Source organism: Streptomyces sp. NBC_00386, assembly GCF_036063235.1.
Classification (GTDB): Bacteria; Actinomycetota; Actinomycetes; order Streptomycetales; family Streptomycetaceae; genus Streptomyces.
The window spans coordinates 7133180-8055925 of the sequence record NZ_CP107950.1 but is presented as its reverse complement, the minus strand read 5'-3'; the positions used below and the strand labels follow the sequence as shown (position 1 = coordinate 8055925).

Below are 922746 nucleotides of genomic sequence, written 5' to 3'. Positions count from 1 at the left end.
CGGTCCGCGAGACCCTGGCGGCCGACATCCCGCTCGCCATCGACCACTTCCGCTACTTCGCGGGGGCGATCCGCGCTCAGGAGGGCTCGCTCGGCGAGGTCGACGACGACACCGTCGCGTATCACTTCCACGAGCCGCTCGGCGTGGTCGCGCAGATCATCCCGTGGAACTTCCCCATCCTGATGGCGGTGTGGAAGCTCGCTCCGGCGCTGGCGGCGGGCAACGCGGTCGTCATCAAACCGGCCGAGCAGACACCGGCGTCCATCCACTACTGGATGAACCTGATCGCGGACCTGATCCCGCCGGGTGTGGTGAACATCGTCAACGGCTTCGGCGTGGAGGCGGGCAAGCCCCTGGCGTCCAGCCCGCGGGTGGCGAAGGTCGCGTTCACGGGTGAGACCACCACGGGGCGGCTGATCATGCAGTACGCCTCGGAGAACATCAAGCCGGTCACGCTGGAGCTGGGCGGCAAGTCACCGAACATCTTCTTCGACGACGTGTGGGCGCAGGACGACGACTTCCGCGACAAGGCGCTCGAAGGCTTCACGATGTTCGCGCTCAACCAGGGCGAGGTGTGCACCTGCCCCTCGCGCGCCCTCGTCCAGCGCGGCCACTACCGCGAATTCATGGAGGCGGCAGTCGCCCGCACCGAGCTCATCAAGCCCGGTAACCCGCTCGACACGGACACGATGATCGGCGCCCAGGCGTCCAACGACCAGCTGGAGAAGATCCTCTCCTACCTGGACATCGGCCGGCAGGAAGGCGCCAAGGTGCTCACCGGCGGTGAACGCATCGAGCACGACGGTGAGTTGAAGGGCGGTTACTACGTCCAGCCGACCATCTTCGAGGGCGACAACCGGATGCGGATCTTCCAGGAGGAGATCTTCGGCCCGGTCGTCTCGGTGACGTCGTTCGACGACTTCGACGACGCCATCAAGATCGCGAACGACACGCTGTACGGGCTCGGCGCCGGCGTGTGGACGCGGGACATCAACACCGCCTACCGGGCGGGCCGTTCCATCCAGGCCGGCCGCGTCTGGACGAACTGCTACCACGCGTACCCGGCACATGCCGCATTCGGTGGCTACAAGCAGTCCGGCATCGGCCGCGAGAACCACAAGATGATGCTGGAGCACTACCAGCAGACGAAGAACCTGCTGGTGAGCTACTCACCGAAGAAGCTGGGGTTCTTCTAGAGACAGAAGAAGGGCGCCTGAACAGGTACTTCACCTGTCAGGTGCCCTTCCTGGCCCACGTCCGGGCCGTGGAGCAAGATACAAGGTTCCTCCCGATATCTCCCACTTCTATCCCCCTGACCAGCTGTTCCGGGGCATTTCCGGGCCAAGGCGCGGTTCACACGTCCTGCGGTGGGACATCGGGCCCCTCCCACCGTCGCATCGAGTCCTCTATGTTCGACGGTGTTGCGGTCCTTGTGCAGGTCGGGATCATGCCCGACCGGGCGGCCACCGCGCGAGCCTTTCTTCTTGCGGTTGGCTGCCTGGTCGACCTTCTCCGGGATGACACTGCGGATGCGGCGTCGCCGCAGGTAGGCGCGGTTCGCGCGGGAGGAGTACGCCTAATAGGCGCTGTGGGTTGGCCGTTGAGCCAGTCCTGGCAGGGGCTGGGTGCGACGTCTGGTCTGTATGCAGCGCCTGGAGCGCTTCGACAAGAGGGACGCAGACCCAGCCTCTGCCGATTCGAATTCGGTCGGCGTACCGTGCCGTGGTTCGAGCCGTTCCCAGGGCCACCTCCCGATCAGCCGGAGCCGTGGAGCTCTCCACAAGAGCGAGGCCCCTGGGCTCAGCTGGGGCCACGGACGGCTGATGGGGTGGTGCGCCGGCGAGCGCTTCTATTAGGTGGCCGGGTGGTCCCGTCTCGGCTCGAAGCCGAGGGACAGCGAAGGCTCGAGAGGAGCGCACGTTGCACGTGACCTGCGGAATCGACTGGGCGGAGGACCACCACGACGTGGCGGTGGTCGACTCCGACGCCCGACTGCTCGGCAAGCTCAGGATCAGTGACGACACGGCCGGCTTCCAGGACCTGCTGCAGTTGCTCGCCGAGCACGGCGACAGCCCGGACGATCCGATCCCGATCGCGATCGAGACCTCCCGCGGACTCCTGGTGGCCTGCCTGCGGGCTTCCGGCCGCCGGGTCTACGCCATCAATCCGATGGCTGTGGCCCGCTATCGCGACCGCCATGTCGTCTCCCGCAAAAGTCCGACCACCACGACGCCCTGGTCCTGGCGAACATCCTGCGGACCGACGCCGAGCAGCATCGGGCGCTGCCGAACGACTCCGATCTGGCCAGGGCGATTGCCGTTCTGGCTCGAGCTCAGCAGGACGCGGTCTGGGACCGCACGCGAGCCCACAATCGGCTCCGATCTCATCTCCGTGAGTACTACCCGGCGATCCTTGAGGCGTTTGCGGACAAACGCGAGCGTCTGCTTGCCCGAGAGGCCCGCGCGATCCTGGCGGTTGCGCCGACTCCGGCGGAGGCTGCCCGCCTCACCCGCAGCCGACTGAGAGCCGCCGTCACAAGGGCCGGCCGCCAGCGTCGGATCGATACCGAGACCGACCGACTCCTCGGAGTGCTCCGCGAGACACGGCTTCGCCAACCGGCTCTGGTGGAAACGGCGATGGGGCGTCAGACACTCGCACTGCTCGCCCAGCTCGACGCGGCATGCCGGGCCTGCGAGGACCTCGCTCGTGACACCGAGGAACTCTTTCTTCAGCATCCCGACGCGGAGATCATCACAAGTTTCCCCGGCCTTTCCGTGCTCACTGGCGCCCGGATGCTCGCTGAGATAGGTGACGACCGCACCAGGTTCGCGACGGGCCGGGACCTCAAGGCTTATGCCGGAAGCGCTCCGGTGACCCGTGAATCCGGCAAAAGCAGACGCGTCAGCCATCGGCGGATCAAGAACAGCCGCCTGGCAGCGACCGGACGGCACTGGGCGTTCGCCGCCCTCACCGCCTCACCCGGGGCCCATGCCCACTACAACCGCCGAAGAGACACCGGTGATCGCTACCACGCAGCCCTCCGACGCCTGTTCAACCGCATGCTCGGCCAACTGCATCACTGCTTGACGACCCGCCAGAAGTTCGACGAAACGATCGCCTTCACCGTCATCTCACGGACACCGCCAGCAGCTGCTGCTTGACCCGATAGCTGCATGGGGTGTCTTGTCGGCGGCGACCGCGCCGGGCCGGGTGCGCGGGCGGCCGACCGGTCCGCGAACCCTGACGCCCTCCAGCACCGGGATGAAGCGGGGGCTGTCGGCGGCCTGCCCCGGGGTGACGACGAACGACAGCGGCCGGCACCGGCGGTCGGCCGCGAGGTGGGTCTTGGTGGTCAGACCACCGCGCGAGCGACCCAGCTCGGCCGCGCGGAGCCGGGCTTTGTGACGTCGGCGTGTTCGGCGGCGTTCCTCGCGCGCTGCCTGGTCGTCCTCCTCTCCAAGCGGGGCTATCGGGGCGCTTTGCCCCTTTCGAGGAGCCCCTTTTCCTCGGCGACGGCCTTCTCCAGGTCCTCGAGGAGTTCGGGGTCGACCACCATCCCGGCCGCGTGATGATGAGCGCGCGAAACCATGGAATCCACGCTGACCAGGTCGAGATCCGCCTGCCCGCGGGCCGCGGCCTCGGCGATCACCCCGTCCATCAGCATCCGGAAGGTCCCGGCCACCGCCCAGCGCTGGAACGCGCCGTAGACGGTCGACCAGGAGCCGTACTCCTCCGGCACGTCACGCCAGGGGCTCCCGGCCCTGAACCGCCCCATCGCACCGTTGAACTGCCGCCGCAGGTCAGGGATCGGGCCACGCTCACCCACCGGCAAGAACGGCTCGACCAACTCCCACTCGGCATCCGAGAGATCACCACGCGCCATCCTCGACAACCACCAGGCCCAGGCTGCCGCACATCGGCAAATCCAGAAACCGATGATCTGAACCTGGAACAGGCCCTACCGTGATCCGTCCGGTCGTGCCGGACGGATCACGGGCCGGCGTCGTGTCGACGGGGCGACTGTCTGCCGGTGCCACGGGATCACGTGCCCGGAGGAAACGGCGTCTCGGTCCGGTACCCGGTCAGCGGACGCGGATGAAGACCACGTCGTAGGTCGAAGCCGTGGTGCGGTTCTTGATGTAGACACCGTCCGGCCCGTTGCCGTTGGGATCGCTGGTGTTGCCCTCGACGGCGGTGAAGCTGGAGCCGCCGCTCACCGTGCGCACGATGCCGATGTGCTCATGCCCGCCGGTGTAGTCGTTGCCGCCGTTCCAGTCATAGGCCACGATGTCGCCGGGCTGCGGGTCGGTCGTCACCGAGAGGTGCCGCTGGCCAGCCCGTGCCTTGTTGACCCAGCCCGAGACGTAGGTGTCGTTGAAGGTGGTGGCCCCCGTCTGCTTGGCCACCCAGCTCACGAAGGTCGCGCACCAGGCATAGTCGTTGGTGGACTTGGACATGCCCACGGCGGAGCCGTAGCTGTTCGCCCGGGCGCTGCCCTGGAGCGTGCCGACCTCGGCCGCGGCCACGTCGAGCATCTTGCTGTAGCCGCCGCCGGGCGGGGTCGTGGCCGGCGGGGTGACCACCCCGTACAGGGCCGACTTGGTGCCCGGCCCGACCCTGCCGTCGACCGTGAGGCCTTTCTCGGACTGGAAGTCCCGCACCGCAGAGTCGGTCATCGCCCCGAACTCGCCGTCCACGGCGAGGTCGGCGCCATGGTGGTTGAGCAGGCTCTGCAGCTCGGTGACACAGCCGCTCTTCTGACCCTTGACGATCTCGTTCGGGCAGGACGCCGAGGTCAGGTTGATCGGCGACGGGGCGCCGTTGCCGCCGCCACCGCTGATGTTGGCGTACAGGGCGGCCTTGGTGTTCGGGCCGACGTCGCCGTCCGGCTCCAGGCCGTGCGCGGTCTGGAACGCCTGCACGGCCACGAAGGTCTCGGCGCCGAACTGGCCGTCGACGGCCACGTGCTGCCCCTGACCGTTGAGCAGGGCCTGCAGGGTCAGGACGCAACCGCCGCTCTGCTCCTCCGTGATGGTCGCCGGGCAGGCCGCCGAGCGCAGGTCCAGAGCCGTCGACCCGGACTCGTCGGTGTTGTAGAGCTCGGCCTTGGTGCTCGGCCCGACCTGGCCGTCGGCCGTCAGGCCGTGCCCGGACTGGAAGGACTTCACCGCCGCCAGGGTGCCCGCCCCGAACTCACCGTCCGCGTCGACGCTGTAGCCGAAGTGGCGGAGCAGCCGCTGCAGTTCGGTGACGCAGCCGCTCTTGTTGCCCTGGACGACGTTCGCCGGGCACGAGGAGGACAGCAGGTTGATCGGCGCGGGCGCCGAGCCGCCGGTGGCGTAGAGCTTGACCTTGGTGCCGGGGCCCACCCGCCCGTCCACGGCGATGGCGACGGAGGACTGGTACACGCGGACCGCGTACAGGGTGGCGGCACCGAAGCTGCCGTCCACCGTCAGCCCGGCGCCGTGGGCGTTGAGCAGGTTCTGCAGCTCGGTGACGCAGCCGCTCGACTGACCCTGCAGAATCTCGGTGGGACAGGAGGCGGAGGTCAGCTTGATCGCCGCCGGCGCGGCCACCGCCGGACCGGCACCGAGCAGAGTGGCCGTCGAAAGGACCGCCGCAGTAGCGAGGAAAACCCCGATCCTGTGGCGATTCCGGACATGGAATGTACCGACAGGTGAAACCACTGTGTTTCTCATGGGTACGAAATATCCTCTTCAATGGATCTACGGATTGTCGGTGGCGCCGGATTTGCCGGTCATGGAAGATTTCACACGCCAGCAGACGCCCCCTTCGGGCCGGGGTCGGTAAATCATGGCGAAGTCGGCGTTTCGTTCCGTAGTGGCGCATTTGCGAGCCGCCGTCTACCGCGCTCGACAACGGAGTCGAGGCAGTCGAATATCATGATCGAATTTCCATTCCGCGCACGACGGTGACAGCCCGCCCCCCTACGCACAATGCCGTGCGACATAAATGGCCGAATTTCGCTGTCTTGGAAACAGGAAAATCGGCGGCGGGCCTTGACCCCGGATTTGAACACGTCTATGCGGCTCGGGTCAGGGTAGAAGCTCGAGCGGGCGATGCCCAGGATGTCGCAGAGCCGCTTGATGCCGAACCAGTGCTAGTGGTCCTCAACGAACTGGCAGCAGTTCACCAGCGCGTCGCCGAGTAGCCGAGGGGGATCTCACCCCTCGGCCCTCACAGAACCTTGCTCAACAGCCTCCCGTTACATGGCTCTTGTCGTCCCGATCATCAAACCAGTACTGCGCTCACTGTTGGGGCAAGGCGCCAGTGCGCGAACATGCGAGGATATCGCCGGGCGATTTCCTGCAGCTTCACAAGTGCCTTCCATTTGGCCGCGAGCCGTTTCCCCACCGCATCCAAGGCGGACCGTCCGGGCCGGTATCCGAACCGGAGTCGAAAGAACACCCCGGTTTTAATGTCATCTGATTTCGTTTCGACACGTCAGCAGCGATTCACTCTGAACCGTGTCATCACCAGGCCGCGGCGCCACCGCAGGTGTGGAGTGAGCGCCGGACCTGCGTCCGTCGGCGGCCCGGATCCAGTTCCGCAGCGTCTCGGTGTTCACTCCGAGATCAGCGGCGACCGACTTGACCGTCGCTCCAGGACGAGACCGGTACAACGCGACCGCATCCGCTTTGAACTCGGCGGGGTAGTGTGCTTCATCCCCACAGGGACTCCGTTCTCCTGGACCATCAAGATCCAAGTCTCTCCGGTGTCCAAACTCCGGGGTCAGGGCCCACGGTGCACGAGGTCGCCGCGGTGTACGAGCCGCACAAGCCGGCGTCGTACCTGTACCAACCGGCCTCGCACCTGACGACGTTCTACGACCAGTGCCACGTGCTGTCCCCCGACAACACGCCGGAGGCCGTCGAGAACCGCCTGCTCCTGGTCGACCTCACGGCCCGCACACTCCACCAGGGCATGGCACTCCTGGGCATCCGGACGCCCGAGCGTCTCTGAGACGACAGGCTGCGGCCCGTCCGCCCGGAAGGGAGGACGGGCCGCAGCCGCTCAGTCAGCCGCCGTTGGCGAACCGCGCGAACGCGTCCTGGGTCCCGGATCCGGCGATGCCGTCGATGTCGCCGGTGTAGCCCCAGTTGTTCGCCAGTTGGCGCTGAAGCGCCTTGATCGTGTTGGTGCCGACGATGCCGTCGATGTCGCCGGTGTAGCCCCAGTACTGCTTGAGTTCGCGCTGGAACGCCTTCCAGCTGTTGGTGCCGAGCTTTCCGTCGATGTCCTCGGTGTAGCCCCAGTACTGCTTCAGCCAGGTCTGGACCTTCTTGGCCTCCGCGGTGGACAGGCCGAGGTTGGTCGTCGTGGCGGCAGCGGACTGAGAGGTCACCGCCGACTGGGCGGCCGGCGCGGACGCCGCGTAGCTGGTGCCCGCGGCCGCCAGGCTCCCGGCCGCGATGCCGGCGACGGCGGTGAGGCTGACGATGGTCCTGGCCAGGACGTGCGATCGCATGTGTTCCTCTTTCGGATCGTGGGTGAGCACCTGGCCCGACGGAGGAGCAGGTGACGACTCGATAGTGCGGGGCGGTCGGCGACGGCCGCCACAGCCTCTGCCCAAGTGACGGTCACCTGGGACACATCACCCGCTGACCTGCGCGAACGCCGTCCACGGGGACGGTTCGGCGGGACGGCTGTGGCAGACGTCGTACTGCTCATGCAGAATGCGACGAAGCGGGGGACCGCTGATCATGGTCATGACCGCATCTGGGGGGAACATGCCGCGCCGCAAAGCGCTGCCCGCCGAACTGGACCCGCGTGTGAGGCAGTTGGTGACGCAGCTACGCCGGCTGAAGGATCACAGCGAGCTGAACATGCTCCAACTGGCGGCGAAGACGGGGTACAGCCAGAAGTCGTGGGAGCGGTATCTGGGCGGCAGGTCGCTCCCGCCCCGGGAAGCCGTGGAGGCGCTCGCCCGGATCGGCGGCGTCGATCCGGTCCGGCTGCTCGCGCTGCACGAGGTCGCCGCCGACACCTGGAACGGCGGCCGTGCACCCACGCCGACTCCAGCGCCTTCGCCTTCGCCTTCGCCTTCGCCGGAGGAGCCGGCGCAACCCGGGTTTCCGGTGGTGTCGGACACCTTGGCGACAAGAGCCGGACCCAAGCCTTCCCTCGGTCGTTCGCTGCGCATCGCGCTCGTGGCGGGAGCGGTCGCCCTGGTACTGGCCGTCACCTCGACCGTCCTGCTCGTCCTGCGTCTCAACGCCCACGAGAACGGACCGACGGTGACTTCCCCCGTCCCGGCCGCCGCCTCGACGTCCGCACCGCTCGTGTACACGTGCAGGATCCAGCAGATCGACGGTCTCTGGTACGCGGGCATCAGCCGCACCCGGGACGCCGAACTCGCCTACGGCGGCGCCGGTTCCGACGTGGCCGAGGCGCAGTGCCTGCTGCGCCGGGCGGGCATCTCACCGGGCGGCATCGACGGGATGTTCGGTCCGCTGACACAGCGAGCGGTCAAGGCCATGCAGAAGCGCGCCGGTCTGGACGTGGACGGCATGGTCGGACCGCGCACCTGGCAGGCCCTGCGCGGATGACCAGGCCCGAGCCGTCACCGGAGAGTGCCAGACTGGCCGCCGGACTCAGGGAATTGAAGGACCGCACCGGCCTGAGTCTGGCGGGGCTCGCGGCGAAGACCACGTTCAGCAAGTCGTCCTGGGAGCGTTACCTCAAGGGCAGGACGCTGCCACCGCGCCCGGCGATACAGGAGCTGTGCCGCCTCGCCGGGGAACCGAACGGCCGGTGTCTGGCGCTGTGGGAGATCGCGAGGTCGGAGAACAGCGGGCCGAAGGAGCCGGCACAACCACAGCTCACCGCCCCGCCCCCGACTCCTGGTCCCACCCCTGCGCCCACGCCTGAAGCATCCCCGTCCTCCGGCCAACGGGGGGCGACGGCCGCAGCGGTCCTCGCGGCGGTTTCCGCCCTGGTTTTCGGGGCGGTCCTGCTCAGCCTTCTCCTCGTCCCCCACCGGAGCGATCCGGCACGGCCGTCGGCGTCGGCGTCCCCGTCCGCCACCGGCCCGAGCTGCCGGGACACCGAATGCGAGGGCAGAGATCCGGCGGTCACGAAGTGCGGCGCCGCGCCCGAGACCCTGGCCGAGCACCTCACCTCCACGGGAGCCTCGGTGCAACTGCGGTACAGCAGGGTGTGCGGGACCAGTTGGGCACGGATGTGGGGTACGCGGATCGGCGACGGGGTCGAACTGCGGGGCCGCGTCGCCCGGGTGAACAACCGTGCCGAGGCGGACACCTACGTCCACACCCCCATGACGGCGACCCGCCCGGGAACCGTAGTCCAGGCCTGCTTCCTGCCCGCGACGGGCGGCGGGAGGGAATGCTTCGAAAGCGAGGTGGACCAGCGTCCGCTGTCAGTGCCTGCCCCTACAGTCACCGATATGGCGACTCTTCCCAATCCGCTGCCCACACCGGCGACCGACCCGAGCGGCCGTTCCCTGGGCCTGCGGCTCCCGCCCGGGAGACTGATCGAGGCCTCGGCGGACGACCCGTCGGACAAGCCCCGGCTGTGACACTCCGGCAAGTCCGCCGCGCCCGGAAACTGGAGCGCTCTGGGCGGACAGGCCGCCCGGGCCGGGCTGCTGCCGGTCCTCGTGGACGTCGGTGGCAGTCAAGGCGGCCCGGCGGACCGGGAGTTGCAACCGCAGGAGACGTCCTACCCCGGTGACCACGACGCCGACGAGGTGCTCGCGGAGTTCTGGGAGGAGAACGCGGAGGACGAACTGGGCGAGGGGACCGAGCCCTTCGGACCCGACTGGCCCGGTCTGGCCCCTGCGGCGCCCGCCGGGCTGGACGGCCTCCGTGTCGCCCTGATCACCGACACCCACTACGGACCGCTCGATCGCGCCCGCTGGTCGGCACGGGTGTGCGAGACGGTGAACACGCTGGAAGCCGACCTGGTCTGCCACACCGGCGACATCGCGGACGGCACGGCCGAACGCCGCCGCGCCCAGGCCGCCCCACTCGCAACCGTGCGGGCCACCCGCGCCCGTGTCTACGTCACCGGCAACCACGAGTACTACAGCGAGGCCCAGGGCTGGGTCGACCTGATGGACGAGCTGGGCTGGGAACCGCTGCGCAACCGCCATCTGCTGCTCGAACGCGGAGGCGACACCCTCGTGGTCGCCGGCGTGGACGACGTCACCGCCGAGTCCTCCGGCCTGGCAGGCCACCGCGCCCACCTCGCCGGAGCCCTGAACGGCGCCGACCCCGACCTGCCCGTCCTGCTCCTGGCACACCAGCCCAAGTTCGTCGACCGGGCAGCAGCCGAAGGCATCGACCTCCAGCTCTCCGGCCACACCCACGGCGGCCAGATCTGGCCCTTCCACCACCTGGTCCGCATCGACCAGCCCGCCGTCGCCGGCCTCAGCCACCACGGCACCCGCACCCTCCTCTACACCAGCCGCGGCACCGGCTTCTGGGGCCCACCGTTCCGCATCTTCGCCCCCAGCGAGATCACCCTCCTCGTACTCCGCTCCCCCCACCCGCCCACCTCGCCGTAGCACCGGGCGGGCCAGCACATCCGCTCGGAACTGTCCACGAGCCGAGGGAGTGCGCCGTCGGCAGATGACCAGGCTCGTCTAGCCGAGGACAAGATCCGGACCATTCCCGGGCCGAAGGCTCCAACGAGCCCACACGTGGCCACGTTTTACGCAGGTCAGCGACGCGTGCCACCTGTACCGGCCAGCAGACGAAGAATCTGCTGGTGAGCTACTCGCCGAAGAGGCTGGGCTTCTTCTAGGCACAGAGGAAGGGCGCCTGACAGGTGCTTCACCTGTCAGGCGCCCGCTCCGGGGCGAGGACTGATGCGGTCACCAGGAACCTCGACGGAGGCCGGGGCCCGGAATGGGAACACCATGCCGGACACTGCGCCTCCTTCCTCCTCTCCGTCCTGACAGGAGAGGCCGAGACCGAGTCAGTTGTTCCGCGGCCCGGCGTGGTCACGCTGAAGACAGTTCAGACGAGTGCCGGTGCGGGCAGGTAGGGGGTGATGTTGCGCCAGGCGCGCTCGATGTACTCCTCCTTCTCGCCGACCGGGGCGACGTAGTGCAGCGCGCTTTCGGCGGCGGCGTCGCCCTTGAGTCGGGCGATGATCCAGGCGGCGAGGTAGTGCGAGGCCAGGCAGCCGCCGGCGGTGGCGATGTTGTCCTTGGCGTAGAAGGGCTGGTTGAGCACCTCGACACCGGCGGCGACGACCCAGGGTTTGGTGATCAGGTCGGTGCAGGCGGGGATGTCGCCCAGCAGGCCGAGCTTGGCCAGCACGAGCGCGCCGGAGCACTGGGCCGCGATGAGCTGGCGCGAGGGGTCCAGGCGGCGCAGGATGTTCATGACCGCCGGGTCTTCGACGACCTCGCGGGTGGCGATACCGCTCCCGACGATGACGGCGTCAGCGGCGCAGGCCTCCTCAAGAGTGGACATCTGCTCGATGACCACCCCGTTCATCGATGTCACCTTGGGGCTGGGGGTGGCGATGGTGACGCGCCAGTCTTCGGTCTTGACGCGGTTGAGCACACCGAGCGCGATCAGGGAGTCGAGTTCGTTGTAGCCCTCGAAGGTGAGGATGGCGATGTGCGGCACGGCGACTGTCCTTCCGGGTCGGTGGGTGGGTCTTGACGGTAAGGACCCGTGAACAGGACAGTCAAAGAATTGTCATGCATACAATTCCGTACATGGCAGCCTCTCGGTACAAAGCGCTGGTCGACGCACTCGCATCCGACATCCGGACCGGGCGGCTCGCCGCGGGAGTGCGGCTGCCGACGCACCGTGGGCTCGCCGCCCGTGAGGGCATCGCCGTGGTGACCGCGACCCGGGTGTACGCCGAGCTGGAGACAATGGGCCTGGTCAGCCGGGAACAGGGCCGCGGCACGTTCGTGCGCGACATCGCGGTTCCCGCCGGTCACGGCATCGATCAGCAGGTCGTCGCCACGGACGCGGTCGACCTCAACTTCAACTACCCGTCGCTGCCCGGGCAGGCCGATCTCCTCCGGCAGGCCCTGCGAGAGGTGGCCACCTCCGGGGATCTCGAGACGCTGCTGCACTACCAACCACATCGAGGGCGTCCCCAGGACAGAGCCTCGATCGCACGGCACCTGAGGCGTCGAGGCATCACCACGGACGCGGATCGGATCCTCATCACCAACGGTGCGCAGCACGGCCTGGCCGTCACCGTCATGGCCACGCTCAACGCCGGCGACGTCGTCGCGGTCGACGCACTCACCTACCCGGGCTTCAAGGTGCTCGCACATGCCTTTCATCTCGACCTGGCGCCCATCCCCGCAACCCCCGACGGGCCGGATCTCGACGTCCTGGAGAAGCTGTGCGCGACCCGCCCGGTGCGCGCGATCTACACCATGCCCACCCTGCACAACCCGCTGGGCTGGGTCATGCCGGCAACCGACCGAACCCGCCTGGTCAAGATCGCCCGACAGCACGGTGCGCTCATCATCGAAGACGCCTCCTACGCCTACCTGGTCGAGGACCCGCCACCGCCTCTGGCAGCGACCTCGCCGGACATCACCGTCTACGTCTCGGGCCTGTCCAAGAGCGTCGCCACCGGCCTCCGGGTCGGTTTCGTCGCCGCCCCGCCGTCCGCGGTGCCCTCGCTCGAACGCGCGATCCGGGCGACCACCTGGAACACCCCCGCCCTCACCACCGCCATCGCCTGCCGCTGGCTCGACGACGGCACGGTGGACCGCCTGGAAGCGCAGAAACGAGACGACGCCGAGGCCCGCCAGGCAATCGCCGGACAGGAGTTGGCGGGCCTACCACTGGTCAGCCACCCCTCGTCCTACTTCACCTGGCTGCCGCTGCCCGACGACGCACGCGCCGACCGCCTGACCGCCGCCCTCGCGCGTCGGCACATCTCGGTGGCCACGGCCGAGCCGTTCACCACCTCGATGCACACGCCCCAGGCGATCCGCCTCGCTCTGGGCTCGACCGATCTGGACAGTCTCCGGTCGACGCTGCGGACAGTGCGCCGCGTCGCTGTCGAGGACGCCTACGCGTGACGTCGCGGGACGCCCTGCCCGGCTGTGATCACCTCTGACCTGGACCGTCCCTGTACGGGCATTTCTCCCGTGCGCTGTAGCAGGGCCACAGATCCACGCCCACGCTCAGGACGTTCCCGGCCGCCTCGGCGTCGTCCGCCACCCACCACAGAGCACCTCGCAGGCGGATCTTCCGTTTACCTGCGGCCTCAACGCGGTCTTACTCCCGCCCTCGCCCCCGCGGTTCAGGCTGTTGCCGCCATCCACCGAACCAAGGTCCATCCCCTTCCCACGGGTCAGGGCCGCGTCAACTCTGCCCGCCGCAGACACTGTTGAACTCGCGAGCAGCGGATTCGGTCCGTCGGGCCAGGTCCCGTCCATCCGGTGAACGCCCGTCCGAGCGGCCCGAGGGCGACCGGATACAGTGCGCGGGACGGCAGCCTGGTCAAGGAGGGGAAGCGTGACCGACATCAGCAACACCCGACCCGCCGACAGTGAAGCGCAAGCGCCGCGGCCGAGCCGACTGCACCGCCTGATGCGCTACATCCCCCTGATCGCCCCCGTCCTGCTCTGGACCGTGCCCTGCTGGGTGCTCCTGTACACCGGCCAGCACTGGTCGCTGCCCGTCGCTCTGGTCGGCACCGCCCTGTTCACCCTCGGCCTCGTCGGGATGCCGCTCGCGATGATGCGCGGCCACGGCCGGCGTCAGCAGGACTGGGCGGCGATCGTCGGTGACACCCTGCTGGGCGCCGGCTGGGTCCTGTTCACCTGGTCCGTTCTGCTCGGCGTCCTCTTGCGGCTCGCCCTGACACTGACCGGCGTCGGCGAGAGCCAGGACCGGGCCCGAATCGTCACGTGGGCCGTCCTCGGCGTAACCGCCGTACTGCTCGCCTGGGGGTACGCCGAGGCCCGCCGCGTGCCACGCGTGCGCCGGCTCGACGTACAACTCCCGCGGCTGGGTGCCGGGTTGGACGGCCTCCGTGTCGCCCTGATCACCGACACCCACTACGGACCGCTCGATCGCGCCCGCTGGTCGGCACGGGTGTGCGAGACGGTGAACACGCTGGAAGCCGACCTGGTCTGCCACACCGGCGACATCGCGGACGGCACGGCCGAACGCCGCCGCGCCCAGGCCGCCCCACTCGCAACCGTGCGGGCCACCCGCGCCCGTGTCTACGTCACCGGCAACCACGAGTACTACAGCGAGGCCCAGGGCTGGGTCGACCTGATGGACGAGCTGGGCTGGGAACCGCTGCGCAACCGCCATCTGCTGCTCGAACACGGAGGCGACACCCTCGTGGTCGCCGGCGTGGACGACGTCACCGCCGAGTCCTCCGGCCTGGCAGGCCACCGCGCCCACCTCGCCGGAGCCCTGAACGGCGCCGACCCCGACCTGCCCGTCCTGCTCCTGGCACACCAGCCCAAGTTCGTCGACCGGGCAGCAGCCGAAGGCATCGACCTCCAGCTCTCCGGCCACACCCACGGCGGCCAGATCTGGCCCTTCCACCACCTGGTCCGCATCGACCAGCCCGCCGTCGCCGGCCTCAGCCACCACGGCACCCGCACCCTCCTCTACACCAGCCGCGGCACCGGCTTCTGGGGCCCACCGTTCCGCGTCTTCGCCCCCAGCGAGATCACCCTCCTCGTACTCCGCTCCCCGCACCCGCCCACCTCGCCGTAGCACCGGGCGGGCCAGCACCCCTACTCCGTGAGGATGAAGCGGTCGAGCAGCGCGTCGAGGCCTGCCGCCAGGCCCTCCGGTCCACCCCGGTCGGCGAGCGAGGGCGCGATCTGCCGGAGCGTCGGCAACTCCCGCGGCGACAGGTGGTGCAGACCGAGCCGGAAGGCGGGATCGGATTCGTCCGGGTTGTCGACCATGGGTTGCAGCTCGACGGACACATAACCGAGCAGCCAGGCGGAGTAGGCGCGGAAGACGGCAGCCGTGCGGGTCGGGTCGAATCCCGCCGCCCGCAGCAGGGCGAGCACCCGCTCGTGCTCCCGCAGCACGGCGCCCGGCCGTCGCGCCAGCGGGACCGCCAGCATGCGCGTGGCGAGCAGGGGAACCGCCTGGGGGTGGGCGAGGCACACCTCGTAGGTCGCCAGTGCGGCCCGGTGCAGTCGGGCACGCCAGTCCGGCTCCTCGGCCGCGGCCTCCGGCACGGCCCCCAGCTTCTCCTCCAACTCGAGGTACAGCGCCTCCACCAGCCCGTCGAGGAGTGCGTCCTTGCCGGCCGCATACCGGTAGAGCGCCATGGCCTCAACGCCGAGTTCGGATCCCAGCCGTCGCATGCTGAGCGCCGACAGGCCCTCCTGGTCCACCAGTTCCAGCGCGGTGGCGAGCACCCGTTCGCGGCTCAGCCGGCCGTAGTGCCCACGGTCGCTGGCGCGGCGCGCCGGCCGTTCCCCCTCGTTCATCGCCTCGTCCTCCACGCCGGTGACCCTCGCATACGTAGCGAACTCGACCATAAGCCATCGACTCCGGGCGGATGCGCGAGGCGGACCTGCGGCGGGAGGCAAGGACCGCGCCCCACCTGAACGAAGGGGGTCAACAGCTCCTATTCATGCGGCGTTTCCCGGATCACGGCGAAGAACGCCCGGTCCGTGGGGAGGCCGCCGGCGTCGAAGGCGCGGTGCCGGCCGAGGTGTTCGACCCGCCCGCCGCTGCAGTTCTTCCGCAGATACTCCGTGAGCCAGACATCAGGCGTCGGCACCATGCGCGGCAGTCCGAACGACTCGGGCATCTCGTCCTCGCCGCTGTCGAAGAACATCACCTTGCCGGTCCGGGCCCAGAGCCCTCGCAGCAGGTCGGTGGCGGTGTCGAAACCCAACTCCCGCACCAGGTGGTGCCAGAGGGACAGCAGGAGGGTGCAGTCGGTCGCCGGCAGAAGAGCGAGCGTGTCGGGGCGGAACTCGAGGCTCATCACCGCCACGTTGTCCAGCCGGTTCCGTCGCACGGCCGTCGTCGCCGTCCGGACACATTTCGGATCCGACTCCAGGGCGACGGAGGGTACTCCGCGCTGGGCGAGCCGGATCGGGAAGTAGCCGACGTTCGCGCCCACGTCCAGCGCGCTCTCGACTCCGAGCCGCTCGACAACCGGTTCCATCGCCGCCCATCGCGACCCGGTACCGACGGATCGTTTGGCCCTGCGCACGCGTATGCCCGGGACCGGCTGGTAGATGCCGTCGGGCAGCGCGTCGAGTTTGAGGCGGAGCAGATCGATCCCGTGGTCGAGTTTGCGACGAGCGTCGCGCATCAAACGAACCGAGGGGAATCGCTGATGGACGCGCACCATGCGCGTGGAGGTCTGAGTTCCGGCCAACTGGTCCACGGATACCTCTATCGACTGGCGATATTCGGGCACTCGCATTGCCACATCGAATCAATAATACCTTTTGCCCTGATGATCCACAATTTGGCCCCGTCGAGCCGGACGGTCCCCGAACGTCCCCGGGATGCGGCCTGGTCAGCGGCAGAGCACCCTTGACGGGTGAAGGTTCAGAACGCCTACCGTTCGCGACGCGTGAGGAACTGGCGCCATGCGCTTTTCGGGCTCTCGAACCTCGTCGAGCCGGGATTTTCTCGACGTGACGACTCCGGCGCCCCGGGATAATTGGCAGCGCTTGGTCGACAATAGCGACAAAGCATTGATCACCCAGACCCCGGGCTGGCTGGACTGCATTTGCGCGACGGATTCCTATGACGACGCCAGCCGCTTTTACGAATTCGGAAATTCCGGCGGGATCGTCGTGCCGCTGGCCCGCCGACGCGGCTGGCCCGGCCGCCTGATCGCCCAGGACGCCTGGCCGTCCGAGTGGGGCATCGGAGCCCCTGTCACCGCCGAGGCCCCCGACCCTCGGCACGTGCGCGCCGTCTTCGAGGATCTGGCCCGGCTTCCCTCGAATCGCGTGTCCGTGCGGTTCGGGCCGAACCCGGACCCCGTGTGGCTGTCGTCGGTGCCGTCCCGCTTCACCACCTTGCGCCACACGACGTACATCCTGGACCTCGACGGCGGCTTCGGCGATGTCTGGGGGCACTTCAAAGGATCGGTCAGAACCGCCGTGCGCAAGGGCGAGAAGGCAGGGGTCGACGTGGAGGTCGACCGCACCGGGCGCCTGGTGCCGGTCTTCTACACGCTCTACCAGCACTCGGTCGCCCGTTGGGCGCAGCAGGCGAACGAGCCGCCGGCGCTCGCTCACTGGCGCAGGAATCGGATCGACCCGCTGCGCAAGTTCCAGAACGTCGCCGAGACGTTCGCGGAGTCCTGCGCCGTGTGGCTGGCCTCGTACCAAGGCCAGCCCGTGGCGGCCATCATGGTGCTCCGCCACGGGCCTCACGCCAAGTACTGGCGGAGTGGCATGGTGAAAGAACTGGCTCATCCGATTCGCGCCACCACGCTGCTGCACAAGCTCGCCATCGAGGATGCCTGTGCAGCCGGTTGCCGCTTCTACCACTTCGGCGACTCCGCCCCCGATTCCTCCGTCAGCGTTTTCAAGGAACGGCTCGGCGCTCACGGATACCCGTCGTTCGGCTATCGCAGGGAAGTGCTTCCCCTGACAGCGGGCGACCAGCTGCTGCGGAGTGCGGTGAAGCGTCTCATCGGTTTCAAGGACGAGTGACACCCGGTCCCACCGAGATGCCCGGCCCGGATGCCCCGCCTAGCATCGGTGGTGGGCACGTGGGTCCTCGGTCCGCGAGCGTCGTCCTCGCGGGGCCCTTGCGCCGGGCGGGAGAGGCCCGTGAACGCACCTGCTGAGCTCCTGATCGACACTCCGGCCGGTCTCGCGCACATCACCACACCGGCTCCACGTGCCGTCTGGCGGGAGCTGGCGGGCAAGGACCCGGACACCAACCCCAGTCAGACCCCGCTCTGGCTGGACTGTCTGTGCGCCACAGGGCCGTACCGGGACGCGAGCCGCCTCTACGAGTTCGAGCGAGGCCGGAGGCTCGTACTCCCCCTGGTCGCCAGAAGGCACCGCCCGCGGATCCTGGGCACGGAGGAGTCCTGGCCTGCCCAATGGGGCATAGGAGGGCCGGTGTGTCCGGAAAGCGTGAGTCCGGCGGAGGCACACGCGGTCTTCGCCGACCTCGCGCGGCTGCGCGCGCTCCGGGTCGGCGTGCGGCTTCGGCCGGCGGACCAGGCCGTATGGGCGAGCGCCGCGACCGGCTTCGGCCTCGAGCCCCACATGACGCAGATGGTGAACCTCGACGGCGGCTTCGGCACCGTCTGGGAGCAGCGCTTCGGACGTCGTATGCGCCGGGAGATCCGCCGGGCCGAGCGCTCCGACGTCGACGTCGAGGTGGACCGTAGCGGCCGGCTCGTTCCCGCCTTCTACCACCTGTACCGGAAGTCGATCGTGCGCTGGGCCGAACAGCAGCACGAGCCGCTGGCGTTGGCCCGCTGGCGCAGAACGCGGGAGTTCCCCCTGAGCCGGCTGGAAGAGGTGGCTGCCCAGCTCGGTGAGGGGTGCGCGATCTGGATGGCCTGGCGCGCCGGTGAGCCCGCCGGGGCGTGCATCGTCCTGCGCCACGGCGGTCACGCCAAGATGTGGCGCAGCGCCATGGACCGGGAACTGGCTCATCCGGTGCGCGCCGTCCCCCTGCTCTACCGGCTGGCGATCGAGGACGCGTGCGAGGCGGGCTGCCGGACGTTCGACATGGGTGAGTCCGCGCCGGGGTCCTCCCTCGCCGAGTTCAAGGCGGGGTTCGGAGCGGAGAGCTTCCCCTCCCCGCGCCTCCTCCGGGAACGGCTTCCCGTCTCGGCGGCCGATCGCCGGCTGCGCACGGCCGTCAAACGCCTGATCCGCTTTCAGGACCCCTGAGGTCTCCTCCCCGTGGTCACCCCACGTCGACGGGTTCCACGTCGTCGCTGTGGTGGAGGGGTTTCAGGCCGTACGCGTCCAGCATCATGCGCAGCAGTCCGAACTGGTTGTTCGGTTGGGCATGGTCGCCCGGCCGGACATGCTCACCCACCAGGACGGTGGGGACATGGTTGGGTCCCTTCGCATCGTCCTCGTCCCAGGTGACGACCAGCAGGCTGTTGTGGGTCATCGCCCAGTCCGCGTAGCCGCCGAGATTGTTCCGCAGCCAGGTGTCCGCCTGCCGCACACCGCCGTCGTGCATGTCGTGTTCGAGGTCCGGGACGACGAACGAGACCGTCGGCAGATCCGTGAAGTCGCGAGGGAAGTCGGTCCACGGGCGGTTGACGGACGCGGGAAGGTTGGTGAAGTTCACCCACGGGTTGTGCCGGCGCACGTAGGCGCCGTCGGCGCAGCCGGTGAACCCGACGCGCGGCATGCTCTGCGCATAGCCCACGAAGGTCAGGCCTGACTGGAGGAGTTGAGTGCCGAGATTCCGCGACGTGAGCCTGTGCGGGCAGGAATCGTCGTCGACCCCCAGGAAGGAGCCCGCGAAGAGCGCCAGGTAATTGGGCTGACTGGGGTGGGTGAGGGCGTAGAACTCGGTGAGCGAGGCGCCCTGCCGGGCCAGTTGGTTGAGGTACGGGGCCTCCGCGTTTCCGATGACGGCGTCGTACGACTGATCCTCCTCGATCACCACGACGATGTGGTCCGGCCGGGAAAGCCCGGTTCGAGCCGGTGAATCGTCACAGCCCGCTGTCGTCAGGAGCGTCGCCATCACGGCCGCCCACGCGAGGAGCCGTCTCGCCTGACGGCGTCCCGGCCCCAGTCGTACGCCTCTCACTTGTGGCTTCTCCGCTCTCTGTCCGGGGACCGTTTCGACGCGCGCCGCGCGTGACCGCCGCGAACTGCCACTTGCAGCAATCGGAATTACCGTCACAATCGGTATTGATACCTCTTTCTGGTCGACATCCAGCGCTGATGTGGGCCGGCCAGCGGGAGTCGACGGCCGTGTCGCCCATGGCCGCCGTGCCGGGGCAGGAAACCGACAGGCCGGATCCGGAAGGTGCCACATGCGTCGAGTCAACGCCCCTGCCGGCCGCGGTGGGAGGACGGCCGGCCCCTTCGAGGAGTCGGCGTTCCGCGTCATGAGAGCCGTCGTGGGAACACTGGTTCCCCGGGAGACCTCTTCATGGGCAAGCTCCAGACGCTGACAGGCGGGCGCGTGGCGTCCTTCACCAACGCCGTGGCCCGGCGGCCCGGTGCCGCCGGGGAGCGGCGCCCCTCCGACCGGACCACCGCGCTCCAGTGGGCGACACGCCTGATCCTTCCCTCGGCCCTCGCCCTCTGGCTGCTGTCCCTGCGCCATGTGGATCTCGCCGGAATGCGCGACTACGGTCTGCTGCAGGTGCTGCCGGTGCTCTTCTGGGTCGCCGTCGTCCTGCTCACCCTCGGCTTCTGCCTGGCACTGACCGGCCGGCGAACCGGTGGTGGATGGTTCGCGGGATACGTCCTGGGGCTGATCGCGGTCATCCACGCGACCCCCACACTGCTCTACCCGACACTGCGCTACAGCTGGGCGTGGAAACACGTGGCCGTCGTCGACGCGGTGATCCGCCACCACGGCGAGGTACCCCACGCGGACAAGCTCGCCATCTACAACCAGTGGCCCGGATTCTTCGACCTCAACGCGTTCTTCCTGCAGGCCACCGGTCTGCATTCGGCGCTGGGCTACGCGACGTGGACCCCGCCCGTGTTCAACGCCATGCTGCTCGCCCCTCTGCTGCTGTTCTTCCGGACGGTGACGCGTGACCGCCGGCTGATCTGGGGGGCGGCATGGGTCTACTACTCGTGCTCCTGGGTGGGGCAGGACTACTTCGCCCCCCAGGCCTTCGCGTTCCTGCTCTTCGTGACGATGATCGCCCTGGTCATGGGGCAGTTGCCCACCTCGACGCTGTACCGGACGGGCGACACACGCGCCGGCCGGTGGCCCGTCGGCCGCTTCGTGGCGGTCATGGTGATCGCGGCCGTCATCATCTCCTCACACCCTCTGACACCGCTCATGCTGGTCAGCGCACTGGTGGCGCTGTCGCTCCCGCGGCGCAACCGGCGGGTCGTCCTGCCCGTCCTGGCCGGCACGGTGGTACTGGCCGTGCTCTGGGACGCCACCGTCGCCCGCCCCTACCTCTCGGAAAACCTGGGCGACTTCCTGAACTCCCTGCTGAAACCCGACACCAACGTCGTCTCCGGGCTGGCCGCCCTCGGCGCCGCGGCCCCGGGTCAGATCGTGGTGTCCTGGGTCGACCGGGGCCTGTCCGCCGCGGTCTTCGTTCTGGCGGCCGTCGCCTTCGTGACCCACCGCTGGGTCCGCCGCACCGGCCTGCCGCTGCTCGTCGTGGCTCCGCTGCCGCTGCTGGTGGCGAACGCCTACGGCGGAGAGATGATCTTTCGCGCCTATCTGTTCGCCCTGCCCGCGGCCTCGCTCCTGATCGCCGTCCTCCTTCTCGAGCGGAGCAGACGTCCGCGCGTTCAGATGCTGGCCGCCTTTCCGCTGATGCTCGCCCTGCTCGGGGGACTCATGTTCGGCTACTACGGCAAGGAGTCGGCGAACTACTTCACGAAGGACGAGGTGGCGGCCGGTCGCTTCGTCGCGGCCACCGCTCCTCCCGGGTCCACCGTCGTCTCCCTGACGTCGGCCGTGCCCGGCCTGTACCTGCGGTACGACGAGAACCCCCAGGTGCAGTTGGACGAGCAGGACATCGGCGACCGGCGGCGCCTGGTGAACGATCCGGTGAACGGCCTGGAGGGATTCATCCAGCGGGCCAGCCCGCAACAGCCCGCCTACATCATCCTGAGCCGGGCTCAGGCCGCCGACCTCTACCAGAGGGGGATCCTCCCCGGCGGTACGGTGCAGCGCCTGGACTCGGCCCTGTCGAAGACCCCGGGTTACATCCCCGTCTACCGGAGCAAGGACGCGGTGGTCTACCGGTATCAGGGCGCGAGGAACTGAGCCGGGCCATGACCTCCCTGCGCTGGGGACTCGCGCTGTCCGGCTGGGTGGCCCTGGCCGTGGTCACCTTCCTGCCGGACGCCCTGGTCCTGCGTGCCACGGTGACAACGGCGTTCCTGCTCGTCTGTCCCGGCCTGGCGGCCTCGCGGTGGACCCGGTCGGGCGTCCGGCGTCTCACGGACCGCACCGCGGTTCTGGAGACGGGCGTCCTGGCCCTGGTGCTCAGCCTGTCGACGGCGGTGCTCGTCGTGGAGCCCCTGTTCCTCGGTGGCGCGTTCACCGTCACCCGGGCGCTGCTCGCACTCGCCGCCGTCACCTCCGTCCTGGCCCTGCCGCCCCGTCCCGGCGGAGCCCGGCGCCAGAAGCCGCGTGGCGCCCCGGACCCGGACCCGCCGACGGCCGACAACGGCCGGTCCGGGCCGCCGACCTCCGAGTGAGACGCCGCGGCGGCCTCGCCGAGGTGCCGCTGCGGTCCAGGTGAGGGCTTCGCGGCGATCCCGCACTCCCGGAAACACCATCTCCGCCCCGCCCTGCCCGGCCTGGGCGGATCCGAGTCGCCCGGAGAACTCCGCCGCTCGCTTGACGTCGCTCACAAATCGGGTAAAGGTGTAGATATACGTCGTAAACATATGCCGTATGGGCGCACTCGGAGATGCATGATCATGTACAACGACACGATCACCGGTAACGAGCGTGAAGCCGGGGCACAGGCCACCGTCAGCCTGGTCGTCCCCGCCCTCAACGAGGCGCGCAACATCGCATGGGTCTTCGAACAGATCCCGGCGTGTGTGGACGAGGTCATCCTCGTCGACGGCAACTCCACCGATGCCACCGTCCCCATGGCGCAGCACTGCCTGCCAACCGTCCGCAACGTGCGGCAGAACGGCCCCGGCAAGGGAAACGCGCTGCGCACCGGCTTCCTCGAGGCCAAGGGGGACTACGTGGTCATGATGGACGCCGACGGCAGCATGTCACCGGCGGAGATCCCCCACTTCGTGCACTTCCTCGACCACGGCTACGACTTCGTCAAGGGCTCGAGGTTCGTCGCCGGCGGTGGTTCGCTCGACATCACCCCCATCCGCAAGATGGGCAACCAGGTGCTCCTGCTCGCCGCCAACCGGCTGTACGACGCCTGCCTGACCGATCTGTGCTACGGCTTCTGTGCCTTCCGGCGCAGCTTCCTCGACCAGCTGGACCTGCACGCCGCCGGTTTCGAGATCGAGGCCGAGATGATCGTGCACGCGCTGCGCTCCGGTCTGCGCATCGCCGAGGTCCCGAGCCTGGAACTGCCCCGGCGCAGCGGCTGCTCGAACCTCCACGCCATATCCGACGGGCGCCGGGTGCTGCGCACCCTGTTCTCGGAACGGCCGGGTGCCCGGTCCTCCGCCGCACGACCCGCGCGGAGCGCATCGTGAGTTCCGCCCCGGTCCGCTCCCCTCTCGTCCGGCCCCCGATGCCGGTGGTCGACATCGACCTGGCCCGTCCGGGCGAGTTCCGGCTGCCCGGTGACCGGGGACCCGCCCGGCCACGAGGACAGGCCAGGGCGCTCGTACGCCTGCACGGTCGCCCCCTGGGCATGGTCAGCGCCGCCGACGCCTCGGGATCCGAGGACCTGTGGCGGGCGCTGGCCGACACCGCCCACCTGGAACTGGCCGGGCAACTCGCCCGGCACCGTGCCATGGACCGGACCGGACCCGCGGACGGTGGCGTCCGGCGCCACACACTCCGGCAGACACCCGTCATCAGCGTGGTCGTGGCCACGCGCGACCGTCCGGAGAAGCTGCGGCACTGCCTGCACTCGCTGCTGCGCTCGGCATATCCCGAGTTCGAGATCATCGTGGTCGACAACGCCCCGGCGGACGACACGGCCGAAGTCCTGGTCCGCTCGGAGTTCACCGGGCGGGTCCGCTACGTCCGCGAACCCGTCGCAGGGCTGGCCCGCGCCCACAACCTCGGGCTCGGCCGGGCGCGCGGATCCGTCGTCGCCTTCACCGACGACGACACGCTCGTCGACCCCGGATGGCTTTCGGCGCTGGCCGAGACGTTCGCACACGACACGCGGATCGGCTGTGTCACCGGGCTGATCGTGCCCGCCGAACTGGAGACCCAGGCCCAGACCGCCCTCGAACGTCAGGGCGGATTCGCGAAAGGGTACGTGCCGCGCACCTGGTCCCTGTCCGATCCGCCGGCGGACCCGCTGTTCCCGTTCACCGCCGGACGCTTCGGCTCGGGCGCCAACATGGCGTTCCGTACCACCGTGCTCCGCGCCCTGGGCGGCTTCGACACGGCGACCGGTGCCGGGACCCCCGGCCGGGGCGGTGACGACCTGCTCGCCTTCTTCGAGATCCTGACGGCCGGTCACGCACTCGCCTACCAGCCGAACGCCATCGTCTGGCACTGCCATCGCCGCACGATGGACGCCGTGGCCGCACAGGCCTTCGGCTACGGCGCCGGCCTCGGCGCCTACCTCACCGGCGCGCTGCTGAGCGACCCGCGCCGGCTGCCCGCCCTGCTACGACGGCTGCCCCGCGGCATCCGCTACGCCATGACCCGATCACGCGACCGAGGCGCCGATCCCGAGGCCGACTGGTCCCGGCACCTGGCGCTGCTCGAAATACAGGGGATGGTCTACGGCCCCTGCGGCTATCTCCGCGGACGCCTCACCGGCGCCGGCGCCGGAACCTGATGACGAGGTGAGCGGCTTGTACACCCGTCGGGTGACCGAATCGGCAGCAGGAGGCGCCGGTATGCGACGACGGCCCCTGGACATGCTGCGCGCCGGTGTCGCCGCCGCGCTCCCGGGTGAGCCCGTACTCCGCACGGGACACGTCCTCGCGGTCAGTTCCCTCGTCAACGCGGGCCTCGGCTTCTTCTTCTGGACCTTCGCGACGCACTGGTACGACGAGCGGACCGTGGGCCTGGGCTACTCGGCACTCATGGCGTCCCTCCTGCTCACGGGCATCGGGCAGCTCAACCTGAACGACTTCCTGGTGCGGTTCGTGCCGACCGCCGGCCGCCGCACCCGCCGTCTGGTCCTCACCTGCTATACGGCGAGCACGTCCTTCAGCGTGGTGGTGGCCGTGGCATTCCTCGCGCTGGTGCCGGTGGTCGAACCGGAGCTCGGCTTCCTGCTGACACCGGTCACCGCGATCTGCTTCGTGGTGGCGACCGCCGGCTACGCCGTATTCGTCCTGCAGGACGGCGCGCTCACCGCGGTCCGCATGCCGGGCTGGGTCGTGGGCGAGAACCTGATATTCGCCGCCGTGAAGATACTGCTGCTCGCTCTGGCCGCCGCTCTGGGCTTCTTCTCCGGGATACTGCTGTCCTGGGCCGGAGCTCTCGTGGTGTCGCTGGTCGTGGCCAACTACGTCCTGATGCGCAGAGGCATTCCCCGGCACGAGCGGACGACGACGACCGCGCCGCCACCGCCGCGCATGCTCGGGTACGCCGCGGCCGACTGGGCCGGCTCCCTGTTCCGGGTCGCCGGCTACACCCTGGTCCCGCTCATCGTGCTGAACACCTGCGGTGCCGAGGCGAGCGCCTTCTACTCGGTCGCCTGGGGCGTCGCGTACGTGCCCTACCTGATCGCCCGCAACATGGGAACGTCACTGCTCGCGGAGTCCGTGCGCGGGCCCGAACGACTCGTGAGGCACTCCCTGCGCGTCCTGCGTCACTCGGGTCTGCTGCTGGGCGGCATCACGGTCGTCCTGGTCGTCGCGGCCCCGCAGATCCTGTCGATCTTCGGTGCCTCGTACGCCGCCGAAGGAACCACGCTGCTGCGGCTGCTGGCCCTGTCCGCGCTGCCGAACCTGCTGCTGAGCGTGGCCATCGACGTGGCCCGGGCGCGACGGCGTCTGCACTGGGCGGTGTGGCTGCAGGCTGCGATGTGCGTCCTGGTGCTCGGGCTCACCCGGCTGCTGCTGCCGGAGTTCGGCGTCGCGGGCGCGGGCCTCGCCTGGCTCGTCACGCAATGCGTGATCGCCGCGTTCCTGCTCGTGTCCTGGTCCCGCTGGCTCGTCCCCGTCACTGAAGGGTCATCATGAACAGCGCACTCTCCACCGAGCGCACCGTCCCCACCCTGTCGGTCGTCATCTGCGCCTACACCCTCGACCGTTGGGAGGATCTGCGGGCCGCGATCGGGTCGGTGCTGGTCCAGGACCCGCCCGCCGACGAGGTCGTGCTGGTGGTCGACCACAACCAGACCCTCCTGGAACGCGCCGAACGCGAATTGTCCGGCGTCCATGTGGTGCCCAACCAGCGGCGCCGCGGTCTGTCGGGGGGCCGCAACACCGGAGTGTCGGTGTCGCGGACCGACGTGGTCGCCTTCCTCGACGACGACGCCACCGCGGAACCGGGATGGACGGGCCGTCTGCTGGCGCCCTACGGCGACCCCCGCGTGGTGGGCGTCGGCGGGTTCGTCCGGCCGTGGTGGGCGACCGCGCGCCCCGTGTGGTTCCCCCCCGAATTCGACTGGGTGGTGGGCTGCTCCTACCGGGGACAGCCCCTGCAGGCCGCCCCCGTCCGCAACTTCATCGGCGCCAACATGTCCTTCCGCAGAAGCGAACTGCTCGCCGTCGGCGGCTTTCTGGACGCCCTCGGACGCGTGGGCAGCCGTCCGGCGGCGAGCTGCGACGAGACGGACCTGTGTCTGCGGCTCGCCGCCCGTGCCCCGGAGGCCGTCCTGCTGTACGAGCCGGCCGCCGAGATACGGCACCGGGTCCCCGAGTCCCGTACCAGCTGGTCCTACTTCCGCAACCGCTGCTACATCGAAGGACTGTCCAAGGCGCTGGTGGCACGGCGCTGCGGCCGCGGGCCGGCCCTGGCCAACGAGCGCGTGTACGTGCGGTCGACCATCTCGCGGGCCCTCGCCCGCAACGTGACCCGGATCCGGCGACCCGGCGCGCTGCGCACGATCGGGGCGCTGTCCGGGGGTGTGTGCGCGACCGTCACCGGTTACCTCGTCGGATCGATCCGGCCGTTGGGCTCCCCGGCCCTCTCCCGGCGTCGCCGCGGAGTGGCGCCGCCGACGACGACGGCTCCGTCATGAGCGTCGTACCCGTCTTCCTTTACCACGCGGTGTCGGACGACTCACCGCCGTGGCTGGCCCCGTTCACGGTGAGTCCACGCACGTTCGCCGAGCACCTGGACATGATCGCCGACAGCGGACTGCGCGTCGTCCCGTTGCGGCAGCTGGTCGCCGCCCTGCTCGGCGGTCCTGCGGTGCCACCGCGGTCCGCGGTGCTGACCTTCGACGACGGATACGCGGACTTCGCCTCCACGGTGGCTCCGCTGCTCGCCGCACGGGGGCTTCCCTCGACCCTGTACGTGACCACGGGCGCCCTGAGCGCCGCCGGCCGGCCGTCGGGCGGCGGGCCGTTCCCGTCCGTGGCGACGCTCGGCTGGAACCAGGTCAGGGAGCTGGACGCGGCCGGGGTCGAGATCGGCGGACACTCCGTGACGCATCCGCAACTGGACACGCTGCCCCGGGCATCGGTGCGGCAGGAGGTGACCGGGTGCAAGCAGCGGATCGAGGACACGCTCGGGCACCGTGTCGACGCCTTCGCCTACCCGCACGGCTATTCCAGCCGCGCCGTTCGCGCGCTGGTGCGGGAGGCCGGCTGGACCTCGGCCGCCGCCATCCGGGCGGACTCGGCCTTCAGTTCGGAAGGGGACGACCCGCTGCGGTTCGCCCGGCTCATGGTCCGGGCCGACACCGGCCGCAACCGCTTCGCGCTCTGGACCGGCGGCGAGGGGGCACCCGTGGCACCGTTCGCCGAGGGACTGCGGACCAGGGGCTGGCGTGCCTACCGCCGGGCGAGAGCGATGACCGGGCTGCCCTACCGGGCGATACCCGCCTGACCCGACCCCCGGCCAAAGAGCACGAACGCGCGGACCGCTGACGGCCCGTCAACGCTGCCAGACCCGGACCCAGTCCACGAGCATGCGCGCCGAGTCGGTGCCCGGCGGCGGGGTGTAGGGGAGGCCGACGGCCAGGTTCAGAATGACTTCCATGGGCACGTGGGGAATGCGCTCGGGGGCCGTCACCCGGAACCGTTCGACCCCGTCGACGTACCAGACGAGTCTGTCCTTCTCCCAGAGCAGCCCGAAGAGGTGGTAGCCGTCGGGGAAACCGGACGCGGTGAAGGTCCCCCGTTCCTTCCTCTCGGCGCCATCGGCGTTCCTCCAGTGCACGAACATCGACAGCCTGCGCGTGGTGCCGAGGAACTCCATGATGTCGACCTCGGGCGGGGTGTAGCGGTTCGCGGGCATCATCCAGAACTCCGGTGCCATCCCGCCCTGTTCCGGGATACGGACCGCCGCCTCGAAGTAGCCGTAGGTGAAGGTCCTTCGGGGCTGGGCGTACCAGTCGTCCCGGCCGGTGGAAATCATGCCGGACACCCAGGGGTAGACCTTTCCGTCGCTGCCGCGGACGGCCCGGCGCTGGGCGGTGAGGCTCAGTTTCCCTCCGCTCACGGTGACCTGACCGGGCTGGTACCACTCCAGTTCGTTGTTGGTGCTGATGGTGCAGCCGCGCTCGTTCCAGTCGTAACACGTGGTCCAGCGGCCCTTGTCGAGACGCGATCCGTCGAAGTCGTCGTGGAAGACCAGTCGCCAGTCGCCGGGCACCACGGGCCGGGGGATCGCCGTTCCGGGCGGGGATCCGCAGGCACCGCATGCCACCAGCAACAGCATGAGCACGCCGAGCACCGCGCCCCGTGATGTCATGGGCGGGCACGGGTCCCGGCCGCGACCGAGCCGGCCAGACGGCGCGCGGCGAATCCGGTGCCGGCGACGAACCGCAGCACGGGTCCGAAGGTGGGAGCGGCGGCCAGTCCGGTGAAGAACAGCCCGGGCACGGAGGACTCGAACCCGGACGACAGCCGGGGTGCGCCGTGGAACGTCTCGACCTCGCGGCGGAGTTCGGGTGCCAGCAGTTCGAGCCGGTCGACGTCCACCCGGTACCCCGTGGCCAGCAGCAGATGGTCGGCGCGCAAGGTCTCCGTACGTCCGCCGGTGTCCATGCCCCCGAGCTCGAGACGCACCATGCCGTCCTCTACCCCCGCGGAGCGGACCGTGCGGCCGCACAGCACCGGGATCCGGTCGTCGACGCGGTCTTTCAGCCACCAGCCGCCGGAGGGACCGAGCACGTTGTGCAGCAGCCGCAGCCGCAGCCCTTGCGGCAGACGGCGAATCGCGCGGCCGCCGTGGCTGCACGCCAGCAGCGACCAGCCCGGTCCGAGCGGGGAACCCGGCTTGAGGATCCGTACCGGACGCGGCCGGTCGCAGGGACGGTCGGTGTCGGGCGGGCTGCCGAAGGCGACGGACGCCGCGCGGGCGATCACCGTGGGAAAGGCCCCGGCCTCGTGCAGCAGCGCGGCGCTCTCCAGGGCCGACTGCCCGGCGCCGACGACAGCGATCCGCTGTCCCGAGAACCGGCCCAGATCACGGTGCCGGCTGGTGTGGGAGAACAGCTCTGCCGGGAGGAGCCCGGCCAGTTCCGCGGGCTCGTGGGCGAACGGGACCAGTCCGGTGGCCATCACCACGTTCTCGGCGAGGAACTCTTCCCCGGAGTCCAGGGTGACGCCGAACAGCCCGTCGACAGGCACGACGGTACGGACCCTGCGGCGCTCCAGTTCCGGCACACGGCGCTCCTGGAACCACCGCCCGTAGGCGATCATCTCCTCGACGGGGATGGGGTACCGGTCGCCGACGGGGCCGCGTCCCCGCGCGGTACGGAAGTCCTCCAGACGGTATCCGGACTCCGGCGCGGAGAGGGAGGAAGCGGCGGGGACGGACTTCAGGAACATGCCTTCGGGCATGTTGGCGTGCCAGCACTCCATGGGTTCACCGAATACCCGCCGCGGTGTCCCCGCCGCGCTCAGCCAGGCGGCCGTGGCGAGCCCGTAGGGGCCCGCCCCGATCACGACCGTGGGCAGCCGCTGCGGAGCGTCATGGATGCCCCTGCTCCCGGCCGCTCCGTGCCGGGCGCCGAACCGGGTGTTCATGGGCATGGTCGCTCCCTCTCGTCTCGGGTGGCGCCGCGGCCGTCACGGTCGCGTACCGGCCCAACGCGCGCATTCGTCGAGCACGGGGGCGACCGTGTGGGTGAGCCACCCGTAGCTGTGGCCGAACCTCGGAGACTTGCAGACGTTGTTCACCACGTGCCACAGCCAGCTCAGCAGGGGAACGGCCACCGGATCGGCGACACCGTCGTCCGGGTCCAGCCCGGCCAGCGCGAGCAGGGCGCGGTCGGCGTCCGGTATCCGGCCGGCGCGCAGCGTCTCGGCGACCAGGCGACCCAGCGGGCGGCCGGTGAGGGTACTGCGCAGGGCCAGGACGAAGGAGTAGGCGTCGATCTCGCACGGCCCGTCGGCGCGGCCGCTGCTCCAGTCGAAGACACCGGTCACCCGGAGGGGGACGCGGTCGAGCAGCACGTTGCCGGGGTGGTAGTCGCCATGGGTCCAGCCCTCCGTCAGCACCGCACCGGTCAGGGCCGCGTCCAGCCGGTGGCGCAGGGCCTCGAATTCGACCGCTCGACGGCCGGACCGGTAACGGGGCATTCCTGCGGACAGAGCCGTCAGCTGCGATTCGCACCAGGCGGAGGCCCGGTCGGCCGCCTTGCGGGGACGCCCGGTGGCGGACCGTATGTCCGCCAGCAGCCGCATGGCGGGCGCCATGGCGGCATACGGGTCCCCGGAGGTGTCCAGGATCAGCCGCTCCGCCGGGACGCCCGGGAGCGCGCTCTGGGCAAAGGTCCCCTCGGGCCCGGGCGAGCCGACGACCCGGGGCAGGAGAGCACGCCATGGGGCGAGCCGGCCGTCGGCGGCGAGCTCCCGCAGGACCTCCCACTCCCGCGCCGTGACGGCGGCGGCGGCCTCGTCCCTGGGGTGTTTGATCACCAGGCTCTCCCCGCCGTGCCGCAGCTCGAACACCAGCAGGCCCGCCTTGGGCAGCGAGGGGCGCCGGACCACGGTGATGTCCCTGGGACCGGCGCCGGGTACGAGCCAGTGGGCCCGGAGGCGGTCGTCGAGGCCGGCCAGAGCGCGCGGGAAGTAGAGGGGCAGCAAACCGGAGAGCGAGGACATCTTGGCGGGTGTCTTCATACCAGACCTTGCCGGGCTGTCAGCGGCACGACCCCTGCTTGTCGGGGATACTGAATGCGGGCGATTCACCACTGTCGAGTGGATCTGCGAGCTTCGTCCATGTTAGTTCCTTTCAGGAGAAGCGTCCCGGAGTGGTGCGGGTGGTCGTCTTGCTGGACACCGAGGTACCCGTGCTCCTCGCCAGAATCGGCAACTATCCGTTGCACCACGGCAGTCTGGGCGTGGTGCGCACGGTCGGACGGCTGGGCGTCCCGGTCCACGCCGTTGTCGAGGACCGCTTCACCCCGGTCGCCCTCTCGCGCCATCTGACGAGCAGATTCGTGTGGCCGACGACCGGTTGCGAGGAACCGGAGCAACTCGCGGACGGTCTGCTGTCCATGGGCCGGGCGATCGGCTCCCGGTGCGTGGCGGTGCCGACCGACGACGAGGCGGCGATCCTGCTCGCGGAGTACGCGCACCGGCTGAAGGAGTGTTTCCTGATTCCGCCCGTGCCGGCCCACCTGCCGCGCCTGCTGGCCTGCAAGGCGAGCCTGCACCGGATCTGCGCCGAGGCAGGTGTGCCCTCGCCGTCGTCAAGGGCGCCGGAGAGCCGCGACGAGCTGGTCGACGCGGGCCGCGAGCTCGGCTATCCGCTCGTGCTCAAGAATCTGGCGCCGTTCAGCAGACTCCGCACCCCGGCCGTCAGCGGCACCACCACCGTCGTGCCCACCGAACGGGCGCTGCTCGACCGCTTCCCGACGGGCCGGCCGCCGCCCGTCCTCGTGCAGGAGTACATCCCCAGACAGCAGGCGGAGGACTGGATCACCCACATGTACTGCGGTGCGGGCGGTGTTCCGCGCGCTCTGTTCACCGGCTTGAAGCTGCGCTCCTGGCCTCCGTACGCGGGGATGACCGCCCGGGCGGTGGGACTGCGCAACCCCGAACTGGCCCGCCTGGCGGAGCGGCTGTGCCGCCGTACCGGTTACAGCGGACTGGCGGATCTCGACTGGCGTTACGACCGCCGGGACGGACAGTACAAACTCGTCGACTTCAACCCGCGCGCCGGCGCCCAGTTCCGCCTCTTCGAGAGCGTCCACGGAGTCGATGTCGTCCGCGCCATGCATCTCGACCTGACCGGCCGTGCCGTGCCGGACGGCGCCCAGGCCGAGGGGCGGGTCTTCGTCGCCGGCCAGCTGGACTTCGCGTCGGCGGTGGCGTGGCTGCGCCATGAGCGCCGGCTGCCGTCCGATCTGCTGCACGTACGGCCCACCGAGCGGGCCTGGCTCTCCTGGGACGATCCCCTGCCGGCCGCGGCCGAGGCGCTCCGGTTCACGGGGCTGGTGACCTGGCGCCTGCTGCGGCCGGAGCGCTCCGGCCCGGCCGGGTGCCGCTGACCGGAGATCTCACCCGCGCCCCGTCAGCGCCATGGCCGACGGGGCGCTTCCGTCCGCGACCGGCCGGGCCGTGCGGCCGCCGGGTTCATGGATCCGTCCTCGGCACGCGTTGACCTCAGCCCGTCCTGGGGCGACCATGTACATATACGTCGTAAATATACGGACTGGCGGTCCACAGCTCGGCCGAGCGGAAGGACGAATCTCATGCGTGTGGCGGTGTCCGGTGGCAGCGGCTTTCTGGGGTCCCATCTGTGCGAGGAACTGCTCCGCAGGGGTGACACCGTCTACTGCCTGGACAACTTCTCCTCGGGCCGAAAGGCCAACATCGCCCGCCTGCTGGACCGGCCGGGCTTCCACTGCGTTCCGTGCGACGTCACGGAGCGGTTCCGCTTCCCCGGGACCGTCGACGCCGTCGCACACCTCGCGTCTCCCGCGTCCCCGGCCGACTACCATCGCCATCCGCTCGAGACGCTGGCGGTCGGCAGCCGGGGGACGGAGAACATGCTGCGGCTGGCCGAGAGCCAGCAAGCGCGCTTCGTCCTGGCGTCCACCAGCGAGGTCTACGGGGATCCGGCGGTGCATCCGCAGGACGAGGACTACTGGGGACACGTCAATCCCATCGGCCCCCGCAGCGTCTACGACGAGGCCAAGCGCTTCGCGGAGGCCCTCTCCATGGCGTACCGGCGCAGCCACGGGGTCGGCGTGGGGATCGTCCGGATCTTCAATACGTACGGCCCTCACATGCGCCCGTACGACGGCCGCGTGATCTCCAGCTTCATCCGGCAGGCACTCGACGAGGAGCCTTTGACGATCTTCGGCGACGGCTCCCAGACGCGGAGTTTCTGCTATGTCGACGACCTGGTCCGCGGCCTGGTGGCCATGCTCGACTCCGCCGAGCCGGGACCGATCAATCTCGGCAATCCGGAGGAGCACACGGTGCGGGAACTGGCGGAACTCGTGACGGGTATCACCGGCTGCAGCGGCGAGCTGCGCCATCTTCCGCTGCCTGTCGACGACCCGGTCCGCCGGCGCCCTGTCATCACCAGGGCCCGCGAGGCACTCGGCTGGCAGCCTCGGGTGCCCCTGGAAGAGGGGCTTCGGCACACCGTCGACTGGTTCGTGGCGGAGGCGCGGGCCTGCGCGCGACCGCCGGAGCGCGCCGTCGCCGCCGGGCCGTCATGACGTAGGACGGCGCGCCTCGAAAGCCGCGCCGCCACAGGGGAGTCGGCTGCCCGGGGGCCGACAGCCCGAAGGGCGCCGGCCGCATGATGCGGCCGGCGCCCTGACATATCGGTGGGGTCAGTGCTGCCAGGCCCTCACGTAGTCGACCATCATGTCCGCGGGAACCACGTTGGTTCCGCTGTGACTGGGGTTGATGGCGTTGTTGAGGATCAGATACATCGGGGCGGAGGTGATCCCGGAGGTGATCTGACCGACCTGCTTGCCGTCGTAGTAGTAGGTGACGGAACCCTGTTTCCATTCGGCGCCGAACGTGTGCCAGCCGCCGGAGTAGGTACCGGAAGCGCAGCCTCCCGGACCGCCCGCCGTGGAATGGAAGTGATAGCAGGCGGAGCCGCCCAGGCCTTCGAGGACGTCCAGCTCGCCATCCGTCGGCCAGTTCTGCCCGTCCAGCCAGAACGAGGGCCAGTTGGCCATCTGCGTCCCGGACGAGGGTGTGTAGATGCGGGCCTCGAAAGCGCCGTAGGTGAACTGGGCCTTTCCGTTGCTGGTCACCAGGCCGGAAACGTTGGGATACGTCTTGCCGTCGACGGTGGTCGGCTGCTGGATGAGCTTGAGGTGGAGCGATCCGTCGCCGACCGTGACCTGCGACGGAGAATAGGCGGACCCCTCGGCGGAGTTCACCGGCTTGGTGGCACACCCGGAACAACCGAACCAGTTCGAGTTCCACTTGGAACCGTCAAGAGCGGTGCCGTTGAATTCATCACTGAACGCCTGGTGCCAGGTGCCGGGGATACCGACAGGCGCGGTGGCGGTCGTGGACGGCGCGGAGGACGTCGGCGTCGAAGCCGGCGTCGGCGCCGAAGTCGAAGCCGACGGTGGCGTTGTCGTTGCCGTCGGTGTGGGGGATGCGGGCGGTGTGGTCGTGCCCGCGGGAGTCGAGGCCGTCGGTGTCGGTGTCGCGGTCGCCGTCGGTGTCGCGGTGGGCGTCGGTGTCGCGGTGGCGCCGGTACCGGATCCGGTGGTGAGGGATTTCACCGGAGAGAGGCTGTGCCAGCGGTCGTGGAACTTGTACGCAACGAAATACGTATAGGTGCCGGCCGGGAATGCGCGGGAGCCCGAGGTGTATGAGGTGGACCGGGTTCCCAGCGTGGCCGCGGCGGCTCCGGGGAAGTCGTAGTTGCCACCGTCGGCGGATCGCACGGCGACCGTCAGCGCCTGCAGTTTGATCGTTTTGGCGCTGTGGACGGTAGCAGTGGCTTTGGACTGTCCGTTCGGGGCCGCCGACACGGACAGGGAATCGACCACGACGCCGGGGGTGGCGGCCTCCGCCTGATCGGTTTGCGTAAGGACGCCTCCGGCGAGCGCGGCGGTGGTGACCGCCAGCACACCCAATTTTGTTCGCATGGCGCGAGAACGACGGTGTTTCCGATTATCAGTTGTGCAATTCATTGGCATGTACGCGTGACCTTTCGCCCCCATGCGACAGCTGGACCATTCGTAGAACACGTGAGCAATGGCGGACCGAACGGTCATGGACTCTGCGCGAGGCAAACTCGATCCGCAAGTGCCCTGCCGACGTCGAAGCGCACCCATATCCCCTGGAAATTCTTGTCCCGCAACCGAGTTGGCCACGTCGGGCCGGATCCAGTGACGTCCGACACGCGAGGGGGCAATTCGGTCATATGCATCGAATCGCACGTTACTGGTGGGATCTGACGCCCAGTGAGCACCTTCCGGAGTCACCGCCCCGGGGCGAGGGCGGCCGCGGCGCGTGACGCGCACCCCTCGCAGGGCACCGAAAACACCTGAACCACCCCTCGGGCGTACTGCCATCCCCCGCCGCCCGCAAGGAAGTTGGCGGCTCGGACCAAAGCCGCGGCATGCCCGCGGGCGCCTCGGCCCCTCCGTTACGTCCGGAGTATTGACGCTTGATGAAACAACTCAATAGTTTCAGTATCATCGACTCACCCTGGGGGTACTCGCTTCGTCGCCCCGACCCGAACGTCGGCAGTCCGCAGATCCGACCGCTCACGCCGCGATTCCGGCAGGAGGGATCCCCCATGGGCCGCTACAGCCGGCTACGCCGCATCCGGCAGATGGATCCGCAGCAGGACTTCGAGCAGATCTACCGGTGGGTCATCCACTACGAGTTCCCCCGCGACTATCTCCACGGGACATCGATCGCGTTCCTGCGCGACTACGGCATCCCGCGCATCTCACAGCTCCTGGACCGGACCCAGGAATTCGAACGCGCCGGTCAGAAGCGGTACGACGACACGGTGCTGATCACGTACGAGATGGTCCGCGAGGGGATGGACTCCGAGCACGGCCGGGCGGCCGCCCGCCATCTGAACCGCATACACGGCCGCTACCGGATCGCCAACGAGGACTTCCTGTACGTCCTGGCGACCACGGTGGTGGGGCCCAAGCGATGGATCGACCGGTTCGGCTGGCGGCGCCTGTCCGAGCAGGAGACCGAGAGTCTGGCGCTGGTGGGCCGGCGGATGGGCGAGATGATGGGCATCTCCGGCGTGCCCGGCACCTACGCCGCGTTCGAGCGACTCCACGACGACTACGAGCGGGAGATGTTCGCCTACGACCCCGCCAACCGCAGGGTCGCCGCCGCCACGCTGCGGATCATGGCCTCGTGGTACCCGGCACCGGCACGGCGCCTGGCGTCCCGGGTCGCCCTCGCCGTCCTCGACGAACCGCTGCTCAAGGCACTCGGCTTCCCCCGGGAGCCGCGCCTGATGCGGGCCGCCGTCCACCGCGCGTTCCGCGTCCGTGCCGTGCTGATCAGGCTGCTGCCCGGGCGTCCGGAGCGGTTCCCGCGCAAGCCCAGGGCGCGCACCTACCCCTTCGGCTGGACCCTGGACGACCTGGGTCCGCACTGGGCGCACTCCCGTCCGCCGGCCCCGCTCCCGGACGAGGCGCCGCCCGGACAGGCCTCCGCTCCGGCGCAGTCGTCCGCTCCCCCCGCTCCCCGTCAGGAGACCCGATGACCGACACCACCCCGGCCGCCGCACCACGCGCCGCGACCTTCACCACGCACTCCCCCGCGACCGGTGAACCGATCGCCTCGCACCCGGTGAACGGGCCGGAGGAAGTCTCCCGCGCCGTGGCACGGGCCCGGAGTGCCCAGGCCGGCTGGGCGGCGCTGCCCGGGTCCCGGCGCCGTGACCACCTGCTGCGCTGGAAGAAGGCGCTCGCCTCCGACCTGGACGCCGTGGCCCGCGTCATCGTCGAGGAGACCGGCAAGCCGGCCGGCGACGCCGCGCTGGAGGTCGTCCTCACGCTGGAGCACCTGGGCTGGGCCGCCCGCAACGCCGATCGCGTGCTGCGCCGGCGGAAGGTCGGCACCGGGCTGTTCGCCGTCCACCAGCGGGCCTCGCTGGTGCACCGGCCGCTGGGCGTGGTCGGTGTGATCGGCCCCTGGAACTACCCCCTGTACACCCCGATGGGTTCCATCGGGTACGCCCTGGCCGCGGGGAACGCCGTGGTCTTCAAGCCGTCCGAGCTGACCCCGGGCACCGGCGTCCTGCTGGCAGAACTCTTCGACTCCGCCGTGCCCGGGCATGCGGGGCTGCTCACCACGGTCACCGGCGCGGCCTCCACCGGGGACGCCCTGGCCCGGTCCGGGGTCGACAAGCTGGCGTTCACCGGATCACCGGGGACGGCCCGCAAGGTGATGGCGGTGTGCGCCGAGACGCTGACACCGTTCCTCGCCGAGTGCGGCGGGAAGGACGCGGTGATCGTCACCGCGGACGCGGACCTGGAAGCGGCCGCCGACGCGATCGTGTGGGGAGCGCTGAGCAACGCGGGACAGACCTGTGCGGGGGTGGAGCGCGTCTACGCGGTGCGGGAGATCCACGGGGCGCTGTGCGAGCGGGTGGTCGAGCGGGCCGGGGCACTGCGCCCGGGTGCCGAGGCGGACGCCCCCTACGGCCCGATGACCCTGCCGGGCCAGGTTGCGGTCGTCGAGCGCCATGTGACCGACGCGGTCTCGGCGGGCGCGCGGGCCCTGCTCGGCGGACCCGAGTCGGTTCGCGCCCCGTATGTCGCGCCGGTCGTGCTGACCGGGGTTCCGGAGGACGCGGCGGCGATGGCGGAGGAGACCTTCGGTCCCGTCGTGTCGATCAACCAGGTGGACGACGTGGACGAGGCGGTGGAGCGGGCCAACTCCTCGCGCTACGCCCTGGGTGCGGCGGTGTTCTGCCGCAACGGGCGCGCCGGTGCGGCGATCGCGGCGCGGCTGCGCGCGGGGGCGGTGTCCGTGAACTCGGTGCTGGGCTTCGCCGCGGTGCCGGCACTGCCGTTCGGCGGTTCGCAGGACTCCGGTTTCGGACGGATCCACGGCGAGGAAGGGCTGCGCGCCTTCACCTCCGTGCAGTCGACGACGGTGCAGCGGTTCACCCCGCCGGTCGTGCTGACGTCCTTCACGGTTCCGGCCGCCACGCGGGAGCGTGCGGTGCGGCTGGCCCAGGCACTGCACAAGCGCCGCTGAACGGCCGCCCGCAGGCTCCGCCCGACGCCGGACGCCGGACGCCGGACACGGAAACACCGGGCGCCGGAGTGTCCGAGCGGCTCGTCCGGCCGGCAAGCGGGTCCGGCCCGGGGGCCGGTCAGGCGTCCAGCAGCGGGGCCAGATAGCGGCGGGCGAAGGCCCGCGCCTGGTCCTCGTCCTCCATCTCGATACAGCTGGCGGGGTTGAGCAGGAAGGACACGGCGACCCGGACCATCAGCTCGGCGACCGGACGCGGGTCGTCGTCGGGACGGCCCTCGACCTGTTGCGCGCGGCGCAGATGGACCGTCAGATACTCGACGGTGGCGGAGAGCGAGGAACTGCCCTGCACCGTCAGATAGGGCAGCACCACCTCGGGTTCGAGGCGCAGCATGCCGCCGAAGAGCGGATGGGCGCGGGTGTGGCGCAGGGCGACCACGAAGCCCTCGACGACCCGCTCCTTCATGGTCGGCAGCGCCGCCACCGCCGAGTCCAGCCGCTGGAAGAACCGGCTGAGCTCGCGCAGCAGGGTGTCCTCGACCAGCTTGTCCTTGGTCCGGAAGCGCCGGTAGACGGTGACCCGGGAGACGCCGGCCCGCTTGGCCACGTCGTCCACGGAGGAGCGGCGCAGCCCCAGGAGGGTGAACTGTTCCAGTGCCGCGTCGAGGATCCGGCGCTCCGTACGGTCCTCCGGCTCCGGCTGGGCGAGGGCCCGGGCGAGCCACGAGTCGTTCGTGTCAGCTCTCATGGTGCTCCACACGATACCGGCAGAGGATTCCCCGAGAGTCTCTGATACGCCCTACATATCTTTGTAACTCACCATGGGCGGGAACGCGGCGGCCGCCCACCCCGAGGCGAGGGTGGGCGGCCGGCCCGGTGCGCTGGAAGCAGTGGGCTGTACGGGGGCGGTGGTACGGGGGGAACGTGGCCGGGGTCAGTCCTCGTAGAGCCCGGACAACTCGTCGGCGTACTTGTCCCGGATGACCCGGCGCCGCATCTTCAGTGACGGTGTCAGCTCGCCGGTCGCCGGACCCCACTCCTGCGACAGCAACTCGTAGCGCTTGACCTGCTCGGTGCGGTTGAGGCGGGTGTTGGCGGCGGCCACCGCGCGGTCCACCTCCGCTCGGACGACGGGGTGTTCCGCCAGCCCGGCCGGTCCCCCGTGCGCCTCGACGCCGTTGGCCGCGGCCCAGGCGGGGGCAGCTTCCGCGTCGAGCACCAAAAGGGCTACCAGGTAGGAGCGGTTGTCCCCGTGCACCATCGCCTGGCCGATCAGCGGGTGTTCCTTGAGCGCGTTCTCCACCAGGGCCGGCGAGACGTTCTTGCCGGTGGAGGTGATGATCATCTCCTTCTTCCGGTCGGTGAGCCAGAGATAACCGTCCTCGTCGATCCGGCCGATGTCGCCGGTGGCCAGCCAGCCGTCGGCGTCCAGAGCGGACCGCACCGAGCCGTCCGGCCGGAGGTAGCCGGAGAAGACGGTCGAGCCCCGCACCAGGATCTCGCCGTCCTCGGCGACGCGGATCTCCACGGACTCCACCGGGCGACCTACGGAGCCGAGCCGGAAGCCGGTCTTAGGGCTGTTGGCGGTGGCCACGCCCGTGGTCTCGGTCAGCCCCCAGGCGTCCATGATCACGATGCCGAAACCGGCCCAGAACCGCACCACGTCCAGCGACATCGGCGCCGAGGCGCTGGCCGACCAGGTCACCCGGTCCAGTCCGCCCGCGGCCAGCATGGGCAGCAGCACGTCCTCGCGGGCACGGAGATAACGCTCCTCGAGCCCGGCGGGCGGCGTCTCGCCCCGCTCGCGGTACGCGACGTGCTCGCGGGCGATCTCGAAGGCCCGGTCGATGGCCGCCCGCTGCTCGGCGGGCATCAGCGAGAGGATGGCCCGTACGGCGGCGGACAGTTTCTCCCAGATTCTCGGCACGCCGAAGAACTGCGCGGGGCGCACCTTGCGGACCACCTCGCCGACGCGCGCCGGATCGGCGCAGAGCCGCACGTGCGAGGCGCGGTGGCAGGGCAGATAGATGCCCAGCATCCGCTCGGCGATGTGGGCGAAGGGCAGGTAGCAGATGTGGTCGACGTGCGGGGGCAGCTCCACCACGGCGTCCAGCGCCAGGGCGTTGGACATCACCTGGCGGTGGGTCAGGACGACGCCCTTGGGCTCGCCGGTGGTGCCCGAGGTGTAGACGACGGTCAGCGGGTCCTCGGGGCGGACGGTGTCCAGCTCCTTGGCGAACTGCTCCGGCACCGGTTCGCGGAGCAGGGCCTCGTACGGGAAGTGGCCGTCCTGTGCGTCCGGCTCGACCACCACCAGACGCTCCAGCGGGGTACCGGCGTCGGCCAGCAACGGCTCCCACACCGCCACCTGGGCCGCCCCCTCCACCACGGCGAGGCGGGCCCGGCAGTTGCGGGCGATGTGGGTGATCTGTTCCGGGGCCGCGGTGCCGTAGACACTGACCGGAACCGCGCCGAGGCGGACCAACGCCAGGTCCGACAGCCAGTGTTCGGGCCGGTTGGCCATCATCATCAGCACGTGGTCGCCGCGGCCGACGCCGAGGGCCCGGTAGCCGGCGGCGAGGCTCTGGGTCTGCTCGTGGATCTCCGCCCAGCTCAGCGTCGTCCACGCACCGTCCGGGGCCGCCGACTGCCAGGACAGACCCGGGAGTCGGGGGCGGTCCCCCGCGTTGCGGACCAGCAGCTGCGGCAGGGTCCGGTCGGCCGGGTCGTCGGACAGGTCGCCGGTGGTGCGGGGTGCCGATGTCATCGGGGCCTCCTTGCGGGCCGGAAGGGAAACGTCCGGGTTCCTTGTCTCGGCGCAGGACGAACTCACTGCCACCGATCGGCGACTTACCGATCGCTCGCTAAAGAACGTAGGAGTGCTGAACCGGTCGGTCAACTCCGCGTGCAGCAATAGTTTTTGGGGATCCACACCGGGGAAGGGACATCACGTCGGACGCCGGATGCCGGAGTTTCCTGATCGATCGCTAAGCGTCCGAAGGAACGCATTCCGGCCGTACGATGTCGCCGATCGCCGCCTGTCCCGAGGAGAGTCGTTGAACACCGCGCCGAGCCAGGACACCACGCCCCCGGCGGAGCACTGGCGCTCGTACGGACCGCTCGGACTGCACCCGATCCTGACGCACGCCATGGAAGCCTTCAACGAGCACGGCTACCACGGCACTTCGGTCCGCGACATCGCCGGCCGGGTCGGGGTCACCGTGCCCGCGCTGTACTACCACTACGAGAACAAGCAGGCCCTGCTGGCCACGCTGCTGGAGACGTCCATCAAGGACGTCCTGGACCGCTGCCGGGCCGCTGCCGGGGAGGCCGGGGACGATCCGCTGGAGCGGTTCTGCGGCATGGTCGAGTCGATCGTGCTCTCCATGGCCCACCGTCGGCAACTGGCGTTCCTGGACACGGAGATCCGCAGCCTGGAGCCCACGAACCGGGCGCGCTACGTCGCCCTGCGCGACTATCTCGAGCACATGCTGCTGGACACGGTCGAGGCGGGCCGCGCCCAGGGAGTGTTCACCACGCCGATCCCGGCGGACGCGGTCCGTTCTGTGCTCGTCATGTGCCAGGGGGTCGCCAACTGGTTCCGTGACGACGGCCCGCTCACCGCGGAGGAGGTCGCCGAACGCCACGTGCTGCTGAGCCTCGGCACCGTGGGCCACCCCGGCACGGTCACCGGCGACTCACCGCTGCCGTTCCCCCGGCGCTCTTCCCCTGCCCGGACCTCCGTATCCCGGGGGTCCGCACCGCGCACCTCGGGGTGACACGGCGGGACACCGTCCCGACGTTCCACATCCACGGTGCCCGCACCGACGAGAGGACACCCGCATGGACGTGACCGAGGCCCGCGCCCGGTTCCAGGAACTCCGGAAGCGGGACGGCATGGTCGACCCCGCCGAACTCGACGAGATCTGGACGGCGTTGGCCACCGTCCGCCCCGAGGAGATACTCGGCGCGTGGAAGGGCGGCGAGTTCCGCACCGGGCACCCGCTCAACGGTGCCTTGGAGAAGGCAGGTTGGTACGGCAAGACGTTCGCCTCCGTGCACGACGCCAAACCGCTGATCTGCCGTGACGCCACGGGCGCCCTGTACTCGAACCGCGAGCTCGGCAAGGGTGAGGCCGGCCTGTGGACCGTCGAGTTCCGCGGCGAGGCGACGGCCACGATGATCTACGATGGCCAGCCGGTCCTCGACCACTTCAAGCAGGTGGACGACACCACCCTGATGGGGATCATGAACGTCAGGGGAGTCCCCGCCGAGGGCCCCTTCTTCTACTTCTTCCTCGAGCGCGCCCCCGAGGCGCCGTCCGGGGACCCGCGCGGGGGCCCGGGGGCCGGAGAGGCCTCGTGAGGCGCGTCCGCGCCGCGGTCGCCGAGGCGCCGGGCGCCCCGTTCACCGTCCGGGACGCGGAGATCGAGGAACCGCGGCCGTACGAGGTGCTGGTGAGGATGACCGCGGTCGGCGTCTGTCACACCGACCTGGCGATGCGGGACACCTGGCCCTTGCGGCTCACCCCGATGGTCTTCGGTCACGAAGGCACCGGCCGGGTCGAGGCGGTGGGCGCGGAGGTGACCGGTCTCGCGCCCGGGGACCATGTCTGCCTCACCTTCGCCAGTTGCGGCACCTGCGAGCAGTGCGCGGGGAACCACCCCGCCTACTGCCGCGCGGCGCGTGACCGGAACTTCTCCGGTGGACGCGACGACGGCACCACTCCGCTCTCCCTCGACGGCGCACCCCTCCACGCCGGCTTCTTCGGCCAGTCCAGCTTCGCCACGTACGCCGTGGTCCACGAACGCGGTGTGGTCAAGGTGCCCTCCGGTCTTCCGGCCACGGTCGCCGCGCCGCTGGGCTGCAGCGGACAGACGGGCGCGGGCACCGTGCTCAACCGGCTCCGCCCCGGACCAGGTTCCTCCCTGGTCGTGCTCGGCGCGGGCGGGGTCGGCCTGAGCGCGCTGATGGCCGCGGTGGCCGTGGGCTGCGACCCGGTGGTGGCGGTCGACCCGGTCGCCTCCCGCCGCGCCCTGGCCACCCGACTCGGCGCGAAGGCGGCCCTGTCCCCCGGGGACGGTCTGGTGGCGGCGCTGCGCGACCTCACCGGCGGTGGCGCGCACCACGTCGTCGAGACCACCGGCCGTCCGGAGATGGCCCGCCGGGCCGTCGACGCACTGCGCCCTCGTGGCGAACTCGCCCTCCTCGGCCTCGGCGGCGAGGTGACGTTCGACGTCATGGGCCTGCTCGCCAAGGGCGTCCGCGTGCACGGGGTGATCGAGGGGGACTCCGACCCCGGCCGCCTCATTCCCGAGCTGGCCGGCCTGCACCGACGGGGCCTCTTCCCGCTCGACCGGCTGGTCACCACGTTCCCGTTCGAGGACATCGGCGCGGCCGTGACCGCCATGCGGGACGGCAGCGTCGTCAAGCCGGTCCTCACCTTCACCTGACCGGCCGATCCGGCCCGGGGACGCGGTGCCCGACGAGGGGGACAGGCCTTGTGACGGCGTGTGATTGACTGATCCGCATGGCTCCCGCCTCCCCGTCCGCCCGTTCGGCAGCGACCGCGAGACCGGCCGCGGCGACCCGGCCCCGCAACCGCAAGCAGCTCATCCTCGACGCGGCCGGGCGGGTCTTCAGCGAGCGTGGCTACCACAACGCTTCCATGGAGGAGGTCGCCGCCGGCGTGGGCATCACGGCGGCCGCTCTGTACCGGCACTTCCCCAACAAGTACGCGCTGTTCGCCGCGTGCGCCCACGTCATGGTGGACGGACTGGTCGCCGCGCTCGACGAGGTGCCGGCCGAGGCGTCCTTGACGGAGGTGCTCACTGCCGTCACCCGGATCACCGTCGTTCATCGTGCGTCGGGCGGCGTGTACCGATGGGAGGCCCGGTACCTCGCCCGCGAGGACCGCCGGCGTCTCGCGGTGAAGTTCGGTCGCCTGGTCGAGCGGGTCGAGGAGGCCGTGCAGCGCGAACACCCGCTGTCCGACCGGCGTCTGCGGGCCATGGCGGCCCTCGGCGCGATCGGGTCCATCACGATGCATCACACCTCCATCGCCGGGCGCCGGGCCGAGGACCTGCTGCTGGCGTCCGCGCTGCGCGTGGCCGCGACGGATCCGGCGGCGGGCCCGCCCGGGACTCACCCCGTCGAGCTGCCCGCCCGGCCGGTGCCGCGCACGCGACGCGCGGAGATACTCGCGGCCTCCGTCCCGCTGTTCGCCCGGGACGGATTCGCCAACGTCACGAACGGGCAGATCGCCGAGGCGGTGGGACTGACCCCGTCCGCGCTCTACCGCCACTACCCCGGCAAGATCGACATTCTGGCTGCCGCCTGCCTCCAGGCGGCGGGGCTGCTGGCCCAGGGGGTGGAGCGGAGTCTGCACGAGGTGACCGGCCCGCACGAGGCCGTCGTGGCGCTGGCCTCGACGTATGTGGCCTACAGCTTCGAGTGCACGGAGCTCAACAGCGTCGCCGAGGCGGAGCTGGCCGGCTTGCCGACGGACCTGCGGCGGCCCCTGGTCCTCGCGCAGCGGGAGCACATCGCCGTCTGGGAGCAGCAGTTGCGGCTGGCCCGTCCGGAGCTGGATCCGCGCCAGGCCCGGGTACTGGTGCACGCGGGGTTCGGCGTGGTGGTCGAGGCGGGACGCAGACTGCGGTGGCAGGACAGCCCCGCCCGTCGTGAGGCCGTCACCGCTCTGGTTGTGGGGGCCCTGGGCCTCTGAACGGCCTTCGGGGCCCGACAGCGACCAGGCGCGCCGTCGCTGAGAGCCGGCGTGAAGCGCCGGCGCGAAGAACCGGTGTGCGGCACCCCGTGCGAGTGTTCCCCTGATACCCGCCCCTCGGGGCGTCTGCCGCGGGGCGGGTACCGGGCGGGACCCGATCGACGGCTCAGGCCGCCCTGTTCGCGGTGGGGATCGTGATGGGCGTGGTGCTCCCGGAGGCGCCCTTGCTGAGGAACAGCATCGCCAGGGCGCGTATGAACTGGTCGAACACGTAGAAGCTGCCGGGCACGATGGGCGACAGCCCCTCACGGAACAGGACGTACGCCGGCCACGCGGTGCGGATCAGGGCCGCCGACGCGTAGTCGCGCGCCAGTCCCAGCCAGTCGCCGACCTCGTCACTGAGGACGTACCGCACGAACTCGTTCAGGAACCCGCGCGTGACGCCGAGGTCGACCTGCGCGGTCAGACCGAGGAGGTCCTCGGCCAGGGCGATGCCCTCGGTCGTCGGGGTGAGGATCGGGGTGAGCACCTGCGCCGACTGTTTCTCGGCGGCGGCCCATGTCTGGGGGATGTGCTCGTCCGGCACACCGAGCAGGTGGACGGCGACCTGCCACGAGTGCAGGAACGCCTCCTGGTCCGCGGCCGGGAACGGGATCTTCCAGTCGAGCAGCTTCCGGTGCACGTAGGTGCCCAGACTGTGGAAGGTGACCAGGATGTCGGCGACGCTGATCGGAGTGGTCTCGTCGGTGACCGCCCTCCAGTGCGGCGACTGCGGCAGCAGGTGACGCACCGCCGCGTGCACCACGCGTGTCTTGTTGGCGGTGACGACGAACTGTCCCGTCGGCTGGAAGGCTCCCAGCTGGGAGAGGTCGTAGCCGAACGTGAACGTCTTGGCGGCGCGGTCCTGCATGTTGGCGCCGCCGGCGGACCAGTAGACGCTCCTCGCCTCGCGCGGGATCACGGTGCTCATGATTCCGCTACCGAGGCCGTACAGCATGAACAGGTACGTGTCCCTGCGCCGGTTGAAGTCGGCGGCACGGGCCAGCTTGGCGGGGTCGGCCCAGGAGGGCAGCACGTTGGCCTGCTGAAGGTAGGCCGCGAATTCGGCCGGCACACCGCTGGGCAGCGGGTCGTCGTTGTTCACCCATGACGCCCATGCCGAGTTGATCGCCGGCACGTGCCCGTTGTCGAGCATCGAAGCCATCAGAGGGTCCGCCGCGCTGTCCCAGATCCACTCGGGACCGGTCGCCGCGGCGGCTCCGGTCGCCGAGCCCGTCGACGCCCACGCCTGGGCCGGGCTCATCACGCCCACGAGGCCGAGTGCGACACCGAGCGACAGAGCCTTTCGCCTACTGAGGTTCTCCATTGACTTACCTGCTTCCCTGAAGGGCCAGACAGTTCCAAATGCCTTGACAGCCTTGCCAGTTGCATGATCAATGCGTGATGAACCATGTCACACAGATGTGATTTTCGATTAACATAGCGAGGTGCGATGCGGTCGGCAATGGTGGTGACCGAAGGCTCGCCGCCAATGTCGGCCCGGGGCCCGCCGGTTCTCCGCGGCCGCTCCCCGCCCGGCCGTGAGGGGCGGAACGTTGTCAGTGGCGGGTGGCAGCATCGTGTCCATGAGCGAATCCACGGCATTCGACTGGCGTCCCTTCCTGCTCAAGTGCAGTGAGGAGTGGGCGGATTCCCTCCCCGCCGACGAGTCGCGGGGCGAGGACGACGAGGCCGCCCGGCAGGCACGGTGGCTGGGGTTCCCGCCCGCGTCCGAGGAGCGCGTCGCCGCCATGGAGGAGCGCCTGGGGAGGCGGATGCCCCCTTCGTACCGGGAGTTCCTCAAGGTCAGCGACGGGTGGCGGCACGCGGGTGGATTCGTGTGGCTCCTGGCGGGGACCCAGGACGCGAGCTGGCACAGCGACGCGTCGGGCCTCGCGGACTCGTTCGAGGAGTATCTGGACGAGGACGCCGGGCCCGAGGAGCGGCGAGAGGTGGACATCTGGCGGCGCGGGCTGCAGCTCGACGTGGAGTCCGACGCCACCTACGTCCTCATGGATCCCGAGGACGTGGACGAGAACGGCGAGTGGGCCGTGTACACATGGGCGGGCTGGCGGGCAGAGCCACCCGAGCGGCACGCGAACTTCCTGGAGTTCATGCGGGAGATGCACCGGGAGTTCCACAGCCTGCGGGCACGACGGGGCGAGGGCGAGCCGGCGTTCGTCAACGACACGACGCGCGAGCAGGACTCCCGGGTGGAGGCGGCCCGCCGGGAGGCTCTCCTCGGCGGCTGGCAGCGGGCCGTGGAGATGCTGGACGAGGCCAAGGAGTACGGCAGGCCAGGGGCCGCCGGGCTGGGTGACCAGATACGGCGTCTGCTCGGGAAGACCTACATGGTGTATTTCGAGGGCCTGGTGACGGATCCCCGGTACGCGCCCGATCTGCTGCCGCCGCTGGTCGCCGAACACGCGGCGCACTCGAACCACGACGACTCCACGCTGAAGTTCCACCTGCGGGGCGCCGACGACGACATGGAGTCCCTTGCCTACGCGACGCTGGAGCAGGTACGGAACGGCACCTACCGGTACGCACCGGCCGGGCCGTTCGGGGAGGCCGTCGAGCGGGCGCGGGAGCTGGCGCGCTGGGGAGACGGCGACGAGGCGTGGCGGACGCTGATGAACGCCGTGCCGCTGTGGGAGCCGCTGGGTCCTGACCACCTGGCGCCGCTGGGGTGGGTGGCCGACCCCGTGCTCGGGCCACTGCTGACCCCGGAGCGGGGCCGGGAACTGCTGTCCACGCCGAGGGGCGGGCAGACCGGTGAGGCACCGCGTCCGACACCCGGGCTCGACCCGGGCGGCCTCGCGTGGCTCGCGGAGCCGAACGGGGGCAGTAACCGCACGTCGTACCGGTTCGTCCTGGTGGAAGGGGTGGAGCCACAGGAACTGCCCGGGCGCCTGGCGGACGGGAACGGAGGCGCGGACGGGGACGGGGACGGGAACGGCACCGGGGGCGGGGACGGCACCGGGCTGAACGAACCCTTGACCCTCTGGGAGGCGCGCGGCAGAGCACTGCGGGGCAAGCGGGAGTTCTCCTCCTACGACGACAGGGCCCTCATGGCGGTCGGGCGGGCCGACAGCGGCTGGAGCTTCGCCTTCGACGGAGTTCCGGCCCCGTTCGGCCGGCAGCGGTTCGTCTCCCCCGCCCCGGGCGCCAGTGCGGGCACCCGCGCGGTGGTGGTGTGGAGCGGCCTGAGGACGGGACACGGCGAGCCGTTCTTCCATCTCTCGGTGGCGCGGGACGGTACCGAGGAATACGCGTTCACGTACGCGGACGGAGAGGTCCGACGGAGCGGGGAGATACCGGAAGCGCTCGACCCGGACCGGTTCTTCGGTGCCGTGGAGGACAGCGCCGAGGCGGAACGGCCGCTGCTCGAAGCGGTGGCCGGGGAGTTCGGCGTCCGTCTGCCGCGTCACGCGATCGTGCAAGGGCGGCTGCACACGTTCACCACCCGCTCCTGGACACGGCCGCCGGGAAAGGGAGAGGGGTACATGGTGATCAGCGTGCAACCGCTGACCTCAGGCCCGACGACAGCGAGCGGAGGCAAGCCGACGGCTCGGTGACCGAGTAGGGGCACTCGGGAGCGACGGGCCGGTGACCGGCCGGCGAGCAGCAAGGAGCGGCGGATCCGGGCCGGTCGGATAGCACGCCGGAGCGGCGGACCCGGGACCGGTACGCGAGCGGTCGGGAGCGGCGGGCCTGAGGTCGATCTGCGAGCGGCCGGGCCGCCGGCTCCGGCCGGTGCGGGGCCCCGTCCACCAGGACGGGACCCCGCGCTCGGCGATCGCTCACGCGGTGCGGCCGGCGCCGTGACAGACGATGCCCGGCACCGCCGGGCGAACGTCGCCCGCCGGGGCGCTAGCGTCCGGCGGAGCCGTGGTGAGGAGTGGCGAGCGGGTCGCCGGCCTTCTCGACCACGTCGGCGATCCAGGCCATGGCCTCCGGCACGTCGTAGTTGCCGGCGTGCGGCTGGTTCCAGGCGAGCCGGTAGTCGACGTTCTTGACCTGCTTGTCCGCCTCCAGCGCCCGGTCCAGGTTGACCGAGATGATGAACGCGGTGTCCCGGTCGCGCGTGCCGTTGCGCACGTACCAGTTGGGCGCGGTGTCGGCGCTCGTGCCGACGAAGTCCATCGGGTCGATCAGGTGGATCTGGTCGTCGAGGTCCGTGCTCTTCTCCCTGGTGTACTGGTCCCAGGTCAGCCCGGTGTCGTCGAGGCCGCTGCCGTCACCGGCGACGTCGTTGTGGTTCCAGCTCCACTCGGTGTAGTTCATGTACGTCTGGGTGTACGGGCCGAAGAGGTTGGTCTCCGTCCGGCTGGTGGTGTTCCCGTGCACGCCCACGGCGTCGAAGGCGGGCGTCGTCTTCAACGTGGCCTGGGTGGCCACGAACCTCAGGTACTTCGCCATGTCGACCGACAGCACCTTGTCCGCCGCGTTGTCGACGTCGATCCAGTCGTTCACGTACGACTTCGTGGTGGACCCGCCGGGCCCGCCGGAGGTGATGTCGAAGGTGGCTCCGAGCGCGGGCACGGTGTTGGCCGGGGCGGCCTTCATGTAGGTCTCGGCGGAGCGGACGACCTCCTTCTTGATGGTGTCCAGCATGGCGTCGGCGGTGAGCTTGGATCCGTCCGGGTTGCGGAGCCCGAGGCTCTTCTCGTACGCCGGGAACTGTGCCGCGATCTCGGCGGCGTCCTCGGGCGTGGCGTTCGAGCCGGTCGCGTCGCGGGTGCCGAGGACGTTGTAGAGCCATTCGTAGGCCGCGTCGGCGTTGCCGAGGTCGGTGATCGGGCAGTACGCGTCGACCGCGAACACGTCGTCGCGCAGGGTGCTGCGGCCCTTGGAGTCGACGCCCGCCGCGCCGATCGCGGCGAGGTAGGAGTCGTACTCGGCGCTGTTGCCCGAGGCGCCCAGGATCGAGGACAGCACGCCGCCGCCGCTGGTGCCGTTGACGACGATCCGCTCCGCGCTGCCGGGCATGGTGGCGTCGTTGAGGCGGAGGTAGCGGACCGCGGCCTTGGCGTCGACCACCGCGGCGGGTGCCTTGCCCGGCGAGGAGCCGTCGGCGCCGATCAGCCCGCGGCTGCGGTTGGCGACGTCCACGAAGACGAAGCCGGCCTTCAGCGCCGCGCCGACGTTGCTCGTCGCGCTGTTGTAGGACGAGCCGTCGGTGACGCTCGCTTTGATGTAACTGGCCATCCAGCCCGCGTTGTTCACCGCGAAGTAGACCGGCGCACGCTGGTCGTCGAAGGCGCTCTCGGGCACGAAGACGTTCATGCTCTGGTAGCCGCAGCGGGTGTTGCCGATCGTGGTGGTACCGGACATGCCGGACTGCTGCGCGGCCGCCTCGACCGGGGCTGCGACGTAGCAGAGTTCTTTGTAGGAGCGAACCTTGACCGGTTGGCCGTCGACCGTGACGGTGAGCGTCGTGTAGGCGCCGGCGTCGAAGGCCAGGGCGGCGTCCTCCGGGTCCACGACGTGAGCGTGCGACGCGGAACGTCCCTGGGCCGCGACCGCGGACGAGGGCACCGCGATCGCCGTCAGGGCGAGGGAGCCCGCTATCGCCATGCCCCTCACCCGGCGCCCGCGGCCGGGGACGCGTCCTGCCCGTTCACCCGCCGGACGGGCGGAGGCTGCTCGATCGGAGGATTCCGAGAGCCACTGCATGGGGGTCTCCTCTTGTTGTGTATCGAGTGATCCACTGACACCTCGGGCCCAAGGCGTCACGCACGCTACAAGATTGTTAACAAAATACCCAGCAATTTTGCAAACATTTCGCGCCATCCCGGAGACGCCGACGCACACCCACACAGCCGCCCCCGCACTCACGCCCGCGCCGCGAGGGTGCGCGCCAGCGATAGGGCCCGTTCGCACTTACCGCCGACCCTCCCGGGCGGTAACCATGGGAGAGGCTGTTTGGCCAGCTATGACCTGAATGAGCTGACTCCAGGAGGGCTCATGAACGCCCCGACCGCGACGACGGCGGGCCCGGCCGCGCAGGACGACGCGCAGGAGGACCCGACCGTCCACATTCTCTGGATCAACGCCGGGCTGAGCTGCGACGGGGACTCGGTCTCGCTGACCGCCGCGACCCAGCCGAGCATCGAGGAACTGGCGCTCGGTGCCCTGCCGGGGCTGCCCAAGGTGGCGGTGCACTGGCCCCTGATCGACTTCGAGTGCGGGCCCGTGGAGGGCGCCGACAATTTCGTGGAATGGTTCTTCAAGGCCGACCGGGGCGAGCTGGAGCCCTTCGTGCTGGTCGTCGAGGGGTCCATTCCGAACGAGCGGGTCAAGCCCGAGGGCTACTGGTGCGGCTTCGGCGACGATCCCGAGACGGGTCAGCCGATCACGACCAGTGAGTGGCTGGACCGGCTCACCCCCAAGGCGCTCGCCGTCGTCGCCATCGGGACCTGTGCGACGTACGGCGGTATCCACGCGATGGCGGGCAACCCGACCGGCGCCATGGGAGTGCCGGACTATCTGGGCTGGGAGTGGAAGTCCAAGGCGGGCATTCCGATCGTCTGCATCCCGGGCTGCCCCGTGCACCCGGACAACGCCTCCGAGACCCTGCTCTACCTGCTGTACCAGGCGGCGGGCGCTGCGCCCATGATCCCGCTGGACGAGGAGCTGCGGCCGACCTGGCTGTTCGGCGCCACGGTGCACGAGGGCTGCGACCGCGCCGGCTACTACGAGCAGGGTCAGTTCGCGAGCGAGTACGGATCGCCGGAGTGTCTGGTCAAGCTCGGATGCTGGGGCCCGGTGGTCAAGTGCAACGTGCCCAAGCGTGGCTGGATCAACGGCGTGGGCGGCTGCCCGAACGTCGGCGGGATCTGCATCGCCTGCACGATGCCGGGCTTCCCCGACAAGTTCATGCCGTTCATGGACGAGCCGCCGGGCGGCCACGTGTCCGCGACGGCGAGCGGGATCTACGGATCCGTCATCCGACGACTGCGGAACATCACCGCGAAGACCGTCGACAAGGAACCGAAGTGGCGCGGCAGGAGCGAGGAGCTCACGACCGGCTACAAGGCCCCGTGGTGACCACGGTTACCCGCTGAGCAGGACACTCGACAGGAAGGTGGCGCGGCACCATGGCGACGGCGACGAACAAGCCGGCCGGTGACGGCCTCACGGAGATGTCGTGGGACCCGATCACCCGCATCGTGGGCAGTCTCGGCATCCACACCAAGATCGACTTCAAGGCGAAGCGGGTCGCGGAGTGCTACAGCACCTCGTCCGTCTTCCGCGGTTACAGCGTGTTCATGCGCGGCAAGGACCCGCGCGACGCGCACTTCATCACCAGCAGGATCTGCGGAATCTGCGGCGACAACCACGCCACGTGCTCGGTCTACGCCCAGAACATGGCGTACGGCGTGGCACCCCCGCACCTCGGCGAGTGGATCATCAACCTCGGCGAGGCCGCGGAGTACATGTTCGACCACAACATCTTCCAGGAGAACCTGGTCGGCGTGGACTACTGCGAACGGATGGTCCGCGAGACCAACCCCGGAGTGCTCGAACTCGCCGAGCGCACCGAGGCCCCGCACGCGGCCGACCACGGCTATCGCACGATCGCCGACATCATGCGCTCGCTCAACCCGCTGGAGGGCGAGTTCTACCGTGAGGCGCTCCAGGTGAGCCGCTACACACGGGAGATGTTCTGTCTGATGGAGGGCCGCCACGTGCATCCCTCCACGCTCTACCCGGGCGGTGTCGGCACGGTCGCGACCATCCAGCTCTTCACCGACTACCTGACCCGGCTCACCCGCTACGTGGAGTTCATGAAGCGGGTCGTCCCGCTCCACGACGACCTCTTCGACTTCTTCTACGAGGCACTGCCCGGCTACGAGGAAGTGGGCAGGCGCCGGGTGCTGCTGGGATGCTGGGGCGCGCTGAACGACCCGGAGTACTGCGACTTCCAGTACGCCAACATGGAGAACTGGGGCCGGCGGATGTTCGTCACCCCGGGTGTCATCGTGGACGGCAAGCTGGTCACCAACAGCCTCGTCGACATCAACCTCGGCATCCGCATCCTGCTCGGCAGTTCGTACTACGAGGACTGGTCGGGCATGGAGAAGTTCGTCGAGCAGGACCCGCTCGGGAACCCCATCGACGAACGGCACCCGTGGAACCAGCACACCATCCCGGCCCCGCAGAAGCGGGACTTCGACGACAAGTACAGCTGGGTCATGTCGCCGCGCTGGTTCGACGGCACCGATCATCTGGCCCTGGACACCGGAGGCGGCCCGATCGCCCGGCTGTGGTCCACGGCGCTGTCCGGACTCGTCGACATCGGCTACATCAAGGCCACCGGGCACAGCGTGCAGATCAACCTGCCGCGCACGATGACCAAGCCGGAGATGGCGCTGGAGTGGAAGATCCCGCAGTGGAGCAACGCCCTCGAACGCAACCGGGCCCGGACCTACTTCCAGGCCTACGCCGCCGCGGCCGCCCTCCACTTCGCCGAGCAGGCGATGGAGGAGGTGCGCGCCGGACGCACCCAGACCTGGGAGAAGTTCGACGTGCCGGACGAGTCGATCGGCTGCGGCTTCACCGAGGCGGTCCGGGGTGTGCTCTCCCACCACATGGTGATCAGGGACGGCAAGATCGCCAACTACCACCCGTACCCGCCGACTCCGTGGAACGGCAGCGTGCGCGACTCCTACGGCACACCGGGCCCGTACGAGGACGCGGTGCAGAACACCCCCATCTTCGAGGAGAACCCGCCCGAGAACTTCAAGGGCATCGACATCATGCGGGCCGTCCGCAGCTTCGACCCGTGTCTGCCGTGCGGCGTGCACATGTACGTCGGCGGCGGGAAGACCGTCGAGCAGACGCACATGCCGACGGGACTGAGCGGACTGGCTGTCTGACCTTCCCGGCATCCGACGTTCATCGCGACCGACCTTCCTCGCGATCGACCTTCCTCAGGAGAGGGGCCTGCCGATGGCCGGACAGGAGACGGGTGAGCGGATAGGCGCACTGCTCGACGAGCTGGCGCGGCAGGCGGGACCGGAGGCGCGCGGCGTCGCGGACGAACTGGTGCGCTGCCTCATGGAGTTCTACGGCGAGGGCCTGACCCGGACCGTACGCCTGCTGCGCTCCGCCCCGAAGGGCGCGGATCCCCTCGCCGTCCTCACCGCCGACGAACTGGTCAGCGATCTGCTGATCCTGCACGATCTGCACCCCGAGGACACCGCGACCCGGGTGGGCCGGGCCCTGGACAAGGTCCGCCCCTACCTCGGCTCGCACGCGGGCGACGTCGAGGTGGCCGGGCTCGACATGGAGGCCGCCGACGGCCCGACGCTGCACCTCAGGCTGCGCGGCAGCTGCGACGGCTGTCCGTCCTCCACCCAGACCGTGCGCTGGACCATCGAGGAGGCGGTCGCCCGGATCGCCCCCGAGGTCGCGCACATCGAGGTCGAGGGCATGGCCGCCGAGAGCCCGCAACCCGCACTGCTCCAGATCCTGCCGCACCGCCCGGACGACGCTCCGGGCGAGGCGGTGCCGTCCGGAGAACCGGGCGAGGCGGCGCGCTGGTACGAACTCGGCCCGCGCTCGCTGCCGGTGGGCGACGGCGAAACCGGGGTCACCGAGGTCGCGGGCCGCGCCCTGCTCCTGGTCCGTCTGCCGGGCCAGCTGTACGCCTACCGCGACCGCTGCCCCCAGTGCGCCGCGGGCCTCGCGCCCGCGGTCCTGGACGGCGAACTCCTGTGCTGCGCGGGCTGCGGCGCCGCGTTCGACGTCCGCCGGGCCGGCCGGGGCGACCGGGGCCACCTGGATCCCGTACCGCTGCTGGAGGAGAACGGGTCGGTGCGGGTGGCACTGCCCGGCGAGCTGCTGGGGGCGGGGCCATGACCGCCGACGTCCTCAGGCAGTTCACCCGCAGACCGCCGCCCGAGGGCGAGCGCTGCGACCTGTGCGGGGAGCCGCTGCCCGCCGAGCACCGGCATCTCGTCGACACCTCCCGGCGATCCCTCAAGTGCTCCTGCCCGCCCTGCCATCTGCTCTTCACCCGGCCGGGCGCGGGACAGGGCCGCTTCCGGGCGGTCCCGGACCGGTATCTCGCCGATCCCGGGTTCGTCCTGGACGAGGCCGACTGGAACCGGCTCCAGATCCCCGTCGCGCTCGCCTTCTTCTTCCGCAACTCCGAGCTCGGGCGGCTCGCGGCCTTCTATCCGAGCCCGGCGGGCGCCACCGAGAGCGAACTCGATCCGCAGACCTGGGACTCGGTGCTCGGCCGCAGCCGGCTGGCGGAGCTGCTGGAACCCGACGTGGAGGCGCTGCTGCTGCACCGCGGCCGGGACGGCTCGGTGACCTGCACGCTCGTCCCGGTCGACGTCTGCTACGAACTGGTCGGCCGGATGCGGCTGCACTGGAAGGGCTTCGACGGCGGTGCCGAGGCACGCGCGGACATCGCGGAGTTCCTGGAACGGATCACGGCGGCCGCCCGGCCGCCGGCGAACTCCGGGGGCGCCCCGTGACCGATCTCCGGTTCACCTGCACCGGCGTGCGCCCCGAACCGTACGGAGCCGGGCCCACGCTGCTGTTCGGGCTGCGTATCGAGGAGGCGGACCACCGGCCGGTGCACGCCGTCGCGCTGCGCTGCCAGATCCGTATCGAGCCCGCCGGACGTTCGTACGAGCCGGAGGAGGTCGGCATGCTGGGCGACCTGTTCGGTGAGCCGAGCCGCTGGAACAGCACGCTCAAGCCGCTGCAGTTCGCCCACACCTCCATCACGGTCCCGGGGTTCACCGGTTCGACGGAGGTCGATCTCCCGGTGCCCTGCACCTACGACACCGAGGTCGCGTCCGCCTCGTACTTCCGGGCCCTGTCCCGCGGCGAGGTCCCGCTGCTCCTGCTCTTCTCCGGCACGGTGTTCACCGGCCACGACGGCTTCCGGGCCGAGCCCGTGCCCTGGCACAAGGAGACGTCGTACCGGATGCCGGTGGACGTGTGGCGGAACATGATCGAGGAGTACTTCCCCAACTCGGGCTGGCTGCGCGTCCGGCTGGACGTCCTGGACGAGCTGCGCCGCTACCGGTCCGCGCACGCCTTGCCGTCCTGGGAGCGGGTCTTCGACGAACTCCTCGCCACCACCGACGCGAAGGGGGCCGACTGAGATGAGCAATCCCCTGGAGGACCGCTTCGAGCAGGCCCGCACGGTGGCGGACGCCGTCCTGTTCGAGGGATACGTCCTCTACCCCTACCGCGCCTCCGCCGCGAAGAACCAGCTCCGCTGGCAGTTCGGCGTCCTGGTGCCGCCCGCCTGGACCGCCACGACGGGGGAACACTCCGTCCAGCGCACCGAGTGTCTGCTGGAGCCCCGCAAGGGCGACCGTCTCCACGCCGAACTGCGCTTCCTGCACGTCCGGCGGCGCACGGTCGAACGGCTCGACGCCGACGGCGGATACACGGAGGTTCCGGAACTCGACCTTCCCGACCGGGTGTTGGTGCCCTGGGACGAAGGACACGAGGAACGCGTCCTGATCCATGAGTCGCTCGAAGAACTGACGGGCGATCAGGCATCGGTACACGCCGTACGGTTCGACCTCCCCGACGCCGTCGAGTACGAGCCGGTGACCGACACCGAGGGCCGGACGCTGGGCCGACTCGTGCGGCGCAGACTGCGGCTGACCGGCGAACTGCGCCCGCGCGTCGAGGAGTTGCCGGGGCCCTACCGGGTGCTGCGGCTCACGGTGAGCGTGCACAACACCACCGTCGTCCCGGAGGACGCCGACGCCGACCGCGAGACCGCACTCGCCCACAGCCTGATCGGAACCCATCTGCTGTTCGGCGTCCCCGGGGGACGGTTCCTGTCGCTGACGGACCCGCCGGAGTGGGCCCGCCCGGCCGCCGCGAGCTGCCGGAACGACCGCACCTGGCCCGTGCTCGCGGGCCCGCCCGGCACGGACGACGTCATGCTGTCCTCGCCGATCATCCTGGAGGACCATCCCGCCGTCGCCGAGGAGAGCCCGGGGCCCCTCTACGACGCCACCGAGATCGACGAGATCCTCTCGCTGCGCACGGCCGCGCTCACCGACCGGGAGAAGCGTGAGGCCCGCGGCACGGACGCCCGGGCCGCCGGGGTCATCGACCTGGTCGAGGACATGCCGGAGGCGGTCCGCGAGCGGCTGCACGGGGCGATCCGGGGGCTGCGCGAGATCACCGGCGAGGACGGCGCCGACGAGCCGCTACCCGCCGCCCCCGACATCGGCCTGAGTCTGCCCCAGGGCCCGGGGCATCCCTGGTGGGACCCGGCGCAGGACGCCGGGGCCGCCGAGGTGCCCGCCGCCGTCGTCATCGACGGCGAGACGGTACGGGCCGGCAGCAGGGTCAGGCTCACCCCCGGCGCCCGGCGCTCCGACGCCCAGGACTCCTTCCTCCACGGCCGGCGCGCCACGGTCGAGGCCGTGGTCGGTGACCTCGACGGGGAGACGCATCTCGCCGTCGTCGTGGACGACGATCCCGGCACCGACGTGCGCCGGGCCCAGGGCCGCTTCCTCTACTTCAAGCCCGACGAAGTGGCACCGCTGAACGAGCCGGAGGAGAAGGCGACATGACCGGACCCGTCCGCACCGGCGCGTCCCGGCCGGCCGAAGAGCGCGGGACCGGCCGGATTCTCGTCGCCGGGGTCGGCAACGTGTTCCTCCAGGACGACGGGTTCGGGGTGGAGACCGTACGACGGCTCGCCGCCCGCACGCCCGAACTGCCGCCCGGCGTCGAGCTGATGGACGCCGGCATCCGCGGGGTGCACCTCGCCTACCGGCTGCTGGAGGGCTACCGGACGCTGGTGCTGGTGGACCTCGTCAGCCGCGAAGGTCCGCCGGGCACGCTCTACACGATCGACGTCGGTCCCGGACCCCCCACGGCACGGTCCGCACCGGGCCCGCTGGACACGCACGCCATGGACCCGGCCAGTGTGCTGGCCCTGCTGCACGATCTGCACGCCGGCGCGGGCGGCACCCTCCCGGAGGAGGTGTACGTCATCGGCTGCGAACCCCGCGACACGGGCGAGGGCATGGGCCTGACTCCCCCGGTGGCCGGTGCCGTGGACGCCGCCGCCGACCTGGTGCTCGACCTGGTACGCCGCGCTCCCTCCGTGGCCCGGAGGAGCTGACACCGATGGAGGCAAGGATGGAATGGCAATGGGTTGGCCTGGCCGCGGGCCTCGCACTGGCCTACGGGGTCGCGAGGAACCTGTCGGACATCCGCCGCTACTTGCGCATGCGGCGCATGTGATCCGGTGGACGCTCGTGATCCGGTGGACGCTCGTGATCCGGTGGACGCCCGCCGGCGCGCGGACTCCCGCCGTCGCGCCCCGCGCGGCCACCGACGTCCTCGAGCTGCACGTACCGCTCCAGGAAGAGATGCAGGGCGCCGTGGAGTTCACCCAGACGCACGAACCACAGGGCGAGGTTCATGGCGCCCTGCTGGGTGATCGCGTAGACACGGCGCGCGGGGCCGCTCTCCGAGGCACGCCAGTGCGAGGTGACCTCACCGCTGCTCTCCATGCCCCGCAGCAGCCGGTACACATGCGCCTGATCGGCGTCGCCGCAGCCGAAAGCGCCCAGGCGCTGCACCAGTTCATAGCCATGACCTTGGCGTTCGGCCAGCAACAGGAGCAGCACCGGGGTGAGCAGAGCGCGTCGCTCGACCTCTTGCCCGGTCATCGTGCTCTCAGGGTAACCAGCCATGCGCGGGCCTCACATCCGGGCGCGACGGCACCGGGCGACGGGTCGGCGGCGGGAGGTGAGGACCGTGCATGAGCTGTCGATCGCCGTGGCGGTCGTCGAACAGGTCGAGGAGGCCGTGCGGGAACAGGGCCGCGCGGTCGCGTCGCTGACCCTTCGGATCGGCGAGCTGGCGGGGGTGGTGCCCGAGGCGCTGGACTTCTCGTTCGGGCTCGCCACGGAGGGCACCGCGCTGGCGGGGTCACGCCTGCTGATCGAGACTGTCGAGGCACGGGGCCGCTGCGAGGGCTGCGGCCGCGAGGCGCCGACCGGGATGCCTCCGGTGCTGTGGTGCGCCGGGTGCGGGACACCGCTGACCCTGCTCAGCGGCCGGGAGCTGGAGATCGTCCGGCTGACGCTGGCCGACGAACCCCTGGACGCGCGGAAACCCGTGGACGGGAAGGGTGACGGGCCCCCGGGCGGGAAGGGCGCGGACGACGGGCCGCGGCCCGCTCCGTCCGAGCTGCCGGTACGCGACGAGGAGGCGAGCCATGTGCCGCACCGTTGACCTGCATCAGGCCGTGCTCGCCAAGAACGACGAGAACGCGCTGGCGCTGAGGAGCTATCTGGGTGACCGCGGCACGGTGGCGGTGAACCTGCTGTCCAGTCCGGGCAGCGGCAAGACGGCCCTGCTCGAACAACTGCTCGCACGCGCCGTGGCGGGCGGCACCCCGGCCGCCGCCGTCACCGCCGACCTGGCGACCGAGAACGACGCGACCCGGCTGGCCCGCTCCGGCGCGCCCGTGCGGCAGATCCTCACCGACGGCCTGTGCCATCTGGAGGCCGGCATGCTCCAGCGGCGGCTGGAGGGCTGGCTGCCCGAGGGCACCCGGCTGCTGTTCGTCGAGAACGTCGGCAACCTCGTCTGTCCGGCCTCCTACGACCTCGGGGAGACCCTGCGCATCGCGCTCGCCTCGGTGACCGAGGGCGAGGACAAGCCGGTCAAGTACCCGACCGCCTTCGGGCTCGCGCACCTGGTCGTGGTCACCAAGACCGACATCGCGGACGCCGTCGGCTTCGACCGGGAGGCGTTCCTGGAGGGTGTCCGGCAGGTCAACCCCGGGGTGCCGGTCCTGGAGACCTCGGCCCGCACCGGCCAGGGGGTCGACGCCCTGCTCGCGCACGTCCTGCGCTGCGCGGCCGGCGAGGAGGCGCACGTACCGGTCCTGGCCCGGCAGCACGAGCGCTACCTGCACAGCCACGGGAACGGCCACGAACACCCGCGTGCCGACGTCCACCCGCACCCCGGCGCGCGACAGGCCGGGGCCGGGCCGGGCGGGGAGCAGGAGCGGGCACGGAGGCAGGAGCGGTGAAGCGGGCCCCGGGGCGCGAGCGCCGGCACATCGCCGTCACGGGCGTCGTCCAGGGAGTGGGGTTCCGGCCCTTCGTCTACACCCTCGCCCAGGAACTCGGGCTGACCGGCTGGGTCACCAACAACGCGCGGGGCGTCGAGGCCGAGGTGGAGGGTCCGGCCGCCGACGTGGCCGAGTTCTGCGCGCGGATCGGGACCCGTCCGCCGCCGCTCGCGGTCGTCGAGTCGGTCGAGCACCGGGCCGTGCCCCTGGAGAACGACGGCTCGGTGTTCACCATCCGCCCCTCCTCCGGCGGGCCGGGCCGCACCCTGGTCTCCCCGGACACCGCGACCTGCGACGACTGTCTGCGCGAGCTCGCGGACCCCGCCGACCGGCGGTACCGGCACCCGTTCATCACCTGCACGCACTGCGGTCCGCGGTTCACGATCGTGACCTCGCTGCCGTACGACCGGGACAGCACCACCATGGCGGGCTTCCCGATGTGCGCGGACTGCGCCCGTGAGTACGCGGACCCGGCCGACCGGCGCTTCCACGCCCAGCCGATCGCCTGTCCGGCCTGCGGTCCCCGGCTCACGCTGCGCACGGGGGCGGACGATCCGGGCGAGCTGCGCGACGGTGAGGCGCTCGCGGAGGCCCGCCGCCTGCTGGCCGACGGCGCCGTGGTCGCGGTCAAGGGGATCGGCGGCTACCACCTGGCGTGCGACGCGGGCGATCCGGCGGCCGTGCGCACCCTGCGCAAGCGCAAGAACCGCGGCGGCAAGCCCTTCGCGGTACTGGCGGATTCGCTGGAGACCGTCGAACGGCTGGCCCATGCCGGTCCGGCGGAGCGGGATCTGCTGCTCGGACCGCGCAAGCCGGTGGTCCTGCTGCGGCGGCGGGCGGGGGCGGGCGAGGAGATCGCGGCGGGGGTCGCACCGGGCAGCCCCGACCTCGGCTTCATGCTCCCGTACACGCCGGTGCACCGGCTGCTGCTCGGTCTGCCCGGTGATCCGCCGGGTCCCGCCGTCCTCGTGATGACCAGCGGGAACCGCTCGGGCGAGCCCATCGTCACCGACGACGCCGAGGCGCTGACCCGGCTGGCGGGGCTCGCCGACGCCTGGCTCGCCCACGACCGGCCCGTTCATGTGCCCTGTGACGACTCGGTGGTCCGGGTGTGCGCGGGAGCCGAGCTGCCGGTGCGCCGGTCGCGCGGCTACGCCCCCTTCCCGATCGCGCTGCCGGTTCCGGTGGTCCCGGCGCTGGCCGTGGGCGGCGACCTGAAGAACACCTTCTGCGCCGGGGACGGCCGCTACGCCTGGCTGTCCGCGCACGTCGGGGACATGGACGACCTGGCCACCCTGAACGCCTTCGAGCGGGCCACCGGCCATCTGACGGACCTCACCGCCGTCGCACCGCGCCTGTTGGTCGCCGACCGGCATCCCGGCTACCGCGCCACCCTGTGGGCACGGCGCGCCGCCGAGGAGCGCGGACTGACGCTGCGCCAGGTGCAGCACCACCACGCCCATGTCGCCTCGGCGATGGCCGAGCACGGTCTGGACGGCTCGGAGCCGGTGATCGGAGTCGCCTTCGACGGAACCGGCTACGGCGACGACGGTGCCGTGTGGGGCGGTGAGGTGCTGCTCGCCGACTACGACGGATACCGGCGGTTCGCCCATCTGGGCTATGTCCCGCTGCCGGGGGGTGACGCGGCCGTACGCAACCCCTACCGGATGGCGCTGTCGCATCTGCGGGCCGCGGGACTGCCCTGGCGGGACGAGCTGCCGTGCGCGGCGGCGGCCACCCCGGAGGAACGGCGGCTGCTGGAACGGCAGCTGGAACGGGGGTTCAACTGCGTTCCCACGTCCAGCATGGGACGCCTCTTCGACGCGGTGTCCTCGCTCGCGGGCGTCTGCCACCGGGTGGAGTACGAGGCGCAGGCGGCCATGGAGCTGGAGAACGCGGCACTGGCGGATCTGGCGGGGCCGCTCGCCGACGACGAGCGGAACGACGCGTACCGGTTCATGCTGAGAGCGGTCCGTCAGGACCCCGGGGCGCCGCTGATCGCCGACCCGGCACCGGTCCTGGCCGCCGCCGTGGCGGACGTCGGGGCCGGCGTCACGGCCGGGCCGGTGGCCCGTCGATTCCATCGGGCCGTGACCGGCCTGGTCCTGGAGGTGTGCACGGTGGCACGAGAGAGGACCGGCATCGGCACGGTCGCCCTCAGCGGCGGGGTGTTCTGCAACGCCCTGCTCACCGAGGGCTGCGGCGCCGTCCTGGAACGGGACGGCTTCACCGTACTGAGGCACCACAGAGTTCCCCCCAATGACGGCGGTCTGGCCCTCGGGCAGCTGATCGTCGCCGCCCGTGCACAGGACTAGCGCGACAGGAACGCTGGAGCGAGTCAGGAGCGAGTCATGTGTCTGGCCGTACCCGGCCGAGTGCTGGAGATCGAGGAACGCGACGCCACGCGGATGGCCAAGGTGGACTTCGGCGGTGTCGTCAAGGACGTGTGTCTGGAGTACGTGCCGGACATGAAGGTCGGTGACTACGCCATCGTCCATGTGGGATTCGCGTTGCAGCGGCTGGACGAGGAATCGGCGAAGCAGACCCTGGAACTCTTCGAGAACCTCGGGGTGCTGGAGGAGGAGTTCGGCGACGCCTGGGGCAAGGCCGCCCGGGACGCCGGCGCCGAACGCCCCGCCGGAACCGGACTTCCGCCCCTGGAGGGCGCCGAGAAGGAGGCGCGGTCATGAAGTACCTGGACGAGTTCAGCGACCCGGTCCTCGCCAAACGACTCTTCGACGACATCAGGGCGGTCACCACCCGGCCCTGGTCCCTCATGGAGGTCTGCGGCGGCCAGACGCACTCGATCATCCGCCACGGCATCGACCAGCTCCTCCCCGAGGAGATCGAGTTGATCCACGGGCCGGGCTGCCCGGTCTGTGTGACCCCGCTGGAGATCATCGACAAGGCGCTGGAGATCGCCTCCCGCCCGGACGTGATCTTCTGCTCCTTCGGCGACATGCTGCGCGTGCCCGGCAGCGGACGCGACCTGTTCAAGGTCAAGAGCGAGGGCGCGGACGTACGCGTCGTGTACTCGCCGCTGGACGCGCTGAAGATCGCGCAGGAGAACCCCGACCGGCAGGTGGTGTTCTTCGGCATCGGCTTCGAGACCACGGCGCCGCCCAACGCGATGACCGTCTATCAGGCCAAGAAGCTGGGCATCCCCAACTTCAGCCTGCTGGTCTCGCACGTCAAGGTGCCCCCGGCCATCGACGCGATCATGAACTCGCCCGACTGCCGGGTGCAGGCGTTCCTCGCCGCCGGGCACGTCTGCACGGTGATGGGCATGGCCGAGTATCCCGAACTCGCCGAACGGCACCGGGTGCCGATCGTGGTGACGGGCTTCGAACCGCTGGACATCCTGGAGGGCATCCGCCGCGCGGTACGCCAGCTGGAGGCCGGACAGCACACCGTGGAGAACGCCTACCCGCGCGCGGTGCAGCCCGAGGGGAGCCCCGCGGCCCGCGCCATGCTCTCCGACGTCTTCGAGGTGACCGACCGGGCCTGGCGCGGGATCGGCGTGATCCCGCGGAGCGGCTGGCGGCTGTCGCCCAAGTACCGCGAGTTCGATGCCGAGCACCGCTTCTCGGTGACCGGCATCGAGACCCAGGAGTCGACGGTCTGCCGCAGCGGCGAGGTGCTCCAGGGCCTCATCAAGCCGCACGAGTGCGCCGCGTTCGGCAAGGAGTGCACCCCGCGCAATCCGCTGGGCGCGACGATGGTCTCCAGCGAGGGCGCGTGCGCCGCCTACTACCTCTACCGGCGTCTCGGGACCCCGGACAAGGAGGCGAGCTCCGTTGGCTGACTCCGCATACGCTCCCGTCGACTTCTCCTCGTGGACCTGCCCGGCGCCGCTGCGCGACCACGACAGGATCGTGATGGGGCACGGTGGTGGCGGCACGCTCTCCGCCGAACTGGTGGAGCACCTGTTCGCGCCCGCCTTCGGCAGTGACGTGCTCGCCGAGCTCGGCGACTCCGCGCATCTGCTGCTGGGCGGCGCCCGGCTCGCCTTCTCCACCGACTCCTTCGTCGTACGGCCGCTGTTCTTCCCCGGCGGCAGCATCGGGGACCTCGCCGTCAACGGCACGGTCAACGACCTGGCCATGGCGGGGGCCGTACCGGCCTACCTCTCCTGCGGGTTCATCCTGGAGGAGGGCGTCGAGCTCTCCGTCGTGGGCCGCGTGGCCGAGGCGCTGGGCGAGGCGGCGCGGACGGCCGGGGTGGTGGTCGCGACCGGTGACACCAAGGTCGTCGACGCGGGCCACGGCGACGGCATCTTCATCAACACCGCCGGGATCGGCCTGATCCCGGACGGCGTCGACATCCGCCCGCAGCGCGCGGCCCCCGGTGACGTGGTGCTGGTCAGCGGACCGATCGGCGTGCACGGGGTGGCCATCATGAGCGTGCGGGAGGGGCTGGAGTTCGGCGTCGAGATCCAGAGCGACACCGCGTCGCTGGCCGGTCTGGTCGCGGACATGCTGGCGGTCTGCCCCGACATCCATGTGCTGCGCGATCCGACCCGCGGCGGTCTGGCCACCTCGCTGAACGAGATCGCCGCGGCGGCGCGGGTAGGCATCACGCTGGACGAGCGGTCCCTGCCCGTCCCGGAGACGGTCGCCAACGCCTGTGCCTTCCTCGGCCTCGACCCGCTGTACGTGGCCAACGAGGGCAAGCTGGTGGCGTTCGTGGCGGCCGAGCACGCCGACGCCGTGCTCGCGGCGATGCGTGCCCATCCGCTGGGCAAGGAGTCCGTGACGATCGGCCACTGCGTCGCCGACCACCCCGGCATGGTGGTCGCGGCCACCGGCCTGGGCGGGACCCGGGTGGTGGACATGCCGCTCGGCGAGCAGCTCCCGCGCATCTGCTGACCCAGCACGTCCGCGCCCACGGCTGACACCTCGTCGGCCGGCACGAGCGCTCCCGAGGCCGGTCCTCGGTGACGACCCGCATCACGCGGGCGTCACCGGGGGCCGGCCTCGTGCGTGTCCGGGATGTGCAACCCTCTCGCAACGTCCGGTCTGGTCGGCTGGTCCGCGACAGCCGTGAGACCCGAGGGGGAGCCGATGGACGTCGTCCCGCGCGTGGAGCTGACACCCGTGGCCGCCGAACTGCTGCGGCGACTGCGCGTCCAGCACGGACCGCTGATGTTCCATCAGTCGGGCGGCTGCTGTGACGGCAGCGCGCCCATGTGCTATCCGGAGGGCGAGTTCCGCACCGGCGGTTCCGACGTGCTGCTGGCCGAGCTGGAGATCGAGGGCGTCGAGGAACCGGTGACGTTCTGGATCTCGAAGAGCCAGTACGAGCTGTGGAGCCACACGCGTCTGATCGTGGACGTCGTGCCGGGCCGGGGCAGCGGCTTCTCCCTCGAAGCACCCGAAGGAGTGCGTTTTCTGATCCGTTCCCGCGTCGTCGGCGCCTAGCCACCAACCCGGGTCCCTGTCTCTGGTGCAATTCCCCTGAGTCCTGGCACAGTTGACGAGACATCAGGGGGCACCGTGACGCGTCTTGACAGACGGTTCAGAACGGCACTGACGGTCTTCACGGCAACCGGAGCGCTGGCCGGTGCGGCCCTGACGGGGGCGGCACCGGCCGGCGGCACGGAGCGCACGACGGACATCGCGCCCGGCGTCGAGTACACGCAGCTGGACATCCCGGCGGCCAAGGGAGTGGCGCACGCGCATGTGCTGAACGTCGATCTGCGCAATCCCCATGTGCGCGTCGATCTCCTCCACCCCGGCGCCGTGGCGTCCCGGGAGCCCGTGTCCGAGCTGGCCGGCTCCCGGGGCGCGGTCGCCGGGGTCAACGGCGACTTCTTCAACATCACGGAGACCCAGCATCCGGGCGTCGAGGCGACGGGCGCGACCGTGGGTCCGGCGATCGCGAGCGGCCGTGGGCTCAAGGCCGCGGTCCCGAACGGCCAGCGGTTCGGACCCGCGCTGCCGCCCGGCACGACCACCGAGGACGTGTTCGGTGTGGGCGTCGACCGCCGGGCCAGGCTGGACAGCGTGGCCCTCGACGGGTCCGTCCGCAGCCCCGACGGCACCTGGCCGCTCGGCGGGTTCAACCAGTACGCGCTGCCGGTCGGTTCCGTCGGCGCGTTCACCGCGGACTGGGGCAGCGTCTCGCGGGTGCGCGCGACCTGCGGTACGGACACGGACCGGGCCGCGCCGTGCAGCACCGACACCTACGAGGTGACGGTCCGCCACGGACGGGTCGTGTCCGCCGCCGACACTCCGGGCGGCGGAGCCATCGCACCCGGCACCACCGTGCTGGTCGGCCGCGAGGCGGGCGCCCAGCAGCTGCGGAAGCTGTCGGTGGGCGAGTGGGTCGGGGTGCGGCACCGGCTGGTGGCGGAGTCCTCCCGGGTGCCGTACCGCTTCGCGGTCGGGGGCTATCCGATGATGACCGGCGGCGTGCCGCTGCCGGGTCTGGACGACAGGACCTCCGCCGTACGGACCGCGGTGGGCTTCTCCGACCACGGGCGCCGGATGCAGCTCCTCGCCCTGGACGGCGCCCCGGAGTTCCGCAGCGGTCTCACCATCGCCGAAGTGACGGCGGCGATGCGGCAGTTGGGGTCACAGGACGCCTTCAGCCTCGACGGCGGCGGATCCACCACGATGGTCGCCCGGCAGGCGGGGGCGGACACCGTCAGCGTCCTCAACCACCCGAGCGGCGGCGCCGAGCGTCCCGTCCCCAACGGTATCGGGGTGTTCACGCGCCCGTGAAACGGCGGCACGTCATGGCGTCAGACTGCCCACGATGTCCGCGGTCGCGGTGAGACCGCTGTGGATCGTCGGGGCCATGCTCGTGCTGGCCAGCAGGAACCCGAGCAGGGCGCAGATCAGCGCGTGGGACATCTTCAGCCCACCGTTGCGCAGGAAGATCACCGCCAGCACCAGGAGAAACAGCACCGCAGAGATGGAAATGGCCATCGTCAACCTCCTCCGCCACGTCCACTTCGCGGCGTTCGGCCGTAAGTGTGGCGTAGCGGAGGGATCGGTCGGGCGGCTGACGTGTCCCCCGAACGGGTGGTCTTCTACCGTCGGTCGTGGGCGTCGAGGAACTCTTCGAGACCGCCCAGGTCATCGGTGTTGAGGTAGTCGACGTCGGCGGCGAGAAGTTCGCGCCAGAGCGCCTCGCGTGTCGGACCCGCAAGATCGGGGGTGGCCCAGAACCGGACCTTCTGCCGGCGCGCGTGCGCGGCCGCCATGATGCCCCGCAGTTTCTCGCGCTCGGCGGCCGGGAACGGTCCCTCACCCAGCCAGCTGAAGTTGAGTGTCCAGTTGTCGCTGATCAGCGGGACGAAGGAGGCGGGGGCGGCGCTGCCGAGGTCGGCGAGCCGGCCGTCGTAGAAGGCGAGCCGCTCGGTCTGCGCCTCCATGGGCACGCGCGCGGCGCGGTCCCCGGAGATCACGGCCGTGACCGGGCCGCGGTGCACCCGGCCGTGCGCGTACCTCGTGAACAGGTGCCGGTAGCGGCGCAGATGACGGTCGAGTTCGAGGTACGTCGAGGAGCCCTCGGTCTTGATGTCGACGAGCAGTTGCAGCGGCTGGTGATACCCCCGGTACACCGAGCCGTGGCCGGCCCTGACGCGGGCGGCCAGCGGTTCGAGGTAGAGGGATTCGAGCGTGCGGGTGGGGTCGAGGTCCACCGGGTCGTGGGCGACCAGGAGTTGGTCGCCGACGAGGTAGATGTCGGCCTCGACGCTGCCGAAGCGGTGGTCGAGCGCGTCGAGGAGGGGGCGTGGGTGCTCGTAGTCGTTGTGCGCGTGGGCGCGCCACAGGGGGCGCGTTCGGGGCTTCGCCTCGCCTGCCAGGGCCCGCGACGCGGGCAGGGCGACCGAGCCCGCGAGGGCGGCGCCGAAGGTGGTGAGGGCTCTGCGACGGGTGGTGAGGGCCATGCTCCGCCTCCCTTGAGGGGTGCCGTACGGGACCTCAGGGAGTATGCGGCCGGTGGGGCTCAAGAAACCCTGCCCTCAGGGGAGTTGGCCGGACCGACGCTACGCGTTCACTTCACCTGATCCGGGCGGGACCGGGCGTTCCTCCCCTCTCCTCCCCTCCTCTCCTCGTGTGTCGTGGGCGCACGAAAAAGCCCGCCCCGGGTGGGGCGGGCTTCGCTCGGAGCGGTGTCAGGGCGCCTGGAGATCGACCAGTTCGGCCAGCGCCGCGCGGTGCGCGCCCGCCGTGCCGTAGGCGATCGAGTCGGCCTTGGCGCGCTTCAGATACAGGTGGGCCGGGTGCTCCCACGTCATGCCGATGCCGCCGTGCAGCTGGAGCGCCTCCTCCGCGGCGTGCACGGCGACGGGTGCCGCGTACGCCTGGGCGACGGCGACGGCCACGTCGCTGTCCGCGCTGCCGGTGGCCAGCGCGTCGGCGGCGTTCCGCGCGGCGGCGCGCGTGTTGACGACCTCCAGCCACACCTGGGCCAGCCGGTGCTTGAGCGCCTGGAACCCGCCGACCGGCCGGTTGAACTGCTTGCGTTCCTTGAGGTAGCGGACCGTCTCCGTCAACGACCAGTCGGCGAGCCCGAGCTGCTCGGAGGCGAGCAGTCCGGCGCCGGCCCGCAGCGCACGCCGTACGGCCGCGGGCGCGTCCGCGGAGAGCTGCCGCGCGGCCGCGGAGTCGAAGGTGACGCGGGCGAGCGGCCGGGTCTGGTCGAGGCTGACCTGCGGGACGATCGTGACGGCGTCCGCGTCGACGGCGTACAGCCCGCCGTCCTCGGCCGGGACCAGCAGGACATCGGCTGCCGCCGCGTCCGCGATGCCCGTCAACTCCCCGTGCAGGGAGCCGTTCTCCAGCCGTACGGCTTGGTAGGCGCCGCCCGGTCCGACGTTCAGCGGGACGGCGAGGGCGCCCACCGTCCGGCCGGAGGCGAGTGCGGCGAGCAGTTCGGCCGCGACCGGTCCCTCGCAGGCCAGCAGCGCCTCGGTCGCGACCACGGCGCTCGTCAGATAGGGCACGGGGGCGACCGCGCGGCCCAACTCCTCCAGGACCACGGCGGCTTCGCGGTGCGTGGCACCCTGGCCGCCCTGCTCCTCGGGCACCAGCAGGCCCGCGAGGCCCATGCTCTCCGCGAGGGCCTTCCACAGCTCGGGGTCGTGCGGAGTGCCGGACTCGCCGCGGGTGATGACGTCCGCCGCGGCGCAGCGGTCGGTGAGGAGATCGCGGACGGCGGCGCGCAGCGCCTCTTCCTCCTCGGTGTAGAGCAGATCGGGCTCGGTGCTCACCTGGCTCATCGGGCGAGGTCCTTCCATGCGACGTCCTTGTCGGTGCGCGGCTCGGACGGCAGGCCGAGGACGCGTTCGGCGACGATGTTCAGCAGGACCTCGCTGGTCCCGCCCTCGATGCTGTTGCCCTTGGAGCGCAGGTAGCGGTATCCGGCGTCCCGGCCGGTGAAGTCGACCAGTTCGGGCCGGCGCATCGTCCAGTCCTCGTACAACAGGCCTTCCTCGCCGAGGAGTTCGACCTCCAGTCCGCTGATCTCCTGGTTCAGCCGGGCGAAGCCGAGCTTCATGCCGGAACCCTCGTGACCGGGCTGGCCCTGGGCGAGCTGCTGGCGCAGCCGTTCGCCGGAGAGCCGGGCGACCTCGGCCTCGACCCACAGCCTCAGCAGCCGCTGGTGCGTGTCGTGGGTGCGCAGCTCGGGCCGCTCGCGCCAGGTCTTCGAGACCGGGCCGATCATGCCGCCCTCGCGCGGGATGCGCATGCCGCCGATGGAGACGCGCTCGTTCATCAGGGTGGTCTGCGCGACCCGCCAGCCGTCGCCGACCTCGCCGAGGCGGTGTGCGTCGGGGATGCGGACGTCGGTGAGGAAGACCTCGTTGAACTCGGCCTCGCCGGTGATCTGGCGCAGCGGCCGCACCTCGACGCCCGGGTCGGTCATGTCGCAGATGAAGTAGGTGATGCCCCGGTGCTTGGGCACGTCCGGGTCGGTGCGGGCGATGAGGATGGCCCAGCGGGCGAGGTGGGCGCTGGAGGTCCACACCTTCTGTCCGTTGATCACCCACTCTCCCCCGCTCCCGGCCTCGGCGGTGTCCGAGTGGACGGCGCGGGTACCGAGTGCGGCGAGGTCCGAGCCCGCGCCGGGCTCGCTGAAGAGCTGGCACCACACCTCCTCGCCGACCCACAGGGGCCGCAGGAAGCGCCGCTTCTGCTCCTCGGTGCCGAAGCCGAGGATGGTCGGGGCGGCCATGCCGAGGCCGATGCCGATCCGCCGAGGGTCGTTGTCGGGTGCGCCCGCGGCCGCCAGTTCGGCGTCCACGGCGGCCTGGAGGCGGCGCGGGGCGCCGAGTCCGCCGAGGCCCTCGGGGTAGTGCACCCAGGCGAGGCCGGCGTCGAAGCGGGCCCCGAGGAAGTCGAGCCGGTCCGTTTCCCCGGGCGGGTACGCGGCCAGCAACTCCTGGGTGCGGCGGCGCAGTTCGGCTGCGTCGGTCATGCGGCGGCTCCGTTCTCCAGTGTGGGCACCACGGCGATCCGTCCGGTGGTGACTCCGTCGGCGACCCGCTGCACGGCGGCGGCGGCCCCGCTCAGCGGCACCCGCTCGCTCACCAGCGGCTTGATCGCGCCCCGTGCGGCCAGTTCGGTGAGCTGCTCGTGGCAGTGCAGGACGAGCTTCGGGTTCTTGGTGTTGTACAGGCCCCAGTGCAGGCCGACGATCGCGTAGTTCTTGACGAGGGCGTGGTTCAGCGCGGGGCTCGGGATCGAACCGCTCGCGAAGCCGACGACCACGATCCGGCCCTCGAAGGCGACGACCTTGGTGGACTGGGTGTAGGCGTCACCGCCCACGGGGTCGTAGATCACGTCCGCGCCGCGTCCGCCGGTCGCCTCCTTGACGGCGGCGATCACGTCCTCGGCGCGCCGGTCGACGACGACGTCGCAGCCCAGCTCGCGCGCCACGGCGGCCTTGTCGGCGCCGCCCACGACACCGATGACCCGCGCGCCCGCCGCCTTTCCGAGCTGCACGGCCGCGCTGCCGACCCCTCCGGCGGCCGCGTGGACGAGCAGCGTCTCGCCGGCCTCCAGTCGGGCCCGGCGGTGCAGGCCGAACCAGCCGGTCTGGTAGCCGATGTGCAGGGCCGCGGCCTCGGCGTCGTCGAGGGCGTCGGGGGCCGGCAGCAGGGCGGCGGCGTCCGCGACCGCGTACTCGGCGAAGCCGCCGTGCGGCAGGGCGGGGTTGGCGATCACCCGGCGGCCGTCCTCGGTCTCGCCGCAGATCTCCACTCCCGGCGTGAACGGCAGCGGGGGCCTGACCTGGTACTGGCCGCGGCACATCAGCGCGTCCGGGAAGTTGATGTTCGCGGCGCGCACCTTGAGCAGGACCTGGCCGTCACCGGGCGTCGGCCGATCCACCTCCAGGAGGCGCATCGCCTCTGCGGGCTCGCCGTTCTGGTGCACTTGCCATGCCTGCATGCGGGCCTCCAGGGGACTGTCTCGGCTGACCGGGTCCATCGCATACTAAGCGGTCGCTTGCCGCCCTGGGAACAGCGGACACCCCTCGTCTTCACCGAGCCCCGGCGCCGGCGCCCGCTGCCGCGCCGGCGCCCGCTCTCACAGCTCCTTGGACCGGGCCTTGGGGCGCGCCCGTACGTGCATCCGTTCCCCCTGCGGGCCGAAGAGGCTCAGGAACTCCGCGGGCCCCTCCCCCGCCGACCCGAACCAGTGCGGCACACGGGTGTCGAACTCCGCCGCCTCCCCGGCCTCCAGCACGACGTCGTGCTCGCCGAGGACCACCCGCAGCCGCCCGGAGAGCACGTACAGCCATTCGTAGCCCTCGTGCGTGCGCGGATCGGGCTCTGTCGTCCGCTTCGGTTCGAGCACCTTGTAGGCCTGGAGTCCGCCGGGCTGGCGGGTCAGCGGCCAGTACGTGCGGCCATGGCGCACGATCGGCTCGGCGCGCACCCGGGGATCGCCGACCGGCGGGGCACCGACCAGTTCGTCCAGCGGTACCTGATGGGCCCGCGCGATGGGCAGCAACAGTTCCAGACTGGGCTTGCGCAGCCCCGACTCCAGGCGCGAGAGCGTGCTCACCGAGATGCCGGTCGCCTCGGACAGCCCGGCCAGGGTCGCCCCGCGTTCCTTCCTGATCCGGCGCAGCCGCGGACCCACCTCGGCGAGGACCTCGTCCGTCGCCGCGTCGCCGGTCACCCCGCGCCCGCCGCCGTCGCTCTCGCCCGCACGGGCCGCGTCACTCATTCCTCTATTGCAGAATCGGCAAAGACGTTTGTCAATCCGGCGGGTTCCGGGCGACCTTCTCCGTGGAGGTGGTCACCATGACCGGGACAAAGACAGGAACATCGGCCGGGACGTACGAGGCGGTCGTCGTGGGCGGCGGCACGGCGGGGCTCTCCGCGGCCCTCGTCCTCGGCCGGGCGCGGCGCCGGACGCTCGTCGTCGACGAGGGCGCGCCGCGCAACGCGCCCGCCGCGCGCATGCAGGGCTATCTGACCCGCGACGGCATGCCGCCCGCCGAGTTCCTCGCCGAGGGCCGGCGGGAGGTCGAGGGGTACGGCGTGGAGATCGTCCGGGGCCGGGCGGTGGACGTCGTCCGGGACGGCGCCGGCGAGTTCGACGTCACGCTCGGGTCCGGCGACACCGTCCACGCGCGCCGGCTGATCGTCACGACGGGTCTGGCCGACGAGCTGCCGTCGGTGCCCGGAGTCGCCGAACGCTTCGGGCGCGATGTGCTGCACTGCCCGTACTGCCACGGCTGGGAGGTCCGCGACGAGGCCTTCGGCGTGCTGGCCACGACGCCGATGAGCGTGCACCAGGCGCTGATGGTCGGCCAGTGGTCGGACGACGTCACGCTGTTCCTGCACACGGTGGCCGAGGACGAGCTCGCGGACGAGGACCTGCGCCGGCTCGCCGCCGCCGGGGTCGCCGTGGTGCCCGGCGAGGTGGCGGAGCTGGTGGTCGCCGGGGACCGGCTCACCGGCGTACGGCTCGCGGACGGGACCGCGCACGACCGCTCGGTGCTGTTCGTGGCGCCGCGCCCGGTACCGCGGACCGGCCTGCTCGAACGGCTGGGCGCGGAACTGCGGGAGACGCCGTTCGGCAGCTACCCGGTCGTCGACCCGACCGGGCTCACGAGCGTGCCCGGCGTCTGGGCGGCCGGCAACGCCGCCGGTTTCGCGGAGCAGGTGGTGAACGCGGCGAGCGGCGGATACCGCGCGGCGGCCACGCTCAACGGCGAACTCCTGTTCGCGGACCTCGACGCGGCGATCGCGCGCGGGCAGGGCTGAAACACGTCGGCCGGGGGCGCGAACCGGATCCCGTACGGGTGTGAACCGGGCGCCCGCGTTGCACGATGGCTGCATGCTGCTGAGCAGGCTCGCCCATGTGTCCCACGAGGTCGCCGCCACCTCGGCGCGGTCCCGGAAGACCGCTCTGCTCGCGGAGCTGTTCCGGGACGCCGAGGCGGACGACGCGCCGATCGTGATCCCGTATCTGGCGGGCCGGCTGCCGCAGGGCCGCCTCGGCGTCGGCTGGAAGGTGCTGAGCAGAGAAGTCGCCCCCGCCGCCGAAGCCACCCTCACCGTGAGCGAGGTGGATGCCCGGCTCACCGCGCTCGGCGAGATCTCCGGCACCGGTTCGCAAGCCGAACGGGCCCGCATGGTGGGCGAGTTGATGGAGGCGGCCACGGAGGAGGAACAACGCTTCCTGTTCGGGCTGCTCACCGGCGAGGTGCGCCAGGGCGCGCTGGACGCGCTCGCGGTGGAAGGGCTCGCGGAGGCGACCGGCGCGTCCGCGGGGGACGTACGACGGGCGGTGATGCTGGCGGGTTCCCTGCGGGCGGTGGCACGGGCCCTGCTCGCGGACGGTCCGGGGGCACTGGACGGATTCCGGCTCACCGCCGGCCGCCCGGTACTGCCGATGCTGGCACACTCCGCCTCCTCCGTCTCCGAGGCGGTCGGCAAGCTCGGCGCCTGCGCGGTCGAGGAGAAGCTCGACGGCATCCGGGTGCAGCTGCACCGGGACGGCGAGGACGTCCGCGTCTACACCCGCACCCTCGACGACATCACCGACCGGCTGCCCGAACTCACCGCAGCGGCCATGGAGTTGCGGGGCGAGCGGTTCATCCTGGACGGCGAGGTGATCGCGCTGGACGACCGGGGGCGGCCGCGTTCCTTCCAGGAGACGGCCGCCCGGGTGGGGTCCCGCGTGGACGTGGCGGCGGCCGCGCGGACCGTGCCCGTCTCCCCGGTCTTCTTCGACGCCCTGTCCGTGGGCGGGCGGGATCTGCTGGATCTGCCGTTCACCGATCGGCACGCGGAACTGGCGCGGCTGGTGCCCGAGCCGATGCGGGTCCGGCGGACGCTCGTGCCGGGGCCGGGCGATGCCGCGCGGGCCGAGACGTTTCTCGCCGACGCGCTGGCCCGGGGGCACGAGGGCGTCGTGGTGAAGGCCCTCGACGCCCCGTACAGCGCGGGCCGGCGCGGTGCCGCCTGGCTCAAGGTCAAACCCGTACACACCCTCGACCTGGTGGTCCTGGCGGCCGAATGGGGTCACGGGCGGCGCACCGGCAAGCTCTCGAACCTGCACCTGGGCGCCCGTACCGCCGACGGCTCGTTCGCGATGCTCGGCAAGACGTTCAAGGGCATGACCGACGCGATGCTCACCTGGCAGACCGACCGGTTCCGGGAGCTGGCCGTCTCGGACGACGGCCACGTGGTGACCGTACGGCCCGAGCTCGTCGTCGAGATCGCGTACGACGGGCTGCAGCGGTCCACCCGCTACCCGGCCGGCGTCACCCTCCGCTTCGCCCGGGTCGTGCGCTACCGCGAGGACAAGCGGGCGGCCGAGGCCGACACCGTGGACACCCTGCTGGCCGCCCACCCGGAGGTGACGCGATGAGCGCAGGACAGCACGGACGCAGGAGTGCGGGACTCCTGTTGTTCCGGCACACCGACCACGGCGTGGAGGTATTGGTAGGCCATATGGGCGGCCCGTACTTCGCGCGGCGCGACGCCGGGGCCTGGACCCTTCCCAAGGGCGAGTACGAGCCCGACGAGACGGCCTGGGACGCCGCCCGCCGTGAGTTCCGGGAGGAGCTCGGGCTGCCGCCGCCCGACGGCGAGGCGCTCGCGCTCGGCGAGGTCACCCAGACGAACGGCAAGGTGGTCACGGCCTGGGCGATCGAGGCGGACCTCGATCCGGCGGCCGTGGTCCCCGGCACGTTCACGATGGAGTGGCCGCCGAAGTCGGGGCGGCGGCAGGAGTTCCCCGAACTCGACCGGGTGGAGTGGATGACCCCGGAGCGGGCCCGCCCTCTGCTCATCAAGGGGCAGACCGTGTTTCTCGACCGGCTGGCTGAGCACTCGGCCTGAGAGCCGGCGTTCGGCCAGCAGCGTCGGCTCACCTCGGGGGCCCGCCCGCGTTGCGCCGCGCGGCCCCGCGCGGGAGGGTCGGGGAACAGCCAGCTTTCAGGAGGTCGGCCATGCCCATCGCGACGGTGAACCCGGCGAACGGCGAGACGCTCAAGACGTACGACGCCCTCGGCGCCGAGGAGATCGAGCGCAGGCTCGCTGCCGCCGAGGCCACGTTCCGTACGTATCGCACCACCTCGTTCGCCGAGCGGGCGCGGCTCATGCACCGCGCGGCCGCCCTCCTGGACGAGGACCTCGACGACATCGGCCGGGTGATGACCACCGAGATGGGCAAGCCGGTCAAGCAGGCCCGGGCGGAGGCCGCCAAGTGCGCCAAGGCCATGCGCTGGTACGCCGACCACGCAGAGGACCTGCTCGCCGACGAACTGGCCGCCCCCGCCGACGCCGCGGACTCCGGGGCCTCCCGGGTCCTCGCGCGCTACCGGCCGCTCGGCCCCGTGCTCGCCGTGATGCCCTGGAACTTCCCGCTCTGGCAGGTGGTGCGCTTCGCCGCGCCCGCGCTGATGGCGGGCAACGTGGGACTGCTCAAACACGCCTCGAACGTTCCGCAGACGGCCCTGTACCTGGAGGACCTGTTCCGTCGCGCGGGCTTCCCCGAGGGCTGCTTCCAGACGCTGCTGATCGGGTCGGGGGCGGTCGAGGGCGTCCTGCGCGACCCGCGGGTCAAGGCGGCCACCCTCACCGGGAGCGAACCGGCCGGCCGGGCGGTCGCCTCGGTCGCCGGGGACGAGGTGAAGAAGACGGTGCTGGAGCTGGGCGGAAGCGACCCGTACGTCGTGATGCCGTCCGCCGATGTGGAGCGCGCCGCGAAGATCGCCGTGACGGCGCGTGCGCAGAACAACGGGCAGTCGTGCATCGCCGCCAAGCGGTTCATCGTGCACACCGACGTGTTCGACGCCTTCGCGGAGCGGTTCGCGGCGGGTATGCGGGCCCTCAAGGTCGGCGACCCGCTGGAGGAGGACACCGAGATCGGGCCGCTCTCCACCGAACAGGGCCGTGCCGACCTGGAGGAACTGGTCGACGACGCGGTCGAGAACGGGGCGACGGTGCTGTGCGGTGGCGAACGCCCCGACGGTTTCGGCGGCGGCTGGTACTACGCGCCGACCGTGCTCACCGACATCACGCCCGCGATGCGCATCCACCAGGAGGAGACGTTCGGGCCGGTCGCCACGCTGTACCGGGCCGCCGGTCTGGACGAGGCGGTGGCCCTCGCCAACGACACCCCGTTCGGGCTCAGCTCGAACGTGTGGACGCGCGACGAGACCGAGGTGGAGCGGTTCGTGCGCGATCTGGAGGCGGGCGGGGTGTTCGTCAACGGGATGACGGCCTCGCACCCGGCGTTCCCCTTCGGCGGGGAGAAGCGGTCCGGCTACGGGCGGGAACTGTCGGGGCACGGAATCCGCGAGTTCTGCAACATCACCACCGTATGGCACGGAGCGTGAGCGTTCCGCAGCTACGATCCCTCGTGTGAACCGCGAAGTGACCCTCCCCCTGATCGTCGACGACCGCGGCACGTTGCAGGTGGCGGCCGCCGACGTCAGCAAGCTGCTGCGCACGGTGGGCGGCCGGTGGCTGCATCTGGTGGAGGCCGGTCAGGACGGCCTCGACGAGGACACGGTGGCCGCGCTCACGATCGAACTGGCCAAACTGGCCGATCGGATCGACGTGGCCTGCATCGCGCACAGCAGCGGCCCGACCGGCCGCTGAACGGGTCGGCGCCGACGCCGGACCGGAATGGCTCGGTGACGGCGCCGGACCAGATCGGAGCGGCGGATGCCGTTCCGCTGCCGAACCCCCGGCCCCGCCGGAGGCCGGGCGGGACCGGCGAGTGTGCCGCGTCCGGCCCGGTGCCCGGCCGGGGCAGGGTTCAGGCGACCCGCTGGTCCAGTTCCCACAGCGCGTGCCAGAACTTCTCCTCGTAGGCCTGGAGCAGCCGCCCGTGGCGCAGGACGTCGTCCAGGGAGATCCGTTCGGCGTCGAGCCCCGCCTGTACGGCGGCCAGTGCCTTGACCTCCAGGTCGGGCGCGGGCTCGGCGAAGAAGTCGAAGAAGCCGCAGACCTCGTCGTCGAAGCCGTAGTGGCGGCGCAGGGCCGCGGTGATGGTCTCGCAGTAGCCGCCCCAGGCCGCGATGTTGGCGCCGAGCGCGAGGACCACGTCGGCCGGCTCCCCGTTCAGGGCGAGCCAGGCGACGTACGCGGGATAGGCCTGGCAGTCGGCGAGGGGTTCGTACTCCGCCGCCCGTGCCTCGCCCGCTCCCACCGCGGTGGCGAACGCGGTGAGCCGCTCCCCGGCCACCGCCTCGCCCTCGGCGAGCGTCTCGAAGAAGGCGGCGCTCGCCGCGTCGGCGGCCGCCGAGCGTTGGGCCAGATGAACGAACGCGCGGTGGTCCGCGGCGATCACATGACGCTGCTCCAGGGCGAGGGCGGCGAGCGTGCCGAGCTGGGCGGCGCCCCGGGCGATCAGCGGCAGCAGCCGGTTGGCATGCGGGTCCGGGGCGAGTTTCCCGGTGACGCCCTCCAGCAGTTCCCTGGCCGTCCGCGTCATCACGCGCTCCTTCGGTCCGGCTGACTCCGAGCCCCCGCGACCAGAGTGCACGGTCACCCCCGGATCCCCGCGCTCCGACGCGAAATCCCAGGTCCGGTGGGGTGACGGCAGCCACCCGAGAGCGAGCCGGACGCGCTCGCCCTCGCGTCCCGCCCCGCTCCCGGCCCGTGCGGAGGTGTCAGCGGATCGGCATCCCGGACAGGGTGCGGGCGATCACCAGGCGCTGGATCTCGCTGGTGCCCTCGAAGATCGTGTAGATGGCCGCGTCGCGGTGCATGCGCTCCACCGGGTACTCCCGCGTGTAGCCGTTGCCGCCCAGGATCTGGATCGCCTGGCCCGTGACCTTCTTCGCCGTCTCGCTGGCGAACAGCTTCGACATCGAGCCCTCGGCGGCCGTGAACGGCTTGCCGTTGACCGCCATCCAGGACGCCCGCCAGACCAGCAGCCGCGCCGCGTCGATCGAGGTGCGCATGTCGGCGAGCTGGAAGGCGACGCCCTGGTTGTCGATGATCGGACGGCCGAACTGCTCACGCGTCTTCGCGTAGTCGAGGGCCACCTCGTACGCGGCCCGCGCGGTGCCCACCGCCATGGCGCCGACGGCCGGACGGGAGGCCTCGAAGGTGGCCATCGCGGCGTTCTTCACCCGCTCGCCGCCACCGGCCCTGGCGCGCTCACGGGCACGGGCGAGGCGCTCGTCGAGCTTCTCCTTGCCGCCGAGCAGGCAGGAGCCGGGGATGCGGACGTTCTCCAGGACGACCTCGGCGGTGTGCGAGGCGCGGATGCCGTGCTTCTTGAACTTCTGGCCCTGGGACAGGCCGGGCGTGTTCGGCGGCACGATGAAGGAGGCGTGGCCCTTGGAGCCGAGCTCGGTGTCGACGACGGCGACGACGACGTGGACGTTGGCGATGCCGCCGTTCGTCGCCCAGGTCTTCGTGCCGTTCAGGACCCACTCGTCCTTGGCCTCGTCGTAGACGGCACGCGTGCGCATCGAGGCGACGTCGGAGCCGGCGTCGGGCTCGGAGGAGCAGAAGGCGGCGACCTTGACATCGTTGGCATCACCGTACATCTGGGGGATCCAGGTGCCGATCTGCTCCTCGGTGCCGTTGGCGAGGACGCCCACGGCGGCGAGGCCGGTGCCGACGATGGACAGCGCGATGCCCGCGTCGCCCCAGAACAGCTCCTCCATCGCCATGGGTATGCCGAGCCCGGTGGCGTCGAAGTACTGCTGCGCGTAGAAGTCCAGGGAATAGATGCCGACCTTGGCGGCTTCCTGGATGACCGGCCAGGGAGTCTCTTCGCGCTCGTCCCATTCGGCGGCCGCGGGGCGGATGACATCGGCGGCGAAGCCGTGCAGCCAGTCCCGGACCTCCTTCTGTTCGTCGTTGAGCTCCATGGTGAACTCGGCCATGTCCCCTCCAGCGCTGCACTAAACTGTTACTTGCGGTAACTGGAGTGTGTTACCGGCTAGTAGGAAAAGTCAACTCCCGAACTCGGCTCGGGATCCCGTTCGATACCCATACGACGATCAGTGTTAGTTTGCGCAGGCGTCACCGAATCACCACGGGTGGGGAGAGCACATGGACACCACACAGCGGACCGATCAGCAGAGGTCCGCCGACCGCCGCCGGCGCGAACTGCTGGAAGCCGCCGACAGAGTGGTGCTCCGCGACGGCCCCGGGGCCTCCATGAACGCCATCGCCGCCGAGGCCGGCATCACGAAGCCCATCCTGTACCGCCACTTCGGCGACAAGGGCGGCCTCTACGCGGCACTCGCCAAGCGGCACACCGACGCTCTCCTCGAAGCGCTGCGGGCGGCACTGGACGCCCCCGCCGAACGACGTGAGCGCGTGGAGGCGACGCTCGACACGTACTTGGCCGCCATCGAGGCGCGACCGCAGGTCTACCGCTTCCTGATGCATCCGGCGGAGGGCGGCCAGCCGGGCGACGCCGGGTTCGACGTGGGCAAGTACTCGGCGCCCGTACTGCGTCGCATGGGCGAGGAACTGGCCGAGGTCATCGAGGAGCGGGTGGACCTCGGACCGGGCAGCCAGCAGCTGGCGCGGGTGTGGGGCCACGGCATCGTCGGCATGATGCACGCCGCCGGGGACTGGTGGCTCGGCGAACGGCCGTGCACGCGCGCCGAGTTGGTGCGAAGCCTGGCCGACCTGCTGTGGGGCCGTCTCGCGGCGGCGGGCGACCGCGTCGGCGGCCCGGGTTTCTGACCGGGGCCCATACGGACACCCCGTCAGAAGGCGTGCCGCCCGCCGCGGGAAACGGCCGGCGGCACCGGACGACCCTCAGCCGCTCCAGGAAGCCCGTGCCACCTTGCGCAGAAGACGCCGCCGCCGCCACCCGGTGAGCCGGTCCGCGTACACCCCGCCGTCGAGGTGGTCGCACTCGTGCTGGAGACACCGCGCGAACCAGCCGGTGCCGTGCACCGTGACCGGCTCACCGGTGACCGTGCGGCCCTCGACGACCGCGTGGTCGAAGCGCTCGGTGCCGGCCTCCAGACCGGGCAGCGAGAGACAGCCCTCCGGTCCACGCAGGACCACACCGTCCGCCTCGACAAGACGGGGGTTCACCACATATCCGACATGACGGACATCGTCGTCGTCCGGGCAGTCGTACACGAAGACCCTCAGGCCGACGCCGATCTGGTTCGCGGCGAGACCGACGCCCTCGGCGGCGTACATCGTCGCGAACATGTCCTCGACGAGCTCCGCGAGTTGAGGGCCAAAATCTGTGACGTCCTCGCAGGCTGTACGCAGGACGGGGTCACCTAGCAGGATGAGGGGCCGGACGCGCCCGTGGGTGCCGGGGATGGAACCGTGTCGCATGGCGGCAAGGGTACGGTCCTGGCAGGCGCGCGCATGTCGCGCCGGCACCGAGGTGGTGCCGCGATTCGGGCCCGTGAGTGGATCTCGATAGGCTGACCCCTACATGTGCCGGGGGCAGGGGCGCGGCGCGTACGCAAGGAGGATCGAGAAACGATGTCAGGCAACTCGGACCCGCTGTCGCCGCGGGCCAAGCTGGCCGTGACGGCGGGCAAGGCGGCGGCAGCCGTCTCGCGAGCCGCCGGACGCGGCAGCGGATCGGTGATCGGCGGCCGGGTGGCGCTCAAGCTCGACCCCGACCTGCTGGCGAGGCTCGCCACGCACCTGGACGTGATCCTGGTGTCGGCGACCAACGGCAAGACCACGACGACCCGGCTGATCGCGGAGGCGCTGCGCGCCGCGGGCCCGGTCGTGTCCAACGCGCTCGGCGCCAACATGCCCGCGGGCATCACCTCGGCGCTGGCCGGCGGCTCGGACGCCAAGTTCGCGGTCATCGAGGTCGACGAGAAGTACCTCGCCGGTGTGGCACGTGACACCGACCCGAAGTGCATCGCGCTGCTGAACCTGTCGCGCGACCAGCTCGACCGGGCCGCCGAGACCCGGATGATGGCCGAGCACTGGCGTGAGGGGCTGGCCGGTTCCAAGGCCGTCGTGATCGCCAACGCGGACGACCCGCTGGTCGTCTGGGCCGCGTCCTCCTCGCCGAACGTCATGTGGGTGGCGGCCGGCCAGATGTGGAAGGAAGACGCCTGGTCCTGCCCCTCGTGCGGCGGTGTGATGCAGCGCCCCGGCGACGACTGGTTCTGCGGCGAGTGCGGCTTCCGCCGTCCCACGCCGACCTGGGCCCTGTCCGGGGACCACGTCCTCGACCCGCACGGGTCCGCGTGGCCGATCCACCTCCAGCTGCCGGGCCGCGCCAACAAGGCGAACGCCGCCTCGTCGGCCGCCGTGGCCGCCGTCTTCGGAGTGCCGCCGCAGGTCGCCCTGGAGCGCATGTACCAGGTGCAGGCGGTGGCCGGACGCTATGACGTGGTCCAGTTCATGGAGCGCGATCTGCGTCTGCTGCTCGCCAAGAACCCCGCGGGCTGGCTGGAAACCTTCTCCCTGATCGACCCGCCGCCGACCCCGGTCATCCTCTCGGTGAACGCGCGCGGCGCCGACGGCACCGACACCTCCTGGCTGTGGGACGTCGACTACACCCGTCTGACCGGACACCCGATCTTCGTTCTCGGCGACCGCAAGCTCGACCTCGCCGTCCGCCTCGAAGTGGCCAACCAGCAGTTCCAGGTCTGCGACACCCTCGACCAGGCCGTGCAGATGGCACCGCCCGGACGCATCGAGGTCATCGCGAACTACACCGCATTCCAGGACTTGAGGCGTCGTGTCGGCAACTGAGCCACGGAGGACGAAGAGAATGACTGACAACAGCCTGCGCCTGGTGTGGATCTACCCAGACCTGCTGAGCACCTACGGCGACCAGGGCAACGCCCTCGTCGTGGAGCGCCGGGCGCGTCAGCGCGGCCTCGACGTGGCCCGCGTCGACGTGCGCAGCGACCAGCCGGTCCCGACCTCCGGTGACATCTACCTCATCGGCGGCGGCGAGGACCGGCCGCAGCGGCTGGCCGCGGAGCGGCTGCGCCGCGACGGTGGTCTGGAGCGCGCGGTCGGCAACGGCGCGATCGTGTTCTCCGTCTGCGCCGGCTACCAGATCCTCGGGCACGAGTTCATCAACGACCTGGGCCAGCGCGAGCCGGGCCTCGGCCTGCTCGACGTGGTCTCGGTGCGCGGTGAAGGCGAGCGGTGCGTCGGCGACGTCCTCGGGGACATCGACCCGCGGCTCGGTCTGCCCCAGCTCACCGGCTTCGAGAACCACCAGGGCGTCACCCACCTCGGTCCCACCGCCCGCGCGTTCGCGAACGTGCGGCTCGGCAAGGGCAACGGCACGGGTGACGGCACCGAGGGCGCGTACAACGACACTGTGTTCGGCACGTACATGCACGGGCCCGTCCTCGCCCGCAACCCGCAGATCGCGGACCTGCTGCTGAAGCTGGCCCTCGACGTCAACGCGCTGCCGCCGACCGACGACCGCTGGTACGAGGCGCTGCGTTCCGAGCGCATCTCGTCCGCCCAGCAGCCCGCGTAGGGCCGACCCGCCCCGGCGGGTGAGAGGAACCGTTTCTCGAGGAGGAACGGTTCCTCTTTGCGTTTCCCGAGAAGAACCGTTTCCGCTCCACCGAACAGGCCCGTCCGACCCCGCCCGGAGCCCGTCTGAAACCGCATCCGCACAGGTGAGCGGGTGCGTCCAGCAGGCGGACGCACGGTAGGGCGCGGGCCCCTCCCGCCGGTAGGGTGGCGGGGATCCTTGCCGGACAACGTGGTCCGGTCCCCGGACCACGTTGAGAAGGTATTTCGGGCTATGCGCATTGGTGTCCTCACGTCCGGCGGCGACTGCCCCGGCCTGAACGCCGTCATCCGGTCGGTCGTACACCGCGCCGTCGTCGACCACGGCGACGAGGTCATCGGCTTCCGGGACGGCTGGAAGGGTCTCCTGGAGTGCGACTACCTCAAGCTCGACCTCGACGCGGTGAGCGGAATCCTGGCTCGCGGCGGCACCATGCTCGGCTCCTCCCGGGTCCAGCCCGCGCATCTGCGTGACGGCGTGGAACGGGCCAAGGGGCACGTCGCGGACCTCGGGCTCGACGCGATCATCCCGATCGGCGGCGAGGGCACGCTGAAGGCGGCCCGCCTGCTGTCGGACGGCGGCCTGCCCATCGTCGGCGTGCCGAAGACCATCGACAACGACATCGCGGTCACGGACGTCACCTTCGGCTTCGACACGGCCGTCGGTGTCGCGACCGAGGCCCTCGACCGGCTGAAGACCACCGCGGAGTCCCACCAGCGTGTCCTGATCGTGGAGGTCATGGGCCGCCACACCGGCTGGATCGCGCTGCACTCCGGCATGGCCGCGGGCGCCCACGCCATCGTCGTACCGGAGCGGCCCTTCGACATCGAGGAGCTGGCCGCGAAGGTCGGCGAGCGGTTCGAGGCCGGCAAGCGGTTCGCCATCGTCGTCGCCGCCGAGGGCGCCAAGCCCCGCGAGGGCTCCATGCGGTACGACGAGGGCGGCAAGGACATCTACGGCCACGAGCGCTTCGCGGGCATCGCCCGGCAGCTCTCCATCGAGCTGGAGGAACGGCTCGGCAAGGAGGCCCGCCCGGTCATCCTCGGCCACGTGCAGCGGGGCGGCACGCCGACGGCGTACGACCGCGTGCTCGCCACCCGGTTCGGGTGGCACGCCGTGGAGGCCGTGCACCGGGGCGAGTTCGGGAAGATGACCGCGCTGCGCGGGACCGACATCGTGATGGTGTCGCTCGCCGAGGCGGTCGAGACCCTGAAGACGGTTCCGGACGAGCGCTACGCCGAGGCGGAATGCGTGCTCTGAGCCGTACGCCGTCGGAACCGCCCCCGGTCGCAGTCGCGGCCGGGGGCGGTTCTACTCTGGTGCGGACAGACAGCGCACAACCTCCCCCAGTGCCGTAAAAGGGCCAGGGGAGGCACCCCAGAAACAGGAGCCGGCGGATGGATCACAGCGGGCACGGCATGACCATGGATCTGCCGCCGTTCACGCTGGGGCGGGGGCTCGAGTGGTCCGCGGACCCGTTCTTCCTCGTCGCGTGCCTGCTCGGGCTCGGCCTGTACGGCTGGGGAGCCGTCCGGCTCGCCCGGCGCGGCGACGCCTGGTCGTGGGGCCGTACGGCCTCCTTCGTGGCCGGTGTGCTCACGGTGATGCTCGTCATGTGCACCAGGCTGAACGACTACGGCATGGTCATGTTCAGCGTGCACATGGTCCAGCACATGGTGATCAGCATGCTGTCCCCGATCCTGATCCTGCTCGGGGCGCCCGTCACGCTGGCGCTGCGCGCGCTGCCGGTGGCCGCGAAGCGGGGCAGCAAGGGTCCGCGTGAACTGCTGCTGATGTTCCTGCACAGCCGGTACATGCGGGTCGTCACGCACCCGGCGTTCACCATCCCGATGTTCATCGCGAGCCTGTACGCGCTGTACTTCTCCCCCATCTTCGACTTCCTGATGGGCTCGGCCACGGGCCACATCGTGATGATGTGCCACTTCCTCGCCGTCGGGCTGGTCTTCTTCTGGCCGATCATGGGCGTGGACCCGGGCCCGCACCGCCCGGGCTATCTGATGCGGATGCTGGAGCTGTTCGCGGGGATGCCGTTCCACGCGTTCTTCGGCATCGCGCTGATGATGGCCTCGGGCCCGATGGTCGAGTCGTACAAGAACCCGCCGGCCTCCCTCGGCATCGACGCGCTCGCCGACCAGACCGCCGCCGGCGGGATCGCCTGGGCGTTCAGCGAGATCCCCTCCGTCCTCGTCCTGCTCGCGCTGCTCTTCCAGTGGTACAACTCCGAGCAGCGCCAGGCCAAGCGCATGGACCGCGCCGCCGACCGGGACGGCGACAAGGAACTCGAGGCCTACAACGCCTACCTGGCCTCGCTCAACGCGCGCAGCCGCTGAATTCCGTCTCCGCCCGGGGGCCCGGGGGTCCGCACGGCCCTGGCGAAGCGCGTCCCTCCGGGTGAAAATGGCCCCAAAGGCCACGGCCCGCGCCGCGGACCCGCCTGGAGGAGGGTGCTGCGATGCCCGGTTCGACGAAGACGATGGGGGTGCTCACCGTGGGCGGGCTCGTCGTGGTGACGGCCTACACGGTGGCGCTGGGCAGCAACGGCTGGCTGTGGTTCGGCTGGGTCGTGCTCGGCCTGATCACGCTGGGGATGGTGGTCTCCCACGGCACCTGACCGCGAGCCCGTCGCACCGGCCGGGCCTCTGATCCGTCCGCCGGGTCCACCCTTCACTGCCGGGGGCGGCCGGCCGCCGAGTGCACGCCGGGCTGGTATTTGGGAAGCCGGGCGGTGATCTTCATTCCCGCTCCCACCGCGGTCTCGATGACCAGGCCGTGATCGTCGCCGTACACCTGGCGCAGCCGTTCGTCGACGTTGGAGAGGCCGATCCCCCCGGAGGGGCTGGCCTCGCCGGACAGGATGCGGCGCAACCGTTCGGGGTCCATGCCCACGCCGTTGTCCTCGATGACCACGAGCGCCTCCGCTCCCGCGTCCTGCGCCGTGATGCTGATGTGGCTCTTGTCGGTCTTGCCCTCGAGTCCGTGCTTGACGGCGTTCTCCACCAGGGGCTGGAGACAGAGGAAGGGCAGCGCGACCGGCAGCACCTCGGGTGCGATCTGGAGGGTGACGGACAGCCGCTCGCCGAAGCGGGCCCGGACGAGTGCCAGATAGTGGTCGATGGCGTGCAGCTCGTCGGCGAGCGTGGTGAAGTCGCCGTGCCTGCGGAACGAGTAGCGGGTGAAGTCGGCGAACTCCAGCAGGAGCTCGCGGGCGCGCTCCGGGTCGGTGCGGACGAACGAGGCGATCACCGCGAGCGAGTTGAAGACGAAGTGCGGGGATATCTGGGCGCGCAGCGCCTTGATCTCCGCCTCGATCAGCCGTGTCCGGGACCGGTCGAGGTCGGCCAGCTCCAGTTGGACGGAGACCCAGCGCGCGACCTCACCGGCGGCGCGTACGAGGACCGCGGACTCGCGGGGCGCGCAGGCGACGAGTGCTCCGTGCACCCGTTCGTCGACGGTGAGCGGGGCGACGACGGCCCAGCGCAGCGGGCAGTCGGGCTCGTCGCAGGCCAGCCTGAAGGCCTCGCCCCGGCCGGTCTCCAGCGGGCCGCCGAGACGTTCCATGACCTCGGCGCGGTGGTGGGCGCCGACGCCGTCCCAGGCGAGGACCGTCTCCTGGTCGGTGAGGCACAGGGCGTCCGTGCCGAGCAGGGTGCGCAGCCGACGGGCGGAGCGGCGGGCCGTCTCCTCGGTGAGTCCGGCGCGGAGCGGGGGCGCGGCGAGCGAGGCGGTGTGCAGGGTCTCGAAGGTGGCGTGCTCGACCGGGGTGCCGAGTCCTCCGAGGTTCTCGGGCCGCGCGGTACGCCTGCCGAGCCAGAATCCGGCCGCCAGCAAGGGGAGCACGGCCACACACAGCCCGGCGATGAATCCGCTCACCGGCTCACCACTCCTTCCCCGAAGCCGCGCACCGACGCTCGGCCCGGCTCGGACTCGAACCCGGACCCGGCCCCGGCCCCGGCCCCGGCCCCGGACGACCAACGCGCGGCCCGCCGGCACAGCCACCACGACCACCGCCCGGACGGCCCGCACGACCACCGCTCGGAAGACCGGCTCAACCCCCGTCCCCGCGGCCGGCGGGATCGCGGCCACCCGGCCCAGGACCTCTCACCCCGCAGCCACCCTCCGCCTGGCCCCTTGTCCGGGGCCCTCATGGCCCCGCCTCCTTCGTGCCCGCCGCCATGCCCGCCGTCGCGCCGACCGCCGCGCGGACCTGGCCGTCCGTGAGTTCCTCCGGTAGGTGGAAGCGGGCGAGGATCGCGGCCGTGCCGGCCGGTACGCGGGCGGCGGTGGCCAGCGAGACCAGCACCATGGTCACGAAGCCGAGCGGCACCGACCAGAGCGCCGGCCAGGCGAGCAGGGCGCGCAGGGAGCCCGTCGTCCCCGGATAGCCGGCCATGGTGGCGCCGACGGCGACGAGGGCCGCGCCGCCGCCGCCGATCATCCCGGCCGCCGCTCCGGGCGGGGTGAGCCGCCGCCACCAGATGCCGAGGACCAGCAGCGGGCAGAAGGAGGAAGCGGACACGGCGAACGCGAGCCCCACCGCGTCGGCGACGGGCAGCCCTCCCACCAGCACGCTCGCGGCGAGCGGTACGGCCATCGCCAGGACGGTGCCGAGCCGGAAGTGCCGTACGCCGCGGGAGGGCAGGACGTCCTGGGTGAGCACCCCGGCGACCGCCATGGTGAGCCCGGACGCCGTCGAGAGGAACGCGGCGAAGGCGCCGCCCGCGACGAGCGCCCCGAGCAGGTCCGCGCCGACTCCGCCGATCATCCTGTCGGGCAGCAGGAGGACGGCGGCGTCCGCGTCGCCGGTGAGGCTGAGTTCGGGGGCGTACAGCCGGCCCAGCGCTCCGTAGACGGGCGGCAGGAGATAGAAGGCGCCGATCAGGCCGAGTACGGCGACGGTGGTGCGGCGGGCGGCGACACCGTGCGGGCTGGTGTAGAAGCGGACGACGACGTGCGGCAGGCCCATCGTGCCGAGGAAGGTGGCGAGGATCAGGCCGTAGGTGGCGTAGAGCGGGCGTTCCTCGCGGCCGGCGGCCGGGGAGGTCGCCAGGGCGTCGTCGCTGCCGCGTTCGGCCGCCGGGACCGGCGTGCCCCGGTCGAAGGTCAGCCGGGTGCCGCCGTCGATGCGGTGGGTACCCCGCGGGAGCCGGACGCGCATGGCCTCGTACCGCCGGCCGTCGACCGTGCCCGTGGCGGTGACGGTCAGTGGCCGGGTGAGCTTCAGGTCGAGTGTGGAATCGACCTGGACGAGGCGCTGTTCGCGGAAGGCCGGCGGTTCCTCGAAGGCGTCGCGGGGGGCGCCGTGGGACTGCCAGGCGAGGATCAGGAAGAGCGCGGGGACGAGCAGGGCGGTGAGCTTGAGCCAGTACTGGAAGGCCTGGACGAAGGTGATGCTGCGCATGCCGCCCGCAGCGACCGTGGCCACCACGACGACGGCGACCAGTACCCCGCCGAACCAGTCGGGTGCGTCGGTCAGCACCGCCAGCGTCAGCCCCGCTCCCTGCAGCTGGGGCAGCAGGTAGAGCCAGCCGACGCCGACGACGAACGCCCCGGCGAGCCGTCTGACGGCCTGGGAGCCGAGCCGGGCCTCCGCGAAGTCGGGCAGGGTGTAGGCGCCGGAGCGGCGCAGGGGTGCCGCGACGAAGAGGAGCAGCACGAGATAGCCGGCGGTGTAGCCGACCGGGTACCAGAGCATGTCGGGTCCCTGGACGAGCACGAGGCCGGCGATGCCCAGGAAGGAGGCGGCGGAGAGGTATTCGCCGCTGATCGCGGCCGCGTTGAGCCGGGGGCCGACGGTGCGCGAGGCGACGTAGAAGTCGGAGGTGGTCCGGGAGATGCGCAGCCCGAACGCGCCGACCAGGACGGTCGCGAGGACGACGAGGGCGACGGCGGGAACGGAGTAGTTCTCGTTCACGGTTCAGCGGTCCTCGACCAGGCGCACGAGGTCCCTCTCGTTGCGTTCCGCGCGCCGTACGTACCAGCGGGCGAGCAGCACGAGAGGCGGGTAGAGGCAGAAGCCGAGGACGACCCATTCCAGGGTGGCTCCGTCCGGCATCGCGGCGAAGACCAGCGGCAGTGGTCCGACGAGCAGGACCAGGACGGCGAACGTGACGCATGCGGCTCGGAGTTGACTGCGCATCAGGGAACGCACATAGGTGTGGCCGAGGGTGGTCTGTTCGTCGATCTCGGTCCTCGGCCGGTAGTAGCCGGACGTCCGGCGAGCGCGCCGGGGCGCTCCGGTGACGACCACGCGGCGTTCGGTGGGGTCCTGCGGCACGCGGTGCTCCTCAGCTCGTGGTCCGGCGCAGCAGCAGATCGCGCAGTTGGCGGGCGTGCCGGCGGCTGACCTGGAGTTCGACGGAGTCGACGAGGACACTCACCGTACCGGCGTCCAGGCGGAGTTCGCCGATGTGGCGCAGGGCGACGAGGTGGCGCCGGTGGATGCGGACGAAGCCGCGGGGGCGCCAGCGTTCTTCGAGGGTCGACAGCGGGATGCGGACCAGGTGGCTGCCCTGTGCGGTGTGCAGTCGGGCGTAGTCGCCGTGGGCCTCGACGTGGGTGATGTCCTCGACGGCCACGAAGCGTGTCACTCCGCCGAGTTCGACGGATATGTGGTCGGGGTCGGGCTCGTGGACGGGGATCAGGGGTGCGGTGTCCCGCAGTTGGGCGGCCCTGCGGACCGCCTCGGCGAGCCGTTCGCGGCGTACGGGCTTCAGGACGTAGTCGACGGCCTTGAGTTCGAAGGCCTGCACGGCGAACCCCTCGTGGGCGGTGACGAACACGACGAGCGGTGGCTGGGCGAACCCGCCGAGCAGCCGGGCCAGGTCGAGCCCGTCCAGGCCGGGCATGTGGATGTCGAGGAAGACGACGTCGATCGCCTCGGGGCCGCCGGGGCCCGACTGGAGGGCCCGGTTGATGCGGCGCAGCGCCTCGGTCGCGTCGCTCGCGCCCTCGGCGCTGCCGACCCGGGGATCGGCGTTGAGCAGATACAGCAGCTCTTCGAGGGAGGGTTGTTCGTCGTCGACGGCGAGCGCGCGCAGCATGAGAGTGGAGTGTAGGAGCGATTCGCGTGGCTGGACATGTGCGGGACACGGCCGTCGCCGCCGGCCGGGTGGTGGTCGCCGCTGGATACAGTGCGCCCATGAGCAGCAAGCCCGCGATGTTCGACGAGCTCGACCGCAAGATCATCACCGCCCTGATGGCCAATGCCCGGACGAGCTTCGCGGAGATCGGCGCGGCGATCGGACTGTCCGCGACGGCGGTCAAGCGCCGTGTCGACCGGCTGCGCGAGACCGGCGTGATCACCGGGTTCACGGCCACGGTGAAGCCTGCGGCGCTCGGCTGGCGCACGGAGGCGTACGTGGAGGTGTACTGCGAGGGCGCGGCCCCGCCCAGGCGGCTCGCGGAGGTGGTGCGCAACCATCCGGAGATCACCGCGGCGATGACGGTGACCGGGGGCGCGGACGCGCTGCTCCATGTACGGGCCGTCGACGTGGAGCACTTCGAGGAGGTCCTGGAGCGCATCCGGGTGGAGCCGTTCATCCGGAAGACGGTCAGCTACATGGTGCTGTCCCATCTGCTGCCCGAGGCCCCGGAGGCCGGGGCGACCCACGCGGCTCCCGATGACGCAGGAAACGTGCGCTGAACCTGCCGATCACGCAGCGGTCCTGCGTATATGCGCAGCTCTCGTCGCTTGTCGTGCCTGGCCCTCGCTTCTTACCGTGGAGGTATCCCACCAGCCGACACCGCAGGAAGCGGAGGAACCTCTCTGTGTCCGAAAGCCGTGTGCCGCGCCCCCGGCGCTTCCTCGTCTGCGACCCCAGACACTTCGCCGTGCAGTACGCGATCAACCCATGGATGCGTCCCGACACCCCCGTGGACGTCGATCTCGCGCGAGATCAGTGGCAGGTGCTGATCAGCGCCTATCGCGCGCACGGCCACACCGTCGACTCCGTCGAACCGGTCCCCGGGCTTCCCGACATGGTCTTCGCGGCGAACTGCGCGCTCGTCCTGGGCGGCCGTGTCTTCGGCTCGTCCTTCCACGCACCCGAGCGCCGTCCCGAGTCCACCGCGTACGAGACCTGGTTCAAGACGGCGGGCTTCGACGTCTACCGCCCGGAGTCGGTGTGCGAGGGCGAGGGCGACCTTGTCCCGACGAGCCGCTACATCCTCGCCGGTACGGGATTTCGCACCACGCCCGAGGCCCATAGCGAGGTCCAGGAGTTCTTCGGCGTCCCGGTCATCGGCCTGCGCCTGGTGGACCCGCACTTCTACCACCTGGACACCGCGCTCTTCGTCCTCGACGACGACAACATCGCGTACTACCCGGAGGCGTTCTCGCCGGGCAGCCGCGAGGTGCTGAGCCGGCTGTTCCCCGACGCGGTGCTCGCCACCCGTGAGGACGCCCTCGCGTTCGGCCTCAACTCCGTCTCGGACGGCCGCCATGTCTTCATCGCGCCGCGCGCCGAGGCCCTCGCCGACCAGCTCGTCCGCCACGGCTACGTCCCCGTCCCCGTCGACCTGTCGGAGTTCCACAAGGCCGGCGGCGGCATCAAGTGCTGCACACAGGAGATCCGTTCATGACCGCTCCCGCCCGTGCGACCGATCCCGCCGGCGCAGGCACCCGCAGCTCCGAGGAACTGATCCGGGCCGAGGGCCCCGTCCTGGCGCACAACTACCACCCGCTGCCCGTGGTCGTCGCGCACGCCGAGGGCACCTGGGTCGAGGATGTGGAGGGGCGGCGCTATCTCGACATGCTGGCGGGCTACTCCGCGCTCAACTTCGGCCACCGCAACCCGGTGCTGATCGAGGCGGCGCACCGCCAGCTCGACCGGCTCACCCTGACCTCACGGGCCTTCCACAACGACCAGCTGGCCGGATTCGCCGAGTCCCTGGCCACGTTGACGGGCCTGGACATGGTCCTGCCGATGAACACGGGCGCCGAGGCGGTGGAGAGCGCCATCAAGGTGGCCCGCAAGTGGGCGTACGAGGTGAAGGGCGTCGAGCCGGGCCGGGCCACCATCGTGGTGGCGGCCGACAACTTCCACGGCCGTACGACCACGATCGTCAGCTTCTCCACCGACGAGACGGCCCGCGCGGGCTTCGGGCCCTTCACGCCCGGCTTCCGGGTCGTGCCGTACAACGACCTGGCCGCGCTCGAAGCGGCGATCGACGAGACGACGGCCGCGGTGCTGCTCGAACCCATCCAGGGCGAGGCGGGCGTGATCATCCCGGACGACGGCTACCTCGCCGGCGTCCGCGAGCTCACCCGCCGCACCGGCTGCCTCTTCGTCGCGGACGAGATCCAGTCCGGGCTCGGCCGCACCGGCACCACCCTGGCGGTGGAGCACGAGTCGGTCGTCCCCGACCTGCTGCTGCTCGGCAAGGCACTGGGCGGCGGCATCGTGCCGGTCTCCGCGGTCGTCGGCCGCCGGGACGTGCTGAGTGTGCTGCGTCCGGGTGAGCACGGCTCCACCTTCGGCGGCAATCCGCTGGCCGCGGCGGTCGGATCGGCGGTCGTGGGCCTGCTGGAGACCGGCGAGTACCAGCGCACGGCGGCCGAGCTGGGCGCCTTGCTGCGGGACGGGCTGACGGCCCTGGTGGGCCGGGGTGTCGAGGGCTTCCGGTCACGGGGACTGTGGGCGGGCGTCGACATCGATCCCTCCATCGGCACGGGCCGCGAGATCAGCCAGGGCCTGATGAACGAGGGAATTCTGGTCAAGGACACCCACGGCTCGACCATCCGGCTGGCGCCGCCGCTGACCATCACGGCCGCGGAACTCCGGTCGGCTCTCGGGTCTCTCGAGAAAGTCCTGACGCAAGGAGTCTGATACCGGCCAAGAGGCCACAGAGAGTGACACCACGCTGGTTACGCCCGGCGACGGCCGCGCCTACACTGATCGCTCCCGGGGAAAACGAGGAGTGCCCCAGTGTTCTATTACGTGCTCAAGTACGTGCTTCTGGGTCCGTTGTTGCGACTGGTCTTCCGGCCCCGGATCGAGGGCCTTGAGCACGTACCGTCGTCGGGCCGGGCCATCGTGGCCGGCAATCACCTGTCCTTCGCGGACCACTTCCTGATGCCGGCGATCCTGAAGCGCCGGATCACCTTCCTGGCGAAAGCCGAGTACTTCACCGGACCCGGCATCAAGGGGCGGCTGACGGCGGTGTTCTTCCGCAGCATCGGACAGATTCCGGTGGACCGGTCGGGCAAGGAAGCGGGACAGGCCGCCATCCGCGAGGGCCTCGGCGTGCTGAACAAGGACGAGCTGCTCGGGATCTACCCCGAGGGCACCCGTTCGCACGACGGACGCCTCTACAAGGGCAAGGTGGGTGTCGCGGTGATGGCCCTGCGGGCTCAGGCCCCGGTCGTCCCCTGCGCCATGATCGGCACCTTCGAGGCCCAGCCCCCGGGCAGGAAGCTCCCGCGGATCCATCCCGTGGTGATCCGCTTCGGCAAGCCGCTCGACTTCTCGCGCTACGCCGGGATGGAGGGCGAGAAGGCCATCCTGCGCGCCATCACCGACGAGATCATGTACGCCATCCTGGCGCTCTCCGAGCAGGAGTACGTCGACCGGTACGCGGCCGACGTCAAGGCCGAGGAAGCGGCGGAGAGGGCCGAGGCGGGCCGCAGGTTCCCCCGAATGCCGATGAGTTGACCCGACCGGGAACCTGCACGTACGTCCTGTACGTTTCTTACGTATGAGACGTGCTGTGGTGATCGGAGCGACAGGACAGATCGGACGCGCGGCCGTGACGGCGCTCGCCCGGGACGGCTGGGAGGTGACGGCCGCTTCACGCGGCGGCCGTCGCGACGGCGGCTGGCCCGCCGAGGTGCGCACGGCGGCGCTCGACCGGGAGGACGACACCGCGTTGGCCGCGGCGGTCGGCGACGGATGCGACGTGCTCGTGGACATCGTCGCGTACGGAGCGGACCACGCGCGGCAGTTGACGGGTCTCGCCGGCCGGGTGGGCTCGGCCGTCGTCATCTCCAGTGTGTCGGTGTACGAGGACGACAAGGGGCGCGGTTTCGACACGCAGTCGGAGCCGGACGGCTTCCCCGCGTATCCCGTGCCGATCCCGGAGAGCCTGGGGACCGCGCGCCCCGGTGAGGCCACGTACAGCACACGCAAGGCGGCCCTGGAGCGTGAACTCCTCGCCGCGGGCGACCGGTTGCCGACGACGCTGTTGCGGGCGGGAGCCGTCCACGGCCCGTACGGCCGCACGCCCCGCGAGCTGTATGTCGTCAAGCGCAATCTGGACGGACGCCGCAGGCGGATTCTCGCGTACGGCGGCGCGAGCCGTTTCCATCCGGTGAGCGTCCACACCCTCGCCGAGCTGATCCGGCTGGCCGCCGCACAACCGGGCCCGCGCGTCCTGAACGCCTGCGACCCCGACGCGCCGACCGTGGCGGAGATCGTCCGGGCGATCGACGCGGTGATGGGCGTCGGGACAGAGGACGTTCTCGTCGACGGGCCTCCCCCGTCCCCGACGGTCGGCGACACCCCCTGGTCGGTCCCCCTGCCCGTGGTCTGCGACATGAGCGCCGCCGAGAGGGAGCTCGGCTACCGCCCCGTGACCCGGTACGCCGACAGGCTCCCGGAGACGGTCGCCTCGATCGAGCGGCACCTCGCGGGGAAGGACTGGCGTGAGGCGTATCCCGCGATGGCCAGGAACTACGGGGACCTCTTCGACTACGCGGCGGAGGACGCCTGGCTCTCCTCCTGAGGCGGCGCCGTCACGGCGTACGCCGGAGGGGGCGGCCGGTCGGACCGGCCGCCCCCTCGTGGGCGAGTACTACGGCTGCGGAGTGGCGTGCGGCGTGCACGTCACGTCGGCGGCGTCCGTCTTGCCGGTGAGCAGGTAGGAGTCCACCCGCCCGTTGATGCACGGGTTGACCAGTCCGGTCACACCGTGCGAGCCCGCGCCCTGCTCGGTGATCAGGCGGGAGCCCTTGAACCGCTTGTGCAGTTCGACGGCGCCCGGGTACGGGGTGGCGGCGTCATTGGTGGACTGCACGATGAGGACGGCGGGCAGGCCCTTGCCGGTCTTCACCTCCACCGGGGACTGCTGCTTGACCCCCCAGGTGGCGCACGGAAGGTTCATCCATGCGTTGGCCCAGGTCATGAAGGGATATTCGGCGTTGAGCCGCGTGTTGTCCCGGTCCCACTTCTTCCAACTGGTGGGCCACTGCGCGTCGGTGCACTCGACGGCCGTGTACACGGCGTTGCCGTTCTCCGAGGAGATGTTGCCCGCCGTGTCCGTGAGGTCGGGGGACGCGGCGTCGACGAGCGCCTGGGTGTCACCGGCGACGTACTTGCTGAACACCGAGGCGGTCGGCACCCACGAGGAGTCGTAGTACGGAGCGCTCTGGAAGAAGGAGATCAGCTCGGCGGGGCCGACGACTCCGCCCAGCGGGCTCTTCTTCGCGGTGGCGCGCAGCTTCAGCCACTGGTCCTGCACCTTGGCGCGGGTGTCACCGAGGTGGAAGGCCGCGTCGTTCTTGGCGACCCAGTCCTCCCAGTCCTTCCAGCGGCCCTCGAAGGCGATGTCCTGCTCCAGGTTGGCCTGGTACCAGATGTTGTCGCGCGACGGGTTGACGACGCTGTCGACGATCATGCGGCGCACGTGGCCCGGGAAGAGCGTGCCGTAGACGGCCCCGAGGTAGGTGCCGTAGGAGACGCCCAGGTAGTTGAGCTTCTTCTCGCCGAGCGCGGCCCGGATGACGTCGAGGTCGCGTGCCGTGTTGGGCGTGGTCATCTGCGCCAGCACGGCCTTGCCGCTGCGCTCGGCGCAGCCGTCGGCGTACTCCGCGGCCAGCTTGCGCTGGGCCCGCTTGTCGGCCTCGGAGTCCGGGACCGGGTCCGCCTTGGGCGCCTTGACGAACTCCTGCGGGTCGATGCAGGAGATGGGCGCCGAGTGGCCGACTCCGCGCGGGTCGAAGCCCACGAAGTCGTACGCCTTGGCGGTGTTCGCCCACAGCGGGGCCTTGGTGGTGACACGGCGCGGGAAGCGCATGCCGGAGCCACCGGGGCCGCCCGGGTTGTAGACGAGCGCGCCCTGGCGCTCCGCCTTGGTGCCGGTGTTCCCGATGCGGTCCACGGCCAGCTTGAGCTGCTTGCCGTAAGGGTGCGCGTAGTCCAGCGGAACGCTCACCCAGCCGCACTGGATCGGCTTCTCGAAGCCCCAGTCGGCCGGGCAGTCCTGCCAGTCGATCCCGGCCTTGGCGGCCCGCTCGGCGGCGACGGCCGCTCCGCGCTGCTCGCGGCTCTGCCCGTAGCCGTGGCCGTGCCGCGAGTCGGCGGTGGCCGACGGGGCCGCGACGGCGCCGGCTATCAGGGTCGCAGTGACGAGCACTCCGGCCGAACCGAGCGCTGTCACCCGTTTCGTGGGTCTCTTGGACCTCAAGTGTGACCTCCCCGTACATCTTTGCGATTGGTACGAGGATCCTTTCGGCTGTGAGGTCCCTGAGAACAGACGTGACCGGTGTTCTTTACCAATCCGATAGCCGGTACGACGTGTTCCGGTGAGCGGTGAACCTGATGTGAAAAGCCCTTCGCAGCAACATAGTTGACGTCACGTAAGTTCGCACAGCGCTTCGTCCAGCACCCGTCGCAGCAGCAGCGCGTCGGGGGCGAGTGCCGTCACGAGCACGGCGGGTCCGGCGAGCGGGGTGAGCGCGGCGTACTCCCCGAGCGGTCGCGCCGCCGGCGCGGCCCTCTCGAACTCCGGTCGTACGACGACGAGTTGTCCGAGTGCCCGATGCCCGGCGAGGACGGCGGGCCCGTCCCAGCCGCCGGGCGCACCTGGACCGCAGACCACCTCCTGGTCGAGCAGGGCCCGTCCGTCGCGTCGCACGGTGAGACGGCTGGTGAGCCGCCCGGGTTCCTCACCGACGCGCCCGAGCACCTGTTCCTCCCGGAAGACGAGCCGGGCGCCGGGTTCGAGGTCGATGCGCGAGGCGACGGAGAGATCGCTGCCGCCCGCGGAGATCAACTGTTCGGGCAGCCAGCACAGTTCACCTCCGTCGGCCACGTTCAGGCACACGTCGTAGCGGGCCTCCCCTTTGGCCTGGCCGGGCAGCGCGATGGTGGCGGCGGCCGAGCCGACCCGCAGTCGCGCGCCCGGACCGACCCGGGCCTCGACCGCGAGGTGATCGCCGCCGAGCGGTCCGCTCATCGCCCCGACCAGCATCACGCGCGCCTCGGACCCGCCGCTCCGGATCCGGCGCAGGGCGAGCGGCCCCTCTCCGTCCAGCACCGGCAGCGAGGTCCCGCCCCGGCCGTCGTCCCTGGCCTCGATCCGCGCCGTGGCGCGCACTCCCGCCGTCGTCATGCCGTCCACGCCACGAGCCGTTCGCGCACCCAGCCGGCGACCGCCGTGACGCCGGCCTCGGTCCGCAACGACTGGAAGACCACGGGCAGTTCGGCCCGCTGCGCCTTGGCGTCGATGGCCATCCGCCCCAGGTCGGAGCCCACGTAAGGCGCCAGGTCGGTCTTGTTCACGACGAGCAGGTCGGCCGTGGTGACACCGGGCCCGCCCTTGCGCGGGATGTCGTCCCCGCCCGCGACGTCGATCACGAAGATCTGCGCGTCGACGAGTCCCTTGGAGAAGGTCGCGGTGAGGTTGTCGCCGCCGGACTCCACGAGGATCAGATCCAGCGGCCCGATCTCGTCCTCCAGGTCCTCCACCGCTTCGAGGTTGGCGGAGATGTCGTCCCGGATCGCGGTGTGCGGGCAGGCGCCCGTCTCGACGGCGGTGATCCTCTCGGGGGGCAGTACCGCCTCCCGCAACAGGAATTCCGCGTCCTCGCGGGTGTAGATGTCGTTGGTGACGACGGCGAGGGACAGTTCGTCGCGCAGCGCCCGGCAGAGGGCGGCGACGGTGGCGGTCTTCCCGGAGCCGACGGGGCCGCCGAGCCCGATGCGCAGGGCACGGCGCCTTCCGTCGGGGCGTCGGGCGTCGGCACTGACCGCGGACGGCCCGTGGTGGGAGTGGTCGAGATGCACGGTACGGCTCCAGTTTCGTTCGGCGCGTTGGGGTTGGGTGGGGAACGGCGTCGGTGACGCTCCCCCGGAGGCCAGGGGCCCCCGACCGATCGGCGGGCACCGACAGCTCCGGGGCGGAGTGCCCCGGGGACGCGGCCCCGTCCGGCTTCGGCCGCCGCCGGGTTCCTTGGGGCGTGGAGTCCCACGAACCCCCGCAGCGACCCCTGAGGACCCCGGAGCCCGGCGGCGGGACGGTCGGCGGGCTCCCGAGGGTCCGAGAGCCCGCGGCCCGCGTCCGCTAAGAGGCGAAGAGCCGCACCGGCCAGGCCGCGTGCGCCTCCGCGCCGATCTCCAGCAGCGGTGCCGACGCCGCGGGAAGCGCCTCGACGCCGTCGTCGAGAACCCGCCGCGCCGCACTCGCCGCCGCGTGGGCGACGACGTCCAGTTCCGGCGCGAGCCGGGCCAGCGCGGCCGTCGCGTCGAACGGGTCGAGGCTCAGCAGCCGCACCGTCGCCGACGCGGGCCCGCTGACGCACTCGTACGCGGAGCAGTACGCGGCGTCCTCGGGCCCGAGACCGGCGGCCCGCGCGGCCACGCCCAGCACGACCGGCTGATGCGCCCCCTTGGGGAACTCCCGCGCCAGCGCGTCGAGTTCGGCGGAGGGCCAGGTCGCCCTGGCCGCCCGCATGAGCTGCCGTCCCAGCCGCCGCGCGGTGACCCGCAGGGCGAGCGAGGGCGTACGGGCGTCGGCGGCCGCGTCCAGGGCCACCGGGTCGACCCCGAGTGCGGCCGCCGCGGCCAGCGCGGCCGAGACGAGTCCGGTCGTGTGCAGCCGGCCCCGGCAGAAGTCCTCCAGGTCCGCCGCTCCGGTGATCCGTCCGGCCCTGACCGCGGCCTCGGCCCCGCCGGAGTGCGCGTGCCCTCCGGCGGGGAAGCGGCCGTCGGCCAGGACGAGGAGCGCTGCCCGGGACATCAGAAGAGGAAGTAACGCTGGGCCATGGGCAGTTCGGCGGCGGGAGTCGCCTCGACGAGCTCCCCGTCGATGTGCACGGCGAAGCTGTCGGGGTCGATCCGCACCTCGGGCCGTGCATCGTTCTCCCGCATGTCGGCCTTGGTCACCGCCCGCGTCGACTCGATGGCGACGAACCGCTTGCCGAGCGAGAGCCGCTCCGGCAGCCCGTCCTCGATGGCCAGCGGTGCCACGAAGTTGAAGGAGTTCGCGGCCGGGGCCCGCCCGATCGCCCCGAACATCGGCCGGGGCAGGACCGGTTGCGGTGTCGGGATGGACGCGTTGGCATCGCCCATCTGCGCGTACGCGATCATTCCGCCCTTGATGACGAGGTGCGGCTTGACCCCGAAGAACGCGGGCTCCCACAGCACCAGGTCGGCGAGCTTGCCGGTCTCCACCGAGCCGATCTCGCGGGCGAGTCCCTGCGCGAGCGCCGGGTTGATCGTGTATTTGGCGACATAGCGACGTACGCGGTGGTTGTCGGCGCGGCCGTCGCCCGGCAGGGAGCCCCGGCGCCGCTTCATCACATGGGCCGTCTGCCAGGTCCGCATGACGACCTCGCCGACGCGGCCCATGGCCTGGGAGTCCGAGGAGATGATCGAGATGGCGCCGAGGTCGTGGAGTATGTCCTCGGCCCCGATGGTCGAGGGCCGGATGCGGGACTCGGCGAAGGCCAGGTCCTCGGGCACCGCCGGGTTCAGGTGGTGGCAGACCATCAGCATGTCGAGGTGTTCCTCGGCGGTGTTGACGGTGTAGGGCCGGGTCGGGTTGGTGGAGCTGGGGAGCACGTACGGCTCGGAGACCACGGACATGATGTCCGGCGCGTGCCCGCCGCCCGCACCCTCCGTGTGGTACGCGTGGATACCGCGTCCGGCGATGGCGGCGAGGGTGTCGGCGACGAACCCGGACTCGTTCAGCGTGTCGGTGTGGATGGCGACCTGGATGCCGGTGCGGTCGGCGACGGTGAGCGCGGCGTCGATCGCGGCGGGCGTCGAGCCCCAGTCCTCGTGGATCTTCAGGCCGAGGGCGCCGCCCCGGATCTGCGAGAACATCGCCTCGTGCGAGACGGTGTTGCCCTTTCCGAGCAGACCGAAGTTGAGCGGGTACCCCTCCATCGCCTCCAGCATCCGGGCCAGATGCCAGGGTCCGGGGGTGACGGTGGTCGCCTTGGAGCCCTCGGCGGGGCCGGTACCGCCGCCGACGAGCGTCGTGATGCCGGAGGCGAGGGCCTCGTCGGCGATCTGCGGACAGATCAGGTGCACGTGCGCGTCGATGGCGCCCGCGGTCAGGATCCGCCCGTTGCCCGCGATGATCTCGGTCTCGGGGCCGATCACCAGGTCGGGATGGACCCCGTCCATGGTGTCCGGGTTGCCGGCCTTGCCGATGCCGGAGATCCGGCCGTCGCGCATGCCGACGTCGGCCTTGACGATCCCCCAGTGGTCGATGATCACGACCCCGGTGATGACCGTGTCCGGGGTGCCGTCTGCGCGCGTAGCGCGTGATTGGCCCATGGACTCACGGATGACCTTGCCACCGCCGAACACCGCCTCGTCACCGGCGAGACCGGGTCCGCCGGAACGGTCCTCCTCGATCTCGACCAGCAGGTCCGTGTCGGCGAGGCGGATGCGGTCACCGGTGGTCGGACCGAACAGATCGGCGTACGCGGCACGCGAGATCTCAGGCATCGAGGGCACCTCCGGTCTCCCCGCGCAGTCCGGGCACCACGCGGGCGCCGGCGAGCGGGACGAGTTCGACCTCGACGGGGATCCCGGGCTCGAAGCGCACGGCGGTGCCGGCGGCGACGTTGAGCCGCTTGCCGCGCGCGGCGGCGCGGTCGAAGTCCAGACCGGGATTGGCCTCGGCGAAGTGGTAGTGGGAGCCGACCTGAACGGGGCGGTCGGCGGCGTTGAGAACGGTCAGCCGGGTGGCCTCACGGCCCTCGTTGAACACGACGGGTCCGTCGGCGAAGAGGAACTCTCCGGGAATCACGGCGCTTGCCCTCCGTCAGACGATCGGGTCGTGGACGGTGACCAGCTTGGTTCCGTCCGGGAAGGTCGCCTCGACCTGGACGTCGTGGATCATCTCGGGGATGCCCGTCATGACGTCGTCCCGGGTCAGGATCTTGCGCCCGGAGGACATCAGCTCGGCGACGGTACGGCCGTCACGGGCGCCCTCGAGGATGTGCGACGTGATCAGGGCGACGGCCTCGGGGTGGTTCAGTTTCAGTCCACGGGCCCGGCGCTTCTCGGCGACATCGGCCGCCACATGGATCAGCAGCCTCTCCTGCTCGTGCGGGGTCAGTTGCACGGCGTCCCACCTCACATCCTCGCTCCGGACCGTGCGGGGCCCGGTGGCCGTGGCCACCAAAACCCCTGGTGGCGTGGATGCGCACGCTAGTTGGCCGGAGTTTCGAGGACGTTAACCAGCCTGTGATCCCTTCCGGGCCGGGCCGGGGGAACTCCTCGGGTCCGCGATGCCGCCCCGCTTGCCCCGTTCCGCCCGACCGGGCCGCGACGGCACCCGTGGATGCCGTGAGGCCGTCGAGGGCAGGACCGTATACGGCGTACCGGGCGACTCGCGGGGAGCCTCCCCGCCGACCGGTGACGGCGGCCGCGGTCGCGTCGGCGGCCCGTGACCCGACAGGCGGCGTTCGCCCCGTCGCGACGCCCGGGTACGCGCTTCGACGGGCAGACGTGGCGGAGGTGGCCGCCGGGGACCCTAGGAAGCGCTGGGCCCCCGGTGCTCCGCCGCGATGCCGAACCGCTGCCGCTCGCGGGGCGCCGACGCCACCTCCCGGACGCTGGACAGAGAGCTGATCACCTGGCCGTCCGCGGGCTCCTGGAGTTCTTCGAGGCGCTCCAGGTCGGCGGCCGAGACCAGGGCGACGAGCGGCTTGCCGTGCCGCGTCACGACGACGCGCTCGCCGCCGTACACGACGCGGTTGATCAGTTCGGCGAGCTCAGCCCTGGCTTGCGTCACCGGAATCTCGTAGGCCATGACGTCCAGCTTAGACCGGGCCTCCGGCACACCGCGGGGCCCGGGATCCCCCCGCCCGGCGGCGCACGGCACCGCTCGGACGGTCCCCGGACAGGGGCGGGGCCGATTTCGCTCTCAGCATGCCCCCTTCCCTGGAGACGTACGTCCTGTACATTTTTTACAGACGTCGATCTGAGGAGGCGTGCCATGCACAGCCCGTCCGCCCGCCATGTCCTGCCGGAGTTCACCGAACGCACGAGCTCGGGGCACCGGACCCTGGATCCGTACTCGAAGCTGCTCAGCGAGCGGATCGTGTTCCTCGGGACCCCGATCGACGACACGTCGGCGAACGACGTGATGGCGCAGTTCATGTACCTCGAACACCAGGCGCCCGAGCAGGACATCTCGCTGTACATCAACTCCCCGGGCGGCTCCTTCAGTGCGATGACCGCGATCTACGACACGATGCGGTTCGTCACCTGCGACGTGGAGACGGTCTGCCTCGGCCAGGCGGCGTCGGCCGCGGCCGTCCTGCTGGCCGGCGGCACCCCGGGCAAGCGGCTCGCTCTGCCGGGAGCGCGCGTCCTCCTGCACCAGCCGTCGGTCCCGGAGCCGATCCAGGGGCAGACGAGCGACCTGGTCATCCAGGCCGGGGAGTTGCTGCGCACCCGCGAGATCCTCGAGGACATGCTCGTACGGCATACGGGGCAGAGCCCGGAGCGGGTCGCCGCGGACATCGAGCGGGACAAGATCTTCGACACTCCGGCGGCGCTGGACTACGGGCTGATCGACCAAATCGTCCCGAGCCGCAGGACCTCGCTCGAGACGCCCGGCGCGAGGTGAGCGGGCGATGATCCCGGACCTCCCCCCGCTGCCCGCGCTGACCCGCGCCGAGGCCGAGCTGATCGACCGCTATCTCGACGTGGTCGACCTGATCGGCCGTATCAACCCGTCCCGTCCCGGAGACACCTATCGCGGCCTGAGGGCGGCTCAGGCACTGGTCGGCAAGGCGGCGGCCCTGCGGGACGCTCTCACGCTGATGCACCAGCGGGGCGAGAGCGAGGTGCACGCCCCGACGCTGGCCCAGGCCCTGCGGGTGCTCGACGGGGAGCGGCGGGCGAACCGGGTCACCGTGCCGCCCGGGTCCGGCAGTTGACGGACCCGCACCAGAAGGCAGGTACGCGCCGTGGCCGCCGACGTCCGGACCACGACTCAAACGGACCGGATGGTGTACCCCCTGTTGGCGTATTCGCCCAACCTTTCTACGACCCCTCCGAGTTGCGCAACACACGGCATCCGAAGGCCGGATGAGGACCGTCGTCGCAGGTGCGGGGCCCATCGACGTCCCCAACACGTGCTCGAACGGAGGGGTGTTCACTCGAACGGGTGAGTGGTGAGTAAGCCCACAAAACACCGGTTCCGCTCGGATTTTCCGACTCCCATGGGTCAAGATCCCTTCCGACGACAAGCCCCCGCCACAGCGGCGGGGCGGTCCGGGCGGACGCCGAGTCCTGCCGCCGCCCGGATGCCCGGTCGACAGATGTGGATCGGCAGGAGTGGAGGACCCAGCTAGACGGGCCGCCGGAACAGTTCCGGGCGGTCCTTGGGGTGAAGCCGCAGCCGCGGCCGGGCAACTTCGCCAGCCCGAATCCGACAGGTCATCCTTCACAGGCGGCTGACGAAGGGTTGCGCATGACTGCGCTCAATCGTGTCCCGTCGCTGTGGACCCGGGCCGGTACGGCCTCGGCCCTCACCCTTGCCGCGGTGGGCGGCAGCCTCGTGGTACCCGGCGTCGCGCCGGACGCCGAGGCGGCCACTCTTGCGACGAGGGCACTCCAGGTCGCGGCGTCGAAGCACGGCTCCCCCTACCAGTGGGGCGCCACGGGACCTCACCGCTTCGACTGCTCCGGGCTCACGCTCTACTCGTACAAGAAGGCGGGCAAGAAGCTGCCTCGTACGGCCGCGGCCCAGTACAACAAGACGCACCACGTCTCGGCCTCGCACCGCAAGGCCGGTGACCTCGTGTTCTTCCACTCCGGCCGGAACGTGTACCACGTCGGTATCTACGCCGGGAAGGGGAAGATCTGGCACTCTCCGAAGACCGGGGAAGTGGTGAAGCTCCAGAAGATCTGGACGAGAAGCGTCTGGTACGGCAGGGTCAGCTGACCTTTCACCCGGGGCGACGGCACGCGCCGCCGCCCCGGAGCGGGCCCTCCACGGGCCGCCCGACGCCCTCTCAGCTCCTCAGTGGCTCCAGCACCAGGGCGACGCCCAGAACGGTGAGAGCGCCGCCGGTGGCCCCCGCCACGGCGCGCGCGGCACGCGGCCCGCGCAGCCACCGTCCGAGCCGGTCGACCAGGAGCGCGACCGCCGGGAACCACACCAGGGCCAGGACGACCACGATCAGCGCGAGCACCAGCGTCCGCGGCATCACCGCGCTGCCCGCGGGCACGAACTGCGGCAGGAGGCTCAGGAAGGTGACGGGCGCCTTCGGGTTGAGCACGTTGGTGACGAACCCCTGCCGCAGCGGACGCGGGCCCGCCCCCTCGGTCACGGCCCCCTCGCCCGCCGGTCCGTCAGCCGCCACGCCGCGCGGACGGTACAGCGAGTGGAGCGTGCGCAGGCCCAGGTACAGCACATAGCCGCCGCCGAGCAGCTGGAGCGTCCGGAACAGCATGGGCACGGCGGTGAGGACCGCGGCGACCCCGGCGACGGCGAGCGCGGTGTGGACGAGCAGGCCGCCCGCGATGCCGAGGGCGCAGGCGACTCCGGCACGGCGCGAGACGAGGGCGTTGCGTACGACGACGGTGAAGTCCGCGCCCGGCATGGCGACCATCCCCGCGGCGACACCTGTGAAGGCGATGAGCTGTGCGTCCATGCGCCCAGGCTGCCCGGAGCGGGCCTTCAGCAGGTATGTCGAATATCCTGGGCGGGCCTTAAGCAATCGTTTAGACCGGGCGGGGTGCCACCGGTCCCGGGGAGGCCGCGATGTACGACCCGACACGGCTCGCGGCGCTGGTGGCGGTCGCCGAGGCGGGGTCGATCACCCGGGCCGCCGAGCGCCTCGGATACACCCCGCCGGCGCTGTCCCAGCAGGTGGCGAAGCTGGAACGGGAGGCGGGGGCGACGCTGCTGGTGCGCTCCCATCGCGGGACGCGGCTCACCGACGCGGGTGAACTGCTGGTCGTACGGGCCCGCCGGGTCCTCGACGAGATGGAGCTGGCCCGGCACGAACTGGCCGGTCTGACGGGACTGTCGGGCGGCACGCTGCGGCTCGGCACCTTCCAGACGGCGGGCACCCATCTGCTGCCGCCGGTACTCAGCGCCTTCCGCCGGGCCCACCCGGACGTGGCGCTCGCGGTCGCCGACTACGAGCCCCCGCTCGGGATCGCGGCGGTCGCGGCCGGCGAGGTGGACCTGGCCCTCACGCACACCTACCGGCCCGCCGCGCCGGTACCGGTCCCGTCGTCCGTGGGCGTCGAGCCGCTCCTCGTCGAGGAGCTGGTGCTGGTGACCGCTCCCGGCCACCTCCTCGCGGACGGTACGGCACGGCTGCCGCTCGCCGAACTCGCCGGGCAGCCGCTGATCAGCATGGCCCCGCACCACCCTCCCCGGCAGGGTGTGGAGGCCGCGCTCGCCCGGGCGGGGGCCACACCGGCGGTGCTCGTCGAGACACCGGTGTACGCCCTGGTGTGCGCGCTGGTCAGCGCTGGGCTCGGGGTCGCGGTCGTACCCGAGATGGTGGCGGCGACCGCGGCGACGCCGGTGAGCGCCCGGCTGCTGGAGCCGGGAGACCTGCGCCGCACGATCTCGGTCGCCCACCGGGCGGATGTCACGGTCCCCGCGGCCGACGCGTTCCGCGCCCTGCTGCGCGGGGCGTTCGGGCGAGCCGGAAGGCACCGGCTCTCCGGCCGTCCGGAGAGCCAGGGGCGTCGGGACGACATCCTCTAGTGCCCCTCCCCGTACGACTCCGTCAGGTCTGCCTCGATCCCGGGGTCCCGCCAGGGTCTGTCGTTCGGATCAGGCCCTAGGTGTATTGATCACGAGCGTTGTTGACACTGGCGGGTCTTGAACATGGCGAAGACCTCCGATGTGGTGGAGCTGTCTAGGACTGCACCGCACGGAGGTCTTCGTGTCCCACCGTAATGCCCGGCTGACCGTTCATGGCAGGCGGCTGCTGGTCGAACGTGTCTGCGCGGGCCGCCCGGTCGCTCATGTGGCGGCCGAGATGGGCGTCTCCCGAGCCACGGCCCACAAGTGGGTCCGCCGCTGGCGGGACGAGGGCGAACCGGGCCTCGCCGACCGCTCCAGCCGGCCCCGGACGACACCGCATCGCACACCTGCGGCCCTGGAGGCCCGGGTCTGCCAACTGCGGCAGGCCCGCAAACTCGGTCCCGCACGGCTCGGCCCGATCCTGGGCCTGCCCGCCTCGACCATCCACCGGATCCTGACCCGCCACGGCCTGAACCGCCTGGCCCACCTGGACCGGCCCACCGGCCAGGTCATCCGCCGCTACGAACGCGACCGGCCCGGCGAACTGATCCACATCGACGTCAAGAAGCTCGGTCGGATCCCCGACGGCGGCGGCCACAAAGTCCTCGGACGCCAGGCCGGCCGCGCCACCCGCAGCAGCATGGGCTTCGACTACGTCCACTCCGCCGTCGACGACCACAGTCGCCTCGCCTACAGCGAGATCCACCCGGACGAGAAGGTCGCCACCTGCGCGGGCTTCCTCACCCGCGCGGCTGCGTTCTTCCACACGCACGGCATCACCCGCATCGAACGCGTGCTCACCGACAACGCCTGGGCCTACCGCAAGGGCCTGGCCTGGAAACAGGCCCTCGCCGAGATCGGCGCGACCGGAAAGCTGACGCGCGCCTACCGGCCGCAGACCAACGGCAAGGTCGAACGCTTCAACCGCACCCTGCTCGACGAATGGGCCTACCTGCGGCCCTACACCAGCAACGACGAACGCACGGCCGCCCTGGACGACTTCCTCCACGGCTACAACTACCATCGCTGCCACACCGCCCTCGGAGGCCAGCCACCCATCAGCCGTGTGAACAACGCTGCGGGTCAATACACCTAGGGCTCTTCCGGCCACCCCGCCGGCACCGGCTGGACGGGGACCGTCCACGGGAGTTCGATGGAGACCGTCTTGCCGCCCTCCCGGGTCGGCACGACGGTGAGCCTGCCGCCGCTTTCGGCGGCCAGCCAGCGGATGATCACCATGCCCCGGCCGTTGTCCTGCTGGACGGCCGCGGGGAGCCGCTTCGGAAAGCGCGGATGACTGTCGGTGACACCGATACGCAGACGCTCCTCCCGGTCGAGACGCACGCCGACCGTGAAGGTGGGTGACTGCCCGAACGTGTGCTGGACGGCGTTGGTGGCCAGTTCGGACACGATCAGACGGACGGTCTCGGCGACTTCGCAGTCGCCCGGCAGGCCCCATTCGGACAGCACTTCGGCGACGAATTTACGGGCCACGGAAACCGAGACCGGTTCGCTCGGCAGGGTGACGGATGCTTCCTGATGGTCTGCCATGGCGACGTTCGTCCCTTTCCCACGGGACCGGAGCCCGACACCGAGCGGATGGTTCGAGTACGGTCCCGGACTGGTGCTTGCGCCAGACTGCCATTACCGGGCCGGTCGCGGGTGCGATCCACCGACTAATGCATATATCTGTCGCTCGATGCGGTGAACTCTGCGTCGGCAGAGCATATTCGGGCGACTTGGAAGGAGTAAGGAGAACAGTCATGCAGCACGGTCCCGCGGTGCGCCGCCGCAAGCTCGGTGCCGAACTGCGCGCGCTCCGCGCGGGTACGGGCCTCACGAGCGGTGAGGCGGCCCGCCTGCTCGGCTGGCACCAGTCGAAGGTGAGCCGCATCGAAACCGGCACCAGCGGGGTGAAACCGGCCGATGTGGAGCGCCTGTTGCACGCGTACGGCGTCGATGATCCCGAACTGCGAGAACTTCTCGTCGTGTTGGCCGGATCCGAGGGCAACGGGCGCCATCACTGGTGGCACGCGTACCGCGGTGTGCTTCCCCCCGCCTACCGCGACTTCATCAGCCTGGAGTCGGGCGCCAGCGCCATGCGCACCCTGGAGACCTCTGTCGTACCCGGACTGCTGCAGACGCCCGAGTACGCCCGCGCGGTCACGCGGGCCGCCGTGGACGGTCTGGAGGAGAGCAAGCTCGACGCTTTGGTCGAGGTACGCCTGGCCCGGCAGGACGTCCTGCGGTCGAACCCGCCGCTGGAACTGTCCGCCGTCCTGGACGAGGCGGTGTTGCGGCGGGAGGTCGGCGGCCCCGACGTCATGGCGAGCCAACTGCAGCGGCTGCGGGAGGCCGCCGTCCTGCCCCAAGTACGGCTCCAGGTACTGCCGTTCGCCGCCGGGGCACACATCGGAGTTACCGGGCCTTTCGTTATTTTCTCATTTCCGAACACAACCGATCTGGATGTGGTTGTTCTCGACCACTTGACGAGTAGCCTCTATCTCGAACGGAAAGAAGACCTCCAGGCCTACACCGAGGCCTTCAACGCTCTTCAGTTCCACGCCCTTTCACCCGAGGACTCGTTGGACTACATCGCCGCGACAGGTGACGGCGCGTAAGGAGGCACGTCATGTCAGCAATGCCTCGGTACGTACCTTCCAGCACTTCACTGCACCCTGTGCGATGGCTGCGCAGCAGCCGCAGTACCGGGATGAACAACTGCGTCGAGACAGCACGCCCGACCACCGGACCCTGGTCCGGAATGGTCGCGGTGCGCGATTCCAAGAACACGGCGGGACCCGCCCTGCTGTTCACCCCGGACGTCTGGGAGGGGTTCATCACCGGGCTGGACTGACCCCGCACGGTTCACCGCTCCGACAGATCACCGGCCGACCGCTCCGGCGTATCACCGGCCGACCGCTCCACCGGTTCACCGGTTCACCGGTTCACCGGTTCACCGGTTCCGGCTGATCACGTCCACCGCGTGCTCGATCTGCTCCTCGGTGAGGTCCGCGCGGGCCGTCAGCCGCAGCCGCGAAACACCGTCGGGCACCGACGGGGGACGGAAACAGCCGACAGCGAGGCCCGCCTCGCGGCAGTCGGCCGCCCACCGCACCGCCCGTTCGGGGGACGGTGCCCGCACGGAGACGACCGCGGCGTCCGGTCGCACCGCGGAGAGGCCCTCCGCCGTCAGCCGCGTGTGCAGTGCCCTGGCCACCTCGCGCGCCCGTGCCGCCCGCTCCGGTTCACGGCGCAGCAGCCGCAGCGCCGCCAGTGCCGCGCCCGCCGCCGCGGGCGCCAGGCCGGTGTCGAAGATGAAGGTGCGCGCCGCGTTGATCAGATGGTCGATGACGGCCGCCGGGCCCAGGACGGCGCCGCCCTGGCTCCCGAGCGACTTGGAGAGCGTGACGGTCACGACGACGTCCGGGTCCCCCGCGAGCCCCGCGGCGTGCGGAGCGCCCCTGCCGCCGTGGCCCAGGACACCGAGCCCGTGCGCGTCGTCGACGATGAGTCCGGCGCCGTACTCCCGGCAGGCCAGGGCGAGTTCGGCGAGCGGGGCCGCGTCGCCGTCCACCGAGAAGACCGTGTCGGAGACCGTGACCGCGGGTCCGTCGTGGGTGCCGAGCGCCTTGCGCACGGCGTCGGGGTCCACGTGGGAGACCACCTGTGTGGTGCCGCGGGCGAGCCGGCAGCCGTCGATCAGGGAGGCGTGGTTGCCGGCGTCCGAGACGACCAGCGAGCCGTGCGGCGCGAGCGCGGTGACGGCGGCGAGGTTGGCCGCGTAGCCCGAGGACAGGACGAGCGCGGACTCGAAGCCGCAGAAGTCGGCCAGTTCGCGTTCCAGCTCGCCGTGGAGTTCGGTGGTGCCGGTGACGAGCCGGGAGCCCGTCGCGCCGCCGCCCCACCGGCGCGCGGCCGCGGCCGCGCCCTCGGTGACCTCCGGGTGGCGGGCGAGCCCGAGGTAGTCGTTGCTCGCGAGGTCGAGGAGCGGCGAGTCCGCCGGACGCGGGCGCAGCGTACGTACGAGTCCGGCCCTGCGGCGCGCCTCGGCCTGCTCGTCGATCCAGCCGAACGCCATGTGTCCTCCGGGTCTCGCCGCATGCGCGGTGGCGGTGATTTGTAGGCAGTGCACAGACCCTAGCGGTCGCTCCGCGGGCCCATGATGTGGCAATACCCACACGTCGAACCATCTCTGTTGTGCAAACTCTCCTTGGCCGGAAGCGGTCGCATAGGCCAGGATCGGACCTCATGGACCTGCTGAACACGCTGGTGGACAAGGGGCTTCGGCGCGAGCTGCCGACCCGCGACGAGGCGCTGGCCGTACTGGCCACCTCCGACGACGACGTACTCGACGTGGTGGCCGCGGCCGGCAAGGTGCGCCGTCACTGGTTCGGGCGACGGGTGAAACTGAACTATCTCGTCAACCTGAAGTCGGGCCTGTGCCCGGAGGACTGCTCGTACTGCTCGCAGCGTCTGGGCTCCACGGCCGGCATCCTCAAGTACAGCTGGCTCAAGCCCGACGAGGCCTCCCGGGCCGCGGCGGCCGGGCTGGCCGGTGGCGCCAAGCGGGTCTGCCTGGTGGCCAGCGGGCGCGGCCCGACGGACCGTGACGTGGACCGGGTCTCCGACACGATCAAGGCGATCAAGGACCAGAACGAGAACGTCGAGGTGTGCGCCTGCCTGGGCCTGCTCTCCGACGGCCAGGCCGAGCGGCTGCGCGCGGCGGGCGCGGACGCCTACAACCACAACCTGAACACGTCCGAGGGGACGTACGGGGAGATCACGACCACCCACACGTACGCCGACCGGGTGGACACCGTCCAGAAGGCGCACGCGGCGGGGCTGTCCGCCTGCTCGGGTCTGATCGCGGGCATGGGCGAGTCGGACGAGGACCTCGTCGACGTCGTGTACGCGCTGCGCGAGCTCGACCCCGACTCCGTTCCGGTGAATTTCCTGATCCCGTTCGAGGGAACCCCACTCGCCAAGGAGTGGAACCTCACCCCGCAGCGCTGTCTGCGGATCCTCGCGATGGTCCGCTTCGTCTGCCCGGACGTCGAGGTCCGGATCGCCGGCGGCCGCGAGGTGCATCTGCGCACGCTCCAGCCGCTGGCCCTGCACCTCGCCAACTCGATCTTCCTCGGTGACTACCTCACCAGCGAGGGCCAGGCGGGCAAGGCCGACCTGGAGATGATCGCGGACGCCGGCTTCGAGGTGGAGAACGCGGGCGAGGTGACGCTGCCGGAGCACCGCGTGCCGTCGGGCGGCGGCTGCGGATCGCACGCGCAGGACGGGTGCGGATCGCACGACGGCGCCGGGTGCGGATCGCACGCGGAGGCCGGATGCGGGTCCCACGAAGACGGCGGGGTGTGCGGTTCGGTCTCCGCGGCTCCGGCCGAGGTGCCCGCGGCTGTGGCCGAGGCGCCCGCCGACGCCCGTACGGACCTGGTCTCCGTGCGTCGCCGCGGTGCCGGAACGGACCTCGCGCCCAATGCCTGAGCTGTCCGTGCGGGAACTGCTCGACCTCGACCGGCGGCACGTCTGGCATCCGTACGGGCCGATGCCCGGGCGCCAGGAGCCGCTGGTCGTGGAGTCGGCGAGCGGGGTCCGGCTGCGGATGGCCGACGGCACGGGCGAGCTGATCGACGGCATGTCGTCCTGGTGGTCGGCCATCCACGGCTACAACCACCCGGTCCTGAACGACGCGGCACGCGGCCAGCTGGACCGCATGAGCCACGTGATGTTCGGCGGGCTCACCCACGAGCCCGCCGTCCGGCTGGCGAAACTGCTGGTCGACATCTCGCCGGAGGGTCTGGAACACGTCTTCCTCGCCGACTCCGGCTCGGTCGCGGTCGAGGTCGCCGTCAAGATGTGCCTCCAGCACTGGCGCTCGCTCGGCCGACCGGGCAAGCAGCGGTTGCTGACCTGGCGGGGCGGCTATCACGGGGACACCTGGCAGCCCATGTCGGTGTGCGACCCCGAGGGCGGGATGCACGAGCTGTGGCAGGGCGTGCTCCAGCGCCAGGTCTTCGCCGACGCGCCGCCGGCCGGGTACGAGGAGTCGTACGCGGACCGGCTGCGCGAGCTCGTCGGGCGGCACGCCGACGAGCTCGCCGCCGTCATCGTGGAGCCGGTGGTGCAGGGCGCGGGCGGGATGCGCTTCCACTCCCCCGCGTATCTGCGGGTGCTGCGCGAGGCCTGCGACGAGCACGACGTCCTGCTGGTGTTCGACGAGATCGCGACGGGTTTCGGCCGTACGGGTGAGCTGTTCGCCGCGGACCACGTGGGTGTGACCCCGGACGTGATGTGTGTCGGCAAGGCGCTGACCGGTGGTTATCTGACGATGGCGGCGACGCTGTGCACCTCGCGGGTGGCCGACGGCATCTCGCGCGGTGAGGTCCCGGTGCTCGCGCACGGCCCGACCTTCATGGGCAACCCGCTCGCCGCCGCTGTGGCGTGCGCCTCGATCGACCTGCTGCTGGGCCAGGACTGGCGGACCGAGGTGAAGCGGATCGAGGCCGGTCTGCGGGAGGGCCTCGCGGAGGCCGCCTCGCTGCCGGGCGTCCGGGACGTACGTGTGCTCGGCGCGATCGGAGTCGTCCAGCTCGACCACGAGGTGGACATGAAGGCGGCGACGGCGGCCGCGGTGCGCGAGGGCGTGTGGCTGCGGCCGTTCCGCGACCTCGTCTACACGATGCCGCCGTACGTCACCGGCGACACGGATCTGGCACGGATCGCCCGCGCGGTGTGCGCGGCGGCGCGGGAGGGCTGAGATGACGGTACTGGTGATCACGGGTACGGGCACGGAGGTGGGCAAGACGGTCGTCACGGCCGCCGTCGCCGCCACGGCTCTCGCGGCCGGGCGGTCCGTCGCCGTCCTGAAGCCCGCGCAGACGGGTGTACGACCGGACGAGCGCGGCGACGCGGACGAGGTGGCCCGGCTCGCCGGTGCCGTCACGACCCTCGAACTGGGCCGTTATCCCGAGCCGTTGGCGCCCGCTACGGCCGCCCGGCGGGCCGGACTGACGGCCGTGTCCCCGCAGTCGGCGGCGGAGGCCGCGGCGAAGCTCGCCACCGAGCACGATCTGGTGCTGGTCGAGGGCGCGGGCGGTCTGCTCGTCCGGCTGGACCACGAGGACGGGACGCTCGCGGACGTGGCCCGGCTGCTGGACGCGCCCGTGCTGGTCGTCGCTTCCGCGGGGCTGGGCACGCTCAACACGACGGAACTGACGGCTCGTGAACTGCGGCTGCGGGAACTGGAGTTCGCGGGGGTCGTGATCGGGAGCTGGCCGGACTCCCCCGATCTGGCGATGCGGTGCAATCTCGCGGACCTCCCGGCCGTGTCCGGGGCGCCCCTTCTGGGTGCGGTCCCGGCGGGCGCGGGTGGCCTCTCGCCCGCGGACTTCCGTGCCGGAGCGCCGAGTTGGCTGGATCACCGGCTGGGCGGACGCTGGAACGCCGGGGTCTTCACCGCGGCGCACACAGCCTGAGCCGGCCACCGCACGTCCCTGTCACCGGTGACAGGTGGCCCGTCACCCGTCACCCGTCACCCGCCATCGGTCACCGGCCATCGGTACGTCACCGGTCACGACACTCCACTCGCGGCCCGCGGCCCGTGTCGCGTGTCGCGTGTCCGTCGCCGGGTCACCGGTGACCCGGCGACCGCCGTGGGTTCGGCCGTGACCGGATCCCCGGTCGGGTGAACCCGCCTCGTACGCGACGCGCGGCGCGTGCGGTGGACGTCCCGGGGGGAGAATCCCGGTGAACCCTGTCTCCCGGGAGGTCCGAAATGCCGTTCAAGCCGCTCCGGCCGGCCGGCCCCGGCAAGGTCTCCGCGCACGCCGTGCACCATCCGGTGTTCGCCCGCTACTACGCCCGCTTCAGCACCGGCGCCGAGACCCGGATGGGGATCGGCCGGCTGCGTGAACGGCTGCTCGCCGGACTGTCCGGGCGGGTGATCGAGATCGGCGCGGGCAACGGCCTGAACTTCGCCCACTATCCGGGCACCGTCTCGGAGGTCGTCGCCATCGAACCCGAGCGGCTGCTGCGGCAGTTGGCGGTGGAGGCGGCGATGCGCTGCGAGGTGCCCGTCGATGTGGCCCCGGGTGCCGCGGAGGCCCTGCCGGTCAAGAGCGAGGCGTACGACGCCGCCGTGCTCTCGCTGGTGCTGTGCAGCGTGCGGGACGTACCGAAGGCGCTCGCCGAGGTGCGGCGGGTGCTGCGCCCCGGCGGCACGGTGCGGTTCTTCGAGCACGGCCGCGGCGGTGGACGGGTCATGGGGTCCGTCCAGCGGGGCCTGGACGCCACGGTGTGGCCGCGGCTGTGCGGCGGCTGTCACGTGGCCCGCGACCCGATCGCCTCACTGCGTGAGGCGGGGTTCGAACTGGGCCCGTACCGGAGGCTGTTGATGCCGGAGAAGGGGCCACGCCTGCCCACGTCGTACTGCGTCCTGGGCACCGCCCGGCGGCCGCTCGACTGACGAGCGCGCCCCCGGCGCCCGGGACAGCGGGTGTCACAGACTCCAGCGGCGCAGTTCGTGGGCGATGTCGTGCACGGTGGCCTCGCCGCTCTTCACCAGGCGGGCCAGTTCCCGCACCTGTTCGGGCGAGGTGACGACCTTCAGGCCGCTGGCGACGAGATACGCGTAGGCGACGGCCGAGGCGAACATCGCGTTGGAGCGTTCGAGCGCCGGGACGTGCAGCAGGAGCTGGAGCAGCGCGGCCGCGCGGGCGTGCGGGCTGTCGTAGACGGGAATGCCGAGGATCTCCGCGTCGTGCCGGCTGACCGCGGCGACGAGGGATCCCCAATCGGTGACCTGGGGGTCTCCGGGTGTTTTCTGTTCGGCGATCATGAGAAGCCAGGCAAGATCGACTCTGAGACTGCTCAAGGGATCAACGACGACCTTCGCTGGTGCCTTCGCGGTCCGCGCCGAACTCCTCGACGAAGACGGACTCGTACTGCTTCATGAAATCGGCGGCGGCTTCCACGAAGGTGTGGCCCACCTCCCCGGTGTCCTGCCGGACCAGTTCCTCGATATAGCGGTTCACGCTCATCCCCCGTTCCAGGGCGCGCTCCCGAGCGGCCCTCGCGGTGCCTTCGTCCACTCGGACGTTCAGCTGAGTCTTCGCCATCCTTCGAAGCTAGCGCGATATCGCTAGCACCGGCAAGAGGGCCTGGTCCAGGGCGGAGAGCCAAGGCGTGGGGCCAAGGTGTGGGGCCGGATGGAGAGCCGCGGTGGACCTCGGTGGAGAGCCGCGGTGGAGATTGCCCCTTACATCGATATCAGGGGCACACCCTGGGACGGAGACGGTGCGGCACCTAGGGGGGATACCGGGTGTGCCTCCGATCACACTACGCTCGGGCCGGACGAGGAGTCCGGACCATCCATCACAGAGGAGGCGGTCTTGTCCACAGCTGCTGCGGAGCAGATTCCGGGCCGCGCGGAGGGGGACGGGATCGCCGCCCGCGCCCGCGGCCTGACCAAGGCGTACGGTTCCGGCGAGACCACCGTACTGGCCCTCGACTCGGTCGACGTGGACATCGCGCGCGGCCGGTTCACCGCCGTCATGGGCCCCTCGGGCTCCGGGAAGTCCACCCTCATGCACTGTCTGGCGGGCCTGGACACCGTCTCGGCCGGACAGGTGTGGCTGGGCGACACGGAGATCACCGGGCTGAAGGACCGCGAGCTGACCCGGCTGCGGCGGGACCGGATCGGCTTCATGTTCCAGTCGTTCAACCTGATCCCCACCCTGAACGCGGCCGAGAACATCACGCTGCCCATGGACATCGCGGGCCAGAAGCCCGACCAGAAGTGGCTCGACCAGGTCATCGACACCCTCGGGCTGCGCGATCGGCTGAAGCACCGGCCCGCCCAGCTCTCCGGAGGACAGCAGCAGCGCGTCGCCTGCGCGCGGGCGCTCGCCTCCCGGCCCGAGCTGATCTTCGCCGACGAGCCGACCGGCAACCTGGACTCGCGGGCGGGCCTCGAAGTCCTCGGATTCCTGCGCGAGGCCGTGGACGAGCTGGGCCAGACCGTCGTCATGGTCACGCACGACCCCGGCGCCGCCGCCCACTCCGACCTGGTGCTCTTCCTCGCGGACGGGCGGATCGTGGACGAGATGGAGCGGCCCTCGGCGGACGCCGTACTGGAGCGGATGAAGCGTTTCGACACGGTTCGGGTGACCTTCGACGGCGGGCGCGGCAGGCCCGGTGGAACGGCGTCCGAGGGCGACGCGGATCTCGCAGCCGGCGTCCACGGCGCGGATGACACGGCTCCCGCCGCCGACGACACGGCCCACGGCAGCCCCGGCGGCACCGCTCCCGGCGACGTAACCCTCGACAAGGACTGAGGCGGTCGTGCTCAAGGCGACACTGCGAAGCTTTCTCGCGCACAAAGGGCGACTGCTGCTCTCGGCCCTGGCCATCGTGCTGTCCGTGGCCTTCGTCGCGGGCAGTCTCATCTTCTCGGACACGGTGACCCGTACGTTCGACCGGCTCTTCGCCTCGACCGCGGCCGATGTGACCGTGGAGCCGAAGAACGACCTGAAGTCCCAACTGCCGACCGGCGCCACCGAGACCGTTCCGGCCTCCCTCGCGGACCGGCTCGCCGGGGTCGACGGAGTCGCCGCCACCCATGTGGACGCGTCGGTGGAGAACGCCCCGGTCGTCGACAGCGCGAACAAGTCGGTCGGACCGACGACCGGCGCCCCCACCATCGTCACCAACTGGGAGATCACCGAACGCAGTCCGGTGAAGCTGACCTCCGGACACGAACCGCACGGCGGCGAAGAGGCACTGCTCGACGCGGACACCGCCGACAAGAAGCACCTCGGCATCGGCGACACCCTCACGGTGCAGGCGCAGCCCGGCTCCTTCGAGGTGCGGATCGTCGGGATCGCCACCTTCACCACCACCAACCCCGGTGCCGCGCTGGTCTTCCTCGACACCCCGACCGCGCAGTCGAAGCTCCTCGGCCGCTCCGACGCCGCCACGAGCATCTCCGTCGACGCCGCGCCGGGTGTCGGCGACGCTGCGCTCAAGCGGCGCGTCTCCGCCGAACTCGGCAGCGGGCCCTACGACGTGAAGACGGCCGAAGAGCAGGCGAAGTCCTCCGCCGAGGCGCTCGGCGGATTCCTCGACGTGATCAAGTACGTGATGCTCGGCTTCGCCGGGATCGCGGTGCTCGTCGGCATATTCCTCATCGTCAACACCTTCTCCATGCTGATCGCCCAGCGCACCCGGGAACTCGGGCTGCTGCGGGCACTGGGAGCCGACCGGCGTCAGGTCCGCCGGTCGGTGCTCACCGAGGCGCTGCTCCTCGGCCTGGTCGGTTCGACGCTCGGCCTCGCGGCCGGGATCGGGCTGGCGGTCGGGCTGATCAAGCTGATGTCCGCCTTCGGCATGAACCTCAAGTCCACGGAGATGGTGATCGGTTGGCCGACTCCCGTGGCAGCGTACGTCGTCGGGGTCGGCGTCACGTACGTCGCGGCCTATCTGCCGGCCAGGCGTGCGGCGGGCGTCTCCCCCATGGCGGCCCTCTCGGACGCCGAAATCGCGGGCGTGGGACGGCCGTTGCGGGTACGGGCCGTGGTGGGCGGGGTCGTCGGCGCGGCCGGGGCCGCGGCCCTCGCGGGATGCGCGGCCTCGTCCAGTACCTCGACCGCGGCCTCGCTGCTGGGACTCGGTGTCGTCCTGACGCTGATCGCCACGGTGATCGCCGGACCGCTGCTCGTCCGCCCGGTGATCCGTGTCCTCGGTGGCGCGTTCCCGGCGATCTTCGGCCCGGTGGGCCGGATGAGCCAGCGCAACGCGCTGCGCAATCCACGGCGCACCGGTGCCACCGCCGCCGCCCTGATGGTCGGTCTCGCCCTGGTCGGCGGGATGTCCGTGGCCAGCGCGTCCATGAGCAAGTCCTTCGACCAGCAGATCGACAAAACGCTCGGCGCCGACTTCGTGCTCCAGAACGCCAACTTCGTGCCGTTCTCGCACGAGGTCACGGACAAGGTGCGCGCCACCGACGGGGTCGGACTGGTCGTCAGGCAGCGGTTCACCCCGGTCGCGGTCAAACTGCCCGACGGCAAGCGGGTGGAGACGACCGCCGCGGCCTACGATCCGCGGCTCGACGACGTCGCCCACATCACGTACGCGCGGGGTGACACGGCGGCGGCGCTCGGCGACGGTCGCATCGCCATGGACGCGAAGTTCGCCGAGGATCACGACGTGCGGGTCGGCAGCACGATTCCCGTCGAGTTCCCTGCAGGGCGCAAGACCGAACTGACGGTGGGCGCGCTGACCGACCAGGCCGGCAGCGGAGGGTTCGGAATGCAGGGCGGACTCTTCTTCGGTTTCGGCACGATCGAGAAGTACGTGCCCGGCGGGCAGGACTCGTCGCTGTACGTGAACGCGGCCCCGGGCACCGCCCCGGACCGGCTGCGCCCCCGTCTGGAGAAGACCCTGGAGCCGTATCCGCAGGTCCAGGTCCGCGACCAGGCCGACTACAAGAAGCTCGTCCACGACCAGATCGCCGTCCTGCTGTACCTCGTGTACGCGCTGCTCGGGCTCGCGATCGTGATCGCCGTGCTCGGCGTGGTCAACACCCTCGCCCTGTCCGTCGTGGAGCGCACCCGTGAGATCGGACTGCTGCGCGCCATCGGTCTCGGCCGGCGCCAACTGCGCCGGATGATCCGTCTGGAGTCCGTGGTGATCGCCGTGTTCGGCGCGATCCTCGGGCTGGCGCTGGGGATCGTCTGGGGTGTCTGCGTGCAGCAGGTGCTCGCGCTCCAGGGCATGGAGGCGCTCGCCATCCCCTGGACGACGATCGTCGCGGTCGTGGTCGGCTCGGCCGTCGTCGGAATCGTCGCGGCGCTGCTTCCGGCCCTGCGCGCGTCGCGCATGAATGTGCTCGCGGCCATCGCCCACGAGTGACCACGGGCTCGCCCCGGTCCAACCGGGCCGGGGCGTTCCCGTCGACTCACACCGCTTCCCGGTCCGCCAGGGCCCGGGACCGGCCACCGCTCGCCCCGGCCCGCGCGGCCGGGGCGAGTCCCCCTGAGGAAGGGATGGTTCATGTCGCGCCCGTTCCGTTTCGGTGTCAGCCTCATCGCCCCGGCGACCGCCACCGAGTGGGCCGCCAAGTGCCGCCGAGCCGAGGAACTCGGCTACGACGTGATCACCGTGGCGGACCATCTGGGCATGCCCGCCCCCTTCCCCTCCCTGGTCGCCGCAGCGGCGGCGACCCGACGGCCGCGGCTCGGCACGTTCGTGCTCAACGCGGCCTTCTGGAACCCCGCGTTGCTGGCCCGTGAGGTGGCCACCACGGACGCGCTGACGGACGGCCGTCTCGAACTCGGCCTCGGCACCGGATACGTACCGGCCGAACACGAGACGGCGGGTCTGCCCTTCGGCACCCCGCGTGAGCGGGTCGACCATCTCCTGCGCACGATCGAGGAGTTGGAGCGCCTGCTCGGCCCGGACGGACTCTCTTCCGGCACGCCGTGGCCGGGCGGGAAGGCGCCCGAGCGGCCGAGCGGCGGGCCGCCGCGGGTACCCCTGCTGATCGGGGCCAACGGCGACCGGATGCTCGGCATCGCCGCGGAACACGCCGACATCGCATCGTTCACGGGAGCGCGCACCGGGCGGAACGGCACGCTGGAACCGCTCACGGCCACCGAGCTCGACCAGCGTGTCGCCCTCTACCGGAAGGCGTCCGCCGCCCGCGAGGAACCCGCCGAGCTCAACCTGCTGATCCAGATCGTCACCGTCACCGACGACCGCGACGCCGCTGTCCGGCCGTGGCTGCCCCGGCTCCCGCAGCTGACCGGGCGGGAGGTGCTGGAGCTGCCCATCGTCCTGATCGGCAGTGTGGAACAGCTCGTCGGCCAGGTCCGGGACCTGCGGGAGCGCTACGGGTTCTCGTATCTGACGGTGCTGGAGCCGAACCTGGAGGCCTTCGCTCCCGTGGTCCGCGAACTGAGCGGCCGGTGATCGTCCGCATGGCGGAAATGCCGTTCCGGCGCCCGGCGGGCGTGATGGGATCGGATCATGACCGACTTGCGGATACGGGTCGCTCGGCCCGAGGACCTCGACGCCGTGCTCGCCTTCTGGAAGGTGGCCGCCGAGGGCACCAGCATCAGTGACGACCTCAGCGGCACGGAACGGCTCGTCGCCCGGGATCCCGGGGCACTCCTGCTCGCGGAGCGCGCCGGGGAGCTCGTGGGCACGGTGATCGCCGGCTTCGACGGCTGGCGCTGCCATCTGTACCGGCTGGCGGTCCGTCCGGACCGGCGGCGCCTCGGCATCGGCTCCGCGCTGCTCGCCGCGGCGGAGGAGCGCTTCGTACGGCTCGGGGGGCGGCGCGGGGACGCCATGGTCCTGGAACGGAACGAGACCGCCCACCATGCCTGGCGGGCGGCTGGGTATACGCCGGAGGAACAGTGGCGGCGCTGGGTGAAGCCGCTCACCGACTAGCCGGACCGCTGGTCGTCGGCCGGTGGGCGGTGGTCCGCAGGGACGGCGGCCGCTCCCCCGGGCCCGGCGGGACGGCCGGCACCGGTCGGGGCACCACCACCCGGAAAGGTCACTTTGCCGATCCTTTACCCTTGTTGGACCATCGTTCCTCCGACGAAAGGCGTGAGCGTCCATCCATGGGCGAGCCTCCCAGTACCCGCGGCCGTGATGCGCACGGCGGCCCGGGACATCGCGCGATCCCCCAGTCCCTGGCCGACCATGGGACGGAGGTGACCCGATGACCGAAGTGTTCCTCCTGCTGGTCGCAGTTCTGCTGTCGCTGGCCTGCGGCGGCTTCGTGGCGGCCGAGTTCTCCCTGACCACCGTCGAGCGCAGCGAGCTGGAACGTGCCGTGGAGCGCGGCGAGCGCGGCGCCTCCGGGGCCCTCAAGGCCGTACGGAACCTCACCTTCCAGCTCTCCGGCGCCCAGCTCGGCATCACCGTGACGAACCTTGTAGTCGGCATGCTCTCCGAGGCGTCGATCGCCAAGCTCATCGCGGGCCCCCTGGAATCACTGGGCGTCCCGCCCTCCGCGTCGAACTCGGTGGCGCTGGTCATCGGTACGGCACTCTCGACCGTCTTCCTGATGGTCGTCGGCGAGCTGGTCCCCAAGAACTGGGCGATCTCCTCACCGCTGGCCGTGGCCAAGCGGGTGGCGACACCGCAGCGCTGGTTCAGCGCGGCGTTCCGCCCGTTCATCGCCCATCTCAACAACACCGCGAACCACGTCGTACGCCGCTTCGGCCTCGAACCCGCCGAGGAGCTGGCGTCCGCCCGCGGGCCCCAGGAGCTGGCGGCGCTCGCCCGGCACTCCGCCAAGGAAGGCGCCCTGGAGGCGGACACCGCCGAGCTGTTCGTGCGCACCCTGAACCTCGCCGACCTGACCGCGGAGAACGTGATGACACCGCGCGTCCAGGTCATCGCGCTGGACGTCCAGGCGACCTGCGAGGACGTGGCGAACGCGACCCGGGCGACCGGCCTGTCCCGTTTCCCGGTCTACCACGGGAGCCTCGACGAGGTCGTCGGCGTCGCGCACATCAGGGACGTGCTGACCGTGCACGCCTCCAGCCGGACCCAGACACCGGTCTCGCAGATCATGCGCGAGCCGCTGCTCGTACCGGAGTCGCTGACCGTCGACAGGCTCCTGGACCGGCTGGCCGGCAAACGCACGATGGCCGTGGTCATCGATGAATACGGCGGTACGGCCGGCGTCGCCACCCTGGAGGACATCGTGGAGGAGGTCGTCGGCGAGGTACGCGACGAGCACGACCCGCACGAGACGCCCGACCTCGCCCCGGTCGGCACGGACGCCGAGGGCCGGGCACTGTACTCGGCCGACGGATTCGCCCGTACCGACCAGCTCGCCCGGGTCGGACTGCGGGTGCCCGACGGACCGTACGAGACCCTGGCCGGTTTCATCGCGACCGAGCTCGGCCGGATCCCCGCCGAGGGGGACAGCGTCGAGGCCGACGGCTGGCGGCTCGATGTCGTGGACGCCTCGGGGCGGCGGGCCGCACGAGTGCTGCTGCACGCACCGCACAACGCCGAGGAGAGCACGCGATGACCGCCGTACAACTGCTGGTCGGACTCGCGACGCTCGTCGTGAACGCCTTCTTCGTCGGCGCCGAGTTCGGCCTGATCTCGGTGCGCCGCAGCCAGATCGAACCGCACGCCGAACGGGGCGACCGGCGGGCACGGAGCGTTCTCTGGGGCCTCCAACACGTCTCGGCCCTGCTCGCGACCGCGCAGCTCGGCATCACGCTGTGCACCCTGGTGCTCGGCATCGTGGCCGAACCCGCCATCGCGCACCTGCTGGAGCCGGTGTTCCACGCGGTGGGCGTCCCCTCCGGCGCGGGCCACGCGGTCTCCTTCGTCATCGCACTCACCCTGGCGACGTATCTGCACATGCTGCTCGGCGAGATGGTGCCGAAGAACGTGGCGCTGGCGGAGCCCGTACGCACGGCACTGGTGCTCGGACCGCCGCTGGTCACGCTCTCCCGCGCGCTGCGCCCGGTGATCTTCGCGGTCAACGCCTTCTCCAACGGGCTGCTGAAGCTGCTGCGGGTCGAGACGAAGGACGAGGTCGCGGCGACCTTCTCCGACGACGAACTCGCCCGCCTGGTCAAGGACTCCAGTGCGGCGGGGCTCATCGACCACCGCGCCCAGGAGCGGCTGCGTGACGCCCTGGAGCTGGGCCGCCGCCCGGTGCACGACGTCGTGCTCCCGGTGGAACGCGTCGTCTACGCGCGCGTGGGCGTCACTCCGGAGGAGCTGGAGCGGTTGTCCGCCGAGTCGGGGTTCTCCCGCTTCCCCGTCGTCGACGAGGGGCGCCGGATCGTCGGCTACCTGCACGTCAAGGACGCGCTGGACGCAGTCCCTCGCGAGGTGCCGTTCCGTGTGGAGGACATGCGGCACATCGCCCGCGTCCGCGAGAGCACCCCTCTGGACGACGTCCTGACCGCGATGCGCCGCAGTCGTACGCATCTCGCGGCGGTCATGGGCAGCGACGGACGGCTCACGGGACTGGTGACGATGGAGGACGTCCTGAGAGAGCTGTTCGGACAGCCGGCGTAGGAGAGACGCTCGGGCTCCGGTGCGGGAGAGCGGCGGGACCCCGGGGCCCGCTCGGCGCCGGGGTCGCCCTCCCCGCTCCGGTGGGACGATCCGACCGACCGACGGGTATGTGTTCGGGTTACCATCTTTCTCGCCATGCAGATGAATGCCTCATACACCAGCCTCGTCGCGGTCGGCGACTCCTTCACCGAGGGCATGTCGGACCAGTTGCCCGACGGTTCGTACCGAGGATGGGCCGACCTCCTCGCGGGCCGGATGGCGGCCCGGACGCCCGGTTTCCGCTACGCCAACCTCGCGGTGCGCGGCAAGCTGATCGGGCAGATCGTCGACGAGCAGGTGGACGTGGCCGCCGCCATGCGGCCGGATGTGATCACGCTGGTGGGCGGTCTCAACGACACCCTGCGGCCCAAGGTCGACATGGGACGCGTCCGCGGTCTCCTGGAGGAGGCCGTGGAACGGCTGGCCCCGGCCTGCGAGCAGCTCGTCCTGATGCGCAGCCCCGGCCGCAACGGTCCGGTCCTCGAACGCTTCCGGCCCCGCATGGAGGAGCTCTTCACCGTCGTCGACGCCCTCGCCGAGCGGCACGGCGCTCTGGTGGTCGACCTCTACGGGGCACCCTCGCTCGCCGACCCCCGCTCCTGGGACGTCGACCGGCTGCACCTGACCGCCGATGGACACCGCCGGGTCGCGGAAGCCGTGTGGCAGACGCTCGGCCACGAAGCCGAGGACCCGGAGTGGCACGTCCCGTCGGCGCCCACCGCGCCTCCCGGCTGGGTCTCCCGCCGCACCGCCGACGCCCGCTTCGCCAGGCAGCATCTGCTGCCGTGGATCGGGCGACGGCTGACGGGGCGCTCGTCCGGGGACGGCCGGCCGGCGAAGCGGCCGGAGCTGCTGCCCTACGAGGATCACGTCACGGGCGGCCACGGCGGCTGAGTTTGCGATCCACCGAGATGCCTCCGGACGCCGCGGGCTCCGACCCTGTTCACGTGCCGACGTTCCCGAGCACGGTGGCCGCGGGGGCTCGGCGAAAGAGCTGGGCAAAGCGTCTGGCGGGCGGCTTCCGCCGTGCCGCTCTCTCGAGTGACACGGCGGCCCATGCTCCGCATAGAGGAGGACGCTACCGGTTCCCCCCGCGGCCGCCACAGGGCGCACGGGGGGCGCTCGACAGCGCGGGAGCGCCGTTGGATGCGCCCGGAACTACGGCTGGGCCCGGCGCGTACGCCGGGCCCCGCCGACGGCCCCTCCAGCTTTGCGGAGCATGGAGAGGAGCCGTCTCGCCACCCCGGAGAGGATGACAAGTAACAGGCCAGCGGGGAGTTCCCGCTGGAATCAGCATCCAAGCACTGAAGCGTGGGCCTGAGAAGTACGCCCCTGAGCACTGCCCGAGGAACTTGCCGGCACCTGTCCATGGGCGTGGCCGGGGCAAAGGCAAGTGCGTACCTTTTGGCACCGACACACCACCGGTGGACCGATCAGGGCCGATGTGCCCCATCGGCACCCTTGGGACGGACTGTCGGCAGGGTGGGAAACCAGCCATACCGAGCAACCTCGCCTACAACAGGCCAGGGTCGCTCTGCGCCAGGTGCAGTACACGGAATGTGAGCAAGTGTGGACGCGTCGCCCCGGTTCACCTCATGCAGAGGCGCGGTGCGTCACGAGTGAGAAACAGTCAGCCGAAGCGGCGCCCCGGCTGCGGTCAAGCGCTGTCCCCGGCGATTCCGCCGGAGGGCAGGGGGGTCACCGTCAGCGGGCCGTGCGCCATGACGATCGAGGCGAGCGGATAGGGGGGACCGTCCGTGCCGCGCAGGACCAGCAGGGGCATCCCCCGCTCGTCCTGGCGCCGGCCGAGCGACAGCCAGATGCGGTCGGCGCGGTCGACCTGCCCCATCCCGAGGTCGTAGATCCGCCCCCAGAGGAAGAAGGGATCGGCGGCCGTGTCACTCGCCTCCTGGAGGAGTTCGGGGACACCGTGCGCGGTGAGGTGGACGGCGACGCCGTCGAGGGTTCCCGCGGCCACCTGAGCGTGCCCGGCCGTCCTGGTCCGGACGTTGCGGGGAGCCCCGATCGCGTCGAGCCAGTACTCCCAGTCGTCCAGACAGGTGGCCTTGATGGCCACCGTCACCCGCTCGCCGTCCGCCTTGATCTGCATGGCTTCCAGACGTGCGAGGTGGTCGGACTGAAGGCTCGCGGCGACGGAGACCGCGCGGGCGGAGGCGCTGCCCCATCCGACCGGGCGTGACCGCGCGGCGGCCGGCCTCACCCGGGGAACCTGACCGTCGACGCGTTGCGGTACCGGTGCCGCCCCGTGCTCCGCCATGGCCCGTCCGGCACCGCGGTCGGCGAGATGCAGGACGATCGCACCCCGTGCGGGTGGCACGAGCGGCGAGGCGATGGAAGCCCGGTCGTGCCGCGGCTCGGGGTCCTCGCCACCGGGAACCGGCTCCCTGCGGTCCGGAACGGGCGCGGGAGCGCGATCGTGCCGTGGCTCGGAGTCCTCGTCCCCGGGAACGGGTTCCTCGAGGTCCGGGCCGGGCGCGTGCGCGTGGTCGTGCCGCGCGTCCGGCCCGGGGGCGTGCGCGTGGTCGTGCCGCGGCTCGACGTCGTCGCCGGGGATCAATCCCTTGCGGTTCAGCGCGGTGGCGATCCGCATCGCGACCTCGCTCGGGTAGCCGCAGTCCTCGACGATCGTGTCGACGGCAGCGTGATAGGCCTCCGGGCAGTTCTGCCCGGCCTCGACCTGTGTCCGCAGCCGTTCGAGGACACCTGCCCCGCCCGCTTCCACCAGACGCCCCTGCGCCTCCAGGTCGGCAACGAACTCCCGGGCGAACGCACTGAGTTGCTCGGCGAGATTGGCTTCGACGGCGGAACGGATCCCGGGCACGGTGGTCATGCCGCCACCCCCAGATACTCGCTGCGCAGCTTGGCCAGAGCCCGGAACTGCAGGGTCTTCACCGCGCCTTCGGACCGTGACATCTGACGCGCCGTCTCCAGCACCGAGAACTCCATGAGGAACCGGCGCGTGAGGACCTCGCGCTGCGGCGGCCGCAGTTGCTCCAGGGCCCGGCGCAGCAACTCCTCGTCCAGACTGATCAAAACGGTGTCCTCGGTGCTGACCGTGAGATCCTCGTCGAAGCCGAGCATGTCCTCGACGACGAACTCACGGCGCTGAGCACTCTTGCAATGGTCGATGACCTTGTTCCGGGCGATGGTGATCAGCCACCCGACGAAGCCGATACCGCGGTAGGTGAAAGTCTCGCGTTTCATCCATGCGTTGAGAAAGGTCTCGCCGGTGATGTCCTCGGCGACCTGCCGATTGCGTACACGGCGCTGTACGTAAGCCAGTACCGCGGGGTGATGCAGAGCGTAGAGCTCCCCGAACGCGTCCCGGTCACCCGCGAGCGCTCGGGCGATAAGGGCCGGTTCTCTGGTGTCGAACCGCGGTGTGGCGGCGTTAGCCTCGGCGATCAAGGCCTACTCCGTTCATGAGTGGATGAACTGTGGTGGGCATGTGCTGCGACGGTCCGCTCCGGCCATGGCCGGGCTCGGGCGCCGGATGACCGGGTCGTCGTGTCCGAAGGTTTCGAGGCGTCCCCCGCAGATGCCTCGCAGCTCCGGAGCCTGGTCGAGCCGATGCCGAGGCGGTGCAATCAGGGCCCCCTCAAAGGGACTTGCATACGTGCGACTAACTCACAGTCATGCAACATATGCAACTTGCGTACACGTGCGCAAGTTGCTTCGCCGGTATCACGGCGAGACTTTTTGGTGGGAACTGGAGTGCGAGGCGTCCCCCTTGGCCTGGCATGACACATAAACGCCTACTGACCTGCGAAGATGCACGCATGCAAGTCGCGTGCAACTTGCATACACGCGCGCTACTCTCCGGAACATGCGGAGCATGGAAGAGTCCCCCCACGAGTCCCGCGGTGAGCGACAAGCTCTCGCAAGGAGGGTGGGCGAGTACCTCACAAATGCCGCGACAGCGGCCGGGTACGACGTACGCCCACGAGCCGGTGGCCGGGCTCAGCTGGCCATCGCGATTGGAGTGAGCCTGACGACGATCAGCAGAACACTGGAAGGACGGACCCTCCCCCTTCCCTCGCAACTGACCACATGGGCGTCAGTACTTGGCCTCGACCAGCGAGAGATGTTGGTCAACAGCGGGATGCTTCCGCCGGAACACGGGCCTCAGCCCGCGGTGCGGAGGGTAGCCTCAGTAACACTCACCCCGGAGGAGGCCATGGACGCATGGGGAATCACTGATCTCAGAATCCGCACACTGCTCAGCGGGAACATCGTCCAAGCTATCGAGCTCCAAAAGGATCTCGACGCCGACGACAGCCGGGGGGCCACTGCAAGGGGGTAACGAAACGTGGCGTACAGACTGGCATCCGCGTCCACCGCCAGCTGCACAGCCGGCTGGACATTCGTGGGCGCGGGTGTCTGGCACCATACATGGGAGTTGGCGACAGTCGGGATCGGCCTGTTAACCATGGGCGTGGCCGGAGCACTTGCGGCCGTGCTCCGTCACATGGTGACGCAGGTCGACGCCCGCACACGACATGATCTCAGCGTCATGGCGGAGCACAGACGCCGCCTGGAGCTGGACATGCACAAGCGCGAGCTGGACCTGGCCCAGCGAGAGAAAGCCATGGCCCGCAGGGCCACCGTCACAGCCATCAGACTCGGCAGCCATGCCAGAGCCCTCGACGAGGCGCGGAACGCGAACACGGCACTCCGCGCCAAGAACTCCCTGCTCATGCAGGAGATCGAGGAAGTCAACGACGAGCGCAACCAACTGATCACGGCAGAGCTCACCTTCGCCCACGACCGGTTCACCTCGAAGACGTACGGGGGTCTGCGCGCTGTTGTCGGCAGCGAGCGGCCCCACCCCGATCCACACGCACAGGCAGGTTACGGAAGCCGTCCCCCGCGATCTGGATCCTGAACACCACCCTGCGAAAACGTTCCGCCGAACCGTCCACCCATCCATACGGTGAACAACTCCCTTCTGTTCAAAGGAGTTGAGCGTCAATCCGCCGGAGTCACCGGCGGGCGCAGGAGCGACGACGTGGTCTGCGGTGCGCACCGAGCGCGACACCTCCGTCCCGTCCCCGCACCTCTCACGCACGCCCCGGTCCGCCGGGGGGTGCCGCTCCGCCGCGACCTGCGCATCCGGGACGCCCCGGACATAACAGGAGCCGCGCCGGACAGCCGGTATGCTCCATGCACGTGACTGCCGCGCCTGCAAAGCCCCGTATCCCCAACGTTCTCGCCGGACGCTACGCCTCCGCCGAGCTCGCCACACTCTGGTCCCCCGAGCAGAAGGTCAAGCTGGAGCGCCAGCTCTGGCTCGCCGTGCTGCGGGCCCAGAAGGACCTCGGGATCGAGGTGCCGGACGCCGCCGTCGCCGACTACGAGCGCGTCCTCGACCAGGTCGACCTCGCCTCCATCGCCGAGCGAGAGAAGGTCACCCGGCACGACGTGAAGGCGCGGATCGAGGAGTTCAACGACCTCGCCGGCCACGAGCACGTGCACAAGGGCATGACGTCCCGCGACCTCACCGAGAACGTCGAGCAGCTGCAGATCCGGCTCTCCCTGGAGCTGATGCGCGACCGTACGGTGGCGGTCCTCGCCCGGCTGGCCAAGCTCGCCGGCGAGTACGCCGAGCTGGTCATGGCCGGCCGCTCGCACAACGTGGCCGCGCAGGCCACCACCCTGGGCAAGCGCTTCGCGACCGCCGCGGACGAGATGCTCGTCGCGTACGCCCGCCTCGAGGAGCTGCTCGGCCGCTACCCGCTGCGCGGTATCAAGGGCCCGGTCGGCACGGCCCAGGACATGCTCGACCTGCTGGGCGGCGACGCGGCCAAGCTCGCGGACCTGGAGCGGCGGATCGCCGGGCACCTCGGCTTCTCGCAGGCCTTCACCTCCGTGGGCCAGGTCTACCCCCGCTCCCTGGACTACGACGTCGTGACCGCCCTGGTGCAGCTCGCGGCCGCCCCGTCCTCGACCGCCAAGACGATCCGGCTCATGGCCGGGCACGAGCTGGTCACCGAGGGCTTCAAGCCCGGCCAGGTCGGCTCTTCCGCGATGCCGCACAAGATGAACACCCGCTCGTGCGAGCGCGTCAACGGTCTGATGGTCATCCTGCGCGGCTACGCGTCGATGACCGGCGAGCTGGCCGGCGACCAGTGGAACGAGGGCGATGTGTCGTGCTCGGTGGTCCGCCGGGTCGCGCTGCCGGACGCGTTCTTCGCGCTGGACGGCCTGCTGGAGACGTTCCTGACCGTCCTCGACGAGTTCGGCGCCTTCCCGGCCGTCGTCGCCCGCGAGCTGGACCGCTACCTGCCGTTCCTCGCGACGACCAAGGTCCTGATGGGCGCGGTGCGCGCCGGTGTCGGCCGTGAGGTCGCCCACGAGGCGATCAAGGAGAACGCCGTCGCCTCCGCCCTGGCCATGCGCGAGCAGGGCGCCGAGCGCAACGAGCTGCTCGACAAGCTCGCCGCGGACGAGCGGATCCCGCTGGACCGTGCGCAGCTCGACGAGCTGATGGCCGACAAGCTGTCCTTCACGGGCGCCGCGGCCGACCAGGTGGCCGTCGTCGTCGGCCGCGTCGAGGAGATCGTGAAGCAGCACCCGGAGGCCGCGGGCTACACGCCCGGGGCGATCCTCTGACACACCTCGCTCAAGCGGACCTGGAGGCCGCCCGCGACCGGCAGCTCGTGCCGGACACCCTCGCGGTCGGCCTCTCGGCGTTCTCCGGTGGTGTGCGGGGCCGCACCGAAACGGGTCGCGGCCGGAAACGCGCCTCGGCAGAATCCGGGGCATGGAGCGTCTGACGGAGATCGCGGACCGGCTGACCGAGGTCGACGGCGTCGTCGGTGTGTGTCTGGGAGGCAGCCGGGCCAGTGGCACGCACGGCCCGGACTCCGACTTCGATCTGGGCCTCTACTACCGGCCGCCGCTGGACATCGCGGCCCTGCGCCTGCTCGCGGCCCGGCTGACCGGTGGCCCGGTGGAGGTGACCGAGCCGGGCGGCTGGGGACCGTGGGTGGACGGTGGCGCCTGGCTGACCGTCGACGGTCACCGGGTCGACTGGATCTACCGTGACCTGGACCGGGTGCACCGTATCTGGCGGCAGTGCCTCGCCGGGCGGTTCGAGATCGGTGTCCAGCCAGGACATCCCCTGGGTGTCTACTCCCACGCCTACGTCGGTGAGCTGGCCGTCGGACAGATCCTCGCCGACCCCGGCGGTGAGCTTCGGATCCTGCGGGACCAGACGCGCCGCTACCCCGAGCCGCTGCGCGGAGCACTCATGGACAACGCGCGGTGGGAGGCACCGTTCATCCTCGCAGGCGCCCGCAAGGGGGCTGCTCGCGGTGATGTCTTCCACGTCTCCGGCTGTCTCTTCCGCGCGGTCGGACTTCTCGTTCACGCCCTCCATGCCCAGGCCCGACGCTGGGTGCTCAACGAAAAGGGGGCTGTCCGGGCGGCGGGAGAACTCGCGGTCGCCCCGCCGGAGTTCGCCGGACGGGCTCAGGGACTGTTTTCCGCGCTCGGCACCACCCCGGAGACACTGGCTGCCGCGCTCGACGACGCCGACAGCCTGGTCGCCGAGGTGTGCGGTCGCCTCGACGGCTGATCGGGTCCCGAACGGAATGGTCTCCGTGTCACCACATCACGGTGGTCACGCCGGCGCGGTCACCCCCTCACGGCAGGTCTGCCTCCACGATCACCGGATCAAGGCTGATCGGTCTCGGCGCTCACCGGATCAAGGCCGATCGGTCTCCGCGCCCACCACGTCAGGGCGGGTCCGTCTCCGTGATCACCGCCGGCAGCCCCGGGACCGCCGTACGGCCCGGCGGCCGACCCGCCGTGCCCCGTGGGAAGTCCTCGGCGCACAGCCGGTCGATCGTGGCGAGATGCTGCGCGATGGTCATGACGTCCGGTGAAGCCGCCACCGCTGACAATCGGTGAGGCGTCAGGAAAGCCAGTGCGGTCACGCGTCCCTGCGCCGGACGCACCACGCCCCCGCGCCCAGAGCCGCGGCGGTCCACAGCGCGGTCACGGCGAGCCCGCTCCAGGGTCCCAGCGCGCCGTCCCACGACGCGTGCAGGACCGTCTGCCCGGCCTTGTCCGGCAGGAAGTCCGCCACACTTCCCGACGCGCTCCCCACGACGAAGGACACGATCAGGAGGAACGGGATCAGGATGCCCAGTGTGGCCACCCCGCTGCGCAGGACGGCTGCCAGCCCCGCCGCGAACAGGGCCGTCAAGGACAGGTAGACGGCGCAGCCGACCACGCCCCGGAGCTCCTCCGTCCAGGTCAGGGCGTCGGCCCGGGAACCGAGCACGGACGTCCCGACGACCAGACCGATCACGCCCGTGACCAGGCCGGTCCCCAGGGCCGGTACGCCGATCGCCACCGTCTTGGCCAGGAACCAGCGCCCCCGGACGGGCACCGCGGCCAGCGAGACGCGGAGCGCCCCTCCCTGGTACTCGGCCGAGACCGCCTGGGCTCCGAAGGTGATGGCCGCGATCTGGCCGAAACTGACACCGAAGAAGGTCGAGAAGAGCGGGTCGAACTCCGGGTCGTCGGAGTTGTCGAGTCCGGCGAGCGCCGAGAACGCGACCGTGGCCACGAGGACGGCGAGCAGGCCCCAGAGGAGCGAGCGCAGGGTTCGGATCTTGATCCATTCCGCGCGGAGTACGGGTGCGAAGGACACGGTCAGACCTCCTGAGGCTGATTCGGGGCGGCGGCGAACTCGGTCTCGGCGGCCGTCAGATCCAGATAGGCCTGCTCCAACGTCCCTTCTTCCGAGGCGAGTTCGAGGATGGAGAGACCCGCGGCCGAGGTGAGGCGCCCGATGTCCTCCAGTCCTGCGTCGAACGCGGTCCAGCGGCCGTCCTCGCCCTCGACCGCCTCGATGCCGCGCTCCGCCAGCAGGCCCCCCAGGGCACGGCTGTCCGTGCTGCGGACCCGGACGCGAGGCCGCACGCGCGCGTCGATGAACGCGCGCATGGGCATGTCGGCCAGGAGTCTGCCGCGGCCGAGGACGACGAGCTGGTCGGCGAAGGAGGCGGTCTCGTTCATGAGGTGGCTGGAGACGAGGACGGTGCGCCCTTCCCGGGCCAGCCGGCGCAGCAGCTCCCGGATCCAGATGATCCCTTCGGGGTCCAGGCCGTTCGACGGTTCGTCCAGGAGCATCACGGGCGGGTCGCCGAGGAGGGCGGCCGCGATGCCCAGACGCTGACGCATGCCCAGGGAGTACGTCTTCACCCGGTGCCGGGCCACGGGGGCGAGCCCCGTCTCCTCCAGCACCTCGTCGACCCGGCGTTCGGGGATGCGGTTGGTGGCGGCGAGGGCCCACAGGTGGTTCCGGGCGGTCCGCGATCCGTGCGCGGCTCCCGCGTCGAGGAGGGCGCCCACCTTGCGGAGCGGTTCGTCGAGGGTGGCGTACGCGCGACCCCCGATGGTGGCGGTGCCGGAGGTGGGCCGGTCCAGGCCCAGCACGAGCCGCATGGTGGTGGACTTTCCGGCGCCGTTGGGACCGAGGAATCCGGTGACGCGGCCCGGGAGAACGCTGAAGGTCAGGTGGTCCACGGCGCGCTTGCTGCCGTACTCCTTGGTCAGGTCTTGGACGTCGATGCTGGTCATGGGCCCAGCGTGGCGGCCGCGGACCGGCTCCCGCCTCCCCCACGGGTGGAGATCCTCTCCCCCGCCCGGGGGAGGTCCGATGTCAGTGCCCGCTGTCAGGATGGCGCAATGGCCCGATTTCTGCGCCCGCTGCTGTGGGGGACGACGTACACGCGTTTGCTGCACCTGTGGGTGCCGATGCTGTTCGTCAGTGTGTGGCTGTTCATCGGCATGACGAAGCCGTGGGTGCCCGCGCTGATGCTCATTCCCCTGGGACTGATCCCGGCCGTGCGGCGGGGTGAGGGTGTGCAGGCGCGGTTCATGCTGGCGCCGGGCGAGCGGACCGGTGAGGACACGGCGTTCTCGGTCGCCCCCTCGGTAGGCCTGAGGGACCGGTGGCGGACCGTCCTCTGGCTGGAGTCGCGCATGCTGCTGAGCGTGGCGACCTCCGTGGTCACCGTGTGGCTGCCCATGTTCGCCGTCGATCTCACCAGGGCGGCCCTCGGCTACTGGCCGGGCAACGACCCCGTGGTGAGGCTCCTGGACCCGCACTGGAGCTGCGCGCTGCTCATCCCGCTGCCCCTGTTCGCCCTGTACGGCGCGGTGGTCGGCCTGGGCGAGCTGACCACCGCGCTGGCGCGGCGGCTCCTCGGTCCCTCCCCCACCGAGCGGCTCGCCGCGTTGGAGGAACGGACCGAACAACTTCTGGAGCGCAATCGCATCGCCCGCGAGCTCCACGACTCCATCGGACACGCGCTGACGGTCGCGGTGGTGCAGGCCGGCGCCGCGCGCGCGGCCGGCGACCCGGAGTTCACCTCCCGTGCCCTGGCCGCCATCGAGGAGACCGGACGGTCCGCCCTGGAGGATCTGGAGCGGGTGCTGGGAGTGCTGCGCGAGGCGCAGCGTCCCATGAGCAGCCGTCCTACGCTGACCGATGCCGACCGGCTGCTGGAGTCGGCGCGCACCTCGGGGGCCAAGGTGGACGCCGAGGTCTCGGGCCCGTTGGAGACGGTGGCCGGTCCGGTGTCCAGAGAGGGCTACCGCATCCTCCAGGAGTCGCTCACCAATGTGCTCCGCCATGCCGGGAGCGTCCCGGTGCGGGTCCGTATCGAGGTCAGGGACGGCACGCTCTCCCTGGAGGTCCGCAATCCGCTGCCGGACGGCAGAGCCGGTCCCGGACGGGGCAGCGGTCTGCGCGGCATACGGGAGCGGGCCGCGCTGCTCGGCGGCAGCGCCCGGACGGGCCCGCACGAGGGTGACTGGCAGGTGCACGCCGAGATTCCGTCGCGCTGATCTACGCTGGCCGGATGCCGGTCACCGTTCTGCTCGTCGACGACGAACCCCTCGTACGCGCGGGGCTGCGCGCCGTGCTGGAGGCGCAGCCCGACATCGAGGTCGTCGGTGAGGCCGCCGACGGCGCCGCCGTGATCCCGCTCGTCCGGAAGTCGCGGCCTGATGTGGTCGCCATGGACGTCCGGATGCCCCTGATGGACGGCATCGAGACGACCCGGGCGGTTCTGCGGACGGTCGCCGACCCGCCCAAGATCCTCGTGGTGACGACGTTCGAGAACGACGAGTACGTCTACGAGGCGCTGCGCGCCGGGGCCGACGGCTTCCTCCTGAAGCGGGCGCGGCCGGCCGAGATCGTGCACGCGGTGCGGCTGGTGGCCGAGGGCGAGTCCCTGCTGTTCCCCGCCTCCGTACGACAGTTGGCGGCCGAGTACGGGGAGACCGGTGGGAATCCTGCGGCGCGGGCGGCCATGGAGCGGGCCGCGCTGACCGAGCGCGAGGCGGACGTGCTGCGACTGATGGCACGGGGGATGTCCAACGCCGAGATCGCCGCGCGGCTGGTCGTCGGCACGGAGACGGTCAAGTCGCACGTCAGCTCCGTACTGGCGAAGCTGGGTGCCCGGGACCGTACTCAGGCGGTCATCGCGGCCTACGAGTCCGGGTTCGTGGCGCCGGGCTGACAGCGGCCCGTGAACAGGAAAGGGTCCCCGGCCCTCGCCGGGGTCCCCCGCGACGAGTACGATCCGGCCAACACGCGTACAAGCTGGGAGGACGGACGTTGGGGCGGTTGACCGGCGGGGATCCCTCTCTGCTGCGACGGATCAATTCCGCGGTGGTCCTGCACGCCTTGCGTGCCACGGACTGCGCGACCCTCACCGAGATCACCCGGGTGACCGGATTGTCACGGCCGACGGTCGAAGGGGTCGTCGAGGGGCTGATCGAGAACGGGCTCGTCGTCGAGAAGGCGGCCGAGGAGGGCGCCGCACGCCGCCAGGGGCGTCCGGCGCGCAGGTTCCGGTTCCGGGCCGAGGCGGGACATCTGCTGGGCCTGGAGATCGGCCCTCACCGCGTCGCGGCGCTGCTCGCGGACCTGGACGGGCGCGTGATGGGCGCGATGGCCAAGGACGTGGACGAGACGGCGTCCGCCGACGAGCGGCTGGAACGGCTGCGGGTGGCGGTCGCCGAGCTGCTGCGCAGGGCGGGTGTCGCCCGCAGTTCACTGCGCGCGGTGGGCGTGGGAAGCCCCGGCATCGTGGAGGCGGACGGCACCGTGCGCCTGGGCACGGCGCTGCCGGAGTGGACGGGCCTGCCGCTGGGCGAGCGGCTGAGCCGCTCCTTCAAATGCCCGGTGCTCGTGGAGAACGACGCCAACGCGGCGGCGGTCGCGGAGCACTGGAAGGGTGCGGCGACCGACTCCGACGACGTCGTGTTCGTCCTGGCGGGGCTGAGTCCGGGTGCCGGCTCGCTGATCGGCGGGCGGCTGCACCGGGGGTTCGGCGGGGCGGCCGGTGAGATCGGAGCGCTGCATCTGCTGGGCCGTGACGTCACCCCCGAGACACTGCTCTCGACGACCGACGAGCCGTTGCACCCGCTCGACGAGCAGGCGGTCGCCAAGGTGTTCGCGCTGGCCAGGGACGGCGACCAGCGGGCGCGCGCCGCGGTCGACCGCTTCATCCAGCGCCTGGTGCACGACGTGGCGGCCCTGGTCCTCGCCCTCGACCCGGAGCTGGTCGTCATCGGGGGCTGGGCGGCCGGCCTGGACGGTGTACTGGAGCCGTTGCGGAGGGAGTTGGCACGCTATTGCCTGCGTCCGCCCAGGGTGGCCCTCTCGATGCTGGGGGAAGCGGCCGTGGCCACCGGTGCGCTGCGGCTGGCCCTCGACCATGTGGAGGAGCAGTTGTTCGCGGTGGAGGGAACCGTGACCGCGCGCCACTGAGGCGCGGGTGACGCGACGACGCCGACCGCCGCCCCGGCCACAGCCACAGCCACAGCCACAGCCACAGCCACAAAACCCGTCGCGCTCCGAAGTGTTCCGGGGTGCGACGGGTGTGGTCGGACGGGTGTGGTCAGGGACGCGGCTCGACGAGCGCGGCGGTCCGGGCCGGACGGCTCAGGAGGCGCGACGCTCCGGGTCGTGGTGGATCTCCACACCACCGGAGTCACCGAACGTGAGCCGGCAGGTGTCCGCGCGGTACGTGGCCACGGACACCGCCGCGGTGCGCCCCTCGGTGAAGAAACGGGTCGTGACCACGAGAACGGGCGCCCCGGGAAGGCGGTCGAGCTCCTTGGCGTCGTCCGCGCGGGCCGAGCCCAGCTCGACGGCGCGGTCCTGGCCTTCCAGTTCCAGCCGCTGGAGCTCGCGCAGCACGGCACGCGCGCGTGCGGCACCCGAGGGCGCGTCGATCGCCGACAGGTCCGGCACCGAGGACGCCGGGACGTACAGGAGCTCGGCGGCGGCGGGCTGACCGTGCGTCACCAGGGAACGGCGTACGGTGTGCACCGACTCGCCGTCGGCGGTCTCCAGGATGCCGGCCACCGCCGCGGGCGGCGCCGCCACGGTGCAGTCCACGGCGTGCCAGGCGTCACCGACGGCCCCCGGCCACACATGCTGTTCGGTTCCGACGGCCACGCCAACGCGCGGTGGCGCGACGGTGGTGCCCACGCCGCGACGGCGCTGCAGGCGGCCTTCCAGTTCGAGCTGTTCGAGCGCTTGGCGCAGGGTCGCCCGAGCGACACCGAAGCGGGCCGCCAGGTCACGTTCGTTGGGCAGGATCTCGCCCACCGTGAACTCGGAGTCCAGCGCTTCACTCAGCACGGTCCTCAGGTGCCAGTACTTCGGTTCCGGCACCGATTCCAACTGCGTGGTCCCCACCCTGTCCTCCGCAATCGCCGTGTCCCGGCGGCGTTTTCACGCCCTTGTTTATTAAAGGTTCCTGCACTATCCCTGCGACGATAGGGCCGCCCCCACCCTTGGTCAAGACCAATCCTCGAACCCTTACGGATTGCACAGGCTCCCCGCCGCGGAGCGTTCACGGGGTGTTCTCGCCGGGCGACGTTCGCGACACAACGCCGAAAGCCCCCGTACAAAGACGGGGGCTTTCGCTCGCCTGCGGCGCCTCGGACGGAGGCGTCCTCCGGGGCATCAGCCGGCGGGGATCGACACCAGCTTCTCCGGGTTGCGCACGATGTAGACGCACTGGATACGGCCGTCCGCGACGTCCAGTTGGATGATGCTGTCGGGCTTGCCCCCGGACAGCGCGAGCACCGCGAGACCGCCGTTGACCTCGAGGAAGCGCAGCGACAGGCCGGACACACCCTTCTTGGTGACGCCGACGACGAAGCGGCCGACCTTCTCGGCCGTGTCGAGGATCCGCAGCGGCGCCTGCGCGCGGCCTCCGCTGTCGCCGATGAGCCGCGCCTCCGGTGCCAGCAGGGACACGAGTCCCTCCAGATCGCCCTCGCCCGCCGCGGCGAGGAACCGTTCGGTGAGGTCACGGCGTTCGGCCGGGTCGACCTCGTAGCGTGGCCGCCGTTCGTCCACGTGCTTGCGCGCCCGCCCGGCGAGTTGACGCACCGCCGGTTCTCCCCGGTCGAGGACGGCGGCGATGTCGGCGTACGGATAGCCGAACGCCTCCCTCAGCACGAACACCGCGCGTTCCAGCGGTGACAGGGACTCCAGGACGACGAGGACGGCGAGGGAGACGGAGTCCGCGAGGACGGCCCGCTCGGCGCTGTCGGGCACGGCCTCGCCGAAGTCGGTGACGTACGGTTCCGGGAGCCACGGTCCGACGTAGGCTTCACGGCGGGACCGGACCTGGCGCAGCCGGTCGATGGCGAGCCGGGTCGTGACGCGGACCAGGTACCCGCGTGGTTCCCGCACATCCGACCGGTCCTTGCCGGACCAGCGCAGCCACGCTTCCTGGACGACGTCCTCCGCGTCGGCCACTCGGGCGAGCATGCGGTACGCGACACCCATCAGTAAGGGGCGGTGTTCTTCGAAGACATCGGTCGCCGTGTCGCCTGCCACCGAACCATCCCACCCGACACTTTCCCCGGTGTCCAGGCGAATCGGCCGCCCCGGAGCACAATGACCGCGGGCCGCCGGTGGCCGGCGGTCCCGAAACGGGAGGAACGACGATGCGATACGGGGTACTGGGCACGGGCGACGTGGGGCGCGCCCTTGCCGGCAAACTGGTCGAACTGGGTCACGAGGTCTCCTTGGGTTCGCGCACCAAGGACAACGCGGCGGCCGTCGAGTGGGCCGGCGGCGCGGGTCCCACCGCCCGTCACGGCACTTTCGCGGACGCCGCGGCGTTCGGCGAGGTGGTCGTGAACGCGGTGGGCGGGCGGATCGCGCTCGCCGTACTGCGGTCGGCCGGGGAGGAACACCTGGACGGCAAAGTGCTGTTGGACGTCTCCAACCCCCTGGCGTTCGAGGACGGCGAGCTGCGGCTCTCCCCCGTCGAGTCGGACAGTGTGGGCGAGCAGATCCAGCGGGAGTTCCCGCGGGCCCGGGTGGTGAAGAGTCTCAACACCGTCAACTGCCAGGTGATGGTCGACCCTTCCAGAGTGCCGGGCGAGCACCAGATCTTCGTCTCCGGTGACGACGAGAGCGCCAAGGAGCAGGTGACGGCGCTGCTGGGCGAGTTCGGCTGGCCCGCGCAGCGTGTGTTCGACCTGGGGGGCATCCGCACCGCGCGGGTCGTGGAGATGTACGTGCCGCTGTGGGTCAAGCTCATGCAGGGCATCGGGCACGCGGACTTCAACGTGGAGGTGCGCAGGGCGCGTTAGTGCCCCACGGAGACGTGCGACCGGGGCGGCGGCTGACGTGTGACGGCTGGCGTGTGATGACTGGCGTGTGACGGCTGACGCACGGTTCGTGACGGCTCGGGGCTACCCGTCGGTAGCACTTGCTGACAAGCTGTCTACAAGATGGTTCGTCACAGCGTTCAGACGAGGAGCAGTCCCATGTCCGACACGGTCACCGTCAGCCTCCCCTCACCGCGCGGCCCCAAGGCGGTCACCGTGTCCTACGCGCGCGTGGGCACCGGCGAACCGCTGCTCCTGCTGCACGGCATCGGCCACCACCGTCAGGCCTGGGACCCGGTCATCCCCATCCTCGCCGCCGAACGCGACGTGATCGCCGTCGACCTTCCCGGCTTCGGCGCGTCCCCGGCGCTGCCCGAGGGAATGACCCACGACCTGTCGACGGTGGTGCCCCTGCTCGGCGCGCTGTGCGAGGCACTGGAGATCGAACGGCCGCACGTCGCCGGCAACTCGCTCGGCGGGCTCCTGGCCCTGGAACTGGGGCGCGAGAAGCTCGTACGGTCCGTCACCGCGCTCTCACCCGCCGGCTTCTGGTCACCGGTGGAGCGGCGTTACGCCTTCGGCCTGCTGATCGCCATGCGGCAGGCTGCCCGCCGCACGCCCGTCCCGGTCATCGAGCGGCTCTCCCGCTCGGCAGCCGGACGGGCGGTGCTGACCAGCTCCATCTACGCCCGGCCCGGCCGCCGTTCACCTGACGCGGTCGTCGCCGAGACCCTCGCCCTGGCCCACGCCGAGGGATTCGACGAAACCCTGCGGGCAGGTACGAACGTCCAGTTCACGGACGACATCCCGACACTCCCCGTCACCGTGGCCTGGGGCACCCGCGACCGACTGCTGATCCGCCGCCAGGGTGTCCGGGCCAAGCAGATCATTCCGCGGGCACGACTGGTGCGGCTGCCCGGCTGCGGCCACGTCCCGATGAACGACGACCCGGCGCTCGTCGCCCGCGTCATCCTCGACGGAAGCCGCTGAGCCGTCCTCAGCGGCAGCGGTCGTACGGCCCTGGTCTGCAGTGGTCGTACGGTCCCGGTCGACAGCGGTCGTACGGTCATGGGCGACGGCGGTCGTACGGTCGTGGTCGGTAATGGTCGTACGGTCCCGGGCGGCGGTTTTCGATCGGTCATGAGCGGCTGTCGTCGAGCGGCCCCTCGCGGCAGCCCGGCGGCCCCGCCCGACGACGAGGCTCAACGCGCCTGATCCGAGGGCGACTCCGGTGCCCACGAGGGCACTTCCCGCAGCCTGCGCGATCCCGTAGGCGCCCGTGCCCACGAGCGGCGCGGTGCAGGCGGCTGATACCGGGATGAGCCCGGAGAAGAGCGTGGCGCGCTCCGCGCCGATGCGCTGCACGCCCGTGTACCAGCACACGAAGCCGACGACCGTGACGACCGCCGCCTGCCACACCAGCGCGGTCGCCTCGGTCGCGTCCGGCACCCGCAGCCATCTGCCGCCGCCGGTGATCACCCCGACCACCGCCGACTCCGCCGCGGCGACACCGCACACGGTGGCCGACAACAGCCGCGGCCCGAGCGGACGCAGGACCGGTACGGCCAGGACGGCGAAGCCGACTTCCCCGGCCAGCGCGCCCAGGGAGTACGCGATCCCGGCCGCGTCCGTGCGACCCCACCCCTGGACGGCGGACGCGCCGAGAGCGACGAGCAACGCCCCGTACAGGACCCGGCGTTGTGGACGACGCCCGTCCTGAAGCGGTACGAGCACCGCGACGACGACCGGGGCGCAGCCCACGAAGACGCCGGGGACGGCCGGTTCCGCCGTGCGCTCGGCGGCGAGGACCGCGAGGTTGAAGCCGACCATGCCGACGGCCGCGATCAGCGCGAGGCGCCCCCACTGGCGGAGCATGAGCCGCCGCAGCGGGGCGGCGCCGCCCCGGCCGACGAGGGGCAGCAGAAGGACACAGGCGAGCCCGTAGCGCAGGAACTGGCCCCCCGCGTACGGATAGTGGCCCATGACGCTGTTGGCGGTGAAGGAACCTCCGACGAGGACGCAGGCGAGGGCGGCGAGCAGCGCGCCCCGGGTGGTGGTGGCGTTCATGGCTCCGACGCTATGGACGGGCGTGGCCCGGTTTAAGGTCCACTTCCATGACGTCATCGGGGACCAATCGCGGCGGGCCGCCACGTCCCGCTCCGACAGCGGCGGCACCCTCGTGGACGGCCGCGTGGGAGCTGCTCCTGCCGGCCGCGTCGGCGCCGCCCCGCGCGCGTGGTCGCACCCTTCAGGCCGCACTGCGCGAGGCGGTCCGCTCCGGGCGTCTCGCTCCCGGCACCCGGCTTCCGTCCAGTCGCGAACTGGCCGGAGATCTCGGCGTGTCGCGGGGGCTGGTCACCGAGGCGTACGAGCAGTTGACCGCGGAAGGGTATCTGCGCAGTGACCGCGGGGCCGGTACCTGGGTCGGTGGCGCGGTCCGCGCGGTGGGCCCGCGCGCGCGTGACCGTGCCCCGCGGGCGGCCGGGGTGCGGGCCGACTTCGTCGCGGGAACCCCCGACCTGTCTCTCTTCCCGCGCTCCGCGTGGGCCGCGGCGCACCGCGGAGTGCTGGCCGAACTGCCCCACCAGGCACTGGGCTACCCGGATCCGCGTGGTCTGCCGAGACTGCGGACCGCCCTCGCCGAACTCCTCGTACGCCGCCGGGGCGTGGTCGCGGACCCGGAGCGCGTCGTCGTGGTCTCCGGGGTCGCCCAGGCGATGACACTGCTCGGATTCGTGCTCCACGCGCGCGGGACACCCACCGTGGGCGTCGAGCATCCGGGCAGCCCGGAACTGGGCTCGCTGTTCGCCTCGGCCGGCGTCGGCACCGTACGGCTGCCGCTGGACGACGAGGGCCTGGCGGTCGCTCCGCTCCATGCCTCCGGTGTACGAGCCGTGGTGACGACGCCCGCCCACCAGTTCCCCACGGGGATCGCCTACTCGGCACGGCGCCGCGCCGAACTCCTCGACTGGGCCCGGTCCGTGGACGGGCTGGTGGTCGAGGACGACTACGACGGCGATTTCCGCTACGACCGTGCCCCGGTGGGCGCCCTCCAGGGACTCGATCCCGAGCATGTCGCGTACACGGGCTCGGTCAGCAAATCGTTCGCTCCGGGGCTTCGGCTGGGCTGGCTCCTCGTTCCGGCGCGCCATTTCGAGGAGGTCGTCGAGCGCAAACGCACCATGGACCTCGGCAACCCGGTCCTCGATCAGGCGCTCCTGGCCCGCTTCGTCGAGCGTGGCGACTACGACCGTCAACTGCGCCGCTGCCAGCGCGCCTACCGGGAGCGGCGTGACGTCCTGGTCGCGGCCCTGGAGGAGCACTTTCCGGGCACGGAGGTCTCCGGCATCGCGGCCGGTCTGCACGTCGTCGCCGCGCTGCCCGGCCGGTACGGGCCACAGGACCGCTTCGTCGTACGGGCCGCGGCGGCCGGGGTCCTGGTCCGGCCGTCGGCACACTACGGAGCGACGGCCGCGGACGGCGTACGGCTCGTGCTGGGGTACGCCCATCTGCCGCCCGCGCGGATACGGGACGGCGTGCGACTGATGGCGGAGGCCGTACGCGGCCGGGGCGCGCTTGACGAGTGCTCGGCGCCCTGAGACACCACACCCAGGTTCGGGGCGGTTTCTCCGGGCCCCACGCCGTCGACCGGGTCCGGCTCCGCAGGATCCGCGTCGATTCCGCACATACCGGGGCCGGTTGTTCACCCGTGGTTTGCGTGCGCGCTGCGGCGTACCAGTAGTTGTGGCTCTGCACACTGGCCGAATCCGTCCCCGGAGGCGTATCCATGTCGCACCGTCCGCTCAGCTCGATCCCCGGCCGCCGCAGCGTGCTGCGCGGTTCCCTGGCCGCGTCGGCGGCGCTGGCCCTGCCCACCACGCTCGGCTCGGCACCGGCCCTCGCCCTGTCCGGCCGACCGAAGGCGGGCTGGGGCGTCCAGACCGGCGACGTGACCACCGACTCCGGCCTGGTGTGGGTCCGCTCCGACCGGCCCGCACGGATGATCGTCGAGACCTCGGCGACCGCGTCGTTCCGCGACTCGCGCAGATGGCACGGTCCGCTGCTCGGCGCGGACACGGACTTCACGGGGACCATCCGGCTGCGCGGACTGCCGTCCGGTGAACAGATCCACTACCGCGTCCTGCTCGCCGACCCCGACGACCCCCGGCGCACCGGGGAGCCGGTGCCCGGGACGTTCCGTACGGCTCCGCACAGCCGGCGCGGCGGCGTGCGCTTCCTGTGGTCGGGCGACCTGGCGGGACAGGGCTGGGGCATCAACCCGGACATCGGCGGCTACCGCATCTACGACGCGATGGCCCGGCTCGACCCCGACTTCTTCCTGTGCAGCGGTGACAACATCTACGCGGACGGTCCGATCGCCGCGACGGCCGCGCTCCCGGACGGCAGCACCTGGCGGAACATCACGACCGAGGAGAAGTCCAAGGTCGCCGAGTCGCTGGCGGAGTTCCGCGGCAATTTCCGCTACAACCTGCTCGACGAGAACCTCAAACGGTTCAACGCCCAGGTGCCTTCCGTCATCCAGTGGGACGACCACGAGGTGCGCAACAACTGGTATCCCGGTGAGGTGGTCGCCACCACGGACACGCGCTACACGGAGAAGAGCGTGGACGTCATGGCGGCCCGAGCCCGGCGCGCGTTCAGCGAGTACTTCCCCGTGTCCACCCTGCGCCCGGATGACCGGGACGGACGCGTGCACCGGGTCATGCGTCACGGTCCGCTCCTGGACGTGTTCGTCCTCGACATGCGCACCTACCGCAACGCCAACTCGCCGGACAACCAGACGACGGATCCGCAGGGCATCCTCGGCGCCGGGCAGTTGGAGTGGCTGAAGCGCGAGCTGTCGCGCTCGCGGGCCGTGTGGAAGGTGATCGCCGCGGACATGCCGCTCGGCCTCGTCGTACCGGACACGACCGAAGGCCGGCCGAACATCGAGGCCGTGGCGCAGGGGGACCCCGGCCTGCCCCTCGGACGGGAACTCCAGCTGGCCGAGCTGCTGCGCTTCATCAAGCACCGTCGGATCACGGGCACCGTGTGGCTCACCGCGGACGTGCACCACACGTCGGCGCAGCACTACCAGCCGTCGCGGGCCGCGTTCACCGACTTCGAACCGTTCTGGGAGTTCGTCTCCGGTCCGCTGAACGCCGGAGCCTTCCCGGCCAGCGTGCTGGACAACACGTTCGGTCCGGAGCGGGTGTTCGTGAAGGCACCCGTCGCCTCGAACGTCTCGCCCGCCGGCGGCTATCAGTTCTTCGGCGAGGTCGACATCGACGGCGGCAGCGGCGAGTTGACGGTGCGGCTGCGGGAGCAGGACGGGACCGTGCTGTTCTCACAGGTGCTCCAGCCGGGGCGCGTAGGCCAGTAGGGGCACCGGTCCGCCTGGCCCGGGACCACACCTCGCCGGCTCGACTCGGTCATGAAGACTCCTCCACCGGCCTTCGCGGTACCGTCACCGCAGTCGATCACGGGGAGGGGCACGGATGATCAGGCGGTGGCCGATGACCGTAGGCGTGAACCTGTTGCTCGGAATCCCAGGGGTGGTGCCGATCTGGTTGCTGTGGTTCCTGACGGCGAACTGGATCGATCCGGAGCCGACGGAGAACGACGGCATGGCCCTCTGGCTGGTGATCGTCGTACCCGTCGTCGGCCTGTACGCGCTGCTGTGGTCGGTCACCAACCGGGCCCTCGCACGCAGGACCTCGCTCGCCGCTCGGAGCTACTGGCTGCTCAGCGTGACGGGCACGCTGCTGCCCACCACCGCACTCATCCTGATGTACCCCTGAGCCGGACCACCGCACACAGGCGAGAGTCGTTCTCATCAGGGCACCGGCCAACTGTCTTATGATCCCTCGGATCAAACAAAGGTCGGAGGATCACGTCGTATGAGTACCGGACCCGACCTGGTGGGGGTCGTCGCGTCGGCCCGGGCGATGGGAACGCTCTCGATTCTCGCCGGGACCACTGGGGCGCTCCCCGTACTGCTCGGCCACACACAGGGGATGAGCGGCGCGGCGATCACCACTTCGGCGCTGTTGCTCTTCGGCCTCCCCTTCGCATGGTTCGCCGGCCCCCGCCGCACCTGGTATCGGGAACGGCTCGAAGCCGCCGCTCCCACACCCCGGGAGCCGTGGTGGTGTCACGGAAGGACGAGTACCGACGCGTCACAGAACCGCTGACGAAGGGGGTGATCGTGGTTCTCGTGGTTGAACTGTTCGTCGCCTTCATGACGGGCGTCCCCATAGGACTGGCGCTCAGCGGCATCGGCGCGGGCCTGCTCAGTCAGGCACATTGGCTTGCACGACAGGAACGGAAGCGGAGCGTTCGGATCGTCTGCCCGCTGTCCCCGGGGCGGGTCGCCGCGGACGACCCCCACCTCTCTGTGTACCGGGCGGTGCCGTTCTTCACCGATTCCGGTCACGCGCCCGCCGACCAGCCGGAATCAAGGGCGCATTGACGCTTCCGCTGACGGGCATGACCCTTCGCGCCGGGTGGCGCCGCATGGAGACGTACCGGGTTCGCATCGCAACGAACCGTAGACCACGCGCAGTTGCGGGAAGACCCGGCCGCCGGCCGAAGGACAACCGCATTCGTCCCCCTCGGCAGAGTGTCGTCGCAGGTCAGAGGTGATTGTCAGTGGTCGCCTCTACGGTTTTTCCATGACGCGATCGTTGCAGGCCGTGGCCTACACCCGACCCTCCGTTCTGGAGTCCGCGCCCGGCGGGCGGCGGCTGGGACTCGAGACCTCGCGGGGCTCGACGCCCACGGGTTTCGAGGACCATCCGCGTTTCTTCGCGGGCTTTCTGACGTCACCCCAGGTGGCCGCCGCGGGGCTGCTGGCGGTGGCCGACGTCGCCGCGGCGCGTTACTACCAGCCTCAGCTGCGCGCGTCCCTCGACCCGGTGGTCACGGGCAACGGTGACCGTCTGCGGTTCGAGTCCTTCTCCGGCTGCGGCGGGGTGTACGCGCGTCTGGACGTACTGGCACCGGGCCTCGACGGCGACGAGATCGGGCACGGGACGACGAATGTCGACGTCAACAACCCGCTGCGCGAGGCCCTTTCCCGCATCGGCACGGACGATCCACTGCATCTCCGGGTCGGCCCCGACGAGATGGCCGTGACCACGCTGGACGGACCGGTGGTGGAGAAGAAGGTGCCGTTGCCCGACCGCTGGCTGCGCGGATTCGCGGAGGCCCAGGTGGCGGCGGCGGGATTCGATCTGCGGGCCGAACTTCCCGCGGCCGAGGCCGTGCGGTTCCTGCGGTCCCTCCCGCGCGGGACGGTACGCGGCAGGTCGGGCGGCGCCCAGTGGGTGGTGCCGGCGGGCCGGGGACTGCGTCCGACGACCCGGCCGGTTCCGGGAGCCGTGTGTCTGCCCGGCCCCGACCGGCTGATCGCGCTCCAGCGGGTGCTGCGCCATGCGACGGCCCTGCGCGTGTACGGCCCACCGGTCACCGGAGACACCGCCCTGGCCGGCGCCTGGGAAGCGGTCCTGCCCGGAATGCGGCTGACGCTCACGCTGTCGCCCGATGCCTCCCGGGGCTTCTCCGGAGAGGGCGGGGTGCTGGACTCCCTCGCCACCGACGAGGCCGCCGAGGACGCGGAGCTGATCGCGGTGCTGCTGGCGTGGGAACCGCGCGTCGATGTGGGCGAACTGGCCGCCGCCTCCGGCCTGCCGGCCGAGCGGGTGAGAGCCGCCCTGGTCCGGCTGGGCACATCGGGGCGCGTGGGCTACGACACCGCGGAAGCCGCGTACTTCCACCGGGAACTGCCGTACGACGCGGGGCGGGCCGAGCGGCACAACCCGCGCCTGCGGTCGGCCCACGCCCTGGTCGGCGCGGGCGCGGTCTCCCTGGACGGAGCCATCGGCACGGTGACCGCGGACGACGGACATGTGCACCGCGTCCGCGACGACGCGGGAACGCTGAGCTGTTCCTGCCTGTGGTGGGCGAAGTACCGGGGCGGCCGCGGGCCGTGCAAGCACGCTCTCGCGGTGCGGATGGTGCGGCGGGGCGCTCGGGCCGAGCACAAGAGCGGGAGCGCGAACGGGAACGGGAACGGGAACGGGAACGGTCAGGCTACGACCACGACTCCGGCCCTGGCTCAGGTCCCTGTCCCGGCTCCGGCTCCGGCTCCGGCTCCGGCCGTGGAACGACGTGAGGAATTCCTGGAAGTTCGGTTCGACGGGGGCGATGGGCGATGAGCGGCGAGGCACTGCTGAAGGCGGTACGAGCGGGGCGGACGGTCGAGGCCGCCGGACTCCTGGACGGGATGACCGACGGTGAACGCCGGTCCTGTCTGCCCGCGTTGAAGGAACTCCGCAAGGAGTTGCGGTCGGCGCCATGGAACGCGGCGTCGCGCGTGGCCCATCCCGCGCTGCACGCGGCGGGAGCCGCGTGTCACACGGGCGTCGCCGGTGCGGCGACCTGGATCGCCGGCGTGGACATGCGCTGGTCCCAGGCCTCCCCCGGTGTCCTGCTCCACGTGCTGGGCGATCGCGAGACCGACTGGCTCGCCGATCTGACGCACCGGCTCGCCGCCCGGCCCGCGACGTCCCGGGTCCCGTTCGCCCTGCTGTCGGGCCTGGTGGCCTTGTCCGGCTGCGAGGTCCCGACGACCGACGCCTATGTGCGGGGCTGGTTGGAGCACATCGGTGCTTCATGGCACGGCGGAGGCACGGTGGCGCAGCGACTGCGCAAGGAGCCGCACGTGTCCGTGATGGTCACCGCGCTCTTCGAGTCGTTGGAGGTCACGAGTCAGATCGCCTGGCTGTTCGGCGACGGACCGGGCAGTTGGTACAACGCCCTCGCCGAGCTGTCCGAGGAGGGCATCCTCGACCGTAAGGTCGTGTTGGACGCCTGCGTCGCGCGGCTCCTGCGCGGTGGCGCCCCGGCCGACCAGCGGGTCTTCTTGCGTCTGCTGTCGTCGCTGGCTCCGACGCGTGGCGAGGAACGCGAGCGCTCCGCCGACTGGACGGTGCTCGCCGGCCAGGCCGTGCCGAGCGTCGCCTGGTACGCGCAGTCGGTGCTCGCTTCTCTCGCGCTGGACGGTGAGTTGACGTCCCGGCAGCTGGCCGAGATGTCCTCGGGTGTGCTCTTCCGTACGGAGAAGAAGCTGGTACGCGCCCAGCTCGTCCTGCTGGGGAAGGTCCTCAAGCGTGATCCGTCCACGGCGGACGTGCTGCTGCCCGCGGTGGCCGAAGCCTTCGGGCACGAGGACACCGACGTGCAGGAGCGTGCGCTGAAGCTGGTGGAGCGCCATGTCGGCGCGCTTCCCGACTCGTTCGACGTGCGAGCTCGACTCGAAGACCTCAGCGCCGACTTGAGCCCGGGACTGCGGCTGCGGGCGCAGCGCGCCCTCGGTATCGAGGCTCCGGGCTCCGCTTCGACGGTCCAGGAGGAAGTACTGCCGCCCGTTCCTGAGCGGGCGCGGCTGGCGCCGGCACCGGAATCGGTGACCGAACTGGCCGAGGAGGTCAGCGCGATCCTGGCCTCAGGTGGCGGGGTCGCCGCGTTCGAGCGCGCTCTGGACGGCCTGGTCCGCCACGCCCACCGCGATCGGGACGCTCTGGTGGAGGCCCTCGGCCCCGTGGTCGCGCGCTGCTGGTGGAAGGACCGCGATCCGAGCTACCCGGTCGTGGACCGAAGCTTCCGTGAGTCGGCGCAGGGTCTCGAAGTCGTCCTGGCGGCCCTGTTCGAGGGGGTCGGCATGGAAACGCTCCGTGCGGCGGTGCAGCAGGGATCGACGAGAGGGAACTGCCATCACAGCGCGCTCTCCCGCGCCCTCGACGCGCGCCTGTGGGAGGCGGGCTACCGCCTTCGCACCGACCCGATGCCGTTCCTGCTGGCCACTCCCACCTGGGACACCGGGCTGCTGGAGCCGGACGAGCTGGTGAAACGCCTCACCGAGTACCGGCGGCTCGACGCCCGGCCGGGAACGGCCGACTTCGCGCAGGCACTTCTGCGCGTGCGGCGCGACGACCGTGCGACGACGGAGGCAGCCGCGGCGCGGGCCCGCGCGCTCGGCAGCCCCGAGGGGTACCGGCTGTCTCAGTGGCTCACCGCCGAGGGGCCGCTGCTCCCGACGAGCCGCCGACGGACCTCGGGCGCCCGCATCCTTCTGGAACTGGGCGAACTGGAAGAGATACAGGGCTTGTTCCCCAAGGAGTTCCGGCTGCTGGGACGCCCCCTCGCGGTGTTCAAGGATCACTGGTACTGCGGACACTGGGGTGTCACGGACCAACGGTACTGGCCGGCCGTCGTACCGGGACGCCGGGAACTGGTGGCGGCGCGTCTGCTGCGCGACATCAGCACGGCCGCGGTGGAGGACGTCCGCATGGACGCCGCGATGCTGCCGCTGCTCGCCGAGGCCGACGGCGCAGCGGGCGAGGCGCTGCACCTGTGCCTGGCGTACGGGCTCGGGGCCCGGCATCCCGAGGACCGGCTCGCCGCTGTGGACGCCCTGCTGGTCCTCGCCGCCCGGGGACAGCTCGACGCCGGGCGGCTCGGCTCGGACATCGGGGAGCTGGTGCGCAGGGGCGCGCTGAAGAAGTCCCGGCTGGCCGAGTCGATACGCACGGCGGCGGCCACGGGTGCGTACGCCACGGTCTGGTCGGTGCTGCTCGGCCTGCTGCCGGCCCTGCTGGCCGACCTCACCGCCGACGGGGCGGGCGGCGGTGCGGTGCGGGGGCTCGGTGAGCTGCTGGCCATCGCCGCCGACTGCGCCGAGCGATCCGGGGCACGCGGTGATCTGGCCCATCTCGCCGGTACCGCCGAGCGGCACGGCTCGTCCAAGATCGTGACCCAGGCCCGACGACTGCGGACCGCGCTGACGCGGGAGGCCGTCGCCTGACACGGGCGGCCGTCGCCCGGCGCGGGGAGCCGTCGGCTGAAGCGGAAGGCCGCTGCCCGAAACGGGGCCGCCGCACTTGTGACGCAGAACGATCAAGGGCCCCGCGGCCCTGACCAGGTGGGCAGCGAGGTCCCGTGTTCGAGGCAAAAGACCCGTAAAAAGAACTGCAAAAAGGGCAGAACGACACTTAACCGATCAGTCACAAGCCGTTCGTGATCACGCAACACCATTCCTTCACAGTGAAGGTATGACTCCAGACATGTCTGATGTGACGCGTGCGAAGCACGGACGGCCCGTTCACCACTGGCGACGGGACCTCGTTGAACTCGCCGCGCTGTTCACGGCCGTGGCGGTCGCGGACGGTGTGGCCAATCTGATCGGGCACGGGCCCGACGGCCCCGCGCTGCTGGTGATATCGGCGGTGCTGCTGGCCGCCACGGCCGGATTCCACACATGGTGGGCACGCCGCCACGGTCACGCTCCGCCGACGAGCGATACCGGCGCCCGGCCACCCTCGGACGGGCGAACGGGCGTGCTTTCCGGGGAGGACGCGGCAACCTCCGCGCCGCTGCCCGCCGTGGGGGCGACCGTGCTGCTGCGGATGCGTACGACGGTCCAGGACGCGCCGGGTTCGCTCGCCGCGCTGTGCACGGCGCTCGCACGGCTCCAGGTCGACATCCTGAGCCTCCAGACGCACCCGCTGGCGGACGGAACGGTCGACGAGTTCCTGCTGCGCGCGCCCGCCGAGCTGGCCACCTCCGAGATCACCCGCAGCGTGGCGCAGGCCGGCGGCACCTCGACGTGGATCGAGCGGGCCGACGCCCACGACCTGGTGGACGCGCCGACCCGGGTGCTCGGTCTGGCCACCCGTACCGCCCTCGACGCCTCCGAACTGCCGCTCGCGCTGAGGCAGTTGCTCGGCCGGTGCACGATCCGTTCACTGCCCGCCACCTCTCCCGTCTCCGGCCGGGCGACGCAGGGGGCTCCTGTGGAGGGGGCCCTTGAGGACACGGTGATGCGGCTGCGCGCGCCGGAGGGCGGGGTGATCACGGTGGAGCGGCCGTATCTGCCGTTCACACCGACCGAGTTCGCCCGGGCGCGGGCGCTGGTCGAACTGGACGCGCGGCTCGGCCCCCGCGTTCCGCGCGGGCAGGACATGCTGACGCTTCCCGAGGGCAACCCGATCACCGTACAGCGCGCGGACGTCTCCGACCTCGAGGCCGCCAAGGCGATGCACGAGCGCTGCTCGCCGCGCACGTTGAGCATGCGGTACCACGGCCCCGTCGGGGACGCGGACCGATACCTCAACCACCTGCTCAGCCCCAGTTTCGGGCGCACGCTCGCCGTCCGGACGGCATCCGGCAGGATCGTCGGACTCGGTCATCTCCTCTGGGACGGCGACGAGACGGAGGTCGCGCTGCTCGTCGAGGACGACTGGCAGCGGCGGGGAATCGGCGTCGAACTGCTCGGCCGCCTGGTGGCGATGGCCGTCGAGGCGGGCTGCGCGAGCGTGTACGCCGTCACGCAGGCGTCGAACACCGGCATGGTCGCCGCCATGCGCGGCCTCGGCCTCCCGCTCGACTACCAGATCGAGGAGGGCACCCTGGTCATCACCGCCCGCCTGGACACGACACCGGTGGCATCGCCGCAGCCGTACGCCCAGCACCACGGTCACAGCCACGCTCCGCACGGCACGGGGAACGGGATCGGCCAGGGAAGCAGGGGGACGGGGCGGGCCTAGCCCGAAAGCCCCGGTCCGCACCCGCATCCGCTCCGCGGCGTGCGCCCGGTACCACCGGGCGCACGCCCCGCGCCCCGGGCGCTCGTACCTCACTCCCCGCCGTGGGACCCCAGTGCGGTGTCCAGGTCGGACCACAGGTCGTCCACGTCCTCCAGGCCCACCGACAGGCGCAGCAGGCGGTCGCTGACGCCCGCGCCCTGGCGGTCCGCCGTGGGGACGATGCGGTGGCTTATGGACGCCGGGTGCTGGATGAGGCTGTCGACGCTGCCGAGGCTCACGGCAGGGGTGATCAGCCGGACCCCGGCGATGACGTCGTGCGGGTCGCCGTGCACCTCGAAGGCGATCATCGCCCCGCCGATGCGCGGGTAGTGGACGCGGGCGACGCGGGGATCGTCGGCGAGCCGGCGGGCGAGTTCCGCGGCGTTCGAGGAGGCGGCCCGGACCCGGACGGGCAGGGTCGACAGGCCGCGCAGCAGCAGGTAGCCGGCCAGCGGATGCAGGACGCCGCCCGTCGCGAACCGCACCTGGCGCAGCTTGCGGGCGAACTCCTCGTCGCACGCGACCACTCCGGCCATGACGTCCCCGTGTCCGCCCAGGTACTTGGTGGCGCTGTGCAGGACCAGTCGCGCGCCGTGCTCGGCGGGGCGTTGCAGCACGGGGGTGGCGAAGGTGTTGTCGGCGAGGAGCGGGACGGACCCGCAGGAGTGGGCCACGGCACGCAGATCGAGTTCGGCGAGCGTCGGGTTGGCCGGGGACTCGACCATCACCAGACCCGTGTCGGGCCGCAGCGCGTCGGCGATCCCGGCCGGGTCGACCCAGGTGACCTCGCTGCCGAGCAGCCCGGCGGTCAGGAGGTGGTCGCTGCAGCCGTACAGCGGGCGTACGGCGACGACATGGCGCAGGCCCATCGCGTTGCGTACCAGGAGGACGGCGCTCAGCGCGGCCATACCGCTCGCGAAGGCGACCGCGCTCTCGGTGCCTTCGAGGCGCGCGAGGGCGGTCTCGAAGCGGGCCACGGTCGGATTGCCGAGGCGGGCGTAGACCGGCGGTCCCTCGGGTTCGGCGCCGTCGGCCGCGAAGGCGTCGATCCGGGCGGCCTCGCCGCGGCTGTCGTACGAGGGGTAGGTGGTGGACAGGTCGATCGGGGCCGCGTGCAGCCCCAGGGCGGCCAGGTCCTCCCGGCCGGCGTGCACGGCTTCCGTGGCGAGTGCCCGGGTCGGAGCCGTGATGACCTGGCCGCTTCCGCTCAGGTCGTCCTGCGCGTCCTGCGCGCCCTGCGTGTCGTACACAACGGAGTCCATGCGCCGAAGCCTGAACACTGGGCGGGGTTTCGGCGCCGGATCCCGTGTTACGTTCGCGCCATGGCTGATTCTGTCGTACTCGATCCGGTCGATCTTCATCTGTTGCGGCTGTTGCAGAACGACGCACGGACGACCTACCGGGATCTCGCGGCACAGGTCGGCGTCGCGCCGTCGACCTGCCTCGACCGGGTGACCCGACTGCGCCGGGCGGGAGTGATTCTCGGCCATCAGCTGCGACTGGACCCGGCGAAGCTCGGACGGGGCCTGGAGGCGCTGCTGTCCGTACAGGTCCGGCCGCACCGCCGGGAACTGGTGGGACCCTTCGTCGACCGCATCCGGGTGCTGCCGGAGTCGCGGACCGTCTTCCATCTGACCGGCCCCGACGACTACCTCGTGCATGTCGCGGTCGCGGACATGGCGGATCTGCAGCGACTGGTGCTCGACGAGTTCACCTCGCAGCGTGAAGTGGCGCGGGTCGAGACACGGTTGATATTCCAGCAGTGGGACTGCGGCCCCTTGCTGCCGCCCGCCGCGCCGGGCCCGTCGTCCCCGGCCAAATCCGGCTGATGCGGTGAAAAGCCCGGTTGAGCGGGCTGACGCGGCGCGTGTGCCCGTACGAGGATGTGCGCATGTCAGAGACGAAGAAGCCGCTGCCCCGTGAGGTCGCCGACACGTACGTCGACGAGCTCATCGCCCTCGACCCGGTTCTCGGTACCTACCTCGGTGTGAAGGAGAGTCACAGCAGGCTGCCCGACACCTCGCCCGCCGGTCAGGAGGCCGTCGCCGAGCTGGCGCGGCTGACGCTCGCGCGGCTGGACGAGGCGGAGCGGCTGCCGGACGCGGAACGTGACATCGAGCGCCGTTGTGCCCGGCTGCTGCGTGAGCGGCTCACCGCCGCGCTCGCGGTCCACGAGGCCGGCGAGGGCCTGCGGGCGGTGGGCAACCTGCACACACCGGTGCACTCCGTGCGCCAGGTCTTCACCCTGACGCCGACCGAGACCGACGAGGACTGGGCCACGGTCGCCGAGCGGCTGCGCGCGGTACCGGCCGCGCTCGCCGGCTACCGCGAGTCCCTGGCGCTCGGGCTCGACCGCAAGCTGTACGCGGGGCCGCGTCCGACCGCGACGTTCGTCGAACAGCTCACGGAGTGGTCGGACACGGACGGAGAGGGCCGCGGCTGGTTCGAGGACTTCGTCTCGGCGGGCCCGGGCTCCGCGCGCGAGGAGCTGGACGCGGCGGCGCGTACCGCCACGGAGGCCGTGATCGCCCTGCGGGACTGGATGCGTGACGTGTACGCGCCCACGATCGAGGGTGCTCCGGACACCGTGGGCCACGAGCGGTACGCACGGCTGGCGCGCTACTTCAACGGTACGGATCTCGACCTCGACGAGGCGTACGCGTACGGCTGGGCCGAGTACCACCGTCTCCTGGCCGAGATGCGGACCGAGGCCGAGAAGATCCTGCCCGGAGCGGCGACCCCCTGGGCGGCCCTCGCGCACCTCGACGAGCACGGCCGCCACATCGAGGGCGTCGAGGAGGTGCAGCGGTGGCTCCAGGGGCTGATGGACGAGGCTATCGCGGCCTTGGACGGCACGCACTTCGAACTCGCCGAGCCGGTACGGAAGGTGGAGTCCCGCATCGCCCCGCCCGGCGGCGCGGCGGCCCCCTACTACACCGCACCGTCGCAGGACTTCTCGCGACCCGGCCGCACCTGGCTGCCCACGATGGGGCAGACCCGCTTCCCCGTCTACGATCTCGTCTCGACCTGGTACCACGAGGGGGTGCCCGGTCATCATCTCCAGCTCGCGCAATGGGCGTACGTCGTCGACGACCTGTCCCGCTACCAGGCGACCGTCGGCCAGGTCAGCGCCAACTGCGAGGGCTGGGCGCTGTACGCGGAGCGGCTGATGGACGAGCTCGGCTTCCTCACCGACGCGGAACAGCGGCTCGGCTACCTCGACGCGCAGATGATGCGTGCCGCCCGGGTCATCGTCGACATCGGCATGCACCTGGAGCTGGAGATCCCGGCCGACTCGCCCTTCCACCCGGGTGAGCGGTGGACCCCGGAGCTGGCGCAGGAGTTCTTCGGCGCGCACAGCAGCCGGCCGGCCGACTTCGTGGAGAGCGAACTGACCCGCTATCTCACGATGCCCGGCCAGGCCATCGGCTACAAGCTCGGCGAGCGCGCCTGGCTCCTCGGCCGTGAGAACGCGAGGAAGCGCCACGGTGACGCGTTCGACGCGAAGGCCTGGCACATGGCCGCCCTCTCCCAGGGTTCGCTGGGCCTGGACGACCTGGTGGACGAACTCTCCAGGCTCTGACGGCCCCGCGCGGCGGCCGGATCCCGGCCGCCGCGCGCGCATCACCGGGGTGCCCCGGCATCAGCACGCCCCCGCGCAGGGACGCCTCCGGTGCCCGAAGCGTCCCTGCGTCAGGGCGCCGGGACCTCAGGACGCCAGAGTGTCAGGGCAAGGCCTCAAGGTCTCAGGGCGTCAACCGACGCAGTTGTACGAGGCCCACCCACGTCTCGGGGCCCGGTTCGACGCGCGCGGCGCGGACCCCGTACCGGCCCGGTTCGAGCGCCACCCTCAGGTGATCCGTGCGCCCGGAGGCGGTGCCGGGCCACGCGGCGTCGAAGAGGACGACGGGGCCCGGCACCGTCCACACCACTTCCCGCTCCCACCGTGCCTGCGACAGCGCCGCCGGCACGACGGCGAGCAGTTCGTCCTCGGAATCGGCGGCGCACCAGCGGACGAAGGCGCCGTGCTCGGGAAGATAGGTGGTCGAGGCGGGATCGTCGCCCAGGACGAGGGCTCGGGTGTCGCCCACGGGCAGGAGGCCGACGAAGCCGTCGACGTCACAGGCCCGGTCGTAGTCGCAGGACATGTCGTCGCCGTCGGCCCCCGCCCAGAACGGGAGCACCGTCTCCGGAATCGCTATGAGCGGCCCGCCGCCCGACTCCACCCACTGGACCGCACCGGGGTCCGCGTATCTTGGCATGCGCAGAAGTTACACGGCACGCGTCCGCCCCCGTATGCCAGGCGGTCCAGGGAAACGGATTCCGGACACCGGCGGCAACACGGGGGCCGAGAGCGCCGGTTCGGCCCCCTTCCTCAGGTCAGCAGCCGCAGTTCGCCGCGTCCACGGGCGCCGTCAACGGGTCCGCTGTGGGGCGCTCGCGCCCCTGCCAGGTCTCGAACTCGAAGCCCTCGCGCGCCCAGTACTCGAAGCCGCCGAGCATCTCCTTGACCTGGAAACCGAGTTCGGCCAGGGCGAGGGCCGCGCGGGTCGCGCCGTTGCATCCGGGTCCCCAGCAATAGGTGATGACCGGAACCGACTTGTCCAGAAGCCGCTCGGCCTGCTCGGGGATGAGCGCGGTGGGCAGGTGGACCGCGCCGGGAACGTGGCCCTGGTCCCACGAGGCGGCGGAACGGGAGTCGAGGACGACGAACCCGGGGTCGCCGTCGGACGCGAGGACCGCTGCCACGTCGGACACGTCCGCGTGGAACGCGAGGCTCGCGCGGAAGTAGGCGGCGGCCGCGGCGGGGGACGCCGGCGGCATCCGCAGAACGGGGTTCGCCGCCGTCGCGGAACCGGCCGCGGAAGCGGTGACCGCGTCCGCCCCGGCCGTGCCCGGCGTGGAACCGTGCGGCGCGTCCGCCCCCACGGTCGCCTCGGTCGTCGACGTGGAACCGGTCACTGTGCCGTTCGTGATGCCTTCGGCAGTCGTAGTCATGGCCTGGCCTTTCCTTGAAACGTGGCCCCGCCGGACCGATGCCGCCCTTGCCACCCCGGTGCTTCCTCCGCACCGCATCCCGCGGGACTTCCCGACCAGAAATCTACGTCCGCCGGTGCCCTTCCTGAAGTGACGATCCACGGCAGTGCAGTTGATGAACCGGGGATTCCCCTGGTATTCATCGTGGATGACCGCGTATTCCCCGGACGCCACCGACTGGCGCATCCTCGACGTCCTCCAGCGCGAGGGCCGGGCCAGCTTCGCCGAGCTGGCACGGGCCGTCTCCATGTCCGCGAGCGCGGTCACCGAGCGGGTGCGCCGCCTGGAGGAGGCGGGCGTCATCCAGGGGTACGCGGCCGTCGTCGACCCCGAGAGCCTGGGGCTGCCGATCCTGGCGTTCGTCCGGCTCAGATATCCGAACGGCAACTACAAGCCGTTCCACGACCTCGTCGAGGTCACACCCGAGATCCTGGAGGCACACCACGTCACCGGTGACGACTGCTTCGTCATCAAGGTCGCGGCACGGTCGATGGGTCATCTGGAGACGGTGTCGGGCAAGATCGGCACGCTCGGGTCGGTGACGACGAGCGTCGTCTACTCCTCACCGCTGCCGCGCCGGCCTCTGGGTCACTGAGACCGCCACGGCGAGGGCCGGCACAGCCCGTTCCCGGCGACGGCCGGGACAGTCCCCTTCCCGGCGACGATCACGCACCCCGCTGCCGTACGACCGACCCCGTTCTCCCCTTCACGACCTCCAGCTGAGCGTGGATGCGGCGGCGCAGGTCGCCGACGTGGCTGACGATGCCGACGCTGCGGTCGCGTTCCCGCAGCGAGTCGAGGACGTCGAGCACCTCGTCGAGGGTCTGGTCGTCGAGGCTTCCGAAGCCCTCGTCGATGAAGAGCGTGTCCAGCCGCACCCCGCCGGCCTCGTCGGTGACCACGTCGGCGAGGCCGAGCGCCAGGGCGAGGGAGGCGAAGAAGGTCTCGCCGCCGGACAGCGTCGCCGTGTCGCGCTCCCGTCCGGTCCAGGCGTCCACGACATGCAGTCCGAGCCCGCTGCGTCCGCGGCCCGCCCGGTCGTCGGAGTGCACCAGGGTGTAGCGCCCCGAGGACATCCGCTGGAGGCGGACCGTGGCGGCGGCGGCGACCTGCTCCAGACGGGCGGCGAGGACGTACGCCTCCAGGCGCATCCTGCGTTCGTTGTCCGCCGAGGTGCCGGCCGCCAGACCGGCGAGGCGGGCCACGCGTTCGTACTCCTCGCGCAGCGGGGCGAGCCGGCGGGCTCCGCCGGTCGCGCGGGTGGAGAGCGTGTTCAGCTCGGCACGGCGCCGGGCCGCCGCGTCCTGCGCCGACGCGGTGTCCCGCAGTCGTCGGGAGGCGGACTCGGCCGCCCGCTCGGCGGCCCGCAGGTCGACGGGAGGGCGCCGCGCCGCAGCCGTGGTGTCCGCCTCGGCGAGTACGGCGCGCACCGAGGACTCCTCCGACTGCCAGGCGTCGAGCTGCCGTTGGAGATCACGGTGGGCCACGTCGTCGAGCATCGCGGCGGCCGCGGCCTGCGGGGTCTCGAAACCGGCGCGGAAGGCGGCGTCGGCGAGACGCGCGTCGGCGTCCTTGAGGCGCCGCGCGATGTCCTCCGCCGCCCGGACGCCGTCCGCGGCCTCGGTGAGCAGCGCGACCTGCCGCTCGAGCTGCGTGGCCCGCTCGGACACACTCCGGGCGGCGCCTCGCGCCTGCTCCAACTCCCCTTCCAGCGAAGCCTTTTCGCGGTCGAGGGAATCCCGGTGCGAGGCCCGTGCGGCGACCCGCCGGGCTGCCTCCTGCTGGGCGGTCAGCCGTCGCTCGTGTTCCCGTTCGGCCTGCTCACGGGCCTCGCGCGCGGCATGCAGCCCGGAGGCCACCGTACGGGCCTCGCTGTGCAGCCGCTCCAGCTCCTCGGCCTGTTCTTCGAGTTGGCGGGTCGACGCGTCGCCCGCCTCCGCGGTCGCGGCGGCCAGCGCCTCGCGTACGACACCGAGCCGGCGCTCGGCCTCGGCGCGCTTCTCGTCGGCGCTTCGATGGGCGGCGAGGGCCCGTTCCTCCGTCTCACGGTCGACATGGCCGGCGATCTTCCGGGCGGGCGCCGGGTGTTCGGTGGCACCGCAGACGGCGCAGGACTCTCCGTCCACCAGACCGGCGGCGAGTTCGGCGGCGATGCCCTGGAGACGCTGTTCCTTCAGGGTGAGCCAGTGGGCGTGTGCCTCGGTGGCCTGCTCGCGCGCGGCCAGGCTCCGGGCGTGGGCGGTCTCCGTGTCCTGGGCCAGCTCGTCGCGCAGCCGGGCCGCGGCGAGCCGCTTGAAAGCCGGTTCGCGCTGCACGGCGAGCTGCTCGGCGCGCGCCGCGGCCTCCTGCGCGGTGTCGACCCGCGCCTCGACTCCCGCGCGGGTCTCCTCCCAGTCGGCCAGCCAGCTCTCGGCGTCCTGGAGGACGTCCTCGTCGGCGCGTTCCTGGCGGTCCAAGGAGGCGCGTTCCGTGCCGAGTTCGCCGAGGCGTCGTTCCGCGCGGCGTGCCGATTCCAGGCCGCCCAGTTCCTCGGCTGCCTTGCGCGCGGCGGCCGCGAGACCGGGCGCTCCGGCACCGGCGTACGTCTCCGGCAGGGCGGCTCGCGTGCGGGTCTCCTCGGTGGCCGCGCGCCGGTGCTCGGCTTCGGCGGCGTCGCGCAGTTCGAGTGCGGGGGCCACGGTCTCGGCCTTGCGGGCTCGCTCCATGCGCGTGCGGGCGTCCCGGTGGGCGTCGGCGCGCTGTTCCAGCCGTGCGGCCCGCTCCTGCGCCTCGGTGAACCGGCGCTGCAGCCGGTCGACTTCGCGTACGTCGTCGAGTGCGCGGTTGGCCTCGGCCTGCGCCGATTCCGCGGCGTCGCGGGCGCAGTCGGCGACGGTCAGCACCTCGCGAGCCGTGCTGCGGGCCACCGCGGCCCAGGCGAGCACCGATCCGGCGAGGCCCGGATCGCCGGGCGCGAGGTCGGGCAGCGGCTCCTCGACGATGTGTCCGGCCGCCTGCTGCATCCGGTGCGCGTCGGCCAGCAACGCGGTGTCCCCGGCCCGCACTTCGGCCTCGGCGGCGCGCCGCCGCTCGGCGAGACGCTTTTCGACCTCGGCGAAGCGGTGGGTGTCGAAGAGCCTGCCGAGCAGTTTGCCGCGGGCCTCGGCGTCGGCCCGCAGGAAGCGCGCGAAGTCTCCCTGGGGCAGCAGCACGACCTGGCAGAACTGTTCGCGGCTCATGCCGAGCAGCTGCGTGATCTCCTCGCCGATCTCCTGGTGGGATCGGCTGAGGTCCTTCCAGGAGCCGGCCGCCGAGTCGTATTCGCGCAGCCAGCTCTGGGCCTTCTCGGTCGTCGTCCCCGTGCCGCGCTTCTTGGGGCGCTCCCAGGGCGGCTGCCGGGTGACTTCGAGCCGGCGTCCGGCGACGCTGAGTTCCAGGCGGATCTCGGTGCGGACGTCGGGTGTCGCGTGGTCACTGCGCAGTCCGAGGCCCTGACCGCTCTGCCGGGCGCCGGGAACCGCTCCGTACAGCGCGTAGCAGACGGCGTCGAGGACGGAGGTCTTGCCCGCGCCCGTCGGTCCGTGCAGCAGGAAGAGCCCGGCGGCCGACAGTTCGTCGAAGTCGACCCGCTGGGCAGCGCCGAACGGGCCGAAGGCGGTGATGTCCAGGCGGTGCAGCCTCATCGGGCTCCCTCGGTCTCCGGGCGGGCGGCCCCCTGGGTGTGCGGCGGACGTGTTGTCACCGGGCGCTCTCCCGTACGTTCTCGTCGGCCCGGACGGCGTCGAACGCGTCCTGGAGCACGGCCTGTTCCCGGGCGTCGGGACCCACGCCGCGGACATGGGCCACGAAGTCCTCGGCGATCTGCTCCTCGCTGCGGCCCGCGATCCGACGGGCGTACGAGACGCCCGGGGCCTGCGGGGCGCGTTCCGGGTCGAAGACGAGGCTCAGCGTGTGGGGGAAGCGCCCGGTCAGCCGCGCCATGGGGTCGGCGGGCCGCACCGGGTCGGTGAGGGTCGCCTCGATCCAGGAGCCCGTGTGACGGTCGAGCGCCGGGTCGGCGAGCAGGTCCTCCAGGTGCCCGCGCAGGCGGGCGAGCGGGCGGGGCACCGGACAGTCGATCCGCTCGGCGGCCAGGGAGCCGTCGGGGCCGAGATCCACGAGCCACATGCTCTTGCGGTGGTCGGCCTCGGAGAAGGAGTACGGCAGCGGGGATCCCGAGTAGCGCACGCGCTCGGTGATGACCTGACTGCCGTGCAGGTGCCCGAGGGCGGTGTAGTCGACTCCGTCGAAGACTCCGGCGGGCGCGGAGGCGACGCCGCCGACGGTGATGTCCCGCTCGCTGTCGCACACCTCGCCGCCGGTGACGAAGGCATGGGCGAGGACGACGGAGCGGGTACCCGGCGCACGGCCGGCGAGATCGGCGCGCACCCGGTCCATGGCGGCGGCCAGCACGGTCTCGTGACCCGCCTTCTCCACCCCGAACTCGTCCTTCACCAGGGCGGGTTCGAGATAGGGCAGGCCGTAGAAGGCGACATCGCCGTGGGCGTCGGCCAGCACCACCGGTGTGCCGCAGCCCGCGGGGTCGGTGCGCAGATGAACGCCCGCGCGCCCGATGAGTCCGGCGCCGACGCCGAGCCGGCGCGCCGAGTCGTGGTTCCCGGAGATCATCACGGTGGGCACGCCGAGGTCGGCCAGGCGGTGCAGGGCGTCGTCGAAGAGCTGGACCGCGGCCAGGGGCGGCACGGCACGGTCGTACACGTCTCCCGAGACGACCACCGCGTCGACCTCGCGCTCGCGCGCGGTCGTGACGAGATGGCCGATGAAGCGGGACTGGGCGTCGAGCATGTTCACCCGGTGGAACGCCCGGCCCAGATGCCAGTCGGAAGTGTGCAGGAGCCTCATGATCCCCGAAGAGTAACGGCCGGGTCTGACATCACGGGCGGTTACTCCCGTATCGGCCCACCCTGACCGCCTCCGGAACATGATGGTCGATCCCGGTTCGCCAGGATTGTCACGCGTCCCCGTAGGCCTCCCCGCCCAGCTCGAAGCCGGCCGTCCCCGCGGTCACGTCGGCCAACCAGGCCCGGAAGGAGTCCACATCGGCGTCCGGCAGCCCGATCTCGATGGTGACGGCCTCGCCGTAACGCACATCACGTACCTCGCGGCCGGTCGACCGCAGATCGTTCTGCACCTTGCCGGCCCGCTGGTGGTCGACGGTGACCGTGGCCAGCCGGAAGCGTCGCCGGGTGATCGTGCCGACCGCGTCCAGCGCCTCGCCCACCGAGCCGCCGTACGCCCTGATCAGTCCGCCGGCGCCCAGCTTGACCCCGCCGTAGTAGCGGGTGACGACGGCGACGACGTACCGCATGTCGCGGCGCAGCAGCATCTGGAGCATGGGGACGCCCGCGGTGCCACCCGGTTCGCCGTCGTCGCTCGCCCTCTGCACGGCGCCGTCGGCTCCGATGACGTACGCGAAGCAGTTGTGCGTGGCGTCCGCGTGTTCCTTCCTGACGGCCGCGACGAAGTCCTGGGCCTCCCGCTCGGTGGCGGCCGGGGCGAGGGCGCACAGGAATCGGGAGCGGTTGACCTCGGTCTCGTGCACGCCCGCGTGGGCCACTGTGCGGTACTCGTCCTGCATCACGCCAGCGTATGCGCTGCAAGCGCACACGGCCGACGGGCCGGCCCCCGGCCGACACCCGAGCCCACGATCAGGCACCGCACGCGCGCGTGGCCGACGGGCAGTGGATGGCGGACGGCGGCGGACGGCCCGCGCTCGTCCGCGTCCCGCGGGCACGCACGCGTGGCGGACGGCGGACGGGGAACGGTGGTCGAAGCGAGCTCGTCCGGGCGAGCGGCGCGGTCACGCCGTCTCCCCGCTCGGCCACCGGTGCGCACCCTCGTCCCGCGCAGGCACGCTGTCACGCGCGAGGTACCGCGCCGGGTGACGGCCGGTACGGCCCGTCGGCCCCGGGCGCACGTCGGCCGAGATTCACTCCTTCTTGCCCCTCGGTACGACGACGTCCGTCAACAGCGCGTCGCCTGGACCGAGTTGGCGCCAGTCGCTGCCGTGCCAGACCAGGACCGCGACGGCGGAGGTCGGGAACTTCGTCCGGACATGGTCCAGCGTGTCGTCGAAGCCGTCCCCCGCCAGTTCGAGAACCAGCTCCTCAAGGCCCGGGTTGTGCCCGACCAGCAGCAAGGTCCGTACATGTTCCGGGACTTCGCTCACGGATTGCAGCAACTCCGGTATGTCCGCCCCGTACAACCGATCGTCGAACCGCACGGGCGGCGGAGTACCCCACTGTTCGGCCGCCAACTCCCAGGTCTGCCGGGCGCGTACGGCGGTCGAGCACAGCGCGAGGTCCGGCAGCAGATCGGCTCCCGCCATGGCGCGTCCGGCGGCGGGGGCGTCTCGACGGCCGCGCGTCGCGAGCGGCCGTTCGTGGTCGGGCACTCCGTCGGGCCAGGCGGACTTGGCGTGCCGCAGGACGACCAGTCTTCGCCTCGGGCCGGCGACGGCGCGCGCGTTCACAGCGACGCTCCGATCTCGCGGGTGAGTTCGAGGCCGAGCAGCCGGTCGGCGTAGGCGTACGTCTCGAAGCGGGCTCCCTCCGCGACGTCGGACGTCTCGACCCACCGCAGCACGTCCAGCACGGCGAGGACGTCCAGATCGTCCTCCCAGGCGGCGCGCAACCGCAGGCGTACGTCCTCGGGGACCGGTTTGGAGGGACGGGTGGCCCATCCGGCGACGGCGGAGCGCCAGCGCTTGAGCGTGCTCTCCGCCTCTGCCAGGGCGTCCGCGTCGAGGCGCAGGGGCAGGTCCCGGCGCCGCGCGAGCAGAGCCAGCCGCAGCACGGTGGGATCCCCGGGAAGGGGCGCGGGACCGCTCCCGGTGTCGACGGCCGCCACCTCGACGCGCGGCCCGTCCGTCCCCGCGGCTCCCGGAGCGAGGACGCTCACGGTCCGCGTCGCCGCCGGTCCCTGCTCCGTGTCGCGGTGCTCCTCGAACGGCCGGATTCCCAGTTCGGCGGCGCACGCCCGAAGTCCCGCCTCGCCCCAGGGGCCCGCCGGGTCCGATGGGTCCGCCGGGTCCGATGCGTCGGACGGGTCCGCGGGATGTCCCGCGTCCCGGGTGGCTGCCCCTTCGGGCGCCGAAGTCAGCGTCGCCCAGACGGGGTTGCCGCCGATCTCCAGGGCGCGTACCAGGACATCGGCGACCAGGAGCACCCGTAGACCGGTGAGGTCGAACCCGGGCAGGTGCGCGTGGACGCGGACCAGACCGCGGCGGGCGAGGGCTGCGTCGATGGGTTCGCCCGTGCGGGCGTCGAGGATACGGAGCACGAGGTGAGCCTAGGCGGAGGTACGGCCGGGCGCGGGGAGGTGGGGGGCCGTTCCGGACATGCGCCCCGCGCTTCAGGATGTCCGCGCGCCTTCCGGAGTCTGCGGGCGCACGCGCCCGGCAGGCGAGGCCCGGCAGATGAGCGTCGGCGGATGAGGCCGGCCGCGCACCGGCGCCCACCGGCTTCCGCAAGCCATCACGCGGCGTTCACGGCCGCGCCACACGCTGGGCCACCGAGGCCTGAATGAGTGGTTCCGCTCAGTGAGTCACTCGGAGGCACCGGAGGGCCGCCCCATGACCGGGACCGAACCCACGTCCGTCATCGGCCGTCGTGGTCTTCTGCTCGCCTCGGGCGCCACCGTGGCGGCGGGCCTGACGGGCGCCGCGGGGGCACTGCTGCCCCGCCAACGGCACCACGCGTCCCAACGGCGCCCCGCCAGGGCCGTACGCCCGGAAGCGGCCCGCACCGCGTCCACCACCCTGGAGACGACCGCCCGTCTCGGCGGCCCCTCCCGCCCCGGCGTCTACCGGCGGCTGGTCTCCGGCCCCGGCTGGCCGACCGTCGTACGCGAGGAGCTGGCCGCGGCCCGCACCGGGCGTGAGGACCGGCGGACCCCGCTCGCCTGCTTCGTCCAGTTCACCGATCTGCACCTCGCCGACGTGCAGAACCCGCTGCGCACCGAGTTCCTGCGGGCGCGGTCGGCGACCGCGTGGCGGCCGCAGGAAACACTGACCGTCGTGGGCGCGGTGGCGCTCGTGGAACAGGTCAACGCGCTCCGGGCGGGCCCGCACACCCGGCTGCCGCCCGCGTTCGTGATGACGACCGGTGACAACCTCGACAACAACGCGGCGATCGAGCTGGAGTGGTTCCTGACGCTCATGAGCGGCGGCCGGATCACGCCGAACACGGGTGACCCGACCGCGTACGAAGGCGTCCAGAACTCCGGACTGCCCCTCTTCTGGCACCCCGGCGACGCGACCGTACGCGATCTGGACAAGCGGCGCGGACTGCCGCTGATCCCCGGCCTCCTCGCCGCCGCGACCCGGCCGGTGACCAGCCCGGGGCTGCGGATCCCCTGGTACTCCACGGCCGGCAACCACGACGCCCTGCCCGGCGGCTGCCTCTCCCCCGCGCTCGGCGACATCGCCGTCGGCTCCCGCAAGCTCCTCTCGGTACCGGACGCGGAGGCGGCCGCCTACGCGACCGCGCTGCGGACCGGCGACGACCCCAAGAGCGCGGTCCTCACCGCCATCCTGCGCCGGCACGCGGCAGCGGCACGGCAGGTGACCCCCGACGAGCGCCGCCGGCTGTGCACCCCGCACGACTACCTGACGGCCCATCTCGACCCCGCGTACACGGGTGCGGGACCGGTCGGGCACGGCTACACGCCGGACCATCTGGACGGGGACCGCCTGTACTACTCCTTCCGGATCGCCGAGAACGTCGTCGGCGTCAGCATCGACACGACGTACCGCAGCGGCCACTACGAGGGCTCACTCGGCACCGACCAGTTCCGCTGGCTGGAGCGGACCCTGACCGCGCACAGTTCGCGGTCCTACGACACCGACGGCCGACTTGTCCGCCGTCCCGGCGCCGACGACGCCCACGTCCTGGTGTTCAGCCACCACCACAGTCCGAGCATGACCCGCCGCCCCGACGCCGCCCGCACCGACGAGCCGCGTCACGACGGCGCCGAGGTCATCGCCCTGCTCTCCCGCTTCCCGAACGTGGTGGCCTGGATCAACGGCCACAGCCACGTCAACCGCGTCACCCCGCACGCGCACCCGGCCCCCGACCGCTCCTTCTGGGAGGTCAACACCGCCTCCCACGTGGACTATCCGCACCACGCCCGGCTGCTCGAACTCGCCGACAACGGGGACGGCACGGTGTCCCTGTTCACCACCCTCGTCGAGTCCGCCGCCCCGCACCGCACCTCCGCCGACTTCTCCGACCTGTCGGCGACCGGTCTCGCCTCGCTGTACCGGGAGCTGGCCTACAACGCTCCCGGGCTCGCCGAGGGCATGCGGGCCGGCGTCCAGGAGGGATGGGCGGGCGGCCCGGGCGACCGCAACGCCGAGCTGCTGAAAGTCACCGCGTGACGCGCACCGCGTCTCCGCGGTCGCGGAGCCTGGAGGATCGGCGGCCACCGGGCTCGACACCGCGCCGGAGCGAGCACAGGGCGCGGCCTTGACAATCCGCTTCGGTCGTCGGAAGGCTGACCGACCAGTCGGTATGAAGGAGTGGGTCGTGAACGGCATGAGCATCTCCACAGCCGCCGGTGTGTTCGACGCCCTCGCGGCGGGTCCGCCCGAGGGCCGCCCGGTGCTGCTGCTGCACGGTTTCCCACAGACGGGGCAGGCCTGGCGGCGGCAGATCGCGGCACTGGCCGCGCAGGGCTACCGCGTCGTGGCGCCCGACCAGCGCGGCTACTCCCCCGGTGTCCGCCCGGAGCGGGCCGAGGACTACCGGATCAGTGTCCTGGTCGCGGACGTCGTCGCGATCGCCGAGGAGCTGGGCTGGCCGACGTTCGACCTGGTCGGTCACGACTGGGGCGGCGCGGTGGCATGGTGGACCGCCGCAGGCCATCCCGGCCGCGTACGCACCCTGACGGTCGTCTCCACCCCGCACCCCGGCGCGCTCGCCGAGGCCCTGCGCTCCGACGACGACCAGCGCGCGCGGTCCCAGTACATGAAGGACTGGCGCGAGGCGCCCGCGACCGAGAATCACATGCTGGCCGACGACGCGGCGCTCCTTCGGGCGCTCTACGCGGGAAAGGTCCCGCAGGCCAGTGCCGACGCCTACGTTCGCCACCTGTCCCGGCCGGGCGCCCTCACCGCGGCACTGAACTGGTACCGGTCGGGCCGCCCCGACGGCGAGATCGGCTCCGTCGAGGTGCCCACGCTGTACGTCTGGAGCACGGAGGACACCGCGTTCGGCCCGGGTCCCGCACAGGAGACCGGGCGTTGGGTCGACGGGCCGTACCGGTTCGAGGTACTCCCCGGCCTCAGCCACTGGATCCCGGAAGAGGCACCCGAGACACTGAACCGTCTGCTGCTCGACCATCTGCGAGCGGACGGCGGGCGGAATCATCGCGCTCCGCTCACCGTTGACGAGAAGAGCAGACACTGACCGATACCCCAGGAGGCCGAGCGTGTACGGCGACTCAGAGACGATCCGCAGGATCCTGACCGAGCAGGGCGACACCTGGGCGATCGTCGGGCTCTCGTCGAACCAGCGCCGCGCGGCCCACGGCGTCGCCGACGTACTCCAGCGCTACGGCAAGCGGATCGTGCCCGTGCACCCGAAGGCCGAGACCGTCCACGGGGAGCAGGGGTACGCCTCGCTCGCGGACATCCCCTTCGAGGTCGATGTCGTCGACGTCTTCGTGAACAGTCACCTCGCCGGGCCGGTCGCGGACGAGGCGGTCGCCATCGGCGCCAAGGCCGTCTGGTTCCAGCTCGACGTGATCGACGAGGTCGCGTACGCGCGGACGCGTGCCGCCGGACTCGACATGGTGATGGACCGCTGCCCCGCCATCGAGATTCCGCGGCTGGGCTGACGCGGCGGGGCGGGGCGGCCCCGCTTCCGACGGGCCCGCCGGCGGCTCGGGCCGACGCCGTTGACGGGGGGCGGCCCGCACCGGTTTCCTGCTCCGGTGCCCATCCTTCGCATCGAATCGCCGGACGACGAGGCCCGCCTCGCGGACTGGCAGCACGTCCACAACGTGATCGTCCCGCCCGCCGCGATGTCGCTCGCCGAGGTGCGCGAGCGCGTCCGGCGCTACCGCCTGGAGGTCGCCTACCTCGGCGACGTCCTTGTGGGCTGTACGACCGTGCGTCCACCCACCGGCGACAGCGCGACGGCGACCGTGATCGCGCGTGTGCTGGCCGAGCACCGCGGGCGGGGTCTCGGCGAGGAGCTGTACACACGCGGCCTGGAACAGGCTCGCTCGTCGGGGGCCCGGGTGATCGAGACCGTCGTCCTCGCGGCCAACGAGGACGGACTGCGCTTCGCCCGGCGACACGGTTTCGCCGAGATCGAGCGCTACGTCCTCCCCGGCGAGACCGCGGAATGGGTCGACCTGAGACTGGGCTGAGCGCCCCGGGCCAGTCGGGTTCAGTCCACGGAGACGAGAGCCGGCACGCCGGTCATCGTCATCCGTACGGTTTCACACGGGCAAGTCGTATGACGACTCGTCAAACTGCGCGTGACACGCAATGGTTGAGGGTTGTTGGCCCTCGTGCGTGCGGGCATCTCGACTCCGGCTCGCGTCTCCTTCGTCTCCGGTTCTCCCGCCGTACGCCTCCGATTGCTTCCATCGGGGAATGGACCACATCACGTCAGCGCGCTTCCTCGGCTGCGCGGCCGTGGTGGCGTACGGGATCCATCCGGCCGTTCCGTCATTCCGGTGAAACGGCGTGAACAAGGTGATCGGCGGACAATCGGAACACGGGAAGAGGAGGGCCGGATGACGGAACTGCTGACAGGGATGCGGGTGGACTACACCGACCACGACGACCCCGTACTGATCCGGCCGGACGGCAGCCCGGTCGACACCTGGCGGGAGAACTACCCGTACGAGCAGCGCATGGAGCGCAAGGAGTACGAGTGGCACAAGCGGCTCCAGCAGATCGAGCTGCTGAAGCTGCAGAGCTGGATCAGGGAGACCGGCCGACGGCTCGTCGTCGTCTTCGAGGGGCGCGACGCGGCGGGCAAGGGCGGCACGATCAAGCGGTTCACCGAGCATCTCAACCCGCGCGGCGCGCGCGTGGTGGCGCTGGAGAAGCCGACCGAGCGGGAGCGCGGGCAGTGGTACTTCCAGCGGTACGTGGAACATCTGCCGACCGCGGGCGAGATCGTGATGTTCGACCGGTCCTGGTACAACCGGGCGGGCGTGGAGCGGGTCATGGGCTTCTGCACCGACGACGAGTACCGGCGGTTCATGCGTCAGGCACCGGCCTTCGAGCGGATGCTCGTCGACGACGGCGTGGACCTGATCAAGTTCTGGTTCTCGGTCTCGCAGAGTGAGCAGCGCACCCGCTTCACGATCCGCCAGGTCGACCCGGTACGGCAGTGGAAACTGAGCCCCATGGACCTGGCCTCGCTGGACCTCTGGGACGAATACACGGCGGCCAAGGTCGCGATGTTCCGCGAGACGGACACCGAGCAGGCGCCCTGGTCCGTGGTGAAGAGCAACGACAAGAAGCGGGCCCGCGTCGAGGCCATGCGCAGCGTCCTCGCCCGCTTCGCCTACGCCGACAAGGACGAGGAGGTCGTCGGCAGCCCCGACCCGAGCATCGTGGGCGCGGCGGCGAACCTGCTGGAGGAGGGCGAGGAGAGCGAGGACGACGCCACGCCCGCGATCGGCCACGCGGTCACGGGCGACGGCACGCTCACGCGCTGACGGCCGCGCCCCCACCCGGACACGGCCCGCACGTGGCCTCAGTCGTGCGCCGGGCGGTCGGAGAGCCGGTGGTCGGCCAGACTCAGCGCCTCGTCGACCACCCGGCGCAGATGACCGTCGCCGAGCGAGTAGACCACCCGGCGCCCTTCCTTCCTCGTGTTCACGAGCCCGGCGAGACGGAGCCGGGCCAGGTGCTGGCTGACGGCCGGGCGGGCCGCTCCGCACCTCTCGGTCAGCGTCGTGACATCGGCCTCACCACCGGTCAGGGCGTGCAGCAGCGTGAGTCTGGTGCGGTCGGCGAGGAGGGCGAGGAGTTCGGCCGCGAGCGCGAACTGTTCCTCGCCGGGGGTGCGCGGGTGCGCATCGTGCGCAGGTGATAGGTGCATGCGTGCGCTCATACGCACATAATGTCCTCGTGGACACCAGCGCGTCCACTCCCGCGCACGGAAGGGGACGCACGTGAACGAGCGGCACGGCCACGGCCATCACGGGGACGGCGGCCATGACCATCACCACGGGGACGGTCGCGGCGGCGACAGCAGCGGCAGTCAGGGCAGCGGCCACGGGGGCGAGGGCGCCGGCGGGCGGGCACACCGTCACAGCCACCCGCACACGGACGGGAACGGGCACGCTCGCGGCGACGAGGACGGCCACGGTCCGGGCCACGCCCACGCGCACCCTCCGGTCCGGCCGCACCCGCGCACGCGTCCGGGGGGCCACAGTCACCCGCACGGCCACCGGAGCCGGCTGCGCCACCTCCTCACCCCGCACTCCCACGAAACGGCGGACAAGCTCGACTCCGCGCTGGAAGCGTCGGCCCGGGGCATGCGGGCGCTGTGGGTCTCTCTGGTCGTCCTCGGCACAACGGCCTTGGTGCAGGCGGCCGTTGTCGTGCTGTCGGCGTCGGTCGCGCTGCTCGGCGACACCGTGCACAACGCGGCCGACGCGCTGACCGCCCTGCCGCTCGGAGTCGCCTTCACCCTGGGCCGCCGCGCGGCGACACGGCGCTTCACCTACGGCTACGGGCGGGCGGAGGACCTGGCGGGCATCGTGATCGTGCTGACGATCGCGGCCTCCGGCGCCTTCGCGGCCTGGGCGGCGGTCGGCCGGCTGCTCGATCCGCAGCCCGTGCGGCACCTCCCGGCGGTCGCGCTCGCCGCGCTCATCGGCTTCGTCGGCAACGAGTGGGTCGCCCGGTACCGCATCCGCGTCGGGCGCGAGATCGGCTCGGCCGCTCTGGTCGCGGACGGGCTCCACGCCCGTACCGACGGATTCACCTCACTCGCCGTACTGGTGGGCGCGGGCGGCGCGGCCCTCGGGTGGCAACTCGCCGACCCGCTGGTGGGGTTGGCGATCTCCGCCGCGATCCTGCTGGTGCTGCGCGATGCCGCCAGGGAGGTCTTCCGGCGCGTGATGGACGCCGTGGAGCCGGAGTTGGTGGACCGGGCCGAGGAGGCACTGCGGCGGGTCGAAGGCGTGCGCGACGTGGGGGAACTGCGGCTGCGCTGGATCGGGCACAGGCTGCGCGCCGAGGTGGCGGTCGTGGTGGACGGCGACGCGACCGTTCGTCACGCCCACGCCATCGCCGTGGACGCCGAACACGCTCTGCTGCACGCCCTCCCGAGGCTGACCGCCGCCCTGGTCCACGCCGATCCGGCCCCGGCACCCGGCGAGGCCGACCCGCACCGGACGCTGGCACATCACGCCGCCGCGTGAACGGACAGCGGCTCCCGGCAGGATTCGCCTCACGGGCGGCCGTGCGTCATCCGGCGATGCCCAGGCCCTCCAGGACCACCGCGTTCGGCAGTTCCGCGAACGCCTTGCCCGGCACCAGGAGTTTGCCGCGCCGGCGGCCGCTGCCCACCAGTACGTACGGCAGCTCGACGACGGCCGAGTCGACCAACACCGGCCAGTCACCGGGGAGTCCGACGGGGGTGATGCCGCCGTACTCCATGCCGGTCTCGCCGGTCGCGAGGTCCATCGGGGCGAACGAGGCCTTCCGGGCGCCCAGTTGACGTCGTACGACGCCGTTGACGTCGACGCGGGTGGCGGACAGGACGAGACACGCGGCGAGCGTGGTCTCGCCGCCCCGCTTGCCCGCGACGACCACGCAGTTGGCGGACGTGTCGAGCAGCTCCTTGCCGTAGTGCTCGACGAAGACGGCGGTGTCGGCCCACTCGGGGTCCGTCTCGACGTAGACGATCTGCTCGGCGGGGGTGCCACCGCGCCACCCGCGCACCGCGTCGGCGACGGGGCGGACGAGGTCGTCCAGGCGGTCGGGGGCCGGGAAGGCTCGGTCGAAGCGTCCGATGGGTGCGCGCATGACGGCACGCTAACAGCCCCGCGGACCCGCCCGGCGGGAGCCTGCCGTGCCCGCGCGGACCGGCTCGCCGGGGGCGGAAGCGGGCACGGCCTCAGTGCACGAGCGGGACCGACACGGCCATGACCATCTCGACCGGAACCTCGCCCTTGTTGGCGTACGTGTGCGGGGTGTCGGCCTCGAACGACACGCTCGCCCCCTCGGGGACGCGGTGCTCGACGCCGTCGACGGTGAGGGTCAGGTCGCCCGAGATGACATGCACGAGTTCGACGGTGCCGGAGGGGTGCGGGTCGGAGGGGCTGCCCTCGCCCGGCATGAGCCGCCAGTCCCACATCTCCAGCGGGCCGGGCGCCTCGGTGCCGGCCAGCAGCCGGTTGTAGCTGCCCGCTTCGGTGTGCCACAGCCGTACGGCCTGGTCGGCGGGGACGATCCGGACCCGGGGCCCCTGCTCGTAGTCGAGGAGGGTGGTGATGCTGACGCCGAGCGCGTCACCGATCTTGACGACGGTCCCCAGGCTGGGATTGGTCCTGGCCTGCTCGATCTGGATGAGCATGCCACGGCTGACTCCGGCGCGAGCGGCGAGCGCCTCCAGGGTGAAGCCCCGCTCGGTGCGCCAGCGCTTCACATTGCGCGCCAGGGATTGAGTCAGCAGCTCGAGATCCGACACATTCCGTCCAATATTTTGAATGACAGAGTTCAATCCGGTGAACTATCGTGTGATGCACCTGATCGTTCACCGAACTGTACTGCGAGGCCCCCGTGACAGCACTCTTCGCCCTGGCCACCAGCCTCCTGTGGGGCCTGGCCGACTTCGGCGGAGGTCTGCTGACCCGGCGCACCCCCGCTCTCACGGTGGTCGTCGTGTCCCAGTCGATCGCCGCGGTGGTCCTCGGCGCGATCGTGCTGGCCACCGGCGGCTGGAGCGCGGCGGGACCGCAGCTGTGGTTCGCGGTCGCCGCGGGCCTGGTGGGCCCGGTCGCGCTGCTCTCCTTCTACAAGGCGCTCGCGCTCGGGCCGATGGGCGTGGTCTCGCCGCTCGGCTCGCTGGCGGTGGCCGTCCCCATCGGCGTCGGCCTGTTCCTCGGGGAGCGTCCGGGACTGACGCAGGTCGCGGGCATCGCGGTCGCCGTCGCGGGGGTCGTCCTCGCCGGCGGGCCCCAGCTGCGGGGCGCGCCCGTGCAGCGGCAGGCGATCCTGCTGACCCTGATCGCGGCCGCCGGCTTCGGCACGGTGTTCGCGCTGATCGCGGAAGCCTCGTCGTCGGTCACCGGGCTCTTCCTGGCACTGTTCGTGCAGCGCCTGACGAATGTCGTCACCGGCGGCGCGGCTCTGGCCTTCTCCGTCCGGCGCGGCGCCGCGGCCCTTCCCGAGGGCGGCTTCCCCTGGGCCTCCCTGCCCGCGCTCGCCTTCGTGGGCCTGGCCGACGTCGCGGCCAACGGCACGTACTCGGTCGCCGCCCAGCACGGCCCGGTCACCGTCGCCGCCGTCCTCGCCTCGCTCTACCCGGTGGTCACGGCCCTGGCCGCGCGTGGCGTCCTCAGGGAACGGCTGCGAGGGGTGCAGGCCACCGGAGCGGCGCTGGCGCTGGTCGGCACGGTCCTGCTGGCGACCGGCTGAGCCGGCTCCGGCCGTCGGGACGCACCGCCGGGACGCGTCATCGGGACGCGCCGCCGGGACCGCGGCCCGTCCGCCGCTTCGCGGTCAGGACTCTGCGCGGACGTCCCCCGACTGCGCGTGCACGTCCTCGGCCGCGTCCCGCGGGTCGAGGTCCAGCCCGGCGAGCCGCGCGACGGTCTCCTCGTCCAGTTCCGCGAGCGCCTGGAGCTGCTCGGGAGTCACCCCGTCGGGGATGGGCACCGGCGGCGGCGTACGCAGCGGCGGCTGCCATCCGGCGACCGGGTCCCAGCGCCGGACGACCTTCGCGGGAGCTCCGGCGACGACGGAGTGGTCCGGCACCGAACCGCGTACCACCGCGCCCGCGGCGACCACGACGTTCCGTCCGATCCGCGCCCCGGGAAGGATCACCGCACCGGTCCCGATCCAGCAGCCGGGGCCGATCTCCACGGGCTCCATCCGCGGCCACTGCTTGCCGATCGGCTCGTGCGGATCGTCGTACGAGTGGTTCGTGGACGTGACGTACACATAGGGCCCGAAGTAGCAGTCGCTGCCGATCGTGACCGTCGTGTCGGCGATGACATGGCTGCCGCGGCCGAGCACCACACCGTCCCCGATGCGCAGGATCGGGTCGGGACCGAGGTCCAGATCGGGCATCAGGCCCGCGGTCAGCGTGACCTGCTCGGCGACGATGCAGTACGAGCCGAGGTGGATCCAGGGTTCACCGAAGACCGTGCCCAGGGGGAAGGCAAGCTTGGTGTTCTCCCCTATGGCACCGAAACGGAAGCGGCCCGGCCGCTCGGCCGAGACCGTACCCGCGCGCCGCACCCAGGCCCAGCCCGCGTGGACGGCGCGCTGCGCGAGGCGTCGCCGCCATGATGAGAACGTGTTCTTGCTCCTGGACACCCGCTCACGGTACTCAGCGCGGGGCATGCGGACGCGGCCCGGCGCCTGTGATCTTCACCCCACCGGAGGTACCCGGGGGCGATGACATACGGTGCCGGTGTACTCAGAGGGCCGGACCACGAGACGACGAGACGGTGACACGGTGACGACGCATCAGGCGCTGATCAAGGGGATCGGCGGCAAGGATCCGCAGCTGGACGAGGAGGCGTTCGTCTCCCCCACCTCCGTGGTCATCGGAGACGTCACGCTGGGGGCGGGCGCGAGTGTCTGGTACGGCGCGGTGCTGCGCGCCGACTGCGGCCCGATCGTCATCGGCGCCGGCAGTAATGTGCAGGACAACTGCAGTCTGCATGTGGACCCCGGATTCCCCATCACCGTCGGGGAGCGGGTCTCGGTCGGCCACAACGCCGTCCTGCACGGCGCCACCGTGGAGGACGACTGTCTGATCGGCATGGGGGCCACGGTGCTCAACGGGGCCGTGATCGGGGCCGGCTCGCTCGTGGCCGCGCAGGCACTGGTGCCGCAGGGGATGCGGGTCCCGCCGGGCTCACTCGTCGCGGGTGTCCCCGCCAAGGTCAAGCGCCCACTGACCGACGAGGAACGCGAGGGTCTCTCGCTGAACGGCGTCTTCTACGTGGAACTGGCGAAAGCACACCGCGAGATCCACGAGTAGACCGCTCTACTCGGCGGCGGGGACGGGCTCCGCCTCCGCCGTGGCGTGCTCCGTCGCGGTCTGCTTGGCCTTGCGGCGGACGATCAGCATCGAGGCGAGCCCGACGAGTACCGCGGCGACCAGGCCGAGCCACGAGAAGCGCTTGAGCCAGGACTCGGCGACGACGCCCACGTAGTAGATGACGGCGGTGGTGCCGCCGGCCCAGATGATGCCGCCGAGGACGTTGGCGATCAGGAACTTCCAGTACGGCATCCGCAGCACACCGGCGAGCGGTCCCGCGAAGATCCGCAGCAGGGCGATGAAGCGGCCGAAGAAGACGGCCCACATGCCCCACTTCTGGAAGGAACGCTCGGCCGTGGCGACATGGGCCTCGCCGAAGTGTCTGGGGAACTTCGCGCCGAGCCAGGCGAGCAGCGGGCGTCCGCCCTTGCGGCCGATGGCGTAGCCGATGGAGTCGCCGATGATCGCCCCGAGGCTGGCGCACACGCCGAGGATGACGGGGTTGATGCCGCCGTGCTGCGAGGACAGCAGCGCCGCCGAGACCAGGACGATCTCCCCGGGCAGCGGGATACCCAGGCTCTCCAGGCCTATGACCAGGGCCACGAGCGCGTAGATACTGACCGCAGGCACCGTCTCGAGCCAGTCCTGGACGTGCAACGCCGGTTCCTCCCGTTTCGGTGTACGTGACCCGGGCGACCGCGTTTCGCGTGATCACCGAGGTGCGCTTCCCCGGAGCGCCCGCCGAAGAGACTACCTGCTCCCCCTGAACAGCGGCCCGGACGTGGGACTCGTCACGTCCGCCGCCTCCAGCTCTCGTAGTGGTCGAGCAGGGTCTCCTCGACCGGCCGGTAGGTGATCCCCAGTTCCCGCACGCTGCGGCTGTTGTCCACACGGAACCGGATGCCGAGGTGCTTGCGGATGTAGTCCTGGGTCAGTCCGAACGCCGGGCCGAGGATGCGGACCGGCCAGTGCGGGAGCGCGGTGCGGGGCAGCCGGAGGGCTCGGGGGTACCGGCCGCGGATGACGCGTGCCATGTCGTGGAAGGACGTCATCGTCTCGGCCGCCACGATGTAACGACCCTTGGCGCCGTCGTGCTCCGCCGCCGCGATGTGCGCGTCCGCGACCTCGCGGACGTCCGCCGTGGTGAAGCTGAAATCGGGTGCGCCGTAGAAGAACCAGCCCTTGAACAGTTCGTCCAGCAGGAACAGGCTGCCGGATTCCGACGCGGGGGTGAGCGACGGGCCGAGGACCAGACCGGGGTTGACGGATACCAGGCGCCAGCGGTCCTGGGCCGCCTCCGCCTCCCAGGCCGCGCGTTCCGCGAGCGTCTTCGCGTAGTGGTACGGGTTGTTCTCGACCGTGCTGGTGGTGTTGAAGTACTTCTCCGACAGGACGCCGCCGTCCATGCTCCGGACGTCGACGTAGTCGCCGAAGATCGCGCCGACGGTGGAGGTGAGGACGAGTTTCCCGACCGTCGGTGTCCGTTCCACCCCGGCCAGCACGTTGCGTGTGCCGAGCAGCGCCGGGTCGACCATGTCCCGGCGGCCGTCCTTGATCTTCTCCGGCATCAGGAACGGCGACGCCACGTGGAAGACCACGCCGCAGCCGCTCATCGCCGCGTCGAAGGACCCGTCGGCCAGCAGATCCGCCTCGAACAGCTTGAGCCTGCCGGGAAAGGCTTCCTGCATCTCCCGGAGCGGCGACACCTTCGCCGTGTTCGCGGTCGTCCGTACGGTGGTGTGGACCTGGTAGCCCCGTTCCAGCAGCCGCCGCACCAGATGGCTTCCGACGAACCCGCTGCCACCGGTCACCAGAACGGCGCCCCGCCCGCGTTCACCCACGCTCGCACTCCTCGATCCCGGTACCCGGCTCCGGCTTTCGGGCGGTGCGCGCGCACCGCCCGATGGCCAGAGTCGGGCATGGACGGCCGGAAGGGAACAGATGCTCTAGGACGGAGGCCTGAGAAAGTCCCGTACGGGCAGGGCGCGGTCGACGACTCGGGTGTCGCCGATCCAGCCGTAGAAGCCCTGCCCGAAGCTCTCGTCGAACTGGGTGGCACCGATGACGAAGGGCTTGCCGAGCGTCGCGATCCCGGTGGACGGCTGCGTGGGGTTGCGGGCGATCTTCGAGCCGTCGACGTGGAGCACGGTGCGGCGGCCGTCGTTCACGACGGCGACATGGGTCCAGCGGCCCACCGGGAGCGCGTGGCTCCACGAGGTCGGGTCGGCGTCCTGCCGCTCCGGATACACGACGAACTGCAGGAACCGCTCCGGCGACAGATTGAGGCTGCAGGTGGGCTCCAGCGGAGACCAGCCGGTCGTCTTGCCCGCGTCGCCGTTGCGGCCCTCCCAGCTCAGGATGCCCATCCAGGCGTGGTCGCCCTCGAAGGGATCCGGCAGTTTGATGAACGTCTCTATGGTGTAGCCCCGGGTGAACCTCGCACTGTTCAGGGCGGCCCCGGTACGCGTCGTGAGGATGGCGCCGCGGTCGGGGCTCTTCCCGCCGTCGAAGCGGAGGCTGGCGTGGGCGGGCTGGCCCGGATGGTGGTCCGCCGACCAGGTCAGGGCGGCCGGGCCGCTCGTGTGCAGCCGGCTCACGGTCAGGTCGTTCCCGTGGCCCGTGAGGTCCCGTACGACCGTGCCGTCCTCGACGGGAGCGCCCGGCGCCGTCCCGGAGTCGTCGAAGCGCCAGTAGGCCACCGTGCCGTGCGGCATCACCGCGGAGGCGGGGCGCGGCTTCGGCGGGACGACGGGCGCGAAGCCCTGGAAACGCTCGTCGAAGTCGATGCGCAGGCTGAACCGGTCGACAGGGCCGGTCAGTTCGATCGTCTCGGCCTCCAGCGGGGTCCGCTTCTCCGGGTCGCGGGCGAGGAACCACGGCGCGAACGTCTCGACGTCGATGACACCCCTGGCCAGGTCGAAGGAGTAGGTGCGGATCATCCCGGCGCCGCCGTAATAGCGGTCCTGGTAGTTGGTGATGTGGACGTGGACATCGTTGTCGTCGTCGTTGGTCAGGACCGTGCGCCCGGGCGGCCAGTAGTGGCCGCCGAGGGCGAGGAAGATCTGGTCGTTGCCCCGGACGAGCCCGTCCCACAGGCGCTTGCCGTTGCCGGAGAGCTGGGCCTTTCCGTCGTCGTCCGACCACGCGATGTCGTGTGTGGTGAGGACGGCGGGAAGCGTCGGACGGGCGTCCAGGACACCCTGGGCCCAGCGCAGCCCCTTGTCCGACACCCGCCAGTCCAGGGCGAGCACCAGCCACTCCCGGCCGGCGGCGCGCAGCACGTGATAGCTGTTGTAGCCGTCGGGAGAGGCACCGCGGAAGGTGGGCATGGAGGCGTAGCGCTCGGGACCGAACGCGGCCAGGTAGGCCGTGTCTCCGCGCTGGTCGTCGGTGGACGAGGGAATGTCGTGGTTGCCGGCCAGGACGCTGTAGGGGACCTTGCCGTGGAGGGTGCGGAAGGTGTCGGCGGCGCGTCCGATCTCGTCCTCGGTGCCGTGTTCGGTGACATCGCCGAGGTGCGTCATGAAGGCGATGTTGGACTCGGCCCGCTCCGCCACGAGGTACCGGAAGGTCTCCCGCAGCGGCTCCGGGTCCGCGCTGTCTGCGTCGAAGAGGTACTGCGTGTCGGGAAGCACGGCCAGCGCGAAGCGCGGGCTCTCGGTGTCGAACCGGCCTCCCCCGCCCGTGGTCGCGGCCCGTGCGGGGGCCGTCTCGAAGGCCGCCGTCGCCGCGCCGGCCGCCGGGACGGCGACCGCCGCGCGCAGCAACGCCCGTCTGTCCGGCCCGTTCTGCTGTCCTGCCGTGCCCATGTGCCCTCCAGGTGAGCGGGATCGGTGTCAGGGGGCACGCTGGTGACCGGCCATGACCGCGCGGTGGCAGTGAGCTGAACGACGCATTGTGTTCGCCGCACGATTGGCGTCCGGCACGCCGTCGCGACGGACGACCGGATCGCGCACACACTCCGCACCGCCGGAACACCCTCTGGAGGTAAGGGAGTTGATAGAAAGGATCACCGACTTGCGTCCCGCCGTTCCCACAAGGAGCCCGATGTGACCGTGACCGCCGACGACATCTACGCGATGGCCCCCTACGCCAGGACCCTGGGCGTTCGCTTCACCGCCCTGTCCGCCGAGGGAGTGGACGCCGAACTCGATTTCGTGCCCGAACTGTCCACCGTGGGAGGCGGGTTGCACGGGGGCGCGCTGATGGGCCTGGCCGACGTCGCCTCGGCGGTGTGCGCCGCGCTGAACGGCCCCGCGGGCGCGGTCCCGGCCACCACCACCTCGACCACGCACTTCCTGCGGCCGGTACGCGAGGGAGCCGCGTACGCGAAGGCCCGCGTTCTGCGGGTGGGACGCGACACGGCGGTCGTGGAATGCGACATCGAGGACGACAGGCACCGGCTCTGCACCCGGGTCACCCAGACGGTGAGCATCCGAGTGCCACGCGGCTGACGGGAACCGGCGACGGCCCAGGGCCCCGACCGGCCCGCACTGACGTCTCCGGGTGAGCTACGGCTGGTCGAGTGTGCCCTCGAGCACCTTGTCCTTGTCGAAGTTGCCGTCGTCGTCGAGCCAGCCGAGGTTGCCCATGGCCGCGTTGACGACGAGCACGTCGTAGTCGTCGCCCTTCACGCCGTCACAGGCGGAGGGCTTGCCTCTCCCATCCGCCTGGTACTGAGCGACGAGGGCTCTCTGGCATCCCTTGACGATGTCGTCGTAAGACGGCCGGCTGATCCAGTAAACGCTTCCGCCGACGGCGAGGGCACCTGCGACGGCGGCGGCCAGGATCAGGTTGCGGCGCTTCGTCGCGGTCGGCTTCGGTACGACGGGGGGCGGGGTGTCGGGCATCGGCGGCAACTGGTTCGTCATGGCTGTCCCCAAGGTTGTGCGGATTCGGGATGCTAGCGACGGTGGAGCCGCTCCGGCTGCCGGTTGGCCGGGTTGCACCGAAACGAGGAACGTGCGGATCTCTGCGCACATGACGCCCAGGACGGACGGCCGAGGGCGCGCCGCGATGGATGCGGGCTCGCAGTCGGTCCGTAAAGGTCACCCCGGCTGCCCCCTGAGGCTCGTCGTGAACCTCAAGGGAGCCAGGATTTCGCATGCCGGCGAGTCAGCCGTTCGGGCGGAGGGTCCAGACGACCGTCATCTCGCCGGTCACCGCGCCGTCGCCGCGCCGGATGGCGATGGCTACGGGGAACTCGGGGCGCCGGCCGGCGTCGAGCTCAGCGACGACGTCCGCGGCGGGCCGCCCGAGCGTGGCGGTGGCCGTGACGGGGCCCATCGCGAGCTTCTTGTACGCGATCTCGGCGCTGACCGCGAGCGGCACGGCGCGGGAGAGCTGGTCCCCGAAGGCGGCGAGGACGATGGCCCCGCTCGCCGACTCGCCCAGCGTGAACATGGCTCCGGCGTGCGGTCCGCCGACGTGGTTGTGGAAGTCGCCCTGGTCCGGGAGCGCCACGACGGCCTTCTCCGGAGTGGTCTCCACGAACTCGAGGTTCAGGGTCCGGGCCATCGGCACGGTCGCGGCGAGCATCTCGCCGATCGTCATCTGGTCTGCGCTCATACCGCGAGGTTACCCATGAGTAGCAATCCTTGACCAGCCCCTCCGCACGGCACCGAGGCCGGGGCGGCGCCGAGAGCCGGTGCCGCACGCCGGTCGGCACCGCGGTGGGCACTCCGGTACAGGCCTGACGAAACGCGGTGACAGAAACGTTTCACATGCGCCACTAACGTGACTGCCCATGTGGCCAGGACAGCAGCCGCCCGGAGGCGAGCAGAACCCGCAGGGACAGACCCCACAGGGACAGCACCCGCAGGGGCAGAACCCGTACCAGCAGCCGGGGTACCAGCAGCCGAACCCGTATCAGCAGCCCGGATACCAGCAGACGGGGTACCCGCAGGCGGGCCCGTACGGGCAGCAGCCGGAGCGGCCGCAGCAGCCCGGCCCTTACGGAACGCAACCCGGGCAGCAGCCGTGGGACGCAACCGCCCCCGCGGGCGCACCCGTGCCGCCGCGGGGGAACGGGAACCGGACGAAGGTGATCGCCGTCGTGGCGGCCACCGCGGTGGTCGTGGCCGCCGGGGTGACCGGCGCCGTCCTGCTCGGCGGCGGGAAGGAGGACCGGGCCGGCGACGGCGACAAGGGCACGGGCTCGAAGCCCTCGGCGAGTGCCCCGAAGAGCCCGGGCGCCTCCCCCTCCGACGGCGATCAGCGCGGCGGGGCCGCCGAGCAGCCGACCGTCCCCGGCTGGAAGGTCGTCGTCAACCCCAAGTGGGGCACGGCCTTCGACGTCCCCGCGGACTGGGAGGTGGCCTCACCGGGCACGTCGATCGGGTTCGAGAAGCACAATGCGAAGGCCGACGACAAGCCGCTGATCATGATGTCGGCTCCCGCCTACTTCAAGTCCAAGTGGTGCACCACCGACGGCGACAAGGACGGCCGCACGGAGGACACCGCGCTCGGCGCCGCGGGCACCAAGGGCGCGAGCGGAGCGAAGAGCACCGACGAGGTCGCCGTGAACCAGGTCCCCTGGTGGGTGTTCGGCGGCTACACGCAGCCGGACAAGAAGAGTCTGACCTTCGACAAGAAGGCCCGGCCGTACACCACGGACTCGGGCGTCACGGGAAGCGTCGCCTGGGCCAGGTCCAAGGACACGCCCCAGAAGGGGAAGTGCGCGAGCGACGGCAAGGCCGTCACGTTCGGATTCAAGAACTCCGCCGGCGACTTCGTGGCGTGGAATCTCTACGGAGCCACCGGCGTGACGGGCGAGATCCCCGACGCGACCATCATGAAGATCCTCGGCACCGTCCGCCTGCACGGTGACCCGACGGGGTCCTGAGCCGGCACCAGACGCGTGCCGAGCCGGGATCAATGGGACAAGTGGCCTGATGGCGCCGTCGTTTCGGGGACCGCCATGGCACCCCGGTCACGGGCCCCTCTATCGTTACCAGCCATGTGGCCAGGACAGCAGCCGCCCGGGGGCGAGCAGAACCCGCAGGACCAGAACCCGTACCAGCAGCCGGGGTACCAACAGCCGAATCCGTATCAGCAGCCCGGATACCAGCAGACGGGGTATCCGCCGCCCGGCCCGTACGGACAGCAGCCGGGGCAGCCTCAGTGGGGAGCGCCGTCGGATCCCCTCGGCCCGCCCCAGGTGCCCGGCGGCAACGGCGGTGGCGGCAACAAGACGAAGATCACCGCGATCGTCGCGGCCCTTGCCGTCGTGATCGCCGCCGGGGTCACCGGTTACCTCGTCCTGGGCGGAAACGGCGACTCGGACGACAAGGCCGGCGGGGACACGTCCAAGTCCCCAAAGGCGTCGGCGTCCACGTCGGCGAGCGCGAGCGAGGCCAACCCGCGCGGCGGCGACGGCGAGAAGGCGACGATCGCCGGCTGGAAGGTCGTGGTGAACCCGAAGTGGGGCACCGCCTTCGACGTGCCGCCGGACTGGAACGTCAGCAGTTCCGGCACCTTCATCGGCTTCGAGGACGACAAGAAGGGCGACGGCTCCGTGCTCATCGGCATGTCCGCGCCCGCGTTCCTCAAGGAGAAGTGGTGCACGTCCGACGCGAACAAGGACGGCCGCACCGAGGACACCTCGCTCGCCGCCGCCGGCACGAAGGGTCAGAGCGGCGCCAAGAACACCGACGACGTGGCGCGCAACGACTCGGCGTGGTGGGTCTTCGGCGGCTACACCGATCAGAAGGACGCTTCGAAGAAGCTGCTGAAGATCGGCAAGCCCGAGGCGTACACCACGGCCGCGGGCATCAAGGGCAGCGTCGCGACGACGTACTCCAAGGGTGTCGCCAAGAAGGGCAAGTGCGACTCCGACGGCAAGGCGACCACCTTCGCCTTCAAGAACTCGGCGGGCGACTTCGTGTCCTGGACCCTCTACGGCGCCAAGGGTGTCTCGGAGGAGATCCCGGACGCGACCGCGCAGAAGATCCTCAGCACCGTACGGCTGCACGGCGAGCCGACGGGTTCCTGAGCCCCCGGCCGAGGCACGCGACCCCGGAACGGGCTCCCGTCCCCGGCCGGAACGGAGTCCCGGCTGAGCAGAGCCTGTCCTTCCGCCGCTGCCGTCGGCGCGCACGACGGACGGGGGCGCCGACGCGTGTGCGGCCGGTGCCCGGTGGACCGGTCGGCGCATACGTGCCGGTGCCGGGCGGCATGAGCGCCCGGAAGGGTGTTCAGGAACGGGTTTGGCAAGTCGGTCACCGGGCGGCGATAGTCTCCCGGTGACCTCAGCCGCCGACCTCGCCCGACCTTCCCGCCGCCCCTCCTGGGCGAGCCGGAACTACACCCTCCTGACCGCCGCCGCGGTCGTCACCAACCTGGGCAGCCAGGGCGCGCTGATCGCCGCGGCGTTCGCGGTGCTCGGAGCGGGCGGCGACGGAGGCGACGTCGGCCTGGTGGCCGCGGCGCGCACGCTGCCGCTGGTGCTCTTCCTGCTGATCGGCGGAGCGGTCGCGGACCGGCTGCCGCGGCATCGGGTGATGGTCGCGGCCAACGCCCTCAACTGTGTATCGCAGGCGGCGTTCGCCGTGCTGGTCATCTCCGGCGATGCACGGCTGTGGCAGATGATGCTGCTGTCCGCGCTCGGCGGGACCGGGCAGGCCTTCTTCAACCCGGCCGCCGAGGGCATGCTCATGTCCTCCGTCCGCGGTGAGCAGGCGAGCCGCGCGTTCGCGATGTTCCGGATGGCGATGCAGGGCGCGGGTCTCGGCGGAGCGGCCCTGGGCGGCGCGCTGGTGGCCGTGATCGGACCGGGCTGGGTGCTCGCCGTGGACGCGGTCGCCTTCGCGGTCGCCGGTGCGCTGCGTTGCTTCCTCGACGTGAGCCACATACCGCCGCGTGAACCGGGCGGCGGTCTGCTCGCCGACCTGCGCGACGGCTGGCACGAATTCGTCGGACGGCCCTGGCTGTGGACGATCGTCGCGCAGTTCTCCGTGGTGGTCGCGGTCGTCGGAGCCGCGGACGCGGTCTACGGTCCGCTGGTCGCCCGGGACAGTCTCGGCGGGGCGGGACCCTGGGGTCTGGCGCTCGGCGCGTTCGGCGCCGGGACCGTGGGCGGCGCGCTGCTCATGACCCGCTGGAAGCCCCGTCGCCTGCTGCTCGCGGGCACCTTGTGCGTCTTCCCGCTCGCGGCACCCGCCGCCGCGCTCGCGGTCCCCCTGCCGGTGGGACCGCTGTACGCCGTGATGTTCGTCAGCGGTCTGGCGATAGAGGTCTTCGGTGTGTCGTGGATGACGGCGCTCCACCAGGAGATCCCCGAGGACAAGCTCTCGCGGGTCTCGGCGTACGACTGGTTCGGCTCGATCGCGATGGTCCCGCTGGCCACGGCACTGGCGGGCCCGGCGGAGCAGGCCTTCGGCCGGACGCCCGCGCTGTGGGGCTGCGCGACGCTCGTCGTGGTGGTCACGGCGGCGGTGCTGTGCGTCCCGGACGTCCGGAATCTGACACGGCGGTCCCGGGCGGTGGCGCAGGGCGCTCCCGCCGCGGTGTCCGGCGCGGAGCACGCGTCAGCCGATGCCGAAGGCCCCGCCGGGCGGCTCGGGTGAGGGAACCGCGTCCTCGTCGCGCACCGGAGCGGCACCGCCGATGAAGTCCCGCAGCGCGGGGCCGTGTTCGACGCGGGCCGGGAAGGCGTCGGCGGCGGTACGGCGGGCCAGGGCGGCCGTGTCGAGTGGCTGGTGGGAGGCCACGAGCACGGCGTTGCCGAAGCGCCGGCCGCGCAGCACGCCGGGTTCGGCGATGAGGGCGATCTCCTCGAACACCGTGGAGAACGTGGCGAGCTGGGAGCGCAGAAAGGCGAAGGGCGCCGCGTCCGCGAGGTTGGCGAGGTAGACACCGCCGGGGCGCAGCACGCGCTCGGCGGCGCTCGCGTAGGCGGTGGACGTCAGATGTGCCGGTACGCGCGAGCCGCCGAAGACGTCCGCGATCAGGATGTCCGCGGAATCGGGGGCGGCGGCCTCGATCCAGGCGCGGGCGTCGGCGCGGTGCAGTGCGATGCCCGTGCCGCCGGGTACCGGCAGACACTCGCCGATCATGGCCAGCAGTCCCTGGTCCGCCTCGATCACGTCCTGGCGTGAACCGGGCCGGGTGGCCGCGACGTAGCGGGGCAGGGTCAGCGCCCCGCCGCCGAGGTGCAGCACGTCCAGAGCGCGTCCCGGTTCCGCCACCGTGTCCAGCACGTGCCCGAGCCGCCGGGTGTACTCGAACTCCAGGTGCGTCGGTTCGTCCAGATCGACGTACGACTGGGGTGCGCCGTCCACGGTCAGCAGCCATGCGCGCTCGCGGTCCACGTCGGGCATCAGCTTGGCGGTCCCGTGATCCACGGCCCGCATCACGGGTATCGGCTCGTTCACGGGTCCATTGTGCGGTACCCGCGGCGACGCGAACGGGGCCGGCCACGGCGACGGGACCGGGAACGGGGCCCGCCATGGTGTGGCGGGCCCCGCGTCCCCGGTCCGGCCGTGCGTCAGCCGACCGACGTCACCGTCCCGGCGCCGACCGTGCGGCCGCCCTCACGGATCGCGAAGCCGAGGCCCGGCTCCAGCGGCACCTCACGGCCGAGCTCGACGGTCATGACGACGGTGTCGCCGGGCCGGGCGACGGCCTGCTCGCCGAGGTCGACGTCGCCGACCACGTCCGCGGTGCGGATGTAGAACTGCGGCCGGTACCCGGTGGAGACCGCTGTCGTACGGCCGCCCTCGCGCGTCGACAGGACGTAGACCCGTGCCGTGAAGCGACTGCTGGGCACGACACTGCCGGGCGCGGCGACGATGTGCCCGCGGCGGACCGCGTCGCGGGGCACACCGCGCAGCAGCAGCGCCACGTTGTCGCCGGCCTGCGCCTCCTCCATGGGCTTGCCGAAGGTCTCCAGGCCGGTGACCACCGTGTCGACGCCGGCGCCGAGCACCTCGACGCGGTCGCCGACACGGATCGTGCCGCGCTCCACGGCACCGGTGACGACCGTTCCGCGTCCGGTGATGGTGAGCACGTTCTCGACCGGCATCAGGAACGGCGCGTCGAGATAGCGCTCGGGCATGGGCACGTAGGTGTCCACGGCGTCGAGCAGCGCGTCGATCGCGGCCGTCCACCGGGGGTCCCCCTCAAGGGCCTTGAGGCCGGACACCCGTACGACGGGTACGGAGTCGCCGCCGTAGCCCTGCGCGGAGAGCAGCTCGCGGACCTCCAGCTCGACGAGGTCGGCGAGCTCCTCGTCCCCCGCGTCGGCCTTGTTGAGGGCGACGACGATGTGGTCGACACCCACCTGCCGGGCGAGCAGGACGTGCTCGGCGGTCTGCGGCATGATCCCGTCCAGCGCGGACACGACGAGGATGGCCCCGTCGAGCTGGGCCGCGCCGGTGACCATGTTCTTGACGTAGTCGGCGTGGCCCGGCATGTCCACGTGCGCGTAGTGCCGGGTGTCGGTCTCGTACTCGACGTGCGCGATGTTGATGGTGATGCCGCGGGCAGCCTCCTCCGGCGCCCGGTCGATGCGGTCGAACGGGACGAAGGTGCCGGAACCCCGCTCGGCGAGGACCTTGGTGATGGCGGCGGTCAGGGTGGTCTTTCCGTGGTCGACGTGACCCATGGTGCCGATGTTCAGGTGCGGTTTGGTGCGCACGTAAGCGGTCTTGGGCATGACTGTTCCTCGAAGCCTCTTCGGTGTCAGCGGAGCTGAGTGATGGCCCCGGCACGTACCGGCCGGGACGGGGACCCCCAGGAGTTACCGACCCTCCCCCTGCGGGGTCCGCCGGACGATCCGGGAAGGGTCAGCTTCGGGCGCCGTCGACGGCTGCCGTGATGATCTGGACGGCAGCCTTCGGCGCGTCCGCGACTGCGGATGCTGCGAGGAGGAAGGCGTACCGGAACATGAGGAGATCATCTCCGACGTGTCCCGCCGCGTCGAACGATTTTCGGTGCCCCGCGGACCGGTGTGACGCGAGGGGCGTGGGCGGTCTCAGGGACCGATGTTCTTGAGCGCCTCACGCACGGACAGCGGCGCGAGTCCCGCCCGCTGCGCGGCGACGAAGTCCCTTACGGCGCCCGGGTCGGTCTTGGCGTATTCGCGCAGACACCATCCGATGGCTTTGCGGATGAAGAAGTCGGGATGGCCGGACTGCCGGACGCAGTACGCGAAGAGGCGCCCGGTGTCGGTGGCCTCCTTGTACCGGAGCTGATGGAGCAGCGCCGTACGGGCGATCCACAGATCGTCGTCCTCGATCCAGGCGTCCATGTCGGTGCGCAGGCGCGGGTCGGCGGCCACCAGGCCTCCCACCACGTGCGCGGCGAGCGCGTCGACGGTGTCCCACCAGGAGACGGTGGAGACGAGATGCCTGGCCACCGGCAGGAAACCCGACGACAGGCGTGTCACATGGCGGCGCAGATAGTCGACGGCGAAGTACTGGTACTCGCGTTCCGGCAGTCGCCAGCAGCGCAGGGCGAGCGCGGCGCAGTCCCGCTCGTCGGGCCGGGCGGTGTCCAGGAGCACGGTGCGGGACAGGGCGCGGCGCTCGGGTGTCGTCAGCCCGAGGAAGGGGGCGTTGTCCTTCATGTAGGCGCGCATCGACGCGGCCCGCCGCGGGTCGGCCGCCGCCGGATACACGGTCGTGAGCCGCTCCAGGAGAGTGTCCGCGAGCACGCTGTCCGGCACGTCGGACCGCGCACCCGACGTTCCGGAAGCTGTGACGCCCATGAGACGAACCATACGGCGATCACACACACGCGTCGGCTAGTGTCACCGGAATGCTCGATGCCACCACCCGCTCTGGGGGCACCGCCACGGCCACCCCCCAGGCCGCCGCCACGGAGCTCACCGTCGCCACCGACCTGGTCGGCGGCCCGGAGATCTCCGTCGCCGCACCCGCGGTCCCGGCCGCCGTACGCGCCGACCCGGCCTCCCGCTTCCTGAGAGCGCTGCTCTCGCCGTGGTCGCGGCTCTCGCTGCTGGTCGTGCTGCTCGTGGCGGCGGCGTCGAGTGTGCTTCTCTTCGACCCGCAGCGGCTGCTCGCCGACGGCTGGCCGCCCCAGCTCGGCGGCGCTGCGGCGGCCGTCACGTTCACCGTGGCGTACGGGCTGTGCACGGTCGCCTTCGTGCCCCGGCCGCTGCTCAATCTGGCGGCCGGCGCCGTGTTCGGCTCCCAACTGGGGCTGGGAACCGCGCTGGTGGGCACGGTGCTCGGCGCGGGGGCCGCTTTCGGGCTCGGTCGGATCCTCGGGCAGGACGCGCTGCGGTCGCTGCTGCGGGCCCGCTGGCTGAAGGCGGCGGACGGCCAGCTCAGCCGGCACGGCTTCCGCTCGATGATGGTGGCCCGGCTGTTCCCCGGTGTGCCGTTCTGGGCGGCGAACTACTGCGCGGCCGTGTCCCGCATGGGCTGGCTGCCCTTCCTGGTCGCGACGGCGCTCGGCTCGATCCCGAACACCGCCGCGTACGCCGTCGCCGGCGCCCGCGCGTCGTCACCGACCTCCCCGGCGTTCCTGATCGCGATGGCCCTGATCACGGTCCCGGCCCTGGTCGGAACGGTGGTGGCCTGGCGCAAGCGCCACCACCTGCGCGGCCGCTGAGGCACGCACGCCACTGCTACGGACGCACGGCTTCCAGGATCATCGCGTTCGCCAGTCCGCCCGCCTCGCACATCGTCTGCAGCGCGTAGCGGGCACCCCGGGCGCGCATCGCGTGGACGAGGGTCGTGGTCAGGCGGGTGCCGCTCGCGCCGAGCGGGTGCCCGATCGCGATCGCTCCGCCGTGCACGTTGACCTTGGACAGGTCGGCACCCGTCTCCTGCTGCCAGGCGAGAACGACGGCTGCGAAAGCCTCGTTCACCTCGAAGAGGTCGATGTCACCGAGGTCGAGACCGGCCTTGCGCAGAACCTTCTCGGTGGCCGGGACGACGCCGGTGAGCATCAGCAGCGGGTCGGAACCGGTGACGGCGAAGCTGTGCAGCCGGGCGACGGGCCGCAGGCCGAGGCGGGCGGCGGTCTCGCTCGACGTGATGAGCACGGCGGAGGCGCCGTCGTTGACCGGGCTCGCGTTCCCGGCCGTGACGGACCAGTCGATCTGGGGGAAGCGCTCGGCGAAGCCCGGGTCGTAGTACGCGGGCTTCAGCCCGGCGAGTGTCTCGGGGGTGCTGCCGGGGCGGACACTCTCGTCCCGGACCAGGCCTTCCAGGGGCGCGACCTCCGCGTCGAACAGGCCGCCGTCCCACGCCTGTGCCGCCTTCAGGTGCGAGCCGATCGCGAAGGCGTCCATCCGCTCGCGGCCGATGCCCCACTTGGCGGCGATGAGCTCGGCACTGATGCCCTGGGGCACCAGGCCCTCGGGGTAGCGCTCCGCGACCCCGGGCCCGAAGGGGTCCGCGCCCGCCGGCACGTTGGACCACATCGGCACACGGCTCATCGATTCCACACCGCAGGCCACGACCATGTCGTACGCCCCCGACATGACGCCCTGCGCGGCGAAGTGCACCGCCTGCTGCGACGAGCCGCACTGGCGGTCCACCGTGGTCGCGGGGACCGTCTCGGGGAATCCCGCGGAGAGCACGGCGTAGCGGGTGGTGTTCATGGCCTGTTCGCCGACCTGGTCGACGGTGCCGCCTATGACGTCGTCGATCAGCGCCGGGTCGATCCCCGAGCGCTCGACGAGCGCGCGGAGGGTGTGGGCGAGGAGTTCCACCGGGTGGACGTGGGCGAGCGAACCGTTCGGCTTGCCCTTGCCCACGGGGGTGCGTACGGCTTCGACGATCACGGCGTCACGCATCGGATGCCTCTCAGGTCGGTCGGATCTCTGAGGTCGGAAAACCGGCGACCGGGCGGGGCCGGTCACCGAAGCAAGTGAGTTGGATTTCCAAACCCACTAAGTGACCCAAGAGTAACCCAGTGAGTTGGAACATCCAACCCACCTTCGTAGACTGGCGGCATGAAGGACCCCCGCCCCTGCTCGATCGCCGCGACACTCGCCCTCGTAGGGGAGAAGTACTCCCTGCTGGTCCTGCGCGAGGTGTCGCTCGGCGCCACACGCTTCGACCAGCTCGCACGCAACATCGGCGCTCCTCGCGACGTGCTGACCGCCAGGCTGAAGCGCCTCGTCGACGCCGGGCTGCTGGAGAAGGCGGAGTACAGCGACCGTCCCAAGCGCTACGAGTACCGGCCCACGCGGGCGGGCCTCGAACTGGGACCCGTCCTGCTGATGCTGATGTCCTGGGGGGACCGGCACCTCCAGGAGGGCGGCTTCCGGCCCATGGTGCTGGAGCACACCTGTGGCCACGAACTGGTCCCCCAGGTCGTCTGCCGGGAATGCGGTGAGCAGGTCCGGCACGAGTCCCTCACCCCCCACCCCCAGGCCCCGGGCTGGACGGTGACGGGCCCCGTGCCGGAGTAGCCACCGCACCCCGAAACCCCCATGGCCGGGCTGTCACCGGCGGCGGTTAGGCTTCCCTCAGCGTCCACGATCGCCTTTCACCGCGGTCGGGCGTGCCCATCTCCCTTTCCGCGATCAGCACTTGGACCACGTAACTTCATGTCTTGGTTTCAATCCCTCGTCCTCGGGCTCGTCCAAGGGCTGACCGAATTCCTCCCCGTCTCCTCCAGCGCGCATCTGCGGCTGACCGCCGCCTTCGCGGGCTGGGACGACCCCGGTGCGGCGTTCACCGCGATCACGCAGCTCGGCACGGAGGCCGCGGTGCTGATCTACTTCCGCAAGGACGTGGGCAGGATCCTGTCGGCGTGGTTCCGCTCGCTCACCAACAAGGCGATGCGCCGCGACCATGACGCCCAGATGGGGTGGCTGGTGATCGTCGGCTCCATCCCGATCGGAGTGCTCGGGATCACGCTCAAGGACCAGATCGAGGGGCCGTTCCGCGATCTGCGGGTCACCGCCACCATGCTGATCGTGATGGGCATCGTCATAGGCATCGCCGACCGGCTCGCGGCCCGCGACGAGTCGGGCGGCAGGCACCGGGCGGCCAAGCAGCGCAAGGGACTCGAGGACCTCAACACCCGGGACGGCCTGCTGTACGGCGTCTGCCAGGCCATGGCCCTGGTCCCCGGCGTCTCCCGGTCCGGCGCGACCATCAGTGGCGGCCTGTTCATGGGTTACAGCCGTGCGGCGGCTGCCCGCTACTCCTTCCTCCTCGCCATGCCGGCCGTCCTCGCCTCCGGCGTCTTCGAACTCAAGGACGCGGCCGCTGAGGGCCATGTCTCCTGGGGGCCCACCGTCTTCGCGACGATCATCGCCTTCGCGGTCGGATACGCCGTCATCGCGTGGTTCATGAAATTCATCTCCCACAAGAGCTTCATGCCGTTCGTCTGGTACCGGATCGTCCTCGGCTTCGTCATCATCGGCCTGGTCGGCGCCGACGTCCTCAGCCCCCACGCGGCCGAGTCGTCCGGCTGAGCGGAGCGCTGATCGCCGCTCCCCGAGGGAGAGTCGAGGTCGTATGCCGGCTGACGACGCGACGGTCGCCGGCGCGGTTGTCGTGCACGCCGGGCGCGTGCTGATGATGCGCCGCAGTGTGCCCGCGGGTTCGGTTCTCTGGACGTTCCCGTCGGGGAAGGTCGAGGCGGACGAGTCCCCGGCGGACGCCGCCGTCAGAGAGGCCTTGGAGGAGACGGGGGTCACCGTGGAGCCGGGGCCGCTGCTGGGCGAGCGCGTACATCCGGTGACCGGTTGGCGGGTGGTCTACGTCGCCTGCCGTCTGGTGTCCGGTGAAGCGTGGGCGGCCTCTCCGCGGGAGGTGGCGGAGGTCACCTGGGCGCGGCTCGAAGACCTTCACCGACTGGTTCCGGATGGCGTTTTCGAGCCCGTGCGGGAGTACCTCGCCAATGTGCTGCCGCACTGAAACGGCGCTCCAGATACCCGTCGCGCTGCGGCGACCGGAGCGGTAGGCCGTCTGGCCGAACGCTTCTGCGGTTCGGGTTGCGGCGCTTTAGCGTGGTCTCTCCGACTGGAGGTGGAGCATGCCGAAAGATCCCGCGCTGGGCCGGTTGGGCACAGAAGCGCGCAGTGTGAAGTTCCCGGACGGCAGCCGCGGGGTCATCCTGGTGAGGGCCGGTATTCCTCAGGAGGAGGCGGAAGCGCTCGCGGCGCGAGTCTGGGCGGAACGAGCGGAACGAGCAGAACGGGCGGAGACGGGGGGAGACGGGCGGGTCGAACGCTTGACGCCCTGACAGCCCCGGCGAATCCGCCCGTCCGGCCCGTCCCGGCCGTCCCGCCCGTCTCGCGTGGATGCCGTCGGAGACGGGCCCGCACGTTCCCCGGCCGTTCGCCCCCCTCCCGGGGAACGGGCCCGGCACGACCAACTCAAGCCGCCGGCAAAGGAGTTCGGCCACCGAAGAGGCCTCGCGCGTAAACACCGTGACGCAGCACATACGACTTGAGTAGCCGCCCGGTAGCGCAGTGTCAGTCCTTGCGCCTAGGCTGGTCCGCATGTCCCCCGATGTCACTCCGCCTGGTTCCGTGCGGTCTGCCGCCGCGTTGAACGAACAGATCCGCGCCCTGTGGACGCGGACAGGCGGCTCCCTGTCCGCACAGGAGCGGGCGGAGTACGAGCTCCTGATCGTGAAGTGGGCCGAGGCGATACGCGGCGAGATCATCGAAGCGGCGTAGGTCCGTCCGGGTTTCCGCCACGCACAGGCTCACCGCCCGCCGACCCCCGTAACACCACACGGACTCCTCCCGAGCCCGGGCGCCGCTTGCCCCGCGAGCCCTCCGCGACCGTGCGGGCGACGCCGGACCGGGGCGACCGACGCCGAACCGAACGCCGCCGGACCCGGAATACCCCCACCCAGCCCCTTGGCGTGGGAAGCGGAGTGGCCAACACTGAGCCGATGACGCAGCGTGTGGAGCTCGCGACCGTGCTGGACCGGTTCTCCCTGGACGAGATCGTCACCGCGTACGCGGTGGCCGTGGACGACGGCGACTGGGAGGGATACCGGGGGCTGTTCGCACCGAAGGGCCGCGCCGACTACCGCTCGGCCGGCGGCATCGAGGGTGACGCGGCCGAGGTCGCCGAGTGGCTCGCGCAGAGCCTGGACCTGTTCGCCATGCGCCAGCATCTGATCGTCAACCGGCGGGTCCGGTTCGGCGTCCTGGACCAGGACACCGGCGACACGGCCGAGGTGCGGGCGGACTACATCAATCCGATGCGGTTCGCAGGGCAGGACGGCGACTCCACCGCGCCCGACCTCGTGTGCGGCGGCCGCTACACCTTCGGCCTGCTGCGCACCCACGACGGCTGGCGGCTGCTCCAGGTGGTCGTCCAGGAGAAATGGCGCCGGATGCCACAGCCTCGGCACACACCCGCGAACACCTGAGTCACCGGCACCCAGTCCCTGCCCGCGGGTTCCCGCCCGGCCTCCGCGCCCGCGGGACGCCCGGCCACCGGCGGGTTTCCGCCCGGCTCCACGCCCGTGGGGCGCCCGCCCGCCGGCGCGCCCCCTTCTGATCACCACGCCCCCTGTCGTAGATCGCCGCCGACGCGCACACTGGAGACACCCCGGGGCAGGGAGGCGAAGGATGAACAGGCCCGACCGTGCGTTCGGCCCATGGCTGGTCTCCCCCTGGCGGCGCGGTGCCGTCGCCGCGCTGGCGGGCGCGCTGCCGACGCTCGCGTTCCCCGCCCCGTCGTGGTGGTGGTTCGCGTACGTGGCTCTGGTGCCCTGGATCCTCATGGCGCGCTCGGCCCCCACGGGCAGGCGTGCCGCGTACGACGGCTGGTTCGGCGGGTTCGGTTTCATCCTGGCCGTGCACCATTGGCTGCTGCCGAGCCTGCATGTCTTCACGGTGGTCATAGCGGCGCTGCTCGGCGCGCTGTGGGCTCCGTGGGGCTGGCTCGTCCGGCGGTTCCTGGCCGGGGTGCCGTCTCCCGGCCGGGTCGGTGCCGCCCTCCTCGTCCTGCCGTCGGGGTGGCTGATGGTGGAACTCGCCCGCTCCTGGCAGGGTCTGGGCGGTCCCTGGGGTCTGCTCGGATCGAGTCAGTGGCAGGTGGAGCCGGCGCTGCGGCTGGCCTCGGTCGGCGGGGTGTGGCTGCTCAGCTTCCTGGTCGTGGCGGTCAACGTCGCGGTCGCCGTGCTGGTCTCGGTGCGTGAGTCCCGTATGCCCGCGGTGGCCGGACTCGTCGCGACGGCCGCCGCGACCTCGGCGGCCTGGGTGTGGTCGCCGCGCCCGGACGTCGACGGCCGGATGCGGATCGCGGTCGTGCAGCCCGGTGTCGTGGACGGGAGCACGAGTGGCGACAAGCGCTTCGCACGTGAGGAGGCCCTGACCCGTGAACTCGCGGGCCAGGGCGCGGACCTGGTCGTCTGGGGCGAGAGCAGTGTCGGCTTCGACCTGGCCGACCGGCCCGATCTGGCGCTCCGCGTCGCGGCGTTGTCCCGCGAGGTCGGCGCCGACATCCTGGTGAACGTCGACGCGCGCCGCTCCGACCGGCCGGGCATCTACAAGAGCTCGGTCCTGGTGGGGCCGCACGGCGCGACCGGCGACCGCTACGACAAGATGCGGCTGGTCCCGTTCGGCGAGTACGTGCCCGCGCGTTCCCTGCTCGGCTGGGCCACCTCCGTCGGCAAGGCAGCGGGCGAGGACCGCAGGCAGGGCACCGAACAGGTGGTGATGAACGTCGGGCACGGGCTGCGCGTCGGTCCCATGATCTGCTTCGAGTCGGCGTTCCCCGACATGAGCCGCCGCCTCGCCCAGGACGGCGCCGAGGTGCTGGTGGCCCAGTCCTCGACGTCGACGTTCCAGCGCAGCTGGGCCCCCGAGCAGCATGCCTCGCTCGCCGCGCTGCGTGCCGCCGAGACCGGCCGGACCATGGTGCACGCGACGCTCACCGGCGTCTCCGCCGTCTACGGCCCGGACGGCGAACGCATCGGCTCCTGGCTCGGCACGAACACGAGCGGCGCGACGGTCTACGACGTGCCGCTGGCCCGGGGCGTGACGCCGTACGTCCGGTTCGGCGACTGGCCGGTGCACGGCGCCCTGCTGGTGATGGCGGCACTGTGCGTGGCGGAAGGCGCTCGCACGTTCAGACTGCGGCGGCCCGCTCCTGAATCGCTTGCACCACCCGCTCGCACAACTCGTGAGTCGCCAGCGCGTCCCGGGCGCTGAGCACCTTTCCCGAGCGCACGGCGTCGAGGAACGCGAGGACCGCCTGCTCGATGCCGCGCTGCCGGGCCACCGGCACCCAGTCGCCGCGCCGGCGCACGGTCGGCTGTCCCTTGTGGTCGATCACCTCGGCGAGGTTGACCACCTGCCGCTTGGTGTCCTGGCCCGAGACCTCGAGGATCTCCTCGCTCGATCCGCTCAGCCGGTTCATCACTCCGAGTGCCGTGAATCCGTCCCCGGCGAGCTGGAGCACCACATGGTGCAGCAGCCCTTCCTCGGCACGGGCCCGCACCGTCACGTCGTCGACCGGACCCGGCACCAGGAAGCGCAGGGTGTCGACGACGTGGATGAAGTCGTCGAGGACCATGGTGCGCGGTTCCTCGGGCAGCCCCGTGCGGTTCTTCTGCATCAGGATCAGCTCGCGGGGGTGTTCGGCACACTGCGCGTACGCGGGTGCGTGACGCCGGTTGAAACCGACCGCGAGGCTGACGTTCCGCTCCTCCGCGAGCCGCACGAGCCGCTCCGACTCGCCCAGGTCGTACGCCAGCGGCTTGTCGACGTACGTGGGCACGCCCGCCTCCAGCAGCCGGGTGACGATCTCCGGGTGGGCGGCGGTGGGCGCGTGCACGAACGCCGCGTCGAGGTCCTGGGCCAGCAGCGCCTCCAGGTCGCCGTGGCGCCGGGCCGGTGGCAGGTGCAGGCTGTCGGCGACCCGGTCGAGCGTGGCCGGCGTCCGCGTCTGGAGATGCAGTTCGATCCCGGGCTGCACGCCGAGCACCGGCAGATACGCCTTCTGCGCGATGTCGCCGAGTCCGATGCAGCCGACCTTCACAGGAGTCTCCTTCAGTCACCGACGCGGGGTCCGTCGGAAGCATACGGCCGCCGCGTCGGCCCCACGGCCGGTGTTCGCGCGGAAGGCCCGCGGCACGGGCGCGGACCGTGTCCAGCCTGTCAGCCCGGCGATGTCCGTGCCCGCCGGAGGAGCGGAAGGATCACCCGTGCGGGGCATCCTGCGCCTCTCGACTCCCTGGAAGCGGTCCGGAACCAGCAGAGTTGCGTGGGTGCATCGAACGACGACTACCGCAACGCTCCTGGTCGCCGTGGCAGTCACCGCCCTCACCGGCTGTGTGACCGTCCAGCGGCCGCCCGCCTCCGGACCTCCCGCCGCCCCGGCGGGGCGTACCGCGCCACATCCGGACAGCAAGGGGGGACCCCGGACCGTGCAGGCACCGGCTCGGGAGGCGCTGCAGCGCGTCGGCCCCTCTCGGGAACCCTCACCCGACGCGGCGGCCCGGCACCGGGTGGCTCCCCCGCCCCGGGCGGTGGCACCCCCGGCGCCTCCGCGGCATGCCCACCCGGCCCCGCTCCCCGAGCCACGGCAGCCCAGGCACCGTACGGCCGTTCCGCCCGGCGCCCCCGACCTGGGGAAGCATCCGGACGTGTGCGCGCTCGGCAGGAAGTACGGGGGCTGGAACGCGAACAGCCCGGAGGCGGTCATCTGCGCGAAGACGTACGGAAGATGACGGCGCCCGCGGCACCGGCCCGGGGAAGGCACCGCCCCCCGGGACGCACCGAGGCCGGAACCCGGCACCGGAACACCTGAACACCGCAGCACCACGTCCCGTGGGCCGGCGCACCGGCGCCCGGTCCCGGGACCTGCCGGGCGGGGCGGGGTTCAGGGCCGCTGTCTCGGCGGCCCCAGGGTCTCACCGCCCGGTCCGTCGAAGCGGTCGGATCCGCCGGCCTCCGCCGAGGCGCCGGTGTCCCGAAGCCGCAGCTCCAGGCGGCCGATCGCCGCGCGGACGCCGTCCCCGTAACGGTCGTCCGCGAGGGCGCCGGCCGCACCGCGGGCCCGGTGCAGATGAGTGCGGGCGGCCTCCGAGCGGCCGAGCTTCGCGTAGTCGGCCGCGAGGTTCAGATGCAACGAGGGGTAGAACGCGCGCACGGCAAGCGACTGGTGGGGCTCGGCGGCGCTGCCCTCGCTCAGTTCCTCGGCCGCCGACAGGGCCCGCAGGTCCCAGGCGAGTTCGTCGGCGGGGTCGTCCTGGGTGTCGGCCATGTAGTGCGCCAGTGTGCAGCGGTGCAGTGCGTCGCCGCCGTCCCCGATCTCCCCCCACAGATCCAGGAAGCGGCCCCGGGCCTCCTCGCGGTCTCCGGCGTGGTGCAGCATGACGGCCTGTCCGATCCGGGTCATCATGGCGTCCGGCGCCGCCTGCTCCTGCTGCTCCGCCACCGCGTCCTCCAGGCTCGTCACTGTCCCCCACGAAGCTAGCCGCAGCCGGTGACAATCCCGCTCAGGCGCCCCCGTACGCCGCTGGGCCAGGCCGGTGACGGTCCTGGCCAGCGGCTCGGCGGTCAGCCCAGGTCCGGGATGCTCCAGTCGATCGGCTCATGGCCCTGGGCGGCCACGGCTTCGTTGATCTGCGTGAAGGGACGCGAGCCGAAGAACTTCTTCGCGGACAGCGGTGAGGGGTGTGCTCCCTTCACCACCACATGGCGCTGCTCGTCGATCAGCGGGAGCTTCTTCTGCGCGTAGTTGCCCCAGAGGACGAAGACGGCCGGGTCGGGGCGGTCGGCCACCGCGCGGATGACCGCGTCGGTGAACTTCTCCCAGCCCTTGCCCTTGTGCGAGTTCGCCTCACCGGAGCGGACTGTCAGCACCGCGTTGAGCAGCAGCACGCCCTGTTCGGCCCACGGCATCAGATAGCCGTTGTCCGGGATCGGGGTGCCCAGCTCCTCCTTCATCTCCTTGTAGATGTTCCGCAGCGACGGCGGGGTCTTGACTCCAGGACGGACGGAGAAGCACAGGCCGTGCCCCTGGCCCTCGCCGTGGTACGGGTCCTGGCCGAGGATCAGCACCTTCACCCGCTCGTACGGAGTGGCGTCGAGCGCGGCGAAGACCTCCTCCCGGGGCGGGTAGACGGGACCCTTCGCGCGCTCCTCCTCGACGAACTCGGTGAGTTCCTTGAAGTAGGGCTGCTGAAGCTCGTCGCCCAGGACGCCGCGCCAGGACTCGGGCAACATGGCGATATCGGTCACGTCAACTTCCTTCGATGTGCGGTGACTTCCAGACCACAGAACCTACCGTCGCCCACTGACAATCGGTCCCGGGCCCGTGCCGAGGCCGAATGACGGGTACGGTATGCCCCCGCACGCACCGCGGGAGGCACGCGGGCGGCCCCTCCGCCGCCCCTGCGTCACCCGGTCCCCGGGTCCGCTACCAGCTGGTCTTGCGGTCCAGCTCCCACATCATCATGATCGTCGAGGGGTCCAGGGCCCGCTCTCCGCCCGAGATCTCCTCGCTCGCGGCCACATACTGCCTGCCCTGCCACAGGGGCAGCAGCCGGGCGTCGTCGACGAGGATCCGCTGGGCCTCCTCGAACTCCTTGACCACCTCCCCGCGATCGCGCACACGGCGCGACTCCGGCAGCAGGACGTCGGTGATCCGCGGGGACGGGTAGGGCGTCCCGAGGGCGTTCCGCTCCCCCACGAAGGGCGCGATGAAGTTCTCGGCGTCAGGGAAGTCGGGGAACCAGCCGCGGCCGAACACCGGGTACTCGCCGCCGCGGTAGCCCGCTTCGTACGTCTTCCAGGGGCGGCTCCTGAGCGTGACGGTGAACAGCCCGGAGCCGTCGAGCTGGCGCTTGAGCTCGCTGAACTCCGGGGCGGTCTCGGAGCCGTAGCGGTCGGTGGTGTACCAGAGGGTGAGCGGGACGCGTTCGTCGATGCCCGCGTCGTGCAGGATCTTGCGGGCCTTGGACGGGCTCGGGCCGCCGTACTGGTCGAAGTAGCCGGTGGTGTGCCCGGTCAGTCCCGCGGGGACCATCGAGTAGAGCGGGTCGACGGTGTCCTGGTAGACCTTGTGCACGATGGCCGGCCTGTCGACGATCTGCGCGATCGCGTGGCGGACGGCGGGCTTCCCCGCCCACGGGTCCCTGGGGTTGAAGACCAGGTAGTTGATCTCGGTACCCGCCCCGTCGATGAGCTGGATGCCCTTGCCGTCGCCATGGCTCTGGAGGGCGACGACGTCCGAGGCGGCGAGGCCACGGTAGGTGACGTCGATCTTCTTGTCCCTCAGAGCCCCGACCAACTGGCCCGAGTCCTGGAAGTAGCGGATCGTCACCGCGCTGTTCCTGCGCTTGGCGAAGCCGTCGTAGTGGTCGTTCCTGACGAGTTCGGCCTGCTTGCCCTCCGTGTAGGAGCGCAGCGTGTAGGGCCCGGAGCCGAAGACCTTGTCGTCCTCGCGCAGGGCGTCGGCAGGGTAGTCGTCGGGGTCGACGATCGACATCGCTGGCGTGGCCAGCACCAACGGAAAGGTGGCGTCCGGCTTGTCGAGGTGGAAGACGACGTCACGGCTGCCCAGCACCTGGACCCGCTGGAGACTGCCGAGCAGCCCGGCGGGTCCGCCGCTCACACCGATCCTCCTGATGCGGTCGATCGAGTGCTTGACGGCCGACGCGTCGAGCGGGTCGCCGTCGGAGAACGTCATGCCCGGGCGCAGCTTGCAGCGGTAGACGGTGTTGGTTCCATCCGTGAACCCGCACTTCTCGGCGGCGTCGGGCCGCGGGGTGACCGAGCCGGTCGGGTAGCTCAGCAGCGTCTGGTAGATGTTGCGGAACAGCTCCCACGATCCGTCCCAGGAGGCCGCCGGGTCCAGGGTGCTGGGGGCACTGGTGGTGCCCACCACGATCGGCCCCTTGTCGGCCGGCGAACCCGAGGAGAAGGCACCGCACCCGGCCACCAGGGTTATGGACGTGATCGCCGCCAGCTGTCGCAGGTATCGGTTCCGGTTGAACACGTACACGCTCCTCGATCCGCCGTACCAAGGTCGGCAGACCATACCGCGGTGCCCTGCCGGGGGAACCGTCTTTCCCCGGCAGGGCACTTGATCAGCATGTATGTGACTACGTTGTCAGGATCCCGTGAACACGTCGGCACTCCGGACACCCGGACTCCGCGCCGCCCGACGCGGGCTGAGTGTTTGTCAACTTTCAACAAAAGGCCGGTCGGTCGTTCCCCGCGGGCGGGGAACGACCGACCGGCCTCGTGTCACTCGACTCCGGCGTTGAGGAACATCCCGCCGTCGACCACGAGCGTCTGGCCGGTGACCCAGTCCGACTGCTGCGAGGTGAGGAACGCGGCCGCCCCTCCGATGTCGGAGGGCACGCCGAGCCGGCCGAGCGGGTAGGCCGCGGCGGCCTCCGCCTCCCGGCCTTCGTAGAGTGCGGCAGCAAACTTCGTCTTCACCACGGCGGGCGCGATCGCGTTGACCCGCACCTTGGGCGCGAACTCGTGCGCGAGCTGCACCGTCAGGTTGATCATCGCCGCCTTGCTGACGCCGTACGCGCCGATGAAGGGCGAGGGCGCGAGACCGGCGACGGAGGCGATGTTGACGATCGCGCCGCCGTTCTCGCTCTGCCAGGCCTTCCAGGTCTGCTGGGCGAAGCCGAGCGCGGAGATGACGTTGGTCTCGAAGACCTTGCGCGCCACGTTGAGGTCCAGCTCGGCGATCGGCCCGAACACCGGGTTCGTACCGGCGTTGTTGACCAGGAAGTCGACGCGCCCGAAGGCCTCCATGGTGCGCTCCACGGCGGCGGCCTGGTGGGCCTCGTCGTGGGCCTTGCCGGCCACACCGATGACGCGGTCGGCGCCGAGCGTCTCGACGGCCTCCTTGAGGGCGTCCTCGTTGCGGCCGGTGATGCAGACGCGGTCACCGCGGGCCACGAGGGCCTCCGCGACGCCGTAGCCGATGCCGCGGCTCGCGCCCGTGATGAGCGCGACCTTGCCCGAGAGTTCGGGGAGCGTGGTCATGTGTGTTTCCCCTGCGTCTAGTTGAGCGGTCCGCCGGCCACGTACAGCACCTGGCCGGAGACGAATCCGGCGGCCTCGCCGGTGAAGAAGGCGATGCTGTTGGCGATGTCGTCGGGGTTGCCGACACGCTGCACGGGGATCTGGGTCGCGGCCGCGGCCTGGAAGTCGTCGAAGTCCATCCCGACGCGGGCGGCGGTGGCGGCGGTCATGTCGGTGACGATGAAGCCGGGCGCCACGGCGTTCGCGGTCACGCCGAACTTGCCGAGCTCGATGGCCAGGGTCTTGGTGAGGCCCTGGAGACCGGCCTTGGCGGTGGAGTAGTTGGCCTGGCCGCGGTTGCCCAGCGCCGAGGAGGACGACAGGTTGACGATGCGGCCGAACTTGGCCTCCACCATGTACTTCTGGACGGCCTTCGCCATCAGGAACGCACCGCGCAGGTGCACGTTCATGACGGTGTCCCAGTCGGACGCGCTCATCTTGAACAGCAGGTTGTCACGGAGGACACCCGCGTTGTTCACCAGGATGGTCGGCGCGCCGAGCTCCTCGGCGATCCGCGCGACGGCGGCCTCCACCTGGGCCTCGTCGGAGACGTCACAGCCGACCGCGAGAGCCTTGCCGCCGGCGGCGGTGATCTTCTCGACGGTGTCCTTGCACGCGGCCTCGTCGAGGTCGATCACCGCGACGGCGCGGCCCTCCGCGGCCAGTCGTACGGCGGTCGCGGCGCCGATGCCGCGCGCGGCACCGGTGACTACGGCGACGCGCTGCTCAGTGGTGGACATTGCTGGTTCTCCTCGCCCTTGGAAAAGCCGGCCCAAGCCCGGCCAAGCTGTCTCGACAACCTTGCGGCGCCTTCGGTGGTCCCGAAAGACCTGCGGCTCATACGGTACGCCCATCCGGTGAGCGACCGCTTAGTACCTTCAGCAGACGTGACGCTAGAAGCCCTGGCACCCGGTGTCAACGGCGCACCGCGCGCATGTGATCCATTACCTGACCAGGAGCTGGAGCAACCGCTCGGTCTCGGCCTCGGGATCGGCGGTCAGGCCGGTGTGCACGGGGCCCGGCTGGACCACGGTCGAACGCGGCGCGATCAGCCAGCGAAAACGCCGTCCGGCATCGTCGTGCGCCGCTTGACCGGCGGCTTCCCCTCCGGTGCAGACGCCTTCGACGGCGCGCAGCGCTGCCCGTACGCCCCGCACGTCCGCGTCCGGGTCGAGCGCGAACAGCTTGTTCTCGTCCAGATGGGTGCGGGCCGCGACGAAGGAGTGGGCGCGGCAGTACACCAGCACGCCCGCGTTGAAGCACTCTCCGCGCTCGACCCGTGGCACCACGCGCAGCAGCGCGTACTCGAAGACGTTCCGCTCGTTCACTTGTCCCCCTTCGTGCCGTCGGTGCCGTCGACGCCCTTGATCCGTTCGTGGATGACGGCGGCGCGCGCCAGCAGCGGCCGTGCGTAGGCGCGTCGCAGCGCGTCCACCGTGTCGAAGCCCGGCTCCCCGGCCAGCCAGGCCTCAGGGATCTCGGCCGTGACCTCGGCGAGCAGGTCCTCGGTGACCAGCGGGGCCAGTTCGGCGGCGGCCGAGGCGATGTCGGGGCCGAAGGGTGCGAGCGCGTGGTCGGAGATGTCGTACGGCTTGGCGGCGGAGGTCTCGGCGCCGGGCCAGTGGTGGTGCCAGATCATCGTGGCGCCGTGGTCGATGAGCCACAGATCGCCGTGCCACATCAGCAGGTTGGGGTTGCGCCAGGAGCGGTCGACGTTGTTGACCAGGGCGTCGAACCAGACGATCCGGCCGGCTTCCTCGGCGCTCACCTCGAAGGCGAGGGGGTCGAAGCCGATGGCGCGGGGCAGGAAGTCCATCCCGAGGTTCGGCCCCCCGCTCGACTTCAGCAGGTCCTGGACCTCCTGGTCCGGTTCGCCGAGTCCGAGGACCGGGTCGAGGCCGATCGTCACCAGTCCGGGCACCCGCAGGCCGAGCCGGCGGGCGAGTTCACCGCAGACGACCTCCGCGACGAGCGTCTTGCGCCCCTGTCCGGCGCCGGTGAACTTCATGACGTACGTCCCGAGGTCGTCGGCCTCGACGAGTCCCGGCAGCGAGCCGCCCTCGCGCAACGGCGTGATGTAGCGGGTCGCGGCGACCTCTTTCAGCACTTTCCCAGGCCACCAATCTCTTCAGACTTGCCATGCATGACCGACTTCGTAGGGGCTCGGCAGCGGGAATCATCCGTCGACGGGCCCGGGGAGAATCTGGGGAGTTCCGGCCGGTCTGCCAGTCTCCCCGCTCCCCGAGCAGTCCGTCGATGGCGGTGCGCCCCTTGCCGCCGGCCTCCGGCATGAAGTGAGCATAGTAACCGAGGGTGATCGCGGGGCGAGGAGTGCCCGAGCCGCCGTGCCAAGGTCACCACAGGCTCTCCCGCCTCCGGCATGATCGAGGCACAGGTGTGCCACAGCACATGGCGGCCGCCCTTCGGGGCCCTCGCCCACTGCCGCCTCAAGGCCGAGGTTGCCACTCTGCGCGAGCGTCTCAGCAGGAAGAACACTGAACTGGACGCTCTGAAGGAGTTCCAGGCCACGGTCCTGTCCCGCCTCGCAGCCCGGCGCGAGCTCATCGTCGCCGTCCGGAAGGAAGTCGAGTCCGCCCCACGCACACAACGATCCACACGCTCCCGGTCCGGTGAACCCTCGGGCCAGCGGGCCCCGCCGGCGCGTCGCTTGGCCTTGCCACTGGCGGCAGGGTCGAACGATCACGGCATGGACACCAGCACCACACCGCAGCCCAGCCCAACCCAACCCAACCCAGCAGGATCGTCGCCGTCACCGGAGCCGGCACCGGGATCGGTCGGGCCACCGCCCGGGCCTCCGCTGCCGAGGGCGCCCACGTGCTCGCCGTCGGCCGACGAACCGAACCGCTCCAGGAAACCGCCGCCGGTCACGAGCGGATCACCCCGCTGGCCGCGGACATCACCACCGCGGGAGAGCCCGAGCGCATCATCCACACCGCGCGGGAGCTGCACGGCCACTTGGACGTGCTGGTCAATAACGCCGGCATCGTGCGCAGCGGTGCCCTCGGCGCCCTCGCACCGGAGACGATCACGCCGCGGATCGCCACCAACCACTACGAACAGGCCGGGCCGACCTCCTCCGAGCGGGCCCCCAACGGCTACCGCGTCCCCGCCCCAATTCTCCGTCGCGGTACGACAGTTCGGTCGGCGGGCCGCTGCTGTGGCCTCCGCGTCCGCTCCCTGATCCGACCTCCTCGGACACGGCCGGTGGGCGCCGGCTGCCGGTCCGGGACGGACCGGCAGCACGGGTCAGTTCGCCGCGAGGCGGGTGCCCCGGCGCCAGACGGCGCGGATGTCGAGGGTGTGGTCGATGTCGGCGGTGGGGTCTCCGTCCACCAGCAGCAGGTCGGCTCGCAGTCCCTCGGCTATGCGTCCGCGGTCGTCCAGGGAGAAGCGGCGTGCCGGGGTCGCGGTCGCGGCCCGCAGCGCGTCGGCCGGTGACAGTCCGGCCTGGACCAGATACCGCAGTTCGTGGTGGACGCTGGCGCCGTGGGCGACGCCGCCGAGGAACGGTACGGGCACGGAGGCGTCGCTGCCGACCAGGAGGTCGACGCCGGCGTCGTGCAGCGCCTTGACCGTGGCCAGGACATCGTCCAGCCGGCCCTGCGGGTAGTGGCCGAAGCTGCTGCGGAGCGTGGTCAGCCAGCTGTCGTCCAGGCGCGAGGCGACCCGCTCGTCGCCGGCGGAGATCTCACCGGTGATGCCCATCATGGAGGCGTTCAGGACCACGCAGGGGACCACGAACATGCCGGACCCGGCGATGAGCTGGATGATCTCCTCGGTGTGGGGCCGGTCCATGAAGACATGGACGAGCCCGTCCACCCCTGCCTCGACCGCCATACGGGTGGCGTCCAGGGTGAGGGCGTGGGCGACGGTGAGCATCCCGTGCCGGTGCGCCTCGGCGACGCCCGCGCTCAGCGTGGCCTGATCCAGGCAGGGCAGGCCCGGGTGCCCCTCGACCGTGCCGTCGTCGACCATGAACTTGATGTAGTCCGAGCCGGACTCCACGAGCTTCGGGATGAACGCGATCGCCTCCTCGGGCGTGGTCGCGAACGGCATGACCAGGTCACTGGAGTCGTCCCGGGCCGGCCCGCCGTCACCTCCCGGGCGCTTGCCCTTGGGGAAGAGCTCGCTGGGGTGCCCGCCGGGCGGGGTGATGCCGAAGCCGGCGGACCGGACATCGGCCACCGCGTCGTTCTGCTCGATGTGCGCACGGCGTGCCTTGGTCAGAGCGCCCTGCATCTCCAGCTCGGTCGTCACACCGAACCTCAGCGCGAAAGCCAGGGCCTGCTCGGACGTGTGCGTGTGGGCGTCGAACAGGCCCGGCAGCAGGGTGCCGCCCCGGGCGTCGACGATCTCCGCCCCGGCGGGCGCCTCTCCCCCGACGGCCGTGATGGTCGGGCCGTCGAGCAGGACGGTGGTTTCGTCCCGTACCCGCTCGCCGTCGAAGACGCGTGCGTGGGTGATGGCGGTCATGGTCATCGATGTGCCTCGCTTTCGTACACGAAGACGTCGACCGCCTCCGATATGCATGCAGTAAAGCATACATTTGCTGGACCTGAAGCATATTGTTGTGTCACTGCAGTTGTTCCAGGCGCACGACAGCGAGCACGGCCGTATGAGCGACGACGCGGTACCGAACGGCGCCGGACCGGCGTTCTACGCACTGCGGGCCGGTTACCTGCGAGGCCTTCGCACGGCTGCTCGTCGCCGCACCGGCCGACGCCTGGTACACGGCGAAGTCCACAAGGCGAGTGAGTCCGATCTCGCGCGTGACGTGGACGACCGCCGCGGTCAAGCCGTCCGGCCCGGCAGTGCGGAGGCGTCGCGTGCCGGTGGGCAGCCCAGTCGGCCGCGGGTGGTGATCAGCAGGACGAGGGCCGCGGCGGTGGCGCTGAGCAGGAAGGCGTGTGCGGCGTCTTCGCGGGACAACGTGGGGAACATGCCGGACCAGGCGAGGGACATGTAGTTGTTGACGCCGCAGTGCAGCAGCATGGCCATCGGCAGGCTCTCGCCGGTGCGGTTGAACACCCATGTCATGACGAAACTGAAGGCGATCGCGCTGGCGATGAACTCCAGCGGCATGGTCCAGGACACGTGCGGCCAGTTGCCCCACTCGGTCAGGAACAGCGGGAGGTGCCAGGCGCCCCACAGCGGACCGACGACGAGGGTGCCGAGCAGCGGGCCGTAGCGGCGCTGCAGGCGGGGCATGGCGAACTCGCGCCAGCCGGGCTCCTCGGCGAGGCCGGTGGTGATCATCTGCAGGAGCAGACCGGGCAGGAACGCGGCCAGCACCACGACGGGCGGCATCGCGGGACCGCGGCCGGACAGCGCGACCGCGGTGAGGGTCAGCACGGCGGGCACCGAGAACAGGACCACGACGTACCAGCGCCAGCCGACCTTGAACTTGGTCATCCGGCCGCGCCAGGCCCGTAGTCCGCGGCGCCCTTCGGTCGCGCCGGTCACCAGGAGTGCCGACAGGATCGGGCCGAGGTAGGCGCCGGGCAGGACGCCGAAGAGCTGGCTGCCGGGGCCGCCTCCGGGGAAGGCGAAGTGCCAGACGCCCAGGCCGTTCTCGGACAGGATGTACGGCGTCCACGCGGTCCAACTCAGCAGGTAGGCCATCGAGAAGAACCAGGTCAGAGGGCGGCGGCGGATGCTGCCCCGCAGGCCGGTGCCGTCCTGGCGGCCCGTGTCGGCCGGTCGGGATTCGATACTGACGGGGTCTTGGATGCTGCTCACCGTGGTGTCCCTTCGGAAGCGGTCGGAAGCTGTCGGAGCTGTGTCGGAAGCGGGCTGGCGTGACGTGTTCAGCACACCGGTCACGCGTCCGCGGATCATTGCCGTGCGCGCCCCGAGCGGTGGCACAGCAGGCTGTACCGCCGTCGATCGGAGCCGTGGTCGCCGCCGGGCCGAGGACGGCGACCTGGTGGGTCATCGCCGGGGGCGGCCCCGCCGTACTCGCCCGAGCGCGGTGACGTCAGGCCGCAGAGGCATCCCCCGACAGGGCCGGACGTATCGCCGGACGAGCAGTCGCCGCCTCGCCGTGGACGCGAGCCGGGTCACTGGGCGCGGACGGCGTCGGCGGGTGGTGTGCGCAGCGCCTGGCGGGTGGGGAGTTCGATGGTGAGGAATGCCGTGACGGTGACGGTGAGCGCGAGGGCGGGCAGCAGCCAGGCGGGGCCCGCGGGCCAGGGGCGGCCGAGGAAGCCCTGGCCCAGGAGGGCGAGGGGCACGGCGGACAGCAGCAGGGCCGTGGTGAGCGCGGTGGCGGCGGTCACCGCTGCCTCGCGCCGCATCATCGCGCGGATCTGACGGGGTGTGGTGCCGATGAGGCGGAGCGCCCCCAGTTCGACCCGGCGCTGGGCGGTGGCGGCGACGAGTTTGTTGGCGATGCTCAGCAGGAGATAAACGAGCAGGACCACGATGACGGCCAGGTTGATCCACACCTCGGGCGGGGCGTCCCTCAGGCCGTCGCCGGACGTGGGATGCGTGTCCTCCAGTGCCAGACCCGGGTGGGACGCGGCGAAGGCTGTCAGTGCCTGGCGGGCGGTCGCCGTGCCGTCCGTGCGGACGAGGATGCTCTGGTCGAGCCCCGTCGTGGTGTGTCCGGCCGCCAGGTCGTGGGACAACACCACCGTGCCGAAGCCGAGACCACGGGCGTAGACGGCGACGACCTCGGCGTCGACCCGTGCGCCGTCCCCGAGGACGAGGCTCACCCGGTGGCCCACTTCCGCGGCGCGCGAGCGGGCGACATCGCTGCTCACGGCGATCGTGGCGCCGGTGAGACGGTCCAGGCTCCCCGCCCATACATCGAGGTCGAGGACGTCCGACGCGTCCGGGGTGAGGATCGTCGCGGAGCCGGACTCGGTCTCCGTGTCGCCGAACATCTCGTACGGCCACACCACCGTGGTCGTGCTCACCGGGGCCGCCGCCCGTACGCCGGTCGTGTCCCGTACGGCGGAGAGCGTGCCGTCGGGCAGTCCGCCCAGGCCCGGCGCGCCGAGGCGCTGCTGGGCGAGGGTGCCGGCGCGGGTCTCGTCCGCGGTGGCGGCCAGCACGGTGGTCTGGGTGAGGGTGTACGTCAGGACGAACACGACCGCCATGGCCAGGGAGCTGACGATTCCCGCGTTGCGCAGGGCGTACGCGCGGACGTTGGCCATCGCCAGCCAGGTCGGTGCGGAGACGCCGGAGCGGGTGCGCCGGGCCGCCGCGTTCCCGATGCCCCGGACGAGAGCAGGGCCGGCCAGGGCCAGGCCGATCGCGCCGAGGATGCCCGCGATGGAGGTGGCTGTCGCGCTGATGGCCGTGCGGGAGAAGAGGGGTACGACCGACATGGTGGTCGCGGCGACGATGACGAGCAGGCCGATGCGCGTCCGGGTCCGCGACGGATCGCGCGGCTCGCTGCGCGACTCGGCGACGGCCTCGGTGGCCGGCATGCGGGAGGTGCGCCAGGCCGAGCCCCGGGCCGAGACCTGTACGGCCAGGGCCATGAGGACGATCGTCGCGAGGGCGGGCAACGGGCTGACGGTCAGCGGGAGTTCGGAGGGAACGACCCCGCGGTCCGCCAGCAGTCCGCGGAACTGCCCGGCCAGCAGGTAGCCGAGCGCCACACCGGGGACGAGGGCCACGGCCGCGACGGCGGTGGACTGGGCGGCGGCGAGTCGCCGGATCTGCTTCGGAGTCGCGCCGACGGCCCGCATCAGCGCCAGGTCGCGGCGCTGCCCGGCGATCGACACGGCCAGCGCGCTCGCCATGACGAACCCGGTGATCAGCAGGATGATCCCGGCGAGCGAACCGGCGAGGAGGACCAGGAGGGAGCGGCTCGCGCCCGCGCCGGGCGACACGAGGTCCCCGCGACGCGCACCGGTGACCGTCTCCAGCCCCGTGAGCCCCGTGCCCTTCAGCTTCGTACGGACTTCGTCGGCGACCCGCTCCTCGGAGCCTGGTGCGGTGCGCAGACCGATCAGGTCGACGGTCCCGGAGCGCGAGTCGCCGTCCCGCCCGTCTCTCCCGTCCCGCCCGGACAGCCGTACGGCCGTCGTGTCGGCGAAGAAGACACCGGCGCCCGGCGCGTCGACGACCGCCGAGACGCGATGACGGGCGGTGGGCCCGGCGCCCGCGACGACCTCGACCCGGTCGCCCGCCTTCACTCCCGCCGCGGCGGCGGTGGCGCTGTCCACGGCGATCTCGCCGGAACCGGACGGCGCGCTGCCGTGGACCTGAGCACCGTCCAGCAGCTTCACCGAGGACCAGCCGTGCCCCGACGCCCGGGGATCCCCGGCCGGTACGACCTGTCCATGGGCGTCGACGAGGGCGGCGGGAAAGCCTATGTCGCCGACCGCCTCGGTGACACCCGGCAACTCGGCCAGTTCGCCGACCAGTTCGGCCGGGACCGTACGACGTTCCGGGAGCGCGATCGGCAGGTCGCCGCTCGGGTGGAACTCCTGGTCGGCCGCGACGACGACGTCCGCGCCGCCGAGACGGCCGACGGGCAGGTGGGAACGCAGGCCGGACTCGGCCAGTACGCCGGTACCGGTGATCAGGGCGGCACCGCCGAGAACCGCGCAGGCCACGGCGATCAGCGCGGTGATCCGGTGTCCGACCATCCTCAGGGCGAGACGGAACATGACTCAGACCCCTGCCAACGCGACGAGACGGCGGGCCAGTTCGGGGGCGGTCGGCTCTTCGAGGGCCTCGACCACCCGGCCGTCGGCCATCACCAGCACGTGGTGTGCCCGGGCCGCGGCGGCCGGATCATGGGTGACCATCACCACCGTCTGGTGCAGGTCGTCGACGAGGTCGCGCAGCAGGCCGAGGACCTCGTGGGCGCTGCGCAGGTCCAGCGCGCCGGTCGGCTCGTCGGCGAACACGACGGCCGGCCTGGCCACCAACGCCCGTACGACGCCGGCCCGTTGCTGCTGGCCACCGGAAAGTTCGGCCGGGCGGTGGGTGAGCCGGTCGGCAAGACCGACCCGCTCCACCAGCGTCCGCAGCCAGTCGTGGTCCGGGGTACGGCCCGCCAGTCGCAGCGGCAGCAGGATGTTGTCCGCGATGCTGAGCGAGGGGATCAGGTTGTACGACTGGAACACGAAACCGACGCGTTCCCGGCGCAGTTCGGTACGGCGGGTCTCGTTCAGGCCGCCGATCTCGTGGCCGTCGATGCGGACACTGCCCGACGTCGGGGAGTCCAGCCCCGCGGCGCAGTGCATCAGCGTGCTCTTGCCGGAGCCCGAGGGGCCCATCACCGCGAGGAACGTGCCGTGTGCCACGGTCAGCGACACCTCGTCGAGGGCGCGTACGCCTCCCGCGTACTCCTTGACGACCCGGTCCAGGGTGATGGCCGGCGCCGACGCGTCGTGTGCGGTGGCCGCCGGGCGGCGGGTCCGGGCGAAGGCGGCGTTCATCGACGGCCCCGCAGGTGGCGCACGGCGAGGGTGCCCGCGCCGAAGAGGGTGACCACACCGCAGGCCAGGTGCACCCAGGTGTCCGCTTCGGCGTAGGTGGCCACCGTGTTGGCGACCGCGCCGGCCACGACCAGGACCCAGAGCAGCGTACGGACGACCTCCCCGCCGGTGACGGCGGGCGACGACGCTTCGTGCGTGCCGTCGGCGGGGGTGGTGAGGCGGTAGGGGTCGGTGGTCGCCATGGGGCTTCTCCCGTGGTGCTGAGCGGCGGGTCCGGGGGTTCCGGCTGACGTCACCGAAGCTACGGATCGACACCCCTCCCGGCCGATCCCGCAGCCCGCCGGGTCCGAGGTACAGCAGGCTGTACCTCCGCTCCTCGGCTGACGGCGAACTGGTGGGCGTCATAGGGTCGTTCGCGAAGCGGGTGCACCTCGCGAAACGCGGCGGCGCGAAACACGGCTGAAGGGAGGGGGAACGGATGGCGGTCCAGCAGGACGCGACAGCCGGTGACGGGCGGGTGGGCCTCGGGGACACCGTCGTACGGACCACGAGTGCGGCCGGCGCAGCAATCGCACAACTCGTCTCCGGGCTCGGTACGGCCTTCCTCGCGCTGCTCGTGCTGCTCTGGCTGGCGGTCACGGCCGTGACGAGCCCGGTCGGGGTGGGACTGTTCATGGCGCCCGCGGTCCTGAGCGCGCTGCACGCCCTGGCCGGCCGGGAACGCGCCCGGCTCGGCCGCCGGGGTCCCGAGGTCATCGCCCCGGAACCTCCGCCGACACGGCTGCGGCTCGCCCTCGTCGACCCCACCACTCGACGGGAGCTGCGCTGGCTGGCCCGGCACGCCACCCTGGGGTTCCTCCTAGGGCTCCTCGGTGTCCTGCTGCCGGTCATCGCCGCGCGCGACAGTCTCTTTCCGCTGTACTGGAAGCTCTTCCCCGAGGACACGACCGCCACGTCCGTGGGGCTCGGTCACGCGCACTCCTGGCCACAGGCGCTCGCCGTGGTCATGCTGGGCGTGGGCTGGACCGCCATCATCCTGGGGCTCGGCCCCGGCATGGCCCGTTCCCAGGCCCGGCCCGGACGCCTGCTCCTCGCGGCCGGACCGGAAACGGATCTGTCGCTCCGCGTCGCCGAACTCACCGCCACCCGTGCCGCCGCCCTGGACGCCCACGCCACCGAGCTGCGCCGCATCGAGCGCTCCCTGCACGACGGCACCCAGAACCGGATCGTCTCCGTCACCGTCCTGCTCGGCGCCGCCCGCCGCATGATGGCCCGCGACCCGGCGGGCGCCGACGAACTCCTCGAACGCGCCCAGTCCGCCGCCGAGCAGGCCCTCGCGGAGCTGCGCACGGTCTCCCGGAGCATCCTGCCCCCGGTGCTGGACGACCGCGGACTGGCCGGCGCGCTCTCGGGGCTCGCCGCGAACTGCGCGGTGCCCTGCCGGATCGACGTGGCGGTACCCGAACGGTGTGCCGCCTCCGTCGAGGCGACCGCCTACTTCATCGTGGCCGAGGCTCTGACCAACATCGCCAGACACAGCGGCGCCGCAAGCGCCACCGTCACCGCGCGCAGTCGCGGCGGGCGCCTCCACCTGTGCGTCGAGGACGACGGCCGGGGCGGCGCGGACGAGGACGGCGGCTCCGGGCTCACCGGCATCCGCCGCCGGATCGCGGCGCACGACGGCACTCTCTCCCTGGCCAGCCCGCCCGGCGGCCCGACAACCCTGAAGGCGGACCTTCCCTGTGGATCGTGACATACGGATCGTGATCGCCGAGGACGACCCCTTGCTGCGCGAGGGCCTCGCTCTGCTGTTGCGTGCAGAAGGCCTCGACGTGGTGGCCACCGCGGGCACCCCGGACGAGGCGCTGGCCGCCGTCGACGAACACAAACCGGACGTGGCCATCCTCGACGTACGGATGCCGCCGACCCACACCGACGAGGGGATCGTCGCGGCGGTCGAGGCCCGGCGCCGGCAGCCCGGCCTGGCCGTTCTCGTGCTGTCCGCGTACGTCGAGCAGTCCTTCGCCACCGAGCTGCTCACCGGCGGTGTGAGCGGTCTCGGCTACCTGCTCAAGGAACGCGTCGGCCGGGTGGAGGAGTTCCTGGACGCGTTGCGGCGCGTGACGGACGGCGGTACCGCCATCGACCCCGAGGTCGTCGCCCAGCTCTTCACCCGCTCCCGCCAGGACACCCGCCTCGACCGGCTCAGCCCCCGCGAGCGGGACGTACTCGCTCTGATGGCCGAGGGGCTCGGCAACACCGCCGTCGCCGAACGGCTCGTCGTCACCGAGGGCGCCGTCCACAAACACATCCGCAGCATCTTCGCCAAACTCGACCTGTCACCGACGGACCGGTTGGACCGGCGGGTCGCCGCGGTCCTGCGGTATCTGGAGGATCCACGACGTACGGCCTGAGCACAGCGGACTCCACCACCGACCGACCTGACCGGCCGCCCCGAGCGGTTTCTGCCGTCAGGATGCCGTGTCCGGCTTGCTCCCACGGCGCAGTACACGGGCGCACCAGCCGATGATCAGGGCGTTGACCAGTGCTCCGAGAACCATGGAGAGCAGGAGCATTCCGCTGTGTTCGGGCAGGACGAGCAGTACGAGACTTGCCGGCATGGTGGCGAACAACGGGATGACGAACGCCAGGGACCCTTCCGAGCTGACCACGAGTGCCCATACGAACAGCAGGACACAGGCCGTCAGATAGATCCGTGCCGCGAGGGTGCCGAGCGCACGGCGCACGCCGCGTAGGAGGAAGAGACCTGGACGGGACATGGTGACGGGCTCCTGGACGGTGATGGCCGATGGGCTGTCAGGCGGGTGAGTGCGGCGGGTTGGGGTGGGCGAGGCCGAGGTCGTAGGCGAGGATCGTCGCCTGGACCCGGTCGCGCAGTCCGAGTTTGCGGAGCAGCGCGTTGACATGGGACTTCACCGTGCCGACGGTGATGCCGAGGTGCTCGGCGATCTCCGTGTTGGTGAGTCCGGCGGCGATCAGGCCGAGGACGCCGCGCTCACGGTCGGTCAGGGTCTTCAGCTCGCGAGCGGTGCTGCCGTCCGGGAGCCCGGTGCCCGGCCTGGACGCGTAGTGGCCGATGAGCCGGCGGGTGGCGGACGGGGCGAGGACGCTCTCGCCGGTGGCCACCACCCGGATGCCGCTCAGCAGTTCCCCGGGGTGTACGTCCTTGAGGAGGAAACCGGAGGCGCCGGCGCGCAGTGCGTCGAACACGTATGCGTCGAGGTCGAAGGTGGTCAGCACCAGGACGCGGGGTGCGTCGGGGCGGCCGGTGATGATCCGGGTGGCGGCGATGCCGTCCACTTCGGGCATGCGGACGTCCATGAGGACCACGTCGGGTGCCAGTTCCTGGGCGAGCCGTACCGCCTGGGCGCCGTCGGCGGCCTCGCCGACGACCGTCATGTCCTCCTCGGCGTCGATCACGGCGGCGAACCCCGCCCGTACGATGCCCTGGTCGTCGACGACCAGCACCCTGAGGCTCATCGTTGTTCCTCCTCGTCGTTCCGCGGCACATCCGGCGCCTCGGTCAGCGGCAGCCGGACGCGTACCGGGCCCGGCCTGCCGACGGTGACCGTCCCGCCGGCCATCGCGGTCCGCGCCGTCAGTTGTTGGTACAGGGCGGGACGCACGGTGTCCGGAAAGCCGGTCGCCGTGATCGTCAACATGGCGTCGTCCGCGTCGAGTTCCACCGCCATCGGCTGGTCGCCGCCGGCCGCGAGCACCGTTTCGCACGCATGATAGGCAGCCAGATCCACGGTGGTGGGCAGCCGTCTCGGTATCCGGTCGGTCAGCCGTATCTCCACGTCGCGGCCGGTGGCCCGGATCTGATGGCCGAGGAGGTCGAGCGCCTGGAGGGTGGGCTGAGGACGCAGCGCGGGCGTGGCCTCGCCGTCCCGGACCGTGTCGAGCAGGGCACGCATCGCGGCGAGAGCCTCGCGGGCACGTTCGGCGACCTCGGCGAGCCGGCCCGCCTCGGCCTGCGCGACCATGTCGGCGGTGCGCGCCAGCACGGTCGTCTCCAGCCCGGTGGCGATCCGGCGACGCTCCGCCCAGGCGTCCCGTACCGCCTCCTCGGTCCACGTCGCCAGGTGTTCCGTCTGCGCACTGCGGTCGGCTCGGCGGCGACGCCCGAGCAGGGTCCCGCCCCACCATGCCGCGCCGACCACCAGGGCCGCCTGGGCGCTCGCCGCCGCGGCGAGCGCCCAGAGGGGGAGGGACGCACCCCGGTGCACCAGGGCGGCGGTCGTGGCCGCAGCGTGCACCACCACGGCCATGACCGGGCCGGCCCACAGCGGCAGCCACGGGCCCGCTTCGGTGACGGACGGACCGGTGGCGGCCGCGCGGGCCGTGGCGGAGACGACCATCGCGCAGGTGGCGGCCATGCTGAGCAGTGGCGGCAGGAGCACCCAGCCGGTGTAGTCGCCCATGGACATCGCCACCGGCCAGAGCAGAACCAGACCCAGCACGACGCCCTGGGCGGCGCGGGGCGCCCGGCGCCGCCACAGCAGCGCGAGCGCCTGCCCCACGGCCAGCAGCGCGAAGAGCACCCCTGCCGATACTCCCGGACCGGTCGACGCGGATTCCGTCCCTGTGCGCAGCAGGGGAAGCAGCGGTTGCACGACGAGGCCGACGGCGGCCGTCAGCTGCGCCAGTCGGTACTGCCACGGGACCGACCGCCGCACCGAGGCGGCGGCGACCCGTCCGGGCAGGACCGCGCTCACCTCCCACCCCCCCTCCGCCGTCGGGCCGCTGGTCAGGGTGCCGCCCACCTCCCGCGCCCGCGACCGAAGAAAGCCCTGGCCGCGCCCCGAGCCGAGATCGGCGCCGTGCGCCGGCGACCCGGCCGGCGGTGCGGCGCTGGTGACGACGACCTCCGTGCGGGCGTCGCCGTACCGGCACGTCACGGTGGTGAACGCACCGGGCGCGTGCCGCGCCACATTGGTCAGCGCCTCGCGCACGATGCCGTACGCCGCGTCCGCGACGGCACCGTCCGGCAGTGCGTCGATCTCGCACTCCACGCGCCGGCCCAGCTGGGAGAACCCGGAGACCAGACCCAGCAACCGCTCCCTCGGCGACGGCTGCTGTTCCCGTGAGGGCGCCGGCGCCCGTACCGCGCCGAGCGCGCGGGTGACCTCACGGCCTGTCTCGGCGGCGAACCCGAGGGCTTCGTCGACCAGTTCGGGACGACGGTCGCGCAGCCCGAGCGCCGCACCCGCCGTGACGACCACGGCCGTCAGATGGTGGGCGCTGACGTCGTGCAACTCCCTTTCCATCCGCCGCCGTTCGGCTGCCGGAAGCCGGTGCCGCTCAAGCTCGGCCCGCTTCAGCCGCTGCTCGGCGGCCTGCCGTGTGCGCAGGTTCCGTCGTACCAGGATTCCGGCGGCGGACGCGGCGGCGTACAGCACGGCCGTCAGAACGACGTCGAGTCCGTTGCGGTCGCTGAGCCCGTGCAGGCTGATGCTGTACAGGGACTGCCAGCAGGAGAGTGCCATCACGCACAACAGGGCGGTGAAGGTGTCGCGTTCGCCGGCCACCGTGAACAGGGCCAGGGCCACACCCGCCGTCCCCAGCACGGCCATGGCCCCGGTGGGCAAGGGGCCGGAGCCCAGGGCACAGGACGCGGCGACCACGACGAGGGCGATCACCGGTTTCGAACGGCGCAGGGAGAGCGCGGCCGTCACCAGCCCGGCGACGAGGGCCGCCACGAAAAGGGCGGATCCCGCCGGAACGCTCCCGCGGATCAGGTCCGCCCCCGGCCACACCGTGGCCTGGGCGCCGAGCAGCACGAGGGGCAGCAGCCGGTCATCGGTTCTCTTCATAAGAGATCGAGGTTATGGCCGCAGGTGAGCGGCTGTCCTCGGACTTGAGGCGGACAGCGTTCTCTTACCTGGGGTGCAGACGTTGCACCCGTGGTTCGACACGGCAATCGTCCCGCGGCGTGAGGATCACGCCATGTCCCCGGCCATAGGCTCGATCACATCGGGAAAGCAGCCGGCCACCGGTTCTTCTGCGCCTTCCCGTCCATCGAAACTCCACTCGCCATCAAGGGGATCCACCATGTCCAAGCGCGTTCTCGTCTCGTCCGTCATCGGCGCCGTCGCCCTCGGTGCCATCGCCGTCGGCGGCTTCGCCATGGCCTCCACCGCCACGCGGCCGACCGTGGAGAACGGTTCCGCCGGTTACGTCGCTCCGTCCCGGCAGAGCGCGGGGAAGCTCTCGTACACCGCGGACGTGAGCGACGACTCAGGTGTCCGCGAGCTCAGGGTCATCGCGTGGCCGGTGAGTTCCGAGCTCGACCCGACCGAGTCGGAGCTGCGGTACGTGGACAGGGCCAAGTGCCGCAGCATCTCGGAGGAGACGTCCCGTTGCACCTACACCCTGAAGGTGACGCAGCGGGACGCGGCCGACCTCACGGAAGGCCCCTGGCAGGTGTCGGTGCTGGCGACGGCGAAGGACGGCGACACGAAATTCGTGCCCCACGCGGCCACGGTCGACGTCACCCGCTGACCCGCCACCAGGGCCGGATTCCTCCCGGAGGGAGGCCGGCCCCGGTCACGCCGCCCGTGCATCGTCGCGGCGGTGACTCAGCCCCGCTCGCGTCTGCGCAGGGCGGCGGCCTCCTCCGCGTACTTGACGAGCAGGCGGGCGAGCTGGAGGCGTTCGTCCGCGGGCCAGTCCCGGGTGATGTGCTCGAACGCCTGGCGCTGTTCCGCCGCGAACCGGCCGCGCAGCGCCTCGCCTTCCGGGGTCAGTTTCAGCATGGTGCGCCTGCCGTCCTGCTGGGACGCCTCCCGCCTCAGGTACCCGTGCTGGATGCAGTCGGACACCATGCGGCTGGCGACCGACTGGTCCGCTCCGAGTTCCTCGGCGACCGCGCCCACGGTCGTCTCGCCCGTCCGCTCGGCGACGACGTTGAGCACCAGGTTGCGGGAGAGGTCCTTGCCGGAGGACGGGGCACGTCGTCTGAGCCGCGAGAACGCCGGCCCGACGCTGTCGAGGACCGCGTCGTCGTCCTGGTGTCCGTGCTCACTTCTATCTGCCATGGCACAACTGTAACGGCACAAGAATATGTAGAGCATATAGCAAATGCATGCTCTACTACATATAACGGTCTCGAGGTGCCACCGCCTGCCTGCCGCCGGTGAGCAAAGACCCCATTGCCACATCGGCCACACGCTCGGCATCCGCGCGGCCTGGCGCCCGGGGCACCTGCCGCCGGGCCGTGTGACCTGCGGGGCCCGCCCTGGCCGGGACCCACCTGCCGCCAACCCGGCAGCACGCCGCTCCACCGCCCGTCCGCCCCGTGCACACCACCGAACCGGAGTGATCCCATGACCAGCAGGCACACCCCTCGCATCGCCGTCATCGGTGCCGGACCGGCGGGACTGGTCTGCGCCCGTGTCCTGCAGCGCCACGGCATCGAGGTCACCGTGTACGAGTCGGACACCGCGGCCGATGTCCGCGAGCGGGGCGGCATCGTCGACCTGCACGCGGACCTCGGTCAGCGGGCCCTGCGCGAAGCCGGTCTGACGGCCGAACTCCACGCCGCCGCAAGTCCCTCGGAACCGGGCAGGCGCATGTTCACCCCGCAGGGCCAACTCGTCGTCGACGACGAGTTCGACGGGCCCGGCGAGGACGAGGGCGCGCCCTCCGTGATCGACAGGGACCGGCTCCACGCACTGCTGGCCGCCTCCCTGGAACCGGGCACCGTCCGCTGGGGCCACCGGCTCCTCTCGGCCACCCCCGACGGCAACGGCACCCACCGGCTCGAATTCGACGACGGCTCCGCGGCCGAGACCGATCTGGTCATCGGCGCCGACGGAACCTGGTCCACGATCCGCCCCCTGGTCAGCGCCGCCACTCCCGCCCATGCCGGGGTCACGTTCGTCGAGGCGTGGTTCCACGATGTGGACCGTGACCATCCGGCGGTGGCCCAACTCGTCGGCTCCGGCCAGATGTTCGCCACGGGCGACGGCAAGGGCCTGATCGGGCGGCGCGACGGCGAGCACATCCGCGCCCGCATCGTCCTGTGCGACGAGCCCGGCCGGCGGCGCGCCACCGACATCGCCCCAGCCGGCACCGCGGCCGTCCGCGCCGAACTGCTCAAGCGGTTCGCCGGCTACCACGAAAGGCTGCGCGTGCTGATCACGGACAACGACGGCCCGTACACCCACCGGCCCGTGCACGTCCTCCCGCAGCCCCACACCTGGCCGCACACCCCCGGCGTCACCCTGCTCGGCGACGCCGCCCACCCGGGGTCCCCGTTCCGTGGCGACGGCACCGGCCACGCCATGCTCGACGGCGCCGAACTCGCCCTCCTTCTGGCCCGCCCCGACGGCCCCGGCCGGGCCGTCGCCGCCTACGAGACCACCATGCGGGCACGGAGGGCGATGAACCGCGACGGCGACGCGACGCCCGCCCGGATCTTCCGAAGGACCAGCCGCGACCGCTCCGCCCTGGCCGACTTCGACACGGCCGGGTACGAGCCCGGCCGCCACGGGGACGGTCTTCGGACCGTACAGGTGAACCGAACCCGTCCTCCGCTCGTCGGGCTCGACGGAGGCCGCGGTACCGCGGCCGCCGCCAGGCCGCCGCCGGACTGGAGGACAAGGTCAAGGCCCTCGTCTACATCGAGCCGGACAAGTTCCACCAGCAGTTCGCCGCGGACGTACCGGCGGACAAGGCGCGGCTCATGGCCACCGGGCAGTGGCCGCCCAGCGCTTCATGTCGCACCGGACGCACGCGCACACGACCGAGATCGGCGCGTCACACGCGGTGCCCGTCTCCCGCCCCGACGCCGTGACCCGCATCGTCGAGAAGGCGGCCCGCACGGTCCGCTGACCGCACCCGGCTCCGCCTCCCCGCACCGCAGCCCACACCACAACCCATACCGAAAGGCAGCAACCACCATGCCGTTCATCACCGTCGGCCAGGAGAACTCCACCAGCATCGACCTCTACTACGAGGACCACGGCACCGGACAGCCGGTCGTGCTCATCCACGGCTACCCGCTCGACGGCCACTCCTGGGAGAAGCAGTCCGCCGCCCTGCTGAAGGCCGGCTACCGCGTCATCACCTACGACCGGCGCGGCTTCGGCCGCTCCAGCCAGCCCACCACCGGCTACGACTACGACACCTTCGCCGCCGACCTCGACACCGTCCTGACCACCCTCGACCTCACCGAAGCCGTCCTCGTCGGCTTCTCCATGGGCACCGGCGAAGTAGGCCGCTACCTGGGCACCTACGGCTCCACCCGGATCGCCAAGGCCGCCTTCCTCGCCTCCCTGGAACCCTTCCTGCTCAAGACCGACGACAACCCCGGCGGCGTCGACGGCAGCGTCTTCAAGGACATCGAGCAGGCCGTCACCGCCGACCGCTACGCCTACTTCACCGCGTTCTACGAGAACTTCTACAACCTCGACGAGAACCTCGGCACCCGCATCAGCGAGGAGGTCGTGCGGGCCGGCTGGAACACCGCCGCCGGCGCCTCCTGGTACGCGTCCCTGGCCTGCGTCGCCACCTGGAGCACCGACTTCCGCGCCGACATCCCCAAGATCGACGTACCCGCACTGATCCTGCACGGCACCGCCGACCGCATCCTGCCCATCGAGGCCACCGCCGAGCCGTTCCACAAGGCACTCCCCCAGGCCGACTACGTCGTCATCGACGGCGCTCCGCACGGCCTGCTGTGGACCCACGCCCAGGAAGTCACCGACGCCCTGCTCACCTTCCTGGCCAAGTGACCGGCTCCCGGCGGTCTTCCGCCGCCGGGCGGCCAGTGCCGCCGAGACGGCGGGCGACAGCCGAGCGCGGGAATCACGGGCGCGGCGCCGGGGACGTCTACGTGGAGGGGCGCGGTCGGTCCGCCGCACCAGAAGGTCCTTGTAACTGCGGCTACCGTTTGGGTCCAGCGACGGCGTAGACCGCGGTGCCGGCGATTGTGAGGACCAGGGCCGTCCAGGTGCCCGCGGCCGTGCCGGGCGGCAGCAGCATCCAGCCGACCACCTGCGTCGCCACGCCTGTCGGGGGCGGAGCGAAGAGTGACATCGCCAGCCAGGTGATGGACGGCGTCCACGCGTACCGCGCGCCGCAGGCCGTCGCCCCGATGGCGCAAAGACCCGTCAGGCCCGCGCAGTTGCGGACGACGAACGCGGTGGTGGCCAGATCTTCGCCCGTCGTCCGCACCGCCAGCAGCGCCGTGCCGACGACCGTGCCGATGAGCAGCACATGCACCGCCCTGCGGGGCACCCAGCGGATCGCGGCCGTCCGGTCCAGCGCGAGGTCCTGTCCGCCGAGCCCGATCGAGGCCGCCATCACCCCCGCGGCGAGGGCGAGCGTGGGCAGCCGCGGATCACCGGGTCCCGCGTCGCCGTCCGGGGCCAGCGCCCACACCGCCATCGCGCTGATCACCACCGCGGCGAACGACGCGGGCACCTGCCGTGAGCGTGCGTACAGCGTCAGCCATCTCACCGGGACGCACCGCCGGCCAGGATGTCGAGAGGGTCGCCCTCGCAGGAGACCGCGGCGGCGTGCATCACGCTGATCCGCGAGAGCTGTTCGGCCCGCGGCAGCGTCTTGAGCTCCTTCCACACCGGCCGGGCCAGTTCGAGCTGGTCGCGCGAGGAGTAGACGCTGCCACCGAGCAGTCTGAGGTCCCCGAGGACCCAGCCCGCCGCGATGCTCTGCGCGGCGGCCTCGCGGAGTGTGCCGCTCTCGCCGTCGCTGCGGGGGGAGCAGACCGGAGCCATGCCCTGGGCGAGCAGGACGCGGGTCAGCTCCTCGCCCTCGGCGCCGGCGATCACCCAGTCGTCGAAGTCGACGAGCACGGCGCCGCGGGGCCGTTCCGGCGTGGCGCCGAGAGCCCGTCGGACGGTGCTCTCACGGATCGAGTCCGGCGCCCGGCTGCCCAGGACGTCGTGCAGCAGGACCAGCGCCTTCGTGCCGGGGCCCGCGAGGTCGTCGAGTCGTGACTGCCGCACCTTGGTCACGCACACCGGACCGTCGCACACCATCGCCGCGGCGGCCTCGTCGACGACGTACGTCCGGCGCGGGTCGGAGGGGAGGACGAGCAGGGCGACCGCCGCGCCCGCCAGCACGGGCGTCAGGGCGAGCAGCCGTGCGCGCGGGGTCACCGCGGCCAGCAGTGCGAAGCCCGTCGCGGCCATGCCGAGCAGCCAGAACGTCTGCCCGAGGTGCACGGAGGCGGCGGGCGTGAGAAGCACGTCGTGTACCTCCGCCACCGCCGGTGACAGCAGTGAGACCCGGTTCGGCACCGCGGCCGTCGGTATCCCCGCCTCCATCGACTGCTGCAGCAGGTTGATGAACACGAAGGCCCCCACGGCCAGCGCGGGCGGGGTGAGCGGGGACGGCAGGGCCCGCCCGACTCCCATACCCAGTACGGCCCCGGCGACCAGGGCGAGTGCCCCCACCAGCGAGATCGGCAGCCATCCGAGGTGCGTGTACTCGGTGTCCGCGAGCATCACCTGGGCCGCACCCTGGAGGACGAGGAGCGCGAAGGCCGAGGTCACCGTGATCGCGGTCGTGCCCGCCAGCGTGGCCGCGCGGTGCCAGGCGGGCCGCGGTGTGCTCGTCAGCAGCTCGGACGTTCCCGAGCGGTGGTCGCGCAGCCCCTGGAGTGCCCCGAGCCCCACGACCAGCGGCCACAGAAAGACCAGCAGGAAGCGCGTCCACAGGGCCATGGACGTCCACTGGGCCGTCCACAGGGCGGTGCCCTTCCACCACGGACCGCTCAGCAGGTACAGGAACGCCGGCGCGGTCGTCAGGACCACCGCCCCGGCCCACGGGGCGACGGAGCGCCTCAGCTCGATGCGCAGGACGCGGACGCTCACCACGTGCCCCTTTCCTGCTCGGTGCTGAGCAGCAGCGCCGAGTAGCCGCGCTCCAGCGGGCTGTCGCCCACGTGCTCCGGGCCGCCCATCGAGGCCAGCTCGTCCGGAGGTCCCTGGAAGACCAGCCGGCCCTCGGCGAAGAGCACCACGTCGGTGCACGCGGCGGCGACGTCCTCGACCAGATGGGTCGAGACGACCACGCACGTGTCCTCGCCCAGTTCTTGCAGCAGTTTGCGGAAGCGCAGCCGCTGCGCCGGGTCCAGGCCGACCGTCGGCTCGTCCAGCAGCAGGATCGCCGGGTCGTTGACGATGGCCTGGGCGATGCCGACCCGTCGCACCATGCCGCCCGACAGAGCCTTCATCCTCTCGTCGGCGCGGTCCGCCAACCCCACCCGTTCCACGGCGCGTTGCACCGCGGCGGGAATGTCCGCCCTGGGCACCTCCTTCAACCACGCCATGTACTCGATGAACTCGCGCGCCGTGAACCGTCTGTAGTAGCCGAACTCCTGGGGCAGATAACCGATCCGGCGGCGCAGCGCACGCTGCTCGCCCGAGCGGCCCGCGGGCTCGCCGAGCATTTCGAGGGTGCCCTCGGTGGGGCGCAGTACGGTGGCCAGCGTTCGGATGAGGGTGGTCTTTCCCGCCCCGTTGGGTCCGAGGAGACCGTGTACGCCGGTGCCCAGAGACAGGTCGAGCCCGTCGACGGCCATCCGTTTCCTTCCGACCTTGACCTTCAGCCCGGTGGCCCGGATCTCCCAGGCGTAGGCCGTCGGTGCGATGTCGGCCGCGCTCACGGCGGACGTCATATGGTGTTCCTTTCCGATGGTCATCGATGGGCTCCCAGCACGGAGTACGCGTCCCTGCGGACGATCACGACACCGACGCCGAGCGCGAGGATCAGGCCCCACACGGGCAGACCGTCCGTCCGCAGGGCGAAGGCCGTACGGCCGGCGGCCAGGGTCGGTGCCACGATCACGGCGGCCCACAACGCCACCAGCGCTACGGCGGCGCGGGTCACGCCGATGACGCCGCCGAGCGCCAGAGCCGTCGAGGTGAAGGCGAGGCAGGGCAGCAGCCACTGCGCGGCCGTCGTCCCCGTCACCCATCCGCCCGCCAGCAGCGCGGGGACGACCACGACGAGTACGGACGCGGTGCGCCGCAGCAGCAGGTGGAGCCCGGCCCTGGGCACGGAGGCCGTCAGTTCGTACGCCGGGTCCAGGCCGCGCGACCACGACGCCGCGACGCCGAGCACGGGCAGGACCGGGGCGAGCAGCAGCACCAGCGACACCTCGCCGGTACCGGTGCCGGCCACGTCCAGCAGCAGTGCGAGCAGCGTCACGCTCGCGACCATGGCCAGCCACGGCACCATCACCGGCGTCGTCCACACCGACAGCCGCGCCGACCAGCGCCTGCGCGGCGGCATCGCGACGGCCGTGGCCAGCCGGGGCTCCAGGCCGGACCACACGGTGCCGACCAGCGCCGCCACGGCGGGCGCCTCGGCCGTGACGGCGGTCGACAGCCGGTCACGGCACACCCGGCACGCCTCCAGGTGGGCCTCCAGGGCCCACACCTCGTCAGCGGCGAGGTCCATGTCACCGCGCGCGTAACCGTCGATGATCCGCATCGACGCGTGCTCCACACTCATGTCAGCGCCTTCCGCATCACGTTCCGGGCCCGGCGGGCACGGGTCTTGACCGTGCCCTCGGGCAGCCCGAGCAGCACCGCGGTCTCCCGGACGGACAGCCCGTCGAGCACCATGGCCTGCAGTACCTGTCTGAGCTCCGGCGCGAGACGCCGCAGCGCGTCGCCGACGTCACCGCCGACGGTCGCCGCGAGCACCTCGTCCTCGGCGGCGGGCACCGCGTCGGGCAGAGCGGCGGTCGGCGGCGGCTCGGCGTGGTGCGCCCTGCGCCGGAAGGCATCGACGAGGCGGCGTGCCGCGATGGTCCACAACCAGCCGACGGCCGTCCCGCCCACCGAGGACCCCGCGAACGCACCCGCCGCGCGCCACACCGCCAGATACGTCTCCTGCATGACCTCGGCGACGATCTGGTCGTCCGCGCAGCGGCGGCGCAGCCGCACCGCCATCCATGGCGACGTACGCCGGTACAGCTCCTCGAACGCGGCACGGTCGCCCCTGGCCACCAGCCGGACGAGACGTTCCTCGTCCGGTTCGCCGGGTGCCTTCATCACTGATCTCACACCCTCTAGACGCCCGGCCGGGACGACGGGTTTTACCCTCGGCGTGATCCCCGTCACGCACGGGGACGGGCGACCGGAGTGCGCCGGAGTGTCAGCGAGGCGGGCGCACCCTGGCCTTCCCGGCCCGGTTCGAGCCGGTCCGAGCAGCACTGGCGGCGCACATCGAGTCCGGTGACGAACCGGGGGCGTCGATCGCCGTCGATGTCGACGGAGTCATGGAAATCGGCACATGGGGTGGGCACGCCCGACACTCCCATATCTCTGGACCGTCCCCTCTTCACCCAGCGGTGGCTCGATCTCACGTTCATCCACTGGGCCGTCGAACCCGACGCCGTTGCCGGGCTGTTGCCGAGCGGGACCGTCCCCGATACCCATCACGGGGCTGCTCCCGGTACCGAAGCGCAGCGTCGAACGTCGTAGCCGACTCCGCAGGCCAGCAACCCAACCCCGAGACCCCCTTCATGACGTACGTCCCGAGGTCGTCGGCCTCGACGGGTCCCGGCAGCGAGCCGCCCTCGCGCAACGGCGTGATGCAGCGGGAGGCGTTCACTTCCTTGAGCATCGCCGCAGGGTCGGTGGGGTGATCCCGCCCGGGGGACGCGACCCGGTGATGGTGACGGGAGCGGTGCCCGGTGTCCGGGGCGAGGGCGGATCGTGACCGCACACACCCGGCTGTCGGCGCGCTGTGGATCGGGTCAAGAAGTCGCCATTGCCTGAACAGCACGCGCTGGTGGACCGTACCTCTGAGCAGATCCAGATCATGTCCGCTGAAGGGAAAGCCAGCATGACCAGCGAATCGCTTCACTCCGCGCAGACACCTGCCCGACGCACCGTCGTGGCGGCGGTCGGCGCGGCAGGGCTCGCCGTCGCGCTGACCGCGTGCGGGGCGGACGACAAGGCCTCCGACACCGTGGGCTCCGACAACGGCGCCGCCGGGAACGCCGCCGGCACGGAACTCGCCAAGACCGGCGACATCCCGGAGGGCGGGGGCAAGGTCTTCGCCGACAAGGGGGTCGTGGTGACCCAGCCGACGGCGGGCACGTTCAAGGCCTTCTCGTCCAAGTGCACCCATCAGGGCTGTGCGGTCAAGGGCATCGCGAACGGCGTCATCACCTGCCCCTGTCACGGCAGCGAGTTCTCCGCCACCGACGGCAGCGTGAAGAAGGGGCCCGCGACGACCGGGCTGGCCGCCGCGGACATCACCGTCGACGGGGACGCCATCAAGCTCGCCTGACCGCCGGTGCCGGCCGCGGGCCACGCGCGGCGCCGAAGCGTCAGCGTCGTCGTTCGAAGCAGGCGAGCACCTCGTCGGTGGTCGTGATGGTGGCGACCAGCGCGAGGGTGTTCCGGACCATCGCGGGGGTGTACTCGGAGGGCACCCCCGCGATGGCGTCCGCGGGGACGACGACGGTGTAGCCGCGGTTCACGGCGTCGAACACGGCGTTGGGAACGGCGATGTTGGCCGAGACTCCGGTCACCACGAGGGTGCGGCAGCCCAGGTTGCGCAGCAGCGGGTCGACGTCGGTGCCCGAGATCGGCGACAGACCGTGCAGCCGGCGTACGACGAAGTCCTCCTCGGCGACCTCGACGGGCGGCGCGATCCGCACGGCCGTCGTGCCGGTCAGCTGGCGCACGGGCAGCCGTTCGGCCGCCCGGAACAGCCGGGCGTTGCGGTTGGCGCCGCGGCCGTCCGGGCGGCGCTCGGCGACCGCGTGGATCACCTGCACCCCGCTCTCGTGCGCGGCGCCCACCAGCCGGGCGATCCGGCCGAGCGCTCCGGACGACCTCGCCTCCTGGGCGAGTTCGGGCAGCGCGCTGTCCGGACCCACGACGCCCTGCTGGCACTCCACGGTGAGCAGTACCGTGCCGGCGGGGTCGAGGAGTTCACTGAGGTGCTCGAACGACGGCATGGCTCTCCTTGTCGTCGCGGTTCGGGACGGCGGAGCGTAACGACCATTGCGCGAGGACGGAAGACGGCTCATGATTTCCTGACGGAACGTCAGAAAGCTTTACCGGAAGCTTCGGCGGACAGAGCCGGTACACACGACAAGATCGGCAGGACCTGGCCGATACACAGGACAAGAGGGGACCGTATGACCGTCACGCAGCGCAGGGGCCGGAAGATCATGATGACTCCCGGTGAACTGGACGAGTTTCTCACCACCCAGCGCACCTGCCGTGTCGCCTCCGTGTCGAAGGACGGAGTCCCGCACGTGAGTGCCCTCTGGTTCACCTGGGACGGCACCTCGTTGTGGCTGTACTCGGTGGTGCGCAGCAAGCGCTGGGTGCAGCTGCGGAACGACCCGCGGGTCGCGGTGGTGATCGACTCCGGCGAGGAGTACGGGGAGCTGCGGGGTGTCGAGCTGTCCGGCACGGTGGAGTTCGTCGGCGAGTTCCCGCGCACGGGGGAACTGTGCGCCGAACTCGACGTCCCGGAGACGCTGTTCGCCCGCAAGAACTTCGGCCTGGAGGAGATGCCGCACGACGGCCGGCACGCGTGGATGCGACTGACCCCGGCGGCGATCGCCTCGTGGGACTTCCGCAAGCTCCCCCCGCTGTAGCCGGGTCGAACCCCGTACCGCTGCAGCCGGACCGAACCCGCTGCCGACGCAGCCGGGACCGAACCTCCCCCGGTGCGGCCAGAGCCGAACAGCCCCACCCGAACAGCGGGGGTCGAACAGCCCCCTGCCCGCGCGGCCGGAGTCGAACAGCGCCACAGCGGCAACGGAGCCGGACCGCTTTCGCCTCCCGCTGTTCGCCTCCCGCTACTCGACGGCCGCTCCGGCTCTGCGCAAGGCGTCCACCGCCGCCCTGATCGAGGGTCGGCGGTCGGCGTCGGCCCGCCACACGACGTAGACATGGCGGCGCACACGCTGCCGGACCGGCACCGTGACGACCCCCTCGGGCACCGGACGGCGCCCGAGGAGCGGGGCCACGCACACGCCCAGCCCCGCGGCGACGAGTCCGAGCTGGGTGTGCGTCTCCCCGGCGCGGTGTCCGATGCGCGGCTCGACGCCCTGGGAGCGCAGCGTGAACATCAGCCATTCGTGGCAGAACTCGCCCTCCGCCCAGGTGATCCACTCGTCGTCGGCGAAGTCCCCGAGGTCCACCTCGTCGCGGCCGGCGAGCCGATGGCCGGCCGGCATCGCCACATCGGCGGGGTCGTCGAGGATCGACGCCTTCACCAGTCCGTCGGGCAGGGGCATCGGCTTGTTGTACCAGTCGAGCACGACCGCGAGGTCCAGGTCCCCGCGCACCACTCCCGCGACCCCGGCCTCCGGCTCCAGCTCACTGGAGCGCACCCGCAGTGCCGGGTGCTCGGCACGCAGTTCCGCGAGCGCCGCCGGGAACAGTCCGCGCGCCGCGGTCGGGAACGCGGACAGTCTCAGCTCGCCGGCCACCTGACCGCGCTGCGCCTCCAGGTCGGACTGCGCGAGCTCGATCTGGGACAGGATGCGGGCCGCGTGCTCGGCGAGGAGCCGCCCGGCGTCGGTCAGACGCACTCCCCGGCCGTTCTTGGCGAGCAGTTGCTGTCCCACCTCGCGCTCCAGCTTCGACATCTGCTGGGAGACGGCGGAGGTGGTCACGTGCAGCCCCTCGGCCGCGCCGCTCACCGAGCCGTGCCGGGCGAGGGCGTCGAGGGTGCGCAGTCGCTCCAGATTCAACATGTAAGCAATGCTACGAGATATCGCTTGAGTATTCTCGCTTGTGCTACGAGATTGTTCTGCCTCATTCTTGACCGCATGAGCACCGTCGCCTCCCCCCGCCCCGTCACGCCGAACGGCGTCGCACCCCGCCGCCGCACCGCCCTCGACTGGCGGATCCGCTTCGGCGTCCTGTCGTTGATCTGGGGTTTCAGTTTTCTGCTCATCAAGGTCGGCACCGACGGGTACGCGCCGTTCCAGGTCACCTTGGGCCGGCTGCTGTTCGGAAGCGTGGTGCTCGTGGCGGCGATGGCGGTGAAGCGGGAGCGGCTGCCGCGCGGGGCGCGGACATGGGGGCACCTCGCGGTCGCGGCTCTCCTGCTGAACGCGCTGCCGTTCTCCCTCTTCGCCTACTCCGAGCTGACGATCCCGTCCACGCTCGCGGGGATCTGCAACGCGACATCGCCGCTGTGGGGCATGGCCCTGTCCCTGGTCGCCCTCTCCGAGGACCGGCCGACCCGGCGCAGGGTGGCCGGTCTCGGCATCGGCTTCCTCGGCGTCCTGACGGTTCTCGGTGTCTGGCAGGGCTTCCACGGCCTGGACGCCACGGGCACGGCGATGGCCCTGCTGGCGTCGCTGAGCTATCCGGTCGGCTGGATATACGTCCGCCGGACCCTCGCGGGCACCGGCCACTCGCATCTGTCGATGACCGGCGCCCAACTGCTCCTGGCCACCGCCCAACTGGCTTTCGTCACCCCGCTGTTCACCACGTTCCCGAGCCAGGTCGCATGGGTGCCGCTGCTCGCGATCGCGGCCCTGGGGGCGCTCGGCACCGGTCTGGCCATGCTCCTCCAGTACGGCATCGTCGCCGAGGTCGGCCCGACGACGGCCCAGATGGTCACGTACTTCATCCCGGTCATCGCCACCGCGGCCGGTGTCGCGATCCTCGGCGAGTCCCTTGCCTGGTCGACGCCGGTCGGCGCGGTGATCGTCCTCGCGGGCGCGGCCCTGACCCAGGCGAAGCCGCGCCACTGACACCCGCGGCACCCGCCGCCCACACACACCCGCCGCCCCGGCCGACGCGGCTCAGGGACACAGCTCAGACGTAACGGCGTGCGGGGGCCGGTCCCACGGCGGACGCGACGGCGTCCGCGAGCGGCCCGGCGTCCTCGGGCCGCAGCGTCGAGACAGTGATCCGGATACCCGGCGGCGAGCTCATCCGGAAGCGGGCGCCGGGAGCGACCGCCCATCCGCTGTGCAGCAGCCGGGAGACGGCCCCGGTCTCGTCCGGAACGGGGATCCAGACGTTCATCCCGCTGCGTCCGCGCGCTTCGACACCGCGTTCCCTCAGAGCGTCGATCAGCATGTCGCGGCGCGCCCCGTAGGCCGCCGCAACGGCCCCCGCCTCGACCGTGCCGGAGGTCCACAGGTGGACCACGGCCTTCTGGAGCAGCCGGCTCACCCAGCCGGGGCCGAGCCGCTGCCGCCCGTGCACACGGTCGACCGTGACGGGGTCTCCGGTGAGCACGGCGAGCCGGAGATCGGGCCCGTACGCCTTGGCGACGGAGCGCACGAAAGCCCAGTCGTGTGTGATTCCGGCGAGCGGATGCAACGGCAGGTCGACGATCCGATGACCGTGGTCGTCCTCGATGAGCAGGGTCCGCGGGTACGCGCGGAGCACCGAGCGCAGGTCACTCGCGCGGGCGGCGGTGACCGCGGCGCCGGTGGGGTTCTGCGCCCGGTCGGTGACGATCAGGGCCCGCGCCCCTGCCGCCAGCGCGCGCCGTACGTCGGCGGGAAGCGGGCCGTCGTCGTCGACACCGACCCCGGCCGTACGCAGCCCCAGCGCGGGTAGCAGGTCGAACAGGCTGCCCCAGCCTGGGTCCTCGACAGCCACGGTGTCGCCGGGCCTGAGATGGGCCATCAGGACACGCTCGATCGCGTCGAGCGATCCGGAGGTGACGACGACGGGCCCCTCGGGCACTCCGTCCGCGTCGAGCCCGGCGCGGGCGAGGCGCTCCAGCTCCGGCTCGACGGCGTCCTGCCCGTACTGCACGGGGTCGTGGTCCGACTGCCGGGCCGCCACCGCGAAGGCCTCGGAGAGCGCCGGCAGCAGGGCCGGATCGGGATTGCCCTCGCCCAGGTCCCGCACGCCCTCGGGCGCCTCGACACGCAGGTGTTCCCGGCCCGTGGTGGCCGGCTTCGGGCGCACCCGGCTGCCCCGGCGGCCGTCGGTCTCGATGACCCCGCGTTCACGCAGCGTGCGATAGGCCGCCGCGACCGTGTTCGGGTTGACCCCCAGTTCCTCCGCCAGCTCTCTCATGGGCGGCAGGAGTCGACCCGGCTCCAGATCCCCCGCTCCGACCGCCCGCTCGACGTCGGCGGCAATCTCTGCTGCGCGACGTCCTTCGATCCGATACTCTCCTAGCACAAAAAACATTATGCACTAATGCAATGGAGATGGCGATGTCGGAGACAAGCACCCAGCCGGGCACGACGGGATCCGCTGCCTATACCCCGACCGACCGCACTGTCCCCACCCGCTCCAAGGAACGCGCCGCGTACGACCGGGAGCTGGTGCACGCGATACTCGACGAGGGGTACGTCTGCCATCTCGGGTTCGTCCGTGACGGCGCGCCCGTCGTTCTGCCCACGCTGTACGCACGGGTCGGCGAGCGGCTCTACGTGCACGGCTCGACGGGATCGCGTCCGCTGCGGATGACCGGCCGGACCGATCCCGGGCTGGCCGTCTGCCTGACCGTGACCCACGTCGACGGACTGGTGCTGGCCCGCTCGGCCTTCCATCACTCGATCAACTACCGCTCCGTGGTCGTGCACGGCATCGCCCACGAGGTGACGGACCCGGAAGAGAGGGTCCTGGCGCTGGACGCGCTGGTCGACCACGTCGTCCCCGGCCGCTCGGCCGACATCCGCCCCGCCAACGCCAAGGAACTCGCCGCCACGGCCGTGATCCGCCTGGATCTCGACGAGGTCTCCGCCAAACTGCGCACCGGCGACCCGAGCGACGAGCCCGAGGACCTCTCCCTTCCCCACTGGACCGGTGTGGTCCCGCTGGCCAAGGGGTACGGCGTCCCGGTCCCGGCGGGCGACCTGGCGCCGGGCATCGAACTGCCCGGCTATCTGAAGGCCCTGTGAGCGCCGGAGCAGGTCACCCCGCGGGCTGAGACGGCCCCGCGCACCCTGCGCCTCCGACCGGGACCGGCACCGGCCCCCGCCGGAACCGGTGCCGGTCCCGGGCCGCACGTCAGGGATCGGGGGGTCAGGCGCTCGGCGGTCGCGCGTCAGGGGCCGGGGTCACACGAGAAGCGCCTCCTCGGGCGCCGCGAGCCGTTCGGCGCCCGCGGCGCGCGCCTCCGCCACCGCGAGTCCGGCGACCGAGCCGAGCATCAGCAGGGTGCCGACGAGTGTCGCCGGGGTGAGCCGCTCACCGAGCAGCCCGACGGCGAGCACGGCCGCGCAGACCGGCTCCAGGAGCATGATCACGGACACGGCGGCGGAGCGGACGACGGCGGCGCCGGCGAAGAACAGCGCGTAGGCAAGCGCCGTGGGGACCGCGGCGATGTAGGCCAGCAGCGCCAGCAGGGGAACAGGCTGGGCGGTGTGCGGGATCAGCCCCTCGGCGAGCCCGAGCGGCAGCAGGCACACGGTGGTGACGGCGAACGCCCACACCGTCGTGCTCGACCCGTCGACGCGGCCGTCGCGCCCCCACCACCGGGTGAGCAGCGTCATCGCGGAGTATCCGGCCGCGGAGAACACCGCGAGCAGGACACCCCAGGGGCGCACGGTGGCGTCCCCGCCGCCCAGGACCAGCACGCCGAGTCCGGTCAGCGCCCCGACGACGGCGGCGCTCCCGCCCCGGCCGAGACGCTCCCCCATGGCCAGCCGGGCGCCGACCGCGATGAGAACGGGCCCCGCGCCCAGGGTGACCACGGTCGCCACCGCCAGGCCGGTCGCCTCGACGGCGGCGAAGTAGGCGGTCTGGAAGAGGGCCAGCGCGAGGCCGGTCAGACCGATACGCAGCACCTTGGGGCCGAGGAGTTCCCGCACGGCGGGGCGGGGCCCGCGCCGGCCGGGGAGACGGCGCGGGCGAAGGCCCGGGCCACGGCGCAGACGTACGGCGAGCAGCAGGGCGAGTCCGCCCGCGCAGCGCCAGAAGGAGAGGGCGACCGGCCCCATGTCACTGGCCCGGTAGACCAGTGAAGCGGCGGCGCCCGCGGTGCCCCAGGCGGCACCGGCGACGATCAGATAGAGCAGGCCTCGCCCGACGGGCAGGCCGACAGCGGTGTTCGACACGTGTTCTCTCCGCAGTTCCGCAGAAGTTCGGGAAGGGACCGCGTCGCAGCCGGTGCCACGGGGGCAGGGGCGTACGGAAGGTCCTCGGACTTCTTCTGCGGGCAGCGCCGTTCCGCCCGGCACGGGGCCGGGCGGTGTTCCGGTACGCCCGCCTCAGGCGGCCGGAGGCGGAAGAACGAGCGTCGCAGGCATGATCAGCACTTTAGACGGCCGTTCCGTTGGCCGACAACTCTCGTCCGGTCTCGCTCGTCCCCCGCGCGACCGGCTCCTGCGAGGGTTTCGCCGCGACCGGCTCCTGCGAGGGTTTCGCCGGTGCCGAGGACTGCGCGATGAACGCGCCGAGCAGGACCATCGCTCCGCCGGCGATCTGGGGCACCGAGAGGTGTTCACCCAGCAGCACCCACGCCAGGACCGTGGCGATCACCGCTTCGAGACACGCCACCACGCCCGCGACCTGCGGGGAGAGCCTGCGCACGGAGAGGACACCGGTGACGTAGGCGACGACGGTGGCGACGAGGACGATCCAGCCGAGGAGCAGTGAGGCGGGCACGGACGTCCCGTCCATGTCCGCGCCGCCCCCGAGAACGGACCACCGCATGGTCCAGGGGCGCGCGACCGCGGTCAGCACGAGGGTGCCGACGAGGAGCCCGTACGCGATCACGCCCAGCGGGTCAGGTGCCTCGTCGCCCGCGTCGCTGCCCTGGTCGGACAGGACGAAGTAGCCGACCTGGCAGCAGGCGGCGCCCAGCGCGAGCAGCAGTCCGAGGGCGTCGAAGCCGAGCCCCGACCACACCTCCACCACGCAGGCGAGTCCGCCGGCCGCGAGGACGACTCCGAGAGCCGCGGCACGTGTGACGGGCCGGCGCTGCACGAAGCGCACCCAGCCGAGAACCAGCGCGGGGGCGAGGTACTCCACGAGGAGGGCGACGCCCACGGGGACACGGGATATCGCGGCGAAATAGCAGGCCTGGACACCGGCCACGCCGAGGAGTCCGAACCCGGCGAGCAGCGCGGGGCGTCGCTTGACCAGCGCCCGGTGCCGCACGGCGAGCGGCAGCATGACGAGGGCGGCACCGGCGACCCTCAGCCACACCACGTGGAGCGGGTCGAGACCCGCCTCGATCAGCGGCTTGGCCGCGACACCCGATCCGCCGAAAGCGACCGCCGACACGAGCGCCAGGCCCAGGCTGACGCCTCTTCCGTGGTTGCCCTGACTGCCCTGAGACGTATGCACCGGCACATGATGACAGGCGACGACATGACCGTCACCCCCGAAGACACCTGTCTCAGCGGCTGGACTCCGGAACGGATCCACGACGACCGCCGCGGGCTCGCCCGGTCAGACTTCGCGTCCAGGTCTCGGGTGTCCGGGGCTACGCGCGTCCCGGTCACGGGCGTCCGGACCCTCGCGCACCCGCGCCACCCCACCCACTCCGGCAGGCCCACTCCGGCAGGCCCAGTCCGGCAGGCCCAGTCCGGCAGGCCCAGTCCGACGAGCTCACCCCGGCAGCCCCACCGAGAGGCCGGCTCCTACAGGCCTTGCTCCGAAAAGGCCGTCACGTTCCGGACGCGCGTCAGCCGGCGCCTTCCCGGCCGACGCGCTCCCCGTGTCCGCTCTCGACGCGCTCCAGCAGCCGCGGGACGTCGACACCGGCCCGTCCCAGAACCTCGACGGCCCGCGACCGGGGATCGGCGACGAGCGCCGTGAGCAGGTCGAGACCCCGGGCCCGTTCGTCACCTCGCAGCACCGCACGCTCGTACGCCTCCCCCATGGCATCGGCCGCCACCGGGGACCAGTTGTTGCCTCCCGCCGCCACCGGTCCGGCGCCCGAGTTCTCGACGGCGCTCTGCCAGCGGAGTCCGTATCCGATGCTGCGCTGCACGAGGTAGCCGAGCAGCCGGGCGAGCTGCGGCCCGCCCTCGAAGACGGCACGTACCTCGGGGTCGCATTCCAGCAGGGAGTGCAGCAGATGAGCCGTGTCGATCTGCCGGTCCCCGTCGCGCAGCGCTCTTCTGCGCGCGCCGGAGACCACCGGGGCCAGCTCTGCGCCTGATCCGGCCTCGATGCCGGCGTGCTTCGGTCCGCTCGCGGTGGCGGACTGCTGAGGAATACGGGGCGGCACAGACTCCACCCCATCAGTCGCGCCACGCCACGTCATCCGCGGCGGGCAGCATCTTCGGGTCCGACACAGGGTGGGCATCCCTGTGCGGATTCTCCTCCTTGCGGATGACTTCGCGCCGATTTCCCCCAGGGAGCGCGCGCCGCCTTGCCTCGCGCTCTCCCGGCCGGCACTCCCCGCCCCCGCCCCGGCCTCGGTGCGGGGCAGGGATCGGCCTTCTCCACATTTCTGACGGTCCATCAGTATTGAATGTTCCAGGACCTGGAGCTACGTTCCGCGACACCGTAGCTGCGCCGGGCGCAGCGCCCGACACGAAGGGGTGGTCGCATGGCCGAAGTCAGCGCGGAAGCACGGATCGAGGCGCCCGCCGAGAAGATCTGGTCCCAGCTCACCGACTGGTCCGCCTACGGCGAGTGGAACGCGACGCACACCAACTTCCCCAAGGGCGGCCCGGAAAAGCTCGAGGTGGGCGGCACCTTCGCGGAGAACATGAAGCTCATGGGCTTCCCGGCCGAGGTCACCTGGACCATCGAGGAACTGGAGCCCGGCCGCACCCTGGCCATCCGCGGCAAGGGCCCGATGTCGGTGAACGTCACCACCCGCTACACGCTCACCCCCGACGGCGACGCCACCTCGGTGCGCATCGACGGGGAGTTCACGGGTGCGGCCGTCTCGTTGATGGCCGGCAAGCTCAAGGACTCGGCGACGGCCGCCCTCGACGAGTCGCTGCGCAAGCTGGCCGGGCTGGTGGCCTGAGTCTCGCGTGTCCGCGCGGCGCCCGAAGCGACGCCCGGCGCTCCGTATACCGACAGGCGCCCCGCGGAAACACTTCCACGGGGCGCCGGCAGGTACCACAACACGCCGTCAGTCCTCGTCGGCGAGGATCAGGTACAGCTTCTTGCGGGCTTCGTTGATGACCGCCAGCGCCTTGTCGCGCTGGCCCTTGCTGCCGGTCTTCCAGACCTGACCGAAGGCCTCCATGAGACCGAAACCGGCCTGCCGGATCTCGTGCAGCGACTCCCAGTCGACCCCGCGCCCGGCCTCTTCCCACGGCGCGTCGGGACCCTCGTCGGCCGCGCTGCGGCCCGACTCGGTGAGCGAGAACAGCTTCTTGCCGCCCTCGGCCTCGCTGGTGATCAGGCCCTCGTCCTCCAGCAACTGAAGGGTCGGGTACACCGAACCCGGGCTGGGCTTCCACGCCCCACCGCTGCGCTCGGCGATCTCCTGGATCATCTCGTAACCGTGCATGGACCGGTCCTTGAGCAGGGCGAGGATCGACGCGCGTACGTCGCCGCGCCGCGCCCTGCCCCGCGGTCCGCCCCGGCCGCCGCGCCCACCCCAGGGGCCCGGTCCGAAGCCGGGGCCACCGAAGCCGGGACCACCGGGACCACCCGGCCCGAAGGGCCCGAAAGCCCCCCGCAGCCCCTCGAAGCCGCCCCGACCCCGATGGCCGGGTCCGCCGTGGTGTCCATGTCCGTGTCCGTGCTCGTATCCGAAGTCTTCTCCACGGGAACGCATCGCAATCACTCCATTCCATCGTTGATCGGTCGCGATGCGTCAACGATATATCGGTACCGTTCGCATGACAACCCCCCTCCTCGCGAGCACCGATGAGACTTTCAGCGAGACCTGGCACTTTTCAGGCACGACTGGCACCAAGATCACCAGTCGCCAAGCCCGAGCCCCGCCCTTCGAAAACTGTCGTGTCCTGCTCGCAGCCGACGGCCTTGACGCAGGGGCGGCCTCAGATGTCTTCGGCAGTGCCGGACGAGAGCAGTTCGCAGCTGTCGAAGTTCATGCACCCGCAGGCGAGGCAGTCGGCGACGGCGTTCCGCAGCGCCTGCGTATCCTGGATGAACTGGTCCAGTTCGGGGAGCTTGCGTTCGGCGAGTGCGCGCCATTGCCGGGTGGCGCCCCGGTCAGCGTCCGCATCCAGCAACTGGCGGATCTCGGCCAGGGTGAACCCGGCCCGTTGCGCCATTTTTATCAACGCGATCCGCCGCACCGTGCTGGCCGGATAGACACGCCGACCTGCGACGCGCCCGGCGGGCGGCAGCAAGCCGACGCTCTCGTAGTAGCGCAAGGCCGAGGGGCGCATCCTGACCTGCCGCGCAAGTTCCCCAATGCCGAGCTCTCGCACTGATCCCCCTTGACCTCAAGCGCGCTTGAACCACAAGTCTGGCCGGGTGAAGCCCCCACGGACAACTCGCCTTCTGCCGCGGACGTATCAGCCCCTGTTCGCTCACCTTGAGTTCCGACGCCTCTTGCCGGCCCTGGCAGCCTCCGATCTCGGTGACGGGATGAGTGTGGTCGCCGTGGCATGGCTGGCCATTCAGATCGCACCACCAGGTCGGTCCGGCCTGTTCGTCGGTGCGGCGATCGCCGCGTATGCCCTGCCTGGGGCTGCTGGCGCGCTGGTCTTCGGCCGTTGGTTACGTCGCTTGCCCGCTCAGCGGCTGCTGGCCGCGGACAGTTGGCTCCGTGCGTCACTCCTCGGCTGCGTGCCTTTGGCCTGGACGGCAGGGGTGTTGAACCCGGTTCTGTACGTCGTCCTGCTCGCCGGTTCGTCAGTGCTGCATGCCTGGGGAAGCGCGGGAAAGTACTCGCTGCTCGCCCAGATCCTTCCCCCGGATCAGCGCCTGGCGGCCAACGCGTTGGTCAGTTCAAGCACTTCGGCGTCTGTCATCATCGGCCCCGCACTCGCCGGATTCCTCGCAACGGCCGTAAGTCCAGCCTGGATCATCGGGCTCGACGCGGTGTCCTTCGCCGTCCTTGCCGTCCAGGTCGGTCGGCTGGGCGGAGCGGCCAAGTCGATAGCAACGTCTGCGCCAGTCGACACCGGCCGATCGGCAGCCGGCCTGCACTTGTTGCGCAGGCAGCCCGAGCTTCTTGGGGTCCTCGCCCTGACGTGGTTCTTCAACTTTCTGTACGGACCGGTGGAGGTCGCGCTGCCGTTGCATGTCACCGATGACCTGCACGCCGAGTCCAGCCTTCTCGGGCTGTACTGGACGCTCTTCGGGGTGGGTGCCGTTCTGGGCAGCCTGGCTGCCGGTGCCCTTCGCAAGCTCCCCCTCTGGCCCGTCACCCTGGCCATCGTTGCCGGTTGGGGCCTCACGCTCGTGCCCTTCGGGCTGGGGGCACCGGCCTCCGTCTCTGTCGCGTGCTTTGCTCTGGGCGGCGTGATTTACGGACCATTCACGGCGCTGTCGTTCACCCTGTTCCAGGACCGCACGCCAGCAGCTTGGCTGACCACGGTCCTGGCTGCCCGAGGCGCCGCCCTTCTCACCGCCGCACCGGTTGGCACCGCGCTCGGCGGCCCCCTCACCGCTGCCCTGGGCCCGCGGCTGGTGCTGGCTGCCTCGGGGATCACGACCATCGTTCTCGCCGTCGTTGCCACCGGGGTGCGGGTCTGGGGAAATCAGCGGGCCGGTTCGAGGCTCACTTGAGGGGCTGCCTCGATCGGCATGCGACTCAAATCGGCGGCCGGATGCGGCCACGTCGCGCGAAGATCGAGCCGGTGGATTGGCAGCAGGCGAGGCATGTTGCTGGGCTCGCTGGCACCGACGCTCAACAGCATCAGTTCCCGTGAGACAAGGTGATTGCAGAGATGACGTCCCACCTGTAGGTAGCGTTTTCTCGACGCAGTTCCACAAGGTCCGCGTGCGAGACGTGAACCGGGAGAGCTGGCTGGCCTCGGAGCGCTGCCACTTGGCCGATCACCGAATCTGCGGGGCGGTTCGTATTGCTGTAGGCGATTCCAAGATGTGGACGGAAAGATTCCGTGGATCTTCCTCCGGGGGCTCCAGCCAACGCCCCCGCACGAGCGAGCATCGCGTGAAGGCCGATCAGCGGGTTCCACGGGGCGACGCTGTAGCGCAGGGCACCTCGTGATCCCGCCAGCGGGCCGACCTGCAGGTCGAAGGCTTTGGGCGCCATGTCCTGAGCCACTTGCACGACTCGGGCCAGGTCCCTCTCACTCATGGCGGCGCTGTCGGCGACTTTGTTCAATGTGATGTGCAGGCCATCTGAAGGCACCAGGTCCAGTGCCGGGTCGGCAACGGCGTCCTGACAGGCGCGAGCATCGTTTATCAGCGCGCGCTCATCGGGGAAAGTCAGCATCCAGTAGTAGGCCCGGCCCCCGTTCCAACCGGGACGGTCCCAGTGGTTGGACATGTGCGACACGGCTTGGAACGCCGCCCAGTCGTGTGCGGCAATCGCATGGGGGTCGACGAGGTCACGCGGAGGGTCGGGCGGGAATGCCCGCTGGTCCCGACGCAGAATCGCGCTCATTCATACCCCCTCGGCCGGACGGCGTTCGGGCCGTCTGCGTCGCTGTCCAGAGTCGCGCCCGCAGTGGGGCGCTGAGTCACCGAGCCTAGCCACCCGTCTCGTCTGTTCCAGGTCGCGGCGGCCGGGGTAAAGCTCACCGGAACTGCGGAGACGAGCTGCGGGTGTCGCCCGCGCGGTTCAGCGCACCGCAGTGGTGGTCGCGGTCCACGGGGCGATGCCCGGCGGGGCGGTGCCGCCCTTGTCGATGATCGGGGCGAGGAACGCGGCGTACTGGGAGAGCAGGGAGAGCCAGTTGTTGTCGGTGGTGCCTGTGGTTCCGTGCTGGATGCGTGCCCAGAATGCGCTGTCGCTCGTCCGCCAGAGGTGGTGAGTTCCCCGGGGCTGCTGGTCGCGGATGGGGTGCGGAGAATACACATGCTCGCCTTGAGTCAGGATGGTCCACGTGACAATGGACGCGGTCTGGCGTTTGCGGTCGCTGAAGTCGGGGCGGCCACCCCGTCCAGTCGGGATGGGGATTCTGGCGGTGATCTCGTTCCAGGTCGCCGGGTCGATGCACCAGTGGCGCAGGGCATCGCGTCGGCGACGGTAGTCGATCAGATCGTTTCGGCTGTCGAGTTCGTCGGCCAGGGCGTGGACGGCGAGTTCGAACTCCTGTGGGTCAGGCCGTGTCCGGGCCCAGTTGTGGACGGCCTTCGCGTTGTCGGAGGCCCGGTGGGTGCCGGCGGGGTTGAGTGGCAGTCCCAGGAGCGTCCCGGACTTGAAGAGCGAGCCGCCGACTGCGATCTGGCACAGGTGGAGCACGGCTGCTCGCCGGATGCTGGACGCCGGGATTCCGTCCATGTGCGCGAAGTACCTTGCGTACCAGTCGTCTTCGAGGAAATGGGGGATGCGCTGGGGGCCGAAGCGTGTCCTGCGGATGGGACGTTTCAGCGCGCGGGGCCGTAGTTCCCGGGCGTAGGTCTGCAGCACGGGGGCGACGGCTTGCAGGAATCCTTGGGAACAGTCGGGTCTGGTGTCCAGGAAGTCCCTGCGCCATTCGCCGCTGCTTCGACGGCGTGGGTCGTGCACTACCAGCGAGCGGACGTGCTCGCCCAGCTCGCGGGGGTTCTCCAGCCGAAGCAGTCGGTCGGCGGCGGCCAGAAGGGCCGCGCAGGGAGCGGAGGCCAGCGTGGGAGCGTCGATGAGGGTCTGGGGCCGGTCGGCGAACGGCTGTTCTTCGCGCGGCGCTGCTTGGTCGTCGTCGAGTGCTTCGGCAAGTCCCGGGTCAGGAAGGATGTCGCGGGCCCGCGGCCAGCTGGCCTTGATCAGCTGGCAAAGGACGCGAAGGTCGATGAAGTAGTTGCCGACGCCGGCCTCGCGGCCGAGCACCTCGGTGGTCGTCGGGCCAGAAGCCGACAGCAGGTCGAGCATGTGCCGTCGGAAGGCCATGACCTGCTCGCTGGGGGCGGGCGCGGAGGCAGGACACCGGTCGAGTCGGCCCTGGCAGCCGATTTCGGGGCCATGCCCGGCGGACCCCTTGGCCGGTAGCGGGGACCGGCACTGGGCGGGATGCAGACCTGTGTCGCGCCAGCGGGGCAGTGCCCGGTAGGTGGTCCTGGTGACGGTGCAGAGGGCTGGCCGGCCGCATTCGGGACACCGGTGTTCGAGGAAGCGGCTGTGGGTGGGACAGGCGAAGACTGGTGGCAGTCTCCAGAGCCGGCGCCAAGCACCTCCGAATGCCTGCTCGATCGGCGTGTCTCCACCGGCCAGGCAGTCAGGGCAAAAACGCGTTGTGTGGAGGAAGATCCAACGGTTGTGACGGCTCGACAGCTTCTGGCGTTATGAGGAGGGGATGTTGGAGGCCGGCGGGTAGCGGAGCCCGAGAGGGCTCAGGAGCATGCCTGTGACCTCGTCTTCAGAGGCCTTGACCGTTTGCGCGAACCTTGTCCGTACATCTTCTGTCATGTGAATGATGTGGGATACCGAACCGTTCGCACTCGCTGAGCGCGCCAGGCCTGTGGCATGTGCGAGATCGGCCGGCGATGCTTCGAGCCGGTAGGAGAGCCTCATCAGGAAGCCGGGGAGCGATTCGTCGGGCAGCGGTGGAAGGCTGCGCGGCAGAGACCTGAGCGGGTTCATCGCGTCTCCTGGTCACGCCACGGAGGAACTGGTGGCCGGGATGCCTTTGTCGTCGAAGGTCGTGTTCCTCGGCCTGGAGCCCGCTTTGTGTCCGGTCCGTGCCGGCTGAGGCGGAACGGACCCCTCCTCGCCGGCCTCCGCGTCGCGTTTTGGGTCGAGGACGCGGATGACGACCTCGTCCAGGAGGTCCTCTGTGAGTTCCTCCGCCTCGCTCCAGGTCGAGAACCGATCGGCGGGTACCGAAGGCATCGCAAGGTACGGCGAGTTCATCCCAACTGCACGCATGCGACCAGAGCGGGCTGACGATCACGCCCTCGACGGCACGCGGCGCCGAGGTCATCGACAGGGCAGAGCTACGGATCGACTCCATATCGACATGGAACAGGCACTACAACTCTCCATGGTCGAATCATCCAATTTCGGTGACAACATGACCGACAGCGCGCTACCGTGCCATCCCTCGCTGAAATTCAGTGTCAACCAGGGCTGAAATCTCAGACCCCTGCCCCAGCTCAGCCGCACCGATCGGTGTCAACCTCCGCTGAAAGTCTCAGCACCGATGCCTTGCTCTCGCTCAACCGAGTCGCCGTCTCAACGAACCGAGCCGTTCGGGCTCCCGCTTCAGGGAACCGAGTCGTCGGAAATCCCACGGCACAGGCCACCACCTGAACTGCTCACCAGATCCGACCGTCGAAGCGTGGCAGGTCACGGGCCCGACGGGATGGCGCTTCGTATCGCTGCCTGGAGGCGACCTCGCCGTCCGGTCCGGCTCATGAGCGAGTCCTGAGGCCTGACTCGCCCGGATCGGATCCTCGCCGCCGAGTGGCCTCGCGTCCCTTGAGAGGATCGGACGCATGACGGACTCCCCCATGCAGGTCAATGCGCTCATCATCGATGCGACCGACCCCGAGCGGCTCGCGGCGTTCTGGTCCGAGGTGCTCGGGAGGCCGGTCGTCGGCCGCATGGGCCCCTATGTCTGGCTTCGGCGGGAGAACGGCCTCGGCCTGGGCTTCCAGCGGACCGACGCCCCCAGGTCGGGCAAGAACCGCATGCACTTCGACGTCACCTCACCCGACCCCGCCGCCCAGCGACAACGGGTGGAGAAGCTCGGCGGACGCAGGCTGGAGCAGTACGACGACGGGGGGTTCCTGGTGATGGCGGACCCTGAGGGCAACGAGTTCTGCATCATCCCCGAGGGCACTTTCGAACTCGACGACGAGGGGCGCGCGGACTACCTCGGCTGACCCGCCGCGGGCAGTACTCGCCCGCCCCGCGCACGACACCCGTGGCCGTGCCGGACACCGGTACCGCCGGATGCGGAGAGCGGCACCCGAATCACCCGCCCGCGCGGCAAAGGGCCAGATCCCCCGGATTGGCCTTGGCCCGTGGCCTGCAGGCGCCGCTAGCTTCGGAGCATGCGGATTCGTATCGTCGACGCCTTCACCGACCGCCCCTTCGCCGGCAACCCGGCAGGGGTCCTCCTCCTCGACTCCTTCCCCGGCGATGCCTGGCTCCAGAACGTGGCCATGGAGGTCAACCACGCCGAGACGGCGTTCACCCACCGCCTGCCGGAGGGCGGCGAGGCCGACTGGGCGCTGCGCTGGTTCACCCCCGCCACCGAGGTCGCCCTGTGCGGACACGCGACCCTCGCGGCAGCACACGTCCTCACCACCACCGGCGCCCATCAGGGCCCGGTGCGCTTCGCCACACGCAGCGGTGTCCTCATCGCCACCCCGGAAACCGACGGCTCGATCACCCTCGACTTTCCGACCGCGCCCCTCACCCCGGTCGAGACCCCCGACGGTGTCGCCGGGGCACTCGGCGCCGAGCCGCTCCGCACCCTCGACACCGGCCCGAACACCGGTGACCTGCTCGTCGAGATCGCCGACGAGAAGACGGTCCGCGCTCTCGCCCCGGACCACAAGGCGCTCGCCCGCTACTCCGAGCGCGGCATCATCGCGACCGCCCGCGCCGAAGACCCGTCACGCGGCTACGACTTCGTCTCCCGCTGCTTCTTCCCGAACGTCGGCATCGACGAGGACCCGGTCACCGGCAGCGCCCACACGGCCCTGGCCCCGTTCTGGTCGGATCGCCTCGGCCGCCCCGCCCTCACCGGCCTGCAGGCCTCCCCCCGCTCCGGCCTGGTCCGCACCGAAGTGCGCGGCGACCGCACGCTGCTCTCGGGCCACGCGGTCACGGTCATCGAGGGCGACCTGCTCGTCTAGGGAGCCCGCGGGATCCGGTGCGACGACCCCCGGGACCCGTACGACAGACCCCGCACGGGCGTGACGGCACACGAGAAGGGGCGTACGAGACGGTCGTACGCCCCTTCCGGAACCGGATCCGCCGCACCCCTTCGGGAACCGGCTCCGCCGCTCGGTCCTCGCGAGCGCGGCTCAAGCCGTCGGGAGCCAGCCCACCTTCCCCGCGAGCAGCGCGTACCCGACGAAGGCACCGATGTCGAGCAGCGAGTGCGCGACCACGAGCGGCCCGACCCGACCCCAACGCCGGTACAGGTACACGAAGACCACACCCATCACCATGTTGCCGACGAACCCGCCGATGCCCTGGTAGAGGTGGTACGAGCCGCGCAGCACCGCACTCGCCATCAGCGCCGTCCCCGGTGTCCAGCCCAACTGCCCGAGCCGGCGCAGCAGATACCCGACGACGATGACCTCCTCCAGCACGGCGTTCTGCACGGCCGACAGGATCAGCACGGGGAACTTCCACCAGACGTCCGGCAACGCCTCGGGCACCACCGTGAGGTTGGCGCCGAATGCGCGCGCAGCCAGATAGAAGGCGATTCCCGAGCTGCCGATCACCGCCGCGACCATGGCACCGCGTCCGAGGTCCGGCCAGGGGCGCGTACGGTCGAAGCCGATCACGCGCATGCCCTGGCCCTCGCGCAGCAGCAGGTGCGCGACGAGCGCGACCGGCACCAGGGCGGACGCGATGCCGAAGAGCTGCCAGGCCAGGTCGAGCCAGGGCCGGCCCGGCGCCGCCGAGGCGTTGAGGGTGGCCGCCTGGTCCTTGAGACCTCCGGGTTTCGTCACCGACCCGACGAAACTGATCAGCGCGGACACTCCGCTCGCACCGAGCGACAGCGCCAGGACGAGCAGCGTCTCGTCCCGGAGAATCCGTCGGGTCAGCCTCTCCCCCGGAAAAGAACCGGCCACCGATCCCGCCTCCACCTGCACTCCCGCCTCCAGTTGGGTATTCCCACCGCATCCCCGTCCTCGCCCCGCTAGGGTCTCGAAAGAAGTTACGAAGATCGTGCGCGACAGGCCGTCGGGGGGCGGGCACCGTACGGGGCGTACGTCCCCTTCCGCCTGTTCTGCGGCTGTCTCACGGCTCAGGCTCATCTGGGAGGACCTCACCGTCATGGGACGTCACAGCTTGCCCGACGCTCGACGGGCGGGCTCCGCCGACCCCCGGATCCGCGCACGCCGCCGCAATACGGCCCTCGCGACGGCACTCGTCCTCACCGTCGTCGGAGGCACGGCAGCCGCGGTCCGCGGGGGCCTGTTCTCCTTCGGAGGCTCCTGCGGGGACGATGTCATACACATCGAGGTGGCCGCCTCGCCGGACATCGCGCCCGCGCTACGGGCCGTCGCGAAGGACGCCCGTGAGAAGAACGTCACCTCGGACGGCCGCTGTCTCGACGTCGGCGTGACCGCGCGCGAGTCGTACGAGGTCGCCGCCTCGCTCGGGGCGGGCAAGAAGTCCGACGTGCAGGTGTGGGTGCCGGACTCCGACGCGTGGGTGGAGCGGGTCGCCGACACCGGCTCGGCCACGCAGGTCACCAGCCTGGGCAACGTCGCCTCCTCACCCGTCGGCGTCGCTGTCGTCCCGTCGGCCGCCAAGAGGCTGGGCTGGCCCGCGAAGACGTACACCTGGACCGAGCTGGCCGGGGGGACGACGCGGGCCAAGAAGCTCGAACTGGGCGCGGTCGATCCCGCCCGCAGCTCGACGGGACTGCTCGCGCTGGCCAGGATCAGCGCGGCCGCCTCCGGCGTCAAGGACGGTGACGTCCGGACGGCGGCCATGGCCAAGACGCTCTCGCGGCACACGTCCGACAGCGACACCGAGCTCCTCGGCACTCTGCCGCACGAAGGCTCGGCCACCGGGGGGAACAGCGCCGGCCGCAATCAGGCGCTGATCCTCTCCGAGCAGGCGGCGTTCGCGCACAACAGCGCGCCGGACGGCGGCCAGGACCTCGACCTCTTCTACCCCGAGGACGGCTCGCCGCTGCTCGACTACCCGTACACGCTGGTCGACGAGCCGCGGCTGAGCACCGACGAGGGCCGTGCGGCCCTGCGGTTCATGACCCTGCTCGGAGAGCCGGCCCCCCGGCAGTTCCTGCGGGTGTTCGGGTTCCGCACGGACGCGGAGAGCCCGTCGGCCACACTCGTCGCCGAGGCCGGCGGAAGGTCCCCGCAGCCGTACACGCGGATCCTGGCCGACTCCGCGTCGAAAGGCGCGGTCCAGGAGGCCCTCGGCATGTGGACGATCACGGTGGAGAGCGCCCGGATCACCACGGTCGTCGACGCCTCCTCCTCCATGGGCGTGACGCTGCCGGGCGACGGCCGGTCCCGTATGGACGTCACGAAGGAGTCCCTGCTCCAGGCCCTCGCCACCTTCACCGCCGAGGACGAGATCGGGCTGTGGAAGTTCTCCACGAAGCTCGACGGCGACAAGGACTACCGCGTGCTGGTGCCGACCGGGCGGCTCGGGGACAGCAAGAAGAAGGGCGGCCAGCGCGCGAAGCTGACCGCCGCCTTCAAGTCCCTGAAGCCGGTCCCGCACGGAGAGACCGGTCTGTACGACACCACGCTCGCCGCGTACAAGGAGGCCGTCGCCTCCTACGCGAAGGGCCGGTTCAACGCGCTGGTCGTCCTCACGGACGGGGTCAACCGGGACCCCGGCAGCATCTCCCGGTCCGAGCTCGTCTCCGAGCTCCAGAAGCTGGCCGACCCGGACCACCCGGTACCGCTGATCGCCATCGCGGTGGGCCCCGACAGCGACCGGCGGGAGGTCGACCAGATCGCCAGGGCGACCGGAGGCTCCGGCCAGCGGGTCAACGAGCCCTCACAGATCCACGCGGCGATGCTCAAGGCGATCACAGCGGCCGGCGCGGGCAACCCCGGCTGACCACACCCACGCGGCGCCCCGGACCGACCACGACCACCTGGACACGCGAACATCCTTCACCGGCCACGGCCACCCGCCCCCGCGGGCCCGGTGTCCCGCCTCCCGCCGAACCGTCGTGGACGCGCCTCGACGACAGACCCCGAGGGCGGGTGGCCGGCGCCGGGCCGAGCGCACCCGCGCACCGCCGCGCGTCACCCCAGCGGAACCGGCTCCGGCAGTCCCACCGGCCAGGTGTGCACGGGCTCCCCGAGATGCATCAGCTCGCCGTAGCGCCGCGTCGTCGCGGCCAGCGCGGCCTCGCGGCCGAGCCCCTTCTCCAGCGCCCGGTGGAAGGTGGCCGCCTGCCAGGTCGCGCCGTTGACGCGCAGTCTGCACCGGTCCTCGATCACGCCCAGATAGAAGTCCCGGTCGGCGGGCTCGACACCCCAGGCGTCCAGGCCGGCGGCGGCCAGCGGCAGCAGTTCGTCGCGCACCAGGCTCACGGCATCCACCTGCGTGGTCCCGCCGTAACGGCCACGCCGCGGCCACTCCAGGCGCGCGTCGATGCCGTGACGGCAGGCCGCGTCGAAGTTGGCGGCGGCCGCCTCGAAGGACAGCCGGGTCCACACCGGACGCTGCTCCTCGGCGAGCGCGCGGACCAGACCGTAGTAGAAGGCCGCGTTGGCGAGGACGTCGGTGACGGTCGGCCCCGCGGGCAGCACCCGGTTCTCGACGCGCAGATGCGGGACGCCGTCGGCGATGCCGTACACGGGCCGGTTCCAGCGGTACACCGTGCCGTTGTGCAGCACCAGTTCGGCGAGCCTGGGCACGCCTCCGGCATCGAGGACACCGAGCGGGTCCTCCTCGTCGCAGATGGGCAGCAGCGGCGGGAAGAACCGCAGGTTCTCCTCGAAGAGCTCGTACGCCGAGGTCACCCACCGTTCGCCGAACCAGGTGCGCGGCCGGACTCCCTGTGCCTGGAGCTCCGGCGGCCGGGTGTCGGTGGACTGCTGGAAGAGCGGGGGCCTCGACTCCCGCCACAGCTCACGCCCGAACAGGAAGGGCGAGTTGGCGCCGATCGCGACCTGTGGGGCCGCGACCGCCTGCGCCGCGTTCCACACGTCCGCGAACCGGCCCGGCGTGACCTGGAGGTGCAACTGCACGGAGGTGCAGGCGGCTTCGGGGGCGATGGACGCCGACCGGCAGACCAGACGCTCCACACCGTCGATGTCGAGTTCGAAATCCTCTCCGCGCGCGGCCACGATCTGATCGTTGAGCAGCGTGTACCGGTCGACGTCCGACAGGTTGGAGGACACCAGATCGTCCTGGCCGAGCGTCGGCAGAATACCGATCATGACGATTCCGGCGTCGACCTCACTGGCTTTCCGGTGGGCGTAGGCGAGCGAGGTGCGGATCTCCTCGGCGAGCCGGTCGAATACCCGGCCGCCCAATCGGTGTGGGGCTATGTTGACTTCCAGGTTGAACATGGCGAGTTCTGTCTGGAAGTCGCGGCTCGCAATCCTTTCGAGTACTTGCCCGTTCATCATTCTGGGCATGCCGTCGGGGCCCGCGAGATTCAATTCGATCTCCAGGCCCATCAGGTTCTTCGGGCGGTCGAACCGCTTCTCCTCCAGCAGTCGCTCCAGCCCCGCCAGACACTGTCGGAGCTTGTCGCGGTGGCGCTGCCGATCAGACAGGCCGAACGTCCCTGCCACGACCTTCTCCCCCATCGAAGTGTCCCTCCTCGGATGGGCAGGCCGACGTTCCGGCCCTGGCGTCCCGGGTCACGGGGGATGATGCCCAGGCAACACGATCCATAACGTCCCGCGCGCGCTCTTCGGCCGCTAGTCTGGACATCGGCCCCGGGCACATTCACGAGGCATGGAGCATTCAGCAAGTTTGCCGTCCGAAACGATCTCGTGAAAAACGCCGACGAGAATCGGCCGACCGCTCGGGCGAAGCATTCCGAGGTCACCGCGATTTGATCGCGCAGAACCGGGATGAATCCCGCATTTCGCCGACCGGATATCGACTTGTTCTTCGAATTCGGGGCGACTAGACGAAACACCGCCTGAACACGCGTCGTATAAACTCCGCTACCGAGGCAGAGAGTTGGCGCTCGCGGTCCTAGGTCCTGTCGTCACGGTGACGGCGGCAGGCGACACCCTGTCGGCAGATCCAGACCCCTCGCCCTCTGACCCGAGAGCTGACAGCGCCGTCCGCCCCCGCCCTCGCGCCACTGTGCCTGTCGAATGAGAGGCGACCCACCATGCCGCTGCACGTACCCCCGGCTCCCGCGCCCGCCCTGCGCACCGTACTCACGGCACTCGGTTCCCCCACCGCTGTCCGCGAAGCCCGTACCCCGTCCCTGCGCCTGGCACAGGGACCTGTCACCCCCGAACTCCCGCTGCCCGTCCACGTCCTGGATCGCATCACTCCCGCGGGCGCCTCCGCCACCCGGCTCGCCGGGTGGCGTTTCCTGATCCGCTGCGGCGATCGCGCGGTGGCCGCCGCCGACACCATGCTGACCGCGGACGGCTGGGCCTTCTCGCGCTTCTTCGAGGGCCCTTACGTCACCGCCACCGAGCTCGCCCTGCGGCAGGCCGAGACCATGCAACAGCCCTACCAAGCACGCTTGCTGTCCGTGCCGGAGCTGTACATGCTGACGCTCTGGCTGCACGGCGACTGCACCGCGGACGGCGCCACCGGCCATCCGGCCGCCACCGACCTCCTGGTCCCGCTCGCACCCGCCCCGCCCGGCATCGCCGCGCACCGGCCGTACCTCGTCACCGAACTGCTGCCGGTCCTCACCCACCGGGTCACCCCGGCACCGCTCCTCAGCTCGCCGGCCTGAGTCTCCAGCTCGCCCGCCCGAGTCTCCGCCCCTGGCGTCCGTGCCCCGCAGCCGTGCCCCACACGGGTAAACCTGCCGCGGGGCACGGCGCTGTCACGAACCCCGGGAGCGGCTCGCTCGTTAGGGCCGAAGACCGCTCGTACGAGGGGAAACGCGCCGAACACCCAACTGGACTAGCCCGATCCGGCCCCCTCGAACCACCCGAAAGGACAGCGCAGTTGGGGTGAACCCTCCGCACGGGTGACGCGTCATAAACCTGTGAGAAGCGGTGCCCCCAAATCCCTGCGGATTGGCGCCCGTGGGGCAACACTGGGGTCAGACCACATACCAACGGGGGGCGGCCATGAGTACCTCAAGCCGCAAGACAGACACCACAGCCAACACTCACATCTCGACCCAGCGAAAGATCCCATCCATGTGCCAGCACCAGCCACCGTGTCCGTCAGCCGAATCAGCCGACCGGGAGTCCGCCCGCCTCGCGGCGCACCACCCGGAGCAGGGATGGAGCCTGCTGTGCAACGGCGTTCTGCTCTTCGAGGACACCGGTGAGCTCCTGCCGGACGGCCAGATCATCGCCCCGCACCGCCCGCTGGGCGGCGCGCCGGTGATGACGGCCGCCTGAGCCGCACGACCCCGGGCGGCCGCGCCAGGCCGCCCAGACACACAAGGGGCCGGCCCGGAGACGTACTCTCCGAACCGGCCCCGACGCATGTCCGAGGATGGTCACTCCTCGTAGGCGTCCACGTGCCGAGCGCTGATCAGTCCTCGTAGGCGTCCAGCGGCGGGCAGGAACAGACGAGGTTCCGGTCGCCGTACGCCTGGTCGATGCGGCGCACCGGCGGCCAGTACTTGTCGGCGGCCGAGACACCGGCCGGGAAGACGGCCACCTCGCGGCTGTACGGGTGCTCCCAGTCGCCGCCGAGCGCGGCGGCCGTGTGCGGCGCCCCGCGCAGCGGGTTGTCGTCCACCGACCACTCGCCGCTGCCGACCTTCTCGATCTCCGCGCGGATCGCGATCATCGCGTCGCAGAACCGGTCGAGCTCGCCCAGGTCCTCGGACTCGGTCGGCTCGATCATCAGCGTGCCGGCCACCGGGAACGACATCGTCGGCGCGTGGAAGCCGTAGTCGATCAGGCGCTTGGCGATGTCGTCGACGCTCACGCCGGTCGCCTTGGTGAGCGGGCGCAGGTCGATGATGCACTCGTGGGCGACCAGACCGCCGGGGCCGGTGTACAGCACCGGGTAGTGCGGCTCCAGGCGCTTGGCGATGTAGTTGGCGGAGAGCACGGCCACCTGCGTGGCGCGCTTGAGGCCCTCGCCGCCCATCAGCCGGACGTACGACCAGGAGATGGGCAGGATGCCCGCGGAGCCCCAGGGAGCGGCCGAGATCGGGCCGACACCGGTCTCGGGACCGGCCTCCGGCTGGAGCGGGTGATTCGGCAGGTACGGCGCCAGGTGGGCGCGCACGCCGACCGGGCCGACGCCGGGGCCGCCACCGCCGTGCGGGATGCAGAAGGTCTTGTGCAGGTTCAGGTGCGAGACGTCGCCGCCGAAGTGACCCGGCTTGGCGAGACCCACCAGGGCGTTGAGGTTGGCGCCGTCGACGTAGACCTGGCCGCCGGCCTCGTGCACCTGGGCGCAGATGTCGGCGACGTGCTCCTCGAACACACCGTGCGTCGAGGGGTACGTGATCATCAGCACCGACAGCTCGTCGCGGTACTGCTCGATCTTGGCGCGCAGGTCCTGGACGTCGATCTCACCGTCGTCCGCGGTCTTCACGACGACGACCTTCATGCCGGCCATCACGGCGCTGGCGGCGTTGGTGCCGTGCGCGGAGGACGGGATGAGGCAGACGGTGCGCTGGTCGTCGCCGTTGGCGCGGTGGTAGCCACGGACGGCCAGCAGACCGGCCAGCTCGCCCTGCGAACCGGCGTTGGGCTGGAGCGACACCTTGTCGTAGCCGGTGACCTCGGCGAGCTGGTCCTCCAGCTCGTGGATCAGCGTCAGGTAGCCCTGTGCCTGCTCGGCGGGCACGAAGGGGTGGAGCTGCCCGAACTCGGGCCAGGTGACCGGCTCCATCTCGGTGGTCGCGTTGAGCTTCATCGTGCAGGAGCCCAGCGGGATCATGCCGCGGTCGAGCGCGTAGTCGCGGTCGGAGAGCTTGCGCAGGTAGCGCAGCATCGCCGTCTCGGAGCGGTGGTCGTGGAACACGGGGTGCGTGAGGTACGCGTCGGTGCGCAGCAGCGCGTCCGGCAGGGTGTCCTCGGCGCTCGCGTCCAGCGCCTCGACGTCGCCCTCGACACCGAACGCGGTCCACACGGCGGCGAGCTGCTCGCGCGTGGTCGTCTCGTCGCACGAGATCGACACCTGGTCGGCGTCGACGGGGTGCAGGTTGACGCCGTTGTCGCGGGCGGCGGCCACGATCGCGGCGGCACGGCCCGGGACCCGCACGGTGAGCGTGTCGAAGTACGCGCCGTGCACGACCTCGACGCCGCCGGCGGTGAGACCCGCGGCCAGGACGGTGGCGTAGCGGTGGGTACGCCGTGCGATGGTCCGCAGGCCCTCGGGGCCGTGGTAGACGGCGTACATGCCGGCCATCACGGCGAGCAGCACCTGAGCGGTGCAGATGTTGCTGGTCGCCTTCTCACGGCGGATGTGCTGCTCACGCGTCTGCAGGGCGAGGCGGTACGCCTTGTGCCCGTCGGCGTCCACGGACACACCGACCAGCCGGCCGGGGAGGCTGCGCGCGAACTTCTCGCGCACCGCCATGTAACCGGCGTGCGGGCCGCCGAAGCCCATCGGCACACCGAAGCGCTGCGTCGTACCGATCGCGATGTCCGCGTCGAGCTCGCCGGGCGAGGTCAGCAGGGTCAGGGCGAGCAGATCGGCGGCGACGGTGACGACCGCGCCCAGCTCGTGCGCCTGCCGGATGACCGGCTTGATGTCGCGTACGGCACCGGAGGCGCCCGGGTACTGGATCAGCACGCCGTTGATCTCGCGCCCGGCGAGGTCGGCCGGGATGCCGTCGGCGAGGTCGGCGACGACGATCTCGACACCGGTCGGCTCGGCACGTGTCTCTATGACGGCGATGGTCTGCGGCAGCGCGTCCGCGTCGACCAGGAAGAGGCCCTTCTTGTTCTTGCCCATCCGGCGGGACAGCGCCATGGCCTCGGCGGCGGCGGTGCCCTCGTCGAGGAGGGAGGCGCCGGAGGTCGGCAGCCCGGTCAGCTCGGCGACGACGGTCTGGAAGTTCAGCAGCGCCTCGAGACGGCCCTGCGAGATCTCCGGCTGGTACGGCGTGTACGCGGTGTACCAGGCCGGGTTCTCCATGACGTTGCGCAGGATCACCGGCGGCGTGAACGTGCCGTAGTAGCCGAGGCCGATCATCGAACCGAGCACCTGGTTGCGGTCCGCGAGGGAGCGGAGCTCGGCCAGTACCTCGGCCTCGGTGCGCGCGGCCGGCAGCTTCAGGGCCTCGGCGTTCTTGATCACATCCGGCACCGCGGCGGCCGTCAGCTCGTCGAGCGAGCCGTATCCGACCTGCGCGAGCATCTTGGCCCGAGCTTCGGAGTCGGGTCCGATGTGGCGCTGCTCGAAGGGAATTCCCTGTTCGAGCTCGGAGAGCGGAATGCGAGGGGCGGTCATGGCGGAGGCCTCCTGGTCTGACGCGACCTTCGAGGGGCACCCCGGCACGGGCACCCCGACGGCCTCCCCCTCTGTCATCTCAACCTGAGAGTTTCACCGGATGGTCCCGTGGACGATCCGGCTTTCACCGTCGGTGAGGGCGGAGGCCATCGGCACCCGCCCTGCTTTCCAGAGTGACCTCGTCCGTGCGGTACGTGAGCCTGAGAGATTCCGGGGAGGAGTTGCTCCTTCGGCGCCTCCGTGAAATCCGGAGGACTCTCCCGCGCGGGATCAGCAGCCACTTGCCAGCCTACCAGCGAGGACAAGACGACAGCCTTCGAGTGGCCGCCTTCACAAATGTGCTCTTTTGTAGTACTTACGGATGAGTTTGCGACCACTGGAGGGACCGTGCAGACCGACATCGATCCGCGCAACCTGATCGGCCGCAAGGCGTTCGACAGCAACGGCACCAAAATCGGCACGATCGACGAGGTCTACCTCGACGACGCGACCGGTGTCCCGGAGTGGGCGGCCATACGCACCGGACTGTTCAGCAGGGACGCCTTCGTGCCCCTGGAGCCCAGCGAGATCATCGAGGGGACCCTGCGCATCCCCTTCGACCGGGCCCTGATCAAGGACGCCCCCGACTTCGGCGTCGGGCGCCATCTCTCCCCCGAACAGGAGCTCCAGCTCTACCACCACTACGGACTCGACGTGGCGTCCCCTCCGCCGCCGGACCGGGACTTCGGCCGGCTCGCGGGCTCGGAGGACACCTGATCCCCAGGGCCGGAGCCGTGCGTCCCGACCGCTGACACCGACGGCCCGGGGCCGGGCGGCAGCCCGCCGACGTCCCCGGGTCTTCGCTCCACCAGGGGCAGCGGGTCGGCCGGTTCCAGCTGCGCGTCGTCCGTCCGGAAGGTCCGCACCCGGCCGGGCCCGGAGTACGGCGTCTCGAACCGCACCGTGACCCGTCCCAGCCCGCTCCCCTGCACCCAGCCGTGCCCGAACTCGGCATGCCGCACGTCGTGCCCGGAGGGCCACCGCCGCTCCGCCGGCACCGTCTCCCCGTCCGCGGCGGCCACCTCGGCCGGTTCGTCCGCGGCGTGCTCCTCGACCGCCGGTTCCCCCGCGGCCGCGGCCTGCGCCTGCGCGAACAGGTCCTCCTGCGTGTAGTCGGCGAGCCCGGTGACGCCGACCCCCAGCAGCCGGACGCCACCGGTCGTGTCCACGCCCTCCAGCAGCCGGGCGGCGGCCTCCCTGACGACTCCGGGGTCGTCCGTGGGCCCCCGCAGCGTCTCGGACCGGGTCAGCGTCGAGAAGTCGTACCGGCGCACCTTCAGCACGATGGTCCGGCCCGACAGTCCGGCTCTGCGCAGCCGCCGCACGCACCGGTCCGCGAGCCGCTGCACCTCCAGCTCCACCCTGACCCGGTCGTGGATGTCCACGTCGTACGTGTCCTCGACCGACACGGACTTGGTCTCCCGCTCAGCCACCACGGGCCGCTCGTCGTGGGCCAGCGCCATCGCGAACAGCGCGTGCCCGTGGGCCTTCCCCAGTAGCCGTACGAGCTCGTCCTCGCCCGCCTCGGCGAGCTCCTCGACGGTGGTGATGCCCGCCCGGCGCAGATGGTCGCCGGTGGCCGGCCCCACGCCCGGCAGCGTCCGCACCGGCATCGGTCCCAGCAGCGCACGCTCGGTGCCCGGCTCGATCAGGACGAGACCGTCCGGCTTGGCCTGCTCCGAGGCGATCTTCGCCAGCATCTTGGAGGCGGCGAGGCCCACCGACCCCGTGAGCCCCGTGACGGCCCGGATGTCCGCGCGCAGCTTGGCACCGGTCAGCCGCGCCGACGCCTCGTCCCAGGCAGTCCCGCCCGCCTCCAGGTCCACGAACGCCTCGTCCAGGCTCAGTGGCTCCACCAGTGGCGACAGGGCCCGCAGCAGCCCCATCACCTGCTCGCTGACCTCTCGGTACAACCCGAAGCGCGGCACGAGATAGGCGGCGTTCGGAGCCCGCCTGCGGGCCTGGGCCATGGGCATCGCGGAGTTCACCCCGAAGACGCGTGCCTCGTACGAGGCGGTGGCGACCACTCCACGGGGCCCGAGCCCGCCCACCACGACGGCCTTCCCGCGCAGGCTCGGCTTGGACGCCTGCTCCGCCGAGGCGAAGAAGGCATCCATGTCGAGATGCAGGATCGTGGGCGCGGTTCTCACATCTCCGATGCTGCCCTACGCCACTGACAATGCCCCGGCGCACCGGGGCATCGCGTCATCGGAGCGGCTCACACCGCGCGGTTGCGCCTGCGCGCCAGTTCGTCGGCGGGATGGTGCGCGAGAAGCGTTTCTCCGGTGTCCACACGCTCTCCGTGCAACTGGGACAGGGCGCCCTCGACGTCCCGCCACACCACTCCCACGGCGATGCCGAAGACGCCCTGGCCGCCCTGAAGCAGGGCGTGGACCTCGTCCGGGGAGGTGCACTCGTAGACCGTCGCGCCGTCGCTCATGAGCGTCATGCGCTCCAGGTCCTGGAAGCCTCGCTCTCTCAGGTGCTGGACCGTGGTGCGGATGTTCTGCAACGACACCCCGGTGTCGAGGAACCGCTTGACGATCTTGAGGACCACCACGTCCCGGAAACTGTAGAGGCGCTGTGTCCCCGACCCGTAGGCGGGACGCACGCTGGGCTCGACGAGTCCGGTCCGCGCCCAGTAGTCGAGCTGCCGGTAGGTGATGCCCGCGGCGGCACACGCCGTGGGCCCCCGGTAACCGACCTCCTCGGGAACAGTCCCTTCCTCGTCGGACACTGCCGCCGGCCGCACCGGAACATGATCGGCCGCGCTGCCATGCTGAGGGCGCCCCCTGCTCGAGCCGAGCCGAGAGCTTGGGGGAGGGTACGGGCCGCTCTCTCCCGGACCGTGTCCGGGAGCACCCCCAGCCGTACCGTCGCCGCTGCTTCTCACGCCGACCTCCGTCCTTGACCTGCCTTCTCGACGGTAGGCAGTCACCAGGGGCTCGTCAACGATCGCCACACTCGGCACGCCGAGTGATAATCACCCTAAGAGTGGTTTCCCGTGCCCTACCGCGGGGAAAGGCTAGCCGAATGCTCCCGGCGCGGGCCGCGGCACACCACACTCGCCACGGGCAAATGCCACCCAGTGAGGCGTCCGCCCGGACGGCTCACTGGCTGTTGGTGCCGAAGTCCTCGGGCGAGATCTGGTCGAGGAACTCGCGGAACTTCTCCACCTCGTCCTCCTGCTCGTCCGGGATCGCGATGCCCGCGTCGTCGAGCACCCCGTCGCTGCCGTAGATGGGCGTTCCGGTGCGCAGCGCGAGAGCTATGGCGTCGGACGGCCTGGCACTCACCTCGACCCCGCTGGCGAAGACGAGCTCGGCGTAGAAGACGCCCTCGCGCAGGTCGGTGATACGTACTTCGGTGAGCTCCTGGCCAACGGCCTCCAGCACGTCCTTGAACAGGTCGTGGGTCAGCGGTCGTGCGGGGGCCATGCCCTGCTGGGCGAAGGCGATCGCCGTCGCCTCCCCCGGTCCGATCCAGATGGGGAGGTAGCGGTCGCCTCCCACTTCACGCAGAAGCACGATCGGTTGGTTGGAGGGCATTTCGACCCGGACACCTACGACATCGAGCTCGTTCACACAGCAACCCTAGGCCGTGCCCGGGACGTTTGGGTAGTCGGGCACAGAACGGGTGGACGATCCGGGGCCCGCGCCGGTGGCACGGATCAGTGCAGACGCACACCCAGCGCCGTCTGCACGAGCGCCGCGTGCAGCTTCACCGTGAGGCCCGCGAGTTCCTTGGTACGGGCCTCCGCGTGGGCCCGCGTCTGCGGATTGCGGTGGCGCCGCAGGGGGGCGACCACCTGGTCCACCAGTCCCGCGTCCCGCTCCGCCGCGGCCTTCATCGCCCTCAGATGGCGCGGCTCGATCCCGAAGCGTCCCAGCTCGACGACGAGCGCGGCGACGGTCACCGCCTCCGCGTCGTAGACACCGTCGGGCAACGGACCGATCAGTCCGTACGACTCCCACTCCTGGAGCTGCTGCTCACCGATCTCGGCGGCGGCCAGCAGCTCCTCACGGCCCACCCGGGCCACCGTGGGCCCCTCGGGCTCCCCGTAGAGCTCTCCGGAGGGTTCACCCTCCCCCGCGTCGCGCTGGCGGCCCACGGAGGGCAGACGCACCTGCTCACCGCGCGCCAGGGCGTCCAGATGTTCACGGATCACCTTGAGCGGGAGGTAGTGGTCACGCTGCATCCTCAGGACGTGGCCGAGACGCTCGACATCGTCCGCACTGAACTTGCGATACCCCGAAGGGGTCCGCCGCGGCTCGACGAGCCCCTCCGACTCCAGGAACCTGATCTTGGAGATGGTGACTTCGGGGAACTCGTCGCGCAGCAGGCTCAGCACCGCGCCGATGCTCATCAGCCCACTGTCCGCGGCGGCGGTACCGCTGCCGGCACCGCCGCTCGGTGTTTGAAGCATGGACATTCCCTCGGTGTCCCCCCGGACGGAGTTGGGGGAGGGTCAGATGCCCCGCTGGCTCGCGTAGAACACCAGCCGGTACTTGCCGATCTGTACCTCGTCACCGTTCGACAGAGGGACCTGGTCGATCCGCTCCCGGTTGACGTACGTACCGTTCAGGCTGCCGACGTCGGCGACCGTGAACGAACCGTCCGCGACACGACGGAACTCCACGTGCCGACGCGAAACCGTCACGTCGTCGAGGAAGATGTCGCTCTGCGGATGACGCCCCGCCGTGGTCAGCTCACCGTCCAACAGGAAGCGGCTGCCCGAGTTGGGGCCACGGCGCACCACCAGGAGCGCCGAACCGACCGGCAGCGCGTCGACCGCCGCCTGAGCCTCCGGGGAGAGCATCGGCGAGGCGGTCTGGCCCGTCACCTCGGCGTCGTAGGCCTCGATGCCGGAGATGGAGATCGTGGACGTCTGCTCCGACGGACGCTCCGGTCCACCCCGCAACGGCGCACCGCAGTTGGAACAGAACCGGCTGTTCTCCGCGTTACGGTTCCCGCACCTCGTACACACCTGGGCCGACATGGACGGATCCTCCTGCCGCGGCTGCCCACCAGGGGCATGGGACGCATACGGATCGGAGGCGAACCCTCCACCCGCACTCGAGGCTGACGGTTCCCCGAAACCTATGCGGCCGGGCTGGCCAGGGTCAACAGACGACGCGCCCTGACCACCGGGACCGGTGACCTGGTCCCGGAACAGCGGGCGGTCGCCGCCCTGGGCCTCCGCGTCTCCCTGGCGCGGTGCGCGATGACGGGCGGACGTGCTGTCGCCACTGTCCTCTCGCGTGCTCTTGCCGAACAACTTCGCAAACAACTTCACGGGCGATTCCCCTTGACCGAAACAGACCCGCCCGTGGGGCAGGACGAACCCTGATTGAACACACCGGTCGACCCGGACATCCTCACAACGTCCGTATCCACCAGACAGTTTCCACCACGCACCACCCATTCGGTGCGCCGACCCCCCGCAACCTCCTGCCCTCGCCCGACGGCCCCCATCCGACCGCCGTTCACCGGGAGGACGACCGAGCGTAGTCAGGGCGCTCGGCCGGTCGCAAGGCATCTACGATGATCTTCGTGGAGCGGTCCACCGTGACGGTGGCCTGCTCCTTCTCCAGTGTCTGCACCACGCCTCCCGGAATGTTCAGCGCCGGCTCCAGGTCCTGCGGCTTGCCGATGACCTTGAAACGATAGGGCTGGGTGATCTTGTTCCCGTCGACCTTCACTCCGCTTCCGGAGTCGGACAGATAGGTACCGGCGACCACACGCACGCCGTTCACCTGGATCGCCTCCGCGCCGGCGGCGCGCAGCTCCTGGACGGCGTCGAGCAGCATGTCCGCCTTGACCGTCCCCTTCGCGTCGTCGATGGTCAGAGTGATGCCGGGCCCCTGAGCGGCCACGGTGCCCGCCAGAATGCCGAGTTGCTTCTCCTTCTCGACCGTCTGCTTGCGGGCCTCCTCGGCCTGGTCCGAGCTGTTCTCCAGCTCGGTGCGCTGATCCTCGAGACCCTGCTTCTCGTCCTCAAGACGCTGAGTCCGGCTGTCGAGTTCATCGAGAATGCGCACGAGATCTTCCTGACGCGCGCCGCGCAGCGCACTGTCGCCGTCACTGTTGGACGCCACCTGGACGGCAAGGCCGAACCCGAGGCCGAACAGCAGCACGGCGACGATGAGTTGGGCACGCGACACCCGCGGCGGCCACAGCCCCTTGACCAGCCTCTGACGGCCGGACAGCGGCGGCACGCCACTCTCCTCGGCCTCCTGCGGCTCGGGCTCCTCCACGGCCGCGGGGACCTCTTCCGGCAGCTCCCTGCGCAGTGGGTTCTCGGGGGTCTCGGCTTCGTTCTCGTTGCTCATCGGCCTCACGCCCGGAACACGTGCCGGCGGATGGCCGCGGCATTGGAGAAGATCCGGATGCCGAGGACGACCACGACACCCGTGGAGAGCTGGGCGCCCACACCCAACTTGTCGCCCAGGAAAACGATCAGCGCGGCGACAACCACGTTCGACAGGAACGAGACCACGAAGACCTTGTCGTCGAAGATGCCGTCGAGCATCGCGCGCAGACCGCCGAACACGGCGTCGAGCGCCGCCACGACGGCGATCGGAAGGTAAGGCTCGACGACCGCCGGGACCTCGGGCCGGACCAACAGTCCAGCCACGACTCCCACGACGAGGCCCAGTACGGCGATCACGGTGTGCCCTTCTCTGTTCTCGGCTCTGCTGTACGTACGATCACACTCGGTGCGGCGGACAACCGGACGTCCCCCTCGACGGAGATGCCGGTCCTGATGCCGTAGTTCTCCTGCAGGGCATGCAGATACAGCCCGTCGGCGCTGTTCTGGAACCTGGTGCTGAGCCGCTGGCCGTCCCCCACCGCGAGCACCGTGTACGGCGGCACCAGCGGCTTGTTGTCGACCAGTATCGCGTCACCCGCGGCCCTGATGGCCGACAGAGCGGTCAGCCGCTGACCGTTGACGGAGATGGCCTCGGCACCCGACTCCCACAGGCCGTTGACCACGCGCTGCATGTCCCGGTCCCGCACCCGCCCGGTGTCGGAGAATCCCGAGGTCTCCCGCGGGTTGGTTCCGTCACCGCCCGTGCTGGCTTCCTTGGCGTCGTTGACGACGAGCTTCACACCCGGTCCGTGGACATCGGTGGCGCCGGACAGGACGCTCACGAGATCGGCCTGCTCACCGCCGTCCTTCTTCAGCGCCGCGCGCTGGCGGGAACTCACATCGGCGCGCAGGGTGTCGACGCCGCTCTCGAGCTTGTCCGCGGCCGTCGTCTCACGCTCGATGCGGTCGATGAGCTCCTGGCGCTCCTTGGCGACGACGGGGGCCGCGAGCCGGGCGTTCGCCGCCCCTACGGTGACCACGAGCGCGGCGAGCACCAGACCGGCCGCCAGAGCCAGCTTGGCCCGGACCGTCTTCGGCAGGCCACCGGCGCCCTCGGCCTCCTTGCGGGCCGCCGCTTCGGCGTAGCCCTCGTCGAGGCTGTGGTCCATGACGTTGGTGAGCAGCGACATGGAGGCGTCCGGGCGCGAGGGGCGCGGAACGCTGCTCCGAACGGGGGGCTGCTGCGGCATGCCGCACATCGTCGCACGTCGCGGGTGCTACCTCCGAATGGCCCCACCAACGTGCCGGACAGGCCCCCTTGAGGGCACTTGTCCGACACGTACGGGTGAAGATCGTTTCAGCGGCCGGCGCTGTCCACGACGGCCGCCCACTCGTCGAGCAGAGCCTCCGCGGAGGCGTCGTCCGGCCCCTCCGCCCACAGATGGGTGACGGCCTCGGCGGGGTCCGGCAGCACCATCACCCAGCGCCCGTCCGTCTCCACGACACGGACACCGTCCGTCGTGTCCACGAAGCGGTCTCCCGCCTCCTCCACGACCCGGCGCATCACGAGCCCCTTCACGGCCCACGGAGTCGCGAGATCCCGCTTGAGGACATGCGCCCGCGGAATCCGGGCGTCGATCTGGCTGAGCGTGAGCTGTGTCCGCGCGACCAGACCGATGAGCCGTACGAAGGCGGCCGCGCCGTCGAAGACGCCGCTGAACTCGGGAATGATGAACCCGCCGCGCGCGTCGCCTCCGAAGATCGTCGACTCCTCGCGGCCGACCCGGGTCAGGTCGTCCGGCGACGTGGTCGTCCACTCCACCTGCGTGCCGTGGTACGCCGCCACCTGCTCGGCGATCCGTGTGGTGGTGACGGGCAGTGCCACCCGCCCGCTGCGCCGCTCCGCGGCCACGAGGTCGAGCATCACGAGCAGGGCCCGGTCGTCCTCGACGATCCGCCCCTTCTCGTCGACGAGCGAGAGCCGCTCGCCCACCGGGTCGAAGCGCACGCCGAACGCGGCCCGTGCGGAGGCGACGATCTCACCCAGCCGCACCAGACCGGCCCGCCGTGTCTCCGCCGTCTCGGTCGGCCTGGACTCGTCGAGGCCGGGATTGATCACCAGGGAGTCCACACCGAGCTTGCCCAGCAGGCTGGGCAGCACCAGTCCGGCACTGCCGTTGGAGGCGTCGACGACCACTTTCAGCCCGGAATCCGCGATCCCGGTGGTGTCGACGTTGCGCAGCAGCGATCCCGTGTAGGAGTCGAAGACACTCGCGGGGAAGTGCAGGTCCCCGATCTCGCCGGGGAAGGCACGCCGGTACTCCTGCCGCGCGAACACCCGGTCCAGCTTCCGCTGACCGCCCTGCGACAGGTCGGCACCCTGCCCGTCGAAGAACATGATGTCGACGGAGTCGGGTACTCCTGGCGTCGTCCGGATCATGATTCCGCCGGCACTGCCCCGGGCCGTCTGCTGCCGGGCCACGGGCAGCGGTACGTTCTCCAGGTCGCGTACGTCGATGGCGCTGGCCTGCAACGCGGAGATCACCGCCCGTTTCAGCGCCCGAGCGCCTCGGGAGTGGTCGCGGGCCGTGGTGACGGTGGAACCCTTCTTGAGGGTCGTCGCGTAGGCACCCGCCAGACGCACGGCCAGCTCCGGGGTGATCTCGACGTTCAGGATCCCGGAGACGCCACGAGCGCCGAAGAGGTGGGCCTGGCCCCGCGACTCCCAGATCACCGAGGTGTTGACGAAGGCGCCAGCCTCGATGGTCTTGAACGGATAGACGCGGACGTTGCCCTGAATGATCGATTCTTCACCGACGAGGCACTCGTCGCCGATCACGGCGCCGTCCTCGATGCGGGCGGCCCGCATGATGTCGGTGTTCTTTCCGACCACACAGCCGCGCAGATTGCTGTGCTGCCCGATGTACACGTTGTCGTGCACGACGGCCCGGTGCAGGAACGCGCCGGTCTTGACGACGACGTTGGAGCCGACGACGGTGTGCTCACGGATCTCGGCGTTGGCCTCGACCTTGGCGTAGTCACCGATGTAGAGCGGACCGCGCAGCACGGCGTCGGGGTGCACCTCCGCCCCCTCCGCCACCCAGACGCCCGGGGAGATCTCGAACCCGTCGAGTTCGACGTCGACCTTGCCCTCCAGGACGTCGGCCTGGGCCTTCACATAGCTCTCGTGGGTGCCGACGTCCTCCCAGTAGCCCTCGGCGATATAGCCGTAGACGGGCTTGCCTTCCTTCATCAGCTGGGGGAAGACGTCGCCGGACCAGTCGACGGAGACATCGGCCTCGACATAGTCGAAGACCTCGGGCTCCATGACGTAGATGCCCGTGTTCACGGTGTCCGAGAAGACCTGGCCCCAGGTCGGCTTCTCCAAGAAGCGCTCGACCTTGCCTTCCTCGTCCACGATGGTGATGCCGAATTCCAGCGGATTGGGAACGCGCGTCAGACAGACGGTGACGAGGGCGCCCTTTTCCTTGTGGAAGTTGATGAGTTCGGTGAGATCGAAGTCGGTAAGGGCGTCACCGGAGATGACGAGGAAGGCGTCGTCCTTCAACGCCTCTTCGGCGTTCTTGACGCTGCCGGCAGTACCGAGTGGCTTCTCCTCATTGGCATAGGTGAGCTCCATGCCGAGCTCTTCGCCGTCACCGAAGTAGTTCTTGACCATGGAGGCCAGGAACTGGACGGTGACGACGGTTTCATTGAGCCCATGCCTTTTGAGCAGCCTGAGCACGTGCTCCATGATCGGGCGGTTCGCCACGGGCAGGAGCGGCTTGGGCATGCTTGAGGTCATCGGGCGAAGGCGTGTGCCTTCGCCTCCGGCCATCACGACGGCCTTCATGTCGGAAGCGTCCTCCTTGAAGAGACGACGGTACAGCCGACTTCACCCGTCCTGATTGTCCCGCAGATTTCGAGCGGGGGCCATCGGGCACTACTGCCGCCCAATCGGGCCGAGCTCAATCGGCCATGGCGTCCGCTCGGATCAACCGGCGGACCTGTACCACGTAGAGGACTCCTGCCCACCAGTAGAGGGTTGTACCCCATCCGGCGAACGCCCATCCGAAAATAGCGCCGAGTGTCGCGATCCAGCCGCTGGCGTCACTGAGCAGCAGCAACGGGAAGGCGTACATCAGGTTGAAGGTGGCCGCCTTCCCGAGGAAGTTCACCTGCGGGGGCGGATAGCCGTGGCGTCGGAGGATCCACACCATCACCAGCAGAACCAGCTCGCGTGCGAGAAGAGCGGCCGTGAGCCAGATCGGAAGAATCTCGCGCCAGGTGAGTCCGACAAGCGTCGACAGAATGTAGAGCCGGTCGGCCGCGGGATCCAGCAGCCGGCCGAGGCTGCTGATCTGGTTCCACCGCCGGGCGAGCTTGCCGTCCAGATAGTCGCTGATACCGCTCAGCATGAGGACGAGCAGCGCCCAACCGTCGCTGTTGGGACCACCGAACTCCGGCCTGAGGATCAACCACAGGAAGAGGGGCACGCCGGCGAGGCGCGCCATGCTGAGGATGTTCGGGATGGTGAGGACCCGGTTCGTCTGAACGCGGGTCTCCTGGACCTCCACCCGGGGGCCTCCTGTGGGAAACGAGCCAACGATGCCCCCTGACCTTACCCGCAGCCCCGGCACCGCAGCGCAGAGGGGGAGGCAAGAGCGGGGGCGTCATCGGGAAATTCTGCCGGAAAACAAAAAAGCTCCGGCTCTCGGGAAAATTCCCGAGAGCCGGAGCTCTAATTTTAGTTCGGCGGCGTCCTACTCTCCCACAGGGTCCCCCCTGCAGTACCATCGGCGCTGTGAGGCTTAGCTTCCGGGTTCGGAATGTAACCGGGCGTTTCCCTCACGCTATGACCACCGAAACACTATGAAACTGTCAACCAGACCACGCTCTGTGACAAACGTGGGGTTGTTCGTGGTTTCAGAACCAACACAGTGGACGCGAGCAACTGAGGACAAGCCCTCGGCCTATTAGTACCAGTCACCTCCACCCGTTGCCGGGCTTCCAGATCTGGCCTATCAACCCAGTCGTCTACTGGGAGCCTTAACCCCTCGAGGGGGTGGGAATACTCATCTCGAAGCAGGCTTCCCGCTTAGATGCTTTCAGCGGTTATCCCTCCCGAACGTAGCCAACCAGCCATGCCCTTGGCAGGACAACTGGCACACCAGAGGTTCGTCCGTCCCGGTCCTCTCGTACTAGGGACAGCCCTTCTCAATATTCCTACGCGCACAGCGGATAGGGACCGAACTGTCTCACGACGTTCTAAACCCAGCTCGCGTACCGCTTTAATGGGCGAACAGCCCAACCCTTGGGACCGACTCCAGCCCCAGGATGCGACGAGCCGACATCGAGGTGCCAAACCATCCCGTCGATATGGACTCTTGGGGAAGATCAGCCTGTTATCCCCGGGGTACCTTTTATCCGTTGAGCGACGGCGCTTCCACAAGCCACCGCCGGATCACTAGTCCCGACTTTCGTCCCTGCTCGACCCGTCGGTCTCACAGTCAAGCTCCCTTGTGCACTTACACTCAACACCTGATTGCCAACCAGGCTGAGGGAACCTTTGGGCGCCTCCGTTACTCTTTAGGAGGCAACCGCCCCAGTTAAACTACCCATCAGACACTGTCCCTGATCCGGATCACGGACCCAGGTTAGACATCCAGCACGACCAGACTGGTATTTCAACGACGACTCCACCTGAACTGGCGTCCAAGCTTCACAGTCTCCCAGCTATCCTACACAAGCCGAACCGAACACCAATATCAAACTGTAGTAAAGGTCCCGGGGTCTTTCCGTCCTGCTGCGCGAAACGAGCATCTTTACTCGTAGTGCAATTTCACCGGGCCTATGGTTGAGACAGTCGAGAAGTCGTTACGCCATTCGTGCAGGTCGGAACTTACCCGACAAGGAATTTCGCTACCTTAGGATGGTTATAGTTACCACCGCCGTTTACTGGCGCTTAAGTTCTCAGCTTCGCCACCCCGAAGAGTGACTAACCGGTCCCCTTAACGTTCCAGCACCGGGCAGGCGTCAGTCCGTATACATCGCCTTACGGCTTCGCACGGACCTGTGTTTTTAGTAAACAGTCGCTTCTCGCTGGTCTCTGCGGCCACCCCCAGCTCATGGAGTAAATCCAATCACCGGTGATGGCCCCCTTCTCCCGAAGTTACGGGGGCATTTTGCCGAGTTCCTTAACCATAGTTCACCCGAACGCCTCGGTATTCTCTACCTGACCACCTGAGTCGGTTTAGGGTACGGGCCGCCATGAAACTCGCTAGAGGCTTTTCTCGACAGCATAGGATCATCCACTTCACCACAATCGGCTCGGCATCAGGTCTCAGCCTTGATGTGTGACGGATTTGCCTATCACACGGCCTACACCCTTACCCCGGGACAACCACCGCCCGGGATGGACTACCTTCCTGCGTCACCCCATCACTCACCTACTACAGGTCTGGTCCGTCGGCTCCACCACTCCCCTTTGCCCGAAGGCTCCGGGGCGGCTTCACGGACTTAGCATCGCCTGGTTCGATGTTTGACGCTTCACAGCGGGTACCGGAATATCAACCGGTTATCCATCGACTACGCCTGTCGGCCTCGCCTTAGGTCCCGACTTACCCTGGGCAGATCAGCTTGACCCAGGAACCCTTAGTCAATCGGCGCACACGTTTCTCACGTGTGTATCGCTACTCATGCCTGCATTCTCACTCGTGAACCGTCCACCACTGCCTTCCGGCGCGGCTTCACCCGGCACACGACGCTCCCCTACCCATCACAGCGGGCGTTGGCCCTATTGCTGCAATGACACGACTTCGGCGGTACGCTTGAGCCCCGCTACATTGTCGGCGCGGAATCACTAGACCAGTGAGCTATTACGCACTCTTTCAAGGGTGGCTGCTTCTAAGCCAACCTCCTGGTTGTCTGTGCGACTCCACATCCTTTCCCACTTAGCGTACGCTTAGGGGCCTTAGTCGATGCTCTGGGCTGTTTCCCTCTCGACCATGGAGCTTATCCCCCACAGTCTCACTGCCGCGCTCTCACTTACCGGCATTCGGAGTTTGGCTAAGGTCAGTAACCCGGTAGGGCCCATCGCCTATCCAGTGCTCTACCTCCGGCAAGAAACACACGACGCTGCACCTAAATGCATTTCGGGGAGAACCAGCTATCACGGAGTTTGATTGGCCTTTCACCCCTAACCACAGGTCATCCCCCAGGTTTTCAACCCTGGTGGGTTCGGTCCTCCACGACCTCTTACAGCCGCTTCAACCTGCCCATGGCTAGATCACTCCGCTTCGGGTCTTGAGCGCGCTACTGAATCGCCCTATTCGGACTCGCTTTCGCTACGGCTTCCCCACACGGGTTAACCTCGCAACGCACCGCAAACTCGCAGGCTCATTCTTCAAAAGGCACGCAGTCACGACGCACTGAGTAAACTCAATGCGCGACGCTCCCACGGCTTGTAGGCACACGGTTTCAGGTACTATTTCACTCCGCTCCCGCGGTACTTTTCACCATTCCCTCACGGTACTATCCGCTATCGGTCACCAGGGAATATTTAGGCTTAGCGGGTGGTCCCGCCAGATTCACACGGGATTTCTCGGGCCCCGTGCTACTTGGGTGTCTCTCAAACGAGCCGTTGATGTTTCGACTACGGGGGTCTTACCCTCTACGCCGGACCTTTCGCATGTCCTTCGCCTACATCAACGGTTTCTGACTCGTCTCACAGCCGGCAGACTGTGAAAGAGAGATCCCACAACCCCCAAGCGCAACCCCTGCCGGGTCTCACACGCTTGAGGTTTGGCCTCATCCGGTTTCGCTCGCCACTACTCCCGGAATCACGGTTGTTTTCTCTTCCTGCGGGTACTGAGATGTTTCACTTCCCCGCGTTCCCTCCACATACCCTATGTGTTCAGGTATGGGTGACAGCCCATGACGACTGCCGGGTTTCCCCATTCGGAAACCCCCGGATCAAAGCCTGGTTGACGGCTCCCCGGGGACTATCGTGGCCTCCCACGTCCTTCATCGGTTCCTGGTGCCAAGGCATCCACCGTGCGCCCTTAAAAACTTGGCCACAGATGCTCGCGTCCACTGTGCAGTTCTCAAACAACGACCAACCACCCGTCACACACCACTTACGCGATGCTTCACCGGGGCCGGCACTGAAGGCAGCCTTTCGGCCGTACCTTCAGACACCCAACAGCGTGCCCGACACCCTTACCGCTTCCCTCATTCTTTCCACGCCCCGAAGAGCAGTACTGGAAGGAGAAGACAGTCAAGAGTGCCGAATAATCAACGTTCCACCCATGAGCAACCAGCATCGGACATTCGCCGATGTACTGGCCTCTGACCTCACCCCGAAGAGTTCGGTAAGAAGTGCTCCTTAGAAAGGAGGTGATCCAGCCGCACCTTCCGGTACGGCTACCTTGTTACGACTTCGTCCCAATCGCCAGTCCCACCTTCGACAGCTCCCTCCCACAAGGGGTTGGGCCACCGGCTTCGGGTGTTACCGACTTTCGTGACGTGACGGGCGGTGTGTACAAGGCCCGGGAACGTATTCACCGCAGCAATGCTGATCTGCGATTACTAGCAACTCCGACTTCATGGGGTCGAGTTGCAGACCCCAATCCGAACTGAGACAGGCTTTTTGAGATTCGCTCCGCCTCACGGCTTCGCAGCTCTTTGTACCTGCCATTGTAGCACGTGTGCAGCCCAAGACATAAGGGGCATGATGACTTGACGTCGTCCCCACCTTCCTCCGAGTTGACCCCGGCAGTCTCCTGTGAGTCCCCATCACCCCGAAGGGCATGCTGGCAACACAGAACAAGGGTTGCGCTCGTTGCGGGACTTAACCCAACATCTCACGACACGAGCTGACGACAGCCATGCACCACCTGTACACCGACCACAAGGGGGGCACTATCTCTAATGCTTTCCGGTGTATGTCAAGCCTTGGTAAGGTTCTTCGCGTTGCGTCGAATTAAGCCACATGCTCCGCTGCTTGTGCGGGCCCCCGTCAATTCCTTTGAGTTTTAGCCTTGCGGCCGTACTCCCCAGGCGGGGAACTTAATGCGTTAGCTGCGGCACCGACGACGTGGAATGTCGCCAACACCTAGTTCCCACCGTTTACGGCGTGGACTACCAGGGTATCTAATCCTGTTCGCTCCCCACGCTTTCGCTCCTCAGCGTCAGTAATGGCCCAGAGATCCGCCTTCGCCACCGGTGTTCCTCCTGATATCTGCGCATTTCACCGCTACACCAGGAATTCCGATCTCCCCTACCACACTCTAGCTAGCCCGTATCGAATGCAGACCCGGGGTTAAGCCCCGGGCTTTCACACCCGACGTGACAAGCCGCCTACGAGCTCTTTACGCCCAATAATTCCGGACAACGCTTGCGCCCTACGTATTACCGCGGCTGCTGGCACGTAGTTAGCCGGCGCTTCTTCTGCAGGTACCGTCACTCTCGCTTCTTCCCTGCTGAAAGAGGTTTACAACCCGAAGGCCGTCATCCCTCACGCGGCGTCGCTGCATCAGGCTTTCGCCCATTGTGCAATATTCCCCACTGCTGCCTCCCGTAGGAGTCTGGGCCGTGTCTCAGTCCCAGTGTGGCCGGTCGCCCTCTCAGGCCGGCTACCCGTCGTCGCCTTGGTGAGCCACTACCTCACCAACAAGCTGATAGGCCGCGGGCTCATCCTTCACCGCCGGAGCTTTTAACCCCCACCCATGCAGGCAGGAGTGTTATCCGGTATTAGACCCCGTTTCCAGGGCTTGTCCCAGAGTGAAGGGCAGATTGCCCACGTGTTACTCACCCGTTCGCCACTAATCCACCCCGAAGGGCTTCATCGTTCGACTTGCATGTGTTAAGCACGCCGCCAGCGTTCGTCCTGAGCCAGGATCAAACTCTCCGTGAATGTTTTCCCGACTGCGTCTAATTAAAGACTGCGGGGCGACACCACGAGAGCGGAACCAAGGGGAGGAATAATCCCCCGGTTCACAGCGTCCTCGCTGATGCGCCTGCCGGAACAATGCCCGGCAGGACTTTTTCAAAGGAACCTCGTCCCGGCCGAACGGCCGGAGACGGGGTATCAACAAATCTGGCGTTGATTTTTGGCACGCTGTTGAGTTCTCAAGGAACGGACGCTTCCTTTGTACTCACCCTCTCGGGCTTTCCTCCGGGCGCTTCCCTTCGGTCTTGCGTTTCCGACTCTATCAGACCGTTTCCGTATCCGATTTCCTCGGTGCTTTTCAGGTAATCCGCTCTCGCGTTTCCCTTTCCAGCGAGTCCAAACTCTATCAGTCCTTTTCCCTCTCGCTGACCACCGTCCCGCAGACATGCGGAACATCGCCCCGAGATAGGATCTGACAAGTTGGGTGCTGCCGGGCAACGACGCCTTGGTCACGCCGCTCATCCTCAAGCAGGAGTACGACTCTACATGGGGTGCGGGAGCAGGCGCAAATCGTTTGCCCTGTCCTCTACGGCGCCAACCGGGATCTCTCGCGCGGAACCGGCACTTCATATGACATACCCTGCTCAACAGTGCGCTGTCCGGGACAGGCAGTGACGGCCCGTATAGATCTCCACCCCTCGGAGGCTTCCCATGACCACCGTGACGTCCCCTCTTGCAGGACGCGCCATCGGACTCGCCGCGGTACCGGACCCCGTCTTCTCCGGAGCGATGGTCGGCCCCGGCACGGCGATCGACCCCGTACGTGAACCCTCGGAGGCTGTCGCCCCCGTGGACGGAGTGATCGTCTCTCTTCACCCGCACGCGTTCGTCGTCGTCGACGGTGAGGGCCACGGCGTGCTCACGCACCTGGGCATCGACACGGTGCAGCTCAACGGCGAGGGCTTCGAATTGCTCGTCAACAAGGGGGACACCGTGACGCGCGGCCAGAGTGTCGTGCGGTGGAACCCCGCCGCCGTCGAGGAGGCCGGCAAGTCCCCGGTGTGCCCGGTCGTGGCTCTCGAAGCCACGGCGGACTCCCTCTCTGACGTCCGTGAGGACGGCGATGTGAAGGCCGGCGACGCGCTCTTCGGCTGGCAGTGACATCAACGCTGTCCTGGACGGCGCTTCGACAACCATCACGGCGGCGGTACACGCCGCACTATTCGGAGACGGGTGAGATGGAGACAACGCTGCGAGGCGTCGGCGTGAGCCACGGTGTGGCCATCGGCGAGGTTCGGCACATGGGAACGGCGGTTCTCGAACCGCCTGCCAAGCAGATCCCCCCGGAGGACGCGGCCCGCGAACAGGCACGCGCCCGCAAGGCTGTGGAGGACGTGGCGGCCGACCTGATTGCGCGCGGCAATCTGGCGGGGGGCGAGGCCCAGGCCGTACTCGAAGCCCAGGCCATGATGGCCCAGGACCCGGAACTGACGGCTGACGTGAACCGGCGGATCGCCGTCGGCAGCACGGCCGAGCGTGCGGTCTACGACGCGCTCGCCGCCTACCGGGCACTGCTGGCCGGCGCCGGTGAGTACCTCGCCGGACGCGTGGCCGACCTCGACGACGTGCGGAACCGTATCGTCGCTCGGCTGCTCGGTGTGCCCATGCCGGGCGTCCCGGACAGCGACGAGCCCTACGTTCTTATCGCACGTGACCTCGCGCCCGCCGACACGGCACTGCTGGACCCGACCCTGGTCCTCGGTTTCGTCACCGAGGAGGGCGGGCCGACCAGCCACAGCGCGATCCTGGCGCGTGCGCTGGGCGTGCCGGCCGTCGTGGCGCTCCCGGGCGCGGGTGAGCTCGCCGAGGGCACGGTGATCGCCGTCGACGGCAGCACGGGTGAGATCTTCGTGGAGCCGAGTGCGGAGAAGAAGGCGGAGCTGGAGGCCGCGGCGGCGCGGCGCAAGGCGGCGCTTTCCACCTCGACGGGCCCCGGTGCCACCTCCGACGGGCACAAGGTGCCGCTGCTGGCCAACGTCGGCGGCCCGGCGGACGTGCCGGCGGCCGTGGAGGCCGGTGCCGAGGGCGTCGGTCTGTTCCGTACCGAATTCCTGTTCCTCGACGACAGCAAGACGGCGCCGTCCGAGGAGAAGCAGGTCGAGGCGTACCGCCAGGTGCTCGAGGCCTTCCCCGAGGGCCGTGTCGTGGTGCGGGTGCTGGACGCGGGCGCGGACAAACCGCTGGACTTCCTGACGCCGGCCGACGAGCCGAATCCCGCGCTCGGCGTGCGGGGCCTGCGTTCGCTGCTCGACCACCCCGATGTGCTGCGTACGCAGCTCACCGCTCTCGCGAAGGCCTCGGAGGGGCTGCCGGTCTATCTCGAGGTGATGGCTCCGATGGTCGCGGACCGTACGGACGCCAAGGCGTTCGCGGACGCGTGCCGTGCGGCCGGACTGCGGGCGAAGTTCGGCGCGATGGTGGAGATCCCGTCGGCCGCACTGCGGGCGCGGTCGATTCTCCAGGAGGTCGAGTTCCTGTCCCTGGGAACCAACGACCTCGCGCAGTACACGTTCGCCGCCGACCGGCAGGTGGGCGCGGTGTCCCGTCTCCAGGACCCGTGGCAGCCGGCGCTGCTCGACCTGGTCGCGCTGTCCGCCGAAGCGGCGAAGGCCGAGGGCAAGAGCTGTGGTGTCTGCGGTGAGGCCGCGTCGGACCCGCTGCTGGCGTGTGTGCTGACCGGTCTGGGCGTCACCTCCCTGTCGATGGGTGCCGCGTCGATTCCCTATGTGCGGGCGACACTGGCGAAGTACACACTGGCCCAGTGCGAGCGGGCGGCCTCGGCCGCGCGTGCCGCGGACACGGCGGACGAGGCCCGCACCGCGGCTCAGGCGGTGCTGTCGGGCGAGTAGCCGGACGGCGCCTTCGGGCGAGAGCGGTTTTCGGTACGGAGGGGCGCTCCATCTGCGGATGGGGCGCCCCTTTCGTGTTCAGTGCGTGTGGCCCGTCCCGTTTCCCTCGTCTCCGAGGTCGGGCGGTACGCAATAGTCGACACCCGATTCCGGGGAGACCAGATCCCCGGAATCGAGGTCGGTGCAATAGGCGTCGAACACCTCGCCCGCGGTGAGGGGCTCCAGGTCTTCGCCGCGCAGGCGCCATCCGTAGACGCGGTCGGTGGTGTCGGGTGCGGTGGTGCGCATGACGAGTCCGCAGGCGCTCCGGGTGGCGATACCGAGGGCCAGGACGGTGGTGAATTCGAGGGCTTCGGATTCGTCGAGGCATGTCGTGCCTTCGATGCGTCCCTCCGTCCGGAGTACGGCGACGAGCGTGTCGGGGGCGGAGGTGACGCTGCACACGAGGTGGAGCTCTCCCGGTCCTGCGGTGTCCACGACCCGGGTGAGGAGGTGGGCGGCGCGGACGAAGGAGGCTCGGCCGATGTCCTCGCCGCAGGTCACGCAGGTGCCGATGCGGGCCAGGAGCGTGGTGGCGTACTCCCAGGTGGCCCGGCGGACCGCTTCGTCGACGAGGTCCGGAACCAGTTCGTCGAGGGGCTGTCCGTCGTAGGGGATGGTGGGGCCGGTCGCCGCCAGTTGGGCGGTGAAGCGGGTTCGGCTGACCGGGGTGTCGGGTTCCAGGCCGCTTTCGGCGCAGAATTCGGCGTATTCCTCGGGGTCGAAGAGTGCCACTGTGGTGTGGCTGCCCTGGGCGGCGAGCGTCTTGAGCAGGGCTTCGACCTGCTGGAGATAGGTCGTGTGATCGTCGAAGGCGAAGGTGCGATAGCGCCGCATCGCCCGGAAGTCCTGTTCGTCGGTCAGCAGGCCGATGGTGCCCGCGATTTCGCGGCGCAGGACGCGTCGCATGGTGTGGTGCCGGGTGTGCGCCATTGAATTTCCCCCTGTGCGCAGTCGATCAATGCTCACTCACAGTAACGGGCGGCACTGACAATGCGGGGCGGGTGAGCCGGTCGCGCACGAGGTGGTGCTGGAACATGCAGGTCGTGGCTATGGTCGCGCCGAAGAGAGTCCAGCCGAGGGGGCCGGCCGCGATGGCTGCTGTGACAGCGAGTGGCCCGACGCTGCGCTGTACGGCTTGCGCGAGTCCGTGGACGCCGAGGTAGCTGCCCTGCGCGGTGTCCGGGGCGAGGGCCACGGAGAGTTCCCACGAGACGGTGGCATGGAGCATCTCCGTCACCGTGAAGGTGGCGGCCGCCGCGGCGAGGAAGAGGGTCACGGCCACGGTTCCGCCTGTTGCGGAGAGCGCCAGGACGACGCCTCCGAGGGCGGAGAACACGGAGAGCGGGACGAGTAGGGCACGGGCCGCGGCAGTGGTGGCGCCGAGCCGGGCCAGGGGGACCTGGAGGGTCACGACCATCACGTTGTTCAGGACCATCAGCAGGGGTGCGAGGCCGTGGGGAGCCTGTTCGGAGTGGGCGACGCACAGCGGCAGCCCGACTTTGAACACGGCGTCGTCGAGGAAGAGGACGGCCTCTGTGGCGACGTAGGCGAGGTAGGTGCGGTCGCGCCACGGGCCGGCGGGGCGGGTCGCGGGAGCCGGGTCCTTCGATGTGGCGATCGTGCGGGCGGCCGAGGGCGGTTCGCCGCAGCGGGCTGTCGCGAGAGCGACGGCCACGAAGGAGACGGCGTCGCCGGCGAGCAGCCACTGGTACGCGCCGGCGGTACCGATGGTGAGGGCTCCTGCCGCGGCGAGGCCTCCGAGAGCCCAACCGGCGTTGGCGACGGTGCGGTTGACGGCTTGGTAGCGGACGCGGTCGGGGCCCGAGACGCGGGTGGCGTACAGCTTGGTGAGGACGTTGGCGGCTCGGTCACCGAAGCTTCCCGCGGCAGAGTACGCCAGCAGGAGGGCGTAGTTGTCCGTGGTGAGCAGTGCGAAGGATGCGAGGGCGCGCAGGAGTTGGAGCGCGATCAGCACGTGGGTCAGGGGCAGTCGGTCGGCGAGGCGCCCGCCCAGGGGTGCGCCGGCGATTCCGACCGCTCCGGCCGCGGCCGCGAGGGTGCCGATCTGTGCGACCGAGAGACCGGCGACGTAGGTGAAGTACAGGACGGAGACGGATGCCCACAGACCGCTGCCGATGCGGTCGACCAGGGCGATCCAGAGCATTCTTCGGCCGTCGAGGCCTCCTGGAACGCGTGTCGACCATGCGGCTGCGCGGCGCATCGGGCTCACGACTCCCCCTTGCTCCCCAGTATGTATTGATACATACTTAGTAACGTGGCAACACAATATTCGATCAGTGGTACGACGGCCAAGGGAATTGCCGCGTCCGTGGAACGAGGCGTGGCCGAAGGCCTCCTGGAGCCGGGCACGGCGCTGCCCCCGGTGCGCGGCCTGGCCGAGCGGCTCGGCGTCAGCCCCGGGACGGTCGCGACGGCGTACAAGGAACTGCGGCAACGGGCGATCGTGGTGACCCGCGGACGTGGTGGGACCGTGGTCGCCGCCGCGCCCGCGGTGGCGTCACGGCGCCCACCACGCGTGCCGGACGGACTGCGCGACGTGGCGGGCGGCCATCCGGATCCCGCGCTGCTCCCCGTCCTGGTGCCGCCGTCGCGGCTCTCCCCGGGTGCCCGCTCGCATCGCAGCACACCGCGTCTGGCGCGGCTGGAAGAGGCCGTACGCGACTGGCTGGAGCCCGACGGGGTGCCGTCGGAGCATGTGACGTTCGCTCATGGCGCGCTCGACCTGATCGGGCGGTTGCTGTCGGTGGAGCTGCGTCCGGGGGACGCGGTCGCGATGGAAGACCCCGGCTATCACCATCTGCTGGACCTGGTCACGGCGCTGGGACTGCGCACGGTTCCGGTCGCGGTGGACGACCGGGGCATCCGACCGGATGCCCTGCGGACGGCTCTGCGGACGGGGGTACGCGCGGTGGTGTGCAGTCCGCGGGCGCAGAATCCCTGCGGCGGCAGCTTCTCGGCGGGACGGCGGGACGCGCTCGTCGACGTGCTCCGGGAGGTGCCCGATGTGCTGGTCGTGGAGAACGATCACGCGTCGTCCGTCGCCGGCGTACCGCTGCGCACACTGACCACGGGCGGTCTGAACCGCTGGGTCCATGTGCGCACGGTGAGCAAGTTCCTGGGAACCGACCTACGGTGGGCGGCCGCGGCATGTGACCCGACGACACTGGCCCGGCACGACGGGCGCATGCTGCTGACGTCGGGCTGGGTCAGTCACCTGTTGCAGGAGACGGTGCTCGGACTGATGACGGACGAGAGCACGCGCGCGTTGATGGGGCGTGCCCAGGAGACATACACGCTGCGCCGGGACGCGCTGCTCCGTGAGTTCGCGGACCGCGGCACACAGGCCCACGGCGTGAGCGGGCTGAACGTCTGGGTGCCCGTGCGGGACGAGTCGGCGGTGGTGAACGGGCTGCGTTCGTACGGATGGTGGGTCGCGGCGGGCGCGCGTTTCAGGACCTCGGCCGCGCCCGGTGTACGCATCTCGGTGGCGGAACTCTCAGCCGCCGACGCCGTGCGGCTGGCCTCCGACTTCGCCGCCGTGCTCGGCGAGTCGGAGGCCACCTACGGAGGCTGATCAGCCCCGCTCGCGGGCCAGCTTCTCGTAGAAGCGCAGAAGTTCGACGTTGTCCACGGAGCCGACGTTGACGGCCTTCTCCATGGACGCGCCCTGGAGGAGGCGCTTGACCGGGACCTCGATGCGCTTGCCGGTCAGGGTGTGCGGCACTCCGGGTACTTCGATGACCTCGTCGGGAACGTGACGCGGGGAGAGCTGTTCACGGATGGTGCCCTTGATGCGGTTGAGGAGATCCTCGTCCAGCACGGCTCCGGGTGCGAGATGGACGAACAGCGGCATCCAGTAGCCGCCGTCGGGCTGCTCGACACCGATGACCAGCGACTCCTTGATCTCGGGAAGACGCTCGACGGCCTCGTAGATGTCGGCCGAGCCCATGCGCACGCCCTGCCGGTTGAGCGTGGAATCGGAGCGACCGTGGATGACGACCGAACCTCGTGAGGTGACGGTGATCCAGTCGCCGTGGCGCCACACTCCGGGGTACGTGTCGAAGTAGCTGTCGTGGTAGCGGCTGCCGTCGGGGTCGTTCCAGAAGTGGATGGGCATGGACGGCATCGGGTTGGTGACGACCAGTTCGCCGACCTCGTCGGTGAGGGGCTTTCCACTGGGGTCCCAGGACTGGAGGTCGGTGCCGAGGCCGGCGGCCTGGAGTTCGCCGATGTACACCGGGAGCGTCGGTACCGCTCCGGCGAAGCAGGAGCACACATCGGTGCCGCCGCTGACGGAGGCGATCCACAGGTCCTCGCGAACCTCGTCGTGCAGCCAGCGGAATCCGTCGGGCGGCAGCGGCGAGCCGGTCGTCGCGACGCACCGCACCCGGCCGAGGTCGAAGTCGCGCGAGGGGTGGACCTCCGCCTTGCGGCAGGCCATCACGTACGCGGCGGACGTGCCGAAGAGGGTCGCTCCCGTGCGTTCGGCGATACGCCACTGGGCGCCCGTGTCCGGATAGCCGGGGCTGCCGTCGTACAGCACGATCGTGGTGCCCGTGAGCAGGCCGGAGACGAGGAAGTTCCACATCATCCAGCCGGTGGACGTGTACCAGAAGAAGCGGTCCTCGGGCCCCAGATCACAGTGCAGGCCGAGCTGCTTGAGGTGTTCGACGAGGATGCCGCCCTGGGACTGCACGATCGCCTTGGGGAGGCCCGTCGTGCCGGAGGAGTAGAGCACCCACAAGGGGTGGTCGAAGGGGACCTGCTCGAAGACGGGCTGCACGTCGGCGGAGGTCAGCGCCGACCACTCCAGGGCGTCCTCGGGCGCCTGCGTGCCCAGCAGCGGGATGTGCACGACGGCGTTCAGGGTGGGCAGTTCGCGGCGCAGCTCGGCGACCGTGTCACGGCGGTCGTGCTCCTTGCCGCCGTAGCGGTAGCCGTCGACGGCGAACAGGACCACGGGTTCGACCTGCTGGAAGCGGTCGAGGACGCTGCGGGCGCCGAAGTCGGGGGCGCAGGAGGTCCAGACCCCGCCCACGGCGGCCGTGGCCAGGAGGGCCACCACGGCCTCGGGGATGTTCGGGAGATAGCCGCTGACCCGGTCTCCGGGGCGTACACCGAGAGCGCGCAGCTCGGCGGCCAGGGAGCCGACCTGGCGGCGCAGGTCGGACCACGTCACGGGGACGGACTCGTGGGTCTCGTCGACATACAGGAGGGCCGGTTCGTCCGCGCGGGTCTCCGCCGCGCGCAGGGCGTGCTCCGCGTAGTTGAGGGTCCCTCCGGGGAACCACGCGGCACCGGGCATGGCGCGGTCGCCGAGCACGCGCGCGTAGGGGGTCGAGAACCGGACGTCGAACCACTCGGTGACGGCCTTCCAGAACGTGTCCAGCTCGTCGACCGACCAGCGGTGCAGGGCCGCGTAGCCTCCGTCGGCCGGCGCTCCGTGCCGTTCGGCCGCCCAGGCCTGGAACTTCGTGACCTGCGCCTGGGCGATGCCCTCGGCGGAGGGCTGCCAGAGCGGTGAGGGGTTCGTGGTGGACATGGGGCGGCTCCCGGGCTGTACGCGTCGTGTGCGTCGGTCGCGCACGAGCGGGGGTGTGCGCGTCACGCGGCTGACACGGACGATGCCATGTGATCGACTTCTTTACCAGGGCACACCGCACATAGTCGGCGACATGAAGATGTGGCGTGACAACAGGTGAACGGCAGTTGAACGGCTCACTCAACGAGCGACGGTAGTGGCAGGGTGAGCAGCATGGACGGTCGTGACCTGGTGCGTTCGGTGAAAGCGGTCGGCTCGGGGGGTACCACTCAGGGGTTGCTCACAGTACGAGCCGCGTGGCGCAGGAGGCGTGCCGACGCCGCCGGGCTGCCGCAGCGGGGGGCCGAGCGGGCGCGGGTACCGGGGCCGGTGCTCGGTGTGGAGCCGGGCCCCGGTGGCGGAGTCGTCCGCTTCACCCGCTCGGAACTGCGGATCACCGTCACGGTGGGCGGGGCGGTCTTCTGGGGCTGGGACGCGGTCGCGCCGGAGCCGTCGTACGCCCTCGCGGGCCGCTCCCCGGAACCCGACCCGCGGGCCGTTCTGGAGCCGGACAAGGACGGCGGCTGGCGCGTCGTGGCCGAGCGGGTCACGGTAGCGGTCTCACGGCACGGCGCGGTCCAGGTCCTCACGCCCGGTGGAGTGGTCCTGCGCCGGGATCTGCCGCCCCGGTGGTGGGAACCCGTCGACGGCGGCACCGCCCGCTGGATGCAGCGTTCCGAAGTGGCGGCCGACGCACGGTTCTTCGGTCTGGGCGGCCGGGCCGCGGGGCTCCGGCTGCGCGAGGGGACGTACCGGTTGTGGAACACGGATCCGGGACAGGCCTTCGGGCCGGGCGACGATCCGTTGTACCTCACGATGCCTGTGCAGATGGTCGTGGCCGACGCGGGCACGCATCTCGTGTTCCACGACACGTCCTGGGACGGCACGGTGGTCCTGCGCGAGGGCAAGGAAGGCGCCGGTTCGGGGCACGACCGGGCCGGATCGTGCGAGCTGCGCATGGACGGCGGACCGCTGCGCTGCTGGGTGATGGTGGGGACTCCCGCGCGCGTGCTGCACTCCTGGGCGTCGCTGACCGGTGCCGCGGCTCTGCCGCCGGCGTGGGCGCTCGGGCACCAGCACGCGCGGTGGGGCTTCGGCAGCGAGCAGGAGGTGCGGAGGATCGTCGCGGGCTACCAGGAGCGGGGCCTGCCGCTGGACGCCGTACACCTGGACATCGACCACTACGACGCCCACCAGGTGTTCACCGTCGATCGCGACAGGTTCCCGAAGCTTCCTGCGTTCGCCGAGGAGCTGCGGCGCGACGGAATCCGGCTGGTGTCCGTCATCGACCCGGCCGTCAAGGCGGAGCCGGGCAACGCCGTGTACGACAGCGGTCTGGCCGAGGACGCCTTCGTCCGGGACGCCTCGGGGCGGCTCGTGCGGGGCGTCGTCTGGCCCGGGGAGGCCGTCTACCCGGACTTCACGGACGCGCGGGCGCGCGCTTGGTGGGGCGGGCTCTACGAGGAGCGGCTCGCGCAGGGGTTCGCGGGGTTCTGGCACGACATGAACGAGCCGACGTCGTTCACGGCGTTCGGGGAGCCGACGCTGCCGCGTTCGACGCGGCACGCCCTGGAGGGCCGCGGGGGTGACCACCGCGAGGCGCACAACGTGTACGCGCTGGGCATGGCCCGGGCCGCCTACGAGGGCTTGCGTGAACTCGCTCCCCAGGAGCGGCCGTTCCTGTTCTCGCGTTCCGGCTGGGCCGGACTGCAGCGCTACGCGGGAACATGGTCCGGGGACGTGGCCACGGGCTGGCCGGGGCTGCGGGCGTCGTTGTCCCTGGTGCTGGGGCTCGGGCTGTGCGGGGTGCCCTACTCGGGACCCGATGTGGGCGGCTTCGACGGCAGCCCGTCGCCCGAGCTCTATCTGCGGTGGTTCCAGCTCGGGGCGTACCTCCCGCTGTTCCGCACGCACGCGAGCCTGCGGGCCGGGCGCAGGGAGCCCTGGGAGTTCGGTGACGACGTGCTGGAGCACGCGCGCGTGGCACTCCTCGAACGGCGGCGGCTGCTCCCGTACTTCATGACGCTGGCGCACATGGCGCGCCGCACGGGCGCTCCCTACGTCCGGCCGTTGTGGTGGGGTAATCCCGAGGACCGGGCGTTGCGCGACTGCGAGGACGCCTTCCTGCTCGGCGACAGCCTCCTGGTGGCTCCGGTGCTGGACCCGGGTGCGGTCCGGCGGACGGTGCAGCTGCCGCGCGGGCGTTGGTACGACACGGTCACCGAGGAGGCGTACGAGGGACCCGCGCAGGTGGTGGTCGACGCCCCCTTGTCGCGGATTCCGGTGCTCGCGCGGGCCGGTGCCGTCCTGCCCGTACGCGGTGCCGACGGCGGTCTGGAGCTGGAGGCGTGGGCGCCTCCGCGGGGAAGCGGCGGAAGCGGTCTCCTCGTGCCGGACCCGGGCGACGGGTGGGAGGAACCGGAGGCCCAGCGTCATGTGTCCAGCTGGCAGGAGGACGAGGTGGTGGTGCGACGGGCCGACGGCGCGGGAGGCCTGGGCGAGCCGGCGTACCCCGTACGGGTGCGGGGACTGGGGGGACCCCGTCCCTGACCCTCAGATGTACCGCCCGTCGAACCAGGCACGGGCCGCCAGGGTGTGGAGCGGGAAGGCGAGTTCGGCGGGCCGGCGCAGCAGATGCCAGCCTTCCGTCTCGTCGGTGGCGGCGGACAGCGGAAGTTCGGCGGCGGGGCGTTCCGGGAGGAGTCCGAAGAGCAGCAGATGGCCCGCCGGAGAGCTCATCGCGTCGGCGAGCCGCACTTCCCTGCTCGCCGCGTCGATGCCCGTCTCCTCCTTGAGCTCGCGCACGACGGCCTGCCGCCAGTCCTCCCGGTGGTCGATGAACCCTCCGGGCAGGGCCACGCCCCCGCGCGCGGGGGCGATGGTCCGGGTGATGACGACCAGGGCGGCACCCCGGTCGTCGTAGACGGGCTGCAGGGCCACCGCGACCGGCAGCGGATTGCGGTAGGCGACCGTGCCGCAGGCGGCGCAGGTGCGGGGCCAGCCGGAGATGCCCTCTCCGTAGGGGGCGCCACAGCTCGAGCAGTGCGAATCGGGCGCGAAGTCGGCAGGTGGGTGCGGGGTTTCGGACACGCCGCGGACTGTAGTCCATCACCGAACCGACGTCTTCGGGTTGGGCCCGATGAGGCGCCCGAGGTGGAACGGCTCGGTCGGGGCGGATGAGGCGGCCGAGGCACACCCCGCGCCACGGTCCGCTGTGGCTGGTGCTCCGGCGTCCGCAGGCACCCGTCGGTCCGTGCGGACGCCCTGCCCAATCGCCTCCCCTCGTGGCACACTTCTGACGATCCGTCAGATCGAGTGTCCTGGAGGAACCGTGTCGCGCACACGTACACCTGTCGTCACCGGGTGGTTCACCGGGGAAGGGAACGACTTCCGCCTGCTCGGCACACGGTGCTCGGTGTGTGCCTCGGTGTTCTTCCCCCGCGAGGACGCCTTCTGCCGCAATCCGGAGTGCGCGGGCGGCGAGCTGGCGGAGGTGCCTCTGTCCCCCCGAGGACGCGTCTGGTCCTACACGGACAGCCGGTACCGGCCTCCGTCACCGTATGTCACCGATCCGGAACTCGAATGGGAGCCCTACGCGTTGATCGCCGTGGAACTGGAATCCGAGCGCCTCGTGGTGCTCGGCCAGGCGGTTCCCGGGATCACCGTCGCCGATCTGACGGTGGGCATGGAGGTGGAGGTCGTCCCCGGTGTGCTGCACGAGGACGAGGAGACGACCTGGACGACGTGGCACTGGCGGCCTGCAGAGGTGACGGCATGAAGGACTCGGGGCGGACGGGGGTGACGGCGTGACCGGTGATGTGGCGGTGCTGGGTGTGGGGATGCACCCGTGGGGCAAGTGGGGGCGCCGTTTCGTCGAGTACGGGGTCGCCGCGGCGCACGCGGCACTGACCGACGCGGGGATCGGCTGGCGGGACGTCGACTCGGTCGTGGGCGCGTCCACCGTGCGCGGAGGCTATCCGGGGTACGTGGCGGGGGCGACGTTCGCGAAAGCCCTGGGGTGGCAGGGAGCACGCGTGGCGAGTGTGTACGCGGCCTGCGCCTCCGGGGCGCAGGCGCTCGGCACAGCACGTGCCCAGATACTCTCCGGCCTCGCCGAGGTGGTTCTCGTGGTGGGCGCGGACGCGGCACCCAAGGGGTTCTTCCGCCCCGCCGGCGGGAACCGGCCGGACGATCCGGACTGGCTGCGCTTCCGTGTCCTCGGGGCGACGAATCCGACGTACTTCGGGCTGTACGCGCGGCGCCGGATGGCTCTGTACGGCGACACCCCGGAGGATTTCGCCCAGGTGAAGGTGAAGAACGCGGCCCTGGGCGCGCTCAACCCCAACGCCCGCTACCGCAAGCCGGTCACGGCCGAGGAGGTCGCCGCGTCGGCCGTGGTCGCCGATCCGCTGCGACTGCTCGACATCTGCGCGACCTCGGACGGCGGCGCCGCCGTGGTGCTGGCCGGCATGGAGTTCGCACACCGGCACGGGGTCGCCGACCCGGTGCGGATCCGCGCGGTGTCGACCGTGTCGCCGCACTACCCGAACACCGTGCTGGATCTGCCGGACATCGCCACGGACTCGGCGGCCATCGTCGAGCCCGCGGCCGGGACCTTCCGGGCGTCCATCGCCCGAGCGGCTTACGAGGAGGCCGGCATCGGCCCCGAGGATCTCTCGTTCGCGGAGGTCTACGACCTGTCGACCGCGCTGGAACTGCAGTGGTACGAAGACCTCGGACTCTGCGGGGAGGGCGAGGCCGCCAAACTCCTGAGGGAAGGCGCCACGGCACTCGGCGGACGCATACCGGTGAATGCCAGCGGCGGTCTCGCCTCCTTCGGAGAGGCCGTTCCGGCGCAGGCCATCGCCCAGGTGTGCGAGCTGACCTGGCAGTTGCGCGACGGTGCGGGTGACCGGCAGGTCGCCGGGGCGCGGGTGGGGATCACCGCGAACCAGGGGCTGTTCGGCCACGGCTCTTCGGTCGTGGCGGTTCGGTAGCCATGCGGCGGCCCTCACTGGACCGGAGAGATCCGGAGAGATCCGGAGAGATCCGGAAGACCCGGCCGGCCCACGGTCGGCTGCTCCCTGTGACACCCCGAGCGCCTTGTCCGACAGGGGCCGCACCGCCCGCGTGTCACTCCGGGGGAGTCGATGCGTGCGGCACGCCCGGAGCCTCCTCCACACCTACTGTGACGACCCCGGAATCCTGCGTGAACACCTCGTGAATCGCCCACCGGCGTACGCCGTCGGCGGGACCATGCTGCTGTGCCCTCCTGGACGGATATGGTCCGTTTCGCCTTCCAGCCGGTCGTCAATCTGACGACCGGAGGGATCGCGGCGCTGGAGACGCTCGCCCGTCCGGAGTCCGGCGACATCCTGGCGCGGGCCCGCCGCGAGCCCGAACTGGACGGCCGGCTGGCCGCGTTGGCCATCCGGGCCGCCGCCCGCAGGGAGACACTGCTCCCCCTGCACGTCAACGTGTTCGCCGGAACACTGGCCGACCTCGGCCGGCTCTCCGCGCTGCGCAACGAGGTACGGCAGGCCGGGCGGCTTCCCTGGGAGATCACCGTCGACATCGTCCCGCCGTACACGCACGTGCCGCAGCACGCCCTGCTGGAGGCGGTGGCCGCCGTGCGCGGCGAGGGCTTCCGGATCTGCGCGGACGGGATCGGCGACGGCGACATACCGCTGCGCCTGCTCACGGATCTCGCCCCGGAGCTGATGAAGCTCGACGTGTCCCTGCTGTCGCGGCCCGCGGCGGTCCGGGCGATGCGGACACTGTGCGAGCAGCTCGGCGCGCTGCTGTCCGTCGAAGGCGTCGAGACGGAACTGCAGTGCGCCGCCGCGGTGTCGGCGGGCGCACAGCTCGCGCAGGGCGATCTGTTCGCCCCGCCCGCCCGGCTGCCCTCGGCGGACGTATACGTTCCGGCGCTGTCGCCCGCCGTCCGCGGCGTACCCCGGTCCGGGCCGTCCGTGGGGCAGTTCGTCCGCCCGGCCGCGCTGCTGCCGGCCACCGCGTCGGCCGGAGAGGTCAGAGCCCTGCTCACCGGGTCGCCCGACGTGTCCGGTGTGCTGCTCGTGGATCCGTTCGGGATACCGGTCCGATCGGTGCACCGGTCACGCTTCCTGCTGTCGATGTCCGGGCGCTACGGGCACGCCCTGTACGCCGACCGGCCCGCCGCCAAACTGGGTGACGCGCCACGTACGGTCGGCGTCGACGCCACGGCCTGGGAAGTGCTCGACGTCGTCGCGGACGGGGACCGGGACCGTACGTCCGACGATGTCGCGGTCGTCGACCGGTACGGGCGGTGCGTGGGCGTCGTACGCCTCGCGGACCTCGTACGGGCGCTGTCGGAGAGCCGGGTCGAGGAGGCGGCGGGGCTCAACCCGCTGACCCGGCTGCCTGGTTCGGACACGATCACCGGGGAGGTGGACCGGCGGATCGCGGACGGCCGGATGTTCGCACTGAGCTGGCTGGACATCGACCATTTCAAGCAGGTCAACGACGGAGCGGGGTTCGCGGCCGGCGACGAGCTGATCCGGGCGGTGGGCCGGATGCTCCAGCACTCGGCGTCCGAGGCGACGCTGGTCGGCCACATCGGCGGCGACGACTTCCTGGTCCTCGCCGACCCCGACACCCTCGACCCGCTGGCCGCGTCGGTGCTCGACACACCCTGGTCCGCGGGCGGCCGCGCGGTCACGCTGTCGCTGGCCACGGTGCTGTGCGCGCCCGGCAGCGTGATCGACCACCGGCAGGCGGCCACCTCTCTGGCACCCCTCAAGCAGGCCGCCAAGGCCCTGGACGGGGCGAGCTGGGTGCTGGGGCGGGCGGGGCTGCCCGGGCATGAGATCCGGCGCGGTACCGGTACCGGTACCGGTCCGACGGAGTCGTACGGGCAGACGCTGACCGGCTGAACCGACCGAGCACCTCGCCCCGCCCGACCGGACGAACATCCGATCACCTGACGGACCGACTGTCCGATCACTCGACCGCCTGATCATCCAGCCGCCTGACGAGCGATCCCATGGCCGTCTGGCCGAAAATGGTCCACTCATACGGCGTCGGCACCCCTCCGCGGCACGTCCATTTCGCGCCTCCAACCAGTGCGGTCCACGACCTTGACGCCCCCTGGGCGTCGGTGAACACTTCCGGGTGTCGTCGGCATCGCCGCAATCGGGCGCCATCAGGCACCTCACCGCTCGGGCTCCGACCCGTGCCCAGGGCCGTTCCCCACGGGCGATTCCACAGCGACTGCACGCTCGTCACGGACGCCGGGCGGGGCGCGGGAACTCCCTGCCTTCAGCTGAAGTAGCCATGGGAACGCACTCTGCACGGTGACCCGGAGCGGATCGTTCCGGGCGAGAGTCCAGGAGCCGCCATGAGCAACGGAGACATCTTTGTCGGCGAGTTGATCGGCACAGCGATTCTGATTCTCTTCGGCGCGGGTGTGTGCGCCGCTGTCACCCTGAACAGATCGAAGGCCCAGGGAGCGGGCTGGATCGTCATCACCTTCGGCTGGGGCTTCGGCGTCCTGGCCGGTGCCTACACCTCGGCGCCGCTGTCGGGAGGGCAGATCAACCCGGCGGTCACCATCGGGTTCGCGATCGAGGGTTCCACGAAGTGGTCGGACGTGCCCTTCTACATCCTCGGCCAGTTCGCCGGCGCCGTCATCGGCGCGGTCCTGTGCTGGCTGCTCTACCTCGGACAGTTCAACCTCAACGCCGAGGACGACAAGGCCGTCGAGACGCTGGGAATCTTCTCGACGCGTCCAGAGATCGACAATCCGGTACAGAACCTGATCACCGAGATCATCGCCACCGCCGCCCTGATGCTTCCCATCCTCGGACTCGTCGGCGGCGGCAAGCACGTCGCCGGCATCGGCGCCGCGGGGCTGCCGGTCCTGCTCATCTCCTTCCTCGTCGTCGGCATCGGTCTCTCGTTGGGCGGCCCCACCGGGTACGCCATCAACCCGGCCCGCGACCTGGGGCCGCGCCTCGCCCACACGCTGCTGCCGATCCCCAACAAGGGCACTTCGGAGTGGAGATATTCCTGGATCCCGGTGGTCGGCCCGATCGCGGGTGCCGCCGTCGGCGCCGGGATCTACAACGTGGCCTTCTGACGTATCGCCGCCACCCGAAGTGCGGCCTCCTGACGGGACAGCAGCCTCCTGACGAAGAACACGTAAGGGGACGACATGACGGACACATCCGAGAAGTACGTCGCCGCGATCGACCAGGGCACCACCTCCAGCCGCTGCATCATCTTCGACCACGGCGGCGCCATCGTCGCCGTCGACCAGCGCGAACACCGCCAGATCTTCCCCAAGCCGGGCTGGGTGGAGCACGACGCCACCGAGATCTGGTCCAAGGTGCAGGCCGTGGTCGCCGGAGCGCTCGCCAAGGCCGGACTGCGCCCCGACCAGCTCAGCGCGCTCGGCATCACCAACCAGCGCGAGACGACGGTTCTGTGGGACCGGGCCACGGGCAAGCCCGTCCACAACGCCATCGTCTGGCAGGACACCCGCACGTCGGCGCTGTGCAACGAACTGGGCGGCCCGGACGGCCAGGACCGCTTCCGCGAGCAGACCGGACTCCCGCTGGCGAGCTACTTCTCCGGGCCCAAGGCGGCCTGGCTCCTCGACAACGTCCCGGGCCTGCGCGCCCGCGCCGAGCACGGTGAGATCGCCTTCGGCACCATCGACTCGTGGCTCATCTGGAACCTCACCGGCGGCACCGACGGCGGGCGGCACGTCACGGACGTGACCAACGCCGGGCGCACCATGCTGATGAACCTGGACACCCTCCAGTGGGACCCGTCCATCCTCTCCGCGATGAACATCCCGGAAGCGGTGCTCCCGGAGATCAGGTCCTCCGCCGAGGTGTACGGAACCGCCGTGGGCCAACTCGGCGGTGTGCCGGTCGCGTCGGCGCTGGGCGACCAGCAGGCGGCGGTCTTCGGCCAGGCCTGCTACGACGTCGGCACGGCCAAGAACACCTACGGCACGGGCAGCTTCCTGCTGTTGAACACCGGCAACAGGCCCGTTCCGTCGAAGAACGGACTGCTGACCACCATGGGCTACAAGATCGGCACCGAGGCCCCGGTCTACTGCCTCGAAGGGTCGATCGCGATCACGGGCGCCCTGGTCCAGTGGTTCCGGGACCAGTTGGGCATCATCCGTTCCGCCGACGAGATCGAGACACTGGCGGCGAGCGTCGAGGACAACGGCGGCGCGTACATCGTGCCTGCCTTCTCGGGTCTGTTCGCCCCCTACTGGCGCTCGGACGCGCGCGGCGTCATCACGGGTCTCACGCGCTACGTCACGAAGGCGCACCTCGCGCGCGCGGTCCTGGAAGCTACGAGCTGGCAGACGCGTGAGGTCGTGGACGCCATGTACCAGGACTCCGGAGTGCAGATCACCACCTTGAAGGTGGACGGTGGCATGACCAAGAACAATCTGCTGATGCAGCACCAGGCGGATGTCCTCGGCGTACCCGTGATCCGTCCGAAGGTCTCCGAGACGACCTGTCTGGGTGCCGCGTACGCGGCGGGGCTCGCGACCGGGGTGTGGAACGACCTCGACGAACTGAAGTCGCACTGGCGGAAGGACGTCGAATGGACGCCGTCCATGGAGGCCTCGGTGCGCGACAGCGAGTACGGCAACTGGCGCAAGGCGGTGGAGAAGAGCTTCGGCTGGCACGACGACACCGTCGAATGACCCCGGCGCCCACGCGCGTGTGTCTGACGTTCGGGTGAGGCACGCGCGCGTACATGGCCGCGGCCCGTACCCCGGTCGGCGGGGGTACGGGCCGCACCCAGGCGACGTGGCGGCCGCGGGGTCGTGCGTGCGTCAGGTCGTGACGGCCTCACGGGCGGCGGCCGCCTGCGCCATGGCGTGCTGGACGACGCGGATGAGGACCTCCTTGACCGACTCGCGGTCCCGCGCGTCGCACAGGACGACGGGCACATCCGGGTCGAGGTCGAGGGCCTGGCGGACGGCGTCCGCGGGGTAACGGGACGCGGCCTCGAAGCAGTTGACTCCGACCACGAAGGGGATGGAACGCCGCTCGAAGTAGTCGACCGCGGCGAAACAGTCCTCCAGGCGGCGGGTGTCGGCCAGCACGACGGCACCCAGGGCACCGGTGGCGAGCTCGTCCCAGAGGAACCAGAAACGGTCCTGTCCGGGGGTCCCGAACAGATAGAGCACCAGGTCCTCGCGGAGCGTGATCCGGCCGAAGTCCATGGCGACGGTCGTGGTGTGCTTGCCCTCCACACCGCTGATGTCGTCGATGGGCCGGCCCGCCTCGGTGAGGACTTCCTCGGTGCGCAGCGGCCTGATCTCGCTGACCGCGCCGACGAGGGTCGTCTTGCCCACGCCGAAGCCGCCCGCGACAAGGATCTTGAGCGTGACGGGCTCGACCGGAGGCTTGCCGCGCTCAGAACGCCCGAAGATCATCGATCTCTTCTCCTGCTGTGTGGGGGTCGTGCGACGGTGGGCCGTAGCCCCCGCCGCCGGGGGTTTCGATGACGAGTACGTCTCCGGGTCCGACGTCCGCCGCATCGCTTCCGCCGAGTTCTGTGACGGTGCCGTCGGCGCGCTCGACCCGGTTGACACCGAGAGCACCGGGCCCGCCGCCCGCCATGCCGTACGGCGGCACCCTGCGGTGCTGTGAGAGCGTCGAGACGGTCATCGGCTCCAGGAAACGGATACGTCGTACGGCGCCGTCGCCGCCCCGCCAGTGTCCGGGGCCGCCGCTGCCGTGTCGAATCGCGAACTCGTCGAGCCTGACGGGCAGTCGCCACTCGAGGACCTCGGGGTCGGTGAGCCGCGAGTTGGTCATATGGGTCTGCACGACGGGAGCACCGGGGAAGCCGTCACCCGCGCCAGAGCCGGAGGCCACGGTCTCGTAGTACTGGTGGCGCTCGTTGCCGAAGGTGACGTTGTTCATGGTGCCGGAGCCCTCGGCCTGCACGCCCAGGGCCCCGTAGAGGGCGCCGGTGATCGCCTGGGACGTCTCCACGTTGCCGGCGACCACGGCGGCCGGGGGCTCGGGGGCGAGCATCGATCCCGGCGGCACCACGATGCGCAGGGGGCGCAGACAGCCGTCGTTGAGCGGGATGTCGTCGTCCACCAGGGTGCGGAAGACGTACAGGACCGCGGCGTTGACGACGGCGAAGGGCGCGTTGAAGTTGGTGGCGAGCTGTGCGGACGTACCCGTGAAGTCGACGGTGGCCGAGCGTGCCGCGCGGTCCACGGAGACACGGACCCGGATGACCGCCCCGGAGTCCGTCTCGTAGGCGCACTCTCCGTCCTCGAGCGTGTCGATGACGCGGCGCACGGCTTCCTCCGCGTTGTCCTGGACGTGCCTCATGTAGGCCTGGACGACGTCGAGCCCGAAATCCTCGATCATGCGGCCGACTTCGTCGACGCCCTTCCGGTTGGCGGCGATCTGGGCACGCAGGTCGGCGAGGTTCGTCTTCGGGTTGCGCGACGGGTGAGGCGGCGCGGTGAGCAGGGCCAGTGTCTCCGCCTCCCGGAACCGTCCGTTCTCGGCGAGCAGCCAGTTGTCGAAGAGGATGCCCTCCTCGTCGATGGTCCGGCTGTTCGCCGGCATGGAGCCCGGGGCGATGCCGCCGATCTCCGCGTGGTGGCCGCGCGAGGCGACGTAGAACAGGATCCGCTCACTCTCCGTGCCGAAGACCGGGGTGATCACGGTGACATCGGGAAGGTGGGTGCCGCCGTGGTAAGGGTCGTTGACGGCGTAGGTGTCACCGGGCCGCATGGTGTCGCCGCGCCGCCGGACGACCTCCTGCACGCTCGTGCCCATGGAGCCCAGGTGGACCGGGATGTGGGGGGCGTTGGCCACCAGGTTGCCGTCGGGGTCGAACAGGGCGCAGGAGAAGTCCAGGCGCTCCTTGATGTTGACGGACTGGGCGGTCGATTCGAGTCGGGCGCCCATTTGTTCGGCGATGGACATGAAGAGGTTGTTGAAGACCTCGAGCAGAACGGGATCCGCTTGCGTGCCGAGATCGGAACTCTCCGTGACCGTCGCGCGTTCCATGACCAGATGCCCGTCGTCGGTCGTCGCGGCCCGCCAGCCGTCGTCGACGACGGTCGTCGTGCCTGCCTCGGCGATGATCGCGGGTCCGTCCACGGTCTCACCGGGCGGGAGTTCCTCGCGGCGGTGCAGGGGCACTTCGCGCCAGGAGCCGTCGGTGTGGAGTCGGACGGTCGGCGCGGTGGCCGGGCAGGACGCGGGTCCGGCTTCGCGCGGTGCGAGGTCGGAGAGGTCGGGGGGTTCGGTGAGACCGGTGGCTTCCACGGAGAGGGCTTCGACGACGACCGGGCGGTCGAGGGTGAAGGAGTAGGTGGCGCGATGACGTTCTTCGAAGGCGTGGGTCATGGTGTCGGGTTCGGTGAGCTCGACGGTCAGTGCCGTGTCCGTGCCGTCATAACGGAGCTGGGCCCGGCGGGTGATCCGGATGCGGTGTTCGGGGACGTCCTCACCGAGGAGTTCGGCGCGGGTGGCGCTTTCCAGATCGTCGGCGGTTTTGAGGATGCCGGGCATCGAGGACGGTTCGAGGCGCGCTTCGACGGACTGTTCGCGCATGGCTGTGGTGTCGGCGAGTCCGATACCGAGGGCGGACAGGACGCCTGCCATGGGCGGGACCAGGACGGTGCGGATGCCGAGCGAGTCGGCGACCATGCACGCGTGCTGGCCGCCGGCGCCACCGAACGTGGTGAGCGCGTAGCGGGTGACGTCGTGGCCCTTCTGTACGGAGATCCGCTTGACGGCGTTGGCGATGTTGGCCACGGCGATCTGCAGGTAGCCCTCGGCGACCTGCTCGGGGGTGCGGGCGTCGCCGGTCCTGTCGTGGATCTCTCGGGCGAGGGCCGTGAACCGGTCCCGGACGAGAGCCTCGTCGAGGGGCTGGTCCCCGCCGGGGCCGAACACTTTCGGAAAGTGGGCGGGCTGGACGCGGCCGAGGGCGACGTTGGCGTCGGTGACCGTCAGCGGACCGCCGTTGCGGTAGCAGGCGGGTCCGGGGGCGGCTCCGGCCGAGTCGGGGCCCACGCGGTAGCGGGAGCCGTCGAAGTGGAGCACCGATCCACCGCCCGCGGCGACCGTGTGGATGTCGAGCATGGGGGCCCGCAGCCGGACCCCCGCGATCCGGGTGGTGTAGGTCCGTTCGTAGTCTCCGGCGAAGTGGGAGACGTCCGTGGACGTTCCTCCCATGTCGAAGCCGATGACGCGGTCGTAGCCGGCGAGCTGCGACATCCGGGCCATGCCGACGATGCCGCCCGCGGGGCCCGACAGGATGGCGTCCTTGCCGCGGAACTGTCCGGCCTCGGCGAGGCCTCCGTTGGACTGCATGAACATCAGCCGTACGCCCCGGAGTTCGGCGGCGACCTGCTGGACGTAGCGGCGCAGCACGGGCGACAGGTAGGCGTCGACGACGGCCGTGTCACCGCGCGGCACCAGCTTCATCAGCGGGCTGACCTCGCTGGAGAGGGAGACCTGCGGGAAGCCGACACGTGTCGCCAGCTCGCCCACGGCCTGTTCGTGGGCGGGGTGGAGATGGCTGTGCATGCAGACCACGGCGACCGCGCGGATGCCGTCGTCGTACGCCTCCTGGAGGGATGCGGCGAGTGCGTCCAGATCGGGGGCACGAAGGACGGTGCCGTCGGCGGCGATCCGTTCGTCGACCTCGATCACGCGTTCGTGGAGCAGTTCGGGGAGTTCGATCGCGCGGGCGAAGATGGCCGGGCGGTTCTGGTAGGCGATGCGCAGGGCGTCGCGGAAGCCCCGGGTGGTGACGAGGAGGGTGCGCTCCCCCTTGCGTTCCAGAAGAGCGTTGGTCGCGACGGTGGTGCCCATGCGGACGGCGTCGATCCGGGCGCCCGCGTCGTCCTCTTCGCCGCCGAGGAGTTCACGGACGCCCGCGACGGCCGCGTCGGCGTAGCGGTCCGGATTGTCGGACAGCAGTTTGTGCGTGAGCAGCCGGCCGTCGGGGCACCGCGCGACGATGTCCGTGAAGGTCCCGCCCCGGTCGACCCAGAACTGCCAGCCTGTCACGTCTGTTCCCCGTTTCCGCCGAGCTCAGAGCGCCCGGAGGCCGCTGATCACGTCGCGCAGAATACTCTCGTCCGGCAGTTCGGCAGGGGGAACGGGACGTGTCACATGGACCATTTCGTCATCCACCAGGTCGCCGATCAGGACCCGCACCACTCCGATGGGCAGATCGAGCTCCGCCGCGAGTTCGGCGACCGACTGGGGGACACCACGGCAGAGTTCGACGATGTCCACGTGTTCCGGGGACAGCGAGTGGTCCGCCTCGGGATCCTCGGCATGCTGTTCCGTGACCACCAGCGCGATCAGATCGAGGCGGTGCTGGGCCGCGCTGGTGGTGCGGCCGCGGGTCATGGCGTACGGGCGGACCACCGGTCCCGCCTCGTCGTCGAACCAGTGGCGTCTTCCCTGACCGTCTCCGCTCATGTCATCCCACTACCCGCCCGAGGGCAGATCGGTGCGCGGGCTGGAGGCCAGATGCACGCCGACCCGCTTGACGAGCAGCGTCATCTCGTACGCGACCTGGCCAACGTCGGAGTCGGCGTCCGAGAGGACGGCGAGACAGCTGCCGTCGCCGGCGGCCGTGACGAACAGGAAGGCCTCGTCGAGTTCGACGACGGTCTGGCGGACACTGCCCGCCTCGAAGTGCCGGCCGACGCCCTTGGCGAGGCTGTGGAAGCCGGAGGCGACGGCGGCCAGGTGTTCGCTGTCCTCCCGGGTGAGGTCCTTCGAGGCCCCGGTGGGAAGGCCGTCGCCGGAGAGCACGATCGCCTTGTTGATACTGGCGACGCGGTCCACCAGTTCGTCGAGCAGCCAGTTCAGCTCACCGGACACATTGCTGGTCTCGGTGGGCCCTGCGGCCTTCGGTGCGGTCATCGACCATCCCCCTTTGTCGTTCCTCGTGCTGAGCCGTCCTGGGCCTGGTCGCCCTCGGCGTTCTCTTCGCGGCCGCGCTGCCAGCCACGCTGGAGCGAGGCCATACGGCTGCGTACTTCTTCGGCGTCCCGTTCGGCGGGGTCCGGGCCCGTGCCGTCGCGGCCCTTGCCGCGCTCGGCGAGCCGTGCCGGTCCGTCCTTCAGCTGCGGGGCCAGGTTCGCCTGCCGGACACGCCGTGGCAGCGGGGCCGTACCCGCTTCCGCCTGCCCCGCCGCGGTGTCGCGGCGCAAAGTCGTTTCCTCCGGGCTCGCGGCGGACGCCGTCGTACGAGTGCGCCGGGGCAGAGCCGGGGCGTCGTGGCGGCCCGGTGCGTCCGGACGGCCGGTGCCCTCACGGAGACCGGGAGTTCCGGGAGGTTCGGGTGCCTCGTGGAGAGCGGGTCGCCCGGGTCCGCCGATGGCTCCGCGTGCCCCGGTGGCACCGGAGCGTTCACCGCCGCGCCGGACCGAGGCGGCGGATCGCTCGCCGCGCCGCTTGGGCAGTGGCTTCGTGCCTTCGAGTTCGGGCACACGGTGTTCCCGGTGATCCGCGTTCTCGCCCGGTCCGGGGTCCCGCCGCGTTTCGAAGTCCTGGCTCGTGCCCTCGTCCGCCTGGTCGCGCCAGGATCTGGTCGTCGTGACCGGACGGCCGTGGGAGCTGACGAGCTTGGGGGTCCCGCGTCGCGGCAAGGGGACCGGAGTGCCGTCCGGACGGTCGTCTTCCCCCGGGCCGACGGGCTCGTCGCCGTCGCCGGTCTGCTGGTGTCGCCCCGCGGGAACCCCGGTGATCGAGCGCCGCGGCCGGAACAGTCCTCCGCGTTCGCTGTCGTCGTCACCGAGAGAGCCGGGGAATCCGGTGAGCGTGTCCAGGTCGACGGGCGCGTCCAGCTCGACGGGGCCGTCGAGGACCGAGGCGGGCAGACCGGGCAGACGCGCCGACGACTCGGTGAGTGCCGCGCCGGCCCGCTCCTGGGTCTTGCGCTCCTTGGCGGGCAGGGCGCGGTCGAGGCGGAATCCGATGCCGTTGGTGTCCGGGACGTCGTCGGTGAGCAGTGCGTCCGGCATGAAGACCACCGCGGTGGTGCCGCCGTACGGGGAAGGCTGGAGCGAGACGCGGACGTTCTGCCGCTGGGCGAGCCTGCTGACCACGAAGAGGCCGAGCCGGTCGGTGTCGGAGAGTTCGAACTCGGGAGTCTCGGCGAGCCGCAGGTTGGCGTCGAGCAGCGCCTCGGCGGTCATGCCGAGGCCGCGGTCGTGGATCTCCAGGGTGAAGCCGTTGGCGACGCGTTCACCGACGACGTGGACGGCCGTGTGCGGCGGCGAGAACACCGTCGCGTTCTCCAGGAGCTCGGCCACGAGATGGGTGACGTCGGCGACGGCGGGACCCGTGACGGCGACGCGCGGCAGTCGGCGCACCTCGACGCGTTCGTAGTCCTCTACCTCGGCGACGGCGGCGCGGACGATGTCCATGAGCTGGACGGGCTTGCGCCACTGCCGGGACGGCGCCGCGCCGGACAGGATGACGAGTCCCTCGGCATGGCGACGCATGCGGGTGGTCAGGTGGTCGAGGCGGAACAGGTCGGCGAGTTCGTCGGTGTCCTCGGTCCTGCGTTCCATGGTGTCGAGGAGGGTGAGCTGCTTGTGGAGCAGCACCTGGCTGCGGCGCGCGAGATTGACGAAGACCTCGGAGACACCCTCACGCAGTTCGGACTGCTTGACGGCCGCCTCGACGGCGGCGCGCTGAAGGGTGTTGAGGGCCTGGCCGACCTCACCCATCTCGTTCCTGTCGTACTCAAGGCGCGGCACTTCGGTCTCGACGTCGACCTGCTCACCCGCGGAGAGCCGGCGCATGACGCTGGGAAGCCGTACACCGGACGCCTCGTGGGCTTCCATGCGCAGGCGTCGCAGGTCGCGGATGAGGCTCCGGCCGATGCGGACGGACATGACGAGCGAGATCAGCAGGGCGATCAGGCCGACCACGCCGGCGCCGACGGCCTGGAGGATGACGCCCATGGCCACGGGCCTGACGCGGTCCCGGTAGTGGTCGCCCGCCCGGTCCTCGAGTTCGCCGAGCTCGGCGAGCACATGCCCGGCCGCGCCGTCCCAGCTCTTCGCCGTGACGCCGCTCGGCGAGCCGTCCGCGGAGGCGGCGACCGCCTGTTCGGCCGCACGCAGCGGCCCGGTGCCGGCGTTGCCCCAGTAGCGCTCGAAGCGGGTGCGGTCCGCGGCGGGAAGGAGCGGCAGGCTGATGTCGTACAGCAGCGTGCGCTGGGCCACGAGGTCGGAGACTTCGCGGAGTTCGTCCCGGGTGATGTGACCGGCTACCAGTGCGGAGCCGAGAAGGGCGTCCTCACGGGAGAGCAGTTCGCGGGCGCGGGACACGTTGACGAGGGCGCGGCTCTCCTTGTCCAGTTCCACGTCGTCGACCACGTGCAGGTTGGCCAGCAGAACGTAGCAGGGATCGATGAGACGGTCGTAGAGGCCGAGGGTCTGGACGCGGTCGAAGGTGCCGTCCTCGATGCCGCTGCGCAGCGAGGAGATCCCGTCGACGGCGTCCAGGAGCGAGGTGAGGTGCTCCGCGGTGCCCCCGCCGAGTTCCTGGCGCACGCTCTTGTCCTTGGCGTTCCTGCGGACCTTCGCCAGGACGCGGTCCGTGGCGCCACGGCTGCGCTTGAGCGCCGCGAGCCCGTCGGACGCGCGAGGATCGGCCAAGTAGACGAGTGTCTGGCGGCGTTCCCGCTGGAGAACCCTGACGGTGTCCTCGGTCGGGTAGCCGATCTTCTTCACGACTTCGGAAACGCTGAAGAGCTGGCTGGCCTCACGACCCGTGAGCAGGGTGGCGAAAGCCCAGATCGCGGCCAGCGACACCAGGGGCACGAGGAGCAGCGCCACAATCTTCCGGCGGATGGACTTCCCGCGAAAGCGCATGGCCTCCCCCAGCTCGACCCCCTCCAGGCCGGGGGTACACATGTGCGTCAACAAACGGCGTGAGCCTACTACTGACACGGAGCCGACTCGAAGAGCGTCCGGAGGGTGATTCCGGCTCGACGGGGAACGAGACATGGGGAGTTGTCCGTTCATTGGGGGAGATTGCTCCCCTGGATATGGCAGTTGGGGCCGGATCCCATCGGATCGGGGAACTTTGTCAGTTGGCCGAAATTCTTCGCTCGGCGGGAATCTTCGGGGCAGGTCGTTCGTCTGTCTGTACGGGAATTGGGGGCGGAATCGGCCACAGGTGCCGCATGACGCGCTCAGTCGGCGTAAAAGAACGCAAGCCGGGCAGCCACTGGGGGGCGGGGGTCGCGAGACAACCCGTGCGAGAGGACTGCTGGGCGGTGGGGAGTGACAAGTTGATGGGCACGGCGGAGCGGAGCGGGTCACCCGCTGCTGAGGTTGCGACACGGAAGGCGGCACAACTGGCCACCCGGGCACCGGATGACGGCATTCCGGCAGCAGGGCAAGGCCGTCCGGACGCGCGGTCGGCGGCGGGCAGGCCCGGCACGGCGGACCTCCAGGACACCGCCCCCGACAGGGGCGGCCGAGCCGAGGAGAAGGGCGCTGCCACGAACGGATACGAGGACCACGAAGAGCGGGCGTACTACCGGCCGTTGTGGATCGAGGAGCCCGCGCGCAAGCGCCGATTGCCCGATCCGGTGCGTACGTCCGCCGTGCGTGCGGTGCTCGTCATCTCGGTCACGCTGATACAGGCCGTGGTGGCGTTCCTCTGCACGATGGCGGAGGTCAGGCTGGCTTTCCCGATGGTTCTCAGCAGCGTGGCCAGTACGGTCGTCGCCACCTGGGCCGCCCTTGACGTCTGGGTGACGCGGCAGGTGTGGAACCAGCGGAACGGCGTGGTGTCGGTGCCGAGCAGCACGGCGCGGGCGCTCCGGCGCGAGCGCCGCAAGGCCAGGCGTCAGGCACGGATCACCGCGCGGGCCCAGGAGCGGATACGCAGGCGGGGCGGGGCCGGACAGTTGTCGCACCCGTAGCGGAGCGGCAGCCGCCGACGTCGGTTATCACGACTCAGGCGTGTGGGGAGCGGCCGCCGGACAGTTTCGCTCCGGCGGCCGTGCCGGGAGGAAGCAGCCCGGGGGACGAGCACACCGTGAAGAAGTGTGGGGGGAACCGCGTCACCGGCGGCCGGTGGCCGACGGCACGCGATTCCCCCCACCCGTCCCCGCTCCACGGCTCCGTCGCTACGGGGTGACCGGCGCCGGTCGCTTGAACATCCGTGTCGCGGTGATCTCGGTGTGCACGGCTTCCCCGGCGGGGGCCTCGCGTGGCAGTCCCGGCCGCAGATGTTCCTCCACGCTGATGTATTTCAGCCCGGCGCGAAGGTCGGCGTCGTTGCGCAACCGGATGACAAGGGGGAACTCGGCGAGCGCGGTCGTATCGAACAGGCCGGTGGTGTAGAGGAGTTGGACGCCGAGCGCGTCCGAGACGGCTCGCTGGAGCTCCAGCAGATACGTCGCGTTGGCGCGCCCGATGGGGTTGTCGAGGAACAGGGTGCCGGCGTGCCGGTGCTTGTCACGGCCGCGGTCGTTGCTGCGCAGCGCGGCCATCGTGCAGTACAGCGCGATGGCGGCGGTGAGGAGCTGGCCGCCGGAGAACACGTCGCCCATCTGCCCGACGGGGACGCGTTCGGCGCGCAGCACGGCGTCCGGCTTGAGGATCTCGACGGCGACACCCTTGGGCTGGAGCGCGGCGCTGACACCGCGCAGCAGCAGCGACATGCCGTCGCGCCGCATGTCGGAGTTCTTCTTGACCGCCGCGCGGGTGGCGTCGTCCACCACCTCGCCGAGCCGCTCGGTGAGGGTGGCCTGGTCGGGTTCCTCGAAGCGGATGCGGAGGAATTCCTGTCCCGACCACTCCCCCAGTCCCTCCGGCAGCCTGGACAGCCGCTGGGCGGACCGAAGGGTGGCGAGGGAGGACTCGACCAGTCCGCGCAGCCGGTCCACGATCGAGTCCCGGTTGCGCTCCAGCTGCGCCAGTTCGTCGGTCAGCACGCGCAGCCGGGGCGCGAACGCGTCCGCCCACTTCTGCGCGTGCTCGGGCAGGGAGGAGGCGGGCAGTTCGCGGATCTGCTGCCGGGCGGGGGTGCGCACCTGCTCGTAGCGGGTGGAGTTGGCGTGGCGCACGAGGATGTCGCAGGCCTCGCGGACGGCGACCTCGGCCGTGGTCAGGTCGGCGGCGCAGCCGCGCAGCGAGCGGCGGCTCTCGGCGGCGGAGTTCCGTGCCTCGTCGAGCGTGCCCGGATAGGGCTCGGGCTCGTCCTGCTCCTCGTCGACGTGTTCGCGAAGCAGGTCCCTGAGGAGTGCGGCCGTCTCGTCGAAGCCGCCGGCCCCGTCCTCGGCGGACCGGTGGGAGTCGAGGAACTCCGCGTGCGCCTCGCGGGCTTGGTTCAACGCCTCGGTGCGGGAGGCGAGTTCGGTCGTGGCGGTGCGCAGGAGGGCCTGGGCCTGCTCGGCGTCGACCGGAACCAGCTCCTCGGCCAGCTCGGTGTGGGCCTCCCCCTCCTCGGGGGCGTGCCGCTCCGCCTCGCCGCGCAGCCGTCCGAGCTGTTCGCTCGCGGTCGACATCCGGGTCTCCAGGAGCTGCACCAGTTCCTCGGCCCGTGCCGCGGCGGCCTGCCGGGAGGGGCCGTCCGAACCGTCCGGCGACTCCAGGAGCTGCCCGGCGCGGGTGCGGACCTTGTTGCTGAGCCGGTTCAGCTCCGCGAGGGCCGCGCTCTCGTCGCTCTCGGCCCGTGCCTGCTCGGCCCGCAGGTCGGCGCCCACGCCGACCTTCTCGTAGAGCTGCGACGCGGCCCGGTAGGCCTCGCGCAGCGCCGGCAGCGAGGCCTTGGCCGCGGCCGTCCCGTCGTGTGTCACCTCGTCGGGGGCCCCGGCGATCTCCGCGCGTTCGGCGCGCAGCGCGCGGGCCGTGCGGCGGGCGTCGTCGGCGGCACGCTGGGCGGCGCGGCGGTCCTCGTCGGCGGCGCGGGCACGTTCCAGGCATACCTGGGCGCGGGCCTCCGACTCCGACGCCTCGTCGGCGAGTTCGCGGAGCTTGACCTGCCATCCGGCGCGTTCACGCAGCCGGAAGGCGAGTCCGGCGAGCGCGTCGGCGGCACGCCGGGCCTTCTGCGCGGTCTCCTGCCGCTCATCGCGTACGTGGGCCGCTTCGGCCGCCGTCTCGTCGGCCTCCGCCCGGACGGTGCGGGCCTCGGCCAGCTCGGCCTCGCTCTCCTCCGCGAACACGCGCGCGTCGCGGGCGGTCGCGGCCAGCTCGGCGAGCCGCCCGGCGGGGCAGCCGGTGCGCCAGGACGCGAGGCGTGCGGCCAGTTCCCGGTCCTTGCCCAGGCGAGCGGCGAGCGTGCGGATCTCTTCGTCCCGCAGACCCGTCCGGGCCCGCAGGGCCTGGCGCTCCTCGTCGGCGGCGTGCTCGTCGTGCATGGCCGGGTTCGGCGGTACGAGGAAGACGCCGCCGTCGTCCGCGCCGGCGGCCGGGGTCGGGGCGAGCAGGGCGGCGGCCGTGCCGACGGCGACCGTCGAGCGGGGCAGCAGCGCCGCGTCGCCGAGGACCTCGCGGGCCCGCGCATGGGTGTCCGGGTCGGTGATGATCACGCCGTCGACGAGTTCGGGCCGGGCGGCCAGGACGCGCGCGTGGTCGACGGGGTCGACGGCCTGGGCGAGGTAGCGCCACCCGGGCAGCGCGGGGATGCCGTGCTCGCCGAGGTACTCGACGGCGGCGAGGACGTCGGGACCGGGCGGCAGCAGCCCGCCGTCGCCGAGCGCCCCGAGAATCCGGGCGTCGTCGGCCGCGGCGGTGCGCAGTTCGAAGAGCTGCCGCTCGGCCGAGACGACCGTCTCGTCGAGAAGCCCGCGGAGTTCGTCGGCGCACCGGTCCAATTCTTCGGGAGCCAGCGGCGGCCCGTCCGGGCCGTCGGAGTCCTCGTCACGGCGCGGCTGGGGAACGCCGAGGCGGGTGTCGGTGCCCGGCAGGCTGAGCAGCTCCGCGAGCCGTTCCTCCTGGGCCAGGGCCTCGGCCGTACGCCGCTCCGCATCGTGCGCCCGCTCCGCGGCCGTCGCCGCGTCCGCCGCGCGGGCGGCCGTCAGCTCGGCGCGGGACTCGGCGGACGCCGCTTCCCGCGCCTGGTCGGCGGCGCGCCGCGAGGCCTCGCGCGCGGTGTCCCAGGCGGCGACGGCGTTCTTCTCCGCGTCGCTGGCGGCGAGGGCCGCCCGGGCCGGGTCGGCGTCGGGGGCGCTGTCGTCGAGCCAGCCGGCCCGGACCGCCTCGGTGGTCTCCTGCTCGACCTCGGACAGCCGCTGGCGCAGATGCCCGACCTCGCTGCGGGCGCGCTGCGCGGCGGTGGCGGCGGCCGTCGCGTCGGCATGCGCCGTCTCGCCGGCCTCCTGGAGGCCCGCGGACCGCTCCTCCTCCTCGTTGGCGAGCGCCTCGGCCCCCTCGGCGGCCCGGTGCAGCGCGCGGACGAGGTCGACGGCGGCCGTGGCACGGGCCGCGAGCGCGGGAGCGGCGTCCCGTTCGGCCTCGCGGATCGCGTCGGCGACGCGGGTGGAACGGTCGGCGGCGGCACGGTGGCGCAGCACGGCCTCGGCGGCCTGCCAGGCGGCGTGCAGGGTCCGCGCGTCGGCGAGCTCGCGCTTCTGTGCGGCGGCCGACTTCTCCGCGCCGGCGAGGGCCAGCGAGGCGTGACGGTAGGCGAGTTCGGCGGCGATCAGGGCGCTGCGCTCGCGGGCGCCCTCGGCGTGGGTGACGGCGTACGCGGCGGCGGTCACGCGCTGGGCGAGCTCACCGGCGCGCACGCGCTCCCGCACGGCCCGCGCGGACAGCCGTCGTGCCAGGGTCCTGGTCCGCCGCTCGGCGCCGGTGTGGATGTCACGCGCACGTGCCCGTGACCCGGCGGCGTCGACGATCCGGCCGAGCAGGTCCACGGAACCGGCGGTGAAGTCGCGCTCGGCGATGAGCTCGTCCCTGCGCCCCAGCTTGTTGCCGAAGCCGCCGACGAGGTCGGCGAGCCCGTCGGTGTCGCGGGTGTCGGTGACGGCGCGCAGCAGCAGATCCGTGAAGTCGGAGTCCTTCTTGACCGCGAAGAGGCCGGCGGCCTCGCCCTCGTCGGCGTTCATCTCCCGCTGGTAGCGGAAGAGTTCGGGGTCCAGGCCCAGGTCGCCGAGGTGTTCGTTCCAGCGGTCGTGGATCTCCTCCCAGTGCACCTCCAGGTGCGGGTAGGCCTTGCCGGCCTCGGTGATCGCGTCGCGGAAGCCCTTCATGGTGCGCCGCCGCCCCTGCGCTCCGGAGGCGCCCTCGACGGACGGCCGTACCGAAGTGGCTTCGGCGACGGGCAGGTTGTCCAGGCTGAGCCCCGGTCCCGGCCGGAACGAGTACCAGGCCTCGGCGAACTTCCGCGGGTCGTTGGAGACCTGCCGCCCCCGCCATTCGCTCGCCTTGCCGACCACCACGCACTCACCGGTCAGCGTGTGCTGCCACTCCAGCGCGACGTGTCCGCAGTCGTCGGCGAGCAGGAACTTGCGCAGCACGCCGGAGCTGGCGCCGCCCAGGGTGTTGCGGTGGCCCGGGAGCATGACCGAGAAGATCAGCTTGAGCAGGACCGACTTGCCGCCGCCGTTCTCCAGGAAGAGCACACCGGCGGGCGCGGGCCGGCGCGGCGGGCCGACCGGTTCCTCCGCGAAGAACTCCGCCTGGGTGGGCGCGGGGTCGGGCACGGGCTCGCCGACTCCGCGCAGGTCCAGCACGGTGTCGGCGTAACGCGCACCGGCGGGCCCGATGGAGTAGAGGCGGACCCGGGACAGCTCGTACATGGCGGCGGACTCTCGTAGTCGAAAGGGGGTGAGGTCGTGAGGGGGAGCCGGGGAGGGCGGGCGGACGTCAGGAGTGGAACGGAAGTCCGGCTCCGGCCACGAGCTCCAGGTCGTCGGTGTCCTCGGCGGGCAGCAGGCTCGCCGTGCCGTCCGTCACCGGGACGATGCCCAGTTCCAGCAGTTCGGCCATGGCCGCGCTGCCCGCCATGTCGCGGACCTGGAGCTGATAGCGGGCCGTCGTCCGGTAGGTCCCGCCGGAGTCGTCACCGGTGCGCTGGAGGAAACCGGAATCGGTGAGGAAGGCGACGGCCTTGGCGATGATGCCCGTCGTCGAGCCGGCCAGTCTTCGCGCGTCCTTGGTGGCGCCGGTGGAGCTGCGCCGTGCCCAGATCCGCCAGGCCGCCTCCAGTCCGGGCGCGTCGGTCGCCGGGTCGGTGTTCTCGCCGGTCTCCCCGGCCCGCTCCTCCAGGCGCCGGCAGGCCTGTCGTACGAACGCGTCGACGCCGTTGACCGAGACGCGCCCGATGTATCCGTCGTCGGCGAGGTCCTCGGGGCGCGGGAAAGCCAGGGCGGCCACGGCGAGGTGGGCGAGTCCGTGCAGGAACCGGTCCCCGGAGTCGGTCGAGGCGCGACGCGCGTAGTCGCCCATGCGGACGGCGAAGACCGAGTCCTCGGCGGCGGTCACCGCCATCCCCGCGCGCGGGGACACCTCGAGGACGACGAGGCCGAGGCCGGCGGCGACCGCGTCGGCGAGCCGCGCGAAGGGCGGGTCCTCGCGGTAGCGGCGCAGCAGCTCGGTGTACTCCTGGTCGCGCGCCGGCTGGAGTTTGGGCTGGAGCCCGAAGGCGACGAGCCGCGCCGCGTCGGCGGCGTCGGCAGGGGTGACGGGGGCGTTCGCCGGTGCGGCGGTGGCCTCCGGTTCACTCCACTCGACGTGCTCGGTCACGGCTGGGGCTCCTTGTTCGAAAGTACGAGGGTACGTGCGGGGACACGGACGGGTGCCCCGTGCGGGGCGCGCGGACCGGAGGCGCCCGGCTCCGCAGGACCGGCGTGCGCCCTCACCGGAGCGGTGCGGCCGGTGGCGGGGGTCCGGGGTGTCCCGCGGTGCGCGCCCGCGGGGGTCCGGGGTGTCCCGCGGTGCGCGCCCGCGGGGGTCCGGGGTGTCCCGCGGTGCGCGCGCTCTCGCGGTGGACGGTTCATGCCCGGTCCGCTTTCATACCGGCCGCGTCGAGCAGCGCCATGCCCACGATCAGATCGGCCCCGCCGAACTCCGGGTCGTCCAGCTCGGTCCCGTCGTCCACGGCGAACAGCAGGCGCTCCTCGCCCTGCCGGTAGGCGGTGCCGACCGGCGGACTCGCGGCGTGCACGGCCAGGAGAGCCACCAGGTAGGGCAGCTCGGGATCGCGGCGGCGGGCCTCCGCGAGCAGTCCGGACAGCCTGCGGGGCGCGTCGGGCGGCAGGTTCAGCAGTTCCTTGGCCGAGGCGAGCTGCTCCTCGCTGAAGCGGCTGTCGTCCGGTGTGGCGATCAGGTCGGGCTCGGGCATCTCCGCGCCGAGGTGCTCTCGCTCCAGCGGCGGCGTCAGCAGGATGTCGACGAGATCCGCGACCCGTACGGCGACGGGGGTGCGCAGGCCCGTCCCGCGCTTGAAGAAGGCGTCGGTGACGCGCAGCGCCCGCTCCACCGGCAGGGGCAGCACCGGCGCGACGAGATGGCCGTAGAGGTCGATCCCCGAGGTGGTCATGGGGGTGCCGAAGGCCTGCCGGTCCTGCTCGGCGCGGAACAGCGGGCCGGCTTCGAGCAGGCGGGACTGGAGCTGGGTGTGCCGGCGGATGCAGTCCTTGACTATGTCGACGAGCTCGGCCGCGCGCCGCTTCTGCTCGGGGTCCTCGGACTCGTCACGGGCCTTGCGGATGTTGGTGAGGATCGCGTTCTCGTGGCGGTACCGGTCGGCCACGTGGTCCAGGGCCTCGGCGATCATGTCGGGCACGGCCTGGAGCCAGTCGACGGCCCGGACGTTGCGCCGGGTGGCGTCGAGGGCCTTGCGCAGTGTTTCCGCGTACTGCACGGTCCGGTAGCGGGCCTGCTCGGCGGCGAGCTGCGCGTCGGCCAGCCGGCCGCGGCTGATCAGGACCTCCAGCTTGACCTCGGCGGCGATCTGCGCGCTGGTGACATCGGTGTCGAGGGCGCCGACGAGGACGTTGACCGCTTCGTCGGTCGTACGGAGGTAGACGCTGCCCCCGTAGCCCGGCACTTCCTCGATCAGCTTGAAGTCGTAGTCGCGGCGCACATAGGTGCCGTCGGGTGCGAAGGTGCCGTACACGGCCCGGAAGCCCCGGTCGACGCTGCCGACGTTGATCAGGTTCTCCAGGACCCAGCGGGCCACGCGCTCGTGCTCGGCGACCGGTCGCCCGGGAGCCTGGGCGGCGATACGCGGGATGAGCCTGGCCACTATCTGGTCGTGGTCGGCGCCCGTGTCGAAGTCCATGTTCAGTGTGACGAGATCGATGGCGGCGAGGGCGACCTCGGCCATGCCGTACACCGTGTACTCGCCCGCGAGATTCGCCTTGCGCATGTCCAGGTCGTGCAGCGGCGCGGTGCAGGCGAGCGCGCGCAGCCGCCGCGCCAGGCCCTCGTCGGCGGCCGGGCCCGGCGCCGGGCGCCGCCCCGCGCTGAGCTGGGGCGGAACGCTGTCCGTCGATGCAGGCGAAGTCACGCTGCACAGACTAGGTCCTCGGTCCGACAACGGTCGAAACGGCGCAGAAGCGACCGCCGTCCCCACCGGGCCACGCCCCCGCCGTCCCCGCCGAGCCCCGCACCCGGCCGCAGGGCCTCACGCCCGCGCGGGCCCCAGGACCCGGCCCTGCCCCAGCCCCAGTGCTGCCGCGGCTGCCCTGCCGCACCCGCTCGACCCTGCCGCACGCCCGGTCCTACCGGCGGCCGCCCCAGCTCTCACCCTGGCTGCCTCACCTCACCCGGCCGCGCACACCCGCCTCACGTGTCCGACATCATGACAATCGCCCCACGTGGCCGACCTCACAGCACCCGCCCACGTGGCCGCCGCCGTAACACCGGCCCACGTGGCCGATCCCACGCGTCGGAACCGCACGGGCACACACGCCACAGGGGCGCATGCCACACCCGCCGCGGGACCGCACCGCAGGCGCCGTGTCATCCGGTGCCCTCTCCCCCGTCGGCCACGCGGCGCGCGTACACCTCGACGAGGCCGGCGAGCGAGTCGTCGAGATATGCCGCGAGGAGGCGCTCCGCGCCGTCCCGGTCGCCGTCCCGCAGGGTCTGGAGGATCTCGTGGTTGCGCGCGAGGTAGGGCTCGTGGAGCCGCCGGGGGTCGTCCACGACGTGGAAGGCGAGACGCAGCTCCGCGAAGACGCTGCGCATCACCTCGTCGGTGCGGGCGCTGCCGGCGAGCGCGACCAGTTCGCGGTGGAAGTGGATGTTGGCGGTCGACACTCCTTTCCAGTCACCTTCGCGCGCCGCCCGCTGCCCGTCGGAGACGGCTCCGGCGATCCCCTCCACGGCGTAGGGCGGGGCGCCGAGCCCGCGGACCACGGCGCACTCGACGAGGGACCGGGTGCGGTAGATGTCCTCGACGTCCTCGACCGTGAGCACCCGTACGAAGACCCCTCGGTTGAGTTCGTGCACCAGCAGCCGCTCGTGCGTGAGCAGCCGGAACGCCTCGCGCAGCGTGTTGCGGGAGACCCCGAGGGCGCCGCCGATGCTGTCCTCCGACAATCGCGTCCCGGGCGGGAAGAAGCCCTCGGCGATCCGGCTCCTGAGGATGTCCGAGACCCGCTCGGCGGTGCTGGTGCGGCCCAACAGGGCGCGATCGTCGGCCAGTTCCGTCAGCTCTGCCATGCCCGGAATTCAACCGCAGACACGAGAACGAAACAACACGGGTATTGAGGGATCGTTCAACGATCCTCTACCTTGTCGGACAGGCGCTCTCCGCACCACCGCGAACTGCCAAGCGCCCAAAGGCTTCCGCACGGCCCGGCTCAGTCCTCATGCACTCTCCGTCCCTCAATGCGAGGTGCCCATGAGCACGACCCCTCCACCCCAGGCCCTGACCCCCGGCACGCAACCCGCCACAGGTGAACTCGCCGACCCGGAAGGCGCGTTCGGCTGGCTGCGCGCCCTCGGCCCGCGGGGCCGGCGCGCGTTCGGCGGCGCGTTCGGCGGCTACGGCCTCGACTCGTACGACTACTTCACCCTGCCGCTGAGCATGGTCGCCCTCGCGGCGTACTTCGGCCTCGACAACGGCCAGACCGGCCTGTTCACCACCGTCACACTGGTCGTGTCCGCGGTCGGCGGTGCCGTCGCGGGTGTGGTCGCGGACCGGATCGGACGCGTCAAAGCGCTGATGATCACGGTGATCACCTACGCGGTGTTCACCGTGGCCTGTGGTTTCGCGCCGAACTACGAGACGCTGCTGGTGTTCCGTGCCCTTCAGGGTCTCGGCTTCGGCGGCGAGTGGGCGGTCGGCGCCGTCCTGGTCGCCGAGTACGCGAGCCCCCGGAACCGCGGGCGTACGCTCGGCGCGGTCCAGAGCGCCTGGGCCGTCGGCTGGGGCCTCGCCGTGGCCGTCTACACGCTGGTCTTCCAGCTTCTCGACGACGACCTCGCCTGGCGCGTGATGTTCTGGACCGGCGCGCTGCCCGCTCTGCTCGTGGTCTGGGTCAGGCGCCAGGTGCGGGACGCGCCCGAGGCGGCAGCGGCGCGCGAGAGGAGCGCCGACAAGGGATCGTTCACCGCGATCTTCAGGCCCGGCACGGCCGAGGCCCCGGGCCTGCTGCGCACCACCTTCTTCGCGGTCCTGCTCTCCACCGGTGTCCAGGGCGGCTACTACACGCTGGCCACCTGGGTGCCCACCTATCTGAAGACGGAACGTGGACTGTCCGTCGTCGGCACCGGCGGCTATCTGACGCTCCTGATCTCCGGAGCCTTCCTCGGCTACCTCACCGGCGGTCTCCTCACCGACAGACTGGGCCGCAAACGCAACATCCTGCTCTTCGCGATCCTCTCCGCGGCCTGCGTCCTCGCCTACGCGAACATCCCGAGCGGCGCCGACACCCTTCTCCTGGTGCTCGGCTTCCCCCTCGGCTTCTGCATGTCGGCGATCTTCAGCGGTTTCGGCTCGTTCCTCAGCGAGCTGTACCCGGTCGCGGTGCGCGGCACGGGACAGGGCTTCGCGTACAACACCGGGCGTGCCGTCGGCGCGGCCTTCCCCACCACGGTCGGCTTCCTGGCCGACAGCTGGGGCGTGGGCGGGGCGCTGGTCTTCGGCGCGATCGGATACGCCCTCGCCGCGCTCGCCCTGACCGGCCTCCCCGAGACGCGTGGCAAGGAGCTCCGGTGAACGACACCGTCCAGGTTTGTCCGCCCGCCCTCCCCGGGGACGGCTCACCGGGCCCGCTGAAGACCCCCGGCCACGCGCGCGCGTGGACCCCTGGGAGGGCCCGCAGGCGGTTCCGTTCCGGGCTGTCGGTTGCCACGGCCGGGATCGCCGCGGGCCACGCCCAGGCCAACCTCGTGTCGGTGCCCGCCGACTGGGCGTACGAGATGCTGCTGTTCTGCCAGCGCAACCCGAAACCGTGTCCCGTCCTCGACGTCACCGACGCCGGTTCCTGGACCACCGTGCTCGCCCCGGGCGCCGACCTGCGCACCGATCTGCCGGGCTACCGGGTGTGGGAGCACGGCGCGTTGGTGGCCGAGCCCACGGACGTCGTCGACCACTGGCGGTCCGACCTGGTGTCGTTCCTGATCGGGTGCAGCTTCACCTTCGAGTGGGCGCTGAGCTCCGCGGGTGTCCCGCTGCGCCACATCGAGCAGGGCCGCAACGTCTCGATGTACGTGACGACGCGTCAGTGCCGGCCGGCGGGGCGGCTGCGCGGCCCCATGGTCGTGTCGATGCGGCCGGTGCCGCCCGAACACCTGGGCCCGGCGATCCGGGAGAGCAGTCTGCTGCCCGCCGTACACGGCAGTCCGGTGCACTGCGGCCATCCCTCGGGGCTGGGCATCGAGGATCTCTCTCGCCCCGACTTCGGCGATCCGGTGGTCGCGGCCCCGGACGACATCCCGGTGTTCTGGGCCTGCGGAGTCACGCCCCAGGCTGCCGTGATGGCATCCCGTCCGCCGTTCGCGATCACCCACGCGCCCGGCCGGATGTTCATCACGGATACCCGTGACGAGCAGTACCGAGTGGCCTGAACGGGCCGGAGGAGGAGGAACGGCAGCCCATGACCCCCATCGATCTCAACGCCGATCTCGGCGAGGGCTTCGGCCGCTGGCGGCTGACCGACGACGAACAGCTGCTGTCCGTCGTGACCAGCGCCAATGTGGCCTGTGGTTTCCACGCCGGGGACGCGGCCACCATGCGGCGGGTGTGCGAGCTGGCGGCGGAGCGGGGGGTACGGATCGGCGCCCAGGTCTCCTACCGTGACCTGGCGGGGTTCGGGCGGCGGGCGATGGACGTGCCGCCCGACGAGCTGGCGGCCGAAGTGGCGTACCAGATCGGCGCCCTGGAGGTCTTCGCGCGCGCGGTGGGTTCGCGGGTGGCGTACGTGAAGCCGCACGGCGCGCTCTACAACCGTGTCGTGCACGACGAGGAGCAGGCGGCGGCGGTCGTCGACGGTGTCCTGCTGGCGGGCGCGGATCTGCCCGTGCTCGGTCTCCCGTCCTCGCGCTTCCTGAAGATCGCCGAGGGGGCCGGGCTGCCCGTCGTCCCCGAGGCGTTCGCGGACCGCGCGTACACCGAGGAGGGCACTCTGGTGCCGCGTACCCAGGAGGGCGCGGTGATCACGGAGGCCGAGGCCGTCGTCGAACGCTCCCTGGGCCTCGCGCGCTCCGGGGTGGTCACCTCCCGTTCCGGGGAGCGCGTGCAGGTCCGCGCGCGCTCCCTGTGCCTGCACGGGGACACACCGGGCGCGGTCGAACTGGCCCGCCGGGTGCGAGCCCGGCTGGAGTCCGCGGGCGTACCCGTGCGGGCGTTCACGTGAGCGCACGGCCCGCCGACGGCGGGAGGGCCCCGGTGCCGACCGGCGGCGACCTGCAAGGCCCCGGCCTGAGGACCCTGCCCGTCGGCGACCGGGCGCTGCTGGTCGAGGTCTCCTCGGGAGAGGCCGCCCAGGCACTGCACGCCGAGCTGCTGCGGCGCCGCGCGGACGGCTCGCTGGCCGTGCGGGAGATCGTCCCGGCGGCCCGCACGGTGCTCCTGGACGGCCTGGACGACCCCGGCCGGCTCGCGAAGCTGCTGCCCGGCTGGGAGATCCCCCCGCTGACCGCGCGCGCGGACGACACCGTCGAGATCCCGGTACGGTACGACGGTCCCGACCTGGCGGATGTGGCGGCCCTGTGGGGGGTGACGGTGCGCGAGGTGCCGGAGATCCACGCCGCGGCCGGGTTCCGGGTCGCCTTCTGCGGGTTCGCGCCCGGCTTCGGCTATCTCACCGGACTGCCGGCACGGTACGACGTGCCGCGCCGGGCGACCCCGCGCACGGCGGTGCCCGCGGGCTCCGTGGCGCTGGCCGGCCCGTACACCGGTGTGTACCCGCGCAGTTCGCCGGGTGGCTGGCAGCTCATCGGCACGACGGACGCGTTGTTGTGGGACCACGCGCGCGTACCGGCCGCGCTGCTGGCCCCCGGCGCGCGGGTGCGCTTCGTACCGCAGAGGTGCTCATGAGCGACCGGGCCCTCGCGGTGGTGCGGGCCGGGGCCCTGACCACCGTCCAGGACCAGGGGCGGCCCGGGCACGCCCATCTCGGTGTGCCGCGCTCCGGAGCGCTCGACGCGCCCGCGGCGGCGCTGGCCAACCGGCTCGTCGCCAACCCCGCCGAGGCCGCCGTACTGGAGACGACGGTCGACGGCTGTGCCCTGCGCCCCCGTTCGACGGTCACGGTGGCCGTGACCGGAGCGCCCTGCCCGGTACGGGTGGACGGCCGCCCGGTCGCCTGGGGGGCTCCTGTCCGGGTGCCCGCGGGGGCACTCCTGGACGTCGGCTCCGCGCGCGGGGGGCTACGGAGTTATGTGGCCGTGTCCGGCGGCGTGGCGGTCGATCCGGTGCTCGGCAGCCGCTCGACCGACCTTCTCTCGGGGCTCGGCCCGCCACCGCTGACGGACGGCGCGGTGCTCCCCCTGGGGAGTCCCGGCACCCTTCACGCGCGCGTGGACGTCGTCCCGCACCGCGCCCCGCCCGCCGAGCTGGTGCTGCGCGTGACGCTCGGCCCACGCGACGGCTGGTTCACCGAGCCGGCCCTGCGGACGCTCACGACGCGCGTCTACAGGGTCTCGTCGGCGAGCAACCGCATCGGCCTGCGCACGGAGGGACCCTCGCTGGAGAGGACCGTCTCCGGCGAACTCCCCAGTGAGGGCCTGGTGCTGGGTGCCGTCCAGGTGCCGCCCGACGGCCGCCCCGTCGTCTTCCTCGCCGACCATCCGACCACCGGGGGCTACCCGGTGATCGCGGTCGTCCGGTCCGCCGATCTCCCGGCGGCCGCTCAGGCGGTCCCGGGAACCCCGGTGCGGTTCCTGGCCGTTCGCCGTCGCTGAGGCCGCCGCGGGCCGTGCGCCGGCGAAGGGGGCACCGTCCGCTTCGACCGGTGCCCGCCTCGCGCGCCGGCCGGTCCACGTCCAGCCGTCGGACCACGTCCGGCCGTCGGACTTCGCTCGCCCGTCAGGCCACGTCCGGCCGTTCCGCCACGGACAGGGCCGCCAGGGCGGACGCGACGGCGTGCGAAGCGCTCAGGTCAAGGCGGGCGCTGGTGCCCCGGGCCCGGTGGCGTACCTCGGAGGCGGCGAGGGTGAGCAGCTGGGGCAGCAGGTCCGTGCAGCGCCTGGCCACCCAGCCCGTTCCCGCCGTGGCCAGCCACAGAAGGCTCGCGGTGCGGGTCGGCGCGGGGAACTCGGCCTCGGCCAACGGGGTGATCCCGTCGGCGAAGCCTTCCTCGGCGAGCAGCGCGTGGAAGCGCAGGGCCAGTTGACGGTGCCCCAGCTCCCCCGGGTGCAGCCGGTCGGCACTCCACACGGCGCGGTCCTTGAGCCAGTCCTCCTCCGCCGCGTGCAGATGCATCGCCCCGTGCCGCTTCGAGAGGGCGTGCACCACCGCGTTGACCGCGTGCTGACGCCGGGCCAGCGGGCGGGCCAGCGCTCCCGGGAGCCCGAGCATCGAGCCGGGGTCCGGGAGGCAGGCCGTCAGCACGACCGTGTCCCGCGCGCGGAACGCCGCGTACACCGTGTCGACCCGTTCGGCCACCGAGTGGATGTCGAAGGTGTACCGCAGGGTGTCGTTGACGCCGATCACGACGGAGACGATGTCGGGCTCCAGGGCGAGCGCCGCCGGGGTCTGCCGTTCCAGGACGTCCCGTGTCTGCGCCCCGCTGACCGCGAGGTTGGTGAACCGCACGGGCGCGTCCGCCGGGGCGAGCCCCGGAGCGAGCAGCTCGGCCCACCCCCGCCACCGGTCCCCGACGGGGTCGCCCACACCTTCCGTGAGGGAGTCCCCGAGAGCGACGAACCGAACCGGTCTCATGCGACGCCCTCCTGAAGACGCGGCCGGTTCACGGCCACCGCGTCGTGCGCGGCGAGGAAACCCGTCACGGCGGCGTCCCAGCCGAAGCACTCGGCACGCGCGCGTGCGGCCTGCCTGCGCTCGCTCTCGGCACGGCCGAGCAGCAGCCGTACCGCGTCCGCGAAGGAGTCCCCGCTGTCGGCGGCGGTGGCCCCGGCGGAGCCGACGATCTCCGGCAGGGCGGACTGCGCGCTGGCGACGACGGGGGTGCCACAGGCCATCGCCTCCAGGGCGGCGAGCCCGAAGGTCTCCGCGGGCCCGGGTGCCAGGCACACGTCCGCCGAGGCCTGGAGCGAGCCGAGCAGGGTGCGGTCGGCGACGTGCCCGAGGAAGGTGACGGGCAGCCTCCGCTCCCGGGCGCGCTGTTCCAGCCGGGCCCTGAGCGGTCCGTCCCCGGCGACGACGAGCACGGCCCGCTCACCGCGCCGCAGCAGAGCCTCCAGCGCGTCGAGCGCCGTACCGGGCCGCTTCTCCACGGACAGACGGGAGCACATGACGAGCAGGACCTGGTCCGCGCGCGCGTGACGGGCACGCAGCGCCGGGTCACGCAGCGCGGGGTGCCGGTCCACCAGGTCGACGCCCAGGGGGGCTCGTACGACGTTGCGGGCGCCGATCCGCACGAACTCGCGCTCGGCGAACTCCGTGGTGCACACCACGCGCGCGTAGGAGTGAGCCGTGCGGACGTTGAGGGCGTCGGCGGTCCGCCGGGCCATCGCCTCGGACAGTCCCCAGGTCCGCAGCACACCGTCGGCGGTCTCGTGGGAGACCATCACGGCGGGCACCCGGGCCCGTCGTGCCCACACTCCGGTCCAGCGCAGGGTGGTCCGGTCGGAGACCTCCAGGCGGTCGGGGGCGAGCGACTCCAGGAGCCGGGCGACCCGCCGCCTGTCGGTGAGGACGCGATAGCCGCCGGTGCCGGGCAGCAGCGGGCCGGGCAGCGTGATCACCCGTCCCTGCTCGGTGTCGCGGTCGCTCGCGCGCTCGCCGGGTATGACGAGGACCGGTTCGTGGCCGGCCGCCCGGTATCCGGCGCCCAGCTCCCGCAGCGCGGTGCGCAGCCCTCCGGAGGAGGGGGCGACGAAGTTGGCGAGCCGTACGATGCGCAGACTCATGCCGCCACCAGCTTCCGTGCGGAGAGCACATCCTCGTAGTGAGCGATGAGCTGATCGCCCACCGCGGCCCAGGTACGGCCCTCGACCATGGCGTGCCCGGCGGCGCCGTAGGCCGCCCGCACGGCGGGATCGGCGGCCAGCGTGCGCACCGCCTCCCGTACGGCGTCGGCGTCGCGCGGCGGGACGAGCAGCCCGGTGCGCCCGTGGTCGACCAGGTCGAGGGGTCCGCCGGCAGCGGGCGCCACGACGGGCACTCCGCTGGCCATGGCCTCCTGCACGGTCTGGCAGAAGGTCTCGAAGGGGCCGGTGTGCGCGAAAACGTCCAGCGAGGCGAAGATCCGGGCGAGTTCGTCGCCGGTGCGGCGGCCGAGGAAGACCGCGCCGGGGAGCGCGCCGCGCAAGGTGGCCTCGCTGGGGCCGTCGCCGACCACGACGACGCGGACGCCGTCCATCTCACAGACCCCGGAGAGCAGTTCGACGTGCTTCTCGGGGGCGAGCCGGCCGACGTAGCCGACGATCAGCTCGCCGTTCGGAGCCAGTTCGCGGCGGAGCGCCTCGTCGCGGTGCCCGGGACGGAAGCGGACCGTGTCGACACCGCGCGCCCAGAGCCGTACCCGGGGCACGCCGTGCGTCTCCAGGTCGTGCAGGGCCGCGCTGGACGGGGCGAGCGTCCGGTCGGCCGCCGCGTGCACGGAACGGATGCGCCGCCACGCGGTGCCCTCACCCGCGCTGATGTACGTGCGGGCGTATCCGGCGAGGTCGGTCTGGTAGACCGCCACGGCGGGGATACCGAGCCGGGAGGCGGCCGCCATGCCGCGGACGCCGAGGATGAAGGGGCTGGCCAGGTGGACGATGTCGGCGCGGTGTTCGGTGATCGCCGCGGCGACGCGCCGGCTGGGGAGGGCGACGCGGACCTGGGGGTAGCCCGGGAGCGGAATGGAGGGGACACGGACGACCGGGCACGGCGCGAGAGCGTCGGGCCCGCTCCGGGTGAATGCGCTTCCCTGTTCGGGGGAGGCCGAGAACTTGGGGGAGGTGGCCGGGGCGACGACCAGGGGAGCGTGACCGCGATCGACGAGGTGCCGGGCGGTCTGGAGCGCGCAGTGGGCCACGCCGTTCACATCGGGGGGAAAGGATTCGGTCACGATGACGACTCGCATACGGGTGTTCTCGCCCCGCTGGACGTGGCCGCGTCAACGTGGATCTATGCGAACGATGAACGTCCCGTGAGCGTTGCACTCCGCACCCGGGCAGGTCAGTCCCCGTCCACACACTCCTGACTCCCGGGTCACCGAACGTTCATACGGCCGGCATGTCGGGCCCGATCCGGCTCCGTACGGCTGTCTGGACTTCGGCCTCCTCGGCCGGATCCGCCGCCAGCCTGCGCAGCTGATCGACCACACGCGCGTCACCGGTCTCGGCATGCCGGGCGGCGATCTCGCGGGTGGTCTCCTCGCAGTCCCAGAGGCACTCGACGGCGAAGCCCGCGGCGAAGGAGGGGTCCGTGACGGCGAGGGCACGTGCGGCGCGCTGCCGCAGATGTGACGACGCGGTCTCGCGGTAGATGTGCCGCAGCACAGGGGCGGCGCAGGCGATGCCGAGCCGTCCGGTGCCGTCGACGAGGGTCCACAGGGTCGGCGCGTCGGGGCCCTCGCCCCGTACCGCCTCGCGCAGGGCGGCCAGGACCGGATCGCGGTCCTGTGCGCCGCCCCGGCAGGCGAGTACGCGGCCCGCGGCGGCGCCGAGGGCGTCGGGCCGGTGCGCCCAGCCGCGGGCCCGGTCGACGGCGGCGGCGCTCCGCATCCGTTCGAAGGCGTCGACGGCGGCCTCGGCGACGGGCGTCGACCCGTCCGCGACGGCCGCCTCGATCAGGTCGAGGGCGTCCGGGTCGTTGCCGTCGGCGAGGTAGCGCAGAGCCGTGCAGCGCGCGCCCTCCCCGCCGTGGCGCGCGGCCTCGACGATCTCGGGACGGTCCTCGGGTCCGGCGACGGCGGTCAGGCAGCGGGCGGCGGGGACGTGCAGCGCGGCTCCGCGTTCGATGCCCTGCTGGGCCCATGCGAAGACGGCTTCGACGCTCCACCCGGGGCGGGGCCCCGAGGGTCGCATCTGCCGTTGCCAGCGGTCGAAGGACCCGGCTTCCTGGGCGGCGCGCACACGCGTGGCGATGGACGTACGGGAGTCGTCGGCCCACAGCCGCCACGGCCGTGGCTCGAAGGAGTCGCGTACGACGGCGGCGAGGGCGGCGTCACCCTCGGGATCGGCCGGGAACCGGGCGAGCACGGGGGCGGCGAGGGCGCGCAGGCCCGCGTCGTCGTCGCGCAGGGCCAGCTCGTCCAGGGCCCAGGCCCAGTTGGAGCCGACCGCGGCGTACCGGCGCAGCAGTGCGAGCGCGTCGCGCCTGCCGTAGGAGGCGAGGTGTCCGAGGACCGCGAGGGCGAGCCCTGTGCGTGACTCGCAGTCGTCGAGGATGTCCTCGGCGTCGAAGAGGTGCCGCTCGATCTCGTCGAGCTCGCCACTCAGATCGAGATAGAGACGGGCGTAGTACAGGGAGCGGTTCTCCACCTGCCAGTCGTGGCGTGGGTCCCTGAGAACGCAGTGGTTCAGTGCCGCGAGCGCTTCGGCCCGCGGTGCGGTGAGTGCGTGCAGCGTGCCGTCGCCGCGGCCCCTCTGGAGAAGGCCGAGCAGGGTTCCGCTGGGCGCTATGACCGGATCGAACATGGGAAACAGCCTCACATCAAGCGTCGACGCAACCGGGATCCTGCATTACCTGGCCGCGTGACAACACGTCGGGGCGCCCGCCGTCTCTTGCTTGCTGTAGACCATCTTCCTCTGCCTCTCGTCGGTGGCCCATGCGGGCCGAGTCACGGCCCGCGCGGTGCGGCAACTTCTGCCCAGCCATCGCGTCCGTGAATCACGTCGTCATGATGACTCGGCGGTTCTTCCTGCCGCGACCGTATTTCCGGCGGCCCCGTTCCGCCTCCCTTTTTTCGTGCGTTTCGCCTGGTCAGGGCGTTCGATTCATGACGTGCCGAACAATTCGAGCAGGTCCGTCTTGGCGAACATGCGCGCCGTGTCGACAGCCGACGGGGTGCCCGCGGCCGGATCGGCGCCGACGGCCAGGAGGACCCGGATGACGGCCTCCTCGCCCTTGAAGACGGCTCCGGCGAGGGGGGTCTGGCCCCGGTCGTTGACACGGTCGGCCTCGGCGCCGCGCTCCAGCAGGGCGCGGACCGCGTCGGCGTGCCCGTGGTAGGCGGCGAGCATCACGAGCGAGTCGCCGCGGTCGTTGGTGAGGTCGGCCGGGACGCCGGCGTCGACATACGCCACGAGCGTCTCCGTCTCGCCGCGTCGCGCCAGATCGAAGATCTTGGTCGCGAGCTCCACGACCTCGGGGTCGGGGACTTCGCTCATCTGCCGGACCGCCTCTCACTGCAACCATTCGGGTGAATCGACAGGGTACTGGCTCCGGGGGCACATCACAGGCACCCTCAGCGGCAAAGATCACAAAGTGCGCATCGAGCGCAACTGAGCAGCTCAGGCGGCGCAAGACAGCTCCGTCGCGCGGGTGAAATCAGAAGCTTTTCACCCAGTTGCACCTTTTATCGTATGGATACATGCTGTGATTCTGGGACAACTCATGGTGACCGTCCCCACGAACCAGGAGAGCTCAAATGATTCTGTCCATGTCCGGCGTCGTCCTTCTCGGCATCATCGTCTTCCTCTTCTTCAAGAAGGATGGGCTGAAGGCGTCGCACGCCTTCGTGGCCGCGCTCTTCGGCTTCTACCTCGCCAGCACGGCCATCGCGCCGAGCATCAAGGCCGGCGGGGAGAGCCTGGCGGGCCTCCTCGGCGGGATCAAGTTCTGACGACGTCCCCACCTCGTACGCACCTCCAGGAGACAGCAGTGGCTCGGCGCCCTCTCCCCCGCATCCTCAGCAACGGCACCGCACAGATCGCCAAGAGCCGGGAGCTGGCCCGGACGGCAGCCGACAGCGCCACCGATGTCCTCCATCCGCTGATCACGGTGACCCGTGGACTGCGCCGGCTGGCAGCCGCCGGACGGCGCAAGTGGGCCGCCACCCCCAAGGACCGTCGCGGGCCGCTGCTCTTCCTGGTGGCCTCGGTGGTCCTGATCGTGGCCCTGGTGCCGTACGGACCTCTGCTCGCCGTCATCACTTTGATGGCGGCGGCGGCCTGGGCCGGTCGCGAGCGCACCCCACCGCCCGCGACCGGCCCGGACGAGGCGCAGACCGGACGCCTCCAGTCGCTCTACGAGGCACTCGTCCCGTACTTCTCCACGGCCGACGACCCCGCTCCCCTGTACGCCCACGGCGGCGACTGGGAGAAGGCCTTCGCCTCGTACGACTTCGACGACGACGGACGGATCTCCCGTCTGCACCTCCACTACCCGGCGTACTTCACGGACAGCGAGCCGGACTCCCGCGCGCGTATCGAACAGCTCCTGCACGCCAAGTCGGGCCGCGGCCGTGAGTACCACTTCGACTGGGACGAGGAGGGCAACGAACTCACCGTCACGGTCCTCGCGCCCCTGCCCACCGACATCGCCGCCCAGCGCTTCGTCACCGCGCCCGGCGAGACGGTCCTCGGATTCACCGATCCGGCCGACGTCCAGCGCACGCTCCCCCTCACCCACGGCGAGGAGCGGCGCGACGTTCCGCCGGTCGTCTGGCGCACGGGCGCCCGCTCCACCGAGCCGCACCTGCTGATCACGGGCGAACCGGGCACCGGCACGACCACACTCCTGCGCTCCATCGCCCTGCAGTCCCTCCAGCACGGCGATGTCGTCGTCGTCGACGGCGGCGGCACCGGCGAGTACGCGTGCCTGACCGGGCGGGAGGGCGTCCTGGCCGTCGAGTGCTCGACGGGCGGGGCACTCGCCAGCCTGGAGTGGGCGGCGCACGAGACCGAGCGGCGGCTGATCGCCGCGAACCGCGCCCGCCAGGCGGGACATCCCGCCCCCGACGACATCAGGACCCCTCTGTGGATCCTGCTGGACCGGCCGAGCGCGCTCGGCCATCTGGCCGCCGCCGACGGGCGCAAGGACCCGCAGTCGCTGCTCCAGGTCCCGCTGCGGCACGGCCGCGCGGCGAACGTCACGGTCGTGGTCGCCGAGCACTTCGAGAACCTCGACTTCCTCGGCGACGCGGTACGCGGGCACACCCGCGCGCGCGTGGTGCTCGGCCCCGCCTCGGCCGCTCAGCTGGAAGCGGTCCTGGGCGCGCCCCCGCACACCACCCCGACCCGGGACGTGCCCCCCGGCCGCGGCTACGCGCGCCTGGGCACCGGCCCCGTACTGCGCCTCCAGGTCCCCGCCACACCGGACCCGTACGACGACGCCACGAGCGAGGCGCAGCGGCGGGCGGTGCTCGCCCTGCTGCCGGAGCGCACGACACCGGCGGACGCGGAAAAGGTGCCCTCCGAGGTCGCCGAGGTCGCCGGGGTCGCGGTGGCCGAGGGGTAGGAGTGAGGCACCGGCTCCGAGGTCCACGCGTACCGGCGGGGCCGGAAACCCGCCTGGGTTTCCGGCCCCGCCTGCATCTGTTCCTCACCCGAACATCCCCGGCGTCCGCGCCCCCGGACACCGCCCCGGACTCGGCGCCCGGGACTCGGCCTCCCGAACTCGACTCCCCTGACTCCGCTCCCCGGGGTTCCGTACGGCTACGCCACGAACGTCCGGGGCCCCTCGTCCCCTCCGCTCGCGCCGGTCTCCACCAGCCGAGCAGCCGCGGCCAGTCGCGCCGCCGCCTCGTCCGCGACCGCGCCGCCCACCGTGAACGGCAGCCGCACATATCCCTCGAAGGCGCCGTCCACGCCGAACCGGGGCCCCGAGGGCACCCGCACGCCCACGCGCTCGCCGACCTCGGCCAGCCGCGACCCGGACAGACCGCCCGTACGCACCCACAGGGTGAGACCGCCGCGCGGGACGGAGAACTCCCACCGGGGCAGCTCCCTTCGGACGGCCGCGACGAGGGCGTCGCGGTTCTCGCGGGCCTGGCCGCGCCGGATGTCGACGGCCTCCTCCCAGCCCCCCGTGCTCAGCAGCCAGTTCACGGCGAGCTGTTCCAGCACGGGAGTGCCGAGGTCGGCGTAGGCGCGCGCGGCGACCAGACTGCGGATGACGTCGGGCGCGGCCCGCACCCAGCCGATCCGCATGCCCGCCCAGAAGGCCTTGCTCGCCGAACCCACGGTGATCACGGTCGAGCCCGCCGGATCGAAGCCGCACACGGGGCGCGGCATCTCCAGTCCGTCGTCCAGGTGCAGTTCGCTCATCGTCTCGTCGACGACGAGGACCGTGCCGGCCGAGCGCGCCGCGTCCACGAGCCCGCGCCGCTGGTCCTCGCCGGCGAGCGCGCCGGTGGGGTTGTGGAAGTCGGCGACGACGTACGCGAGCCGGGGCGCGGCGTCCCGCAGGACCTGGCGCCAGCGGTCCATGTCCCAGCCGGCCAGCCCCTCGGCCATCGCGACGGGCACCAGCCGGGCGCCGGCCTCCCTCATCAGCTGGAGGATGTTGGCGTAGGAGGGGGACTCGACGGCGATGCGTTCGCCGCGGCCCGCGAAGAGATGACAGATCGCGTCGATCGCGCCCATCGCCCCGGTGGTCACCATGATCTGTTCGGGCATGGTGGGGATACCGCGCGCCGTGTACCGCTCGGCGAGCATGGCGCGCAGCGCGGGGAGGCCGGCGGGGTAGTCGCCGTGCGTGTGCGCGTACGGGGGCAGTTCCTCCAGGGCGCCCTGGACGGCGCGGGTCAGCCAGGGCTCCGGCGCGGGCAGCGCCGCGCAGCCGAGGTCGATCATCGAACCGAGGGTCTCGGGGGGCAGGGGTTCCAGACCGCGCGCGGGCAGCGGATTCCCGGCGGGGACCGCGGTCCAGCTCCCGGCTCCGCGGCGCGACTCCAGGAAGCCCTCCGCGCGCAGCGCCTCGTAGGCCGCGGCGACGGTCGTACGGCTGACGGACAGGGCCAGCGCCAGTTCCCGCTCGGCGGGCAGTCGCGCGGCGACCGGCACCCGCCCTTCGAGCACGAGCAGCCTGACACCGTCGGCGAGCGCGCGATACGCGGGCGGGCGACGGGTGCCCGGGCCCGCGGGGCGCTCCTGCTGGGAGTTGAGGAGCCGGGCGAGCTGCGCGGCCCCCACCGCCGAAGTCCACTGCGCCATGATTCCAGTCCACCTTCCCCGAATTGGCCATGGATACGACCACTTCTCAAGCCACAGAGTGTCATGCGCCAGGCCACTACCACCACCGGGGGCATCCCTTGTCCACACGTTCCGAGTCCGCACCCGCCGAGGCTCCCGGGTCCGGACGGCTCCCCCGCCGTCTCGTCCAGCTCTACGCGGGGCTCGCCCTGTACGGCGCGAGCGCGGCGCTCCTGGTGGAGGCGGGTCTCGGTCTCGAGCCGTGGGGCGTGCTGCACCAGGGCCTCGCCGAGCTGACCGGTCTGACGATCGGTGTCGTGTCGATCATCGTGGGGGCCGCGGTGCTGCTCCTGTGGATCCCGCTGCGCCAGCGGCCCGGTCTCGGCACCGTCTCCAACGTCTTCATGGTCGGCCTGGCCATGGACGGCACCCTGGCGCTGATCCCGGACGTCCACTCCCTGGCCCTGCGGATTCCGCTGCTGGTGGCGGGGGTCGTGCTGAACGGCGTGGCCACGGGCCTGTACATCTCGGCCAGCTTCGGTCCGGGTCCCCGCGACGGCCTGATGACGGGACTGCACCGGCGTACGGGCCGCTCGGTCCGTCTGGTGCGCACGGTGCTCGAAGTGGCCGTCGTCGCGACGGGCTTCGCGCTCGGCGGGACGGTCGGAGTCGGCACGGTGCTCTACGCCGTCGCCATCGGACCCCTGGCCCAGCTCTTCCTGAAGGTGTTCGCCGCCCGTCCGGCACCGCTCCGCAGCGCCGTTGTCGCCCCAGGTCAACCCGAGCGCGCCATACTGCCCGGGTGAGCACGCGCACTCTTCACCCCTACCTCGACCACCCCGGCCCGATCCCCTTCGCCCACCGCGGCGGGTCTGCGGACGGCCTGGAGAACACCCTCACGCAGTTCCGGCGGGCGGTGAACGCCGGATACCGCTACATCGAGACCGACGTGCACGCCACGGCGGACGGCAGGCTGGTCGCCTTCCACGACACGACCCTCGACCGGGTGACCGACGGCGCGGGCCGGATCGCGGACCTCCCCTGGGACGACGTGCGCCAGGCGCGCGTGGCGGGCAAGGAACCGGTCCCCCTCTTCGAGGACCTGCTCGAAGAGTTTCCCGAGACGCGCTGGAACGTCGACGTCAAGGCAGAACCCGCGCTCGTCCCGCTGCTCGACCTGATCGACCGCACCGACGCCTGGGACCGCGTCTGTGTCGGTTCGTTCTCCGAGGCCCGCGTGACCCGTGCCCAGCATCTCGCCGGGCCGCGCCTGGCGACCTCGTTCGGCACCCGGGGGGTGCTCAACCTGCGGCTGCGTTCGTGGGGCGTGCCGGCCGCGGTGCGCCGCTCGGCGGTCGCCGCCCAGGTCCCCGAGACGCAGTCGGGCGTGCCGGTGGTCGACCGCCGCTTCGTGCGGGCCGCCCACGCGCGTGGGCTCCAGGTGCACGTGTGGACCGTGAACGAATCGGAACGCATGCACCGGCTCCTGGACCTGGGAGTCGATGGCATCATGACCGATCACATCGACACACTGCGCAAGGTCCTGGAAGACCGGGGCACCTGGTTCTGAGCCTCCTCGCGCGGTCCGTTCACGGAGAAGCGAGGGCACGGGTGAGCACGGACACCGTGCGGGCGGGGGCGGCCGAGGAGGCCGCGGAGCGCCGGCGAGAACAGCGCGGCTGGTACTTCTACGACTGGGCCTGCTCCGTCTATTCGACGAGCGTGCTCACCGTGTTCCTGGGCCCCTATCTGACGGCGGTGGCCAAGCACGCGGCGGACGCGGACGGGTTCGTCCACCCGCTGGGGATACCGGTCCGCGCCGGCTCCTTCTTCGCGTACGCGGTCTCCGCCTCGGTGATCGTGTCCATCTTCGTGATGCCGATGGCCGGCGCCGCCGCCGACCGCACGGGCCGCAAGAAGCCGCTGCTCGCGGCGGCGGCCTATCTGGGCGCCGGAGCCACCACGGGCATGTTCTTCCTGGACGGCGACCGCTACCTGCTGGGGGGACTGCTGCTGATCGTCGCGAACGCCTCGCTGGCCGTGTCGATGGTGCTGTACAACTCCTACCTCCCGCAGATCGCCCCGCCCGAGGAGCGCGACGCCGTCTCCTCCCGGGGCTGGGCCTTCGGGTACGCGGCGGGCTCGCTGGTCCTGATCGCGAACCTGATCCTGTTCACGGCTCATGACAGTTTCGGCGTCTCCGAATCGACGGCCGTGCGTATCTGTCTGGCTTCGGCGGGTGTCTGGTGGGGCGCCTTCACCCTCGTACCGCTGAGGCGGCTTCGCGACCGCCGTACGCCCTCCGCCGGGCGGGCGTCCGCACACGGATGGCGGCAGCTGGCCGCGACGGTGCGCGACATGCGCGGCCAGCCGCTCACGCTCTCCTTCCTCCTCGCCTACCTCATCTACAACGACGGCATCCAGACGGTCATCTCGCAGGCCTCGGTCTACGGCTCGGAGGAGCTGGGCCTCAGCCAGTCGACCCTGATCACAGCCGTACTCCTGGTCCAGGTGCTCGCGGTCGGGGGCGCACTGGGCATGGGCCGGCTGGCCCGCACGTACGGCGCCAAACGCACCATCCTCGGCTCACTCGTCGCCTGGACGCTCACCCTCGCCGCCGGGTACTTCCTGCCCGCCGGCGCGCCCGTGTGGTTCTTCGTCCTCGCCTCGGGCATCGGACTGGTCCTGGGCGGCAGCCAGGCGCTGTCGCGCTCCCTGTTCTCGCACCTCGTGCCGAGCGGCAAGGAGGCCGAGTACTTCTCCGCGTACGAGATGAGCGACCGCGGGATGAGCTGGCTCGGCCCGCTGCTGTTCGGACTGACCTACCAGCTGACGGGAAGTTATCGGGACGCGATCATCTCGCTCGTGGTCTTCTTCGTCATCGGCTTCGTCCTGCTCGCGCGGGTGCCGGTGCGCCGGGCGGTGCGGGACGCGGGCAATCCCGTACCCGAGAGGATTTAGCGCCGGGGGCCAAAGAGCGGTAGTGTACGCGTTTGGCCTGCCTGCCGTACCGTTACTGCGCGTCAATGATACTGAAGCGTTGGGTGACATCTGATGCCAGATGTGACAAACCGGGCGACGGTGGGTACAACAAGGGGCGGCTACGACGGCGACGCATGACCCATCAACGGGAATCTTTACCGCCGACCGGACGTTGACCGGATGACGACGACAGCGACACCTGTCCTGTGGGCGACAAGCCCGGGAGGCACGATTCATGAGTGAGCGAGCTCTTCGCGGCACACGCCTCGTAGTGACCAGCTATGAGACGGACCGCGGCATCGACCTGGCCCCGCGCCAGGCCGTGGAGTACGCATGCGAGAAGGGGCATCGTTTTGAGATGCCCTTCTCGGTGGAGGCCGAAATTCCGGCGGAGTGGGAGTGCAAGGTCTGCGGGGCCCAGGCACTCCTCGTCGACGGCGACGGCCCTGAGGAGAAGAAGGCGAAGCCCGCGCGCACGCACTGGGACATGCTGATGGAGCGGCGCACTCGCGAGGAGCTCGAAGAGGTCCTCGAGGAGCGTCTGGCCGTTCTTCGCTCCGGCGCGATGAACATCGCGGTGCATCCGCGGGACAGCCGCAAGTCCGCCTGACCCCTTCGAGGGTCGAGCGGCATACAACGCACGCCGAGACCGCGAGCACCGTACTTCAGGTACGGGGCTCGCGGTCTCGTGCGTTCGGGTGCGTTCCGGTGCCTTCGGTACGGGAAACGGCGCCCCCGAATCCACCGGAAGCCGGAAGTGGATTCAGGGGCGCCGTTTGCCGTACCGCCGCCAGGGCACCGGCGGCGGTACGGAGGGGCTGCCGGAAGACTGCTAGCGGTTCAGCGGCGGGTAGGTGCCGCCGGGCTCGCGCGGGGCCTCGTCCCTGATGACCTCGCCCTGCACCACCTTGCCGTCGGGGCGGTGCATACGGGCCTGCTGGAAGGCGTCGCCGACGGAACCGGGGGCCGCCAGCCGCATCCTGCGCTCGAAAGCGCGCTGTCCGTAGCGGCTGACGCCCTTCTGGACCGGCGGGACCAGCAGCAGCAGGCCGATCGCGTCGGAGATCAGACCCGGGATCATCAGGAGCAGGCCACCGAGCATCGTCAGGCCGTTGCCCCGGCCGCCGTCGCCGGGGGACGTGACACCGCCCTGTGCCTGTTGCAGCGTCTGACTGAGATTGCGGAAGGCCCGGCGGCCGGCCCGCTTGATGACCACGGCGCCGAGGACGAACCCGGCGACCAGCAGCAGGAACACCGTGAAGCCGCTCGTGGCACGCGCGACGAGCGTCAGCAGCCAGATCTCCAGCACCAGCCACACCGCGACACCGAGCGGCAGGAACGTACGCAGCCGCGAGCGCCGCGGACGGGAGGGGGTGGGGGTCGGAACGCCTGTCGTCATGCTCCCAGTGTGCCTGGGCGTGCCTCAGTTCGGGATAAGCGGACGCTCAACCCCGTCGGCGGACGCCGGTCCCCGCCCCGGCGGCACCGCTCACGCCCCCTGACCGTGGCCGGCCGCCGCGCCCCTCGGGCGTCGGCGCGGCTCACGGGCGTCGGCGCGGCTCACGGGCCCGTCGTGCCGCCCGGACGGACCGGTGAGCCTCGCGCGCGGCGCCCGGACTGTGTCAGGACTGCTTGCGGCGGGCGGTGATCCGGCCGACCCGCTCGCCCACACCCCAGGTGGTGACGCGCCACAGCGCCTCCACGAGGATGTCGCGGCTCATCTTGGAGTCGCCCAGTTCACGCTCGACGAAGGTGATCGGAACCTCGACCACGTGGTAGCCCGCCTTCACCGCGCGGCGGGCCAGATCGACCTGGAAGCAGTAGCCCTGGGAGGCGACCTCACCGAGGCCGAGGCCTTCGAGGGTCTCGCGGCGGAAGGCGCGGTAGCCGCCGGTCACGTCCCGGATCGGCACGTCGAGCAGGACGCGGGAGTACAGGCTGCCGCCGCGCGAGATGAACTCGCGGGACTTGGGCCAGTTCACCACGCGGCCGCCGGGCACCCAGCGCGAGCCGAGGACGAGGTCGGCGCCCTTGAGCGCGGTCAGCAGCCGGGGAAGTTCCTCCGGCTGGTGCGATCCGTCGGCGTCCATCTCGACGAGTACGCCGTACCCGTGCTCCAGACCCCAGCGGAACCCCGCGAGGTAGGCGGCACCGAGCCCTTCCTTGCCCTTGCGGTGGAGGACCTGGACGTTCTCGTCGTCGGCGGCCAGCTCGTCGGCGAGCTTGCCCGTGCCGTCGGGGCTGTTGTCGTCCGCCACCAGAACGTGCGCCTCGGGCACGGCGGATCGCACCCGGCCGACGATCTTCTTGATGTTCTCCGCCTCGTTATAGGTCGGAATGATCACCAAGGCCGTGCCGAGCGGACCGAACCGCCTCCCCTGGGCTTCCGCCGCGAGGGTCCCGTCGCCGTCGTTCACTGCTGCCCCTTCGTATCCGTACGCAGGGCTCCACCATAGTGCGCCCAGCCTGCGCCATTGCGTCGCGGCGGCCCTACAGGGGTGTCGATTCGCCAAGAGGCGGGTAAGAGCGGACGCGCCGGAGCGAAAATCGCGTCCTTCGGATCGGGGCCCGGCGCCCTTCGGGCCGACCTGGGACCCGCTGGCTGCGGGTCGACCGAAAGCCGTTGTCTACTGAACGTCCGGGCCCCACCCGGGTCGCACCTGCCGACGTGTCGGAACGTTCCCTCGCCTCGCGGCGCCGGCGCTGGGCCTGGCTTCCCAGTGGCGGTGCGCCGGTGCGACGCACCACCCCTGACCCAGCGGCGCCACGAGGCCGTGCGGAGTTCCCCGGTCGGCCGTCCGGTGGTGGACCCGGCCGAACCTACCCGCCTCCCTCGGCAGGCTGTCAACACTGGCTTGATCTGCGTCTTTTCCGACAAAGCCCAGGTCAGCGCCGAGGATGCGCAGGTCGAACGACGGGGTGCCGGGCCCTGCGGGAGCACCGGGCACCCGGGGACATCACTCGTTAGGCCGTACGAATACCGTCCGTCCGCCGACCACGGTGCGCAGGCAGACGGGCAGGTCGCCGCCGGGGGTCAGATCCGGGAGTCCGGGTGTGCCGGAGCGAGGGTCGGTGGACCAGCGCGCGACCCGGTCGTCGGGGGCCTGCACCACGAGACGGCCGGTGCGCCACACGGCGTAGTCCGCGGGCGCGCCGGGCACCAGGACGCCCGCGTCGTCGCGTCCCACGGCCCGCCAGCCGCCCCGCGTGTGGGCCGTGAAGGCGGCCCGCACGGACACCCGGTGCTCGGGCGTGCGGTGGAAGGCCGCCGCCCGCACGGTGCCCCACGGGTCGAGCGGGGTCACGGGGCTGTCGGACCCGAAGGCCAGCGGCACCCCGGCGCGCAGCAGGGCCGCGAACGGGTTGAGGGTGCGGGCCCGCTCGGCACCCAGGCGCTGGGCGTACATGCCGTCCTCGCCGCCCCACAGCGCGTCGAAGGCGGGCTGCACGGAGGCGGTGAGGCCGAGTTCGGCGAAGCCCGCGACGGTCTCCGGGGTGAGCATCTCGGCGTGCTCGACGCGGTGCCGGGCGGCGCGCACACGGGCCAGGCCGACCTTCTCGGCGGCGGCGCGGACGCCCTCGGTCACCGAGGCCACCGCGGCGTCCCCGATGGCGTGGAAGCCCGCCTGGAGGCCCGCCTCGGTGCAGGCGACGACATGCGCGGCGACGGCGTCCGCGTCGAGGTGGACGACGCCCGTGTGGTCCGCGTCGAGGTACGGCTCGTGCAGACAGGCGGTGTGCGAGCCGAGGGAGCCGTCGACGAACAGGTCCCCGGCCGCTCCGACCGCGCCGAGGGCCCGCGCCTTCTCGATATCGCGGTCGGCCCAGTAGCCGACGACCCTCGGTCCCGGTTCCTCGGCGGCGAGCCGCAGCAGTCCGGTGAAGTCGTCCTCGGAGGAGATCTCGGGGCCCGCGCACTCGTGCACGGAGCCGATGCCGAGCGAGGCGGCGTGGGCGAGCGCGGCGCGCTGGGCCTCGGTGCGCTGCGCGCCGCCGATCGCGCCGAGCGCCGCCGCGCGCACGGCGTGGTGGGCGTCGCGGGTCAGGGGGCCGTCGGGCACGTACCCGGCGAGCGCCGTGACGCCGGGGACCAGGTCCAGGAGGGCGGTGGTGGCGACGGCGGAGTGCACGTCGATACGGGAGAGGTACAGCGGGCGTCCGCCGGTCGCGGCGTCGAGTTCGGTGCGGGCCGGGGGGCGTCCGCCGGGCCAGCGGGCCGCGTCCCAGCCGTGGCCGAGCAGCACCCGGTCGGCCGGACGGGCGGCGGCGAAATCACGGACGAGGGCGAGCGCCGCGTCCAGGGACGGCGCGTCGGACAGGTCGAGGCCGGTGAGGGCCAGTCCGGTGGCGGTGGTGTGCACATGCGCGTCGGTGAACGCCGGGGTCACCAGGGCGCCTTCGAGGTCGACGACGTCGTCGACGCCTTCGGCGAAGGCGTCGGCCGCGCCTTCCGAACCGACCCAGGCGACTTGCCCCCGTTCCACGACCATGGCGGTGGCGAAGGGGTCGGCGGGGCTGTGGACTTCTCCACCGCGCAGCAGCACGGTGTCCGACGGGGCGGTGCTCTCACTCATGGGAACAGTCTCACGCCTGCGGACGGCCGGTCGTCGCCCGGGTGGGGTCGACACGGCGTGGCGGCCGGGTGCGCCCGTCCGTCCGGAGGGATCCACGTGATCGCGCGCCCTGGTCCCGGCGGTCCCTCAGATGCGGGGCGGGCGGGATTCGTACGGAGTCGACAGGACGACGGTGGTACGCGTCGACACACCGGCGAGCGCCCGCAGTCGCCCGAGGAGTTCCTCGAGTTCGTGCGGGGTCGAGACACGCACCTTGAGGATGTAGTTCTCGTCGCCCGCCACACTGTGGCAGGCCTCGATCTCCGGTACGCCCGCGAGGCGTTCGGCGATGTCGTCGGGGGCGCTGGGGTCGAACGGCTTCACCGAGATGAAGGCGGTCAGGGGCAGCCCGACGGCTTCCGGGTCCACGACCGCGGCATAGCCCCGGATGACGCCGCGCTGCTCGAGACGGCGCACCCGCTGATGCACGGCGGACGTGGACAGGCCCGTGGCCTTGCCCAGGTCGGTGTAACTCATCCGCCCGTCTGCGACGAGCAACTGCACGATCTGTCGGTCCAGCTCCTCCATGGCGCAAGAACCTACAGGGCCGCCGAACCCCCGGATACCTCAGCGGCGCAGGTCATACCCGCTTTGTGATGTGGACGGGCGTCGCTCGCACGTCATCCGGCCGCCAAGTTCCGCGGGGCGCCGGGCACCTGCGGACGGCATGTGACGAACGACACATGAATGCAACCGGGTCGGCGATGTTCACGTGATTACCTCAGAGACCGGACGGGAAGTGCTTGCTGTGGTCGAGGTCGCAGCGCCTTGTCGGCCCACCCGAGGGGGAGAATCCCATGCAGAGTCTTAAGCGCCCTGGTCGTACCGCACCCAAGCGGCAGCAGGCCGTTCTCGAACCCGAGCCGGAGGGCGTCGAATCCGACGACCTGGACGGTGACGAGTTCGACGCGTACGACACGTTCGAGATGTACCGGGTGATCTGCCCGGACTGCGCGCAGCCCATCGCGCTGCTCGCGGACGAGGAGGTCCTGCCGGAGCACGCCCTGTGCGCCTCCCCGTGGAATCCGTTCGGGCTCACCGTCTGTTCGGGCACGGGCCGTGCGGCCGCCGAGGCGCGGTCCGCGGACGACTCCGCGGAACCCCAGCAGCAGGACACCGCCCTCCTGTTGACGCTCCCTCAGGGTCTGAACTGGCGTACGCAGCCGTTCTCCCACGTGGGCGGGCCGGGCTCGACCCCCATGCGGGTCTCCGAGATGCGGCGCGCGGCCTGACCGCTCGGCACGTTCGGCGGGTGTCGCCCGCTTCGTCCCCGTAGCTGCCCTGCACCACGGCCCGCAGGCTGCCGTGGTGCAGGATCAGCATGTCCGGGTCCGGGGGACGCCCACCTCGCCGAAGCGCACCCGGCGGTAGGCGATGCGGCAGCCTGACGATCGCCTGCCGCAGTGCGGCGTACAGCGTGCAGAAGTCCATGTCGCGGGGCATGCGGCCGGTGGGGCACGCGCAGCGGGCCTCGACGCGGTCGCGGCACAGGAAGCCGGGCCGTCCGCGCTGCCCGAACCCCCGGTCAGGTCCTGGAAGATGTGGTGCAGGCAGGCGGTCCAGCCGAGGCCGGCCTCGCGCGGGGCCGGTGCCGCCATCGACCGCGGCAGTCGATGTCGTCCGGAAGGACGCGCCCCGGTGGTGGAATTGACGGTACGTCAGATGCTTGCCGGGGCCGGACAGCGCGCCTCCTCGGGGCCCTCACAAGGGTCCCGTCGCGAACACACACCCGATTCCACGCGCGGGTGACCTGTCCGCCCGCCCGCACGTTGCCCCGGCATGAGCCCCACACCTTCCGCCACCGGGCGCCGCCGCCGGATCCTCGTCCCGGCTCCGGCGGAATCGGTTCACTGGGTACCGCCGCCACCGCCACCCCCGCCGGCTCAGGATCCGCCCATCTACCGCGCCCTGATGCGCGCCTGGGCCGATCGCGGCCGCACATTGCCGGGGCACCACGACCCCGAGTGGGTGCGTCTGTCGGCGCCGTCGGTGATGTTCGGGTACGGGCAGTTCGGCGCGCTCACGGAACCTCGGGGGGAGGAGCGCTTCGCCCCGGGCCAGGACCCGCGCGACAACAGCCGGTTCGACGCGTCCCGGGATCCGCGGAACGAGTTCGGCATGAGCGCGGACCCGCGCGGCGACCTCAGTCCGTCCCGGGACCCACGAGGTGCCGTGCGATGACCATGCGCTGGATCTGATTGGTGCCCTCGACGATCTGAAGCGCCTTCGCCTCGCGGAGGTACCGCTCGGCCGGGAAGTCGGCGGTGTACCCGTACCCGCCCAGGACCTGGACAGCGTCCGTGGTGACCTTCATCGCCCCGTCCGTGCACAGCAGTTTCGCCATGGCCGCCTGCCGGGAGAAGGGCCGGCCCGCGTCGCGCAGCCGGGCGGCGGACAGACAGAGCGCACGGCCGGCCTCGACCCGGGTGGCCATGTCCGCGAGCAGGAAGCGGAGCCCCTGGAAGTCCGCGATCCGCCTCCCGAACTGGCGTCGGACGGTGGCGTACGCGACCGCCTCGTCCAGCGCGGCCTGGGCCAGGCCTGTCGCGCAGGCCGCGATGCCGAGCCGCCCGGAGTCGAGTGCCGACAGGGCGATCGCGAAACCCCGGCCCTCGTCATCGAGGCGGCGGCCGTCGGTGACCCGCACCCCGTCGAAGTGGACCTGCGCGGTCGGCGAACCCTTCAGGCCCATCTTCCGCTCGGGCGGCGAAGCGCTCAGCCCCTCGGCGTCGCCGGGCACCAGGAAGGCCGTGATGCCCCGCGCGCCCTCGCCGCCGGTTCGCGCGAACACCGTGTAGAAGTCGGCCACCCCGCCGTGCGTGGTCCACGCCTTGGTGCCGGTGACGATCCAGTCGTCCCCCTGCCGCACCGCCTTCGTCCGCAGCGCGGCGGCGTCGGAACCCGAGGACGGCTCGGAGAGGCAGTACGCGCCGAGCAGACCACCGCCGAGCATCGCGGGCAGATGCGCGGCCCGCTGCGCCTCGGTCCCGTGGTTCGCCAGCGCGTGGCAGGCCAGGGTGTGGACGCTGACGCCGAGGCCCACGGTAAGACGGGCCATGGCGAGTTCCTCGAGGACCTGGAGGTAGACCTCGTACGGCTGGCCGCCGCCCCCGTGGGCGACGTCGTACGGCAGTCCGAGCAGTCCGGACTCCGAGAGCAGTCCGAAGAGTTCGCGCGGAAAGCGCCCGGCGTCCTCCTCCTCGGCCGCGTCCGGGGCGATCTCGCGGCGCGCCATGTCACGGACGAGCGCGATCAGGTCCCGGGCCTCGTCCGTGGGCAGCTGACGGTCCACCGGCCGCGGGGCGGGATCGGGCACGGCGACACTCCTCCCTGGTCGGGCACATCGGCGGCGCTCCCCCGGGAGCGACGGCGCCGGGTCTCACCCGGCCCCGCCGATGCTCCCGGTCCCGGTCACGGAACCCGGCGAACGGCGGCCGTGGCGCCGGGAGTACGCCCGAAAGGAGGACCATCCGCTCCGGATGCCGACCAGTCGCCGAGGAGGCGCCGGATTGGTCCAAACCATTGACAGGGTGGTCTAGTCCTCATAGTGTTCCGTCAGTCGTCCCGCCGGGCGTCGGGCGGGGCCACGTACGTGGGATCGAGTTCTTCGACGGCACGCATCGCGCCCCCCAGCATCTTCACCAGCAGTTCGCGCATGGTGTCGCGCGGCAGCACCGGGTGACCGATCCAGTCGAGGGTGGCCCCCTCCACGCTGTGCAGCCAGCCGAGCAGGGCTATGCGCGGCAGCGGTCCGACCCTGCCCCTGCCGTACGCCCCCTCCGCGATCGTCGCGACGATGGCCTCGCGCACCCCGTCGCGGATCGCCTGCACCTCGGTGTCGAAGCCCACGCCGCCCGCGATGATCGTGCGGTACGCGGCCTGGTTGTGCTCGGCATAGCGGAGGTAGCCGTCGATCGTGCGCTGGACCCGCTCCACCGGAGGAAGATCCAGACCGTCGGCGGCCCGGGAGACCAGGTCCGCGACCGAGTCCTCGACGATGGCGAGGTAATAGCCGCGCTTGGACTTGAAGTAGTAGTAGATCAGCCCCTTGGCGACATGAGCCTGCCGTGCGATGTCGTCCATCGACAAGGCGTCGTACGACGTGTCGGCGAACAACTTCCGCCCGATGGCGATGAGTTCGGCGCGACGCGCCAGTGAGCGGTCGGTGCCCCGCGCCCGGGGACGGTCGATCTCGCGCTGTTGACTATTATTCAATTCCGGCCCTGGTCTCCAACTGCCGACGGAACATCCGCAGTATGGCAGAACCGTGCCGACCGTCATCCGGGGGCGATCGGCGCCCCGGCCGTCATGCGGGGCCGCGTGCCGTGGACCCCTGGCGCCGGCGCCGCCTCAGAGCAGACCGAGCCTGGTCACCAGCATCGCCACGACCACCACGAAGATCCAGCCCAGGACGTGTTCGAGGATCTTCGGGCCGTTGTCCTCGGGGCCTCCGGTACGGGTGCGGAGACGAGGGGCGGTGGCGGAACTCGCGGTCATGGCATCTCGCTGACGTAGTGGTGCGGTGACGTCCCCCGCCTCCCGTCGGCTCCCCACCGACCCGACCACCTTGCCACCGGAGCCGCCGGCACCGGTAGAGACCCAGGTCACCTCCGCCGGCCCGGCGGCTCCCGATCCCGCCGGATTCCACCCGGCGGGCCCGCGTGTGCGTCTCGTCACACGGCGCCCAGGACGGCCGGAAGCCCGCCGTGGGCAGGACAGCCGGAAGCCCGCCGCGGGCCAGGCTCCGGCCGGCCCACAGCGGGCTTCGGGATGACTCCGGCCGGCCCACGAACGGGGGTCCGGGCAAGCCCGGGCCCGCCCGACGGGGCCGCGCCTCACATCAGCGGATGCCCACCGCCGCGAGCGCCTTGCGCTGACGCGGCGAGGGATGCGCCGGGAAGTACAGGTAGCAGACCCCGCCGGTACCGGAGACGACCTTCCCGGAGGCGTTGTAGCGCTTGGTCCGCAGCCAGATGTTCTCCCACTCGGAGCGCTTGTAGATCCTGCGCACCGCGTCGTCGCCGGGCGACGCCGGATCGTTGGCGATCACGTCGCCGTCCGCGGTGAACCCTATGACCGTCATGAGGTGGCCCGAGGTGCCGTAACCCGCGCCCGTCAGCTCGGTCTTGAGGAACGACTGGGACGTTATGGCCGGGATGCCGGCGGCGATCAGCGTCTCCAGGTCGGTGAGCGAGCCGAGCCGGGTCACCACGCCCTGGAGGTCCTTGTACGTGGCCGCGTAGGCGGCGTTGAAGGGCCAGTTGCCGCAGCCGGCGTACTGGTAGTCGTAGGTGGAGCGGGCCGCGAGACACACCTGCGGGTCGGCGTACGCCGGGTCGACCCAGGCGAGCTGCTCGGCCGCCGGCCTGCGTCCCCAGTACTCGATGATCATCTGCGAGGAGGTGGGGCTGCACCAGGCCTCGCCGCCGTTGTCGTACTCGGGGTACTGACCGGCGTGGATCTCCTGCGAGTAGCGCGGAACGTTCAGCTCCTGGGCCAGACCCGGGGCCGAGGCGGGGACGGTGAAGCGGTCCGGGATGTCGGAGCCCATCGCGCCCAGCCGCCACACGGTGGGCGTGATCCTGGAACCCGGGGTGCGGTAGAGGGTCAGGCGCAGCCGGTACGAGACGAGGCGCAGGCCGGAGGCGGCGTCGTCGATGGAGAAGGTGTCCGTCCAGATCGTGCTGCGGCCGTCGGTCTGGTCGTCCACGGAGGTGCGCCTGATGTCCTGGTCACCGGAGGCCCAGCGGCCCATCACGTACCAGGGCGTGTCCGTGCCGTCGGAGTAGGTGCCGGTCAGCTCGACCTGGAGCCAGGTACCGGCCGGGGTGTGCGCGTTCCAGGAGGCGATGACCTCCGTGGAGGGGACGGCGAGCCGGTGGACCGGCGAGGTCCAGGTCGCGTACTCCCAGGTCGCGGTCCTGCCGGTGTGCGGGTCGGTGTAGTCCGTCGTGCCGGCCGGGGCTGCGATCACCAGCCCGGGGCGGACGCCCGACACGGCCCGCGCGCCGTGCGCGCTGCCCGCGCGCCAGTCGCTGTACGAGGTCCAGGCGCGGTTGTCGACAAGGCGGCCGGGCGCTCTGGTCCGGCGGGCCGGAGCGGCGGCGGCCGGCGGGCCCACGGCCCCCACCGTCGCCGCGGCCACCGCGGCGGCCAGGACGATTCTGCGGGACGGCTGTTCGGCTCTGCTCATGGGTGGAGAACCCCCAGGTGTCCGGAACGGGCGGGCCCAATGCTCTGTCGTGCGCCAACTATGGACGCCGGAGGGTGACTTCTGCCAGCACTTCGGCCCGTGCCACGCCCCCCAATATTGGTCGGGACCACTGGCATGACCTGGGGCGCCTCGGCCCCCGCCCCTCGGCCCGGCGGGTGCCGGGCCGAGGGGCGGGCGGTCAGACGAGGTCCATGGCGGCGACCTCGTCGGGGCGCCCGTAGCTGACGGGGCCCTGGAAGCGGCGGCGTGCCGTGGCGAACCACCACACCGTCGCGACGATCAGCACCACGGCCAGGGCGATCGAGGCGTAGTTGAAGTTGTCCCCGGTGATCGGTGAGACCTGGGGCAGCATGAAGAGCACGCTGCTGGCGAGGATCCAGGTCACGGCCACCCAGCCGACGGGCTTGCTCCAGCGGCCCAGGTTCCAGGGGCCGGGCTGGAACTCGTCGCCGAGCCGCAGCCGCAGGAAGACCGGCACGGCGTAGGCGAGGAAGAGCCCGACGACATTGACGCTGACGATGGCCGTGAAAGCGGTGTGCGACCACCATCCGGGCAGGACGAGGACCAGCGAGCAGGCGACCGCCAGCCAGACGGCCTTGACGGGTGTACGGGTGCGCGGCGAGACGGAGTGCCACCAGCGGGAGCCCGGCATCGCGCCGTCCCGGGAGAAGGCGAAGATCTGCCGGGTGTTGCTGGTCAGGTTGGCCAGCCCGCAGAACAGCATGGAGCCGATCACGACGAGCAGGATGACCTTAGCCATGCCCATGCCAAGCCCATCGATGAGGATCTGCACGGGCGGCGCCGACGATCCGGCGACCCGGTCATAATCATGAATGCTGTACACAAGGGCAAGCATCAGGATGAGCCCGGTGATCGCCGAATAGGCGATCGAACGGGTGATCCCCTTTGGTGCGTTGACCGTGGCCCGCACCGTTTCCTCGGACATGTGGAAGCTGCCGTCGAAGCCCGTGAAGGTCCAGCTGGTGACCAGCAGACCGAGCATCCCTCCGTAAATCCCGTTCGTGAAACCGGTGTTGTTCGCGAAATGCGTGACGAACGAGGCCGACTGGTGGTCGTCGGGCATCACGGTGAGTGTGCCCACGATCACGACGAGCCCGACCAGCAGCCACCACACGGAGATCCGGTTGAGCACGGCGACGAGCTGGACGGTGTAGGTATTGGCCAAACCCTGGAGCACGATGATCACCGCGGTGATCAGGACCGTCTGCTGGGCGGTCGGCTCGTACGAGTCCCACTGCAGGGCGACGAACGCCTGGATGAAGGTGGCGGCCGCGTAACCGGTGGCCGCCGTGCCTCCCACCTGACCCACGAAATTCAGCCATCCCGTGTACCAGGACCAGGCGCCCTTGTGCCGCTTGGCGAGCTTGCCGGCGGAGAAATAGAGCGCCCCGCTCGTCGGATAGGCGGAGGCGACTTCCGCCATCGCGGCACCGATGAAGAGCACCATCACGGAGACGCCGATCCAGCCGAACACGAGAACGCGAGGGCCGCCGGCGTTCAATCCGAAACCGAAGGACGAGAAAATACCCGAAATGATGTTGATGATCGTGAAGGATATCGCGAAGTTGTCGAATGCCTGGAATCGGCGGGTGAGCTTTCTCGGATATCCCATCGCGTGAAGCGTGGCATCGTCGTCGAAGGCGGCGGAATCCTTTCCGACGTCGGTTCTCCGACTTGGGGCCGATATTCGTTCCGACACAGCTGACCTTTCTCTCGGGGATCGATGAGGACGTCGGGGAGGGCCGCCGGGTCAGCCGGCCCCCGGTACGGGCAGGCCGCAGGCGCGGCGGGCGCGGGAGAGCTGCTCCTCGGGTTCGCCGAACACGCTCCACGGCATCCGGCAGGCGTACGGCCCCATCGCCATGAGCACCGCGCGGGCCTCGAACTCGCGCTGCGCCATGAAGAGCGCGTGCGCCAGATACGCCAGGTCGAGCACCGGCGTGAAGCGGTATCCGGACGCCTCCGGCAGCCAGTTCTGGTAGATCGCGAGCGCCGTGGAACGCCACTGCGGCTGCTCCCAGGTGCGGTCGACCAGCAACTGCGTGGGGTTGTAGCTCTCCACCAGGGCCACCAGCGGCAGCAGCCGAAGGGGCGAGGAGGCGGGGGCGCGCTGGCTCAGGAAGGCGGCGACGTCCCAGGCGGCGTTCACGGAACCGCCGTAGCGCGTGAAGAAGAAGGCCAGGAACCGGTGATGACCCTCACGGTTCCAGGGGTCGAGGCGCAGGACGTGCGAGAACAGGCGCCAGGGGCCGAGAGGCTGGGTCAGCAGCCCCTGCGGGGCCGGGTCGCGCAGGTCGTGCAGCCGGGCCATGGACAGCCGGGCGACCCAGGGCGTGGGATCGGCGCGGTCCATCACCGCGGCCCGGTCGCAGGCGGTCAGCGCTATGCGTTCCAGCGCCTCGGCCCGGTCGTCCTTGGCGTCGGCCGCGCGTAACGCCCGCAGCACGGCCACGCGGGCCCACATCAGGGCGGCCTCGGGGGTCTGTTCCTCCGCCAGCCAGCGTTCGGTGAGATCGGAGTCGGCGGCCTCGGAGGCGAGGACCAGGGATCGGTGGGCCCGTAATCCGTAGTCGGAGCGGGTCTCCTTCAGAGCTTCGTGGGCGCTCAGATAGCGGCCGGCTCTGATGTCCGTGCAGACGCTCGCGAGTCTGCGGTCGTCGGCCGCCGGATGCCACACATACTGCCCCTCGAATAACCCCGCGGCCATCTTCCCCAGTCCATCCCCGTACGACGCTTGCGTTCCCCGACAGGAACCCTACTCAGCATCTGCGAGTACCGGAACGCCCTATCCGAAATACCTGGTTCCGCGGGGCCGGGAATTTTCGGAGCGGCCCCCGAAGTTCTTGAGGATTGTTCAATGAATGGTTCAATACGGCACCATCCTGAACCCATGGATCCGCTGTGGACACCGCCTCGATAGAATGTTCCACAGGACTGTGCCGACCTCGCACCTCACCCCGGGAAAACCCATTCACGACCTCGCCTCACGGCTGCGCCGGCTGCCGCCCTCCTGCGGGCCCGTCCGCCTCGTCGGCGTGGACGGTCACGCCGGCTCCGGAAAGACCACGTTCGCCGGGAGACTGGCGACGGCGCTGGGCGGCGCGCCCGTACTGCACCTCGACGACATCGCCACCCACGAGGAGCTCTTCGGCTGGACCGAGCGCCTGCTGAGCGGGGTGATCGAGCCGTTCGGGCGCGGCGAGCCGGCACGCTACGCCCCCTACGACTGGACGACCCGGGAGTTCGGACCGGTGCACGAGCTGCCGGCCGCACCCGTGGTGCTCCTGGAGGGCGTCGGCGCGGGACGCCGTGCGCTGCGGCCGCGGCTCGCGCGACTGCTGTGGATGGAGTTGCCCCACGAGCAGGCCTGGGCGCGGGGACGGCGACGGGACGGGGAGGCGCAGAGCGAGTTCTGGGACGGATGGGTCCACGCCGAGCGCCGGCACTTCGCCGAGGACCCCACGCGACCGTTCGCGGACCATGTGGTGCGGCAGTGTCCTGAGGGATACGAGGTGCTGCCGGGGCCTGCCGGGACGGCTGGACCGGACCAGTTCATCACGCACCGTGATGGACCATCCGCAGCGTGCTGAAGTCGTGAAGACCCACTCCGGAGAAGTTGCCTCAGTGCCCCAACTCTGCTTGACCAGGGGGCCGTACAGGTCTTACGTTCTGAAGCAGCGGCCCTTCGGGAGCCGCCCGCAGTCGCGAAGCCCCCGGTTGTTCCCCCGTGATCGGGGGCTTCGTTCTGCCCACACCCTCTCTTTCCGGACGCCCCACGACGTGATTCGCTCACCCTGGGTCACCGTTCGCAGTGCGCCCCATATGCTCCCACCTCGTGGAACGGGCTGTGCGGCACCCTTCGGCAGGCCCGTCCACCGCAGGTACGATGCCTCTCGGTGCGACTTTCGGACGGTTGCTGTGCCGCACCGCTTCAACTCCCGTCCGCGGCACAGTCGTTCGACCAGAGCTGCCGACGGGCACCGGCCCGGCGGCAAGGGGATGTCCTGATCCGCGAGGCACTCCCCGACCATCGGGGGCACGGTTTGTGGGGGACGTGATGGACTTCGGCACGCAGGGCTCCGAGGCCCCGGCCGACCTCGCCTGGCTGCGGGGTGTGGACGCCTACACGATGGGCGCCTACCCGCAGGCGGAGGAGGAGTTCCGCGCCGCGGTCCGGATGGACCCCGGTATGGCGGACGGCTGGCTCGGACTGCACGCGCTACGGGTGGACACGACGACCGCGCTGCTGCGGATGTTCCGGCACCGGGACCGCTTCGGCGAGCAGCGCTCCCGCCACCGGCGCACCCTCAACTCCTGGTACTGGCTGGGCTGGTGGGTCCAGCCGGTGCTGGAGAGCCCGCGCGATCTGCTGCTCGCGCACGCCTCGCACTGGCTCGACGGGCGTCATGTACCCGAACTGGACCGGGCGTTGGCCGGACTGCCGCCGGTCGACGCGGACCACCAGGTGCGGTTCCTGCACGCGTGCCGCGCCTATCTGGTCAAGGACTGGGAACAGCTGGTGCGGCACACCGATCCGCTGATCAACGATGCCATGCTCGGCATCGAGGCCGGACTGTTCGGCGGCATGGCGCGGGTCCGGCTGGAGATGTACGGACAGGCCGAGCCGCTGCTGTCGTCCGCGCTGATGCGCTGCCGCAGCGAACAGCCGCAGCGCAAGGAGCTGCGGTACTGGCTGGCCCGCGCCCACGAGGGCACCGGACGGTCCGCCGCCGCACTGCCCCTGTACCGGGCGGTGCACCGGGTCGACCCCTCCTTCATGGACACCTCGGCCCGGCTCGCCGCCATCGCCGAGGGGGACGGGTACGACGACGCCGCCGCCGACCTCGCGGCGATCACGCTCGCCGGGATCGGGCAGGACGTGCTGGAGGGCCCGGACGGCATGGACGCGCTGTTCGGCACCGAGGGGCGCGACCTGAGGCTCCCGGACGCCGATCCGTCGCCGCCCGGCGGGCTGCCGGCCCAGACCGACGGCTTCCGGGAGAAGGCCGTGATCCCGGTGCAGCCGATGCCGGCGGGCCCGACCGACCCCGCCCTGCTCGACGAGGCGCTCGCCGAACTGGAGCGCATGGTGGGCCTGGAACCGGTGAAACGTCAGGTCAAGGCGTTGTCGGCGCAGTTGAACATGGCCAGGCTGCGCACCGGGCAGGGTCTGCCGGTGCAGCCGCCGAAACGGCACTTCGTCTTCTCCGGCCCCTCCGGCACCGGCAAGACCACGGTGGCACGCATTCTCGGCCGGGTGTTCTACGCGCTCGGGCTGCTCGGCGGGGACCATCTGGTCGAGGCCCAGCGAGCGGACCTGGTCGGCGAGTACCTCGGCCAGACCGCCGTGAAGGCCAACGAGCTGATCGACTCGGCGATCGGCGGCGTCCTGTTCGTGGACGAGGCGTACTCCCTGTCCAACTCCGGCTACGGCAAGGGCGACGCGTACGGCGACGAGGCCCTTCAGGTGCTGCTGAAGCGGGCCGAGGACAACCGGGACCACCTGGTCGTCATCCTCGCCGGCTACCCCGAGGGCATGGACCGGCTGCTCGCCGCGAACCCCGGTCTCTCCTCGCGCTTCACCAGCCGCGTGGACTTCCCCTCCTACCGTCCCCTCGAACTGACCTCCATCGGCGAGGTGCTGGCCGCCGAGAACGGCGACATCTGGGACGAGGAGGCGCTGGACGAGCTCCGTTCGATCGCCGGGCACGTCGTCGACCAGGGCTGGATCGACGAGCTCGGCAACGGCCGCTTCCTGCGCACCCTGTACGAGAAGAGCTGCGCCTACCGCGATCTGCGGCTGTCGGGATACCCCGGCACACCGTCGCGCGACGACCTGTCGACGCTGCGTCTGCCCGACCTCATGCAGGCCTACGGGGAGGTCCTCTCGGGCCGGGGCCCGCAGGATCCGTCGGCGATGTGAGAAGGCCCCGGTCCCGCCGGGGGCCGTACGACCGTCACGGGTCGCACGGCCCCCCGGGAACCGGGGCCCACGCTCGCGGTCAGCTCGCCAGCGCCTCCTCGGCCTGGCCGACACGAGGCTCCGCGACCCGTACCGGTGTGACATCGCGGTGCGCCGGGTCCCGTACCTCCCCGACGAGCAGTTCCAGTACGTCCTCAAGGGTCACGAGGCCCAGGACCTTCCCAGTGGCGTCGGCGACCTGGGCCAGATGGGTGGCGGCACGGCGCATCACGGTGAGCGCGTCGTCCAGGGGGAGTTCGGAGCGCAGGGTGGCCATCGGCCGCCACATCTGCTGCGGGACCGCACGCTCCGACTCCTCCAGGTCGAGGACGTCCTTCACGTGGAGGTAGCAGCCCATGGAAGCGCCGTTCTCCGCGACCACCGGGAACCGGGAGTACCCGGTGCGCGCGGTGAGCGCGACGACCTGGCCGGGGGTGACCGAAGGGTCCACGGTGACCAGCGAGGCGCTGTCGAGCAGGACGTCGGTGACCGGACGGGAGCCGAGTTCCAGGGCGTCCTCGAGACGCTCCTGTTCCTCGGGGTCGAGGAGTCCCGCCTGCCCGGAGTCCTCGACGAGCCGGTTGAGCTGCTCGCTCGTGAAGACCGCTTCGACCTCGTCCTTGGGCTCGACCCGGAACAGCCGGAGGATCAGCTGGGCGCAGGCGCCGAGGCCCACCGTGACCGGGCGGCACACCCGTGCGAAGGCGACCAGTCCGGGGCTGAGCCACAGGGCCGTCTTCTCGGGCGCGGCCATCGCCAGGTTCTTCGGGACCATCTCGCCGATGACGAGGTGGAAGAACACGACGAAGGCGAGCGCGATCACATAGCCGAGGGGGTGGATCACCCCGTCCGGCAGGTGGACCGCCTCGAACAGCGGCTCCAGCAGACGGGCGACCGTGGGCTCGGCGACCGCTCCGAGCGTCAGCGAGCACATGGTGATGCCGAACTGGGCCGCCGCCATCATCTGCGGAAGGCGCTCCAGGCCGTACAGGACCTGCCGGGAGCGGGCGGTGCCCAGCGGTTCGATCTGGCTGCGCCGTACGGACACGAGCGCGAACTCGGCGCCGACGAAGAAGCCGTTGGCGAGCACCAGCAGGCCCGCGAACAGCAGTTGGAGCATGGTCATCGGACGGCCTCCGGGGCGAGCGCGGTGCGCACGAGGCGGACGCGTTCGGCACGGTAGTGCCCGACCTGTCGCACGACGAGGCGCCAGCCCGGGAGCTCGGCCTTGTCACCGGGGGCCGGGATCCTGCCGAGCAGGTCGGCGACGAGACCCGCCACGGTCTCGTACGGTCCCTCGGGCACGTCGAGGCCTATGCGCTGCAGGATGTCGACCCGGCAACTGCCGTCGGCGTCCCAGGCGGGCCTGCCGTCCTCGGGGGGCGCGGCCGCGAGCTCGGGCGGCTCGCCCTGCTCGTCGTCGTGCTCGTCGCGGACCTCGCCGACGAGTTCCTCGACGATGTCCTCCAGGGTGACCACGCCGGCCGTGCCGCCGTACTCGTCGACGACGACGGCGATCGGCTGTTCACTGCGCAGCCGCTCCAGGAGGGGCTGCACGGGCAGGGTCTCCGGGACGAGCAGGGGGACCTGGGCGATCCGGCCCACGGGGGTGCGCAGCCGGTCGCGCGAGGGGATCGCGAGGGCGTCCTTGAGGTGCACCATGCCGACGATCTCGTCGATCCGCTCCCGGTAGACCGGGAAGCGGGAGAGGCCGGTGGCACGGGTGAGGTTGACCACGTCCTCGGCGGTGGCCGACGACTGGAGGGCGCTGACCTTCACCCGCGGCGTCATGACGTGCTGCGCGGTGAGGTCGGCCAGGGACATCGTGCGGACGAAGAGGTCCGCGGTGTCCTGCTCCAGGGCTCCCGCTCGCGCGGAGTGCCGGGCGAGGGAGACGAGTTCGCCCGGGGTGCGGGCGGAGGCCAGCTCCTCGGCGGGTTCCACGCCCAGGGCGCGGACGAGCCGGTTGGCGACCGTGTTCAGCGCGGCGATCACCGGCCGGAAGAGGCGGGAGAAGACGTGCTGCGGGCCGGCGACGAAGCGGGCCACCTGGAGCGGCTTGGAGACCGCCCAGTTCTTGGGCACGAGTTCCCCGACCACCATCTGCACGGCGGAGGCCAGCAGCATGCCGACCACCACGGCGACGCCGGGCACGGCGCCTTCGGGCAGCCCGATCGCCGTGAACGGGCCGTGCAGGAGCTCGGCGAGCGCCGGTTCGGCGAGCATGCCGACGACGAGCGAGGTGATGGTGATGCCGAGCTGGGTGCCGGAGAGCTGGAAGGACAGCTCCTTGAGCGACTCGACGACCGTGCCGGCACGTCTGTCACCGTCGGCCGCGGCCTTCTCGGCGTCGGGGCGCTCGACGGTGACGAGGCCGAACTCCGCGGCCACGAAGAAGCCGTTGGCGAGAATCAGCAGGAACGCCGCGCCAAGGAGCAACAGGGGGATGGTCATGCCGCCGCCTCGCTATGTCGGAAGGGGGCGGCGCAGGTACTACAGGACGATCCGTCCATCGCTGGAGGGAATCACTCCTCGGGTAGCAGGGGGCCTCTGAGGGCGGGAGCACATCGGAGGCGGAGGCGCGATGAAAAACGCCTCCGCCGACAGATTAATCAAGACATGGGCTCTCAGGGCAGGGTGGAAGGCCGAGAGTCAGCCCTGATGTTCGTCACGGTGCCCGTCGGGCTCCTGGATTCCACGGGCGGAAGCCAGGGCGCGCAGGGCGCGGGCGTCCTCGATGGCGCGCTGCCGGGCGATGCCCGGCTGGATGCCGAGCGCCGGGAGACTGGTGCCGTCACTGAGGTCGAGGAACACCCAGGGATCACCGGGACGCAGGTTGACCTGGACGATCTCCGCCCAGTCGAGGTGCCGGCGGCTCGCGATGTTGACGACCGTGACACCGCTCTCGTCGGCGACGACCTTGGGCCGCGAGAGCAGCAGGAGCACTCCGAAGAGCAGCGCCGCGGTGAAGATGAAGCTGAGCCGCTCCCCCGGGCCGAGTTGCTCCAGAAGCATGGCGACCGTGGTGATGACCACAAGGATCGACGCGCCCGCGGTGAGCAGCACCGCCCGGGTACGGGAGGGACGGAAGGTTATGGGAAGGGCGGGAAGGTCCGACATGTGCGTTGATCCCGTCAGAGCCGGCAGGCGTGGATGGCCGTGGTCAGGATGGCCCGCGCGCCGAGCTCGTACAGGTCGTCCATGATCCGCTGGGCCTCCTTGGAGGGGACCATGGCGCGGACGGCGACCCAGCCCTCGTTGTGCAGCGGCGAGATGGTCGGCGACTCCAGGCCGGGAGTGAGCGCGACGGCCTTCTCCAGGTGCTCGGCGCGGCAGTCGTAGTCCATCATCACGTAGGTCCGCGCGACCAGCACGCCCTGGAGGCGGCGCAGGAACTGCTGGACCTTGGGCTCGGCGTCCTCGGTGGGGCCGGCTCCGACACGGCGGATGACCACGGCCTCGGACTTCATGATCGGCTCGCCGAAGATCTCCAGGCCCGCGTTGCGCAGCGAGGTGCCCGTCTCGACGACGTCCGCGATGACCTCGGCGACACCGAGTTCGATGGCGGTCTCGACGGCGCCGTCGAGGTGCACGACGGAGGCGTCGACGCCGTGGTCGGCGAGGTGCCCCGCGACGATGCCCTCGTAGGAGGTGGCGATCGTCATGCCGTTCAGGTCCGCGATGCCCTTGGCGGTACCCGGCTTGGAGGCGAAGCGGAAGGTGGAGCGGGCGAAGCCGAGCGGGAGGATCTCCTCGGCGTTGGCTCCGGAGTCGACCAGCAGGTCGCGTCCGGTGATGCCGATGTCGAGACGGCCGGAGGAGACGTAGATCGCGATGTCGCGGGGGCGGAGGTAGAAGAACTCGACCTCGTTGTTCGGGTCGACGATCCGCAGTTCCTTGGACTCCCGGCGCTGCTGGTAGCCGGCCTCATGCAGCATGTCCGCCGCAGGTCCTGAGAGGGAACCCTTGTTGGGGACGGCGATGCGCAGCATGAGGTCGGCTTCCTTTGCTAGAGATTCTTCGGGTGGGTGGGACGGACGGGCGTGCTCGGTGGGGCGCTGCTGAGGGCGCCCCTACAGATGCGCGTACACGTCGTCGAGGGAGATCCCGCGCGCGACCATCATCACCTGGACGTGGTAGAGCAGCTGCGAGATCTCCTCGGCGGCGGCGTCCTTGCCCTCGTACTCGGCGGCCATCCAGACCTCTGCGGCCTCTTCGACGACCTTCTTGCCGATGGCATGAACACCCTTGCCGACGAGTTCGGCGGTGCGCGAGGTGGCGGGATCGCCCGTGGCGGCCTTGTGCTGGAGCTCGGTGAAGAGCTCCTCGAACGTCTTCTTGGACATGGTGGTCCTCACCCTACGCGCTCGGTGCCGTACCTCAGTGCCAGGGTTCAGATACTGAGCGGAGGGTGACCGCGGTCGCGACGGCGGCCGTCACCGCCTCGTGGCCCTTGTCCTCGTTGGAGCCCTCGATGCCGGCACGGTCCAGGGCCTGCTCCTCGGTGTCACAGGTCAGCACACCGAAGCCGATGGGGACGCCGGTGTCGATGGAGACCTGGGTGAGGCCCTGGGTGACGCCCTGGCACACATACTCGAAGTGGGGGGTTCCGCCGCGGATGACGACGCCGAGCGCCACGATCGCGTCGTAGCCGCGGCCCGCGAGGACCTTGGCCGCGACCGGCAGTTCGAAGCTGCCGGGGACCCGCAACAGGGTCGGTTCGTCGATTCCCAGCTCGCGCAGGGCGCGCAGCGCGCCGTCGACGAGACCGTCCATCACCTTGTCGTGCCACTGTGCCGCGATGACCGCGACCCGCAGGTCGCCGCAGTTGCGTACGGACAGTTCAGGTGCACCCTTGCCGCTCACGTCTCTCCTTCAGTCCCGCTGTGCCGTGTTGCCGATAGTGCTGTGTCGCCGGTGCTGCGCCGCACCGGTTGTGCTGTCGTGCCGATGGTGCCGGTGGTGCTGTGGTGCCGTGTCCCGCGGTGGTGCCGGGCGTACGGGGTCACTGGCTCCCGCAGGCCGACACGGTGGTCGCGTCGAGCCAGGGGAGGTCGTGCCCCATCCGGTCCCGCTTGGTCCGCAGGTAGCCGAGATTGTGCTCGCCCGCCTGGACGGGCATGGGCTCCCGTCCGGTGACCCGCAGGCCGTACCGGACGAGCGCGTCGGTCTTGTCGGGGTTGTTGGTCATCAGGCGCAGGCTGCGGACGCCGAGGTCCTCCAGGATCCGCGCGCTCGCGCCGTAGTCCCGGGCGTCGGCGGGCAGGCCGAGTTCCAGGTTGGCGTCGAGGGTGTCCCGGCCGCGCTCCTGGAGCTCGTACGCGCGGAGCTTGGACAGCAGCCCGATGCCGCGTCCCTCGTGACCGCGGAGGTAGACGACGATGCCGCGGCCCTCGGTCTGGATGCGCCGCATGGAGGTCTGGAGCTGGGGGCCGCAGTCGCAGCGGTGCGAGTGGAAGACATCGCCGGTGAGGCACTCGGAGTGGACCCGGACCAGGACGTCCTCGCCCTCGCCGATCTCGCCGTGGACGAGGGCGACATGCTCGACGCCGTCGGCCGTGGAGCGGTAGCCGTACGCGGTGAACTCGCCGAAGGCGGTGGGGAGACGGACCTCGGCCTCGCGCCGGACGGTGGGTGCGGCGGGGACCGCCCCGGTGTCGGCCGTCAGGGTGCTCTCGGCCGAGCGGCGGTAGGCGATCAGGTCCTCGATGGAGATGATCGTCAGGCCGTGCTTGCGGGCGAAGGGGATCAGTTCGGGCAGCCGGAGCATCCGGCCGTCCTCGCCGGCGATCTCGACGATCGCTCCGGCCGGGCGCAGTCCCGCCAGCCGGGCCAGGTCGACGGCGGCCTCGGTGTGGCCGTTGCGGGCCAGCACGCCTCCGGGCCGCGCGCGCAGCGGGAAGACGTGGCCGGGGCGCACGAAGTCGTCGGCCCCCGAGACGCCGTCCGCGAGGAGCCGCAGGGTGGCGGCGCGGTCGGCCGCCGAGATGCCGGTGCTCACCCCGTGGACGGCGGAGGCGTCCACCGACACCGTGAACGCGGTCTTCATCGACTCGGTGTTGTCGTCGACCATCTGCGGAAGGCGGAGCCGGTCGAGCTCGTCGCCCTCCATGGGCGCGCAGATCAGTCCGCGGCACTCGCTCATCATGAAGGCGACGATCTCGGGGGTCGCCATCTCGGCGGCGACGACGAGGTCTCCCTCGTTCTCCCGGTCCTCGTCGTCGACGACCACGATGGGGCGGCCGGCCGCGATGTCGGCGATGGCCTGCTCGACGGGGTCGAGCGCGAAGTCCGAGGCATCCTGATCGTGCCCGGTGCTGTACCAAACCGGCGCCGTTGTCATGCCGGGGCTCCTTCCATGACGGGCTGCCCGGCCTCACGGGAGCGCAGCCACCAGTCGCGCATGCCCCACAGGACGAGCGCGCCGTACAGGACGTAGACGAAACCGGAGAAGGCGTAGCCGTTCGCGAAGTTGAGCGGGACGCCCACCACGTCGACCAGCAGCCAGGCGAACCAGAACTCGACCATGCCGCGGGCCTGCGCGTACATGGCGACGATCGTGCCGACGAAGATGTACGCGTCGGGCCAGGGGTCCCAGGACAGCGTCGGGTACGCGTGGAACAGGCCGCTGACGGCGAGGGTCCCCACGACGGCGGCGCCGACCATGTACGCGCGTTCACGCCAGGTGGCGAACCGTACGGAGACGCGTCCGTCCTTGCCCTCGCCGCGGTTCCACTGCCACCAGCCCCACAGGGCGACGACGATGACCACGACCTGCTTGCCGGCGCTGCCGGTGAGGTGGCCGAAGAAGGCGGCGAAGAGGACGACTCCGGAGAGGAGCTGGACGGGCCAGCTCCACACGGAGCGCCGCCAGCCGAGCGCGAGGGCGATCAGACCGATCACGTTGCCGATCATGTCCGACCACATGATGTGCTGGTCGAGGAGGACGAAGGCCTCGGAGTTCAGCCAGTTCACTGCCCGGCCCCCTGGACGCCGGGCAGACCGGCGGACTGCCCACCGCGTGCGCCCAGCAGCCGCTCGACGTACTTGGCGATCACGTCGACCTCGAGGTTGACCGGGTCGCCGGGCTGCTTGTGGCCCAGCGTGGTCAGGTCGAGGGTGGTGGGAATGAGGCTCACGGTGAAGAAGTCGGGGCCGGCGTCGACCACGGTCAGGCTGATGCCGTCGACGGTGATGGAACCCTTCTCGACCACATAGCGCGAAAGGTCGGTGGGCAGCGAGATCTTGACGATCTCCCAGTTCTCGGACGGCTTGCGCTCGATGACCGCGCCGGTGCCGTCGACGTGTCCCTGCACGATGTGGCCGCCGAGGCGCTCGCCCACGGCCATCGGCCGTTCCAGGTTGACGCGGGAGCCGACGGTGAGGGCCCCGAGGCTGGAGCGGTTCAGGGTCTCGGCCATGACGTCGGCGGTGAACTCGTCGCCCTCGTGCTCGACGACGGTGAGACAGACTCCGTTGACGGCGATGGAGTCGCCGTGCTGCGCGCCCTGCGTGACGACGGGGCCACGCAGCCGGAAACGCGAGGCGTCGTCGAGAATCTCGACGGCGGTGACCTCACCCAGCTCTTCGACGATTCCGGTGAACACTTCCCGGGTCCTCCTGCCTCATGGGGCACGGACTCCGGGGCTGTCGATGACGACACAATGAGCGGACCGCGGCACACCGGGAGCGATACCGGAAGGACACCCGTCCCGTAGGACGAGCGGCGACAAACGGCAGCGCGCACGACATACCCGCCCGCCGCGCACTGCCTCCCATCCGGACTTTAACCGTCGGTCCAGGAATTCCACCTGGTCAACCGGCCGCTGGAAGCGACCGGGTCGCGGACTATAACCGCCGGTTCGGAATTACACCGACCCCGGAGTGCGCTGCTTCTGGTACATGGCCAGTGTGCCACGCCCGATCGTCGGCCATGGGGCCGCACCTCTGTGGGGTGGCTCACAGCCGGTCTCCATGGACTTCCACGGAACGGTTTCGCCGTCAACCTCCTTGACTCCGGGCGGCCTTGTGACACGACCCGGGTCCACCCGACTGGTCCATACCTATTGACGCTCTGGTCTAGTCCTCTTAGTGTCCTCGATCAAGACTGCGTGATCATTCATTGCCGGTCCCCCCACGATCGACCCGGCGGCGGTGACGAAGGCCCTTGCCCCGCCGCCGGGTCTCCAGCCGGCCCCGCGCCGGGCCTGCCGGGACGGCGGAGCGACCCGGACTACCGCGACGACGGCGGGGCGAACAGCTCGTCCTGGGCGCCGTCGCGTGCGGTCAGCAGGGCGCCGCGCAGTACCGCGCCCCCGCCCAGCGGGCTCGCGCGCACCTCGGTCGGGAGCGGCGAGATACGGGCGAGCCGTCGCCCGACCCGAGCGGCGAGCGGCGCGCCGCCCGCCTGGCCGACCTCGCCGCCCAGGACCACGCACCCGGGGTCCAGCACGGCACTGACGGAGGCCGCCCCGATGGCCAGGCGGTCGGCGAGGGCGTCGAGGAAGCCGTCGGCGGCCGGCGAGCCGGCGGCCGCCAGCGCCTGCCGCACCAGCGCCGCGGCATGCGGTTCGTAGCCCTCGGGCCGCGCCGAGACACCGTGCTCCGCCGCCAGTTCCGCGATCGCCGCGGACCCGACCAGCGAGTGGAAGCCGCCGCCGCAGTCGGTCGCCGAGGGGAGACTCGTGGTGCCCGGCACCGGAAGGAACCCGATCTCCCCGGTACCTCCGGAGGCGCCGCGGCGCAGGGCGCCGTCGAGGACCACGGCGGCGCCGGTGCCGTGACCGATCCACAGCAGGACGAACGTGTCGCGGTCGCGGGCGACTCCTTCGCGCTGTTCGGCGAGGGCCGCGAGGTTGGTCTCGTTCTCGACGAGGACGCGGGCCTCGGGAAGCCGTTCCTGAAGGGCCGCGACCAGCCGCCGGTGCCACGCGGGCAGGCCGGTGGAGTTGCGGAGTTCGCCACTGGCGGGGTCGATCAGGCCGGGCGCCCCGATGCCGACGGTGTGCAGCCTGCCCCACCCCGGGACGAGTTCGCGCGGGGGCGACGCCCCGAGGGAGCCGGCCTCCTTCGCCACCCGCTCGACCAGCGCGACCGCCTGCTCCACCGCCGGCCCGGTCCCGGTGCCCTCGCCGATGGGCGCCGACGCCTCGGCCAGGACCCGGCCGACCAGATCGGAGACGACGACCGAGACTCCCTCCGTACGGACGTCCAGCGCGGCCAGATGCGCTCGGCCCGCGACGATCCCGTAGACCCGGGCGTTCGGGCCGCGCCGCTGCTCCCCCGATTCCCCGACGACGGTGACGAGACCGGAGGCGGTGAGGCGTTCGACGAGGTCGGCGACGGTCGGCCGGGAAAGTCCGGTGAGCTGCTTCAGCCGCCCTGCCGTCAAAGGGCCTTCCTGCTGCAACAGCCGCAGGGCGAGCCGGTCGTTGATGGCCCGTGCGGTGCTCGGGGATGCGGGCATGGCGGGAATCCTCCCAGACCGGCGAGGCCACCAGGTGACCGGGCGGCGAGCGGTCATCTATTTATCAGGCAGGGTTCCTGATAGTTTACGGCGGCACGACGTGGAACCATCACCTGGGGAGGGGATCGAGCATGAGTGAAGTGGTCTGCGACCAGCGCGACGTCAGGCGCGCCCGGTACGCCGTGGCGGCCGTGTTCGCCGTGCACGGAGCCGTCACCGGGTCCTTCGCGACCCGCGTGCCGTGGATCCAGGACCACGCGTCGGTCAGCGCGGGGCAGCTCGGTTTCGCGCTCGCCTTCACCGCCCTCGGCGCGTCCTGCTCGATGCCGCTGGCCGGCCGCATCACCCACCGCTTCGGCAGCCGTACGGCGCTGCGCGGACTCATGGCCCTGTGGACGCTGGCCCTGATCCTGCCGTCCCTGGCGCCGAACCTGCCGACCCTGTGCCTCGCGATGTTCGTCTACGGCGCCACGGCGGGGATGGCGGACGTCGCCATGAACGCGCTGGGTGTCGAGGTCGAGAACCGCCTCGACAAGTCGATCATGTCCGGGCTGCACGGCATGTGGAGCGGGGGCGCGCTGATCGGTGCGGCGGCCGGCACGCTCGCCGCGCATCTGGGCGCCGACGCGCGCCTGCACCACGCCCTGGCCGCGGGGACCCTCACCCTCCTCGGCCTGATCGCCTGCCGCTGGGTGCTCGATCTTCAGCCCGCCGAGGACGAGGAGCCGCCGCCGCGGTTCGCGCTGCCGCCCCGGTCGGCGCTGCTCATCGGCGCGGTCGGCTTCTGCGCGGTCTTCGCGGAGGGCGCGAGCCTGGACTGGTCGGCGGTCTATCTGCGCGACCGGCTGGACAGCTCGGCCGGGCTCGCCGCGGCCTCGACCACCGGTTTCATGCTGACCATGGCGGTGGCCCGGCTGGCCGGCGACTCGGTGGTGAACCGTTTCGGCGCTGTGCGGACCGTGCGGGTGGGCGGCGTGCTGGCCGTGCTCGGCGGGCTGCTGATCGTCGTCGCGGGTCATCCGGCGGTGGCGATGGGCGGCTTCGCGCTGCTCGGACTCGGTATCGCGGTCGTCGTCCCGCTCTGCTTCGCGGCGGCCGGGCGCAGCGGCCCCAACCCCAGTCAGGCCATCGCCGGCGTCGCGACCATCACGTACACCTCGGGGCTCATCGCGCCGAGCCTGATCGGGTCGGTGGCGCAGGCGACGAACCTGATGGTGTCGTTCGGGCTGGTCACGCTGCTGGCGTTCGGGCTCACCGCGCTCGCGGGTGTGCTGCGGGCGGGAGACCGCGTCGCGTCGAAGGTCAGTCCCCCGAGCGCAGCAGTTCCCGGCCCACGGCCCTGAACCCCTCGCTCCACGGCGTCGGGCGCAGGGTTCCGGCGTCGAGCCGTACGAGCACCCGGGTTCCGTGCGCGTAGGTGACCGCGCCGTCGGGGGAGCAGAAACGGAAGCCGTACGTCAGTCCGGTGTTTCCGAGCCTTTCCAGCCAGAGGTGGACGGCGTACGCGCCGGGGCGGCTGACCGGGGCCTCGTAGGTGATCCGCAGTTCCTTGACCGCGTTGCAGGAGTCGCCCGCCGCCTCCCAGTCGCCCTCGAAGCCGAAGCCTCGCTCGTTCCACAGCGCGGTCCAGGCGCGTTCGACCATGACCGGGTAGCGGGCGTTGTGCAGCAGTCCGAGCGCGTCGAGGTCGTCGAAGTGGACGGTGACGGGCAGGAGGCGTCCGTACGGGAGGGCGGGGGCGGCGGGGGCTTCGGCGGTCACGGGCGGGGCTCCTGGAGCGAACTGCGGCACGCGGACTGGGCGGGCCTGGCTGAAACGACGCTCCCCATCCTAAGCAAACGCTCAGGAACCCCGTCCGGGCGGGATCAGCCCGCGATGGAGTCGAGCTGCTCGGCGGCCGGCCGCAGCTCCCACAGATCACCGCCGGGCGGCGCCTCTAGCCCCGGCACGGCGGCCCGCGCGGCCCGGTCCCCCGCGTCGGCCGCGGCATGCACCACATCGGTCGCCGCGAAGCGGTGGAACTCCAGCTCAGGGTGGCTCCACGGCTCGGCCCCGGTCGCCGCGGGCAGCAGGTGGTCGACCGCCCCGAACAGGCTCTGGCCGTCCGGCCCCCGGTAGGACCAGAGGTCCACGCCGACGTGCCGGCCGATGGCCGCGAGCCGGGTGTACGCCACCAGGTCGAAGGTCGAGTAGTGCCAGCTGCGGGTGCGGGCGAGCTCCTGGGGCTGGCTGCCGTCGGCGGCGATCTGCGGGTCGATGCGCAGGCCGCGCGCGGCGAGCACCGTCCGCCGCGCGAGGTCCTTGTCGCCGGTGGCGTACGCGAGGGCGGCGAGCTGCATGTCGTAGAAGGTGCCGTGGTTGTTCCGCGCGGCGCCCTCCTCCTTGCCGAAGGCGCTGTCCGTCAGCCAGTCGCGGTAGCCGGTGTTCCAGGCGAGCATCGCGGCCCGGTCGCGCCGGGACCAGCCGGGGGCGCCGGTGTCGAGGAGGGCGATCGCGTCGAGGACGCTCGTGTAGGACTGCGAGAAGTCGATGACGCCGATGGCCCGGCCGTCGTACCTGCAGGGGATGAACTGGCCGTGGTCCAGGTTCGGGTTCATCCGTGTGGCCGGGTCCAGGAACCAGGTGCGCAGAACCTGGGAGGCTTTCACGGCGTACCGCTTCTCGCCGGTGTAGTACCAGGCGAGCGCGAGGTCGTACGTCGAGTCGAACACCTTCTCGACATCCTGGCGGTCGGTACCGGTGTCCACCTCGGGATTGCGCTGACCGTCACGCTGGACGTACGGGCAGCCCCAGGGGTTGCCGGCGGTGGCCGGCTGCGAGGGCCACCAGTAGGGGGCCTGGCTGAGGTAGTCGTGAACGTCGCCGCCGGGGGCGGGTTTCGGCTTGTCGACGACCGTCCAGGGGCCCTGGTCGAGCCAGTTGTCGGCGCGGGCAGTCAACGCCCGCAGCGAGAGGGCGAGTCGGCGGTCGCCGCGGTCCAGGCGGACACGGGTCCGCCGGAGCCGGCCGCCGTCGAGGACCGCGGTCCTCGGCAGTCCCGGCGCGGCCCGTCCGGACACCGCGGGGCCGTCCGTGGACTCCGTACGCGCCGGCACCGCGTGGGTGGCCGCGGACACGGCGCGGGCGGATGCCCGAGGCGCGGCCGCGGACGCCGTACGAGCGGACGCCGAGGGAGAGACGAGGGTCGCGAGCGTGACAGTGGCCGCCACGGCCACCAGGCCCAGTCTGGATCGTGCACTCACGGAACACTCCGATCAGACATATGAACGATGTTCATGAGGAGGACCGTGTGAGCGTAGAGCGGCTGGTTGGACGTGACAATGGGCCGGACAAATTCACGTACAGAGAAAGCGAACCCTCACCATGGACCTCGGCGTGCGCTGGAAACTGCACGGCGACGGACGGACTCCCGCCCCCGGAGCGGTCGTCCGCCCCGATGAACGCCTCTCCTGGCCCCGGACCTTCGGGCTCGGCGCCCAGCACGTGGTGGCGATGTTCGGGGCGTCTTTTGTTGCGCCCGTTTTGATGGGACTTGACCCGAATCTTGCGATCATGATGTCCGGTGTCGCGACGGTCGTCTTCCTGCTCTCCACCCGCGGCCGGGTGCCCAGCTACCTGGGCTGTTCGCTCTCCTTCGTGGGCGTCGCCGCCGTGATCCGGGCGCAGGGCGGCACCAGCGCCACGGTGACCGGCGCGTGCTTCGTGGTCGGCGTCGCGCTGTTCCTGGCGGGTCTGGCCGTCCAGCGGTTCGGGGCGAGGATCATCCACGCCGCGATGCCGCCGATCGTGACCGGCGCGGTCGTCATGCTGATCGGCTTCAACCTGGCGCCGGTGACCGCCTCCACCTACTGGCCGCAGGACCAGTGGACGGCCCTGCTCACCATGCTGGTGACCGGCGCGGCCGTGGTGTGCCTGCGAGGTTTCTGGTCACGCATCGCGATCTTCCTGGGACTGCTCTTCGGTTACGCCGCCTCCTGGGCCTTCGACCGGATCTTCGGGCGGATCCACGCGGCGGACGCGAGCGGCAAGGTCACCGACCACTGGCGCCTGGACCTCTCCGGGGTCGGGAAGGCCGACTGGATCGGACTGCCGTCGTTCCACGGACCCTCGTTCCAGTGGTCCGCGATCCTCGTCGCCCTGCCGGTGGTCATCGCGCTGGTCGCGGAGAACGCGGGGCACGTCAAAGCCGTCGGCGAGATGACCGGAGACCCGCTGGACGACGAACTGGGCACCGCGATCTCCGCGGACGGCGCCGCCTCCATGCTCTCCACCGCGGTCGGCGGCCCGCCCAACACCACGTACTCCGAGAACATCGGCGTGATGGCCGCGACCCGGGTCTACTCCACCGCCGCCTACTGGGCCGCCGCCGGCTTCGCCCTGCTCTTCGGACTGTGCCCCAAGTTCGGCGCGGTGGTCGCGGCGATCCCGGGCGGTGTCCTCGGAGGCATCACCGTCATCCTCTACGGCATGATCGGCCTGCTCGGTGCCCAGATCTGGCTCAACGCCCGGGTGGACCTGCGCAATCCGCTGAACCTGGTGCCCGCCGCCGCGGGCATCATCATCGGCATCGGCGGCGTCACCCTGAAGTTCACGGACAACTTCTCGCTGAACGGCATCGCGCTGGGCACCATCGTCGTGATCACCGGCTACCACGCGCTGCGGGCGATGGCCCCGGCCCACCTCCGCCAGGAACCGCTGCTCGACTCGGGGACCTCGGCGTACGACGGGCCCGGGGATCAGCCCGCCAGCTCATAGGCGTACTCGGCCGAGAAGGTTCCCGGTTCGCCCCGGCAGCCGTCCGACTCCCCCGGCGGCTTCACCCACAGATAGGCGTCGATCCCGGCCTCCCCGGTGCTCAGGGTCGGCGCCGGACCGATCCTGCGGCCCGGCGGATCGCACCACGCTCCGCCGGGGGCGGCGCCGTTGCCGTTGCGGCTGGTGTCGATGACGGCACCGAGGCCCGAGGGCCCGCCGAGCGCGGCGAGGACGCGCCGGACGTAGGCGATCTCGTCGTTCGTCCGGTTGAAGTTGGAGACGTTGGTGAAGACACCGTCGGAGGAGGCGGCGGAGGCAGCGCCCGCCCGCCGCAGCAGCGCGGCCTGCGCGGCCGCCGGGTTCCAGTCGGAGTTGCCCGCGTCGTAGTAGACCCGGGCCCTGGGGTCCGCCGCCTTCAGGACGCGTCCCGCGCGGGCCAGGGAGGCGAGGCGGCCCGCCCGCTCCGGCCCGGTGAGGCAGTCGGACTGGGCGATCGAGTCGGGCTCCAGGACGACGACGGTCTCGCGGGAGCCGAGCCCCGCCGCGAAGCCGTCGATCCAGCCGTCGTACGCGGCGAGGTCGGGCGCCCCGCCCTCCGAGGCCCCGCCGCAGTCGCGCCGCGGGACGGCGTACGGCACGAGGACCGGCACCCCGCCCCGCTCGGCGGCCGCCGAGGTCACGGCCTCGACCCGCGCGGTGATCGTGGAGGGTGTGAAGTCCGCGAACCACACCGCGGCCGGGCGGTCGGCGATCCGGGACGCGATGACCGCGCGCCGGGGATCACCGGGGTGACTGTCGACCCATGCGCGCACCTGGGAATCGGGGTGGCGGTAGAGGAGGGCGGGCCCCGCGACGGTCCGTGGCCCGCCCTTACCGGGCGAGGGATCGGCGGCCGGTTCCGGGGAGGCCGGCCGCGAAGGGGACGGCGTGACGGAACCGCCCGCCGGTGTCCGCGCACCGGACGGCAAGGGGGCGGACGATCGGGTCACCGGCGCTCGGGCCTCCGGCGACGGGCGCCCGTCGCCGAGCGCGGACACGGTGCCCGTCACGGTGCCGGCCGCGACCACGACCGAGGCCACGACGACCATGACACCGCGTCCCACGGCTCTGCCGCGCTCCGCCCCGCGCTCGACGAGCCGCTGGACACGTAAGCCTGACACGTACGGTTCCCCCACTCCGGCCCCGTCCGCGTTCCCCCGTTCTGGGGAAGCCGTCGGCCCGGCGGCACGCGGGCCACCCTAGGACTGGGACGCTGCCCTCATGGCGCAGTCGGCACAGTTCACCGTTCCCGTTGACACGGTCGTCGCCCGTATGCGCGCCCTCGACGCGACCCTCCCCGAGCGGGACGGTCTCGCGGTCTTCAACCGCGTCTACCTCACGGTCACCGAGGAGTTCGACCGCCGTCTGGACGCCGGGGTGTTCCCCGACCGACGGGCCGCGCAGACACTGGACGTGCGGTTCGCGGAGCGCTATCTGGCGGTGGCCGAGGAGGGCCGGGCGCCCGCCTGCTGGCGGCCGCTGCTGCGCTTCCGCCGCCATCCGGGGGTACGCCCCCTGCAGTTCGCGCTCGCGGGCATCAACGCGCACATCGGGCACGATCTCGCGCTCGCCGTGGTGGACAGCTGTCGTACGCTCGACTGCGAACCGGCCGACCTGGAGGACGAGTTCGACCGTGTGGGCGATCTCCTCGTCTCGCTGGAGGAACGCATCCGCGAAGAGCTGATGCCGGGCCCCGACCTGCTCCAGATCGCCGATCCGCTCACCCATCTGCTCGGCTCCTGGAGTCTGGAGCGGGCCCGCGAGGCGACCTGGGCGACGGCGCGGGCACTGTGGGCGCTGCGCGGGATCCCCGACCTGGCCGAGGAGTTCGGCGACCGCCTCGACGCGGCGGTGGGCCTGGCCGGCCGGATGCTGCTCACTCCCCTGCGGGCCTGATCCGGCCACGCGCCGCGGTCCTCGCCGGAACAACCGGACGCTCACTGTACGTTGACACCTCGGCACACCCCGATGCGAAGGAGTACAGCTGTATGACGACGCGACTCGGCCTCGCCCTCCCGCAGATGAAGCAGTACGACCTCGGACGGGACGTGCCCGCCGTGGCGCGCGCCGCGGAGGCGATCGGGTTCGACAGCCTGTGGGTCTTCGAGCGGGCCCTGTTCCCGGACCCGCCGACCCAAGGGCTGTACGGCGTCGAGGGACTGGCCTGGCCGGACTCCTACCGCGGTGTCGCCGAACCTCTGGTGACCCTGACCCTCGCGGCCGCGGTCACCGAGCGCGTCGAGCTCGGCACGAGCGTCCTGGTCGCGCCGCTGCACACCCCCTTCCAGCTCGCCAAAACCCTCGCCACGCTCGACGCGGCCAGCGGCGGCCGGGTCGTGGCGGGCCTCGGCACGGGCTGGTCGCTCGACGAGTACGCGGCGGCCTCCGCGCGGCCCTTCGCGGAGCGCGGCGACGCGCTGGACGAGGTGATCGAGGTGTGCCGCGCGGTGTGGGGCCCCGACCCGGTGGTCTACGACGGCACCCTCACCAGGATCGCCTCGGCCGTCGTCGGCCCCAAGCCGGCCCGGCCGATCCCGATCCTGCTCGCCGGCAACACGGGCAAGGCGCGCCGCAGGCTCGTCGACCACGCGGACGGCTGGATGCCGATCGGCATGGGCGTCGGCCAACTGGCCTCGCAGTGGCGCCGGTTGCAGGACCTGGCCGCCGAGCGCGGGCGCACCCGGCCGCTGCGGACAGTGCTGCGGACGAACCCTCGCTACACGCCCAAGCCGTACGCGGGCGACGACCGCCAGGCCTTCCAGGGCGACGTCGGGCAGATCGTGGCGGACCTGGTCGCCCACGCCGAGATCGGCCTCGACGAGATCTTCCTCGATCTCCAGAGCGCGATGCGGGACGCCGAGGAGCTGAAGGACGTGGCGGCCGAGGTGTACGAGGCGGCGCGGGCGGCCGGGGTGTGACCCGGCCGCCCGCACCTCCCGGTCGAGGATCAGTCCTCGGGCAGTTCCACCGGCGCGATCTCGTCGTACACGTCGCCGGGCCCGGGGTTGGTCGGGTCGGTCGTCCCGCCGAGCTGGTGCATGACGCCCCAGACCGCGTTCAGCGCGGTCTGGACGGCGCCCTCGGCCCAGCCGGCCGTCCAGGAGATGTCGTCGCCGGCGAGGAAGATGCCCCGCTTGTCCTCGGGCAGCGACTCCTGCATGAAGTGCGTGAACAGGCGGCGCTGGTAGCGGTAGTGACCCGGCAGGTTGGCCTTGAACGCGCCCATGAAGTAGGGCTCGTTCTCCCAGGACACGGTCACCGGGTTGCCGATGATGTGCTTCCTGATGTCGACCTTCGGATAGATCTCGCCGAGTGACTTCAGCATGACCTCCATGCGCTCGCTCGCGGACAGCGGCAGCCACTTCAGGCTGTCGTCGCACCACGTGTACGAGAGGCAGATGACGGCGGGCTTGTCCGGGCCGTCGTCGAGGAGGTAGGTGCCACGCGTCATCCGGTCGGTGAGCGTCATCGACATGACGTCACGGCCGGTCTCCTCGTCCTTGTCCAGCCAGAACGGCCGGTCGACGGGCACGAAGAGCTTGCTGGACTCCATGTAGTGCGTGCGCTCGATCGCCGTCCAGTGGTCGATCGGGAAGAGCGAGTCGTCGCAGGCGACCTTGGAGAGCAGCATCCAGGACTGCGCGGTGAAGATCGCCGCCTTGTACGTACGGATGTCGCCGTTCGCGTCCGTCACCGTGATGCCGTTGCCCGCGGTCCGGTTCAGCCGGGTCACGGCCGGACGCGGGGCGCCGTCGTGCAGCGTCGACAGCGAGGTGCCGTACGCCCAGTACACGATCTTCTCCGGTTCGCGCTCCCACAGCCGCAGCGGGAGCTGCTGGGAGCCGCCGACGATGCCGCGGTGGTGGTCGTCGGCCTCGGTGTAGACGACCCGCAGGATCTCCAGGATGGAGTTCGGGAAGTCGGTGTCCCAGCCGCCGGTGCCGAAGCCGACCTGCCCGAAGATCTCGCGGTGGCGGAAGGACTTGAAGGAGTCCGAGTCGCACAGGAAGCCGTAGAAGGTCTGGTTGTCGAGCTTCTCGACGAGCTTCGACCAGATCTCCCGGATGCGCGGAACGTCGCGCTCCCGCATGGCCTGGTTCATGTCGGAGAAGTCGGCGCCGTCCTCCAGGCAGGCGTTCCAGGCGTTCATGACGTCGCGGTAGACCTGCGGGAGGTCGTCGACGGAAGTCGCGTAGTGCGACTCGCCCTTGAGGTCGACGACCGTCGAGGGCGTGGACTCGGCAAGGGGGTTGGGGAACGGGCGGGTCTGAAGGCCGACCAGGTCGATGTAGTGCTGGAGGGCGGTGGAGGAGGGCGGGAAGCGCATTGCGCCCATCTCGGCGGTCAGCGAGGGGTCGCAGCCCTCGAAGCCGACCGTGCGCAGCCGGCCGCCGATCTCGTCGGCCTCGTACACGACGGGCTTGAGGCCCATCTTCATCAGCTCGTACGCGGCCACGATGCCGGACAGTCCGCCGCCGATCACCGCGATCTCGGTGCCGTGCTCGGTCGCGGGTATCTGCCCGAGACCCGCGGGGTGCGCGAGGAAGTCGTCGTAGGCGTAGGGGAAGTCCGGGCCGAACATGGTGATCGGCGGCTGCTGCACGTCGGCGTGCTGGACGGCGTTGGGCACGGTGGACGTCATGGGGTACGGACTCCTTGCGCGGAAACTGGTGAGGGGAGGGCTTGCGTGACCGGCCGGGGACAGGCCGGGCGGGAGGTCAGACGAGGGACCCGTAGAGGCCGGGGCGGCGGTCCTTCAGATACGGGTTCGTCTCGCGCGAGGCGGCCAGGAAGACCGGGTCGGCGTCCGCCACGACCAGTTCCTCGCCGCGGCCGGCACGGGCACGGGCGACGCCGTCGGGACCGGCCAGCGTGGACAGTCCGACGAACTCGAACTCCCCTTCCGGGCCGGTGCGGTTGACGTAGGCGACGTACATCTGGTTCTCGAACGCGCGCACCGGGACGACGGACTCGGCGACGAACTGGAACGGGTGCATCTGCGCGGTCGGCACGAGCAGCAGGTCGGTGCCGGCGAGAGCGTGCCCGCGGACGTTCTCCGGGAACTCGACGTCGTAGCAGATCATGAGGCCGACCCGCAGGCCGTTCAGTTCCGCCTGCACGACGGGCTGGTCGCCGGGTGTGAAGTGGTCGTGCTCGAAGCAGCCGAAGAGGTGGGTCTTGCGGTAGTTCGCGAGCCGGGTGCCGTCCGCGGAGATCAGCTGCACGGAGTTGAAGACCCTCGCCCCGCCGTCGGCCCCGGCGGCCTCGCTCTCGGACCGCGCGGACTCGCGCTCGGGGTAGCCGTAGGCGACGGCGACGCCGTGCCGGGTGGCGATCTCGGCCACCGCGTCGGCGGAGTCGCCGTCGGCCGGCTCGGCGAGGCGCGCGATGTCGTCACCGATGGCGTAGCCGGTCAGGAACATCTCCGACGTCACGATCAGCCCGGCGCCCGCTGCGGCGGCACGGCCCGCGGCCTCGTCGAGGACCTTGAGGTTCTCGACGACCGAGCCGGGGCGGCCGGAGCTCTGGAGCAGGGCTGTGCGCATACGGGTTCTCCACCGGTGCGAGGGGGTTCGGGGGGCCACCTAGACGGTACGGTCGGCCGGATCGGGGGGACAAGAAGGACCCGTTGCGCGCCACTGAACGATTCGTTGCGTACCATCGGCCCCCGGCGGCGATTCGTTGCGCGCCCCGTCGCGCGCCCCGCGGTCAAGTCCCGAACGTCCTGAACCCCGGGAGACGCAGGTCACAGGCGGGGGCGGTCCCTGTGACGGGACGGACGCGGCCCGACGCCGGGACGAGGCCGCCGGGGCGGGGTCCGCCGACCCCGGGATGCCCTCCCGGCCGGGGTCACAGCTCGCGCAGCCGCTCCACGATCTCGCGGAGCAGCTCCGGGTCGGCCGCTGGAGCGCCGTCCGGCGGACGGTACGGCTCGTCGATGGTCAGCAGACCGGCCTCGGCCAGGTCGCCGAGCAGGACACGTACGACGGTCAGCGGCAGGTCGGCGTCCGCGGCGAGCTCGACGACCGGCCGGGGGCCGCGGCGGGCCAGGTCGAGCAGCGCGGCCGCCGCGTGGTCGAGACCGGGCCGCCCGGCGTCCGTCTCCAGGACCGTGACCCGCGACATCAGGTCGATGACGTGCCGCCGCGAGGGCCGGGTGCGGCCCCCGGTGACGGTGTAGGGCCGCACCATCGGCCCGGTCTCGTCCTCGTACCAGTGCTCGTCGGTCACAGCCGGATCAGTGGCCCGCGGGGTCGGCCGCCGAGCGTACGGCGGCGGCCATGTGGCGGCCGACGCGGCGGACGAGCAGTTCCATCTCGTGCGCGAGCTGGCCGACGTCCGTCTGCACCTCGCTCAGCACGGCGAGCCGGCTCCCGTCACCCGCCGGGGTGATGAAGAGGTAGGCGTCGTCGAGCATCACCATGGTCTGGCGCACCCCGCCCGCGGCGAAGCGCTCGCCCACCGAGAGGGCGAGGCTGTGGAAACCCGAGCAGACGGCGGCGAGGTGTTCGATGTCCCGTCTGCGCATACCGTCCGAGCAGCTCAGCGGGAGGCCGTCGGCGGTGAGGAGCACGGCCTGGCGGACGTGGTCGGTCCTGGCCACGAGATCGTCGAGCAGCCACCCGAGATCGGTGCCGGGTCGGTCGGCGTCGTCCCCGGACCCGAGGCCACCGCCCGCCGGATCCGGGTGCCGGGCCTCCAGGGTCCGGGCGGGGTGCTCTGGGAGCTGGTCAGGGCGCATCGTCGGCGTCCGTCCCTTCCTCTGTGTCGGTTCGCTGGGCGGGGCCGGACGGCACGGAGCCGGACCCGCCGGTGCCCGGCTCCGCGGGCAGTCCCTTGCGGCCCCGGTCGAGACCACGCTGGAAGGCTCCGAAGACCGCGCGCATCTCCTCCGGCGTGATCTCACGTTCCGGCGTCTCGTCGGCCACCGGTGCCGCGGTGCGCAGCTCCGGGGCCAGGGCGCGCTGACGGACCCGGGTGGGCAGCACGGGCGGTTCCGGGGCTTCCGGCGGCACGGAGCCGGCCTTCTGTTCCCCGGACGCCTTGCGCTGCGCCGGCAGGAGCGCGGTGGCGGTCCGGGTGGGAAGCGCCACCGGAGCCGTGTCCGCCGCCGGGTGCGTGGTCTCCACCGGTGCGAGGACGGCCTCGGGGAGCAGCACCACCGCCGTCGTACCGCCGTACGGGGAGCGGCACAGCGTGACCTTGATGCCGTGCCGTGCGGCGAGCCGGCCCACGACGTACAGGCCGAGCCGGTCGTGCCGGGTCGGGTCGAAGTCCTCCGGTGTGGTGAGGGTGCGGTGGGCCTCGTCGATCTGGTCGGGTTCGAGGCCGAGACCCCGGTCGTCGATCTCCAGGACGAACCCGCTCCCGGCCCGCCCGGTGCGCAGGGTGACCTGGGTACGGGGCGGCGAGAACACGGTGGCGTTCTCGACGAGTTCGGCGATCAGGTGCACGACGTCGGCGACGGCGTCCGCCGCGACACCCACCTCGGGCATCGGGGGGACCACGACGCGCGTGTACTGCTCGATCTCGCTCACCGCAGAGGACACCACCTCGGCGAGGGGCACCGGCCTTCGCCAACGGCGGCCCGGGGCCGAGCCGGAGAGGATGATGAGGCTCTCCGCGTGGCGCCGCATGCGGGTGGTGAGGTGATCGATCCGGAACAGGTCGTCCAGCACGTCGGGGTCGTCGGTACGGCGCTCCAGCGTGTCGACCAGCTTGAGCTGGCGGTGGACGAGCGCCTGGTTGCGGCGGGCGATGTTCAGGAGCACCGCGAACAGCCCGCGGCGCAGGGTGGCTTGCTTGACGGCGGCCTCGACGGCGGCGAGCCGGGCGGTGTTGAAGGACCGGCCGACCTGGCCGATCTCGTCGGCCACCGCCTCCACGTCCGCCAGCGGCGGCGCCTCGGCGGCCGCGTCGACCTCCTCACCGGCGCCCAACCGCTCCATGACCTGAGGCAGTTGGCGGTTGGTCAGCAGGTCGGCGGCGTCGCGCAGCGACTCCAGACGGCGCGAGATGCGCCGGGCGCCGCGCACCGCGAACCAGAGGGACAGTCCGACGGCTGCCAGTCCGAGCACACCGACGATCGCCGCCTTGGTCAGCTCCCGGTAGGCGAACGCCCGCCCGCGCGCGGCGGAGTTGATCGCGGACTGGGTGCACAGCCGCATGTACCGCTTGACTGCGCGGTCGCTGGTGGTGCGCCAGGTGCCGGCCGCGACGGCCTCGCCCGCCTGCCGCGCGCCCGCCCGCAGCAGGGCGTCCTCGCCCCGGGTCAGTTCCCGGTGCAGGTCGTCGCGCTGGAAGGTCTCGAAGAGGGCGCGCGAGTCGGCCGGCAGGTCGGGCACATAGGTCTGCTCGAAGACCCGGCGGTCCTCGATGGTCGCGGTGAGGGTGTCGTACTGGCGGTCGGTGAGCGTGCCGGCGGCCCGTGCCCCGGCGACGAGCGCGTCCTCACGCGACACGAACTCCCGTACCCGCACCAGCTCGACGACGACCTGGGCCTCACGTGCCAGTTGTCCCGCCTGGAGCGCCGTGAGCGCGGACTGGACGTCGAAGGACGGTTCCACCAGGGTGCTGTATTCGGCCACGGCCCGGTCCCAGGTGACGGTGTGTGCCAGCACCCGGCCGCGCAGCCCCTCCAGCCCGTCGACGGAGTGGAGCAGGGCGTCGAGCGCCTGGCGCTGCTGTCCGGAGAGGCTGCTGCGGTCCCCGTCCCTGACCGCCGCGCGCAGGGCGGTCACGGCGCGGTCGGTGCGGCGTTCCTGTGTCAGCAGGTCGACGCCCGCCGTCGTCCCGCGCTTCGCGCCCAGGTACGCGGCGGCGAGGCGGCGTTCGATCTGGATCTGGCCGATCGCCGTGTCGGCCGGAGTGCCGAAGGTGTTGTAGACATCCTGCAGACGGACGAGTGCGCGCAGATCGCCGGTGACGGACACCATGGCGAAACTCCACAGCGTCATGAGGGCGATCACCGGAGCGATCGAGAGGGCCACGATCCGCGAACGGACCGTGGGCGTACGGCCGAAGGGCCAGCGCATGGTCTCCCCAGGACGACGGGACGGTCGGGCTGCCGGGTGACGTGTGGTGACCCGTGTGTTACTCGCGGGTAGCGGGCGCGCGGCTCAAACTAGTCGATGTCGCGCCCGGACCGCAATGGTCCGGACTGACTGAGCGTTCAACGCGCGCTGCGCGCCGTCACCGGATCCGTCCCGTCAGTCGCCCCTCGGCACGGTGAAGACGGTGACGACCGCCGCGTGATCGGAGGGCCAGTCGTTGCCCGCGACATCCGGCCAGGGCCGCGGATCACCGCTGACCAGGGTGTGGGAGTCGAGGACGGCCAGGCCCCGGTGCAGGACGAAGTCGATCCGGTCCTGCGGCTCCGGGCGCCCGCTGCCGTCCTCGTGCTCGGCGTGGACGGGCGACCAGGTGTGTCCCGGATCCCGTACCGGGTCGGGGTGGGCCTCCCGGTAGGAGTCGCGCAGCCCCGCCTCCTCGGCGGCCCGCGTCACCGGCCAGGCGACATCGGGCCAGTCCAGGTGCGAGGGCACGTTGAAGTCACCCGTCAGGACGACCGGCACGGACTCGTCGCGGGTGTCGGCGACCCTCCGCAGGATCTCCCGCATCCGGGCGAGCCGGCCGCTCTCGTGCGCGATCAGTCCGGCCGCCGGGAGCCCGTCGAAGCGGGCCTCGTAGGGACCGTACGGCGCACAGTCGAGGTGGACGCTCCAGACGTCCACCCGCCGCCCGCCGTCCAGTTCGATCCGGACCCCGGTTCCCCCGTAGAAGCCGACGTCCGGGTCGCCGAGCACGGAGGTGATCGGGTGGCGGCTGATGACGCCGAGGTTGTCGCCCGCCCGGTGGTGGTACCAGCCGAGGGCGTCGGCAAGTTCGCGGGCCGCGTCCCCGTACGTCTCCTGGAGACCGACCACGTCCGCGCCGGTCTCCGTGATGACCTTGAGCTGCTTCTCGCGGTACCCGTCGACCCTGGTGCCGCCGAACCAGAGGTTCCAGCTCATCACCCGCAGCTCACCCGGGGTGACCATGGCCCGCAGCCGGGCCGGGGAGACGCCCTCCAGGCTGCCGAGCACGGTCCGGCCGGCCGCGGGCTCGATCGGCGCGAGCGAGGGCACCGCGAGGACGGCACAGCCGGCCGACTCGGCCGAGGTGACACCGGTCTGGGTGTCCTCGACGGCGACGCAGGCCGCGGGGTCGACACCGAGGGCGCGACAGGCGGCGAGGTAGGGGTCGGGGGCGGGCTTGGTGCGCCCGGTGTCGTCGGCGGTGACGGAAACGGCGAAGTGTCCGGCGCCGAGCACCTCCAGCACGGTGTCGGCGACCGCGCGCGGGGAGGCGGTCACGAGGGCGGTGGGCACGCGTTCGCGGGCGAGCGCCCGGAGCAGTTCCCTCGCCCCGGGACGCGGCACGACGCCCGTACGGACCCGGTCCGCGAACTGCCGGTGCAGCTCGACGGCGGTCTCCTCTCCCGGCGCGCCGGTGACGTCGGCCAGCCATGCGGCGGTGTGCTCGACGGGCCGTCCGAGGACATGCGGCTGATCGGCCGCCGTCAGTACGTGCCCGAGCCCGTCGGCCACCTCCTCCACCGCCTCCCACCACAGCCGCTCGGTGTCCACGAGCGTGCCGTCCATGTCGAACAGAACGGCCTGGAGGGGAGGTCGGGCGGTGGTGCGACGGGTCACGGTGATCTCTTTCTTCGGTGGGGGGATCGAGCGTGGAACGGTGGCTCCGCCCCGGCCCCGGACGTCGGGGGCGACCGCCTCGACCCCGGGGCCGGGGCGGCATCCCCAGCCGCAGGCACGGGGCGGCACGTGCGGCCGAGGGTCGGGGTCACGGGCAGGGGGCAGGGTCACGGGCAGGGGTCGGGTCAGAGACCGGGAGCCGGGGCCAAGGCCCGAAGCCGGAGGCCGGGGCCAAGAGCCCAGGAGCCGAAAGCTGGAGGCCCTGAGCCGAGGGCCGGGGGCCGGGGGCCGAGGGCCAAGCCCGGGGCGGGGGCCAAGAACCGGGACCGAAAGCCGGAGGCCCTGAGCCAAGAGCCGGAGGCCAAGGCCGGGAGCCGGGGCCGGAGGCCGGTGACCGGAAGCCGGGGCTGGGAGCCTGGGCCGGGAGCCGATGACCGGTCATCGGAAGCCGCTGGCCGCCGGCCGCCGGCCGGGGAGGGTACCCCTGGTCCGGGGCGGCACCGGGCGCTTCTCAGCTCGTGCGCTCGGCGACCAGGACCGGACGGTCCGGCAGGGCGACGGTCACGGCGGCGCCCGCCGCGAGCGTCGCGGCCTCGTGCGTGGGCAGGTCGGCCTTGACCTCGGTGCCGTCGGCGAGCCGCACGGTCACCCGGGTGGCCGCGCCGAGGAACGCGGTGGCCACGACCCGGGCCCCACCCGACGCGTCGGCGCTCACCCGGACCGCCTCCGGCCGTACCAGGACATCCACCTCCCCCGGTGCGGGCGCGTCCCCGTCCACCGGCAGCCGTCGGCCGAGCACCTCGACCCGGTCGCCGTCGAGGGTCCCCGGGATCCGGCTCATCGTGCCCACGAACTCGGCGACGAAGGCGGTGGCGGGACGCCCGTACAGGTCGGCGGGCGACGCGCACTGTTCCAGCCGGCCGGCCCGCATCACCGCGACCCGGTCCGCCATGGACAACGCCTCTTCCTGGTCGTGGGTCACGAACAGGGTGGTGATGCCGAGTTCGAGCTGGAGCCGGCGGATCTCCTCGCGCAGCGACAGCCGCACCTTGGCGTCCAGCGCCGACAGCGGCTCGTCGAGCAGCAGGACGCGCGGCCGCAGGGCGAGCGCGCGGGCCAGCGCGACGCGCTGCTGCTGGCCGCCGGAAAGCTGGTGCGGAAACCGCTCGCCCTTGTCCCCGAGGCCCACGAGGTCGAGCAACTCGGCTGCCCGGGAACGCCGTTCGGCCGTACGTACCTTGCGCATCCGCAGTCCGAAGGCCACGTTGTCGAGAGCGCTCAGATGCGGGAAGAGGCTGTACGACTGGAAGACCATCCCGGCGTCGCGGCGGTGCGCCGGAACCCGGGTGATGTCCTCGCCGTCGACCAGCACCTCGCCCGAGTCGGGGTGTTCGAAGCCGGCGAGCATGCGCAGCGCGGTGGTCTTGCCGCAGCCGGAGGGGCCGAGCAGGGCGAGCAGTTCACCGGGCCGGACGGCGAGGTCGAGGCCGTCGAGGGCGACGGTCGGACCGAACTCCCTCCTGAGTCCGCGGAATTCGACGGTGGCGGCCTTGTCGAGCGTGGCGACGGTCATGTTCATCCCCGGGAGGCGGAAGCGGTACGGGAGCGGCCGCCGAGGACGGCGAGCGCGAGAAGGAGTGCCCAGGTGAGGAACAGGCTGAGCACGGAGACGGCGACGGACATCTGGGCCTGCGAGCCGCCGACGCTGTAGATCCACACGGCGAAGGGCTGGTAGCCGAGCAGGCTGGCCACCGTGAACTCACCGAGCACCAGGGCCAGGGTGAGGAAGGAGGCGTTGAGCAGCGCGCCGCGCAGATTGGGCAGCACCGCCCGCACGAGCGCCTGTGGCATGCTCGCCCCGCAGCTCCGGGCGGCCTCGACGAGGGTGCGCACGTCGACGGCGCGCAGTCCCGCGTCCAGGGCCCGGTACACGAACGGCAGCGCCATCACGACGTACGCGAGGACGAGGACGACGGGAAAGCCCGGGTCCTGGATCGCCACGAAGGTCTGGAACAGCGGGGTGCGCGCGAGGTGTTCGGGCCCCCACTTGAGGACGGTGGAGATGCCGGCGACGAACGCGATCGGCGGCACGACGAGCGGCAGTGAGCACACCACCTCGACGACGGGCCGCAGCCGGGGCGAGCCGAGCCGCAGCGCGACCATGGCGGGCACCATCAGGAGCAGCACCACGGCGATGGTCGCTACGGCGAGTTCCAGCGAGAGGAGCAGGCTGGAGACGAAGCCGTCGGCGGACACGATCGAGGTGTAGGCGTCGAGGGTGACGCCCTGCCCCGGCACGTCGACCGTGAAGAGCACGGACGCGGCCATGGGCACCAGGAAGTACAGCGCGGCGAGGGCGAGGACCACCCAGCGCCACAGGTTCAGGCGAGCCATCGCGCGCTCCGTCGTTGCAGGGGCAGGTACACGGCCATGACCAGGCCCGCGATGAGGACCATGTCGAGGCTGAGGGCGAGCGCCACGTTCTCCTGGCCGACCAGCACGTTGCCGGAGATGGCGTCGGCTATCTGGAGGGTGACCAGCGGCACCGCACTGCCCACCATGGCGGCGGCCGTGGCGTACGCGGCGAAGGCGCTGCCGAAGAGGAGCACGAGCCCGCCCAGGAGCGAGGGCGCGAGGACGGGCAGGGCCACGTGCCGCCAGTACTGCGCCGAGGTCGCGCCGTTGTTCCGCGCCGCCTCGCGCCACTGGGGGCGCAGGCCGTCGAGGGCGGGCGTGATGGTGAGGACCATGAGCGGGATCAGGAAGTACAGGTAGACGACGACCAGACCCCAGAAGCTGTAGAGGTTCCAGCCATGTTCGGTGAGGTTCAAACGGCTCGTGAGTACACCGGAGTTGCCGAGTGTGGCGACGAAGGCGAAGGCCAGCGGGACGCCGCCGAAGTTGGCGAGGACGCCGGAGGCGGTGAGCACGGCCTCGCGCAGCGCGCGGAACCGGGAGGTCACCACGGCCTGCGCGAGCGGCAGTCCGAGGACGGTCGCGAGTCCGGCGGAGACGGCGGACAGCTTGACGCTGCCGATCAGGGCGGTCAGGTAGGCGCCCTGGAACGAGCCGGTCAGGTTGGCCGTGGTGTACGAACTGGCGCCGGTGGCCTGGTCCTTGACGGTGAACGCGCCGTTGAGCATGGCGAGCGCGGGGACACCGAAGGAGACCGCCACGAAGACGAGCAGCGGGAGGACGGCGAGCGGGCCGGTGGTGCGGCGGCGCCGCCGCTGCCCGTGGGCAGCGGCGGGCGTCACGTCGGCCGGGGCCTCGGTGAGAGCGGTGGTCATCCGGAGACGGCCTTGCCCCAGCCCTGGGCGAGCACGGTCTTGGCCTTGCTCTGCTGGGCCTCGGTCGGGAAGCTCGGGGTGCCCGAGACGGCGGGGAGCTTCGCGGCGGCGGTCTTGTCGAGCGTGCCGGCCTTCTCCATCGCGGTCATCAGGGCCGGGCGGGCGTATCCCTTGAGCCACAGGTTCTGGCCCTCGGCGCTGTAGAGGTACTCCTGCCACAGGCGGGCGGCCGCCGGGTGCGGGGCGTCCTTGTTGATGGCCTGGGAGTAGTACTGGGAGAACTGGCCGTCGCCGGGCACGGCGACCTTCCAGTCGACACCCTTGGACTTGAACTCGTCGGCGTATCCGGCGTTCAGGTAGTCCCAGTCGATACTGATGGGCGTCTCGCCCTTCTCGACGGTGGCCGGGGTCGACTCCACCGGTGTGTAGTTGCCGTTCTTCTTCAACTCGGCGAAGAAGTCGAGGCCGGGCTGGATGTCGTCGAAGGAGCCGCCGCTGGCCAGGGAGGCGGCGTACACGCCACCGAAGGCGGAACCGGACTTGGTGGGGTTGCCGTTGAGCGCGACCTGGCCCTTGTACTGCGGCTTGAGCAGGTCCTTGAAGGTCGTGGGGCACTCCTTGACCTTCTTGGCGTCGCAGCCGATGGAGATGTAGCCGCCGTAGTCGTTGAACCAGCGGCCCGCGGTGTCCTTCTGCCCCTCGGGGAGGTCGCCGAAGGCGGTCACCTTGTACGGGGCGAGCAGACCCTGCTGGGCCGCGCTCAGCGCGAAGGAGCTGCCGAGGTCGAGGACGTCGGGAGCGCGGTCCTGGCCCTTGCGCGAGGTGACGGCGTTGATCTCGTCCTGGCTGGAGCCGTCGGGGCTCTCGACCTGGATCTTGATGCCGTACTTCTTGGTGAAGCCGTCGATGAGGGCGCCGTAGTTGGCCCAGTCGCGGGGAAGGGCGATCGCGTGCAGCGTGCCCTCCTTCTTCGCGGCCTTGACCAGGGCGTCGAGACCGCCGAAGTCCGCGGCGGAGGTCGCGGTGGCCGCGCTCTTGCCGTCGGCGGTGGTCGCCTTGTCGTCGGGAGCGGCGCCGCAGGCGCTCAGGGTCAGCGCTGCGGCGACGGCGAGGCCTCCGGTGAGGAGGGCGGTCCTCGGCAGGAACACGGTCACGGTCTCTCCAGGGTGACGCACGAGGGTGGGGCGGGACGGAGAACTTGTCTGAACAAGTTGGCCCCAGTAGGCCCGCCGATGGTGTCCTGTTCGTAAACTTTGATGAAACCGTGACCCCCTATTCCCTGCACAATCCCGGCCGCCGCGGATCACCGCCCGATGTCGATTAGGCTGATCAAGCTGTGCACAGCAGTCGAATCAGAGGGGAAGAATGGCGGCGCGACACGAGGAGATCGCCGAGGAGCTGCGGCGGGCGATCGACCGCGAGGAGTACACCGTGGGCAGTCTGCTGCCGGCGGAGACGGACCTCGCGGCCCACTACGGCGTCGCGCGCGGCACGGTCCGCCAGGCCGTCGCGGCCCTGACCGCCGAGGGCCTCATCGGATCGCGCCAGGGCGCCCGGCGCGTGGTCCTGGCCGGCCGTCGCAGCCAGAGCTTCGCCGAACTGCGCAGCTTCGCCCAGTGGGCGCGGGCGATGGGGCGCGAGGCGACGGGACACGTGGTGGCCCAGGAGTACCGTCCGGCGACGGCTGAGGACGTCGTCCGCCTCCAACTCCAGGAGGGGACGCCGGTGTTGCACGTGCTGCGGGTCCGGGGACTGGACGGCGAACCGGTGCTGCTGGAGCGCACGGTGTACGCGGACTGGATCTCCCCCGCCGTCGCGGCGATCGAACCCGAGTGCCCGTCCGTCACCCAGCGGCTCCTCGAGGACACCGGCCTGGTCTTCGCGTACGGCGAGCACGTCATCGACGCCGTCGCGGCGGGCGCCCAGGACGCCGACCTCCTCGGAGTCCGTCGCACCAGTCCCCTTCTGCGCGTCCGCAGGGTCACCACCACACGCGAGGGCCGCCCGGTGGAGTGGTCCGACGACCGCTACCGCTCGGACGCGGTGAGCTTCAGCGTCCACAACTCGATCGGCAACAACGCCTTGGCGAGGAAGACGGCGGAGTAAGCGCCTGACGGGGCGCGGGGAACTGCGCGCCCAGCCACTACGGGCCCGCGGCCGCGCAGAGTCACAACCCCCACCGCCTGCGGCGCACCTGCGGTTACGGGGGCGCCGACTATGTAGGCGACCCCGAGGAAAACCTCCGCAGCAGCGGCGACAGCACGAGCACGGACTTCGTCCGCTCCACGAACGGCTCCCCCGCGATTCGTTCGAGCACCCGCTCGAAGTGACGCATGTCGGAGGCGAACACCTGCACCACCGCGTCCGCCTCCCCTGTGACGGTGGAGGCGGCCACGACTTCCTGGTACCGCTCCAGACCGCGCTGGATGGTCTCCGGCGAGGTGTTCCGGCGGCAGTAGATCTCGACGAAGCCCTCCGTCTCCCAGCCGAGCGCCGCCGGGTCCACCCGTACGGTGAACCCGGTGATGGCCCCGGTGGCCCGCAGCCGGTCGACCCTCCGCTTCACGGCGGGCGCGGACAGGCCGACCAGTTGCCCGATGTCCGCGTAGGAGCGACGGGCGTCCTCGGCGAGGGCGTGCACGATGCGTTCGTCGAGATCGTTCAGCACTGCGGGTGGTTCACTTTTCTGCGAGGGGTTCCTGCGACGGGTTCTACTGCTGCTCGGCGACGGTTTCCGCGGTCGCCATCCGGGACCGGCGGTAGCCGTAACTGAAGTAGAACACGAGCCCGACGGCCATCCAGACCCCGAAGACCACCCAGGTGACGGCGGAGAGACTGGCCATCATCCACACGCACAGCAGGAAGCCGATCGCGGGCAGCACCGGCGCGAGCGGAACCCGGAACGTACGGCGCATCGCCGGACGCGTCCGGCGCAGCACGACGACGGCGACGTTGACCAGCGCGAAGGCGAACAGCGTTCCGATGCTGGTGGCGTCGGCGAGCTGGCCGAGCGGGATCGCGGCCGCGAGGACGCCGCAGAACAGCGAGACGATGACCGTGTTGGCGCGGGGCGTGCCGGTCTTCGGGTGGACCCGGGCAAACACCTTGGGCACCAGGCCGTCCCGGCCCATGGCGAACAGGATGCGGGTCTGGCCGTAGAGCACGGTCAGCACGACACTCGCGATGGCGACGACCGCGCAGGCCGCCAGCAGCGTGCCCCAGAACGTCTGCCCGGTGACGTCCTTCATGATCCCGGAGAGGGCGGCCTCGGAGTCGCCGAATCCCCGCCAGGGCTTCGCACCGACGGCGACGGCGGCGACGAGGACGTACAGGGCGGTCACGATGACCAGCGAGAGCATGATCGCGCGCGGCAGGTCGCGCTGCGGGTCCTTGGCCTCCTCACCGGCGGTGGAGGCGGCGTCGAAGCCGATGTAGGAGAAGAACAGGGTGGCACCGGCGGCGCTGACGCCCGCCATGCCGAGCGGCATGAAGTGCTCGTAGTTGCCGGAGCGGAAGCCCTGGACTCCGATGGCGCAGAACAGCACGAGAGCGGCGATCTTCACGGCCACCATGATCGTGTTGGCGCGCGCCGACTCGCGCGCTCCGCCGAGCAGGAACGCCATCGCGAGCAGGACGACGATGAGCGCGGGCAGATTGAAGACGCCCCCGTCGCCGGGCGGCGCGGACAGCGCGTCCGGGATGGTGACGCCGATGGTGCCGTCGAGCAGCTCGTTCAGGTACTCGCCCCAGCCGACCGCGACGGCCGCGACCGAGACGCCGTACTCCAGGACCAGGCACCAGCCGCAGATCCAGGCGATCAGCTCGCCCATCGTTGCGTACGCGTAGGAGTACGAGGATCCGGCGACCGGGATGGTGCCGGCGAGTTCGGCGTAGGAGAGGGCGGAGAAGAGGGCCGTGAGACCGGCGATGACGAAGGACAGGGTGACCGCGGGACCGGCCTTGGGGACGGCCTCGCCGAGGACCACGAAGATTCCGGTGCCGAGCGTGGCACCGATGCTGATCATGGTGAGCTGCCACAGGCCGAGGGAACGCCGCAGCGAGCCCCCCTCACCTTGTCCGCCCTCCTCCACCAGGCGTTCCACCGGCTTGCGGCGCAGGAGACGCGCGCCGACACCGGGGGTGGGCGGGGCTGACGTGGGTGGGGACTGCGGGGGTGCACCTTGGTCGAGCACGCGCTGGCTCCTTCATCGCTGCCGGTCGAAGAGGACGGGAACCGGCGGGACCCCTGACAGCCGGGACCCGCCGAGCGGGGTCCCCGCCACGCCTGTGTACAGCGCTCGACCCTATGAGTTCGGGCTTCACGGGCGTAATGCAGCAACCTTGCGCATCTCCGCAAGATCGTTGCGTTCATCCCATCCCGGCGTACGTTCGTTGCGCGGGCCCTTTCGATGGTTGCGCAAGGCGACTTCCCGACGGTCAAAGAGCCGCGAAGACCCCCGGACGACCGCCGTACGCCGGTCCGTGGAACGGCCTCCCACGCGTACGGCCCCCGCTCCCGGCCTTGAGTTCTAGGAGTCGTCGCAACACCCCAGTTGGGGAGTGCGATGGACTTCGAGATTCGGGACCGGTCGGTCAACCAGGGACGCCGTAGGTTGACCGAGGAACGGCGCATTTACCTTCAGCTCGTGCAACAGGGCATGAGCAGTGTGGAAGCGTGCCGGATCGTCGGGATCAACTACCGGACGGGAAAGCGGTGGCGTAACGGCCGCGCCCCGTCCGGCAGGACGGTCGGGGCGCCACCGATCCCTGCGGTGGCGCCTTCGGGTCCTTCCCGCCACCTCCGTGAAGCCGACCGGATCCATATCGCCGACCGGCTGCGGGAGAAGACCACGATCCGGCAGATCGCCGCCGAGCTGGGCCGCAGCCCCTCCACGATCAGCCGGGAGATCCGCCGCAACGGCACGGTCGACCCGCGCGGAGCCCGGCACTACCGCCCGCACTCGGCCCAGGCCCGGGCCGACAGCCGGCGCCCCCGCCCCAAGCCGGGGAAGATCGCCCAGAACCTGGAACTGCGCGCCTTCATCCAGGAGCATCTGGACCTGCGATGGAGTCCGGAGCAGATATGCCAGGCCCTGCGCACCCGCTTCCCCCAACGGCCGGAGCTGCACGTGGTCCACGAGACCGTCTACCAGGCCCTCTACGTCCAGGGCAGAGGCGAGCTGCGCCGTGAGCTTGCCAAGGCACTACGGACCGGTCGCGTCCGGCGCAAGCCCCGCCGCCAGGCCCAGCAGCGCCAGCCCCGCTTCCGCGACCCCATGGTGATGATCAGCGAACGACCCGCTGAAGCGGAGGACCGGGCCGTGCCCGGTCACTGGGAAGGCGACCTGATCATCGGCAAGGACGGCACCTCTGCCATCGGCACGCTCGTCGAGCGCTCCACCCGCTACGTGATGCTGCTGCACCTGCCGAACGGCCGGGGCACCGAACCGGTCCGCGATGCCCTGGTCGAGACGGTCCAGACACTGCCCGCCCATCTGAAGCGGTCACTGACCTGGGACCAGGGCAGCGAGATGGGCCGTCACCGCGAGTTCACCATTGCCAGCGCAGTCCCGGTCTACTTCTGCGACCCGGCCAGCCCATGGCAGCGCGGCTCCAACGAAAACACCAACGGGCTGCTGCGGCAGTACTTCCCCAAGAGCACCGACCTGTCCGTCCACACCCGTGAGCACCTGGACGCGGTCGCCGCCGAACTCAACGGCCGCCCACGCAAAACGCTCGGCTGGGAAACCCCAGCCGAGCGGCTGCATAAACTCCTCACGGCCTGATCAACACGACCGTTGTTGCGACGACCCCTAGAAAGCGCCGGCAGGGAACAGGGGCCGTACGGAACCGCGGCGGATCAGCTCCAGCTGGCGTGCAGCGGCTGGCCCTCGGCGTAGCCGGCCGCGCTCTGGATGCCGACGATCGCCTTCTCGGTGAACTCCTCCAGGGAGTTGGCACCCGCGTAGGTGCAGGAGGAACGGACGCCCGCAATGATCGAGTCGATCAGGTCCTCGACGCCCGGACGGGACGGGTCGAGGAACATCCGCGAGGTGGAGATGCCCTCCTCGAACAGCGCCTTGCGGGCCCGGTCGTACGCGGACTCCTCGCTGGTGCGGTTCTTGACGGCCCGCGCGGACGCCATGCCGAACGACTCCTTGTACAGGCGTCCGCCGGCGTCCTGGTGAAGGTCGCCCGGGGACTCGTACGTGCCGGCGAACCACGAGCCGATCATGACGTTGGACGCACCGGCGGCCAGTGCCATCGCGACGTCACGGGGGTGGCGGACACCGCCGTCGGCCCACACGTGCTTGCCGTACTTCTTCGCCTCGGCCGCGCACTCCAGCACCGCGGAGAACTGCGGCCGGCCGACGCCGGTCATCATGCGGGTGGTGCACATGGCACCCGGGCCCACACCGACCTTGATGATGTCGGCGCCCGCGTCGATCAGGTCCTTGACGCCCTCGGCGGCGACGATGTTGCCCGCGACGATCGGCACCTGCGGATCCAGCGCGCGCACCGTCCTGACGGCGCTGATCATCGACTCCTGGTGACCGTGAGCCGTGTCGATGACGAGCGTGTCGACGCCCGCGTCGAGCAGTTGCTTGGCCTTGCCCTCCACATCGCCGTTGATGCCGACGGCGGCGGCGATGCGCAGCCTGCCGTTCGCGTCGGTGGCCGGCGAGTACAGCGTGGCGCGCAGAGCGCCCTTGCGGGTGAGGATGCCGGCCAGCTTGCCGTCCGCGTCCACGGCGGGGGCGTAGCGGCGGTTGGCGTTGTCGAGACGGTTGAACGCCTCGCGCGGCTCGATGTCCGCGTCGAGGAGCAGCAGGTCCTTGGACATGACCTCGGACAGCTGGCTGAAGCGGTCCACGCCGGTGAGGTCGGTGTCGGTGACCACACCGACGGGGCGCCCCTCGTCGTCGACGACGACGCCCGCGTTGTGCGCGCGCTTGGGCAGCAGCGCCAGCGCGTCGGCGACGGTCTGGTGGGGCGCGAGGACGATCGGGGTGTCGAGCACCAGGTGGCGTCCCTTGACCCAGGAGACGACCTCGGTGATGACCTCGATCGGGATGTCCTGCGGAATGACGACAAGGCCACCGCGGCGGGCGACGGTCTCGGCCATCCGGCGGCCGGCGATCGCCGTCATGTTGGCGACGACGAGCGGGATGGTGGTGCCGGTGCCGTCGGGAGAGGCGAGGTCCACTCCCTGACGCGAGCCCACGGCGGAGCGGCTGGGCACCATGAAGACGTCGTCGTACGTCAGGTCGTACGGGGGCTGGATGTCGTTGAGGAAACGCACGTGCTGCACATCCCAGTCGATCAGAGGTGGCCCCCGGACAGGTCAGCCAGGGGGAAGAGCACGTACTTCATTGTCCCATGACAGCCGGTATGCGGTCCCCGGGCGGATCATCCAGGCTGGTCAGGGGGCAGCTGGTCGGATCCTCCAAGGGAGAGGACGACCGCGAGCGCCGCGTCGGAGGCCTCGTAGTGACCGGAGGCCGCCGCCAGCACCCCCTGCGCGGTCTCCCACTCGTCGGGCCGTGCTCGCGCGTAGGGGCGCCAGCCGGTCACCACGATCAGTCTGCCCGGACTGGCCGGGCCCCAGTCGGGGTCGCCCAGGACGTCGCCGAGCGCGTCCCAGTTCCGCCCGAACCACTCCGGCAGGCCGAGGTCGCGGACGCAGCGCGCCATGAAGGCGCCCTTGTCGAGGACCCCGGTGAGGTCGAGTTCGGTGACCTGCCACCCGGCCGAACGGCATACCGCCGCGAGCGGACCGTGCGTCATCTCAGCACCGCCTTGAAGGAGTTGTAGTGATCGTCGGTGTAGAAGATCTCCCCGCCCCGCCCCGTGACGATGCGCCGGGCCCCGCGGTCGCGCTCGCCCGGGGTCCGCACCGTGTACTCGTGGTAGTAGCCCCTGGCGTGCCCCGGCAGCTCCCGCTCGAAGTTGCCGAAGACAGCGCCGTCCTTGGCGTACGGGAAGGGGCCGCCCCGGTCGATGAGGGCGAGGGTCGCCCGCGCCTCGGCGGGGAGCGCGGCCACGGAAACGGCCGGCAGGCCGCCGACCCAGGAGGGGACCGCCGTGGCACGGCTCGCGGTGGTGGCCGCCGGGTCTCGCGGACCGGCCGTGTCCGGCGGCGAGCAGCCCGCCAGCAGGACCGTCAGACAGACCAGCAGGCCGGCGAACAGACGGCCCGTGAACGCGCGAGGGGACGGCCGCAGCGGCATGTCGTAGATGCTGCCACGGCCGTCCCCCAGCGGCGCGCGCTGTGTGCTGTCCTCAGGCCCCGTCCGGGTCCGCCCGGTTCAGCGCCGGACGCGGCGGCGGGCCCGCCGTCATCAGCGCGTCCGCGGCCGACGTGTCCGTGACCAGGCTGGTGACGAGCCCGGACCGCAGTACCGCGTCGATGGCGGCCGCCTTGCGGTGCCCACCCGCTATGGCGACGACCTCGGGGATACGGCGCAGCCGGTCGGCCTCGACCGTGATGCACCGCTCGCCCAGGTCACGCCCGACCCGACGGCCCTCGGCGTCGAAGAGGTGCGCGGACATCTCGGCGGCGACACCGAGCGACGCGTAGTGCGCGCGCTCCTCGTCGCTGAGCATGTCGTGCACCGTGGAGATGCCGGGCTCCCAGGAGCCGATGGAGACGCAGGCCACCGTCACCTTGTCGAAGTACTCGAAGGCGCGGGCGATCCCCGTCTGGTTGCGCAGCGCCGCCGCGGTGGCCGCGTCGGGCAGCAGCATCGGCGCGTAGATGGGGTGGGCGTCGCCGCCCGACACCTGCGCGGCACGCCGTACGGCCTCGACGGAGCCGCGCTCGGCGGTCCCGGCGTCGTACACACCCGTCAGCTGCACCACGGTGCACGGTGGGAGCCGGTCCAGCGCCGCCGCCATGTGGATCGTGGAACGGCCCCAGGCGAGACCCAGCACATCGCCCTCGTTGACGAGCTCGCCGAGCAGGTCGGCGGCCACCTCGCCGAGGTTCTCCGGGTCGGGCGACTCCTCGGCCTCCGCCGGGGACTCGACGACCACGGCGTGCCGCAGGCCGTAGCGGGCGCGCAGCGCGTCCGAGCGCTCCGCGTCGAGCTCGGCGGGGACGCGGATCTCGATCCTCACGAGATCCCGTTCGAGAGCGGTCTCCAGGACCCGGGCCACCTTGAAGCGGCTGACGCCGAACTCCTCGGCGATCTGGATCTTGGATTTGCCCTCGAGGTAGAAGCGGCGGGCCATGGCCGCCGCCTGGACCAGCTCAGCGGGTCCCATCCGCATGGCTGACCGGCCCGCCGACATACCCGACACGGCGATCTCCTCACTTCTGTTCACACTCTGGATTCGCCGTTCATCCTTGCAGATCCGGCGCACTTGATCCGCCCTGATGGGCGGCGTTCACGTTCCCTTGGCTCAGTGGCCGCACGCCCATGACGCACGGGTCGTCGCCTCCTCGGCCTGGGTGCGCAGTGCACGTACCGCCTGAGCGGGGTCCGCGGCCCCGTACACCGCCGAACCGGCGACGAACACGTCGGCCCCCGCTTCCGCGCACCGCTCGATGGTCGAGGCCGACACGCCACCGTCGACCTGGAGCCACAGTTCCAGGCCGTGCTTGCTGATCAACTCGCGCGTGCGGCGGATCTTGGGGAGCATGATGTCAAGAAAAGCCTGGCCCCCGAATCCGGGCTCGACCGTCATGATGAGCAGCATGTCGAGCTCGGGCAGCAGATCTTCGTACGGCTCGATGGGGGTCGCGGGCTTGAGCGCCATCGAGGCACGGGCACCCTTGGCCCGGATCTCGCGGGCGAGCCGGACGGGCGCGGCGGCGGCCTCCACATGGAACGTGACGGAGCCGGCACCGGCTTCCACGTACTGGGGCGCCCACCGATCGGCGTCCTCGATCATCAGATGGCAGTCCAGCGGAATGTCCGTCGCACGGGCCAAAGACTCTACGACCGGCACCCCGAGGGTGAGGTTCGGTACGAAATGGTTGTCCATGACGTCGACATGGAGCCAGTCCGCGCCTTCCACCGCCTTTGCCTCCTCGGCAAGACGGGCGAAGTCGGCGGACAGGATGCTGGGGTTGATCTGCGCGGCCATGCCCCAAGACTGCCATGCCCCGGGCCCGTTGCCCGCCCCGGTCCGGACCTGGATCGTCCCGCGGACGCCGTACGAGGGTCCGCCGTGCCATGCTGGACGGCCCAGCGGCGCTGCGTCCGGTCTCGGGGGTGGGCATGAAGCGGCTCGACGTCTGGAAGCATGCGGCCATCGGAGGCGTGTGCGGACGGCGCTCCAAGTGGCTGGTCCTGGGCCTGTGGCTGCTGATTCTCCTCTTCGTGGCCCCACTCGGAACGAAGCTCAGCGATGCCCAGGACAACGACGCCCAGTCCTGGCTGCCGGGATCGGCCGAATCCACCCAGGTCCTCGACATCTCGAACGAGTTCCGGCCCGAGCAGATCCCCGCGGTCGTCGTCTACGCGCGCCCCGACGGCCTGACGGCACAGGACCGGCGGCAGATCTCCGAGGACGTCCGGCAGCTCAAGACGCTGCGGGACCACGGCATCCGCGGCGCCGAGACCCGGGGACCGGTCTTCGACCGGCAGCCGGATCCGCGCGCGGCGCAGATCTACGTCCCCATCACCATGGACGCGGCCGGCTGGCAGCGGATCGCCCCCGCCGTCTCCTCCATCCGTGACCAGGTGGGCAAGGGCGGCGACGGGCTCTCGGTGCACATCACCGGGCCCGGCGGCACGGCCGCCGACTCCTCCAAGGCCTTCGAGGGCATCGACTCGACGCTGCTCTTCGCCGCGATGACCGTCGTCATCGTGATGCTGCTGATCACCTTCCGCAGTCCGACCCTGCTGTTCGTCCCGCTGCTCGGCGTGGTCGTCGCCCTGTTCACGGCCCAGGCGCTGATCTATCTGCTGGCGAAACACGCCGGTCTGACCGTCAACGGCCAGAGCGCGGGCATTCTCACCGTGCTGGTGTTCGGCGCGGGGACCGACTATGCCCTGCTGCTGGTCGCCCGCTACCGCGAGGAACTGCGCCGTCACGAGGACCGGCACGAGGCGATGGCCCTCGCCATGAACCGGGCCGGTCCCGCCATCCTCGCCTCGGGCGCGACCGTCGTCCTGAGCATGCTGGTGCTCCTGGTCGCCGAGATGAACTCGACGCGGGGTCTCGGACCGGTCGCGGCGATCGGCGTGGCCGTGGCGCTGCTCGCCATGCTCACGCTCTTCCCCGCCCTGCTGCTCGTCTTCGGCCGCTGGATCTTCTGGCCGGCCGTCCCGCACCTCGGCTCGGCCGATCCGACCAGGAGCGGCGTCTGGGCGCGCATGGGCCGGCGGATCGCCCGCCGCCCCCGGACCTTCTGGGTGGCCACGGCGCTGGCGCTCGGACTGCTGTCCCTCGGCCTGATCCAGCTCCGCGCCGCGGGCATCCCCAACGCCGACCAGTTCACCGGGAAACCGGACTCGATCGTCGGCCAGGAGGTGTCGGCGCAATACTTCCCCGCGGGCGACGGGGATCCGTTGGTCGTCGTGTCCAACACGGCTCAGGGCAGACAGGTCGGCGAGACCGTGGCGGCGGACCCGGGAGTGGTGCCGGCGAGCATCGGGGTGCCACCGGGTACCGCGCCCGTGCACGACGGCAGGGTGCTGTTCGAGGCGACCACCCGCGCCCCCGCCGACAGCACGGCGGCGAAGGACACCGTGGAGCGGGTCCGCGACGCGGTGCACGCCGTGCCGGGTGCCGACGCGAAGGTGGGCGGCGGCTCGGCGGCCCTGCTGGACATGGAGAACGCCCAGACGCACGACAACTATCTGGTCATCCCGCTCGTCCTGGTGGTGGTCCTGCTGGTCCTGAGCGCCCTGCTGCGCGCGCTGATCGCCCCGCTCCTGCTGATCGGGACCGTGGTGCTGTCGCTGGCGACCGCTCTCGGTGTGAGCGCGCTGGCCTTCCGGCACGTCTTCGACTACGCGGGCGAGGACGTGGCCTTCCCGCTGTTCGTCTTCGTGTTCCTGGTGGCGCTCGGCATCGACTACAACATCTTCCTGACCACCCGGATCCGCGAGGAGGCGATCCGTCATGGCACCCGGCAGGGCGTGGTGACGGGCCTGGCCACCACCGGGGCCGTGATCACCTCGGCCGGTCTGGTCCTGGCGGGCACGTTCGCGGCACTGGGCACCCTGCCGATCGTGGGGTTCGCGGAGATCGGCTTCGCGGTCGCCCTGGGCGTGCTCCTGGACACCTTCGTGGTGCGCTCGGTGCTGGTCACCTCGCTCTTCCTCGATGTCGGCCCGAAGGTGTGGTGGCCGAACCGGCTCGCGCACGAGGACGGCGGCTCCCGGCACCCGGACACTCCGGAGCAGTCCGGGGCGCTCGCGGCGTCCCCGGGGCCCTCGGGGACCCAGGACACCGGGGACCCGGACGACTCCACGAGACCCGCCCGGCCGCCCGACTGACTGACGAGACGCACCGGAGCCCGGACCGGTCGCCGGGCCGATGTCCCGGGCCGAGCCGAACGACAGACCTCGGAGCGTCGGGTCAGGCGGTTCGGCGGATCAGGGCCAGGTACATCGCGTCCGTCCCGTGCAGGTGCGGCCACAGCTGGACGTCGGGGCCGTCCCCGAGCGCGGGCACGCCGGGCAGCAGCGGGCGGGCGTCGAGCAGTTCGGCGGAGCCGTCCTCGAAGTGCTTGAGGACGTCGTCGACGACCGCGCGGGTCTCGGCGAGGTGCGGCGAGCAGGTCGCGTAGCCGACGACACCGCCGACCCGCACCGATGCGAGCGCCGTGCGCAGCAGTCCGCGCTGGAGCGGCCCGAAGCGGTCGAGGTCCTCGGGGCGACGCCGCCAGCGGGCCTCGGGACGGCGGCGCAGCGCGCCCAGGCCCGTGCAGGGCACGTCCATGAGAACCCGGTCGAAGGTGCCGGGCCGCCACGGCGGGCGGGTGCCGTCGGCGGCGATGACCTGGTAGGGGCCGGGGTTCCCGGCGAGTGCCTTGGCGACGAGCCCCGCGCGGTGCGGCTGCTTCTCGGAGGCGAGCAGCGTCGCTCCCCGCTGGGCGGCGAGGCCGGCCAGCATCGCGGCCTTGCCGCCGGGTCCGGCGCACCCGTCCAGCCAGGCCCGGTCGGGGCCGTCGAGCGGCGCGTTCGCCAGGGCGATCGCCACCAGCTGGCTGCCCTCGTCCTGGACGCCCGCACGGCCCTCCCGTACGGCGTCGATGGCGCCCGGCTCACCGCCCTCGGTGAGCCGCACGGCGTACGGGGACCAGCGCCCGGGAAGCGCCGAGTCCTCGTCGAGGGCGTCGAGGAGTTCCCCGGCGGTGGAACGTCCGGGCCGGGCGACCAGGGTCACCTCGGGCCGCTCGTTGTCGGCCTCCAGCAGGTCCTCGATGCCGGCCCGGCCGCCGCCGAGGGAGTCCCAGAGCGCGGAGACGACCCAGCGCGGGTGTGAGTGCACGATGGCGAGGTGGTCCTCGGCGTCCTCGTCGTAGGGCGGCGCGACCTGTTCCAGCCAGGCGTCGAGGTCCTGCCGCGCGACCTTGCGCAGCACGGCGTTCACGAACTTGGCCCGCCCGTCGCCGAGCACCACCCGGGCCAGCTCGACCGAGGCGGAGACGGCCGCGTGCGTCGGGATGCGCGTGCCGAGCAGCTGATGGACCCCGAGGCTGAGCACATCGAGGACCGGCGGGTCGACCTCGCGCAGCGGCCGGTCGACACAGGCCGAGATGACGGCGTCGTACGTCCCCTGGCGGCGCAGCGTGCCGTACACCAGCTCGGTGGCGAGCGCGGCGTCCCGTGCGTCGAAGTCGTCCTTCTGCCTCGCCTTGCGCAGCAGCGGCGGCAGGACGAGGTTCGCGTACGCGTCCCGCTCGTCCACGGCCCGCAGCGCCTCGAAGGCGAGCATGCGGACCGGGTCCTTCTGGGGGCGGCGGTAGGGCTTGCCGGGCTTCTGCGGCCGACGGGGCTGCTCACTCACGAAAAAGGTGCTCCGGATCCAGGAAAAAAGATGCGCTTATCAGCGTACGCCGCAGGGCCGGTGTCAGACTCCGAGCCGCTCCCCGGACGGAATCCGCACCCCGCGGGCCCAGTCGGCCGCGCGCATGGGCTTCTTGCCCTGGGCCTGCACCCAGAGCAGTTCCACGGCGAAGGAACCGGTGCCCACGTACACATTGTTCTTGGCGACCGACAGCTCGCCCGGGGCGAGATCCGTGCGGTCGGGCACCATCGCGACCTGGATGAGCTTGAGGCGCTCGTCGCGGAAGACGGTCCAGGAGCCGGGTGCCGGCGTGCACCCGCGCACCACGCGGTCGACGCGCAGCGCCGGGGCGGCCCAGTCGACGTGGGCGCTCTCCACGGTGATCTTCGGCGCGGTGCTGATGCCGTCGGCGGGCTGCGGCACGGCCTTGAGCGTACCGTCCTCGATCCCGTCCATCGTCGCGGCGAGCAGTCCCGACCCGGCGAAGGCGAGCCGCGTGAGCAGGTCCCCGCTGGTGTCGGTGGGACGGATCTCCTCGGTGACGGTCCCGTACACCGGCCCCGAGTCGAGGCCCTCCTCGATCAGGAAGGTGGAGGCGCCGGTGATCTCGTCCCCGGCCATGATCGCGTGCTGCACGGGAGCCGCGCCGCGCCAGGCGGGCAGCAGCGAGAAGTGCAGGTTGACCCAGCCCTGGGCGGGGATGTCGAGGGCGACCCGGGGCAGCAGCGCCCCGTACGCGACGACGGGACAGCAGTCCGGGCCGATCTCCCGCAGCCGGGCCAGGAATTCCTCGTCCCGGGGCTTCGCGGGCTTGAGCACCTCGATCCCGGCCTGCTCCGCCCGCTCGGCGACCGGACTCGCGACGAGCCGTCGCCCCCGTCCGGCCGGCGCGTCCGGCCGGGTCACGACGGCGGCCACCTCGTGCCGCCCGGAGGCGATCAGGGCGTCCAGGGCGGGAACGGCGACCTCGGGGGTGCCTGCGAAGACGAGCTTCATGGGTGGTGATTGGCCTCTCGGGCGGGAGCACTTCACATCCCCCGCGCGCGTACCGGTTCGGGCCGTGCACGGGGCAGCGCACCAGTCTATGCCGCGCGGGGCCCGAGGGCTCGGGCGTTCTCCACAGGGCCATGTCCCCGGGCCCGCACGGGCGGTAAGGCCGCGCGGGCGGGGCACGGAGAGGGCTGTGGGCGGCGTACGGGAACGGGCTGTGGGCGGCGTACCCGGGAGGAACTTGGCCGGGCGGGTGCGCGCCGGCCCGCCGCAGCCGGGCTCCGGCGGTACGCGCTGTCCGCGCCGTCCGCGTACGGGTCCGGGTGGTTCGGACCGGCCGTCGGCACAGGCGGAGGGGGCCGCCCGTGGGCGCACGGGGCGCGTCGATCGCACGACGGGGGGCGTACAGCTCGGGACGCGCCCCGTTCATATGCTCTTGCGCCCTTGCACCCGTGACCACTCACCCGTCCACGCGTTGGTCAAGAAAGAGTTGACCACCGCGGACCGCACACCAGCGGCCCGATCCCTTTCAACGACGGTTCGAGAGGCTTGTTCATGGCCGACCATGCAACCCACGACGCCCAGGCTCGGGCCAGCCTGCACTTGCTGGTGCGGGACATCGAGCGGGTCCGTCGGCAGGTGGACGCACTGCGCACGCTCACCGCCCAGTTGGGCAACGTGTACCGCCCACGCCGCGCCGGCCCCTCCACGGGCTTCGTCGTCTACGGGCGCGCCCCCGCCCCGACCGTCCGTCTCGCCCAGGAACTGCGGGACAGCGTCGAGACCCTGGTCACCGCCGCCGTGGACTTCGACCGCTCCCTCGGCTTCTCGTGGGACGCGGTGGGATCGGCCCTCGGGGTCACCAAGCAGGCGGTGCACCGGCGTTACGGCGCCCGCCGAGCCGCCGCCCAGGCCGCCGCCGAGGCGGAGCGCGCCACGGAGACCGCCGACACACGTACGGTCGCCGTCAACGCCGCGCTGCCGTCGGTGCCGACCGTCCCCGCCGCCCACTCCATGCCGACCCAGCCGACGGCCGGCAGCCCGACGCTCCGCGACGAGGTCAGGCCCACGGTCTTCCCGGGCCCGCGCAACGGCTGACCCGACTCACCGAGACGACAACTGCCTCCCGGCGCCAGGCCCCCGGGGGGCAGTCCGCTACGCACGCCCCTGCCCGAGTCCGTCTCCCCGGCCCGGCCCACGCCCCCTGCCGACCCGCGGAGGCATGCCCCGGCACGGGCCACCCGGTCGCCCACACGGTCCGCGACAGGCACCTGTGCGGCGCACGGTCCACGACCCGTGCTCGGCGGCCCCACTGGATCTCATCCGCTCTCATCGGGTCTCATCGGGTCTCACCCGATGTCGGGCGGATCGATCCGGATGCGTACGGGGTCACCGCCCCCGCGGGCCATGCGCGCCGCCTGCGCGCTCTTCAGCGCCGCCGCCAGAGCGGCGCCACTGCCCGGGGGCACCCGGATGAGCACCCGTTCCCCGGGCTCCCCGAGAGGCGGTCCACCAGACCGCCTGGGCCGCCCCGCCTCACCGGTCGGCAGCGGCACGGGCCCCAACACCTCGGCGTCACCCGGTAGTTCGGCGGCCGCGAGGAACCCGGCGAGCGCCTCCGGCGCCCCGGACACCGCCGCCATCCGGGAGACGGGCGGAAATCCCAGCTCGGCCCGCTCGGCGAGTTCACGCACCGCGTGCCCGACCGGATCCCATCGCACGAGCGCCTGCACGGGCCGCAGGGTCGGTTCGGCCACGATCGCGACCGTGCCGCCCGCCCCCTGTGGACGGACCAGCGCGGCGGCCGCCGTCCACCGGCGCAACGCGTCCTCGCCGGCCCGCAGATCGGGCCGTCCGAGCATGGCCCAGCCGTCGAGCAGCAGGGCCGCCGCGTACCCGCCCTCGGCGACCGGTTCGGCCCCCGGCGTGCTGACCACCAGGGCGGGTGCCGCGGACACCGTGTCCAGCACCTGCTCCCGCCCGGACGTGCGCACCGGCACGGCCGGGAACGCCCGCCCCAGCTCCTCGGCGGTCCGCCGGGCGCCGACGACCTGCGCCCGCAGCCGGAACCCGCCGCACTCCTGGCAGTGCCAGGCCGTCTCGTCCCGCCCGCACCACCCGCAGCGCAGTGCCTGGGCGTCCTGCGCCTCCAACGGCCCCGCGCAGTGCCGGCACCGCGCGGGCTCCCGGCACCGCGCACAGGCCATCCTGGGCACATATCCCCGCCGGGGCACCTGGACCAGCACCGGCCCCTGCTTCAAACCCTCCCTGACGGTCTGCCAGGCGAGCGTCGGCAGCCGGGCGGCCCGGGCGGCCTCGTCGCGGGCGAGATCGCCGTCCGAGACGGTCCGCACCAGCGGCGCGGCGGCACGCACCTGGTCCCGGTCGGCGGCCAGCGGCAGCGCCCAGCCACTCTCGACCAGTTGTGCCGCCTCCACCGTGCACGTCCAACTCCCCAGCAGGAAGCCGCACTTGTCGCGTGAGGCGCGCAGCTCCAGGACTTCCCGGACATGCGGGAAGGGAGCGTTGTCGTCGCTGTGTCCGTCGTCGCCGTCGTCCCAGACGACGACCAGGCCCAGGTCCCGCACCGGCGCGAACATGGCGGCCCGGGTGCCGACCACGGCCCGGACGGACCCGCGCCGTACGGCGAGCCAGTCGCGGTAGCGCCGCTCCGGTCCGGCGTCGGCGGTCAGCACGGCGTGATGCCCCTCACCCAGCAGGGACTTGAGGGCCGTGTCGACACGGGCGGCGGGCCGGCCCGCCGGTACGACGACGAGCGCGCCGCGCCCGGAGGCGAGCGTCGCCTGCACCGCGCGGGCGATCTCCTCTGCCCACTCGGGACCGGGCAGCGCGGTCCACACCGCGCGCGGGGCGCCGCCGGAGGCGAGCGAGGCGAGGAAGTCAGCGCCTCGCCCGTAGCGTCGCCAGGTCCCGGGGTCGGGTGCGGGCGGCGGCGGCGGGGGCGGGGGCGACTCCCGTGCCTCGGCACGGGCGTGCCGGGGCGGCACGGCCAGTTGCAGCACGTCGGCGAGCGAACCCGCGTACCGGTCGGCGACGGCGCGGGCCAGCCCCAGCAGTTCGGGTCCGAGGACGGGTTCGGGCGAGACGACCTGGGCGAGGGCGGCCAGCGGCCCGGAGTAGTCGGACTCGGCGACCCGCTCGACGAGATATCCGTCGATGAGACCGCCGCCCTCGCGCCGCCCCTCGCGCACGGTGCGCCCGCCTGCGCCGAAGCGGACCCGTACCCGCACGCCCGGCTGCGCGGCGTCGTCGAGGTCCTCGGGCACGGCGTAGTCGAAGTACCGGTCGAGGTGCAGTACGCCCTTGTCGACGAGCACCCGCGCGACGGGCAGTTCCTTCGCCAGCGGGGCACCCCGCCAGGTCCGCGGCTTCGCCTTCGGTGCCTTGGCCTGCCGCACGGTCTCCCGGATCAGCGCAAGCTGCTCGGGCGGTGCGCCGTCCGCGCCGCCCGCGCTGTCCTCGGATCGCCCGTTCGCGCTGCTCACAGCAGTATTCCTACCAGACCGCACTGACAGCGCCGCCCGCCCGAGATCGGGCCGGACGCGGATCGCGAACGCCTGGAAGGCGCTTTTGCCATGGACCGCTCGGCCATACCGGTCGGGGACCGGCAGCAGGATTCGAACCTGCGAGGGGCCATCGCCCCGGAAGTATCCGCGGCCGTCGCACCGGACCGGACGACGCCGGTTCTCCCGAGATCAGGGCGGCAGCGGAACGTGATCCAGATTCACCGCACGCCGTGGGCGTACTCCACCGAAGTAACCGCGGCCATCGCACCGGGAGATCATCAGCGTACGGACTCAGGCCCGGACCGGCCATCGCTTTTCCGCGCAGTCGTGAGGCTTTTCCGCACAGCCGTGAGGCCCGGCACCCCTCGGGGTGCCGGGCCTCACGGCTGTGGCGAAGCGTTCGCGGACTACAGGCCCGCGGCCTTGCGCAGCGCGTCCACCCGGTCCGTCCGCTCCCACGTGAAGTCGGGCAGCTCGCGGCCGAAGTGGCCGTAGGCGGCGGTCTGGGAGTAGATCGGGCGGAGCAGGTCGAGGTCGCGGATGATGGCCGCCGGACGGAGGTCGAAGACGTCCGTGATGGCGGTCTCGATCTTCTCCGCGTCGACCTTGGCGGTGCCGAAGGTCTCGACGAACAGACCGACCGGCTCGGCCTTGCCGATCGCGTAGGCGACCTGGACCTCGCAGCGCGAGGCGAGGCCCGCGGCGACGACGTTCTTCGCGACCCAGCGCATCGCGTAGGCGGCGGAGCGGTCGACCTTGGACGGGTCCTTGCCGGAGAAGGCACCGCCGCCGTGGCGGGCCATGCCGCCGTAAGTGTCGATGATGATCTTGCGGCCGGTGAGGCCGGCGTCGCCCATCGGGCCGCCGATCTCGAAGCGGCCGGTCGGGTTCACCAGCAGGCGGTAGCCCTCGGTCTCCAGCTTGATGCCGTCGTCGAGGAGGGCCTTCAGCTCCGGCTCCACCACGAACTCGCGGATGTCGGGAGCGAGCAGGGAGTCCAGGTCGATGTCCGAGGCGTGCTGCGAGGACACGACGACGGTGTCCAGACGGACCGCCTTGTCGCCGTCGTACTCGATGGTGACCTGGGTCTTGCCGTCGGGACGCAGGTACGGGATGGTCCCGTTCTTGCGGACGTCGGACAGCCGGCGCGCGAGCCGGTGCGCGAGGTGGATCGGGAGCGGCATCAGGTTCGGGGTCTCGTCCGTCGCGTACCCGAACATCAGGCCCTGGTCGCCGGCACCCTGCCTGTCCAGCTCGTCCTCGTCACCCTCGACACGGGACTCGTACGCCGTGTCGACACCCTGCGCGATGTCCGGGGACTGGGAACCGATCGACACCGACACGCCACAGGACGCCCCGTCGAAGCCCTTCTTCGAGGAGTCGTAGCCGATCTCCAGGATCTTGTCGCGGACGAGCTGCGCGATCGGCGCGTACGCCTTGGTCGTGACCTCTCCGGCCACGTGCACCAGGCCGGTGGTGATGAGCGTCTCCACGGCGACCCGGGATGTCGGGTCCTCGCGCAGAAGGGCATCGAGAATGGTGTCGCTGATCTGGTCAGCGATCTTGTCGGGGTGACCCTCGGTCACGGACTCCGAGGTGAACAGGCGACGGGACACAACGCTCCCTGTGGTTGCAGCGGCTGCTGGCTGATCATGGGTGGACGGGTCGGGGGCTGCGCCCGGCGTCGTCCGAGAACAGTTTATCGGTCGCACTCGGCCGCGGGACCCCTGTCTCGCCTCTCGGAAGGCCTGTGACCTGCGGCACGGGCATTCTGCGCCATCGTCAGGGCTCTCCGCCAGGGTCGCCACGCCCGATTTTGTGGGCTTTGTGGTGACGGGTGTGATGGATGAGCTTTTCACACGAGTCGGCGTGTCACCAGGTCCCACACCGTCTCGGCCAGCGCTTCCTTGGGTCCGTGGGGCACCGCGGTCTCACTTCCGTCGGCTCCGAGCACCACCGCCTCGTTCTCCTCGGAACCGAAGGTCTTGCGCTCCCCCACCTCGTTCACCACCAGGAGATCGCAGCCCTTGCGCTCCAGTTTGGTCCGTCCGTTGGACAGGACGTCGTCGGTCTCGGCGGCGAATCCCACCACGACCTGACCGGGGCGCGCGCGGTCCGCGGAGATCTCCGCGAGGATGTCCGGATTACGGACCAGAACGATCGGCTCCGGTTCCTTGCCGTCCTTCTTCTTGATCTTCCCGGCCGCGTATGCCTGGGGGCGGAAGTCCGCCACCGCGGCCGCCATCACCACCGCGTCGGCGTCCGAGGCCGCCTTCAGCACGGCTTCCCGCATCTGCACGGCGGTGCCGACCTGGACCACGTCGACCCCGGCCGGGTCCGCCAGACCCGTGTTCGCGGCGATCAGGGTGACCCTGGCGCCGCGCGCGGCCGCGGTACGGGCGAGCGCGTACCCCTGCTTGCCGGAGGAGCGGTTGCCGAGGAAGCGGACCGGGTCGAGGGGCTCCCGGGTGCCGCCGGCGCTGACGACGACGTGCCGTCCGGCGAGATCCGGCTCGGTGACCCCGCGGGCGAGGACACGGCGACAGACCTCGAAGATCTCTCCCGGGTCGGGCAGCCGCCCCTTGCCGGTGTCGACGCCGGTCAGACGCCCCACGGCGGGCTCGATGACGACGGCGCCGCGCCGCCGCAGCGTCGCCACGTTCTCCTGCGTCGCCGGGTGCTCCCACATCTCGGTGTGCATGGCGGGCGCGAAGACGACCGGACAGCGGGCGGTGAGCAGCGTGTTGGTCAGGAGGTCGTCGGCCAGCCCGTGGGCGGCCTTGGCGAGCATGTCGGCCGTCGCGGGGGCGACCACCACGAGGTCGGCGTGCTGCCCGATGCGGACGTGCGGGACCTCGTGGACGTCCGACCAGACCTCGGTGGACACGGGGTGGCCCGAGAGGGCGGACCAGGTGGCGGCGCCGACGAAGTTCAGCGCGGAGGCGGTGGGCACGACACGTACGTCGTGTCCCGACTCCGTCAGTCGTCGCAGCAGCTCACAGGCCTTGTACGCGGCGATGCCACCGCTGACCCCCAGAACGACCTTCGGCTTGTCCACCGTCTCTCCCCGGGCTCGGAAATCTACGACTCCATGACACACCACAGGCCCGACAGTCGCGCCGCCGGGCCTGGGATGAGCATTGAACGACTACTGAGCGGGGCCCTCGACGGCCTCGGAGGTCAGCAGACCCGCGTTGATCTCGCGCAGGGCGATCGACAGCGGCTTCTCGTGGACGTGGGTGTCGACGAGCGGACCGACGTACTCGAGGAGGCCCTCGCCGAGCTGCGAGTAGTACGCGTTGATCTGGCGGGCGCGCTTGGCCGCGTAGATCACCAGGCTGTACTTCGAGTCGGTGGCCTCGAGAAGCTCGTCGATCGGAGGGTTGATGATGCCCTCGGGAGCAGTGATGGAAGAGGACACGCTCTGCCTTCCGAAAGGTGGAAATTGACCTGAAAGATCAAACAACTGCCACCAAGGCTAGCAGCTCACGCGCCACGTCCTCGACGGAGGTGTTGACCAGGGTGATGTCGAACTCCGGCTCGGCGGCCAGTTCGATCTTGGCCGCGTCCAGCCGGCGCTCGATCACCTCGGGCGGTTCGGTGCCGCGCCCGGTGAGCCTGCGAACCAGCTCCTCCCAGGAGGGCGGGGCCAGGAACACGAGCAGCGCGTCCCGCATGGACTCGCGGACCTGCCGGGCTCCCTGGAGGTCGATCTCCAGGAGGACCGGTACACCGGACTCCAGGTGCTCCAGGACGGCGGCCCGCGGAGTGCCGTAGCGGTTGCCGGCGAATTCGGCCCACTCCAGGAGCTCGCCGTTGGCGATCAGCTTGTCCATCTCGTCGTCGGTGACGAAGAAGTAGTGGACTCCGTGCTTCTCGCCGGGGCGGGGCTTGCGGGTCGTCGCCGACACCGAGAGCCAGACCTCGGGGTGCGCCTTGCGCATATGAGCGACGACCGTGCTCTTGCCGACCCCGGAGGGGCCGGAGAGCACGGTCAGCCGCGGACGTACGTCCGGGGGTACGGGGGTTGTCCCCCGGGGTGTTGCAGCCATACAGCGATTATTCCAGCAATCCTGGTGTGTCCAGGACTCAGGCGCCGGAACCGCCGAACTCGCGCTCCAAAGAGGCGATCTGGTTCGAGCCGAGACCGCGCACGCGGCGGCTCTCGGAGATCCCGAGTCGCTCCATGATCTGCTTGGCGCGGACCTTGCCCACGCCCGGCAGGGACTCCAGGAGAGCGGAGACCTTCATCTTGCCGATGACGTCGTTCTCCTGACCCTGCTTGATGACCTCGTGGAGAGAGGCGCCGGAGTGCTTGAGTCGATTCTTGACCTCGGCCCGCTCCCGGCGAGCCGCGGCGGCCTTTTCGAGCGCGGCTGCGCGCTGTTCAGGGGTAAGGGGCGGAAGAGCCACGCCTACGTCACCTCGGATGTCGAACTGTCGGATACGGACCGGTGAGGAACCTAGTCGCCCCACACCTGGGAGCCACGGGCAACACGCTCGCCCGTCTCCCCCGCCGCCTTGACAGCGCGGGAGGTGCTCCCACTCGACGGAGACTAGCGGGCAAGTGCGCCGGAGTCAGCGAGAACAGAGGAAAAGTCCTGGTCAGCCTCTCTGGAGCCCGACATTTACGACATAACTCCCCGGATTTGAGAATGTATTCAGACTCGGGGAGCCCGGAGGGCACTCACCGGAGGGCTCTCGAACGGTTGTCGGAGGTCTCAGGCGGCCGCCACGGCCGCCCTGATCTCCTCCGCGAACCCCTCGGCCGACTCACGCAGGGCCATGGCGTCGGGACCGTGACGCAGAACACCCCGGCTCACGTTCGGGACGACGTTGCGCACGGCGGCCCCGAAGACACCCGCCAGATCGGCCGCGGTCGCCCCCTGGGCGCCGATGCCGGGCGCGAGGAGCGGGCCGTTGATGTCCAGGTCGTAGGAGGAGAGATCGCCCAGGGTGGCGCCGACGACCGCTCCGAAGGAGCCGAGCGGTGTCTCGTCCGCGTTCTCGGCGGCCAGGTGCCCGAGCATCGTCGCCCCGACGCTGCGCCCGTCCGCCCGCACCGCGTGCTGCACCTCGCCGCCCTCCGGGTTGGAGGTGAGCGCGAGGACGAAGAGCCCGGCCCCGCTCTCACGCGCCAGCTCCACCGCGGGCTTCAGCGAGCCGTAGCCGAGGTACGGCGACACCGTCAGCGCGTCCGAGAAGAGCGGCGCGTCCTTGCGCAGGAAGGTCTCGGCGTACGCGGCCATGGTCGAGCCGATGTCGCCGCGCTTGGCGTCCATCACGACCAGCGCACCGGCCTCCCGTGCCTGTTCGACCGACTTCTCCAGGACGGCGATCCCGCGCGAGCCGAACCGCTCGAAGAACGCGCTCTGCGGCTTGAGAACGGCGACCCGCTCGGCGAGCGCCTCGACGACCGTACGGCTGAAGCGCTCCAGGCCCGCGATGTCGTCGCCGAGACCCCAGTCGGCGAGCAGGGACGCGTGCGGGTCGATGCCCACGCACAGGGGACCGCGCTCGTCCATGGCGCGGCGAAGGCGCGCGCCGAAGGGTTCCAGGCTCATACGGACTTCCTCACGTCGGCGCCGACCGCGTCGGCGAGGGTGGCGTACGGGCTCGTCCGCAGGCGGGCGGCGAGACCCTTGTGGATGGCACGGCCCCAGAAGGGGCCCTCGTAGATGAAGGCGCTGTAGCCCTGGACCAGGGTGGCGCCGGCCAGGATGCGCTGCCAGGCGTCCTCGGCGCTCTCGATGCCGCCGACGCCCACCAGGGTGATCCGGTCGCCCACGCGCGCGTAGAGGCGGCGCAGCACCTCCAGGGAGCGCGCCTTGAGCGGCGCGCCCGAGAGGCCGCCGGTCTCCTTGACCAGGGAGGGGTCGGACGTCAGTCCGAGTCCCTCGCGGGCGATGGTCGTGTTCGTGGCGATGATCCCGTCCAGGCCGAGCTCGACGGCGAGGTCGGCGACCGCGTCGATGTCCTCGTCGGCGAGGTCGGGCGCGATCTTGACGAGGAGCGGGACGCGCCGGTCGGTGACGGCACGGTCGGCGGCCTCGCGCACGGCGCCGAGCAGCGGCCGCAGCACCTCGGTGGCCTGGAGGTTGCGCAGTCCCGGGGTGTTCGGGGAGGACACGTTCACGACGAGGTAGTCGGCGTGCCGGGCGAGGCGTTCGGCGGACTTGACGTAGTCGCCGACGGCTTCCGCCTCGGGGACGGTCTTGGTCTTGCCGATGTTGACGCCCACGACGGTCCTGAACACGGGCGTACGGGCCGCCAGGCGCTCGGAGACGGCCGCGGAGCCCTCGTTGTTGAATCCCATGCGGTTGATCAGCGCGCGGTCCGGCACGAGGCGGAACAGACGCTTCTTGGGGTTGCCCGGCTGCGGCTCCCCGGTGACCGTGCCGATCTCGATGTGGTCGAAGCCGAGCATCGACATCCCGTCGATGGCCACGGCGTTCTTGTCGAAGCCCGCCGCGAGGCCGAAGGGCCCGTGCATGCGCAGGCCGAGCGCCTCGGTGCGCAGCTCCTTGTGGCGGGGCGCGAGCGCGGCGGCGACGAAGGTGCGCAGGACGGGGACGCGGGCGACGAGCCGGATCCAGCGGAAGGCGAGATGGTGGGCCTGCTCCGGGTCCATCCGCTTGAAGACGAGGTTGAAGAACAGCTTGTACATGATCATGTCCTCGAAAGTGCCCGGTGAAGGGCGCCTCTTGAAGGGGCAGGGGGCCTCATGAAGAGGGGGACACCGTTTCCGGTGTCCCCCTCAGGGCTGTTAGTCGCGCGCCGCCGTCAGATGCTCGGCGTGTTCCTGGAGCGAGCGCACGCCCACGTCGCCGTGGTTGAGCGCGTCGATGCCCTGGACGGCGGCGGCGAGCGCCTGCACCGTCGTCAGGCACGGGACCGAGCGGGCCACGGCCGCCGTGCGGATCTCGTAGCCGTCGAGACGGCCGCCGGTGCCGTACGGCGTGTTGACGATGAGGTCGACCTCGCCGTCGTGGATGAGCTGGACGATGGTCCTCTCGCCGTTCGGGCCCTCGCCCTCGCTCTGCTTGCGCACGACCGTGGCGTGGATGCCGTTGCGCTTGAGCACCTCGGCCGTGCCGGAGGTGGCCATCAGCTCGAAGCCGTGGGCGACGAGTTCGCGCGCCGGGAAGATCATCGAGCGCTTGTCGCGGTTGGCGACCGAGATGAAGGCGCGGCCCTTGGTGGGCAGCGGGCCGTAGGCGCCCGCCTGCGACTTGGCGTACGCGGTGCCGAACACCGAGTCGATGCCCATGACCTCGCCGGTGGAACGCATCTCCGGGCCGAGCACCGTGTCGACGCCGCGGCCGTGGATGTCGCGGAAGCGCGACCACGGCATGACGGCCTCCTTGACGGAGATCGGCGCGTCGAGCGGCAGCGTTCCGCCGTCGCCGTTCGCCGGGAGCAGGCCCTCGGCACGCAGCTCGGCGACGGTCGCGCCCAGCGAGATGCGGGCGGCGGCCTTCGCGAGCGGCACCGCGGTCGCCTTCGAGGTGAAGGGGACGGTGCGCGAGGCGCGCGGGTTGGCTTCGAGGACGTAGAGGATGTCGCCGGCCATCGCGAACTGGATGTTGATCAGGCCGCGGACGCCGACGCCCTTGGCGATGGCCTCGGTCGAGGCGCGCAGCCGCTTGATGTCGAACCCGCCGAGGGTGATCGGCGGCAGCGCGCACGCCGAGTCGCCGGAGTGGATGCCGGCCTCCTCGATGTGCTCCATGACGCCGCCGAGGTAGAGCTCCTCGCCGTCGTACAGCGCGTCGACGTCGATCTCGATCGCGTCGTCGAGGAACCGGTCGACCAGGACCGGCCGGGAGGGGCTGATCTCGGTGGACTCGGCGATGTAGGAGGCCAGCCGGGTCTCGTCGTAGACGATCTCCATGCCGCGTCCGCCGAGGACGTACGAGGGGCGCACCAGGACGGGGTAGCCGATCTCGTCGGCGATGGCCTTGGCCTCGGTGAAGGTGGTGGCCGTGCCGTGCTTGGGGGCCGGCAGACCCGCCTCCGCGAGGACCCGTCCGAAGGCACCGCGGTCCTCGGCGGCGTGGATCGCCTCGGGCGAGGTGCCCACGATCGGCACGCCGTTGTCCTTGAGCGCCTGCGACAGGCCCAGCGGGGTCTGGCCGCCGAGCTGCACGATCACACCGGCGATCGGACCGGCCAGCGACTCCGCGTGGACGATCTCCAGCACGTCCTCCAGCGTCAGCGGCTCGAAGTACAGGCGGTCGGAGGTGTCGTAGTCCGTGGAGACGGTCTCGGGGTTGCAGTTGACCATCACGGTCTCGTAGCCCGCGTCGCTGAGCGCGAAGGAGGCGTGGACACAGGAGTAGTCGAACTCGATGCCCTGGCCGATGCGGTTCGGGCCGGAGCCCAGGATGATCACCGCGGGCTTCTCGCGCCGCGCGACCTCGGTCTCCTCGTCGTAGGAGGAGTAGAAGTACGGCGTGTTGGCGGCGAACTCGGCGGCGCAGGTGTCGACCGTCTTGTAGACCGGGCGCACGCCCAGCGCGTGCCGCACCTCGCGGACGACGTCCTCGCGCAGCCCGCGGATCTCGGCAATCTGGACGTCGGAGAAGCCGTGCCGCTTGGCCTCGGCGAGCAGCTCGGGATAGAGCTTGTCCGCGGCGGCCAGCTCGTCCGCGATCTCCTTGATCAGGAAGAGCTGGTCGACGAACCACGGGTCGATCTTCGTGGACTCGAAGACCTCCTCGGGCGTGGCGCCCGCGCGGATGGCCTGCATGACGGAGTTGATGCGGCCGTCGGTGGGCCGGGCGGCCTCGCGCAGCAGCTCGTCCTTGTCACCGGGCTCACCCACGAAGGTGAACTGGCTGCCCTTCTTCTCCAGCGAGCGCAGTGCCTTCTGCAGCGCCTCGGTGAAGTTGCGGCCGATCGCCATGGCCTCGCCGACCGACTTCATGGTGGTCGTGAGGGTGGAGTCGGCGGAGGGGAACTTCTCGAAGGCGAAGCGCGGGGCCTTCACGACGACGTAGTCGAGGGTCGGCTCGAAGGAGGCCGGGGTCTTCTCGGTGATGTCGTTCGGGATCTCGTCGAGCGTGTAGCCGACGGCGAGCTTGGCCGCGATCTTGGCGATGGGGAAGCCGGTCGCCTTGGAGGCGAGGGCCGAGGACCGCGAGACGCGCGGGTTCATCTCGATGACGATGATGCGGCCGTCCTCGGGGTTGACCGCGAACTGGATGTTGCAGCCGCCGGTGTCGACGCCGACCTCGCGGATGATCGCGATGCCGATGTCGCGCAGCCGCTGGTACTCGCGGTCGGTCAGCGTCATGGCCGGGGCGACGGTGATGGAGTCGCCGGTGTGGACGCCCATCGGGTCGAAGTTCTCGATGGAGCAGACGACCACGACGTTGTCGTTCTTGTCGCGCATCAGCTCCAGCTCGTACTCCTTCCAGCCGAGGATGGACTCCTCCAGGAGCACCTCGGTGGTCGGGGAGAGCGTGAGGCCCTGGCCGGCGATGCGGCGCAGTTCGTCCTCGTCGTGGGCGAAGCCGGAGCCGGCGCCGCCCATGGTGAAGGAGGGGCGGACGACGACGGGGTAGCCGCCGAGCGTGTCGACGCCCTTGATGACGTCGTCCATGGTGTGGCAGATGACGGACCGGGCGGACTCGCCGTGGCCGATCTTCTCGCGCACGGCCTCGACGACGCCTTTGAAAAGGTCGCGGTCCTCGCCCTTGTTGATCGCCTCGATGTTGGCGCCGATGAGCTCGACGCCGTACTTCGCCAGCACACCCTGCTCGTGCATGGAGATCGCGGTGTTGAGGGCGGTCTGGCCGCCGAGCGTCGGCAGCAGGACGTCGGGGCGCTCCTTGGCGATGATCTTCTCGACGAACTCGGGGGTGATCGGCTCGACGTAGGTGGCGTCGGCGATCTCCGGGTCGGTCATGATCGTCGCCGGGTTGGAGTTGACGAGGATGACCCGCAGGCCCTCGGCGCGCAGGACGCGGCACGCCTGGGTGCCGGAGTAGTCGAACTCGGCGGCCTGGCCGATGACGATCGGGCCGGAGCCGATGACCAGGACGGACTGGATATCGGTGCGCTTAGGCACGCTGGCCCTCCATCAGGACTGTTTCCATCAAAGACGTGAAGCGGTCGAACAGGTAGGCGGCGTCGTGCGGCCCTGCCGCCGCTTCGGGGTGGTACTGGACGCTGAAGGCCGGCTGGTCGAGCAGGTGGAGGCCCTCCACCACGTTGTCGTTGAGGCAGACGTGGGAGACCTCGACGCGGCCGTATGGGGTCTCGGAGACCTTGTCGAGCGGGGCGTCGACGGCGAAGCCGTGGTTGTGCGCGGTGACCTCGACCTTGCCGGTCGTACGGTCCTGCACCGGCTGGTTGATGCCGCGGTGGCCGTACTTCAGCTTGTACGTGCCGAAGCCGAGGGCCCGGCCGAGGATCTGGTTGCCGAAGCAGATGCCGAAGAGCGGAGTCTTGCGGGCGAGGACTTCCTTCATGACGGCGACGGGACCGTCGGCGGTCGCCGGGTCGCCGGGGCCGTTGGAGAAGAAGACGCCGTCCGGGTTCACGGCGTAGATGTCCTCGGCGGTGGCCGTCGCGGGCAGCACGTGCACCTCGATGCCGCGTTCGGCCATCCGGTGCGGGGTCATGCCCTTGATGCCCAGGTCGACGGCGGCGACGGTGAACTTCTTCGTACCGATCGCGGGGACGACGTACGTCTCCTTGGTGGCGACCTCGGCGGCGAGGTTCGCGCCCTTCATCTCGGGCACCTGGCGCACCTCGGCGAGCATGGTGCCCGCGTCGGGCAGCGCGTTGCCGGAGAAGATGCCGACGCGCATGGCGCCGCGCTCGCGCAGATGGCGGGTGAGGGCGCGGGTGTCGATGCCGCTGATGCCGACGACACCCTGGCTCCGCAGTTCCTCGTCCAGCGAGCGCCGCGAGCGCCAGTTGGAGGGCACGCGCGCGGGGTCGCGGACGACGTATCCGGCGACCCAGATCCGCTGCGACTCGGGGTCCTCGTCGTTGACGCCCGTGTTGCCGACGTGCGGGGCGGTCATCACGACGACCTGGCGGTGGTAGGACGGGTCGGTGAGGGTCTCCTGGTAGCCGGTCATGCCGGTGGAGAACACCGCTTCGCCGAAGGTCTCCCCCACGGCCCCGTAGGAACGGCCGCGGAAGACCCGGCCGTCCTCCAGGACGAGTACGGCGGGAAGCGCCTTTTCCTTCTGTGAGGCGTTCCCCTGAGTGGAGGTCGTCATCGTGCGCCTTCCGTTTCCGTCTTGTTGATCATGTCGTTCAGGGTGTCGACCCATTCGTTGTGCTCGGCCGCGCGGTCCGAGCGGAAACCGGAGTCGAGGAGCCTGTCGCCGTGCGCCCAGGTGACGACGAGGAGTCCGCCCTCGGTGAGGACCTTGCCCGCGATGCCCTTGTCGAGCCGGGCCTCGCGCAGCTGCGCGGCCGGGATGAAGAAGTCGTCCGCCCCGGGGCGTACGACGTCCAGTCCCGCGTCCGTCAGAGTGAGCTCGGCCCGGCTGCGGGTGCCCAGGCCGTGCGCCACGATGCGGTCGAGCCACTGCCCGGCGGTGGTGGAGCCGTGGTAGCGGCCGCTCATGCTCAGTCTCGCCGGACCGGGGTCTTCCGGCGCGTCGGGAAGCTCGGGCAGGTCGCCCTGGAGGGTGCCCCGCCACTTCCAGCCCTCGCGCATCAGCCAGTAGACGAGCGCGACGAAGAGCGCGAGGCCGACGAGCCAGCCGATCCGGGCGGACCAGTCGGTCACTTCCGCGGACTTCTGTGCGGCGGCGATGGAGAGGAGAGGTGTCACGCGAGCTTCCCGTCGACGAGGGTGGCCTTGCCCCGCAGCCAGGTGTGGGTGACCCGGCCCGGCAGCTCACGGCCCTCGTAGGGGGTGTTGCGGCTGCGCGAGGCGAAGCCAGCGGGGTCCACGGTCCCACGGTATGCGGTGTCGACGAGCGTGAGGTTGGCGGGCTCACCTGCCGAGACGGGACGTCCGTGGCCGGTGGCCCGGCCGATCGCGGCGGGCTTCACGGACATGCGGTCGGCGACGCCGGCCCAGTCGAGCAGTCCGGTCTCGACCATCGTCTGCTGGACGACGGACAGCGCGGTCTCCAGGCCGACCATGCCCATGGCGGCGGCGGCCCACTCGCAGTCCTTGTCCTCGTGCGGGTGCGGGGCGTGGTCGGTCGCGACGATGTCGATCGTGCCGTCGGCGAGCGCCTCGCGCAGCGCCATGACGTCCCGCTCGGTGCGCAGCGGCGGGTTGACCTTGTAGACCGGGTTGTACGAGCGCACCAGTTCGTCGGTGAGGAGCAGGTGGTGCGGGGTGACCTCGGCGGTGACGTCGATGCCGCGGGACTTGGCCCAGCGGACGATCTCGACGGACCCGGCGGTCGACAGGTGGCAGATGTGGACGCGGGAACCGACGTGCTCGGCGAGCAGGACGTCGCGGGCGATGATCGACTCCTCGGCCACCGCGGGCCAACCGCCGAGTCCGAGTTCGGCGGAGACGACGCCCTCGTTCATCTGGGCGCCCTCGGTGAGGCGGGGCTCCTGCGCGTGCTGGGCGACGACGCCGCCGAAGGCCTTCACGTACTCCAGCGCACGGCGCATCATCACCGCGTCGTCGACGCACTTGCCGTCGTCGGAGAAGACCGTGACACCGGCGGCGGACTCGTGCATGGCTCCCAGCTCGGCGAGCTTCTTGCCCTCAAGTCCGACGGTGACGGCGCCGATCGGCTGCACGTCGCAGTAGCCGTGCTCCTGGCCGAGCCGGTAGACCTGCTCGACCACACCGGCGGTGTCGGCGACGGGGAAGGTGTTGGCCATGGCGAACACGGCCGTGAAGCCGCCGCTCGCCGCGGCGCGGGTGCCGGTCAGCACGGTCTCGGAGTCCTCGCGGCCGGGCTCGCGCAGATGGGTGTGCAGGTCGACCAGGCCCGGCAGCAGCACCTTGCCGTCGGCCTCGACGACCTCCGCGCCCTCGGCGGACAGCCCGGTGCCGACGGCCTCGATGACCTCGCCGTCGATCAGGACGTCCTGCGGCTCGCCGCCGAGCACCCTCGCACCTCGGATAAGGATCTTGCTCATGTTCTTACTTCTCCTCGGTACGGGTGTGGGTGACGGCGGGCTCGTTGCCGCCCAGGAGCAGGTACAGGACGGCCATGCGGATGGAGACACCGTTGGCGACCTGCTCGACGACGGTGCAGCGCTCGGAGTCGGCGACCTCCGCGGTGATCTCCATGCCGCGGACCATCGGACCGGGGTGCATCACGATGGCGTGCTCCGGCATTTTCGCCATGCGGTCGCCGTCGAGCCCGTAGCGACGCGAGTACTCGCGCTCGGTGGGGAAGAACGCCGCGTTCATCCGCTCGCGCTGCACGCGCAGCATCATCACGGCGTCGGACTTGGAGAGGGTGCTGTCGAGGTCGTACGAGATCTCGCAGGGCCAGGCCTCCACGCCGACCGGCACCAGGGTGGGCGGCGCGACGAGGGTGACCTCGGCCCCGAGGGTGTGCAGCAGGTCGACGTTGGAGCGGGCGACGCGGCTGTGCAGGACGTCGCCGACGATCGTGATGCGCTTGCCGGACAGGTCCTGGCCGATCCCGGCGTCCCGGCCGACGAGCCGGCGGCGCATGGTGAAGGCGTCGAGCAGGGCCTGCGTGGGGTGCTGGTGGGTGCCGTCGCCCGCGTTGATGACGGCGGCGTCGATCCAGTCGGAGGTGGCGAGCCGGTAGGGGGCTCCGGAGGCGCCGTGCCGGATGACGACGGCGTCGACGCCCATCGCCTCCAGGGTCTGGGCGGTGTCCTTGAGGGACTCGCCCTTGGAGACGCTCGACCCCTTGGCGGTGAAGTTGATGACGTCCGCGGAGAGGCGCTTCTCGGCGGCCTCGAAGGAGATCCGGGTGCGGGTCGAGTCCTCGAAGAAGAGGTTGACCACGGTGCGGCCGCGCAGGGTCGGCAGTTTCTTGATCGGCCGGTCGGCGACCCGGGCCATCTCCTCGGCGGTGTCGAGGATCAGGACGGCGTCGTCGCGGGTGAGGTCGGCGGCCGAGATGAGATGACGCTGCATCTGTCAGGCTCCGTAGGGAAGTTCAGGGAGGATTCGGGCATGCGGGCGCGCGGGAGCGCACGTCGCGGCACGGGCCGGAGTGCTACTGACGCTCGCCCGGGGAGGTCCGCTTGGCACCGAGCAGCACGGTGTCGCGACCGTCCTCCTCGGCGAGCTGGACCTTGACCGTCTCCCGCAACGACGTGGGGAGGTTCTTGCCGACGTAGTCGGCGCGGATGGGCAGTTCGCGGTGGCCCCGGTCGACGAGGACCGCGAGCTGCACGGCGCGCGGCCGGCCGATGTCGTTCAGCGCGTCGAGCGCGGCGCGGATAGTGCGGCCGGAGAAGAGCACGTCGTCGACGAGGACGACGAGGCGGCCGTCGATGCCGTCACCGGGGATCTCGGTGCGGGCCAGCGCACGGGGCGGGTGCATGCGCAGGTCGTCGCGGTACATGGTGATGTCGAGGGAGCCGACCGGGATCTTGCGGTCGGTGATCTCTTCGAGCTTGTCGGCCAGCCTGCGGGCCAGGAACACACCCCGGGTCGGAATGCCCAGGAGCACCACGTCGTCGGCGCCCTTGGCGCGTTCGACGATCTCGTGGGCGATGCGGGTCAGCACCCGCGCGATGTCGGGCGCCTCCAGAACGGGCCGCGCATCGGCTTCGTACTGCTGCTTGTCGTGCTCGGTGTCCATAAGAAACGGACCTCCTTCTCCGCCTCACGGGACGGATCATTAAAGGACGTCGGATTTGCGCCATCAACGGTACCAGCCCGGCAACGGACCTGATCACCCCCCTTTGAGCCACCCCCGGTGACCCCCGTGCGGGGACCGGTCGAAAATCCTTCGGCTTGACGGGGGAGAGTAACGCTGCGTAACCTCACAGTGAGTCACCAGCCGCGCGGCGGAGCCGCACGTTGATACAGCGTCCGGGGAGCTATATGTCCAGCGAATACGCCAAACAGCTCGGGGCCAAGCTCCGCGCCATCCGCACCCAGCAGGGCCTTTCCCTCCATGGCGTGGAGGAGAAGTCGCAGGGCCGCTGGAAGGCGGTCGTGGTCGGTTCGTACGAGCGCGGCGACCGCGCCGTCACCGTACAGCGTCTCGCCGAGCTGGCGGACTTCTACGGGGTTCCGGTCCAGGAGCTGCTGCCCGGCACCACTCCGGGCGGAGCCGCCGAGCCGCCGCCGAAGCTGGTCCTCGACCTCGAGCGGCTCGCGCACGTGCCGGCCGAGAAGGCGGGCCCGCTCCAGCGCTACGCGGCGACGATCCAGTCGCAGCGCGGCGACTACAACGGCAAGGTGCTGTCGATCCGCCAGGACGACCTGCGCACCCTCGCCGTGATCTACGACCAGTCCCCCTCGGTCCTGACGGAGCAGCTGATCAGCTGGGGCGTCCTGGACGCGGACGCGCGCCGCGCGGTCGCCCACGACGAGGGCTGAATCCCTTAGGACAGCTCAGCAGAAACGTGCCGCCGGGGTGGCCGGAACCTGATGGTTCCGGCCACCCCGGCGGCCGTCTGCGGGCCTGGGGAGTCGTCGGCGTACACGAACGCCGGAGGGCCCGCAGCGTGATCGCTGCGGGCCCTCCGGCGTTCGTGTACGCCCCCTTGGGGCCGTACGGCTACGGCGGTTGCTGCTGCCGGTCAGTCCTCGTCGCGGCGGAGCGACGGCTTCAGGTCCTTCAGCCGGCCCAGCAGGCCGTTCACGAACGAGGGCGACTCGTCCGTGGAGAACTCCTTCGCCAACTGCACCGCCTCGTCGAGAACCACGGCGTCCGGGGTCTCGTCGACCCAGATCAGCTCGTAGGCACCGAGGCGCAGGATGTTGCGGTCGACGACCGGCATCCTGTCCAGCGTCCAGCTGACGGCGTACTGCGCGAGCAGCTCGTCGATCCGCCGCGCCTTGGTGGCGTAGCCCTCGACCAGCTCCATCGTGTATTCGCTGACCGGCGGCTGCCGGGTGTCCGACCGGGAGTGCCGGATCCAGTCCGCGAGGACCGTCAGTACGTCCACATCGCGCTGGTCGCCCTCGAAGAGGATCTGGAAGGCGCGCTTGCGGGCCGTGTTGCGGGCAGCCACGGTTAGCTGTTCACCCGGCCGAGGTAGTCGCTGGTGCGGGTGTCGACCTTGATCTTCTCACCGGTGGTGATGAAGAGCGGGACCTGGATCTGGTGGCCGGTCTCCAGGGTGGCGGGCTTGGTGCCACCGGTGGAGCGGTCGCCCTGGACACCCGGTTCGGTCTCCTGGATGACCAGCTCGACGGCGGCCGGCAGCTCGACGAAGAGCACCTCGCCCTCGTGCTGGGCGACGCTGGCCGTGAAGCCCTCGATCAGGAAGTTGGCGGCGTCGGCGACGGCCTTGCGGTCGACCATGAGCTGGTCGTACGTCTCCATGTCCATGAAGACGAAGTACTCGCCGTCCATGTACGAGAACTGCATGTCGCGCTTGTCGATCGTGGCCGTCTCGACCTTGACGCCGGCGTTGAACGTCTTGTCGACGACCTTGCCGGAGAGCACGTTCTTCAGCTTGGTGCGCACGAAGGCCGGGCCCTTGCCGGGCTTGACGTGCTGGAACTCGACGACGGACCAGAGCTGGCCTCCGTCGAGCTTGAGCACCAGGCCGTTCTTGAGGTCGTTCGTGGAAGCCACGGTTGCGGAATCTCCTGGACTGACGTGGACGACCCCGGCGCACGCACGCAGCTCGAAAGCTAGAGCGCGAGCAGTTCCTTGGTCGTGATGGTGAGTAGCTCGGGTCCGCCGTCCGCCTCAGGGCGTACGACGAGCGTGTCATCGATCCTGACACCGCCCCGGCCCGGAAGGTGGACCCCCGGTTCGACGGTGACCGGCACGCAAGCGTCCAGTTTACCCATGGCCGCGGGGGCAAGCTGCGGGTCCTCGTCGATTTCGAGCCCGACCCCGTGTCCCGTCAGGGGCGGAAGGCCTTCGGTATGGCCCCCGGCGTCCAGTACCTGACGGGCCGCGCGGTCCACGTCCCGGTAGGCGGCGCCGGGTGCCAGTGCCTCCCGGCCGGCGCGCTGGGCGGCGAAGACGAGGTCGTACAGCTCGATCTGCCAGTCGGCGGGCGAGGTGCCGATCACGAACGTACGACCGATCTCACAGCGGTAGCCGCGGTAGGTCGCACCGAGACAGACGGAGAGGAAGTCGCCCTCCTCGACACGCCGGTCACTGGGCCGGTGGCCGCGGCGTCCCGAGTTCGGGCCGGTGCCGACCGAGGTGGCGAAGGCCGGTCCGTCTGCGCCGTGGTCGACGAGCCGGCGCTCCAGTTCCAGGGCGAGATGGCGTTCCGTGCGGCCGACGAGAATCGACTCGAGGAGTTCGCCGAGCGCCTGGTCGGCGATCTCGGCGCCGATCCGCAGCGCCGAGATCTCCTCCTCGTCCTTGATCACGCGCAGCTGCTCCACCGCGCCGCCCAGGTCGTCCAGACGCAACCGCGGCGCGACCGAGCCGAGGGCGCGGTGCCGGGTCACGGTCAGGTGGTGTTCCTCGACCGCGATGGACTCGGCGCCCTGATCGGCCGCCAGTCCGGCGGCGGCGACGGCCGGATCGCCTCCGGCACGCGGCAGCACCCGGACGTTCAGCGCCTCGTCGGGGCGCCCTTCCATGGCTTCGCCGGACGGCGGGCCGGCGCACAGCAGCATGTCCTCGTCGCTGCCGAGCAGCAGCACCGCGCCGAGCGGCGCGGCGCCGGCGAGATACCTCACGTTGGCGGGACGGGTGACGAGCGCTGTCGCGCTGCCGCCCGCCGTACAACGCTCCCGGAGCCGCTCTCTGCGGGTCGCGTACACCTCTGGCATGAACCGAGCCTACGAGCGGTGGCCGGATGTCGCCGGTTCAGAGGGCCGGACGGGTGGGTCCTGCGCCGGACGGACGGCCACGGGACCGCGGGCCGGACCGTTTCAGCACCGCGACCGGCCGAACCCTTATCTTCACCTCGGCGGGCCGAACCCTTTCACCACTGCGGCGGGCTGGCGATCGAGCGTGCCAGGACGTCGTCCAGGACGCGGGCCGTGGCCGCCACGTCGAGCTGGGAGTTGTCGATGATCGGGAGCCCGGAGCCGTACCAGCCCGCCATGCGGCCGTGGATGCGCGCGACCTCCTCGTCGCTGAGCCTGCGGTTCCCCGAGCGCTCCGCGTTGCGCTCGAGGACCACTTCCAGGCCCGGCAGGAGCACGACCGGCAGCAGCCCGGGGCCCACGTGCCGCTTCCAGCCGCCGAGGCCGACGACCGGCCGGTCCGGGAAGACGGCGTCGTCGAGGATGCACGAGATGCCGTTGGCCAGGAAGTTGCGGGCGGCGAAGCCGCAGGTGCGGCGGGCGAGACGATACTGCGCCTCGGAATGGTCGTTCCAGCCCGACTGCGGGTCGGCGAAGCCCGAGCGCACCCATTCGCGTACGTCGTCGAGGCTGATGTGCGCCGTGGGCACCCGGCGGTGGTCCGCCCAGTACTTGGCGACACTGGTCTTCCCGGCGCCCGCGGGCCCGATGAGCAGGACCGCCAGCGTGGTCGCCGCCGGGTCGGGCGCGCCCGTGGCGGGCGGCAGGCTCGGCATGGCCACCGACACACCCGGAGGCAGCCGCACATGCCCGGTGGTGTCCGGCGCGGGCGGCACCGGCGAGTGCTGCGGAGGCTGCACCGACGGGTGCTGCGGATGTTGCGGAGGCTGCACCGACGGATGCTGCGGAGGCTGCTGGGGCATCTGATGCGGTGGCAGATGATGCTGCGGCGCCTGGGCGGGTGGGGCGCCGGGCGGCACCGGCGCTCCGGCGAAGCCGGGAGCGGGCGCGGGGCCCTGCTGCCCCGGGTACTGTCCGGCCGGCGACCATCCGGCGGCCGGCCCTTGCCCCGGCTGGTGGGGCGGCGGCAGCGGAGCCCCCACTGCGTGCTGCATCCGGTGCCACTCCGTCTCGTACAGGCGATGTGCGCTGGCGGACGGGACGCCGGTCCCGTCGCTACCGAACGGTACCTTCCCCGGCCGCCGTTGTGTGAACGGCCGGGGACCGTGCGAAGTGCCCGGTGAGGAGAGGCAAACGGGCTGAGCAGGTGCTCTTCGGACCTTACGTCCTCGCCCGGCGCCGCCCGTTACTCGCCGACCTCGCCGTACGCCGCGAGCAGGACGGCCGGGTCCGGGCCCTCCAGGACGGTCGGCTTGGCCAGTCCGTCGAGGACGATGAAGCGCAGCAGGTCGCCCCGCGACTTCTTGTCGACCTTCATGTTCTCCACGAGCTTCGGCCACTGGTCGTAGCGGTAGCTCAGCGGGAGACCGACGGACTCCAGGATCGTGCGGTGCCGGTCTGCGGTCGCGTCGTCCAGCCGGCCCGCGAGACGGCCGAGTTCGGCGGCGAAATGCATGCCGACGGACACGGCGGCGCCGTGCCGCCACTTGTAGCGCTCGTTCTTCTCGATGGCGTGGGCGAGCGTGTGGCCGTAGTTGAGGATCTCGCGCAGCCCCGACTCCTTGAGGTCCCCGGAGACGACCTCGGCCTTGACCTTGATGGAGCGTTCGATCAGCTCGGCGGTGTGCGGTCCCGCGGGAGTCCGGGCCGCTTCCGGGTCGGACTCGATGAGTTCCAGGATCACCGGGTCGGCGATGAAGCCGGCCTTGATGATCTCCGCGAGCCCGGAGACGTAGTCGTTGACCGGCAGCGAGTCGAGCGCGGCCAGGTCGCACAGCACGCCCGTGGGCGGGTGGAAGGCGCCGACGAGGTTCTTGCCCTCGGCGGTGTTGATGCCGGTCTTGCCGCCGACCGCCGCGTCGACCATGGCGAGCACGGTGGTGGGGACGGCGATCCAGCGGACCCCGCGCAGCCAGGTCGCGGCCACGAATCCGGCGAGGTCGGTGGTGGCGCCTCCGCCGACGCCGACGATGACGTCGGTGCGGGTGAAGCCGGACTGGCCCAGCGCCTTCCAGCAATAGGCCGCGACCTCGGCGGTCTTGGCCTCCTCGGCGTTCGGCACCTGGATGGCGACGGTCTCGAAGCCCTGCTCCGCCAGGTCGGCGCGCAGCGCCTCACCTGTGTCGGCGAGCGCCTCGGGGTGGATCACGGCGACACGCTTGGCCCTGTCGCCGATCAGCCCGCCCAGCTCACCGAGGAGCTGACGGCCGATCAGGACCTCGTAGGGGTCGGTGCCCGCGGTGCCACCGACCTGGACACGGGTCACTGCCTCGCTCATGCTTCCTTCAACTCCAGTGCGTCGAGGACCCCTTGGGTGACCTCATCGGGGGTGCGGCCGTCGGTCGCCACGACCGCGCGGGCGACTTCGGTGTACAGGTGGCGGCGTGCCTCCATCAGCTCGCGCCACTGTCGGCGGGGGTTGACGGCGAGCAGCGGCCGGGCGGCGTTCAGGCCGGTGCGCTGCACCGCCTCCTCGACGTCCATGGAGAGATAGACGACCTGGTGACCGGCGAGCAGCGCCCGGGTGTCGGCGTCGAGGATCGAACCGCCGCCCAGCGCCAGTACACCGTCGTGCTCGGCGAGCGCCTCGCGCACCGCCCGCTTCTCGATCGCGCGGAAGGCGGGCTCGCCCTCGTCGACGAAGATGTCGGCGATGGCACGGCCCTCGGCCGCCACGATGTCGTCGTCCGTGTCCCGGTAGGCGCAGCCGAGCCGCTCGGCGACGAGCGCGCCCACCGTGGACTTGCCGACCCCCATCGGTCCGACCAGGACCAGCCGTGGGGCGGTCACCGGATGGCCAGGTTCTCGAGGTAGGACCGGACGTTGCGGCGGGTCTCGGTGACCGAGTCCCCGCCGAACTTCTCGGCCACCGCGTCCGCGAGGACGAGGGCGACCATGGCCTCGGCCACGATGCCGGCGGCCGGTACGGCGGAGACGTCGGAGCGCTGGTGGTGGGCCTTGGCGGCCTCGCCGGTGGCGACGTCGATGGTGGCCAGCGCGCGCGGCACGGTGGCGATCGGCTTCATCGCGGCGCGGACGCGCAGCAGTTCACCGGTACTCAGACCGCCCTCGGTGCCGCCGGCGCGGCCCGAGACACGGCGGATGCCCTCGGGCGTGTTGACGATCTCGTCGTGGGCCTGGGAGCCGGGCACCCGGGCCAGTTCGAAGCCGTCGCCGATCTCGACGCCCTTGATCGCCTGAATGCCCATCAGGGCACCGGCCAGCCGGGCGTCCAGCTTGCGGTCCCAGTGCACGTGCGAGCCCAGGCCCACGGGCACGCCGTACACGAGCACCTCGACCACGCCGCCGAGCGTGTCGCCGTCCTTGTGGGCCTGGTCGACCTCCGCGACCATCGCCTTCGAGGTGTCGGCGTCGAGGCAGCGCAGCGGGTCGGCGTCGAGCTTCTCGACGTCGGCCGGGGTGGGGTACACGCCCTGCGGGGCCTTCACCGAGCAGAGTTCGACAACGTGGGAGACGATCTCGATCCCGGCCGTCTCCTTCAGGTACGAGCGGGCGACGGCACCGAGCGCCACGCGGGCCGCGGTCTCGCGGGCGGAGGCGCGCTCCAGGATCGGGCGGGCCTCGTCGAAGCCGTACTTCTGCATGCCGGCGAGGTCGGCGTGACCGGGCCGCGGACGGGTCAGTGGCGCGTTGCGGGCCAGGTCGGCGAGGATCTCCGGGGCGACCGGGTCGGCCGCCATGACCTGATCCCACTTGGGCCACTCGGTGTTGCCGACCATGACCGCGACCGGGGAGCCGAGGGTGAGTCCGTGCCGGACGCCGCCGAGGAAGGTGACCTCGTCACGCTCGAACTTCATCCGGGCACCGCGGCCGTACCCGAGCCGCCGCCGCGCCAGATGGTCGCCGACCATCTCCGTCGTGATCGGCACGCCGGCGGGAAGACCCTCCAGCGTCGCGACAAGTGCGGGACCGTGGGACTCCCCAGCGGTCAGCCAGCGCAACCTGCTCAACGGTGCTCCTCATGTTGGCGCCCTGTACTGCTGCTGCGTACACGTGTCCTCGCGTACGGCGACGGCGCGACCGGGTGCGCGGCCCAGGCCCGCCATGTTCGATCCTCCCACGTCCGGAGGCGGGAACCGGCCGCAGGTCCATCAGACGGGACGGCCGGGCACGGACGACGGGCTCAGTGCGCCGCGTTCTGCCCCTGGCCCTGACCCTGGCCCGGAGCGTAGGAACCGAGGAAGTCGGCACCGCTGGGCCCGCCCTGTGCCGGTGTCCGCGGGAGCTGGTCCTGCTGCGGGGCGTACGCCCCCAGGTAGTCCGCGCCGCGTCCCTGTCCGTGCCGCGCCGCGGCGTGCACGGGCACACCCGCCCGCACGGCACGCCAGTACTGGATCTTGCGCGTGAGCTTCAGGATCCACGAGCCGAGGACGGCGAGCACGATCAGCGCGAGCACCGTGACCTGCACCCAGTCGGGCATGAACTTCAGGACGAGCTCGACGATCTCACCCTTGCCGGACGCCAGTGGCACCCCGGTGGACATGCTGGTCATGTACCTGAATCCCCCTGCCCTGCGCTCCGCCCCCTGCGGAACTCAGCGGATCTTACGGGAAGCGAGCGCGTGTTCCCCGGCTTTTCTCATGGCTCCCAGAGGGGCCGGGTGCCGCCCGGTCATCTGCTCCACCTGGAGCACCGCCTGGTGCACGAGCAGATCCAGTCCGCCGACCACCGCTCCGCCGTACGCGGACCAGCGCGCCGCGAGGTCGGTCGGCCAGGGGTCGTACAGCACGTCGAACAGGGTCGTGGGGCGCCCCGGGACGGCGGCGGCCAGCGCGTCCGTGGTCCCGGCCGGCGTCGTGGCGATCACCAGCGGCGCCCGCAGCGCCTGTTCGGCGTCGCCCCAGTCCTCGGTGCGCACCTCGATACCGAGGCGCTCGCCCCACTGCCGCATCTCGGCGGCCCGCTCCCGGCTTCGTACGTACGCGACGACCTCACCGGTGCAGATCCGGGCGAGGGCGGCCAGTGCGGAGGAGGCGGTGGCGCCGGCGCCGAGAACGGCGGCCGAGTCGACCTGCTCGATCCCCCGCTCGCGCAGCGCGGCGACCATCCCGGGGATGTCGGTGTTGTCACCGACGCGCCGCCCGTCCTCGGTGAACACGACGGTGTTGACCGCCTCGACGGAGGCGGCCGTCTCGCTGATCCCGTCGAGCAGCGGCATGACGGCCCGCTTGAGCGGCATGGTCAGCGACAGCCCGGCCCACTCCGGTCCGAGGCCCTCGACGAAAGCGGGCAGCGCCGCCTCGTCGATCTCGAAGCGGTCGTACGTCCACGCACCGAGGCCCAGTTCCCGGTACGCGGCGCGGTGCAGCACCGGCGAGAGGGAGTGCGCGATCGGCGAACCGAGCACGGCAGCCCGGCGAGCGTCAGTTGCCCGAGCTGGCATTGAATTTGTCCTTGAGCCTCTCGAACTGGGCCAGGGTCTTGGCGAATTCCGTATTGTTCTGACCGTCGGTCGCCACGAAATACATCCAGCCGTCCTTCGTGGGGTTGAACACCGCCCTGAAGGCGTCGTCGCCCGGATTGCCGATCGGACCGGGCGGCAGCCCCCTGTGGTAATACGTGTTGTACGGGTCCGGATTGCTGTTGATCTCGGACTCGCCGATGTTGATCTTACTCTGGCCCTTCAGGTAATTGAAGGTCGAGTCGAACTGCAGCTTCTGGTTGGTCTCGGTGTTGGTGATCTTCAGACGGTTGTAGACGACCTCGGCCATCTTGCGGTAGTCGTCGTGCGTCTTGCCCTCGGCCTGGACCAGGCTCGCGACCGTGACCACCTGAAGGGGGTTGTCGAGCTTGAGCGCCTTCGCCTTCGCCACGAGTCCCAACGCCGTGTACCTCTTGTTGGCCTGCGCGACCATGCCTTTCAGCACGGCCTCGGGCTTCATGCCCTTGGCGGCGGGATACGTGAGCGGGTAGAGGAACCCCTCCAGGGGGTCCTTTATGTCCTTGTTGGTGTTCGCCCAGCTCGGCAGCCCGAGGGTCTTGTACTTCTTCTTCGCGACGGCGCTCGTCGCGCCCTTGGCGAGTCCGAGCTTTTCGTCGATCTTCGCGTACACCTGGGCATTGCGGGCACCGGGAGGCACGGTCACGTTGTTCTGGCTCTTGGGGTCGAGCATCAGCTCGACGGCACTCTTGGCCGACATCCCCTTGCGCAGAATATAGGCGCCCGCCTGGATCGACTTGCCCTTGGGATTCTCCGCCTGAGCGGACACGAACGCGTCCACGCTCTTGACGACACCGGCCGCCTTGAGCTTCTGGCCAATCACATAACCGCCCTCGCCCTTGCCGATCTCGACGGGAATTTCTCCCGTACCCTCGCCGGCAAAGTCGGGGGCCGCGCCGAAACGATTCTGGTAGTAGTGGTACCCGAAATACCCGGCTCCGGCGAGACCGCCGCCGAAGACCGCGACGACCACCAGGCAGGCGCAGCCGCTGCGGCGCTTCTTGCCCTTGCCGCCGCGCTCCTTGCCGCCGCCCCGTGGTTCCTTGCGGTCCCCGCGGCCCCGGCGCTTCTTCGGGTCGTCGTCGTCCTCGTCGAGGTCGTCCTCGTCGTCGCCGCCGGCGAAGAAGGCGTGCTCGCCCTGGTCCGGTCCCGGGTCCCAGTCCGGCTCGGGTTCGGGCTCGGCACGGCGCCGGGCGGGCGGCTCGGGCGGCGGATAGGCGTCCGGGGTGTTGTAGCCGTCGGGCTGCTCAGCCGTGTACTGGCCCGCGTAGGGGTCGGCGGGGTCGGCCGCGTACGGCACCTGGGACTGTGCGCCGGTGCCGTTGTCCGCGTACTGCTGCTGCCCCTGGTTCGGGTACTGCTGCCCGCCCTGGGTGTCGTACTGCTGCTGCCCCTGGCCCGGGTACTGCTGCTGGCCCTGCCCCGGATACTGCTGCTGCCCCTGGTTCGGGTACTGCTGCCCCTGACCGTCGTACTGCTGCTGCCCCTGGTTCGGGTACTGCTGCTGGCCCTGCCCCGGGTACTGCTGCTGCTCCTGGTTCGGGTACTGCTGCTGGCCCTGGAACTGCTGGTCCTGGTACTGCTGCTGGCCCGGGTACTGACCGTGCTGGCCCTGCGGCGGGTACTGCTGGCCCTGGTACTGCTGACCCTGGCCCCAGTCGCCCTGCTGCGGATAGTGCTGCGGCTGGCCGCCGTCGTAGGCGGACTGGCCGTCGGCGGCCTGCCCGCCCCATCCGCCGTCCCCGTACAACGGGTCCTCCGGATGCCACGGTTCGGAGCCAGGGCCCCGGCCATACTCAGTCATCGATCCCCTACGAGCCGCGAGCCGGCAGCGGCCGGCTCCTATGGCCCGGCTCCCGTCCGCCTCTTTACTGTGCGACGGCTGTTCGAACACCACCGCATCGGGCGGAACGTTACCGTATCGCGATCACATGACCACTTCGACGCCCTCGCCGGGCGACTTGCCTGACACCCGTTCGGATTCCAGGGCCTGCTGAAGGATGACGACGGCTGCCGCCTGGTCGATCACGGACCGGCCCTTCTTCGACTTCACGCCCGAGGCACGCAAGCCCTGACTGGCCGTGACCGTGGTCATCCTCTCATCCACGAGCCGTACCGGAACAGGAGCGATCCCTTCCGCGAGCTCCTGGGCGAAGGCACGGACCTTGACCGCGGCGGGACCCTCGCCCCCCTTGAGGGAGCGAGGGAGTCCGACGACGACCTCGATCGGCTCGTACTCCTCGACGAGCTGCCGCAACCGGCGGTGGGCGGCCGGGATGTCACGCCCCGGGACCGTCTCCACCGGTGTCGCGAGGATCCCGTCGGGGTCGCACGAGGCGACCCCGATCCGGGCGTCCCCGACGTCGATCGCGAGCCGACGTCCTCTGCGCATGTCCGCGGCCTCTACTTGGCCGTCTCGGCGACGAGGCGCTGGACCGCGTCGATGGCCTCGCCGACGGCGGCGGGGTTCTGGCCGCCGCCCTGGGCGACGTCCGGCTTGCCGCCACCGCCGCCGCCGAGGGTCTTGGCGGCGGCGCGGACCAGTTCGCCGGCCTTCAGACCGCGCTCGCGGGCGGCCTCGTTGGTGGCGATGACCGTCAGGGGCTTGCCGCCCGCGACCGTGAACAGGGCCACCACGGCGGCGCGTCCGCCCTGGATGCGGCCGCGCACGTCGAGGACCAGCTTGCGCAGGTCGTCGGCGCCCGTGCCGTCCGGGACCTGACCGGTGACCAGGGCCACTCCGTTGACGTCCTTGGCGGACTCGACGAGACCGGCGGCGGCCTGGAGGACCTTCTCCGCGCGGAACTTCTCGATCTCCTTCTCGGCGTCCTTCAGCTTGCCGAGCATGGCGGAGATCTTCTCCGGAAGCTCCTCCGGGCGGCCCTTGACCAGTTCCTGGAGCTGGGCGACGACCGTGTGCTCACGGGCCAGGAAGTTGTAGGCGTCGACGCCGACCAGGGCCTCGATGCGCCGCACGCCGGAACCGATGGACGACTCGCCGAGCAGCTTCACCAGGCCGAGCTGGGAGGTGTTGTGCACGTGGGTACCGCCGCACAGCTCCTTGGAGAAGTCGCCGATGGTCACGACGCGGACGCGCTCGCCGTACTTCTCGCCGAACTCGGCGATGGCGCCCTGCTTCTTGGCCTCGTCGAGGCTCAGGATCTCGGCGTGCACGTCCAGGTCGCGGGCGAGCACCTCGTTGATCTGCTGCTCGACGTCCGTCATCACGGCCGTCGGGACGGCGGACGGGGAGCCGAAGTCGAAGCGGAAGCGACCGGGCTGGTTCTCGGAACCGGCCTGGGCGGCCGTCGGGCCGAGGGCGTCGCGCAGGGCCTGGTGCGTGAGGTGCGTGGCCGAGTGGGCGCGGGCGATGGCCGTGCGACGGCGTACGTCGATGGTGGCCTGGGCCTTGGCGCCGACGGTGACCTCGCCGACGTGGACGACACCCTTGTGGACGTACACACCCGGGACGGGCTTCTGGCAGTCGCGGATCTCGATGACGGCACCGGTGTCGACCCGGATGCGGCCCGTGTCACCGATCTGGCCGCCGCCCTCGGCGTAGAACGGGGTGCGGTCGAGGACGATCTCGACCTCGTCGCCCTCGGTGGCGGCCGGGGAGGAGACGCCGTCGACGAGGATGCCGACGACCGTCGACTCGGCCTCGGTGCGGTCGTAGCCGATGAAGTCGGTCTCGCCGGCGGCGTCGGCGATCTGACGGTAGGCGCCGAGGTCGGCGTGGCCGGTCTTCTTGGCGCGGGCGTCGGCCTTGGCCTTGTCCCGCTGCTCCTTCATCAGGCGGCGGAAGCCGTCCTCGTCCACCGACAGGTCCTGTTCGGCGGCCATTTCGAGGGTGAGGTCGATCGGGAAGCCCCAGGTGTCGTGGAGCAGGAAGGCCTTGTCGCCGGCGAGGACCGTGCCACCGGACTCCTTGGTGTCGGTGATGGCCGTGTCGAGGATGTTCGTGCCGGCCTTCAGCGTCTTGAGGAAGGCGGCCTCCTCGGCGAGGGCCACGGTCTCGATCCGCTGCCGGTCGCTGACCAGCTCCGGGTACTGCTGGCCCATCATCGCGATCACGACGTCGATGAGGTCCTTGACGACGGGACCGCCGGCGCCGAGCAGGCGCATGTTGCGGATGGCGCGGCGCATGATGCGTCGCAGCACATAGCCGCGGCCCTCGTTGCCGGGGCTCACGCCGTCGCCGATGAGCATCACGGAGGTGCGCATGTGGTCGGTGACCACGCGCAGCGACACATCGGAGGCGTGGGCGGCGCCGTACTCGACGCCCGTCAGCTCGGTGGCCTTCTTGATGACGGCCATGGAGGTGTCGATCTCGTACATGTTCTGCACACCCTGCAGAATCATGGCGAGGCGTTCCATGCCGAGACCGGTGTCGATGTTCTTGCTGGGCAGGTCGCCGAGGATCTCGAAGTCGTCCTTCGAGGTGCCCTCGCCGCGCTCGTACTGCATGAAGACCAGGTTCCAGATCTCCACGTAGCGCTCGTCGTTGACGGCCGGGCCGCCCTCGACACCGAACTCGGGGCCGCGGTCGTAGTTGATCTCGGAACACGGACCGCAGGGGCCCGGGACGCCCATGGACCAGTAGTTGTCCTTCTTGCCCAGGCGCTGGATGCGCTCGGCCGGGACGCCGATCTTGTCGCGCCAGATGGTCTCGGCCTCGTCGTCGTCGAGGTAGACCGTGATCCACAGACGCTCGGGGTCGAGGCCGTAGCCACCCTTGTCCTGGGGCGAGGTGAGCAGCTCCCAGGCGTAGGTGATGGCGCCTTCCTTGAAGTAGTCGCCGAAGGAGAAGTTGCCGCACATCTGGAAGAACGTGCCGTGGCGCGTGGTCTTGCCGACCTCTTCGATGTCGGGCGTGCGCACGCACTTCTGCACGCTGGTGGCGCGCGCCCAGGGAGCCTTGACCTCACCGAGGAAGTACGGCTTGAAGGGGACCATGCCGGCGGGGACCAGGAGCAGAGTCGGGTCGTCCGCGATGAGCGACGCCGAAGGGACGACGGTGTGACCGCGCTCCTCGTAGAAGCTCAACCAGCGGCGGCGGATTTCAGCCGACTCCATCAGTGGTCCTCATTCCGGTTGTACGAGTACGTCGTGTTGTCGATGTACTTGATCTGCTTGTTGTCGCCCGACTGCTCGCCGCCGCCGATCGCGGCGATGCGGCGCTGCGTGGGCAGTTCGGGATCCGGGGGCGCGTTCAGGCCGAGCACCTCGCCGAGTTCGACCTCTCGCTGGGCCATCCCGTCGCGGACGTCGAGGGCGAACTCCTTGAGCCGGTGGCCCGCGTCGATCGCCTTGTTGGCGGCCTGTGCCGCGAGGCTCTCGGGGGTCAGCTTCTTGAGCTTGCGGTTGACCTTGGTGGTGGCCCATACACCCGCGGCTGCGCCCGCGGTGAACCAGAACGTACGGCGGAACATCGCTGCGTCAGTCCTTCTTCCGCTTTCCCCGCCGCGCGGACGGGACGGTGCGGCCCACGATCACGGTACGCCGGGACGCTTTGTCGGGCACATTCTCTCGACGGCCTCCGATGGCCCGGCGCACGCCGTACCCGAACGCCGCGACCTTGACCAGCGGGCCGCCGAACGTGGAGGCGACGGTCGTCGACAGCGCCGAGGCGTTCGACGTGACCTCCTGGACGTCCGACGCGATGGCGTCGACCCGGTCGATCTGCGTCTGCGCGGAGCGCACCGCCGCCGAGGCGTCGGCCAGGAGCGGGACGGCCTGGTCGGTCACGTCCGCCACGAGCTTGGTGGTCGCCCTGAGCGTCTGGGCCAGCCTCACCAGCGCGACGGCGAGGAAGGAGACCAGGATCGCCCAGAAGACGGCCACCAGGATCCCGGCCACCTCACCACCGGACACTGTGCACCCGCTCCCTGACTGTGCGCCTGAACATCGAAAAGTCGTCACCCGAGCCTATCGCGCCGGGGCCGGGGCTCCGTACCGCATTTATCCGCTCCGGAGTGTGGAGTTGCGGGAACCGATTGTACGGAGCGCTAACGGGTCAGTACGCTCCGTATCTCATGCAGCGTTCTCAGCCCGCCCGACACTCCGGTCCTGCCGCACCCGGCAATCTGCCCCTGGAACTCGACGCGTTCGTGGGGCGCTCCGCCGAGCTCGCGCGGCTGGCCGAGGCACTGGAGACGGTCCGCCTGGTGACCGTGACCGGCATGGGCGGCGTCGGCAAGACCCGGTTCGCCGCGCACGCCGCGGCGGGGACGTACCCGCGCGACGGCGTGTGGCGCGTGGACCTGTCCGCGCTGCAGGAACCGGAACTCGTCGAGTACGCCGTGGCCGAGGCCCTCGGTCTGACCGACCACACGGCGAAAGCGCCGCGCCGGACGCTGCTCGACCACCTCGCCGGGCGCCGGCTCCTGCTGGTCCTGGACGGCTTCGAGCATCTGGCCGACGTGAGTGCCTCCTTGGCGGGCGAGTTGCTGCGGCGGGCGCCGGGACTGCGGGTGCTGGCCGTGGGCCGCAGACCGCTGGGCATCGCGGGCGAGCGGGTGTTCCCGCTGGCTCCGCTGGCCACGGCGGAGGCGGTCGAGCTGTTCGCGGACCGGGCGGCCGCCCGGGTGCCCGGCTTCGCTCTGGACGAGGGCAACAGCTCCGACGTCCGGGAGCTGTGCCGGCGGCTGGACGGGATCCCGCTGGCGCTGGAACTGGCGGCGGGACGCGTCGGCGCCCTGTCCCCCGCGCAGCTCCTGGCCCGCCTGGAGGACCGGTTCCGGCTGCTGACCGGCGGTGTGCGCGACGCGCCGCCACGGCACCAGACCCTGCGGACGGCGATCGGCTGGAGCCACGAACTGTGCACACCGGCTGAACGGCTCCTGTGGGCACGTCTTTCGGTGTTCGCCGGGCAGTTCGACCTGGAGGCCGCCGAATACGTGTGCAGCGGGGACGGGCTGCACGCCGACGACGTGCTGGACGTGCTCGGCGAGCTGCTCGCGCAGTCGGTGCTGTCGCGCGAGGAGACCGCGGCGGGTGTGCGCTACCGGATGCTGGACACGGTCCGGGCCTACGGCGCGCACTGGCTGGAGGCGACGGGCGACGCGGAGCGGCTGCGCCGCCGCCACCGCGACTGGTACATGGGCCTGGTCACGTGGTGCGAGCTCGACTGGTTCTCGCCGCGCCAGGCCGAGGTGGCGGTACGCGTCGAGACAGAACTGCCGAATCTGCGCTGCGCGCTGGAGTACTCGCTCGGCGAACCCGACGAGGCGCATCTGGGCCAGTATCTGGCGGGCGCCCTGTGGTTCTACTGGGTCGGCTGCGGCCGGCTCGCCGAGGGCAGGCACTGGCTGGAGCGCAGTGTCGAGCTGGACGGCGACCGTGACCCGTCACGGCTGAAGGCCCTGTGGGTGCTCGGCTATGTGGCGGTCCTCCAGGGGGACTCGGTGCCCGCGCTGTCCGCGCTCCAGGAGTGCCGCGAGGAGGCGGAGCGCTGCGAGAACGCCGTCGCGGTCGCCTACGCCGAGCATCGCACCGGCTGTCTGGCCCTGGTCACGGACGACATGGCGCGTGCCGAGGAACTGCTGCGCTCGGCACTGGACCGCTATCACGAGATCGGCGAGCTCAACAGCAACGTGCTGATGGGCCAGGTCGAACTGGCGATGGCGCTCGCCTTCCAGGGCGATCTGCCGGGCGCGGTGAAGCTGTGCGAGGACGTCCGCGGGGTCTGCGAGGACCACGGGGAGCGCTGGGCGCTGGCGTACGCGCTGTACGTCCTCGCGTACGAGGCCCAGGCCGGGGACGATCAGGCACGGGCCCGCGGACTGCTGGAGCAGGGGCTCGGTATCGCGTACGGCTTCCACGATCTGCTCGGTGCCGTTCTCGCGGTCGAGCTGCTCGCCCTGGTCACGGTGGCGGAGGGCGATCCGGCCGAGGCCGCGGTGCTCCAGGGGGCGGCGTCGCGGATGTGGCCGTCGGTCGGCCTGCCGCTGTTCGGTTCGGCGTACTACAACGCGCCGCACGAGCGCTGCGCGGCTCTTTCCCGGCAGCAACTGGGCGACGAGCGCTACGAGGAGTGCGTACGGGCGGGAGAGCTGCTCGGGCAGGACGCGGCGGTCGCCCGTGCGCTGGGCGGTGCCGGGGTGCCGCCGCTCGGGGCGGTGCCGTCGCCGCGCAGACTGCCCCCGGACGTGCGAGAGCCCGCCGTCTCGCCCACCGCGAAGGGCGGGGAGACGACGGGCTGACACTGACGCGCAGGTGGTACCGCGTCCGCTGTAAGAAGATCAGCGGGCGTAGTACTCGACGACGAGCTGCTCGTCGCAGATCACCGGGATCTCCTTGCGGTTCGGCTCGCGGTCCAGGCGGAAGGCCAGGGCCGGGAGGTTCACCTGGAGGTAGCGCGGGGTCTCACCGTCGGGGGCGAAGCCGCCCGCGCGGGAAACCTCGAACAGCGTCTTGCTGCGGCTGCGCTCGCGGACCATCACGACGTCGTCGGGACGGACGCGGAACGACGGCTTGTCGACCTTGCCGCCGTTGACCTCGATGTGGCCGTGGACGACCATCTGGCGGGCCTGGTAGATCGTGCGGGCGATGCCCGAACGAAGGACCAGCGCGTCGAGACGACGCTCCAGCTCGATGACCAGAGCCTCACCGGTCTTGCCCTGCGTCTTGGCGGCACGCTCGTAGGCGCGGACGAGCTGGCGCTCGGACACGTCGTACTGCGCGCGCAGACGCTGCTTCTCCAGCAGACGGACCTTGTAGTCCGAGTTCTGCTTGCGGCCGCGGCCGTGCTCGCCCGGCGGGTAGGGGCGGGCCTCGAAGTACTTGACGGCCTTCGGGGTCAGCGCGATACCGAGCGCACGCGACTTCTTGACCTTGGGGCGGGACTGGTTCGCCATGAACCAAACACCTCATGTTTCTGATGCGAATACGGCTTCACCAGGGTTAGGGGAGGTCGCAATCCGCAGCCCGGGAAACCCTCCTCGCCGCTGTGGCGAACCACGTGGACGGGGCGGGCAGCCGCTCCTGGGTCTGGGCACATACGTGCAGCACGCGAATAACCCACCGGCCGGTCCCGAAAATCCGGGTGGTGGTGGGCTGCCCGCGACACCTTCGACGGTGCGCGACGCTCCTGGAATCCCCCCGTGGAGGCAGGGGCTCCGGCTGGATGTCCCGTTCTGGTGGTGCCGACCGGAGCCGGACACGGGACGCAGCGCTTCGAGCCATGCTACAGGGTGCTCAGGACCGCCCTCTACCGAGGCGTTTCCTGGTCCACTCCACCGCGTCGGCGTACCGCGCCTCGGCGCCGTGCCGGGTCGGTGTGTAGTACTCCCGGTCCGCGAGCTCCTCGGGCGCGTACTGCTGGGCGGCGATGCCCTCGGGCAGGTCGTGCGGATACACGTACCCCTGGGCGTGCCCGAGCTTGGCCGCGCCCTTGTAGTGCCCGTCGCGCAGATGCGTCGGCACCGGGCCGGCGTGGCCCTTGCGCACGTCCTCCATGGCGGCGCCGATGGCCATGGTCGCGGCGTTGGACTTCGGGGCCAGCGCGAGGGCGATCGTGGCGTGGCTCAGGGTGAGCGCGGCCTCGGGGAAGCCGATCATCGCGACGGCCTGGGCGGCTGCCACGGCTATGGGCAGCGCGTTCGGGTCGGCGAGGCCGATGTCCTCGCTGGCGGAGATCATCAGGCGGCGGGCGATGAAGCGGGGGTCCTCGCCCGCCTCGATCATCCGGGCCAGGTAGTGCAGGGCGGCGTCCACGTCGGAGCCGCGGATGGACTTGATGAGCGCGCTCGCCACGTCGTAGTGCTGGTCACCGTCGCGGTCGTACTTCACGGCGGCGCGGTCGACCGTCTCCTCCAGCGTCTGGAGGGTGATCTCCGGCTCGCCCTTGTCGAGCGCGGCGCCGGCCGCGGCCTCCAGGGCCGTCAGGGCGCGGCGGGCGTCACCGCCGGCGATCCTCAGCAGGTGGTTCTCGGCGTCCCCGGGCAGGGCCACGGACTCCTTGAGGCCACGTTCCGAGCCGAGTGCGCGGCGCAGCAGGCCGCGCAGGTCGTCGTCGGTGAGCGATTCGAGGGTCAGGAGGAGGGAGCGGGAGAGCAGCGGCGAGATCACCGAGAAGTACGGGTTCTCGGTGGTCGCGGCGATCAGGGTCACCCAGCGGTTCTCCACGGCGGGGAGGAGGGAGTCCTGCTGGGCCTTGCTGAAGCGGTGGATCTCGTCCAGGAAGAGGACGGTCTCCTTGCCGTAGCCGCCTGTGGCGCGGCGGGCTCCTTCGATGACCGCGCGCACTTCCTTGACACCCGCGGTGATCGCGGAGAGCTCGACGAAGCGCTTGTCGGTGGCCTTGGAGACGACGTACGCGAGGGTCGTCTTGCCGGTGCCCGGCGGGCCCCAGAGGATCACCGAGGACGGTCCGGCGGGGCCGCCGCTCCCCTCGGCGACGAGTCTGCGCAGGGGTGAGCCCGGCTTCAGCAGATGCTGCTGTCCCACGACCTCGTCGAGGGTGCGTGGACGCATCCGCACCGCCAGCGGGCTGGCGGACGGGTCCTTCTCCTGGCGCTCTTCGGCGGCGGCGGTGAACAGGTCGGGCTCCACGTGCGAAACCCTATGTCACCCCACTGACAATCCCCGCGGGACCGTCAGCTGGTCCAGAAGTCCCACCAGCGGGTCAGGATCAGCATGCCGATGATGCCGATGTGCAGCGTGGGCAGGACCCAGGTGAACTCGCCGAAGAAGCTCCTGGCCCAGCGCGGGGCGGGCAGGAAGCCGTTGCGGACGTTGAAGGAGGTCACGTACCAGAACATGATGATCGTGGCGACCCAGGCCAGGCTGCACCACAGGCAGAGCGAGTTGATCCGGTACAGCGACTGGAACTGGAGCCAGGTGCAGAACGCGACGCCGAAGAGCGTGCCCGCGTTGAAGGTCAGCCAGTACCACCGCGGGAAGGTGGCCCGCGCGAGCAGGCTCACGCCGACGCAGATCACGATGCCGTAGGCGACGAGCCCCATCATGGGGTTCGGGAAACCGAAGGCCGAGGCCTGCTCGCTCTTCATGATGTTGCCGCAGGAGACCACCGGGTTCAGGCTGCACCCCGGGACGAAGTTCGGGTTCTCCAGCAGCTTGAACTTGTCGATCGTGATGACCCACGCGGCAAGGAGACCCGCCGCACCCGTGATCACCAGCAGCACGGCGAGGGCGCGGCTGCCGCCGGCCGTCCGCACGGCGGCGGGGCGTTCCCGATCGGTCGGGACGTCCTTGACTGTCGTCTTGTTCATCACGCCGTTTCCGTAGCTTCGAAGGGGCCTGCGGGCAGGCTCATTGTGCCGCACGCGCCCGCTCGTCCATCGTTCGGTGGACATAAGAAGGTACGCACGGTCGTTCCGGAGTGTTCGGTTCGGCGGGAGGCTCGCCGTCATGACAACAGACGCGGACCGGCTCGTGGTGGACGTACGGGGACTGCGCAAGCGGTACGGGGACGTGACCGCCGTCGACGGCATCGATCTCGGCATCCGGCAGGGCGAGGTGTTCGGCCTGCTCGGACCGAACGGGGCGGGCAAGAGCACCACCGTGGAGATCCTCCAGGGCAACCGGCGGCGGGACGCGGGCGAGGTCTCCGTGCTCGGCTCGGACCCGGCGACCGCCACACGCGCGTGGCGGTCCCGTGTCGGAATCGTCTGGCAGGACGAATCCGCGCCCGCCGAGTTGACGGTGAGCGAGACAGTGAGGCATTTCTCCCGTTATTACCCGAATCCCCGTGATCCGGAGGAAGTCATCGGCCTGGTCGGTCTGGAGGAGAAGGCGGGCAGCAGGATCAAGTCGCTCTCGGGCGGCCAGCGGCGACGGCTCGACGTGGCCCTCGGCGTGATCGGCGGCCCCGAACTGCTGCTCCTGGACGAGCCGACGACGGGCTTCGACCCGGCGGCGCGACGGCAGTTCTGGGACCTGATCCGCAAGCTGGCCGACGAGGGCACGACGATCCTCCTGACCACGCACTACCTGGAGGAGGCGGAGGCCCTCGCGGACCGGCTGGCGGTCGTCGCGCGGGGCCGTGTCGTCGCCGAGGGCGACCCTGCCGCGCTTCGTGAGCGCTTCGGCACCGGGGCCACGGTCGAGTGGACGGAGGCCGACGGCAGCCCGCGCAGCGAACGCACGGACACCCCCACCAGGACCGTCGCCGCGCTCACGCGCCGCTTCGACGGGGAGATCCCGGGGCTCCGGGTGAGCCGCCCCACCCTGGAGGACGTCTATCTGCGACTGACCGGCCTGGAGGACGCGCGATGACCACGACCGACGTACGACCGGGCACGAAGAACGCGTCCGGCCGGCTGCCCGGCGCCTGGGGGCTGGGGCTGCGCCGCGGCGGCCTGGAGCTCCGGCAGTTCTTCCGCCAGCGCGACCAGGTGGTGTTCACCTTCGCCTTCCCGGTCGTCTTCCTGTTCCTGTTCGCGTCGATCTTCAGCGACGACGTGGCGGGCGCGGGCATCACCGCCTCCCAGCTGTACGTCCCGGCGATGATGGCCGCGGGCATCATGTCGACCAGCTTCCAGTCCCTCGGCATCTCGATCGCGATCGAGCGGGACGAGAAGGTGCTGCGCCGGCTGCGCGGGACACCGATGCCGCCGGCCGCGTACTTCCTCGGCAAGATATGGCTGGTTCTCGCGACCGGCGCCCTGGAGACGGCGGTCCTGCTGCTCGTCGGCACCACGCTGTACGACGTCGACCTGCCCTCGGACCCCGGCAAGTGGGCGGACTTCGCCTGGATCTTCGTGCTGGGGCTCACGGCCTGCGCCCTGCTCGGCATCGCGATCAGTACGGTCCCGAAGTCGGGCAGGAGCGCCACGTCGGTGGTCGTCCTGCCCTTCCTGGTCCTCCAGTTCATCTCCGGCGTCTACATCGCCATCGACACCATCCCCGACTGGATGCTGAACATCGGCGCGCTGTTCCCCCTCAAGTGGATGTGCCAGGGGCTGCGCGGGGTGTTCCTGCCCGAGTCCGCCAAGGTTCTCGAACAGGCGGGCGGCTGGGAGTTCGGGCGGATCGCCCTGGTGCTCGGGGCATGGTGCGTCGGAGGATTGCTGCTGTGCCTGCTGACCTTCCGCTGGAAGAACCGGCGCGACGGATGAGGACTCCGGCCGCGCGCCCCGACCCGGCGCCGGACGCGGTGCGTCCGGCGCCGGAGCCGAGCGGGGCTCAGGCGCATCCCGCGCCGGGCGGGGCCCGCGCTTCGAACACCTGGGAGCTCTCGTTCCGGCTCTGGGACTCGTACTTCGCGGTCGTGTGGGTGGCCACCCTGGTGTTCGTGCTCGGCACGGCCCACCCCGGGTTCCACGTCCGACTCGCGGCCGGCGGGCTCCTTCTGCTGCTGATCCCCTGGTATCTGCTGGTCGGGCGCCCGGTCCTCACCTCCGACGCCCCCGACGAGCGCCGCGCCCTCGGCTACATCGCGGGCGCGGTCCTGCTGTTCCTGCCTCCCGGAGTACTGGTCGGTGAGACCCGGCTGATGACCTTCGCGCTCATCCCCCAGTGCTTCAACGCGCTGCGGCTGCGCCGGGCACTCGCCGCCACGACCGTCATCAACATCGCGCCGGTGGCGGGCTGGGCCCTGCTGTGGTGGCCCGAGGGGCAGGTCCTCTTCTTCAACACGGTCTTCGCCATGGTCACGCTCGTGTTCTCGGTGGCCATGGGCAGCTGGATCATCCGCATCATGGAGCAGAGCCGGGAACGGGCCGCGCTGATCACCGAGTTGGACGCCAGCCGCCACGAGATCGCCCGGCTCTCGGCCGCGCACGGAGCGCTGGCCGAGCGCGAACGGTTCTCCAGGGAGATCCACGACACCCTCGCCCAGGGCTTCACCAGCCTGCTGATGCTGGTCCAGGCCGTAGAGGCCGAGCTCGACCACGACCTGCCGCAGGCCCGCCGCCATCTGGCCCTGATGGACGAGACCGCCCGGCAGAACCTCGCCGAGGCACGGGCCCTGGTGACCGGGGGCACCCCCGCCGACCTGGACGGCGCCACGCTGCCCGACGCGCTGCGCCGGCTGGCCGCCCGCCACGACGCGAGCGTCGACGTGACCGGCCCGGTACGGCCGCTGCCCGCGGGCCCCGAAGTGGTGATCCTCCGCTCGTGCCAGGAGGCGCTGACCAACGCCCGTAAGCACGCCGGGAGTTCCCCCGCCGTCGCGGTCACCCTGACCTACACCGCCGGCTCGCTGGCCCTCTCCGTACGCGACGACGGCAGGGGTTTCGACCCCGGTGTGCCGGTCGGCGGGTACGGGCTGGCGGGGCTGCGCGCACGGGCCGCCGAGGTGGGCGGTACCGCGCTGATCCGCAGCGCGCCGGGCGACGGCACGACCGTCGCCGTGTGCCTGCCTGTCCCCAGGAGTGACGCGTGATCCGGATCATCCTCGCCGACGACCATCCCGTCGTACGCGAAGGGCTGCGCGCGATGCTCAGCGCGGAACCCGATCTCGAGGTGGTCGCCGACGCGTCCAGCGGGCCCCGCGCGGAGGCGCTGGCCGCCGAACTCCGGCCCGACATCGTGCTCATGGACCTGCGGATGCCCGAGGGCGGGGGCGTCGACGCGATCGAGCGGATGACGCGGGCCGGGCTGCCCTGCCGGGTGATCGTGCTGACGACGTACGAGACGGACCGGGACATCCTGCGGGCGGTGGAGGCCGGGGCCGCGGGGTATCTGCTGAAGGATCTGCCCCGTGCCGAACTGGCGGACGCCGTACGGGCCGCCGCGCGGGGCGAGACCGTGCTGGCCCCGTCCGTCGCGGCCCGGCTGGTCGATCAGCTCCGTACCAGGCCGGAGCGGCCCCGCCTCTCCGTGCGGGAGACCGCCGTGCTGCGACTGGTGGCCGAGGGCTGCACGAACGCGGAGATCGGACGCCGGCTCTTCATCGGCGAGTCCACCGTGAAGACGCATCTGCTGCGGGCCTTCGGGAAGCTGGGAGTGGACGACCGGACGGCCGCCGTGACGAGCGCGATGCGCTTCGGGCTGCTGGAGTGAGGCTTCCCCGCCCTGCCCTGCCGCTCCCCCTCTCCGTGAACGCCGAAGCGTCCTCCGGCCCCTCCGGCGTTCACGGAGAGGGGCCGGGGTGGAGCCCCGGGGCCGGACGGACACCAGAAAGCGTCCGCCCGACACCGGGGCCCCGGGAGGATCCCGTCGCAAGAGGCGGCCCGGCACCCGGCCGGCCGGGAGACCGGCCCCGGCGGAGCGGCCGCGGGCCGCAGTCCCGCGAGATCGTGCACGTCGCCGGGCAGCGGTCACTTCGGCCACCGGCACAGCCGGGTGGCGCGCGGCGAAGCGGTCACGGGTGCGCTGCTCGCGGGGAGGACCCGCCTCAGCCCAGGCGCGACCGCAGCTCGGCCACGATCTCGCCGGTCCCGACCGCCGTCTGCTCCCCGGACTCCATGTCCTTGAGCTGCACGACACCCTCGGCGAGGTCACGCTCACCGGCGACGACCGTGAAGCGGGCCCCGCTGCGGTTCGCGTTCTTCATCGCGCCCTTCAGCCCCTTCGCGCCGTACGAGAAGTCGGCGGCGACACCGAGCCTGCGCAGTTCGGTGACCACACCGAAGAGCATCCGGCGGGCCTCCTCCCCGAGCGGCACCGCGAACACACTGGTGGCCGCGGGGAGTTCGAGCTCCACGCCCTCCGCCTCCAGCGCCAGCACCGTACGGTCGACGCCCAGCGCCCAGCCGACGGACGGCAGCGCGGGGCCGCCGATCATCTCGGACAGCCCGTCGTAGCGGCCGCCGCCGCCGACCGCGGACTGCGAGCCGAGACCGTCGTGCACGAACTCGAAGGTGGTGCGCGTGTAGTAGTCCAGACCGCGCACCAGCTTCGGGTCGTCCTCGAAGGAGACGCCCGCGGCCGTGATCAGGTCGCGCACCTCCTCGTGGTACGCCTTGCAGCCGTCGCACAGGTAGTCACGCAGCAGCGGCGCCCCGCCCAGCTGCTTCTGGACGTCCTCCCGCTTGTCGTCGAGGACGCGCAGCGGGTTGATCTCCGCGCGGCGCAGCGTCTCCTCGTCGAGGTCCAGGCCGCGCAGGAAGTCCTGCAGCGCGGTCCGGTACACGGGACGGCACTCCTTGTCGCCCAGGCTGTTCAGCAGGATGCGGAAGTTCCGCAGACCCAGCGAGCGGTACGCCTGGTCGGCCAGGATGATGAGTTCGGCGTCGAGCGCCGGGTCCTCGGCTCCGATCGCCTCGGCGCCCACCTGGGAGAAGTGGCGGTAACGGCCCTTCTGGGGGCGCTCGTAGCGGTAGTACGAGCCCGAGTACCAGAGCTTGACGGGGAGGTTGCCGGTCTTGTGCAGGTTGGCCTCGAGGGCCGCGCGCAGCACTGAGGCGGTGCCCTCCGGACGCAGGGCCAGCCTGTCGCCGCCCTTGGTCTCGAAGGCGTACATCTCCTTGGTCACGATGTCGGTGGACTCACCGACACCGCGGGCGAACAGTTCGACGTTCTCGAAACCGGGCGTCTCGACGTAGCCGTAGCCGGAGTTGCGCAGCGGGGCCGCGATGGCCTCGCGTACCGCGAGGTACTTGGCGCTGTCCGGCGGAATGAGGTCGTACGTGCCCTTGGGGGCCCTGAAGGTGCTCACGGAAGTCTGGTCACATTCCTCGTCGAGGAGCGGAGTTCGGGTCCGCTCCCAGGCCGGCGGCCACCTGCCGCAGATACGGATTGGTGGCGCGCTCCTGGCCGATGGTCGTCTGGGAGCCGTGGCCGGACAGCACCACGGTCGAGTCGTCGAGCGGCAGGCACACACGGCCCAGCGAGTCGAGCATCTCGTCCATGCTGCCGCCCGGCAGGTCGGTGCGTCCGATGGAGCCGGCGAAGAGCAGATCCCCGGAGAAGAACACGGACGGGATGTCCGCGCTCTCGGGCATCCGGAACGTCACCGACCCCTTCGTATGGCCCGGCGCGTGCGCGACGGAGAGGTCGAGGCCCGCCAGCTTCAGCTCCGCGCCGTCGGTCAGCGTCCGCACGTCGTCGGGCTCCCCCACGGTCAGCTCGCCCATCAGCGGCATGCCGATGGACCGGCCGAGCGCCTTCTCGGGGTCGCTCATCATGTACCGGTCCTCGGGGTGGATCCAGGCCGGCACGTCGTGCGCTCCGCACACCGGGACGACCGAGGCGACGTGATCGATGTGGCCATGGGTGAGGATGACCGCGACGGGCTTGAGCCGATGCTTCTTGAGTGCGTCCTCGACTCCCTGGGCGGCCTGATGGCCCGGGTCGATGATCACGCACTCCTCACCCGCGGCGGGGGCGACCAGGTAACAGTTGGTCCCCCAGGCCCCGGCGGGGAACCCGGCAATGAGCACGATCGTCCTTCGTGGTGGCGTACGCGTGAGTGTCGTACGGGCGGGTGGCTGTGGATCAGAGCCTACCGGCGCTGCCGATTCCTCAGCTAACCCATATACGGTACGGGGCACACGCAGGCGGTCGGCTCAGGCGACGCACGCGTCCCACTCGACGTACGAGACGCACGAGGAGAAACCCGGTGGTCAGCCAGGAACAGCGGCGGCGTCAGCTCGCCCGGGAGAAGTTCTTGCGACAGCAGCAGCGCCGCACATCCGCTCGACGAAGGACCCATACACGTAACGCGGTGATCGCGGCGGTCGTCGGCGTGGTCGTCGCGGGCGGTGCGACGGCGTACGCGACCGGGGTCTTCGAGAGCGACGGCAAGAAGGCCAACGCGGGCGCCGAGGCGACGCCCAGCGCGACGCCGACGAGCAAGGCACCCGATCCGTGCCAGAAGCCCGCAGAGGGCCAGGTGAAGTCGCTCACGTGGAAGAAGGAGCCGGCGGTCACCATCGACAAGGCCTCCGCCTACACCATGAAGATGGCGACGACCTGCGGCGACATCGACATCGCTCTCAAGGCGTCCGCCGCCCCGCACACGGTGAACTCGTTCGCGTTCCTCGCCGGCAAGGGCTACTTCGACCACACCAAGTGCCACCGGCTCACCACCAACGGGATCTACGTCCTTCAGTGCGGTGACCCGACGGCCCAGGGCAGCGGCGGACCCGGCTACACGATCCCGGACGAGAACCTGAAGGACAAGACGCTCAAGGGCAACGTGTACCCGGCGGGCACGATCGCCATGGCCAACACCGGGCAGAAGCACACCGGCGGCAGCCAGTTCTTCCTGGTGTACCAGGACAGTCAGCTTCCGCCCAGCTACACACCGTTCGGAACTATTTCCAAGTCCGGCATGACGGTCCTCAAGAAGATCGCGGCCGCCGGCGAGAGCACGGGCCAGGGCGACGGCGCACCGAACGCGACTGTCGTCGTCAACAAGCTGACCGTGACGAAATCCTGACCGCCAGCTGCTGAATTTCGGTCGCGCGGGATGCGGACAGCCGCCCCGCCGGTCGCCTATGTTGGCCGTGACGAAACTGTGGACGATGCCAGGGGGCGCTGAAGCCCCACACAGGCATCATGTGGAGGAGGCGCTGTGAGCAGCGACCCGTGGGGCCGCGTCGACGAGACGGGGACCGTGTACGTGCGTACGGCCGACGGCGAGCAGGTCGTCGGTTCCTGGCAGGCCGGCACCCCTGATGAGGCGCTGGCCTACTTCGAGCGCAAGTACGAAGGCCTGGTTGTCGAGATCGGCCTCCTCGAAAAGCGAGTGAAGACCACCGACCTGTCGGCGAAGGACGCCCAGACCGCCATCGATCACATCCGCGGGCAGGTGGACGCCCACCACGCGGTCGGTGATCTGGACGCGCTGAAGGTGCGGCTGGACAAGCTCGTGGAGACCGTCGACGCGCGCCGCGAGGAACGCAAGGTCCAACGGGCCAAGCAGTCCGACGAGGCGCGGCACTCCAAGGAGGCGCTGGTCGTCGAGGCCGAGGAGCTGGCGCAGAGCGACCAGTGGCGGGCGGCCGGTGAGCGGCTGCGCGCGCTGGTGGACACGTGGAAGGGGCTGCCGCGACTCGACCGCAAGTCGGACGACGAGCTGTGGCACCGCTTCTCGCATGCCCGCTCGGCGTTCTCCAAGCGGCGCAAGGCGCACTTCGCGTCACTGGACGCGCAGCGCGAGGAGGCCCGCAAGACCAAGGAGAAGCTGGTCGCCGAGGCCGAGTCGCTGTCCGGCTCGTCGGACTGGGGCCCGACGGCGGCCCGTTACCGCGAGCTGATGGCGGACTGGAAGGCCGCGGGCCGTGCCCAGCGCGAGCACGAGGACGACCTGTGGAACCGCTTCCGCGGCGCCCAGGACGTGTTCTTCGCGGCGCGCAGCTCGGTCTTCGCCGAGCGCGACGCGGAGCAGACGGAGAACCTGAAGCTCAAGGAGGAGCTGGCCGAGGAGGCCGAGAAGCTCGTCCCGGTGCAGGACCTGAAGGCGGCTCGTGCGGCCTTCCGTTCCCTCAACGAGCGCTGGGAGGCCATCGGCCACGTGCCGCGCGACGCCCGCCCGAAGGTCGAGGGCCGGATGCACGCGGTGGAGCGGGCTCTCCAGGAGTCGGAGGAGACCGAGTGGCGCCGGACGAACCCTGAGGCACGCGCGCGTGCCGAGGGTCTGACCGGTCAGCTTCAGGCTGCCGTGGACAAGCTCCAGGGCCAGATCGAGGCGGCGCGCTCCGCGGGCAACACCGCGAAGGCCGACAAGCTCCAGAAGGAGCTGGACGGCCGTCAGGCGCTGCTGGACCAGGCTCTGAAGGGTCTTCACGAGTTCGGCGGCTGACACGCCGCAGACACGCGAAGGGGCTCCCGTACGGTCCGTACGGGAGCCCCTTCGCGTGTCTGCGCCCGGCTGTCCGTCCGCGCCCGGCCGTGTGGCCGGGCGCGGACGGCGGGCGTCAGGCCTCGGAGGGCCTGCGGGCCGATGTCACGCGGTACACGTCGTAGACGCCCTCGACGCCTCGTACGGCCTTCAGGACGTGCCCCAGGTGCTTGGGGTCGCCCATCTCGAAGGTGAACCGGGAGGTGGCGACCCGGTCGCGGGAGGTCTGGACGGCCGCGGACAGGATGTTGACGTGCTGGTCGGACAGGACGCGGGTGACGTCCGACAGCAGCCGGGACCGGTCCAGGGCCTCGACCTGTATGGCGACCAGGAAGACCGAGGACTGGGTGGGCGCCCACTCGACCTCGAGGATGCGTTCGGGCTCGCGCGAGAGCGAGTCGACGTTGACGCAGTCGCTGCGGTGGACCGAGACGCCGCTGCCGCGGGTGACGAACCCGATGATCGGGTCGCCCGGCACCGGCGTGCAGCAGCGGGCGAGCTTGACCCACACGTCGTCGACGCCCTTGACGACCACCCCGGGGTCGTTGTTGCTGCGCCGCTTGCGGCCACGGCCCCGAGCGGACGGTACGGCCTCGTCCATCTCCTCGGTGGCCGCCTCCTCGCCGCCGAGCGCCTGGACGAGCTTCTGGACGACGCTCTGGGCGGTGACATGACCCTCGCCGATCGCCGCGTACAGCGACGAGATGTCGGGGTAGCGCATCTCGTGCGCGAGGGTGACCAGGGAGTCGCCGGTGAGGATCCGCTGGATCGGCAGGTTCTGCTTGCGCATCGCGCGGGCGATGGCGTCCTTGCCGTGCTCGATCGCCTCGTCACGGCGTTCCTTGGAGAACCACGCGCGGATCTTGTTGCGGGCCCGCGGCGACTTCACGAAGCCTAGCCAGTCGCGGGAGGGGCCCGCGCCGGCCGCCTTGGAGGTGAAGACCTCCACCAGGTCGCCGTTGTCCAGGGTCGATTCGAGGGGCACCAGGCGGCCGTTGACCCGTGCTCCTATCGTCCGGTGGCCGACCTCCGTGTGGACCGCGTACGCGAAGTCCACCGGTGTCGCACCGGCCGGAAGCGCTATGACGTCGCCCTTGGGCGTGAAGACGAAGACCTCGTTGCGCGACAGGTCGAAGCGCAGCGACTCCAGGAACTCGCTGGGGTCCTCGGTCTCCTTCTGCCAGTCGAGCAACTGGCGCAGCCACGCCATGTCGTTGACGGTGTCCTGGCCCGCGCTGCCCTTGGCCGCCCGGGGCACGTCGGTGCGGATCTTGGAGGAGCCGGCGACGGTCTCCTGCTTGTACTTCCAGTGCGCGGCGATGCCGTACTCGGCACGGCGGTGCATGTCGAACGTACGGATCTGGAGTTCGACGGGCTTGCCGTTGGGGCCGATCACCGTCGTGTGCAGCGACTGGTACATGTTGAACTTCGGCATCGCGATGTAGTCCTTGAACCGGCCGGGGACCGGGTTCCATCGCGCGTGCACGGTGCCGAGTGCCGCGTAGCAGTCGCGGACGGTGTCCACGAGGACGCGGATGCCCACCAGGTCGTAGATCTCCGCGAAGTCACGGCCGCGGACGATCATCTTCTGGTAGACGCTGTAGTAGTGCTTCGGGCGGCCGGTGACGGTCGCCTTGATGCGGGCCGCGCGCAGGTCGGACTGGACCTCGTCGGTCACTATGGCGAGGTACTCGTCGCGCTTGGGGGCGCGCTCGGCGACCAGGCGCACGATCTCGTCGTACATCTTGGGGTAGAGGATCGCGAAGGCGAGGTCCTCCAGCTCCCACTTGATGGTGTTCATGCCCAGGCGGTGGGCGAGCGGCGCGTAGATCTCCAGGGTCTCGCGCGCCTTCTTCTCCTGCTTCTCGCGCTTGAGATAGCGCATGGTGCGCATGTTGTGCAGGCGGTCGGCGAGCTTGATGACCAGGACGCGGGGGTCCTTGGCCATCGCCACGACCATCTTGCGCACGGTCTCGGCCTGGGCGGCCTCGCCGAACTTGACCTTGTCCAGCTTGGTGACGCCGTCGACGAGCAGCCCGACCTGGTCGCCGAAGTCGCGGCGCAGGGTGTCGAGGCCGTACTCGGTGTCCTCGACCGTGTCGTGCAGAAGGCCGGCCATGAGCGTCGCCGGGTCCATGCCCAGCTCGGCGAGGATGGTGGTGACGGCGAGCGGGTGCGTGATGTACGGGTCGCCGCTCTTGCGCTTCTGGCCGCGGTGCCAGCGCTCGGCGACCTGGTACGCCTTCTCGATCTGCCGGAGCGTCGACGTCTCGATCTTGGGGTCGTTGCTGCGGACTATGCGCAGCAACGGTTCCAGAACCGGGTTGTACGGGTTCGAGCGCTGGACGCCGAGACGGGCGAGGCGGGCTCGGACGCGGTTGGAGGAGCCGCCGGAGCGGGTGGGCTGCGCTGCCGTGGGACGGACCGCCGGGGTGTTCGCGGGGCGCTCGGGCGACACCGGCTTGGGACGTGCTCCCTCGGCCGCAGCTCCGTCGGGCGCGGACTGGGCGTGCTCGACCGGCCCGCTCGCTCCGTTTTGTGCGGGCTTCTCCGCGGCACCCGGGGCGGGCTCGGGCTGGGTGGAGGCGGTTCGCCCCAGGCGTTCCGCGCTGGGGGCGAGTGGCTGGGCCTCGTCTGGCAAGAGGGCTCCTCGTGCGCGATCCGGGTCCCCCGGTCAGGCTCCGGAAACCCCATGGTAGCGATCCTTCGCGCCGGACTCGCTGTCGGCCGCCGGCAGCGGCCACGTAGGGGAAACGCCGGAGGCGGGCGCCGGATTCCTCCGGGCCCGCCTCCAGGGTGTCCTACGGGTGCCTCAGGCCTTTCGGGGGCCTTTCCGGGAGCGGACTCCCGGGTGGCGCGCACGCGGTCCTCAGACCGTCAGGAGCGCCTCCAGGGGAGCCCCGGCCAGGGCCGGCTCCAGACGGCCGCGGCCGCCCAGGAAACCGAGCTCCATCAGCACGGCGACGCCCGCGACCTCGGCGCCCGCCCGGCGGATGAGCTGGAGCGAGGCCTCGGCGGTGCCACCGGTGGCGAGGACGTCGTCGACGACCAGCACGCGGTCGGCCGCGCTCAGGTCCTCGGCGTGCACCTCGATCTCGGCGGAGCCGTACTCCAGGTCGTACGCCTGCGACAGGGTCGCTCCGGGGAGCTTGCCCGCCTTGCGCACGGGGATGAAGCCGATCCCCGCGTGGACGGCGACCGGGGCCCCGAGGATGAAGCCTCGGGCCTCCAGACCGACGATCTTGGTGGCGCCGTTGCGCACGGCGATGTCCGCCAGGGCGCCGGTCAGGGCGCCGAACGCGGCCGGGTCGGCCAGGAGCGGGGTGATGTCCTTGAACATCACTCCCGGCTCCGGGTAGTCGGCCACGTCACGGATACGGCTGGTCAGTAGCTCTTCGATGCCGGTCATCGGCGCTTCCCCGAGGGCCGGCCGCGACCGCGGGCGCGGGACGCGGGCTGGTTACGGGGGCCGACGACCGCCGGGGTGACGTCGTCCGGCTCGTCGTCCTCGTACGACGGCTCGGTGGCCTGCGGCTCCAGGGACTCGCCCTTGGCGGCCGCCTGGGCCCGCTTGGCGAGGACCCGCTTGCGCAGGGCCTTCATCTCCGGCTCGCGCTCCTTGAGGTCGGCGACGAGCGGCGTGGCGATGAAGATCGAGGAGTACGCACCGGCCGCGAGACCGACGAACAGCGACAGCGAGATGTCGTTGAGCATGCCGGCTCCGAGCACACCGCCGCCGATGAACAGCAGGCCGGCGACCGGCAGGAGCGCGACCACCGTGGTGTTGATGGAACGCACCAGGGTGCTGTTGATCGAGCGGTCGGCGACGTCGCTGTAGGTCCAGCGGGTCTGCTTGGTGATGTCCTTCGTCTGCTCCTTGAGGCTGTCGAAGACGACGACCGTGTCGTAGAGCGAGTAACCGAGGATCGTGAGCAGACCGATCACGGTGCCCGGGGTGACCTCGAAGCCGACCAGGGCGTAGATGCCGACCGTGATGGTGATGTCGTGGATCAGGGCCACCAGGGCGGCGATGGCCATGCGCCACTCGAAGGCGATCGCCAGGTAGATCACGACCAGGACCATGAAGATCGCCAGGCCCTCCCAGGCCTTGTTGGCGATCTGGTCACCCCAGCTCGGACCGACCAGGTCGGCGTTGATGTCCTCGGCGTTGACCTTCAGGTCCGCGGCGAGCTTCTGCTTGATCGTGTCGGACTTGTCGGTGTCGATACCGGCGATCTGGATGCGCAGGCCGCCCTTGCCGAGCTGCTGGACGATCGCGTCGTGGCCGGAGGCCTCCTCCGCGAACGTCTCGGCCTGGCTCACCGAGACGCTGCTCTTCTCGGTGGTGGTGAAGACGGCGCCGCCCTGGAACTCGATGCCCATGTTCAGGCCGCGCACCGTCAGGCCGAGGATGGCCGTGATGGTGATCAGGATCGAGATGCCGTACCAGATCTTGCGCTTGCCGACGAAGTCGTAGCCGATCTCACCGCGGTGGAGCCGGGCGCCGAGGGTGCCGAGTTTCGACATCTCACGCCTCCTTCGTGTCGACGGGGGCGGACGCGCGACGGGTGCGGCGCAGCGGCGGCTTGGCGCCCAGTCGCTTCGGGTCCAGGCCGGACCAGCTGTGACCCTCCGCGAAGAACTTCCTGCGGGCGAGGATCGTCATCAGCGGCTTGGTGAAGAAGAACACGACGACGACGTCGAGCACCGTGGTCAGACCGAGGGTGAACGCGAAGCCCTGGACCTTGCCGACGGTGACGATGAAGAGCACCGCGGCGGCCAGGAACGACACGAAGTCGGAGACCAGGATGGTGCGCCGGGCGCGGGGCCAGGCACGCTCGACGGCCGGGCGCAGGGTGCGGCCCTCGCGGATCTCGTCACGGATGCGTTCGAAGAACACGATGAACGAGTCCGCGGTGATACCGATCGCGACGATCGCACCGCAGACGGCCGGGAGGTTCAGCGCGAAGCCGATGGCCGGGCCGAGCAGCGCCATGAGCACGTAGGTGAGGATCGCCGAGACGCCCAGGGACGCGATGGCGATGACCGACAGGCCCCGGTAGTAGATCACCAGGTAGAGGACGACCAGGGCGAGACCGATGGCGCCCGCGATCAGACCGGCGTGCAGCTGCTCGCCACCGAGCGCGGCGGTCACCGTGGTGACGCTGGACTCCTTGAAGCTGAGCGGCAGGGCGCCGTACTTCAGCATGTTGGCCAGGTCTTCGGCCTCGGTCTGGGTGAAGCTGCCGGAGATCTCAGCGGGGCCGCTCAGCGACTGGCCGACCGACGGGTCGGAGACGACCTGGCCGTCGAGGACGATCGCGAACTGGTTCTGCGGCTGCTGGTTCTGGGCGAGCTTGCCGGTGATGGCGGCGAACTTCTTGGAGCCACCGGACGTGAAGTCCATGGTGACCTTCCAGCCCGCGGCGGTCTGCGTGTCGAAGAGCGCGCCGGCCTTCTTGATGTCCGTGCCGGCCACCTCGGCCGGGCCGAGGATGTACTTCTGCCACTCACCCGCGGAGTTCTTGTCCTGGCCGCAGGCCACGATCGGGTCGGTCGGCTTGGTGCCGGCACCGGCCTTGGCACGGACCGACTTGTCGGTGCAGTCGATCGCGGCGTACTCGGCCTGAAGCTTGGCGATCGCCGGGTCAACGCCGGCGCTCGCGGACGGCGAGGCGGAGGCCGAGGCGCTCGGGGTGCTGCTCGCGGACGGCGAGGAGCCCGCCTTCAGGGCGTCGGTGACCACGCGGCCCTGGGTGGTGGCGGAGGCCGACGGCGTCACGGAGGACGAGGAGGACGGGGTCGCCTTGTCCTCGGCCTTGCCGGAGGCGCTGCTGGAGGCGCTCGGCGACGGGCTGGACGACGCCGCCGCCCCGGAGACGTCGGTGGTCAGCACGGGACGGAAGTAGAGCTTGGCGGTGGTGCCGACCTGCGCGCGGGCCTGCTCCGAGTTCGTGCCCTTGGGGATGTTGACAATGATGTTGTCGGATCCCTGGGTCTGAACCTCGGCCTCGGAGACACCGAGACCGTTGACACGGCGGTTCATGATGTCGACCGCGGTGTCCATGTTGGTCTTGTTGATCGCGTTGGGCTGGCCCGGCTCGTTCTTCGCCGTGAGCGTGATGCTCGTGCCGCCGGCGAGATCGATGCCAAGACGCGGAGTGGTGTGCCCGGAGGCGAACATCCCTCCGGTGAGCGCCGCGATGGCGATCAGGATCAGGGCCAGCGAGCGCCCCGGCCTGCTCTGGGCGCTCGCGCTCCGGCCCTTCTTCGGTGCTGCCACCTTCTCGTACTCCCTCTCGGGCCGCCCTGCGCCGGGTGAGCGCGGAACGGCCATGCCATGGTGTCGGGACTCCGTGCGAGAACAGCACGTCCCGGGAGGTGTGCGGCGCGAGCGGATCGGGCCGTGCTCCCGGGTCGTGACTACTTCGCGTCGGCCCCGCCGTCGGTCTTCTTCGGCTCCGCGTCGTCGGCGACGGCCTCGTCGGCCTTCGCCGCGACGGTCTCGTCGGCAGGCTTGTCAGCCGCGTCCTTCTTGCCGAGGTCGAGGGGCTTGTCGTCGGAGGCGTCGGAAGAGGCGTCGGCGGCGGGCTCGTCGGTCTCGGTGAGGGAGGAGGCGTCGTCCGGCACGACGGTTCCGTCGGCCTTCAGGTCGTGCTCGATGCCGTGAACGATGCGGTTGTACTCGTCGTCCGTGAGGACGGCGCCGATCGCGTTCTTCGCGAAGAGCAGGTCGACGCCCGGGGCGGCGTCGAGGAGGACCGTGTCCTCGTTGACCTCCTTGACGGTGGCATACATACCGCCGATCGTGCGCACGCCCGAGCCTGGCTGCAGCTCATTGCGCATGGAAGCCGCCTGCTGCTGCTTCTTCTTGGCCGACCGGGTCATCAGGAACATGGCCCCGATGAGCACGATGAACGGGAGGAGGGTCAGAGGACTCACGGGTCGGGACTTCCTTCTTCAACCGCAAAGGTGAGCGGCCTGCTGGATGGGGGTATGTATGCCGTCGACAAGGGCGGCATCGGCGGAGTCTAAGCGAGTCCGCACTCAGGGAACAACGCTCAGCATGGCACCGGGGTTCCTGCCCCGGTCCGTACGCACGCCGTCACGCCCCGAACAGGTCTTCTTGTCCGTTTCCGCCTGCCGAACGGCGGGGCGGCGTGAGGCCGAGATGCGCCCATGCCGCGGGTGTCGCCACCCGGCCACGGGGAGTGCGTGCGAGGAGTCCCTCCCGTACGAGGAAGGGCTCGGCGACCTCCTCCACGGTCTCACGCTCCTCCCCCACGGCGACAGCAAGTGTGGACAATCCGACAGGGCCGCCGCCGAAAAGCTTGATCAGGGCTTCGAGAACTCCGCGGTCGAGCCGGTCCAGACCCCGCGCGTCGACCTCGTAGACCTTCAGGGCCGCGGAGGCGATCTCCCTGGTGATGATCCCGTCCGCTCTGACCTGCGCGTAGTCGCGCACGCGGCGCAGCAGGCGGTTGGCGATACGGGGCGTGCCACGGGAGCGGCCGGCGATCTCCGCGGCGCCCTCGGCGCCGATCTCGACGTCCAGAAGGCCGGCGGAGCGGTGGACGACCCGCTCCAGTTCGGCCGGTTCGTAGAACTCCATGTGCGCGGTGAAGCCGAAGCGGTCGCGCAGCGGCGGGGGCAGCAGTCCCGCGCGGGTGGTGGCGCCGACCAGCGTGAACGGGGGCAGCTCCAGCGGGATGGCGGTGGCGCCGGGGCCCTTGCCGACGATGACGTCGACGCGGAAGTCCTCCATCGCCATGTAGAGCATCTCCTCGGCGGGCCGGGACATGCGGTGGATCTCGTCGAGGAAGAGGACCTCGCCCTCCTGGAGGGAGGAGAGGATCGCGGCGAGGTCGCCGGCGTGCTGGATGGCGGGGCCGCTGGTGATGCGGATGGGGGCGCCCATCTCGGCCGCGATGATCATGGAGAGGGTGGTCTTGCCGAGGCCGGGGGCGCCGGAGAGCAGCACGTGGTCGGCGGTGGCCCCGCGCGCGCGTGCGGCACGCAGGACCAGGTCGAGCTGCTCGCGGACCTTCTCCTGGCCGATGAACTCGTCCAGGTCCTTGGGGCGCAGCGCGGCCTCGACGGCCTGGTCCTCTCCGTCGGCGACCGATCGCACCAGCCGCTCCGCGGTGGCGCCGACGAGCCGCTCGTCAGCGGCTTCGTCTGTCGTGTCGTCCCAGTTCATCGGTGGTGCCTCGCGGTCTCGTGGTGGTGGTGCGGTCGGCGGTGCGGCGGGCGCGGCCCGCACCGGGGCGCGCGCCCGTCCCGGGGGGCCCGGGCCGTTCAGCGTGTCCGGTTCAGGGTCTGCAGGGCGGCCCGGAGGAGCCGGCCGACCTGCGGGGTGCCCTCGGCGGCCTCGGCCTGCGGGGCGACGGCGGCGACCGCCTCGTCGGCCTCGCGGGTCGCGTACCCGAGGCCGATGAGCGCGGCGTGCAGCTGGTCGCGCCAGCCGGCGGTGACCGCCGTGCCGATGGCGGGGCCGCCGGGGCCGAGGGGCTCGCCGAGCCGGTCCTTGAGGTCCAGCAGCAGCTTCTGGGCGCCCTTCTTGCCGATGCCGGGAACGGCGATGAGGGCCTTCTCGTCGCCGGTGGACACGGCACGGCGCAGGGCGTCGGGGCTGTGCACGGCGAGCATCGCCTGGGCCAGGCGCGGGCCGACGCCGCTCGCGGTCTGGAGCAGCTCGAAGACCTGGCGTTCGTCGTCGTCGGCGAAGCCGTAGAGGGTGAGCGAGTCCTCGCGGACGACGAGGGAGGTGGCGAGCTTGGCCTGCTGCCCCGTGCGGAGCCCCGAGAGCGTGTTGGGCGAGCACTGGACGGCGATGCCGATGCCGCCGACCTCGACGACCGCGGAGTCGGGGGCGAGGGCGGCGACCGGGCCGCTGACGAAGGCGATCATGCGGTACGGCCTTTCGATGCTTGGTGCGAGGCGTGCGCGGCTGCGGCCTGCTGAAGTCTGTTCTGCGCGACGGCCCGGTCGGGGCCGATCCGCGCGGCGGCCTGCTGAAGTCTGGTCTGGGCGGGGGCGCGCCAGATGTGGCAGATGGCGAGCGCGAGGGCGTCCGCCGCGTCGGCGGGCTTGGGCGGCGCCGAGAGCCGGAGCAGCCGGGTGACCATCGCGCCGACCTGGGCCTTGTCCGCGCGTCCGCTGCCGGTGACGGCGGCCTTGACCTCGCTCGGGGTGTGCAGGGCGACGGGGATGCCGCGCCGGGCCGCGCAGAGCATGGCGACGGCGCTGGCCTGGGCGGTGCCCATCACGGTCCGGACGTTGTGCTGGCTGAACACGCGCTCCACGGCGACGTACTCGGGTTCGTACTCGTCGAGCCACCGCTCGATCCCCTGCTCGACGGCGACCAGGCGAAGGCCCAGCTCGGCGTCCGCGGGGGTGCGTACGACTCCGACGCCGAGCATGGTCAGGGGCCGCCCGGCGACTCCTTCGACCACCCCGACACCGCACCGGGTCAGCCCGGGGTCGACACCCAGTACCCGCACCCGGGCCCTCCTTCGATCGCGCACGTCGTCACCGGGGGTATCCCCGGTTCGTGCAGGCTATCGGGTGCCACTGACAGAGCGACGGGCCGACGGGGGGGGTGTCCCGTCGGCCCGTCGCTTCGAGCAAGCCCTCGGTCAGGCGTCGACCTTCTCCATGACCTCGTCGCTGACGTCGAAGTTGGCGAAGACGTTCTGCACGTCGTCGCTGTCCTCCAGGGCGTCGATCAGCTTGAAGATCTTCCGGGCGCCCTCCTCGTCGAGCTCGACCTGCATGGTCGGGACGAAGTTGGCGTCGGCGGAGTCGTAGTCGATGCCGGCTTCCTGGAGCGCGGTGCGCACCGCGACCAGGTCGGTGGCCTCGGACAGGACCTCGAAGGACTCACCGAGGTCGTTGACCTCCTCGGCGCCCGCGTCGAGCACGGCACCGAGGACGTCGTCCTCGGCCAGCTCGCCCTTGGGGACGATGACGACGCCCTTGCGGTTGAACAGGTACGAGACGGAGCCGGGGTCGGCCATGTTCCCGCCGTTGCGGGTCATGGCGACGCGGACGTCAGAGGCCGCGCGGTTGCGGTTGTCGGTGAGGCACTCGATGAGCACGGCGACACCGTTCGGGCCGTAACCCTCGTACATGATCGTCTCGTAGTCCGCGCCACCGGCCTCGAGACCGGCGCCGCGCTTGACCGCGGAGTCGATGTTCTTGTTCGGGACCGAGCTCTTCTTGGCCTTCTGGATGGCGTCGAACAGCGTCGGATTGCCGGACACGTCGGCGCCGCCCGTGCGGGCCGCGACCTCGATGTTCTTGATCATCTTCGCGAAGAGCTTGCCGCGCTTGGCGTCGATCACGGCCTTCTTGTGCTTCGTCGTAGCCCATTTAGAGTGGCCGGACATCTGCCTGTCTCCTTCGCGTAACCCAACCTGTACGGACTCCCCCAGACATTGGGAGCCTGGGAAGACCCCACAGATCCTACAAGGACGCCGGTGTCCGGTTCGCGCGCACCATGTCGACGAACAAACCGTGGACACGGTGGTCGCCCGTCAGCTCCGGGTGGAACGACGTGGCGAGCGCGTTTCCCTGGCGTACCGCGACGATGTGGCCCTCATGCTCGGCGAGCACCTCGGCCTCGGCGCCCACGGACTCGACCCAGGGGGCGCGGATGAAGACGCCCTCTACAGGATCGCCCTCGACGCCCTCGACGTCGACCGCCGCCTCGAAGGACTCGTTCTGCCGTCCGAAGGCGTTGCGGCGCACGATCATGTCGATGCCGCCGATGGTCTCCTGGCCCGAGCGCGGGTCGAGGATCTTGTCGGCGAGCATGATCATGCCGGCGCAGGTGCCGTAGACGGGCAGGCCGTCGCGGACCCGCGCGCGCAGCGGTTCCATCACTCCGAAGAGGACCGCCAGCTTGGAGATGGTGGTGGACTCGCCGCCGGGGATGACCAGACCGTCGATCTCGGCGAGCTCCTCGGGACGCCGCACCGGCCTGGCCACGGCGTCCGCCGCGGCCAGGGCGATGAGGTGTTCCCGTACGTCGCCCTGGAGAGCCAGGACGCCAATGACAGGAGTGCTCATGTGACTACCAGCCGCGGTTGGCGTAGCGCTCGGTCTCGGGGAGGGTGTCGCAGTTGATGCCGACCATGGCCTCGCCGAGGTTGCGGGACGCGTCCGCGATGATCTTCGGGTCGTCGTAGAAGGTGGTGGCCTTCACGATGGCGGCGGCGCGCTTGGCCGGGTCGCCGGACTTGAAGATGCCGGAGCCGACGAAGACGCCCTCGGCGCCGAGCTGACGCATGAGCGCGGCGTCGGCGGGGGTGGCGACACCACCGGCGGAGAACAGCACGACCGGGAGCTTGCCGAGCTCGGCGACCTCCTTGACGATCTCGTACGGGGCGCGCAGCTCCTTGGCGGCGGCGTACAGCTCGTTGTTGTCGAAGCCGCGCAGCCGGGCGATCTCGTTCTTGATCTGGCGCAGGTGGCGGACGGCCTCGACGACGTTGCCGGTGCCGGCCTCGCCCTTGGAGCGGATCATGGCCGCGCCCTCGGCGATACGGCGCAGGGCCTCGCCCAGGTTGGTGGCACCGCAGACGAAGGGGGTGGTGAACGCCCACTTGTCGGAGTGGTTGACCTCGTCGGCCGGGGTGAGGACCTCGGACTCGTCGATGTAGTCGACGCCGAGGGACTGAAGGACCTGGGCCTCGACGAAGTGGCCGATGCGGGACTTGGCCATCACCGGGATGGAGACCGCCTCGATGATCTCCTCGATCATGTTCGGGTCCGACATCCGGGCGACGCCGCCGTCCTTGCGGATGTCGGCGGGGACCCGCTCCAGGGCCATGACGGCCACGGCGCCGGCGTCCTCGGCGATCTTCGCCTGCTCGGCGTTGACCACATCCATGATCACGCCGCCCTTGAGCTGCTCGGCCATGCCTCGCTTGACGCGGGCGGTACCGATCGCAGTGTTCTCGGCGGAGTTGGGGAGGGTGCTGGACACGGGTTGACCTCACTCGGTGAAAGAGGATTTCTGCAGCTCCGAGGAAACGCGAGACGACCAGTCCACTGCAAGGGCCAATGGGGAGTCGGTGGATCGTTTTCGTTCCGGCCACCGGTGTACATCAGTTCGTCGGGCGGTCCGCCAGAGCCGTCGGGGGCTCGTCGTCCATCTCGAAGGCCATGGGGAACGGGGCGTGGCCCGCGAGGCGGAACCAGCGGACCTTGCGGTGCCGGCGCAGGGCGCGCGCGGCACGTACGGCGTCGTTGTGGAAGCGCCGCGCCATCGGCACCCGGCGCACGGCCTGGGCCAGCTCGCCGGCCGCCTCCTCGCCGCCGGGCACCTCGCGTACCGCCTCGACCTGCTGGGGCTCCCCGAACACCGCGCGCAGGGCCTGGCTCAGCTCGCTCTCGGCCACCTCGCGCTGCTCCTCCTCGGCCTGCCGGGCCGCGTGCGCCGCTTCGTAGAGCACGATCGAGGCGGCCGGGTCGAGCACCCCGGAGGTGGCCAGCTCCTGCGCCACGGAGGCCCGGCGCAGCAACTGCGCGTCGAGGGCGGCGCGGGCGGCGTCGATACGGGCGTGCAGCCGGTCGAGACGCCCGGCGGTCCAGCTCAGGTAGAGGCCGATCGCGACGAGGCCGACGAGGGTCCAGATGAGGGTTGCGGTCACGGGCGGCAAGGCTACCCGTGCCGGTCACCGGCCCGCCGGGGCCCGCACCACGACGTGAGCCCTGCCCACAGGGCCGCCACCGCGGCCCGCTCCCGCACGGGAGGGCCGCGCGGGCCGGGGCGGTCCGTCCCGCCGGGACGTGCGTGCGGGGTGTCAGTCCGTCAGTCCCGGGCCAGGCCGAAGCGGGCTCGGAGGCCCGTGCGTTCGTCCGTGGCCACCGCGGCGGCGCCGTCCGTCACCGTCTCGTACACGGACAGGATGTCCGCGCCGACCGTCGACCAGTCGAAGCGCCGTACGTGCTCGCTCCCCCGCTCGCGCAGCGCGGCCCGGCGGTCCGGGTCGGCGAGCAGCCGCAGCGCGGCGGCGGCCAGGTCGTCGGCGTCCTCGTTGGCGAACAGCTCACCCGCCGCGCCCTGGTCGAGGACCTGGGCGAACGCGTCGAGATCCGCGGCGAGCACGGGTGCTCCGGCGGACATCGCCTCGACCAGGATGATCCCGAAGCTCTCGCCGCCGGTGTTGGGCGCGACGTAGAGGTCGATGCTGCGCAGGAAGCGGGCCTTGTCCTCGTCGCTGACCATGCCGAGGAACTCGACGCGCGAACGCATCTCGGCGGGCAGCGACTCCACGGCCTCCTTCTCGTCGCCGCGCCCGGCGACCAGCAGCCGCGTCTGCGGGCGCTCGGCCAGGATCGTCGGCAGGGCCTTCATGAGCACCGGCAGGCCCTTGCGGGGCTCGTCGATGCGACCGATGAACCCGATGGTGTCGCCCTGCCACTCGGGCTTGGGCTTGGCACGGGCGAAGAAGTCGACGTCGACGCCGTTCGGGATGACGACGGCGTCACCGCCGAGGTGCTCGACCAGGGTGCGCCGGGCGTACTCGCTCACGGCGATCCGCGCGCTGATCTTCTCCAGGGCGGCCTGGAGGATGGAGTACGCGGCGACCATCGCCCGGGAGCGCGGGTTCGAGGTGTGGAAGGTCGCGACGATCGGGCCCTGCGCCGCCCAGCACGTGAGCAGGCCGAGCGACGGCGAGGACGGCTCGTGGATGTGCACCACGTCGAAGGTGCCGTCGTGCAGCCAGCGCCGTACCCGGGCCGCCGACAGGAAGCCGAAGTTCAGCCGCGCCACCGAGCCGTTGTACGGAACCGGGACCGCGCGGCCCGCCGAGACGACGTACGGCGGCAGGGGCGTGTCGTCGTCCGCGGGGGCGAGGACGGATACGTGGTGCCCCAGGCCGATGAGGTGTTCGGCCAGGTCGCGGATGTGGAACTGGACGCCGCCCGGGACGTCCCACGAGTACGGGCAGACGATGCCGATCCTCACGAGGCCCTCTTCTCGGGATCCGCAGTGCCGGACCCCTCTGGGGGAGCCTTCCCGGCGTCGAGGTCCTTGAGCCACAACCGCTGCAACATGTGCCAGTCCTCCGGGTGCTCGGCGATGCCGTGGGCGAAGGCGTCGGCCAGCGCCTGTGTCATGACAGACGTCTTCTCGGCACGGCTGCCTGACTCGGGGACCTCGACCGGCGGATGCACCTGGCCGCGCATCACGGGCGAGTCGTCGTACCAGAGCGTCACGGGCAGCAGGAGGGCGCCGGTCTGCTGGGCGAGCAGGGCGGGCCCCGCGGGCATCCGGGTCCTCTCGCCGAAGAACTCCACCTCGACGCCCGAAGCGGACAGGTCCCGTTCGGCGACCAGGCAGATCAGTCCGCCGTCGCGCAGGCGCCGGGCCAGCGTGCCGAACGCGGCACCCCCGCTGTGCGGCAGGACCTCCATGCCGAGGCCCTCGCGATAGGCGACGAAACGGTCGTACAGCGATTCGGGCCTGAGGCGCTCGGCGACGGTCGTGAACGGCGTCTTCAGCCCGGTGGTGACCCAGGCGCCCGCGAGATCCCAGTTCGCCATGTGCGGAAGCGCCAGGATGACGCCCCGGTCGGAGGCGATGCCGTCGGTGAGACGGTGCGAGTCCTTGACCTCGAAGCCGTTCGCCACCCGCTCCTCGCTCCACGCGGGAAGCCGGAACGACTCCATCCAGTAGCGCAGGTACGAACGCATGCCGGCCCTGGAGAGCTCCGCGAGCCGCTGCGGTGTCGCGTCCGGCACCACGCGCGCGTAGTTGCTCTCCAGGCGCTGGACACCCTTGCCGCGCCGCTTCCAGGCGATGTCGGCGATCGTGCGGCCGAGGCCCACGGCGACCGGCTCGGGAAGCTTCTTGACGACGCTCCAGCCCACGGCGTAGGCACCGTCGACCAGCCTGTCCCGCAGGCTGGTCACGAGGTGGCCTCACTGCTCTGCCCGGCGACCCCGGCGTCCGCCTCGGCGGCTTCCCGGCGGACGGTGACGACGCGCTGGATCAGCGTGACGAGGCTGCCGACGGCGACGATCCACAGCGCGATGGGCAGCAGCACCTGGATGCCGGGCACACCGAACGTGTGCAGTCCCGCCAGACCGGCCGCGACCAGCGAGATCACCAGCCGCTCCGCGCGCTCGACGAGACCGTTGACCGCGACCGGCAGGCCGATCGACTCGCCGCGGGCCTTGGTGTACGACACCACCTGGCCGCTGGCGAGACAGAAGATCGAGACGGCGCACAGGACGTTGTCGTCGCCGTTGCCCGCGTACCAGAGCGCGAAGCCGCCGAAGATCGCGCCGTCGGCGACCCGGTCGAGCGTGGAGTCCAGGAAGGCGCCCCAGCGGCTGGAGCGGCCGAGCTGGCGCGCCATGTTCCCGTCGACCAGGTCGGAGAACACGAAGAGCGTGATGACGATCGTTCCCCAGAAGAACTCTCCCCGGGGGAAGAAGACCAGCGCCCCCGCCATGACTCCGGCCGTGCCCAGGAGGGTGACCGTGTCGGGGCTCACCCCCCGGCGGACGAGAAACGCGGCGAACGGTGTGAGGACACGCGTGAAGAATGCACGCGCGTACTTGTTCAGCATGGCCTTCCCGAGGGTCGGTGTCGCCGGGGGCCCCTGCTGGCCGTCGGCTGGCCCATCGTAGTCACGCGTGCGCTTGTGCGATGGCCGGGCACCCGCGCCCCGTGTCACGACCCGATGCCGCCGGTGTCACGGCGCGATCGCGTCCCTTGTATGGACGCACAGTGACGCGAGTGCAAAGCTCGAAGGACCGCGGGCGTCACCGGTGCCGCCACCGCACGCGGCTTCGGCATGTCCCGCGCCCACAGAGACCTCACCGTGCACGGGAGGCAAGGCCATGGGCGACAAGGCGAACACACACACCGGAGCCGCCGGCAGGGCTACGGCGGCCGACCACCCCGCGTCCGTACGGAATGTGGTGCTGGTCGGCCACAGCGGATCGGGCAAGACGACATTGGTGGAGGCTCTCGCGCTGACGGCGGGAGCGGTGAACCGGGCGGGCCGCGTGGAGGACGGCGGCACCGTCTCGGACTACGACGAGATCGAGCACCGGCAGCAGCGTTCGGTGCAGCTCTCCCTGGTACCCGTCGACTGGGACGGGCTGAAGATCAACCTTCTCGACACCCCTGGATACGCCGACTTCGTCGGCGAACTGAGGGCCGGTCTGCGAGCGGCGGACGCGGCCCTCTTCGTCGTCTCGGCCTCGGACGGGGTCGACGGCTCGACCCGCATGCTGTGGGAGGAGTGCGCGGCCGTCGGCATGCCCCGGGCCATCGTGGTCACCCACCTCGAATCGGCCAGGTCCGACTTCGAGGAGATGACCGCTATCTGCGCGCAGGCGTTCGGCGGCGACGACCCCGACGCCGTCCTGCCGCTGTACCTTCCGCTGCACGGCGCGGCGGGGCCGGACGGGCACGCGCCCGTGACCGGCCTGATCGGCCTGCTCACCCAGCAGTTGTTCGACTACTCCTCCGGGGAGCGCAAGGAGGCGGATCCGGGACCCGAGCAGCAGCCGTTCATCGAGACGGCCCGCAACCGGCTGATCGAGGGGATCATCGCCGAGAGCGAGGACGAGACGCTCATGGACCGCTACCTCGGCGGCGAGGAGATCGACCTCAAGACGCTCGTACAGGACCTGGAACAGGCCGTGGCCCGCGGGAGATTCTTCCCCGTGCTGGCCGCCGCGCCCGCCGCCGAGGGAGCCCGTCAGGGTCTCGGCACGGTCGAACTCCTCGAACTGATCACCGGCGGCTTCCCCACCCCGCTGGAACGCCCGGCGCCCGTGGTGACCACGCCGGACGGCGCACCGCGCGAGGTGAGGGCCTGCGACCCGGACGGGCCGCTGGTCGCGGAGGTCGTGAAGACGGCGTCCGACCCCTACGTGGGCCGGGTCTCCCTGGTCCGGGTCTTCTCCGGGACCCTTCGCCCCGACGCGACGGTGCATGTCTCCGGGCACGGGCTGACCGACCGCGGCCACGAGGACCACGACGTCGACGAACGGATCGGCGCCCTGTCCGCGCCGTTCGGCAAACAGCAGCGCGCCCTCACCCACTGCATCGCGGGCGACCTCGCCAGTGTGGCGAAGCTGAGCCGCGCCGAGACGGGAGACACTCTTTCGGCCAAGGACGACCCGCTGCTGATGAAACCGTGGCGGATGCCCGACCCGCTGCTCCCGCTCGCCATCGAGGCGCACAGCAAGGCGGACGAGGACAAGCTCTCCCAGGGGCTCGGCCGGCTGGTGGCCGAGGACCCCACGATGCGTCTGGAGCAGAACCAGAACACCCATCAGGTCGTCCTGTGGTGCCTGGGCGAGGCGCACGCGGACGTCGCCCTGGAGCGGCTGCGCAACCGCTACGGCGTGCAGGTCGACGTGGTGCCGCACAAGGTCTCCCTGCGCGAGACGTTCGCCGGACCGTCCACCGGGCGCGGACGCCATGTCAAACAGTCCGGCGGGCACGGCCAGTTCGCGATCTGCGAGATCGAGGTCGAACCGCTGCCGAACGGCTCGGGCATCGAGTTCGTGGACAAGGTCGTCGGCGGTGCCGTGCCCCGGCAGTTCATCCCCTCCGTCGAGAAGGGGGTGCGCGCCCAGGCCGCCAAGGGCGTGGTCGCCGGCTATCCGCTCATCGACGTACGGGTCACGCTGAAGGACGGCAAGGCGCACTCGGTGGACTCCTCCGACGCCGCGTTCCAGACGGCGGGCGCGCTCGCGCTGCGCGAGGCGGCCCGTGACGCCACGATCCACCTCCTGGAGCCGGTGGCGGAGGTGACCGTCCTGGTCGGCGACGACTACGTGGGCCCGGTGATGAGCGATCTGTCGGGACGGCGCGGCCGGGTGGTCGGCACCGAGCAGGCGGCCGGGGGGCGCACGCTCGTCCGTGCCGAGGTGCCCGAGATCGAGATCGGGCGGTACGCCGTCGATCTGCGGTCCGTCTCGCACGGCACCGCGCGCTTCGACCGGAGCTACGCACGGCACGAACCCATGCCGCAGCACATCGCCGAGAGGCTCCGCGAACAGGAGGCGAGCGCCTGAGACCAGGGGGACTTCGGGCGCTTCGCCGGGGGTTTCATCCGTCGGTGGGCGGCTTCGGCCGTCCGCCGACGAATGTCGGCCGCGGCCGATACTCTGAGAACTGATCAAGACGAAGACCTGATCAACAGGTGTGCGGGACACCGAAGTCGGGAAGGCCGCAGGAGCGGGTGCGGCGGCGATGGGGGCGGAAGTGGCGTTCGACGGTTTCGATTTCACTCCCGGGGCGCAGGTGCCGCTCACGGGCTCCGCGGGGCAGACGGCGGCGACCTTCGCCCTGGCCTCGGCGGCGTACCGCGACAGTCCGATGGAGGAGATCCTCAAGGCCGACAACGAGTGGCACCAGTCCACGGTGAAGGCCGGCCGGATCAAACTGTTCACGCCGAATCTCGGCGAGGCCTTCGCGGGCGCCGTCACGGCCCGCATGCTGGGCGCGGGCCGCGGTGCGCTCATCCAGTCCTTCGGCACCGAGCCGCAGGTCGTCGTGGAGCACTGTCTCGCGGCCACCAACATCCGCCGGGAACGCGACAATTGGCTCTCGGCCGTCATGGTGCTCTGCGGACTGCTGTTCCTGCCCGGACTGCTGATCTGGCTGATGGTCTTCCAGATCCGTACGCAGATCGCCAAGCGCGCGGACAAGCGGGGTTCCGCGCTCGGCACCACGCTCCTGTTCGCCGTCGGCGCCCTGGCCGTCCTCTTCCTCATCCGTATGCCGTTCACCGGCTTCTGGGCCTGGTACGCGCGCGCCGCGGTGGTCCTCCCGGTCGTGGGCTGGCTGTGGGCGAAGCGGATCTGCGAGCGCACCGCCAAGGATCTGCGGGAGCGCTGGGACAGCCTGCTGTCGGGCGGCGGCATCGGCGCCAAGATCCCCGAGGCCGTGCCCGGCAGCCCGGGTGAGACGGCGGCGGAGCAGCTGCGCCAGTCGCTCGCCCGGCTCACCGCGGAGCAGCAGTCCAACTCGGTCTTCTACGCGGGCCCCAAGGGCATACTCGGCATGGGCACCCGCTGGGGGAGCTGGCAGCTCGCCGAGAACCTGGTGGCGCAGGACCCGAAGAAGGAGATCCACCCCTTCCGCAGCTGGGACGTCATCCGCAGCATCCACGACAAGTTGCGCATGCTGGAGCGCGGCCCGCTCAACACCGGTGGTTTTCCGGCGCCTTCGATAAAGCACTGGATCGTCACCCCGATCGGCGAGAACGCGAAGACGGTGTCCCGGCCGGGCGGCACGGACGTCGACGCCTACACGATCAAGACGCACGCCGTGCAGGACATCTGCAACAAGCAGCAGTTCGGCAGCGGCGACCGGCACTATCTCGGGGTCCAGTGGACGCTCTGGGACGGCCAGTTGATCATCACGATGATGATCACGGTGACCGTCCTGCACGAGACGCTGCGCATCGAGGTGACCGGGCATGCGCTGGGACCGGTGAACCCGCTGTTCACCAGCAAGCCCGAGGCCCCGTCCAAGCAGATCGCGAAGACCGTCAAGTTCTGGGAGACCCGCACGGTGAGCCTGCCGCTGGTCACCGCGGACGAGGTCGTGCGGCTCGCGGCGCGGGCGCCCCTGACCTGGTATCCGCCGCTGCTGAACTGGCTCGGCGGCAGCCTCGCGCTGCCCGAGCCGTTCGGGCTGCGGCACGCCTGGGCCGACCAGCCGTGGCGGCACCGTTTCATGGCGGACGACGCGCTGCGGGCCGCGACGCCCGTGCTGCGCGTGGTGCACGCGGCGGCGATCAGGGTCCTTGAGGAGAACGGCGTCGACACGGAGAAGTTCGGCAGCCGCTCGGCGTTCCTGAGCACGGCGGTCCAGGACCCCTCACCGCGCAAGGCCGACGTGTACGACGCGTAGCCGCCCGCCTGAAACGAGACCCGGACTCGGACGACGGACGAACTCCGGGCGGCGGCGAGCCCGGGACGCGGACGGCGGACGAGCCCCGACGCGGAGGCGGAGGCGGACGGGGCGCCCGGTGGGGCGCCCCGGGCCCGGCTACGCGGTGGGCCAGGCCTCCGCCAGCATCTTGCGGGTGTCCGCGAGAAGCTGCGGCAGGACCTTGGTGTGGCCGACGACCGGCATGAAATTGGTGTCGCCGCCCCAGCGGGGCACGATGTGCTGGTGCAGATGGGCGGCGATGCCGGCGCCCGCGACCGTTCCCTGGTTCATGCCGATGTTGAAGCCGTGGGCGCCGGAGGCGGTGCGCAGGGCGGTCATGGCCTGCTTGGTCAGCTCACCCAGTTCGGCCGTCTCCGGCCCGGTGAGGTCCGTGTAGTCGGCGACGTGCCGGTAGGGCACGACCATCAGGTGTCCACCGTTGTACGGGTAGAGGTTGAGCACCGCGTACACGTGCTCCGCGCGCCTCACGATGAGCCCGTCCTCGTCGGACTTGGCCGGTATCGAGCAGAACGGACAACCGTCGCCGGCCCCCGGGCCGGTGGGCTTGTTCTCGCCCTGGATGTAAGCCATCCGGTGGGGCGTCCAAAGGCGCTGGAACGCGTCCTGCGTTCCCACTCCGATCTGCTGCTCCGGCTCACTCGTCATGTGTTGCAGCATATTGCTTCGCCCGTTCGCGGCGTGTCGGCGGGTGCCGGGCGAAGGAGGCTGCGGCCAAGCTGTGGCCATGGACGACGACAGCCCGATGACCCGATGGGAGCACCGCACCGAGGTACCGCTGGCCGTCGCGTCGCTGCTGTTCCTCACCGCCTACGCCGTGCATGTGCTGGCGCACGGCCTGTCCCAGGGCGGGCGCGACGTCTGCCTGGCGGTGATCGCGGTCGCCTGGGCGGCGTTCCTCGTCGACTACCTGGTGCTCTGGCGGCTGAGCGGACAGGGTCTGCGGTTCGTCCGGACCCACCTGCTGGACACCGTGGTGCTCGTCCTGCCGCTGCTGCGCCCGTTGCGGGTCGTCAAGCTCTACGACGCCGTGCTGCGGCGCCGCGGAGAGCCCCGTCTCCCGCTGTACGCACGGGTGATCTTCTACGCGAGCATCGCGGTCCTGCTGCTCGGCTTCTCGGGTGCCCTCGCCGTCTACCAGGCCGAGTACCAGGCACCGCACGCGACGATCGTCACCTTCGGCGACTCGGTGTGGTGGGCCGCCTCCACCCTCTCGACGGTCGGGTACGGCGACGTGACACCGGTGACCCCTCGGGGCCGCACGATCGCCGTCGCCATGATGGTCTGCGGTCTGGCGCTGCTCGGCGCGGTGACGGGTTCCTTCTCCTCGTGGCTGTTGCAGTTGTTCTCGCGCGAGGGCGACGAGAAGCCCCCGGGAAGCTGAGCTTCCCGGGGGCTTCGGGCTCGGCCGGAGGGGCCGATCAGATCTGGGCGCGCTCCTCGACGACCTTCGCGATCTTGGCGATGGCCTCGTCGAGCGGGATGCCGTTCTCCTGGGAGCCGTCGCGGTAGCGGAAGGAGACGGCACCGGCCGTCATGTCCTCGTCGCCCGCAATGACCATGAAGGGCACCTTCTGCTTCTGCGCGTTGCGGATCTTCTTCTGCATGCGGTCCGAGGACGCGTCGACCTCGACGCGCAGACCCTTCTTCCTGGCCTCGGCGGCGAACTTCTGGAGGTACTCCACGTGCGCGTCACCGATCGGGATGCCGATCGCCTGGACGGGCGCCAGCCACGCCGGGAACGCGCCCGCGTAGTGCTCCAGGAGCACGGCGAAGAAGCGCTCGATGGAGCCGAAGAGCGCGCGGTGGATCATGACCGGGCGCTGCTTGGAGCCGTCGGGGCCGGTGTACTCCAGGTCGAAGCGCTCGGGCAGGTTGAAGTCGAGCTGCACGGTCGACATCTGCCAGGTGCGGCCGATGGCGTCCTTGGCCTGCACGGAGATCTTCGGGCCGTAGAAGGCGGCGCCGCCCGGGTCCGGGACCAGCGGGAGGCCCTGCTTCTCGGCGACCTGGCGCAGCGTCTCGGTGGCCTCTTCCCAGATCTCGTCCGAGCCGACGAACTTCTCCGGGTCCTTGGTGGACAGCTCCAGGTAGAAGTCGGTGAGGCCGTAGTCGCGCAGCAGGTTCAGGACGAAGGTGAGCGTCTTGTCGAGCTCGTCCGCCATCTGCTCCTTGGTGCAGTAGATGTGCGCGTCGTCCTGCGTGAAGCCCCGGGCGCGGGTCAGGCCGTGCACGACGCCCGACTTCTCGTACCGGTACACGGTGCCGAACTCGAAGAGCCGCAGCGGCAGTTCACGGTACGAGCGGCCGCGCGCGTCGAAGATCAGGTTGTGCATCGGGCAGTTCATGGGCTTGAGGTAGTAGTCCACGCCCTCGTCGAGCTGCATGGGCGGGTACATGCCGTCGGCGTACCAGTCCAGGTGGCCCGAGGTCTCGAAGAGCTTCCCCTTGGTGGCGTGGGGGGTGTAGACGAACTCGTAGCCCTCCTCCTCGTGCCGGCGGCGCGAGTAGTCCTCCATGACCCGGCGGATGATGCCGCCCTTGGGGTGGAAGACGGCGAGGCCGGAGCCGATCTGGTCCGGGATGGAGAACAGGTCCAGCTCGTTGCCCAGCTTGCGGTGGTCGCGCTTCTCGGCCTCGGCGAGGAAGTCGAGGTGCGCCTTCAGCTCCTCCTTGGAGGGCCAGGCGGTGCCGTAGATGCGCTGGAGCATGGGGTTCTTCTCGCTGCCGCGCCAGTACGCGGCGGCGTTGCGCATGAGCTTGAACGCCGGGATGTTGCGGGTGGTGGGCAGGTGGGGACCGCGGCAGAGGTCCTTCCAGCACAGCTCGCCGGTCTTGGCGTCGAGGTTGTCGTAGATGGTCAGCTCGCCGCCGCCCACCTCGACGTTCGCCCCGTCGTCCGTGGACGCGGAGCCCTTGATGCCGATGAGCTCCAGCTTGTACGGCTCGGCCGCCAGCTCCTCGCGGGCGTCCTCGTCGGTGACGACGCGGCGCGAGAAGCGCTGCCCGCGCTTCTGGATCTCCTGCATCTTCTTCTCGACGGCCTTGAGGTCCTCGGGCGTGAAGGGCTTCTCGACGTCGAAGTCGTAGTAGAAGCCGTCCTTGACCGGCGGGCCGATGCCCAGCTTGGCGTCGGGGAAGAGCTCCTGCACGGCCTGGGCCATCACGTGCGCGGTGGAGTGGCGCAGGATGTTCAGGCCGTCCTCGGAGGAGATCTCGACCGGCTCGACCTCCTCGCCGTCCTGCACCTCGTACGCGAGGTCCCTCAGCTCGCCCGCGACACGGGCCGCGACGATGGTGCGGTCGCCGGTGAAGAGGTCGGCGGCCGTAGTCCCCGTCGTCACCACGCGCTCTTCCCGCTCGGAATCGCGTTGGATGATCACACGGACGTCTGACACCGGTCTCTCCTGACTGAAGGGGTGCCACACCACATACGGGATGGCATGGCAATGCCCCGAATCCTACCGAGCCCGGGGGGCCCTCCGCGAAACGGTTGTGGACAGTGCCTCTCGGCCCTCCCCGCACGACCCCTCGGTCCTCCCGGTACGACCCGCCTCAGTCCTCGCTGCACGCCTCCTCGAAGAAGTCCAGATTCTCCTGGAGCGACTTCATCAGCCGGTCCCGTTCGGCCTCGTCCACCTGGACGGGTACGACACCGGTGGCGTCCGTGAGCCTGCGGAAGCCGCCGCGGCTCTCCAGGCGGCCGTGCACCCGTACCGGCAGCCCGACCAGATGGGCCTGGCCCGCTATCCGGTACGCCTCCTCGTCCAGGGTCATCCGGACGTGCGGGACCTCGGCGCCCGCGATGACCCGCAGCCGTACCGTGCCCGCCCCGCGCGGACCCGACCTGCGCATCCGGACCACGGCACCGGTGAGCCGCACCGGCACGGACGGCTCCTCGCGCAGATAGCGGGCCCCGGCCTCGCGCAGCACGGGCAGGTCGCCGGGCGAGAACTCGACGGGCTCGGCGGGATTCGCGCCCCCCTCGGGGACGCCCGCGGCCGGTGACCACTCGACGGTGATCCGGGCGCCCTCGGTGCCCCGGACGAGAGCCACCAGGGCTTCCATCAGTTCATGGCTGACGCCCGCCTCCACGGCCGCGTCGAAGGCGTCCATACCGCCGGTGGCCCGCTGGTAGTCGATGGCCTCGCGGGCGGCGCACAGCGCCTCGTGCAGGCGTACGGCGAGCGGCCGGCCCGTGGTGACGGGGACGAAGGCGGTGAGACCGCGACCGCCCGGTTCCGCGCCCACCAGGACGTTCTCCAGGGAGGCGGTGGCCGCCCTGCGGTGGCGGGCGCCGTAGTAGCCGGCACGCGCGTGTGCCGCGAGCGCGCCGGCGAGCAGGATCTGGCGGGCGGCCCCGCGCGTCTGTTCCTCGACGGTCCAGGGCGCCGCGCCCACGGGACCGGTCGGTACGTCCCGCCACCAGCGGATCTCGTCGCTGGGCACGGCGAGGGCGACGAGCACGTCACGCGCGGCCGGGGAACCGCTGCGGGAGAGCGCGACGAGTGCCTCGCCGAGGAGGTCGTCGCTGTCGGGAAAGGCCCGGTTCTCCGGCACCAGCAGGCTGGTGCCGCCGCCCCCGGGCCCGGGTGGGGTCCACCGGCCGTACCGCCCGGCGGCTCCCCCGCGGCGCTGCCAGCCGTGCCGCCGCAGCAGCGCGCCGAGCACGGCCGGGTCCACCTGGTCGGGGGCCGGCGGATCGTTCCAGAAGGCTTCGGCGGGGTGGGGCCTGACCGGCCGGAGCGCCTCGTCGATGGGGCGGTGTGTCATGGTCTGCCTCCCGTCCCGACCCTCGCCATGATCTCGCACAGGGCCCGGTCGTCGAAGATCCGGGCCGTCGGGATGCGGACGGTGGTCCGGCGCCGGCCCGTGATGGCGTGTCCGGCGAGGTTGATCCAGTAGCAGCAGTGCCTGAGGTCGAGCCGGTCGTGGCTGGCGCGCAGCCAGTCGTCCTGGGATCTGGGCACGAGCATCACGACCAGGATCTTGTGCACCGAGACCGGGGTGCGCGCGAGCTTCGCCAGGTGCTCGTTGTCGAGCGTGAAGGAGAAGGCGGGCCCCGGGGGGTTGGGCGGGATCTGGTACGTGCACTTGAGCTGCACCTTGATGGTGACTTCGTCGTCGACCGTGTGCCCGGGGGCGCTGTGGCTGACGTGCCAGTCGATGCCGTTGTCGGGAAACGGCTGGGACAGCGAACAGCCCGCGGCCGCCGCGACCGCGTGCAGGTAGCCCACCTGCAAGGTCTCCATGCAGGCGGTGGTGGCGAGTGATCCACGATGGGGTGCCGTCCGCTGGGGCAGCAGCCCGCCCCGTTCGGGCTGCGCGAGTGCCATGAGTCCAACAGCCTTCCAGGCTTGATGTATCCCCGCGACGGGTCGCTGAACTGCAAAGACCCGTACCTCTGTTGTCTCCTTCCGGCGTACGGCGCAAACAGCCCGGGTATCACCAAACGGGCAGAAGACGGTGCGTCAGCTGCCATGGGTGAACGAGGAGTTGTGTACGTATGACGTGCTGGTACGAAGGCCCTTTGGCCGCGTTCGACACGGAGACCACGGGCGTGGACGTCGAGACCGACAGGATCGTGTCGGCCGCCGTCGTCGTCCAGGACGCCCCGGGTTCCCGTCCGCGGGTGACCCGATGGCTGGTGAACCCGGGAGTGCCGGTGCCCGCGGGGGCGACGGCGGTGCACGGGCTCACGGACGAACATCTGCAGCGCAACGGCCGCTGGCCGTCGCCCGTGATGGAGGAGATAGCGAGGGAGCTGAGTGAGCAGGCCACGGCGGGCCGGCCGCTGGTGGTGATGAACGCCCCGTTCGATCTGACGCTGCTGGACCGGGAGTTGCGCAGGCATCGGGCGTCGTCCCTCGACCGCTGGTTCGAGTCGACGTCGCTGCGCGTGCTCGATCCCCGGGTCCTGGACAAGCATCTGGACCGCTATCGCAAGGGCCGCCGCACCCTGACCGATCTGTGCGCGCACTACGAGGTGGCGCTGGAGGGCGCGCACGACGCGGCGGCCGACGCACTGGCCTCGCTGGAGGTCGTCCGTGCCGTGGGGCGGCGTTTCGCGACCCGCCTCGAGCGGTTGTCGCCGTCCGAGCTGCATACGCTCCAGGCGGTGTGGCACGCGGCACAGGCGCGCGGGCTTCAGGCCTGGTTCGCGCGCAGCGGTACACCGGAGGCGGTCGATCCGGCGTGGCCGCTGCGCCCGGATCTGCCGGCGGCGGCCTGAGCGGGCGCGATGCCGTCGGGCACAACGAAAAAACCGGTCCGTCGATGACGGACCGGTCTTCTCCCGGTGGGCGATACTGGGTTCGAACCAGTGACCTCTTCGGTGTGAACGAAGCGCTCTCCCACTGAGCTAATCGCCCGGGAACGCACCGAACAATACAGGTCCTGACGGGTGGGGTTCAAACCGTTCCTAGGTGAGCCTGGAGGCCGCGCCGTCCCGCGCGCATCATCAGGGCGTGGTTGGCACGGAAGAACGGGCGTCCCGGTACCGCGAGCCGCCGCAGCAACGGCGTGGTGACGTGCACGTTCTGGTCGTAGCGGGCGCGGGTTCCCGGGCCGGCCGCGTCGAGGGTCCAGCGTGCCCAGCCGTCGAGATCGCCCGACATCTCCATCTCCAGGACGCCGGCCGCCGGGTCCCGGCGCGCCTCGCGCGCGGTGATGGTGATGTCGTACGGCAGGACCGAGCGGATCCTGATGACGGCGCTGTGTTCGTCGACGGGGGTCACCTCGCGCACCTGGGGCCACCAGCGCGGGTAGGTCTCGGCCTGTTCCAGGAGCGTGTAGACGTCCGCGGGCGGCGCGGGCAGCTCCCACACGGTGCGGAAGCGGTAGTGCGTCCAGTCCATGGACCGAGTGTGCCGACGCGGCGGAGGCAGCGGAAGTACCCGCCGGGCATGTCCGCGGATCTGAGTACGGCGTGAGTACGCGCGCTCATGTCCCGGGGCGTGACGCGGACCACACTCCGAACCATGACCCATATCCCGTCCCCGGCCGAGGAGTTGCGACTCCTGGACACCGAGTTGCGGCAACTCGACGCACGCCGGGCCATGTTGCTGACCCGCCGCGCCTGGCTGGTCCACGCGCTCCAGCCGACGCCCGTACGGACCGTGCACCCGGCGCCCGGGGTCCGGCGGCCCGAGACCAGCGCACCCGGGGTGCAGAACGCGCTCCTGCTCCTCGGCGGCATCCTGCTGGCCGTCGCCGCCGTCGCGTTCACCCTGGTCGGCTGGGGGCACCTCGGGATCGCGGGACGGTCGCTGGTGCTCGGCGCGGTGACGCTCGCCACGCTCGGCGCTCCCGTGCCCCTGCTGCGCCGAGGGCTGCGCTCGACGGCCGAGGCGCTGGCAGGGACCGGTCTCGTACTGACCGTCCTGGACGCGTACGCGCTGTACGCGGTGGCGCTCCCCCGCACGGACGGCGTCGGCTACGCGGCGCTCGCCTCTACGGCGCTGGCCGCGGTGTGGGCGGCGTACGGAATCGCGCTGGGCGCGCCGCTCCGGAAGGCCGGCCCCGGTGCGCGTGCGTCGCTGCGGCTGCCGCTGCCCGCCGCCGTGGTCGCCGCACAGCTTCCGCTGCTCCTGTGGGCGGTGGCCGCCTCGGCGGGCGCGTACGCCGTCACGGCCGCCCTGCTGGTCACGGCGGCGCTCGACACGGCGCTCGCCCTGCGCCTGCCCGTGCGGTCCGTCCGCGCCGTCGCCGCCGTCGGGGCGTACGGCCTGGGCGGCTGGGGCACCTTCGCCGCCGGCTGGCTGTCCTGGACGTCCGCCGGCCCGGGCGCCGCCGCCCGTGCGGCGGCGCTCCTCCTCCTCGCCGCGTCGATCGCGCTGACGGCGGCGTGGGGCGCCCCGAAGCCGGGCCTCACCACGAACACCGCGACGGGCGTCGCGACGGCCGGCGGACTGATCGGTGTCACCGCGTTCGGCGGTCTGCTGCGCACGTCCCTGCCGGGCGAGTGGACGGTCCCCGGTCATCTGGCGTGCGCGATCACCCTGCTGGCCGTCGCCGGAGCGGGTGTCCCCACGCCGGTGCGGCGCGGGATCGCCCTGGCCTCGGGATGCGTGGGCGCCCTCGCCGTGGCCTGGGCCCTGCCCGTGGTCGTGATCACCCTGCTGGGCCCGGCCGTCCGGGCGGGCTCCGCCTGGTCCGGTGCTCCGGAGAACGCGCGGGACGCGGTGACGAACGGCCTGCCCTGGCCCGCGGACGCGGTCACGGCACCGCTCGTGCTCGCGCTCGTCGCCGCCGTCCTGGTGGTGGCCGTCCGCGCCGCCGCCTGGCGTCCGTACGCCCTGGCCTGCGCGCTGACCCTGGCGTGGGCGACGGCCTTCGTCCTTCCGGCGACCCTCGAACTCCCTTACGTGGCGGCGCTGTCGGTCCACGGCCTCATCACGGCGGCCCTGCTCGGGTACGCCCGCCGGACCGTCCTGCCGCCGACGGCGCTGGTGCTGGCCCTGGTCACCTCCCTCGGTCTCGCCTTCCTCGCGCTGGCCTCCGAGAGCGCGACCCTGACGGTGCTCGCCGCGCTGACCGTCCTGTTCGCGGCCGCCGCCGTGCGACCCGGCCAGGGCCCGGTCGCGGCGCCCGCCGCGCTCGGATACGCGTCGGCCCTCGCCTGTGCGGCGGGTGCCTCGCTCGGCCTCCAGCCCCAGCACACGGCGCTGCTCGTGCTGGTCGTGCCCGTGGTCGCCGCGCTGCTCGCCGCACGCTCCGAGGACGTGCCGACGACCGTGTCGATCGAGATCACCGGTGCCCTCGCCGGGCTGCTCGCCGTCGGGCTCGCGGTGGCCGAACCGGCGCTGCTGGCCACGGTCCTGGCCCTGTGCGGACTGATCGCCGCGGGTACGGCCGTACGGGAGGACCGGCGCGCCGTCGGATACGCGGCCACCGCCCTGTTCGTGCTGGCCTCGTGGGTGCGGCTCGCGTCCTGGGGCGTCGGCTCCCCGGAGGCGTACACGCTGCCGGTGACCGTTCCGGCACTGCTCCTGGGCGCGTTCAGGCGCCGCTCGGACACCTCGGTGTCGTCGTGGACGGCGTACGCGCCGGGCCTGTCCGCGACCCTCGTGCCGAGCCTGTTCGCGGCGTGGGGCGACGGGCAGTGGCCGCGTCCGCTGCTGCTGGGCGCGGCGGCGCTCGCCGTCACCCTGCTGGGTGCCCGGCACCGGCTCCAGGCTCCGCTGGTGCTGGGCGGCGCCGTGCTCGTCCTGGACGCGCTGCACGAACTCGCCCCGTTCATCGTGCAGGTGGTGGACGCGCTGCCCCGCTGGACGCCTCCCGCACTCGCCGGCCTGCTGCTGCTCGCGCTGGGCGCCACCTACGAGCAGCGGATCCGCGACGCACGGCGGGTGCGGGAGGTACTGGGGAGGATGGACTAGCGGGCGTTCACCGGGGAACGGTCACGACGGCATCCGGTCGCCGAGGAGCGCCAGGTTCTCGATGGCGGCGAGGCCGTAGAGCGCTGTGTCGTTCGTGTAGACCCAGTTGGCCTCGCTGCCCGGCACCAGGGTGACCGGTCCGCTCAGCTTCTCCGTCTTCCAGGGCGAGGCCTCGGTGTAGCCGTCGGAGCTGTAGAACTTCGCCCAGGCGCGGGTGGCGAGTCGGGTGTCGCCGGTCTGCACGGCGGCGTACGCGTCGAGGCGTGAATGGCCCTGGAAGAGCAGCAGTGTGCCGAAGTTGGTGCCGTAGCGGGCCGCCTGTTCGGTCTTGGTGGCGTTGAAGTAGCGGCAGTAGTCGAGGTAGGCCTCCTTGAAGGCGGGCATGTCGACGAGATCGATGAGCTCGGCGCACAGTTCGTTCAGGCCGAAGACCGCAGAGAGGTGCGAGACGCCGACCACGGGTTCGGCGGCGACGGCGAACCGGCCGGTGTCGAGGTCGTACAGGCCGGTGCCCTGGACGAATCCGTTGGGCTGCGCGGCGATGGTCTCCATCGTCGACAGCACGCGTGCCCTGGCCTTCTCCCACTTGGGTCCCTTGCGCTCCCACTCGGTCAGCCACGCCGAGACGAGTCCGCTCCAGTCCGTGCCGAAGCCGATCGACAGCGCATGCCGGTCCGGTGTGTAGGGCTCGGTGCGGATCTTGCGGATCGGGTCGAGGACGAGGAAGGTCTCGTCGGAGTCGACGTTGGCGTGCATGAGGTCGCCGACGCGTTCATCGGCGGTGAGGAAGTAGTAGTAGCGCCGGTAGGTGGTGTTGGCGATGCGCTGCTGTTTGGCGCTGTCGGCGTAGTGCTGCACGCCGTGCCGGGTGCCGAGCCCGGCCCACTGGCCGAGGTGGTAGACGTCGACCTCGCCGGTGTGCCGGGTCATCGCCTCGGCGAAGCGGAAGATGTCCGCTCGGCCGCTGCGCAGGTACGCGAACCACAGCCAGAGGTCCGGCGACAGCTCGGAGTTGTCCCAGGCGTAGCCGCCGACGTCGTAACGCCACTGGTGCCTGACCGGGTCGTAGGAGTGCATGATGTCGCCGTAGTCCCAGAAGCCGTACCAACGGCGCATCTCCACCTGGTCCTTGTAGTAGGTGAAGAGGAAGTCGAGGTGGTCCTCGATCTTCGCCTTGGCGGGGGTGGACCGGTCGGGCTCCGAGTAGAGACCGGGGCCGAAGACCTGCGCCTTGATCAGTTGCTTGGGCGGGGCGGCGAGCTGCGGCAGTACGCGTACGGCGTCGATCTGTTCGGCGAGCTTCTCGGGCGTGGGTGTCGACTCGTTGGCCCAGAAGAGCAGTTCGGAGGTTCGGGCGATGCCGTAGGGGGTGCCGAAGCCCGGTTCGTAGTCCTCGTAGGTGATGTTGAGGCCTTCGAGCTGTTCGGCGTACGTGTCCTGGCCCATGCCGTCGTGGTAGAAGCGCAGGTCCATGGGCTGCGCCTCGGGCGACCAGAGCCAGAGGGTGACCTCGGCCTCGTCGGTGTGGGCGTCACGGATGTCGAGCTGGGCGGGGAACTTCTCCCAGAAGTCCCGCAGCCCGAAGGAGAATCCGCCGCTCGGCCCGCCGACGTATCCGAAGCCGGAGGCGCGCCGGCCACCGCCCGCGGCGATCCAGCCGTGCCCCTTCTTGGTGCGCTTGCGCAGGGTGAAGCCGTCGGCCGAGAGCTGGGAGAGGGTGTAGTCGCCCCACTCGGGGATGTACTGGAGCCGGGTGGTGACCCGCTGGTCCCAGGTGGACGGGTCGGCGAGCTTCTCGCCGGCGAACTGGGCCGCCTGGACGGCCGCTCCGGGGTCGCGGCGCAGCCCGGTGACCCCTTTGACCGCCTCGCGCAGCAGACCGGTGCCGTCTCCGCCGATCCGGATGTGCCGGTCGTAGGCGGCGTCCCGCATCGGCACGGTGAAGCGGACGCCGAGCCCGCCCACGAAGTCACCGCTGCTCTTCCCGGGTTCCTGCTTCCCGTCGAAGGTGATCGTGTGCACCATGCGGAAGGAGTCGGCGCCCGCGTAGAAGTACAGGCGGACCGAGAAGGGCAGCCAACTCCGGTCGCCCTTGCGGTGCTTGCCGTCGATGCGGACGACGGCCCGCACCGGGCCGTCCTGTTCGACTTCGGCCGCGGAGATCACGCTCTCGAAGCGCTCGGACTTCGCGGTGCCCTGGTCCTCGTCCTCGATCTCCGGCCGGCGGATGAGGACCAGGCGGCCGTTCCTGGCGATCTCGGCCGTACCGCGTGTCACGGACTTGACCAGTGCCGAGCCGCTCCTGCCGATCTTCGCGGTGATGACCCCGGTCGAGACGGTGATGGTGCCGCCGCTCTTGTCGACGGTGACCTTCCGCTCCGGCGCGGCGGGTTCCCCCACGGTCAGCGTGAGCTTCCCGGCGTCCGAACTCACCGCGTGGGCGGTCCACTTGAGGGAGCCGTCCGGCCAGTAGGCGATCGGCCAGGACTGTACGGGGACGGTGTTGCCGTCGGCATCCGCCAGCGCGAACGTCTGGTCCTGCCGGTAGGTCCCCCTCGGCCAGGGAACACCGACGGTGGAGCCGGGGGCGGCGCCGAGGCCGCCGTCCTCCAGCCAGTCGAGGCTGACGGGATCCGGGTCGGCGGCCTCGGCTCCGGAAGCGGCCTGCGCTTTCGTGGTTCCGAGGGCCCAGCTGAACTGCGCGGCGGCTCCGGCGACGGCGGCCGCCTTGAGAAGGGACCTGCGAGGGATGGGCGACATGGCCTTTCCTCTCCTTACGGGATGGTCAGGGGCATGACAGTCATGAGGGCGCGGCGGAACAGGACCGGGCGCTCGGCGCTCCGGCCCGCGGGAGGGCGCGCTCAGCGGCGCCGCCGGCGCTCCTCGACGGCGACGGCCGCCGCGGCCAGGGCCCCCAGGACGGGAACCGCCAACGGCGCGACGAGCAGAGCGGAGCAGACCACCACGGCCAGCCCGCCGACGAGCAGGAACGACCCCGCGGGATCGAGCACGGTCCGGCGTCCGGCGTCCGCGAGCAGCCCGCGCCAGGCCGCTCCCGGCTCCCAGACAGCGGCCGCGCGCAGTCCCGCGACGACCCCCCCGATCAGCGCGAGGATCCCGACGGCCCCGACGAGCGGACCTCCGGGGATTCCGGCGCGTACGGCCTGGACGTCCACCCGGACCGCCGCCGCCCCGGCCCATCCGGCGGTTCCGACGAGCCAGCCGCCCCGTACGGCCGCCCGGAAGTCGGCCACGAACTCCCGCCGCCCCCCGCCCTCATGAGCCGTGCGCCGGCGCAGATGCCGCGCGCCGGCCGCGAACGCGGCGGGAACGGTCACGAGGGGCAGCGACGCCACCGCGATCCACACACCCGTCAGCAGACACTCCGCGAAGACGGCGAACCTCTCGGCGAGAACGGACTCCCGGGGCGTCCGGCGGGCCCGCGCCCCGGCGCGGGCCTTCGGCTGAGTGACGGTCATGTCAGCCCTTCAGTCCCGAGGTCGCCATGCCGTCGATCAGATAGCGCTGGAAGGCGAGGAAGAAGAGGAGCACGGGCAGCAGCGCCACCAGCGACATCGCGATCATGCCGCCGTAGTTGGCGACCCCCTCCTGGTCGCGGAACATCATCATGCCGAGCGAGACCGTGTACTTGCCGGGCTCGTTGAGGTAGATCAGCGGGCCCATGAAGTCGTTCCAGGCGTTGATGAAGGTGAAGATGGCGCTGGTGATGAGGGCCGGGCGGCACAGCGGCAGCACGATCGACCAGTAGATCCGCAGGTGCCCGCAGCCGTCGAGCCGCGCCGCCTCGTCCAGTTCGCGCGGCAGGTTCCGCATGAACTGCACCATGAGGAAGACGAAGAACGCCTCGGTGGCCAGGTACTTGCCGATCAGCAGCGGCACATAGGTGTTGATCAGCCCCGCCTTCTGGAACATCACGTACTGCGGAATGAGCAGCACGTGATACGGCAGCAGGAGCGTGCCGATCATCAGCGAGAACAGCACGTTCCGCCCGGCGAACCGGATCCTGGCGAAGGCGTACGCGGTCAGCGAGCAGGAGATCAGGATGCCGGCGACGGAACCTAGCGCGTAGAAGAGGGAGTTCTGGAAGAAGGTGGCGATCGAGATGTCGGCGATCCCGTCGGCGAGCCCCTTGAAGTTGGCCAGGATCGGGTCGGCCGGGAACAGTTCCAGGCTGCCGATGATCTCGCGGCTGGGCTTGAAGGAGGCGCCGACGACCCAGAGCACGGGGTAGAGGACGACCGCGAGGATCAGCAGGGCTCCGATGTGCCAGCCGAGGGAGCCGGCGCGCTCGCGTCCGGACCTCCCGGGGCTTCCCGAGGCGGTCGCGGCGCCGGAGCCGATTGCCTTGCCGGTGACGCTGCTCATCGGGCGTCCTCCTCGTAGTGCACCCAGCGCTTCTGCGACCAGAAGAGGACGGCCGTCACCAGCGCGACGGCGAGCAGCAGCATCCAGGCCATGGCGGAGGCGAAGCCCATCTGGGACTCCCTGAATCCCTTCTGGTAGAGGTAGCAGGTGTAGACGAGCGTGGCGTCGGCCGGACCGCAGGTGGCGTTGGAGACCACGTACGCCGAACCGAAGATCTGGAACGAGTGGATCGTCTCCAGGAGCACGTTGAAGAACAGCACCGGGGACAGCAGCGGCAACGTGATGCTCCAGAACCTGCGCAGCGGTCCGGCGCCGTCCACCTCGGCCGCCTCGTACAACTCCTTCGGCACCTGCTTGAGCCCGGCCAGGAAGATGACCATGGGGGCGCCGAACTGCCAGACCGTGAGCGCCACCAGGCTGTAGAGCACCCGCTCCGGGTCGCCGACCCAGCCCCCGGAGGGGAAGCCGAGGAAGGACTGCGCATGGTCCACGACGGCGTCGTCGGAGAACAGCGCGCGCCAGACGAAGCCGACCGAGACGCTCGCGCCGATCAGCGACGGTGCGTAGAACGCGGCCCGGTAGAAGGCCTGGCCGCGGCGGCTCCGGGCGAGGAGCAGGGCCACCCCGAGCGCCAGCAGCAGTTTGAGCGGCGTACCGATGACGACGTACTTGGCCGTCACCTCGACGGACTTCTGCCACCGGGGGTCGTCGAACATGGTGGTGAAGTTGTCGAAGCCGATCCACCGCGGCGCGTCGAAGAGGTTGTAGTCGGTGAAGGCGAAGTAGAGGGAGGCGGCCATCGGGCCCGCGGTCAGGAGCAGGAAGCCCGCGATCCAGGGCGACATGAAGAGATAGCCGGCGAGATTGTCCCCGCTCCGCCGGCGCTTGGCGGCGCCGGGGGCCTCGGGGCGTCTTTGTGCCGCGTCGGGCGGAGAGTCCTTGACGAGCGTCACGGCGGTTCCCATCAGACGGCGAGGGCGGTCTTCGCCTCGGAGAAGAACTGCTTCACCGCGTCGGAGACCTTGGTGGTGCCCTGCGACATGTCACCGCCTATGCGCAGGAAGGCGGATTCGACGGTGTCGGCACCTGCCGGATGCGGGGTGATGGTGCCCAGTACCCCGGCCGCGGCGACGTCCTGCTCGTACTGCGCGATGGCCTTGCTGGGGGCGTCGGCGGGCTGGAACGCGTCGAACTGCTCGGTGGTGGCGAGAATCCCGCGGTCGTAGCCCATGATCTTGCCGACCTCGGGGTCGTGGACCATGAAATCGATGAACCGGGCCACTTCTTCGGGGTGTTTGGTGTGCGCGGACGCGCTGAGCATCAGCGAGGCGAGGTACTGGCCGGTCTGCTTGCCGTCGGTCGTCGGGATCGGCGCCAGACCGTAACTGCTGTCACCCTCGGCCGTATAACGGACCGTGAAGTTGTCCCACGTGAACTCGGAGGCCGCGTGCCCCGCCGAGAGGGAGGACTTGGGCTTGTCCTGTTCGACCCGCTTGGGATCGGTGATGATGCCGGCCTTCACACGGTTGTAACCGTCGGTCCACCACTCCGTCAGATCGGCCTCGTCGAAACCGAGTCCGTCCGCGGTGAAGAACGCCTTGCCGTTCTGCCGGAGGTAGAGGTCGTACAGGTACATGATGCTGAAGTAGCCCGTGTCGCCCGCGACCTTCTGCGTGTCGTGAATCTTCTTGAGCGCGGCGAAGTACTCGTCCCAGGTCCAGCCCTGCTTCGGCTTGACACCGGCCTTCTCGAACACCTTCTCGTCGATGACAAGTGACATGGTGTTGGATCCGACGGGAATTCCGAGCTGCTTTCCGTCGACCTGGCCGACCTTCTCCACGCCGGCACGGAAGCCTTTCAGGCTGAGATTTCCGGCGTCCATCTGGGACTTGAGGTCGAGCAGGATCCCTCGCTTGTCGTACTTCCGCAGAAATCCGACGGCGTTCTGGAATACGTCCGGCGGATTTCCGCCGGCGGCCTGGGTCTGGAACTTCTCCCAGAAGGCCACATAATCCTGGAAGTCCGTCTGCACCTTGATCTTCGGATACTTCTTCTCGAAGAGCGCGATGGACTGGTTGATCCGCTTCGCCCGCTCGTCCGCACCCCACCAGGCGTAACGGATCGTCACCGTCCCGTCCCCGGCGCCGCTTCCGCTCCCACCGCAGCCCGTCGTCGCCGCCAACCCCAGCGCAGCCACCGAAGCCCCGGCCGCCTTGAGCACCGTCCGCCTCTCGACACTCCCGTTGTTCCCCACTGCCGGGCCTCCCCGCAACGTCGACGCCGCCTGCATGAATCGTTTCAAGTAAGCGCTTGCTGGCACAAGTTACGGAGGCGCTCGGGGCGCGTCAATGATTCGGACAGGAATTGATGTGCGCCGGTCGGATCCCGTCGCGGCGGCCGCCGCACCCCTTCCGGGGCACTCGCACGGGAGTACGCAGGTCGGGCCCGCGCGGTCGGCCGGCCGAACATCCCGTGGACGGCGTGACGGCTTGGCGGCACGGCCGAAAACGTACTGCCGCGAGGGGTGCTGACGGGGTGTCGGAGGCCCCGACGGAAACGGAGCGTGAGCTTGCAGCAACGCTACCGAGGCCCTGCCTCCCGCCCCCGGGCACAGCCGCAGCCCGCTTTCGCCCTCTCCCCATCCACCCGACCCGCGCGTGCAGCTCCGCCCGGCACCGGCGCTCACCCCCTGGGGCTCCGCCCCAGACCCCGCTCCTCAAACGCCGGAGGGGCTGAAATTTCCCCCGTGGTGGAGGGGTGCGCCGGAGGGGCTGAATCTTCCCCCGCCGTGGAGGGGCGGGCCGGAGGGGCTGAATCTTGCGCCGCAGCCGAAAGCGGTCCGGAAGGGCCGGAACCACGACGCACCCGCAGCCGGGATCCGGCGGAAGGGGCCGTGCCGGTACATCGGATGCCCGTCGCTCACGCCCGGATCGAGCAGCGGTTCGTTCTTGGACCCACGTCCGATCCAACGACGACGGGCGGATGTACCGGCACGGCCCCGCCCGCACCGAACCCGCACCGCAAGGGCCGGCGCAGCGACCCCGCACTCCCCGGAACCACGAAAACGGCCCCGGTCCACGATGTCGTGGACCGGAGCCGTCTTTCCTACGTGTGGGCGATACTGGGTTCGAACCAGTGACCTCTTCGGTGTGAACGAAGCGCTCTCCCGCTGAGCTAATCGCCCGGGCGCAGGAAGAACATTACCCCATGTCAGGGGGTGGCTTCGACCAGCCGAGACGGCCCGGACGACGTCCGGGCCGGCCGTGTCATTCCGAGATGCTCCACGGCATCACGAAGCCGAACTTCCAGAGGTACACACCCACCAGGACGGCGACGATCACGAGGCCGATCGAGGTGAGGATGATGTTGCGACGCCGGACCCTGGGGTCGAGCGCCCGCTGCGTAGCCTCCGTGACCTTGCGCTTCGTCCAGCGAAGCACCAGCTGGGCCCAGACGAACTCGGTCGCCCAGATCGCCATGCCACCGAAGATCACCAGCCAGCCGGGCCCCGGCAGCGGAAGCATGATCACGCCCGCGGCCACCACCGCGAGCCCGACGACGAAGACGCCCACCTGCCAGCTCACGTGCAGCGCCCGGCGAGCCTTGATGAATTGAGGCGCCCGTGAACCGAGCGCTCGCTCATTGTTCGCCCCGTCGCCCGCCGTGGCGACCTCGCCCGACTCGTCACTCCCCGTATTCATACGACCAAACCCTACCCGAGAGAAACCAGTCACCGGAATGGCCCTATCCGGAGAACGCGCCCTCGGCCGGATGAGTTACATAAAGACAGGCAAAACCCTCAGAGGGGTTTACAACGGCACCGTAGGTGGCATGTCGATTTCGCCGACGTGCGAATCCCCGAGCGCACACTGAGCGAAAGGCCCTGGCGCTTATGAACACCACGGTCAGCTGCGAGCTGCACCTGCGCCTCGTTGTGTCGAGCGAGTCCTCACTGCCTGTACCCGCAGGACTGCGGTATGACACGGCCGATCCCTATGCCGTGCACGCCACCTTCCACACCGGAGCCGAGGAAACCGTCGAGTGGGTGTTCGCCCGCGACCTCCTCGCCGAGGGCCTCCACCGGCCCACCGGTACCGGCGACGTCCGAGTCTGGCCGTCCCGGAGCCACGGCCAGGGCGTCGTATGCATCGCCCTGAGCTCTCCGGAGGGTGAAGCCCTGCTCGAAGCCCCAGCGCGGGCCCTGGAGTCATTCCTGAAGCGAACGGACGCAGCCGTGCCGCCCGGCACGGAACACCGGCACTTCGATCTCGACACGGAGCTCTCACACATCCTGGCCGAGAGCTGACGCGTCACCACAGAGCCGCCCGGCGCCGTCCACTCGGGGAGACGGCTCGGGCTCAGACAACCGCATAGGGAAGGCGCCGGCGTCGGCACCGCGGAAGGTTCGCGGTGCCGGCGCCGCTGCGCGTCCACCGGCACGGGCCCCCCGCTCCAGCACCCAACGCCCCCACGCCCGTCTCGGCCGCGCCGGGAAGCCACTACCATCGGCCAGCACCGGGCGGGCGCCCTCGCCCGACCCCCAGGCCAGGGAGCGAAACGTGCTGATCACCCACGACACCCGGCTCGCACTCGACGCCGTGGTGGATCTGGTGAACACCGCGCCGGAGGACGAGACGGCGGACGGGCTCGCCGATGTGTCGTCCCTCGCCGATTTCGTACGAAAGCACGAGATCAGCGATGTCGGGGTGCTGTCGGAGCGGGATCTGGCAGCCGTACGGGACGTTCGCGGCCTGTTCGCCGGGATCTTCGCCGCCGACGATCCACGGACCGCCGCCTCGCTCATCAACGAACTGGTCGCGGCCGCCGGCACCACGCCCCGGCTGACGGACCACGACGGCTATGACTGGCATGTCCACTACTTCGCGCCGGGCGCCTCGGTCGCCTACCACCTCGCGGCCGACTGCGGGATGGCGCTGGCCTTCTTCGTGGTCGCCGGAGAGCAGGACCGGCTGCGCCGCTGCGAGGCCCCGGACTGCCGGCGGGCCTTCGTCGATCTCTCCCGCAACCGCTCCCGCCGCTACTGCGACAGCCGCACCTGCGGGAACCGGCTCCACGTGGCCGCCTACCGGGCACGCCGCAAGGAAGCCGCGGGCTGAGCGGCTCGCACCACGGGGAAGAGTCCGGCCCCCGGCCGGACCGACGGAGCCCTCGGCGGGTGACGCCAGGGGCTCCGTGTACAGCTCAGAGCAGCAGCAGGTCGTGCAGCGAAGCCATGAGCAGCAGACAGCCGATCACCGCAAGGAAGATCATCAGCGGCGGCTGGGAGAGCGCGAAGAGACAACCGCGCCGCTCCTCGGGCGGAGCAGCGGTGTCGCTCGTTGTTGTGTCCAGCATCTCGCGGGCGATGATGACGCAGAGGGCGCCTGCTTCGCGATCAACACGCCCGGAATACACGGGAGTTCGCTGGATGATGTGACAGGCGCGCTCGAACGTGAACGGTTCCGCGCGTTCCCTGTGTCACGCATGTGATCTTGTGTCGCTTCTGTCGGTCAGATCCCGTGCTTCTTCAGAATCGCCTCGATGTCACTGAAGTCGTCCCCGGAGCTCTTCGCTCCCGGTGTCGCCGCAGGCCGGGAGGCGGGAGGGGCGCCCTGGCCCAGTGACGGGGCCGAAGCCGCGGGAGCCGCCGCCTCGCGCCGGGCCGCGGCCTTCGCCGCCCTGCGTTCCTTCCGGGTCCCGCCGCCGCGTCGCTCCACGGCACGGGTGATCATGAACAGCGCCCAGGCGCCGCCGAGCACCACGAAACCGGCCCAGGCGGTCGGGCTGAACGCGGTGTCGGCCAGCCAGCCGACCACTCCGGTCATGACCAGGCCGATCGGCACCAGGGAGTAGGCGGCGATCCGGGCGGCCGCCAGGAAACGCTTGCGGTAGGCCGTCACCGCGGCGATGCCCAGGCCGGCGACGGAGACTGCGGAGCAGACGGTCTCTGCGATCATTCCGGTCCTCCAGGCAGGGCTCGGTGCGACATGTTCCCCATCTCTTCCATCCTGCACCGCCCCATGCCCGGTATGCCACGGTCCGGGCAGACCTCAGGGACATCTCGGGGTCGCCGTCCTCCTCAGGTCCCGGTGCAGCCTCCCCCTCACCGGACTGGGAGACTGGATCCCATGAACGACTCCTCCGGCTCCTCCGCCGCGCACCCGGCCCCTGTCGTCCTGGACGTCTGGTGCGAGCTGCAGTGCCCCGACTGCCGTGACGCTCTCGCCGACCTGCGCGCGCTGCGTGCCCGCTACGGCGACCGCCTGGAGCTGCGGCTGCGGCACTTCCCCCTGGAGAAGCACAAGCACGCCTTCGCCGCGGCACAGGCCGCCGAGGAGGCCGCCGAGCAGGGGGACGCCTGGCCGTACATCGAGGCCGTGCTCGGTCGCGTCGAGGAGCTGGACCGCAAGGACGGCGAAGCCTTCCTGGTCGAGGTCGCACGGGAACTCGGCCTGGACGCCGAGGAGTTCGACACGGCCCTGATCGACGGCCGGCACATCCTGATCGTCGACGCGGACCAGGCCGAGGGCAAGGCGATCGGCGTCACCGGCACCCCGACGTACGTCATCGGCGGTGAGCGCCTGGACGGAGGCAAGAGCCAGGAGGGACTGCGCGAGCGGATCGAGGAGATCGCCGACCGACTGCTCGCCGAACAGGCCTGACACCCGAGGAAGAGCCCTGCCCCGGCCGAACCGGAGCCGCGTCCCCTAGAGCAGTGTCTTGTACAGGTGGTACTCCGTCGTCTCGTAGCCGAGCGACTCGTAGAGCCGCTCGGCCGGGGTGTTTCCCGCGAAGACGTTGAGGGCGATGCGGTTCAGTCCGGCGCCGGTCGCGCGGGCCTCGGCGAGCCGCATGAGCGTCCGGCCGTGTCCGCGGCCGCGCTGGTCGGCGCGTACCAGGACGTCGTAGACGAAGGCGTGTCCGCTCCGGCGCCCCAGCCAGAGATCGCCCACCGGGACGCCCTCGTGCTCCAGGACGCTCAGCCACATGTTCGCGGTGTCCGGGCCCTGCGGCAGCGCACCGCCGAAGTCGCGGTCCGCCTTGGCGAGCGCCTCGGCCTCCGGCACACCGCGCCGGATCCAGTCCTCGGCATAGTCCCGCCTGCCGGCCCGGTCCCAGATCTCGTACTCGTCCTGCGTCATGGGTCGGTCGGCGCTGCCCTGGGGGAGTACGACCGCGGAGCCGTCGAGCGCCTTCGCCATGATGCGGTTGCGCAGGACGTACCCGAGCGCCCTGGTGAGCTCCAGGGCCGCGGCGGCTTCTCCGGGCACGGTCACCTCGATCTGCCGGCAGCCCCACCCGCGGGCGACCTCCTCCGCCGCCAGCGCGGCCACGGTGCCCCGGCCCCGGCCCCGGTCCGGCTCGTCGATGCGAAGCTCGTGGATCCTGGCCGCGGGCGGTCCCGAGCCGGGTTCCGTGGCCAGGTGTACCCGGCCGACGGGACGGCTGTTCACACACACCTGGTAGCGGCGTGAGAGGGTCCCGTCGGCGGCGCGATGGAGCGGCTCGGTCGGCCGCAGAGTCGTGGTCATCAGGGGTGTTGTACCCGCTGACGCACACGCCGTCAGCCGAATTACCGGGCGGCCGGAGGCCGGTGGCCCCGAAAGGGCCGGTCAGGGATCGAGATCGTCCCCGGCCCGCTCCTCGAAGACGCGCATCGCCTTGGCGGTCACCGGGCCCGGTGCGCCCGGCAGTTCACGGGTGTCGACGCGGTGCACGGCCTGCACATCGCGCAGCGTCGACGTCAGGAAGATCTCGTCGGCGCGCTCCAGGACGTCCAGCGGCAGGTCGGTCTCCTTGGCGCCGGTCCATTCGACCGTGAGGGCGCGGGTGATGCCGGCGAGGCAGCCGGAGGCGACCGGCGGGGTGTGGATCTCGCCGTCGAGGACGACGAAGACGTTCGACCCGGTGCCTTCGCAGAGTTGGCCCACCGTGTTGGCGAACAGCGCCTCGGACGCGCCGTGTTCACGCGCGCGGGCCAGGGCGACGACGTTCTCGGCGTACGAGGTGGTCTTGAGGCCGGTCAGGGCACCGCGCTCGTTGCGGGTCCAGGGAACGGTGACGACGGCCGTGGAGTCGGGGCGCGGGGCCGAGCCGCCGAGCGCGACGACGAGGGTCGGACCGTGCTCTCCGCGGTCGGAGCCGAGCGGGCCGTGACCGCCGGTGTAGGTGATGCGGAGCCGGCCGAGCGGCATCGGATTGGCGTCGAGGACGGCGGCGCAGGCGCGGCGCACCTCGTCGGCGTCGGGCTCGGGCAGACCGAGGCCGCGCGCCGAGCGGGCCAGCCGGTCGAGGTGGCGGGTCAGCGCGAAGGGCCGGCCGTCGACCGCCTTCACGGTCTCGAAGATGCCGTCACCCACGGTCAGCCCGTGGTCGAAGACGGAGACGCGGGCGGCCTCGATGTCCTGGAGCCCGCCGTCGAGCCAAAGCTTCACTGGTCCTACCTCGCATGTGAATGTGCCGGACGTCTCGTCCGGCACGGCGTTCCGGCCCCGGTCCCCGCGCCGTCCCCGCAACCGGGTCAGTCGGTGAGGGTCCCGTCACCCGCGTCGTACGTTCCCGACGCTACCGCGAGCAGCCGGGAGGCCTTCAGCTCGGTCTCCCGCCACTCCCCCTCGGGGTCGGACCCCCAGGTGATGCCGGCCCCCGTACCGAAGCGCAGGACGCCGTCGGCACGGTCGATCCAGAACGTACGGATGCCCACGGCCAGCTCGCCGGTGCCGCGGTCGGCGTCGACCCAGCCGACACCTCCGCAGTACGGGCCGCGCGGCGCGGTCTCCAGGACGTCGATGATCCGCAGCGCGCTGGACTTGGGCGCGCCGGTGACGGAACCGGGCGGGAAGGCGGCGGACAGGAGTCCGGGCCAGCCCACGTCCTCGCGCAGTTCGCCGCTGACGGTGGAGACGAGGTGCACGAGCCCGGGGTGCTTCTCGACGACGCACAGGTCGGGCACGGTCACGGTGCCGGTGGCGCAGACCTGGCCGATGTCGTTGCGGACGAGGTCCACGATCATCACGTTCTCGGCGTAGTCCTTGTCCAGGAGATCCGCCTCGGTGCGTCCGGTGCCCTTGATCGGGCCCGACTCGACGGAACGGCCCGCGCGGCGCACGAAGAGTTCCGGGGAGGCGGTGGCTATCTCGACGCCGTGGTCCGGCAGCCGAATCGTTCCCGCGTACGGTGCCGGGTTGCCGCGGGCCAGCAGAGCGGTCAGCGCGTCGACGTCGGCGTCGGCCGGGACGGGCGCGGAGAGCACGCGGCAGAGGTTCGCCTGGTAGACCTCGCCGGCCGCGATGTGCTCCCGGATCCGCCGGACACCGGCGGTGTACGCGGCGCGGTCGAGGGACGACGTCCAGTCACCGGCCGCCGGGCCGTGCCAGCGTCCGGGCACCGGCGCGGGCACCGGCTCCTCTCGTACCTCGCTGAAGCGGGCGCAGGTCAGCCGCCCTTCGAAGTCGGCCGAGACGGCCCAGAAGCCGGACGAGTCCAGGGCCGCGGGATCGCTGGTGACATCGAGGAGATTGGTTGCGACGAGGCCGCCGAAGCGGGCGAGAGGAGGGAGGTCGAGCACGCAGACGAGTCTAGGGCGGGTGTCCGGCGAGTGCCCTGACCATGTCCTCGGGCGGACAGACCGCAGCACGCTGCACAAACGCGTTTTTGTGCTGGCCCGGGAATCCGCTAGAGTTCAACTCGTCGCCGGGACGCGCAAGCGAAACGGAAACGACAAGCGGACGTAGCTCAGTTGGTAGAGCGCAACCTTGCCAAGGTTGAGGTCGCCAGTTCGAACCTGGTCGTCCGCTCGCAGGAAGTGGGGGATCTTCCCGAACCCGCACTCCTGGTGGAGTGGCCGAGAGGCGAGGCAACGGCCTGCAAAGCCGTCTACACGGGTTCAAATCCCGTCTCCACCTCCAAGGACGATTAGCTCAGCGGGAGAGCGCTTCCCTGACACGGAAGAGGTCACTGGTTCAATCCCAGTATCGTCCACTGGTCCGCAAGGATCCCCGCGCGATTAGCTCAGCGGGAGAGCGCTTCCCTGACACGGAAGAGGTCACTGGTTCAATCCCAGTATCGCGCACGCAGTACCAGCAGCAAGCGTGGCTCCGGTCGCGTGACCTGCGCGATTAGCTCAGCGGGAGAGCGCTTCCCTGACACGGAAGAGGTCACTGGTTCAATCCCAGTATCGCGCACCAGCAAAGCCCCCGGTCGTCTCGACGACCGGGGGCTTCGTCGTGCCCCGGTCTTGCCTGCCGGACCTGTGACCTGACCCACGGGGGCCTGGACACGCCGAAGGGGCCCCTCCGTTCGGGAGGGGCCCCTTCGGGTGGCTCAGGACGAGAAGAGCATGTGGCCGAAGCTCTTGTGGCGCTGGTGGCCGCCGTGACCGCCGCCGTGCTGCGGGGCGCCCCATGCGGGAGCCGGAGCGGACGGGTACGCCTGCGGGGCGCCCTGGGGCGGCGGCGCGGGCTGGGACCACTGCGACTCCACGCGGGTCAGGGCCTCCAGCTCGCCGTAGTCGAGGAATATCCCTCGGCAGCCGCTGCACTGCTCGATCTGGACGCCATTGCGGTTGTACGTGTGCATCGGCGCATGGCATTTCGGACACTGCATGCTCGGCTCAACTCCTCGCCGGTCGGTACTGCTTCCGCCAGGACAGACACCGCCCGGCTTCGGTCGGTTGCAGCCTACGTCGCGAAACCTCGGGTCAACTCGGGCGGGATGGCACTCATTCGGTCACAGGCGTCGACCACGGCCTGCTGCACCTCGTCCAACGGCTGTTCCGCGGCTGCGGATTTGGCGACCGCGAGGGCCGCGGTCTGCACGGTGAGGGCGCGGGCCGCGACGTCCAGGGCGGGCCAGGGATCGCCGTCGGCGGGCACGGCGGGGCCGCCGGCCTCCCGGTAGGCGGCCAGGAAGCGGAACCACTCGTCGGGCGGCAGCAGCCCGCAGGCGTACCAGGCGGCGGGGCGGGCCAGGTCCCAGGCCGGGGAGCCGACGCCCAGGTCGTCGACGTCGATGAGGAGCCAGGGACCGTCCGGCGCGGGGTGACGTACGAGCTGGCCGAGGTGCAGGTCCCCGTGGCACAGGGTCGTGGCGTCCGGCATGGGGGCCTCGGCCCGCGCCCAGCCGGGCAGGGCGGCCCAGGCCCGCAGGACCGGGGCGGCGGCCGGGTGCGGGCCGGCCGCGCGCATCCGGGCCATCGCCCGGGCGGCCTTGACAGGCCCCCGCATGGGCGGCAGCCCGTCCGGGGCGGGAGCCCGGTGCAGCCGGGCCAGCAGGGCCGCCGCCGCCTCCCAGGGGGCCGCCTCCGGGGTGTCGGGATCGACGGGAGCGCCGTACGGCCAGAGGGTCACCCGGCGGCCGAGGAGCTCGGCCGGGGCCGGGTCCGACGGCGGCAGGAGGATGCCGGGGAGGCGCGTGGCCGCGGCGACACGGCGGGCGAGCGCGTGGGGTTCCGTGTCCGGGGCGTGGGCCTTGGCGACGATGCCGCCGTGACGGACCACGGTGCCGTCGTCGCGGTCCGCGAGGAGTGTGTCCTCGGCGCCGCAGGAGCAGGCTCCGCGGGGGCCGGGCACAGCCGCCACCGGGTGAACCGCGCCGCGCGCCACGGCGGCGAGCGCGGACACCAGGCTGGGTACGGTCACGGATCCCCCTGTGCTGGACGACGTGCCGGTACGACCCTGACGCCGAGGGCGCCTGCCGGTCAGGACACCTGCCGGCGAGAGTACGCACCCAAGGCCGGCACCAGGCACCCGGCACCCGCGCCGCGACAGCACGGCCCGGTCACCCACTGCCGCACCTGTCCCGGATTCCCGGGGCCGGGACGGGTGCCGAACCACCCCTGCGCCCGGTCCCGGCCGGCCGGGCACCCCCTCGCCGCACCGGCCCGGCACCAAGCGAGTCCACGAGCGGAGGGTCCGCCGTGAGGCACCCGGCCTCACGGCGGGCCTTCGCCCAGGCCCCGTGCCCAGCCCCGGGCAGGGACATCGGGCACCGGGCACAAAGAGATGCCCGCGCAGCTCCCCAGCTGCGCGGGCATCTTTCTGCCGTCCGCCGCACCCCCGTCCCCACGGGGTTTCATGGCCGGATGTCCCCGCCCGGACCGCTCTTCCGGGCCTGGGGCGCCGCTCAGCGCCCCAGCATCACGCCCACGGACGACGCCTGTGTGACCACCGCGTCCCAGCCGCCGAAGACGACCACGAGCAGGGCCGCCAGGGGAAGGACCATCGCTGTCGCCACCAAGGGGTGGCGCTGGCCCTGGCGGGTGCCGAACGCGGCGGTGAACGCCTTGCGTCCCTGCGTGCGGAGCTCTGTCCGCGGTGCCATGTGGGCCATGGTCCCTCTCCTGACCGAGATTCTGTTGTGCCTGGCAGCGGCGGGTGTCTGACCTCGGGGGACGAGTGCTGCACCCGCCGCTTGACCTCAAATCTAGGCGCGCGACGACGTCGGGTCGTCATGCCCTCGTACCGATTGCCGGGCCTCCCGGAGGATGAGCCGTGACCTGCCGAGTACTACCGTGGGTGGAGACGCGGACCCAGGTCTCAGGGTCTTCCCGGAGGGGACGTCCGATGTGCCCTACTGTTCCGAACTGTCCTCCCGGGGAACCGGCTGCTCGACGAGTGCCAGCACCCGAGTCGCCATGAAGCGGGCGGTCCGTACCACTGTTCCGTTTCGAGTGACTTCGCTCACTTCTACGACACCTCGGCGCACCGCCGTCTCCACCCGGCGGCCCGCCCTGCTCGCCACCACCTCGTACGTACGCGTCGTGTCCCCTGCGTCCACGACTATCTCCACGCGGTCACCCCTCACGGGCTCAATCCCCCTTCAGCGATGGATGGTTGGGATCAAGGGCAGGCCAAAGAGGCACTGTTCGCACGCTCCCTGACCACCTCTCAAGTTTCCCACCCGGCACTGACAATCGATCGGAACGAGAGGGCGCGGCCTCTGCGCGCACCCGGCCGCGAAAACGTAAGCTGTGGCTCGTCAAACGGACCGGGCAGCGGGGATGGACATGGCGATGATGCGCCTGAGGCGCGAGGACCCGCGTGTCGTCGGCTCGTTCAGGCTTCACCGACGGCTCGGCGCGGGGGGTATGGGTGTTGTCTACCTGGGCTCCGACCGGCGTGGCCAGCGGGTCGCACTGAAGGTGATCCGGCCTGATCTGGCGGAGGATCAGGAGTTCCGTTCCCGGTTCGCGCGCGAGGTCTCTGCGGCCCGGCGGATCAGGGGCGGCTGCACGGCACGGCTCGTCGCCGCCGACCTGGAGGCGGACCGGCCGTGGTTCGCCACCCAGTACGTGCCCGGACCCTCCCTGCACGACAAGGTCGCCGAGGAGGGGCCGCTGTCGGCCGCCGACGTGGCCGCCGTGGGTGCCGCCCTCTCCGAGGGGCTGGTCGCGGTGCACGAGGCCGGGGTCGTCCACCGTGACCTCAAGCCGTCCAACATCCTGCTGTCCCCGAAGGGGCCGCGGATCATCGACTTCGGCATCGCGTGGGCGACCGGGGCGAGCACCCTCACCCACGTCGGCACGGCGGTCGGCTCCCCGGGCTTCCTGGCGCCGGAGCAGGTGCGCGGCGTCGCCGTCACCCCGGCCACGGACGTGTTCGCGCTCGGGGCCACGCTCGCGTACGCGGCGACCCAGGACTCACCCTTCGGTCAGGGCAGTTCCGAGGTGATGCTCTACCGGGTGGTGCACGAGGAGCCGCATCTGCACGGGGTCCCGGACGCCCTCGCGCCGCTCGTCCGGGCCTGTCTGGCGAAGGACCCGGAGGAACGGCCCAGCACCCTCCAACTGTCCCTGCGGCTCAAGGAGATCGCGGCCCGCGAGGCCCAGGGCATGGTGGACGCACGGCCGCCCGCGCCACGCTCGGATCCGGACCGGCCGACGGGACGCCTGGCCGAGCAGTACGCCGAGCAGCGCACCCAGCGGCGGCCGGGGACCACTCCCCCGCCGCGCACCGGCGGGACGAACGGCGGATCGCGGTCGGGTTCGCGCCCGGCGCCCGCCCGCAACACCGGCCGCACCGGGAACAGGCCCGCGCCCCGCAGCGGCGCCGGACGGCCCGGTCCGCGCACCACCGGCACCGGCAGGCGGCCCGCCAATCCGCGGCTGCTGCGCCAGCGGCTCTTCGTGTTCGTGGTGGTGACACTGCTGGTCGCGCTCGGTATCGCGGCGGCGCAGGGGTGCCAGGGGCCGTCCCGCGGACTCGACGACGGGCCGCGCGACGGCGTACACCAGGAACAGCCGGCGTCCGGGCGACTGCGCGCGGGCGACGCGATCACCGATCCGCACGGGAGCGCGCACCGAGCGGCCGGTTAGTGCCGCGCGGCCCTCAGCTCGTGGGACGGCCCATCGCCACCGCGTAGAAGGCGACCGCGGCCGCCGCGCCGACGTTCAGGGAGTCGACGCCGTGGGCCATCGGGATGCGCACCCATTCGTCGGCCGCCATCAGGGCCCGGGTGGACAGCCCGTCGCCCTCCGCGCCCAGCATCAGCGCGACCCGGTCCATCGTGTGCGGGGCGGCCTCGTCGAGGGACCTCGCCTTCTCGTCCGGGGTGAGGGCGAGCAGGTTGAACCCGGCGTCGCGCACCGACTCCAGGCCCTTGGGCCAGGTGTCGAGACGGGCGTACGGGACCGAGAAGACCGCGCCCATCGAGACCTTCACGGAGCGGCGGTAGAGGGGGTCGGCGCAGTCCGGGGAGAGCAGCACGGCGTCCATGCCGAGGGCGGCGGCGGAGCGGAAGATGGCGCCGATGTTGGTGTGGTCGTTGACCGACTCCATGACGACGACCCGGCGCGCGGACCGCAGCAGCTCGTCCGCCGTCGGCAGCGGCTTGCGCTGCATCGAGGCGAGCGCTCCCCGGTGCACGTGATAGCCGGTGACCTGCTCGGCGAGCTCGGGGCTGACCGCGTAGACGGGTGCCGGGAGTTCGTCGATGACATCGCGCATGACGTCGACCCACTTGGCGGACAGCAGCATCGAGCGCATCTCGTAGCCGGCGTCCTTGGCCCGTCTGATGACCTTCTCGCCCTCGGCGATGAACAGGCCCTCGGCGGGTTCGCGCTTGCGGCGCAGTTCCACGTCGGTCAGGCCCGTGTAGTCACGCAGACGCGGGTCGTCGGGGTTCTCGACGGTGATGAGATCGGCCACAGGGTGATACTGCCTTGTCCTGGGTGCGGTGCCAACGGCTGGGAACGGGTCGGGTTACCCGTGGTTACTCGGGAAGTCCGGAGCCGACGCCCACGACCTCGCCGATGACGATGACCGCGGGCGGCCGCACGTCCTCGGCTCGGACGGTGTCGGCGACGGTGGCCAGGGTGGCGTCGACGCGGCGCTGCGCGGCGGTCGTGCCCTCCTGGACGAGGGCGACGGGGGTGTCGGCCGGCTTGCCGTGCGCCACGAGCGTGTCGGCGATCCTGCCGATCTTGTCGACGCCCATGAGGACTACGAGGGTGCCGCGCAGCTTGGCGAGAGCGGGCCAGTCGACGAGGGAGCGCTCGTCGTCGGGGGCCACATGACCGCTGACCACGGTGAACTCGTGCGCGACGCCCCGGTGGGTGACCGGGATGCCCGCGGCGCCCGGCACCGAGATCGAGCTGGAGATGCCGGGGACGACCGTGCAGGCGATGCCCGCCTCGGCGAGCGCCTGGGCCTCTTCCATGCCACGGCCGAAGACGAACGGGTCGCCGCCCTTCAGCCGGACGACGGCCTTGCCCTGCCTGGCGTGCTCGATGAGCGCGTTGTTGATGGCCTCCTGGGCCATGAACCGGCCGTACGGGATCTTCGCCGCGTCGATCACCTCGACGTGCGGCGGGAGTTCGGCGAGCAGGTCACGGGGGCCGAGGCGGTCGGCGATGACCACGTCGGCCTCGGCGAGCAGCCGGCGTCCGCGGACCGTGATCAGGTCGGGGTCGCCGGGACCTCCGCCGACCAGGGCCACTCCGGCGGTACGGGTGCGGTGGTGCGGTGCGACGAGCGTCCCGTCCCGCAGCCCCTCGACCACGGCGTCGCGGATCGCGGCGGTGTGGCGGGGGTCGCGGCCCTTGGCGTCGGTGGTGAGGACGGCGACGGTCACGCCCTCGCTGTGGCCGGTGGCCGGGGTCCACGCGGTCGCCGCGTCGGCGTCGTCGGAGCGGACGCACCAGACACGGTGGCGCTCCGCCTCGGCCGACGCCTCGGCGGCGGCCCGCGGGTCGCTGGTGGCGATCAGCGCGTACCAGGCGTCGGCGAGGTCGCCCTCCTCGTACGGGCGCCTGGTCCAGGTGATCTCGCCCGCGTCGGCCATGGCCTCGACGGACGGGGTCGCCTGCGGTGACACGAGGTGGATGTCCGCGCCCGCCGCGATGAGCGCGGGAAGCCGGCGCTGGGCCACCTGGCCACCGCCGAGGACGACGACACGACGGCCGGCGAGACGGAGGCCTACGGGATAGGCGGGGTGTTCGGCCATGGAGGTGCGGCTCCTCGTACGGGCAGGCGGTACGGGCAGGCGCGCTGCGGCTTTGGAGCGGCCCTGACGTGGGGTTCTTCGGTGGAGGTCCAGAGTACGGCGGGGCCGGGTGGGCAGCTCGGGACGCCTGCCCACCCCACCGGTGCCGGGGGCCTACTTCTCGGTCACCCCGGCCGAGTCGAACGTCGCGACCTCGTGCATCGCGCGCGCCGCGCTCTGCACGATCGGCAGGGCCAGCAGGGCGCCGGTGCCCTCGCCCAGGCGCAGGTCGAGGTCGATCAGGGGGCGCAGGCCCAGCTTGTTCAGAGCGGCCACGTGACCGGGCTCGGCGCTGCGGTGGCCCGCGATGCAGGCGGCCAGGACCTCGGGGGCGATGGCGCGGGCCACCAGTGCGGCGGCGCCCGCGCTGACGCCGTCCAGGATCACCGGCGTACGCAGGGACGCGCCGCCGAGGAGCAGGCCGACCATGGCGGCGTGTTCCAGGCCGCCGATCGCCGCGAGAACGCCGATCGGGTCCGCCGGGTCCGGCTGGTGGAAGTCGATGGCCCGGCGGACGACCTCGGTCTTGCGGGCCAGGGTCTCGTCGTTGATGCCCGTGCCGCGGCCCGTCACATCGGCCGGGTCGGCTCCCGTGAAGACCGAGATCAGGGCCGCCGACGCGGTCGTGTTGGCGATGCCCATCTCGCCGGTCAGCAGCGCCTTGTTGCCCGCGGCCACCAGGTCGCGGGCCGTCTCGATGCCCACCTCCAGCGCGGCGACGACCTCTTCCCGGGTCATGGCGGGGCCCGTGGTCATGTCGGCGGTGCCCGCGCGGACCTTGCGCGGCAGCAGACCCGGCGTGGCCGGCAGGTCGGAGGCGACGCCCACGTCGACGACACAGACCTCGGCGCCCACCTGGTTGGCGAAGGCGTTGCAGACCGCGCCGCCGCCGAGGAAGTTGGCCACCATCTGGCCGGTGACCTCCTGCGGCCAGGGGGTGACGCCCTGCGCGTGGACACCGTGGTCGCCGGCGAAGATCGCGACGGCGGCCGGCTCCGGGATCGGCGGCGGGCACATCCGGGACAGGCCCGACAGCTGCGCGGAGATGATCTCCAGCATGCCGAGGGCGCCCGCGGGCTTGGTCATCCGCTTCTGGCGCTCCCAGGCCTCGCCCAGCGCCTTCGCGTCCAGGGGGCGGATGTTGGAGACCGTCTCGGCGAGCAGGTCGTGCGGCTCCTCGCCGGGCAGGGCACGGCGGCCGTACGTCTCCTCGTGCACGACCCACGACAGGGGGCGGCGCTTGGACCAGCCGGCCTGCATCAGCTCGGGCTCGTCGGGGAACTCGTCCACGTATCCGACACAGAGGTAGGCCACCGCTTCGAGGTGCTCGGGCAGGCCCAGCGCGCGGACCATCTCGCGCTCGTCGAAGAAGCTGACCCAGCCGACGCCGAGACCCTCGGCGCGGGCCGCGAGCCACAGGTTCTCGACCGCGAGGGCGGAGGAGTACGGCGCCATCTGCGGCTGAGTGTGCCGGCCCAGAGTGTGCCGGCCGCCCCGGGTCGGGTCGGCGGTGACGAGGATGTTGACCGGGGTGTCGAGGATGGCCTCGATCTTCAGTTCCTTGAACTGCTTGGCACGGCCCTTGGGAAGCGATTTGGCGTAGGCCTCACGCTGGCGCTGGGCGAGTTCGTGCATGCTGCGCCGGGTTTCGGCGGAGCGGATGACGACGAAGTCCCAGGGCTGGGAGTGGCCGACGGACGGAGCGGTGTGCGCGGCCTCCAGGACGCGCAGCAGCACGTCGTGCGGGATCGGGTCGCTGCGGAAGCCGTTGCGGATGTCACGGCGCTCGCGGATCACGCGCAGGACGGCCTCGCGTTCGGCGTCGTTGTAGCCGGGGGCCGCCGGGCCGGTGGACTCGCGTACGTCTTCCACCACGGCCGTGCTCTCTTCCTGGTCGGCGACCTGGGTGCGCAGGTCCTCCGCTTGCTGTGCGGCCACGGGTTCCGGCTCCGCGGTGAGGGGCTGCGGAACGGGGGTGGTGGTCTCGGACTCGGCCTCGGCTTCCCGGGGTGCGGGCACCGGCGCCTGCGCGACCGGCTCGGCCTGCGCCACGACGGTGTCCTCAGCCGGGAGGGGCGCGGGGGCGGCCTGGGCCGGCGGCTGCTCCTCGGCGGCCTCCGGAGCCATGGTCATGCCGTGCGGCGGGGTCGGGGCGAGGTGCGCGGCCGTGGGCACCGTGCCGTCCACGGGCACGAACCCGCCGAGGCTCCGGTCGGCCTGGGGTACGACGGGGGCGCCGGGGAATCCGGGGGTGCCCGCCGTGTCCGGCGCGCTCTCGGGGTACTGGTCGCCGAGGGCCGGGAGGTGCGGGTCGCCGACGGTCTCGTGGGCGGCCTCGGCCTGCGCGGCCGCGCCGGCCGGCGCGGCGTGCGGGGCCTCGGTGGTGCCGGGCGCGGACAGGGCGATGCCGTCGTGGGCGAGGGCGTCGTCCTCGGACGGGGCGGTGCCGTTCTCGGCGAAGGCGGGCGGGCCGGTCAGCCGCTGACCCTGGACCTGGGCCTGGACCTCGTCGGGAGCGATGTCCTGTCCGCCCTGCGAGGCTTCCGCCGAGCGCGCGGAGAGCGCCGACAGGGCGGACTCCGGGATCTCGTAGATGTGCGGGGCCGGTACGTCGGCGGGCTGCTCGGCGCCGGACAGGAGAGCTTCGTCCACGAAGAGGACAGCGGGTTCCGGGAGGTGGACGGCGGGTTCCGGGAGCTGGACGGCGGGCTCCGCGGACCCGGCCTCCTGGACACCGGGTGCGGCCAGGCCGGCCCCGTGGGTGTCCTGGCCGGCGAGCTGCGGCGGGACCTGCGCGGCGGCGGGGTCCTCGGCGGGCACGAGACCCTCGGCAGGGGCGAACGGCTGCGCGGGCACGGCAGGTCCGAGGTCCTCGGTGATCTGCGTCGGTACGGCCTCGTGCGCGGAGGTCTCCCCCTCGATCGGGGCCTGTGCCCCGACGTCGGCGGTGTCCGGCACGCCCAGGGCGTCCGGGACGTCCTGGAACTGCGGGGTTTCGGGAATCTGCGGGGCGGCCGAGCCGTCCGCCGCGGGCACCGCTTCGGAAGCCGGGCCGTCCATCGGGTCCTGGAGGTCGAGCGACATCCCGTCGGCCCCCGGTACCGGCGCCTGGGCGGCGTCGAACGCCGGGGCCGGGTCGTGGACGAAGGGCGCGGGCACGGCGTCGGGTGCCTGCTCGGCCTCCGCGGCCTGAGGTGCCTCGGGACCCGGTGCGGATTCCGTCATCACCGCGGACCCGGGCAGCTGTGCCGCCTCGGGGACGACCGTGTCCGCGGCCTCGCCGCCCGCCGGCACGGTCCCCCACACCGCCGCGCTCTGCGGCAGGGCGTCGCCGGCCTGCGGCACGTCCAGGTACTCGGGGCCGGCGCTCGCCGGGCCGGCGTGGCGCAGCGGGGTGACCGGGGTGGCCATGGAGCTCGGGCGGGCGCCCGCGGGTCCGCGGTCGGCCAGCGAGCGCACCGGGCTGGAGGAACCGTCCGGCGTGGGCGGGCCCAGGTGCAGCGGACGGCGCGGCGTCACGGGCTGCGGAACCGGCTGGGGCACGGGTGCCGGGCTCGGCGCGCGCACGGCGCCGAGGTCGATCGCGCCGGTGTCGCGTCCGTCCGTCTCGTGCGGACCGGGTTCGTCGGTGAAGGGCATCGGGGCCGGCGGCGGCACCTCGTTGCCCCAGGCACCCTGGGCACCGGGCGCGCCCGGCAGGAGAAGGAGGTCGTCCTCCTCGACAGAGCTCTCGGAGGAGTCGAGGTAGGTGTACGCGCCCGGCGCGGTGACGCCCGGCTGCTCCACCATGCCTGCGTTCTCCGGCAATCCCTCGCCCGGGACCTGGCCGGTGTCGGTCATGCGTACCCCTCGCCCATCGGTTAGTGCTCCAAAGTCCAGCTCGCCGGGAACGGCGCACCGACCGCCCCACAGTGAAGAACGAGCGTGCGTGCCCAGCGGCACGTACGACCGGCCAACAAAGGCGACAAAGCCATTAACAGGCATTGTCCCGGTCATCCCGCCCTCGCGACAGCGTGATCCGCGAGTGGCCGCTGTGGACTGCGCCACGTTGCGCGTCCTCCGGTTCTGCCGTACCACACACGCCTCAAAACGGGCGGGTTTTCCGGACATTGGCCTACGAAAGGCCGACCCCCCGGAGCGGTACAACGATCGGCCAGCCTACCGCGCGCAGTACGACAACAGGATCACGGGGCGCGATCCGGCAGACGGCCGCTGAGCAGGAACGCGACGCTCCGCTCCTTCTCCGTCCAGGCCCGTGTATCGAGTTCGACGGACTGAATGAGAGCGCACTCGACGTCATAGCCGTGTTCGGTCAGATCGCGGCCGATGAGTTCGGCGGCGTCACGGGTCGCGGCGTCCGCGACGATGCGCTGGGGACGGCGGTCCGCGACCGCGGAGACGACCGCCGCTCCCCCGCCTCCGACCCGCACGACATCGGGTTCGGGCAGGTCTTCGAGGACGTGCGGGGCGCTGCCGTGCACGATCTGCATCTGCACGCCGTAGCGGCGGGCCGAGTGCTCGGTGCGGGCGCAGGAGCCCGGACTGCGGTCGACCGCGATGACGGCGGCGCCGGTGCGGGCCGCCTCGGTGGCGAAGGCGCCGCTGCCGCAGCCGATGTCCCAGACGAGGTCGCCGACGCGCGGTCCCAGCCGGGCGAGCTGGGCGGCGCGCAGCAGATCCGTCTCGCCCTCGCCGAGCGCGCCGCCGTACGCGCGCGCGGGCAGCGCCCAGCCGCGCGGCCCGGCGCCGGGTTCCCGTCCGGCGATCCAGCCGCCGCCCTCGGCCGTGGCCACGAAGCCGCCGATGACGATCACGACGTTCGGGTCGCGCCAGGTGTGGTCGGCCGCCTTGTCGGAGGTGAGGATCGTGACCTGTTCCCGGGCGGTGCCGAGTTCCTCGCAGATGACGAAGGAGCGGTGAACTCCTTCGAGCAGCAGCCCGAGTTCGGCGGGGCCGGCGCCGGGCGAGGTGAGGACGGCGACCTTGGTATGGGCGCGGCATACATTCACCGCGCGTCGCAGGGTGCGACTGTGTGCCACGACCACTTGCGCGTCGTCCCAGGGCATTCCGGCGCGGGCGAAGGCGGCGGCCACCGCGGAGACGGCGGGCACGACTTCGACCTCCAGGCCGAACTCGGGTGCGCGCAGGGTGCGTACGACGCCGAAGAATCCGGGGTCCCCGTCGGCGAGGACGACGGCGGTGCCCCGGTGGCCTGCGATACGGCGGGCGGCGAGGGCGACGCTGCCCAGCCGGACGCGTTCGGCGTTCTCGGGCACTTCGGGGAGTTCGAGATGGTGGGCCGCGCCGGCCACCAGCGTGGCGGCACCGAGGGCGGAGCGCGCCGCGTCGGCCAGCGGCGAGCCGTCCCAGCCGATCACCGTGACCCGGTCGGCCATCGTCGTCAGTCTCCAGAAGGTCTTCGCAGGTCTCAGGTGCAGCCCGGGCGGGCTTCGTGAGGGTACCCCGGTGCGGCCCGGCGGGGGTGTGGCGGCCGGTGTGGCGCGGGGAGCGGTCCCGCCGTGCCGGGTCGACGGGTCCGGGTACGTGTCCGGACCCTCGGGGCCGGGATCCGGTGAGGTGACTCCCGTACACCCATGTGACTCGGCCCGACCGTATACGACCCGCCGTGACCGGACACGACCTGCCGTGGCGGTTTCCGCCCGTCGGGGCGGGCCCGCGCACGGGCTGCCGCGCGTCGGCCGGGCCCCTCAGTTCCAGTCGTTGAAAGAGGAGTAGCGGCCCGTGTCGGTGAGGTGCTGCCCGTCCATTCCGTCGAGGTCCTCCGGCAGCAGGCTCCACACGATGAAGTCGGTGCGCAGGTCGACCCAGGTGCCCTCCTCGGTCCGGGTGCGCGCTATGCAGGCGTTGCGCAGCACGCCCTCGCTGATGCAGCCGATCTTCTGGGCCACCTGCTGCGAGGCGGTGTTGCCGGCGGCCGTGCGCAGTTCCACGCGCTCGAACTTCTGCTCGCGGAAGAGCCATCGGCCGGTGGCGAGCGCGGCCTCGGACGCGTAGCCCTCGCCGCGTGCCCAGGGGGCGATGATGTAGGACAGCTCGGTGGAGCGGACCCGCCAGTTGGTCTTGCCGAGCTGGATGACGCCGACCAGACGCTGGGTGAGGAACTCGGTGACGGCGAGGTCGAGTCCGCGCCCCCGAGCGCGTTCCGTGGGCGCGTAGTCGGTGATCCAGTCGCGGGCACCGTCCTCGGTGAACGGCTGCGGGATCGACGTCCAGGCCGCCACCATCTCGTCGTTCATCATCTCGGTCAGCGCGGGCACGTCGTCCTCGTCGAGCGCACGCAGGACCAACCGCTCCGTGCTGATGGAGATGTCGGGGAAGGTGCTCGTCATGCGACGCTCCGTAACCGTCGGGGACTTCGGACCTGATGTACCGTCGGGTCCGCTGAACTGCCCAGCATGCAGCATGAAACCACTGAACGGCACAACGGGGTCCACTCCGGGTAATGGAGTGGACCCCGTGCGGTGACGAGTCGGGCCTGGGACGGCAAATCGGCCCGGGCGCAGGTCTACTTGAACGACGGGATGACGGAGCCGGCGTACTTGTCCTCGATGAACTTCTTGACCTCGGGCGAGGTGAGGAGCTTCGCGAGCTTCTTCACGCGCGGGTCGTTCTCGTTGCCCTTCTTGACGGCGAGGAAGTTGCCGTAGGGGTTGTTCGTCGCCGACTCAAGGACGAGGGCGTCCTCGGCGGGCTTGAGGCCGGAGGATATGGCGTAGTTGCCGTTGATCACCGCGGCGTCCACGTCGTCCAGGGAGCGCGGGGTCTGAGCCGCCTCGACCTCCTTGAACTTGAGGTTCTTCGGGTTCTTGGAGATGTCCTGCGGGGTCGCCTCGCTGCCGGCGCCGTCCTTGAGGGTGATGAGCCCCTTGGACGCGAGCAGCTTCAGGGCACGCGCCTCGTTCACGGCGTCGTTCGGCACCGCCACGGTCGCACCGCTCTTCAGGGCGTCGACACTCTTCACCTTGTGCGAGTAGAGGCCGAGCGGCTCCAGGTGCACCGTGACGACGGGCACGATGTGGGTGCCGCGCTTCTTGTTGAAGTCGTCCAGGTACGGCTGGTTCTGGAAGTAGTTGGCGTCGACCGAGCCGTCCTCGGTGGCCGTGTTGGGCACGATGTAGTCCTGGAACTCCTTGACCTCCAGGTCGAGTCCCGCCTTCTTCGCCAGGTTCTTCTCGATGAAGTTCAGGATCTCGGCGTGGGGGACCGGGCTGGCGGCGACAACGAGCGGGCCGCTGTAGTCGGAGGAAGAGGAGGAGTCCTTGCCCGAACCGCAGGCGGAGAGACCCAGGGTGAGGGCTCCGGCGACGAGGACGGCGGTGGTGATCTTGGCAGTGTTACGCACGAAAAGTGCCTTTCCTGAGGGGTGAAGCGGCCCCGTCATGGGGTGGACGGGGAAATCTGCGGGTGGGGCCGGGGACCACGTGTGGATCCGCGGTTCTTCAGGCGGCCTCGCCGACGTCCGTGGTCACGGGCCGGCCGGACTTCAGCAGGCGCAGCCTCGGGGCGGGACCCGAGTGACCGCTCCGGCGGTCAAGGGTGCGGGCCGCGTAGTCGCCGGCGAACTGGATGGCCGAGATGACCACGGCGAGGAGGGCGACGATGATCCACATCAGCTCGGTCTCGAAGCGCTGGTAGCCGTAGCGGATGGCGAGATCGCCCAGTCCGCCCGCGCCGACGGTGCCGGCCATCGCGGAGTAGCCGATGAGGGCCACGACCGTGGTGGTCCCCGAGGAGATCAGCGACGGCAGCGACTCGGGGACGAGAACCTTGCGCACGACGGTCCAGGTGTTGCCGCCCATCGACTGCACGGCCTCGACGAGCCCGCCGTCCACCTCACGGACGGCGGTCTCGACCAGACGCGCGAAGAACGGGATCGCACCGATGGCGAGCGGCACGATGGCGGCCTCGCGGCCGATGGTCGTACCGGTGATCCACCGGGTGAAGGTCATCAGCGCGACCATCAGGATGATGAACGGCATCGAGCGGGCGATGTTCACGATCTGCCCGACGACCTTGTTGGCGACGACGTTCTGCAGCAGGCCGCCGCGGTCCGTCAGCACCAGCAGGACACCGAGCGGCAGGCCGCCGACGATCGCGATGAGGGTGGACCAGCCGACCATGTAGAGCGTGTTCCAACACTCCTCGGACAGCAGCGGCTGCATCTCGGACCAGCTCACTTGGCACCTTCCTTGACCAGCGTGGGCTGCTGCCCCTGGATGTCGATCTGCAGGCCCTGCTCGCGGAGGAACCCGATCGGCACGACGTTCTCCTCGTAGCGGCCGGGCAGCTCAATGCGCATCCGGCCGACCTGCCTGCCCGCGACGGTGTCCATCGCGGCGCCGAGGATCGAGATGTCGATGTTGTACGTGCGCGAGAGCTGCGAGATGACGGGCTGGGTCGCCGACTCGCCGTGGAAGGTGACGTCGATGACCGTACGGTCGTCGCCGGAGGCCTCGCCGCTGACCGGGAAGAGCGCGGAGGCCAGTTCGGAGCCGGGCGTCGCGAGGAGTTCGCTGACGGTGCCGGACTCGACGACCCGGCCGTTCTCCATCAGCGCCGCCGAGTCGCAGACGGTCTTGACGACGTCCATCTCGTGGGTGATGAGCAGGACCGTCAGACCCAGCTGCCGGTTCAGGTCGCGCAGGAGCTGGAGGATGGAGCGGGTGGTCTCCGGGTCGAGGGCGCTGGTCGCCTCGTCGGAGAGCAGCACCTTCGGGTCGCCGGCCAGCGCGCGGGCGATGCCGACACGCTGCTTCTGACCGCCGGAGAGCTGGGCCGGGTAGGACCCCGCCTTGTCGGACAGGCCGACCAGGTCCAGGAGTTGGAGGGCCTTGTGCCTGCGCTCCCTCCTGGAGAGGCCGAGAATCTCGAGCGGCAGCTCGACGTTGTCCTGGACGGTCCGCGAGGACAGCAGGTTGAAGTGCTGGAAGACCATGCCGATCCGGCTGCGGGCCTGGCGCAGCTCCCGGCCGGCGCGCGGGCCGCGCCCGGCGAGAGCGGTGAGGTCCCGGCCGTCGACGGTGACCGTGCCGGAGGTGGGACGCTCCAGGAGGTTGACGCAGCGGATGAGCGAGGACTTGCCGGCACCGGACTGGCCGATGACGCCGAACACCTCGCCTTCGCGGACATGAAGATCGACGCCGTCGAGGGCGGTCACTTCACGGCCGCGCGAGCGGTAGACCTTGGTGAGGCCCGTTGTCGTGATCACTGGGGAATTCCGTCACTGTCGAGTGCGGGGCGTGGGTGTGCGCCGGGCACGGGTGCATTCGGTCGGAACGCGGCACGGTTCTCGCGATGGCGATGGAACCGGAAGGAGAACGTGTGCGCGGGGCAGCCCGGTCACGTACGCGGTACGGACACGGGGCGCGGCGGTCCCGCTTCGGGGCGCGGGATCAGGCGGTGGTGCAGGGGGCCCTCTAGCAGGCACACATTCGACACATACAACGAGCACCGGGCGTCATGGTCGCCTCGGTCGCAAGGATGCGGTCGCTCGTCGTGGTCATGGAAGGAAGTAAAGCAGACCGGGAACCGGGGTCCGCCACCGCTGTCCGAATAGCGGACAGCGGTGGACACCGGCGTACGCCTTCTCAGGCCCGGACGGAGATCTCCATTCCCTTGTCCGTCACCAGTACGGACAAGGCGGAGAGGTCCTCGACCACGAGGTCCGCGTCGAGTTCGCCGGCCTGGTGCGTTGTGGCCAACGCCACGGTGGTCATGCCCGCGGCGCGGCCCGCCCGGAGCCCGGCGGGGGCGTCCTCGAAGACGACGCAGCGGGCCGGGTCGACGCCCAGTTCGCGGGCGGCCAGCAGATAGGGCTCGGGGTCGGGCTTTCCCCGGGTGACGTCGTCGGCGCAGACCATCGTCTTGGGGCGGATCCCCACCTCGTCCAGCCGCGCTTCGGCGAGCCTGCGGGTGGCCGAGGTCACGACGGCCCAGCGCTCGGCGGGCAGTCCGGCGAGCAGCGCGAGGGTGCCGGGCAGCGCCTCGACCCCGCCCGGCACGTCGTCGACCTCCAGCTGCTCGATGCGGGCGAGCGCCTCGGGGACGAGGGCGGCGGGCAGCAGGTCGGCGGCTATCTCGACGGCGGGGCGGCCGTGCAGGCCGATCGCGGCGAAGTCCTCGGCGGTGATCCCGTACTCCTCGGCCCACAGGGTCCAGCAGCGGTTCACCGACTCGAGGGACGAGACGAGGGTGCCGTCGTTGTCGAACAGGAGGGCTTCAGCGTGGATCTTCATGGCTTCGACCCTACGGGGGAGCCCGGGGGCGAGCGCATCAGGTCTTTTGGCCCGTAATAGGGTCACGGCATGTTTGATGCCCTGACGGTCGCGACGGCCGTCGCCGCGCTCGCGCTCGCCGCCTGGTGCGGCTGGGCCGCCCATCGCGATCAGCCCACCAAGGACTGGCACTTCATCGGCATGGCCGTGGTGAGCGTGCTGGTTCTGGTCCAGCTGGTGATCGGCGTCGTCCAGCTGGCGCGCGGCGAGAAGCCGGAACAGGGCACGACGATCTTCGTGGCGTATCTGATCGGCGCCTTCGCCTGCATCCCCGCCGCGGGATTCATGTCGCTGGCGGAGCGCACCCGCTGGGGTTCGGTCACGGTGGCGGCCGGCGGCATCGTGCTGGCCGTGCTCGAAGTCCGGCTCTACGACATCTGGGGAGGCTGAGATGACGGCCACGGAGGAGAACACGACCGTGCCTCGGGACGAGCGGAACGTGCAGGGCGTGCAGGGCGCGCAGGGCGGAACGCCGCCGGAGCCGGCCGCCGGCACGAAGCGCGCGCGGCTGATCGGCGGCCCCGGGATCCTGCTGGTGTGGCTGTACGGAGTGATGGTGGTCGGCGCCGTCTCACGGTCGGCCGTGCAGATCTCCACGCAGTTCGACAAGGCACCGCTCGCCTACTCGCTGTCCGCGGTCGCCGGTCTCGTCTACGGATTCATCACGTACTCGCTCGTGCGCGGCGGCGAGAGGGCGCGCAGGGCGGCGCTGGTGTGCTGCGCCGCCGAGCTCGCGGGTGTACTGATCGTCGGGACCTGGACGCTGGCCGAGCCCTCCGCCTTCCCCGACGCCACGGTGTGGTCGGACTACGGCATGGGCTATCTCTTCATCCCGGTCCTGCTGCCGCTGTCGGCGATGTACTGGCTGCGCAAGGCGCGTACGACCGCCGCCGTCTGACGAACCGGCCGCGCTCAGGCGCTGGTCGCGTACACGCCGGTGTCAGCGCCCTTGGCCAGGGTCACCAGCGTCATGCGCTCGCCCACCCGTTCCTGCGAGACGGGCGCGTAGCCGTGCTTGCGGTACAGGCGCAGGTTGCGCTCGCTGCGGTGGCCCGTGAACAGCTGGAAGGACTTGGCCGTTCCTTCGGCGCCGAGGCGGGTCTCGATCGCGTCGAGCAGACGTCCGCCCAGACCGTGCCGCTGCATGCGCGGGTGCACGATGAGCTTGTTGATGCGGGCCGTGCCGTCGGTGTCGACGGCGCCGCGCACCGAGGCCACCACCTCGTCGCCGAGCCGGGCCACCAGTACGGTGCCGCCCGCCAGTTCCGCCCTGAGCGAGTCGAGCGGCTGGGTGAGCGGCTCGATGCCGTAGTCGCCGTACAGCTCGGCCTCGCTCTGATAGCAGAGGTACTGCAGCTTCAGGATCGATTCCGCATCCTGCTCGGTCGCCGCCGAGATGGTCACGCTCATGCCCATGTGTGCATGCCTCCCGCTCACCTGTTCCGGTCGTCCCCCACTCCTATCCCCGTCGTCAGCGGGCCGCAACCTCCGCCGTCAGCAATCGGCGAAGACATCCAAGACATCTGGAGCGTTCCGGACCAAGACTGCCCTGTGAGATACCCAACTCGCCCGCGATCTCCTGGTAGGTGAGGTCCCTGGGGGAGAGCAGCGCGGCCATCAGGCCCGGGCACCGGCCGGGCAGCCGGCGTACCGCCTCGTGCAGCTCGCGACGGCGGACGGCGGCCATCGCCCGCTGCTCCGGGCCAAAACCGCTGTCTTCCACGGGCTCGGTGGCGTAGGGCTGCTCGACGCGGGCCGTGCGGCGGCTGCGGCGGGCCTCCGAGCGCACGGCCCGGCGCACCCAGCGCCGCGGGTCGGCGGGCGGTCCCGTCGTGTCCAGGCGTTCCAGCAGCCGCAGCCAGACGGCCTGTTCCAGGTCGCCCGGCTCGGCGCCCGAGGCGTGGGCCTCCGCCGACGCCTCGGCGGACAGCAGCGGGCGCAGGGCGGTAACCAGCTCGTGGGTCATGTGCGGCACGACGCAGCCGCCCCGGCACGAGGTTGCCGGGACGGCCTTTTCTCACCCCATCCGGGGCGAGGGGGTCGTCCGTTGACGGAGGGCGGGCATCCGTCCCGTTCCGTGCCCCGGTCCGTCGGCGGACCGGGGCCGTGGCCTCATCGCCCGAGGAAGTCCGCGCGGGCCAGCACCGCGGTGTCCGCGTTGTCGGAGAACACGCCGTCGATGCCCGTCTCGAAGTACACCTTGAAGGCGCCGAAGGGGTCCCCGTAGGCGTCCGCGGCGGTGCCCTGGCGGAAGTTCGCGGGCAGGAAGGGGTTCTCGTTGCGCATGGTGTACGGGTGCAGGATGAGGCCCGCCCGGTGCGCGTCGGCGACGAGCGTGGTCGGCGTGGTCAGGTTGCCGGCCGCGTCCTTGGGGATGACCAGGTCGAGCGTGGGGCCGATGCCCTGCGCGTACGAGGCGATCCACTTCAGGCCCGCGGGCGTGACGAGGTCGGCGACCGTGCGGGGGTCACCCGCCGCGACGAAGTCCCAGGGGCGGGTGTTCGCGGCCGAGAGCAGGACGACGAGCGGGTTGCCGACGAGCTTGTCCAGCCGCTGGATGCTGCTCGGCTCGAAGGACTGGAGGATGACCGGCGAGTCCTTCTTGTCCTTGCCGTACTTGCGCAGCAGTTTCGCGACCCGCTCCTCCAGGCCGAGGCCGAGGGCCCGGAAGTAGGTGGGGTGCTTGGTCTCGGGGTAGATCCAGACCTGCTTGCCGCGCCTGCGGGTCTGCTCGTCCTGCCAGCGGAGCACCTCTTCGAAGGTGGGGATCTCCCAGCGGCCGTTGTAGAGGGTGTTGTGCGGGCGGTTCGCGGGGATGCGCTCGACGGCGCGCAGGGTCTTCAGCTCGGCGAGGGTGAAGTCCTCGGTGAACCAGCCGGTGGTGGGGACCCCGTCGAGCGTCTTGGTCGTCTTGCGGCCGGCGAACTCGGGGTGCGCCGAGACGTCCGTGGTCCCGCCGATTTCCGGCTCGTGACGGCATACGAGATGGCCGTCCCTGGTGGGCACCAGGTCGCCGGCCTCGACGACGTCGGCGCCCAGGTCGAGGGCGAGCTGGTACGAGCCGAAGGTGTGCTCCGGCCGGTAGCCGCTGGCTCCGCGGTGACCGATGACGGTCGGTCTGGGCAGACTCCGGTAGCCGCCGCCGTGGCGTTCGTCCGCGCTCGCGGTGCCGGGCAGACCGAGGGCCGCTCCGCCCGCCCCGAGCACCGCGGCTCCCAGCAGCGTCCGCCGCGCCGTGCCCCGCTCCTGACCGTTCGACTCCTGCGCCCGCATGAGCGCTCCTCCCGCCGTAGGTGCCTGCCTGTCGAAGCGGGACGATCGTAGGTGTCCCCGCGTGACGGGAGGGAGGCCCGCGGCGGAACAGTGGGTGACCTCGGATCCCCCGCAGGATGCGGAACATGACGGTCCGTCGGCATCGGCCGGGCGGTCGCGGGTAGGCGTGGGGCGGAGGGGGGGGCGTACGGCCTCTCGCCGGGCGCTCACCCGTTCGCCGGTACCCGCGCGCGATGTCCGTCACACCGGACCGGACCCGTGTCCACCGCTCACAGGCGCACAACCGCAGGTAAACGTAGGTCAACAGTGCGTATCCGGTCGATGAACCCGATGTGCAATCGACCGGGAACCGCGAGTATCGTCCTCACCTGCACAGACTCCATACCGATCCCTTGACACCGGAGGGCCCGTTGTCCCGCTTCGCGCTCATCAAGGCAGTGCTCGGAACGATCATCCGCCTGATGTTCCGCCTCAGGGTGGAAGGCGTGGAGCACATCCCCGGCAAGGGTCCCGTGATCCTGGCCGGCAACCACCTCACGTTCATCGACTCGATGATCCTTCCGCTGGTCTGCGACCGCCAGGTGTTCTTCATCGGCAAGGACGAGTACGTCACGGGCAAGGGCCTCAAGGGCCGGCTCATGGCGTGGTTCTTCACCGGCACCGGCATGATCCCGGTGGACCGGGACGGCGCCAACGGCGGCGTGGCCGCGCTGATGACCGGCCGCCGCGTCCTGGAGGAGGGCAAGATCTTCGGCATCTACCCCGAGGGCACCCGCTCCCCCGACGGCCGCCTGTACCGCGGCCGCACCGGCATCGCCCGGCTCACCATGATGACCGGCGCCCCTGTCGTCCCGTTCGCGATGGTCGGCACGGACAAGCTCCAGCCGGGCGGCGCGGGCATGCCGCGCCCGGGCAAGGTCACCGTGCGCTTCGGGCCGGCCATGGAGTTCTCCCGCTACGAGGGCATGGACCGCGACCGGTACGTGCTGCGCGCCGTCACCGACTCCGTGATGACCGAGGTCATGCGGCTCTCCGGCCAGGAGTACGTCGACATGTACGCCACCAAGGCGAAGGCCGCCTGACACGTCGGCCGCGCGAAGGCTCCCCTCTTCGCCCCGCGCCACGACATCGCACACGGGTGGGCCCCGGCCGGAAGCTTCCGGCCGGGGCCCACCTTTTGCGTTCAGGTCGGAGCGTGCGCCCGGACCGTTCAGGACGGGACCGGGCTCCGCCGAGCCGCTCCGCGCCCGCGAACCCCGACCGCGGTCCTACGCGTCCAGCCTCTGGCCGCGCAGCAGGAACCAGGCCGCCACCGCGGTGGCGAGCAGGACGGCCGCGCCCGCGGCGGAGGCGAGTGCCAGGCCGTCCACGAAGGACTCCCTGGCCGCGGTCAGCAGCGCCTCGGCGGTGTGTCCGGGGAGACTTCCGGCGGCCTCCACCGCTCCGCCCAGCGAGTCGCGCGCCTCGGCCGGTGTGCCCGCGGGGCCGGTGAAGCCCGCGTAGACGCCGGTCACGACGGAGCCGAGCAGCGCGATGCCCAGGGCCGCGCCGAGTTCGTACGCCGTCTCGGAGACCGCGGACGCGGCGCCCGCCTGCTCCTTGGGCACGGCGGAGAGGATGACGTCGGCGGTGACGGTGAACGAGAAGCCCGCGCCGATGCCGACGACCAGCAGGGCCGTGCCGAGCAGCGGATAGCCGGTGGAGCGGTCCAGCACGGTGAGCGCGCCGAGCGCGAGACCCACGGCGGCGAGTCCGCCGGACACGACGGTCCGCACGGAGAAGCGCCGGGCAGACCTTCCCGCGACCAGACCCGCCGCCACCGCGCCCACGGCGGCGGGGACTTCGGCGAGCCCCGCCTCGAACGGCCCGCGCCCCTGCACGAGTTGCAGGTACTGGGAGAGGAAGAACACGAGTCCGGACATGCCGAGCACGGTGAACAGGTCGGCGAGCACCGCGCCGGAGAATCCCCGGTTGCGGAACAGACGGACGTCCAACAGCGGTGCGGGAAGCGTCAGCTGGCGGCGTACGAACCAGATGAGGGCGCCCGTGCCCAGCAGGCCCGCGACGAGTGCCCGGCCGCCGGGCCCGTGCGCGGCGAGCTCCTTCACCGCGTACACCACACCGATCACTCCGACGAGCGAGAGCGTCACGCTGATCAGGTCCCAGGGCCCGGGGTTCGGGCTCTTCGACTCGGGGAGCAGCCTGCGCCCGACGAGGACGAGGACCACCATCACCGGAAGGTTGATGAGGAAGACCGAACCCCACCAGAAGTGTTCGAGCAGCAGGCCGCCGACGACGGGACCGACCGCCGTGCCCGCGGAGGCCGTCGCGCCCCAGATGCCGATGGCGAGGCTGCGTTCGCGCGGGTCGTGGAAGATGTTGCGGATCAGGGCGAGGGTGGCGGGCATCAGGGTCGCGCCCGCGACGCCGAGCAGCGCCCGCGCCAGGATCATCGTCTCGGGTGTCGTGGCATAGGCGTTGAGCACGGATATCAGGCCGAACGCCGTGGCGCCGGCCAGCAGCAGCCTCTTGCGGCCGATGCGGTCACCGAGGCTGCCCATGGAGACGAGCAGACCGGCGATGACGAAGGAGTAGACGTCACCGATCCACAGAAGCTGGGTGCCCGAGGGTTCGAGGTCCTCGCTGATGTACGGGGTCGCGAGGCCGAGGACGGTCGCGTCGACGGCCACCAGCAGCACGGCGAGGACGAGGACGCAGAGCGCGAGCCAGCGGCCCGGGCGCTTCGGCGTCTCCGTCACAACGGCCGGCCGCAGGGTGCTGGTCATGGTTCCTCTCTCCTGAGCGCGCCGCCGAGCAGCAACTCGACGATCATGTGGTGGAAGTCGTTGGCGGCGACCCGGCCCTCGGTCACGGCCCAGGCCGCCGAGGCCATCAGCCCGTAGAGCGCCTCGGTGAGCCAGGCCGGGCTGAGGTCGATGCGGAACTCGCCGCTCTGCTGGCCGCGCCGGAACAGCGCGGCCATCCGGGCGTCGAGCCGGGCCCAGCCCTCGTGCTGCCCGTCGCCCTCGAAGAGCTGGTTCTCCGTGTAGAGGAAGGCGAGCAGTCCGGCCACCTTCTCCAGCTCCCGCACCAGGCGGCGCACGGCTTCCTGGGCGGTGCCGTCGTCGAGGCGGGCCGCGTCCAGGGCGGCCTCGCACTCCTCGATGCCGAGCGCCTCCAGCGCGCGCACGAGCGCGTCCCGGCCGGCGAACTGGCGGTGCAGCGTGGCCCGGCTGATCCCGGCGGCCTTGGCGACCTCGTCCATGGTCGCGGTGGATTTCCGGGTGAGCAGGGCGGCTGCGCTGCGCAGCACGTGATCACGGTCGACAGCCATGAGACAACAGTACCGCACCTGAGACATGAATGTCTCATACGGTGTATGTGTGTCTCACACCCGTCTGGTCCAGGCGTTGCTCGAAGCCCTTCCGATGCGTCTCCTCGCACCCAGGCACTCAGGCGCTCAGGGCCCTCAGTGCCAGGGCAGCTGCCCGCGTCGCTCCCAGTACGCCCGCGGTTCCTCCACGAGGGCGGCCAGCCGGGAGAGCTGGCCGTCGTCGAGGTCGACGACCGCGGCGTGCAGGTTGGAGGCGAGCTGGTTGGCGGTGGCCGCCCCCGACAGGACGACGCCCACCCAGGGCTGCCGCAGGATCATCGCGAGGGCGACCGCGTCGCAGCCGAGAGAGGTCTCCGCGGCGACGGCACGCAGCGCCTCCGGCGCGTGAGGTCCGGCGAGCCGGCCATTGCCCATGCCCTCCTTGACGATCACCGTGAGCCCGGCGTCGTGGGCCTCGGCGAGCGCCGGGGCGGCGGAGGTCTCCAGGACGTTGTACGTGGACTGGACGGTACGGAAGAGGGGCTCGCCGTCCACCGTGACGGCGAGCGCGGCACGGATCGCCTCCGCCTGGGCGGGCCCGCTGGTGGAGAAGCCGATCGACAGGCCCTGGGCGGCCGCTTCGGCGAGCGCCGCGTGCAGTTCCTTGTCGGTGAGGGCCGGGCTGTCCGGGGTCACCGAGTGGATCTGGTAGAGGTCGAGCCGGTCGCCGAGCAGCTCCGCGGTCTCGGCGCGCTGGCGCTCGTACATGGCGAGGCCGTGGTCCTTGACCTCGTGCGCCTCGGCGTCGGTGCGCCAGTCGGCCGTGTAGGCGTAGCCCCACTTGCTGCCGATGACGACGTCGTCGACGTCCGGGCGGCTGTTCAGCCAGCCGGCGAGGAACTCCTCCGAACGGCCGTAGGAGCGGGCCACGTCGAAGTAGCGCACGCCCTGGGCGTAGGCGGCTTCGAGGAGTTCACGGGTGCGCTCGCGCAGGGCGTCGACACTGCGGTCGGCCGGGAGGTCCTCCTCGCGCCCGAGGTTGATGTAGCCGGGACGGCCCACGGCGGCGAGCCCCAGGCCGAGGTGGGCGGTGGGAGTCGTGGCTGAGGCGAGACGTGCGAAGGGCATCGCGGCTCCGTTCGGTCGGCTCCTTTACGGCTCCCGGCCAACGTAACCCGCGACACCCTCCGTCGTACGGCACCCGCCCCGGTCCGCGGACCGTGTCCGCTCCGCGGCGGTGGGGCAGGGTGCCGTCACGCTACTTCCGCTTGGCCGCCGCCCAGGTCTGCTGCGCGGCGACGTCCGTCTTGATCTCGGCGAGCTGGACGGCGACGGCGCTCGGTGCCGTACCGCCGCGGCCGTCGCGGGAGGCGAGGGCTCCGGGGACGTCGAGGACGGTCCGCACCTCGGGCGTCAGGTGCGCCGAGATCTTCGCGAACTGCTCGTCGGTCAGCTCGTCCAGTTCCTTGCCGTCCGCCTCGGCGACCTTCACGCACTCACCCGCGACCTCGTGCGCGACACGGAAGGGCACGCCCTGCTTGACCAGCCACTCGGCGATGTCGGTGGCGAGCGAGAAGCCGGCCGGGGCCAGCTCCTCCATGCGCTCGCGGTGGACGGTCAGCGTGGCCATCATGCCGGTGAAGGCGGGGAGGAGGACCTCGAGCTGGTCGCAGGAGTCGAAGACCGGCTCCTTGTCCTCCTGGAGGTCGCGGTTGTACGCGAGGGGCAGCGCCTTGAGCGTGGCCATCAGCCCGGTCAGGTTGCCGATCAGACGGCCCGACTTGCCGCGTGCCAGCTCGGCGATGTCCGGGTTCTTCTTCTGCGGCATGATCGACGAGCCGGTGGAGAACGCGTCGTGGAGGGTGACGAAGGAGAACTCCTTCGTGTTCCAGATGATGACCTCCTCGGCGATCCGGGAGAGGTTCACGCCGATCATCGCGGTGATGAAGGCGAACTCCGCCACGAAGTCGCGGGAGGCCGTGCCGTCGATGGAGTTGGCGACACTGCCGTGCTCGAAGCCGAGGTCCTTCGCCACCGCCTCGGGGTCCAGGCCGAGGGAGGAACCGGCCAGGGCGCCGGAGCCGTACGGCGAGATGGCCGTCCGCTCGTCCCACTGCCGCAGCCGTTCGGCGTCCCGGGACAGGGACTGGACGTGGGCCAGGACGTGATGCGCGAACAGCACGGGCTGGGCGTGCTGGAGGTGGGTGCGCCCCGGCATCGCCACGTCCGGGTGGGCCTCCGCCAGACCGATCAGCGCCTCCTGGAGGTCGGCGATCAGACCGCCGATGATCCGGGCGTGGTCGCGCAGGTACATCCGGAAGAGCGTGGCCACCTGGTCGTTGCGGGAGCGGCCGGCGCGGAGCTTGCCGCCGAGGTCGGGGCCGAGGCGCTCGAGGAGGCCGCGCTCGAGAGCCGTGTGCACGTCCTCGTCGGCGATCGTGCCCACGAAGGAGCCGTCGGCGACGTCCGACTCCAGCAGGTCGAGGCCCTCGGTCATGCGCGTGAGCTCGTCCTCGGTGAGCAGGCCCGCCTTGTGCAGCACGCGCGCGTGGGCACGCGAACCGGCGATGTCGTACGGCGCGAGGCGCCAGTCGAAGTGGACCGACGCGGACAGCTTGGCCAGGGCCTCGGCGGGACCGTCGGCGAACCGTCCGCCCCAGAGCCGGACGTCACCGCTGTTGCTGCTCACTTGCGTTACTCCTCGAAAGGTGTGGATGTGCCGCCGCCTCCCCACGCGTGCGTGAGGAGGCGGCTGCCAGGCTAGTGCTCGGGAGGCTTCGAGGCGGCGGACACGACGCGGTCCGCGCCGAGTCCCGTACGGCTCAGGCCAGATCCCGCTTGGCGGCGATCTTCGACGACAGGCTGTAGATGTCGATGAAGCCCTTGGCCGCGGCCTGGTCGAAGGTGTCGCCGGTGTCGTACGTGGCGAGGTCGAAGTCGTAGAGCGAGGTGTCGGAGCGCCGGCCCGTGACGACCGCGCGGCCGCCGTGGAGGGTCATCCGGATGTCGCCGTTGACGTGCTGGTTGGCCTCGTCGATGAAGCCGTCCAGGGCGCGCTTGAGCGGAGAGAACCACTGGCCGTCGTAGACCAGTTCGCCCCAGCGCTGCTCGACCTGCCGCTTGTAGCGGGCGAGTTCACGCTCGACCGTGACGTTCTCCAGCTCCTGGTGCGCGGTGATCAGCGCGATCGCGCCCGGAGCCTCGTACACCTCACGGGACTTGATGCCCACGAGCCGGTCCTCGACCATGTCGATCCGGCCGATGCCCTGGGCGCCGGCGCGCTCGTTGAGCTGCTGGATCGCCTGGAGCACGCTGACGGGCTTGCCGTCGATCGCGACCGGGACGCCCTGCTTGAAGGTGATGATCACCTCGTCGGCCTCGCGGTGCTCGGCCGGGTTCGAGGTGTACTCGTAGATGTCCTCGATCGGCGCGTTCCAGATGTCCTCCAGGAAGCCCGTCTCGACCGCGCGCCCGAAGACGTTCTGGTCGATGGAGTACGGGGACTTCTTGGTGGTGGCGATCGGGAGCTGCTTCTCCTCGCAGAACGCGATCGCCTTGTCCCGGGTCATCGCGTAGTCACGGACCGGCGCGATGCACTTGAGGTCGGGGGCGAGGGCGACGATGCCGGCCTCGAACCGCACCTGGTCGTTGCCCTTGCCGGTGCAGCCGTGGGCGACCGTGGTGGCGCCGTGCTTCTGGGCGGCGGCGACGAGGTGCTTGACGATCGTCGGCCGGGAGAGGGCGGAGACCAGCGGGTAGCGGTCCATGTAGAGGGCGTTGGCCTTGATCGCCGGGAGGCAGTACTCATCGGCGAACTCGTCCTTGGCGTCCGCGACCTCGGCCTCGACGGCACCGCAGGCGAGTGCTCGCTTGCGGATCACGTCCAGGTCCTCGCCGCCCTGGCCGACGTCGACCGCAACGGCGATGACCTCGGCGCCCGTCTCCTCGGCGATCCAGCCGATGGCGACGGAGGTGTCCAGACCGCCCGAGTAGGCGAGTACGACGCGCTCGGTCACGGGATTCTCCTCACAGTGCATTCGCTGACATGCATGAGTATGCAGCAGTCTGCATGGTTCGTCAATCGCGGCCCGCGGGGCGGCGGCTTCCTCCGGCGTCCCGGCGGCGACTTCCTCCGGCACCACGGCGGCGCGTTCCCGGCACGCCCGGCCGAGGAATCTTCACGGAGGGTTGAACACCCGAAACCGCTTTCGCGTATCTCCCGCTGAACGCAGGCGCCGCGTTCGCGCACGGCAGGCACACGAACGATGACCGACCGGACGAACACCGGGCGGTCGTCCGTCCCCGACCCGAGTGAGGATTCCGCATGTCCAGGGCTCTTCCGAAGTACAACAAGCGGCGCGTCGTGATGATCGGCGGAGCCTCCGCCGTGGTGCTGTCCGCGGCGGTGATCGCCGGCAGCGCCCTGGCGGGCGAGTCGCACGACACCGCGCAGAACGCCACGACGAAGGCCGCGGCGAACACGGTGAACTGCCCGGCGGTCGCCCCGAGCCTGCCCGCGGTCCCCGCCTCCGCGAAGGCCGAGGTCGACCGCAACCTCGCCCTGCTGGACACCCAGATCGCCGAGGCGAACAAGCGGCTGGTCGACACCGTCGGACAGGGCGGCCCGAACTTCGTCCAGAACGCGATCCTCGGCCCCCTCAAGGACAAGCGGGTCTCCACCATCGACCGCATCGCGATCTCCATCGGCCGCACCGCCGCCAAGCCCACCGGACTCGACACCCTCGCCGCCTGCACGCTCAACACCGCGGGCGCGGGCGCCGGCGGTGCGGGCGCCGCCTCCACCGCGCCGAGCGCGCCGGCCACGGCACAGGCGGGCGGTGACGCCTCCGGAGCGGGTGCCGCCACCGCCGCCGGCACCATCACCTGCCCGGACGTCGCCTCGCAGCTGCCCGCCGTGCCGGCCTCCGCCAAGGCCGAGGTCGACCGCAACCTGGCTCTGCTGAACACCCAGATCGCCGAGGCCAACACCCGTCTGGCCAAGACCGTCGGACAGGGCGGCCCGAACTTCGTCCAGAACGCGATCCTCGGCCCCCTCAAGGACAAGCGGGTCTCCACCATCGACCGCATCGCGATCTCCATCGGCCGCACCGCCGCCAAGCCCACCGGACTCGACACCCTCGCCGCCTGCACGCTCACCAAGTGACCTGACCCGCCATGCGGCCGCCCCGCCGGCAAGGGCCGGGGCGGTACGCGGGTTCCGGCGGTGCCCCTGAACGACGCCGCCGGAACCCGCAATCCCTTAGACAGGCGAAAGGTTTTCCCCGATAATCGTTAGACATGGGAAAGACCTATGAGCGCATCGACGGCCGCCTCCGCACCTTCATCGAGGCACAGCCCCTCTTCTTCACCGCGACCGCGCCCCTGTCCGGGGACGGCACGGTCAACCTCTCCCCCAAAGGGCTCAGCGGCTCGTTCGCCGTTCTCGACGAACTGACCGTGGCCTACCTGGACTTCGCCGGGAGCACCGCGGAGACGATCGCGCATCTGCGCGAGAACGGCCGGATCACCCTGATGTGGTGCGCCTTCCAGGGTCCGCCCAACATCGTCCGGGTGCACGGCCGCGGCGAGCCGGTCTTCCGCGACGACCCACGCTTCGCGGAACTCCTCACCCATTTCGGCGCTATCGACCCGACCGCGCACGGGCTGCGCGCGATCATCGTCGTGACGGCCGAGCTCGTCCGCGACTCCTGCGGCTACGCGGTGCCCTACATGTCCTACGACGACGACCGCGACCTGCACGGCAGGCGCTTCGCGCGCGAGGACGACGCCTCGCTGAACGCGTACTTCACCAAGAAGGAGCACATCGCGACGAGCCTGGACGGACTTCCCGGGCTGCCGCTGCCGTTGCCCCCCAGTACGGTCTGAGCCATGCGCCTCGGAGCCGCCGCCCTCGCGTCCGTGTCCCTGCTCGCCCTGGCCCCGGGCGGGCCGCCGCCCGTCGCCGTACTGCCCTCGCGGCTGGCCGACACCGGCGGCGGGAGCCAGATCCTCACCGCCGAGGCACCCCGCGCGAACGCGACCTCGGGGACCCTCACCTGGTGGGACCTGCGGGGCGGGCGCTGGGTGCGGGCCGGCTCCGCTCCCGCGCGGTTCGGGGCGCGCGGACTCGTCGAGGGCGGAGCCCGGCGCCAGGGCACGAACACGACACCCACGGGGCTGTACGAGCTGCCGTACGCGTTCGGGACCCGGGCGGCGCCGGCCGGGACCTCCCTGCCGTACCGCCGGGTGAACCAGGACTCCTGGTGGTGCCAGGACAACGCCTCCCGGTCGTACAACCGGTGGACCGAGCCGCGCCCCACGGACTGCCGGGCCGAGGAGTCCGAGCATCTGGTCGCCTACGACAAGCAGTACGCGTACGCCCTCGTCATCGGGTTCAACTACGCGCGGCCGGTGCGGGGGCGTGGCGCGGGGATCTTCCTGCACGTCGGCGGGAGCGGTCCCACGGCCGGTTGCGTGTCCGTGCCGGCGGACGCGATGCGGCGGATCCTCGCGTGGGCCGATCCCGTGCGCAGGCCGCACATCGCCATCGGCACGACGGGCGGGGCGACGGCGGTCACCCGGTACTGACGGCGCCGAGGGAGCGACGGCGACCTGGTACGGGCCGTGGTTCAGGCGGCGGGGATGCCGACCGTGAACGTGGTCGCTCCCGGGCCGCTCTCCAGGGTGACCGTGCCGTCGTGTGCCTCGACCACGGCCGCGACGATCGACAGACCGAGCCCGGCTCCGCCGCCGGTGCCGTCGGCGCGACGGCGGTCCGCGCGGGTGAAGCGCTCGAAGACGCCGGGCCGGACCTCCTCGGGAACCCCGGGGCCGTCGTCGTGGACCTTCAGCACGGCCTCCTCGCCGGCCCGCTCCAGGGACACCGTCACCCGGGTGCCCGCGGGCGTGTGGACCCGCGCGTTGGCCAGCAGATTGGCCGAGACCTGCTGGAGCCGGTGCGCGTCGCCCGTCACGATCACCGGCTCCTCCGGCAGTTCCAGGACCCAGCGGTGGCCGGGGCCCGCCGCGCGGGCGTCGGTGACCGCGTCGAGGACGAGGTGGGTGAGGTCGACGGGAAGGCGTTCCAGGGGGCGGCCCGCGTCGAGGCGGGCCAGCAGCAGCAGGTCGTCGACCATCTCGCCCATGCGCGCAGACTCGGCGGCGATCCGTTCGAGGGCGCGCGTCACCTTCGGGGGCACCGGGCCGGGGTGCAGCAGCGCCAGCTCGGCGTGGCCGCGGACCGAGGCGACCGGGGTGCGCAGCTCGTGGCTGGCGTCGGCGGCGAAGGTGCGCAGCCGTTCCTCGCTCGCGTGCCGCTTGGTGAGCGCGTCCTCGACATGGCCGAGCATGCGGTCGAAGGCGCCGGCGACGCGGCCCACCTCGCTGCGCGGGTCCGACCCGGGCGCCCGTGGAGGCAGCGCCACCTCGCCACTGGCGAGCGGGAGTTCACTCACCCGGGTGGCGGTCGCGGCGACCCGGTTCAGCGGTCGGAGCGACCAGCGCACCCACAGGGCTCCGGCGACCCCGGTGACCACGAGGGCCACGCCGAAGACCAGGGCGGCGACGAGTTCCAGACGGTGGACGGCCGCGTCGACCGGCTCCGTGGGCAGCCCGGTGACCAGCACGTCACCGTCCTTGCCGGGTGCCGCGAGGACGCGGTAGCCGCCCAGGGCCGAAAGACGGACGGTGTGGGCCCGGCCGTCCACCGGCACCGCGGCCAGGACCGCCTCGTCGTGAGCGGTCGGATCCACGTTCCGCACGGCCGTTCCGGAGCCCGGCGGCACGACGGCGGCGTTGGTGACGTCGTCGCCGACCAGGCGTGCTCCGAACGTGCCGGTGGCCTGACGCCGGGTGTCGCCGTGTTCGTCTCCGTCATGGTCGGACGGCTTGCCGGACGGCATCGCCGAACCGTGCTCCAGGCTCGCCGGGAACCGCGGCCCGGCTTCCTGGAGCTGCTGGTCGAGGCGGCCGGTCAGGAAGCCGTCCAGCTCGTAGACCGCGGCCACGCCGACGGCCGCGCAGCTCACGGCCAGGAGCACCACGAGGCCGGCGGTGAGGCGGGCGCGCATCGTGCGGGGGCGCGGCAGCGCGCGCAGAGCCGCCGTGAGCCGGGCCCACCAGCGCCTGGCCCTGGCTCCGTCCCTCGTGTCCGGGTTCACCGGCCCACCGCGGGTTTGATGACGTACCCGGCGCCCCGGACCGTGTGGATCATCGGGTCCCGGCCCGCGTCGACCTTCTTGCGCAGGTAGGAGATGTACAGCTCGACGACATGGGCCTGGCCCCCGAAGTCGTACGACCAGACGCGGTCGAGGATCTGTGCCTTGCTGAGCACACGGCGCGGGTTGCGCATCAGGAAGCGCAGCAGCTCGAACTCGGTCGGCGACAGCTCGACCAGGTCACCGCCCCGGGTCACCTCCCGGGCCTCCTCGTCCATCATCAGGTCCCCGACGACGAGCCGCGGGCCCTCGTCGGCGCGGCGGGCCATACCGGCACGGCGCAGCAGTCCACGCAGCCGGGCGACGACCTCTTCCAGGCTGAACGGCTTGGTGACGTAGTCGTCGCCGCCCGCCGTGATGCCGGCGATGCGGTCCTCCACCGCGTCCCGTGCGGTGAGGAAGAGGACGCAGACGTCCGGCAGCACTGTGTGCAGGTCGCGCAGCACGGCGAAGCCGTCGGTGTCCGGGAGCATCACGTCGAGGACGACGGCGTCGGGCAGCAGCTCGCGCGCCCTCGCGGCGGCCGAGGCGCCGTCGCAGGCGGTGCGGACCTCCCAGCCCTCGTAGCGCAGAGCGCCGGACAGGACCTCGGCCAGGTCCGGATCGTCGTCGACGACGAGGACACGCACGGAGGTGCCGTCGGGCCGGGTGAGCGAGGGCGGCCTGCCGGTCCCGCGGGACCGGCCAGCACCGACGCCAGGGTCACCGACGGCACCGGACACCGGGTCACCGACGGCACGGGACACCGGGTGCCGGGGAGTACCGGGGGCCGGGTCGCGGAGAGCGCCGGGGGCCGGGTCCCGGGGAGTACCGGGGGCCGGATCCCGGGAGAAGCCGGGGGCCGGATCCCGGGAGAAGCCAGGGGCCGGATCCCGGGAGAAGCCAGGGTCCGGGTCGCGGGAGAGGTCGGGGTCTGGGGCGGGAGTGTTCATGTCGCCTTCCAGCATCGCTGCTCCCGGCGGTCGCTCCCCGCCCCGCGACCTCTGAGTTCCCTGTGAGTCCGCGCTGAAGGGGCCGGTTCAGAGCCTCCTCAGAGGTTCACCACGCACAGTTCTCTTCCGGACGGCAGGAAGGAAGGGTGCACAGATGACCACGGTGTACGAGCGGGCGGCTCACCCGCGCACGACGCGGGGAGGCGGGCGGCCCCGGCCCTCGCCCGCCGGACCGCTGCTCGCCCTGCTGTGGGCGGGAGCGGCCGGGGTTCTCGCCCTGTGGTGGACCGACACACAGTCGGTGGTGGGCCTGGCCGGCTGGCTGACGGACGCCGGGCGGATCGCCGGACTGCTATGCGGCTACGGCTGCGCCGTTCTGGTGGCGCTGATGGCGCGGGTCCCGCTCCTGGAGCGGCGCGTCGGCTCCGACCGCGTGGCCCGTTGGCACGCCATGGCCGGCCGGTACACGATCTGCCTGCTGGCCGCGCACGTGACACTGATCCTCTTCGGCTACGCGGCCCAGGACGGGACCGGCGTCGTCCACGAGACGCTCAGTGTGGTGTTCGACTATCCGGACATGCTCAAGGCGACGACCGGCACGGTCATCCTGTTCGCCGTCGGGATCACCTCGGCACGCCTGGCCCGCCGCCGGATCAGTCACGAGTTCTGGTACTACGTGCACCTGCTGACGTACGCGGCGGTCTTCCTGGCCTTCTTCCACCAGCTCGCGCTCGGCTCCGACTTCGTCGGCGACGCGGCGGCGCGGGCCGCCTGGTACGCCCTCTACCTCGGTACGGCCGGGCTCGTCGTGTGGTTCCGGCTGCTCGCCCCCGTACGGCTCAACCGGCGCCACCGGCTGCGCGTGGAGTCCGTGCACCGGGAGTCCCCCGGGGTCTTCTCCATCGTGATCCGCGGGGAGCGCCTGGACGAACTGGACGCGCGGGCCGGTCAGTTCTTCCGCTGGCGCTTCCTCGCCGACGGGATGCGGTGGACCTCGACGCCGTACTCCCTGTCGGCACCAGCCCGTCCCGACCGGATGCGGATCACGGTGAAGGCCCTCGGCGACCACAGCGCGGCCGTGGGAATGCTGCGCCCCGGCACCCGGGTGTGGGCGGAGGGACCCTACGGCTCGCTGACGGCGGACCGGAGCACGGCGTCGAAGGCCCTGCTGATAGCGGGCGGCGTCGGCATCACACCGCTGCGCGCCCTGTTCGAGACCCTGCCCGGCCGGGTCACGCTGCTCTACCGGGCGCGCACGGCCGAGGACTTGGCGCTGGGCGGTGAGCTGGAGGACATCGCACGGTGGCGCGGGGCCCGCGTCCTGTACGCGCTCAACGCCGCCGACGGCACCCGCCCGCGGCTCACCGCCGAGTCGCTGCGCGAGACCGTGCCCGACATCGCCGAGCACGACGTCTATCTCTGCGGACCTCCCGCGATGGCGCGGGATCTGTACGGGGAGCTGCGCGCGGCGGGAGTCCCCGACCGCCGTATCCACCACGAGTCGTTCGAGCTGTGAGGCCACCGTGCACGCCCTGAAGAAGAACCGTCCGCTGCGCCGGGTGACACTGGCGGCCGCCGCCACGGTCACCGGTTTCGTCCTGCTGCTGTCGCTGAAGCCGCACACGGCGCCGACAGCGGCCGACGCCGCGTCGTCCGCGGGCCGTTCCCCGTCCTCGTCCTCATCTTCGTCCTCGTCCTCGTCCTCGTCCTCGGGAAGCTCGTCCGGGGACTCCTCGGGAGCGTCCGGGGGTTCGAAGAGCACGGGGACGGGGACCGTCACCGGCGACTCGGTGCAGACCCGTTGGGGGCCCGTCCAGGTGAGGATCACACTGAAGGACGGCAAGATCACCGAGTCCACGGCGGTCGTCTATCCTTCGGACAATCCCAGGGACCAGGAGATCAACAGTTACGCGCTTCCCGAGCTCAGGCGCGAGACGCTGGCCGCACAGAGCGCCCAGATCGACTCGGTGTCCGGAGCCACGTACACCAGTGACGGATACAGGCAGTCGCTGCAGTCCGCACTGGACTCGGCGGGCTTCTGAACGCACGGGCGTCGCGGACCGTATCTCTGGGCCAGGGGGCCACTCCCCTCACCCCGTCTCTCCAGGACGAACACGGAGGAACCGTGTCCACGATCGCCGGTGGTCGCGCCGCGCGGCGCCAGACCATGCGCCGAATCCGCCCTCGCCGCTCGCCCGCCGTCCCGCTGTTGATCGCCGTCTGGGCCGGCGCCGCCGCGGTCCTGTGGCTGTGGTGGAACAACACCCCGTCCATCGCGGACAACAACAGCAGGATCCTCAACGCCGGCCGCATCACCGGGCTGCTCGCCGGATATCTGATGGCCCTCGTGGTCCTGCAGATGGCCCGCGTCCCCGCCCTCGAACGCCGGGTGGGATCCGACCGGGTGGCGCGCTGGCACGCGATGACCGGCCGCTACACCATCTGCATGGTTCTCGCCCATCTCTTCCTGACGATGTGGGGCTATGCCCTGCAGTCCGGCAAGGGGCTCGGCGGGATCGTGCAGCAGACCGTCGACTCGGTCAACCAGCTGCCCGACATGGGCAAGGCCGCGATCGGCACGGGTCTGCTCGTGCTCATCGGGTTCATATCCGTCGGCTGGCTGCGCCGGCTGATCCCGTACGACACCTGGTACCACGTCCACCTGCTGACGTACGCCGCGGTGTTCCTGACGTTCTGGCACCAGCTCTCCACCGGCAACGACTTCGCGGTGGAGCCGGTCGCCAAGACCGTCTGGTACGGGCTCTACGGATCGGTGACCGCGCTGGTCATCTGGTACCGAATCCTTTCTCCGATCCGGCTGAACCTGAAGCACCGGATGCGGGTCCAGGCCGTCATCGAGGAGACGCCCGGCATCGTGTCGGTGCTGATCAGCGGACGCAAGCTGCACCGGATGGGTGCCGAGGCCGGGCAGTTCTTCCGCTGGCGCTTCCTGGCGCCCGGGATGCGGTTCAGCTCCCACCCGTACTCGCTCTCGGCGTCGCCCCGCCCCAACATGCTGCGCATCACCGTGAAGGCGATCGGCGACCACAGCGCCGCCCTGCGGGATCTGAAGCCGGGCACCCGGGTCTGGGCCGAGGGCCCCTACGGCGCCCTGACCGCCGCAAAGCGCAGCCGCGGAAAGGTGCTCCTGGTGGCGGGTGGCGTCGGCATCACCCCGATGCGGACGCTGTTCGAGACCCTTCCCGGCGCGTCGGGCGACCTCACACTGCTCTACCGGGCCAACACCACCCAGGACCTGGCCCTGTGGGACGAACTGGCCGCCATCTCCAAGGAGCGCGGGGCGCGTCTGATGTACGCGGTGAACAGCCCCGAGGGCGAACGTCCGGACATCTCGGCGGACTCCCTGCGCCGCAAGCTGCCCGACATAGACGACCACGACGTCTTCATGTGCGGGCCGCCCGGCTTCGCCCAGGAGGTGTACGCGGCACTGCGCGGCGCGGGTGTCCCCGCCCGCCGCATCCATCACGAGTCGTTCGAGATGTGAGCGACGGGAGTCAGGAACGATGAAGACAAATCACCCCATCCGGCGGTTCGTGCTGGCGAGCGCCGCCACCGTGTCCGGGATCGTGCTGCTGCTGGCGCTCAAGCCGGCGACCGACCCGGCCGCCGCGTCGGCGCAGGCGGGCGCGGCGCCCCAGCAGACCGCCGCCGGGCAGGGAGCGCCGCAGGGCGGCACCGCTCAGCAGTCGGGTACCGCCACCGTCCTCGGTGACGTGGTGCAGACGCAGTACGGGCCGGTCCAGGTACAGCTCACCATGAGCGGCGGCAAGATCACCAAGGCGGACGCGGTCCAGGCGCCCTCGGGCGGGACCAGCTCCCAGAAGACCGAACTCGCCGTGCCCAAGCTCAACCAGGAGGCCGTCGCCGCGGGCAGCGCCGACGTCGACGCAGTCTCCGGCGCGACCTACACCAGCGAGGGCTACAAGAAGTCCCTCCAGTCGGCCCTGGACAAGGCGAAGGCCGCCGGCGGCGCATCGGGGTCCTCCGGGTCCTCGGGCAAGGCCGGGGCGTCCCCGGCGGCACCGGCCGCGCAGGCGCGCGTCGTCACCGGGACCGTGTCCGACACCCAGTACGGCCCCGTCCAGGTCCGGCTCACCCTCGACGGCAAGAAGATCACCAAGGCCGAGGCGGTCCAGGCGCCCTCGGGCGGGACCAGCTCCCAGAAGACCGAACTCTCCGTACCCAAGCTCAACCAGGAGGCCGTCGCCGCGGGCAGCGCCCAGATCGACACCGTCTCCGGCGCGACCTACACCAGCGAGGGCTACAAGAAGTCCCTGCAGTCGGCGCTGGACAAGGCCGGTGTCTGAGCCCGCGCAGGACGCACCGCAGGAGCTGCGCCACGCCGAGGAGGTGATGGGCACGGTCTTCTCCTTCGACGTGCGCGGCGGCGAACCCGAGGCCGTGCGGACGGCGTTGGAGGAGGCGGTCACCCAACTGCACCGCGTGGACGCGGTGTTCAGCACCTACCGCGAGGACAGCCAGATCTCGCGGCTGGTGCGCGGAGAGCTCACCGTCGAGGAGTGCGACCCGGAGGTCGCCGAGGTGCTCGACCTGGGCGCCGAGGCGGAACGGGCCAGCGACGGCTGGTTCAGCACGCGCTACGAGGGCCGGCTCGACCCCACGGGGATCGTCAAGGGCTGGGCGGCGGAGCGCGCGGCCCTGAGTCTCGCCGCGGCCGGGGCGAGCGGAGTGAGCGTCAACGGCGGCGGCGACGTCCAGCTCTGCGGTGTCCCCGGGCCGCACCGCCCCTGGCGGGTGGGCGTGTCCGACCCGCTCCGCCCGGGCTCGCTCGCCGCGGTGGTCTCCGCGGCCGGCGTCGACCGGCTGGCCGTCGCGACCTCGGGCACCGCCGAACGCGGTGCCCATATCGTCGACCCGCGCACCGGGAAGTCGGCGGTCACCGACCTGCTGGCCGTGACCGTGGTGGGCCCGAGTCTGACCTGGGCGGACGCCTGGGCGACCGCGGCCTTCGCGATGGGTTCGCGGGCGGGCCTCGACTGGCTGGAGTCGCTCCCGGACGTGGAGGCGCTGCTCATCACGGCCGGCAACGAGGTCCGGTGCACCGGAGGCCTCGCCCAGCGCCTGGGGTGACCGGCACCCGTTCGCCGGCGCGGTCCCCCGGCGCACCCGCGTCGAGGCGTACGACGGTGGAGGCGCACCCCGGAGCGGGGTGCGCCTCCACCGTCGTACGTGTCAGTGGTCGTTCTGGGCCAGCCGCAGCAGATGGTCGGCCAGCGCCTGGCCGCCCGTCGGATCGCGGCTGATCAGCATCAGGGTGTCGTCCCCCGCGATCGTGCCCAGGACGTCGTGCAGCTCCGCCTGGTCGATCGCCGAGGCGAGGAACTGCGCGGCGCCCGGCGGGGTGCGCAGGACCACGAGATTCGCCGAGGCCTCCGCGGAGATCAGCAGCTCCGAGGAGAGCCGGCGCATCCGCTCCTCCTTCGCCGACTCCCCCAGCGGTGCGCGCGGAGTGCGGAAACCGCCCTCGCTCGGCACCGCGTAGATGAGGTCGCCGTCGTTGTTGCGGATCTTCACCGCGTTCAGCTCGTCGAGGTCCCGGGAGAGCGTCGCCTGAGTGACGTTCAGCCCGTCGTCGGCCAGAAGCTTCGCCAACTGGCTCTGCGAGCGCACCGGTTGCCGGTTGAGGATGTCCACGATCCGGCGGTGGCGTGCGGTGCGGGTCTGCGGCACGGCAGGCCCTGCGTGCTCGTGGTCCTGCGCCTGACTCATCGTCGTCGTCCCATTCCCGGGATCACCCGTCCCCGTTGGCTGCGTCGAGGATGCCGGGAAGGGCCCGGAGGAACGTGTCCACCTCGTCGTCGCCGAGGTTCAGCGGCGGCATCAGCCGTACGACATCGGGGGCGGGCGCGTTCACCAGGAGACCGGCGTCCTGAGCCGCCTGCTGCACCTGGGGCGCGAGCGGCTCGGTGAGCACGATACCCAGGAGCAGACCGGCACCCCTGACGTGGTCGATCAACGGATGGCCGGAACCGTCCCCGAGCCCCTCGATCCCGTCCCGCAGCTTCTCGCCGGCGCGCTTCACGTTCTCCAGGAGTCCCTCGGACCCGATCGTGTCGAGCACGGCGAGTCCCGCCGCGCAGACGACCGGGTTGCCGCCGAAGGTCGTGCCGTGGTGGCCGGGCTTCAGCAGTCCGGCGGCGCGGCCGAAGGCGACCGTGGCACCGAGCGGCAGTCCGCCGCCGAGTCCCTTGGCCAGCGTGACGATGTCGGGCAGGACGCCTTCGTGGGCCTGGTACTCGAACCAGTGGCCGGTGCGGCCGATACCGGTCTGCACCTCGTCCAGGACGAGCAGGGCACCACGGGCCGCGGTGATGGCGCGGGCCGCCTTCAGGTAGCCGGGGGGCGGCACGACCACGCCGTTCTCGCCCTGGATCGGCTCGATGATCACCAGCGCGGTGTCGTCCGTGACCGCCTGGGCGAGGGCCTGCGCGTCGCCGTACGGGACGTGCGTGACGTCGCCGGGCAGCGGCAGGAAGGGCTCCTGCTTGGCGGCCTGGCCGGTGAGCGCGAGGGCGCCCATGGTCCGCCCGTGGAAGCCGCCGGTGGTGGCGACCATGTGGCTCCGGCCGGTCAGCCGGCCGATCTTGAAGGCGCCCTCGTTGGCCTCGGCGCCCGAGTTGCAGAAGTACACCCGGCCCTCGCGGCCGAAGAGCTGGAGCAGCCGTTCGGCGAGCGCGACGGGCGGTTCGGCGACGAAGAGGTTGGAGACGTGGCCGAGCGAACGGATCTGCCGGCTCACCGCCTCGACGATCGCGGGGTGGCCGTGTCCGAGGGCGTTGACCGCGATGCCGCCGACGAAGTCGAGGTACTCGTTGCCGTCGGCGTCCCACAGCTTGGTTCCGGCACCGCGCACGAGCGGCAGCCGCGGGGTGCCGTAGTTGTCCATGAGCGCGCCCTGCCACCGCTCGGTGAGCTCCGCGTTGCTCGCGCTGCCGGTCATTCGGCGGCCCCCGCTTCCTCGTCGTCCGGCACGACCATCGTGCCGATGCCTTCGTCGGTGAAGATCTCCAGCAGGATCGAGTGCTGGACCCGGCCGTCGATGACACGGGCGGTGGTGACGCCGTTGCGCACGGCGTGCAGACAGCCCTCCATCTTCGGCACCATTCCGCTGGCCAGCTCGGGAAGGAGCTTCTCCAGCTGGGTGGCGGTGAGGCGACTGATCACCTCGTCGCTGTTCGGCCAGTCCTCGTAGAGGCCCTCGACGTCCGTGAGGACCATGAGGGTTTCGGCATCCAGTGCGGCAGCGAGTGCCGCAGCCGCCGTATCAGCATTGACGTTGTAGACATGTCCGTCGTCCTGGCTCCGGGCGATCGAGGAGACGACCGGGATGCGGCCGTCGGCGAGCAGGGCCTCGATCGCGCCCGTGTCGATCGCGGTGATCTCGCCCACCCGCCCGATGTCGACCAACTGGCCGTCGATCGTGGGCCGGTGCTTGGTCGCGGTGATGGTGTGCGCGTCCTCGCCGGTGAGGCCGACGGCGAGGGGGCCGTGCTCGTTGAGGAGTCCGACCAGTTCGCGCTGGACCTGTCCGGCGAGCACCATGCGGACGACGTCCATCGCGTCCTCGGTGGTGACGCGCAGGCCCGCCTTGAACTCGCTGACGATGCCGTGCCGGTCGAGGGCGGCGCTGATCTGCGGGCCGCCGCCGTGCACGACGACGGGCTTGAGGCCCGCGTGGTGCAGGAACACGATGTCCTGGGCGAAGGCGGCCTTCAGCTCGCTGTCGATCATGGCGTTGCCGCCGAACTTGACGACGACGGTCTTGCCGCGGTGCCGGGTCAGCCAGGGCAGCGCCTCGATGAGGATCTGCGCCTTGGGGAGCGCGGTGTGCTTGCGGGTCTGATTGCTCATGAGCTGTACGCGCTGTTCTCGTGGACGTAGTCGGCGGTGAGGTCGTTGGTCCAGATCGTGGCGGTCTCGTCGCCCGCGGCGAGATCCGCGACGATGTGGACCTCGCGGTAGCGCATGTCGACCTTGTCGCGGTCCTCGCCGACCCCGCCGTTCTTGCAGACCCACACGCCGTTGATGGCGACGTTCAGCCGGTCCGGCTCGAAGGCGGCCCGGGTGGTGCCGATCGCGGACAGCACGCGGCCCCAGTTGGGATCCTCGCCGTGGATGGCGCACTTGAGGAGGTTGTTGCGGGCGATGGAGCGGCCCACCTCGACGGCGTCGTCCTCGGTCGCGGCGTTGATCACCTCGACCTTGATGTCCTTGCTGGCGCCCTCGGCATCGCGGATCAGCTGCTGACCGAGGTCGTCGCAGACCGCGCGTACGGCCTCGGCGAACTCCGCGTACTCCGGGGTGACTTCACTGGCTCCGGAGGCGAGCAGCAGCACGGTGTCGTTGGTGGACATGCAGCCGTCGGAGTCGACGCGGTCGAAGGTGGTGCGGGTGGCGTCGCGCAGCGCCCGGTCGAGGTTCGCGCTGTCCACGTCCGCGTCGGTGGTGAGCACGACGAGCATGGTGGCCAGGCCCGGCGCGAGCATGCCGGCGCCCTTGGCCATCCCGCCCACCGTCCAGCCGTCCTTGGTGACGACCGACGTCTTGTGCACGGTGTCGGTCGTCTTGATGGCGATGGCGGCCTTCTCGCCGCCGTGCGGGCCGAGTTGGGCGACGGCGAGGTCGATTCCCGGAAGCAGCTTGTCCATCGGCAGCAGCACGCCGATGAGGCCGGTCGAGCACACGGCGACGCTGCCCGCGCCGGTGTCACCGAGCGCCTCGGCGACCTTCTCGGCGGTGGCGTGGGTGTCCTGGAAGCCCTTGGGTCCCGTACAGGCGTTGGCACCGCCCGAGTTGAGGACGACCGCGGTCAGCTCGCCGCTCTTGAGGACCTGTTCCGACCACAGGACCGGCGCGGCCTTCACGCGGTTGGAGGTGAAGACGCCCGCGGCTGCCTGGCTGGGCCCGTTGTTGACCACGAGGGCCAGGTCCGGGTTGCCGTTCTGCTTGATCCCCGCGGCGACTCCGGCCGCGGTGAATCCCTGTGCTGCCGTGACGCTCACGGTGCGACTCCGATCGTGGAAAGTCCCAGCTCCTCGGGGAGGCCGAGGGCGAGGTTCATGCTCTGGACGGCACCGCCCGCGGTGCCCTTGGTCAGGTTGTCGATGGCGCTGATCGCGATGATGCGGTGTGCGGCGGCGTCGTACGCGACCTGGACCTGAACGGCGTTGGAACCGTAGACGGACGCCGTGGCCGGCCACTGCCCTTCGGGAAGGAGGTGGACGAAGGGCTCGTCGGTGAAGGCCTTCTCGTAGGCGGTCCGGACCGACTCGGCGGTGACCCCCGGCTTCGCCTTGGCGCTGCACGTGGCGAGGATGCCGCGGGGCATGGGCGCGAGGGTGGGGGTGAAGGAGACGGTGACGGGCTCTCCGGCGGCCTCGGTGAGGTTCTGGATCATCTCGGGGGTGTGCCGGTGGACGCCGCCGACGCCGTACGGGCTCATCGACCCCATGACCTCGCTGCCGAGCAGGTGCGCCTTGGGTGCCTTGCCGGCCCCCGAGGTGCCGGAGGCGGCGACGATCACGGCCTCGGTCTCGGCCAGCCCGGCCGCGTACGCGGGGAAGAGCGCCAGGGAGACGGCCGTCGGATAGCAACCGGGTACCGCGATGCGCTTGGACCCCTCCAGCGCGGCGCGGGCACCCGGCAGTTCGGGGAGGCCGTACGGCCAGGTCCCGGCGTGAGGGGAGCCGTAGAACCGCTCCCAGTCGGCCGGGTCCTTCAGCCGGAAGTCGGCGCCCATGTCGACCACGAGGACCTCGGCGCCGAGCTGCTCGGCGACCTCGGCGGACTGGCCGTGGGGCAGTGCGAGGAACACGACGTCATGACCGCGCAGCGCTTCGGCGGTGGTCTCGGTGAGGACGCGGTCGGCGAGCGGCAGCAGATGGGGCTGGATCCCGCCGAGCCGCCGGCCCGCGTTGGAGTTGCCGGTCAGGGTGCCGATCTCGATCTCGGGGTGTGCCAGGAGCAGGCGCAGCAGTTCCCCGCCCGCGTACCCACTCGCTCCCGCCACCGCCGCACGCATCGCCATGGAACCCTCCTCTTGGATGGCATGACTATACGTTTCCCTGCACGTTTATGCAATCCTCGCCGGACGACCGCCGAGGGCACGCGCGACTCCGCGACGCCCCCGTCCGTCGGCACGGTGGGAATCATGCCCAGAGTCGCTGTCCCTCCACTCGGACACCACATGATCGGATCCGGTGGAACAGCACGCACACTCCGGATTGATTCCGGTCAAAGCCCGGCATCACCTTCGCCGGAGGGCACCGGATTGGAACCATCCCCGCATGCGTCTCCCCCTGGGCCCCGCACAGGGCTCTCCTCTTCCGGATCGCCCTCCGCCGCGGCGGACGCGCGGCGGTCCGTGGTGACGCGGCACTCCAAGCGCGCTTCGTGGCGCTGGACTGCGGCACGGGAGAGGCCCGCGACGGAGCGGGAGGGCGCCGCGCGGGACTCGGTCGCCGTTCGCGGGACCGCCGGTGGCGGATCCGCCGCCCGCGCCACGTTCGTGCCGGGACCGACGGCGGCGGACGGGGCTCGTGCGACCTCGGCCGAGGCGGTGCCCGGCCGGCGGACAGGGGGCCGGGCTCGTGCGGCTGCGCCTCGGCTCGGGCGCCTTCCCGGCGCCCGTGACCGTCACCGGCGTGACCCGGCTCCCGCACTGAAGGGGTGCCGTACGAGCCGTGCGGCGAGCCCCGCCCCGAAATCCTCTGGAGGGCCGCCCATGTCATCGTCGCCGTCCGCGCACTGGAGCGCGTACGAGATCTTCGCCGTCCTGTCGGGAATCATCCTGATCGGAGCGGCCTTCGTCCCCGGAATCTCGTTCAAGAACCGGGTCCGGGCCGCTCTGGGCGGGATCTTCCTCGCCTGTTACGGGTGGTATGTCGCCCATCGGACGACGGGCACGTTCCAGTTCCCCGTCGTCATCTTCCTGATCCCGCCGGCCGCGGTGATCCACCTGCTCGTCAAGGCGTTCGGGCACGCGGGCGGCCAGGGCTCCCCGCCCGGCGCGAACGGCTCCGGAACGCCCGGTGCCGGCGGGCCCGGCACCCCGGGGACCGGCGGCTGAGATCCCGGCGCGGGGCGGCTCGGGTGCCCCCGGCCGGCATCCGCGGCGGGGGGGCGCCCCGGGTCAGGAGCGCTTGGCGTCCCGCTCCGCGTTCTTCTCCTTGATGCGTACCGTCTCCTTGCGGACGTCCGCCTGGGTGGCGCGCTCGCGCCGCAGCCACTCGGGGTCCTCCGTCTTCAGCGCCTCGATCTGCTCGGTGGTGAGGGCCTCGCTGACGCCGGCGCGGGCGAGTCCCGCGATGGAGACACCGAGCTTGGCCGCGACGACCGGCCGCGGGTGCGGGCCGGTGCGGCGCAGTTCCTGGAGCCACGCGGGCGGATCGGTCTGCAAGGCGTTCAGCTCGGCACGAGAGACGACACCCTCCTGGAACTCGGCGGGGGTGGCCTCGAGGTACACACCCAGCTTCTTCGCCGCTGTGGCGGGCTTCATCGTCTGGGCGGTCTGGTGCGAACTCATGGGTCAAGGGTATCGAGCGCACGGACCCCCGCCGACCATCGCCGGTACGGTGCCGCGGCCACGCCGGGTAATCTGACGTGGTGACCGGCTCCGAAGCATCCCCCTCGTTCAGGCTCGCCTACGTTCCGGGGGTGACGCCCTCGAAGTGGGTGCGGATCTGGAACGAGCGGATGCCCGGCGTGCCCCTGGCCCTCGTCCCGGTGTCCGCCGACGAGGTGTACGACGTCCTGCGGCGCGGCGACGCCGACGCGGGCTTCGTCCGGCTGCCGGTCGACGGGACCGACCTCAGCGCGATCCCCCTCTACACCGAGACGACGGTCGTCATGGTCCCGAAGGATCACATCGTGGCGGCGGTCGAGCAGGTCAGTGGCGAGGACCTCGCCGACGACATCGTGCTGCACCCCCTCGACGACCTGCTGGACTGGGAGCGTCTGCCGGGCAGGCCCGCGCTGGAGCGCCCCGCGGCCACCGCGGACGCCGTGGAACTCGTCGCGGCGGGCATCGGGGTCGTGGTCGTGCCGCAGTCCCTCGCCCGTCTGCACCACCGCAAGGACCTCACGTACCGGACGGTCACGGACGCCCCCGAGTCACGGGTCGCGCTGGCCTGGCCCGAGGAGCGGACCACCGATCTGGTGGAGGACTTCATCGGCATCGTGCGCGGACGCACGGCCAACAGCACCCGAGGGCGTTCCCAGCCCCCGTCCGCGGCAGCGCAGAAGGACCGGGGCGCGGCGAAGTCCTCCCCCCGGAAGTCGGACTCGGGCGGCGGCGCCCGGCGCAAGCCCGCGCCCGGCAAGACGGGCGGCAAGGGCGGCGGCAGGAGCGCGGCCAAGAACACCCGGGGCGGCGGCACCGGCGGCCCGAAGGGCGGCGCGAAGCGCGGCAAGCCGCGCCGCAGTTCCTGACCGGGCTCCGACCCGGCACCGCCCCGGAAGGTGACCGGGACGGCAGGACGGGGGGGAGACCGGCGCGGGTCGACGGGTCGCGCCGCATCGGACGGGACGGAGAGCGGGACGGCATGGGCGAGTTCTGGCCGGTCGAGGACGTGCTGACGTACCTGGGCGGAAACTGGCGGGTCGAGCGCACCGTACGGGACCTCGCGAGCGACGCCGAAGGACGCTTCACCGGCACGACGGTGTTCGAGCCGCTGGAGGAGGGCGGGCTGCTGCACCGGGAGTCGGGCACGTTCGTGTGGCAGGGCGTCGCGCGGCCCGCCGAGCGGACACTGCGGTTCCTGCCGGGCCAGGGCCCCGGGACCGCTCTCGTACGGTTCTCCGACGGCCGCCCGTTCCACGACCTGGACCTGAGGGCCGGGCGGTACGTCGCCGACCACCCCTGCGCCGCGGATCTCTACCGCGGCGAGTTCACCGTCCGGGACGAGCGCCACTGGCGGTCCGTCTGGCGGGTCCGGGGACCCGCGAAGGACCTGGTGCTCACCACCGGTTACGCGCGCCCGACCTGAGCGGGCGCCCCGTCGACGCGCAGGTTCCAGCGGCCCGCCCGGCCCGTCACGGTGATCGCCGACAGGGGACGGACGTCGATGTTCCAGTACGTCGACGGCGGCGCCTTCAGCGCGTAGACCAGCGCGGCCCGTACCACCGACGGCTCGGCCACCGCGACGATGCTGCCGCCGTCCTCCCCCGGCCGGGTGTCGAGCCAGGCGCCGACCCGGGCGATGAAGGTCAGCAGGCTCTCACCGCCGTGGGGCGTGGAGCGCGGATCGGACAGCCAGGAGTCCACTGCCCCGGGCTCGCGGGCCATGGCCTCGCCGAGGGTGAAGCCTCGCCAGCGGCCCATGTCGCAGTCACGCAGCGCGAGCTGAACCAGTGGCGCGTAGCCGAGGACGTCACCGGTGGCCCGGCTGCGGGGTGTCGGCGCGCAGTAGCGGAGCTCGGCCGCCGCCAGTGGCAGCAGCCCCGCGGCGGCGCGCTGTGCTTCCTCCCATCCCGCCTGGTCCAGCGGCCGGTCGTCCTCGAAGCGCTCCGCCAGCAGCGCGGAGCTGCGCGCGGCGGCGACGAACGTGACCCGAAGATGCATGCGCAGATCGTGGAGCGCCGGACTCCGCAGGTCAAGGGTGTTACACAGAGTATCCGAATATTCACGGAACATCAGCTTCTGGCCTGTGCACCGACGGTGCCGACGCTCTGCACCCGCTCCCGCCGTTGCGCCCCCGCGGCTCCCCGTGGCGCGACGTCCCGCCGCCTCCGCTCAGACCCGCACCTCGTCGTACGCCGCCGTCAGTCGTCGTACACCCTCCGTGATCTCCTCCGTCCCCGCCACCGCCGCGAAACTCAACCGGATCTGGGCGGCCGGGGGTTCGGCACTGTAGTAGGGGCGGCCGGGAGTCACGGCCACCCCCGCGCGCAGGGCGGCGGCGACGAGCGCGGACTCGTCGGTGCCGTCGGGCAGCCGCGCCCACAGGTGGTAGCCGCCGAACGGGATGTGGGGCAGGGCGAGTTCGGGGAGCCGCAGCCGCAGTGCGGCGGTCATGGTGTCCCGCCGGGCCTTCAACTCGGCCGAAACGGTGCGCAGATGACGCGGCCAGGCCGGCGAGCCGACGAGTTCGAGCGCGGCCTCCTGGAGCGGGCGCGGCACGAAGAAGGTGTCGACGACCTGGATGGCGCGCAGTCGCTCCAGTACCGGACCGCGCGCGGCCAGGGCGCTCACCCTGAAGCTCGGCGAGGTCGCCTTGGTCAGGGAACCGACGTGCACCACGACTCCGTCGGGGTCCTCGGCGGCCAGCGGCCGCGGCAGCGGGCCCGCGTCCTCGTGCACCAGTCGGCGTACGAAGTCGTCCTCGACGACGAAGGCTCCGGCGTCCCGCGCGATGCGCAGCACCTCGCCGCGCCGCTCGGGCGCGAGCACGGCGCCGGTCGGATTCTGGAACAGCGGCTGGCAGACGAAGACCCGGGAGCCGGTCGCCTTGAAGGCGTCGGCCAGGAGCTCGGGTTTCACGCCGTCGGGGTCCACCGGGACCGGAACGGGGCGGAGACCGGCGGCGCGGGCGATGGCCAGCATGCCCGGATACGTGGGCGACTCGACCAGGACCGGTGCGCCGGGCGGCGCGAGCGCGCGCAGGGCGGTCGTCAGGGCGGTCTGGCCGCCGGCCGCGACCAGTACCTCGGCGGCGCCGATCGACCCGCCGATACCGCGCGCGAACCACTCGCGCAGTTCGGGCAGCCCCTCCATGGGCGGCCGTGACCAGGCCCCGGGGCGGCGACCCGCCCGGGAGAGGGCCGCGCCCATCGCCCGCTCCGGCTGGAGCGAGGGGTGCAGATAGCCGCCGTTGAACTCGATGACACCGGGGGGCGGCGCGGCGAGCGAGGCGAGGACGCCGGAGGCGTCCACGGTGCGCGGGACGGCCTCCGGCGCGGCGTCCGCGCTGAGCGCGACCTCCTGCCAGGAGGTGTCCCCGGTGGACGTGATGGCGGGCCGGGGCCTCGCCCGGAAGGCGCCCGCACCGGGCCGGGTGATCACGAGCCCCTCGGCGGCCAGCTGCGCCAGCGCCCGTGACACGGTCACCGGGCTCACGCGGAACCGCTCGACGAGGACCCGGCTGGACGGCAGCTTTCCACCGGGAGAGTAGCGGTCCAGTTCCTGTCGCAGCTGATCCGCCAGATCGCCCACACTGCTACGCTCTTGCATGAGAGCAGAGAGTAGCGCTATCGACCGGACCGGGATAGCGGTCAGCACCGGCATCGAGCACCCGGCCTCCGCCCCGCCCCGGAGCCCCGCTCCGGCGGACCGCCGTTCGGGCACCCTTCAGGCGGCCCTGGGGGTCACCGCCTTCTCCCTCACCTTCCCCGCGACCGCCTGGGGCCTGGAGGGCTTCGGCCCCTGGTCGCTGGTGACCGTGCGCTGCGTCCTCGCGGCGGTCCTCGCGGGCGGCTGCCTCCTCGCACTGCGGGTCCCCCGGCCCGCCCGGCGGCATCTGGCGGGCCTCGCCGTCGTCGCCGCCGGTGTCGTCCTCGGCTTCCCGCTCCTGACGACACTCGCCCTGCGGACGTCGACCACCGCCCACGCGGCCGTCGTCGTCGGGCTGCTGCCGCTCACGACGGCGCTGTTCTCGGCGCTGCGCACCGGCGCGCGGCCGTCGCGGACGTTCTGGGTGGCGGCCTGCGTGGGCGCCGCGGCCGTGATCGCGTTCACCGTGCAGCAGAGCGGCGGTGCCCTGACCGGTGCGGACGCCTACCTTTTCGGGGCCCTGCTGATCTGCGCGGCGGGCTACACCGAGGGCGGCCGGCTGGCCCGGGTGATGCCGGGCTGGCAGGTCATCGGCTGGGCCCTGGTCCTGTGTCTGCCGCTCAGCCTTCCGGGCGCGCTGCTGGCGCTGTCGTACGAACCGGTGCGGCTGACGGCGCACAGCCTGACCGGGCTGCTGTGGGTCGCGGTCGGTTCGCAGTTCTTCGGCCTGGTCGTCTGGTACCGGGGGATGGCGTCGATCGGGATTCCCAAGGCCAGCCAGTTGCAGCTGGCCCAGCCGCTGCTCACACTGGTGTGGTCGGTACTGCTCCTGGGCGAGCGGCTCACCCCGGCGGCACCCCTGACGGCGGCCGCCGTCCTCGTCTGCATCGCCCTGACCCAGCGGGCACGGGGCTGACCCGCACGAACAGGCCGCACCGACCCGCGCCCCGGGCCTTTCGGACCGAGGCCACGAACCGTTGCTCCCGTACAGGCGAGGAGACCGTTCAGATGCACGCAACCAAAGGCGACCAGCTGGTGCAGCACGGCAGGACCGTCGGCCAGCACGACAAGGTCGCGGAGATCACCGAGGTCATGGGAGCCGAAGGCTCTCCCCCCTACCGCGTGCGGTTCGAGGACGGTCACGAGGCCGTGTGCTCGCCGGGGCCGGACTCCGAGATCCGCCACCGGGACATGCCGCCGCGGTAGAACGGCGGGACGGACGCCGGCATGCCGGCGTCCGCTCAGCGCGGGGGCTTCGCCGGCTGCCCGTAGTGGTCGGCGACGACCCGTGCCATCGCGCCGGTCCGGTCGGTGCCCGCCTCCGAGGCCGCGAAGAAGACATGCCCGCGCACTTCGGCGTGGCCGCGGGCGAGGGTGAGATGCCGGGAGAGTTCGGCCGGGTCCCGCCAGGCGGCGGGCTGCGCCGGGTCGCCCGCCTTGTACAGCGCCTCGCCCGCGTACAGGTGCACGCCCGTGCCCCGGGTGACCCGCGCCCACCAGGGCAGCAGCTTCGCGTAGTCGGCGGCGGCGAAGCCGATGTTCCAGTAGAGCTGGGGGCAGATGTAGTCCACCCAGCGCCGCCCGACCCATTTCCTGGTGTCGGCGTACAGGTCGTCGTAGGTCTCGACGCCGGCCCTGGTCGGCGAACCGAGCGGGTCGGTCGACGCGTTGCGCCAGACGCCGAAGGGGCTGATCCCGAAGCGGACCCCGGGACGGGCCTTCTTGACGCCCGCCGCCATCTCCTGCACCAGCAGGTCGATGTTGTGGCGCCGCCAGGCCGCCCGGTCCGGGAAACCCGCGCCGTGTTCGGCGTACGCCGCGTCGTCGTCGAAGCGCTCGCCGGGCACCGGGTAGGGGTAGAAGTAGTCGTCCCAGTGCACGCCGTCGACGGGGTACCGGCGCACCGCGTCGAGCATCGCGGCCCGGACGAACGTACGGACCGGGGGCAGTCCGGGGTTGTAGTAGAGCTTCCCGCCGTACCGCACGGTCCAGTCCGGGTGGAGACGCGCGGGGTGCGAGGGGGCGAGCCTGCCGGGGTCCGGCTGTCCGGACACGCGGTACGGGTTGAACCAGGCGTGCAGTTCCAGACCGCGCGCGTGGGCCTCGCGCACGGCGGTGCCCAGCGGGTCCCAGCCGGGATCCCTGCCCTGGACGCCGGTCAGGTAGCGGGACCACGGCTCGTACGGAGAGGGCCACAGCGCGTCGGCGGCGGGACGGACCTGGAGGAACACGGTGTTGAGGCGCAGGCGTACCGCCGTGTCCAGATGGCCGACGAGTTCGGCGCGCTGGCGTGCGGGACTCAGCCCGGTGCGGGAGGGCCAGTCGCGGTTCGAGGCGGTCGCGAGCCACATGCCACGCATGGCGCGCGGGGCCGCCGACCGGCGCCGTGGGGCCGTGTCCTGGGCGGCCGCGGCGTCCCCCGCCGTGCCGAACCCCGGCAGTGTCGCGAGCGCGGCCGCCGCGAACGTCCGGCGTGGCAGTCGCCCCATACCCCTACCCCCTACGCTGCGGATCCGTCCGGTCACGTGCCGTACCGGAACCCAGCATGCACCACCCCGACGATCGATCATCGATACTTGGGAGTAACGTGCACGTTCGGAGCAGGGCCCGAACAACGGACTACCTGCCGGGCCGTACGGATCAGCGAAGGGGACGATGTGACCGACATCGAACGCGTCGGAGTGGTGGGCTGCGGCCAGATGGGAGCGGGCATTGCCGAGGTGTGCGCCCGCGCCGGACTGGACGTGAAGGTCGCCGAGACCACCGGCGAAGCCCTGGAGATCGGCCGGACCCGGCTCTTCTCCTCCCTGTCCAAGGCGGCCGGGCGCGGAAAGATCTCCGAGGAAGAGCTCAAGGCCACCCAGGACCGGCTGAGCTTCACCACGGACCTCGGCGAGTTCGCCGACCGCGACCTGGTGATCGAGGCCGTCGTCGAGAACGAGCAGGTGAAGACCGAGATCTTCCAGGTGCTCGACCAGGTGATGACCAGGCCGGACGCGATCCTGGCCTCCAACACCTCCTCGATCCCGCTGGTGAAGCTGGCCGTCGCGACCTCGCGTCCCGACCAGGTCATCGGCATCCACTTCTTCAACCCGGCCCCGGTGCAGCAGCTCGTGGAGCTGATCCCGGCGCTGACCACCTCCGAGGGCACCATCAGCCGCGCCCAGCTGTTCGCCGAGAAGGCGCTCGGCAAGCACGCGATCCGCGCCCAGGACCGCTCGGGCTTCGTCGTCAACGCGCTGCTGATCCCCTATCTCCTGTCCGCGATCCGGATGTTCGAGTCGGGCATGGCGAGCCGCGAGGACATCGACAACGGCATGGAGATGGGCTGCGCCCACCCGATGGGCCCGCTCAAGCTGTCCGACCTGATCGGCCTCGACACCGTGGCCTCGGTCGCGTACTCGATGTACGAGGAGTACAAGGAGCCGCTGTACGCCGCTCCCCCGCTGCTCCAGCGCATGGTCGACGCCGGCCGCCTCGGCCGCAAGTCCGGCTCGGGGTTCTACACCTACGGCTGACCAGGCCGAACATCGACTGAACACCCGCTCCGCTCACCGGAGTTCGCACGGGCCCGGCACCTTCTGTGGTGCCGGGCCCGCGGCGTTCACACGCCGTGTGCGCGCCGGGCCCGCATATGCCTGACGCACACTCTCCCCACGTGCCCACCAGGCGAGTTGACTTTCCGTGCACGGACAAGGGATGTGCCGACCACGGAAAGGAGCGGACTCGTGACCGCCGACCCCGAGCATCCCGCGGCGCCGAAGGAGATCGCGGAGTTACGCCGGTCGCTCGAAGTGGGGTTCACCCGCATCGAGGGAGGACTGGCGCTGCTCACCCAGCGCGACGACCAGACGGCCAAGGACCTCGATGACCTCAGCACACGGATCGTCGCGCTCGAACACACCCGCTGGCCACTGCCTACCGTCGCCGTCGTCGCGGCCGTGGGCGCGCTGGCCGTGACGGTCTGGCAGGCTCTGGGCCACTAGGGCCCGGGACGCCGGGGGACCGGTCAGGGCAACGCGTCCTGCCCGAGCCTGAGATGGTGCAGGAGGAGCAGTGCGGCCGCCATGTTGGCGGCCGGGACCTCACCGCGGGCGACCATGTCGGGAACGAGCTTCAGGGGCACCCACTCCCGGCGGTCCGACTCGAAGTCGTCCACGGGGTGTCCGATGTACGCGCCCTCGTCGGCCCAGTAGATGTGATGCCGGGCGTCGGTGAGCCCGTTGGAGGGCTCGACACTCATCAGATGCCTCAGGGGTCCCGGCCGCCACCCGGTCTCCTCCTCCAGTTCGCGGGCCGCCGCCACGGCGATGTCCTCGCCGTCCTCCACGACGCCCGCCGGTAGCTCCCATCCCCAGCTGTCGGTGATGAAGCGATGCCGCCACAGGAGCAGCACCTCGTTGGCGTCGTTCACCACCGTGGCCACGGCGACGGGCCGCAGCCGTATCAGGAAGTGATCGAGATGCCGGCCGTCCGGCAGCTCCACGTCTGCGAGATTGACGCTGAACCAGCGGTTTTCATACACAGTTTGTTCGTTCTGTTTCGTCCACTGCACGGTTCTGCCACCTTCCGCCGAGTGATGGCAATATCGCAGCAGCCGCGTTCCGACAGCAGGGCTCACTGGGGTCGGGGCGCAGCACAGCGGCGCCTGAACACGGCCGGACGAAACGGTGGCCCGCGTTCAGGCGCCGCTCGTGCCTCGGCGCTCCGGCGCGGTCGGTGAAGCGGCTTGCCGGACCGCTCCCTACAGCGGTACGCGCAGTGCGCCGTCGATGAGTTCGGCGGCCTCGGTCGTGCCCGAACAGCCGCTGCGCACCAGGTGTTCGCGTACCGCGCGCAGTCTGTCGCGCAGCCGCTGGGACTCCATCCCCCGTGCCTGCTCCGCCATCTGGACGGCCGTCGCCACCGCTTTGTCGGCGTTGCCCTGGCGCAGTTCGATCTGGCTGAGCATGGCCAGCCGGTGCACACGCCCCCGGTCGTGCGCCGGAGTGTCGACCGCGGCCGCCGCGTGCTCCGCGGCAGCCACCAGGTCGCCGAGGCTGAGCAGTGCCTCCGCCACCTGTACGTTGACCAGTCCCGGCTGGACATAGCCGGTCTCGTCGGGCTCGTAACCGCGCCGGATACGCTCGGCGGCCTGCTCGGCACGCCGTATGCAGGACAGCGCGCTGCTGCCGTCGCCGAGGTGTGCGTACGCCTTGGCCTGCATGGCGTAGAGGTCGGAGGCGAGGGCCGGGGTGATGTGGCGCCCCGCCGCTCGCAGCGCGGCCTCGGCGAAGGCGACCGCCTGCCGGTACTCGCGCATGAACAGCGACTGGTTGACCAGCAGCGCTATGACGTACGCCCCAAGTCCCCTGTCCCCACTGGCTTTCGCCAGACGCAGTGCCTGGTGGAAGTAGCGCTGCGCGAGTCCGTGCGCGTCGGAGTCGTAAGCGCAGATGCCCGCGATGGCCACCAATCCGCCCGTAGCGCGGTGGAGTTGGCGGCCGGTGGCGTCGGTGTAGCTGCCGCGCAACAGGGGCGCGGTCTCGGAGTTGAGGAAGCCGACGATCCGGGTGCGGGTCGCTATGCCGCCGGCCTTGCGGTACATCTGCTCGTAGTGGGCCCGCGCCGCGCGCAGCATCTCGATGTCGGCCATGCTGACCCGATGGCGGCCGCCGCGGGAGACGTCCACGTCCTCGGGAGGGTTCTCCCACTCCCACACGGGCATCACGGCCGGGGTCCCGGTGACGGCCGGGGCGCCGAGGATGTGCGGGCGCTGCTGTTCGTCGGAGCGCCACAGAGCGGTGGCGCGTTCGACGAAACCGGAGAGCGAGCCGGCGTGCGGGGTGGAGGGCTCGCCGGGAACCCCGAGGCCGATGTCGTCGAGCGTGACCGGCCGGTGCAGGCGTCCTGCGAGCACCTCGCAGATCAGGTCGGGCACCTGGCCTCGCGGTCGCTGGCCCTTCAGCCACCGTGCCACGGCGGTGTGTTCGTAGCGCAGGGCCAGACCGCGGGCCCGGCCCGCCTGGTTGACGTGGGCGGCGAGTCCCGCGTGCGATATGCCCGCCTCGTCGAGGATCGAGTCGAGCAGAGTGTTGGGCTGCATGGGAGGCCCCCGAGTGGCTCGTTGCCGACGGCGCCGGTCATGCCCGACCGCGCCCGACCGCATCAGAGAGAGTAGTGCGTCCCCTTTCACACGGGGTGTGATGGGAATGCCCGTATCCGCGCTGTGCGCGCGCTGTCGCGGAGAGTTTCGCACCGGTTGACTGAAATGCCTCGCAAGAGGCCGGCCGGGCCGCCGGGCTCCCCCTCGTACAGTACGGCGGCCCGCTCCGCGCCGTCCGCCCGGCCGCCTGCCCGACATTCCGTGGCCGGGCGGACGGCAGAGCCGGTTCGGCCGGGGCGACCGCGGGACTCCGGTCGTCCGGGTGCGGGTCCCGTGGCCGGTCGCCCCGGCCGGGAACGCGAAGCGCGACCGGTGGCCGCCCGTGCTCGCCGCGCGCGCTAGCGAGGCACGTGCTGGGACACACGGCCCGGCTTCAGGGCGAGGGGACGGCGGTCGTTGTGGAGCACCAGGAGGGCCACGTCGTCGGCGGGCCGGCCGCCGGTGTGGCTCAGCAGGCCGGTGAGCACCGTGCGCAGCACGGCCTGCGGTACGACGGGTCCGTCGCGGACGGCCGCGGTGAGCGCCGGCAGCAGCGGAAAGAACCGCCCCCGGGTGTCCCGGGCGTCCTCGGCACCGTCGGTGTGCAGGAAGAGACCCTCGCCGGGCCGGAGCCGGCCGCAGGATTCGGCCGGGAGACGGGCCGGCAGCGGGAACGGCCCGAGCGGGGGCAGTGGTTCGGCGCGGACGAGTGGCCGCACGCGGCCCCTGGTGAGCAGATACGGCCACGGGTGGCCGCAGTTGAGGGCGTGCACCTCGCCGTCCCCGCGGATCTCCAGGAGCAGGACGGTGACGAACTCCTCGGCGGTGTCGCTGTCGGAGCCGGGCCCGGAGGAGGGGTGTCCGGCCCGGTCCCGCTCGCACAGGTGCCGGGCCAGCGCCCGCTCCAGTCTTCTGAGGACGCCGCCGAGTTCGTCTTCGTCGTGCGCGGCCTCGCGGAAACTGCCGAGGACGGCGGCGACGGTCCCGATGGCCCCCAGTCCGTGCCCGCGCACGTCCCCCATCACGACCCGCACACCGTGCTCGGTGGCGATCGCCTCGTACAGATCGCCGCCGATGCTCGCGCCGTGGTCCGCGGAGAGCTGGGCCGCCGCGATGTCCAGCCCGTCGATACGCGGTGGCAGCGGGCGCAGCAGGACGCTCTGCGCGGCTCCCGCGACCTTGCGGATCTGCCGGAGCTCGCGCAGCAGCACTCTTCTGACGTGGAGTATCAGACCGGCGCCGACCGCGAAGAAGACGGCGCTGGTGACGACGCGGGCGCCGAGCCCGTTCTCCTGAGCGAGCGGACTGGCCATCTTGTACGAGATCGCCAGCGCGCCCCAGACCGCGGGCAGCCCCAGGTTCACCGCCCGGCGCAGCGGCGGCCGGTCGGCGGTGCGCAGGACCCGGTGGCCGAACGCGCCGCGTGCGCACCCCGCGCGGGTGAAACCGAGGCAGGGCCGGCGACCTCGCACCGCCCGGTCGAATCCGGCTCTCAGCCGGTCACGCCGGCGACGTGGGCCGAGGACCGCCCTGGCCGGGTTCCGCGAATGCGTGTGGAGCGTCGCCCTGCGGGGAGCCCCAGCCTTGATACGGATCATGCCGATTGGCCCCCCAATAGGCCCTGACAGCGCAGACGGCCTCGGAGAGACCGCTCCGATTCTGTCGACCGCCCGGCCCGCCCGGGCCCGATCGCCCGGGCATGTCACCCGAATGAGTGAGGTGTCTTCGGAGACCCGCATTTATGCAGGCAGGGGCCACGGAACGGCCGGGCAGGAGCCACGGAACCCCCGTACAGGAGCCGGTGGAACCCGCTGAAAACGGGTGCGGGGAACCGTGCGCCAGGCCGCGAAATGATCCGCGGCCCCTTCACGGCGCACAGTTCCCCGGCACACCCGGTGGAGCGGTCAGGCTCCGCGCAGCACCGCCCCCGTGCGCTCGGCGGCGAGCGCCACCGCCGCGTCGCGGGCCGCGGAGGCCTCGTCCACGGTCAGCGTGCGGTCGGCGGCACGGAACCGCAGCGCGTAGGCGAGGGACTTCTTGTCCGCGCCGAGCTGCTCGCTCTCGTACTCGTCGAACAGCCGGATGGACTCCAGGAGTTCACCCGCGCCCTCGTGCAGGGCAGCCTCGACGTCCGTGTGCGGGACGCTCTTGTCGACGACCAGCGCGACGTCCTGCGTGGCGACCGGGAAGGTCGAGATCTTCGGGCCCTTGGGGTGGCCCGAGCTCGCCCGCTCCAGCGCGTCCAGGTCCAGCTCCATCGCGCAGGTGCGCGCGGGCAGACCCAGCGTCTTCAGGACACCGGGGTGCAGCTCACCGGCGTACCCGATGACCTGCTCCGCGCCGTCCACGAGGACCGCGAGCTCGGCGCAGCGGCCCGGGTGCCACGGCCCGTACTGGCCGGAGCGGACGAGGAGTTCGGTCCCCGACTCGCGGGCCAGGATGCGCGCGGCCTCGATCGCGTCGGCCCAGTCGGCCGGGCGTCCCTTGCCCCACCAGCCGGCCTGCTCGCGGGCGCCCGCGAGGACGACGGCGGCGTGCCGGGGCTGGGCGGGAAGCGCGGCGGTCAGGGACGCGACGTCCTCGTCGGTGGGACGGCGGTCGACGGGCAGCCGCCCGGCGACACGCAGTTCCTCCCGAGGGTGGAAGACCAGGCCGGTCTCGAAGAGCGCCAGGTCGTGGCTGCCGCGTCCGTCGTTGCGGCGCAGGGCGTGCAGCAGGCCCGGCAGCAGCGTCGTACGGAGCGCGGGCTCCTCGTCGGACAGCGGGTTGACCAGCTTGACGACCTTGCGCTTCGGGTCGTCCTCGGCGAGGCCGAACTGGTCGAAGACGTGCTCGCCGATGAACGGGTAGTTCAGCGCCTCGACGTATCCGGCGCCGGCCAGCGCGCGGCCGGCCCGGCGGTGCAGCCGCTGCCGGTCCGTGAGGCCGAGGCCCGCCGGGGGCTTGGGCAGCGTGGAGGGCAGGTTCTCGTAGCCCTCGAGCCGGATGACCTCTTCCGCGAGGTCGTTCGGGTCGGTCAGGTCGGGCCGCCAGGACGGCACGGTGACGATCAGCTCGTCCTGCCCGTAGACGTCGCAGCCGACCTCCTGGAGGCGGCGTACGACGATCTCGCGGCCGTAGTCGACACCGGCCACCTTGTCCGGGTGGTCGGCCGGGATGGTGATGGTGTGCGGCGCGGACGGCGCGATCACCTCGGTGACCCCGGCGTCGGCGGTGCCACCCGCGAGGAGCACGAGGAGGTCGACGGTCCGCTGGGCCGCGGCCGAGGTGGCCTCGGGGTCGGCGCCGCGCTCGAAGCGCTTGGACGCCTCGGAGGCCAGCTTGTGACGGCGGGCCGTGCGCGCGATGGTGATCGGGTCGAAGTGCGCGGCCTCGATGACGACCTCGGTGGTGGTGCCCTCGGTGTCGTCGATCTCGGTGTGGGCGCCGCCCATGACGCCCGCGAGACCGATGGGGCCGCGGTCGTCGGTGATCACCAGGTCTCCGGCGTCCAGCGTGCGCTTGACTCCGTCGAGGGTGGTGAGCTTCTCGCCCTGCTCGGCCCGGCGCACGCCGATCGTGCCCTGGACCCGGCTGCGGTCGTAGGCGTGCAGGGGCTGGCCGAGCTCCAGCATCACGTAGTTGGTGATGTCGACGGCGAGCGAGACCGGGCGCATGCCGGCCTTCTGGAGCCGGCGGCGCAGCCAGATCGGGGACTGGGCGTCGGGGTCCAGGCCGGTCACCGTGCGCGCGGTGAAGCGGTCGCAGCCCATCGGGTCGGAGACCCGCACCGGGTGGCCGAACGCGTTCGGGGCCGGTACGTCGAGCAGCGCGGGGTCGCGCAGCGGCAGGCCGTAGGCGATGGCCGCCTCGCGGGCCACACCGCGCAGCGACAGGGCGTAGCCGCGGTCGGGCGTGACGGCGATGTCGAGGACCTCGTCGACGAGCTGGAGCAGCTCGATCGCGTCGGTGCCGGGCTCCATCTCCGGCGGCAGCACGATGATGCCGCCGCTGCCGTCGTCGCCCATGCCCAGCTCGTCGCCGGAGCAGATCATGCCGTGCGAGGTCTTGCCGTACGTCTTGCGCGCGGCGATCGCGAAGTCGCCGGGCAGGACGGCGCCGGGCAGGACCACGACGACCTTGTCGCCGACGGCGAAGTTGCGCGCGCCGCAGACGATCTCCTGGGGCTCACCGGTGCCGTTGGCGGTGCCGACGTCGACGGTGCAGAAGCGGATGGGCTTCTTGAACTCCGTCAGTTCCTCGATCGTGAGCACCTGGCCGACGACCAGGGGGCCCTTGAGGTCGGCGCCGAGCTGCTCGACCGTCTCGACCTCGAGGCCTGCCGAAATGAGCTTGGCCTGGACGTCACGCCCGGTCTCCGTCGCCGGCAGGTCGACGTACTCCCGCAGCCAAGAAAGCGGGACCCGCATCAGATCTCCATCCCGAACGGCCGGGTGAACCGGACGTCACCCTCGACCATGTCTCGCATGTCTTCTACGTTGTGACGGAACATCAGCATCCGCTCGATGCCGAACCCGAAGGCGAATCCGCTGTACTTCTCCGGGTCGACGCCACAGGCGATCAGCACCCGCGGGTTGACCATGCCGCAGCCGCCGAGCTCGATCCAGCCCTCGGAGGAGCAGGTCCGGCAGGGGCGGTCGGGGTTGCCGACGGACTCGCCCTTGCAGACGTAGCAGAGCATGTCCATCTCGGCGGACGGCTCGGTGAAGGGGAAGTAGTTCGGGCGCAGCCGGGTCTTCATGTCCGAGCCGAAGAGCGACTGGACCATGTGGTCCATGGTGCCCTTGAGGTCGGCCATGGTCAGGCCCTCGTCGACGGCCAGCAGCTCGATCTGGTGGAAGACCGGGGTGTGCGTGGCGTCGAGCTCGTCCGTGCGGTAGACGCGGCCGGGGCACACGACGTAGACGGGCGGCTCCCGGTCGAGCAGGGCGCGGGCCTGCACCGGCGAGGTGTGGGTGCGCAGCACGACACCGGACTCGTCGCCGTGGGTCCCCTCGGGGCCCTGGACGAAGAAGGTGTCCTGCATCTGCCGGGCCGGGTGGTCGGGCGTGAAGTTGAGGGCGTCGAAGTTGAACCACTCCGCCTCGACCTCGGGGCCCTCGGCGACCTCGTATCCCATGGACACGAAGACGTCCGCGACCCGCTCCATCATGGTGGTGAGCGGGTGCCGGGCGCCGGACGGTACGCGGTCGTACGGCAGGGTGACGTCCACCGCCTCCTCGACCAGTACGCGCGCGTCGCGCTCGGCCTCCAGTTCGGCCTGGCGGGCGGTGAGGGCCTTGTTCACGGCGCCGCGGGCCTGGCCGACGAGCTTGCCGGCCGCGGCCTTGGCCTGCGGAGGCAGTGCGCCGATCTCGCGGTTGGCGAGGGCCAGCGGAGAGGTGCCGCCGGTGTGGGCGACCTTGGCCTCCTGGAGCGCGTCGAGGTCGCCGGCGGCCGCGAAGGCGGCGAGCGCCTCGTCCCGCATGCGCTCGATCTCTTCCGGTTTCAAGGCCTCGACCTCTACAGGGTCGTACGACTTATTAGGTGCCGACATCTCTTCCCGTGCTTCCGGTTGGCTGGCTGAGGGTCCCCGTCACCGACCCGGAGACGAATCGTCCGCAGATGAGAGGACGCAAAGGTGCCAAGGTCCGAGTCTATCGGGGGTGGGGGCCTGCCCAGGACTGGGCGTCCTCGCGGTGCTCCCGTGCGGATGCGCCCGTGGCGGCCGCTGCGGCGTCAGAGGAGATACGCCGGGGTGGCCACGGGCAACGTAAATCGGAACTCGGCTCCCCCGCCGGGGGCGCGGCCGACCGTGATGGTGCCGCCGTGGGCTTCGACGATGCCCTTGACGATGTAGAGCCCGAGGCCGGTGCCGCCGCGCTTGCTGCCCCGCCAGAAGCGGGTGAAGACGCGGTTCATGGACTCCTCCGGGATTCCGGTGCCCTCGTCGCTCACGGTGACCGACGTGACGGCGTTCGCCGTGCCCTCCTCGTCCGGCCGCTCGCGCGGGGAGGTGGAGGGTGCCACGTCAATGGTGACGGTTCCCTCGCCGTGGCGCACCGCATTTTCGATCAGGTTGCTGAGCACCTGGTCGACCTTGTCGGGGTCGGCCCAGAGGGCGGGCAGGGGCTGCTCGATGCGCAGCAGGAAGCGGTCGGCGGGCTGGCCGGAGGCGACGTACGCCTGGATGTGCCGGCCCACGGCGGCGCCTATGTCGACGGGCTGGCGGCGCACTTCGAGGCGGCCGGAGTCGATGCGGGAGATGTCGAGGAGCTCGGCGATGAGCCGGGTGACACGGTTCGCGTCGGCGTCGACGGTCTCCAGCATCAGTTTCTTCTGGTCGTCGGTGAAGCGTTCCCATTTGGCGAGCAGGGTCGCGGTGAAGCCCTTGACGGAGGTGAGCGGCGAGCGCAGTTCGTGGGCGACCGTGGCGATCAGCTCGGCGTGGCTGCGCTCGGTGCGGCGGCGGGCCTCGGTGTCGCGCAGGCAGACGACGACCCGGCGGACCGGTCCGGTGGGGTGGGTGCGCACATAGCGGGCGGAGACGAGGATCTCGCGGCCGCCGGGGAGCAGCAGGTTCCGTTCGGGCTGGCCGTTGCGGATGGCGAGTCCGCCGTAGGGGTCCGTGAGCTGCCACCAGCGCCGGCCTTCGAGGTCTTCCAGCGGGAGCGCCGCTTCGAGCCGGCGGCCGAGGGCCTCGGCGGCGGGAACCGCCGTGATCCGGGCGGCGGCGGCGTTGAAGCAGACGACGCGGCCGTGTTCGTCGGCGACGACGATCCCGTCGGGCAGGTCGTCGGGGTCTATGCCGAGACCGGGACCGGCTTCGGCGGTGTCATCGTGCAGGGGCGCGGATGTGCCGCGCGCGTCCCGTGCTCGCAGCGCGCTGTGGGCACCGCCCGTGCCGACACTCATCCCCGTACCCCACCTCTCGTCTGGCGCAGAGGGCCCCCGGGCCCGTCACCCTACTAGCTGCCGGTGACGGAACGGCACCCTGTGGAGGCGCGCTGTGCACGGGCTGACGCGTAGAGACATACGGCCGCGGCCGTGGCCAGGTTCAGGCTCTCGGCCTTTCCGTGGATCGGAACGCGCACGACGGCGTCGGCCAGCGCGCGGGTCTCCTCCGGAAGCCCCCAGGCCTCGTTTCCGAAGACCCAGGCGGTGGGGCCGCCCATGGTCCCCTTGTCGAGTTCGTCGTCGAGGTCGTCCTCACCGGCGCCGTCTGCGGCGAGGATGCGGACGCCGGCGGCCTTGAGTCCGGCCACGGCCTGCTCGACGGGCACGCCGACGGCGACGGGCAGATGGAACAGGGAGCCGACGGAGGCGCGTACGGCCTTGGGGTTGTAGAGGTCGACGGACGCGTCGGTGAGGACGACGGCGTCGGCTCCGGCGGCGTCCGCGCAGCGCAGCACGGTCCCGGCGTTCCCGGGGTCGCGGACGTGGGCGAGCACGGCGACGAGACGGGGCCGGGCCTTGAGGATGTCCTCGAAAGGGGTGTCGAGGAAGCGGCAGATGCCGACGAGGCCCTGCGGGGTGACGGTGGTGGAGATGTCGGCGATGACCTGCTCGTCGGCGAGGTGCACCCGGGCGCCGGCCCGGCGGACACCGTCGACGATGTCGGCGTAGCGCTCCGCGGCCTCGACGGTGGCGAACAGTTCCACCAGGGTCGCGGTGCCGTCGGCGCGGTGCGCGGCGGCCTCCCGGACGGCCTGCGGCCCCTCGGCGAGGAACAGCCGCTCCTTCCCCCGGAAATTCCGCCGGGCCAGCCGCCGGGCGGCCAGGACACGCGGCGAGCGCGGGGAGATCAGCTCGGGGGCGGCGGGGGGCATGTTCTGGTTCACCTTCGGTATCTGGGGACGACTGCGACCCGCTGGGAGCGCGGGCCCGTGTCGATCTGCGGCTCCGCCGCGACGGGGGTCCCCCTGTTCGAGCGGAACCGAGAACTCGGGGGAGCGATCAGCCCCCGACGGCCGGCACCCGAACGGACAGCCTCAGCGGGCGTCAGCAGCAAAGGACCCGCAGGCTGAAACCTGCGGGTCCTTCAGTCACGACGGCTGAGCCGGCGCAGCGTCACGCGGCCTTCGGCGCGTTGACGTCCGACGGCAGCGCCTTCTTCGCGACCTCGACCAGCGAGGTGAACGCGTTGGCGTCGTTGACGGCCAGCTCCGCGAGGATCTTGCGGTCCACCTCGATGTTGGCGGCCTTCAGACCCTGGATGAGGCGGTTGTACGTCATGCCGTTCTGACGGGCCGCAGCGTTGATGCGCTGGATCCACAGCTGACGGAAGTCGCCCTTGCGCTTCTTGCGGTCGTTGTAGTTGTAGACCAGCGAGTGGGTGACCTGCTCCTTGGCCTTGCGGTACAGGCGCGAACGCTGACCGCGGTAGCCGGAGGCCGCCTCGAGGATCGCCCGGCGCTTCTTGTGGGCGTTGACTGCCCGCTTGACGCGTGCCACTTTTTAACTCCTTGTAGCGGGGCCGTGGTTGGACTCACACGGCCCGAAATCGATGGGGTCCCGGATCAGACGAAACGGCGCTGGGCGCCGGTTCGTCACTTGCCGAGAAGCTTCTTGATCTTCGCGGCGTCGCCCGGGGCCATCTCGGCGGTGCCGGTGAGACGACGGGTCACGCGGGACGACTTGTGCTCGAGCAGGTGGCGCTTGCCGGCGCGCTCACGGAGCACCTTGCCGGAGCCGGTGATCTTGAAGCGCTTGCTGGCACCGCTGTGCGACTTGTTCTTCGGCATAGCGCCGTTCTCTCCTCGTCAGTGGCGTTCCGGTGCCCGGCCGCAAGACCGGGCACGATGGAACGTCATATGTATGGATTGGCATCCCGGGGCGTCAGCCCTGGGATCAGGCCTCGGCTGATGCCTCGGCCGGTGCCTCGGCGGACTCGGCCTCGGTGGTCTCACCCTCGACGGCTTCGCCCTCGACGGCTTCGCCCTCGACGATGTCGTCATCGGCGGCGTTCTGCGAGCGACCCGGGTTGGCCTTCGCTTCCGCCTTGCGAGCCGCCTGAGCCTCACGGGCCTCGGCCATCGCCTCGGTCTTCTTCTTGTGCGGACCGAGAACCATGATCATGTTTCGGCCGTCCTGCTTCGGGTTCGACTCGATGAACCCGAGGTCCTCGACGTCCGTGGCGAGACGCTGCAGCAGTCGGTAGCCGAGTTCCGGCCGGGACTGCTCGCGACCACGGAACATGATCGTGATCTTGACCTTGTCGCCCTGCTTGAGGAACCGGACGACGTGACCCTTTTTGGTGTCGTAGTCGTGCGGGTCGATCTTCGGCCGGAGCTTCATTTCCTTGATGACCGTGTGCGCCTGGTTCTTGCGCGCCTCACGGGCCTTCATGGCCGACTCGTACTTGAACTTCCCGTAGTCCATGAGCTTGCAGACCGGCGGGCGTGCGCTCGCGGCCACCTCGACCAGGTCGAGGTCGTACTCCTGAGCAAGCTCCAGGGCCTTGGCAAGCGGAACAATCCCGACCTGCTCGCCGCTGGGACCGACAAGTCGCACTTCGGGAACGCGAATCCGGTCGTTGATGCGGGGCTCGGTGCTGATGGATCCTCCTCGGTAGCACCACACGGCGGTCTGGCGGACAGCCGCGTATGTCTCTGATGACAGTGGACCAACCACCGTGGCACATGAAAAATGCCCCGGACGGGACACAGGCGGGGCTCCATGGCTAACCGGAGCACCGCCGCGGTCAACCGCGGGGCGCGCATTCGGGCGACTCCACCGTCCGTACGGAACGGTGGTGGCCACCTGACCGGATGACCCGCCGTCCCGGAGGACAGTCGGGTGGGAGATCGGAGCCTCCACTTGTGGGCTGAGCACATACGTGTCCAGCCGGTCGTTACAAAAGGTTAGCAGTTCCGCCGGGTCCGCGCTAACCGGAGGCCGCCTCACCGCCGCTCACCGGGCGGAAGGCTCCCGTGGACGGGGTCACGCGCGCCGGGGCCTATCGTGTGAGGCATGAGTGACACCCCTCCCCAGAACCCCGACTACGACACCATGACCCGCGACATCGCCGAGGTCCCCGCGGTCGAGGTCATCGTGACGGTCGCCGTGAACCTGATGAGCGCCGCCGCCGTGAAGCTCGGTCTCACCGAGGAGGGCGACGAGTACAAGGACCTGGACGAGGCGCGCAAGCTGGTCACCGCGCTCGCCGGACTGCTCGACGCGAGCGCGACCGAGATCAGCTCCTTCCACGCGGCGCCGCTGCGCGACGGTCTGAAGTCCCTCCAGCTGGCCTTCCGCGAGGCGTCCCTCGTCCCGGACGAGCCGGGCCAGGGCCCCGGCGAGAAGTACACGGGACCCGTCTACGGCTGACAACGGCTGGTCCGTGTCCGTCCGTCGTACGGACACGGACCACCCGCGTACCTATCCGCGTACGTACAGGGGCTCGCCCGGAGGCGTCACCTCGGCCGGCAGCAGTGCCAGGTCGAGGCCGCGCACCAGGCGGGCCCTCAGCGTCTCGTCGGCCGCGAGCCGCTCGGCCACCGCGCGGGCCGTCTCGGCGGGGGCGGCCGACGGGTCGAGCACGAGCGCCAGGGTGCCGTCCGCCGGACCGGGGCCGAGATGGGCGCGGACCACCAGGGGCTCCGTGGCGACCACGGCGCGTACCGCCTCGACCACGGCGGGATCGGCGAGCGGATCGGCGGTCGTACGTCCCTCGGCGAGCGCCAGCAGGGCGGAACCGGTCAGCTCGTAGGACACGGGCCCTGCCAGGTCCAGCACGATCGTGTCGGCCTTCTCGTGCGCCGCGGCCTCCAGGACCTGGTTCAGGCGTACGGCGACGGGGCGGGCCTCGGGATCCCAGCGGGCCAGCGCGTCCGTGGACGTGAAGGCGGGCAGGGCCGTACGGTTCCCCGCCTTGAGCGTGGGCACCGCCATGTCGCTGGTCTTCTCGCGGCGCAGCCCGTTCTCGTCCTCCTCGACCTCGCCGAGGATCGCCACGACGGGCACGAGCAGCCGGGCACCCGTGAGCGCCTCCAGGACCGGCGGCACGGCGGCGCGGTCGGCGGACCAGGCCGCGAGCGCCACGCTCAGCCGGGGGTCGGCGGAGCCGTCGTCGTCGGGGAAGCCGGGGTCGGGAATGTTCTTGTTCGCCACGGTCCCCGACCCTATAGGGGGGATGCTGCTGGGCTTGTGCGGCCCCTGAAACCCCGGGTTGACGGGATTAACGAGTTTCTCAGTCTCCCCTGACACACCTCTAACACTCGTCTAACCGCAGACACAGCCCGGCCGTCCAGCATCAGCGGATGGACCGTCACAGAGCACGCGGGCGCCGAGCCCGGCCCTCCCGACGCAAGCCACTTCTGTACACCGCGGTGGCCTCGGCCGTCCTCGTGGGCGCCACGGCGGCCGGGACGGTGTACATGAAGGCACAGGCGCACGACGGTCCCGCCGTCGTATCGTCGGCCGCGTCGGCGTCACCCTCGCCGTCGCCGGCCGTGAGCGAGGAGGCATCGGTGGAACCCGTGGCGGAGCCCTCCGTGGACCGGGACGCGCTGCTCGCGAAGGCGCTGAAGTCGGTGACGGTGGCGGCCGGGGCGAAGACGTCGGTGGCCGTCCTCGACGTGGACTCCGGTGAGGGCGCCGCCTACGGTGACGCGGCCTTCGACACCGCGAGCATCGTCAAGGTGAACATCCTGGCCGCGCTGCTGCTCCAGGCGCAGGACGCGGACCGGCATCTGACCGCGCGGGAGAAGACGAACGCCACCGCGATGATCGAGAACAGCGACAACGTGTCGGCGACCGCTCTGTGGGCCTCCATCGGGCGGGCCGACGGTCTGGACGCGGCGAACAAGCGCTTCGGCCTGAAGGACACGCAGGGCGGCGACGGCGAGCTGTGGGGGCTGACGCAGACCACAGCGAGCGACCAACTCACGCTGCTGCGCCAGGTGTTCGGGGACGACTCCGAACTCAGCGCGGCCTCGCGGTCCTATCTCCAGGGACTCATGGGCGAGATCGAGACCGACCAGCAGTGGGGAGTGTCCGCCGCTGCCGACGGTTCTCAATGGGCGCTGAAGAACGGGTGGTTGGCGCGCAGCACGACCGGGCTGTGGGACGTCAACAGCATCGGGCGGATCTCGGCCGACGGCCACGGCTATCTGGTGGCGACGCTGTCGAACGGGAACTCCACGCAGGCGAAGGGCATTTCGCTGGTGGAAGCGGTGTCGAAGGCCGCGGTGTCCGCGTTCCAGGACACGGCCGAGGACTGAGGCCCGCCACCACAGGACCGGTTGGCGGGAGTCGGTGTGCGGGAAGTGCGGGGTTCTCCGACGACCCGCACGGTCAAGGCTGTCGGAAGGGATTCGTGTCTCTGCGGCCGCGCCACAGGAACACCGCGGCCGTCAGCAGGGCGAGGCCCAGGGCGCCCGCGAGGGGGGCCGCCCATACGACCGGACTGCCGCCGTCGTCGGGGGCGTCGGGTCCTGTGCCGAAGTACTTGTGGCCGTACTCGGCCGACGTGAGACCGCTTTCCGGCTTGAGCCGGCCGGCCGCCTTGATGGCGGCGGCCGGGTCGACGAAGCCGAAGCCGCGGGAGTCGTCGCGGCCCCCGGAGGGAACGTTGCGGGCGGTGTCCTCCAGCAGCCGTTTGATCTGCGCGGGCGACAGACCCGGATGGGCGGCCTTGACGAGCGCGACCGCTCCGGAGACGAACGCGGACGCCGCGCTGGTGCCCCAGCCCTCGTAGTACCGGTCGTCCGGGTCGGCGATGACCACGTCGACGCCCGGGGCGCTGACGGTGGCGTACCAGCGGCGGGTGGAGAAGGACGCGTGGGTTCCGTAGCGGTCCACGGCCGTCGCCGCGATGACGCCCGGGTAGGCGGCGGGGTACGAGATGTGGTCGCCCTTCTCCCCGCCGTTGCCGGCGGAGGCGACGACGGCGACCCCCTTCCTCAGCGCGTACTGGACGGCTTCGTCCTCGGCGGGTTCGGGGTGGGCGGACCTGGAGTCGTCGCCGAGGGAGAGGTTGATGACGTCGGCGCCGTGGTCGGTGGCCCAGCGGATGCCGTCCGCGAGGGCGTTGCCACGGGTGTTGCGGGCCTTGGAGCGGGCCGGGTCCTTGTCCTCCAGGATGACGCGGACGGGCAGGATCTTCGCCTCCGGGGCGATTCCCATGACGCCGTCGGCGTCACCCGGTCCGTGGCCGTGCCCGGCGATGATGCCCGCCATGGCGGTGCCGTGCCGGGCCCAGGTCACGTCGCCGCGGTTCGCGCCGAAACCGACCAGGTCCTTGTCCCCGAGCACATTGCCCTTGAGATCCGGGTGCAGGGCGTCGACGCCGGTGTCGAGGACGGCGACGGTGATGCCCTTGCCCTTGGTCGTGCGCCACGCCTGCTGCGTGTGCATCGCGTCGAGGCCCCACTGCTGGGCGCGTATGCCGTCGGCGTGCGCGGCGGCCGAGGGCACCAGCGTGAGGGAGGCGGCGAGCAGGGCGGCGAGGGTGCCGGCCCTGCGGGAGATCCGGGGTCCGCGGGCCTCCGGGGCCGGGCGCGGGCGCCGGGCCCGGCCGACGGGGGGCGTCGTACCGGTCGTATCGCCGGGACCGGTCGTGCGGGACTGCCGGATGCGGCCGTCGGGGCCGTCGTGGCGGGTCATGACGGCTTCTCCGTGGACGAGGTGACGGTCTTGCGAAGGCCTCGCTCGACCCGGTCGGCGAGGCCCTGCGCCTCATGCCCGAGGCCCGCCTGGGCCGCGGCCGTGGTCGAGTCCGGCTTCATGGCGTCGGCTGCGGGCTGCGGAGCGGCGACCGTACGCCCGTCCGCGAACCCGGAGACCGCGTACACGACGACGGGGGCGTCCGTGAGGACCGACTCGGTCCAGGAGGCACGCTGGGCCTTGCCGAAACCCTCGGCCGCGGTGCCCTTGACCGCGTAGGGCAGGGGCAGCAGGTCGGTGCGCCGGTCCAGGCCCTCCTTGCGGAAGCGGGCCTTCAGGGAGGTCATGCCCGCCGCGTCCGCCTTGGTGAACAGCAGGCCGACGGTGGTGACATGGCTGCGGGTCGCGTCCACGTAGGTGGCACGCAGCAGGCGCAGGCAGCCGACGGGGGCGAGGGCCTGGCGCAGCAGCGGGTCGAAGGCGTCCTTGCAGCCGGTGTCGGGGGCGACGGCGATCCGGGTCCAGGTGCGGTCGGAACCGCCGGGGCCCGCGCCGTCCCCGCGCACGGTCGGCGGGAAGAGCTGGTCCACGGGCACGCTGTGCCAGAGCTCTCCGGCCGACGTGAAGGCGGCGGGCGAACCGGGTGCGTCCGTGTTGTCGCCGGTGAGCCAACTGCCGGTCACCGCGCCGCCGATGAGCCCGAGTCCGAGCACGACACAGGTCGCGGCGGTGACGATGCCGGGCCGGGCCCGCCGACGGAACGGACGCACACGCGCGGTGCGGCCGCCGTACGTCTCGGGCTCCGCGAACGACACGAAGGGGCGCTGTACTTGGGGGGTCGCCGGGGTCGCCTCGGCGGGCGCCGCCGACGGGACCGACGGGGCCGGAATGAACGGCCGTGCGGCGGCGGAGGCCAGGGGTGCCTGATCGTTCCGCCCGGGCCGCGTCTCCGGCGTCTCCCAGGTCGCCTCCGCGACCCGCTCCCCGGAACCGGGGCCCCGCCCTGCCGCCCCGGCCCGCTCGGACGCCCCGGACTCGGAGGATCGCGGGGGCTCAAAGGGGCGCGGGGGCTCGGCGGATCGCGGGGGCTCGGCGGATCGCGGGGGCTCGGACGGGCGCTGAGGCGCCGCCGAGTGCGACAGCCGGGCCGGGCGCGGCGCGGGACGCTGTGTCCCGCCGGGTCGCGACGGCCCCGTGGTGCGCGGCGCCTCGTCGGGACGTGCCGGGCCGCCGGACGCGGGGGGCGTGTCCGGGAAGCGTGCGGAGGCCGCGGGGGGCGGCGGGGCCGACGGCCCCGTCCGGCCCTCGGGGCGCAGGTGGGGGTAGCGCCGGGCCTCCGGCCTCGACGCGGAGCCGGGACCCTGCGGAGCCTCGTCCGACGCGGAGTGCCGTGAAGCCGCCGACGGTGGAGCCGGGCTCGCCGACGGGGAGGTCGCGGAGCCGTACGGGGTGGCTTGCGACACGGGGCGCGGCGCGTTGGACGGCGTCGCCGGGCGCGGCACGGCGGACGATGCCGAACCGGTCGGGGCGGACCATCGAGGGTCGCGCTCCGGCGTTCCGGACGAGTCGGAGCCTGGCGCGTCGGACCTCTGCACGCCGGTCGCGGCGTCCCCTCGGCGGTCGGATCCCGGCGTCCCCGTCGGAGTGGACGGTGGCGCGTCGGAACCCGGTGCGCCGGACGGGACCGACCACGGCCTGCCGGGCGAGACGGACTCCGGTGCGGCGGGTGCGGCGGACCCCGGGGCACCGGGTGAAGCGAGCTCCGGCGCACGGGACGCGCCCGGCTCCGAGGAGTCCCCCGCACGGGTCGAGGCGGATGCCGGCCCGCCGGACGAAGCGGTCCCAGGGGTACCGGACGCACCAGCCGAAGCAGCCCTCGGCCGGGCGAGCGAGTCGGGCCTCGGGGCACGGGAAGCGACTGAATCCGGCACGCCGGACGTGGCGGCACCCCGCCTGCCGGACGCACCCGCCGAAGCCGCCCTCGGCCGGGCGAGCGAGTCGCGCTTCGGGGCGCCGGGAGCGGCTGAATCCGGCATGCCGGGTGCGGCGGCACCCTGCCTGCCGGGCGAAACGGCGCCGGTCCCGCCGGGCCCGGCGGACGCCCGTGTACCGGACGGGGCCGGCCGCGGCTCGGACGGCGGAGCAGACCTCGGGGCGTTCGTCGTACCGGACGGCGCCCCGGACTCCGTAGGCATGTCGAAGAAGTCGAAGGACGACGGCGGCGCGGGCACCCGAGGGGCGTGTCCGGGCCTCGGCTCGGCGGATGAAGCCGCGGCGGAACCCGGCGCGGAGGCATCGTCGGAGGAGCGGAAACCGCCTCCGCCGGCGGATCGTGCGCCCGGCGCACCGGACCGCGTCGGCGCGGACGGCGGCCCTGCGGGCTGGGGCGGCACCGACGGGGCCGCGCCACGGGGCGGGCTCGCGGGGCGCGGCGGGACAGCCGGAGCGCGGTCGGACGCCGCCTGCCCGGATCCGGAGGGGGACCCCTGGGTGCTCGGCGTGGGGTCCTCGGCAGACCAGTCCTCCCCGCCCGACAGGTCCGGCCCGGGCGACCGGACCGGCTTCGGCGGAACCGGCGGGTGAGTCGGAGCCGGACGGCCCGGTGGGTTCGCGGGGGGCGGCGGCGCCGAGGCGGGCGGGACCGGGGGACGCTGGGGATGCGAGGCGCGCCGCGCTTCCGTACCCATGCACCCCCCGTTTCCTCGTACCGGGCTGTCGGACGCCCCGTAACCCGGCGAGCCGTTCCGTGTGCGCCGGAGGATCCGCCACGGGCACGCATACCCGCACCAGTGGACCGTCACCCGGGCAGGTTCCGCCGGGGCAAGGTCGTTCCTCCCTGCGTCCGCGTCACTCTACGGGTTGACGCGCCTCGGGCGGGAACCAGTACGAGGCCCCGGGGCATCTGCCCGGAACGTCCCCCTACCCTGCGGTAATGGAGTCTGGCAGTCTTCGTCCATGACTGCCCGTGCCGCCGACAGGGCCCGCTACGACCGGGCCACCGCTCACCTCGACGCCCCCGTCGCCATCGTGGACCTGGAGGCCTTCGACGCGAACGCGGACGATCTGGTCCGCAGGGCCGGCGGGAAGCCGATCCGTGTCGCCAGCAAGTCCGTCCGCTGCCGCACCCTCCTGGAACGCGTCCTGGACCGGGAGGGCTTCGCGGGGATCATGTCGTTCACCCTCGCCGAGTCGCTGTGGCTGGCCAGGTCCGGTTTCGACGACGTCCTGCTCGCCTATCCGTCGGCCGACCGCAAGGGCTACGCGGAGCTGACCGCCGACCCCAAGCTCGCCGCCGCGGTGACCGTCATGGTCGACGATCCGGCGCAGCTCCGCCTCATCGACGAGGCACGCGAGGGTGGCACCGAGGTCGTGCGGGTCTGCCTGGAGCTGGACACCTCGCTCAAGCTGTTCGGCGGCCGGGTCCGGGTCGGGGCGCTGCGTTCGCCGCTGCACTCCCCCGCCCAGGTGGCCGAGATGGCCCGTGCCATCGGACGCGCCCCCGGGTTCAAGCTGGTGGGGATCATGGCGTACGAGGGCCACATAGCGGGCGTCGGCGACGCGATCGCGGGGCGGCCGCTGCGCTCGCGTGCCGTGCGGCTGATGCAGGCCACGGCGCGCAAGGAGCTCGCCCAGCGGCGCGCGGAGGTCGTCCGGGCCGTACGGGCCATCGAACCGGACCTCGAATTCGTCAACGGCGGCGGCACCGGCAGCGTGCAGCACACGGCGGCCGAGGACGCGGTCACGGAGATCGCGGCCGGGTCGGGACTGTACGTGCCGAGGCTCTTCGACAACTACACGTCCTTCAGCGGACGCCCGGCGGCGCTGTTCGCCCAGCCCGTGGTGCGCCGGCCCGGTGTGGGTGTGGTGACCGTGCTGGGCGGCGGATATCCCGCGTCGGGGGCCGCGGGCGCGGACCGGCTGCCCGTCCCGTATCTGCCGGAGGGACTGTCGTACGACCCCCAGGAGGGTCCCGGCGAGGTGCAGACCCCGCTGCTCGGCTCCCCGGCGGACGATCTGCTCATCGGCGACAAGGTGTGGTTCCGGCACGCGAAGGCCGGTGAGCTGTGCGAGCGGTTCGACACCCTGCACCTCGTGGAGGGCGACACCGTCACGGCCTCCGTCCCGACGTATCGCGGCGAGGGTCACACCTTCCTCTGATCCGCGGGATCACGCCCGCCGGGCCGGGGGACGCCTGTCCCCCGGCCCGGCGGGCGTCGTTCACCGGGACGGGCCGATGCTGCTGCCCACACCGCCGCCGGTGTCCTTGTCGCCCACCGAGCGGATGCCCTGGGTGATCCGGTCCATGTCGGACAACGGCGGCCCGTCGGCACCGGCGTCGAAGGCGAACCGGACGATGACCAGGGACTGCGAGCCCACGCTGGACGGGAAGGCCAACGACTCGACGTAACCCCCGGGCCCCACACCGGTCTTGACCTTCCAGCGGACGAGATATCCGGCGCGCCCGGCGACGGCGACCGAGCCGGACTTCACCAGCCGGTGGGAGGTGATGCCCCGGAAGGGGCGGCTGCCGACGAGGTCGTGGCCGTACGCGCTGTCGGCGGCGTCCTCGATGTCCCCCTCGGCGAGGGCCTTCGGCGACGTCTCGTCGGTCGCCGTCGCGGTACGCGCCTCGACCCGTCCGTGCCGGCACAGGCCGGGGTCGCCCGGGCAGTCGTAGGTTCGCGGGGTCGTCAGCACCATGTCGTGGTCGGCCACGTACTGCGGTTTCGCCCAGCCGTCGAGGACCGGGAAGGTGATGCCGTCGAGTTCGTCCACGACGACGGACGGGTCACCGGCCGACGGCGAGGTGCCGGACGGTGACGGTGAGGAGTCGTCGCTCCGGGTGGGGGACGTTGCCGCGGGCGTGGTCTGCGCCGCGGCCTCGTCGCCGCCGTCGTCGTGGCGCAGCAGCACGGCGCCGGTGACGATCGCGGCCACGAGGACGGCGGCGGCCGTCACGAGGGCGACGGCCTTGGCGCGTCCGGAGCCGCCGGGCGGCGGGGTCTGTATCAGGGGCTGTTGGGGGGTCTCGGGCTGACGCCGGTGGTCGGTCCACGTGGTTCCGTCCCACCAGCGCTCGACGAGCGGGTACGAAGGGTCGCGGTACCAGCCGGGTGGAGGCGTCATGCTCATCCCGGCACTCTAGGACGTGCCGGGACGAGCGGTGCAACGGGTCCGCGGGATCGGGCACGGGGCCGCCCCTTGGGGCCTGTCGCCCGCGGACCGTTCGCGCGTCCGGGCTACAGCGGTGTGACGTACGCGCCTGAAATGCCCCCGTCCACAAGGAAGTCGGTGGCGTTCACGAAGGAGGAGTCGTCGCTGGCGAGGAACGCGACGGCCGCCGCGATCTCGTCCGCCTCGGCGAACCGTCCGACCGGGATGTGCACGAGCCGGCGCGCGGCCCGCTCGGGGTCCTTGGCGAACAGCTCCTGCAGCAGCGGGGTGTTGACGGGGCCGGGGCACAGGGCGTTGACCCGGATGCCCTCCCGGGCGAACTGGACGCCCAGCTCACGGGACATGGCCAGGACACCGCCCTTGGAGGCCGTGTACGAGATCTGGGAGGTCGCCGCGCCCATGCGGGCCACGAAGGAGGCGGTGTTGATGATGGAGCCCCTGCCCTGGCGGCGCATGTAGGGGATGGCGGACTTGCAGCACAGGTAGACGGAGGTGAGGTTGACCTCCTGGACGCGCTTCCAGGCCTCCAGTCCCGTGTCCAGGATGGAGTCGTCGTCGGGCGGCGAGATGCCCGCGTTGTTGAAGGCGATGTCGACCGAGCCGTAGGTGTCGTACGCCGTCCTGAACAGGGTCTCGACCTGTTCGGGGTCGGTCACGTCGACCTTGACGAAGGTGCCGCCGACCTCCGCGGCCACGGCCTTCCCGTGCTGTTCGTCGATGTCGCCGCAGACGACGTGGGCTCCCTCGGAGGCGAGCCGGCGCGCGGTGGCGAGGCCGATGCCGCTGGCGGCGCCGGTGATGACGGCGGTGCGGCCCACCAGGCGGCGGCAGATGATCTCGGGGGTGTCTGAAGTCACTGTGCGGGACCCTCCGTGCTGATGAAGACGTTCTTGGTCTCGGTGAAGGCGGTGAGGGCGTCCGGGCCGAGTTCGCGGCCGATTCCCGACTGCTTGAAGCCGCCGAAGGGGGTCCAGTAGCGGACGCTGGAGTGGGAGTTGACGGACAGGTTGCCGGCCCGGACTGCCTGGGAGACGCGCAGGGCGCGGCCGACGTCGCGGGTCCAGATGGAGCCGGACAGGCCGTAGTCGGTGGCGTTGGCGAGCCGGATCGCGTCGGCCTCGTCCTCGAAGGGCAGCACGACGGCGACGGGGCCGAAGACCTCCTCGACCGCGACGCGCGCGCCGGGGTCGACGCCGGTGAGGACGGTGGGCGCGAACCAGAAACCGGGGCCCTCGGGGGCCTTGCCCCGGATGCCGGGCGCGTCGGCGTCGACGTAGGACCGTACGCGTTCCAGCTGGGACCTGGAGATCAGCGGGCCCATCTGGGTCCGCTCGTCGGAGGGGTCGCCGACGACGACGGACTCGACGGCCGGGGCGAGGAGTTCGAGGAAACGGTCGTGGACGGAACGCTGGACGAGGATGCGGGTGCGGGCGCAGCAGTCCTGGCCGGAGTTGTCGAGGAAGGACATGGGGGCGGCGGCCGCGGCGGCCTCGATGTCGGCGTCGGCGAAGACGATGTTGGGGCTCTTGCCGCCGAGTTCGAGGGTGACGCGCTTGAGGAGGGCGGAGCCCTTCGCCAGCACCTGCTTGCCGACGGCGGTCGACCCGGTGAAGACGATCTTCGCGACGCCGGGGTGTCCGACGAGCGCGTCGCCCGCGACGGGACCCGCGCCGGGCAGCACCTGGAAGAGGTGGTCGGGCAGGCCCGCCTCCAGGGCGAGTTCGGCCAGCCGCAGTGCCGTGAGCGGGGTCGTCTCGGCGGGCTTGAGGATGACGGCGTTGCCCGCGGCGAGGGCGGGTGCGGTACCCCAGGCGGCGATGGGCATCGGGAAGTTCCAGGGCGCGATGACGCCGACGACGCCGAGCGGTTCGAGAAGGGTGATGTCGAGGCCGCCGGGAACGGGGATCTGACGGCCGGTCAGCCGCTCCACTCCCCCGGCGGCGTAGTCGAGCAGATCACGGACGTTGCCCGCCTCCCAGCGGGCGTTGCCCAGGGTGTGGCCGGCCTCGCGCACCTCCAGGCGGGCCAGTTCCTCGATGTGGCCGTCGACGACGGCCGCGAAGCGGCGCAGCAGCCTGGCCCGGTCGGCGGGCGCGAGTGCGGCCCAGCCGGCCTGCGCCCGGCCGGCTCGGACGACGGCGTCCGCCACGTCCTGGGCGGTGGCGGCCGGGACGGTGGCGACGACCTCTTCGGTGGCCGGGTCGAGCACCTGGAGTTCGTGGTCGTACGGGGGCGAGGTGTACGGGTACGACGGGTGCGGCGCGTCCGGGTGCGGTGCGTGCGGCTGCGATGCGTGCGGGTGCGGCAAGGGGGTCCTCACATGCGTTCGAAGGAGCGGCGCAGCTCCCAGTCGGTCACCGCGGCGTCGAAGGCCTCCAGTTCGACGCGCGCCATGTTGCGGTAGTGCTCGACCACCTCGTCACCGAAGGCGGCCCGGGCGATCGGGCTGTTCTCCCAGAGCTCGGCGGCCTCGCGCAGGGTGGTGGGGACGTGCGCGTACTCGGCGGTGTAGGCGTTGCCCGAGCACGCCTCGGGCAGCTCCAGCTTCCGCTCGACGCCGTACAGACCGGCCGCCACGAGTCCGGCGACGGCCAGGTGCGGGTTGACGTCGCCGCCGGGCAGCCGGTTCTCGAAGCGCATCGAGCGGCCGTGTCCGACCACGCGGAGCGAGCAGGTGCGGTTGTCGTACCCCCAGGCGACGGCGGTCGGGGCGAAGGAGCCGGGCTGGAACCGCTTGTACGAGTTGATGTTGGGCGCGTAGAGGAGGGAGAAGTCGCGCAGGGCGGCCAGTTGTCCGGCGAGGAAGTGGCGCATGACCTCCGACATGCCGCCCGGGTCCTGCGCGGAGCCGGCCATCACGTTGGTTCCGTCGGCGTCGGCCAGGGAGAGGTGGATGTGGCAGGAGTTGCCCTCGCGCTCGTTGTACTTCGCCATGAAGGTGAGCGAGACGCCCTCCTGGGAGGCGATCTCCTTGGCGCCGGTCTTGTAGACGGCGTGCTGGTCGCAGGTGACGAGTGCCTCGTCGTACTTGAAGGCGATCTCGTGCTGGCCGGGGTTGCACTCCCCCTTGGCGGACTCGACGGTCAGGCCCGCGGCCTGCATCTCGTTGCGGATGCGGCGCAGCAGCGGCTCGATGCGTCCGGTCCCGAGGACCGAGTAGTCGATGTTGTACTGGTTGGCCGGGGTGAGCCCCCGGTAGCCGGTGTCCCAGGCCTGCTCGTAGGTGTCCTTGAAGACGATGAACTCCAGCTCGGTGCCGACCTGGGCGGTGTAGCCGAGCGCGGCGAGGCGTTCGAGCTGGCGGCGCAGGATCTGACGGGGCGCGGCGACCACCGGGGAGCCGTCGTTCCAGGCGAGGTCGGCGATGAGCAGGGCCGTGCCGGCGTTCCAGGGCACGCGCCGCAGGGTGGCGGGATCGGGGTGCATGGCGAAGTCGCCGTAGCCCCGGTCCCAGGAGGACATGGCGTATCCGTCGACGGTGTTCATGTCGGTGTCGACGGCGAGGAGGTAGTTGCAGCCCTCCGTGCCGTGCTCCAGGACCTCGTCGAGGAAGAAGGCCGCGGCGAACCGCTTGCCCTGGAGCCGCCCCTGCATGTCGGGGAAGGCCAGGACGACCGTGTCGATGTCACCGGCCTCGACGAGACGGCGCAGTTCTTCGACGGAGAGCGGGGGTGTGCGGTCTGCCACCGGAAAAGCCTCCTTGGGTCAGCCGAGGGCCATAAGGTATTGCGGAGAACCATTGCTTGGGAAGGGGGCGCGACCGGATGACGAGGGAGGAACCCGACCGCGGTACGGACGACCGGCTGACGCCGGTGCTGCGGCCGGTGCGGGCGGGCAACGGCTTCGAGGAGGCGCTGGAGCAGGTCCTCCAGATCGTCCGGCTCGGCCTGGTGCCGGGCGGTGGACGGCTGCCCTCGGAGCGGGAGCTGGCCGAGCGGCTCGGCATCAGCCGGGTGACGCTGCGCGAGGTCCTGAAGGTGCTCCAGGACCAGGGTCTGGTCGAGTCGCGGCGCGGCCGGTACGGCGGCACCTTCGTGCTGGCGCGCACCGACACACCGGGCGAGCACGAGCTGCGCCGCCGGGTGGCTGCGGTCGACATCGAGGACGTGCTGCGCTTCCGTGAGGTCCTGGAGGTGGGCGCGGCCGGGCTGTGCGCGGCACACGGGCTCGACGCGGAGCAGGCCGGGCGCCTGCGCGAGGCGCTGGAGCGCACGAACGACGCCCCACTGGCCGACTACCGGCGCCTGGACACCAGGCTCCACCTCACCCTCGCGGAGCTGTGCGGCTCCCCTTCCCTCACGGAGCGGTACGCGGCCGTCCGCGCCGGGGTCAACGACCTGCTCGACTGCATCCCGCTGCTCGTCCGCAACCTGGAGCACTCGCAGCGCCAGCACACCGCGATCGTCGAGGCGGTGCTGGACGGGGACGCGGACGGGGCGCGGGAGATGACGCGGGAGCACTGCGCGGGCACGGCGGCCCTGCTGCGGGGGTTCCTGGCGTGAGCGGGGGCGCGGGTCCCGGTGCGAGCGGGGGGGCGCGGTTCCCGGCGCGAGAGGGGGCGCCGCGTGGAGTCCCGCGTTGCGCCCCTCGCGCCGTAAAGGTATGAGATCTTTCCATTGGCGTCGCCGTTCATGGGCATCGCGGCGACCCGGATCCGAGGGAGTAGCGCGTGGGCAGGCCGCTGATCGGTGTGAGTACGTATCTGGAGGTCGGGGCGCGCTGGGGCGTGTGGGAGCTGGAGGCCGCGCTGCTGCCGGCCGGCTATCCGCGGCTCGTGCAGCGGGCGGGCGGACTCGCCGTGATGCTGCCGCCGGACGATCCGGCGCTGGCGCGCGAGACCGTCGCCCGGCTCGACGCGGTGGTCGTCGCGGGCGGCCCCGATGTCGATCCCGCCCGGTACGGTGCCGAGCGCTCACCGCGTACGGGTCCGCCCGCCCCCGAGCGCGACGTCTGGGAACTCGCCCTGATCCGGGCCGCGCTGGACTCCGGCACCCCGCTGCTCGGCATCTGCCGGGGCCACCAGCTCCTGAACGTGTTCCTCGGCGGCACGCTCGTCCAGCACCTCGACGGGCATGTGAAGGACACCGGCGTCGTCGGGCACCACGAGGTGACCCCTGTTCCCGGGACTCGGTACGCCGGTCTCGTACCGGAGCCGTGCGCCGTGCCGACGTACCACCATCAGGCGGTGGAACGTCTCGGGGACGGTCTCACGGTCTGCGCGCACGCGGCCGACGGCACCGTGGAGGCGGTCGAACTCCCGGGCCCCGCCTGGGTGCTGGGGGTGCAGTGGCACCCGGAGATGGGAGACGACCTGCGGGTGATGCGAGGCCTGGTCGCGGCGGCGTCGTGAGCGCTGGAGTTCAGCCCCTCCGGCGTTTGAGGAGCGGACGCCAAATCCAGCCCCTCCGGCGATTGAGGAGCGGGGGTCCGGGGGCAGCGCCCCCGGGGACGATGGGGGTCCCCCCTGGTCGAGCGAAGCCGAGACCTTGGGGGAGGGTAGGGGCGGCGGGGGCGAAAACGGCTTGTGGTCAGGCGGCACCCCGTGTCCCTGTGCAGTCAGGCCGCCCCTCGCGTCAGCGAGAGCAGATCGCGGGCCGGGCCCGTGGGCCGGTGCCCCGTCGGCCAGACGGCCCGCAGGGCGCGGGTGAGCTGCACGTCGGCGAGCGGGATGCCCACCAGGCGGTGGGCGGACAGTTCCTCACCCAGGGCGAGCTCGCTGAGCACGGCAGGGCCCGCGCCGCTGACGGCGGAGGCCTTGACCGCCGTCGTCGACGACAGCTCGATCAGCGGGCGCGCGAGCCCTCCGAGCGCGGAGTCGAGAACCTGACGCGTGCCCGACCCCTCCTCGCGCAGGATGAGCGGCGTGGCCGCCAGCTCCGCCGCCGCCAGAGGCGCCCGGCGACGCGCCCAGGGATGTCCGGGCGCCGTCACCACGATCAGCCGGTCGTGCGCGATGACGGTGGCGTCGAGACCGGACGGCACCGAGAGCCCCTCGACGAACCCGAGGTCCGCCTCACCCGTCAGCAGCCGCTCGGCGACGCCGGCGGAGTTCCCGGCGAGCAGGGACACGGCCGTGTCGGGACGCTGGGCGCGCAGGGCGATCAGCCAGCCGGGCAGCAGATACTCGGCGATGGTCATGCTCGCGGCCACCCTCAGCCGTGAGTCGCGCCGGTCCCGCAGCGCCTGCGCCCCCGCGTCGAACGCCTCGGCCGCGTCCACCACCCGACGGGCCCAGTCCGTGACGAGCGCCCCCTCACGGGTGAGCCGGGACCCGCGCGGCGAACGGTCGACGAGCGCCACCCCGAGCAGCCGCTCCATGGAACGGATACGGCTGCTGGCCGCCGGCTGGGTGATCCCCACCTCACGGGCGGCGCGCCCGAGACTGCCGAGGCGCGCCACCGCCAGCAGCAGTTCCAGCGCGCCCAGATCGGGTACCCGGTGCGCGATCCCGGCGCCGGGCCGGTCCTCAGCACCGCTACTCATGGCGATCCTCAGCGCTGCTGCTCATAAAGCCAGCTTATGCCGTCATAGGCGCGCACTCCCTGGTGGGGAATCCGCGGCGGCGCGACCGTGGTGTCATGGTCACCGCAGCCCAGCCCTTGTCCGCCCATCAGGCGGGAACCGTCCCCGACACGAAAACCCCCCGTGTCCCGGGAAACCGCGCCGTCGCCGCTGTCCGGCATCTCGGCCCGAACTGGTACGCCTCCGTGATGGGCACCGCCATCGTGGCCACGGCGGGGGCCGGGCTCCCCGCCGACGTGCCGGGCCTGCGCACCGCCTGCACCCTCGTGTGGGCCCTCTCGCTCACCCTTCTGGTGTCGCTGCTCGCCGCCCGCGCCCTGCACTGGACGTACCACCGCGACCAGGCCCGCGCCCACCTCCTCGACCCGGCCATGGCCCCCTTCTACGGCTGCCTCTCGATGGCCCTGCTCGCCGTGGGCGGCGGCACCCTCCTGGTCGGCCGGGAGTGGATCGGGACACCGGCGGCCGTCGCCGTGGACACCGTCCTGTTCACCGCCGGGACGCTGATCGGACTCGTCGCCGCCGTGGCCGTCCCGTACCTCATGGTCGTCCGGCATCGCATAGAGCCCGGACAGGCGTCCCCCGTGTGGCTGCTGCCGATCGTCGCCCCCATGGTGTCGGCCGCCGTCGGCCCCCTCCTCGTTCCGCATCTGCCGACAGGCCAGCCCCGGGAGACCCTGCTCCTCGCCTGCGTCGCGATGTTCGGGATCAGCCTGCTGGCCACCTTCGTGATGCTGCCGGTCATCTTCGCGCGGCTCGTCACGGCGGGTCCGCTGCCGCTCGCGCTCACCCCGACCCTGTTCCTTGTCCTCGGCCCGCTGGGCCAGTCGACGACCGCGGTGGGCAAGTTCGCGGACGCCGCGCCCGGTGTGGTGCCCGCCCCGTACGACCAGGGCTTCGCGCTCCTGGCCGTGCTCTACGGCGTCCCCGTGCTGGGTTTCGCGCTGCTGTGGCTCGCGCTGGCCGTCGCGATGGTCGTACGGGCCCGCCGCCAGGGGATGGGCTTCGCGATGACCTGGTGGGCGTTCACCTTCCCGGTGGGCACCTGTGTGACCGGCGCGGAGGGCCTGGCCCGGCACACCGGACTGGCCGCCTTCGAGGTGCTCGCCGTCGCCCTGTACGTCCTGCTGGTGACCGCCTGGTCGGTGGCCGCCGTCCGCACGGCTCACGGCCTGATCAGCGGCAAGCTGCTCGCGGCGCCTTCGCGGACGTAGCCTCCCGCGGCTGCCTCGCCCTGCCCTGGACGACGCCCTGCCCTTCGGATCGTGAGGATCCGAAGGGCAGGGTTTCCCGTTGGGGGCATCGACGTACTCGTCCGAGTTCCGGGCGGATGCCGTCGCGCCGTACCACGCCGGTCCGGGTGGAACGTAGACGTCGGTGACCAGGACCTGCTCACAGTGGGGCAGTGCGACGCGTCACAGACAACACCGCGGCGCTGTGGGAACTTCAAGTGCCCTTCCTGTCAGCCGAGTTACTGAAGAGGCGCGTGTGAGGTCCGGCCGACCGCACGGAGCGCGTCGCTCGTCCCGTGCGTGCGCAAGAGGTGGAACCGCGGGCCGGCGAGGGAACCGACGAGAGGGGCGGCCCCGCATGTGGAGAGGATCGAATGCGTTCTTCGGAATCCCTGACCCTTGATCAGTTGGTGGACACGGCCCGCTATCCCCTGTCGGAACTCGCGAGCCCCCGGGGACAGGCCGTGGTCTCCCGTGCCCGGCACGACCTGTCGGCTCTCGGCTGCACCGTGCTGCCGGACTTCGTCCGCCCGTCGCTGCGCGATGTGCTGCGGCAGGAGTGCTCGGACATCGCCCCCCGGGCGCACCACGACGTCGAGACGGTGAACGTCTACAACATCGTGGTGGACTCGGCGCTGCCGGAGGACCATCCCGGCCGGAGGACCTTCGAGCGGGGTAACGCGTTCGTCGCGCGGGACCGCGTTCCCGCGGACTCCCTCATCAGCCGGCTCTACTCCGACACGGTGTTCCGGCACTTCATCGCCCGCTGCTTCGAACTGCCGGAACTGCACGAGCTGGCGGACCCGCTCTCCGGGCTGGTGCTCAACGTCGTCGCGCCGGGCATGGAGCACCCCTGGCACTTCGACACCAACGAGTTCACCGTCAGCATGCTCACCCAGCAGGCGCAGGACGGCGGTGTCTTCGAGTACTGCCCGAACATCCGGACCGCGCAGGACGAGAATTTCGACGACGTCCGGGACGTGGTGGACGGCCGGGGCGAGCGGTTGACCCGGCGCCTTCCCCTCCAACCGGGTGACCTGCAGTTGTTCAAAGGGCGCTACTCGCTGCACCGGGTGAGCCCGGTGCGCGGCGGGGTCGCGCGCCACTCCGCGATATTCGCCTACAGCGAGCGCCCCGGTGTCATCGGGAGCGTGGAACGGACCCGGCAGCTCTTCGGCCGGGTGCTGCCCGAGCACCTGGCGGCCGAGGGCAGGGCGGTCCGCGGCGACCGGCTCCTGGACTAGGCGACCGGCCCCCGGACTGGCGGACGGCGAGAACACGTAGTCGCCGCAGTCCTCTCCCATCCTTTCCTCTCCTTCCCCCCCCTCCCCCTCCTTCCCCCTGCGCGATCCACGGAGGAGTAAGCCCTGTGCGTTTCGACGTGACCGGAAAAGTCTCTCTCGACCACATCTACGACCAGCCCGATCCGCGAACCTACTTCAGGGCGCTGCGCCCGCTCGACTACGGCGTTCCCCAGCAGGCCAAGCCCTACTTCGCCAAGTTCATCACGGAGTACCGGGAGTCCCGGCACGTCGCGGTACCGAAGGTGCTGGACATCGGCTGCTCGTACGGGATCAACGCCGCCCTGCTGAAGTACGACGCGACCATGGACGAGCTGTACGCGCGCTACGGCGACGAGGAGCGTGCGGGTGAGAGCCGCGAGGCTCTGCTGGCCCGTGACCGGGAGCTGGCCCGGTCACGCCAACCCCCGCAGGCGATCCGCTTCGTCGGCCTCGACACCTCCGGCAGCGCGCTGTCCTACGCCCTTGAGGCCGGGTTCCTCGACGACGTGGTGCACGCCGACCTGGAACAGCACGAGCCCACACCGCGACAGCGCGCCCAGCTATCGGGTACGGACCTGGTGATCTCGACGGGCTGCGTCGGCTACGTCACCGAGCGGACGCTCACGCGAGTCGTCCGGGCGCAGGGCGTCCGCCGGCCCTGGATGGCGCACTTCGTGCTGCGGATGTTCCCGTTCGACCCCGTCGAGCGCGCGTTGGCGGGGCTGGGCTACCGGACCGTCCGCGTCGACGAGGTGTTCAGACAGCGGCGGTTCGCCTCCCCGCAGGAGCAGGCGCTCGTGCTCGACGGCATGTCGGCCGCGGGGGTGGATCCACGGGGCCTGGAGGCGGAAGGCTGGCTGTACGCACAGCTCTACCTTTCCCGACCGCACAACGACATCACAGGTTCGCGCACAGGTACCGACGATCCGAATCGAGAGCAGAGTTGAAGACCAGTCAGGACGCGTCAGACAACACGACCTTCGCCCAGGAGGACAGCCTCCCGCGCGTGCCGCTGCCTACGCCGGACGCGAGCTGCGAGAGGTTTCTCGCCTGGTGCACGCCGCTGCTGACCGCCGACGAGCGGTCGGCGACCGAGGCGGAGGTGGCCGCCTTCCTCCGGCCCGGTGGCCCGGGCCGGGTGCTGCATGCCGCGCTGGAGGAGTACGACGCCACGGAGGGCGTGCACAGCTGGCTCGACGCCTTCTGGCCGTACCGGTACCTGGGCCGCCGGGACCGGATCGCCCTCAACGCCAACTTCTTCTTCCTGTTCAAGGACTCCGGCCAGACGCAGGCGGAGCGGGCGGCCGGGCTCGTCGCCGGGGCCCTCAACTACAAGCGGCAGCTCGATCAGGGGCTGATCCCACCGGTGGTGCAGCGCGGAGCACCTCAGTCGATGGTGCAGAACAAGTTCCTGTTCTCCAGCACGCGTATCCCCGGCGCGCAGCAGGACACCGTCCGCGCCCCCCACACCGAGGAGTGGCCGGGCCCGTCCGAGGCGCGGCACGTCGTGGTGTTCTTCCGGGGCGGCATGTTCCGGCTGGACGTGCTGGGTCCGGAGGGCGTCCCGCACAGCCTGGAAGACATCGAGGCGGGGCTGCGCGCCGTGATGAAGGCCGACCCGGCCGGCGCGGACACCTCGGTGGGCCACCTCACCACCATGGCCCGCGCGGAGTGGGCGGCCGCCCGGGAGTCCCTTCTCGCCTGCCACCCCCGCAACGCCGAAGCCCTCGACGACGTCGAGACCGCGCTGTTCTGCGTCGCCCTGGAGGACTTCGCCCCCGCGGACGTCCAGGACGCCTGTGACCAGCTGCTGTACGGCGACCGCGGCAACCGCTGGTTCGACAAGGCCGTGTCGTTCGTCGTCTTCGCCGACGGACGGGCGGGCATCAACGTCGAGCACTGCGAACTGGACGGGACCACGATCCTCACCTTCACCGACGCCCTGCTCGACACCCCGGCCGAGGAGCAGTCCCGGCAGTCCGGAGCCCGCTCCCAGGGGCTGCCGGCGCTGGAGCCGATCGTGTTCGCACTGGACGACGCGCTGCGGGACCGGGCGCGCTCCGCCGCCGACGCGTTCGCGGCGTACGGGGAGAGCACCGCGACCAGCACGTTGTCGTTCGCGGACTTCGGCAGCAGCGCGGCCAAGGCGCTGGGGGTCTCGCCGGACGCGTTCGTCCAGGCCGCCTACCAGCTCGCCCACCAGCGCGCCAAGGGACACCTGGGCGCCACGTACGAGTCGATCGCCACCCGGCAGTACCGGCACGGGCGGACCGAGGCGATGCGCGTCGTCACCACCGAGATGCTGGCTTTCGTGGCGGCGATGGAGGACCCGGCGGCGGACGCGGACGCCCGGCGCGCCGCGTTCCGGGCAGCCACCCAGGCCCATGTGGCGCGCGCGAAGGCGTGCCAGGCCGGGCAGGTGCCGGAGCAGCACCTGTGGGAGCTGGAGCTGATCCAGCGCCGGCGGGGGGCCGAGCTCGGGGTGACCGAGCAGCCCGCGCTGTACCGGACGCCGGGCTGGCTGACCATGCGGGACGACTACCTGAGCACGAGCTCCGCGCCGTCCGTCAACATCCAGTACTTCGGCTTCGGGTCGACCAGCAGTCAGTGCATCGGTGTGGCCTATGTGCTGCTTCCCGACCGGTTCAACCTCTACCTGAGCACGCCGTCGGCGGTCGCCGCGCAGATGCGGACGTTCGCCGACCGGCTCCGGGAGGCGCTGGACGAACTCCGGGAACTGCTGGCGACCGAGGGGTCCGAGGACTGAACGGACCCCGCCGCCGGACCGGAACTCCCCGTCGGGAACCACGGTCCGGCGGCCCGGACGGCTCCAGCGGCTGAGCTGAGCCGAGGAGGCCCAGGCCGGCGCCGCCGTCGTCGCCCGCCGCGTGGGCCTCCTTTGCCTTTTCTTGATCCATTCCATGCCTCTCCCATAATCCCGCTCCCTAGTGTCGAGGGGTTGGCATGTGCACAGGGTGAAGCACGGGGAAGTGCCGCCGAGTGCCGAAAAGTTGCGGGGGCTGCTCTCATGTCCGATCTGGCGAAGGAAGCCGCGTCGATGCACAAGGCGGCGTCGGGGCTGCGGACGGTGAGGCATCACACGGCGAAGCCGCTCGCGGACTTCAAGGAGCAGCAGCACGATCTGAAGGCGCTGGGGGCGCTGGGGGCGTTGCTGGGTGCGAAGGGTGAGATAGAGAGGGGCATGACCACTCTGTCCAGGCTGGCGGGGCAGTTGGAGGAGGAGTGGGAGACGGAGGCGAAGCTGATCGGTGAAGTGTCGGACGTCTTCGATCTGTTGGACCTGCTGCTGGCGGCGCAGACCCGAGCGAAGAAGGGCTGAGGGGCGCGCTGTCATGGTGGATCTGAACCCGCTGCACTACGTCAACAAGTTCAACCACATGTTCGGCGACAGCATCGCCAGTGGTCTTGAGTTTCTGGGGATCTCGGATCCGGCGGTTGATCCGGACGGGGTGCGGGAGATCGCGAAGAAGTGGCGCCGTCTGGCCAAAGGGCTGGACGATGCGGCCTTGGCCACCGAGCGTGCGCTGTCGGGCGTGACCTGGGAGGGGAAGACGGCCCAGGCTTTCCACAAGCGGTCGAAGAGTGCCCGCAAGAGCGCGACCGACATGGCGCACTCGTTGCGGGAGGGCGCGAAGGCACTGGACGACTTCGCGGACAACGCGCATGAGCTGCTCTCCGAGATCGGCGTGATGCTGGCGGAGATCGCCGAGTTCGAGATCGCGGGCCTTGCGCTGTCGATCCTGACGGCGGGTGCTTCCGAGGTCGCGTCCACGCTGATCGCCGGTGAGCGGGCCTTGAAGGTGGTGGCGCTGGTCGGACGGATCGAGGAGGAGGGCACCGCGCTCGGGTCGGTCGTGCGCGGAGTGCTGGAGGTCGTCCGGGGCGTGGAGCGGGCCCTGAAGGCGCTCAAGGAGATCCGCGGAGTCGCCGAGGTGGGGAAGATGGCTGCCGAGGGCGCGAAGTTCTCCGCCTTCGACACCCTGCTGAAGGATCCGGCGGCCTTCACGGATCCGGACAAGCTGGCCGGGATCCTGACCGAGGGCGCGCTGATGGGCGTCGGCTTCGGCGTGCTCGGCAAGGCGCTGGGCAAGGGGTTGAAGGCGTTGAAGCCGGCCCAGCTGGCCGAGCTGGCCAAGGGCATGAAGCTGAACTGCGCGGCGTTCGAACGCCTCAGTCTGAACCCGGGCTTCGACAAGCTGCCGGCGTCGATCCGCAACACGGTCAAGAAGTTCGTGCGGGACCCGATCGACGTGGCCACCGGCGACATGTCCCTGCCTCGCACCGACGTGCGCCTGCCCGGCGCCCTCCCGCTGATCCTGCAGCGCACGCACATGTCCTCGTACCGTTGGGGCGGCTGGTTCGGCCCCTCCTGGGCCTCCACGCTCGACCAGCGCGTCCAGGCCGACGAGACCGGCCTCGTCTACGCGACCGCCGACGGCGCCCGCGTGTGCTTCCCCCTCCCGGACGCCGGGGCCGACGAGCCCGTCCGTCCGGACACGCCCGGCTCGCGTCTGATCCTGTCCTGGGACACCGAGACCGACGGCGGCATCCGCATCACGGACCCCGGCACCGGGCTGGCCCACGTCTTCCACAGCCCCGTCCCAGCCGCCGGCGACACCGCCGTCGACCTGCCCCTGCAGCACATCCAGGACCGCAACGGCAACCGGATCACCATCGAGTACGAGGAGGGTGACATCCCCCGGGCGGTGGTCCACTCCGGCGGCTACCGCATCGCCCTGGACCACGACCACGCCCGCTCCCGCATCACCGGCCTGCGGCTGGTCGACCCCGATCACCCGGACCGGCCCGGCACGACCCTGCTGACGTTCGCCTACGACGAGCAGGGCCATCTGTCCACGGAGACCAACTCCTCCGGCCTCCCGATGCGTTACGCCTACGACCCCGAGGGCCGCATCACCTCTTGGACCGACCGCAACCACACCACCTACTGGTACGAATACGACCGCCAGGGCCGCGTCATCGCCACCGGCGGAACCGCGAACGCCCTCGCCTCCACCCTCACGTACGACACCACCACGCGCACGACGCGCGTCACCGACTCCCTCGGCCACACGCGCGTCTACGAACACAACCAGGCCCTCCGCCCGGTCCGCGAAACTGATCCTCTCGGTCACGTCACCACTCAGGAATGGGACGCGGGTCATCGGTTGACCGCTGTCACCGATCCGCTCGGCCACACCGTCCGATACGCCCACGACGAGGGCGGACGTCTCGTATCGATCACACGTCCCGACGGTCAGGAAACGACCACCGAATACAACGACTCCGGATATCCGGTGGCCGTGGTCGTGCCGGGTGGTGCGGTGTGGCGGCAGGAGTACGACGAGCGAGGCAACCGTACTGCCGTGACGGACGCGTCCGGCGCTGTCACGCGCTTCTCGTACGACGGTCACGGACACTTGATCGCCCTCACCGACGCGCTCGGCGCCGCCACGCGCATGCGCTGTGACGCGGCTGGACTCCCTCTGACGGTCACCGATCCCTCCGGCATGACCACGCGCTACGAGCGGAACTCCTTCGGCCGTGTGGTCACCATGGTCGACGCGACCGGCGCGACCACGCGACTGGAGTGGACGGTCGAAGGGCGGCCTCTCCGGCGTACCGTGCCGGACGGTGCCGTCGAAACGTGGGCGTACGACGGCGAAGGCAACTGCATCGGTCACACCGATCCCGTTGGCGCAGTCACCTCGTTCGAGTACACGCATTTCGACCTTGTCGCCGCGCGCACCGGTCCCGACGGCGTCCGCCACGAATTCGTCCACGACAGCGAGCTGCGCCTGGCCCGCGTACTCAACTCGTCCGGATTCGAATGGAGTTATCACTACGATTCCGCGGGCCGTCTCGTCTCTGAGGTCGATTTCGACGACCGCACCCGCAGCTACACCCGCGATGCCGCCGGTCGCCTCCTGAGCCGGACCAACGCGCTCGGTCAGACGGTGCGCTACGAACGCAACCCACTGGGTCAGATGGTCCGCAAGGACGTCGAAGGCCGGCTCACCACGTTCGCCTACTCACCGTCCGGCCGACTCGTCGACGCCACGGGACCGGGAACCACGCTCTCGCTGGAACTCGACGAACGCGGCAGACGCGTGTCGGAGACAGTGAACGGCCGCACTTTGCATCACGCGTACGACGCCCTGGGCCGCCGTACCCACCGCACCACACCCGCAGGCGCCACCAGTACGTGGGCCTATGACGTGGCCGGGCGCCCCTCCGAACTCACCGTCTCCGGGCACGCGATCAGCTTCGTGCATGACGAGCTCGGCCGTGAGACCGCCTACCGCTTCGGCGAGACACTCGCCCTGGCTCACACGTTCGACGCGATGGGCCGGCTCACCGAGCAGAGCCTGGCCACGGACGCGGGCGTGATCCAGCACCGGGCCTTCTCGTACCGCCCGGACGGCGCCCTGGCCCAGATCGAGGACCCCGACGGCACCCGGCGTATCGACCTCGACGCGGCGGGCCGCGTCACCGCTGTCCGCGCCGAGAACTGGACGGAGCGCTACGCCTACGACGACGCCGGAAACCAGACGTTCGCGGACTGGCCGGCCACTCACTCCCACCATGACGTCACGGGGCACCGCTCCTACGCAGGCACCCGCATCACCCGCGCCGGCAGCGTCCGCTACGAACACGATGCCGCGGGCCGCATCGTGCTGCGCCAGAAGACCCGCCTGTCCCACAAGCCGGACACCTGGCGTTACACCTGGGACGCCGAGGATCGTCTGACCTCCGTCGTCACGCCCGACGGCACCCGCTGGTGCTACCGGTACGACCCGCTGGGGCGACGCCTCGCCAAGCAACGTCTCACTGCCGACGGCGAGACAGTCCTGGAGGAGACCACCTTCACCTGGGACGGGCACACGCTCTGCGAGCAGACCACCACGGCCGGAAGCCGGCACCATCCGGTCGTCATCACCTGGGACCACAACGGCCGCCGCCCCTTGGCCCAGACGGAGCGAATCGTCGATGCCGACTCCCCGCAGAGCGTCATCGACCAGCGCTTCTTCGCCATCGTCACCGACATCGTCGGCACCCCTACCGAACTCGTCGACGAAGCAGGGGACATAGCCTGGCGCGCCCGCGCGACACTCTGGGGAACCACAACCTGGAACACCGACGCGACGGCCTACACGCCGCTCCGCTTCCCAGGCCAGTACTACGACCCCGAAACGGGCCTCCACCACAACTACTTCCGAACCTACGACCCGGAAACGGCCCGCTACCTCAGCCCCGATCCCCTCGGGCTGGCCCCCGCGCCCAACCCGGTCACGTACGTCCACAACCCGCACACGTGGATCGATCCCCTGGGCCTCGCGCCGGAATGCGGCGAGTCCGTCGGGTACACATTCGACGAGCAGAAGGCCCGTGCGTTGCGGGAAGCAGGAATTCCCGAAGGGGCCGAACCCATCGAAGTCGACAACTTCGTGCCGGCCACGACGCCGGAATGGCAGGGCGCCAAGCAGTTGATGGGCGAGGACCACCAGCCCATCTATTACACGGAGGAGGTCTACGAGCATCCGAACGGGGAGGACCTTATAGTCTTCCAGGACCACTGGTTCGGCCATCGGAAGCCAGGAGAACCCGGCTATCAGTCCTCGCATGTCCATGTGAGACCGTTCGAGGATACGCGCAACGGGCAAGTCCCCGGCTGCGAGGAGCACTATTACTATGACCGTTGATTACTATGACCGTTGAGAAATTCCTTGTTAATCCGGAGCCGCTGAGGTCGCTCTACGGCCATGTCCCGGACCTGATCGACATCCGGATCCGATCGATCAATCTGAATTGGCGTGGGCCCACGGTGACACTACGCGTCGACCTGCCTTCGTATCCGGAAATGGCCCCTCAGGAATGGACCGACGCGGGCCTGGACACGGTGCAGTGTCAATTCCAGTTCCTGGCAGTGGACGGAATCTCCCTCACCGACTGGAGACCACCGGTCGTCGGCAGCGTCGAGACGGTTTCATGGGGAACAGAGCGACGTATGCGGGTGACCGCCAGAGGCAGCGGGCTCTCGCTGGACTTCGCCTGCAGTGAGTCCGTGCGCGTCGGTCACGTGAGCGCATTCAAGATCAAGGAGAGCGGATCCGATGATGGGGTCCACCGGTTCATGAGCAAGATCGACGCACGTCGGCACAGCTCTCTGCCCGGTACCGAGGACAGGACCTTCTATGAGCGCTGACTGGTCGCGCCTCCTTGCGTCTCCCGAATACTTGGGGGACCTGTACGACCGCACCCCGCCTTCGGCCGGCTCGTGCGATCCCTTCTATGTACACATCGACGAACGCGGGACTTCGGTGACCCTGGGTTTCGACACACGGATCCTCCCGGTGAACTCCCCCGCGGAATGGCACGAGAAGGGGTTCAACGCCTTCGAGTTCCACCTCGCCTTCGGAGGGGTGGAAGGGCTCCGGGTCACCGGTTGGAATGCCACTGCCGCCGGAAGCATCGCTCTGACCGTCCATGAGGAGCTGTTTGAGGTCGCCCTTGGATCGCCCGGGTCGGGAATCGCCTTCCGTGCTTCCACGGCTCGATTGGCGAGCACCCGCGCATATCTCGCCTCGGGCATCATTTGAAGACGAGTTCGTGCGGCAACGGCGGTCCGGCAGGGGCCAAGAGGGCCGTGCCGCGTGTCAGCGGTGTTCCGCTCGGCCTGGTACTCCGCGACAGCCGTTGATCTGGTACTCCGCGACAGCCGTTGATGTTGTGGTCAGGACACCGCTTCTCGCAGCGCCTCGCCGAGCCGCTGCGGTGCCTCGGCCAGTGACGGTCCGTACCAGGTCAGCAGGCGGCCGTCGACCAGGGCGCAGGGAATTCCCGTGAAGGATTCCGGCCCGTCGTCGGCGGTGAAGCGGTACGGCTCGTCGGGCAGCACGACGAGATCGGGGGCCGCCGCGGTCAGCTCGGTGAGCGGGACGCGGGGATAGCGCTCCTCGTGGCGCGCGTAGACGTTGTCGACGCCCAGCCGGGCGAGCACGTCCCCCGCGAAGGTGTCCCGGCCCAGCACCATCCAGGGCCGGCGCCACACCGGCACGATCGCGGTCCTGCGGCGGGCCGGAGCGGCCGGCTCGGCCCAGGCGGCCTCCGCCGCGTCCAGCCAGCGCGGACGGCCGCGCGCGCCGCAGGCGGCGAGCACCCGGTCCAGCTCGCGAAAGGCCCCCGGCACGTCCCGCACCTCGGTGACCAGCACCTCGATGCCCGCCTCCCGCAGGGCGGCCAGATCGGGCTCCCGGTTCTCCTCCTCGTTGGCGACGACGAGATCGGGCCCCAGCCGCAGGACGGCATCGACGTCGGGGTTCTTGGTGCCCCCGATCCGGACGACGTCCAGGTCCGCCGGGTGGCTGCACCAGTCGGTCGCGCCGACCAGGACGGCGGGCACGGACACGGCCACGGCCTCTGTCAGCGAGGGCACCAGGGACACCACCCGCATACCCGTCCGCCTCTCCCGCGCAGTCCTGTCTCCCGCCATCCTCCCCCGAGCCGCCCGCGCCCGCCCGGGCCGGCTCCCCGTCGTCCGCGCGCCTCAGCGCTTGCCGAAGGTGTGCCGGTCCTCCACCGCGTCGATGTGGTCGGCGACCTCCACGACGACGACCCGGGTGTCCGGCACGGTGGCGCGCCAGCGGTGCCGCACACCGCCCGTGAGGTAGAGCGTGTCGCCCCGCCCCAGCCGATGGGCACGCCCCTCCGCCTCGACCTCGACACCGCCGTCGGCGACGTACATCAACTTGTCGTTGCGGTGCTGGAGTTCACGGGCTTCCTCGTGGTCGCCGGTGAACTCGGTGGCGTGCAGCTGGTGGTGACCGCGCACCAGGGGGCGTGCGTGGGCTCCGGGAGTGAACTCGGCCCCGGCGTCGGCGCGCACGACGTCGACACTGCACGCCGGGTCGGCGGCGGCGAGCAGATCGACGGCCGTGGTGCCGAGAGCGTCGGCGACCCGCTCCAGGGAACTCCGGCTGGGCCGGGCCCGCTCGTTCTCCACCTGGCTGAGAAAGGGCACCGACAGGCCGCTGCGTTCGGCCACGACGGCGAGGGTGAGCCGCAGTGCCCGGCGCCGTCGCCGTACGGCCGCACCCACCCGAAGGGGCTGTTCTTTGTGGTCGCCCATCGCTCCGGCTCCCTCCCTCGCGTCGTCGGTCCGCGAACCGTGCGGATTTCCGGCCCGCCGCTTCTGTTGAGTTGTTTGCACCCTACGCATGTTCGGCAAACCGTTTCATGGACCCGTCACATCGCTGTCACTTCGAGGGAGTGTGAGGGTTACACTTCGCGCCACCGCGCGAGCCGTCGCGCGCCTGGCGCCGCCGCCCCTTCGCACGGGGCGAAAGGGCCGATCACGGGGGCGGGACACCCCGCCCGGACCCTTCGACGGCGCGATCGGGCCCTGAAGTGCCGTGCCCCGGCGCGTAGTTGCCTGTCGTGGCGCCGACCGGGGGCGCGTGGTGGCGGTGGGGTCGGCCGGGCCCACGTGCACGGAGCTGATGTGCGGCGGGCCCTCGGAACGGCGCCGGGGAACGGCCGGTTCGACGGACGCGCGGCCGACGTCGGGGCCCGGAACGCGTCGGCGGGGTGCGGTCTCGGACCGCGGCACGGTTGTCCGGATCCTTCTCGTACGCCAGTACGCGACCACCGGCGGCTCCGCCCGCGCGTACGGACCGGCGGCCGCCCCGGGGGGAGTCCGCGGGCCCGGGGAACGCGGCGAGGGGCGGTTCCTCGTCGTACGGGTCAAGAGAACCCTGACGACGAGGACCACCCCTCGGAATGAACCACTCGGCGCGCCCCGGCGTGGACGGCTCGTCCGCTACCGCGGAGTCATCCGCTGCACCATGTCCGGGTGCTCCTCGAGCCACGTGGCGACGGCTTCTTCCTCGTGCCCCTGGCCGCGCCGCTTGATCTCGCCCTCCAGGCCGCCGAGTTCGGCCTCGCTCATCCTGAAGTTCCTGATCCACCCGGTCAGCTTCGGGTACCTGTCGGGGAACTCCTTCGCGGCGACGGTCCGGATCGTGTCGCCCTCGCCGAACAGCTTCCTGTCGTCGGTGAGTTTGGTGAGCTCGTACTGGCTGTACGCCCAGTGCGGCGACCACAGGACGACCGCGACCGGTTTCCTCCGGTCGTACGCGCGCTTCAGTTCGGCCAGCATCGCGGGCGTGGAGCCGTCGACGACCTCGTACTCCTTGTCCAGGCCGTAGCCCGGAAGCACCTTCTTCTTGAGGAGGTTCATCTCACCGGTGCCCGGCTCGATTCCGATGATCTTCCCGTCGAAGGTCTTGGCCTTTCCCTTGAGGTCGGCGAGGGTCGTGACGCCCTTCACGTACGAGGGGACGGCGATCTCCAGGGAGGTCGGTTCGTACCAGGTGCCCAGGTCCTTGAGGTCGTCCTTGTGCCGGTCCCAGTAGTTGGACTGGGCGTGCGGCAGCCAGGCGTCGAAATTCAGGTCGAGGTCGCCGGAGGCCAGGCCGGTGTAGACCGGGCCGACGTCCATCTGCTTGAGGTCGATCGTGTAGCCGCGCCGGGCGAGCACGTTCTTCCAGAGGTAGGTGACGGCGACGTCCTCGTCCCAGGGGAACCAGGCGACGTCCAGCGGGCGCTTCGCCTCGGCGGGGGCGGCGGAGCCCTCGACCGGGGCCAGCGCGCCGACGACCGAGGGGTTCTTCTTCAGCCAGGCGCGCACGGCGTCCTGCCGCCTCCCCTTTCCGGCCTTGTTGATCTCGGCTTCGAGGCCGGTGAGCTGCTTCTCGGTCATCTTGAAGTTCTTCAGCCAGTCGCCGACGACCGGGTTGTCCTTCGCGAAGCCCTTCCGGGACAGGGTGTGCACCCCGTCGCCCTTGCCCCAGGCGCCCTTGGGGTCCTTCAGCTTCTTCAGCCTGTAGTCGCTGTAGGCCCAGTGCGGCGACCAGAGGGTGGCGACGATCGGCTGCTTCCCGGCGTACGCGCGCTTCAGCTCGGCCAGCATCGCGGGCGTGGAGCTGTCGACGACCTCGTACTCCTTGTCCAGGCCGTACGCCTTGAGGACCTTGTTCTTGAGCAGGCCCGTCATTCCGGCGCTGGACTCGATCCCGGTGATCCTGCCGCCGAACTTCGCGGCCTGGCCCTTGAGGTCCTCCAGGGAGTCGATGCCCTTCATGTAGGCGGGCACGGACAGCTCCAGGGACGTCTGGCCGTACCAGGAGCCCAGGTCGTCGAGCTTCTCTCCGTACTTCTTCCAGTACTCGGCGTGTGTGGTCGGCAGCCAGGAGTCCGTCTCGAAGTCGATGTCGCCCTGGGCCAGCGAGGTGTACAGGGGCCCGGCGTCGAACTGCCTGGCCTCCACCCGGTAGCCGCGCTCCTCCAGGATCTCCTTCCAGAGGAAGGTGGAGGCGACGCCCTCGTCCCAGGGGATGTAGCCGATGGTGACCTTCTTGCCCTGGCCGATGTTCTCGCCGTCGGCGGCGGTGGAGGTCGCTGTCGGGCCGCCGAAGAGGCCCAGCCCGCCCGCGACGAGCGCGAGCACGACGACGCCCGCCATGGCCACGACGGGACGGGGACGGTACGACCAGATCCTCGGGCCCCGCGCGGCGCGCGCCCTGGCGGCGGCACGGCGGCCGAACGGGGAGACCTGGGTGCCGAGCGCGCCGGTCATGCGGTCGAGGTAGATCGCGAGGATGACGATGGCGACGCCGGCTTCGGAACCGAGGCCGACATCGAGCTGGCCGATGGCCTCGTTGACGTCGCCGCCGAGGCCGCCGGTGCCGACCATGCCGGCGATGGCGGCCATGGACAGGCCCAGCATGATGACCTGGTTGACGCCCGCCATGACGGTGGGCAGGGCGAGCGGAAGCTGGATGCGCAGCAGGGTGGCGCGCGGGGTGGTGCCGAACGCGTCGGCGGCCTCGACCAGTTCCCTGTCGACCTGGCGGATGCCCAGTTCGGTCATGCGGACACCGGGGGCCAGCGCGAAGATCAGCGTGGCGACGATGCCGGCGGAGGCTCCGGTTCCGAAGAACAGGATCGCCGGGATGAGGTAGATCATCGCGGGCAGCGTCTGCATGAAGTCGAGGACCGGCCGGACGATGGAGCCGACCCGGGCGGAGCGGGCCGCCCAGATGCCCACGGGCACGGAGACGACGAGCGCGATGAGCGTCGCGACGAGGACCAGGGACAGGGTCACCATCGCGTCCTCCCACAGTTCGAGGGAGTCGATGAAGGCGAATCCGGCGAAGGTGAGGAAACCGGCCAAGGTGCCGCGCAGCCAGAAGGCGATGACGGCGAAGATGCCGGTGAGGAGGAGCGGCTGGGGTGCCTGGAGGACCGCGTCGATGCCGTCGTAGGTGCCCGAGAAGACGGTCTTGAGGAAGTCGAAGAGCCACGCCATGTGGTTCAGCAGCCAGTCGACCGTGTCGTTGACCCAGTCGCCGAAGGGGATCCTAGGCATGGGCCTTCATCCCCTTGTCCTGTCCGCCGGGACAGCGACGGGGGCCGCCCTGCTCGTCGCCGAGGAAGCCGACGAGCCGCTGCCGCGGGACGACGCCCACGAGGGCGCGCTTCTCGTCGAGGACGGCGACCGGGTGCGAGAGGCGGGCGCTGATGGCGCAGAGGTCCACGAAGGGCGTGCCGGGCGTGGCGGTCTCGCAGGAGCAGTCGGCCTCGTCGCCGCGCAGGTCCGTGTCCATGACGGCGCCCGCGGTCAGCACCCGCGAGCGGTCGACGTCCTGGGTGAAGGAGGCGACGTAGTCGTCGGCGGGCCGCACGAGGATGTCCTCGGCCGTGCCGGTCTGGACGATGCGGCCGTCGCGCATGACGGCGATGCTGTCGCCGAGGCGCATCGCCTCGTTGAGGTCGTGCGTGATGAAGACGATGGTCTTCTCGAGCTTCTTCTGGAGTTCGAGGAGCTGGTCCTGCATGTCGCGGCGGATCAGCGGGTCCAGTGCGCTGAACGACTCGTCCATGAGCAGCAGATCGGCGTCGGTGGCGAGCGCGCGGGCGAGGCCCACGCGCTGCTGCATCCCGCCGGACAGTTCGTCGGGCCAGGACTTCTCCCAGCCGGCGAGTCCGGCCAGTTCCAGGGCGGCGGCCGCCCGTTCCCGGCGTTCGGCGGCCGGTACGCCCTGGACCTCCAGGCCGTAGGCGGCGTTCTCCAGCACACTGCGGTGCGGGAACAGCGCGAAGTGCTGGAAGACCATGCTGATCTTCCGGGAGCGGACCTCGCGCAGTTCGCGCGCGCTGAGTGCGGTGAGGTCCTGACCGTCGAAGCGCACGTGTCCCGCGGTGGGCTCCAGCAGTCCGTTGAGCATGCGCAGCAGCGTGGACTTGCCGGATCCGGACAGGCCCATGACGACGAAGATCTGCCCCGGTTCCACGGTGAAGGACGCGTCGATCACGGCGGCGGTGGTGCCGTCGGCGCGCAGTTCCTCACGGTCGGCACCCTGGTGGAGCCGCTCCACGGCCGCTTCCGGTCGTCTTCCGAACACCTTGTAGAGATGGTCGGCCTCAAGCCTGGATGACACAGGTGCCTCTCGTCGGGGCAGGGGAACACACTGGGAAAATAATTTCCGTGTCCCCGGCTGCCATTGACGGTTGAATACACAACCGCGTTCGTTCAGTGGCCGCGCCTGCCCCCGCCCACCCGGAGCAAACACGGGAGTGGTCCAGGTCACTGTCAGTGGCGTACGGCATGATGCGGAACGTGACACTTCCGACGCGACGACTCATGCTCCTCGACACCGCCTCGCTGTATTTCCGCGCCTATTTCGGCATGCCGGAATCCGTGAAGGCCCCGGACGGCACACCGGTGAACGCCGTGCGCGGACTGCTGGAGTTCATCGACCGCCTGGTCAAGGACCACCGTCCGGACGACCTGGTGGCCTGCATGGACGCGGACTGGCGTCCGCAGTGGCGGGTCGACCTGATCCCGTCGTACAAGGCGCACCGGGTCGCGGTGGAGACGGAGACCGGCCCGGATCAGGAGGAGGTGCCGGACACGCTCTCCCCGCAGGTGCCCGTCATCGAGGAGGTCCTGGACGCGCTGGGCATCGCGCGCGTGGGCGTCGAGGGGTACGAGGCGGACGACGTGATCGGCACGTTCACCGGTCGCGCCACCGGTCCGGTCGACATCGTCACCGGCGACCGCGACCTGTATCAGCTCGTCGACGACGCGCGGGGGGTGCGCGTGCTGTATCCGCTCAAGGGTGTCGGCACGCTCCAGCTCACCGACGAGGCCTGGCTGCGCGAGAAGTACGGCGTCGACGGTCCGGGGTACGCGGATCTGGCGCTGCTGCGCGGCGACCCGAGCGACGGGCTGCCCGGAGTGCCCGGCATCGGCGAGAAGACGGCGGCCAAACTGCTCGCCGAGTTCGGTGACCTGGCCGGCATCATGGCCGCGGTCGACGACCCCAGGGCCAGGCTGACGCCATCGCAGCGCAAGCGGCTCGACGAGTCACGGCCGTACATCGCCGTGGCGCCGACCGTCGTCAAGGTCGCCGGGGACGTGCCGCTCCCCGAGGTGGACACGGCGCTGCCGCACGCGCCGCGCCGTCCGGCCGCGCTGGACGAACTGGCCGCGCGCTGGGGACTGGGCGGCTCGCTGCACCGTCTGCTCACGACACTGCGGGTATAGCCGAACACGACACTGCAAGTACAGCCGAACCGTTCTGCCATGACTGCCACCGGTTCATCCGTGGATATTGCACAGGGAGAGGTGCTAACTTAGGTAAGCCTAACTATGTGAATCAGGAGGCAGTCATGGCAGAGCGCCCGGAACGCAAGCCCCGGAAGCCCCACTCCGCGAAGGTCGTGCGGACCGAGCGGCTGACCCCCCACATGCAACGGGTGGTGCTGGGCGGCGACACTCTCGCCGACTTCGCCACGGGCGGCAGAACCGACCACTATGTGAAGCTGCTGTTCGGCCCCGCGGGCGTCACCTACCCGGAGCCCTTCGACCTGGAGCGCATCCGCGAGGAGTTCCCGCGCGAGCAGTGGCCGGTGACACGCACGTACACGGTGCGCGCCTGGGACCCCGAGACGCGCGAGCTGACCCTGGACTTCGTGGTGCACGGGGACGAGGGACTCGCCGGACCGTGGGCCCTTCGGACGCAGCCGGGCGAGGTCGTCCGGTTCATGGGCCCCGGTGGCGCGTACGCACCCGACACGAGCGCCGACTGGCACCTGCTCGCCGGCGACGAGAGCGCGCTGCCCGCGATCGCCGCCGCGCTGGAGTCGCTGCCGGACGGCGCCACGGTCCGCGCCTTCGTCGAGGTCTCCGGGCCCGAGGAGGAGCAGAAGATCGACTCCGACGCGGAGGTCGTCTGGCTGCACCGCGGCGACCGGCCTGTCGGCACGGCCCTGGTGGAGGCTGTACGGACCCTGGAGTTCCCGGAGGGCCGGCTGCACGCGTTCGTGCACGGCGAGGCGGGCTTCGTGAAGGAGCTGCGGGCGCTGCTGCGGGTCGAGCTCCAGATCCCGCGCGAGGACCTGTCCATCTCCGGCTACTGGCGCCTCGGCCACAACGAGGACGGCTGGCAGGCCGCGAAGCGTGACTGGAACGCCCAGGTGGAGGCGGAGCAGGAGGTACCGGCCTGACGCCGGACACTTCCCGTACCTGGTCAGGAGGTTGACCCGGTCGCCACCCCCGCCCGCACCGAACGTCAGGAGGCGGACCCGCATCACGCGGGTCCGCCTCCTGACGTTTCGTGCGGGTGCCGTTCGTCCGGCGGCCAACCGCCCGGCGGGCCGGACCGAGCGCCGGTACGACCGGAACGTACGGATAGACGGCCGGACCGCCGCGAGCACGAGCGCAAGTGCGAGCGGCGCGCCCGTCCGGCCGAGCACCTCACCCCGGTCGGGGTGTTCGGACATCGCCGAACGGCCCGCGACCACAGCCCGGTTGAGCCGGCCGAAGCCGGCGATGTGCTGGATCCGGCCCGGTTCCCGGGACAACGGTCGGCAGGCCGTGAGGAATTGGGCCCGCCGCCGACACGGCCGCGTCACGCGGGTGAAACAGGGTCTCCCTAATTTCTGTCACCCGACAGGAATCCCGCTCATCCTTCGCGCCGAAGGCAGGTGCCGCCGTGACCACCACCGCTCCCTCCGACGTACGCCCCGATCCGCCCGACTCCCCGGACGACCGCTCCCTGACCGAGTTCGGCTACCGCCAGGAGCTGCACCGCAGCCTCGGCCGGTACGCCTCGTTCGCCGCCGGGTTCTCGTTCATCTCCGTCCTCACCACGGTCTTCCAGTTCTTCGCCTTCGGGTACGCCTTCGGCGGCCCGGTCTTCTTCTGGACCTGGCCGGTCGTGTTCGCGGGCCAGCTCGCCGTCGCCGCCTGCTTCGCCGAACTCGCCGCGCGCTATCCGATCTCCGGCGCGATCTACCAGTGGTCCTCGCGCCTGTCGAACCCCTCCTTCGGCTGGTTCGCCGGCTGGATCATGGTGATCGGGCAGATCGTGGTGGTCGCGGCGGCGGCGCTGGCCCTTCAGATGGTCCTGCCCGCGATCTGGCCGGGATTCCAGCTCATCGGCGACGATCCGGCCCCCACCAGCCCCGACGGCGCCGCCAACGCCGCCGTCCTGGGCGTCGTCCTGCTCGTCCTGACGACGCTGGTGAACGTCCTCGACAACCGTGTGATGTCGGCGGTCAACCGGATCGGCGTCACCGCCGAGATCATCGGCGCCGTCCTGATCATCGTGCTGCTGTTCACCCACTCCGAGCGCTCCCCCGGCATCACCTTCCACACCGGCGGGGGCGGCACCGGACTGTTCGGGGCACTGATGGTGGGCTCGTTCATGGCCGCGTACGTCATGATCGGCTTCGACAGCGCCGGAGAGATGAGCGAGGAGACCCATCACCCGAAGCGGACCGCGCCCCGCACGATCCTCACCGCGCTCGGCGCGGCGGGCCTGCTCGGCGGACTGATCGTGCTCGGTGGACTGCTCGCCGCCCCGAGCCTGACCGACGGCAGGCTCGGTGTCGACGGACTCAGCTACGTCCTGACCAGCAGCCTCGGCGACGGGGTCGGCCGGGCCCTGCTCGCCGATGTGGTGGTCGCCATCGCGGTGGCCACCCTGGCGATCCAGACGGCCGCCTGCCGCATGCTCTTCTCGATGGCCCGCGACAAACAGCTCCCCTTCTCCGGCCGTCTCGCGAAGGTCGACCCGCGCACCGGCATGCCGAGCGCCCCCGCCCTGGTCGTCGGCGTCCTCGCCGGCGCCCTGCTGCTCCTGAACTTCGCCTCCCCGGACGCGTTCCTCGCGATCGGCACCACCTGCATCGTGATGCTGTACCTCGCGTACGCGATGGTCACCGGGCCGCTGCTGGTACGCCGTCTGCGCGGACAGCTCACCGCGGAAGGCGGCGACGAGACGGGTGCCCCGCTCTTCTCCCTCGGCCGCTGGGGCGTCCCCGTCAACGTCCTCGCCCTGGTCTACGGCCTCTTCATGACGGTCAACCTGGCCTGGCCGCGCGCCGCGGTGTACGACCCGGCGGGCGGGCACTGGTACTTCCAGTGGTTCACCGTGCTGTTCCTCGCCGTGACCCTGGTCGCGGGAGCGGGGTACCGGGCGTACCGGGCGCGGGCGGCGGGGTCCCCCGAGGTGGTTCCGGCCTCGTACGCTTGACCGGGTGAGACGCAAGCCCAGGATCCCGCCCGCTCCCCTCCCGCAGCGCCACGGGGTCGACCCCGTGCGGATCAGACTGCCGCGGGAGGGGAGCTGGGCCACGGCGCGGGCGTACCTGGTGGAGCGGCTCGCGGCTGGCGACGGAGTCATCGACACGATGATCGGCGAGGGCCTGATCGTCCGCGCGGACGGCCGGCCGCTGACCGCCGAAGCCGCCTACGCGCCGGGGATGTTCCTGTGGTTCCACCGGGAGCTGCCCCACGAGGAGCCGGTGCCGTTCCCGCTCGACGTGGTGTACCGGGACGAGCACATCGTCGTCGCCGACAAGCCGCACTTCCTGGCGACGACGCCGCGCGGCAGCCACGTCGCCGAGACGGCTCTGGCCCGGCTGCGACGGGAGCTGGACCTGCCGGAGCTGGGCGCGGCGCACCGCCTCGACCGGCTGACGGCGGGGCTCGTGCTGTTCACCGTACGGCCCGGGGAGCGCGGCGCGTACCAGTCGCTGTTCCGCGACCGGCTGATCGGCAAGGAGTACGAGGCCGTGGCGCCGTACGACTCCGGTCTCGCCCTGCCGCGCACGGTCAGCAGCCGCATCCTGAAGGAACGCGGGGTGATGGCCGCTCGGGAGGTGGCGGGCGAGCCGAACGCCGTCAGCGGGATCGACCTGGTCGAGCACCGGGACGGGCTGGGGCGCTACCGGCTGACTCCTCGCACCGGGCAGACCCATCAGCTCCGGGTCCACATGAGCGCGTTGGGCGTGCCGATCCTCGGCGACCCGCTGTACCCGGTGGTGACCGGACCCGTGCCGGCCGGTGACTTCCGGCGTCCGCTGCAACTGCTCGCGCGCACGCTGGAGTTCACCGATCCGGTCACCGGCCGGGCCCACCGGTTCGCCAGCGGACGGACGCTGGAGGCGTGGGCCTCGTACGACGCCTGGTCGGCCCGGGGCACCGGGGTTCGGCAGTCCGTGCCGCGGGTGCCGGGCGCCGGGGATCAGTAGCCGCGCCACCAGCGCAGGAGGCGCTGCCAGGCGCCGAGCCGGCCGGCGGGCGGCGTGGCCGGGACGGGCTCGGGTGCCGTCGGCTGCGGTGCGGGTGCGGCCGGTGCCGTGCTGTCGGTGGTGACCTGCCAGTGGGACCGCTGGGCGGGCAGCGCGCGCACGGACGGCCGTTGCGTGACCTCCTGCGTCGGCTTGGGCTCGAAGCGCACGGGCAGATCGACGAGGTGGCGCGAGGACATCGTGCTCCGCCAGCGCAGATCGCTCTCGTCGCAGTCGAGTTCGACGTCCGGCAGCCGCAACAACAGGGCGTCGACGCCGACGTCGGCGATGGCACGGCCGATGTCCTGTCCCGGGCACTCGTGGGGGCCGCCGCCGAAGGCGAGGTGGGAACGGTTGCCCTGCATGCTCGCGGCCAGGTCGGGACGGATCCGGGGGTCGACGTTGCCGGGTGCGATCCCGAACAGCAGTCCGTCGCCCTTGCGGATGCGCTGACCGCCCAGCTCCGTCTCCTGCTTGGCGAAGTAGCCGAGGACGGCGCTGAACGGCGGCTCGTTCCACAGGGACTGCTCGACCGCCTCGGGCACGGTCATCTGGCCGCCGTTGAGCTGGGCACGGAAACGCGGGTCGGTGAGCAGCATGCGCAGCACGTTGGCGATGAGGTTGGCGGTGGCCTCGTAGGCGGCGAGCAGGACGAGCCTCAGGTGCTGGGCCACCTCGTCGTCGGTGAGCCGGGCCGGGTGGTTGATGAGGTGACTGGTGAAGTCGTCCTCGGGCTCGGCGCGGCGCCGCAGGGTGTGCTGGGTCAGCACACCCATGACGTACTCGTTGCTGGCGATGGCGGTGTCGGTGCCCTTGAGCAGGTCACGGGTGGCGTGCACCATGCGGTCGTTGTAGTCCTCGGGCATGCCGATGATCTCGCAGAGCACGGACATCGGCAGATGCTCGGCGAACTGTCCGACCAGATCGGCCTTGCCGAGCGGGCAGAACGCGTTGACCAGGCGCTGTGTGGCGCGGTTGATGTAGCGCCGCAGGCTGCGGAAGTCGATGGTCGACATGGCGCCGGTGACGGCGCCGCGCAGTCTGAGGTGCTCGTCGCCCTCGGCGTGGGAGCAGATGGGCTGCCAGGCGATGTGCGGGGCGAGCGGATGGTCGGCCCCCGCCGTGCCGTCCCGGACGGCGGTCCACAGCCGGCTGTCGCGGGCGTAGTGCGCGGGGGTGCTGACCATGTGCAGGTTCTCGGCATGGCCGAGGACCACCCAGACGGGTACGTCGTTGTGCAGCAACACGGGTGCGACGGCGCCGTGTTCGGCTCGCAGCTTCTCGTACAGCGCGCCCAGGTCCTCGGCCTCGGGCCCGTACAGGCGACGCAGTCCGCCCGGAGAGTCGCCGGGGCCGATGCCGTGGGCCGGGCAGCCCGGCGGGGGGCCGAACGCGGGTTCTTCCGTACCGGCAGGGGAATGGGATTCGGTCGTCACAGTGATCGCTCCGAAGCTCAAATACGTTCTGTGGATGGGCAGTTGGCGTACGGATGCCGTCCTCACGGTACGGCGTTCAGCTGTGCGCCGAGGTCATCGCCAGGGAATGCAGGAACCGCATGAGGGTCATCAGGGTGTCCCGGCTCGACGCCCTGCGGCGGGCGTCGCACCGCACGATCGGGATCTCCTCGGCGAGGTCGAGCGCGGCCCGCAGGTCCTCGACCGGGTACCGGGGAGCGTCGGGGAAGTCGTTGACCGCGACGACGAACGGAACACCGCGCTCCTCCAGGCGTCCGATCACATCGAAACTGACTTCCAGTCGGCGGGTGTCGATCAGGACGACCGCGCCGAGCGCTCCCTCGAACAGGCCGTTCCACAGGAACCAGAAGCGCTCCTGGCCCGGTGTGCCGAACAGATAGAGCACCAGCTGGTCGGTGATCGAGATCCGGCCGAAGTCCATGGCCACCGTGGTGGCGGTCTTGGTCTCGGACCCGTAGTTGTCGTCGACTCCGATGCCGGCCTGCGTCATGGTCTCCTCGGTCGTCAGCGGCTTGATCTCGCTGACGGAGCCCACCATGGTCGTCTTGCCGACTCCGAAGCCGCCCACGATCACGATCTTCACCGCGGCCTGCGCCGTGTGCGGGAGGTGGTCCTCGGCGCGAGGGCCCGTGATGGTGTCAGAGCTTTTGAAGTCCATGCATCACCGCTTCGAGGAGGGAACGGTCGGGGAGCGCCTGACGGACGATCGGGGCGCGCGCCTGGACCAGTTCGGCCGCCAGCAGCTCGGTGAGCAGGACGGTCACCACGCTGAACGGCAGATTGAGATAGGCCGAGATCTCAGCCACGGACAGGGGGGTCCTGCACAGCCGCAGGAGTGCCGACTGTTCCGGCTGGGTGGCGGGCGGCGGCGTGACGGCACGTGCGACGACCAGGGTGACCAGGTCGACCTCGGCCCGGTCGCCGCCCTCACCGCCGCCCGTGAGCACGTACAGGCGTTCCGGGTTCTTCGGTTCGCCCTGGCCCTCCTCCCCTTCGGGGCCGCGTGGGCCCGCGAGAGGAGTGGGCGGCGTGGGAGGTTCCGGGGGCCGCTCCCTGGGTTGGCGCCGACGGCGTTGCGGAGGAGTCATACGGTCTGCCCGTTGTGGCGCGGCGGACTGGTGAGATGGGCGCCGATCCGCACGACGAGGTCGCGCATGCGGTTGCTCATCAGGCCGGGTTCCGCGGTCTGGTTGGCGAGCACCGCGAGGTAGGCGTTGGGTCCCGCCGACATCAGGTAGAAGTAGCCGCCGTTGATCTCGATGATGACCATCCTCATCCGGCCGTCGCTCTTGGGGATCTCGCCCGCGACGGCTCCCGCCAGGCTCTGCAGGCCCGCGCAGGCCGCCGCTACCCGGTCGGCCGCGTCCGGGTCGCCGCCGTAGCGGGCGATGCGCAGTCCGTCGGCGGAGAGGACCACGATCTGCTGGATGCCCGGCACTCCGTCGGCGAGTTCCTTGAGCATCCAGTCGAAGTTGGCTCGCTGCTGGATCACTTGCGGTCCCCTTCGTCGTCGGCCTCGGCAGGGGCCGGCTGGTTGTCCGTGCTGAACGCGGTCGGGTCCGGGTCGCCTTTGAGCCCGTTCATGAACGCCTCGACCCACAGGCCGGGTTCGGGCTCCTTCTCCTGCGGACCGGGGTCGGGTTTCCACGAGACGGCGGCCTCGGCTGCCGCCTGCTCGGCGCGCGCCTCGGCGTACCGCCGGCTGAGCGGGACCTTCATCCGGCTGCGGCGCTGCGGGAGGCCGCCCGGCGTCCATTCCGTGACGACCGGGACGTCGTCCTCACGGGGGTCGCCGCTCGACGAGGGGATGCGGGGACCGGTGGTGGGCTTGCGCTTCTTGGGCTTGCGCGCGGGGCCCTCGACACCGCCGTTGTCGATGCCGGCCACGGAGGTGGCCCCGATGCCGTGCGCGAGGCCGGGGGCGAAGTCGGTGGTGAGCATGCCACGCGGTGCCACGAGGACGGCGCGGACGCCGCCGTACGCGGACTGCCGCAGCGAGATCTGCATGCTGTACATCTGCGCGAGTCGTCCGACGACGGCCATGCCGAGCCGGGGCGCCTGGCCCATGATGTTCGGGTCTACGCCCGCCGCGGCCAGCCGGAGCAGCTCCTCGATCTTGCCGCGGGCCTCGTCGCTGAGGCTGACGCCGCCGTCCTCGATCTCGATGGCGATGCCGGTCTGCACCTCGATCGCGGTGACGTGCACCTTGGTGTGGGGCGGTGAGTACCGGGTGGCGTTGTCCAGGAGCTCGGCGAGGGCGTGGATGAGCGGTTCGACGGAGACACCGTTGACGGCGATGTCGACGATGTTGTGCAGCTCGATGCGCCGGTACTCCAGGATGCGGGACATCGCGCCGCGCAGGACGCTGAACAGCGGTACGGGTTCGGGCCATTGGCGCCCCGGACGGCCGCCGCCGAGCACGGCGATGGAGTCGGCGAGCCGGCCGATCAGCGCGGTGCCGTGGTCGATGCGCAGCAGGTCGTCGAAGACCTCGGGGTTGCGCCCGTGGTCCTCCTCCATCTCGCGGAGTTCGTTGTTCTGCTGGTGGACGATGGCCTGGACGCGCCGGGCGATGTTGACGAAGGAGCGCTGTGCCGCGTCGCGCATCGACTCCTCGGCGTCGATGATCTTGAGCAGCTGCTTCAGCAGGTCCTTCTGGGACTTGGCGATCTCGTGGAAGTCCGGGTTGTCGCGGCCCAGGGTGCGAACGACCTCCGAGGGGGAGTCCCCCTCGTGCAGCCGGTCGATCGCGTACGGCAGGACCTCCCGGGTGAAGCGCACGATCTCCTGATCGTGCACGGCGACGCGCTGTTCCAGGGAGGCGGCGCGGCGCGCGAAGTCGGCCCGCAGTTCACGGGCCACGCGACCGCGGCGGACGGCTTCGCCGCCGATCGCGATGACCAGCAGCGTGGCGAAGCCGCCGCACAGGGCCACCGCACCCTTGGCCGGCTCCGTCACGGCGGCGACGGCGGCGCCGGTCGCCACCGCCATGAGTACGGCCGGCAGCAACAGCACGCGCGCGTAGGGAAGTTCACTGTCACCGGGAGGCGATTGAACACTCACCATGTATGCCCTCTGAGACAAGTCGGCTGGGGGTGGGGGAGGTTTATGGGGAAACGGAACAGATCGGCACGGGTCAAACCCGATCTTCGGAACTTTGGGGAACAAGCGCACGAATACATCCCAACTCGGTGCGCCGCGGGCGAGCTTAGTCCGACCGGATCATCGCTGTGTCATATTCAGCAAGCACCTGAAACCGCCCATAAGACTGGAGTACCCTCAGCCCCATTTGCACGCTGCGCCCCCACTCGCACACACTGCGTGATGATGTACGGGCATACGAACAGCCGGGGGTGAAGCGGTCGGGGGCTCAGACCCCGGCGATGCGCAGCGCCGCGTCCGCCGTGGCCTCGGCGAACGCCGACACCGGACGCTGCGGATCGGAGCGGTGCACGAGGATGACACCCTCGATCAGCCCGAACAGCAGATCCGTCCGCAGATCGAGCTCACTCTTGGCGAGCGCGCCGCCGGCCGCCGTGGCCGCCAGCAACTGACGGTAGGTGTCCTTGAGTTCGGCCCGCACGGCATGGAAGCCGGCGAAGCGTTCGGTGCGCACTTCGGGCAGCAGATAGAGACCGCCCAGGTTGTGCGGCCCCCCGCAGAGCACTTCCACGTCGGTGCGGCACAGCTCCCACAGCCGGCCCTCCGCGGGCGCCGCGTCGTCGGCGAGGAGCTCACGGGCGTACGCCAGGGAGGGAGTCACCGTGGACTCCAGGAGCTCGGCGAGCAACTCCTCCTTGCCGGTGACGTAGTGGTACATGGACGCCTGACGCATGCCCGCCCGCTCGGCGACGGCACGGGTGGTGGTGGCCGCGTATCCCCGCGTCGTGAACAACTCGGCGGCGGCGTCGAGCAGTTCGGCGCGCGGCGTCAGCCCGCTGTCCGGCCGCTGCGCGGCCCGAGGCCTGCCGACCCGCCGTCCGCCACCCGTTCCCATGCGTTCGATCCTCGCACACCCGGCAGACCCCGACAGGGCGCCCCGGCGCGCGCCTCGGACACCGATCCGCGGCGCGCAGGGCCCCTCACCGGCGGCGCGCCCCACGTGAGGGACCGGTAACCGCGCGGCAACACGCGGGACACGGTCGCGACCCACCCCGCCCCTAATTTCTGTCGCGCGACAGAAATGACCGAGGAGCCGGAGGACCCGCGATGGCGACAGCGACCACCCACGGAGCACGCAATCACGCCCGCGCCCAGCAGGGAACCCGCGCCGAGGCCATGCCCGTGGTCCCCGCGGGCGACTGGCCGGCGCCGCCCTGCGAGGCAGGTCATCTGGTGTGGGCGGAGACCGTGGCGGGCGGCAACTACACGCACAAGGTGCTGGCCCGCGGCACCGAACTGCGCCTGACCGACCTCACCGGCGACGCCTGCGCCCACCTCCTGCTGTACGTCGCCGGCCGGCCGTGGGAACGCCTGAACGTCGCCGACACCGTCAAGGTCCAGTGGAACGCCTATCTGGGCCAGGGGCGGCTGCTCCTGTCCGACCAGGGCAGGGTGCTCGCCTCGGTGGTCGACGACACCTCCGGCCGGCACGACGCCCTGTGCGGCACCTCCACGCTCGTGCGCAACACCGAGCGCTACGGGGACGGCACCCCGCAGTCCGCGTCCCCGGCCGGCCGCGAGCTGTTCAAACTGGCCGCCGCGAAGAACGGGCTCGGTCCTCGCGATCTGCCGCCCTCGCTCTCCTTCTTCCAGGGCGTGGAGATACGTGACGACGGCTCGCCGGACTTCACCGGCTCGGCCGGACCCGGCGCCACCCTCACCCTGCGCGCCGAGCAGGACGTCACCGTGCTGATCGCGAACGTGCCGCACCCGGCCGACCCCCGCCCCGACTACACGAGCACCCCCCTGGAGGTACTGGCCTGGCGCGCGCGACCGACCGCGGCGGGCGACCCGCTGTGGGAGGCCACACCCGAGGGCCGCCGTGCCTTCCTCAACACCGCCGAATTCCTTGCCACGAGGGGGCTCGCATGACACACGTCACCGTCCCGGCCCGGGCCGCCTGGTCCGCCGTCGTCCACGCCGGCCAGACGCTCACCGTCACCGACCTGCACGGCAACCAGGCCGTCGACTTCCTGGTGTACGACGCCGCGGACACCGCCGTCCGCTACAGCGCCCCCGACACGATCCAGGCCCAGGGCAACATCTTCCTGACCACGGGCAGCGTGCTGATGTCGAACGAACACACGCCGCTGATGACCGTCGTCGAGGACGAGGTCGGCCGGCACGACACGGTCGGCGGCGCCTGCTCCAAGGAGTCGAACACCCTGCGCTACGGGCACCACACCTGGTCCCAGCACGCCTGCGTCGACAACTTCCTCGCCGAGGGCGCCCGTTACGGCCTCGGCAAGCGCGATCTCGTGTCCAACATCAACTGGTACATGAACGTGCCCGTCGAGAAGGACGGCACCCTCGGCATCGTCGACGGCATCTCCGCCCCCGGACTGAGGCTGGCCCTGCGCGCCGAACGCGATGTGATCGTGCTGGTCTCCAACTGCCCCCAGATCAACAACCCGTGCAACGGCTTCGAGCCGACCGCGGTCGCGATGACGATCGGGGACTCCGCATGAGCTTCGACACCCTCCTGGTCGCCAACCGCGGCGAGATAGCCGTCCGCATCATCCGCACGGCCCGTGAACTGGGCCTGCGCACCGTCGCCGTGTACTCCGACGCCGACCGCGCGGCGCCCCACGTCCGCCTCGCCGACCAGGCCGTACGGCTCGGCCCCGCCCCCGCGAAGGAGTCCTACCTCGACGGCGACCTGGTCCTGAAGGCCGCCAAGGACACCGGGGCCGGGGCCATCCACCCCGGATACGGCTTCCTGTCCGAGGACGCGGCGTTCGCACGGCGCTGCGAGGACGCCGGAATCGTGTTCGTCGGACCCTCACCGGAGCAGCTCGAACTGTTCGGCGCCAAGCACACCGCGCGAGCGGCGGCCGCGGCAGCCGGGGTGCCGCTGGCGCCGGGCACGGGACTCCTCCCCGGTCTCCCCGAGGCGCTGGACGCGGCCGGCCGCATCGGCTATCCCGTGATGCTCAAGGCCACCGGCGGTGGCGGCGGCATCGGCATGTCGGCATGTCGATCCGCCGATGAACTGACCGAGGCCTGGGACCGGGTGCAGCGCGTCGCGGCGGCCTCCTTCTCCTCGGCCGGGGTCTTCCTGGAGCGCCTGGTCGAACACGCCCGCCATGTCGAGGTGCAGGTCTTCGGCGACGGCCTGGGCCGCGTCGTCACCTTCGGCGACCGCGACTGCTCGCTCCAGCGCCGCAACCAGAAGGTCCTGGAGGAGGCGCCCGCCCCCGGCCTGCCTTCCCGCGTACGCGCCGAACTAGCCTCCGCCGCACGCGAGTTGTGTGCCTCGGTCGGCTACCGCTCGGCCGGGACCGTCGAGTTCGTCTACGACGCCGCCCGCGAGGAGGCGTACTTCCTGGAGGTCAACACCCGCCTCCAGGTGGAACACCCGGTCACCGAGGAGATCTACGGCGTCGACCTCGTCGCCTGGATGCTGCGCCTGGCCCGGGGTGAGTCCGGCGTCGTACGGGACCCGGGGGCACCGCGGGGTCACGCCGTCGAGGCACGGGTCTACGCCGAGGACCCCTCACGCGAACACCGTCCCAGCGCGGGCCTGTTGACGCGGGTCGAGTTCCCCGCCGGGGTCCGGGTGGACGGCTGGGTCGAGACGGGCACCGAGGTGACCACCTCCTACGACCCGATGCTCGCGAAGGTCGTCGCGTACGGGGCGGACCGGGCCGAGGCCCTGGAACGCCTCGACGAGGCACTGGCCGGGACCCGGGTGGACGGGATCGAGACGAACCTCGGCCTGGTGCGGGCCGCGCTCGCCGAACCGTCCTTCCGGCGGGCGGCGCACTCCACGGCCACGCTGGCCGGCGTCAGCGATCCCACCCCACGCGTCGAGGTCGTGTCCGGCGGCACGCTCACCACCGTGCAGGACTGGCCCGGACGCACCGGCCACTGGCAGGTCGGGGTACCGCCGTGCGGCCCCATGGACGACCTCTCCTTCCGGCTCGGCAACCGCGCGCTCGGCAACCCCGAGGGCGCACCGGGCCTCGAATGCACCCTGCAGGGACCGGCGTTGAGGTTCACCCACGCCACGACGGTGTGCGTCACGGGCGCACCCGCGCCGGTCACCGTGGACGGGGCCGCCGTCGCCCGGTGGGAGCCGGTGACCGTACCGGCCGGAGCGGTGCTGGAGGTGGGGGCGCCCGCCGGGCACGGCCTGCGCACCTACGTACTGTTCGCGGGCGGCGGACTGGACGTGCCCGACTTCCTCGGCAGCGCCTCCACCTTCACGCTCGGCCGGTTCGGCGGCCACGGGGGCCGGACCCTGCGGACCGGTGACGTCCTGCACGGCGGAACGGTCACCGAAGCCGGGACACCCGTGCCCCCCGCCGAACGGCCCGGCTTCACCGCCGAGTGGCGGATCGGCGCCCTCGAAGGACCGCACGCCGCACCGGAGTTCTTCACCGAGGACGACATCCACGACTTCTACGCCGCCGACTGGAAGGTCCACTTCAACTCGGCCCGCACCGGCGTACGGCTCATCGGTCCCAAACCCCGCTGGGCCCGCACCGACGGCGGCGAGGCCGGACTGCACCCGTCCAACATCCACGACACCCCCTACTCGGTCGGGGCCGTCGACTACACCGGGGACATGCCGGTGCTCCTCGGCCCGGACGGCCCCTCCCTCGGCGGCTTCGTGTGCCCGGCGACCGTCGTCAGCACGGAACGCTGGAAGCTCGGCCAGCTCCGCCCCGGCGACACCGTGCGCTTCGCACCGCTCGCCGACGACGGTTCGGCGCGGCCCGCGATCGTCGACGGCGGGGTGCTCGCCCGGGACGGCGACGTGACGTACCGCCGCAGCGGCGACGACAACCTGCTGGTCGAGTTCGGTCCCATGCAACTGGACCTCGCCCTGCGGATGCGGGTCCACGCGCTGATGGAAGCGGTGGCGGCCGCGGATCTCGACGGCGTCACCGACCTGACGCCGGGCATCCGCTCACTCCAGATCCAGGCGGACCCGCGCCGGCTCCCCCAGCCCGAACTCCTGGACACCGTACGGCGCACCGTCCGGGCCCTCCCCCCGAGCGACCAGCTCGTCGTCCCCTCCCGCACCGTCCATCTCCCGCTGTCCTGGGACGACCCGGCCACCCGCGAGGCCATCGCCCGCTACATGGCCGGTGTCCGCGACGACGCTCCCTGGTGCCCGTGGAACATCGAGTTCATCCGCCGGGTGAACGGCCTGGACTCGGTCGACGACGTGTACCGCACGGTCTTCGACGCGGAGTACCTCGTCCTCGGCCTGGGCGACGTCTACCTGGGCGCGCCGGTGGCCACCCCGCTCGACCCGCGCCACCGGCTGGTCACCACCAAGTACAACCCCGCCCGCACCTGGACCGCCGAGAACTCGGTCGGGATCGGCGGCGCCTACCTCTGCGTCTACGGCATGGAGGGCCCCGGCGGCTACCAGTTCGTCGGCCGTACGACCCAGGTGTGGTCGCCCTGGCAGCAGCGCGGCGCGTTCGAGCCGGGCTCGCCCTGGCTGCTGCGCTTCTTCGACCGGATCAAGTGGTACCCGGTGGAGGCGGACGAACTCCTGGAGCTGCGGGCCGACATCATCTCCGGCCGCTTCGTACCGCGCGTCGAAGAGGGCACCTTCTCGCTCGCCGCGTACGAGACCTTCCTCGCCGAGAACGCCGAGTCGATCGCGGAGTTCCGGGGCCGGCAGGGCGGCGCGTTCTCCGCCGAACGGGACGCCTGGGAGGCGGCGGGCGAGTTCACCCGCGCGGAGGCGACCGCGGCCCCGCCGGCTCCGACCGCCGCGGTGAGCGTCCCGGAGGGCGGCCGGCTGATCGAGGCCGAGTTCGCCGCGTCGGTGTGGCAGCTGAACGTGGCTCCGGGCGAACAGGTCACGGCGGGGCAGCCGTTGCTCGCCCTGGAAGCGATGAAGATGGAGTCACGTGTCCCCGCCCCGGCCGACGGCGTGGTCCGGCAGATCCTCGCCCGGCCGGGCGACCAGGTGGAGGCGGGCACGCCACTGCTGGTACTCGCCCCCCTGGAACCGTCGGCGTCCTGACTTCCCACCACCCGCCCGACCCCGTATCCGCCGGCCCGACCCTGTCTCCGCCCGCGCACGAGCCCCGTCCCCCCGCCGCCCGCTCCGCCGGTCGACACCGTCCACGATGGGCCGGACCCGCCCCTCCGCGCCCTGCCCCGCAGCCGTCCGCCCGGACCCACCCCCCTCCGTCGTCCGCACCTCTCAGGTCCGCCGTCGAGTCCCGGGGCAGAGATCCGGAGCGGCCCCGGGTGCGCGCCACGACCACCAAGCCGCCGGCGGGGGCGTCCTCCCAGCACAAGGAGTTCCGATGTCCGCCCTCACCCGAGTCCGCCTGGCGTACGCCCGTATCGAGACCGTGGACCGCCCCGAGATCTGGATCGACCTGCGCCCCCGGGCGGAGACCGAGCGCGAGGCCCGTGCCGTCGACGAGCGGGTCGCCGCCGGAGAGCGCCTCCCGCTCGCCGGCAGGCTCCTGGCCGTGAAGGGCAACATCGACGTGGCGGGCCTGCCCACCACCGCCGGCTGCCCGGCCTACGCCTACGCGCCGGAGGCCGACGCCCCCGCGGTCGCCCGCCTCCGCGCGGCCGGAGCCGTCGTGCTCGGCACCACCAACCTGGACCAGTTCGCCACCGGCCTGGTCGGCACCCGCTCGCCGCACGGCGCCGTCCGGGGTGCCCTGGACCCGGAAAGGATCAGCGGCGGCTCCAGCTCGGGATCGGCCGTGGCGGTGGCCCTGGGCATCGTCGACCTGGCCCTCGGCACCGACACCGCCGGCTCCGGCCGCGTACCCGCCGCGTTCAACGGCATCGTCGGCCTGAAACCGACCCGCGGCCTGGTGCCGACGACGGGCGTCGTCCCGGCCTGCGCCTCCCTGGACTGCGTGACCGTGTTCGCCCGCACCCTCCCGGAGGCCGAACAGGCCCTCGCCCATCTGACGTCCCCCTCCGGGCGCGAGCTGCCGCCCCTGGCACAGCGCGCGCCCGGCCCGTGGCGCGTCGCCGTCCCGCCGACGGCGCAGCTCGGCGAACTGGACGAGGGCTGGGCGCAGGCCTACGAGGCGACGGTGCACCGGCTCATCGCCGCCGGGGCACAGGTGCGCGCCCTCGACCTCACCCCGTTCACCGAGGCCGCCGCGATGCTCTACGAGGGCGCCTTCGTCGCCGAGCGCTACACCGCGGTGGGGAGCTTTGTCGACAAGCTGACCTCCGAGGGGGGTGCGGGGCTCGACCCGACCGTCGCCGGGATCATCACCCGTGCGCGGGACATCCCGGCCCACCAGCTCTACGCGGACCAGGAGCGCCTGGCCTCCCTGCGCACCCGGGCCCTCGCGGAACTGGCCGACGCCGACGCGCTGCTCCTGCCCACCGCGCCCGGCCATCCCACGCTCGCCGAGGTCGCCGCCGACCCGCTGGGCGCCAACGCCCGCCTGGGCCGCTTCACCAACTCCACGAACCTGTTCGACCTGGCGGCGGTCGCCGTGCCGGCCGGGCGGACACCCGCGGGAGGTCCTTTCGGCGTGATGCTGATCGGCCCGGCGTTCACCGATGAGCGGCTCGCGCGGATCGCCCGCCTCCTGGAACCGGAGACCCGCCTCGCCGTGGTGGGGGCGCATCTGTCCGGCCAGCCGCTCAACGCCCAGCTGCTCTCCCTGGGCGCCCGCCTCGAACATACGACGACCACCGCCGCCGTCTACCGGCTGCACGCCCTGGCGACCAGTCCGCCGAAGCCGGGTCTCGTCCATGTCGGCGCGGGCGGCGCCGCTGTCGAGGCCGAGGTGTGGAGCCTGCCCGCGGACGGCCTGGGCCGGCTGCTGGCCGCGCTCCCCCGCCCGATGACGCTGGGCAGCGTCGAACTGGCCGACGGCACCCATGTGCCCGGCTTCCTGTGCGAACCCGGCGCACTGGCCGAAGCCCCCGACATCACGTCCTACGGCGGCTGGCGCGGGTATCTCGGCCGCGAACGGGACCGGTGACCCGCCCGGGCCACGCGATCCGCATGAGCCGCTCACGGCACCCGGCCGAGAGCGGACCGGCAGGAAGGCGCCTGCCCCGACCTGGCCGGGCGGGCGCCGGGCCGCCTGCCGGAGCTCCTGAGACAGGCGCGGCCGGTGGCGTGCCCCTCCCCCGACGGGAAGACGGCACACCACCGGCCAGGTCGGCTCCGGCGCCCGGATCACTTCGCGGGCGCCGGCCCTCAGCTCGTCAGCCCACCGACGAGTAGGCCACCACTCCGCGCAGCAGGGCCTCGACCGCCTTGCGGGCGTTCTTGGAGACCGTCGACCTCTCGCCGCCCGAGACGGGCGCGGCGGCCGCGATCTGGCCGAGGACGTCGATGACCTGCTTGCACCAGCGCACGAAGTCACCGGCGGGCATCTCGGCCTCGCGCAGCACCTCGTCGAGGCCCTTGCCGGACGCCCACTCATGGGCGGCCCAGGCGAAGCCGAGGTCCGGCTCGCGCTGGCCGACACCCTCGGTCTGGTTGATCCCGAAGTCCTCCTCCAGAGCGTCGAGTCGGCCCCAGATGCGCACCATCTCGGCGAGCGCGGCCTTGGCCTTGCCGGACGGCACCTTCGGTGCCATCGCGTCGTCGGCGACCCGGGACTCGTACACCAACGCCGAGACGCAGGCGGCCAGTTCGGCCGGGGAGAGCCCGTCCCAGACACCGGCGCGCAGACATTCACTGGCCAGCAGGTCGAGTTCGCCGTACAGCCGGGCGAGCCGCTTGCCGTGCTCGGTGACCTCGTCGGCGCGCAGATAGTCCAGCTCGGTGAGCAGGGCGACGATCCGGTCGAAGGTACGGGCGATGGTGTTCGTCCGGCCCTCGATCCGGCGCTCCAGCTGCGAGGTGTCGCGCTGCAGACGGTGATAGCGCTCGGCCCAACGGGCGTGGTCCTCGCGGTCGTTGCACCCGTGGCAGGGGTGCGCGCGGATCGCCGTGCGCAGCCGGGCGATCTCACGGTCGTCGGCGGCCTCGGCGCGCTTCTTGCGATGCCGGTCCGGCACGATGTGCCCGGCCTTGGTGCGCAGGGCGGACGCCAGGTCCCGACGGGACTGCGGCGAACGCGCGTTGAACGACTTGGGGATACGCATCCGGTCGAGCGCCTCGACCGGCACCGGGAAGTCCATCGAGGCCAGCCGTTTGACCTGGCGCTCGGCGGTCAGCACCAGCGGGCGCGGCCCGTCGTGCTGCTCGAAACCCCGGTGGCCGTTCGAGCGGCCGGCGGGCAGCCCGGGGTCCAGCACCAGAGCCAGTCCCGCGTACTTGCCGGTCGGCACATGGATCACGTCACCCGGCTTCAGCTTCTCCAGGGCGACGGCCGCCTCCGCGCGGCGCTCCGTCATGCCCCGCCGGGCCAGCTCGGTCTCGCGGTCCTTCAGTTCGCGCCGCAGCCCCATGTAGGCGTCGAAGTCCCCGAGATGGCAGGTCATCGACTCCTTGTAGCCCTCGAGACCCTCCTCGTTGCGCTGCACCTGCCGGGAGATCCCGACGACCGACTTGTCGGCCTGGAACTGCGCGAACGACGTCTCCAGCAGCTCGCGCGAGCGGTGCCGGCCGAACTGCTCGACCAGGTTCACCGCCATGTTGTACGACGGCTTGAAGCTGGAGCGCAGCGGATAGGTGCGGGTGCCCGCGAGTCCCGCGAGATGCTCGGGACTGAAACCGCGCTGCCACAGCACGACCGCGTGGCCCTCGACGTCGATGCCGCGGCGGCCGGCACGGCCGGTCAGCTGGGTGTACTCGCCGGGCGTGATGTCGGCGTGCTGCTCGCCGTTCCACTTGACGAGCTTCTCCAGCACCACCGAACGGGCAGGCATGTTGATGCCCAGCGCGAGGGTCTCCGTCGCGAAGACCGCCTTGACGAGGCCGCGGACGAAGAGCTCCTCGACGACCTCCTTGAACGTGGGCAGCATGCCCGCGTGGTGGGCCGCGATGCCGCGCTCCAGACCCTCCAGCCATTCGAAGTAGCCGAGGACGTGCAGATCCTCGTCCGGGATGGAGGCGGTGCGCTCCTCGACGAGTTCACGCACGCGCGCCCGTGCCGCGTCGTCGTTCAGCCGCAGACCGGCGTACAGGCACTGCTGCACGGCGGCCTCGCAGGCCGCGCGGCTGAAGATGAACGTGATGGCGGGCAGCAGCCCTTCGGCGTCGAGCCGCTCGATGACCTCGGGCCGGCCCGGCGTCCAGATCCGCGAGCGCTGTCTGCGCTCCCGCTCCCGGTCGGCCTCGCGCATCGCGCGGCCCCGTCTGCGGTCCTGGTACGACGGACGGCTCGCCTCCATGCGCGCCATGCGCGTGAGGTCGGGGTTGACGGCCTTGCGCTGGCCCTCGCCCTCCTCGAAGAGGTCGTACATCCGCCGTCCGGCCAGCACATGCTGGAACAGCGGGACGGGCCGGTGCTCGGAGACGATCACCTGGGTGTCGCCGCGCACGGTGTCCAGCCAGTCGCCGAACTCCTCCGCGTTCGACACGGTCGCCGACAGCGACACCAGGGTCACCGACTCGGGGAGATGGATGATCACTTCCTCCCAGACGGCGCCGCGGAAGCGGTCGGAGAGGTAGTGCACCTCGTCCATCACCACATGGCCGAGACCGAGGAGGGTCTGCGAGCCCGCGTACAGCATGTTCCGCAGGACCTCGGTGGTCATGACGACCACCGGAGCCTCGGAGTTGACGCTGTTGTCGCCGGTGAGCAGACCGACCTTGTCCGCGCCGTACCGGCGGCACAGGTCGGCGTACTTCTGGTTGGAGAGCGCCTTGATCGGCGTGGTGTAGAAGCACTTCTTGCCCTGCTGGAGGGCGAGATGGACGGCGAACTCGCCGACGATCGTCTTGCCCGAACCGGTGGGCGCCGCCACCAGCACACCCTTGCCCGCTTCGAGCGCCTGGCAGGCCTCGATCTGGAAGGGGTCGAGGCCGAAGTCGTACATCTCGCGGAAGGAGGCGAGCGCGGTGGCCTGCTCGGCAGCGCGCCTGCGTGCTGCCGCGTACCGCTCGGCCGGTGAGAGGTCCTCTGTCATCGTGCTTTCGAGACTACCGGGAGGCACTGACACAAGGACGATCATTATCCGTATCAGCGGCTGTGAAACCCCGGATCCCCGCAGCTCAGGGAAGTGCGACGCGCACAGCGGCCCGTATGCACTCCGCGGTGAGCGGAAGCGGGCCCAGCGGCTCGCCGTCCGCGTACCCGGTGACGCCCTCGGCGAGGAGCTCGACCCGGGCCGCCCGGTGCACGCTCACCACGGGATGGCTGACGTGGGTGCCCCGGTAGACCCGCGGGAAGATCTTGAGCAGCGTCGAGCGGGAGCAGTCCCCGACCACCGTGATGTCGAACAGCCCGTCGCCGAGGCTCGCACCGGGACAGATCCTCATGCCGCCGCCGTACGACGAGCCGTTGCCGACGGCGACCAGCGTCGCCTCGGTCTCCAGCGTCTCGCCGCCGTCCAGCGTGATGCAGTACCCGACGGGCCGGAAGGCGGCCAGCTCGGCGACCATGGCGACGTCGTACTTGAAACGGCCGACGGGCAGGCGCATCCGGTTCCCGCGGTCGTTGACCCGGGAGTCGAACCCGGAGGCGAGGACGGTGCCGAACCAGGTGCCGTTCACCCGGCCCAGGTCGACCTCACGCAGCCTCTCCCCCCGCAGCGCCTCGGCGATCATCCGTCCCGCCGCCGCGGGGTCGCCCACAGGCAGGCCGAGGGCGCGCGCGAAGTCGTTGCCCGTCCCGGCGGCCACCAGACCGAAGGGGGTACGGGTCCCGGCGACGGCCTGGAGGGCCAGGTTCGCCATGCCGTCACCGCCGACGGCGACGAGGGCACCGGTGCCGGAAGCGACCGCCTCGCGCGCCCGCGCGAGGGCGTCCACCGGGTCCTCGCCCTGGACCGTCTCGACGGAGAATCCCGCGGCACGCAAAGCGGAAGCGGCCGGCAGCGCCGCTCGGGCGCCCCGGCCGCGGCCCGCGGTGGGGTTGACGAAGAGGGTGATCTCGCTGGTCACAGGCTGACCCTACGAGGTCACGGACTCCGTCAGGTCACGTCGTCATAACCGTTGACCCGGTCCGTACTGGCCTGCTCCGGAAGAGTCGGGGCAGTCGTCACGTTCTCGACGCCGCCGATGTCCTCGGGCGTGAGGTCGAGGTCGGAGGCCTCGTCGTCGGCCGGCCCGGACTCATCGCGCCGGCGCTTACGCCGGTCGTTGAACAGCGAGAAGACGACGGCGCCGAAGTACAGGATCCAGATCGGCCCGGCGAGCGCCAGCATGGTCAGCGGGTCGGTGCTGGGAGTGGCGATCGCCGCGAAGACCGTGATGCCGATGATCATGCCGCGCCACCAGCCGAGCATGCGCCGGCCCGTGATGATGCCCGTCAGGTTGAGCATCACCAGCAGCAGGGGCAGCTCGAAGGAGAGACCGAACACGACCACCATGCGCGTGACCAGGTCGAGCAGGTCGTCCAGCGGCAGCAGGTTGCTGACGCCGTCCGGCGTGAACTCCATCAGGACCTTCGCCGTGGTGGGAAGCACCTTGTAGGCGAAGAACGCGCCACCGAAGAACAGCGGGACGCCGGTACCGACGAACGCGTACGCGTACTTCTTCTCGCTCCTGTGCAGACCCGGGGCGACGAACGCCCAGAGCTGGTAGAGCCAGACCGGCGAGGCGAGCACGACGCCCGCCATCAGCGAGACCTTCAGCGCCAGGGTGAACGGCGCGAGCAGACCGTTGATGGTGATCTGCGCGCACTGGTGGTTCTTGGGCTGCTTCGCGAGTTCGGCGAACGTCTCAGGACACCCGACGGAGTTCAGGACCGGCTTGGTGAAGAAGTTGATGATGTCGTTGTAGTAGAAGGCCGCGACGATCGTCACGAGGACGATCGCCAGCACCGCCTTCGCGAGCCGGTTGCGGAGCTCGCGAAGATGGTCCGCGAGAGGCATACGCCCCTCGGGGTCCTTCTCCGTGTTGCGGGCAGACTTGAGCAACCCACATCCTCATCTCATGCGGCGGGCCGGATGTCACCGGCCCTGCGTCAGCGCTGGGTCGTGTCCGTCGGCTCGTTGACCGGGCGCGAACTGGTCACGTCGCCGGGAGCCGCCTGGATGGTGCGCTGAGCCGGGGTCTGCTCATCGGTGCTCGGCGGACCGGCCGGGGCCGGGGTGGTGCCGCCGTCTTCCTTCATCGCCTTGGCTTCGCTCTTGAGGATCCGGGCGGACTTGCCGAGGGAGCGCGCCATGTCCGGAAGCTTCTTCGCGCCGAACAGCAGGATGATGACGACGAGGATGAGAATGATCTCGGGAGCTCCGAGCCTTCCGAACATAAGTCTTTACCTTCTCACCGAGGCTGCATGGTCGGGGTGCTGGCCGATCGATCGGACGTGTGTCCGGTCATCGTGATGTCAGCGATCGTAACGCTCAGGGGTAAACGCGGGGCAATCCCTGTGCGTACTCCCAGTTCGCGGCCCGCGCCTCATTCTCCGGGCCGCGTCCCTGAGGGTACCTGGCCGCCGTGGCAAGTCGACAGGCTGGCGTGACGCATTACGCATCCATGGAACGACTCATACCGTGTCCATGGAGCGTGCCGCCCCGACCGCGGCTCTCTCCAGGTCTTCGGAGGCCGAGCTGATACGGCGGGCGGAATCGGCGACCTGGCGGCCCAGACGCTCCGCTTCCAGGAAGACACGGACGGCGAGAACCCCGAGAACCGTGATTCCCAGGAAACCCGCGGCGATCGCAAACATCGGCCAGAACATGACGACGACCCTAGTACCCCGGCCCTAGAGGGTGGAGTGCAGCCGCAGCGTGCGGACCCCGCCCCCGGTGAGGAGTTCGACGATGCGTTCTCCGGCAGGCTTGCGGACGGCCGACCCGCACGCGGGGCAGGTGAACGAGTAGAACGTCGTGCGGCTGCTGGCGCCGATGGCCAGGCGCAGGGCACCGGGCTTGAGCTCGAAGCCGGCCCGGCAGTCGGGGCAGGCGGCCTTGAACATCACCTCGACCACCCGGCGCATCCCGGCGAAGGCGGTCCCCACCGACATCTCCGGCGCGCCCGGGGCCGACCCGGCCCGTCCCGTCGTCCCCGTGGCCGACCCGGCGTGCCCCGGCGTCCCCGCCCGCCACACGGAGCCCTGCTTCTCCGGGCTCCCCGGCCTTCCCTGCGCACCAGACGACGACGTCCTCAAAGCCCCTGCTCCCGCCCCTCGTACGGCCTGTCCGGGACCGCCCCGAGCCCGTCCGGCCCGTCGTAGGCGGCGAGCGCCTCGCGGGCCGCGCTGCGGGCGCTGTCCGCGAGAGCCTGCGGCGAGACGATCCGGCCGTCACCGCCGAGACGCAGGGCCAGCCGCCGCAGCGACGTGGGATCGGGGGTCCGCAAGGTGATACGCAGCCCGCCGTCCGGCAGCTCATCCGCGCTGTCGTGCGGGTAGTACTCGGCGACCCAGCGCCCGCCGGGACCCACCTCGACGACCACCTCCGGATCCTCGGCCGCGGGCTGGACCAGCCCCTCGGACAGGTCCCGCAGCTCGATCTCCGGCGGCGCGGACGGCTCGTCCAGGATGCGGATCTCGGCGACCCGGTCGAGCCGGAAGGTACGGCGCGCCTCGGAGCGGCGGCACCAGGCCTCCACATAGGTGTGACCGACGCTGACCAGGCGGATCGGGTCGATCTCGCGTTCGCTCAGCTCGTCCCGCGAGGGCGAGTAGTAGCGGATCCACAGCCGGCGCCGCTCGGAGATCGCCCGGTCCACGTCGGCGAAGACGCCGCCCTCGGACTCGAAGGTCACCGACAGCCGGGAACTGGCACCCGCCGCCTCGCCCGAGGCCGCCTCCACCTTGGCGGTGGCCCGCAGCAGCGCCTGCCTGTCGCCCTCGCGCAGGCCGGGCAGGGTGGACACCGCGCGGGCGGCCACCAGCAGCGCGGTCGCCTCGTCGGCGGCGATCCGCAGCGGCTCGGCGACGTCGTCCGGGTTGTGCCACCAGATCCGGTCGCCGTCGGTGTCGATGTCGAGCAGATCCCCGCCGCGGAAACTGGTCCCGCACAGCGGCAGCACGTCGAGGTCGGAGATCAGCTCGTCCTCGGTGATCCCGAAGGCGCGGGCGACATCGCCGACACGGGCGCCGGGGCGCTCGCGCAGATACGTCACCAGCGAGAGCATCCGCCGGGTCTGGTCGATCGCGTTCGTGGGCCTGGCCGGTTTTCCTGCCACTTTCTTACTTTTCCCCTCAGCCCTTGGCCACGGCGCGCAGCCGGTCGACCACGTCTGCCCGCAGTTCGGCGGGCTCCACGACCACCACGTCCGGCCCGAACTCGACGAGCCAGGCGTCCAGACCGTGCCCGTACGGAATCTCCAACTCGTCCCAGCCGTCGCCCAGTTCCCGTACGGAGACGGCCTTGGAGCGCAGCGGGTAGCCGGCGCCGGAACGCAGCCGGATCAGCGCCGAACGGTCGGTGATCTCCCCCGCCCAGCCGGCCACCGTCTCGCGCACGGTCACGACGTCGGGGACCTCGGCGGTGTAGCGGCCCGCACGCGCGCGGACCTTGCCAGTGATCCGGGAGAGCCTGAAGACGCGCTCGGCGCCGCGGTCACGGTCCCAGCCCGCGAGATACCAGTGGCCGCGCCAGCACTCCAGGGCCCAGGGCTCGACATGCCGGGTCCCGGGCTGCGCCGCGTTGCCCTTGCGGTAGTCGAAGACGACCGGGCGACGGTCGCGGCAGGCGAGCATCAGGGGCTCGAAGGCCGCCTCGTGGACGGGGATGTGCGGTTCGAGGGCGCCGTGGGATCCGTACGGGTCCACGTCCTCGGGCAGACCCGCGGCGCGCAGCTTCTGGAGCGCGCCGCTCGCGGCCCCGGCCAGCCGTGCCTGCTGCCAGACCTTGGCGGCCAGACCGAGGGCGGCGGCCTCCTCGGCGTCGAGGGTGATCGGCGGCAGGCGGTTGCTGTCGCGGCGGGCGAGGTAGCCGACGTCGCCGTCGAGGTTCTCCACCGTCTCGATGACCAGGCCGAGTTCGCGCAGATCGTCCTTGTCCCGCTCGAACATCCGGTTGAAGGCGTCATCCGATCCGGCTTCGAGGTAGGCCTCGATGGACCCGCGGAGTTCCCGCTTGCTGAGCGGCCGCCGCGTCCCGAGCAGACACAGTGCGAGGTTCATCAGCCGCTCGGCCTTGGCAATGGCCATCGACGCCCTTCCTATGGTGCTTCCGACCGATGACCGTACCGCTCCGAAGTGTCGCGGCAAAAGCCGAGGGCCCATGCCCGGACGGACATGGGCCCCAGATGATCGGATCCAGGTCGGATCCGGTCCGCCGTGATCAGACCGCGATCAGGTCGACCACGAAGATCAGCGTCTCACCGGGCTTGATCGCCGGAGTCGGGCTCTGGTCGCCGTAGGCGAGGTGGGCGGGGATGGTCAGCCGGCGACGGCCGCCGACCTTCATGCCCTGCACACCCTTGTCCCAGCCCTTGATGACACGGCCGCCGCCGAGCGGGAAGCGGAACGGCTCGCCCCGGTTCCAGCTCGCGTCGAACTCCTCACCCGTGCTGAACGACACACCCACGTAGTGCACCGTGACGTTCTGACCCGACTTGGCCTCGGGGCCGTCGCCCTCCCAGATGTCCTTGATCTCAAGGTCCGCCGGCGGCTGACCCTCGGGGAAATCGATCTCGGGCTTCTCGATGCTCACGTCTTTGCTCCTGCTTTGTTTACGTAAGGACAACACGGACAGTCTTACATCCCCGGAGGGTTACATCTTCGCCAGGATGTCGACCGAGAAGACCAGAGTGGAGTCCTTCTTGATACCGCTGCCGGCCGGCGGGTTGTCGCCATAGCCCAGAGCCGGCGGAATCACGATCAGGACGCGGCTGCCCACCTTCTTGCCCGTCAGCCCCTGCGCCCAGCCCTTGACGACCTGCTGCAGCGAGAACGACGTCAGCTGACCCCGCTTGTACGTCGAGTCGAACTCCTTGCCGCTGTCCCACAGCACACCCTCGTACTGCACCAGGACGCTGCTGTCGGCCTTGACCTCGTCGCCGTCGCCCTCGATCACGTAGTTCGCCACGAGCTTCGTGGGAGCCGCCTTCTTCGGCACCGTGATCTTGGGAGCGGCGCCGTCCGTGTTCGTGCCGACCGTCGGCAGCGAGGCGTCCTTCTGCGGCACGTTCTTGCCCTTGGCGGAACTCTTGGAGTTGAACGTGTCCTCGATGTCCACCACGAACACCAGAGTGTCCGTGCCCTTGATACCCGCCTGCGCGTTGCCCTCCGAGCCATAACCCCAGGTCGGCGGCACCGCCATCTCGACGCGGCTGCCGGTCTTCTTGCCGACCAGGCCATAACGCCAGCCGTCGATGATGCCGCCCTGCGCCAGCTGGATCACCAGCGGCGTCCCCCGGTCGTAGGAGTTGTCGAAGACCTTCGCCGTCGCCCAGATCTGACCCAGGTAGTTGGCCTGGATGTAGTCGTTCTCCGCGACCGTCTTGCCGTTGCCCGCGATCACCGTCCTGACCGCGAGATCCTTCGACGGCTCCCCGGTGCCCTTGGCCACGGTCGGCTTCTCACCGAACTTCGTACCGGCCGTGATCGCCGGCAGCGGACCGTCGACGATCTTCGGCGGGGGCGGCGCGGACGCCGCCGCGGAAGCCGAAGGCGACGGGCTGTCGCTGGCCTTCGCCGTGTCTGACTTGCCGTCGTCACCGCATCCGGCGAGTGTGACCAGTCCAGCGGGTACGGAGAGAAGGAGTGAGCGTCGGCGCACGGTGGGGGCCTCGTATCGGTCGATCTTGGTGGATGGCGTGCGCGCAACTCTACGACGTGAGCAGGGCGCCGTACGGAAAACGTACGGCGCCCCGCGTTGCGTTCCGCGTCACCCACGGAACTCCCGGCTCACATTCCGGCGATCAGCTTCTCCACCCGGTCGTCCACCGAACGGAACGGGTCCTTGCACAACACCGTGCGCTGCGCCTGATCGTTGAGCTTCAGGTGCACCCAGTCGACGGTGAAGTCCCGCCGCTGCTCCTGGGCCCGCCGGATGAAGTCACCGCGCAGACGCGCCCGAGTGGTCTGCGGCGGCACCGACTTGCCCTCGAAGATCTTCAAGTCGTTGCAGATCCGTGCGGCTTGCCCCTTCCTCTCCAGCAGGTAGTAGAGGCCACGACGGCGGTGGATGTCGTGGTAGGCGAGGTCTATCTGCGCGACCCGGGGGTGCGACATGGTCATGTTGTGCTTCGCCCGGTACCGCTCGATGAGCTGGTACTTCATCACCCAGTCGATCTCGGTACCGATCCGGTCGAGGTCCTCGGCCTCGATCGAGTCGAGCACACGGCCCCACAGTTCGAGGACCTGTTCGACGGTCCCGGTGCGGATACCGCGGCGCTCACAGAAGTCCACGGCCTTCTCGTAGTACTCGCGCTGCACCTCCAGCGCGGAGGCCTCACGGCCGCTGGCCAGGCGCACCTTCCGGCGGCCCGTGATGTCATGACTGACCTCGCGGATCGCCCGAATGGGGTTCTCCAGAGTCAGGTCGCGCATGACGGTGCCCGCCTCGATCATGCGCAGCACGAGGTCCGTGGCACCGACCTTGAGGAGCATCGTCGTCTCGGACATGTTCGAGTCGCCGACGATCACATGCAGACGGCGATAGCGCTCGGCGTCCGCGTGGGGCTCGTCACGCGTGTTGATGATGGGCCGGGACCGGGTCGTCGCCGAGCTGACGCCCTCCCAGATGTGCTCCGCCCGCTGGCTGACGCAGTACACGGCACCGCGCGGAGTCTGCAGCACCTTGCCCGCACCGCACAGCAACTGCCTCGTGACCAGGAACGGGATGAGAATGTCCGCGAGCCGGGAGAACTCCCCGTGCCGGGCCACCAGATAGTTCTCGTGGCACCCGTAGGAGTTTCCTGCCGAGTCGGTGTTGTTCTTGAACAGATAGACGTCGCCCGCGATCCCTTCCTCGTGCAGGCGTCGTTCGGCGTCCACCAGGAGACCTTCGAGAATGCGCTCGCCGGCCTTGTCGTGGGTGACGAGCTCCGTCACGTTGTCACACTCGGGTGTCGCGTATTCCGGATGTGATCCCACGTCGAGATAAAGGCGGGCACCGTTCCGCAGAAAGACATTGCTGCTGCGGCCCCATGACACGACACGGCGGAAGAGGTACCGCGCCACCTCGTCTGGAGACAGCCGACGCTGTCCCCTGAACGTACACGTGACGCCGTACTCGTTCTCCAGCCCGAAAATGCGGCGGTCCATGACTGAACATTACGCCCGATCCCCTGAGCTGAAACGGGGTTCGACGGCTCGGTTTGGATCATTTTCCGATGAGACCGCAACAACCTCGCCCCTCCCGGTAGCTGCGAGGACCCGGCCCGTGGCCAGCAGAACCACCAGCGCGGCAACTCCCGCGACCCCCGGAACGGCGAAGCCCCACCCCGCCCCACCCCACTCCACGACCGGCCCCGCGACACCCGTTCCCACCGAAGCACCCACGGTGAACGTCGTCACAAGCCAGGAAAAAGCCTCGGTGACCGTACCCGTGGGCGCGTGCCGGTCCACCAGCACGAAAGCACACGCGATGCTCGGCGCGAGGAACACCCCGGCAAGCGTCGCAAGCCCCGTCATGGCCACCGGACCCGGCACCAGCACCAGCGGGACGTAACACACCGCCAGAAGGGCCACCAGCACCCGCAGTCGCCGCTCCGGCGCCCCGCCCCAGCGGCGCGCGCCGTAGACCACACCGCCCAGCAGCGCCCCGAGCCCGATGCCCGCCATCAGCCAGCCGTACACCGCGTCCCCACCGTGCGCGTCGGCGTACGACAGCGCCGCCACCGTGATCGAACCGAGCGCGATCCCGATGAACAGGAACGCCCCGAGCAGGGCCAGCAGCCCCGGCGAACGCAGAGCGCCCAGCCAGTGCGCCTCGCGCGGAGCCGAACGCCACGCGCGCGAGGGCTCCGAGACGACCACGGAGAGGGCACCCAGGACACCGATGACGGCCAGGATCAGCAGGGCGGCCTGCGCGGACCAGAGCGACACGCACAGCGTCACCAGCAAGGGTCCGACGGTGAACATGACTTCCTGCGCCACCGCGTCCATCGCGTACGCGGTGTGCACCTGCTCCTCCTCGCCCAGTACGGAGGGCCACAGCGCCCGCAGGCCGCCCTCCAGAGGAGGCGTGAAGAGCCCGGCCACGGCCATCGCGGCGCAGGCGAGCGCCACCGGCTCCGTTCCGGCCAGGGCGAAGACGCCCATGCCGAACGCCGAGACGACCGCGGCGGGCAGCTGCACCCGGGGCTGGCCGTACAGGTCCACGAGCCGGCCGAGCAGCGGCTGCCCGACCGCGTTGGCCACCCCGTACACGGCCGCGAGCGCCCCCGCCAGGCTGTACGTACCGCCCCCGGCCCGCACGAACAGCACGACGGCGATGGCCGCCGTGGCGTTCGGCAGCCGCCCCACCAGCGTCCCCGCGAGCAGCCTGGCGGCATGCCTCGCCCTGAGGATCTCCAGGTATCCCGTGGCCATGGCGTGCCCTTCCGGTAGCGCGTGACGTTCAAGTGTTACGTATAACGTCTCCCTCAATACGTACCATGTGCGCTGACCGGGAGTCCAGACGAAGGAGCAGGCCCACGGTGGCAAGAGGTAGCACGCGCCCCACCAGCCGGGACGTCGCCGAGGCCGCCGGGGTCTCCCAGGCAGCCGTCTCCCTCGTCCTGGGCGACAAGTGGCGCGGCCGCGTCTCCGCCGCGACCGCCGACCGCGTCCGCGACGCGGCCCAGGAACTCGGCTACCGCCCCAACCTGGCCGCCCGCAACCTCCGCCTCGGCCGCACCCGCACCGTCCTGCTGGTCGTCCCCGCCCTCACCACCGAATTCTTCGCGGGCGTCTACACCGGCGCAGCCCGCGTGGCCGCCCAGCACGGCTTCGGAGTCGTCCTCTACCCCTCCCCCGAAGGCATCGGCCCCGCCCGCGACCCCTTCGGCTCCGCCCAGGCCGCCCTCGACGGCGTCATCGCCTCCTCCATGGCGGCCGACGCCCTCACCGCGATCCGCGGCGACCAGCTCCCCCTCGTCATGCTCGACAGCGACCCCGCCGGCAGCCAGGGCGCCGCCACCGTCAACCTCGACATCGCCGACGGCATACGCCAGGTCACCGACCACCTCCTGGCACTCGGCCACCGCCGCTTCCTGCACCTCGCGGCCGACATCCCCTCCTGGACCTTCGAGGTCCGCGCCCGCGAACTGGCCTCCTGCCTCGTCGAAGTCCCCGGAACCAGCCTGCGGGTCGCCCGCGCCCCCATCTCCTTCGAAGACGCCCTGGCCGCCGCCCAGGCCGCACTCTCCACCCCTGGCCCCCGCCCCACCGCGATCGTCTGCGACGACGACAAACTCGCCGCAGGCGCCTACAAAGCCGCCCGCCGCCTCGGCCTGCGCATCCCCGACGACATCTCCGTCACCGGACTCGACGACCTCGCCCTGGCCCGCGCCCTCGACCCCGAACTCACCACCGTCCGCCTGGACGCCGAACGATTCGGCGAACAGGGCATGAAAGCCCTCCTGGCCGTCCTCGACGGCCGCACGCCCCCACAGGAGGACATCCCCGTCGAACTCGTCGTACGGGGCTCCACGGCCCCTCCTGGCGCCTAGGACGACCCCCGCCTCCTACCGCACACGGAAGGGGCCGCACCGGTCTGCACCGGTGCGGCCCCTTCCGTATGAACACCCGAACGGACACGAGGTCCGACCACGACCTCACTCGTCGTCGTCGGCGTCCTCGGCCTCCGTCGCCGTCTCCGCGCCCCCGGCCTCCAGCAACCTGTCCAGCTGGCGGCCGACGATCCGCTTGAACTTCCGCTTCTGCGGCCGCGACCGGTCCAGCACCGCGACCTCCAGCCGCTCCGCCGGAATCTCCCGCTCGCCACCGTTCGGCTCCCGGGACAACGACTGGACAGCCAGCTTCAGCGCCTCGGCCAGCGACATGCCGTCCCGGTGCTGCGTATCCAGATACGTACTGATCTGCTCGGCGTTACCGCCGACGGCGACCGAGCCGTGCTCGTCCACGATCGAACCGTCGTGCGGCAGCCGGTAGATCTGGTCACCGTCCGGCGTCTCCCCGACCTCGGCGACCACCAGCTCCACCTCGTACGGCTTCTCAGCCGCCGACGAGAAGATCGTGCCCAGCGTCTGGGCGTACACGTTGGCCAGACCACGAGCGGTCACATCGGCACGGTCGTACGTGTAGCCGCGCAGATCGGCGTAACGCACACCGCCGATCCGCAGGTTCTCGTACTCGTTGTACTTACCGGCGGCCGCGAAGCCGATCCGGTCGTAGATCTCGCTGAACTTGTGCAGCGCGCGGGACGGGTTCTCGCCGACGAACACGATGCCGTCGGCGTACTGCAGCACGACCAGGCTGCGGCCACGGGCGATGCCCTTGCGGGCGTACTCCGCCCGGTCGGCCATCGCCTGCTGGGGTGAGACATAGAACGGCGTCGACACCGGCTATCCGTCCCTTTCTGTCGAAGTCACTGGATCACCTGGGAAAAGAGGCCGGACTCAGAGCAGCGCGGCGCGCGGACCGTCGGGCTGCTCCAGGCGCCGCTCCAGGATCGCGCGGGCGATCTCGGAGGACTCCTCGTCGGTGAGCCGGCGGAAGCCGCTCTCGGTGATCACGGTGACGATCGGGTAGATCCGGCGCGCGACATCGGGACCACCGGTCGCCGAGTCGTCGTCGGCCGCGTCGTACAGGGCCTGGATGACCAGCGTCGTCGCCTGGTCCTCCGTCAGATCCCTGGCGTAGAGCTTCTTCATGGCACCGCGCGCGAAGAGCGAGCCGGAGCCCGTGGCCGCGTAGCCGTGCTCCTCGGAGCGGCCGCCGGTGACGTCGTAGGAGAAGATGCGGCCCTTGCCGCGGTCCACGTCGTAGCCCGCGAACAGGGGGACCACGGCCAGGCCCTGCATGGCCATGCCGAGGTTGGAACGGATCATCGTGGACAGGCGGTTCGCCTTGCCCTCCAGGGAGAGCTGCGCGCCCTCCACCTTCTCGAAGTGCTCCAGCTCCAGCTGGAACAGCTTCACCATCTCCACGGCCAGGCCCGCCGTGCCGGCGATGCCCACCGCCGAGTACTCGTCGGCCGGGAAGACCTTCTCGATGTCGCGCTGGGCGATGACGTTCCCCATCGTGGCCCGCCGGTCACCGGCGAGGACGACTCCACCGGGGAACGTGACGGCGACGATCGTCGTGCCGTGCGGGGCCTCGATCACACCCTGGACGGGCGGCAGTTGCCGCTTGCCCGGGAGCATCTCCGGCTGATGCTCGGACAGGAAGTCCATGAAGGACGACGACCCGGGCGTCAGGAAGGCAGCCGGTAGACGCCCGGTGCTACGAGTGTTGGCTTCCACGCGTTTCCCTCCAGGTAGGCGGCAGCCCGACGAACAGCGTCGGGATCGTCTCCCAACTTGCCGATGGCCGAATTGCAGTTGAAGCACAGTACGCCACGGACACTACCCGTCTTGTGGCAGTGATCCACATGAACGGCAGGAGCTTTCAGGCAGATCACGCAGAGCCCCTTTTGAGAGGCGACCATCGCGTCGCGCTGAGCTTCGGTGAGGCCGTAGCTGCGCTTCAGGTGTCCCGCGCGTCCTTCAACCGCCCGGCACGCCTTGCAACGTGTCGACAGCCCGTCCGAGGCCGTTTCATTGCGATGCCACTCGCTCCACGGTTTGACCTCACCGCATTTGAGGCACAGTTTATGTCCCTCAGGCACGTCCACCTGAGGGCGAACTTTCCGCCCGAGGCTCAGCTGACGCTTTCGGTGATAGTCCGACGCGCAATCTCGACAGTGATGCTGCAGACCGTCCAGATTGGACCGCTTACGAGCGAAGGCCGCGTGCGGTTTGGCTTCGCCGCACCGCACGCAACACTTCACACCTTCTTCATTCTTCAACCCGGAGCCCCCCGTGGTCTTAGATTCGAAGGCTACTCGCCGCCTTTCTGAACGAATGAGCGCACGAAGTCCTCGGCGTTCTCTTCCAAGACATCGTCGATCTCGTCCAGAACCGAGTCGACGTCGTCGCTCAGCTTTTCCTGGCGTTCCTTGAGGTCGTCGGTCGCCTGCGCGTCCTGTGTCTGCTCCTCGGCCTCCTCGGTGGAACGCGTCGCCTTCTGCTGTCCGCCGCCGGTGTCCTTGGTCGCCATAACCCTCACCCCGCTCGGTTCGACGTTCTTGATCAGACCCTACAAGCAGGGTCCGACATCGGCCCCGCAGTTGCTTCAACGTACGGGGACCACCTCGATGATTCCCGTAACGCCGTGTATTCCACCCTGTCCGGCCGGTGCCGTCCCGGGGGAAGCTCAGTTGCCCGACAGCACCCTGACCAGGTCCTCGGCCGTACGGCAGCGGTCCAGGAGCGCCTTGACGTGATTACGCGTTCCGCGAAGCGGCTCCAGGGTTGGGACGCGCTGGAGCGAGTCCCGGCCGGGCAGGTCGAAGATCACCGAGTCCCAGGAGGCCGCCGCCACGTCGTCCGCGTACTGTTCCAGGCAGCGCCCGCGGAAGTAGGCGCGGGTGTCCTCCGGCGGTGTCGTGCGGGCCCGCTCGACCTCGCCCTCGTCCAGCAGGCGCTTGATCTTGCCCCGGGCGGCCAGACGGTTGTAGAGGCCCTTCTCGGCCCGTACGTCGGCGTACTGGAGGTCGACCAGGTGCAGCCGGGCGGCGTCCCAGTCGAGGTCATCGCGGCGCCGGTAGCCCTCCATGAGCTCCCGCTTGGCGACCCAGTCGAGCTCTCCGGCGAGGCTCATCGGGTCGTTCTCCAGGCGGTTCAGGGTGTCCTCCCAGCGCAGGAGGACGTCCTTGGTCTGTTCGTCGGCGTCCGCCCCGAACCGCTCCTCCACGTATTTGCGCGACAGCTCGAAGTACTCCATCTGCAGTTGCACGGCGGTGAGCGTGCGGCCGCTGCGGAGCGTGACCAGGCGCTTGAGGGTCGGGTCGTGGGAGACCTGGTGGAGGGTGCGTACGGGCTGGTCGACGGCCAGGTCGACGGCGATGAAGCCGTCCTCGATCATGGAGAGGACCAGTGCCGTCGTGCCCAGCTTGAGGTAGGTCGAGATCTCGGAGAGGTTGGCGTCTCCGATGATCACGTGCAGCCGGCGGTACTTCTCGGCGTCGGCGTGCGGTTCGTCGCGGGTGTTGATGATGGGGCGCTTGAGGGTCGTCTCCAGGCCTACCTCGACCTCGAAGTAGTCGGCGCGCTGGCTGAGCTGGAAGCCGTGCTCGTGTCCGTCCTGGCCGATGCCGACGCGGCCCGCTCCGGTGACGACCTGGCGTGAGACGAAGAACGGCGTGAGGTGCCGCACGATGTCCGAGAAGGGGGTCTCCCGCTTCATCAGGTAGTTCTCGTGCGTGCCGTAGGAGGCGCCCTTGTTGTCGGTGTTGTTCTTGTAGAGGTGGATCGGCTGCGCGCCGGGAAGCTGGGCGGCGCGCTCCGCGGCCTCGGCCATGATGCGCTCGCCGGCCTTGTCCCACAGGACCGCGTCCCGCGGGTTGGTGACTTCGGGGGAGCTGTATTCCGGGTGTGCGTGGTCGACGTACAGCCGTGCACCGTTGGTGAGGATGACATTGGCCAGGCCGATGTCCTCGTCGGTGAGCTGGCTGGTGTCGGCGGCCTCCCGGGCGAGGTCGAAGCCTCGCGCGTCCCGCAGCGGGTTCTCCTCCTCGAAGTCCCAGCGGGCGCGGCGCGCCCGGTGCATCGCCGCCGCGTAGGCGTTGACGATCTGGGACGAGGTGAGCATGGCATTGGCGTTGGGGTGACCGGGGACGGAGATCCCGTACTCCGTCTCGATGCCCATTACTCGCCGTACGGTCATGCGGCCCTCCTTGCCCGGCGGCGCCCTCGGTCGGGGCGCTGCTCAAGTACCGCTGGCGCTCCGGTGCGTGTGCGGTGCCCGTCCCCGCACTGCGCGACTCGGCGGTACGAAAGAGCCTAGAACGCCACTGCGCTGGTGGGGAGATCATTTGCGTCATTGCTGTGCTCCGGCCTTGTCCTGAAAAACAGTCGGCTGCGGGTACCCGTCGAGGGCACCCGCAGCCGCCCTGTCTTTTACAGGTATTGACCGGTGTTGGCCACCGTGTCGATGGAGCGTCCGGTGTCCGCGCCCTGCTTTCCGGTGATGAGCGTACGGATATAGACGATCCGTTCGCCCTTCTTTCCGGAGATCCTGGCCCAGTCGTCCGGGTTGGTGGTGTTGGGCAGGTCCTCGTTCTCCTTGAACTCGTCCACGCATGCCTGGAGGAGGTGGGAGACCCGGAGGCCCTTCTGGCTGTGCTCCAAGAAGTCCTTGATGGCCATCTTCTTGGCGCGGCCGACGATGTTCTCGATCATGGCGCCGGAATTGAAGTCCTTGAAGTAAAGGACTTCCTTGTCACCGTTGGCGTAGGTGACCTCCAGGAAGCGGTTCTCCTCCGATTCGGCGTACATCTGCTCCACGGCTGTCTGGATCATGCCGTGGACGGTGGCCGCCCTGTCGCCGCCGTGCTCTCCCACGTCCTCGGGGTGCAGCGGAAGACGCTCGGTGAGGTACTTCTGGAAGATGTCCTTCGCCGCCTCGGCGTCCGGGCGCTCGATCTTGATCTTCACGTCGAGCCGGCCGGGCCGCAGGATGGCGGGGTCGATCATGTCCTCACGGTTCGAGGCACCGATCACCACCACGTTCTGCAGGCCCTCCACGCCGTCGATCTCCGCGAGCAGCTGCGGGACGATGGTGTTCTCCACGTCCGAGCTGACGCCTGATCCACGGGTGCGGAAGAGGGATTCCATCTCGTCGAAGAAGACGATGACGGGTGTGCCCTCGCTGGCCTTCTCCCGGGCACGCTGGAAGATGAGCCGGATCTGCCGCTCGGTCTCACCGACGTACTTGTTCAGGAGCTCGGGGCCCTTGATGTTGAGGAAGAAGCTCTTACCGGTGGCCTGTCCGGTCACTTCGGCGACCTTCTTGGCCAGCGAATTGGCCACGGCCTTGGCGATGAGGGTCTTTCCGCATCCGGGGGGCCCGTACAGCAGGACGCCCTTGGGCGGCCGCAGTTCGTGCTCCTTGAAGAGGTCGGGGTAGAGGTACGGGAGCTCGACCGCGTCGCGGATCATCTCGATCTGGCCGCCCAGACCGCCGATCTGCTCGTAGCCGATGTCCGGGACCTCTTCGAGGACGAGTTCCTCGACCTCGCTCTTCGGAACGATCTCGTAGACATAGCCGGAACGGGGTTCGAGGAGCAGGGCGTCCCCGGGACGGATATTGACGTCCAGGAGCGGCTCGGCGAGCCGGACCACCCGTTCCTCGTCGGTGTGCCCCTGCACGAGGGCGCGCTCGCCGTCCTCCAGGATCTCCTTGAGGGTGACGATCTCGCCGACGCTCTCGTATTCCATGGCCTCGACCACGTTGAGAGCTTCGTTGAGCATCACTTCCTGGCCGCGCCTGAGCTCGTCGAGCTCCACGCTGGGGCTGACGTTCACCCGGAGCTTGCGGCCCCCGGTGAAGATGTCCGCCGTGCCGTCCTCGTTCGCCGTGAGGAAGACACCGAAGCCGGCCGGCGGCTGTGCGAGCCGGTCGACCTCCTCCTTGAGGGCCACGATCTGGTCGCGGGCCTCACGGAGAGTGTTGGCGAGCCGCTCGTTCTGTGCGGACACGCCTGCCAGGTTGGTCTGCAACTCGACGATCCGCTCTTCGAGAATCCTCGTGTGTCGCGGAGAGTCGGCGAGCTTGCGTCGCAGGACGGCGATCTCCTGCTCAAGGTAGGCAATCTGCCCGGCGGGGTCATCGGACCCTCTTCCCGGGCGGATGCCGCGGTTCATGTCGTCGTCGTGGGCTGCCACGGTCCTCACCTCCTCCAAGGGGAGCTGGACGCTTCCAGACCCTACCTGGGTGGGTGTCGATTGAAACCCCTAGATCACAAAGACTGTCGGGGTGTGTCCGATCTTCACCCTTGCGCTCTCCCTCACGCCAGGGGAATACCCACCGAACATGATTGGGAAGCGGGCGGAGGTAGGGTCGAAGTGTTCAACACCCGTCAGAGCTGGCCCGATTCCCCAGTCTTCGGTCCGCTCGACGCAGAAAACGGCAGGAGAAATGACCGTGCAGCAGGAGGCCGGAGTCGACGGCGAGGCGCTTGAGGTCTGGATCGACCAGGATCTCTGTACCGGCGACGGGATCTGTGTCCAGTACGCGCCCGAGGTCTTTGAGCTGGACATTGACGGCCTGGCCTATGTGAAGAGCGCCGAGGACGAGCTTCTGCAGGCCGTGGGGGCCACAACGCCCGTGCCCCTGCCGCTTCTGCGCGATGTGGCGGACTCGGCAAAGGAGTGTCCGGGGGACTGCATCCATGTCCGTCGCGTTTCGGACAAGGTCGAGATCTTCGGTCCCGACGCGGAGTGACCGTTCGGGCACCCCGCGTCACCGTGTGACCGGTTCCTCACACCCTCCGCGACGCGGAGGGTGTTGTCTTTTGTTCGGGTCTTGCGCCGGGGGCGCGTTCAGGCACCGCGTGCTTCGGACGGTGTCGAGCGGATGAACGCGCCGTTCTTCCACTGCCACTTGGCGTTCTGCCTCAGGTCGGGGCAGCAACTCGGTACGTCGGCCGAGGAGTAGCCGAGCAGCGTGGCGGTGACGTCTCCGTCGCTGACCGCGAAGTCCGTGACGCTGAGCCGGTCCTTGGGATCGATCAGGGTCGCGACGACCCGGGGCCGCTGTGCTCCCTCGGCCTGGGTGAGGACGTAGACGCCGCTGGGCGGGGTGCCCGAGCCCGCGTCGCAGCGGACGACGGCCACGGTCTCCGGGCGGCCGTCGCCGTCCAGGTCTCCGGAGGCCTTCTTCTCGACGAGGGCCTTGACGGGTCCGCAGACGATCGGGAAGTCGACGCCGGTCGGGTCGGGGGCTGCCGCCGGGGCCGCCGGTGCCGTCGCCGCGCTGGGGCCTGCGCCGGGCTGGGCCGCCCTCGCCGGGTCGGGCTGGACGAGGGAGGACAGTGCCACGACTCCGGCGATGGCGGTGGCCGTGGCGACCCACTGGATGGGGCTGGTCTGTGTGTGTGCCAGTTCCGGGACAACGGATTGCTGCACTTGGGGTTTCTCCCGCGAGGGCTGTGCCGGTGGGGTGGGTGTCCCGCATGGTGCCACACGTCACAGGCTGGTGGAACGGCGGGGTCCGGACTTGTGAGGCGTTCCGGCGCGCTCTTCGGCGGGCCTCTGTACGGCTCCGGCCGAGGTGTCGGGAGGGGGCCGCAGGAGTGCGCTGTCCGCCGGGTCCCGGCGGACAGCGGCGCTGTGTGCAGGGGCATGGCGGGCCCGCCGGGGCTCGGGTGCGGTTCGGTCCGGGGACGCGTGCGTGAGGGGCGTGTACGGGGCTGCCGCCGGCGGCGTCGGCCGCCCACGGGCTGCGGGCCGACGGCGCTGTCTCAGGCGCCCGCTGCCCGGCCGGAGACAGTGTCTGAGGAGCCCCGGCGTCGCTCCACCGCGGTCCTGGGGCAGGCCCGTGCCGTGGGTATCCCGGGGGCATTCCGGGAGGCCTGTCGGCGCGCTCCGCGGGCACCCCGCCGCCCGGCCCGCCGGGCTTTCGCCCGGCGCACCTGGCTGCCTCTCGGCAGACCTTGCCCGCGGGGCCTCACAGCCCGTCGGCTGCCGTGTGAACGGCCCGCCGGCCGGGCTCGGGAGGCCGGTCGCCTCGGCTTCCCGGGTCCGTCCACCGGTTTCTGGTGGCGGGTCAGCGGGTCAGCGGGTCAGCGGGTCAGCGGGTCAGCGGGTCAGCGGGTGTGCCAACACAAAAGCGCTGTGGCCGAGTTCCCGGAGGGTTCCGGGAACTCGGCCACAGGCGTGGTGCGTTGGGTACGTCAGCGGGCGGCGCCGCCGTCGGCGTTGGGTCCGGAGTAGTCCTCGCCGTACGAGCCCTTGGAGGGGCGGCGGCGGCGCATGGGCGGCTCGACGCCGTCCGCGAGGCGGCGGGCGGTGAGCAGGAAGCCGGTGTGGCCGATCATCCGGTGGTCCGGGCGGACGGCCAGGCCCTCGATGTGCCAGTTGCGGATCATCGATTCCCAGGCGGTCGGCTCGTTGAAGCAGCCGATCTCGCGGATCGACTCGACGGTCCGCGCGAGCTGGGTGGTGGTCGCCACGTAGCAGCAGAGGATGCCGCCGGGGACCAGCGCCTTGGAGACGGCCTCCAGGCACTCCCAGGGAGCGAGCATGTCGAGGATGACGCGGTCGACGTCGGCGTCGTTCAGGTTGTCCTGGAGGTCGCCGACGGTGAGCTGCCAGGCGGGGTGGGGTCCGCCGAAGTAGCGCTCCACGTTCTGCTGGGCGATCTCGGCGAAGTCCTCGCGGCGCTCGTAGGAGTGCAGCATGCCCTGGTCGCCGATGGCGCGCAGCAGGAAGCTGCTCAGCGAGCCGGAGCCGACTCCCGCTTCCACGACGCGGGCGCCGGGGAAGATGTCGGCGAAGGCCAGGATCTGCCCCGCGTCCTTGGGGTAGACCACGGCGGCGCCGCGGGGCATGGACAGGACGTAGTCGGGGAGCAGGGGGCGCAGCGCGAGATAGGCGACGTTTCCCGTGGTGCGGACAACGCTGCCCTCGGGAGCACCGATCAGCTCGTCGTGGGGGAAGGAACCCTTGTGGGTGTGGAAGTTCTTCCCGGCCTCGAGCGTGAACGTGTAGTGGCGGCCCTTGGGGTCGGTCAGCTGAACCTGGTCCCCGACCTTGAAGGGCCCGCGCCTGCGGGCGGCACCGGTCGGTTCGGACATGTGAACAGCCTACCGGTCCCCGGCGGGGCCGCCGACCACGGTCAGGAGGGGCGGGCCATGGCTTTGACGAAGGCGCGTTCCACGTCGGCGGCGGACAGGACGCCGTAGATCTCGCCGGAGTCCTCGACGACGAGGTACTCGGTGGCGGGGCTGGCGCGCAGGACGTCGAGGAGGTCCTCTCCGGCGAGTTCGGCGGAGACCCGCATGCCGTCGGTGAGGTCCTGGGCGAGGCCGCTGACGGCGACCCAGGGGCGGCGGTGTTCGGGGACGCCGACGATGGCGGCTTCGCGGACCAGGGAGAGGGGTTCGCCGTCGGCGTCGACGACGACGAGGGCGCGGGCGCCGACGTCGTTGGCGCGGCGCAGTGCCTCGGAGAGGGGGGTGGTGGTCTCGACGGGGACGGCGCGGCGTGTGAGGGAGCGGGCGCGCAGTTCCGGCAGGTGTTCGCGCAGGCGGGCCATGCGGAGGCTGTTGCCGGCGCCGGTCCAGATGATGGCCGCGAGGATGGCGGCGAGGAGGGCGTCGGTGATGGTGTCCATGCTGCCGACGTTCTCGGGGGCTGCGCCGAGTGTCCCGGACTGGGTGAGGAGGGGCAGTCCGACGAGTACGGAGACGGCGAGGGCGCGGCCGACCCATGCGGCGGCGACTGTGCCGCTCATGGCTCTGCCGGTGATCTTCCAGACGACGGCGCGGAGCATGCGGCCGCCGTCGAGGGGGAGGCCGGGGAGGAGGTTGAAGGCGGCGACGATGAGGTTGGAGATCATCAGGCCGGCGAGCAGGACGCCGGGGACGGTGCCGGGCTCGACGGGCAGCATGGCGAGGTAGAAGAGGCCGGACAGGACGAGGGAGAGGAGGGGGCCGACGAAGGCGAGGACGAATTCGCGGCCGGGGGTCTCGGCTTCCTTCTCGATTTCGGAGACGCCGCCGAAGAACTGGAGCTGGATGCGGCGGACCGGGAGTTTGAAGCGGAGGGCGGCGACGGTGTGGGCGAGTTCGTGGACGAGTACGGAGGCGTAGAAGGCGACGGCGAAGAAGAGGGAGACGAGGTAGCGGGCTGCGCCGAGTTCGGGCAGGACGCGGTCGAGCTGGCCGCCGAAGACCCAGGTGATCAGGGCGGCTACGAGGAACCAGCTGGGTGCGACGTACACGGGTACGCCGAAGGGCCGGCCCATGAGGAGTCCGCCGCCGGGGTCCTTGGGCCGGCGTGGGGGGCGTCCTTTGGTGGTGCCGGTGCGGCGGGCGCCGGTGAGTCCGTCGTGGTCCTGGCCCTGGATCTGGCCGTAGGCCGGCTCGGAGGGTTCGGAGGGCCGGGAGGGTTCGCCGTGGGCTGCGATCTCCTCGGTGCGCTCGGTGGAGGCGGGCGCCTTCGCCAGGGGGTCGCGGGCCGGTTCGGGGTGGGCCGCGGTCTCGGGCGCGGGGGTCGCCTCGGGTCCGGGCCGGCCGGGATCCGTGGTGGCGTCGTGGGGGCCGGTCTCCGGCTGGTCGGGGGCCTCGTCGCCCGGGCGGGGGGTGTCCTCGGACCGTGCGGGGGGCTCGCTCGCGGCCCGGGTGCCGGTGTCCGTGCCGGACTGCGTCCGGGTCCGGGAGTCGTGATCGGGGGCCGTGGGGTTCGGCCCGGTGGTCTCGGGCCCTGCCGGTCCGGGGTGCGCGCCGGAGGCCGGACCGGTGGAGGCCGAGGGCCTCCCGTGGCGCTCGGTCGCCTCGCCGGTGCCGGACCGCGGCTGCCCGCTCCCGCCGCTCTCGTCCACGATGTCCCCTCGTTCGAAGCGTCCCCCGCCCCCGGTTCATGCGGAACGGGAGGGTCTGGGTCGATGGTATGCGGCCGTCGCGGTGCGTTCCGCCCCGGCACCCCTTCTGTTTTGCGTGCCGTCGTGCCCGCCGGGACCGGTTCACTGTCGGTGGCGGGCCGTATGGTCTGTTGTCATGGAAACCAGCACCGAGGGCGCTGTGCCCGAAGAAGCGGCCGTGACCGGCGGGGCCGTCGCCGACGGTCCGGCTCCCGTGGTCGCGCGCGCGCCCGCCTCGCTGTCGCCCTCGCGTGCCAGTGACTTCATGCAGTGTCCGTTGCTGTACCGGTTCCGGGTGATCGACAAGCTGCCGGAGAAGCCGAGTGAGGCGGCGACCAGGGGGACGCTGGTGCACGCGGTCCTGGAGCGGCTGTTCGACGCGCCGGCCGTGGACCGGACGGCACCGCGTGCCAAGTCGTTGATCCCCGCGCAGTGGGACCGGCTGCGGGAGACGAAGCCGGAGGTCGTGGAGCTGTTCGCGGACGACCCGGAGGGCGAGCGGCTGGCGCGCTGGCTGTCCGAGGCGGAGCGGCTGGTGGAGCGCTGGTTCACGCTGGAGGACCCGACGCGGCTGGAGCCGGCCGAGCGGGAGCTGTTCGTGGAGGCGCGGCTGGATTCCGGGCTGACGTTGCGCGGCATCATCGACCGGGTCGATGTGGCGCCGTCGGGCGAGGTCCGGATCGTGGACTACAAGACGGGGAAGGCGCCGCGGCCCGAGTACGCCGAGGGTGCTCTGTTCCAGATGAAGTTCTACGCGCTGGTGGTGTGGCGGCTGAAGCGGGTGGTTCCGCGCCGTCTCCAGCTGGTCTATCTGGGCAGCGGTGACGTGGTGACGTACGACCCCGAGATCGGGGATCTGGAGCGGGTCGAGCGCAAGCTGCTCGCGCTGTGGGACGCGATCCGGGAGGCGACGGAGACGGGTGAGTGGCGGCCGCGTCCCACGAAGCTCTGCGGCTGGTGTGATCACCAGGCGGTGTGTCCGGAATTCGGTGGTACTCCCCCGGTGTATCCGCTCCCGGTCAGGGCGCCCGGGTCGGGCACCGGGTAGCAGGGCAGAATGGGGCCGGACTAGCGAAGGAGACTTACGTGGCCATCCGCGTCCTACTGGTCGACGACCAGCCGCTGCTGCGCACCGGCTTCCGGATGATTCTGGAGGCGGAGCCGGATCTCGCGGTCGTCGGCGAGGCCGGTGACGGTCTCCAGGCACTCGATCAGGTTCGTGCCCTGCAGCCCGATGTGGTTCTGATGGACATCCGTATGCCGCGGATGGACGGTGTGGAGGCGACGCGGCAGATCACCGGGCCGGGCCGGGACGGTCCGGCGAAGGTTCTGGTGCTGACGACGTTCGACCTCGACGAGTACGTGGTGGAGGCGCTTCGGGCGGGTGCCAGCGGTTTCCTCCTCAAGGACGCGCCGGCCAATGAGCTGGTGCAGGCGATCCGGGTGGTCGCGGCGGGCGAGGCGATGCTCGCGCCGAGCATCACGCGTCGGCTGCTGGACAAGTACGCGGGTCATCTGCCGTCCGGGGACGAGCCGGTTCCGGACACGTTGCACACGCTGACCGACCGTGAGGTCGAGGTGCTGAAGCTGGTGGCGCGCGGTCTGTCGAACGCGGAGATCGCGGCCGATCTGTTCGTCAGCGAGACGACGGTCAAGACGCATGTGGGGCATGTCCTGACGAAGCTGGGGCTGCGCGACCGGGTGCAGGCCGCAGTGTACGCGTACGAGAGCGGGCTGGTGCGTCCGGGGGCGCAGTAGCGCCGGCCGGTACCGGTCTGTCCGAGGCAGCGCGAAGGGCGCCCGTTCCCCTGGGGAACGGGCGCCCTTCGCGTGGGACGGTCAGGTGCGGCGCCCGGCCGGGCCTCGGACGGTCCCGCGGTGTGCGTGCGGGCATGTGCCACGGTGTGGATGCCGGCACGTGCCACAGCGTGGGTACGGGCACGTTCCGCGTCCTTGAAGCCGAAAGACCCGGGACCGTCGGGTCCCGGGTCGGGCCCGGGGCTTCACAGCCCCGGGTCGGTTGCTTGGGTCACTCGCTGACGCCGCGGCTCAGCTCCCACAGCTGGAGGGTGGAGGAGGAGTTGAGCGCCCACTCCGAGCCCGTGATGTCGTCACGCGCGGCGATGTACTGCTTGCCCTGCCAGAGCGGGATGATGGGGACATCGTCGGCCACGATGTCCTGGATCTCCGTGAGGCTCTTCGACGCGGTGAGGCGGTCGGCCTCGCGGCGGGAGTCCGGGATCAGGGTGTTGTTGATCTTGGTGTTCACGTACGGCGAGCCAAGGAAGTTGTCCTTGTCGAGGAACGGCGCCAGGTAGTTGTCGGCGTCGGGGAAGTCGGGGAACCAACCCATGCCGTAGACGTCGTAGGCGCCCTTCTGCTCGGCCGGGCGGAACTTGGCCCAGGGCGTGCCCTGGATGTCGACGTCGAAGAGGCCGCTCTTGTTGAGCTGGCTCTTCAGGACCTGGAACTCCTGCTCGGTGACCGCACCGTAGTGGTCGGTCGTGTAGTGCAGGGTCATCTTGACCGGGGTGGTGATGCCGGCCTTGGTGAGCAGCGTCTGGGCCCTGCTGACGCTCGGGTCGCCGTACTTGTTGAAGAAGGCGTTGGCGTGGCCCGTGATGGTCGCCGGGACGAGCGAGTACAGCGGCTCGGCCTGGGAACCGTAGACCTTGGAGACGAGCTCGCCGCGGTTGATCACCTGGGCCATGGCCTGGCGGACGGCCGCCGACTTCACCGACGTGGCGTTGGTGTTGAAGGCCAGGTAGCGGATCTCGAGGCCGGGCATCTCGTTCAGGTTGACGTTGCCACCCGAAGCGTTGTCCAGCTTGTTGATCTGGTCCGGCGTCATCGAGCGCGTCATCAGGTCGATGTCGCCCTTTTCGAGGGCCGCACCCATGGTGTCGGCGTCCGCGAAGGAGCGCATCTCGACCTTGGAGTTCTTGACCTTCAGCTGACCCGTGTACCGGGAGTTCTTCGTGAAGATGGCCTTGGTGACGGTGTCGTCACTGGACTCGATCTTCACGGTGTACGGACCGGAGCCGTCCACGGAGAAGCCGTCGCGCAGCTTGTTCTTCTCGTAGTCGTTCGGGTTCACGATGCCGGCGACCGGGGTCGACAGCTTGAACGGGAAGGTCGCGTCGGCGATCTTGAGGTGGAAGATCACCTCGCGGTCGCCGCGGGTCTCGACGGTGTCGACGGTGGACAGCAGGCCGGCCACACCACTGTCGGCCTTGATGGCCCGCGCACGGTCGATGGAGAACTTGACGTCCTTCGCGGTGATCGAGTCACCGTTGGAGAACTCCAGGCCCTCGCGCAGGGTGCACGAGTAGCGCTCGTTCCCGCTGTCGGTGAACCCGCACTTCTCGGCCGCCTCGGGCTGGGGCTCGCCGTCACCACGCGGCTGGACCATCAGCGTCTGCACGGTCTGACGCAGGACGTTCCAGGTGCCGACGTCGTACGCGTACGCCGGGTCGAACGGTGCCGGGGCTTCCTTCGACGCGGTGAACTGGTCCGTGGTACCAACAACGATGGCATCGCCGCTGTCGCCCCCGCTGGCGGACCCGCCGCACGCGGCGAGCACTGGGGCGAGCAGGCCGACCACGGCCGGCATCACCAAAGTCTTGCGGTTCATGCTCGTGTTTCTCCAGAGCTGTAGGTTCCGCGAACCGGCATGCAGGGGTGGCGCGGCGGGTCACGGGGTTACGGCGATGTTCTCGCGATGACATTAGTCCGCACCACAGGGTCGGCAATCCGATACGGGAGCCGTCTTCCGCTCACGCTGCGAAACGGGGCGCGGACGCACCGATAACCCGACACGGGAAGGATTAGTGCAGGGTTTCATCAATCGGGACACAAGGGCACGTCAGTGTGTAACGAATGGGCGACGGGGGCACAAGTCGGTCCCACTGTCGACCCTCCGCCATGTGGCGAACGTCACACGGTAAAATTGATTGAAGCTTCCGGAATTAGTCGTTCCGCCCCGATATGCATTCCATCGGGCCCTCGCCCGCGGTTATCACACGGAACGGCCGAGCCCTTTCCGCGCATTCGGCTCGGCACGCTGCGTGATGAACGCGATGACGTTCGGTGATCGCATCAGTGGGCTTTTGTCATCAGACGATGCAGAAAGGGCAGGTCGACCTCTTCGAGGGAATTCACGACGGTGCGACGGGCGGCCGGGGCGATGGGCGCGACCGAGGGCACCGCGATCACCTGGCAGCCCGCGGCCTCGGCGGAGGCGACACCGGTCGAGGTGTCCTCGATGACGGCGCAGCGTGCCGGTTCGGCGTCGAGCCGGGCGGCCGCGAGGAGGTACGGGTCGGGGAACGGCTTGGTCCGCTCCACCTCGTCGCCCGCGACGGTCAGGGCGAAGAAGTGCGAGCCGATCGTGCCCAGGACGCGGTCGATGATCCGCCGGTGCGAGGCGGAGACGAGCGCGGTGGGGATCTCGTGCGCCGCGAGTTCGGCGAGCAGCCGGGCGGCGCCCGGCATCAGCGGCAGGGAGTGGCCGATGCGCTCCTCGAAACCGTCGTTGAGCAGCACGGACAGTTCGGGCAGCGTGATGTCGGCGCCGGTGGCCTCGATGAGGAAACCCGCGCTGCGGGTCATCGGGCCGCCGACCACCACATGGCGCCAGGAGTCGTCCAGCGCGTGTCCGAGGGACGCGAAGACCGCGACCTCCACGTCCCACCAGAAGCCCTCGGTGTCCACCAGGGTTCCGTCCATGTCGAGGAGCACGGCCTGCAGGGCTGAGCCTTCGGCCGTACGGATTCCGAGCGCGGGGACCGTACTGGTCATCCTGGCGCACCTCCTTGAGGGACGACCAGGCCGGTCGCTCCCTGGAGCGCCAGGGGACAACCGGCCTGCGATGGACCGATAAGTGTACGACTTATCCGATCAGCGTGCGCCGCGGCGCGTGCCGCGGCGCGTCGGGACCTCACCGTGCGTTGAAGTACTTGGCCTCGGGGTGGTGGATCACGATGGCGTCGGTCGACTGCTCGGGGTGGAGCTGGAACTCCTCGGAGAGGTGGACGCCGATGCGCTCGGGTTCCAGGAGCTGCGCGATCTTGGCGCGGTCCTCCAGGTTCGGGCAGGCGCCGTAGCCGAGGGAGAAGCGGGCCCCGCGGTACTTGAGGGAGAACATGTCGGCGATCTCGGAGGGGTCCTCCCCCGCGAAGCCGAGCTCGGAGCGCACGCGGGCGTGCCAGTACTCGGCGAGTGCTTCGGCGAGCTGCACGGACAGTCCGTGCAGTTCGAGGTAGTCGCGGTAGGCGTTGGCCTCGAAGAGCTTGGCGGTCTCCTCACCGATCCGGGAGCCGACGGTGACGACCTGGAGGCCGACCACGTCGGTCTCCCCCGACTCCTCGGGGCGGAAGAAGTCGGCGAGGCACAGCCGTCGGCCGCGGCTCTGGCGGGGGAAGGTGAAGCGGGTCCGCTCGTTGCCCTGGTCGTCGAGGATGATCAGGTCGTCGTCCTTGGAGACGCAGGGGAAGTAGCCGTAGACCACGGCGGCTTCCAGCAGGTTGTCGGTCTGAAGACGGTCGAGCAGCCCGCGCAGTCGCGGCCGGCCCTCGGTCTCGACGAGTTCCTCGTAGGTCGGGCCGTCGCCGGCGCGGGCCTGCTTGAGGCCCCACTGGCCCTTGAAGAGGGCGCCCTCGTCCAGCCAGGAGGCGTACTCCTTGAGCTGGATGCCCTTGATCACGCGGGTGCCGGTGAAGGGAGTCTTCGGTACGGGGTTGTCGGTGGAGATGTCGGAGCGAACGTGTCCCTCCTGCGGGCGCTCCTCGATCTCGGCGGAGGCGGTGGCGCGCACCCGGCGCTGCTTGAGTTCGGGCAGGACCGCGCCGGGCACCCCGCGCTTGACGCCGATCAGGGCGTCCATGAGGCGCAGGCCCTCGAAGGCGTCGCGGGCGTAGCGGACCTCGCCCTGGTAGATCTCGTGGAGGTCCTGTTCGACGTAGGCGCGGGTCAGGGCCGCGCCGCCGAGGATGACGGGGTAGTCGGCGGACATGCCCCGCTGGTTCAGCTCCTCCAGGTTCTCCTTCATGATCACCGTGGACTTGACCAGGAGCCCGGACATGCCGATGACGTCGGCCTTGTGCTCCTCGGCGGCGTCCAGGATCGCGGAGACCGGCTGCTTGATGCCGAGGTTGACGACGTTGTAGCCGTTGTTGGACAGGATGATGTCGACGAGGTTCTTGCCGATGTCGTGGACGTCGCCGCGCACGGTGGCGAGCACGATGGTGCCCTTGCCCTCGGAGTCCGACTTCTCCATGTGGGGTTCGAGGTAGGCGACGGCCGTCTTCATGACCTCGGCGGACTGGAGGACGAACGGCAGCTGCATCTGGCCGGAGCCGAACAGCTCGCCGACCACCTTCATGCCGTCCAGCAGGGTCTCGTTGACGATGTCGAGGGCGGGCCGGTCCTGGAGGGCCTCGGCGAGGTCGGTCTCCAGGCCGTTCTTCTCGCCGTCGATGATCCGCCGCTTGAGGCGTTCGTCCAGGGGGAGCGCGGCCAGTTCCTCGGCCTTGCCCGCCTTCAGCGACTTGGTGGTGGCGCCCTCGAACAGGGCCATCAGCTTCTGCAGCGGGTCGTAGCCCTCGGCCCGGCGGTCGTGGATGAGGTCGAGGGCGGTGGTGACCTCCTCCTCGCTGAACCGGGCGATCGGGAGGATCTTGGACGCGTGCACGATGGCCGAGTCCAGGCCCGCCTTGACGCACTCGTCGAGGAAGACCGAGTTGAGCAGGATGCGGGCGGCCGGGTTGAGGCCGAAGGAGATGTTGGACAGGCCGAGCGTGGTCTGTACGTCCGGGCGGCGGCGCTTGAGCTCGCGGATCGCCTCGATCGTCGCGATGCCGTCCTTGCGGGACTCCTCCTGGCCGGTACAGATCGTGAAGGTCAGGGTGTCGATGAGGATGTCGGACTCGTGGATGCCCCAGTTGGACGTGAGGTCCTCGATGAGCCGTTCGGCGATGGCGACCTTGGTCTCGACGGTGCGGGCCTGGCCCTCCTCGTCGATGGTCAGCGCGATCAGCGCGGCACCGTGCTCCTGCGCCAGTCGGGTGACCTTCGCGAACCGGGACTCGGGGCCGTCGCCGTCCTCGTAGTTGACGGAGTTGAGGACCGCGCGGCCGCCGAGGCGCTCCAGGCCCGCGCGCAGGACCTCGACCTCGGTGGAGTCGAGCACGATCGGCAGGGTGGAGGCGGTGGCGAAGCGGCCGGCCAGCTCGTCCATGTCGGCGACGCCGTCGCGGCCGACGTAGTCGACGCACAGGTCGAGCATGTGGGCGCCCTCGCGGATCTGGTCGCGGGCCATCTCCACACAGTCGTCCCAGCGGGCCTCCAGCATGGCTTCGCGGAACTTCTTCGAGCCGTTGGCGTTGGTGCGCTCACCGATCGCCATGTAGGCGGTGTCCTGACGGAACGAGACCGTCTGGTAGAGCGAAGCGGCACCGGGCTCGGGCTGCGGGCTGCGCTCGGGGGGCGTGAGGCCGCTCACCCGCTCCACCACTTGGCGCAGGTGTTCGGGTGTCGTGCCGCAGCAGCCGCCGATCAGGGAGAGGCCGTAGTCCCGTACGAAGTTCTCCTGGGCGTCGGCCAGGCCCTCGGCGTCGAGAGGGAAGTGGGCGCCGTTCTTCGTCAGGACCGGCAGACCGGCGTTCGGCATGCACAGCAGGGGGATGCGGGAGTGCCGGGTGAGGTAGCGCAGGTGCTCGCTCATCTCGGCGGGGCCGGTCGAGCAGTTCAGGCCGATCATGTCGATGCCGAGCGGTTCCAGCGCGGTCAGCGCGGCGCCGATCTCGGAGCCGAGCAGCATGGTGCCGGTGGTCTCGAAGGCCATCGAGACCACCAGGGGCACCCGGACGCCGGTCGCCTCCATGGCGCGGTGCGCGCCGAGGACGGAGGACTTCGTCTGCAGCAGGTCCTGGGTGGTCTCGACGATCAGTGCGTCGGCGCCGCCGGCGAGCAGGCCCTCGGCGTTGGCCTGGAAGCCGTCGCGCAAGGTGCCGTAGGAGACGTGACCGAGCGTCGGCAGCTTCGTGCCGGGGCCGATCGAGCCCAGCACCCAGCGCTGGCGGCCGTCGCGGGCGCCGAAGGAGTCGGCGACCTCACGGGCGATCCTGGCGCCGGCCTCGGAGAGTTCGTGGACGCGGTCCGCGATGTCGTACTCGGCCATCGCCGAGTGGTTCGCACCGAAGGTGTTCGTCTCCACGCAGTCGACGCCGACCTCGAAGTACGCCTCGTGGACGGAGCGCACGATGTCGGGGCGGGTGATGTTGAGGATCTCGTTGCAGCCTTCGAGGTTCTCGAAGTCCTCCAGCGTCGGGTCCTGCTCCTGAAGCATCGTGCCCATCGCGCCGTCGGCCACCACCACACGGGTGGCGAGCGCTTCTCGGAGTGCTTCGGTTCGCTTCCGCCCTTCGGAAAGACCGGACGAAAGGGACGGGTTCGGCAACGAGGCCATGAAGGTGCTCCCTGGAGTGCGACGGCTGTCGGCTTTGCGCTTCCCATGGAAGGCGCACGCCGTCAGGGTATCCGGAGCACCGCGGATCAGGCATGGGCGTCCACGACGCGGACGGGCGTGGTGTGGGTGACGGCGGTGTGGAGGCGGGCGGAACGTGGGGCGACCACCCATTGGCGGGAGCTCGGTGACGACCGGTAGTGTTCGACATTGCCGAACGGCAGCGGGTAGTCGCGCCGGCGGTCGAAGGGGACGGAGGCAGCACGGCGATGGCACGGAACATCCAGTCGCTCGAACGGGCAGCGGCGATGCTGCGGCTGCTCGCGGGCGGCGAACGACAGCTCGGCCTGTCGGACATCGCCTCCTCGCTGAGCCTGGCCAAGGGTACGGCCCATGGCATCCTGCGCACCCTCCAGCAGGAGGGGTTCGTCGAGCAGGACGCGGTCTCCGGGCGCTATCAGCTGGGCGCCGAACTGCTGCGTCTGGGCACCACCTATCTCGACGTCCACGAACTGCGGGCGCGCGCCCTGGTGTGGACCGACGACCTGGCCCGCTCCAGCGGCGAGAGCGTCTATCTGGGCGTGCTGCACCAGCAGGGCGTCCTGATCGTGCACCACGTCTTCCGGCCGGACGACAGCCGGCAGGTCCTGGAGGTGGGGGCGATGCAGCCGCTGCACTCCACGGCCCTGGGCAAGGTGCTGTCGGCGTACGACCCGGTGGCGCACAGCGAGGTCCTGGAGGTCGAGCGCAAGGCGTTCACCCCGCGGACGATCAGCGAACTGGACGACTTCGAGGGCGTCCTCGACGTGACCCGCGCGCGGGGGTACGCGGACGACGTCGAGGAGACGTGGACGGGGGTCGCCTCGGTGGCCGCCCCGATCCACAACCGGCGCCGCATGCCGGTCGGCGCGGTGGGCATCACCGGGGCCGTGGAGCGGGTGTGCAAGGACGGGGAGCTGCGGCCGGAGCTGATCGCCGCGGTGCGCGACTGCGCCCGCGCGGTGTCGCGCGACCTGGGCGCCGGCCGGTTCTGACGCGAACGCCGTTCGCCGGGCCGTCCTGCCGTGCGCCGGGCCGTCCCGCCGTCCGTGGGACGCCTGCCACCTGCCCCCAGTCACCCGTCAGCTGACGGGTGACGGGTGACGGGTGACGGGTGACGCCTACCGTTCGACGCCGGCCTCCTGACGCCTGACGCTCGACGTCTGGCCCCACCGTTCGACGTCTGACGACACGAACACCGTTCGCCCGGCGGCCCTGACCGTATACACCCGCCCGCCGGGCGGTCTCGACGCGTACGCCGTTCGCAGAACCGTTCCCGGACGCACACCGTCGCGGGTCCCTTCGGCGCGCGCGTCGGCCTCGGGCGTGCGCCGCTCCGGGTTTCGTACTCGGCGAGGTCCGGGGATTCACAGCGGCCGAGGCCGGGATTCACAGGCTCCGAGGCCGGGAAGCGGAATGCTCCCCGGCCCTCTTCGCGTGCCCTCCGACGAGCGACGGCGCACCGATAGCACACATCAATCAATAACGATCGCGTTTTCGATAACCGAACCCTTGACGAGGCGGCGAAGCGAGAGCAAGACTCCCGTCCATCGGTCGACATTGTCGAACACCTACCGGCAATAGACGCTAGGGTGTGGCAATGCCGGGGCCGACATCGCTCTCACTCCCCGAGAGCACGAACCACCGGAGGGACCCGGGGTTCGGCTTCCCCTGGACGAAGGACAAAGGAGTCGCGGGTGTCCAGCTCCGACATCTTCATCGGCGAGACCATCGGTACCGCCGTTCTCATCCTGCTGGGCGGTGGCGTGTGCGCCGCCGTCACGCTGAAGGCCTCCAAGGCGCGAGCCGCCGGATGGCTGGCCATCGCCTTCGGGTGGGGCTTCGCGGTCATGACCGCGGTCTACATCTCGGCGCCGCTCTCCGGCGCTCACCTCAACCCGGCCGTCACCCTCGCCCTCGCGATCAAGGACGACGACTACAGCAACCTCGCCACCTACTGGGGCGGTCAGCTGCTCGGCGCCATGATCGGCGCGGCACTGGTCTGGGTCGCCTACTACGGCCAGTTCCTCGCCCACCTCACCGACCGCGAGATCGTCGGCGGTCCGGGTGCGCAGGCCACCAGGACCAAGGCCATCGAGGCCCAGGAGACCGGCGCGGGCCCCGTGCTCGGCGTCTTCTCGACCGGCCCCGAGATCCGCAACGTCGCGCAGAACCTCGCCACCGAGATCATCGGCACCGTGGTGCTGATCCTCGCGATCCTCACGCAGGGGCTGAACAACAACGGCGACGGCCTGGGCGTCCTCGGCGCCCTGATCACCTCCTTCGTGGTGGTGGGCATCGGCCTCTCCCTCGGTGGCCCCACCGGCTACGCGATCAACCCGGCCCGTGACCTCGGTCCGCGCATCGTGCACGCCCTGCTCCCCCTGCCCAACAAGGGTGGTTCCGACTGGAGCTACGCCTGGATACCGGTCGTCGGCCCGCTCATCGGCGGCGCGATCGCAGCAGGCATATACAACGTCGCCTTCGCCTAGGAGCCCCCGCTCCAGCACGCTTGGAAGCCGCGCCCCATGCACCATGAGCCGCACAGCACCGCTTTGAAGCACCGCGCCGTAGACAGCCCCTCTCCCACGGACACCAGGAGCACACCGTGACCGACGCACACACCGCCGGCCCCTTCATCGCCGCCATCGACCAGGGCACCACCTCGTCGCGCTGCATCGTCTTCGACCGCGACGGACGCATCGTCTCCGTCGACCAGAAGGAGCACGAGCAGATCTTCCCGAAGCCGGGCTGGGTCGAGCACGACGCCACCGAGATCTGGACCAACGTCCAGGAGGTCGTCGCCGGAGCCATCTCGAAGGCCGGCATCACCCGGGACGACATCAAGGCCATCGGCATCACCAACCAGCGTGAGACCACGCTGCTGTGGGACAAGAACACCGGCGAGCCCGTCCACAACGCCCTCGTCTGGCAGGACACCCGCACCGACGCCCTGTGCCGGGAGCTCGGCCGCAACGTCGGCCAGGACCGCTTCCGCCGCGAGACCGGCCTGCCCCTCGCGTCGTACTTCGCCGGCCCCAAGGCCCGCTGGCTGCTCGACAACGTCGAGGGCCTGCGGGAGCGCGCCGAGGCCGGGGACATCCTCTTCGGCACCATGGACACCTGGGTCATCTGGAACCTGACCGGCGGCGTCGACGGCGGCAAGCACGTCACCGACGTCACCAACGCCTCCCGCACCATGCTGATGAACCTGCACACCCTGGCGTGGGACGAGAAGATCGCCGAGTCCATCGGCGTCCCGCTCGCGATGCTCCCCGAGATCCGCTCCTCCGCCGAGGTGTACGGCGAGGTCACCGGCGGCCCGCTCGGCGAGCTGCTCGGCGGCATCCCGGTCGCCTCCGCGCTCGGCGACCAGCAGGCGGCCCTGTTCGGCCAGACCTGTTTCTCCGAGGGCGAGGCCAAGTCCACCTACGGCACCGGCACCTTCATGCTGATGAACACCGGTGACAAGATCATCAACTCGTACTCGGGCCTGCTGACCACGGTCGGCTACCGGATCGGCGACCAGGAGCCGGTCTACGCCCTGGAAGGCTCCATCGCCGTCACCGGCTCGCTCGTGCAGTGGATGCGCGACCAGATGGGCCTGATCAAGTCCGCCGCCGAGATCGAGACGCTCGCGTCCTCGGTCGAGGACAACGGCGGCGCGTACGTCGTGCCGGCCTTCTCCGGCCTGTTCGCCCCGTACTGGCGTCCCGACGCCCGCGGTGTGATCGCCGGCCTGACCCGGTACGTCACCAAGGCGCACATCGCGCGCGCCGTCCTGGAGGCCACCGCCTGGCAGACCCGTGAGATCAGCGACGCCATGACCAAGGACTCCGGCGTCGAGCTCACGGCGCTCAAGGTCGACGGCGGCATGACCTCCAACAACCTGCTGATGCAGACCCTGGCCGACGTCCTGGACGCCCCCGTGGTGCGCCCGATGGTCGCCGAGACCACCTGCCTCGGCGCCGCCTACGCCGCCGGTCTGGCCGTCGGCTTCTGGACCAACACCGAGGACCTGCGCGCCAACTGGCGCCGGGCCGCGGAATGGACCCCCAACATGGACGCGGACGTCCGCGACCGTGAGTACAAGAGCTGGCTCAAGGCCGTCGAGCGGACCATGGGCTGGATCGAAGACGAGAACTGACGAGGAGTAAGAACCCGCAATGACCAGCCAGCCCACCCTGCAGTCCGTGCCTGCCCTCGGCACGCACCCGGCCTCCGGCTCCAACCCGAGCCGCGCCGAGGCCCGGGAGCAGCTTTCCAAGGCGACGTACGACCTCCTCGTCATCGGCGGCGGCATCCTGGGCATCTCCACCGCCTGGCACGCCGCGCAGTCCGGACTGCGGGTGGCGCTGGTCGACGCCGGCGACTTCGCCGGCGCCACCTCCTCCGCCTCCTCCAAGCTTCTCCACGGCGGTCTGCGCTACCTGCAGACCGGCGCGGTGAAGCTGGTGGCGGAGAACCACTTCGAGCGCCGTGCGGTCTCCCGCCAGGTGGCCCCCCACCTGGCGAACCCGCTCACGTTCTACCTCCCCGTGTACAAGGGCGGGCCGCACGGCGCGGCGAAGCTCGGAGCGGGCGTCTTCGCCTACTCCGCCCTGTCGGCGTTCGGTGACGGCGTGGGACATCTGCTCAGCCCCTCCAAGGCCGCGCAGGACGTGCCCGAGCTGCGCACCGACAACCTCAAGGCCGTGGCCGTGTACGGCGACGACCAGATGAACGACTCCCGCATGGCCCTGATGACGGTCCGCGCGGCCGTCGAGTCGGGGGCCGCGGTCCTGAACCACGCCGAGGTCACGGGCCTTCGCTTCACCCGGGGCCGGGTGACGGGCGCGGAGCTGCGGGACCGGCTGTCCGGCGACGAGTTCGGCGTGAACGCCCGGCTCGTGCTGAACGCGACCGGCCCGTGGGTCGACCACCTGCGCAAGCTGGAGGACCCGAACGCGGCTCCCTCCATACGTCTGTCCAAGGGCGCGCACCTGGTCCTGAAGCGCACCTCCCCGTGGAAAGCGGCCCTGGCCACCCCGATCGACAAGTACCGCATCACCTTCGCCCTCCCCTGGGAGGACATGCTCCTGCTCGGCACCACCGACGAGGAGTACGAGGGCGACCCGGCGGACGTCTCGGTCACCGAGAAGGACACCGCCCAGATACTCGACGAGGCCGCGTACTCCATCCGCGACCAGCAGCTCTCGCGCGACCTGATCACGTACTCGTTCGCCGGTCTGCGGGTGCTGCCGGGCGGCCCCGGAGACACGTCGAAGGCCAAGCGCGAGACGGTCGTCACGGAAGGCCGCGGCGGCATGCTGTCCGTCGCGGGCGGCAAGTGGACCACCTTCCGGCACATCGGCCGAACGGTCATGAAGAAGCTGGAGGCGCTGCCGGGCCGGCCGCTGGGCGAGGACTTCGAGCCGATCTCCGAGCTGCCGCGCAAGCTGCCGCTCCCGGGTGTCGCCAACCCGCGGGCGGTCGCCCACCGTCTGCTCGTGGACGGTCCGGCGCCGGGTCCGCGCATGGCCGCCGACACGGCCAGGCATCTGGCCACCCACTACGGCTCGCTGGCCTTCGACATCGCCCGGCTGGCGAACGAGAACCCGGCGCTCGGCGAGCGCGTCCACCCCGACGCCCCGGAGATCTGGGCGCAGGTCGTCTACGCCCGGGACAACGAGTGGGCCGAGACGGCGGACGACGTGCTGCGCCGCCGTACGACGTTGACGATCCGCGGTCTGGCCACGGACGAGGTCCGCGGCAAGGTGCAGGATCTGCTCGACGGCAAGTAGGCGCCCACGGCCGGGTGAGGGGCGGCTCCCACGGGGGGTGCCGCCCCTCAGCCCGTGTGCGGGCGCCGCGCGCTTCGTGGCCGCTCGCTGCGCGGCAACCCTCACGGCTGCCCGGCGAGTTGACCGGGGACGGCCCGGACGCGCGGGCGGGGCGGGGTGGCGGGCTCGCGTGTTTCCGGGCCTTCGACGGGGCAGTGATCCGTTCACTCCCCCGTGCAAGGGGGCTGCGGAGGTCCCCTCGGCACGCCGTAAGGTTGAGGCGTACGCGAGGGCACATCGGAAGGAGGCGCTGGGTGATCGAGCTGGAGGGGGTTCCCGAGCTGATCGACCCAGTCATGGTGGCCGCGTTCGAGGGCTGGAACGACGCCGGCGACGCAGCCTCCGCCGCGGTCGCGCATCTGGACCGGGAATGGAAGGGCGAGGTGTTCGCGGCGCTGGACGCCGAGGACTACTACGACTTCCAGGTGAACCGTCCGACCGTGTGGCTGGACGCCGGCGTGCGCAAGATCACCTGGCCGACCACGCGTCTGTCGGTGGTCCGGATCGGCGGCGAGAAGCCGCGCGATCTGGTGCTGGTCCGCGGCATCGAGCCGTCGATGCGCTGGCGCTCGTTCTGCAACGAACTGCTCGGTTTCGCGCACGAACTGGGCGTGGAGCTGGTGGTCATCCTGGGCGCGCTGCTCGGCGACACCCCGCACACCCGTCCGGTGCCGGTCAGCGGAGTCACCTCCGACGCCGACCTGGCCCGCACGATGGATCTGGAGGAGACCAAGTACGAGGGCCCCACGGGCATCGTCGGCATCCTCCAGGAGGCGTGCACGCACGCGGGCGTACCCGCCGTGTCCCTGTGGGCGGCCGTACCGCACTACGTGTCGCAGCCGCCCAACCCGAAGGCGACCCTGGCGCTGCTCAACCGCCTGGAAGACCTCATCGACCTGCGCATTCCGCTGGGCGAGCTGCCCGAGGACGCGCGTGCCTGGCAGCTGGGCGTCGACCAGCTCGCCGCCGAGGACAGCGAGGTCGCCGAGTACGTGCAGACGCTGGAGGAGGCCCGGGACACCGCCGAGCTGCCGGAGGCGTCCGGCGAGGCGATCGCCCGCGAGTTCGAGCGTTATCTGCGCCGCAGGGACGGTGGCGGTCCGACGGCGGGGGCTCCGGGCCACGCGACGGAGAGCGGCGAGCCGGCCTCGTACCTCCGCGACACTCCCGGCGGCCGCACCCGGCCGCCGCTGACCCAGCGCCCCGAGTCCGGCAACGGGCAGGACACCGGCGAGGACGAGGAGTCGGGGAAGGACAGGGAGCCGGGCAGTGCCGGCGACGGCACCGGGCCGGACACCCACGACCGCGCGTCCGGATCCGGGGACACCCCGGGCACGTCGAACACGCCGGACGCGCCGGAGTCCACGGACACGCCGGATTCCTCCGGCCCCTCCGACGCGGACGACTCCACCGAGGACTGACGGGCCCCGAAGGGGCGGTGCGCGCCACGCGTACCGCCCCTTCCGGCTGTCCGGGTCCATCGCCGGGGCCCCGCCTCACGTCCCCACGCACCCCCGCACGTCCCCAGGGGTGCTGTCCGGGCGCACCGTCGGGGTCGACCATCACTGCCGCCCCGCTGCATGACATCCGTATCGTTGGCCTTCGGCCTGAATTCGGCGTGACATCTGTTTCAGGACAGATTGCACACGTTGCCCAATTCAACTTGTTCGCAAACCAAGTTGGCGAATTCGGGGTGGACGGGATGCCGTGGGCGTGCCAGGTTGTGCCTCGAAGGCGCCGCCCCGGCAAGGGACATGGCGCATGCCGCCGGCCGGAGGACAGCGCACGGCACGGCGTACGGCACACACAGCGAACGGCACACGCAGGGACCGGCACCCCAGGGATCGAAGGGAGCGGTACGCGATGACCGACCAGGTACAGCCGGCGCAGGGCCCGGGAACGACCGGGCCGGGACCCGACGGAGCGGGATTCACCTACCGAGGAGCCGAGCGGGAGCTGATCGTCGTCGCCCGTCCGGAAGCCAGGCTGCGCGCACGGGCCGAGGGCGTCCGCTCGGCGGCGGGCGCCGACGTCTCGGCCCTCGACATGTTCCTCAGCGACGAACAGCTCGTCCTGGAGCCGCTGTTCGGCAGCGAGGAACGCCTCCGGCAGTCCGCGGCGGGCACCGGGAGCGGTCCCGACCTCGCGCTCTTCTACCGGCTGCGCGGCGCGGGCAGCCGCGCCCAGGAACTGCGCGCCCGGATCGCCGCGCTGCCGGGGATCGACGCGGCGTACGTGAAACCCGGCGCCGTTCCCGCGGCGCCGGAACCGGGACCGTGGACCGGCGGGAGCTCCGAAGACGGCCGCCGGCTGAAGGAGGGGGCGCCTGTCACCCCCGACTTCACCAGCAGGCAGGGCTACTTGCGCCCGGCGCCCGAGGGCGTCGACGCGTACTGGGCGTGGCAGCGGCCGGGCGGTTCGGGCCGGGGCGTCACCGTGATCGACGTGGAGGGCGCCTGGCAGCTCGGACACGAGGACCTGGCGTCGAAGCTCGCCGGCGTCGTCGTCGGCACCCCGCACACGGACCTCGCCTGGCGCAACCACGGGACCGCCGCCATCGGCGTGATCGGCGGCGACCGCGATGAGCACGGGATCACCGGGATCGTGCCGGACGCCGTGACCGCGGCCGCGTCCGTCCGGGGCATCGGGACGGCCGCGGCGATCCACGCGGCGGCGGAACGGCTGAGCCCCGGCGACATCGTCCTGGTCGAACTGCACGCTCCTGGACCCCGGTTCGACTTCGAGGAGCGCGACAGCCAGGCGGGCTACATCGCCCTCGAATGGTGGCCCGACGACTTCGCCGCCATCCAGGACGCGACCTCCCGGGGCATCCTCGTGGTGGCGGCGGCCGGCAACGGCGCCGAGTCTCTGGACGACGCGCTCTACGAGCGGCGCCCGCCGGAGTTCCCGGAGTGGTGGCGCAATCCCTTCAACCCCTCCAATCCGTCCTCCGAGGCGATCCTGGTAGGCGCGGGCGCACCGCCGCCCGGCACACACGGCCGCGACCACGGGCCGGACCGTTCACGGCTCGCGTTCTCCAACCACGGCGCGCGCGTGGACGCGCAGGGCTGGGGACGCGAGGTCACGACCACCGGTGGCTTCTGGGACCGGCCCGGCGATCTGCAGGGCGGGGCCGAGGAGATCGCCTGGTACACGGACACGTTCTCCGGGACCTCTTCCGCCTCCCCGGTGGTGGTCGGCGCTCTGGCGGCGCTTCAGGGCATGCTCAAGGCCGCGGGCCGGCCGCCGATGTCCCCGGAACGTGCGCGCGTCCTGCTGCGGTCCACGGGTTCCCCGCAGCAGGACGCGCCGGACCGGCCCGCGTCCCAGCGGATCGGCAGCCGGCCCGACATCAAGGCGGCGGTCACCCGTCTGCTGCCGGAGGCGGTCGGCTCGGGCCTGGCCGAACGGTACTGGGACGAGTTGCTGCCGTATCCGCGCGAACTCCCGCCGAGGCTCCGGCTGTACGTGTCCGGTGCCTGGCGCAACCTCGACCACCCGTCCCCCGAGGTCCGTCAGGCGGTGCACTCCGCCTTCGCGGGGGGACGGCCCGATGTACGGGTCTGGTTCTCGGACGACGAGATCGTCGGCCTGGTCGTGACGGGCTGAGGACGTGGTCCCACCGGACCGAGACGGAACGCAACCAACCATGGATGGAAGGTGGCACCCCGCATGAGCACGATCCCGCAGATGGGCCAGCAGGGACAGCAGGGACAGCAGCAGTACCCGAGCACATCGCCCTACCAGCAGCAGGGCATCGCCCAGCAGCAGCAGCCGTTCGGACAGCAGATGCCCATCGGGCAGCAGACGCTCATCGGACAGCAGGCGCCGATGGGGCAGCAGGCTCAGCAGCCCTTCGGCCGGCACGAGACCGGGCAGCAGGTTCCGCAGTACCTCCAGCAGCAGCTCCAGCAGCTCGGCCAGCAGCAGCCGTTCCAGCAACTGCTCCAGCAGCTCGGCGGTCAGCAGCAGCACCAACAGCACCAGCAGATCCAGCAGATCCAGCAGATCCAGCAGGGTGAACCGCTGATCCTGCCGAGCGCCGTCGAGACCCGGGCCCTGTCCATCGGCATGGCCCAGCACTTCCAGGACGTCGTGACGCCGCTGCCCGGCCAGCCGCAGGCCCTGTACCTGTTCATCGACAACGGCTGGCGCAGGCTCGTCCACCCCGACCCGGTGACCCACGACGTGGTCCAGAAGGCCTTCGCCTTCGGGCAGCAGGTCTACGGGATCTACGACACCGGCACCGGCGCCCTCCAGTCCGTCATCGTGACCAGGTAGGGACGGAGGTTCCAGGAACATGGCGAGTGCCGGGCGGAGAATCCCCGCCCGGCACTCGCGTGTCCCGCCGCGCTCGGTGGAGTGCGGCGGGACGAGGTCCTACAGGGCGACGCCGAGGAGGGCGTCGACGGCCCGCGAGACGATGCCGGGGGCACCCTCGTCCGTGCCGCCCGTTTCGTGCTGGAGCGCCGCCCAGCGGTCGACCGCGGCGAGCGCGGCCGGTGCGTCGAGGTCCTCGGCGAGCGCGGCGCGGATCTCCTCGACGAGCGCGTCCGCGGACGGCCCGTCGGGACGCGACACCGCGGCCCGCCAGTCGTCCAGGCGCGCGAGGGCCTCTTCGAGGACGCTGTCCGTCCACTCCCAGTCGGAGCGGTAGTGGTGGGCCAGCAGCGTCAGCCGGATGGCGGCGGGGTCGACCCCGTCACGCCGCAGCCGGGACACGAAGACGAGGTTGCCCTTGGACTTCGACATCTTCTCGCCGTCGAGCGCGACCATGCCGGCGTGGACGTACGCCTTGGCCATGGGGAACTCGCCGGTCAGCACCTGGGCGTGCGAGGCGCCCATCTCGTGGTGCGGGAAGGCGAGATCGGAGCCGCCGCCCTGGACGTCGAAGCTCATGCCCAGGTGGTCGAGGGCGATGGCGACGCACTCGATGTGCCAGCCGGGCCGGCCGCGGCCCAGCGAGCCGCCGTCCCAGCTCGGCTCGCCGTCGCGGGCGGCCATCCACAGCATCGGGTCGAGGGGGTTCTTCTTGCCGGGCCGGTCCGGGTCGCCGCCGCGCTCGGCGGAGAGCAGGCGCATCGTCGCGGCGTCCAGGTTGGACACCTTGCCGAAGGCGGGGTCGGCCTCGACGGAGAAGTAGACGTCGCCTTCGAGTTCGTAGGCGGCTCCGGCGTCCCGCAGCCGCTCGACGAGCGGCACGATGCCGGGTATCGCCTCGACGGCGCCTATGTAGTGGCGCGGCGGCAGCATCCGCAGGGCGGTCATGTCCTCGCGGAAGAGGGCGGTCTCCTTCTCGGCGAGTCCCACCCAGTCGACGCCGTCGCGCTCGGCCCGCTCCAGCAGCGGGTCGTCGACGTCCGTCACGTTCTGGACGTAGTGAACCTGCCGCTTGGTGTCGAGCCACACGCGCTGCACCAGGTCGAACGCGTTGTAGGTCGCCGCGTGTCCCATGTGGGTGGCGTCGTACGGCGTGATGCCGCAGACATAGATTCGGGCGACGGGACCGGGGTCGAGGGTGACGAGCCCACCGGTCGCGGTGTCGTGGATCCGGAGGTCGCGGCCCTCACCAGGCAGGGCGGGGACCTCAGAAGCGGGCCAGGCATACATGGCATGAGCCTAACCGGACGGGACTTCCGTATACGAACCGGGCGGCACCTGTGGGCCGTACGACTTCGTCGTGCCGGTGCCCGCGCGGTGCGGACACGCCGCCGTGCTACACCGGGGGCCAGGGAATCGCGGGCCAGTCCCCGCTCGGTTCCGGGTGCTTTCCGGACGCGAGCATGGCCTCGACCCGCGCGCGCGTGGCCTCGATCTCGACGGCGGTGACGAGTTCGGCCAGGCGGGTGGCCAGCGGCGCGCCCGGGACCAGGGCGTCGCGCAGGGAGGCCAGGACCCCAAGAGCCTCGTCCGTGAGCGGCTCCCCCGCCCATCCCCACAGCAGGGTGCGCAGCTTGTTCTCGGCGTTGAAGGTGACCCCGTGGTCGATGGCGTAGAGGCGGCCCTCCTGCGCGGGCAGCAGATGGCCGCCCTTGCGGTCGGCGTTGTTGATCACGGCGTCGAGGACGGCGAGCCGCCGCAGCCGGGCGTCGTCGGCGTGCACGAGCAGGGCCGTCCCGCCCTCGCCGACCTCGGCGAAACCGATCGCCTTCCAGCCCTCGGCGGGCTCCTCGCCCTCCACCAGGGCGAGCAGCCCCTCACCGTCCTCGGCGGCGGACGGCTCGATCCACATCTGGCACATACCCTCGCCGTACGGCCCGTCGCGCAGCACGGTGGTGGGCACGAGCCCCCAGCCGGTCGCCTCGGAGACCTCGTAGGCGGCGACCTCGCGCTGGGCGAGCGTGCCGTCGGGGAAGTCCCACAGCGGCCGCTCCCCGGCGACGGGCTTGTAGACGCAGAAGGCCTCGCGGCCCTCGTAGGACACGGAGCAGTAGAGCACCGCGTTCGAGGCCTCACGGATCTGTCCGCGTACCTTCAGCTCGCCCCGGGCGAGCAGCTCGGCGGTCGTCACGCTCCGCGGCGGTATCCGTTCTGGCGCGGACATACGTGTCCTTCCGGGTCGAGCGGGAGGCTGCACAGCGGGCAGGGGGGCCGGCCGGCGTTGACGACGTCGAGCGCGCGCTTGGCGAAGGCTCTGGCCTGCGCGCCGGTGAGCCGGACCCGGAGCATGGGCGGGCCGTTCTCCTCGTCCTGGAGCAGCCGTTCCTCGGCCTCGGCGAGGTCCTCGTCGGACTCCGCCTCGACCTCCACGAGGGCCTGCGCCTCGACGATCATGCGCTGTTCTTCACCGTCCCAGGCCAGCGCCATGGTGCCGACCCGGAACTCCTCCTCCACGGGGGTGTCGAGGGGGGCGGTGTCGGACACCTCGGTCGGGGCCATCGCCGGGACCGGGGCGCTGCCACCGGTGCGCCGGACGACCTCGTCGAGGAGTTCGTCCATCCGCTCGGCGAGTGCGGCGACCTGGGTCTTCTCCAGAGCCACACTCGTCACCCGGGGGCCGGAGGATGCCTGCAGGAAGAAGGTACGACGTCCGGGCAACCCGACCGTACCGGCCACGAAACGGTCCGGGGGGTCGTAGAGGAACACCTGACGGGACACGTCCTGTCTCCATTGAATCGGCATGGGGACCGGCTGACGGCACCGGCCCGCATCGGCTGAGAACGGGTTGACAACTGCTGTGCTGGTTCGACCGCTTCACCCTACTGCGGCCGACGATCACGGTGCGCCCGCACCACCCCCGACCGGTGCGTCGCCGCCCGGCGCTTCCTCGCGCGGGGCCAGGGAGGCGAGATCACCGGTGTCCCCGAGACGCACGAGAAAGGGCCTCAGCCGGGTGTAACGGATCGCGGTGATGGAACACGGTTCGACAGAGATCCGTTGAAAGAGGTCGAGATGAAGTCCGAGTGCGTCGGCGACGAGCGACTTGATGATGTCGCCGTGCGAACACATGAGGTAGACCGCGTCACCGCCGTGGTCACGCTCCACGCGCGCGTTCCACTCGCGTACCGCCTCGGCGGCGCGGGTCTGCATGGCGCGCATCGATTCGCCGCCCGGGAACGCGGCCGCGGACGGGTGCGCCTGGACGACGTCCATCAGCGGCTCGTCCTTGAGTTCGGCGAGCTTGCGGCCCGACCAGTCGCCGTAGTGGGCCTCCCCGATCCGTTCCTCGGTGTGCACGGGGACGTCGGGGCGTGCCTCCAGCAGGGGCTGGACGGTCTCCCGGCAGCGCTGGAGGGGACTGGTGACGACCTCGGCGATCGGCAGCCCGGCCAGCCGGCCGGGCAGGGCCGCGGCCTGCTGCGTACCGCGCTCGTCGAGGGCGACGCCGGGCGTCCAGCCGGCGAGCAGTCCCGCGGTGTTGGCGGTGGAACGTCCGTGCCGGACGAGGATCAGGGTGGGCATGCGGCCCAGCGTAAACGGAGGGCCCGGGAAGACGGCGGGCCCTGTGGAAAGCGGCTCCCCGTGTGCGGTGGGGCCCCGGCGGCGGGAGAATCCGCACCGTGATCGTCGACTGCGCCATCTACCGTGACGGCCGGCGGACCGAGGACCGCGGTGACCTCTCCGACTCCCTGGCCCGGTGCCGCGCCGGGGGCGACGCCTTCGTGTGGATCGGCCTGTACGAGCCCACGGAGAACGAGTTCGAGCTGGTCACGGAGGAGTTCGCGCTCCACCCGCTGGCGGTCGAGGACGCCCTCAAGGCCCATCAGCGTCCCAAGCTGGAGGTGTACGAGGATTCGCTCTTCGTCGTCCTGAAGCCGGTGGCGTACGAGCCGGAGAGCGACACGGTCACCTCCGGCGAGGTCATGGTGTTCGTCGGCGACTCGTTCGTGGTGACCGTGCGGCACGGCGAGGAGTCGCCCCTCAAGGCGGTCCGGGAGCGCCTGGAGTCGGATCCCGAGACGATGCGGCACGGGCCGACGGCGGTGCTGTACGCGATCGCCGACGCCACGGTGGACCACTATCTGGAGGTGGCCACCGAGCTCGGCACCGACCTGGAGCACCTGGAGGCCGAGGTCTTCTCTCCGCAGTCCGGAGGCTCGCGGAACACCGCGTCGCGGATCTACGCGTTCAAGCGGCAGGTCCAGGAGTTCCGCAGGGCGACGGTCCCGCTGGCGGTGCCGCTGGCCCGGCTCTCGGGCCCGGGCCCGAAGGCGGCGGACGTGCCGTTCGTGAACGAGAAGGCGCAGCCGTTCTTCCGTGACGTCAACGACCACCTCCTGCGGGTCAACGAGTCGGTGGAGGGTCTGGACCGGCTCGTGTCGGACATCCTGTCGGCGCATCTGGCGCAGATGAGCGTGCGGCAGAACGACGACATGCGGAAGATCTCCGCGTGGGCGGCCATGGCGGCGGTCCCCACGATGGTGGCGGGGATCTACGGCATGAACTTCGACCACATGCCCGAGCTGCACTGGCTGTGGTCGTATCCGGTGGTGATCGGGAGCCTGGTCGTCCTGGAGTTCCTGCTGTTCCGGCTCTTCAAGCGGCGGGGCTGGCTGTAGGCCGGCCGGTCAGGCGAATTCGGGCGCGGTCGCGGCGGGGCCGTCGAGCGCGCCGCGCCGCTCGGGCGTCTTCAGGGTGACCATGCGGCGCCAGCCCGCGGCCCGCTCGTAGGCGTACACGGCGTGGATGCCCGCGGCGAGGACGGCCGCCTTGGTCCTGGACCACCCGAGGACGCGACCCATGCGGGCCATCACGGCGAGGCTGACGTCCCGGTAGATCCGGATCTCGGCGAGCGCGCACTCGCGCAGGGCCCGCTGGATGGCGCGGCCGTGGCCGGCCTGGGCGAAGCGCAGCAGTTCCTCGTGGCAGTAGGCGAGGTGGTTGTCCTCGTCGGCCGCGATCATCCGCACCGCGCGGCCGATGTCGGGGTGGTCGGCGAAGTGCCTGCGCAGCAGGTCCATCTGCTCGGAGGCGCGCTGTTCGGTGACCCGGCTGTGGGCCAGATAGGTGACGATGTCCTGCACGGTGAGGGGCTGGTCGCCCTTGAGCTTGTCGTGTGCGAGGCCGATGCCGTGCCGCTCCAGGAGCATCGTGTAGTCGGTGTCGGACGGTACCTCGACGGGTTCGAGGCCGCGCTTCTTCATGAGGGCGTTGAAGATCCGGCCGTGCTTGTCCTCGTCGGCGCCGTGCCGGGCGATCTTGGGGGCGAGGGCGCGTTCGTCCGCCGGGACCAGTGCGGCGATCCGGGCGTTCTCCCAGCCGCCCTGCGACTCCCCGCTGGCGGCGATGGAGCAGAAGAGGCGGTACGACTCGTCGTTGTCGAGGATCTCCTCGAACAGGCTCTTGGCGGACAGCATCATTGACACCCTCTCTGCAGAGTTGCGCAGAGAACGAGTCAAATGGGTCGTTTATGACCTGGCAACCGATGTGTCCGACAAATCCGCCGAACGATGGACGGCGCGGCCGGTCCGGACGCGTAACCAAGCGGCCGTCGGCGCGTTGTTCCCCGTGACGGCCGTGGCGGGGAAGACCCCCGAGCCCCCACCACGGCCGCAGAACTTTCCCGGCGGCGGTTCCGCCGGGGTTACGCGAGTCCGGCCCGCTCCAGGGCCTCGGAGCCGGCCCGCAGCGAGGCGATCCGGTCCTCCAGCGTGAAGCCCGCGGGGGCCAGCGTGAGCGTGGTGACGCCGACGGCGGCGTACGCCTTCATGCGTTCGGCGATGCGGTCCACCGAGCCGAGCAGCGTCGTCTGGTCGATCAGCGAGTGCGGAATCGCGGCGGCCGCCCCCTCCTTGTCGCCGGACAGGTACTTGGTCTGGATCTCGGCCGCTTCCTTCTCGTAGCCCATGCGCTGCGCGAGCTGGTTGTAGAAGTTCTGCTTGAAGCTGCCCATGCCGCCGACGTACAGCGCGGTGTACGGGCGGAACATGTCGGCGAGCGCGGGGACGTCCTTGTCGTCGCCGACGGCGAGCGGCAGGGTCGGACAGACGTCGAACCCTTCCATCGTCTTCCCGGCCTTCTCGCGGCCCGCGCGCAGGTGGCTGATCGCGGTGTCCTCGAGGTGCTCGGCCGAGGGGAAGATGAGCAGCGCGCCGTCCGCGATCTCGCCGGTCTGCTCCAGGTTCTTCGGGCCGATCGCGGCGATGTACAGCGGGATGTGCTCGCGCTCCGGGTGCACGGTCAGCTTGAGCGGCTTGCCCGGGCCGCCGGGCAGCGGCAGGGTCCAGTGCTCGCCGTCGTGGGACAGCCGCTCGCGCGTCATGGCCTTGCGCACGATCTCCACGTACTCGCGGGTGCGGGCCAGCGGCTTGTCGAACTTGACGCCGTACCAGCCCTCGGAGACCTGCGGGCCGGAGACGCCGAGGCCGAGGCGGAAGCGGCCCCCCGACAGCGAGTCGAGGGTCGCGGCGGTCATCGCGGTCATCGCGGGCTGGCGGGCCGGGATCTGGAAGATGGCCGAACCGACGTCGATGCGCTCGGTCTGGGCCGCGACCCAGCTGAGCACGGTGGCCGCGTCGGAGCCGTACGCCTCGGCCGCCCAGCAGACGGCGTATCCGAGCCGGTCGGCCTCCTGGGCGACGGCGAGGTTGTCCGCGTCCATTCCGGCGCCCCAGTAGCCGAGATTGATGCCGAGCTGCATGGCCGATCTCCTTACCGATCAGTAACGTCCCTTGTGCCCGAGACCCTAGCGTGCGGGCGCCCCGACGGGGAGCGGCGCGTTCTCGTTCCCGGTACGGGCGCGGCGCGCCGTCGGGGCCGCCTGTGCCCGGCGCCTCGCGGCCCCTCGCGTCCGTCCGGCGCCGCCTTCGCACGCGCCCTCGTGCGCCGGTGACGTCCGCCGCCCCGTGGCACCGGCCGTCCCGGGCGCCCTCGCCGGGATTTCCGTTGTCCACAGGCCCCCACACCGCCGGTGCCGGACAGTAATCTCGGCGTCCATGGAGCAGAGGCATCTCGGCCGTACCGGCCTGCGTGTTTCCCGGATCGGACTCGGCACCCTCACCTGGGGGCGCGACACCGACGAGCATGACGCCGCGGACCTCTTGAAGACGTTCTGGGAAGCGGGCGGGAACCTCGTCGACACGGCGGACGTGTACGGCGACGGGGAGGCCGAGTATCTCCTCGGGCAGCTGATGGAAGGGCTCGTTCCGCGCCGGGACCTGGTCATCTCGACGAAGGCGGGCAGCGTGCGCGAGCCGGACCGCCGCTTCGACGGCTCGCGCGCTCATCTGCTGTCGGCCCTGGACGCCTCGCTCGCCCGCCTGGGCACCGACTACGTGGACGTGTGGCACGTGCACGGCTACGACCCCCGGACACCTCTCGACGAGACCCTCCAGGCACTCGACCTGGCCGTCAGCAGCGGCCGCGCGCGCTACGCGGGCGTGTCCAACTTCTGCGGCTGGCAGCTCGCCAAGGCCGCCACCTGGCAGCTCTCGGCGCCCGGTATACGCACCCGGCTGGCCAGTACGCAGATGGAGTACTCCCTGTTGCAGCGCGGCGTCGAGCGGGAGGTGCTGCCCGCCGCCCTCGACCTGGGCGTCGGCCTGCTGCCCTCCTCGCCGCTCGGGCGTGGCGTGCTCACCGGCAAGTACCGGGGCGGGACGCCGGCCGACTCCCGGGGCGGTTCGGAACACCTCGCGCCCTTCGTGGCGCCGTATCTCGACGACACGGCGAGCGGCGTCGTGGAGGCGGTGACGACCGCGGCGGACGGCCTGGCCGTGACCGCGCTCCAGGTGGCGCTCGCCTGGGTCCGCGACCGGCCGGGGGTCGTCGCCCCCATCGTCGGCGCGCGCAACGCGCAACAGCTCACGGCCGCGTTGTCAGTGGAGGCGCTTAGTCTTCCTGACGAGATCTGCCGGGCGCTCGACGACGTGTCGGCCCCGGTGCACCACTATCCCGATCACGACTGGAGCACGCTGTGAGCACGGAGCCCGAGACCACTCAGGACGCGGAGCCGGGGACGCCGGGCGCGGACACGGCCGCCGACGCCCCTGAGCCGACGGGCGAGGACGTGGACCGGGCGGAACCGCGCCCCGGGGACGGGGACGGGGACGGCCCGGGGGACGGCTCCGGCGACGCGGACGGTTCCGGGGGCGAGGGCACCGAAGCGGGCGACGGCGCCGGCGCCGAGGGAACCGCGCCCGCCGAAGGCGCCGCGCAGGTGTCCGAGGCGGCCGCCGAGTTGGCCGCCCAGCGTGTGGAACGGGAGCGGATCGAGCGGCGGAAGGCGGAGAAGCAGGCGCCGATCGAGGCCGGGGGCAAGCTCAGCGGCACGGCCGCGGACCTGCTCGCGGCGGTGCGGGCCGTGGAGAGCGGCGAGAAGCCCGTGGCCACCGCCTTCCGCGAGCCGGATCCCGCGCCGCGCCGGGCCGCCCCGGAGCCCGCACGGCAACCGCGGCCGATCGTGGCACCGGCCGCACCGGCACCCGGCGCGGCGCCGGAGGCGGTCGCCGCCGTCCGCGCCGTGCTGGCCGGAACCGGCGCACCCGAGACGCTCGCGGCGCAGGTCGTCGCGGTTCTGGGCGAGGGCGCCGACGACCGGCTCCGCGAGGACCCCTGGCAGTTGCTGCGGGTGCCCGGAGTGCGTCCCGAGCAGGCCGACGGGTTCGCCCGGACGCTGCTCGGCGCGGAGTGCCGCCCGGACGACGAACGCCGTGGCACGGCGCTGACCGTGTGGCTGCTGGAGCAGGCGGCCGTCGCCGGGCACACCGCTCTGGACGCCCCGGCCCTCACCGCCGCGCTGTCCCAGCGCTCGGTGCCGGACCCGGACGCGGCCGTACAGAGTGCTCTCGCGGAGGGCGAGGCCCTGGTCTTCCAGGACGCGCTGGACGCCGCTCCCCCGGCCCCGGTGGCCCCGGCGGCCCCGGACGACACGGAGGAGCCGCAGGAGCAGCCGGTGCGGATCCTGATCGGCCTGGAGCGGTACGCGCTGGCCGAGGAGAGCCTCGCCGACGGACTCGCCCGGCTGATGAACTCGGTGCCGAAGGAGGACGGTTCGGCCGCCGAATGGGAGCGGGCCGCTGCCTCGGCCCCCCGCTCCGCCGGGGAGCTGATCCGGGCGGTCGCCGCCCACGGCCTCGTGCTGCACACCGGCGGCGAGGCCTCACGGTCCGAGGCGGCGGCGCTGCTGCACGCGGCACGCTCGCTCGGCCTGCGCGGCTGGGCCGCCGCGCACACCTCCGGCGGGCGCGACGGCTTCGCGGCCGGGCACGAGCCTGCTGACGGCGCCGCGGAGCACCCCACGGGCGGCGCGGCGACGGAAGCCGCCACGGTCGCCGGGCTTCTCTCCGGCTCCGAAGGACCGGGCCGGGACGCGGAGGGCGCCCTGGACCTGGACGTCCTGGTCGTCCTGGACGCTCCGCAGCTCGACGTCGAGACGGCGGCGATGCTCGTGGAGTCGCTGCCGGACGGGGCGCGGCTCGTGCTGAGCGGTGATCCGGGCGTGCTGTGGTCGGCGGGCCCGGGCCGGGTCTTCGCGGACCTGCTCGCCGCCCGCGCCTGCCCGCAGGTGGCCTCGCGGACCCCTGACCCCGGGCCCATCGGCGAGCTGGTCTCCGGGATCGGCATCGGCGAGCTCAACCAGGTCGAGGCGCCCGGCAAGGAGGTCGTGATCGTCCCGGTGCGCGACGCGGGCGAGGCGGTCCACCGGACGGTCCAGCTCGTCGCGGACTCGGTGCCGCGCGCGATCGGCGTCCCGGCCGAACAGACGCAGGTCATCACCCCGGGGCACGGTGGCGCGGTCGGCACCCGCGCGCTGAACACCGCGCTCAAGGAGCGGCTGAACCCCGGTCCCGGCCGTTTCGGCGGCTTCGACCCGGGCGACCGGATCGTCCACTCCCCCGCACCGGGCCGGACGCTGCCGGGCCGCGTGGTGAAGGCCGACGCCGAGGGGCTGCACCTGGACTGCTCGGGCGCCCCCGTGGTCGTACCGAAGGAGCGGGTGGAGCAGACCGTGCGGCACGGCTGGGCGCTCACCGCGCACCAGGCGGTGGGTCTGCGCTGGCCGGCCGCGGTCGTGGTGCTCCCGGGCGACGCCGCGGCGGCCCTGACCCGGCCCTGGGTCTACACGGCCTTCGGGCGGGCCGAGCGTCACCTCTCCGTCGTGCACGGGGTGGAGCAGGCGCTGCCGCACGCGGTGGCCGAGGTCCCGCAGAAGCCGCGCACAACCCGCCTCCAGTCCCTGCTGAAGGCACAGACACCGACGACGGACTGATCGGCACCGGCTCTCCCGCGACCCCGGAAAACGCGGGTGGCGGTCACCGGAATCCGGTGACCGCCACCCGCGTACGCCGGTCCGTGCCGGGCCGGCTCAGCGATCCGGGTCCAGCGGGTCCAGGGACTCGGTCTCCCCGTCGGAGCCGAGGTCGTTGTCCAGGTCGTCGTCCGACTCCTCGTCGAACACCGCGCTGACGTCGAAGCGGCAGACGACACGCTGCGGGTCGATCGACTCGAAGGGTGTCTCCAGCCATTCACCGGGCTCGGCCGGTTCGTCGGCGGCGGTCACCCAGAGCGTGGAGTCGCCCTCCTCCAGCCCGAATTCCTTGTGCCGGGTGGCGATCTCGTCCGGCTCGAACTCTCCGAAGAGGACCCCGAGCGCGCCGTGAACGGTGCCGGACGCCGCGTCGAAGCCCTCGTCGGCGGTGGCGCCGTCCTCCTCCACCGCCTCCACCCGCTGGGCCTGCGCCAGCAGTCGCTGCGGCTCCACCACCGCGTAGTCCCGGCGGATCACCACGCTCAGCGCGTTCGGCTCCTCGGGTCCGGTGTACGGAGGCAGGGTGTCGTCACCGCCGGGGATCTCGAAGGGCGTGACCTCGTCGTAGCGGTCGTAGAGGAGCTCGTCATACTCCTCGGCCGCCGCGGCGAGCTCGTTGAAAGCCTCGTAGACGTCCGGGTCGTCATCGCCCGTCCTGCGCTCGACCGCGGCCAGGTGGCGGTCGAGTGCGGTCTTGACCGCCTCCGCGGCGGCGCGTACCTCGGCAGCGGTGGGCTGCACAGCATCAGACATAGTGCAGACGCTATCCGTACAGGGCCTCTGCCCGCACAATAGATGCGATGCCGGAATACGAATTTGTCGACGTGTACGTACCTCGCGGGGTCTCCCGCAAGGACACGACACGTCTGCTGACGGACCATGCCGAGTACGGACACTGGGAGTTGGACCGCCTGAGCCTGCTCCGTGACGGCAGCCGCAGAGTGCGGTTGCGCCGGCGGATCATCCGCCAGGTACGCGCCACGTGGTGACAGAAGGCCGCTGAGCCGGAGCGGGCCCCGTCATCACGGGGCCCGCACCGTCACTCCACGGGGGGGAAGGCTGTGGCGCTCGGTCCCGGTCGTGCCGCGCAGCGATCAGGCCTGCGCGGCGGGTGATGTCCACGCCTCACTCCCCGATGCGATCATCGCATCGTCATCGCGTCAGGCCAGGGCTTCACGCCGCGGCGCGCGCCCGGCGGTAGAGCACGGCGCCGGCCAGCAGCGCGGCGGCTCCCGCCGGTACGGCCGCTCCGATCGGCAGCTCACTGCCCGTGTGGGCCAGCTGGGGCGCACCGTCCGTACCCGGCGCCCGCACGGCGGCCTCCGAGCCGGGCCGGCCGGCCTGCACGGCACCGGCGCGGTGCTTGCCGCCGCCCGGGGTGGACGTACCCGGGTGACCGGGGGTTCCGGGGTTGCCCGGGTGATCAGGGTGGCTGGGGTGACCGGGGGTTCCGGGATGACCGGGGTGGCCAGGGTGACCGGGCTCGCCCGGGTGTCCAGCGTGACCCGGGTGCTCACAGTGACCGTCGTGACCCGGGTGGCCGGGGTGGCTCGGCTGTCCGGGCTGGCCGGGGTGACCCGGGCGGCCGGGCCGGCCGGGGTGGTGTGTCTGGTGGCCGCCGGTGGACGCGCCGTTCGCGCAGCTGTCGCCCGCCGCCGCGTTGCCGATCCCCACGACGTTCACGCTGTTGCCGCAGACGTTCACCGGAACGTCGACCGGCGCCTGTACATGGTTGCCGGAGCCCACGCCCGGCGAGTGGGCGGCGCTGCCGACGGCTCGCGAGCCGCCGCCGGAGCGGGTCTCCCGGCCGGCGTGACCGCCCTGGCCGCCGTGACCGCCCCGGCCTTCGGACGAAGCGCCTCGGCCGCCGTGGTTGACGCAGGTGTTGCCCATCGCCGGGTTGAGCAGCCCGACCACGTTCACGGTGTTTCCGCAGACGTTCACCGGCACGTGCACCGGCGCCTGCACCGTGTTGCCCGACAGCACGCCGGGAGAGTCCGACGCGGAGCCGATCGCCCCCGAGTCGGCGTGCGCGGAGACGCCGGTGACCGCGAGTACACCACCGGCCGCCACCACGGTCATCAGGCCCTTGCGGGTGACCTGTCGCATAGCTGAAATCCCTGCCTTCAGTCCTTGGGACGTGGACCGACAGTCCTTGGGACGTGGACCGTCGAGAACACGCGCACGCCACAGGACGTGCGCGGGAAAGCCGGTCGGCCCCGGAGCGCATGGCACGCACTCCGGGGCCGACGGGCTCAGACCTTCACGAAGTGACCCTCAAGAGGTGACCCATGGGATCCCCCCACATGGGAAGAGGCTCAACGTCAGCCGTTGAAGCAGGTGTTGCCGAAGGCGGGGTTCAGCAGCCCGATCACGGAGACCGTGTTGCCACAGACGTTCACCGGAACGTGGACGGGCACCTGAACGACGTTGCCGGAGGCGACGCCCGGGGACTGCACAGCGGCACCCTGGGCGCCCGAGTCGGCGACGGCCAGACCCGCACCCGCGAGAACCAGACCACCCGTGATGGCGGCAGCGGCGGCGATCTTCTTGATCATTATTCCTCCTGATAGGCAAACGCGGTCCAATGCAGCGGATCGCAACACCTGTAACGAGGAGGAAGTAGTAGGGCTATGGGCTTATGGTCGCATTCACCCATCCCGGGCGATCCCCGCACGCGCGGACGAATGCCGGCGTCAACACCCCGCACCTCCACGGCGGCGCGGCAGGTCAGCCCGCCGGCCCCGTGCCGGGGTGTGCCGCCGGCGGCACGTCACGACGCGTCGATGAATCGGTCCAGTACTCGAACGCCGAACTGGAGCGCGTCCACCGGCACCCGCTCGTCGACGCCGTGGAACATGCCCGCGAAGTCCAGCTCCGGGGGCAGCTTCAGCGGGGCGAACCCGAAGCAGCGGATGCCGAGATCGGCGAAGGACTTGGCGTCGGTGCCGGCCGAGAGCATGTAGGGAACGGCACGCGCGATCGGGTCCTCGGCCGAGAGCGCGGTCTGCATGGCGTCGACGAGGGCGCCGTCGAAGCCGGTCTCCAGTGCCTTGTCCGCGTGCACGTCCTCGCGCTTGACCCGGGGACCGAGGATCCGGTCGAGGTCGGCGAGGAACTCCTCCTCGTAGCCCGGCAGATAGCGGCCGTCGACATGCGCGGTGGCCTGGCCCGGAATCACGTTGACCTTGTAGCCGGCGCCCAGCTGGGTCGGGTTGGCCGTGTTCTGGAGGGAGGCGCCGATGAGCTTGGCGATGCCGCCGAGCCTGGCGAGCGTCTCGTCCATGTTCTCCGGGTCGAGCTCGGTGCCCAGGGCGTCGCCGAGCTCGTCGAGGAAGTGCCGCAGGGTCTTCGTCACCCGCACCGGGAACTTGTGCCTGCCGAGCCTCCCGACGGCCTCGGACAGCTCCGTGATCGCGTTGTCCTTGTGGATCATCGACCCGTGCCCGGCGGTGCCGTCCACGGTCAGCTTCATCCAGTGCATGCCCTTCTGCGCGGTCTCCACGAGGTACAGCCGCAGCTTCTCGTTGACCGTGAAGGAGAACCCGCCGACCTCGCCGATCGCCTCGGTGACGCCCTCGAAGAGATCGGGGTGCTTGTCGACCAGATGCCGGGCGCCCCACGTGCCGCCGGCCTCCTCGTCGGCGAGGAAGGCGAGGACGATGTCGCGCGGAGGCTTGCGGCCGGTGCGCATCCGCTCCCGTACGACCGCCAGGGTCATGGCGTCCATGTCCTTCATGTCGACCGCACCGCGGCCCCAGACCATCCCGTCGGCGATCTCGCCGGAGAAGGGGTGGTGGGTCCAGTCCGCCGCGTTGGCCGGTACGACATCGGTGTGGCCGTGGATGAGGAGCGCGGGCCGTGAGGGGTCCTCCCCCTCGATGCGGGCCACGGTGGAGGCACGCCCCTTGTGCGACTCGAAGACGCGCGGCTCCAGGCCGACCTCGGCGAGTTTCTCGGCGACGTACTCCGCGGCCTTGCGCTCGCCGGGGCCCGAGTGGTCCCCGTAGTTGCTGGTGTCGATCCGGATCAGCTCACGACAGAGGTCCACGACCTCGTCCTCGCCCGTGACGTTCCTGGTCGTGCCGCTCTCGCTCACGCTGCTTCCTCCCGCTGTCGCCGCTGGTGGTCCCCCTCATCCTCTCCCCGACCCGCCTTTCCGCCCAAGGGCGGCCCCCACCCGTCACACGCAGTTCACGCCGCGACGGGGGGTGATCGGGGACCCTCGAAAGCCTGGTAATGTTTCACCTGTCGCCGCGAGGGAAACCCGCGCGACAAACACCTTGTCCGGGTGGCGGAATGGCAGACGCGCTAGCTTGAGGTGCTAGTGCCCTTTATCGGGCGTGGGGGTTCAAGTCCCCCCTCGGACACCAGCGAGACCCCACCGCATGTGGGGTCTTTTGCATGTCCGGACCTCTTCGCGTCCACACACCCGAACCCCTCCTGACACCCCGGCTCCGCCGCGCCACCTGTCGGACGGTCGGGCAATTCTTCGAAACTTTCGAAGAATCAATGACCCTTTCCGATCTTGGTCGGCGCACCCGTGGTGAACAGTCTCTTCAAAACGAGCCATCCGACACATCTGAACAGCCATAACGCCGCATCTCGTCATTGCCGGCGCGGACGAATGTTTCGGCATGGGTGTCGAAAGTATTGACAGTTGACAGGGCCGGTTCAAAACTGTCGGCGATTCACAGCGCGCCACCTCACGAGAACGAGGAGGAAACACGCACATGATCGACGCACCCGCACCCCCTCCGGGCCGCCGCGGCGGCCGCTCAGGGGCGTTCCGTCACCTCAGGCTGCTCATCAGCGGTGTCTGCACCATGCTGCTCGTCGCCGTGGCCGCCATGACGCTGCCCGGCACCGCCCAGGCCGACACGGTCGTCACCTCGAACCAGACCGGCACCGACAACGGGTACTACTACTCGTTCTGGACCGACAGCAGCGGCACGGTGTCCATGAACCTGGGCTCCGGCGGCAACTACAGCACCTCGTGGAGCAACACCGGGAACTTCGTCGCCGGCAAGGGCTGGAGCAACGGCGGACGCAGGAGTGTGACCTACTCGGGCACCTTCAACCCGTCCGGCAACGCCTACCTGGCCCTCTACGGGTGGACGTCCAATCCGCTCGTCGAGTACTACATCGTCGACAACTGGGGCACCTACCGGCCCACGGGAACGTTCAAGGGAACGGTCACCAGCGACGGTGGCACGTACGACATCTACAAGACGACGCGGACGAACGCGCCGTCCGTCGAGGGGACCCGCACCTTCGACCAGTACTGGAGCGTCCGGCAGTCGAAGCGGACGGGCGGGACCATCACCACCGGCAACCACTTCGACGCCTGGGCCCGCGCCGGGATGAACCTGGGCAGCTTCAACTACTACATGATCCTCGCCACCGAGGGTTATCAGAGCAGCGGGAACTCCAACATCACGGTGGGCGACGCGGGATCGGGCGGCGGATCCGGGGGCGGTGGAACCGGCGGCGGCGGGGGCTCCGGCGGGTGCGCGGCGGCCCTGTCCGCGGGCCAGCAGTGGAACGACCGCTACAACCTCAACGTCGCCGTCACCGGATCGAGCAACTGGACCGTGACGATGAACGTCCCGGCCCCGGCGAAGATCCTCTCGACCTGGAACATCAGCGCCACCTACCCCAGCGCCCAGGTCCTGACGGCCAAACCCAACGGCAGCGGCAACACCTTCGGCGTCACCATCCAGACCAACGGCAACTGGACCTGGCCCACGGTCTCCTGCAGCGCGAGCTGACCCCTCCCCCACCCCCGAGGCTGAAGGACCACTTCGCATGACCTTCCGCACGAGAATCCGGACGGCGTCCGGACGACTTCGCTCGTTACGCACACTGATCACGGGACTGGCCGTCGTCGCGACGGCCGTCGCGAGCCCCCTCGCCCTCGACGCCGGAGCCGCGCACGCCGCCACCTGCAACGGGTACGTCGGACTCACCTTCGACGACGGGCCGTCCAGCACCACGTCGACCCTGCTCAACGCCCTCAAGCAGAACGGCCTGCGGGCCACGATGTTCAACGAGGGCCAGTACGCGGCGTCCAACCCGGCGCAGGTACGGGCCCAGGTCGACGCCGGCATGTGGGTGGGCAACCACAGCTACACCCACCCGCACCTCGTCCAGCAGAGCCAGGCGCAGATCGACTCGGAGATCTCCCGGACCCAGCAGGCCATCGCCGGCGCCGGCGGAGGCACGCCGAAACTGTTCCGTCCGCCGTACGGAGAGACCAACGCGACGGTGAAGGCGGTCGAGGCCAAGTACGGGCTGACCGAGATCATCTGGGACGTCGACTCGCAGGACTGGAACGGCGCGAGCACCGACGCGATCGTCCAGGCGGCCGGCCGGCTGACCAACGGCCAGGTCATCCTCATGCACGACTGGCCGGCCAACACGATCGCCGCGATCCCGCGCATCGCGCAGGGACTGGCCGCCCGCGGCCTGTGCGCCGGGATGATCTCCCCGGGGACCGGCCGCGCCGTGGCTCCCGACGGCGGCGGCACAGGTGGCGGCGGTGGCGGTGGCGGGTGCACCGCGACACTGTCCGCCGGACAGCAGTGGAGCGACCGGTACAACCTCAACGTCACGGTCACCGGATCGAGCAACTGGACCGTGACGATGAACGTCCCGGCCCCGGCGAAGATCCTCTCGACCTGGAACATCAGCGCCACCTACCCCAGCGCCCAGGTCCTGACGGCCAAACCCAACGGCAGCGGCAACACCTTCGGCGTCACCATCCAGACCAACGGCAACTGGACCTGGCCCACGGTCTCCTGCGCCGCGGGCTGACCGGGCCGGACCGCACCGAGGAACAGCGCGCCCGGCGTGGCGGCCGCGAGCCGCCGCGCCGCCCTGCCCCGCCTGGCACAGCGAGGGCCCCGACCATCGGATCGGGGTCCTCGCTCACTGTGTCCGCGGTGTCACGGAAAGATGTGGGGCAGATCTCGTCACGCTGACATACCCCCACGTCACAGCGCTGGAGCGGGGGCCCGGACAACGCCCTAAGGGACGCCTCGCATCGCTGATCCGCAGGTCCGAAGCTAGCGTCGTACTAAAATTGCAGGCTTGTTCGGAGCTGGACCGGAATATCCCCAGGCGTACCTGCGGGCCCACCGGCTCCCCGGAGTATCCGGGAACAACACGTGAGGACCCGATGGCAGCCCTCCAGCAAGGCCCCGCACTCGCGTTGTCCGACGACGAGGTGCGTGCGGAGTTCGGTGACCGGGCGCGCTTCTCCGCCGCCTCGGCCGCCTCGCCGCGCACGCTCGTCGACATCCTCGACGCCTCCGTACGGGCGTACCCCGACGAGCCCGCTCTCGACGACGGCCGGCGCGCCCTCAGCTACCGGGCCCTGGCCGCCGAGGTCGAGGCCGTACGGTGGCGGCTCGCGGAGGCCGGGGTCGGTCTCGGCGACCGGGTCGGCGTACGGGTCCCGTCCGGTACGAACGAGCTGTACGTGGCGATCCTGGGCGTCCTCGCGGCCGGCGCCGCCTATGTTCCCGTGGATGCCGAGGACCCCGACGAGCGGGCCGAGCTGGTCTTCGGCGAGGCCGAGGTGCGCGCGGTCGTCGGCGCCGGGTACGAGCTGACGGTCAACGGCCGCTCCGAGGTTCCCGCCGGGCGGCCCGGTGTCGAGCACGACGCGTGGATCATCTTCACCTCGGGTTCCACCGGCAAGCCCAAGGGTGTCGCCGTGAGCCACCGCAGCGCCGCCGCCTTCGTCGACGCGGAGGCCGACCTCTTCCTGACCGAGGAGCCGATCGGCCCCGGTGACCGGGTGATGGCGGGCCTGTCCGTCGCCTTCGACGCCTCCTGCGAGGAGATGTGGCTGGCATGGCGGTACGGGGCCTGTCTGGTGCCCGTACCGCGCTCACAGGTGCGCAGCGGCGCCGACCTCGGGCCCTGGCTGGCGGAGCAGGACATCTCCGTCGTCTCCACCGTGCCCACACTCGCCGCCCTGTGGGAGCCGGAGACCCTCAACGACGTCCGGCTGCTGATCTTCGGCGGTGAAGCCTGCCCGCCCGAGCTGACGCAGCGCCTGGTGACCGAGGGCCGGGAGGTGTGGAACACGTACGGACCGACCGAGGCGACCGTCGTGGCCTGTGCCTCGCTGCTGACCGGCGACGAGCCCATCCGTATCGGGCTGCCGCTCAACGGCTGGGAGCTCGCGGTCGTCGACGAGGCGGACGAGCCGGTGCCGATGGGCGGCACCGGCCAGCTCGTGATCGGCGGGGTGGGACTCGCCCGCTACCTCGACGCGGAGAAGGACGCCGAGAAGTACGCGCCGCTCGCCTCGCTGGGCTGGGAGCGGGCGTACCGCAGCGGTGACCTGGTCAAGGCCGAACCCGAGGGGCTGATCTTCCTCGGGCGGGCCGACGAGCAGATCAAGCTCGGCGGACGCCGGATCGAGCTCGGTGAGGTGGACGCGGCACTCCAGGCACTGCCCGGTGTCGCGGGCGCCGCCGCCGCCGTGCGGACCGCGCGCGGCGGCAATCAGCTCCTCGTCGGCTATGTCGTCACCCAGGACGGCTGGGACCAGGCGGCCGCCGTCGAGAAGCTGCGCGCCGAGCTGCCCGCCGCGCTGGTTCCGCTGATCGCCCCGGTCGAGGACCTGCCGACCCGGACGTCGGGCAAGGTCGACCGGAACGCGCTGCCCTGGCCGCTGGAGGGTCTGGAGACCGGCGGTGCCAAGGAGCAGCTGTACGGCACCGAGGCCTGGCTCGCCGAGCAGTGGAGCGAGGTGCTGGGCATCCCCGTCGGCGGAGCCGGCGACGACTTCTTCGCGATCGGCGGCAGCAGTCTCGCGGCCGCCCAGCTCACCACGAAGCTGCGCGCCCGTTACCCGAACGCCGCCGTGCTCGACATCTATCAGCAGCCCGTGCTGCGCAAGCTGGCCCGGCATCTGGAGAAGTCCGGCCAGGACGACGGCGCCGAGCGGATCGTCGCGCCGGTCCCGCTGCGCGCCAAGCTGGTCCAGCTGCTCGTCCTGATCCCGCTGTTCAGCCTGCTCGGGCTGCGCTGGACGGTGGCGCTGGCCGCGCTCGGCAACGTACTGCACTGGTTCGGCCCGTATCCGTGGGCGCCGGGCACCTCGTGGTGGCTGGTGGGCGCCGGCGCGCTGGTTCTCTACAGCCCGCCGGGGCGGCTCGCCGTCGCGGCGGGCGGCGCGCGGCTGCTGCTGCGCGGTGTGAGGCCCGGACGGTACCCGCGCGGCGGGAGTGTCCATCTGCGGCTGTGGACGGCCGAGCGGCTCGCCGGGTTCAGTGGCGCGACCTCGCTGACCGGGTCCTGGCTGGAGCGGTACGCCCGTGCGCTGGGCGCCAGGGTCGGCCCGGACGTGGATCTGCACTCGCTGCCGCCGGTGACCGGCATGCTCAAGATGGGCCGGGGCGCCGCCGTCGGGTCCGAGGTGGACCTGTCGGGGTACTGGCTGGACGGCGACCGGCTGGAGATCGGCCCGGTGAAGGTGGGCGCCGGTGCCGTGGTCGGGACGCGCAGCATCCTCTTCCCGGGGGCCCGGGTGGGCAAGCGCGCCGAGGTGGCGCCGGGCTCCGCCGTGGCGGGCCAGATTCCGACCGGGCAGCGCTGGGCCGGGGCGCCCGCGGTCAAGCTCGGCAAGGCGAAGCACGCGTGGCCCAAGGACCGGCCGCAGCGCGGCACGTACTGGCGGGTGATGTACGGCGTGACCGGGCTCGCGCTGAGCGCGCTGCCGGTGCTGGCCGCCGTCGCGGCGCTGCTCGTGGCCCGGGTGTTCGTGAGCGCGGACGCCGGGCTCGGCGCGGCGCTGCGCGGTGTCGGGATCGCCCTGGTTCCGGCGACGCTCGCGTTCGGTCTCGCGTACGCGCTGCTGCTCCTGGTCGCCGTACGGCTGCTGAGTCTCGGGCTGCACGAGGGCACGCATCCCACGCACAGCCGGATCGGCTGGCAGGCCTGGACGGTCACGCAGCTGATGGACCGCTCCCGCGAGACGCTGTTCCCGCTGTACGCGGGGCTGATCACGCCGGTGTGGCTGCGGCTGCTCGGCATGCGGATCGGCCGGGGCGCCGAGGTGTCGACCGTTCTCGCGCTGCCGAGTCTGACGACGGTCGGCGAGGGCGCCTTCCTCGCCGACGACACGCTGACGGCGCCGTACGAGCTCGGGGGCGGCTGGATGCGCATCGGGCGGGCCGAGATCGGCCGGCGGGCGTTCCTCGGCAATTCCGGGATGACCGCTCCGGGCCGCAGTGTGCCGGACGGCGGTCTGGTCGGTGTGCTGTCGGCGACGCCGAAGAAGGCGAAGAAGGGCAGCTCCTATCTGGGGCTGCCGCCGATGAAGCTGCCGCGTGCGGCGCAGGGCGGCGATCAGAGCCGTACCTACGACCCGCCCGCCCGGCTGCTGTGGGCCCGCGGTCTGGTGGAGCTGTGCCGGCTGGTGCCGGTGTTCTGTTCGGCGGCGCTGGCGGTGCTGACGGTCGCCGCGCTGTGTGCGCTGGGGCCGTGGGCGTGGGCGTTCTCGGGGGCCGTGCTGCTCGCGGTGGGCGTGCTCGCGTGCCTCGTGTCCATCGTGGCGAAGTGGCTGCTGGTCGGCCGGCACCGTGCCGGTGAGCACCCGCTGTGGAGCGGTTTCGTGTGGCGCAACGAGCTGGCCGACACGTTCGTGGAGGTCGTCGCGGTGCCGTGGCTGGCGGGATCCGTGCCGGGTACTCCGCTGATGACGGCGTGGCTGCGCGGCCTGGGCGCCCGGATCGGCCGGGGCACGTGGGTCGAGAGCTACTGGCTGCCCGAGACGGACCTCGTGACGCTCGGGGACGCGGTCACGGTCAACCGGGGCTGTGTCCTGCAGACCCACCTCTTCCACGACCGGATCTTGCGGACGGATACTGTGGTCCTCCGTGAGGGCGCCACTTTGGGTCCGGGCGGAATCGTCCTGCCCGGCAGCACCGTCGGGGCCCGCTCCACTCTGGGTCCCGCGTCGCTCGTGATGGCGGCGGAGTCCGTTCCCGACGACACCCGCTGGCTGGGCAATCCGATCGAGGCCTGGCGTTCGTAGCAGAATTGACCTGATCGGACACGAAGGGCGGTACAGCGGCACGTCGAGCACAGGGCAGGGAGCAGTCGCAGCGGTGAGCGTTCAGCAGACAGCGGGACCGGACCCCTATTTCCCGGCGAACGGAGATTCCCGTTACCGGGTGCACCGGTACGAGCTCGCGCTGGACTACCGCCCCGGCCCGAACCGGCTCTCCGGCACCGCGCGGATCAACGCCATAGCGGGCCGTTCCGCGCTGACCGAGTTCCAGCTGAACCTGGCCGATTTCCGGATCGGCCGGGTCCGTGTCGACGGCAAGGCCCCGCACTACACGCACCGGGGCGGCAGGCTGCGTATCCGTCCGCCGAAGCCGATACGGTCCGGCGCCGCCTTCACCGTCGAGGTGCACTGGTCGGGCAACCCCAAGCCGGTCAACAGCCCCTGGGGCGGGCTCGGCTGGGAGGAGCTGGAGGACGGGGCGCTGGTGGCGAGCCAGCCGATCGGCTCGCCGTCCTGGTATCCGTGCAACGACCGGCCGGCCGACAAGGCCGCGTACCAGATCTCGATCACCACGCCCTCCGCGTACGCCGTGGTCGCGGGCGGCCGTCTGCTGACGCGGACGACGAAGGCGTCGACGACCACCTGGGTGTACGAGCAGTCGGCGCCGACCTCCAGCTATCTGGTGGGCCTGTCGATCGGCAAGTACCAGACGGTGCTGCTCGGCGACCCGGGTCTCGGGGGCGTACCGCAGTCCGGGCATCTGCCGGCGCAGCTGCTCCCGGAGTTCTCCCGGGACTTCGCGCGGCAGCCCGCGATGATGGAGCTGTTCCAGGGCCTCTTCGGGCCGTATCCGTTCGGCGAGTACGCGGTGGTGGTGACCGAGGAGGAGCTCGACGTCCCGGTCGAGGCGCAGGGTCTTTCGCTGTTCGGCGCCAACCATCTGGACGGGTCGCGGGGTTCGGAGCGGCTGATCGCGCACGAGCTGGCGCACCAGTGGTTCGGCAACAGTGTGACGATCGCGGACTGGCGGCACATCTGGCTGAACGAGGGGCTCGCGAAGTACGCCGAGTGGCTGTGGTCGGAGCGCTCCGGCGGACGCCCGGCACGCCAGCTCGCCGCTGCCGCGCACCGGAAGCTGTCCGCGCTGCCGCGGGACCTGCTGCTGTCCGACCCGGGCCGCAAGCTGATGTTCGACGACCGGCTCTACGAGCGCGGCGGGCTCACGGTGCACGCGATCCGGTGCGCGATGGGCGACGAGGCCTTCTTCCGCATGCTGCGCGGCTGGGCGACGCTGCACCGGGGCGGCACGGTCACCACGTCCGTCTTCACCGCGCACGTCTCGCGCTACGCGGCCGAGCCGCTGGACGAGCTCTTCACGGCCTGGCTGTACGAGACGGCGCTGCCACCGTTGCCGGAGGCGGCCCCGCAGTTTCCCGCCCGGCCCGCCCATCCGCCGACCTATCCGCCCCCGAACGCGGACTCTGCCCGGGTCCGGGGAGAATGACGCGATGACCAGCCGTTCCTGTCCCTGCGGGCTCGCCGAGCCGTACGCGCGCTGCTGCGGGCGCTTCCACCGCGGTGAGGCCGCGGCGCCGAGCGCCGAGGCGCTGATGCGGTCGCGTTACTGCGCCTTCGTGAAGGAGGACGAGGGGTATCTGCTGCGGACCTGGCATCCGCGGACGCGGCCCGCCCGGGTGGACTTCGATCCCGGGATGCGGTGGACCGGCCTGGAGATCCTGGACACGGGTCAGGGTTCGGCGTTCCACACCACGGGGACCGTGACCTTCCGGGCCTCCTACCGGGGCGGTTCGCTGCACGAGCGGAGCCGGTTCGAGCGGGTGGACGGGGCCTGGGTGTACGTGGACGGGGAGTTCCTCGACTGACCTGGACCGACCCCGGGTGCTCCGGTCAGGGGGCCAGGACGTCCAGTTCCTGGAGTGCGCCGACCGTGATCTCGCGGGTGAGCTTCTCGGCGCGGACGGCGTCACCCTCGCGGACGGCCTCGGCGAGCTGGACGTGCAGGGTGACGGCGGCGGGGTCGGGGTCCTCGAACATGACGTCGTGATGGGTGCGGCCGGACAGGACCTCCGCGACGACGTCTCCGAGGCGGGCGAACATCTCGTTGCCCGACGCCCTGAGAATCACCCGGTGGAAGGCGACGTCATGGACGAGATACCCCTCCAGCTGGTGTCCGCGTGAGGTGGCGACCATGCCGAGCGCGCACTCGGTGAGCTCCGCGCACTGCTCCGCGGTGGCGTGCCGGGCGGCCAGTCCCGCGGCGACGGGTTCGATCGCCGAGCGCAGGACGGTGAGGGAACGCAGCTGGTGGGGACGGTCGGCGCCGGCCAGCCGCCAGCGGATGACCTGGGGATCGTAGACGTTCCACTCGGACTTGGGACGGACCGTCACGCCCACGCGGCGGCGGGACTCGACCAGGTACATGGATTCGAGCACCCGGACCGCCTCGCGCATCACGGAGCGTGACACCTCGAAACGCTGTGCGAGTTCGTCGGTGCGCAGCACGCTGCCCGGCGGGTAGTCGCCCGCCGTGATCGCCGGTCCGAGGGTCTCCAGTACGTGTCCGTGCAGGCCCCGGCCCCGTGTGCTCATGGGGTCAGGGTACGAGGCATACGCCACGAACAAAAAGTCATACTTATATGTCACACACTCTTGAATTAGTCGTACCTAATGCGTTTCAGTATCGTCGACATCAGATGTCGACGAAGACGGCGAGAGCGCGATGCAGCACAGTCCCACCACCCCCCATGTCGTCGTGATCATGGGCGTCGCAGGCACCGGGAAGACCACCATCGGCGCCTTGCTCGCGGCCCGGCTCGGCGTGCCGTACGCCGAGGGCGACGACTTCCACCCGCAGGCCAACATCGCCAAGATGACGGCCGGGACGCCGCTGACCGACGACGACCGGTGGCCCTGGCTGGACTCCATCGGGCACTGGGCGCACGAACGCGCCGGACTCGGCGGCGTGGTCAGCGGCTCGGCGCTCAAGCGCGTCTACCGGGACAGGCTGCGGGCGGCGGCGCCCGGGATCGTCTTCGTGCATCTGACCGGCACCCGCGAGCTCATCGAGGACCGGATGTCGCACCGCACGGGGCACTTCATGCCCACGGCACTCCTGGACTCGCAGTTCGCCACGCTCCAGCCGCTGGCGGCGGACGAGGCGGGCGTCGAGGTGGACGTGTCCGGCGGCCCCGCCGAGATCACCGAGCGGGCCGTGAGGGCGCTCGAAGCCCTCTGACGCCGCCCCGCCGGTAGCGCCGCACCCCCCTCCTGCTCCTCCATGACAACGCTGTCTCCATGACAACGCTGTCTCCCTTTACAGCGGCTGTTCCGTCCACGCGCCGCCGCTCCGCCGCGCCTTCCGGACGGAAGGTTCTCCCCCCGCACCCCTCCCCGCGTCCTTTTATCAAGCAAGAGAACAACCGTGACCAGACTCAGTGTCGAGATGCTGGCAGCGGACACCGTCGAACCGATCACCTCGGCGGGCCACGCTCAACTGGGCATAGCCGTGCTGGCGGGCATCGCCGTCATCGTCCTGCTCATCACCCGGTTCAAGCTGCACGCCTTTCTCGCCCTGACCATCGGCTCGCTGGCACTCGGCGCGTTCGCCGGCGCCCCGCTCGACAAGACCATCGTCAGCTTCACCACCGGACTCGGCTCGACCGTGGCCGGTGTGGGTGTCCTGATCGCCCTCGGCGCGATCCTCGGCAAACTGCTCGCCGACTCGGGCGGCGCCGACCAGATCGTCGACACCATCCTCGCGAAGGCCGGCGGGCGCGCCATGCCGTGGGCGATGGTGCTGATCGCCTCGGTGATCGGTCTGCCTCTGTTCTTCGAGGTCGGCATCGTGCTGCTGATCCCGGTGGTCCTGATGGTCGCCAAGCGCGGCAACTACTCGCTGATGCGCATCGGCATCCCGGCACTCGCGGGCCTGTCGGTGATGCACGGTCTGATTCCGCCGCACCCCGGTCCACTGGCCGCGATCGACGCGGTGCACGCGAACCTCGGCATCACCCTCGCCCCTCGGTGTCCTGGTCGCCGTCCCGACCGTGATCGTCGCCGGTCCGGTGTTCTCGCGCTACGCGGCCCGCTGGGTGGACGTCCAGGCCCCCGAACGCATGGTCCCGCCGCGCGCCTCGGAGGACCTGGAGAAGCGCCCGAGCTTCGGCGCGACCCTCGCCACCATGCTGCTCCCGGTGGTGCTGATGCTGGCCAAGGCCCTGGTGGACATCGTCGTCGACGACCCGGCGGACATGACACAGCGCGTCTTCGACGTCGTCGGGGCGCCGCTGATCGCGCTGCTCGCGGCCGTGATCGTGGGCATGTTCACGCTGGGCCGGGCGGCGGGCTTCACCAAGGACCGCATCGCGACGACCGTAGAGAAGTCCCTCGCGCCCATCGCCGGCATCCTGCTCATCGTCGGCGCGGGCGGCGGTTTCAAGCAGACGCTGATCGACTCCGGGGTGGGCCGGATGATCCTGGAGATCTCCGAGGACTGGTCGATCCCCGCGCTGCTGCTGGCCTGGCTGATCGCCGTCGCGATCCGGCTCGCGACGGGTTCGGCGACCGTGGCCACCATCTCGGCGGCCGGCTTGGTCGCGCCCCTCGCGGCCGACATGTCGACCACCCACACATCCCTGCTCGTCCTCGCGATCGGCGCGGGCTCGCTCTTCTTCAGCCATGTCAACGACGCCGGGTTCTGGCTGGTGAAGGAGTACTTCGGCCTGAACGTCGGCCAGACCGTGAAGACCTGGTCCGTCATGGAGACGATCATCTCGGTGGTGGCCGGGGGCCTGGTGCTGCTGCTGTCGCTCGTCCTCTAGGCGGCCGTTCCCGCCGGGATCCGGACGGCCGTCCGCAAGGCCGCACCTGTCAACGGCCGTTCTGTCACGGCCGTTCTGTCACGACCGGGCCGCGAACGGGCCACGAACGGGCCGCGAACGGGCCGCGAACGGGCCGCGAACGGGCCGCGAACGGGCCGTGAACGGGCCGCGGGGAGAACCGTATTCGGTTCTCCCCGCGGCCCGTTCGTCGTCGTCAGCGGGTGGTCACGGCCGCCACAGCGGATGTTCGCGGTCGGCCCACACCCGGCTCACCGATCCCGTGCGCAGGCCCCGCCGGGCCTCCGGGTCGCCCAGCGCCATTCCGATGTGACCCGCGAGGACGATGCCGACGGTGAGGGCCAGCCAGTCGTGGACGAAGGTCGCCGAGGTGCGCCACATCAGCGGGGCGAGGTGGGTGAACCACATCAGCAGACCGGTGCCCAGCATCACCAGGGTCGCCCCCGCGATCCAGGCGGCGTAGATCTTCTGCCCCGCGTTGAACTTGCCCGCCGGACGGGACTCCGGGTCCTTGTCGCGGCGCAGTGCCGCCCGCAGCCATACCCGGTCGTGCGGGCCGAAGCGGTTCAGGAAACCCAGGTCGCGGCGGAACGCCCGGGAGACGAGGCCCGCGAGGACCGGGACCGGCAGCATCAGACCGGCCCATTCGTGGACGCGGACGACGAGTTCGCGGCGGCCGACGAGTTCGGCGAACTGAGGGATGTACAGACAGGCCGCGGTGGCCACGCACACACCCATCAGCGCGCCGGTGACCCGGTGCACCCAGTGCTCGGCCCGGGTGAAACGCCGTACGTGGGAGGAGTGCACGGCCCCGGCCGGCGACGCGTCAGCTCGTGGGTTCATCGTCGCGTCCGTTCGAACGGCCGACCCAGGCGTCGACGTCGTACCCCCGGTCCTCCCAGTACCCGGGACGGACGTCCTTGGTGACGGTGATGCCGGAGAGCCACTTGGCGGATTTGTAGAAGTACATCGGGGCCACATAGAGACGGACGGGACCGCCGTGGTTGTGGCCGACGGGCTTGTCCTGCATGCGCAGGGCCACCAGGACGTCCGGGCGCCGGGCCTGGCGCATGGTGAGGCTCTCCGTGTACGTCCCGTCGAAGCAGGTGAAGCGGATGGCGCCGGCCGAGTGGTGCACCCCGGCGGCGTCCAGGAGGTGCGACAGGAGTACGCCCTCGAAGGGGGTGCTCGGAACCCGCCAGCCGGTGACGCACTGGACGTCGTGCACCAGTCGGGTCTGGGGCAGGGCGCGCAGGTCGGCGAGGGTGTAGCTGGTGGGACGGTCGACCAGTCCGTCGACGGTGAGACGGTAGTTCGTCTCGTTCTTGTGGGGGACGGACGCCGCCACCGAGTAGTAGCGGAAGCCGCCGCCGTTGGGCAGCAGCCCCGTCAGGCCGGTGGGGTCCTTCTGGGAGGCACCGGCGAGGAAGGCGTCCATCGCGCGCTGGAGCGTGGGCGCGGTCGCCAGGCCGAGAGCGCCGAGTCCGAGCGTGCCGAGCAGCACCCGGCGGCCGATGGGCCTGCCGCGCTCGCCGGACGCCTCGTGTTCCTCGCGTCCCGTGCGGACGTCACCGGCCTCGCGGACCTCACGGTCGTCGCGAGCCTCGTGTTCCTCGCGGTCTTCCGGTTCCCGTGCTTCGGGGTGTTCCGGCTCGCGGGGCTCCGGCCGCTCGGGTTCCCGTGGCCTCGGTCGCTCCGGGTCCGGTTCCCCGGGCCTTTCAGTGTTCACCCCTTGATTCGAGCACCCGCGACCCCCAAAAAGCCAGCGGTGGCGGGTGCTCGTCAGCGTTCCGTCATCTCTTCTCACCCACGGACCGGGAACATCGGCCCCTGAGAGGACGGCGGGGCCTCATCAGGTGGCGGACTCGGCCGCCTTGTCCAACTGGAACGCCTCGTTGCCGAGGCCGATCCGGGCGTGTGCCTCGGGCTTGCGGGAGCGCAGCAGCAGCCCCTGGACGAGTCCGGCGACCAGCGCGACCCCGATGACGGCGGGCAGCAGCACGTTCAGGACGGAATCCGGGCCGGAGCCGACGAGCACGTCGAAGTCCTTGACCGTGTAGAACGCGATGACCAGCAGGGCGATGCCCGCGATCGCGGAGGTGACCAGGCGCCAGGACTGGGCGCGGGCCGCGCCGCGGCGGACGAAGAACACGATGACCGAGAGCGAGGCGGCCGCCATCAGGAGGGTGACGCCGAGCGCTCCGACGTTGCCGCCCCAGGTGAAGAGCTGGAGCACCGGTGCGGTCGGGTCTCCGGCTGGCCTGTCGTCGGCCAGGGCGAAGCCGCCGACCACGATGAGCGAGACGACGGTGTGCAGGAGCGAGCCGGTGCCGGGGGCGCCGCTGGACTCGGAGGTGCGGCCGAAGGCGGCGGGCAGCAGACCCTCGCGGCCCATGGCGAAGGCGTACCGCGCCACGACGTTGTGGAAGCTGAGCAGCGCCGCGAACATACCGGTCACGAACAGTACGTGCAGGACGTCGGTGAAGGTGGAGCCGAGGCGTGAGTCGGTGAGGAAGAACAGCAGCCCGGCACTCTGCTTCTGGGACGTACCCACGATCGCGGAGGGACCGGTGGCGACGGTGAGCGCCCAGGAGCTGATCGCGAAGAAGACGGCGACGAAACCGATCGCGAGGAACATCACGCGGGGCACGAGGATGTGCGGGCGGCTGGTCTCCTCGGCGTAGACCGGGGCCTGTTCGAAGCCGGTGAAGGCCGCGATGCAGAAGCACAGCGCGGTGCCGACGCCCGCTCCGGTGAGCGTGTCCGGGTTGAAGGCGTGCAGCGACAGGCCTTCCTTGGCGGGATCGCCGATGGCCGCGACGTCGAAGACGACGACGAGCGTCACCTCGATGACCAGCAGGACGCCGAGCACCCAGGCGTTGACGTCGATCTTCAGCCAGGCCAGCGCGCCCACGACGAGTACCGCGGCCAGCGCCGGTATCCACCAGACGACTTCGGTGTCGAGGTAGGTGGCGAACAGCCCGGAGACCTCGAAGCCGAAGAGGCCGTAGATCCCGACCTGGAGCGCGCTGTAGGCGACGAGGGCGACCGCGGCGGCGCCCGCGCCCGGGGTGCCGCCGAGCCCGCGCGAGATGTACGCGTAGAAGGCACCCGCGTTGTGGACGTGCCGGCTCATCTCGGCGTACCCGACGCTGAAGAGCACCAGGACGATGCCGAGGATGACGAAGAGCAGCGGCTGCCCGACGATCCCCATCACCGCGAATGTGGTGGGCATGACACCCGCGACCACCATGAGCGGGGCGGTGGCCGCGAGAACGGACAGCAGCAGACCCGCCGTGCCCAGCCGGCCGGCGCGCAGGGCCCGGTCCTGTCCCTTGAACGTGCTGATGCCGGCGCCGTCGGCGTCCGGTCTTCCCGTGCTCGACGTACTCGGTGTGCTCGAACTGCCCGTCGTCATCGCGGGGTCGTCCTTTCGGATGTCAGATCATCGGGGGCGTTCACACCGTGCCGAGCACGCGGTCGCGCGCGGCACGGAAGGCTTGGTGTCCGTCGAGGTCCGGATACGACCACGGAGCCGCCGTCGGGTGGTCCGCGATCCGGAGGAACAGGGCGGCGGCCTCGCCGTCCCGGCCCTCGCAGATCTTGGCGTGGGCGAGGAAGTTGAGGTCGACGAGGCGGCGCGGGTGATCGCCGTGCTCCCACTCCAGCCACCAGTCGAACGCGGCCTTCATCACCTGGCGGGCCCGGCGTCCGGCCCAGTGCCCGGAGGCGACCGGGTCGGCGGGCTCGCTCCCGGCGCCGGCGAGCACACGGAAGCGCTCGGCGTGCGCGACGACCGGAAGGATCGCGAGCGGCGAGTCGGCGGGCGCCTGCTCGGCCGACCAGTTGGCGAAGTCGTACACCTCGTGCAGCGGGTCCTGGCCCGCCGCGGCGCGGCGCTCGGCGAGCCGGGCGACCATCAGGTGGTGCGCGTGGTGATGGACGGCGTGCCGGTGACGCACCTCGTCGAAGAGGCGGACCACGTCGCCCTCCGCTCCGAGCGAGCGCTCCAGGAGGAGGAGTCCGAGCCAGGGGGTGGGGTCGTCGGGGGCGAGGGCCGCCGCCCGCCGGCAGGCCTCGCGGGCGCTGTCGGGGCGCTCCTTGCCGTGCAGGGCGCGTTCCACTGCGGCGCAGCCGAGGAGTACGGCGGCGTCGGCGGATTCCGGTTCGGCCAGCTGCCAGTCGCGGGCCCAGGCGAGCGTCGCCGGCTCCTGCGCGAGGACGGTGACACGGTGCCCGCGGCGGTCCCAGTCGTCGCCGGTCGCGGCGAGCAGCGCCCGGACGTCGGTCCACCGCCCCTGGTTCAACGCGGTGCGTGCGGTCACGAGTTCGGCGTCGTCGAGGGCGGCGTCGAAGGCCTGGGACGTCCGCTTGCGGCCGCGACCCAGGGGAGGTGGGGGTGGTGACACCGCTGCTCAACCTCACAGGCGCGGTTCGTCAAAGGGTGATCACGCACAGCAAACCCGGAGCCACCGGTTCAAGTCAAGCGCGGGTCATGTCACTACACGTGTCAACTGCCCGTGTGTACAACCCAGTTACCTTCACCGCTTCCACAAAGTCCTGAACAGGCGCCTTGTCCGCCCGACTTGGACTGTCTTCATACCCTCGATCCAGGGACGGCCGCCCCTGTCCTGATGACAACGGCCTTCCCGGGCGGGCGACTTGGACGCGGTCCCCGGCCGCGAGGGCCGGGGGCCGCGACGGCCGGGGACTGCGACGGCCGTCCGGAGGTGATCGGCTCAGCCCGCGGGCCGCCCGGGACGCGATCGCCCGGGCCCGTGAACCACCCGGGACGCGATCACTTCACCGCCTTGGCCGCCGCCCGGCCCGCCGTGCGGCCGGAGAAGAGGCAGCCGCCGAGGAAGGTGCCCTCCAGCGAGCGGTAGCCGTGGACTCCGCCGCCGCCGAAACCGGCGGCCTCACCGGCGGCGTACACACCCTCCAGCGGGTCGCCGCCCTCGGTCAGCACCCGCGAGGAGAGGTCCGTCTCCAGGCCGCCGAGGGTCTTGCGGGTCAGGATGTTGAGCCGCACCGCGATCAGCGGGCCGGCCGCGGGGTCGAGGATGCGGTGCGGGCTCGCCGTGCGGATCAGCTTGTCGCCGAGGTAGTTGCGGGCCCCCCGGATCGACATGACCTGGAGGTCCTTGGTGAAGGGGTTGGCGATCTCCCGGTCCCGCGCGACGATCTCGTGGCGCAGCGCCGCCTCGTCGATGAGGGGCTTCTCGGTGAGCGCGTTCATCCCGCGCACCAGCGCGCCGAGATCCTTCTCGACGACGAAGTCGACACCGTTGTCCATGAACGCCTTCACCGGTCCGGGCACGTCCGCGCGGGCCCGGCCGAGGACGCCGCGGATCGACTTGCCGGTCAGGTCGGGGTTCTGCTCCGAGCCGGAGAGCGCGAACTCCTTGCCGATGATCTTCTGGTCGAGCACGAACCAGGTGTAGTCGTACCCGGTCTTCATGATGTGTTCGAGGGTGCCGAGCGTGTCGAAGCCCGGGAAGAGCGGTACGGGCAGCCGGTTGCCGCGCGCGTCCAGCCAGAGGGACGAGGGGCCCGGCAGGATGCGGATGCCGTGCTTGTCCCAGATGGGGTTCCAGTTCTGGATGCCCTCGGTGTAGTGCCACATGCGGTCGCGGTTGATGAGGCGGGCGCCGGCCTCCTCCGCGATCCCGAGCATGGCGCCGTCGACGTGGGCGGGGACACCGGAGATCATCCGCTCGGGCGGGGTGCCCAGCCGCTCAGGCCAGTTGGCGCGCACGAGGTCGTGGTTGCCGCCGATGCCGCCGGAGGTCACGATCACGGCCTGGGCCTTGAGCTCGAAGGCGCCGGTGACCGTGCGGCCGCTGGCCTGTCCGCGTTCGATGCCGGACGGCTCCAGGATCTCCCCGGTGACGGTGTCGACGGAGCCCGCGCTGCGGGACAGACCGGTGACCCGGTGCCGGAACCGCAGCTCGACCAGTCCGCGGGCGACCCCTTCCCGTACCCGGCGCTCGAAGGGCGCGACGAGGCCGGGCCCGGTCCCCCAGGTGATGTGGAAGCGCGGCACCGAGTTGCCGTGCCCGTTGGCGTCGTAGCCGCCGCGCTCGGCCCAGCCCACCACGGGGAAGAAGCGCACGCCCTGCGCGTGCAGCCAGGACCGCTTCTCGCCGGCCGCGAAGTCGACGTACGCCTCGGCCCAGCGGCGCGGCCAGTGGTCCTCCGGCCGGTCGAAGGCGGCCGTGCCCATCCAGTCCTGGAGGGCCAGCTCGTGCGTGTCCTTGATCCGCATGCGGCGCTGCTCGGGCGAGTCGACGAAGAAGAGCCCGCCGAAGGACCAGTGCGCCTGGCCGCCGATCGACTGCTCGGGCTCCTGGTCGAGGAGGATCACCTTGCGGCCGGCGTCGACGAGCTCCGCGGTCGCCGCGAGCCCGGCGAGGCCCGCTCCGATGACGATCACATCTGCGTCGTAGGCCATGGGCCCGTCCTCTCGGCAATCCGACGGGTCGGATCGGGTCGGCGTCACGGGGGACGACCTGATGACGTTTGTCACGAACCGATCGGTGGCGTCGCTGGTTGGGGAGACATCGATGCCGGTCGGCCACGCGGCCGACCAGCACTTGTTACTGATCGGTCCGAATCCTTCGGTACGAAAGGTGACCGAGTCAACTGCCTGGTTCCGGTTGTTCCCGGGGGCGGGCGCGCGGACCATGGCACTACAGTCGGCGGGATACGCAACACTGGCCCGCCCCGACTTCTGACGCATCGAGGTACCCAGCGTGTCGGTACTGGTTCTGGTCCTCGCCGTGAGCGCGGCCTGCTGCCTGGGATTCGGGTTCGTGCTCCAGCAGAACGCCGCCTCGCACGCCCCGCTCAGCGACTTCCTCTCGCCGCGCATCCTGCTGGATCTCATCCGGGTCCCCCGCTGGCTGGGCGGTATCGGACTCATGGTGTGCGGCATGGTCCTCGGGGCGATCGCGCTCGGCAACGGCGAGGTCTCGCTGGTGGAACCGCTCCTCGCCACCAACCTGCTCTTCGCGCTGGCGCTCTCCCGGCATCAGACCAAACAGCCGCTGGGCCGGCAGGGCTGGTCCGGGCTGCTGCTGCTCGCCGGCGGTGTCTCGGCGTTCATCGTGGCCGGGCAGCCACAGGGCGGCGAGGCCGTCGACGACCCGCTGCGGCACTGGCTGATCATCGGGATCGTGGTCGGGCTCGCCGTGCTGCTCACCACCTGTGCGAAACGGTCCCGGCTGAGCGCCGGACCCGTGCTGCTCGCCACCGCCGCCGGCCTGCTGTACGGCCTTCAGGACGCGCTCACCCGGGTCAGCGGCCAGCGGTTCAGTGCCGACGGGCTGGCCGAGCTGCTCACCAGCTGGCAGCCGTACGCGGTGCTCGTCCTCGGCGTGACCGGGCTGATCCTCGTCCAGAGCGCCTTCGAGACCGCGCCGCTGCGCATGTCGCTGCCCGCGCTGACCGCCGCCCAGCCGCTGGCGGGGATCGTCTGCGGGGTGGGTTTCCTCGGGGACCAGCTGCGCACCGACGCGGGCGCCCTCGCCTGGCAGGCCGCGGGGCTCGCCGGCATCGTGACGGGGATCGTCCTGCTGGGCATGCACCCGGCGATGCCCTCCGGCACCGCGGAACCGGAACGCTCGCGGGACCTCCAGCCGCACTGAGCGAGCCCCCGGACCGCCCGGCCCCGTGACGCCGTACCCGGCCGCCGTCGAGGCCGTGCACCACGCCATCCGGCCCACGCCCCGGCCGACAGGCCGGCTCACCACCCCGACGGCCCCGCACACCACCCCGACGGCCGCGAGCACCGCCACCGCGGAGCCCGGAGCTGCTTGGATGGAACCCATGAGTGCCGCTGACGAGATCCTCGACATCGTGGACGAGAACGACGAGATCATCGGGCAGTCCCCGCGCGGGGAGGCGTACGCGCGCGGGCTGCGCCACCGGGCCGTGTTCATCGAGGCGCGGGACGCCCGGGGCCGGCTCTTCGTCCATCGGCGCACCCCCACCAAACTGGTGTTCCCCTCGTTCTACGACATGTTCGTGGGCGGGGTCGTCGGCGCGGGCGAGTCCTACGACGACGCGGCGCTCCGCGAGGCCGAGGAGGAACTCGGCGTCTCCGGGCTCCCCCGGCCGACTCCGCTGTTCAAGTTCCTGTACGACGACGGGGCCGGCGCGACCTGGTGGTCGGCCGTGTACGAGGTCCGCTGCGAGCTTCCGGTGAACCCGCAGGCGGAGGAGGTCGCCTGGCACGACTTCCTCACCGAGGACGAGGTGGAGCGCCGGCTGGAGGAGTGGACGTGGGTGCCGGACGGGCTGGCGGCCTACGAGCGGCTCACCGACTACCGGGCGATGGACTGATCCGCCCCGGCCGGACGCGGTCGGGGCGGCACCGGAGGAGCCCCGCCCGAGGCCCCCCGGTAGGGTCCTGGGCGTGATCGAACTCGTGCGCAATGTCCGGTTGTGGTTCGCGCCGCAGGAGATCCGGTCCGAGGGCAAGACCCCGGACTACCGGTTCTCGCTGGCCAACGAGCGGACTTTTCTGGCCTGGCTGCGCACCGCGCTCGCACTCATCGGCGGCGGCTTCGCCGTGGACCAGTTCCTGCCGGACCTGCGCTGGGCCTGGCGGGCGGGTCTGGCCCTGGCGCTGCTGGCGGCGGGCGTGCTCTGCGCGCTGCGGGCCGTCAATCACTGGGTGCGCTGCGAGCGGGCGATGCGGCGGGGCGAGGACCTGCCGGTGTCGCGCTTCCCGGCGCTGCTGAGCATCGTCGTCGCGGTCGTCGCGGTCGCGATGGTCGTCGTCGTCCTCGTCGGCTGGGCGGGATGACCACCCCTCTCCGGGAGGAGCGCGATCCGGGCCTCCAGCCGGAACGCACCCGGCTGGCCTGGCGCCGCACGACCCTCTCCTGCACCGTCGCGGCCGTGCTCGCCGCGAAGGCGGCCCTGCACGAGCGGGACTCGGCCGCCGGGATCCTGGCGTTCGCGTTCTGCTGCGTCGCCTGGCTCGCGTTCCTGGCCCTCGCCCACCGTCGCATCCGGACCCTGACGGCCGCGGGCCCGGCGGGTCCGGCCGCTCTCGCGCCCCGGCTCGCCGCGGCGACGGCACTGTGCACGGTGGCGCTGGCCGTGTTCGCCGTGGCGCTGGTGTTCTAGGCGTCGGGTCTTCCGAGCGTCGGGTCCAGGTGTCAGGTCTTCCGGCCGTCGGGTCCAGGCGTCGGGTCTTCCGGGTGCCGGCTCCCCCGGAGCGGCGCTCGTCCGGGCGAGACGCCGATCACGTTTGGCCCAGCGGCTGGACGACATACCGACTGGTCGGCATCATGGTCATGTCCCGATACCCGTGTGCTGAGGAGCGACAGATGAGCCCGGACCACCCGCCAGGTCTCGATCTCGACCGGCTGCGCGGCCTGCTCGACCGTGAGCGGCCCGGACTGGTGAACGGCCCGCTGAGCGGCCGGCTGATCGAGGGCGGACGGTCGAACCTCACGTACGCGGTCACCGACGGCACCGCCCGGTGGGTCGTACGACGGCCTCCGCTGGGCCACGTGCTGGCCACGGCGCACGACATGAGGCGTGAGCACCGGGTGATCAGCGCACTGCACCCGACGGCCGTGCCGGTCCCGGACCCCGTGCTGCTGTGCGAGGACGAGTCGGTGCTCGGCGCCCCGTTCTACGTCATGGAGTTCGTGGAGGGCACCCCCTTCCGCACCGCCGACCAGCTCGCCCCGCTCGGCCCGCAGCGCACCCGCGACGCCGTGCTCGGCCTGGTGGACACCCTGGTCGAACTGCACGCGGTGGACCCCGCCGCGGTAGGCCTCGCCGACTTCGGCCGCCCGGAGGGCTTCCTCGACCGGCAACTGCGGCGCTGGGGCAAGCAGTTGGCCGCCTCCCGCAACCGCGAGCTGGCCGGCATCGACGAACTCCACGCGGCTCTGGGCCGTGAACTGCCCACCTCCCCCGCACCCACCGTCGTGCACGGCGACTACCGGCTCGACAACGTGCTGATCGGACCCGACGACCGGATCAGGGCGATCCTGGACTGGGAGATGTCCACGCTCGGCGACCCGCTCACCGACCTCGGGCTGCTGGTCATGTACAGCACGCGCCTGGAGCTGCCCGACTCCCCCATCAGCACGACCGCTTCGGCCGCCGGACACCCCCCGGCGAGCGAGATCGTCGAGCGGTACGCCGCGCGCTCGGGGCGCGACGTCTCCGCGGTCTCCTGGTACACGGCCTTCGCCTGGTTCAAGCTCGCCGTGATCCTGGAGGGCATCCACTACCGCTACACCAAGGGCCAGACGGTCGGCGCGGGCTTCGACCGCATCGGCGAGCTGGTTCCCGTCTTCATCGAGCACGGCCTGACCACCCTTCAGGAAGGCTGATCCGCCATGGACTTCGCATTCGACGCGCGCACCGAAGAGCTGCGCGGGAAGCTGCTCGCCTTCATGGACGAGTACGTGTACCCGGCGGAGGCCGTCGCGGAGGAGCAGCGCGCCCTGCTGGCCTCGCCGTGGGACACGCCCGCCGTGGTCGGCGAGCTGAAGGCCGAGGCCCGCAGGCAGGGTCTGTGGAACCTCTTCCTGCCGGACTCCGAGTACGGAGCCGGGCTGACCAACCTCCAGTACGCTCCGCTCGCCGAAATCACCGGCCGCAGCCCGCACCTGGCGCCCACCGCGCTGAACTGCGCCGCTCCGGACACCGGGAACATGGAGGTGCTCACCCAGTTCGGTGACGAGTCGCAGCGCAAGCAGTGGCTGGAGCCGCTGCTGGCCGGGGAGATCCGTTCCGCGTTCGCGATGACGGAGCCCGAGGTCGCCTCCTCGGACGCGACGAACATCACCACGCTCATCGAGCGGGACGGCGACGAGTACGTCGTCACCGGCCGCAAGTGGTACATCTCCGGGGCGATGAACCCCGACTGCAAGATCTTCATCGTGATGGGCAAGACGGACCCGGACGGCGCCGACATCCGCCGCCAGCAGTCGATGATCCTGGTCCCGCGCGACACCCCGGGCCTGGAGGTCCGGCGCGCGATGCAGGTGTACGGCTACGAGGACCACTCCCACGGCGGGCACGCGGAGGTCGTCTTCGATCACGTCCGCGTCCCGGCGAGCAACCTGATCGGCGAGGAGGGCGGCGGGTTCGCCATCGCGCAGGCGCGGCTCGGTCCGGGCCGGATCCACCACTGCATGAGGCTGATCGGCATGGCGGAGCGGGCCATCGAGCTGATGTGCCGCCGGGCGGTGTCCCGTACGGCGTTCGGCAAGCCGCTGGCCCAGCAGGGTGTCGTGCAGAACTGGATCGCCGACGCCCGGGTCACCGTCGAGCAGCTTCGTCTGCTGGTCCTGAAGACCGCCTGGATGATGGACACCGTCGGCAACAAGGGCGCCCACACCGAGATCCAGGCCATCAAGATCGCCACTCCGCGCGCGGTGGTGGACATCCTCGACAAGGCGGTCCAGCTGCACGGTGCCGGCGGCGTCAGCCAGGACTTCCCGCTGGCCGAACTGTGGGCCGCCGCGCGGACGCTGAAGCTCGCCGACGGTCCCGACGAGGTCCACCAGCGCTCGCTGGCGTACCGGGAGATCAAGAAGTACATGTGACGCCGTGCGGTGCGAGGGGGCTGGTTTTCGCCCCCTCCGCCCCTGCCCGTCCCGTACCCGGGGCGCTGCTCCCGGACCCCCGCTCCTCGATCGCCGGAGGGGCTGAAGAATCAGCCCCTCCGGCGATCGAGGACGAGACGTCGTCAGGGGCGCAGGGCGCGCAGCAACAAGTCCGCCAGGTGGTCGGCGACCTCTTGGGGGGCCAGGGGGCCGTCGGGGCGGTACCAGGTGGACAGGTGGTGGACCGAGCCGAAGTGGTAGTCGACGACCAGGTCGGCGGGGGTGGCCGTGGAGAAGACGCCCTTCTTCTGGCCCTCCTCGACCAGGGCGCGGAAGCGCTCGTGGTAGCGGCGCCGCTCGGACCGCACCTGCTTGAGCTTCTCGGGGCCCAGGTGGTGCATCGACCGGAAGAAGATCGAGGCGTCGTCGAGATTGTCGATGGTCGTGACGACCACGTCGGCCGCCGCGCGCCGCAGCCGCTCCTCGACCGGCGCGTCGGCGTCCGCGAAGGCGTCCAGCCGCTCCTGCTGGAGGCGCAGCACGCGCGCGTAGACCTCGTGCAGGAGGTCGTCCTTGGAGCCGAAGTAGTGGTACAGCGCCCCCTTGGTGACGCCCGCGGCCTCGACGATCTCCTGCACCGAGGTGCGGTCGTAGCCCTGCTCGGCGAAGAGCCGGGTGGCGGCGGCAAGGAGCCGCTGCGGGACGGGCGTACCGTCACCGTCCGTCGTCCTGGGCACTGCCGCCACCTGCCTTCCGTGCGTTCACATCGGTATCCGTCGTCTGCGAGGAGTCCTGGAGACTACTGGGAGTCCTGGGACCGGGAACGCAGTTCCCGACGAAGGATCTTCCCACTCGCCGTCTTCGGCAGTTCGGGCAGGATCTCCACCCGCCGCGGATACTTGTAGGCGGCCAGTCTCTCCTTGCAGTACGCGGCCAGCGCGTCGGGGTCCTCGGCGGCTCCGGGCCGCAGGCTGATGTACGCCATGACGGTCTCCCCGCGGTAGCCGTCCGGGATCCCGACGACGGCCGCCTCGCGGACCGCCGGGTGGGTGTGCAGGACGTCCTCGACCTCGCGTGGCCAGACCTTGAAGCCGGACGCGTTGATCATGTCCTTCTTCCGGTCGACCACGTAGAGCCAGCCGTTCTCGTCCATGAAGCCGATGTCGCCGGTGCGCAGTTCACCGTCCGGGAAGGTCTCGGCGGTGGCTTCGGGACGGCGCCAGTAGCCGGGCACCACCTGCGGACCGCGGACGAGGATCTCGCCCTGCTCTCCGAAGGGGACCTCCTGGCCGAGGTCGTCGACGATGCGCACGACCGAGTCCGGTCCGGGCACGCCCACGGCGAGGGTCCCGGAGGCCGGGTCCACCGGCGCCTCCAGCCCCGGGGGCACGGAGGCGCAGGGCGCGGTGCACTCGGTGAGGCCGTAACCGTTGCGGATGTACGGCCCGAAGCCGGCCCGGAACCGCTCGACGAGGGCCGGCGGCAGCGGGGCCCCGCCGGAGGAGATGTTCACGAAGGAGGAGAAGTGGTCCGGTGTGACGTCCGGGTGGGCGGCCAGCGCCATGAAGGCGGTCGAGGGGCCGACGGTGTAGAGCGGCCGGTGTTCGGCGAAGGCGTCGAGGACGACCCCGGCCTCGAAGCGGTAGGCGAGGACCAGCGTGCCCGCGCTGTCGAGGCAGGCGGCGAGCTGGCAGACCATCCCGGTGATGTGGAACAGCGGTGCCATCGCGAAGTAGACGGGCGCCTCGGGCAGCGCGAGGCCGGTCCGCTGCCGCTCGGCGTTGTACATGATGTTGCCGTGCGTGTTGGTGGCCCCCTTGGGGGTGCCGCTGGTGCCCGAGGTGTAGCTGACCAGCGCGATGTCGGAGGGGCCGAGGGCGCGGTCGCCGGGTGCCTTGTGCCCGTGCCGGGCGACGGCGAGGAGGTCGTCGGCCGCCTCGTCCACGGGCAGCCGCCCGAAGGCCAGCACGCGTTCGTCGTCGCGGGTCTGGAGGTCCCGTTCACAGGCCGTCAGGACGACGCGTACGGGCGAGTCGGCGGCGGTCTCGCGCAGATACGCGTCCCAGGCGCGGTCGGAGCAGACGAGGGCGATCGTCTCGGCGTCGTGCAGGACGTGCCGGACCTCGCCGGACTTGTACATCGGGTTGACCGGCACGACCGTCGCGCCGGCCTTCCACGCGCCGAGCAGGGCGAGCACGAAGTGCGGGGAGTTCTGGAGCATGATCGCCACGCGGTCGCCGCGTTCCACGCCCCGGGCGGCGAGGTGCCCGGCCACGGAGTCGCTCAGCTCGTCGATCTCGCGGTAGCTCAGCCGTCCGTCGAAGTAGGCGAGCGCGGTGCGGTCCGGGGTGTGCGCGACCACGTCCGCGAGGGCGTGCACCAGGGTGTCGGCGGGGTTCACCGGACCGCGCTGCGCCTCGCTGAGCAGGGCCGTCCAGGGCTTGTCGGAGTAGCGGGTCACTCGGCGGTCTCCCACTTCTGCTGGAGGTGGTTCATGTTCGTCATCCAGCGGTCGGGGTCGGCGGCCCGCGCCTGGTAGTACCCGGCGACCTCGGGGTGCGGCAGGATCAGGAAGCGGTCCTGATCGATGCCCTTCATGAGAGCGTCGGCGACGGCCTCGGGCTCGATGGCGGTGGGCTGGAGCACCAGATCGCCCGCGCTGCCGGTGGCCTCCAGCATGTCGGTGCGCACGCCCTGGGGGCAGATCGCGTGCACCTTCACACCGCGGTGGCGGTACGTCAAGGACAGCCACTCGGCGAACGCGTACGCGCCGTGCTTGGTGACGCTGTACGGCGCGGCGCCGATCATCGTGAGCAGTCCGGCGGCCGAGACGGTCGAGACGAACCGGCCGCTGCCGCGCTCCAGCCAGTCCGGGAGCAGTGCGTGGGCGGCGCGTACATGGGCCATCACGTTGACGTCCCAGGCCAGGGCCCACACGCTCTCGTCGGCCGCCTCGGAGCCGCCCGAGGCGACTCCCGCGTTCGCGCAGTAGACGTCGACGGTGCCGTCGAGGGCGTCGCGGGCCTCGGCCACGATCGCGGAGGCGTCGCCCACGACCGCGATGCCGCCGATCTCGTCGGCCACGGCCTTCACCTTGGCCGCGTCGAGGTCGTTGACCACGACCCGAGCTCCCTCGGCGGCGAAACGGCGGGCCAGCGCGGCCCCGATCCCGCCCCCCGCTCCGGTGACGACGACTCCCGCACCCTGCATGGCTTCCACCACGGGTCTCCTTCGACGCGACGTGACACGGCTCTGCTGCGACGCCAGACTAACCGGTCGGTATGTACCAAGGGAAGGGTTCCCGGCCGCCGCGCGGACGGCGCCGTGACGAGCCACGACAGGCCGGTCGGGTCCGCGCCCTACGAACTTCCCCCGGAAGCCCTTAGCGTGCCTGTGCCAGCCTTCCGCGATCACGGAGGTCCCACCATGCGCATGTCCCGACGGTCACTGCTCGCGGCCGGCACCGCCGCGGCCGCCCTGACCCCCCTGTCCGCCGAAGCGGCGGCGCGTACCGCGAGCCCCGGTACCCGGCTGCGCACCGGCTTCGAGCGTCTGGCCGGGGACGGGTACGCCCTGCTCGACGGCGCCCGTGTGGGCATGGTCACCAACCCCACGGGCGTCACCCGCGACGTCCGGCACATCGTCGACGTCATGCACGCCGACGCCCGGGTGGACCTGACCGCCGTCTTCGGCCCCGAGCACGGTTTCCGGGGCACCGCGCAGGCGGGCGGGTCCGAGGGACGCTACGACGATCCGGCGACCGGACTGCCCGTCTACGACACGTACTTGAAGAGCGGTCAGGCCCTCGCCGACATCTTCACCGCGTCCGGCGTGGACACCGTCGTCTTCGACATCCAGGACGTGGGGGCGCGCTTCTACACGTACATCTGGACGCTGTACGACTGCATGGAGGCGGCGCGGCTCGCCGGAAAACGGTTCGTGGTCCTCGACCGGCCGAACCCGGTCACCGGGCGCTCGGCCCAAGGGCCCGTCCTGCACAAGGAGTTCGCGACGTTCGTCGGGCGGCAGCCGATCGCGCAGGCGCACGGGATGACGGTGGCGGAACTGGCCCGGCTCTTCAACGGGGAGTTCCTGACGGCACCCGTGGAACTGGACACCGTGCTCATGTCGGGCTGGAGACGTGACCGGTTCTACGACGCGTCGGGGCTGCCCTGGGTGCCGCCGAGCCCGAACATGCCGACGCCGGACACCGCACTGGTGTACTCCGGGACCTGCCTCTTCGAGGGGACGAACCTGTCGGAGGGGCGGGGTACGACACGCCCCTTCGAACTGCTCGGCGCGGAGGGCCTCGACGGGCGCTGGGCCGCGGCGGCCGGTGAACCGGGGCTGCCCGGCGTGCACTTCAGGGAGGCCTACTTCGCTCCCACCTTCTCCAAGTTCCAGGGAAAGACCATCGGGGGCGTCCAGATCCATGTGCACGACCGGGCGGCGTTCGAGCCCGTCCGTACCGGGATCGCCCTGCTGGTGACCGCGAAGAAGGTGTGGAGCGGCTTCGCCTGGCGCTCCGACAACTGGATCGACAAGCTGACGGGCTCGACGCTGGTGCGCACGATGATCGACGCGGGTGCCGGTACCGACGAGGTCGTGGCGGCCTGGCAGGACGAGCTGGAGGCCTTCCGCAGGGTCCGGAAGCACTACCTCATCTACAAGTAGGACAGGGCCCGCTTCCACGAACGAGTGAGTCTGCGTGACGGATAGGTCGTCATGTATGGCCAACTTTCCCCGCCGGGTGGACGATGCGCCCATATCGCACCGCCCGCGGGGTCAGGGGGCCTGACATGACGGAACCGGCAGTGAGCGTTTCTCCCTACTGGGAACTGGCCTTCGACGCGGACGGGGACGTGGACGGCCGCCGACGGGACCGGTGGCTCGAGGAGGTACCGCGGCGAAAGGTCCGCGACCTGATCGTCTTCGCGCACGGCTGGAACAACGACCGTTCCGCGGCCACCCGGCTGTTCAGCCAGTTCCTCGAACCCGTCCCCGGCCTCGCGCCGGCCGCGCGGCTCGGATACGTGGGGGTGGTCTGGCCCTCCATGCGGTTCTCGGACGAACCGATCCCGGACTTCTCCCCGTCCGTGGCCCCCGATGTCACCGAGGACAGCACCTCGCCGCTCGGCAAGAACACCCGGCACGCCCTTCTGGAGGTGTTCCCCGGCCGCGCCACCGTGGTCGAACAGATCGCCCGGCTGCTCGACCAGCAACCTGACGAGGGAGCCTCGTTGGAGGAGTTCGGCCGGCTCGTACGGCTGCTCGTCGAGATCCGGCCGGGGGGTCCGCAGGCCTCCTTCGCGGCGGACACCCTCGCCGAGGGCGTACCGGAGAGCGATCCCGAGATGCTCTTCGGGGACACCGCGACGGTGTGCGCCGAGTTCGCGCAGGCGCTCGCCGGGACCGGGACCCCCGGCGCCGAGACGTTCGCGCCGCCCCGGCTGTGGGACGGAGCGCTCGAACTGCTGCGCCAGGCGACGTACTACGCCATGAAGAGACGCGCGGGCACGGTCGGCGAGCGCGGGCTCGGCCGGGCGGTCGGTCAGCTCGCGGCGGCGGCACCTGACGTGCGGGTGCATCTGGTCGGGCACAGCTTCGGCGCCCGGCTGGTCTCCTTCGCGCTGCGCGGACTGCCGCCCGGAGTGCACGCGGTGAAGTCGGTGACGCTGCTCCAAGGCGCCTTCTCGCACTACGCGTTCGCCCCGCGGCTGCCCCACGATCCGCGCGCGAGCGGTGTGCTGGACGGCCAGTACCACCGGATAGACGGCCCGCTGGTGTGCTGCTACTCCCACTTCGACTCGGCGCTCGGCACGGTCTACCCACTGGCCTCACGGATGGCGGGGGACGGCCGGTCCGTCGTGGCGGACTTCGGCATCGGCCGTGCGCTCGGCGCGCAGTGGGGCGCGATGGGCCACGACGGGGTGCAGGCGGTGCCGGGGACGAAGTCGTTCACGCTCGCCGAGGCGCTGCGCACCCGGCTTCCGGTCTCGGGGTGCGTGAACGTCGACGCCGCCTCGGTGGTGTGCCGGGGCGGCGCCCCGGCGGGTGCGCACAGCGACATCTGTCATCGCGAACTGGCCCAGGTGGTGCTGGCGGCGGGCCGCGTCAGGTGACCCGCCGCCGTTCAGGGCCCGTCCGGCGGATCATGCCGGACAGGCCCTGAGCGCCGATCGCCCCTAGGGGCGGCCCTGGCGGCGCCGCTCCGCGCTCACCGGTGCGAGGTGTACTCGACGACCTGCTGGAAGGTCGGCCGGTTCTGCCAGGTGATCTTGCCGTGCTTGATGCCGCCGAGCGTCCGCTGGACGATCGAGTCGGCGCACCACTGGTCACCCGCCGAGCACTGGTCGTCGCCGGGGTACACGGTCGACGCGCTCTTGCCGGCCGCCTCCTTCAGCGAGCTGATCAGGGCGTCCCGGCAGGCGGTGAGGCTGCCCCCGCCGCAGTACGTCTGCGGCAGGCCGCCCTGCACGGACTCCCCGAGCACCGCCCGGATGTCCTTGTCGACATAGCTCCACCAGCCGTACTGGAAGGAGCTTCCGGCGTGCGAGCCGGTCGGTCCGTGCCCGGCGGACGGTGCTTCGTCGACGGGGAGGTTGTTGCCGAACGCGGTGTACAGGTCGCTGCCGAGCCCCGGCTGGAACTCCGCCTTCACCAGCAGCGGCCACCAGGCGTCCAGGATGCGGATCGCGTCGGCGTCGGCGTAGGTGTGCGAACCCGCGGAGGTCTCCTTGCGCTTGGCGCCCGCCGTCACCCACGCGGACAGCTTGCTCACGGCCGCGGCGGCCGTGGAGTCCGTGACCGGCGAGCTGTTGACGACCTTGAGCAGGTCGGGGAGCACGTCCTCGGCGCGCAGATCGGCGAGCGCCGCGTCGGCCATCGCCTTCACCAGCGCGGACCTGGTCACTCCGCCCGCCGCGACCAGCTTGGACACCCGGTCCTCCAGCAGGTCCCCGCGGTGCACCGAACCGTCGCCCCAGGAGGCCGTGGTGTAGTCCTTGGCCTGCTTGTTGTTCCAGGAGATGTAGTAGTCCTGGTCCACCGAGTTGGGGTGTGCGGACGCCGGGGTGTAGGAGGCGGTGTTCGTGGCCGGGTCCCAGTTCTGCCACTCGTACGCGGACTGCGCCCACACCGGGAACTCCGCGTCGACGCCGCTCGCCCGCACCGGGTTGTCACCGCTGTTGTAGTAGGCGGTGTGCGCCGAGTCGGCGTAGAACCAGTTGAAGGTGTAGTTGATGTTCTGCGCCGCGCTCTGGAAGGTGGCCGGACTCTTCACGAAGTCGGGGTCGTTGAGCATCTGGAAGCCGATGATCGAGTCGGCCTCGTGCAGGAATGAGGTGCGCAGGGTGGTGTACGCGACCTTCTTGCCGCCCACCGTCGCGCGGTACTCAACGGGCCCGTACTTGGTGCGGTAGACCTGCATCCGGTACGAACCGGCGGCGGTGCCGTCGGCGGTGGTCGGCTTCCAGGAGTTGGTCCGCTCGACCTTCTCCATCGCCGTGCAGGTGCCGTGGTAGAGGTAGTGGTAGTCGTCCTGGCACAGTTCGACGGCGTACGTGTCGATGATGTCCTGGCCGGAGGTCGTCGCGCTCCAGGAGTAGTCCTGGCCGCGGCCGAGTTCGACGTACATGCTCAGGCCCGCGAAGGAGGCGCCGCGTGCGCTGATCCCGGGCCCCTGGATCTCCTGGAGCATGAGGAGCTGTGGCGCGAAGTAGCCGGTCTGGGGGCCGAAGACGGCGATCGGATGGCCGCTCGCCGTGTGCTTGCCGCTGACCACGAGGGCGTTGGACATGCCGCGCTTGGCGGAGGTGAGCGAGGTCGTGGCCGCGGTCGCCGAGGCGCCGGTGGCGCTCGCGCCGGCCGCGCTGCCGGTGCGGTCGTAGACCAGCGGCTCCTGGGTCACCGAGCCGGCGTCGGGCAGGGCCTGGCCCTGCGCGCTGTCGGGCTTGGAGGCGTACGGGAAGCTCTCGCCGCTGTGCACGGTGAGCGCGGCTTCCGGGTCGTTGCGCTCGCGGAAGGACTCCCAGACGTTGGTGCCCTCGCTGACACCGTACTTGGACTGGGCGGCGAGCAGGGAGATGGCGTTGTTGACCTCGCCGCCGCCGCCGGAGCCGAAGAGCGAGCCGATGACGGATGCCAGCGCGACCAGGTCGGTCAGCTTGAAGTGGTCGATGGTGCCCGCGTTGGTGATGGAGTCCTTGTGGCCGGTCAGGACGTACTCGCCGGGGAAGTAGCGACCGCTGTCGGAGGCGTCGATGTAGGCGTTGATGCCGTCGATGTAGGCGTTCGCGTCGGCGAGGGCCTGGGTGCCGCGGGCTCCGGCCTTGCTGGTCGCGCTGTCGATCTGGGCCTGCAGATCGGCCTCGGTGTAGGGCGCGCTGCGCCAGAACTCCTGCTCCAGGCCCTGGTTGGAGGGCGCGCCGCCGGCGAAGCTGGTGAGCTGGCCGCGTCCGACGTGCCGGAAGACGTCCATGAGCCACAGCCGGTCCTGGCCCGCGGCGTACCCGGCGCCGTACTCGGTGCCGTAGCGGGTGGTGCCGGTGATGTGCGGGACGCCCGTCTTCTTGTCGCGGACGATCGTCACGTCCGTGCGGCCGCCGGGCTTGGTGGTCGACTCGACCTGGCCCGAGGCGACGCCGAAGGAGGCGTCGTTGAAGAAGTCGTTGATCTTGGCGTCGGTGAGCGTGGAGTAGCCGGAGGGCAGGTTGCCGTAGAGGCCGAGCTGGTCCTCGGCGTGACCGGGCTGGGTGCCGAAGACCTGGTTGAGCAGGATCTGGGCGAGGGTGGCGTTGCCGTTCTCACCGGGCGGCAGGATGTCGGAGCACTGACCTCCGCAGTAGTCGTTCGCGGCGGCCTCGGCCGAGGTGTCGGCGGCGGCCGCAGGGGAAAGCGGCGACAAAAGACCGGCAATGAGCACGCATAGGGATGCCGCCTTGAGGAACTTGGGGAATCGGCGGGGAGTTCTCAGTCTGTCCAAGGTGGTGCGTGGGGTGCTCGGTGGCATGTCAGCTCCTACCGACGGGGGGTGGGCCGGACGTTACCGCCGGTATCCCCGAGTTTGAAGATGAACATGCGTCAGTTTTTGGGATTCACAGCGAGTGAGGGCGCACCGGCGGTCCGGCGGACGGCCGGCCGGCGGCGACGGGAGGCGTGGTCGGGACACTCGGCGGGTGGCTCGCGGGGGGTCGTCGAAAAATTGGATGGAGCCGAATCGCTTGTCGATACGTCTACTCGACGACGTCCGTACGGGACGGCGCCGAAGTGACCGGAGTACAGGTGCAGGTGTGACGGAGGTGCAGGACGATGGCCGGTTTCCGGAGTCTGGCGAGACAGGCGCGAGATCCGAGGTGTGATCTGGCGCTGCGGCGGTACTCACTGCGCAAGTGCCTGGAGCGGTTCGCCCCTTACGGGCATCGGGCGACCTGGGACCATCTGTGTTCCCGGGCCGGGTTCGACCCGGAGGACCGCTCCCCCGATCCGGCGCGGCTCGTGGCCGCACTGGACGAACTGGAGGAGGCCCGCTCCGTCTGGCTCGCCTACGAGGTCGCGTTCGCGCAGCGTCGCAAGAAGGAGAAGCACGACGGGCTGCGCAGGCCGGGCAGTGTCGACGACTGGCACCGGCTGACCTGGGGCGGCTTCGGTGTCGCCTGGTGCGACGACCCCCGTGTCCACCCCCATGAACCACTGGCCGAGGTGCTGCGCCGGCTGATCGCGGCACTGGAGCGCGAACCGGGCACCGTCTGCCCCGTGTGCGCCGGTGAGCGCCTTGTCTGGATGTACGAACTGGCCCACGAACCGTCGTCGGGTCCCGTCTGCACGAGCTGCGGAATCGTGGTGCCGCGGCCCGTCCTGACCCCGGAGGCGCTGGCCGGCGCCAGGCGCGGCCGGCTGCTCGTGTCCGCGTGAGTACCCCGTCCGGCCGAGCCGGGCCGGGCGGCGGACCCAGGGGGTGAGCCGCCGGCCGCGGAAGGTCCGTGGCCTGGCGCGTACTTGCCGCAGCACCGGGTCGGCCGGGGAGTGTCCCGCGCCGACGGGGGACTCGGTGCGGCTCCGTGCGGACGGAGCCCGGATCCGCACGGCGGCACCGTCGTGCCGATGCCGCCCGGACGACGGTCCGGCCGACGGCCGGTGCGGTCTCCATCCGGGTCGCGGCCGAGGCGGCGGTACGCCCTCGCGGCGGGCGTGCGCAGGGATCGCGGTGCCGCGCGGTGACGGTACCAGCCGTAAATACGCTGGCTCCAGCCGTTTCTCCCACGGGACAGTTGGGGGCGATGAAGAACCCCTGAGCGCCCTCTGGAGTCCCCCATGTCGACGCTGCGCGTCACCGCCGAAGTGCTGACCGTCCACGACCATCCGAACGCCGACGCGCTCGAACTGGCCCAGGTGGGTCTGTATCGGGCCGTGGTCGCCAAGGGCGCGTACCGCACCGGCGAGTGGGCGCTCTACATCCCGGAGCAGTCCGTGCTGCCGGCCCCGCTGATCGAGGAGCTGGGGCTGACCGGGCGTCTGGCGGGCAGCTCGTCGGACCGGGTCAGGGCGGTGCGGCTGCGCGGCGAGCTGTCGCAGGGGATCGTGTGCCGGCCGAAGGCGCTGGCGGACGTGGACCTGGCGCGGGCCGCCGAGGACGGCACGGACTTCGCGGAGTTCCTCGGCATCGTGAAATGGGTGCCGCCGATCCCGCCCACGATGAACGGCGATGTCGAGGCGGCCCCCGATCTGCTGCCCTGGGTCGACATCGAGAACATCCAGCGGTACCCGGACATCTTCACGCCGGGCGAGCCCGTCGTCGTGACGGAGAAGCTGCACGGTTCGGCCTGTCTGCTGACCCACCTCGCCGACGAGGGCCGCGTCCATGTGTCCTCGAAGGGCTTCGGCTCCAAGTCCCTGGCGCTGAAGGAGGATCCGCGCAATCTGTACTGGCGCGCGGTACGCGGGCACGGTGTCGCGGAGGCGGCCGCCAGGATCGCCGAACGGCTGGGCGCACGCCGTGTCGGCATCTTCGGCGAGGTGTACGGGGCCGGTGTGCAGGACCTGTCGTACGGCGCCGACGGCCGCCGCGAGACGATCGGTTACGCCGTGTTCGACGTGTCCGCGGAGATCGACGGCGAGGTCCGCTGGCTGGACGCGCAGGAGCTGCTGGCGGGCGAACTCCCCCTCGTACCAAGGCTGTACGAGGGGCCGTACGACGTCGAGCGCATCCTGGAGACCGCCTCCGGGCGGGAGACCGTGTCCGGGCGCGGGCTGCATCTGCGCGAGGGGGTCGTGATCCGGCCCGGGGCTCCGGCTCCCGGTGGACCGGAGGGGACCTTCGTCGCCGCCGAGCGGTACAGCCCGGTGACGGGCGGACGGGCGATAGCGAAGGCGGTCAGCCCGGCCTATCTGACCCGCAAGGGCGGCACGGAGTACGAGTGACGTGCCCGCAGGCAGGGCGAGGCGGCTGACGCGTCGGGGGCGGGGCTGTCGAGGACCACGCGTCAGCGGCAGTCCCCCGCCGCCGGTTCCCGGCGTGGCCCGGGTTCGCACGCGGCCGCCGGACCACGCTCCTGGGGCGCCGGCGCCGGCTGCGCGCCGGCCCGCTCCACCATGAGGCGGGAGCCGGCCCGGCGCTCGCCGAGGACGTCGTCGGGGTTGGAGAGCACACAGGTCTCCAGGGAGAGGCAGCCGCAGCCGATGCAGTCCGTGAGGTGGTCGCGCAGCCGGTCGAGCTGTTTGATGCGCTCGTCGAGTTCGGAGCGCCAGGCCCGGGACAGCCGGGCCCAGTCCTCCCGCGTCGGGGTGCGCTCCTCGGGGAGCTCGGCGAGCGCCTCGCGGATGGTGGCCAGCGGGATGCCGACGCGCTGGGCGGCCCGGACGAAGGCGACACGGCGCAGCGCGTCACGGTGGTAGCGGCGCTGGTTGCCCGAGGTGCGGCGGCTGCTGATCAGGCCCTTGGACTCGTAGAAGTGCAGGGCGGAGACGGCCGCGCCACTGCGGGCCGACAACTGTCCGACGGTCAGCTCGTGGACCGTCTCGGGGATCTGGGGCACGCCTCCAACCTACCTACCGCGCCACGCGTCCGGTCCGTTGACATGCGCCGCCCGGCCGACCATGCTAAGCAGTCGCTTAGACTATGAGATGCGGGAGGCCAGGGACATGGCAGAGCCGAGGACGTTCGCGACGGTCGACGAACTGCGGGGCGCCGTGGGCGAGCAGCTGGGACACACGGACTGGGTCGAGATCGAGCAGAAGCGGATCGACCTGTTCGCGGAGGCCACCGGCGACCACCAGTGGATCCACGTCGACCCCGAGAAGGCCGCGGCGGGTCCGTTCGGCACCACGATCGCGCACGGCTATCTCACCCTGTCGCTGCTGCCGCTCTTCGGCCCGCAGCTGATCAGCGTCGAAGGCGTGAAGATGGGCGTCAACTACGGGACGAACAAGGTCCGTTTCCCCGCTCCCGTTCCGGTCGGCTCGCGGCTGCGCGCCACCGGGACGATCACCGCGGTGGACGACGTGCCCGGTGGCGTGCAGGTCTCCCTGGCCTTCACCGTGGAGCGCGAGGGCGGCGACAAGCCGGTCTGCGTCGCGGAGTCGGTCTCCCGTTACTACCTCTGAACCGCACCCGGGCCCGGCACCGGCGCGTCCGGGTCGGGCCCGGCACGTACGCGTCCGCCGGCCCGGCCCCCGCCGGGTCCGGGGACGGGCACGGGACCGGCCGGGTCCTACTCCTTGAATCCCACCATCCGCCGGACCAGGTCGGCGTAGAGCGCGCCGACCTCGTCGGGCGTGCGGGGGCCTTCGACGTTGAACCAGCGGGCCACGTCGATGCACAGGGACAGTACGGCGACGGTGGTACCGGGGACGTCCGGGACGTCGAACTCGCCGGTCGCGACGCCGTCCTGGATGATGCCGCGGACCTCCGCGTCGACCTGCCTGCGCAGCGCGATGATCTCCGCGCGGGCGTCGGGGCCGAGGGCCTCCAGCTCGTACTGGACGACGCGGGCCGTGGTGTGCTGGCCCGCGTGCCACCGCACGAAGGAGCGCACGGCGTCGGAGAGCCGTTCGGCCGCCGTCCCCTCGGCCTCGGCGGCGGTGCGCACGATGTCGAGCGCCTTGTCGTGGCCGATCCGGCTGATCCGGTGGAGCAGCTCTTCCTTGGTCTTGTAGTGGATGTACAGCGCGGCCGGGCTCATGCCCGCGCGGCCCGCGATGTCCCGGGTCGTCGTCGCGTGGTACCCGCGCTCGGCGAAGGCCTCCACCGCGGCCACGAGCAGCCGCCGCGCCGCGTCAGGGGTCACCTCGGACCACGGCTGCATCTCGCCGCCGGACGTCTCCTGCGCCGCACTCATCGCTGTTCGCCCCTTCTTCACTGACAGGGTGAACACCATACCCCCGAACCTGAGCGAGCGCTTAGCGCCTTCGGCCAGGTCATGGCCGCGCGGGGATCAGAGCTTCTCGAACGGGTCGTACACCCGGGTGCCGGGACGGCCGCCGTCCTGGCGGTCGCGGATCACTTTGGCGAGCGTGAAGGAGGACGTCACCAGATAGAGGACGGCGATGGCCAGGAAGCCCCGCACCCACGCGTCGGCCTGGAGCTTGAAGATGCCGAGCGCGGTGGCGGCCATCGCGACGGAGAAGGAGGCCACGGCCTGTCCGTAGAAGGCGGCCGTGTTCTGCTGTTTGACGGGTGTCTCGGTCATGGGACAAGGGTCGGCGGATGTGGCCGCCGCCACATCCGTCCTCGTACTCAGGGACGTACTCAGAGTCAGAACGCCGAGACACCCGTCAGAGCGCGCCCGATGACCAGTTTCTGTATCTGGCTGGTTCCTTCGTAGAGGGTCATCACCCGGGCGTCGCGAAGGAGTTTGCCGACCGGGTACTCGTCGATGTAGCCGTAGCCGCCGTAGACCTGGAGGGCGTTGTTCGCCGCGCGCACGGCGGCCTCGGAGGCGAAGAGCTTGGCCTTGGAGGACTCGGTCGCGAACGGCAGTCCGCGGTCCACGAGGTCGGCGACCCGCCAGGTCAGCAGCCGCGCCGCGTCCACGTCGACGGCGATGTCGCTGAGCAGTTCCTGGACGAGCTGGTGGTGGGCGATCGTCTTGCCGAACTGCTCCCGCTCGGTCGCGTACGTCACCGCCGCGTCCAGGGCGGCCTGGGCGATGCCGACGCAGCCCGCGGCCACCGACATCCGGCCCTTCGCGAGTGCCGACATGGCCACCGTGAAGCCCTTGCCCTCGGGCGCCAGCATGGCGCTCGCCGGCACGCGTACGTCCTCGAAGGCGAGTTCGGCGGTGGCCTGGCCGCGCAGCCCGAGCTTGCCGTGGATGGTGCGGCGGGTCAGACCGGGGGTGTCGGTGGGCACCAGGAAGGCGGAGACGCCCTTGTGCCCCGGGGCGTCGGTGGAGCGGGCGAAGAGCAGCACGACGTCGGCCCAGGTGCCGTTCGTGATGAACATCTTGCTGCCGTTGATCACATAGTCGTCGCCGTCGCGCACGGCCCGCGTCGACAACTGGCCCGCGTCGGAGCCGGTGCCGGGCTCGGTGAGGCCGAAGCAGCCGACGTACTCGCCGGAGGTCAGCCCCGGCAGCCAGCGCCGCTTCTGCTCCTCGCTCCCCCAGGCGGCGATCGACTTGGCGACGAGCCCGAGCGAGACGGAGACGATCCCGCGCACGGAGGAGTCACCGCGCCCGAGTTCCTCGGTGACCAGGCAGTACGCGAGGTGGTCGCCGCCGCTGCCGCCGTACTCCTCGTCGACGGTGAGGCCGAGGAAGCCGACCTCGCCGAGCTTCTTCACGATGGACCGGTCCACGTCCTCCGCGCGGTCCCACGCGACGACGTGCGGGGTGATCTCGCGGTGCACGAAGTCCTTGGCGAGCTGCCGGACGGCGGTCTGCTCATCGCTGAGCCCGAGGTTCATGCCGGGTCACCCCACAGATAGCTGACATTGAAAGCCGTACATTTAAATTAGCACTGCTAGTTTCCAGTTGCAGCCCTACTATGTGCGCCATGGCCCGACCGCGCAAGCCCCTCCTCAGCACCGGCCGCATCGTCGAGACGGCACGGGCGCTGGTGGACGCCGAGGGCCTGGCGGCCGTCTCGACCCGCCGGCTCGCGGCGGAACTCGGGGTGAGCGGGCCCTCCCTCTACAACCACTTCCGCACCAAGGACCAGATCCTGGAAGCGGTCGCGGACTCGGTGAGCGCGCAGGTCGACCTGTCGATGTTCCAGGGCGGCCGCGACTGGCGGACCTCGCTGCACGACTGGGCCGTCTCCTACCGCGCCGCCCTGCGCGACCACCCGAACATCGTCCCGGTCCTCGCGCGCGGACCGGGCCGCAGGCCGGCCGGACTCCGGCTCGCCGACGCCGTCTTCGGCGCCATGGTCGAGGCGGGCTGGCCGCCGGCCCAGGCCACCTCGATCGGGGCGCTGATGCGGTACTTCATCATGGGGTCCGCGCTGGGTTCCTTCGCCGGCGGCTTCGTGGACGACGAGAGCGCGTACGACCCGGACGACTATCCGCATCTGGGGCAGGCGCACCTCCTCGCCGAACAGCAGGAGAAGATCGACGAGCGGGCCTTCGAGACGGGACTCGGCGCGCTGCTGGACGGCCTCGCCGTGCAGTACGCGAGGCTGGTCCGGGAGGGCTGAACAGGTCGGCGCGACTGTCCGGTACCGCCGGCGCGGCGGGCGTCCGGGGGCGGGTGTGGGTCCGGGGGCGGGTGTGCCTGCGGTTCGGGTTTCGTGTGACTCCTCCCCCGGCCGGAGTCGGGGGAGGAGTGCCGGCGGCCGGAGATCCGGGCCGAGCTGGCCTGACACCGGGCCGCGTCGGGTGCGCTCGCATCCTCCCGAGGCGGCCCGGAGACGTCTGCCGGACATGTCCGGAAGACCACCGGACATGCCTAGAAGACCACCAGGGCCCGGCCCCCCTTGCCCGCGATCATGTTGTCGAAGGCCGCGGGGATGCCGTCCAGGGCGATGCGGTCGGTGACCAGGCCCCCGAGGTCGAGACGGCCCGCGCGTACGTGCTCGGCGAGCACCGGGAGATCGCGGGCCGGGTCGGAGTTGCCGTACACGCAGCCGGCGAGGGTCCGGCCCCAGTGGAAGATCTCCAGGGCGTTGAAGGTGACCTGCTGGTCCTTGCCGCCGATGCCGACGACGGTGGTGCGGCCACCGCGCCGGGTCGACTCCCAGGCGGTACGGATGGTGACGGCGCGGCCGACGCACTCGACGGCGACGTCGACGCCCTGCTTGCCGGTGAGGGCGCGGATCTCGCGGGCGGTGGTGTCGGAGGCGACGACGTAGTCGGTGGCACCCGCCTCGCGGGCCAGTGACTCCTTCTCGGGCGAGACGTCGACCGCGACGATCTTCGAGGCGCCCGCGATCCGGGCGGCCTGGAGGGCGGCGAGCCCGACCCCGCCGGCCCCGAACACGGCGACGGTCTCACCGGGCCGGACCTTCGCGGAGTTGTGGACGGCGCCGTATCCGGTGAGGACCGCGCAGCCGAGCAGGGCGGCCTCGGTGAGCGGGATGCCGTCCGGGGCGGGCAGGACGCAGGACACCGGCACCACCGTCTCCTCCGCGAACGCGGCGACGTTCAGGCCGGGGTGCAGATCGCTGCCGTCGGAGGCGCGACGGGCGTACACGGTGCCGGCGCCGGTGAGCGCGTCGGCGCACAGCCACACCTCGCCCAGCGAGCAGGCGTGACAACTCCCGCAGGAGGGAGCCCAGTTGAGGACGACACGGGAGCCCGGGACGACCTGGGTGACACCTTCGCCGACGGCGACGACGGTACCGGCGCCCTCATGGCCGAGCACGGCGGGCACCGGCACCCTCATGGTGCCGTTGGACAGGGACAGGTCGGAGTGGCAGACCCCGGCGGCGGCGAGTCTCACCCGGACCTGGCCCGGTCCGGGGTCGGGGAGTTCGATCTCGGCGATCTCCAGCGGAGCACCCACGGCGGGAAGGACGGCGGCGCGAACCACGTGAACGCTCCTAGAACTGGAGGGACTTGGTCTGGAGGTACTCGGACAGTCCGTGGGCGCCGAGTTCGCGCCCCACGCCCGACTGCTTGTAACCCCCGAAGGGGGCCAGGGGGTTGAAGCGTCCCCCGTTGATGTCGACCTGGCCGGTGTCGAGCCGCCGCGCGAAGGCGACCGCCTCGGACTCCTCGCCCGCCCACACAGCGCCCGCGAGCCCGTAGACGGTGCCGTTGGCGATCCGCAGGGCGTCCTCGGTGTCCTCGTAGCGCAGGATCGACAGGACGGGGCCGAAGATCTCCTCCTGGGCGATCGTCATCCGCTCGGTGACGTCGGCGAAGACGGTGGGACTGACGAAGTAGCCCTGTTCACGCGGGGACTCGGGGCCGCCGGCGACGAGCCGCGCACCCTCGGCGACGCCCTTCTCGATGTAACCGCGCACCCGGTCCCGCTGCTTGGCGTTGACGACGGGTCCGATGCGGTCGCCGTACTTCGCGGCGGCGGCCGCGGCCAGCTCGACCGCCTCGTCGTAACGCTCGGCGGGGACCAGCATGCGGGTCCACGCGCTGCACGTCTGGCCGGAGTTGGACATCACGTTGGCGACGCCGACGTTCACGGCCTTGGCGAGGTCGGCGCTCGGCAGGATGACGTTCGCGGACTTGCCGCCGAGTTCGAGGGCGACGCGCTTGACCGCGGCGCCCGCGGTCGCGCCGATGCGCCGGCCGACGGCCGTGGAGCCGGTGAAGGAGACCAGGTCGACGTCCGGGTGCTCGGCGAGCGCCTGGCCGGCGACCGGGCCGAGGCCGGTGACGAGGTTGAAGACACCCGCCGGGACGCCCGCCTCGGCCACGGCCTCGGCGAAGAGCTGGGCGGTGAGCGGGGTGTCCTCGGCGGGCTTCAGCACCACCGTGCAGCCGGCGGCGAGCGCGGGGGCGACCTTGGCGACGATCTGGTGGAGCGGGTAGTTCCAGGGCGTGATCGCGCCGACGACACCGACGGGCTCCTGGTAGACGGTCGAGTTGCCGACCTTCTCCTCGAAGGCGTACGTCGCCGCCAGTTCGGCGTAGGAGCCGGCGACCAGCACCGGGACGCTCGCGTGCACCGCCTGGGAGAACGCGAGCGGCGCTCCCAGCTCGGCGGTGACGGTCTCGGCGATCTCGTCCTTGCGGGCGGCCAGCACGTCCCTCAGGGCGGCCAGCCTGGCGGCGCGTTCGGCGGGCGCGGTCGCGGCCCAGCCGGGGAACGCGGCACGGGCGGCGCGCACGGCGGCGTCGACGTCCAGGGCCGTGCCCGCCGGGACATGGCCGATCACCTGCTCGTCGACCGGGTTCACGACCTCGATCGTGTCCCGTCCGGCCGCGGGGCGCCACGCCCCGTCGATGTACATGCCGTCATGTGCCTTCATCGTGTTCCTCCCGGGCGGGGCAGCGTCGTCCGGACCCTAAACTAGCGATGATAGTTTTGCGGCGCCAGGGTGACCTGCCGCACGGCGGATCACCGGCCCCGCGCGAAGTCCGCGCCCCGCGTACCCCGGGGAGGTCACTCCTCCAGGTCGGGAAGCCGTTCCGGTGCCGGGCAGATCCGTTCGCCGCTCCGGTCGAAGACGAACAGGTGGGCGAGGTCCACGAGGAGCGGGATCTGCATGCCGTGGCGGAGTTCGATGTCGGGCGTGGTGCGGACGACGAGATCGCCGGGCAGCCGCCCCTCGGGCGGTGTCTGCCCGGGGTGATCGGCCTCGTCGTCCGAGGGGTGGTCGAGGACGACGACCGGTCCGGCCCGCAGCGCGCCGGCACGCCCCCGCAGCCGGTCCAGGACGGTACCGGCGTCACGGCGCCGTCGGCGCGTCGGGCGGGACGGGCGCGGCGACTCCAGGTCGGGCACGAAGGCCGGCCGCGAGCCCGTGTTGAAGTGGACCAGGACCTCGTGCCCCTGGAACTCCACATGCTCGACCAGACCGGTGATCGCCACCTCGCCCGGCCGGGCGTCGGACGCCCTGGCGAGCCTTATGGCCTCGGAGCGCAGCCCGACGATCACCTCACGGCCCTGCTGCACCCGGAGCAACTGATGGTCCAGACAGAGGGGTTCGGGCAGCCGCAGGTACTGCTTGCCGAGACTGATCGTCATGGCGCCGTCGAGCGGGGCCCGGACGAGTCCGCGCAGCAGGTTGATCCGCGGGGTGCCGATGAAGGCGGCGACGAAGACGTTCGCGGGCAGTCCGTAGACCGTGCGGGGCGTGCCCAGTTGCTGGAGGACTCCGCCGCGCATCACGGCGACCCGGTCACCGAGCGACATGGCCTCGGCCTGGTCGTGGGTGACGTAGACCGTGGTCGCGCCGAGGTCCCTGGTGAGCTTGGAGATCTCGGCCCGCAGGTGGTTGCGGAGTTTGGCGTCGAGGTTGGACAGCGGTTCGTCCATCAGGAAGGTGGAGGGGTGGCGCGCTATCGCCCGGCCCATCGCGACGCGCTGCCGCTCGCCGCCGGAGAGCTGGTTGGGGAAGCGGTCGAGGAGGTCCTGGATACCGAGCATCCGGGCGGTGGCGTCCACCCGGGCCCGGGGGTCCTCGCCGGGCGCCTCGATCCGCAGCGGGAAGCCGATGTTGTCGCGGCTGGTCATGCTCGGATAGAGGGCGAAGTTCTGGAACACCATCGCCATGTTCCGCTCGGAGGGCGGCAGGTCGTTGGCGTACTCGCCGTCCAGGCGCACCTCGCCCTCGGTGACCTCCTCCAGTCCCGCGATCATCCTGAGCACGGTCGACTTGCCGCAGCCGGAGGGGCCGAGCAGCACGAGGAACTCGCCGGGCCGGATGTCCAGCGAGAACCGTTCCACGGCACGGGGCCCGCGGGCGTACGACTTGCTGACGTGGTGCAGGGAGATGGCGCGTGTCATGACAGGTGCCCCCGGGGGCGTGCAAGGCGCTGGTGCTCCGCGGCCGGTCGTCCCGTACGGGTCGTACGGGACCTTGAGTCACGGAAGCTAACGGACCGCACACGTCCGGGGGAAGACACGTGGCGGTATCGGACGGGCGGGTTCGGTACGGGCGGAAACGGACGATCGGATACCGGTCGGGCCGGGACCGGGCACGGGGCTCCTTCGCCGCAACTCCGGTCCGCCGCACCGCGGTTCGCCTCACCGGGCGCCGGCCCGCCCCAGGATCTGCGTGAGGTGGGCGAAGGCGATGACGTTGGCGGCGTATCCGGACCTGTGGTCGTAGGCGCCGCCGCAGGTGATCAGCCGCAGCTCGGGGCGCCCCCGGCTGCCGTACACCTCCTGGTCGGGGAACTGTGCCTTCGCGTACGTACGTACGACGTCCACCGTATAGACGGCGGTCCGCCCGTCCACGCGTCGCGCCTCGACGCGCGCTCCGGGACGGATGCGTTCGAGCGGGGCGAAGACGGCGGGTCCGGTCCGGGTGTCGCGGTGGCCGACGACGAGGGCCGTACCGCGTTCGCCCGGTGTGGGACCGTCCGTGTACCAGCCGACGGGCTTCGGATCGTCCACGGGCGGCGCGGCGAGCCGTCTTTGGCGGTCCAGCCCGAGACCGATGACCGGTGCGTCGACGCCGAGGGAGGCAATGCGCAGGCGGACGGCCCGGGAGCGGGGCAGCGGTGCGGACGGGGATGCGGGGCGGGCCGCCCGGCGGGCGGCCGGGGACGGATGCCGCCGCGGGCCGCGCGCGTCGCCGCCGGGGCGGGCGTCCGGCCTGTGCCCGGTGCCCGCCCTGCCGGCCGGAGCCCGGGAGGCGGCGCCGTCGTCGCGTACGGCGCCGGACGCCACCGTCCCGGCGGGCTCACCGTCCCCCGCCCACCAGACGCCGCCCGCCACCAGTGCGACGGTGACCACCAGGGTCCTCGTCAGGCGGTAGGCGCGCGTCCGGTACCAGGGCCTCCGTCGTCTACGCGGCGCCATTGCTGCGTCGGCGCAGCCGCAGGAACACGACTCCCCCGGCCATGACGAGACCCGCGGCCGCCGCACCGGCCACCGGCGAGAAGTTCCGCTCGTGAGCGAGTCCGCCGCCGCCCGCCGGAGGTCCTCCGTTGGGGCCCGGACCGCCCTGCTGTCCGCCGGGGCCACCGCCCGGGCCGCCCGGACCGCCCTGCCGGCTCGGTGTCGCACTCGGTCCCCCGCCCAGCTGGCTGGGCGTCGCGCTGGGTCCGCCCCTGGTCGGCGTCGGGGTCGGGGTCGGAGCGCTGACGGGGCAGTCGACCTTGAAGACCTTGCTCTTGCCCGCGCCGTTCTCGCCCTGGAAGTTCCAGGTCAGCTTGTACTGGCCGTCGGGCAGGGTGAAGATGCGGGTTCCGGCGCGCCCGGTCTGGGACGCGGACAGCGTGCCCTCCAGGACGGGGTCGCCCGCGGCGCCGGGCTGGTGCGCGATCGACCAGGTGATCCGCTGCCCCGCGTCGAAGTTGAAGCCGTCGAGGTAGAACTGGCAGACCTTCGGATCGTCCCGCTGGTTGTCGAACGCGGTGTTCACGTCGTGGACCTTGACGTCGCCGTTGTCGCCGGGGGCGGCGACGGCGGCCGGGGCACCGAGGAGGGCGGTGCCCGCGACCGCGAGGGCGGCGAGGGCTCCGGCACCGCGATGTGGCGCGGAGAGGGACGGGGTGGACATGCGAGGCGCCTCCGAGTCAGATGATTTCATACGAATTTCAGGTCATCTGACTACTTCTCACATAAGATACAAAAAGGGACGCAACTGCGCCCCGGCCCCCGCCGTCTGTCGCTCTACCGGCGCAAAGGCGCTCCCGGGCCGCGGCGGCTCATGGGCATCCGCGGCGGCCTCGGGGCACGCGGCAGGCTCAGGGGCAGGCCGCCAGTTCCACGGGCACCCCGTTGAGGACCGCCGTTCCGGACAGCGGGTCGAGCAGCGAGCCGTCGAGGAGCTGGTTGACGTTGACTCCCGGATCCAGGGCGGCATGGCTCATCCGGGTGCCGGGGCGGTCGTGACCCCAGCCGTGCGGAAGGCTCACCACCCCGCGCCGTACGGTGTCGGTGACCTCCGCCGGGGCGATCACCTCACCGCCGGCGCCCCTGACCCGCACGGCCGCCCCGTCGGCGAGCCCCAGCCGGGCGGCGTCATCGGGGTGGATGTGCAGGGTGCAGCGGTTGGAACCGCCGGTGAGCGCGGGGATGTTGTGCATCCAGCTGTTGTTGGAGCGCAGATGACGGCGGCCGACGAGGACGATCGCCGCCGGGCGCTCACGCAGCGCCTCGCGCAGGCGCGGCAGATCACCGGCGATCGGCTCCGGAAGCAGCTCGACCTTCCCGCTGCGGGTCTTCAGCCGGCGCGGCAGGCTGGAGGAGAGCGGTCCGAGGTCGATGCCGTGCGGGTGCTCCAGCAGCTTGTCCAGGGTCAGGCCGTCGGGGCGGGCGCCGAAGCCGTCGCCGTACGGGCCGAGGCGCAGCATCATGTCGAGCCGGCGCTCGGGGCCGTTCTCGCCGGTGAGGGCGGCGGCGAGTTCACGCGGGTCGCGCCCGTGCACCGGGGACGCGCTGTCCCCGGCCGCCTTGGCGAGGGTGCCCTCGACGACCATGGTGTCCACGGCGGACGGGTCGGCTCCGTGCATGCCGGTCGCGGCGAGGACGAGCCGGGCGAGGATCTCGGTCTCCGCCATCCGGCCCTCCTCCAGGGGGACGGCGGGGCGGTTGTAGCGGACCTGGTTGCGGACGGCGAGGGTGTTGAACGCGAAGTCGTGGTGCGCGCTCCGGGAGGGCGGGGGCGGCGGGAGCACGACGTGGGCGTGGCGCGAGGTCTCGTTCAGGTAGGGGTCGACGCTGACCATGAAGTCCAGCGATTCGAGCGCCTTGTCGAGCCGGAGGCCGTCGGGCGCGGAGAGGACGGGGTTGGCGGCGACGGCGATGACCGCGCGGACCGGGCTGCCGTCCTCGGTCGGGGTGTCGATCTCCTCGGCCAGGGCGGCCAGGGGCAGTTCGCCCTTGGCCTCCGGGTGCCGGCTCACCCGGCTGTGCCAGCGGCCGAGGGCGAAGCCGTGGCCGGGGCCCGCCGGGCGTGTCCGGTCGGTGGCGGCCGTCGGGAAGAGGGCGCCGCCGGGCCGGTCGAGGTTGCCGGTGAGGATGTTGAGGACGTCCACCAGCCAGCTGGCCAGGGTGCCGTGCGGAACGGTGCAGCTGCCGATGCGGCCGTAGACGGCGGCGGTGGGCGCGGCGGCCAGCTCGCGCGCCAGCTCCCGGATGGTGACGGCGTCCACGTCGCAGGCCGCGCTCGCCGCCTCGGGGGTGAAGTCCCGCAGCGCGTCCGGGAGTTCGTCGACACCCTGGACGTGCGGGGCGAGTGCGCCGAGGTCGACGAGCTTCTCCTCGAACAGGACGTACGCCATCGCCGCGAGGAGCATCGCGTCGGTGCCGGGGCGGATGGCCACATGGCGGTCGGCGAGCTTGGCCGTGCGGGTGCGGCGCGGGTCGATGACGGTCAGCGTGCCGCCGCGGGCCCGCAGCGCCCGGAGCTTGCCGGGGAAGTCGGGGGCCGTGCACAGACTCCCGTTGGACTCCAGCGGGTTGGCGCCGATGAGCAGCAGGTGGTCGGTGTGGTCCAGGTCCGGCACGGGGATCGCGTTGGCGTCGCCGAACAGCAGTCCGCTCGACACGTGCTTGGGCATCTGGTCGAGCGTGGAGGCGGTGAAGACGCTGTGCGTGCGCAGGGCGCCGAGCAGGACGGTCGGATACAGGGCGCCGGCCATGGTGTGCACGTTCGGGTTGCCGAGGACGACGCCGAGGGCGTGCGGCCCGTACCGCTCGACGACCGGACGCAGTCCGGCGGCCACCGCGTCGAAGGCCTCCTCCCAGGTGGCCTCGCGCAGGACGCCGTCCTCGCGGACGAGGGGGGTGCGCAGCCGGTCGGGGTCGCCGTCGGCAGCGCCGAAGGAGGCACCCTTCGGACAGATGAAGCCCTTGCTGAACACGTCGCCCCGGTCACCCCGGGCGCCGGTCACCCGGGTGCCCTCGATGGTCAGGGTCAGCCCGCAGGTGGCCTCGCACAGGGGGCAGACGCGCAGCGCGGTTCGGGAGTCGGGGGTGGTACCGGAGGTACGGGACACGGGGTCCTCCCGGAGGGCGGTGGCTTGGGTGGCACACGGACGCGAGTGAGCATACCGACCGGTACGCATGACGGCGAGGGCCCTCCGGGCGTCCGTCGGAATTCCGCGCACCGGGTTCCCGCGCCCCGTGAGCGACGCGTCACGGACATCACCGCCCCGGGAAGGGACGGGGGGATCCGGGGAATCCGGGGAGCCCGAGAGGTCCGGGGAGCCCGAGAGGTCCGGGGAGCCCGAGAGGTCCGGGGAGCCCGAGAGGTCCGGGGAGCCCGAGAGGTCCGGGGAGCCCGAGAGGTCCGGGGAGCCCGAGAGGTCCGGGGAGCCCGAGAGGTCCGGGAAATTCGAAAAGTCCGGGAGTCCGGGGACTCCCCCTTGCACGCGCCGGACGCCGGCCGTCAGTCGAGGACCCTGGCCAGATACGCCCGCAGCAGCTCGCGGGTCTCCGCGATGATCCGCTCGTCCCCCTCGGGATCGACCCGGAAGGCGAGGTGGACCAGGGTGTCGGCGCTCTCCACGGCGACCAGGAAGCAGCGGCGGAGATCGTCGTCCGGTTCGCGGTCCAGGTAGCCGGAGAGCAGGTCGGTCAGGCGGTCGGCGACCCGGGTGTTGGGCTCGGCGTAACGGGCGCCGACGGGAATCTGGTTGCCGAAGTCGACGAGGGAGAAGCCCGGCGCGGTGCGCTTCATGGCGAGGTACTCGTCGAGCACCGCGTCCATCGCGGCCCGCCAGCCTCCCCCGCCCGCCTCGCGCAGACTCTCGGTGACGCGCTCGCTGTAGAGCTCCAGGTTGCGCTGGGCGAGCGCGTCGGCCATCGCCCGCTTGTTGCCGAAGAAGCGGTAGACGGAGCCGATGGGCACACCGGCCCGCTGGGCCACGGCCCGTGTGCTCAGCCCGTCGTAGCCCACCTCGTCGAGGAGGTCGGCGCAGGCGTCGAGGATTCTGGTCAGTCGTTCTGCGCTACGCCGCTGTACGGGCGCTCTGCGGAGCGAGGTCGCATGGGGCACGGGCTTCATGATGCCTTTCCGACGGAGTCCGGTGAACCTCGCCCATCAGTACGCACCTCCGTGCCATGACCACTCATTTCCTGCGGGCGCATCCGTGCCGTGACCACGCGTCGCGCCTCGGGCCCGCCACCTGGGAGGTCCCCGAGGCCGGCGGCGTCAGCGCGCCGCGGGCGACACCGTCGAGGCCGCGGCCCCGGCCTCGGGTGTCCGCGATTCCGGGCCGGGTGCCACGCCGGAGCCCGAGGCCGTGATGTCGGCCGTGCTCTCCACCGGCCTGCCGTGGACGGCCCATACGGTGCCGTCGTCCGCGTACAGCCGCGCGGTGATGTGGTGAGTGCCGCGCGGCACGAGGTGCCCGGCCAGGTGGTACTCGGCGGCGCGCAGCCGGGCGACGGTCCGGCCGTCGACATAGAGGTGCGCGATACCGCGCCCGGCGACCGGCACGGCGCGCGTGCCCGCGGGCGAGAAGCGGAAGTCGCGGACGGTCAGCCGCACGCGCCAGCCGTCGGCGGAGTCCGGCTGGATCTCGATCGCGACCTCGGGCGCCCCCTTCCTGTCCACCTCACGGTAGAGCCGTCCCTCCTCGTCCATCTCGTCGAGCAACGTGCCCACGGGCGAGGCGGAGACCGCGGTCCCCCGCTCGTGCGCATCACCGGCGCCGCAGCCCGCGGCTCCGCCGCACAGGGCGCAGACCACGAGCGCGGTGAGCAGTCCACACATCCACCGCATGTCCGGGAGCGTAGAACAAGGCGCCTTACGGCCGGATCCCCCTGAAGTCGGGTTCTTGGAGCGCCCCCACACCCTTGAGTACTAGGACCTGACCGGACAGGTCCTAGTCCCCTGGCACATTCCGGCCAACCCTCGGCCTGCCCCGGCCGGCCTCTTGCGCGGGGCGGGAGGGAATCCTACGGTGATGCATAGGAATCAGGCGCGAGGGAGCGATCATGAGCGGGGACGCGAGGAAGACGGCCGAGGGGCTGGCCTACCTCTCCGGATTCGGCAACGAACACAGCTCGGAGGCGGTCCCTGGGGCCCTGCCGCACGGCCGCAACGCGCCGCAGCGAGCACCCCTCGGCCTGTACGCGGAGCAGCTGAGCGGTTCGGCGTTCACCGAGCCGCGAGCGTCCAACCGGCGTTCGTGGCTCTACCGGATCCGGCCGTCGGCCGCGCACCCCGCGTTCACCCGCGCCGACAACGGCACGCTGCGGACGGCGCCGTTCACCGAGACGGTGCCCGACCCGAACCGGCTGCGCTGGAACCCGCTCCCCGAGCCCCCCGCCGGGACGGACTTCCTCGCGGGCCTGTGGACGCTCGGCGGCAACGGCGACGCCGGTCAGCGCACCGGGATCGCGGTGCACCTCTACCACGCCAACGCGTCGATGGAGCGGGTGTTCAGCGACGCCGACGGCGAGCTGCTCATCGTCCCGGAGCGCGGCGGGCTGCTGCTGCGCACCGAGTTCGGGCTCCTGCACGTGGAACCGGGCCAGATGGCGCTGATCCCCCGGGGGGTGCGTTTCCGGGTGGAGCTCCTGGACACGGCGCCGGAGGGCGGGCGCGCCCGCGGCGCCCGGGGTTATGTGTGCGAGAACTACGGGGCGCCCTTCCAGCTGCCCGACCTCGGCCCGATCGGCGCCAACGGCCTCGCCAACGCCCGCGACTTCCTCGCCCCGGTCGCCGCCTACGAGGACGTCGAGGGTCCCGTCGAGGTGGTGAACAAGTTCTGCGGCAACCTCTGGACGGCGACGTACGACCACTCGCCGCTGGACGTCGTCGCCTGGCACGGCAACCATGTGCCGTACGTCTACGACCTGCACCGTTTCAATGTGATCGGCTCCATCAGCTACGACCACCCGGACCCCTCGATCTTCACGGTGCTGACCTCGCCGTCCGACACCCCGGGTCTGGCCGGTGTCGACTTCGTCGTGTTCGCGCCGCGCTGGCTGGTGGGCGAGGACACGTTCCGGCCCCCGTACTTCCACCGGAACGTGATGAGCGAGTACATGGGCCTCATCGAGGGCGCCTACGACGCGAAGGCGGAGGGCTTCGTGCCGGGCGGCGGCTCGCTGCACAACATGATGTCGGCGCACGGTCCGGACCAGGAGACCTTCGACCGCGCCAGCGCCGCCGAGCTGAAGCCCCAGAAGATCGACGACGGTCTGGCGTTCATGTTCGAGACCCGCTGGCCGGTGACCGCGACGGCCCAGGCGGCCGGGGCGGAACATCTCCAGCAGGGCTACGACGACGTGTGGAAGGGCCTCGGGCGGCACTTCCGTCCGGCCGGCTGACTTTCACCGGCCGTTGCCTTCCACGCCCGCGACCTGTACGGATACCTCGTGACCTCCTTTGCTCCGGACTCGATCGTCCTGAACCGCAAGCTGCCGCTGTGGTATCAGGTGTCGCAGTCCCTGCGTGCCTCGATACTCGGCCGCGCTCCCCGGGATCCCCTGCGCCTGCCCACCGAGGAGCAGCTCGCGGGGCACTACGGCGTGAGCGTGCTGACCATGCGGCAGGCGCTCAAGGAGCTGGAGGTCGAGGGGCTCATCACCCGGCACCGCCGGCGGGGCACGTTCATCGAGCCGAGTGCGCGGCGGGGCGCGCCCGTGCGGCTGCTCGGCTCGGTGGACGCGATCGTGGCCCAGCAGTCGGGCATGACGACCGAGCTGCTGGGGCAGGGGAAGGCGCCCGTTTCCGGCGAACTGGCGGAATTCTTCCCGGATGTGACCGAGGTGGCGACGTACCACCGGCTGCGCAGCGACGAGACGACGGGCGAGCCGACCAACCACGCGCGCAACTACCTCCGGCCGGAGCTGGCCGACCGTATCGACCGGGAGGATCTGATCCGCTGGCCGATGACCAAAGTGCTGCGGGACGTGCTCGGGGTCGGCATCAGCCGGATCACCGACACGGTGGAGGCCACGCTCGCGGACCCGGAGACGGCACGTCTGCTCCAAGTGCCGCTGCTCAGCCCGATCCTGCGCTACACGGGCGTCATCCACGGCACGGACGGGCAGGCGCTGGACGTGGCGGTCATCCACTACCGGGGCGACCGCTTCTCGTTCACGGTCACCCTCGACGCACACTGACGATGGCGTACGGGGGCGGCGCGCGGCGCCCGCGTCGTACGATGCCGGGCGTGACGCCCGACGCCGCTCCGCTGCTCGCGGACCTCATGCCGTGGTCCGTCGCACCGCCGAGGCTGGGCCGGAGGTGGCCGACGGCACCCGACGCGGCCTCCCTGAAAGCCCGCTGGGACGCCCTCGTGCGGGCCGAAGGGGACGACCGCGAGACGCTGTTCGGGCCGACGCGGGCGCGCACGACGCACTCCGCGGTCGCCCAGCTTCCGGGCCAGTCCAGCGGGACGGGCCGCCTCGCCCGGGCGTCGGACCCCTGCCCGGCACCGGTCCGCGTGCTGAGCGCCCCCTTCGACGAGCAGTGGCTGATTCCCGACCACCGGCTGATCGACTCGGCCCGCCCCGAGCTGTGGCGGGTGGCGGGTGAGGAGCAGGTGTTCGCGGTCGAACAGAGCCCGGTGCCCGAGGTCTCCGGTCCGGCTCTGCTGGCCGCGTCCGTGCTGCCGTTGAGCGCGGGCCGCGGCGGGCGGGTGCGTCCGCTCTACCGGCGCCCCGGTGGCCGTGAACCGAACCTGGCGCCGGGCCTGCTGGAGCATCTGGGCTCCCGCCTCGGCGACACGCCCGCTCCCCTCGACGTCCTCGCCTGGACGATGGCGGTCGCGCGGCACGGCCGCGACGGATGCGCGGTCCCGCTCACCGCCGACCCCGAAGTGTGGTCGTACGGCGTCGAGTTGGGCCGGCGCATGCTGCGGCTGATGCGCCGGGACGGCGAGCGCCCCAAACTCCCCGGCGGCCGGCGGCCCTACGTCCGCGCGCCGCTGTCCGCCCTCCCCCAGGGACCCCGGCCGGCCGCGGGCCCCCCGTTCACCGACCCGTACTACGACCGCGCCGAGGAGTCCCTGCACCTCGGCGACGGCAGGATCTCGCCCGTGCCGCCCGAGGCCTGGGACTTCGAGGTCGGCGGCGCACGCGTGCTGGAACAGTGGTTCGCGGCGAGGACGGGGGCGGCGGAGCCGGGCACGCTGGAGGCGATCGGCCCCGTCGGCTGGCCGCAGGCGTGGACGTCCGAACTCCTCGAACTCATCACGGTGCTCGCGCTCCTCGCGGAACTGCGCCCCCAGCAGGCCGCGTTGGAGCCACGGTCACCGATCACCCGGACGGAACTGCGCACGGCCGGAGTGCTCCCGGTCCCGGACGCGGCGCGCCGCCCGGCCTCGGTGCTCGACCACCACGAAGAGGGCCCGGAGGGCCAGTTCGCGCTGATCTAGGGCCTGTCTCCAGTTGGAATCAGCAGGCTCTTGGTGCCCGGACGGGCAATGTTCGCCCCGTCGCGACGTCCGGCACTCCCTGACGGCCGGACGTCGGCTGCCGGGAACCGCCGGCCGACGACCACCGGATCACCCCGCGGCAATCAGTGCATGACAAAGGTGGTGGAGAGGAGTCATGATCCACCGCATGCAGCCAGAGCCCCTGCCCCTCGAAGGCATCACCGTCGTCGCCGTCGAACAAGCCGTCGCCGCGCCGTTCGCGACCCGGCAGCTCGCCGATCTCGGCGCCCGGGTCGTCAAGGTCGAGCGGATCGACGGCGGGGACTTCGCGCGCGGCTACGACACCGCGGCCCAGGGCCTGGCCTCGCATTTCGTGTGGTGCAACCGGGGCAAGGAGTCCGTCGCCCTCGATCTGAAGGACCCGCGCGGACTCGATGTCGTCCGCCGGCTCGTCGCGGACGCGGACGTGTTCGTGCAGAACCTCGCCCAGGGTGCGGCGGCGCGGCTGGGCCTGGACGCGGCGACCCTGTGTGCCGGGCATCCCCGGCTGATCGCCGTGGACATCTCCGGATACGGGCCGTCGGGGCCGTACGCCGGCAAACGGGCGTACGACATGCTCGTGCAGTGCGAGGCGGGGCTCGTGTCGGTGACCGGGACCCCCGAGCAGCCGGTGAAGGCGGGCATCCCGGCCGCGGACATCGCGGCGGCCATGTACGCCTTCTCGGGGGTCCTCGCGGCCCTGGTGCGGCGCGGCACGACCGGGCGCGGGGGCCCGGTCGAGGTGTCGATGCTGGACGCGCTCGCGGAGTGGATGGGGCATCCGCTGCACCACGCGATGCACGACGGGACCGCACCGGCTCGCACGGGCCTCGCCCACGCCGTCATCGTTCCCTACGACGCCTATTCGACGGCGGACGGCGGGCGCGTGCTGTTGTCGGTGCAGAACGACCGGGAGTGGCGGCGGCTCGCCCAACAGGTTCTGGGGCGGCCCGAGACGGCGGACGATCCCCGTTTCGCGACGAACGCGGCGCGGGTGGCGGGCCGGGAGCGCGTGGACGCGCTGGTCGCCGAGGCGCTGGGCGCGCTGGGCGCCGACGAGGCGGTGGCCCGCCTGGAGACCGCGGGCATCGCCTGCGCACGGCTGCGGGACGTAGGGGAGGTGGCGGAGCATCCGCAGCTGGCGGCCAGGAACAGATGGCGGGAGGTGGGATCGCCGGCCGGGCCGCTACGGGCCCTGCTGCCTCCGATCACCCTGCCGGGCGGGCCGGAGGCGCGGATGGGGTCCGTCCCGCGGCTCGGCGAGCACACAGGGGTGGTGTTGCGGGCGCTGGGCATGACGGACGCGGACGTCGCCGAGCTGCGGCGGGACGGAGTGGTGCGCTGAGCCTCACGGCTCAGTGATGGTGGTGACCCGCGCTCCGGATGTGGTGATCACCGGGCGCCGCTGCCCGCCGTGGGGATGACGGACGCGGAGGGGCAGCGTTGCGCCGGTTCGGTGGAGTCGTCGGAGCGCGGGTCGAGAAGGCCGGTGACGACAGCGGTCAGCGGTCGCCGAACAGCGAGCGGCGCAGCCGCCTGAGCGGCGCGAACAGCGAGACCCGCCGCACGCGCGCACTCCTGGAGCCGCTGTCGTGCGCGTGGTCACGGGTCGTGAGCTCACGCATCAGCGACGTCGCCTCGACCGTCTCGCGCTGCGGTATGGCAGGGCCACCGAGCACCGCGAGATGTCGGTCGAGGCGCGAACTGGTCGCGCTGCTCCCGCACGTGATCGCAGGGACGCGTGCCCTGCTGCGCACTGTTATCTGTTCCATGTCACTCCCCACCCGTACAAGTCCACCCGGCCCGGGCAGACTAACCCTATCGCCCCCTCACGGCGCGCGTGTATCTCGGACAAAGGATTCACCTTCCCCATAAGGGGGTTGACGGTTACTCTCCGAATCCAACCGTTTCCAGGGCGAGTTGGACAACCGGCGAGGTGGTGGGCTGTTCTGAGCCCCCGTGAGGCTCGACGGTCACTGCGAGTGACGTCGCGTTCGTGTTCAGCTCGTCGGCGACGAGGGGCGTGTCGCCGACGAAGAGACCGAGGGAACGCGGTTTCTCGTTGGGGCGCATGAGCCACAGCTGATGGACGCGCCCGCCGGAGGGCGTGCCGAGTCCGCTGAGTGTCACGACGGCGCGCCGCTCCGACGCGGAGGCCACTACTCCGATTCCGCGGCCCCGCGCGTCCCGTTCACCGGTCGCCCGCGCGTCCGGTGCCGCGAGAACGTGGGCGATCTCACGCGCCTGGGCGCGCTCCTGGTTCAGCTCGTCGCGCGCCTGGGTCGCCTGCACCGCGAAGAGCGCGGCGACGACGAGGGCCGCGGCGGCCGTGGCGGTGGCGAGCGGGGCGAACAGCGGGCGGAGCCGGGGGGCTCGCGCACGCACGGGCTGATGGGCCGGCCGCGCACGGGGCAGGTCCCGGGCCGCGTGTTCCTGCGGTGTCGTCCGTACGGCGGTCAGCACCCGCGCGCGCAGCGCGGCCGGCGGGGCCGCCGCCGTGGACCAGGCGAGCCGTACCGCGTCCTCGGTCAGCGCCCGCACCTCCTCGGCACAGCGGTCACAGCCCTTCAGGTGACGTTCGAAGCGGCGCCTCTCGTCGCTCTCCAGCGCGTCGAGGGCGTAGGGGGCGGCGAGCGAGTGCAGATCGCGGCCCAGCAGACGGTCGAGGACGCTCATGCGGCACCCCCCTCTCTTCCGTTCGGATCACGGCCCGGCAGGCGGTCGTCGGCGTTCACGCGACTCCTCCCAGGCAATCGCGCAGGCGGGTGAGCCCGTCGCGCATACGGGTCTTGACGGTGCCCAGCGGCAGGGAGAGCCGCTCGGCGACCTCTCGGTAGGTGTAGCCGTCGTAGTAGGCGAGGGTGACGGACTGCCGCTGAAGGGCGGTGAGCCGGTCGAGGCAGCGGCGGACCCACTCGCGTTCGAGCCCGGCCTCGACCTCCTCGGCGACCTGGTCGAAGGCGGGGCGGTGGTTGCGCTGCCCCTCGCGCTGCTCGCGCTCGGTGGCCGCGCGGGCGCTGCGCACCCTGTCGACGGCACGGCGGTGCGCGAGCGTGAGGATCCAGGACAGTGCGCTGCCGCGTCCGGGGTCGAACCGCGGCGCGGAGCGCCAGAGTTCGAGCAGCACCTCCTGCGACACCTCCTCCGACTGCGCCGGGTCCCGCACCACGCGGCGCACCAGTCCGAACACCGGCCCGGACACCAGTCCGTACAGCTCCTCGAACGCCTTCTGGTCGCCTCCGGCCACCAGTACCAGTAGCTCGTCAGCCTCCACCCGTCCCCCTCTCCGGCCGTGCACGGCCCGTCCTTTCCCCTACGTCTTCGCAGCGAACCTGTCTACGGATGGGTTACGGATCAGCGAGCCGAAAACGCGCGTCCACCGCTGATCAGTTCCTGTCTCCGAGGCCTGTTCGTCCGCGTGTCCGCCGGCGCCCGTCCCCCTGTCCGCGACCGGCACTGTCGCACGTCCCGCGCCGACCGGTTCGGGCGGCCGTCGGGAAAGAAGCCGCCCCGTCGATGAAACAAGCTGGGAGAACCGCCGTAAAGACGTTTGGGATTCGACCAATCCACCCGGGCGACCGCTCCGAATGGCGTGCGTCAGGCAAGTTGGACAGAGGACGGACGGCATGACACCTATCTCCAGGAGCGGCGCGGGTCGAAGGACTCTCGCGACCCTCGTATGCGGTGCGCTGGCTGCCGGGGGGCTCGCGGCCGCCGGTGCGACGGCGCTGGCGCCGGGGGCGGCCTCCGCCTCCAGCCACCGGGAGGCCCCGCTGATCTCGGGCACTCCCCAGTACGACAACACGGACGTGTACGCGTTCGTCAGCCCGGACAAGCCGGACACGACGACGATCGTGGCGAACTGGATTCCCTTCGAGGAGCCCGCGGGCGGTCCGAACTTCTACACGTTCGCCGACGACGCCCAGTACGACCTCCACATCGACAACAACGGTGACGCGCAAGGTGAGTTGATCTACCGCTACACCTTCAAGACGCACCGCAAGAACGGCAACACGTTCCTGTACAACACGGGTCCGGTCACCAGCCTCGACGACCCCGACCTGAACATCACGCAGACGTACGACATCGAACTGCTGCGGCTGCACAACCAGCAGCTGGTGTCGAAGACCAAGGTCGCGGACGACGTTCCGGTCGCCCCGTCCAACGTCGGCAAGGCGTCGATGCCGGACTACGCGAAGCTGCGCCACCATGCGATCTCCAAGCTCGCGGGCGGCACGACGACGTTCGCCGGCCAGGCGGACGACCCGTTCTTCCTGGACCTGCGCGTCTTCGACCTGCTGTACGGCGGGAACCTGACCGAGGTCGGACGGGACACCCTCAAGGGCTACAACGTCAACTCCATAGCCCTTCAGGTCCCGAACGACATGATCCGCGAGTCGGCCGGACAGCCGGTCGTCGGCATCTGGTCCACCACGCAGCGCAAGGACGCCCGCGGCCAGTACCGCCAGGTCTCGCGTCTCGGCATGCCGCTGGTCAACGAGGTCGTCAACCCGCAGAAGGACAAGGACAAGTTCAACGCGTCCGCGCCCTGGGAAGACGCCCAGTTCCTGAAGAACGTGACCAACCCGGAGCTCCCGAAGCTCATCGAGGCGATCTACAAGATCAAGGCCCCGGCCGAGCCCCGCAACGACCTGGTCGACGTGTTCCTGAAGGGTGTCAAGGGCCTCAACCAGCCGCCGCACGTGCGTCCGGCGGAGGAGCTGCGGCTCAACACCTCGATCAAGCCGGCCATGCACCCCAAGCGGCTCGGTGTCCTCGACGGCGACAACGCGGGCTTCCCGAACGGACGCCGGCTCACGGACGACGTGATCGACGCCTCGCTCCAGGTGGTCGAGGGTGAACTGGTCGGCTCCAAGAACGACTTGGGTGACGCGGTCGACAAGAACGACAAGAAGTTCGAGAAGTACTTCCCGTACGTGGCCGAGCCGACCTCGGGTTCGCGCGGCGCGCTCGCCAAGGGCACGACCAGCGGAACCGATGTGCGCAGCCAGCTCGGCGACGCGCTCCAGCCGGCCGGCTCCGGCTCCGGCAGCGGGACCGACACCATGCTGATCGCGGGCTCCGCCGCGGCGGGCGCCGCCGGCATCCTGCTCATCGGCTCCGGTCTGCTGTGGTGGCGCCGACGGATGTACAACCGGGCCTACTGACCCGGCTCACCGACTGGCGCGGCCCGCACGCAGTTCACCCCCCACGGTGCGGGCCGCGCCGCCCCCCCACCCCCCACAACGACCGTTTCGCCAAGGACTTTGAGGAGAGGGCATGTCCCCGCGTACGAACGACAACGCGACGCCGGACGCCGAAAGGGCCAAGCCCGCCGAGGTCACCCCGGAAGCCGTCGTCACCGAGGTCGCCGCCGAAGTCTCCGCCGCCGGGGCCACCTCCGCCGAGGCCACCGTCGAAGCCGGCCCCGCTGAGAGCACCCCGGAGGCCAAGCCCGCCGAGGCTCCCGCCGAAGCAGGCCTCGCCGAGGCCACCGCCGAGGCCGGCCCCGCCGAGGTCACCGCCGAGGCCGCGTCCGGTTCGGACAGCGCGGACGGGGCCGACGAGCGGGTGGCCGCCGTGCGTCGGCTGTCCCAGTCACAGCGGCGCTGGCGGGCGGCTCAACTCGGTTTCTGCGCGACCGCGTTGGCCGTCGCCATGACGGCGGGCGCGGTGGTGCTCGGCGCTCTGAGGGACAACGGAACGACTCCCGCCGTCGCGGCCGTGTCCAACGGCGTGTCACCCCAGCTGCTGGCGAGCGGCGACCTCGACGCGAGCGTCCTCTCCCTCCAGGCCCATCTCCGCTCCCAGCCCAAGGACTTCGGCGGCTGGGCCACGCTCGGCCTCGCCTATGTCGAACAGGCCCGTACCAAGGGTGACCCCTCGCGCTATCCGCAGGCGCAGGAAGCATTCGACCGGTCCCTCAGGCTGCGCCCCGACTACGATCCGGCGCTCGCCGGACGGGCCGCCCTCGCGGCCGCCCGGCACGACTTCGCCGGCGCCCTGAAGTACGCGGACCTCGCGCTGAGGCAGAACCCCTACAGCGAGCGCGCCCTGTCCTCCCGCATCGACGCTCTCGTCGAACTCGGCCGCTACGACGACGCGTCCGAGGCGGCCGACCTGGCGGACTCGCGGCGCCCGGGCGTCCCGGTCTTCACCCGGTTCGCCTACGTCCACGAGCTGCGCGGCGACGTGAAGACCGCCCGCCGGGTCCTGGAGCAGGCGCTCACGACGGCGACCAGCCGCGGCGACATCTCGTACGTGACGTCCGCGCTCGGCCAACTCGCCTGGAACCAGGGCGACTACCACTCCGCCCTCACCTACTACGCGCGGGCGCTCGCCGCCGACGACAACTATCTCCCCGCCCTCGAAGGCCGGGCCCGCACCCAGGCCGCGCTGGGCGACCGCGCGGCGGCGATCAAGGGGATGGAACAGGTCGTGCAGCGTTTTCCGCTGCCCCAGCCTCTCGTCGAGCTCGGCGAGTTGTACGAGGCCCGTGGCGCGGCGGGCGACGCGGAGAAGGCCCGCGACCAGTACACGCTGGTCGACGCCTGGATCTCCCTCGCCCACGCCTACGGCGTCAACGCCGACCTCGACACCGCGCTGGCGGCCGCCGACCACGGCGACCGCAAGGCTGCGCTCACGGCGGCCCGCGCCGAGTGGGCCCGCCGGCACACCGTGCACACCGCGGACGCGCTCGGCTGGGCCCTGCATGTGTCGGGCCGCGACGCGGAGGCCCTGCGGTACGCGCGCCAGGCCACGGCGACCGGCTACCGCAACGCGTCCTTCCTCTACCACCTCGGCGTGATCGAGGAGGCCACCGGCCACACCGACAGGGCCCGCACCGCGCTCAAGGCGGCCCTGGACCTGAACCCGGGCTTCTCGCCGCTGGGCGCCCGCGCGGCCCGTAAGGCGCTGGAGGCCGCGCAGTGAGGGCGCCCCGGTTCCTCGCCCTGTGCGGCACGGTCCTGACCGCGGCCTGCGCACTCGTGCTGGTCCCCTCGGTGCAGGCGAGCGCGCATCCGCTCGGCAACTTCACCGTCAACCGCTACGACGGACTCGTCGCCGCCCCCGGGCAGTTGCGCGTCGATCACGTCGAGGACCTGGCCGAGATCCCCGCCACCCAGGCGAAGCCGGACATCAAGAGGCTCGGCATGGCCGGCTGGGCCCGGCAGCGGTGCGAGACCGCCGCGCAGGGCAGCGAGGTCACGGTGAACGGGCGGGCGGTGACACTGACCGCGGGCGTGAGCAGGGCACACCTGCGGCCGGGGCAGGCGGGACTCGACACCCTGCGCGTGGAGTGCCGGCTGACGGCTCCGCTGTCCGGCAAGGGCACGCTCACCGTGGGCTTCCGGGGCGCGGGCGCCGACCACGGCCCCGGCTGGCGTGAGATCACCGCCCGTGGCGACCGGATGACGCTCGCCTCCTCGGACGTACCGCGGAAGTCCGTCTCGGCGGAGCTGACCCAGTACCCCAAGGCGCTGCTCTCCTCGCCCGCCGACACCGCCACCGCATCGCTGCGCATCCGCCCCGGCGGCCCCGCCCTCGTCGAGGAACGGCGCGACGCTCCGGCCGCCTCCGTGCTCCCGCGCGGCGCCGACCGCTGGACCCAGGCCCTGAACGACCTGGTTGCCCGCCATCACCTCACCTTCGGCTTCGCCGCCCTGGCCCTGCTCATCGCCGTGGGCCTGGGGGCGATGCACGCGCTCGCGCCCGGCCACGGCAAGACCCTGATGGCCGCGACGGCGGCGGCGCGCGGGGGCCGGGCCCGGTTCAAGGACGTGCTGCCCCTGGCCGCTTCGGTGACGGTCACCCACACCCTCGGCGTCGTCGCGCTCGGCCTGCTGGTCACCGCGGGCTCGGCGGCGGCCCCCTCCGTGATCGCCTGGCTGGGCGTGTCCAGCGGTGTCCTCGTCACAGGGGCGGGCGCCACACTCCTGCGACGAGCCTGGCGCAACCGGCCCTCCGCACACGGACACGACCACGGGCACAGCCACGAGCACGGACACGGGCATGACCACGCGCACGACCACGGCCAGCCGCACGACCACACCCACGCGTCCGCCCACGGGCACGACCACGCGCACGAGCACGGCCAGGACCGGGACCCGGCCCCTGGCCACACGCACGACCACGAATCCGGCCACACGCACGACCACGAGCACCCGCCCGTCCCTTCGCACACGCACGACCACGACCACGACCACATGGACGCTCCGCACCGGCATGCCGGTCACACCGCGCGCCCCCTGGTACTGGCCCATGCCACCGCGTCCGTCACGACCGGCACCCCCACCGCGACGGCGACGGCGACGGCGACGGCCACCCGACCCCACGGTCACGACCACCCCCACCCGCACGACCACAGTCACGACCACGGCGCCGGCCATGGTCACAGCCATGACCACGACCACCGCTCGGGAGGCGGCCCCCACTCCCCCGCCCTCGAACACACCCACGGCGGCTTCACCCACACCCATGAGATCGCCCCCACCCTCCGTGGAACGATCCTGCTCGGCTTCGCCGGTGGGCTGGTGCCCAGTCCGTCGGCAGTCGTCGTCCTCGTGGGCGCCGCGGCGCTCGGGCAGGCCTGGTTCGGCCTTCTTCTCGTACTCGCGTACGGCGTCGGACTCGCCCTGACGCTGACGGCGGCCGGGTTCGCCGTCGTCAAGCTCGGCAGCGGCGTGAACCGCGCCCTCGCAGGACGCCGGCGGTGGGCCGAGGGACGCGCCGTGCTCCTGGTCCGCAGGACCGCGCCCCTCGGATCGGCGCTGATCGTCGTGGTCCTCGGGGCCGGATTGGTGCTCAAGGGGGCGGCATCCGTACTCGGCTGAGCTACTTTTGGGGAGAAATCGCGCGGAAGCGAATGGGGGACGCACGTGTCCGAAGATCCGGGCAGTGAACGTGTGATCGCGGGGCGCTACCGGCTGCTCTCGCCCTTGGGCGAAGGCGGTATGGGCACGGTGTGGCGCGCTCGCGACGAAGTGCTGCAACGCGAGGTCGCCGTGAAGGAGGTCCGCGCCCCGGCCGGGCTTCCCGAGTCCGAGATCGAGCGGATGTACGCGCGTCTGGAACGGGAGGCGTGGGCGGCGGCCCGTATCTCCCACCGCAATGTCGTGACGGTGTACGACGTGGCCATGGAGGACGGCCGGCCCTGGATCGTGATGGAGCTGATCCGCGGCATCGCCCTCTCCGATCTGCTGGACGCCGAGGGGCCGTTGGACCCACAGCGCGCCGCCCACATCGGCGCCGAGGTGCTCGCCGCGCTGCGCGCGGCGCACGAGGCGGGGGTCCTGCACCGGGACGTCAAACCGGGCAACGTGCTGATGGCGAACGACGGACGGGTCGTCCTGACGGACTTCGGCATCGCGACGGTCGAGGGCAGCTCCGCCCTGACCATGACGGGCGAGGTCATCGGATCGCCGGAATTCCTCGCCCCGGAGCGGGCGTTGGGGCGTACTCCCGGACCCGAGTCGGATCTGTGGTCGCTCGGCGTGCTGCTGTACGCGGCGGTCGAGGGCAACTCGCCCTTCCGGCAGCCCACTCCGCTGAGCACCCTGCGGGCCATCGTCGACGAACCCCTGCCGCCGCCCCGTCGCGCGGGCCCGCTCGCCCCCGTCATCGAGGGGCTGCTCGCCAAGGACCCGGCCGAACGGACGAGCGCCGGCTCGGCCGAACACGAGCTGCGCGTGGTCGCGGCGGGCGGTAGCGCGCCCACGCGTCCCATGGGCGCCGCGACCCGCTCTTCCGAGGCACCGACGATCGGGGCGTTCGGACTGCCGGCGCCGTCCTCCGCGACACCGCCCCAGGGGTTCGGTCCGCCTCCCGCGACCCTGCCCTCGGCCACTCCCGCACCGGAGCCCGACCGCAACCGCCGGGCGGCCGTCGCCATCATCGCGGGCCTGGTCGCGCTGGCACTCGCCCTCGGCGGGCTGACGTACGCCCTGCTGAACCAGGACAACGGTGACGGCGGGAACACCGGGCAGGGGAACAGCAGCAGCGGGAACACCACCGACGGCGGGGCCTCGGGCGGCCGGAAGAGCGAGAGCGCCACCGCCGGTGCGACCGGCGGCGGGAGTCCCTCCAGCAGCGCTCCCGCGGGCGGGAGTTCGACCACCGCGCCGCCCGCGCAGTCCGTCCACGTGACGCTCTCGGGGCATCACACCGACTACCGGGGCAGCTGTCCGCCGCCCGCCGCCCAGGCTCCCTCGTTCACGGCGACGTTCACGGTGGGCCGTGTCCCGGTGGACGTCGAGTACCGCTGGGTGACGAAGACGGGCGAGGTGACCGATCCGGGCTGGAAGACGCTCTCGTTCCCCGCGAACGGCGGCAGAACGCAGCAGAAGACGGTGGTGGCGACGACGTACGACACGAGCGGGGAGTTCGCCAACTCGATCAGTGTCGAGGTACGCAGCCCGGTGCGCGTGACCTCGGACTCCGTTCCGTTCACCATCACGTGTGTGACGGAGACCCCGACGGACGGGGCCTCCGCGTCCGTGTCCGCATCCCCCTGACAGGGCGGGCGATGTCCCGGCGGGGCGGACGTTCGCCCCGCCGGGACGGGTGTTCTCTCGAAGGGTTTCCGGGGTGGGGGCCCGGAGGTCAGACGGCTCCGGAGAAGGCCGGCAGGTAGCCGCCGGAGTGGCCGCTCGCGGTCGGGTGGTACGACACGCCGATGTCGAGCCAGTTCAGGCTGTGCAGCCAGGCGCTGCCGGAGCAGATCTCGTGGCCGGTGAAGGTGCCCCTGACGTCGGCGAACGTGAAGCCGTGTGCGCCGGAACGAGCGGCGATCGCGCTGTCCAGATAGTCGGCGGCGCCGTTGATGGCGGACCGTTCGTTCTCCGAAAGTCCGGTCAGGCAGCTGCCGTTGAGCTTGTAGAAGCGGGGGTAGCCGATGACGACCACATGCGCGGCCGGGGCTTTCGCGCTGATCGCCGAGTAGACCGAGTCGAGCTTGCCGGGGAGCGTGGAGTCGACGTACGCCTTCGCCGTGGCGATGCGTGCGAGGCAGTTGCTCTCGGACTGCAGGACGCAGGTCGTCATGACGTCCGAGAAGCCGGCGTCGTTGCCGCCGATGGTGATCGAGACGAGGCCCGTGGAGGAGCTGAGCGGGCCGAGCTGGTTCGCCAGAACATCACCCGTACGAGCGCCCGAGCAGGCGGTGAAGTCGAACGACGAGGGTGAATGCGCGGCGTTCCAGAGATAGGGGTACGCCTTCGTGCTGCGGTCGCAGGAGCCGCTCGAGCTGATGTAGCTGCCCGCGCCGACGCCGGAGGAATAGGAGTCACCGAGCGCCACATAGCCGGTGGCGGCCGCGGTTTGCGCCTGCGCCGCGGCCGCCCCGGTGAGGGCGAGGCCGACGGCCAGGAGGAGTGAGGTCATGTATGCCGAAAATCTGGGACGTCTCATGGAACCTCCCTTTAGCAGGATCTCTGCCACAACTTTGGTAGCAGCTACGCATGTTGACAGGAAGTGTCCATGCCAAGACTCTTAACGCATCAACCAGCCGATCCGCCCCCGTTCATCACATATTTCGCTACATGTCCATGACGGTCGGATGACAGCCGGATGACTCGGGCCGGCGGCTCGTCAACTCCCGGAGGCCTCACCGGAAACGGCGGCCGTCCCACAAGGCGAAGCCGTAACGCCCCTGGGACGACTGCGAGTTGCCTTCCCAGCGTGGTCCACGGCGCCGGGGGAACCGGCCGTGCGGCGGATCCCGTCGTACCGCGGTCCCGCAACAGGACGGTCCCGCAGCGGAGGGAGGGGATGCACCGGAAGGGCGGGACCGAGCGCGACACATACGACGCACCGCGGAAACCGGGTGCACGGGGCGCCCTTGTGACAGATCATGGCGACATGTCTGCGAACCCACACGACGCTCTGCCGATCAGGCTCAACGTCGACGACAGCGACTCGCCGTCGGACGTCGTCGACGCGCTGTTCCTCGGCCGCTTCGCGACGGGCGAGCAGCCGCACTCGCACGCGGCGAACATCGACCGCGTACGGTCCGGGGCCACTCTGCTCCCGCCGGGCGCCCGGGTACTGCGCTCCGCGCGCGACGACGACCGCAGCGCCACCCTCGCCGAGGGCGACGGCTGGACCCTGCTGGTGTCCCGCTGGAACCGCGGCGCCGACGTCACGGTGACCGCGACCAGCGTCGAGCTCGCCGAGAAGGTGCTGAAGCAGGCCACGGACGGCGCGGCGGACGAACCCGAACCGCAGCCGGAGAACGTCACGATGGGCTTCTGGTACGTGTCGCCGCGCCGGGGACCGCACCGCACGACCCGGCAGATCTCCGCGGGCACCTGGGAGGAGATCCGCCCCAACTACACGGCGCCGGTGGCGGACGCCATGGACCACCTGATGAAGACGACCCCGGAGGGCATCGCGGGCCGGCTGCTGCTGCTCCACGGGCCGCCCGGCACCGGCAAGACCTCCGCCCTGCGCACGCTGGCCCGTTCCTGGCGCGACTGGTGCCAGGTGGACTGCGTGCTGGACCCCGAACGCCTCTTCTCCGACGTCGGCTATCTGATGGACATCGCGATCGGCGAGGAGGACGGCACCGGCAAGGGCCGCTGGCGGCTCCTCCTGCTGGAGGACTGCGACGAACTGATCCGCGGCGAGGCGAAGCACACGGCGGGCCAGGCCCTGTCCCGGCTGCTCAACCTCACCGACGGACTGCTCGGCCAGGGCCGCAACGTCCTCGTGGGCGTCACGACCAACGAGGACCTGGAGCGCCTCCACCCCGCCGTCGTCCGCCCCGGCCGCTGCCTCGCCCGGATCGAGGTCGGACCGCTCACCCGCCGCGAGGCGGTGGGCTGGCTGGGCACCGAGGAAGGCGTCTCACGCGAGGGCGCGACCCTCGCGGAGCTGTACGCGCTGCGCCGCGGGACGACCCCGACATCCGTCCCGGACCAACGCGAGGGCGCGGACGCGGGGCTGTACCTGTAGCCGGCCCGTCCGAACCTCGCCCTCTGCGGCCCTAGGAGACGTCCTCGAAGGCCGCCCGCAGTGCGTCTCGTACGGCGTCCAGGGCGGCGTCCTCCGTCAGGCCGAGCCGTCGCGCGCGCTCGGCGTAGGCCTGCGCGGCCGACGCCGCCTCGCGGGACGCGGCGTCCCCGGCGGCCGCCACGAACGTGCCGTTGCGGCCCCGCGTCTCGATCACCCCGTCCGACTCCAGGGCCCGGTAGGCCTTGGCGACGGTGTTGGCCGCGAGGCCGAGCGACTCGGCCAGCCCCCGTACCGTGGGCAGCTTGTGGCCGACCGGCAGCGCTCCGGACCGGGCCTGCTCGGAAATCTGGGCGCGCACCTGCTCGTACGGCGCGGCCCCCTCTGCGATGCGGATCTTCAGGGTCACGCGGTGATTGTCCCGTACCCGCACGAAAATGAGAGGCACCCGCACGAGGCGCCCGCGTAACGTGCGATCACATGACCGTGATCGTTCGCGAACTGCGGCACGGAGACCCGGTGGACGCCGCGGGCTTCGCGCGCATTCGTCGCCAAGCCCTCCCGTTCATGCTCTTCACCCCCGAGTCCGTCGCCTACGACCTGGAGCGGGCGCATCCGGACTCCCACTACCGGCCGTTGGTGGCCGAGGAGGACGGGGAACTGATCGGCACCGCGCAGGTGCTCCTCGTCCACGACAGCCCCGAGCCCGGCCAGGGAAACCTCAACATCTACGTGCACCCGGAACGGACGGGACGCGGCGCGGGTTCGCTGCTGGCCCGCACCGCCGAGGAACAACTGGCCGCCCTGGGCGCGACCCGACTGCACGCCTGGGTACTGGACGCGCCCGAGAACCGCGCCTTCGCCGAGAAGCGGGGCTACCGCGCAGCCCGCTCGGCACACTTCCTCCGCCTCGATCTGGCGAACGGCGCCCTGCCCCCGCTCCAGTCCCCGCCGGACGGTGTGGAGTTGCGAACCGGAGCGGACTTCGCGGACGACCCCCGGCCGTTGTTCCGGCTGGACGCGGAGACGGTCCTCGACGAACCGAGCGACATCGAGCACGAGTTCACGGACTACGACGCCTGGCTGACGGAGACCTGGCACCACCCTCTCCTGGACCTTGAACTCACGTCCGTCGCGCTCGTCGACGGCCGCCCGGCGGCGTTCAGCGCGGCCCGCACCGACGGCGGCACCCGCTACGGCACCGTGATGACGGGCACCGGACGCGCCTTCCGGGGCCGGGGTCTGGCCAAACTCACCAAGAACCACTCCCTGCACCGGGCCCGCGCGGCCGGGTTCACGGACGCGTTCACGGGCAACGACGCCGGCAACGGTCCGATGCTGGCGATCAACACATGGCTCGGTTATGAAATCTGCGCAACGGAGGTGAGGTATGTCCACGACCTCGGCTGACACGCCCGGCTCGTTGGAGGTCGTACTCGTCAAGGCAGGCCGTACGAAGATCAGTTACCCGGCCGAGCTGCTCGCCGACGACGGCACCCGGGTGGTCGTGCGCGCCCCCTGGGCGGGAGACGGCGTCCGTGACTTCGGCTTCGTACGGTTCGAGAAGGGTGATGTCTTCACCGAGTACTACTGGCGGGACCGCTGGTACTCGGTGAAGGAGGTCCGGAACGCGGCGGGTGAGCGCAAGGGCTGGTACTGCGACATCACCCGTCCGGCCACCCTCTCCGGCGGCCGGCTGGTCGTCGAGGATCTCGACCTCGACCTGTGGCGATCGGCCGACGGCACGGACGTACGGCGCCTGGACGAGGACGAGTTCGCGGAGAGCGGCCTGGCGACCACCGACCCGGCCGCCGCGGCCGCCGCCGAGAAAGCCCTGGACGACCTCGAACACCTGGCCCGCGAGGGCGGCTTCGAGGCGCTGCTGACCTAAGGGCCGGCCCGTAGCCGGCGAGACCGCCGGACGCGCCACTCGGTGACTGGCCCCGCTCTATGACCAGCCCCGCTCGATGACCGACCCCGCTCGACGACCAGCCCTGCTCTATGACCAGCCCTGCTCCATGACCGGCGCCGGTCGATGAAGAGCGCTGTTCAGAAGCGGGCCACCACCGCGTACCGCTCGTCCTCCACGTCCCGGCCCCACAGCCGCGCGTCGGCCGACAGCGGCTCCACCCGCAGGTCGGCGGGGTCGGACAGCAGCGGCCGGAGCAGGCCGGCCATCCGCTCGGCGGATATGCCGACCGGACTCACGGTCCCCCACACACCCTCGACGAGCACCAGCCGCCCTCCCGGACGCAGCAGCCCGCGCCAGTGCCGCAGCACCCGCCCGGGGTCGGGCAGCGTCCACAGCACATGGCGGCTGAGCAGGACGTCGAAGCGCTGCTCCCCGACGGGCGGCGCCACCGCGTCACCGACGAGGAAGACCGCGTCACGCCCGGCCAGCTTGGCGCGGGCCTGGTCGATCATGCCCGGGGCGAGATCGACCCCGGTGACCCTGTGGCCCTGCTCGGACGCTATGAGCGACAGGCTGCCGGTGCCGCAGCCCACGTCGAGCAGGTCACCGGACGTCTCGGGCAGCCAGTCCCGCAGCCGGGCGACCCAGGCACCGCGGACCTCGGGATCGCGCAGCCCGTGGTCGGGCTCCTCGTCGAACGTGCCGGATTCCGCGTCCCAGTCGACGCCCGCCCGTGTATTCGTACCGCCGTCGCTCACCATGCGTTCCACGATGTCACCCACCACTGACAATCGGCCCGCGCCCATCACGGACGGCCGACGGGTGACCCGCGCCACAGACATTTCGCGACCGATGAGGAACTCTCCCCGAAACGGTCTACCTCCGTACAACCGCGGAATCCGGTAGACACGAGGAGGCAGCCATGCGCCGTGTGACCGTGCAGAAGCCCCTGAGGAAGTCGGACTCCCGCCGTGTACGGGACGAGCCCGACGAGCGCCCCGCCGAGCGTCCGGAGATCCGGAAGGACATCGCGCGCACCTGGTGGCCGGACGGCTGAGCCACCGTGCCGTGCCCGGCGCGCGTTCAGCCGGATGACGGTGAACTGCCGCCGCCCACTCACGGTCGGTCCCGTCCGATCAGCCGCTTGCGGTAGTGGATCCGGTCGTACGGCCCGTCGGCGCGCCGCTCGGCGACCTCGTACCCGTATCTCGGATAGATCTTCTGGTTCTCCCACATCATCGCGTTGGTGTAGAGCCTGATCTCGTCCAGTCCGAGCGCCCGCGCGTGTGCCTCGACGAAGCGCAGCAACCGGCCCCCGATGCCCTGGCCGTGGGCATCGGGCCGGACCGCGATGACGTCGAGGTACAGATGGTCCGGGCGCTCCTCGACGACCACGAGCCCGAGGACCGGCTCGCCCGTGACGAACACCCGTCCCGCGGCCACGTTCGCCGCGTGGTCCGCTTCCATGGGCACCGGCACGAGCCCGATGCGCTCCACGTAGGGCTGGAAGGCGGCGTCGATCACGGCTTTCACGACGGGCACGTCCCCGGCGTCGGCACGCCGTACCCCGAACCCCTCGGCCGTCTCCCCGAATTCGCCCGACGTCTCCGCCATGCCCGCACCCACTTACCTGATCGCAGTCACGTACACCCCCTGTATACCGAACGCCGCCCCGAAGCTCCTCGGTCGCGACGGCTGGAGGCGATGTGCCGGAGCCGATACTGTCGCCGCAAAGGACGCGAGCGCACCTCCCTCAGGTGTACTCGAAACGCCATTGGTGGAGGAACAGTGTCCCTTGCTGCGGGAAACAGCACCCACGTCTTTCTGAGCGAGACGGAGCATCATGGCAGCACTGTCACCGACCCCGGAGGACTACGGGCGCGGATAGTGCAGAACGCTCTCTTCGCCGAGCGGCTGGTCATCACCGACTCCCAGGTGCTCCACAACGTGGCATTACGTTCGCTCCTCGACGGGCAGACCCCGTCGACTCCCGAATGGCGTGCGGATCTCGCCGAACTGATCAGCTCGGGCATGCTGGTCATCGCGCGACGCGACTCGGCGGGTTCCTTTCGTGAGATCCGGGACGAACACAAGGCGCGCAATGTCGGCGATGTTCCGACCGAGGAATACGCCGAACTCATGGACGAGATCACCGAAGGACATATCGCTCCGTACTCGGTGGACGAGGTGAGCGCGCGCTTCAAGCGGAGGACTGCGGATCGTCTGACCGATCTGATCGGACCGCCCGACGATTCCTATTCCCGGACCCTGCGTGCCGCGGTGGAATGGATCCACGGCCAGGATCCGCTTTACTACAACTCCCTGCGCGGATGGATCGAGGAGCGGCGAGCGGCCCATGGGGAGAGCTCCGAAGTCGCGCTGGAGGCCGTCGAGCGGTCGGCGAACTGGTCCTTCAGAACTTCCCTGCCCGCCGTACTGGAGATGCCCGTGGCATGGGGTGCCGTGCGCACGCCGTCCACGGTCGCGCTGCAAGGGGACCCCCTCCAGGGCGAATTGACCCTCCCTGGCTATGCACTGAACCCCTATGTACTGGCGCGCCTCCCTGCGGGCGTGGTCAACGAAGCCGTCGGGCTCGCATCCCGGAAAGTGGTCGTCGATCAATTCGCGAAGGCTCACAGCGGCCGACCGGTGGACACCGACGCACTGAGGGACGGCGTCGAAGACTTCTGCATGCACCTCCAGGAAGCCGCAGTCGCCGCCTTCCGAGGCCTCGACGCCGACGCTCTGGCCGCTGTCCGGGACGAGCGGGTCAAAGCCAGGCTCCACGTCTCGGCATCCTCCGTTGCCACAGGTTCCCTCGACACCCTGATCGGATTGATAAGTTCCGGCTTCAGTCCCGCTTCGCTCATGCTCAATCTGCTCTCCATGCCCTTCGACATCGCCCAGGACAAGAAGGAGAGGAAAATGAAGAAGGAATCCGAAAGGCTCAAGAACGCCTGGCGGCTCGAGAAGCAGCTCCCCGAGCATGAGAAGCTGCTGCGGATCGTCAGTCCGACGGAACCCCCCGAATGAAGTGACCGGCCGCTAGTTCTCCCGTGGCCGAGCCAGTGCGGCGGCGGCGATGGTGATCGCACACCGTACTCGCTGCTCCGTGAAGGCTGTCCGCAACTCGGGGGAGCTGAACCAGACCGGTTCCTCCACCGATTCCATGACTTCCGGTGACCGCTTCCCGAACTCAGGGGTCGCCACGAAGGCCTCGACCACCTCGATGGAAGACTCGATCAGGCCGGTGTCCGCGTGGAGCACGCCCAGACGTTTGGTGGCGGTCGCGGTCAGGCCGGTCTCTTCCTTCAATTCCCGGACCGCGGCTTCCTCGACCGACTCGCCGGGCTCCCGACCTCCCCGCGGGAATTCCCACGACAGATCGCCGATCGGGTAGCGGAAAGCGGGAACGAGCGCGACGGTATCGGCCCAGCGAGGCACAACGACAACACCCGGCGTCGACCACTTCCATCGAAGATAGCGCCCCGGTTTCCCGTCCGGAGAGACGACAGCGTCGTCGTACAGACTTCCGTAGGCGTTCCGGTACACCTCGACAGCCTCTTGTCTCCGGATACGGCGTGGTTGCATCGACTGCCTCCGAGAACAGAGTTCGAGAATTGATTACAAGGCGACACCCCATCAACCGTGCCCGTCGGTCCGGCCGGCCAATCCACGGGTCGCCGTCGGCAGAACACCCCGCCTCTCTCCGGAGACAGCGCCGTGCGGGCCGTACGGGCCACCGCTCGGCTGTCACGGTGACCTGCGCGCGGGAGCGGACGGCCACAGACCGTTCAGCGACCCCGGCACCGGCACCCGGCAGGTGGGACAGCCCCCTCGAACACCCTTCCTCAGCCCCCCGTTAGCTCTGCCTTAAAGGCACCATAAGGATCTCCGTCACCCACCTCCAGCAGGCGATTCCACGGCTTCTTGGGGCTAGTTTCTGATCACCCCCCCCACGGGATCCCCGCACGGAGCGCCCTGCGGGTCTCACCTCACGCACCAGGACCGTTCGAGGAGTTCCCCATGTCCGCACGCCGCAAGGCCGCCGGCGTCGCCGTCCTCGGTGTCGCCCCGCTCGTCCTGTCCGCGCTGGCCGCGGCGCCCGCCTCGGCGCACGGCTCGATGGGGGACCCGGTGAGCCGGGTGTCCCAGTGTTACGCGGAAGGTCCGGAGAACCCCCGGTCGGACGCCTGCAAGGCGGCCGTCGCGGCGGGCGGCACCCAGGCGCTCTACGACTGGAACGGCATCCGTATCGGCGACGCGAACGGACGGCACCAGGAGCTGATCCCGGACGGCAAGCTGTGCAGCGCCGGCAACGCCGAGTTCAAGGGGCTCGACCTGGCGCGCTCCGACTGGCCCGCGACCAGCGTGAGCAGTGGCTCGTACACCTTCAAGTACCGGGTGACCGCACCCCACAAGGGCACGTTCAAGGTCTACGTCACGAAGCCGGGCTACGACCCGTCGCGGCCGCTGGCCTGGGGCGACCTCGACCTGGCGCACCCGGTCGCGACGGCCACCGACCCGGCGGCCTCGGGCGGCTTCTACACGTTCTCCGGCACCCTCCCGGAGCGCTCCGGCAAGCAGCTCCTGTACGCGGTCTGGCAGCGCTCGGACAGCCCGGAAGCCTTCTACTCCTGCTCCGATGTGGCGTTCGGCGGCACGGGTGGCGACAAGGGGCCGGGCGGCGGCAGTGCTCCCGCGCCGAGCGCCTCGGCGCCGTCCGAGAAGCAGATCGAGGACGGCAGCGACAAGTCGACCGTGGAGCACCACGGCCACGGTGACGACGACGCCGGTACGTCGGCGGAGCCGGCCGCGAGCGCGGACACCGCCAAGACGGCCGAGGACACCAAGTCCGCCGGGACGGCCGAGGACTCCGGGGCCACCGCTGATTCCACTGATTCCGCGGGCTCTTCGGACTCCCCGGAGAACCTGCCGGAAGCCGCCGGTTCCGCTCGGAGTCTCGCCGAGACCGGCGGCGACGCCTCCACCTCGTACCTCGCGATCGGCGGTGCCGCCGCGCTCGCGCTCGGTGCCGCGGCGCTGTTCGCCTCGGTGCGGCGGCGCGCGACGCCGGGCAGCCGGCGCGGGCGCTGAGAGCCGGACGACTCCGGGGGCTGACCGGCGGCTCAGGCCGGACAGCCCCCGGCGGCGTGCTCCGCCGTCCGCGTCCCGCACGTGCGGGACGCGGACGGACGGACGATCACGCCAGTGTGCTCGGGCGGACCACCATGGACGAGTGGTCCGCCGAGCCGGTCAGCTGAACACCGACGCGCAGGTGGTGGTGGACGCGTGCGCCGGGTCGAGCGCGTTCGCCACCTCGTGGTACGCGATCCGGTCGAAGATCCCGATGGCCACGTGCTCGGAGAGGTCGAGCCCGCACAGGTTCTGCAACAGGACGTTGTGGACGTCGGATCCGCTCAGGAACCCGGAGTCGTACGGCGTGACCACCTCGTCGTACTTGGTGGCGATGACCGTGTAGTGGACGCCGGGGACGGTGTCGCCACCCGCGTTGAGCTTGGTCAGGAACGCGGAGCCGGCGATCTGGTCCGCGAGTCCCGGAGTCGCCGTGGACAGCAGGTCCTCCGCGCCCGGGAAGTACGGGAGCAGCTTGGTGAGTCCGTTGAGGGACGTGCCGTGGTTGTCGGGGGCGATACCGACGAGGGCGTTCACCTTGGCGGCTCCGCCGAGGAACTTGAGGTAGTAGCGGGGCATCATGCCGCCCTGCGAGTGGCCCACCACGTCGACCTTGGCGGTGCCGGTCGCGGCGAGCACTTTGTCTACGAAGACCTGGAGCTGTGCGGCCGACTTGTCGATGGGGCCGAGGCCGTTGAAGAAGGGGACGCCGGGCAGCTGCCCGTAGTCGAGGGAGAAGACGCAGTACCCGCGGCTGGTCAGGTAGGGGGCGAGGGCCAGCCAGTTGTCGACGGAGTTCCCGAAGGTGCCGTGGACGAGGACGACGGGGCGCGGGTGCGTGGCGGACGGCTTGCAGGAGTAGTTGTTCCAGCCACTGCTGGGGGCGGAATCAGCTTGTGCTGTGGCGGCGGGGACGACGGCGACCGTGGCGGTCAGGAGCAGCGCGGCCAGGGGTCTGAGCACTCGCTTCCAGGGCAGCATCGGGTGATCTCCTTGCGGCTCAAGGGAGTTGTGGGGGTTTACGCCCTGTGATCCGGATCACGAGGATGCTGTTCACTCGTCAAGTTACGGGCGAGTAGCAGACGTGTGAAGTTACGCGTCAGTAAAAACTTCCAGTGATAACCGGAACGACCGCCGCCAGTGACGGAACGTCACCAGGTGGGCCTGATGGGACCGTAGGGCGCGATGCTCGCCAAACGCGTGCGCAACGCGCGCATTTCGCTCTCCCCCAGCACTTCGGCCCACGCCCGTACGGCGTCCGCGGCCGCCTCTTCGGCCGCCCGGGTACAGGCCCACCCGAGCTCGGTGAGCACGAGGAGCCGGGCCCGCGCGTCGTCGGGGTGCGGCCGCCGCTCCACGTACCCCTTGCGGACGAGCTCCTCGACGAGCTGACTGGCGGCCTGCTTGGTGACCCCCAGGTGGGCGGCGACGTCGGTGACCGTCGCTCCGCCCGGAGCGAGTCGCGCGAAGGCGAAGCCGTGCGCGGGCCGCACCCCCTCGAACCCCCGGGCGACCACGCCTTCGTGGATACGTTGCGTCAGCTCGCCGGCGGCGGCGAGCAGGGCGGCGGACAGGGCCATGGCCTCGGAGTTCTGCACGCACGCATTGAAACACCCTTGACTATTCGGTCAAGCTGCTTGACCATAATTGCGAGGCAGATAGTCAAGACGCTTGACCATATTCCGGCAGTCGGCGGCCGCGCCGACTCACCGATCCTGGAGGCACCCGTGCCCGTCGTCCGTTCGTCCGAAGCCGTCACCCACGAGGTCCACGGCGCCCGTTTCGTCTCGTACGCCGCTCCCCGCAGCGGCAGCAAGGAGCTGTGCGCTTGGCGCGCGGAGATTCCCGCGGGGCATCAGGCCCCTGTGCACACCGTCAACCGCGAGGAGATCTTCCTCCTCCTCTCCGGCGAACTGCTGGTCACACTCGACGGCCGCTCCGAGCGGATCACCGCGGGCGACACCGTGATCATCACCCCGGGCGCGACCCTCGGCATCGAGAACCCGACCCAGGAGGCCGCGCTCTCCTGGGTCACCACGTCCATCGGTCTCCAGGCGGAACTGGCCGACGGCTCGACCCTCACACCGCCCTGGGCGAACTAGGCTCCCCGGAAACGCCGGCCGCCCGGACGGCGTCACGCGGCCGGCGTCCCCGGGCCGATCACGTGCGGGCCGAACTTCGCCCGCGCCCGGTCGGCGCCCTCCTCGATACGGCGGACCTTCTCGTCGACCGGGTCGAAGGTGAGCTGACGGGAGGCCTGCGCCGCGGGGGTCAGCCCCTCGGCGCGCAGGGCGATCACACGGACCCGGGCACGCTGTAGGCCCAGCGCCTCGTACATGCGGTACGCGGCGCCGGTCAGCGTCGAGGAGTGAGCGGTCGCCTCCGTGAGGGTACGACTGCGGGTGGTCGCGGAGCGGCCGGCGTAACGCACGGTGAGGGTCAGTGCGCGGCAGACCTTCTCCAGGGAGCGCAGCCGGGTACCGAGCTCCTCGGCCGCGGAGAGCAGCGCCCGGCGGTGCCGGAAGGGGTCCAACTCGTGGCACGGGAAGGATCGTTCGGTGGCCAGGGATCGCAAGGTGGCGTTCGGTACGCCCGGCCGCGGTCGACGCCGGACGCCTTCTCGCGCAGTTCGCGGCCGGGCCGGACACCGGTGAGACGCTGAAACGTGGACAGGGCGCGGCCGCGACCTTGCCGATGGTGTCGAGGCCGTACTCGCACAGGGTGCGGGCGGTGGCGCCTCGATGAACGGCCGCATCATGTCGGCGGCGACCGGCCCCGGCCGGGAAACCCGGGAGCCCCGCTCCCGCGCACGTCGCGGGAGCGGGGCTCCGTCTCCCCGGGGAAGGCCTGACCGGGAAGACCGTCAGCCGGTCCGGACGCCGAAGGCCGTCAACCAGTCCAGACTCCGAAGGCCGTCAACCAGTCCGGGCTCCGAAGGCCGTCAGCCCATCAGCCCGTCAGCCGGTCCGGGCGCCGAAGGCCGTCAGCCGATCTGGGCGCCGAAGGCCGAGAGCGCCTCGGGCACCGGCTGGAAGAAGGTCTCGCCGCCCGCGGTGCAGTCACCGCTGCCGCCGGAGGTGAGGCCTATCGCGGTGTCACCGGAGAAGAGCGAGCCGCCGCTGTCGCCGGGCTCGGCGCAGACGTCGGTCTGGATGAGACCGTTGACGACATCGCCGTTGCCGTAGTTCACGGTGGCGTCCAGGCCCTTGACCGTGCCGTCGTGCACCTGGGTCGTGGAGCCGCTGCGGGTCACCTTCATGCCGACGGTGGCGTCGCCCGCCTTGGTGATGGGCTGCGCTGAGCCGTTGTAGAGGTCGACCTCGCTCGGGTGGTCCGTGGTCGCCGTGTACTTGACCAGGCCGAAGTCGTTGTCGGGGAAGCTGGACTGCTCGTTCGTGCCGATCTGCTTGCCGTCGGAGTCCGACCAGGTGGAGATCACCTCGGTGCAGTGCCCGGCGGTGATGAAGTACGGCTGGCCGCCCTTGACCACGTTGAAGCCGAGCGAACAGCGCCCGCCGGAACCGCTGATGGCGTCACCACCGGCGATGAAGGGCTTGAACTCCCCCTTCGTGCGCTTGAGTTCGGCCTTGGCGCCGAGACCGTCGACGACCTTGGCGAGTCTGGCCCACTCGGCGTCGGAGACCGTGCGGTCGGCGGTGACGACGACCTGGTTGGTCTCCGGGTCGGTGGCCCAGGACGTGCCGGGGATGCTCGCGTCCTTCTTGAGCGTGGTGCGGGCGCCGGACAGCTCGGCGAGGGAGTTCTCGACGATCCTGGCCCTGGCTCCGGCCGCCGTGACGGTCTTGGCCGCGGCCTCGTCGAGCACGTTGACGACGAGATGCCGGGACTTCGCGTCGTAGTACGTTCCCGCGGCATCGGCGCCCAGGTCCTCGCCGAGGGTCGAGGCGAGCTTTCCGGCCGCCACGACGGAGAGGGTGTGCGGCTCGGGGCTCTTCGGGGCCTCGCTCGCGTTCGCAGTCTGGAAGGTGACTCCGGCGGCGACGAGTGCGGCGATGCCCGCACCCGTCATGAGGGCAGGCCTCTTGGACATACGTCGGTGCTTCAACTCACGTCCTCCTGTGGGGGGTCGGTCCGGGAGGTTGTGGGGACCTCCGGGACCGGAAGGCGTACGGACATGGGCGCTGGGCACGACGAAAAGTCCGTACCGTCGCGTCCATGCCAGTTGTTCCTCGACCACTATTCCGAGACGCACAGGGAACACACAAGGTCGACTTCAGGACGCCTGTACGACAACAGCCGTACCCCTTCTACGTCCTGACTGTGCGTGGTCACACCCAGTGGATTCGCACAGCAAACACGGAAACACGCGTCGCACCGCGGCGGCTCACGGGATCCGGCCCTGTCTTGATATCGCCCCCGCGCGGGGCGGATCCAAGAAGGCTCTCCTGCAAGGCGGTTGCTTCCGCACCGGTTGCTCAGCCCGGCTGACTACTCGTCCCGGGCTGCCGTTCCACCACGGGCGACTCGCCCGGCGGACTACTCGGGCTCGGCCCCGGGCTGCCGTTCCACCACGGGTGACGCGCCCGGCGTCCGCTCCGACTGCGGCTGCGGCTGCGGCTGCGGCTGAGCCACCGCCGGCGGCTGTCCCGACTGGGCCCGTTCCAGGAAGCGCAGCAGTTCGACCGGGAAGGGCAGGACGAGGGTGGAGTTCTTCTCGGCCGCGACGGCCACCACCGTCTGGAGCAGCCGCAGTTGGAGCGCGGCAGGCTGTTCCGACATCACCTCGGCGGCCTGCGCCAGCTTCTTGGACGCCTGAAGTTCCGCGTCCGCGTTGATGATCCGGGCCCTGCGTTCACGGTCGGCCTCGGCCTGGCGGGCCATGGACCGTTTCATCGTCTCGGGCAGCGACACGTCCTTGATCTCGACCCGGTCGATCTGCACGCCCCAGCCGATCGCCGGGCTGTCGATCATCAACTCCATCCCCTGGTTGAGCAGTTCGCGGTTGGACAGCAGGTCGTCCAGGTCGCTCTTGCCGATGATCGAGCGCAGCGAGGTCTGCGCCATCTGGGAGACCGCGAAGCGGTAGTCCTCGACCTTGATGACCGCGTCGGCCGCGTCCACCACCCGGAAGTAGACGACCGCGTCCACCCGGACCGTCACGTTGTCCCGCGTGATGCCCTCCTGGGCCGGCACGGACAGGGTCACGATCTGCATGTTGACCTTGCGCAGCCGGTCAACGAAGGGCACGACCATGGTGAAGCCGGGGCCGCGGACCTCGGAGCGCAGCTTGCCGAGCCGCAGCACCACACCCCGTTCGTACTGTTTGACGACGCGGGCGGCGGCCATCGTGTAGACCAGCCCCACGGACACGACGGAGACTCCCGCCACCACCAGTTCCTCGACCATCACGGCCCCCAGGGTCCGACGTGGCGCACCGGGCGTGCAGAGCGCGCGCTTCGAAGGTAGACCCGTCACCGGAGCAAGGGCGAGCCCCCGCACGCCAGTTGCGTGCGGGGGCTCGCCGGTTTGTCCGCCTGCCGTGGGTCCGGTCGCGCGGTATCCCGTGGGGGGTGCCGGCCCTGTGGGTCGAGGAGTCGACGAACGGCCGGTCCGTCGCGCGACCGGACGGGTCAGCCGACGCTCACGCCGTAGTAGCTGAGCGCCTCGGTGACCGGCTGGAAGAAGGTCGTACCGCCCGAGGTGCAGTTTCCACTGCCTCCGGAGGTCAGACCGTAGGCCACGCTGCCGCCGTACAGAGGACCGCCGCTGTCTCCGCCCTCGGCGCAGACCGTGGTCTGGATCATGCCGTAGACGACGTCACCACTGCCGTAGTTGACCGTGGCGTTCAGTGCGGTGACCCGGCCGCTGTGCGTACCGGTGGTCGAGCCGCGCCGGTAGACCGTCGTACCCACGCTGGGCGTGGCCGCGCTGCTGATCGTCTGGCTGCCGACCGCACTCGGGTGCGCGACCGTGGTGCTGGTGTACTTGACCAGCGCGAAGTCGTTGGTCGGGAAGCTGTAGCTGACGTTCGTGCCCAGCTTCGTGGTCTGGCCCGAGTTGGAGTACCAGGTGGAGGCGACCTCACCGCAGTGGCCGGCGGTCAGGAAGTAGTAGGTGCTCCCGCTGTGCACGTTGAAGCCGAGCGAACAGCGGTAGCCGCCGCCGTAGATGGCGTCGCCGCCGGTGATCAGCTTCTTGAAGGTGCCCGGGGTGTGCTTGATGGTGAGCGCGGCCGCGTTGCCGCCCGCCTCCTGCTTGATCTTCGCGATCTCCGCCTTCGAGACCGTGCTGTCGACGGTGACGACCACACGGTTCGTCTTGGCGTCGACCGCCCAAGCGGTGCCCGCGATGTCGGACTTGAGTACCGACTGCTTGGCACTGCTCAGCTGGGTGGCGCTGAACGTCTGGGCGTCGGACGCGTTCGCGCTGGGGACCGCGAACGCTGCGGCGGCGACGAGTCCGGTGGTCACGGCGATCAGCCGGCTCCGTCTCGCGATGCCACTGCGGGGGGTGGTGCGCTTGATCCTCACGTTTCATTCCTCCGAAGGGAAGTAAGGGGTCCCGTGTAGTGGGGTCGGGGCCCGTGAGGCGCAGCCGGGAGCCGCCCGTCCGGATTCCGAACAAGCCATGCCCCTGACAAGCGCTGAGGGGGAGTATTCGGCTGTGCGGCCGACAGGCGCAAGGGCGCCTTTCGGCCGTGCAGCGTTCAACTTGCCCTCATCCACCGGAGGTTGATCATCGGACCACTGAAGGCGCAGGATTTCCCGCGCGTTTTCAGGAGTCCCGGGGACCTCAGGCCAATCGGCGCTCCCCCGCGGCGACGGCCACGCGCAGCGTATTTCCGGGCGGCGGGAACGGACAGACGAAATGGTCGGCGAACGCGCACGGCGGAAGCACGGTCCGGTTGAAGTCCACCGTCGTACGCCCCTCGGCGTCGGGCGCCGCGGGGCGCAGGAACCGGAAGCGGTAACTGCTGTCCCCGCTGGTGGTGTCGGCGAAAACGGCCCACAGCGTGCCGTCGCTCTCGACCGACACCTGGAGGGTGAGGTCCTGCCCGTCCAGGGTGAAGGCGAGGACTCCGCCGAGGGCGAGCCCGCGGGCCACCCCGTCGGCGTTCTCGACGCGCACGGTACGACCCTCGCCGTACGGGGTGAACTGTCCGGGCACCGCCCAGCGCTCGTCGTACGGGGTCGCCTCGATGCCGGCGAAGGCCTTCCGGGCGGGCGCGTCGGGGTCGTAGTCGCGTACGCCCCACGTCCCCTCGCGCGCCAGGACGACGAACCGCCGCTCCCCGCGCCCGACCCGGGCTCCGCCGGCCGGTCCGTAGTCGGCGTCCAGCACGATGCCGCCGGTGAAGGGCTCGCCGTCGACCGTGAGCCCGTCCTCGGCGGCCGCCGTCAGGGTCACTTGGCCGCCCTTGGCGGCCCAATGCCCGGGGATGTCCGGAAGTCGCCCTTCCGGATAGCCCTCGATCCAGTGGGTTCCGGTGAGCGCGAGCGGTCCGTACGGCGCCGAAACCGTCGCCACGCGGTGCTCCTGCCAGTGCTTCCAGTCCTCGGGTGCGTCCGTCGTCATGTGATCAACCCTTCCACACGAGCGGCCCGGCCAGGTCGAGGTGCGGGCGCGACGTGATGCCCGTTCATTCGTTCATTCGGTTGTTCGGCTATCGGCTATCGGCTATCGGCTATCGGTGCGGAACGATCCGCGGTCCTGGAGCGGCGGCGTCACCCGGTCCGCGAACTCCTCCGGTCCGCGGGACATCGCGGGGGCACGAGGACGAAGCCGTCGACGGCACCGCCCCCATGCGCCTTTCCGCCCGTCACAACCCGCAGTCGCAGCACTCACAGCATTCGCAGCACTTGCACGCCTCGCAGCAACCGCAGTCGCAGTCGCAGTCGTTCAGACACCCTTCGCGCTTCTTGCGCGACCACGGGCCCTCGTACTGGTCGGCGCAGCACATCTTGCAGGTGCAGCACAGTCCGACGGCGGCGGCGCAGCCGGCCCAGAATCCGCGCTTGCCGGGGTTGGGGGGCTGGACGGAAGGGCCGCCGCCGAAGGGGTTGCCCCCACCGGTGTACGGATTCCCGCCGTGCTGGGGCGGCCCGAAGGAGCCCTCGGGTCCGAGCAGGACGGCGGATCCCGGTGCGTCGAGGAGACGGCCGGACCCGGGAGAGCCGAGGGCGCCGTGCGGTCCGTGTGCTCCGTCCCCCGCGTGCCCGCACCCCGACGTCCCGAACGCGCGGTCCACCGAGCGGCCCAGTTCGTGGGCGAGCAGCACATGCGCCAGCCTGCCGTCGGTGAACTCGGCCTCCCGCAGGGCGAGCCGTATCCCGTGCAGGGCGTCGTCGGCGAGCCGACGGACCTCGGTGAGCGAGGTCCCGGTGGCGGAGAGGGGGTTCCAGGCTCCTGACGCGGCGTCGGTTTCCCTGTCCTCCACGGCGTCCAGCAGATGAGCGAGCCGTCCGAAGAGCCGCCCGGCCTCGGCCAGCGGAGCGGCGTTGCCGGGGCGGCCCGCGAGGACGGCGGTGTACGCGAAGGCGGCGGCGGTGGCGGTCTCGGTGGGTTCCGTGACGGTCAGCAACGGCGTTCCCGGCCCGGCGAGCGCCTCGATCCCGACCTGCCGGTCCACCGCGTCGACGAGCACGGCCGTGTCGAAGCCGACGGCGGTTCCCGTTCGCGCCCCGGCCCTGCCCCAGCTCGCGGCCACCCGGCGCGCGGCCAGCGCGACCGGCTTGCGCGCCAGGAGCCCGTCCCCGTCGGCGACATGGTCGCGGACCTTCGCCGAGGCGAGGACCAGCGAGACGGCGGCGGCGAGCCGCGCGCCCTCGCCCTGCGCGACGGAGGCGGTCCGCATGCCGCGCAGCGGACAGGGGCCCGCCGTGCGCCGCCATCCCGTCGCCCGCTCGGCCTGAGCCTCCGTCAGAACCGATATCAGCAGGCCGTCATAGTTGGTGACCACCCGCGCGAACTGACCGTGGTCCCCGCGCAGCGCGAGACAGAGCCCGCACAGATGCGCCATCCACTGCGTCTTGAGCCCCTCACCGAGACGGTGGCTGCATGGCCTCACGATTCCGAACACGACACTCCCCCGTGACCCGTACGACATTGAGGTCGGGCATCGTATCGACCCTCCCGTTCACCCGTACGCCCCGCTCGTCACCCGGTCGCCGCGAGAAATCATATTTCACTCTCAGTCAGCAGCCTTACCCCGTACGACCCTTGGGGGGCGCGGGCTCTCGACGGATTCGCTGTGCACCAGTACCGTCACGAAACCCCCACGCGGCGTCTATCCACTTGGCGCGACATCCGCATCATGGACGACCATGGGGATGCGGAAGCACGAAAGACCGCTGTGAGAGGAGGCGTCCATGGGATCGGTGCGCAAGGCGAGTGCCTGGCTTGGCCTCGTCGACGACAACGATGACGAGCGTTACTACGACGACGACTACGCCGAGGGTCAGGACTCCGGCAACGCCTGGGTCACCGACCCTCGCGTGAAGGTTGCTTCCGAGACGGCGGAGGAGAAGGGCCGCCGGATCGGCACGGTCACCCCGGACAGCTTCCGGGACGCACGCGGTATCGGCGAACTCTTCCGGGACGGCGTCCCGGTCATCATCAACCTCACGTCCATGGAGGCCGCCGACGCCAAGCGCGTGGTGGACTTCGCGGCCGGCCTGACCTTCGGCCTGCGCGGCACCATCGAGCGGGTGGCGACCCGGGTCTTCCTGCTGACCCCCGCGCATACGGAGATCGTCAGCGGCGAGGCCGCGGGCCGTCAGACGGACGGTTTCTTCAACCAGAGCTGAGGCAGGGCCGCTCACCGGCCCTGCCCGGCCGGTGCTTCACACGCGGACGCGGGACCGTCACCGGAAGGCGTCGAGCCCGGTGAGCGCCTTGCCCAGCACGAGCTGATGCATCTCGACGGTGCCCTCGTAGGTGAGCACCGACTCCAGGTTCGTGGCGTGCCGCATCACGGGGTATTCCAGCGAGATCCCGTTGGCACCGAGGATCGTGCGCGAGGTACGGCAGATCTCGATGGCCTCGCGTACGTTGTTGAGCTTGCCGAAGCTGATCTGCTCGGGACGGAGCCGTCCCGCGTCCATACGGCGGCCCAGATGATGGGCGAGCAGGATGCCCTTGTGCAGTTCGACGGCCATGTCGGCGAGTTTGGCCTGGGTGAGCTGGAAGCCGCCGATGGGGCGCCCGAACTGCTCACGCGTCCTCGCGTACGCGAGTGCCGACTCGAAGCTGGACCGCGCCGCGCCCATGGCGCCCCACACGATCCCGTACCGCGCGTGCGAGAGGCAGCCGAGCGGGCCCTTGAGGCCGACGACGTCGGGCAGGACGGCGTCGGCCGGCAGTCGCACGTCGTCGAGGACGAGCTCGCTGGTCACGCTCGCCCGCAGGGACCACTTGTGCTTGATCTCGGGGGCGGAGAAGCCTGGCGCGTCGGTGGGCACGACGAATCCGCGGATGCCGTCGTCGGTCTGCGCCCAGACGACGGCGACACCGGCGACGGAGCCGTTGGTGATCCACATCTTGCGCCCGTTCAGGACCCAGTCCCCGCCGTCGCGCTTGGCGTGTGTCCGCATGGAGGCGGGGTCGGAGCCGTGGTCGGGCTCGGTCAGCCCGAAGCACCCGATGATCTCGCCGGAGGCCATGCCCGGCAGCCAGGCCCGCTTCTGCTCCTCGCTGCCGAACCGGTGGATGGCGTACATGGCCAGGGAGCCCTGGACCGAGACGAGCGAACGGATCCCGGAGTCGGCCGCTTCGAGCTCCAGACAGGCGAGGCCGTACTGCACGGCGCTGGCCCCCGCGCACCCGTACCCCTGGAGCGACATGCCGAGGGCGCCGATCCCGCCCAGCTCCCGCGCCAGTTCCCGGATGCCGGGCAGCTCGCCCTTCTCGTACCAGTCGGCGACGTACGGCAGCACCCGGTCCGCGGCCCAGCTCCGCACGGTGTCGCGGACGGCCAGTTCCTCCGCGTCCAGCAGGTCGTCGATCCCGAGCGGGTCGGCGGGGTCGAAGGGCGGCAGCTTCGAGGACGCGGACATACGACAGCCTCCGGCAGGGTGACGACTAGCACCGCTAGTTAAGGATCTCGGCCCGACGTTACGACGCAGTGTCCCGCAAGTCCAGGGCACTTCCGCACCGCACCCGGGGAGTCCGGCGCCCGGCCGGCCCGCCCGGCGGGCGACGCGGGGCGACCAGTGCTTCCGGATCGGGGGTGCTGCACCGGCTCGTGAGCCGGAGGCCCTGCCCCGGAGCGGACCGGGGAACCTAGGCGGAGACGCGGCTCTCGGCGGTCCCGGCGGCGTCGCGGGGAACCGGAATACCGGCGGGGCCCGGCGCGGAGGCCGGGACGGCGACGACGTCCGGGGCGGGAGCCGCAATCGCGGCGGTACCCGTCGCGGGTGCCCCGCACTCCATGACCCGCGGCAGCCGCAGCGCCATCACGGCGCCGAGCAGCAACAGGCCGGCGCTCACCAGCAGGGTCACGTGCAGTCCGTGCACGAAGGAGTCCCGGGCGGCCTGCCGCAGGGCACCGCCGGACGCGCCGCCGAGCCGGTCGGCGACCTGGTACGCCTCGCCCAGCGAGTGTCCCGCCGCCGCCGAATCGGCCGCCGGGACCCCGGGGACGGACGACAGCCCGGGCGCGTACGCCGCGTTCATCACGCTCCCCAGCAGCGCGATCCCTATTCCCGCGCCGAGCTGGTACGAGGTCTCGCCGATCGCCGCGGCGCCGCCCGACTGCGCCTGCGGCGCCTCGCTGAGCATCGACTCGTACGCCCCGAAGAGCGTGGTCTCCAGGCCGAAGCCCAGCAGCACGAAGCCGAAGAGCAGCAGCGCGGCGTTGTCGTTCCCGCCCATCGCGGTGAGCGTGACGACGGCCGCCGCGGTGAGACAGAACCCGAAGGAGACCATCGCGCGTGGCCCGAACCTGCGCAGCAGCTTCGCCCCGGCGAGACCGGCGGCCATCGCCGCGATGGTGAGCGGCAGCAGCCGCAGCCCGGTCTGGAGCGGCGACAGACCGAGCACGAGCTGGAGGTACTGCGCGGCGATCAGTTCCAGGCCCACCAGGGCGAGCATGGCGAGGACGATGCACCCCACCGACGTGCTGAAGGCGGGACGCGCGAACATGCGCAGGTCGACCAGGGGATGCGCGCGCCGCCGCTGCCGCCGTACGAAGAGGGCCATCAGCACGGCGCCGACGAGCAGCGGCACGAGGGTGAAGGGGCTGAACGGCGCCTCGCCGCCGCCGAGGCGCTTCACGCCGAGGACGACGCCGAACAGACCGGCGGCGGCCATGAGCGCGCCGACCACGTCCCAGGGACCCTCGCGGCCGCCGCGGGACTCGGGCAGCAGCAGCCGTCCTACCGGCAGGCTGATGATCATCAGCGGAATGTTGACGAGGAAGACCGATCCCCACCAGAAGTGCTCCAGGAGGAAGCCGCCGAGGAGCGGTCCGACCGCCGCGCCGACGGCGGCGACGGCGCTCCAGATGCCGATCGCGAGCGCCCGTTCGCGCCGGTCGGGGAAGACCTCGCGCAGGATCGACAGCGTGGCGGGCATGATCATGGCGCCGCCGATGCCGAGCAGGGCGCGGGCGCCTATCAGAAGCTGCGCGTTCCCGGAGAAGGCCGCGATGCCGGAGGCGACGCCGAAGAGGGCGTAACCGAGGAGGAGGACCCGTCGTCGGCCGATCCGGTCACCGAGCGTGCCGAAGAGGATGAGGAGCGAGGCGCAGACGAGCGGATAGATGTCGACGATCCAGAGCAGCTCTATCGCGCCGGGCTTCAGGTCCTCGGTGACGGCGGGCACCGCGACATGGAGAACGGTGGCGTCGAGGGCGACGAGCAGCAGGCTGACGCACAGGACGACGAGGACGACCCAGCGGTTGGCACCGGCTCCGGTCTCCCGACGGCATCGCGCAGCGGCCGTGGTCGTCCCGGACATGTACGTACCTCCAGAGGTTCCCTCGCGTTCTGCGGATCCGCAGGGTGGGGACTCCCTGGGGCTGCGGCCCGGAGAGCGGAATCCCGGGCCCACGCAACAAAGGCGAGTGAGCCGTCAGCGTACGCGAGTTCTCGCCCGTGACACGTGGCGGACCTCTCACGTTCGCCGGCCGGGTGTGTGGCGTACGCCACGCCGCCCGCACGTCGTCACACCCGTACGGCCTGCCGGTTCCGCGGTTTGTTGATAATCGGGTCCGTGACCGATCCGGAGAGTCCCGCCGTGATGCCCCGCGGGAGCGCCCTGCGCCGAGCCGCACCCGCGCTCCTCGGTTACGCGGCGGTGCGCGCCCTGGGCCTCGTCACGCTCGCCGTGTGGAGCGCGGCGAGCGGCGGGAGCGCCCACCGGCTGCTGTCGGGGCGCTGGGACTCGCTCTGGTACACGAGGGTCGCCGAGCTCGGCTACGGCTACGAGGTCCGCCTCCCGAACGGTGACGTGCACGCGAATCTCGCGTTCTTCCCGCTGCTGCCCTGGCTGGAGCGGATCGTGCACGCGGTGACACCGCTGTCGTACGCGGACGCCGGGCTGCTGGTCTCCGCGGTGGCCTCGCTCGCCGCGGCCTGGGGGATCTTCGCGGTCGCCGACCACGTCCACGGCCGGCGGGCCGGGGTGTGCGCGGTGCTGGTGTGGGCGGTCCTGCCCGTCGGCATCGTGCAGTCGATGGCGTACAGCGAGTCACTGTTCACCGCTCTCGCCGCGTGGTCGCTGTACGCGGTGCTGACCGGCCGCTGGCCGACTGCGGGGCTGCTCGCCGCGTTCGCGGGGCTGACCCGGCCGGTGGGGGTCGCGGTGGTCGCGGCCCTGTGGGTGGCGGCGATTAGCTCGTTCGTGGGAGAGCACCGGCGCGGCGGAAGCGCGCCCCGGGCGGACGGCGCGCGTCCGTGGCGGCGCGCCCTCGCCATGATCGTCGCGCCGCTCGGCGCCGCCGGATACGTGCTGTGGGTGGGGCGGCGCACGGGCAGGGGCCCGCTCGGCTATCTCGACGTCCAGGCGGGGTGGCGCAACGGCTTCGACGGCGGTTACGCCTTCGGGCGCTTCGTGGCCGAGAAGTTCACCTCGTTCCCGTCCGCCCTGGCCGGCGCCGCCCTGATCGTCGGAGTCGTGCTCGCCCTGTCGCTCTACGTGACATGCGTGCGCCAGGGGCAGCCGCTGGCCCTCCTGGTCTACACGGGGATCGTCGTCGCGCTCGCCCTGTGCGCGTCGAGCTACTTCGGCTCGAAGCCGCGCCTGCTGCTCCCCGCCTTCCCGCTCCTGTTCCCTCTCGCCAGGGCCCTGGCGAGGCTGCGTACCTCCAGGTCGGCACTGGTCGTCGGGGGCGTCGCGGCGGCCTCGGCGGCGTACGGGGCCTTCTGGCTGAACGGCTCAGGACCTCCCTGACCTGCCCGGCGGCACCCCGCGCGGGACCGGTGAGCGGGCAGCGAATTCCACGCCATCACCCGGTGAACGAATATAAAAGTGCCATAAAATCGAAGCCCCTCGGAGACCAATGGAATTGAAGGCTCCGTGGTCACGGGATTAGCGATTCATTGGAAATGAACATGATCCTGAGAGGAATCCCACATCACATCGTCATCACAAACCGAGTGAATCGGCCTGGCGCGCAGCTCACTCGCTGTAACGTCGATTGAGTGCGTACCGAACGAAACCTCACCCGTCTGGACCGGGTCTTCGCCCGGCTGGACCGTGAGCCGGAACGACCGGCCCACATCGATGTGCCGAAGATGAGTCGGCACAGGGTTGTCCTCTTCGCGGCGACCCTGGCCTTCTACCTGGCGATCGTGTGGGCCGTGGCGATCACGTCGTGGCTGGTCCGGTTCGACTGGCAGGTCATGTTCTTCCGGCCCTATCAGCAGTGGCCGGAGATCCACGCGTTCCTGGACTACTACGTGGTGCTCGGCCAGCGCGGCCCCACCGCGGTGATGGTCGCCGCGTGGCTGGGCTGGCGCTCCTGGCGCCAGCACACACTGCGCCCGCTGCTCACCCTGGGCGCGTCCCTGCTGCTGCTCAACATCACGGTCGGCGCAGCGAAGCTCGGCATGGGCCGTCTCGGCCCGCACTACGCCATCACCATCGGCTCGAACGAGATGGGCCTGGGCGGCGATATATTTCCGTCGGGCCACACCGCCAACGCCGTCGTGACCTGGGGAATCCTGGCCTATCTGGCGTCGACCCCGAGAGCCAGACGCTGGCTCTCGGCACTGTCCGCCGTGACCTCGCTGGGGGTCGGCCTCACCACCGTCTACCTGGGTACGCACTGGCTGAGCGATGTCCTGCTGGGCTGGGCCGCGGGTCTGCTGATCCTGCTGGCGCTGCCCTGGTGCGAGCCGCTGATCGCACGCTCCGAGGCCGGGATCTTCGCGCTTCGCGATCTGTGGCGCACCCGCACCCGTCGCGGCCGTACCGTGCCCGCGCCGGCCCCCTCTCCGGTCCCCGCACCGGTCCTGTCCCCGCAGGCCGTCTCGGTGGACAGCGAGATGCCGGCCCGCGGGGCCGTCGCCTCCCGTCCGCCCAGATCCCCCGCTCACCTGGCGCCGGGCCCGCACACCGCCCGCTCGGAACGCACCCCGGTGACACCGGCGGGCAGTCGCCGTCCGGCGCATCCGGACCGCCCGCCCCACCCGGACCGTCCGGCGCGCGCGGCCGCCGCGACGGCCCGCCCGCTGACGGGCGGCTGAGAACTGCGGGGCCGGTACGCACAGCCTCTCCCCGCACAGCGAAGGCCCCCGGCTCGTCGAGCCGGGGGCCTTCGCACGTCGTGGCGCGGCGCTCAGCCGCGCTCGGCACGCCGCAGGCCGAACGGGCCGCGGTCCACCGGGGCGGGGCGCTCAGCCCTTCCAGCAGCGCGTCACCGTGCCGTCCGTGACCTCGAAGTTGAGCCGCCCCACCAGGTACTCCATGGTGATGATCGCGCCGTGGGGCAACGTGCGGACCGTCGGCCAGCCGTGCTCCTGCGCACGCTCCCGCGCACTGCTCACCTCCATCCCGACATAGCTCTCCGGACTGTCCTGCGGCTCTGCGTGAGAGGGGGGAATGGGTGCCATGACCGCCACGTTAGGCGGCACGCCCCGGCGGTGGAAGCCCGATCGGCGACGAAGCGTCACCTGTCCCCCGCCGGTCACACTTCTGTCACAGGATCACGACACGTGTTTCGCCGAACTCGATCCCCCGTATGAGGGGTTCCTTCGGTGTTCCGCACACCTTCGAACGTAATTCGGAGTCGTCGTCCGGGCATCCCGAATAGCCCGGCGAAATGGGCGGAGCGGGGGTCGGCGCGTGCTCGGCGGCGGATTTCCCTATCCGGTCCGCTCCGATTACGGCACGCGCCGCGGAAGCTGACGCCGCATAGGAAATACACGCTTCGATCACAGAACCCCCGCACGTTCCTCGGCCGGCACCCGGGACTTCCGCCACGGCACGCGGACCGTGACCGGCACCCCTCGGAACCCGGCTTCCCGGGCCCTGACTTCCCGGGCCCCGGCCGCTCAGGCACCGGCTTCCCGGGGCCCTCTCTCTCCAGCGCCCGGGACAACCGGTCCCGGCCTCTCCAGTGCCCGGGACAACCGGTCCCGGGCCGTCCTGATCGCGTCGCCGAGTCCGGCGGGCTCCAGGATCTCGAACTCGAAGCCCATCAGCATCACGTGGATGACCATGACATCGAGGCTCGGTGCCCCGGTGCGCAGGAGGCAGCTGTCCTTCCCCGAGGCCTCCAGGGTCCCGGCCGAGGGTGAGATCCGCGCGGCGGCCTGCTCCAGCGGCACCAGCAGCCGGACGACGGCGTTCGTGGCGTAGGCGCCGGTGGAGACGCCCTTGGAGACGTACTCGGCCAGGTTCTCGGCCGGTGGCGTACGGGGCGTGAAGCGCGGTCCGTGCGGCGGCCGGGGCGTGATGCGGTCGGCCCGGAACGTACGCCAGTCGTCGCGGTCGGTGTCCCAGGCGACCAGGTACCAGCGGTGCTCGGTGCACACCAGCCGGTACGGCTCGACGGTACGGCGCGTCGGGGAGCCCCCGTGATCGCGGTACTCGAAGCGCAGCCGCTCGCTGTCACGGCAGGCGTTGGCCAGTTCGGTGAGGACGGCGGGGTCGACGGCGGAGGTCCCCGGACCGCGGAGCATCGGCACAGTGAAGGCGTTCAGCGCGCCGACCCTGCGCCGCAGCCGGCTCGGCAGGACCTGTTCCAGTTTGGCGAGCGCGCGGACGGAGGACTCGCCGATGCCCTCGATGCCCTGCCCGGCCGCCGTGCGCAGCCCTACGGCCACCGCGACGGCCTCGTCGTCGTCCAGGAGCAGCGGCGGCAGCTCGGCCCCGGCGCCGAGCTGGTAACCGCCGCCCGTACCCGGGCTGGCGTTGACGGGATAGCCCAGCTCGCGCAGCCGCTCCACGTCACGGCGGACGGTGCGCGCGGTGACGCCCAGCCGCCCGGCGAGGTCCGCGCCCGACCACTCGCGGTGGGCCTGGAGCAGTGAGAGCAGGCGCAGCAGTCGTGCGGATGTCTCCAACATGCCGCCGAGTCTGCCAGCGCTTGCGGACAGCTACTGTCCGCAAGCGCCGGGGACGTTCTTCAGGGGCGGTAGGCGATCTGCGGTACGTCGAAGCAGTTCGTGTTCATGTCGCCCTGGGTGACCCAGCCCCTGCCGTCGCGCCAGCGGGCCACCGAGAGGCAGGTCCGACGCGTTCCGGGCGGCTCGGCCAGGCGCTCGTAGGTGACGGGGAGCAGCAGCCCGCCCGCGGTGTAGGGCGTGCCCCGGTTCATGAACGCGTCGACGCACGCCCGGGTGATGCCCGTCCGGGCGCAGGACTTCGCCGCGTCCGTGAACCACCGTGCCGCCGCCCAGCCCTCGAGCTGCCACTGGGAACGGGTCGGCAGGGCCTTGGTCGCGTCGCGGAACTCCCGTACGGCGGCGTCGCCCGCGTCCTCGTAGTTCCGGCTCGACCCCGTGGCCCACAGCGCGTTGCGGCAGCGCGGCGCGTCCTTGTAGTCCTCGGGCACGGTGGACGTCCAGTTCTGGACGTTGGTCACCTTGGCGGTGACGTGGGCGCCGACGTCGTCCATGGCCTTGCACAGCTGGGCGTTGCCGTGGGTGTCGACGGCGTCGAAGACGAGGTCGGCGCCCTGCGCCTTCAGGTCGGCCGCGGCGGCCCGGAAGTCGGGCAGCGCGAAGTCGACCTGTTCGGTGACGACCCGGTAGCCCTCGGCCCTGAGCCCCTCGGTGACCAGACGGGCGTAGGCGGCGGAGGCGGACTGGTTGTAGGAGACGACGGCGGCCGTACGGGCGCCGTGGACGCGCTTGAAGTAGCGGTAGACCTCGGTGCCGCCGTAGAGCTCGCCGTTCCAGCCGGGCGTGCCGTCGCGCGGCGCGAGGCTGCCGTAGATCCCGTACAGGTGCGGATAGGTGTCGTACGCGGCGCCGATGGGCTGGCCTCCGATGTCGGGCACGCCCGCACGGGACACCTGGGAGGCGCCCGCGTAGTCGAACGCGGTCGTGGCGACGAGGGCGACGACCTTGTCCTGGTCGATCAGCCGGTGCACGCAGGCGCTGTTGCCGACGCCGCTGCCGCCGTCGTCGCACAGCCGCACCTCGACCGGCCGTCCGCCGATGCCGCCCCGGGCGTCGAGCCGGTCGAACCAGGCCTTCGCCCCGTCACGCGGTCCCGTGAACGCGGAGGCGCCGACGGGGCTGGTGGCGCTGCTGATGATGCCGACGCGGATCGGCGCGGCGGATTCCCGGGGCGTGGGCGTGGCGCGGTTCTCGAAGTCGCTCTCGGGGAGCCGGCTGCCGCAGGCCGTGCCGAGCAGGAGCAGCAGGCCCGCGACGGCGGCGCCCGTCGCTGTGCGCCGCACCGCTGATCAGCAGCCCGGGACGGGACTCGACGACCCGTTGCCGCTCAGCTGCACCAGCGCGCAGAGCGTCTTGACGGAGACCTTCCAGGTGCCGTTCTGCTCGACGGCCGTCCCGGAGGCGTTCGGCAGGGCGGTGGCGCCGTTCAGGGTCAGCGTGTAGGTCACGTCCGCCTCGGTCGGCGAGGTGAACTCGATCTTCTCCACGTTCGCCTTCACCTGCTGACCGCGCTGGTCGCCGTTGAAGCCCTGAAGCAGCGGGGCCATCTGGTCGCCGTTCTGCAGGACGGCCTGCTTCTCCTTCGCGGAGACGGCCGGGTCGAAGAACTTCTCCCAGTTCTGCCTGATCTCCTGCTGGGCCGCCGCCGGGTCGGCCGGAGCCGTGGCGGACGGCACGCCGGTGGACTGTGCCGCCGAGGGTGTGGGCGAGGCGGAACCTCCGCCGCCGCTGTCGTCGCTGCACGCCGTGAGGGCCGCGGCGAGGACGAGTACCGCCGCCACCGCCACTCCCCCGACGTTCCCCCGCCTGAGGTCGCTCCCGAGAACCATCTGGCTCACCACCGGGTGTCGGTCCGGGCCAAAAGCGCCCGGTGCTTTCAGGGTCAGCTTCCAGAAGGCATAGTGCAAGCCATCGGCTGACATGGACAGATACCCGACCAGGGGGAGTCCGGATGCGGACAGCTCGACTGCGGAGCGTGCACCCCGTCCAGTGGGCCGGCTGGGCCGCGCTGGCCGCCGGTGCGGTGCTGTGCGTCATCGGCTGGTACGGCATCTCGGGTGAGCGGTACGCGGAACGTCAGCTGCCCTACCTCGCCTCCTGCACGGTGCCCGGTGCCGCGCTGATCATCGCCGGTGCGGTGCTGCTCGCCCAGGGCCGGAACGCCTCGGCGGCGGCGCGCGTCGAGGAGCTGTACGGGCTGCTGGTGGCGGCCGGGGCCGCCGACGCCGAGGAGCCGGGACCGGCGGCGGCCGGGCCCGTGGCCGTCAGCGGCGACCTCCTCATGGTGCCCGGCGGCACCCTGTACCACCGCGCGGACTGCCCGCTGGTCGCCGGGAAGCCGGAAGCCCTGCCGGCCGACTCGCGCGTCCTCGCGAGCGGGGACCTGGGACCGTGCCCGATCTGCGAGCCCGACGCCGAGGACGACCCCTCCGCCGCCGAGCCGCCCTCACCCGCCGCGGGCCCGCCCCTCGCCGAACGGCCGACCGCGCTCGATCGCCCGACCACGCCCGATGGCCCGACCGCCCCCGAGCGCCCCTCCGCCGGTCCCGACGGCTGAGGTCCTCGCCGATGTCCTCGCTGACGTACGACCTCACCCTGGCCGGTCTGTCGATCGGCGGTGCCGCCGCGCTCACCGGGATCGGGCTGATCGTCACCTACCGCGCCACCGGTGTGCTCAACTTCGCGCACGGCGCGATCGCCATGGTGTGCGCGTATCTGCTGCGCCAGTTCACGGTCGAGTGGGGCTGGCCGCTCGCGCTCGGCGCCTCGGTGACCCTGCTGCTGGTGGCCCCGGCGATCGGGATGGCCCTGGAGCGCTTCGTGTTCCGGCCGCTGGCCCTCCTCGGCGGCGATCCGGCGCAGACCCTGGTCGCGTCCATCGGGGTCTTCGTGCTGCTGGTCGGCGGGGCGGCGCTCGTGTGGGGCACCGGCGCGCGGGCGGACGCGCCGGTGCTGGTGTCGGCGGATCCGTGGGGGCAGCTCGCGGTGGCCGTCGCACTGGCCGCGGGTGTGGGCGCGGTGACACGCTGGACCCGCTTCGGCACGGAGCTGCGGGCGGTCGTCGACGACCGCCCGCTCGCGGTGCTCGGCGGTATCGACGCGGACCGGGTGGCCGCGGCGGGCTGGGCCTTCGGCTCGTTCACGGCGGGCCTGACGGGCGTGCTCCTCGCGCCGTACGTGCGGCTGGACCCGTACGGCCTGCCGCTGCTCGTCATCGAGGTGATGGCGGTCGCGGTGGCGGCCCGGATGCGCAGCCTGCCGGTGGCGATCGCGGTCGCGCTCGGTATCGGGGTGGCCCAGAGTCAGCTGACCCGGCTGCATCCCACGGGCTGGGCGGAGCCGCTGCTCCAGGCGGCCGGCGCCAACCTCTTCGTGGTCGCGCTGCTCGTCGCCGCGCTCGTCCTGCCCGGCATCGGCACCCGCGACGCGCTCCCCCGCCCGGCGGCGGTCCGCGTGCCGACACCGCCCGGGGCCTGGGCCGTGGCCGTCGTGCTGTTCCTGCTGCCCCTGGGGTTCGCGGGCTCGGACCTGCGCACGTCTGTGCAGGTGCCCGCGCTCGGTGTCGTCCTGCTGTCGCTGGTCGTGGTCACCGGCCGCGGCGGCCAGATCTCGCTCGGGCAGGCCGCGTACGCAGGTCTGGGCGCCCTGTTCACGGCGCTGCTGGCCGCGGGCCGGTTCCCGGGCCTGCCTCGGCTGCCCGAGCTGGCCGCGCTGGCGGTGGCCGTGCTGCTGGTCGCCCCGCTCGGCGTGCTGACCGGCTGGCCGGCCATCGAACGGCACGGCCTGGCGCTCGCCGTGGCCACCTTCGCGGTGGGCGTGGGCGTCAGCCGGTTCGTCTTCGCGCAGCCGTACGCGGTGTCCGGTCTGTCCCTGGACCGCCCGGCCGGATTCGGCGGCGACCGCGCGTACTACGTGCTCGAACTCGTCCTGCTGGCCGCCGCCCTGCTCGCCGCGCACACGCTGCGCCGGGGCCGGACCGGCCGGGCCCTGGCCGCGATGCGGGACCACGAGGCGGGCGCCTCGGCGGCGGGCGTCCGCGTCCCGGAGCTGAAACTGACCGCGTTCGTCGCGGGGGCCGCGCTGGCCGCGCTGGGCGGCGGCATGCTCGGCATGGGGCTGCGTGCCTTCGACGCCACCCAGTACGACCCGGTCCGCAGTCTGCTCTGGTTCGCGGCGGTCGTCGTGCTGGGCGCCGACAGTGTCCTCGGCGCGCTCGTCGCCGCGGCTCTGCTGGTCGGGCTGGACGCGGGGGCCCGGGGCGGGGTGGCGGCCGCGCTGATCGGCCTCCTCGCCGTCCTCGTCGGCCGCTTCCCCGAGGGCCCGTACGAGGCCCTGCGCACGGCGGCGTCCCGGCTCCGGCTCCGCCCCCGGGCGACCCTGACTCCCCTGGGCGTCAGGGTCCGCCGGCACCTGCGCACCGTCGGCACGGGGCGGCCCCGGGCACTCGGGGCGCCGGTCACCGCAGGGGCCGCGGCGACGGCCGGCCCCGACCGGGAGCCGGGGCGCCGTCCGGGCCTCACGCCGGCCGGCGCCGGCAGGCGAACCGCGCCCCGCCCGAGTCCCGCCGCACCGGCCGGCACCGACGGGGAAACCGGACCGCACCCAGAACCCGCACCGGCCGACGCCGGTCAGGAAGCCGGGCCGCGCCCGGGTCCCGCCGCAAGGGTCGCGTCCGCGGGCAGCTCCGGCGCGGGAAGGCGGCCGGTCGCCGGGAGGGAGCCGGTACGGCGGACGGTCGCCGGAGCCGCCCGGCGGGCCGGGACGGACACGCGACCGCTGGCCACCCGTCGGCTCCGCGTCGCCTATGGCGGGTTCACCGCACTCGACGGGGCGACTCTCGACGTCCCGCCGGGCCGGATCACCGCGGTCGTGGGACCCAACGGGGCCGGGAAGAGCACCCTGTTCCACTGTCTCGCGGGCACGCTGCGCCCCTCGGGCGGACAGGTGCTGCTCGGAGGGCGGGACATCACCCGGCTCGCGGCGCACGCGCGGACGCGGCTGGGGATCGCACGGACCTTCCAGCAGCTGGCGGTCTTCCCGTCGCTGACCGTGGCCGAGAACGTGCGCGTGGGCGCCGAGCAGGGCCGGACCGCGGATCCGGGGGCGGCGGAGCGGGCACTGCGGCTGCTCGGGCTCGACGGGCCGGTGCGGTCACTGCCCGCGGCGGGGCTGCCCACCGGGACACTCCGGCGCGTCGAACTGGCCCGGGCGCTCGCCGGGAACCCCCGGGTGCTGCTGCTCGACGAGCCCGCGGCCGGTCTCGACACCGGCGAGGTGGCCGCGCTGGCCCGGGTGCTGCGGGCGCTGGCCGCGGACGGCATGGCCCTCCTGGTCGTCGAGCACGATCTCGATCTGGTCGCCGACCTGGCGCACACCGTGCACGTCATGGCGGCCGGACGGATCGTCGCCTCGGGGCCCGCCGACCGCGTCCTGGACACGAGGCCCGGCGGATGAGCATCGCCCTGCGCGGCGCGCGCGTACGCTACGGCCCCCTGGAGGCCCTGCACGGCGTGAGCCTGGTCGCCCCCGGCCCCGGCCTCACCGTGCTGCTGGGCCGCAACGGCTCCGGCCGTACGACCGTGCTGCGCGCCCTCGCCGGGACCGTGCCGCTGGCGGCCGGCGCCGTCGTCTGGGACGGCGCCGACGTGACGCGCCTGCCCGCGTTCGAGCGGGCCCGGCGTGGACTGTGCCTCGTCCCGGAGCGCCGGGCGGTGTTCGGCTCCCTGACCGTCCGCGAGAACCTGGAACTCGGGGCGGCCGACCTCGCGGCCGCCCTGGAGGCCTACCCGCGGCTGGAGCCGCTCCTCCCCCGCCGGGCGGGCACCCTCTCCGGCGGCGAACAGCGCATGCTGGCCCTCTCCCGCGCCCTGTCGGCCCGCGCGCGCGTGGTGCTCGCCGACGAACCCGCGCAGGGCATGTCGCCGGCGGTCGCGGCCCGGACGTACGCGCTGCTGGGCGCTCTCGACGCGTGTGTGGTGATCGCCGAACAGCGGCTGCCGCCGGCTCTGCGGGAGCGGGCGGGCCGGACGACGTACGTCCACGAGCTGCGCCGTGGCGCGGTCGTGTTCAGCGGAGAGGCCACCGAGACGGCGGCGCGGAGCGGTGGGCCACCGGGTTCAGGGGCGGGCCGAACAGGGCGGGGCCCCCGGTACGGGAGGCGCCCGCCGGCTTCGGGATGACGAGCTGGAGGCCCTTGGCCAGCCGGTCGGGGCTGCCGCCGATCTTCTTCTTGTTGACGTTGTAGAGCGTCTGCCAGCCGCCCGTCACGCGGTACTTGCGGGCGATCGACGCGAGCGTCTCGCCGGTCTTCACCACGTGGAAGGGGCCCTGGAGTCCGTACGACCGGGAACAGTCGGGCCAGGCACCCCAGCCCTGGACGGCCAGCACCTTCTTGGCGACCTTGATCTGCTGGGCGCGGGTGGCGAGATCGGCGCGGGGAGCGTAGGCGAGCCCGCCGAAGCGGACCCAGGTGGGCTGCCAGAACTGGAGCCCGCCGTAGTAGCCGTTCCCGGTGTTGGCGTGCCAGCGGCCGCCGCTCTCGCACTCGGCGAGACAGGTCCAGGGCCACTCGTCGTTCGCGCAGTCGGAGGCACCCCGGACGGACCCGGGGCCCGGGAGCGGGGGCGGCGCCGCGGCGTCCGCGTCGCAGGGAACGAGGGCGGCCAGTACGGCGGCGGCCACGGCCGCGAACCGCGCACGTCCGTTCGGAAGCCGGGACGCGGTGCGGGTGCTGGGCGGAATCCGCCTGGTCGGCATGAAGGACATCGGGCCACGCTAAGCAGCGCGTCCCGCTCGCCCGCCCAGCCCGCGCCCGGCGCGCCCGGGCCCCACCCGGTCGGAGGACCGGACGGGGCCCGGGGTCTGCCGCCCGGATCACGCGGGCGGGACGCGGGGCAGCGCACCGCGCCTCGGCGCCACCTGATCCGAACGGCAGACCCCTGTGCCCGGCACGAGGGGGAGCGTGGCTCAGATGTCGAGCCGCTGGCCGGGCACGATCAGGTCGGGATCACCGCCGATGACGGACTCGTTGGCGGCGTAGATCTTCCGCCAGGTGGTCCCGTGCCGCGCGGCGATGGCACTCAGGGTGTCGCCTTCGCGGACGGTGTAGTCGCCGCGGGACGAGCCGCGGCCGGCGTGGCCCGACGTACGGGCCGGCGTCTTCGCCGGTTCCCGCTTCGCCGGGACGGACTTCCGAGCCGACTCGTGCGCCGGCTTCGAGGCCGACCCGGTGCTCGCGGATCCGGCGGCCTTCCCGGAACCCGAGGAGCCGGGCGCGTTCCCGTAGGCCCCGGCGCGGGCCGAGCAGGTGGGCCAGGCACCCCATCCCTGTGCGTTCTGGACCTTGGCCGCGATGGCTATCTGCGCGCTCCTGGAAGCCTTGTCGGCGGTCGGCGCGTACGCCGTGCCGCCGTAGGCGCGCCAGGTGCCCGCGGAGAACTGGAGCCCCCCGTAGTAGCCGTTGCCGGTGTTGATGTGCCAGTTGCCGCCGCTCTCGCACTGGGCGATGCGGTCCCACACTCCACTGTCGGCCGCGGCGGCGTCGCCGGTCGCGGCGAGCAGTCCGAGCGGGGCGAGCAGTGCCGCCCCGGCGAGGACCGCCGTCGTACGTGTCCTGTTCGCCGTACGAGCCTTGTGACCGTTCTCGTGAGTGCTATCGGCACATGCGGACATGTATTTCCCTCTCGAAACACCCGGGGTCCCCCAGGACGGGACGCGGTGACCTGCGCGTAGGACGCGGCCCTCGCGCTCCGACCCGTCCACCGGCGGCGTGCTGTGACCCGAAGCGGATCGGCCGGCGGACGTTCCCGAGCGGTGCTCGTTGCACACGGCGAAGGAATCTATGGACCCCGGCGCCCCGATATCAACCAACTCCTTGTCATTCGAGGCCAGTTAGCGGTTACCGTGGGTATCATCGATTTTCGGCCACCCATTTCATTGGGTGATTTCCGGATTTGTCGACCCTCGCCTCTTGTGATCTGTGACCCACTTCACCCATTCAACTTCCCCCGTACTTCCGGAAGTTGACTGGGAGTAACCGATTCCGGGGGCGCCTTCACCCTGGGCGTCGGATGGTTCGATTCCGTTCGCCCTCGGGCGTGACTCCGGCCACAGATCACCCGTTGACATCTTCATGAGCCGGGAACCCCCGATTCATGGGCCGGGAGCCACCCGGCACCGCCACGCACCGCATCCCGAGGAGCCACCGTGCCGCGCATGCTCGACGTCAGCGACGACGTACGCGCCGAGATCGGCGACGAAGAAGCCGACCGGCTGCTCGCCGGAGAGAACGCCCCCGGCAGTTACGACTGCACGTCGTGCCGCACCCCGGGCGACTCGGAACAGGAGCGCACCAGCACCGTCCTGTTCATCGGCGACGAGACCGCCGTCCTCGCCTTCGCCCACGCCACCTGCCTGCCCTCGCAGGTCGTGCAGGTCACCGAGGAACAACTCCAGGGCGCCGTCCGCTCGATCCACCCCGACGGCGCGCCCACCGACCCCGCCTTCGCCCCCGAGCAGGCCGTGCTCGGCGTCACCAGCGGACTCGTCCTGATCAACGGCGAGCTGCACCCGGCACTCGTCGTCGAGCCGACCGGCCCGATCGTGCGACCCGGATCGACCGACATCGGCGACGACTTCCTGCCCCTGCTGATCGAGCAGGGCTTCATGCCCGCGATCGAGCTGAACTCGGTGCCGCCGGTCCTGCACGGCTGGTCCGTGCTGCTCGCGGCGGGCCAGCTGCACGCCGTGCTCCAGCCGGGCACCGGCGGCGGCTCGCCCGTCGCCTGGTGGCAGGCCCACCAGGCGCTCCAGGTCACCGACAGCTGGCGCGCCGCCGCGAACAAGCTCCAGCAGGTGCTCCTGTTCGCGGCGCCGGTCGGCTCGATCGGCCGTCAGCCCCGGGAGGACCTGCTGCGCGACGCGCTCGACAAGGCGGCCGCCAACGGCAAGCTGGTCGCGGCGACGATGCCGCTCGCCGGCGTCTGAGGACAGCGGGACAGCCGACGGATCGGGGCGGGGAACCACGGGCGGGTGGCCGACACCGGCCACTCAGGGGTGCCCGTGCGGTTCCCCGCGCCCCCGCGCGCGCCGCTCACTCCGGACGGCCCGCGAAATGACCGCTCCGGCCGCATCCGTTGGGCGGTGGGGTCGTTGGCACGTACGTGCACACCTACGACGTCCCCGGCCACCGGCCCTTCCAGCCGGTCCTTCCCTCCGGCTCCCCCCTCCGTTCGAGCAGAGAGGTGCCGGCGTCGCGACCGGTGCAGGACCCTCATCAGGGCGGCTCATCGGCCACGCCGATCTACGACGCGCTCCACGCCGAGTGGATCCGAGCGTTCAGGACCCTGCCCGGCGACCGTCACGGTGAGGAGAACCTGGAGTTCAAGGCCTTCGGGATCCTCGGGCGCGGTCCGAACTCGTTCAGCTCGTCGGGCACGTACAGCTCGTACAGCGCGGGAGCGCAGACCGCCCGGCAGATCACCGCACAGCACGGGCACACCACGGCGACGACGGCCGTCTGGCAGCCGGGCGCGCGCCAGCACGGCACGGGGATGCATCACATCCCGGCCGCACTCCCGCCCGCCCCGCGCAGGGGCCTGTGAGCGGCGAGATCCATGAGCGGTGACGCGTGAGGGGCGGCTCCCCCGGGGAGCCGCCCCTCACGCTTCGCCCGTGGGCGTTACTTCTTCTTGTTGGCACCACGCTTCTCGCGCACCCGCACCGAGATGTGGATCGGCGTGCCCGCGAAGCCGAACTCCTCACGCAGCCGGCGCTCGATGAAGCGGCGGTAGCCGTGCTCGATGAAGCCGGAGGCGAAGAGCACGAACCGCGGAGGCTTGGTGCCCGCCTGCGTGCCGAACAGGATGCGGGGCTGCTTGCCGCCGCGGACCGGGTGCGGATGCGCGGCGACCAGCTCGCCGAGGAAGGCGTTCAGACGGCCGGTCGGAACGCGGGTCTCCCAGCCGTCCAGAGCCGTCTCGATCGCCGGGACGAGCTTCTCCATGTGACGGCCGGTACGGGCCGAGACGTTCACCCGGGGCGCCCAGGCCACCTGGGCGAGCTCGGTCTCGATCTCCCGCTCCAGGTAGTAGCGGCGCTCCTCGTCGAGGGTGTCCCACTTGTTGAAGGCGAGGACGATGGCGCGGCCCGCGTCGACCGCCATGGTGACGATCCGCTGGTCCTGCACGGAGATGGTCTCGGACGCGTCGATCAGGATGACCGCGACCTCGGCCTTCTCGACGGCGGCGGCGGTGCGCAGCGAGGCGTAGTAGTCGGCGCCCTGCTGGAGGTGGACGCGCTTGCGGATGCCCGCCGTGTCGACGAACTTCCAGGTGATGCCGCCGAGTTCGATGAGCTCGTCGACCGGGTCACGGGTGGTGCCCGCGACCTCGTTGACGACCACGCGGTCCTCGTTGGCCACCTTGTTCAGCAGGGAGGACTTGCCGACGTTCGGGCGGCCGATGAGGGCGATGCGGCGGGGGCCGCCCACCGCGGTGCCGAAGGTCTGCGCCGGGGCCTCGGGCAGCGCCTCCAGGACGGCGTCGAGCATGTCGCCGGTGCCGCGGCCGTGCAGCGCGGAGACCGGGTGCGGCTCGCCGAGACCGAGGGCCCAGAGGTACGAGGCGTCGGACTCGCCGCTCATGCCGTCGACCTTGTTGGCGCACAGGACGACGGGCTTGCCGGCCTTGCGGAGCAGGCGCACGACCGCCTCGTCGGTGTCGGTGGCGCCGACCTTGGCGTCGACGACGAAGACGACCGCGTCGGCGGCCTCGATCGCGTACTCGGCCTGGGCGGCGACGGACGCGTCGATGCCGAGGACGTCCTGCTCCCAGCCGCCGGTGTCGACGAGCTTGAAGCGGCGGCCCGCCCACTCGGCCTCGTAGGTCACGCGGTCGCGGGTGACACCGGGCTTGTCCTCGACGACGGCCTCGCGGCGGCCGATGATGCGGTTCACCAGGGTCGACTTGCCGACGTTCGGGCGGCCGACGACGGCGAGGACGGGCAGCGGGCCGTGGCCCGCCTCCTCGATCGCGCCCTCGACGTCATGGATGTCGAAGCCCTCTTCCGCGGCGAGCTCCATGAACTCCGCGTACTCGGCATCGCCAAGCGCCCCGTGCTCGTGTTCCGCCGAGCCGTCGGGCTGGATGTGGTCGTTCATGAAGTCCGTACCTCGTCGTTCATTCGTGGTGATCGGTGGATCACCCGTAAACCGGGTGATCCACTACTAAGTGTCGCCTAACGCCCGGCGGGGCGCCCGGCGTTTTCCCGGCGTCCGGTCAGACGCATGGCCTCGCCCAGGTGGGCGCTGAGCTGCTTCTGGATCCGGCCGGTGGCCTCGTCCAGCGCCTGTCGCGTGCGCCGGCCGCTGCCGTCGCCCGCTTCGAAGGGGTCGCCGAAGACGACGTCGACCCTACTGCGCAGCGGGGGCAGCGCCTTGGTCAGTCTGCTGTTCCGCTCGGAGCTTCCCAGCACCGCCACCGGGACGATCGGGGCTCCGCTGCGCACCGCGAAGTACGCGAGCCCGGCCCGCAGCGAGGCGAAGTCGCCCTCGCCCCGGGTGCCCTCGGGGAAGATCCCGAGGACTCCGCCGGCCGCCAGGACGCCGAGGGCGTCGGTGATGGCGGCGCGGTCGGCGATCTCCCGGTCGACCTTCAGCTGGCCGATGCCGAGCAGGAACGGGTCGAGCGGGCCGATGAACGCTTCCTTCTTGATCAGGAAGTGTGTGGGCCTGGGCGCGACGCCCATGACCATCGGCCCGTCGATGTTGTGGGAGTGGTTCACGGCCAGGATCGCCGGTCCGGTCGCGGGGACCTTCCAGGCGCCGAGCACGCGCGGCTTCCACAGCCCGTACATCAGGCCGACGCCGATCCGGCGCCCGACCTCGGCACGTCTCGCGGAGGGTGCGGTCACTTGGCGGCCCGCTTCTCCTCGACAAGGGTGACGACGCACTCGATGACCTGCTGGAGCGTGAGGTCGGAGGTGTCCACCTCGACCGCGTCGTCCGCCTTGGCGAGGGGGGAGGTCTTGCGGCTGGAGTCGGCCGCGTCCCGCTTGACCAGCGCCTCACGGGTCGCGTCGATGTCCGCGCCGTTCAGCTCACCGCTGCGCCGGGCGGCACGCGCCTCCGGGGAGGCGGTGAGGAAGATCTTCAGGTCGGCGTCGGGCAGCACGGTGGTGCCGATGTCCCGGCCCTCGACCACTATGCCGGCGGGCGCGGACCCGGCGAGGGTGCGCTGCAGCTCGGTGATCCGGGCACGCACCTCGGGGACGGCGCTGACCGCGCTGACCTTGGAGGTGACCTCCTGCGTACGGATCGGGCCCGCGACGTCGGTCCCGTCGACCGTGATGGCCGGCTCGGCCGGGTCGGTACCGGAGATGATCTCCGGCTTGCCCGCGGCGGCGGCGATCGCGGAGGGGTCCGTGATGTCGATGTCGTTGCTGACCATCCACCACGTGATGGCGCGGTACTGCGCCCCGGTGTCCAGGTAGCTCAGACCGAGCTTCGCGGCCACGGCCTTCGAGGTGCTCGACTTGCCCGTGCCGGAGGGGCCGTCGATGGCGACAATCACAGCCGGAGCGGTACGGGCGGCGCCGTTGTCCACGGTGGGAACACCTTCCTGGTGCGGGGTGGAGGTCTCTGCGGGACGCGATCGCGCCCCGCACAAGGTTACCGGCCCCGCGGACCCCGTATTACTGGCCCTTCCCGGCGGCGGTATCGCCGGCCCTTCCCGGCGGCCGTCTCACTGGCGCAGTGCCCAGCCCCGCTCCCGCAGTGCCGCGCCGAGCACCGGCACCGCCTTCGGCTCCACCATCAGCTGCACCAGACCGGCCTGCTGACCGGTCGCGTGCTCGATGCGTACGTCCTCGATGTTGACGCCGGCCATCCCCGCGTCGGCGAAGATGCGGGCGAGCTGACCGGGCTGGTCGTCGATGAGAACGGCCACGACCTCGTAGGCACGCGGCGCGGAGCCGTGCTTGCCGGGGACACGGACCTGGCCCGCGTTGCCGCGGCGCAGGACGTCCTCGATGCCGCCGGCGCCCTCGCGGCGCTTGGCCTCGTCGGAGGACTGGAGGGCGCGCAGGGCCTGGACCGTCTCGTCGAGGTCGGCGGAGACGTCCGCGAGGAGGTCCGCGACGGGGCCCGGGTTCGCGGAGAGGATGTCGATCCACATCCGGGGGTCGGAGGCCGCGATCCGGGTCACATCGCGGATGCCCTGCCCGCAGAGCCGTACCGCCGTCTCCTCCGCGTGCTCCAGGCGCGCGGCGACCATGCTGGACACCAGGTGGGGCATGTGCGAGACGAGCGCCACGGCGCGGTCGTGGGCGTCCGCGTCCATGACGACGGGCACGGCACGGCAGTGCGAGACCAGTTCCAGGGCGAGGTTCAGGACCTCGGTGTCCGTGTCCCGGGTCGGGGTGAGCACCCAGGGCCGGCCCTCGAAGAGGTCGCCGCTCGCGGCCAGCGGACCGGACTTCTCACGGCCCGACATGGGGTGCGTGCCGATGTACGGGGTGAGGTCGAGGCCGAGCGCCTCCAGCTCGCGGCGGGGGCCGCCCTTGACGCTGGCGACGTCGAGATAGCCGCGGGCGAGACCGCGCCGCATGGCGTCCGCGAGGGTCGCGGCGACGTGCGCCGGCGGTGCGGCGACGATCGCGAGGTCGACGGGCCCCTCGGGTGCCTCGTCCGTGCCGGCGCCGAGCGCGGCCGCCGTACGGGCCTGCTCCGGGTCGTGGTCGGCGAGGTGGACGACGACGCCGCGGGAGGCGAGCGCGAGGGCCGCGGACGTGCCGATCAGCCCGGTTCCGATGACGAGTGCGGTCCTCACTGGGCGATGTCCTTGCGGAGCGCGCCCGCGGCGCCCAGGTAGACGTGCACGACCTCGGCGCGCGGCCGGTCGGACTCGATGTGGGCGAGAACACGGACCACCCGGGGCATCGCGCCCTCGATGTCCAGCTCCTGCGCGCAGATCAGCGGGACGTCGACGATGCCGAGCTTGCGCGCCGCCGCGGCCGGGAAGTCGCTGTGCAGATCGGGTGTCGCGGTGAACCAGATGCTGATCAGGTCGTCCGTGGTGAGTGCGTTGCGCTCCAGGATGGCGGTGAGCAGCTCGCTGACCTGCTCGTCCATGTGGCCGGCCTCGTCCCGTTCCAGTTGGACGGCGCCCCGGACCGCTCGTACCGCCACGGTGATGCTCCTCGCTGATCTGTGTGCACGTCGTGTCACACCAGCGTAGTCAGCCCCCGGGACGCCGGTGTGCGGCGCCCGCCTGACGAGACGGGGGCCGGGTGCGGGATCCGGCCGGGACCGGCCGTCCGGACGCGTCGGTGTCACCCGAATCGCCCCATTCCGCTACTTCTGGCGAGAATGCGCCCGTGCGCCTCTGGACGCGGGGCGCGCGTGTCCGCTCTCATGGCAGGAGACCGCCCAGGGGGAGGACCGGATGAAGCGACCAGGGCCCCTTCTCACCCTCCTCGCGGGGCTGGTGTTCGGCGTGTTCCTGCTGACACTCAACGCGACGACGGGGACGAAGAGCACGTCGAACCCGTACGGGGAGGCGTCGCCGGGCGTCTCGGTGTCTGCCACCGCGCCACCGGACTCCGCCTCGCCGTCGCCGAGCCGCCCGCCGAGCCCCTCGCCGTCCCGCAGCGCCGTTCCCAACGCCGACTACGCGGGCCGTACCGACGACGACACCTCGGCGGTCGCGGTCTCCCTGCGGGGCGGCAAGGCGATCGCGTACTTCTGCGACGGGCACGACAAGGAGTCCTGGCTGAAGGGTTCCGTCGAGGACGACGGGACCATGAAGCTCACGGGCGGTCACGGCGACGAGCTGAACGGAACCCTCCAGGGCGGCAAGCTGATCCGCGGCACCGCCGACGTCGGCGGGCAGCGGTACGCCTTCACGGCCGACAGGGCCGTCAAGCCCTCCGGCCTGTACCGGGCGACGGCCACCGTGCGCGGCGCGAAGGTCGACGGCGGCTGGATCGTGCTGCCCGGCGGACGGCAGGTCGGCGTCGTCGAGCGCGACGGCACCCCTTCGGCGGCACCGTCGATCGACCCGGAGACCGGCGCCGTGACGATCGACGGCCAGAAAATCACCGCCCGCCCTGTCACCCCCTGACCGCCTCTTTCCACCGGGAGCCGTTCATGACCGTGGACCCGAACGCCGCCACCCAGGGCTTCCCCTCCCCGCCGCCCGGCCACGGCCGCGCCACCGCGGCCCGCTACCTCGTCCCGGCCCTGGTCGCCGCGGCCGTCGCGGTCGGCCTCGGTGTCTACGGCAAGGTCCACGACCCCACGGGAACGGCGTTCAATCTCGCCGGTTTCAGCAGCACGGGCGCCGTGAAGTCCTGGCTGGCGACGACGGCGTTCTTCTTCGCCCTCGTCCAGCTCGTCTCGGCGCTCATGATGTACGGGAAGCTGCCGGGCCCGGGCTGGGCGGCGAGGCTGCACCGGTGGTCGGGACGGATCGCGTTCCTGGTGGCGGTACCGGTCGCGGTCCACTGTCTGTACGCGTTGGGCTATCAGACGTACAGCACACGCGTCATGTGGCACTCGCTCCTGGGGTGCTTCTTCTTCGGTGCCTTCAGTGCCAAGATGCTGCTGCTCCGCTCGGAGCGCCTGCCCGGCTGGCTGCTGCCCGTCGTCGGCGGACTCGTCTTCGCCGTGCTCACCGCCGTCTGGCTGACATCCGCCTTCTGGTTCTTCCGTACGTTCGGAGTGACGACATGACCGACCGCTCGACGCGGCGCACCGTGATCCTCGCCGCGGGGACGTCCGCGCTGCTCGCGGGGTGCAGCGAGTACGGCGACAAGAGCAGTTCCCCGGACGAGTCGCCGAAGGCGTCCAGCGGACAGCAGCTCGCCACGACGAGTGACATCCCGGTGGGCGGAGGCACGATCTTCAAGGACCAGAAGGTCGTGGTCACCCAGCCTGCGAAGGGCGACTTCAAGGCCTTCTCGGCGGTCTGCACGCACCAGGGGTGCCTGGTGGACAAGGTGGCGGGCGGAACGATCGACTGCCCCTGCCACGGCAGCAAGTTCAGTGTCGAGGACGGGGCGGTGAAGGCCGGTCCCGCGCCGCGTCCGCTGCCCGCGGAGAAGATCACGGTGGAGGGAAACTCGATCCGCCTGGCGTGAGACGGCCCGTAGGCTCCGGACATGCGCTCCGAAGCCCCCGTACCCCCCGCGGCCCCGACACCCCGGGCAGCCCGGACACAGCCGGCGTCCCCCGCTCTCGCGGGGTCGCCCGTGCCGTCCGGCTCGCTCGCCCCGGCGATACCGGAGGACGGGATCCCGCTGGTGCGGGACCACACGGTCTACTCCTGTGTGATGGGGTCACGAGCCTTCGGACTGGCCACGGACGGCAGTGACACGGACCTCCGGGGCGTCTTCCTCGCCCCGACCGCGCTGTTCTGGCGCTTCGAGAAACCTCCGACGCATGTCGAGGGCCCGGCGCCGGAGCAGTTCAGCTGGGAACTGGAGCGGTTCTGCGCGCTCGCGCTGCGCGCCAACCCGAACATCCTGGAGTGCCTGCACTCCCCGCTCGTCGAGCACGTGGACGACACCGGCCGCGAACTCCTCGACCTGCGCCAGGCCTTCCTCTCCCGTCAGGCGCACGAGACGTTCACCCGCTACGCCCTGGGCCAGCGCAAGAAGCTGGAGGCCGACGTCCGCACGCACGGCGCCCCGCGCTGGAAGCACGCCATGCATCTGCTGCGCCTGCTCACGAGTGCGCGCGATCTGCTGCGCACCGGCTCCCTGACGATCGAGGTCGGGGAGCAGCGCGAGCCGCTGCTCGCGGTGAAGCGGGGCGAGGTGCCCTGGAGCGAGGTCGAGCGCTGGATGCTCCGGCTGGCGACGGAGGCCGACGAGGCGGCCGTCGGCAGCCCGCTCCCGCCCGAGCCCGACACCGCGCGCGTCGAGGACTTCCTGGTCCGGGTCCGCCGGGCCTCAGCGCTCAAGGACGCCGCCGGGGGCCGGTAGTCCCGCCGGAACGCCCTCCGCGCCCGGGACGACGTCCTGACCTCCCCCGAACCCGTCCAGCCGGACCCTGACCACGAAGGCCTGCAGAGCGTCGTACGCGCAGGCGGCGTCGGGCAGTTCGGAGGCCTCCTGTGCCTCGTCGAGGAGTACGTGCAGCCGCTGCACGTCCTCCTCCACCCGAGCGCGCGGGATGTCCGCGGGCCCGTGCTCCCGTTCCGCCTTCGCGGCGATCAGGTCCGCGAGATACGCGGGAGAGGCGATCTGCCCGGCCAGCGTGGGCAGATCGGCCTGCACCTCCCCGCTGCGCATGAGGTGGATGCCGGTGAGCAGCACACGGAACGTGTAGAGCAGCGGCTTGAGTTCGCCGCTCTTCTCGAAGAGCCGCCACTGTGTGGCCGCGAACCCCCGGTAGTGGTGGGCGTGGTGACGGGTGACGACGTCGGGGGCGAGCGAGATCAGCTCACGGTGTTCGTCGCTCGTGCGCACGACCAGCGGCGACAGGAGCTGCTCCAGCACATAGCCGTTGCGCCGCAGCATGAGCCGTACGAACTTGCGCAGGTCGTGGGTGACCAGGTCCATCTCGGTCCCGTCCCGGAACCACATGCGCGACCGGGTCTCCTCCGGCTCGCCCAGCCCGACGAGGGCGGCCGTCGGCAGCACGTGGACACCGCGCAGGTCGACGTCGGAGTCGCGGGACGGGAAGCCGTACAGGTGCGCTCCGGAGACGGTGGCGAAGAGCACGGGGTCGGGCTGTTCGCCCACCACGCTCGCGAGATCGGCGCCGGGACCGAGGACGTCTGTCACGGCTCAAGCATCCCAGAGCGCCCCCAGCGACATGAGGTCGCTCTGGTACTCGACGCGGTCGGCCCAGTCGGTCGGCCAGGCCTCGGAGCCGTGGTGGGCGCCCGCGAACGCCCCGGTCAAGCAGGCGATGGAGTCGGAGTCGCCCGAGGTGCAGGCGGCCCGGCGCAGCGCGGTGACGGGTTCGTCGACGAACATCAGGAAGCACAGCAGGCCGGTGGCGAAAGCCTCCTCGGCGATCCAGCCCTCACCGGTGGCCAGGCAGGGGTCGTCCTCGGGCGACGCGGTCCGCACGGCCTGGCGGAGGTTGTCCAGGACGGCGATGCACTCGTCCCAGCCGCGGGAGATGTACGCCTCGGGTGTGGCGTCATGGCAGAAGGTCCACAGGTCGCCGAGCCAGCGCGAGTGGTAGCGGTGCCGGTTCTCGTGCGCGTACGCGAGCAGCAGGCCGATCAGTTCCGCGGGCCGGGCGCCCTGGGAGAGCAGCCGGACGGTGTGCGCGGTGAGGTCCGAGGCGGCGAGCGCGGTGGGGTGGCCGTGGGTGAGCGCGGCCTGGAGCTGGGCGGCTCCGGCGCGCTGTTCGTCGCTGAGTCCGCGGGCGAGCCCGACGGGCGCCACGCGCATGTTGGCGCCGCAGCCCTTGGAACCGGTCTGGCTGGCCTCCTGCCAGCGGCGGTTCTCGTCCTTGAGGAGGTCGCAGGCGACCAGGCAGGTCCGGCCGGGGGCCCGGTTGTTCTCGGGCGACTGGTACCAGTCCACGAACTCCTCGCGGACCGGCCGTTCCATCCGCAGCGGGCCCAGCAGTCCGCTGTCCATGGCGGTGCGCAGTCCGCTGGCCAGCGCCAGGGTCATCTGGGTGTCGTCGGTGACGATCGCGGGCCTGGGCAGCGCCATCTGCCGCCAGGGGCCGCATTTCTCGAGGATGGCGGGCACGGTGCTGAACTCGGTGGGGAAACCGAGCGCGTCGCCGAGGGCCAGGCCGATGAGGGAACCGGTGGCTGCGCGCTTGGTCAGGGTCGTGCTGGTCATCGGGGCCGTCCTTACGAGGTGGGACGCAGCAGTGGTGGGTGCAGAACCTTGGCGCCGCCCGCGCGGTAGAGGGCGGCGGGTTTGCCGCGGCCGCCGGTGAGGCGTGCGGCACCGGGGACCTGTTCGACGAACCCCGGCGTGGCGAGGACCTTGCGCCGGAAGTTGGGCCGGTCGAGCGTGGTGCCCCACACCGTCTCGTAGACGTGCTGAAGCTCTCCGAGGGTGAACTCGGGCGGGCAGAAGGACGTGGCGAGACAGGAGTACTCCAGCTTGGCGCCCACGCGTTCATGGGCGTCTGCCAGGATCCGGTCGTGGTCGAAGGCGAGCGGGCCGAGCGCGTCGAACGGCAGCCACCGGGCCTGCGCCGCGTCGCCGCCGCCGTGCGGTTCGGGCGGGTCGGGCAGCAGCGCGGCGAACGCGACGGAGACGACCCGCATACGGGGGTCGCGGTCGGGTTCGCTGTAGGTGCGCAGCTGCTCCAGGTGGAGTCCCGAGAGGTCCGACAGGCCGGTCTCCTCGGCGAGTTCACGCCGTGCGGCCGTCTCGGCGGACTCGCGGGGCAGCACGAAGCCGCCGGGCAGGGCCCAGCGGCCGGCGTACGGTTCCCGGCCCCGCTCGATCAGCAGGACCTGGAGTGCGCCCGCGCGTACGGTCAGGACGGCCAGGTCGACGGTGACGGCGAAGGGCTCGAAGGCGTATTTGTCATAGCCCTCGGGTGCCTCACCCCCCGGCGCGCGGTCTTCCCCTGTCGCCACCCTCACGCCCCCTTTTTATGGTCACCCTGACCATGGTCATTACGACTATAAAGGGAGCGGGGGGTGTCAACAAGGCTTTCGGCCGGTGCGGTTGTGGCTCCCGGAGCCGGCGCGGGAGCCGTGGCTCCGTTCCGGACCGGGAGCGCGGACGGTCGGCCGGTCGGCCGGTCGCTACACCCGGGCTCGCGACGCCGCCGGCCGCCGGGTCCCGGCCCGGGGTGCCTCCGGCCCCCGCGCCTGAGCGCGGGCCGGAGCGAGGACGGCCACCAGCGCTCCGACGGCCGCGACTCCCGCCGAGACCCACAGCGCGGGACCGCAGCCGTCGATGAAGTCCCGCGCCGAGCCGTAACCCCCGAAGTGGGTGAACACGGCCGCCGCCGCGGCGACTCCGAAGACCCCGCCCAGTTCGCGCAGCGCGTTGTTGACGCCTGCCGCGACACCCGCGTCGGCGGGCGGCACCGCGGACGTCACGGCGTTCGCCACGGTGGGGAAGACCATGGAGATGCCGACGCCCGCGACGATCAGGGGCAGCACCAGCCGTCCGTAGGCGACGCCGGGCTGCACCTGCCAGGCCAGGAGCCCGAGTCCGGCCGCCTGGAGGACGAGTCCGCCGAACATGAAGGGACGGTTCCCGAACCGGTCGGCGAGAGCGCCCGCGAGCGGTGCCACGAGCAGCGGCATGCCGGTCCACACCAGGATGCGGACACCGGCCTGGAGCGGCGAGTTCCCGAGGCCGAGCTGGAACAGCTGCGTGATCACGAAGAGCGAGCCGAGCAGCGACATGAACGTCAGGAAGGCGACGGCGTTGGCGGTGGAGAAGGCGCGCCTGCGGAAGTAGCCGAGGGGCAGCATCGGGTAGCGCGCCCGCGCCCGTTCCCAGCCGAGGAAGGCCGCCACGAAGACGACTCCGACGGCCAGCGCGCCCAGCACCTCTGCACTCCCCCAGCCCGCCTGCGGGGCCCGCACCGGCGCCCAGGCCAGGCCGGTCAGTCCGACGGCGGCCAACAGCAGCCCCACGACGTCGAGTTGCGGACGCGGGCCATGGCTCTCCCGCAGCTTCAGCGCGGCGAGCGGCAGCATCGCGAGCCCGGTCGGCACGTTCAGCCAGAAGATCCACTGCCAGGACAGCCCCTCGGTGACGGTGCCGCCGAGCACGGGTCCGGCCGCGACACCGAGTCCGGTCACCCCGCCCCAGACCCCGATGGCGACGCCCCGCTTCTCGGCCGGGAACGCCTCGCTGATCAGGGTCAGGGTGAGCGGCAGCAGGACGGCGGCGCCGGCGCCCTGGAGCACCCGCGCGGCGATGAGCTGACCTGGCCCCGGGGCCAGCGCGGCGAGGGCCGAGGCCAGGGTGAAGACGGCGAGCCCGACGACGTACATGCGCCGCCGCCCGAACCGGTCGCCGAGCGCGGCACCGGTCAGGGTGAGGCAGGCGAAGACGAGGTTGTACGCGTTGATCGTCCACTCCAGGTCGGACAGGCTCGCCCCGAAGTCGGCCCGCAGGGCCGGCAGCGCGGTGGCCACGACGACCACGTCGAGAGAACAGAGCAGCGCCCCGAGTCCGGCCAGGATCACGGTCCACGCACGGCGTGCGGGCGGGGCCGACGGCTGCTGGACGGGGGCGCGTGCGGTGGTGTCGGTCATGACGGTTCCTTCCGTGAGGATCACTCACGGAGAACCGACCCGGCCCGCGCGGAAAAGGAATCGCGGTCGGCGACCGCCGTTCGGATCGGGCCGGCCCGCCGCGCGGTGGGACGCGCACCACGGATCGAGCCGCGCGCCGAAATCCGCACGACAGCCCTTAGGCGCGCCGGCCGAGGTACGCGAGGAGCAGGGTGCCCGGCGGGGCCCACCGCGGTACGTCGACGGGGTCGGCGAAGCGCACACCGCGGTCGGCGTCCGCGACCACGAGGTGCGCGAGCGGCAGCAGTTCCAGGGCCAGCGCGGACGGGATCGGCCGCGTCCGCCCGCAGGCCCGTGCGACGTCCCAGCCGTGCACCGCGATCTCCAGGGCGCCGACGGCCACCAACAGTCCCGCGTCCAGGGACCGGTCCCCCACGGCCGGGTCGGGCCGCCGCGCGGACACCGCGGCGCAGGCACCGAGGAGAGCGCCCGCCCGCTCGCGGAAGGCGCACACCGGGTCGGCCGCGGGGCGGGCCGGGCACAGCCCGACCCGCCCGTCCGCGACGCCCTCGTGGAGGGCTTCGACCGAGTCGTCGAGGTGGTGGAGCAGCTCCCCCAGGTCCCACTCGGCGCACGGCGTCGGCCGCCACAGACCCTCGCGCGGCACGGCGGCGACAGCGACCGTCGCGTACGCGAGGGACCGCTCCAGGAGCTCTCCGGGATTCACCGGAGCGTCCCGGGCAGTCCGAAGGCGGCGAACAGTCCCGGGTCCAGGAAGACGGTGAGCCGGGTGATGCCGCCCGCCTCGGCCGTGAGCACCTGCACGGAGTGCGCCCGGAGCACCCCGTCGATCCCGCGCTCGTACGCCGCCACCGCGGGCTGCCCGTTGGCCCGGACTGCGAGCATGCGGATCCATCCGGGCTCGCGCCCGGACAGCACCCGCACGCGCAGGAACCGCAGGACGTCCTTCCTGCCGCTGAACCACTCCAGGTGGGGCGGCATCTCCAGTTCGACGCCGTCCCGCAGCAGCCCCAGCAGCGACTCCATGTCGGCGTTCTCGAAGGCCGACATGTAGCGGTCGAGGAGTTCGCGGTCGTCGGCGCCGTCGGGCTCGACCACCAGGTCCTCCTCCGGCGCGACCTCGTCGAGCCGGGCACGCGCGCGCTGGAGCGTGCTCTTGACCGCCGCGGTCGACGTGTCGAGCAGGGCGGCCACCTCCGAGGCGCGCCAGGCCAGCACGTCCCGCAGGATCAGTACGGCCCGCTGCCGCGCGGGCAGGTTCTGCAGCGCGGCCACCAGGGCGAGCCGCAGCGTTCCGCGCGCCGCGACGACCGTCGCCGGGTCGACGAGTGTGTCGGGCAGCGGCTGGAGCCAGGGGATGTCCGTCGCGGGGCCCCGCAGCGGCTCCTCGGGCGCGTCTCCCGGCCCGCAGAGCCCGGTGGGCAGGGGACGGCGCCCCCGCCCCTCCAGGGCCGTCAGACACGTGTTGGTGGCGATCCGGTAGAGCCAGGTGCGCAGGGAGGCCCGGCCCTCGTACCCCTCGTAGGACCGCCAGGCCCGCAGATACGTCTCCTGCACGAGGTCCTCGGCGTCGTCGACCGAGCCGAGCATGCGGTAGCAGTGGGCGAGCAGCTCCCGCCGGTACGGATCGGTCAGCCGGACGAAGTCGTCGCGGCCCGTCGTCGCGGTCATCGCCGTTCCCTTCGCTCGCACCGGGGCGCCGGGGCCACCGGTGGTCCGTTCACCGATACAGACCGGCGGGGGGCCGAGAACGAATCGGCCGGCCCCGGAGAAGTTCCGGGACCGGCCGTGTCACGCGCGGGATGTCCGCGGGCCGCGGGAGCCGTGGGGGCTCCCGGGCCTCAGGGGGCTTTCGGGGTCAGAGACCGACCTCGGCCATGAGCATGCCGACCTCGGTGTTCGACAGGCGGCGCAGCCAGCCCGACTTCTGGTCGCCCAGGGTGATCGGGCCGAAGGAGACGCGCACCAGCTTGTCGACCGGGAAGCCGGCCTCGGCGAGCATGCGGCGCACGATGTGCTTGCGGCCCTCGTGCAGGGTCACCTCGACGAGGTAGTTCTTGCCGGTCTGCTCGACGACACGGAAGTGGTCCGCCTTGGCGTACCCGTCCTCCAGCTGGATGCCGTCCTTGAGCCGCTTGCCCAGGTCGCGCGGGATCGGGCCCTGGACGTGCGCGAGGTAGACCTTCTTCACGCCGTACTTGGGATGGGTCAGCCGGTGCGCCAGCTCGCCGTGGTTGGTGAGCAGGATGACGCCCTCGGTCTCGGTGTCGAGCCGGCCCACGTGGAAGAGCCGCGTCTCGCGGTTCGTCACGTAGTCGCCGAGGCACTGGCGGCCCTCGTTGTCCTCCATCGTGGAGACGACACCGGCCGGCTTGTTCAGCGAGAAGAACTGGTACGACTGCGTCGCGACGGTCAGCCCGTCGACCTTGATCTCGTCCTTCTCCGTGTCGACGCGCAGACCCTGCTCCAGGACGATCTGGCCGTTGACCTCGACCCTGGCCTGGTCGACCAGCTCCTCACAGGCGCGCCGGGAGCCGTAGCCCGCCCGCGCGAGGATCTTCTGCAGGCGCTCGCCCTCCTCCTCGGCGCCCGGGAAGGTCTTGGGCAGCTTGATCTCCGGCTTGCCCGCGTACCGGTCCCGGTTGCGCTCCTCGGTCCGCGTCTCGTACTCACGGGAGCGCGCGGGCTCGGTGCGGCCGCCGCGCTGCTGGCCCTGCTTGGGGCCGCCCTTGGCGCCACCGCGCGCCGAGGCTCCGCGCCCGGACTTCGGGCCTTCGTGCGTGCCCCCGGGGCCTACGTCGTAGCGGCGCTCCTCGGGACGGGGCTTGCTGGGACGCTTCGGCTGGTCGTCGCGCCCCTGCGCCGAGCTCCTCGGCTGGAAACCGCTCCCGCCGCTGCCGCGCGAGCCGCCACTGCCGCTGCCGCTGCCGCGCGAGCCGCCGCCACTCCCGCCGGTTCCACGGGAGCCACCGCTCCCGCCGGTCCCACGCGAACCGCCACTGCCGGTCCCACGCGAACCGCCGCTGCCGCGCGAGCCGCCGCTCCCGCCGCTCCCGCCGGTTCCCCGCGGGTTGCCGCGCCCGCTGTTCCTGCCACTGCCGCTGCCACTACCGCTGCCACTGCTTCGCATCAAAGTTCCGTCGTCGTCGTGTCGTCTGCGTCTGCGTCCGGTGCATCCGGATCGAACGACGGGACCCCTTCCAGCGTCTCGGCCTCGATCGCGTCCGCCTCGGGGAGGAAGGGCGCGAGCTCCGGGAGCTCGTCCAGACCACGCAGGCCCATTCGCTCCAGGAAGTAGTTCGTCGTCGTGTACAGGATCGCACCTGTTTCGGGTTCCGTGCCCGCCTCCTCGACCAAACCGCGCTGGAGGAGGGTCCGCATCACACCGTCACAGTTGACTCCGCGGACCGCGGAGACCCGGGACCGGCTGACCGGCTGGCGGTACGCGACGACGGCGAGCGTCTCCAGGGCCGCCTGGGTGAGCCGGGCCTGCTGGCCGTCCAGGACGAAGCGTTCGACGGCGCCCGCGTACGCGGGACGCGAGTAGAAGCGCCAGCCGCCCGCGATCAGCCTGAGCTCGAATCCGCGGCCCTGGACGGTGTACTCGTCGGCCAGGGCGCGCAGCGCGTCCGCGACCTGCCGCCGGGGCCGCTCCAGGATCTTGGCCAGGTGTTCCTCGGTGGCCGGCTCGTCCACGACCATCAGGACGGCCTCCAGAGCGGCCCCGAGATCGAGGTCGGCGACTGTGGGCGGCCCCGCGGGGGTGCCGGTGCTCTCCTCGCTCACGCCTTCTCCTTCTCGCTCCCGCGCCCTGCCGCCTCGCTCCCGCGCCCTGCCGCGTCCTTCGCCTCGTCCTTCGCCGCTTCCGCCGGCCGGTCGAACTCGTCCGTCACCCGCGGACCCTCGTCGTCCTCCCCGCCCGTCCAGCGCACCACGAGGTCCCCGAGAGCCTCCTCCTGGTCCAGGGCGACGGCCTTCTCCCGGTAGAGCTCCAGCAGGGCCAGGAAGCGGGCGACCACGGTGAGGGTGTCGTCGGCGTCCTCCACGAGCGAGCGGAAACTCGCCTCGCCGAACTCCCGCAGCCGCGCGACCACGATGCGGGCCTGTTCCTGCACGCTGACGAGCGGCGCGTGGATGTGGTCGACGTACACCTGGGGCTTGGGCCTGGGCTGCATCGCCTTCACGGCGAGCCTCGCGAAGCCCTCGGCCCCGATGCTGATGACGACCTCGGGCAGCAGTTCGGCGTACTGCGCCTCCAGGCCGACGGTACGGGGGTAGCGGCGGGCCTCCTCGTCGAGGCGCGCGTTGAAGATGTCCGCGATCTGTTTGTACGCGCGGTACTGCAGCAGCCGCGCGAAGAGCAGGTCCCGCGCTTCCAGCAGGGCCAGATCGGCCTCGTCCTCGACCTCGGCGGCGGGCAGCAGCCGGGCCGCCTTCAGGTCGAGCAGGGTCGCCGCGACGACCAGGAACTCGGTCGTCTGGTCGAGATCCCAGTCCGGGCCCATCGCCCGGATGTGCGCCATGAACTCGTCGGTGACCTTGGACAGCGCCACTTCGGTCACATCGAGCTTGTGCTTGGAGATGAGCTGGAGCAGCAGGTCGAAGGGCCCCTCGAAATTCGAGAGCCGCACCCTGAAGACACCGCCCCCGGAATCGGCGGGAGCGTCCCCGGAATCCTCGTCGGCCGCGGGGGCCCCTCCAGCGCCCGTACCGGGCCGCGGGAGGTTGCTGGGTGCCGTGGGCCCCTCGGTCGCCTCTCCGCCACCCGCGGGCGGCTCCGTCGGCCCTTCCGGCGCCACTGAGGGCACTGTGGGGTCTCCGGGCGTCCCCGGGGGCTCGGACGGCGTCCCGGGCCCGCCGGGCCTCCCGGCGCCCTCCCGGGGCGTCCCGGGAGGCTCTACGGGGGCCTTCGGGGGTTCGGCCGACGGGCCGGGCGGGACGGAAGGCTCAGGCGGTGCCTCGACCGGCCCCGGCGCGGTGCCGGGACCGCGCCCCAGCGCGCGCCGACGGCCGCCGGAGGCGGCTGACGGGGGCGGGACGTTCGAGGTCATAACCGTCGAAGGCTACCGCTACCGCCCGCGCAGTCGCCGGACGAGAATGCTCGCGTCCCCGCGGGACTCCAGGTCCGCCAGGACCACGGCGACCGCCTCGCGGACGATCCTCCCGCGGTCGACGGCGAGACCGTGTTCGCCGCGGAGCACCAGGCGCGCGTGTTCGAGGTCCATCAGCTCCTCGGCGGACACGTACACCGTGATCTTCTCGTCGTGCCGTTCCCGCCCACTGGGCCGGCGGTTCGCGGCGCGTCCCCGCTTGCGGGACGACTGCACGGACGTGGAAGGGGCGGCAGAACCTTCCTGCGCCGGCCGGCCGCGCCCCGAACGGTCCGGGGCGCCGGCCCGGCTGCGGGACTCCCCCGCGTCGGACGACTCGGTGCCGGCGGCGACATGTTCGTCGCCCTCGCCGTCACCGCCCCGGACGGGTACCGACTGGGGCGCGTCCTCCCCGGCCGCCGCGTCGCTCTCGCCGGCCGGAGCCGGCACCCGGGCCTCGCCGTTGGTCCGGCGGTTGGGGGAGGACGACTGGAGCGCCATGCCCCCGGTGGTACGGAACAGTTCGTCGGCCCCCGGCAGACTCACTCGGCGTGACACCGGGCGAGCACCTCCCTGGCGAGCTGGCGATAGGCGGCGGCGCCGACGGAGTTGGAGGCGTACGTGGTGATCGGCTCTCCGGCGACCGTGGTCTCCGGGAAGCGGACGGTCCGGCCGATCACGGTGTGGTAGACGTGATCGTCGAAGGCCTCGACGACGCGCGCGAGCACCTCACGGCTGTGCACCGTGCGGGAGTCGTACATCGTGGCAAGGATGCCGTCGAGCTCCAGCTCCGGGTTGAGCCGTTCCTGGACCTTCTCGATCGTCTCGGTGAGCAGCGCGACACCGCGCAGCGCGAAGAACTCGCACTCCAGCGGCACGATCACCTTGTGGGCCGCCGTCAGCGCGTTCACGGTGAGCAGGCCGAGGGAGGGCTGGCAGTCGATCACGATGTAGTCGTAGTCGGCCAGCAGCGGCTTCAGGGCTCGCTGGAGCGTGGACTCGCGGGCGACCTCGCTCACCAGCTGCACTTCGGCGGCGGACAGGTCGATGTTGCTGGGCAGCAGGTCCATGTTCGGGACCGCCGTCTTCAGGAGCACCTCGTCGGCCGCCATGCCCCGCTCCATGAGCAGGTTGTAGACGGTGAGGTCGAGCTCCATCGGGTTGACGCCGAGTCCCACGGACAGCGCGCCCTGCGGGTCGAAGTCGACGAGCAGCACCCGGCGTCCGTACTCCGCGAGCGCGGCACCCAGGTTGATGGTCGACGTGGTCTTGCCCACGCCGCCCTTCTGGTTGCACATCGCGATGATCGTCGCGGGGCCGTGACTGGTCAGCGGACCCGGGATCGGGAAGTAGGGCAGCGGGCGCCCCGTCGGGCCGATGCGCTCACGGCGCTGACGGGCCGCGTCGGGCGCGAGCGTGGCCGCGTACTCCGGATCGGGCTCGTACTCGGCGTCGGGGTCGTAGAAGTGCCCCTCGGGCAGTTCGTCGTAGTCGGCGAAGTGGGTGTGGTTCTCGCCACTTCCGTTGCCGGCCATGGCGTTCACGTGATGGCCATCCATGCTCGGGTGTGCTGTCTGAGTCGTCCGGGGACTCTGGTGGGCTGCGAAGGTGCGGACAGCGACGGAGCCGACAGCCTCGAGCCCCGTGGGGCTCTGGCCCCGCGCCGGCATTCCTGGTTGACCACCCCCGGGAGTAAATGTCGACTCATTCACAAGTCGTCTTACCTCCTTGGTGACCAGGGAACTTCTCGATAGGTCAGCGTGGCACCATGCCGACGATTGGCGACTCTATGGCGTGTCACCGCTCCGCAGCAACACAATCCGCCGGACCCGACCCGATGTGTCGGCAACCGAACATCCCTCTGTCAAGGGCGTAAGGCCGTCGCACGGCAGGTTTCACCGGTGTGCGAATCGGTTGAAGAGTTACGTTCGCGGCGAGTTGAACGAGTGCCGCAAAGTGACCCGACACACACCCGGCCGGACCTTGTCGGGCAAGGTCCGGCCGAGTGTTCGATGTTGACGACCTGTGTTGACGTATCGCCTTTTCTCAGCGCCGAGTCGGCAGCCGGTGCCGGCTCCTGGAGTCGCTCCCGGAGCCGCCGGGAAACTCAGCCGAGCAGGCTCTCCAGCGCGACGTGCTCCAGCCCGTGGGCCTCGGCGACCTCGCGGTAAACAACCTTGCCGTCATGGGTGTTGAGGCCCTTGGCCAGCGCGTTGTCACGGCGCAGGGCCTCGGTCCAGCCGCGGTCGGCGAGCTCGACGATGTACGGCAGCGTGGCATTGGTCAGCGCGTACGTCGAGGTGTTGGGGACCGCGCCGGGCATGTTGGCGACGCAGTAGAAGACCGATTTGTGGACCGGGAAGGTCGGCTCGGCGTGCGTGGTGGGACGCGAGTCCTCGAAGCAGCCGCCCTGGTCGATCGCGATGTCGACAAGGACACTCCCGGGCTTCATCCGCGCGACGAGCTCGTTGGTGACCAGCTTCGGCGCCTTGGCGCCGGGGATCAGGACGGCCCCGATCACGAGGTCGGCCTCGAGGCAGGCCTTCTCCAGCTCGAAGGAGTTGGACATGACGGCCTTGACCTTCGTGCCGAAGATCTTGTCGGCCTCGCGCAGCTTGTTGATGTCGCGGTCGAGCAGCGTCACCTCGAAGCCCATGCCGATGGCGATCTGCGCGGCGTTCCAGCCGGAGACACCGCCGCCGATGACGACGGCCTTGGCCGGCAGCACGCCCGGGACACCGCCGGGCAGGACACCGCGGCCGCCGTTGGCGCGCATCAGGTGGTAGGCGCCGACCTGCGGGGCGAGACGGCCCGCGACCTCGGACATCGGGGCGAGCAGCGGCAGGGCGCGGTTCGGCAGTTCGACGGTCTCGTAGGCGATCGCCGTGGTGCCGGACTCCAGGAGGGCGTCCGTGCACTCCCTGGAAGCGGCCAGGTGCAGGTAGGTGAAGAGCGTCTGGTCCTTGCGGAGGCGGTGGTACTCCTCCGCGATGGGCTCCTTGACCTTCAGCAGCAGGTCGGCGGTGGCCCAGACCTCGTCGGCGGTGGACAGGATCTGCGCCCCGGCGGAGACGTACTCCTCGTCCGTGATCGAGGAGCCGACACCGGCGTTCTGCTCGACGAAGACCTGGTGGCCGTGGCGCACGAGCTCGTGCACACCGGCGGGGGTGATGGCCACCCGGAACTCGTTGTTCTTGACCTCGCGGGGGATGCCGACCTTCACGTCGATCACGGTCCTTGACTCAGAGGGCTCTGGGGCTATGCGTGCCGAGGCGATGCAAGCCAGGCAATGCATGTCATACCCGACGTACGGGAGCACACCGGGAGACACCACGGAAGAACGCGGCGGAGCCAGTCTAATGAAGGGATTCCCTCTGTCTAGCCTTTCAATGCATCAATCTTCAGCGGATGAACTGCGGATTTCGTAGGTGTTAGCGTCGCGTTCCCCTCCGGACGTGCTCTCCGGGAACTCATCTCCCAGCATGCGCTCGGCCGCCGCTCGGTGCAGCCGGGCGGCCGCCGGGTCGCCGAGCCTGTCCAGGGTGTCGGCCAGCCTGACCTGGAGCGCGGCCTGCAGACGTACGTCGTCCGCGCGGCGCGCCCACTCGACGGCTTCCTGGCAGGTGCGCAGCGACTCCTCGGAGCGTCCCGCGTACTCCTGGACCCGGGCCATCTCGCTCAACGCCCTTGCCTGGGAGGCGACATCACCGTTCTTGCGGTGCCAGGCGACCGCGGCGCGCCAGTTGACCTGTGCCTCTCCGTAGCGGCCCGCGTAGGTGTGCGCGGTGGCGATACGCCCGTACAGCCGGGCGGCGTCCACGCGCTCGTCCCGGGCGAGCCGCTGGGCGAGCGCCCTGCCGTACCAGTCGGCGGCCCGGTCGTGGTCCCCGAGTTCCTGGTGGGCTCCGCCTACGGATTCCATCGCGCGGCCGGTCGCGTACGGGTCGTTCGCCTCGCGTCCGGCGTCCAGTGCGGCCCGGTAGCGGGCGAGGGCGTCGGTCCCGCGGCCGGTCTGCGCGTCGAGGTCGGCGAGATTGAGCAGGGCCGCCGCCTTCTCGCGCGGCAGGTTCCGGCGCTCGGCGACGTCCAGCACGAGACGGTGGATGCCGTACAGGTCGGGCGCCGCGGCCCGGGTGCCGAAATGAGCCGCCATCGCCCGCACCAGGGCCGCCATCAGCCGCCGGGCGAGGGTGTCCAGCTCCCCGTCGGCGACCGCCAGCCGCGCCGAGGCGAGCAGCGCGGGCCGGCGCACCCGCAGCCAGTCCTCGGCCGCCCCGGGACCGGAGAAGCGCAGGGCGCGCGGCATCCCCGCGAGCTTCTCCCGGGCGGGCGAGCTGTCGGTCTCGGTGACGGCACGGCAGGACACCAGGAGCCGTACGGTCCGTTCCAGCATCCGGGCGCGGGCCAGCTGCGCCTCGGCGGCCCGGTCATGGGTGTCGACGAGCGTCCGGAGCAGGGGATGGAGGCAGCCGGGAACCTCGTACTGCGGCAGCTCCGAGGGGATCGCCCGCACCAGGCCGAGACCGACGAACTCGTCCAGCGTGGTGTGCGCCGTCTGGACCGAGCAGCCGGCCAGCGCGGAGGCGGTGTGCGGGTCGACGAGGCCCGCGGGGGCCAGCGAGAGCAGTCGCAGTATCCGCGCGGCGGTGCCCGGCAGGGAGGCGTACGAGAGCCGGAAGACGCGGTCCAGCGGTGTGCCGTCCTCGCCCTCGGTGCGCAGCTGCTTGGCGAGATCGGAGACGGCGGCGGCGGGGCGCGCGGCGAGCCAGCCGCCGGCCAGCACCAGGGCGGTCGGCTGGCCCGCGCACAGTTCGACCAGTCCTTCGGCCGCGAGCGGATCGACGGTGATGCGGACCGAGCCGGTGAAGTGGCCGAGGAGTTCGAGGGCGGACTTGGTGTCCAGGCCGCCGAGCGTGCAGGGGCGGACGTCCGCGATTCCGGTCAGCGGCCCGCCGGAGACGGCGACGACCAGGCAGTCCGGGGAGTCGGGCAGCAGCGCGTCGACCTGCTCGGCGTCGGCGGCGTCGTCGAGCAGGAGCACCGCCCGGCGGACCGCGAGGGCCTCGCGCAGCCGCTCGCCGAGGTCGTCGGCGTCGGCTCCGGGGGGTGCGGACAGGCCGAGGGCGGTGAGCAGTTCCCGCGCGGTGGCCTCGGTGGGCACCGGGGTGCCGTCGGGTTCGGTGAGGCGGGCGCGCAGTATGCCGTCGGGGTAACTCTCGGCGACCTGCGCGGCGAGCTGGGCCGCCAGCGCGGTCCGGCCGGAACCGGGCTTGCCCGCGATGAGCAGCACCCGGGCCCGCGGGGCCTTGCGGCCGGCGATGGTGTCGAGGCCGGCGCGCTCGATGTCCGCCCGGAGTTCCTTCAACTCTCTTGTGCGGCCCAGGAACTGACTCTTCGTAGGAGGGGACCCGGCAGCCGGCCGCTGCCCCTGGGACGACACCTTTGTGCCGCCGTCGTCCACCGCCTGATCCGCCACGGGCCACGCTCCCGTTCCACCGCACGCGCAAGCCCGCCGGGACTCCGGTACGAGCGTTTTCCAGAGCCTAGTTCACGCTCTGCGACGATCCGTGCGGAGCGCGGCGGCGGTATCCCCCGATCGGATCAGGCGATCGTAGGACCGGTGCCCCCAGACGGGCGTACGCGGCCCGTCCGAAGCGGGCCTCCGGGACGGCGCGGCCGCCCCGGAGGCGGACGTCAGGCCTCGAAGGGGCGCGCGGGCCAGGGCGCCTCGGCCGGGCGCAGGGCGTCGAGTCCGGCGCCTTGTCGCGCGGCGAGCAGCGAGAGGACGCCCACGACCAGGCAGTTGTTGTGCAGATCGCCGGCGAGCACACCGCTGACGAGTTCACCGAGGGGGACGCGGGCCAGCTCCATGTCCGCCTCCTCGTCCTCGACCTCGAACCGCTCGCCCTCCGCCTGGGAGAGGTCACGGGCCAGGAAGATCCGGATGGCTTCGTCGCAGCCGCCGGGCGTGGTGTAGACGTCGGTCAGCACACGCCAGGTCTCCGCCTTGACGTGCGCCTCCTCGTAGAGCTCGCGCTGGGCGGCGTGCAGCGGGTTCTCGCCGGGGATGTCGAGCAGGCCCGCCGGGATCTCCCACAGCTTGTGGCGCACGGGGTGGCGGTACTGGCGCAGGACCAGGACACGGTCCTCGTCGTCCAGGGCGAGCACGGCCACGGAGCCCGGGTGGACCTGGTAGTCGCGGCGGACGACGGATCCGCCGGGCATGACCACGTCGTCGGTGCGCACCGAGGTCTTGTTGCCCTTGAAGGGGGTCTCGGTCGCCCGGACCTCCCACTCCTCGGGGGTGTCCTTGATCGTCATGGCCTGTCCTCCCACACGCAAAAAGAGTCCGGTCCGGTGACGGAACCGGGGCACGCGCCCGCGGGAACTCCCGCGGACCCGCACCCCGGTCACCGTACAACCTGGTGCTACTTGGCCCTACTTGCCCGTCTTGCGTGCCACCGCGGCCTTGACCAGGCCCGCGAAGAGCGGGTGCGGCCGGGTCGGGCGGGAGCGCAGCTCGGGGTGCGCCTGGGTCGCGACCAGGTACGGGTGGACGTCGCGCGGGTACTCGACGTACTCGACGAGCTTGCCGTCCGGGGAGGTGCCGGAGAACTGAAGGCCGGCCTTCTTCTCCAGCTCGGCGCGGTAGGCGTTGTTCACCTCGTAGCGGTGGCGGTGGCGCTCCTCGACGTACTCCTTGCCGTCGTACACCTCGCGCACGATCGAGCCCTCGGCGAGCTTGGCCGGATACATGCCCAGGCGCATGGTGCCGCCCATGTCGCCCTCGCCCGCCACGATGTCGAGCTGCTCGGCCATCGTGGAGATGACCGGGTGGCCGGTGCCGGAGTCGAACTCGGTGGAGTTGGCGTCGGGGATGTCGGCCAGGTTCCGCGCGGCCTCGATCACGATGCACTGCAGGCCCAGGCACAGGCCGAGCAGCGGGATGCGGTTCTCGCGGGCGTACTGGATCGCGCCGACCTTGCCGGAGACGCCGCGGTCACCGAATCCGCCGGGGATGCAGATCGCGTCGACGTCGCCGAGCTGCTTGGCCGCGCCCGCGGGGGTCTTGCAGTCGTCCGAGGTGACCCACTTGATCTTGACGCGGGCCTTGTTGGCGAAACCGCCGGCGCGCAGCGCCTCGGTGACCGAGAGGTAGGCGTCGGGCAGGTCGATGTACTTGCCGACGAGCGCCATGGTGATCTCGTGGACCGGGTTGTGGACGCGGTCGAGCAGGTCGTCCCAGGTCGTCCAGTCCACGTCACGGAACGGCAGATCCAGCTTGCGGACGACGTAGGCGTCCAGGCCCTCGGTGTGCAGGACCTTCGGGATGTCGTAGATCGACTTGGCGTCGATCGCCGCGACCACGGCGGCCTCGTCGACGTCGCACATCAGCGAGATCTTGCGCTTGATGGCGGTGGGGACCTCGCGGTCGGCCCGCAGCACGATCGCGTCCGGCTGGATACCGATGTTGCGCAGCGCCGCGACCGAGTGCTGCGTCGGCTTGGTCTTCAGCTCGCCGGACGGGCCGATGTACGGCAGGAGCGAGATGTGCACGACGAACACGTTGTCGCGGCCGACCTCGTGACGGACCTGGCGGACCGTCTCCAGGAAGGGAAGCGACTCGATGTCGCCGACCGTGCCGCCGACCTCGGTGATGACCACGTCGACGTCGTCGGTCGCCATACGGCGGATGCGGTGCTTGATCTCGTTGGTGATGTGCGGGATGACCTGCACGGTGTCACCGAGGTACTCGCCGCGCCGCTCCTTGGCGATGACGGTGGAGTACACCTGGCCGGTGGTCACGTTGGCCGAGCCGTCCAGGTCCACGTCGAGGAAGCGCTCGTAGTGACCGATGTCCAGGTCCGTCTCGGCGCCGTCGTTGGTGACGAACACCTCGCCGTGCTGGAACGGGTTCATGGTGCCCGGGTCGACGTTCAGGTACGGGTCGAGCTTCTGCATCGTGACCCGCAGACCGCGGGCCTTGAGCAGCGCGCCCAGGCTGGAGGCGGTCAGCCCCTTGCCGAGGGAGGAGGCGACACCCCCGGTGACGAAGATGTGCTTGGTCGTCGTGGCTGTGCTGTTTCGAAAAGCACTGGGCGGCATGGCCAAGAGGGGGCTCCCGTGGTCGGTCTGGGGTGCGTGCCGGCGTGGGGCCCGGAGATTTCCGGGGGTTGCCGTCGCTGCGGTTCGGGGGTTTCTTGCCCACCGGTCCACGGGCTACCAGGGTATCAGCGACCGGACGAGGTCGCTTCCGGCCACGCTCCGCGCACACCCGAGCACCCGGCTCGGCACACAGCTCACACACCGCTCACTCGATCGGCTCAGCCGGGTTGTCCGGAGCGGCACGCGGATCTTCCACGTGCGTCGTATCCTGCTCGGACACTCGCTGCCGAGCCCCTCCGGCACACGGCACCATCCCGTACGTAACCGGAACAAAGAGGGCCTGTCAGTTCGTTCGAAACGACAATCGCATCGCCCATCGCACCGACAACCGGCGTTTCGCAGCGACGCACGACGGACGTCCCCCATCATCGACGTTCCGCAGTTACCGACTCCCATTGCCTACTGTTTTTGCAGTACCTACGTTCCCTTTGACCGCAAGAGCGACCGCCCCGCGAAGGGGCGCCGTGGCCGTTCGACTGGAGATGCACGTGGCCGGGCGCATCGAGGACTACGCACTCATCGGAGACATGCAGACAGCCGCGCTGGTCTGCCGGGACGGCACAGTCGACTGGCTGTGCCTGCCCCGCTTCGACTCCCATGCCATCTTCGCGGGACTGCTCGGCACGGAGGATCACGGCTTCTGGCGGCTCGGTCCCGCGCACGCCGCCGACGCGCAGCCACCCGCGGCCTCGCGCCGCCGGTACCGCGGCGACTCTCTGATCCTCGAATCCGAGTGGGACACACCGCGCGGCACGGTCCGGGTGACCGATTTCATGCCCCCACGCGACGGCGCGCCGCAGCTGATCAGGATCGTCGAGGGCGTCACGGGCCGGGTGCCGATGCGCTCCACGCTGCGCATGCGGTTCTCGTACGGCCGCGTCGTGCCCTGGGTGCGCCGGCACGAGGGGCGCACGGTCGCGGTCGCCGGACCCGACTCGGTCTGGTTCGACACGAACTGTCAGACGTACGGCAAGGACCTGACCACCTACGCCGACTTCACCGTGGCACCGGGCGAGCGCATCGCCTTCACCGTGTCGTGGGAGCCCTCGCACAAGCAGCCGCCGCCGCTGCCCGAGCCGGAGCAGTCGCTGGAGGCGACCGAGGCGTTCTGGCGCGACTGGGTCGACCAGTGCACGTACCACGGCCCCTACCGCGAGGCCGTCGTCCGCTCCCTGATCACGCTGAAGGCCCTGACGTACGCGCCCACGGGCGGCATCGTCGCCGCGCCCACCACCTCCCTCCCGGAGGAGATCGGCGGCGTACGCAACTGGGACTACCGCTACACCTGGCTGCGCGACGCGGCCATCACCCTCTCCTCGCTGCTGCGCACCGGCTACCGCGAGGAGGCCCGCGCCTGGCGCGAGTGGCTGCTGCGCGCGGTCGCCGGCGACCCGGAGAACCTCCAGATCATGTACGGCATCGCGGGGGAACGGGAGTTGGGCGAGGCCGAGCTCGACTGGCTTCCCGGGTACGAGGGTTCGGCGCCCGTCCGGGTCGGCAACGGCGCCGCGCACCAGCTCCAGCTCGACGTCTACGGCGAGGTCACCGAGGCCCTGCACCTGGCCCATATGACGGGCCTGTCCCGCAACGACTACGCCTCGCTCCTCCAGTTGAAGCTGATCCGCTACCTGGAGACCCACTGGGACCAGCCGGACGAGGGGATCTGGGAAGTCCGGGGCCCACGGCGGCACTTCGTGCACTCCAAGGTGATGGCCTGGGTCGCCGTCGACCGCACGATCAAGCTCATCGAGTCCGGGGACGCGCACGGCCCGCTGGAGAAATGGCGCGAACTGCGCGACGACATCCACCGGGACGTGTGCGAGAAGGGCTACGACCAGGAGCGGAACACCTTCACGCAGTCCTACGGCTCGAAGGAGCTCGACGCCTCCCTGCTGCTCATCCCGCAGATGGGCTTCCTGCCGCCGGACGACAAGCGGGTGATCGGCACCATCGAGGCGATCCAGCGCGAGCTGTCCACCTCCGACGGCTTCATCCTGCGCTATCCGACCTCCGGCGAACACGCGGGCGTGGACGGTCTGGAGGGCGACGAGGGTGCCTTCCTCGCCTGCTCGTTCTGGATGGCCGACGACCTCGCGATGATCGGCCGGGTCGACGAGGCCCGCAAGCTCTTCGAGCGCCTGCTGGCCCTGCGCAACGACCTCGGTCTGCTGGCCGAGGAGTGGGACCCGCGTCTGCAGCGCCAGGTCGGGAACTTCCCTCAGGCCTTCAGCCACGTCCCGCTCATCGACACGGCCCTGCGGCTGACGGCGAGCGGGGCGTACGGCGGCTGAGCCGGCCTGTGCCGGGCGCGTGGGGGATCCGTCCCCGACGCGCCCGATGCGCCGTACCCGCCTAGCCTGGAGGGAGTCCTGTCCCCTCATGGAAGGGGGCGGCTTCCATGGCTCCCCTTTCGAAGGCCGGCGCGGCACTGGCCGCGTTCCGCACGGGTCTCTCCGGCGATGTGGTCACCCCCGACGATCCGGGGTACGACGAAGCCCGGACGATCTTCAACGCGATGATCGACCGGCGGCCCGCCGTGATCGCGCGGTGCGAGGGCGAGGCCGACGTGACACGCGCGGTGCGCTTCGCGCGTGAGCTGGACCTGCCGATCGCCGTACGCGGAGGTGGTCACAGCGTCTCCGGCATGTCGCTCAACGACGGCGGTCTCGTCATCGATCTCAGCCGCATGCACGCGGTCACCGTCCACCCCGGGTCCGAGACGGTTCGGGTCGAGGGCGGAGCCCTGATGAGCCATCTCGACCGGGCCACCCAGCCGTACGGCCTCGCGACCACCGGCGGCCGTGTCTCGACGACCGGCGTCGGCGGCTTCGTCCTGGGCGGCGGCAGCGGCTGGCTGGACCGCTCCTTCGGCCTCGCCGTCGACAATCTCCTCGGGGTCGAACTGGTGACCGCCGACGGCTCGCCGGTACGTGCCACCGACCAGGAGAACCCGGAGCTGTTCTGGGCCCTGCACGGTGGCGGCGGGAACTTCGGCGTCGCCACCGCGCTGACCCTCAAGCTGCACCCGCTGCCCGAGTTCTCGATCGCCATGGTGATGTTCCAGCCGGACGCCGGCCCCGACGTCGTGCGCGTCTACCGCGAGATCATCGGGAACGGGCCGCCGGAGGCGAGCGGCGGCGTTCTCTACCTGACCGGCCCGCCCGAGGAGTTCATGCCCGAGCATCTGGTCGGCAAGCGGCTGTGCGGCGGCCTCGTGGCGTACGCGGGCGGCGAGGAGGACATGCGCAAGGTCGCGCAGCCGCTGCTGGCGCTGCCGCACGAGGTCGAAATCGTCACGGCCCTGCCCTACCCCGACTTCAATTCCATGCTCGACGACCCGCCCGGTATGCGGAACTACTGGTCGGCGGAGTACCTCACCGGCGCGCCCGACGACTTCGTGGACGTCTTCTGCGCCCTCGGCGACGCCATGCCCGTCCCCACCGGCAACCAGCACGTGCTGTTCCCGCAGGGCGGCGCGATCGCCGCCGGACCGTCCCGGTTCCCGGTCCCCTACCGCGACGCGCCCTGGGCCGTGCACCCCTTCGGGATCTGGGAGGACCCGGCCGACGACGAGCGGTGTGTCGCCTGGGTCAGGAAGGTCCGCGAGGACGTCCGGCCGTGGAGCACCGGCGCGGTCTATCTGAACTTCATCGGGGACGAGGGCACGGACCGCGTCACGGCCGGGCTCGGCGAGGACAACCTCAGGCGGCTGGCCGCGGTGAAGGCCGAGTACGACCCGGACAACGTCTTCCGCTTCAACCACAACATCGCCCCCGTACCGGCCGCCGCCTGACCTCGGCGCTCACCCGGACACCGCCCGCTGCGGCTCCCGGCGGTCGCCCGCCCCGGCCCGGAGATGCCTCCGCGAGCCGTCCGCGGGTAGCGTCCGCTCCATGGACAGCCGTTACGACACCCAGGGCGCCGGAATCACCGTGCAGCGGGCCCTTGAGCTGCCCGGACTGCGCAGCGGGCTGCCGGAGATCATCGCGGGGGCCGACCGGCTGCAGCGGACCGTGCGCTGGGTGCACGCGGGCGAGGTGCCGAACATCGCCTCGCTGCTCAAGGGCGGCGAACTGCTGCTGACCACCGGGTACGGTCTCGGCACCCGCCCGTCCGACCAGCGCGCGTTCGTCCGCACCCTGGCCGAGCGCGGGATCGCGGCGCTCGTCGTGGAGCTCGGCCCGCGCTTCACCCGGCTCCCGGCCGCGCTCGTGGAGACGGCGCGTTCCACCGGTCTGCCGCTGGTCCAGCTGCACCGCGAGGTGCCCTTCGTGACGGTCACGGAGGAGATCCACACCGAGATCGTCAACGGCCACTACGCGCTGCTCCAGCAGGCCGAGGAAGTGCACCGGCGCTGCACCGAGGCCCTGCTCGGCGGCGGCGGAGTGCCTCAGGTCCTGCGCATCCTGGCCGACTTCAGCGGCAGCCCGGTCTTCCTGGAGACGGCCGACGGACAGCTCCTGTACGCGGCCGGGGCCGGCTCCACGGGCGCCGACCCGCTCCAGGTCTGGGAGGGGCTGCGCGGCCAGCACAAGGAGGAGCCGCCCGCGGGAACCACCCTGGTGGACGTGCCCGGCGGCGGCCCCGGCACCGGCTCCGTACGGGCCCGCCTGGTGCTGCTGCCCGTCAACGCGCCGGTCGCCCCGGTGCACCGGATCGCCGCCGAGCGGGCCGCCGGCATCCTGGCCGTCGTGCTGATGCAGGCCCGCCAGGAGGAAGAGCTGGCGGCGCGAGGGCGCGGCGACTTCCTGACCGACCTGGCCGAGGGCCGTATCGAGGCCGAGGACGCGCCGGCACAGGCCCGGGTACTCGGCTTCAAGCCCGGCTCCGGCCCGCTCCTGCCGGTCGTGATGCGACTCGCCGACGGTCTCGCGCCCGGCGGCGGCTGGGCGGTCCTGGCCCGCGCCGTCGCCGAGGAACTGGCCTCGGTGGGCGTCCCGGTACTGCTGGGCGTACGTCCCGTCGAGGGCCGGGTCCCGCTGCTGCTGGGCCTGCGCTCGGAGTCGGAACGGGGGGCCGTCGCGGACCGTGTCGCGGCGGCGCTGCGCGCCGGGGTGGAACGCGCGGGCATGCAGCGGCCCGGGGCACAGCCGCCGGTGGTGGTGGTCGGGGTCGCCGGGGGCTGGGCGGCCGCGTCGGCGGGCCTGCGGCACGCGGCGGAGACGGCGACGGCCGCGCAGGGACTGTCGGACCGGCCCTGGTACGACGCACGCCGTCTGGACATCGACCTGCTGCTGTGGCGACTGCGCGAGCACCCCGACCTGGCCGCCTTCGTGGAGCGCGCGATCGGTCCGCTCCGCGACCACGACGTCCGCTCCAAACCGCCTCTTCTTCCCACCCTCCAGACGTACTTGGCGCACGCGGGCCGCAAGGCGGAGACCGCCCGCGAACTGCATCTCAACCGGCAGACCCTGTACAACCGCCTCGCCAGGATCGGTGAGTTGCTGGGCATGGACCTGGACGACCCGCAGACGGTACTGGCGTTGAGCCTGGCGCTGCGGGCACGCAGGCACGTTCCCTGAGGGCGGCCCGCCTGTCCGCCCCAGGTCCCGGGTGTCAGACCAGCGGCCGGAACTGGGTGAACTCGTCGTAGACGCTCAGCACCTGGGCGACCGTCTCGTCCTCGGTCGGCCACGTGGCGGCCTGCCGGGCGCCCTTCTCCCGCAGCGCCTCCCGGCGCGCCGGATCGGCGAGCAGTCGCAGGACGGCGTCGGCGAGCGCCTTCGCGTTGCCGTACGGGACGAGTTCGGCCGCGTTGCCGACCGTCTCGGGGATGCCGCCGACCGCTGTCGCGACGAGCGGAACGCGCGCGTGAAGGGCCTCCTGCGCCAGCACCGAGCGCGACTCCCATCGGCTGGGCAGCAGGACGAGGTCGGCGGCCGCCAACAGTTCCGTGACGTCCTCGCGCCGCCCGATGAGCCGGACCGGCAGTTCCTCGTCCTCGATCCGGCGCTGGAGAACGGCGCGCAGCGGCCCCTCCCCCGCGATCACCAGCAGCGGCACGGGATCGAGGCGGCACCAGGCGCGCGAGGCGTCCAGGAGGGTGTGGTAGCCGCGGTACCGGTCGAGCGAGCCGACCGCGATGAGCAACGGGCGGTCGGTCGCGCCGAGTTCGGCCCGCGCCTTGTGCCTGAACCGGTCGGGTTCCACCGGCTCGACGGGCAGGCGCGGCGCCGGGAGCGCGACGGCGGCGAGCCGCGCGTCCCGCGCTCCCCTCCGGCGGGCCCGGTCCACCAGGTCCGACGAGGTCCCGAGCACCACGGCAGCGGCTCTGGCGGCCCTGCGTTCGAGGAGCCGCAGGACATGGGCCCGGGCGCCGTCCGCCTCCGAGCGGGTGTGCCAGGTGACGACGAGGGGAACGCGTCGCCCGCTGAGTGCCAGCACGGCCCTCAGCGCCGCGTGGATCCCGTGCGCGTGCACGAGATCGGCGTCCGCGCAGGCCGCCCGCAGCGCGGACACCGAGGCGGGGTCGCTGCTGCGGGGCACGGGAACGTGGTGCGCGCCGACCCCGGTGAACCCGTACACGCGGTCCGCCTCGGCGGGAGCGCAGACGGTGACCCTGACCCCTCGGGCGACCAGACCCGCGGCCAGCGACCGTACGTGCGCGCTGCTGCCCGCGCTTCCGCCGCCGAGCACCTGCACGGTGCGCAGCGGCGACTGGCCGTGCGCTGAGTGGCTGCTCACGTGGCTCACGCGGCCGGGGCTCCTGGTTCGGCGTCGGACGGTCACGAGGAAACGTACAGAAGGTCGTGCGGAGGAGGGGATACCGCACGTCGTGCACCGCGTACTACGCCAAGGATGCCAGGCCTCCCGGGCGTTCCGGCACCGCCATCACGACGAGGGCACGTCAGGCGGGGCAACCCAGCGACGACGATCACCCGCACGAGTGATGAATAGTCCATTCCGGGGAGGACCGAACCACAAGACCGAATAAGCCCCCTGGCCCCGCGGGTCACCCCGGCCTCCGGAAGGCGCCGGGCGCATCACGCGTCACCTCGGCACCGAAGACGCCCTCGCGCGCCGCACCGACGGCGGAGGTGCACCCGCGCACCGCACGGCGCACCCAAGCCCCCGCACTCCCCAACCCACCCGACAATGCAGCCCCGGCCGGCGAAATTTCAGCCCCTCCGGCGTTTGAGGAGCGGGGTCCGGGGCGGAGCCCCAGGTACGGGACGGGTAGGGGCGGAGGGGGCGAAAAGAGCAGGTCAGACGGCCACGAAGCCCGGGCGGACCCGCCCAGCCAGGGCAGGACTGCCCCACCCGGCCGGGTGAGTCGCGCCCCCACCGAGGAGGGCAGGACTGCCGCTAGGCGTCCGCGCGGGCCGCCGCCAGGAGTTCCTCCGCGTGCGCCCGGGCCGTCTCGGAGTCCTCCTGGCCGGCCAGCATCCGGGACAGCTCGCGGATCCGCTCCTCGCCCTCCAGCACCTTCACGCCGGACCGGGTCACCGACCCGTCGTTGGTCTTCTCGACCAGGAGCTGCCGGTCGGCGAAGGCGGCCACCTGCGGCAGGTGCGTCACGACGACGACCTGCGCGCTCTTGGCGAGCCGTGCCAGCCGGCGCCCGATCTCGACCGCGGCCTTGCCGCCGACGCCCGCGTCGACCTCGTCGAAGAGGTACGTCGGCACGGGGTCGGTCCCGGCGAACACGACCTCCACCGCGAGCATGACCCGCGAGAGCTCACCGCCCGACGCCCCCTTGGCGATGGGCCTCGGCGGCGCCCCGGGATGCGGGGCGAGCAGGAGTTCCACCTCGTCGACACCGGCCGGACCGTAGGCCACCGGGCGTCCGCCGACCTCCACCCCCTCCGGGTCGTCCGTCTGCCGGAGCTCGAAGGACACGCGCGCGTGCGGCATCGCGAGCGAGGCCAGCTCGGCGGTGACGGCGGCGGCGAACCGTTCGGCGGCCTCCGCGCGGGCGTCCGTCAGCGCCTGGGCCAGGCCGCCCAGTTCGCCGCGCAGCGCGTCCCGCTCGGCGGTCAGCTCGCCGAGCCGGTCGTCGTCGCCGTCGAGTTCGGTGAGCCGCTCGGAACTCCGCTCGGCCCAGGCGATCACGGCGTCGATGTCCTGGCCGTACTTGCGGGTCAGCTGGGTGAGCGCGGCCCTGCGCTCCTCGACGGCCGCCAGCCGCAGCGGGTCGGCGTCGAGGTCGTCGGCGTAACCCGCGAGTTCGCCCGCGACGTCGCCGAGCAGGATGGCGATCTCCCCGATGCGCCCGGACAGCGTGGCGAGGGCCGAGTCGTGCGACCGTACGGCCTCGAGTGCCCGGTGGGCGCCCGCGACGAGCGTGGCCGCGTCGATTCCCTCCGGGTCCTCGGGGTTGCCCGCCAGCGCGGCGTGCGCGGCGGTGGCGGCCGATGCCAACGCCTCCGCGTGCCCGAGCCGTTCCGCCTCCGCCGCCAGCTCCGCGTCCTCGCCGGCGCGCGGCTCGACGGCCGCGATCTCGTCGAGTCCGAAGCGCAGCATGTCGGCTTCCTGGGCCCGTTCCCGCGCACGCGTCGTGATCTCGTCCAGCTCGGCCGAGACGGCCCGCAGCCGGCGATAGGCACCCGCGTACTTGGCGAGCGGCACGGCGACCGCGTCACCCGCGTACCGGTCCAGGGCCTGCCGCTGCCGGGACAGCTTGAGCAGCCCCTGCTGATCGGTCTGGCCGTGCACCGCGACGAGTTCGTCGGCGAGTTCGGCGAGCACGCCCACCGGAACCGAGCGTCCGCCCAGATGCGCGCGTGAACGCCCCTCGGCCGAAACGGTACGGCTGATCAGCAGCATGCCCTCGTCGAGCTCGGCACCCGCTTCCTCGGCCCGTACGACGGCCGTCCCGCCCGCGGGTACGCTGATCCGCCCCTCCACGACCGCGCTCTTGGCGCCGATCCGCACGAGGGCCGGGTCCGCACGCCCGCCCAGCAGCAGCCCGAGGCTGGTGACCACCATCGTCTTGCCCGCACCGGTCTCACCGGTCACGGCGGTGAAGCCGGGTGACAACTCGACGACCGCGTCGTCGATGACTCCGAGCGACCGTATCCGCATCTCCTCCAACACGCCCCCGACCATACGAGGTTTTCCCGGCGCCGTGCGACGCCGCCCCCCGCAAAGAGAACCGAGCGTTACCTTCCGGGGCTGATCTCGTTCGCCGACGGCCCTCGCGGAGGCGGCCCGGCACCCGGGCGGAACCGGGTGCCGGGGGTGTCGCTGCGGCTAGTGCGGTGCTCCGCGCCACCCGGACACGGGCAGTGCGAACTTGGCGACGAGGCGGTCGGTGAAGGACGCGTGGTGCAGCCGGGCGAGCCGCACGGGCACGGCCCCACGCCGCACCTCGACCCGCGCGCCCGGCGGCAGCTCCACGGTCCGCCGTCCGTCGCACCACAGGACGCCCGGCGGAACGTGCGGCAGCACCTCCACGGCGAGCACCGAGTCCGGTGAGGTCACCAGCGGCTTGGCGAACAGGGCGTGCGCGCTGATCGGCACCATCAGCAGGGCCTCGACCTCGGGCCAGACCACGGGCCCGCCCGCGGAGAAGGCGTACGCGGTCGACCCGGTCGGGGTCGCGCAGACGATCCCGTCGCAGCCGAACCCGGTGACGGGCCGCCCGTCGATCTCCAGCACCACTTCGAGGAGCTTCTCGGCGGACACCTTCTGCACGGCCGCCTCGTTCAGCGCCCAGTCGGTGTGCACGATGTCGCCGTTGCGGTGCACGACCACGTCGACGGTCATGCGTTCCTCGACCTCGTAGGCCCTGGTGACGACCCGGTCGACGACCTTGTCCAGATCGTCTCGCTCGGCCTCGGCGAGGAAGCCGACCCGCCCGAGGTTCACGCCGAGCATCGGCACCCCGGAGGCGCGGGCGAACTCGGCGCCGCGCAGCAGCGTGCCGTCACCGCCGAGGACGATGAGCAGCTCGCAGCCGTCGAGGCACTGCGGAGTGGCCTCCTGGACCAGCTCCACCTCGGCCGGCAGCGGCAGATCGGCCGCCTCGGCCGCGAGGACCCGTACGCCGATCCCGGAACGCAGCAGCCCCTGGACGACCAGCTCGGCGCTGCGGATGGCTGCCGGCCGCCCGGTGTGGGCCAGCAGGAAAACAGTACGAGCTCGGGTCTGTGTCAACGCGGCCCCTCCGCCACTGCACGGTCAACGTCGGCCGGGTCTAGTTCGGGTGCCCCGGCACTCAGCCACAGAAAGTACTCGACGTTGCCCGACGGTCCGGGCAACGGGCTCGCTGTCACGCCCTTCACTCCGAGCCCCAGTTCGTAGGCTCGCCCCGCCACACCGCGCACGGTCTCGGCGCGCAGCTCCGGACTGCGCACGACACCGCCGCTGCCCAGCCGGTCCTTCCCCACCTCGAACTGTGGCTTGACCATCATCACCAGGTCGGCATCCGGCGCCGTGCACCGCGCGAGGGCGGGCAGCACCAGTCCGAGCGGGATGAAGGACAGATCCCCGACAACAAGGTCCACGGACTCCCCATCGATCGCCTCCAACGTCAACTCGCGTACGTTCGTACGGTCCTTGACGGTGACGCGTTCATCGCTCTGGAGAGACCACGCGAGTTGTCCGTAACCCACGTCCACGGCGACGACATGGGCGGCGCCCGCGCGCAGCAGTACGTCGGTGAAGCCTCCGGTGGACGCGCCGGCGTCCAGTGCCCGCCGACCCGCGACCTTCAGGCCCTGCGGCCCGAAGACGGCGAGCGCGCCGGCGAGCTTGTGTCCGCCGCGCGAGACGTAGTCGGGGTCGTTGTCGTCCTTGCTGACCACGATCGCCGCGGCGGTCTCGACCTGCGTGGCGGGCTTGGTCGCGAGGGTCTTGCCCACGCTGACCCGGCCCGCGGCGATCAGCTGTCCGGCGTGCTCGCGCGAGCGGGCGAGCTTCCTGCGGACCAGCTCGGCGTCGAGGCGGCGGCGTGCCACTCCTGCCACGTTCGGTTCAGCTCCTGCGGTCGTACGGCGATGGAAAGGTTCGCCCGGGACGTTCCCCGGGTGTCCCGAAGGATCTCATTGCGGGGCGGCGGCCGGGCGGCCGGCGGGAGCCGGGGCTCCCGGGCGGACGTCGAGCGCGGTGAGCGCGTCGCGCAGCCCCCGGTGCACATCCTCGTACACCTCGAGGTGTCCGTCCGTGGCGAGGTGGTCGGCGTCGGCGAGGCGGTCGAGCCGGGCGTCGACGTCGGCGTGGCCCGTCGGGACACGCGGGATGTTCAGCGGGGCCGGTGCGGCGGGGTCGTACGCGGGTTCCGGTTCCGCCTGCGCGGCCGGGCCGGGCTCCTGCTCGGCCATGGCCTCGGGAGGCTCGCCCTCGGGGACTGAGTCGTTCATGCCCCGACGCTACCGCGAAGGGCTGCGGTACCGTCGATCGCGATGGCGACGACAGAGGAGTGCCGCACCGCACTCGACAAGCTTTCGGACAACATGGCGGGCGCCGACGGGGACGTACGCGCCGCGGCGGCACTGGACCGCTCGCTGAGCTGCCGTATCACCGACCTGGACATCACCTTCGTCGGCCGTCTCAGGGGCGGCCGGATCGAGGTCCTCGACACGCTCCAGGGCCCGCCTCCCGAGCGGGCCCAGATCCGGCTGACCATGAACGGCGACGACCTGGTGTCGATGGTGAACGGCGAGCTGAACTTCGCGAAGGCCTGGGGCTCGGGCCGGGTGAAGCTGGAGGCGGGCCTGCGCGACCTGTTCCGGCTCAGGACCCTTCTTTAGCGGACGCGGCGGCGGGGACCCTGGCCTTGCGAGCCGCGGGCACCACGAGCGGTGTCCCGGTCTCGGGGTCGTCGATGATCTGGCAGCGCAGCCCGAAGACCTCCTCGACCAGCTCGGCCGTGACGATGTCGTTGGGGGCGCCCTCGGCGATGACCTCGCCGCCGCGCAGGGCGATCAGGTGGGTGGCGTACCGGGCCGCGTGGTTGAGGTCGTGCAGCACGGCGACCAGGGTGCGGCCCTGGGTCTCGTGGAGCTCGGCGCACAGGTCGAGGACGTCGATCTGGTGCTGGATGTCGAGATAGGTCGTCGGCTCGTCCAGCAGGAGCAGCGGGGTCTGCTGCGCGAGCGCCATCGCGATCCACACGCGCTGACGCTGGCCGCCCGACAATTCGTCGACGTAGCGGTCGGCGAGCTCGGCGACCCCGGTCGAGGCCATCGACTCCTGCACCACGCGCTCGTCCTCCGCGGACCATTGGCGCAGCAGGCCCTGGTGGGGGTAGCGGCCCCGGCCGACGAGGTCGCCGACCGTGATCCCGTCCGGTGCGATCGACGACTGGGGCAGCAGCCCGAGGGTGCGCGCCACCTTCTTCGCGGGCATCGACTGGATCGCCTGTCCGTCGAGCAGCACCCGCCCGGCCGAGGGCTTCAGCATGCGCGAGAGGGCACGCAGCAGCGTGGACTTGCCGCAGGCGTTCGGGCCGACGATCACAGTGAAGGAGTTGTCGGGAATCTCCACCGACAGCTTCTCCGCGATGACGCGCTGGTCGTAGCCGAGGGTGACGTTGTCGGCGGACAGGCGGTTCACAGTGCTCCTTGGGGTGTTCTCGTGCGCCTGGTCGTTCGCCCGCGCCGCGTTCTTCGGTTCCCGCACGGCCGGGCCCGCCTGGCCGCTCACAGCCGGGTCCGCCGGGCCGCTCATATCCGGCCCGACTTGCGCTCGGTGACCAGCAGCCACAGCAGGTAGACACCGCCGAGGACGCCGGTCACGACGCCGACCGGCAGCTGATCGGCGCCGAAGGCGCGCTGCGAGGCCCAGTCCGCGACGATGAGCAGGGTCGCGCCCATGCACATCGACGGCATGAGGTTCGGTCCGGGCGACCGGGTGAGCCGCCGGGCGAGCTGCGGCGCGGTGAGCGCCACGAAACCGACGGGGCCCGCGGCGGCGGTGGCACCCGCGGTGAGCAGCACGGCGGCCACCATCAGCAGCAGCCGCGTCCGCTCGACGCTCACTCCGAGGGCGTACGACACGTCGTCGCCCATCTCCATCATCCGCAGCCCGCGCGCGTTGCCGAGGACGAGGGGGACGAGGACGGCGCACAGGATGAGCAGCGGCCAGACCTGGGCCCAGTCCCGGCCGTTGAGGGAGCCGGTCATCCAGACGACGGCGCGGGCCGCGTCGACGAGGTCGGCCTTGGTGAGGAGGTAGCCGTTGACCGCCGTGACGATCGCGGAGACGCCGATGCCGACGAGGACCAGGCGGTAGCCGTGCACGCCCCGCTTCCACGCGAGCAGGTAGATGGCGAATCCGGTCAGGAGTCCGCCGACGAGCGCCCCGAGGGCGACCTCGGTCGCGCTGCCCGAGTACAGCACGATCATGATGAGCGCGCCGGCGGTGGAACCCTGTCCGAGTCCGAGCACGTCGGGGCTGCCCAGCGGATTGCGGGAGACGGACTGGAAGATCGCTCCGGCCAGCCCGAGCGAGGCCCCCACCAGCAGCCCGACGAGAACGCGCGGCAGCCGCAGGTCGTTGACGATGAACTCCTGGCTGGGGCTGCCGTCGCCGGCCAGGGTCTTGAGCACGTCGCCGGCCGGGATCGGGAAGTCGCCGGTGCCGATGAGGACCACGCTCGCCGCGGCCGCTGCCACCAGCAGCAGGACGACCACGAGGAACGTGCGGACGTCGAGGCGGACGGACAGTCCGCCGCCGGTACGGACGGCCCGGACACGGCGCCCGGGAAGTGCCGGGACACGCCGGTCGCGTGCGGTTCGGATGCTTCGGACACGTGGGGTCGTCACAGCTGCGCCGTCCTCCGTCGCCGTACGAGAAAGATGAAGACCGGACCGCCCAGCACCGCGGTGACGATGCCGACCTGGAGCTCCGCCGGCCGGGCGACCATCCGCCCCAGGACATCGGCGCCGAGCAGCAGCACGGGCGACAGGACGGTGGCGTACGGCAGGATCCAGCGCAGGTCGGGCCCGGTGAAGGAGCGGACGGCGTGCGGGACCATGAGCCCGACGAACACGATCGGTCCGCAGGCGGCGGTCGCGGCGCCGCAGAGCACGGTCGCGGCGGCCATCGACAGCGCGCGGGTGCGGTTCAGGTTGGCGCCGAGCGCCCGGGCGGTGTCGTCACCCATGGCCACCGCGTTCAACGGCCGGGCCAGAGCCAGCGCGAGGAGCGTGCCGACGGCGAGGAAGGGGGCCACCTGCTCGATCGTCGAGTCGGTCGCCGAGGCGAGCGAACCGACGGTCCAGAAGCGCATCTTGCCGAGCGCCGCGTCATCCATGATCATCACGGCCTGGAGATAGCCGTACAACGCGGCGCTGATCGCGGTTCCGGCGAGCGCGAGCCGTACCGGGGTCGCGCCCCGGCTTCCGCCCAGGAACCAGACCAGCGCTCCGACCGCGGCCGCGCCGAGGAAGGCGAACCAGACGTAGCCGCTCAGCGAGGTGACGCCGAAATAGGTGATCGCGGTGACGACGGCGGCGGACGCGCCCGCGTTGATCCCGAGCAGACCGGGGTCGGCCAGCGGATTGCGGGTGAGCGCCTGGAGGACGGCACCGGACAGCCCGAGCGCGGCGCCGGCCAACAGCCCGAGCACGGTGCGCGAGATCCGGTCGCCGACCACGACATCGGCGTATGTCCCCGAGTCGTGGAACAGGCCGTGCCACACCTGGTCCAGCGGCAGCGCTTTCGCGCCGATCGCGATACTCGCCAGCGCGACCAGCAGCAGGACGCCCACGGAGAGGAGGAGCCCAAAGGCTCGTATCGCCCGGCGGGTTGGGGGCGCGGGGGCGGTTTCCGCGCGCTGTTCAGGAGGACTGTCGACCAACACGAGGTTAGGTTAGCCTACCCTCGCGTCGGTGTTTCGGGGCGCCCGCGCACCGGCCTCGCGCCGAGACCCAGGTCAGCCACCCCACCGACCCCGCCCACGAGCAAGCACCGGCCCCCTTGCCCTTCCCAGGCACCTGGAGTGCACAGGGACCGGGACAGGGACCGTTCCTGCGCGCTCCAGGTCCGATCCCGGTCCCGGTCCGGTCGGACAAGCCCTAGAGGCCCAGCCGAGCCAGCGCCTTCCCCCCGTCCAGCTCGCACGCGCTCTCGCCCGCGGCCGTCCACGCCGCCGCGCACAGGGCCCGCAGTCCGTCGAGGGCCTCGCCCTCGCCCGTCAGCTCGAGTTCCTGGCCGCCCGCCGTCGCCGTCCAGCCACCACAGCGGAACCCGTCGCCGGCCTCGACGACCTCGGGCTGCCCGGTGAGCATCCCGCGCAGATCGGCGTCGACATAGGTGGGCCGGTGCTGCGGAGGCGCGGCGAGGAGCTGCGCCCCGTCCGTCACACCGGTGAGGACGAGCAGCGAGTCCACCTCTCCGTTGAACGCGCCCTCGATGTCCGTGTCCAGCCGGTCCCCGACCACCAGCGGCCGCTCGGCCCCGGTCCGCAGAATCGTCTCGCGGTGCATCGGGGGCAGCGGCTTGCCCGCCACCTGCGGCTCGGCACCCGTGGCGATGCGGACGACCTCCACCGCCGCGCCGTTCCCGGGCGCGATCCCGCGCGCGCCCGGAATCGTCAGATCCGTGTTGGAGGCGAACCACGGAACCCCGCGTGCGATGGCGTAGCACGCCTCCGCGAAGCGGGACCAGGTCAGATCGGGACCGCCGTACCCCTGGACGACCGCCACAGGCTCGTCCTCCGCCGAGTCGACCGGCTCCAGCCCGCGCTCGCGAAGCGCGACCCGCAGACCCTCGCCGCCGATGACGAGCACCCGCGCCCCCACCGGCACCTGCTCGCTGATGAGCCGGGCCACGGCCTGCGCCGAGGTGATGACGTCCGAGGCCACCGTCGGTATGCCCAGCTCCGTGAGGTGCCCGGCGACCGCGTCGGGGGTACGCAGCGCGTTGTTGGTGACGTACGCGAGGTGCATGCCGCCCGCGCGCGCCGTCGCCAGCGAATCGACGGCGTGGGCGATGGCGTCACCGCCCGCGTACACCACCCCGTCCAGGTCCAGCAGCGCCGTGTCGTACGCCTCGCTCAGGGCCTGCCCACTGCCCTCGGGCCGCGTCCTGACGGTCTGGCTCATTGCGCATCGCTCCTCGTTCGATCCCGTTGCCCCGATCATCGCGCATGCCACTGACACACTTACGATGCCCCAATGAACTATGCAGGTCCCGAGGAGGAAACACCGGCTGGGAGCGGCCTCGAACTCACCCCGTTCCGAGGCCTGCGCTACGACCCCGACCGGGTCGGCAGCCTGGCCGCCGTGACGTCCCCGCCGTACGACGTGATCGTCCGGCCCGACGGACTGCTCGAACTCGAGTCGGCCGACCCGTACAACATCGTCCGGCTGATCCTCCCGCAGGACGGCACCCCCGCCGCCCGCAACCAACAGGCCGCCGAAACGCTGCGCCGCTGGCTGTCGGAGGGCATCCTGGCCGCCGATCCCGAGCCGGGCCTGTACGTGTACGAGCAGCGCGACGGAGACCTGCTGCAGCGGGGCGTGATCGGCAATCTGCGTCTGTCCGATCCGGCCGACGGTGTCGTGCTCCCGCACGAGGACGTGATGCCCCACGTCATCGCGGACCGCGCGGCCCTGATGCGCGCCACGTCCGCCAACCTCGAACCCCTGCTGCTGACCTATCGCGGCAACGGTTCCGGATACGGCACCGCCGCCGTCATCGAACGCACCGCGGCCCTGCCGCCGCTGCTGTCCACCACCACGGAGGACGGCATCAGCCACCGCCTGTGGGCGGTCACGGACCCGGCGGAGCTCACGGAGATCCGCACGGACCTCGGCCGGCACCAGGCCCTGATCGCCGACGGTCACCACCGGTGGGCGACCTATCTGCGTCTACGCGCGGAGCACCCTTCCCCGAGCCCCTGGGACTACGGTCTGGTCCTCCTGGTGGACACGGCGCGTTACCCACTGCGCGTCCGGGCCATCCACCGTCTGCTGCACCGCCTGCCGGTCGCCGAGGCGCTGGCCGCCCTCGGGGACTCCTTCCGCGTACGCCACCTCGACGTGCCCCTCGCCGAGGCGCTGGAGGCCCTTGCCTCGGCGGCCTCCGCGGGGAACGCGTTCCTCCTCGCCGGCGACGGCTCCTTCCACCTCGTCGACCGCCCGTCGCCGGACCTCCTCGCCCGTACGATCCCGGCCGAGCACCCGGAGGCCTGGCGCTCACTGGACGCCACGGTCCTGCACGCCACGCTCCTGGACCATGTGTGGGGCATCCCGGAGGACTCTCCCGCACACATCGCGTACATCCACGACACGACCGCCACGGTCGAGAAGGCGGAACGTGACGGAGGCACGGCCGTCCTGATGCACCCGGTCCACGAGGACGTCGTACGCGATCTGGCGCGCCAGGGGGTCACGATGCCGCGCAAGTCGACCTCGTTCGGGCCGAAGCCGGCGTCCGGGCTGGTCCTGCGGGCGCTCGCTCCCTGAAGGCGCGGTCCCCAAAAACGCCACGTGGGCGGCGGCACACCTTCCGGTGTGCCGCCGCCCACGTGTTTGCGCCGTGGTGTCCGGCGTCAGCTCTGCGGACGGTGCGGAGCGTCGTCCTCGTCGTCCTCGTCGGCGTCGAGGTCGTCGACATCGTCCGTGATCTCGTCCGTGGTCACGGACTCGATCTCGTCCTCGTCCTCGTCGTCCTCGTCGTCTTCGTCGTCGTCCGCGTCCTGGTGCTCGGCCTCGGCCTCGACGCGGATCTCCGTCGCGGTCACGGTGGTGTCCCCGTTCCCGGCTTCCTCGTCGTCCTCGACGAGAACGTCGACGAACTCGACGCCGTCCAGCTCGGCGAGCCGGTCGGAGGCGTCCGTGCTGCCGTCCTTGTCGGACTCGACGGTCTTGGCGAACCACTCGCGTGCCTCGCCCTCACGTCCGGCGGCGAGGAGCGCGTCGGCGTAGGCGTACCGCAGCCGCGCGGTCCAGGGCTGGACGGAGTTCGAGGCGAGCTCGGGGCTCTGCAGGGTGACGATGGCCGCGTCGAGCTGGTCCATGTCACGCCGGGCACCGGCGGCCACGAGCCGCATCTCGACCTGGCTCGCCTTGTCCAGCTTCTGCACCTCGGGCGCCCCGGCCATCTCCAGCGCCTTCTCGGGCCGGCCGAGGCCACGCTCGCAGTCCGCCATGACGGGCCACAGCTCCACGCTGCCGGTCATCCGGCGCGCGGCGCGGAACTCCGCGAGCGCCTCGCTGAACTTCTGGTTCGCGTACGCGGCGAAACCGGCCGCCTCGCGCACGGCCGCGACACGCGAGGCCAGCCGCAGGGCGATCCTCGAGTACGCGTAGGCGCCCTCGGGGTCCTCGTCGATGAGCCGGGCGACCATCACCAGGTTGCGGGCGACGTCCTCGGCGAGCCCCTTGGGCAGGCTCAGGAGCTCCTGGCGCACATCCTTGTCGATCTCCTCGCCCGTGACGTCGTCCGGGATGGGCAGCCGCTTGATCGGCTCACGGTCCCGCTCCCGCTCGTCGCGGTAACGGCCACCACCGCGCCGGTCGTCGCCACCGCGGTCGTCGCGACCGCGGAAGCCACCGGGGCGCCCGCCCCGGTCGTCGTGGCGCGGTCCACCACGGCCGCGGTCGTCACGTCCCCGGTCGTCACGGTCACGGAAGCCACCGCCACGGTTGTCGTCACGGCGGAAGCCACCGCGGTCGTCATCACGACGCGGACTGCTGGGCCGCTCGTCACGACGGAAACCGCCACGGTCGTCATCACGGCGCGGACTGCTGGGCCGCTCGTCGCGACGGAAGTCCCCACGAGTGTCACGGTCATCGCGGCGGAAGGGCGGACGGTCGCCACCGGCACTGCCGCCGCGGTCGTCACGGCGGAAGCCGCCACCACTGCCACCGCCACGGTTGTCGTCACGGCGGAAGCCACCGCGGTCGTCATCACGGCGCGGACTGCTGGGCCGCTCGTCGCGACGGAAACCGCCACGGTCGCCGCCGCCACTGCCACCGCGGTTGTCGTCGCGGCGGAAGGACGGACGGTCGCTGTCCCTGCGCTCGTCGCGGCGGAAGTCGCCGCCACCACGGTTGTCGTCACGACGGAAACCACCGCGGTCGTCATCACGGCGCGGACTGCTGGGCCGCTCGTCACGACGGAAGCCACCGCGGTCACCGCCACCGCTGCCGCTGCCACCGCGGTCGTCGCGGCGGAAGCCGCCACCACTGCCACCGCCACGGTTGTCGTCACGGCGGAAGGGCGGACGGTCGCCGCCACCGCTGCCGCCACGGTCGTCGCGACGGAAACCGCCACCACTGCCACCGCCACGGTTGTCGTCACGGCGGAAGGGCGGACGGTCGCCGCCACCGCTGCCGCCACGGTCGTCGCGACGGAAACCGCCACCACTGCCACCACCGCGGTTGTCGTCACGGCGGAAACCTCCACGGTCACCGCCACCGCTGCCGCTGCCACCGCGGTCGTCGCGGCGGAAGCCGCCACCACTGCCACCACCGCGGTTGTCGTCACGGCGGAAGGGCGGACGGTCGCCGCCACCGCCACCGCCACGGTCGTCACGGCGGAAACCGCCACCACTGCCACCACTGCCGCTGCCACCACGGTCGTCGCGACGGAAACCGCCGCGGTCGTCATCACGACGCGGGCTGCTGGGCCGATCGTCGCGGTTGAAGGCCGGACGGTTGTCGTCCCGACGGAATCCTCCACCGCTGCTGCCACCGCGGTCGTCTCGGCGGGGGCCGCCCTGACGGTCGTCACGGCCACGGGGGGCACCGCCACCGCCACCGCCACCGCTGCTTCCGCCACGGCTGTCGTCGCGACGGAAGCCGCCACGGTCACCGCCACTGCGGTTGTCGTCGCGTCGGCCGGAGCCGCCGCGGTCGTTGTCACGGCGCGGGCCTCCGCGGTTGTCACCGCGGTCACCACTGTCACGACGGCGCTGGTCGCGCTCCGGTCGCTCGTCGGGAGAGTTGGTGGACATGGGTGACTCCTGTCATCGGTACCGCAAGTCATTCTCGCGCAGCCGGGTACCCGGCGCGCTTCGGTGAAACAAAAAAGGACCCTCAGCCCCAGCGAGTCGCTGGGACCAAGGGTCCTCCAAATTTAGTTCGGCGGCGTCCTACTCTCCCACAGGGTCCCCCCTGCAGTACCATCGGCGCTGTGAGGCTTAGCTTCCGGGTTCGGAATGTAACCGGGCGTTTCCCTCACGCTATGACCACCGAAACCCTGTCAGACGCCTCGTGATGAAACGAGGCCTCGAACGGGCAGCGAACAAGCACACTTTTTAATTGATTAAGTGAAACTGTTCAGCCAGCACAACCGTTCGTTGTCTGGGAACTACACAGTGGACGCGAGCAACTGAGGACAAGCCCTCGGCCTATTAGTACCAGTCACCTCCACCCGTTGCCGGGCTTCCAGATCTGGCCTATCAACCCAGTCGTCTACTGGGAGCCTTAACCCCTCGAGGGGGTGGGAATACTCATCTCGAAGCAGGCTTCCCGCTTAGATGCTTTCAGCGGTTATCCCTCCCGAACGTAGCCAACCAGCCATGCCCTTGGCAGGACAACTGGCACACCAGAGGTTCGTCCGTCCCGGTCCTCTCGTACTAGGGACAGCCCTTCTCAATATTCCTACGCGCACAGCGGATAGGGACCGAACTGTCTCACGACGTTCTAAACCCAGCTCGCGTACCGCTTTAATGGGCGAACAGCCCAACCCTTGGGACCGACTCCAGCCCCAGGATGCGACGAGCCGACATCGAGGTGCCAAACCATCCCGTCGATATGGACTCTTGGGGAAGATCAGCCTGTTATCCCCGGGGTACCTTTTATCCGTTGAGCGACGGCGCTTCCACAAGCCACCGCCGGATCACTAGTCCCGACTTTCGTCCCTGCTCGACCCGTCGGTCTCACAGTCAAGCTCCCTTGTGCACTTACACTCAACACCTGATTGCCAACCAGGCTGAGGGAACCTTTGGGCGCCTCCGTTACTCTTTAGGAGGCAACCGCCCCAGTTAAACTACCCATCAGACACTGTCCCTGATCCGGATCACGGACCCAGGTTAGACATCCAGCACGACCAGACTGGTATTTCAACGACGACTCCACCTGAACTGGCGTCCAAGCTTCACAGTCTCCCAGCTATCCTACACAAGCCGAACCGAACACCAATATCAAACTGTAGTAAAGGTCCCGGGGTCTTTCCGTCCTGCTGCGCGAAACGAGCATCTTTACTCGTAGTGCAATTTCACCGGGCCTATGGTTGAGACAGTCGAGAAGTCGTTACGCCATTCGTGCAGGTCGGAACTTACCCGACAAGGAATTTCGCTACCTTAGGATGGTTATAGTTACCACCGCCGTTTACTGGCGCTTAAGTTCTCAGCTTCGCCACCCCGAAGAGTGACTAACCGGTCCCCTTAACGTTCCAGCACCGGGCAGGCGTCAGTCCGTATACATCGCCTTACGGCTTCGCACGGACCTGTGTTTTTAGTAAACAGTCGCTTCTCGCTGGTCTCTGCGGCCACCCCCAGCTCATGGAGTAAATCCAATCACCGGTGATGGCCCCCCTTCTCCCGAAGTTACGGGGGCATTTTGCCGAGTTCCTTAACCATAGTTCACCCGAACGCCTCGGTATTCTCTACCTGACCACCTGAGTCGGTTTAGGGTACGGGCCGCCATGAAACTCGCTAGAGGCTTTTCTCGACAGCATAGGATCATCCACTTCACCACAATCGGCTCGGCATCAGGTCTCAGCCTTGATGTGTGACGGATTTGCCTATCACACGGCCTACACCCTTACCCCGGGACAACCACCGCCCGGGATGGACTACCTTCCTGCGTCACCCCATCACTCACCTACTACAGGTCTGGTCCGTCGGCTCCACCACTCCCCTTTGCCCGAAGGCTCCGGGGCGGCTTCACGGACTTAGCATCGCCTGGTTCGATGTTTGACGCTTCACAGCGGGTACCGGAATATCAACCGGTTATCCATCGACTACGCCTGTCGGCCTCGCCTTAGGTCCCGACTTACCCTGGGCAGATCAGCTTGACCCAGGAACCCTTAGTCAATCGGCGCACACGTTTCTCACGTGTGTATCGCTACTCATGCCTGCATTCTCACTCGTGAACCGTCCACCACTGCCTTCCGGCGCGGCTTCACCCGGCACACGACGCTCCCCTACCCATCACAGCGGGCGTTGGCCCTATTGCTGCAATGACACGACTTCGGCGGTACGCTTGAGCCCCGCTACATTGTCGGCGCGGAATCACTAGACCAGTGAGCTATTACGCACTCTTTCAAGGGTGGCTGCTTCTAAGCCAACCTCCTGGTTGTCTGTGCGACTCCACATCCTTTCCCACTTAGCGTACGCTTAGGGGCCTTAGTCGATGCTCTGGGCTGTTTCCCTCTCGACCATGGAGCTTATCCCCCACAGTCTCACTGCCGCGCTCTCACTTACCGGCATTCGGAGTTTGGCTAAGGTCAGTAACCCGGTAGGGCCCATCGCCTATCCAGTGCTCTACCTCCGGCAAGAAACACACGACGCTGCACCTAAATGCATTTCGGGGAGAACCAGCTATCACGGAGTTTGATTGGCCTTTCACCCCTAACCACAGGTCATCCCCCAGGTTTTCAACCCTGGTGGGTTCGGTCCTCCACGACCTCTTACAGCCGCTTCAACCTGCCCATGGCTAGATCACTCCGCTTCGGGTCTTGAGCGCGCTACTGAATCGCCCTATTCGGACTCGCTTTCGCTACGGCTTCCCCACACGGGTTAACCTCGCAACGCACCGCAAACTCGCAGGCTCATTCTTCAAAAGGCACGCAGTCACGACGCACTGAGTAAACTCAATGCGCGACGCTCCCACGGCTTGTAGGCACACGGTTTCAGGTACTATTTCACTCCGCTCCCGCGGTACTTTTCACCATTCCCTCACGGTACTATCCGCTATCGGTCACCAGGGAATATTTAGGCTTAGCGGGTGGTCCCGCCAGATTCACACGGGATTTCTCGGGCCCCGTGCTACTTGGGTGTCTCTCAAACGAGCCGTTGATGTTTCGACTACGGGGGTCTTACCCTCTACGCCGGACCTTTCGCATGTCCTTCGCCTACATCAACGGTTTCTGACTCGTCTCACAGCCGGCAGACTGTGAAAGAGAGATCCCACAACCCCCAAGCGCAACCCCTGCCGGGTCTCACACGCTTGAGGTTTGGCCTCATCCGGTTTCGCTCGCCACTACTCCCGGAATCACGGTTGTTTTCTCTTCCTGCGGGTACTGAGATGTTTCACTTCCCCGCGTTCCCTCCACATACCCTATGTGTTCAGGTATGGGTGACAGCCCATGACGACTGCCGGGTTTCCCCATTCGGAAACCCCCGGATCAAAGCCTGGTTGACGGCTCCCCGGGGACTATCGTGGCCTCCCACGTCCTTCATCGGTTCCTGGTGCCAAGGCATCCACCGTGCGCCCTTAAAAACTTGGCCACAGATGCTCGCGTCCACTGTGCAGTTCTCAAACAACGACCAACCACCCGTCACACACCACTTACGCGATGCTTCACCGGGGCCGGCACTGAAGGCAGCCTTTCGGCCGTACCTTCAGACACCCAACAGCGTGCCCGACACCCTCGCCACTCATGATCAGCTTTCCACGCTCCGAAGAGCAGTACTGGCAGCCCGAGATGACTGAGAGTGCCGAATAATCAACGTTCCACCCATGAGCAACCACCGTCGGACATTTGCCGACGTAATGGCCCTGGACCACCGGGCAAGCCCGGCGGCCTAGATGCTCCTTAGAAAGGAGGTGATCCAGCCGCACCTTCCGGTACGGCTACCTTGTTACGACTTCGTCCCAATCGCCAGTCCCACCTTCGACAGCTCCCTCCCACAAGGGGTTGGGCCACCGGCTTCGGGTGTTACCGACTTTCGTGACGTGACGGGCGGTGTGTACAAGGCCCGGGAACGTATTCACCGCAGCAATGCTGATCTGCGATTACTAGCAACTCCGACTTCATGGGGTCGAGTTGCAGACCCCAATCCGAACTGAGACAGGCTTTTTGAGATTCGCTCCGCCTCACGGCTTCGCAGCTCTTTGTACCTGCCATTGTAGCACGTGTGCAGCCCAAGACATAAGGGGCATGATGACTTGACGTCGTCCCCACCTTCCTCCGAGTTGACCCCGGCAGTCTCCTGTGAGTCCCCATCACCCCGAAGGGCATGCTGGCAACACAGAACAAGGGTTGCGCTCGTTGCGGGACTTAACCCAACATCTCACGACACGAGCTGACGACAGCCATGCACCACCTGTACACCGACCACAAGGGGGGCACTATCTCTAATGCTTTCCGGTGTATGTCAAGCCTTGGTAAGGTTCTTCGCGTTGCGTCGAATTAAGCCACATGCTCCGCTGCTTGTGCGGGCCCCCGTCAATTCCTTTGAGTTTTAGCCTTGCGGCCGTACTCCCCAGGCGGGGAACTTAATGCGTTAGCTGCGGCACCGACGACGTGGAATGTCGCCAACACCTAGTTCCCACCGTTTACGGCGTGGACTACCAGGGTATCTAATCCTGTTCGCTCCCCACGCTTTCGCTCCTCAGCGTCAGTAATGGCCCAGAGATCCGCCTTCGCCACCGGTGTTCCTCCTGATATCTGCGCATTTCACCGCTACACCAGGAATTCCGATCTCCCCTACCACACTCTAGCTAGCCCGTATCGAATGCAGACCCGGGGTTAAGCCCCGGGCTTTCACACCCGACGTGACAAGCCGCCTACGAGCTCTTTACGCCCAATAATTCCGGACAACGCTTGCGCCCTACGTATTACCGCGGCTGCTGGCACGTAGTTAGCCGGCGCTTCTTCTGCAGGTACCGTCACTCTCGCTTCTTCCCTGCTGAAAGAGGTTTACAACCCGAAGGCCGTCATCCCTCACGCGGCGTCGCTGCATCAGGCTTTCGCCCATTGTGCAATATTCCCCACTGCTGCCTCCCGTAGGAGTCTGGGCCGTGTCTCAGTCCCAGTGTGGCCGGTCGCCCTCTCAGGCCGGCTACCCGTCGTCGCCTTGGTGAGCCACTACCTCACCAACAAGCTGATAGGCCGCGGGCTCATCCTTCACCGCCGGAGCTTTTAACCCCCACCCATGCAGGCAGGAGTGTTATCCGGTATTAGACCCCGTTTCCAGGGCTTGTCCCAGAGTGAAGGGCAGATTGCCCACGTGTTACTCACCCGTTCGCCACTAATCCACCCCGAAAGGCTTCATCGTTCGACTTGCATGTGTTAAGCACGCCGCCAGCGTTCGTCCTGAGCCAGGATCAAACTCTCCGTGAATGTTTTCCCGTAATCGGGACGACACCACGAGAGCGGAACAACCGGTCGGAATAGGACCGGCGTTCACAGCGTCCTCGCTGATGCGCCTGCCGGAACAATGCCCGGCAGGACTTTTTCAAAGGAACCTCGTCCCGACCGAACGGCCGGAGACGGGGTATCAACAAATCTGGCGTTGATTTTTGGCACGCTGTTGAGTTCTCAAGGAACGGACGCTTCCTTTGTACTCACCCTCTCGGGCTTTCCTCCGGGCGCTTCCCTTCGGTCTTGCGTTTCCGACTCTATCAGACCGTTTCCGTATCCGATTTCCTCGGCGCTTTCCAGGTAATCCGCTTTCGCGTTTCCCTTTCCGGCGGCTCCGACTCTATCAGATCCTTTCGGGCCTGACCCCCAGTCAGCGGGGTTTGTCTTCCGGCCCTTTCAGCGCTTTCGCGTTTCGCGGCCTTTCGACATTCACTACGTTAACCGATTCCCTCGGCGACTCATAATCGAGTTCCGCGGGCTCCAATTCAGACGTGCAGGCACGCCGAATAGGCCCCCGCTGAGGGGAAGTCGTAGGTAGTGGGTGGCCGCTCTCGGCTGCTGGCTGAACGCCGTAACCGGTTCAAGCGGCTCGGGCCACATTACGGATCCCGAAGGGGCGCGTCAAGTTGAACAGCGGCGGGGCGCATGCGCTCTATAAGGACTCGCCGTCGGGTCGTCGGTGACCCGGAAACGCCCGGAGTGAACACCTCCGTCGCCGCCGTCTCCGGTGCGTGGACCGTTGCGTACCTGGTCGGAGGGGACGGGGTACCTCCCGGCAAGGTCAGGGGCGAACCCTCGGGCCGCAGGCGCCCGCTCCGTCGAACGACCGGTCCACTCCCAGTGCCGTCGCGTGGCACGCCGACCCTTTGGCCAGTTCCCTGCCGTATCGGGCCGAGAGTCGACGTTTACAAGCGAGGTCCGGTCCTCGGACAGGAGCGCCCCATGATGCGCCCGTCGAAGCCGGAAGCCAGCTCGATGGCGCCCGAACGATCATGTGATGTGATGCCTTCCGCCACTCGGGGTAGGCGCGCGGGCACAGCGCGCCGGAATCGGGAGACGGAACAGCGGAACGGGGGCGCCATGTCGAGCGGGCGGGACTCTTTCGTGCCGGTCTCCGGTACCCGACCATTGCTGACACGCGCCTTGACCCGAGAGTCAAGCCGAGCCCGGCTCTTCCTGACTGCCGGGGGATGGCGCCCCACCGATGCGGACGCCGCCGCGGCCGGCCGGGTCCTGGCTCGCCTCACCGCCCTGCTCCCCGCCCGTGGAGCCTCCGCCGCACGGACGCGGGCCACGGACCGGGACCGACGGCTCCAGCGGATCTGGCGCACCACGGTGCATCACCTCGACGCAGGCGCCGTCAGCGCGTCGGCCGCCGCCCTTCTGGCCGCCGTCGCTCGCGCCTTCCTGCCCTGGCACGCCGCCCCCAACCCGCCGGCCGCCGCCGCGGCTCCGCGCTATCCGGTGTCCCAGGACACCGCCGACGGCTTGCCGGTCCCCCCGACCGAGGCAGGCGAAGCCCTGCTCCCCGACCTGACCGAACTGTTCTCCGCCCTGGCCGCCCCGAACCCGTCCGGGACCACCGCTCTCACGCCCCCGGCCGTTCCGTGGGAGGTCCGCTACACAGGTCGGTTCCGGCATTACGGCAGGCCCGCACCCGGCGTGTGGACGGCCGACACGGTCCACTGTCCTGGGTGCGCGCGTGCGGATGGTCCTTGGACAGTGGCCGGCGACTGGTGCCTGATCTCCCTGGGCTGCCCTTGCGGGCTGGTGACCGACGAGCACGGCCTCACCTTCTCCGAGGTCTGGCTCCGCCTGCCGGACTCGTGAGCGAGCGTCGCCATCAGCCTGCCCCGGCAGGCCAAGGCGCTGCGCTCAGTCCGGCTTGGCTCTCGGGCTCAGTCGGTACGCCGAGACCGTTGGATCACCGGCGAGATAGAAACGGTGCTGCCAGTCGTGGGCTCTGCTCACGCCTACCCGAGGTCCGGCCCGTACGAGCGCGGCGGGTACCGGCTCGCCCTCGGACAGTGCGACCGAGGCGTCCGTCAGCAGGTCTGTGCCGTTGTGTTCCGCCGTGATGCCGAGCGCCTGGCAGAAGTTCCCCGGACCCCGCGCGAGACGTGGACTCTCGACCTTGTCCCCTCGCCGCTCGCGTGCCAGGTCTTCCCCTTCGATGACCCTGCCTGCCCGGATGAGGACAGCCGAAGCGATGCCGTCCGCCCCGGTGACGACGTTGGCGCACCAGTGGAGACCGTGAGACCTGTAGACGTACAGATGTCCTGCGGGCCCGAACATGACGGCGTTGCGTGGTGTCCTGCCCCGGTAGGCGTGGGAGGCCGGGTCGGCCGCGCCGGAGTACGCCTCGGTCTCCGTGATCGTGATGCTCACGGTTCCCTCGGGTGTCTCGTGGGTGAGGACGGCACCGAGCAGGTCGGCGGCGACTTCTTCGGCGGGGCGGGCGAGGGCGGCCCTCATGCCGACCGCCTTGCCGGGCCATGAGTCTCCGTGCGGCGCGGCTCGATCGGACCGTCCGGGGCGGCACGTACGAGGACGTGTCCCGGCAGGTCGGGGGTGACGTCGAGGACAGGGCGGTCGAAGGAGTCCCGCGTCAGGGGCGTACGGTCAGGGGCCGCGATCATGGCGTACGAGCGTAGTCCCTCCGCCCACCCTGGCGCGGCGGCGTCCGGAGCCGTTCGGAGCAGTCCGGACGGATATGTGCCCGCGGGGTGGTCAGGGGTCCTCTCCCTTGTAAGGGTGAGGACGCGGAACCGGTCGGGGCCGGATCGCGTTTGTAGGGATCAAAGGATCCAGACGGGCAGAGAACGAACAGGCATTGCCTGGGGAGGAAGTGACGACATGGGGTTCAAGCGGCTGCTTGCGAGCTTGGGGGCCGGTGGGGCTTCGGTCGAGACGGTGCTGACCGAGGCCAACACCGTTCCGGGCGGCGTCGTCCAGGGTGAGGTGCGGATCCAGGGTGGTTCGGTCGACCAGTCGATCGAGGGTCTGTCGGTCGGCCTGCAGGCCAAGGTCGAGGTCGAGGGCCACGACGACCAGGAGTACAAGCAGAACATCGAGTTCACGAAGCTGCGGCTCGGCGGGGCCTTCCAGCTCCAGGCCGGCGCCGTGCACACGGTCCCGTTCGGTCTGGAGATCCCGTGGGAGACGCCGATCACCATGATCGACGGGCAGAGCCTGCGCGGGATGAACATCGGTGTCACCACCGAGCTGCAGATCGCCCGCGCCATCGACCCGGGTGACCTCGACCCGGTCAACGTGCACCCGCTGCCGGCGCAGAAGGCGATTCTCGACGCCTTCATCCAGCTCGGCTTCCGCTTCAAGAACGCGGACATGGAGAAGGGCCACATCCGCAACACCCGTCAGCGGCTGCCGTTCTACCAGGAGATCGAGTTCTACCCGCCGTCGCAGTACCGCGGACTGAACCAGGTGGAGCTGAGCTTCGTCGCGGACGACCGTGCGATGGACGTCATCCTGGAGATGGACAAGAAGCCGGGCCTCTTCAGTGAGGGCAGCGACTCGTTCCGTTCCTTCCAGGTGGGACTGCACGACTTCCAGGGCACGGACTGGGCCGGATACCTGAACCAGTGGCTGTCGGAGGTCGGCAGCAAGCGCAGCTGGTTCTAGGCTCGCAGTACGGAATCCGCCGTTCAGGAGGTACTGACGTGACCGAGCTCAAGAGGCCGCCGCTCCCGCACGACTTCCATCCGCCGGTGCCGGCGTTCACGGTCGCCAGCGAGGATGTCGAGCCGGGCGCGGTGCTGAAGGACGCGCAGGTCCACGCGGCCGGGAACACCTCGCCGCAGCTGAGCTGGGAGGGCTTTCCGCCGGAGACCAAGAGCTTCGCCGTGACGTGCTTCGATCCGGACGCCCCGACGGGGAGCGGATTCTGGCACTGGGTGCTGTTCGACGTCCCGGCCTCGGTGACGGAGCTGCCCACGGGCGCGGGCAGCGGCAAGTTCGAGGGTCTGCCCGACGGTGCCGTCCAGGTGCGCAACGACTACGGGTCCCGGGACTTCGGCGGCGCCGCGCCGCCGGCCGGGGACCCCGCGCACCGGTACGTCTTCACGGTGTACGCCGTGGATCAGGAGAAGCTCGGTCCCGACGCGGACGTGTCCCCCGCCGTGGTGGGCTTCAATCTGCGGTTCCACACGCTGGCGCGCGCCCAGTTGATCGGTGAGTACGCCGCTCCCGCCGCAGACTGACGTTCGCCGAACGTTTGCCCGCCTCTGGTCATGGAATTGATCAGGGGCGGGCACTTTTTTATTGCGTTGTCCATCTCGGCGTGCCCGGCCAGAGTTGATCCCAGCCCGCCGCAGGTGGGCCGGTGCGCAATAGGAGGTGGGCTGGATGCGGGACACGCTGGTACTGAACGCGAGCTTTGAGCCGTTGTCGACGGTGACGTTGAACCGAGCCGTCGTTCTGGTGCTGACGGACAAGGCCGTCGTCGAGCAGGCTCACCCCGAACTGCGCATGCGCGGTGCCGCGCTGGACATACCCGTGCCCCGGGTGATCAGGCTCTGCCGCTACGTCCGGGTGCCGTTCCGAAGACAAGCGCCGTGGTCGAGGCGGGGTGTGCTGGTACGCGACCGGCACCGGTGCGCCTACTGCGGGCGCCGGGCCACGACCGTGGACCACGTCGTGCCGCGGGCTCAGGGCGGTCAGGACTCCTGGCTGAACACCGTGGCCTCGTGTGCCGAGGACAATCACCGCAAGGCCGACCGTACCCCGGAGCAGGCCCAGATGCCCTTGCTGCGGCAGCCGTTCGAGCCGACGCCCGCGGACGCCATGCTGCTGGCGCTCGGTCAGGACGACTTCGACGCGCTGCCGGAGTGGCTGGCCCAGCCGGCCGCGTAACCCGTACGACATGACGATGGGGCCCACCTCCCGCGGGAGGTGGGCCCCATCGTCATAGTGCATCGTCCTACGGCATCAGTCCGTGATGGACGGTTTCTCGCGGCGCTCGTTGCCGTCGCCGGAGTCCCTGGAAGAACCCCGGTTGCCCGAACCCCCGCCCAGGTTGCCGAAGTTACCCATGGCACCGCTGAGGCCCTTGAGGGCGTCGCCGATCTCGCTGGGCACGATCCAGAGCTTGTTGGCGTCGCCCTCGGCGATCTTCGGGAGCATCTGGAGGTACTGGTAGGAGAGGAGCTTCTGGTCCGGGTCTCCGGCGTGGATGGCCTCGAAGACCGTGCGAACGGCCTGGGCCTCGCCCTCGGCGCGCAGGGCCGCGGCCTTGGCCTCACCTTCGGCACGCAGGATCGCGGACTGCTTCTCGCCTTCCGCGGTGAGGATCTGGGACTGGCGGATGCCTTCCGCGGTGAGGATCGCGGCGCGCTTGTCACGGTCGGCGCGCATCTGCTTCTCCATCGAGTCCTGGATGGAGGTGGGCGGTTCGATCGCCTTCAGCTCGACGCGGTTGACGCGGATGCCCCACTTGCCGGTGGCCTCGTCGAGGACGCCGCGCAGGGCCGCGTTGATCTCCTCGCGGGAGGTGAGGGTCCGCTCCAGGTCCATGCCGCCGATGATGTTGCGCAGGGTGGTGACGGTGAGCTGCTCGATCGCCTGGATGTAGCTGGCGACCTCGTACGTCGCGGCTCGCGCGTCGGTGACCTGGTAGTAGATGACGGTGTCGATGTTGACGACCAGGTTGTCCTGGGTGATCACCGGCTGCGGCGGGAACGGCACGACCTGTTCGCGCAGGTCGATGCGGTTGCGGATCGAGTCTATGAACGGGACGACGATGTTGAGGCCTGCGTTCAGCGTCCGCGTGTAGCGGCCGAAACGCTCGACGATGGCGGCGCTGGCCTGCGGGATGACCTGGATGGTCTTGATCAGGGCGATGAAGACCAGCACCACCAGAATGATCAGGACGATGATGATCGGTTCCATCGATGCTCCCCGTACCCTTCTCCACTCGGCAATTCCGAAAGATCTTATGGGTGTTGAAGATCTTGCTGGACGAGTCTGACAGAACGTCGTCTGCCACGTGGGGCGTTCGGTTCACTTGCGTTGTACGAGGTCACATGACGATGGCCGTGGCTCCGTCGATGTCCACGACATCCACTTCCTGGCCCACCTCGTAGGCCAGTGCGCCGTCGAGGGCGCGCGCGGACCAGATCTCCCCGCCGAGCTTGATGCGGCCGGCGCCCGAACTGTCCACGCGTTCCAGGACGATGGCCTGCCTGCCCTTCAACGCCTCGATCCCGGTCGCGAGTTCGGGGCGCTGGGCACGGTGCCTGGCCGCGATGGGGCGTACGACGGCGATGAGCGCGACCGACACGGCGACGAAGACGAGTACCTGGATGACGACACCGCCGCCGAGACCTGCGGCGACCGCCGCGGCGACGGCACCCACGGAGAGCATGCCGAACTCCGGCATCGCGGTCACCACGAGCGGGATGCCGAGTCCGGCCGCCCCGACCAGCCACCACACCCATGCGTTGATGTCGTTCACGTGGTCATGGTAGGACCGCGCTCCCCCGGCGGACAGAGCGCGCGATCAAGTCGGGTACGCCGGGTGACGGGGGTGCGTCCGCGTGTGGTGACGGTTTCAGGCCATCGGCAGGCCCTGCGCGGTCCAGCGCTCGCCGACCTGCTCGACGACGAGGGGAAGGCCGAAGCAGAGGGAGAGGTTGCGCGAGGTGAGTTCGAGCTCCAGCGGGCCCGCGGCGAGCACCTTGCCCTGACGGATCATCAGGACGTGGGTGAAGCCCGGGGCGATCTCCTCGACGTGGTGCGTGACCATGATCATGGAGGGGGCGATCGGGTCGCGGGCGAGCCGGCCGAGGCGGCGCACGAGGTCCTCACGGCCACCGAGGTCGAGGCCGGCCGCGGGCTCGTCGAGGAGCAGCAGCTCGGGGTCGGTCATCAGGGCGCGGGCGATCAGGGTGCGCTTGCGCTCGCCCTCGGAGAGGGTGCCGAACCTGCGCTCCAGGTAGTCGCTCATGCCGAGGCGGTCGAGGAAGGCACGGGCGCGCTGCTCGTCGATGTCCTCGTAGTCCTCGTGCCAGCCGGCGGTCATGCCGTACGCGGCGGTGAGGACGGTCTGGAGGACCGTCTGGCGCTTGGGGAGCTTCTCGGCCATCGCGATACCGGCGATGCCGATGCGCGGACGCAGGTCGAAGACGTCGACCTTGCCGAGGGTCTCACCGAGGATGGTCGCAGTGCCCGCACTGGGGAAGAGGTAGCTGGAGGCGACGTTCAGGAGGGTCGTCTTCCCGGCGCCGTTGGGGCCGAGGATGACCCAGCGCTCCCCCTCCTTGACCGACCAGGAGACCTGGTCCACCAGAGCCCGGCCCTCGCGGACCACGGATACGTCCACCAGCTCCAGTACATCGCTCATGAGCGCGTTGTCTCCCATTGCAGTCTCGGCCGTCGCTTACGTCTGTGGACGAAGCCCCCAGGGAAAACCTACGCCACCGGTCGGCCACCCCGACCCATCGGCCGGTCCTTAGGGTGGGGGCATGCTCTCGGAACCACGCTCAGGACAGCTGACGGCATGGGGAAACGCCCTATTGGCCGGACTTGTTTCTCCGGACGACGCCATGCTCGCCATCGTCGGGGACGACGCGGTGCACCGGGTCGAGGGGTTGCCCGACGAGTCGGCGCCCGTCGGGCTCACGCTCGCCCTCGGCCGGCTGCGCACGCTCGGGGTGACCGGACTGCGGGTCGCGCTGCCCGCGCCGGGGCATCCGCTCGGGCTCAGCGGACCGCCCGAGTTCAACGCGCGCGCCCTCGACGCCGAGGAGGCCGTGGTCTGCCACGGCGCGGCGCTGGGGCTCGTGCCCGAGGTGTACGAGGCCGGGCCCGCCGGCGATGTGCATGTCGAGGTCGTCTGGCGCTGCCTCGCCGTACGCGAGGCGCCGCCCGCCGACGTGCCCTCGCTCGGGGAGGCCGAGCGGGAGCTGGCGGAGGCGCTCCGCGAGGCGACGGAGGCGCTGTCACGGCTGGACGTGGCCGGCTCGGGGCCGGTCGCGGCGGCGGCGATCGACGCGTTCCGGGCGCGGGCGGAGCGGGGGCGCGAGGTGCTGGCCCCCGGGTACCCGCCGCGTGCGGTACGGGTGCTGGAACTGGCTCAGCGGGTCGGGGCGCTGATCTCCGTGGCGCACGAGAGCGGGCACGGCGGCGCGGTGAGCGCGTCGGAGATGGCCGCGCGGGCCGAGGCGCTGCGACCGGTGGAACGGACGGCCCGGCGGGCGCAGGTGGCCGCGTACAACGCCTTCGTGGAGGAACGCGAACGCGGGGTGGGCTGAGCACGGGGCGGCGCGGGGCCGGACATGGCGCTGCGCCGGGCACGGCTGAGCGCTGGGCGCCGGGCCGGGCACGGTGGCTTCCTTGCCGTGCGCGGCCTGCGGACCGTCATCGGAGCGCGGGAGCCCGGCACGCACACCTTGCGCGGCGCGCGTGCCGGGTGCTTCGAGTGCCGTGCGTGCTCCAGGCGGGGCGCTCGCGTGCCGGAGCGCGCCGGACAGTGGGGGCGCCCCGCGAACTCCCGCGCCGGGGAGCTTGTGTGCGGGTGGAGCGGGTGGGGCGTGCTCCAGGGTGCGGGGTGCCGGGGACCACATGCCGAAGGGCCCCACGAAACGTTTCCGTTCGTGGGGCCCTTCCGGACGGGGTGTCTCAGCCGTTGACGCCCGCGTTGCCGAACGTCGGGTTCAGGAGGCCGACGACGTTCACGGAGTCGCCCACGACGTTGACGGGGACGTGGACGGGGATCTGGGCGACGTTGCCCGAGACGGCGCCCGGCGAGTGCGCGGCCGCGCCCTCGGCACCCGAGTCGGCGACAGCGGCACCGGCACCGGCACCCACGGCGATACCGACGACGGTGACGGCCAGGGCGGCCTTCTTGGCGATGTTCATGGGAAGCGTTCCTCCTGCGTTCACGGCTCCGACCCTGTCGCGGGTCGTACGCTGAGCAACGCCGGAGAGCCGGGGACGGCACGGGAAGGCCTGCCGATTGCCCCGTCCGGTTCAGTCCGCGGATGAGCGGACAAGCCGACCGGCCCCCAGGGAGTCCCTGGAAGGCCGGTGGTCGTGGTCGCCTCGACGGGGAACCTCAGCGGTTGAGGCCGAGGTTGCCGAAAGCCGGGTTCAGGGCGCCGATGACGTTCACGCTGTTGCCGACCACGTTCACCGGGACGTCGACCGGGGCCTGGACGAGGTTGCCGGAGACGACGCCCGGGGAGCCCACGGCTTTGCCGCCCGCCGACGCGCCGTCCGCCGCCGAGGCCATGCCCGCACCGGCGGCGACCAGACCGCCGGCCACCATCGCGACAGCCGTGAACTTCTTCAGGTTCTTCACTTGCGAAACCCCTCCTCGCGAACACCGCGGCGGACCGCCGCGACGCACTGGAGAACGGCCGGACCCCACGGAGGATGCGCCATCCGGGTGACATACACACGACGGTATGAATCTCATCCCGGAGCGAAACCCTCCGAATTGACGATCAGTCCGTGATTCCGTGCCGCACCGCCCAGAGCGCGGCCTGGGTGCGGTCGGCGAGGTCGAGTTTCATCAGGATGTTCGAGACGTGGGTCTTCACCGTCTTCTCGGAGAGGACGAGGGCGCGGGCGATCTCCCGGTTGGAGCGGCCGTCCGCGATCAGACCGAGCACCTCCCGCTCCCGTTCGGTGAGCGAAACACCTCTCCCCTGACCCGAGTTGACCTCTTCCTGGGACAGCAGGGCGCTCGCGACCTCGGATTGCAGGACGACGTGTCCCGCGTGGACCGAGCGGATGGCCCCGGCCAGCGCGTCCGGGTCGACGTCCTTGTACACATACCCGGCGGCGCCCGCGCGCAGGGCCGGCACCACCGTGCGCTGCTCGGTGAAACTGGTGACGATCAGCACGCGCGCGGGGTTGGCGAGTTCGCGGAGCTTGCGCAGCGCGTCGATGCCGTCCATCCCCGGCATCTTGACGTCCATGAGCACGATGTCCGGTTTCAACTCCTCGGCGCGGGCGACGCCGTCGGCTCCGTCGGACGCCTCCCCGACGACCTCGATGTCGTCCTGGACTTCCAGGAAGGTGCGCAGTCCCCGGCGGACGACCTGGTGGTCGTCGACGAGCAGCACCTTGATTGCGTCAGCCACCAGGGACCTCCATCTCGATCACGGTGCCCTTCCCGGGCGCCGATTCCACGGTGAGTGTGCCGCCGACCCCGCTCGCCCGGTCCCGCATGGACACCAGGCCGAGATGGCGGCCGGCGCTGCGTATCGCGGTGGGGTCGAAGCCGCTGCCGTCGTCGCGGACGTGCAGCACGGCGCCGGGGCCGCGCCGGTCCAGGGTGACGTCGACGCGGGCGGCGCCGGAGTGCCGCAGCGCGTTGTGCAGGGCCTCCTGGGAGACCCTCAGCACGGCCTCCTCCTGGGAGGCGGGCAGTGCTCGTACACCGTGGCTGGAGAAGGTCACGCGCGCGGAGTGGGCGCGGTCGAGGACCTGGATCTGGGTGCGCAGGGTGGCGACGAGCCCGTCCTCGTCGAGGGCCGCGGGGCGCAACTCGACGACGGCGGCGCGCAGTTCTTCGGTGGCCTCCGCGGCGAGCGCGGCCACGTGCTGGAGTTCGCCCTTGGCGCGGGAGGGGTCGCGGTCGACGAGGGTGGCGGCGGCCTGCGCGGTCAGGCGCAGGGAGAACAGCTTCTGGCTGACGGCGTCGTGCAGTTCGTGCGCGAGCCGGGAGCGCTCCTCGGCGATGGTGAGTTCGCGGCTGCGTTCGTAGAGCCGGGCGTTGGTCAGGGCGATCGCCGCGTGCTGGGCGAGGATGGTGAGGAGTTCCTCGTCGTCCTCGGTGAAGCCGCAGCGGCCGTCCGGCCGGGGACACGGCGGCTCCCCCTCGGGCCGCACCTTGTTCGCGAGGAAGAGTGCGCCGATGATCTCGTCGCCGTCGCGGATGGGCAGGCCCAGGAAATCGGACATGTCGGGGTGGGCCGCGGGCCAGCCCTCGAAGCGGGGGTCCTTGCGCACGTCGGCCAGGCGCTCGGGGCGGGCCTCGCGCAGCATCGCGGCGAGGATGCCGTGCTGGCGCGGGAGCGGTCCGATGGCTTTCCACTGCGCGTCGCTGACCCCGTCGACGACGAACTGGGCGAAGCCTCCGTGATCGTCGGGCACGCCCAGCGCCGCGTACTGCGCGTCGAGCAGTTCGCGCGCCGAAGCGACGATCGTCTTGAGGACGTCGCGCACTTCGAGATGCCTGCTCATGGCCAGCAACGCGGAGCTCACCGCGTACAGGCCCGACCGGGGTCCATGACTCATGACCCCAAACTACCGGCGGGGTGTGACACCGCGTATCGGCCCGGTGGCCTCGTCCTCCGGGCCATTGGGCCTAGGACGAAGGGACCCTGATCATTGCGGCCCGCGCACGAGGCGCCCGGGCGGGCCGCGTTCCTACCGTGAGGACACCCGCCGGGAAGGCGGGCTGAGCGAGGGGACGGATGTCATGCCGGTAGCGATCATCACAGGGGCCTCGAAGGGGCTGGGGAGGGCGCTCGGAGCGGCTCTGGCCGAGCGCGGCTGGGATCTGGTGCTCGACGCCAGGACGGCCGGGGTGCTGGAGGAGACCGCGGAGGCGCTCCGCGCGTACGGGACGCGGGTGGAGGCCCTCCCGGGGGACGTGACGGACGCCGGTCACCGCGCCGACCTGGTGGCCTCGGCCCGGAAGCTGGGCGGTGTCGACCTGCTCGTCAACAACGCGAGCGCGCTGGGCGCGGAGCCGCTGGTGCGCCTGGAGGAGCTGGATCCCGAGGGGCTGCGGCGGGCTCTGGAGGTCAATGTGGTGGCCGTGCTGGGTCTGGTCCAGGAGGCGCTGCCGCTGCTGAGGGCGGCCGGAGCGGGCGCGGTCGTCGGCGTCAGCTCGGACGCCGCGGTCCAGGCGTACGAGACATGGGGCGGCTACGGGGCCTCGAAGGCGGCGCTGGACCATCTCTCGGCGGTGCTCGGTGAGGAGGAGCCCGGCCTGCGGGTGTGGGCTGTGGATCCGGGGGACATGGAGACGGACCTCTACGCGGCGGCCGTACCGGACGACGACGGTCCGCGGCCGGCGCCGACCAGCGCGGTTCCGGCCTTCCTGCGTCTGCTCGACGAGCGGCCTGCCAGCGGGCGCTACACGGCTTCGGATCTGCTGGAGGAGCGGTGACGACGGCGACGGGGGCCTCTCGGGCCGGGCGCGGCCGGGCGTGGGGAAGCGTTCCGGAGGAGTTGTCGGCGCGGGTGCCGGCGGAGCAGCGCGGTCCCGGCCTCGACCGGGATTCCGTACGGCTGCTGGTGTCACGCGGTACCGAGGTGTCGCATCACGCGTTCGTGGAGCTGCCCGGGCGGCTGAGGGCCGGGGACCTGCTGATCGTCAACACCTCGGCCACTCTGGCGGCGGCCGTGGACGGGCGGATCGGGCACGCGCGCGTGGTGGTGCACTTCTCCACGCGCGGCGACGACGGGCGGTGGGCGGTCGAACTGCGGGATCCCGACAGCCGGGGAACCACGCGCGCGCGTGCGGGCGGCCCCGGGGGGACAGTGGTGTGCCTGCCGGGGGACGCTCGCCTCGTCCTGGAGGAGCCGCTGACCCCGCGGGGGCAGCGGCTGTGGTGGGGGCGGGTGCCGGACGCGGACGTGCTGGGGCTGCTGCGGCGGTACGGGCGGCCCATCCGCTACTCCTACACGGACCGGGACCAGCCGCTGTCCGTGTACCAGACGGTTTTCGCGCTGCCGTCGGACGACGGGGCGGGAAGCGCGGAGATGCCGAGCGCGGCGCGCCCCTTCACTTCGCGTCTGGTGGCGGAGCTGGTGAGCCGGGGGGTGCAGTTCGCGCCGGTCACCCTGCACACGGGGGTCGCCTCGGCGGAGTCGCACGAGCCTCCGTATCCGGAGCGGTACGAGGTTCCGGCGGTGTCGGCCCGGCTGATCAACGCCGCGCGGGCCGGCGGAGGCCGGATCATCGCGGTCGGTACGACGGCGGTGCGGGCCGTGGAGTCCGCGACCGGTGAGGACGGGCTGGTCCGGGCGGCGAAGGGGTGGACCGGTCTCGTGGTGACTCCGGAGCGCGGCGTGCGGGCCGTCGACGGGCTGCTGACCGGGCTGCACGAGCCGGAGGCCTCGCATCTGCTGATGCTGGAGGCGATCGCGGGAGGGGCGGCGGTCGAGCGTGCGTACGAGGAGGCGCTGCGCGGGCGCTACCTCTGGCACGAGTTCGGCGACGTGCACCTCATCCTCCCCGAGAGGCCTCACTCTGAGCGTTACTCTCGCAACTCCACGTCAGAATGATCGTGGTCCCCTGTGAGCCCGCGCATAGGGTCCACGTCACGTACGAAGGTGCATAGGAGATAAAAGGGACAAGGTGAACAGGGAAGACATGCCAGTCTGCCCCAATTTGTCCCATCTGCGTCCACTACCCAGCTTCGTAGGTCACAGCTTTGCCAGGGCATTTTGCGACCGCTAAGAATTGCTCATGTCGCTCAGCGCCTCGGGTTCTCCCCCGGGGCGTTTGTTCCGGAAACACAGTCCCCAACCGGGACGAAGAGCGACCTCCGCGCTATTCGAAGAGGTCTGTCAGTCATGCTCAAGAACATTGCCGCTCGTGGTCGTAGTCCGAAGCTGACGAAGCTCCACAAGTACTCGGTCGCCGGTGTGGCCACCCTCGGTGCCGCCACCCTCGCGTTCTCCCTGGCGCCGGGCGGCTCCCACACCACCACGGACGCCGCCGCCGCCTCCACGGCGCCCGTCGCCTACAGCGGAAAGCAGATCAAGGGCGTCGAGTCCGACGTGGCCGGCACGAGCGCCGCCGATCTGAAGGCCAAGACCATCGAGGCCAAGCACAAGGCGGCGGACTCCGCGGCCGCGGCGAAGAAGAAGGCCGCCCAGGCGGCGGCCGCCAAGAAGAAGGCCGCCGCCCAGGCCGCCGCGAAGAAGAAGGCCGCCGCCCAGGCCGACGCGAGGAAGAAGGCCGCCGCCGCGAGCCGCTCCACGCAGCGCATCAAGATGCAGACGGTCTCCGCGAAGACGTACGCCAACAACCTCGACGGCTGGATCCGCGAGTCCCTCGACATCATGAAGGCGAAGGGCATCCCCGGCTCGTACCACGGGCTGCACAAGAACATCATGCGTGAGTCCTCGGGCAACCCGATGGCCATCAACGACTGGGACATCAACGCCATCAACGGCATCCCGTCGAAGGGTCTGCTCCAGGTCATCCCGCCGACGTTCAAGGCGTACCACGTGGAAGGCACCTCGTGGGACATCTACAACCCGGTCGCCAACATCACCGCCGCCGCCAACTACGCGGCCGACAAGTACGGTTCCATGGACAACGTGAACAGCGCGTACTGAGGACTCAGCGCGGAGTTCCCACACAGACGCCGAAGGGCGGCACCCCGATCAGGGGTGCCGCCCTCGCGTCGTTCCCGGGCCTCTACTTGCGCATGACCTCGGGCTCGTGGCGGCGCAGGAAGCGGGCCACGAAGAAGCCGCAGGCGACACCGAGGACGATCAGCGCGATCATGTCCACGGTCCAGGCTCCGGCCGTGTGGTCCCACAACGGGTCCGTGCTCGTCGGGTCGTCCTGGTTCGGGAAGATGTTGTTCAGGTCCAGCGTGGCCCCGGACGCGGCCACCGCCCAGCGGGCCGGCATCAGGTACGAGAACTGGTTGACGCCCACCGTGCCGTTCAGGATGAACAGACAGCCGGTGAAGACCACCTGGACGATCGCGAACATGACCAGCAGCGGCATGGTCTTCTCCGCGGTCTTCACCAGCGAGGAGATGATCAGGCCGAACATCATCGACACGAAGCCCAGAGCCATGATCGGCAGCGTGAGCTCGACCTTGGGCAGGCTCTTGAGGATCAGACCCTCGGACGGGACCTCGCGGCTGCCGAAGCCGATGGCGCCGACCAGCGCGCCCTGCAGCATGGTGATCACACCGAGGACGATCACCTTGGACATCAGGTACGCCGAACGCGACAGACCCGTCGCGCGCTCCCGCTCGTAGATCACCCGTTCCTTGATCAGCTCACGGACCGAGTTGGCGGCGCCCGCGAAACACGCCCCGACCGCGAGGATCAGCAGCACCGTCGTGGCGGTGCCGTTCGCGACATGGGCGCCCGACGGCAGGATCTTGTCGTTGACCAGCAGCGTCTTGCCGTTGTCGATGAGCAGGCTGACCGAGCCCAGGACAGCGGGCAGGATCACCGTCAGCGCGAGGAAGCCCTTGTCCGACACGATCACCGAGACATAGCGGCGCATCAGCGTCATCAGCTGGGAGCCCCAGCTCTGCGGCTTCGGCGGCTTCATCGCCTGCGCGGACGGCATCTGCGTCGACTGCGGAGCCACCGCGTCGATGTCCGCCGCGTACATCTGGTAGTGCTGCGAGCCCTTCCATCGGCCCGCCCAGTCGTAGTCGCGGTAGTTCTCGAACGCGGAGAACACATCGGCCCAGGTCTCGTAGCCGAAGAAGTTCAGCGCCTCCTCCGGCGGACCGAAGTAGGCGACGGAGCCGCCGGGCGCCATCACGAGGAGCTTGTCGCAGATAGCGAGCTCCGCCACCGAGTGCGTGACGACGAGGACCGTACGGCCGTCGTCGGCGAGGCCGCGCAGCAGCTGCATGACATCGCGGTCCATGCCCGGGTCGAGACCGGAGGTCGGCTCGTCCAGGAAGATCAGCGACGGCTTGGTGAGCAGCTCCAGAGCCACCGAGACACGCTTGCGCTGGCCACCTGAGAGCGAGGTGACCTTCTTCTCCTTGTGGACGTCCAGCTTCAGCTCGCGCAGCACCTCGTCTATGCGCGCATCGCGCTCCTCGCCCGTGGTGTCGGCGGGGAAGCGCAGCTTGGCCGCGTACTTGAGGGCCTTCTTGACGGTCAGTTCCTTGTGCAGGATGTCGTCCTGCGGGACCAGACCGATGCGCTGGCGCAGCTCGGCGAACTGCTTGTACAGGTTCCGGTTGTCGTAGAGGACGTCGCCCTGGTTGGCGGGGCGGTAGCCCGTGAGCGCCTTCAGGAGCGTCGACTTGCCGGAACCCGAGGGGCCGATGACCGCGACGAGCGACTTCTCGGGTACGCCGAAGGAGACGTCCTTGAGGATCTGCTTGCCGCCGTCGACGGTGACCGTCAGGTGGCGGGCCGAGAAGGAGACCTCACCGGTGTCGACGAACTCCTCGAGCCGGTCGCCGACCAGCCGGAACGTCGAGTGGCCGACGCCGACGATGTCGTTCGGGCCGAGCAGCGCGGAGCCGCCCTTGGCGATCGGCATACCGTTGACGTACGTGCCGTTGTGCGAGCCGAGATCACGGATCTCGAAGCGGCCGTCCGGCGTCGCGTGGAACTCGGCGTGATTGCGGGAGACCTGGAGGTCGGAGACCACCAGTTCGTTCTCCAGCGCACGACCGATGCGCATCACCCGGCCCAGCGAGAACTGGTGGAAGGTCGTCGGGCTGCGGTCGCCGTAGACCGGCGGTGCCCCCGCGCCACCGCCGGGTCCCTGCTGCTGCGGAATGCCTCCCGCCTGCTGCGCGTTCTGCGGAGGCGTCGACGCCTGCGGCGTCGGCTGCTGAGCCCAGCCGGGGCCGGCGCCCTGCGCCGCGAACGGCTGCTGCGCCACCGGGGCCGCGGCACCGGACACACTCAGGCGCGGACCGTCGGTCGCGTTGCCGAGAAACACAGCCGATCCGGGACCGATCTCCAACTGATGGATCCGCTGCCCCTGTACGAACGTGCCGTTGGTGCTCCCGTGGTCGTCGATGACCCAACTGCGGCCGTTCCAGCTGATCGTGGCGTGGCGCCAGGAGACCCTGGCGTCCTCGAGCACGATGTCCCCCTGCGGATCACGTCCGAGGGTGTGAGGCCTGGACGCGTCGAGCGTCCAGGTCCGTCCATTCAATTCCAGTACGAGTTCCGGCACTCCAGCCCCACTGAGTTGTCCCCCGAGTTTCCCCCATCGCAGGGAGTCTAGGGATGTCGAACATCGTGGGGAACTATTTCAGTTCAGGCCCCCTGACCGAAAGTCGGGCCTTGTGAACGTCGGTGACGGGCGGGTTGCCCGCATCCGTTGACGGGGTTGAAACCGGCCCGGAGAGTGGTAATCCCACACGAGGGGGACATGCGCGGGATCACCGCGGCGCTGATCGGGGGGTCTGGCGATGAGCATCGGGACCATGCACCACGGCGGAAGCGTCAGGAGTGTGCCGTGGGGGGACGTGCTGTTGTCGGCGGTCGCCTCCGTGAGCTGGGCGCTGATCGGGATGGCGGGCACCGCCGCGCTCGGTCTGCACCTGCTCGGGGCGGACGCGGCGGCCTCGCTCGGCCCCATGACCGCCGCGATGGTGGCGCTCGGAGCGGGCGGCACGGTGACACCCTCCGGCAACGTCTCGGCCTTCGGGCTGAAGGGAGCGCAGGCGCACACCGCCATACAGATCACGCCGCTCGGCGTCGGGCTGGTCGGTGCCCTGCTGCTGTCGTGGTTCTTCCTGCGCTCCTTGCGCGGGGCGGGAGTTGTCATCACGCCGGCCGAGCTCCTGGCGCGGGCGGGCTCGGTGGTCGCCCTGTTCGTGGCGACCCTGGGCGGGCTCGCCTGGGCCGGTCACGACGTCATCACGATCGACGGCGACAAGCTCGGACTCGGCAAGGCCGCGGGCGGTGACGGCGGGCTCGGTTCCATCACCGACAAGCTCCCCGGCGGTCTCGGGGACCTCGGCGGACTGCTGCCCGGCAGGATCGACGACCTCGTGAAGGCCAAGGCGGCCGTGGGGTTCTCCGTCGACACCGTGCCGACCCTGCTCGGCGGAGCCGCGTGGGCCGCCGCGGTGCTGCTGATCGCGCTGCTGGCCTCCCGGCAGACCCCTTTGCCGCGCGGCTGGGACGCCGTGCACCGCGCGGTACGGCCGGCCGCCTCCTCGCTCGTCAGCGTCCTGCTGGTCGCCGTCCTCGCCGGGCTCGCGGCGGCCGCGTACGCGGCGATCGGCGACGACCACCCGAAGCGGATCGCGGGAGCCGCGCTGCTCGGCGCGCCCAACGGCGTGTGGCTCGGCATCCCCCTCGGGCTCTTCGTCCCCTGGGACGGGAAAGCCACCGGCGAGCTCGCCAAGCTGTTGCCCGACCCCCTCGACAAGCTCCTCACCGCCGACGCGTCCCGGCCCGTCACCCTCGGACGGCTCGCCGAACTCGACGGGCGCGTATGGCTGTTGGCGCTCGCGGTCGCTCTGATGATGCTGTACGCGGGCGTCCTGACGGCTGCGCGTACGCCATTCGTACGGGCGGTCGGTGCGGCGGCGGGGGGAGCTTCGAGGGGGCCGGATGGACGGGGGGACAGTGCGCTGCGGTTCACCGGGCGCTGCGCACTTCGGCTGGGGGTCGTGACGGCGCTGGCACTGCCGCTGCTCGCCTGGCTGACGGAGGTGTCGGTGGACGCCTCCCTGTCCGTGTTCGGGTTCGACGCGTTCGGGGCGGGGATCGAGCTGCGCGGGCGCCTGGGGACGGCGTTGGTGCTCGGTGCGCTGTGGGGGGCGGGGGCCGGGGGCGCGGGGGCGTTGCTGGCTTGGTCGAGCGGGGCCGCGGGGCGGAGGGTCGCCGGGGCTGCCCTGGCTGCCGGGGTGGCACGGGGGGACGGGGAGGCTGGGGGGCCAGGGGGGCCTGAGGTTTCTGGAGGGTCCTGGGAGGCTGCGGGGTCCGAGGGACTTGGTGCTGGTGCTGGTGCTGGTGCTGGTGACGATGGGACGGTCGGGCCGTATCGGCCTCGGGGGTCGTACCGGGCGCCCAACCCTGACACCAATCCCTACCTGAGGGTTCCGGACGAGTTGCGGGAACCGGAGGACCGGAGGGCGGCTCCGAGGGGTTCTCGTTCCCGGGCACCGGGTGATGCGTACGGGGCGCCGACCGTGGTGGGACCGATCGGGCCGTCGTCGAAGCGGCGGCCGGACGGGCCGCCGCCGCTGCCTCCCCCGCCCCCGCCTGTTCCGCCGCCGCCGGGCGAGGGGCCGCCTCCTCCTCGTCGGCCCCGGCGTTGAGGACGGTTCGCTGCGCCGGCGTTCGCGGGTGCGGTGCCGGTTCACTGCGCCGGCGTTCGCGGGTGCGGTGCGGCTCCGGTGGGTGGGTCGGGGCCGTGCCGGTACATCCGCCCGTCGCCGTTGGATCAGACGTGAGATTTCTGGGAGCCGCTGCTCGATCCGGACGTAAGCGACGGGCATGTGATGTACCGGCACGGCCCCTCCCGCGCGCTGCCGACTGCGGGTTCATGGCGGTTTAGACCGTTCACTGCGGGCGTGTGGTGACTTGAGGGTCGGCCCTCACAGGCGTGTTTTTCAGCCCCTCCGGCGTTTGAGGAGCGGGGTCTGGGGCCGGAGCCCCAGGTACGGGTTGGGTAGGGGCGGAGGGGGCGAGGAAACGGTTGTGGGGCACGTGGGACCGGGGGCGGGGCGGACCGGAGGGTCTGGGGGTGCTGTGAGGGAGGGCCCCGGGCCGGCCGGGTGGACGTTCGTCACCCGTGGGTCCTCGGGGCGTCACCCAGTGTTCCGTGTCCGCTAGGCGGACCGGGCGGGCGGGAGGCACTGGGTGCCGGATACGGTGGGAAATACCATGAGCGCTTCACATACCCCTGATGTGCCCACTCTTCTTGTCAAGATCTTCGGCAAGGACCGGCCGGGCATCACCGCCGGACTCTTCGACACCCTCGCCGCCTACTCCGTCGACGTGGTCGACATCGAGCAGGTCGTCACCCGGGGCCGGATCGTGCTGTGCGCGCTCGTGACCGAGCCGCCCGCAAGCCTCGAAGGCGATCTCCGGTCGACCGTCCACAGCTGGGCGGAGTCGATGAAGATGCAGGCGGAGATCATCTCCGGCCTCGGCGACAACCGCCCGCGCGGCTCGGGACGTTCGCTGGTCACGGTGCTCGGACATCCGCTCACCGCGGAGTCGACGGCCGCCATCGCCGCGCGGATCACGAAGACCGGCGGCAACATCGACCGTATCTTCCGGCTGGCCAAGTACCCGGTGACCGCGGTCGAGTTCGCGGTGTCCGGTACGGAGACCGCGGTGCTGCGCACCGCGCTGGTGACCGAGGCCTCGGCACTCGGTGTCGACATCGCGGTCATGGCGGCGGGCCTGCACCGGCGGGCCCAGCGGCTCGTCGTGATGGACGTGGACTCCACGCTCATCCAGGACGAGGTGATCGAGCTCTTCGCGGCACACGCCGGGTGCGAGGAGAAGGTCGCCGAGGTCACGGCGGCCGCGATGCGCGGTGAGCTGGACTTCGAGCAGTCCCTGCACGCGCGCGTGGCGCTCCTCGAGGGGCTCGACGCGTCGGTGGTGCAGAAGGTGCGCGAGGAGGTGCGGCTGACGCCGGGCGCGCGGACCCTGATTCGCACGCTGAAGCGGCTCGGCTTCCAAGTCGGCGTCGTCTCCGGCGGGTTCACCCAGGTCACCGACGATCTGAAGGAGCGGCTCGGGCTCGACTTCGCCCAGGCCAACACCCTGGAGATCGTCGACGGGAAGCTGACCGGGCGGGTCACCGGCGAGATCGTGGACCGGGCGGGCAAGGCGCGACTGCTGCGCCGGTTCGCCGCCGAGGCCGGGGTTCCGCTGGCCCAGACCGTGGCGATCGGCGACGGCGCCAACGACCTCGACATGCTCAACGCCGCCGGTCTCGGGGTCGCGTTCAACGCGAAGCCGGTCGTACGGCAGGCCGCGCACACCGCGGTGAACTTCCCGTTCCTCGACACGGTCCTGTATCTGCTGGGCGTCACCCGTGAAGAGGTCGAGGCCGCCGACATGCACGAGGACGACAGCACCGGCTGAGTGACGGTCCCGACGACGGACAGGGGCCCGGCACCGTGGCGGTGCCGGGCCCCCGTCCGTCGTCGGGGCGGGTTCACTCCGTCGGGGCCCAGTAGTCGGTCAGGGCGGCCGATCCGGGTTCGAGGGACTTCCAGGGGCCGTCGAAGGCGAGGACCGCGAACGCGGCGGTGTGGAAGCCGTGGGCGTTCATCCGGGCGCGGGTGTCGCCCTCCGCCCGGCCCGCCAGGATCTCGGCGAGGCCGTGCATGCCCGGGTTGTGGCCGATCAGGATCGCGTTCTGGGCGTCGTCCGGGGTTTCGTTGAGCACCGCGATCAGCTCGCCGGGCGAGGCTTCGTAGATCCGCTCCTCGTAGACCGTTTTCGGCCGGTGCGGGAGCTCCTGGACGGCGTGCTTCCATGTCTCGCGGGTCCGGATCGCGGTGGAGCAGAGGGCCAGGTCCAGGGGGATGCCGCTGTCGGCCAGCCTGCGTCCGGCGACGGCGGCGTCCATGCGGCCCCGGTCGGAGAGCGGCCGCTCATGGTCGGACATCTGCGGCCAGTCGGCTTTCGCATGCCGGAAGAGGACGATCCTGCGGGATTCTGCGACGCTCATGCGTCCCAGCTTCGCACGAAACATGCCATGGGGCGCAGGGAGTTGATGCGGTCCCCCGGGGAGGGTGACGCCCTGCTCCGTCAGGGGGAATGGCATGCCCCTCGAGGGGGGCCGGGGCGGGCCGGAACTCGCTGGTGCGCGGCGGCCGGGCCCGGGGTCCGCGGCTCACGGGGTGTTGTGCAGGACCGCTTGCTGGACGCGCTCGAACAGATGGGTGATCGCCGGGTCGCCGGTCGCGGCGTGCGCGTCCGCCGGGTTGAGGATCATGAGCAGCAGGGTGACGAAGGCGAGCGTGGGCAGGGCGAGGGCCCACCAGGGCAGCCGGATGTCCACGCGGCCCGTGGTCGCCGGGTGGGGGCGGGTGTGCGTAGGGGCCGACATGCCGCCTCCGTGAGTCTTCGAGTGGTCCCTGGCCGCGGTTCGCGGTCACGATTCGAAGCTACGGAATCCGCCGCCCTCGGCCCATCCGGTGATCCACCCACTTGACCCTGACACTCACCCCCTAGGGGATGGGGGGTTATCCCCACCTCCGGGCGCGAGGGCCGGCCGATGTCGCGGACGGCGCGGGCCGGAGGGGCGTGCGGGGCGTCACGGCACCGGTGCGACGGCGGTCGGCGCGACACCACCGGGCCCGGGGCCCCGCCGGTCACGGGGAGGCGACGGTCACGGGGAGGCGACGGACGCGATGATGCCGATGATCACCGTGATGGCCAGCATCGCGCCGAGCACGAGCAGCAGCTTCTTCTGGCCGTTCTGGGGGTTCGGGTCGAGCACAGGCATGCGGCCAGTCTCGCACCCTTCGTCCGCCGTGCCGCCGCCGGGGCCCGCTTCCGAGCTCCGCCGGGGCCCATTTCCGGGCTCCGCCGTACCGCCGCCGGGACCTCTTCCGGGAGCCGGGGTCATCCGGCGGCCTCGTCCTCCACCGTGCGGTCGCGGCCCGCCAGAATGCCGACGGCGATCTGCGGGACCATCAGCCCGGCCATCAGCGCGAGCGGCAGGCCCCAGCCGCCGCTGTGCTGGTAGAGCACGCCCACGAGCAGCGGGCCCGGGATCGAGATCAGGTACCCGGTGCTCTGGGCGAACGCCGACAGTTCGGCGACACCGGCGCCGGTGCGGGCGCGCATGCCGACCATGGTCAGTGCCAGCGGGAAGGCGCAGTTGGAGACGCCGAGCAGCAGCGCCCAGGCCCAGGCGCCCGCCGCCGGGGCCAGGTAGAGGCCCGCGTATCCGGCGAGTCCGCAGAGGCCGAGGACGACCACGATGGGCCCCTGCCGGGGCAGGCGGGTGGCGAGGCGCGGGATGACGAAGGCCAGCGGCACGCCCATCACCATCGTGACGGCGAGGAGCAGTCCCGCGGTGCCTGCGGCGACGCCCGCGTCGCGGAAGATCTGGGCCATCCAGCCCATCGTGATGTAGGCGGCGGTGGCCTGGAGGCCGAAGAAGACGGCCAGGGCCCAGGCGGTACGGCTGCGGGTGATGCGCAGTCCCTCGGGCGCGTGGCGGGTGACGACGGCGGCAGCGGGCGCCGGGACACCTGCGCGGGCCCCGGTGGCGGAGGGGGTGGCTGCGGCAGCGGCGGGCGTGCGGTCACCGGTACGGGACGCGGCCGGTTCACGGTCACCGGTGCCGGGACCGGCGCCCCGCGCTCGTACCAGCAGCACCCACGGCAGGACCGCCGCCGCCGCGAGGCCCGCCCACACCACGAGGCCGGAGCGCCAGTCGCCGCCGAGGGCGTCGGTCACGGGGACGGTCGCCGCCGCGGCGGCGGACGTGCCCAGGGCCAGGGCCATCGAGTACAGGCCCGTCATGGAGCCGACCTTGTCGGGGAACCAGCGCTTGACGATCACCGGCATCAGGACGTTGCTGACGGCGATGCCCATGAGCGCGAGCGCGCTCATGGCCAGGAAGCCGGCCGTTCCCCCGATGTACGGACGCACGGCGAGGCCCGTCGTGATGGCGACCATGCCCGCGCAGACCACGGCGGCGGGCCCGAAACGGCGGGCGAGCCGCGGTGCCGTCACGCCGAAGACGGCGAAGCACAGGGGCGGCACGGAGGTGAGCAGTCCGGCGGCGCCGCCGCTCATGCCCAGGTCGTCGCGCACCTCTTCGAGGAGGGCGCCGAGGCTCGTGATGGCCGGGCGCAGGTTGAGGGCGGCGAGGACGATGCCGGCCACCATGAGCCGTGTCGTCCACGCGCGCGGCAGGGGCGTTGCGGGTGCCGTGCTGCCGGTGGAGCGGCGTATCGCGGGGGGCCGTGCCGGCGTGCGGGTTTCCTCGGGGACCATGAGGCCATCATAGAATCATGGGATGATTGGCTGTCCAATCCCGCTGCGTTAATCTCCGGAATCTCCGGCCCCGCGCGAACGATCACACCCGGGCCCGTACGAAGGACCGTCATGCCGCTGAGCCATCCCCGCCGTTCGGCCCTGTCCGAGCAGGTCATCGCCGAGCTGCGGAACCAGATCACCTCGGGCGAGTGGCCGGTGGGCTCCCGTATCCCCACCGAGCCGGAGCTCGTCGACCAGCTCGGCGTCGCCCGCAACACCGTGCGCGAGGCGGTCCGGGCTCTCGCCCACAACGGGCTGCTGGACATCCGGCAGGGATCGGGCACCTACGTCGTGGCGACCAGCGAGCTTGCGGGCGTGATGCACCGCCGGTTCGCGGACGCCGATCCGCGGCACATCGCCGAACTGCGGTCCACGCTGGAGTCCAGTGCCGCGAGGCTGGCCGCCGAACGGCGCACGGAACGGGATCTCAAGCAGTTGGAGGCACTCCTCGTACGCCGTGAGGAGGCCTGGGAGTCGGGCGACGCGGAGGCCTTCGTGGCCGCCGACGCGACCTTCCACCTGGCGGTGGTGGCCGCGTCCCACAACGACGTCATGACGGCGATGCACGCGGACCTGGGCGAGGTGCTGCGCGACTGGCTGCGCGTGGACGTCGGCAAGGAGCTGACGCCGGAGTCGTACATGGACCATGCCCTGCTCGTCGACGCGATCAGGACGGGCGACGCGGAGGCGGCGGCCGCGGAGGCCGCGAGTTATCCCTTCCAGTGCCGGCCCGGCCCGCCGGGAGCCCGGGAGTAGGCACGGGCACGGAGCTCCGGCCCGGCCCGCCGGGAGCAGGCACGGACACGGAGCTCCGGCCCGGGGCGGGCACGGAAGCCCGGGGCCGGCGGATCTCAGTCCTCGTGGGTGATCCAGACCGCGCGGATCTCCTTCCAGCAGCGGCCGGTCAGCCGGACGGTCGTCGCCGGTCCGACCTCGACCGGGGCGCTGTCGCTGTCGATGTCCCACCAGCGGGCGCATTCGACGTGCAGAGCGACGCGGTCGGTGCCCACATAGGGGTTGTGGCAGTACGCGACGGCACGGGAGCCGGTGACGGTGATCCGGCACTCGGCGCCGAACGGCTGGGGCACGGCCGGCCGCCGCGCCCCCTCGTTCCCGGCGGCCCGTGGGGACCCTTCGTTCACACCCTCCGCGCGAGGGTGGGACATCGCGTCGTACGGAACGGCCAGCACCAGGGCGACAGCGGCGGACACCGGGACGAAGCGGCGGGACAGGCGCACAAGGGGACCTCCTCGGCCGTAAGGCTGCGGGGCGGGCGGTGCGTTCTCCCAGAGTGCCGGTCGGGGGGTCCCGCCCGCCCGGCCGACTGGGCCGAACGGGCGACGCCCCGCTCCCCGCGCACTGCGGGAAACGGGGCGCCGGAACCGGGCGTAAGCGTTTACGCGCCGATGGCGTGCAGACCGCCGTCCACGTGGATGATCTCGCCCGTGGTCTTCGGGAACCAGTCGCTCAGCAGGGCGACGACGCCCTTGCCGGCCGGCTCCGGGTCCTTGAGGTCCCACTCCAGGGGCGCGCGGGTGTCCCACACCGAGGCGAGCTCGCCGAAGCCCGGGATGGACTTGGCGGCCATGGAGCCGATCGGACCCGCCGAGATGAGGTTGCAGCGGATGTTCTGCTTGCCCAGGTCGCGCGCCATGTAGCGGCTGGTGGCCTCCAGGGCGGCCTTGGCCGGGCCCATCCAGTCGTACTGCGGCCACGCGTACTGCGCGTCGAAGGTGAGACCGACGACGGAGCCGCCGTTCTGCATCAGCGGCAGGCAGGCCATCGTCAGCGACTTCAGGGAGAACGCCGAGACGTGCATGGCCGTGGCGACGGACTCGAACGGCGTGTTCAGGAAGTTGCCGCCGAGGGCGTCCTGCGGCGCGAAGCCGATGGAGTGCACGACGCCGTCGAGGCCGCCCAGCTCCTCGCCGACGATCTCGGCGAGACGCCCCAGGTGCTCGTCGTTGGTGACGTCGAGCTCGATGACCTTGGTGGGCTTCGGCAGCTTCCTGGCGATGCGCTCGGTCAGCGTGGGCCGCGGGAACGCGGTCAGGATGATCTCGGCACCCTGCTCCTGGGCCAGCTTGGCGGTGTGGAAGGCGATGGAGGACTCCATCAGCACACCGGTGATCAGGACGCGCTTGCCCTCAAGAATTCCGCTCATGGTGATCAGTGACCCATTCCCAGTCCGCCGTCAACCGGGATGACGGCTCCAGTGATGTACGAGGCGTCGTCCGAGGCGAGGAACCGCACCGTCGCGGCGATCTCCTCGGGCTGCGCGTAACGGCCCAGCGGCACCTGCGACACGATGTTGCCGCGCTGCTCCTCGGTGAGCGCCTGCGTCATGTCGGTGTCGACGAAGCCGGGCGCGACGACGTTGAAGGTGATGTTGCGCGAGCCGAGCTCGCGGGCGAGCGATCGCGCGAAGCCGACAAGGGCGGCCTTGGACGCGGCGTAGTTCGCCTGCCCCGCCGAACCGAGCAGCCCGACGACCGAGGAGATCAGCACGACGCGGCCCTTCTTGGCCCGCAGCATGCCCCGGTTGGCGCGCTTGACCACGCGGAAGGTGCCCGTGAGGTTCGTGTCGATGACCGAGGTGAAGTCCTCCTCGGACATGCGCATCAGCAACTGGTCCTTGGTGACGCCGGCGTTGGCGACCAGGACCTCGACCGGGCCGTGCTCGGCCTCGATCTCCTTGTAGGCCTGCTCCACCTGCTCGGTGTCGGTGATGTCGCACTTGACCGCCAGGAAGCCGGTCGGCGGCTCACCGGAGCGGTACGTGATCGCGACCTTGTCGCCTGCGTCGGCGAATGCGCGGGCGATGGCGAGGCCGATGCCCCGGTTGCCTCCGGTGACGAGAACCGAGCGGCTCAACGGATCACCCTTTCGTTAGCGGACTGAAACCCTGCAATACAGGCGCCTTCCCCGAAAACCTATCGGTCCGCCAGGCCTCCCAGAGAATCGGGCACCGACAGTGGGTTCGGGTGACTGCTGTCGGATCCCTACAGAAAGCCGGGGCTCCACGGCCTGAAAAGGGACGCCTCGCGGCCGAAAGACGCGCCCGGCCGCGGCAAAGGCGTGGCCGCCGGACCCGCCCGCGCGACATGATCGGACCCGACGGGCCACGACAGCAGGGAGACCTCGGTGCCTCATTCCATCGACGAAGCCTTCACGGCGCTACCGCTGCGCGCACTCGCCGACGCCGCGCTCGCGCGGGCACGGGCACTGGGCGCCGACCACGCGGACTTCCGGTTCGAGCGGGTGCGCAGCGCGTCCTGGCGACTGCGCGACGCCAAGCCGGCCGGATCGTCGGACACCACGGACCTGGGGTACGCCGTACGGGTCGTGCACGGCGGGACCTGGGGGTTCGCGTCGGGCGTCGACCTGACGATGGACGCGGCCGCGAAGGTCGCCTCGCAGGCGGTGGCGATGGCCAAGCTGTCGGCCCAGGTGATCAAGGCGGCCGGGTCGGACGAGCGGGTGGAGCTGGCCCGGGAACCGGTGCACGCCGAGAAGACGTGGGTCTCGTCGTACGAGATCGACCCCTTCTCCGTGCCGGACGAGGACAAGGCGGGGCTGCTGGCCGACTGGAGCGCGCGGCTGCTGGCGGCCGAGGGCGTCAACCACGTCGACACGTCCCTGCTGACCGTGCACGAGAACAAGTTCTACGCGGACACCGCCGGGACCGTGACCACGCAGCAGCGGGTGCGGCTGCACCCGCAGCTCACCGCGGTGGCCGTCGACGAGTCCAGCGGCGAGTTCGACTCGATGCGGACGATCGCGCCGCCGGCCGGGCGCGGCTGGGAGTACCTGCTGGGCACCGGCTGGGACTGGGACTCCGAGCTGGAGCGGATTCCCGTACTGCTCGCGGAGAAGATGCGGGCGCCGAGCGTCGAGGCGGGGCTGTACGACCTCGTCGTCGACCCGTCCAACCTGTGGCTGACCATCCACGAGTCCATCGGGCACGCCACCGAGCTGGACCGCGCGCTCGGCTACGAGGCCGCGTACGCCGGGACGTCCTTCGCCACCTTCGACCAGCTCGGCAAGCTCAGGTACGGCTCCGATCTGATGAACGTGACCGGTGACCGCACCGCCGAGCACGGCCTCGCGACCATCGGGTACGACGACGAGGGCGTCGAGGGCCAGTCCTGGGACCTCGTGAAGGAGGGCACGCTCGTCGGGTACCAGCTCGACCGGCGGACCGCGAGCCTGACCGGCTTCGAGCGCTCCAACGGCTGCGCGTACGCCGACTCCCCCGGGCATGTGCCGGTGCAGCGGATGGCCAACGTCTCGCTGCGGCCGGACCCCGGCGGGCTGTCCACCGAGGACCTGATCGGGGGCGTCGACCGCGGCATCTACGTCGTCGGCGACCGGTCCTGGTCCATCGACATGCAGCGCTACAACTTCCAGTTCACCGGCCAGCGCTTCTTCAGGATCGAGAACGGCCGGATCACGGGCCAGCTCCGTGATGTCGCGTACCAGGCGACGACCACCGACTTCTGGGGCTCGATGGCCGCGGTGGGCGGCCCCCAGACGTACGTCCTCGGCGGTGCCTTCAACTGCGGCAAGGCCCAGCCCGGCCAGGTCGCCGCGGTGTCGCACGGCTGCCCTTCCGCCCTCTTCAAGGGTGTCAACATCCTCAACACCACGTCGGAGGCCGGTCGATGAGCGTTCAGCAGGGGAACGGCCGGGGGTCCGGGGGTCGCCCCCCGGGACAGCACAGTCTCAACACCACGTCGGAGGCCGGTCGATGAGTGCCCGTACGAACAAGCCGCACGAGGTCGTCGAGCGCGCCCTCGAACTGTCCCGGGCCGACGGCTGTGTGGTGATCGCCGACGAGCAGTCCACCGCCAACCTCCGCTGGGCGGGCAACGCGCTCACCACGAACGGGGTCACCCGCGGCCGCACGCTCACCGTGATCGCCACCGTCGACGGCCGTGAGGGCACCTCGTCCGGGGTGGTCTCGCGCTCGGCCGTGACCGCCGACGAGCTGGAGCCCCTGGTACGGGCGGCCGAGGCGGCGGCGCGGGGCGCCGGGCCCGCCGAGGACGGCCGGGCGCTGGTGACGGGCGTACCGGAGTCCCCCGACTTCACGGACGCGCCTGCCGAGACCTCGTCCACCGTCTTCGCCGACTTCGCGCCGGCGCTCGGCGAGGCGTTCGCACGCGCGCGTGCGGGCGGCCGTGAGCTGTACGGCTTCGCCAACCACGAGCTCGTCTCCAGCTACCTCGGCACGTCGACGGGCCTGCGGCTGCGGCACGACCAGCCGAACGGCACGCTGGAGGTCAACGCCAAGTCCCCGGACCGTACGCGTTCGGCCTGGGCGGGACGCTCGACGCGGGACTTCAAGGACGTCGACCCGGCCACGATGGACGCGGAGCTGGCGGTACGGCTCGGCTGGGCCGAGCGGCGCGTCGAGCTGCCCGCCGGGCGCTACGAGACCCTGCTGCCGCCGACCGCGGTCGCGGACCTGCTGATCTACCAGATGTGGTCGGCCGCCGCCCGGGACGCCGCCGAGGGCCGGACCGTCTTCAGCAAGCCCGGGGGCGGCACCCGGATCGGCGAGCGGCTCAGCGAACTGCCGCTGACACTGCGCAGCGACCCGAACGAGCCGGGCCTGGAGTCCGCCCCCTTCGTCCTCGCGCACTCCTCGGGCGACGACGCCTCCGTGTTCGACAACGGATTGCCGCTGAAGGCCACCGACTGGATCCGGGAGGGCGAGCTGCGGCATCTGTCCACCACCCGGCACAGCGCGGGCCTGACCGGGCTGCCGGTGACGCCGGCGATCGGGAACCTCGTCCTGGACGGCGGCGAGGACCGCTCTCTGGAGGAGATGGTCGCCGCGACCGGGCGCGGTCTGCTGCTGACCTGCCTCTGGTACATCCGCGAGGTCGACCCGGCGACCCTGCTGCTGACCGGGCTGACCCGGGACGGCGTCTACCTCGTCGAGAACGGCGAGGTCGTCGGCGAGGTGAACAACTTCCGGTTCAACGAGTCGCCGGTGGGCCTGCTGGGGCGGGCCACGGAGGCGGGGCGGACGGAGAAGACGCTGCCCCGTGAATGGAGCGACTGGTTCACCAGGGCCGCGATGCCCGCCCTGCGGGTGCCGGACTTCAATATGAGCTCTGTCAGCCAGGGCGTATAACCTCGTACCTGATTCACGAGACCACTCAAGGAGATACGAGAACAGTGACGGACATCGTCGACGAGCTGAAGTGGCGGGGGCTGTTCTCCCTGTCCACCGACGAAGATGCTTTGCGCAAGGCGCTCGCGGACGGTCCCGTCACGTTCTATTGCGGCTTCGACCCGACCGCGCCGAGCCTGCACGTCGGTCACCTGGTGCAGGTGCTCACGATGCGCCGGCTCCAGCAGGCGGGGCTGCGGCCGCTCGCCCTGGTGGGCGGGGCGACGGGCCAGATCGGTGACCCCCGCCCGACGGCCGAGCGCACTCTGAACGACCCGGAGACGGTCGCGAACTGGGTGACGCGCCTGCGTTCGCAGATCGAGCCGTTCCTGTCCTTCGAGGGCGAGAACGCCGCGGTCATGGTGAACAACCTCGACTGGACGGCCGGCCTGTCGGCCATCGAGTTCCTGCGGGACATCGGCAAGCACTTCCGCGTCAACAAGATGCTCACCAAGGACTCCGTGGCCCGTCGCCTGGAGTCCGAGGAAGGCATCAGCTACACGGAGTTCAGCTACCAGCTGCTCCAGGGCATGGACTTCCTGGAGCTGTACCGGCGCCACGGCTGCACCCTTCAGCAGGGCGGCAGCGACCAGTGGGGCAACCTCACGGCGGGCCTGGACCTGATCCACCGTCTGGAGCCCGGGGCCCAGGTGCACGCGCTGGCGACGCCGCTGATGGTCAAGGCGGACGGCACCAAGTTCGGCAAGACCGAGGGCGGCGCCGTCTGGCTCGACCCCGAGATGACGACGCCGTACGCGTTCTACCAGTTCTGGCTGAACGTGGACGACCGGGACGTCTCGACGTACATGCGCATCCTGTCCTTCAGGTCCACCGAGGAGCTGGAGGAGCTGGAGAAGCAGACCGAGGAGCGTCCGCAGGCCCGTGCCGCCCAGCGCGCGCTGGCCGAGGAGCTGACCACGCTGGTGCACGGCGCCGACCAGACGGCCGCCGTGATCGCCGCGTCCAAGGCCCTCTTCGGACAGGGCGAGCTGACCGACCTCGACGAGCGGACGCTCGCCGCGGCCCTGTCCGAGGTGCCGCACATCCAGGTCGCCGAGGCGGGTCTCGTGGTGGACCTCTTCGCGGAGGTCGGCCTGGTGGCCAGCAAGTCCGCCGCGCGCCGCACGGTCAAGGAGGGCGGCGCGTACGTGAACAACGTGAAGGTCGCCGCGGAGGACGCGGTGCCGGCCGCGGAGGACCTGCTGCACGGACGCTGGCTCGTGCTGCGCCGGGGCAAGAAGAGCCTGGCCGCGGTCGAGGTCACGGGCGGCTGAGGCCTCCCGCGTCACCCGTAGGCACGGCCGAAGGGGCAGCTCCTGTCGGAGCTGCCCCTTCGTCGTAGCGCCGTTTCCGGGAGGGCCGGGCGGGCGGCCGGTGGCCGTCTCAGGTCTTGACCTTGTCGCCCCGCAGTGCCATGTAGAGCATGTCGCCGAGGAAGACGAGCACGATCGCGGCGGCAAGCTGCAGCGCGTGCCGTCCCCAGTCGATGCCCCTGGTCTCGGCGATGCCGATGCCCCGGGCGATCGCGTTGCCGACGATCGCTCCGAGGATGCCGAAGATGGTGGTCAGCCAGAGAGGGCTGTGCTGCTTCCCCGGAATGATCGCCTTGGCGATCAGGCCCAGCACGAACCCGACGATGATCGCCCACAACCAGCCCATGTCCGCCTCCTCGTACCGCTCCCGCCGCTCCCCGTGAGCGGTACCGCCAGTCTCTGGCTGTCCTCCATACGGCGCATGTCGGGCGGAGCCGTACGCGCTACGGCGCACCGTGTCCGCCCGGACGGGACATGCCCCGGTCTCGAAGGCGGCGCATACGCGGCGTACCGTGGAAGCAGTCCGGGCCCGCTTCCTCGACGGGTCCGTGCCGGGTACGGACCGGGGAGCGTCCGACACAGGCAGGTGGTGGAGTGTGATCAGGAAGCAGAGCAACGTCCAGGTCTTCCGGATCACGGGAGCCAGACAGAGCCTGGATGACGACGTTCGCGGCCGGCAGCGCCGCTATGTCATCTCGATGTCCGTCCGCACGGTGTCGGTGATCCTGGCGGCCGTCCTGTGGAACGTCGAGCGGCCCGTCGCTCTGGTCGCTCTGGTCCTCGGAATTCTCCTCCCGTACGTCGCGGTGGTCATCGCCAACGCCGGACGCGAGAACGCGCCCTCGCTCCCCTCGACGTTCGTCACCGCGCCGCCGCGTCCGATGATCGCGCCGCCCCGGCAGGACGGCTCCGAGAAGCCGTTCCCCGAGGACGCCGCGAGCGGTCCCGAGGCGCGTTCGGGGACCGATCCGCACGACCCGAGCTGAGTCCGGACCGGAGCCGAACCGCGGGTGAACTCGCCCTGGTACAAAGCCGGTTCAGCTCCGGACGGACGTCGACGCATTCGCCGAAAACGGAATATCCGCCTGCGGGCAAGCTCAAGAAAAGCTCAGATCAATCATGTTGTTCCAGTGCCGGGCGGCGGGTCACCCGTGACATACTTCGTACGCGCTCCGCATCCCCCGTCGGAGCGACGGACCGACGCCGGGCAGCTCCCCCCGTGGCTGCTCGGCGTCGCCTTTGTCAGCCCTCGGAGCCCCCGCTCGCGGACCGTCCGCCCACCGCGCGCGGCGCGTGCCGCCAGGCCTCGGCTAGGGTCGGCAGGGTGATCTCGAACGCCCCCGGCTCCGACCCCGCCTCCCCCGTCTGCTCGGCCAAGGCCTGCCGTGCGGATGCCGTGTGGGTGATCGCCTGGAACAACCCGAAGCTGCACACGCCCGAGCGCCGCAAGACCTGGCTGGCGTGCGAGGAGCACCGCGAGCACCTGTCGTCGTTTCTCGGGCTGCGCGGGTTCCTGAAGGACGTCGTGCCCCTTGACGAGTGGGAGGCTTCCCGGCCCGCGGAGCGCGGGGAGGAATAGCCGCTGCCGTCAGCCGCCGATCGCCGACATCGGGCGGTCGGGCTGTATGAACGACGGGTCGTCCAGGCCCGCCCCCGCCTTCTTGCCCCACATCGCGGCGCGCCAGATGCGGGCGATCTCCTCGTCGGGGGCGCCCGAGCGCAGCGCGGCGCGCAGATCGGTCTCCTCGGTCGCGAAGAGACAGGTGCGCACCTGTCCGTCGGCGGTGAGGCGGGTGCGGTCGCAGGCCGAGCAGAACGGGCGGGTGACCGAGGCGATCACGCCGACGCGGTGCGGGCCGCCGTCGACGATCCAGCGCTCGGCGGGTGCGGAACCCCGCTCGCCGGCGCCTTCCTCGGTGAGCTCGAAGCGGGTGCGCAGCGAGGCCAGGATGTCCCCGGCGGTGACCATGCCGTCGCGCTTCCAGCCGTGCTGGGCGTCCAGGGGCATCTGCTCGATGAAGCGGAGTTCGTAGTCGTGCTCCACGGCCCAGGCCAGCAGGTCCGGGGCTTCGTCGGCGTTCAGGCCCGGCATGAGGACCGAGTTGACCTTGACGGGGGTCAGGCCGGCGTCACGGGCGGCTTCGAGGCCCTCGACGACGTCTTTGTGGCGGTCACGGCGGGTGAGGGTCTTGAAGACGTCGGGGCGCAGGGTGTCCAGCGAGACGTTCACCCGGTCCAGGCCCGCGGCTTTCAGGGCGGCCGCGGTGCGCTTGAGGCCGATGCCGTTGGTCGTGAGGGACATCTGGGGGCGGGGGGCGAGAGCCGCGGCCCGCTCGACGATGCCGACGAGGCCGGGGCGCAGCAGGGGCTCGCCTCCGGTGAAACGGACCTCTTCGATGCCGAGGCGGGTGACCGCGATCTCTATCAGGCGGACGATCTCGTCGTCGGTGAGCAGGTCGGGCTTGGCGAGCCACTGCAGGCCCTCTTCGGGCATGCAGTACGTGCAGCGGAGGTTGCACCGGTCCGTCAGCGAGACACGCAGGTCGGTGGCCACCCGGCCGTAGGTGTCGATGAGCACGTGGGCCCCCTCCCTCGACGCCGAACACATTTCCCGGACACCTGTGAGCCTACGTGACGGGACTGACGACGACAGCGGCCCGATCCCACGAGACGCGGCGCGGGCCCGTCGTAGGGACCTACCAGTGGTGATCCACCGGTGGCCTACGACGGGCCCGTGCGATGCCGGTGTCCGAGCGGTGGCTAGTGCGCTCCGGTGCCGGTGAGGGCGCGGACCTCCAGCTCGGCGTACTTTCCGGCGTCCGGCTCCTCCTTGGACAGGGTGGTCCCCAGCCAGCCCAGCAGGAAGCCGACCGGGATGGAGATGAGGCCCGGGTTCTCCAGCGGGAACCAGTGGAAGTCGACGTCCGGGAACATCGAGGTGGGCTTGCCCGAGACGACCGGGGAGAACAGCACCAGGCCGACCGCGGTGACCAGGCCGCCGTAGATCGACCAGAGCGCGCCCGACGTGGTGAACCTCTTCCAGAAGAGGCTGTAGAGGATCGTCGGCAGGTTGGCGGAGGCCGCGACCGCGAAGGCGAGGGCGACCAGGCCGGCGACGTTGAGGTCGCGGGCGAGGGCGCCGAGCAGGATGGACACGGCGCCGATGCCGACCGTCGCGTACCGGGCGGCCCTCATCTCCTCCTTCTCCGACGCCTGCCCCTTCTTGATCACGTTCGCGTAGATGTCGTGCGCGAAGGAGGAGGACGAGGCGAGCGTCAGTCCCGCGACGACCGCGAGGATCGTGGCGAAGGCGACGGCGGAGATGGTGGCGAGCAGGATCGCGCCCCAGCTGGAGTCCACGCCGCCGAGGTGCAGGGCGAGCAGGGGTGCCGCCGTGTTGCCCGCCTTGTTGGAGGCGATGATCTCGTCCGGCTTGATCAGCGCGGCGGCGCCGAAGCCCAGGGCGAGGGTCATCAGGTAGAAGGCGCCGATGAGGCCGATCGCCCAGTTGACGGACTTCCGCGCGGTCTTGGCGGTGGGCACGGTGTAGAAACGGATCAGGATGTGCGGCAGGCCCGCGGTGCCGAGAACCAGCGCCATGCCGAGGGAGATGAAGTCCAGTTTCGTGGTGGAGGTGGCGCCGTACTTGAGCCCGGGTTCCAGGAAGGGCGTTCCCTTGCCGCTGTTCTCGGCGGCGCTGCCGAGCAGGTCGGAGATGTTGAAGTGGAACTTCAGCAGCACCAGGAAGGTGAGCAGCACGGCGCCGGCGATGAGCAGGACCGCCTTGACCATCTGCACCCAGGTGGTGCCCTTCATGCCGCCGATGGTGACGTACACGATCATCAGGACGCCGACGAGCGCGACGATGCCGATCTTGCCGCCGTCGCTGGTGATGCCGAGGAGCAGCGAGACGAGGACGCCCGCGCCGGCCATCTGGGCCAGCAGGTAGAAGATCGAGACGACGATGGTGGAGGTACCGGCGGCCGTACGGACGGGGCGCTGGCGCATGCGGTAGGCGAGGACGTCGCCCATCGTGTACCGGCCGGAGTTGCGCAGGGGTTCGGCGACCAGGAGCAGGGCGACCAGCCAGGCGACCAGGAAGCCGATGGAGTAGAGGAAGCCGTCGTAGCCGAAGAGGGCGATCGCGCCGGCGATGCCGAGGAAGGACGCGGCGGACATGTAGTCGCCGGAGACGGCGAGTCCGTTCTGGAAACCGGTGAACTGGCGTCCGCCCGCGTAGAAGTCGGCGGCGTCCTTGGTCTGGCGGCCGGCCCAGACGGTGATGACGAGGGTCGCGGCGACGAACACCGCGAACAGGGTGATGATCAGCGGGCGGTGCTCGCTCGCCTCGCCCGCGGCCAGCACGGTCGTGTGCGCGGTGGTCTGTACGGGGCTCATGCGCCGCCCTCCATCCGGGACTTGATGGCGTCGGCCTTGGGGTCCAGTTGAGTGGCCGCGTGCCGGGAGTACCACCAGGCGATGAGGAACGTGGTGAGGAACTGGGCGAGGCCGAGCACCAGGGCGACGTTGACGTTGCCGAACAGCTTGGTGCCCATGAAGTCGCCCGCGTAGTTCGAGAGCAGCACGTACAGCAGGTACCAGAGGATGAATCCGACGGTCAGCGGGAAGGCGAAGGATCGGTGGGAGCTGCGGAGTTCACCGAATTCGGCGCTCTCCTGCATCTCGACGAACTGTTCTGTGGACGGGAGCTGGGCTCCGGCCCGCGCGGGTGGTGGTGCGTCGGTGGCCACGGTGTCTCCTCGCGTTGCGGGTGCGGTTGCGACGGTGGACGGGGGCAGGTCGGGGCCCGCGGACGGGGACGGCTCGGGCAGTGACATGGGACTTCGACCTCACATCGGCGTACGTCATGTGACGGACTGCTACCCCATGCATCCGTTCCGTGATCCGAACGGGGGGCTCGATCGTCCACGGGCTCCCTGCCCAAGGTCACGGCGCCACGCGTGGACCGGTTCAACTCGCCCCGCTTCTTTCCGAAGTCGTCGCCGCAAGTCATTGCTGGCCCGGTCGGCGGGGGGATAGCTTCGGCCTGCACTGTTCCGTCATGTACCTGCCCGAGCACCATCCGTGTTCGGGCAGCTCCGTTCTCCGGATGATGTGGAGATCCCATGGCTCATCTGCGTTCCCGACACCGTCTCGCACTCGCCGTGCCGGTCGTTCTGTCGCTCACCGCCTCGCTCGGCTTCCTGCCGGGCGTCGCGTCGGCCACACCTCTCAGCCCGTCCGCCGCGACGACCGCGGACGGGCCGAACCTCTCGTACGTGGTCAACACGACGACGGACCACCGCACGATCGAGTCGGTGAAGCGGGCGATCGGCGCGGCCGGCGGCAGTGTCGTCATCGCGTACGAGCAGATCGGTGTGATCGTCGTCCACTCCGCGAACCCGGACTTCGGCCGGCAGATCCGGACGGTACGCGGAGTGCAGTCGGCGGGTGCCACCCGCACCTCGCCGCTGAAGGCCGCGGGCACGACGGACGAGGGCGCGGCCCAGGTGCTGTCCGCCGCCGAGGCCGCCAAGGTCACGAAGAGCGCCGACGCGGGCCAGGAGCCCCTCGAGGCCGACCAGTGGGATCTGCGCGCGATAGGCGCCGACAAGGCGGCCACGATCAACCCGGGCAGCAAGAAGGTGACCGTCGCGGTGATCGACGTCGGCGTCGACGACACGCACCCCGACATCGCGCCGAACTTCTCCGCCTCGCAGTCCGCGAACTGCGTGGGCGGCAAGCCGGACACGACGTACGGTTCCTGGCGCCCGGCGGACGCCGACCACTATCACGGCACGCATGTCGCGGGAGAGATCGCGGCGGCCCGCAACGGCGTGGGCGTCGCGGGTGTCGCGCCGGGCGTGAAGGTCTCCGGCATCACCGTCGCCGAGCCCGACTCCACCCAGCTGTTCTTCCCGGAGAGCGTCGTGTGCGCCTTCGTGTTCGCCGCCGACCACGGCGTCGAGATCACCAACAACAGCTACTACGTGGACCCGTGGCTGTACAACTGCCTCGACGACCCCGACCAGAAGGCCATCGTCGACGCCGTCAACCGCGCCCAGCTGTACGCGCAGAGGAAGGGCACGCTGAACGTCGCCGCGGCGGGCAACTCCAACGACGACCTCGACTCGGACGCGCTCACCGACGCGTCCAGCCCCGACGACTCGACCGCCACGACACGCACGGTCGACCCGCACAAGTGCTTCGACATCCCGACCCAGTTGCCCGGTGTCGTCACGGTCTCCTCGACCGGCGTCAAGGGCGCCAAGTCGTACTTCTCCAGCTACGGCGACGGCGTCATCGACGTCGCGGCACCCGGCGGCGACCGGTACCAGATCCCGGACACTCCGTCGCAGAACGGCCGCATCCTGTCCACGATGCCGAACAACCAGTACGCCTACCTCCAGGGCACCTCGATGGCGACTCCGCACGTCGCCGGCGTGGCCGCGCTCCTGAAGTCCAAGTACCCCTGGGCCACGCCCGCTCAGCTCCAGCTCCTCCTCAAGGTCCAGGCGGACAACCCGGGTTGCCCGGCCGAGCCGTACGACGGGAACGGCGACGGCGTCGTCGACGCGACCTGCGTGGGCGGCAAGCACGTGAACGGCTTCTACGGAGCCGGGATCGTCAACGCCCTGCGGGCGGTCAAGTAGCGCCTGCCGAAACCCTTCGCGGCCCCGGCCCCGCCCTTGCGGCGGCCGGGGCCGCGCCGTCGGGGCCGCCTCCCGTGTTGATCGCGTCCACGCTGCATAGTGCCGGTATGACGCATGCACCGATGGCCGCTGTGTGGGAAGAGCTGGGCGGAGACCCGGCACTGCTCCCCGGGGTTTCGACCGTGGTGCGGGCGGGGGCGCTGGAAGCCGCCCTGCCCGTACGAGAGTTGGCGCGCGCCTGCGTGGGCGCCTGCGCGCTGGCGGCCGCCGAGCTGGGGGCCCGGCGGGCCGGGCTCGCGCGGATGCCGCGGGTGAGCGTGGACGACGGCGCCGTCGCCACGGCCTTCGTCAGCGAGCGGCATCTGCGGATCGACGGGCGCGCACTCGTGAACTTCGCCCCGCTGTCCCGGTTCTGGCGGACGGCGGACGGCTGGGTGCGGACGCACGCGAACTATCCGCATCACCGGGCCAGGCTGCTGGACGCGCTGGGCGCGCCGGACGACGCGAGCGCCGAGGACGTGGCCGCGCTGCTCGCCGGGCGGTCCGCGCGGGAGATCGAGGAGAGCGTGTACGACGCCGGCGGGCTCGCCGTCGCGCTGCGCACGCCGGAGGAGTGGGCGGCACACGATCAGGGCCTCGCCCTGGCCCGGCGGCCGCTGATCGAGCGAGGCGGGACGGCCGGACGGGACGGGACGGCCGCCGCACGGCAGCGGGTCCTCGCCCCGCTGTCCGGCGGCGGCCCGCTGCTGCCCGCCGCCGGGGTGCGCGTCCTGGATCTGACCCGGGTCATCGCGGGCCCGGTCGCCACCCGCACCCTGGCCCTGCTGGGCGCCGACGTGCTGCGCGTGGACGCGCCGCGGCTGCCCGAGGACCCGGACGCGCACGCGGACACGGGCTTCGGCAAGCGCTCGACGCTGCTGGACCTGACGGCCGACCGCCGCGCCCTCGATGAGCTGCTGGCGTCGGCGGACGTGGTCGTCACCGGGTACCGGCCCGGCGCGCTGGACCGCTTCGGTCTCTCCCCCGAGGCGCTGGCCGAGCGCGACCCGGGCCTGGTGGTGGCTCAGGTGTCGGCGTGGGGGGCGTACGGGCCCTGGGGCGGACGGCGGGGATTCGACAGCCTGGTGCAGGTGGCCACCGGGATCGCGGTGACCGAGGGGTCGCCGGAGCGGCCGGGCGCGCTGCCGGCGCAGGCCCTCGACCACGGCACCGGGTATCTGCTGGCGGCGGCCGTCCTGCGCGCGCTGACCGAGCGGGCGGAGCGGGGTCACGGGTGCGTCGTACGACTGGCGCTGGCGCGCACGGCGATGTGGCTGACGGACGGGATCGGGCGGGAGGAGGGCCCCGGCGCGCCGGCGGACCTCTCGGTGGCGGAACCGTACGACCGTCCCGACGCCTGGCTGTCGGAGCGGGCCGGCCCCGTCGGCCTCCTCGGACATGCCCTGCCCCCGGTCTCCTTCGCGGGCGGGCCCACCGACTGGTCACGTCCCCCGGGCCGCTGGGGGACGGACACGGCCCGCTGGACCTGAGAGACCGCGGCGCCGGGCGGAGCACCCGCCCGGCGTCTGCGTTCCCGTGCGGGTCAGGCCGTGACGAGAACCTTCAGGGCGGTCCGTTCGTCCATCGCCTTGTAGCCCTCGGGCACGCGGTCCAGGCCGACGGTCATGTCGAAGACCGGCGAGGGGTCGATGGTGCCGTCGAGGACGTCGGGCAGCAGCTCGGGGATGTACGCGCGCACCGGGGCGACCCCGCCGCGCAGGGCGATGTTCCGGTCGAACATGACGCCCAGGTCGAGGCCCGTACCGCTGCCGTGGGGCACTCCGACGAAGCCGATGGCGCCGCCGTCGCGGGTGATGTTCACCGCCGTGCTCATGGACTGCTCGGTGCCGACCGCCTCGACGACGCACATCGCGCCCTGGCCCCGGGTCAGTTCGCGGACGGCCGCGACGGCCGCTTCGCCGCGCTCGGCGACGACGTCCGTGGCGCCGAAGCGGCGCGCGATGTCGGTGCGGACCTGGTGACGGCCGAGCGCGATGATCCGCTCCGCGCCGAGCCGCTTGGCCGCGAGCACGGCGCACAGTCCGACGGCCCCGTCGCCCACGACGGCGACGGTCGAGCCCTTGCGGACACCGGCGCCGAGGGCCGCGTGGTGACCGGTGCCGAGGACGTCGGAGAGCGTCAGCAGCGCGGTCAGCAGGTGGTCGTCGGAGGCCGCCTCCTTGGGGAGCTGTACGAGGGTGCCGTCGGCGAAGGGGACGCGCACAGCCTCGCCCTGGCCGCCGTCGTAGCCGACGGAACCCCAGAAGCCGCCGTGCACGCACGAGGTGGTGAGTCCGTCCCGGCAGTAGTCGCACACGCCGTCGGACCACATGAACGGGGCGACGACCAGGTCGCCGCGCCGGACGCCGGTCACCTCGGAGCCCGTCTCCTCGACGACGCCGAGGAACTCGTGCCCGATCCGCTGGCCCGGCTGCCGGGCCGCCTCGCCGCGGTACGCCCACAGGTCGCTGCCGCAGATGCAGGAACGCAGCACCCGCACGATCGCGTCGGTGGGCAACTGCACCATGGGCTCCGGCACCTCCTCCACACGCATGTCGTACGGGGCGTGGATGGTGGTGGCGCGCATGGCGAGGATCCTTCTCGTTGCGGAGCGTGGGTGAGATGCGCTCAGGGGGTGGTTGAGCGCATCTCACCGTACGCCGCCACGCGCGCGGGACGCGCGGCGAGGGGGCCCAGCACGCCTCGGACCAGCAGGAACTGGGCCGCGATGTACGTGAGCATGATCCAGAAGGCCGCCTTCGGAAGCTGCGGCCAGTCGGCGACGCCGGTGGCGATCAGGGTGTCCGAGAGCATGAAGAGAGCGCCGCCGAGCGCCGCGGGCGGCCCGAGGCGCGTGGCCCCGTACGCCATCGCGGTCAGCAGCAGGCTGTACCCGGCGACGGGGACGCGCAGGCCGGCCGGCAGTCCTGGCCACAGCAGCACGACGAGGGCGACGAGAGCGGTGACGTACGCGCCGACGAGCCGTGCGTCCCGCACGCGTGCCGTCCGGCGGAAGAGCACGAGGTAGCACACGTGCCCGGCCGCGAAGGAGGCCATGCCGACCAGGAAGGCGGGGTCGGCGTCGGAGAGCAGAGCGAGGTCGCCGCACCAGCCGAGGAGCAGGGCCGCGAGGAGCAGCCGGGGCGCGCCGCGCACACCGGCGTACGCGGCGAGCAGCGGCATCAGGAGCGCCTTGGCGATCCGGTGCCCGGTGTCGGCACCGGCGAGCAGCGAGGCGAGGTCGACGGCCGCCGCCAGCGCGAAGCAGACGAGCAGGACGCGTGGGGTACGGGGGCTCACGCGACGGGTTCCGCAGCCGGGGCCGAGGCCTGGGCCTGGGCCTGGGCGGTGGCCGGCGGCGCGGGCTGCCAGCCGGGGCCGCCGAGGAGCCGTCCGGCGCGCTCGCGCCAGTTCGCCGCCGCCCGCACGTCACGAACGATGGCGGTGTACTCGTGGGTGGCCACGCGCAGCGGGTTGTACGTGGTGATGTTCTTGGTGAGCCCGTAGACGGGCCGTTCGGTCTCCGCGACGAACGATCCGAAGAGCCGGTCCCAGACGATGAGGATGCCGCCGAAGTTGCGGTCCAGGTAGCCGCCCTGGGAGGCGTGGTGGACGCGGTGGTGGGAGGGCGTGTTGAGGGCGAACTCGAACCAGCGGGGCATCTTGTCGATGCGCTCGGTGTGGATCCAGAACTGGTAGACGAGACTCACCGACGAGCAGAACGCGAGCGCGGCCGGGTGCACCCCGAGGGCGACCATCGGGAGGTAGAAGGGCCACGACGTCCAGCCCGTCCAGGGCTGGCGCAGCGCGGTGGTGAGGTTGAACTTCCTGCTGGAGTGGTGCACGACGTGGCAGGCCCACAGGAGGCGGATCACGTGGTGGCCGCGGTGGGACCAGTAGTAGAAGAAGTCCTGCGCGAGCAGCATCAGCGGGATCGTCCACCACAGGACGGGCACCCGCAGCGGCGTCAGTGTGTAGACCGCGCCGTAGACGGCGACGATCGGGAACTTCCACAGGAAGTCGAAGAAGAGACTGCCGAGTCCCATGCCGAGGCTCGTCGCGGCGTCCTTCGTCTCGTAGCCCGCGGCGTCCTCGTCCGGATGGATCCGGACGCTGATCATCTCGATCACGGCGAGGAGGACGAAGGCGGGTATCGACAACAGCACGACATCGGGCAGGTTCGGCATGGGTGAACCGTAGATGCGCTGGTCGGCCGCGTACAGAGGCTGTTACCAACAAGTATTACCCGCGGTACGCGCTTACTTCTCGGCCATCTCCGCCAAGAGCCACGGGTTCACCACACGCGCACCGAGCCTCCTCTCGCGAACACCGGGCTCGTCGCGTCGGCGGGCGGGGTGTCCAGCGGTTCGGCGATCTCGGCCACCGTGGGACCGGCCTTGGCGGCGATCTCGTCGAGGTACGCCAGGTCGAACCCGTAGACGCGGGCCGCGTTGCCGCCGACCATGGCGGCGATCTCGGCGCGCGGCAGGCCCGCGTAGGCGATGCGCAGGCCCTCCCGGGTGTAGGGATGGGTGCCTTCGTCGTGCGGGTAGTCACTGCCCCACATGATCTTGTCGAGGCCGATGCGGTCGCGCAGCGGCACCTCGTGGGGGCGCATGAAACTGGCGCCGACGAAGCAGTTCTCGCGCCAGACCTCGGAGGGGCGCTCGCCCATCGTCGCGGCCAGCCCCGCGCCGAACTTCGACTCGGCCGTCGACGCCCTGCCCGCCGCCGCGACCAGCCGCCCGTGGTAGTAGTCCAGCATGTCGAGCACCCCGGGGATCCAGCCCGATCCCTGCTCGGTCAGCACCAGTCTCAGGCCGGGGTGCCGGCGGAACGCGCCGCCGAACACCAGGTGCCACAGCGCCCGGTGCGAGAACCAGGTCGTCTCCACCATGAAGACCGCGCGGGCCGCCGGTTCGTCCCCGAGCGGCGGCGAGGCGGAGCCCGCGTGGTGGTTCACCGGGACACCCAGCTCGGCGCAGGCCGCCCAGATCGGGTCGTACGCCGACGAGTACAGCTCGGGCAGGCCCGAGCCGGGGGGTGTGCCGGGCAGCAGCAGTCCGCCCCTGAGGCCCGCGCCCGCGGCCCAGCGGATCTCCTCGACCGCCGCGTCGACGTCGTTCAGGAGGATCTGGAAGACGCCTGCGCGCCGGCCCGGCGCCGCCGCGCAGAAGTCGGCGAGCCAGCGGTTGTGGGCCCGCAGCCCCGCCCAGCGCCGCTCGAACTCCGTCGCCGTCGGGGCCGGTGCCATGAGGGAGGCCGACGGGAAGAACGGCGGGATGGTGTTCGGGAAGACCACCTCCGCGACGATGCCGTCCTCCTCCAGCTCCGCGAGGCGCCGCCCGGAGTTCCAGTTCCGGTCGGCGGTGTCGGCGAGCAGGTCCTCGTACGGGTTGACGTAGTCGGCCGCCCAGGCGTCGAAGTCGTCGTGGTACCGGCGCTCCAGGTACGGCCTGTAGTCGAGGAGATCGGCGCCCGCGTGGCAGTCGGCGGAGATGACGGTGTAGCGGTCCTCGGCACCGGCACGGTCCACGGCGGTCGCACGGTTCACGGCGCTCACTCCGCCCCTGGCGGTCACTCCCTGCCCGGCGGTCACGGGCTCCCCGGCGCTCACGGGCCCACTCCCAGTACGGGGAAGTCGTGGTCCGTCAGCCAGTGGCGGCCCACCCCGCGCGAGCGCGCCCAGGACGCCTCGACCGCCGACTGGTCCTCCCCCTGGCCCAGTTCGGCCGGGGTCGGGCCGATCCGCCGGGCGATCGGGGCCAGTTCGGCGACGTCGAAGCCGAACACCTCGGCCGCCGAGAGGCCGAGCATGCGGCGGGTCTCCGCCACCGGGATGTCGTGGAAGGTCTTGGCCAGCCATGCCCGGGTGTCGGGCCAGGTGCCCTCGGGGTGCGGGAAGTCGCTGCCCCACAGGATGTTGTCGACGCCGATCTCGTAGCGCTGGGCGAGTTCGCGGCGCTTGGTGTTGGTCGCGCAGACGAAGACCTGCCGGTCCAGGTACTCGTGCGGGGGCCGTTTCAGTTCGGCGAAGGGCGACAGCTTCTTGCCGCCGTGCGCGCCGAGATAGAGACGGTCCATGAACCACAGCAGGTTGGGCAGCCACCAGCAGCCCGACTCCGCGACACCGAACCGGAGCCCGGGGTGCCGCTCGAAGACCCCCGACCAGAGGAGGAACCAGAGGGGGCGCGCCGGCCACCAGGTGACCTCGGAGACGTAGATCCCGAGGTGGTCGCCGTATTCGTGGCGGGGTGCCGCGCCGGAGTGGGTGAGCACGGGCATCGCGCACTCGGCGGCCGCCGCCCACACGGGGTCGTAACGGCGGTCGTGGTAGGGCTCCTTGTCGACCCACATGGAGGGGATCATCAGCGCGCCGAGGCCCGACTCCTTGGCGCGGTACACCTCGGCGACGACTCTGCCCGTCTCGCCGGTGACCGGCAGCAGGGCGACCCCGCAGTGCCGTTCGGGGTGTTCGGAGACGAAGTCGGCGAGCCAGCGGTTGTGGGCCTGCGCGCCCGCCATGCCGAGTTCCGGGTCCTGGTCGCCGGAGAGGCCGAGGCCCACGCCGAAGGGGGCCGCGGTACGGCTGTCCACGGCGTCCGCGTCGGGGAAGACGACCTCGGCCGCCACCCCGTCGCCGTCCAGTTCCTTCAGGCGCTGGGCGGTGTCCCAACCGCCGCGCAGGCCTTCCTCGTTGTCCTGGAACCACTTGTCGGCGAACGCCTCGTTGCGGATGCCGAGACGGTTCATCTCCTCACGGCGCCGGCCCTGGCCCGCGAGGAACTCGTCGAAGTCCCGGTGGAACCGGGAATCCAGATAGGGCCGGTACTCCTCGGTGGGAAGTCCGGCGTGGCAGTCGGAGGAGATGATCAGATACGGGTCCTGTTCGGTCACCGCGCCCCCTCAGTCGAGGATGAAACTTTCCAGGTACGTCGGATTCGCCCGCTCGAGCATCGACCGCGACCGCGCCCGGATCTGCCGGTCACTGTGCTCGCTCTCGGGCAGCAGCCAGAAGCGGCTCTCGCGGATCCCCGCGGCGACGAGGTCGGCGACCTCCTCGACGGGGGTGAACCGCACCTCGTGGCCCGCCTCGTTCATCGCGGCCTCCCACTGGGCGAGGCTGCGGTACGGGGTCCTGCGGGGCCGCTCCTTCGCGTACCGCGCGGGCCGGTTGCGGTGCGACTCCCACAGACCCGTGCGGAGCATGTGCGGTCCGGGGAACAGCACGGAGGCGCCCACGCGCGCGTGCTCCGCCTTCAGATGCGCGTACAGCGACTCGGTCATCGTCACCACGGCCGCCTTGGTGACGGCGTACACGGAGGCGGTGGGCAGCGGGGCGATCCCGCCGTCGCCGGACGAGGTGTTGACGACGTGGCCGGGCTCACCCCCGGCGAGCATCCGGGGCACGAACACCTGGATGCCGTGGAAGACGCCCCACACGTTGACGGCGAAGGCCCACTTCCAGTCGTTCGGGTCGTGCTCCCACATCCGGCCCTCGGCGCCGGAGCCGACACCGGCGTTGTTGCACAGGACGTGCACCGCGCCGAATGTGGCGTACACGTCCTCGGCGAGCGCGAGGACCTCGGAGCGCTCCGCGACGTCCACCACGCGCGCGTGGACGTCGGCGCCGTCCTCGCGCAGTTCCCCGGCGGCCTTCTCCAGCGCGCCCTCCTCGACGTCGGCGAGGACCACCCTCAGTCCGTCCGCCGCGAACCGCCGGGCCATGGCGAGCCCGATGCCGCTCGCCGCGCCGGTGACCACGGCGACCTGCCCCGCGCGCAGTTCCATCAGATGCTCCCCTCGGGCGGCCCGTCGAGGATCTGCCGCGGATCGTCGTAGCGCTGGTGGATGTACGGCGACAGGGCCTGCGCGCTGACGCGTTCGGCGACCCTGCCCCTCTGGTCGGTGGTCTTCTCGCCGATGGTGATCTCCAGCAGCCTGCGTACGGGCAGATCGGCGACCGGGTCGTACATCGACTCGCGCAGGACGACGTCCCCGGTGACGCGCTCCAGCCTGCGGACCTTCTCGTTGCGCACGCAGTGCACGAGGACCGGGTCGGCGTCGAAGCCGGAACCGTCGACCGCGGGAAGGAACTTGAAGTAGAAGTCGGTCTTCCGGGAGGGCTCGGGCAGCGGCAGGGCCCCGCTGACCGCGCCGCGCACCTCGACGAAGGCGATGCCGTGCCGGGCGAGCACGCCGCGCACGACGAGACCGTCGCGCTCCACCGTCACCTCGCCGAGCTTCTTGGGCTCCCCGAAGACCTCACGGCCACCGATCAGGGCCCGCTCGTGGGTCATCGGCATGACGAGCGGATACCAGCCCTCGACGTCGTCGTGCGCGGCCGCTACGGCGAACGAGCCCGCGCCCAGCGGATATCCGGGCAGATCGACCTTGCTGACGCTGACCCGCACCAGGGGCCTCGCGGTGGGCTTCAGCGGCGGTGGCAGGACCGCCGCGACCGCGTCCGGGTCGCTCTCCCAGACGGCCACCACACCGGTGGACCAGATGTCGGGGAGCTTGGAGCTCGCGGCGCGCGAGGCGGCGATCTCCGCCTCGGTCCGTGCGCCGTACCTCACTCGTGCCATGTCCGTACCGCCCTTCGTAGGCGCTACCCGATGGGGCGCGCAGCACGCTTGCACCGCACGGACGAAAGGTCCATAGCCATGCGCCGACCGGCCGCACGGGTACCGGACCCGACCGGACCGACCGACTTCACGAACCCCAGGCCTTCGCCGCCCGGATGCGGGCGCTGGAGCCCCCGGAGCGGCGCTGGGCCGAGCGCGTCAACGGCGGGCCCGCCGTGCCCGCCGTGCCCGGTTGCGGGGCTCGCGGGCGGGTGGCCCGGTGGCGGGCCCGCGGGGGCGCCGGTTCCGCGAATACGGGGGCGCCGGTTCCGGGAAGGCGAGGACGGGACTGTCAGTCACGGCCCGTATCCTCATTGACCATGCTCGAAGACCTCACGACCGCAGCGTCCCCAGCCTCCTGGCCGGCCGCGTATCCGCAGGGATACGCGGTCGTCGACGTGGAGACCACAGGACTGGCCCGCGACGACCGGATAATCTCCGCCGCCGTCTACCGGCTGGACGCGCGCGGCGAGGTCGAGGACCACTGGTACACGATGGTCAATCCGGAGCGGGATCCGGGCCCGGTGTGGATCCACGGCCTGACGAGCGAGATGCTCGAAGGCGCGCCGCTCTTCAGGGACGTCGCCGAGGAGTTCGCCGCCCGGCTCGACGGCCGTGTGCTGGTCGCGCACAACGCGGTCTTCGACTGGTCGATGATCGCGCGGGAGTACGCGCGCGCGGAGCGCGAGGCACCGGTGCGCCAGCGCCTGTGCACCATCGCGCTCTCCAAGGAGCTGGGCCTGCCGCTGCCCAACCACAAGCTGGAGTCGCTGGCCGCGCACTTCGGTGTCGTCCAGCAGCGGGCGCACCACGCGCTGGACGACGCGCGCGTGCTGGCCGAGGCGTTCCGGCCGAGCCTGCGGGCCGCCGCGCACGGCGGGGTACGGCTGCCGCTCCTCGAATGCCTGCCGCTCAAGGAGTGGTCCGACAGCGCCGCGGCTCCGCGGATCGGACGGCAGTCCGGGGGCTACGCGTCCGGTGGTTACCCGTCCGGGAGCTGGCGCCCCTCCCGCAAGCGCCCCGCGTGCCCCCATCCCAACCCAGGTCGGTACGAGTCGAACAAGCCGCTCAAGCAGGGCATGCGGGTCGCGTTCTCCGGTGACACGTCCGTCGACCGCGAGCTGCTGGAGGACCGGGCCGTCGAGGCCGGACTGCATGTCGCGACGAGCCTGTCCCGGCTCACCAGCCTGCTGGTGACCAACGACCCGGACTCCGGCACCTCAAAAGTGGTCAAAGCAAGACAGTTCGGGACACCTGTGGTCGACGAGGCCGCGTTCGGGCAACTGCTGCGAGACGTCGAACCCGCGTCGGAAGGGTGACGGACGTACGGGTGATTGACGGGCGACTCGCCCCGCACCCGCTCGCCCGCGCCGCCCCGGCACCCCACCCTGTGGCGCATGGCGAGATGCGAAGTATGCGGCAATGACTACGGAATGACCTTCGAGGTGCACGCGCAGGGTGCGGTGCACGTCTTCGACTGCTTCTCCTGCGCGATCCACCGGATGGCCCCGATCTGCGAGCACTGTCGCGTCCAGGTCATCGGCCAGGGCGTCGAGGTCGAGGGCCACTGGTACTGCGGCGCGCACTGCGCTCGCGCTGAGGGGAAGGCGGGGATCGTCGACAAGGTCTGAGTCCCCGCCCGGCCCCGGACAGGGCATCACACGGCCCTCGGCGGGACCCCTCCGTCGAGGGCCGAATCATGCCGAGTACCGTCAATGGGGTGTACCGCTTCCTGTTGACCCGCCAGTGGGTGATCCTCACCCTCGTGGCCCTCGCGCTCATCCCGACGATGATCAAGCTGGGCTTCTGGCAGCTCCACCGGCACGAGCACAAGGTCGCCCTGAACACGGTGATCTCCGACTCGCTCGCCGCGAAGCCGGTGCCCGTGGAGACCGTCACCGTGCCGGGTCGGCAGATCAGGGACGAGGACCTGTACCGCCGGGTGACCGCGAAGGGGCACTTCGACACCGCGCACGAAGAGGTCGTCCGCCGCCGCACCAACGCCGACGGCGCGGTCGGCTACCACGTCCTGACCCCGTTCGTCCTGGCCGACGGCCGCGTCCTCCTGGTCAACCGGGGCTGGGTCCCGGCGGACGGCGCGCAGACCGCCTTCCCGAAGATCCCGGCCCCCGCCCCGGGCGAGATCACCGTCACCGGCCGGCTGATGGCCGACCAGACGACCGCCGACAGCGGCATCAAGAACGTGCGGGGCCTGCCCGACCGTCAGGTCATGCTGATCAGCAGCGGGCAGGAGGCACGGCGGCTCGGCAAGCAGGTCCTCGGCGGCTACGTCGAGCAGACAGCGCCGGCGCCCAAGGGCGGCTCCCCCGAGCTGATCCCGGACCCCGAGCACAGCGACATCGGCCCGCACATGGCGTACGCGATCCAGTGGTGGCTCTTCTCCGCGGGCGTCCCCTTCGGCTGGGTGGTCCTCGTCCGCCGTGAGCGCCGCGACCGGGCGGAGGCCGCCGCCGCGCGGACCGCCCCGGAGGCGGAACCGGCGGGCGTGTAGCGCGGCGGCGGGCGCCCCGGCCTCCCCGTCCCGCCCGGCCACGGGCGCCCACGCCACTCCGGCGGCCCGATTGGCCGTCACCCGGTCGGGAACCCGTCGGCCCCCGATCTCGTACGCGTCGTCGAAGGCATCGGCGGCCGGGTCCTGATGCGCAGTCTGCTGCGGCTGCGGTTCGACCATCGACGCGGTCCGCGCGGAACTCGCCCCGGACGGCTTCCTGGTGCGCCGCCACAGCGCCGCGACGACCGGCGTCGACGGGGTGGGGGAAGCACCAGGGACCGGACCACCGGGATAAGGGAGGATGAGGCCATGGATCTTGGACTGAAGGATCGTGTGTACGTCGTCACGGGAGCCACCCGGGGCCTGGGCAACGCCGCCGCGCGCGAACTCGTCGCCGACGGCGCGAAGGTGGTCGTCACCGGACGCGACGAGGAGACCGCGGCGGGCGCCGCCTCCGCGCTCGGCCCGAACGCCGTCGGCGTCGCGGCCGACAACGGCGCCGCCGAGACCCCGGCCCGGCTGATCGCCGGTGCCCGTGAGCACTTCGGCGGCTTCGACGGCATCCTGATCAGCGTCGGCGGACCGCCGCCGGGGTTCGCGTCGGACAACACCGACGAACAGTGGATGGTGGCGTTCGAGTCGGTCTTCCTCGGTGCGGTGCGGCTGGCCCGCGCGGCTGCCGAGGAACTCGGCGAGGGCGGGGTCATCGGCTTCGTGCTCTCCGGCTCGGTGCACGAACCGATCCCTGGGCTCACCATCTCCAACGGTCTGCGTCCGGGTCTCGCCGGCTTCGCCAAGTCCCTCGCGAACGAGCTGGGCCCGCGCGGCATCCGCGTCGTCGGGCTGCTGCCGTCCCGCATCGACACGGACCGCGTGCGCCAGCTCGACGGTCTGTCCGCCGACCCCGAGGCCACCCGCGCGGCCAACGAGTCCCGCATCCCGTTGCGCCGCTACGGGGCCCCGGAGGAGTTCGGCCGTACGGCCGCGTTCCTGCTCTCCCCCGCCGCGTCGTACCTCACGGGCATCATGCTTCCGGTGGACGGCGGGATGCGGGGCGGGTTCTAGGCCGGCACGGCGACCGGCGGTCCCGTCGGCCGGTCCGCGCGGCGGCCCGTCGCCTGTCGACCGTCCGCCGGTCGACAGGTCTACTCGTCCGCCGGTCGCCCGGACGGCCCGGCCGCACGTCGGGCAGCTTGTCCCACGCGCCGGGGCTCTGCCCCGGCGGACGCCCGCCCGGGCCTTCGCCGAGCGGGTGGGGCGGGTGCCCGGTCAGGTCACGCGCTCGGCACGGTGCTTGACCCCGCGCAGCCGCACCTCCGCCGGAAGGGCGGCGAGACCGGCCGAGTCCCGTGCGTGCGCGAGCGCCTCCACCGTCAGCAGCCGCAGCGCGTGCCCCGGGTCCACATGCGGTTCCAGCAGGAGCCGCACACGCGCCTCGGGCAGGCTGCGCCGGCCGGTCAGGTGGACGTCGGCACGGTCGACGCCGCCCAGCCGGGCCGATTCGGCGGCCAGCACGCCCTCCAGAGCCCGTCCGCGCAGCAGCGCGCCCGCGCCGTCGCCGGTGTCGACGAGCACGTCGGCGAGCCGCCGACGCCGCACGACGGCGGCCAGCCACCACAGGGCGAGCAGCAGGAGCACCGCGAGCGCGGCGATGACGGCGGGCCACCACCAGCCCTGCTCCCGCCACTTGGTCCGTTCGGCGGTACTGAGCAGCACGTCGTGCCGCCCGTCGTGGATCCACCACGACGGCGGCCGTACGCCGAGTCCGACGGCGAGCACGGAGCCGCCGAGGACGATCAGCACGAGCCCGATGAAGCCGATCAGCACACGGTTGACGATCCGCAGCACGGATCTCACCCCTTCCGTCCGGGACGCGCGACATGCACCGCCAGGGCGGGCGAACGGGACAGTCCCAGACCCTTGATGCCGTCGGCGAGGGTGATGTCGAGGTCGGCGCGCACGTCGTCGAGCTCCCGGAAGTGCGACAGCGCGCGGACGTCGACCTTCCGGCGCTTCACGCGCACGCGGACCGACTGCACACCGGCGACCTCCATGGCCCGGTCGCGGAGCGCCATCGCGGCGGCGCCCCGGTGCAGTCCGGCGCGGACGTCGGCGTGGGTGCGCCGCATCGGCAGCACGTCCCGCAGTCCCGGTGTGGCCGCGAGGACGATCAGCCAGAGTCCCACCGCGGCGGCGATTCCCGCGCCGACGAGGACCGCGGTGTCGTCGAGCGGCCGTTCGGCGAGCTGTTCGGCCAGCCAGGTCCGCCAGCGCAGCGCGGACCGTCCGGCGCGCACGGCCACGACGTCGTACAGGAAGGCACCCGCCGCGACGAGGAGCACGAGCGCGAGGATGCCCGCGGGGACACGGCGCGCGGACCAGAACCGGCCCTGCCGGCCGTCCTCGTCGTCGACGGTGGACAGCGGTTCGTAGGCCGCGGCGGAGGCGGACTGCCCGAGGGCGCCCGCGCCGTCCCCCTTCTCCGGTTGCTCCGGCTTCTCCAGTACGGGCATCTTCCGGGTGTTCTCGGAGCCCTGGGGCTCGCTCATTGCGTCCTCCCCTGTGCCGCGCCGGGCCCGGGTGTCAGATGCAGCCGCTCCACGTGGACGGCCACCTCGGGCACTTCCATCCCTGCCAACGCCTCTACCCGCTCGGCGACATGACGACGCACCTCGCCGCACTGGGCACCGATGTCGGCGGGGTAGCCGAGTTCGAGGCTGAGCCTGACCCGGGCGCTGTGCGTCGGGGTGCCGTCCGTCCCCCCGGAGCCCGACGTCTGGCGCCGCACGACGACCGTCGCGTGCGGGGGCACGGCGGCGGCGGGCGGCGGGGGCAGCGCCTCGCGCGCCGCCCGCGACGCGATCTTCGCGACGACCCGGTCGGCGATCCGGGTGGCGCCCCGCTCGGGTGGCGGGACGGTCGTGAGGCCCGGCCTGGTCTCACCGAGCCGGTCGGCCTGACCTGGCACGCGTCACCGCCGCCGGTCGTCACGGGCGCGGAAGAAGTCGCCGATGTCCAGGTCCCCCTCCAGGAGCCGTCCGACGACGAACCCGACGGCCCCCAGGGCGGCCACCAGGAGGAAGGCGCCGAAGCCGCCGAAATATCCGGCGAAGCCCAGCGCCATTCCGGCGATCATGCCGATCACGGCCAAGCTCATGGTGCGCTCCTCAGCAGTCGGTGGCCGCGGTGATCACTCATGGTGCGGTGGCCGGGTGTCCCGGAGTTCCGGTGACCCGCCCTGGGTCACTGGAGCCGTGACTCCGGCTCCTCGTCCTCTTCCTCGGGAAGCTTCACGTCACTCACCGCGATGTTGACTTCCACCACTTCGAGCCCTGTCATGCGCTCGACGGCGGCGATGACGTTCTCGCGTACGGCTCGGGCCACTTCGGTGATCGACACGCCGTAGTCGACGACGATCTCCAGGTCGAGCGCCGTCTGCACCTCGCCGACCTCGGCCTTCACACCCCGCGAGACGGATTTGGTGGAACCGCCCGGCACCCGGTCGCGTACCGCTCCGAAGGTCCGGCTCAGCCCGCTGCCCATCGTATGGACACCGACTACGTCACGGGCGGCGAGCCCGGCGATCTTCTCCACGACTCCGTCGGCGATCGTGGTCCGTCCCCGCGAGGCGGGATCTCCACCGCCGCGCCTGGTGGGCTTACGGGTCTGCTGGCCCTCCTTCTCGGTGTCGGGGCTGTCCGTCCGGTTCCGCTCGGTCATGTCGGTCATCGCCGTACGTCCCTTTCGGTCGTCCTCCTCTGCTCACATTAGGTCGGGTCGCGCGGTCGCGCGCCGTGGATGAGGCACGCTGGAGCGATGACGGCGGACCGGTGGACGCAAGTGGTACGGCATCAGCTCGGGCTCGGCAGGATCCTGCCGCTGGGTCTCGCGCTCGACGGCGCGTGGATCACGGAGGAGGCGGCCGAGTCGGTGCTGCGGCGGGAGACGGCGGCCGTCGAGGGGGTACGGCTCGGGGCGTTGCGGATCGCTCTCGCCGACCCGGACCAGGCCGGAACACCGGCCGTGCCTCCCCCGCCCGGTGCGCTGCCGCCCGGTCCGCTGCGTGTCACCGCCGAGTTCCGCGCCTCGGTGGATCCCACGTTCCCGGGCGCCGAGCCCCTTCCGGCCGTCGCGGCCCGGCTGCGCCTGACCGTGGTGTCCGCCGCGACACGGCTCCTGGGTCTCGACGTCACGGAGGTGGACCTGCGGGTGACGGGCCTCGTGGAGGAGACGGACGAGGCGGACACGGCGCCCGCGGATCACCCGGCGGGCGGTGAACGAGGTGCGGCCGTGGCGGTCCCGGCCGACGGCCTACAGGAGCGGGCCGCGGCACCGGCCGACGGCCTACGGGAGCACTCCGGCGGTGTGCCGGTCGCCGGGTCGCGGGACGGGGCCGGCGTCGGGACGGCCGACGACGTGCGGACGGCGTCCGTGCCGAAGGACCCCGAGGAGGTGCGGATCGCGGCGGCCGCCCTGGCCGTCCCTGGCGTCACCCGTCTGACGGACGTCCTGGGCCGACCGGTCCACGTGGGGAGCGCGCCCGCCGCCGAGGCGGCCCTGCCGCGCCGCCACGTCCGCGTCGAGCTGGAGGTCTCCGGGGACGAGCGGGCGGTGGACGTGGCACGCGCGGTCAGAGCCGCGATCACTCAGGCCGCCCAGGACACCCCGTCCGTGGCGGTCCTGGTGACCGCCGTGAGCCGGGGCGCCCCTTCCCGGAAAGCATGACCGCCACGGGGAGACGGCCCTCAGACCGGGGCACCCCTACCCGGAAACATGACCCGTCACGGGGAGACCGCCGTAGGCCGGGGCGCCCCTTCCCGGAAAGCATGACCGCCACGAGCGGGAGCGCCCGGCCCGAAGAACGTGCCCCCGTGCGGCGGCAGGCCCGGCCTCACCGGGACCCGCCACAGAGGGAGGGGCGTCTGGTCAGCGGCCGGAGGCCTAGTCGCCCGCGCCCGCGAGGTCGCGGAGCCTGCGGGCCTGGGACGCACGCTCGGCGGAGCGCTGCTCCTCGTACGAGCGTTCCTGGGCCCCGCGCAGCAGCGCCTTCGTCTCGATCACGGCGTCCCGCGGCGCGGCCAGCAGCGCCGCGGCCAGGTCGCCGACCGCGGCGTCGAGCTGCTCGCCGGGCACGGCGAGGTTGGCGAGCCCGGTGCGCTCGGCCTCCTCGGCCAGGACGAAGCGGCCCGTGGCGCAGATCTCGAGCGCGCGGGCGTACCCCACGAGACCGACCAGCGGGTGCGTGCCCGTGAGGTCGGGCACCAGGCCGAGGCTGGTCTCGCGCATGGCGAACTGCACGTCGTCGGCGACGACGCGCAGGTCACAGGCGAGCGCGAGCTGGAACCCCGCGCCGATGGCGTGCCCCTGCACGGCGGCGATGGACACGATGTCGCTGCGCCGCCACCAGGTGAACGCCTCCTGGTACTCGGCGATGGTCGCGTCGAGCTCGGCGTCGGAACCGCGCGCGAGGTCGATGAACGACGGTTCCCCGTCGAAACCCGCGGGCGTGAACGCCTGCCGGTCGAGCCCCGCGGAGAAGGACTGGCCCTCGGCACGCAGGACGACCACCCGGACGGAGCCCGGCAGTGACCGCCCGGCCTGCGTCAAGGCCCGCCAGAGAGCAGGACTCTGGGCATTGCGCTTGGCCGGATTGGTCAGCGTCACCGTGGCGATCGCGCCGTCGACGGTGAGCCGTACGCCGTCCTGGTCGAGTACCGGGTCGAGATCCTTGTCGAGCGAAGCCATGGGGTGCCTCCGATGGGTGCGGTCGGATCAGACGCGCACCTCGCGAAGACACGAGGAACGCACCTAAGTGACTGCACAGTAACCACCCGGTCGGTCACCCGACCGACCGGGTGGTCACCACCGAAGCCGATGGGGACGCCCGGCCTCAGGCCGAGGCGGCCTTCTTGCCCCGCGTCGCACCGCCACGCCCTCGGAGCGTGACGCCCGACTCGCTGAGCATCCGGTGCACGAAGCCATACGAGCGGCCGGTCTCTTCGGCCAGCGCTCGAATGCTCGCACCGGAGTCGTACTTCTTCTTCAGGTCTGCCGCGAGCTTGTCGCGCGCGGCGCCGGTAACCCGGCTGCCCTTCTTCAGAGTCTCGGCCACCCGGTCCTCCTCATGGGAAGTGCGCTCTGGACTCTCATGATCACCCCTTTCGGGCGTCATGGCCACCCATTCGGCAAGGTCCGTAAGACAAGGTTTTGACGACAGGAGCCCGTCCCCACGAGTGGAATCAAGGATTCCGGGTGGCGCGGCCCGTACAGCCGAACGGGTTCCGCCGAGAAGTACCTGGTCAGCGACGCAAGACGGCCGAGCCCTTGGGAACAAAGGACTCGGCCGTGAAATCGGTGTACGACACACCCCGGTACGAGGAGATCTCACACAGATGGTGGATCACGGATCGGCCGAATGATCCATACGCGGTGGATCAGTCAATCGATCAAGCGGCGCGCACCCCCTGCGGGAGGCCGTGCGGGACTCAGGCGAGGGCCACCAGGTCGGCGTAGTCGGCGCCCCACAGGTCCTCGACACCGTCCGGGAGCAGGATGATCCGCTCCGGCTGGAGCGCCTCGACGGCGCCCTCGTCGTGGGTGACGAGGACGACGGCGCCCTTGTAGGTGCGCAGCGCGCCGAGGATCTCCTCGCGGCTGGCCGGGTCGAGGTTGTTCGTCGGCTCGTCGAGGAGCAGGACGTTCGCGGACGAGACGACGAGGGTCGCGAGCGCGAGCCGGGTCTTCTCGCCGCCGGAGAGCACCCCGGCCGGCTTGTCGACGTCGTCGCCGGAGAAGAGGAACGAGCCGAGCGTCTTGCGGACCTCGACCAGATCCAGGTCGGGGGCGGCGGAGCGCATGTTCTCCAGGACCGTGCGCTCGGGGTCGAGGGTCTCGTGCTCCTGGGCGTAGTAGCCGAGCTTGAGGCCGTGGCCCTCGATGACCTCTCCGGTGTCGGGCTTCTCGGCGCCGCCGAGCAGGCGCAGAAGGGTCGTCTTGCCGGCGCCGTTCAGGCCGAGGATGACGACGCGGGATCCCTTGTCGATGGCCAGGTCGACATCGGTGAAGATCTCCAGGGAGCCGTACGACTTCGACAGGCCCTCCGCCATGAGCGGGGTCTTGCCGCAGGGCGAGGGCTCGGGGAAGCGCAGCTTGGCGACCTTGTCGGAGACACGGACGGCGTCCAGGCCGGCGAGCAGCCGGTCCGCGCGCTTGGCCATGTTCTGGGCGGCGACCGTCTTGGTGGCCTTGGCCCGCATCTTGTCGGCCTGCGCGTTCAGCGCCGCGGCCTTCTTCTCGGCGTTCTGGCGCTCGCGCTTGCGGCGCTTCTCGTCGGCCTCGCGCTGCTGCTGGTAGAGCTTCCAGCCCATGTTGTAGACGTCGATCTGGGCGCGGTTGGCGTCCAGGTAGAACACCTTGTTGACGACCGTCTCGACGAGGTCGACATCGTGGGAGATCACGATGAAGCCGCCGCGGTAGGTCTTCAGGTAGTCGCGCAGCCAGACGATCGAGTCGGCGTCGAGGTGGTTCGTCGGCTCGTCGAGCAGCAGGGTGTCGGCGTCCGAGAAGAGGATGCGCGCCAGCTCGATACGGCGGCGCTGACCACCGGAGAGCGTGTGCAGGGGCTGGCCGAGCACCCGGTCGGGCAGGTTGAGCGCGGCGGCGATGGTGGCGGCCTCGGCCTCGGCGGAATACCCGCCCTTGGTGAGGAACTCCGTCTCCTGGCGCTCGTACTGCCGCATGGCCTTCTCGCGGGTGGCGCCCGCGCCGTTGGCGATGCGCTGTTCGTTCTCGCGCATCTTGCGGATCAGCACGTCCAGGCCGCGGGCGGACAGGACGCGGTCGCGGGCGAGGACGTCGAGGTCGCCGGTGCGCGGGTCCTGCGGAAGGTAACCGACCTCGCCGGAGCGGGCGACGGTTCCGCCGGCGGGCTGGCCCTCGCCCGCGAGGACCTTGGTGAGGGTCGTCTTGCCCGCGCCGTTGCGGCCGACCAGGCCGATGCGGTCACCCTTCGTGATGCGGAAGGTCGCGGACTCGATGAGGATGCGGGCGCCGGCGCGCAGCTCGATACCGGAGGCGGAGATCACGGACAGACTCCAGAGCGATGGGGAGTGGCGGGGTGGGCGGCTGAGGCGTTCCCGCCGTCTAATGCGCGAGGAGAATGGCCATGGGCCAAGTCTAACGGGGCCGTGCAACCACTTTTCCGGTGCGCACTGTGATGCTCGCCCCCTTCCGGGATGCTCCGGACGCCTGGACCGGCCGGGGCCGGCGGCTGACGCCGGGTGTCGCCCGTTCGGACCGCGGGCCGGGGCCGGGGGTCCGGGAGCGTACGAGGATGGCGCCACGGAGCGACGAAAGTGGTGTGCTCATGCAGTTCGACGACGACGTCGACCTGGACACCTCCGAGGTCCAGGACGTACGCGGCAGTCGCATCCCCGGCGGCAGGGCGACCATCGGTGGTGGGCTCGCCGGTCTGATCGCCCTGGTCCTCGGACTGCTCTTCGGGGTGGGTCCCGACCGGCTCGGGCTCACCTCCGGCGGCGACGAGCCCGGAGCCACCGCCTCCTCCCTCGCCCAGGTGCAGCGGACCTGCCTGAAGGGGCGGGACGCCAACGCCCGGGAGGACTGCCGGACCGTGGCGGTGGTCAACAGCATTCAGGCCTACTGGACCCGGGAGTTCGCGCGCAGGGGCGGCACCTACACCCGCGCCCCGACGGTGGTCTTCAGCGGCCGGGTGAACACCGGGTGCGGCACCGCCACGTCGTCCGTCGGGCCCTTCTACTGTCCCGTGGACCGCAAGGTCTATCTGGACCTCGGTTTCTTCGACGATCTCCGGACCAAGTTCGGCTCCGGCGGCGGACCCTTCGCGCAGGCGTACGTGGTGGCGCACGAATACGGGCATCACGTGCAGAACCTGACGGGAACGCCGGCCCGGTCGCAGGACGGTGTGACCGGCGCGAACAGCAACTCGGTGAGGGTGGAGCTCCAGGCCGACTGCTACGCGGGGGTGTGGGCGCGGAACGCGACCACCACGCCGTCCTCGTCGGCGGGCAGACCGTTGCTGACCGCGCTGACGGACACCGACATCCGCGACGGCCTGGACGCGGCGGCGGCCGTCGGTGACGACCGGATCCAGGAGAGGTACCAGGGCCGGGTGACCCCGGAAACCTGGACGCACGGGTCGGCCAAGCAGCGGCAGCGGTGGTTCTACCAGGGCTTCACCAGCGGCGACATGGCGCAGTGCAACACGTTCCGGTGAGCGGGCGGTACGGCGGTCCGGTACGGCGGTCCGGTCCGCCGGGGGTGGGTCCGGTTCCGGGCCGCGGGGCGTTGTCAGTGGCCGGTGCCAGACTGGGCGGCGGATCGGAATCCGGCAGTTCGTGACGAGACGGAGTGATCGGTATGGCTGGCACGAGCGACGGGCGCCCGAGCATCTACCCCTCGATGCTGTACGCCGACGCGAAGGCGGCGATCAGGCAGCTCACGGAGGTCTTCGGCTTCACCGAGCTGGCGGTCTACGAGGGTGAGGACGGCTCGGTGATGCACGCCGAGCTGGTACAGGGCAACGGCGCGGTGATGCTCGGCTCCAAGGGCCGCGGCGGACGCTTCGACGAGGCGATGAAGAGCGCGGGCCCGTGCGGGGTGTACATCGTCGTGGACGACGTCGACGCACACCACCAGCGGGCCGTGGACCACGGCGCCGAGATCCTGATGGCCCCGACCGACCAGGACTACGGCTCGCGGGACTACATGGCCCGCGATATCGAGGGCAACATCTGGAGCTTCGGCACCTACGCCCCGGAGATAGGCGCGTAGGACGGCGCGCAGGACCGCTCCGGGATCCGGCCGGCGGCGGTTCCCGGCCGGCCCCCGGTCAGCTCCCCCCGGTGTGCACCTGGAAGGCGGCCCTGCGTACGGCCTTGGCGAGCGCCGGGTCCGGGTGGGCGGCGGCGAGCGCGACCAGCACCTGCACCGTGCGCGGGTGCCCGACGGCCCGCACCTCGTCGAGGAGCGCGGGCACGGTGGGCTGCACCGCGGACTCCAGGTGGCGGACCAGGAGCGGGGCCTCACCGTGGTCGGCGACGGCTGCCGCGGTGTCGACCCACAGCCAGGTGGACTCGGCGCGGGTGAGGACCTCGTGGGCGTCCTCGGGGTCGTAGCCGTCGTGCTCGGCGAGCCACAGCAGGGCGTAGGGGCGCAGTGGGGTCTCCTCGACCACGGCGCGTACGTCCGGCTCGGCGGGGGCGCCGACGACGCGCAGTGCCTCGAAGGCGAGGCCGCGGGTGAGGGCGTCCTCGCCGCGGGCCGCGGCGATGAGTTCGGTGACGGCGCCGCCGACCGGGCGGGCGGCGAGCCAGGCACGGTACTCGGCGCGGGCGGCGTTGGGGCGGAGCTGGGCGCAGCCGCGGAGCATGTCCTCGGCGGACTGCTCGATGTTGCCGGCGGGGCTCTGCGCAGCGACGCAGATCTGCTCCAGCTTGACCCAGACCGCCCAGCTGCCGAGCGCGGTGAGGGTGGCCTGTCCTTCGCCGTAGGTCAGCGCGCCGACGGAGGCGAGGGCCTGGAGGGCCCATTCGAGGAGCGGGGCGAGGGGGGCGTCCGGGACCTCGGCGGGCTCCGGGGCGGGCTCGGTCCCGGGCTCGGGGCCGTAGGAGATCTCGCAGCGCTCGGTGCGCAGTTCCGTGACGCGCTGCCCGAGAAGGTCGAGGAGCTGGTCCACGGGGACGGGCCCGGCGGAGAGCTGGAGGAAGGACAGCACCTGGGGCATCGCGGAGACGACCTCGGCGACGGCCGCGGGCTCGCGGTCCAGCGGCTCGGGGTAGGCGAGGGACCAGGCGTCGAAGAGGGCGACCCAGCCGCGCAGGACGGCGCTGTCGTCGCGGCTCCAGGCGCGCAGCCGCCAGCCCGGGCGGGCGTCGTCGCCGTGCACCTCGATGAGGCCGGCCAGGCGTGCGGTGTCCCAGTCGGCGCGGACCTGGAGCGGGGTCAGTCCGAGATCCGCGGCGGCCCGCTCGGCGGTGGCGTCGGAGAGGGTGCCCTTGCCGTCGGGGCTGGCGGTGTCGCGCCCCGGGCGCAGGGCGGCGTCGGCCCAGCGCGCCACGCGGGCCGCGTCGGACAGGCCGGTGCGCGCCATGCGGGCGAGTTCCGCGGGCGGCGGTGTGCCTTCCGGCGGCCGCGGTGCGGGGCGGCGGGGGCGGCGCTGGGTCACCGCTCGGGGAGCGGTCGCGAGGGACCGGGGGCTGACGAGTCGGAGCCTGGAGTCGCGCGGGTTACGGGACGTCACGGGTGCAGTCTTGCGGTTGACAGTCCGAAAACCCAAACGGAATGCCGTCGCAGGCCACGGGGCGATGGGAGCGGGGCCCTCTCGGGGTGCCCGGCACGCGGGTAGGAACGCCGCGCGGAGTTACCCGGAACCGAACCGGAAGCACATCGTCACGCCCACCACGACGCCTCACGCGGAGCCCGACCCGAGCCCGACCCGAGCCCGGCCCGAGGCCGGGCCTCCCCCACCGGACGGCCCGGGACGGAAGCCCCCGGCCCGCCCACCCGACGGCCTCCCCGGGGCCAAGGGCCGGCCCGCCGGGACCGAGGCCCGGCCTCCCCGCCGGACTGGGCCGGGACCGGGGGCGCCGCGCGCCGTGGCTCACATCAGGGGGGTGAGGAAGCGGCGCAGGGCTTCCTCGTAGCTCGCCGGGTCGGCGTTCCACATGGCGCCGTGCGGGGCGTTCGGGACGGTGTTCAGGGTGACCAGGTCGGGCCTGCTCGCGGCGAGGCGCCGGGAGGCGCCCCAGGGGGCGATGCGGTCGTCCGGGCCGTGCACGAGCAGGGTCGGCACCTTGACCTGGTCGGGGTGCGCGGCGTGCGCGATGCGGTCTCCGCGTACGCCGGTGCGCCCCTGTGCGGCGCGCACCGCGAGCGGCAGCAGGAAACGCGGGGTGTGGCGGGCGCCGGCGAGAGCGCGCAGCGTCGTCTCCCAGTCGAGGACAGGGGAGTCGAGGACGAGCCCGGAGATCCGCTCGCGCAGCGCGGAGTGGGCGGCCGCGCGCAGGGCCATCGTGGCGCCCGTGGACCAGCCGTACAGGACGACCCGCTCGGCACCGAACCGCACGGCGTACCGGATGGCCGCGTCGAGGTCGCGCCACTCGGTCTCGCCGAGGTGGTTCAGGCCGTCGGGCGGTCGGGGTGCCCCGAGGTCGCCCCGGTAGGCGAGGTCGAGGACGGGGAAGTGCCGGCTGTTCAGGAACCCCATCAGGTTCATGGGGTGTTCCCGGGTGGCGCCCAGGCCGTGGACGGTGATGATCCAGGTGTCGCGGACCGCGGGCACGAACCAGGCGGGCAGGGCGCCGAGTTCGCCGGGCACGTCGACGTCGGCGTGTTCGAGTCCGAGGGCGGACCCGGGGTCGCCGACGTACAGGTTCGGGGTGAGCCACACCTTGTCGCCGCGCTCCAGGGACCCGTGCGTGACGCGTTCCAGGCTGCGTACGACGGTGTCGGCGGTGTGGGGCACCGAGTTCTGGAGGGGGCCGACGACCGCGTGGGAGCCGTCGCCCGCGAGGCCGTAGGTTCCCGGACGCCGGGACGCGAGGGCCCGGGTCAGGGTGATTCCGCCCGCCGTCGTGGCGTGCACGGTGAGCCGGGGCTCGGTGGGCAGAGGTTTGCCCGGCCTCGTCTTCAGCGCGGCGTCGCTGGCGAACCGGCCCGCCGCCACGGAGGCCACGCCCGCGGCTATGGCTACGGTGACGGCCGCTGCCGTGGCTCTTAGGGTGCGCACCCGACCAGTTTCCCGGGGGACCCGGCCATCGGCCAGCGGGAGCGCCTCCAGGGGTGACGGCCGGCGCTCATCGGAACCCCGCGTCCGGTACTCACCGGACCCCGCGCCGGGCGGCGCTGCGGCGGGGCCTCACTCCTGCTGGCCGTACCCCCGCAGCCGCTCCCCCGCCTCCGCGAGCTGGTCCGGCGAGAGCAGGGCGGGCGCGAGCCCGGGGACCGAGGAGGACAGGAGCCAGACGCGGCACATCCATTCCAGCTGGGCCGTGCGGTCGTACGCCTGGTCCAGCGAGTCTCCGTACGCGATGGTGCCGTGGTTCCGCAGGAGGCAGGCGGTGCGGCCGGCCAGGGCCCGGAGGGTGTTCTCGGCCAGTTCCGGTGTTCCGTAGGCCGCGTAGGGGGCGACGCGGACCGGGCCGCCCAGGGCCGCCGCCATGTAGTGGATCAGCGGGAGTTCGGGGACGAGGAGCGAGACGGCCGTCGCGTGCGGTGCGTGGGTGTGGACGACGGCCCGCGCCTCGGTCGCGCGGTAGACCGCGAGATGCATCGGCAGTTCGCTGGTCGGGCGCAGCGATCCGAGCACCTGCCGGCCGTCGAGGCCGACGCCGACGATGTCGTCGTGCGTCAGCCGGTCGTAGGGCACGCCCGTGGGCGTGACCAGGACGGTGTCTTTGACGCGGACGGAGACGTTGCCGGAGGTGCCGACGACCAGCCCGTCGGTGACCGTGCGCCGGGCCGTGGAGACCAGTTCGTCCCAGGCCCGCCGGAGGGTGTCCCGCGCGTCCGGCCCGTCGCGCTCGTCGCGCTCGTGGGCCTCGGCCGTCGTCCGTGCGTGTTCGTGCCCGACCCGTGCGTCCCGGTGCGGCTCAGTCATGACGCGATCCTGCCAGGCACCGCTTTCCACGCACCCCGCGCGAGCGGGCTTCGGGGCGACCGCGGGCCGCCAACAGCACACGGTTGTATGTGATTTGCATCACATCACACCGAGGGAGCGCCCACGCTGCCCCGGTCGGGCATTTGCCGCGGATCACACCCCGTGGCCGGGCCGCTACGGCCCGACTGGACTCGGACTCCATCCACAGAGTGACCCTTTCGGGCTTCCGGGCGCTGTGACCACGGCTACAGCCTGCGGGTGACGGGGATCTCACCGCTCAAACCCGCCCCGACCGGGACGGTCCACCACGAGCTCCGACCCCAAGCGGAGTACGGAATTCCGCATCCGTTCGAACCTGGCGAGCCGCCCATCGACGTAAGCGGAATGACGATCCACTGTTCAGGACACCGTCAAGTCCGACTCAGTTCATCTTCCGTTCACCCAGGTTGCCTACGGTCCCCCTGCCACTGACGTCCAACAGAAGCCTGGGTAAATGGAACACATCACGCTCCTCCTCGGAATCGTGATCGTCACCGCTCTCGTGTTCGATTTCACGAACGGTTTCCACGACACCGCCAACGCGATGGCCACCACCATCTCGACCGGCGCACTCAAGCCCAAGGTCGCGGTGGCCATGTCCGCCGCCCTCAACCTTGTCGGCGCCTTCCTCTCGGTGGAGGTCGCCAACACGATCTCCAAAGGCCTCGTCGATGAATCCGGCATCCAGCCAGAAGTGATCTTCGCCGCCCTCGTCGGCGCGATCCTCTGGAACCTGGTGACGTGGCTCGTCGGACTCCCGTCCAGCTCCTCGCACGCCCTCATGGGCGGCCTGGTCGGCGCCACCATCGCCTCCGCCGGTACCGGCGCCGTGCACGGGGACGTCCTGGTCGGCAAGGTGCTCCTGCCCGCCGTCGCTGCCCCGATCGTCGCCGGTCTGGCCGCGATGTTCGCCACCCGGCTGTCGTACAAGCTCAGTGGCAACGCCGACACCAAGGCCACCAAGAAGGGCTACCGCGCCGGCCAGATAGCCTCCGCGGGCCTGGTCTCGCTGGCCCACGGCACCAACGACGCGCAGAAGACGATGGGCATCATCACCCTGGCCCTGGTCGCCGGTGGCGCCGTCGCTCCCGACTCCGACCCGCCGGTCTGGGTCATCCTCTCCGCCGGTCTGGCCATCGCGCTCGGCACCTACCTGGGCGGCTGGCGCATCATCCGCACGATGGGCAAGGGCCTGACCGACCTCCAGCCGCAGCAGGGCTTCGCCGCCCAGACCAGCGCGGCGACGGTCATCCTGGCCTCCTCGCACATCGGTTTCTCCCTCTCCACCACGCACTCGGTCTCCGGCTCCGTGATGGGCGCGGGCCTCGGCCGCAAGGGCGGTGTGGTCCGCTGGTCCACCGCCAAGCGGATGGTCGTCGCCTGGATCCTCACGCTGCCCGCCGCCGCCCTGGTCGGCGCGCTCGCCGAATGGGTGACCGGTTTCGGCGCCTGGGGCACCACGCTGGTCGCCGTGTTCCTGGTCGGTTCGAGCTTCGCGATCTGGCGCCGCTCGCGCCGCGAGGTGATCGACCACAACAACGTGAACGACACCGAGGAGCCCGCCGGTGTGGTGACCACGGCCATCGCCGCCGTCACCCCGCCCCCGGCCGGCACCGTGGCCGAAGGCCTCACGGCCACCATCCCGGCTCCGGCCGAGCCCGCGGCGAACCCGTCGGCGCCGTCCCGAGTGGCCTGAGAACCGAAGGAAGAAACAGCATGAGCATCGACTGGTCAGCCCTCGGGTCCGTCTTCGGGGTCAGCCTCGGAGTGACCGTGGCCCTCGTCGCCCTCTTCACCCTCGGCGTAGCCGGCCTCTCCAAGAAGGAGTCCGCCCAGGGCGGATCCGCGGTCGCGGCGGCCACCGGCGCGTACGTCTGCTTCGCGGCCTGCGCCGCGGCGGTGGCGTACGGCATCTCCCTGATCATCACCAAGTAGCCCGGCAGGCGCCGCCCGGAACCGGGCTGCGCCGAGCGGTACCGCGCGTGGGGTGCGGGACGGATCACCGTCCCGCACCCCACGCGTATGCCGTCCCGCCCCCACGCGTATGTGGGCCTGCGCACACTGTCCCTCCGCAGGTCAACAGCCAGTTGACGGCCGTTCTCACCCCGTGGTGGACTGCCGGAGCCAAGTACGGCGGCATGAGAGGAAGCCGGTGCGAATCCGGCGCGGTCCCGCCACTGTCATCGGGGAAGAAACTCCCCGGGAGCCAGGAACTCTCACCGCCGGTCTCGTCGAACCAGGGCGTGGACACCCTGAGTGAGGACATATCGCCATGCGCGGCTGCCCGTTGCCCGTTTCGCTGAGTACGAGGGTTCCGCTCCACCCCACGGCCGGCTGACCCCGTGCGTGCCGATCGCGTCTTCGCGTACGGCGCCGCCGCCGGCCTCCTCGGCGACCTGCTGCTCGGCGATCCCCGCCGAGGGCATCCGGTCGCCGCGTTCGGGCGGGCCGCCGCGGTCGTGGAGCGGACACTGTGGCGGGACCACCGCGGGTGGGGCGCCCTGCACACCGCCGTCTGCGTCGGCGGTGCCACCGGACTCGCCGCGCTCGCGAGCCATTGCGTACGCGGCTCACGTACCGCCTCCGTCGCCCTGACCGCCGCCGCCACCTGGGCCGTCGTCGGGGGAACCTCCCTCGGCCGCGAGGCGCGGGCGGTCGGCGGCGCGCTCGCGGCCGGTGATCTCGACGCGGCCCGGGAGCGGCTGCCGCACCTGTGCGGACGCGATCCGCAGGCGCTGGACGCCGACGGCGTCGCGCGCGCCGTCGTCGAGTCCGTCGCCGAGAACACCTCCGACGCCGTCGTGGGCGCCTTGGTCTGGGGCGCCGTCGGCGGTGTGCCGGGACTTGTCGCCTTCCGCGCCGTGAACACGCTCGACGCGATGGTCGGACACAAGTCCCCCCGCCACCGGCGCTACGGCTGGGCCTCCGCCCGGCTCGACGACGTCGCCGGCTGGCCCGGAGCCCGGCTGACCGCCGTCCTCGCGGCCGTGGCCGGATCCGACCCGCGCGGTGCCGTACGCGCCTGGCGCGCGGATGCCCGCAAGCATCCGAGCCCCAACGCCGGGCCCGTGGAGGCCTCGTTCGCGGGCGCGCTCGGTGTGCGGCTCGGCGGCACCCTCTCGTACGGCGGACGCGTCGAGCACCGGCCCGTGCTCAACGGCGCGGGGCGCGCCGTCCACGTCCACGACATCGAACGGGCCGTACGGCTCTCCCGGCGCGTCGGCTGGCTCGCGCTCGGCGTGAGCGCCGCCGGCCGGATTCTGCTCACCGGAACCGGACGGGTTCCGGCCACCAGGAAGGGACGCACCGCATGAGCGGCGGGCTGCTGATCGCCGGAACCACCTCGGACGCCGGCAAGAGTGTCGTGACCGCCGGGATCTGCCGGTGGCTGGCGCGCCAGGGCGTCAAGGTCGCGCCCTTCAAGGCGCAGAACATGTCACTGAACTCGTTCGTGACGCGCGAGGGCGCCGAGATCGGGCGGGCGCAGGCCATGCAGGCGCAGGCCGCCCGCGTGGAGCCGACCGCGCTGATGAATCCCGTGCTCCTCAAGCCGGGCGGCGACCGCACCAGTCAGGTCGTCCTGATGGGCAGACCGGTGGGCGAGATGAGCGCGCGCGGGTTCTTCGGAACGGCCGGACCCTCGGAGCGGCCGCCGTCGGCCGAAGCGTCCGCCGCGTCCGCCGGGGACAGGCTGCGCGGGGGACGCCAGGAAGCACTCCTGGCGACCGTCCTCGACTGTCTGGCTCAGTTGCGGGGCACGTATGACGCGGTGATCTGTGAGGGAGCCGGCAGCCCGGCCGAGATCAATCTGCGGCGCACCGACATCGTCAACATGGAGGTGGCGCGGAACGCGGGGCTTCCCGTGCTCGTCGTCGGCGACATCGACCGGGGCGGGGTGTTCGCCTCGTTCTTCGGGACGGTCGCGCTGCTGTCGCCCGAGGACCAGGCGCTCGTCGCCGGGTTCCTCGTCAACAAGTTCCGGGGCGACGTCAGTCTGCTGGAGCCCGGTCTCGACATGCTGCACGGCCTGACCGGGCGGCGCTCCTACGGCGTCCTGCCCTTCCGGCACGGACTCGGCATCGACGAGGAGGACGGCCTGCGCGTCTCGCTGCGCGGGGCCGTCCGCGAGTCGGCCGTCTCCTCCCCCGTCGGCGAGGACATCCTGCGGGTCGCCGTCTGCGCGGTCCCGCTGATGTCCAACTTCACCGACGTGGACGCGCTGGCCGCCGAACCGGGTGTCGTCGTGCGGTTCGTGGACCGGGCCGAGGAGCTGGCCGACGCGGATCTCGTCATCGTGCCCGGGACCCGGGGCACGGTGAAGGCACTCGCGTGGCTGCGCGAGCGCGGTCTCGCGGAGGCGATCGCGCGCCGGGCCGCCGAAGGGCGTCCCGTGCTCGGCATCTGCGGTGGCTACCAGATCCTCGGACAGCACATCGAGGACGAGGTCGAGTCGCGCGCCGGTCATGTCGACGGGCTCGGACTCCTGCCCGTACGCGTGCGGTTCGCGCGGGAGAAGACGCTGACGCGGCCGGTCGGCGAGGCCCTCGGCGAACATGTCGAGGGGTACGAGATCCATCACGGCGTCGCCGAAGTCACCGGCGGCGAGGCGTTCTTCTCCGATGACCAGGGACACAGCCTGGACGGGTGCCGGGTCGGCGCCGTCTGGGGCACGCACTGGCACGGATCACTTGAGTCGGACGGTTTCCGGCGGGCCTTCCTGCGCGAGGTGGCCGCCGCCGCGGGCCGTCGCTTCGTACCGGCCCCGGGCACGTCGTTCGCGGCGCTGCGCGAGGAGCAGCTCGACCTGCTCGGCGACCTGATCGAGGAACACGCGGACACGGACGCGCTGTGGCGGCTCATCGAGTCCGGCGCGCCGCAAGGACTGCCCTTCATTCCACCGGGAGCACCCGTATGAGCACAGTGTTGTTGTTGTCGACCGCCGACACGGATCTGCTGGCGGCCCGCGCCAGTGGCGCCGGTTACCGGATCGGCAATCCGACCCGGGTGGACGTCACGGGCGAACTCCCCGCGCTCGTCGAGGGCGCGGACCTGGCCGTCGTGCGGCTGCTCGGCGGCAAGCGGGCCTGGGAGGACGGGCTGGCCTTCCTGAAGGCGTCCGGGATCCCGACCGTGCTGCTGGGCGGCGAGTCCGTCCCGGACGCCGAGCTGATGGCCGAGTCGTCGGTGCCCGCGGGTGTCGTCGCGGAGGCGCTGCGCTATCTCGTCGAGGGCGGTCCGGCCAACCTCGCCGAGCTGGCCCGCTTCCTCTCGGACACCGTGCTGCTCACGGGCGAGGGCTTCGAGGAGCCGCGGAAGTCGGCGGAGTTCGGCGTCCACGGCGAGCGCGCCTTCGTCGAGGGCCGGCCGACGGTCGGCGTGCTGTTCTACCGGGCGCACGAGCTGTCCGGGAACACCGCCTTCGTGGACACGCTGTGCGACGCGATCGAGGCACGCGGCGCCAACGCCCTCGCCGTGTACTGCGGTTCGCTGCGCGGAGCCGACCCGGGGCTGTACGAGATCCTCGGCCGGGCCGACGCGCTCGTCGCCACCGTCCTCGCGGCGGGCGGCACCCACGCCTCCGAGGCGTCCGCGGGCGGCGACGAGGAGGCCTGGGACATCGGGGCGCTCGCCGACCTCGACATCCCCGTCCTCCAGGGGCTCTGCCTGACCTCGTCGAAGAGCGCCTGGGACGCCTCGGACGCGGCCCTGTCCCCCATGGACGCGGCGATGCAGGTCGCGATCCCGGAGTTCGACGGCCGTCTCATCACGGTGCCGTTCTCCTTCAAGGAGCAGGGTCCGGACGACGTCCCGGTGTACGTCGCCGACCCCGAGCGGGCCGCGCGGGTAGCCGGAATCGCCCTGCGGCACGCCCTGTTGAAGCACAAGCCGAACGCGGAGAAAAAGCTCGGGATCGTCTTCACCGCCTATCCGACCAAGCACTCGCGGGTCGGCAACGCGGTCGGTCTCGACACACCCGCTTCCGCCGTACGGGTGCTCGACGCGCTCCGGGACGCGGGCTACGCCCTCACCGAATACCCGGACAACGGCGACGAGTTGATCCACCGGTTGATCGCGGCCGGCGGTCACGACGTGGAGTGGCTGACCGAGGAGCAGCTCGCCGCCGCCCCCGCGCGGGTGCCGCTCGCCGACTACCTGGCCTGGTTCGAGACGCTCGACCCCGCGCTGCGCGAGGGCATGCTGGAGGCCTGGGGCGAGCCGCCGGGCTCCCTCTACGTCGACGGCGACGACATCGTGCTGGCCTGCCTGGAGTTCGGGAACGTCGTCGTGATGATCCAGCCTCCGCGCGGCTTCGGCGAGAACCCGATCGCGATCTACCACGACCCCGACATGCCACCCTCGCACCACTACATGGCCGCCTACCGCTGGCTGGAGAACAGTTTCGGCGCGGACGCGGTCGTGCACATGGGCAAGCACGGCACCATGGAGTGGCTGCCGGGCAAGGGACTCGGGCTCAGCGGCGGCTGCGCGCCCGACGCCGTCCTCGGTGAACTCCCCCTGGTCTACCCGTTCATCGTCAACGACCCCGGTGAGGGCACGCAGGCCAAGCGGCGCGGGCACGCCACCGTGGTCGACCACCTCGTACCGCCGATGGCCCGCGCGGACACCTACGGGGACCTCGCCAAGCTCGAACAGCTCCTGGACGAGTACGCGCTCGTGTCCGACCTGGACCCGACGAAGGCCCCGGCCGTCCGCGCGCAGATCTGGACGCTGGTCAAGGCGGCCGAGCTCCATCACGACCTGCACGTCGACGAGCAGCCGGACGACGGCGACTTCGACTCCTTCGTCATGCACATCGACGGCTACCTCTGCGAGATCAAGGACGTGCAGATCCGCGACGGCCTGCACATCCTGGGCGGCGGCCCGGAGGCCGAGCCGCGGGTGAACCTCGTGCTCGCCGTGCTGCGCGCCTCGCAGGTGTGGGGCGGCGCGGCGAACGCGCTGCCCGGTCTGCGCGCCTGTCTCGCCGAGTACTTCGGCCTGGTGGAGAAGGAGTTGCTGGCCGAACCGGGTGCTCCGGTGAAGGTGCCGGCCGAGCTGAGCGAGCTCGTGGAGGGTCCGGCCCGTACGGCGGCCGACGCGATCGACCTGCTGGAGCAGCTGTGCCGCCGGGCGGCCCTTGGCATGGAGGAGCGGGGCTGGGACACGGCCGCCGTGCCCGCGCTCGTGCGCGAGGTGCTGGGCACCGAACTCCCCGACGCCGTCGCGGTGCTGGAGTTCGCCTGCCGCGAGGTGGTGCCGCGGCTGGCCCGTACGACGGACGAGATCGGGCACATCCTCAAGGCGCTGAACGGCGGTTACGTCCCGGCGGGTCCGTCGGGCTCGCCGACGCGCGGGCTCGTCAACGTCCTGCCGACCGGCCGCAACTTCTACTCGGTCGATCCCAAAGCCATTCCTTCCCGGCTGAGTTGGGAGGTCGGCCAGTCGCTCGCGGACTCGCTCGTGCAGCGCTACCTCCAGGACACCGGCACCTACCCGACGTCCGTCGGGCTGACGGTGTGGGGCACGTCCGCCATGCGCACCCAGGGCGACGACATCGCGGAGATCCTCGCGCTGCTCGGCTGCCGTCCGGTGTGGGACGACGCCTCGCGCCGGGTCACCGGCTTCGAGATCGTCCCGCCGGCCGAACTCGGCCGCCCGCGCATCGACGTCACGGTCCGCATCTCCGGCTTCTTCCGGGACGCCTTCCCGCACGTCGTCGGTCTGCTCGACGACGCGGTGCGCGCGGTCGCCGAGCTGGACGAGCCCGCCGACCGGAACTACGTGCGCAAGCACGCCGACGAGGACACCGCCGAGCACGGCGACCGGCGGCGCGCGACCGCCCGTATCTTCGGCTCCAAGCCGGGCGCGTACGGCGCCGGTCTGCTGCCGCTGATCGACGCCCGCAACTGGCGCTCCGACGCCGACCTCGCCGAGGTGTACGCCGTCTGGGGCGGCTACGCCTACGGGCGCGGGCTCGACGGACGGGCCGCGCGCGGGGACATGGAGACGGCGTTCAGGCGCATCGCGGTCGCGGCGAAGAACGTCGACACACGCGAACACGACCTCGTCGACGCCGACGACTACTTCCAGTACCACGGCGGCATGGTCGCGATGGTCCGCCATCTGACGGGCACCAGCCCCGAGGCGTACGTCGGTGACTCGGCCGTCCCCGACCAGGTCAAGACCCGCACGCTGGGCGAGGAGACGCACCGCGTCTTCCGCGCCCGGGTGGTCAACCCGCGCTGGATGGCCGCGATGCGCCGGCACGGCTACAAGGGCGCCTTCGAGATGGCGGCGACCGTCGACTACCTCTTCGGCTACGACGCCACGGCCGGGGTCGTGGACGACTGGATGTACGAGAAGCTCAGCGCGGAGTACGTCTTCGACGCGGAGAACCGGGACTTCATGAAGAAGTCCAACCCGTGGGCCCTGCGCGGCATCACGGAGCGGCTGCTGGAGGCGGCGGACCGGGGGCTGTGGGCGGAGCCGGACGCGGACACGCTGGAGCGGCTGCGCGCCACCTATCTGGAGCTCGAAGGCGACTTGGAGGGCGACGACCAGTGAGTACCCCGTTCCCGTTCACGGCTGTTGTCGGCCAGGACGACCTGCGGCTCGCGCTGCTGCTGAATGCCGTGTCGCCCGCCGTGGGCGGTGTGCTGGTGCGCGGCGAGAAGGGCACCGCCAAGTCGACGGCGGTGCGCGCCCTTTCGGCGCTGCTGCCGGAGGTCGCCGTCGTACCCGGGTGCCGTTTCTCGTGCGACCCGGCCGCTCCCGACCCGGCGTGCCCGGACGGGCCGCACGAGGCGGCGGCCGGAGCGCAACGCCCGTCCCGTATGGTCGAGTTGCCCGTCGGCGCGTCCGAGGACCGGCTGGTGGGCGCCCTCGACATCGAGCGGGCGCTCGCGGAGGGCGTGAAGGCCTTCGAGCCGGGCCTGCTGGCGGACGCACACCGCGGGATCCTCTACGTCGACGAAGTGAACCTGCTGCACGACCACTTGGTCGACCTGCTGCTGGACGCGGCCGCGATGGGCGCCTCGTACGTGGAACGCGAGGGTGTCTCCGTACGGCATGCCGCGCGGTTCCTGCTCGTCGGGACCATGAACCCCGAAGAGGGCGAGCTGCGGCCGCAGTTGCTCGACCGGTTCGGGCTGACCGTCGAGGTGTCCGCCTCACGGGAGCCCGATCAGCGGGTCGAGGTCGTGCGGCGCAGGCTCGCCTACGACGACGACCCGGCCGGCTTCGCCGCGCGCTGGGCCGACGAGGAGGCCGCCGTGCGGGCCCGGATCGTGGCGGCCCGCGCGCTGCTGCCCTCCGTGCGCCTCGGCGACGGGCCGCTGCGGCAGATCGCGGCGACCTGCGCGGCCTTCGAGGTGGACGGCATGCGCGCCGACATCGTGATGGCCCGGACCGCGACGGCGCTGGCCGCGTGGGCGGGACGCACCGAGGTGATCGCCGAGGACGTGCGGCAGGCGGCGCTGCTCGCGCTGCCGCACCGGCGGCGGCGCAACCCGTTCGACGCGCCCGGGATCGACGAGGACAAGCTCGACGAGACGCTGGAGGAGTTCGCGGGCTCGGACGACACCTCCGGCGAGGGTCCCTCCGACGACGACCCGGACCCGGATCCGGACGGGCCCGGCGGGGGCGGGCAGCCGCCTCAGGACGGGCCGGACGACGGCTCCCCCGCCGGTGACGTCCCGGCGCAGGGCGAGCCGTCGGACGACGGGCAGGCCCCGGCCGGGCAGGGCGCCGGCGAGCAGTCGCCCGTACGGGCCGCCGAGCCGTTCCGCACGAAGGTGCTGAGCGTGCCCGGACTCGGCGAGGGCGCGGCCGGGCGGCGTTCGCGCGCGCGGACCGAGCACGGCCGCACGACCGGGTCGAGGCGGCCCCGCGGGGCGCTCACCAAGCTGCACCTGGCGGCGACCGTGCAGGCCGCCGCCCCGCACCAGCTGGCGCGCGGCCGGTCGGGCCGCGGTCTGGTCGTACGGCGGGACGATCTGCGCCAGGCGACGCGCGAGGGCCGTGAGGGCAACCTCGTGCTGTTCGTGGTGGACGCCTCCGGGTCGATGGCGGCACGGCAGCGGATGGGCGCCGTCAAGGGCGCCGTGCTGTCGCTGCTGCTCGACGCCTACCAGCGGCGGGACAAGGTGGGCCTGGTGACCTTCCGCGGTTCGGCCGCCGAGGTCGCGCTGCCGCCCACCTCCTCGGTGGACGCCGCCGCGTCCCGGCTGGAGTCGCTGCCGACGGGCGGCCGGACGCCGCTCGCGGCCGGGCTGCTGCGGGCGCACGAGGTGCTGCGCGTCGAGCGGCTGCGGGACTCCGCGCGACGGCCGCTGGTCGTCGTGGTGACCGACGGACGGGCCACGGGCGGGCCGGAGCCGGTCGCGACGGCCGGGCGCGCTGCACGGCTGTTCGCGGCCGGCGGGGTCGCGTCGGTGGTCGTCGACTGCGAGACGGGGCCGGTACGGCTCGGGCTCGCGGGGCAGCTCGCGGGGGAACTGGGCGGCACGCCGGTGACCCTGGACGAGCTGCGGGCCGATTCCATCGCCGGTCTGGTCAGGGATGTGCAGGGGACTTCGAGGAGGGCCGCGTAATGCCGCAGGGGCAGCCGAGTGTCGTACCGGACGACGGCCTGACGACCCGTCAGCGTCGTAACCGGCCGCTGGTCGTCGTGCACACGGGGATCGGCAAGGGCAAGTCCACCGCCGCGTTCGGGCTCGCGCTGCGCGCCTGGAACCAGGGGTGGCCCATCGGGGTGTTCCAGTTCGTCAAGTCGGCGAAGTGGAAGGTCGGCGAGGAGAACGCGTTGCGGGTGCTCGGGGCCTCCGGCGAGGGCGGCAACGTCGACTGGCACAAGATGGGCGAGGGCTGGTCCTGGGTCCAGCGCGACGCCCAGATGGACAACGAGGAGAAGGCCCGCGAGGGCTGGGAGCAGGTCAAGCGGGACCTCGCCGCCGAGACGTACAAGCTGTACGTGCTCGACGAGTTCGCGTACCCGATGCACTGGGGCTGGATCGACACCGACGAGGTCGTCGCGGTGCTGCGGGACCGTCCGGGCACCCAGCACGTGGTGATCACCGGCCGCAACGCCCCCGGGAAGCTGGTCGACCTCGCCGACCTCGTGACCGACATGTCCAAGGTCAAGCATCCGATGGACACCGGCCAGAAGGGCCAGAGAGGCATCGAGTGGTGATGTCCTCCGTTCCCCGGCTCGTCATCGCCGCGCCCTCCTCGGGCAGCGGCAAGACCACCGTCGCCACGGGGCTGATGGCGGCCTTCGCCGCGCGGGGGCTCGCCGTGTCCCCGCACAAGGTGGGGCCCGACTACATCGACCCCGGGTACCACGCGCTCGCCACCGGGCGCGTGGGACGCAATCTCGACGCCTACCTGTGCGGCGCGGAGCTGATCGGGCCGTTGTTCGCGCACGGGGCGCGCGGGTGCGATCTCGCGGTCGTCGAAGGCGTGATGGGGCTGTACGACGGTGCCGCGGGCGAGGGGGAACTCGCGTCCACGGCGCAGGTGGCGAAGCTGCTGCGGGCGCCGGTGGTGCTGGTCGTCGACGCGTCCTCGCAGTCGCGGTCCGTGGCCGCGCTGGTGCACGGGTTCGCCTCCTGGGACCCCGAGGTGCGGGTCGCGGGGGTGATCCTCAACAAGGTGGGATCCGAGCGGCACGAGGCCATGCTCCGTGAGGCGCTGGACGCTTCCGGGGTGCCGGTGCTGGGGGTGCTGCGGCGGGCGCCGCAGGTGGACACGCCGTCGCGGCACCTCGGTCTTGTGCCGGTGGCCGAGCGGCGGGCGGAGGCCGTCTCGGCCGTCGCGGCGATGGCGGCACAGGTCGCCGAAGGGTGCGACCTGGACGCGCTGGCGGCGCTGGCGCGCAGTGCCGGTGCGTTGTCGGGCGCGGCCTGGGACGCGGCCGAGGCCGTCGAGTCGCCCACCCACGACCACCCGACCCGCTCGGCCGGGCAGAGGGCGCCCGTCGTGGCTGTCGCCGGAGGGGAGGCGTTCACCTTCTCCTACGCCGAGCACGCCGAGCTGCTCACCGCCGCCGGAGCCGAGGTCGTCACCTTCGATCCGCTCCGGGACGAGCAACTGCCCGAGGGGACGGGCGGGTTGGTCATCGGCGGCGGGTTTCCCGAGATGTACGCGCCCCAGCTGTCCGCCAACGAGCCGCTGCGCAAGGCCGTGGCCGAGCTCGCGTTCGGCGGTGCGCCGGTCGCGGCCGAGTGCGCCGGACTGCTGTATCTGGCCCGGGAACTCGACGGGCAGCCCATGTGCGGGGTCATCGACGCGAAGGCCCGGATGCACGAGCGGCTCACCCTCGGCTACCGGGACGCGGTGGCGGTCAGCGACAGCGTGCTCGCCGTGGCCGGCACCCGGATGCGCGGGCACGAGTTCCACCGGACCGTCGTGGAGCCGGGCGCCGGGGCGTCTCCCGCCTGGGGGGTGCGCGCCCCCGAGCGGCGCGTCGAAGGTTTCGTGCAGCACGGCGTGCACGCGAGTTATCTGCACACGCACTGGGCGTCCGAGCCCGGTGTCGCCCGTCGGTTCGTCGAGAGGTGCCTGACGTCATGAGCAGCAAGCTGATCGGGGTCGGGGTCGGCCCCGGCGACCCGGAGCTGGTGACCGTCAAGGGGGTCAACGCCCTGCGCGCCGCGGACGTCGTCGTCGTCCCCGTGATGGACACGGGCGAGCGGGGACGGGCCGAGGCGACCGTCCTGCACTACGTGCCCGGGGAGAAGGTCCTCCGGGTGGTGTTCGCCCTCAACGAGCGGAGCGACCGGGGCCGGCGCGAAGCAGCCTGGGACGCCGCCGGCGCACGGGTCGCCGACCTTCTCGGCCGGCACGCCACGGTCGCCTTCGCCACCATCGGCGACCCCAACGTGTACTCGACCTTCACCTATCTCGCCCACACGATCGGGGAGCTGGTTCCCGGCACGGTCGTGGAGACCGTGCCGGGCATCACCGCGATGCAGGACCTCGCCGCACGGTCGGGGGCCGTTCTCACCGAGGGGACCGAGCCGCTCACGCTCGTCCCGGTGACCGCGGGGGCGGCCGTGCTCAAGGACGCGCTGAACGGGCCCGGCACGGTGGTGGCGTACAAGTTCGGGCGGCAGGCCGCCGAGGTGGCCGAGGCGCTGCGGGACAGCGGGCGGATCGACGACGCCGTCTGGGGGTCGGCGCTCGGTCTGGAGGACGAGTCGATCCGTCCGGCCGCCGAGCTCGGCGGGGAGCCGCTCCCGTACCTCTCGACGCTCATCGCGCCCGCTCGCCGCGACGGGACACGCGGCGGAAAACTGTGACCCGCGCCCACCCGGCGGCACCCGCGGCGCGCCCGGAGGACCTCACCGTCCCTGCGGCGCCCGCGCCGCGCTCGGCGGAACGCGCCCGCCCGGCGGCGTTCGCGCCGGACCCGGCGGACCGTGCGGGCTCAGCCCGCGAGGCCCACCACCAGCCAGATGAAGGCCACGCCCGCGACCGTGCACAGCAGGGTCGAACGGGCGGGGTGCTCGTGGTGTGCCTCCGGGAGGATCTCGGCGGCGGCGAGGTAGAGGAGTACGCCGCCGAAGAGTCCGAGGTAGCCGCCGAGCAGCGGCTCGGGGATGGTGAAGAAGAGCGTCGAGGCGGCGCCGATCATGGGGGCCGCCGCGTCCGCGTACAGCATGAGCAGGGCCTTGCGCCGGGCGTTCCCGTACAGGCTCGCGATCGTGTAGGTGTTGAAGCCGTCCGCGAAGTCGTGGGCGATCACCGCGAGGGACACCGCGAGTCCCATGCCCCCGCCGACCTGGAAGGCGGCGCCGATCGCGACGCCGTCCATCGCACTGTGGCCGACCATGGCACCGGCCGCGGTGAGGCCCACCTCGGGCGCGCGTCCGTCGTGCTCCTCGCCGCCGTGCGCGGCCTGGCGGTGGGCGAGGAGCCGTTCGACCAGATGGGCCAGCAGGAAGCCGCCCACGAACAGGAGCAGCGCCGCCGGTACGCCGAACACCTCGGTGCCCGCCGCGGCCAGCGCCTCCGGCAGCAGGTCGAGGCCGACCACCCCGAGCATCAGGCCCCCGGCCAGGCCGAGCACCAGATGACGGCGGTCGGTCACCCGCTGCGCCGTCCAGCCGCCGACCAGCGTCATCAGGAACGCGCCGAGCGCGACGAGGACCGCCATAGGCCCTTGCTATCCGATGCACCCCCCTTCGCGCACCCGGGGCGACGGCCCCGCGCCCACCGAAGCCTTCGCAGCACCCCTGATTTCTCGTAGGAGAGGACCGATTCCCATGGCCGATGCCCCCACCGGCAAAGTGACCTTCGTCGGTGCCGGCCCCGGCGCCGCCGACCTGCTGACCTTCCGCGCCGCGCGCGCCATCGCCGAGGCCGACATCGTGATCTGGGCGGCCAGCCTGGTGCAGGCCGAGGTCCTCGGCCACGCGCGCGAGGACGCCGAGATCCTCGACTCGGCGACGATGTCGCTGGAGGACGTCGTCGCCGTCTACGAACGGGCCCGTGCCGAGGGCCTGAGGGTGGCGCGGATCCACTCCGGCGACCCCGCCCTGTGGGGCGGTACGCAGGAGCAGGTCGACCGGTGCGCCGAGCTCGGCATCGGGACGGAGATCGTGCCCGGTGTCTCCTCCTTCTCCGCGGTGGCCGCGATCGCGCAGCGTGAGCTGACGATCCCCGAGGTCGCCCAGTCCGTGATCCTCACCCGGCTCGGCGGCGGCAAGACGCCGATGCCGCCCGGGGAGGACGTACGGGAGTTCGCGAAGCACGGCACGACGATGGCGCTGTTCCTGTCGGCGGCGCGCAGCGGACAGCTCGTGCGCGAGCTGCTGGAGGGCGGCTATCCGACGACCACGCCGGTCGTGGTCGCCTACCAGGCGACCTGGCCGGAGGAGCTGATCGTGAAGTGCACGATCGGCACGCTGGAGGAGACCGTCAAGGAGCACAAGCTCTGGAAGCACACCCTCTTCCTGGTCGGCCCGGCCCTCGACGCGAGCGGCACCCGCTCGCACCTCTACCACCCCGGTCACTTCCACGGCTTCCGCAAGGCCGACCCGCAGGCGCGGGCCGAGCTGCGCGCCGCGCGCCGGGGCGGTGCGGGCGGTGCGCAGGGCCCCGCGTCATGAGCGTGGACGTCACGGGCGCGGCGGGGCGGCCGGTCGGCGCGGCGGGAGGATCCGCCGGTCCGGTGGACCGCTCCGGCGTGATCACCGTCGTCGGTACGGGCACGGGGGCGCCGCTGTCCCCGGACGCCGGGGCCGTGCTCGCCGGGGCCGGGCTGGTCGTGGGTGCCCGGCGGCATCTGGCGGCGGCCCGGCTGCCGGAGCGGGCGGAGCAGGTGGTGCTCGGGCCGCTGGCACCCGCCCTGGACCGCATCGAGCGGTACACGGACGACGGGGCGCGCGGGGGCCGGGTCGTGGTGCTCGCGTCGGGCGACCCCGGGTTCTTCGGGATCGTGCGGGCGCTCGCGGAGCGGTTCGGGACCGGGCGTCTCGACGTCCGCCCCGGTGTCTCCTCGGTGGCGACCGCGTTCGCCCGGCTCGGGCTGCCCTGGGACGACGCGGTGGTGGTCAGCGCGCACGGGCGTGATCCGCGGACGGCCGTCCAGGTCTGCCGGTCGCGGCCCAAGGTGGCCGTGCTGACCGCTCCCGGGTCCGGGCCGGCCGAACTGGGCGCCGCCCTCGCCGACGCGGGCGCGGAGCGCGTCCTGGTGGTGGCGAGCGCCCTCGGCGACCCGGAACACGAGCGCGTCGAGCGGGTCACGCCCGCCGAGGCCGCCGCCCGCGACTGGGGTCCGGCGGTCAGTGTCGTGCTGTGCCTGGACGCGTCGCGGTCCCTGGCTCCCGTGCGCACCGTCGCCGGTCCGGCGGCCGGTCCCGGCCGATGGGCCCTGGACGAGAGCGAGTTCGCCCACCGCGACTCGATGATCAGCAAGTTCGAGGTGCGGGCGCTGGCGCTGGCCCGGATCGGGCCGCGGCTCGGCGACCTGGTCTGGGACATCGGCGCGGGCTCGGGGTCCGTCGCCGTGGAGTGCGCTCGGTTCGGCGCCGCGGTGACCGCGGTCGAGAAGACCCCGGACGGCTGCGACCGGGTCCGTGCCAACGCGGCGGCGCACGGCGTGGACGTGCGGGTCGTACAGGGGGCCGCGCCCGGCGTGCTGTCCGGCCTGGACGGTCCCCACGACCCGGACGCGGTCTTCATCGGCGGCGGCGGGCGTGAACTGCCCGAGATCGTCGCGGTGTGCGCGCGCCGGGCCCGGCGGGCCGTCGTGATCGCGATGGCCTCGCTCGACCGGGTGCCGGCCGCCCGGGACGCGCTCACCGCCGCCGGATTCACCTGCGACGGCGTGCTGTTGCAGTCCTCGCGGCTGGCCCCGCTGCCGGGCGGGGTCTCCCGGCTCGCGGCGGCCAATCCCGTCTTTGTGCTGTGGGGCGTCCGGCCTCCGGCCCGTACCGAAGGAGTTCCCCAGTGATCGGCCTGATTTCCGCCACGGCGGCGGGCGCGGCGGCCCGTGACCGGCTCGCCGCGGCATGGTCCACGCGTACCCGGGTGTACGACGGGCCCGTGGCGGACGCCGTGCGGCGGGCCTTCGCGGAGTGCGACCAGGTGGTGTGCTTCCTCGCCACGGGCGCTGTCGTACGGCTCGTCGCACCGCTGCTCTCGGACAAGGGGTCGGACCCCGGGGTGGTGTGCGTCGACGAGGCGGGACGGTTCGCCGTGTCGCTGGTCGGCGGCCATGCGGGCGGGGCGAACGAACTCGCCCGTGAGGTGGGCGGGTTGCTGGGCGCCGAGCCGGTGGTGACGACGGCGACCGACGCGGTGGGGGTGCCCGGTCTCGACACCCTCGGCCTCCCGGTGGAAGGGGATCTCGCCGGTGTCTCGCGGGCCATGCTGGACGGCGAACCGGTGGTGCTGGAGCGGGAGTCGCCCTGGCCGCTGCCCGCGCTGCCGCCGAACGTGGGCAGTCCGGCGGCGCCGGGAGCCGCGGTCGTCCGGGTGAGCGACCGGGTCCGGGAGACCGCCGCGGGCGAGGTCGTCCTGCGTCCGCCGTCCCTCGTCGTCGGCGTCGGCGCCTCCCGGGGCGCGCCTGTGGAGGAGGTCCTCGCGCTCGTCGGGGACACGCTGCGCGAGGCCGGTCTCTCCGTGCGGTCGGTGGCCGGACTCGCCACGGTCGACGCCAAGTCCGAGGAGCCCGGCATCGTCGGGGCCGCCGGGCGCCTCGGGGTCCCGCTCGTCACGTACACCGCCGAGGAGCTGGCGGCGGTGGCGGTCCCGAACCCCTCCGACGCGCCCCTCGCCGCGCTGGGAACCCCGTCCGTGGCGGAGGCCGCCGCGCTGATGGGCGGCGGCGAACTCCTCGTACCCAAGCGGAAGTCGGTACGGGCGGACGGGCAGCCCGCGATGGCGACCTGCGCGGTCGTGCGCCGCCCGGCGCGCGGGCGGCTCGCGGTCGTCGGCCTCGGCCCCGGGGCCCGCGATCTGCTCACCCCGCGGGCTACGGCGGAGCTGCGGCGGGCCGCGGTGCTCGTCGGGCTCGACCAGTACGTCGACCAGATCCGCGACCTGCTGCGGCCCGGCACCCTGGTCCTGGAGTCGGGGCTCGGCGCCGAGGAGGAGCGGGCGCGCACGGCGGTGGCCGAGGCGCGCCGCGGACAGGCCGTCGCGCTGATCGGCAGCGGCGACGCGGGCGTGTACGCGATGGCGTCGCCCGCGCTGGCCGAGGCGTCCGACGACATCGACGTCGTCGGGGTGCCCGGGGTGACGGCGGCGCTCGCGGCCGGGGCGATCCTCGGCGCGCCGCTCGGCCACGACCATGTGTCGATCAGCCTGTCCGACCTGCACACGCCGTGGGAGGTCATCGAGCGCCGGGTGCGCGCGGCGGCCGAGGCCGACCTCGTCGTGACCTTCTACAACCCGCGCAGCCGGGGCCGGGACTGGCAGCTCCCCCAGGCGCTCGCGATCCTCGCGGAGCACCGGGCGGCGGCGACGCCGGTGGGTGTGGTGCGCAACGCCTCCCGCCCGGACGAGTCGAGCCGGGTCACGACGCTGGGGTCCCTGGATCCGGGAATCGTCGACATGATGACCGTGGTGACCGTCGGCAACACGGCGACCCGCGAGATCGCCGGGCGCATGGTGACACCACGTGGCTACCGCTGGCAGAAGGAGGCCGAGTGAGCCGAGTGAGCGAGGTGTTCCCCGGGCCCCGGGGCGTGCGCCTCGTCGAGCAGGAGTCCGTCCGGCGGCCGCTCACCCGCCCGGACACCTCGCGGCGTCCGCCTTCGGCGCGCGCCCTGCCCCACCCCTTTGTTCCGCGGGCCCACCAGGCCCCGAAGACCACGCGGGCCGATCTGGCCCCGCCGAACGCTGCGGCCCATCCGGCCGCCAAGGAGACATCGTGACCACCCCGCCCCCAGCGCTGCTCGTCGCCGGACACGGCACCCGCGACGAGGCCGGAGCCGAGGCCTTCCGTTCCTTCGTACGGGAGCTGGGCCGCCGCCACCCCGAACTGCCCGTCGCCGGCGGGTTCATCGAGCTGTCGCCGCCGCCGCTCGGCGAAGCCGTCGGCGAACTCGTCGGACAGGGCGTACGGCGTTTCGCCGCCGTGCCGCTGATGCTGGTGTCGGCCGGGCACGCCAAGGGCGACATCCCGGCGGCGCTGGCCCGTGAGAAGGAGCGGCACCCCGGGATCTCGTACACGTACGGGCGTCCGCTGGGCCCGCATCCGTCGCTGCTCGCCGTGCTGGAGCGACGGCTGGACGAGGCCCTCGGCGACACCACGACGACCCCCGAGGAGCGGGCCGAGGTGACCGTGCTGCTCGTGGGCCGCGGCTCCACCGACCCGGACGCCAACGCCGAGGTGCACAAGGCCGCGAGGCTGCTGTGGGAGGGCCGCGGGTACGCGGGGGTCGAGACGGCGTTCGTGTCCCTGGCGGCGCCGGACGTGCCCTCCGGCCTCGACCGCTGTGTGAAGCTGGGCGCGCGCAGGATCGTGGTCCTGCCCTACTTCCTGTTCACCGGCATCCTCCCGGACCGGGTACGGCGGCAGACGGAGGACTGGACCGCCGCACACCCCGGGGTCGAGGTGGGTTCCGCCGACGTCATCGGTCCCGAGCCCGAGCTCCTCGACCTGGTCATGGAGCGCTACCGGGAGGCCGTCGCGGGCGATCTGCGGATGAACTGCGACTCGTGCGTGTACCGGATCGCGCTGCCCGGCTTCGAGGACAAGGTGGGGCTTCCCCAGCAGCCCCACTTCCACCCGGACGACGACGGGCACCACGACGGACACGGGCACCACCATCACGGGGGACACGCGCATTCCCATGCCCACTGAAGAGGCCGCCGAGGGCGGGCACGATCTGCGGCACCACGGGGACGCCGAGGTGCGCGACGACGGTTCCAAGCTGACCGATCTGGCCGTGAACGTCCGGGCCGACACCCCTCCCGCGTGGCTGCTGGACCGGATCGCCGCGTCGCTGCCGTCCCTCGCGGCCTACCCGGACGGGCGGGCCGCGCGGGCGGCGGTGGCGGCGCGGCACGGGCTGCCGGTGGAGCGGGTGCTGCTCACGGCGGGCGCGGCCGAGGCCTTCGTGCTGCTCGCGCGCGCCCTGAGGGTGCGCCGGCCGGTCGTGGTGCATCCGCAGTTCACGGAGCCCGAGGCCGCCCTGCGGGACGCCGGCCACACGGTGGGCCGGGTCCTGCTGCGTGAGGAGGACGGCTTCCGGCTCGATACGGCCGCCGTCCCCGAGGACGCCGATCTCGTCGTGATCGGCAATCCGACCAATCCGACATCGGTGCTGCACCCGGCCGGGACCATCGCCGGACTGGCCCGTCCCGGGCGGGTGCTGGTGGTCGACGAGGCGTTCATGGACGCGGTGCCGGGCGAACGCGAGACCCTGGCCGGGCGGACCGATGTCCCCGGTCTCGTCGTGCTGCGCAGTCTCACGAAGACGTGGGGCCTGGCGGGGCTGCGGATCGGCTACGTACTCGCCGGTCCCGACACGATCGCCCGGCTGGAGCGCGCCCAGCCGCTGTGGCCGGTGTCCACGCCCGCGCTCGCGGCCGCGGAGGCGTGCGTGTCCTCGCAGGCGCTCGCGGAGGCGGCGCACGCGGCACGGCGGATCGCCACGGACCGGGACCATCTGGTCGCGGGGCTGCGGGAGTTCGCCTGCACCGACGGGCTGCGGGTGGTGGAGCCGGCGGAGGGCTCCTTCGTCCTGGTCCGGCTGCCGCGGGCCGCCGGGGTGCGCCGGGTTCTTCGCGATCTCGGGTTCGCGGTACGGCGCGGGGACACGTTCCCCGGACTCGGGGACGAGTGGCTGCGCATCGCGGTGCGGGACCGGGCGACGGTCAACCGGTTCCTTCAGGCCCTGGACCGGGCGATGACCGTCGGCGGGGGCGGCGGCGGGGGCGGAACGGGGATCGTTCCGCCCCGGCAGCCCCCGCCGCACGGGCCGCCCCCGCCCGGCCCCCGTCCGGAGCCGCCGCGGACCCCCTCCACTGCCTGACCGGCCCGTTCCTCGGGCCCCGGACGTGCTGCGCCCGTTCGGCCGCTCCGGCGCTCGGGGAGCAAGGGTTCAGGCGCTCGCCGGGGCGAGGCCACCGTCAGTCCCATCGGTGCCGGGCAGGGCGGCCCCCGCCCCGGGCCGTGGCGCCCGTCGACCGCAGCACACCCGGCACGGCGGCCTTCGCCCCCGAGCCGCACCAGGGGCGAGCCGACCGTCAGCCCCGGCGGCATCGGGGCACAGCGGCCTTCAGCTACGGCGGCGACGGGAGACGGCGACCGCTCCGCTGCCCGCGGCGAGCAGCGCCACCGCGCCGCCGGCCAGGTACGGCGTCATCGAGCTGCCGCCGGTCTCGGCGAGTCCGCCCTCCTCGCGAGCGCCCTGCGGGCTCGGCTCGGCCGACGGCTCGGCGGACGGCTCGGCGGACGCCGGGGGGCTGGCCGGCGCGGCCTCCCGAGCGGGTGCGGCCGGTGACTCGCAGGTGGCCTTCGCCAGGGTCACCGTGCCCTCGACCTCGGCCACGTTCAGCTTCAACGGGTTGACGGACACGTTCAGTTCGAGCGCCGACGCGGCGGCCGTACGCGAGGTGGTCTCGGTCTTGGAGAGGTCGAGCCGCACCTCACCTACCCCCGGCACCTTCACGTGCGTCGGGCCGCCCGTCGTCAGGGTGACCTTCTTGCCGAGAACCTTGACCGATCCCAGCAGGTTGGCGGTGGCGACGGGCTTCTTCCCGGCCTCGCAGGTCGCCTTCGAGGTCACGTCCTGGACCTCGATGAGCGACAGCAGCGGCAGCCCGGGGACATGGACGGCGGCGTGCGCGAGACGGGTGGAGCCCTCGGCCTTCCCGGCGGAGACGGTGGCCTCGGCGGTGGCGACGTCCGCGCGCAGCACGCTGAACGGACGTCCGTGGTCGACGCCGTCCAACTCCGCGGTGAGCGCCGTCTTCTCGGCACTCCGCGGCGCCCGCACCTCGTTCAGGGAGACCTCGAGCGGGACGTTCACGGTGTTGTCGAGGAGGGACACGTCGAGTCCGGTGCGGAGCACGACGGCGCTCGCGCGGCCGTGGTCCTCACTCGCGTGCGCGGAGCCCGCGCCGGCCAGCCCGGCGGGACCCGCGGCGAGGACGGCGGCGGCCGCGGTGACCGCGAAACGGCGTGCGGGCATGCGGTGGTTGATGCTGTTCAAGGGTGGGACCCCCCTAGGAGAAAGCCTGGGACCCGGAAAGAATTACGCACTGAGAGTGAACAGTCAGGCACCTGACGTGAGTTCACTCCTTCGTGGGTTCTCCGCGCACGTCTTCGAATCCCTGGGCACGGTTGTTCCCCCCTGTCACTCGCTCACCGTATGAGGTCGAACGCGCTGGTTGACGCCGCGGCCGGTGCGCCGTCGGCACGCCGGAGCGCCCGATGGTGTTCAACGAGCACGCCGCCCCGGCCGTCACGCTCCGTCAACCACGCCCGCCTCAGCCGACGATCCGCCCGTTCAGGACCACCCGCCGCGGATCCGCCAGGACCCGTACGTCGTCGCGCGGGTCCCCTTCGTAGACCACGAGGTCTGCCGGCGCCCCCTCGTCGAGGCCGGGCCGCCCGAGCCAGCGCCGGGCGCCCCAGGCGGTGGCCGAGAGCGCCTCGACGGGCGGGATGCCGGCGGTGACGAGCTCGGCGACCTCGGCGGCGACGAGGCCGTGCGCGAGGGAGCCGCCCGCGTCGGTGCCCACGTAGACGGGGATTCCGGCGTCGTACGCGGCCCGCACGGTGTCGTAGCGGCGCTCGTGGAGACGTCGCATGTGCGCGGACCACTGGGGATACCTGGCCTCGCCGCCGTCCGCGAGCCGCGGGAAGGTGGCGATGTTCACGAGGGTCGGGACGATGGCGACACCGCGCTCGGCGAAGAGCGGAACGGTGTCCTCGGTGAGGCCGGTGGCGTGCTCGATGCAGTCGATGCCCGCCTCGACCAGGTCGCGGAGCGAATCCTCGGCGAAGCAGTGCGCGGTGACCCGGGCGCCGAGCCGGTGCGCCTCGGCGATCGCCGCCTCGACGGCCTCGCGGGGCCAGCAGGCGCTCAGGTCGCCGGTGCCGCGGTCGATCCAGTCCCCGACGAGCTTGACCCAGCCGTCGCCGCGCCGGGCCTCCTGGGCGACGTACGCGACGAGGTCCCCGGGCTCGATCTCGTGGGCGTAGTTGCGGATGTAGCGGCGGGTGCGGGCGATGTGCCGGCCCGCGCGGATGATCTTCGGGAGGTCGTCGCGGTCGTCGATCCAGCGGGTGTCGGAGGGGGAGCCGGCGTCCCGGAGGAGGAGGGTGCCGGCGTCGCGGTCGGTCAGCGCCTGCTTCTCGGAGACGTCCGCCGGGACCGGGCCGTGGGCGTCGAGCCCGACATGGCAGTGCGCGTCGACCAGGCCAGGCAGTGCCCAGCCCTCGACGACGCGGACGTCACGGGCGCCGCCGGGGCGCTCGTACGAGATCCGGCCGCCGACGACCCACAGCTCGTCGCGGACGTCGTCGGGCCCGACGAGGACCCGCCCCTTCACGTGCAGTACCGGGTGATCGCTCATGTCACGCACCTTAATGAGGCGGCCCGTCCTCCCCGCTCCCCCGGTCCGCTCCCGGCCGGTACCCGCCGGGTCCCGCCCGGCCGGCCCTACTCCGGGTCCGCCGTGTCCGGTCTCTCCTCCTCGACGTCCGCCATCGCCGGGTCGAGCAGCCGGGACAGGAAGTGCCGTGTCCGTTCGTGGGCCGGAGCGCCGATGACCTGCGCCGGGACACCTTCCTCGACGATCACACCGCCGTCCATGAAGACGACCCGGTCGGCGACCTCGCGCGCGAAGGTCATCTCGTGGGTGACGACCATCATCGTCATGCCCTCGTCGGCGAGCATCCGCATGACGGCGAGGACGTCGCCGACGAGTTCGGGGTCGAGCGCGGAGGTCGGCTCGTCGAAGAGCATCACGTCGGGTCCCATGGCGAGCGCGCGGGCGATCGCGACGCGCTGCTGCTGGCCGCCGGAGAGCGAGGCCGGATAGGCGTCCGCCTTCTCCGCGAGGCCCACCCGGGCGAGGTTCTCGGCGGCGGTCCGGGTGGCCTCGTCCTTGCTCCGCCTCAGCACCCGGCGCTGCGGCAGCGTGAGGTTCGCGGTCACCGACAGATGGGGGAAGAGGTTGAACTGCTGGAAGACCATGCCGATACGGCGGCGTACGGCGTCGATGTCGACGTCGGGGTCCGTGACCTCCGTACCGCCCACGAACACCTGGCCCTTGGTGGGTTCCTCCAGGAGGTTCACACAGCGCAGCAGGGTCGACTTGCCGGAGCCGGACGGGCCGATGACACAGACGACCTCGCCCCGGGCGACCTCCAGGTCGATGCCGCGCAGGACCTCGTTGTCGCCGAAGGACTTGTGCAGGTCCTTCACCTGGATCTCGGGTGTGCTCACTTGGACACATCCCCCGACTTCACTTCGAGACGCCGTACGACGAAGCCGAGCGGGATCGTGACGAGCAGGTAGCACAGGCCCGCGACCAGGATCGGCGTGGAGTTGGCGGTCGTGCTGGCCAGGTCGCGGCCGTACTTGGACAGTTCGCGCTCCTCCAGGGTGACACCGAGGAACAGCACCAGCGAGGAGTCCTTGAAGAGGGTCACGAGTTCGTTGGTGAGCGGCGGGAGGATGATCCGGAACGCCTGCGGGACGATGATCGAGACCATGGCCCGCGCGTGCGAGAAGCCCAGCGAACGGGCCGCCTCCATCTGCCCCTTGGGCACGGCCTGGATGCCCGCGCGGAACGTCTCGGCCATGTACGCGGCCCCCACCAGACCGAGCGCGATGGCGACCTTGCCGTACGTTCCGCCCGGGATCTCCGTACCGGGGAACGCGAGCGGCACCGCGACGCCCACGAAAATGAAGATCACCAGGGCGGGCAGCCCGCGGAAGACCTCGATGTAGATGCCGGCGAACCAGCGGTAGGGGCCCACCGAGGACAGGCGCATCAGGGCGATGACGACGCCCAGCACGAGACCGACGACGAAGCCGAACGTCGTGTAGAGGACGGTGTTCTTCAGCGCCAGCGTGATGACTTCCGGGAACATCTGCTTGACCAGGTCCCACTGGAAGAACTGGTTCTGCAGACGGCCCCAGTCCGCCGTGACCGCGAAGGCGATCACGACGGCGGCGAAGACGACGTACTGCGCGCCGCGCGAGAGCGAGCGCTTCCGGCTCCGGCTCAGGCCGGACCTGCGGGGCTGGACGGGTGCACCGGCATCACTCATGAGGCGGACGGGGAGGCGGAGGCCGCGGCCGCGTCGTACGGGCCGATCCACTTCTCGTAGAGCTTCTTGTACGTGCCGTCGGCCTTCGCGTCCGCCAGCGCCTTGTTGATGGCGGCGACGAGCTTGGTGTTGCCCTTCTTCACCGTGAAGCCGTACTGCTCACCGGTGTTGATGTTGTCGGCGACCTCGAAGGCGTCGGCGTTGGCCTTGTCCTTGAGCCAGCCCTGGACGACCGGGTAGTCGATGATGACGGCCTGCACCTGACCGCTGCGCAGTCCGCTGAGGACCGCGTCGGAGGACTCGAAGGAGACCGGGTCGAAGCCCTGCTGCTTCGCGTAGTCCTCGCCGGTGGTCTGCGCCTGGGCGCCGAGCTTCTTGCCCTTGGCCTTGACGTCGGCGAGGGAGGTGATCCCGCTGTTCTTGTCGACCAGGACGGCCTGGGTGGCGTCGAAGTACGGGTCGGAGAAGTCGACGTTCTTCTTGCGCTCCTCGGTGATCGTCATACCGGCGGCGGCCAGGTCGCACTGGTCGGAGTTGAGGAACGCGCCCGTCTTGAAGTTCTCGAAGGGCGTGTCGACGATGGCCTGCTTCACGCCCAGGTCGCCGGCGACGAGGTCGATCAGCGACACGTCGAAGCCCTGCACCTTGCCGTCGATCTCCGACTGGAAGGGCGGGTACGGCAGATGGGTGCAGGTGGTGAGCTGACCGCTCTTGACCAGCGGGACCCCGCTCGCGGTCGTGGTCTTGCCGCCTCCGCTGTCCGAGGAGCAGCCGGCCACGAGCAGCAGCCCGGCCGTGGCGGTGGTGGCGGCCAGAATACGGGTCCGGCGTCCGGGGACCGAGTACACGGGGACCTCCAGTGGGGGGAACAGAGGGTTCCGATTATAAGGAAAGGTTTGGGTCACTCAAATCAATCCGATGGCCGCTGGGCCGTCTGGCCTCAGAATTCGCCGGTCCGGGTACGCGGGGGGCCGCCGGTTACGCTCTGATCGTCGACCCCACCGTGAGCGAAGAGAGCACCGCCGTGACCCACCCCTTCCTTGACCTGGCGCCGCTGAGCGCCGCCCGCTTCGCGTCGATCGAGGACCGTGTGGCCCGGCTGCTCGGCACCGCGCAGGACGTCGTGATCATGCAGGGCGAGGCGCTGCTCCCCCTGGAAGGAGCCATCCGGGGCACGGCCGGTCCGGGCACCACCGCGCTGAACGTCATCACCGGCCCCTACGGCCAGACGTTCGGGAACTGGCTCCGGGACTGCGGGGCCACCGTGATCGATCTGGCCGTGCCGTTCCACACCGCGGTCACCGCCGGACAGATCCGCGAGGCCTTCGCCGAGCACCCGTCGATCGACTTCGTGTCGCTCGTGCACGCCGAGGCCGCCACCGGGAACACCAACCCGGTGGCGGAGATCGGCGAGGTCGTACGCGAGCACGGCGCCCTCTTCTATCTGGACGCCGTCGCGTCGATCGGCGCCGAGCCGGTGCTGCCGGACGCCTGGGGCGTGGACCTGTGCGTGATCGGGGCGCAGAAGGCGATGGGCGGTCCCGCCGGGGTGTCGGCGGTGTCGGTGAGCGAGCGGGCGTGGGCGCGGATGGCCGCGAACCCCGCCGCGCCGCGCCGTTCCTACCTCTCCCTGCTGGACTGGAAGGAGCGGTGGGTCGACGGCGGCCGCACGGCGCTGCTGCACGCGCCGGCCCAGCTGGAGATGCTGGCGCTCGAGGCCTGTGTCGAGCGGATCGAGGGCGAGGGCCTCGACGCCGTGATGGCCCGTCACGCCTCGGCCGCCGCGGCCACCCGGGCGGGAGCGGTGGCCCTCGGCGGCGGCCTGGCCCCGTACGTGGACGCCGCCCGTGACGCGGCGCCCGTCGCCACCACCCTGCGCGTGCCCGAGGACGTCGACGCGTCCGCGGTGGTCGCGAAGGCACTGGCCGCGGATCCCGCGCTGCCGCTCGCCGCGGGCGGCGGAGCTCTCGCGCAGTCGATGATCCGCGTGAACCACTACGGCCCCGACGCCACCCAAGGTGCCGTCCGTGCCGGCCTCGCGGGGCTCGGGGCGGCGCTGGCCGAGTCCGGCTTCCCGGTGGACCTGGAGGGAGCGCGCCGGGCCGTGGCACTGGCCTGGGGCTGATCCGGAGGAGACCGGCGGGGGCGTCCGCGCATCCGCCGGGTCACCGGGCGGGAGCGTGTGCGCCTCCGCCGGGTCACCGGGCGGGAACGCGTGCGCGTCGCACCCGCGATGGCGCGGGAATTCCAAATCCACTCCCCCGTTTATCCTGCCGTCAATTCGGACCCGAATTCCTTCGGCAATCCCTTCGCTGCAGCTTCCCGCATTCTTCTGCCCGCTCTCTTCGTGCCTAAACGCAAAGATTTTGCGAACACGAGGAGGTGGGATTCGGGGAGGTCTCCTGCACATTTCATTCCTGTGACGCACTCCACAATGCGTCCGTTTGCTGTGGTATTTTCCGGGCGAAGCGGCCTATAAAGTTCCCTCTTCAGCGGCCTTTCACGGGCGCGTGATAACACATGGGTGCGTCACGTGTAACCCCGTACGACGATGCAATCTGAACTTTCCGTCGGTAAATTCAACCCGCATGACCGTCGCCCAAGCAGACCTGTCAGCGGAATTCCTGGAAATGCCGGAGGGCCTTCGGATCGACCGTCCGGAGGTGGCCGACGGGGCCGCCCTCTGGCGTATCGCCAAGGACTCCCGGACCCTCGACCTGAACTCCTCCTACAGCTACCTGCTGTGGTGCCGTGACTTCGCCGGCACCTCGGCGGTGGCGCGCGACGCCGAGGGGCGTCCCGTCGGTTTCGTCACCGCGTACGTGCGCCCCGAGCGCCCCGAGACCCTCCTCGTGTGGCAGGTGGCCGTCGACGCGGCGCACCGCGGCCGCGGGCTGGCCGCGCGGCTGCTCGACGGGCTGACCGCGCGGGTGGCCGCCGAACGCGGGCTGTCCGTCCTCGAGACCACCATCACACCGGGCAACACCGCCTCCGAGCGCCTGTTCACGTCGTACGCGAGGCGTCGTGGCGCGGCCGTCGAGCGCGAGGTGCTGTTCGAGACGGGCCAGTTCCCCGACGGGCCGCACGACCCCGAAGTGCTGTACCGCATCGGCCCGTTCTCCGTCTGAACCGCCTCTTTCCTCCCCTCCCCCCACACTTCGAGGAGCGAATCGCCTTGACCATCACCCAGCCGGACCTGAGTGTTTTCGAGACCCTGGAGTCGGAGGTGCGCAGCTACTGCCGCAACTGGCCCACCGTCTTCGACCGGGCCCGGGGCAGCCGCATGTACGACGAGGACGGGCACGAGTACCTCGACTTCTTCGCCGGCGCCGGGTCGCTGAACTACGGGCACAACAACCCCGTGCTCAAAAGGGCCCTGATCGACTACCTGGAGCGCGACGGCGTCACCCACGGGCTCGACATGTCGACAACGGCCAAACGCGGCTTCCTGGAGACCTTCCAGAACCTGGTACTGCGGCCGCGCGACCTGCCGTACAAGGTGATGTTCCCCGGCCCGACCGGCACCAACGCGGTCGAGTCGGCGCTGAAGCTCGCGCGGAAGGTGAAGGGGCGCGAGGCGATCGTGTCGTTCACCAACGCCTTCCACGGGATGTCGCTCGGCTCGCTCGCCGTGACCGGCAACGCCTTCAAGCGGGCGGGCGCCGGCGTCCCGCTGGTGCACGGCACCCCGATGCCGTTCGACAACTACTTCGACGGCCGGGTGCCGGACTTCCTGTGGTTCGAACGGCTCCTGGAGGACCAGGGCTCGGGGCTCAACCAGCCCGCCGCGGTGATCGTCGAGACCGTGCAGGGCGAGGGCGGCATCAACGTCGCGCGGCCCGAATGGCTGCGCGCCCTCGCCGACCTGTGCCGGCGCCGCGACATGCTGCTGATCGTCGACGACATCCAGATGGGCTGCGGGCGGACCGGCGCGTTCTTCTCCTTCGAGGAGGCGGGGATCGTGCCCGACATCGTGACCGTGTCCAAGTCCATCAGCGGGTACGGGCTGCCGATGTCGCTGTGCCTGTTCAAGCCCGGGCTGGACATCTGGGAGCCGGGCGAGCACAACGGCACCTTCCGCGGCAACAACCCGGCGTTCGTCACGGCCGCCGCCGCCCTGGAGGCCTACTGGGCCGACGGATCGGCCATGGAGAAGCAGACCCGCGCCCGCGGCGAGCAGATCGAACGGGCCCTGATCTCCGTCACCGAGGAGAACCTCGCCGACATCAAGGAGTACCGGGGCCGCGGGCTCGTCTGGGGCCTCGAGTTCAAGGACAAGACCCGCGCCGGACGCGTCGCGCAGCGCGCCTTCGAACTCGGGCTGCTCATCGAGACGTCGGGACCGGAGAGCGAGGTCGTGAAACTGCTGCCCGCCCTCACCATCACCCCCGACGAACTCGACGAGGGCCTGCGCACCCTCGAACGCGCCGTCCGCGAGACCGTCTGACCGGACGGCCGCACCCCACAAGAAGCACGACCAGCACGAGAGAGGTATCGCACCAGCGTGATAGTCCGTTCGTTCAAGGATGTCGAAGGCACCGACCGGCACGTGAAAGCGGCGACCGGCACGTGGGAGAGCAAGCGCATCGTCCTCGCCAAGGAGAAGGTCGGCTTCTCCCTGCACGAGACGATCCTGTACGCGGGTACGGAGACCCGGATGTGGTACGCGAACCACATCGAGGCCGTGCTCTGCGTGGAGGGCGAGGCCGAACTCACCGACGAGGAGACCGGCGAGAAGCACTGGATCGCCCCCGGGACGATGTACCTGCTGAACGGCCACGAGCGCCACACCCTGCGTCCCAGGACCGATTTCCGGTGCATCTGCGTCTTCAACCCGCCCGTCACCGGACGGGAGGACCACGACGAGAACGGCGTCTACCCGCTGCTCACCGAACCCGAGGAGGTGTGACACACCGATGACCACACTCACCGATCCGTACCCCAGCCGCGCCGCCACCGAAGTGGCCGTGCCCCGCCAGGACCCGGTCGTCTGGGGCGCTCCGGACACGCCCGGCCCGATCTCGGTCCCCGAACTCCACTCCTACGAGCGCGACGGGTTCCTCTCCGTCGAGCAGCTCATCGGCGAGGACGAGGCCGTCGTCTACCGGCGGGAGCTGGAACGGCTCGTCACCGATCCGGCGGTCCGCGCCGACGAGCGCTCGATCGTCGAGCCGAGCACACAGGAGATCCGGTCCGTCTTCGAGGTGCACCGGATCAGCGAGGTCTTCGCCCGTCTCGTGCGCGACGAGCGCGTCGTCGGCCGGGCACGGCAGATCCTCGGTTCGGACGTGTACGTCCACCAGTCGCGGATCAACGTCAAGCCGGGCTTCGGGGCCAGTGGCTTCTACTGGCACTCGGACTTCGAGACCTGGCACGCGGAGGACGGTCTGCCGAACATGCGGACCGTGTCCGTGTCGATCGCGCTGACCGAGAACCACGACACCAACGGCGGCCTCATGATCATGCCGGGGTCGCACAGGACGTTCCTCGGGTGTGCGGGGGCCACGCCGAAGGACAACTACAAGAAGTCGCTCCAGATGCAGGACGCCGGAACTCCCTCCGACGAGGCGCTCACCGGCCTCGCGAGCCGGCACGGCATCAAGCTCTTCACGGGCAGGGCGGGTTCGGCGACCTGGTTCGACTGCAACTGCATGCACGGCTCGGGCGACAACATCACCCCGTTCCCGCGCAGCAACGTCTTCATCGTGTTCAACAGCGTGGACAACGCCGCGGTGGAGCCGTTCGCGGCACCGGTGCGCAGGCCGGAGTTCATCGGGGCGCGGGACTTCACGCCGGTGCGGTGACGCCTCCGGCGGGGTGAGCGGGAGACGGGCGGCCCCGGGGAGCGCGTGCTCCCCGGGGCCGCCGGCCGTGTCAGCCGGCCAGCACGTCCAGGAGACGGTCGACGTCGGCGGGCGTGTTGTAGAGGTGGAACGACGCCCGCAGGTTGCCGGAGCGGTTGGACACCTCGATGCCGGCCCGGCTCAACTCGCCCTGACGGTGGCCGATTCCGGGCACGGAGACGATGGCGGAGCCGGGCGCGGGCAACGCCTCGTGGTCCAGCGCGGCCAGCCCCGCACGGAACCGTTCGGCGAGGGCCAGGTCGTGCTCGCGCACGGCGTCCACGCCGAGTTCCTCGATCAGGGCGAGGGAGTGGCGCACCCCGGCATGGGTGAACAGGGCGGGGCTGACGTCGAACCGGCGGGCGGAGTGGGCGAGTTCCTGCACCGGGCCGTAACAGGCGTCCCAGGGCCGCTCCGCGGCGACCCAGCCCGCGTACAGCGGGGTCAGCCCGCCGAAGTCCTCGGGCACCACGAGGAAGGCCGCGCCGTGCGGTCCCAGCAGCCACTTGAAGGTGGTGCACACGGTGAAGTCGTAGCCGTCCGCGTCGATCGGCAGCCAGCCCGCCGCCTGGGAGAAGTCGACGTAGGTGCGCGCCCCGTGGGCGCGGGCCGCCTCGCGCAGCGCCGGCAGGTCGGCGATCCGGCCGTCGGCGGACTGGGCGGCGCTGACCGCGACGAGCGCCGTGCCGGGCCGTACGGACTCGGCGAGCCGCTCCAGCGGCACGGCACGCACCTTGAGGTCACCGCGGACATGGAACGGGTTCAGCACGGAGGTGAAGTCGTCCTCGGCGGTGAGGACTTCGGACCCCGGGGCCAGCCCGGAGGCGACCAGTGCGCTCTGGGCCGCGACGGACGGGCCCGCTGCGACCCGGGCGGCCGGGACACCGGCCAGCCGGGCGAAGGAGGCACGGGCCAGTTCGACGTCCTCGAAGAGGGAGTCGATCGGCCTGCCCGCGGCCCGCAGGGCCACCGCCTCGTGCAGGGCCGCGACGGTACGGGCGGGGAGCAGGCCGGTGCTCGCGGTGTTCAGAAACGTGTTCTTCGGGGCGAACTCGGCACGGACGAGGGTCTCGAAGGTCTCCATGAAACCACTGTGGGCCCGGACGGTGCCCAAGTCCATTGCGAACTTTTACGTGGTTTCCCCAAGCAGCGCTTATGAATGGGCCCCGACCTGCGTCTTCCGGCGCCGGGGCCCTCTCCCGCGCTTCTCAGTCCTGCGGAACGGCGCAGCCGTCCGGGCCACAGGCCTCGGCGTCGGCGCCCTCGTCCTGGAGCAGCGTGAGCCGAGGGCGCTCGCCCCAGGCCTGGGTCAGCGCCTGGGCGAAGACCTCGGCGGGCTGCGCGCCGGAGACACCGTATGTGCGGTCCAGCACGAAGAAGGGGACGCCGTTCGCGCCCAGCTCGGCGGCCTCGCGCTCGTCGGCGCGGACGTCGTCGGCGTAGGCGCCCGGGTCGGCGAGCACCCGGCGGGCCTCGTCGGCGTCGAGCCCGGCGGCGACGGCCAGTTCCACGAGCCGCTCGTCGTCACCGAAGACGGTCCGCTCCTCGGCGAAGTTGGCCTTGTAGAACAGGCCGATCAGCTCGTCCTGGCGGCCCCGCGCCTTGGCGAGGTGCAGCAGGCGGTGCATGTCGAAGGTGTTGCCGTGGTCGCGGTCCCGGGTGCGGTACGCGAGTCCCTCGGCGGCGGCCTGCGTGCCGAGGTTCTCCTCGCCCGCCTGCGCCTGGGCCTCGCTCATGCCGTACTTCTTGGTGAGCATCGTGATCACGGGCTGGATGTCGCCCTTGGCGCGGCCGGGGTCCAGCTCGAACGAACGGTGCACGACCTCGACCTCGTCACGGTGCGGGAAGGCGTCGAGCGCCTTCTCGAAACGGGCCTTTCCGACATAGCACCACGGGCAGGCGATGTCGGACCAGATCTCGACGCGCATTCTTCGGCTCTCTCCAGGTCGTGCGGATACGGGACATCCTCCAGGGACGTCGTTTAAGTGAACGTTCAAGCGGCTCGGGTCATTCCCCGGCCGCGTCCACCCGCCCGGCCCCGTCCGCGCGCCCGGCCACGGCGTACCGCAGATACAGGTGGTGATCACCCTCCGCGGGCGGGTTCTCCGGATCGGGGACCCAGCCCAGGCGGGCGTAGAAGGCCTGCGCGCGCAGGTTGTCGGTGTGCACGTCGAGGGTCGCCGCGCGCATCCCGTCCGCCTGCCACTCCTCCACACAGGCCGCGTGCAGCGCCCTCCCGATTCCGGCCCGCCAGCGGTCGGGGTCGACATGGAACTGGAAGAGCTTGACCGTGTCGGCGGGCGCGCCCTCGTCCGTACGGAACGAGGCGATGCCGACCATCCGGCCCTGCGCGACGGCGCACAGCACATGTGCGTCGGGGCGCGCGATGGAGCCGCGCCAGGCCTCGGCCCAGTCGAGGTCGCCCTGCGGGACGCCGTCCGGGTAGTACGTCGAACGGGCCCGGAAGTGCAGATCGGCGATGGTCTCGGCTTCGACGGGCAGGGCGGTGCGGATCACCAGCGCGCCGGTCACACGTCCACTGATCATGCAACGGAGGACGTCACGGCTCCGGTCACGGTTCCGTGCCGGCTGAACTGGGTCCGGTACGCGCTCGGGGTGAGACCGGTCCGGCGGACCACGTGGGCGCGCAGCGAGTCGGCCGTGCCGAGTCCGCAGGCCGCGGCCACCTGATCCATCGGCAGGGTCGTGGTCTCCAGGAGTTCCTTCGCGCGTTCGACGCGCTGGTGCAGCAGCCACTGAAGCGGGCTGACCCCGCTCTCGGCGTGGAACCGGCGGGTGAGGGTGCGCACACTGACGCCCGCGTGCCGGGCCAGGTCGGTGAGTGTGAGCGGTTTGTCGAGGTTGCGCATGGCCCAGCCGCGGGTGTCGGCACAGGCGTTGCCGCGCTCGGGGGGAAGCGGGGTCTGGGTGAACTGGGTCTGGCCGCCCGGCCGTACGGGGGCGACCAGGGCGAGGCGTGCGACCTCGTTGGCGACGGCGGCGCCGTAGTCGGTGCGGATGATGTGCAGACACAGGTCGATGCCGGCGGCGTAGCCGGACGACGTCAGGAACGGCCCGTCCTGCACGTACAGCACGTCTCCGCGCAGCTCGACCTGCGGGTAGCGCCGACGCATCACCCCGGCGTGGGCCCAGTACGTGGTGGCCCTGCGGCCCTGGAGCAGGCCCGCCTCGGCGAGCTGGAAGGCGCCGGTGCAGATGGACGCGATGCGCTTGCCCGCGGCGGCCGCCTCGCGGAGCGCCGCCACGATCCGCGGGTCCGGCTCGAACGGCGCCCCGGTGCCCGCGACGACCACCGTGTCCGCCTCCCGCACGGCCTCCAGACCGTGCGGGACGTGCAGGTCGAGTCCACCGGTCGTGGGCACGGGTCCCGGCTCGGCCGTGCAGACGACCACCTCGTAACCCGGCCGGCCGTCCACCACCACCTTGCCGAACAGCATCTCCGGCATCGCGAGGTTGAACAGCGCGACGGGGGAAGGGGCGATGACGGTGACGCGGTGCGGGGCGAGCCGCTCGGGCATGGCCAGAACCTCCGGAAGCATGGCATTCAGGCCACTACTGTACGGCGCCACGGGTCCGCAGCATGGGGACATGCCAACGAACCAGATGTCCAGGGCCTCCGAACCCGTCCTCAGTCAGGGGGAGTCGGGGTCGGAGTCGGGGTCGGGGAAGCCCTCCTCCGCACTCACCCTCACCGCCTCGCTGCTCGGCTTCGCGCTGACCTGTCTCGACGCGTCCGTGGTGAACGTGGCCCTGCCCACGATCGACTCCTCCTTCGGCGCCGGGATGTCCGGCCTCCAGTGGGTGGTGGACGCCTACACTCTGGCCTTCGCCGCGCTGATGCTGTCCACCGGCGCCTTCTCGGACCGGGCCGGGGCGAGCCGGGCGTACGCGCTGGGCACCGTGGTGTTCACTCTCGCCTCGGCGGCCTGCGGACTGGCCCCGAACCTGCCGGCCCTCGTCGGTGCCCGGGTGGTGCAGGGTGTGGCGGCGGCGGTCGTGCTCCCGGCGTCGCTGGCGCTGGTGCGGCAGGCGTACGCGGAACCGGCGCGGCGGGCACGCGCGGTGGCCGCCTGGGCGGCGGGCGGTTCGCTGGCGGTGGCGCTCGGGCCGGTGGCCGGCGGCGCGCTGATCGCGGCCTGGAACTGGCGGGGCATCTTCTTCGTCAATCTGCCGGTGGGAGCGGTGATCCTGCTGCTGCTCCTCCGGGCCCCGCGCTCGCGGCCCCGCCCGGCTCCGCTGGACCTGCCCGGACAGCTGACGGCGGTGGTGGCCCTCACGGCGCTGACCTTCGCGGTGATCGAGGGCGGGACGGCCGGCCGGGTGGCGCTGCTGACGGCCGTGGCCGCGGGCGCCGCGTTCCTGCGGATCGAGGCGCGCCAGGCGCACCCCGTGGTGCCGCTCGGCCTGTTCCGCAACCGGACCGTGGCCACGACGGTCGCCGTGGGCTCGGCGGTCAGCGTGGCCTTCTACAGCATGGTGTTCGTCTTCTCGCTCTTCTTCCAGCAGGTCCAGCATCACTCCGCGCTGTACACCGGGCTGCTGTTCCTGCCGATGACGAGTCTGATCGCGGTGACGAACGTGGTGGCCGGCAAGATCACGGGGCGCTACGGACCGCGGCTGCCGATGCTGGTGGGACAGCCCGTGGCCGCCGCCGGACTGCTCGCCCTCCTCTGCGTCGACGCCCGCACGTCCCCGGTGCTGGTGGCTGTCCTGCTGGTCCCGCTGGCGCTGGGGTGCGCTCTGACGGTGCCGCCGCTCACCGCCGCGATGATGGACGCCGTGCCCGCCGAGCGGGCGGGGCTGGCGGCCGGTGTGCTCAACGCGGCCCGACAGGTGTCCGGGGGCCTGGGCATCGCGGTGTTCGGGGCGCTGGTCGCGAGCGGTTTCGAGACCGGGATGCGGCTGAGCCTGGCCGTCAGCGCGGCCCTGCTCACCGTGACGTTCGCCCTCAGCTTCCGTCTCTCAGGTCGCTCGGCCAGTCAGGCCTGAACTCGATGCCGTCGTAGGTCACCACGCAGCCCTCCCCCATCGGCGACTGGGTCATGAAGCCCACCAGCGCGGCCCCGGTCTCCTTCTCGCCGTCCAGGGTGAACAGACGGACGAAGGTCCAGCGCTCACCGTCGCGGGAGGCGTGGAAGGAGAAGGCTCGGCCCGTGCGGCTGACCCGCAGCCAGACGGAACTGCCGTCCACGGTGAAGGAGTTGGCATCGTCGGAGTGTCCCCGGGTGACCACCGTGCAGACGGTGGGCACGTCCGGGGAGTACTCCAGGCACAGCTTCGCCCAGGCCCGCTCCCCGACATGGACGTACAGCACGCCCGCGTCGAAGGCCGCCCCGAAGCCCACCGTCACGCGGGCGATCAGCTGGAAGTCCCCCTCCGGCGAGCCGAGCAGCCTCGGCGCGTCGGAAGCCGGGTCGAGTCCTTCACCGGTGGGCGGCACGAAGCGGTCCTGCCGGGGCCCGGCCCAGCCGGTGAGGACACCGTCCTCGTACGACCAGTTCCCGTCGGGGCCGTAGGTGCGAAGGGAGAAGGGGAGTTCGGGGAGTGTGACGTCCATGGTCGGAAGTCTCTCAGGTTCTCGGCAGGCCCCTCCGGGAGAAGGCCCGGCTCCTTCGGGGGACGGAATCGGGCCGTCCCCCGAAGGGGCTGGCCCGGCATACAACCGACCGCACACGGAACCGGCCCGGACCGGCACGGACCCGACCTAGCGCTCCAGGCGCCCGTCGTACCGTCGGGGCAGCCCCAGCGGGTTGTCGTCGCGCAGCTCGGGCGGCAGCAGCGCCTCGGGCACGCCCTGGTAGGCGACCGGCCGCATCCAGCGCTCGATGGCGGTGCCGCCGACCGAGGTGGACGTCGAGGTCGTCGCGGGGTACGGCCCTCCGTGGTGCTGGGCCGCCGCGACGGCGACCCCGGTCGGCCAGCCGTTCACCAGGACCCGGCCCGCGAGGGGGGTGAGTTCGGCGAGGATCTCCGCACCGCGCCCCTCGCCCGCCGCCTCCTCCGCGGAGAGCTGCACCGTGGCCGTGAGGTTGCCCGGCAGCCGGGAGAGCACCGCGCCCGCCTCGGACTCGTCCTCGTAGCGCGCCACGACCGTGAGCGGCCCGAAGCACTCCTCAAGGAGCAGATCGTGCTCGCCCTCGGCCGCGAGCCTGCTCGCGGGCACGGTCAGGAAGCCGGGGCTCACCGTGTGCTCGCCGCCCGCGCCCGGTGTCACCGGGGCCTGCACGTCCGGGAGTCCGGCGCGCTCGGCCACCCCGGCGATGAAGTTGTCGCGCATGCGGTGGTCGAGCAGGACCCCGGAGGCCGTGTCGCTCACCGCTTCGGTCAGGGACTTCAGCAGGCGGTCGCCCGCCGCGCCGGCCGGAGCGAGCACCAGGCCCGGCTTCACACAGAACTGGCCGACCCCCAGGGTCATCGAGCCGGCGAGTCCCGCGCCGATCTCCTCGGCGCGCTCGGCGGCCGCGGCCTCGGTGACGACCACGGGGTTCAGGGAGCCCAGCTCGCCGTGGAACGGAATCGGCACCGGACGCGCGGAAGCCGCGTCGAACAGCGCGCGCCCGCCGCGGACGGAACCGGTGAACCCGGCCGCCGTGACCAGCGGGTGCCGGACCAGTCCGACGCCGGCCTCGAAGCCGTGGACGAGGCCGACGACGCCCTCGGGGATGTCGTGCCGGCCGGCCGCGCGGCGCAGGACGGCCGCGACGAGCTCGGAGAGCGCCGGGTGGTCGGGGTGGGCCTTGACGACGACCGGGCAGCCCGCGGCCAGCGCGCTGGCCGTGTCACCGCCGGCCACCGAGAAGGCGAAGGGGAAGTTCGAGGCCGAGTACACGGCGACGACGCCCAGCGGCACCTTGTAGCGGCGCAGGTCCGGAATCGGCGGGGTGGCCGTGGCGTCCGGGTGGTTGATCACGACGTCGAGGAAGGCGCCCTCGTCGACGATTCCGGCGAATGCCCGCAACTGGTAGCAGGTGCGGGCGAGTTCGCCGGTGAGCCGGACCGGGCCGAGCGCGGTCTCCGCGTCGGCGGCCTCGACGAGCTGGTCCTTGGCGCCTTCGAGCAGGTCGGCGGCGGTGCGCAGGAACGCGGCGCGTACGGTGCGGTCGACGAGAGCGGGGCGGGCGGCGTGCGCGGCGCGGACGGTCTCGTCCACCTCCTGGGCCGTGGCCTCGACCGCAACCTGCTCCCGCTGCTTCCCGGTACGGGGGTCGACACTCCAGACTGGTGCTGCTGCCACCGCGGGTCCCTTCAGATGTGATGCCACAGTTCTTGTGTCACTCACCAGGGGTGTTCGATATGCTGAACGCTGTCTCTGATGGTGAATCTCCTGTCGGAGACTATTTCCCGTCCAACGAAGGGGTCAAGCGCGATGTCGGCAGGCGAGACAGGTGGCGGGGCGCAGGTCAAGTCCGCGGTGCGGACCGTTGAATTGCTGGAGTACTTCGCCGGCCGGCCCGGAATGCATTCCCTCGCCGCGGTCCAGGAGGCCGTCGGATATCCCAAGTCCAGCCTGTACATGTTGCTTCGCACGCTCGTCGAACTCGGCTGGGTCGAGACGGACGCCACGGGCACGCGGTACGGCATCGGCGTACGGGCCCTGCTGGTCGGCACCTCGTACATCGACGGCGACGAAGTGGTCGCCGCGGCCCGCCCGACCCTCGACCGCCTCTCCGACGACACCACCGAGACGATCCACCTCGCGCGCCTGGACGGCACGAACGTCGTCTATCTGGCCACCCGGCAGTCGCAGCACTATCTGCGCCCCTTCACCCGGGTCGGCCGCCGTCTCCCCGCCCACTCCACCTCGCTCGGCAAGGCGCTGCTGGCCACGTACGGTGACGAGCAGGTCCGCAAGATGCTGCCGGAGACGCTCCCCGCGCTGACCGAGCACACGATCACCGACCGGGAGAAGCTCATCGAGGAGCTGCACCAGGTACGGGAGCAGGGCTTCGCGGTGGACCGCGAGGAGAACACGCTGGGGCTGCGCTGCTTCGGCGTGGCGATCCCGTACCGCACGCCGGCCCGTGACGCGATCAGCTGCTCGGTGCCTGTGGCCCGGCTCACCCCCGCGCACGAGCAGATGGTCAAGGACGCCCTGTTCGACGCCCGCGACCGGCTCACCCTGGCCACCCGCAGGCTCTGACGGCGCGACGGCCGACCGGTGGCCTCATGAAGGATTGATGAGAAAACCGGGCGGACGGGAACGATTCGCCCCTGATCGCTCGTCCTTCTGTGCGGGATGAACAAGACGATCAGGCGTGCCGCCGTCTTCTCACTGCTGCTCGTACTCTCTCTGCTGATCAGGGCGACCTGGGTGCAGTTCTACGACGGCCAGGCACTCGCGGACGACAAGGACAACCGGCGGAACGCGATCGCGCTGTACGCGAACCCGCTCGGGAACATCATCGTGGCCGGCGACGCGATCACCGGCTCCGCGGAGACGACAGGGAGCGACCTCAAGTACAAGCGGACGTACAAGAACGGCAGCCTGTACGCGGCGGTCACCGGCTACAGCTCGCAGGTCTACGGCGCGACCCAGCTGGAGGGCATCTACCAGAAGCTGCTGGACGGGTCGGACCTCCAGCTGAAGAACCCGCTGGACACGCTCACCAACAGGCGCGCCGACCCCGGTGACGTGGTCACGACGATCGCCCCGGCCGTCCAGAAGGCCGCCTACAACGCGCTCGGGAGCAACAAGGGCGCGGCCGTCGCGATCGACCCGAAGACCGGCAAGATCCTCGCGGTCGTCTCGACACCGTCGTACGACCCGACGTCGATCAGTGCGGGCAACAACAGCGTCTGGCAGAAGCTGACCAAGGACGCCGACAAGCCGCTGGTCAACCGCGCGCTGCGGCAGCCGCTGCCGCCGGGCTCGACCTTCAAGCTGGTCGTGGCCGCCGCCGCGCTGGAGAACGGGCTCTACTCCGACGTGGACGCGAAGACGACCAGCCCGGACCCGTACACCCTGCCGGGCACGACGACCGTCCTGAAGAACGAGAACGCGTCCGCTCCCTGCGAGAACGCCTCGATCCGGGTCGCGCTCCAGTACTCCTGCAACAACGTCTTCGCGAAGATGGCGGTCGACCTCGGCCAGGACAAGGTCAGGGCCATGGCGGAGAAGTTCGGCTTCAACAACACCAAGCAGGACGTGCCGGTGCGGGCGTACGCCAGCGTGTACCCCACGGGCATGGACAGGTCGTCCACGGCGCTGACCGGCATCGGGCAGTTCGACGTCACGGCCACGCCGCTCCAGATGGCGATGGTGTCCGCCGCGATCGCCAACGACGGCAAGCTGGTCTCGCCGCACATGGTGTCGCAGACCAGCGACTCCGACGGCAACGTGCTGAGGAACTACGACGACAGCACGGACACCAAGGAGATCGTCAGCTCGGAGACCGCCCGGCAGCTCCGGTCCGCGATGCAGACGGTCGTCGAGGACGGCACGGGCACCAACGCCCTGATCCCCGGCGCGACCGTGGGCGGCAAGACCGGCACGGCCCAGCACGGCGAGAAGAACAGCAAGACGCCGTACGCCTGGTTCACGTCGTACGCGAAGTCCGACTCGAACGGCAAGGAGGTCGCCGTCGCGGTCATGGTCGAGCAGTCGGACGCGGCGCGCTCGGAGGTCAGCGGCAACGGACTGGCGGCGCCGGTCGCCAAGGCGATGATGCGGGCGGCGCTGAAGAACTGAGGCGCGCCCGGCCCCACACGCGCGGCAGCCCCGCACCCCATCGGGTGCGGGGCCGCCGTGCGTAAGGACTCCGTCGGACGGACCGCAGCCACAGACACCGGCTCCCTCGGACGGACCGTCGCCTCAGGAACCGGCTCCCACCGACCGGCCGGTCGCTTCAGGCACCGGCTCCCTCGCGCGGACCGGTCACTTCACGCCGAGTACCTGCTCCACCGGGTCGATCGCGAAGTACACCAGGAACAGCGCCGAGACGGCCCACAGCAGCCAGTTGACCTCCTTCGCCTTGCCCAGGACCGCCTTGATGACGACGTAGGCCAGGAAGCCGGCCCCGATGCCGTCGGTGATGGAGTACGTGAACGGCATCACGGCGATGGTCAGGAACGCCGGGATCGCGATCTCGTACCGGTCCCAGTCGATGTGCTTGACGTGGGTCATCATCAGGAACCCGACCGCGATCAGCGCGGGCGCCGCGGCCTGGAGCGGGACGATGGTCAGCAGCGGGGTGAGGAAGAGCGCGAGGCCGAAGAGGCCGCCGGTGATCAGGTTGGCGAAGCCGGTGCGGGCGCCCTCGCCGACGCCGGCCGCGGACTCGATGTAGGCGGTGTTGGAGGAGGCGGAGCCCACACCGCCCGCGACGGCGGCGGCGCCGTCGATGAACAGGACCCGGCCGATGCCCGGGACCTGGCCCTGCTCGTCGAGCAGCCCGGCCTCGGCGCTGATCCCGACGATGGTTCCCATGGCGTCGAAGAAGTCCGACAGGACCAGCGTGAAGATCAGCAGGACCGCGGTGAGGACACCGGCCTCGGCGAAACCGCCGAACAGGCTGAAGTGGCCGACGAGTCCGAAGTCCGGGCTGGCGACGATCTTGTCCGGGACCTTGGGCGTGGTCAGGCCCCAGCTCTTGATGTCGGCGACGGCGTCGATGACGATCGCCACGACCGTCATGGTGACGATGCTGATGAGGATCGCGCCCTTCACCTTGCGGGCGAGCAGCGCGATGGTCAGCAGGACGCCGAGACAGAAGACGAGGACGGGCCAGCCGGTGAGGCGGCCCACGGCACCGAGCTGCACCGGGACGGTGGTGTGGGCGACGTCCGGTATACGGCTGACGAACCCGGCGTCCACGAAGCCGATGAAGGCGATGAACAGACCGATGCCGACGCCGATGGCCTGCTTGAGCTGCTGCGGGATCGCGTTCATGATCGCTTCCCGGAGGCCGGTGAGCACCAGGACGCAGATCAGGACGCCTTCGAGGACGACCAGGCCCATGGCGTCGTCCCAGCTCATCAGCGGCGCGAGCTGGAAGGCCACGACGGCGTTGAGGCCGAGGCCCGCCGCGATGGCGAGCGGAAGGTTGCCCCCGATCCCCATGATGACGGTCATGACACACGCCACCAGCGCGGTGGCGGTGACCAGTTGGCCGGTGTCCAGCGTGTGCCCGAACTTGTCCTTGGCGCTGCCGAGGATGATGGGATTCAGGACGAGGATGTAGGCCATGGTGAAGAAGGTGGCGAACCCGCCGCGTATCTCCCGGCCGACGGTGGAGCCTCTGGCGGATATCTTGAAGAAGGCGTCGACCCCGCCTGCCGCCGGTGGGGCGGTACTTGGCCGGTTGTCGACCTTCTGCGCTTCGGACATGGCGATACTCCTCGTTGCCTGCGTGCCTCGTGTGCGGATGCTGGCTGGATTGTTCCCCCGATCAACGGGTTTCAGGTTTTCCCCGTGTTACGGAATCGAGTTCGGCCCGCCATACGCCGTTCGAAGGCCCGTACGACCGGCTGGTACGCTCACGCATCCCGCTCCGCCGGAACTCCCGTGCTCCACACCGGAATCACGGATCCGTACCCACCGCACCCGCACCGTGCCGCAGCCGAAGCGAGGGGAGACACCCCGTGGGCACGCTCGTCGAGGACGCCGCCTCGGTGGAGTTCCACGCCTTCTTCGAGCGGCACTACGCCGAACTGGCCCGGCTGGCGCACCTGTTGACGGGTGAGCCGGACGCCGCCGACGATCTGGCCGCCGACGCGCTGCTCGCGCTGTGGCACCGCTGGGACCGGGTGCGGGCGGCCGACCGTCCGACGGCGTACGCGCGCGGAGTGGTCGCCAACCTCGCCCGCACCCGGATCCGCGCCGCCGTGCGGGAACGCCGGCGGATCACGCTCGTCTGGTCGCAGCGCGAGGACAGGGCCGAGAACCCCGACGTACCGGGGACGGTCGATGTCCAACAGGCCCTGCGCCGACTGCCGTTCCGCAAACGTGCCTGTGTCGTGCTGCGGCACGCCTTCGACCTGTCGGAGAAGGACACCGCGCTCGCCCTCGGCGTCTCCGTGGGTACGGTGAAGAGCCAGACGTCCAAGGGCATGGCGGAGCTGAAGCGGCTGCTCGGCACGGACGAGGAGTCGGTACGGATGCACGCGGGGGCGCTGCCCACGGGTGGGACCGGAGGACGGGACCGGTGAGGGAGCCGCGGGAGGTGCACGACGAGCTGCGCGCCCGGCTGCGCGAGGCGGCCGGGGCCCACGAGCCGGACCGCGCGCGCGTCCTGGCCCGGGTGGAGCGCGGCATGGCGGGCTCCGGCGAGCGGCGGCCCCCGCGGCGTGCCGCGCGCCCGCCGCTGCTCGGCTGGGCCCGTGTCCTGGGCGCCACGGCCGCGGTCGCGGGCGTCCTGGTGGTGGGCGGTTACGCGGTCGCCTCGGCGGTGCGGGACGACGGCCCGGCACGGCGGACCGTGGCCGTTCCCCCGGCGCCCGACCCGTCGCCGGACCCGGCCGGCCGGGCGCCGGCCACTCCCAGGGCCGGACCTCGTTCCGGGACGCCGAAGGTGTCGGACCGGCCGCGTCCGTCCCCCTCCCGGACCCGCACGACGAGCGGCCCCACGGCCCCGGACCGGGCGCCCGGCGGGGACACCTCGGACGGTCCGTTGCGGTCGGACGGCTCGGTCGACCCGCACAGCGACGACTATTGGGCGCAGAGCGATGTCAGCCTGCGGACCACGGAGCAACTCACCTCGCTCTCGGTCACGTTGGAGGTCAGGCAGACCGGCGGGGTGAGCGAGGCGGGGGCCTGGCTCTCGCTGCCCGGGAACGACTTCACGACGACGGTCACCGAGCGGGACGGCTTCCTCGTCTACACCTGGACGCTCAGGCCGGGTCGCACGGTCCGGCCGGGCGCGTGGATCTTCGCCGGCCAGTACGGCCACGATCGTGGCGGCCGGGACGCGAAGGACGACGGCTACACCGTGACGGCGACCGCGAAGGGCGGCGAACGGGCTTCCGTGGCCGGGGACTTCGTGACCCGGGACACCGACGGCGGCGATCCATAGGGCCTGGCGTTTGGATCATGCGGCGGGACGCGGGGACGCGTTCGCCTCCCGGCGACGACGAACGCCTCCGCCGGTGACGACCGGCGGAGGCGTTCGACGATGGGGGCGTGTCAGCTCACGAAGTACGTGGGGTTCGGGAGCTTGTAGGTCTTGTCGGCGTAGCCGCCGTCGAGGTCCGAGTACTGGTCGCCGAAGTTGGCGACGATGTCGTACCCGAGGGACTCGATGTGCTTGCGGGTGCCGGACTTGTACTGCACGGTCGTGCAGTTCCAGGCGGTGGCGGTGGCGCAGTCGCTCAGGTACGCGGGCGGGTTGGCCGCGTCCTTGAGGAACATGTGCGCGGCGTCGAGGTTGACGTCGACGCCGACCTTCTTGAGGTTGTCGACCGCGGAGACGCGCTGCGACTCCTTCAGGCCGGAGTTGTAGAACACCTCGACGCCCTTGGACGCGGCGTACTTGACGAGGTCGGGGCTGCCGAAGACGGCCGGACGGTCCGCCTGGGCGACGTACGCGGCCCAGGAGGCCGAGTTGTAGGTGTAGTTGGTCTTCTTCTCGTAGTCGAGGGAGAGCAGCAGCGTGTCGTCGATGTCGAAGACGACCGCGGGCTTCCCGTGGCGGTGGTGGGCCTTGCGGGCCGCCTGGTCGATGTACCGCTTGGCGGAGGCGTCGAGGCGGGCCAGGTCCTTGGCGTACGAGCTGTCGGGGGACGCCTGGTAGACCCCGTTGGCGTCGGCCGTGGTGCCGTAATAGGTGTCGATGTCCTTGACGAGAACACCGATGTTGTAAGGCTCGTGCGTCGAGTTCGCCGTGGACTGACCGGCGGTGGCGACGCCGGTGCCGTACAGGGCGGCACCGGCGACGACACAGGTTGCGGCGACGGCCGCTATGCGCAGTGACTTATGCATGACAGGGTTTCTACGCGCGTCACGTCGCTGGACGCGAGGCCTTTTGCCGGATCGATACATACTTTTCGGCCGACTTGGGCCTCGCGTCGCACGGATCGGGCCTCACGAACTGCCCGGCGGGAGTCAGTTCATGGTCGCGCCGATGGTCGTGCTGCCCGTCGTGAGGAAGGTGGTCGTGGGCAGTGTCCCGCTGGAGGAACGGGAGTTGTACGTGCTGGTCGCGTCCGTGGAGATGAACGACGGGGTGGAGACGCCGGAGTCCCAGTTGTTGCCGGCCGACGTCACCGAGGATCCCTTGGAGACCGCGGTGCCGTTGCTCACGGCGAGGTTCTTGCCGAGCTTGGCGGCGCTGGTGGCGAAGTAGTAGCCGTACTTCCCGTTGGCGTAGGCGGTGGTGCGGTTGATGACGATGGCGCCGGTGTTGGAGTTCTCGGTGAAGCCGCTGCCCGCGTCGTCCCAGGCCGCGGAGTTGTTGACGACGTGCGCGACGACCTCGCCGTCACCGCCCAGCTTGTAGCCGTTTCCGTCGCCCGCGAAGGCCGAGTCGCTCCAGCGGTTCTTGCCGTTGCCGAAGGACCAGGTGTGTTCGACGGTGACGGGCGAGGAGAACGACCAGAAGTCGATGCCGTCGTCCGAGTTGTTGTACAGGCGGGCCCCGGTGATCAGGTTGCCGGTGCCCGAGCCGAACTTCACGGCGACGCCGTCCGCGTTCTCGCCGTGGTTGGCGGCGTCGTAGTTGCCGTACGAGTCGATGTTCTTCACCGTGTTGTTGACGGTGCCGTCGCCGGTCAGCGTGAAGCCGGAGTCGCCGCCGTTGATGGTCTTGATGTTGCTCCAGACGGTGCCGGTGCAGGACTGGCAGACGACCGCGCTGTCCGGGGAGTTCTGGAACGTGATGTTGGAGACGTTCCAGTAGTCGGCGGTCAGTTTGAAGATCCAGGAGCCCGAGGGGAGCGAGGAGCCGTCGATCTTCACGGTCTCCGAGCCGTACGCCGTGAGGGTGACCGGCGAGGAGGACGTGCCGTTGGCCGTGGACTGGAGGGTGGCCGTCGGGGAGTAGGTGCCGCCGCGCACCTGGATGACGGTTCCGGCGGTGGCGCCGGAGATGGCGCTGGTCAGTTGGGCGGTGGTGGAGACGACGACGGTGGCGGCCTGCGCCTGGGTGGGGAGGACGGCGAGGCCTGCGCCGAGCGCCAGGGTGGCGCCTAAGGCGAGAGCGGTACGACGAGACATGGAGTGCGGTCCTTTCGTCGTGCTGGGGAGTGAAACGGGGGAATCACGGACGCCAGTCGCCGAGATACGCGGCACGGGTGTGCTGCTCGGCCTCCGCGTCCGTGAGCTGGGGACGGTTCTCCGGGACGGTGATCACCGCGCCGGGTCCGGTGTTGCGGTACTCGCGAAAGCGCATGGACTGCCACGGATAGGCCGCGCGCATGTCGGTGTAGGGCGCCACCGCGTCGATGCCGGGCCCGAGTTCGCAGCCGCGGACCACGAGCGAGGGCCACGCGGTGGTCTCGTACGACGGGACCCAGGGCCGGGCGATCTTGTACGCCCCGTCCTCGGCGCCCGAGGTGACACGGCCGCCGACGGCGAGGAAGCCGTGGGGGTTCGCGCGGGCCGTGGACGGCGCGAAGACCATGCCCTCGGGCTTGAACGAGACGTCCCGGTCGAGGGTGTGGAAGCGGCAGCGCTCGAAGACGGCGGTGGCCCGGCCGAACACGAAGTCGACGTCGCCCTCGATGTGGCAGTCGCGGTAGCAGTGCCGGTCGAAGGCGGCCAGGTCCGTCGTGTCCGCGAACAGCGTGTCCTGGTGGGCCAGCAGCCGCACCCGCTCGAAGTACGAGCGGTCGCCGGTGACGTAGGCCGCGACCGCCTGCGTGCCGGTGGTCTCCGGGTGGTCCGCGCGCAGCCAGTCGTTCGCGATCGTCAGCCGGCGCACGGTCAGCCCCGGAGCCGCCGAGGTGAAGGTGGCCGAACCCGCGGTCCCGTAGGTCCCGGAGCCGTCCGGTAGCGGCGTGCCGTTCGCCCGGTCGAAGACCACGACCGCGTCGCGCGGGTCGCGGGTGGCACCACGGAGGGTCAACTCCCCCTTGTCGGCGGGGATGCGGACCACCTCGCGGTACGTTCCCGGGTGGATGACGATCGTCTGCCCGGGACCGTCCACCGCGTCCACGGCGGCCTGGACCGAGTCGCCGGGACGCACGTGCAGGACACGGCGGCCGTGGGCGGCGGCCGGGGCCGTGCCCACGGCCGTGACCGACCCCGCCAGGCCGGCGAGGAGGGTTCGCCTGCGCATCTCAGCACCCCTTCCACGGAGTCCAGTCGCCGAGGTACGCCTCGCGGGTCGCCGAACGGGCCTGCTCGTCCGTGAGCTGGGGACGGTTCTCCGGGACGGTGATCACCGCGCCCGGCCCGGTGTTGCGGTACTCGGCGAAGCGCTGGCTCTGCCACGGATAGGCGGCCGACATGTTCGTATAGGGCGCCACCGCGTCGATGCCGGCGTCCAGACGGGTGTCGCGGACGGTCAGCATCGGGCGGGCGGTGAGGTCCGAGCCGGGCACCCAGGGACGGGCCAGCTTGTAGTACGCGTCCGGCGCGGCGCTGCTGATCCGGCTGCGGGTGACCAGGTATCCGCGCGGGTCGGCGACGGCCGTGGACGGCGCGAGGACGAAGCCGTACGGGGCGCCGGCCAGGTCCGTGCGGTCCAGGGTGCGGAAGTGGCAGTACTCGAAGACCGCCGTCGCCCGCCCGAAGACGAAGTCCACGTCCCCCTCGACGTAGCAGTCCCGGTAGTACTGCCGGGCGAAGGTACCGAGCGCGATCGAGTCGGCGTACAGCGTGTCCTGGTGGCCGAGGAAGCGGCACCGGTGGAACGCCGAGCGGTCGCCCTGCACCTTGATCGCCACGGCCTGGGTGCCGGTGATCCCGGGGTGGTCGGCGCGCAGCCAGTCGTTGGCGAAGGTGACCGAGCGGGCCGTGAACCCGTCGGTGCGGACCGTGGTCGTCGCGGACCCGGTGGTGCCGTAGGTGCCCGAGCCGTCGGGCTTCGGCGTGCCGTTGGCGTTGGCGTACACGACGACGACGTCGCGCGGGTCGCCGGAGGCGCCGATCCAGGTCATCTCGGAGCCGGCGGCGCCGGGCAGACCGGTCGCCGGGTCGACGGCGCCGACCGAGACCGTCTCGCGGTACACGCCGGGTGCGATGACCAGGGTGAATCCGGCGCCGGTCGCGGCGGTCACGGCGGCCTGCACGGTGGTGTGGTCGCCGAGGCCGCCGGGATGGACGTACAGCGTCCTCGCGTCGCGCCGCGCGGACGGCGAACCGTGGCGCCCGAAGGGAGTGCGCCCGGTGGCGCGGGCGGGGGCCGCGAGGCCGAGAGCCAGTGCGGCTCCGGTGCTCGCGGCGACGAACGCCCTTCTGCTGACGGGGTGTCCGGCCATGGTCAGCAGATCTTTCCGGCGCCCGCACGGTGGTCGACGATGCCGGGAACGGCCCTCGGCGGGTCGACCTTCGTCCGCAGGACCGGTGTCCATCCGGCACCGGACTGGAGCGTCTCGGCCGGGATCTCCGCGTTGTGCACGGCGATCAGGTCGGTGCGTACGCCGTTGACGTAGTTGTCGGCCGCGGTCAGCGGCGCCTCCTTCCACTTCTTGAGGATCAGCGCGGCGCTGACCGAGTCCGGCAGCGTGAACGCGTTGTGCTCGGCGACGAGTTGGGACTCCATGCCGATGCCGTAGCTGTAGCCGTAGGTGGAGTCGGCCACGAAGTGGTTGTTGTAGGAGTCCACTTGCCCGAAGCGGACGCGGGGGGCGCGCTCGACGAGGCCGGTGAACAGGTTGTGGTGGAGGGTGACCTTCAGATGGCCCCGGTCCACGGCGGCGGTCGCCGCGCTGTCGCTGTTGCCGATCAGGATGGTCTTGTCGTGGTCGGCGAAGACGTTCCAGGAGGCGGTCACGTAGTCGGCTCCCTTGACGATGTCCAGTTCGCCGTCGTGCTGTTCGTAGATCCGGCCGTAGTACGTCGGCAGCGAGCTGTCCGGGTGGTCGCCGTCGGTGAACGTGTTGTGGTCGAGCCAGACGTGCGTGGCCCCGTAGACCACCGCGCTGTCGTACTCGGAGTTCCAGTTGCCGGTGTCGCCGTCGGTGGGGTCCCACTGCGGGAAGCAGTCGAGGGGGCTCTCGAAGGCGAGGTTGCGGACGATGACGTTGTCGACGTCCTTGATCTGCAGGCTCGCGCCCTTGATGCCGGCGTCGCGGCCGATTCCGACGATGGTGGTGTTGGCGGGGACGTACGCCTTCATGGCGGTGTCCTGGTCGGCGGCGGAGGCGGCGCGCAGATCCTCCTGCTCGCCGCTGACCACCTGGTCGTAGCCCCACACCGCGGGGTCGTAGTCGGCGAGGTAGCGGTCGAAGTCGTAGCCGGGCGCGGCGAAGGAGTCGCAGCCGTCGGCGTTGGCGTCGATCGTGCCCTTGACCTTGATGATCTTCGGGGCGCTGCCGTCGGCGGCGAGCGCGGCCCTGAACTCCGCCCAGGTCGTGACCGTGTGGATCCGATCGGCCTTGGCGGCCGAGCCGCCGGTGGTGCCGGTCCCGTCGGAGGCCCAGCCGTCGCCCGCGGCGAGCGTCTGCCGGGCGGGCTCACGGGACTGGGCCTGGGCGGGGGTGCCGGTGACGGCGAGCACGAGGGCGGTGCAGCCCATCAGCGCGGCCGTTCTCCGCGTGGCGGTCACGCTCCATGCCGTGGCATGCCCATGCCATTTCTGTGTGTTCATCGTGCGGCTCTCTTTCCTTCGGCTCAGGGACTCAGGGACTCAGGGACTCAGGGACTCAGGCGGTCGGCCAGGTGATCCAGGACTCGGGTATCTCCGCGTCGAGACGGTGTACGTCCCGGGGCGCGAGAACCCGGGAGTGCAGCAGTCCGGCCGCGACGAGACGGGCCACGGCGATGGCACCCGGCGGGTTGAAGTGCGTGTTGTCCTGCTCGGTCGCGGTCCAGTTGAAGTACTTCTTCGTCTCCTCGACGCCGAGCCGCTGCCACAGCGCGATGGACAGGGCCTGGATGTCGAGGAGCGCCACGTGCTCGTCCGCGGCGAGCGCCCGCATCGACGCCGGGTAGTCGCCGTGCGTCGGCACCGCGTTGCCGTCCGCGTCGAACTTTCTGCGCTCCACCGGGGTGGCGAGCAGCGGCCGGGCGCCCCGGGCCCGCGCCCCGGCGATGTACTGCCGCAGGCAGTCCTGGAACGTCGTCCACGGCTCGGTGTAGCGCGTCGGGTCGGCGCTCTTCTCGTCGTTGTGCCCGAACTGGACGAGCAGGAGGTCGCCGGGCCGGATCACGTCGAGGATCGCGGCGAGGCGCCCCTCGTCGATGAAGCTCTTCGAACTCCGGCCGTTCACCGCGTGGTTGGCGACCACGACGTCCTCGTGGAGGAAGAACGGGAGGGCCATGCCCCACCCGGTCTCGGGTGCGGCGTCGGCGTACTTCTGGGCGGCGGTGGAGTCGCCGGCGATGTGGAGGGTGCGCGGCCGGCGGTGCGGGGCGGCGGGCGCGGGGCCCGCCGCGGCGACGGCGAGCGGCAGGGCGGCCACGGCCGCCGAGGTGACCTGTCTGCGCGTGAGGGACACGGGCGTGTGCCTTTCGACAGAGGGTTCGGCTGAGCTTTCTACGGGAGGTCCCGGCCGACGTTCCGGCAGAGGACCGGCAAAGGTTCCGGCTGAGGTTCCGACGGAGGTGCGGAGACAGCCGCCGGACCCCCGGGCCGGCCGCGGCGCGACGCGCGCCACGGCCGGGCCCTGTGGGCGGGCCGGGTCAGTGGTGGGCCTTCCAGTCGGCCTGCGCCTTGTTGAGCTGGTCGGCCAGCGTGTCCAGGAAGTCCTTCACGCTCATCTTGCCGAGCAGCACCTTCTGGAAGTTCGGCTCGTTGTCGGCCTTGGAGATGGTGTTCCAGTCGGGCAGGTAGTACGGCAGCTGCACGATCTTGGTGCCGGCGCCGTTCAGCGCCTCGGCGGCGAGCTTGGTCGGCTCGGCCTGCTGGATCCAGGCGTCCTTCGCCGCGTCGGTGTTCGCCGGAACCTGACCGGCCGACTCGTTGAACTTGGAGTTCTCCGCCGCCGAGACCGCGAACTCGATGAACTTCCAGGCGGCCGCCTTGTTCTTGCCGGACTTGAACAGGCTCAGCCCGTCGACCGGGTTGGAGATCTGCACCCGCGTGCCGTCGTCCAGCGTGGGATTCGGGATGCCGCGGAACTTGCCGGCGCCCAGCGCCTTCAGGTGGTCCTGGTAGGAACCGAGGTTGTGGCTCAGCATGCCGATGGTGCCGCTGTCCCACTGCGCGACCATCTTGGTGAAGTCGTTGTTGACGTCGGCGGACGGGGTGGACTTCTTGTAGAGGGCGACGTACTTCTCCAGGGCCGCCACGTTCTTCGGGTCGTTGACGGTGGTCTTGTCGCCGTTCCAGAACGAGGTGATGCCGGTCTGGCCGTACGCCGCGTCCAGCGCCGGGGCGATGGAGCCCTCTCCGCCGCGGATGGTGAAGCCGAACTTGTTCTTGCCCGTGTCCGTGAGCTTCGCGGCGGCGTCGTAGAACTTCGACCAGGAGGCCGGCTCGTCCAGGCCCGCCGCCTTGAACAGGTCGGCGCGGTACCAGAGCGTGCCGTTGTTGGCGGAGGTCGGCACCTGGTACAGCGTGTCTCCGCCGCCCGCGGCCCGGCTGACGTCCAGCAGGTTCTGGCTCAGCTTTCCGTTCAGCGCGCTCTTCTCGATCCGGCTGTCCAGCGGCTCCAGCGCCCCCTGGACGGCGACCTCGGCGAGCATCGCGGTGCCCACACCCCCGACGTCCGGCAGGCCGCCGCCCTGGATGGCGGTGTCGTACTTGGACTGGGCGCTCGCGGCCGGGATGCCGACGTAGTTGACCTTGATGTCCGGGTACTTCTTCTCGAAGTCGGCGATGATCTGCTTCCAGATGTCGGTGCGGACACCGCCGTTGTTGTCCCAGAAGGTGATCTCGCCCTTGCCGGAGCCCTCGGTCCCCTTGTCCCCCGCGCTGCCGCTGCCGTCGTCACCACAGGCGGTGACGGTCAGCGCGAGCACGGATCCGAGGGCGACGGCCACGGCGGCGCGCCGGGCTCCATGGACGCCGGTCCTTCTGGGACCGGTCGCCGGTGGGTTGTTCCTGAGTGGGCTGGTCTTCATCGATCGGCTCTCTTCTTCCGGATCCAACGGGGTGGTGGGGTCGGTGCGGTGTCCTCGGAGATCGGCGCCCGGCTGCTTCCGGAAGGGACGCACCCTTCCCTCCCCATCCGGCAAGCGCTTGCTACGGAGGTGCTTCATTGCGGCTCCCAAGGCGGACGAACGACGGACGACGGCTGGTGAAGACCCTCAGGGGGTCGGGGCGACACGGAAACGCGTGAACGTGGCGGCCCCCGCGTGGCCCGCGCCGGACGGTGCGAGCGCGAACAGGCCGAGCAGGGCGCCGACCCAGCGCCAGGGCGTGGCGGCGAAGGCCTGCCCGGAGGGCTGCCGGCCGCCGCCGACGTCGTAGGAGAAGCGGCAGCGGGCCCCCGCGCCGATCTCGACCCACAGCCGGGCCCGGCCCTCGGGCGCCAGGCGTGCCGGAGCGGCGTCGCGCTCGCCCTCGCACCGCCCCGAGCGCACGGAGGGTGCCCCGACGGCGGCGGTCTCGGCGAACCGGTGCACGAGCCGCACCGATCCGTCCGGCTCGCGCTGGAGGCCGATCCAGCCGAACGCGTCCCCGAGCACCGCGATCCCGGCCCGCGCCCCGGGCTCCTCGCTGTCGAGGCACAGGTCGACCTGGACGGTGGCGGCCGCGCCCGGCATCCGCTGGGTGAGGACATGGGGCAGCCGGCGCAGGTCGTGGGCGTCCGCCGTACGGACACAGTTGAGCCGGAGTCCGTCACCGGAGTGCTGGGTGGCCCAGCCGTCCTGGGGGTTGGCGGTCCACTGCCACTGGCGCCCGAAGCGGCCGCCCGGGAAGTCGTCGTCGGTGGCGGGTGCGGACGGCGGCTGGGCCGGCAGGTCCGGCTTGCGGTGGACGGCCACGGGGGTGCCCCGGTCGCCGAGCACCGGCCAGCCGTCCTCGCCCCAGCTCATCGGCTGGAGGTGGACCACCCGCCCGTAGGGTCCACGCTGCTGGAAGTGGGCGAACCAGTCCTCGCCCGCCGCCGTGCGCACCCAGCCGCCCTGGTGCGGGCCGTTGACCCGGGTGTCCCCCTGCTCCAGCACCACCCGCTCCTCGTAGGGCCCGAAGAAGCCGCGCGAACGGAAGGCACCCTGCCAGCCGGTCTCGACTCCCCCGGCGGGCGCGAAGATCCAGAACCAGCCGTCGTGACGGTAGGCCTTGGGCCCTTCGAGGGTGAACCAGCCGGGAATCAGGTCGGCGTCGACGATCACCTTGCCCTCGTCGAGCAGCCCGGTGCCGTCGGGGCGCATCCGGTGCCCGGTCAGCCGGTTCTTCACTCCCGAACGGGACCTGGCCCAGGCGTGCACGAGATACGCCTCGCCGCTCTCCCCGTCCCACAGCGGGCAGGGGTCGATGAGCCCTCTGCCCTCCTTCACCAGGTGTGGTCTCGTCCAAGGGCCCCTGATCTGCGGGGCGTTGACCTGGAAGATGCCGTGGTCGGGGTCGCCCCAGAAGATCCAGAATCGGTCGTCGTGGTGACGCAACGCGGGTGCCCACACCCCGCAGTCGGGCCTGGGGTTCCTGAACTCGCGCGCGGGCTCCAGGCGTTGGAGAGCGTGCCCGACGAGGGTCCAGTTCACCAGGTCCCGGGAGTGCAGCAGCGGCAGACCGGGGGCGCGGCCGAAGCTGGAGGCGGTGAGGTAGAAGTCGTCGCCGACGCGCAGCAGATCGGGGTCTGACCAGTCGGCGTCGAGGACGGGGTTGCGGTAGGTGCCGTCACCGAGGTCGGCGGAGGGCAGGGCCATCAGGGGCTCACCGCCTTGCGGACCAGCGCGGCGGCCCCGCTCCGGTCGAGGGTGCCGTCGGCGACGACGGTGACGACCCGGCGTACGAGCGTCTCCCCCGCCTCGACGGCCAGCCGCTCGTCATGGGCCAGGGAGGAGCCGACGCCCGGGTACTCGGCGGTGCGGACGAACCACGGGTCACGGCGGGTCGCGCCGGTCGCCCCGGCGAGGACGAGCGTCCAGCCGGCGCCCGCGAGGGCGAGCCAGTCGGCGGGGCGCGCGTGCACGGCCTCCTCGCCCTCGGCGTCGGCGGTGAACACGTGCGGGGCCTCCTGTTCCTTGCGGGCCCGCCAGAAGAAGCCGCCGTAGGCCGCGCCCGGCCGTCCGTTGGTGGCGGGGCTGCCGATCGACAGACCGCGCGCGGTGACGTTCGTGAGGGAGAAGGTGAAGTCCAGTGCCCAGGCGGTGTCGGTGAGGGCGACGGCCGCGACCGTACGGCGCTCCCGCAGCAGTTCGGTGCCCGCGGCCATCCAGCGCAGCTCCTCCACGAAGCCGTCCGGGTCGCGCAGCTGGAAGCCGGCGTGCCGCTGGGCGCCGTGGTTGTCGAGCTCGGTCGGTCCCTGGTCGCGGACGTAGGTGCGCCCGCCCCAGAAGTTGTGCCCCTCGACGTCGGGTACGGCGACACCGACGCCGAGGTGGTGGGTGTGGTCGGCCGGGCTGAGCTCGGTGACGGCGGTGCCGGCCAGGGTGGTGACGGGGTGCAGATACGGGCGCGGGGAGAGCCGGGCGGGGAGTGCGGGCCGGGTGACGTAGCGGGCGACGGGGCGGCCCGCGATCCGCAGGAGCTGCGAGTCGTCGTTCATGGGGTGCTCACCTCTTTCGGGAGCGCCCAGGAGGCGCCCAGCTCGGAGTAGAGGGCGAGGGTGTCGGCAGCGGCCGCGACGAATCCGTCGACGCCGGGCACGACACGACGCTGTTCGCCGGGGACCGTCTCCCAGGCGTCCGGGGGCAGCGCGACCGGGTCGGGGGCCTGCCGGATCGCCTCGACGACCTTCATGAAGGCGCCCGTCGACTCGGGCGGGACCAGCAGTGGGGCACCGGCCGTCAGATGCCCGGCCAGGTTCTCCAGCAGGTCGGTACGGCCGTACTCGATCTCCTCGGGGCCGTGTCCGGACCGCTGCACGAGCACCCGGTCCTGCTTGTACCAGAAGGTGATCCGGCCGCCCGTGCCGTGCACCAGGACGTACGGTTCGCCGGGGCGTTCGGCGCAGAGCGTGGCGGCGACGGTGATCCGGCCCCCGGTGGTCGTCACCCGCACGCACGAGGTGTCGTCGGACTCGATGTCGTTGGCCCGCAGCAGTTCGGTCCGGATGCCGGTGACGTCCTCGGCGCGGGTCGAGCCGTCCAGGGCGAGGGCCGTGGCGACGGCGTGGGCCAGCGGGTTCGTCAGGACCCCGTCGACGACGTCGACGCCGTCGAGGCGGCGTCTGCCCGCCCAGGGCGCGCGCCGGAAGTACGCCTCGTCGCGGACCCAGGCGCCCGCCCCGCCGATTCCGGTCACCCGGCCGACCGCGCCCTCGGTGATCAGCTTCCTGATCGCCGGCACGGCGTACGAGCCGAGCGACTGGAAGCCGATCTGGCAGACCACTCCGGCCGCCGCGACTCCGTCGGCCATCCGCCGGAACTCGGCGTAGGACGGCGCGGGCGGCTTCTCCAGGAGCAGGTGGACGCCCTTGCGCGCGGCGGTCAGCGCGAGGTCGGTGTGGGTGGGGATGGGGGTGCAGATCACCGCGACGGCGGCACCGGTGGAGTCGAGGAGGGCACCGAAGTCGGCGGACTGCTCGACGCGTCGCCCGTCCAGCTCCTCCTCGGTGAGCGGGATCAGCTCGCAGACTCCGGCGAGGCGTACCAGGCCCTTGTCCTGGAGCCGGCGGATGTTGTCCAGGTGCCAGCGGCCGTGGCCCCGGGCGCCCGCGAGGACGACGGGCAGCGGGAGCCGGGCCGTCGTGCCCGCCCGGGCGGAACCGGCCGGCCGCGGGAGCCCGGGGCCCGTCGTCGCCGCCCGGACGCCGGACGTGGACGGCCGGCTGTCCGGGTGCGGGTCGCCGCTCCGGCGCGAGGTGGCGGTCATCCCTTCACCGCCCCGGCGCTGAATCCGGTGATCAGCCATTTCTGGATGAAGGCGAAGACGACGACCACGGGGACGGCGGCGACGATGCCGCCCGCCGCGAGCGCGCCGAGGTCGACGCTGTCGGAGCTCATCAGGGTGTTGAGGCCGACCGGGATGGTCTGCTTGCTCTGGTCGCTGAGGAACATCAGGGCGAACAGGAAGTGGTTCCAGGCGTGGACGAAGGCGAAGGAGCCGACGGCGATCAGCCCGGGCCGCAGCAGCGGGAGGACGACGATCCGGAAGGCGTCGAAGCGGTTGCAGCCGTCGACCCAGGCGGCCTCCTCCAGGGTGTACGGCACGTTCCTGATGAACCCGCTGATGAGGATCATCGACAGCGGAAGCTGGAAGACCGTCTCGGCGATGACGACGCTGACCAGCGAGTTGATCATCCGGAGCTCGGCGAAGATCTGGAAGAGCGGGACCAGGAGCAGGGCGCCCGGCACGAACTGCGAGCAGAGCAGAGCGAGCATGAAGCCGCGCTTGATCCTGAAGTCGAAGCGGGCGAGCGCGTAGCCGCCGGCGAGGGCGACGAGCGTGGTCATCACCAGGGTGGAGACGGCGATGATCACGCTGTTCTGGAAGTAGGTCCCGAAGCTGCGCTCGGTCCACACCTTGTCGAAGTGCTCGAAGGTCATGGGCCAGGGCACGAGGGAGGTGGACCCGGCCGGGCGCAGCGCGAAGAGCAGGATCCAGTAGAAGGGGACCAGGGTGAAGACGAGGTAGCCGCCCAGGGGGACGTAGATCTGCCAGCGCGGGACCTCGTCCCAGGCGCGCCGCTTCCTCCCCGCGCGCGGGCGGGGTTCCTCCCTGGGCGGGGCGGGTACGGCCGGGGCGATCGTCCCGGCGTCCTTGGTGATCACTTGTCCCCGCCTCCGAACTTGCTCAGCCGCAGATAGACGATCGAGCAGAACAGCAGAATCACGAACGCGACCGTGGTGAGGGCCGAGGCGTAACCGAAGTTGTGCGCGTCGACACTGGTGTTGGCGATGTAGAGCGGAAGGGTCGTCGTCTCGCCCGCGGGGCCGCCGCCGGTGAGGGTGTAGAGCAGGTCGACGTTGTTGAACTCCCACACCGCGCGCAGCAGGGTGGAGAGGATGATCGCGTCCTTGAGGTGCGGCAGCGTGATGTGCAGGAACTGCCGGACGCGGCTCGCTCCGTCGACCTCGGCGGCCTCGTACAGGTCCTTGGAGACGGACTGGAGGTCGGCGAGGATCAGGATCGCGAAGAAGGGCACCCCGCGCCACAGGTCCGCGACCACGGCCGCCGGGAAGACGGTCGAGGTGTCCGAGAGCCAGCTCGTCCCGTACGAGCCCATGCCCGCGTCGGCGAGGTAACGGGTGATGCCCGTCTGGGAGTTGTAGAGCAGCACCCAGATCGCGGAGGTCAGCACCCCGGAGACGGCCCAGGGCGAGAAGACCAGGGCGCGTCCGGCGGCCCGGCCGACGAAGGTCTGGTTGACGATCAGCGCGAGCGCCAGGCCGAACAGCAGCTGGAGGCCCACCTCGACGACGACCCACTTCGCGCTGAAGGTCAGCGTGTCCCAGAACTGGGGGTCGTCGGTGAAGGCGTGCACGAAGTTGTCGAAGCCCGCGTAGCCGTTGCGCCACGGCTTGGTCGGGTTGTAGTTCTGCAGGCTGTAGTAGAAGACGCTGATGACGGGGTAGGCGATGAAGCCCAGCATCAGCAGCGCCGCCGGGGCGATCAGCAGATACGGAAGCCTGCGCGGGGTCGCTGAGGCACGGCGCCGCCGGGGTGGCGCGGGCGGTTTCGCCACGGCTGCGGCTTGGGCCATGACTGTTCTCCGTTCGCAGTGGGGCAGGTACAGCGGGTACAGGAAGCGCTTGCTACGACCCCATGGGTCGGGCACGTCCACATGCGGTCGTGGGGGCCTCAGCCCGCGTACGGGTCCGGCACCTTGCCCGGGCGGGCCAGGAACGCGAAGTCGCAGCCGGTGTCGGCCTGGGTGATCTGGTCGTTGTAGAGCGCGCCGTAGCCTCGCTCGTACCGGACGGGCGGCGGGGTCCACGCGGCCCGCCTGCGCTCCAGCTCCTCGTCGTCCACGTGGAGCCGGAGTGACCGTGCCTCGACGTCGAGGGTGATCGGGTCCCCGCTCCGTACGAGGGCGAGCGGGCCGCCGACGTACGACTCGGGCGCCACGTGCAGCACGCACGCGCCGTAACTCGTGCCGCTCATCCGGGCGTCGGAGATCCGCACCATGTCCCGGACGCCCTGCTTCAGCAGGTGGTCGGGGATGGGCAGCATCCCGTACTCGGGCATGCCCGGACCGCCCTTGGGGCCGGAGCCCCGCAGCACGAGGACGCTGTCCGCGGTGATGCCGAGCGACGGGTCGTCGATGGTCCGCTGCATGGTGCGGTAGTCGTCGAAGACGACCGCGGGACCGGTGTGCCTGAGCAGGTGCGGCTCGGCGGAGATGTGCTTGATGACGGCGCCGTCGGGGCAGAGGTTGCCGCGCAGGACGGCCACCCCGCCCTCGGCCGCGACCGGGTTCTCCCGGGTGCGGATGACGTCGTCGTTGTGCACCCGGGCGGTCGCCAGCTGCTCGCGCATGCTGTCGTGGGACACCGTGGGCCGGTCCAGGTGCAGCAGGTCGGTGATCCGGGAGAGGAACCCGGGCAGGCCGCCGGCGAAGTGGAAGTCCTCCATGAGGTACTTCTGTCCGCCGGGCCGGACGTCGGCGAGGACGGGCACGGTCCGGGCGATCCGGTCGAAGTCGTCCAGGGTCAGGGTGACCCCGGCCCGTCCGGCCATGGCGATCAGGTGGATCACGGCGTTGGTGGAGCCGCCGAGGCCGAGGACCGTCGTCACCGCGTCCTCGAAGGCCTCGGCCGTGAGGATGTCGGACAACACGCGGTCCTTGTGGACGAGTTCGACGATCCTGAGCCCGGCCGCGGCCGCCATCCGGTCGTGCCCCGAGTCGACGGCGGGGATGCTCGACGCGCCGGGAACGGTGACGCCGAGCGCCTCCGCTGCTGCCGTCAGCGTGGACGCGGTGCCCATCGTCATGCAGTGCCCCGGCGACCGGGCGAGCCCGCTCTCCAGCTCGGTCATCTCACAGTCCCCGATGAGGCCCGCGCGCCTGTCGTCCCAGTACTTCCACATGTCGGTGCCGGACCCGAGGACCTCGTCGCGCCAGTGGCCCGGGAGCATCGGCCCGGCGGGCACGAAGACGGTCGGCAGGTCGACCGAGGCGGCGCCCATGAGCAGCGCGGGCGTGGTCTTGTCGCAGCCGCCCATCAGCACGGCCCCGTCCACCGGATACGACCGCAGCAGTTCCTCGGTCTCCATCGCGAGCAGGTTGCGGTAGAGCATCGGGGTCGGCTTCTGGAACGTCTCGCTCAGCGTGGACACCGGGAATTCGAGCGGGAATCCGCCGGCCTGCCACACGCCCCGCTTGACGGCCTGCGCGCGGTCGCGCAGGTGCACATGGCACGGGTTGATGTCGGACCAGGTGTTGAGGATCGCGACGACCGGCTTGCCCAGGTGCTCCTCGGGGAGGTAGCCGAGCTGCCGGGTCCTGGCCCGGTGGCTGAACGAGCGGAGCCCGTCGGTGCCGTACCACTGATGGCTCCTGAGCTCCTCGGGCCGTTTCACAGGGACCATCCGGCGGCTATGGCGGCGACCTCGGAACGCTCGCTCGCGGGCAGCGGTCTGCTCGGCGGGCGCACGTCACGGCGGCACAGGCCGAGCGAGGACAGGGCTTCCTTGACGACGGTGACGTTGTTCGCGGAGGCGTCGGCGGCGCGCAGTTCCTCGAAGCGGCGGATCCGCTCCCAGACCTTCATCGCGGCCGGGTAGTCGCCGGACCGGAGCGCCTCGATCATGTTCAGCGAGACGGCCGGGGCGACGTTCACCAGGCCCGAGGTGAAGCCGGTGGCGCCGGCCGAGAAGTACGAGGGGGCGTACGGCTCGGCGAGCCCGGCCACCCACACGAACCGTTCGAGACCGGCGTCCCGCGCGAAGGACGCGAAGCGCGCCGCGTCGGGGACGGCGTACTTCACGCCGATGACGTTCGGGCAGGCGTCCGCGAGTTCGGCGAGCCGCGAACCCGCGAGCAGCGGATTGCGGATGTACGGCACGACGCCCAGCTCCGGCACGGACTCGGCGATCGCCCGGTGGTAGTCGACCCAGCCGCCCTCCGAGACGTACGGGTGCACGGGCTGATGGACCATCACCATCGGTGCGCCGAGGGCACGGGCGTGCCGTGCGGAGGCGACGGCGGTGGGCAGGTCGTGCCCGACCCCGACGAGGACGACCGCGCGGTCGCCGGCCTCCTCGATGGTCAACTCGGTTATGGTGCGTCGCTCTTCGGGGGTGAGGGCGTAGAACTCGCCGGTGTTGCCGTTGGGGGTGAGGGTGCGGACGCCGCCGTCGATCAGCCGGCGCAGCAGGGCCCGGTGGGTGTCACGGTCGATCGTGCCGTCCTCGGCGAAGGGGGTCACCGGGATCGCCACGACCTCGGCGAGTGCGGCCCGTTGGGTCTCGAACGTCGCTGTCATTCCTGTCCGCCCTCTTCCTGGCCCTGCGGGAAGGCCCGTCGCACGAACGAGGCGATGTGCGCGTGCAGTGCCACGGCCGCGCCGTCGGCGTCACCGTCGAGGGCGAGACGCAGGATCTCCCGGTGCTCGTTCGCCTCCCGCTCCCAGGAGGGATCGGACGCCCAGGCGACCGCCGAGACGAGGGCCGCCTGGTCGCGCACCTCGTCGAGCATCCGGCCGAGCAGCGGATTTCCGCAGGGCGTGTACAGGGCGCGGTGGAACTCCCGGTTGGCCAGGGAGCGTTCGGCGGTGTCGGCGGCGTCGTCGGCACGGGTGAGCGCGTCGCGGGCGGCGTCGAGGGAGGCTCCCCGGCGCACCACCCGCCGCAGAGCCTCGGGTTCGAGGAGCAGCCGCACGTCGTACACCTCGCGCGCCATGTCCGCGTCCACCATGCGCACCGTGACGCCCTTGTACTGGTTCATCACGACGAGCCCGGTGCCGGCCAGGGTCTTGAGCGCCTCGCGCACCGGGGTCTTCGACACCCCGAACTGCGCGGCGAGGTCGGTCTCGACCAGAGCCTGCCCTGGGGTCAACTGCCCGGTGAGGATGCGGTGTTTGATCCCCTCCAGCACGAACTGCGTGCGGGACGGGATCGGGGTGGGCACAGAGGTCATGCGCGCCTCTCCGGTCTCACGTATCGGATCACGGGAGCCGGGCATCGGTCGCGGACGCCGATCCCCGATCTCGCATATCGCGTCTCATATATGACGTACGAAGTACGACGCGTTGAAGGTAGGAGCGTGACCGTGTTTCGTCAACGCTTCCGGCAGAGGAAGTTCAGGAGACATGTGAGGCGCGGGGCGCGGGAGGGTCCGGACCCTCACACGGGGCGAGGCCTGTCGGATGTTCGCTCTCGCGATGCCGTCCGGGAGAACACGCACGGGCCGCCCGCTCGGCGGGCGGCCCGTGACACTTAAGGAGAGCGGTATTCCAGCGGGAAGGACGGGGTGGCGCCTCACAGGGCGCCGGGCTTCGGGCCACCTCCGGGCCTCACGGACTGTGTGCTTCCGTGAAGCGGTGGTGGCGGACGACGGCTTGCGTCGAGGGCTCCTCCGTTACGGCTTCCAGCCCGGGTCACGACCGCTGAGGCCGATCACGCGGTCGAGGAGCGGGGCGTCGTCGGGTACCGGGACGACGGGGCCGAAGATGCCTCCGACGCGGGTCGGGTCGTCGGCCACACCGGCGAGGAACCGCTGCGTCACCTGAAGGGCGGTGGCGTCGGGCGTGTACTCCTGTCCGGTGGCCCGCGCGAGGTCCCAGCCGTGCACCACCAGTTCGTCGGCGGCGACGGCCGCCGCGACCTCGGCCGGGAGCGTCACTCCGCCCGCCCGGGTCGTGCCGGTCCAGGCGGCCGGGTCCCGCCAGGCGTCGGCGAGTTCGTCGAGCGCCTTCGGCAGGGCCTCACGCCAGCCCGGCTCGATGTCGGGCACGGCGGCGGTCGGGCTGGTGTCGGTCGTCGGGCCCAGGTCCTTGCGCCCGGCGTCGCGGAAGGCGACGGCCAGTCCGGTCAGATGCCCGAGCAGGTTGCGCACCGCGTACTTCGGACAGGGGGTCACCCCGTCGAGCTGTGCGTCCGTGACACCCGCCGCGAGGCGCGCCACGACGAGTGCCTGCGGGCCGAAGTCGAAGGTCTGGCCGGTCATCCGATGCTCCTCAGAACGCGTATCCGTTGTCGTATCCGATGCGGGGACACCGTGGGCGAGCCCACGGGGAGACTCCCGCGGGCGGGACCCGGGGCCGAGCCTGTCGGGGCACTCCCGTGAGGGCCCGTGGGACCAGTTCCTCGGGGCACTCCTGTGAGCGCAGAGCCTCGGGGCAAGCCCGTGGGACCGTCCCCGTGGGGTAGACCCCGCCCGCACCGGAAAGTCATCGGTACCCCGGCCGGGGATTCCCGCACCGGACTCATCGGCCCCCGGCCCTCGGCCCAGGGTTCCCACACCGAGCCGTCGACCCCCGGACCGGGATTCCCGTACCGGAGCCGTCGACCCCCGGCCCAGGGCCCCGCAGAGGGTCGGCCGGACGGCCCAACACCGGGCCGCCCGCTCCTCCGTATGCAGCAGCGGCGCGGGCGAGCCGATCACCCCGGACCGAAGCTGGGCGTGCCCCGGCCCCCGCCCGACCCGGGAGGGGGCGTGCCCGGCCCCGACTCGGGAGAACCCATGCCTCTGCCCCGCCGCCTCCGGCCGCGTCCGTCCCTCGGCGTCCTGCTGGCCGCCGCCTGTCTGACCGGCGCCGTGTCCGGACCGGCCGACGCCGGTTCCGGCTCCACGGACCGTGACCACGACCGCGCTCTGCGGAAGCAGCTCGAAGAGCTGGTGCACAGCCCCGGCGGCCCGCCCGGTGTCATCGCCGTCCTGCGCCGCGAGGGCGAGTCCCGCATCGTGCGCGCCGGAGTCGCCGACCTCGACAGCGGACGCCCGATCCGGACGGACGACCACACGCGGATCGCGAGTACGGCGAAGGCGTTCAGCGGTGCCGTGGCACTGCGCCTGGTGGACCGGCGCGCGCTCTCCCTCGACGACACGATCGGCCGCCGGCTGCCGTCCCTGCCCCGGCAGTGGCGCGCCGTGACGCTGCGCCAGCTCCTGAACCACACCAGCGGGCTGCCCGACTACACGCAGTCCCCCGAGTTCCTGGAGATCCTCACCGCCGATCCGCGCCACCACTTCGACTCGCGCCGGCTGCTCGACTACGTGGCCGACGAACCGCTGCTGTTCCGGCCGGGCTCGAAGTACCAGTACTCGAACTCGGACAACATCGCGGTCGCGCTGATGGCCGAGGCGGCAACCGGCCGGCCCTACGAGCAGTTGCTGCGGGACCTCGTCTACCGGCCGCTCGGCCTGCGCGACACGAGCCTCCCCCAGGGCTACGAGATGCCCGAGCCGTACATGCACGGTTACGACGTCACGCCGCCGAATCCCCCCGAGGACGTCAGCGAGGCGCTCAGCGCGTCGGGCGTGTGGGCGTCGGGCGGGATCATCTCCACCCCGGCGGACCTGACGCGCTTCATCCGCGGGTACGCGGGCGGGGCCCTGATCTCCAAGGCCACCCTGCGCGAGCAGCGCCGATGGATCGACGGGGCCTCGGAGCCCGCGGGCCCCGGCGTGAACAAGGCGGGAGAGGCGATCTTCCGCTACTCCACCCGCTGCGGAGTGGTCCTCGGCCACACCGGCAACTTCCCCGGCTACACCCAGTTGATCGCCGCCACACCGGACGGCCGGCGGTCACTGACCTTCACGCTCACCACCCAGGTGAACAAGACGACCAAGCCCGAACTGCTGGAGCGGCTGCGCGCGGTCCAGGAGAATTTCGTCTGCGCGCTGCTGAAGAACTGACGGAGTCCCCCGAGGGCGCCCGGACCACTCCGGGCGCCCCCTCCGCCCACTGCCCAATGCCCGCCGCCCGCCGCCTGCCGCCCACGGAGCGTTCACCTTCAATCCATTGCAATGCACGGAACGAGAGGCGTTGCATTAAAACCAGAACCATTGCAATGAAATCTCGGCACCTACCTGCAATGACAACAGCATTGCGCAACAAGCATGTTGCCCGATCCTCGAATGCAACGTAGCGTTTCCAATGTCAGAAACACACGGAACGCACTCACGCAGACCATGGAGAGCATCATGCAGAAGTTCGACACCCCCGCCCCCGTCTCGGCCGTCCTCGACATCCCCGCCGGACGCATCCGGTTCATCGCGGCCGACCGCGCCGACACCACCGTCGAGGTCCTGCCCGCGGACGCCTCCAAGGGCCGCGACGTGAAGGCGGCGGAACAGACCGAGGTCTCCTACGCCGACGGCGTCCTGCGCGTCGAGATCCCCGAGGCGAGGAACCGGAGCATCGGCTCTTCCGGGTCCGTCGAGGTGACCGTGCGGCTTCCGGCCGGCTCCCGTGTCGAGGCGAAGGCGGCCGCCGCCGAGTTCCGCGGCGTGGGACGGCTCGGCGAGGTCACCTTCGAGGGCGGCCACCGCTCGGTCGAGCTCGACGAGGCCGACAGCGTCCGTCTGACCGGCCTCGACGCCGACATCACCGTCGGCCGCCTGAACGGCCCCGCCGAGATCAGCACCCAGAAGGGCGACCTGAAGATCACCGAGGCCACCCGCGGAACACTCACGCTGAGCACCCAGAAGGGGAACATCACCGTCGGCGCCGCCCCCGGGGTCTCCGCGGCCCTGGACGCCGGCACCACCTTCGGCCGGGTCAGCAACACGCTCAAGAACGCCGACGCGACTCCCGGCCTGACCATCCACGCGACCACCGCCCACGGCGACATCACCGCCCGCACGGTGACGGACTGAAGTCACGGCCCGCTCCGCCCTCCCCGCCCCCTTCACCCCGTCCGGGGCGCAGGGGGCGGAGTGGGTGCGGACGAGTGGGTGCAGCCCCGCGTGAGCGCGGAGAACGAGACCCCTCTAGTCGTCCAGCCCCGCCAGCGCCCCCCGCACCGCCTCCAGATCGGCGTCCGAGGCCAACCCCGCGTGATACAGGCGCAGTTCCGTAGCGCCGAGCTCGACCGCGCGGGCCGCGTCGGCCGCCAAGCCGTCCGGCCGGCCTCCCATCCCGGACACCACGGTGAGGTTGGCGGCCAGGACCCTCCCCCGCGCGCCCGCCCGCACCGCCTCCGCGAACGGCGTCAGCAGGCCCGCTCCTCCGGTGCACGGCACGACCACGCCGTCGGCCACGGACAGGATGCGCCCGGGGTCCACCCCGGCGTTGGCCCCGCAGTGGAAGGAGACGGGGTCGGCGTGCAGCAGCACCTGGAACCCGGCCGGCGCGGCGGAACGGACCGCCGCGACCGTCTCCTCCTGGAGCGAGCGGGCCACCTGGTCGCGCCAGACACGGGTGGCCGCCGCCGTCCCCGCCCCGAGCAGCTTCTCCACTCCGGCCCAGCCCCCGCCGGACGGCTCCCCCCGCCACACCGGCTCCAGCGCTCCGCGCACGAAGGACGCCAACTCCCCGGCGTCGAGGCCCTGTCGGTCGTACCCGTCCGCGCACGAGGCGCAGAAGCAGAGGGACATCAGATACTGCCCGGCGTCCCCGAGCGGCACCCCGCCGGTCTTGTCGTGGGCGTGCAGATGGGCGAGCCCGTACCAGCCGAGCGACTCCAGCTCCGTACCCGCCGCACCGGGCCGGACCGCCGCCTCCACCGCGAGGCCGGCCAGGTAGGCGCGGGTGGCGGGCTGGGCGACGCAGGGGGCCCAGGGGTAGCGGTCCCCGTAGGCGTTGACGACGGACGTCGTCGGATGCTCCTCCCCCATACGGGAGTTGTGCGCGAGCACGACCCAGGTGTGGACGTCGAGCCCCGCCCCGGCGAGCGCGGCGGCGGCCTCGCCGTACGCGTCACCGGGCGCCCAGTCGCCGGCCGGGTACGGGCGAAGGGCCCGGCCTCGCCACCGCGTCTCGTCCACGGGGAAGAGCACGGCGGCGTGCGAGGCGGTGACGATCCGGTGCCGCGGATGGCGGGGGGTCAGCGCGCGCGTGGAGTGATAGGCGGACGCGAGGGTCACCTGACGGACGCCGAGACCGGCGGTCCTGGCGGCGGCCTCCGGGTCCCCGTTGACGTCCCAGGGGTAAAGGAACGCGGACGTCCTCACATGTCCTCCTCGATGAGCGCGTACCCGCGCTCGATGAGCTGCGCGAGCTGCTTGACATGGTCCTCGGCCGGTTCGTGCAGCGGGGGCCGGACCTCGCCGACGTCCAGTCCGCGCAGCCGGACACCCGCCTTGACGAGGGCGACCGCGTAGCCGCGTCCCCGCGCCCGCAGGTCGACGAAGGGCCGGTAGAAGCCGTCCAGCAGCCGGTTCACCGTCGTGTCGTCCCCGGTGTTCAGGGCCCGGTGGAAGGCCAGCGCGATCTCGGGGGCGAAGCAGAAGACCGCCGAGGAGTAGAGCGTGATGCCCAGTCCCCGGTAGGCGAGCCCGGTCAGTTCGGCCGTGGGCAGGCCGTTGAAGTAGAGGAAGTCGCCCGGCGTCTCGCTCCGCACGGCACTGACGATGCGCTGCATCAGGTCCAGGTCGCCGAGCCCGTCCTTGAAACCGATGATCCCCTCGGTGCGGGCGAGTTCGACCACGCTCTCGGGGGTGAAGACGGCGTTGTCCCGCTGGTAGACGATGACGTCCAGGGAGGTGGCGGCGGTGATCTCCCGGTAGTGCCGGAGCAGCCCCTCCTGCCCGGCCGTCACGAGATACGGCGGCATGGCGAGCAGCCCGTCGGCCCCGGCGGCCTCCGCGAGGCGCGCGTAGCGCACGGCGAGGGCGGTCCCGTATCCGGCGCCCGCGATCACCGGGACGCGCCCCTCGGCCGCCTCCACCGCGGCCCGTACGCACGTCTCGAACTCC

At 71.2% G+C, this 922746-nt stretch carries 816 protein-coding genes, 9 tRNA genes, 6 rRNA genes, 17 pseudogenes and 4 riboswitches (2 of these 852 only partly in view); of the genes and pseudogenes, 348 read left to right on the top strand and 500 right to left on the bottom strand.

Translation table 11 applies throughout. From position 1 onward, the window contains the following. Positions 1-1196, top strand: partial view of an aldehyde dehydrogenase gene (adh, locus tag OG780_RS35505; protein ID WP_328455103.1) — the 3' portion only. 328 nt of this gene lie to the left of the window's left edge; only the last 1196 of its 1524 coding nucleotides appear in the window; its start codon lies off the left edge, out of view; its stop codon occupies positions 1194-1196. A 215-nt stretch (positions 1197-1411) separates the two neighbouring features. Here adh and OG780_RS35500 read toward each other — a convergent pair. Further along, a pseudogene (locus OG780_RS35500) lies at positions 1412-1576 on the bottom strand (IS5/IS1182 family transposase); the annotation flags it as partial. Positions 1577-1920: 344 nt separating this feature from the next. Between OG780_RS35500 and OG780_RS35495 the strand changes: the two are divergent. Then, positions 1921-3161: pseudogene (locus tag OG780_RS35495) on the top strand (IS110 family transposase). 21 nt (positions 3162-3182) lie between these two features. On the opposite strand, the pseudogene OG780_RS35490 reads toward OG780_RS35495, so the two are convergent. The 4 genes and pseudogenes from OG780_RS35490 to OG780_RS35475 all read right to left on the bottom strand — a co-directional run. Then, positions 3183-3413 (bottom strand): annotated as a pseudogene (locus OG780_RS35490) (IS5/IS1182 family transposase); the annotation flags it as partial. A 53-nt stretch (positions 3414-3466) separates the two neighbouring features. Continuing rightward, positions 3467-3883, bottom strand: coding sequence for a transposase (locus OG780_RS35485; RefSeq protein ID WP_328455101.1), 417 nt, complete (start codon positions 3881-3883; stop codon positions 3467-3469). Between the two features lie 199 nt (positions 3884-4082). Continuing rightward, a complete protein-coding gene (locus OG780_RS35480; protein WP_328455099.1) occupies positions 4083-5576 on the bottom strand; it encodes a peptidoglycan-binding protein in 1494 nt (497 codons plus the stop codon). A gap of 866 nt (positions 5577-6442) precedes the next feature. Beyond that, entirely contained in the window at positions 6443-6727 is a 285-nt protein-coding gene (locus tag OG780_RS35475) for a transposase (protein WP_261708694.1), read from the bottom strand. 26 nt (positions 6728-6753) lie between these two features. Here OG780_RS35475 and OG780_RS35470 point away from each other — a divergent pair. Continuing rightward, positions 6754-6984: pseudogene (locus OG780_RS35470) on the top strand (DALR anticodon-binding domain-containing protein); the annotation flags it as partial. A 55-nt stretch (positions 6985-7039) separates the two neighbouring features. Here the strand turns inward: OG780_RS35470 and OG780_RS35465 are convergent. Next, positions 7040-7489, bottom strand: a complete 450-nt coding sequence (locus OG780_RS35465; RefSeq protein WP_328455097.1) for a peptidoglycan-binding protein — start codon at positions 7487-7489, stop codon at positions 7040-7042. A 241-nt stretch (positions 7490-7730) separates the two neighbouring features. On the opposite strand from OG780_RS35465, the gene OG780_RS35460 reads away from it, so the two are divergent. The 3 genes and pseudogenes from OG780_RS35460 to OG780_RS35450 form a co-directional block, all read left to right on the top strand. Next, positions 7731-8570, top strand: a complete 840-nt coding sequence (locus tag OG780_RS35460; protein ID WP_328455095.1) for a peptidoglycan-binding protein — start codon at positions 7731-7733, stop codon at positions 8568-8570. Next, entirely contained in the window at positions 8567-9559 is a 993-nt protein-coding gene (locus OG780_RS35455; RefSeq protein ID WP_328455093.1) for a helix-turn-helix domain-containing protein, read from the top strand. The genes OG780_RS35460 and OG780_RS35455 overlap by 4 nt, the downstream gene beginning before the upstream one ends. A 258-nt stretch (positions 9560-9817) precedes the next feature. Beyond that, positions 9818-10549 (top strand): annotated as a pseudogene (locus tag OG780_RS35450) (metallophosphoesterase); the annotation flags it as partial. A gap of 454 nt (positions 10550-11003) precedes the next feature. Here the strand turns inward: OG780_RS35450 and OG780_RS35445 are convergent. After that, positions 11004-11624, bottom strand: coding sequence for a DJ-1/PfpI family protein (locus OG780_RS35445; protein WP_328455091.1), 621 nt, complete (start codon positions 11622-11624; stop codon positions 11004-11006). Positions 11625-11716: 92 nt separating this feature from the next. Here OG780_RS35445 and OG780_RS35440 point away from each other — a divergent pair, with 92 nt between their 5' ends. Continuing rightward, positions 11717-13054: an aminotransferase-like domain-containing protein gene (locus OG780_RS35440; protein WP_328455089.1), complete on the top strand. Its 1338-nt coding sequence runs from the start codon at positions 11717-11719 to the stop codon at positions 13052-13054. A gap of 439 nt (positions 13055-13493) precedes the next feature. Beyond that, positions 13494-14714, top strand: a complete 1221-nt coding sequence (locus OG780_RS35435; protein WP_328455087.1) for a metallophosphoesterase — start codon at positions 13494-13496, stop codon at positions 14712-14714. A gap of 20 nt (positions 14715-14734) precedes the next feature. On the opposite strand, the gene OG780_RS35430 is transcribed toward OG780_RS35435, so the two are convergent. Both OG780_RS35430 and OG780_RS35425 read right to left on the bottom strand, forming a co-directional pair. Then, the gene (locus OG780_RS35430; protein WP_328458612.1) at positions 14735-15448 is read right to left on the bottom strand and encodes a TetR/AcrR family transcriptional regulator; all 714 of its coding nucleotides are present in this window, start codon (positions 15446-15448) and stop codon (positions 14735-14737) included. 140 nt (positions 15449-15588) lie between these two features. Then, positions 15589-16287 (bottom strand): hypothetical protein, encoded by a 699-nt coding sequence (locus tag OG780_RS35425; RefSeq protein WP_328455085.1) that lies wholly within the window; start codon positions 16285-16287, stop codon positions 15589-15591. A 283-nt stretch (positions 16288-16570) separates the two neighbouring features. On the opposite strand from OG780_RS35425, the gene OG780_RS35420 reads away from it, so the two are divergent. Together OG780_RS35420 and OG780_RS35415 are read left to right on the top strand one after the other, a co-directional pair. Next, positions 16571-17650, top strand: a complete 1080-nt coding sequence (locus OG780_RS35420) for a GNAT family N-acetyltransferase (RefSeq protein WP_328455083.1) — start codon at positions 16571-16573, stop codon at positions 17648-17650. 120 nt (positions 17651-17770) lie between these two features. Beyond that, positions 17771-18853, top strand: coding sequence for a GNAT family N-acetyltransferase (locus tag OG780_RS35415; RefSeq protein WP_328455081.1), 1083 nt, complete (start codon positions 17771-17773; stop codon positions 18851-18853). A gap of 16 nt (positions 18854-18869) precedes the next feature. Here the strand turns inward: OG780_RS35415 and OG780_RS35410 are convergent, their stop codons facing one another. Continuing rightward, positions 18870-19589 carry an alkaline phosphatase family protein gene (locus OG780_RS35410; protein WP_328455079.1) on the bottom strand — a complete coding sequence of 240 codons (720 nt, stop codon included), beginning with the start codon at positions 19587-19589 and terminating at the stop codon, positions 18870-18872. 492 nt (positions 19590-20081) lie between these two features. On the opposite strand from OG780_RS35410, the gene OG780_RS35405 reads away from it, so the two are divergent. From OG780_RS35405 to OG780_RS35375, 7 genes are all read left to right on the top strand, one after another. After that, positions 20082-21899, top strand: a complete 1818-nt coding sequence (locus OG780_RS35405; RefSeq protein ID WP_328455077.1) for a glycosyltransferase — start codon at positions 20082-20084, stop codon at positions 21897-21899. Between the two features lie 8 nt (positions 21900-21907). Beyond that, positions 21908-22336 carry a hypothetical protein gene (locus OG780_RS35400; RefSeq protein WP_328455075.1) on the top strand — a complete coding sequence of 143 codons (429 nt, stop codon included), beginning with the start codon at positions 21908-21910 and terminating at the stop codon, positions 22334-22336. 225 nt (positions 22337-22561) lie between these two features. Further along, positions 22562-23314: a glycosyltransferase family 2 protein gene (locus OG780_RS35395; protein ID WP_328455073.1), complete on the top strand. Its 753-nt coding sequence runs from the start codon at positions 22562-22564 to the stop codon at positions 23312-23314. Further along, on the top strand, positions 23311-24585 hold the full coding sequence (locus tag OG780_RS35390; RefSeq protein ID WP_328455072.1) for a glycosyltransferase: 1275 nt from the start codon (positions 23311-23313) through the stop codon (positions 24583-24585). Before OG780_RS35395 ends, OG780_RS35390 begins: the two co-directional genes overlap by 4 nt. A 61-nt stretch (positions 24586-24646) precedes the next feature. After that, positions 24647-25942, top strand: a complete 1296-nt coding sequence (locus OG780_RS35385) for a lipopolysaccharide biosynthesis protein (protein ID WP_328455070.1) — start codon at positions 24647-24649, stop codon at positions 25940-25942. After that, complete coding sequence (locus OG780_RS35380) at positions 25939-26946, top strand: glycosyltransferase family 2 protein (protein ID WP_328455068.1); 1008 nt, start codon at positions 25939-25941, stop codon at positions 26944-26946. Before OG780_RS35385 ends, OG780_RS35380 begins: the two co-directional genes overlap by 4 nt. Then, positions 26943-27758, top strand: a complete 816-nt coding sequence (locus OG780_RS35375) for a polysaccharide deacetylase family protein (protein WP_328455066.1) — start codon at positions 26943-26945, stop codon at positions 27756-27758. The genes OG780_RS35380 and OG780_RS35375 overlap by 4 nt, the downstream gene beginning before the upstream one ends. 48 nt (positions 27759-27806) lie before the next feature. Here OG780_RS35375 and OG780_RS35370 read toward each other — a convergent pair whose 3' ends face one another. The 3 genes from OG780_RS35370 to OG780_RS35360 are packed head-to-tail and all read right to left on the bottom strand — an operon-like array spanning position 27807 to position 31003. After that, the gene (locus OG780_RS35370) at positions 27807-28625 is read right to left on the bottom strand and encodes a glycoside hydrolase family 16 protein (RefSeq protein ID WP_328455065.1); all 819 of its coding nucleotides are present in this window, start codon (positions 28623-28625) and stop codon (positions 27807-27809) included. Then, positions 28622-29911, bottom strand: coding sequence for an NAD(P)-binding domain-containing protein (locus tag OG780_RS35365; RefSeq protein ID WP_328455063.1), 1290 nt, complete (start codon positions 29909-29911; stop codon positions 28622-28624). The genes OG780_RS35370 and OG780_RS35365 overlap by 4 nt, the downstream gene beginning before the upstream one ends. Positions 29912-29947: 36 nt before the next feature. Beyond that, positions 29948-31003 carry a phosphotransferase family protein gene (locus tag OG780_RS35360; RefSeq protein WP_328455061.1) on the bottom strand — a complete coding sequence of 352 codons (1056 nt, stop codon included), beginning with the start codon at positions 31001-31003 and terminating at the stop codon, positions 29948-29950. 140 nt (positions 31004-31143) lie between these two features. Between OG780_RS35360 and OG780_RS35355 the strand changes: the two genes are divergently transcribed. Both OG780_RS35355 and OG780_RS35350 read left to right on the top strand, forming a co-directional pair. After that, a complete protein-coding gene (locus OG780_RS35355) occupies positions 31144-32376 on the top strand; it encodes a carboxylate--amine ligase (protein WP_328455060.1) in 1233 nt (410 codons plus the stop codon). A 204-nt stretch (positions 32377-32580) separates the two neighbouring features. Beyond that, positions 32581-33558, top strand: a complete 978-nt coding sequence (locus OG780_RS35350; RefSeq protein ID WP_328455059.1) for a UDP-glucuronic acid decarboxylase family protein — start codon at positions 32581-32583, stop codon at positions 33556-33558. A 117-nt stretch (positions 33559-33675) separates the two neighbouring features. On the opposite strand, the gene OG780_RS35345 is transcribed toward OG780_RS35350, so the two are convergent. Next, entirely contained in the window at positions 33676-35064 is a 1389-nt protein-coding gene (locus tag OG780_RS35345; RefSeq protein ID WP_328455058.1) for a glycoside hydrolase family 16 protein, read from the bottom strand. A gap of 554 nt (positions 35065-35618) precedes the next feature. Here OG780_RS35345 and OG780_RS35340 point away from each other — a divergent pair. Both OG780_RS35340 and OG780_RS35335 read left to right on the top strand, forming a co-directional pair. Beyond that, on the top strand, positions 35619-36560 hold the full coding sequence (locus OG780_RS35340) for an oxygenase MpaB family protein (protein WP_328455057.1): 942 nt from the start codon (positions 35619-35621) through the stop codon (positions 36558-36560). Further along, complete coding sequence (locus OG780_RS35335; protein ID WP_328455056.1) at positions 36557-38062, top strand: aldehyde dehydrogenase family protein; 1506 nt, start codon at positions 36557-36559, stop codon at positions 38060-38062. The genes OG780_RS35340 and OG780_RS35335 overlap by 4 nt, the downstream gene beginning before the upstream one ends. A 118-nt stretch (positions 38063-38180) precedes the next feature. Here OG780_RS35335 and OG780_RS35330 read toward each other — a convergent pair whose 3' ends face one another. Together OG780_RS35330 and OG780_RS35325 are read right to left on the bottom strand one after the other, a co-directional pair. Continuing rightward, positions 38181-38807: a TetR/AcrR family transcriptional regulator gene (locus tag OG780_RS35330; RefSeq protein ID WP_328455055.1), complete on the bottom strand. Its 627-nt coding sequence runs from the start codon at positions 38805-38807 to the stop codon at positions 38181-38183. 186 nt (positions 38808-38993) lie between these two features. Continuing rightward, positions 38994-40826, bottom strand: coding sequence for an AMP-dependent synthetase/ligase (locus OG780_RS35325; protein ID WP_328455054.1), 1833 nt, complete (start codon positions 40824-40826; stop codon positions 38994-38996). Positions 40827-41115: 289 nt separating this feature from the next. Here OG780_RS35325 and OG780_RS35320 point away from each other — a divergent pair, with 289 nt between their 5' ends. From OG780_RS35320 to OG780_RS35305, 4 genes are all read left to right on the top strand, one after another. Further along, entirely contained in the window at positions 41116-41838 is a 723-nt protein-coding gene (locus OG780_RS35320) for a TetR/AcrR family transcriptional regulator (protein ID WP_328455053.1), read from the top strand. 64 nt (positions 41839-41902) lie between these two features. Then, a complete protein-coding gene (locus OG780_RS35315; RefSeq protein ID WP_328455052.1) occupies positions 41903-42424 on the top strand; it encodes a DUF4334 domain-containing protein in 522 nt (173 codons plus the stop codon). Further along, positions 42421-43512: an NAD(P)-dependent alcohol dehydrogenase gene (locus OG780_RS35310; RefSeq protein ID WP_328455051.1), complete on the top strand. Its 1092-nt coding sequence runs from the start codon at positions 42421-42423 to the stop codon at positions 43510-43512. Before OG780_RS35315 ends, OG780_RS35310 begins: the two co-directional genes overlap by 4 nt. Positions 43513-43589: 77 nt before the next feature. Continuing rightward, positions 43590-44786, top strand: a complete 1197-nt coding sequence (locus tag OG780_RS35305; RefSeq protein ID WP_328455050.1) for a TetR/AcrR family transcriptional regulator — start codon at positions 43590-43592, stop codon at positions 44784-44786. A 166-nt stretch (positions 44787-44952) separates the two neighbouring features. On the opposite strand, the gene OG780_RS35300 is transcribed toward OG780_RS35305, so the two are convergent. Continuing rightward, positions 44953-46152, bottom strand: a complete 1200-nt coding sequence (locus OG780_RS35300; RefSeq protein ID WP_328455049.1) for an oxygenase MpaB family protein — start codon at positions 46150-46152, stop codon at positions 44953-44955. Between the two features lie 259 nt (positions 46153-46411). Between OG780_RS35300 and OG780_RS35295 the strand changes: the two genes are divergently transcribed. Beyond that, positions 46412-48403 (top strand): SMI1/KNR4 family protein, encoded by a 1992-nt coding sequence (locus tag OG780_RS35295; protein ID WP_328455048.1) that lies wholly within the window; start codon positions 46412-46414, stop codon positions 48401-48403. A 295-nt stretch (positions 48404-48698) separates the two neighbouring features. On the opposite strand, the gene OG780_RS35290 is transcribed toward OG780_RS35295, so the two are convergent. Further along, entirely contained in the window at positions 48699-50405 is a 1707-nt protein-coding gene (locus OG780_RS35290; protein ID WP_328455047.1) for a subtype B tannase, read from the bottom strand. Positions 50406-50795: 390 nt separating this feature from the next. Here OG780_RS35290 and OG780_RS35285 point away from each other — a divergent pair, with 390 nt between their 5' ends. The 8 genes from OG780_RS35285 to OG780_RS44735 all read left to right on the top strand — a co-directional run bounded on the left by OG780_RS35285 (position 50796) and on the right by OG780_RS44735 (position 58079). Continuing rightward, complete coding sequence (locus tag OG780_RS35285; protein WP_328455046.1) at positions 50796-51878, top strand: hydrogenase expression protein HypE; 1083 nt, start codon at positions 50796-50798, stop codon at positions 51876-51878. Between the two features lie 50 nt (positions 51879-51928). Continuing rightward, positions 51929-53710 (top strand): nickel-dependent hydrogenase large subunit, encoded by a 1782-nt coding sequence (locus OG780_RS35280; RefSeq protein ID WP_328455045.1) that lies wholly within the window; start codon positions 51929-51931, stop codon positions 53708-53710. A 73-nt stretch (positions 53711-53783) separates the two neighbouring features. Further along, positions 53784-54695: a NifU family protein gene (locus tag OG780_RS35275; RefSeq protein WP_328455044.1), complete on the top strand. Its 912-nt coding sequence runs from the start codon at positions 53784-53786 to the stop codon at positions 54693-54695. Beyond that, positions 54692-55321, top strand: a complete 630-nt coding sequence (locus OG780_RS35270; RefSeq protein WP_326789183.1) for a DUF5947 family protein — start codon at positions 54692-54694, stop codon at positions 55319-55321. Before OG780_RS35275 ends, OG780_RS35270 begins: the two co-directional genes overlap by 4 nt. After that, the gene (locus tag OG780_RS35265) at positions 55318-55959 is read left to right on the top strand and encodes a DUF6084 family protein (protein ID WP_328455043.1); all 642 of its coding nucleotides are present in this window, start codon (positions 55318-55320) and stop codon (positions 55957-55959) included. Before OG780_RS35270 ends, OG780_RS35265 begins: the two co-directional genes overlap by 4 nt. A gap of 1 nt (position 55960) precedes the next feature. Next, positions 55961-57400: a hypothetical protein gene (locus OG780_RS35260; protein ID WP_328455041.1), complete on the top strand. Its 1440-nt coding sequence runs from the start codon at positions 55961-55963 to the stop codon at positions 57398-57400. Continuing rightward, positions 57397-57957: a hydrogenase maturation protease gene (locus OG780_RS35255; protein WP_328455039.1), complete on the top strand. Its 561-nt coding sequence runs from the start codon at positions 57397-57399 to the stop codon at positions 57955-57957. Before OG780_RS35260 ends, OG780_RS35255 begins: the two co-directional genes overlap by 4 nt. A 5-nt stretch (positions 57958-57962) precedes the next feature. Beyond that, entirely contained in the window at positions 57963-58079 is a 117-nt protein-coding gene (locus OG780_RS44735) for a DUF6893 family small protein (protein WP_442814116.1), read from the top strand. Here the strand turns inward: OG780_RS44735 and OG780_RS35250 are convergent. Continuing rightward, positions 58055-58510, bottom strand: a complete 456-nt coding sequence (locus tag OG780_RS35250; protein WP_328455037.1) for a helix-turn-helix transcriptional regulator — start codon at positions 58508-58510, stop codon at positions 58055-58057. The genes OG780_RS44735 and OG780_RS35250 overlap by 25 nt on opposite strands. Positions 58511-58598: 88 nt before the next feature. Here OG780_RS35250 and OG780_RS35245 point away from each other — a divergent pair, with 88 nt between their 5' ends. From OG780_RS35245 to OG780_RS35210, 8 genes are all read left to right on the top strand, one after another. Beyond that, on the top strand, positions 58599-59078 hold the full coding sequence (locus tag OG780_RS35245) for a hydrogenase maturation nickel metallochaperone HypA/HybF (RefSeq protein ID WP_328455035.1): 480 nt from the start codon (positions 58599-58601) through the stop codon (positions 59076-59078). After that, positions 59062-59883 (top strand): hydrogenase nickel incorporation protein HypB, encoded by an 822-nt coding sequence (gene hypB, locus OG780_RS35240; protein ID WP_328455033.1) that lies wholly within the window; start codon positions 59062-59064, stop codon positions 59881-59883. The genes OG780_RS35245 and hypB overlap by 17 nt, the downstream gene beginning before the upstream one ends. After that, positions 59880-62240 (top strand): carbamoyltransferase HypF, encoded by a 2361-nt coding sequence (hypF, locus tag OG780_RS35235; RefSeq protein WP_328455031.1) that lies wholly within the window; start codon positions 59880-59882, stop codon positions 62238-62240. Before hypB ends, hypF begins: the two co-directional genes overlap by 4 nt. A 36-nt stretch (positions 62241-62276) precedes the next feature. Beyond that, on the top strand, positions 62277-62615 hold the full coding sequence (locus OG780_RS35230) for a HypC/HybG/HupF family hydrogenase formation chaperone (RefSeq protein ID WP_328455029.1): 339 nt from the start codon (positions 62277-62279) through the stop codon (positions 62613-62615). Further along, entirely contained in the window at positions 62612-63730 is a 1119-nt protein-coding gene (gene hypD, locus OG780_RS35225) for a hydrogenase formation protein HypD (RefSeq protein WP_328455026.1), read from the top strand. The genes OG780_RS35230 and hypD overlap by 4 nt, the downstream gene beginning before the upstream one ends. A gap of 73 nt (positions 63731-63803) precedes the next feature. Then, the gene (gene hypE, locus OG780_RS35220; protein WP_443062342.1) at positions 63804-64793 is read left to right on the top strand and encodes a hydrogenase expression/formation protein HypE; all 990 of its coding nucleotides are present in this window, start codon (positions 63804-63806) and stop codon (positions 64791-64793) included. Positions 64794-64988: 195 nt separating this feature from the next. Further along, positions 64989-65345: a DUF779 domain-containing protein gene (locus OG780_RS35215; protein ID WP_328455022.1), complete on the top strand. Its 357-nt coding sequence runs from the start codon at positions 64989-64991 to the stop codon at positions 65343-65345. A gap of 75 nt (positions 65346-65420) precedes the next feature. After that, positions 65421-66650: a phosphodiester glycosidase family protein gene (locus tag OG780_RS35210; RefSeq protein ID WP_328455020.1), complete on the top strand. Its 1230-nt coding sequence runs from the start codon at positions 65421-65423 to the stop codon at positions 66648-66650. Between the two features lie 12 nt (positions 66651-66662). Here the strand turns inward: OG780_RS35210 and OG780_RS35205 are convergent, their stop codons facing one another. From OG780_RS35205 to OG780_RS35180, 6 genes are all read right to left on the bottom strand, one after another. Continuing rightward, complete coding sequence (locus OG780_RS35205) at positions 66663-66857, bottom strand: hypothetical protein (protein WP_326789170.1); 195 nt, start codon at positions 66855-66857, stop codon at positions 66663-66665. Positions 66858-66961: 104 nt separating this feature from the next. After that, complete coding sequence (locus OG780_RS35200) at positions 66962-67825, bottom strand: phosphatidylinositol-specific phospholipase C/glycerophosphodiester phosphodiesterase family protein (protein ID WP_328455018.1); 864 nt, start codon at positions 67823-67825, stop codon at positions 66962-66964. Between the two features lie 228 nt (positions 67826-68053). After that, on the bottom strand, positions 68054-69160 hold the full coding sequence (locus OG780_RS35195) for an acyl-CoA dehydrogenase family protein (protein WP_328455016.1): 1107 nt from the start codon (positions 69158-69160) through the stop codon (positions 68054-68056). Next, positions 69157-70359, bottom strand: a complete 1203-nt coding sequence (locus OG780_RS35190) for an acyl-CoA dehydrogenase family protein (protein ID WP_328455014.1) — start codon at positions 70357-70359, stop codon at positions 69157-69159. Before OG780_RS35190 ends, OG780_RS35195 begins: the two co-directional genes overlap by 4 nt. Further along, positions 70356-71333, bottom strand: a complete 978-nt coding sequence (locus tag OG780_RS35185) for an NADPH:quinone oxidoreductase family protein (RefSeq protein ID WP_328455012.1) — start codon at positions 71331-71333, stop codon at positions 70356-70358. The genes OG780_RS35190 and OG780_RS35185 overlap by 4 nt, the downstream gene beginning before the upstream one ends. A 138-nt stretch (positions 71334-71471) precedes the next feature. Then, complete coding sequence (locus OG780_RS35180) at positions 71472-72116, bottom strand: helix-turn-helix domain-containing protein (protein ID WP_328455010.1); 645 nt, start codon at positions 72114-72116, stop codon at positions 71472-71474. Between the two features lie 77 nt (positions 72117-72193). Here OG780_RS35180 and OG780_RS35175 point away from each other — a divergent pair, with 77 nt between their 5' ends. The 5 genes from OG780_RS35175 to OG780_RS35155 all read left to right on the top strand — a co-directional run bounded on the left by OG780_RS35175 (position 72194) and on the right by OG780_RS35155 (position 77014). Beyond that, positions 72194-73162 (top strand): NAD(P)/FAD-dependent oxidoreductase, encoded by a 969-nt coding sequence (locus OG780_RS35175; RefSeq protein WP_328455009.1) that lies wholly within the window; start codon positions 72194-72196, stop codon positions 73160-73162. A 73-nt stretch (positions 73163-73235) separates the two neighbouring features. After that, positions 73236-74774: an ATP-dependent DNA ligase gene (locus tag OG780_RS35170; RefSeq protein ID WP_328455008.1), complete on the top strand. Its 1539-nt coding sequence runs from the start codon at positions 73236-73238 to the stop codon at positions 74772-74774. Then, on the top strand, positions 74771-75247 hold the full coding sequence (locus tag OG780_RS35165; RefSeq protein WP_328455006.1) for an NUDIX domain-containing protein: 477 nt from the start codon (positions 74771-74773) through the stop codon (positions 75245-75247). Before OG780_RS35170 ends, OG780_RS35165 begins: the two co-directional genes overlap by 4 nt. A 110-nt stretch (positions 75248-75357) precedes the next feature. Beyond that, positions 75358-76749 carry an NADP-dependent succinic semialdehyde dehydrogenase gene (locus tag OG780_RS35160; RefSeq protein WP_328455004.1) on the top strand — a complete coding sequence of 464 codons (1392 nt, stop codon included), beginning with the start codon at positions 75358-75360 and terminating at the stop codon, positions 76747-76749. A gap of 25 nt (positions 76750-76774) precedes the next feature. Then, positions 76775-77014 carry a DUF6213 family protein gene (locus tag OG780_RS35155; RefSeq protein ID WP_326789160.1) on the top strand — a complete coding sequence of 80 codons (240 nt, stop codon included), beginning with the start codon at positions 76775-76777 and terminating at the stop codon, positions 77012-77014. Positions 77015-77174: 160 nt separating this feature from the next. On the opposite strand, the gene OG780_RS35150 is transcribed toward OG780_RS35155, so the two are convergent. Together OG780_RS35150 and OG780_RS35145 are read right to left on the bottom strand one after the other, a co-directional pair. After that, complete coding sequence (locus tag OG780_RS35150; RefSeq protein WP_328455002.1) at positions 77175-77852, bottom strand: transcriptional regulator; 678 nt, start codon at positions 77850-77852, stop codon at positions 77175-77177. A 178-nt stretch (positions 77853-78030) separates the two neighbouring features. Further along, positions 78031-79260 carry an acyl-CoA dehydrogenase family protein gene (locus OG780_RS35145; RefSeq protein WP_328455001.1) on the bottom strand — a complete coding sequence of 410 codons (1230 nt, stop codon included), beginning with the start codon at positions 79258-79260 and terminating at the stop codon, positions 78031-78033. A gap of 169 nt (positions 79261-79429) precedes the next feature. On the opposite strand from OG780_RS35145, the gene OG780_RS35140 reads away from it, so the two are divergent. Beyond that, positions 79430-80074, top strand: coding sequence for a TetR family transcriptional regulator (locus OG780_RS35140; protein WP_326789157.1), 645 nt, complete (start codon positions 79430-79432; stop codon positions 80072-80074). A gap of 75 nt (positions 80075-80149) precedes the next feature. Here the strand turns inward: OG780_RS35140 and def are convergent, their stop codons facing one another. Next, positions 80150-80689: a peptide deformylase gene (gene def / locus OG780_RS35135; protein ID WP_328454999.1), complete on the bottom strand. Its 540-nt coding sequence runs from the start codon at positions 80687-80689 to the stop codon at positions 80150-80152. A gap of 153 nt (positions 80690-80842) precedes the next feature. Between def and OG780_RS35130 the strand changes: the two genes are divergently transcribed. The 5 genes from OG780_RS35130 (at position 80843) to OG780_RS35110 (ending at position 85500) form a co-directional block, all read left to right on the top strand. After that, positions 80843-82081 (top strand): MurT ligase domain-containing protein, encoded by a 1239-nt coding sequence (locus OG780_RS35130; RefSeq protein WP_326789155.1) that lies wholly within the window; start codon positions 80843-80845, stop codon positions 82079-82081. Between the two features lie 19 nt (positions 82082-82100). Next, positions 82101-82829 carry a type 1 glutamine amidotransferase gene (locus OG780_RS35125; protein ID WP_328454997.1) on the top strand — a complete coding sequence of 243 codons (729 nt, stop codon included), beginning with the start codon at positions 82101-82103 and terminating at the stop codon, positions 82827-82829. 273 nt (positions 82830-83102) lie between these two features. Next, positions 83103-84128 carry a 6-phosphofructokinase gene (locus OG780_RS35120; protein WP_328454995.1) on the top strand — a complete coding sequence of 342 codons (1026 nt, stop codon included), beginning with the start codon at positions 83103-83105 and terminating at the stop codon, positions 84126-84128. 137 nt (positions 84129-84265) lie between these two features. After that, complete coding sequence (locus OG780_RS35115; RefSeq protein WP_328454993.1) at positions 84266-85219, top strand: cytochrome c oxidase assembly protein; 954 nt, start codon at positions 84266-84268, stop codon at positions 85217-85219. A 122-nt stretch (positions 85220-85341) separates the two neighbouring features. After that, positions 85342-85500 (top strand): hypothetical protein, encoded by a 159-nt coding sequence (locus tag OG780_RS35110; RefSeq protein ID WP_328454991.1) that lies wholly within the window; start codon positions 85342-85344, stop codon positions 85498-85500. A gap of 53 nt (positions 85501-85553) precedes the next feature. Here OG780_RS35110 and OG780_RS35105 read toward each other — a convergent pair whose 3' ends face one another. The 4 genes from OG780_RS35105 to OG780_RS35090 all read right to left on the bottom strand — a co-directional run bounded on the left by OG780_RS35105 (position 85554) and on the right by OG780_RS35090 (position 89929). Further along, positions 85554-86759, bottom strand: a complete 1206-nt coding sequence (locus OG780_RS35105) for a sensor histidine kinase (RefSeq protein ID WP_328454989.1) — start codon at positions 86757-86759, stop codon at positions 85554-85556. A gap of 271 nt (positions 86760-87030) precedes the next feature. Beyond that, the gene (locus tag OG780_RS35100; RefSeq protein WP_328454987.1) at positions 87031-88800 is read right to left on the bottom strand and encodes a sodium/solute symporter; all 1770 of its coding nucleotides are present in this window, start codon (positions 88798-88800) and stop codon (positions 87031-87033) included. A 3-nt stretch (positions 88801-88803) separates the two neighbouring features. Further along, the gene (locus tag OG780_RS35095; RefSeq protein WP_326789148.1) at positions 88804-89163 is read right to left on the bottom strand and encodes a hypothetical protein; all 360 of its coding nucleotides are present in this window, start codon (positions 89161-89163) and stop codon (positions 88804-88806) included. A 10-nt stretch (positions 89164-89173) separates the two neighbouring features. Then, a complete protein-coding gene (locus OG780_RS35090; RefSeq protein ID WP_326789147.1) occupies positions 89174-89929 on the bottom strand; it encodes a LytR/AlgR family response regulator transcription factor in 756 nt (251 codons plus the stop codon). A 98-nt stretch (positions 89930-90027) separates the two neighbouring features. Here OG780_RS35090 and OG780_RS35085 point away from each other — a divergent pair, with 98 nt between their 5' ends. From OG780_RS35085 to OG780_RS35065, 5 genes are all read left to right on the top strand, one after another. Beyond that, on the top strand, positions 90028-90531 hold the full coding sequence (locus tag OG780_RS35085) for an Lrp/AsnC family transcriptional regulator (protein WP_326789146.1): 504 nt from the start codon (positions 90028-90030) through the stop codon (positions 90529-90531). 125 nt (positions 90532-90656) lie between these two features. Next, the gene (ddaH, locus tag OG780_RS35080) at positions 90657-91469 is read left to right on the top strand and encodes a dimethylargininase (RefSeq protein ID WP_328454982.1); all 813 of its coding nucleotides are present in this window, start codon (positions 90657-90659) and stop codon (positions 91467-91469) included. Further along, positions 91466-92716, top strand: a complete 1251-nt coding sequence (gene rocD / locus OG780_RS35075) for an ornithine--oxo-acid transaminase (RefSeq protein ID WP_328454980.1) — start codon at positions 91466-91468, stop codon at positions 92714-92716. The genes ddaH and rocD overlap by 4 nt, the downstream gene beginning before the upstream one ends. A 99-nt stretch (positions 92717-92815) precedes the next feature. Continuing rightward, positions 92816-93541 (top strand): lysophospholipid acyltransferase family protein, encoded by a 726-nt coding sequence (locus OG780_RS35070; protein WP_328454978.1) that lies wholly within the window; start codon positions 92816-92818, stop codon positions 93539-93541. Between the two features lie 55 nt (positions 93542-93596). Then, complete coding sequence (locus OG780_RS35065) at positions 93597-94610, top strand: NAD-dependent epimerase/dehydratase family protein (protein WP_328458610.1); 1014 nt, start codon at positions 93597-93599, stop codon at positions 94608-94610. Between the two features lie 69 nt (positions 94611-94679). Here OG780_RS35065 and OG780_RS35060 read toward each other — a convergent pair whose 3' ends face one another. The 8 genes from OG780_RS35060 to OG780_RS35025 all read right to left on the bottom strand — a co-directional run bounded on the left by OG780_RS35060 (position 94680) and on the right by OG780_RS35025 (position 101876). Next, positions 94680-96290 (bottom strand): alpha/beta hydrolase, encoded by a 1611-nt coding sequence (locus OG780_RS35060; protein WP_328454976.1) that lies wholly within the window; start codon positions 96288-96290, stop codon positions 94680-94682. 168 nt (positions 96291-96458) lie between these two features. Continuing rightward, complete coding sequence (locus OG780_RS35055; RefSeq protein ID WP_328454974.1) at positions 96459-97217, bottom strand: urease accessory protein UreD; 759 nt, start codon at positions 97215-97217, stop codon at positions 96459-96461. Next, positions 97214-97891 carry an urease accessory protein UreG gene (gene ureG / locus OG780_RS35050; protein WP_328454972.1) on the bottom strand — a complete coding sequence of 226 codons (678 nt, stop codon included), beginning with the start codon at positions 97889-97891 and terminating at the stop codon, positions 97214-97216. Before ureG ends, OG780_RS35055 begins: the two co-directional genes overlap by 4 nt. 277 nt (positions 97892-98168) lie before the next feature. Continuing rightward, positions 98169-98843, bottom strand: coding sequence for an urease accessory protein UreF (locus tag OG780_RS35045; protein ID WP_328454970.1), 675 nt, complete (start codon positions 98841-98843; stop codon positions 98169-98171). Beyond that, complete coding sequence (locus OG780_RS35040; protein ID WP_328454968.1) at positions 98843-100564, bottom strand: urease subunit alpha; 1722 nt, start codon at positions 100562-100564, stop codon at positions 98843-98845. The genes OG780_RS35045 and OG780_RS35040 overlap by 1 nt, the downstream gene beginning before the upstream one ends. Continuing rightward, positions 100557-100868, bottom strand: a complete 312-nt coding sequence (locus tag OG780_RS35035) for an urease subunit beta (protein WP_328454966.1) — start codon at positions 100866-100868, stop codon at positions 100557-100559. The genes OG780_RS35040 and OG780_RS35035 overlap by 8 nt, the downstream gene beginning before the upstream one ends. Positions 100869-100883: 15 nt before the next feature. Next, complete coding sequence (locus OG780_RS35030; protein ID WP_326789136.1) at positions 100884-101186, bottom strand: urease subunit gamma; 303 nt, start codon at positions 101184-101186, stop codon at positions 100884-100886. A gap of 411 nt (positions 101187-101597) precedes the next feature. Then, the gene (locus OG780_RS35025; RefSeq protein ID WP_326789135.1) at positions 101598-101876 is read right to left on the bottom strand and encodes a type II toxin-antitoxin system Phd/YefM family antitoxin; all 279 of its coding nucleotides are present in this window, start codon (positions 101874-101876) and stop codon (positions 101598-101600) included. A 186-nt stretch (positions 101877-102062) separates the two neighbouring features. Here OG780_RS35025 and OG780_RS35020 point away from each other — a divergent pair, with 186 nt between their 5' ends. The 3 genes from OG780_RS35020 to OG780_RS35010 all read left to right on the top strand — a co-directional run bounded on the left by OG780_RS35020 (position 102063) and on the right by OG780_RS35010 (position 104021). Then, entirely contained in the window at positions 102063-102698 is a 636-nt protein-coding gene (locus tag OG780_RS35020; RefSeq protein WP_328454962.1) for an ATP-dependent Clp protease proteolytic subunit, read from the top strand. Between the two features lie 7 nt (positions 102699-102705). Beyond that, positions 102706-103011 (top strand): hypothetical protein, encoded by a 306-nt coding sequence (locus OG780_RS35015; protein WP_328454960.1) that lies wholly within the window; start codon positions 102706-102708, stop codon positions 103009-103011. Between the two features lie 368 nt (positions 103012-103379). Next, positions 103380-103544: riboswitch (cyclic di-AMP (ydaO/yuaA leader) on the top strand. A gap of 3 nt (positions 103545-103547) precedes the next feature. After that, complete coding sequence (locus tag OG780_RS35010; protein WP_328454958.1) at positions 103548-104021, top strand: C40 family peptidase; 474 nt, start codon at positions 103548-103550, stop codon at positions 104019-104021. A 70-nt stretch (positions 104022-104091) separates the two neighbouring features. On the opposite strand, the gene OG780_RS35005 is transcribed toward OG780_RS35010, so the two are convergent. Beyond that, positions 104092-104733, bottom strand: coding sequence for a LysE family translocator (locus tag OG780_RS35005; protein WP_328454956.1), 642 nt, complete (start codon positions 104731-104733; stop codon positions 104092-104094). 110 nt (positions 104734-104843) lie between these two features. Between OG780_RS35005 and OG780_RS35000 the strand changes: the two genes are divergently transcribed. Next, on the top strand, positions 104844-105806 hold the full coding sequence (locus tag OG780_RS35000) for a LysR family transcriptional regulator (protein ID WP_328454954.1): 963 nt from the start codon (positions 104844-104846) through the stop codon (positions 105804-105806). Between the two features lie 181 nt (positions 105807-105987). After that, complete coding sequence (locus tag OG780_RS34995; protein ID WP_328444966.1) at positions 105988-106944, top strand: IS481 family transposase; 957 nt, start codon at positions 105988-105990, stop codon at positions 106942-106944. Here OG780_RS34995 and OG780_RS34990 read toward each other — a convergent pair. Further along, positions 106941-107399: an ATP-binding protein gene (locus OG780_RS34990; RefSeq protein WP_328454952.1), complete on the bottom strand. Its 459-nt coding sequence runs from the start codon at positions 107397-107399 to the stop codon at positions 106941-106943. The two genes, OG780_RS34995 and OG780_RS34990, sit on opposite strands and share 4 nt — an antisense overlap. A gap of 212 nt (positions 107400-107611) precedes the next feature. On the opposite strand from OG780_RS34990, the gene OG780_RS34985 reads away from it, so the two are divergent. Both OG780_RS34985 and OG780_RS34980 read left to right on the top strand, forming a co-directional pair. Further along, the gene (locus tag OG780_RS34985; protein ID WP_328454950.1) at positions 107612-108469 is read left to right on the top strand and encodes a helix-turn-helix domain-containing protein; all 858 of its coding nucleotides are present in this window, start codon (positions 107612-107614) and stop codon (positions 108467-108469) included. 11 nt (positions 108470-108480) lie between these two features. Further along, on the top strand, positions 108481-108705 hold the full coding sequence (locus tag OG780_RS34980) for a DUF397 domain-containing protein (RefSeq protein ID WP_328454948.1): 225 nt from the start codon (positions 108481-108483) through the stop codon (positions 108703-108705). 99 nt (positions 108706-108804) lie between these two features. Here the strand turns inward: OG780_RS34980 and OG780_RS34975 are convergent, their stop codons facing one another. After that, positions 108805-109929: an 8-amino-7-oxononanoate synthase gene (locus tag OG780_RS34975; RefSeq protein WP_326789126.1), complete on the bottom strand. Its 1125-nt coding sequence runs from the start codon at positions 109927-109929 to the stop codon at positions 108805-108807. 170 nt (positions 109930-110099) lie between these two features. On the opposite strand from OG780_RS34975, the gene bioB reads away from it, so the two are divergent. The 4 genes from bioB to OG780_RS34955 all read left to right on the top strand — a co-directional run bounded on the left by bioB (position 110100) and on the right by OG780_RS34955 (position 114327). Beyond that, entirely contained in the window at positions 110100-111347 is a 1248-nt protein-coding gene (gene bioB, locus OG780_RS34970; RefSeq protein WP_328454946.1) for a biotin synthase BioB, read from the top strand. Continuing rightward, entirely contained in the window at positions 111340-112620 is a 1281-nt protein-coding gene (locus tag OG780_RS34965; RefSeq protein WP_328454945.1) for an adenosylmethionine--8-amino-7-oxononanoate transaminase, read from the top strand. The genes bioB and OG780_RS34965 overlap by 8 nt, the downstream gene beginning before the upstream one ends. A gap of 1 nt (position 112621) precedes the next feature. Beyond that, complete coding sequence (gene bioD, locus OG780_RS34960; protein WP_328454943.1) at positions 112622-113338, top strand: dethiobiotin synthase; 717 nt, start codon at positions 112622-112624, stop codon at positions 113336-113338. 299 nt (positions 113339-113637) lie between these two features. Continuing rightward, entirely contained in the window at positions 113638-114327 is a 690-nt protein-coding gene (locus OG780_RS34955) for a class I SAM-dependent methyltransferase (RefSeq protein ID WP_328454941.1), read from the top strand. A gap of 33 nt (positions 114328-114360) precedes the next feature. Here OG780_RS34955 and OG780_RS34950 read toward each other — a convergent pair whose 3' ends face one another. Beyond that, the gene (locus OG780_RS34950) at positions 114361-114735 is read right to left on the bottom strand and encodes a fic family toxin-antitoxin system, toxin component (protein ID WP_326789121.1); all 375 of its coding nucleotides are present in this window, start codon (positions 114733-114735) and stop codon (positions 114361-114363) included. 4 nt (positions 114736-114739) lie between these two features. Then, on the bottom strand, positions 114740-114979 hold the full coding sequence (locus tag OG780_RS34945) for a toxin-antitoxin system HicB family antitoxin (protein WP_326789120.1): 240 nt from the start codon (positions 114977-114979) through the stop codon (positions 114740-114742). Between the two features lie 273 nt (positions 114980-115252). Between OG780_RS34945 and OG780_RS34940 the strand changes: the two genes are divergently transcribed. The 7 genes from OG780_RS34940 to OG780_RS34910 all read left to right on the top strand — a co-directional run bounded on the left by OG780_RS34940 (position 115253) and on the right by OG780_RS34910 (position 123860). Beyond that, positions 115253-116197 carry an ABC transporter ATP-binding protein gene (locus OG780_RS34940; RefSeq protein WP_328454938.1) on the top strand — a complete coding sequence of 315 codons (945 nt, stop codon included), beginning with the start codon at positions 115253-115255 and terminating at the stop codon, positions 116195-116197. Positions 116198-116204: 7 nt separating this feature from the next. After that, positions 116205-118772 (top strand): ABC transporter permease, encoded by a 2568-nt coding sequence (locus tag OG780_RS34935; RefSeq protein WP_328454936.1) that lies wholly within the window; start codon positions 116205-116207, stop codon positions 118770-118772. A gap of 141 nt (positions 118773-118913) precedes the next feature. Beyond that, complete coding sequence (locus tag OG780_RS34930; RefSeq protein WP_328454934.1) at positions 118914-119831, top strand: LLM class F420-dependent oxidoreductase; 918 nt, start codon at positions 118914-118916, stop codon at positions 119829-119831. Positions 119832-119888: 57 nt separating this feature from the next. Continuing rightward, positions 119889-120314 (top strand): GNAT family N-acetyltransferase, encoded by a 426-nt coding sequence (locus OG780_RS34925; RefSeq protein ID WP_328454932.1) that lies wholly within the window; start codon positions 119889-119891, stop codon positions 120312-120314. Between the two features lie 277 nt (positions 120315-120591). Next, positions 120592-121917, top strand: coding sequence for a hemolysin family protein (locus OG780_RS34920; protein ID WP_328454930.1), 1326 nt, complete (start codon positions 120592-120594; stop codon positions 121915-121917). After that, entirely contained in the window at positions 121914-122927 is a 1014-nt protein-coding gene (locus OG780_RS34915; RefSeq protein WP_328454928.1) for a hemolysin family protein, read from the top strand. The genes OG780_RS34920 and OG780_RS34915 overlap by 4 nt, the downstream gene beginning before the upstream one ends. Before the next feature lie 135 nt (positions 122928-123062). Continuing rightward, positions 123063-123860 (top strand): SGNH/GDSL hydrolase family protein, encoded by a 798-nt coding sequence (locus OG780_RS34910; RefSeq protein ID WP_328454926.1) that lies wholly within the window; start codon positions 123063-123065, stop codon positions 123858-123860. A 763-nt stretch (positions 123861-124623) separates the two neighbouring features. On the opposite strand, the gene OG780_RS34905 is transcribed toward OG780_RS34910, so the two are convergent. Together OG780_RS34905 and OG780_RS34900 are read right to left on the bottom strand one after the other, a co-directional pair. After that, positions 124624-125817 (bottom strand): BN159_2729 family protein, encoded by a 1194-nt coding sequence (locus OG780_RS34905; RefSeq protein ID WP_328454924.1) that lies wholly within the window; start codon positions 125815-125817, stop codon positions 124624-124626. Further along, positions 125814-126395, bottom strand: a complete 582-nt coding sequence (locus OG780_RS34900) for an RNA polymerase sigma factor (protein WP_326789111.1) — start codon at positions 126393-126395, stop codon at positions 125814-125816. The genes OG780_RS34905 and OG780_RS34900 overlap by 4 nt, the downstream gene beginning before the upstream one ends. A 1105-nt stretch (positions 126396-127500) precedes the next feature. On the opposite strand from OG780_RS34900, the gene OG780_RS34895 reads away from it, so the two are divergent. The 3 genes from OG780_RS34895 (at position 127501) to OG780_RS34885 (ending at position 130566) form a co-directional block, all read left to right on the top strand. Continuing rightward, positions 127501-127872: a hypothetical protein gene (locus OG780_RS34895; protein ID WP_328454921.1), complete on the top strand. Its 372-nt coding sequence runs from the start codon at positions 127501-127503 to the stop codon at positions 127870-127872. A gap of 284 nt (positions 127873-128156) precedes the next feature. Further along, complete coding sequence (gene purB / locus OG780_RS34890) at positions 128157-129599, top strand: adenylosuccinate lyase (RefSeq protein WP_328454919.1); 1443 nt, start codon at positions 128157-128159, stop codon at positions 129597-129599. 151 nt (positions 129600-129750) lie between these two features. Further along, complete coding sequence (locus tag OG780_RS34885) at positions 129751-130566, top strand: nucleotidyltransferase domain-containing protein (protein WP_328454917.1); 816 nt, start codon at positions 129751-129753, stop codon at positions 130564-130566. Positions 130567-130726: 160 nt separating this feature from the next. Here the strand turns inward: OG780_RS34885 and OG780_RS34880 are convergent, their stop codons facing one another. The 3 genes from OG780_RS34880 to OG780_RS34870 are packed head-to-tail and all read right to left on the bottom strand — an operon-like array spanning position 130727 to position 132581. Beyond that, positions 130727-130864, bottom strand: a complete 138-nt coding sequence (locus tag OG780_RS34880) for a hypothetical protein (protein WP_328454915.1) — start codon at positions 130862-130864, stop codon at positions 130727-130729. 59 nt (positions 130865-130923) lie between these two features. After that, positions 130924-131649 (bottom strand): ABC transporter permease subunit, encoded by a 726-nt coding sequence (locus OG780_RS34875; protein ID WP_328454913.1) that lies wholly within the window; start codon positions 131647-131649, stop codon positions 130924-130926. Between the two features lie 2 nt (positions 131650-131651). Then, a complete protein-coding gene (locus OG780_RS34870; protein ID WP_328454912.1) occupies positions 131652-132581 on the bottom strand; it encodes an ABC transporter ATP-binding protein in 930 nt (309 codons plus the stop codon). Between the two features lie 108 nt (positions 132582-132689). Between OG780_RS34870 and OG780_RS34865 the strand changes: the two genes are divergently transcribed. The 3 genes from OG780_RS34865 (at position 132690) to OG780_RS34855 (ending at position 135786) form a co-directional block, all read left to right on the top strand. Continuing rightward, a complete protein-coding gene (locus OG780_RS34865) occupies positions 132690-133853 on the top strand; it encodes a sensor histidine kinase (RefSeq protein ID WP_328454910.1) in 1164 nt (387 codons plus the stop codon). A 14-nt stretch (positions 133854-133867) separates the two neighbouring features. Beyond that, positions 133868-134530, top strand: a complete 663-nt coding sequence (locus OG780_RS34860; RefSeq protein ID WP_328454908.1) for a response regulator transcription factor — start codon at positions 133868-133870, stop codon at positions 134528-134530. Positions 134531-134628: 98 nt separating this feature from the next. Next, positions 134629-135786: an ROK family transcriptional regulator gene (locus tag OG780_RS34855; protein WP_328454906.1), complete on the top strand. Its 1158-nt coding sequence runs from the start codon at positions 134629-134631 to the stop codon at positions 135784-135786. A 174-nt stretch (positions 135787-135960) separates the two neighbouring features. On the opposite strand, the gene OG780_RS34850 is transcribed toward OG780_RS34855, so the two are convergent. Then, on the bottom strand, positions 135961-136722 hold the full coding sequence (locus tag OG780_RS34850) for a GntR family transcriptional regulator (protein ID WP_328454904.1): 762 nt from the start codon (positions 136720-136722) through the stop codon (positions 135961-135963). A gap of 270 nt (positions 136723-136992) precedes the next feature. Next, positions 136993-137877: an RNA polymerase sigma-70 factor gene (locus OG780_RS34845; RefSeq protein ID WP_328454902.1), complete on the bottom strand. Its 885-nt coding sequence runs from the start codon at positions 137875-137877 to the stop codon at positions 136993-136995. Between the two features lie 110 nt (positions 137878-137987). Between OG780_RS34845 and OG780_RS34840 the strand changes: the two genes are divergently transcribed. Further along, the gene (locus tag OG780_RS34840) at positions 137988-138641 is read left to right on the top strand and encodes an NADPH-dependent F420 reductase (protein ID WP_328454900.1); all 654 of its coding nucleotides are present in this window, start codon (positions 137988-137990) and stop codon (positions 138639-138641) included. 177 nt (positions 138642-138818) lie between these two features. After that, the gene (locus OG780_RS34835; protein WP_328454898.1) at positions 138819-139649 is read left to right on the top strand and encodes an alpha/beta fold hydrolase; all 831 of its coding nucleotides are present in this window, start codon (positions 138819-138821) and stop codon (positions 139647-139649) included. Between the two features lie 726 nt (positions 139650-140375). Here the strand turns inward: OG780_RS34835 and OG780_RS44730 are convergent. Next, positions 140376-140726: pseudogene (locus OG780_RS44730) on the bottom strand (EamA family transporter); the annotation flags it as partial. 47 nt (positions 140727-140773) lie between these two features. Between OG780_RS44730 and pdxR the strand changes: the two are divergent. The 8 genes from pdxR (at position 140774) to OG780_RS34790 (ending at position 151267) form a co-directional block, all read left to right on the top strand. Beyond that, the gene (gene pdxR, locus OG780_RS34825) at positions 140774-142258 is read left to right on the top strand and encodes a MocR-like pyridoxine biosynthesis transcription factor PdxR (protein ID WP_328454896.1); all 1485 of its coding nucleotides are present in this window, start codon (positions 140774-140776) and stop codon (positions 142256-142258) included. A 188-nt stretch (positions 142259-142446) separates the two neighbouring features. Continuing rightward, positions 142447-144042, top strand: a complete 1596-nt coding sequence (locus OG780_RS34820; RefSeq protein ID WP_328454894.1) for an alkaline phosphatase D family protein — start codon at positions 142447-142449, stop codon at positions 144040-144042. Between the two features lie 133 nt (positions 144043-144175). Further along, positions 144176-144460, top strand: coding sequence for a hypothetical protein (locus OG780_RS34815; protein WP_328454892.1), 285 nt, complete (start codon positions 144176-144178; stop codon positions 144458-144460). A gap of 99 nt (positions 144461-144559) precedes the next feature. Then, positions 144560-144853 (top strand): hypothetical protein, encoded by a 294-nt coding sequence (locus OG780_RS34810; protein WP_328454890.1) that lies wholly within the window; start codon positions 144560-144562, stop codon positions 144851-144853. 14 nt (positions 144854-144867) lie between these two features. After that, entirely contained in the window at positions 144868-145131 is a 264-nt protein-coding gene (locus OG780_RS34805) for a hypothetical protein (protein ID WP_328454888.1), read from the top strand. Positions 145132-145333: 202 nt separating this feature from the next. Continuing rightward, the gene (locus OG780_RS34800) at positions 145334-146878 is read left to right on the top strand and encodes an SWIM zinc finger family protein (RefSeq protein ID WP_328454886.1); all 1545 of its coding nucleotides are present in this window, start codon (positions 145334-145336) and stop codon (positions 146876-146878) included. Next, the gene (locus OG780_RS34795; protein ID WP_328454884.1) at positions 146875-149526 is read left to right on the top strand and encodes a DUF7824 domain-containing protein; all 2652 of its coding nucleotides are present in this window, start codon (positions 146875-146877) and stop codon (positions 149524-149526) included. Before OG780_RS34800 ends, OG780_RS34795 begins: the two co-directional genes overlap by 4 nt. A 247-nt stretch (positions 149527-149773) precedes the next feature. Continuing rightward, a complete protein-coding gene (locus tag OG780_RS34790; protein WP_328454882.1) occupies positions 149774-151267 on the top strand; it encodes a GNAT family N-acetyltransferase in 1494 nt (497 codons plus the stop codon). An 89-nt stretch (positions 151268-151356) separates the two neighbouring features. Here OG780_RS34790 and OG780_RS34785 read toward each other — a convergent pair whose 3' ends face one another. Then, a complete protein-coding gene (locus OG780_RS34785; protein WP_443062248.1) occupies positions 151357-152568 on the bottom strand; it encodes a trans-sulfuration enzyme family protein in 1212 nt (403 codons plus the stop codon). Between the two features lie 60 nt (positions 152569-152628). Here OG780_RS34785 and OG780_RS34780 point away from each other — a divergent pair, with 60 nt between their 5' ends. Both OG780_RS34780 and OG780_RS34775 read left to right on the top strand, forming a co-directional pair. Then, positions 152629-153135, top strand: coding sequence for an Lrp/AsnC family transcriptional regulator (locus OG780_RS34780; RefSeq protein WP_326789089.1), 507 nt, complete (start codon positions 152629-152631; stop codon positions 153133-153135). A gap of 62 nt (positions 153136-153197) precedes the next feature. After that, positions 153198-154889, top strand: coding sequence for a DUF885 domain-containing protein (locus OG780_RS34775; RefSeq protein ID WP_328454878.1), 1692 nt, complete (start codon positions 153198-153200; stop codon positions 154887-154889). A gap of 163 nt (positions 154890-155052) precedes the next feature. On the opposite strand, the gene OG780_RS34770 is transcribed toward OG780_RS34775, so the two are convergent. Together OG780_RS34770 and OG780_RS34765 are read right to left on the bottom strand one after the other, a co-directional pair. Continuing rightward, entirely contained in the window at positions 155053-155568 is a 516-nt protein-coding gene (locus OG780_RS34770; RefSeq protein ID WP_328454877.1) for an immunity 21 family protein, read from the bottom strand. Between the two features lie 118 nt (positions 155569-155686). Next, complete coding sequence (locus OG780_RS34765) at positions 155687-156130, bottom strand: rhodanese-like domain-containing protein (protein ID WP_328458608.1); 444 nt, start codon at positions 156128-156130, stop codon at positions 155687-155689. A gap of 361 nt (positions 156131-156491) precedes the next feature. Between OG780_RS34765 and OG780_RS34760 the strand changes: the two genes are divergently transcribed. Continuing rightward, the gene (locus OG780_RS34760) at positions 156492-156938 is read left to right on the top strand and encodes an Lrp/AsnC family transcriptional regulator (protein ID WP_328454876.1); all 447 of its coding nucleotides are present in this window, start codon (positions 156492-156494) and stop codon (positions 156936-156938) included. A 70-nt stretch (positions 156939-157008) separates the two neighbouring features. Here the strand turns inward: OG780_RS34760 and OG780_RS34755 are convergent, their stop codons facing one another. The 5 genes from OG780_RS34755 to OG780_RS34735 form a co-directional block, all read right to left on the bottom strand. Further along, a complete protein-coding gene (locus OG780_RS34755; protein ID WP_328454875.1) occupies positions 157009-160005 on the bottom strand; it encodes an SMC family ATPase in 2997 nt (998 codons plus the stop codon). Positions 160006-160060: 55 nt separating this feature from the next. Next, positions 160061-161224, bottom strand: coding sequence for an exonuclease SbcCD subunit D (locus OG780_RS34750; protein ID WP_328454874.1), 1164 nt, complete (start codon positions 161222-161224; stop codon positions 160061-160063). Positions 161225-161333: 109 nt separating this feature from the next. After that, positions 161334-161960 (bottom strand): YigZ family protein, encoded by a 627-nt coding sequence (locus OG780_RS34745; protein WP_328454873.1) that lies wholly within the window; start codon positions 161958-161960, stop codon positions 161334-161336. A 351-nt stretch (positions 161961-162311) separates the two neighbouring features. Beyond that, positions 162312-162854, bottom strand: a complete 543-nt coding sequence (locus OG780_RS34740) for a SixA phosphatase family protein (protein ID WP_328454872.1) — start codon at positions 162852-162854, stop codon at positions 162312-162314. Then, on the bottom strand, positions 162851-163663 hold the full coding sequence (locus tag OG780_RS34735; protein WP_328454871.1) for a hypothetical protein: 813 nt from the start codon (positions 163661-163663) through the stop codon (positions 162851-162853). Before OG780_RS34735 ends, OG780_RS34740 begins: the two co-directional genes overlap by 4 nt. A gap of 292 nt (positions 163664-163955) precedes the next feature. On the opposite strand from OG780_RS34735, the gene OG780_RS34730 reads away from it, so the two are divergent. The 5 genes from OG780_RS34730 (at position 163956) to ppk2 (ending at position 169066) form a co-directional block, all read left to right on the top strand. Next, positions 163956-165761, top strand: a complete 1806-nt coding sequence (locus OG780_RS34730) for a TIGR03767 family metallophosphoesterase (protein WP_328454870.1) — start codon at positions 163956-163958, stop codon at positions 165759-165761. Between the two features lie 157 nt (positions 165762-165918). Beyond that, positions 165919-166791 carry an alpha/beta fold hydrolase gene (locus OG780_RS34725; RefSeq protein ID WP_328458606.1) on the top strand — a complete coding sequence of 291 codons (873 nt, stop codon included), beginning with the start codon at positions 165919-165921 and terminating at the stop codon, positions 166789-166791. A 22-nt stretch (positions 166792-166813) separates the two neighbouring features. After that, the gene (locus OG780_RS34720; RefSeq protein WP_328454869.1) at positions 166814-167221 is read left to right on the top strand and encodes a CoA-binding protein; all 408 of its coding nucleotides are present in this window, start codon (positions 166814-166816) and stop codon (positions 167219-167221) included. A 96-nt stretch (positions 167222-167317) separates the two neighbouring features. Then, on the top strand, positions 167318-167758 hold the full coding sequence (locus OG780_RS34715) for a GNAT family N-acetyltransferase (protein ID WP_328454868.1): 441 nt from the start codon (positions 167318-167320) through the stop codon (positions 167756-167758). Between the two features lie 372 nt (positions 167759-168130). Next, positions 168131-169066, top strand: a complete 936-nt coding sequence (ppk2, locus tag OG780_RS34710) for a polyphosphate kinase 2 (RefSeq protein ID WP_328454866.1) — start codon at positions 168131-168133, stop codon at positions 169064-169066. 38 nt (positions 169067-169104) lie between these two features. Here the strand turns inward: ppk2 and OG780_RS34705 are convergent, their stop codons facing one another. Continuing rightward, positions 169105-169464, bottom strand: coding sequence for an ArsR/SmtB family transcription factor (locus OG780_RS34705; protein ID WP_328454864.1), 360 nt, complete (start codon positions 169462-169464; stop codon positions 169105-169107). Between the two features lie 349 nt (positions 169465-169813). Between OG780_RS34705 and OG780_RS34700 the strand changes: the two genes are divergently transcribed. Continuing rightward, the gene (locus tag OG780_RS34700; protein ID WP_328458604.1) at positions 169814-170782 is read left to right on the top strand and encodes a cation diffusion facilitator family transporter; all 969 of its coding nucleotides are present in this window, start codon (positions 169814-169816) and stop codon (positions 170780-170782) included. A 46-nt stretch (positions 170783-170828) separates the two neighbouring features. Here the strand turns inward: OG780_RS34700 and OG780_RS34695 are convergent, their stop codons facing one another. Both OG780_RS34695 and OG780_RS34690 read right to left on the bottom strand, forming a co-directional pair. Further along, positions 170829-171389, bottom strand: a complete 561-nt coding sequence (locus OG780_RS34695) for a YbaK/EbsC family protein (protein WP_328454862.1) — start codon at positions 171387-171389, stop codon at positions 170829-170831. A gap of 91 nt (positions 171390-171480) precedes the next feature. Then, a complete protein-coding gene (locus OG780_RS34690) occupies positions 171481-172053 on the bottom strand; it encodes a helix-turn-helix domain-containing protein (protein ID WP_328454860.1) in 573 nt (190 codons plus the stop codon). Between the two features lie 92 nt (positions 172054-172145). On the opposite strand from OG780_RS34690, the gene OG780_RS34685 reads away from it, so the two are divergent. Then, positions 172146-173003, top strand: coding sequence for a DMT family transporter (locus OG780_RS34685; RefSeq protein ID WP_328454858.1), 858 nt, complete (start codon positions 172146-172148; stop codon positions 173001-173003). 84 nt (positions 173004-173087) lie between these two features. Here the strand turns inward: OG780_RS34685 and OG780_RS34680 are convergent, their stop codons facing one another. Continuing rightward, entirely contained in the window at positions 173088-173906 is an 819-nt protein-coding gene (locus OG780_RS34680; RefSeq protein ID WP_328454856.1) for an acyltransferase, read from the bottom strand. A gap of 142 nt (positions 173907-174048) precedes the next feature. Here OG780_RS34680 and OG780_RS34675 point away from each other — a divergent pair, with 142 nt between their 5' ends. Then, a complete protein-coding gene (locus OG780_RS34675) occupies positions 174049-174579 on the top strand; it encodes a gamma carbonic anhydrase family protein (RefSeq protein WP_328454854.1) in 531 nt (176 codons plus the stop codon). Between the two features lie 6 nt (positions 174580-174585). Here OG780_RS34675 and OG780_RS34670 read toward each other — a convergent pair whose 3' ends face one another. The 3 genes from OG780_RS34670 to OG780_RS34660 form a co-directional block, all read right to left on the bottom strand. Next, on the bottom strand, positions 174586-175236 hold the full coding sequence (locus OG780_RS34670; protein WP_328454852.1) for a DedA family protein: 651 nt from the start codon (positions 175234-175236) through the stop codon (positions 174586-174588). 134 nt (positions 175237-175370) lie between these two features. Beyond that, positions 175371-176420, bottom strand: coding sequence for an NAD-dependent epimerase/dehydratase family protein (locus tag OG780_RS34665; RefSeq protein WP_328454850.1), 1050 nt, complete (start codon positions 176418-176420; stop codon positions 175371-175373). A gap of 105 nt (positions 176421-176525) precedes the next feature. Beyond that, a complete protein-coding gene (locus tag OG780_RS34660) occupies positions 176526-178388 on the bottom strand; it encodes a LamG-like jellyroll fold domain-containing protein (protein WP_328454848.1) in 1863 nt (620 codons plus the stop codon). Positions 178389-178628: 240 nt separating this feature from the next. On the opposite strand from OG780_RS34660, the gene OG780_RS34655 reads away from it, so the two are divergent. Next, positions 178629-179033, top strand: coding sequence for a PaaI family thioesterase (locus OG780_RS34655; protein WP_328454846.1), 405 nt, complete (start codon positions 178629-178631; stop codon positions 179031-179033). Between the two features lie 57 nt (positions 179034-179090). Here the strand turns inward: OG780_RS34655 and OG780_RS34650 are convergent, their stop codons facing one another. Then, complete coding sequence (locus OG780_RS34650; RefSeq protein ID WP_328454844.1) at positions 179091-179450, bottom strand: hypothetical protein; 360 nt, start codon at positions 179448-179450, stop codon at positions 179091-179093. 244 nt (positions 179451-179694) lie between these two features. After that, a complete protein-coding gene (locus OG780_RS34645; protein ID WP_328458602.1) occupies positions 179695-180132 on the bottom strand; it encodes a DUF4442 domain-containing protein in 438 nt (145 codons plus the stop codon). Positions 180133-180325: 193 nt separating this feature from the next. Between OG780_RS34645 and OG780_RS34640 the strand changes: the two genes are divergently transcribed. From OG780_RS34640 to OG780_RS34630, 3 genes are all read left to right on the top strand, one after another. After that, on the top strand, positions 180326-181423 hold the full coding sequence (locus OG780_RS34640) for a hypothetical protein (RefSeq protein ID WP_328454842.1): 1098 nt from the start codon (positions 180326-180328) through the stop codon (positions 181421-181423). A gap of 114 nt (positions 181424-181537) precedes the next feature. Continuing rightward, positions 181538-182572: a hypothetical protein gene (locus OG780_RS34635; protein ID WP_328454840.1), complete on the top strand. Its 1035-nt coding sequence runs from the start codon at positions 181538-181540 to the stop codon at positions 182570-182572. 250 nt (positions 182573-182822) lie between these two features. Further along, entirely contained in the window at positions 182823-184145 is a 1323-nt protein-coding gene (locus tag OG780_RS34630; RefSeq protein ID WP_328454838.1) for an MFS transporter, read from the top strand. On the opposite strand, the gene OG780_RS34625 is transcribed toward OG780_RS34630, so the two are convergent. The 3 genes from OG780_RS34625 to OG780_RS34615 all read right to left on the bottom strand — a co-directional run bounded on the left by OG780_RS34625 (position 184107) and on the right by OG780_RS34615 (position 187288). Continuing rightward, positions 184107-184952: a spermidine synthase gene (locus tag OG780_RS34625; protein ID WP_328454836.1), complete on the bottom strand. Its 846-nt coding sequence runs from the start codon at positions 184950-184952 to the stop codon at positions 184107-184109. The two genes, OG780_RS34630 and OG780_RS34625, sit on opposite strands and share 39 nt — an antisense overlap. A gap of 113 nt (positions 184953-185065) precedes the next feature. After that, positions 185066-186235, bottom strand: coding sequence for an elongation factor Tu (gene tuf / locus OG780_RS34620; RefSeq protein ID WP_328454835.1), 1170 nt, complete (start codon positions 186233-186235; stop codon positions 185066-185068). Positions 186236-186553: 318 nt separating this feature from the next. After that, positions 186554-187288: a DNA alkylation repair protein gene (locus OG780_RS34615; protein WP_328454834.1), complete on the bottom strand. Its 735-nt coding sequence runs from the start codon at positions 187286-187288 to the stop codon at positions 186554-186556. 50 nt (positions 187289-187338) lie between these two features. Here OG780_RS34615 and OG780_RS34610 point away from each other — a divergent pair, with 50 nt between their 5' ends. Next, positions 187339-188157, top strand: a complete 819-nt coding sequence (locus tag OG780_RS34610) for a TVP38/TMEM64 family protein (protein ID WP_328454833.1) — start codon at positions 187339-187341, stop codon at positions 188155-188157. A 16-nt stretch (positions 188158-188173) separates the two neighbouring features. On the opposite strand, the gene OG780_RS34605 is transcribed toward OG780_RS34610, so the two are convergent. Continuing rightward, positions 188174-189349, bottom strand: a complete 1176-nt coding sequence (locus OG780_RS34605) for a thiolase family protein (protein ID WP_328454832.1) — start codon at positions 189347-189349, stop codon at positions 188174-188176. 159 nt (positions 189350-189508) lie between these two features. Here OG780_RS34605 and OG780_RS34600 point away from each other — a divergent pair, with 159 nt between their 5' ends. From OG780_RS34600 to lnt, 6 genes are all read left to right on the top strand, one after another. Continuing rightward, positions 189509-189970, top strand: coding sequence for a winged helix-turn-helix transcriptional regulator (locus OG780_RS34600; protein ID WP_328454831.1), 462 nt, complete (start codon positions 189509-189511; stop codon positions 189968-189970). Between the two features lie 138 nt (positions 189971-190108). Beyond that, on the top strand, positions 190109-190984 hold the full coding sequence (locus OG780_RS34595) for an undecaprenyl-diphosphate phosphatase (RefSeq protein ID WP_328454830.1): 876 nt from the start codon (positions 190109-190111) through the stop codon (positions 190982-190984). Positions 190985-191027: 43 nt separating this feature from the next. Then, on the top strand, positions 191028-191429 hold the full coding sequence (locus OG780_RS34590; protein WP_328454829.1) for an NUDIX hydrolase: 402 nt from the start codon (positions 191028-191030) through the stop codon (positions 191427-191429). Between the two features lie 587 nt (positions 191430-192016). Next, complete coding sequence (locus tag OG780_RS34585) at positions 192017-192196, top strand: hypothetical protein (protein ID WP_151470596.1); 180 nt, start codon at positions 192017-192019, stop codon at positions 192194-192196. Positions 192197-192417: 221 nt separating this feature from the next. Further along, positions 192418-192903: a nuclear transport factor 2 family protein gene (locus OG780_RS34580; protein ID WP_328454827.1), complete on the top strand. Its 486-nt coding sequence runs from the start codon at positions 192418-192420 to the stop codon at positions 192901-192903. A gap of 202 nt (positions 192904-193105) precedes the next feature. Beyond that, positions 193106-194692: an apolipoprotein N-acyltransferase gene (gene lnt / locus OG780_RS34575; RefSeq protein WP_328454825.1), complete on the top strand. Its 1587-nt coding sequence runs from the start codon at positions 193106-193108 to the stop codon at positions 194690-194692. On the opposite strand, the gene OG780_RS34570 is transcribed toward lnt, so the two are convergent. From OG780_RS34570 to OG780_RS34530, 9 genes and pseudogenes are all read right to left on the bottom strand, one after another. Further along, positions 194610-195521 (bottom strand): Gfo/Idh/MocA family protein, encoded by a 912-nt coding sequence (locus OG780_RS34570; protein ID WP_328454823.1) that lies wholly within the window; start codon positions 195519-195521, stop codon positions 194610-194612. The two genes, lnt and OG780_RS34570, sit on opposite strands and share 83 nt — an antisense overlap. Positions 195522-196364: 843 nt before the next feature. Then, positions 196365-196922 carry a hypothetical protein gene (locus OG780_RS34565; protein WP_328458600.1) on the bottom strand — a complete coding sequence of 186 codons (558 nt, stop codon included), beginning with the start codon at positions 196920-196922 and terminating at the stop codon, positions 196365-196367. 122 nt (positions 196923-197044) lie between these two features. Next, positions 197045-197728, bottom strand: a complete 684-nt coding sequence (locus tag OG780_RS34560) for a uracil-DNA glycosylase (protein WP_328454821.1) — start codon at positions 197726-197728, stop codon at positions 197045-197047. Between the two features lie 178 nt (positions 197729-197906). Next, positions 197907-199487 (bottom strand): ABC transporter substrate-binding protein, encoded by a 1581-nt coding sequence (locus OG780_RS34555; RefSeq protein WP_328454819.1) that lies wholly within the window; start codon positions 199485-199487, stop codon positions 197907-197909. A 251-nt stretch (positions 199488-199738) separates the two neighbouring features. Continuing rightward, positions 199739-200500 (bottom strand): SDR family oxidoreductase, encoded by a 762-nt coding sequence (locus tag OG780_RS34550; protein ID WP_326789049.1) that lies wholly within the window; start codon positions 200498-200500, stop codon positions 199739-199741. Between the two features lie 17 nt (positions 200501-200517). Further along, positions 200518-201279, bottom strand: a complete 762-nt coding sequence (gene fabG / locus OG780_RS34545; RefSeq protein WP_151470604.1) for a 3-oxoacyl-ACP reductase FabG — start codon at positions 201277-201279, stop codon at positions 200518-200520. Between the two features lie 204 nt (positions 201280-201483). Continuing rightward, positions 201484-201867, bottom strand: coding sequence for a DUF3037 domain-containing protein (locus OG780_RS34540; protein ID WP_328454816.1), 384 nt, complete (start codon positions 201865-201867; stop codon positions 201484-201486). Then, positions 201864-202646: a HipA family kinase gene (locus OG780_RS34535; RefSeq protein WP_328454814.1), complete on the bottom strand. Its 783-nt coding sequence runs from the start codon at positions 202644-202646 to the stop codon at positions 201864-201866. The genes OG780_RS34540 and OG780_RS34535 overlap by 4 nt, the downstream gene beginning before the upstream one ends. 124 nt (positions 202647-202770) lie before the next feature. After that, positions 202771-202981: pseudogene (locus OG780_RS34530) on the bottom strand (site-specific integrase); the annotation flags it as partial. A gap of 318 nt (positions 202982-203299) precedes the next feature. Here OG780_RS34530 and OG780_RS34525 point away from each other — a divergent pair. Continuing rightward, positions 203300-203608: pseudogene (locus OG780_RS34525) on the top strand (SDR family oxidoreductase); the annotation flags it as partial. Between the two features lie 198 nt (positions 203609-203806). Here OG780_RS34525 and OG780_RS34520 read toward each other — a convergent pair. The 5 genes from OG780_RS34520 to OG780_RS34500 all read right to left on the bottom strand — a co-directional run bounded on the left by OG780_RS34520 (position 203807) and on the right by OG780_RS34500 (position 210206). Then, complete coding sequence (locus OG780_RS34520) at positions 203807-205039, bottom strand: amidohydrolase family protein (protein ID WP_328454812.1); 1233 nt, start codon at positions 205037-205039, stop codon at positions 203807-203809. A gap of 312 nt (positions 205040-205351) precedes the next feature. Next, on the bottom strand, positions 205352-206299 hold the full coding sequence (locus OG780_RS34515) for a CPBP family intramembrane glutamic endopeptidase (RefSeq protein WP_328454811.1): 948 nt from the start codon (positions 206297-206299) through the stop codon (positions 205352-205354). Positions 206300-206619: 320 nt separating this feature from the next. Then, positions 206620-209187 carry an ABC transporter permease gene (locus tag OG780_RS34510; RefSeq protein WP_328454810.1) on the bottom strand — a complete coding sequence of 856 codons (2568 nt, stop codon included), beginning with the start codon at positions 209185-209187 and terminating at the stop codon, positions 206620-206622. A gap of 3 nt (positions 209188-209190) precedes the next feature. After that, entirely contained in the window at positions 209191-209964 is a 774-nt protein-coding gene (locus tag OG780_RS34505; protein WP_328454809.1) for an ABC transporter ATP-binding protein, read from the bottom strand. Beyond that, positions 209961-210206 carry a hypothetical protein gene (locus OG780_RS34500; protein ID WP_328454808.1) on the bottom strand — a complete coding sequence of 82 codons (246 nt, stop codon included), beginning with the start codon at positions 210204-210206 and terminating at the stop codon, positions 209961-209963. The genes OG780_RS34505 and OG780_RS34500 overlap by 4 nt, the downstream gene beginning before the upstream one ends. 236 nt (positions 210207-210442) lie before the next feature. Between OG780_RS34500 and OG780_RS34495 the strand changes: the two genes are divergently transcribed. Together OG780_RS34495 and OG780_RS34490 are read left to right on the top strand one after the other, a co-directional pair. Continuing rightward, positions 210443-211717 (top strand): sensor histidine kinase, encoded by a 1275-nt coding sequence (locus OG780_RS34495; RefSeq protein WP_328454807.1) that lies wholly within the window; start codon positions 210443-210445, stop codon positions 211715-211717. 1 nt (position 211718) lies between these two features. Continuing rightward, the gene (locus tag OG780_RS34490; protein WP_328458598.1) at positions 211719-212378 is read left to right on the top strand and encodes a response regulator transcription factor; all 660 of its coding nucleotides are present in this window, start codon (positions 211719-211721) and stop codon (positions 212376-212378) included. Between the two features lie 57 nt (positions 212379-212435). Here OG780_RS34490 and OG780_RS34485 read toward each other — a convergent pair whose 3' ends face one another. From OG780_RS34485 to OG780_RS34475, 3 genes are read right to left on the bottom strand one after another with little or no spacing between them, the layout of a single operon-like run. Beyond that, complete coding sequence (locus tag OG780_RS34485; protein ID WP_328454806.1) at positions 212436-212744, bottom strand: SCO4225 family membrane protein; 309 nt, start codon at positions 212742-212744, stop codon at positions 212436-212438. Positions 212745-212781: 37 nt separating this feature from the next. Further along, complete coding sequence (locus tag OG780_RS34480; protein ID WP_328454805.1) at positions 212782-213465, bottom strand: response regulator transcription factor; 684 nt, start codon at positions 213463-213465, stop codon at positions 212782-212784. Beyond that, the gene (locus OG780_RS34475) at positions 213462-215801 is read right to left on the bottom strand and encodes a sensor histidine kinase (RefSeq protein WP_328454804.1); all 2340 of its coding nucleotides are present in this window, start codon (positions 215799-215801) and stop codon (positions 213462-213464) included. The genes OG780_RS34480 and OG780_RS34475 overlap by 4 nt, the downstream gene beginning before the upstream one ends. Before the next feature lie 238 nt (positions 215802-216039). Here OG780_RS34475 and OG780_RS34470 point away from each other — a divergent pair, with 238 nt between their 5' ends. Beyond that, positions 216040-216489 carry a DUF5707 domain-containing protein gene (locus tag OG780_RS34470; protein WP_328454802.1) on the top strand — a complete coding sequence of 150 codons (450 nt, stop codon included), beginning with the start codon at positions 216040-216042 and terminating at the stop codon, positions 216487-216489. Between the two features lie 77 nt (positions 216490-216566). Here OG780_RS34470 and OG780_RS34465 read toward each other — a convergent pair whose 3' ends face one another. Further along, positions 216567-217025 (bottom strand): MarR family winged helix-turn-helix transcriptional regulator, encoded by a 459-nt coding sequence (locus tag OG780_RS34465; RefSeq protein WP_328454800.1) that lies wholly within the window; start codon positions 217023-217025, stop codon positions 216567-216569. 288 nt (positions 217026-217313) lie between these two features. Here OG780_RS34465 and OG780_RS34460 point away from each other — a divergent pair. Together OG780_RS34460 and OG780_RS34450 are read left to right on the top strand one after the other, a co-directional pair. After that, positions 217314-218300, top strand: a pseudogene (locus OG780_RS34460) (FAD-dependent oxidoreductase); the annotation flags it as partial. Positions 218301-218891: 591 nt separating this feature from the next. After that, positions 218892-219725: an alpha/beta fold hydrolase gene (locus OG780_RS34450; protein WP_328454798.1), complete on the top strand. Its 834-nt coding sequence runs from the start codon at positions 218892-218894 to the stop codon at positions 219723-219725. 151 nt (positions 219726-219876) lie between these two features. Here the strand turns inward: OG780_RS34450 and OG780_RS34445 are convergent, their stop codons facing one another. The 6 genes from OG780_RS34445 to OG780_RS34420 all read right to left on the bottom strand — a co-directional run bounded on the left by OG780_RS34445 (position 219877) and on the right by OG780_RS34420 (position 224275). After that, positions 219877-220452, bottom strand: a complete 576-nt coding sequence (locus tag OG780_RS34445) for a hypothetical protein (protein WP_328454796.1) — start codon at positions 220450-220452, stop codon at positions 219877-219879. Next, positions 220449-221831 (bottom strand): hypothetical protein, encoded by a 1383-nt coding sequence (locus tag OG780_RS34440; protein WP_328454794.1) that lies wholly within the window; start codon positions 221829-221831, stop codon positions 220449-220451. Before OG780_RS34440 ends, OG780_RS34445 begins: the two co-directional genes overlap by 4 nt. Next, a complete protein-coding gene (locus tag OG780_RS34435; RefSeq protein WP_328454792.1) occupies positions 221828-222661 on the bottom strand; it encodes an ABC transporter ATP-binding protein in 834 nt (277 codons plus the stop codon). The genes OG780_RS34440 and OG780_RS34435 overlap by 4 nt, the downstream gene beginning before the upstream one ends. Beyond that, positions 222658-223476 carry a zf-HC2 domain-containing protein gene (locus OG780_RS34430; RefSeq protein WP_328454790.1) on the bottom strand — a complete coding sequence of 273 codons (819 nt, stop codon included), beginning with the start codon at positions 223474-223476 and terminating at the stop codon, positions 222658-222660. Before OG780_RS34430 ends, OG780_RS34435 begins: the two co-directional genes overlap by 4 nt. Further along, on the bottom strand, positions 223473-224021 hold the full coding sequence (locus tag OG780_RS34425) for an RNA polymerase sigma factor (protein ID WP_328458596.1): 549 nt from the start codon (positions 224019-224021) through the stop codon (positions 223473-223475). Before OG780_RS34425 ends, OG780_RS34430 begins: the two co-directional genes overlap by 4 nt. A 65-nt stretch (positions 224022-224086) precedes the next feature. Then, entirely contained in the window at positions 224087-224275 is a 189-nt protein-coding gene (locus OG780_RS34420; RefSeq protein ID WP_328458787.1) for a hypothetical protein, read from the bottom strand. On the opposite strand from OG780_RS34420, the pseudogene OG780_RS34415 reads away from it, so the two are divergent. Then, positions 224235-224414: pseudogene (locus OG780_RS34415) on the top strand (DUF2071 domain-containing protein); the annotation flags it as partial. The gene OG780_RS34420 and the pseudogene OG780_RS34415 sit on opposite strands and share 41 nt — an antisense overlap. A 76-nt stretch (positions 224415-224490) precedes the next feature. On the opposite strand, the pseudogene OG780_RS44725 reads toward OG780_RS34415, so the two are convergent. Next, positions 224491-224595, bottom strand: a pseudogene (locus OG780_RS44725) (HipA family kinase); the annotation flags it as partial. Between the two features lie 222 nt (positions 224596-224817). Here OG780_RS44725 and OG780_RS34410 point away from each other — a divergent pair. After that, positions 224818-225267: a Rieske (2Fe-2S) protein gene (locus OG780_RS34410; RefSeq protein ID WP_328454788.1), complete on the top strand. Its 450-nt coding sequence runs from the start codon at positions 224818-224820 to the stop codon at positions 225265-225267. A gap of 40 nt (positions 225268-225307) precedes the next feature. Here OG780_RS34410 and OG780_RS34405 read toward each other — a convergent pair whose 3' ends face one another. Further along, complete coding sequence (locus OG780_RS34405; protein ID WP_328454786.1) at positions 225308-225943, bottom strand: cysteine hydrolase; 636 nt, start codon at positions 225941-225943, stop codon at positions 225308-225310. Positions 225944-226126: 183 nt separating this feature from the next. Between OG780_RS34405 and OG780_RS34400 the strand changes: the two genes are divergently transcribed. Further along, positions 226127-226594: a pyridoxamine 5'-phosphate oxidase family protein gene (locus OG780_RS34400; protein ID WP_328454784.1), complete on the top strand. Its 468-nt coding sequence runs from the start codon at positions 226127-226129 to the stop codon at positions 226592-226594. A gap of 204 nt (positions 226595-226798) precedes the next feature. Here OG780_RS34400 and OG780_RS34395 read toward each other — a convergent pair whose 3' ends face one another. Further along, positions 226799-227701, bottom strand: coding sequence for a LysR family transcriptional regulator (locus OG780_RS34395; protein WP_328454782.1), 903 nt, complete (start codon positions 227699-227701; stop codon positions 226799-226801). A gap of 75 nt (positions 227702-227776) precedes the next feature. Here OG780_RS34395 and OG780_RS34390 point away from each other — a divergent pair, with 75 nt between their 5' ends. Then, positions 227777-228712, top strand: coding sequence for a DMT family transporter (locus OG780_RS34390; protein WP_326789042.1), 936 nt, complete (start codon positions 227777-227779; stop codon positions 228710-228712). Between the two features lie 64 nt (positions 228713-228776). On the opposite strand, the gene OG780_RS34385 is transcribed toward OG780_RS34390, so the two are convergent. After that, positions 228777-230108 (bottom strand): aminotransferase class I/II-fold pyridoxal phosphate-dependent enzyme, encoded by a 1332-nt coding sequence (locus OG780_RS34385; RefSeq protein ID WP_328454780.1) that lies wholly within the window; start codon positions 230106-230108, stop codon positions 228777-228779. A 35-nt stretch (positions 230109-230143) separates the two neighbouring features. Between OG780_RS34385 and OG780_RS34380 the strand changes: the two genes are divergently transcribed. After that, positions 230144-230833: a pyridoxamine 5'-phosphate oxidase family protein gene (locus OG780_RS34380; RefSeq protein WP_328454777.1), complete on the top strand. Its 690-nt coding sequence runs from the start codon at positions 230144-230146 to the stop codon at positions 230831-230833. A 159-nt stretch (positions 230834-230992) separates the two neighbouring features. Here the strand turns inward: OG780_RS34380 and OG780_RS34375 are convergent, their stop codons facing one another. The 3 genes from OG780_RS34375 to OG780_RS34365 all read right to left on the bottom strand — a co-directional run bounded on the left by OG780_RS34375 (position 230993) and on the right by OG780_RS34365 (position 234114). After that, on the bottom strand, positions 230993-231991 hold the full coding sequence (locus OG780_RS34375; RefSeq protein ID WP_328454775.1) for a DMT family transporter: 999 nt from the start codon (positions 231989-231991) through the stop codon (positions 230993-230995). 202 nt (positions 231992-232193) lie between these two features. After that, positions 232194-233231, bottom strand: a complete 1038-nt coding sequence (locus OG780_RS34370) for an EamA family transporter (protein WP_328454773.1) — start codon at positions 233229-233231, stop codon at positions 232194-232196. Between the two features lie 334 nt (positions 233232-233565). Then, positions 233566-234114, bottom strand: a complete 549-nt coding sequence (locus OG780_RS34365) for a Clp protease N-terminal domain-containing protein (RefSeq protein ID WP_328454771.1) — start codon at positions 234112-234114, stop codon at positions 233566-233568. 324 nt (positions 234115-234438) lie between these two features. Here OG780_RS34365 and OG780_RS34360 point away from each other — a divergent pair, with 324 nt between their 5' ends. Next, positions 234439-234867, top strand: coding sequence for a type II toxin-antitoxin system Rv0910 family toxin (locus tag OG780_RS34360; RefSeq protein WP_326789036.1), 429 nt, complete (start codon positions 234439-234441; stop codon positions 234865-234867). 108 nt (positions 234868-234975) lie between these two features. On the opposite strand, the gene OG780_RS34355 is transcribed toward OG780_RS34360, so the two are convergent. After that, on the bottom strand, positions 234976-235629 hold the full coding sequence (locus OG780_RS34355; protein ID WP_328454769.1) for a PadR family transcriptional regulator: 654 nt from the start codon (positions 235627-235629) through the stop codon (positions 234976-234978). Positions 235630-235855: 226 nt separating this feature from the next. Further along, positions 235856-236251, bottom strand: coding sequence for a MerR family transcriptional regulator (locus tag OG780_RS34350; protein WP_328454767.1), 396 nt, complete (start codon positions 236249-236251; stop codon positions 235856-235858). 46 nt (positions 236252-236297) lie between these two features. On the opposite strand from OG780_RS34350, the gene OG780_RS34345 reads away from it, so the two are divergent. Continuing rightward, positions 236298-237557, top strand: a complete 1260-nt coding sequence (locus OG780_RS34345) for an MFS transporter (RefSeq protein WP_328454765.1) — start codon at positions 236298-236300, stop codon at positions 237555-237557. A 130-nt stretch (positions 237558-237687) separates the two neighbouring features. On the opposite strand, the gene OG780_RS34340 is transcribed toward OG780_RS34345, so the two are convergent. From OG780_RS34340 to OG780_RS34330, 4 genes and pseudogenes are all read right to left on the bottom strand, one after another. Then, positions 237688-238401, bottom strand: coding sequence for a 2'-5' RNA ligase family protein (locus tag OG780_RS34340; RefSeq protein ID WP_328454763.1), 714 nt, complete (start codon positions 238399-238401; stop codon positions 237688-237690). A gap of 177 nt (positions 238402-238578) precedes the next feature. Continuing rightward, positions 238579-239829 carry a hypothetical protein gene (locus OG780_RS34335; RefSeq protein WP_328454761.1) on the bottom strand — a complete coding sequence of 417 codons (1251 nt, stop codon included), beginning with the start codon at positions 239827-239829 and terminating at the stop codon, positions 238579-238581. A gap of 228 nt (positions 239830-240057) precedes the next feature. Next, positions 240058-240210, bottom strand: a pseudogene (locus OG780_RS44720) (TniQ family protein); the annotation flags it as partial. A gap of 321 nt (positions 240211-240531) precedes the next feature. After that, entirely contained in the window at positions 240532-240768 is a 237-nt protein-coding gene (locus tag OG780_RS34330; protein ID WP_328454759.1) for a hypothetical protein, read from the bottom strand. 416 nt (positions 240769-241184) lie between these two features. On the opposite strand from OG780_RS34330, the gene OG780_RS44715 reads away from it, so the two are divergent. The 3 genes from OG780_RS44715 to OG780_RS34320 all read left to right on the top strand — a co-directional run bounded on the left by OG780_RS44715 (position 241185) and on the right by OG780_RS34320 (position 242744). Next, complete coding sequence (locus OG780_RS44715) at positions 241185-241295, top strand: DUF6188 family protein (RefSeq protein ID WP_443062341.1); 111 nt, start codon at positions 241185-241187, stop codon at positions 241293-241295. A 78-nt stretch (positions 241296-241373) separates the two neighbouring features. Next, positions 241374-241763: a VOC family protein gene (locus OG780_RS34325; RefSeq protein ID WP_328454757.1), complete on the top strand. Its 390-nt coding sequence runs from the start codon at positions 241374-241376 to the stop codon at positions 241761-241763. A gap of 171 nt (positions 241764-241934) precedes the next feature. Then, positions 241935-242744 carry a PhzF family phenazine biosynthesis protein gene (locus tag OG780_RS34320; protein WP_328454755.1) on the top strand — a complete coding sequence of 270 codons (810 nt, stop codon included), beginning with the start codon at positions 241935-241937 and terminating at the stop codon, positions 242742-242744. A 171-nt stretch (positions 242745-242915) separates the two neighbouring features. Here the strand turns inward: OG780_RS34320 and OG780_RS34315 are convergent, their stop codons facing one another. Further along, on the bottom strand, positions 242916-243716 hold the full coding sequence (locus tag OG780_RS34315; RefSeq protein ID WP_328454753.1) for a CPBP family intramembrane glutamic endopeptidase: 801 nt from the start codon (positions 243714-243716) through the stop codon (positions 242916-242918). A gap of 184 nt (positions 243717-243900) precedes the next feature. Here OG780_RS34315 and OG780_RS34310 point away from each other — a divergent pair, with 184 nt between their 5' ends. Next, on the top strand, positions 243901-245670 hold the full coding sequence (locus OG780_RS34310) for a substrate-binding domain-containing protein (RefSeq protein WP_328454751.1): 1770 nt from the start codon (positions 243901-243903) through the stop codon (positions 245668-245670). 191 nt (positions 245671-245861) lie between these two features. On the opposite strand, the gene OG780_RS34305 is transcribed toward OG780_RS34310, so the two are convergent. After that, complete coding sequence (locus OG780_RS34305) at positions 245862-247379, bottom strand: glutamate--cysteine ligase (RefSeq protein ID WP_328454749.1); 1518 nt, start codon at positions 247377-247379, stop codon at positions 245862-245864. A 539-nt stretch (positions 247380-247918) separates the two neighbouring features. Between OG780_RS34305 and OG780_RS34300 the strand changes: the two genes are divergently transcribed. Both OG780_RS34300 and OG780_RS34295 read left to right on the top strand, forming a co-directional pair. Next, positions 247919-248503, top strand: coding sequence for a hypothetical protein (locus OG780_RS34300; RefSeq protein ID WP_328454747.1), 585 nt, complete (start codon positions 247919-247921; stop codon positions 248501-248503). Between the two features lie 415 nt (positions 248504-248918). After that, the gene (locus tag OG780_RS34295; RefSeq protein ID WP_261704097.1) at positions 248919-249125 is read left to right on the top strand and encodes a DUF5999 family protein; all 207 of its coding nucleotides are present in this window, start codon (positions 248919-248921) and stop codon (positions 249123-249125) included. 136 nt (positions 249126-249261) lie between these two features. Here the strand turns inward: OG780_RS34295 and gcvP are convergent, their stop codons facing one another. Further along, the gene (gene gcvP / locus OG780_RS34290) at positions 249262-252147 is read right to left on the bottom strand and encodes an aminomethyl-transferring glycine dehydrogenase (RefSeq protein WP_328454744.1); all 2886 of its coding nucleotides are present in this window, start codon (positions 252145-252147) and stop codon (positions 249262-249264) included. A gap of 178 nt (positions 252148-252325) precedes the next feature. Then, positions 252326-252420, bottom strand: a riboswitch (glycine riboswitch). Positions 252421-252534: 114 nt separating this feature from the next. On the opposite strand from gcvP, the gene OG780_RS34285 reads away from it, so the two are divergent. Continuing rightward, positions 252535-252903: a PRC-barrel domain-containing protein gene (locus tag OG780_RS34285; protein WP_326789027.1), complete on the top strand. Its 369-nt coding sequence runs from the start codon at positions 252535-252537 to the stop codon at positions 252901-252903. On the opposite strand, the gene OG780_RS34280 is transcribed toward OG780_RS34285, so the two are convergent. The 13 genes from OG780_RS34280 to OG780_RS34220 all read right to left on the bottom strand — a co-directional run bounded on the left by OG780_RS34280 (position 252828) and on the right by OG780_RS34220 (position 268415). Next, positions 252828-254336, bottom strand: a complete 1509-nt coding sequence (locus OG780_RS34280) for a DNA polymerase IV (protein ID WP_328454742.1) — start codon at positions 254334-254336, stop codon at positions 252828-252830. The genes OG780_RS34285 and OG780_RS34280 overlap by 76 nt on opposite strands. Before the next feature lie 68 nt (positions 254337-254404). Next, positions 254405-255079 carry a MerR family transcriptional regulator gene (locus OG780_RS34275; protein ID WP_326789025.1) on the bottom strand — a complete coding sequence of 225 codons (675 nt, stop codon included), beginning with the start codon at positions 255077-255079 and terminating at the stop codon, positions 254405-254407. A 217-nt stretch (positions 255080-255296) separates the two neighbouring features. Continuing rightward, positions 255297-255770, bottom strand: coding sequence for a bifunctional nuclease family protein (locus tag OG780_RS34270; RefSeq protein ID WP_006123076.1), 474 nt, complete (start codon positions 255768-255770; stop codon positions 255297-255299). 86 nt (positions 255771-255856) lie between these two features. Next, positions 255857-256612, bottom strand: a complete 756-nt coding sequence (gene ftsR / locus OG780_RS34265) for a transcriptional regulator FtsR (protein ID WP_328454739.1) — start codon at positions 256610-256612, stop codon at positions 255857-255859. Positions 256613-256654: 42 nt separating this feature from the next. Then, positions 256655-257611 (bottom strand): FHA domain-containing protein, encoded by a 957-nt coding sequence (locus tag OG780_RS34260; RefSeq protein ID WP_326789023.1) that lies wholly within the window; start codon positions 257609-257611, stop codon positions 256655-256657. Between the two features lie 61 nt (positions 257612-257672). Next, positions 257673-258518 carry a DUF881 domain-containing protein gene (locus OG780_RS34255; protein WP_328454737.1) on the bottom strand — a complete coding sequence of 282 codons (846 nt, stop codon included), beginning with the start codon at positions 258516-258518 and terminating at the stop codon, positions 257673-257675. A 5-nt stretch (positions 258519-258523) separates the two neighbouring features. Then, on the bottom strand, positions 258524-258856 hold the full coding sequence (locus OG780_RS34250) for a small basic family protein (RefSeq protein ID WP_003988855.1): 333 nt from the start codon (positions 258854-258856) through the stop codon (positions 258524-258526). Further along, complete coding sequence (locus OG780_RS34245) at positions 258853-259758, bottom strand: DUF881 domain-containing protein (RefSeq protein WP_328454735.1); 906 nt, start codon at positions 259756-259758, stop codon at positions 258853-258855. The genes OG780_RS34250 and OG780_RS34245 overlap by 4 nt, the downstream gene beginning before the upstream one ends. 98 nt (positions 259759-259856) lie before the next feature. Beyond that, entirely contained in the window at positions 259857-262352 is a 2496-nt protein-coding gene (locus OG780_RS34240; RefSeq protein WP_328454733.1) for a mannose-1-phosphate guanyltransferase, read from the bottom strand. 115 nt (positions 262353-262467) lie between these two features. Continuing rightward, a complete protein-coding gene (locus OG780_RS34235) occupies positions 262468-263076 on the bottom strand; it encodes a CDP-alcohol phosphatidyltransferase family protein (RefSeq protein WP_328454731.1) in 609 nt (202 codons plus the stop codon). Between the two features lie 173 nt (positions 263077-263249). After that, positions 263250-263366: ribosomal RNA gene (gene rrf, locus OG780_RS34230) — 5S ribosomal RNA — on the bottom strand. Positions 263367-263455: 89 nt separating this feature from the next. Continuing rightward, positions 263456-266576, bottom strand: a 23S ribosomal RNA gene (locus OG780_RS34225). A 313-nt stretch (positions 266577-266889) separates the two neighbouring features. Beyond that, a 16S ribosomal RNA gene (locus tag OG780_RS34220) occupies positions 266890-268415 on the bottom strand. The 16S, 23S and 5S rRNA genes sit together here, the layout of an rRNA operon. A gap of 687 nt (positions 268416-269102) precedes the next feature. Here OG780_RS34220 and OG780_RS34215 point away from each other — a divergent pair. Further along, positions 269103-269552: a PTS sugar transporter subunit IIA gene (locus tag OG780_RS34215; RefSeq protein ID WP_326789018.1), complete on the top strand. Its 450-nt coding sequence runs from the start codon at positions 269103-269105 to the stop codon at positions 269550-269552. A 77-nt stretch (positions 269553-269629) separates the two neighbouring features. Beyond that, positions 269630-271300, top strand: coding sequence for a phosphoenolpyruvate--protein phosphotransferase (gene ptsP, locus OG780_RS34210; RefSeq protein WP_328454728.1), 1671 nt, complete (start codon positions 269630-269632; stop codon positions 271298-271300). A 78-nt stretch (positions 271301-271378) separates the two neighbouring features. Here ptsP and OG780_RS34205 read toward each other — a convergent pair whose 3' ends face one another. Both OG780_RS34205 and OG780_RS34200 read right to left on the bottom strand, forming a co-directional pair. Then, positions 271379-272272 carry a hypothetical protein gene (locus OG780_RS34205; RefSeq protein ID WP_328454726.1) on the bottom strand — a complete coding sequence of 298 codons (894 nt, stop codon included), beginning with the start codon at positions 272270-272272 and terminating at the stop codon, positions 271379-271381. A gap of 25 nt (positions 272273-272297) precedes the next feature. After that, a complete protein-coding gene (locus tag OG780_RS34200; RefSeq protein WP_328454724.1) occupies positions 272298-273506 on the bottom strand; it encodes an MFS transporter in 1209 nt (402 codons plus the stop codon). A gap of 111 nt (positions 273507-273617) precedes the next feature. Between OG780_RS34200 and OG780_RS34195 the strand changes: the two genes are divergently transcribed. Next, complete coding sequence (locus OG780_RS34195) at positions 273618-274937, top strand: aminotransferase class I/II-fold pyridoxal phosphate-dependent enzyme (protein WP_328454723.1); 1320 nt, start codon at positions 273618-273620, stop codon at positions 274935-274937. Here OG780_RS34195 and OG780_RS34190 read toward each other — a convergent pair whose 3' ends face one another. Beyond that, complete coding sequence (locus tag OG780_RS34190; protein ID WP_328454721.1) at positions 274938-276905, bottom strand: acetoacetate--CoA ligase; 1968 nt, start codon at positions 276903-276905, stop codon at positions 274938-274940. Between the two features lie 213 nt (positions 276906-277118). Between OG780_RS34190 and OG780_RS34185 the strand changes: the two genes are divergently transcribed. Continuing rightward, on the top strand, positions 277119-279494 hold the full coding sequence (locus OG780_RS34185; RefSeq protein WP_328454718.1) for a glycoside hydrolase family 31 protein: 2376 nt from the start codon (positions 277119-277121) through the stop codon (positions 279492-279494). Positions 279495-279497: 3 nt separating this feature from the next. Here OG780_RS34185 and OG780_RS34180 read toward each other — a convergent pair whose 3' ends face one another. Beyond that, positions 279498-280034 carry an NUDIX domain-containing protein gene (locus OG780_RS34180; RefSeq protein WP_328454716.1) on the bottom strand — a complete coding sequence of 179 codons (537 nt, stop codon included), beginning with the start codon at positions 280032-280034 and terminating at the stop codon, positions 279498-279500. A gap of 241 nt (positions 280035-280275) precedes the next feature. On the opposite strand from OG780_RS34180, the gene OG780_RS34175 reads away from it, so the two are divergent. The 5 genes from OG780_RS34175 (at position 280276) to glpK (OG780_RS34155) (ending at position 286659) form a co-directional block, all read left to right on the top strand. Continuing rightward, the gene (locus tag OG780_RS34175) at positions 280276-280722 is read left to right on the top strand and encodes a Zn-ribbon domain-containing OB-fold protein (protein ID WP_328454714.1); all 447 of its coding nucleotides are present in this window, start codon (positions 280276-280278) and stop codon (positions 280720-280722) included. Positions 280723-280750: 28 nt separating this feature from the next. After that, a complete protein-coding gene (locus OG780_RS34170; RefSeq protein ID WP_328454712.1) occupies positions 280751-281941 on the top strand; it encodes a lipid-transfer protein in 1191 nt (396 codons plus the stop codon). Between the two features lie 267 nt (positions 281942-282208). Beyond that, positions 282209-283858, top strand: coding sequence for a GGDEF domain-containing protein (locus tag OG780_RS34165; protein ID WP_328454710.1), 1650 nt, complete (start codon positions 282209-282211; stop codon positions 283856-283858). 464 nt (positions 283859-284322) lie between these two features. After that, positions 284323-285063 carry an MIP/aquaporin family protein gene (locus OG780_RS34160; protein WP_328454708.1) on the top strand — a complete coding sequence of 247 codons (741 nt, stop codon included), beginning with the start codon at positions 284323-284325 and terminating at the stop codon, positions 285061-285063. A gap of 75 nt (positions 285064-285138) precedes the next feature. Next, the gene (glpK, locus tag OG780_RS34155; protein WP_328454706.1) at positions 285139-286659 is read left to right on the top strand and encodes a glycerol kinase GlpK; all 1521 of its coding nucleotides are present in this window, start codon (positions 285139-285141) and stop codon (positions 286657-286659) included. Positions 286660-286791: 132 nt separating this feature from the next. Here the strand turns inward: glpK (OG780_RS34155) and OG780_RS34150 are convergent, their stop codons facing one another. From OG780_RS34150 to OG780_RS34130, 5 genes are read right to left on the bottom strand one after another with little or no spacing between them, the layout of a single operon-like run. Next, positions 286792-287397, bottom strand: a complete 606-nt coding sequence (locus OG780_RS34150) for a GTP-binding protein (RefSeq protein WP_328454704.1) — start codon at positions 287395-287397, stop codon at positions 286792-286794. Continuing rightward, complete coding sequence (locus tag OG780_RS34145) at positions 287378-291019, bottom strand: hydantoinase B/oxoprolinase family protein (RefSeq protein ID WP_328454702.1); 3642 nt, start codon at positions 291017-291019, stop codon at positions 287378-287380. Before OG780_RS34145 ends, OG780_RS34150 begins: the two co-directional genes overlap by 20 nt. 24 nt (positions 291020-291043) lie before the next feature. Next, positions 291044-291439 (bottom strand): DUF742 domain-containing protein, encoded by a 396-nt coding sequence (locus tag OG780_RS34140; protein ID WP_326789003.1) that lies wholly within the window; start codon positions 291437-291439, stop codon positions 291044-291046. 9 nt (positions 291440-291448) lie between these two features. Beyond that, positions 291449-291889 (bottom strand): roadblock/LC7 domain-containing protein, encoded by a 441-nt coding sequence (locus OG780_RS34135; RefSeq protein ID WP_326789002.1) that lies wholly within the window; start codon positions 291887-291889, stop codon positions 291449-291451. Beyond that, complete coding sequence (locus OG780_RS34130) at positions 291886-294855, bottom strand: nitrate- and nitrite sensing domain-containing protein (RefSeq protein ID WP_328458594.1); 2970 nt, start codon at positions 294853-294855, stop codon at positions 291886-291888. Before OG780_RS34130 ends, OG780_RS34135 begins: the two co-directional genes overlap by 4 nt. 407 nt (positions 294856-295262) lie before the next feature. Here OG780_RS34130 and OG780_RS34125 point away from each other — a divergent pair, with 407 nt between their 5' ends. Beyond that, on the top strand, positions 295263-295916 hold the full coding sequence (locus OG780_RS34125; RefSeq protein ID WP_328454701.1) for a hypothetical protein: 654 nt from the start codon (positions 295263-295265) through the stop codon (positions 295914-295916). A gap of 207 nt (positions 295917-296123) precedes the next feature. Here the strand turns inward: OG780_RS34125 and OG780_RS34120 are convergent, their stop codons facing one another. The 4 genes from OG780_RS34120 to OG780_RS34105 all read right to left on the bottom strand — a co-directional run bounded on the left by OG780_RS34120 (position 296124) and on the right by OG780_RS34105 (position 304620). Continuing rightward, on the bottom strand, positions 296124-300746 hold the full coding sequence (locus tag OG780_RS34120) for a hypothetical protein (RefSeq protein ID WP_328454700.1): 4623 nt from the start codon (positions 300744-300746) through the stop codon (positions 296124-296126). A 67-nt stretch (positions 300747-300813) separates the two neighbouring features. Beyond that, on the bottom strand, positions 300814-301692 hold the full coding sequence (locus OG780_RS34115; RefSeq protein ID WP_328454698.1) for a hypothetical protein: 879 nt from the start codon (positions 301690-301692) through the stop codon (positions 300814-300816). 250 nt (positions 301693-301942) lie between these two features. Next, entirely contained in the window at positions 301943-303460 is a 1518-nt protein-coding gene (locus tag OG780_RS34110; RefSeq protein WP_328454696.1) for a hypothetical protein, read from the bottom strand. 455 nt (positions 303461-303915) lie between these two features. After that, positions 303916-304620: a GntR family transcriptional regulator gene (locus OG780_RS34105; protein ID WP_328454694.1), complete on the bottom strand. Its 705-nt coding sequence runs from the start codon at positions 304618-304620 to the stop codon at positions 303916-303918. Positions 304621-304801: 181 nt separating this feature from the next. On the opposite strand from OG780_RS34105, the gene OG780_RS34100 reads away from it, so the two are divergent. From OG780_RS34100 to OG780_RS34080, 5 genes are all read left to right on the top strand, one after another. Beyond that, positions 304802-306121 (top strand): MFS transporter, encoded by a 1320-nt coding sequence (locus tag OG780_RS34100; RefSeq protein ID WP_328454692.1) that lies wholly within the window; start codon positions 304802-304804, stop codon positions 306119-306121. A 56-nt stretch (positions 306122-306177) separates the two neighbouring features. Continuing rightward, positions 306178-306972: a putative hydro-lyase gene (locus OG780_RS34095; protein ID WP_328458592.1), complete on the top strand. Its 795-nt coding sequence runs from the start codon at positions 306178-306180 to the stop codon at positions 306970-306972. A 29-nt stretch (positions 306973-307001) separates the two neighbouring features. Beyond that, positions 307002-307760: a LamB/YcsF family protein gene (locus OG780_RS34090; RefSeq protein WP_328454691.1), complete on the top strand. Its 759-nt coding sequence runs from the start codon at positions 307002-307004 to the stop codon at positions 307758-307760. Positions 307761-307825: 65 nt separating this feature from the next. Continuing rightward, positions 307826-308443, top strand: coding sequence for a 5-oxoprolinase subunit B family protein (locus tag OG780_RS34085; RefSeq protein WP_328458590.1), 618 nt, complete (start codon positions 307826-307828; stop codon positions 308441-308443). After that, entirely contained in the window at positions 308440-309309 is an 870-nt protein-coding gene (locus tag OG780_RS34080; protein ID WP_328454689.1) for a biotin-dependent carboxyltransferase family protein, read from the top strand. Before OG780_RS34085 ends, OG780_RS34080 begins: the two co-directional genes overlap by 4 nt. A gap of 124 nt (positions 309310-309433) precedes the next feature. On the opposite strand, the gene OG780_RS34075 is transcribed toward OG780_RS34080, so the two are convergent. The 5 genes from OG780_RS34075 to OG780_RS34055 all read right to left on the bottom strand — a co-directional run bounded on the left by OG780_RS34075 (position 309434) and on the right by OG780_RS34055 (position 314850). Further along, complete coding sequence (locus OG780_RS34075) at positions 309434-310288, bottom strand: SGNH/GDSL hydrolase family protein (RefSeq protein WP_328454687.1); 855 nt, start codon at positions 310286-310288, stop codon at positions 309434-309436. Beyond that, entirely contained in the window at positions 310285-311439 is a 1155-nt protein-coding gene (locus OG780_RS34070) for a glycosyltransferase (RefSeq protein ID WP_328454685.1), read from the bottom strand. Before OG780_RS34070 ends, OG780_RS34075 begins: the two co-directional genes overlap by 4 nt. Next, entirely contained in the window at positions 311436-312599 is a 1164-nt protein-coding gene (locus tag OG780_RS34065; protein WP_328454683.1) for a glycosyltransferase family 4 protein, read from the bottom strand. Before OG780_RS34065 ends, OG780_RS34070 begins: the two co-directional genes overlap by 4 nt. A 139-nt stretch (positions 312600-312738) precedes the next feature. Further along, a complete protein-coding gene (locus OG780_RS34060) occupies positions 312739-314157 on the bottom strand; it encodes a HEAT repeat domain-containing protein (protein ID WP_328454681.1) in 1419 nt (472 codons plus the stop codon). Between the two features lie 300 nt (positions 314158-314457). Beyond that, positions 314458-314850: an ankyrin repeat domain-containing protein gene (locus OG780_RS34055; RefSeq protein WP_328454679.1), complete on the bottom strand. Its 393-nt coding sequence runs from the start codon at positions 314848-314850 to the stop codon at positions 314458-314460. 260 nt (positions 314851-315110) lie between these two features. Here OG780_RS34055 and OG780_RS34050 point away from each other — a divergent pair, with 260 nt between their 5' ends. Together OG780_RS34050 and OG780_RS34045 are read left to right on the top strand one after the other, a co-directional pair. Beyond that, entirely contained in the window at positions 315111-315305 is a 195-nt protein-coding gene (locus tag OG780_RS34050) for a hypothetical protein (protein WP_103549671.1), read from the top strand. 38 nt (positions 315306-315343) lie between these two features. Beyond that, positions 315344-316921: a hypothetical protein gene (locus OG780_RS34045; protein ID WP_328454677.1), complete on the top strand. Its 1578-nt coding sequence runs from the start codon at positions 315344-315346 to the stop codon at positions 316919-316921. A 197-nt stretch (positions 316922-317118) separates the two neighbouring features. Here OG780_RS34045 and OG780_RS34040 read toward each other — a convergent pair whose 3' ends face one another. Continuing rightward, entirely contained in the window at positions 317119-318618 is a 1500-nt protein-coding gene (locus OG780_RS34040) for an SCO1417 family MocR-like transcription factor (protein ID WP_328454675.1), read from the bottom strand. A gap of 98 nt (positions 318619-318716) precedes the next feature. Here OG780_RS34040 and yczE point away from each other — a divergent pair, with 98 nt between their 5' ends. The 4 genes from yczE (at position 318717) to OG780_RS34020 (ending at position 322189) form a co-directional block, all read left to right on the top strand. Next, positions 318717-319403 carry a membrane protein YczE gene (gene yczE / locus OG780_RS34035; protein WP_328454673.1) on the top strand — a complete coding sequence of 229 codons (687 nt, stop codon included), beginning with the start codon at positions 318717-318719 and terminating at the stop codon, positions 319401-319403. After that, positions 319400-320167, top strand: a complete 768-nt coding sequence (locus OG780_RS34030) for a glycerophosphodiester phosphodiesterase (protein ID WP_328454671.1) — start codon at positions 319400-319402, stop codon at positions 320165-320167. Before yczE ends, OG780_RS34030 begins: the two co-directional genes overlap by 4 nt. Before the next feature lie 41 nt (positions 320168-320208). Beyond that, complete coding sequence (locus tag OG780_RS34025) at positions 320209-321558, top strand: MFS transporter (protein ID WP_328454669.1); 1350 nt, start codon at positions 320209-320211, stop codon at positions 321556-321558. Positions 321559-321814: 256 nt separating this feature from the next. After that, positions 321815-322189, top strand: coding sequence for an RNA polymerase-binding protein RbpA (locus tag OG780_RS34020; protein ID WP_081223278.1), 375 nt, complete (start codon positions 321815-321817; stop codon positions 322187-322189). Between the two features lie 222 nt (positions 322190-322411). On the opposite strand, the gene fxsA is transcribed toward OG780_RS34020, so the two are convergent. The 4 genes from fxsA to OG780_RS34000 all read right to left on the bottom strand — a co-directional run bounded on the left by fxsA (position 322412) and on the right by OG780_RS34000 (position 326720). Beyond that, positions 322412-322978: an FxsA family membrane protein gene (gene fxsA / locus OG780_RS34015; RefSeq protein ID WP_328454667.1), complete on the bottom strand. Its 567-nt coding sequence runs from the start codon at positions 322976-322978 to the stop codon at positions 322412-322414. Positions 322979-323201: 223 nt separating this feature from the next. Beyond that, the gene (locus tag OG780_RS34010) at positions 323202-323996 is read right to left on the bottom strand and encodes a polyprenol monophosphomannose synthase (RefSeq protein ID WP_328454665.1); all 795 of its coding nucleotides are present in this window, start codon (positions 323994-323996) and stop codon (positions 323202-323204) included. 540 nt (positions 323997-324536) lie between these two features. After that, a complete protein-coding gene (locus OG780_RS34005; RefSeq protein WP_328454663.1) occupies positions 324537-326153 on the bottom strand; it encodes an amidohydrolase in 1617 nt (538 codons plus the stop codon). A gap of 126 nt (positions 326154-326279) precedes the next feature. Beyond that, the gene (locus OG780_RS34000) at positions 326280-326720 is read right to left on the bottom strand and encodes an Lrp/AsnC family transcriptional regulator (protein WP_037621061.1); all 441 of its coding nucleotides are present in this window, start codon (positions 326718-326720) and stop codon (positions 326280-326282) included. A gap of 269 nt (positions 326721-326989) precedes the next feature. Between OG780_RS34000 and OG780_RS33995 the strand changes: the two genes are divergently transcribed. Continuing rightward, positions 326990-327424, top strand: a complete 435-nt coding sequence (locus OG780_RS33995) for a hypothetical protein (protein WP_328454661.1) — start codon at positions 326990-326992, stop codon at positions 327422-327424. A gap of 40 nt (positions 327425-327464) precedes the next feature. Here OG780_RS33995 and OG780_RS33990 read toward each other — a convergent pair. Next, positions 327465-327790 (bottom strand): annotated as a pseudogene (locus tag OG780_RS33990) (phosphotransferase family protein); the annotation flags it as partial. Positions 327791-327971: 181 nt separating this feature from the next. Between OG780_RS33990 and OG780_RS33985 the strand changes: the two are divergent. Next, positions 327972-328373, top strand: coding sequence for a hypothetical protein (locus OG780_RS33985; protein ID WP_328454659.1), 402 nt, complete (start codon positions 327972-327974; stop codon positions 328371-328373). Here OG780_RS33985 and OG780_RS33980 read toward each other — a convergent pair. The 6 genes from OG780_RS33980 to OG780_RS33955 all read right to left on the bottom strand — a co-directional run bounded on the left by OG780_RS33980 (position 328336) and on the right by OG780_RS33955 (position 335134). Further along, the gene (locus OG780_RS33980) at positions 328336-329508 is read right to left on the bottom strand and encodes an acyl-CoA dehydrogenase family protein (protein ID WP_328454657.1); all 1173 of its coding nucleotides are present in this window, start codon (positions 329506-329508) and stop codon (positions 328336-328338) included. The genes OG780_RS33985 and OG780_RS33980 overlap by 38 nt on opposite strands. Positions 329509-329747: 239 nt before the next feature. After that, positions 329748-330407 carry a TetR/AcrR family transcriptional regulator gene (locus OG780_RS33975; protein ID WP_328454655.1) on the bottom strand — a complete coding sequence of 220 codons (660 nt, stop codon included), beginning with the start codon at positions 330405-330407 and terminating at the stop codon, positions 329748-329750. 135 nt (positions 330408-330542) lie between these two features. Next, positions 330543-330689: an SCO1431 family membrane protein gene (locus OG780_RS33970; RefSeq protein WP_326788976.1), complete on the bottom strand. Its 147-nt coding sequence runs from the start codon at positions 330687-330689 to the stop codon at positions 330543-330545. Positions 330690-331032: 343 nt separating this feature from the next. Then, positions 331033-332385, bottom strand: coding sequence for a peptidase C39 family protein (locus OG780_RS33965; protein WP_328454653.1), 1353 nt, complete (start codon positions 332383-332385; stop codon positions 331033-331035). A gap of 199 nt (positions 332386-332584) precedes the next feature. Continuing rightward, complete coding sequence (locus tag OG780_RS33960; RefSeq protein WP_328454651.1) at positions 332585-334039, bottom strand: amino acid permease; 1455 nt, start codon at positions 334037-334039, stop codon at positions 332585-332587. A gap of 138 nt (positions 334040-334177) precedes the next feature. After that, positions 334178-335134 (bottom strand): hypothetical protein, encoded by a 957-nt coding sequence (locus OG780_RS33955; protein ID WP_328454648.1) that lies wholly within the window; start codon positions 335132-335134, stop codon positions 334178-334180. Between the two features lie 229 nt (positions 335135-335363). On the opposite strand from OG780_RS33955, the gene OG780_RS33950 reads away from it, so the two are divergent. Together OG780_RS33950 and OG780_RS33945 are read left to right on the top strand one after the other, a co-directional pair. Beyond that, positions 335364-336017 (top strand): uridine kinase family protein, encoded by a 654-nt coding sequence (locus OG780_RS33950; protein ID WP_328454646.1) that lies wholly within the window; start codon positions 335364-335366, stop codon positions 336015-336017. A 467-nt stretch (positions 336018-336484) separates the two neighbouring features. Continuing rightward, positions 336485-338350: an AAA family ATPase gene (locus tag OG780_RS33945; protein WP_328454644.1), complete on the top strand. Its 1866-nt coding sequence runs from the start codon at positions 336485-336487 to the stop codon at positions 338348-338350. Positions 338351-338429: 79 nt separating this feature from the next. On the opposite strand, the gene OG780_RS33940 is transcribed toward OG780_RS33945, so the two are convergent. From OG780_RS33940 to OG780_RS33895, 10 genes are all read right to left on the bottom strand, one after another. Continuing rightward, on the bottom strand, positions 338430-339515 hold the full coding sequence (locus OG780_RS33940; RefSeq protein WP_328454642.1) for a hemolysin family protein: 1086 nt from the start codon (positions 339513-339515) through the stop codon (positions 338430-338432). After that, on the bottom strand, positions 339512-340843 hold the full coding sequence (locus OG780_RS33935) for a hemolysin family protein (RefSeq protein ID WP_326788969.1): 1332 nt from the start codon (positions 340841-340843) through the stop codon (positions 339512-339514). The genes OG780_RS33940 and OG780_RS33935 overlap by 4 nt, the downstream gene beginning before the upstream one ends. A gap of 198 nt (positions 340844-341041) precedes the next feature. After that, positions 341042-341509, bottom strand: a complete 468-nt coding sequence (locus OG780_RS33930) for a PH domain-containing protein (RefSeq protein WP_328454640.1) — start codon at positions 341507-341509, stop codon at positions 341042-341044. A gap of 14 nt (positions 341510-341523) precedes the next feature. Then, complete coding sequence (gene hisG / locus OG780_RS33925) at positions 341524-342381, bottom strand: ATP phosphoribosyltransferase (RefSeq protein ID WP_328454638.1); 858 nt, start codon at positions 342379-342381, stop codon at positions 341524-341526. Positions 342382-342462: 81 nt separating this feature from the next. After that, complete coding sequence (locus OG780_RS33920; protein ID WP_015661856.1) at positions 342463-342735, bottom strand: phosphoribosyl-ATP diphosphatase; 273 nt, start codon at positions 342733-342735, stop codon at positions 342463-342465. Between the two features lie 34 nt (positions 342736-342769). Further along, on the bottom strand, positions 342770-343255 hold the full coding sequence (gene ribH, locus OG780_RS33915; RefSeq protein ID WP_328454634.1) for a 6,7-dimethyl-8-ribityllumazine synthase: 486 nt from the start codon (positions 343253-343255) through the stop codon (positions 342770-342772). A gap of 139 nt (positions 343256-343394) precedes the next feature. After that, a complete protein-coding gene (locus OG780_RS33910; protein ID WP_328454632.1) occupies positions 343395-344732 on the bottom strand; it encodes a bifunctional 3,4-dihydroxy-2-butanone-4-phosphate synthase/GTP cyclohydrolase II in 1338 nt (445 codons plus the stop codon). Next, positions 344729-345364, bottom strand: coding sequence for a nicotinamide mononucleotide transporter family protein (locus tag OG780_RS33905; protein ID WP_326788965.1), 636 nt, complete (start codon positions 345362-345364; stop codon positions 344729-344731). Before OG780_RS33905 ends, OG780_RS33910 begins: the two co-directional genes overlap by 4 nt. Then, positions 345361-345996 carry a riboflavin synthase gene (locus tag OG780_RS33900; RefSeq protein WP_328454630.1) on the bottom strand — a complete coding sequence of 212 codons (636 nt, stop codon included), beginning with the start codon at positions 345994-345996 and terminating at the stop codon, positions 345361-345363. The genes OG780_RS33905 and OG780_RS33900 overlap by 4 nt, the downstream gene beginning before the upstream one ends. A gap of 154 nt (positions 345997-346150) precedes the next feature. Continuing rightward, a riboswitch (FMN riboswitch) is annotated at positions 346151-346281 on the bottom strand. A gap of 341 nt (positions 346282-346622) precedes the next feature. Continuing rightward, positions 346623-347855 carry an ROK family transcriptional regulator gene (locus tag OG780_RS33895; protein WP_328454628.1) on the bottom strand — a complete coding sequence of 411 codons (1233 nt, stop codon included), beginning with the start codon at positions 347853-347855 and terminating at the stop codon, positions 346623-346625. Between the two features lie 131 nt (positions 347856-347986). On the opposite strand from OG780_RS33895, the gene OG780_RS33890 reads away from it, so the two are divergent. Next, complete coding sequence (locus OG780_RS33890; protein ID WP_328454626.1) at positions 347987-349198, top strand: MFS transporter; 1212 nt, start codon at positions 347987-347989, stop codon at positions 349196-349198. Here OG780_RS33890 and OG780_RS33885 read toward each other — a convergent pair. Next, complete coding sequence (locus OG780_RS33885; protein WP_328454624.1) at positions 349158-349616, bottom strand: acyl-CoA thioesterase; 459 nt, start codon at positions 349614-349616, stop codon at positions 349158-349160. The two genes, OG780_RS33890 and OG780_RS33885, sit on opposite strands and share 41 nt — an antisense overlap. A gap of 104 nt (positions 349617-349720) precedes the next feature. Continuing rightward, positions 349721-350950: an alginate lyase family protein gene (locus tag OG780_RS33880; RefSeq protein WP_328458588.1), complete on the bottom strand. Its 1230-nt coding sequence runs from the start codon at positions 350948-350950 to the stop codon at positions 349721-349723. Between the two features lie 268 nt (positions 350951-351218). Between OG780_RS33880 and OG780_RS33875 the strand changes: the two genes are divergently transcribed. Then, positions 351219-352610, top strand: a complete 1392-nt coding sequence (locus tag OG780_RS33875) for a uracil-xanthine permease family protein (protein WP_328454622.1) — start codon at positions 351219-351221, stop codon at positions 352608-352610. Here the strand turns inward: OG780_RS33875 and OG780_RS33870 are convergent. Next, the gene (locus tag OG780_RS33870) at positions 352592-353698 is read right to left on the bottom strand and encodes a glycoside hydrolase family 6 protein (protein ID WP_328458586.1); all 1107 of its coding nucleotides are present in this window, start codon (positions 353696-353698) and stop codon (positions 352592-352594) included. The genes OG780_RS33875 and OG780_RS33870 overlap by 19 nt on opposite strands. A 172-nt stretch (positions 353699-353870) precedes the next feature. Here OG780_RS33870 and OG780_RS33865 point away from each other — a divergent pair, with 172 nt between their 5' ends. Both OG780_RS33865 and OG780_RS33860 read left to right on the top strand, forming a co-directional pair. Next, positions 353871-354545, top strand: coding sequence for a DUF5995 family protein (locus tag OG780_RS33865; protein ID WP_328454620.1), 675 nt, complete (start codon positions 353871-353873; stop codon positions 354543-354545). 92 nt (positions 354546-354637) lie between these two features. Continuing rightward, positions 354638-355567: an LLM class F420-dependent oxidoreductase gene (locus OG780_RS33860; RefSeq protein WP_328454618.1), complete on the top strand. Its 930-nt coding sequence runs from the start codon at positions 354638-354640 to the stop codon at positions 355565-355567. A gap of 29 nt (positions 355568-355596) precedes the next feature. Here OG780_RS33860 and OG780_RS33855 read toward each other — a convergent pair whose 3' ends face one another. The 10 genes from OG780_RS33855 to OG780_RS33810 all read right to left on the bottom strand — a co-directional run bounded on the left by OG780_RS33855 (position 355597) and on the right by OG780_RS33810 (position 367787). Beyond that, complete coding sequence (locus tag OG780_RS33855; protein ID WP_328454616.1) at positions 355597-357291, bottom strand: flavin monoamine oxidase family protein; 1695 nt, start codon at positions 357289-357291, stop codon at positions 355597-355599. A gap of 76 nt (positions 357292-357367) precedes the next feature. Continuing rightward, positions 357368-358195 (bottom strand): carbon-nitrogen hydrolase family protein, encoded by an 828-nt coding sequence (locus tag OG780_RS33850; protein WP_328454614.1) that lies wholly within the window; start codon positions 358193-358195, stop codon positions 357368-357370. A gap of 304 nt (positions 358196-358499) precedes the next feature. Continuing rightward, positions 358500-358841 (bottom strand): DUF742 domain-containing protein, encoded by a 342-nt coding sequence (locus tag OG780_RS33845; RefSeq protein ID WP_326791038.1) that lies wholly within the window; start codon positions 358839-358841, stop codon positions 358500-358502. Between the two features lie 46 nt (positions 358842-358887). Then, complete coding sequence (locus OG780_RS33840) at positions 358888-359391, bottom strand: roadblock/LC7 domain-containing protein (protein WP_326788955.1); 504 nt, start codon at positions 359389-359391, stop codon at positions 358888-358890. Then, positions 359381-361684 carry a sensor histidine kinase gene (locus OG780_RS33835; RefSeq protein ID WP_328454612.1) on the bottom strand — a complete coding sequence of 768 codons (2304 nt, stop codon included), beginning with the start codon at positions 361682-361684 and terminating at the stop codon, positions 359381-359383. Before OG780_RS33835 ends, OG780_RS33840 begins: the two co-directional genes overlap by 11 nt. Positions 361685-361858: 174 nt before the next feature. Next, positions 361859-363343: an HAD-IA family hydrolase gene (locus OG780_RS33830; protein WP_328454610.1), complete on the bottom strand. Its 1485-nt coding sequence runs from the start codon at positions 363341-363343 to the stop codon at positions 361859-361861. 511 nt (positions 363344-363854) lie between these two features. Beyond that, positions 363855-364916, bottom strand: coding sequence for an ABC transporter ATP-binding protein (locus tag OG780_RS33825; protein WP_328454608.1), 1062 nt, complete (start codon positions 364914-364916; stop codon positions 363855-363857). Positions 364917-364918: 2 nt separating this feature from the next. Next, positions 364919-365737, bottom strand: a complete 819-nt coding sequence (locus OG780_RS33820; protein WP_328454606.1) for an ABC transporter permease — start codon at positions 365735-365737, stop codon at positions 364919-364921. After that, positions 365725-366633 (bottom strand): ABC transporter permease, encoded by a 909-nt coding sequence (locus tag OG780_RS33815; protein ID WP_328454604.1) that lies wholly within the window; start codon positions 366631-366633, stop codon positions 365725-365727. Before OG780_RS33815 ends, OG780_RS33820 begins: the two co-directional genes overlap by 13 nt. Beyond that, positions 366630-367787, bottom strand: coding sequence for an ABC transporter substrate-binding protein (locus OG780_RS33810; RefSeq protein WP_328454602.1), 1158 nt, complete (start codon positions 367785-367787; stop codon positions 366630-366632). Before OG780_RS33810 ends, OG780_RS33815 begins: the two co-directional genes overlap by 4 nt. A 211-nt stretch (positions 367788-367998) precedes the next feature. Here OG780_RS33810 and OG780_RS33805 point away from each other — a divergent pair, with 211 nt between their 5' ends. Next, positions 367999-368739 (top strand): GntR family transcriptional regulator, encoded by a 741-nt coding sequence (locus tag OG780_RS33805; protein ID WP_328454600.1) that lies wholly within the window; start codon positions 367999-368001, stop codon positions 368737-368739. A 109-nt stretch (positions 368740-368848) separates the two neighbouring features. On the opposite strand, the gene OG780_RS33800 is transcribed toward OG780_RS33805, so the two are convergent. After that, a complete protein-coding gene (locus OG780_RS33800) occupies positions 368849-369301 on the bottom strand; it encodes an Lrp/AsnC family transcriptional regulator (protein ID WP_015661832.1) in 453 nt (150 codons plus the stop codon). A 43-nt stretch (positions 369302-369344) separates the two neighbouring features. Then, positions 369345-370826, bottom strand: coding sequence for an amino acid permease (locus tag OG780_RS33795; RefSeq protein ID WP_328454598.1), 1482 nt, complete (start codon positions 370824-370826; stop codon positions 369345-369347). A gap of 372 nt (positions 370827-371198) precedes the next feature. Here OG780_RS33795 and OG780_RS33790 point away from each other — a divergent pair, with 372 nt between their 5' ends. After that, on the top strand, positions 371199-372419 hold the full coding sequence (locus OG780_RS33790) for an IS30 family transposase (RefSeq protein WP_328454596.1): 1221 nt from the start codon (positions 371199-371201) through the stop codon (positions 372417-372419). A gap of 74 nt (positions 372420-372493) precedes the next feature. Here OG780_RS33790 and OG780_RS33785 read toward each other — a convergent pair whose 3' ends face one another. From OG780_RS33785 to rpe, 5 genes are all read right to left on the bottom strand, one after another. Beyond that, positions 372494-373936: a GuaB1 family IMP dehydrogenase-related protein gene (locus OG780_RS33785; RefSeq protein WP_328454595.1), complete on the bottom strand. Its 1443-nt coding sequence runs from the start codon at positions 373934-373936 to the stop codon at positions 372494-372496. A gap of 107 nt (positions 373937-374043) precedes the next feature. Then, the gene (locus OG780_RS33780) at positions 374044-374421 is read right to left on the bottom strand and encodes a barstar family protein (protein WP_328454594.1); all 378 of its coding nucleotides are present in this window, start codon (positions 374419-374421) and stop codon (positions 374044-374046) included. Continuing rightward, the gene (locus tag OG780_RS33775) at positions 374418-374864 is read right to left on the bottom strand and encodes a ribonuclease domain-containing protein (RefSeq protein ID WP_328454593.1); all 447 of its coding nucleotides are present in this window, start codon (positions 374862-374864) and stop codon (positions 374418-374420) included. The genes OG780_RS33780 and OG780_RS33775 overlap by 4 nt, the downstream gene beginning before the upstream one ends. Positions 374865-374916: 52 nt before the next feature. Beyond that, a complete protein-coding gene (locus OG780_RS33770; RefSeq protein ID WP_328454591.1) occupies positions 374917-375960 on the bottom strand; it encodes a sugar-binding transcriptional regulator in 1044 nt (347 codons plus the stop codon). Between the two features lie 78 nt (positions 375961-376038). Then, positions 376039-376725, bottom strand: a complete 687-nt coding sequence (rpe, locus tag OG780_RS33765) for a ribulose-phosphate 3-epimerase (protein WP_328454589.1) — start codon at positions 376723-376725, stop codon at positions 376039-376041. A 134-nt stretch (positions 376726-376859) separates the two neighbouring features. Between rpe and OG780_RS33760 the strand changes: the two genes are divergently transcribed. Continuing rightward, positions 376860-379088 (top strand): MMPL family transporter, encoded by a 2229-nt coding sequence (locus tag OG780_RS33760; protein ID WP_328458582.1) that lies wholly within the window; start codon positions 376860-376862, stop codon positions 379086-379088. Positions 379089-379170: 82 nt separating this feature from the next. Here the strand turns inward: OG780_RS33760 and OG780_RS33755 are convergent, their stop codons facing one another. Both OG780_RS33755 and fmt read right to left on the bottom strand, forming a co-directional pair. After that, positions 379171-380604, bottom strand: coding sequence for an RsmB/NOP family class I SAM-dependent RNA methyltransferase (locus tag OG780_RS33755; protein ID WP_328454587.1), 1434 nt, complete (start codon positions 380602-380604; stop codon positions 379171-379173). Positions 380605-380667: 63 nt separating this feature from the next. Further along, positions 380668-381600: a methionyl-tRNA formyltransferase gene (gene fmt / locus OG780_RS33750; RefSeq protein WP_328454585.1), complete on the bottom strand. Its 933-nt coding sequence runs from the start codon at positions 381598-381600 to the stop codon at positions 380668-380670. A 549-nt stretch (positions 381601-382149) separates the two neighbouring features. On the opposite strand from fmt, the gene OG780_RS33745 reads away from it, so the two are divergent. After that, on the top strand, positions 382150-382692 hold the full coding sequence (locus OG780_RS33745; protein ID WP_328454583.1) for a hypothetical protein: 543 nt from the start codon (positions 382150-382152) through the stop codon (positions 382690-382692). Between the two features lie 251 nt (positions 382693-382943). Here OG780_RS33745 and OG780_RS33740 read toward each other — a convergent pair whose 3' ends face one another. From OG780_RS33740 to pyrR, 15 genes are all read right to left on the bottom strand, one after another. Beyond that, on the bottom strand, positions 382944-385100 hold the full coding sequence (locus tag OG780_RS33740) for a primosomal protein N' (RefSeq protein ID WP_328454581.1): 2157 nt from the start codon (positions 385098-385100) through the stop codon (positions 382944-382946). Positions 385101-385217: 117 nt separating this feature from the next. Further along, positions 385218-385300: transfer RNA gene (locus tag OG780_RS33735), tRNA-OTHER, on the bottom strand. A 228-nt stretch (positions 385301-385528) separates the two neighbouring features. Further along, positions 385529-386737 carry a methionine adenosyltransferase gene (gene metK / locus OG780_RS33730; RefSeq protein WP_328454579.1) on the bottom strand — a complete coding sequence of 403 codons (1209 nt, stop codon included), beginning with the start codon at positions 386735-386737 and terminating at the stop codon, positions 385529-385531. Positions 386738-386976: 239 nt separating this feature from the next. Then, positions 386977-388179, bottom strand: coding sequence for a bifunctional phosphopantothenoylcysteine decarboxylase/phosphopantothenate--cysteine ligase CoaBC (gene coaBC / locus OG780_RS33725; RefSeq protein ID WP_328454577.1), 1203 nt, complete (start codon positions 388177-388179; stop codon positions 386977-386979). Between the two features lie 90 nt (positions 388180-388269). Next, the gene (gene rpoZ, locus OG780_RS33720) at positions 388270-388542 is read right to left on the bottom strand and encodes a DNA-directed RNA polymerase subunit omega (RefSeq protein ID WP_003982715.1); all 273 of its coding nucleotides are present in this window, start codon (positions 388540-388542) and stop codon (positions 388270-388272) included. 37 nt (positions 388543-388579) lie between these two features. Next, positions 388580-389173: a guanylate kinase gene (gmk, locus tag OG780_RS33715; protein WP_328454575.1), complete on the bottom strand. Its 594-nt coding sequence runs from the start codon at positions 389171-389173 to the stop codon at positions 388580-388582. 37 nt (positions 389174-389210) lie between these two features. Further along, a complete protein-coding gene (locus OG780_RS33710) occupies positions 389211-389534 on the bottom strand; it encodes an integration host factor (RefSeq protein ID WP_016638838.1) in 324 nt (107 codons plus the stop codon). Positions 389535-389842: 308 nt separating this feature from the next. Beyond that, positions 389843-390685, bottom strand: coding sequence for an orotidine-5'-phosphate decarboxylase (gene pyrF / locus OG780_RS33705; protein ID WP_328454573.1), 843 nt, complete (start codon positions 390683-390685; stop codon positions 389843-389845). Further along, positions 390682-391788 carry a quinone-dependent dihydroorotate dehydrogenase gene (locus OG780_RS33700; protein ID WP_328458580.1) on the bottom strand — a complete coding sequence of 369 codons (1107 nt, stop codon included), beginning with the start codon at positions 391786-391788 and terminating at the stop codon, positions 390682-390684. Before OG780_RS33700 ends, pyrF begins: the two co-directional genes overlap by 4 nt. A 99-nt stretch (positions 391789-391887) precedes the next feature. Continuing rightward, entirely contained in the window at positions 391888-395196 is a 3309-nt protein-coding gene (gene carB / locus OG780_RS33695; RefSeq protein WP_328454571.1) for a carbamoyl-phosphate synthase large subunit, read from the bottom strand. Further along, complete coding sequence (carA, locus tag OG780_RS33690; RefSeq protein WP_328454569.1) at positions 395189-396361, bottom strand: glutamine-hydrolyzing carbamoyl-phosphate synthase small subunit; 1173 nt, start codon at positions 396359-396361, stop codon at positions 395189-395191. Before carA ends, carB begins: the two co-directional genes overlap by 8 nt. Then, complete coding sequence (locus OG780_RS33685) at positions 396358-396924, bottom strand: PH-like domain-containing protein (protein WP_328454567.1); 567 nt, start codon at positions 396922-396924, stop codon at positions 396358-396360. Before OG780_RS33685 ends, carA begins: the two co-directional genes overlap by 4 nt. Further along, positions 396921-398207 (bottom strand): dihydroorotase, encoded by a 1287-nt coding sequence (locus OG780_RS33680; protein WP_328454565.1) that lies wholly within the window; start codon positions 398205-398207, stop codon positions 396921-396923. Before OG780_RS33680 ends, OG780_RS33685 begins: the two co-directional genes overlap by 4 nt. A gap of 4 nt (positions 398208-398211) precedes the next feature. After that, positions 398212-399189: an aspartate carbamoyltransferase catalytic subunit gene (locus OG780_RS33675; protein WP_328454563.1), complete on the bottom strand. Its 978-nt coding sequence runs from the start codon at positions 399187-399189 to the stop codon at positions 398212-398214. Positions 399190-399271: 82 nt separating this feature from the next. After that, positions 399272-399862: a bifunctional pyr operon transcriptional regulator/uracil phosphoribosyltransferase PyrR gene (pyrR, locus tag OG780_RS33670; RefSeq protein WP_326788929.1), complete on the bottom strand. Its 591-nt coding sequence runs from the start codon at positions 399860-399862 to the stop codon at positions 399272-399274. A gap of 245 nt (positions 399863-400107) precedes the next feature. Between pyrR and bldD the strand changes: the two genes are divergently transcribed. After that, the gene (bldD, locus tag OG780_RS33665; RefSeq protein WP_037621142.1) at positions 400108-400608 is read left to right on the top strand and encodes a transcriptional regulator BldD; all 501 of its coding nucleotides are present in this window, start codon (positions 400108-400110) and stop codon (positions 400606-400608) included. A gap of 203 nt (positions 400609-400811) precedes the next feature. Here the strand turns inward: bldD and nusB are convergent, their stop codons facing one another. From nusB to OG780_RS33595, 14 genes are all read right to left on the bottom strand, one after another. Continuing rightward, positions 400812-401246 (bottom strand): transcription antitermination factor NusB, encoded by a 435-nt coding sequence (nusB, locus tag OG780_RS33660; protein WP_328454559.1) that lies wholly within the window; start codon positions 401244-401246, stop codon positions 400812-400814. Positions 401247-401248: 2 nt separating this feature from the next. Continuing rightward, complete coding sequence (efp, locus tag OG780_RS33655) at positions 401249-401815, bottom strand: elongation factor P (RefSeq protein WP_261702763.1); 567 nt, start codon at positions 401813-401815, stop codon at positions 401249-401251. A 59-nt stretch (positions 401816-401874) separates the two neighbouring features. After that, on the bottom strand, positions 401875-402981 hold the full coding sequence (locus OG780_RS33650; RefSeq protein ID WP_328454552.1) for an aminopeptidase P family protein: 1107 nt from the start codon (positions 402979-402981) through the stop codon (positions 401875-401877). A 155-nt stretch (positions 402982-403136) separates the two neighbouring features. Next, positions 403137-404075, bottom strand: coding sequence for a Pro-rich N-terminal domain-containing protein (locus OG780_RS33645; protein ID WP_328454550.1), 939 nt, complete (start codon positions 404073-404075; stop codon positions 403137-403139). A gap of 191 nt (positions 404076-404266) precedes the next feature. Continuing rightward, positions 404267-405358: a 3-dehydroquinate synthase gene (gene aroB / locus OG780_RS33640; protein ID WP_328454548.1), complete on the bottom strand. Its 1092-nt coding sequence runs from the start codon at positions 405356-405358 to the stop codon at positions 404267-404269. Further along, on the bottom strand, positions 405355-405870 hold the full coding sequence (locus OG780_RS33635) for a shikimate kinase (protein ID WP_328454546.1): 516 nt from the start codon (positions 405868-405870) through the stop codon (positions 405355-405357). Before OG780_RS33635 ends, aroB begins: the two co-directional genes overlap by 4 nt. Next, positions 405867-407051, bottom strand: coding sequence for a chorismate synthase (aroC, locus tag OG780_RS33630; protein ID WP_328454544.1), 1185 nt, complete (start codon positions 407049-407051; stop codon positions 405867-405869). Before aroC ends, OG780_RS33635 begins: the two co-directional genes overlap by 4 nt. 173 nt (positions 407052-407224) lie before the next feature. Next, positions 407225-407593, bottom strand: a complete 369-nt coding sequence (locus OG780_RS33625; RefSeq protein WP_328454542.1) for a hypothetical protein — start codon at positions 407591-407593, stop codon at positions 407225-407227. Between the two features lie 42 nt (positions 407594-407635). After that, positions 407636-408484, bottom strand: a complete 849-nt coding sequence (locus OG780_RS33620; RefSeq protein WP_328454540.1) for a shikimate dehydrogenase — start codon at positions 408482-408484, stop codon at positions 407636-407638. Further along, positions 408465-410345, bottom strand: a complete 1881-nt coding sequence (gene mltG / locus OG780_RS33615; RefSeq protein ID WP_328454538.1) for an endolytic transglycosylase MltG — start codon at positions 410343-410345, stop codon at positions 408465-408467. The genes OG780_RS33620 and mltG overlap by 20 nt, the downstream gene beginning before the upstream one ends. Before the next feature lie 123 nt (positions 410346-410468). Further along, positions 410469-410933, bottom strand: coding sequence for a Holliday junction resolvase RuvX (ruvX, locus tag OG780_RS33610; protein WP_328454536.1), 465 nt, complete (start codon positions 410931-410933; stop codon positions 410469-410471). 11 nt (positions 410934-410944) lie between these two features. After that, entirely contained in the window at positions 410945-413617 is a 2673-nt protein-coding gene (gene alaS / locus OG780_RS33605; protein WP_328454534.1) for an alanine--tRNA ligase, read from the bottom strand. Beyond that, complete coding sequence (locus OG780_RS33600; RefSeq protein WP_328454532.1) at positions 413617-413973, bottom strand: DUF6167 family protein; 357 nt, start codon at positions 413971-413973, stop codon at positions 413617-413619. Before OG780_RS33600 ends, alaS begins: the two co-directional genes overlap by 1 nt. 7 nt (positions 413974-413980) lie before the next feature. Beyond that, positions 413981-414415, bottom strand: a complete 435-nt coding sequence (locus OG780_RS33595) for a DUF948 domain-containing protein (RefSeq protein ID WP_261702773.1) — start codon at positions 414413-414415, stop codon at positions 413981-413983. Positions 414416-414576: 161 nt separating this feature from the next. Here OG780_RS33595 and OG780_RS33590 point away from each other — a divergent pair, with 161 nt between their 5' ends. Further along, positions 414577-416745 carry an ATP-binding protein gene (locus OG780_RS33590; protein ID WP_328454530.1) on the top strand — a complete coding sequence of 723 codons (2169 nt, stop codon included), beginning with the start codon at positions 414577-414579 and terminating at the stop codon, positions 416743-416745. A 39-nt stretch (positions 416746-416784) separates the two neighbouring features. Here OG780_RS33590 and rpsD read toward each other — a convergent pair whose 3' ends face one another. From rpsD to OG780_RS33575, 3 genes are all read right to left on the bottom strand, one after another. After that, on the bottom strand, positions 416785-417399 hold the full coding sequence (gene rpsD / locus OG780_RS33585) for a 30S ribosomal protein S4 (protein ID WP_326788915.1): 615 nt from the start codon (positions 417397-417399) through the stop codon (positions 416785-416787). 340 nt (positions 417400-417739) lie between these two features. After that, a complete protein-coding gene (locus OG780_RS33580) occupies positions 417740-419095 on the bottom strand; it encodes a replication-associated recombination protein A (protein ID WP_328454527.1) in 1356 nt (451 codons plus the stop codon). Positions 419096-419139: 44 nt separating this feature from the next. Next, positions 419140-419775: a vitamin K epoxide reductase family protein gene (locus OG780_RS33575; protein WP_328454525.1), complete on the bottom strand. Its 636-nt coding sequence runs from the start codon at positions 419773-419775 to the stop codon at positions 419140-419142. Positions 419776-419914: 139 nt separating this feature from the next. Here OG780_RS33575 and OG780_RS33570 point away from each other — a divergent pair, with 139 nt between their 5' ends. The 4 genes from OG780_RS33570 to OG780_RS33555 are packed head-to-tail and all read left to right on the top strand — an operon-like array spanning position 419915 to position 423511. Further along, entirely contained in the window at positions 419915-420781 is an 867-nt protein-coding gene (locus tag OG780_RS33570; RefSeq protein ID WP_328454523.1) for an ABC transporter ATP-binding protein, read from the top strand. Beyond that, positions 420778-421623, top strand: a complete 846-nt coding sequence (locus OG780_RS33565) for an ABC transporter permease (RefSeq protein WP_328454521.1) — start codon at positions 420778-420780, stop codon at positions 421621-421623. Before OG780_RS33570 ends, OG780_RS33565 begins: the two co-directional genes overlap by 4 nt. Beyond that, positions 421581-422891 (top strand): sensor histidine kinase, encoded by a 1311-nt coding sequence (locus tag OG780_RS33560; protein ID WP_328454519.1) that lies wholly within the window; start codon positions 421581-421583, stop codon positions 422889-422891. The genes OG780_RS33565 and OG780_RS33560 overlap by 43 nt, the downstream gene beginning before the upstream one ends. Further along, positions 422888-423511, top strand: a complete 624-nt coding sequence (locus tag OG780_RS33555; protein ID WP_328454517.1) for a response regulator transcription factor — start codon at positions 422888-422890, stop codon at positions 423509-423511. The genes OG780_RS33560 and OG780_RS33555 overlap by 4 nt, the downstream gene beginning before the upstream one ends. Positions 423512-423845: 334 nt before the next feature. On the opposite strand, the gene hisS is transcribed toward OG780_RS33555, so the two are convergent. Further along, positions 423846-425108 carry a histidine--tRNA ligase gene (gene hisS, locus OG780_RS33550; protein WP_328454515.1) on the bottom strand — a complete coding sequence of 421 codons (1263 nt, stop codon included), beginning with the start codon at positions 425106-425108 and terminating at the stop codon, positions 423846-423848. A 10-nt stretch (positions 425109-425118) separates the two neighbouring features. Continuing rightward, a complete protein-coding gene (locus OG780_RS33545) occupies positions 425119-425832 on the bottom strand; it encodes an MBL fold metallo-hydrolase (protein WP_328454513.1) in 714 nt (237 codons plus the stop codon). A gap of 179 nt (positions 425833-426011) precedes the next feature. On the opposite strand from OG780_RS33545, the gene OG780_RS33540 reads away from it, so the two are divergent. Both OG780_RS33540 and OG780_RS33535 read left to right on the top strand, forming a co-directional pair. Beyond that, positions 426012-426833, top strand: coding sequence for a peptidylprolyl isomerase (locus tag OG780_RS33540; protein WP_328454511.1), 822 nt, complete (start codon positions 426012-426014; stop codon positions 426831-426833). 135 nt (positions 426834-426968) lie between these two features. Further along, positions 426969-428198, top strand: a complete 1230-nt coding sequence (locus OG780_RS33535) for a DUF349 domain-containing protein (protein ID WP_328454509.1) — start codon at positions 426969-426971, stop codon at positions 428196-428198. 115 nt (positions 428199-428313) lie between these two features. Here the strand turns inward: OG780_RS33535 and OG780_RS33530 are convergent, their stop codons facing one another. From OG780_RS33530 to pgsA, 15 genes are all read right to left on the bottom strand, one after another. Continuing rightward, on the bottom strand, positions 428314-430878 hold the full coding sequence (locus OG780_RS33530) for a RelA/SpoT family protein (RefSeq protein WP_328454507.1): 2565 nt from the start codon (positions 430876-430878) through the stop codon (positions 428314-428316). A 228-nt stretch (positions 430879-431106) separates the two neighbouring features. Further along, positions 431107-431646 carry an adenine phosphoribosyltransferase gene (locus tag OG780_RS33525; protein ID WP_151468457.1) on the bottom strand — a complete coding sequence of 180 codons (540 nt, stop codon included), beginning with the start codon at positions 431644-431646 and terminating at the stop codon, positions 431107-431109. Beyond that, on the bottom strand, positions 431643-432764 hold the full coding sequence (gene secF / locus OG780_RS33520) for a protein translocase subunit SecF (protein WP_328454504.1): 1122 nt from the start codon (positions 432762-432764) through the stop codon (positions 431643-431645). Before secF ends, OG780_RS33525 begins: the two co-directional genes overlap by 4 nt. Position 432765: 1 nt before the next feature. After that, complete coding sequence (secD, locus tag OG780_RS33515) at positions 432766-434520, bottom strand: protein translocase subunit SecD (protein WP_328454502.1); 1755 nt, start codon at positions 434518-434520, stop codon at positions 432766-432768. Positions 434521-434660: 140 nt separating this feature from the next. Further along, on the bottom strand, positions 434661-435179 hold the full coding sequence (gene yajC, locus OG780_RS33510) for a preprotein translocase subunit YajC (RefSeq protein WP_328454500.1): 519 nt from the start codon (positions 435177-435179) through the stop codon (positions 434661-434663). A 163-nt stretch (positions 435180-435342) separates the two neighbouring features. Continuing rightward, positions 435343-436437, bottom strand: coding sequence for a Holliday junction branch migration DNA helicase RuvB (gene ruvB, locus OG780_RS33505; RefSeq protein WP_328454498.1), 1095 nt, complete (start codon positions 436435-436437; stop codon positions 435343-435345). A gap of 98 nt (positions 436438-436535) precedes the next feature. Next, a complete protein-coding gene (gene ruvA, locus OG780_RS33500; protein WP_328454496.1) occupies positions 436536-437147 on the bottom strand; it encodes a Holliday junction branch migration protein RuvA in 612 nt (203 codons plus the stop codon). Next, on the bottom strand, positions 437144-437740 hold the full coding sequence (gene ruvC, locus OG780_RS33495) for a crossover junction endodeoxyribonuclease RuvC (RefSeq protein WP_326788897.1): 597 nt from the start codon (positions 437738-437740) through the stop codon (positions 437144-437146). Before ruvC ends, ruvA begins: the two co-directional genes overlap by 4 nt. A 135-nt stretch (positions 437741-437875) precedes the next feature. Next, on the bottom strand, positions 437876-438628 hold the full coding sequence (locus OG780_RS33490; protein WP_261702791.1) for a YebC/PmpR family DNA-binding transcriptional regulator: 753 nt from the start codon (positions 438626-438628) through the stop codon (positions 437876-437878). 76 nt (positions 438629-438704) lie between these two features. Then, the gene (pdxT, locus tag OG780_RS33485; protein WP_328454493.1) at positions 438705-439310 is read right to left on the bottom strand and encodes a pyridoxal 5'-phosphate synthase glutaminase subunit PdxT; all 606 of its coding nucleotides are present in this window, start codon (positions 439308-439310) and stop codon (positions 438705-438707) included. 4 nt (positions 439311-439314) lie between these two features. Then, positions 439315-440163 carry a pyridoxal 5'-phosphate synthase lyase subunit PdxS gene (pdxS, locus tag OG780_RS33480; RefSeq protein WP_389076213.1) on the bottom strand — a complete coding sequence of 283 codons (849 nt, stop codon included), beginning with the start codon at positions 440161-440163 and terminating at the stop codon, positions 439315-439317. Positions 440164-440350: 187 nt separating this feature from the next. Beyond that, a complete protein-coding gene (locus OG780_RS33475) occupies positions 440351-440896 on the bottom strand; it encodes a hypothetical protein (RefSeq protein WP_326788894.1) in 546 nt (181 codons plus the stop codon). Between the two features lie 161 nt (positions 440897-441057). Further along, a complete protein-coding gene (locus tag OG780_RS33470; protein ID WP_328454491.1) occupies positions 441058-442218 on the bottom strand; it encodes a glycosyltransferase family 4 protein in 1161 nt (386 codons plus the stop codon). Then, positions 442215-443165 carry a phosphatidylinositol mannoside acyltransferase gene (locus OG780_RS33465; protein ID WP_328454489.1) on the bottom strand — a complete coding sequence of 317 codons (951 nt, stop codon included), beginning with the start codon at positions 443163-443165 and terminating at the stop codon, positions 442215-442217. The genes OG780_RS33470 and OG780_RS33465 overlap by 4 nt, the downstream gene beginning before the upstream one ends. Then, on the bottom strand, positions 443162-443827 hold the full coding sequence (gene pgsA / locus OG780_RS33460) for a phosphatidylinositol phosphate synthase (RefSeq protein WP_328454487.1): 666 nt from the start codon (positions 443825-443827) through the stop codon (positions 443162-443164). The genes OG780_RS33465 and pgsA overlap by 4 nt, the downstream gene beginning before the upstream one ends. Positions 443828-444101: 274 nt before the next feature. Between pgsA and OG780_RS33455 the strand changes: the two genes are divergently transcribed. Together OG780_RS33455 and OG780_RS33450 are read left to right on the top strand one after the other, a co-directional pair. Beyond that, positions 444102-446297 (top strand): elongation factor G-like protein EF-G2, encoded by a 2196-nt coding sequence (locus OG780_RS33455; RefSeq protein ID WP_328454485.1) that lies wholly within the window; start codon positions 444102-444104, stop codon positions 446295-446297. Between the two features lie 178 nt (positions 446298-446475). Beyond that, entirely contained in the window at positions 446476-448143 is a 1668-nt protein-coding gene (locus OG780_RS33450) for a hypothetical protein (RefSeq protein WP_328454483.1), read from the top strand. A gap of 138 nt (positions 448144-448281) precedes the next feature. Here the strand turns inward: OG780_RS33450 and OG780_RS33445 are convergent, their stop codons facing one another. Beyond that, positions 448282-448842, bottom strand: a complete 561-nt coding sequence (locus OG780_RS33445) for an HIT family protein (protein ID WP_326788888.1) — start codon at positions 448840-448842, stop codon at positions 448282-448284. A gap of 67 nt (positions 448843-448909) precedes the next feature. Here OG780_RS33445 and OG780_RS33440 point away from each other — a divergent pair, with 67 nt between their 5' ends. Beyond that, on the top strand, positions 448910-449566 hold the full coding sequence (locus OG780_RS33440) for a potassium channel family protein (protein WP_328454480.1): 657 nt from the start codon (positions 448910-448912) through the stop codon (positions 449564-449566). Positions 449567-449603: 37 nt separating this feature from the next. On the opposite strand, the gene thrS is transcribed toward OG780_RS33440, so the two are convergent. The 3 genes from thrS to OG780_RS33425 all read right to left on the bottom strand — a co-directional run bounded on the left by thrS (position 449604) and on the right by OG780_RS33425 (position 453518). Further along, positions 449604-451580, bottom strand: a complete 1977-nt coding sequence (gene thrS / locus OG780_RS33435; protein ID WP_328454478.1) for a threonine--tRNA ligase — start codon at positions 451578-451580, stop codon at positions 449604-449606. Positions 451581-451737: 157 nt separating this feature from the next. Next, on the bottom strand, positions 451738-452955 hold the full coding sequence (locus tag OG780_RS33430; protein WP_328454476.1) for a hypothetical protein: 1218 nt from the start codon (positions 452953-452955) through the stop codon (positions 451738-451740). Continuing rightward, the gene (locus tag OG780_RS33425) at positions 452952-453518 is read right to left on the bottom strand and encodes a DUF4365 domain-containing protein (RefSeq protein WP_328454474.1); all 567 of its coding nucleotides are present in this window, start codon (positions 453516-453518) and stop codon (positions 452952-452954) included. The genes OG780_RS33430 and OG780_RS33425 overlap by 4 nt, the downstream gene beginning before the upstream one ends. 170 nt (positions 453519-453688) lie before the next feature. Here OG780_RS33425 and OG780_RS33420 point away from each other — a divergent pair, with 170 nt between their 5' ends. Continuing rightward, positions 453689-454414 (top strand): 3'-5' exonuclease, encoded by a 726-nt coding sequence (locus OG780_RS33420; protein WP_328454472.1) that lies wholly within the window; start codon positions 453689-453691, stop codon positions 454412-454414. 67 nt (positions 454415-454481) lie between these two features. On the opposite strand, the gene OG780_RS33415 is transcribed toward OG780_RS33420, so the two are convergent. Both OG780_RS33415 and OG780_RS33410 read right to left on the bottom strand, forming a co-directional pair. After that, positions 454482-454553 (bottom strand) — tRNA-Val (locus OG780_RS33415). Positions 454554-454592: 39 nt separating this feature from the next. Then, positions 454593-455039, bottom strand: a complete 447-nt coding sequence (locus OG780_RS33410) for an SRPBCC family protein (RefSeq protein ID WP_328454470.1) — start codon at positions 455037-455039, stop codon at positions 454593-454595. A gap of 87 nt (positions 455040-455126) precedes the next feature. Here OG780_RS33410 and OG780_RS33405 point away from each other — a divergent pair, with 87 nt between their 5' ends. Next, entirely contained in the window at positions 455127-457562 is a 2436-nt protein-coding gene (locus tag OG780_RS33405; protein ID WP_328454468.1) for an SCO7613 C-terminal domain-containing membrane protein, read from the top strand. Between the two features lie 21 nt (positions 457563-457583). Here the strand turns inward: OG780_RS33405 and OG780_RS33400 are convergent, their stop codons facing one another. The 7 genes from OG780_RS33400 to OG780_RS33370 form a co-directional block, all read right to left on the bottom strand. Continuing rightward, entirely contained in the window at positions 457584-460322 is a 2739-nt protein-coding gene (locus OG780_RS33400) for an exo-rhamnogalacturonan lyase family protein (RefSeq protein ID WP_328454466.1), read from the bottom strand. A 101-nt stretch (positions 460323-460423) separates the two neighbouring features. Next, positions 460424-461041 (bottom strand): hypothetical protein, encoded by a 618-nt coding sequence (locus OG780_RS33395; protein WP_328454463.1) that lies wholly within the window; start codon positions 461039-461041, stop codon positions 460424-460426. Between the two features lies 1 nt (position 461042). After that, a complete protein-coding gene (locus OG780_RS33390) occupies positions 461043-461948 on the bottom strand; it encodes a carbohydrate ABC transporter permease (protein ID WP_328454461.1) in 906 nt (301 codons plus the stop codon). Continuing rightward, on the bottom strand, positions 461945-462901 hold the full coding sequence (locus OG780_RS33385) for a carbohydrate ABC transporter permease (protein ID WP_328454459.1): 957 nt from the start codon (positions 462899-462901) through the stop codon (positions 461945-461947). Before OG780_RS33385 ends, OG780_RS33390 begins: the two co-directional genes overlap by 4 nt. A gap of 11 nt (positions 462902-462912) precedes the next feature. After that, positions 462913-464238: an ABC transporter substrate-binding protein gene (locus tag OG780_RS33380; RefSeq protein WP_443062247.1), complete on the bottom strand. Its 1326-nt coding sequence runs from the start codon at positions 464236-464238 to the stop codon at positions 462913-462915. Between the two features lie 822 nt (positions 464239-465060). Beyond that, positions 465061-465132: transfer RNA gene (locus OG780_RS33375), tRNA-Val, on the bottom strand. An 82-nt stretch (positions 465133-465214) separates the two neighbouring features. Continuing rightward, a complete protein-coding gene (locus OG780_RS33370) occupies positions 465215-465649 on the bottom strand; it encodes a TIGR02611 family protein (RefSeq protein ID WP_328454455.1) in 435 nt (144 codons plus the stop codon). Positions 465650-465840: 191 nt separating this feature from the next. Between OG780_RS33370 and OG780_RS33365 the strand changes: the two genes are divergently transcribed. Further along, positions 465841-466254 carry an SsgA family sporulation/cell division regulator gene (locus OG780_RS33365; protein WP_003959770.1) on the top strand — a complete coding sequence of 138 codons (414 nt, stop codon included), beginning with the start codon at positions 465841-465843 and terminating at the stop codon, positions 466252-466254. Between the two features lie 253 nt (positions 466255-466507). Beyond that, positions 466508-467065, top strand: coding sequence for a CGNR zinc finger domain-containing protein (locus tag OG780_RS33360; RefSeq protein WP_328454453.1), 558 nt, complete (start codon positions 466508-466510; stop codon positions 467063-467065). Positions 467066-467150: 85 nt separating this feature from the next. On the opposite strand, the gene OG780_RS33355 is transcribed toward OG780_RS33360, so the two are convergent. Further along, positions 467151-467303 carry a hypothetical protein gene (locus OG780_RS33355; RefSeq protein ID WP_167455603.1) on the bottom strand — a complete coding sequence of 51 codons (153 nt, stop codon included), beginning with the start codon at positions 467301-467303 and terminating at the stop codon, positions 467151-467153. A 155-nt stretch (positions 467304-467458) separates the two neighbouring features. Further along, entirely contained in the window at positions 467459-467905 is a 447-nt protein-coding gene (locus OG780_RS33350) for a hypothetical protein (protein ID WP_328454451.1), read from the bottom strand. 171 nt (positions 467906-468076) lie between these two features. Here OG780_RS33350 and OG780_RS33345 point away from each other — a divergent pair, with 171 nt between their 5' ends. Further along, positions 468077-468610, top strand: a complete 534-nt coding sequence (locus OG780_RS33345) for a DsbA family protein (protein ID WP_326788873.1) — start codon at positions 468077-468079, stop codon at positions 468608-468610. A gap of 45 nt (positions 468611-468655) precedes the next feature. On the opposite strand, the gene OG780_RS33340 is transcribed toward OG780_RS33345, so the two are convergent. The 3 genes from OG780_RS33340 to OG780_RS33330 all read right to left on the bottom strand — a co-directional run bounded on the left by OG780_RS33340 (position 468656) and on the right by OG780_RS33330 (position 471516). Further along, complete coding sequence (locus OG780_RS33340) at positions 468656-469480, bottom strand: GNAT family N-acetyltransferase (RefSeq protein ID WP_328454448.1); 825 nt, start codon at positions 469478-469480, stop codon at positions 468656-468658. Between the two features lie 81 nt (positions 469481-469561). Beyond that, complete coding sequence (locus OG780_RS33335) at positions 469562-470383, bottom strand: aminotransferase class IV (RefSeq protein WP_328454446.1); 822 nt, start codon at positions 470381-470383, stop codon at positions 469562-469564. An 86-nt stretch (positions 470384-470469) separates the two neighbouring features. After that, on the bottom strand, positions 470470-471516 hold the full coding sequence (locus OG780_RS33330) for a chorismate-binding protein (protein WP_328454444.1): 1047 nt from the start codon (positions 471514-471516) through the stop codon (positions 470470-470472). Between the two features lie 156 nt (positions 471517-471672). Between OG780_RS33330 and OG780_RS33325 the strand changes: the two genes are divergently transcribed. From OG780_RS33325 to OG780_RS33305, 5 genes are all read left to right on the top strand, one after another. Next, a tRNA-Gly gene (locus OG780_RS33325) sits at positions 471673-471745 on the top strand. A gap of 37 nt (positions 471746-471782) precedes the next feature. Then, positions 471783-471856, top strand: a tRNA-Cys gene (locus OG780_RS33320). A gap of 1 nt (position 471857) precedes the next feature. Then, positions 471858-471929, top strand: a tRNA-Val gene (locus OG780_RS33315). A gap of 19 nt (positions 471930-471948) precedes the next feature. Continuing rightward, positions 471949-472020 (top strand) — tRNA-Val (locus tag OG780_RS33310). Positions 472021-472060: 40 nt separating this feature from the next. Continuing rightward, positions 472061-472135: transfer RNA gene (locus tag OG780_RS33305), tRNA-Val, on the top strand. A 136-nt stretch (positions 472136-472271) separates the two neighbouring features. Here the strand turns inward: OG780_RS33305 and OG780_RS33300 are convergent. The 4 genes from OG780_RS33300 to OG780_RS33285 all read right to left on the bottom strand — a co-directional run bounded on the left by OG780_RS33300 (position 472272) and on the right by OG780_RS33285 (position 474752). Continuing rightward, positions 472272-472553, bottom strand: coding sequence for a TFIIB-type zinc ribbon-containing protein (locus OG780_RS33300; RefSeq protein ID WP_328454442.1), 282 nt, complete (start codon positions 472551-472553; stop codon positions 472272-472274). Positions 472554-472627: 74 nt separating this feature from the next. Continuing rightward, positions 472628-473587 (bottom strand): phosphotransferase family protein, encoded by a 960-nt coding sequence (locus tag OG780_RS33295; RefSeq protein ID WP_443062246.1) that lies wholly within the window; start codon positions 473585-473587, stop codon positions 472628-472630. 484 nt (positions 473588-474071) lie between these two features. After that, positions 474072-474278: a hypothetical protein gene (locus OG780_RS33290; protein ID WP_328454440.1), complete on the bottom strand. Its 207-nt coding sequence runs from the start codon at positions 474276-474278 to the stop codon at positions 474072-474074. Positions 474279-474518: 240 nt separating this feature from the next. Then, positions 474519-474752 carry a hypothetical protein gene (locus OG780_RS33285; RefSeq protein WP_326788867.1) on the bottom strand — a complete coding sequence of 78 codons (234 nt, stop codon included), beginning with the start codon at positions 474750-474752 and terminating at the stop codon, positions 474519-474521. Between the two features lie 196 nt (positions 474753-474948). Between OG780_RS33285 and OG780_RS33280 the strand changes: the two genes are divergently transcribed. After that, positions 474949-476262 carry a serine/threonine-protein kinase gene (locus tag OG780_RS33280; RefSeq protein ID WP_328458576.1) on the top strand — a complete coding sequence of 438 codons (1314 nt, stop codon included), beginning with the start codon at positions 474949-474951 and terminating at the stop codon, positions 476260-476262. A 13-nt stretch (positions 476263-476275) separates the two neighbouring features. Here OG780_RS33280 and OG780_RS33275 read toward each other — a convergent pair whose 3' ends face one another. The 9 genes from OG780_RS33275 to OG780_RS33235 form a co-directional block, all read right to left on the bottom strand. Continuing rightward, positions 476276-477094, bottom strand: coding sequence for a TrmH family RNA methyltransferase (locus tag OG780_RS33275; RefSeq protein WP_328454438.1), 819 nt, complete (start codon positions 477092-477094; stop codon positions 476276-476278). A 64-nt stretch (positions 477095-477158) separates the two neighbouring features. Next, on the bottom strand, positions 477159-478391 hold the full coding sequence (cobA, locus tag OG780_RS33270; protein WP_328454436.1) for a uroporphyrinogen-III C-methyltransferase: 1233 nt from the start codon (positions 478389-478391) through the stop codon (positions 477159-477161). Positions 478392-478544: 153 nt separating this feature from the next. Continuing rightward, on the bottom strand, positions 478545-482270 hold the full coding sequence (gene cobT, locus OG780_RS33265; protein WP_328454434.1) for a nicotinate-nucleotide--dimethylbenzimidazole phosphoribosyltransferase: 3726 nt from the start codon (positions 482268-482270) through the stop codon (positions 478545-478547). A gap of 344 nt (positions 482271-482614) precedes the next feature. Further along, entirely contained in the window at positions 482615-483826 is a 1212-nt protein-coding gene (cbiE, locus tag OG780_RS33260) for a precorrin-6y C5,15-methyltransferase (decarboxylating) subunit CbiE (RefSeq protein ID WP_328454432.1), read from the bottom strand. Between the two features lie 312 nt (positions 483827-484138). Then, positions 484139-484780: a GNAT family N-acetyltransferase gene (locus OG780_RS33255; protein ID WP_328454430.1), complete on the bottom strand. Its 642-nt coding sequence runs from the start codon at positions 484778-484780 to the stop codon at positions 484139-484141. 176 nt (positions 484781-484956) lie between these two features. After that, on the bottom strand, positions 484957-485793 hold the full coding sequence (locus tag OG780_RS33250) for a MetQ/NlpA family ABC transporter substrate-binding protein (RefSeq protein WP_328454428.1): 837 nt from the start codon (positions 485791-485793) through the stop codon (positions 484957-484959). Positions 485794-485890: 97 nt separating this feature from the next. Beyond that, the gene (locus OG780_RS33245; RefSeq protein WP_328454426.1) at positions 485891-486628 is read right to left on the bottom strand and encodes a methionine ABC transporter permease; all 738 of its coding nucleotides are present in this window, start codon (positions 486626-486628) and stop codon (positions 485891-485893) included. Then, positions 486625-487659: a methionine ABC transporter ATP-binding protein gene (locus OG780_RS33240; RefSeq protein ID WP_328454424.1), complete on the bottom strand. Its 1035-nt coding sequence runs from the start codon at positions 487657-487659 to the stop codon at positions 486625-486627. The genes OG780_RS33245 and OG780_RS33240 overlap by 4 nt, the downstream gene beginning before the upstream one ends. Before the next feature lie 379 nt (positions 487660-488038). Then, a complete protein-coding gene (locus OG780_RS33235; protein ID WP_326788858.1) occupies positions 488039-488686 on the bottom strand; it encodes an HAD family hydrolase in 648 nt (215 codons plus the stop codon). A 69-nt stretch (positions 488687-488755) separates the two neighbouring features. Between OG780_RS33235 and OG780_RS33230 the strand changes: the two genes are divergently transcribed. Further along, on the top strand, positions 488756-489115 hold the full coding sequence (locus OG780_RS33230; RefSeq protein ID WP_326788857.1) for a hypothetical protein: 360 nt from the start codon (positions 488756-488758) through the stop codon (positions 489113-489115). A 1-nt stretch (position 489116) separates the two neighbouring features. Next, positions 489117-489623 (top strand): hypothetical protein, encoded by a 507-nt coding sequence (locus OG780_RS33225; RefSeq protein WP_328454421.1) that lies wholly within the window; start codon positions 489117-489119, stop codon positions 489621-489623. 14 nt (positions 489624-489637) lie between these two features. Here the strand turns inward: OG780_RS33225 and OG780_RS33220 are convergent, their stop codons facing one another. From OG780_RS33220 to OG780_RS33210, 3 genes are all read right to left on the bottom strand, one after another. Then, entirely contained in the window at positions 489638-490141 is a 504-nt protein-coding gene (locus OG780_RS33220) for a GNAT family N-acetyltransferase (protein ID WP_328454419.1), read from the bottom strand. Positions 490142-490196: 55 nt separating this feature from the next. Further along, the gene (locus tag OG780_RS33215; protein WP_328454417.1) at positions 490197-490691 is read right to left on the bottom strand and encodes an RNA polymerase sigma factor; all 495 of its coding nucleotides are present in this window, start codon (positions 490689-490691) and stop codon (positions 490197-490199) included. A 146-nt stretch (positions 490692-490837) separates the two neighbouring features. Further along, positions 490838-491998, bottom strand: coding sequence for a glycerophosphodiester phosphodiesterase (locus OG780_RS33210; protein ID WP_328454415.1), 1161 nt, complete (start codon positions 491996-491998; stop codon positions 490838-490840). A 392-nt stretch (positions 491999-492390) separates the two neighbouring features. Here OG780_RS33210 and OG780_RS33205 point away from each other — a divergent pair, with 392 nt between their 5' ends. After that, positions 492391-493080: a lysophospholipid acyltransferase family protein gene (locus OG780_RS33205; protein WP_326788852.1), complete on the top strand. Its 690-nt coding sequence runs from the start codon at positions 492391-492393 to the stop codon at positions 493078-493080. Positions 493081-493266: 186 nt separating this feature from the next. Here the strand turns inward: OG780_RS33205 and OG780_RS33200 are convergent, their stop codons facing one another. The 5 genes from OG780_RS33200 to OG780_RS33180 form a co-directional block, all read right to left on the bottom strand. After that, positions 493267-494784, bottom strand: a complete 1518-nt coding sequence (locus tag OG780_RS33200; RefSeq protein ID WP_328454413.1) for an MFS transporter — start codon at positions 494782-494784, stop codon at positions 493267-493269. Then, entirely contained in the window at positions 494781-495332 is a 552-nt protein-coding gene (locus tag OG780_RS33195) for a TetR/AcrR family transcriptional regulator (RefSeq protein ID WP_326788850.1), read from the bottom strand. Before OG780_RS33195 ends, OG780_RS33200 begins: the two co-directional genes overlap by 4 nt. Positions 495333-495467: 135 nt before the next feature. After that, positions 495468-496439 carry an aldo/keto reductase gene (locus tag OG780_RS33190; RefSeq protein WP_328454409.1) on the bottom strand — a complete coding sequence of 324 codons (972 nt, stop codon included), beginning with the start codon at positions 496437-496439 and terminating at the stop codon, positions 495468-495470. A 130-nt stretch (positions 496440-496569) separates the two neighbouring features. After that, positions 496570-498000 (bottom strand): argininosuccinate lyase, encoded by a 1431-nt coding sequence (argH, locus tag OG780_RS33185; protein WP_328454407.1) that lies wholly within the window; start codon positions 497998-498000, stop codon positions 496570-496572. A 133-nt stretch (positions 498001-498133) separates the two neighbouring features. Then, positions 498134-499327, bottom strand: a complete 1194-nt coding sequence (locus tag OG780_RS33180) for an argininosuccinate synthase (protein WP_328454405.1) — start codon at positions 499325-499327, stop codon at positions 498134-498136. 308 nt (positions 499328-499635) lie between these two features. Here OG780_RS33180 and OG780_RS33175 point away from each other — a divergent pair, with 308 nt between their 5' ends. The 3 genes from OG780_RS33175 (at position 499636) to OG780_RS33165 (ending at position 501899) form a co-directional block, all read left to right on the top strand. Then, positions 499636-500475: a hypothetical protein gene (locus OG780_RS33175; protein ID WP_328454403.1), complete on the top strand. Its 840-nt coding sequence runs from the start codon at positions 499636-499638 to the stop codon at positions 500473-500475. Positions 500476-500609: 134 nt separating this feature from the next. After that, positions 500610-501197: a pyridoxamine 5'-phosphate oxidase family protein gene (locus OG780_RS33170; protein WP_328454401.1), complete on the top strand. Its 588-nt coding sequence runs from the start codon at positions 500610-500612 to the stop codon at positions 501195-501197. Between the two features lie 3 nt (positions 501198-501200). After that, positions 501201-501899: a L,D-transpeptidase family protein gene (locus OG780_RS33165; RefSeq protein WP_328454399.1), complete on the top strand. Its 699-nt coding sequence runs from the start codon at positions 501201-501203 to the stop codon at positions 501897-501899. A 41-nt stretch (positions 501900-501940) separates the two neighbouring features. On the opposite strand, the gene OG780_RS33160 is transcribed toward OG780_RS33165, so the two are convergent. Then, positions 501941-503380 carry a sensor histidine kinase gene (locus tag OG780_RS33160; RefSeq protein ID WP_328458574.1) on the bottom strand — a complete coding sequence of 480 codons (1440 nt, stop codon included), beginning with the start codon at positions 503378-503380 and terminating at the stop codon, positions 501941-501943. A gap of 86 nt (positions 503381-503466) precedes the next feature. After that, complete coding sequence (locus tag OG780_RS33155) at positions 503467-504156, bottom strand: response regulator transcription factor (RefSeq protein WP_443062340.1); 690 nt, start codon at positions 504154-504156, stop codon at positions 503467-503469. 457 nt (positions 504157-504613) lie between these two features. Between OG780_RS33155 and OG780_RS33150 the strand changes: the two genes are divergently transcribed. From OG780_RS33150 to OG780_RS33130, 5 genes are all read left to right on the top strand, one after another. Further along, complete coding sequence (locus OG780_RS33150) at positions 504614-505975, top strand: ferredoxin reductase family protein (protein WP_328454397.1); 1362 nt, start codon at positions 504614-504616, stop codon at positions 505973-505975. Positions 505976-505982: 7 nt separating this feature from the next. Beyond that, complete coding sequence (locus tag OG780_RS33145; protein WP_328454395.1) at positions 505983-506501, top strand: FMN-binding protein; 519 nt, start codon at positions 505983-505985, stop codon at positions 506499-506501. Positions 506502-506626: 125 nt separating this feature from the next. Continuing rightward, positions 506627-507964, top strand: coding sequence for a ferredoxin reductase family protein (locus tag OG780_RS33140; RefSeq protein ID WP_328458570.1), 1338 nt, complete (start codon positions 506627-506629; stop codon positions 507962-507964). A 19-nt stretch (positions 507965-507983) separates the two neighbouring features. Beyond that, positions 507984-508787 (top strand): FMN-binding protein, encoded by an 804-nt coding sequence (locus OG780_RS33135; protein WP_328454393.1) that lies wholly within the window; start codon positions 507984-507986, stop codon positions 508785-508787. Continuing rightward, positions 508780-509571: an FAD:protein FMN transferase gene (locus OG780_RS33130; protein WP_328454391.1), complete on the top strand. Its 792-nt coding sequence runs from the start codon at positions 508780-508782 to the stop codon at positions 509569-509571. The genes OG780_RS33135 and OG780_RS33130 overlap by 8 nt, the downstream gene beginning before the upstream one ends. Before the next feature lie 102 nt (positions 509572-509673). Here the strand turns inward: OG780_RS33130 and OG780_RS33125 are convergent, their stop codons facing one another. Genes OG780_RS33125 through argC form a run of 5 tightly spaced genes read right to left on the bottom strand, consistent with a single transcriptional unit; the run spans position 509674 to position 514528 of the window. Continuing rightward, positions 509674-510210 carry an arginine repressor gene (locus tag OG780_RS33125; protein WP_328454389.1) on the bottom strand — a complete coding sequence of 179 codons (537 nt, stop codon included), beginning with the start codon at positions 510208-510210 and terminating at the stop codon, positions 509674-509676. 22 nt (positions 510211-510232) lie between these two features. Next, a complete protein-coding gene (locus OG780_RS33120; protein ID WP_328454387.1) occupies positions 510233-511441 on the bottom strand; it encodes an acetylornithine transaminase in 1209 nt (402 codons plus the stop codon). After that, a complete protein-coding gene (gene argB / locus OG780_RS33115) occupies positions 511438-512352 on the bottom strand; it encodes an acetylglutamate kinase (RefSeq protein WP_328454385.1) in 915 nt (304 codons plus the stop codon). The genes OG780_RS33120 and argB overlap by 4 nt, the downstream gene beginning before the upstream one ends. Next, positions 512349-513503, bottom strand: a complete 1155-nt coding sequence (gene argJ / locus OG780_RS33110) for a bifunctional glutamate N-acetyltransferase/amino-acid acetyltransferase ArgJ (protein WP_328454383.1) — start codon at positions 513501-513503, stop codon at positions 512349-512351. Before argJ ends, argB begins: the two co-directional genes overlap by 4 nt. After that, positions 513500-514528: an N-acetyl-gamma-glutamyl-phosphate reductase gene (gene argC / locus OG780_RS33105; RefSeq protein WP_328454381.1), complete on the bottom strand. Its 1029-nt coding sequence runs from the start codon at positions 514526-514528 to the stop codon at positions 513500-513502. Before argC ends, argJ begins: the two co-directional genes overlap by 4 nt. Positions 514529-515224: 696 nt before the next feature. On the opposite strand from argC, the gene OG780_RS33100 reads away from it, so the two are divergent. Then, on the top strand, positions 515225-515569 hold the full coding sequence (locus OG780_RS33100; RefSeq protein WP_328454379.1) for a hypothetical protein: 345 nt from the start codon (positions 515225-515227) through the stop codon (positions 515567-515569). Between the two features lie 63 nt (positions 515570-515632). Here OG780_RS33100 and OG780_RS33095 read toward each other — a convergent pair whose 3' ends face one another. Beyond that, positions 515633-516025: a DUF5997 family protein gene (locus OG780_RS33095; protein WP_328454377.1), complete on the bottom strand. Its 393-nt coding sequence runs from the start codon at positions 516023-516025 to the stop codon at positions 515633-515635. A gap of 80 nt (positions 516026-516105) precedes the next feature. Here OG780_RS33095 and OG780_RS33090 point away from each other — a divergent pair, with 80 nt between their 5' ends. Together OG780_RS33090 and OG780_RS33085 are read left to right on the top strand one after the other, a co-directional pair. Beyond that, positions 516106-516930: a LysR family transcriptional regulator substrate-binding protein gene (locus OG780_RS33090; RefSeq protein WP_328454375.1), complete on the top strand. Its 825-nt coding sequence runs from the start codon at positions 516106-516108 to the stop codon at positions 516928-516930. Positions 516931-517043: 113 nt separating this feature from the next. Further along, complete coding sequence (locus OG780_RS33085; RefSeq protein WP_328454373.1) at positions 517044-517487, top strand: DUF6314 family protein; 444 nt, start codon at positions 517044-517046, stop codon at positions 517485-517487. Here the strand turns inward: OG780_RS33085 and OG780_RS33080 are convergent. Continuing rightward, on the bottom strand, positions 517469-518062 hold the full coding sequence (locus OG780_RS33080; RefSeq protein ID WP_328454371.1) for a histidine phosphatase family protein: 594 nt from the start codon (positions 518060-518062) through the stop codon (positions 517469-517471). The two genes, OG780_RS33085 and OG780_RS33080, sit on opposite strands and share 19 nt — an antisense overlap. A gap of 171 nt (positions 518063-518233) precedes the next feature. Then, positions 518234-519670 (bottom strand): aminotransferase-like domain-containing protein, encoded by a 1437-nt coding sequence (locus tag OG780_RS33075; RefSeq protein ID WP_328454369.1) that lies wholly within the window; start codon positions 519668-519670, stop codon positions 518234-518236. On the opposite strand from OG780_RS33075, the gene OG780_RS33070 reads away from it, so the two are divergent. Then, positions 519669-520625 carry a DMT family transporter gene (locus tag OG780_RS33070; protein WP_328454367.1) on the top strand — a complete coding sequence of 319 codons (957 nt, stop codon included), beginning with the start codon at positions 519669-519671 and terminating at the stop codon, positions 520623-520625. The genes OG780_RS33075 and OG780_RS33070 overlap by 2 nt on opposite strands. Positions 520626-520717: 92 nt before the next feature. After that, positions 520718-520915: a DUF1918 domain-containing protein gene (locus OG780_RS33065; RefSeq protein WP_328454365.1), complete on the top strand. Its 198-nt coding sequence runs from the start codon at positions 520718-520720 to the stop codon at positions 520913-520915. A 35-nt stretch (positions 520916-520950) separates the two neighbouring features. Here OG780_RS33065 and OG780_RS33060 read toward each other — a convergent pair whose 3' ends face one another. Next, positions 520951-522198 carry a glycoside hydrolase family 10 protein gene (locus OG780_RS33060; RefSeq protein WP_328454363.1) on the bottom strand — a complete coding sequence of 416 codons (1248 nt, stop codon included), beginning with the start codon at positions 522196-522198 and terminating at the stop codon, positions 520951-520953. Between the two features lie 168 nt (positions 522199-522366). Between OG780_RS33060 and OG780_RS33055 the strand changes: the two genes are divergently transcribed. Both OG780_RS33055 and OG780_RS33050 read left to right on the top strand, forming a co-directional pair. Beyond that, positions 522367-523227 carry a 3-hydroxybutyryl-CoA dehydrogenase gene (locus tag OG780_RS33055; protein ID WP_326788824.1) on the top strand — a complete coding sequence of 287 codons (861 nt, stop codon included), beginning with the start codon at positions 522367-522369 and terminating at the stop codon, positions 523225-523227. Between the two features lie 210 nt (positions 523228-523437). Next, the gene (locus OG780_RS33050; protein WP_328454361.1) at positions 523438-523695 is read left to right on the top strand and encodes a hypothetical protein; all 258 of its coding nucleotides are present in this window, start codon (positions 523438-523440) and stop codon (positions 523693-523695) included. 23 nt (positions 523696-523718) lie between these two features. Here the strand turns inward: OG780_RS33050 and OG780_RS33045 are convergent, their stop codons facing one another. The 10 genes from OG780_RS33045 to infC form a co-directional block, all read right to left on the bottom strand. Further along, positions 523719-524264: an NUDIX hydrolase gene (locus OG780_RS33045; protein ID WP_326788823.1), complete on the bottom strand. Its 546-nt coding sequence runs from the start codon at positions 524262-524264 to the stop codon at positions 523719-523721. 189 nt (positions 524265-524453) lie between these two features. Further along, a complete protein-coding gene (locus OG780_RS33040) occupies positions 524454-525794 on the bottom strand; it encodes a transcriptional regulator (RefSeq protein WP_328454359.1) in 1341 nt (446 codons plus the stop codon). Between the two features lie 398 nt (positions 525795-526192). Next, the gene (locus OG780_RS33035; protein WP_328458568.1) at positions 526193-527146 is read right to left on the bottom strand and encodes a PP2C family protein-serine/threonine phosphatase; all 954 of its coding nucleotides are present in this window, start codon (positions 527144-527146) and stop codon (positions 526193-526195) included. Positions 527147-527737: 591 nt separating this feature from the next. Further along, positions 527738-530242, bottom strand: a complete 2505-nt coding sequence (gene pheT, locus OG780_RS33030; RefSeq protein ID WP_328454357.1) for a phenylalanine--tRNA ligase subunit beta — start codon at positions 530240-530242, stop codon at positions 527738-527740. Further along, the gene (pheS, locus tag OG780_RS33025; protein ID WP_328454355.1) at positions 530242-531369 is read right to left on the bottom strand and encodes a phenylalanine--tRNA ligase subunit alpha; all 1128 of its coding nucleotides are present in this window, start codon (positions 531367-531369) and stop codon (positions 530242-530244) included. The genes pheT and pheS overlap by 1 nt, the downstream gene beginning before the upstream one ends. A 182-nt stretch (positions 531370-531551) precedes the next feature. Further along, on the bottom strand, positions 531552-532727 hold the full coding sequence (locus OG780_RS33020; protein ID WP_328454353.1) for a sensor histidine kinase: 1176 nt from the start codon (positions 532725-532727) through the stop codon (positions 531552-531554). A gap of 53 nt (positions 532728-532780) precedes the next feature. Continuing rightward, positions 532781-533641: a TrmH family RNA methyltransferase gene (locus tag OG780_RS33015; protein WP_328454351.1), complete on the bottom strand. Its 861-nt coding sequence runs from the start codon at positions 533639-533641 to the stop codon at positions 532781-532783. 241 nt (positions 533642-533882) lie between these two features. Next, positions 533883-534266 carry a 50S ribosomal protein L20 gene (rplT, locus tag OG780_RS33010; protein WP_328454349.1) on the bottom strand — a complete coding sequence of 128 codons (384 nt, stop codon included), beginning with the start codon at positions 534264-534266 and terminating at the stop codon, positions 533883-533885. A 95-nt stretch (positions 534267-534361) separates the two neighbouring features. Beyond that, on the bottom strand, positions 534362-534556 hold the full coding sequence (gene rpmI / locus OG780_RS33005) for a 50S ribosomal protein L35 (protein ID WP_006374321.1): 195 nt from the start codon (positions 534554-534556) through the stop codon (positions 534362-534364). Between the two features lie 106 nt (positions 534557-534662). Beyond that, the gene (infC, locus tag OG780_RS33000) at positions 534663-535394 is read right to left on the bottom strand and encodes a translation initiation factor IF-3 (RefSeq protein WP_328458566.1); all 732 of its coding nucleotides are present in this window, start codon (positions 535392-535394) and stop codon (positions 534663-534665) included. 390 nt (positions 535395-535784) lie between these two features. Here infC and OG780_RS32995 point away from each other — a divergent pair, with 390 nt between their 5' ends. Beyond that, a complete protein-coding gene (locus OG780_RS32995) occupies positions 535785-536141 on the top strand; it encodes a DUF1844 domain-containing protein (protein WP_328454347.1) in 357 nt (118 codons plus the stop codon). A 51-nt stretch (positions 536142-536192) separates the two neighbouring features. Here OG780_RS32995 and OG780_RS32990 read toward each other — a convergent pair whose 3' ends face one another. Further along, positions 536193-536924, bottom strand: coding sequence for an SseB family protein (locus OG780_RS32990; RefSeq protein WP_328454345.1), 732 nt, complete (start codon positions 536922-536924; stop codon positions 536193-536195). A gap of 149 nt (positions 536925-537073) precedes the next feature. On the opposite strand from OG780_RS32990, the gene OG780_RS32985 reads away from it, so the two are divergent. Beyond that, positions 537074-538036, top strand: coding sequence for a serine hydrolase (locus OG780_RS32985; protein ID WP_328454343.1), 963 nt, complete (start codon positions 537074-537076; stop codon positions 538034-538036). A 73-nt stretch (positions 538037-538109) separates the two neighbouring features. On the opposite strand, the gene mycP is transcribed toward OG780_RS32985, so the two are convergent. Together mycP and OG780_RS32975 are read right to left on the bottom strand one after the other, a co-directional pair. Continuing rightward, positions 538110-539420 carry a type VII secretion-associated serine protease mycosin gene (gene mycP, locus OG780_RS32980; protein ID WP_328454341.1) on the bottom strand — a complete coding sequence of 437 codons (1311 nt, stop codon included), beginning with the start codon at positions 539418-539420 and terminating at the stop codon, positions 538110-538112. Next, on the bottom strand, positions 539417-540235 hold the full coding sequence (locus OG780_RS32975; protein WP_328454339.1) for a hypothetical protein: 819 nt from the start codon (positions 540233-540235) through the stop codon (positions 539417-539419). The genes mycP and OG780_RS32975 overlap by 4 nt, the downstream gene beginning before the upstream one ends. Positions 540236-541358: 1123 nt before the next feature. Here OG780_RS32975 and OG780_RS32970 point away from each other — a divergent pair. Together OG780_RS32970 and OG780_RS32965 are read left to right on the top strand one after the other, a co-directional pair. Further along, positions 541359-542003: a hypothetical protein gene (locus OG780_RS32970; RefSeq protein ID WP_328454337.1), complete on the top strand. Its 645-nt coding sequence runs from the start codon at positions 541359-541361 to the stop codon at positions 542001-542003. A 372-nt stretch (positions 542004-542375) separates the two neighbouring features. After that, positions 542376-543578, top strand: coding sequence for an amino acid deaminase/aldolase (locus OG780_RS32965; protein WP_328454335.1), 1203 nt, complete (start codon positions 542376-542378; stop codon positions 543576-543578). A 60-nt stretch (positions 543579-543638) separates the two neighbouring features. Here the strand turns inward: OG780_RS32965 and OG780_RS32960 are convergent, their stop codons facing one another. From OG780_RS32960 to OG780_RS32945, 4 genes are all read right to left on the bottom strand, one after another. Continuing rightward, positions 543639-544553, bottom strand: coding sequence for a DUF2510 domain-containing protein (locus OG780_RS32960; protein WP_328454333.1), 915 nt, complete (start codon positions 544551-544553; stop codon positions 543639-543641). A gap of 107 nt (positions 544554-544660) precedes the next feature. Continuing rightward, positions 544661-545452 carry a 3-oxoacyl-ACP reductase gene (locus OG780_RS32955; protein WP_328454331.1) on the bottom strand — a complete coding sequence of 264 codons (792 nt, stop codon included), beginning with the start codon at positions 545450-545452 and terminating at the stop codon, positions 544661-544663. After that, the gene (locus OG780_RS32950; RefSeq protein WP_328458564.1) at positions 545449-546804 is read right to left on the bottom strand and encodes an aldehyde dehydrogenase family protein; all 1356 of its coding nucleotides are present in this window, start codon (positions 546802-546804) and stop codon (positions 545449-545451) included. The genes OG780_RS32955 and OG780_RS32950 overlap by 4 nt, the downstream gene beginning before the upstream one ends. Before the next feature lie 107 nt (positions 546805-546911). Continuing rightward, entirely contained in the window at positions 546912-548282 is a 1371-nt protein-coding gene (locus OG780_RS32945; protein ID WP_328454329.1) for a glutamine synthetase family protein, read from the bottom strand. 77 nt (positions 548283-548359) lie between these two features. On the opposite strand from OG780_RS32945, the gene OG780_RS32940 reads away from it, so the two are divergent. Then, positions 548360-549097, top strand: coding sequence for a FadR/GntR family transcriptional regulator (locus tag OG780_RS32940; RefSeq protein WP_328454327.1), 738 nt, complete (start codon positions 548360-548362; stop codon positions 549095-549097). A gap of 167 nt (positions 549098-549264) precedes the next feature. Continuing rightward, positions 549265-549945 (top strand): gamma-glutamyl-gamma-aminobutyrate hydrolase family protein, encoded by a 681-nt coding sequence (locus OG780_RS32935; protein ID WP_328454325.1) that lies wholly within the window; start codon positions 549265-549267, stop codon positions 549943-549945. 206 nt (positions 549946-550151) lie between these two features. On the opposite strand, the gene OG780_RS32930 is transcribed toward OG780_RS32935, so the two are convergent. Further along, complete coding sequence (locus OG780_RS32930) at positions 550152-551078, bottom strand: LysR family transcriptional regulator (RefSeq protein ID WP_328454323.1); 927 nt, start codon at positions 551076-551078, stop codon at positions 550152-550154. A 95-nt stretch (positions 551079-551173) separates the two neighbouring features. Here OG780_RS32930 and OG780_RS32925 point away from each other — a divergent pair, with 95 nt between their 5' ends. The 8 genes from OG780_RS32925 (at position 551174) to OG780_RS32890 (ending at position 562253) form a co-directional block, all read left to right on the top strand. Next, positions 551174-552331, top strand: a complete 1158-nt coding sequence (locus tag OG780_RS32925) for a TDT family transporter (RefSeq protein WP_328454321.1) — start codon at positions 551174-551176, stop codon at positions 552329-552331. A 392-nt stretch (positions 552332-552723) separates the two neighbouring features. Continuing rightward, on the top strand, positions 552724-553593 hold the full coding sequence (locus tag OG780_RS32920) for a HalD/BesD family halogenase (RefSeq protein WP_328454319.1): 870 nt from the start codon (positions 552724-552726) through the stop codon (positions 553591-553593). Positions 553594-553718: 125 nt separating this feature from the next. Next, positions 553719-554579, top strand: a complete 861-nt coding sequence (locus tag OG780_RS32915; protein ID WP_328454317.1) for a class I SAM-dependent methyltransferase — start codon at positions 553719-553721, stop codon at positions 554577-554579. After that, entirely contained in the window at positions 554576-556399 is a 1824-nt protein-coding gene (locus OG780_RS32910) for a choline/carnitine O-acyltransferase (RefSeq protein ID WP_328454315.1), read from the top strand. The genes OG780_RS32915 and OG780_RS32910 overlap by 4 nt, the downstream gene beginning before the upstream one ends. Positions 556400-556660: 261 nt before the next feature. Continuing rightward, a complete protein-coding gene (locus OG780_RS32905; protein WP_328454313.1) occupies positions 556661-556972 on the top strand; it encodes a hypothetical protein in 312 nt (103 codons plus the stop codon). Positions 556973-556985: 13 nt separating this feature from the next. Next, on the top strand, positions 556986-561356 hold the full coding sequence (locus OG780_RS32900; RefSeq protein WP_328454311.1) for an RHS repeat-associated core domain-containing protein: 4371 nt from the start codon (positions 556986-556988) through the stop codon (positions 561354-561356). 5 nt (positions 561357-561361) lie between these two features. Beyond that, positions 561362-561859 carry an Imm50 family immunity protein gene (locus tag OG780_RS32895; RefSeq protein ID WP_328454309.1) on the top strand — a complete coding sequence of 166 codons (498 nt, stop codon included), beginning with the start codon at positions 561362-561364 and terminating at the stop codon, positions 561857-561859. Further along, complete coding sequence (locus tag OG780_RS32890) at positions 561849-562253, top strand: Imm50 family immunity protein (protein ID WP_328454307.1); 405 nt, start codon at positions 561849-561851, stop codon at positions 562251-562253. The genes OG780_RS32895 and OG780_RS32890 overlap by 11 nt, the downstream gene beginning before the upstream one ends. Before the next feature lie 134 nt (positions 562254-562387). Here the strand turns inward: OG780_RS32890 and OG780_RS32885 are convergent, their stop codons facing one another. The 4 genes from OG780_RS32885 to OG780_RS32870 form a co-directional block, all read right to left on the bottom strand. Next, a complete protein-coding gene (locus tag OG780_RS32885) occupies positions 562388-563107 on the bottom strand; it encodes a helical backbone metal receptor (RefSeq protein ID WP_328454305.1) in 720 nt (239 codons plus the stop codon). A gap of 93 nt (positions 563108-563200) precedes the next feature. Beyond that, positions 563201-563782, bottom strand: a complete 582-nt coding sequence (locus OG780_RS32880; protein ID WP_328454303.1) for a helix-turn-helix domain-containing protein — start codon at positions 563780-563782, stop codon at positions 563201-563203. 690 nt (positions 563783-564472) lie between these two features. Next, positions 564473-567082 (bottom strand): ABC transporter permease/substrate binding protein, encoded by a 2610-nt coding sequence (locus OG780_RS32875; protein ID WP_328454301.1) that lies wholly within the window; start codon positions 567080-567082, stop codon positions 564473-564475. Beyond that, entirely contained in the window at positions 567075-568154 is a 1080-nt protein-coding gene (locus OG780_RS32870; RefSeq protein ID WP_328454299.1) for a quaternary amine ABC transporter ATP-binding protein, read from the bottom strand. The genes OG780_RS32875 and OG780_RS32870 overlap by 8 nt, the downstream gene beginning before the upstream one ends. A gap of 170 nt (positions 568155-568324) precedes the next feature. Between OG780_RS32870 and OG780_RS32865 the strand changes: the two genes are divergently transcribed. The 4 genes from OG780_RS32865 to OG780_RS32850 all read left to right on the top strand — a co-directional run bounded on the left by OG780_RS32865 (position 568325) and on the right by OG780_RS32850 (position 573258). Next, a complete protein-coding gene (locus tag OG780_RS32865) occupies positions 568325-569263 on the top strand; it encodes a 5'-3' exonuclease (RefSeq protein WP_328458561.1) in 939 nt (312 codons plus the stop codon). A gap of 125 nt (positions 569264-569388) precedes the next feature. After that, a complete protein-coding gene (locus OG780_RS32860) occupies positions 569389-570225 on the top strand; it encodes a siderophore-interacting protein (RefSeq protein ID WP_328454297.1) in 837 nt (278 codons plus the stop codon). A gap of 488 nt (positions 570226-570713) precedes the next feature. Next, on the top strand, positions 570714-572258 hold the full coding sequence (locus tag OG780_RS32855; RefSeq protein WP_328454295.1) for an amino acid permease: 1545 nt from the start codon (positions 570714-570716) through the stop codon (positions 572256-572258). 4 nt (positions 572259-572262) lie between these two features. Beyond that, complete coding sequence (locus OG780_RS32850; RefSeq protein WP_328454293.1) at positions 572263-573258, top strand: RluA family pseudouridine synthase; 996 nt, start codon at positions 572263-572265, stop codon at positions 573256-573258. On the opposite strand, the gene OG780_RS32845 is transcribed toward OG780_RS32850, so the two are convergent. The 6 genes from OG780_RS32845 to OG780_RS32820 form a co-directional block, all read right to left on the bottom strand. After that, positions 573252-574733, bottom strand: a complete 1482-nt coding sequence (locus tag OG780_RS32845; protein ID WP_328454291.1) for a cytochrome P450 — start codon at positions 574731-574733, stop codon at positions 573252-573254. The genes OG780_RS32850 and OG780_RS32845 overlap by 7 nt on opposite strands. A 76-nt stretch (positions 574734-574809) precedes the next feature. Then, on the bottom strand, positions 574810-575430 hold the full coding sequence (locus OG780_RS32840) for a GTP-binding protein (RefSeq protein WP_328454290.1): 621 nt from the start codon (positions 575428-575430) through the stop codon (positions 574810-574812). Continuing rightward, complete coding sequence (locus OG780_RS32835; protein WP_328454288.1) at positions 575411-575860, bottom strand: DUF742 domain-containing protein; 450 nt, start codon at positions 575858-575860, stop codon at positions 575411-575413. The genes OG780_RS32840 and OG780_RS32835 overlap by 20 nt, the downstream gene beginning before the upstream one ends. Beyond that, positions 575857-576264 carry a roadblock/LC7 domain-containing protein gene (locus OG780_RS32830; protein ID WP_328454286.1) on the bottom strand — a complete coding sequence of 136 codons (408 nt, stop codon included), beginning with the start codon at positions 576262-576264 and terminating at the stop codon, positions 575857-575859. The genes OG780_RS32835 and OG780_RS32830 overlap by 4 nt, the downstream gene beginning before the upstream one ends. Further along, complete coding sequence (locus OG780_RS32825) at positions 576261-577838, bottom strand: sensor histidine kinase (RefSeq protein WP_328454284.1); 1578 nt, start codon at positions 577836-577838, stop codon at positions 576261-576263. Before OG780_RS32825 ends, OG780_RS32830 begins: the two co-directional genes overlap by 4 nt. Before the next feature lie 304 nt (positions 577839-578142). After that, entirely contained in the window at positions 578143-578769 is a 627-nt protein-coding gene (locus OG780_RS32820) for a TetR/AcrR family transcriptional regulator (protein ID WP_326788789.1), read from the bottom strand. A gap of 212 nt (positions 578770-578981) precedes the next feature. On the opposite strand from OG780_RS32820, the gene OG780_RS32815 reads away from it, so the two are divergent. The 4 genes from OG780_RS32815 to atzF all read left to right on the top strand — a co-directional run bounded on the left by OG780_RS32815 (position 578982) and on the right by atzF (position 585880). Next, positions 578982-579806, top strand: a complete 825-nt coding sequence (locus OG780_RS32815; RefSeq protein ID WP_328454282.1) for an urea amidolyase associated protein UAAP1 — start codon at positions 578982-578984, stop codon at positions 579804-579806. Next, positions 579803-580402: an urea amidolyase associated protein UAAP2 gene (locus OG780_RS32810; protein WP_328454280.1), complete on the top strand. Its 600-nt coding sequence runs from the start codon at positions 579803-579805 to the stop codon at positions 580400-580402. Before OG780_RS32815 ends, OG780_RS32810 begins: the two co-directional genes overlap by 4 nt. Further along, on the top strand, positions 580399-583926 hold the full coding sequence (locus OG780_RS32805; RefSeq protein ID WP_328454278.1) for a 5-oxoprolinase/urea amidolyase family protein: 3528 nt from the start codon (positions 580399-580401) through the stop codon (positions 583924-583926). The genes OG780_RS32810 and OG780_RS32805 overlap by 4 nt, the downstream gene beginning before the upstream one ends. 289 nt (positions 583927-584215) lie before the next feature. Then, positions 584216-585880 carry an allophanate hydrolase gene (gene atzF, locus OG780_RS32800; protein ID WP_328454276.1) on the top strand — a complete coding sequence of 555 codons (1665 nt, stop codon included), beginning with the start codon at positions 584216-584218 and terminating at the stop codon, positions 585878-585880. A gap of 229 nt (positions 585881-586109) precedes the next feature. Here atzF and OG780_RS32795 read toward each other — a convergent pair whose 3' ends face one another. The 12 genes from OG780_RS32795 to OG780_RS32740 all read right to left on the bottom strand — a co-directional run bounded on the left by OG780_RS32795 (position 586110) and on the right by OG780_RS32740 (position 598399). Further along, on the bottom strand, positions 586110-588971 hold the full coding sequence (locus OG780_RS32795; RefSeq protein ID WP_328454274.1) for a DEAD/DEAH box helicase: 2862 nt from the start codon (positions 588969-588971) through the stop codon (positions 586110-586112). Between the two features lie 40 nt (positions 588972-589011). Then, a complete protein-coding gene (locus OG780_RS32790) occupies positions 589012-589902 on the bottom strand; it encodes a diacylglycerol kinase (RefSeq protein ID WP_328454272.1) in 891 nt (296 codons plus the stop codon). Positions 589903-589931: 29 nt separating this feature from the next. Continuing rightward, positions 589932-590879, bottom strand: coding sequence for a twin-arginine translocase subunit TatC (tatC, locus tag OG780_RS32785; RefSeq protein ID WP_328454270.1), 948 nt, complete (start codon positions 590877-590879; stop codon positions 589932-589934). A 47-nt stretch (positions 590880-590926) separates the two neighbouring features. Continuing rightward, entirely contained in the window at positions 590927-591214 is a 288-nt protein-coding gene (gene tatA, locus OG780_RS32780; protein ID WP_326788778.1) for a Sec-independent protein translocase subunit TatA, read from the bottom strand. Between the two features lie 237 nt (positions 591215-591451). Then, a complete protein-coding gene (locus OG780_RS32775; protein ID WP_328454268.1) occupies positions 591452-591646 on the bottom strand; it encodes a hypothetical protein in 195 nt (64 codons plus the stop codon). A gap of 24 nt (positions 591647-591670) precedes the next feature. Continuing rightward, positions 591671-591931: a hypothetical protein gene (locus OG780_RS32770; RefSeq protein WP_328454266.1), complete on the bottom strand. Its 261-nt coding sequence runs from the start codon at positions 591929-591931 to the stop codon at positions 591671-591673. 140 nt (positions 591932-592071) lie between these two features. After that, positions 592072-593097: a helix-turn-helix transcriptional regulator gene (locus OG780_RS32765; protein ID WP_328454264.1), complete on the bottom strand. Its 1026-nt coding sequence runs from the start codon at positions 593095-593097 to the stop codon at positions 592072-592074. A gap of 16 nt (positions 593098-593113) precedes the next feature. Further along, positions 593114-594067 carry a helix-turn-helix transcriptional regulator gene (locus OG780_RS32760; RefSeq protein ID WP_328454262.1) on the bottom strand — a complete coding sequence of 318 codons (954 nt, stop codon included), beginning with the start codon at positions 594065-594067 and terminating at the stop codon, positions 593114-593116. A gap of 133 nt (positions 594068-594200) precedes the next feature. Next, positions 594201-594572, bottom strand: coding sequence for an FKBP-type peptidyl-prolyl cis-trans isomerase (locus tag OG780_RS32755; protein WP_326788774.1), 372 nt, complete (start codon positions 594570-594572; stop codon positions 594201-594203). Positions 594573-594632: 60 nt separating this feature from the next. Then, positions 594633-595640, bottom strand: a complete 1008-nt coding sequence (locus OG780_RS32750; RefSeq protein WP_328454259.1) for an FKBP-type peptidyl-prolyl cis-trans isomerase — start codon at positions 595638-595640, stop codon at positions 594633-594635. A gap of 128 nt (positions 595641-595768) precedes the next feature. Further along, positions 595769-597130: a Pup--protein ligase gene (gene pafA / locus OG780_RS32745; protein WP_019066118.1), complete on the bottom strand. Its 1362-nt coding sequence runs from the start codon at positions 597128-597130 to the stop codon at positions 595769-595771. 9 nt (positions 597131-597139) lie between these two features. Further along, the gene (locus OG780_RS32740) at positions 597140-598399 is read right to left on the bottom strand and encodes an MFS transporter (protein WP_328454257.1); all 1260 of its coding nucleotides are present in this window, start codon (positions 598397-598399) and stop codon (positions 597140-597142) included. A gap of 107 nt (positions 598400-598506) precedes the next feature. Here OG780_RS32740 and OG780_RS32735 point away from each other — a divergent pair, with 107 nt between their 5' ends. After that, the gene (locus tag OG780_RS32735; protein ID WP_328454255.1) at positions 598507-599520 is read left to right on the top strand and encodes a LacI family DNA-binding transcriptional regulator; all 1014 of its coding nucleotides are present in this window, start codon (positions 598507-598509) and stop codon (positions 599518-599520) included. Between the two features lie 105 nt (positions 599521-599625). On the opposite strand, the gene prcA is transcribed toward OG780_RS32735, so the two are convergent. From prcA to arc, 6 genes are all read right to left on the bottom strand, one after another. Then, positions 599626-600372: a proteasome subunit alpha gene (prcA, locus tag OG780_RS32730; RefSeq protein WP_328454253.1), complete on the bottom strand. Its 747-nt coding sequence runs from the start codon at positions 600370-600372 to the stop codon at positions 599626-599628. A 57-nt stretch (positions 600373-600429) separates the two neighbouring features. After that, a complete protein-coding gene (gene prcB / locus OG780_RS32725; RefSeq protein ID WP_328454251.1) occupies positions 600430-601275 on the bottom strand; it encodes a proteasome subunit beta in 846 nt (281 codons plus the stop codon). Beyond that, the gene (locus OG780_RS32720) at positions 601227-601820 is read right to left on the bottom strand and encodes an endonuclease VII domain-containing protein (protein ID WP_328454249.1); all 594 of its coding nucleotides are present in this window, start codon (positions 601818-601820) and stop codon (positions 601227-601229) included. Before OG780_RS32720 ends, prcB begins: the two co-directional genes overlap by 49 nt. Positions 601821-601852: 32 nt before the next feature. After that, on the bottom strand, positions 601853-602071 hold the full coding sequence (locus OG780_RS32715; protein WP_326788768.1) for a ubiquitin-like protein Pup: 219 nt from the start codon (positions 602069-602071) through the stop codon (positions 601853-601855). Between the two features lie 156 nt (positions 602072-602227). Further along, positions 602228-603739 (bottom strand): depupylase/deamidase Dop, encoded by a 1512-nt coding sequence (dop, locus tag OG780_RS32710; RefSeq protein ID WP_425868979.1) that lies wholly within the window; start codon positions 603737-603739, stop codon positions 602228-602230. A gap of 233 nt (positions 603740-603972) precedes the next feature. Continuing rightward, positions 603973-605739, bottom strand: a complete 1767-nt coding sequence (arc, locus tag OG780_RS32705) for a proteasome ATPase (RefSeq protein WP_326788767.1) — start codon at positions 605737-605739, stop codon at positions 603973-603975. Between the two features lie 253 nt (positions 605740-605992). On the opposite strand from arc, the gene OG780_RS32700 reads away from it, so the two are divergent. After that, positions 605993-606298 carry a ferredoxin gene (locus OG780_RS32700; RefSeq protein WP_326788766.1) on the top strand — a complete coding sequence of 102 codons (306 nt, stop codon included), beginning with the start codon at positions 605993-605995 and terminating at the stop codon, positions 606296-606298. Positions 606299-606396: 98 nt separating this feature from the next. On the opposite strand, the gene OG780_RS32695 is transcribed toward OG780_RS32700, so the two are convergent. The 3 genes from OG780_RS32695 to OG780_RS32685 form a co-directional block, all read right to left on the bottom strand. Further along, on the bottom strand, positions 606397-606981 hold the full coding sequence (locus OG780_RS32695) for a hypothetical protein (protein ID WP_328454248.1): 585 nt from the start codon (positions 606979-606981) through the stop codon (positions 606397-606399). A 767-nt stretch (positions 606982-607748) separates the two neighbouring features. Next, positions 607749-608651: a tRNA (adenine-N1)-methyltransferase gene (locus OG780_RS32690; protein ID WP_328454247.1), complete on the bottom strand. Its 903-nt coding sequence runs from the start codon at positions 608649-608651 to the stop codon at positions 607749-607751. Between the two features lie 41 nt (positions 608652-608692). Continuing rightward, a complete protein-coding gene (locus tag OG780_RS32685; RefSeq protein ID WP_328454246.1) occupies positions 608693-610399 on the bottom strand; it encodes a site-2 protease family protein in 1707 nt (568 codons plus the stop codon). A gap of 175 nt (positions 610400-610574) precedes the next feature. On the opposite strand from OG780_RS32685, the gene OG780_RS32680 reads away from it, so the two are divergent. Beyond that, positions 610575-611486 carry a RecB family exonuclease gene (locus OG780_RS32680; protein WP_328454245.1) on the top strand — a complete coding sequence of 304 codons (912 nt, stop codon included), beginning with the start codon at positions 610575-610577 and terminating at the stop codon, positions 611484-611486. A 38-nt stretch (positions 611487-611524) separates the two neighbouring features. Beyond that, entirely contained in the window at positions 611525-612196 is a 672-nt protein-coding gene (locus OG780_RS32675; protein WP_037628456.1) for a response regulator, read from the top strand. 271 nt (positions 612197-612467) lie between these two features. Here the strand turns inward: OG780_RS32675 and OG780_RS32670 are convergent, their stop codons facing one another. From OG780_RS32670 to metH, 3 genes are all read right to left on the bottom strand, one after another. Then, a complete protein-coding gene (locus tag OG780_RS32670) occupies positions 612468-614072 on the bottom strand; it encodes an ABC transporter substrate-binding protein (protein ID WP_328454244.1) in 1605 nt (534 codons plus the stop codon). Between the two features lie 464 nt (positions 614073-614536). Continuing rightward, positions 614537-615238 carry an HAD family hydrolase gene (locus OG780_RS32665; protein WP_328454243.1) on the bottom strand — a complete coding sequence of 234 codons (702 nt, stop codon included), beginning with the start codon at positions 615236-615238 and terminating at the stop codon, positions 614537-614539. A 139-nt stretch (positions 615239-615377) separates the two neighbouring features. Continuing rightward, positions 615378-618905 carry a methionine synthase gene (gene metH, locus OG780_RS32660; RefSeq protein ID WP_328454242.1) on the bottom strand — a complete coding sequence of 1176 codons (3528 nt, stop codon included), beginning with the start codon at positions 618903-618905 and terminating at the stop codon, positions 615378-615380. A gap of 266 nt (positions 618906-619171) precedes the next feature. Between metH and OG780_RS32655 the strand changes: the two genes are divergently transcribed. The 7 genes from OG780_RS32655 (at position 619172) to OG780_RS32625 (ending at position 629044) form a co-directional block, all read left to right on the top strand. Then, positions 619172-619936 (top strand): IclR family transcriptional regulator, encoded by a 765-nt coding sequence (locus OG780_RS32655; RefSeq protein WP_328454241.1) that lies wholly within the window; start codon positions 619172-619174, stop codon positions 619934-619936. 702 nt (positions 619937-620638) lie between these two features. Then, the gene (locus OG780_RS32650) at positions 620639-621433 is read left to right on the top strand and encodes an MIP/aquaporin family protein (protein WP_328454240.1); all 795 of its coding nucleotides are present in this window, start codon (positions 620639-620641) and stop codon (positions 621431-621433) included. A 116-nt stretch (positions 621434-621549) separates the two neighbouring features. After that, a complete protein-coding gene (gene glpK / locus OG780_RS32645; RefSeq protein WP_328454239.1) occupies positions 621550-623088 on the top strand; it encodes a glycerol kinase GlpK in 1539 nt (512 codons plus the stop codon). 19 nt (positions 623089-623107) lie between these two features. Continuing rightward, the gene (locus tag OG780_RS32640; RefSeq protein ID WP_328454238.1) at positions 623108-624724 is read left to right on the top strand and encodes a glycerol-3-phosphate dehydrogenase/oxidase; all 1617 of its coding nucleotides are present in this window, start codon (positions 623108-623110) and stop codon (positions 624722-624724) included. Between the two features lie 293 nt (positions 624725-625017). Continuing rightward, positions 625018-626184: a PAC2 family protein gene (locus OG780_RS32635; RefSeq protein ID WP_328454237.1), complete on the top strand. Its 1167-nt coding sequence runs from the start codon at positions 625018-625020 to the stop codon at positions 626182-626184. Positions 626185-626626: 442 nt separating this feature from the next. Continuing rightward, positions 626627-628372, top strand: a complete 1746-nt coding sequence (locus OG780_RS32630) for a S8 family peptidase (protein ID WP_328454236.1) — start codon at positions 626627-626629, stop codon at positions 628370-628372. 63 nt (positions 628373-628435) lie between these two features. Then, complete coding sequence (locus tag OG780_RS32625) at positions 628436-629044, top strand: hypothetical protein (RefSeq protein ID WP_328454235.1); 609 nt, start codon at positions 628436-628438, stop codon at positions 629042-629044. Positions 629045-629143: 99 nt separating this feature from the next. Here the strand turns inward: OG780_RS32625 and mshC are convergent, their stop codons facing one another. From mshC to OG780_RS32605, 4 genes are all read right to left on the bottom strand, one after another. Then, entirely contained in the window at positions 629144-630373 is a 1230-nt protein-coding gene (gene mshC / locus OG780_RS32620; protein WP_328454234.1) for a cysteine--1-D-myo-inosityl 2-amino-2-deoxy-alpha-D-glucopyranoside ligase, read from the bottom strand. 106 nt (positions 630374-630479) lie between these two features. Beyond that, positions 630480-631307, bottom strand: coding sequence for an SCO1664 family protein (locus tag OG780_RS32615; RefSeq protein WP_328454233.1), 828 nt, complete (start codon positions 631305-631307; stop codon positions 630480-630482). Continuing rightward, positions 631271-631861 (bottom strand): DUF3090 domain-containing protein, encoded by a 591-nt coding sequence (locus tag OG780_RS32610; RefSeq protein ID WP_326788750.1) that lies wholly within the window; start codon positions 631859-631861, stop codon positions 631271-631273. Before OG780_RS32610 ends, OG780_RS32615 begins: the two co-directional genes overlap by 37 nt. A gap of 117 nt (positions 631862-631978) precedes the next feature. Further along, entirely contained in the window at positions 631979-632665 is a 687-nt protein-coding gene (locus OG780_RS32605; RefSeq protein WP_328454232.1) for a histidine phosphatase family protein, read from the bottom strand. 98 nt (positions 632666-632763) lie between these two features. On the opposite strand from OG780_RS32605, the gene corA reads away from it, so the two are divergent. Then, positions 632764-633762 carry a magnesium/cobalt transporter CorA gene (gene corA / locus OG780_RS32600; protein ID WP_328454230.1) on the top strand — a complete coding sequence of 333 codons (999 nt, stop codon included), beginning with the start codon at positions 632764-632766 and terminating at the stop codon, positions 633760-633762. A gap of 9 nt (positions 633763-633771) precedes the next feature. Here corA and OG780_RS32595 read toward each other — a convergent pair whose 3' ends face one another. Together OG780_RS32595 and OG780_RS32590 are read right to left on the bottom strand one after the other, a co-directional pair. Further along, complete coding sequence (locus OG780_RS32595; protein WP_328458558.1) at positions 633772-634560, bottom strand: ferritin-like domain-containing protein; 789 nt, start codon at positions 634558-634560, stop codon at positions 633772-633774. A gap of 227 nt (positions 634561-634787) precedes the next feature. Then, the gene (locus tag OG780_RS32590; RefSeq protein WP_328454228.1) at positions 634788-635843 is read right to left on the bottom strand and encodes an LLM class F420-dependent oxidoreductase; all 1056 of its coding nucleotides are present in this window, start codon (positions 635841-635843) and stop codon (positions 634788-634790) included. A gap of 295 nt (positions 635844-636138) precedes the next feature. Between OG780_RS32590 and OG780_RS32585 the strand changes: the two genes are divergently transcribed. Continuing rightward, positions 636139-637122, top strand: a complete 984-nt coding sequence (locus OG780_RS32585; protein ID WP_328454226.1) for an aldo/keto reductase — start codon at positions 636139-636141, stop codon at positions 637120-637122. After that, positions 637119-639413, top strand: a complete 2295-nt coding sequence (locus OG780_RS32580; protein WP_328454224.1) for a helix-hairpin-helix domain-containing protein — start codon at positions 637119-637121, stop codon at positions 639411-639413. The genes OG780_RS32585 and OG780_RS32580 overlap by 4 nt, the downstream gene beginning before the upstream one ends. A gap of 96 nt (positions 639414-639509) precedes the next feature. On the opposite strand, the gene OG780_RS32575 is transcribed toward OG780_RS32580, so the two are convergent. Further along, positions 639510-640205 carry a hypothetical protein gene (locus tag OG780_RS32575; protein ID WP_328454222.1) on the bottom strand — a complete coding sequence of 232 codons (696 nt, stop codon included), beginning with the start codon at positions 640203-640205 and terminating at the stop codon, positions 639510-639512. Between the two features lie 47 nt (positions 640206-640252). Between OG780_RS32575 and OG780_RS32570 the strand changes: the two genes are divergently transcribed. Next, the gene (locus OG780_RS32570) at positions 640253-640441 is read left to right on the top strand and encodes a DUF5703 family protein (protein ID WP_326788735.1); all 189 of its coding nucleotides are present in this window, start codon (positions 640253-640255) and stop codon (positions 640439-640441) included. A gap of 184 nt (positions 640442-640625) precedes the next feature. On the opposite strand, the gene OG780_RS32565 is transcribed toward OG780_RS32570, so the two are convergent. The 3 genes from OG780_RS32565 to OG780_RS32555 all read right to left on the bottom strand — a co-directional run bounded on the left by OG780_RS32565 (position 640626) and on the right by OG780_RS32555 (position 643551). Further along, positions 640626-641561 (bottom strand): chaplin, encoded by a 936-nt coding sequence (locus tag OG780_RS32565; protein ID WP_328454219.1) that lies wholly within the window; start codon positions 641559-641561, stop codon positions 640626-640628. Positions 641562-641776: 215 nt separating this feature from the next. Further along, positions 641777-642010: a chaplin ChpH gene (chpH, locus tag OG780_RS32560; RefSeq protein WP_328454214.1), complete on the bottom strand. Its 234-nt coding sequence runs from the start codon at positions 642008-642010 to the stop codon at positions 641777-641779. 215 nt (positions 642011-642225) lie between these two features. After that, a complete protein-coding gene (locus tag OG780_RS32555; protein ID WP_328454212.1) occupies positions 642226-643551 on the bottom strand; it encodes a M20/M25/M40 family metallo-hydrolase in 1326 nt (441 codons plus the stop codon). Positions 643552-643737: 186 nt separating this feature from the next. Here OG780_RS32555 and OG780_RS32550 point away from each other — a divergent pair. The 6 genes from OG780_RS32550 (at position 643738) to OG780_RS32525 (ending at position 652367) form a co-directional block, all read left to right on the top strand. Continuing rightward, positions 643738-643825 (top strand) — tRNA-Leu (locus OG780_RS32550). A 360-nt stretch (positions 643826-644185) separates the two neighbouring features. Further along, positions 644186-645223, top strand: a complete 1038-nt coding sequence (locus OG780_RS32545) for a glycoside hydrolase family 11 protein (RefSeq protein ID WP_443062245.1) — start codon at positions 644186-644188, stop codon at positions 645221-645223. 37 nt (positions 645224-645260) lie between these two features. Beyond that, positions 645261-646268 (top strand): polysaccharide deacetylase family protein, encoded by a 1008-nt coding sequence (locus OG780_RS32540; protein ID WP_328454210.1) that lies wholly within the window; start codon positions 645261-645263, stop codon positions 646266-646268. Between the two features lie 364 nt (positions 646269-646632). Next, the gene (locus tag OG780_RS32535; protein ID WP_328454208.1) at positions 646633-650508 is read left to right on the top strand and encodes a Pls/PosA family non-ribosomal peptide synthetase; all 3876 of its coding nucleotides are present in this window, start codon (positions 646633-646635) and stop codon (positions 650506-650508) included. Between the two features lie 73 nt (positions 650509-650581). Continuing rightward, positions 650582-651988, top strand: a complete 1407-nt coding sequence (locus OG780_RS32530; RefSeq protein WP_328454206.1) for a M1 family metallopeptidase — start codon at positions 650582-650584, stop codon at positions 651986-651988. A 4-nt stretch (positions 651989-651992) separates the two neighbouring features. Continuing rightward, entirely contained in the window at positions 651993-652367 is a 375-nt protein-coding gene (locus tag OG780_RS32525; protein WP_328454204.1) for a YchJ family protein, read from the top strand. A 25-nt stretch (positions 652368-652392) separates the two neighbouring features. On the opposite strand, the gene OG780_RS32520 is transcribed toward OG780_RS32525, so the two are convergent. Continuing rightward, positions 652393-653094, bottom strand: coding sequence for a FadR/GntR family transcriptional regulator (locus OG780_RS32520; protein WP_326788727.1), 702 nt, complete (start codon positions 653092-653094; stop codon positions 652393-652395). A 130-nt stretch (positions 653095-653224) separates the two neighbouring features. On the opposite strand from OG780_RS32520, the gene OG780_RS32515 reads away from it, so the two are divergent. Both OG780_RS32515 and OG780_RS32510 read left to right on the top strand, forming a co-directional pair. After that, positions 653225-653740: a gluconokinase gene (locus tag OG780_RS32515; protein ID WP_328454202.1), complete on the top strand. Its 516-nt coding sequence runs from the start codon at positions 653225-653227 to the stop codon at positions 653738-653740. A 186-nt stretch (positions 653741-653926) separates the two neighbouring features. Beyond that, a pseudogene (locus OG780_RS32510) lies at positions 653927-655325 on the top strand (GntP family permease). Positions 655326-655550: 225 nt separating this feature from the next. Here the strand turns inward: OG780_RS32510 and OG780_RS32505 are convergent. From OG780_RS32505 to OG780_RS32485, 5 genes are all read right to left on the bottom strand, one after another. Continuing rightward, positions 655551-656186 (bottom strand): cytochrome b/b6 domain-containing protein, encoded by a 636-nt coding sequence (locus tag OG780_RS32505; protein ID WP_328454200.1) that lies wholly within the window; start codon positions 656184-656186, stop codon positions 655551-655553. Further along, entirely contained in the window at positions 656170-656859 is a 690-nt protein-coding gene (locus OG780_RS32500; RefSeq protein ID WP_328458554.1) for a molybdopterin-dependent oxidoreductase, read from the bottom strand. The genes OG780_RS32505 and OG780_RS32500 overlap by 17 nt, the downstream gene beginning before the upstream one ends. Positions 656860-657195: 336 nt before the next feature. Further along, positions 657196-658761, bottom strand: coding sequence for an APC family permease (locus OG780_RS32495; protein ID WP_328454198.1), 1566 nt, complete (start codon positions 658759-658761; stop codon positions 657196-657198). Positions 658762-658801: 40 nt separating this feature from the next. Beyond that, positions 658802-659752 carry a hypothetical protein gene (locus OG780_RS32490; protein ID WP_328454196.1) on the bottom strand — a complete coding sequence of 317 codons (951 nt, stop codon included), beginning with the start codon at positions 659750-659752 and terminating at the stop codon, positions 658802-658804. Between the two features lie 389 nt (positions 659753-660141). Next, a complete protein-coding gene (locus OG780_RS32485; protein ID WP_328454194.1) occupies positions 660142-661797 on the bottom strand; it encodes an FAD-binding dehydrogenase in 1656 nt (551 codons plus the stop codon). Between the two features lie 301 nt (positions 661798-662098). Here OG780_RS32485 and OG780_RS32480 point away from each other — a divergent pair, with 301 nt between their 5' ends. The 6 genes from OG780_RS32480 (at position 662099) to OG780_RS32455 (ending at position 666928) form a co-directional block, all read left to right on the top strand. Continuing rightward, complete coding sequence (locus OG780_RS32480; RefSeq protein WP_328454192.1) at positions 662099-662992, top strand: DMT family transporter; 894 nt, start codon at positions 662099-662101, stop codon at positions 662990-662992. Positions 662993-663173: 181 nt separating this feature from the next. Then, a complete protein-coding gene (locus OG780_RS32475) occupies positions 663174-663689 on the top strand; it encodes an NUDIX hydrolase (RefSeq protein ID WP_328454190.1) in 516 nt (171 codons plus the stop codon). 73 nt (positions 663690-663762) lie between these two features. Continuing rightward, on the top strand, positions 663763-664155 hold the full coding sequence (locus OG780_RS32470) for a YidH family protein (RefSeq protein ID WP_328454188.1): 393 nt from the start codon (positions 663763-663765) through the stop codon (positions 664153-664155). Then, positions 664152-664481: a DUF202 domain-containing protein gene (locus tag OG780_RS32465; protein ID WP_328454186.1), complete on the top strand. Its 330-nt coding sequence runs from the start codon at positions 664152-664154 to the stop codon at positions 664479-664481. The genes OG780_RS32470 and OG780_RS32465 overlap by 4 nt, the downstream gene beginning before the upstream one ends. Before the next feature lie 203 nt (positions 664482-664684). After that, positions 664685-665707, top strand: coding sequence for a phosphotransferase family protein (locus OG780_RS32460; RefSeq protein ID WP_326788717.1), 1023 nt, complete (start codon positions 664685-664687; stop codon positions 665705-665707). Between the two features lie 6 nt (positions 665708-665713). Continuing rightward, positions 665714-666928: an acyl-CoA dehydrogenase family protein gene (locus OG780_RS32455; RefSeq protein ID WP_328454184.1), complete on the top strand. Its 1215-nt coding sequence runs from the start codon at positions 665714-665716 to the stop codon at positions 666926-666928. Between the two features lie 143 nt (positions 666929-667071). On the opposite strand, the gene OG780_RS32450 is transcribed toward OG780_RS32455, so the two are convergent. The 3 genes from OG780_RS32450 to OG780_RS32440 form a co-directional block, all read right to left on the bottom strand. Next, positions 667072-667665: a TetR/AcrR family transcriptional regulator gene (locus OG780_RS32450; RefSeq protein WP_328454182.1), complete on the bottom strand. Its 594-nt coding sequence runs from the start codon at positions 667663-667665 to the stop codon at positions 667072-667074. 62 nt (positions 667666-667727) lie between these two features. Further along, on the bottom strand, positions 667728-669389 hold the full coding sequence (locus OG780_RS32445) for a class I adenylate-forming enzyme family protein (RefSeq protein ID WP_328454180.1): 1662 nt from the start codon (positions 669387-669389) through the stop codon (positions 667728-667730). Further along, positions 669386-670150, bottom strand: a complete 765-nt coding sequence (locus tag OG780_RS32440) for an SDR family oxidoreductase (protein WP_328454178.1) — start codon at positions 670148-670150, stop codon at positions 669386-669388. The genes OG780_RS32445 and OG780_RS32440 overlap by 4 nt, the downstream gene beginning before the upstream one ends. A 204-nt stretch (positions 670151-670354) precedes the next feature. On the opposite strand from OG780_RS32440, the gene OG780_RS32435 reads away from it, so the two are divergent. Further along, a complete protein-coding gene (locus OG780_RS32435; protein WP_328454176.1) occupies positions 670355-671602 on the top strand; it encodes an exo-beta-N-acetylmuramidase NamZ family protein in 1248 nt (415 codons plus the stop codon). 125 nt (positions 671603-671727) lie between these two features. Beyond that, positions 671728-673050, top strand: coding sequence for a serine-threonine protein kinase (locus OG780_RS32430; RefSeq protein ID WP_328454174.1), 1323 nt, complete (start codon positions 671728-671730; stop codon positions 673048-673050). 95 nt (positions 673051-673145) lie between these two features. Here OG780_RS32430 and OG780_RS32425 read toward each other — a convergent pair whose 3' ends face one another. Continuing rightward, complete coding sequence (locus OG780_RS32425; RefSeq protein WP_328454172.1) at positions 673146-675938, bottom strand: penicillin acylase family protein; 2793 nt, start codon at positions 675936-675938, stop codon at positions 673146-673148. A 299-nt stretch (positions 675939-676237) separates the two neighbouring features. Between OG780_RS32425 and OG780_RS32420 the strand changes: the two genes are divergently transcribed. Together OG780_RS32420 and OG780_RS32415 are read left to right on the top strand one after the other, a co-directional pair. Continuing rightward, positions 676238-676840, top strand: coding sequence for a hypothetical protein (locus OG780_RS32420; RefSeq protein ID WP_326788709.1), 603 nt, complete (start codon positions 676238-676240; stop codon positions 676838-676840). A gap of 399 nt (positions 676841-677239) precedes the next feature. Then, positions 677240-678346: an RNA ligase (ATP) gene (locus OG780_RS32415; RefSeq protein WP_328454170.1), complete on the top strand. Its 1107-nt coding sequence runs from the start codon at positions 677240-677242 to the stop codon at positions 678344-678346. A 62-nt stretch (positions 678347-678408) separates the two neighbouring features. Here the strand turns inward: OG780_RS32415 and soxR are convergent, their stop codons facing one another. After that, positions 678409-678960 (bottom strand): redox-sensitive transcriptional activator SoxR, encoded by a 552-nt coding sequence (soxR, locus tag OG780_RS32410; protein ID WP_328454168.1) that lies wholly within the window; start codon positions 678958-678960, stop codon positions 678409-678411. Positions 678961-679066: 106 nt separating this feature from the next. Here soxR and OG780_RS32405 point away from each other — a divergent pair, with 106 nt between their 5' ends. After that, the gene (locus OG780_RS32405) at positions 679067-679528 is read left to right on the top strand and encodes a MaoC family dehydratase (protein WP_326788706.1); all 462 of its coding nucleotides are present in this window, start codon (positions 679067-679069) and stop codon (positions 679526-679528) included. Between the two features lie 107 nt (positions 679529-679635). On the opposite strand, the gene OG780_RS32400 is transcribed toward OG780_RS32405, so the two are convergent. From OG780_RS32400 to OG780_RS32390, 3 genes are all read right to left on the bottom strand, one after another. Beyond that, complete coding sequence (locus OG780_RS32400) at positions 679636-680262, bottom strand: TetR/AcrR family transcriptional regulator (protein ID WP_328454166.1); 627 nt, start codon at positions 680260-680262, stop codon at positions 679636-679638. Between the two features lie 96 nt (positions 680263-680358). Beyond that, positions 680359-680613 carry a YiaA/YiaB family inner membrane protein gene (locus OG780_RS32395; RefSeq protein ID WP_326788704.1) on the bottom strand — a complete coding sequence of 85 codons (255 nt, stop codon included), beginning with the start codon at positions 680611-680613 and terminating at the stop codon, positions 680359-680361. 65 nt (positions 680614-680678) lie between these two features. Then, on the bottom strand, positions 680679-681830 hold the full coding sequence (locus OG780_RS32390) for an acyl-CoA dehydrogenase family protein (protein WP_328454164.1): 1152 nt from the start codon (positions 681828-681830) through the stop codon (positions 680679-680681). Between the two features lie 89 nt (positions 681831-681919). Here OG780_RS32390 and OG780_RS32385 point away from each other — a divergent pair, with 89 nt between their 5' ends. Beyond that, on the top strand, positions 681920-682561 hold the full coding sequence (locus OG780_RS32385) for a TetR/AcrR family transcriptional regulator (protein ID WP_328454162.1): 642 nt from the start codon (positions 681920-681922) through the stop codon (positions 682559-682561). Positions 682562-682812: 251 nt separating this feature from the next. Here the strand turns inward: OG780_RS32385 and OG780_RS32380 are convergent, their stop codons facing one another. From OG780_RS32380 to OG780_RS32345, 8 genes are all read right to left on the bottom strand, one after another. Further along, a complete protein-coding gene (locus OG780_RS32380; protein WP_328454160.1) occupies positions 682813-683895 on the bottom strand; it encodes a Zn-dependent alcohol dehydrogenase in 1083 nt (360 codons plus the stop codon). A gap of 10 nt (positions 683896-683905) precedes the next feature. Then, entirely contained in the window at positions 683906-685294 is a 1389-nt protein-coding gene (locus tag OG780_RS32375) for an aldehyde dehydrogenase family protein (protein WP_328454158.1), read from the bottom strand. A 134-nt stretch (positions 685295-685428) separates the two neighbouring features. Then, a complete protein-coding gene (locus OG780_RS32370) occupies positions 685429-686775 on the bottom strand; it encodes an ABC transporter ATP-binding protein (RefSeq protein ID WP_328454156.1) in 1347 nt (448 codons plus the stop codon). A gap of 240 nt (positions 686776-687015) precedes the next feature. Beyond that, positions 687016-687795, bottom strand: coding sequence for a class F sortase (locus OG780_RS32365; protein WP_328454154.1), 780 nt, complete (start codon positions 687793-687795; stop codon positions 687016-687018). Then, positions 687782-688498, bottom strand: coding sequence for a hypothetical protein (locus OG780_RS32360; RefSeq protein ID WP_328454151.1), 717 nt, complete (start codon positions 688496-688498; stop codon positions 687782-687784). The genes OG780_RS32365 and OG780_RS32360 overlap by 14 nt, the downstream gene beginning before the upstream one ends. Positions 688499-688685: 187 nt before the next feature. Then, a complete protein-coding gene (locus tag OG780_RS32355; protein ID WP_328454149.1) occupies positions 688686-690941 on the bottom strand; it encodes a molybdopterin oxidoreductase family protein in 2256 nt (751 codons plus the stop codon). A gap of 392 nt (positions 690942-691333) precedes the next feature. Continuing rightward, positions 691334-691951, bottom strand: a complete 618-nt coding sequence (locus OG780_RS32350) for a TetR/AcrR family transcriptional regulator (protein WP_328454147.1) — start codon at positions 691949-691951, stop codon at positions 691334-691336. Positions 691952-692098: 147 nt separating this feature from the next. Continuing rightward, positions 692099-692671 carry a hypothetical protein gene (locus tag OG780_RS32345; protein WP_328454145.1) on the bottom strand — a complete coding sequence of 191 codons (573 nt, stop codon included), beginning with the start codon at positions 692669-692671 and terminating at the stop codon, positions 692099-692101. Between the two features lie 215 nt (positions 692672-692886). Here OG780_RS32345 and hmgA point away from each other — a divergent pair, with 215 nt between their 5' ends. From hmgA to OG780_RS32325, 4 genes are all read left to right on the top strand, one after another. Then, positions 692887-694227: a homogentisate 1,2-dioxygenase gene (gene hmgA, locus OG780_RS32340; RefSeq protein WP_328454143.1), complete on the top strand. Its 1341-nt coding sequence runs from the start codon at positions 692887-692889 to the stop codon at positions 694225-694227. A gap of 48 nt (positions 694228-694275) precedes the next feature. After that, positions 694276-695025 (top strand): GntR family transcriptional regulator, encoded by a 750-nt coding sequence (locus tag OG780_RS32335; protein ID WP_328454141.1) that lies wholly within the window; start codon positions 694276-694278, stop codon positions 695023-695025. Positions 695026-695066: 41 nt separating this feature from the next. Then, positions 695067-696281, top strand: a complete 1215-nt coding sequence (locus OG780_RS32330; RefSeq protein ID WP_328458552.1) for a type ISP restriction/modification enzyme — start codon at positions 695067-695069, stop codon at positions 696279-696281. Between the two features lie 187 nt (positions 696282-696468). Then, a complete protein-coding gene (locus OG780_RS32325) occupies positions 696469-697665 on the top strand; it encodes a CaiB/BaiF CoA transferase family protein (protein ID WP_443062244.1) in 1197 nt (398 codons plus the stop codon). 157 nt (positions 697666-697822) lie between these two features. On the opposite strand, the gene OG780_RS32320 is transcribed toward OG780_RS32325, so the two are convergent. The 3 genes from OG780_RS32320 to OG780_RS32310 all read right to left on the bottom strand — a co-directional run bounded on the left by OG780_RS32320 (position 697823) and on the right by OG780_RS32310 (position 699594). Beyond that, positions 697823-698092: a hypothetical protein gene (locus OG780_RS32320; RefSeq protein ID WP_328454137.1), complete on the bottom strand. Its 270-nt coding sequence runs from the start codon at positions 698090-698092 to the stop codon at positions 697823-697825. Positions 698093-698207: 115 nt separating this feature from the next. Then, positions 698208-698996 (bottom strand): anti-sigma factor, encoded by a 789-nt coding sequence (locus OG780_RS32315; RefSeq protein ID WP_328454135.1) that lies wholly within the window; start codon positions 698994-698996, stop codon positions 698208-698210. A gap of 55 nt (positions 698997-699051) precedes the next feature. Next, positions 699052-699594 (bottom strand): sigma-70 family RNA polymerase sigma factor, encoded by a 543-nt coding sequence (locus OG780_RS32310; RefSeq protein ID WP_037628546.1) that lies wholly within the window; start codon positions 699592-699594, stop codon positions 699052-699054. Between the two features lie 352 nt (positions 699595-699946). Here OG780_RS32310 and OG780_RS32305 point away from each other — a divergent pair, with 352 nt between their 5' ends. From OG780_RS32305 to OG780_RS32290, 4 genes are all read left to right on the top strand, one after another. Then, positions 699947-701488, top strand: a complete 1542-nt coding sequence (locus tag OG780_RS32305; RefSeq protein WP_328454132.1) for a DUF4331 domain-containing protein — start codon at positions 699947-699949, stop codon at positions 701486-701488. A gap of 112 nt (positions 701489-701600) precedes the next feature. Beyond that, on the top strand, positions 701601-703253 hold the full coding sequence (locus OG780_RS32300) for a tetratricopeptide repeat protein (protein WP_328454130.1): 1653 nt from the start codon (positions 701601-701603) through the stop codon (positions 703251-703253). After that, the gene (locus tag OG780_RS32295; protein WP_328454128.1) at positions 703250-705154 is read left to right on the top strand and encodes an urease accessory protein UreH domain-containing protein; all 1905 of its coding nucleotides are present in this window, start codon (positions 703250-703252) and stop codon (positions 705152-705154) included. Before OG780_RS32300 ends, OG780_RS32295 begins: the two co-directional genes overlap by 4 nt. A 45-nt stretch (positions 705155-705199) precedes the next feature. Further along, a complete protein-coding gene (locus OG780_RS32290; protein ID WP_328454126.1) occupies positions 705200-706834 on the top strand; it encodes a serine/threonine-protein kinase in 1635 nt (544 codons plus the stop codon). 88 nt (positions 706835-706922) lie between these two features. Here OG780_RS32290 and OG780_RS32285 read toward each other — a convergent pair whose 3' ends face one another. Then, the gene (locus OG780_RS32285) at positions 706923-707729 is read right to left on the bottom strand and encodes an SGNH/GDSL hydrolase family protein (RefSeq protein WP_328454124.1); all 807 of its coding nucleotides are present in this window, start codon (positions 707727-707729) and stop codon (positions 706923-706925) included. 450 nt (positions 707730-708179) lie between these two features. Between OG780_RS32285 and OG780_RS32280 the strand changes: the two genes are divergently transcribed. After that, entirely contained in the window at positions 708180-709274 is a 1095-nt protein-coding gene (locus tag OG780_RS32280) for a DUF5925 domain-containing protein (RefSeq protein WP_326788681.1), read from the top strand. A 31-nt stretch (positions 709275-709305) separates the two neighbouring features. Here the strand turns inward: OG780_RS32280 and OG780_RS32275 are convergent, their stop codons facing one another. Beyond that, positions 709306-709680: a GntR family transcriptional regulator gene (locus OG780_RS32275; protein ID WP_328454120.1), complete on the bottom strand. Its 375-nt coding sequence runs from the start codon at positions 709678-709680 to the stop codon at positions 709306-709308. Positions 709681-709751: 71 nt separating this feature from the next. On the opposite strand from OG780_RS32275, the gene OG780_RS32270 reads away from it, so the two are divergent. Together OG780_RS32270 and OG780_RS32265 are read left to right on the top strand one after the other, a co-directional pair. Continuing rightward, positions 709752-710681 carry a GNAT family N-acetyltransferase gene (locus OG780_RS32270; RefSeq protein WP_328454118.1) on the top strand — a complete coding sequence of 310 codons (930 nt, stop codon included), beginning with the start codon at positions 709752-709754 and terminating at the stop codon, positions 710679-710681. Continuing rightward, positions 710662-711162 carry a DUF402 domain-containing protein gene (locus OG780_RS32265; protein ID WP_328454116.1) on the top strand — a complete coding sequence of 167 codons (501 nt, stop codon included), beginning with the start codon at positions 710662-710664 and terminating at the stop codon, positions 711160-711162. The genes OG780_RS32270 and OG780_RS32265 overlap by 20 nt, the downstream gene beginning before the upstream one ends. A gap of 158 nt (positions 711163-711320) precedes the next feature. Here OG780_RS32265 and OG780_RS32260 read toward each other — a convergent pair whose 3' ends face one another. Then, positions 711321-711944: a class I SAM-dependent methyltransferase gene (locus tag OG780_RS32260; protein WP_328458550.1), complete on the bottom strand. Its 624-nt coding sequence runs from the start codon at positions 711942-711944 to the stop codon at positions 711321-711323. 161 nt (positions 711945-712105) lie between these two features. Between OG780_RS32260 and OG780_RS32255 the strand changes: the two genes are divergently transcribed. Next, positions 712106-712240 carry a hypothetical protein gene (locus OG780_RS32255; RefSeq protein ID WP_328454114.1) on the top strand — a complete coding sequence of 45 codons (135 nt, stop codon included), beginning with the start codon at positions 712106-712108 and terminating at the stop codon, positions 712238-712240. A 59-nt stretch (positions 712241-712299) separates the two neighbouring features. On the opposite strand, the gene OG780_RS32250 is transcribed toward OG780_RS32255, so the two are convergent. Further along, complete coding sequence (locus tag OG780_RS32250; RefSeq protein WP_328454112.1) at positions 712300-712797, bottom strand: GNAT family N-acetyltransferase; 498 nt, start codon at positions 712795-712797, stop codon at positions 712300-712302. Between the two features lie 174 nt (positions 712798-712971). On the opposite strand from OG780_RS32250, the gene OG780_RS32245 reads away from it, so the two are divergent. Further along, complete coding sequence (locus tag OG780_RS32245) at positions 712972-714216, top strand: hypothetical protein (RefSeq protein WP_328454110.1); 1245 nt, start codon at positions 712972-712974, stop codon at positions 714214-714216. A 12-nt stretch (positions 714217-714228) separates the two neighbouring features. On the opposite strand, the gene OG780_RS32240 is transcribed toward OG780_RS32245, so the two are convergent. Further along, on the bottom strand, positions 714229-714735 hold the full coding sequence (locus tag OG780_RS32240) for an NUDIX hydrolase (RefSeq protein ID WP_328454108.1): 507 nt from the start codon (positions 714733-714735) through the stop codon (positions 714229-714231). 474 nt (positions 714736-715209) lie between these two features. Between OG780_RS32240 and OG780_RS32235 the strand changes: the two genes are divergently transcribed. Beyond that, on the top strand, positions 715210-716280 hold the full coding sequence (locus OG780_RS32235; RefSeq protein ID WP_328454106.1) for a lytic polysaccharide monooxygenase auxiliary activity family 9 protein: 1071 nt from the start codon (positions 715210-715212) through the stop codon (positions 716278-716280). 159 nt (positions 716281-716439) lie between these two features. On the opposite strand, the gene OG780_RS32230 is transcribed toward OG780_RS32235, so the two are convergent. Beyond that, entirely contained in the window at positions 716440-717300 is an 861-nt protein-coding gene (locus OG780_RS32230; protein ID WP_328454104.1) for an esterase/lipase family protein, read from the bottom strand. 170 nt (positions 717301-717470) lie between these two features. Beyond that, complete coding sequence (locus OG780_RS32225) at positions 717471-717917, bottom strand: MarR family winged helix-turn-helix transcriptional regulator (protein ID WP_328454102.1); 447 nt, start codon at positions 717915-717917, stop codon at positions 717471-717473. A gap of 129 nt (positions 717918-718046) precedes the next feature. On the opposite strand from OG780_RS32225, the gene OG780_RS32220 reads away from it, so the two are divergent. After that, positions 718047-718421, top strand: a complete 375-nt coding sequence (locus OG780_RS32220) for a cupin domain-containing protein (RefSeq protein WP_328454100.1) — start codon at positions 718047-718049, stop codon at positions 718419-718421. Between the two features lie 32 nt (positions 718422-718453). On the opposite strand, the pseudogene OG780_RS32215 reads toward OG780_RS32220, so the two are convergent. The 6 genes and pseudogenes from OG780_RS32215 to OG780_RS32190 form a co-directional block, all read right to left on the bottom strand. After that, positions 718454-719054, bottom strand: a pseudogene (locus OG780_RS32215) (DinB/UmuC family translesion DNA polymerase); the annotation flags it as partial. A 248-nt stretch (positions 719055-719302) separates the two neighbouring features. Then, entirely contained in the window at positions 719303-720385 is a 1083-nt protein-coding gene (locus tag OG780_RS32210; RefSeq protein WP_328454098.1) for a S1 family peptidase, read from the bottom strand. 431 nt (positions 720386-720816) lie between these two features. Beyond that, the gene (locus OG780_RS32205) at positions 720817-721686 is read right to left on the bottom strand and encodes a slipin family protein (protein ID WP_328458549.1); all 870 of its coding nucleotides are present in this window, start codon (positions 721684-721686) and stop codon (positions 720817-720819) included. Between the two features lie 224 nt (positions 721687-721910). Next, positions 721911-722810, bottom strand: a complete 900-nt coding sequence (locus OG780_RS32200; protein WP_326788668.1) for a S1 family peptidase — start codon at positions 722808-722810, stop codon at positions 721911-721913. A 262-nt stretch (positions 722811-723072) separates the two neighbouring features. After that, entirely contained in the window at positions 723073-723855 is a 783-nt protein-coding gene (locus OG780_RS32195; protein ID WP_328454094.1) for a DUF1684 domain-containing protein, read from the bottom strand. A 244-nt stretch (positions 723856-724099) separates the two neighbouring features. Continuing rightward, the gene (locus OG780_RS32190) at positions 724100-725359 is read right to left on the bottom strand and encodes a DUF5685 family protein (RefSeq protein ID WP_328454092.1); all 1260 of its coding nucleotides are present in this window, start codon (positions 725357-725359) and stop codon (positions 724100-724102) included. A gap of 289 nt (positions 725360-725648) precedes the next feature. Between OG780_RS32190 and OG780_RS32185 the strand changes: the two genes are divergently transcribed. Next, positions 725649-726086, top strand: a complete 438-nt coding sequence (locus tag OG780_RS32185) for a cell division protein SepF (RefSeq protein WP_326788665.1) — start codon at positions 725649-725651, stop codon at positions 726084-726086. Between the two features lie 57 nt (positions 726087-726143). Here OG780_RS32185 and OG780_RS32180 read toward each other — a convergent pair whose 3' ends face one another. Both OG780_RS32180 and OG780_RS32175 read right to left on the bottom strand, forming a co-directional pair. Then, positions 726144-727334 (bottom strand): acyl-CoA dehydrogenase family protein, encoded by a 1191-nt coding sequence (locus tag OG780_RS32180; protein WP_326788664.1) that lies wholly within the window; start codon positions 727332-727334, stop codon positions 726144-726146. 226 nt (positions 727335-727560) lie between these two features. Next, a complete protein-coding gene (locus tag OG780_RS32175; protein ID WP_328454089.1) occupies positions 727561-729237 on the bottom strand; it encodes an MFS transporter in 1677 nt (558 codons plus the stop codon). Between the two features lie 282 nt (positions 729238-729519). Between OG780_RS32175 and OG780_RS32170 the strand changes: the two genes are divergently transcribed. Then, positions 729520-730671 carry a glycosyltransferase family 39 protein gene (locus OG780_RS32170; RefSeq protein WP_328458547.1) on the top strand — a complete coding sequence of 384 codons (1152 nt, stop codon included), beginning with the start codon at positions 729520-729522 and terminating at the stop codon, positions 730669-730671. Between the two features lie 251 nt (positions 730672-730922). Next, a complete protein-coding gene (locus tag OG780_RS32165) occupies positions 730923-731969 on the top strand; it encodes a phosphatase PAP2 family protein (RefSeq protein ID WP_328454087.1) in 1047 nt (348 codons plus the stop codon). Positions 731970-732119: 150 nt separating this feature from the next. On the opposite strand, the gene OG780_RS32160 is transcribed toward OG780_RS32165, so the two are convergent. From OG780_RS32160 to OG780_RS32145, 4 genes are all read right to left on the bottom strand, one after another. After that, positions 732120-732335 carry a proteinase inhibitor I78 gene (locus OG780_RS32160; RefSeq protein WP_328454085.1) on the bottom strand — a complete coding sequence of 72 codons (216 nt, stop codon included), beginning with the start codon at positions 732333-732335 and terminating at the stop codon, positions 732120-732122. 441 nt (positions 732336-732776) lie between these two features. Then, positions 732777-733793 carry a helix-turn-helix transcriptional regulator gene (locus tag OG780_RS32155; RefSeq protein WP_443062243.1) on the bottom strand — a complete coding sequence of 339 codons (1017 nt, stop codon included), beginning with the start codon at positions 733791-733793 and terminating at the stop codon, positions 732777-732779. Between the two features lie 59 nt (positions 733794-733852). After that, positions 733853-735133, bottom strand: a complete 1281-nt coding sequence (locus tag OG780_RS32150) for an ABC transporter substrate-binding protein (RefSeq protein WP_328454083.1) — start codon at positions 735131-735133, stop codon at positions 733853-733855. A gap of 6 nt (positions 735134-735139) precedes the next feature. Then, positions 735140-735679, bottom strand: coding sequence for a hypothetical protein (locus tag OG780_RS32145; protein ID WP_328454081.1), 540 nt, complete (start codon positions 735677-735679; stop codon positions 735140-735142). Positions 735680-735801: 122 nt separating this feature from the next. On the opposite strand from OG780_RS32145, the pseudogene OG780_RS32140 reads away from it, so the two are divergent. The 3 genes and pseudogenes from OG780_RS32140 to OG780_RS32130 form a co-directional block, all read left to right on the top strand. Next, positions 735802-736275: pseudogene (locus OG780_RS32140) on the top strand (hypothetical protein); the annotation flags it as partial. Positions 736276-736418: 143 nt separating this feature from the next. Continuing rightward, positions 736419-739304, top strand: a complete 2886-nt coding sequence (locus OG780_RS32135) for an ABC transporter permease subunit (protein ID WP_328454079.1) — start codon at positions 736419-736421, stop codon at positions 739302-739304. After that, a complete protein-coding gene (locus OG780_RS32130) occupies positions 739301-740029 on the top strand; it encodes an ATP-binding cassette domain-containing protein (protein WP_328454077.1) in 729 nt (242 codons plus the stop codon). Before OG780_RS32135 ends, OG780_RS32130 begins: the two co-directional genes overlap by 4 nt. Here OG780_RS32130 and OG780_RS32125 read toward each other — a convergent pair. Together OG780_RS32125 and OG780_RS32120 are read right to left on the bottom strand one after the other, a co-directional pair. Beyond that, on the bottom strand, positions 739917-740615 hold the full coding sequence (locus OG780_RS32125) for a LysM peptidoglycan-binding domain-containing protein (RefSeq protein ID WP_328454075.1): 699 nt from the start codon (positions 740613-740615) through the stop codon (positions 739917-739919). The two genes, OG780_RS32130 and OG780_RS32125, sit on opposite strands and share 113 nt — an antisense overlap. A gap of 201 nt (positions 740616-740816) precedes the next feature. After that, a complete protein-coding gene (locus OG780_RS32120) occupies positions 740817-741521 on the bottom strand; it encodes a transglycosylase family protein (RefSeq protein WP_328454073.1) in 705 nt (234 codons plus the stop codon). Between the two features lie 534 nt (positions 741522-742055). Here OG780_RS32120 and OG780_RS32115 point away from each other — a divergent pair. Both OG780_RS32115 and OG780_RS32110 read left to right on the top strand, forming a co-directional pair. Continuing rightward, positions 742056-742835 (top strand): hypothetical protein, encoded by a 780-nt coding sequence (locus tag OG780_RS32115; protein WP_328454071.1) that lies wholly within the window; start codon positions 742056-742058, stop codon positions 742833-742835. A 275-nt stretch (positions 742836-743110) separates the two neighbouring features. After that, a complete protein-coding gene (locus tag OG780_RS32110; RefSeq protein WP_326788653.1) occupies positions 743111-743452 on the top strand; it encodes a hypothetical protein in 342 nt (113 codons plus the stop codon). 77 nt (positions 743453-743529) lie between these two features. Here OG780_RS32110 and der read toward each other — a convergent pair whose 3' ends face one another. The 5 genes from der to aroH form a co-directional block, all read right to left on the bottom strand. After that, entirely contained in the window at positions 743530-745008 is a 1479-nt protein-coding gene (gene der, locus OG780_RS32105) for a ribosome biogenesis GTPase Der (RefSeq protein ID WP_328454069.1), read from the bottom strand. A 77-nt stretch (positions 745009-745085) separates the two neighbouring features. Then, positions 745086-745799 carry a lysophospholipid acyltransferase family protein gene (locus tag OG780_RS32100; protein ID WP_443062242.1) on the bottom strand — a complete coding sequence of 238 codons (714 nt, stop codon included), beginning with the start codon at positions 745797-745799 and terminating at the stop codon, positions 745086-745088. Further along, a complete protein-coding gene (gene cmk / locus OG780_RS32095; protein WP_328454067.1) occupies positions 745757-746452 on the bottom strand; it encodes a (d)CMP kinase in 696 nt (231 codons plus the stop codon). The genes OG780_RS32100 and cmk overlap by 43 nt, the downstream gene beginning before the upstream one ends. Before the next feature lie 138 nt (positions 746453-746590). Further along, a complete protein-coding gene (locus OG780_RS32090) occupies positions 746591-747676 on the bottom strand; it encodes a prephenate dehydrogenase (RefSeq protein ID WP_326788650.1) in 1086 nt (361 codons plus the stop codon). Continuing rightward, complete coding sequence (gene aroH / locus OG780_RS32085) at positions 747673-748035, bottom strand: chorismate mutase (RefSeq protein ID WP_328454065.1); 363 nt, start codon at positions 748033-748035, stop codon at positions 747673-747675. The genes OG780_RS32090 and aroH overlap by 4 nt, the downstream gene beginning before the upstream one ends. A 256-nt stretch (positions 748036-748291) precedes the next feature. Between aroH and OG780_RS32080 the strand changes: the two genes are divergently transcribed. From OG780_RS32080 to OG780_RS32065, 4 genes are read left to right on the top strand one after another with little or no spacing between them, the layout of a single operon-like run. Next, complete coding sequence (locus OG780_RS32080) at positions 748292-748969, top strand: hypothetical protein (RefSeq protein ID WP_328454063.1); 678 nt, start codon at positions 748292-748294, stop codon at positions 748967-748969. A 26-nt stretch (positions 748970-748995) separates the two neighbouring features. Continuing rightward, a complete protein-coding gene (locus tag OG780_RS32075; RefSeq protein WP_328454061.1) occupies positions 748996-749580 on the top strand; it encodes a DUF6529 family protein in 585 nt (194 codons plus the stop codon). Then, complete coding sequence (locus OG780_RS32070; RefSeq protein ID WP_328454059.1) at positions 749577-749987, top strand: Rieske (2Fe-2S) protein; 411 nt, start codon at positions 749577-749579, stop codon at positions 749985-749987. The genes OG780_RS32075 and OG780_RS32070 overlap by 4 nt, the downstream gene beginning before the upstream one ends. A 21-nt stretch (positions 749988-750008) precedes the next feature. Further along, a complete protein-coding gene (locus OG780_RS32065; protein ID WP_328454057.1) occupies positions 750009-750833 on the top strand; it encodes a nucleotidyltransferase domain-containing protein in 825 nt (274 codons plus the stop codon). Here the strand turns inward: OG780_RS32065 and OG780_RS32060 are convergent. From OG780_RS32060 to OG780_RS31990, 15 genes are all read right to left on the bottom strand, one after another. Next, on the bottom strand, positions 750801-751637 hold the full coding sequence (locus OG780_RS32060; RefSeq protein ID WP_328454055.1) for a nucleotidyltransferase domain-containing protein: 837 nt from the start codon (positions 751635-751637) through the stop codon (positions 750801-750803). The genes OG780_RS32065 and OG780_RS32060 overlap by 33 nt on opposite strands. A 3-nt stretch (positions 751638-751640) precedes the next feature. Continuing rightward, positions 751641-752663 (bottom strand): ADP-ribosylglycohydrolase family protein, encoded by a 1023-nt coding sequence (locus OG780_RS32055; RefSeq protein ID WP_328454053.1) that lies wholly within the window; start codon positions 752661-752663, stop codon positions 751641-751643. Between the two features lie 11 nt (positions 752664-752674). Then, the gene (locus OG780_RS32050) at positions 752675-753418 is read right to left on the bottom strand and encodes an NUDIX hydrolase (protein ID WP_326788642.1); all 744 of its coding nucleotides are present in this window, start codon (positions 753416-753418) and stop codon (positions 752675-752677) included. A gap of 171 nt (positions 753419-753589) precedes the next feature. After that, positions 753590-755062, bottom strand: a complete 1473-nt coding sequence (locus OG780_RS32045; protein WP_328454051.1) for an MFS transporter — start codon at positions 755060-755062, stop codon at positions 753590-753592. A 157-nt stretch (positions 755063-755219) separates the two neighbouring features. Then, positions 755220-755768: a TIGR03086 family metal-binding protein gene (locus OG780_RS32040; protein ID WP_328454049.1), complete on the bottom strand. Its 549-nt coding sequence runs from the start codon at positions 755766-755768 to the stop codon at positions 755220-755222. Continuing rightward, on the bottom strand, positions 755765-756733 hold the full coding sequence (locus OG780_RS32035; protein ID WP_328454047.1) for a sigma-70 family RNA polymerase sigma factor: 969 nt from the start codon (positions 756731-756733) through the stop codon (positions 755765-755767). Before OG780_RS32035 ends, OG780_RS32040 begins: the two co-directional genes overlap by 4 nt. Before the next feature lie 187 nt (positions 756734-756920). After that, positions 756921-758192: a pseudouridine synthase gene (locus tag OG780_RS32030; RefSeq protein ID WP_328454045.1), complete on the bottom strand. Its 1272-nt coding sequence runs from the start codon at positions 758190-758192 to the stop codon at positions 756921-756923. Further along, complete coding sequence (scpB, locus tag OG780_RS32025) at positions 758192-758848, bottom strand: SMC-Scp complex subunit ScpB (protein ID WP_328454043.1); 657 nt, start codon at positions 758846-758848, stop codon at positions 758192-758194. The genes OG780_RS32030 and scpB overlap by 1 nt, the downstream gene beginning before the upstream one ends. After that, the gene (locus OG780_RS32020; protein WP_328454041.1) at positions 758845-760113 is read right to left on the bottom strand and encodes a segregation and condensation protein A; all 1269 of its coding nucleotides are present in this window, start codon (positions 760111-760113) and stop codon (positions 758845-758847) included. Before OG780_RS32020 ends, scpB begins: the two co-directional genes overlap by 4 nt. Positions 760114-760131: 18 nt before the next feature. Continuing rightward, entirely contained in the window at positions 760132-760710 is a 579-nt protein-coding gene (locus OG780_RS32015; RefSeq protein ID WP_328454039.1) for a hypothetical protein, read from the bottom strand. Continuing rightward, positions 760695-761822, bottom strand: a complete 1128-nt coding sequence (locus tag OG780_RS32010) for a ParA family protein (RefSeq protein ID WP_328454037.1) — start codon at positions 761820-761822, stop codon at positions 760695-760697. Before OG780_RS32010 ends, OG780_RS32015 begins: the two co-directional genes overlap by 16 nt. A gap of 437 nt (positions 761823-762259) precedes the next feature. Then, positions 762260-763384, bottom strand: coding sequence for an alanine dehydrogenase (ald, locus tag OG780_RS32005; protein WP_328454035.1), 1125 nt, complete (start codon positions 763382-763384; stop codon positions 762260-762262). A 162-nt stretch (positions 763385-763546) separates the two neighbouring features. Beyond that, positions 763547-765628, bottom strand: a complete 2082-nt coding sequence (locus tag OG780_RS32000; protein WP_328454033.1) for a tetratricopeptide repeat protein — start codon at positions 765626-765628, stop codon at positions 763547-763549. A gap of 218 nt (positions 765629-765846) precedes the next feature. After that, positions 765847-766473, bottom strand: a complete 627-nt coding sequence (locus OG780_RS31995; protein WP_328454031.1) for an NUDIX hydrolase — start codon at positions 766471-766473, stop codon at positions 765847-765849. Between the two features lie 117 nt (positions 766474-766590). Then, positions 766591-768258 carry a CTP synthase gene (locus tag OG780_RS31990; RefSeq protein WP_328458543.1) on the bottom strand — a complete coding sequence of 556 codons (1668 nt, stop codon included), beginning with the start codon at positions 768256-768258 and terminating at the stop codon, positions 766591-766593. Between the two features lie 548 nt (positions 768259-768806). Between OG780_RS31990 and OG780_RS31985 the strand changes: the two genes are divergently transcribed. The 3 genes from OG780_RS31985 (at position 768807) to OG780_RS31975 (ending at position 773840) form a co-directional block, all read left to right on the top strand. Beyond that, positions 768807-770609: a glycoside hydrolase family 15 protein gene (locus OG780_RS31985; RefSeq protein ID WP_328458541.1), complete on the top strand. Its 1803-nt coding sequence runs from the start codon at positions 768807-768809 to the stop codon at positions 770607-770609. A gap of 107 nt (positions 770610-770716) precedes the next feature. Continuing rightward, on the top strand, positions 770717-772111 hold the full coding sequence (locus tag OG780_RS31980; protein ID WP_328454029.1) for an FAD-binding oxidoreductase: 1395 nt from the start codon (positions 770717-770719) through the stop codon (positions 772109-772111). A gap of 100 nt (positions 772112-772211) precedes the next feature. Further along, positions 772212-773840, top strand: a complete 1629-nt coding sequence (locus OG780_RS31975; RefSeq protein ID WP_328454027.1) for a PucR family transcriptional regulator — start codon at positions 772212-772214, stop codon at positions 773838-773840. 34 nt (positions 773841-773874) lie between these two features. Here the strand turns inward: OG780_RS31975 and OG780_RS31970 are convergent, their stop codons facing one another. The 5 genes from OG780_RS31970 to OG780_RS31950 all read right to left on the bottom strand — a co-directional run bounded on the left by OG780_RS31970 (position 773875) and on the right by OG780_RS31950 (position 779621). Next, positions 773875-775011, bottom strand: coding sequence for a glycosyltransferase family 4 protein (locus OG780_RS31970; protein WP_328454025.1), 1137 nt, complete (start codon positions 775009-775011; stop codon positions 773875-773877). A 612-nt stretch (positions 775012-775623) separates the two neighbouring features. After that, a complete protein-coding gene (recN, locus tag OG780_RS31965; RefSeq protein ID WP_328454023.1) occupies positions 775624-777366 on the bottom strand; it encodes a DNA repair protein RecN in 1743 nt (580 codons plus the stop codon). 144 nt (positions 777367-777510) lie between these two features. Then, positions 777511-778416: an NAD kinase gene (locus tag OG780_RS31960; RefSeq protein ID WP_326788629.1), complete on the bottom strand. Its 906-nt coding sequence runs from the start codon at positions 778414-778416 to the stop codon at positions 777511-777513. Beyond that, positions 778413-779228, bottom strand: a complete 816-nt coding sequence (locus OG780_RS31955; RefSeq protein WP_328454020.1) for a TlyA family RNA methyltransferase — start codon at positions 779226-779228, stop codon at positions 778413-778415. The genes OG780_RS31960 and OG780_RS31955 overlap by 4 nt, the downstream gene beginning before the upstream one ends. Positions 779229-779303: 75 nt before the next feature. Next, positions 779304-779621, bottom strand: coding sequence for a hypothetical protein (locus tag OG780_RS31950; RefSeq protein WP_328454018.1), 318 nt, complete (start codon positions 779619-779621; stop codon positions 779304-779306). Positions 779622-779663: 42 nt separating this feature from the next. Here OG780_RS31950 and OG780_RS31945 point away from each other — a divergent pair, with 42 nt between their 5' ends. Then, entirely contained in the window at positions 779664-780011 is a 348-nt protein-coding gene (locus OG780_RS31945) for an SCP2 sterol-binding domain-containing protein (protein ID WP_326788626.1), read from the top strand. Here OG780_RS31945 and OG780_RS31940 read toward each other — a convergent pair. From OG780_RS31940 to OG780_RS31925, 4 genes are all read right to left on the bottom strand, one after another. Next, positions 779995-780930, bottom strand: coding sequence for an ABC transporter ATP-binding protein (locus OG780_RS31940; RefSeq protein ID WP_328454015.1), 936 nt, complete (start codon positions 780928-780930; stop codon positions 779995-779997). The genes OG780_RS31945 and OG780_RS31940 overlap by 17 nt on opposite strands. Then, positions 780927-782003, bottom strand: coding sequence for a FecCD family ABC transporter permease (locus tag OG780_RS31935; RefSeq protein WP_328458539.1), 1077 nt, complete (start codon positions 782001-782003; stop codon positions 780927-780929). The genes OG780_RS31940 and OG780_RS31935 overlap by 4 nt, the downstream gene beginning before the upstream one ends. 20 nt (positions 782004-782023) lie before the next feature. Continuing rightward, complete coding sequence (locus tag OG780_RS31930; RefSeq protein ID WP_328454013.1) at positions 782024-783067, bottom strand: FecCD family ABC transporter permease; 1044 nt, start codon at positions 783065-783067, stop codon at positions 782024-782026. Between the two features lie 214 nt (positions 783068-783281). Then, positions 783282-784310, bottom strand: a complete 1029-nt coding sequence (locus OG780_RS31925) for an HAD hydrolase-like protein (protein ID WP_328454011.1) — start codon at positions 784308-784310, stop codon at positions 783282-783284. 72 nt (positions 784311-784382) lie between these two features. On the opposite strand from OG780_RS31925, the gene OG780_RS31920 reads away from it, so the two are divergent. Further along, the gene (locus OG780_RS31920; protein ID WP_328454009.1) at positions 784383-785675 is read left to right on the top strand and encodes a DUF1015 domain-containing protein; all 1293 of its coding nucleotides are present in this window, start codon (positions 784383-784385) and stop codon (positions 785673-785675) included. 86 nt (positions 785676-785761) lie between these two features. Here OG780_RS31920 and OG780_RS31915 read toward each other — a convergent pair whose 3' ends face one another. The 5 genes and pseudogenes from OG780_RS31915 to OG780_RS31895 all read right to left on the bottom strand — a co-directional run bounded on the left by OG780_RS31915 (position 785762) and on the right by OG780_RS31895 (position 793509). Continuing rightward, positions 785762-786622 carry a hypothetical protein gene (locus OG780_RS31915; RefSeq protein ID WP_328458537.1) on the bottom strand — a complete coding sequence of 287 codons (861 nt, stop codon included), beginning with the start codon at positions 786620-786622 and terminating at the stop codon, positions 785762-785764. Between the two features lie 645 nt (positions 786623-787267). After that, positions 787268-787804 (bottom strand): annotated as a pseudogene (locus OG780_RS44710) (hypothetical protein); the annotation flags it as partial. 491 nt (positions 787805-788295) lie between these two features. After that, positions 788296-788412 (bottom strand): 5S ribosomal RNA (gene rrf / locus OG780_RS31905). Positions 788413-788549: 137 nt separating this feature from the next. Further along, positions 788550-791671, bottom strand: a 23S ribosomal RNA gene (locus tag OG780_RS31900). A 312-nt stretch (positions 791672-791983) separates the two neighbouring features. Further along, positions 791984-793509, bottom strand: a 16S ribosomal RNA gene (locus OG780_RS31895). Positions 793510-794673: 1164 nt separating this feature from the next. Here OG780_RS31895 and OG780_RS31885 point away from each other — a divergent pair. Next, positions 794674-795360, top strand: coding sequence for a hypothetical protein (locus OG780_RS31885; RefSeq protein ID WP_328454007.1), 687 nt, complete (start codon positions 794674-794676; stop codon positions 795358-795360). 45 nt (positions 795361-795405) lie between these two features. Here the strand turns inward: OG780_RS31885 and OG780_RS31880 are convergent, their stop codons facing one another. Both OG780_RS31880 and OG780_RS31875 read right to left on the bottom strand, forming a co-directional pair. Then, on the bottom strand, positions 795406-796005 hold the full coding sequence (locus OG780_RS31880; RefSeq protein ID WP_328454005.1) for a DNA-3-methyladenine glycosylase: 600 nt from the start codon (positions 796003-796005) through the stop codon (positions 795406-795408). Continuing rightward, positions 796002-796169: a hypothetical protein gene (locus tag OG780_RS31875; RefSeq protein ID WP_443062241.1), complete on the bottom strand. Its 168-nt coding sequence runs from the start codon at positions 796167-796169 to the stop codon at positions 796002-796004. Before OG780_RS31875 ends, OG780_RS31880 begins: the two co-directional genes overlap by 4 nt. Before the next feature lie 217 nt (positions 796170-796386). Here OG780_RS31875 and OG780_RS31870 point away from each other — a divergent pair, with 217 nt between their 5' ends. The 3 genes from OG780_RS31870 (at position 796387) to OG780_RS31860 (ending at position 798402) form a co-directional block, all read left to right on the top strand. After that, positions 796387-797172: a sporulation protein gene (locus OG780_RS31870; protein WP_328454003.1), complete on the top strand. Its 786-nt coding sequence runs from the start codon at positions 796387-796389 to the stop codon at positions 797170-797172. Between the two features lie 38 nt (positions 797173-797210). Continuing rightward, a complete protein-coding gene (locus tag OG780_RS31865; protein ID WP_328454001.1) occupies positions 797211-797750 on the top strand; it encodes a YbhB/YbcL family Raf kinase inhibitor-like protein in 540 nt (179 codons plus the stop codon). A gap of 145 nt (positions 797751-797895) precedes the next feature. Then, the gene (locus OG780_RS31860) at positions 797896-798402 is read left to right on the top strand and encodes an HNH endonuclease (protein WP_326788617.1); all 507 of its coding nucleotides are present in this window, start codon (positions 797896-797898) and stop codon (positions 798400-798402) included. A gap of 75 nt (positions 798403-798477) precedes the next feature. On the opposite strand, the gene OG780_RS31855 is transcribed toward OG780_RS31860, so the two are convergent. The 3 genes from OG780_RS31855 to OG780_RS31845 form a co-directional block, all read right to left on the bottom strand. Beyond that, complete coding sequence (locus OG780_RS31855; RefSeq protein WP_328453998.1) at positions 798478-799437, bottom strand: SPFH domain-containing protein; 960 nt, start codon at positions 799435-799437, stop codon at positions 798478-798480. A 130-nt stretch (positions 799438-799567) separates the two neighbouring features. After that, a complete protein-coding gene (locus OG780_RS31850) occupies positions 799568-800002 on the bottom strand; it encodes an NfeD family protein (RefSeq protein ID WP_328453996.1) in 435 nt (144 codons plus the stop codon). 96 nt (positions 800003-800098) lie between these two features. Then, a complete protein-coding gene (locus tag OG780_RS31845) occupies positions 800099-800890 on the bottom strand; it encodes an ABC transporter ATP-binding protein (protein WP_328453994.1) in 792 nt (263 codons plus the stop codon). Between the two features lie 121 nt (positions 800891-801011). Here OG780_RS31845 and OG780_RS31840 point away from each other — a divergent pair, with 121 nt between their 5' ends. Beyond that, a complete protein-coding gene (locus OG780_RS31840; protein ID WP_328453992.1) occupies positions 801012-801800 on the top strand; it encodes a hypothetical protein in 789 nt (262 codons plus the stop codon). A 367-nt stretch (positions 801801-802167) separates the two neighbouring features. Here the strand turns inward: OG780_RS31840 and OG780_RS31835 are convergent, their stop codons facing one another. The 4 genes from OG780_RS31835 to OG780_RS31820 all read right to left on the bottom strand — a co-directional run bounded on the left by OG780_RS31835 (position 802168) and on the right by OG780_RS31820 (position 804795). Beyond that, positions 802168-802407 carry a chaplin gene (locus OG780_RS31835; RefSeq protein ID WP_328453990.1) on the bottom strand — a complete coding sequence of 80 codons (240 nt, stop codon included), beginning with the start codon at positions 802405-802407 and terminating at the stop codon, positions 802168-802170. A gap of 196 nt (positions 802408-802603) precedes the next feature. Next, entirely contained in the window at positions 802604-802849 is a 246-nt protein-coding gene (locus OG780_RS31830) for a chaplin (protein ID WP_326788611.1), read from the bottom strand. Positions 802850-802994: 145 nt separating this feature from the next. Beyond that, positions 802995-803636: a response regulator transcription factor gene (locus OG780_RS31825; RefSeq protein WP_328453988.1), complete on the bottom strand. Its 642-nt coding sequence runs from the start codon at positions 803634-803636 to the stop codon at positions 802995-802997. Continuing rightward, positions 803629-804795: a GAF domain-containing sensor histidine kinase gene (locus OG780_RS31820; protein WP_328453986.1), complete on the bottom strand. Its 1167-nt coding sequence runs from the start codon at positions 804793-804795 to the stop codon at positions 803629-803631. Before OG780_RS31820 ends, OG780_RS31825 begins: the two co-directional genes overlap by 8 nt. Positions 804796-804979: 184 nt before the next feature. Between OG780_RS31820 and OG780_RS31815 the strand changes: the two genes are divergently transcribed. The 3 genes from OG780_RS31815 (at position 804980) to OG780_RS31805 (ending at position 807858) form a co-directional block, all read left to right on the top strand. Continuing rightward, positions 804980-805675, top strand: a complete 696-nt coding sequence (locus tag OG780_RS31815) for an SDR family NAD(P)-dependent oxidoreductase (protein ID WP_326788608.1) — start codon at positions 804980-804982, stop codon at positions 805673-805675. Further along, positions 805672-806796 carry an S-adenosylmethionine:tRNA ribosyltransferase-isomerase gene (locus tag OG780_RS31810; RefSeq protein WP_328453984.1) on the top strand — a complete coding sequence of 375 codons (1125 nt, stop codon included), beginning with the start codon at positions 805672-805674 and terminating at the stop codon, positions 806794-806796. Before OG780_RS31815 ends, OG780_RS31810 begins: the two co-directional genes overlap by 4 nt. A gap of 291 nt (positions 806797-807087) precedes the next feature. Next, positions 807088-807858: a transglycosylase SLT domain-containing protein gene (locus tag OG780_RS31805; RefSeq protein ID WP_328453982.1), complete on the top strand. Its 771-nt coding sequence runs from the start codon at positions 807088-807090 to the stop codon at positions 807856-807858. A gap of 82 nt (positions 807859-807940) precedes the next feature. On the opposite strand, the gene OG780_RS31800 is transcribed toward OG780_RS31805, so the two are convergent. Beyond that, positions 807941-810424 carry an ABC transporter ATP-binding protein/permease gene (locus OG780_RS31800; RefSeq protein WP_328453980.1) on the bottom strand — a complete coding sequence of 828 codons (2484 nt, stop codon included), beginning with the start codon at positions 810422-810424 and terminating at the stop codon, positions 807941-807943. A 238-nt stretch (positions 810425-810662) separates the two neighbouring features. Here OG780_RS31800 and OG780_RS31795 point away from each other — a divergent pair, with 238 nt between their 5' ends. Next, the gene (locus OG780_RS31795) at positions 810663-812525 is read left to right on the top strand and encodes a streptophobe family protein (RefSeq protein ID WP_328453978.1); all 1863 of its coding nucleotides are present in this window, start codon (positions 810663-810665) and stop codon (positions 812523-812525) included. A gap of 568 nt (positions 812526-813093) precedes the next feature. Then, positions 813094-814311 (top strand): phosphoserine phosphatase SerB, encoded by a 1218-nt coding sequence (gene serB / locus OG780_RS31790; protein ID WP_328453976.1) that lies wholly within the window; start codon positions 813094-813096, stop codon positions 814309-814311. Positions 814312-814384: 73 nt separating this feature from the next. Here serB and OG780_RS31785 read toward each other — a convergent pair whose 3' ends face one another. From OG780_RS31785 to OG780_RS31770, 4 genes are all read right to left on the bottom strand, one after another. Next, positions 814385-814903: a SixA phosphatase family protein gene (locus tag OG780_RS31785; RefSeq protein ID WP_328453974.1), complete on the bottom strand. Its 519-nt coding sequence runs from the start codon at positions 814901-814903 to the stop codon at positions 814385-814387. Between the two features lie 165 nt (positions 814904-815068). Then, on the bottom strand, positions 815069-815284 hold the full coding sequence (locus OG780_RS31780) for a hypothetical protein (protein WP_328453972.1): 216 nt from the start codon (positions 815282-815284) through the stop codon (positions 815069-815071). Between the two features lie 282 nt (positions 815285-815566). Continuing rightward, entirely contained in the window at positions 815567-815683 is a 117-nt protein-coding gene (locus OG780_RS31775; protein ID WP_326788600.1) for an SGM_5486 family transporter-associated protein, read from the bottom strand. 119 nt (positions 815684-815802) lie between these two features. Next, positions 815803-817188 (bottom strand): CynX/NimT family MFS transporter, encoded by a 1386-nt coding sequence (locus OG780_RS31770; protein WP_328453969.1) that lies wholly within the window; start codon positions 817186-817188, stop codon positions 815803-815805. A gap of 111 nt (positions 817189-817299) precedes the next feature. On the opposite strand from OG780_RS31770, the gene OG780_RS31765 reads away from it, so the two are divergent. Beyond that, entirely contained in the window at positions 817300-817986 is a 687-nt protein-coding gene (locus OG780_RS31765) for a FadR/GntR family transcriptional regulator (protein WP_328453967.1), read from the top strand. Positions 817987-818081: 95 nt separating this feature from the next. Here OG780_RS31765 and OG780_RS31760 read toward each other — a convergent pair whose 3' ends face one another. From OG780_RS31760 to fabG (OG780_RS31750), 3 genes are all read right to left on the bottom strand, one after another. Next, positions 818082-818468, bottom strand: a complete 387-nt coding sequence (locus OG780_RS31760; RefSeq protein WP_328453965.1) for a hypothetical protein — start codon at positions 818466-818468, stop codon at positions 818082-818084. Positions 818469-818626: 158 nt separating this feature from the next. Beyond that, the gene (gene fabI, locus OG780_RS31755; RefSeq protein ID WP_328453963.1) at positions 818627-819394 is read right to left on the bottom strand and encodes an enoyl-ACP reductase FabI; all 768 of its coding nucleotides are present in this window, start codon (positions 819392-819394) and stop codon (positions 818627-818629) included. Between the two features lie 5 nt (positions 819395-819399). After that, positions 819400-820104 (bottom strand): 3-oxoacyl-[acyl-carrier-protein] reductase, encoded by a 705-nt coding sequence (gene fabG / locus OG780_RS31750; RefSeq protein ID WP_328453961.1) that lies wholly within the window; start codon positions 820102-820104, stop codon positions 819400-819402. A 270-nt stretch (positions 820105-820374) separates the two neighbouring features. Between fabG (OG780_RS31750) and OG780_RS31745 the strand changes: the two genes are divergently transcribed. The 3 genes from OG780_RS31745 to tyrS all read left to right on the top strand — a co-directional run bounded on the left by OG780_RS31745 (position 820375) and on the right by tyrS (position 824688). Next, a complete protein-coding gene (locus tag OG780_RS31745; RefSeq protein ID WP_328453959.1) occupies positions 820375-821898 on the top strand; it encodes a TldD/PmbA family protein in 1524 nt (507 codons plus the stop codon). Positions 821899-821980: 82 nt separating this feature from the next. Further along, positions 821981-823375: a metallopeptidase TldD-related protein gene (locus OG780_RS31740; protein WP_328453957.1), complete on the top strand. Its 1395-nt coding sequence runs from the start codon at positions 821981-821983 to the stop codon at positions 823373-823375. A 44-nt stretch (positions 823376-823419) separates the two neighbouring features. After that, positions 823420-824688, top strand: a complete 1269-nt coding sequence (gene tyrS / locus OG780_RS31735; RefSeq protein ID WP_328453955.1) for a tyrosine--tRNA ligase — start codon at positions 823420-823422, stop codon at positions 824686-824688. Between the two features lie 109 nt (positions 824689-824797). On the opposite strand, the gene OG780_RS31730 is transcribed toward tyrS, so the two are convergent. Further along, a complete protein-coding gene (locus tag OG780_RS31730) occupies positions 824798-825073 on the bottom strand; it encodes a GlsB/YeaQ/YmgE family stress response membrane protein (protein ID WP_326788582.1) in 276 nt (91 codons plus the stop codon). 253 nt (positions 825074-825326) lie between these two features. Between OG780_RS31730 and OG780_RS31725 the strand changes: the two genes are divergently transcribed. Together OG780_RS31725 and OG780_RS31720 are read left to right on the top strand one after the other, a co-directional pair. Further along, positions 825327-825713, top strand: a complete 387-nt coding sequence (locus OG780_RS31725) for a DUF3099 domain-containing protein (protein WP_328458535.1) — start codon at positions 825327-825329, stop codon at positions 825711-825713. Positions 825714-826051: 338 nt separating this feature from the next. Next, positions 826052-826306 carry a hypothetical protein gene (locus tag OG780_RS31720; RefSeq protein ID WP_328453952.1) on the top strand — a complete coding sequence of 85 codons (255 nt, stop codon included), beginning with the start codon at positions 826052-826054 and terminating at the stop codon, positions 826304-826306. Between the two features lie 9 nt (positions 826307-826315). Here the strand turns inward: OG780_RS31720 and moaA are convergent, their stop codons facing one another. The 3 genes from moaA to OG780_RS31705 form a co-directional block, all read right to left on the bottom strand. Next, positions 826316-827305: a GTP 3',8-cyclase MoaA gene (gene moaA / locus OG780_RS31715; protein WP_328453950.1), complete on the bottom strand. Its 990-nt coding sequence runs from the start codon at positions 827303-827305 to the stop codon at positions 826316-826318. A 182-nt stretch (positions 827306-827487) separates the two neighbouring features. Beyond that, positions 827488-829125 (bottom strand): solute symporter family protein, encoded by a 1638-nt coding sequence (locus OG780_RS31710; RefSeq protein ID WP_328453948.1) that lies wholly within the window; start codon positions 829123-829125, stop codon positions 827488-827490. Then, complete coding sequence (locus OG780_RS31705; protein ID WP_328453946.1) at positions 829122-829478, bottom strand: DUF485 domain-containing protein; 357 nt, start codon at positions 829476-829478, stop codon at positions 829122-829124. The genes OG780_RS31710 and OG780_RS31705 overlap by 4 nt, the downstream gene beginning before the upstream one ends. Positions 829479-829853: 375 nt before the next feature. Here OG780_RS31705 and OG780_RS31700 point away from each other — a divergent pair, with 375 nt between their 5' ends. Next, positions 829854-831380: a S8 family serine peptidase gene (locus OG780_RS31700; protein ID WP_328453945.1), complete on the top strand. Its 1527-nt coding sequence runs from the start codon at positions 829854-829856 to the stop codon at positions 831378-831380. Positions 831381-831487: 107 nt separating this feature from the next. Further along, entirely contained in the window at positions 831488-832909 is a 1422-nt protein-coding gene (locus tag OG780_RS31695) for a CoA transferase (protein ID WP_328453943.1), read from the top strand. Positions 832910-832962: 53 nt separating this feature from the next. Here OG780_RS31695 and OG780_RS31690 read toward each other — a convergent pair whose 3' ends face one another. From OG780_RS31690 to OG780_RS31660, 7 genes are all read right to left on the bottom strand, one after another. Beyond that, positions 832963-834006, bottom strand: coding sequence for a zinc-dependent alcohol dehydrogenase family protein (locus OG780_RS31690; protein ID WP_328453940.1), 1044 nt, complete (start codon positions 834004-834006; stop codon positions 832963-832965). Positions 834007-834047: 41 nt separating this feature from the next. Next, positions 834048-834719, bottom strand: a complete 672-nt coding sequence (locus OG780_RS31685; RefSeq protein ID WP_328453939.1) for a lysoplasmalogenase — start codon at positions 834717-834719, stop codon at positions 834048-834050. After that, positions 834716-835606 (bottom strand): sterol desaturase family protein, encoded by an 891-nt coding sequence (locus OG780_RS31680; protein ID WP_328453938.1) that lies wholly within the window; start codon positions 835604-835606, stop codon positions 834716-834718. The genes OG780_RS31685 and OG780_RS31680 overlap by 4 nt, the downstream gene beginning before the upstream one ends. Positions 835607-835713: 107 nt before the next feature. Beyond that, positions 835714-836973 carry an amidohydrolase family protein gene (locus OG780_RS31675; protein WP_328453937.1) on the bottom strand — a complete coding sequence of 420 codons (1260 nt, stop codon included), beginning with the start codon at positions 836971-836973 and terminating at the stop codon, positions 835714-835716. 59 nt (positions 836974-837032) lie between these two features. Continuing rightward, positions 837033-838316: an amidohydrolase family protein gene (locus OG780_RS31670; protein WP_328453936.1), complete on the bottom strand. Its 1284-nt coding sequence runs from the start codon at positions 838314-838316 to the stop codon at positions 837033-837035. 9 nt (positions 838317-838325) lie between these two features. Then, the gene (locus OG780_RS31665; protein ID WP_328453935.1) at positions 838326-839210 is read right to left on the bottom strand and encodes an SDR family NAD(P)-dependent oxidoreductase; all 885 of its coding nucleotides are present in this window, start codon (positions 839208-839210) and stop codon (positions 838326-838328) included. Beyond that, positions 839210-840007 (bottom strand): acetoacetate decarboxylase family protein, encoded by a 798-nt coding sequence (locus OG780_RS31660; protein WP_328453934.1) that lies wholly within the window; start codon positions 840005-840007, stop codon positions 839210-839212. The genes OG780_RS31665 and OG780_RS31660 overlap by 1 nt, the downstream gene beginning before the upstream one ends. 359 nt (positions 840008-840366) lie before the next feature. Between OG780_RS31660 and OG780_RS31655 the strand changes: the two genes are divergently transcribed. The 4 genes from OG780_RS31655 to OG780_RS31640 all read left to right on the top strand — a co-directional run bounded on the left by OG780_RS31655 (position 840367) and on the right by OG780_RS31640 (position 843623). Continuing rightward, positions 840367-841365, top strand: coding sequence for a DEDDh family exonuclease (locus tag OG780_RS31655; RefSeq protein ID WP_328453933.1), 999 nt, complete (start codon positions 840367-840369; stop codon positions 841363-841365). Between the two features lie 78 nt (positions 841366-841443). Then, on the top strand, positions 841444-841677 hold the full coding sequence (locus tag OG780_RS31650) for a hypothetical protein (RefSeq protein WP_078943477.1): 234 nt from the start codon (positions 841444-841446) through the stop codon (positions 841675-841677). A gap of 89 nt (positions 841678-841766) precedes the next feature. Then, positions 841767-842558 (top strand): SURF1 family cytochrome oxidase biogenesis protein, encoded by a 792-nt coding sequence (locus OG780_RS31645; protein WP_328458533.1) that lies wholly within the window; start codon positions 841767-841769, stop codon positions 842556-842558. Positions 842559-842867: 309 nt separating this feature from the next. After that, positions 842868-843623, top strand: coding sequence for an SDR family oxidoreductase (locus tag OG780_RS31640; protein WP_328453931.1), 756 nt, complete (start codon positions 842868-842870; stop codon positions 843621-843623). A 204-nt stretch (positions 843624-843827) separates the two neighbouring features. Here the strand turns inward: OG780_RS31640 and amaP are convergent, their stop codons facing one another. The 5 genes from amaP to OG780_RS31615 all read right to left on the bottom strand — a co-directional run bounded on the left by amaP (position 843828) and on the right by OG780_RS31615 (position 846287). Beyond that, positions 843828-844415: an alkaline shock response membrane anchor protein AmaP gene (gene amaP, locus OG780_RS31635; RefSeq protein ID WP_328453929.1), complete on the bottom strand. Its 588-nt coding sequence runs from the start codon at positions 844413-844415 to the stop codon at positions 843828-843830. Then, positions 844412-845107 carry a DUF6286 domain-containing protein gene (locus OG780_RS31630; protein ID WP_328453927.1) on the bottom strand — a complete coding sequence of 232 codons (696 nt, stop codon included), beginning with the start codon at positions 845105-845107 and terminating at the stop codon, positions 844412-844414. Before OG780_RS31630 ends, amaP begins: the two co-directional genes overlap by 4 nt. Continuing rightward, a complete protein-coding gene (locus tag OG780_RS31625; RefSeq protein WP_328453925.1) occupies positions 845104-845526 on the bottom strand; it encodes an Asp23/Gls24 family envelope stress response protein in 423 nt (140 codons plus the stop codon). Before OG780_RS31625 ends, OG780_RS31630 begins: the two co-directional genes overlap by 4 nt. A gap of 3 nt (positions 845527-845529) precedes the next feature. Next, positions 845530-845715 carry a hypothetical protein gene (locus OG780_RS31620; RefSeq protein WP_266757222.1) on the bottom strand — a complete coding sequence of 62 codons (186 nt, stop codon included), beginning with the start codon at positions 845713-845715 and terminating at the stop codon, positions 845530-845532. Between the two features lie 86 nt (positions 845716-845801). After that, positions 845802-846287 (bottom strand): Asp23/Gls24 family envelope stress response protein, encoded by a 486-nt coding sequence (locus OG780_RS31615; protein ID WP_328453922.1) that lies wholly within the window; start codon positions 846285-846287, stop codon positions 845802-845804. Between the two features lie 87 nt (positions 846288-846374). Here OG780_RS31615 and OG780_RS31610 point away from each other — a divergent pair, with 87 nt between their 5' ends. Further along, positions 846375-847283: a nucleopolyhedrovirus P10 family protein gene (locus tag OG780_RS31610; protein ID WP_328453920.1), complete on the top strand. Its 909-nt coding sequence runs from the start codon at positions 846375-846377 to the stop codon at positions 847281-847283. 216 nt (positions 847284-847499) lie between these two features. Here the strand turns inward: OG780_RS31610 and OG780_RS31605 are convergent, their stop codons facing one another. From OG780_RS31605 to OG780_RS31595, 3 genes are all read right to left on the bottom strand, one after another. Next, the gene (locus OG780_RS31605; RefSeq protein ID WP_328453918.1) at positions 847500-848303 is read right to left on the bottom strand and encodes an enoyl-CoA hydratase/isomerase family protein; all 804 of its coding nucleotides are present in this window, start codon (positions 848301-848303) and stop codon (positions 847500-847502) included. Positions 848304-848448: 145 nt separating this feature from the next. Further along, a complete protein-coding gene (locus OG780_RS31600; protein WP_006123601.1) occupies positions 848449-848670 on the bottom strand; it encodes a helix-turn-helix domain-containing protein in 222 nt (73 codons plus the stop codon). Between the two features lie 373 nt (positions 848671-849043). Continuing rightward, on the bottom strand, positions 849044-850642 hold the full coding sequence (locus tag OG780_RS31595) for an ABC-F family ATP-binding cassette domain-containing protein (protein ID WP_328453917.1): 1599 nt from the start codon (positions 850640-850642) through the stop codon (positions 849044-849046). Positions 850643-850923: 281 nt separating this feature from the next. On the opposite strand from OG780_RS31595, the gene ypfJ reads away from it, so the two are divergent. Further along, positions 850924-851814 (top strand): KPN_02809 family neutral zinc metallopeptidase, encoded by an 891-nt coding sequence (ypfJ, locus tag OG780_RS31590; protein ID WP_328453915.1) that lies wholly within the window; start codon positions 850924-850926, stop codon positions 851812-851814. A gap of 143 nt (positions 851815-851957) precedes the next feature. Continuing rightward, positions 851958-852371 carry a VOC family protein gene (locus tag OG780_RS31585; RefSeq protein ID WP_328453913.1) on the top strand — a complete coding sequence of 138 codons (414 nt, stop codon included), beginning with the start codon at positions 851958-851960 and terminating at the stop codon, positions 852369-852371. 58 nt (positions 852372-852429) lie between these two features. On the opposite strand, the gene OG780_RS31580 is transcribed toward OG780_RS31585, so the two are convergent. From OG780_RS31580 to OG780_RS31570, 3 genes are all read right to left on the bottom strand, one after another. Continuing rightward, positions 852430-853839, bottom strand: a complete 1410-nt coding sequence (locus OG780_RS31580) for a hypothetical protein (protein ID WP_328453911.1) — start codon at positions 853837-853839, stop codon at positions 852430-852432. A gap of 360 nt (positions 853840-854199) precedes the next feature. Then, positions 854200-855327 carry an alpha/beta hydrolase family protein gene (locus OG780_RS31575; protein ID WP_328453909.1) on the bottom strand — a complete coding sequence of 376 codons (1128 nt, stop codon included), beginning with the start codon at positions 855325-855327 and terminating at the stop codon, positions 854200-854202. A 129-nt stretch (positions 855328-855456) separates the two neighbouring features. Beyond that, positions 855457-856197 (bottom strand): class II aldolase/adducin family protein, encoded by a 741-nt coding sequence (locus OG780_RS31570; RefSeq protein WP_328453907.1) that lies wholly within the window; start codon positions 856195-856197, stop codon positions 855457-855459. 493 nt (positions 856198-856690) lie between these two features. Between OG780_RS31570 and OG780_RS31565 the strand changes: the two genes are divergently transcribed. The 9 genes from OG780_RS31565 to cobI all read left to right on the top strand — a co-directional run bounded on the left by OG780_RS31565 (position 856691) and on the right by cobI (position 869537). After that, the gene (locus tag OG780_RS31565; protein ID WP_328453905.1) at positions 856691-857932 is read left to right on the top strand and encodes an inorganic phosphate transporter; all 1242 of its coding nucleotides are present in this window, start codon (positions 856691-856693) and stop codon (positions 857930-857932) included. Between the two features lie 20 nt (positions 857933-857952). Further along, a complete protein-coding gene (locus tag OG780_RS31560) occupies positions 857953-858171 on the top strand; it encodes a hypothetical protein (protein WP_326788553.1) in 219 nt (72 codons plus the stop codon). A gap of 159 nt (positions 858172-858330) precedes the next feature. Further along, a riboswitch (cobalamin riboswitch) is annotated at positions 858331-858471 on the top strand. A 107-nt stretch (positions 858472-858578) separates the two neighbouring features. Then, positions 858579-859550, top strand: a complete 972-nt coding sequence (locus OG780_RS31555) for a cobalamin biosynthesis protein (RefSeq protein WP_328453903.1) — start codon at positions 858579-858581, stop codon at positions 859548-859550. Continuing rightward, entirely contained in the window at positions 859547-861151 is a 1605-nt protein-coding gene (locus OG780_RS31550) for a cobyric acid synthase (protein WP_328453901.1), read from the top strand. The genes OG780_RS31555 and OG780_RS31550 overlap by 4 nt, the downstream gene beginning before the upstream one ends. Further along, positions 861148-864801, top strand: a complete 3654-nt coding sequence (cobN, locus tag OG780_RS31545; RefSeq protein WP_328453899.1) for a cobaltochelatase subunit CobN — start codon at positions 861148-861150, stop codon at positions 864799-864801. Before OG780_RS31550 ends, cobN begins: the two co-directional genes overlap by 4 nt. Continuing rightward, positions 864798-866828: a putative cobaltochelatase gene (locus OG780_RS31540; RefSeq protein WP_328453897.1), complete on the top strand. Its 2031-nt coding sequence runs from the start codon at positions 864798-864800 to the stop codon at positions 866826-866828. Before cobN ends, OG780_RS31540 begins: the two co-directional genes overlap by 4 nt. Then, positions 866828-867427 carry a cob(I)yrinic acid a,c-diamide adenosyltransferase gene (gene cobO / locus OG780_RS31535; RefSeq protein WP_328453895.1) on the top strand — a complete coding sequence of 200 codons (600 nt, stop codon included), beginning with the start codon at positions 866828-866830 and terminating at the stop codon, positions 867425-867427. Before OG780_RS31540 ends, cobO begins: the two co-directional genes overlap by 1 nt. Beyond that, on the top strand, positions 867427-868809 hold the full coding sequence (locus OG780_RS31530) for a cobyrinate a,c-diamide synthase (protein ID WP_328453893.1): 1383 nt from the start codon (positions 867427-867429) through the stop codon (positions 868807-868809). The genes cobO and OG780_RS31530 overlap by 1 nt, the downstream gene beginning before the upstream one ends. Continuing rightward, positions 868806-869537, top strand: coding sequence for a precorrin-2 C(20)-methyltransferase (gene cobI / locus OG780_RS31525; protein ID WP_328453891.1), 732 nt, complete (start codon positions 868806-868808; stop codon positions 869535-869537). The genes OG780_RS31530 and cobI overlap by 4 nt, the downstream gene beginning before the upstream one ends. 128 nt (positions 869538-869665) lie before the next feature. On the opposite strand, the gene OG780_RS31520 is transcribed toward cobI, so the two are convergent. After that, the gene (locus OG780_RS31520) at positions 869666-870394 is read right to left on the bottom strand and encodes a ZIP family metal transporter (protein WP_326788545.1); all 729 of its coding nucleotides are present in this window, start codon (positions 870392-870394) and stop codon (positions 869666-869668) included. Positions 870395-870503: 109 nt separating this feature from the next. On the opposite strand from OG780_RS31520, the gene cobM reads away from it, so the two are divergent. From cobM to cobC, 6 genes are all read left to right on the top strand, one after another. Next, positions 870504-871349 carry a precorrin-4 C(11)-methyltransferase gene (gene cobM, locus OG780_RS31515; RefSeq protein ID WP_328453888.1) on the top strand — a complete coding sequence of 282 codons (846 nt, stop codon included), beginning with the start codon at positions 870504-870506 and terminating at the stop codon, positions 871347-871349. Between the two features lie 77 nt (positions 871350-871426). Next, positions 871427-872695, top strand: a complete 1269-nt coding sequence (gene cbiE, locus OG780_RS31510; protein ID WP_328458531.1) for a precorrin-6y C5,15-methyltransferase (decarboxylating) subunit CbiE — start codon at positions 871427-871429, stop codon at positions 872693-872695. Continuing rightward, positions 872692-874398, top strand: coding sequence for a precorrin-3B C(17)-methyltransferase (gene cobJ / locus OG780_RS31505; RefSeq protein ID WP_328453886.1), 1707 nt, complete (start codon positions 872692-872694; stop codon positions 874396-874398). The genes cbiE (OG780_RS31510) and cobJ overlap by 4 nt, the downstream gene beginning before the upstream one ends. Next, a complete protein-coding gene (locus tag OG780_RS31500; RefSeq protein ID WP_328453884.1) occupies positions 874395-874622 on the top strand; it encodes a hypothetical protein in 228 nt (75 codons plus the stop codon). Before cobJ ends, OG780_RS31500 begins: the two co-directional genes overlap by 4 nt. Beyond that, positions 874619-875554 carry a sirohydrochlorin chelatase gene (locus tag OG780_RS31495; RefSeq protein WP_328453882.1) on the top strand — a complete coding sequence of 312 codons (936 nt, stop codon included), beginning with the start codon at positions 874619-874621 and terminating at the stop codon, positions 875552-875554. Before OG780_RS31500 ends, OG780_RS31495 begins: the two co-directional genes overlap by 4 nt. Next, the gene (cobC, locus tag OG780_RS31490) at positions 875544-876728 is read left to right on the top strand and encodes an Rv2231c family pyridoxal phosphate-dependent protein CobC (RefSeq protein WP_328453880.1); all 1185 of its coding nucleotides are present in this window, start codon (positions 875544-875546) and stop codon (positions 876726-876728) included. Before OG780_RS31495 ends, cobC begins: the two co-directional genes overlap by 11 nt. Positions 876729-876974: 246 nt before the next feature. On the opposite strand, the gene OG780_RS31485 is transcribed toward cobC, so the two are convergent. The 5 genes from OG780_RS31485 to OG780_RS31465 all read right to left on the bottom strand — a co-directional run bounded on the left by OG780_RS31485 (position 876975) and on the right by OG780_RS31465 (position 881832). Beyond that, positions 876975-877910: an SCO1860 family LAETG-anchored protein gene (locus tag OG780_RS31485; RefSeq protein WP_443062240.1), complete on the bottom strand. Its 936-nt coding sequence runs from the start codon at positions 877908-877910 to the stop codon at positions 876975-876977. A gap of 277 nt (positions 877911-878187) precedes the next feature. After that, positions 878188-879279: an amidohydrolase family protein gene (locus OG780_RS31480; protein ID WP_328453876.1), complete on the bottom strand. Its 1092-nt coding sequence runs from the start codon at positions 879277-879279 to the stop codon at positions 878188-878190. A gap of 86 nt (positions 879280-879365) precedes the next feature. Further along, complete coding sequence (locus OG780_RS31475) at positions 879366-880154, bottom strand: amino acid ABC transporter ATP-binding protein (RefSeq protein ID WP_328453874.1); 789 nt, start codon at positions 880152-880154, stop codon at positions 879366-879368. Then, positions 880151-880984, bottom strand: coding sequence for an amino acid ABC transporter permease (locus OG780_RS31470; RefSeq protein ID WP_328453872.1), 834 nt, complete (start codon positions 880982-880984; stop codon positions 880151-880153). Before OG780_RS31470 ends, OG780_RS31475 begins: the two co-directional genes overlap by 4 nt. Next, positions 880981-881832 (bottom strand): transporter substrate-binding domain-containing protein, encoded by an 852-nt coding sequence (locus OG780_RS31465; protein ID WP_328453870.1) that lies wholly within the window; start codon positions 881830-881832, stop codon positions 880981-880983. The genes OG780_RS31470 and OG780_RS31465 overlap by 4 nt, the downstream gene beginning before the upstream one ends. A 176-nt stretch (positions 881833-882008) precedes the next feature. On the opposite strand from OG780_RS31465, the gene OG780_RS31460 reads away from it, so the two are divergent. The 5 genes from OG780_RS31460 (at position 882009) to thpD (ending at position 886788) form a co-directional block, all read left to right on the top strand. After that, entirely contained in the window at positions 882009-883109 is a 1101-nt protein-coding gene (locus OG780_RS31460; protein WP_328458530.1) for a pyridoxal-phosphate-dependent aminotransferase family protein, read from the top strand. A gap of 463 nt (positions 883110-883572) precedes the next feature. Next, the gene (ectA, locus tag OG780_RS31455; protein WP_328453868.1) at positions 883573-884112 is read left to right on the top strand and encodes a diaminobutyrate acetyltransferase; all 540 of its coding nucleotides are present in this window, start codon (positions 883573-883575) and stop codon (positions 884110-884112) included. Positions 884113-884159: 47 nt separating this feature from the next. Then, positions 884160-885431 carry a diaminobutyrate--2-oxoglutarate transaminase gene (gene ectB / locus OG780_RS31450; protein WP_328453866.1) on the top strand — a complete coding sequence of 424 codons (1272 nt, stop codon included), beginning with the start codon at positions 884160-884162 and terminating at the stop codon, positions 885429-885431. Between the two features lie 57 nt (positions 885432-885488). Continuing rightward, positions 885489-885893 (top strand): ectoine synthase, encoded by a 405-nt coding sequence (locus tag OG780_RS31445; RefSeq protein WP_328453864.1) that lies wholly within the window; start codon positions 885489-885491, stop codon positions 885891-885893. A gap of 7 nt (positions 885894-885900) precedes the next feature. After that, the gene (gene thpD, locus OG780_RS31440) at positions 885901-886788 is read left to right on the top strand and encodes an ectoine hydroxylase (protein WP_328453862.1); all 888 of its coding nucleotides are present in this window, start codon (positions 885901-885903) and stop codon (positions 886786-886788) included. A gap of 70 nt (positions 886789-886858) precedes the next feature. On the opposite strand, the gene OG780_RS31435 is transcribed toward thpD, so the two are convergent. The 4 genes from OG780_RS31435 to OG780_RS31420 all read right to left on the bottom strand — a co-directional run bounded on the left by OG780_RS31435 (position 886859) and on the right by OG780_RS31420 (position 890387). Next, positions 886859-887911, bottom strand: coding sequence for an aminotransferase class V-fold PLP-dependent enzyme (locus OG780_RS31435; RefSeq protein ID WP_328453860.1), 1053 nt, complete (start codon positions 887909-887911; stop codon positions 886859-886861). 124 nt (positions 887912-888035) lie between these two features. Beyond that, positions 888036-888755: a DsbA family oxidoreductase gene (locus tag OG780_RS31430; protein ID WP_328453858.1), complete on the bottom strand. Its 720-nt coding sequence runs from the start codon at positions 888753-888755 to the stop codon at positions 888036-888038. Positions 888756-888834: 79 nt separating this feature from the next. Then, positions 888835-889374 carry a GNAT family N-acetyltransferase gene (locus OG780_RS31425; protein ID WP_328453856.1) on the bottom strand — a complete coding sequence of 180 codons (540 nt, stop codon included), beginning with the start codon at positions 889372-889374 and terminating at the stop codon, positions 888835-888837. Then, positions 889371-890387 (bottom strand): GlxA family transcriptional regulator, encoded by a 1017-nt coding sequence (locus tag OG780_RS31420; RefSeq protein WP_328453854.1) that lies wholly within the window; start codon positions 890385-890387, stop codon positions 889371-889373. The genes OG780_RS31425 and OG780_RS31420 overlap by 4 nt, the downstream gene beginning before the upstream one ends. 49 nt (positions 890388-890436) lie before the next feature. Here OG780_RS31420 and OG780_RS31415 point away from each other — a divergent pair, with 49 nt between their 5' ends. Further along, a complete protein-coding gene (locus tag OG780_RS31415; protein WP_328453852.1) occupies positions 890437-891837 on the top strand; it encodes an MFS transporter in 1401 nt (466 codons plus the stop codon). Here the strand turns inward: OG780_RS31415 and OG780_RS31410 are convergent. After that, entirely contained in the window at positions 891797-892405 is a 609-nt protein-coding gene (locus OG780_RS31410; protein WP_328453850.1) for a DUF1349 domain-containing protein, read from the bottom strand. The genes OG780_RS31415 and OG780_RS31410 overlap by 41 nt on opposite strands. Positions 892406-892552: 147 nt before the next feature. Then, the gene (locus tag OG780_RS31405; RefSeq protein WP_328453848.1) at positions 892553-894082 is read right to left on the bottom strand and encodes an aldehyde dehydrogenase (NADP(+)); all 1530 of its coding nucleotides are present in this window, start codon (positions 894080-894082) and stop codon (positions 892553-892555) included. 132 nt (positions 894083-894214) lie between these two features. Here OG780_RS31405 and OG780_RS31400 point away from each other — a divergent pair, with 132 nt between their 5' ends. Both OG780_RS31400 and OG780_RS31395 read left to right on the top strand, forming a co-directional pair. Next, the gene (locus OG780_RS31400; RefSeq protein WP_151470389.1) at positions 894215-894988 is read left to right on the top strand and encodes an IclR family transcriptional regulator; all 774 of its coding nucleotides are present in this window, start codon (positions 894215-894217) and stop codon (positions 894986-894988) included. Between the two features lie 96 nt (positions 894989-895084). Then, entirely contained in the window at positions 895085-896536 is a 1452-nt protein-coding gene (locus OG780_RS31395) for a peptidoglycan D,D-transpeptidase FtsI family protein (RefSeq protein ID WP_328453845.1), read from the top strand. A gap of 186 nt (positions 896537-896722) precedes the next feature. On the opposite strand, the gene OG780_RS31390 is transcribed toward OG780_RS31395, so the two are convergent. After that, positions 896723-898174 carry an NCS2 family permease gene (locus OG780_RS31390; RefSeq protein WP_326788522.1) on the bottom strand — a complete coding sequence of 484 codons (1452 nt, stop codon included), beginning with the start codon at positions 898172-898174 and terminating at the stop codon, positions 896723-896725. Positions 898175-898428: 254 nt separating this feature from the next. Here OG780_RS31390 and OG780_RS31385 point away from each other — a divergent pair, with 254 nt between their 5' ends. Both OG780_RS31385 and OG780_RS31380 read left to right on the top strand, forming a co-directional pair. Then, entirely contained in the window at positions 898429-898995 is a 567-nt protein-coding gene (locus tag OG780_RS31385; protein WP_328453843.1) for a SigE family RNA polymerase sigma factor, read from the top strand. Continuing rightward, on the top strand, positions 898992-899858 hold the full coding sequence (locus OG780_RS31380; RefSeq protein ID WP_328453841.1) for a hypothetical protein: 867 nt from the start codon (positions 898992-898994) through the stop codon (positions 899856-899858). The genes OG780_RS31385 and OG780_RS31380 overlap by 4 nt, the downstream gene beginning before the upstream one ends. Positions 899859-899968: 110 nt before the next feature. On the opposite strand, the gene OG780_RS31375 is transcribed toward OG780_RS31380, so the two are convergent. From OG780_RS31375 to OG780_RS31300, 16 genes are all read right to left on the bottom strand, one after another. Next, the gene (locus OG780_RS31375; protein ID WP_328453839.1) at positions 899969-900763 is read right to left on the bottom strand and encodes an HAD family acid phosphatase; all 795 of its coding nucleotides are present in this window, start codon (positions 900761-900763) and stop codon (positions 899969-899971) included. Positions 900764-900886: 123 nt separating this feature from the next. Continuing rightward, positions 900887-901996, bottom strand: coding sequence for a right-handed parallel beta-helix repeat-containing protein (locus tag OG780_RS31370; protein ID WP_328453837.1), 1110 nt, complete (start codon positions 901994-901996; stop codon positions 900887-900889). 43 nt (positions 901997-902039) lie between these two features. Then, a complete protein-coding gene (locus OG780_RS31365) occupies positions 902040-903059 on the bottom strand; it encodes a pectinesterase family protein (RefSeq protein WP_328453835.1) in 1020 nt (339 codons plus the stop codon). Between the two features lies 1 nt (position 903060). Further along, positions 903061-904203 (bottom strand): pectinesterase family protein, encoded by a 1143-nt coding sequence (locus OG780_RS31360; protein WP_328453833.1) that lies wholly within the window; start codon positions 904201-904203, stop codon positions 903061-903063. A 2-nt stretch (positions 904204-904205) separates the two neighbouring features. Beyond that, a complete protein-coding gene (locus OG780_RS31355; protein WP_328453831.1) occupies positions 904206-905534 on the bottom strand; it encodes a pectate lyase family protein in 1329 nt (442 codons plus the stop codon). Between the two features lie 55 nt (positions 905535-905589). Continuing rightward, on the bottom strand, positions 905590-906384 hold the full coding sequence (locus OG780_RS31350) for a rhamnogalacturonan acetylesterase (protein ID WP_328453829.1): 795 nt from the start codon (positions 906382-906384) through the stop codon (positions 905590-905592). Positions 906385-906568: 184 nt separating this feature from the next. Further along, positions 906569-907951 carry an ABC transporter substrate-binding protein gene (locus OG780_RS31345; RefSeq protein WP_328453827.1) on the bottom strand — a complete coding sequence of 461 codons (1383 nt, stop codon included), beginning with the start codon at positions 907949-907951 and terminating at the stop codon, positions 906569-906571. Between the two features lie 186 nt (positions 907952-908137). Next, positions 908138-909703, bottom strand: coding sequence for a glycoside hydrolase family 43 protein (locus tag OG780_RS31340; RefSeq protein WP_328453825.1), 1566 nt, complete (start codon positions 909701-909703; stop codon positions 908138-908140). Then, positions 909703-910545 carry a PmoA family protein gene (locus tag OG780_RS31335; RefSeq protein ID WP_328453823.1) on the bottom strand — a complete coding sequence of 281 codons (843 nt, stop codon included), beginning with the start codon at positions 910543-910545 and terminating at the stop codon, positions 909703-909705. The genes OG780_RS31340 and OG780_RS31335 overlap by 1 nt, the downstream gene beginning before the upstream one ends. Continuing rightward, on the bottom strand, positions 910542-911813 hold the full coding sequence (locus tag OG780_RS31330; RefSeq protein ID WP_328453822.1) for a Gfo/Idh/MocA family protein: 1272 nt from the start codon (positions 911811-911813) through the stop codon (positions 910542-910544). The genes OG780_RS31335 and OG780_RS31330 overlap by 4 nt, the downstream gene beginning before the upstream one ends. Further along, positions 911810-912712: a carbohydrate ABC transporter permease gene (locus OG780_RS31325; RefSeq protein WP_443062239.1), complete on the bottom strand. Its 903-nt coding sequence runs from the start codon at positions 912710-912712 to the stop codon at positions 911810-911812. Before OG780_RS31325 ends, OG780_RS31330 begins: the two co-directional genes overlap by 4 nt. Next, positions 912709-913644: a carbohydrate ABC transporter permease gene (locus OG780_RS31320; protein ID WP_328453820.1), complete on the bottom strand. Its 936-nt coding sequence runs from the start codon at positions 913642-913644 to the stop codon at positions 912709-912711. Before OG780_RS31320 ends, OG780_RS31325 begins: the two co-directional genes overlap by 4 nt. A 98-nt stretch (positions 913645-913742) precedes the next feature. Continuing rightward, complete coding sequence (gene araD, locus OG780_RS31315) at positions 913743-915473, bottom strand: L-arabinonate dehydratase (RefSeq protein WP_328453818.1); 1731 nt, start codon at positions 915471-915473, stop codon at positions 913743-913745. After that, complete coding sequence (locus OG780_RS31310; RefSeq protein ID WP_326788509.1) at positions 915461-916369, bottom strand: dihydrodipicolinate synthase family protein; 909 nt, start codon at positions 916367-916369, stop codon at positions 915461-915463. Before OG780_RS31310 ends, araD begins: the two co-directional genes overlap by 13 nt. Continuing rightward, positions 916366-917022, bottom strand: a complete 657-nt coding sequence (locus tag OG780_RS31305) for a GntR family transcriptional regulator (protein WP_328453815.1) — start codon at positions 917020-917022, stop codon at positions 916366-916368. Before OG780_RS31305 ends, OG780_RS31310 begins: the two co-directional genes overlap by 4 nt. Positions 917023-917463: 441 nt before the next feature. After that, positions 917464-918051 (bottom strand): TIGR03086 family metal-binding protein, encoded by a 588-nt coding sequence (locus OG780_RS31300; RefSeq protein WP_328453813.1) that lies wholly within the window; start codon positions 918049-918051, stop codon positions 917464-917466. A 516-nt stretch (positions 918052-918567) separates the two neighbouring features. On the opposite strand from OG780_RS31300, the gene OG780_RS31295 reads away from it, so the two are divergent. Next, positions 918568-919743 (top strand): serine hydrolase domain-containing protein, encoded by a 1176-nt coding sequence (locus OG780_RS31295; protein ID WP_328453811.1) that lies wholly within the window; start codon positions 918568-918570, stop codon positions 919741-919743. A gap of 288 nt (positions 919744-920031) precedes the next feature. Next, the gene (locus tag OG780_RS31290; RefSeq protein ID WP_328453809.1) at positions 920032-920706 is read left to right on the top strand and encodes a DUF4097 family beta strand repeat-containing protein; all 675 of its coding nucleotides are present in this window, start codon (positions 920032-920034) and stop codon (positions 920704-920706) included. Positions 920707-920820: 114 nt separating this feature from the next. Here the strand turns inward: OG780_RS31290 and OG780_RS31285 are convergent, their stop codons facing one another. Both OG780_RS31285 and OG780_RS31280 read right to left on the bottom strand, forming a co-directional pair. Continuing rightward, positions 920821-922002 carry a hypothetical protein gene (locus OG780_RS31285; RefSeq protein ID WP_328453807.1) on the bottom strand — a complete coding sequence of 394 codons (1182 nt, stop codon included), beginning with the start codon at positions 922000-922002 and terminating at the stop codon, positions 920821-920823. After that, a protein-coding gene (locus OG780_RS31280) for a 5-dehydro-4-deoxyglucarate dehydratase (protein WP_328453805.1) crosses the window boundary here: on the bottom strand, positions 921999-922746 show its 3' portion. 194 nt of this gene lie beyond the right edge of the window; 748 of the gene's 942 nt are visible here — the last part of the coding sequence; its start codon lies beyond the right edge, outside the window — the gene reads right to left on this strand; it ends in the stop codon at positions 921999-922001. Before OG780_RS31280 ends, OG780_RS31285 begins: the two co-directional genes overlap by 4 nt.

Bases quoted from the DNA above. Each gene is read 5' to 3' on its own strand.
- OG780_RS32905 (WP_328454313.1), top strand. From the start codon at position 556,661: ATGTCCGATCTGGCGAAGGAAGCCGCGTCGATGCACAAGGCGGCGTCG.
- OG780_RS31945 (WP_326788626.1), top strand. From the start codon at position 779,664: ATGGCGACGACAGAGGAGTGCCGCACCGCACTCGACAAGCTTTCGGAC.
- OG780_RS31740 (WP_328453957.1), top strand. From the start codon at position 821,981: ATGAGTGCCCGTACGAACAAGCCGCACGAGGTCGTCGAGCGCGCCCTC.
- OG780_RS34860 (WP_328454908.1), top strand. From the start codon at position 133,868: ATGCCGGTCACCGTTCTGCTCGTCGACGACGAACCCCTCGTACGCGCG.
- OG780_RS32875 (WP_328454301.1), bottom strand. From the start codon at position 567,082: ATGCCTAGGATCCCCTTCGGCGACTGGGTCAACGACACGGTCGACTGG.
- OG780_RS34920 (WP_328454930.1), top strand. From the start codon at position 120,592: ATGACCGAAGTGTTCCTCCTGCTGGTCGCAGTTCTGCTGTCGCTGGCC.
- OG780_RS32395 (WP_326788704.1), bottom strand. From the start codon at position 680,613: ATGACCGAGACACCCGTCAAACAGCAGAACACGGCCGCCTTCTACGGA.
- ypfJ (WP_328453915.1), top strand. From the start codon at position 850,924: ATGCAGTTCGACGACGACGTCGACCTGGACACCTCCGAGGTCCAGGAC.
- pyrR (WP_326788929.1), bottom strand. From the start codon at position 399,862: ATGGACACCGAGCACGACAAGCAGCAGTACGAAGCCGATGCGCGGCCC.
- OG780_RS32235 (WP_328454106.1), top strand. From the start codon at position 715,210: ATGTCCGCACGCCGCAAGGCCGCCGGCGTCGCCGTCCTCGGTGTCGCC.
- OG780_RS32460 (WP_326788717.1), top strand. From the start codon at position 664,685: ATGAGCCCGGACCACCCGCCAGGTCTCGATCTCGACCGGCTGCGCGGC.
- OG780_RS32495 (WP_328454198.1), bottom strand. From the start codon at position 658,761: ATGACGACGGGCAGTTCGAGCACACCGAGTACGTCGAGCACGGGAAGA.
- OG780_RS34020 (WP_081223278.1), top strand. From the start codon at position 321,815: ATGAGTGAGCGAGCTCTTCGCGGCACACGCCTCGTAGTGACCAGCTAT.
- OG780_RS34000 (WP_037621061.1), bottom strand. From the start codon at position 326,720: ATGGAGGAGCTGGACCGACAGATCGTGCAGTTGCTCGTCGCAGACGGG.
- cobM (WP_328453888.1), top strand. From the start codon at position 870,504: ATGGCCGATGCCCCCACCGGCAAAGTGACCTTCGTCGGTGCCGGCCCC.
- OG780_RS32680 (WP_328454245.1), top strand. From the start codon at position 610,575: ATGGAAACCAGCACCGAGGGCGCTGTGCCCGAAGAAGCGGCCGTGACC.
- OG780_RS32985 (WP_328454343.1), top strand. From the start codon at position 537,074: ATGGACCGTCACAGAGCACGCGGGCGCCGAGCCCGGCCCTCCCGACGC.
- OG780_RS31700 (WP_328453945.1), top strand. From the start codon at position 829,854: ATGGCTCATCTGCGTTCCCGACACCGTCTCGCACTCGCCGTGCCGGTC.
- OG780_RS33235 (WP_326788858.1), bottom strand. From the start codon at position 488,686: ATGAAGATCCACGCTGAAGCCCTCCTGTTCGACAACGACGGCACCCTC.
- OG780_RS34380 (WP_328454777.1), top strand. From the start codon at position 230,144: ATGTCGGAGACAAGCACCCAGCCGGGCACGACGGGATCCGCTGCCTAT.
- OG780_RS31870 (WP_328454003.1), top strand. From the start codon at position 796,387: ATGGGGTTCAAGCGGCTGCTTGCGAGCTTGGGGGCCGGTGGGGCTTCG.
- OG780_RS33455 (WP_328454485.1), top strand. From the start codon at position 444,102: ATGGGCGACAAGGCGAACACACACACCGGAGCCGCCGGCAGGGCTACG.
- OG780_RS33070 (WP_328454367.1), top strand. From the start codon at position 519,669: ATGAGAGCAGAGAGTAGCGCTATCGACCGGACCGGGATAGCGGTCAGC.
- OG780_RS31340 (WP_328453825.1), bottom strand. From the start codon at position 909,703: ATGGCCCTGCCCTCCGCCGACCTCGGTGACGGCACCTACCGCAACCCC.
- OG780_RS31975 (WP_328454027.1), top strand. From the start codon at position 772,212: ATGGACAGCCGTTACGACACCCAGGGCGCCGGAATCACCGTGCAGCGG.
- OG780_RS34300 (WP_328454747.1), top strand. From the start codon at position 247,919: ATGCCGCTGCACGTACCCCCGGCTCCCGCGCCCGCCCTGCGCACCGTA.
- OG780_RS33020 (WP_328454353.1), bottom strand. From the start codon at position 532,727: ATGAGTGTCGGCACGGGCGGTGCCCACAGCGCGCTGCGAGCACGGGAC.
- OG780_RS32055 (WP_328454053.1), bottom strand. From the start codon at position 752,663: ATGACCAGCACGACCCTGACCAAGCGCGCAGCCACCGGTTCCCTCATC.
- OG780_RS32995 (WP_328454347.1), top strand. From the start codon at position 535,785: ATGAGTGACACCCCTCCCCAGAACCCCGACTACGACACCATGACCCGC.
- araD (WP_328453818.1), bottom strand. From the start codon at position 915,473: ATGGTCCCTGTGAAACGGCCCGAGGAGCTCAGGAGCCATCAGTGGTAC.
- OG780_RS32070 (WP_328454059.1), top strand. From the start codon at position 749,577: ATGACCGACCGCTCGACGCGGCGCACCGTGATCCTCGCCGCGGGGACG.
- OG780_RS35205 (WP_326789170.1), bottom strand. From the start codon at position 66,857: ATGGCCATTTCCATCTCTGCGGTGCTGTTTCTCCTGGTGCTGGCGGTG.
- OG780_RS35125 (WP_328454997.1), top strand. From the start codon at position 82,101: ATGACTGACAACAGCCTGCGCCTGGTGTGGATCTACCCAGACCTGCTG.
- OG780_RS32305 (WP_328454132.1), top strand. From the start codon at position 699,947: ATGACACCTATCTCCAGGAGCGGCGCGGGTCGAAGGACTCTCGCGACC.
- OG780_RS33490 (WP_261702791.1), bottom strand. From the start codon at position 438,628: ATGTCCGGCCACTCTAAATGGGCTACGACGAAGCACAAGAAGGCCGTG.
- OG780_RS31360 (WP_328453833.1), bottom strand. From the start codon at position 904,203: ATGGCCGGACACCCCGTCAGCAGAAGGGCGTTCGTCGCCGCGAGCACC.
- OG780_RS33420 (WP_328454472.1), top strand. From the start codon at position 453,689: ATGACGTGCTGGTACGAAGGCCCTTTGGCCGCGTTCGACACGGAGACC.
- OG780_RS33760 (WP_328458582.1), top strand. From the start codon at position 376,860: ATGAAGCGGCTCGACGTCTGGAAGCATGCGGCCATCGGAGGCGTGTGC.
- OG780_RS34185 (WP_328454718.1), top strand. From the start codon at position 277,119: ATGGACGGTCGTGACCTGGTGCGTTCGGTGAAAGCGGTCGGCTCGGGG.
- bioB (WP_328454946.1), top strand. From the start codon at position 110,100: ATGGACCTGCTGAACACGCTGGTGGACAAGGGGCTTCGGCGCGAGCTG.
- OG780_RS32315 (WP_328454135.1), bottom strand. From the start codon at position 698,996: ATGAGCGTCCTCGACCGTCTGCTGGGCCGCGATCTGCACTCGCTCGCC.
- OG780_RS31310 (WP_326788509.1), bottom strand. From the start codon at position 916,369: ATGACAGCGACGTTCGAGACCCAACGGGCCGCACTCGCCGAGGTCGTG.
- OG780_RS33805 (WP_328454600.1), top strand. From the start codon at position 367,999: ATGGCGGCGCGACACGAGGAGATCGCCGAGGAGCTGCGGCGGGCGATC.
- OG780_RS32205 (WP_328458549.1), bottom strand. From the start codon at position 721,686: ATGGTCGAGGAACTGGTGGTGGCGGGAGTCTCCGTCGTGTCCGTGGGG.
- OG780_RS33680 (WP_328454565.1), bottom strand. From the start codon at position 398,207: ATGAGCAAGATCCTTATCCGAGGTGCGAGGGTGCTCGGCGGCGAGCCG.
- OG780_RS35365 (WP_328455063.1), bottom strand. From the start codon at position 29,911: ATGCCCATGAACACCCGGTTCGGCGCCCGGCACGGAGCGGCCGGGAGC.
- OG780_RS33965 (WP_328454653.1), bottom strand. From the start codon at position 332,385: ATGAGCAGAGCCGAACAGCCGTCCCGCAGAATCGTCCTGGCCGCCGCG.
- OG780_RS32880 (WP_328454303.1), bottom strand. From the start codon at position 563,782: ATGGGCGACCACAAAGAACAGCCCCTTCGGGTGGGTGCGGCCGTACGG.
- OG780_RS35230 (WP_328455029.1), top strand. From the start codon at position 62,277: ATGTGTCTGGCCGTACCCGGCCGAGTGCTGGAGATCGAGGAACGCGAC.
- OG780_RS32155 (WP_443062243.1), bottom strand. From the start codon at position 733,793: ATGTTGGAGACATCCGCACGACTGCTGCGCCTGCTCTCACTGCTCCAG.
- OG780_RS32565 (WP_328454219.1), bottom strand. From the start codon at position 641,561: ATGCGACAGGTCACCCGCAAGGGCCTGATGACCGTGGTGGCGGCCGGT.
- OG780_RS33775 (WP_328454593.1), bottom strand. From the start codon at position 374,864: ATGCCGCTGCGGCCGTCCCCTCGCGCGTTCACGGGCCGTCTGTTCGCC.
- OG780_RS34190 (WP_328454721.1), bottom strand. From the start codon at position 276,905: ATGTCCACCACGAACCCCTCACCGCTCTGGCAGCCCTCCGCCGAGGGC.
- OG780_RS32515 (WP_328454202.1), top strand. From the start codon at position 653,225: ATGCAGCACAGTCCCACCACCCCCCATGTCGTCGTGATCATGGGCGTC.
- OG780_RS34725 (WP_328458606.1), top strand. From the start codon at position 165,919: ATGAGCATCTCCACAGCCGCCGGTGTGTTCGACGCCCTCGCGGCGGGT.
- OG780_RS33840 (WP_326788955.1), bottom strand. From the start codon at position 359,391: ATGCGCCCTGACCAGCTCCCAGAGCACCCCGCCCGGACCCTGGAGGCC.
- OG780_RS33120 (WP_328454387.1), bottom strand. From the start codon at position 511,441: ATGACCGGCAGCGCGAGCAACGCGGAGCTCACCGAGCGGTGGCAGGGC.
- OG780_RS35360 (WP_328455061.1), bottom strand. From the start codon at position 31,003: ATGAAGACACCCGCCAAGATGTCCTCGCTCTCCGGTTTGCTGCCCCTC.
- OG780_RS31880 (WP_328454005.1), bottom strand. From the start codon at position 796,005: ATGAGGGCCGCCCTCGCCCGCCCCGCCGAAGAAGTCGCCGCCGACCTG.
- OG780_RS34550 (WP_326789049.1), bottom strand. From the start codon at position 200,500: ATGACCACGCTCCCCGAACTCTCGGGCAAGGTCGCGCTCATCACGGGC.
- ectA (WP_328453868.1), top strand. From the start codon at position 883,573: ATGACCGTCGCCCAAGCAGACCTGTCAGCGGAATTCCTGGAAATGCCG.
- OG780_RS35150 (WP_328455002.1), bottom strand. From the start codon at position 77,852: ATGACGCGGACGGCCAGGGAACTGCTGGAGGGCGTCACCGGGAAACTC.
- OG780_RS35185 (WP_328455012.1), bottom strand. From the start codon at position 71,333: ATGCAGGCATGGCAAGTGCACCAGAACGGCGAGCCCGCAGAGGCGATG.
- OG780_RS35040 (WP_328454968.1), bottom strand. From the start codon at position 100,564: ATGCCTGAGATCTCGCGTGCCGCGTACGCCGATCTGTTCGGTCCGACC.
- OG780_RS32505 (WP_328454200.1), bottom strand. From the start codon at position 656,186: ATGAACCCACGAGCTGACGCGTCGCCGGCCGGGGCCGTGCACTCCTCC.
- OG780_RS34915 (WP_328454928.1), top strand. From the start codon at position 121,914: ATGACCGCCGTACAACTGCTGGTCGGACTCGCGACGCTCGTCGTGAAC.
- metH (WP_328454242.1), bottom strand. From the start codon at position 618,905: ATGGCCTCGTTGCCGAACCCGTCCCTTTCGTCCGGTCTTTCCGAAGGG.
- OG780_RS34140 (WP_326789003.1), bottom strand. From the start codon at position 291,439: ATGAGCGGAGACGGTCAGGGAAGACGCCACTGGTTCGACGACGAGGCG.
- OG780_RS33565 (WP_328454521.1), top strand. From the start codon at position 420,778: ATGACCACGACCGACGTACGACCGGGCACGAAGAACGCGTCCGGCCGG.
- OG780_RS32280 (WP_326788681.1), top strand. From the start codon at position 708,180: ATGTCTGCGAACCCACACGACGCTCTGCCGATCAGGCTCAACGTCGAC.
- OG780_RS33825 (WP_328454608.1), bottom strand. From the start codon at position 364,916: ATGACCGTCGCCACGCTCGACAAGGCCGCCACCGTCGAATTCCGCGGA.
- OG780_RS35315 (WP_328455052.1), top strand. From the start codon at position 41,903: ATGGACGTGACCGAGGCCCGCGCCCGGTTCCAGGAACTCCGGAAGCGG.
- OG780_RS31330 (WP_328453822.1), bottom strand. From the start codon at position 911,813: ATGACCGCCACCTCGCGCCGGAGCGGCGACCCGCACCCGGACAGCCGG.
- OG780_RS33575 (WP_328454525.1), bottom strand. From the start codon at position 419,775: ATGAACAAGACGACAGTCAAGGACGTCCCGACCGATCGGGAACGCCCC.
- OG780_RS32285 (WP_328454124.1), bottom strand. From the start codon at position 707,729: ATGAGACGTCCCAGATTTTCGGCATACATGACCTCACTCCTCCTGGCC.
- OG780_RS32485 (WP_328454194.1), bottom strand. From the start codon at position 661,797: ATGGCCTACGACGCAGATGTGATCGTCATCGGAGCGGGCCTCGCCGGG.
- OG780_RS31550 (WP_328453901.1), top strand. From the start codon at position 859,547: ATGAGCGGCGGGCTGCTGATCGCCGGAACCACCTCGGACGCCGGCAAG.
- cobC (WP_328453880.1), top strand. From the start codon at position 875,544: ATGCCCACTGAAGAGGCCGCCGAGGGCGGGCACGATCTGCGGCACCAC.
- OG780_RS32475 (WP_328454190.1), top strand. From the start codon at position 663,174: ATGAGTGCCGCTGACGAGATCCTCGACATCGTGGACGAGAACGACGAG.
- OG780_RS34475 (WP_328454804.1), bottom strand. From the start codon at position 215,801: ATGAAGAGAACCGATGACCGGCTGCTGCCCCTCGTGCTGCTCGGCGCC.
- rpsD (WP_326788915.1), bottom strand. From the start codon at position 417,399: ATGGCGAACCAGTCCCGCCCCAAGGTCAAGAAGTCGCGTGCGCTCGGT.
- OG780_RS32035 (WP_328454047.1), bottom strand. From the start codon at position 756,733: ATGACCGCGACGACGGGCCGCGACGACTTCGTCCGGCTGACCGATCCG.
- OG780_RS32360 (WP_328454151.1), bottom strand. From the start codon at position 688,498: ATGTCCACCCCGTCCCTCTCCGCGCCACATCGCGGTGCCGGAGCCCTC.
- OG780_RS35425 (WP_328455085.1), bottom strand. From the start codon at position 16,287: ATGCGCGACGCTCGTCGCAAACTCGACCACGGGATCGATCTGCTCCGC.
- dop (WP_425868979.1), bottom strand. From the start codon at position 603,739: ATGACCGTACGGCGAGTAATGGGCATCGAGACGGAGTACGGGATCTCC.
- OG780_RS34510 (WP_328454810.1), bottom strand. From the start codon at position 209,187: ATGTTCCGTCTCGCCCTGAGGATGGTCGGACACCGGATCACCGCGCTG.
- gmk (WP_328454575.1), bottom strand. From the start codon at position 389,173: ATGGCTGCAACACCCCGGGGGACAACCCCCGTACCCCCGGACGTACGT.
- OG780_RS32865 (WP_328458561.1), top strand. From the start codon at position 568,325: ATGCGGAACGTGACACTTCCGACGCGACGACTCATGCTCCTCGACACC.
- OG780_RS33820 (WP_328454606.1), bottom strand. From the start codon at position 365,737: ATGGCTCGCCTGAACCTGTGGCGCTGGGTGGTCCTCGCCCTCGCCGCG.
- cobO (WP_328453895.1), top strand. From the start codon at position 866,828: ATGCCGCAGGGGCAGCCGAGTGTCGTACCGGACGACGGCCTGACGACC.
- OG780_RS32540 (WP_328454210.1), top strand. From the start codon at position 645,261: ATGACCTTCCGCACGAGAATCCGGACGGCGTCCGGACGACTTCGCTCG.
- OG780_RS33790 (WP_328454596.1), top strand. From the start codon at position 371,199: ATGGACTTCGAGATTCGGGACCGGTCGGTCAACCAGGGACGCCGTAGG.
- OG780_RS31640 (WP_328453931.1), top strand. From the start codon at position 842,868: ATGGATCTTGGACTGAAGGATCGTGTGTACGTCGTCACGGGAGCCACC.
- OG780_RS32885 (WP_328454305.1), bottom strand. From the start codon at position 563,107: ATGCGGGTGGTGTCCCTGGTGCCCTCGCTGACAGAGGCCGTGGCCGTG.
- OG780_RS33340 (WP_328454448.1), bottom strand. From the start codon at position 469,480: ATGACCACGACTCTGCGGCCGACCGAGCCGCTCCATCGCGCCGCCGAC.
- OG780_RS35115 (WP_328454993.1), top strand. From the start codon at position 84,266: ATGGATCACAGCGGGCACGGCATGACCATGGATCTGCCGCCGTTCACG.
- OG780_RS31420 (WP_328453854.1), bottom strand. From the start codon at position 890,387: ATGCTTCCGGAGGTTCTGGCCATGCCCGAGCGGCTCGCCCCGCACCGC.
- OG780_RS31840 (WP_328453992.1), top strand. From the start codon at position 801,012: ATGCTCTCGGAACCACGCTCAGGACAGCTGACGGCATGGGGAAACGCC.
- OG780_RS33895 (WP_328454628.1), bottom strand. From the start codon at position 347,855: ATGCCCGCATCCCCGAGCACCGCACGGGCCATCAACGACCGGCTCGCC.
- secF (WP_328454504.1), bottom strand. From the start codon at position 432,764: ATGTCGAAACTCGGCACCCTCGGCGCCCGGCTCCACCGCGGTGAGATC.
- OG780_RS34965 (WP_328454945.1), top strand. From the start codon at position 111,340: ATGCCTGAGCTGTCCGTGCGGGAACTGCTCGACCTCGACCGGCGGCAC.
- OG780_RS31300 (WP_328453813.1), bottom strand. From the start codon at position 918,051: ATGACCGGCCAGACCTTCGACTTCGGCCCGCAGGCACTCGTCGTGGCG.
- OG780_RS35330 (WP_328455055.1), bottom strand. From the start codon at position 38,807: ATGAGAGCTGACACGAACGACTCGTGGCTCGCCCGGGCCCTCGCCCAG.
- OG780_RS34330 (WP_328454759.1), bottom strand. From the start codon at position 240,768: ATGCCTTCGGTACCCGCCGATCGGTTCTCGACCTGGAGCGAGGCGGAG.
- OG780_RS32260 (WP_328458550.1), bottom strand. From the start codon at position 711,944: ATGGTGAGCGACGGCGGTACGAATACACGGGCGGGCGTCGACTGGGAC.
- OG780_RS34245 (WP_328454735.1), bottom strand. From the start codon at position 259,758: ATGTGCGGCATGCCGCAGCAGCCCCCCGTTCGGAGCAGCGTTCCGCGC.
- OG780_RS34390 (WP_326789042.1), top strand. From the start codon at position 227,777: ATGAGCACCGTCGCCTCCCCCCGCCCCGTCACGCCGAACGGCGTCGCA.
- pdxR (WP_328454896.1), top strand. From the start codon at position 140,774: ATGACGTCATCGGGGACCAATCGCGGCGGGCCGCCACGTCCCGCTCCG.
- OG780_RS34310 (WP_328454751.1), top strand. From the start codon at position 243,901: ATGGGACGTCACAGCTTGCCCGACGCTCGACGGGCGGGCTCCGCCGAC.
- OG780_RS33370 (WP_328454455.1), bottom strand. From the start codon at position 465,649: ATGAATACGGGGAGTGACGAGTCGGGCGAGGTCGCCACGGCGGGCGAC.
- argB (WP_328454385.1), bottom strand. From the start codon at position 512,352: ATGAGCAATCAGACCCGCAAGCACACCGCGCTCCCCAAGGCGCAGATC.
- OG780_RS35485 (WP_328455101.1), bottom strand. From the start codon at position 3,883: ATGGCGCGTGGTGATCTCTCGGATGCCGAGTGGGAGTTGGTCGAGCCG.
- OG780_RS34040 (WP_328454675.1), bottom strand. From the start codon at position 318,618: ATGGCGCAGTGGACTTCGGCGGTGGGGGCCGCGCAGCTCGCCCGGCTC.
- OG780_RS34955 (WP_328454941.1), top strand. From the start codon at position 113,638: ATGCCGTTCAAGCCGCTCCGGCCGGCCGGCCCCGGCAAGGTCTCCGCG.
- OG780_RS33150 (WP_328454397.1), top strand. From the start codon at position 504,614: ATGACCACGGTGTACGAGCGGGCGGCTCACCCGCGCACGACGCGGGGA.
- OG780_RS34065 (WP_328454683.1), bottom strand. From the start codon at position 312,599: ATGCGAGTCGTCATCGTGACCGAATCCTTTCCCCCCGATGTGAACGGC.
- OG780_RS34450 (WP_328454798.1), top strand. From the start codon at position 218,892: ATGCCGTTCATCACCGTCGGCCAGGAGAACTCCACCAGCATCGACCTC.
- OG780_RS31855 (WP_328453998.1), bottom strand. From the start codon at position 799,437: ATGGAACCGATCATCATCGTCCTGATCATTCTGGTGGTGCTGGTCTTC.
- OG780_RS31980 (WP_328454029.1), top strand. From the start codon at position 770,717: ATGGCTCCCCTTTCGAAGGCCGGCGCGGCACTGGCCGCGTTCCGCACG.
- OG780_RS34640 (WP_328454842.1), top strand. From the start codon at position 180,326: ATGTGGCCAGGACAGCAGCCGCCCGGAGGCGAGCAGAACCCGCAGGGA.
- fabG (WP_151470604.1), bottom strand. From the start codon at position 201,279: ATGTCCACCACTGAGCAGCGCGTCGCCGTAGTCACCGGTGCCGCGCGC.
- OG780_RS32760 (WP_328454262.1), bottom strand. From the start codon at position 594,067: ATGGCCATTGCCAAGGCCGAGCGGCTGATGAACCTCGCACTGTGTCTG.
- OG780_RS31950 (WP_328454018.1), bottom strand. From the start codon at position 779,621: ATGAACGACTCAGTCCCCGAGGGCGAGCCTCCCGAGGCCATGGCCGAG.
- hmgA (WP_328454143.1), top strand. From the start codon at position 692,887: ATGAGCGGGGACGCGAGGAAGACGGCCGAGGGGCTGGCCTACCTCTCC.
- OG780_RS31400 (WP_151470389.1), top strand. From the start codon at position 894,215: ATGTCGGCAGGCGAGACAGGTGGCGGGGCGCAGGTCAAGTCCGCGGTG.
- OG780_RS33525 (WP_151468457.1), bottom strand. From the start codon at position 431,646: ATGACCGGCATCGAAGAGCTACTGACCAGCCGTATCCGTGACGTGGCC.
- OG780_RS35465 (WP_328455097.1), bottom strand. From the start codon at position 7,489: ATGCGATCGCACGTCCTGGCCAGGACCATCGTCAGCCTCACCGCCGTC.
- OG780_RS34400 (WP_328454784.1), top strand. From the start codon at position 226,127: ATGACCGTCACGCAGCGCAGGGGCCGGAAGATCATGATGACTCCCGGT.
- OG780_RS31365 (WP_328453835.1), bottom strand. From the start codon at position 903,059: ATGCGCAGGCGAACCCTCCTCGCCGGCCTGGCGGGGTCGGTCACGGCC.
- OG780_RS31435 (WP_328453860.1), bottom strand. From the start codon at position 887,911: ATGGAGACCTTCGAGACCCTCGTCCGTGCCGAGTTCGCCCCGAAGAAC.
- OG780_RS32575 (WP_328454222.1), bottom strand. From the start codon at position 640,205: ATGTCTGATGCTGTGCAGCCCACCGCTGCCGAGGTACGCGCCGCCGCG.
- OG780_RS32455 (WP_328454184.1), top strand. From the start codon at position 665,714: ATGGACTTCGCATTCGACGCGCGCACCGAAGAGCTGCGCGGGAAGCTG.
- OG780_RS35195 (WP_328455016.1), bottom strand. From the start codon at position 69,160: ATGAGCCAGGTGAGCACCGAGCCCGATCTGCTCTACACCGAGGAGGAA.
- OG780_RS35215 (WP_328455022.1), top strand. From the start codon at position 64,989: ATGGACGTCGTCCCGCGCGTGGAGCTGACACCCGTGGCCGCCGAACTG.
- alaS (WP_328454534.1), bottom strand. From the start codon at position 413,617: ATGGAGTCGGCTGAAATCCGCCGCCGCTGGTTGAGCTTCTACGAGGAG.
- OG780_RS33060 (WP_328454363.1), bottom strand. From the start codon at position 522,198: ATGGGGCGACTGCCACGCCGGACGTTCGCGGCGGCCGCGCTCGCGACA.
- OG780_RS31305 (WP_328453815.1), bottom strand. From the start codon at position 917,022: ATGACCTCTGTGCCCACCCCGATCCCGTCCCGCACGCAGTTCGTGCTG.
- OG780_RS33845 (WP_326791038.1), bottom strand. From the start codon at position 358,841: ATGGTGCGGCCCTACACCGTCACCGGGGGCCGCACCCGGCCCTCGCGG.
- OG780_RS34405 (WP_328454786.1), bottom strand. From the start codon at position 225,943: ATGCCGTCGTTCGAGCACCTCAGTGAACTCCTCGACCCCGCCGGCACG.
- OG780_RS31530 (WP_328453893.1), top strand. From the start codon at position 867,427: ATGTCCTCCGTTCCCCGGCTCGTCATCGCCGCGCCCTCCTCGGGCAGC.
- OG780_RS34885 (WP_328454917.1), top strand. From the start codon at position 129,751: ATGGAGCGTCTGACGGAGATCGCGGACCGGCTGACCGAGGTCGACGGC.
- OG780_RS31660 (WP_328453934.1), bottom strand. From the start codon at position 840,007: ATGGCACGAGTGAGGTACGGCGCACGGACCGAGGCGGAGATCGCCGCC.
- OG780_RS33945 (WP_328454644.1), top strand. From the start codon at position 336,485: ATGGACTTCGGCACGCAGGGCTCCGAGGCCCCGGCCGACCTCGCCTGG.
- OG780_RS33860 (WP_328454618.1), top strand. From the start codon at position 354,638: ATGACGACGCGACTCGGCCTCGCCCTCCCGCAGATGAAGCAGTACGAC.
- OG780_RS31570 (WP_328453907.1), bottom strand. From the start codon at position 856,197: ATGACTGAGCCGCACCGGGACGCACGGGTCGGGCACGAACACGCACGG.
- OG780_RS34840 (WP_328454900.1), top strand. From the start codon at position 137,988: ATGCGATACGGGGTACTGGGCACGGGCGACGTGGGGCGCGCCCTTGCC.
- thpD (WP_328453862.1), top strand. From the start codon at position 885,901: ATGACCACACTCACCGATCCGTACCCCAGCCGCGCCGCCACCGAAGTG.
- OG780_RS33225 (WP_328454421.1), top strand. From the start codon at position 489,117: ATGACGGCCACGGAGGAGAACACGACCGTGCCTCGGGACGAGCGGAAC.
- OG780_RS34815 (WP_328454892.1), top strand. From the start codon at position 144,176: ATGACCGTAGGCGTGAACCTGTTGCTCGGAATCCCAGGGGTGGTGCCG.
- OG780_RS33625 (WP_328454542.1), bottom strand. From the start codon at position 407,593: ATGACCAGCATGTCCACCGGGGTGCCACTGGCGTCCGGCAAGGGTGAG.
- ptsP (WP_328454728.1), top strand. From the start codon at position 269,630: ATGGAGACAACGCTGCGAGGCGTCGGCGTGAGCCACGGTGTGGCCATC.
- OG780_RS34120 (WP_328454700.1), bottom strand. From the start codon at position 300,746: ATGTACGAGCTGTCCCGGGTCCGCCTCTACTCCATCGGGCCCGCCGGT.
- atzF (WP_328454276.1), top strand. From the start codon at position 584,216: ATGTCCGCCCTCACCCGAGTCCGCCTGGCGTACGCCCGTATCGAGACC.
- OG780_RS31295 (WP_328453811.1), top strand. From the start codon at position 918,568: ATGCCTCTGCCCCGCCGCCTCCGGCCGCGTCCGTCCCTCGGCGTCCTG.
- OG780_RS34470 (WP_328454802.1), top strand. From the start codon at position 216,040: ATGTCCAAGCGCGTTCTCGTCTCGTCCGTCATCGGCGCCGTCGCCCTC.
- OG780_RS34615 (WP_328454834.1), bottom strand. From the start codon at position 187,288: ATGGGCGTCACAGCTTCCGGAACGTCGGGTGCGCGGTCCGACGTGCCG.
- OG780_RS32080 (WP_328454063.1), top strand. From the start codon at position 748,292: ATGAAGCGACCAGGGCCCCTTCTCACCCTCCTCGCGGGGCTGGTGTTC.
- OG780_RS34775 (WP_328454878.1), top strand. From the start codon at position 153,198: ATGTCAGAGACGAAGAAGCCGCTGCCCCGTGAGGTCGCCGACACGTAC.
- OG780_RS32045 (WP_328454051.1), bottom strand. From the start codon at position 755,062: ATGACCGACACCACCGCACGCGCCCCCGTCCAGCAGCCGTCGGCCCCG.
- OG780_RS35380 (WP_328455068.1), top strand. From the start codon at position 25,939: ATGAACAGCGCACTCTCCACCGAGCGCACCGTCCCCACCCTGTCGGTC.
- OG780_RS33590 (WP_328454530.1), top strand. From the start codon at position 414,577: ATGCAGCGTTCTCAGCCCGCCCGACACTCCGGTCCTGCCGCACCCGGC.
- OG780_RS34985 (WP_328454950.1), top strand. From the start codon at position 107,612: ATGCAGCACGGTCCCGCGGTGCGCCGCCGCAAGCTCGGTGCCGAACTG.
- aroB (WP_328454548.1), bottom strand. From the start codon at position 405,358: ATGAGCGAGGCAGTGACCCGTGTCCAGGTCGGTGGCACCGCGGGCACC.
- OG780_RS35005 (WP_328454956.1), bottom strand. From the start codon at position 104,733: ATGGACGCACAGCTCATCGCCTTCACAGGTGTCGCCGCGGGGATGGTC.
- gcvP (WP_328454744.1), bottom strand. From the start codon at position 252,147: ATGACCGCCCCTCGCATTCCGCTCTCCGAGCTCGAACAGGGAATTCCC.
- OG780_RS31425 (WP_328453856.1), bottom strand. From the start codon at position 889,374: ATGATCAGTGGACGTGTGACCGGCGCGCTGGTGATCCGCACCGCCCTG.
- OG780_RS32345 (WP_328454145.1), bottom strand. From the start codon at position 692,671: ATGCGGTGGATGTGTGGACTGCTCACCGCGCTCGTGGTCTGCGCCCTG.
- OG780_RS34340 (WP_328454763.1), bottom strand. From the start codon at position 238,401: ATGAGCGCGATTCTGCGTCGGGACCAGCGGGCATTCCCGCCCGACCCT.
- OG780_RS32895 (WP_328454309.1), top strand. From the start codon at position 561,362: ATGACCGTTGAGAAATTCCTTGTTAATCCGGAGCCGCTGAGGTCGCTC.
- OG780_RS33080 (WP_328454371.1), bottom strand. From the start codon at position 518,062: ATGCATCTTCGGGTCACGTTCGTCGCCGCCGCGCGCAGCTCCGCGCTG.
- OG780_RS32810 (WP_328454280.1), top strand. From the start codon at position 579,803: ATGACACACGTCACCGTCCCGGCCCGGGCCGCCTGGTCCGCCGTCGTC.
- OG780_RS33135 (WP_328454393.1), top strand. From the start codon at position 507,984: ATGAAGACAAATCACCCCATCCGGCGGTTCGTGCTGGCGAGCGCCGCC.
- cobI (WP_328453891.1), top strand. From the start codon at position 868,806: ATGAGCAGCAAGCTGATCGGGGTCGGGGTCGGCCCCGGCGACCCGGAG.
- OG780_RS32135 (WP_328454079.1), top strand. From the start codon at position 736,419: ATGTCCTCGCTGACGTACGACCTCACCCTGGCCGGTCTGTCGATCGGC.
- OG780_RS31520 (WP_326788545.1), bottom strand. From the start codon at position 870,394: ATGGCGGTCCTCGTCGCGCTCGGCGCGTTCCTGATGACGCTGGTCGGC.
- OG780_RS34295 (WP_261704097.1), top strand. From the start codon at position 248,919: ATGTGCCAGCACCAGCCACCGTGTCCGTCAGCCGAATCAGCCGACCGG.
- OG780_RS33280 (WP_328458576.1), top strand. From the start codon at position 474,949: ATGGACATGGCGATGATGCGCCTGAGGCGCGAGGACCCGCGTGTCGTC.
- OG780_RS33380 (WP_443062247.1), bottom strand. From the start codon at position 464,238: ATGCAGGCGGCGTCGACGTTGCGGGGAGGCCCGGCAGTGGGGAACAAC.
- OG780_RS32570 (WP_326788735.1), top strand. From the start codon at position 640,253: ATGCCGGAATACGAATTTGTCGACGTGTACGTACCTCGCGGGGTCTCC.
- OG780_RS32180 (WP_326788664.1), bottom strand. From the start codon at position 727,334: ATGTCCGCGTCCTCGAAGCTGCCGCCCTTCGACCCCGCCGACCCGCTC.
- OG780_RS31925 (WP_328454011.1), bottom strand. From the start codon at position 784,310: ATGAGCCAGACCGTCAGGACGCGGCCCGAGGGCAGTGGGCAGGCCCTG.
- OG780_RS34730 (WP_328454870.1), top strand. From the start codon at position 163,956: ATGACCGGGACCGAACCCACGTCCGTCATCGGCCGTCGTGGTCTTCTG.
- OG780_RS32900 (WP_328454311.1), top strand. From the start codon at position 556,986: ATGGTGGATCTGAACCCGCTGCACTACGTCAACAAGTTCAACCACATG.
- OG780_RS35340 (WP_328455057.1), top strand. From the start codon at position 35,619: ATGGGCCGCTACAGCCGGCTACGCCGCATCCGGCAGATGGATCCGCAG.
- OG780_RS33035 (WP_328458568.1), bottom strand. From the start codon at position 527,146: ATGGCCAGTCCGCTCGCTCAGGAGAACGGGCTCGGCGCCCGCGTCGTC.
- OG780_RS31585 (WP_328453913.1), top strand. From the start codon at position 851,958: ATGGCTGGCACGAGCGACGGGCGCCCGAGCATCTACCCCTCGATGCTG.
- OG780_RS32640 (WP_328454238.1), top strand. From the start codon at position 623,108: ATGACCAGCCAGCCCACCCTGCAGTCCGTGCCTGCCCTCGGCACGCAC.
- OG780_RS35290 (WP_328455047.1), bottom strand. From the start codon at position 50,405: ATGGCGATAGCGGGCTCCCTCGCCCTGACGGCGATCGCGGTGCCCTCG.
- OG780_RS31995 (WP_328454031.1), bottom strand. From the start codon at position 766,473: ATGACGATCAAGGACACCCCCGAGGAGTGGGAGGTCCGGGCGACCGAG.
- OG780_RS34590 (WP_328454829.1), top strand. From the start codon at position 191,028: ATGCCGGCTGACGACGCGACGGTCGCCGGCGCGGTTGTCGTGCACGCC.
- OG780_RS34395 (WP_328454782.1), bottom strand. From the start codon at position 227,701: ATGTTGAATCTGGAGCGACTGCGCACCCTCGACGCCCTCGCCCGGCAC.
- fmt (WP_328454585.1), bottom strand. From the start codon at position 381,600: ATGAAGCTCGTCTTCGCAGGCACCCCCGAGGTCGCCGTTCCCGCCCTG.
- hypB (WP_328455033.1), top strand. From the start codon at position 59,062: ATGTGCCGCACCGTTGACCTGCATCAGGCCGTGCTCGCCAAGAACGAC.
- OG780_RS32320 (WP_328454137.1), bottom strand. From the start codon at position 698,092: ATGGAACAGATAACAGTGCGCAGCAGGGCACGCGTCCCTGCGATCACG.
- OG780_RS31815 (WP_326788608.1), top strand. From the start codon at position 804,980: ATGCCGGTAGCGATCATCACAGGGGCCTCGAAGGGGCTGGGGAGGGCG.
- OG780_RS32520 (WP_326788727.1), bottom strand. From the start codon at position 653,094: ATGAGCACACGGGGCCGGGGCCTGCACGGACACGTACTGGAGACCCTC.
- OG780_RS32435 (WP_328454176.1), top strand. From the start codon at position 670,355: ATGCGCATGTCCCGACGGTCACTGCTCGCGGCCGGCACCGCCGCGGCC.
- OG780_RS35440 (WP_328455089.1), top strand. From the start codon at position 11,717: ATGGCAGCCTCTCGGTACAAAGCGCTGGTCGACGCACTCGCATCCGAC.
- OG780_RS32175 (WP_328454089.1), bottom strand. From the start codon at position 729,237: ATGTCCGGGACGACCACGGCCGCTGCGCGATGCCGTCGGGAGACCGGA.
- OG780_RS32815 (WP_328454282.1), top strand. From the start codon at position 578,982: ATGGCGACAGCGACCACCCACGGAGCACGCAATCACGCCCGCGCCCAG.
- OG780_RS34070 (WP_328454685.1), bottom strand. From the start codon at position 311,439: ATGAGTCTGCGCATCGTACGGCTCGCCAACTTCGTCGCCCCCTCCTCC.
- OG780_RS32010 (WP_328454037.1), bottom strand. From the start codon at position 761,822: ATGCCGGCGCGGGGCCAGAGCCCCACGGGGCTCGAGGCTGTCGGCTCC.
- OG780_RS33255 (WP_328454430.1), bottom strand. From the start codon at position 484,780: ATGACGAGCACCTTCCCCGACATCTCCATCAGCACGGAGCGGTTGGTC.
- OG780_RS34760 (WP_328454876.1), top strand. From the start codon at position 156,492: ATGACCGCGTATTCCCCGGACGCCACCGACTGGCGCATCCTCGACGTC.
- OG780_RS33935 (WP_326788969.1), bottom strand. From the start codon at position 340,843: ATGACCATCCCCCTGTTGCTCCTTGGCGCGGCGTTCCTGCTGATTCTC.
- OG780_RS32170 (WP_328458547.1), top strand. From the start codon at position 729,520: ATGCCCCGCGGGAGCGCCCTGCGCCGAGCCGCACCCGCGCTCCTCGGT.
- rpe (WP_328454589.1), bottom strand. From the start codon at position 376,725: ATGGCCGCGCAGATCAACCCCAGCATCCTGTCCGCCGACTTCGCCCGT.
- ppk2 (WP_328454866.1), top strand. From the start codon at position 168,131: ATGACGGAACTGCTGACAGGGATGCGGGTGGACTACACCGACCACGAC.
- OG780_RS31565 (WP_328453905.1), top strand. From the start codon at position 856,691: ATGGAACACATCACGCTCCTCCTCGGAATCGTGATCGTCACCGCTCTC.
- OG780_RS34260 (WP_326789023.1), bottom strand. From the start codon at position 257,611: ATGGGTGGTGCGTGGTGGAAACTGTCTGGTGGATACGGACGTTGTGAG.
- OG780_RS32805 (WP_328454278.1), top strand. From the start codon at position 580,399: ATGAGCTTCGACACCCTCCTGGTCGCCAACCGCGGCGAGATAGCCGTC.
- OG780_RS34075 (WP_328454687.1), bottom strand. From the start codon at position 310,288: ATGAGACCGGTTCGGTTCGTCGCTCTCGGGGACTCCCTCACGGAAGGT.
- OG780_RS31860 (WP_326788617.1), top strand. From the start codon at position 797,896: ATGCGGGACACGCTGGTACTGAACGCGAGCTTTGAGCCGTTGTCGACG.
- OG780_RS32330 (WP_328458552.1), top strand. From the start codon at position 695,067: ATGCCGGGCGTGACGCCCGACGCCGCTCCGCTGCTCGCGGACCTCATG.
- OG780_RS35145 (WP_328455001.1), bottom strand. From the start codon at position 79,260: ATGGCCGAGTTCACCATGGAGCTCAACGACGAACAGAAGGAGGTCCGG.
- OG780_RS33345 (WP_326788873.1), top strand. From the start codon at position 468,077: ATGAACGACTCCTCCGGCTCCTCCGCCGCGCACCCGGCCCCTGTCGTC.
- OG780_RS32930 (WP_328454323.1), bottom strand. From the start codon at position 551,078: ATGAGTAGCGGTGCTGAGGACCGGCCCGGCGCCGGGATCGCGCACCGG.
- OG780_RS32920 (WP_328454319.1), top strand. From the start codon at position 552,724: ATGCGTTCTTCGGAATCCCTGACCCTTGATCAGTTGGTGGACACGGCC.
- OG780_RS31940 (WP_328454015.1), bottom strand. From the start codon at position 780,930: ATGAGCGGCCCGGCGGACCCGGCTGTGAGCGGCCAGGCGGGCCCGGCC.
- OG780_RS35165 (WP_328455006.1), top strand. From the start codon at position 74,771: ATGAGCGCAGGACAGCACGGACGCAGGAGTGCGGGACTCCTGTTGTTC.
- OG780_RS34335 (WP_328454761.1), bottom strand. From the start codon at position 239,829: ATGGCCTTCCGACGGCACATGCTCGACCTGCTGTCGGCTTCTGGCCCG.
- OG780_RS31795 (WP_328453978.1), top strand. From the start codon at position 810,663: ATGAGCATCGGGACCATGCACCACGGCGGAAGCGTCAGGAGTGTGCCG.
- OG780_RS34100 (WP_328454692.1), top strand. From the start codon at position 304,802: ATGAGCACGACCCCTCCACCCCAGGCCCTGACCCCCGGCACGCAACCC.
- OG780_RS33425 (WP_328454474.1), bottom strand. From the start codon at position 453,518: ATGGCACTCGCGCAGCCCGAACGGGGCGGGCTGCTGCCCCAGCGGACG.
- OG780_RS33220 (WP_328454419.1), bottom strand. From the start codon at position 490,141: ATGGGCATGAGCGTGACCATCTCGGCGGCGACCGAGCAGGATGCGGAA.
- OG780_RS33140 (WP_328458570.1), top strand. From the start codon at position 506,627: ATGCGCCGAATCCGCCCTCGCCGCTCGCCCGCCGTCCCGCTGTTGATC.
- OG780_RS33745 (WP_328454583.1), top strand. From the start codon at position 382,150: ATGGCCGACCATGCAACCCACGACGCCCAGGCTCGGGCCAGCCTGCAC.
- OG780_RS34200 (WP_328454724.1), bottom strand. From the start codon at position 273,506: ATGCTCTGGATCGCCCTGGTCGACCGCATCGGCAGCGGTCTGTGGGCA.
- OG780_RS32405 (WP_326788706.1), top strand. From the start codon at position 679,067: ATGGCAGAGCCGAGGACGTTCGCGACGGTCGACGAACTGCGGGGCGCC.
- OG780_RS33195 (WP_326788850.1), bottom strand. From the start codon at position 495,332: ATGGCTGTCGACCGTGATCACGTGCTGCGCAGCGCAGCCGCCCTGCTC.
- OG780_RS34905 (WP_328454924.1), bottom strand. From the start codon at position 125,817: ATGACCACCGTGCCCGGGATCCGTTCCGCCGTCGAAGCCAATCTCGCC.
- OG780_RS31875 (WP_443062241.1), bottom strand. From the start codon at position 796,169: ATGATCGCGGCCCCTGACCGTACGCCCCTGACGCGGGACTCCTTCGAC.
- OG780_RS35280 (WP_328455045.1), top strand. From the start codon at position 51,929: ATGGCGACGGCGACGAACAAGCCGGCCGGTGACGGCCTCACGGAGATG.
- OG780_RS31775 (WP_326788600.1), bottom strand. From the start codon at position 815,683: ATGCCTGTGCTCGACCCGAACCCCCAGAACGGCCAGAAGAAGCTGCTG.
- OG780_RS31990 (WP_328458543.1), bottom strand. From the start codon at position 768,258: ATGCCGCCCAGTGCTTTTCGAAACAGCACAGCCACGACGACCAAGCAC.
- OG780_RS34745 (WP_328454873.1), bottom strand. From the start codon at position 161,960: ATGCAGGACGAGTACCGCACAGTGGCCCACGCGGGCGTGCACGAGACC.
- OG780_RS31395 (WP_328453845.1), top strand. From the start codon at position 895,085: ATGAACAAGACGATCAGGCGTGCCGCCGTCTTCTCACTGCTGCTCGTA.
- OG780_RS34980 (WP_328454948.1), top strand. From the start codon at position 108,481: ATGTCAGCAATGCCTCGGTACGTACCTTCCAGCACTTCACTGCACCCT.
- OG780_RS34810 (WP_328454890.1), top strand. From the start codon at position 144,560: ATGAGTACCGGACCCGACCTGGTGGGGGTCGTCGCGTCGGCCCGGGCG.
- OG780_RS31630 (WP_328453927.1), bottom strand. From the start codon at position 845,107: ATGAGCGAGCCCCAGGGCTCCGAGAACACCCGGAAGATGCCCGTACTG.
- OG780_RS31410 (WP_328453850.1), bottom strand. From the start codon at position 892,405: ATGGACGTCACACTCCCCGAACTCCCCTTCTCCCTTCGCACCTACGGC.
- OG780_RS35285 (WP_328455046.1), top strand. From the start codon at position 50,796: ATGAACGCCCCGACCGCGACGACGGCGGGCCCGGCCGCGCAGGACGAC.
- OG780_RS32715 (WP_326788768.1), bottom strand. From the start codon at position 602,071: ATGGCGACCAAGGACACCGGCGGCGGACAGCAGAAGGCGACGCGTTCC.
- OG780_RS31430 (WP_328453858.1), bottom strand. From the start codon at position 888,755: ATGCGCGTCGAGATCTGGTCCGACATCGCCTGCCCGTGGTGCTATGTC.
- OG780_RS34355 (WP_328454769.1), bottom strand. From the start codon at position 235,629: ATGCGTTCCCGTGGAGAAGACTTCGGATACGAGCACGGACACGGACAT.
- OG780_RS35255 (WP_328455039.1), top strand. From the start codon at position 57,397: ATGACCGGACCCGTCCGCACCGGCGCGTCCCGGCCGGCCGAAGAGCGC.
- def (WP_328454999.1), bottom strand. From the start codon at position 80,689: ATGCGACACGGTTCCATCCCCGGCACCCACGGGCGCGTCCGGCCCCTC.
- OG780_RS33645 (WP_328454550.1), bottom strand. From the start codon at position 404,075: ATGCAGCACGCAGTGGGGGCTCCGCTGCCGCCGCCCCACCAGCCGGGG.
- OG780_RS35085 (WP_326789146.1), top strand. From the start codon at position 90,028: ATGAGCAGCAAGCCCGCGATGTTCGACGAGCTCGACCGCAAGATCATC.
- OG780_RS34410 (WP_328454788.1), top strand. From the start codon at position 224,818: ATGACCAGCGAATCGCTTCACTCCGCGCAGACACCTGCCCGACGCACC.
- rocD (WP_328454980.1), top strand. From the start codon at position 91,466: ATGACCGCTCCCGCCCGTGCGACCGATCCCGCCGGCGCAGGCACCCGC.
- pdxT (WP_328454493.1), bottom strand. From the start codon at position 439,310: ATGAGCACTCCTGTCATTGGCGTCCTGGCTCTCCAGGGCGACGTACGG.
- fabI (WP_328453963.1), bottom strand. From the start codon at position 819,394: ATGAGCGGAATTCTTGAGGGCAAGCGCGTCCTGATCACCGGTGTGCTG.
- OG780_RS31345 (WP_328453827.1), bottom strand. From the start codon at position 907,951: ATGAAGACCAGCCCACTCAGGAACAACCCACCGGCGACCGGTCCCAGA.
- OG780_RS32425 (WP_328454172.1), bottom strand. From the start codon at position 675,938: ATGCCACCGAGCACCCCACGCACCACCTTGGACAGACTGAGAACTCCC.
- OG780_RS33700 (WP_328458580.1), bottom strand. From the start codon at position 391,788: ATGTACAAGCTGTTCTTCAACCTCGTCTTCAAGCGGATGGACCCGGAG.
- argC (WP_328454381.1), bottom strand. From the start codon at position 514,528: ATGGCGATGCGTGCGGCGGTGGCGGGAGCGAGTGGGTACGCGGGCGGG.
- OG780_RS32145 (WP_328454081.1), bottom strand. From the start codon at position 735,679: ATGGTTCTCGGGAGCGACCTCAGGCGGGGGAACGTCGGGGGAGTGGCG.
- OG780_RS33355 (WP_167455603.1), bottom strand. From the start codon at position 467,303: ATGCTGGACACAACAACGAGCGACACCGCTGCTCCGCCCGAGGAGCGG.
- OG780_RS33955 (WP_328454648.1), bottom strand. From the start codon at position 335,134: ATGGCCGCGGGGTTATTCGAGGGGCAGTATGTGTGGCATCCGGCGGCC.
- OG780_RS35160 (WP_328455004.1), top strand. From the start codon at position 75,358: ATGCCCATCGCGACGGTGAACCCGGCGAACGGCGAGACGCTCAAGACG.
- OG780_RS32160 (WP_328454085.1), bottom strand. From the start codon at position 732,335: ATGGCACCCATTCCCCCCTCTCACGCAGAGCCGCAGGACAGTCCGGAG.
- OG780_RS32615 (WP_328454233.1), bottom strand. From the start codon at position 631,307: ATGTCCGCGCCAGAACGGATACCGCCGCGGAGCGTGACGACCGCCGAG.
- OG780_RS34105 (WP_328454694.1), bottom strand. From the start codon at position 304,620: ATGGCAGAGCTGACGGAACTGGCCGACGATCGCGCCCTGTTGGGCCGC.
- OG780_RS33075 (WP_328454369.1), bottom strand. From the start codon at position 519,670: ATGCAAGAGCGTAGCAGTGTGGGCGATCTGGCGGATCAGCTGCGACAG.
- OG780_RS31785 (WP_328453974.1), bottom strand. From the start codon at position 814,903: ATGAGCGTCGCAGAATCCCGCAGGATCGTCCTCTTCCGGCATGCGAAA.
- ruvA (WP_328454496.1), bottom strand. From the start codon at position 437,147: ATGATCGCCTTCGTCAGCGGCCCGGTCGCCGCCCTCGCCCCCGACTCC.
- OG780_RS35305 (WP_328455050.1), top strand. From the start codon at position 43,590: ATGGCTCCCGCCTCCCCGTCCGCCCGTTCGGCAGCGACCGCGAGACCG.
- OG780_RS34765 (WP_328458608.1), bottom strand. From the start codon at position 156,130: ATGCCGCCGGCGTCCCCCGCCGCGGCCGCCGCCTACTTCCGCGCGAGC.
- OG780_RS34205 (WP_328454726.1), bottom strand. From the start codon at position 272,272: ATGGCGCACACCCGGCACCACACCATGCGACGCGTCCTGCGCCGCGAA.
- OG780_RS34750 (WP_328454874.1), bottom strand. From the start codon at position 161,224: ATGAGGCTCCTGCACACTTCCGACTGGCATCTGGGCCGGGCGTTCCAC.
- OG780_RS35180 (WP_328455010.1), bottom strand. From the start codon at position 72,116: ATGAGTGACGCGGCCCGTGCGGGCGAGAGCGACGGCGGCGGGCGCGGG.
- OG780_RS32415 (WP_328454170.1), top strand. From the start codon at position 677,240: ATGTCGACGCTGCGCGTCACCGCCGAAGTGCTGACCGTCCACGACCAT.
- OG780_RS33405 (WP_328454468.1), top strand. From the start codon at position 455,127: ATGTCCCGGGGCGTGACGCGGACCACACTCCGAACCATGACCCATATC.
- OG780_RS33855 (WP_328454616.1), bottom strand. From the start codon at position 357,291: ATGACGTCCACCGTGCCCAACGCCGTCCAGCACGCCGACGTGCAGCAG.
- OG780_RS34055 (WP_328454679.1), bottom strand. From the start codon at position 314,850: ATGAGCGAAGTCCCCGACCCCGAGGTCGTGGAGCTCGCGACCAAGATC.
- OG780_RS32965 (WP_328454335.1), top strand. From the start codon at position 542,376: ATGACTGCCCGTGCCGCCGACAGGGCCCGCTACGACCGGGCCACCGCT.
- OG780_RS35175 (WP_328455009.1), top strand. From the start codon at position 72,194: ATGACCGGGACAAAGACAGGAACATCGGCCGGGACGTACGAGGCGGTC.
- OG780_RS35430 (WP_328458612.1), bottom strand. From the start codon at position 15,448: ATGAACGAGGGGGAACGGCCGGCGCGCCGCGCCAGCGACCGTGGGCAC.
- OG780_RS34160 (WP_328454708.1), top strand. From the start codon at position 284,323: ATGAGCAACGGAGACATCTTTGTCGGCGAGTTGATCGGCACAGCGATT.
- fxsA (WP_328454667.1), bottom strand. From the start codon at position 322,978: ATGACGACAGGCGTTCCGACCCCCACCCCCTCCCGTCCGCGGCGCTCG.
- OG780_RS33100 (WP_328454379.1), top strand. From the start codon at position 515,225: ATGTCATCGTCGCCGTCCGCGCACTGGAGCGCGTACGAGATCTTCGCC.
- OG780_RS32835 (WP_328454288.1), bottom strand. From the start codon at position 575,860: ATGACTCCTCCGCAACGCCGTCGGCGCCAACCCAGGGAGCGGCCCCCG.
- OG780_RS31390 (WP_326788522.1), bottom strand. From the start codon at position 898,174: ATGTCCGAAGCGCAGAAGGTCGACAACCGGCCAAGTACCGCCCCACCG.
- OG780_RS34795 (WP_328454884.1), top strand. From the start codon at position 146,875: ATGAGCGGCGAGGCACTGCTGAAGGCGGTACGAGCGGGGCGGACGGTC.
- OG780_RS32670 (WP_328454244.1), bottom strand. From the start codon at position 614,072: ATGAACCGCAAGACTTTGGTGATGCCGGCCGTGGTCGGCCTGCTCGCC.
- OG780_RS31710 (WP_328453948.1), bottom strand. From the start codon at position 829,125: ATGAGCCCCGTACAGACCACCGCGCACACGACCGTGCTGGCCGCGGGC.
- OG780_RS34945 (WP_326789120.1), bottom strand. From the start codon at position 114,979: ATGGCGAAGACTCAGCTGAACGTCCGAGTGGACGAAGGCACCGCGAGG.
- OG780_RS31320 (WP_328453820.1), bottom strand. From the start codon at position 913,644: ATGGCCCAAGCCGCAGCCGTGGCGAAACCGCCCGCGCCACCCCGGCGG.
- OG780_RS35325 (WP_328455054.1), bottom strand. From the start codon at position 40,826: ATGACATCGGCACCCCGCACCACCGGCGACCTGTCCGACGACCCGGCC.
- OG780_RS33890 (WP_328454626.1), top strand. From the start codon at position 347,987: ATGAGTGAAGTGGTCTGCGACCAGCGCGACGTCAGGCGCGCCCGGTAC.
- OG780_RS32185 (WP_326788665.1), top strand. From the start codon at position 725,649: ATGGGATCGGTGCGCAAGGCGAGTGCCTGGCTTGGCCTCGTCGACGAC.
- OG780_RS34865 (WP_328454910.1), top strand. From the start codon at position 132,690: ATGGCCCGATTTCTGCGCCCGCTGCTGTGGGGGACGACGTACACGCGT.
- OG780_RS34755 (WP_328454875.1), bottom strand. From the start codon at position 160,005: ATGAGGCTGCACCGCCTGGACATCACCGCCTTCGGCCCGTTCGGCGCT.
- OG780_RS33190 (WP_328454409.1), bottom strand. From the start codon at position 496,439: ATGCCCTTCGCACGTCTCGCCTCAGCCACGACTCCCACCGCCCACCTC.
- OG780_RS32365 (WP_328454154.1), bottom strand. From the start codon at position 687,795: ATGGCGCCGCGTAGACGACGGAGGCCCTGGTACCGGACGCGCGCCTAC.
- OG780_RS34790 (WP_328454882.1), top strand. From the start codon at position 149,774: ATGACTCCAGACATGTCTGATGTGACGCGTGCGAAGCACGGACGGCCC.
- hypE (WP_443062342.1), top strand. From the start codon at position 63,804: ATGGGGCACGGTGGTGGCGGCACGCTCTCCGCCGAACTGGTGGAGCAC.
- OG780_RS32125 (WP_328454075.1), bottom strand. From the start codon at position 740,615: ATGTCCTTCATGCCGACCAGGCGGATTCCGCCCAGCACCCGCACCGCG.
- carA (WP_328454569.1), bottom strand. From the start codon at position 396,361: ATGACGACCTCCACTCAGGGGAACGCCTCACAGAAGGAAAAGGCGCTT.
- OG780_RS33620 (WP_328454540.1), bottom strand. From the start codon at position 408,484: ATGCCAGCTCGGGCAACTGACGCTCGCCGGGCTGCCGTGCTCGGTTCG.
- lnt (WP_328454825.1), top strand. From the start codon at position 193,106: ATGAACAGGCCCGACCGTGCGTTCGGCCCATGGCTGGTCTCCCCCTGG.
- rpmI (WP_006374321.1), bottom strand. From the start codon at position 534,556: ATGCCGAAGAACAAGTCGCACAGCGGTGCCAGCAAGCGCTTCAAGATC.
- OG780_RS32655 (WP_328454241.1), top strand. From the start codon at position 619,172: ATGGCACGGAACATCCAGTCGCTCGAACGGGCAGCGGCGATGCTGCGG.
- bioD (WP_328454943.1), top strand. From the start codon at position 112,622: ATGACGGTACTGGTGATCACGGGTACGGGCACGGAGGTGGGCAAGACG.
- OG780_RS35350 (WP_328455059.1), top strand. From the start codon at position 32,581: ATGCGTGTGGCGGTGTCCGGTGGCAGCGGCTTTCTGGGGTCCCATCTG.
- serB (WP_328453976.1), top strand. From the start codon at position 813,094: ATGAGCGCTTCACATACCCCTGATGTGCCCACTCTTCTTGTCAAGATC.
- OG780_RS33015 (WP_328454351.1), bottom strand. From the start codon at position 533,641: ATGCCCCCCGCCGCCCCCGAGCTGATCTCCCCGCGCTCGCCGCGTGTC.
- OG780_RS33780 (WP_328454594.1), bottom strand. From the start codon at position 374,421: ATGACGCACGGTCCGCTCGCGGCGGTATGCCGTTCGGCCGGGTGGCAG.
- OG780_RS35420 (WP_328455083.1), top strand. From the start codon at position 16,571: ATGCGCTTTTCGGGCTCTCGAACCTCGTCGAGCCGGGATTTTCTCGAC.
- OG780_RS31470 (WP_328453872.1), bottom strand. From the start codon at position 880,984: ATGAGTGATGCCGGTGCACCCGTCCAGCCCCGCAGGTCCGGCCTGAGC.
- OG780_RS32605 (WP_328454232.1), bottom strand. From the start codon at position 632,665: ATGCCCACCCTGATCCTCGTCCGGCACGGACGTTCCACCGCCAACACC.
- OG780_RS35045 (WP_328454970.1), bottom strand. From the start codon at position 98,843: ATGTCCCGGGCAGCGCTCCTCGTCCTGGCCGACGGCCGCTTCCCCGCC.
- OG780_RS33095 (WP_328454377.1), bottom strand. From the start codon at position 516,025: ATGAGTTCGCACCAGACCGCCCAGACGATGAAGCCCGCCACAGCGGCG.
- OG780_RS34880 (WP_328454915.1), bottom strand. From the start codon at position 130,864: ATGACCATCGCGCAGCATCTCGCCACGATCGACCGGCTGTGCGCCGAG.
- OG780_RS32400 (WP_328454166.1), bottom strand. From the start codon at position 680,262: ATGAGTGCGGCGCAGGAGACGTCCGGCGGCGAGATGCAGCCGTGGTCC.
- OG780_RS34320 (WP_328454755.1), top strand. From the start codon at position 241,935: ATGCGGATTCGTATCGTCGACGCCTTCACCGACCGCCCCTTCGCCGGC.
- OG780_RS31730 (WP_326788582.1), bottom strand. From the start codon at position 825,073: ATGGGCTGGTTGTGGGCGATCATCGTCGGGTTCGTGCTGGGCCTGATC.
- OG780_RS35000 (WP_328454954.1), top strand. From the start codon at position 104,844: ATGTACGACCCGACACGGCTCGCGGCGCTGGTGGCGGTCGCCGAGGCG.
- OG780_RS35405 (WP_328455077.1), top strand. From the start codon at position 20,082: ATGGGCAAGCTCCAGACGCTGACAGGCGGGCGCGTGGCGTCCTTCACC.
- OG780_RS32325 (WP_443062244.1), top strand. From the start codon at position 696,469: ATGCAGCCAGAGCCCCTGCCCCTCGAAGGCATCACCGTCGTCGCCGTC.
- OG780_RS35110 (WP_328454991.1), top strand. From the start codon at position 85,342: ATGCCCGGTTCGACGAAGACGATGGGGGTGCTCACCGTGGGCGGGCTC.
- OG780_RS32825 (WP_328454284.1), bottom strand. From the start codon at position 577,838: ATGGTGAGTGTTCAATCGCCTCCCGGTGACAGTGAACTTCCCTACGCG.
- OG780_RS35270 (WP_326789183.1), top strand. From the start codon at position 54,692: ATGACCGCCGACGTCCTCAGGCAGTTCACCCGCAGACCGCCGCCCGAG.
- OG780_RS32350 (WP_328454147.1), bottom strand. From the start codon at position 691,951: ATGAAGCCCGTGCCCCATGCGACCTCGCTCCGCAGAGCGCCCGTACAG.
- OG780_RS33570 (WP_328454523.1), top strand. From the start codon at position 419,915: ATGACAACAGACGCGGACCGGCTCGTGGTGGACGTACGGGGACTGCGC.
- OG780_RS32590 (WP_328454228.1), bottom strand. From the start codon at position 635,843: ATGCAGCTCGGCATCAATCTCGGCTACTGGGGCGCCGGAATGGACGCG.
- OG780_RS32465 (WP_328454186.1), top strand. From the start codon at position 664,152: ATGACCACCCCTCTCCGGGAGGAGCGCGATCCGGGCCTCCAGCCGGAA.
- OG780_RS31370 (WP_328453837.1), bottom strand. From the start codon at position 901,996: ATGTCTCGTCGTACCGCTCTCGCCTTAGGCGCCACCCTGGCGCTCGGC.
- OG780_RS34325 (WP_328454757.1), top strand. From the start codon at position 241,374: ATGACGGACTCCCCCATGCAGGTCAATGCGCTCATCATCGATGCGACC.
- OG780_RS33835 (WP_328454612.1), bottom strand. From the start codon at position 361,684: ATGCGCTGGCCCTTCGGCCGTACGCCCACGGTCCGTTCGCGGATCGTG.
- glpK (WP_328454706.1), top strand. From the start codon at position 285,139: ATGACGGACACATCCGAGAAGTACGTCGCCGCGATCGACCAGGGCACC.
- OG780_RS35020 (WP_328454962.1), top strand. From the start codon at position 102,063: ATGCACAGCCCGTCCGCCCGCCATGTCCTGCCGGAGTTCACCGAACGC.
- cobA (WP_328454436.1), bottom strand. From the start codon at position 478,391: ATGGCCGAACACCCCGCCTATCCCGTAGGCCTCCGTCTCGCCGGCCGT.
- OG780_RS32740 (WP_328454257.1), bottom strand. From the start codon at position 598,399: ATGGCCACGGGATACCTGGAGATCCTCAGGGCGAGGCATGCCGCCAGG.
- OG780_RS34610 (WP_328454833.1), top strand. From the start codon at position 187,339: ATGCTCGATGCCACCACCCGCTCTGGGGGCACCGCCACGGCCACCCCC.
- OG780_RS35275 (WP_328455044.1), top strand. From the start codon at position 53,784: ATGGCCGGACAGGAGACGGGTGAGCGGATAGGCGCACTGCTCGACGAG.
- OG780_RS33175 (WP_328454403.1), top strand. From the start codon at position 499,636: ATGTCCAGGGCTCTTCCGAAGTACAACAAGCGGCGCGTCGTGATGATC.
- OG780_RS33300 (WP_328454442.1), bottom strand. From the start codon at position 472,553: ATGCAGTGTCCGAAATGCCATGCGCCGATGCACACGTACAACCGCAAT.
- OG780_RS32270 (WP_328454118.1), top strand. From the start codon at position 709,752: ATGACCGTGATCGTTCGCGAACTGCGGCACGGAGACCCGGTGGACGCC.
- OG780_RS35335 (WP_328455056.1), top strand. From the start codon at position 36,557: ATGACCGACACCACCCCGGCCGCCGCACCACGCGCCGCGACCTTCACC.
- OG780_RS32925 (WP_328454321.1), top strand. From the start codon at position 551,174: ATGGTCACCGCAGCCCAGCCCTTGTCCGCCCATCAGGCGGGAACCGTC.
- OG780_RS32585 (WP_328454226.1), top strand. From the start codon at position 636,139: ATGGAGCAGAGGCATCTCGGCCGTACCGGCCTGCGTGTTTCCCGGATC.
- ftsR (WP_328454739.1), bottom strand. From the start codon at position 256,612: ATGCTTCAAACACCGAGCGGCGGTGCCGGCAGCGGTACCGCCGCCGCG.
- OG780_RS32390 (WP_328454164.1), bottom strand. From the start codon at position 681,830: ATGAACCTCGGGCTCAGCGATGAGCAGACCGCCGTCCGGCAGCTCGCC.
- OG780_RS34080 (WP_328454689.1), top strand. From the start codon at position 308,440: ATGAGCGACCGGGCCCTCGCGGTGGTGCGGGCCGGGGCCCTGACCACC.
- OG780_RS31770 (WP_328453969.1), bottom strand. From the start codon at position 817,188: ATGGTCCCCGAGGAAACCCGCACGCCGGCACGGCCCCCCGCGATACGC.
- OG780_RS33390 (WP_328454461.1), bottom strand. From the start codon at position 461,948: ATGAGCAGCGTCACCGGCAAGGCAATCGGCTCCGGCGCCGCGACCGCC.
- OG780_RS32890 (WP_328454307.1), top strand. From the start codon at position 561,849: ATGAGCGCTGACTGGTCGCGCCTCCTTGCGTCTCCCGAATACTTGGGG.
- OG780_RS31665 (WP_328453935.1), bottom strand. From the start codon at position 839,210: ATGGAACTGCGCGCGGGGCAGGTCGCCGTGGTCACCGGCGCGGCGAGC.
- OG780_RS31615 (WP_328453922.1), bottom strand. From the start codon at position 846,287: ATGACCGACATGACCGAGCGGAACCGGACGGACAGCCCCGACACCGAG.
- chpH (WP_328454214.1), bottom strand. From the start codon at position 642,010: ATGATCAAGAAGATCGCCGCCGCTGCCGCCATCACGGGTGGTCTGGTT.
- pdxS (WP_389076213.1), bottom strand. From the start codon at position 440,163: ATGGCCGAGCAGCTCAAGGGCGGCGTGATCATGGATGTGGTCAACGCC.
- OG780_RS33870 (WP_328458586.1), bottom strand. From the start codon at position 353,698: ATGGTCGTCGTGGCCTCGGTCGTGGTCGCGGCCGGCACCGTGACGGGC.
- pheS (WP_328454355.1), bottom strand. From the start codon at position 531,369: ATGTCGGCACCTAATAAGTCGTACGACCCTGTAGAGGTCGAGGCCTTG.
- OG780_RS35250 (WP_328455037.1), bottom strand. From the start codon at position 58,510: ATGACCGGGCAAGAGGTCGAGCGACGCGCTCTGCTCACCCCGGTGCTG.
- OG780_RS34800 (WP_328454886.1), top strand. From the start codon at position 145,334: ATGACGCGATCGTTGCAGGCCGTGGCCTACACCCGACCCTCCGTTCTG.
- OG780_RS33675 (WP_328454563.1), bottom strand. From the start codon at position 399,189: ATGCAGCGTCATCTCATCTCGGCCGCCGACCTCACCCGCGACGACGCC.
- tatA (WP_326788778.1), bottom strand. From the start codon at position 591,214: ATGTTCGGAAGGCTCGGAGCTCCCGAGATCATTCTCATCCTCGTCGTC.
- OG780_RS33410 (WP_328454470.1), bottom strand. From the start codon at position 455,039: ATGGACTGGACGCACTACCGCTTCCGCACCGTGTGGGAGCTGCCCGCG.
- OG780_RS31835 (WP_328453990.1), bottom strand. From the start codon at position 802,407: ATGAACATCGCCAAGAAGGCCGCCCTGGCCGTCACCGTCGTCGGTATC.
- OG780_RS34255 (WP_328454737.1), bottom strand. From the start codon at position 258,518: ATGAGCAACGAGAACGAAGCCGAGACCCCCGAGAACCCACTGCGCAGG.
- OG780_RS35140 (WP_326789157.1), top strand. From the start codon at position 79,430: ATGGACACCACACAGCGGACCGATCAGCAGAGGTCCGCCGACCGCCGC.
- OG780_RS31605 (WP_328453918.1), bottom strand. From the start codon at position 848,303: ATGGCTTCGCTCGACAAGGATCTCGACCCGGTACTCGACCAGGACGGC.
- OG780_RS34060 (WP_328454681.1), bottom strand. From the start codon at position 314,157: ATGTTCGATCCGGTCATAGCGCCCAGCGGAACCCTGCTCGGCCTTCTC.
- der (WP_328454069.1), bottom strand. From the start codon at position 745,008: ATGAACGACCACATCCAGCCCGACGGCTCGGCGGAACACGAGCACGGG.
- OG780_RS35055 (WP_328454974.1), bottom strand. From the start codon at position 97,217: ATGACGACGGCGGGAGTGCGCGCCACGGCGCGGATCGAGGCCAGGGAC.
- OG780_RS32195 (WP_328454094.1), bottom strand. From the start codon at position 723,855: ATGACGACGGACGCACCCGAGGACTGGAAGCACTGGCAGGAGCACCGC.
- OG780_RS33230 (WP_326788857.1), top strand. From the start codon at position 488,756: ATGTTTGATGCCCTGACGGTCGCGACGGCCGTCGCCGCGCTCGCGCTC.
- cobT (WP_328454434.1), bottom strand. From the start codon at position 482,270: ATGACCGACACCGGCCAGGTCCCGGGCGAGGGATTGCCGGAGAACGCA.
- OG780_RS32860 (WP_328454297.1), top strand. From the start codon at position 569,389: ATGGCAGAGCGCCCGGAACGCAAGCCCCGGAAGCCCCACTCCGCGAAG.
- tuf (WP_328454835.1), bottom strand. From the start codon at position 186,235: ATGCCCAAGACCGCTTACGTGCGCACCAAACCGCACCTGAACATCGGC.
- OG780_RS35010 (WP_328454958.1), top strand. From the start codon at position 103,548: ATGACTGCGCTCAATCGTGTCCCGTCGCTGTGGACCCGGGCCGGTACG.
- OG780_RS35120 (WP_328454995.1), top strand. From the start codon at position 83,103: ATGCGCATTGGTGTCCTCACGTCCGGCGGCGACTGCCCCGGCCTGAAC.
- OG780_RS34495 (WP_328454807.1), top strand. From the start codon at position 210,443: ATGGCGGTCCAGCAGGACGCGACAGCCGGTGACGGGCGGGTGGGCCTC.
- OG780_RS34130 (WP_328458594.1), bottom strand. From the start codon at position 294,855: ATGCGCTTTCGCGGGAAGTCCATCCGCCGGAAGATTGTGGCGCTGCTC.
- OG780_RS31650 (WP_078943477.1), top strand. From the start codon at position 841,444: ATGGCGAGATGCGAAGTATGCGGCAATGACTACGGAATGACCTTCGAG.
- OG780_RS34925 (WP_328454932.1), top strand. From the start codon at position 119,889: ATGACCGACTTGCGGATACGGGTCGCTCGGCCCGAGGACCTCGACGCC.
- OG780_RS34635 (WP_328454840.1), top strand. From the start codon at position 181,538: ATGTGGCCAGGACAGCAGCCGCCCGGGGGCGAGCAGAACCCGCAGGAC.
- OG780_RS32385 (WP_328454162.1), top strand. From the start codon at position 681,920: ATGGCCCGACCGCGCAAGCCCCTCCTCAGCACCGGCCGCATCGTCGAG.
- OG780_RS32940 (WP_328454327.1), top strand. From the start codon at position 548,360: ATGACGAGGGAGGAACCCGACCGCGGTACGGACGACCGGCTGACGCCG.
- hisG (WP_328454638.1), bottom strand. From the start codon at position 342,381: ATGCTGCGCATCGCCGTCCCCAACAAGGGTTCCCTCTCAGGACCTGCG.
- OG780_RS31355 (WP_328453831.1), bottom strand. From the start codon at position 905,534: ATGAACACACAGAAATGGCATGGGCATGCCACGGCATGGAGCGTGACC.
- OG780_RS33170 (WP_328454401.1), top strand. From the start codon at position 500,610: ATGGGAAAGACCTATGAGCGCATCGACGGCCGCCTCCGCACCTTCATC.
- OG780_RS32690 (WP_328454247.1), bottom strand. From the start codon at position 608,651: ATGTCCGAACCGACCGGTGCCGCCCGCAGGCGCGGGCCCTTCAAGGTC.
- OG780_RS33865 (WP_328454620.1), top strand. From the start codon at position 353,871: ATGGCGCAGTCGGCACAGTTCACCGTTCCCGTTGACACGGTCGTCGCC.
- mycP (WP_328454341.1), bottom strand. From the start codon at position 539,420: ATGACCCGCCACGACGGCCCCGACGGCCGCATCCGGCAGTCCCGCACG.
- OG780_RS31805 (WP_328453982.1), top strand. From the start codon at position 807,088: ATGCTCAAGAACATTGCCGCTCGTGGTCGTAGTCCGAAGCTGACGAAG.
- OG780_RS32030 (WP_328454045.1), bottom strand. From the start codon at position 758,192: ATGCGAAGCAGTGGCAGCGGTAGTGGCAGCGGCAGTGGCAGGAACAGC.
- pyrF (WP_328454573.1), bottom strand. From the start codon at position 390,685: ATGAGCCTGGAACCCTTCGGCGCGCGCCTTCGCCGCGCCATGGACGAG.
- OG780_RS32230 (WP_328454104.1), bottom strand. From the start codon at position 717,300: ATGCTGCCCTGGAAGCGAGTGCTCAGACCCCTGGCCGCGCTGCTCCTG.
- OG780_RS32525 (WP_328454204.1), top strand. From the start codon at position 651,993: ATGACCAGCCGTTCCTGTCCCTGCGGGCTCGCCGAGCCGTACGCGCGC.
- OG780_RS33400 (WP_328454466.1), bottom strand. From the start codon at position 460,322: ATGTCGCCCATCCCTCGCAGGTCCCTTCTCAAGGCGGCCGCCGTCGCC.
- OG780_RS31610 (WP_328453920.1), top strand. From the start codon at position 846,375: ATGACGGCGGACCGGTGGACGCAAGTGGTACGGCATCAGCTCGGGCTC.
- OG780_RS33930 (WP_328454640.1), bottom strand. From the start codon at position 341,509: ATGTCGGACCTTCCCGCCCTTCCCATAACCTTCCGTCCCTCCCGTACC.
- OG780_RS32960 (WP_328454333.1), bottom strand. From the start codon at position 544,553: ATGAGCATGACGCCTCCACCCGGCTGGTACCGCGACCCTTCGTACCCG.
- OG780_RS32065 (WP_328454057.1), top strand. From the start codon at position 750,009: ATGCGCTCCGAAGCCCCCGTACCCCCCGCGGCCCCGACACCCCGGGCA.
- OG780_RS34520 (WP_328454812.1), bottom strand. From the start codon at position 205,039: ATGACCATGACCGCCATCACCCACGCACGCGTCTTCGACGGCGAGCGG.
- mshC (WP_328454234.1), bottom strand. From the start codon at position 630,373: ATGTATGCCTGGCCCGCTTCTGAGGTCCCCGCCCTGCCTGGTGAGGGC.
- OG780_RS34430 (WP_328454790.1), bottom strand. From the start codon at position 223,476: ATGAGTGTGGAGCACGCGTCGATGCGGATCATCGACGGTTACGCGCGC.
- OG780_RS32130 (WP_328454077.1), top strand. From the start codon at position 739,301: ATGAGCATCGCCCTGCGCGGCGCGCGCGTACGCTACGGCCCCCTGGAG.
- OG780_RS33200 (WP_328454413.1), bottom strand. From the start codon at position 494,784: ATGACCAGCACCCTGCGGCCGGCCGTTGTGACGGAGACGCCGAAGCGC.
- OG780_RS34820 (WP_328454894.1), top strand. From the start codon at position 142,447: ATGTCGCACCGTCCGCTCAGCTCGATCCCCGGCCGCCGCAGCGTGCTG.
- OG780_RS32630 (WP_328454236.1), top strand. From the start codon at position 626,627: ATGACCGACCAGGTACAGCCGGCGCAGGGCCCGGGAACGACCGGGCCG.
- OG780_RS32300 (WP_328454130.1), top strand. From the start codon at position 701,601: ATGTCCCCGCGTACGAACGACAACGCGACGCCGGACGCCGAAAGGGCC.
- OG780_RS34780 (WP_326789089.1), top strand. From the start codon at position 152,629: ATGGCTGATTCTGTCGTACTCGATCCGGTCGATCTTCATCTGTTGCGG.
- OG780_RS31765 (WP_328453967.1), top strand. From the start codon at position 817,300: ATGCCGCTGAGCCATCCCCGCCGTTCGGCCCTGTCCGAGCAGGTCATC.
- OG780_RS32255 (WP_328454114.1), top strand. From the start codon at position 712,106: ATGCGCCGTGTGACCGTGCAGAAGCCCCTGAGGAAGTCGGACTCCCGC.
- OG780_RS34595 (WP_328454830.1), top strand. From the start codon at position 190,109: ATGTCTTGGTTTCAATCCCTCGTCCTCGGGCTCGTCCAAGGGCTGACC.
- OG780_RS32775 (WP_328454268.1), bottom strand. From the start codon at position 591,646: ATGTTCTGGCCGATGTTTGCGATCGCCGCGGGTTTCCTGGGAATCACG.
- OG780_RS35460 (WP_328455095.1), top strand. From the start codon at position 7,731: ATGACCGCATCTGGGGGGAACATGCCGCGCCGCAAAGCGCTGCCCGCC.
- cbiE (WP_328454432.1), bottom strand. From the start codon at position 483,826: ATGGCCGACCGGGTCACGGTGATCGGCTGGGACGGCTCGCCGCTGGCC.
- OG780_RS31655 (WP_328453933.1), top strand. From the start codon at position 840,367: ATGCTCGAAGACCTCACGACCGCAGCGTCCCCAGCCTCCTGGCCGGCC.
- OG780_RS34485 (WP_328454806.1), bottom strand. From the start codon at position 212,744: ATGTCCCGTCCAGGTCTCTTCCTCCTACGCGGCGTGCGCCGTGCGCTC.
- OG780_RS33395 (WP_328454463.1), bottom strand. From the start codon at position 461,041: ATGACCGTCACTCAGCCGAAGGCCCGCGCCGGGGCGCGGGCCCGCCGG.
- OG780_RS33365 (WP_003959770.1), top strand. From the start codon at position 465,841: ATGAACACCACGGTCAGCTGCGAGCTGCACCTGCGCCTCGTTGTGTCG.
- OG780_RS32370 (WP_328454156.1), bottom strand. From the start codon at position 686,775: ATGACACGCGCCATCTCCCTGCACCACGTCAGCAAGTCGTACGCCCGC.
- OG780_RS33085 (WP_328454373.1), top strand. From the start codon at position 517,044: ATGGGCGAGTTCTGGCCGGTCGAGGACGTGCTGACGTACCTGGGCGGA.
- OG780_RS34835 (WP_328454898.1), top strand. From the start codon at position 138,819: ATGTCCGACACGGTCACCGTCAGCCTCCCCTCACCGCGCGGCCCCAAG.
- OG780_RS33650 (WP_328454552.1), bottom strand. From the start codon at position 402,981: ATGCCAGAGGTGTACGCGACCCGCAGAGAGCGGCTCCGGGAGCGTTGT.
- OG780_RS34425 (WP_328458596.1), bottom strand. From the start codon at position 224,021: ATGAAGGCACCCGGCGAACCGGACGAGGAACGTCTCGTCCGGCTGGTG.
- OG780_RS33445 (WP_326788888.1), bottom strand. From the start codon at position 448,842: ATGCTGCAACACATGACGAGTGAGCCGGAGCAGCAGATCGGAGTGGGA.
- OG780_RS33450 (WP_328454483.1), top strand. From the start codon at position 446,476: ATGGGGGCGGAAGTGGCGTTCGACGGTTTCGATTTCACTCCCGGGGCG.
- OG780_RS32545 (WP_443062245.1), top strand. From the start codon at position 644,186: ATGATCGACGCACCCGCACCCCCTCCGGGCCGCCGCGGCGGCCGCTCA.
- OG780_RS32665 (WP_328454243.1), bottom strand. From the start codon at position 615,238: ATGACCAGTACGGTCCCCGCGCTCGGAATCCGTACGGCCGAAGGCTCA.
- OG780_RS32375 (WP_328454158.1), bottom strand. From the start codon at position 685,294: ATGAAGGCACATGACGGCATGTACATCGACGGGGCGTGGCGCCCCGCG.
- ruvB (WP_328454498.1), bottom strand. From the start codon at position 436,437: ATGAACTGGGACGACACGACAGACGAAGCCGCTGACGAGCGGCTCGTC.
- OG780_RS32020 (WP_328454041.1), bottom strand. From the start codon at position 760,113: ATGACCTCGAACGTCCCGCCCCCGTCAGCCGCCTCCGGCGGCCGTCGG.
- hypD (WP_328455026.1), top strand. From the start codon at position 62,612: ATGAAGTACCTGGACGAGTTCAGCGACCCGGTCCTCGCCAAACGACTC.
- OG780_RS33910 (WP_328454632.1), bottom strand. From the start codon at position 344,732: ATGACAACGGCGCCGGTTTGGTACAGCACCGGGCACGATCAGGATGCC.
- OG780_RS33985 (WP_328454659.1), top strand. From the start codon at position 327,972: ATGAGCCCCACACCTTCCGCCACCGGGCGCCGCCGCCGGATCCTCGTC.
- OG780_RS34910 (WP_328454926.1), top strand. From the start codon at position 123,063: ATGCAGATGAATGCCTCATACACCAGCCTCGTCGCGGTCGGCGACTCC.
- OG780_RS33940 (WP_328454642.1), bottom strand. From the start codon at position 339,515: ATGACCATGCTCCAACTGCTGTTCGCGGGCCTGCTGGTGCTCGCCAAC.
- OG780_RS35400 (WP_328455075.1), top strand. From the start codon at position 21,908: ATGACCTCCCTGCGCTGGGGACTCGCGCTGTCCGGCTGGGTGGCCCTG.
- OG780_RS34990 (WP_328454952.1), bottom strand. From the start codon at position 107,399: ATGGCAGACCATCAGGAAGCATCCGTCACCCTGCCGAGCGAACCGGTC.
- OG780_RS34505 (WP_328454809.1), bottom strand. From the start codon at position 209,964: ATGAACGCCGCCTTCGCCCGGACCCGCCGCCCGGCGGCCACCGCACAC.
- OG780_RS33995 (WP_328454661.1), top strand. From the start codon at position 326,990: ATGCAGAGTCTTAAGCGCCCTGGTCGTACCGCACCCAAGCGGCAGCAG.
- OG780_RS34580 (WP_328454827.1), top strand. From the start codon at position 192,418: ATGACGCAGCGTGTGGAGCTCGCGACCGTGCTGGACCGGTTCTCCCTG.
- OG780_RS34660 (WP_328454848.1), bottom strand. From the start codon at position 178,388: ATGGGCACGGCAGGACAGCAGAACGGGCCGGACAGACGGGCGTTGCTG.
- OG780_RS33430 (WP_328454476.1), bottom strand. From the start codon at position 452,955: ATGACACACCGCCCCATCGACGAGGCGCTCCGGCCGGTCAGGCCCCAC.
- OG780_RS34770 (WP_328454877.1), bottom strand. From the start codon at position 155,568: ATGCCAAGATACGCGGACCCCGGTGCGGTCCAGTGGGTGGAGTCGGGC.
- OG780_RS34480 (WP_328454805.1), bottom strand. From the start codon at position 213,465: ATGAGCCTCAGGGTGCTGGTCGTCGACGACCAGGGCATCGTACGGGCG.
- OG780_RS31290 (WP_328453809.1), top strand. From the start codon at position 920,032: ATGCAGAAGTTCGACACCCCCGCCCCCGTCTCGGCCGTCCTCGACATC.
- OG780_RS32120 (WP_328454073.1), bottom strand. From the start codon at position 741,521: ATGTCCGCATGTGCCGATAGCACTCACGAGAACGGTCACAAGGCTCGT.
- OG780_RS44735 (WP_442814116.1), top strand. From the start codon at position 57,963: ATGGAGGCAAGGATGGAATGGCAATGGGTTGGCCTGGCCGCGGGCCTC.
- OG780_RS32420 (WP_326788709.1), top strand. From the start codon at position 676,238: ATGGCCGGTTTCCGGAGTCTGGCGAGACAGGCGCGAGATCCGAGGTGT.
- OG780_RS34135 (WP_326789002.1), bottom strand. From the start codon at position 291,889: ATGACCGCACCGAAGGCCGCAGGGCCCACCGAGACCAGCAATGTGTCC.
- OG780_RS32265 (WP_328454116.1), top strand. From the start codon at position 710,662: ATGTCCACGACCTCGGCTGACACGCCCGGCTCGTTGGAGGTCGTACTC.
- OG780_RS34435 (WP_328454792.1), bottom strand. From the start codon at position 222,661: ATGACCATCGGAAAGGAACACCATATGACGTCCGCCGTGAGCGCGGCC.
- OG780_RS34785 (WP_443062248.1), bottom strand. From the start codon at position 152,568: ATGGACTCCGTTGTGTACGACACGCAGGGCGCGCAGGACGCGCAGGAC.
- OG780_RS32595 (WP_328458558.1), bottom strand. From the start codon at position 634,560: ATGCTGTCCGCCAAGAGCCTGTTCGAGGAGATCCTCGACAACGACGAG.
- OG780_RS35260 (WP_328455041.1), top strand. From the start codon at position 55,961: ATGAGCAATCCCCTGGAGGACCGCTTCGAGCAGGCCCGCACGGTGGCG.
- OG780_RS31415 (WP_328453852.1), top strand. From the start codon at position 890,437: ATGCCAACGAACCAGATGTCCAGGGCCTCCGAACCCGTCCTCAGTCAG.
- OG780_RS33125 (WP_328454389.1), bottom strand. From the start codon at position 510,210: ATGAGTCAGGCGCAGGACCACGAGCACGCAGGGCCTGCCGTGCCGCAG.
- OG780_RS35300 (WP_328455049.1), bottom strand. From the start codon at position 46,152: ATGGAGAACCTCAGTAGGCGAAAGGCTCTGTCGCTCGGTGTCGCACTC.
- OG780_RS34695 (WP_328454862.1), bottom strand. From the start codon at position 171,389: ATGCGCGCACCCATCGGACGCTTCGACCGAGCCTTCCCGGCCCCCGAC.
- OG780_RS32770 (WP_328454266.1), bottom strand. From the start codon at position 591,931: ATGTCGGTGGGGACCGCCTTCGCCGGGATGCGCCGGGTGGTCGAGGTG.
- pgsA (WP_328454487.1), bottom strand. From the start codon at position 443,827: ATGCTGAACAAGTACGCGCGTGCATTCTTCACGCGTGTCCTCACACCG.
- OG780_RS33350 (WP_328454451.1), bottom strand. From the start codon at position 467,905: ATGATCGCAGAGACCGTCTGCTCCGCAGTCTCCGTCGCCGGCCTGGGC.
- OG780_RS33065 (WP_328454365.1), top strand. From the start codon at position 520,718: ATGCACGCAACCAAAGGCGACCAGCTGGTGCAGCACGGCAGGACCGTC.
- OG780_RS31480 (WP_328453876.1), bottom strand. From the start codon at position 879,279: ATGAGCGATCACCCGGTACTGCACGTGAAGGGGCGGGTCCTCGTCGGG.
- OG780_RS31680 (WP_328453938.1), bottom strand. From the start codon at position 835,606: ATGCCGAACCTGCCCGATGTCGTGCTGTTGTCGATACCCGCCTTCGTC.
- OG780_RS35370 (WP_328455065.1), bottom strand. From the start codon at position 28,625: ATGACATCACGGGGCGCGGTGCTCGGCGTGCTCATGCTGTTGCTGGTG.
- OG780_RS34305 (WP_328454749.1), bottom strand. From the start codon at position 247,379: ATGGGGGAGAAGGTCGTGGCAGGGACGTTCGGCCTGTCTGATCGGCAG.
- OG780_RS35090 (WP_326789147.1), bottom strand. From the start codon at position 89,929: ATGCTGCGCGCGCTCGCCGTCGACGACGAACAACCCTCCCTCGAAGAG.
- OG780_RS31845 (WP_328453994.1), bottom strand. From the start codon at position 800,890: ATGAGCGATGTACTGGAGCTGGTGGACGTATCCGTGGTCCGCGAGGGC.
- OG780_RS35395 (WP_328455073.1), top strand. From the start codon at position 22,562: ATGTACAACGACACGATCACCGGTAACGAGCGTGAAGCCGGGGCACAG.
- OG780_RS34705 (WP_328454864.1), bottom strand. From the start codon at position 169,464: ATGAGCGCACGCATGCACCTATCACCTGCGCACGATGCGCACCCGCGC.
- OG780_RS33040 (WP_328454359.1), bottom strand. From the start codon at position 525,794: ATGCAGCCCAACACTCTGCTCGACTCGATCCTCGACGAGGCGGGCATA.
- OG780_RS35130 (WP_326789155.1), top strand. From the start codon at position 80,843: ATGTCAGGCAACTCGGACCCGCTGTCGCCGCGGGCCAAGCTGGCCGTG.
- OG780_RS33210 (WP_328454415.1), bottom strand. From the start codon at position 491,998: ATGCGGGCGCAGGAGTCGAACGGTCAGGAGCGGGGCACGGCGCGGCGG.
- OG780_RS34050 (WP_103549671.1), top strand. From the start codon at position 315,111: ATGATTCTGTCCATGTCCGGCGTCGTCCTTCTCGGCATCATCGTCTTC.
- OG780_RS35200 (WP_328455018.1), bottom strand. From the start codon at position 67,825: ATGGCCCTCACCACCCGTCGCAGAGCCCTCACCACCTTCGGCGCCGCC.
- pafA (WP_019066118.1), bottom strand. From the start codon at position 597,130: ATGGACCGCCGCATTTTCGGGCTGGAGAACGAGTACGGCGTCACGTGT.
- OG780_RS34600 (WP_328454831.1), top strand. From the start codon at position 189,509: ATGAAGGACCCCCGCCCCTGCTCGATCGCCGCGACACTCGCCCTCGTA.
- OG780_RS33600 (WP_328454532.1), bottom strand. From the start codon at position 413,973: ATGTTCCGCCGTACGTTCTGGTTCACCGCGGGCGCAGCCGCGGGTGTA.
- ruvX (WP_328454536.1), bottom strand. From the start codon at position 410,933: ATGCGCAGAGGACGTCGGCTCGCGATCGACGTCGGGGACGCCCGGATC.
- OG780_RS31560 (WP_326788553.1), top strand. From the start codon at position 857,953: ATGAGCATCGACTGGTCAGCCCTCGGGTCCGTCTTCGGGGTCAGCCTC.
- OG780_RS34215 (WP_326789018.1), top strand. From the start codon at position 269,103: ATGACCACCGTGACGTCCCCTCTTGCAGGACGCGCCATCGGACTCGCC.
- OG780_RS33970 (WP_326788976.1), bottom strand. From the start codon at position 330,689: ATGACCGCGAGTTCCGCCACCGCCCCTCGTCTCCGCACCCGTACCGGA.
- OG780_RS32075 (WP_328454061.1), top strand. From the start codon at position 748,996: ATGACCGTGGACCCGAACGCCGCCACCCAGGGCTTCCCCTCCCCGCCG.
- OG780_RS34005 (WP_328454663.1), bottom strand. From the start codon at position 326,153: ATGAGTGAGAGCACCGCCCCGTCGGACACCGTGCTGCTGCGCGGTGGA.
- pheT (WP_328454357.1), bottom strand. From the start codon at position 530,242: ATGCGGGTCCCGCTTTCTTGGCTGCGGGAGTACGTCGACCTGCCGGCG.
- OG780_RS33920 (WP_015661856.1), bottom strand. From the start codon at position 342,735: ATGTCCAAGAAGACGTTCGAGGAGCTCTTCACCGAGCTCCAGCACAAG.
- OG780_RS35025 (WP_326789135.1), bottom strand. From the start codon at position 101,876: ATGGCCTACGAGATTCCGGTGACGCAAGCCAGGGCTGAGCTCGCCGAA.
- OG780_RS34975 (WP_326789126.1), bottom strand. From the start codon at position 109,929: ATGGCGTTCGGCTGGATCGACGAGCAGGCCGAGGCGCGCCGCAGGGCC.
- OG780_RS35385 (WP_328455070.1), top strand. From the start codon at position 24,647: ATGCGACGACGGCCCCTGGACATGCTGCGCGCCGGTGTCGCCGCCGCG.
- OG780_RS31620 (WP_266757222.1), bottom strand. From the start codon at position 845,715: ATGAGCTTGGCCGTGATCGGCATGATCGCCGGAATGGCGCTGGGCTTC.
- recN (WP_328454023.1), bottom strand. From the start codon at position 777,366: ATGGTCGGGGGCGTGTTGGAGGAGATGCGGATACGGTCGCTCGGAGTC.
- OG780_RS34650 (WP_328454844.1), bottom strand. From the start codon at position 179,450: ATGACGAACCAGTTGCCGCCGATGCCCGACACCCCGCCCCCCGTCGTA.
- OG780_RS32840 (WP_328454290.1), bottom strand. From the start codon at position 575,430: ATGGACTTCAAAAGCTCTGACACCATCACGGGCCCTCGCGCCGAGGAC.
- OG780_RS33440 (WP_328454480.1), top strand. From the start codon at position 448,910: ATGGACGACGACAGCCCGATGACCCGATGGGAGCACCGCACCGAGGTA.
- OG780_RS34645 (WP_328458602.1), bottom strand. From the start codon at position 180,132: ATGACGATCGGCGAGATGCTCGCCGCGACCGTGCCGATGGCCCGGACC.
- OG780_RS35170 (WP_328455008.1), top strand. From the start codon at position 73,236: ATGCTGCTGAGCAGGCTCGCCCATGTGTCCCACGAGGTCGCCGCCACC.
- cobN (WP_328453899.1), top strand. From the start codon at position 861,148: ATGAGCACAGTGTTGTTGTTGTCGACCGCCGACACGGATCTGCTGGCG.
- mltG (WP_328454538.1), bottom strand. From the start codon at position 410,345: ATGACTGAGTATGGCCGGGGCCCTGGCTCCGAACCGTGGCATCCGGAG.
- OG780_RS34605 (WP_328454832.1), bottom strand. From the start codon at position 189,349: ATGCGTGACGCCGTGATCGTCGAAGCCGTACGCACCCCCGTGGGCAAG.
- OG780_RS32700 (WP_326788766.1), top strand. From the start codon at position 605,993: ATGACCGTGCAGCAGGAGGCCGGAGTCGACGGCGAGGCGCTTGAGGTC.
- OG780_RS33875 (WP_328454622.1), top strand. From the start codon at position 351,219: ATGGACCTCGGCGTGCGCTGGAAACTGCACGGCGACGGACGGACTCCC.
- OG780_RS33215 (WP_328454417.1), bottom strand. From the start codon at position 490,691: ATGACCCACGAGCTGGTTACCGCCCTGCGCCCGCTGCTGTCCGCCGAG.
- OG780_RS31820 (WP_328453986.1), bottom strand. From the start codon at position 804,795: ATGAGTCATGGACCCCGGTCGGGCCTGTACGCGGTGAGCTCCGCGTTG.
- OG780_RS34870 (WP_328454912.1), bottom strand. From the start codon at position 132,581: ATGACCAGCATCGACGTCCAAGACCTGACCAAGGAGTACGGCAGCAAG.
- OG780_RS35190 (WP_328455014.1), bottom strand. From the start codon at position 70,359: ATGACCGACGCAGCCGAACTGCGCCGCCGCACCCAGGAGTTGCTGGCC.
- OG780_RS31335 (WP_328453823.1), bottom strand. From the start codon at position 910,545: ATGAACGACGACTCGCAGCTCCTGCGGATCGCGGGCCGCCCCGTCGCC.
- OG780_RS31690 (WP_328453940.1), bottom strand. From the start codon at position 834,006: ATGCGCGCCACCACCATCCACGCCCCGTACGACATGCGTGTGGAGGAG.
- OG780_RS31695 (WP_328453943.1), top strand. From the start codon at position 831,488: ATGACGCATGCACCGATGGCCGCTGTGTGGGAAGAGCTGGGCGGAGAC.
- OG780_RS34500 (WP_328454808.1), bottom strand. From the start codon at position 210,206: ATGGCGACCACCGACCCCTACCGCCTCACCACCCCCGCCGACGGCACG.
- OG780_RS34465 (WP_328454800.1), bottom strand. From the start codon at position 217,025: ATGGCAGATAGAAGTGAGCACGGACACCAGGACGACGACGCGGTCCTC.
- OG780_RS33960 (WP_328454651.1), bottom strand. From the start codon at position 334,039: ATGGGATATCCGAGAAAGCTCACCCGCCGATTCCAGGCATTCGACAAC.
- OG780_RS32250 (WP_328454112.1), bottom strand. From the start codon at position 712,797: ATGGCGGAGACGTCGGGCGAATTCGGGGAGACGGCCGAGGGGTTCGGG.
- OG780_RS35455 (WP_328455093.1), top strand. From the start codon at position 8,567: ATGACCAGGCCCGAGCCGTCACCGGAGAGTGCCAGACTGGCCGCCGGA.
- OG780_RS35295 (WP_328455048.1), top strand. From the start codon at position 46,412: ATGAGCGAATCCACGGCATTCGACTGGCGTCCCTTCCTGCTCAAGTGC.
- OG780_RS35015 (WP_328454960.1), top strand. From the start codon at position 102,706: ATGATCCCGGACCTCCCCCCGCTGCCCGCGCTGACCCGCGCCGAGGCC.
- OG780_RS31780 (WP_328453972.1), bottom strand. From the start codon at position 815,284: ATGTCGGCCCCTACGCACACCCGCCCCCACCCGGCGACCACGGGCCGC.
- OG780_RS33165 (WP_328454399.1), top strand. From the start codon at position 501,201: ATGCGCCTCGGAGCCGCCGCCCTCGCGTCCGTGTCCCTGCTCGCCCTG.
- OG780_RS34930 (WP_328454934.1), top strand. From the start codon at position 118,914: ATGTCGCGCCCGTTCCGTTTCGGTGTCAGCCTCATCGCCCCGGCGACC.
- OG780_RS31375 (WP_328453839.1), bottom strand. From the start codon at position 900,763: ATGCATAAGTCACTGCGCATAGCGGCCGTCGCCGCAACCTGTGTCGTC.
- OG780_RS35375 (WP_328455066.1), top strand. From the start codon at position 26,943: ATGAGCGTCGTACCCGTCTTCCTTTACCACGCGGTGTCGGACGACTCA.
- OG780_RS33160 (WP_328458574.1), bottom strand. From the start codon at position 503,380: ATGCGCGCCCGCCTCACCGCCGGCCTCGTGGTGCTCCTGGCCGTGAGC.
- OG780_RS34895 (WP_328454921.1), top strand. From the start codon at position 127,501: ATGGCGGAGCACAGACGCCGCCTGGAGCTGGACATGCACAAGCGCGAG.
- OG780_RS34090 (WP_328454691.1), top strand. From the start codon at position 307,002: ATGACCCCCATCGATCTCAACGCCGATCTCGGCGAGGGCTTCGGCCGC.
- OG780_RS32625 (WP_328454235.1), top strand. From the start codon at position 628,436: ATGAGCACGATCCCGCAGATGGGCCAGCAGGGACAGCAGGGACAGCAG.
- OG780_RS32535 (WP_328454208.1), top strand. From the start codon at position 646,633: ATGGCAGCCCTCCAGCAAGGCCCCGCACTCGCGTTGTCCGACGACGAG.
- OG780_RS34150 (WP_328454704.1), bottom strand. From the start codon at position 287,397: ATGATCTTCGGGCGTTCTGAGCGCGGCAAGCCTCCGGTCGAGCCCGTC.
- OG780_RS34240 (WP_328454733.1), bottom strand. From the start codon at position 262,352: ATGAAGGCCGTCGTGATGGCCGGAGGCGAAGGCACACGCCTTCGCCCG.
- OG780_RS32820 (WP_326788789.1), bottom strand. From the start codon at position 578,769: ATGGGAACGGGTGGCGGACGGCGGGTCGGCAGGCCTCGGGCCGCGCAG.
- OG780_RS32430 (WP_328454174.1), top strand. From the start codon at position 671,728: ATGACGGAACCGGCAGTGAGCGTTTCTCCCTACTGGGAACTGGCCTTC.
- OG780_RS32795 (WP_328454274.1), bottom strand. From the start codon at position 588,971: ATGATCGTCCTTGTGTCAGTGCCTCCCGGTAGTCTCGAAAGCACGATG.
- OG780_RS34585 (WP_151470596.1), top strand. From the start codon at position 192,017: ATGTCCCCCGATGTCACTCCGCCTGGTTCCGTGCGGTCTGCCGCCGCG.
- OG780_RS31920 (WP_328454009.1), top strand. From the start codon at position 784,383: ATGAACTATGCAGGTCCCGAGGAGGAAACACCGGCTGGGAGCGGCCTC.
- OG780_RS33815 (WP_328454604.1), bottom strand. From the start codon at position 366,633: ATGACCACCGCTCTCACCGAGGCCCCGGCCGACGTGACGCCCGCCGCT.
- OG780_RS34360 (WP_326789036.1), top strand. From the start codon at position 234,439: ATGGCCGAAGTCAGCGCGGAAGCACGGATCGAGGCGCCCGCCGAGAAG.
- OG780_RS33290 (WP_328454440.1), bottom strand. From the start codon at position 474,278: ATGGCCCACATGGCACCGCGGACAGAGCTCCGCACGCAGGGACGCAAG.
- OG780_RS33850 (WP_328454614.1), bottom strand. From the start codon at position 358,195: ATGCGCACAGCCCTGCTCCAGAGCTCCGGCCGCCCCGGCTCGGTCGTC.
- bldD (WP_037621142.1), top strand. From the start codon at position 400,108: ATGTCCAGCGAATACGCCAAACAGCTCGGGGCCAAGCTCCGCGCCATC.